The organism is Pseudoalteromonas sp. ABV4_021 (assembly GCF_056159365.1).
In genome coordinates this window covers 660,745-1,583,490 of the sequence record NZ_JBSWVB010000001.1, presented here as the reverse complement: position 1 = coordinate 1,583,490, position 922,746 = coordinate 660,745, and the positions used below count along the sequence as shown (strand labels likewise).

Here is a 922,746-nt window from a genome sequence, read left to right as displayed (position 1 = left end):
CGAGCGCAAATGAGCATGTTGCCGAGGCTAAAACCGGCAAGTTATTACGACTTAGTAATCCAAATTGCCATAGTGCGGCCTGGGCCTATTCAAGGTGATATGGTGCATCCGTTTTTAAAGCGACGTAATGGCATTGAGGCCATTTCATATCCCTCAAATGAGGTTAAAGAAGTATTGGCGCGTACGCTAGGCGTGCCTATTTTTCAAGAGCAAGTTATTAAAATAGCCATGGTCGCCGCGGGCTTTACTGGTGGTGAGGCCGATCAGTTAAGGCGTGCGATGGCAAGCTGGAAAAAGTCAGGAGAATTACAAAAGTTTAAGCAAAAACTGATAAATGGCATGTTGTCTCGAGGTTACCAAATTCAGTTTGCAGAACGCCTTTATCAACAAATCTGTGGCTTTGGCGAGTATGGTTTTCCTGAATCGCATTCGGCGTCGTTTGCTGTGCTCGCATATGTATCGGCTTGGCTTAAACACTATTATCCTGTCGAGTTTTATACGTCCTTACTAAATAGCATGCCTCTAGGTTTTTATAGTGTGTCGCAGTTACTGCAAGATGCAAAACGACACAATATTGAAATTGCCCCGGTATGTGTTAATCACTCATATTATCAACATACAATTACTAAAAAAGGTGTATTACAAATCGGTTTTTGTATTATTAAAGGTGTGATTGCATCTGATATTGAACAGCTTATCGACCAGCGACCTAAAACAGGCTATGAAAGTATTGAACAGCTTAAACAACAAGGCGTTAAAGCGCGATTATTAGCACAACTTGCCAGTGCCAACGCTTTATCTGTGCTTGCAGGCAACCGCTTTGCAACACGTTGGCAGATTATGAACAGTGAAAGTGATTTACCACTTTTTAACGGCTTTAACACTAATCAAGCAACAGAGCAAAGGCCAGCAGTGTCGTTTAACCAAGCACCCAGTGAATTAGATAATGTCGTTGAAGATTATCAATCAACCGGGTTTTCCCTTGGTTTACACCCAATTGACTTATTAGAAGCTGAGGGAGTGTTACCATCGTTTTGTAAGGCAAATGAATTAACAGGAAAAACACATAAATCATTAGTGACAGTGATAGGTGTTGTGACAGGAAAACAAGCGCCGGGCACTGCTGCTGGCGTGACGTTTATTACGCTTGAAGATGCGACAGGAAATATCAATGTGGTCGTGTGGCAGGGCACATCACACGAACAGAAAAAAGCATTTCTTGGCGCGAAAATTTTACAAGTTAAAGGAATATTAGAACGAGAAGGCGATGTTATTCATATTATTGCAGGCAAACTTATCGACCTAACTGATAAGTTAGATAAATTAGCCGCGAAATCTCGGGAGTTTCATTAGTACTTAAATGAGAATATGCAGTTAGTGCTTTTCTTATGCCAAGTTAAATGTCTTTAGCCTCTGTTTTTACGTGCTTTCCATTGTTTTAGTACTGAATAACGCCATAAATAATCAATACCAAAATAACCAATAGCAGAGGCTGCTGCTGCACACACTAAGCTGCCTACCATAAACGCAGGACCAATGCTTGATAAGCTGTCAACAAACCACTGCCAGCTTGCTTGGAAGGTAAAATCTTGCTTTTGTTGCCCTAACACCAAATAGCCAACAAGGTAGTTAAAATAAAAAATCGGTGCCATAGTTAAAGGGTTGGTGATCCAAACCAATGCTACAGATAACGGGAGATTTACGCGAAATGGAATCGCGATTGCTGCGCTTAGCAGCATTTGAAAAGGAACTGGAATAAATGCCCAAAATAACCCAACTGCAAATGCACCACGCGCTGAGCGTCGATTTAAATGCCATAAATTTGCATCGTGTAACATATCGCCAAAAATACTAAGCGTTTTGTTTTGCTTAATCTTATTATGATCAGGTAACAGCTTTTGGATCGTCTTTTTTGGCATGGTGGTTTACATCTTCCTTTTTGGCAAAGCATAGTGTGCTTTGTTGTTGGCTGCATATTGTCACTATTTTTCTTCAATACGCTAGTCTTTTTTTCGACAATTATACTGGTTGTACTAGTCATCGTCGTTATTACAGCAAAAAACACCGCCAAATTTTACGCGATAATTACGCTACTAGTCGGTGCTAGTTACCCCATTTTATATTATCACTGTGTTTATAGTAAAAACCTAAGCTACGACGAGTTGCAACAAAAACAAGTAATGCACGGCATTATAGAACAAATAGATAACTATCAATTTAATGACCGTCTAATTGTTAAAACAATAAAAATTGCCAATACGAATTTAAAGCCTTATGCGTTAATGCGAGCACAAGTTTATATATCTCGGGCAATCAATACTCAGTATAGCCCCAAAGTGGGCGACACCATATCAATACGCGCTAAGTTCAAGCCAATTAAACCAAGGTTAAATGAGGGTTTGTTTGATAGGCGCTTACATAATTTTTATGTGGGATTAAAGTACAAAGGCAGTGTTTCGAAAAGTGATGATTTTGCTGTGCTAACACGCGCTACGCCGTCGCACATCACAAACCTGGGAAGTTTATCTCACTATAGTTGGCTATATCGAGGAGTATTATTTGGTGATACAAGTGCAATGCCTGCAAATATTAAAAGCGCGGTTCGAAACTTAGGTATTGCACATTTATTTGCAGTTTCTGGCCTACATATGGCTATTGTATTTGGCTTTTCATTTTGGTTAGGGAAATTAGCGCTATTACTTGTGAATAAGTTTGCACCTCACAATACACTCAGAATTGCACCTTATTTTATTGCCATAGTGGCGTGCGCAACTTATCTTCACGCTGCTGATTATGCCACTTCAGCAATACGTGCATTTATTATGATTGTATTAGTGTGTTTATGCTTATTAGTAAATCGCAGTTATACCAGTAAGCGGGCATTATTGTGCGCGTTATTGCTGGTTATATTAGTTAACCCATTTGTGTTGTTAAGTGTGGGATTTTATTTTTCATTTATCGCGGTCGCCAGCATTCTGGTTGCCCTTGATTTGGCAAATAAGCGGCGCATCACCCATCCTCTGTATCAACTCGCATTTATTCAATTGGTAATTAGCATTACGTTAGCGCCGTTAACTGTGTTGTTTTTTAATGGCACCAGTGTATTTAGTGTTTTTGTAAATCTTATAGCGATTCCGCTGTTTTCGTTCTTTGTAATGCCATTAATGCTTTGTGTGGTGTTAGTTGATTATGCGTTTTCTTTCTCAACTCCGTATCGTTGGCTTGATGCGCTATTGAAATTACTTATCAATTATATCGAGCGCATTGGTGAACATATAACATGGCATTATGTGCCTCCAATTAGTTGGCAGTTAATCATGCTAACAATCGCCTCTCTTTTATTGTTGCTTTATTATTATCGAAGCGCGTTGCTAACATTACCTATTCTAGTATTTTATTATGCCCAGGCTCTTAATAAAGAGCCGAACCTGACAATACGTATATTGGATGTGGGTCATGGCTTATCGGTGATCATAAGTAAACAAGGTGAAGCGGTGCTCTATGATTTAGGCGCGCGATATCAAGAATTCAGTTATTTTAATCATCTGGTGTTACCCACCTTAGCGATTAACCGTTTGAACTTAATCAAAACAGTGATAAGTCATGATGATAATGATCACAGTGGTGGGTTAACCGATTTACGACATGCTGGTTATTTTTCGACGATAAGTGGGTTTGAAAAAGCCTGTAATATAAATGCAAATTGGTTAGAAAATGTAAGGTTTAAGTCATTTTCAGCACCTCATACAGTACACAGTGATAATAACAGTTCCTGTGTTCTGCTTATCACAAGTGGCAAATTTAAACTGTTATTAACAGGCGATATTGAAGCTGAGCGGGAAAACACGTTGTTAGCGGAGCCGCGCATTCAGAATATCGATGTGCTTGTTTCGCCTCACCATGGCAGTAATAGTTCATCAACCGAAGGCTTTATTAATAAAACGCAACCACGTTGGGTAGTTCATTCGGTGAATGCATATAATCGTTGGCGATTACCAAGTTTAGCGGTTGTTACACGTTATGCCGATTATGGCACCAAGCAGCTAGCAACCTCACGCGGCGCAGTCAAAATAGTCGTTACATCAAGCGGATATACTCTCAGTTATGCAAAACAGCAAAATTACTGGTTTCTCGTTGATTAACACTGCGAAATTCTTGGGTTTTGCATCATAGCGCTATACAATAGGCGCAAATAAATTCAAGTTAGCACCATGACAACCTCATCTGATTACTACAAGCGTTTATTAACCTACGTCAAACCGCATAAACTCGCAGCCACATTCGCCATTATTGGAATGTTAGGCTATGCCGCAATGGACGGATTATTCGTTTATTTAATGGACCCGTTTATTGAGCAAGGTTTGACGGCGAAAAATCAAGAGGTTATGAAGTGGGCACCGGTTGTGGTGATTTTATTGGTGCTATTTCGCGGTGTGTTTAACTTCGTTTCAAGTTACTGTTTAGCCAATGTGGGCTCACACGTGGTGATGGCAATTCGCAAAGAATTGTTTGCTAAATTACTTCATTTACCGGTGTCATTTCACGATCAGCATTCAACAGGTGAGTTAATTTCAAAAATTACTTTTGATGCAGAGCAAGTACAAACAGCGATAACAAAAGCTTTGATCACCATAGTGCGAGAAGGCGCGTTTGTTGTTTTCTTAGTGATCAATATGTTGATTGCAAGTTGGCAATTATCATTGTTATTTATTTTAGTCGTGCCCATTGTTGCAGGCATTGTCTCAATCGTGTCTAAACGCTTTCGTGTTATTGCAAAACGTATTCAAGATGCCATGGGGGGCGTAACACGCGCGTCTGAACAAATGGTAAAAGGGCATAAAGTCATTCATTCATTTGGTGGTCAAAAAATTGAACAGCAGCGTTTTGCCGATGTGAATAACCGTAATCGCCAACAACGAGTAAAAATGGATGCGACAAAAGCGCTGAGCGTTGCCAGTATTCAAATTATTGCTGCATCTGCCATCGCTATGGTGTTGGCCGCAATAGGCTTTAACCTTGTTGAGCCAATTTCTACAGGCGCGTTCGTGAGTTTATTAACCGCAATGATGATGATGCTACGCCCGTTAAAACAGTTATCAAATGTGAATGTAGAATTGCAGCGTGGTATTGCCGCGGCAAAAAGTATTTTTGATATCTTAGATTTGGAAAATGAAAAAGACACCGGCTCAAAAACGCTGGAAAAATGTCACGGCCATATCACAATCGAGAGCTTGTCGTTCGCCTACCCAAATACCGAGCGCAATATTTTAAACGAACTAACCATGGATATTAAACCTGGGCAATCCGTCGCCTTAGTTGGCCGTTCAGGCTCAGGCAAATCAACACTCTCTAACTTGTTGCCACGTTTTTACGATACCTATACCAATGGCGATATCAAACTCGACGGGCTATCGGTTAATACCTTTGATTTAACTTGGTTGCGCGAACAATTTGCCATTGTGTCGCAACAAGTTGTGTTATTCAACGATACTATCGAGAACAATATCACTTACGGCTTTAAAGGTGATATCACCCCTGAAAAACTGCAAAAAATTGTTGAGCAATCGCACGTTTGGGAATTTGTAAAAGATTTACCAGAAGGTTTACAAACCATTGTTGGTGAAGATGGTGTAATGCTTTCTGGTGGACAGCGCCAGCGCATTGCTATCGCGCGAGCGCTGCTTAAAAACGCGCCAATTTTGATTTTAGATGAAGCCACATCCGCACTCGATACTGAGTCAGAAAAATTAATTCAACATGCGTTAAACGATTTAATGAAAGGGCGCACGTCTATTGTTATTGCGCACCGTTTATCAACGATTGAAAACTCTGATGTCATTTATGTATTGGATAAAGGGCAAATAATCGAGTCGGGTTCGCATGCTGAGCTAATCGAAAAGCAAGGTGCCTATTTAGCACTGCAAAAAATGCAGGCTAACGACTAATGAATGTGATTGAAAAAAGCTGGTATCAAAAATTTGGTATTACTTGGCTTTTATTACCACTAAGTGCGCTGTTTTACCTAATTACGCTATATCGCTTCTATCGCAAGCGAAGATTACAATTGGCGACTGATAAACCAAAAGTCATTGTTGTTGGTAATATTGCGGTAGGTGGCACAGGCAAAACACCATTTACCTTGTTTCTTGTTGATTATTTGCAGCAAAAAGGTTTATCGGTTGCGGTTATTTCACGTGGCTATGGTGGTCAAACTCAAAGCCAACCTTTATTAGTAACAGATGGCATATCGCCCGAAATATGTGGCGATGAACCTAAGTTGATAGCCGTTCGCACAAGTGCACCTGTTGTAGTGTGCCCAAATCGAAATTTAAGTATCGATTATTTAAAGAAGCACATTAACCCTGATGTGATTATTGCGGATGATGGATTGCAACATTACCAAATGGCGCGTGCTATGGAGCTTTGCATTGTTGATGGGAAACGGCAATTTGGCAATGGCTTTGTAATGCCGGCAGGTCCGCTTCGCGAAGCGAAAAGCAGACTAAAACATGTTGATTTAACCATTACTAATGGCACAGCGGAGAATAACGGTTACCAGCTAGCGGTAGATGGTGTATATGGCATAATTGATGGGCAAAAAGTTGCCAATTTAGACAGCCCAGTTCACTTAGTGAGTGCAATAGGCAATCCCAGCCGCTTTGAACAAAGTGTAAACGAGCAGAATATTCTGGTGCACGGGCATACTATTTTTAAAGATCATCACACATACAGTGAAAGTGACTTTGCCGCACTAGACGGTGCAATCTTAATGACTGAAAAAGATGCCGTAAAATGCCAGTCATTTGCGAAAGCAAATTGGTATTATTTAAAAGTTACCGCTAAACCGACTAAACAACTGGTCGACAAACTCGACCAGTTATTAATTGAAAAAGGGATCCATAATCATGGCGTTTGACACAAAACTACTCGAAATCATTGCTTGCCCTGTAACAAAAGGTCATCTTAAATTTGACCGCGAGAATTTAGAGCTTATTAGCACCCAAGCTAAACTGGCTTACCCTGTAAGAGATGATATCCCGGTATTGCTTGAAGAAGAGGCACGCGAATTATCACTTGAAGAGGTTGAAAAGTGGAATTCGTAGTCATTATTCCAGCGCGCTATGCGTCGAGCCGTTTACCGGCTAAACCACTGGCTGATATACAAGGCAAGCCAATGGTGCAGCACGTATATGAAAAAGCGCTGGCATCAGGTGCGAAACGGGTAATTGTCGCAACGGATCATATAGAGATAGAAGTAGCTGTTAAACGCTTTAATGGTGAAGTTTTAATGACTCGTGAAGATCATGAATCGGGCACAGAACGTCTTGCTGAAGTGGTGACAAAACTTAACTTACCAGATGACACAATCGTGGTAAATGTACAAGGCGATGAACCGTTAATCCCACCGCAAAATATCGCGCAAGTAGCAAGTTTATTAGCATCCGATTCGGCGCCAATGGCAACGCTAAGCGTGGCAATCGATGATATTGAAGAAGCGCTTAATCCAAATGCGGTAAAAGTTGTCGCTGATAATCATAATAATGCGTTGTATTTTTCACGTGCAACGATTCCTTATGACCGAAATCGCTTTTTAGGCAAAGATGAAATTTCTGAAATTGGCGATTTCTATCAACGCCATATTGGTATTTATGCGTATCGTGCGGGTTTTATTAAAGAATATATTACTCTAGACGTATCACCGCTTGAGCAAATCGAATCGTTAGAGCAGCTACGTGTTTTATATCATGGTAAAAAGATAAAAGTACAAACCGCAATCGAAGCGCCGCAGCCAGGTGTTGATACGCCTGAAGATCTCGCTAAAGTGAATGCTTTTTTAAGCAAGTAAGTTGATGAGTTATCCAATAGTATTCGCATGCGATGAGTTTTATGTGGTGAATAAACCCCATGATGTAAGCTTCCATAGCGAAGGCGGCGAGGGTTTTTTTGTACTGTTTGAAAAGCAGGTGAATGAAAAGCTTTATCCAGTACATCGCTTAGATAAAATGACATCGGGCTTAGTTATTGTTGCGAGAACCAAACAAGCTGCTGCGGAATTTGGTGACTTGTTTAGTCAAAAGCACAAAAATGCACTTGAAAAATACTATTTAGCAGTTGCTCAAGGTAAACCAACAAAAAAGCAGGGTTGGGTAAAAGGCGACTTGGTTAAGGCGCGTCGTGGGTGCTATAAACTACAAAAGACAATGGAAAACCCCTCTGTAACGCGGTTCCAATCCCAGTTAATTGAACCCAGTTTACGTCTTTATTTGCTGCAACCAATTACAGGTAAAACGCATCAACTGCGTGTTGTGCTTAAGAGTCTATCGGTGCCTATTTTAGGTGATGAACGCTATGGCGGTGAGCACAGCGAACGTGGTCATTTGCATGCATATGCGATTAAATTCACGTTTGGTGATAGACCATATCAATTTAGTGTTAAGCCATGCGATGGTTTATTTGAGCACGGTGAAACAAAAAAGCTTATCGAACAATGGCACACGCCTTGGCACGAGTTTAATTAAGGTTAAAAATTACATGACAGAGTCTTATCAAAATCGTTTTGGTGGCATTGCACGCCTTTACGGAATTGAACAGCAAAAACTGCTCAATAATGCCCATTTCTGTGTTGTTGGCATTGGCGGTGTGGGTAGTTGGGTCGCTGAAAGTTTAGCGCGTACCGGCCTTGGTAACATTACTTTAATAGATTTAGATGATATTTGCGTTACTAACGTTAACCGTCAAATCCACGCGTTGACATCGACCATTGGCGAGGCGAAAGTTGATGCCATGGCAAGTCGAATTAACGAGATAAATCCTGATTGCAATGTGTCAGTTATCGATGACTTTTTAACACTTGAGAATATCAGAGAACATATTCAACAATTCGACTATGTTATTGATTGCATAGATCAAGTAAAAGTTAAAGCGGCACTTATTGCTCATTGTAAGCGCAACAAATTACCGATTATCACAATAGGCGGCGCAGGCGGACAAATCGATCCAAGCCAAATCAGAATCGGGGATGTGGCTAAAACCAAGCAAGACCCGTTGCTTGCGAAAGTACGCTATTTATTGCGTAAGCAGTACAACTTTTCAAGCAATCCAAAACGTAAATTTGGCGTGGATTGTATTTATTCAGAAGAGCAATTGGTTTACCCATCAAGTGACGGCGGTGTATGTCATGCGAAAGCCGGTGCTGATGGCAATATGAATATGGACTGTCAAACAGGCTTCGGCTCGTTAACCATGGTGACAGGCAGTTTTGCGTTTTTTGCAGCGGCAAAAAGTGTGAAAAAATACTTAGAAAAATGTGAGCGTAATACCAATCCGCATAAATAATTGGTCATTCAGCGAGAATTAAAAGCGTTTCAGGCAAGGCATTGACTGCAGAGAATGGTGTTTCCCTTGTTAAAGTCAATAACGCAGTATGAAACGCTTTTAAACTCGCCTGTTAGGAGCGCTCCAAAGGCGCGATGATTGCGCCAAATTTTCTCGATTTAGCCCAACTAGACCTTCACAAATTTTGCTTACCCTCCCACCTTTGGATAGCTCTGAATTGGCTAATTACTTATGCGGATTGGTATAACAATCAAAGTTAGTTGCTTTGATTCTTACCTATAAAACTTCGTTATAAAAAATGTATACAATATAATCTTGCAAAGTGGTTTTAATCATCACTTTGTATTGCAAACTGTGTAATTGCATCTGCAATCGCTAAAATCCCGTTACCGCGACTTGGGCTTAAGTGCTGTAAAAGCCCCAATTCATTGAACTCATGTTGAATATTTATGCGCTTAATTTCATCCACAGTTAAGCCGTTAACCAGTGTAGAAATAATATAAATGAGTCCTTTCACGATGCGTGTATCTGAGTCTGCTGTCACGACGATATGCTTTTCGCTTTCGTCAAAATCCACATAAAGCCAAACATTACTTTCACAGCCATTCACTTTTGCATGGTCAACTTTGAGTTCAGCTGGTAATTTTGGTAACTGTTTACCAAGCAGCATAATTTCACGGTACTTATTTTGCCATGCTTTTTTGGTGATAAAGTGCTGTTTTAATCTTTGATATTGTTCTGTCATAGTTAATCTAGTAATTCGATAGCTTGTTTTAATGCAACAATAAAGCGGTCTATATCATCAATGTTGTTATAGCAACTTAAACTGACACGAATGGTACCCGCAACACCGAGTAAATTTATCAATGGCTGAGTGCAGTGGTTACCTGAACGTACAATAATGCCGGCTTGGTCGAGTAGGGTTGCAACGTCAAGGTTATGCTCATCTTTGTAGTTAAAACTAATTGTGCCGATATTATTGATTAAATCGCCGTAAATTTTTATGCCATCAATCTGTTTAAGTGCGTTTAGCGTGTAATGATAGAGCGCCTTTTCAACAGCTAGTTGCATTGCCATCTCGCTTGAGTCCATAAAATCAAGTGCAGCAGAAAAACCAATCACACCGGCTATATTGGGCGTGCCAGCTTCAAAACGAGCGTTACCGTGGCGAAAGCTTGTTTCATTAAAACTAACGCGTTCTATCATTTCGCCGCCTGTTTGGTAAGTTGACAGTAAAGATAGGCTGTGTGGTTTAGCGATTAATGCGCCAACGCCAGTCGGCCCAAACATTTTGTGTGCAGAAAGCACATAAAAATCACAGTTTAGCGAACCAATATTTGGCCTTAAATGTTGCATCGCTTGTGCACCATCAACCAAAGTAATAGCATTGATAGCGTGAGCGGCATTAAGCAAGTCTTGTATTGGTAAAATATTACCTAAAGTATTTGATGCGTGACTAATCGCCATCAGTTTTGGTTTTAGCGTATTAATCATGGTTAAACTAACATCTAAATTTAGCACACCATTTGCGTCGACTGGCAGAATGTGAAGCGTTGCGCCTGTGCGTTTACACAGCATTTGCCAAGGCACAATATTGGCGTGGTGCTCAAGCGCTGAAATAATAATAACATCACCTTGCTCGATATGCGCATCAATCGAGCTGGCAACCAAGTTTATCGCTTCAGTAGCGCCTTTTGTCCAAACAATTTGTTCCGCTGTTACCTGGCAATAGTGTGCTAATTTTGTGCGTGTTTGTTCGTATAAGGCGGTGCTGTTTGATGCAAATTCACTGACACCTCGATGCACATTGGCATTGTGGCACGTATAAAACTCGGTAATTGCATCAATCACGTTCTGAGGTTTTTGCGTGGTTGCACCATTATCTAAATAAACAGACTCTGTGTGTTTAAAAAATGGAAAATGAGAACGAATTTTTTGATTATCTAACATAGTGCCACCTGAGAATGCGAGCGGCGATTTTAATGAAATACACTAATTTTCGCAATTATTGACGGGATTTAGACATTAAAAAAGCCGCAAGTTGCGGCTTTTTTAAACTCAAAGAGGATTAACGAGACGTTACGTCTTTATAATCACGCTTTGTTTCACCAGTGTATAACTGACGAGGACGACCGATCTTCTGACCAGGTTGAGATAGCATCTCATCCCAGTGTGAGATCCAACCAACGGTACGTGACATTGCAAAGATTACAGTGAACATGCTTGTTGGAATACCAATCGCTTTAAGAATGATACCTGAGTAGAAATCTACGTTAGGGTAAAGTTTCTTCTCGATGAAGTATGGGTCTTCTAGTGCGATTTGCTCTAAACGCATTGCTACGTCAAGTAGTGGGTCTTCAATGTTTAATTCTTTAAGTACTTCGTGGCACGTTTCACGCATTACTGTTGCACGTGGGTCGAAGTTCTTGTAAACACGGTGACCGAAGCCCATTAGACGGAACGGGTCGTTCTTATCTTTCGCTTTTGCAACGTACTCATCGATACGGTCTACTGAACCGATTTCTTCTAACATTGTTAGACATGCTTCGTTAGCACCACCGTGCGCAGGGCCCCAAAGTGATGCAATACCAGCTGAGATACATGCATACGGGTTAGCGCCTGATGAACCTGCTAAACGTACAGTCGATGTTGACGCGTTTTGTTCGTGATCTGCGTGAAGCATGAAGATGCGGTCCATTGCTTTTGCAAGAACTGGGCTTACTTCGAATTTTTCCGCAGGTACAGAGAACATCATGTGTAAGAAGTTTTCTGCATAGCTTAAATCGTTGCGTGGGTATACGAACGGTTGACCGATGTTGTACTTGTAACACATCGCCGCAATTGTTGGTAACTTTGCAATTAGACGAACAGCGCTACGGTGACGTTGTGCTGGATCAGTGATGTCTAAATCTTTGTGGTAGAAAGAAGAAAGTGCACCAACAACACCACATAGCATTGCCATTGGGTGTGAATCTACACGGAAACCTTGGAAGAAAGCACCAATTTTTTCGTGAAGCATAGTGTTAGTTGTGATTTCGTTTTCAAAACCAGCTAACTGCTCGGCATTTGGTAACTCACCATTTAATAGTAAGTAACATAGTTCGATATAGTTTGATTGTTCAGCTAAATCGTCGATTGCGTAGCCGCGGTGTAGTAAAACACCTTTAGCACCATCAATGTACGTGATAGCTGATTCACATGAACCAGTAGACATGAAACCCGGGTCGAACGTGAAGTAACCATGGCTGCCTAGGGTGCGAACGTCGATAACGTCCTGACCAGCTGTGCCAGAGTAAATAGGAAGTTCGATAGGATCTAGCCCATCAATATGGACCGTGGCTTTTTTGTCTGCCATCTAATTATCTCCTTTAAATATAACAAACCAGTTTGTTATTTTTGATACGGATGTTAAGCAAATTCTATCTATTCTAACTTATAAATAGGGAAGAAAGTCAATTTAAATGCATCAATTGATGATAACTATTCTTCAAACGGATAAATATTATACCAATGGCTACTTCGCAAGCACCTCTTATTAAACAAGAATTGTAATAGGCCATATGGTCTTATATACTGTGGTAGGCATTCTAAAAGGTGAATGCCTTTCGTCTGGAGCGAATGCTGTTTTTTCATACCGCGACTCGTCATCGCAGTGTGGCAAATTTCGCTTTGATGGTTCCATCAATATTTTGGTGGGTTATAACAACAATAGTTGGACTCCTTAGAGTCAATGGGCAAGTAACAGTGAAAAAGCAAAGACCTGTAAATCTAGATTTATCTACTATCTCGATGCCAGCAACTGCTAAAGCTTCAATTCTGCACCGTATCTCAGGTGTGGCGTTGTTCTTCGCTTTATCTTTTGTAATTTGGGCATGGTCTGAATCACTTTCTTCTCCTCAAGGTTTTGAATTCGTCAAGAGCCTGTTTACCGGGTTCATTGCCAAATTCATTGCATGGGGTGCGGTTATCGCGCTTCTGTATCACTTAATTGCAGGTGTACGTCACCTTCTAATGGATACAGGTCGTTTCGAAGAATTAGGTTCAGGTAACGCAAGTGCTAAGTTTGTAATGGCACTATGGGTTGTATTAGCCGTGTTAGCAGGAGTATGGATATGGTAGTTAATCAAGCATCTCTAAAACGCGACGGTGTACAAGATTTTGTATCATTACGTGCAACAGCACTTGTATTAGCGTCATATGCTCTGTTTATCTTAGGGTATTTTCTTACTACTCCAACTGTAACGTTTGAAGCGTGGCAGGGATTATTTTCTAACTTAGCAGTAAAAGTGTATACCTTAGCTGCGCTAGTTTGCATGATGGTTCATACCCGTATTGGTTTGTGGCAAGTTCTAACTGACTATGTTAAGAACGCTAAATTGCGTGCAATCCTAGGCTTTTTCCTAAACCTAATGGCTTTTGCATATGTAGCTGTTGGTTTCTTTGTTCTTTGGAGTGTGTAAGTGGCTATTTCAACAAGAGAATTTGACGCTGTAGTAATTGGTGCCGGTGGTGCGGGTATGCGTGCTGCATTGGCTATCAGTGAATCAGGTAAAACTTGTGCACTTATTTCTAAAGTATTCCCAACCCGTTCTCATACGGTGTCTGCACAAGGTGGTATCACAGTTGCTTTAGGTAATTCCCACGAAGATAACTGGGAATGGCACATGTACGATACGGTAAAAGGTTCTGATTACATCGGTGACCAAGACGCGATTGAATACATGACCAAAACAGGTCCTGAAGCAATTACAGAATTAGAAAACATGGGTCTACCATTTTCACGTTTTGAAAATGGCCGTGTTTACCAACGTCCTTTCGGTGGTCAATCGAAAAACTTTGGTGGTGAACAAGCTGCACGTACTGCAGCAGCAGCTGACCGTACTGGTCACGCGCTTCTTCACTGTCTATACCAACAAAACGTTAAAAATAAAACAAATGTGTTTTCTGAATGGTACGCATTAGACCTTGTTAAAAACGACAAGGGTGACGTAGTTGGTTGTACTGCTATCGATATCGAAAGCGGCGAAGTAGTTTACTTCAAATCTAAAGCGGTTGTTTTAGCAACTGGTGGTGCAGGTCGTATCTTCGCATCAACAACAAACGCGCACATTAACACAGGTGACGGTGTTGGTATGGCAACACGTGCTGGCATTTCAATGCAAGACATGGAAATGTGGCAGTTCCACCCAACGGGTATTGCAGGTGCAGGTACACTTGTAACTGAAGGTTGTCGTGGTGAAGGTGGTTACCTTCTAAATAAAGACGGTGAACGTTTCATGGAACGTTACGCACCAAACGCTAAAGACTTAGCGGGTCGTGACGTTGTTGCTCGTGCAATGATGACAGAAATCCGTGAAGGCCGTGGTTGTGAAGGCCCATGGGGTACGCACATCAAACTTAAGTTAGACCACTTAGGTGCTGAAATGCTAAACCTACGTCTTCCAGGTGTTTGTGATCTTTCTAAGACATTCGCACACGTTGACCCTGCAAAAGAGCCAATTCCAGTAATCCCAACATGTCACTACATGATGGGTGGTGTACCAACTAACGTTAATGGTCAAGTTATTAACGTTGATGGTGCAGGTAATGAGAAATTAGTTGAAGGTTTATTCGCAGTTGGTGAAATTGCATGTGTATCTGTACACGGTGCAAACCGCTTAGGTGGTAACTCACTACTTGACCTTGTTGTATTTGGTCGTGCAGCGGGTAACTTCCTTGGTCAATACCTGAAAGATGCTGAAATTTCAAAAGACGCCTCAGAATCTGATCTAGAAGCAGCGATGGCTCGTTTCAATCGTTGGGAAACTTCTAAACCAGGCCAAGGTGAAGATCCAGTACAGATCAAGAAAGACCTACAAAAATGTATGCAGCTTAACTTCTCGGTATTCCGTGAAGGTGATGCAATGGCAACAGGTCTTACAGAGCTTAAAGAAATTCGTGAACGCTTACAGCACGCACGTCTTGACGACAAATCATCTGAGTTCAACACGCAACGTATTGAGTGTTTAGAGCTAGATAACTTAATGGAAACTGCGTACTCAACAGCTGTTGCTGCGAATTTCCGTACAGAAAGCCGTGGTGCACATTCGCGCTTCGATTTCCCTGAGCGTGACGATGAAAACTGGTTATGTCACTCAGTTTATAGCCCAGTGACGGAAGAAATGTCTAAGCGTGAGGTGAACTTCTCACCTAAAACACGTGAAGCCTTCCCACCTAAAGCACGTACTTACTAGGAGCGAAGTCAATGGCACAATTACAATTTTCTGTCTATCGTTATAATCCAGATGTAGACAACGCACCGCGTATGCAAGACTATACCCTTGAGGTAGAAGAAGGTCGCGATATGATGGTATTGGATGCACTTTTACAATTGAAAGAGCAAGATCCAACACTTTCTTTCCGTCGTTCATGCCGTGAAGGTGTATGTGGTTCTGACGGTGTAAACATGAATGGTAAAAACGGTTTAGCGTGTATTACTCCATTATCTGCACTAGGTAAGGGTAAAATCGTTATTCGTCCATTACCAGGCTTACCAGTTGTTCGTGATTTAGTAATTGATATGTCTCAATTCTATTCACAATACGAGAAAGTTAAGCCATTCTTAATCAACGATAAGCCAACAGGCGGTGAAGAGCGTCTTCAATCAATTGAAGAACGTGACAAGCTTGATGGTTTATATGAGTGTATCTTATGTGCATGTTGTTCAACTTCATGCCCATCATTCTGGTGGAACCCTGACAAGTTCATTGGTCCTGCTGGTTTGCTACACGCTTACCGTTTCTTAGCTGATAGCCGCGATACGGCGACAGAAGAACGTTTAGCAGATTTAGATGATGCATTCAGCGTATTCCGTTGTCACGGTATTATGAACTGTGTCAACGTGTGTCCTAAGGGCCTTAATCCAACTAAGGCAATTGGTCACATTAAGTCTATGTTACTAAACCGTTCGGTATAAAACGGCAGTAACACAAAACACCGCGGCGATAACTTTGTTATCGCCGTTTAACTAAAACTTAGTATTCTGCGCTAGTAAAAAGGGCTTATAAATGCACGAAGGTGTAATGAAGGCATGGCTAGAGTCTTCTCACTTTAACGGTGGTAATGTCGCATACGTAGAAGAACTGTATGAAGCGTACTTAGATGACGCGAGTTCAGTTTCTGACGAATGGCGTGAAGTGTTTGATGCACTACCGAAAGTAGAAGGTGTAGATGTCGATGTAAAACATTCCGACATAAGAGCACAATTTGCCGAGCTTGCGAAAAACAAGCATAAAGAAGTAGTCGTTGCAGCAGGTGGCGCATCTGATGCAAAACAGGTTAGGGTTCTGCAATTAATTAATGCATATCGTTTCCGTGGTCACCAAAATGCAAACCTTGACCCATTAGGTTTGTGGCAGCGTGAAAAAGTACGTGATTTAACACTTGAACACCACGATTTAACGGATTCTGACCTAGATAAAGAATTCAACGTAGGGTCATTTGCTTCAGGCAGTGACACTATGAAACTAAAAGACTTATATACAGCACTTAAGAAAACCTACTGTGGTTCGATTGGCGCTGAATATATGCATATCACGTCTACAGAAGAAAAGCGTTGGTTACAGCAGCGTTTAGAATCTAACTTTGCCCAGCCTCAATTTAGCAACGAAACTAAGTTACGCATCTTAAAAGGCCTTACGGCTGCTGATGGTCTTGAAAAATACCTTGGCGCTAAATTCCCAGGTGCAAAACGTTTCTCACTAGAAGGTGGTGATGCGCTAGTACCTATGCTTAAAGAACTTATTCACAGAGCAGGGGAAAGTGGTCAGGAAGAAGCCGTTATTGGTATGGCACACCGTGGTCGTTTAAACGTTTTAGTTAACGTACTTGGTAAAAACCCACAGGTTCTGTTCGATGAATTCGCTGGTAAATATGGCGAATTAGCAGGGTCTGGTGACGTTAAATACCACATGGGTTACTCATCTGATTTCGCAACTACGGGCGGCAACGTGCACATGGCACTTGCGTTTAACCCGTCGCATTTAGAAATCGTTAATCCAGTGGTAATGGGTTCAGTACGTGCACGTTTAGACCGTTTAGGCTGCACGAATGGCTCAAAAGCACTACCTATCACTATTCACGGTGACTCGGCAATTGCTGGCCAAGGTGTGGTTCAAGAAACATTCAACCTATCACAAACACGTGCATTCAGTGTTGGCGGTTCGATTCGTATCGTTGTAAACAACCAAGTTGGTTTCACAACGTCTAAGCAAGAAGACGTTCGCTCGACTGAATACTGTACAGATATTGCGAAAATGGTGCAGGCACCAATTTTCCACGTAAATTCAGACGACCCAGAAGCAGTTGCATTTGTAACGCAACTTGCGCTTGATTTCCGAAACAAGTTTAAGCGTGACGTAGTAATTGACTTAGTATGTTACCGTCGTCATGGTCACAACGAAGCGGATGAGCCAAATGCGACTCAGCCGTTAATGTATCAGAAAATCAAAAAGCACCCAGTGCCTCGTCAGATTTACGCTGATACACTGGTATCTCAAGGCGTATTAAGTGCTGATGAAGCAAAAGCACTTGCTGATAACTATCGTAACGGTTTAGACAACGGTGTGTGTGTAGTTGATGAAATTCAACCAGATACAAAACACTCATCAGATTGGTCTAAGTTTGTGGGTCACGATTGGGATGTGGCATACGACCCAGCGCTGCCGCTTGATAAGCTGAAAGCATTGGGTGAATCAGTTGCTAATTACCCTGAAAACCACAAAGCACAGTCTCGTGTTAAGAAAATTTACGATGATCGTAAAGCGATGGCAGCCGGCGAAAAACCTCTTGATTGGGGTATGGCTGAGACACTCGCTTACGCATCATTAGTCGACGAAGGTACTGATATTCGTATTACCGGTCAGGATTCTGGTCGTGGTACGTTCTTCCACCGTCATGCAGTGGTGCACAACCAAGCAGATGCATCTACCTACTTGCCGCTTCAAAATATTCGCCCGGAACAAGGTGCGTTTGAAGTGTACGATTCAGTATTATCTGAAGAAGCGGTACTTGCGTTTGAATACGGTTATGCAACAGCAGAACCAACATCGCTTGTATGTTGGGAAGCGCAGTTTGGTGACTTTGCCAACGGCGCGCAGGTTGTTTTTGACCAATTCTTAAGTTCTGGTGAGCAAAAATGGGGCCGTTTATGTGGCTTAACTATATTGCTACCGCATGGTTATGAAGGCCAAGGTCCAGAGCATAGTTCTGCACGTTTAGAGCGCTTTTTACAGCTTTGTGCTGACCATAATATGCAAGTATGTGTGCCGTCAACGCCAGCTCAAGTTTACGCAATGATCCGTCGTCAATCAGTTCGTCCTCTGCGTCGTCCATTGATTGTTATGACACCTAAATCATTACTGCGTCATCCTCTTGCAGTTTCAAGCTTGGAAGAGCTTTCAACAGGTATTTTCCACAATATGATTGATGAAATCGATGATATTGATGCTAGCAAAGTTGAGCGCGTTGTGTTCTGTAGCGGTAAAGTTTATTACGAGCTACTGCAACAGCGTCGTGAGCAAGAACTTAACAATGTTGCTATCGTACGTGTTGAACAATTGTACCCATTCCCTCATGCGGAAATGGAAACAATTATGCAACGTTACCAACATGTTAAAGATTTCGTATGGTGTCAAGAAGAGCCGCAAAACCAAGGTGCTTGGTACTGCTCGCAACACCACTTCTGGGAAGCAATTCCACAAGGTGCTAACTTAAGCTATGCAGGTCGTAAGGCATCAGCTTCGCCAGCATGTGGTTATATGTCAACCCATACTAAAGAACAAACTGCGTTGATCGCCGACGCTCTAACAATTAAAAAATAAGGAATAAGAGATGACAACCGAAATTAAGGTTCCTGTTCTTCCTGAATCTGTTGCAGATGCAACAGTTGCAACTTGGCACGTGAACGTTGGTGATACAGTTAGCCGCGATCAAAACCTTGTTGATATTGAAACAGATAAAGTAGTGTTAGAAGTAGTTGCACCTGAAGATGGTGTGATTACAGAAATTTCTCAAACGGAAGGTGCAACGGTACTTGGTGAACAAGTGATTGCACTATTAGGTGCGGCAGATGCAGCAGCTGCGCCAGCAGAAACAACAGCAGCGCCAGCAGCGGCGCCAGCAGCAGAAGGTAAAGAAGTGGATATTAAAGTTCCTGTACTTCCAGAATCAGTAGCAGACGCTACGATTGCAACATGGCATGTTCAACCAGGTGAAGCGGTAAGCCGTGACCAAAACCTAGTAGACATCGAAACTGACAAAGTTGTTCTTGAAGTTGTAGCGCCAGAAGATGGTGTAATGGGTGATCACATTCACGCAGAAGGCGACACAGTACTTGGCGAACAAGTAATTGGTAAACTAGTTGCTGGTGCAGCACCTGCGGCGGCAGCGCCAGCAGCAACAGCTGAAGCGCCAGCAGCATCTGACGAAAACTCAGACGTGTTAACGCCTTCTGTTCGTCGTCTAATTGCAGAAAAAGGCCTTGATGCTTCACAAATCAAAGGTTCTGGTAAAGGCGGTCGTATCACTAAAGAAGACGTAGACGCGTTCTTAAAAGCACCAGCAGCTAAATCAGCAGCACCTGCGGCGGCACCAGCTGTTGCACTTGGTGAGCGTACGCAAAAGCGTGTTCCTATGACACGTCTTCGTAAGACAATTGCAAACCGTCTTCTAGAAGCTAAGAATTCAACAGCAATGCTTACAACGTTTAACGAAGTAAACATGAAGCCAATCATGGATCTTCGTAAGCAATACAAAGATGTATTTGAAGAGCGTCACGGCATCCGTTTAGGTTTCATGTCTTTCTACGTGAAAGCAGTTACCGAAGCGCTGAAGCGTTTCCCTGAAGTAAACGCGTCTATCGACGGTGATGACATTGTTTATCACAACTACTTCGATATCAGCATTGCAGTTTCTACGCCTCGCGGTCTAGTAACTCCTGTACTTCGTGACTGTGACAAGCTATCAGTTGCTGAGATTGAAAAAGGTATTCGTGAACTAGCACTTAAAGGTCGTGACGGAAAACTTACTGTTGATGACATGACAGGTGGTAACTTCACTATTACTAACGGCGGTGTGTTTGGTTCACTACTTTCTACGCCAATCATCAACTTACCGCAATCATCTATTCTTGGTATGCACAAAATCCAAGATCGTCCAATGGCGGTAAATGGTAAAGTTGAAATTTTACCTATGATGTACCTAGCACTATCGTATGACCACCGTCAAATCGATGGTAAAGAATCAGTTGGTTTCTTGGTTACAATTAAGGAACTACTAGAAGATCCAACGCGTTTATTATTAGACGTATAATTGATTTGGATTAAAAAATAAGCTGTGGAGTGATTCGCAGCTTTTTTTTTGCGCCTTTGGTCGTACTGGGGTTTTCATACCTGATTGGTGCGACTATACTAGGTGCGCAATTTGGGATGGTTGAACAACGGTTCAACCCTTTACGTAATACAATTGGAAAAGCATCATGAATTTGCATGAGTATCAGGCAAAGAAATTATTTGCCGACTATGGTTTACCAGTTTCTGAGGGTTATGCATGTGACACTCCTCAGGAAGCTGCAGAAGCTGCTGATAAAATTGGCGGTGACAAGTGGGTTGTTAAATGTCAGGTTCACGCAGGTGGACGTGGTAAAGCGGGCGGTGTAAAGCTTGCTGACAGCAAAGAAGAAATCAAAGAATTTGCACAAAACTGGTTAGGTAAAAACTTAGTTACTTACCAAACTGACGAAAATGGTCAGCCAGTAGCTAAAATCCTTGTTGAAAGCTGCACAGATATCGCTAACGAATTATACCTTGGCGCTGTAGTAGACCGTGCTTCTCGTAAAGTTGTTTTCATGGCATCTACTGAAGGTGGCGTTGAAATCGAACAAGTTGCTGAAGAAACACCAGAACTAATTCACAAAGCTGAGATCGATCCACTAGTAGGTCCTCAAGCTTACCAGGCACGTGAACTAGGCTTCAAACTAGGTTTAAACCCTACGCAAATGAAGCAGTTTGTTAAGATCTTCATGGGTCTTGCTAACATGTTCAACGACCACGATTTCGCACTATTAGAAATCAACCCATTAGTAATCACTGACGAAGGTAACCTTCACTGTCTAGACGGTAAAATCGGTGTAGATGGTAACGCGTTATACCGTCAGCCTAAAATCCGTGAAATGCACGATCCGTCACAAGAAGACGAGCGTGAAGCGCACGCAGCTCAGTGGGAACTGAACTACGTAGCACTAGACGGTAACGTTGGTTGTATGGTTAACGGTGCAGGCCTTGCAATGGGTACGATGGACATCGTAAACCTACACGGCGGCAAGCCAGCTAACTTCCTAGACGTAGGTGGCGGCGCGACTAAAGAGCGTGTAGCTGAAGCATTCAAGATCATCTTATCTGATGACAATGTTAAAGCAGTACTAGTTAACATCTTCGGTGGTATCGTACGCTGTGACATGATCGCAGAAGGGATCATTGGTGCAGTTAAAGAAGTTGGTGTAAATGTACCTGTAGTTGTACGTTTAGAAGGTACTAACGCTGATCTTGGTCGTGACGTTCTTGCTAACTCTGGCCTAGACATCATCGCAGCTGAGTCACTAACTGACGCTGCTGAGAAAGTTGTTGCTGCTGCGGAGGGCAAATAATGTCTGTATTAATTAACAAAGATACTAAAGTAATCTGTCAGGGTTTCACTGGCGGCCAAGGTACTTTCCACTCAGAGCAAGCGCTTGAGTACGGTACACAAATGGTTGGTGGTGTTTCTCCAGGTAAAGGTGGTCAAACTCACCTAGGTCTTCCTGTATTTAACACAGTACGTGAAGCAGTAGAATCTACTGGTGCAACTGCATCTGTAATCTACGTTCCAGCTCCTTTCTGTAAGGATGCAATCCTTGAAGCTATCGATGCTGGTATCGAGCTAATCGTTTGTATCACTGAAGGTATTCCAACGCTAGACATGGTTGACGTTAAGGTTAAGCTTGACGAAACTGGCGTTCGCATGATTGGTCCAAACTGCCCAGGTGTTATCACTCCGGGTGAAACTAAAATTGGTATCATGCCTGGTCATATCCACAAGCCAGGTAAAGTAGGTATCGTATCACGTTCTGGTACACTTACTTACGAAGCTGTTAAGCAAACAACTGATGCTGGTTTCGGTCAATCAACATGTGTTGGTATCGGTGGTGACCCAATCCCAGGTACTAACTTCATCGACGTTCTTGAAATGTTCGAAAAAGACCCACAAACTGAAGCGATCGTAATGATCGGTGAGATCGGTGGTACAGCTGAAGAAGAAGCTGCTGAGTACATTAAAGCTAATGTAACTAAGCCTGTAGTTTCTTACATCGCTGGTGTTACTGCTCCTCCAGGTAAGCGTATGGGTCACGCTGGTGCGATTATCGCTGGCGGTAAAGGTACAGCTGACGAGAAATTCGCAGCGCTAGAAGCAGCAGGCGTTAAGACTGTTCGTTCACTAGCTGATATCGGTAAAGCACTAGCTGAAAAAACTGGCTGGTAATTTTCCTATCGTTTAAAAAAGGCTGCATCTGCAGCCTTTTTTATTGGATAATGTTCTTAGTTCTTTTAGAAAGGCACTAATTGATACTCTTCGACACTATGTTTTTGCATTATTTTTTTATAAGAGCCTGACTTAAAAGCATTTCCAATAGCTTTATTCACAATGGAAAGGATTACATCTCTTCTTGGGTTTGTTTCACCTACTGCAATATGTGCGGTATAAGTTTCAATCTTCTCTTCATTAAACACTATTCGTTTATTTAAAGTGTGTAATTCATTATGTAATAAGTAGTCGCCGTAACTACGTGACATGACAAATCCTTGTAATTTTTGATTACTCAATAACAGCAAGCCTTTTTGTGCTGTAGTAACTTTAATTTGTTTATTTTGGTCGAGAAAAGTTAATTGACTATAATTACTTAGTAGTCGCACTGAGCCAAAGGGGGCAAGTGGATCAGAGCGATGATTTTGAAATATGCCAAACTGATCTTGGCCAATAGCAGTGCTTAATGAAGCCCAACTTTCTCTACCTTTGAAATTTGCTGCCAAAAATAATCCGTCACTTTTCCCTTTTTTTACTGATTCTTTGGCTCTTGCCCAAGGGGAAACATTGGTTTTAACTTCATAACCTATATTATTAAGTTCAACATTTAGTATTTCCCAAGACGCTGCATAAAAAGGGTAATCTTTTATCATTTTTAGATGGTCATGACCAACCGCAAAGGTAATCGAATTTGAAGCTGTGACTGAATAGCTCACAATAAATAGCAATGCAAATAATATTTTCACAAATTAAACAACTTTTATGATATCTAATTCTTAATGTAGCGTTATTTTTTTAACCTTGCAAAGTGATTGGAGCTAGTCGCTGAGCCTTTTATTTGTAATAATTAGGCCGTTAATTTATTTAATGAATATAGGAAAATTTCGCAATGGCGGAAGCAGAAAATCGAGCAACAAACTTTATCACTAATTTAATTGATAAAGATTTAGCATCAGGAAAACATGCAGCAACACATACACGTTTTCCACCAGAGCCGAATGGTTTTTTACATATTGGTCACGCAAAGTCTATCTGCCTAAACTTTGGTATTGCACAAGACTATAAAGGCCTATGTAACTTACGTTTTGATGATACAAACCCAGAAAAAGAAGACATCGATTACGTAAACTCAATTCAACAAGATGTTAAATGGCTTGGTTTTAACTGGGATGGCGATATTTGTTATTCGTCAAACTACTTTGACGAGTTATACGGCTACGCGGTAGAGCTAATTGAAAAAGGCTTAGCGTACGTATGTTTCTTATCACCAGATGAAGCGCGCGAATACCGTGGTACTTTAACAGAAGCAGGTAAAAACAGCCCTTACCGTGATACCAGTGTGGAAGAAAACTTAGCGCTTTTCGAAAAAATGAAAAATGGTGAGTTTAAGGAAGGCGAATGTGTTCTACGTGCAAAAATTGATATGGCGAGCTCATTTATGGTGCTACGCGATCCAATTATTTATCGTATTCGTTTTGCACATCACCACCAAACAGGTGACAAGTGGTGCATCTACCCAATGTACGATTTCACACACTGTATTTCAGATGCGCTAGAAGGTATTACGCACTCGCTTTGTACGCTTGAGTTCCAAGATAACCGTCGTCTATACGATTGGGTATTAGATAACATTTCACTTGAATGTCATCCACAACAAATTGAGTTTTCTCGTTTAAATCTTGAATACACACTAATGAGTAAGCGTAAGTTAAATGCATTAGTTGAAGAAAAGCATGTTGAAGGTTGGGATGACCCGCGTATGCCAACAATAGCGGGTTTAAAACGCCGTGGTTATACACCAGCTTCTGTACGCGAATTCTGTAAGCGTATTGGCGTTACAAAACAAGATAATATGGTAGAAATGGGCATGTTAGAAGCATGTATCCGTGATGACCTAAACGAAAATGCACCGCGTGCAATGGCAGTACTTGATCCGATTAAAGTAGTAATCGAAAATTTCCCAGAAGATAAAGTGGAAGAACTAAACGTTCAAAATCACCCAAATATCGAGGACATGGGTACGCGTATTGTTCCTTTCACTCGCGAAGTATTTATTGAGCGTGAAGATTTCCGCCTTGAAGCGAACAAAAAATATAAGCGCCTAGTACTTGGTAAAGAAGTACGTCTACGTGGTGCGTATGTTATTAAAGCAGAACGTGTGGACCAAGACGATGCAGGCAACATTACTACTATTTACTGTACATACGACGATGAAACACTGGGTAAAAACCCAAGTGATGGTCGTAAAGTAAAAGGGGTTATTCACTGGGTAAGTGCAAGCCAAGGTGTTGCAGCAGAAGTACGTTTATACGACCGTTTATTTACTGTGCCTAACCCGGCTGCAGAAGAAGATTTTGCAACAGTATTAAATCCAGAGTCTTTAGTACGTTTAACCTCTGCGGTTGTTGAGCCAGCACTTGCTAATGCTGAGGTTGAAGTAGGTTACCAGTTTGAGCGTACAGGCTATTTCTGTCGAGATAGTAAAGCTGAAGGGTTAGTATTTAACCGTACGGTTGGCTTACGTGATTCTTGGGCGAAAGAAGAAAGCAAAGGCTAAGTTCAAAAAAGGATAGGGGTTATGCCTATCCTTTTTAAAAGACACAAAAAAAGCGCTGTGATAACACAGCGCTTTTTTATTATCTTACAATTATGATTTAACTAGGTTAATAATTGCTTCAATCGCGTTATCTAGGTCAATAAGTTCTTTTTCACCTGTAATACGATTTTTATATTCGATTTGATTGTTGTCTAGATTACGCTCACCGATCACTAACGTATGCGGTACGCCAACTAGTTCCATATCGTTAAACATTACGCCTGGGCGCTCTTTACGATCATCAAATAATACATCAATACCAGCAGCTTGCAGATCTGCGTATAACTTGTCAGCAATTTCTGGAATACGATGCGACTTGTGCATATTCATTGGAACGATTGCCAGCTCAAATGGCGCAAGGGCAGTTGGCCATTTAATACCGTATTGGTCGTGGTTTTGTTCAATTGCCGCTGCAACGATGCGCGAAACACCAATACCATAACAACCCATAGTCATAATTTGGTTTTTACCGCTTTCAGCAAGTACGCCTGCTTTCATTGCCTCTGAGTACTTTGTGCCAAGTTGGAAAATATGACCAACTTCAATACCACGTTTGATGTTTAATACGCCTTTACCACATGGGCTAGGATCGCCTTCTACGACATTACGAATGTCTTCAACAGTGTAGTCTGTAACGTCACGGTCAAAGTTAATACCACTGTAGTGAACGCCATCTTCGTTCGCACCAGCGACAAAGTCTGCCATTACAGCCGCTGAACGGTCTACAATAATTGGCATGTCTAAACCAACTGGGCCTAGTGAACCTGGTTTTGCACCCGTTGCCTTAACAATGTCTTCTTCCGTTGCAAATTCAAGTGGAGAATCAACTAAAGTTAGCTTTTCAGCTTTAAGCTCATTAAGTTCATGATCGCCACGTACAACGAGTGCAACTAAACCGCGCTCTTCGTTTTCATTTGGCGCGCCGTAAGCAATTAATGTCTTAACGCCGCGGTGTGGTTTAACACCGTGTTGTTGTTTTAGATCTTCGATTGTTTTTGCATTAGGCGTGTCGAAACAGTTTAACTCTTTTGATGGCGCAGGACGTTCAATATTTGGTGCTACCGCTTCTGCTTTTTCAATATTCGCTGCGTAGTCTGACTCTGAGCTAAATGCGATGGCATCTTCACCAGATTCTGCAAGTACGTGGAATTCATGAGAGACTGAGCCACCGATTGAACCAGTATCTGCAATAACAGGACGGTAATCTAACCCTAGACGCTCAAAAACATTACAGTATGCTTGGTGCATTCTCTTATACGTTTCATTTAAGCACTCTTCACTTAAATGGAAAGAATAAGCATCTTTCATGGTGAATTCGCGCGCACGCATCACACCAAAACGTGGGCGAACTTCGTCACGTACTTTAGTCTGGATTTGATAAAGATTTACTGGCAGTTGTTTGTAACTGCTAATTTCTTTACGAACAAATTCAGTAATCACTTCTTCGTGCGTAGGACCTAATGCAAAAGGACGGTTGTGACGGTCATTAATACGCAGTAATTCTGGGCCAAATTGCTCCCAACGACCAGACTCTTGCCAAAGGTCGGCTGGCTGGATAATGGGCATTAACATTTCAATCGCACCGGCTTTGTTCATTTCTTCACGAACAGTGTTTTCTACTTTACGTAGCACTTTTAAACCACTTGGTAACCAAGTGTATAAACCCGATGCTAGTTTGCGGATCATTCCCGCGCGTAACATAAGCTGATGGCTGATAATTTCTGCATCAGATGGCGTTTCTTTTAACGTCGCTAAAATATATTGACTAGTACGCATTTGCTTTCCGAAATGTTAAATCTATTTTTATAAGGTAAGGCGCTAAGTTTATCAGTGTATGTAAAAATTCAAAAGCCTTACTATGCTGGCTTTTCGCTATTTTTACTAATTTCTAATACGGTAACGTCGCTTTCAATCACTTGCCATTTAATATTTAAATCAAACAAGCTCATGCCGTATTCTTGTAGCCCGACTTTCGTTTTTTTATAGGCCGGTCGCGGGTCTTGTTTTAATACTTTTTCAATAAAGCTTTGTAGCTCCGGGTAAAGGGTCTGGTTTTGCTCGCAAAACGCAATGGCTTTATCTGCAAACTCAACCAATAATGGCGTTTCTGGGCGTGTATCTGCAAATCCTGCGGTCGCATTTGGAAGGCTATCGGAATAGGGTAAATAGGGCTTAATATCAAGAATAGGAGTACCATCCAGTAAATCTATGCCTGACAGCTCAAGCCAAAGTTGACCGTTTTCATAGTGCACACCTTCGAGTTTTACCGCGCTCATACCAATGCCATTTGGCCTAAAGGTGGCGCGGGTTGCAAACACTCCTTTTTTATCGTTGCCGCCTAGGCGTGGAGGGCGGACTAATGGAGACCAGCCTTTATCGGCCGTTTCATGAAAACGGAAAATAAGCCAAACATGGCTAAAGTCTTCAATACCACGAACAAACTCTTCACGGTTAAACTCGCCAACAAATTTACATTTGGCTTTTGCTTCTGGAATAAGGCGAGGCTGGCGAGGTATCGCAAATTTTTGTTTATAGGGAGATTCGATAAAGGCAATTGGAGTTAATTGGTAGTCATTCATAACACTAATAAACTTAATTAGGCACTGTAAAAGTGCCTATTTTGCCACAAAACGTGTTGAATAAAATTATTCTTCTTTCATTTCTTGTTCGAACACTTTTTCCGCTTGCAGTGACATGTCTTTCATTTTTTGCGCGTATTTTTGAATACGCTTTTCATTTGCGGTTTTTGCTTCAAAGGCAGGAACCGGTACAGGGTAACCAGCTTGATCCGTAGCGACAAAATTGATGATGCAATTATTCGATTCTACCATCTGCCCAGATTTCGGATCGCCACAGCGTACCGCAATAAATATTTGCATACTGGTTTTACCGGTATTAGCTATTTTGGCTTCAACTTCAACAAGTTGCCCAACGAGAATAGGGCGATGGAATTTTATTGCCGCAACTGATACGGTAACACAGTAATGACCACTCCACAGCGCTGCACAAGCATAACCCGCTTGGTCAATCCATTTCATAACAATGCCACCGTGTACTTTACCGCCAAAGTTAACGTCGGTAGGTTCTGCCAAAAATCTAAATGTAACGCTGTCTTTATCCATAATTACTTGATAATCAGTGTGTTGTTTATTGAGTATTAGCGATAACTAAGGTTTTAACAAGTAATAAAAAAGGCATGCTCACGTGGGAGAGCATGCCTTTGACAAATACAATTGAAAATTACATATTCGGGTAGTTTGGCCCGCCAGCACCTTCAGGGGTGACCCAAGTAATGTTTTGGCTCGGATCTTTTATATCGCAGGTTTTACAGTGGATGCAGTTTTGCGAATTAATAACGAAGGTTTGTTGACCTTCAACTTCGTTGATTTCGTACACACCTGCAGGGCAATAGCGCTGTGCAGGCTCGTTGTACTCAGATAAGTTTTTACCAAGCGGTATTGTGTTATCCGCCAGTTTTAAGTGACATGGCTGATCTTCTTCATGGTTAGTACTTGATAAAAACACCGAACTTAGTTTATCAAAACTTAGCGTGCCATCAGGTTTTGCATAGTTAATTTCTGAATGACGACTAGCTGGCTCAAGGCAAGCATGATCAGGTGTGTCATCTTTAAAGTTAAACGGTAAACCGCCATTAAATAAGTTTTGATCAATGGTGTTATACATGCCGCCAAAAAACTTACCTAGTTTATGCATTGCTGGGCCGAAGTTTTTACTGCTGTTTAATTCTTGATAAAGCCACGAGTTCTCAAAACGTGATGTAAAGTCATCAAGCTCTGTATTCGCTTTATTATCCTGTATCGCACAAAAGATACTTTCAGCGGCCAGCATGCCTGACTTCATTGCTGTGTGATTACCTTTAATCTTGGCAAAATTAAGCGTACCGGCGTTACAGCCAACTAACACACCACCTGGAAACGTCATTTTAGGTAATGAGTTCAAACCACCTTTTGCGATGGCGCGTGCACCATAGGCAATGCGTTTGCCGTGTTTCAATGTATCTGCAAACACAGGGTGGTGTTTCATGCGCTGAAATTCATCAAATGGCGAAAGGTGTGGATTGCTGTAGTTTAAATCAATGATTAAACCAACGACCACTTGATTGTCATCGCCATGATACATGTAAGAGCCGCCACCGGTATCTTTATCAAGTGGCCAGCCTGCACCATGTACAACAAGCCCAGGCTTATGATGTTCGCTCGGGATTTCCCAGATTTCTTTAAACCCTAAACCATAATGTTGTGGTGACTTACCTTCCTCTAGTTTAAATGTACTGATGAGTTCTTTGCCTAAATGACCACGGCAACCCTCTGCAAAAATAGTGTATTTAGCGCGAAGTTCCATACCAGGCATAAAGCCATCTTTTTCTTCGCCAGATTCACTGACCCCCATATCACCTGTGATTATGCCTTTTACCGCATCATCTTCAATTATCAGTGAATGCGCACTGAAACCTGGAAAGATTTCTACACCTAAGTTTTCTGCTTGCTGTGCTAAAAAACGACATACATTGCCCATAGAAACGATGTAGTTGTCGTCATTATGGAAGGTTTTTGGCGTTGCGAAAGCAGGTAGCTTTTTCGAACTGCGTTCGTCATTAAACCAATAAATGTCGTCTTGGCTCACTTTAGTATTAAGTGGGGCGCCAAGTTCTTGCCAATTTGGTAGTAATTCATTAAGTGCACGTGGTTCAAGTACAGCGCCTGATAAAATATGAGCTCCGACCTCTGAACCTTTTTCAACGACACAAATCATTAATTCTTGTTCATTTTCTTGTGCTAGTTGTGCCAGTTTTATAGCGCTTGATAAGCCTGCAGGCCCAGCGCCTACAATAACTACATCAAACTCCATGGTTTCACGTTGTACCATGATATTGCCCCTGTTGAATTAAGCTGGTCTTTGTTAACCAAATAACCTGTTATTGGCTTTAGCATATTTTAGGTTGACGTTTACGTCAACAGGAAGTAGCCTTAAAACCAAATAACGGTTAAATAAGTTTACCTAGGTTTACGTACGCGTAAACATTGAAGGAGAGGTTATGAAAATCCTAGTTCCGGTCAAACGAGTGATCGACTATAACGTAAAAGCGCGCGTAAAAGCCGATAATAGTGATGTTGACCTAAATAATGTAAAAATGGCACTTAACCCATTTTGTGAAATCGCGGTTGAAGAAGCTATCCGCATTAAAGAAGCAGGCAAAGCAACTGAAGTCGTCGTTGTATCAATAGGCGATACGGCTTGCCAAGAACAGCTTCGTACGGCACTTGCACTTGGTGCAGATAAAGCAATCCAAATTGACACAAACGAACGTTTAGAGTCGCTGCATGTTTCTAAGCTCCTTGCCAAAGTTGTAGAGCAAGAAAATCCAGAGTTAGTGATTTTAGGTAAGCAGGCGATTGACTCTGATAACAACCAAACAGGTCAAATGCTTGCTGCACTTACTGGGCGCGCTCAAGCTACCTTTGCCTCAGAAGTAGTGGTTGATGGCGATAAGCTTAATGTAACGCGCGAAGTCGATGGTGGTTTACAAACAATTGCTGTTAACTTACCAGCGGTTGTGACGACGGATCTTCGCTTGAATGAACCTCGTTATGCAACGCTTCCTAATATTATGAAGGCTAAGCGCAAGCCGCTTGATGTATTAACCGCAGCGGATCTTGGTGTTGATCTTACGCCGCGTATTACAACCTTAAAAGTAGAAGAGCCAAGCAAGCGTGAAGCAGGCGAAATTGTCGCAGACGTAGCAACGCTAGTTGAAAAACTAAAAAATGAAGCGAAGGTGATCTAATGTCAGTACTTATTATTGCAGAGCACGAACATGGCGTGCTTAAAAACGACACAGCTAAAGTAGTTTCAGCCACGCAAAAACTCGGTAAGTCAGTCACTGTTTTAGTTGCAGGCTTTAACGTAGCCGCAGTAGCAGAGGCTGCAAGCAAAATTGACGGTGTTTCAAATGTGATTGTCGCTGATAATGCAGCATTAGAGCATCAACTTGCAGAAAATATGGCTGATCTTGTTGTCGATTTAGCAGGTGATTATTCACATATTTTCGCAGCTGCAACCACGACAGGCAAAAACTTTATGCCGCGAGTGGCTGCACTGTTAGACAAAGTGCAAATTTCTGACATTATCGAAGTGATTGACGAAAATACATTTAAGCGCCCAATTTATGCTGGTAATGCAATAGCTACGGTACAAAGTAGTGAAGATAAACACATTGTTACGGTACGTTCGAGTGCGTTTGATGTAGCTGGTGAGCAAGCGCCAGTAGCTGTTTCATCATTTGATGCAGTTAAAGAGAACGCACTAAGCAGTTTTGTTTCACAACAAGAAACAGAAAGTGAACGCCCAGAACTTACTGCGGCAGATGTCATCATCTCAGGTGGTCGTGGTATGCAAAATGGCGAAAACTTTGCATTGTTAAATGGTATCGCAGACAAACTAGGTGCAGCGATTGGTGCATCGCGCGCTGCTGTTGATGCGGGATTTGTACCAAATGACATGCAAGTAGGGCAAACAGGTAAAATTGTTGCGCCGCAACTCTATATCGCAGTAGGTATTAGCGGTGCAATTCAGCATCTTGCTGGTATGAAAGACTCTAAAGTGATTGTTGCAATCAACAAAGATCCCGATGCGCCAATTTTCCAAGTTGCCGATTACGGTCTAGTTGCTGATTTATTTGATGTACTTCCAGAATTAGAAGCATCACTGTAACAACATAAACTTATTCCAATTGTAAAAGCCTTGCTTCTTTAGCAAGGCTTTTTTTGTAGCGCTTCTTAGTGTAACTCTCTAAATCGAGGCTGGTTCGCCACAAAACAATATACGTGTAAAAAGTTGTGTGAGCAGATTATTAATTAACCTGAGCTGCACATAAGAAGTGGAACTAAATGCCCTTGCGGTGATCAGATCTTTCGACCAAGAAACATAAGATTACCGAGGCAAGGGCATGAATAACTTAGATGCAATTTACGTAGATGTCGATGATTTTTGTTTATTGTTTGAACCTCAATGGCTTAAACACCTAATAGAATCAGGTGAAAAGCAACGCATTAAGCCGTCTCGACTATCCTCTAGCGAAGTGATGACTATATTAATTGCCTTTCATCAATCAGGTTATCGCGACTTTAAAACTTACTACACCAAATTTGTTTGTCAGTATTGGCGACATTATTTTCCTGATTTAGTCAGCTATACACGTATGTTGAAGTTACTTCAGGCCACGTTACCTGCTCTGTGTAGCTATCTGAAGCAGCGCTTTGATAAACCAACAGGCATTGCATTTATCGATTCTACTTCTCTCAAGGTGTGTCACAACATGCGTATTCCTCGCCACCAAGTTTTCGCGGGAGAAGCCAAACGAGGCAAAGGAACAATGGGCTGGTTTTATGGCTTTAAACTTCACCTCATCATGAATGATGAAGGTGGTTTATTAGCTGTAAAAGTGACCGCTGGTAATGTTGATGATAGGAAACCTGTACCAGATATGGTCGATAATGTTACAGGTAGTTTATACGCTGATAAAGGTTATGTATCGGCAAACTTAAAAGCGGAACTTGCTGAGCAAGGCGTTGATTTTATTACAGGTCAACGAAGTAATATGAAACGTCAGCCAATATCATCTTGGGATAGAGCGATGTTATCAAAGCGTTTCATCATTGAAACGGTTTTCGACCAGCTGAAAAATATGGCTCAAATAGACCATACAAGGCACCGCAGCTGCATCTCATTTATGGTTAATTTAATGGCTGGATTAATTGCCTATACCTTTCAGACTAAAAAGCCGAGTATAAAAGTGACTCGGCTTTAATACTTATGCAGATCTCAGGTTAATTATCATGAGCTTTATAAGCCTGTTGATGTAGTAGATTACTAGGGTCTGTTGACCTTTCAAGTTCGTTTTTGCAGCAGTTTGATTGGGTTTTATACTAGGCGGAGGCTGCGTGGCATAGTTATTCTATGTGAGCCAGCCGATAACACAGTAGAAAAGCCAATCAAGCGCTGCCGAACGGTTCTTTTGAGCGCACTTTTCTCATTGTTGCTCGATATTCGCTTAGATTACTAGGCCACACATCGAGCGCCGCGATAAAAGCACGCTCAAACAGAACAAAAATAGAACAGCAAAGATCAACAGACCCTAGGCTAAAATGACAAAAACAAAAAAACCGGCATAAGCCGGTTTTTCATTAAGTGTACTTAATTAAACGGAAAGCGTTTAGTAAGTAGCTGAACCTTTTGTTCGCGGGAAGGCGATAACGTCACGTACGTTACCCATACCTGTTACGTAAGCTACAAGGCGTTCAAAACCTAGGCCGAAACCTGAGTGCGGAACAGTACCATACTTACGTAAATCGCGATACCAAGAGTAATCCTCTTTGTCTAAGCCCATTTCTTCTAAACGTGCATCAAGTACGTCTAAACGTTCTTCACGTTGTGAGCCGCCAATGATTTCACCGATACCAGGTGCAACAACGTCCATTGCTGCAACTGTTTTGCCGTCTTCGTTTTGACGCATGTAGAAGGCTTTAATGTCTTTCGGGTAGTTTTTAATAACTACTGGTGCATTAAAGTGCTCTTCTGCAAGATAGCGCTCATGCTCTGATTGTAAATCCACACCCCATTCAACTGGGAATTCGAATTTCTTGCCACAGCCTTTAAGAATTTCAACAGCGTCTGTGTAGTCAACTTGTGCGAAATCTTTTTCAACGAAGTTTTCTAAACGTGAAATAGCGGTTTTCTCAACTCGTTGTGCAAAGAATTCCATATCATCACGACGCTCTTCAAGTACTGCTTTAAATACGTATTTCAGCATATCTTCTGCAAGTGCAGCAATATCGTTAAGATCTGCAAATGCAACTTCAGGCTCAACCATCCAGAATTCAGCTAAGTGACGAGATGTATTTGAGTTTTCAGCACGGAATGTTGGGCCAAAAGTGTAGATTTTTGACATTGCTGAACAGTAAGTTTCGCCGTTTAGCTGGCCAGATACTGTTAAGAATGCTTCTTTACCGAAGAAGTCTTCGCTGTAATCTACATCGCCTTTATCAGTGCGTGGTAAGTTTTGCATATCGAGTGTTGATACACGGAACATTTCACCCGCACCTTCACAGTCACTAGCTGTGATAATAGGTGTAGAAATCCAAACGTAACCACGCTCGTGGTAAAAACGGTGAATTGCTTGTGATAAGCAGTTACGAACACGCGTTACTGCACCAATAATATTAGTGCGAGGACGTAAATGTGCGTGTTCACGTAAATATTCAATACTGTGACGCTTTGCAGCCATAGGGTACGTATCAGGGTTTTCTACCCAACCTACTACTTCTACCGATTCAGCTTGAATCTCAAATGATTGGCCTTGGCCTTGTGATTCTACGATTGTACCAACAACGGTTACTGAACAGCCCGCGGTAAGCTTGGTCACTTCTTCATAATTATTGAGTGAGTTCGGTACCACAGCTTGAATAGGATCGAAACAACTACCGTCATGAACGGCTAAAAAAGAGATTCCTGCTTTTGAATCGCGACGTGTACGGATCCAACCTTTAATAGTAACGGTTGCACCTACTTCTACACGGCCTTTCAAAAGGTCTGTGATAGCTATATGGCTCATTTTCACTCCAATGATTAAAATGCCTAAATAAATTCTTGTTGTTCTTACTTAGCATGCGCTAAGAAAGTTTGTTATCTTACCTGTGAAAGAAAAATAAAAAAACAGCAAATTTCCCGATAATGTGTAATATGCTTAAAAATAGTGAAATTTCATTGAATAACTGACGCGTATGATAAAAGAAAGGCGCAGCAAATCACCTATGAGGCAAAACGTATTACATGCGTTATCAATTATCGCGTGGTTTTTCTTTTTGCTTGCGCTGATTATGTTTCACTACGCAAGGCCTGAGCTTGAATATGGCATTATCCGTTATTTTGGTTTATCGCATCGTGATCATTGGTTGATGACGCCACGTAACTTGCTGATTCTTTTTTTAATCTTAACTGGTATTATATCGAGTATTTCAATCATCATGCGTCAGAGTTATAACCGCCGCCGTGGTGATAGTATCGCGGTTAATCAAATCAGTTTGTTAGTTATTTGTATTATTTGTTTATTGGTAATTTTGTTTAGATGAAACAAGTGTTTATTTTAAGGGGTCTGCCGGGCTCAGGGAAAAGTCATTACGCTCAGAGTTTGTGTGATGAAATGGTAAATGGCGATGAAGGCCAATTTGTAATTTGTTCAACCGACGATTTTTTTATCAGCGATGGTCAATATCGTTTTGATAAAGCCAAGCTAAGTGAATACCACAACCTTAATTTAGCGCGTTTTATTCGTGCGTTGAACCAGCAAATTCCATTGGTGATTTTGGATAACACCAACATTAAAAAATGGGAATTTATTGCGTATGCTGAAGCAGCGCACGCGCTTGGTTATCAAGTAAAAGAAGTGGTGGTAGGTGAAATTAAAGATAAGGCGATGCAGCACCTTTATTATCAGCGCAACATTCATAAAGTACCGCTAAAAACCATCAACAAAATGGCTTACCTATTTGAATGGTAAGCCATTAGGCCCTAAATCCTACAAAATCGATTTAATCGCATTACACATTTTGATGATTGACGCATCTTGCATTATATAAGGCGGCATCATATAAATCAGTTTGCCAAACGGCCTTAACCACACGCCATGTTCAATGAGCTGTTTTTGCACTTTGGCAACATCAACCGCTTGCGTCATTTCAACAACACCAATTGCCCCGAGAATACGAACATTTGCCACAGAATCTATATTTTCAAACTTTTGTAAGTGCGTTTTAAAACAATGTTCAATGCGTGCAATATTACTTTGCCAGTCAGTTTTAAGCAGTAATTCAATGCTTTTATTGGCAACGGCACAGGCAAGGGGATTTGCCATAAACGTTGGGCCATGCATCATTACACCTGCATCGCCTTCACTAATGCCAATTGCAACTTTATCCGTTGTTAAGGTTGCCGATAGCGTCATATAACCACCGGTCATTGCTTTACCAATACACATAATATCAGGCTCAACATTGGCATGTTCAACGGCAAACATTTTTCCTGTACGACCAAAGCCCGTAGCGATTTCATCACATATTAGCAGTATGTCGTACTCATCACATAATTCACGAACCGCTTTTAAGTAGTCGCCGTGATAAAAATTCATTCCGCCAGCATTTTGAACAATCGGCTCTAAAATAAAGGCGGCGATATCCATGTGATGCTTGTCAAAGTATTGCGCTAATACATCGCGCTCTGAACGGTCGAATGCGTCACCAAATTTACTTTTTGGTGCGGGAACAAAATAGTGCTCTGGTAAAAAACCTTTGTATAACGAATGCATGCTATTAACCGGATCGCATACACTCATCGCCGCAAATGTATCGCCGTGATAACCTTTACTTAGCGCCATAAGTTTGTTTTTACGCGTATTACCTTTACTGCGCCAATATTGCATTGCCATTTTAATGGCAACTTCTACGGCAACAGAGCCTGAATCGGCTAAAAAGATACGCGTAAGCGAGTGTGGCGTAATGTCGAGTAGTTTCTTGCCAAGGTCAACGGCAGGTTGGTGGGTTAAACCGCCAAACATCACATGACTCATTTTATCAACTTGTTGCTTTATTGCGTTGTTAAGTTCAAGGTTATTGTAGCCATGCAAAACGCTCCACCAAGAGGCCATTCCATCAATTAATTTTTCACCCGTTTCCAAATGAATATGCACGCCATCAGCATGTGTAACTGGGTACACCGGCAGGGGATTTATCATAGACGTGTAGGGATGCCATAAATGATTTTTATCAAAATCCAAATCAATTGTTTTTTTAGTGTTCAAATGTAAACCTTTAAAGCTTGTGTTTGGTTGACAATGGGGTGTTGCTGCGTAGACTAGCGAAATTAAGTTCGAGAAACAAATAAAAACGAGAATTCCATGGAACAAGCTCAGGTGCGTAATAACTGGACACTTAATGAAGTAAAGGCATTATTTAATATGCCGTTTAACGATTTACTGTTTCAAGCTGCCAGTGTTCATCGTCAACACTTTAATCCAAACAAAGTACAAATTTCTACGCTGTTATCTATTAAAACGGGCGCATGTCCTGAAGATTGTAAGTACTGCCCTCAATCAGGCCACTATAAAACGGATCTAGAACGTGAGCGTTTGATGGAAGTTGAGAAAGTCGTCGAACAAGCGCGTATTGCTAAAAATAAGGGTGCTACACGTTTTTGTATGGGGGCTGCTTGGTCTGATCCGAAAGATCGCGATATGCCGTACATTGCGAAAATGGTAAAAGAGGTTAAAGAACTGGGCCTTGAAACCTGTATGACGCTGGGCATGCTTGATAACGATAAAGCACATGTACTGCGTGATGCGGGACTTGATTATTACAACCATAACTTAGATACCTCACCTGAATATTACCAACAAATCATCACAACACGAACCTACCAAGATAGACTTGATACCCTTGACCACGTGCGTGACGCAGGTATGAAAGTATGCTCGGGTGGTATTGTTGGTATGGGCGAACAAGCGAAAGACCGTTACGGTTTATTAATGCAGCTGGCAAATTTACCAAAGCAGCCAGAAAGTGTGCCAATTAACATGCTAGTAAAAGTAAAAGGCACGCCACTTGAAGATGTGGACGATTTAGATCATTTTGAGTTTATTCGTACGATTGCGGTTGCGCGCATTATGATGCCAAAAAGTTACGTTCGCTTAAGTGCAGGACGCACAGCGATGAATGAGCAGATGCAATCAATGTGTTTCTTCGCTGGTGCTAACTCAATTTTTTATGGTGATAAATTACTAACTACGGATAATCCAGAAGCAGACAGCGATATGATGCTAATTAAAAAGCTGGGTATGTCGCCTGAAAGTGCTGAAGATTATTCCGATGAGGCATATCAAGCGTCGTTAGAATCAGCAATCGCTGATAAAGAAACATCAGAACTATTTTATCCTGCATAAATGGCGTTCGAATATATAAACAAGACGCTTGCTGAGCGACAACAAGCGTCTTTATACCGCCAGCGCATTGCCTTTGAGCGTGTTGGTCCTCGTTTTTTGCTTAGAAATAATACACAGTATTTAAATTTCGCATCAAACGACTACCTTGGTTTGGGTGAAGAGCCAATTACGGGTTTAGAAAATACATTAGGTGCGAGTAGTTCATCGTTAGTCACAGGCTATCAAAATGCGCATACTGCACTTGAGAATTACCTCAAATCTAAGCTCAACTATAAAGCGTGTTTATTGTTTAATTCAGGCTTTAGCGCTAACGCAAGTGTGCTTAAAAGTTTAATGAATGAAGCCAATAGTGAAATATTTCAAGATAAACTAAATCATGCCAGCTTAATTGACGGCGGACTCGCAGCAAACGCAACGAATACTCGCTTTAATCATAACGATCTAAAACATTTAACACGTCGTTTAGAAAAATCTAAAGCGCAGCACAAGCTGATTGTAAGTGAAGGGGTATTTTCAATGGATGGTGATAGCGCACCAGTTGCTGAACTTGTGCACATCGCTAAACAACACAATGCCTGGTTAATGATTGATGATGCTCATGGTTTTGGTGTAATGGGTCATCATGGTTTAGGCAGCTGCGACGAGGTTAAACCAGAAATACTGATTATCACTTTTGGCAAAGCCTGCGCAAGCAGCGGGGCAGCGGTGTTATGTAGCCAAAATGTGGCCGATTATTTATTGCAATTTAATCGCGATTATACCTATTCAACTGCAATGTCGCCTTGGCTTGCATCGGCAACGCTTTCGCGATTAGAACGGCTTTACAGTGCCGATGAAAAACGCGCACGCCTTAAAGACAATATTGCGTATTTTAAAACCCTTGCAAGTAATCATAACCTTGCACTCATGCCGTCAAATAGCGCCATTCAACCGCTGGTGCTTGGCGATAGCGAAAGCTGTTTAGCGCTGAGTGAGCATTTAAAATCAAATGGTATTTGGCTTACGGCAATTAGACCACCAACAGTCCCTCATAATACAGCACGGCTAAGAATAACGATTACCGCTGCACATCAAGCAGCAGATATAGAACAGTTGATAAATCATCTTGTTGATGGGTTAAAATTGTTATGATGTTGTCTGCGTTAACCAAAAAGCAAGCCACTGCGTCTCATTTTTCTAAAGCAGCAAAGCGCTATCAAAGTCATGCCCATGTGCAAAAGCAAGCAGCCGACATACTGTTAAAATCATTGGGTGCGAGGTATAAGGTCGCGCTAGATTTAGGCTGTGGCCCTTTTGTAAATTCGTTTGAACTGAAAAAACGCTGCGATTATCTAGTAAGCATGGATTTAAGTGAAAGCATGTTACAACAAGGTGTTACACCGAGTATCTGTGCTGATATGGATACCTTACCGTTTCTGGGCGACTGTTTTGACCTGATCTTTAGTAATTTTGCAATGCAATGGAGTAGTGATTTAGCGGCACTTTTAACCCATTTTTACCGTGTTTTAAAACCAGGTGGTCGCGCACACTTCAGTATTGTGGCCGATGGCACGTTGCAAGAAATTAAACATGCTTTCTCAGTGCTCGACAATGAACCTCACATAAATCGCTTTGTAACACAAAACGATATCGCCAATGCAGTAGCACATACGCCGTTTAAATTAATCAGTAGTAGCTTTTGTCATCATAAAATATTTTACGATAGCCCTAAGCTTGCCTTAAACTCTATTAAAGAAATTGGTGCAAATCATAAAGTTAATAGTAGCGAACAACCCAGTGGACTGATGGGTAAACGTAAATACCGTGCATTGTTAGCTAATTATCCAAAAGAGCAGGGGCAATTTCCGGTAAGTTACCAAGTTGCTTATATAGTGATAGAGAAATGAATCAAGTTTTTATAACTGGCACAGATACAGAAGTAGGTAAAACCCATGTATCGAGCCTTTTAATTAAATATATTAAACAACATAAACGAGCCGTTACTGGTTTCAAGCCGATTGCCGCAGGGGCTGAGCAGGCATTTGGTGAGCTTGTCAATGAAGACGCATTAACATTGTTGGAGTCTGGCAATGTAGCACTGCCGTACAAATTGATAAACCCGTTTTGCTTCGAGCCACCCATTGCGCCACATATTGCAGCAAAAAAAGCCGGAGTAGAGATAAGTAAAACCGCACTATCAAACCATTTAGGTGTGTTAAAGCACCAAGAGCTTGATCATTTGATAATAGAAGGTGCTGGCGGTTGGGCATTGCCAATTAATGATAATGACTTATTGTCAGATTGGGTTAGCGAACAAAATTTACCGGTGATTTTAGTTGTTGGTCTAAAATTAGGCTGTTTAAATCATGCATTATTGACTTTAAGTCATATAAAACAAAGCGGCGTCAAATGCGTTGGTTGGATTGCCAATTATGTTGACGATGGCATGTTAGAACAAGACGAAAATCTGCAAACCCTAAAAGCACGTTTAGATTGCCCATTATTGGCCATTGCACCTAACTGTAAAAACGGCAAACCTAAGCTTCAAGTGTATCAAGCTCTTAACACTGCGCTAAATTTAGCTAATTGAAACGAGAGCGTGTTGTTGCTTTTTGATTTAGCCCACTAGATTTACAAAGTGACGTCGCGACCAAAGCGGTTTGGATTTGCACAAAATTTAGACCAAAAAGATCAACGCGCGCTAAATAACTTTATGTAAATTTCATGGTGTGTTTAGTTTTAAATAATATGTGTGTCATTTTGTAAATTTATCTTGAAACGTAATCAAAAGACACTATATAAAGCGGTAGAAAACACATTTTGAGGTAACAATGAAAAGAGTTGTATTGTTTTTAATTACTAACCTAGCGGTGATGCTGGTGTTAGGTATTGTGCTGTCGGTTATTATGTCAGTACTAGGCATAGAACACCGAAGCTTAGGTGGCATTTTATTAATTGCCACGTTGTTTGGTTTTGGTGGCTCGTTTATTTCGCTGTTTATGTCGAAATGGATGGCGAAAAAATCAACCGGTGCCCATGTTATCGAGCAACCGCGTTCTGACGTAGAAAAGTGGTTGGTTGAGCGTGTTGCAGAGCAAGCTAAAAAAGCCAATATTGCAATGCCAGAGGTAGCTATTTACGACAGTCCTGAAATGAACGCGTTCGCAACAGGCCCAAGTAAAAATAATTCACTGGTTGCAGTTAGTACTGGTTTATTACACAACATGAGTCAAGACGAAGCAGAAGCCGTTCTCGCCCATGAAGTGTCACATATTGCCAATGGGGACATGGTTACACTTACGCTTATTCAAGGCGTTGTAAACACGTTTGTAATTGCGATCTCGAAGGTACTTGCAGGTATTGTCGATAACTTCTTAAATAGCGATGAAGAAGAGTCGGGTGGTTCTTGGACATACTTTATCTTTGATATGATATTCCAAGTATTATTCGGTATTTTAGCAAGCTTTGTAGTGGCGTATTTTAGCCGTCAACGTGAGTTTGCTGCTGACAAAGGCGCTGCAGAACTTGTTGGTGCACACAAAATGCGTTCAGCACTTGAGCGCCTTAAAGTTAATCACCCATCACAACTAGAAGGGTCGATGATGGCATTTGGTATTGCATCTGGTAAAGGTTTAATGGACTTAATGAGTTCACACCCTCCACTTGATGCGCGTATTAATGCATTAAAATAAGTACTGATTTAATACATACGGAAAAGGCGCCATTAGGCGCCTTTTTGTTGTTCTCGTTTTAGTTGATTAGGTAATAAGGTTTCAACGATTTCTTTTGCTGGAATGGTATATCGCGTACCGTCAAACATTACCGAAGCATTTTCGTCAATGCCAGTAATGCCTGTGAGCGTCCAGCCTTCACCACGCTTTTCACAATACACAGTTGTCGTTGGTGGTATCACTTTAAATTCAGGCATTGGTTTTTCTAACTAGTGAAACAATTGACTTAATTTACCTTACAGATTCGAGAATTCACAGTTTTTAATTGAGAAAACGAAGGGATTATTGGATAATTCGCAACTCGCAATCCCACATCGCGAAAACAATTTTTAACATTCACAATGCGCTTGTTAATAATCTAAAAGTGCAATTAATGTGAATTGAGTGCCTAACTATGAGGAGTGACTATGACTGTTGGCATTATTATGGGTTCAAAATCAGATTGGCCTACCATGCAACACGCTGCAGATATGCTTGATAAATTCGGTGTTGAATATGAAACAAAGGTTGTTTCTGCGCACCGTACGCCACAGTTATTAGCCGATTATGCCAGCACAGCAGCTGAGCGCGGTATTAAAGTAATTATTGCAGGTGCAGGCGGTGCAGCGCACTTACCGGGTATGGCAGCTGCATTTACCAGCTTACCGGTACTGGGCGTTCCGGTTAAATCTAAAGCACTTAATGGTGTTGATTCACTTCTATCAATTTGCCAAATGCCAAAAGGTGTTGCGGTAGGTACGCTTGCGATTGGTGATCCGGGCGCTGCAAACGCTGGATTATTAGCGGCGCAAATTCTGGGTTGTCAGCAGCCTGAATTGCTAGCGAAAATCGACGAATTTAGAAAAAACCAAACTGATACTGTTTTAGCACATCCAAACCCAGCAGAATAATATGAATATTTTAGTTCTCGGCGCAGGCCAACTTGCCCGTATGATGAGTTTGGCAGGTGCGCCTCTTGATATAAATATCAAAGCCTATGATGTTGGTTCTAAGCACGTTGTTCACCCGCTAACACTTGCCGTGTATGAGCAAGACTTAGTTGCTGCAATCGCAGAATGTGATGCGATCACCGCAGAGTTTGAACATATTCCTGATGATGTATTAGCGTTATGTTGTCAAAGTGGCAAATTTTACCCAGGTAAAGATGCCATTAAGGCTGGCGGTGACCGTAGCATCGAAAAAGCACTATTAGATCAAGCGAATGTACCTTGTGCACCGTATTTACTTATTACCGAGCGTGAACACTTAGACCGTGCCGTTATCGATTTGGGACTGCCACTTGTGATCAAAACCTGTCAAGCAGGTTACGATGGTAAAGGGCAGTGGCGTATTAAAGCGGATTCTAATGTAGATCAAATTTGGTCAGAAATGGCTGAATTTATTGCAGCAGGTAGTGAAGATTTCCCGCACACCATTATTGCTGAAAAAATGATCCCGTTTAAGCGTGAAGTATCAGTGATTGGTGCACGCGATAAGCAGGGTAATACGGCGGTGTATCCTGTGACTGAAAACGAACATACCAACGGTGTACTTACGTTATCAGTTGCCACTGATATTGATGAGCAAATTCAAAGCCAGGCGTTAGCGGCATTTAATAAACTATCAGCAGCGATGGATTATGTTGGTGTATTGGCAATTGAGTTCTTCGATGTTGATGGCCAACTAATGGTGAATGAAATTGCACCTCGCGTTCATAACTCAGGTCATTGGACACAGCAAGGTACGCTGTGTAGTCAGTTTGAAAACCACTTACGCGCTGTAGCTGGGTTGCCATTAGGTGATACCGCAATGATTGGGCCAAGTGCGATGATCAATGTGCTTGGTGAGCCGAGCATTCCTGCTGATGTGTTATCCGTTGCTGGAGTAACCAGTCATTGGTACGGTAAAGCAGTTCGCGCAGGTCGTAAAATGGGCCACATTAATGTCGTAGGGAGCAGCAATGTTGAGCTAGGTAAAAAACTTGCAGTGCTTGCAAACTATTTACCAGAAGATGCTTATCCAGGCGTTGCAGCACGTGGAGCTGAACTGTCTAAATAAGCTATTTAGTTAACTATACAGAATGTGTATTATAAAAAACGGTTATACGCGTTAATGTGTATAACCGTTTTTTGTGCGTTTAATTATGCGTAAAGATAAAACCATTTAATTTAATTCTGATTGAATATCGATTTCAACATAAAATGGTACTGCGTTGTTGGTAATGTATTTACCTTGCAATAACCGTTCGTGTCCTTCTAAGTATTGCTCATGGTGACTTTGTTTATTGTTTATCATGGTTTGCCAAAAACTTCCGATATCAAGCGAAATAATTGACTCGTTTCCATCACAATAAAAGTGTTGATAGCGTGACCAGTTTTCAAGTTCATCTTGTTTAAGCCATTTAGCTAAACTTGTTTTATCAGGTCCGCGATAAATACGTAATCTAAACTTGCTCATAACAGGCTATTCAAATTGGATATAGTTAAAGGGTAGTCAATGACTATCGGATTTGAGAAATTAAAATAAATTTTTTGAATAAATTTTGAACTAAATGATGAGTCGCACGGTCTATTACTTTGAAACGAGAAATTACTTTTTCGTTTCGACCTAAATTGCTAGCGCAGAGTATTCGGCCAACACCTTGTTGGCCTTTTTTTGTTACAAATGTAATCGCTAAAATCACATAATAAAACGATAAGCGCAGTTTTATTATTGCCAATTGTTTGGTTAAATTAGTGTAATTTTAATTACAAAAAAACACACAATGTATAATAAATCTATTATTGCTCTTGCTGTAACTGCGTGTATTAGTTTGGCTGGTTGTAAAACGACTGAACAATCTACCATCGCAGCTGCTAACGAATTTTCACCAGTAGTTGAAACAACGGCTCACCAAGGCCCAGAAACCATTACGTTAAAACAAGCAATGGCGCACCCAGATTGGTTAGGTCGTCAGCCTGAGCGTGCATTTTGGTCGTTTGATTCTAAGTCGGTAAATTATGCGCGTAAACAAGCGGGTAACGAATTACGCGATACCTACACTCGTATGTTGGACAAGCAAGGCAATGGTGATTTAGTTTCGCTTGATAAATTGCACACACTCGGTGCGAAACAATTAACCTTTAGTCAAGATAACAAGTGGGTAGCATATACGTTTAAAGGCAATATCTTTGCTGTTGAGCAAGCAACAGGTAAATTAAAGCAGCTGACCTTGAGCGATGATAATGCATCACAGCTGTTGTTTTTAACTAGCGGTGAACTTGCATATCGAGTTAACAATAATTTTTACAAAATTAATGTAGAAACGGGCCTACGCTCACAAATAGCAGCACTTAAAGTTGCTGATAAGCCAGAAGGCGTAAAAGAGCCAACAAGTTATATTGCTAAAGAGCAACATAAACTCATTGACTACGTAGCACTAACCCACAAGAACAAACAAGATAAACACGCTTACAACGAGTCATTAAAAACGCAAAACGAAAGCGTTATGAACGATACATATTACCTTGGTAAAGGTAATCGTATTGTCAGTGCAGTAGTGTCACCAGCAGGCGACAAAATCATTACGGTTGTTACTAAAAGTTCACCGTGGCGTGATGATGGCGATATTATGCCAAACTACATTGGTCAAAATGGTGAAATTGTAGCTGAAAAAGTAAGGCGTCGTGTTGCTGACACCAAGCCATCTGGCTCTGAGTTGGTAATGATTGACCTCACTGAAAATACCCAAACAAGCCTACCATTCGACACATTGCCTGGGTTTGATGAAGACGTATTAGCTAGTGTAAAAGCCGAAAACGCAAAAGCACAAGGTAAAACATACAAATCAGAAAACACACCTCGTCATATCAATTTAATGATGGACTGGGGTTGGTCACAAAATGCAATTCAGTGGAATAGCGATGGTTCACAAGTGGCTGTGATGCTTGAAGCGTTTGATAATAAAGACCGTTGGATTGCAACTGTAGACTTTGCAAGTAATAAACTGGTTTCGCAACATCGCTTACACGATAAAGCCTGGGTTAACTATACGTACAATAATTTTGGTTGGTTAAATCAACAACCAGATACGCTGTATTATTTATCTGAGGAATCTGGTTATAGCCATATTTATACAAAAGCGCTTGCGGGGAAAGCAAAGCAGCTAACAAGTGGTCAGTTTGTGGTATCAGAATTAACACAAGCTCGTAATAGCCAGTCAATTTTTTATAAAGCAAACAAAAAACACCCTGGCATTTACGAAATCTACAAGTTAGATCTGACAACGGGTGAAAGCGTTGCTCAAACCGATTTAAACGGCATGACGGATTACCAGCTTAGCCCGGATGAATCTAAACTATTGTTAACGCACTCTAAATTGGCATTACCACCAGAGTTATACGTAACTAATGTTGATGGTGATACAGTAACGCGCTTAACCAATACCGTATCGGATAAGTTCCTAAATACACAGCTTGTTGCGCCAAAAATTGTAGCCGTTCCGTCAAGCCATACTGAGCAGCCTATTTATGCAAAAGTGTATTACCCACGTGATTACAAAGAAGGTGAAACAGGTAAAGCACGCAAAGCTGTTATCTTTAACCACGGTGCAGGTTATCTACAAAATTCACATCTAGGTTGGTCAGGCTATTTCCGTGAATTTATGTTCCACTCATTCCTTGCAGAGCAAGGTTATGTGGTAATGGACATGGATTACCGTGCATCTAAAGGCTATGGACGCGATTGGCGTACCGCGATTTACCGCCATATGGGTAAGCCTGAAATTGAAGATTTAGCCGATGGTGTAAAATGGATGACTGAAAATGCGAATGTTAATGATCAGCGCGTTGGTACATATGGTGGCTCATATGGCGGCTTTATGACCTTTATGGCATTGTTAACCCGTCCAGAATTGTTCCAAGCGGGTGCCGCACTTCGCCCTGTATCTGACTGGGCATATTACAATAATCCGTATACATCGAACATTTTGAACCATCCAGATGTAGATCCAATTGCCTATAAGCGCAGCTCGCCGATTTATTTTGCTGAAGGGTTAGAAAAACCATTGTTAATTAATGCGCCAATGATTGATGACAATGTATTCTTCCAAGACGTAGTGCGCTTAGTGCAGCGTTTTATTGAACTTGAAAAAGAAAACTACGAAACAGCAATTTATCCGGTTGAGCCACATGGCTTTAAACAACCTTCTTCGTGGTTAGATGAGTACCGTCGTATTTATAAATTATTTGAACAAAACTTATAATTGAAAAAGGCCGCACAGCGGCCTTTTTTATTGGATGATATTTTCGCGAAGTGCGTGACGGTTTAATTTCGCATAAACAAATATGCCGGATATTGCGCCAATCAAGTGTGCTTCAGTTGCTACCCGTGCGTTAATTAGTTGTCCTAATTCAGCACTTGGGCCAGCATATTGCTCCCAAGCGATTTTTAACCAAACACCAACAAACAAAAGATAACCCGTTTTCAGACCTTTTTGGCAGTCAATTAACGCACCAACAATGATTAAACCATGTAAAACACCACTTAACCCATTATAAAGTGTATTTTCAGGATAAAAAATATAAAGCCCACCGCCAGTGTAGAGCGCAAGTAACAGAAGTGCCAATGAGTATTTCCTCACATCATAATATTCTCCGTGTAACGCCCAGATGAGCGCAACGCCTGCTAGGTTTAACATTAAATGGTAGCTATTTGAGTGACTAAAATGAGCAGTAATAAGTCGCCAGTATTCACCATGTGAAAATAAGCTTCGGTTATATTCAAATAATTCACTGAGCGGCGTTGCAAAAATAATTATCGCGGCAAAAATCAGAACAAGCGGGGCAGTGATATAACGTTTATCGGTTGGAAGATTTAACATTCGCTATCTGTGTTAATCAATATCAAATGTCTGTAAGATTATCACAAATAATAGATTTGCTTAATTATGAAAACATTAAAACAGACTCTCTCACAAATACTTATCGCATCGAGCTTATTATCATTCAATGTTGGCGCCACAATTGTTGGTGAACCAGAAGCAAATACCGGCTTTACTAAAAAACAACAAGTTGTTGCTGATAAGTTTATGGTTGCGGCTGCTAACCCCTATGCGGTAAAAGCAGGTCACGCAATTTTGGCTAATGGTGGCAGCGCCGTTGATGCCGCAATTGCAGTGCAATTAGTACTCACATTAGTAGAACCTCAATCGTCTGGTATTGGCGGTGGGTTGTTTATGATGCATTACGATAAAGCCAATAGTCATTTAACCAGCTTTGATGGACGTGAAACTGCGCCAGCGAATGCGAGTGAATCTTTGTTTTTAGATGAAAATGGCAAACCAATTCGCTGGATTAATGCGGTAGTAGGTGGACGTTCAGTGGGAGTGCCAGGGGCGTTAGCTGCGCTAAAAAATGCGCACAGTCGTTATGGTAAATTGCCATGGCATACATTATTTACTGATGCTATAAAATTGGCGCAAGATGGCTTTGTGGTATCACCGCGACTTGAAAAATTGGTGAGTCTGCAAATAAACCCTGGAGTTGCTTTAATTGACGACACTAAAGATTATTTTATGCCAAATGGCGAGGCACTCAAAGCAGGCACAGTTAAAACGAATGTAAAGCTAGCGAACTTATATAAAGCGATTGCTAAAAACGGCATCGACGCGTTTTATCAAGGTGAAAATGCAAAGCAACTTGTTGAAACTGTAACAAATTCATCCATTGCGCCAGGCAAAATCAGCCTTCAAGACTTAGCCAATTATAAAAGTGTTGAGCGAAATCCAGTATGTGCACCGTATAGAACATATAAAGTGTGCTCTATGGCGCCGCCGAGTTCCGGTGGCATTACGGTACTGCAAATTATGGCATTACTTGAAAACACTAAAGCACCACTTAATACATCGTGGGAACTTGAATCAATTCATGCATTTACTCAGGCATCACGCTTAGCGTTTGCGGATCGTGACCACTATATTGCTGATCCAGACTTTATCGACGTACCTGTTGCGCAAATGTTGGATAAAAACTATCTACAAGAGCGTAGTAAACTAATTAATGACAAAGACATGGGCATGGCGTTACCTGGCGAATTTGCACAAGATTGGTCTGTCGCGCAGGTTAATTACGAGCAACCATCAACGTCACATGTGTCAATTGTTGATAGCTCGGGTAATGCGGTTTCAATGACAACATCAATTGAAATGGGTTTTGGCTCCGCGTTAATGGTGAATGGTTACCTGCTTAATAACCAACTTACTGATTTTACGTTTAATCCTAAGATTGACGGTAAACCTGTGGCTAATCGTGTTGAGCCAAATAAGCGTCCGCGTTCTTCAATGTCGCCGGTTATGGTGTTTAATCATGACGGTAGTTTAAAAATGGTTATTGGGTCGCCGGGTGGTTCACGCATTATCAACTATGTAGCCAAAGCAATTGTTGGTGTGCTTGATTTTGGTTTAACGCCACAACAGGCGATTGCGCTTGCCAATATTACTAACCGTAACCGTGTGACGACACTTGAAAAAGGAAGTGATGTAACACGTTATAAAGCAGCGCTTGAAGCACGCGGTCACAAAGTCGTTATTCGCGATTTAAATTCGGGTATTCACGCGGTAATGATTGAGGGTAATAAACTTATCGGTGCTGCGGATCCGCGCCGTGAAGGCATTGCACTCGGACAATAACCTGAGGCAAAGTAAATAGATTGATAGCAATACGTTAAACTTGGTTAATTTAAGGCAAGAATCATTGCTTTAATGTATTGCTACTTAGATAATGTTTTCAATTATTCGTTATTTATCTTATAGTTTTGCATTTTTAAACTTTAGTCTAATAATTAAAGCTATTACAACACACCACCAAGAATACAATGACAGAACACACACATAAAAATTACTTGTACATCCCTTATGCTGGGCCGACGCTAATTGAAACACCGCTATTAAATAAAGGCAGTGCTTTTAGCCAGCGCGAACGCGAACAGTTTAACTTAGCGGGTTTATTGCCGCCAATTTTTGAATCAATCGAAGAACAAGTTGAGCGTTGTTATCAGCAGTACAAAAGCTTCACCAACAACTTAAATAAGCACATTTATTTACGTGCCATTCACGACACTAACGAGACCTTGTTCTTCCGCTTGGTACGTGATCACTTAGAAGAAATGATGCCAATTATTTATACCCCAACGGTAGGTGAAGCGTGTGAGCGTTTTTCTGATATTTATCGTAAACACCGCGGTTTATTTATTTCGTATGAAGACCGCCACAGTATCGACGATATTTTACGTAACGCCACCAAAGGTAAAGTAAAAGTAATCGTAGTTACTGACGGTGAGCGTATTCTTGGTTTAGGTGACCAAGGTATTGGCGGTATGGGTATTCCTATTGGTAAATTATCACTTTATACCGCAGTGGGCGGCATTAGCCCAGCGTATACATTACCGGTAATGCTTGATGTGGGTACCAATAACCAAGCGCTACTGGATGATCCTATGTATATGGGTCGTCGTCATAAGCGTATTTCGCAAGAACAATACGACGAGTTTTTAGAGCTATTTATTAATGCAGTTAAACGTCGTTGGCCAAATGTTATGTTGCAGTTTGAAGACTTTGCACAGCCAAACGCAATGCCGTTATTACAACGTTACCGCGACCGCATTTGTAGCTTTAACGATGATATTCAAGGCACGGCTTCGGTTACCGTAGGTTCATTATTAGCGGCGTGTCGTGTTAAAGGTGAAGCGCTATCTTCACAAAAAGTGGTATTTGTTGGCGCTGGTTCTGCAGGCTGCGGTATAGCTGAGCAAATTATTGCGCAAATGGTAAGTGAAGGTATTAGTGAAGCGCAGGCACGTTCGCAAATCTTCATGGTTGATCGTTTTGGTTTATTAACTGAAGGTATGGGCGATTTACGTGACTTCCAACAAGTATTAACTCAGAAAAAAGACGCCATTAGCGATTGGAATTACAGCGGCGATTATGCATCCTTGCTTGATGTAATGAACTGCGCAAAACCAAATATTTTAATTGGTGTATCGGGTCAACCAGGGCTATTTACTGAGCAGGTAATTAAGGCAATGCACCAAGGTAGTCAGCAGCCAATTATTTTCCCTTTAAGTAACCCAATCAAACAAGTTGAAGCAATGCCTGAAGACGTGATTGCGTGGACCAACGGTGAGGCAATTGTGGCAACGGGTAGCCCATTTGAACCGGTTACCTTTAATGGCAAAGAGCACATTATTCCACAATGTAACAATAGCTATATTTTCCCAGGCATTGGCCTAGGTGTAGTTGCAGTGGGTGCCAAGCGTATTACTGACGAAATGCTGATGATAGCGAGTGAAACCCTTGCCGCAGAATCGCCAAGAGCAAATACAGGTGAAGGTAGCTTGTTACCGCCGCTAACCAAAGTTGAATCGCTTTCTAAAAAGATTGCGTTTAACGTTGCGAAAAAAGCCATAGAACAAGGCGTGGCGCTTGAGATTTCAGACGAAAAATTAGCGAGTCTAATTGAAAAGAACTATTGGTTACCTGAATATCGTGATTATAAGCGCGTAAGCATTTAAGTTTATCGTGTGATAATAAAAAGCCCTGCATATTGAAGTTACCCCATTAAGTTGGACTCATTTCTAAGCGGCTACCAAGGCCTGATTTCGATACTCTATCGGACTCAGGCCTTTTAGTTTCAGCTTAATTCGTTTGTGATTGTAATATTCTATATATTCTTTAATGGCATTTTCCAGCTCGGTTGCGCTTTTGTACTCATAACCGTGATACATTTCCGTTTTCAATATACCGAAGAAGTTTTCTGCAACGGCATTGTCTAAGCAGTTTCCTTTACGGGACATACTTTGTGTTAAGCTGTTATCTGCAATGATTTTTCTGGTCAACTGATGTTGATATTGCCAACCTTGATCAGAATGAATGAGCGGTCGCTCATGCCATGCTAACAACTTAATAGCCTTATTTAATGTATCAGTAACTAGACTTAACCTCGGTGAGGTTCCAACCTCATAACTAACAACTTCTTGATTAAACAGGTCAATGATTGGTGACAGATAGACACGCTGGTTAGCTACCTTAAATTCTGTAATATCGGTTACCCATTTTTGATTTGGTTTCACCGCATTAAAATCTCTGTTAAGCGTATTGTCGATATGCTTACCTAGTGCGCCCCTATAAGACTTATAACGCTTCGGCCTCACAGTCGATTGCAGTGACAATTGCTGCATCAAGCGTTGAACGGTTTTATGGTTAATGAGCGTACCCGAGTTGCGTAATGTTGACGTTATTCGCCTGTAACCATACCGTCCTTTGTGAGCATGGAATATAGACTTTATTTGCTGCTTTATCGCATCATATTTGTCGTGACTATCGCCTTTGTTACGATGGTAATAGTAAACGCTTTTCGGTAGCTCACTGGCCTTGAGTAAATGCGATAGTTTAAATTTAGCCTTTAGCTCACTCACTACTTTTGCTTTTTCGTTGTTGGTTTTTCCTGAGCCAAGGCATTCCACTTTTTTAAGACAGCATTCTCCGCTCTGAGGTACTCAAGCTCTTCTCTTAGTTCTTTTTCAGTCATTTCTTTCGAGTTTTTAGCTTTGGCAGGCTTGCGCATGTTTGCTCTGAGTGGTTTCAAGTGAGTTAATTTTCCCGAATTATAAGCGCAAAACCATTCGGATAACATGCCGGGAGAAGACAAGTCAAAAAAGGCACTAGTGTAAGTTAAAGACCATCCTTCCCGTTTCATTCGTTGAATCATCGCTAGGCGAGCTTCTTTTATGTAAGGTTTTTGCTTATGCAAAAAAGCATCTTTGCCATGAAGACGAAACACTAAACACCAATACCGAATTTGCCGTGAACTAACATTGAATTGTTTTGAAAGCAGACGTGAACCTTTGGTATTGGCTTGAGCTGCTACTTCTAGTTTGAACTCTCTACTGTATGTAGACATAAAAAGACCCCCAGTAATTGGAATGTCCAACTATTGGGGGTCACTTCAAGTTGCGGGCTTTTTAGTTTAAAAATGATATTTAACTAGCAAATTGACATTGTTTTCGTCAACACCACGTATACCAAATTTATCAAGCCAATAAACGTATTCGATACCTAGGTATAATTTTGAATCGATATTTAAATGTGGGGCAACATCATATTTTAACTGCGACGTGAAATTCATCTGTGCGTCACTGTTGTCTCTGCTTGTTGCATAATCAATAAAACCATCATAATAAAGCGGACCAATTGGTAAACCCCATGTAACGGTTGTTTGGTAATTATTATCACCATGTTCATTGTTGCGGTAGTAGAGGTTTACATTGAAGAAATCAAAGTAGGGCACATCAAACCCAGCACCTACGCCGTATAAGTAGTTTGTTAAGCTTGAACCAAAACCATCATGGGATGAAAATGTGCCATACTCAATTGTAGTGGCAACGTAAAGCGTTTTAACGGGATTGTTTTCAAACTCGGTGACTTTAAAGCGTGGCGAAAATTCGCCATAGGTTTCTTTATCACCATTATCAGATTCCAAACGGTCAACAAAAGTAAAGTTGTCTCCCCAGCTTGTAACCGCAAAGTGCTCTAGTGTTACGATTTGTTTTTTGTTGTCGCCCACATCGTAGTTATTACCGTTTAAGTAACTCACACTAAAGTCAGAGAAATGTGTTTTTGCAGAAACCGTTGTTGTAAGACAAAGTGCTGCAAGTGATACAAGGTGTGTTGTTTTTTTCACAAAAGCCTCGGGTAGGGTTTTATTATAAATTTATTAGAATTTTAGCAGATTGTAGGAATGTTTCAGATAACTATCATTGATTTAGCGGCTAACAGGTTAAACAATAACCCTTTGTGATATGGCAACATGCCGTTTGATGACGTTTATATTGATGATTTCTCGGTATGTTAATATAGGTAGATGACCCATCCTAGCATGGGTTGACACTTTTAATATTTAAACGCTCGATGCACTTCATCGGGCGTTTTGTATTTTAAAGCCGTGTGTGGCCTTCTTTGATTATAGATATCAATGGATTGTTTCACCATTTTCGCAGCTTCTTCCAAGTTATTAGGCTTTGTCAGTAAATACTCGTTTTTCAGTATACCGTTTACGCGTTCCGCCAAGGCATTTTGGTAGCAGTCATATCCATCTGTCATTGAGCACGTTATGCCATATTCTTCGTGTATGCGTTGGTATTCATGTGAGCAATATTGAATACCTCTATCTGAATGATGGATAAGAGGTGAAGTGACTTTTCTATTTTTTAACGCTTGTTTAAACGCCTGTTTTACTGAACTCGTTTTTAAATTATCACTTAGGCTATAACCCACTATTTTTCTAGAGTAAGCATCTGTTACTAGACTTAGATAGGACTCGCATTCTTTCGTTGGCAGGTAAGTGATATCCGCCACCCATAATTGCTCTGGACGAGTTAATTCAATCCCATCTTTTATGATGTTTGGGTGTTTATAAAATCGATGCAGACTCTGTGTTGTTCGGTGATAGGCGCGCTTAGTTAGCACTAATAAGCGGTTTACTCTCAGTAAGGCAAACAAGTGGTCTCGGCCAATGTGTAGCTCTGACTGTTGCATTATGTACTGTAACTTTCTGGTACCAATGCGAGGATGAGTCATCCGCTGTGCCTTTACGAACGATAATACTCGTTGCTCAAACTGCTCTTTTATTACCGCCACTTTACAGCGTTTATAATAAGCTTGTCGTGTTATACCCAAGTACTTACACGCCTTGGTCACTGACAGTTTGGCTATGACTTTTGATTCAACAACCTGTCGCGTTGCTTTTTTGTGATACGTACCCCAAAGTCTTTATCAAGCACATCGACAATTTTCTCGAAGAACTCGGCTTTTAACTTGGTATCTTCTAACTCTTTCTCAAGGGCTTTAATCTTTTGCTCTGGTGTTAAATCTTTAGGCTCTGACATACCGGTAGCCTCACTCATGTGATTAGGTGTTCCCTTACTCCAATCTAGTCGACCATGCTTACGAAGCCAAACTAAAACTGTTGAAGCACCTTGGATACCATAGTGGTCTTGCGCTTGTTTGTATGTACACTCGCCTTTTTCTACTTTTTCCACAATTGATAATTTAAAGGCAAGTGAATAATCTTTTTGAGTTCTCTTAGATATAGGTTTCATAACATTCTCCAAATTTAAGCTGGAAAAGTGTCAACCGTATTTAGGACAGGTCAAGACAATAAAAAAGGGCGTGTTAATACGCCCTTTTTGTTGGTATTTTCTCGGGTATTAGAAATAAACGCGTAGGCCTAACTGTACGTTACGACCTGGTAATGGTGCGATATCTTTAATAAACGATGTATGGCTGAAAGCAAGCTCGTCTGTAATATTTTGTACTTTCGCAAATACAAACGAATCTGTGTTTAACACATCAAGATTATACTTTGCAGATACATCAAATAATGTGTAGCTGTCGGTGTGAGTTTCGTGTGCGCCTAACTTGTCTTGCTCAAAGTAATGCGTAGCAGCAAAGTTTACTTGCAATGCATGCCAGTCATACTCAGCCTCAAAACCTAATTTATTTTGTGGGAAACGCGGTAAATATTCCGATGAGTCTTTAACATCGTTGCGAATATGATCACCAATTAATTTTACTAGCAGTTGATCATTTACTTGGTAGTGAACATCAAACTCAATACCGTATAAATCAACATCTGCATATTGATATTGGAAAACACGTGTCGCTTCATCTTCGTCGTGACCATGCGATAAATACTCATCCATAGAAAGCATTTCGTCATGGTGCGCATCAATAACTAAGCCTGTATCTTGCTGGAAATAGAAGCTATCAATCTGATTGTAAAAAGCGTTTATGGTATAGCCAAAATCGCCATTGAATTTACGTAGTGTTAAGTCGATATTATTCGATGTTTCGCTTTCAACATTTTCTGGCTCAAAGTGAATTTCACCGTCTTCAATTTCATAGCCTAATCCAAGGTCATAGGTGCTGGTCGCAATATGTAGACCATTTGATAGTAGCTCAGCCGCACTTGGCGCTCGCTCTGAATGACCAAGAGAAAGTGCTACTGAATGACCTTCTTGGAAATTCCAGAGAGTACCTGCAGATAAGCTTACGCTATCGAATTCACCAACATATGCGTATTCTTCACCGTGATGGTCTTCATCACCATGCGCATCATGCTCGTGTTCGTCATGACCCAGGTGAATTTCTGGTGCATCGATTTCTGTGTTTTCAAAACGACCACCCAATTCAATGCGAAAATCACCGAACGTTTTTTCTTCTAAAACGAAAAGTGCATGTTGTGTTGTATCGCTGTGTGGTGTAAATGCTTCTGCACCATCAGCGCCGTAATCCGAATCATAATAGTGGTAACCTACAACACCGTGCCAACCTAATAGGTTATGTTCAGCTGTTGCACGCAACTCTTTCGATTCATTGGTAAATACTGTGCCTTCCATGCCTTCTTCAATTTCTGCGTGGCGGTAATCAGTATAACCAAGTTTTACATCAAAACGCTCAATCATAGAATCATGTAGACTATAAGTGAAACTCGCTTGATAACGGTCTTGAGCTAATCGTGCGAACACATCGCCATGTTCTTCGTGTTCATCTTCATGCCCATGGTCTTCATCTTCGTGTTCATGTCCATGATCATGGTCGTGGTGTGCATGAGAATGACCTGGAATACCGTAGTCTGATTCAATCTTGCCATAAGATACACCAACGACTAGGTGTTCGTTCACATAGCTTGTGCCTAAATTGAATGTAGTTGTGTCAATAAAACTGTTTTCAATTGAGTCTAATACTTCTTCGTCATGCTCATCTGCGTGGTCTTCGCCTTCATGTTCTTCTTCGTGCTCTTCATGATGCGCTTCAAACTTTGGTACTTCAGTGTCTTCAGTTTTACGTTTTAAACCATCTAGATGGAAATTAAAGCCATTATCACCACCATTTAGTACAAATGCTGCTGTATTGCCTTCGTTAACGGTATCGTGTTTATATTCAACAGCACCTTCTAACGACTCGTAGTTAGTTGTCGGAATGCGGCCATCAACCACATTAACAACACCACCAATTGCGCCTGAACCATACAGCAATGTTGCAGGGCCTCGCAGTACTTCAATTTGTTCTGCGCTTAATGTTTCGTTGGTGTTTGCGTGGTCAGGGCCTACGCGCGATGCGTCACTACTTTCTAAACCATTTTGCATAACGCGTACACGTGGGCCATCTAAACCTCGAATAACAGGTGAAGACGCGACAGAACTAAAGTAGGTTTGGCTAACACCCGGTAGTCTATTAAGGGTTTCACCGAGTGTATTAGATGATTTATCTTTGAGTTCGTCTCCCGCAAGCACTGTTACCGGAGAAGCCATCTCAAGGTTACTTTTGTGAAGTGCCGAAGCATATACAGTGATCGCTTCAATTGATGATTTTTCTAGTACAAAACTGATTGTTTGTGCTTCGTTTTTAACGCTAATGCGTTTGTCTAGAAAACCATCTTTACTGAAATGTAGCTGGCTATCAGCATCCAGTTCAATTTGATATTGACCTGCATTATTGGTTGTAACGGTTTTCTCTTTACCATGAACATGCACTGCGACACCAGCAATTGGCTTGCCTGAATTATCAGTTAATTGTCCTGAAATCTGTGCTGCGTGTGAGCTAAGAGGGAATACTACGCTTAGCACTGCCAAGCTAATGAGAGATTTTTTCATAACGAATACTTCAGTAAGATTAAAAAATTACGTGTTATGTGATACTGTAACATCATCGCACGTACAAATAAATAAATTGTTATATCATTACATATATTAATTGTTTCTAATTACGAAATTATTACGGTGAAATACAGAAAGGGGAGTAGGCAGATTTAAAACTTTGGAATGTCTATTTCAATATCTTCAAGTGGCGTGGCGCAACACAATAAAATCTCACCTTTACGAACAAATGCCAACGGTTCCTGTTGGTAGGTCACTTTGCCACTGACTAGTTTACAGCGGCAGGCACCGCAAAACCCTTCACGGCAGTGAAATTGTGTTTGAATTTTATTTTTTTCTAAGAAGGTAAGTAGATTTGGCTGATCAGAGTCGAACTCAAGACTCTGATCAGTATTTACAACAGTAACTTTGCTCATTAAAGATCAAAGTCACCAAAGTCAGAAGCATTTACTTCTGAATCAATTTGACCAACAAGGTAAGAACTAATTTCAGCTTCTTGTGGCGCTACCTGTACGTTATCTGAAACTAACCACGCGTTGATCCAAGGAATTGGGTTTGAGCTGGTTTCAAATACAGTTGGTAAGCCAACGGCTGCCATACGTACGTTTGTAATGTATTCAACATATTGGCAAAGAATGTCTTTGTTTAAACCAATCATTGAGCCGTCTTTGAATAAGTATTCTGCCCATTCTTTTTCTTGCTCTGCTGCCTTGGTGAACATTGCAATCGATTCTTCGCGGCATTGCGCTGCAACAATCGCCATTTCAGGATCGTCATCACCTTCTTGCATAATGTTTAGAATATGCTGTGTACCTGATAAGTGAAGGGCTTCATCACGTGCGATAAGCTTGATGATTTTTGCATTACCTTCCATCAATTCACGTTCTGCAAACGCAAAGGAGCAAGCAAAACTAACATAGAAGCGAATAGCTTCTAAAATGTTTACTGACATGATGCAAAGGTACAGTTTCTTTTTAAGATCGAATAAGTTTATCTTTACTTCTTCACCGTTTATTTGGTGTTTGCCTTCACCGTATTGATTGTAAATCGTCGTTAAGCTGATTAGTTCATCGTAGTAACGCGTTACTTCTTCTGCGCGCTCTGCAATTTTTTCATTCGTTACAATGTCGTCAAAAATCAGTTCTGGCTGTTTTGTTACATTGCGAATAATGTGGGTGTACGAACGGCTGTGAATAGTTTCACTGAATGCCCACGTTTCAATCCAAGTTTCTAGTTCTGGCAGCGATACGATAGGGAGTAACGCAACATTTGGCGAACGACCTTGTACACTATCAAGTAGTGTTTGGTATTTTAAGTTGCTCAAGAAAATGTGCTTTTCGTGCTCTGGTAACCCTTCGAAGTCGATGCGATCTTTGCTCACATCAACTTCTTCTGGACGCCAGAAGAACGAAAGTTGCTTTTCAATTAGCTTTTCAAAAATAGGGTGCTTTTGTTGATCATAGCGCGAAACATTAACAGTTTGTCCAAAGAACATTGGTTCTTTTAGTTGGTCATTATGCTCGCGACTAAATGTTGAATACGACATATTATTATTAACTCTAGAGAAAACAAACTAGCGGGCAAAGAGTGTACTTTGCCCGCTGGGATTTAGATTTTACACGCGCCGCCTGCACAGCCATCATCTTCAGGCTCTGGCTTAAGCTCGTCCTGTGAATCCGATGCACCATCACGGGTGTTGTGGTAGTAAAGTGTTTTAACACCAAGTTTGTATGCAGTCAGTAAATCCTTAAGCAATAGCTTCATTGGAACTTTACCGCCTTCAAACTTATTTGGATCATAATTAGTGTTAGCAGAAATAGTTTGGTCGATAAACTTCTGCATAATACCGACTAATTGCAAGTAACCATCGTTGCTTGGAATATCCCAAAGTAGCTCGTACGCATCTTGTAAACGTTCGTACTCTGGAACAACTTGCTTTAAGATACCGTCTTTACTCGCTTTAACACTGATGTGTCCACGCGGTGGCTCAATACCATTGGTTGCGTTAGAAATTTGTGATGACGTTTCTGACGGCATTAACGCAGATAACGTTGAGTTACGCATACCGTGTTTAACAATGCTTTCGCGTAGGCCATCCCAATCAAGGTGCAATTGCTCACTACATATCGTATCAAGATCTTTCTTGTAGGTATCAATTGGCATAATGCCTTTTGCGTACGTTGTTTCGTTAAACTTAGGACACGCGCCTTTTTCTTTAGCAAGTTCATTTGATGCTTTCATTAAGTAATATTGAATTGCTTCAAATGTACGGTGAGTTAACGCGTTTGCTGAACCGTCTGAATACTTAACACCGTTTTTCGCAAGGTAATAAGCGTAGTTAATTACACCAATACCTAACGTACGACGACCCATAGTTGCGTTATATGCAGCCGGTACAGGGTAATCTTGATAATCGAGTAAGTTATCTAGTGCACGCACAGCAAGTTCTGCTAACTCGTCTAATTCATCAAGTGATTTAATCGCACCTAGGTTAAACGCAGAAAGCGTACACAGTGCAATTTCACCTTCTTCGTCCATTACGTGTTTTAATGGCTTAGTAGGAAGTGCAATTTCTAAACACAAGTTAGACTGACGAATTGGTGCAACTTTTGAATCAAACGGGCTATGTGTATTTGTGTGGTCTACGTTTTGTAGGTAAATACGACCTGTGCTCGCACGCTCTTGAGCAAACATTGAGAATAATTCAATCGCTTTAATGCGTTTTTTACGAATTGATTCATCTTGTTCGTATTGTACGTATAAGCGCTCGAACTCATCTTGATCTTCAAAGAATGCATCGTAAAGACCAGGCACATCTGACGGGCTAAACAGCGTGATGTAATCATCTTTAATTAAGCGCGAATACATTACTTTGTTAAATTGAACGCCATAATCTAAGTGACGAACACGGTTATCATCAACACCACGGTTGTTTTTAAGCACCAGTAGATTTTCAACTTCTAAGTGCCATAACGGATAAAATAGTGTTGCAGCGCCACCACGCACACCACCTTGTGAACAGCTTTTAACTGCCGTTTGGAAGTGCTTGTAGAAAGGAATACAGCCAGTGTGGAATGCTTCACCGCTGCGAATAGGGCTACCTAGTGCGCGAATTCGGCCCGCATTGATACCAATACCAGCACGTTGGCTTACGTATTTTACAATCGACGATGACGTTGCATTAATTGAATCTAGGCTATCGTCACATTCAATCAGTACGCATGAACTGAATTGACGCGTAGGAGTACGCACACCCGCCATAATTGGCGTTGGCAATGAAATCTTAAACGTCGACGTTGCGTCGTAAAAACGTTTTACATAGTGTAAACGCGTGTCTTTCGGATATTTTGAGAATAGACATGCTGCCACTAAAATATATAGGAACTGCGCGCTTTCATAAATCTCACCGGTAACACGGTTTTGCACAAGGTATTTACCTTCTAACTGCTTAACCGCAGCATAACTAAAGGTAAGATCACGAGAATGATCAATATACGCGTCAAGCTCTTCAATTTCCTGCAGGCTATAGTCAGCAAGTAGATGTGGATCATACTTGTTCATTTCAACCATCTTAACCATATGATCGTACAGTTTAGGTGGCTCAAATTTACCATAGGCTTTCTTACGCAAATGGAAAATTGCCAAACGCGCAGCAAGATACTGATAATCTGGTGTTTCTTTCGAAATTAGATCAGCAGCAGCTTTGATAATGGTTTCGTGAATATCTTCTGTACGGATACCGTCGTAAAACTGAATGTGTGATTTTAGTTCTACTTGCGATACAGATACGTTATTTAGGCCTTCTGCTGCCCATGCAATAACGCGGTGAATTTTGTCTAGGTCAAGCGGTTCCTTGCGACCGTCACGTTTACTGACTGAAAGCTCTTGGTTCATAGTTATGCCTGCAATTTCCTTCAAACGAGCAAAAAATTTTTATTATGTCGAAATATTAAACTGGACTTTTGTCCTATTATTTAAGCGCACGGCTCAGGCGAAATTACCACTAGTGCTCGTTTTTCGCTTAGCTACTAGATATGGTGTCGCCATCACAGATGATCACAAGATAGAGGGGTATGCGTCTTTTTTCAAGGCCTAGAAAAGCGAGATAATTTGTGATCAATTTTTTACTAACTAGTCTGTTAGCATCCACTAACTTGTTAAGTAAAGTGTGTTTAGTCTATGTGAAAAAACAACGAAAAAAATACGATAAAAAAAAATATTTAAAATTTATTTGTTGCAAATTCACAAGGTATTGTTTTTGGGTCCGAGATTAAAATAACCACTATATCTAGTGGTTATTTTTTATCATAGCAACTAGATATATGGTTAAGCAGTGAGCAGGCGTTGGTAAAGCTTAAGTCAGATTGCCAGGTTGAAACAGGGTTGCCATTTAAATATCCCCAAAGCGCCGAAGCTGTTTTCATCCCCGCAGATTTGCCAGCAATGATATCGCGCTCATCGTCACCGATATAAATACAACACATAGGATCAACCTTCATTAATTCACAGCTGTAAAGCAAAGGATCAGGGTAGGGCTTGGCGCGTTCAAGTGTGTCACCCGATACAATATTTTTGCAGTTTGCAAATTGTGTTATTTGCGCAACAAGGGGGTTAGTTAGGTGCTTTGGTTTATTTGTCACAATCGACCAAGGAACTGCGTGCTCATCTAAAAACGCAATTAGTGGCACAATACCTTGGTAAAAACTGCTTTTACACCATAAATTGTTTGCGTAAAAAGTAAGAAACGCTTCTTTTAAATGTGTTTGTTCGTCGTTTGAGAAATGTTGCCATTCATCACCAAAACCAAGTTTGAGTAATGCAAGCGTACCGTTAGAGGCCTGCGTACGATATGTTTCTGCACTTACCGTCGGTTTATTATGTTTGGCCAACACAAAGTTAAGCGCAGCACCTAAATCATCCGCACTGTCGATTAAGGTGCCATCTAAATCAAACAATACTGCTTGATACATTTTATGCTAACTTTTCGAAATGGATCATATAGTTAACTGATACATCATTAGTTAGACTATAAGTTTGACCAAGCGGATTGTAACTTAACCCCTTCATAATGCGCGCTTTAAGGCCGTATTTTTCAGCCCAATTAATCAAAGTCGCAGGCTTGATGAATTTGTCGTGGTCGTGCGTGCCTTTTGGCACAATCTTAAGTAAGTGCTCGGCACCGACAATGGCAAATAAATACCCTTTAAGTGTTTTATTAAGCGTTGACATAAATACATGACCACCAGGCTTCACCAATGTTGCCAATGATGCGATTACCGATTCAGGATCCGGTACATGCTCAAGCATTTCCATACACGTAACAACATCAAATTGCTGAGGGTTTTGCTCGGCAAACGCTTCAGCGGTCACTTTTTCATAGTTAAGGGAAACACCGACTTCTAATGCATGTAATTTAGCAACATTTAAGGGCTCTTCACCCATATCAATCCCCGTCACTTGCGCGCCTAGCTTAGCCATACTTTCAGCTAAAATACCGCCACCGCAGCCAACATCTAATACATTTTTTGAGAAAATGCCTTGGCTATATAAGTTAATAAAGTCTAAACGAAGCGGGTTTATTTCGTGTAGCGGTTTAAATTCGCCATTAAGATCCCACCAACGGTCGGCCATGGCTTCAAATTTTGCAATTTCACTTGCATCTACATTTTGTTGAACGGTCATAAAAAGCATCCAGAGTGATTTGAGGGCATTATAAAGGGATTTTTTATAAAAAGACTACCGCTTACAACCTGTAAATAATGATTTTTTGTGTTAGCATGCTTTGGTTATAAAAATAATAACTGAATTAATACACGATTGAAGGAAGAGAAATCGGATGACAGATCTCGCCAATGAAATCCTTCCAATCAATATTGAAGATGAATTAAAAAATTCATACCTCGATTATGCCATGAGCGTAATTGTAGGACGTGCGCTTCCTGATGTACGAGATGGTTTAAAACCAGTTCATCGCCGCGTACTTTTCGCAATGAATGAACTCAATAATGATTGGAACAAACCTTATAAAAAGTCTGCACGTGTTGTAGGTGACGTAATCGGTAAATATCACCCACACGGTGATAGCGCAGTTTACGATACGATTGTACGTATGGCTCAGCCGTTCTCACTTCGTTATTTATTAGTTGATGGTCAAGGTAACTTCGGTTCGGTAGACGGCGACAGTGCTGCTGCGATGCGTTATACCGAAGTACGTATGGCTAAAATGGCCCATCAATTATTAGCGGATCTTGAAAAAGAAACGGTTGATTACGTTGATAACTATGATGGTACGGAAAAAATTCCAGCGGTACTACCAACACGAGTTCCTAACTTATTAGTGAACGGTGCATCGGGTATCGCGGTAGGTATGGCGACCAACATTCCGCCACACAATTTATCTGAGGTAATTAACGGCTGTTTAGCGGTTATTGAAAACCCTGAAATACAAATTGAAGAGTTGATCGATTATATCCCAGGTCCTGATTTCCCAACAGCGGGTATTATTAGCGGCAAAAAAGGTATCGAGCAAGCGTATAAAACAGGCCGTGGTAAAGTTTACATCCGCGCCAAAGCAGAAGTTCAAGTTAACGAAAAAACGGGTAAAGAAACAATCATTGTTCACGAAATCCCATACCAAGTTAACAAAGCACGTTTAATTGAAAAGATTGCTGAGCTTGTTAAAGACAAGAAAATTGAAGGCATTAGTGCACTGCGCGATGAGTCTGATAAAGACGGTATGCGCATTGTTATCGAAATTAAACGTGGTGAAGTAGGCGAAGTTGTTCTAAACAACCTGTATGCACAAACACAAATGCAAACAGTGTTTGGTATGAACATGGTTGCGCTAGATAATGGGCAACCAAAACTACTTAACCTAAAAGAAATGCTTGAAGCGTTCGTTACGCACCGTCGCGAAGTAGTTACGCGTCGTACGGTATTTGATTTACGTAAAGCACGTGACAGAGCACATACTCTTGAAGGTTTAGCAATCGCACTTGCGAATATCGATCCTATTATCGAGGTTATTCGTCGTTCGCAAACTCGTGAAGAAGCAAAAGTAGCCTTACTTTCTCGTAGCTGGGAACTGGGTAACGTTAAAGGCATGCTTGAAAAAGCAGGTGAAGATGACGTTGCTCGCCCTGAATGGCTTGCGCCAGATCTAGGTATTCGCGATGGCCAATACTATCTGTCAGAAGCACAAGCGAATGCAATTCTAGACCTACGTTTACATAAGCTAACAGGTTTAGAACACGAGAAAATCTTAAATGAATATAAAGAGCTATTAGATCTAATCGCTGAGCTACTTTATATTCTTTCTAGCCCTGAGCGTTTAATGGAAGTTATTCGTGAAGAGCTCGTTGAAATTAAAGAAAACTTTGGCGATGAGCGTCGCACTGAAATTACAGCAGCTGCGCACGATATCAGCCTTGAAGACCTAATCAATGAAGAAGACGTTGTAGTAACGCTGTCACACGAAGGTTACGTTAAATATCAACCGCTTTCTGATTACGAAGCGCAGCGTCGTGGCGGTAAAGGTAAATCTGCAACTAAGATGAAAGATGAAGACTTCATTGAACGCTTATTAGTTGCAAACACCCACGACACGATTTTATGTTTCTCTACGTCAGGTCGTTTATATTGGCTTAAAGTGTACCAGTTACCGCTTGCAAGTCGCGCTGCGCGTGGTAAGCCAATTGTTAACTTACTACCACTTGAAGCAGATGAGCGTATTACCACTATCTTACCAGTACGCGAGTATGAAGAAGATAAGTATGTATTAATGGCGACAGCGAACGGTACAGTTAAGAAAACACCACTTACGGCATACAGTCGTCAGCGTGCTTCGGGCATTATCGCAATCAATCTAAACGAAGGCGATAGCTTGATTGGTGCAGATATCACCGACGGCACAAACGACATCATGCTGTTCACTGATCACGGTAAAGTAGTACGCTTTAACGAAAAACAACGTGATTCGGAAACAGGTGAAGTGAAACTTGATGCGGAAACTGGCGAAGAATTACTAGCGTTACGCCCGATGGGTCGTACAGCGACAGGTGTACGCGGTATTAAGATGCCAGATGACGTGAAAGTTGTGTCACTTATCGTACCTAAGAACGATGGTCCGGTATTAACGATCACTGAAAATGGTTATGGTAAACGTACACTGCTTGAAGATTACCCAGCGAAGAGCCGTGCAACACAAGGTGTTGTGTCGATTAAAGTATCTGAGCGAAATGGTAAAGTAGTTGGCGCGGTGCAAGTTGAAGATAATGATGAAATCATGATTATCTCTAACAAAGGTACATTAGTGCGCACCCGTGTTCATGAAGTATCTACCGTTGGTCGTAATACACAAGGTGTTATTTTAATTCGTACAGCTGATGACGAACAAGTTGTTGGTTTACAGCGTATCGATGAAATTGAAGAGTCTCAATTCCTTTCTGAAGAAGGTGAAGATGAAGCAGTTTCAAGCGAAAGTAATGAAACACCAAATACAGATGAAAATAATTCAGAGCAACCAGCTGAATAGAAAAAATATTCATCTTTATCATGCGGTAATTTGATATTTAATCAGTTACAGTATGAACAATGTTAAAAGCGGCTAACAGCCGCTTTTTTGTTTTCTAATTATGTACAAATGAGGTTTTGGGAATGAGTGTATATAATTTTTGTGCAGGGCCAGCAAGTTTGCCCCGAGCAGTATTAGAAAAAGCGCAAAAAGAGTTTTTAGATTGGCAAGGGCTTGGCGTTAATGTGATGGAAATAAGTCATCGCAGTAGCGAATTTATAGCGCTTGCTGAGCAAAGCGAACGTGATTTACGTGAGTTAATGAACATATCTGACGACTATGCCGTGTTATTTATGCACGGTGGTGGTCGCGGTCAGTTCGCTGCAGTACCGCAGAATCTTCATGTTGCAAACAAACAGGCTGTCTACATCAATAGTGGCATTTGGTCTGATGGCGCATTTAGCGAAGCACAAAAGTTTACTGATGCTATTGAAATTAATGTACGCGATGATAAAAACGGCGAGTTTAATTGTTTAACGCCTGAACTTTGGCCATTACCGAGCGATGCGTCATACATTCACTATTGCCCGAATGAAACAATCGACGGCATTGAAATTTTTGATACGGTAAAACACAGTGCACCAATCGTTGCAGATATGTCTTCAAACATTCTTTCGCGTGAAATTGACGTTAATCAGTTTGATTTGATCTATGCAGGCGCACAGAAAAATATCGGCCCATCAGGCCTTGCGATTGTTATTGTGAAAAAATCACTGCTTTCACGTGAAGGTACACAGAAGCCGAGCATTTTTGATTATGCCTTAGAAGCTAAAAAAGAAAGCATGTATAACACGCCGCCTACGTATTCTTGGTATTTAGCTGCGGAAGTTTTTAAATGGTTAAAAGCACAAGGTGGCGTTGCAGCAATAGAACAACAAAATATCGAAAAAGCGTCATTACTTTATGATTTTATTGATAATAGCCAGTTTTATAAAAATACCGTTGCGCGTGACTTCCGTTCACGCATGAATGTGCCATTTTGGCTTAACGACGAATCACTGAACAAAGCCTTTTTAGCAGAGTCGAAACAAGCTGGTTTACTCGCGCTTGAAGGCCATCGCATGGTAGGTGGTATGCGTGCCAGTATTTATAATGCAATGCCAATTGATGGCATAAAAGCACTAGTAGACTTCATGCATAAGTTCGAACAGGAGCATAAGTAATGGATCAGTTACACTTAAAAGCGATTCAGCGTGTAAATGGTGAAGTCACGTTACCGGGCTCTAAGAGTTTATCTAACCGCATTCTATTACTGGCAGCGCTATGCGAAGGCACAACACAAGTAGAGAATCTTCTCGATAGCGATGATATTCGTCATATGCTTAAAGCCCTCAACGCTATGGGCGTTGAGGTATCGCTAAATGAAGATAAAACAGTTGCCCAAGTTCATGGTAAAGGCGGCAATTTCGAAACGCCCTCTGAGCCACTCTTTTTAGGTAATGCAGGTACAGCATTTCGTCCACTTACCGCAGTCTTAGCGACTTCCAATGGTGAATATGAGCTAATCGGCGAACCGCGAATGGAAGAAAGGCCAATTGGTCACCTTGTTGATGCACTACACGCATTAGACGCAGATATCAGTTATTTAAAAAATAAAGATTATCCGCCACTTAAAATCGTGGGTAATCAACTAGCCGGTGGTAAAGTAGAAATTGACGGCAGTATTTCGAGCCAATTTTTAACAGCACTGTTAATGGCGGCGCCGCTTTTTAAAAACAACACAGAAATCACTATAAAAGGCGAGCTTGTTTCTAAACCCTATATTGATATTACCTTAGGCGTAATGGCAAAATTTGGCGTTAGTGTTGAAAATAATGATTATCAATCATTTGTAGTGACAGGTAATCAGCAGTATCAATCGCCTGGTCGAATTATGGTTGAAGGTGACGCATCAAGTGCGTCTTACTTTGTTGCGGCCGCAGCAATTAACGGCGGCACAATTCGTATTAATGGTGTTGGCGCCGCAAGTGTGCAAGGCGATATTGGTTTTGCAAAAGTGATGGAGCAGGTGGGTGCAAAAATCGAATGGCATGACGATTATCTTGTTGTGTCTAAAGGTGAGCTTAAGGGCGTAGATATCGATGCCAATGCAATCCCAGATGCTGCCATGACACTTGCAACCGTTGCACTTTTTGCAAAAGGTAAAACAGCGATACGCAACATTTATAACTGGCGAGTAAAAGAGACGGATCGACTTTATGCGATGGCAACGGAGCTTAGAAAGCTCGGTGCAGAGGTTGTAGAAGGGCATGACTTTATTGAAGTAACCCCTACCGATAACATTCAGCTTGCCGAAATAGATACCTATGATGATCACCGAATTGCCATGTGCTTTTCAATGGTGGCGGTAGGTGGTCATGATGTAATTATCAATGATCCTAAATGTACCTATAAGACATTTCCTACCTATTTTGAAACACTTGCAAGTGTGTCGGAATAATCGTCTAAAATAGAAATCACAGATTTTTCACCGTAAAGTAGCGATAATTTTTTAATTATCGCGTATACTGCGCGGCGATTTTAGTTTTGTACATTTTGGGAGGTTGTAATGTTGGGTAGTCAACCAGTAATTACAGTCGATGGACCAAGTGGTTCAGGTAAAGGAACCGTTTGCCGTTTATTAGCAAATAAGCTTGGATGGGACGTATTAGATAGTGGCGCGATTTATCGTGTTTTAGCGCTAGCAGCGAGCCACCATATGATAACACCAACAGACGAAGAAGCTTTATTGCCGTTAGCGGCTAATTTAGATGTGCAATTTGTGATAGATAATGAAACCGGCAATGGTAAAATTATTTTAGAAGGTGAAGATGTTACCAAATCAATTCGTACTGAAGAGGTTGGTGGCATGGCATCTAAAATTGCCGCATTGCCGAGTGTTCGCGAAGCGTTATTACGTCGACAACGTGCATTTAGAAGCGAATCAGGCTTAATTGCTGATGGTCGCGATATGGGCACTGTAGTGTTCCCTGATGCAGTGCTAAAAGTATATTTAACAGCGTCAGCAGAAGAGCGTGCAAATCGACGTTTTCTTGAGTTGAAGCAACGTGGTGTTGATGTTAAAATAGACAGCCTTGTTGCAGATATCAAAGCACGTGACGACCGCGATATGAATCGCCCAGTCGCTCCGCTTGTACCTGCTGAAGATGCAATTGTTATAGACACTACCGAACTCGATGCAAATCAAGCATTTGAGCAAGTAGTGTCTTTGTGTATCGAAAAGAATTTAATTGGTTAACTCATAGGAAGAGTTGATTTTTATAACAACCCCATGCGGCAGGATAGCCAAATGGATATTTTATTTAGAGACTTATAATGTCAGAAAATTTTGCACAGTTATTTGAAGAAAGCCTAAAGGGTTTTGAAGCAGAACAAGGTTCAATCGTTAAAGGTACTGTTATTTCAATCGAAAACAACATCGTACTAGTAGACGCGGGTCTTAAGTCTGAAAGCGCAATCCCTGCTGAGCAATTCAAAAACACTGCTGGTGAATTAGAAGTAGCAGTTGGTGATGAAGTAGATGTTGCACTAGATGCAATTGAAGATGGTTTCGGTGAAACTATCCTTTCTCGTGAGAAAGCTAAGCGTCACGAAGCTTGGATCCGTCTTGAAAAAGCATGTGAAGAGCAAGAAACTGTTACTGGTATCATCAATGGTAAGGTTAAAGGTGGTTTCACTGTTGAAGTTGACACTATCCGTGCATTCTTACCAGGTTCACTAGTTGACGTGCGCCCAGTACGTGACACAGCTCACCTTGAAGGTAAAGAGTTAGAATTCAAAGTAATCAAGCTTGACCAGAAGCGTAACAACGTTGTTGTTTCTCGTCGTGCTGTTATCGAGTCAGAAAACTCACAAGAGCGTGAAGAACTTCTACAGAACCTTGTTGAAGGTCAAGAAGTTAAAGGTATCATCAAGAACCTTACTGACTACGGTGCATTCGTTGATTTAGGTGGTGTTGACGGTCTTCTACACATCACAGATATGGCTTGGAAACGTGTTAAACACCCAAGCGAAATCGTTAACGTTGGTGACGAAATCTTAGTTAAAGTACTTAAGTTCGACAAAGAGAAAACACGTGTTTCTCTAGGTCTTAAGCAGCTTGGCGAAGATCCATGGGCAGCTATCGCTGGTCGTTACCCAGAAGGTTCTAAGCTTTCTGGTCGTGTAACTAACCTTACTGATTACGGTTGTTTCGTTGAAATCGAAGAAGGCGTAGAAGGTCTAGTACACGTTTCTGAAATGGATTGGACTAACAAGAACATCCACCCTTCAAAAGTTGTTAACTTAGGTGACACTGTTGAAGTTATGGTTCTTGAAATCGACGAAGAACGTCGTCGTATTTCTCTAGGTCTTAAGCAATGTAAAGCTAACCCATGGCAAGAATTTGCTCGTCTACAAAACAAAGGCGACCAAGTTACTGGTAAGATCAAGTCAATCACTGACTTCGGTATCTTCATCGGCCTAGAAGGCGGCATTGACGGTCTAGTTCACCTTTCAGACATTTCTTGGAACACGCCTGGCGAAGAAGCTGTACGTGAGTTCAAGAAAGGCGACGAAATCACGGCTATTGTTTTACAAGTTGACCCAGAGCGTGAGCGTATCTCTCTAGGCGTTAAGCAAATCGAAGCTGATCCTTTCAATAACTACCTGGACGCAAACAAAAAAGGTGCTATTGTTAAGGGTAAAGTAACTGAAGTTGACGCTAAAGGCGCTACAGTTGAACTTATCGAAGGTGTTGAAGGTTACATCCGTGTAGCTGACGTAGCAGTTGAGCGTACTGAAGACGCATCAGCAGTTCTTTCTGTAGGTGACGAAGTAGAAGCTAAGTTTGTAGGTGTTGATCGCAAGAACCGCGCTATCAGCCTTTCAATCAAAGCAATTTCAGAAGCTGAAGAGAAAGAAGCGCTAGATAAGCTTAAGAAAGAAGAGCCAGCGTTTGAAAACGCAATGGCAGCAGCTTTCAAAAATGCTCAAAAAGACTAATTAGTCGACTTGGAAGAGCGGCTTAATAGCTGCTCTTCCTATTACAACTATAAAGGGTACTTACATGACAAAATCAGAACTGATTGAAAAACTTGCTGAACAGCACGCAAATATTCCAGCGAAAGATGTAGAAAATGCAGTAAAAGAAGTGTTAGAACTTATGGCTGATTCTTTATCAAGTTCAGATAGAATTGAAATCCGTGGTTTTGGCAGTTTCTCTCTACATTATCGTGCACCACGTGTTGGTCGTAACCCAAAAACGGGTGATAAAGTAGAATTGCAGGGCAAATACGTACCTCACTTTAAGCCAGGAAAAGAACTGCGCGACCGCGTGAATGCAAGTATTGCATAATTTGAGGCTGTTTTGACCAAAATTCTCAAAGTAACTTTTCTCCTGTGCTTGCTATTCGTTTTATTTGTGTTGGGGTCGCAAAACCCTCATCTAGTAAAAATTAACTTTATAATAGCAAGTGCAGAAATTCCTCTCGCTTTCATAATAAGTATTTGTTGTGCCTTAGGCCTATTTTTAGGTGTTGCACTCAGTACAATTCTATTGTCAAAAGCTAAACTGCAAAACCGTCGTTTAAGAAGACAAAATCAGAAGCTTACTTCTCAAAGTCATGGATAGTTAATGATCGAATTGCTGTTTTTGTTGTTACCAGTAGCGGCAGCTTACGGTTATATAATGGGTAAAAACAATGCTAATAATGAAGCCCAACAACAGAACCAAGAAATTATTAATGAGTATAGTAAAGGTTTAAAATTCTTACTTGACCGTGAAGAAGACCAGGGGTTAGAGCACCTAATTGGTTTACTAGAAATATCAGCGAATTCTGTAGAACATTATTTAACTCTGGCAACCTTATTCCGTCGACGTGGTGAGTTAGACCGCGCAATTAAAGTACACGAATTACTGTTAAAACATGACGGACTTTCGTTAGAGCAAAAAAAACATGTTCTTTATGAACTAGCGCAAGATTATATGATGGCTGGTTTGCTTGACCGTGCAGAAGAGAACCTTGTTTATCTGCACTCATTAAAAGATAGCAACGCGCTTTGTCAGCTGATGCTATTGTATTTGCAAAGTCATGATTGGGATAAAGGCATTGCTCTATTTCAATCTCATGAACCCGACTTTAACACCAGCCAATTAAAGAAAACAATCGCTAATTTTTATTGCGAAAAGGCGATTCAAGACAAAGACTTAAAACCTCTTGATGTTGTAACAGAACTGACACAAGATCTCGTTAGACCAAAGTACATGCTTGGCGAAAAAGCATTTGATGATGGTGATTTTCTTCAAGCGATTAAATACTGGGGCAGTTTACTCGATAAAAATGTCGCATTCGCGCCAATTTTTTTAGATAGATTAGAAGTAAGCTACGAAAAGCTTAACTTACAAGATAATTATTTCTCTCATCTTTCTAAGCATTTGAAAAGCGATAGTGTGCTTATAAAAATACATTATTGTAAAAGCCTTATGGCCCAAGGTAAGGTTAATGAAGCGAGAAACTATATTACACAAGTTTTGCGTAAGCAGCCCAATATTAGGGGCTTTAGTTACTTATTAATGTTGATGTCTGAACAAAGCCAAGACATTAAAACAGTATTAACGGAAATAAATAATTTAGTCCAAGACTACATCGCCACAAAATCATTGTATCAATGTAACCACTGTGGCTTTACAAGTAAAAAAATGTATTGGTTTTGTCCTTCTTGTAAACATGTTGAGTCATTGGTGCCATTGAGTGGCGTAGACGGGTTTTAAACAAAACACATAATATGTTATTCCTTTTTTTGAGTTAGGATTTATTAATGAACCACGATGCCAAAGTATTAATTGCATTAGATTACGCAGATGAAAGCGCCGCGTTAGATTTTGTAAAACGCGTTTCACCACAGGATTGCCGCTTAAAAGTAGGCAAAGAAATGTTTACGTATTTTGGCCCTCAATTTGTGAAGAAGTTAATTGATTTAGGCTTTGATGTATTTCTAGATTTAAAATTTCACGATATTCCGAATACAGTAGCAAAAGCAGTTTCTGCAGCGGCGGAACTAGGCGTTTGGATGGTAAATGTGCATGCCAGTGGCGGCCCAGAAATGATGCGCAAAGCCAAACAAGCACTTGAAAAGTATGGTGATGACGCACCATTACTGATTGCAGTAACAATACTAACGTCAATGGACGAAGCAGAATTAAAGCGTTTAGGCGTTGATAAAACACCAAACGAACAAGTTCAGTTTTTAGCGAAATTGGCAAAAGATGCAGGCCTTGATGGGGTAGTGTGTTCTGCTCAAGAAGCGTCGGTATTAAAGTCGACTTTGGGTAGCGAATTCAAATTAGTCACCCCTGGTATTCGACCGGCAGGTTCTGATAAAGGCGATCAAAAACGCGTTATGACACCACGTGAAGCGATTGATGCCGGCAGTGATTACCTTGTTATTGGTCGCCCAATTACGCAATCACCTGACCCCCAAGCTACTTTAATTGAAATAAATAACACTTTAAGTTAATCTAATTAAAGTAGTTGCACTAATGTAAATTAAGGCATTAGTGCATTCCCGTCTGAAGCTAAAAAGAATAAGAAGAGTAGTACTTCATGCGTTTTATTTTTGCAATTGCTGCGATCGTTGCAGCCTACCTAGGTTATCAACATTACGATAACGAAACACGCCAAAATGCGTTTATAGATATACTAGATACTATTAATAGCCAGCCCATTAATCAATTTGAATTAAAGCTTTCATTAAATACGCAAGTTGAGGCTCGTTGCCAAGCGATTGGTAAAAACGAAACTGATTTAGCAAAAATGGAAGAGTGCTTGAATTTAGTTGAAACATATAAAGACGAATGCGAGCTTCAAATTTTCCGTTTAGCACCTATCGAGTTCGAAGACGGGAATGAGGCATTAGATTACGGTAAACGTTATCAGAAATGTGTATACAGTAATCAATTTGCTGAACTCGTAGATTCAACAAATCATTTATAGAAAAAGGCACGCTATGTGCCTTTTTTTATTTAATTAGCGTAATCTTAGTCGCGGCAAGGTCAATCTTACCTTCCTTAAACAAATGCCCAATGGCACGCTTAAAGTTAGCTTTACTGCAACCAAATGCTTTTTTGATGGCGATTGGATCTGATTTATCACCTAAATGAATAACACCGTTTTCCTGTGTCAGCTTATCGTAAATTACATCTGATAATTCGTTCGACCCTGCAACGCCAGGCTTACTTAAACGAATATCTAATTTGCCATCTTCACGTAACTTAGCAACATAGGCCTTTAGCTTTTGACCGATAAACAGAGGTTTAAAAACTTGGTCGGTAAACACCATACCCCAGTATTCATTATTAACAATCACTTTAAAACCGAGGTCTGTGCGACCAGCTACAATAATTGATACTTCTTGAGACTTTTTAAAGCCTGTCGCCTCTTGTTTAACAAACTTATTTAGGTTTGACGAACCACATAAGCGCTGAGATGCCTTGTCTAAATAAAGGTGTACTAAGTATGAACGTGATAATTCAAATTTTGGACGCTGCTCGTTGTAAGGTACCAGTAACTCTTTGCCAATGCCCATATCAACGAACGCACCAATGGCATTAATTGATGTCACTTGGAGTAGGGCAAAATCACCTAACTGTGCTATTGGGGTTTTGGTTGTTGCAGTTAAGTTTCCTTGCTCCTCAAATACAAATACCTCAATTACTTGTTTCACTGCTAAGTCATTGGGCATCTCTTCTTTTTTAAGAAAAACTTCACCATTGCCGCTGTCGTCTGTTAAATACGCACCTTCATACGCAATTTCATTTACAACCAAACTATTCATTTTACCAAGTTGAATTGTCATTATTCTTCATCCTTCTTTGGGCGACGCTTTAATGGTGCAACACCATCAACATCAAATGGTGCCGGAATAGCCTTTGCAGTTTTGGCTTTATTTGGCTTTTTGAATGGCTTTTTGTGTTTGCTTGTTTTTTGACTGACAGATTTTGCTTTCACATTCTGTTTTGGTTGATGTGTTTTTTCTTTAAACCCTTTAAATTTACCTACTAAGCCATCAATTTCTGAAAAACCAATACGCTTAGATAAGTAACTTTCAATTGCTTTAAAACTCTGCCAATCTTTTGCACTTACTAAAGACAATGCGTTACCTTTAAATCCAGCGCGTCCGGTTCGACCGATACGGTGCACATATTCTTCGGCTTGCTTAGGTAAGTCGAAATTAATAACTTGCGATACATTGAGTAAATCAAGACCTCGAGATGCCACGTCTGTCGTCACTAAGATTTGTGCTTGGCCACGTGAAAACGCATCCATAATAGAATTACGTTTGCTTTGATTCATATCACCCGATAACGCAAGCGTTTTATAACCTTTTTGCTCTAAGATTTCGGATAACTTTACTGTGTCATCACGGGTTGCGGTGAACACAATTTGTTGACCGGATTCAGCGCTTTTTGTTGCGGCAATTAATAGCGCAATCTTATGGTCTAAGTGATCCGCTAAGAAAAACTTTTGCGTAATGTCGTTGTGTTCCTGTGCACTGGCATCAATGGTTACGCGTTTTGGATTCTTAAGTAGATTACGTGAAAGGGCATCTACTTCGGCATGCTCTAATGTTGCCGAAAAAAACAAAGTTTGACGTAAACGGTGATTTGCCGCAGTGTTTATTTTTTCGATTTGTTCTTTAAAACCGAGCTCTAATACACGGTCGGCTTCATCAAGAATCAATAATTCAAGACCTTCTAAATAGAAATTACGGTCGTCAAGATGGTCAACTAGTCTACCTGGTGTTGCAACAACAAATTGTGGGTCTTTAGACAGCGCTTTAACTTGGTCATTATAATTATCGCCGCCTACAATTTTTGTCGCTTTTAATCCTGTGCCTGCAATAATCAAGGTTAACTGTTTATACACTTGATTCGCCAATTCACGTGTCGGCGTAATAATCAACGCACGCGGATCGCGTTTACTTAACGCTTTTTGCTTACTTAAGCGTGTAATTGCGGGCAATAGAAATGCAAATGTTTTACCGGAACCTGTTTTTGATTGGGCAAGTAAATCGTGTCCAGCAATGGCAACAGGAACTGCTTGTTGCTGGATATCCGTCGGCGTAGTAATACCAATGTGTGAAAGTTGACTTGCAATTCGCTTATCAACGCCTAAATCTTCAAAGGACAAATGTGTCTCTCCACTCAATGTGTTTGTGGCATAAAATAAAGCGTGCATTTTACATGAAAGACAAAAACATAGCTAATTAGCGATGGTTTTGTGTGCAAAATATAGACAATAGAATTGAACAGCACAAAGTTTCTGATACAATAGCGGCCCATTTTGGCGCCGGAATTACGCTCCGGTTAGTATTTAAAGCTAAACATTAGGAAAATTATGTCTCAACAATACGTCGTGTGTGCCCTTTATAAATTTGTTTCTTTCCCTAACTATAAAGAAATTCGTCAACCTTTACTTAATACTATGGAACAACATAATGTGCGCGGTACATTATTGTTAGCTGAAGAGGGTATTAACGGAACGGTTGCCGCAAAGCGCGAGGGTATCGATGCATTATTAGCGTGGTTAGATAAGCAACCAGGACTTGATAATATTGTATCGAAAGAATCGTTTGACGACGAATGTCCGTTTTACCGCACCAAGGTAAAACTTAAGAAAGAAATCGTTACCATGGGTGTGCAAGGCATTGACCCTAAAGAAGCTGTTGGTACTTACGTAAAACCAAAAGACTGGAATGCACTTATTTCAGACCCTGATGTTGTGCTAGTTGATACACGTAATGATTACGAAATCGAAATTGGTACTTTTGAAAATGCCGTTGATCCAAAAACCAAAACATTCCGCGAGTTTCCCCAATGGGCAGAGAAAAACTTAGACCCAAACAAAAATAAAAAAGTAGCGATGTTCTGTACAGGTGGTATTCGCTGCGAAAAATCAACAGCTTATATGAAAGAGCAGGGCTTTGAAGAAGTTTATCACCTTGAAGGCGGTATTCTTAAGTACTTAGAAGAAGTGCCAAAAGATGACACCATGTGGAAAGGCGAGTGTTTTGTATTTGATAATCGCGTTGCGGTAGACCACGACTTAAACAAAGGCTCATACGATCAGTGTCATGCGTGTCGTATGCCAATTACCGAAGAAGAAAAGCAACTTGAAGCTTATCAAGAAGGCTTATCATGTCATCATTGTATTGATACAGTAAGTGACGAACAACGTGAGCGTTTTGCAGAGCGTCAAAAACAAATTGAGCTAGCAAAAGCACGTGGCGAAGGCCACATTGGTAACGAAGCACAAGAAGCTATCATCAAACGTAAAGCTGAAAAAGCTGCACGTAAAAAAGCACAATCTGAAAAAGCTTCATAACAACACAAAACGTTGTTTTACATTAAAATCCGATGGCGTATCGTCATCGGATTTTGTATTCTTTCAACAAACGTTACTCAATAATTAACGTAAAAAAGCACATTTGACAAAAAGTCAGAAAATAGGGTGTTTTTTAATAAAATTTATTTTCTTTTCTTCCTTTCCTTAGAATAGCTTCCTGTATAAAAGTAGGCACCGATAATAGATTGCGTGTTTATAAAATAAATAGCATTTTAATTAAACATGGTCTGATATTTGTAAATAAATATAGGTATTTATTTAACTGTTCGCACAGAAAACAAAATAAAGGATCATTATGTTGTTATTTAGCACATCATCAACCAACGCAGATCACCAAATTAAGCAACCAAGTCACAACAACAACGTTAATGAAAATAAAAATGGCAAGGAAATGCCGTTAGCTGATGAAAATTCGGCAACATTTAGCCAAGTGTTGACAAAAGAAATGCCCGGTCAGACTGTATCTGAAACATCACAAAAGTATCAAAATAAAAGTATGTTTGAATCAGAGCGCAACGCGAGTTTATTAGAAAAAATTCAAGAAGCGATTTTAATGCAACGACTCGGCGTCGATCTTGAAAAAGTGAAACAGTTGAAAGAAAAAATCGCAGAACTTGAAAGCATGCTCGAAACGGGTGACATTAGCCAAGAAGATTTTCAAAAACAAGTTTTAGCATTAGAAGAAATGATTGCTAATGAGTACCAAAAAGGACAAGAGCGATGTCAAGAAAAGGAATTAAAACAAGCCAATGATACTCAAAATACCAACGACGAATCGTTAAATTCTTAGTTTAGCTGGTGACCTTTCCCCCGAAATTAACACCATGACTTTGATGAGATTCCTAATAAACTGGAGACAGTGGAGATCTCAAAATGAAGAAACGTTACACAGAAGAACAAATCATCCGAGCGATCAAACAGCACGAGGCTGGAGCTAAAGTCGATGATATTTGCAGAGAAATGGGCATATCCTCAGGCACTTTCTACAATTGGCGTAGCAAATACGCGGGGCTGGAAGTCAATGAAGCTAAGCGGCTAAAAGAGCTTGAAGCTGAAAACAATAAACTCAAGAAATTGCTCGCTGAGAAAATGCTTGAAGTCGAAGGCATGAAGGATGTGCTCTCAAAAAAGTGGTAAAGCCTTCGGATAGAAAACGAATAGCCAGTCACCTAATAGAGCTGTTTAGTATCAGTGAACGAGCCGCTTGCAGGCTATCTGATATAAGTCGAACTGCGTTTCGGTACATTCCTAAAAAGAAGGCTGATAAGATTCTTAGAGAACGGTTGAGAGCCTTAGCGACTGAGTATCCTCGCTATGGCTATTTAATGCTGCACGGGCTTCTTAGAGCTGAAGGCTTGGTTAAAAATAAGAAGCAAACGTATCGGATTTATACCGAAGAAGGGCTGCAAGTTCGCACGAAGAAACGAAAGAAAATACAACGCCCTAGACTTCCTATGGAAGTACCATTAAGACCAAATCAGCGTTGGTCAATGGACTTTGTATCAGACCAATTAGCCAACGGTAGACGCTTTAGAACATTGAATGTTGTTGATGATTATTCAAGGGAAATAGTCGGCCAGCTCGTATCGGTATCTATCAGTGGGCGACAAGTCGATCGTTTCCTCTCTCAGCTCATTGAAGTAAGAGGCAAACCAAACTCAATCGTTTGTGATAACGGCACTGAATTTACGAGTAAAGCCATGTTCTTTTGGTCGAAAGAAACGGCAATAAAACTTGCTTTTATTCAGCCCGGAAAGCCAACTCAAAATGCGTTTGTAGAAAGCTTAAACGGTAAGTTTAGAAATGAGTGTTTAAACCAACACTGGTTTAGAACTATGGAAGAAGCTAGATATGAAATCGACTTATGGCGAGAGCATTACAATCATATTAGACCGCATAGCTCACTGAATTATTTATCACCTGTTGAGTTTGCTAAACGGGTTGCCTAATATGAATTATCTCATTGAAGAAGTGGTACTAATTCAGGGAAAGGTCAGAGGCAAACCGCCGTTGGCTGTAGCTTAACTCTCTATTTTTGATGGCTATTAAAAATGGGAGGATTACCTCACTATGTATAAAAAACATATTTAAGTAGATGTTTTTAAAAAGTACGGCACTAACAAACAACGTGCATATCCTTGATAACGAGTTATTTAAACGCAAATTGTTACATCATGTTAAAATAAGAAACTAACGCATTCACAGCCCACATAAATAAAGCACGTCCAATTATTAGACACATGTATTTAAGTAAATTTTATGTTTTTGCAGATAGATCTGGTTGATTTCTTCCATATCATTCAAGTTTTATGTTTAAAATCTAATTAATTAAAAATTTAAAATCTAGCAAAGATGAATTTATTAAGATGTGAGGATTGATATGAATTATGAAGTCAAATCATGGATTGAAAGTAATAAATGCAACTTAACTAGGAAAAGTAATTAAATAACAATGCACTTATAATGTATATTATGTTAAATGTGGTTATTTGATACTGTTTTCTTATTTGTTGGTACTACTTCTTTGTTATATGCTGTTATGAATTATTAGTTTATTTAAAACATTAGCATAATGAACAAAACATTCGACCAGATAATACAACAACTAAATTCGGTCATCTTAGGTAAACAACATCAAATTAAACTCTCAATATGTTGTCTGCTCGCTAAGGGTCACTTATTAATTGAAGACTTACCAGGTATGGGTAAAACCTCTTTGGCGCATGCGTTATCCAATGTTCTTGGTCTCAATTATCAACGCGTGCAATTTACTAGCGATCTGTTACCGTCGGATATTACCGGCAGCACCATCTTTGATCCAAACAAGCAAACTTTTCATTTTCATGCGGGCCCATTATTTAATCAAGTTGTGTTAGCAGATGAAATAAACCGCGCAGGACCAAAAACACAAAGTGCCTTGCTTGAAGCAATGGAAGAACAACAAGTGAGTATCGATGGTAAAAGTCACACACTTCCTTCTCCTTTTTTTGTGATAGCAACACAAAACCCAATGCATCAAGCTGGTACCTTTCCATTGCCAGAGTCTCAGTTAGACCGATTTTTAATGCGTATCGGTTTAGGTTATCCAGATAAAGCTTCCGAAAGATCAATTCTTCTTGGTGAAATAAATAATGCGGCAAAGAAGATTAATGCATTACTTTCACCAGAGTTGTTAGTTGAGATGCAGCAAATCGTTAGCGAGGTTGTACTTTCTTCAGTTGTCGCTGATTATATTCTAGATTTAGTAAATGAAACGCGAGACAGCCCTGATTACCCTATGGCATTATCGCCACGAGCATCCATCGCGATAGCAAACGCAGCTAAGGCGTGGGCATTTATACACCAACGTGATTATGTCACCCCAGACGATGTACAAGCTATATTTCCATCTGTTGCAGAACATCGTCTTGGATTAAGCAGTAATACATCAAATAGTTTGTCATACGACTTATTAAATAAAGTTAAAATCAACCCTTAAGTTATGTCCGATACTAAAACAAGTCTTATGCAGTCGATAAAATCGCATGTAAATGTTTGGTTTAACAATCAATTAAAAAAACGTAAGCACAGTGAAACGTCCATTACCCTTACTCATAAGAATATTTATATTTTACCGAGTAAGTTTGGCATGGCGTATTTGATTTCGAATATATTGGTCTATGTGTTAGGTATTAATTACCAAAACAATTTAGTAATTATGTTTAGTTACTTAATGTTTTCGTTTCTTTTAGTGAATTTTATCGTTGCTTTTATCAATCTGTATAATCTTAAAGTATCACTTTCTCATACAGTCGCGGGTTATCAGCACACCGGGTACTTTGCCAACTTTCAATTGGTCAATAAAGATGGCACCACGAGTTTAGAAGTTAGTGGTGATCATATTCGTACCCAGTTTATAGATAGTATTGAAGAGACTACGCAAAAATTAGAATTACAAGTTAATATCGCTAATCGCGGCCTACATAGTTTGCCACGGTTAAAGTTGTTTTCTCGCTATCCTTTTGGTCTTGTAACTACTTGGAGTTACTTTGTTCCCGAGAAAAAAACGTATGTATACCCCACTCCACTGTCGTTTTCATTTCACCAAGTAAGCCAAGCTGAAATTGAATCAGACAGTCAATCTCAATCTAACCAAGCAACGGTTAGTGAGAACTATCAAGGTGTTAGGCCTTATATTGATGGTGACAAAGTGAATCGTATATCGTGGAAGCATTATGCTAAACATCAAGTACTGGCAACCAAAGACTTTTCTTCAGGCAGTACCAGTGAATACGAATTCAGCTTGCAAACAGTACCCGGCAACCTAGAGCAAAAACTGCAACATCTAAGCTATTTAGTAACCCATGCGGAAAATGAAAATTTACGATATAGCCTAGTGTTACCACACGCTAAAGTAGATTTAGGTTCGGGTAAACCGCATATGACCAAATGTTTGGAAGAATTAAGTAATGTTTAATCATCAAAGCGTTAAAAGCTTATCTGCGCTGATCATCGCTATTGTTAGCGCCTTATTATTTGATGAACTAGCGGTACTATTTGTTGCTACCGTTGCACTTTTAATTATTTGGGTATTTGCAATTGCTTACACAAAGGCCAGTGCACCAACTGTTATCGTTGGTAATGTACTCGCTTTGGTATGTACGCTGACTTTATTCTTAACAATCGGCATCAGTGAGCTTGTAAATTTATTTATCGCCATGTTATTGCAGGCCAATTGTTTGAAACTATTGATTGCTGAAAAGCCACGTCAAATCAAATCAATTGTGTTAGTTAACTTTTTCATTTCAAGCTGTGTGTTTTTGTTTTATCACTCGCTGCCGGTTACGCTTTTGGTTTTGTTTTTATTTTTGCTCAACATCACCGCGCTGTATTTACTTACCAACCGAAAAATCATAAAACAAAGCGGCGCACGTGCTTTTAAACTATTACTGCTAAGTTTGCCAATAACCTGTGTACTTTTCCTGTTTTTACCAAAACTGCCAGCCTTTTGGCGAATGCCGAGTTTATCTACTGCGCAAGTTGGATTATCTGAATCAGTAAACCCTTTTAATATCTCTGATCTCACTAAGTCAGATAAACTCGCATTTCGCGCTGTTGTGCCAGACAATATTACAGCTCCTTACTATTGGCGTACTATGATACATGAAGAGTTTGATGGTCGTTCATGGAATATCGTTGATTCAGCGGATTTAAAATTACGCGATAGTGCGCTCAAAAAAGGCGGTCGCGAGATTAAAATCTACCATGAACAAACATCATTAAATTGGCTACCCACTTTATATGCTGGTTCGTCAAGCACAGGTAATATCTTCACTACAGTTGACGGTGGTTTATACCGAATTAACCCTAACAACCAAAAATTTACGTATGACATAACCGAAATAAACTTTGCTGATGATTTAACGTCTAGTAAACGTCGGTTAAACCTCACATTACCACAAGATATCAATACACAAGCCGTTGCGTTAGCTGCTCAATTAAAAGCGCAATCAACATCACCTGAGCAATTTATTCAATTGCTGTCACGCTATTACACTCAACAACAATTTAGCTATACGTTAAAGCCACCTATTTATACTGGTAGCAATTCAATTGATGAGTTTATGTTTGAGGCAAAACAAGGCTTTTGCGGCCATTATGCAAGCAGCAGTGCCTTTATATTTCGAGCAGCGGGTATTCCTGCTCGTGTCGTATCAGGATACTTAGGGGGGGAAACCTCAAGTAGCGCTGAATATTTATCAGTTTATCAATACGATGCACACGCGTGGACAGAAGTTTGGGTACCTTCAAAAGGCTGGGTTAAATTTGATGCGACCGCATTTGTCGAACCTGATCGCCTATACGGTTCTCTCTCTCAACTTGATAATACACGCGATGACTTCGAAGAGAATATTGGCGTGGGCCTAACCGCGTTAAGTGATATTGCTGTTTTCAATGAACTTAGGCTTTATCTCGAACAATTGGATTATCAATGGACGGCATGGGTGCTGAGTTTTGATAACGAAGCGCAAAATAAGTTATTAAAAGAGCTTATAAAGGAAACCAGTGCGCTCAAAATAGCAGTGATTGTGATGTCGTTAATTGGATTATTTTTGGTAAGCTTTTTAGTGATAAAACTGTGGCAACGACGTACGCAAATTGACGACCCAGTTGCTGCTTACTTAATTGCATTAGAGCATTTTGCGAAAGGCAAAAATCTCGCCCGTGAAAATGGCGAAACTGTAGCACATTTTTTAACACGATTATGCGAACATTTCCCTAATAATAAAACCGATTTAATGAGCTTCTTAAGCCTTTATAGTCGCCACCGTTATGGTGAAAAAACGCTTACAAAGGCACAAACTAAGATGCTTAAACGTAATGTCAATAACATAAAATATAAGAGACAATTATGAACTCAGTCGTACTCGGCGTTAGTGTGATGCTGATTTTAAGTTTACTGCGTATTAATGTGATCGTAGCGATGACAATCGCCGCAATTACCACAGGATTAACCGCAGGTCTTGGCCTTGAACAAACACTGCAAGCATTTAATGATGGTTTGCAAGGCGGTGCAAAAACCGCACTAAGTTATGCAATGCTTGGCGGATTCGCAGTTGCTATTGCCAAATCAGGCTTAACCGATATCGTGGCAGACAAATTAATTAACCAGATAAAAGGTGAACAAACTCAATACTCACAACTCGTTATTAAAGCGAGCGTATTGAGCTTAATCTTACTTGTATCAATCAGTTCACAAAACTTAATTCCAGTGCATATTGCATTTATTCCAATTTTGATCCCGCCTCTGCTTATTATTTTTGATCATTTAAAACTCGATCGCCGCGCAATAGCATGCGTGTTGACCTTTGGTTTGGCAACCGCCTACATGGTGCTGCCTTATGGCTTTGGTGGAATATTCTTATATGACATTGTGCACACCAATCTTGAAAAAAATGCGCTAGAAATTGACGCTACCAGTGTACCGTTTGCGATGATTATTCCAGCTATTGGTATGTTAATTGGTTTGATAATCGCGGTGTTTTTTACTTATCGCAACGAGCGAACTTATCAAGCGTTAAACCAAACTTCCGTAATTAAACTGCCTAAAAACAATAACAAAGTGATTGCTGTTGGCTTTATTGCAATTGTGACTTCTCTTTACGCGCAAACCATTACTAACTCAATGATTCTAGGTGGCTTAATCGGCGTACTTATTTTTACTATTTTTGGTGTTGTAAAATGGCAAGAGTCGTCTGATATTTTCAGTAAAGGCGCAGCCATGATGGCGATGATCGGGTTTATTATGATCTCAGCCCAAGGCTTTGCCTCTGTTATTCAGCAAACCAATGAAGTATCAACGCTTGTGCAAAGTATTTCGAGTTCAATTGGTGATAGTAAAGCATTCGCTGCTGCACTTATTTTAATAATTGGCCTGTTGATCACTATGGGCATCGGTAGTTCGTTTTCCACTGTGCCAATCGTGGCGACGATTATTGTGCCACTTGCCATAACACTTGGCTTTTCGCCAATGGCCACCGCTGCGTTAGTGGGTACAGCGGGTGCATTAGGTGATGCTGGCTCCCCTGCTTCAGATTCAACCCTAGGTCCGACATCTGGTCTTAATGCCGATAATCAACACGACCATATAAGAGATACAGTTATACCAACCTTTATTCACTTTAACATTCCGTTATTGATATTCGGCTGGATTGCTGCAATGGTATTATAAAAAAGGCCTTATTTGGCCTTTTACTTTTTATCAAAACTAAAAATCGGATTAAATACCCAAGCAGGCCCTATGAATAAAAAGCTCAAGTCATCAAAAAATGAAGGCTTTTTACCTTCAATTTTATGCCCCACAAATTGAAATATCCAAGCGACAAAAAATATAGCTATGGCAATTTCAATCACATAAATTGAAATACTGCTCGCAACGTAAATACAAAGCCCAGTAAAAATCGCCATTACAAAACCAAGTTTAATGCTCAGTATAAAATAAAAGAGTAATGCGGCCAGCGTGATAGCACCAAGAATAACGTGCCCAGTTAGCCCAGGTATTGCACTAATTAGCGCTACAACAGAGAAGTAAATAAGCGGCACTGCGACTTTGTGAATTTTAATGTTGGTGGGGTTTTGATGGCTTTCGCCATACAAAGAAAACCATTGTTCAATCGTTTTCATAATTACCTCAGTGTTATTAGGGTCTGTTGACCTTTCAAGTTCGTTTTTGCAGCAGTTTGATTGGGTTTTATACAAGGCAGAGGCTGCGTGGCATAGTCATTCAATGTGAGTCAGCCGATAACACAGTAGAAAAGCCAATCAAGCGCTGCCGAATGGTTCTTTTGAGCGCACTTTTCTCATTGTTGCTCGATATTCGCTTAGATTGCTAGGCCACACATCGAGCGCCGCGATAAAAGCACGCTCAAACAGAACAAAAATAGAACAGCAAAGATCAACAGACCCTAGCGTTATTAGAATAATTACACTAACAACAATAATACACTGAGGTATAAAAAGCTAATTTGCTCGATGCTATCCGAAACCATTGATCATTTTGTCACATACAACCGGTGTTGGCTTATGCTCGGCATCGACAGCAACAAACGTAAAGCTACCTGAAATAGCCTGATGCTTGTCATCTTTATGCATAGTTTCAAGGTAAATAACTACCTCTACTTTCAAACTGGTATTACCTACGTGTACCACTTTAGCTACAAGCTCGGCAAAACTGCCTGCAGGAATCGCCTCTTTAAAGTCAACGCGATCAGAAGAAATGGTTACTAAAGGCTTACGACAAAAACGTGTTGCAGCAATAAATGCCACTTCGTCCATCCACGCTAGTGCGTCACCACCAAATAAGGTGTTGTGATGATTTGTACGACCTGGAAATACCGTTTTAGTTACAGAGGTAATTGAGTCTTTAATACGTTGTTCAATAATATCTTGTTTTGTCATGATTACTTTTGTTTACTCGCAAGCTGAACTTGCATTAATAGTGCGGGATCTAGGCGAACTTGACCCCAGTTTAAGCGCCAATCTAAATGCGGGCCAGTTACTCGCCCCGTTGCGCCTATTTCAGCGATTTTATCGCCTAATTTTACTTCCTGACCTTCTTTAACGTGCAGTTTATGAAGGTGAATATAGGTTGTGGTTACGCCATAACCATGGTCAAGAATAAGCGTACCACCTGAGTAGTATAAGTCATTATTGGCAAATACAACTTTACCTGAAACGGGTGCATAAACAGGTGTACCGGTTTTGTTGGCAATATCTAACCCAAAGTGTGGACGTTTAGGGGTACCATTGAAATAACGCTGACTACCATACACGCCAGAAATACGTCCTGTCGCAGGGCGATAAAGCGGTGATAAAAAGTCTTCTCGATGAGAGAAGGTGCTGCGTGCCTCTTTAACCGCCTTTGCTTCTTTTTTAGTGCGAGTCAGCACCGATTTTGGCGGAGAAACATATTTCTTTTCTACACCAGTAATTTTATCAATGTCGTAATCACGCTTGGTTATTACGAGCGGTTGCGTATGCCAGCCGCCATCAGCAGTTTGCCAGGAAAGTGTGTGTGTTAACGTTTCATCGCGGCCAAAACCAAAAACAAAGTGGCCACCTGGGGTAATCGCAAGCGGCTTATCGTTTAGCTTAACCTGCTTAACGTTTTCTATATGACCTGTTACTAAGCCACCTTGGGTTAAATGCCCTTTTAGCTCTAATGCTTGTGCTGAACTTATAATAGACAGACTTAATGCAAACAGTTTTTTAAGCATATGCAATAGCTCCTTTGCCAACACCTTCATATGCGGCAACGCGATAAGAATTCTCGGGGTTATCATTTTTTAATGTTTGTACAACATGTTGTGCAATGCACTCAACGGTTGAATCAACCGGTAAAATATCGGTAACCGCTTCACTAATGCTTAGCTCAAAATACCCTTGCGATGCGTTGTAGGCAGAGTGAACACCATTTTCAATTGGTGCTACAAACTTAAGTTCGTCTGCGTTGATACGGTCTTCTGCACTGACAAGGTAAATATCTTGCCACTTTTGACACCAAAGCTTGTTAAGCCTTGGGCTGCGCATACCATTTTCTTCAATTTCAATGGTGCTACGATGACCGTGAATAATACGCTGACAATTACCATCGTGTTTTTTTAAGCCGTGACTATAGTGATAGTAAAACCCATTGGTGTGTTCTGGTCTTAAATTCAGCACGATTTTACTCACGTTATTAGGCAATTGCGGCAATATCGTTTGTTCTAAAAAGCCTTTAACACTGGTTTCATTAATTTTATCTGTATCAATCAAACAAAACGCTTGGTGAGGCGAACTGACCGCAAGCTGATGTTCGCCAAAGCTAAAACTAACATTGGTTTGTTCACCGGCTTTCGCAATAACTGCATCGCCTTGTGTTGCAATCGCTAATTTATGATCAATAACATCATCTATAATGCGCTTTACTTGTTTTTTAACCAGCGAAAAATCAAGCACCATTGACTCGTCGTTTAAATCGCCATGCATTTCAAGGTCGACAATCCAACTTTCACCCAACGGGCCGCGGTCTTTACAAAGGTAAGAAAAATCAATAACGGTTAGGTCTTTTACAAATAAAATCATAGATAAGCTGCGCTTTTTAACAATGCTGTAATTATAAAGGGATAACGTGGCTATTAGTAGCAAATTGTTGTAATTCAACTGTTCGGAGTTGTTTGGCGTACAAGTGTAAGCTAAAGTAGCCGGAAAAATTTAAGAAGAAAGAAGTTATGGAACAGAAAAACAGTTATAGCAAAGCCGAATTAGAAGCATGTGGTCGCGGTGAAATGTTTGGTGAAGGCAATTGCCGCCTTCCTTCAGATAATATGCTAATGATGGACCGCATCATTAAAATCGCCGATGAAGGCGGTGAGTACGGTAAAGGCGAAATCATTGCTGAGCTTGATATCGACCCTAGCCTGTGGTTTTTCGACTGTCACTTTAAAGGTGACCCAGTAATGCCAGGTTGTTTAGGTCTAGACGCTATGTGGCAGCTAGTGGGCTTTTTCTTAGGTTGGTCTGGTGGTCCAGGTCTTGGCCGTGCATTAGGTGTTGGCGAAGTTAAATTTACAGGCCAAATATTACCAACAGCAAAAAAAGTGACGTATCGTTTAAATATGAAACGTGTAATCAAGCGTAAATTATTTATGGGTCTTGCAGATGGTACGGTAGAAGTTGATGGCCGTGTAATTTATGAAGCAAAAGATTTAAAAGTAGGCCTTTTCCAAGATACTAGCGCGTTCTAATTTAAAACGAGCTGATACAAAAACGCCCACTTTATGTGGGCGTCGTCTCCTAAAACTATGATTTAAACATTGTGCGATCTTCCATCGCTTCTCGCCATCCACCGAGCCATTGAGATCTTGGGTCAATATTGTCATACGGACACATTTCTTTGGAACGACCTGCTAGGCCTGCTTTGTAACCTTGAGAATGTGCTCTTTCTAAACGATCTCTTTTTTGTCTCTTCATAGGTAATGTCCTCACCTTCTTATTAAACTAATTGGATGTTGAAGTTGGGCAAAGGCCCTTAACCAATAACTTAAAAAAATTCGTAACGATTCCACGTTACGGTTATGGTGTTTAACATTTCCTTGTTAGCAATTTTTAGCTAACAAATGGAAGTGCTCTACATAGATTTAAGTTGCTCCTTTTTACATTATGAGTAAGTGAACTGGCTCAAAGGCCACATGTCTAGAAGACCATATTTATAAGGTTAGATCAAACACAGAAAACATGTTAGATAGAATAAACATGACAAATGTATGAAGATTTAATTGCATATTTGGGAAATCAATGCAGTTTTGTGTAAATAGGAAAATTATTTTTTAATGAAGTGACAATAAGCGAATAAATATTTTTATTTTTGTTTTTTTCAAAACAATTTTGGAACTTTACGATTGACTCTTATCCATTTGATTTTCAACGAATTGTTTTGGGTTCTTCGGGTAGTAAAAGCTAGGATGTTGATCGCAAAGAGAAAACTCACGAGTGTTTTTATAAGGCAATTTCATAAAGCCCGCAACACCATGATCTTTGATCCGTACGATGTTTGCCATAATGCGGTTTAACAGATTTTCAAACAGGCCTTTTTTGCTAGGTTCTAACAAGCGATAGTAATAATGCACTTTGATACGTTCAGGCAGCGACTCAATAATAATACAACCTGTATGGTGAATTTGGTTTAAGCCAAATACCGCTTTTAAAATTTCATTGGGTAAGCTCAGTTGTTCGTCTGGGTCTTTACCATCTTCAAAATAACTGTGTGGCCTTACTATTTCGCTATCAGGCATTTCAGAGACAGAATAATGCAAGGTTGGCATCTCATCGAAAATAAGTGCCCCTTCTTGATCACGCTCAAGCTGAATAGTTTGCCTTGCATCGAATAAACAACACTTAAATAAGCCTTTTTGCTTAATGCCTTGAGCAATAAGAATGGTATTGTTTACCGCTTGAGTAAAGGCCGTGCGATATGATTCATCGTGCAGCACCAAATTAGATTCAACATACAAATTATCTTCACGCCATTGATAACTTAAGCCGCCTACGACTGGATATTTAGCTAAACGTGAAATAGACGCTAAAAACGCTTTTTCCGTATCACCCATATCGACCAAAAATTCTTTGTAGTAACGATCAAGCTGGGCATCTTCAACCTTAGCAAGTTGCTTTTCACTGTCGGCTTGGCGTAGAAATTGTTTTCGCGAGCTATACACTACGGTATCAGGCTTATCGTCAAAGGGATGGTGCCAAAAAGGAATAAGCGCTTTGTCTTTATGAAGTGGTAAGTCAGGCAGATAGCTTTTGGCAATTTTCGGCATATTTTTAATAAAATAATCGCCAGATAAATCGCGGGTGGTTTTATCTTTACTGAGCATGCCATCAATAATGCTGGCAAATTCAATTGGCAAGCCTAAACTTTTCGCCGGTAAAACAAGATTACCAAATCGACATGATTGCGCAGACGCTAGTGCATAAAGCGTGGATGCAACGCCCTGCTCGTCAAAGCGTGGTGAGGATTTAGCGCCCGACATCTGCTCGTCACCAATAAAATATACATCGCCCATACGTGCATTTGAATAATTGGCATCATGGCTCATTAAATCCATCATGTTAGCGGCAACAGGGTTGCCAAAGCCGTCTTCTTGCGCAAACACACTAGAGCCCCAATCAACTAACGAAAACTGGTTTGTGTTTTCATCCCATACGATATTAGAGGGTTTAATATCACCATGCACTATAGGTTGTTCAGTAAAGCCTGTTTTATGATTACGAAGGGCCAACAATATATTGCGAAGCTCAAGACCAAGATTCACCAAAAAAGGCACTGACACGCGGCCATGTTGTAAGCTAACTTGTTCTAGGTTATCGCCTTTAGCATAGGCCATCATTAAAATGCCCTGCTTTTTTATGCGCTCAAAAGCATAAAATTCAGGCACCATTGGGTTTTTCACTTGAGAAAGCATATAGCCTTCATCTTCTAGGCGATCACGTACACTTTGTGCAAGGGTAATACGTGAAAACTTAAATACGCATTCTTTACCTTGAGTATTGGTGCCAACAAAAACAAAACCAAATGCGCCTGAACCAATCACTTTAACGTCATGGTAGCCAAGTTTCTCGAGCTGCTTTTCGCAAATTTTCAGCCATTGCTTATGTTTTTTAGCATCAATGTGCGAAAGCAAATAAATAGATTGCTCTTCATTGATATAAAAATTACGAATGGCTTTAGACATGAAAGGAAATAAACTGATTTTTTATTGATTATAAAGAAAAAAACGAGTGAAAGACCACTCGTTTTTAGATTTAAACGCGCTTTAATGGTTAGAAAGTGATACCACCATCAATTTCCATTACGCGGCCAGTAACAAAGTCATTTTCAAAAATAAAGTGTGCTGTATGCGCGATTTCATCTGCTTCACCTAAACGACCAACAGGTTTCATTTTAAGTAAACGCTCTTTCGCTTCAGGTTTCATTGCATCTGTCATGGCAGTGCGAATAACTCCTGGTGCAATAGCAGCTACACGAATACCATAACGACCTAATTCGCGTGCCCAAGTAGTAGTCATTGCTACAACGCCCGCTTTTGATGCTGCGTAATTAGTTTGTCCCATATTGCCTGCGCGCGCTACACTCGACATATTAATAATAACGCCTTTATTCCCGTTATTAACCATATGGTTTGCTGCTTCACGGCCACACAGAAATACACCTGTTAGATTAACGTCAATGACCGATTGGAACTGCTCTAGTGACATTTTTTTGGCCACTTTGCCTTCTTTAACTTTTAAAAATAAACCGTCACGTAAAATGCCTGCGTTATTTACTAAGCCATCAATCTGACCAAAATCGCTATTAATTTGGTTAAAGGTGTCTTCAACTTCTTGCTCTTGCGTTACATTACATACGTAAGTGCGAATAACGCCCGTTGTGGTGCCTAATTCAGATTTCGCATTTGCAAGCATCTCTTCTTGCATATCAATAAGGGCAATACTCGCGCCTTTATTTGCAAAATGTTTTGCCATCGCAAGCCCTAAACCTTGCGCACCTCCGGTAATAACAATGTTTTTACCATTTACTTGCATATTATGAATCCTTATTAAACAACTTAAAGATTGAAGAGAAATCGAGATTACCCATCTCTTGATTTTGCATTAACTGATATAAGCTTTGCGATAAACGGCCAAGTGGTACATTTGATTGACTGCTGTTTGCAGTATCCATCGCAAGGCCAAGATCTTTTGCCATTAAATCAACCATAAAGCCACCTTTATAGTCATTTGAGCTTGGCACATTTTCAAGCACATTCGGGCAAGGGTTATATAATTCTAACGTCCAGTTACGGCCAGAACTTTGCAGCATAATGTCTGACAAAACTTTAGGATCTAGACCATTATCGATACCCATTTGAAGTGCTTCGCTGGTTCCGGCCATTAAAATAGCAAGTAGCATGTTATTACAGATTTTAGCCACCTGCCCTGCACCATGATCCCCTGCATGAAAAATGTTTTTACCCATATCGGCTAATACGGTTTTAGCATTTTCAAATTCAGTAACACTGCCGCCAACAATAAAGGTTAATGTGCCATTCGTAGCACCCGCTACGCCACCAGAAACAGGTGCATCTACAAAACTAACGCCGCGTTTAGCAAGCTCGCTTGCAACAAATTTAGCCGTGTCTGCATCAATGGTGCTGCAATCAATCACTTGCGTATTATTTGTAAGCGCAACGCCAACACCCTTTTCATCTAAATAAATAGACTTAACGTGCTTGCCAGCAGGTAGCATGGTGATGACAAAGTCTTTCTCTTCCGCGCATGCTAAGGCTGTTGTAGCGCTATTAGCACCTTTTTCAACAAGTTCAGACACAGCTGAATCATTTAAGTCAAATACCGTAACTGCATGACCTGCTTTAACAAGGTTTGCAGCCATTGGGCCGCCCATATTACCTAAACCAATAAATCCAATATTTGCCATGATTATTCCTATAAATCCGTTAATGGATGCCCGTTTGACCATTCAACATTAAAGAATGATTCAATTACATCGCTATCGACATTGCTGATGGCGTCAAATTGCCATTGAGGCGCGTTGTCTTTATCAATCAGTAATGCGCGCACACCTTCTCTGAATTCACCAAGTTGACCACAACGTACGCTCATACCTAGCTCCATTTGAAAGCAGTCTTTGAGTGATAAGCCATTTGAACGCTTGAGCTGTTGATATACTAGATGTGCACTCAGCGGGCTACCATGTGAAAGGCCTTTTTGCGCACGTGTTAACCATTTATCGTCTGTTTCAAACGATAAAATGGCATCTACCTTATCGGTAAGTGCGTCTACTTCTGCCATTGCAGTAAATACTGCGTTGTGCGATTCAATATTAGCTGGCAGGTCAATATCACTTTTTGCATTAAACGTTGTTAATAAATGACTCAAGGCTTGATGGTTTTCATCAGCGTTGATTGACCACTTTGTACTTATAAGTGAATCTATTAGCTCACTTTTAAATTGGTGCTCAATTACCGTATCGCCTAAACCAATATAAAGCGCATCATGGGCATTCACCGACGCGCCCGTTAATCCTAAAAATAAGCCTACTTGCGTTGGCATTTTATTTAGAAAATAACTGCCACCGACGTCTGGGTATAAACCAATGGTAATTTCAGGCATAGCGATACGCGATGATTCGGTTAAAACACGGTGAGATGCACCTGCCATTAACCCAAGACCGCCACCCATAATAATGCCGTTACCCCACACACATAGTGGTTTTGCATAATTATGAATAAGGTAATCTAAACGATACTCTTTAGTGAAAAACGTCTCGATGTAATCGCTTGGCTCGCCGGTATGCATTGCATTGAACAAGCTAACTACATCACCACCGGCGCAAAACGCTTTATCGCCCGCACCTTGTAATAACACCATGCTAACGTGTTCATCACTTTGCCAATCAAGCAGCTGGTTATAAAGCAGCTCAATCATTTCAAGATTAAGCGCATTAAGTGCCTTTTCAACGTTTAAGGTTGCGATACCGATAACAAACCCGTTATCGGTATTTTGTGTTTCAAACGTCACAACAGCCATTAGCCGTTCACCCAGTTTGCTTTGCGCTTTTCTAAAAAGGCGTTCACGCCTTCTTTTTGATCTTGCGTATCAAATAAATTTATAAAAAATTCGCGCTCAAGTGGTAGTGCTGAATTCATAGTGCCTGAGCGGCTATGTTGGATCAGCGATTTACACGCAGCAACCGAAGTTGGGCTTTGTTCTTCAACTTGTTTTGCAAGCGCCATTGCTTTATCAAACGCTTCACCTTTGCCAACCACTTCTTCAACAAGGCCTATATTATGGGCTTTTTCTGCAGTTAAGCGCTCGCCACATAAAATCATGCGCTTCGCCCAGCCTTCTCCAACAAGCCATGCAAGGTTTTGCGTACCGCCAGCACAAGGCAACAAGCCTACCTTTGCCTCGGGTAATGCCATTTGTGCTTGCTCTTCAGCAATACGTAAATCACATGCAAGTGCTACTTCAAGGCCACCACCCATGGCGTAACCGTTAATTGCCGCTATAGAGACACCACGGAAGTTACTTAACGCTTCAAACGCCTGGCCAAAAATAATCGACATTTCAGCGGCAACGCCTTTGTCGCCACTTGCAAATAGGTTTAGGTCAGCGCCAGCTGAGAAGAATTTCTCACCTTCGCCAGTGATCACAAGCGAATACACATCTTTATTGTTATTAAGGTCTTCAACCATATCTCGCAGTTGTGTAAGCGTTTCTTTGGTCCACGTATTTGCCGGTGGATTAGACATAGTAACAACTGCGATATGCCCTTCTATCGATAATTTGATTTGTGCGCTCATTATGCTCTCCTTACAGAATCTCTTGTGAACCTTCAGCTAAAATTCGACGACCAATAATAAGGCGCATAATTTCATTTGTGCCTTCTAAAATTTGGTGTACACGCACATCTCTGAAATGGCGCTCTAACGGGTATTCTTTGATATAACCGTAGCCACCGTGAAGTTGCAGTGCATCGTCACATACTTTAAAGCCAACATCGGTTGCATAACGTTTTGCCATGGCACAATACGTAGTGCGCTCAGGATCTTTTTCATCCAATTTAAATGCAGCAAGGCGTACCATTTGACGAGCAGCGACAAGCTCTGTGTTCATATCAGCTAGTTTAAATTGCAATGCTTGGAACGCTGCTAATGGTTTACCAAATTGCTTACGCTCAAGCATATATTCTTTTGCAGTGTTAAGTGCTTGCTGAGCAGTGCCAATTGAACAGGTCGCAATATTAATACGGCCACCATCTAAACCCATCATGGCAAATTTAAACCCTTCGCCTTCTTGGCCTAACAGGTTTTGTTTTGGAATACGCACACCATCAAACGAAATAAGACGTGTAGGTTGCGCGTTCCAACCCATTTTTTCTTCTGCTTTACCGTATTCAATACCTGCAGCATTTGCATCGACAACAAACGCCGAAATACCTTTTGGACCGTCTTCACCAGTGCGCGCCATTACCACTAATAAATCGGTTTCGCCAGCGCCTGAGATAAACATTTTCGAGCCAGAAATCACATACTCATCCCCTTCTAAAGCCGCTTTGGTTTTAAGAGATGCTGCATCAGAACCAGAACCTGGCTCAGTTAAACAATACGATGCTAATAATTGTCCCATCACAAGTTCATCACAATACTGCGCTTTAACATCATCAGTACCAAAACTTGCAATCATCCAGGTAGCCATATTGTGAATGGTTAACATAGCAGTTGTTGCAGTACAGCCCATTGCCAACTGCTCGAAGATAATACTCGAATCAAGACGCGATAAACCTAAACCACCTGCTTCTTCTGGCGTATATAAACCACAGAAACCGAGTTCACCCGCTTTTTGGATTACGTCTTTTGGAAAAATATGTTCTTGATCCCACTTGCCCGCATTTGGCAATAATTCACTCATAGCAAACTGTTTAGCGGTTTCTGCAAACGCTTGTTGATCTTCAGTTAGATTAAAATTCATAGTCACCCCTTTGAACGGCAGATAAGGCAAATGCCTTATCGTAGGTTGATACTCATATTAGGACCGGTTGCGATATCATCTTCAAACCAGCGTGCAGTAATTGTTTTAGTCTCAGTGTAAAAACGAACACCTTGTTTACCATAGGTGTGTTGGTCACCGTAAAATGAGCCTTTCCATCCTGTAAATGAGAAGAAAGGGAGTGGTACCGGAATTGGCACATTAATACCAACTTGCCCTACTTCAATTTCATGCTGGAATTTACGCGCTGCTGCACCGCAAGCAGTAAATAAAGACGTACCATTACCGTATGGGCTTTCGTTGATGATTTGGATTGCTTCATCTAACGTATCAACGCAAATACACGCAAGCACAGGGCCGAAAATTTCTTCTTTGTATAAGTCCATTTCACGCGTTACATCAGTAAATAACGTTGGGCCTACCCAGTTACCTTTGTCATAACCTTCAACAACAAATTCAGAGCCATCAATTAAACAGGTTGCACCTTGCGCTTTACCACTTTCAATAATTGATAAAATACGTGCTTTTGCTTGTGGCGACGTTTGAGGACCATAGGCTGCTTCTGGGTCGTTCCAAACGCCTGGACGTACTTTAGTAAATTCTTCTTTTAATTCGTTAATCCATTCTTTTGATTGACCAACAAATACAGCAACTGAAATACCCATACAGCGCTGACCAGCGGCACCAACGGATGCACCAACAAGGTTTGAAATAGCACGCTCTTTTTTCGCATCAGGCATAATTACCATGTGGTTTTTAGCGCCAACACAGGCTTGAACACGCTTAAGATTCGCTGTACCACGTGAATAGATGTATTCACCAACACCACATGAACCAACAAATGAAATTGCACGCACACTTGGCTCGTCTAAAATACGGTCAACTTGGTGTTTTGTGCCGTGAATTACTTGAAGAACACCTTTAGGTGCGCCAGCTTCTTCAAACAGTTCAACTAAACGCATTGGCGTAAGTGGATCTTGCTCAGACGGTTTTAAAATAAAGGTGTTACCGCAAACAATCGCCATTGGGAACATCCAAAGTGGGATCATTGCAGGAAAGTTAAACGGAGTAATCCCTGCACACACACCAAGTGGCTGCATATACGAATAGGTATCGATGTTACGCGCTACGTTTTCAACGGTTTCACCCATCATTAATGCAGGCGCGTTAGCTGCTTGTTCAACAACTTCAATACCGCGCCACACATCACCTTTTGCATCTTCAAAGGTTTTGCCTAACTCGTGGCAAATAATGGTTGCTAGCTCGTCGTGGTGTTCTTTTAAAAGTGCTGCGTAACGCATCATAATGCGTGCACGTTCTGTTACTGGTACGTCTTTCCACGTTTTAAACGTTTCTTTAGCAGACGCAATTGCTTCATCAATCTCACTGTCTGTTGCGAGTGGCACTTGTGCCAGCACTTCTTGGTTAGCCGGATTAACAACATCTAACCATTCATTTGATTCCGATTGGCGCATTTCGCCGTTAATATATACAGGAACCTTTACCATTATTCTTCTCCCCAATAAAAAAAGGCGCATAAACGCGCCTTTAATTTTTAATTATTTTACTTCGATTGCCATTGCGACCGCTTCACCACCACCAATACACAGTGATGCCACGCCTTTATTTAGGCCACGGTTTTTAAGTGCATGAATAAGCGTTACTAAAATACGCGCGCCACTTGCGCCAATTGGGTGACCAAGTGCACATGCACCGCCATTCACATTTACTTTATTGTTATCAAGTTGCATTTCGTTAATAGCAAGCATCGTCACCATGGCAAATGCTTCGTTAATTTCCCAAAGATCAACGTCTTCTTTCGACCAGCCCGCTTTGTCCAGCACTTTTTCCATCGCACCAATTGGCGCTGTCGTAAATTCGGCTGGAATATGTGAATTGGTTGCATGTGCTTTAATTTCACACAGTGGTGTTAAACCAAGCTCTGTTGCTTTAGATGCTTTCATTAATACAAGTGACGCTGCACCGTCAGAAATAGACGATGAGTTTGCTGCTGTGATGGTGCCATCTTTTGCAAATGCAGCGCGTAGACTTGGAATTTTCTCAGGACGCGCATTACCTGGCTGCTCATCAATTGCTACTGTCACATCACCTTTACGACTCGCATAGGTATGCGGCGCAATTTCAGCTTCAAAAGCACCACTTTCAATTGCAGCGTTGGCTTTTGATAGAGACGAAATAGCAAATGCATCCATATCATCACGGGTTAAGCCGAACTTATCAGCCGTTTCTTGTGCAAAGCAGCCCATTGCTTTGTTGTCGTATGCATCTTCTAAACCATCGGCCATCATATGATCTTTAATTTCACCATGGCCCATGCGGAAACCGCCACGCGCTTTTGGTAAGAAGTAAGGCGCATTACTCATGCTTTCCATACCGCCTGCAACAGCAACGTTTATGCTGTCTGCTTTAATTAAATCATGGGCTAACATCGCTGCTTTTAAGCCTGAACCGCATACTTTATTAATCGTTGTTGCGCCTGTTGCTAAATTAAGGCCTGCTTTTATCATTGCTTGACGTGCTGGTGCTTGGCCAAGACCTGCAGGTAATACGCAGCCCATAATGACTTCATCAATCTTATCAAGGTCCAAACCACAGTCTTCAATACTACTCTTAATAGCTGTAGCACCTAAATCAGTTGCATTTACCGATGATAATGCACCCATAAAGCCGCCCATTGCAGTGCGTTTTGCACTCACAATTACAACCGGATCGATTTGAGAATTTTCAACAGACATTTGTTATCTCCAAAATTTATATGTTTTCAGCATACATAAAAATTACGTTTACGCAAACGTAAATCTAGATGTCATACCTTTTATAGTGTTAAGAAATAATGACAATGAAGAGTAATTATGTAATGAAATTAGTCCGGTAAGGCTGGTGTGCTTTGAAAGTAGTGAAGTGTTTACCCCGCTAATCTAAGACTAATTAGCTAACATAAACACCTTAAGCTAGCCCGCAGCTTTACCTTTACGTAAACTTCACTTATAGTTAATTACCAAATTAATGAGGTGTAGTTTAGATGAGTACAGAAAATACAGAACAGACCTTTAGTATTAGCGAACTTGCAAAAGAATTTGACATAACAACTAGAAGCATTCGTTTTTATGAAGACCAAGGTTTGGTTACGCCCCGCCGTCAAGGGCAAACACGTATCTATAGCAAACGCGATAAAGTGCGCTTAAAACTGATCTTACGCGGTAAACGCCTTGGATTTACGCTAGCTGAAACAGGTCGTTTGTTTGAGCTATATGATGCCGACAAATCAAGTGCAACTCAACTTAAAATTATGCTTGAGTTAATCTCTGATAAAAAAGCACATTTAGAACAGCAAATGGATGACATTAAAGTTGTTTTAATGGAACTCGTTACCGCTGAACGACGCTGTCGAGACACGCTCAAAAACTTAGACGACGCTTAAAATAATAATCACACCTTATGACAACAACACATCAATAGGATACACACAATGAGCACCGTTTCTCTTTATAAAGAATTAAATTTTGGTCTTGGTGAAACAGCCGATATGATCCGTGACCACGTAAATAGTTTTGCAACCAACGAAATTGCCCCACTCGCAGAAAAAACTGATATCGACAATATGTTCCCAAATGAGCTTTGGCCAAAGTTTGGTGAAATGGGTTTATTGGGCTTAACCGTTGATGAAGAGTTTGGCGGTTCAAACCTCGGTTACCTTGAACATGTAATTGCAATGGAAGAAATCAGCCGTGCCAGTGCATCTATTGGTTTAAGCTACGGTGCACATTCAAATTTATGTGTAAACCAAATTGCTCGTAACGGTAACCAAGCGCAAAAAGAAAAATATTTACCAAAACTTATTTCTGGTGAGCATATTGGTGCACTTGCGATGAGTGAACCAAATTCTGGTTCAGACGTTGTTTCAATGCGATTAAAAGCCGAAAAGCGTGGCGATAAATACATTCTTAACGGTAATAAAATGTGGATCACCAATGGTCCAGATGCAGATACCTTTGTTATTTACGCAAAAACAGATTTAGAAGCGGGCCCGAAAGGCATTACAGCCTTCATCGTTGAAAAATCATACCCTGGTTTTAGCCAAGCACAAAAACTCGATAAGCTAGGCATGCGCGGTTCAAACACGTGTGAGCTTGTGTTTGAAGATTGTGAAGTACCAGAAGAAAACATTCTTGGCGAATTAAACCAAGGTGTAAAAGTACTGATGAGTGGTCTTGACTATGAGCGTGTTGTGCTTGCAGGTGGTCCACTTGGCATTATGCAAGCATGTATGGACATTGTTGTACCTTACATTCATGAGCGTAAGCAATTTAACACTGAAATTGGTAATTTCCAGTTGATTCAAGGAAAAATTGCCGACATGTACACGCAAATGAATGCCGCGCGTTCATACGTTTATACCGTTGCAAAAGCGTGCGATCGTGGTGAAACAACCCGTAAAGATGCTGCTGGTGCAATTTTATATGCCGCAGAGCTTGCTACCAAAATGGCACTTGATGCAATTCAAATTCTAGGTGGAAATGGCTACATCAATGAATATGCCACAGGCCGATTACTGCGTGACGCAAAACTTTATGAAATTGGTGCGGGTACATCTGAAATTCGCCGTATGTTGATTGGTCGTGAACTATTTAACGAAAGTAAATAGGAAGTGCCATGACCATTTTAACTTCAAATATTAACCCGCTTGATTCAGACTTTTTAGCAAAAGCTGAATCAATGCAGGCACTTGTTGATGACTTAAAAGCTAAAACGAAAGAAATAACCCAAGGTGGCGGCGAACGCTTAGTTGAACGTCATCGCAGTCGTGGTAAGTTATTTGTGCGTGACCGCATTAATTGTTTATTAGACGAAGGTTCACCGTTTTTAGAAGTATCGCAATTTGCAGCATTTGGTGTGTATCCAGAACAAATCCCATGTGCAGGTGTGGTAGCAGGCATTGGACGCGTTAAAGGCGTTGAATGTATGATCATCGCCAACGACGCAACGGTTAAAGGCGGTACTTACTTCCCTATTACCGTTAAAAAACATCTGCGTGCGCAAGAAATTGCAGAACGTTGTCATCTTCCATGTATTTATCTTGTTGATTCAGGTGGTGCTAACTTGCCTGAGCAAGACGAGGTGTTCCCAGATAAACTGCACTTTGGCCGTATTTTCTATAACCAAAGCCGTATGTCAGCAAAAGGTATTCCGCAAATTGCTGTGGTAATGGGCTTATGTACCGCAGGTGGCGCTTATGTGCCAGCAATGGCTGATGAAAGTATTATCGTAAAAGAGCAAGGTACCATATTTTTAGCAGGTCCACCGCTTGTAAAAGCAGCTACAGGTGAAGAAGTATCAGCCGAAGAACTTGGCGGCGCTGATGTACACTGTAAAACATCCGGTGTTGCCGATCACTACGCTGAAAATGATGAGCATGCCCTTTCAATTGCACGCCAATGTGTGTCGCGTTTAAACCATACACGCCCTACCACACCAATTTTAACAAATTTCAAAGCACCTCGTTATGATGCGAAAGAAATTTACGGCATTGTGGGTACCGATCTTAAAAAACCATTTGATGTTCGTGAAGTGATTGCCCGTGTTGTCGATGATTCTTCGTTTGATGAATTTAAACAATACTTTGGCGAAACATTAGTTACTGGCTTTGCTGAGATTTTTGGTATGCCTGTGGGTATTGTTGCCAACAACGGTATTCTTTTCTCAGAATCTGCACAAAAAGGCGCGCATTTTATTCAACTTTGTGCCCAGCGCAATATTCCATTGGTGTTCTTACAAAATATAACCGGCTTTATGGTGGGTAAAAAATACGAAGCAGAAGGTATTGCAAAACACGGCGCTAAAATGGTGACAGCTGTGAGCTGCGCCGATGTGCCAAAATTCACCATTTTAATTGGTGGCTCGTACGGCGCAGGAAACTACGGTATGTGTGGTCGCGCATTTGAGCCAACCATGATGTGGATGTGGCCAAATGCCCGTATTTCAGTAATGGGTGGCGAGCAAGCCGCTGGCGTATTAACCCAAGTAAAACAAGATGGTTTAAAACGTAAAGGGCTTGAAATGAGCGACGATGAAGTTACCGCATTTAAAAAGCCAATTATTGCGCAGTATGAAGAACAAGGTCATCCGTATTATGCCAGTGCACGATTATGGGATGATGGCATCATCGACCCTGCTGAAACACGAAACGTACTCGGTCTTGCTTTAAGTGCAGCGAAAAATGCACCAGAGCAAGAATCGAAGTTCGGCGTATTTAGAATGTAGGAGTAAGAGATGTCTGTAACCTTAACAATAACAAAACAAAAAGTTGCGACCCTTACAATTGAACGCAGCGAAGTACATAACGCATTTGACGCACACACCATTGCACAACTAATTCAACAAATTGAATATGCCAACACATTGGATATTCGCGCGTTAGTTTTAAAAGGCGAAGGTAAGCATTTTAGTGCAGGTGCTGATTTGAACTGGATGAAATCCATGGTCTCGAATACGCTTGAAGATAACGTCGCGGATTCAATGGAACTTGCGCGTTTAATGCAGGTACTGTTTGAAACCAAAGTGCCTACCCTGTGTTTAGTGCAAGGCGCGGCTTTCGGTGGTGCACTTGGTTTAATTGCCTGTTGTGATATTGCTGTGGCCGATGAAAAAGCGAAATTTTGCCTAAGTGAAGTAAAACTAGGCCTGATCCCAGCCGTGATAAGCCCGTATGTGATTAATGCAATTGGTGAGCGTCAAGCGCGCCGTTATTTCCAAACGGCTGAAGTATTCTTTTCCGATAAAGCACTTGCCCTTGGTTTAGTTCATGAAGTATCAGATTCACCTGAAGATACACTCGACACCCTACTTCATGCAATTTTACAAAACGGACCTGAGGCTACAAAGCAAGCAAAACAGTTGATTTGTGATGTAGCAAACAAACCGATAGATGACGATTTACGACAACTAACAGCAGAACGTATTGCCCAAATTCGTGTATCGGATGAAGGACAAGAAGGTCTGCAAGCCTTTTTTGATAAACGCAAACCAAGCTGGCAATAGAGAGCATCACCATGATTAATAAACTTTTAATAGCAAACCGCGGTGAAATTGCGTGTCGCATTATCAAAACAGCACGTCGTTTAGGCATTAAAACTGTTGCGGTTTATTCTGACGCTGATATTCATGCAGAGCATGTAAAAGCAGCGGATGAGGCCTACCATATTGGCGCTGCACCAAGTCGTGAATCGTATTTAGATGGCGATAAAATTATTAATGTTGCGCTTAAAGCTGGCGTAAATGCTATTCACCCAGGCTATGGCTTTTTATCAGAAAATACGCACTTTGCTGATAAGTGCGAGCAAAATAATATTATTTTTATCGGCCCAAGCAGTGAAGCAATTAACGCAATGGGGTCAAAATCACGCTCAAAAGAGCTGATGTTTGAAGCTAATGTGCCGCTTGTACCAGGTTACTATGGTGAAAACCAAGACCCAGCATTTTTACTTACAGAAGCGGAAAAAGTAGGTTTTCCCGTTTTAATTAAAGCGACCTATGGCGGTGGCGGTAAAGGCATGCGTGTGGTGCGCGATAGCGCATCATTTAACAAAGAGTTAGAAGGTGCAAAGCGTGAAGCACTTGCAGGTTTTGGCAACGATAAAGTGCTGATTGAACGCTATGTTGAGGCGCCGCGTCACGTAGAAGTACAAGTGTTTGCAGATAACTTCGGTAACTGTATTTATTTAGGCGATCGCGACTGTACACTGCAGCGTCGTCACCAAAAAGTGATTGAAGAAGCCCCAGCGCCTGGTTTAAGCGCTGAGCTTCGAAAAGAAATGGGAGAAGCGGCGGTACGCTGCGCTAAAAAAATTAACTATAAAGGCGCAGGTACCGTTGAATTCTTATTGTGTGGCGATGAATTCTTCTTTATGGAGATGAATACACGCTTGCAAGTAGAACACCCTGTTACAGAGTGTGTGGTGGGTCAAGATTTAGTTGAATGGCAATTAGCCGTTGCTAGTAACGAGCCGCTACCGCTAGAGCAAGACCAAGTGGTGATTTCTGGCCATGCCTTTGAAGCACGTATTTACGCAGAAGAGCCAAGTGATGACTTTATGCCATCTTCGGGTGTGTTAACTCTATTTGATATGCCAAATGAGCATGCAAGTGATCTTTCAGCGGTAAGAATCGATACCGGTGTGATTGAAGGCTCTGAGATCTCTGCATTTTACGATCCTATGATTGCAAAACTGATAGTGCATGGTGCAAACCGCAACGTTGCGCTGCGTCAGCTTTCACTTGCCCTTGAGAAAACAGCTATTTCAGGTGTTGCGACTAATGTGAGCTTTTTGCATACCTTAGCAAATCACCCTAGTTTTATTGAAAGCCCAACTAGCACCCATTTTATTGATGATCACATTAATGAACTGACGCAAAAAGATGAACATGAACAGACTCTGCAATTAATAATGGCAGCGCTTGTTTATATTAATGCAAATACGTGTAAAACAAGTACATCACCTTGGAATACGCTCACCGCATTTAGCTTAAATGCCAGTAACCATTACACCTTGCCATTTGTTGATTTTAATCTTGAATGTCGACGCAATAACGATGCTATGACCTTGGTTTACGGTAATGAGAGTTTTGCTGTAAATGCCGATTTTAACGGTAATAACCTCACCGCATTTATCAACGGTGAAAAACACACGGCAAAGTTTGTATTAGATGAGCAATCTATTGCGATTATGCACAGTGGTAACACCCACCAATTTACATTAAAAAGTAAGCACTATGTTGCTGAAAAGCAAAACGATGGTAATAGTTTACAAGCCCCCCTTAATGGCACAGTAGTCAAGCAAGTGGCAAGCGTTGGCGATAACCTTAAACAAGGTGATGCCGTTATCATTATCGAAGCGATGAAAATGGAATACACCTTAACAGCACCATTTGATGGCCAGTTAAGTCAATTTTATTTTGCTGAGGGCGATCTTGTGTCGCACGGTGACCTACTTGCTAAAGTTGAGGAAGCGTAATGCAACCAAAGTTTGTAAAAGTAGTTGAAGTAGGCGCACGTGATGGCTTGCAAAATGAAAGCGCGGTATCAACACAAGATAAAGTATTGCTGATTAACGCGCTTGCAAAAGCTGGCGTTAAGCATCTTGAAGCCGGCGCATTTGTGTCACCCAAATGGGTGCCACAAATGGCAGATTCAGACGAGGTTTTAGCGCAAATTGATAAAAGTGCACTCTCTACATTCAGCGCACTTACACCTAATTTAAAAGGCGCTGAGCTTGCATTTAGCGCAGGCGCAAATGAGTTTGCAATTTTTACCGCAGCAAGCGAAGCCTTTACTCAAAAAAACATTAATTGTTCGATTGATGAATCTATAACACGTTTTCAACCTGTGATGGATTTTGCTAAGCAACATAATATTCCAGTACGTGGTTATGTGTCGTGTGTTATGGGTTGCCCATATGATGGTGATGTTAGCCTTGACAATGTTGTAAAAGTAACCAAAAAGCTGTTATCTATGGGTTGTTACGAAGTATCACTTGGCGACACTATAGGTGTAGGCACACCGCATTCTACCGAACAATTATTAAACGCTCTGCTTGAGCAAGTTTCAGCTGACAAGTTAGCTGTACACTTCCATGACACTTACGGACAAGCGCTTGCTAACGTATATACCGCGCTTAATATGGGCATTAAAACAGTGGACAGCGCAGTTGCTGGCCTTGGTGGCTGCCCTTATGCCGCTGGTGCGTCAGGAAATCTTGCCACTGAGGATTTAATTTATATGCTTAATGGACTTGGCATTGAGCATGGAATTGATTTAGAAATGCTAGCCCAAGCAGGTTGGCAAATTAGTGAAGCATTAAATAAACAACCAACAAGTAAAGTTTCACTGGCATTAAAAGCCAAACTAACTTAACCGATTTCTCGCCCTACTCGTTCAGGAGAATTTTATGGCAGGTTTTAATAAGGTCGTCGACAATTATCAAGACGCACTTGAAGGCATTAAAGACGGCGATACTGTTATCGCAGGCGGATTTGGCTTATGTGGTATTCCAGAGGGCTTAATCGCAGAAATTAAACGTAGAAAAACCACTGATCTTACCGTGGTTTCAAATAACTGTGGTGTAGATGATTTTGGCTTAGGTATTTTATTACACGATAAGCAAATAAAAAAAATCATCGCATCATACGTTGGTGAAAATGCTATTTTTGAACAGCAATTGCTAAATGGTGAAATTGAAGTTGAGCTCACGCCACAAGGCACACTCGCTGAAAAAATGCGTGCTGGCGGTGCGGGTATCCCTGCGTTTTATACCGCAACGGGTTACGGTACACCGGTAGCTGAAGGCAAAGAAGTTAAAGAATTTGATGGGCGCCCGTATATTCTTGAAGAGTCAATTACCGGTGAATTTGCCATTGTAAAAGCGTGGAAAGCAGATCGTTACGGTAATTTAGTGTTTCGACACACAGCAATGAACTTTAACCCTATGGCCGCAACGGCGGGTAAAATCACAGTAGCTGAAGTGGAAGAGATTGTTGAGCCAGGTGAACTATCACCAAGCGAAATCCATACCCCAGGCATTTATGTTAACCGCGTGATTAAAGGTAACTTTGAAAAACGCATCGAACGTGTAACTACAAAAGACTAGGAGGCAACATGGCGTTATCAAGAGAACAAGTTGCAATGCGTGTTGCACAAGAACTACAAGACGGTTATTACGTTAATTTAGGCATTGGTATTCCTACCTTGGTTGCTAACTATGTACCCGATGGTATCGAAGTCATGCTGCAGTCTGAAAATGGCTTATTAGGTATGGGGCCATACCCTACTCGTGACCAAGTTGATGCGGATATGATCAACGCGGGTAAAGAAACCGTTACAGCAGCCACAGGTGCGGCAATATTTAATAGTGCCGAAAGCTTTGCAATGATCCGTGGTGGTCATGTAGATTTAACAGTACTTGGTGCCTTTGAGGTTGATCAACAAGGAAATATTGCTTCTTGGATGATCCCCAAAAAGCTTGTTAAAGGTATGGGTGGCGCAATGGATTTAGTTGCAGGTGCAAAAAATATTGTCGTTACCATGACCCACGCCAATAAACACGGTGAATCAAAGTTACTTGAATCATGTACGTTACCACTGACAGGTGTTAACTGCGTTAAGAAAATCGTTACTGATTTAGCTGTGTTAGAAGTTAAAGACGGTGCTTTTTATTTATTAGAGCGCGCACCAGGTGTAAGCGTTGATGAAATTATCAGTAAAACGGCTGGCAAATTAATCGTTGAAGGTGACATACCTGAGATGACAGTGTAAACCGCTTAACACAGAAACAGTTCCTCATTCCCGGTGTAATGAACACTGAGAAACCCAACAAAAACCCCTCAATTGAGGGGTTTTTTCTTTTAACCCTATCGACAAAACGACTTCATAAATTATACCAATTCTGTTAAGTATGTGATCAGAGGTAGCGCTGGATAAATGAAATGATAACAAGGCTGAATTTTTCTTATGTAGTTGCTCTACATTGATAAATTCAAACGCAGTTAGCATGATATTTAACCCGCTAGAATGATCAGCTATTTAAGTGAATTGGTATTAATCACGTCGCATTACAAGGCTAATGAAAGTCTTTGTTAAAGCCAAAATCTAGTTTTTTGATTAACTGCATAAACTTGCTCAAAAACACTTTTTTGTGCGAAAAACACACCAAATTATCGATTTAACAATATTTATTGCAATTTATCGTTAATCATTAACAATACAGCCAGTGATAGCTTTAATTTTTAACGAATTCACAATCAATTCGCTTAATCGTTGTTTTTTGTTCATTTTGATGTGACATTTGTTTTTTGGTTTGGTACAAATTAATTAACAAACTTATCCAAGATAAGAAAAATTGACAGGAATGAGGAAAGAAGTATGTGTTCAATTTTTGGCGTACTAGACATTAAATCAGATGCAGCAAAGCTGCGCTCACAAGCAATCGAAATGTCGAAGTTACTTCGTCACCGTGGCCCAGATTGGTCGGGCGTATATTCATCAGAAAAAGCAATCTTGGTGCACGAGCGTTTAGCCATTGTTGGTGTTTCAAGTGGCGCGCAACCACTTTATAACCCAGAGCAAACACATGTACTGGCAGTAAACGGTGAAATTTATAACCACAAGCAATTAAAACAAGATTTAGCCGTAGACTTTGAATTTCAAACTGAATCAGATTGTGAAGTTTTACTAGCACTTTATAAACAAAAAGGGCCTGAATTCTTAGATGACTTAAACGGTATTTTTGCATTTTGTTTATACGATGAAGAAAAAGACGCTTATTTAATTGGCCGTGACCACATTGGTATTATTCCACTTTATACCGGTCATGATGAGCATGGTAACTTTTATGTTGCATCTGAAATGAAGGCACTTGCACCTATTTGTAAAACTATTGAGGAGTTTCCTCCGGGTCATTACTTATGGAGTCAAGACGGTGAAATTCGCCCTTATTACGCACGTGACTGGCAAAGTTATGATGCGGTAAAAGATAACGAAGCAAAAGTAAGCGATGTAAAAGAAGGCTTAGAAGCGGCAGTTAAACGTCAATTGATGTGTGATGTGCCTTACGGCGTACTATTATCGGGCGGTTTAGATTCATCGGTAATCTCAGCAATCACGCAAATGTTTGCTGCTAAGCGTGTTGAGGATAACGATGAATCAAGTGCTTGGTGGCCTCAGTTACACTCTTTTTCTATTGGCTTAGAAGGCTCGCCTGATCTAGCCGCTGCGCAAAAAGTTGCAGATAGTATTGGCACAGTACACCACCCTATTACCTTTACAATTCAGCAAGGTATCGATGCGCTTAAAGAAGTCATCTACCACATAGAAACATACGATGTGACTACTATTCGTGCGTCTACACCGATGTATTTAATGGCACGTTATATTAAAGCCATGGGCATTAAAATGGTGTTGTCGGGCGAAGGTGCAGATGAGTTATTTGGCGGATATTTATATTTCCACAAAGCGCCCAATGCGAAAGAGTTCCATGATGAACTAAACCGTAAAGTAAGTAAGTTACACCAATTCGATTGTTTACGTGCAAACAAATCGATGGCAGCTTGGGGTGTTGAAGCGCGTGTACCATTTTTAGATAAAGAATTTGTTGATACCGCAATGCGTATCAACCCTGAAGGTAAAATGTGTAAAGACGGTAAAATCGAGAAACACATTATTCGTGAAGCATTCGATGGCTATTTACCAGATGAAGTATTATGGCGTCAAAAAGAGCAGTTTTCAGATGGCGTTGGTTACAGCTGGATTGACACATTAAAAGAGCATGTTGAATCAATCGTAAGTGACCAAATGATGGAAGCTGCTGCGTTTAAGTACCCGATTAACACGCCACAAACAAAAGAAGCCTATTACTACCGCTCAATTTTTGAAGAGCACTTTCCAGGTGATGCTGCAGCGAAAACTGTCCCACATGGTAAGTCTGTTGCTTGTTCTACCGAAGCGGCTCTTGAGTGGGATGAAAGCTTTAAGAACAACGCCGATCCATCAGGTCGTGCAGCGGGCGTTCATAACGAAGCGTATTAATAATTCACTTTATAAAACATGAAAAAGCCCGAATTGTCGGGCTTTTTTATTTAAAACGGTCTTAGGTTTTTAGTGAAAAACGCGTCTAAGCCTTTATTTGAATTAAATTTTATAACCGCTATGTAACTTATATCACTATCAATAGGAACGGGTTTAATAAATACAACCTCATTGGTTACTGCGTTATTTCCCGAAACTTGCCAGCTAAGAGAGAGCTTCGCATTTTTATAATATGTTTGCGGAAAACCCGTCGCACAATAACGCTTTGGCTCTACAAGCGTGCAACTCACCATTTTTCCAGTCTCTGTTACTTTGAGCGTTATATTTTCAATGGTTTCGTTGCTGTCGTTGTAAAAAGCCAAACCCGAAACCGTTAGTTGATTTTCAACATGTGAACTGCAACCAATTAACGCGCTAAATAGAGTCATAAAGGCTAAGTTACGCATATTGTTTTGCATTGTGTAATACCCCTTTACATAAAAAGAGCGCCTTTAATATCAAGCGCTCTAGCAATAAAACCATAAATAAAACACACAAACGATTATTGATTTACAGCCATTTGTGCACTTGACACTTTTCGTGCAGCCATTAAATCAAGGTTAAGTTGTTTTGATATAGAGGTTAATAATTCAAGCTCTTGCTCAATCAGTGGTAACGCATCAATATCGTATGCTGACTGACTTATCCAAGCAGGTTCAATCAGGTTAGCTTTATAACTAATTAAAAATATCGCTGTGTTATCAATAAATTCACACTCAAAGCTTTGTGCATCGGCTTTTTTCATAAACATGGTGTAAAGCGCGAGGATCTGTTCCATCATCACTGGCGTAAGTATGTAGCGAGCAAGCACTTGATCAGTTGAAAATACGTCGAACGCTTGTTCAAAGTAGTTGTTTTCTAATTCTACCTTTTGTGTTGCTTTGGGGTCTTTTGTTAGCCAATTTGCAACTTTGCCTCGGTCTTGCTGAACGATAGTATGTGAATTAAAATTAAATGGCATGGTTAACTTAACCATACAGCCTTTAAACATTGTGTGTCGGCCATTATTACCACTGCGCTCGAGCTTTAGTTCACAAAATTGAAAGCCTATATTATCAAGCTCGCCAACAATGCTATCTTCTGTTTCAATGTGGTCAAAACTAGGTGAGATTGCGAGCTTTTTAATCTCGTCTTTTTTGATTTCTGAGGTCAGTGAATAACTAAATTCACCATACATTTTAACTAATATCGGCATCACGTTTCGTTTGTAAAAGTGGATATAATCAAGCGCTGGTTTATACGCCCAACTGGTGCCAATACAAAACGCAAATATAAGTGTAGAAAAGAAACTACCATCGCCCCCTAGCGCAACAACTAACAAAACAAAAATTACCACTGCAGGAAACACTTTAAAATTAAGCAGGCGCTTTCGCTTTTCAAACTCGCTGTTAAACGAATCTCGTTGCTGTTCAATGAGATCTAACTTAGGTTTGATCTCATGTTCAAACGTGTTTTTTAAAGTGTCTGATGCTGGTACATCGGTAGCATTTTTTTTATGACGTCTGAAACGTAATGACAATGCGTCAATATACCCTTTTATTTCTTTCGACAAAAAATCTGCAAACTCATGTTTATCCGATGACATAAACTCTCCTTGTTGCTATAAAGCCCGTAACTAGTTTAAAAGTTCTGCGGCGTTAACCGGCTGTCGTTCAGATTCAGAAATTTCAAAAAATGCCATCGCTTTCACACCAACCATGGCGGCAATGATGTTGCCTGGAAACACTTGAATTGCGTTACGTAATACACGATTAGCGCTATTAAAATTACGTCTTGCTGCGGATATATGCGCTTCTACATCGGCATAGGTACGCTGCGCATCAAGCATGGTGGCATCAGATTTTAGCTCTGGGTAATTTTCTACCGCAATCATCAAACCAGATAGTGAGTTTTCTAACTGACCTTCAAGTTTAAAACGTTGTTCGTTGTTATTGCTGCTGGCCGCATTTAATACATCAGTTCGCAAACGGGTAACTTCTTCAAGTAGCTCCTTTTCGTGCTTCATAAATTTTTTAGCGATTGCTAATACATTTGGAATTAAGTCGGTACGTTTTTTAAGTTGCACATCAATGCCAGAGAACGCTTCTTCCATCGCGTTGCGTTTGGTTATTATTGAGACATACCACGCATAAAAAATAACAATAAATACGACTAAAATTGAAATGAGCAACCAGTTTGCTGTGAGAAATTCAGACATAATTCTTTCCTTTTAACGTTATCAATCCTTTTAATAAACGGGCTTGTGTATGACTTAGCAAAGCCCGTCTAGATTTCAACCAATACCTTAACATTTAGGTACATCATTTTAAATTACCTATATCTCAGGTATGTTGATTTTTGCTGCTCTATTTTAGCTCTTATTAATCGTATTATCCCGCTACGTTCGAAATTACGCCAAATCCGATACGCTATTCAAACTGCGATAAGCAATCATAAAAAAAAATCAACAGTTTTTAATAACTAACAATTCGCACAATGTTACTTTTTGAGGATGCATTTTCGACGTATAACTGCAGACCTGCAGCGTTATTGGGAACATCAAATTGTATTTGTGTACTGGTGACGTTTGACGGGGTTACTTTTAATGCGCCAATGACAATTTTGCTGTCTTTAGTAAAACCAACGCCGTTTAAGGTAAACGGCTTGCCTTTACTAAGCGATATTTCACTGTGACCAAAAATAAGCGGAGACGCGTTATTAAACGCATCGACTTTCATTTCATTTGTTTTGCTATCAGCGTCGTAAATGAACAAGGCATACTTGCCTTTTGGCACATCAAAATTAAAGGTTAATTGATTAGCGCTTACGGAACTAGGTTTAAAGTTAAATACATTATTGTGTTGATACACAACTACAACTGGGTCGTTTAACGCACTGAAATTATCACCTATTATCGTAATTGCATCACCAAAACGATAGCGCCCTTTTTCAATCACATTGTTAAAATTACCACCCAATTCATTTATTTGAATAAAACCTTTAGCAAACGGCTTTACTTTAGAAGATGGGTTTAAATCAAAGGTATCAAGTACTTTATCGTTATCACTGTCTGATGCAAATGCATGTGCACAAAACAAACAACCCGTAATAATAGCGATAACATAACTTCTCATAATTAACTCAAATTGTGACTACTTTATTAAGTTAGTCATATACCATTTATTAATAAAGATGTTTATAAAAATATTACACAAAAGTGTGTTTTTCTCGACTATTAACACACAGCGTTGATAATGACGGTGCTTTGTTTTTTCAAGTACATAATTAACGATCTCAAAACTAATTTTATACCAGCCACGAAAGCGCAAAAAACAATGGAAACAACAAAATATAAATAACAGGCCAACGTGCGATACGATATTTGACCTTTACCCCGCGCGCCTTTAAAAACGCAATGAACAATTCTGAATTTTTGGTGTTAAATGTATGCACCCCGTGAGATACGTTTAATATATCCGTTAGGGAAAAGTGCGTTGTAATGTATGGACCAAATTTGAATAATGGGGTTAGCGGTAGATAATACACGTTAATACTTACGATATTGGCATATTTTATAAAGTAGTCTTGCTGCCCTTTTAAATCAGGAATACTCACGCCTTTACGGGTAATAAACACATCTGAGTTATAACAGTTACTACGCTGAAAAAAAGCCTGTAACCACACTAACAATATAAAAATAAACGGTGTTGCCGCTAATAAAACGCTTGTTTGTGATTCCCGTGTATTATATCGCGGACCAGCATCGATAAAAAATGCAATAACCACTGATGCAATCAACATGATTAAAAATGAGGTAAAACGTGTATAAGGTATTCGCCGAGTATGCGCTAAACATACTTGGTGTTGGTTTTTAAGTAACTCTTCGATATTCATTTGGAAATATCTTACGTGTGTTAGGAATAATTAGATGCCATATAAGCTTGGTATAATACAAACGATGCAAATTAGATAGTTCAAACTTACCACATATTGTTCAAAATTTACTCTTGTTATAAAAAGCTATCACTGAATAATGCTCCGTTTATCGCAATTACACAAAGTACTGGGATGATTAACATAAACATACGTGCCATTTTTAATATACCAAAATGTGTTCTTTCGAAACTAAGCGGGTAAGAAAAATAAGTTAGTAAATAAACCATAGGTTGAAGTGGAAAGTAATCTACTTTTAAAACGATTGATTGACCTGAATTTGTATCAATGCACAACTGTAAAGCTCTACATGAAAGGCTTTTACTTTTAGTGTTTTGCATATAATGCACATGAATATTTTCGATATCGTTTTTGCACAACGTCAATTGCCCTTTTTTATGACCAATTAAGCGATTTGCAGGCAGCACTAACGCGCTGTTACTGACTGACACAAACAGTTTGCTACCAGTTTGATAGTACACATTCACCAGTATCATTCGTAAAACTAAATAACATGGCACAATGGGCAGATAGACTAAGGTTAAGTCTCTAAAAGCAATATTAACTATTGCAACGTGATGATTAACTAGTGGAAACAGCGAAACTGCTAACAGTAGTACAAAGAAAATAAGTTCAAGCCAAAAAGGTAATGGATAAAATATCTTTGTTACTCTTAATTGGATAATACTGTTTTCACACAGCTCATTTTTACCGTTAAAGTCGGTGTATTTAAACCAATGTGTATTGTCGGTTGTTATCGTTTCTTCCATGGGGTGTTTACCACAATCCTTTTTATTTTAATAAGTTGATCATGTACCACTTGTTATCTAAGAGCGCGAATTTACAGTGACCTCCCCTAGTCGCTTCAGCATTTGTAGTGCGATCGATAGTTTCGAATGAATACCTTACCCATACCTCAACATCATGGCCTCGTCGCTGAGCGGAACTTTTAACTACATAGTTGTCCGATTGCTTTGCGTTTTCAAAAACTCTAACATCGTGAACAATAAAATTATTTACTCCTGAATAGCTTTTAAGATAAGCCCAGTCATGAACCTTGTTAATAGCCTTTTTCAAATCCGAATCAGGTACGTCAAGCGGAATATAGATACTTTTCATTAATTCAACGTCTTTGTTTTTTACTATCTCAACGGCCTTTAAACAGTTTTCTTTGGGTATAGCGACATCAATTGCTGCATGGGCATAGGATGATAGCGTAATCGCTGTTATTGTTATAAATGGCTTTAACATATTAACGTCCTTATTATTTTAGTGAACTAACTTTCAGGCAAGCTGCGTACTTTTGTCAGATATTTAGCTTTTCTTAGCAAGTGCTTGCGATAACGCTTTTCGAACATTACTTCATATTTAGCGATAAAATCTTCGGTTTGTTGGGTTCTATTTTTATAACTAAAAAACGAACTATCCTGCTTTATATGCTCTGTTGCCTCGTCTATATAACGCTCATATATATTAGACGCTTGGATTATTGTTATAAATTCTTTTGTACTTAACCCTTTGGATTGGTAAACGTGTGTCATCGGCAACACAATACAGGCAATTGCTGTGGATTCAACGCTAAAGTCTACGCGCGTTTGACCATTAAAATGAACTGCGCTTAAGTATGCCTGTAACTCACCAAGGTTGTTTTTGGTGTAAGTAAAAACAACTTGTGACTGTTCATCGGTTTTGGTTAAGAGGAATGTATCACTCTTAATAGGCTTTGCCATTGTGGAGTAAATACCACCAATTGCATCAATTGGTTTTGCGTATTTTTCACTTACGTTAAACGCAATAGATTGCTGAACACTATAATTAACGTAATTACTTCGGCCATGTCGATTTGTAACTGAGTAACTACTACCCGCTACATTATGTGGTACGCGTACCGTGATTTCGTTAGGTGAAATCATAGCTGCTTTAACTGGCATGCTTTCAAACAGTACACTAGTATCATTATCAAAATTGTCGCCGTTTAACACGATCACTTCACCAGGAATTAGTACTTTAGGGTTTAGCGCTGATAATAATGGTAACTGCCCACTTTTAATTTCAACTGGGTAAGGCTCTGACTTAAATCTGTCCGCAACGATAGATACGTTTGCATCACCACTTGCATTTGGCATAACAAATCTCATGATGGTTTTATCGTTTATTTTATTTACTTTGCTGGCAATTACGTTGTAGTGCTGCCCTTTCTTAGTTTTTATTATAACGACTGGGTTTTCAATGGATTCCAGATAGTCTTCAACTATTAGCTCAATCTCATCATTAGCCCGTGTAAAATAATTTACTTTACTGTTATCAAACAGTGTATCAAGTGAGGTAATTGATAAACCGCCTGTTCGTTGCCACGGCTTAACTTTTAGTTTTTCAAGCCTATATTTATCGTACATATCAAATACACCGTCATTATCATCATCTAAATCTAGGTGATCAATAAAACGATCATTATCAAAATTGTTTGGTTTATTGCTAAGGCCGCTTTCTAATTTATCTTCTAGATCATTACCATCAGCATCCTTATCGAGATAATTAGGCATGCCATCATTGTCGAGGTCGTTTGAACCTTCGATGCGGTCGCTAAATGTATCGTTATCAGAGTCGGTATCTAACCAATTTGGAATGCCATCGCCGTCGAGATCTCTATTAAATTGATTAAACTCCATTCCATCGAGGATCTTATCTTTATCCTGATCATTTGATTGTGTGTCAGCGCCAAATGCAATTTCTTTGAGATCGTCTAGCCCATCGACGTCACGATCAGAAAAAAATACAATTTCGTACGTAAAATTAGCTGTACCTGCGTAGTTTTCATCAATAACACTTAACTGATACTTACCCGCAGTAAAAATTGGAAAGTTAACAACGTAAATATTAGGTTTTTGGTATTTGTACAAAAAGATTTCATCGATTACGCGACCGCTTTCATTTGAAACATATACTTGCGGTTTAAAATCTTTTGAATTGGTGTAAAAAACGGCAGTTAACGATTTACGCTCTGCTACTTCAAATTGATATAAATCTCCCTTATCTAGATTTGAAGATATTGCCCCTTTTACACGCACTCCTTGAACGAGTTTAATCGGCGTTGCTATGCTGGGATTATCGTTTGGCTCCTGCTCAAGGTAAACAGGGTATTGCGATTGACGAGGATCGAATGGGTAATCATCGTTTTCATCTAAAACCCCATCGCCATCTTCGTCTTTGTTCTCCCAAGTCCCCTTAGGCGTTTCGATTTGAGCAATTGGCGCAGCAGATGCGCCTGCGTTATATAATATGAGCGCTATTAACGCTAATTGATAAATCATAACAATCCTTGTTACATTATTTATGTTCTCAGTTAAACCGTCATTATGGAGCAACCTTCGTAAATAAAAACGCTATAAGTGAATTCTCCATAAATTGCTATCTTTTATTTTTTCAAAAACACAACCGTCGTTTGATGAAAATTTGTCCCCATTTGTCCAGTTTATGAGTACTTGTGCGATGTTATCTTGCGTTTTGTCTGAAAGACGCTTTTCTTTAACGATATAGTTACCGGCTTTTGACACTCTTTGTTCAAAGCGGGCTGCTTTCTTTAACAGAGCTTGCTCGGCTCTTTTGGCTTTATCACCTTCAAACCACACTTTATCTACAAATGACTTTAGAGTTTCTAAGTCTGCCTCTTTTTGCGCTTGTTGATAAACATCGCATTTTTCTATAAAAATTGGATCTTGATTATTTTTGGCAGCGATACCGTAGTTTGGTGATGCAATTAAAGGTGCGCTAGACAATGCTAGCGCTAAAATAGTCCATCTAAATGTCATCACAGTCCTTGTTTAGCTTGGTATGTAAATCGTTAATTATACTTGAATACGCGAATACTATTACTTTGTGCAAATTTGTTGCGTACTTGAAAATCACGAACATTCGTTGACTTTGGAACTTTAAATGACAATGAATCGTTTGATACTCGCGTAGGTTTAATACTTATATCACCAAATTCAACCTTTGTATCTGTATCAAATCCAGTACCCGTTATGGTAAATTCTTTACTTTTGTTTAAGATAACAGAGGTACCTCCAAAAATGAGTGGCGTATTTGCGCTAAAAGGTTCTAAATCAATTTCATTAGTTCTTTGATTGTCACTATAAACAAATACTTTATAAGTTGATTTAGGTATCTTTAATTTGAATGAGATGCCCTTTTGAACTAACTCTACTTGCTTTATGTTATAAGTCACTTGATTATTGTAAATTACCACAACGGGTTCTTTTAATTGGTTTAAACCCATACCGGAAATCATAACTGTATCATTTATGCGATAACGTCCTTTTTCAAGTTTGTTATTAAAGTTACCTGATACTCGTGACAATTGAATTATTGGTAAGTCCTCAATCGACATTGTTTTAGCTTTTTGCTCTGGCGAACTGTCATAGATATCAAACACTTTATCATGATCTGTGTCTTTTTCAGTTTGACTACTTAATACTGACCCAGACGCCATTACATTGGTTGTAAACAGCGTAAGAAATAACAAATTTGCTATCTTACTCATCTTTATCCTTTACTAAGTAATTAAATACACTGTTTTACCAGTTAAGGTCATGTATTGTTAGAATCAAACTTGAGCGCGAGTTGACCTTTATACAAGCTTTAAATACTTCTCTAACAAATGACTTTTGCGCTCTATTTAAGTAAGTTCAGCATATACCAGTTATCATCTATATAGCCAAACTCACAATATCCACCAACTGATTGTTCTTTTTGAGTTCTTACTATCGTTGTATCAAATGTATACCTGATTCGTAACAGCTTAGTGGCCCCCCATTTTTCATGACTCCTTCGAACTGAAGAAACCTTATGACTTTGAGGTTGCTTTATGAGCTCATAATCAGTTGTTTTAAAGTTAGCTATGCCGTTATATCGAGAGCCAAAGTACTTGTTATGTTGTTTTGTAACCAAACGTTCAAGCGCACCGGTATTATTCGACAGTACCTCCGGTAAAAATGATTTAAACGTATCATAGTCTTGGTTCGTTACAATGTCTGACGCTGTTGCACATTGGTTTTCTTGCTCACTATATTCCGAAGCATATACGTGACCTAGTGAAAACAAGAATACAACACAGAATAATTTTTTCATTTCAACTCCTATAAAAGCCCTTAAAAAAGGGCTTTATTTAGATTAACTATTTCGCTGCACATTCGTCATCTGTTGAGCGTGCAAATTCAGATTGTTTTACCATTACTTGTTGTGTAACTGCTTGATAATGAGTGCCTGATTGACCTACTTCTACTTGATAGCGCTTAACAACATCTGGACATAAATCTCTGCCTGACTGCGCATCGCCGGAAACACTTATAACATCACCGCCGAACTGTATGTAGTATGTACCAATTCCATCATCAGCTCGGATACCTGTAAGTTCAACTGAGTGTGTTCCCTCATCTAGAGATACATAGACAGGTCCTACTTTTCGTTTTGGAGAACTATTGTCATATTTAACCGCACCATTAACAGATAGTTTGTAAACGTCATCATTAAAGTTACCGTTGTCGCCAAATATAATTTCTAGCTGACTTGGACCGAAGAAAGGATATTCGTTACTTAAATCGCCATTTACTTCTACAGTAATAAAGCCAGTTTGAACCTGATTCGGTACTTTAACTACGAGCACTTCGGTAGTGGCTGAAACAATCGTGGCACTAATCCGCGAGTCATTCGGGCCTGTGAAAGTGACTTTATTATCTGATATTTTCGTACTGAACCCGACGCCTTCAATTGTTACCTCAGTTCCGGGGGGCGCTTTGTTAGGTGTTACATTTGTGATTGAAAGACTAGAATCAATCAGTATTTCATAACCTAACTTTGCTTCGTCACCTCGATGTCTAACATAAACTGTGAGAGGACCAACCGCCTCTTCAATCTGTTGGATATTATCGAGTGTAAATGTTAGTTTTGTACCCTCTTTGTTTACATATTGAACATCTGTATCGAGCTCTTTACCCGTGACGCTATCAATAACAATTACCTCTGGTTCGTCGTCCCAAATCCCTTTTACAACAGCCATACCACTGCCGACAATCTCAAATGATTTTTGGGTATTATCTTTGAAAATTGTTCGCGGTGTAATGTCTGAAAGCGTTAGCCCCCACGAAACAACATAATCAATTTTTGTCGGAACCGCCGCCATATCTTTTAGTGTTTTAGCCATATCTATCATTGCGGACGCAACCATCGACGCATCGTATGCCGTGTCTATGGCCCCCCAACCAGGGAATAATTTCTTAGCAAGCTTTTCAGCAAGTGCCTTCCTAAAATCAGGCATTTGAATTTCATAGGCAGAAAGTATCGCTTGAGTAGCTGGGCCTACCGGTATGTTTGGCAATTTACTCATATCCATCGTTAGAATTGGTTGAATTTCTTTCTTATAAAGTTCTTGACCAATATTATATGCAAGATCCTTCCAATCCTGCTCGGTCACAGTGTCCTTAGCGGCTAGAGCTTCAACCTGATCTGTGATTGCAGGCATATGCTGATATACTGCCATAATAACATCGCGTACCATTTTAGCTTTTGTGGCGTTGTCAGCTGGTATACCAATTCCAACTGCATCAATTAGCGTATTGTAAAAGCGAATTACAATGTTATCGATGATCGTTCTAATCGCTAACATTTTCTTAGCTTTTTGGCCCGATAAATTATAACTTTCGGTACCTTTTAAACTAAAAGGACTGATGCCATAGATGCCATCTACACCAGGCGTGATTATTTGATACAAGCAGTCTTTATAAACGCATTTATCAATTAATGAATCAGCTGACCAAAATTCTAATCCAAGGAAAGTGCCGCTCGTAGGTCCCATCATATCTTTGTGATAAGGCGTATCGACATGCTCTTGAAGTGGGTTATTTAAAGCACCGTCTTTTAAGTTACCGGTCATGGGGTTTACCTCATATACACGGTAACTTAAGTACAATTGGCTTCGGTTTTGTAACTCGACACAGCCATCATAATGAAGCACTTCGTGCCATTTAGGGTCTACGCCTTCACCACACTTATGTCCGGCAACAAACTTATTCTCAAGAAAGGTAGTTGCCTCCATAGACATATCAAAAAGCGCCCAAGTTCCGTTGGTTTCAGGGTAAGAAACAATACTTGGTTCAATTGACGTATCTGTGTTGGTAGAAATAAATTTATTTGTCGCGCCAGTTTCACCATTGGCTTTAGCAACTCGATGCTTTTCGGTACTGTTAGGCCTAGTTACTTTATCTAAAATTTTACGTCCATATTGGTTCAATAGCGCAATACGTTCCTGACGAGGCTCAGTAAACGAGAAAAACGCCGAGTCTTGTTTTAAATAAACCACAGACTGTTCGATATAGTCTTTATACTCCTCAAATTCAGCTACTTTTTCTAAAAATTCCTGTGGTCCAATACCCGAACCTAATAACATTAAATCAAGATAAGCAACCAGTGCTGCACTCGCTGTAGATTCGTCACTAAATTCAATTTTACGCTGTCCAGGAACCAACAATGCACTCAAATAAGTTTCACGATCACCTTGTTGATTTACTGTATAGCTATAAATCACTTCAGGTTGGGTACCGAGTACTTGGTGATCAAATGTATTTCCCGTTATAGCGGAACCATGGCTGGGTAAGATTCCACCGATATGGGTAATTTCCTTTACATTGTTTGACGTTACATTAAATTCAACATTTGTGTTCAATATGTAACTAACAGCGTTACTTGCGCCATGTGTGTTAGTTACCCAGTATGAACCACCAGTGATGCCCTCTGGCACTTGTACCGTGATTGTGTTTTCGTCAATCAAGTTTGCTTTAGCCGCTTTACTACCAAAAAACACACTTGTGTCGTTATCAAAATTATCACCTGATAACGTTAGCAAATCTTTTTCTCCTATCGTTCTAATCTCATTAGACAACAGCGGTAAACTTGATTCGTGTACAGTGAAAGGCATTTCCTCAGAAATGTAATCTCCTTCATAGGCTACTTTTAGGTAACCATTACCAACAGTATTTGGTACCTCTAACGTCAATCTATAATTATTATCTTGATCTTGCGTGATTTGAGGCTTTGAATTTGTTACGACGCCGTTTATTTTGTATGACACCACAACATTCTGAGTTTGTTCTGTTAAACCACTTACGATTAACTCAGCCTTGTCTCCAGCTCTAACAAAATCCCTTACCGTATAAGCTGTTGACGTTACATTATTCGTCCAGCGCAGCATGATGCCGTTTTCTTCGATAGCGGTAATACGCGACGCGCGTTCTAAACGCTTTTGGTCATATATATCAAGAATATCATCATTGTCATCATCTAAATCTAAGTGGTCGATAAACGAGTCATTGTCAAAATTATTCGGATTTTTTGGGTCGCCACTTTCCAACTGATCGTCAATATTGTTTCCGTCCGAATCCCTATCAATGTAATTTGGGAAAAAATCGTTATTTAGATCGTTGATACCTTCAATTTCATCACCAAATCCGTCTCCATCCGCATCTTCATCGAACCAGTTTGGAATACCATCCTCGTCGAAATCAATATGACTTGGTGCAGCCATAAGCGCGTACTCAAAGCCGTCCTTAATCCCATCTTTATCGTTATCTTGAGATACTAGACTAGATCCAAATGCATATTCCTTCATGTCATCAAAAGCGTCTACATCTTCATCGGTAAAAACACTTACGTTGTATATTAGGTCGCTACCACCGGCGTAATTGTTATCCATTACACTTAGGTTATATGTGCCGGCATTTTGAATTTGAAAGTTAACAATCACAACGTTTGGACTTACTGAACGATACATTTCATAAGATTCAAGCACTTCACCGTCTGCATTTGACAAATAAACTTGTGGTGAAAACCTTTGTGCATTTGTTCTAAAAATCGCGGTAATAAATTTTGTGTCTTGTACTTCAAACGCGAATAGATCACCTTTATCAAGGTTTGAAGAAATCACACCATTAACAATAAACCCATGTTCTAAGCTTACTGGATTAGCAATTGATGGATTGTCATTGGGTTCCTGTTCAAAGAACTCTGGATAACTGTTTTCGTTAGGGTCGAAAGGTAAGTCATCTTCTAAATCAGGTGTACCATCCCCATCTTCGTCATTGTTTTCCCATGTACCTGTCGAAGGATCGATTACATCTCCACCGTCATTACCATCAGTGCCATCATTTCCGTTTCCATCATCAGTCCCCCCATTTCCATCATCTGGTTGCACCGTGTCAGGTTCTGTTTCTATTGGGTCGTTACATCCAGCTAATCCGAGTGAAATTACACCACTCAAAAACATCGCTATAAGCGTTTTAGTCTTCATTAGTTGTCCTTTTTCTAATCTTTTATATCCGGTATAGATGAATCTTGTTGTCTATATGGGGTTTGCATTCGTGCAATCGCATATGACTTAAGTGAAATGTAATACTCGTTAATATTGAATGTACCGTCGGCGCCCGATACTAAGCCGAGCGCATTACAACCAAGTTGATGAGTACTCGGTACATAATTTACATATTTTGCGTCAAATGGATTAATAGAAACGTCGGTGAACGTTAAGATTTTACCGATTACCCAATTGGCAATTGGCACTTCAAGTTTTTTACACCAATTTACTTCTATCTTGAGTAAATTGGCATCTTGTACATTGAGAAACACATCACCTTTAATATGCTTTTGTACTGGATTTCGATACATTAAATTATCGTTTGGGATTTCATACCAGACATTGCCGCTTCCATCTTTTCTTAAAACCTTATGTTTCTCGTAGACTTCGTTGGTAGGGTGTAATTGTTTAATTTGCGCGCCTACGCCAAGCATATTGCTCCCTTCAACATAAGCTCTTGCAAGCAAATAAGCCCTACCGACCTCAACACCAGAGGACTCATCACGCATAAATAATGGCGTCATACCTTGTGCGAGCGCTTCTCGCATTTTAGCCATACTACCGTGATTTAATGTTCCCGATCTCACAGCATCAAACGTTGCTGCGTTTAAAGTCATTTTGTCTCGGTAAATCGTCGCCCATTGAATTAAAAGCATAATTAATACAAGTACGATCGGAGCTAAAAATGGCAGACTGATTGAAAACTCAGCCATCGATTGTCCCAATTGCCCCCTTTTAACGTTATAAGTTTTCATAACTCGCTACTTTCGGTCCCTGATTTTTAGACGATTGGATCCGCATTAGCTCAAGAAATAGTTGGTCCATTCTATCTTTCGCTGCGGTGTCTACCACCAAATGATTCTGCGCTTCAATTAAAACATCAGTTGCTTGTCTAACACGTGCAATCGCAAGGTTATGCCAAGCTTTTGCGTGCTCGTTGTCACTTGATATACTGTTTTGATACGCATTAACTGCCGCGTCAAGACGGTTAGTGCGGGTGTAAATATTTCCCAACCGAAACCATGCCGGTGCATAATCTTTTTTATACGAAAGCAATTGACGATAAAGCCCTTCAGCTAGTTCTAAATGACCAGATTTGTACGCTGTATCTGCATTACCTTCTAACACTAATAAATCAATATTGTTCTCTTGTGCAGCACTTTTCGGTGCATTAGCAGTTGAACATCCATGAGTGAGTATTATTGCAAGCACGAATGCGATGCATCGAATAGATTTTAACCCCATGTAATTACACTCCCTTCTTTTAACTTTAGCTTTTCTGCGTTACCAGACTTTAGCTCCAATACATTTTTTGCGTTTTTGCATCGCGCGAATTTCCAAGGTGCTAAATGTTGATGTATTGACGTTATACATCCTTTGGAATCCAAAAATACCGCATCGATATCGTAGGCCATCCACATTGTGTGAATGCTATTACAAGGCATAATAATTAGACCAAAATTATTTGATATTTTGCGTCCAAGCAATCCACGAAGGCGTAACCAAATTGAATCTGCAATACCCAAATCAAAACCTGATATGTACTCACCATCGAGGATCAGTCTACTAACTCTCATCATTTACACTTCGTATATAAATTTCATAACTATTGGGAAAAATAAGATTGCAAATGTCACAGGAAATATGAATGCAACAAGCGGAAACACAAGTTTAACTGGCGCTTCTAGAGCCTTTTTCTCAGCACGCTGAAATCGTTCTACTCGTCTTTGGTCAGCTTGTATACGTAACGTAGAACCTAAACTCGCACCGGTACGTTCAGCTTGTGCTAAAGCACTTACTAAGTTATTGATCTCACTTATATGGACACGCTCAGCCATCGATCTAAATGCGTCGATTTTGCCAACACCAGAACGTAAGTCTCGCATTACTTTTTCAAACTCCACCTTTAATGGTCCATCAGGGCCTTTATCTACGGATTGCGCTATCGCGCCTGTTAAATTCAGGCCTGCTTCCACCGCCATAGTAATAAAGTCCAGATAAACAGGAAGCGCTTTAACTATTTTTAATTGACGTTTCTTTTTCAAATCACTTAACGTGACTAACGGTAAAAAGTAACCAGCAATCAACGCGAAAACAATATAGTCTAACGACATAGAGTCCAAAGCAGATAAACAAAACCATGTCATTAAACCGCATATCATTGACACAACAAGACGAATGCCAAAGTAGTCTTCTGCTGAAATAATGTAAGAAAGACCTGAAATTTGCAGTTTTTTATTGGTTTTAACCAAGTAATCAATTGGTAAACGTTCACCGATATAATAGGAAGCAATTTTAACCAAAGGCCATATAATCTTTAACGATGGTGGCAATGGGTCCATAAAATCACGCGTATCTTCAGGCACTTCCTGTTTTATTTTAGTAACGCTATATATACCTAGGCATATTGATGCGCCAAAGAAAAAAAGTATCCAATAAACCATTTTTACCTTCTAAACATCTATGTTAACTATTTTCTGAATAAAGAAATATCCGATGTACAACATGACTGATGACCCCGCAATGACAATCCATCCCATCGGTTCTGTAAATAAGCGTGACATATGAACTGGCTCCATGTGATACAGCACATATCCCAGAAAAATAGGTAAACACGTCATCACAATTCCTTGAATTCGACCTTGCGCAGTTAAACTATCAATTTTACCTTCCATCTCAATTTTCTTTCTAAGAGTCTCGCCTAGACGTTCGAGCGTTTCAGCCAAATTGCCACCGATTTCTTTCGAAATTTGCATACCTGAAACTACCAGTTTAAAGTCTTGTTCAGGCATTCGTTCGACCATGTTGTCTAGGGCTTCCATAAAATCGACCCCCAACCGCTGCTCTCTTAAAAAGAGCGAAAACTCTTGAGAAATTGGCGCTTCAGCTTCTTGCACCATAGCCTCTATGGCGTTAATTAAACTTGAACCTGAGCGCATTGATGCGCAGATCATATTCAATCCATCAGGCAATTGTTGAATAAACTTTTTACGACGTCGTTTTTGTAAATACTTGTACAAATAAGGCGGTAATATTGCCATGCCAATAACTGCAATTAACGCCACAAACCATGCGCCTGTATAAGCCCATACGACAATAAAAGTAACAACCATTAAGACAATGTTTCCAACAAAAAGCTTTCCTGGCTCTATAAATAAAAACATGTCAGAAAGGTTCCGCTTCGCATTGTATTTGAAGGTTTCATGGTATTTTTGCGCTAACTCTTGTGAAATAAAAGAGCCGCCGAACACCAAAATAGCGACGGATATACCGACTATTGCCATCAATAAGACACTAGACATTTGGCACCTCAGGTTTGAAGATACTAAGATCTACATCGATACCACGATCGCGAAGGTTTTCATAAAACTCTGGCACCATACCTGTAGCCATATAGTGCCCAACGACCTTCCCGTTCTGGTCATACCCTGTTTGCTTAAATTTGAAGATTTCAGACAATTGCAAGGTGTTGCCTTCTACGCCTGTAACTTCTGTAATCGACGTAACACGCCTTGAGCCATCACTAAAACGTGATTGTTGAACAATCATATTAACCGCTGAGCCGATTTGTTCGCGTATCGCCATTATTGGTAAGTCCATTCCCGCCATCATAACCATGACTTCAAGACGGGAAATACAGTCTCGGGGAGTGTTTGCGTGAGCGGTAGTTAAAGAGCCATCGTGACCCGTATTCATTGCTTGCAGCATGTCCAACGCTTCACCGCCTCGACACTCACCTACTACAATTCTGTCCGGGCGCATACGTAGACAGTTTTTGACTAAATCTCGGATTTCAACAGCACCTTTGCCTTCTTGATTGGGTGGGCGCGCTTCAAGTGATACTAAATTTGGCTGGTAGAGTTTTAATTCAGCTGCATCTTCAACTGTAATAATGCGTTCATCATCTGGAATAAAATTAGATAATACATTAAGTAATGTTGTTTTACCCGAACCTGTACCACCAGAAATAACGACATTTCGCTTATTTAAAACAGTTGTTTTTAAAAAGTTAGCCATATCTTCATTCATTGAACCAAAGTTAATGAGGTCTTCTATCTCTAACTTCTTTTCCATGAACTTACGAATTGTGATGCAAGGTCCCTTTAATGCTAATGGCGGAATTATTGCATTGACTCGAGAACCATCTTTTAAGCGCGCATCAACCATTGGCTGCCCTTCATCGATGCGGCGCCCAATTGGAGTCACTATTCGCTCAATTGCACTAAGCACTGCTTGTTGGTCGGTAAAGCTAATATCTGAAAGAAAAAGCTTTCCGGAACGTTCATAAAAGATCTCATCATAAGCGTTTACCATAATTTCAGACACATGTTCGTCGTTGACCAGTGCTTCCAAAGGGCCTAAACCAACAGATTCATCCAAAACCTCTTTAGCGAGCTCTTGTCCATCAATATGCGGAGGTACATTTAATCCTTTAATTATGTTTGAAATTAAATTTCCACTTTGAGAGCGCAATTCCTCATCAGACATTTCAGATACATTGACTCGTCGTAAATCAATCTGATTAATAAGCTCCTTGTGAACACGTTTACGCCATTCGTTACGCTCTCTAATTTTTTGTCGTGTCTCGTCGTTGTCACCTTGAGCCAAATCATGACCTTCGATTTTAGTTTCAGGCATTGGCTTGCTCGGAACTGAAATGTCAGTTTCGAGGTCTGCGCCTAAAGGTCTATTTGTTAACGCGCTTGTATTAAACGATTGGTTAGAATTTGAAGAATGTTTGTTTTCAGCTTTTACGTAAATATGATAACCACCAATTTCTATTCTATCAGACTCCGATAAAGGTCCTGCAGACTCAATTTTTTGGCTATTAACAAATGTACCTGTACGACTCGCTCTGTCTTCTAAAAAAATACCTTCGGGACGGTAATATAATTTAGCGTGTTCTTTTGACACTTTAAAACCGTGTAGTTTAATGTGATGATGCTTGTCTTTACCGATCAAACAAGATGGTTCACTACAACGAACTGTGCCTACATCTGTACCCTTAGCTGTTTTTATACTTATCTCAAACATAATAATTAATCCAAGATATTAAACATTTCGAGCTTTTCAGCGTCACCGATCAACTCTTTAGCACGTTTTAAACGATTTTGATGAGATTCGTCTTCAATTGGCACTATTTTTGGCGTAACTAGTATCACAAGCTCACTTTTCTTGTCGATAAAGTCGCGAGATTTAAAGAGCTCTCCTAAAATTGGAATGTCGCCTAACAATGGTACTTTATTAACAGATTTCGACATGTCACTATTCACAAGCCCAGAAATTACGAGCGTTTCACCATTTCTTACATTCACAACTGATTCGGTTTCACGGGTTTGAAAACCTGGATAACCGGCAACCGTAACCGATGGGTCGATAGCACTAACTTCCGCTTTTACATAAGACACGATGTTGCCACTTTCATCTGATGTCGGCTCAATTTCTAATTTAACACCATACTCTTTATATTCGACATTAAGCCCACCATTAGAATCAGTAATTGGGATAGGAACTTCACCACCCGCTAAAAACTTAGCCTTTTCGCCGCTTCGAGTGCTTAACGTCGGTCTTGCCAACGTACGAGAGTCGCCCTGCTCGTCTAACAATTGAATTTGCGATGCAAGTCCAGTCACAATTCCAAATGACGCATAACCGTTGCCTCCGATTGCAACATCACCGATAGATTCAACAATTTTGTCGCCAATGTCACTTTGTGTATATGTTGCAAATAAATCATTATGCACAAAGTTCTTTACGCCACCATAAGCAGGGCCTGCCATAGAATTGTCCCACTTTACACCTACATTTTTTAATGTGTTGTTACGCATTTCAACAATTTGTACATCCATGCGGATCATGTGTTTAAGATCAACTGATTGAGGAGATAAACTCAGCATTGAAGTTAAGTTTGGAATAACCTGAGATAATTTAAGCGCTTGTTTCATTGTTTCGCTACTCACCTCACCCTCTAAAACGACTAGTGAGCCAACTTGTTTGGCGCTTACACCTGGTAATCCTGCAACTAGTACACGTACTTGCTCGACAAGTTGCTCCATATTGACCGAATCTACGTTGACATAAATCTTTTTAGTATTGTTTGCCTCATCCCAAATTTGAATTTCAGTCTGTCCAAACTCTTCTGCAATAAGCAGTAAGCGGTTGTCATCTAATACTTTTGCACTAACGATGCCACCTTTACCAACCACTACTCGCGTAACTTTAGAAACCGGCAAAACTTCTATGGCACCCACATGCATATCAAGTTTAATACTTGCCAGCAAATAACTAGGAAAAAGCGCTACGACACACATCGCTAAATAAAATAAACTTCTCATTTTTATCCCTAAAACTTGTTATTCACATTATTTGCGAATGATTTCAATGTACTTAAATTTTCTTTAATTTTATTTTGGCTATTTACGCCTTCAGCGATACCACCGCTGCCACCAATAATGTATTCAACGTGATGCTCTCTTTCATTATGTAAAAAAACATCCGCCTCTTTTACAAGGCGATTTGTAACTTTAAGTTCATCAGTACGATTTCTAAGTAATGCCACAAAGTTTCCATATTCTTGTGCCAAAGATACTCGGCCTGCATCTTTAACTGACAGATCCAACGTCACTGTAGAATAATCTTCGCTCTCGCCAAAAATGCTTTGCTTGATCTTGTCTTTCTCGGAAATGCTCTGACGCCCTGTCGCTAACACAGTCACACGCTCTAATATTAAATGAAGGCTTTTTTCGTCTTGGCTTTGAGATAAATACAAATCAATGAAATCGCCAGGTTTTAACATGTTTGCATTAGAGTTATTTTCATTAATATTTATCGTTACTGCGCGACGCCCGTCTTGAAGGATGTCAGAGAATTGCTGCTGGCCCGTTTTTGGTACGTAAGAACGTAAAATAGGCTTTCCTGGTTGTACGTCATTCAGCATGATTTTGTTCGCAATTTGACCGAAGTCATTTGGGTGCACTGCGTCATCTGGCACATAGTCACTTGGGATTTCACGTACAACAACTGACTCAGGGGTTATTACATCACCACGTGACAAAGGTGAAACCGCCACTACTACAGGTACCTTTACAATGTCGGTACGTGCATACTGTTGTTTGATCTCCCCCTCTTTTACTTTTAGATAGTTTCCCACTGCCCAAGCGGCAATGCCACCTAACAACAGTGAAACGAATAACAGTATCCAGTTTCTATCCAAAAACTTTATAGACTTCATGTAACTAAAACCTCTTCCTTAGTTGTTTGTTATGTTTGTAGGGATTGGTGTTATGCTTTTTGCATAACTATACGCAGCGTAACTTTCTTTAATTTTTATAGTTAAGATTTCAATTGCATTTTTACCTTGATGCTCTTGTAAAAAACCGCCCAACTCATTACTTGGTATTGGCGTGAGTAACGCAGCAACGAGCGCCCCCGTCACGACGAAAAACTCAACTGCTGATTGTCCTTTTTGTGTCTTTTTCATCTATATGTCCGTGTCAACTTTAATTGCAGTAACAAAGGTTTGGTTATTTTTTCTTTCAAAGGTTACATTAAATTCGTTAGGCCCTTTACGAGCAAGCAAAACGCCCATTGTACGCTTTGGATGCACTTGTGCTTTCTCGACCGAAAACCCTTTCTTTTGAATAAACGTTTGATAAAAATTCATATTTTTAGAAATCGTACGACTATTCTTTAATACCAAGGTGTTTGAATATTTTGCGCCGTCTTTTGCTTTAATATTATTTAAAATTTCGCTTCCGCTTGGGCTCGGGATGTCTTCAATTTTTCTAACTATTCGCCTTAATGAGTTTGACGGCTCTTTTGATACTGAAACTACAGCAATAGAGTGAGGAAAATGTTGAATAACTTGTGCAGTATACAGGGCGTTGTCGTAGAGTTTACTTACCACAGTTTCGGTTTTTAGTGCTGTAACGCCAAAGTTGTTACCGTTTCGCTTCCATTGCTCAGCATAAAACTGAGCATGCTCTTCACGGCTCATTTTACTCTCTACTTGCCAAATAGAGACTTGTTTACTATCGATAAAAAGGTCGTGACCAACTACTTTTACTGACGCATCGTTCGGAAAATCAAGCGTAAAAGCATAAATTTGATTACAAAAAACAAGAGTGAATAGAACAAAAAAAACGTTGTACTTATTCATTTCGATACCTTTCCTTAGGAAGCTCTTCAATGGCTATATGGCCAAATTTCAAGTCACTGGGACCTAGCTTTTTAACAATTGGAATACCTGATTTTGACAATAAATTACGGGCCTTGTTTAAGATGTCACCATCTAAGAATGACGACGGCACAAGACCACGTACTTGGTTATAATTGTGTTTTGGTCCGCCAACATTCCAACCATCGGCTAAAAGTGACAGTGAGCTATTCATTACAAACTCAAATTCGCTACGCCGCTTGGTTTCACGACCACTAATATTCGACGGCTGATCCCGAAAACGCTCATCCTCTAGTAATAAATGACTCGCAATTTGTATTGAAGAGCTACCCGTAAAAAAGCTTTTATCATTGAAGTCTGTGCCACCCAATTCAAGCAGGTTTAACGAACCATTTGTGATACTCGAAATTTTACCCGGCGCTTTTCCGTTTCCAGACTCAACCTTGAAAAATTGTTGTTTACTTTGTTCCGCATTAGGATTAAAAGCTGCGAATAAACTCTGAGCATCATTTCGTTTCGATTGATTAAATTGGAATGTTGCATAACCATGTTCTTTTGCATTCCAAACCAATGATGACGGCAAGCTCGAGTTAATGGCTTTTTCTATCTTACCAAAAACTCTATCAGGCACCTCTTTTGATATATCCGTGGTTTGCTTTACTGCCAGTCGACCGTAACCGCTATTTGCGTAGTTTTCTGGTCCTTTTTCTAACCATACGGTTTTTTCAAATGCAACATAACGTGCGGCCATATCGTTGTAATGTCTCGCTTCAATGAGCTTTGAAAAATAGGGTAAAATTAGCATTAACGGAGCAATAACAAATGCCAACAATACAGATAGCTCGACAAGCGACTGTCCTTTATTACGTGAAATAAACATTTAGGCACCTGCTAAATTAAAGGAAGCTAACAAGAGAAGAAGATCTCTACGTTGATTATTATCGATGTCGGATAAGGTGTTTTGCCAGTAAGGGTTATATAGATTACCGTATTCAAATTTATTGTTTTTCCACAGGTCGTTCGCTCGATAATAATAAATCCGAGCTTTTGACGCTGATGATTGTTGATTTCTCGGCACTTGTAAGTGTTCTTCAATATTGATGTCTACTTCTTTAGTCGTCGCCTCGTTAATAGTGCCTATATTTAGCGATTTTGAAGATTGAATATCATTGATTGATTTCGACACAACAATTGTTACTGGTGGCGCATCATTTGATTTGTTAATTTTTTTTATCGAATAGAAATCATAAATGCCACCGTATGCATTATTGAACTCCGATTCGTTGTACCTTGCTCGATTTGATGCATCGCGATTTATCATACGCGAACGCCCATAATATTGGCGGCTTCTAAACTGACCTGTATCTTTATCCTCGCCAGCATGTGCTGCCCCCCAGCCGATTTCTAATTCGCTGCGACGACAACCTGAGCTGAATAAACTTTTTTTAAACCATTCTTTATGCCAACTTAATGTGTCCATTGATGTCCACGTTTCTGGGTCATATCTACCATTGTTAACAAGATCTGTACCGCCTGCCTGTTTGGTCCAGTAATTCATACTCATACCCAAAAAGCAGAAACTAATAATGTCGATCGTAAAAGGGAATGGCCACTCATGTGAGCGGTTTTTCATAAATGGGTCTCGAGAATTTAATATAACTTTATAGAAATCATTGTACCTGCCGGAATTATCTTGTCGGTTAAAGTCTCCTTGAAACCCACGCCAATCATTAAAAAGTGTATTGGCTAAGGTAGGAGCGGCAATCGCATCAAGAGATGCTTGGTTGTCATTGACTTTAATTACGTCATTAAGCGACTCAATCATGGTCGCTGATGAGGCGTAAGCCATAATATCTTGCGACATAGAAAGGGCGTTATTCACCAAATCAGTCGCTCTAACCGCAATTTCCATTCCTGGCTGAACAGCCACTTCATTAATATTATCTACCCACGCTTCAGCCTGAGAAAAAACAGGCCCAACGTAGGGAATATATCTAGCTACATTCTCAATGTTATCAATTGTTTCGACAAGAAAGTTGAACCATGACGCTACACCGACATATTGTCCCACTGCAACATGGTTGGCGATCATTGCGCGATTGGTGTACGCCTTAAAATTTAATTCTCTTACTAAATATTGTGAGCTACTCAATACGGCTGCATCGGCTGTATTCTGTAATCTCGTTTTATGAAGGTTTTGCTGAGAAACGTTATACAAATATAGTATGAATAGAACGATAATTGGCAGAAACATGAGTCCTACAACCAACGATTGACCACGCTGCTTTTTCATTTTCATCTCCATATGTAGTTCTAGGAAGCGAAACTTCCTAGAACTAATTAACTAACAATCCCTAATCGACACCACCAGAACCACTACCGCTACCACCTGAAGATTTATTTGCACCTTCGTTGTAGTTTCCAAGGTTGTAGTTCTTATCAGCCGTATTGCTCGCGTCATCAGCGGCGTCTTTCGCTGCTTGGATTTGACTGCTTGAATCGACACCCGATATTTCAGTTGAAATCGCAGCAGCTTGGTTACGGACCGTTTTCCCGAAAAAACTGTAAACACCAATTGCCGCTACTGCTATTAAAGCAACAATAATGATGTATTCAGTCATTCCTTGGCCATATTGGTACCGTTTCATAACCCACCTCAACTAAATAATGTTTAGCTTAGTTTGATGACTTATTAGCAGCTTCGTTATAGTTACCAAGGTTATAATTCTTATCCGCTACCTTAGAACCATCTTCTGCAGCCGTTTTAGCAGCTTGAATTTGTGTTGACGAATCAGTACCACCAACTTCTGTCGCTAGCGCTGAAACCTGGTTACGTACCGTTTTACCAAAAAAGCTATACACACCAATCGCTGCAACAGCAATTAAAGCAACAATAATAATGTATTCGGTCATACCTTGACCAAGTTGACGTTTTTTCACAATTTTCTCCTTAAATAGAATAAACGCAATAAAATGATACGTGCTTTAGATTGAATGCTCTATTCACCAAATGGAGGATTAGATTTTGTTACAAAATTAAACAAGTGTAAAAAAATACTCCGTTTGGCGTACTTAAAAAACTGCGGTTTTACTTATGATTTGCGTTCTGTTTTTTGCGCCTGTTTTCTTTAAAATACGTTGCACATGTGTTTTTACGGTTGCAGGAGAAATAGCTAACTCTTTTGCTATTTCTTTATTCTGAAGGCCACTTTGAATATATGTGACTATTTGATTTTCTTTGCGAGTGAGTGCACTAATAGGTTTGAATTCAAGCACACGATTTTGCAAATATTCCAACGCAATCGTAGACAGTGCTGCCCTACTATAAATCAGCTCCACATTGCTTAACAAAAGTTGTAATAAATCGATAATTTGCTGTGGCGGTAGTGTGGTATCTATAATTCCGCGATATCCTTCTCGCATATACACACATTCCTGCTCTAAGCTAATCTGTTTTGATAGTACCACAATCGAAGTTTTATCAAATTGACGAGTTAATTCGTCTGATAGACAATCAGACTCGACGAAGCAAACAGCATTGAGTGTATTATAAATTTTTATAATACTGTCGCCTGGCATTACAAAGCGCACTTTAACGTCAATTAAGCAAGCACATTTAAAGACCTTGCTCGCAAGATCATGCTCTTTACCAACAATGTAAAAGTCCATTTTAATCTCTGATATTAACGTTTAGTCATTTGATAGTTTTTTGGTAGGTTCTCTAAAAAAAGCGCGTTATTAAGGCGCTCAATAGATTTTAGTTTAAATGTTAACGCATACATTTTGTTTGTATATTTTGAAAACATCATTTGAGGCTTTTCACTCAACATATACAAAATATCGAGTGGTAAAAAATCAATTAAGCCCATTTTTGCGAGCGCCATTTTTTTACGTTCTACAACTGCGTGTTTTATTAGTTTTAACTCATCAGTTGTTAATGAATACTGGTTATCTAAAACTGGCGTTACGATGTAAAGTTGCTCACCCTCATTTTCGGCTACAAAGACGTTGCCTTGTTTTTCAAAATCTAAAAAACGTGGGTACCCAGATTGTTTTTCCATTTGTAAAAGTAATTGGTAAAATTCGTCATCTGACTTTTTCCAATTCATTTGTTTTTTAACGCGATCTTTATAACTTTTATCGTCCAAAACATAATGCTGTTTAGAATCGTGTTTATATAGCGATGATGTTCTTTCGTTAAACAATACGACTTCTGTCATATCGTGTTGTGCTTCAATATTAAGGTCAAATCGTGTGGCTTCGGCACTAATCCATAACTCGCTGTTACCATAGGGGGAATCATCATGAAGTACTTGATAAGTTAACTTAAGTGTTTTTGCATGTAAGGAGTTACACAAAGAGAATAATACGAATAAAATGATCGTAAATAAGTTACGCAGCATAGTTTCAATCCTTGAAGCATTTTTCAGTAATTAGAGGTTTTACTTAAATCAGTTTTATGGGAACATATTATTTTACATTTTGCAACGCTTTGTAATTTAGTAACTTTATAAATTCAGAACAACATAGGACGTGTTATGAAAATCAGCCCCCTTGCTATGTGTGCCACAATAGCAATTTCTGCATCATTCCCTTTAAATGCAAAAACCAATCAACTAGCGCAATTTATGTCGAATATTGAAGGGTCTTCAATAACCCATCAAGATTACAAAAAGTACGTTAAAAAAACCGTATTGGTTGGGTTTGAGCAAACTGGCTATCAAGGTAAAGATGTCAAAGGTTCACTTAGCTCAACTAGCTATAGTATTCCGCTTGCGTTAAGTGAAGTAGATGTTGTTGAACAATATCAAGCTGCGCTTGAAAAAAGTGGTTTTACACTTATAAGTCAATGCTCTGCATCGGCGTGTGGCAGTATCGCGAGTATGGCTAACGCCTTAGGTATTTCCGCACCATTTGGGTTTGATGAGACACAAGAATTTCGCTCTTTTGCCATTAAAGACGACCTTTATGTCACCATTTATGCAACGGGTTACGATAAAGCGCGCAATCTGAATGTGCAGGTTGTCGAAAAACGCAATAATGATTCAACAGTATCTGTCGACAAAGCGTATATTGATTCGCTTATCGATAAGCAAGGAAAGTATCAAATTCCCAATATTCAATTTAAATTTGATAGTGATGAGTTAATCGAATCTTCGGGGAAAAGCATCGAAAAGCTAGCAACTTACCTAAAGTCTGTGCCTAATCAAAATTTCTATTTAGTCGGTCATACGGATGACAGTGGTAATGCTCAGTACAATCAAACATTATCAAAAAAGCGCGCGTTGGCTATTCAAACTAAGTTAAGTGATTTAGGTATTGAGAAATCGCGTTTAGTTGCAATTGGTGTCGGTGAGTTTTCACCTAAAGAAAGCAATGCATCAGAAAACGGGCGTTTATCTAACCGCCGTGTTGAATTAGTTAAGCGCACAGACTTACTGTAAACAAAAACGCCCAACAGACGTTGGGCGTTTTACAATTGTTCTTTATAAGTTGTTATCTAAATAACACTTCTTCTTTTTTAAACCAATGTACACATGCTGCCATCAACACACCAGCTAACACAGCGGTAGCGATAAAAATCATACCAACATAGCTGTAATCTACTGTGCCTTTAATTATTTCTTTAATTGCTAATGCCACATTGGTAATTGGCACCATAGCTGTACTCATGCTGAGTTCCATATTTGGCATCATGGCAACAATCAGCGGTAAAAACGCCAGCATTGACAATGGTCCCATATAGTTTTGCGCTTCTTTAAACGAACGTGCGTAGATTGAAATCGCGAGCACAAGTGATGAAAATACACACGCAAGTGGAATTAGCAGTAATAAGATTAATGCAAAGTCCATAAAGCCAAGCATTGAAAATGCATCAGTTATTTTTTCAACATCAAAGAAGCTACTTGCCAACTTCATCCAAACTCCCATACTGGCGACGGTTATTAATGCCGTGGCAAGCGAGGTAAAAAGTACGGTAAAGAACTTACCCAATACCAGTTCGGTGCGTGGAATTGGTGTAAGCAGTAAAGTTTCTAATGTACCGCGTTCCTTTTCACCCGCGCCTAAGTCAATGGCCGGATAACTTGCACCGGCAAGCACTAATGGGATCAATAAATATGGAATTAACGCGCCGAGCTTTTCACCTAAGTTTTCACGTAAATCGGCGGTATCTACTTTTTCTAGTACAACAGGGTTTAACAGAGATTCTTGATGCTCTTTCGCAATACCGAGCTTGTTAAAATGCTCACTTTGTAATGTTTGCGAAAACTCTTCAGCCATTTCTTTAATGCGGGTAAAAATAAAACTGAGTGAAGATGCATCGTTAAATACAATTTGCCATTCATTACTGCTACCACTTTCCAACGCGTCTCGCGCATCTGAAGGAATAACAATACCAACATCAATTACTTCGTCTTTCACTGCTTGTTTTAATTCTTCAACGGTTTTGAAGTCACCTTCTACCAGCTTAAAGTTTTTATGAAAAAACAATTTGTCTTTAAATTCTGGTGCGTACTCAGCGTTGATAATTGCATAGTTATGAACCTTTTGCTCAGCTTCTAACGCTGCTTTACTCATTAAAAAGCCCATCAGCGCAAAAATCACCGGAAAGATTGCAACCGGTAAGGCAACGACAAAAATAAGGGTTTTTCTATCGCGCAGCAGTTCTTTTAACTCTTTTAAAAATACCTCAAACACCTTGTTGCTCCTTCAAAATCGTTAAAAACGCATTGTTTAATACATCACTTTGACCACGTGCTTTAAATTCATCAATCGTACCATCAAAACAGGTAATGCCTTTATCAATCACACTTACGCGTTCACATAAAAGCTCAACTTCATCTAAATGGTGAGTTGAGAAGATTACCGGTGTGCCCTTAGCTTTAATACTTTGAATAAAGCTGATCACAGTTTGCGTTGTCATAATATCAAGGCCCGTTGTTGGCTCATCAAGCACAATTACTTCGGGGTTATGCACTACTGCACGGGCAATATTGGTTTTTTGCTTCATGCCGGTTGATAAATGCTCCGCTCGCTTATCTAAAAAGCTATGCATATCAAGCATCTCAAACAACTCTTCACAACGCGTTTTTACCGCTTGCTTATTCATGCCATGAAGCCGTGCAAAATACTCAATATTCTCCTTCGCGGTTAATCGCCCGTAAAGCCCGGTAGAGCCAGATAAAAAGCCAATCTTTTTACGTGCTTCAAGTGGCTTTTTAACAACGTCTATGCCGTTAATTTCAATTTTTCCGGCATCAGGTCCCAATGCAGTTGAAAGCATGCGTAATGTCGTGGTTTTACCGGCTCCATTTGGTCCCAATAAACCCAGTACTTCACCCTTATCACAGGTAAACGACACATCACGAACTGAGTGAAAGTAATCTTTGTCTTCTCTAGGATCCTTTTTTTCTTGGTTTTTTACTTTGTGATCTTTAGTAAGCTTAAAACGCTTTTTCAGCGCCGACACTTCTATCATTTCAACTTCCTTCGTTTAGGACGAAAATAATCGGTATTTTCGTAAAATGCTTTTTCTTTGTTTTGCTCGTACCAATTTGGTACGCCAAGTAACGGTAATGGAAACAAACTGCTGTTATCGCAAAGAATGTCTTCGTTTTCAATAAGATTTTCAAGATAACTGTCTAGCCAAGCATACCTATCTTTCAGGCATTTTGGCATTAATTGATGTTGAGCGGTGATATACAGCGCTTTTCCGGTTAATCCAAGGTAAGGGCGTGTTGCCATTTCGTAGTTTGCATGGCCAAACATAAACGGATAAATCGTACTGTGCCACTGTTCACGCTGGTTAAAAAAACCTTCAACCCATAAATGATTTTTCAATAAATCTGCCTGCGCTTGATCACATACGACTAGCACGCCGCATTCATCCAATAATGTAATGGCATTGCGCTTTTTTGAACGCTCGGTTTTACCATGTTTATTTATTTGCTCAATATGCAATTGATTAAGCAATGCCTTTGTTTTTGGAAAGAGTAACCAAATAAAGGCACCAAACAAATCGTGCCAGTTCTCCAAACGCGTTGGGATCTCTCCCTTATCAAAAATGATTTCTTCGTAATAACCGTGTTGCCAGTCAACATCGTCATTGGCAACAAATGAAATTTGCTGGTTATTTCGGTTTGTTATGTTTATAGCTAAGGAGTTTAGCCAATCAAGTGTTGGCCAGTTGGAAAATTGCGTTAAATTAAATAAGGCGTTTAAATCGTCAAAGATCCCATGATGTAAAAAATCAGTCGTCCAATGTGCTGGGGCTTCAAATTTCATTCTGGTGATTTAAAAAGTAAAAACTAAAACGCGTACTTTAACGCATTTACTAGCACAACACTAAACTAGTTTTTATAATCGCCTAAATTTGTGACACAGGTTGAATTATGAAAAAACTAACGCCAATCGGTATTGCCGTCTCTTTATTGTTAAGTGGCTGTGCAACAACCAATGATCAACACGCGCTAGATGCTGCTTATGACAGCATTAATGCCGAACAACTCGGACAACATATAAAAACAATTGCATCAGATGAGTTTGAAGGTCGCGCGCCATCTACTAAAGGTGAAGAGCTCACCCTTGCCTATTTAGAAAAACATTTTAAAGCATTAGGCTTTGTAGGTGGCAACAAGGGTAGCTTTTATCAAGAAGTACCACTTGTATCAATCGAAGCATCACCAAATATGTCTCTAACGATTGATGGCAAAGCATATCAATACAAAAAAGATATGGTAATGGGTACGAGTCGCATGAGCGAGCTTGAAGCCATTGAAAATTCAGAGCTGGTATTTGTCGGTTATGGTATTAACGCGCCTGAGTATAACTGGAACGATTACGAAGGATTAGACGTTAAAGGAAAAACCGTCGTAATGCTGGTTAACGATCCTGGTTTTGCTACGCAAGACGAGTCACTCTTTACCGGTAACGCAATGACCTATTACGGCCGTTGGACGTATAAATACGAAGAAGCATCACGCCAAGGTGCAGCTGGCGCAATTATTGTGCATGAAACTGCCCCTGCATCTTATCCATGGTCGGTGGTTGAAAACTCGTGGTCAGGCCCGCAATTTGGTTTTCAAAAAGAAAACAAGAATATGGATCGCGTAGCAGTTGAAGGTTGGATCACGCTTGATGTTGCCAATGAGCTGTTTACTAAAGCCGGTCTTGATTTTGCAAAAGAGAAAGCAAAAGCCGCGAAAGGTGGATACTCAGTTGATATGGGTGATTTAACTGCTTCTGTAACGGTTAAAAGCGAAATTAAAAAATCAGTTTCACGTAATTTTATTGCGACATTGCCGGGTGCTGAAACACCCGACGAACATATTATCTATTCAGCGCATTGGGACCACCTCGGCAAAGATCCAAATAAAAAAGGCGATAACATTTATAACGGTGCGCATGATAACGCAACAGGTACTGCGGGTATGATTGAAATCGCTGAAGCGTTCGCAATGCTGCCGAACAAACCTGCCCGTTCAGTGACCTTCTTAGCAGTAACAGCAGAAGAGCAAGGCTTATTAGGGGCCAAGTATTACGCGGCAAACCCAGTTATCGATGCAAATAAGTCTGTTGCCAATATTAATATGGATAGTTTGAACCTGCTAGGTCGTGTAAAAGACATGAGCGTGGTTGGCGCTGGTAAATCAGAAATGGATGAATACTTAGCGCGTGCTGCGGCAAAGCAAAGTCGTACTTTATCTGGCGATCCGCGCCCTGCTGCTGGTGGCTACTATCGTTCTGATCACTTTGCATTTGCACAAATGGGCATTCCAGCGATGTACTCAGGCGGTGGCACCAAAGCAATTGACGAGGAAACAGCCCGTTACCGCAAACGTATGGGACTCATTTTACGTGGATGCTATCACCAACCATGCGATCAATACCGTAAAGGCTGGGATCTTTCAGGTGCAGTTGAGGACTTACAACTGTTTTATCAAGTTGGTTTAGATATCGCTGACAGTACGGCTTGGCCTAAGTGGTACAGTCAATCAGAGTTCCAACGAAAAAAATAATCACCGCGATTGATTAAATTAAACGGTAATGTGATTGATTCGCATTACTGTTAGTACTATAGTGAAGCTAATATTCGATTAGGTACACTGTATGTTGTTTTCCCTCTCACAATTCGCGCTACCAAAACACGCAATTAAAAGCACTCTCGCTTATAAACGCTTGTTTTTACCAATAGCATTGCTCTGTCTTATTTTTAATGAGTCTACCCGCGCTGTAGTGCTTGGCGCCCTCGCCGATGCATTTTTACAAGTAACTATGTTTGTTGCTGCAACGCTTTATGGCTATTACTTATTGGTAAATCGATTTCCTAAACTTGAGTTAAGTTATATAGCACAGGTTGCACCTAAGCTTGAAATTCCGTTTGCCGCTTTGCTCGGTGCACTACCAGGCTGTGGCGGCGCAATAATAGTGGTAACACAATACACTAAAAAACAAGCCAGTTTTGGCTCCTTGGTGGCGGTACTCATTGCCACTATGGGCGATGCGGCATTCTTACTTATCGCAGCAGAGCCAAAAACAGCACTGTTGGTATTAACCATTAGTTTTACAGTTGCAACACTGTTTGGTTGGATCGTAAATTTAGTACATCCCGCTGATTTCCTTGCGCCAAATACACCATCACATCAACAATTACAGTGTCAAAAGTTACCTAAGCCTGTTGGTTTTATCAGCCTTCAATTTTGGCGTATTGTCTCATTCCCAATGACAATTGCCGCACTGCTTGTCGCATTTCAATATGACTTTGGTGAAAATATTAACCAAGGCTTAGGTTATATCGCTGCGGCCTGTTGTTTTATTGTGGCGCTATTATGGGCGTGCTCATCTCCTGGTAAGAGCTATCAAGATGTCACCGCTGAAGACGACTGTAGTAAAGAAAGTTTAACGACAAAGGTACTGCAAGATACACACTTTATCACCAGTTGGGTGGTAGCTGCGTTTATTGGCTATGAGCTATTTGTACTGTGGTCAGATGTGAATATAGCGGCTCTTTTTCAAAACTACGCCGTGTTACTGCCGCTTATTGCCTGCTTAATTGGTTTATTGCCAGGGTGCGGGCCACAAATTCTTGTCACCTCACTTTATATGCAAGGATTAGCGCCCTTTTCCGCACTTATGGCAAATGCCATTTCAAATGATGGTGATGCCCTTTTCCCTGCTATTGCACTTGCACCAAAAGCAGCGCTCATTGCTACCTTGTATACCTCCATACCTAGTTTAGCTATTGGCTACTTAATCTTCTTTTTTTAGTAAATTAAAAAGGGGTCATTTGACCCCTTTTTTCTAATTAGCTCATTGCCATTAACATGGCACTTGGCGTTTCCAAATAGTGTTTCCACAAGTTATTGAATCGTGCCATCGTTGCACCATCAATAATTCGGTGATCGCCTGACCAAGATATTTGCATAATTGCACGTGATTCAACCTCACCGTTAGCATTAAAGCGCGGTAAATGTTGCAGTTTACCGAGCGCAACAATCGCAACCTCAGGCTTGTTGATAATTGGTGTTGCTGTTGTGCCACCAATTGCACCAATATTTGAAATTGAAATTGTGCCGCCTTTTAAATCGGCAGGCGTGACACGGCCTTCGCGCGCTTGCTCTGTTAAGCGTGATACTTCATTGGCAATATCAACCATGTTTTTGGCTTGGCATGATTTGATATTGGGTACTAATAGACCAAGTTTTGAGTCAACCGCCATACCAATGTTGTGATCGTTAAAGTATGTTAGCTCTGTGCAGTCCGCATTAACTTGCGAATTGATCACAGGGAACTCTTTCAACGCTAAAGACAATGCCTTAATAAAGAACGGCATCATGGTGAGCTTAACGCCCTGCTTTGCATACTGCTCTTTAAGGCTTTTGCGCAAACTGATAAGTTCTGTTAAATCAATCTCATCGCTCAATGTGAAATGTGGAATAGTCGATACCGACTCCATCATTTGTTTCGCCATCGCGGCTTGCATACCACGAATTGGCTCAACGCGCGTTGCTTGCGTTTGTGTTGCTACTACTGACGCTGATGTGTCGTCTGTACGCTTAGACGCTGTACTGCCGTCATTTAAGAAACGTTTAATATCTTCTTTATAAACACGGCCATTTTTACCAGAGCCATCCACTTTCGCAATATCAATGTTATGCTCTCGCGCTAAACGGCGTACTGCTGGGCTTGCAACGGCTTTGCCGCTGGCAACAACTTGTGAAGGTGCTGCTTCAACCTGCTTAGCTGAGGCATTTTGTTGGGCGTTAACCACTTTTTCTTGGATATTGATAACTTGTGCACTGGCAACTTGCATTTGGAAAAGCGGAGCGTGTACTTTGGCAATCTCACCTTTTTGATGGTAAAGCTTGGTTACTCGGCCCGTGTGTTTAGCAGGAATTTGTACCAGCGCTTTATCTGTCATTACATCACAAACCGCTTGGTCTTCTTTGATTTCATCGCCTTCAGCAACTAGCCAATCAACAATTTCACACTCAACAATACCTTCGCCGATATCCGGTAAAATAAAATCTTCAAGTGCGGTGCCTGATGGCGCTTCGCTTGCCACTGGCTGCTCAGTGCTCGTTTCTGGCGCTGCTTCTTGAGGCGCGCTCGAAGCCGCTGCACCATCAACATCCATTGCAAAAAGCGGCTCATGCACTTTCGCAATTTCACCTTTTTGATAATACAACTTAGTGATAACCCCATTATGCACTGCAGGTATTTGTACCAATGCTTTATCGGTCATTACATCACAAATAGGCTGATCTTCAGCTACTGTATCGCCTTCGCTAATAAGCCATTCGACTACTTCGCATTCAACAATGCCTTCACCAATGTCTGGTAAAATAAAATCTTGACTCATAACCACTCCTTAAAACTGCACTGACTGCTTAATTGCTGATAACACTTTTAATGCATCAGGAATGTATTCTTTTTCCAGTGCAAGCGGATACGGTGTATCTAAACCACATACGCGACTAATTGGCGACTCTAAATGTAAGAAACACTCTTGCTGGATTGTTGCAGCAATTTCGGCACCAAAACCGCACGTAACAGGTGCTTCATGGCTGATAAGTAAGCGCCCTGTTTTAGTTATTGACTTTGCAACCGTTTCAACATCCCAAGGTTGAATACTGCGTAAATCAATCACTTCACAGTTAATGCCATCTTGCTTCGCCATTTCAGCTGCTTTTTCAACGATTTCCATTTGTGCACCCCACGCAAGCAGCGTGATGTCAGAGCCTTCAGAGACTACTTCTGCTTTACCAATTGGGATAATAAAGTCATCTTCAGGCACATCTCCAATAGATGCGCGATATAAACGCTTAGGCTCAAAGAAAATAACTGGGTTATCGTCTTTAATACATGCGCGTAACAAACCTTTTGCTTGGTATGCGTTGCGTGGCACAACCAATTTTAAGCCTGGTGTATGAGCAAAATATGCTTCTGGCGATTGAGAGTGGTATAAACCGCCAGCGATACCGCCACCGTATGGCGTACGAATGGTTAGCTTACCTACGTTAAATTCATTACCACTGCGGTAACGGAACTTTGCAGACTCGTTTACGATTTGGTCAAACGCTGGGAAAATATAATCAGCAAATTGGATTTCTGCGATGGCAGGTGCACCTGCTGCCGCTAAACCGTTAGCAAAACCTAAAATACCTTGCTCTGTAAGCGGCGTATTAAACACACGGTGCTTACCGTATTTTTCTTGCAAGCCACTGGTAGCCCGAAAAACACCGCCAAAGTAACCAACATCTTCACCAAAAATACAGGCCAGTGGATGTTCCGACATTGAGATATCAAGCGCAGAATTGATCGCTTGTAACATATTCATTTGTGCCATTATTTGATTCTCCCTGCGGTTGTCGGGTAAGCGTCTGGATGCGCTTTTACATGCTCTTTTAATGCTTCGAGTTGTTTTTCAAGTAATGGAATTGGTGTGTCGTACACATCAGTAACTAAATCTTCAATCGGTGGCTTAGCCACTTTTTCAGCTACTTTTACAGCGTCTAAAATTGCTTCTCGCAAGCTTTCATCTTCTGCGTTATCTTGCGCTTCGTCTAACCAACCTTTGCTCAATAAATAGCCTTTAAAGCGTTGAATTGGGCATTTAGTATTGGTGCTTTCTTCTTCTTTTGAACGATAGCCCGTTGGGTCATCCGACGTCGAGTGCGCACCTAAGCGATATGCAATCGATTCAATTAATACTGGCTCACCCGTTTCAACACTGTATTGACGTGCTTTTTGCGTCGCAGCATAAACTGCAAGTGCATCTGCGCCATCAACACGAATCGTTTTTATGCCATAACCTACACCGCGGCTGGCAATACCGTCACCAGCAAATTGCTCGTCTGCCGGTGTTGAAATCGCATAACCATTGTTTCGCGCAAAAAAGATAACCGGTGCTTTTAACACTGCAGCCATATTCAGGCCCGCGTGAAAGTCACCTTCAGATGCAGCACCTTCACCAAAATAACATAAGGTGATGTTATCAATTTCAGAATCAAGCTCACCCGATTGCGCGTTAATGTGTGGAATTTTTTGTGAATATGCATAGCCTGTTGCTTGTGGAATTTGCGTTCCAAGCGGCGATGAAATCGTCATATAGTGCAATTCTTTTGAACCATAGTGAATTGGCATTTGACGACCTTTACCCAAATCTTTCTCATTGGAGAACATTTGGTTCATAAACTGCTCTAGGCTAAAACCGCGATAACGCAATGCGGCTTGTTCGCGATACTGCGCCATAATCATATCACTGTCTTTTAGCGCTGCGGCACTGGCCGTAACTGCGCCTTCTTCACCTAAACATTGCATATAGAACGAAACGCGACCTTGGCGTTGGGCTGCTTGCATACGTTCATCTAACGCACGGATGAATCGCATGGTTTTGTAAATTTTTAGTGCAGTGTCTTTATCAATGTTTGGATCTACCGCGCCTTTTACTAAATGACCGTTTTCATCTAATAAACTAACGGTAGGTATGTCTAATGCGGATGGATCGATAAACTCGAGTTCCTTTGACGCATTTAACGACACATTTTGCGGGTTCGTCATAGCTTACCTCTAATGATGTAGCGCTTTAAAAATGAGTAAATATCCAATTTAGCAACATAATTAGCAATACGTTGAGATACGCATAACAGCTAGGTTATTTGAAATAAATGCATCAATTCAACTAACATTAACCATTAAATAACTAATTTATGCAAATGACTGGTATGATTAGTACATATCACCCATAAATTGGACTGATATTAAATTAAAGTTAGCTCGACTTTACGTTAACGTAAACGGATATTCAACTAATTTTAGCTGAATATCCGAAAAGGTGTGGCAAGATATTTATACAAAATCTGTTTTATTTTGTAGCGGGATAACAGTTAATAATGCGCGTTGACCAATTGCCACGTTTGCATTAGGGAAAATAATGGCTTCGCCATCAACATCGGCAAAATATTCAGTGTTGCCATCACTCGCCAACAGTTCACCTTTTGCAAAGCCGGTAAAGTTTGCAGCGCTGTCGCTAAATGGAAAACTAAAGTTTTGCTCTGTGCGATTAATGGTACGGTAGACATCGAACAACTCAAAGTCATCAAAGTTAAACTCTGGATACTGCATTTCGTGTTGAGAGATCAGCTGAGTCAAGCTCTGTTTAGCTTTTTCAAAGCGTGACATATCGTTTTCGCCAAACGGCCTTACTTTACCTAGTTCGATTGTGAACGCATCGGCACCAAAGGTACTGCTAGAAAAATAGCTGAATGTGGTTGCAGCAGATTTCATCATCATTACAGTATTTACACCGCAGCTTAATAAAAAGCTCAATTCTTCTTTTTTCCAGGGTTTACCGTGTAAAAATGGGTATACCGCGAATTTTTCATTCTTAGAATCACGAATGGCTGTGTGTAAGTCGTAATGGATACGTTTTCTGTCTTCAGCGGCTTCTTTATTAAAGAAATCACTTACGTAGTTTTCGAGTTTTGCCGCACGTATTTTTTCATTATTCTGCTCACCTGCTTTGTGTGCGCCACAAAACAAACGATTGAGGTTTTCTTCAACAAAACGCTTCGCAATATTAATAGATGCAGGGTTACCAAAAATAAACAGCACACGATGCGCTAGGGTTAATTTACCCTTAATAATGTTTTGGATAAGCTCATCGCAAATTTCAATAGGCGCTGTTTCATTGCCATGTACAGCTGACGATAACACAATGTCTTTTTTGCCATAGCTAGTTGGAGTAAATTCAATTACGCCTGTATCTTTAACGCTGACATGCGTGCCGTTCTCTAAAGTGAACTCAAAAGGGTCTAAATGCCATTCATGATTACGGGTAATTGATAAAAAATCGCCTGAAGTTGCTAGATTTGTTGTTGTCATAGTACTCATCTTTGTTCTTTACATAATAAAAAAGGCGGTAAACCGCCTTTTAAAATTTCTAATAATGTTATGAAATAACTGAATTAACTAAAGCGATGGCTTCAGTTTCAAGCTCGTTTAAATGTGCCTCAGAGACAAACGATTCAAGATAAATTTTATAGATATCTTCGGTACCTGAAGGACGGGCAGCAAACCAGCCATTAGCCGTTGTTACCTTTAAGCCACCAATTGCCGCGCCGTTGCCCGGTGCGTGAGTTAGCTTTGCAGTAATTTCATCACCCGCTAAGGTATTTGCACTTACATCTTCCGCCGATAGTTTTGACAGCTTGGCTTTTTGCGCCGTATTTGCAGGGGCATCTAAGCGCTTATATAGTGGTGCGCCGAATTCATCAGTGAGTGCTTTATAATGCTGGCTTGGTGTTTTACCAGTAACCGCTAAAATTTCAGCGGCTAGTAACGCTAAAATAAACCCGTCTTTATCGGTTTCCCACACACTACCGTCGCGTCGTAAAAATGCGGCTCCTGCACTTTCTTCACCGCCAAACAGTAAACTTGATTCTAGTAGACCATCTACGAACCATTTAAAACCAACAGGCACTTCAAATACTTCACGACCATGCTTGGCGACGACTTTATCAATCATGCCACTCGATACCAAAGTTTTACCTACTTTAGCGTTGCTAGGCCAATCTGGGCGATGGCTAATTAGGTAATCAATCGCAACAGCTAAATAATGGTTCGGGTTCATTAAACCATCGGGCGTGACAATGCCGTGGCGGTCATAATCAGGGTCGTTACCGACCGCAATATCAAACTTATCTTTCATGGCAATTAAGCTTGCCATTGCGTGTGGTGATGAACAATCCATCCGAATTTTGCCGTCTTTATCTAACGACATAAACGAAAATTGTGGGTCGATTTGCTCGTTAACCACAGTAATATCAAGATTGTATTTTTCTGCAATCAGTGGCCAGAAATTAATACCAGAACCACCGAGTGGATCAACGCCAATTTTTATGCCTGCTTTGCTGATTGCTTGCATATCAATAATATTAGCCAAATCGTCAATATACGGTGTCATTAAGTCTTGGTACTGAATAAAGCCCGAACGCTTTGCTTTTACAAATGGAAATAGCTCTACTTCAACCAAGTCTTCAATTAACAATTGGTTTGCTCTATTTTCAATCCACTTTGTAATGTCGTTATCAGCAGGGCCACCATTTGGTGGGTTGTACTTAAAACCACCATCCTGTGGCGGGTTGTGTGAAGGTGTAATCACGATACCATCCGCAAGTTCGGCACTGTGCGTTTTGTTGTGCGTTACAATCGCATGACTAATGACAGGGGTCGGCGTGAAATCATCATTCTCTTGTGTTACGACTTGTACTTCGTTCGCAACTAATACTTCAATAGCAGAGTTAAACGCGGCTTCTGATAACGCATGCGTATCTTTGCCTAAAAACAGTGGGCCAAAGATATTGTTTTGTTTGCGGTAGTCACAAATCGCTTGGGTGATCGCCAATATATGAGACTCGTTGAATTTTGTGTCTAACGAACACCCGCGGTGCCCTGATGTGCCAAACGCAACGGCTTGCTCTGGGTTTTGCTCAATATCTGGTTCATACAAATAATAAGCTGACATCAGTTTAGGAATGTTGACCAAGTCAGATTGTACGGCGCGCTGTCCTGCTCTTTCATGGTTTGCCATGATTCACCTTCAATATATTTATAAGTAATCGCGTAGCTTTTCGGCTTCTTCTTCACTATAGCCTAATGATATGGCAACTTCGTGAACCATCATTTTTTTACGTGTCGTGTTTGAGTTAGTCATAACCCAATAGCCACTATCCATAATATTTTTTGGGTTAGTACTGCTACCTGATGCAATCAAATCTTCTTTATTGGTTGCAAAATAAATACGGTCGCGCCCTTTAATATCAAGTACACGATTAAAAATACCTTTATGTGTACGGTGCAGCGCGGAAAGAATAAACAAAAAGCGGCCAACTACGCCTTTTTGCATTGCCAACTCTTCTTTATTAAGAATATTAAATACGTTGTCGCATTTATGTTCTTTTTGTTCTGGTTTGGTGGCTTCTGGCGCCTCTTCTTGTGTTTCTGTTACTGCCTTTTCTGGGAGTTCCGTATCCAGCTGTAACAAACGGCGCAATATTTGCGATGCACTTTCACCAATACTCTGCGTATTACTTGCTATATACTGATATAACTCGTCGTCGATTTCGATTTTTTTCATGGTTATCCTAATTGTTAGACGAATTTAGCAAAAATCCCGCATAGTATACCCAGTTTAAATTCATTTCTCTATGTTTGCTTTTTCAAGTTTCACTCGGCACAATGCAGCTTTTACATTAGCTTAGCGACTCCTATGCAATTAAATTACACTCAGCTAGGTGAGAAAACCGACGCACTGCCAATTGTCATTATTCATGGATTATTTGGTTCAAAAGAAAACTTAAATGTAATCGCAAAACCCCTAAGCGAACAAAATTGTGTAATCAACATTGATTTACGTAATCACGGACAGTCATTTCACCATAGCGAAATGACATACACTGCGATGGCAGATGATGTTTTTAAACTGTTAGATGAGTTAACTATTTCCCGTGCAATTGTGATTGGTCACTCTATGGGGGGCAAAGTCGCAATGCAAATGGCGTTAACTAATAATAACCGTGTCGAAAAACTAGTTGTACTCGATATCGCGCCAACTAAATATTCACCGCGTCATCAACAAGTATTTAATGGATTAAATAATGTTGATTTAAAGGCAATCACAAACCGCAGCGACGCCGATAAACAATTGGCAGAGTACATTCAAGAGGCTGGTGTTAGGCAATTTTTATTAAAGAGCCTCGCAAAAACAGATAGCGGGTTTGCATGGCGCTTTAATTTGTCTCAATTAATTGCATCGTACGATAATATATTAGATAAGCCGCAAGGTGATGCGTTTAAAAAGCCAACTTTATTTATAAAAGGCGCTAACTCAGACTATATTTTAGAAGCACATCGCGGTGAAATTGCAGCGCTTTTCCCAAATGCGAAAGCCAAGATCATCGCAGGTGCAGGTCACTGGTTACACGCTGAAAAACCAAGCCAAGTGAATTTGGCAATAACGCAGTTTTTAAGTGCGGATTAATTAGTTTTGTTTTTATAAAAGAGCCTAGCTGTTTTTAACATCCAAACGATTCGTTAGGTTCTTTTCCCCTCCATGTCTTATAAATTTAGTAAATTGCTATTCATTACATTCACTAAATTCACGCTTTTATACGTGATGTTATTAGCGCACGCGAAATTTACAAAACACACTAAAATGCTTTAAATACAAAACAAAAACACACCAAGTGGATTTACTTATTTGTGATTTTGTTAGCCTTAGAAACCACACTTTTTAAAGTGGTACTATTTTTGATCTTTGATAATGTATTTAACGGCTTACTATGCTATAGTTGCGGCCGTTTTCGCGCAGATACAGAATAATAATGTTAGATAAATTATTAGATGGTATTGATATACTTGGACTCTATTTCGGCTTAGCCGGAATATTCTTTTTAATCGGTATGGCAATCCAAGACGTTTTAAAAAAAGGTGACGTTCCTAAATTTGGGCGTTACGTCGTTTGGTTAGTGCTGTTTTTAGGCTGTTCTGGGTTTATTGCGAAAGGGCTTATTCAGGTATTTTGGCAAGGTGCTGGAGTTGGATAATGGCCAAAGCTGAATCTGACAGAACGACCCGAGACTTATTTGAACATGATAAGCGACCGGGACGTCCTAAAACCAACCCCTTACCACGAGAATTACAGCTTAAAATCAATAAGCGTAATCAGCTTAAACGTGATAAAGCACGTGGTTTAAAACGCGTCGAATTCAAGGTGTCTTCAGAGCTATATCAAGCATTAAATGATATGGCTGAAGAGCAGAACGTGAGTCGAAGCGCATTAATAGAAATTATATTACAAGAGAAATTAGCGACAAAAAGGTAATAAACTATGGCAAGCGTAGGCATTTTTTTTGGTAGTGATACAGGTAATACAGAGCACGTCGCCAAGCTAATTCAAAAAGAGCTAGGTAAGAAAATGGTGGATGTTCATGACATCGCTAAAAGCTCAAAAGAAGACATTGCTGAATTTGATTTAATTTTATTTGGTATCCCAACTTGGTATTACGGTGAAGCGCAATGCGATTGGGATGATTTCTTCCCTGAACTGGAAGAAATTAGCTTCGACGGTAAGCTAGTTGCTATTTTTGGCTGCGGTGACCAAGAAGATTACGCCGAGTACTTCCTTGACGCTATGGGCATGATTAACGATATCGTTACTGAACGTGGCGCAATTGTTGTTGGTCATTGGTCAACTGAAGGTTATGAATTTGAAGCGTCAAAAGCATTAGTTGATGACAACCACTTTGTTGGTTTAGGTATTGATGAAGACCGTCAGCCTGAACTAACAGAAAAGCGCATTAAGGATTGGTGTGCTCAAGTGTATGATGAAATGTGCTTGGCAGAATTAGAAGATTAAAGTTAAACCTGCGTTTACATTAGGCTATATCTAGTATAGCCTTACTAAAACGTCGTGCAAATATAGACAAAACAATAGAAAAACGAGACCAAGTTGATGACTGATCACAATTTAGAGCTAAAAAAAGCAGGTTTAAAAGTAACACTGCCGCGAATCAAAATCTTAGAGATTTTACAGTCGCCAGATAATCAACATATCAGCGCTGAAGATGTTTATAAAATCTTATTAGATAAAGGCGAAGAAATTGGTCTTGCCACTGTTTACCGTGTTCTTAACCAATTTGATGATGCAGGTATTGTTACCCGTCACCACTTTGAAGGCGGCAAATCAGTGTTTGAACTAGCTGGCAGCACGCACCATGATCACTTGGTATGCTTAAAGTGCGGTAAAGTAGTTGAATTCGAAGACGACGTGATTGAAACGCGTCAAGAAGAGATTGCAAAAGACAACGGCATCACGCTTACAAACCACTCGCTTTATCTTTACGGTGAGTGTGAAGATAAAGACGCATGTAAAAAGTATGCGGACGATAACAGCTAATTGTTAAGTCGATAATTTAAAAGCGCCAATTGGCGCTTTTTTTGTTTGTATCATGTTGTCTTTATTTATGTAGTTGCTGTACATTTTAAATGCTAAGGCAGTTAGCACTATATTTAGTCCGCTAGTATGATCAGCTACTTAAGTGAATTGGTATTATTAATAACCCGTTCTAATGCAAATTGCACCCACGCCCCACCCTCCGTATGGTTTTTAAGTTTAAGTGCCGCACCATGATTTTCAATAATTACGCGTGACAACATTAAGCCAATACCGTTACCGCCACTTTTTGTTGTATAAAACGCTGTGCCGGCGTCTTCCAAATTTGAAAAACCAGGACCAGTATCAGTGACGTCAATTATAATGTCAGTTTGGTTAGCACTAAGTTTTAATGAAACATCTGGTGATGGGCTAGATGCTTCACGTGCATTATTAATCAAATGGCAGAGCACTTGTTTTATCTGACTAATATCGAAAAAGCCAAACAAATTTTGCTCATATTGAATTTTAATGTCTGGATAAATTGCCGTTAACTGTTCGCATAACGCGTCACAGCTTTCAATATTTTTGTTAGCCGCTGGTAATTTTGCCAATGATACATAGTTATCCATAAACGACTTTAAGTAATTCGCACGTTCATTAATTAATGTTAAACCCGTTGCAAAACTGTCCTTGTCAATGTCATTTGCGAGCCGTTTATTTAGGCTGCGCGCTACTGTGCCTATTGGCGCCAGTGTATTATTAATCTCGTGGCTTAGGATACGAACAAACTTTTTAAGCGCGTCTTTTTCTTGTTGATATAAAATGGAATCCAATTGCTTTAATACTAACAAAACGTAATTTTGATCACCGATACGACAGTGCGACTGCTCAATTAAAAATGCATGCTGTTTGCCATCAATTGTTAAGGCCACTTTTCCTTGTTGTTGATTGGCTAGTAATGCCTTGTACCAAGCCCAAATATTACTTTGATTACTTGCATCGAATGTCTGCGCCGCGTATTGATTTCTAAATATGCAGCTACGTTCATTAAACACCAAGAGTGCAAAATCAACCTTCTCAATAATCTGCGCTAACAAATCTTGTTGCTCTGCAACTAACCGCTGGTCTCGTTGCATTTTAGTTGCAAGGGCATTTAAGTGCTCAACGGTAGAACTTAGCGCGCTATCTTGTGCCTCATTTGCTCTAATCGCATACTCACCTTGGCGTAACGAAATCAATAATGTGTCGATTAAATTAATGGTATTGCGTTTAGCTATCGCATCGCGATAGGTCTCGATTAAAAACCATAATGCTGAGGTTAGATTTACCAATAAAATAAGCGCTAACGGGTAACTATGAGTGATCAATAAGCCATTAATGAGTATCAATAACAGCAAGCTTGTCAGCCAGCGACCTGAAAACGCGTTAAACCGCATCATACCTAGACATTTTGCGATACCAAGCACTGCGCGACATACCTAAACTTTTGGCCGCTTTTGATGCATTGCCATTAAAGTGTTCGAGTCGCGACAATAATGCTTGTTCTATGACTTCATCGATACTGAGCGTCATATCAATGGTGTGTTGTACATTAGCTTTATTATTACTTGTTGTAGCACTTAACATTAAATCTTGAGCAGTTATTTGCTGTCCATTCGCCATAAATATAACGCGCTCAATAATATGTTTCAGCTCCCTAACATTACCCGGAAAACCATAGTTAAGCAGTGCCTGTTTGGCGCACTGTGTTAGTGACAGAGCAGGCTTATCGTATTGCTTACAGAATGACGTTAAAAATTGGTTTGCTAGCGGTAAAATATCGTCTTTACAAGATCTTAACGGTGGGATTTCAATTTCAACTGTGTTTAAACGGTAATATAAATCTTGGCGAAATAGTTCGTTTGCAATTGCCTCAGATAGATCCGCATTGGTTGCAGAAATAATACGCGCTTTATTTTCTAACACCTTGCTGCTACCAAGGGCCGTGTACTTTCGCTCTTCAAGCACATGCAATAACTTAGCTTGTGATTGCGCAGACAAATTAGCGATTTCATCTAAAAACAAGGTGCCATTTTCAGCTAAAGTAAACGCTCCTAAACGGTCTTGGTTTGCTCCAGTAAACGCCCCTTTTTTATGACCAAACACTTCGGAGTTAAACAATTCATCGCTAAGCGCCCCCATATTTAGTGCGATAAAACTTGCCCTTGAGCGTGTCGAATTCTGATGAATAAACTGCGCGTAATAGCTTTTCCCCGTGCCATTTTCACCCGTTAGCAGTATATTCATATCGCTTTTTGCTAAGTTTTCGAGTTGACTCAAAACTTGCTGCTTTTGTTTGCTATATGCGTGTAGTGCGGATTGGTGTGCAATAGAACGTTGCTTTTCTTGGGTTAAACGCGCTAAATCTTGTTTGTCACTTCGCGTGTTTAGCTGAAGTTTAATTGCATGGGCTAAGCGTTCGTCTTGCCAAGGTTTCTCGATGAAATCGGCAGCCCCTGTGGTTAACGCTTTAACGGCTAAGTCAAGCGTTGCCCAGCCCGTCATTACAACCACGGGCAAAAGTGGGTCTAATTCTTTCAGCGCTTCAATTGCACTTAAGCCTTCAGCGCCACTTGTTGTATTTTGGCTAAAATTCATATCGAGTAGCACTAAATCGACACTGTTTTTTGCAACATAATCAAGTGCTGTATCAGGTGAAAGTACACCGTGACAAAGATACCCTTCGTCTTCTAAAAAGAACTTAAGACTCGCTTGAATATCAAGCGAGTCGTCGACAACTAAAATTGTTTTCAAGAAACCTTAATCCATTCTTAAACTTGTTGCAGGCTGCTGTTTAATAACGTGCCTTACTGGTACATATAATGCGAGACAAACCGCTGCAAGTACCACAACTACAGTCAATGCACCTGCCTCTAACATAATGTTAATTGGCACATTTCCTCTTAAAAAGCTTTCTGCAAGATAACATAGAATGCCAAACACTAACAACGACGTCCCAATACCGTACAATATATGCGTAATATTCTTTTTAATAAATAACCGCATGATTTGACTATCTTTAGCACCAATCGCGCGGCGAATGCCTATCTCATAACGGGATTTATTAATATTACTAATACCCATTGCATAAATACCTATCAGTGATAGCGTTAGAGCGAAACCACCTACAATTAAAAATACATAAATAATCGCTGCAAATGAATTGATCATGGATCTGTGGTTATCGTAATGGTCAAACATATAATACATCGTTAAATCATGAGATAACTGCACCTTAACGCGATAGAAGTCCTCTAACGCCTCATTTGCCGTGTTATCGATTATTAATCGAATATTTACACTGTCATCCATAAAATGGGTTTGGCGTAAACTAAAGTAGAGCTCATGGCGTGAGTCACCTGATACACCACTGATTTCATCTTTTGCAACGCCGATAATCTCAACACTTGGCCACATTGCGTCTTGCAACATAAGTTGCGAACCGAGCACATTTTTATTACCAAACAAAGCGTTAGCAAGTGACTCACTAATGATTGCAACAGGTTTTGATTCATTGTTGTCATTGCTATTGAAATTTCGCCCAGTTAACAACTCACGCTCAAACAAATGTGACTCAGCACTGATACTAATAAATTGATCATTATAAATATCACCATTTTGGTACAGTACGTCAGCGTGTATATGTGAATCAAACAAAACCGCATCAATAATATTGTCTTGTTTTGAAAGCCCCGCGGCTAAGCTATTTATTAGCGTTAATTGCTCGTCGTTGGTTAGCTCATCATTATTATCAAAGTCTAGATAAACTGAGTAAACGCCTTTTTCTCGCTCGCCATCGATATTCGTTGCAATTGAATACATCACATAGCCAACAGTACTTGCAATCATTAGCAAAAAGCTCACCAATGATACTTGCACGCATAATAAACGTCGCGACATCAATGTGGTTTCTTTTCCTGTCGCGCCTCGGGTGCCATCGCGAAGTACATTACTAATATTAAACTTTGCCGATTTGTATGCCGGTAATAGCACGGCAAATGTAAAAATAATGGCTAATAGTAAAAGCGAGACTAAAACTGTTTGCATATTTAAATGCCAATACCACCAATACGGCATTTTTCCGCCAAACATCACATTCATGTAAAAATTCAGTATTTCTAACCCTAACGATGTAAAGATCAGGGTAAATATCCAGCTAATAATGCAATATATTAAACCTTCGGTGACATGCTGCTGGATCACACGCTTTTGTGTTGCGCCTATTGCAGCGCGAATAGCTGACTCCTTTTGCTTTTCCATAATTTTCGCAAACAGTAAGTTGCCAATATTAATCCCTGAAATAAACAGCACAATCACAATACCAAACACAAACAAACCAAATACGAATACGGCTTCGCCATCGGTATTGAGTTCTACTAATGTGAGTGACTCAATACGCACACCCTGCCCGGTTTGTTTATCACTGTCACTAACTTGATCTTTGATTGCATTGTAAAAATAATGAGCTATTTGCGTTTCGAAGGTGCGTTCAAATTCAGCATTTGGTAACTTATAAAGAATATCGATACCATCATCAGGCTTCATGTTCGCTTGCTTTAATGGCAGCCAAACCTTTGAAAAAATGGGAAAATGATTACGCTTTTCCATTACGCCAACAATAGTATGCGGCTTGCCCGCCACGTTTAACTGTTTACCAAGAATAGCGCTATCGCCCTGAAATAGTTGCTGCCACACGATATGTGAAATCACTACCACATCAGGCGCATTATTATTGTAATCGACGTTTGTAAAGCCTCGCCCAAGCACCGGCTCTTGTCCCAAAAACGTAAAAAATGAAGGAGCAACATATGACGCTCGAAAATGCTTACCATATTGTTGCGTGCTTAACCATAAACTGCTGCGCTTGATGGTGATCCAGCTATCAAGGGATTCGACCTCATCCAGTTGTTTAAATCCATCTAACATCGAATATGTAAATTCTCGTTGCGATGATAACGAGTTCCATACCTTTAAGATGCGAATATCTTCTTTGTTATGATTAAAACTCGAGTGTGAAAACGCGATGGTATGAATAAAGTTAAAGCCAATTAGTGAAATGGTTAAACTGCCTACCATAATAAATATCATTAAGAGTGAAAAACGCAGTGATTTAACAATATTGCGTAGCGCATAGCGAAAGTCTAATAACAGCCCCATAATTTACACCTCTAGTGCCACAGAAGGATTAGTGTTAGAGGTTTGCTGCTTATCACGTACAATTGCACCGTCTAACATGTTCAATGTACGACTGGCATAATGCGTTGACTCTACATCATGGGTTACCATGCAGATTGTTTTACCTGACAGGTGTAAATCTTTTAATAATTGCAGCACTTGCTGTGCGTTTTTCGAATCTAAGTTACCGGTTGGTTCATCCGCTAAAATTAGATCAGGCTCGTTAATTAGCGCACGAGCAACGGCAACACGCTGCTGTTGACCACCTGATAATTGAGAAGGAAAGTGATTAATGCGGTTTTCAAGGTCAACTAACATCAACGCCTTACGCGCTTTTTCAATCATTTCTTGTTCAGAGTAGCCACCGATATAGGTCAGTGGCAGCATCACATTTTCAAGTACATTTAAGTCACTTATAAGGTTAAATGCCTGAAAAATAAAACCAATATGATTTGCCCGAACGTGTGCTCGCTGATCAGAGCTTAAGTTAACTGCTTGTTTGCCGCTAATGGTATAATCCCCAGCTGTTGGCTCATCAATCAGCCCTAACACTGAGAGTAAAGTCGACTTACCGCAACCAGAAGGCCCAGTGATGGCGACAAACTCCCCTTGATTGACTATGAGATTGATACCGTTAAGTGCCTGAGTTGCGATTTCATCGGTTTTAAATAACTTTTCGATGTTTTTTAACGTGATAACTGGGTTCATTGTAATTTCCTTCTAACGTACAAGCACTTGCGTGTCATTGGTGTATTTTTCCATATCGGAAATAATAATTTCTTGGTCGATTGTTAGCCCTGCCACAACCTCTATATAATTCACTGAGCGTTTGCCAAATTTAACCGGTTGTTTGGTTGCAAGATGCTTTTCCAACACAAATACATTGTTTGTACTTTCGGCAATAGCGTTACGCGGTAGCGCTACATACAAGGTGTGTGATTTGAAGCTGGTATTAATAATGCCTTCGATATTGAGTTTATCGCGAGCCTCGGACGGAATTGCATCAGTTATTGCAAGCTCAACCTCCACATGGCCGTTGTTCACCTTTGGCGATACACGAGTAACTTGTGCACCTAAGCGAGACGTATAGGTATCGATTGTAGCCTGTTGACCAACTTTTACGTTAGGCGCATCTAACTCAGCTACGTTTATTTTGGCAATCAATTTAGTTTGATCAGCAACTTCGGCAACCGAGCCAGTACTCGCCAGCTGTGTACCCAGTTCTACAAACACATCTTGGATTTGCCCAGTGATTGGCGACATCACATCTAACTGTGAAATATGTTGGCTAAGCAAACTAATTTCAGACTTTAAGCTTTGCTGCTCTGCATGTTGCGCATTTTGTTTTGCGGCGAGTATTTCTTTTTGTGTCGCTACTTTAGCTTTTTGTAACGCAAGTTGTTTTAAACTGCGCTTAACGTTGAACTCGCTACGCTGATGCTCTAGTTTAGAAATAGTACTATTGCCTTGAGCTATTAAGGTTGCCTGTGCTTGCCACTCCATCGTATTAGCTTTGTGCGCAAGGTCAGCATCATGGTAGGCGGTTTCAGCTTCTTGAAGGTAAGCTTTTTGCTGCGCCAGCTCTGCTTTATGTTGAGCAGTCATTTTAAGTAAAAGGCTTTGTTTTTGAATGAGAGTTTCATTGATTTGTGGGTTATCTAAACGCGCAATAATGTCGCCTCGCTCTACATATTCACCCGGCTTAACCAACACCTCAACAACCTTGCCACCTGCATTTGTCGTTATCAAATGGCGTTTTTCAAGTGCTAAACTTCCCAGCCCTTTTACGTCTATCGCAAAATCACCCTGTTTAACTTTTGCGACCAAGATTTCGTCTCGTTCAACTAAATTTGAGGCGCCTTGCGTATAGTGGCGAATAAACATAACAGCACTTAGTAGCAAACTCGCCACGATTACGTATATAAGTGTTTTTTTAAGCTTATGTGGGTTGTTCTCAATTTTTATGTCCATACAGCATAATCCGATAATTGCATTACATGGTTAATTACAATTATCAGGCCAAGTTTATTTTATATATTTTTCAAATACTTATGGTTTTTTCATTACAATAAACCCAAAGGACTGTGCCACTTTCGAAACAGTTTTCATTTTAATAGTGTGCCGATAACGAAACACTATTATTCGCCGTATTAGTGGGACTAATCAACAGGCATAAAAAAACCGGCATATCGCCGGTTTTTAATATTATTAACTGTTACGCAGTAATAACTTCTATGCCGCCCATGTATGGACGAAGTACTTCTGGTACAACTACCGAGCCGTCTGCTTGCTGGTAGTTCTCTAAAATCGCTACGAGTGTACGACCAACCGCTAAACCAGAACCATTTAGTGTGTGCAATAACTCTGGCTTTTTCTCACCTTGACGACGGAAACGTGCTTGCATACGACGTGCTTGGAAATCTTGCATATTTGAGCAGCTTGAAATTTCACGGTACGTATCTTGCGCCGGAAGCCATACTTCTAAGTCGTATGTTTTGCTTGCGCCAAAGCCCATATCACCAGTACATAAAATTACTTTACGGTACGGTAGTTCAAGTGCTTGTAAAATACCTTCGGCGTGGTTAGTCAGATCTTCTAACGCTTGCATTGAGTCTTCAGGTTTCACTAGCTGTACTAATTCAACTTTGTCGAACTGGTGCTGACGAATAAGACCACGTGTGTCACGGCCATAGCTACCTGCTTCACTGCGGAAACACGGTGTATGTGCAGTCATTTTTAATGGTAATTCAGCTTCATCAAAAATAACATCACGACCAAGGTTAGTTAATGGTACTTCTGCCGTTGGAATTAGGCTAAACCCTTCATTGTGCTCGCTAATTGCTTCTGTGTGGAATAAATCTTCTGCGAACTTAGGTAACTGACCTGTGCCGTATAAGCTGTCTTTGTTAACTAAATACGGTACATACATTTCGGTGTAACCGTTTATGTCTGTGTGCGTATCAAGCATAAATTGCACGAGGGCACGGTGCATACGTGCTACTTTACCGCGCATTACAGTAAAGCGTGCGCCTGAAAGTTTAACACCCGCTTCAAAGTCTAAGCCTTTTGCTAAACCTTCACCTAAATCTACGTGATCTTTTACTTCGAAGTCATATTGTTTTGGTTCGCCCCATTTAACAACTTCAACGTTATCGTCTTCGTCATTACCAAATGGCACTTCGCTATCAGGTAAGTTAGGGATCGTTGCAGCAATGGCATTTAATTCAGCAAGGATTTCGTCTTGTTCTTTTTTAGCCGCATCAAGCTCATCACCTAATGAACCCACAGCAGCTAATAGTGGTGCAATGTCTTCGCCTTTTGCTTTTGCTTGACCAATTGCTTTGGAGCGTGTGTTACGCTCATTTTGTAATTCTTGTGTTTTAACTTGTAGCGCTTTACGCTTTTCTTCAAGCGCTTGAATTTCTGCTACGTTTAATTCAAAACCTCGGCCTTTTAGGCGCTCTGCGGCTTCTTCGATATCCTGACGTAAAAATCGTGGGTCTAACATTCTTTTTTAACCTTTTTGCATTGCTAGCTGCATACCTAAATAGGCAACAAAAACACAACCAATTACATTTAAAAATACATTGAGTGTTGCTTTCAACCAGTGCCCTTGCTGTAACAGCAATAGCGTATCTATCGAGAAGGTTGAAAACGTTGTTAACGCCCCTAAAAAGCCAATTCCGATAAGTGATTTGGTGGGGTTAACAACAATTAATTCTTTTTCTAGTAGGCCGTATAAAACGCCTAACATTAATGAACCGAGAATATTAACTGTCAGGGTAGCAAAAGGGAATCCCTTTCCCAAAAGTTTTATCATTGATTCACTAATAAAATAACGAAGACACGCACCTGTTGCGCCACCAAGTGCAACGTAAAAATAGAGTTTAATCCCTGTCATAACGTTTCCTAGTGGCTAAATTGTCTTGCTCGGTTAAATAATCGAGCTTTGATTTTATTTTTTTCTCAAGACCACGCTCTGTTGGTTGATAGTATTTTCTATTTGCGATTTCTTCCGGCAGATATTTCTCGCCGGCAGCATAAGCACCTGGCTCGTCATGGGCATAGCGATACTCTGCACCATAGCCTAGATCTTTCATTAAATTGGTTGGCGCATTACGAAGATGATGCGGCACTTCAAAACTTGGCTCATTGGCAATATCGTGTTTTGCTTGCTTAAACGCTGTGTAAACCGCATTACTCTTTGGTGCGCTGGCTAAATAAATGGTGGCTTGGGCAAGCGCCCTTTCACCTTCTGCAGGCCCTACACGATGGTAAATATCCCAAGCATTAAGCGCTACTTGCATCGCACGAGGATCGGCGTTGCCGATATCTTCTGTAGCAATCGCTAATAATCGTCTACCAACGTAAAGCGGGTCACCGCCACCTGCTAAAATACGGCAAAGCCAATAAAGCGCGCCATCAGGACTAGAGCCGCGAACTGACTTATGAAACGCTGATATAAGATCGTAAAATAAATCGCCGCCTTTATCGTATTTTGCAATATGTGCAGGCAGAACATTCGCCAATACATTTTCGCTAACAATCAGTTTATCATTTTGTTGATCGGCCATATCAAGGGCTTGCTCAAGTAAATTAAGCGTGCGTCTGGCGTCGCCATCTCCCGCGAGTGCCAGTTTTTCAATCGCAGCATTATCAATTTCGATATGTTTTTGCTGTAGCTGCTCATCGCTATTAAGCGCGCTGTGTATGGCTTGTATTAAGTCTTGCTGTTCGAGCGCTTTTAATTGATAAACGCGTGCACGCGATAAAATTGCATTATTAAGTGAAAACGAAGGATTCTCCGTTGTGGCACCAATAAAGATAAAAGTACCATCTTCAATGTGCGGTAAAAACGCATCTTGCTGCGATTTATTAAAGCGGTGCACTTCGTCAATAAATAACAGTGTGCGCTGCCCTTGCATTGCTAAATGATCTTTTGCCGATGCAACGCTTTCTCGTATTTCTTTCACGCCTGAAGTAACCGCTGATAAGCGGATCACGTTTGCATCTGCATGATGGGCGATGACTTCAGCTAACGTTGTTTTACCAACGCCAGGAGGCCCCCACAAAATAAGGCTGTGGCAGCGACCGGCTAAAATAGCGTTGTACAGTGGTGAACCTTCGCTAAGCAGATGTTTTTGCCCTATGTATTGGCTTAAATTAGTTGGCCGCATGCGTGCTGCAAGTGGCCTAATTTCTGGGGCAAATGAAAAGCTTAAATTACTCACCTTGACTTTGATCGTCCACTAATACGTCAGCTGGAATGGTGAATTGAAAATACGCATCATCAATGGTTTGATTAACTTGCTGCTTTGAGAACACATAAACGGATGTTTGACCTGTGTTATCGAACACTGTCATTGAACGCAATGCATCTGCATCAAATTTAAGCTCTAAACGCTCTACTTGGCTTTGACCTTTATTGGTCGGAGTAATCACAAACGCATTATCTGTGTGCGTTACTGCGTAGTTTTGCCATAAGCTTTCATCCGCAGATGTTAACAACGCAAACGGCGTATTATCGATTAGTTTTTTGCTGTCTAAAATAGTCACTTGCTCAGCAAACTCATCGTAATAAAAGGTTTTAGTGCCATCAGAAACCAGCACCGTTTCATCCGGTGATGTTTGCTTCCAATAAAGCTTTTCTGGGCGCTTAATTTTTAATAACCCCGTACCTTGCATAATTTCGCTACCGGTATTGTCGATTACGGTTTGAGAAAAATCTGCCTGCAAATTGTTTAGCTGCGTTAAACGCGTTTTTAATTCACTTTGCGCTTTGCTGTCTACGACGTGTGGCGCTGTTTCTGTTTGCGCATGCACTGCTGTTACACTTGCCGTGCTCATCGCTAATACGCTCGCAACAATTAATGTGATTTTTTTTGTCATGTTATCCTGCATTATTCGGAACAATTACTTCACGAGTGCCATTATGCCCCGGCGCTGATACGATACCGGACATTTCCATCTGCTCGACTAAGCGTGCCGCACGGTTGTAACCAACACGCAATTTACGCTGAACACTCGATACAGACGCGCGACGACTTTCAATTACAAATGCAACCGCTTCATCATAAAGCGGGTCGCTTTCTTCGTCGCTTTCGGAAGTCTCACCTGGTAGTAAGACATCTTCAACGGCTTCTCCGTTCAATATCTCGTCGACATAATTTGGTTTACCGCGTGCTTTCCAGTCATTTACCACCGCGTGAACTTCATGGTCATCAACAAATGCACCATGCACACGAATTGGCACGCTAGTACCTGGCGGTAAGTAAAGCATGTCACCCATGCCTAATAAATGCTCAGCGCCTTGCTGATCTAAAATCGTACGCGAATCAATTTTGCTTGATACTTGGAAAGCCATACGCGTTGGAATATTCGCTTTTATTAGACCGGTGATCACGTCAACCGATGGGCGCTGTGTTGCAAGTACTAAATGAATACCCGCGGCACGTGCTTTTTGAGCAATACGTGCAATTAGCTCTTCAACTTTTTTACCGACAATCATCATCATGTCGGCAAATTCATCAATAACCACAACGATGGCTGGTAACTTGCCTAAATCAGGCGCTTCCGTTTCCATACCATCTGTATCTTTCCAAAGCGGGTCTTTAATTGGGTCGCCTGCTTCAATGGCATCTAACACTTTTTGGTTGTAGCCCTTTAAGTTACGTACACCCAGTGCTGACATCAGCTTATATCGGCGTTCCATTTCACCAACACACCAACGCAGTGCGTTAGCCGCTTCTTTCATATCTGTTACAACTTCACACAGCAGGTGTGGAATGCCTTCGTAAACCGATAATTCAAGCATTTTCGGGTCAATCATGATCATGCGAACATCATCAGGAGTCGATTTAAACAGTAACGATAAAATCATTACGTTTACACCAACTGATTTACCCGAGCCTGTGGTACCAGCAACTAGAAGGTGTGGCATTTTTGCAAGGTCAGCAACTACAGGTACACCTGCAATATCTTTACCTAACACCATTGCTAAGTCAGACGGGTTATTAGCAAATTTTTTCGCACCAATGACTTCAGAGAGGCGTACAATTTCACGGTGCTGATTAGGCAGCTCTAAACCAACATAGGTTTTACCAGGGATCACTTCCACAACGCGCACGCTTACTGCTGAAAGTGAACGCGCTAAATCTTTCGCGAGGCCGCTAATTTTCGCGACCTTAATACCCGGTGCTAAATCCAGCTCAAAACGTGTAACGACAGGGCCAGGATAAACTCCTACGACCTGCGCTTGCACTCCAAAGTCTAATAACTTGGTTTCAACTAAGCGAGAAACCGCATCCAGTTCTTCTTGTGTAATTGGGTTTTCTTTTTTATCTGGTCTATCGAGCAAATCTAACGTCGGCATTGGTGTTGCTGGCGGTGTCGCTTCAAGTAAGTCTTCAAAGTGCTCTTTGGCTGTTTTTGGTTTAACATAAGTCGATTTGCGTGCTGGCTCTGTTGGGGTTTCATTTTCGCTTGGCTGCGCAACAACAGCCAACGTAGGCTCTGCATCTGATTGTGGTTCTAGCGTGCTTAAAAAGTCTTCCGATACTGGCTTTGGCGCATTCCTTTGTTTATCGTCATCAAACGGAATATCGTCAAGCGCTGAGAAACTCAAGTCATCACTAATGATCTCATCGAACTCTTGTAATGCCGGGTGCATTTCGCCTTTACTGTTTGACTCAGGCTGTTTTGGTGTTTCAATGTCAGTATTTGCAATATCATCGCCAAAAGTTGGTTCGATTGTGGTTTCAGGCTGAACATCGATTGTCGGTTCCTGTGGCTCAGCGCTTAATTCTTGCTCTGGAAGTTCATCAACATGATAGGTTACTTGTTTTGGAGTTTGAGTAACAGATTCATTAGTTACGGTTTTAATCGGTGCGTTATTCGCTTCTTTTCGTTCAGCTAATCGTTCTGGTAATGCTTTTAGCCAAAGAAAGGCATGCATTGCAAAACGGCCTATTTGGTCGACAAACTGTACCCAAGAAACCCCTGTTAGCAGGGTTAAGCTTGAAAAGAAAAAACACAGTAAAATGATACTTGTACCAGTAAAGTTAAAGGTAGGTAACATGGCGTTTGCAAACACATCGCCAATCACACCACCGGAAGAAAACTCATAGAAGTCATCGAAATTAATGCTGCTAATTGCCGTTGATGACACCACAAACAGTACCAAACCAACAACGCGTAATGACAAGGTGAGATAATCTAACTTAAACACTTGGTGTGTTTTTTTGAACAGTAAATAACCGATAACTTGAATAATAACAGGAACAAGTAACGCCAACCAACCAAAACTAAAGTACAGTAGATCGGCAGTCCACGCCCCTGCTGTACCTGTCATGTTTTTTACTTTGATATAGTCACCCGTTTGAGACCAAGACGGATCGATTGGGTCAAATGTTAATAAAGCAACTAACACAAACGCTGCGAATGCAGTCGTTAAAATAAGGCCTGCTTCTAATAATCTTTGAACACCATTAAGGCGCATTACAACTCCCCTTTTTATTATTCTTTACTTCCGACTACATCAGCGCAAATAACACTTTATAAAATACAAATAGTATGTAGTGTGCTTATTCTATTACTATGGTGCTACTTTTAGAAGCGAAACATCATCACTTTTCACTTCTTCCATGACAACATAAGTACGACTTTCTGAAACTGCCGGTAAACGCAGCAATATATCACCTAATAAGTCACGATATGCAGACATATCTGCTACGCGGGTTTTTAATAGAAAGTCAAAATTACCAGAAACAAGATGACATTCTAAAATCTCATCATGGTTTTTTACTGCGCTACTGAATTCTTCAAATACATCGGGTGAGGTTTTTGTCAGAGTAATTTCAACGTAAACTAATAACGCAGCACCTACTTTTTTTGGGTCGACAATGGCTTTATAACCTTTTATGTACCCTTCCCTCTCGAGTTTTTTTACTCGCTCCAAACAAGGCGTTGCGCTTAAGCCTATGCGGCGTGCAAGTTCCACATTCGAAATTCTGCCATCTTTTTGTAATTCGACTATTATCTTTTTATCAATGCGATCTAACACTAGCTAACCAAATTAGAATATTACTCTATGTTTTTTGATTATATGGTTTTATTAACCAACATTTCAATCAAATAAAGTTACATCGACTAATTAAAGCTAGATAAAATAGTATTATCTATTACCACAGTTCAAAGTAAGGTGAAGTTATGATTATCGGTGTACCTAAAGAGATTAAAAACCACGAATATCGTGTAGGTATGGTTCCGGCTAGTGTTCGTGAGTTAATCAACCACGGTCACAGTGTGTTTGTAGAAACGAATGCAGGTATTGGCATTGGTTTTACAAATGAAGATTATGAAGCCGCAGGTGCTGAAATTCTAAATACTGCTGAAGAAGTTTTCGCTAAAGCAGACATGATTGTTAAAGTGAAAGAGCCTCAAGCAGTTGAGCGTGCAATGCTACGCGAAGACCAAATTCTATTCACTTACTTACACTTAGCACCAGATCTTCCACAAACTGAAGACCTAGTTAAGTCAAAGTCTATCTGTATCGCTTACGAAACAGTAACAGACGCACGCGGTGGTTTACCACTTCTTGCGCCTATGTCTGAAGTAGCGGGCCGCATGTCAATTCAAGCAGGCGCACAAGCACTTGAGAAATCAAATGCAGGTCGCGGTATGCTACTTGGTGGTGTACCAGGTGTTGAGCCAGCAAAAGTTGTTGTTATTGGTGCGGGTATGGTTGGTAACAACGCAGCACAAATGGCGGTTGGCATGGGCGCTGATGTTGTTGTTCTTGACCGTAACGTTGATGTTTTACGTCGTATCGATGCACAGTTCGGTAACCGTGTTAAAGCAGTTTATTCAACTGCTGATGCATTAGAAAAGCACGTACTAGAAGCTGATCTTGTAATTGGTGGTGTACTTATTCCAGGTGCTGCAGCGCCTAAACTAGTAACAGCAGACCACATCAAACGTATGAAGCCTGGTGCTGCTATTGTTGACGTTGCAATCGACCAAGGTGGTTGTATTGAAACTTCTAAAGCAACAACGCACGCAGATCCAACTTATATTGTTGATGACGTTGTTCACTACTGTGTTGCAAACATGCCAGGTGCCGTTCCTCGTACGTCAACGTTTGCACTTAACAATGCAACATTACCTTACATTATCAAGCTAGCTAACAAAGGCTACAAAGCTGCATTGCTTGAAGACTCACACTTCATGAATGGCTTAAATGTGTTCAAAGGCAAAGTAACATGTAAAGAAGTAGCTGAAGGCTTCAACATGGAATACGTAGCGCCAGCAGATGCTTTAAATAGCTAATCAATCTGCAAAGCATAAAAAAAGCAGCGAAAGCTGCTTTTTTTATGTGTTTTTTATATTAAGCATTACTTAAATAAAGCGCTTAATAATAAAATCCACTTTAACACGCTTTGCTTGCCCTAAAAGTTTAGCAACCGGTTCTGGGTAATCATGCATTGTTTGCAGCTCTTTGTAGCCGTTTAACTTAGTACAATGCGTTAATATTTGTTGCTTTTCTTGTTCAAGTACATCAGTTAGTAAACCTTGGCTGTCATCAAATAAAATACCGTTTTCGATATCTAAACCCCACGCTCGAGGGTTTAAGTTGTGCCCTGTCATCATTTGATAACGGTTATCGACACTAATGCCCTTTAAGTGAAACGAGTTGCTGTCGTGGCGCCAAAGATGCACATTCAAAAGGCCATCTTGCACAAATTTATCATTAAGTTTTAAAAACTTAGCCAATATGGTTTCGTACAAATAAGGCAACGCACCAATTTTACTAAACGGCTTATCGGGCGAAATATAAAAGTCGTTCGCAGTTTTATCACCGACAACAATAGTCACTTTAAGGCCTTGTTTTAATTTCTTTCTAAGTACACGTAAGAGTGGCGCCGGAAAGTTAAAGTAAGGGGTATAAAGAACCAGCTCTTTTTCACCGAGTTCAAACAGATTTTTAATCGCTCGGTTAAGCATATTGCCGCGACGACCAAAACCTAAGAATAAAAAGCTATCAATTGAACCTTCGTCTGACGATGTCACATATGGATACTTCGCACGTTTTAGCGACTTCATCAGAGCTTTATGATCAGATTTGCACTCTGCTAACTTTTTAATCGGACGTACATCAAGACGAATTACCGCACTTGACGCAATCAGGTAATCATCAACAAACTGTGTGAATGAATCTGCCAGTGCTTGATTCGAAATAGTGAAATAACGATCAAGGCGATAGCGCTCTTCATATTGTAAATAAACATTATTTAAGCTCGCGCCGCTGTAAAGCACGGTATCGTCAATCACCATGCCCTTTAGGTGCAATACACCAAATACTTCTTTGCCTTTTACCGGAACACCAAAAACACGCACACGATTTTGATAGGCTTGTTGTAGTTTTAAGTAAAGTGCGGCATTACCTTCACTTTGAGCTTCACCAATTAAGCCACGCTGGGCACGGTGATAATCAACCAAAATGTCGACGCGTAGCTCAGGGTTCGCATTTGACGCTTGATGAAGTGCCTCTAAAATTTCACGGCCTGCTTCATCATCCTGCAAATAGAGCGCGGTAATAACAATGCGCTGTTTAGCATTTTTAATTAACGATAATAATTTTGCTCGATAAGACGACGCATCAAGCAATATTGATATTTGCTCGCTATCAAGTTTAAAGCTTGGCTCTTTTTGCCAAAAATCCAAACGCACGCTGTTATCCTATAGCATCAGTTTTGTATAAAAGCGTCAACATAACAAATTATTAGATTAAACGCACAATTTTTGAGAGAAAGATTTGCTAAGTGGCTAAATTTACGACGGGTGTTACGTTAAATTGACGCTTACGCTAAGTTGGTAATATCAAATTCCGTAAAATAATTTACATCTGCCTTGTTTTTAATAGAATCAACCGCATTAATTAGCAAAAGCAGTATTAATTAGGAAATGCGATGAGCGCAAGCAAACACAGTAAATTACTTATTTTAGGCTCAGGCCCTGCAGGTTATACAGCTGCAGTATACGCCGCACGAGCAAACTTAAACCCTGTATTAATCACAGGTATGCAACAAGGTGGTCAGCTAACGACCACAACTGAAGTTGAAAACTGGCCTGGTGACGCGCACGGTTTAACCGGTCCTGCTCTAATGGAGCGTATGAAAGAGCACGCTGAACGTTTTGAGACTGAGATCATTTTTGATCATATTCACACTGTTGACGTAAATAACCGTCCATTCACCCTAACGGGCGATTCAGGCACGTATACATGCGATGCACTTATTATTGCAACAGGTGCGTCTGCTCGTTACTTAGGCTTAGATTCAGAAGAAGCATTCAAAGGCCGTGGCGTTTCAGCGTGTGCAACCTGTGACGGTTTCTTCTACCGCAATCAGAAAGTAGCGGTTGTAGGTGGTGGTAACACAGCTGTTGAAGAAGCACTTTACCTATCTAACATCGCGTCAGAAGTACATTTAGTGCACCGTCGTGATACTTTCCGTAGTGAAAAAATCTTAACTGACCGTTTAATGGATAAAGTTGAGAACGGTAACATTACCCTGCACCTTAACCAAACGCTTGATGAAGTACTTGGTGACGATATGGGTGTAACAGGTCTTCGTACTAAATCAACCACAGACGAAAGCACTAATGAGCTTGACGTTGCAGGCGTATTTATTGCTATCGGTCACTCACCTAATACGGGTATGTTTGAAGGCCAGCTTGAAATGAAAGACGGCTACCTAGTTGTTGAATCGGGCTTAAACGGCAATGCAACTCAAACCAGTGTTAAAGGTGTATTTGCAGCAGGTGACGTAAGCGACCACATTTATCGCCAAGCAATTACCTCAGCGGGTACTGGTTGTATGGCTGCACTTGATGCTGAGCGCTACCTAGACAATCTCAAGTAAAATTCGCTAAACTGAAGGCTGCCACTAACGCAGCCTTTTTTATGACAGCACAACTTACACTACTCGATTCATTATCAACTCAATTTCCTCCCGCAGATCTTGCTTTATCCGAGCCTGATGGTTTGCTTGCAATTGGTGGCGACTTATCAACGCCACGATTAATAACCGCCTATCAAAATGGTATTTTCCCTTGGTTTAATCAAGGTGAACCAATTATGTGGTGGTGTCCAAGCAGCAGAGCGGTACTAAATATCGGTGACATCAACATCAGCCGCAGTTTGCGTAAACTAGCTCGCCAAGCTAAATACACCATTACCGTTAATAATGATTTTTGCGGTGTAATAAATAATTGTGTTAAGCAACGAGAACAATTTGAAGGTACGTGGATAACCGATGATATGAAGGCAGCCTATATCGCACTTCACAATCAGGGGTATGCGCATAGTATCGAAGTATATAATCAAGACAACATGTTAGTTGGCGGGCTGTATGGCATTATGGTTAACCACGTGTTTTGTGGTGAATCAATGTTTCATTTTGAAAGTAACTGTTCAAAACTCGCATTTTGGGCGCTACATAATCACTTGCGAAATCATAATATTACCTTGATTGATTGCCAAATTGAGAACCCACATTTATCGTCATTAGGTGCTACTTGCATTACACGTGAAGAATTTTTGGCTAAACTTACTGTAAAAGATGATCAACCAATTCACCCCACTGTGTGGAATAAGGCACAATTGACGGATATTTATGACTGAGCATATGCCGGTAAAATTGGGGATAAGCCAACAATTCCCATGCAGTTATATCGATAAAGAGCAAGAGCGCTTACTGGTGGTGCTAGACCACGATTTTTATACCCAGCAGCGTTTTGAACACCTTCTTGCGCTTGGCTTTCGTCGTTCTAGCGACCAAATTTATCGTCCACATTGTGCTAATTGTACCGCCTGTGAAGCTATCCGTCTTGATGTGTCACAGTTTTCACCAAGTAAATCACAAAAGCGCATCATTAATAAAAGTAAGCAGTTCGAACTTAAAGTAAGTAGTGTCAGCAAAGATATTTATTACACACTGTACGAAAAATACATCACGCTAAGACACCAAGACGGTGCTATGTTTCCACCATCTGTTGAACAATACGAAAGCTTTTTGACCTGTAGTTGGTTACCAATTAACTACCTTGAACTTTGGCACAACAACACCTTGATTGCAGTAGCGGTCACAGACACATTAAGTAATGCGCTTTCTGCTATTTACACTTTCTTCGACCCTGATTTTGAAGATTACAGTCTTGGCACCATGATGATTTTGAAACAAATCGAATTTGCTAATAGCATCAACAAGCAATATTTGTATTTGGGTTACCAAATCGATGAATGTCGCAAAATGAACTACAAAACTAAATTTAAACCTTACCAAAAGCTCAATAATAATGTTTGGCATCTGGAATTATAAAAAGATGACTGTAAATGCCAATCATAGCTTTACATATGCATGGGTTTTCGGCAAAATCTGCAGCTTTAAAGAATACAACTGAGGTTATACGCTCAATATGGCGAAAGAAGACGTAATTGAAATGCAAGGCACTGTCCTTGACACACTCCCTAACACTATGTTCCGCGTTGAATTAGAAAACGGTCACGTGGTTGTTGCACACATTTCTGGTAAAATGCGCAAAAACTATATTCGTATTTTAACAGGCGACAAGGTTACGGTTGAGTTAACGCCATATGACCTTTCGAAAGGTCGCATTGTATTCCGTGCTCGCTAATTTTTAAGTAGTATCGATGACCCATCCTAGCATGGGTTGACACTTTTAATATTAAAACGCTCGATGCACTTCATCGGGCGTTTTGTATTTTAAAGCCGTGTGTGGCCTTCTTTGATTATAGATATCAATGGATTGTTTCACCATTTTCGCAGCTTCTTCCAAGTTATTAGGCTTTGTCAGTAAATACTCGTTTTTCAGTATACCGTTTACGCGTTCCGCCAAGGCATTTTGGTAGCAGTCATATCCATCTGTCATTGAGCACGTTATGCCATATTCTTCGTGTATGCGTTGGTATTCATGTGAGCAATATTGAATACCTCTATCTGAATGATGGATAAGAGGTGAAGTGACTTTTCTATTTTTTAACGCTTGTTTAAACGCCTGTTTTACTGAACTCGTTTTTAAATTATCACTTAGGCTATAACCCACTATTTTTCTAGAGTAACCTGAGATCTGCATAAGTATTAAAGCCGAGTCACTTTTATACTCGGCTTTTTAGTCTGAAAGGTATAGGCAATTAATCCAGCCATTAAATTAACCATAAATGAGATGCAGCTGCGGTGCCTTGTATGGTCTATTTGAGCCATATTTTTCAGCTGGTCGAAAACCGTTTCAATGATGAAACGCTTTGATAACATCGCTCTATCCCAAGATGATATTGGCTGACGTTTCATATTACTTCGTTGACCTGTAATAAAATCAACGCCTTGCTCAGCAAGTTCCGCTTTTAAGTTTGCCGATACATAACCTTTATCAGCGTATAAACTACCTGTAACATTATCGACCATATCTGGTACAGGTTTCCTATCATCAACATTACCAGCGGTCACTTTTACAGCTAATAAACCACCTTCATCATTCATGATGAGGTGAAGTTTAAAGCCATAAAACCAGCCCATTGTTCCTTTGCCTCGTTTGGCTTCTCCCGCGAAAACTTGGTGGCGAGGAATACGCATGTTGTGACACACCTTGAGAGAAGTAGAATCGATAAATGCAATGCCTGTTGGTTTATCAAAGCGCTGCTTCAGATAGCTACACAGAGCAGGTAACGTGGCCTGAAGTAACTTCAACATACGTGTATAGCTGACTAAATCAGGAAAATAATGTCGCCAATACTGACAAACAAATTTGGTGTAGTAAGTTTTAAAGTCGCGATAACCTGATTGATGAAAGGCAATTAATATAGTCATCACTTCGCTAGAGGATAGTCGAGACGGCTTAATGCGTTGCTTTTCACCTGATTCTATTAGGTGTTTAAGCCATTGAGGTTCAAACAATAAACAAAAATCATCGACATCTACGTAAATTGCATCTAAGTTATTCATGCCCTTGCCTCGGTAATCTTATGTTTCTTGGTCGAAAGATCTGATCACCGCAAGGGCATTTAGTTCCACTTCTTATGTGCAGCTCAGGTTAGAGTAAGCATCTGTTACTAGACTTAGATAGGACTCGCATTCTTTCGTTGGCAGGTAAGTGATATCCGCCACCCATAATTGCTCTGGACGAGTTAATTCAATCCCATCTTTTATGATGTTTGGGTGTTTATAAAATCGATGCAGACTCTGTGTTGTTCGGTGATAGGCGCGCTTAGTTAGCACTAATAAGCGGTTTACTCTCAGTAAGGCAAACAAGTGGTCTCGGCCAATGTGTAGCTCTGACTGTTGCATTATGTACTGTAACTTTCTGGTACCAATGCGAGGATGAGTCATCCGCTGTGCCTTTACGAACGATAATACTCGTTGCTCAAACTGCTCTTTTATTACCGCCACTTTACAGCGTTTATAATAAGCTTGTCGTGTTATACCCAAGTACTTACACGCCTTGGTCACTGACAGTTTGGCTATGACTTTTGATTCAACAACCTGTCGCGTTGCTTTTTTGTGATACGTACCCCAAAGTCTTTATCAAGCACATCGACAATTTTCTCGAAGAACTCGGCTTTTAACTTGGTATCTTCTAACTCTTTCTCAAGGGCTTTAATCTTTTGCTCTGGTGTTAAATCTTTAGGCTCTGACATACCGGTAGCCTCACTCATGTGATTAGGTGTTCCCTTACTCCAATCTAGTCGACCATGCTTACGAAGCCAAACTAAAACTGTTGAAGCACCTTGGATACCATAGTGGTCTTGCGCTTGTTTGTATGTACACTCGCCTTTTTCTACTTTTTCCACAATTGATAATTTAAAGGCAAGTGAATAATCTTTTTGAGTTCTCTTAGATATAGGGTTCATAACATTCTCCAAATTTAAGTTGGAAAAGTGTCAACCGTATTTAGGACTGGTCACGAATATAAAAAAAGCCCGCTAAATGCGGGCTTTTTTATTGATGTTGTTTATGCTTCAACGCTTTCGTTTTCATAACTAAATGTAAGCTGCTTATCTTTAATGCTTACTTTTACGTTACCACCATCGCTGAGTTCACCAAATAGAATTTCATTGGCTAATGGCTTTTTCAACTTTTCTTGAATTAAGCGAGCCATTGGACGAGCGCCCATCGCTTTATCGTAGCCTTCTTTTGCAAGCCATTTACGTGCAGGCTCGGTTACTTCCAGTGACACTGATTTAGCATCCAGTTGCGATTCCAGCTCAACAATGAACTTATCAACCACTTGCAAGATCACTTTTTCATCTAAGTGATTAAACCAGATCGTGTTATCTAAGCGGTTTCTAAATTCAGGCGTAAACGTTTTATTAATCTCACTCATCGCATCGTGGCTATGATCTTGTTGCTTAAAGCCAATTGATTTACGAATTGTTTCTTGCACACCCGCATTGGTCGTCATCACTAGTACAACGTTTCTGAAATCTGCCTTGCGGCCGTTGTTATCCGTAAGCGTACCGTGATCCATTACTTGCAATAATACATTGTAAATATCTGGGTGCGCTTTTTCGATTTCATCGAGCAATACCACGCAATGAGGCTGTTTAATCACTGCATCGGTTAGCAAGCCACCTTGTTCATAACCCACATAACCAGGAGGCGCACCAATTAAGCGACTTACCGCATGTTTTTCCATATATTCAGACATATCGAAACGCACAAGTTCAACGCCTAAACATTTTGCAAGTTGCTTGGTGATCTCGGTTTTACCGACACCCGTTGGGCCTGCAAATAAGAACGAACCAATTGGTTTATCTTCGCTAGACAGACCTGAACGCGATAATCGTATTGCTGCGCTTAATGCATCAATGGCATCATCTTGACCGAATACCACCATTTTAAGATTGCGATCAAGTAATTGCAGAACTTGTTTATCTGAATTTGATACATTTTGCTCGGGAATACGCGCGATTTTGGCAATAATGTGCTCAATATCCGATACTGTTACCGTTTTCTTACGACGCGATGCTGGCAGCAAACGCTGACTTGCGCCTGCTTCATCAATCACATCTATCGCTTTGTCCGGTAAGTGGCGCTCATTGATATACTTAGCCGATAGCTCAGCAGCAGCTTTTAGTGCTGTTTGCGTATAGCGAATGCCATGGTGCTCTTCATAACGTTCTTTCAAGCCCATTAAAATCTTAGTAGTGTCGGCAACTGACGGCTCAACAATGTCAATTTTTTGGAAACGACGTACTAAAGCGCGGTCTTTTTCAAAAATATTTTTAAATTCGTTATAAGTGGTCGACCCCATACAACGAAGCTTACCGCTTGATAGCAATGGTTTGATTAGGTTTGATGCATCCATCACCCCACCAGACGCTGCGCCCGCGCCAATAATTGTGTGGATTTCATCGATAAACAAAATTGCGTTTTTGTGTTGCTGAAGTTGTTTTAGCAACGCCTTAAAACGTTTTTCAAAATCGCCGCGGTATTTTGTACCAGCAAGCAACGCGCCCATATCGAGTGAAAATACTGTCGCATCTGAAATAACTTCCGGCACTTGCTCGTTAACAATACGATAAGCAAGACCTTCTGCGATAGCGGTTTTACCAACGCCCGCTTCACCCACAAGCAATGGATTGTTCTTTTTACGACGGCATAACACCTGAATAGTGCGCTCAATTTCACTGTCGCGCCCGATCAGAGGATCGATTAAGCCAAGCTCTGCTTGCGTATTAAGGTTTGTGGTAAAGTTTTCTAGCTTAGATTTCTCATCTGCGCCCTGCTCGGCACTGTTTTCAATCTCTTGCTCTTCTTCACTTGGATGATGACTTTCTTCCTCGTCTAAACGCGAAATACCGTGTGAAATGTAATTAACGATATCGAGGCGAGTAATGTCGCATTTTTTAAGTAAGTAAACTGCTTGGCTTTCTTGTTCGCTAAAAATTGCAACAAGTACATTAGCACCGTTTACTTCACTTTTACCCGACGACTGCACATGGAATACAGCGCGTTGCAATACGCGTTGAAAACCAAGCGTTGGCTGTGTTTCGCGCTCTTCTTCTAAGTCGGGGATTAATGGTGTGGTTTCATCGATAAAATCTGACAACGCGATTTTAAGTGATTGTAAATCGGTGCCACAGCTCGACAACGCATCAATTGCAGATGGGTTGTCTAATAGCGCTAACAGTAAGTGCTCCACAGTCATAAATTCATGCCTGCGACTACGCGCTTCTCTGAATGCGGAGTTTAAGGTAATTTCTAAGTCTTTATTAAGCATAATAAACTCCTCTAAATACTTCTTTATTCGGGCTCAAAACTACATAACAGTGGATGTTCATTATCACGCGCGTATTGATTCACTTGCGCTACCTTGGTTTCAGCGACTTCCGCACTGTAAACGCCACAGACAGCTTTGCCGTCATAATGGACCTTTAACATAATTTCAGTCGCCCTGTCTGAATCCATATTAAAAAATCGTGCTAAAACCTCAACAACAAAGTCCATTGGCGTGTAATCGTCATTATTTAAAATGACTTTATACTTGCGCGGCGGCTTAATACTTTGTCGCTGTTTTTCCTTTTGGCTATCTACTAAATCTGAAAATTGTGTCCCACTCATAATTTAATATAGTCATCTCTTGTAAACTCAAGCAACTTTGAGTCTTAAAAATTAAAAAATTATTTAAATTGTTAAAAACAATTAAAAAAAACTTGACTGTTTGGTCAATTAAACTACAGTCAATATGTGATTATTTACTAAGCAATTTACGAACAAAAGCTTGTGTAATCCGCAGCACTGGTTCGTTTTAAGCTTGTTAAGTAATTTACCATGTAGAATAACATGATTTTAGTCAACTTATAGAAGGATGTTGAGGTATGGCTTGCGGAAAAGTCAAATGGTTCAATAACGCAAAAGGGTTTGGGTTTATCGTAGAAGAAGGCAGCACGGAGGATATCTTTGCGCATTTTTCAACCATTCAAATGGATGGATACAAAACACTTAAAGCCGGCCAAGATGTAACATTTGAGTTGCAACAAGGTCCGAAAGGCCTACACGCGACCAATATTGCGCCAACTGAAGGCGAAGTCTAAGTAGTACTGCTTACGACACATTATAATAATAAAGAAGCGGATCGCCCGCTTTTTTTATGCCTAAAATTTACCCTCCCATGTCAATTGAACATTTTGTGATTGCTAATTCTTTTTATTTAAACTAGCCCTGCTATACTATCGGCCAATTGTCAGCACTATAAATAACGCTAGACTAAGTCAATTACATTCAGTTTTTGTGATTTTGCAAAATCACGCCCCTTTCAATGTAAGTATTGAACGCCATAGTAATGGCATTTAAAAGTTAGGAATAATAATGACTAGTAAATCTAAGATAATTTATACAAAAACGGATGAAGCACCGGCACTTGCCACGTACTCGTTTTTACCAATCGTTAAAGCCTTCAGCGCTGTATCTGACGTAAACGTTGAAACACGTGACATCTCTCTTGCAGGTCGCGTAATCGCAAACTTCCCAGAGTACTTAACCGAAGAGCAACGTATCGGTGATGCACTAGCTGAATTAGGTGAACTAGCAAAAACACCTGACGCAAACATCATTAAACTACCAAACATCAGTGCATCTATTCCTCAGTTACAAGCAGTAATCAAAGAATTGCAAGCTCAAGGTTACGCACTTCCTGAATACCCAGAAGAACCTAAAAACGAAGAAGAAGCGAAAGTTAAAGCAACTTACGACAAAATTAAAGGCAGTGCTGTAAACCCAGTACTACGTGAAGGTAACTCTGACCGTCGCGCACCTGGTTCTGTTAAAAACTATGCGAAAAATAACCCGCATTCAATGGGCGCATGGGCAAGCGATTCTAAATCACACGTTGCATCAATGAAAGAAGGCGACTTCTTTGCATCTGAGCAATCAGTAACGGTTGATTCAGCTGATGATGTGCGTATTGAATTCGTAAGCGAAAATGGCGATGTTGAAGTATTAAAAGCATCAGTTCCATTACTTGCAGGCGAAATCATCGACAGCTCTGTAATGAATGTTGCAGCATTAAATACGTATTTAGAGCGTGAAATCAACGCAGCAAAAGACGAAGACGTATTACTTTCATTACATATGAAAGCAACGATGATGAAAGTATCTGATCCAATCATCTTCGGTCACGCGGTAAAAGTATTCTATAAAGACGTATTTGCAAAACACGCTGCAACGTTTGAAAAACTAGGTGTAGATGCTAACAACGGTATTGGTGATGTTTACGCTAAAATCGCACAGTTAGATGACGCAACACGCGCTGAAATTGAAGCTGATTTACAAGCTGTTTATGCAAACCGCCCTGCGCTTGCGATGGTGGATTCTGACCGTGGTATCACTAACTTACATGTGCCAAGCGACATCATCATCGATGCTTCAATGCCAGCATGTATTCGTTCATCAGGCCAAATGTGGGGCCCGGATGGCAAATTAAAAGACACCAAAGCACTTATTCCAGACCGTTGTTATGCAAGTGTTTACCAAGCAACGATTGACTTTTGTAAAGAAAACGGTGCATTTGATCCAACAACTATGGGTAGCGTACCAAACGTTGGCCTTATGGCGCAAAAAGCAGAAGAATACGGTTCACACGACAAGACATTTGAAATTAAAGCAAAAGGTCAGGTACGCGTAGTTAACCAAGCAGGTGTTGCTGTAATGTCTCACGACGTTGACGCAGGCGATATCTTCCGCATGTGTCAAGTTAAAGACTTACCAATTCAAGATTGGGTTAAGCTTGCAGTGAATCGTGCACGTGCAACTGGCACGCCAGCGGTATTCTGGTTAAACGAGAACCGTGCTCACGATGCGCAGTTAATTAAGAAAGTTAACCAATACCTACAAGACCACGATACTAACGGCCTTGATATTCGCATTCTTGCACCATTTGAAGCAACGCAATTCTCATTAGCACGCATCAAAGAAGGTCAAGATACTATTTCAGTAACCGGTAACGTACTACGTGACTACCTAACTGACTTATTCCCAATTCTTGAGCTTGGTACAAGTGCTAAAATGCTATCAATCGTTCCATTAATGAACGGTGGTGGTTTATTTGAAACAGGCGCAGGTGGTTCAGCACCTAAGCACGTTCAGCAGTTCGAAAAAGAAAACCACTTACGTTGGGATTCACTTGGTGAATTCTTAGCGCTAGCGGCTTCTTACGAGCACCTAGCAGTAAACGCAGGTAACACTAAAGCACAAGTATTAGCAGATACGCTAGACGCGGCAACAGCTAAATTCTTACTTGAGAACAAATCACCGTCTCGTAAGGTAAACGAATTAGATAACCGTGGTAGCCACTTCTATCTAACGATGTTCTGGGCACAAGAACTTGCTGCACAAGACAAAGACGCTGAACTTAAAGCGAAGTTTGCACCAATTGCAGAGCAATTAACGGCAAATGAAGCAGTTATCGTTAAAGAACTTAACGATGCGCAAGGCGTTGCAGTTGATATTAAAGGCTACTTCCAGCCTAGCGAAGAGCTTGCATACAAAGCAATGCGTCCAAGCGAAACATTCAATAACATTATTGCGCAAATCGCATAATCGTACTTTTTGAATGAGAAAAAGGGCAACATGTTGTTGCCCTTTTTTATTTGCTACAATACTTACCTTGCTTGTAATTAATCAAAGTCATGACCCGATTATCTAAACCTAAATCTGCACACATTACTAAAAAGCCGACACGACCAAATAAAGAGCGTGTCAGCACAACTAAAAAACACATCAGAACTCGCGATGTAAAGCCTCACCAAGGACCAACTCACATTGTGCTATTTAACAAGCCATTTGATGTACTGAGCCAATTTACCGATGAAGGTAATCGCAAAACACTGGCTGATTTTATCGACATTAAAGATGTGTATGCAGCAGGTCGTCTCGATAGAGACAGTGAGGGGCTATTGCTGCTTACCAACAACGGTAAACTGCAACATAAAATCGCGTCACCTAAACATAAATCACCTAAAACCTACTGGGTGCAAGTAGAGGGTGATGTAACACAAGATGCGATAAACGCCCTATCGCAAGGCGTTGTGCTGAAAGATGGTAAAACCCTCCCGGCAAACGTTAAGCGCATAAATGAGCCCAACGTTTGGCCACGTAACCCACCTATTCGTGAACGCAAAGCAATTCCTACTACCTGGCTATCAATCACTATCACCGAAGGTAAAAATCGCCAAGTGAGACGCATGACAGCACATGTTGGTTTTCCTACGTTACGCTTAATTCGTTACGCCATTGGTAAATACACGTTAGACGGTATTGAAAATGGCGAATATAGACTTATAACAGAGAATAAATAACCAGCTTACTCGCGCATTTTAGAACATGTTTTATTAAAACAGCTATGATATAATTCGCGCCTCAAATTTTCGGAGTAATTCAATACCATGAGTGATAACAGTAACATCAAAGTCATCGTTGGCATGTCTGGCGGTGTAGACTCTTCCGTTTCAGCTTATTTACTTAAGCAACAAGGCTATCAGGTAGAAGGCTTGTTTATGAAAAACTGGGAAGAAGATGATACTGATGAATACTGTGCAGCTGCAGAAGATTTAAAAGATGCACAAGCTGTATGCGAAAAACTGGGTATTGAGTTACACACGGTAAACTTTGCCGCAGAATATTGGGATAACGTGTTTGAGTATTTTCTTGCTGAATACAAAGCAGGCCGCACGCCTAACCCCGATATTATGTGTAACAAAGAAATTAAATTTAAAGCGTTTCTTGAATTTGCTGCTGAAGCGCTCGGTGCAGACTATATTGCTACCGGTCACTATGTTCGCCGCGCTGAAAAAGACGGTAAAGCGACCCTAGTACGTGGCCTTGATGACAATAAAGATCAAAGCTATTTCCTATACACGCTAGGTCACGAGCATGTTGCGCAAACCTTATTCCCAGTTGGCGAAATTGAAAAGCCTGAAGTTCGCCGTATCGCGGAAGAGCAAGGCTTAATTACTCACGACAAAAAAGACAGTACAGGCATTTGCTTTATTGGTGAGCGCAAATTTAAAGACTTTTTACAAAAATTCTTACCAGCTCAACCTGGCAAAATTGAAGATTGTGAAGGCAACGATGTTGGCGAGCATGAAGGCTTAATGTACCATACCTTAGGTCAACGCAAAGGTCTACTCATTGGTGGTATGAAGGAAGGTTCGGGTGAGCCTTGGTATGTTGTAGATAAAGATATTGCGCGTAACGTACTTGTTGTTGGTCAAGGTAAAGATCACCCTCGCCTATACTCAAATGGCCTAATGGCAGATCAGCTGCACTGGGTTGACCGTGTAGGTCCACAATCAACGCTACGTTGTACAGTAAAAACCCGTTATCGCCAAACCGATATTCCATGCACATTACTGGTTGGTGAAGACGGCGTTGCACGCGTATTATTTGATGAGCCGCAAAAAGCCGTTACCCCTGGTCAGTCTGCGGTATTTTACCTAAATGAAACATGTTTAGGTGGCGGTATTATTGACTCGGTGATCCGCTAATGGATAAAAATCAGGTTATGGCGCTTGCCGCCATGTGCCAAATTACCAAAGCGGTACAAAAAGTTGCGCAAACCGGTTCAATTACCGATTATGAAATGCAGCAACTACTTTCGGGTATTTTAGTCACTAATCCAGATGCGCCGTCAGATGTATTTCGTGATATGGATTTACGCCAAGGTTATCAATTAGTTGTTGAACAACTCGAATCGGGTCAAAATAAAAGCATCGAGCTTGTAAAGTACGTTGGCGGTTTAATTCAGTTAGAACGTGCTTTAAATGCAAACCCCAAAGCATTAAACGAGCTTGGCTCGCGCATTAATTCAATCGACGCACGATTGGCACATTTATCCATTTCAGATGACGCCATTATTGCAAGCCTTGCGGATATTTATGCCGACGTAATTAGTCCGCTTGGACAACGTATTCAAGTATTTGGTAAACCAGCATTGTTACAACAAAAATCGGTGCAGCATCGTATTCGCGCCCTGTTGTTAGCTGGTATACGCGCCGCAGTATTATGGCGCCAAGTTGGTGGTAAACGCCGCCACTTTTTCTTTGGCAAAGGTAAAATTGTCAAAATTGCAAAACAGTATTGTTAATCTCTAGTACAAATATTTAGGAGTGATTATGGAGCTTTCAGCGTTAACTGCTATTTCACCTGTTGATGGTCGTTACGGCAGCAAAACAACTGAGCTTAGAGAAATCTTTAGTGAGTATGGCCTAATTAAATACCGCGTTACTGTAGAAGTTCGCTGGTTACAAGCAATTGCTGCTGCCGAGGGTATCGATGAGGTACCATCACTAAGCGCTGAAGCAAATCAAATCTTAGATAACATCGTTGCAAACTTTAATGAAGAAGATGCAATGCGTGTTAAAGACATTGAGCGCACCACAAACCACGACGTGAAAGCGGTTGAATACCTACTAAAAGAAAAAGTAGCTGACAACGCTGAGCTTAATGCAATCAACGAATTTATTCACTTTGCATGTACCTCAGAAGACATCAATAACCTATCACACGGTTTAATGTTAAAAGAAGCACGTGAAAACGTTCTTTTACCTTACTGCGATAAGCTACTTGACGCTGTTCACGCACTTGCAAAAGAATACCAAACAATTCCGATGATGTGTCGCACACACGGTCAGCCAGCTTCACCTTCAACTATGGGTAAAGAAATGGCAAACGTGTACATGCGCTTAAAGCGTCAACGCGACCAAATCGCTAATGTAGAATTACTTGGTAAAATCAACGGTGCAGTTGGTAACTACAACGCACACATTAGCGCTTACCCTAACTACGACTGGCATGCACACGCTGAAAAGTTTGTAACTAGTCTTGGTCTTGAGTGGAATGCGTTTACCACACAAATCGAGCCACACGATTACATCGCAGAACTTTACGATGCGATTGCACGTTTCAATACGATCTTAATTGATTTTGACCGTGACGTTTGGGGCTACATTGCGCTTAATCACTTCAAGCAAAAAACAATTGCCGGTGAAATTGGTTCATCAACCATGCCACACAAAGTTAACCCAATTGATTTTGAAAACTCTGAAGGTAACTTAGGCATTGCGAACGCAATTTTTGCACACCTAGCGCAAAAATTACCAGTATCTCGCTGGCAGCGTGACCTTACGGATTCAACCGTATTACGTAACTTAGGTGTAGGCATGGGTTATGCGTTAATCGCTTACCAAGCAACACTTAAAGGTATTAGCAAATTAGAAGTTAACCAAGAGAAGCTACTTGCTGAACTTGACCAGAACTGGGAACTACTTGCTGAGCCAATCCAAACTGTAATGCGTAAATATGGCATTGAAAAGCCATATGAAAAACTTAAAGAGTTAACACGTGGTAAGCGCGTTAACAAAGAGATCATGGCTGATTTCATCGATAATCTTGATTTACCAGAAGCGGTAAAAGAAGAATTAAAACAACTTACACCTGCTAATTATATTGGCCGTGCAGTTGAATTTATCGACGACATCAAATAACCAGCAGTTTTAGCTTGAATAAAAAGCGAAAGGTATTTCTAATATCTTTCGCTTTTTTATTATAAATTTTTAGAGACGTCTATGTATCAACTCAGTTTCAATATCAAAACACCAGACGGTGTTAAAACCCTCTCTCAGCAAGAATTTATTAATGAGTATTGGCAAAAAAAACCGGCATTGATTAAGTCAGGGTTTGCTGACTTTGTTGATCCAATTAGTCCAGATGAACTTGCAGGCCTTGCGATGGAGGAATGCATTGAGTCGCGTCTTATTTCAAACCACAACAATGAATGGCAAGCACACCACGGCCCGTTTGAAGATTTCGAATTATTAACACCAAAAAACAGCACACTTCTTGTGCAAGCCGTTGACCACTGGCATCCTGAGGCTGCCGAGTTAATCGAACCGTTTCGCTTTATCCCAAACTGGCGAATCGATGATTTGATGATCAGCTTCTCAACGCCTGATGGTGGCGTTGGTCCTCACTTAGATCAATACGATGTATTTATTATTCAAGGCCAAGGTAAACGACATTGGCGCGTTGGCGAATCTAAGCAAACCTTCAATGAAGTGATTCCGTGTAAAGATCTGCTACAAATTGACGGTTTTGATGCCTGCATTGATGAAGTACTTGAACCAGGCGATATTTTATATATTCCACCTGGCTGCCCTCACGAAGGTTACGCTGTCGAAAATGCAATGAACTATTCGGTTGGCTTTAGAGCGCCAAATCAGCGCGAATTATTGTCGTCATTTTCAGATTACCTCATTGATAACGATTCGGGGAATACACGTTACAGCGACCCAAAGCTTCAATTACGTAATAACACCGGCGAGTTTTTAGCAAATGAAGTCGCAGATGTTAAACAACAAATGCTAGATGCACTTAATAACAATCAAGATTTTAATTTATGGTTGTTACAAAGTCTGAGCGAAGCTAAACACGATCTCGATTTAGCGCCGCTTGAAGATGAATACGAGCCAAGTTATGTACTTGAATTACTAAACCAAGACATTGAAATTCATCGTCTAGGTGGTCTTCGCTGTTTTTATTTATCAACAGAAAGCAATGTGTTATTTGCAGTAAACGGTGATGTACTTACCCTACCACTTTCGTGCCTTTCATGGGTGGAAACACTTTGCCAAAACGTAACTGTGACATCCGATCAGATTAAAAGTTCCACAACTTGTTCACACTTTATGCAAAACTTTACTAATCTTTTAAATGAGGGCTATTGGTATTTCGATTAGTAGAGGAAATGATGAGCTTCACATTTAAACAGGTCACATGGCGAGAAAAGCGTAACGAACTCAAACAAGTGAGGGAAAAAGTATTTGTTTATGAATACCATATCCCAAAAAACGTTGAATTTGATAAGTGCGATTTAAGTTGTCAGCATCTGCTTGGGTTTGATAATCACGGTAACAGCATAGCAACCGCAAGAATAACGCAACAAGGTGAAATTGGCCGCGTTGCTGTGCTGCAAGCTTACCGAACGCATGAGTTTTATAATCTAATGTTTGAGCAAATTGCGTTGTGTGCAAAAGAATTAGGTGCCGAAGAACTAAGTTTCAATTGTAATATTGTTGAGAAAGAAAAATTTAAGCGCTGCGGTTATGCCGAACAAGGCAATGTGTTTATGGAGGCTGGAATAGCGCGACAACGATTATCGTGTCCGTTATCGCGTTTTGATCCTAAACCCTTTACTTTGGTTCATTAGTCCAAAGTTTTTCATTGCTGTATAAGTCATACAGACCTTCAGCACGGTTCACAAGCAAGTTAGCAAAGTCGATTTGCGCTTTGTCACCTGCACTATTTTTTGCAAGCTGGTCTGCTTTTAATTGCCATTGAAACGAAAAATGGCGAAGTGCGTCACGGGCATTGGTTGCCGCAGTCACTTCTACGTGATCGGTCGGTAAATTGCCAGACACAACCCAGTACGTTTTGCCTTGCTGGCTTTTGATTTTCCAAATCGCACACATCGGCGCAATATAACGGCTTTCTTTATCTAGAATCGTCTTTGGAATAACGCCTTTTTCTGCTAAATGTTTATTAGCGCGATCAAGTGTAGAGCGGATCCATTGATTTTGAGCAGCTTGAATTTCTGCTTGAGTTGGTTGTGGTTTTTGTTCTTGGTTTTCCATAATACATCTTTAGAAAATTTCAATTTCATCACTGTACTGTGTCACCCTTTGCAAAGCAAGATGTAACGTTAAAAAGATGAATTTGGTTGTGTCAAAAATGTTAACTCTTGCTCACTCGATTTGCGGCCTAATATGGCGTTACGGTGTGGATAACGCCCAAACTGGTCGATTATTGCCTTATGTGCCACTTCAAACTCATAACTAGGGTGATCTTTATACAGCGTCATCGCCAATTCATGAATTGTCGCGCTTTCACTGTGCATAAATGGTAAGTACATAAACCCAACTTCAGTTTCATTAAGTTGCTTATCAAAGCCCTTATCAATTGCTGTTTGCGCCAAAGCTAACGCCAGCGGATCTTGGCGAAACGCCTGAGCTTGGCCTCTAAAAATATTCCTTGAAAACTGATCGAGCACTATTATCTCACACAGCGCACCAATCGCAGTGTGTCGCCAATGGTACAACTCACCTGCAATCGCTGCATCAAGAATAACCTTAAATTTTTTGTTGATTGTTTTATCTAGCTCGTCATTGACAGAAAACCAATCATTCGGTGTTAATTCCGTAAACCAAAAGTCATATATAGTTTGATAATTCATATCATCCCAGCCAACTAATAAATTGATTAATCACCAACGCATTTACAATATCAATAAAGAATGCGCCAACCAAAGGTATAACAATAAATGCTTTAGCTGAAGGCGAATAATGTTGCGTTACCGCCGTCATATTAGCAATTGCTGTTGGTGTTGCGCCTAAGGTCAACCCTGCATAACCAGAAGCCATTACTGCTGCATCGTAGTTCTTGCCTAAACTCGGAAATACCACATAGGTGCTATAGAGTATTGTCGCCAACACTTGAAAAACAAGTAATACAACAAATGGCATTGCTAAACTCGTCAACGTCCAAATCTTGATACTCATTAACGACATCGCTAAAAATAGCCCTAAGCAGACATCGGAAATAAATGACAACGATGCACTATTAGTGGGCCAAAGTTTAACTGACATTAAACGTGGTACCGTGTTACTAATAATAATGCCAGCAAACAGGCAGCAAACAAAAAATGGTAATTCAAAATCAAAATAAACTAATGCAGCTTCAATACGATTACCTAATCCAATTGCCAGTAGAATAACAAAGATACTGTTCAGAAACTGGTCTATGTTAACACTTGCAAATTTAGCATTGTCATGGGAAACCCCTACTTTCAGTGGCTTAGCAGAATAGACCGTTTGTTTTAATTGGTGTTTTTCTATTATGAACTTCGCGATAGGACCACCAAGCACGCCACCAAAAATTAAGCCAAATGTCGCGCACGCCAAAGCGAGTTCCAACGCCCCTTCAATCTGATACTGCTCACTAAAAAATGGCGACCAGGCGATTGCCGTACCATGCCCACCACTTAGTGAAATCGAGCCACCTAGCAATCCGGTCACTGGTGGCATGCCAAACGAGGTAAATACACCAATCCCAACAAGGTTTTGTAAAATTAAAAAGCCAACTGCCAGTAGTAATAGCATCATTAAGCTTTTACCGCCTTTTATTAGGCTATCTAACTGTGCATTTAAGCCAATCGTGGTAAAGAAAATAATGAGTAGCACATCGCGCTGTTGAAGTGAGAAAGTAATTTCAGTATTGAAAACATAAAACGAAAAAGCCGCTAAACTTGAGGCAACAATGCCGCCGGTAACGGCTTCTGGAATATTAAAGCTTTGTAACGGCTTATAACGACGGTTTAACCATTTACCTAAAAAGTAAACCAGTATTGCCGCCATTAAAGTAAGCCGTTCGTCTATCAGCATCTAATGTCCTAGTATTTTTGCAGGGTCCGTTTTGCTGGCTTTAACTGCTGGATAAATGCATGCAAGTATCGCCATTGTAAAAGTAATCACCGTAGTGATCAGTAAATCGTTTACGTTAAGCTGACTTGGTAGATAGTCTATAAAGTAAACACCAGACAATACATTTTTGCCGAGCAATTCACTTATTAATAAATATATATCGCTTACTGTCAGCGATAAAATAATGCCTAGAATCAGGCCAATACCTAAGCCGATTGCTGCTTGATGAATACCTTGCAGTAAAAAGCAGCGTACAATTGTACCATCGGTTGCACCCATGGTTTTTAAAATCGCAATACTCGCGCTCTTTTCTTTCACTTCCATAATTAAGGTAGAAACAATATTAAAGCTAGCAACAGCGACAATTAAAAACACCGTGATGTAAACAATTAAGCGCACCATTTGTATATCTTGATACAAATTTCCCTGACTACGGTACCAGGTTTCGATATACACCAATTCATCTAATTTTTGACCTATCGCAAGGGCACTGTTTCGCACATTAAATACATCACGTATCTTAACTTGCAGCCCATCAAACTGGGTATTACTCACGTTTTTTAGCTGTTGCGCTTGGCTTAATGCAATTTGGCCAAAATTCATATCAAGTTGACCACCTAAATTAATGGTGCCAACTAAGCTTAAATTAATTCGCTTAATACTCGCGAGCGATTGAGTTCCGGGCTCTGGCAGTAACACAGATACCGTATCGCCAATTTCCAGCTGTAACTTATTTGCCAGCGCCTTACCGAGAATAACCTCACCTTTTGCAAGATTAACGCTGCTCTTAGGTGAAATATACTTAGCGCTGTCTGACACGGCCGCGTCTAACTCTGGTTCAACGCCTTTTAATAGCACGCCATGCATTTTACCTTTGTGCGACACCATCGCATTTAGCTTAATATAAGGGGCAACTGCAACTGCTTCTGGGTGACTGAGTAATTTTTCTTGGTGAGAGGCAAAGTTATCCAGCGGTTTTGCTGGCGCATAATACTCAATATGTGGAATCACGCTTAATAAACGCTCTTTTAGTGCAACTTCAAAGCCGTTAATCACCGATAGCGCCAAAATAAGCACCGCCACACCAAGTGAAATACCAATTGTTGATGACCTACTAAAAAAGCCACTCACCGAGGTATCGCCTTTGCCGCGTCGAAAACCTTTAACTAAATAAACACTTAAACTCATTGGCTAACCAATTTTCCCTGTTTAATAAACATGGTTTTATCAAGCTTTGCCGCTAACTCTAAATCATGGGTCACCACAATAAACGCAGTATTGTGGGTGGTTTTTAACTGGTTAATCAGTTCGTATATGTTCTCGCCATTGTCTTTATCAAGGTTACCTGTCGGTTCATCAGCAAGCACTAATGCAGGTTTCGTGATAAGCGCACGGGCGATGGCAACACGCTGACGTTCACCACCCGAAAGTTGGTCCGGCTTATGAGTAATTCGATGGCTTAAACCCACGTTTTCGAGCATTTCACTTGCTTGAATTTTGGCGTCTTGTTTTGCCATTCCCCCAATCAATAGCGGCAGCATCACATTTTCAAGCGCGCTAAACTCCATCAGTAAATGGTGAAATTGATATATAAAGCCAATGTGCTTATTACGAAAATCGGCTTGCTGCTTGCGATTAAGCGTCGTTGTATCGACACCTTTTATTTCGATTTTACCAGTATTAGGCTTATCTAATGTGCCAAGCAAATGTAATAGTGTACTTTTACCTGAACCTGAGCTGCCAACAATGGCAAGTGTTGTACCCGCTTCTAGGGTTAAATTTAAATCATCTAAAATATCAACTTTAACATCGCCATCTTGGTAAGACTTAGCGAGGTGTTCACATTTTACTACAAGGTGATTATTCATATCGTAAAACCTGTGCTGGTGCTAATTTCGCAGCGCGTCGTGCGGGATAAAAGGTAGCTAAATAGCTCATCGCAATACTTAACGTAAAGATCACACCTACTTGTAACCAAGATACATCCACCGGTAACTGCATACCCGCAATAATTTGAATGCCAATCAGTGCTAATATTTCATTAATGTTTAGCGCAACAGCCAAACCAAGTAATACCCCAAGTACACTGCCAACTAAGCCATTGTATAAACCTTGTACCATAAATACCTGTAACACACCGTTGGGTGTTAAACCTAAGGTTTGTAAAATCGCAATTTCAGACTGTTTTTCAGATACCATCATGGTCAGTGCTGAGAGAATATTAAATACCGCAACTAAAATAATCAGGCCAAGCAAGAGGCTCATTATGCGCTTTTCCATTGCCACTGCTGAAAAGAGCGAGCCTTGTGTATCTTTCCAATCTGCTACTTTTAGCGTTTTAAGCTCTGGCATGTCATTGATTAGGTCATCTAATTTAAATGGATCGGTTAAATACAGTGCAAATTCATTAAAACTCGATGGTTTTATACGATTAAGCCTTAGTAGGTTTGGTGTACTCGTTAAAATTACCTGACTATGAAATGCGCTGTTATCAATCATTACAGCAACGGTAAATAAACGTTGCGATGGCATACGTCCAACTGGAGTGAACGTTGTAACACTCGGCAGCATTAAGCGAATTTTATCGCCGACAGAAACATTGAGCTCTGTTGCTAAGCGCCGCGTAATCGCCACTGAATACTTAGTGTTTGCTAATTGTTTTACGGTTTCACTATTAAGCATGGCGGTCAAAGGCGTGTCTTGGCTGTCATCTATACCGTATATTTTTGCCGCTAATAATTTGGTATTCGACACAACTAACCCTTCACTGGTTTTAAAACGAGATATTGAAGTGACATCTGGATGTGTTGCCAAGGTTTGATACAACGCATGGTTTTGCTTATCGGGTAAGGCAACAGATAAATGCGGCGTAATTTGCAGCATAGATTGCTTAAGCCGGTTCTCAAACCCGTTCATTACGCTGGTCACACAAATTAGCGCAATAATACCGAGCGTTATACCCGCGATAGAGAAAAATGAAATAAAGGAGATAAAGCCGTTGCCCTTGGCTAATTTCGCATAGCGCATGCCAATAAACAAACTAACTGGCTGAAACATAGATTACTGATTGTTTAATAAGTGTAGTTTTTTGGAAGTTTAACACTTATTAATAAGAAGTGTATTATTTTCTAGGCAATCTCAGAATAACAGATCTGATCAGTGAAATTTTTGCCATAATTCCAGCTAAGCTACTGTAACTATTTAAACAGTCTAGGTAGAATACCGCGTCTGCAATATAGGGGTATGCCTTTTGTTCGAGCGATTTAAGCACTTTCAACTCCGTGGTGACTTATTTGGTGGTGTCACTACTGCAATTATCTCACTACCACTTGCCCTAGCCTTCGGTGTGGCGTCAGGCGCAGGTGCCGAAGCTGGTATCTGGGGCGCTATTTTAGTGGGTTTATTCGCTGCACTGTTTGGTGGTTCTAACTCGCTCATTTCTGAGCCGACCGGTCCGATGACCGTTATTATGACAGCAGTGCTTACCGCGATGATGGCCAAACACCCAGAGCAAGGCATGGCAATGGCCTTTACCGTGGTGATGATGGCCGGTGCATTCCAATTTTTACTCGGTTCATTAAAACTGGGTAAATACGTTACCTTAATGCCATACAGTGTTATCTCCGGTTTTATGTCAGGCATTGGTGTTATTCTAATTATCTTACAATTAGCACCGCTTTTAGGGCATCAAACACCATCAGGCGGCGTCGTCGGCACGCTAACGGAGCTCCCCAGTTTAATTTTCAACCTTCACTTTTCAGAATTATTTTTAGGCCTCGCAACACTGGGCATCTTGTTTTACTTCCCAAAAAAATACCGTAAATATATTCCCGCTCAACTCGTTGCACTTATCGCAATCACGCTTGTATCCGTTATTTTATTTAGCGATGAATCGATTCGCCGTATCGGTGAAATTCCGACTGGGTTACCTAATTTAGTATTTCCGACATTTACCGCCGACCAATTCGTTACCATGATCATTGAAGCCATGGTACTTGGCACACTTGGTTGTATTGATACCCTTTTAACTGCAGTAATCTCAGATTCATTAACGCGTCAAGAGCACGATTCAAATAAAGAACTGAAAGGTCAAGGTATTGCTAACATGATCTCAGGTTTGTTTGGCGCACTGCCGGGTGCAGGTGCAACCATGGGCACAGTTGTGAGTATTCAAGTGGGTTCTCGCTCTCCTGCCGCGGCAATTATCCGCGCCGTTATTTTGATGCTTGTAGTATTAGTTGCGGGCAGTTTAATTGAGCCAATTCCAATGGCGGTGCTTGCAGGTATCGCGCTGTATGTTGGTATCTCGATTCTCGATTGGAGTTTTTTACAGCGCGCACACAAAGCCAGCATGCAGCAAACCGCGATTATGTATGCGGTAATGCTACTAACTGTTTTTGTTGACTTACTTATTGCGGTTGGCTTGGGTGTATTTATCTCAAATATTATTGTGATAGAACGATTAAGCCGTGAACAGGCAAAACAAGTCAAAGCAATTAGCGATGCAGATGACGATGATGTACCGTTAAATAAACAAGAGCGCGCAATTTTAGACAAAGCAAAAGGCAATATTCTGTTCTTTTACTTGTCGGGTCCAATGATTTTCAGTGTATCTAAAGCCATTTCTCGTCAGCATTCTTCTGTACATAAGTACAAAGCGATGATCCTAGATTTAAGTGATGTACCAATGATCGATATGACCGTTGGCCTCGCCTTAGAAAATGCCATTAAAGACGCCATAGAAGCAGACTGTGAAGTCTTTTTATATTGCCCAAATAACGATGCTAAACATCAACTCGAAAGGCTTGGCATTGATGAATTAATCGGTAAAGAGCGTTTTGTAAATACACGACTTGAGGCACTTAATCAGTCGTTAGAAGTTATCGAGAACGTGCCGTTCACCGGCAGCTAACTGAAAGTTAAATAAATTCTTTGCCTGAACTCCCCTGTTCGGGCTAAGATTATTTATTATTTAATGATTTACAATGCATATGTCCGACCTCATCGAACAATTTAATCAATACTTTCAAATCGAACACGCAATTAGCGTTAACTTAGAACAGGTTAACGAAGATAAATTGCCTAGCGATGACAGTGACATAGACAAAATAATCCCACCGCTATTTAAACTAGCCAATGAAGTAAACGTGCTAGAGCAAACCGCCCTTCGCCCACTCAGACAGTTAGGTGATGTAGCCGATGATTTAGCGCAGTACCTTAAATTACAGTCACGTAAAATTGACCTTATTTTGTCGCATATATTAGCAACGGAAAATGAAGACGAAGCTCAGCTAGAAACGGTAAGTTTTGGTGGCAGCGGCTTTGTACTGCAAACAAACACTCGCTATACCCCAAACAGTTTTTTTCGGAGCAAACTGTTTTTAGCGGATGAAGCGGCAGCAGTGTTTTGCTTTACCCAAGTTGTGGATAGTGAACCGCACCAAGATGGATATAAGACACGATTTATATTCAGCCACATTCGAGAACAAGATCAAGAACTTATGGTTAGAGCAAGCCTGCATACACAAGCCAAAGTGTTAAAAAAGAAGCAATCAAAGAAAAACATCAATTAAACACTAATAAATAGTGTCGCCATTTGCTAATATTGGCCAAAATTACCCTTGTTAACTACTATGAACACTGTTTTTCCAGCTGAATGGGCATTGCAAGATGCCGTGCTTTTAACTTGGCCGCATAAAGATACTGATTGGGCCGATATTTTGCCTCAAGTTGAGCTCTCCTACCTTGCTATCGCAAAAGAAATTCTGTCGCAGCAAGCACTTGTGATTGTTGCGCATAATGATGCGTTAAAACAACATATTAGTACGCTTTTTCATAGCAACGATCTACCACTAGACAAGGTCCATTTTGTTGTATGCCCAACTAATGATACGTGGGCACGCGACCATGGCCCAATTAGCACATATCGTGGTGACACTCTTCATGCCCTTGATTTTACCTTTAATGGCTGGGGTAATAAGTTTCAATCAGAACTTGATAATGCGATTAATCAGCAGCTATTTAACACAGTATTAGCCAATAACGCTTCATCACAAAAAGTGCCGCTGGCACTCGAAGGTGGTGGTATTGAAAGCGATGGTAACGGCACACTGTTAACAACCAGCGAATGCTTATTAAACGACAATCGTGAAAACAATTTAAATAAAGCAGAGCTAGAAGCAAAGCTAACGGAATTATTAGGTGTTAATCACTTTCTTTGGCTTGATCACGGTTACCTTGCAGGAGACGATACCGACAGCCATATCGACACGTTAGTGCGTTTTGCGCCAAATGATGCCTTAGTTTACGTTTCATGCCCTGATCAAAACGATGAGCACTTCCAAGCGTTAGACGCAATGGCTAAGCAGTTACAGACATTCACTACAAAAAGTGGCGAGCCTTATACTTTGCACGCCTTACCTTGGCCACACGCGAAATACGATAACGATGGCGAGCGCCTTCCAGCAACCTATGCCAATTATTTAATTATCAATAACAAGGTATTGGTACCTACTTACCAAGATGCTAATGATCAAGCTGCACTTGATGTAATCGCAGCAGCCTACCCTCAACATCAAGTTGTTGGTATTGACTGTCTGCCATTAATTCACCAATTTGGCAGCTTACACTGTATTACCATGCAATTACCTAAGGGTTTTTTACGGAGCTAATTATGTCTCAAACGATTAAAGTTGCGGCAATTCAACATTCAAATAGCGGTGATTTACAGCATAACCAAGACAAAACCGTACTTGGCATAAAAGAGGCCGCAAAAAATGGTGCCAAGTTAATTGTATTGCAAGAACTGCATCGCAGCCTGTATTTTTGCCAAGTAGAAAGTACCGATAACTTTGACTTAGCAGAACCAATTCCAGGCCCAAGTACCGCGCTTTACGGTGCGCTTGCCAAAGAGCTAAATGTCGTTATTGTTACCTCATTATTTGAAAAACGTGCAACGGGCTTGTATCACAATACCGCCGTTGTACTTGATACTAACGGTGAAATTGCGGGCACTTACCGCAAAATGCATATTCCTGATGACCCTGGCTTTTATGAAAAGTTTTACTTCACCCCGGGCGATTTAGGTTTTCAACCAATCGAGACCTCAATTGGTAAACTTGGCGTGTTAGTATGCTGGGATCAATGGTTCCCAGAAGCTGCGCGTTTAATGGCGATGGCAGGTGCAGAGTTTTTAATTTACCCAACCGCAATTGGTTGGGATTTAGACGACGACAGCGCTGAACAACAACGTCAACTCGACGCTTGGGTTATTGCCCAGCGTGCTCACGCAGTATCAAATGGACTGCCTGTAATTGCCTGTAACCGCCAAGGCCATGAAGCCGATCCAAGCGAGCAGAGTAAAGGCATTCAGTTCTGGGGCAATAGTTTTATTACGGGTCCACAGGGCGAAATTTTGGCGCACGCGTCAAATAATGACGATGAAATCCTCTATGCCGATATCGATCGTGCACGCAGTGAATCCGTACGTCGTATTTGGCCGTATTTACGTGACCGTCGTATCGACCATTACCAAGATCTAACCAAATTATACCGAGATTAGTAAGGAGTGACATTAATGCAAAGTCAGTGGCTTAACTTACCCTGGATCAAAACCCAAAACGACAAAATTGCGTGGGGCAATTTAGCAGGTTCAGCCTTAAGTTTAGCAATTTCAGATGCGGTAAAAAGCCACGCTGGATTTAAATTAATTGTCACGCAAAACACGCAACAGGCACTTAAGCTTGAAGCTGAGCTAAATTACCTGTTGCCTAATATCCCAGTTAACTTATTTCCAGACTGGGAAACCTTGCCTTACGATCATTTTTCGCCACACCAAGATATAATTTCGCAGCGTTTAAGCCTATTAAGTCAACTTAGAAATCAGCATGACGGAGTGTTGATTGTGCCTATTGCAGGGCTTATGTTGCGCACCGCCCCGTGTGAATTTATTTACGGTAAGGCAATCAAATACAAAGTTGGTGACACGCTCGATAGCATGACCTTGCGCACCGCACTCGAGTCGGTTGGCTATATCAACGTACAACAAGTAATGGCCCATGGTGAATTTGCGATTCGTGGTTCCATCATCGATTTATTCCCGATGGGCAGTAATACACCACTGCGTATTGATTTATTTGATGATGAAATTGACTCGATTCGCCAATTTGATCCGGAAACCCAGCGCTCTCGCGAGAACATTCAAGAAATTGACTTATTGCCAGCGCACGAATTTGGTACCGACGAAGACGACATAGAACGTTTTCGTATTAACTATCGTGAAACCTTTGGCATGGCACATGAAAAAGGCTCTGTCTATTCACAAGTCAGCCAAGGTAGTTTGCCCGCAGGTATTGAATATTATTTACCATTGTTTTTTGATAACACCGCAACCCTGTTTGATTATTTACCAAGTGACAACGTTATTTTTACCTTGGGCGATATTGAACACAGCTGCCGTGAAACTTGGCAAGATATTGAAAAACGCTTCGAAAATCGTAAAGTTGATCCATTACGCCCACTACTCGAACCGTCAAAGCTTTATCTTAATGTAGAAAACTTATTTTCTGCGCTAAATGGTTCCCCTCGCGTTGCGCTCTCTCAAGCAATGCTTGGCACGAAAGCAGGCAATAGCAATATCGCTCTTGATGCTGTGCCTGATATCCGTGTAAACCATCAACTTAAGCAGCCGTTTGAACACGTCTTAAACTACATTAGCGCGTTAAAAAGTAATAACACGCGTATTTTATTTTCGGTAGAAAGTGACGGCCGCCGTGAATCATTATTAACTTTGCTGAAACCAACTGGGTTAAAGCTTTCAGAGTTCGAGTCTATTGATCAATTTAGTGCAGCAAACAGTGATGTTGGCTTAATTGTTTCACCGCTCGAGCAAAGTATTCACCTTACTACGCAAAACTTATGCATTATCACTGAGCAAGAGCTGCTTGGTGTAAAAATATCTCAAAGACGCCGTCGCAAACATAAATACGAAGTCAGTCAAGATTCAATTATTCGTAACCTTGCTGAACTGCAAATTGGTCAACCCATAGTACATTTAGATCACGGTGTCGGCCGTTACCAAGGGCTAGAAACCATTGACGCCGGAGGTGTCAGTACCGAGTTTGTTACCATTCATTATTTAAACGACGCGAAGCTTTATGTGCCTGTGGCATCACTGCATTTATTATCGCGTTATTCAGGTGGTGACTTAGAAACTGCTCCACTCAATAAACTGGGCTCCGAAGCGTGGGAAAAAGCCAAACGTCGTGCCGCCGAAAAAGTCCGCGATGTTGCCGCTGAATTACTTGATATTTATGCCCAGCGCGAAGTTAAGCCAGGTTACGCATTTAATCACGACAGCAGCGCTTATCGCCAATTTGCGGATAGCTTTCCGTTTGAAGAAACCGATGACCAACAAAATGCCATTGGTGCCGTACTGAATGATATGCAAAAAGCGCAAGCAATGGATCGTTTGGTGTGCGGTGATGTTGGCTTTGGTAAAACTGAAGTTGCGATGCGCGCCGCGTTTGTCGCAGTAAACGACTCTAAGCAAGTCGCGGTTTTAGTGCCAACTACCCTGCTCGCTCAACAGCATTTTGAAAACTTTAAAGACCGTTTCGCCAACTCTGCCGTTGAAGTCGCCTTATTGTCGCGATTTAAAACTGCAAAAGAGCAAAAACAAACGCTTGAAGGCTTAGCTGAAGGTAAAATTGATATTGTTGTTGGAACACATAAGTTACTGCAGCAAGACATTAAGTTTGATGATCTTGGCTTACTGATTGTGGATGAAGAGCACCGTTTTGGCGTACGCCAAAAAGAAAAAATTAAGTCGCTACGTGCTGATGTTGATATTTTAACGCTCACCGCAACGCCAATTCCGCGTACGCTGAATATGGCAATGAGTGGCATGCGCGATTTATCAATTATTGCCACCCCACCGGCTAAACGGTTAGCAGTAAAAACCTTCGTTCGTCAAAGCGACGATGAACTTATTAAAGAAGCAATCATTCGTGAAATTAAACGCGGAGGCCAGGTTTACTTCTTACATAACAATGTTGAAACCATCGACAGCTTTGCAAGCGACATTGCTGCATTAGTACCTGAAGCTAATGTTCAGTACGCCCACGGGCAAATGCGCGAGAAAGAACTCGAATCATTAATGTCGGATTTTTACCACCAAAAGTTTAACGTGTTGGTGTGTACCACGATAATTGAAACTGGTATTGATATTCCAACCGCAAATACCATTTTGATTGATAGAGCCGACCGTTTTGGCCTTGCACAATTACACCAATTACGTGGCCGCGTTGGTCGAAGTCATCACCAAGCCTACGCTTATTTACTGACACCAAATGAAAAACTGATCAGTAAAGATGCGAAGAAACGTTTAGAAGCGATTTCATCACTTGAAGATCTTGGTGCTGGTTTTACTTTAGCGACGCACGATTTAGAAATTCGTGGTGCGGGTGAGCTATTAGGTGATGAGCAAAGCGGTCAAATTGAGAGCATAGGCTTTAGCTTGTATATGGAAATGCTCGACCAAGCTGTTGAAGCGTTAAAACAAGGCAAAGAGCCAAGCCTTGAAAACTTGCTACGCAAACAAAGCGACGTTGATTTAAAAATTCCTGCGCTTATTCCAAACGACTATATTCATGATGTAAATACACGCTTAAGCATGTACAAACGTATTGCCAGTTGCACCGATAAAGATGCAATGGATGAATTGTCAGTTGAATTAATTGACCGATTTGGTTTACTACCTGAAGCGTTGCAAAACCTATTTGCAATTCAACAACTCAAAATTACAGCCTCAAGCCTTGGTATAACTAAGATTGATGCCAATATCAAAGGCGGTTATTTTGAATTTGGCCAAGATACTAAAGTCGATCCAAGCTTTATTATTGGATTACTGCAATCCAATCCGCAATTTTATAAGATGGAAGGCGCCAGTAAATTGCGTTTTATGATTGAAGAAAAGAATAACCAAGAGCGCTTAAAGCTCGTTACTGCAATGCTAAGAGACTTTGCCCAAAAGGTTGTAAAATAATGATAATAAAATATGTTTTGCCGTTAAGCCTGCTTAGCGCAAGTTTTATGGCCAGCGCCAATTTGCGTTGGTTTGATATTGAACTGATCTTTTTTGAAAGACCTACCGACAGCGAACTAAAAGAAGACCTTTCAGCCGAAGACTTCCCAGCGATTAACTACGCTAACAGTAAAGACATTATCGCTGAAGCCTATCAAGAACTGCAAAATGTGAAATATAAAGAATGCATGGGCATCGAAGTCGATAACGAAAATGGCGAACAGATTGACGGCCTTGACCAGCCTGCCATTAGTAACGATGACGTTATTGAAGCGTTTGAGACATCATCGCAAATTAATAACGACGATGAACTTGATAACTTTGCGCAGCTTGAGTGCCAACGTTATAGCAATGTAGCCGAATTAGACGCGTTACCGCTTACACCTGACGCACTGACGTTCGAACACACCGATTACATTTATTTGTTATCAAAAGAGCAGCTCGAGCTTAACGAAACCGTAAGCCGCTTAAAACGACGTGGCTTAACACCGTTATTGCACACCGGTTGGCGCCAACCTGAAAGTAATATTCGTAACGCAACACCTATGTACTTGTATGGTGGAAAGAATTTATCGGCAGTTATTAATAAATCAGAAAATGAGCAATCACTTGAACGAATGCTTAATGAATATATGCAATTTGAACAAAGCGAGGCAATTGATTTAAATGGCGTGCCGCAAAGTTCAGACATAAATGCATTTTCAAATGATATTGTTAACGACTTTGAAACGTTTGAAGACACTCCTAGTCCGCTTTTAACTGAACAAACATGGCAGCTACAAGGCAAATTTAAAGTATTTATTCGTCGCAATTATCTCAATATTGAAGCCGATTTTGATCTTAACGAGTTAGTGGAAGAGACCGTTGACAACATCAACTTTACAGATGGTGACAATGGCTTAGCTTTGCAACAACTCTCTGAAACTGTATTAAAAACCGAACGATTTTCACAATTCCGTCGTGTGATAAGCTCCGAAATACATTATTTCGACCATCCAAAGCTCGGCATTATTATGCAAATTCGTCGTTATAACCATTAAGGACTTTGTCTTATGAAAAAATTATTTATTACTGCTGCAGCACTACTTACGTTAACTGCATGTTCAAAAGTGACCTTAGAAAACTACGAAAAAATTAAAGTAGGTCAAGACAAGCAAGAAGTTGAAGCGATCCTTAGCAGCGCATCACAATGTGAAGAAAAAACCATGCACACAGACTGTACTTGGGGCAATGACAGCACAAACATTAAAGTAACCTTTGTAGGCGGTAAGGTAACCCTTTACTCAGAGAAAGGCCTTTAATCGCTTATTGCCGATACCGTAAAAAAGCCGTGCTATCTCGGCTTTTTTTATTTTTAAATAACGCTAAATTTAGCTAATACTAAACCCTTATTACCGCGCAAACAGATTTATTATTAAGCTAAGTGCATTCACATCTAACTGTTCTAAATACATATTTTAATGTGCGAGAAGCATCGCATAAATATTCAAATTGGTATAAGTTGTACTCTCATTTAACGCAAAGCTTGTACAGAAACTTATGAATATTCGCAATATTGACCTAAATCTGCTGGTATATCTAAACGTCTTATTAGAAGAACGAAGTGTTTCACGCGCTGCAAACAAGCTTGCTTTAACACAGCCAACGGTCAGCGCTGCATTAAAACGACTACGTGAATATTTTTCTGATCCTTTATTGGTTCGCACCGCAGGTGGCATGCAACCGACTGAAAAAGCACTAGCACTTAAACCGCAGATCAACGAATTTATTCGCCTCAGTGAATCGATCACCCAATCCGACAGCCAGTTTGACCCGATTACTGCGCAACACACCTTTAAAATTTTAACTAACGATTATATTGAAAGCTGTTTACTGTTTCCGTTTATAGCCAAAACCGCTGAGTGTTATCCGAATATTAGCTACAACATTACGTCCCCTGGCGACAGTTCACTTGGTGAATTGCAAGAAGGTAGTGTAGATATCGCAATTAACCGCTTTAAACAAGCGCCGACGTCATTTCACCAAAAACGATTATGGCGCGATAATTTTAGGGTGATCTGTCATCAGGATAATCCGTTTGCAGAAACGCAAGACCTTTATAGCTATTTAACACAGCCTCATATTTGGGTGAGTCGCAGTGGTATTATCAGTGAAAATCGCATTTCAAAAGATAGCCATCCTAGTAAGCTTGGCGAACTTGACGAAGCCCTTTGGCAAATGGAAAAAAAGCGAAATATTCAAGTCTTTACCCGCCATTTTCAAGCACAAGCGTTAATCACCGGAAGTAAAAATTTGCTGCTTACTATTCCTAACCGCTTGGCATTGTCGAGTTTTCAAAACGACCCCTTAGTTACCCTGCCATTGCCATTTCAAATGGTGCCGCAAGAGATCAGTATGGTTTGGAGCCCCATTAAGCACTACGACCCAGCGCACACTTGGCTGCGCCAGCAACTGACAGAGTTTGCATTGAGTTTACCGAGTTAAACTTAGGTTTAGCACAGCAGTATAGACAATATCTATATCAACAATTGAATTATTCAATTTTTAAATTTTATTTAGGTTAGTTACTCTTTTTGTTAAGGCAAATGCCAATTTATCAACAAAAACGAGGAACATTACAATGAGCTCAGGTCAATTTCATAAACATCAATTCTTATACATTGAAGAAAACTTATTTAACCAGTTAACAGCAACTTACCATTTAGATAACGCAGAATGTCAGGCGCAGTTTATTGAGAATTACATCAAACTATTGAAAGAGTTTGGTGGCAAAATCAGAAAAGCGATTAATAAACCGTGCGAACACACGATTAGTAATGAATCACTGTGTGAACTTGCTAGTGTTACAACACCAAGCATTACGGCTCGCCTGTTGGCTGGTGAAACGTTAGAAATCAAAGATAAATATAGCTGCCCAACACCAACGTTAGTATTTGCAGCTTTTATTGCTGCCGCTGGTAATGCGCAAGTTGTTGATGTTAAAAACATTGATGCCGAGCTGCTGTCGGTATATCAACAATGCGTTGATTACTTGCGACCGCTTTATCAATCACAACTAAAACTATCAGCCTAATGTTGAGGCTAATGTTTCTTGAAATTGCTTAAAGGATATCGTGTTATCCTTTAAGCTTTTTTCCGCCTCAAATAAACCCTTTGTTAGATAGTTAGCCGCTTCTAAACAACCCAAATGATAAAACAGCGAAACAACTGCATTTATCAGTGCTACTGGGGTTATCTCATCACTACCTACTAAACTGTGCAACGGTCCGTGTTTTGGCTCAAAAATACAAATGTCATTGCCAAAATTAGTTTGGCTTACCTTGTTTATTTGCCCTAAGCTACCGGTAAAATATTCATTTAAAATAGTCGCTAAATAGTTAGCTGAAATATAAATGGTATCGCCCTGCTCCGTGTGGTTTTGAGTGAAAAACTGCAGCAAAGAGCACACATCAATTGCAATATCATCAACATATTTTGGCAATGAATTTTCGTCTGAATTTTGACTGTAACGCTTGATTGAACTGAGCGCCCAACGCACGACACTGCCCTCAGAAATCGGTAAACTATTGGCATGGTGCACTATGGTGATGCGTTTAATATTACGCAATTTTGCGAGCTCAATTGCAGAAGATAGCAACATATCTACGCCATTTTCTGAAACATACTTAAGTGCCATCACACTTTTTTCTGCCAGTGGCACCTTATTGACACCGAGCTCTTCTTTTAAAAATGTCGCAAGTAAATTGCCATCAAATGAATCCGTTTGCCACTCAAGCTTTATCGGCAAATCTTCACTGTTATCGCGCAGTACATAAAAGGAGTTACCATTATGTGATACATATCGTGTATACGACGTGCGCAATCCAAGTTCGTGGCGTAGCGCGACATTAAGTGATTTAAAACCATAACCTATCGGTGCGGTAATAGGCCCTATTAATGCGCATTTGTATTGTTCGATTACATTCAGTGTTTCTTCAGGAAACCAATCGCCTTGATACTGTGCTGCGGCTTTCTCACCACAAAGTACAGCTTTCCAAATAATTCTACGCTGCTCGCCATAGCACTTTTTAAGCACCTGGTCAGCGACGGTACGGGCGTAGCTCATTAACTCAGGGCCTACACCGTCACCTTCAACGTAAGGTACACAAAATTCTTGATTGGGTTGGATTGTCATAGTGCGGTTGATAAGTTTATTTTCCTACACTATGACAAATATATAAGCTTAGGTTCAAGCTTTATAACTAAAGTGTTGATAAAACCTTAGTAACATGGCTTTGTCGTGTTCAGCTAGGTGCAACTTTTGGCCAAGTTTATCAATCAATTTAATCACCTTGTTAATGTAGGCAGCATACCCTGCTTTCACTACACAGTTTTCAGGCATGTAAAATACTAAATAGGCGTTACTATTGATGTAATCGTCGTCAATTAGTTGGATCACTTCATGTTCTGTGTTGCCAAAATTTAAACTCACTAGCTCACCGTTTTGATTAGCACTGCCTGAGACTAAGTTTGACTTAACAACCGGATAGCGATTCGATGCAACATAAGCTAAGTGACTGACACCAGCTTCTTGTGCAAGTTGAATAAGCAAGTGTGATACTTCACCATGCATCTGACTGACATCGTATTCATGATTCAGCACTTTTTCACTCAGTAGCTCACTAAAATTGGCTTTTACTACGATAAAGGCCTTACTGTTGCGCTCTTGTGGTAAGGTTAAACCAGAGCTTTCATAACGTTTTTCAATAACACGAAAACCATGAGCTTTAGATTGGGTAGCCGATGAGTGCTTTTCAAGTCCGAAACTAATGTGTTGGTGGTCTTGCAGTTTAATTGCATCAACAAAGCTAAACGCCGCTTTTATTTCATTTACCAACATCACAACTTTTTGATGAAATAACGCTGCATTTTCTCTTAAATTTTCACCGGTAGCGAAACACACAAGGCGAAAAGAGTGGATTGCATTTGCATCGTCTGCACTTACACCCACCACGCCTTTACTTTTTTCTGGGTTGTAGTAAACGATGTGCTGCTCATTAGTGGTGTTAATTTCATTATCAACACCATAACGTACGCGAATAAATTTGTTTGACGCAATCAAGGCAACAAAGTCTATCTCGTGATTTGCGACAATACGTCTTACCTTGTTAAGCAACAACGAAAGTAATTCTTTTGGCGATGGGTTAAGTGTTTTGTCAGATAATTGTGCAACAAGCGCGTCATTTACCGCGAGCTCCGCGATCACATACTGATTGTCCCTTGAATCAGCCGGTACATAAACGCGATTATCTTGCTGCTTATTACGACTAATTAAACTTCTATTCCTGATGATTCCCATGTGCTTTCAACTCAATTGTGGATTTGCCGAGAGCTTAGGCGGGTTTAATGACAATTAGTTTGCAGTTTAGTGACAGGTAAATTAAATAGGCAAGCAATGCATTCTAGAACTAGCTTACAACGCGTTTTATTCGATAATTGATACTTAATATTACAATTGAATGACATAGCGATGATCGTTTTGAGAATAAAAAAGCCGCAGGTTATTAACCTGCGGCTTTATCGCTAATTATTCTTAAATTAGAACTTAACGTTTACACCAGCGAAGAAACGACGACCAAGTACATCGTACGTGTACGGGTCAGTGTTTGAATCGTTGTTACCTGTGTAGTAAGGCGCTTGCTTATCAAATAAGTTGTTTACGCCAGCTTGTAATGACACAGTGTCATTAAGCATGTAAGAGCCGCTGATGTCATGGTAAACCACAGTACCAACACTTGGTACTAAACATTTTGCGTCTGCTTTTTGGCATGAGTAGTCATCAACACCATCGATCATACGCGCTTCGTACTGTGCATCCCAGTTGTCGCCAGACACTTTAAGGTTTAAGTTAGTTTTTAGCTCTGCGTAGCTACCTAAACCTGAAGTGATTAGGCCTGCGTAATCTACGCTACCTGCACCTGCCGATTCAACTGTGTATTCGTCTAGAATGGTTACATCTAGACCTGTACGCCAAGCTAAACCAAGTGCGTCGAATGTATACTTGAAGTTTACATCGTAACCTTTAGTGTGCTCAGTACCAATGTTTTTAAGTTGGTTGTTAAACGTTACACGACGTGTTTTGTCGTTATATTTAACAGATGCGAACTGACATAGTGCTAAATCGTTATTAACGTTTTGACCTGTCGCATCAAGACATGTTTCAACAATGTATTGCTCGTTTTCACGTGCGATTGCGTTTTCAATTTCGATATCGAAGTAATCAACCGTCATTGAGAAACCGTCTAACCAAGATGGCGCATATACAAAACCAGCTGTTAGTGTGTCAGCTTGTTCTGGTGTTAGGTTTTCGTTACCGCCAACCGTTACTTCAGCTTGCTTTTGAGCATATGGCAAATCGATTTGCTCAAATGACGGACCTTGACCTGCATATAGTTCGTTAACTGTTGGTGCACGGAAAGCGGTTGAGCGTACTGCACGAGCCATAAACTCATCATTTACACGCCATGTTAAACCTAGCTTCCATGTTTCGTCAGAACCGAATGTGCTGTAATCGAATGCACGTACTGCTGCACTTAAATCAACCATTTCAGCAAACGGTGCGTCAGCTAGAAGTGGTACTGCTAATTCAACGTAAGCTTCATTTACGTCAAAACGGCCGCCTGTAGGATCAACACGAGGGTCGTTAGCTAAACCTTGTGATGTAAGTGAATCTGGCACGTACCATGCTTTTTCTTCACGGTGCTCGATACCTGCAGCAAAACCTACGTAACCTGCTGGTAATTCCATTACTTCGCCGTTTAAACCAGCTGAAAGAACTAATAACTGGCTACCACCTGAGTTGTTTTCAGTGTAGTTGTAAGGCTTTAAGTTCTCTTTTGACCAATCGCCTTGATCTAATGGGTTGAATTCTTGCTTGCTGATAGCGTCTTGAATTGAGCCCATGTTTAGTAAGTTTGTAGCGCGGTCAACTGAGTCGTTACGACCGAATACAACTGATGTATCCCAGCCCCAACCGTTATCGAACTCACCATTTAAGCCAATTACTGCGCGAACTGTATCAACAACTTGCTCGTAACCACGAGGACCAACGTCAGTCATACGACGACCGTAAGAGATCTCCTCACCATCAACTACACCGTGAGATAACAGTGAATCACCCATTGCGTCAGCATCGTATTTAAAATCAAACCATACTGGCTGTGGTGCCATTTGCTGATCTGACCAACGCTTTGAGTAAGTGAATTCAGTTACTAAACGTGTATCGTCAGTTAGGTCAAAGTTACCAACACCCGTTAGGTTTAAACGACGCATTGGCGTATATAAATAGCTCGCCTGTGAGAAGTTATATGCATCGTTTTCGGTTACATAGTCATGCCAGCTGCCGTCTGCGTTACCTTGAAGGTCAGCAGTATCACCCCATACGCGACCGAACGGTGAGTAAGGAGAACCACCACAGTAGAAGCTACCATTTTCGAAATCTTCTTCGATTGGACAATCAGAGAAATCACGGTCTGCTTGAGACGCATCGCCACGGTCTGTGTATTGTAAGCCAATTACCACGTTACCGCGGTCAAAGCTTGAACCCATTGTGATATCAAATGATGTTTCGTCTGCATCGCCCTCGCCGCTAATCGCGCCGTTAAGGTTCATATCAAGACCTTCGAAATCATCTTTTAAGATAATGTTTACAACACCCGCTACTGCGTCAGTACCGTATACTGCTGAAGCACCATCTTTTAGCACTTCAACCTGTTTGATCATTGACACTGGGATTGTGTTTAAATCAACGGTTGATGCAGCACCAGTACCTGAGTTGATCATTCGACGACCATTAACAAGTACCAATGTACGCTGTGCACCTAAACCACGTAAATCAACACGCGCATTACCACCAGAACCATTGTTTACTGCTGGGTTAGTCATTGCACCGCTTGCAGCAGTCATTTTTTGTAAAACGGCATCAATTGACGCTGCGCCAGAGGCACGAATTTCATCAGCACCAATCACTGTTACCGGGCTTGCTGTTTCCATATCAGTACGTTTGATGCGTGAACCTGTTACTTCGATACGTTCTACAGCACTTGCTGACGTTTCTTCAGCTGCTACAGCATTATGAGCAGAGAATAGTGGAACTGCTGCGGCAATCGCTAAGCCCAATTTAGTTTTATTCATAATAAACCTTTATTAGTTGTCTAACCCTTTAGTTGAAAGCACTTCAACTAAGTGAATAACTTGTTGCATTACCCACTTTCAGATACAGATTGTTGTTCCTAAATTGACGCTAGAAACATGGCTTCGGATATAAAACCAGGGAGAAATCTGAAAACGGATGCAGCAAACTAGGCTTGTGAAAATGAATGAAAACTGAATGCGAGTTCAGCTTTTGTTCAGGAATAAAAAACGGCGCTTAGGATGCGCCGCTTGTTACTATTAGATTAACAGAAATAACATCTGTACCGCTTATTTATCAGTATGTTACACACTAATAACGTGCTTTTATTGATACTCGTTTTCGTGCGTTACCAGATGTAATCAATTGTAACCAAGCTACATCTGTAGACGCTCAGTTAAGCATTTGTTACGACAAAGTTGAGAGTTGCTGTTTTTTCAAGCTGGCTTGAAACATCACGGTAACGTAGCTGAATTTGCCACACCATTTCACGCTTACTACATACCCCAACCATGCCCATGGCGTGATAAGTTGAGTCATCTTTTTGCGAAAAAAATAATGGGATTTTTCCCATATACATATTTACCCCTTCAATATGCGCGTCGATGATTTCAATTTTATTACTCGGGGTAAAAACAATCTCAAACTCGGTTTCTGGTTTGACGGTTTGTTCATTAATTTTGAGCTCAGAAGAATTTATGTGTTGCTCTTTGCTCGATGCTTTTTGTGAACGACTAAACTCACCACAGCTTGTTAAAATGAGTGCTGTAAAAATGATGGTTAAAATGCGCATTAATTTCTCTTCAATAACGGGCGTTTGTAAGATGGCCGCGAATTTAGACTAAATTTGCACAAAAATAAATCACCCTCACCGAGAATATTTGATTGAGGTCATAATTTTGGGCAAATGCGCTATCTTTTTAAAAGCAAAAATTTTATTATTTCTCATGCAAAAAAAGAGTTTTACTGGGTTTGTTTTCTTGCCAGCTTAATCTTTGACTTTAGTCGTACAAAAAAGTTCGAGTTAGTAAGGTAACGAATTTGGTAAATATTTTAGAGGCCCCATTTCTTTAATTAGAACTGGGAAATTCATTTCTTATTGCAATTTATTGCAGCGGAAACCGGAAAATGAGCCAAACAACAGTAGCATCACAAACAGAATACAACTATAAAGTTGTACGCCAATTCGCCATTATGACGGTGATTTGGGGCATTGTTGGCATGGGTGCCGGGGTTTTCATCGCAGCTCAGCTAGTATGGCCTGCGTTAAACTTTGACATTCCATGGTTAACTTACTCTCGACTTCGTCCGTTACATACGAACGCAGTTATTTTCGCATTTGGTACAAGTGCACTATTTGCAACGTCTTACTACGTTGTACAACGTACCTGTCAAACGCGTTTATTCTCAGACAAGCTTGCATCATTTACCTTTTGGGGTTGGCAACTTGTTATTGTATTAGCAGCAATTACACTGCCTCTTGGTTTCACAAGTGGTAAAGAGTACGCTGAGCTAGAGTGGCCAATCGACATCCTAATTACGGTTGTTTGGGTTGCTTATGCGGTTGTATTCTTTGGTACCTTAATCAAGCGTAAAGTGTCGCATATTTATGTTGCTAACTGGTTCTATGGTGGTTTTATTATCACTGTTGCTGTTTTACACATTGTAAACAGCATGGCAATTCCAGTTTCCCTGACTAAGTCGTACTCAATCTACGCGGGCGCAGTAGATGCCATGGTGCAATGGTGGTACGGTCACAACGCAGTAGGTTTCCTACTGACAGCTGGTTTCCTAGGTATGATGTACTACTTCGTTCCTAAGCAAGCTGGTCGTCCAGTTTACTCTTACCGTTTATCGGTAGTTCACTTCTGGGCACTAATTTCTCTTTATATTTGGGCGGGTCCTCACCACCTACACTACACTGCTCTACCTGACTGGACTCAGTCTTTAGGTATGGTAATGTCAGTAATCCTATTTGTACCATCATGGGGTGGTATGATTAACGGTATCATGACGCTATCTGGCGCATGGCATAAACTTCGCCACGATCCAATTCTTCGTTTCTTAGTTGTTTCACTATCGTTCTACGGTATGTCAACGTTCGAAGGCCCAATGATGGCAATCAAATCTGTAAATGCACTATCTCACTACACTGACTGGACTGTTGGTCACGTACACTCAGGTGCATTAGGTTGGGTTGCAATGGTATCAATCGGTGCGGTTTATCACTTAATCCCTAACCTATTTGGTCAAGCTCGCATGTACAGCACTAAGCTTATCAACACACACTTCTGGTTACACACAGTAGGTGTTGTTCTGTACATCGTTGCAATGTGGATTTCAGGTGTAATGCAAGGTCTAATGTGGCGTGCGGTTAACTCTGACGGTACATTAATGTATAGCTTTGTTCAGTCACTTGAAGCATCGTATCCATTCTACTTCATGCGCTTTGTAGGCGGTGTATTCATCGTTGTTGGTATGCTAATCATGTTATACAACGTTGTTAAAACTGTTGCAGCTGAAAAAGGTGCATTGCAAGCTGAAGCTCAGCCTGCTTAAGGAGTAATGTATGAGCCAGAATAATTCACAAAACAAACACGAGATTGTTGAAAAGAACGTTGGCCTAATGGCTATCCTAACGGTTTTCGCAATCAGCTTTGGTGCACTTGTGGAAATTACACCACTAATGTTCCAAGAAGATACGACAAAACCTGTAGATGGCTTACGTCCGCTAACAGCGTTAGAAATGGAAGGTCGTGATATCTACGTGCGTGAAGGTTGTTACAACTGTCACTCACAAATGATTCGCCCATTCCGTGACGAAGTTGAGCGTTACGGCCACTACTCGGTAGCGGGTGAAAGCGTTTGGGATCACCCATTCCAGTGGGGTTCTAAGCGTACTGGTCCAGATCTAGCTCGCGTAGGTGGTCGTTACTCAGACGATTGGCACTATGCTCACTTGGTAAACCCACGTGATGTAGTTCCAGAGTCAAACATGCCAGGTTACCCTTGGTTAGCGACAAACAAAGTTGACACAACGCATACACTTAAGAAATTACAAGTGTTCCGTGACAACTTTGGTATTAACCAAGAAGCGTATCCAGGTCGTGGTTACGGCAGTGATGAAGAATTACAAGCTGATGTTAAATCTATTGAAGGTAAAACTGAAATGGAAGCGCTTATTGCGTATCTACAGCAGCTTGGTACTCACTTAAAGTAAACCACTATGGATTACGGCACATTCAGAGGCATATTTACTCTGGTATTATTAGTACTTTTTATTGCCATTGTATGGTGGGCTTACAGCAAACGTTCTAAAAAGAACTTTGATGAAGCAGCAAACGCGATTTTCGAAGACGAAAACGTACATAACAATACAGTTGGCGAAAAGGAAAAAAAGGAGTCTGAGAAATGACTACGTTTTGGAGCATTTGGGTTATTGTATTAACCATAGCATGCTTAGCAATCTGCTTCGGACTACTAGTTTGGAACTTAAAGAACTACGTAGGCGTTGAAGAAAATGAAACATGTGGCCACGAATTCGATGGTATCGAAGAGATAAACAACCCACTACCTAAGTGGTGGACAATTATGTTCTTCGCAACCTTCGTATGGGGCGTTGTATACCTTATCCTTTATCCGGGTATGGGTAACTTTAAAGGTGTTTTAGACTGGACGAGTTCAAACCAAGGTGTTTTGAACATCCAAGAGTCGAAAGACGCTGTAATAGCTAACGCAGACAAACGCGTACAGCTAGATAAAGAAATGGAAGCTGCAGAAGAACGTTTTGGTCCGGTATTCCAGCAATTCGCAAAACAAGATATTAAAGATCTTGCGACTAACGAAGAAGCACTCGAAATCGGTCAACGTTTATTCTCGCAAAACTGTGCACAGTGTCACGGCTCTGATGCACGCGGCGGCCAAGGCTTCCCTAACCTAACGGATAACGATTGGTTATACGGTGGTTCACCTGAAGCTATCAAACAAACACTTCTTCACGGTCGTGTTGCTGCAATGCCAGCGTGGATTGATGCACTTGGTGAAGATGGCGTTAAAGAAGTTACAGCCTATGTACTAAGCCTTTCTGGTCGTACTGTTAACCAAAAAGATGCAGCTGCAGGTCAAGCTAAATTTGCAATGTGTGCTGCGTGTCACGGTATGGACGGTAAAGGTAACTACGCGTTTGGTGCACCTAACCTAACGGATAACATTTGGTTATACGGTGGTTCACAACGTGCAGTTGAAGAAACGCTTCGCAATGGCCGTGCCGGTGTAATGCCAGCGTGGAAAGATATCCTAGGCGAAGATAAAGTACATATCTTAACAGCGTACGTATACAGCTTATCTCAAGATAAGTAATTGATTAGTTAAACTTAACGCGTTATTTAAACTAATTTTAAAATTGCGTTAAGAGTACGAATCTAGATCAAAAAAGCTCCCAATTGGGAGCTTTTTTTTACCCTTTTCACACCACATCAAGTAGAATAACGCAACATTTGATTTAACGATTATTCACTATGTCTACAACCCCTTGGTATAAACAATTTTGGCCTTGGTTTATCATCTTTGTACCAGCGAGTGCCGTTATCGCATGTATCACCCTGCTTTTTTATATGTCTGACAAAGGGCCTTCAATGGTTGTTGACGACTACTACAAAAAAGGCAAAGCAATTAACTTAGAACTCTCTAAGTTTGACCGTGCTAAAGCACTTTACTTGCACGCAGACCTAACCGTTAGTAACGGTGTTGTTACCGTTAATTTCACAAAGGGCGACTCACTTAAGCCGGCAGCACTAAAAGTATCGTTTTATCACACCACATTAAAAGATAAAGACGTTGACTTAATGCTAGCACCTAACGCCAACGGTGCGTATTCAGGCGTTAGCGAAAAATTGCTTGATGCACGCTACACGGTATTTATTGAACCGATTGGCGGCGAATGGAAATTAAAAGAAAACATTAAACTACCTTACGACAGCGCATTTAAGATTAAGCCAGAATATAAGTAACTTATGTCTAAAAACTGTTTTCATTGCTTAGAGCCTATTCCAGCAGGTATTTCATTAAGCATTACCTTTGAAAATGACGAAAAGCCGATGTGTTGTTTGGGCTGCCAAGCAGTTGCCGAGGCGATTATCGACCAAGGTATGTCGGATTATTACAAATACCGCACCGACAGCGCAGGTAAAGTTCAAGAGCTAGTGCCGGAACAGATAAAAATGTTCCAAAGCTACGATGATGAAGATATTCAGTCAGAATTTCTCACCAAGCAAGGTGATATTGCAGAGATATTGTTGAGTGTCGAAGGTATTAGTTGCGCCGCATGTGCTTGGCTTATTGAAAAACAGTTACTTAATCTAGGTCACGTGGTGCGTGTTGATGTTAATACGTCAACCTATCGCGCCATGGTTAAATGGGATCAGTCAAAACTAAAACTCAGTACCATTATTGAGTCATTGGCACGCATTGGTTACCGTGCCTACCCCTTTCAACAAGATCATGAAGAGCAACAAAAGCGACAAACAGCCCAATCCTATGTGCGCAGGTTAGGTGTCGCTGGCCTGATGACGATGCAAGTCATGATGTTCGCTTTTGCCATGTACTTTGGTATGTTCTCAGGCATGGATGAAGGCTTTGAGCAATACTTCCGTTGGATCAGCTTAGTGCTCGCCACACCGGTTATTCTCTACTCTGCCCTACCATTTCTTACGTCTGCGATTCGCGGTTTAAAAGCCAAGCAACTGAATATGGACTTACCGGTATCACTTGCTATTTTTGGCGCGTATGGTGCAAGCTGCTGGGCAACCGTGTTTCAAACCGGCGAAGTGTATTTTGAATCTATCTGTATGTTTACCTTCTTATTATTGTTAGGTAAATATCTAGAATTCCGCGCCCGATTAAAAGCCTCTGAATTTACTGCCAACTTGCAAAAACTGTTACCGCTTACCGCCCGTTTAGTAAATGATGATGAAGAGATCATTGCGGCAAAGCGTCTTAAATTAAACGACAAAGTGATGATCAAAGCAGGTGAAACAATCCCTGCGGATGGTATTTTAATTGACGGTAAAACGTCTGTTGACGAAGCAATGATGACAGGCGAACACGCCGCCGTTGCTAAAACGGTTGGCGACCAAGTTTATGCCGGTACGGTCAATCACGATGGCGTTATTAGCATTGAAGTTAACCAAATTGGTCAAGACACACTTATTAATCAGATAGTCCGCCTGCAACATCAAGCGCTCACTTCGCGCCCTAAAATCGCAGAAATTACCGATAAAGTAGCGCAATGGTTTGTGGCATGTTTACTTGTATTTGCATCGATTACCGCTTTTTCGTGGTACCACATCGAACCAGAACATGCGTTTTGGGTGACCATCGCAGTACTTGTAGCTACCTGTCCATGTGCTCTGAGTTTAGCTATCCCCACGGCGCTGACTTGTGCTGTTGCCAAACTCACCCAGCAAGGGGTACTAATTAAACGCTCCCACGTGCTCGAAACCTTAACTAAGGTTACTGATATTGCGTTTGATAAAACGGGTACGTTAACCGAAGGTAAATTCACCTTACTTGATACCAAATTGTTTGATGACAGCGTGTCATTAGAACAGGTTTACGCGCTAGCAAAAACCTTGGAAACCTATTCAGAGCACCCTATTAGTAAAGCTTTTACTGAATTAGATGTTTCACCTGTCGCAATTAGTGATGTTGAAATTGAAACAGGAAAAGGTATCTCTGCAGTATTCCAACAGCAAACTGTTGCTATCGGTAAAGCAAACTGGCATTGCCAAGTAGCAGATACAACGCACGACGTGTTTTTATACCTAAACGAGCGCGTGATAGCGGGCTTTAAATTGCAGGATAAAATTCGCGACCATGCGGCAGATACCTTAAGTGCACTTAAAGCTAATAATTTGCAGCTGCAAGTTTTAACAGGCGACCCTTCGCTTGCAGGTAAACAACTAGTATCAAGCTTAGGTATTGATCATGTAAAAACAGGTTGTAGCCCAAGCGATAAACAAAAAGAGGTTGAGCAACTTTCGCATCAAGGCAAAATTGTTGCGATGGTCGGTGATGGCGTGAATGACAGCCCGGTATTTAATAGCGCGCATTTATCAATTGCGATGGCATCGGGTGCAGATATATCGAAAAACACCGCCGATGTTGTTTTGCTAAACAGCGAACTTAATGGCATCAGTCGATTATTTAATACCGCTAAATTAACTCGCCGAGTGATAAAGCAAAACCTTGCTATTTCGCTATGTTACAATGGTTCTATATTGCCACTTGCAGCAATGGGCATGGTTCCTCCATGGGTTGCTGTTATCGGTATGTCGGCAAGTTCACTAATTGTAATCGGTAATTCATTACGTTTACTTAAATAAAGGGGCACGTAACTGTGAGCATTATTTATGTATTAATTCCCATCGCTATTTTGCTGGTAATTGTTGCAATAGGCGTGTTCTTTTGGGCTGTTCGCAGTGAGCAGTTTAATAACCTTGATAAACAAGCACACAGCATATTATTCGAAGACGATAAAGAGCAGCACAACAAAAGTAATGACAACTAGTCACTTAATATCAGCGCTTGTTATGGGGTTGTTAGGCAGCGGACACTGCTTAGCAATGTGTGGCGGTGTTGCGTCATCATTAACGCTTGCCGTTAAAGACAAAGCACAAATAAAACGCTATACCCTACTCTATAATTCAGGCCGCGTACTAAGCTATTGCATCGCCGGCGCACTTGCCGCTGGTATCAGTCAGCAGTTTGCTTCGCAATCAACCTCATTTTCACATGCTTTATCAATATTAAGCGGTGTGTTTATGATTTTGGTTGGGCTTTATATTATGCGCCTTACGTTTTCGCTTAATTGGATTGAAAGTTTTGGTAAAGTTGCTATCTGGCAACATTTAGTAAAACTAAACAAACGTTTATTACCGATTAACACAAAAACAAAAGCACTTGCGTATGGCATGTTGTGGGGCTGGTTGCCTTGTGGCTTAGTCTATTCTGCCCTGCTTTTTGCGGTATCAACCCAATCAGCAGTGCAAGGCGCAACCTTTATGTTGTTGTTTGCCATTGGCACGTTACCAGCCATGGTGGGACTGGCATTTGCGGCAGAAAAATTTAAGCAAATACTTAATCATACGATGATGCGTATGGTGTTTGGTAACATCTTCATTTTCTACGGTTTATACCTTTTGATAATTGCGTTACTATAAGGTTTTAGTATAAATTATTCTGGTATTTCCTTTTCTCTAGGTGTGTCATGGAATTGAACAAAAAATCAGTATCGAAAAACTGCGCAATTAAGTGTCAGGATTGTAGTATCAGCCAGCTGTGTATTCCGGTTTCTCTTAACGCGGAAGAAATGGGCAAGTTAGATGACATCATCGAGCGAAAGAAACCACTTCATAAAGGTGATTACTTATTTGAAGCCGGACAACCACTTCGTTCTATTTACGCTGTGCGTTCAGGCTCGTTTAAATCATATACCTTAACTGAAAGTGGCGAAGAGCAAATCACTGGCTTTCATTTAGCGGGCGACATTGTAGGCTTTGATGGCATTAGTACGATGAGCCATAAAAGCTACGCACAAGCGATGGAAACAGCAATGGTATGTGAAATTCCATTCACCACATTAGATGACCTTTCAGGTAAATTGCCTAAATTACGTCACCAAGTGATGCGTATGATGAGCAATGAGATCAATTACGACCAAGAAATGTTACTGATGCTGAACAAAAAGACTGCTGAAGAGCGCCTAGCTGCGTTTTTAGCGAATCTTTCTACCCGTTTTGGCGAGCGTGGTTTTAGTAAAAAAGAATTCCGTTTAACCATGACCCGTGGTGAAATTGGTAATTACCTTGGCCTAACCGTTGAAACTATCAGCCGTTTATTGAGCCGCTTCCAAAAAGCCGAGATCATCAAAGTTGAAGGTAAGTTCATTACCATTTTAGATGCTGACGAATTATTCAAAGTAGCTTCTATTAAGTCTTGATCTAAAACAAAATAATCTATTAGAAACCTTTCAAATTAGTATAGATCCAGTACACTGAATTTATAATTTGGGAGGTTTTTATGAATACCATCAAAAAAATTCTTGCGGTTATCGACCCAAGTAAAGATAAGCAAATCGCGCTAAACCGCTCATTCGAGTTGGCAAGGAAGTCCGGCGCTCAAATTACTGCCTTTTTGTCTATTTACGACTTTTCATATGAAATGACAACTATGCTCAGTCGTGAAGAGCGCGATGCGATGCGCGACGCGGTTATCAACGACAGAAAAGAATGGATTACATCTTTAATTAACCAGCATGGCGGTGACATAAAAGTGGATTGCCAAGTGGTTTGGCATAACCGCCCTTTCGAATCCATTATTGAAGCGGTGCTTGAGCAAAACTACGACATGGTCGTAAAAGGCACGCATCAGCATGATACGCTTAAATCGGTTATTTTCACGCCTACCGACTGGCACCTAATTCGAAAATGCCCAGTGCCTTTGTTACTTGTAAAAGAGCATGATTGGCCAGCAGGCGGACAAATTTTAGCTGCAGTTAATGCATCAAGCGAGGAAGAAACCCATCAAGCGCTTAACCATACAATTATGAAAGAAGCCGCTTATCTGGCTGATTTAATTGATGGTAATCTTAACTTAGTCAATGCTTACCCAGGCACGCCAGTTAATATTGCAATTGAAATTCCAGAATTCGACGCGGGTCAATACGCAGAGTCGGTAAAAGCACATCATGTTGCAACCACCCATAAACTCGCAGAGCAATATCAAGTCGAGCCAAGTCATTGCTATATTAACGAAGGCTTACCTGAAGACGTACTGCCACAAGTAGCAAACCAATTAGATGCAGAACTGGTTGTAATGGGCACCGTTGGGCGCACTGGCATTAGCGCAGCACTTATTGGTAACACCGCTGAACATGTAATTGATAGTTTAAATTGCGATGTATTAGCCTTAAAACCACAAGGTTATAAAAGCCCTTTAGATAAGTCTTAACCTCGCTAATATTTTCACCTATAATACGTCCCTTTATTTGTTCTAGGGGCGTATTTGTATGTCGCATTCAGCAGAAGCTAAAGCGAAATATAACCTTAATAAGTTACAGAAACGACTGCGTCGTTTTACTGGTCAAGCAATTGCAGACTTCAATATGATTGAAGAAGGCGACCGCATAATGGTGTGCTTATCAGGCGGTAAAGACAGCTATACGCTGCTTGATATTTTGCAAAACTTGCAACGCTCTGCGCCGGTTAACTTTGAGCTGTTTGCAATCAACCTAGATCAAAAGCAACCTGGTTTTCCAGAGCATATTTTACCTGAATACCTGGAGTCTCTGGGCATTGAGTATAAAATCGTCGAAGAAGATACCTACAGCATCGTAAAAGATAAAATTCCTGAAGGTAAAACCACCTGCTCACTGTGCTCACGCTTACGTCGCGGTATTTTGTACCGTACAGCAAAAGAAATGGGCGCAACTAAAATCGCGCTTGGCCACCACCGTGATGACATGATTGAAACCATGTTCTTAAATATGTTTTATGGTGGCAAATTGAAAGGCATGCCAGCAAAGCTATTAAGCGATGATGGTCAGCACATGGTTATTCGCCCACTTGCCTACTGTAAAGAAAAAGACATTGTAAAATACGCTGAAGCAAAAGAATTTCCAATTATTCCGTGTAACTTATGTGGTTCGCAAGAGAACTTGCAACGTAAGCACATAAAAGCAATGCTCAATGAGTGGGATAAAACCCATCCAGGCCGTGTAGAAACTATTTTTACATCAATGCAAAACGTGGTGCCATCGCATTTAGCAGATCCATCAATCTTTAATTTTGCTGAGTTAAATAAAGATTCACAGATTGATGAAGGTGATATCGCCCTTGATAAACCTGATGTACCTGCGGTACCTGTTGGGTTAGAAATTGACGAACAAGACGTTAACGTTATACAACTCTAATCAATTTGCTACTTATCTCTTTATAAAAGGAAGCGTCGGCTTCCTTTTTTCTTTTTCATATCAAACAACTGTTTAATTTAATACTGTTTTTTACTAGTATTGGCTTATCAGCCCTCAATATGGCTCGTACTAATATGTCTAAAAAAATTGCGTTAATTACTTCTGGCGGCGATGCGCCCGGCATGAATGCCGCAATCCGCGCCGTAACACTGCAAGCTGAGAAATATCAGTATCAGGTACTCGGTTTTATCGGCGGTTATAACGGGTTAATTGACAATCATTTTATTACCCTTGACTGCCATAAAGTCGACGATATTATTCGTAAAGGCGGTACCATTTTAAAGTCAGCACGCTGCCCTGAAATGCTTGACAGTAGTGGTCCAAAACGCGTGGTTGAGACATTAGACAGCAATAACATCGACTCATTAATTGTGATTGGTGGTGATGGCAGTTTTAAAGGCTGTTTAGCCATTAGCGAACTGTGGCAAGGTAATATCATCGGTATTCCAGGCACCATAGATAACGATATTAACGGCACAGATCAAACAATCGGGTTTTGGACCGCGGTAGAAACCGCGCTCGACAGCATAGATAAAATTCGCGATACCGCTAACGCGTTTGAGCGTATTTTTATTGTTGAGGTAATGGGCCGAAACTGTGGCTTTTTAGCGGTTGAGTCCGCCATAGGTTCTGGTGCCGAACATATTGTTTGCAAAGAAATTATTGAAGACGAAGTTCAGTTTATTGATAACCTACTCGTCAACATCAATAAAGCCATTCGCAATCATCGAACCGACAGCTACATTATTGTTATGGCGGAAAATTCACTTAGCTTTAGTGCGCATGACTTGAGTAAGAAAATCGAACGCTATACCGGTGTAGACAGCAAGGCAGCAATTTTAGGATATATTCAACGTGGTGGCAGCCCAGTTGCGCCTGACAGAGTACTCGCGACGCAATTAGGCGTCGCTGCGGTTGAAGCGATAAAAGAAAATAAAAGCAACATTATGGTTGGCATGCTAAATAACACTGCCACCGAAACTGCCTTTAGTGCAACCAGTTATAGCAATACGTATAATCAGAAAATTATCAGACGTCTTAACCAGTTGAACTTTAATTTAGAGTAAAGTGATTAGCTTTGCCCTACCAAGCCATTCACTTCGCCCAGCAAACACTTTAATTGTTGGGCGACACGCCTTATTACTTAGTTAAACTGCCACGTACAGCCTCTAGTAAGGTACTTGCGATACGCTCACTCTCAACAGGCATAAACTTACCTGTTACTGAGTAACCTTCAACAAAAGACACAAGCAGTGCTGCTGATGTTTTAAGCGTGCAATCATCACTGCTTAGCGGCCTTAACACATTGCATATAACCGTAAACACGGTTTCATAGTAGCGGCGTAAATATTCATTTATACCGTCATTTCGTGTTGAAATCGCCCAATACTCTCTGAATATTCGACACATATCCGATACTTCTCGAGCATAATGAAGCTGAGATGTAATTAACAAATGTAACTGCTCAAAGCTCTCAAGCGGAGTTTGTTGCTTTAACTGTGTTACGCAATCATCAAAATATTGATCTGCTATCGCCTGAAGCAAGACATTTTTGTTGGTGTAATAATATTGTACGTTACTAAGCGACATACCTGCTGAGGTTGCCACTTTACGCATCGTCAAGCCCATATCACCTTCACTTTTTAATAACTGAGTTGCCACCTGCAATATCTTTTTATTCTTATCGTTTTGTTTAGTCATTACGGGATATCTACCAATGTTAAAATTTTAATTACACCAACTATTGACATTTTAGGTCGACTGACCAAATATAACAATAGGTCGAGTGACCTAATAATTATATAAGGTGAAATATGAAAGGACTTGTCGCTGAAAATAGGCAATTAGTAATTAAACACGATTTGAACATGCCACTGGTTGGTGAAGGAGAAGTACTCGTTCAAGTTAAAAGCACAACGATTAATTTAATCGATTTAGAGTTTGCGAAAGGTAAGTATGATTTGTTTCTTAAATTGGCAAAAAATAACTACACAGTTAAGACAGGAATCGAGTTTTCAGGCCTAGTGGCAACGGATGGTCAAACATTTAAAAAAGGCGACAGGGTTTTTGGTTACGTCAATCTGCTAAAAAGCGATAAAACCCACCAAGAATTTGTTAGCGTAAACGAGCAATACATTGCAAAAATACCCTCGAACTTGTCGTTTTCACACGCAGCGGCCCTACCGCTTGGTGCACTAACAAGTTATGTTGCGCTTAACGAGTTAGTTAATCTCTCGAGTAACAGCAAAGTGCTTATAATCGGCGCATCAGGCGGACTTGGTGTATATGCAATTCAAATTGCTAAGCGCGCTGGCGCACACGTCACTGCGCTTACAGGTGATGAACATCTGCAATTTTTAAAATCACTTGGCGCCGATGATGTAATCGACTATCACGCTCGCCCTTTAGAATCTTTAAAAGAAAAGTACGACGTTGTTTTAGACTTATCCAATACAAAATTATATAAACAAGTAAAACACCTGCTAGTGAGTGACGGGGTCTTTATACCTGCTGAGCCTAACAAACACTTCTTAAGTTTTGTTATGAATGCATTTAGAAAGCGAAAAACCAAATACTTGTACGTGGATAAAGGTGATAGCGCAAAATTAACACAGATCGCAAATTGGGTTGCGCAAGGAGAAATCCAAACCTGTCTTGATAGTGAGTTTCTATTCGAAGACTACCAAAATGCTATTTCACGATTTTTACAAAAAGGGCGACGTGGTCGTGTTGTGCTCAATTTCGAATAATTTGGCTATTGGTTATTAGCAGTTGAGAAGTGAAATATAAGACGCGCGGTTAAATTGCCACAGTGAAAATGTGGCAACACGCCGTGAATAAAGTATCTGTTGCTCGATATGCGCAACAGATACTGCATGCTAGCGATTTATCAACTTAGCTCGCTAAGGCGGCTTTTACTTTATCGCGGTAGCTGCGGCTTACTTTTAATTCTTGACCGTTTTCTAGTACCAATAAGTATTCGCCACTTACCTGCGTGACTAGCTTGTTGATTTGCTTGCTATTTACAATAGCGCTACGGTGTACCCGCACAAACTCTTTTGGATCAAGTTCGGCTTCCAGCTCTTTCATGGTTTTGCGTAAAATATGTGTTTTACCATCAGCACAGTGTAAACACATGTAGTCGCCTGCGGCATCAACCCATTGGATACTGCTCACCTGCACACGAACAATTTCACCTTGCTCTTTTACCGCTATGGACTCTGGGAAACGGGTTTCTTCTAGTTTATCGCCAGCAGCAAGCTTTTTAAGAATTTCTTCACAGTTGTTACCCGTAATACCCGCAACGAAGCTAGCAAGTTTACGTTTATGGCTTGTATCTTCTTGTGATTTTAAATATGTTTGCACTTTTTCTACCGCCTTCTTCAATCTGTTGTCGTCTACTGGTTTAAGAAGGTAGTCTAATGCGTGAATTTCAAATGCTTTCACTGCGTATTGGTCAAATGCAGTAACAAATACAATTGCTGGGATCCCTAACGCCGATTCAGACAGTTGTTTTACAACTTCTAACCCCGACAACCCAGGCATTTGTATATCTAAAAACATTAGATCTACTTGCTGACGTTTACATTCCGCCAACGCTTCTTCACCGTTTTTACAAAGGCCCACTACTTCAATTTGTGGGAAATCTCTTAACCTTATTGATAACCCCTTTCGTGCGAGAGGTTCGTCATCAACAATAAGTGTTTTTATTGTGTTCATGGTTATCCTTTTTCAAACGGTATACGTATATTTACAACAAGACCTTGCGGCTGATTGTTAGATAATACAAATGAATAGTTATGTTCGTAAAGCGTCTTTAAGCGATCTTGCGTATTTGCAAGCCCGACGCCTGAACTTTTCACTAATTCACCCTCACTGATATCCGTACCAGGACCGTTATCGGATACTTCTAATAATAATTCGTTAGCAAACACCTGTGCCTTGATAGCTATCGCACCGCCACTTTCTAAATTGGCAATGGCGTACTTAATTGAGTTTTCAATCAAGGGCTGCAAAATCATACTGGGTACCAGCGCATGTTTTGCTTCCTCGCTTACATCAATTTCTATGCTTAAGCGGTCGTCAAAGCGTACTTTTTCAATATCAAGGTATAGCCCCAAAACATGTAGCTCTTGTTCAAAAGGCACGCGTTTGATGGGGTCGGTGTTTAAGGTATAACGTAAAAACTCGCTTAACTTAGAGACCATCTGGTTAGCGTTTTTGTTCTCTTCTACCAAAATCAACGTCGAAATTGCGTTAAGCGTATTAAATAAGAAATGTGGATTAAGTTGATAACGCAACATTTTTAATTGCGCTTCATGTGCCATGGTATTCGCTTTTAGAGCCTTTTGCTTTTCGCCTTGTAGTAGTTGATAGTATTTAATACCAAAATACAAACCACTCCAACACAGCACAATATAAACTGAATCTAGGCCTTGTTTGAAATAGTAAAACCATTCATCGGGGCGATAACCGTGACGATAAATTTCCCATAAGTTAAATTTTTGAATAACTGACCAAGATGTACCGACAATATACGAAGCAACAAATACCACAAAAATTAAAAATAGCGGCTTGGCATTCCAAATCTTACGATATAAATAACGCAGAGGGATCGTTAGCAAACACCCTGCGTAGGCATTTAGCACGATAACAAATACGTAGATGTCGCGCATTTCGAAAACGCGTGAGCCAATATAGTTTACTAGGGCATAACCAACCCAGCCGGCTATTTGTAATACCCAAAAAAACTTTTGTCTGTCTTCTACTAGTCTTTGCCAGTTCAAAATTCTTAAATTCATGTATCCTTAATATCTCTTATTATAAGAATGTGAGCCAGAAAGGCACTGACAGCTACCTTGCTTTCCATGCAACTCATCGCAAGGCAGTTGCAATTTGCCATAAAAAAAGCTGGCAGAAGCCAGCTTTCAATTGTTAAGTGGTTATAAATTAACCTAATTTATCAGACGCAACTTTATAGGTTGGATCTTCAATTACGTTAACTTCGACTAAGTCTTTTGCACGAGACAATAACTTCTGACAGTCTTTAGAAACATGACGTAAATGTAACTTTTTACCTTGCTTTGTGTAACGCTCAGCAAGACTATCAATTGCTTCAATGGCGCTGTGGTCCGCAACACGGCTATGCTTAAACTCTACAATCACATCCGCTGGGTCATTTTTAACATCAAATAACTCTAAGAAGTTTTTAACTGAGCCAAAGAATACCGGGCCGTGCAACTCATATACTTTAGAGCCGTTTTCATCAATGTAAGACGTCGTGTAAATATGTTTTGCGTGTTCCCAAGCAAACACTAATGCAGACACAATGACACCTACACATACCGCTACAGCAAGATCGGTTACTACTGTAACACCCGATACTAACACAATCACAAACGCGTCTGTTTTAGGTACTTTTTTCATAATACGGAAGCTTGACCACTCAAATGTGCCAAGTACTACCATAAACATTACGCCTACAAGCGCTGCAAGCGGGATCATTTCAATTAGGCTGGCTGCAAACAAAATAAACATCAGTAGCATAACTGCTGCTGTAATACCTGAAAGACGTGAGCGACCGCCTGAGTTAATGTTGATCATTGACTGACCAATCATCGCACAGCCCCCCATCGCACCAAAGAAACCACATGTTACGTTTGCAGCACCTTGGCCAATACATTCTTGGTTACCGTTACCACGTGTTTCAGTAATTTCGTCAATTAAGGTAAGCGTTAATAACGACTCAATTAGACCAATTGCCGCAAGTACTAAGGCATACGGTAAAATAATCCACAGAGTTTCAAGTGTCATAGGTACATTTGGAATATGGAATTCAGGTAAGCCGCCTGCCATCGTAGCGTTTACGTCACCTGTCATATCTTTTAAGAAATCAACAACTGTACGTGCTTCTAAATCTAAACCAATCACCAAACCAGTTACTACAACAATTGCCGCAAGTGATGAAGGAATTGCAGATGTGAGTTTTGGTAAGAAATGAATAATCGCCATGGTTAATGCAACAAGGCCTGCCATGATAAACATTGGCTCACCTGTCATCCATTGCATTTCACCATTTGCATCAGGCGCTTTAAATTGCCCTAACTGCGCTAAGAAAATAACAATAGCCAAACCATTAACAAACCCGAGCATTACTGGGTGCGGTACCATACGGATAAATTTACCAAGCTTTAGCACACCCGCTAAGATCTGCAAAACACCCATCAAGAGTACGGTTGCAAATAAATACTCTACACCGTGGGTGACAACTAGGCTCACCATAACAACTGCAAGTGCACCCGTTGCACCTGAAATCATACCTGGGCGACCACCAAATACAGCAGTAATTAGACCAACAATAAATGCTGCATACAAGCCAACCAAAGGTTCTACGTGCGCAACAAATGCGAAAGCCACCGCTTCTGGCACAAGGGCTAGTGCGACGGTTAAACCAGACAGAATATCGTTCTTTGCCGATTTAGGGGCTCTAGATAATAAGTTAAACATGGATCTCCCATTGAGTAGCACAACATTGAGCAAAACTTGCTGTAATGCGTTTATTTTAGTCTATTTTGAGGGCGCGAAGTTTAGCAGAATCGACGATTTATAACAATTTATTAAATTTCACAAAAAAACCGCCTAAAGACGGTTTGAATAAAAATTTTGTTAACTGTGAGCTCCGTAGTAGAGCTCAATAATTCGCAATTATAACGGCAATGAAGTTGAGCGTTTTACACAGGTCATGGTTACATTCGAGTGTACTTCTTGAACGTAATCTAAACTGAGTAATTTATCACGCACAAACTGCTCATAGCCTTCAATGCCTTTTGAAATAATACGGAGCATAAAGTCCATGGTGCCAGCCATGGTGTAACACTCTGTTACTTCATCATAGCTTTGAATAAGTTCTTCAAATTCTGCTAACTGCGTGCGGCCATGGCTAGACAGGCGCACATGCGCATAAACCAACATATCAAAACCGAGTTTCTTCGGCTCTAAAATCGCTACCTTGCCTTTAATGTACCCTTCTTGCTCTAAACGAGAAATACGACGCCAACAAGGAGACTGTGATAGCCCTACTTTGTCGGCAATCTCTGCCGTTGATAAGCTCGCGTCTTTTTGAATCAATGCGAGTATTTGACGATCTACTTGGTTTAATGACATAGCTTATTCTTAAATTTACTCATTAATGGTTAAATAATACTATACAATAGTCTTTGCGTCTGCTGATTTATTAATAATTTAGCCAAAGCGACCACTGGTAAATGGGTTGGTGCGTTTTTCATGGCCTACAGTTGTGGTTGGCCCATGACCTGGGTAAACCGTATAATCCTCTGGCAGCGAATAAATCTGTGATTCAATCGACTGCTTTAGCTGCTGTGCATTGCCACCTGGAAAATCAGTGCGCCCTACCGAACCGTTAAACAAAACGTCACCAACGAATATCCGTTTAGAGTCATGTTCAATAAAAATAACGTGACCTGGCGTATGCCCCGGGGTAAAACGCACTTCTAGGGTGATTTCACCAAATGAAAAGGTATCACCGTCGGCTAACCATGTATTAGGGGTAAACACCTCAGCAAGCGGGAAGTTAAACATTTCACTTTGTCGTGGCAGCGCATCTAGCCAAAACTTATCGCCTAAATGAGGACCAACAATGTCAACATCATAGGTTTCGGCCAATTGATTCGCAGCACCAACATGATCTAAATGACCATGTGTTAATAAAATCGCTTTTAGTGAGGCATTTGCACTATTAATTGCCGCGATTAACTTTTCAATATCTCCACCGGGATCAATAATCACAGCGTGTTTAGTTGTTTTACACACTAATAAATTAGCATTTTGTGCAAACGGCGTAACAGGATTTGTAAAAACGTCTAACATAATCACTCATACTCAATTAAAACGGGATAATTTAAGTAGCCACCATCGTAAAACGGGGTTTTACTGTACAGCCAGGCTAAACGTTTTTGCGCACTGTTTTTAAACTCACTATCGCTGTCTAGCTTTTCGTCAAACGCGCGCTTTAATTCAGGGTCATTTGCCAGCATTTTTTCTGCAAACGGCAATAAGGCATAGTTTTCTGAATATTCAGTGCGTTGAAAGATACTATTAAAAAAGCCCCACTTAAAGAACGAGTCTTCCGCTTCCGGTTGCAGTAAATGTACCGCCAATTTACCATTTGGTTGCGCAGTGCTTATTTTGTAATAGCTACTTAAATCAACTTTAGCGGCATTTGAATACTCAAATTGGCCAGATACCTGCAATCGGCTTTCAAATGGTGTTGATGCAAAAGCGTGATCGGTAACCGTAATTGCTTTTAAGTTATTTACAACTCCATAGGCACGCTCAAGCTTAATACCATGTTGCTGTAATTTAGCAGCGATATTACTCCACGCTTTTGGTAAATAATATGCGGCAGGCACTTTCACTTTTTCAACCACCTCTTTGCGCCAAAAAACCGGTAACCCTTTGTACGTTTTTGCCTTACCGGTGTAACGCACTTCTTGTTGAGCACTTAATTCGCTGAAGTACTTTTCATATTCAATACCCAAAAAGTCAATATTTACCGGTACCTTGCTATAACTACGGGCAACGACTAATTCACGCGGCATAAAGTCTTTTTCAATTTTCACGGTGCGGCGTAACTTGCTCAAATTATTTGAAACGGCATCAATAACACCATCTAAAAATACGTAAGTGCCAAGTACACGTTGTTTGTATGGTTTTAATGAGTGATTTTCTAATAAAATGGTTGGCAAATTAGTAATATCACCCCAGCCATTAGAATAGCGCGGCGTGGCAACCCAACCTGCTAGACCTTCGCTCATTTCACGCTTATTCATAACAAACACCAGTGGACCAGGGATATGGCCAAAACGTGATAGCTTAGCGTCAATTACCGGATTGATTTTTTCTGCAATAAACTGCGCAATTTTTGGTGAGTCTGAAGCAAAACTAGGCGTTGATCCATAGGTAATATCATACTGATAATCCGCGCCATCAGTTACATGCATATCGACATACATATCCGGTTGATATTGATTAATCACTCGCATCACCGCCTGAACGCCAGGGGTTTCAAGCTTAGTATAATCTCGGTTTAGATTTAAATTGCGACCATTAGTACGAAACCCCATGACCTCAGGACCACGCTGATTAATACGGTTAAAACGGCTCGCATTTTCATGTCCATCAACATTTAAAATAGGAATAAACAGTAAATTTACGCGTTTTAAAATATCATTTCGTTGCCCTTGAGCAATATCGCGAAGCAACATAAAGGTGGCATCTTTGCCATCTATTTCACCAGAGTGAATACCCGCTTGTAGCAAAATAGTCGCTTTATTCTTATCGATTTGACCAGTTTCACTGGCGATAAGCATTTTTATTGCGCGACCAGCGTCACTGGTACCAATAGATTCGATTTTAAACTGCTTACTATTTGCCTCAACCAGTTTATCGAGATACACCATGGTATCGTGATAGTTTGGGGATTCCATACCACCTGAACGTTCAAATTGTGTTGCCAGTGGATTGGTTGGTTGTAATAGGCGTTCACTTTGCCCTTGCCACGCTGTAAGTGGCGGTAAGTGGTCAACTGCAGAAAGGCTCGCAGTCAGTAATAAAGCGTTTAAAAACATGCGTGTTATTTCTTTATAATAATTTGGCTTTACGGTAATCAAATTAACTTGAATTTGCAATTGAACGCGTTAAGGTAGGGCCAATTATTCTTTAAAATCAGAACATATGACTAAAACAGTACTAATAACAGGTAGTTCAAGTGGCATTGGCTATTACTGTGCAAAAGCGCTCGTTGAACGTGGCTATAAGGTCGTCGCAAGTTGCCGTAAATTAGAAGACGTTGCGCGCCTACAACAAGATGGTATTCACAGTGTCCAACTTGACCTCGCAAATGAAGCCAGTATTGAAAATGGGTATCGCCAAGCGCTCGATATTCTTGGTCATATTGATGTGCTATTTAATAACGGTGCATATGGCCAACCGGGCGCAGTTGAAGACTTACCAACACATGCACTGAGAACCCAATTTGAAACAAACGTTTTTGGCTGGCATCATTTAACCTGTCTTGCCATAAAACATATGCGTGAGCGTGGCCAAGGCCGTGTTATTCAAAACTCGTCTGTGTTAGGTTTGGTGACTTTGCCGTATCGCGGCGCCTATAACGCCAGTAAATTTGCACTAGAAGGCTTAACCGACACACTGCGCCAAGAACTATCAGATACCAATATTCAGGTTAGTTTAATTGAACCAGGGCCAATTGAATCGAAATTTAGGGACAACGCATTAGCCGCATTTTTTAGTGCTAATATTGATGCTGAAAATAGCCCACACCATGAAAACTATTTAAAACAACAGGCACGTCTTGAAGTAAAAGGTAAAGCACAACCATTTACACTTGGCCCAGAAGCTGTTTATAAAAAGTTACTGCATGCCATTGAAGCAAAACGTGCAAAACCACGCTACTACGTGACCTTCCCTACCCATTTATTTGGCTATTTAAAGCGCATCTTATCGACCCGCTTAATGGACAGCATTTTAACCAAGTCGAGATAGGTGTCAGGGTTCAGGGTTCAGGGTTCAGGGTTCAGGGTTCAGGGTTCAGACAAATTGTAACCACAGTAATATCGGGAATATTATTGAACAGTAATACTGGCCCAGAGGGTGTAAGGCAGGATGCCTGAAGTAACCGAAATCTTGCAGTGCAATGAGGTGAAGTCAAGGATGACCGATGTAACCCAACTTCTAGGACGAATTGCTAAAAACAATTCCTAATCAAGTACTAAGTATTAAAAAAGGGAGCAAAAGCTCCCTTTAAATCTGTAAAGCGTTTTAATCAAAGATTAAGCAGCTAGACCTTCTTTTGCTTTAGCAACTAGTGCTGCGAAAGCTACTTGGTCGTATACAGCGATATCTGCAAGGATCTTACGATCGATTTCTACAGATGACTTCTTAAGACCGTTAATGAAACGGCTGTAAGATAGACCGTTCTGACGTGCTGCCGCGTTGATACGTGCAATCCATAATTGACGGAAAGTACGTTTCTTAGCGCGACGGTCGCGGTAAGCGTATTGACCTGCTTTAGTTACTGCTTGGAACGCTACGCGATAAACACGTGAACGTGCTCCGTAGTAACCTTTAGCTTGCTTTAAAACTTTCTTGTGACGTGCACGTGCGATAACACCGCGTTTAACTCTTGCCATGACTAAAAACCCCTATTAAGCGAATGGTAACATACGGTTGATAAGGCCGATATCGTTCTTATGAACCATAGCCTTAGGACGTAAGTGAAGCTTACGCTTAGAAGATTTCTTAGTCAGAATGTGACGTAAGTGCGCTTGTTTACGCTTGAAACCGCCTGAAGCAGTCTTTTTGAAGCGCTTTGCAGCACCTCTGTGGCTTTTTAATTTATAGCCCATTGCAATAACTCCAATTGATATTGCTTTAATATTCAGCAAGTAGGCGGAATTTACATTCACTTTGCAGGCCTAACTTACTACCAATTACCGGTGGAAATAAATTTCACTTTAACCGGCTAAACAAGGTGGAGGCTAAAAGCCTCTCTTTATACCTAGTTTATCTGTTCACCATTACTTTTTAGCAATTGGTGATAACATCATAATCATTTGACGGCCTTCCACTTTTCTAGGGAAAGACTCAACTTGAGCGATGTCTTGTAAATCGTCTTTAATGCGGTTTAATAAATCAATACCGATTTCTTGGTGCGCCATTTCACGACCGCGGAAACGAATAGTAACTTTTGCTTTATCGCCCGCTTCTAAGAACTTAGTTAAATTGCGTAATTTAACTTGATAATCACCGATGTCAGTACCTGGACGGAATTTGATTTCCTTAATCTGGATCTGCTTCTGCTTTTTCTTTTGTTCTTTTTGTGCCTTGCTTTTCTCAAAGATGAACTTACCGAAATCCATCACTTTACAAACAGGTGGCTCTGCATTTGGGCTAATTTCAACTAAATCAACACCAGCTGCATCGGCTTTGTCAAATGCTTCTTGCAAGCTAACTACACCTAATGGCTCACCATCAAAGCCAACTAAACGGACTTCTTTTGCTGTAATTTCTTCGTTGATACGATTTTTTTGAGCCGCTGGGCCCTTTTTTCCGCCTCTAATGGTTCATTCCTCCACGAAATACCAAGTTTAAAAACAAGGTGCGTAATGTACATTATTTATACACACCTTGCACTATTTTATTTTCTATTTTTAACTTCTTCAGCAAGCTTAGCAATAAAGTCATCAACTGATAACTTGCCAAGGTCTTCACCAGTACGTGTTCTAACTGCTAGTTCTTGTTGTTCTACTTCTTTATCACCAACAACTAGTAAATACGGAATACGCTTTAAAGTATGCTCACGAATTTTAAAGCCTATCTTCTCATTTCTCAAGTCAGCACAGGCTCTAAATCCAAGATTATTCAATTTTTCTACAACTTCTGTCACATATTCAGACTGTTTATCGGTAATATTCATTACCACAACCTGTTTTGGTGCCAACCACGTTGGGAATAATCCCGCATATTCTTCAGTTAAAATACCGATGAAACGTTCAATTGAACCTAAAATCGCACGGTGGATCATCACTGGCGTTTTACGTTCATTATTTTCTGCAACATAAGTTGCACCTAAACGACCTGGTAATGCAAAGTCTAACTGAACCGTACCACATTGCCACGCACGCTCTAAACAGTCGTATAATGTGAATTCAATTTTTGGACCGTAGAATGCACCTTCACCTGGTAGGTATTCAAACGCAATACCATTTGCATTAAGTGCATCTGCCAGCGCTTTTTCCGACTTGTCCCACATTTCGTCTTCACCAATGCGTTTTTCCGGACGCGTTGAAAGTTTTACCACGATTTTTTCAAAGCCGAATGTTTCGTATGTGTCGTATACCATCTTGATACACGATGATACTTCTTCCATTACCTGCTCTTCTGTACAGAATACGTGCGCATCATCTTGTGTAAAGCCACGTACACGCATTAAGCCGTGCAGTGCACCCGATGGTTCGTTACGGTGACAACAACCAAATTCAGCCATACGAAGAGGTAAATCACGGTATGATTTTAACCCTTGGTTAAAGATCTGAACATGGCCTGGGCAGTTCATTGGCTTAATTGCATATTCGCGCTTTTCAGATTCAGTGGTAAACATCGCATCGCCATATTTATCCCAGTGACCTGATTTTTCCCAAAGTACACGGTCCATCATTAATGGGCCTTTTACTTCTTCGTACTTATATTCGCGCAGTTTCTCACGCACAAAGTCTTCTAGTTCGCGGTAAATGCTCCAGCCGTCATTGTGCCAAAACACCATGCCAGGCGCTTCTTCTTGCCAGTGCCATAAATCAAGTGCTTTACCAATTTTACGGTGATCACGCTTTTCAGCTTCTTCAAGACGCTTTAAATACGCTTTTAATTGCTTTTTATCTGCCCACGCTGTGCCGTAAACACGCTGTAGCATTTTGTTGTCTGAATCACCACGCCAGTAAGCACCTGCCACTTTCATAATTTTAAAGTGCTGACAGAACTTCATGTTAGGCACGTGTGGGCCACGACACATATCAATGTATTCTTCGTGGTGGTATAGACCCGGCGTGTCATCACGGCTGATGTTTTCGTCTAAGATTTCCATCTTGTACGTTTCGCCACGCGCTTCAAATGCATCGCGTGCTTCTTGCCAAGTAACAACTTTTTTAACAACGTCGTAATTTGTTTTCGCAAGTTCTAACATGCGCTTTTCTAGTTTTTCTAGATCTTCCGCTGTTAATGAGTGCTCCATATCGATGTCGTAGTAGAAACCGTTGTCGATTGTTGGACCAATCGCCATTTTAACATCAGGGTAAAGCTGCTTAATTGCATGACCTAACAGGTGAGCACATGAGTGACGGATAATTTCTAAACCATCGTCATCTTTTGCGGTAATGATTTCCAGCTGGCTATCTTCGGTGATTAGCTGACATGCGTCTACGCGCTCGCCATTAATGCGACCAGCAATGGTTGCTTTGGCTAAACCAGGGCCGATATCTAGTGCAACGTCTAATACAGAAACAGGATTATCAAATGCTCGTTGTGAGCCATCTGGAAGAGTAATAATTGGCATGTTTTGTCCTTGCTACAGTGGTGATGCCTACAATGCATCACATGCAGTTAATAAAGTGAGTCCAGCATTCAAAACACTTTTACAATAAGTGTGGTTACTTAAATACTCGGCTCATGAAAGTAAAACCGTTATTTTAACTAGCAAATTATGAATTACAAGGAGAAACCGAGCCGATTGACTAATTTTCCAAATCACACATACTTAGGGGTAATCAGCAAGCGAAGTAAAGACAATGTCACTGACCATAGCCTCTCTAAATTTATGCAATTACTGCAAGCCACCTTACAGCTTTTATGACTTCGAATCGACCTACACTAAAGCGCAATGGCAACAAAAAGAAGCATGGCTGAGTCAGTTGTTATTAAACACCCGCCCTGATGTCATTTGTTTTCAAGAAGTGTTCTCAGTGTGCGCATTAACTGAACTCAGCGCCCAATGCGGGCTTCCCCACTTTGCGATTTGCGATGAACCTGCGCTCGATGAACACAATCCATATTTATACAAGCGTCCAATTGTTTTGATTGCATCGCGGTTTCCAATTACCAATGTCAGGCGCATTGATGTGCCGCCATTTTTAAAAATGTCGACGCTGTCGCGTGAAATTATTAATTGTGAAATTACTCACCCTGAATATGGCCATATTCGGTTGTACGGCACACATTTAAAATCAAAGCGCGCTACCGATATCGCCGACGAACTGCCTAACGCAGGCGAAATATCACCTGTCGCAATTGCCCATATTGGCCGAATACTATCTGATAAACAGCGTGCCGATGAAGCCATGGCACTGTATTTTGATTTTATTAGTCAACAACTTAAACACCCACTTCCTAGTTTTATTATGGGGGATTTTAATCAACAAGCGGTGCAATCGAACTTAGCATTTTTTACCGAAGAAACTGAATTTAAACAAGACTTAGATGGCGATTTGAAACTACTCGACAGCTTTTATTTGAGCCAATTACAAACCCGTAAACCGACTCACTATTATTATGGCAAAGGCAGTGTGCTCGACTACATCGTTTGCCCAGAATCGATTTTAAGTGAACTTAATTTGAATACACTCGATTTCAAGGTGCAAGACGAGCATATCAGCCAAGACGAAATCAACGTAACAACCGATCATGCATTGGTCTGTATTGCCCTTTCCTAACAACGCCATTTATCATGGTAATTTATCTGAACACACTAATGTTATTTATAAGGCCTGTGGTAAACTAACGAAAATTTTTAGTTAGGAATGCCCCAATGAGAACATGTGGTGTTGAAATTAAAGGCTCTGAAGCCTTAATTTGTGTATTAGCAAAAGACAACGACGTATTTGATATTCGTGATGTGCGCCAAACCCGTTTTGTATTACCAAAAGGCGATGATGCAGAAGATATCCGTAAATTTCAGTTTGACTTTGCAAAACTAATGCAAGATTACCAAGTTGATAGCATTGCTATCAAAGAGCGCCAACAAAAAGGTAAATTTGCAGGTAGCCCACAAGGCTTTAAAATTGAAGCAGCACTGCAACTAATTGACGGTATGCGTGTAGTATTACTTAACCCAACTGCAATGAAAGAGCAGTTGAAGAAAAACCCGCTGCCAATTGACTTTGAAGCTACCGGCCTTAAAAAGTTTCAAGAAACGGCATTTGTTACAGCCTACATAGACCTAACGCACCGCACTTATAATAAAGCTTAAGTAAATTATAAAGCTTGAGTAAAAAAGGCGCCAATTGGCGCCTTTTTTAATGTGCTTGAGTTTACTTAGTGTAAGCTCGTGGCATATTGGTTTCAGCCATATAACGGTCACGTAATTTATCGTGACGCGACTCAGTCGATACTTCAACACCATTAATCATCACTTTTTCAAGTGTAGTGCTGAATTCAAATGGGTCTGCCGACCATACAGCTAAATCTGCAGCCTTGCCAACTTCAATGCTACCTGCATCTTCAATATTAAAGATTTCAGCAACATTACTTGTAATCGCTTTTAAAGCGCCTTCTCGGCTCATGCCATTGGCAATTGCATTACCTGCGTCATAACGCAGTTGATACACATTGTGGCTGCTATCACCTGCAATGGTAAGGGCCACCAGCACGCCGGCTTTTTCTAACTCGCCTGCTGTTTCAAGTGACGCATTTAACGAATCAAAATCACCCGGTAAATTTGCCATCGCACTTAAAATAACCGGTACCTTAGCTGCCGCCAGTTCTGCTTTGATTGGCAATGCATCTTCCGCGCCTGAAATCACTAAATCGATACCAAAACGCGCTTTTACTTTAATTAGCTCAAGCATGTCTTGTGCACGTGATACACGCACCACAACAGGTTTTTCACCGTTTAATGCCGCTGTTAATAGCTGTTCTTTTTTAGAAGGCTCTGCTTTGTCGTCTTTTTTGTCAGATTTTTTTGCTTTCGCAATTTTCTTTTGCTGCTCTTCTAGCGTATCGATAAATTCGCTTAAAGACGCTGCACGTGAACCATCTTTAGTGCCGCCTAAATTAACAATAATGGCATTTTGGCTATCAACCACACTCGTGCCAAACTCGCCGCTTAAATTAACCGTTGAGCTTAAACCAACAAATGGACTTTCACCCCAACTTGGTGCAATAACATCACGTGTGATGCCGCCTTTACGTGCATACGCAATGAGTGTTGATTTTGGGTTAAACGCAAGTGATGGGTCAAAGGTAATACCGCCTTTTTTCTCATTGCCGTCACGTGATGACGCCACGGCACCCACTTCCACTAAACCAAGCTGGTTCATGCTACCAATAAAGCCAGGCGTTACAATTTTACCTTGCCCATCAATAATCACATCAGCAGTTGCTGCGTCAGTCGTAATGGCTTTAATTTTGCCGTCTTCAATGATCACACTACCGTTTTTAATAACACCTTGCTCAGATGCAGTATGGATTTGTGCGTTAATAATTGCAGTTGTTTGCGCCATTGCGCCTGCTGAACTTAACACCGCTGCAGCAAGTAAGGTCTGTTTAAATAATTTCATCACTGTATTCCTTATTGCTGGCCTAACATAAAGTCGCTTTTCGCTTGGTATTTATCATCGTTGCGGTCATATACTTTTGCGCCGTCGATAAATACTTGCTCTGCCTGTGCGTAAACACTAAATGGACTTTGATTCCAAATAACAACATCAGCTTGCTTGCCCGCTTCTAGGCTACCCACTTTATCTTCAACACCCAGCGATTTCGCAGCGTTTTGCGTAATCCAGCGAATTGCATGCTCTTCTTTAATATCAAAACCATTTTCATTAGCGCGATACATTACTTTTGCCGCTTCTTGGTTCAGACGCTGAATCGTTGTGTCTGAATCGGAGTGAACGATGGCACATGAATTTTTAACCGCATCAACAATGGCAATGTTTTCTTGCACCATGTCGTAAGCTTCCATCTTAAAGCCCCACCAATCAGGCCAAAGTGCAGCACAGCTGCCGTTATCTGCTAGCAAGTCTGCAATCTTGTATGCTTCAATACCGTGGTGGAAAGTACCTGCGTGGTAACCAAACTCTTCCGATAGATCAATCATCATCGCCATTTCTTCTGCTTTGTAGCAGTGGTTATGGATCATGATCTCGCCATCTAAAACGCCACGTAGTGTATCTAGTTTAATATCACGCTCTGGTGCATCAACGGTTAAACCTAACTTATGCTCGCGATCGTATTTTTCCCAAGCAAGTTTGTATTCTGTCGCTTCAGCCCATGCGCTGCGATAGCCAGCCATGTTACCCATACGTGTTGCTGGTGACTCTTTGCGGCTACCATATACGCGTTTCGGGTTCTCACCACATGCCATTTTTAAACCATAAGGTGCTTCTGGGAATTTCATTGCTTGCATGGTGTGCGCTGGAACGTTTTTAAGCGTTACGCCGCGGCCGCCAAATAAATTAGCTGAGCCTGGTAAAATTTGCAGTGATGTAATACCACCAGCACGGGCAGTATTAAAACCAGGATCTTGTGGCCAGATTGAGTGTTCAACCCATACGTAAGCGGTATTCGGGCTAGTCATTTCATTGCCGTCTTGGTGCGATTCAACCGACGGGCTTGGGTATGCACCTAAATGCGAGTGCACATCAATAATACCCGGAGTAACCCACTTACCATTAGCGTCAATTACGCGTGCACTTGCATGACTTAAATTTTCGCCTACTTTTGAAATTTGGCCATTTAAAATCAATACATCTGCATTATCAAGACGTTCGCCAGTACCTGTTAATACGGTAGCATTCTTAATCAGTAATTCTGTACTTTCATAAGGTTGATAAGTACTCGGGTATGGATTTTTGTTAATTGAAACGTGCTCACCTTGTGGTGCTTGTTTATTACAAGCTGCCAGCCCCAGTGACATAGCAACAACTAACGCAGAAGGGATAAATCTTTGCATTATTGTTATTCTCCGAAAAAATACTGCTCAAATGTAGCGAATAAAAGCCGCAATTGCACATTTTTACGGTAAACACCCGCTTATTTGCTATAAACAAATGTAAACGCTACAAATGTAATCGGTAAAAATAGTCATCCTTGTCATTTATCACGCTAATCTTTAACAAACTAGCGTAGGCTAAATCAATGGATTGCTGAAACTGCCCATCGGATTGTTGTACGCCGAGTACTAACTGAAGAATTTCGCGCATCACGCCAGCGTGACTCACCAGTAATAGATTCTTTCCTTGATACTGCTGGCATATATGTTTAAACGCTGTGGTTACACGTTGATTAAACGCCACCATAGTCTCACCATTAGGCGGTGATACCGAATACGGCGATTTAAAAAATGCCATAATTTGGCTGTTATGGTGCTCAAATAATTCGCTAAATGGTTTGCCATCCCAATCGCCAAAGTTCATTTCAGCAAAACCACTTGTCGTTTCAAACCTGAGGTTTTTGTCATCGGCGTAGGTTTTTGCAAAGTGGCAACAACGATTAAGTGGCGAGCTTATAACGGCATCGATAGTTAGCCCATCGCTTGCCTGCTGCATTTGTGAAAATCCTTGTTCGGTGATAGCAAAATCCGTCAAACCACGTAAACATTTATCACCCTCAGGTAATCCATGACGTAGTAAGTAGATGTTAGTCGTGTTTGAGCTCATGAGGGATCCCTGCAATGGTAAACGTAACCGTGCTTGCAATACGCGCAACATCTTGGTTTAACCAACCTTGCTCATCAGCAAATTGGCGCGCTAATGCATTATCGGGGGTTATAGAAAACCCCACTTCATTACTTACCATAATCACAGCATGCTTAGTTCGCGCTAACCAATCAAGAAAGCGCTGCTTTTCTTCTTGCCAATCAATTTGTTGATAATACAAACAATTATTTAGCCAAACCGTTAAGCAATCGATAAGTATAATGCAGGGTTCTTCAATTGCATTCAATGAATCAACTAGTTTTGGCCCGCTTTCAATGGTTTGCCACTGTTGAGGGCGCGTGTGTTTGTGGCGCTCAATACGGCTTTTCATTTCATCATCAAATGCTTCAGCGGTTGCAATATAAATGACCGGAAGCCCGAGCTTAGTTGCGTATTCTTGCGCCGTCTGTTCTGCATAACGGGATTTACCCGAACGCACACCACCAATTACTAAATTTTTCTTCATTAAAAGCAAAAGCCCTTGTTCCTGTTGGGTTTGTCACGCACAATAACTAAAAAAGATTTGGAAATCCAGATGTCTACCAGCAACAATATTGCCGACACAATTCAAAATACCATTAACGGTAAGATTAAACCGCTAGGCTCGCTTGGTAAAATAGAACAACTTGCAGCGCAAATTGCTACGCTACAACTTACCCCAAGCAGTGCAAATTCATTATCTATTTTAAATCCTACGTTACTTGTGTTTGCTGGCGACCATGGTATTGCTAAACACAATATCAGTATTGCTCCAAGTGACGTTACCACGTTGATGGTGAGTTGCTTTTTAAATGGGCAAGCAGCAGTCAATAGCTTTATAAAGTCAACAAATTGGCAATTAAAGGTGGTGGATTGCGGTATTCAGACCCAATTACCAACGCATAATAATTTAATAAACGCGCGCTTAGGTAATGTTTGTGGTGATATTAGCGTAGAGCCCGCTTTAACTGAAACACAGTTAAATGAAGCACGCTTGCATAGTGAAACGCTGCTACAACAGCTAGACACTAACCTTATAGGCTTTGGCGAAATGGGGATCGGTAATACCAGCCCAGCAAGTGCTATATTTGCAAAACTATTTAAGCTACCAGTAGAAAATGTGGTTGGGCATGGCACTGGCATTGACCAGCAACAACTTAACAACAAACGTTCACTTATAAGTAAGGCGGTTAACCGTGTAGACAGCGACCAACCGCTCGAAATTTTGCGCCAGCTAGGTAGTTTTGAAATTGCTACCATGGCCTTTACTATGCTGGAAGCCTCTAAACACAACAAATTGATATTGGTTGACGGATTTATTGTAACGAGCGCAGCGGCCGTTGCCCTGGCAATCAAACCAAGCATTAAGGCTAATTTAGTATTTGCCCATAAATCCAACGAGTCCGCTCATGGCCTAGTTTTAGAAATATTAGCGGTAGAGCCATTGCTTGATCTTTCTTTAAGACTGGGTGAAGGCACTGGCGCTGCACTTTGCCTAGGGTTAATTGAAGCCGCAGTTAACTTTTATAATGAGATGGCCAGTTTTGAAGATTTGGGAATTTCCTTGTAATGAAGTTACAGCATGAAATCGCGTTATTTAAATTAGCGCTCAGCTTTTTAACGCGTATTCCCATTCATATAGAAGACTACAGTGATGACAAACTCAACAAGGCGTCTGGTTATTTTCCGCTAGTTGGCGTATTTATTGGGTGTTTACTCGGGCTATGTGTTTACCTTTTGCAATTAGTGTTGCCAATTAGCGTATCAGTTGTACTGGTAATAATAATTGGTTTATTACTTACGGGCAGTTTTCATGAAGATGGCCTAGCAGATGTTGCCGATGGCTTTGGCGGTGCATTCGATGTCCATAGAAAACTGGAAATAATGAAAGACTCACGCCTTGGTACCTATGGTACACTAGCACTGATTTCACTGTTTGCAATCAAGTATCAAACCCTCGTTGCAACAAGTCATATTGTCATGGCATTAATCGCGGCACATGGTATAAGCCGTACATTTGCCACCAGTATTATAGGCACATGCCCCTATGTCACAGAAGACACCACAAGCAAAGTAAAACCAATTGCCAAACACTTGCCAAGCAGCGCTCGGAACCGTTTATGGCTTACCTTTTGTGTACTATGTGCTGTGTTATTTTTGTATGGCATGAATTTACTACAGCTTATAGCACTCATTGTGACCTGTTTCGCGGTTCGCAGCGTACTTATCGCTTGGTTTAAAAAACACATTAATGGTTATACCGGAGATTGCTTGGGCGCGGCTCAGCAAATTTTCGAAGTGTTGATATATTGCCTAGTATTATTATTTTTGGAATAACAATGTCAGATAAATTTGAACAACATCAAAAGCGTCAAGAAAAAATCAAAAAAGCGGTCGATGAGAAAGTTGCCAAAGCAACCATAGAAAAAGGACTATTTCTCGTTATCACTGGTAATGGCAAAGGAAAGTCGACCAGTGCATTTGGCACGGTTGCACGAGCAGTAGGTCATGGACAAAAGGCCGCCGTAGCACAATTTGTTAAAGGTGGTTGGGAATGCGGTGAGCGCAATTTACTTGAAAATGCCGGCGCCACCTTTTTTGTTATGTCGACAGGGTTCACTTGGGAAACGCAAAACCGAGAATCAGACACGCAAGCGGCGCAAGCTGTGTGGCAAGAGATTAAACAGTGTTTATCAGATGACACCATAGATTTGGTCGTACTTGATGAAATCACCTACATGATTAATTACGACTATATTGACCTTGATGATGTATTAATGGCGATTGCTAACCGGCCAAAAGAACAATCCGTTATTGTGACCGGTCGCGCTGCACACCGCAAACTAGAAGAACTCGCTGATACTGTCTCTGAAGTTCGTAATGTCAAACATGCCTTTGACAACGGCGTTAAAGCGCGTAAAGGCATCGATTGGTAAATTCACGCTAAGCGAGGTGTAATTGCTTCAGCAATGAAAAAATTGAAAAATAATTTCATCTATTTGTTGCAAATGTCACATATTAACGCCATGAAAAGTGGCGTTTTTTATGCGCTATTGACACATTTGAAATACTCTTTTACACCCTGTCACGTTAGGTTAACAGCATTTTTTCGAGTTTCAGCGACTATATAAGTACGTTCAATTAAAAACGTGAACATTTACTTTATTTAATGTTGGAATGAGGAATTTAACATGAAAATTTTAGCAGCAGCACTTATTAGCACCACACTTTTCGCTTCAGCAAACGCATCTGCAGGTACACAATTTGTAGCAGCAGATAATTCACCAGGTACTGAGCTTTGTATTGCTTTTGCATCAAACAAACCATTAGAAATGAAAAAAGCGATTAATGAAAATCGTGTAAGAAAATTTCAGATTGATGACAAACTAACCTGTAATGATATGTCGTTAACAAAATTCGCCAGCGTGTATGGGCTAAATCGCACTGGAAACTATATGAATTTAGATGTTAAAACATCAACCAGTATTCAAGACTTAGCGATGGCGAAAAAACAAATCATCTATGTTTCAGGCAGTAAGTAACCTTAACATGGTGTTTGGATAATGACGGGAATAAGACAAAAAAACGGAGGCTCAGCCTCCGTTTTTACGTAATTCTTTTAAATTGATAATAGGCTTTAAATAAAATAAGCAAGTAAGCCAAATAAACCACCAAATACCCCACCCCAAACAACCAACCAGCCTAGGTGTTCTTTAATAAGGTTTTGAATAAGCTCTTTAACAAGTTCAGGCGTTAACTCGGTTAAACGCGCCTCAATAATCGCTTCAATTTTCGACTGGAGCTTTTCTGCACTGGTGTTAGAGGTTAGCTGTGCTTGCACAGTTTTATGGAATACTTCAGAGCTACTGATCTCAATAAGCGATGACTGCATTTTTTCAATAAATGGCTGTTTCATTGGTTCAAGTACTGCTGTACCACCAAACATGCCAAGCATCGCGCCAAATTGCGAGTTTTCAACCACATCTACCAACGAGTCAAACGCAGGGTTTAAATCGGTATTTTCAATGATCGGCGTGAAATCAATGCCATTCTCGCTATTATCCAGCTCTGCTGACATTAGCTTATTAATATTTTCTTGAGTAAAGAACTGCGACATAAATAAGCGCTTAATGGCTAATTTAATCTGTTCAAACTGATTTGGAATAACACCCGAACCGTAAAGACCGGGTACTTTTTCAAATAACATGTGCACAGCAAGCCAGTTTGTTAGCGCACCTGATAACGCAAATAAACCAATGCTAAGTAACCACGGTAAAGACAATACAAAACCCGCCACTGTTAACACCACAGCGACAAGATTGGTGATAGCGTGCTTGTTCAACTAACCCTCCAAATTCCAGCTAAACCCAAATCGCCGCTATTTTAAAGTTTGGGTTTGGCTAGAAGCAAGGGCAAAAAGCCGAATTTCTTCTTATTTTATGTGCTTTTTTGTAAACGGTGCTCAAAAATAACGAGCCTTGACTATAGTTAGTTTGTTGCTCAACTGTGTACTTGCGCCACTAGCAAACTAAATCGCTGCGAAGGACTTAATTATGTGGAATGCCCTAATCACCGAACTGTCAAAAACTCTACATTGTAACCTCGCTATATCGAACAAAATTCAACTGTCGAACTCGGGAGATGATTTGCTTTATAAACTTTCAGATGATAAGCAGAACTTTTTTGTTAAAGTCGCAAGTAAAGACAAACTCGATAACTTTGAACAAGAACGCATTGGTTTAAACACCCTAACCAAAGAAAGCACTTTTTACGTTGCCGATTCGCTGCTTGTCGGTCAAAGTAATGAGTTTGCCTACCATGTAATTGAATGGCTTGATTTAGATGACGGCAGCGAAACTGATTGGTATCACTTTGGTGTGACATTAGCTGAACTTCATAAAAAACATCAACAACAAATGTTTGGCTTTGATTTAGATAACTACATTGGTTTAACAGCGCAGCCCAATGAGTGGCATAAAAAATGGGATACCTTTTTTGCCGAACAGCGAATTGGTTTTCAACTGCAACTGCTGGCGGAAAAACACATTCATTTGGTAGATATTGACCGCTTTGTCGATTTAATAAAGCAAATACTGCATACCCATCATTGTCAGCCATCTTTACTGCATGGTGATTTATGGCGAGGCAATGTGGGCTTTTGCCAACGCAAACCGTGCGTGTTCGATCCAGCATGCTATTATGGCGACCGCGAAGCCGATATTGCCATGACCGAGCTGTTTGGCAAGTTTCATCATGATTTTTATGTCGGCTATCAAGATACCTATCCTCTGCCAGAAACTTACCAAGAGCGAAAGCATATTTATAATTTGTACCATGTGCTTAATCATGGAAATATTTTTGGTAATCAATATATTGAAGATGCACACCTACAAATCGTTAAAATCCAGCAACGATATGGTCTAGACTAGCGGGTAAAATTAAGGTTTTCGACTACACTTTAACAAGTGTCTTTATTGTTGGAAACTGCTATGAGAGACCATAAATTTCAACGGATCACTTGCCCGCATTGTGGCAATCATGTCGATGTACAACTTGATACAACACTCGGCGACCAAGAATACTACGAAGACTGTGCAGCCTGTTGCAATCCTATCCATTTAAATATGCACATAGATAGGATTTACAACAAAGTAGAGCTCAGTGTCGACAGTGATGACGAACAGGTTTTTTAAACCTTTCGGCAGCAATCAGAGACCTTTTGCTTTCATATAACGTTCGATGGTTTCAACAATAGTATAGGTTTGTTGATCAACTTCTATATTAAATTCGCTACCAATGTGTGCAAGGCCCAAATTAGTTACTTCTAGCGTTTCTGGAATTAGGTGCAAGTAAAATCCGTTGTGAGTAACTTCGCCAACCGTTAAGCTGCAGCCGTTTACGCTAATAAAACCTTTGTAGTTAATGTATTTGAGCCATTTTTCCGGTAACGACAGAAACATTGTACAGTTATCTTGCTCACGTTCAATACGCGTAAGCTTTGCAACGGTGTGGATATGTCCAGAGACGATATGTCCGCCCAACTCAGTACCAAAGGTAACCGAGCGTTCAAAGTTTACTTTTTCGCCTTGTTTTAATTTACCTAAGTTGGTGAGCTTCAATGTTTCGTCGATCACATCAAAGTGCACTTGGCCAACTACGTCTTTATGACCGAGCTCGTATTCCACCACAGTAAGGCAACAACCATTGATTGAAATACTCGCGCCAATATCCAAGTGATTTAAATATGCGTTGGGAGTAGACAAAACTAGGCGCATAACTTCACCACTTTTGGAAACAGATACCACCGACGCCTTTGTTTGTACAATACCAGTAAACATTTAATTCCTATCTATCTCTACATTCAGTAAACTACGATTTTCCTTATTTTGCTAGAATGCGCAAGTATGACCTTTAATGTTTTTGAAGCGAGATTTATTCTTCGCTTGGCTATCCCTGTTTTTATTGCCCAAGTTACCATGATTTTAATGGGCGTTGTGGATACCGTAATGGCGGGCCAAGTAAGTGCCTATGATTTAGCTGCGCTTGCCATTGCGTTAGGTATTTGGAACCCAGTTTTACTGACACTACTGGGTGTATTATTGGCTTTAACGGGTATGGTGGCGCAAAACTTTGGGGCTAAGAAGCTATTTGCGATTCGCCATGATATGTATCAAGGATTCTACTTAGCTTTGGTGCTTGCTGCACTTGGTTTAGCACTCATATTCTTTGTTGATGTTCCGCTTTCTTATATCAAAATGGAACCTGAAGTGGCAGGTCTTGCCCTTGGTTATATTAGCTTTGTGAAATGGGGCTTGCTGGGCTTTTTAATTTACAATGTACTTCGCTGTGTATGTGAAGGTATGGCATACACCAAACCTGCGGTTTACATTGCCGCAATTGGCTTAGCAATTAATATTCCCGCCAACTATATTTTCATTCACGGTAAGTTCGGTATCGACGCCTACGGCAGTGCAGGCTGCGGAATCGCGACGGCTATTGTGTATTGGTCAATGGCGTTCAGTTTGTTTATTTATATGCTGTACTCAAAACGCCTAAAAGGTCGTTTTTTATTTTCTCGCGCAATTAAACCACACTTTGCCACGCAACTTACGATTACCAAGCTTGGCATACCCATTGCGCTTGCACACTTTTTTGAAGTAACGTTATTTGCCTGTATTCCACTTTTTATTGCACCGCTTGGGGCAATTGCAGTATCAGGTCACCAAGTGGCAGCAAGTGTATCAACGGTATTATTTATGATTCCACTAAGCCTAGCGCTCGCCATTTGCATTCGTGTTGGCAATCTTACCGGACAAAAAAACTATACCGCAGTAAAAAGTACAGTATCAACTAGTTTGTTATTAGCACTGATGGTTTCAACGCTAGTGGCGCTCATTACGTTCTTATCTCGTAGCGTGATTGGTAGTGTTTATAGTGATAATAGCGAAGTTATCGCCCTCGCCAGCGCGATTTTAATTTTGGCGTGTTTTTATCAATTACCCGATGCGCTGCAAGTCGCTGCAACGGGTATTTTACGTGGCTTAAAGTACACCGCGCCTATTTCGTATATTACGTTTATATCGTATTGGTTAATCGGTTTTAGTTTAGGTTACGTATTAGCATTAACTGATTTAATTGTTGAGCCTATGGGACCAGAGGGCTTTTGGCTTGGCATTATTGTTGGATTATCAACCGCAGCCGTTTTACTAATTTATACCGTGAGGAAACGCCTTGCTAACGAGCCATTTAATAACGCTTAGTACAACAACCTTAATTATTTTAATACTTGCTGGGTGCTCAAAGGCACCTAGCGAGATTAATTTAGAGTACCATGCACGCTTAAATACACAGCTCACGTTACCCGAGCTTACCCCCTATCAAGACAATAAAAAGTTGGTTGTACCCACCTTTTCCAAAATCGATGCCAGCACTATTGGCATTCTACAACTTAATAAGTTACAGCACTGCCAATTAGGTCAATTAATTGCTGAGCGCAATTCTCAGCTGGGGAAAGTCAGCGGTCCAAGCAGCGAGTTTATATATAACGTGCGTTTTATCCAGATGGTGCCTAAGTGTGTTGCGACACTTAACGACGCTGAGCTTACAAAGCAGCTCAACGAAGTAAAACAACAAAAAGCCGACTTGCTGTTTACCTATTGGGAAAAAATGCTGTTTTTAGACAAGCAACTTGCCGCGCTTTATTTACCTGTATCTTATTCACTGCTCGATGTTCACCAAACGCAAAAGCAACACACGCTTAATACCTTAAATTATTTAGCGAGCGTTAAAAGCGCGTTGGTAAATCAAGAATTTAACCAAATAAACACCGCTGAATTAGAAGCACATTTAGCAACACTATTTAAAAACAACTATTTACCAAGTTTATTACGTGCGTTGTACGAGCAGATTTTTATACTACAGCAGCAAAATAAAGCGCTCGAATCTGTATCATTTAGCGACATTTGTAAAACCGGACATAACAATCAAAGCGCCACCGTACTCACAAATATTTTTAGCAAATTCTATGGCAGCAAAATTCAAGGCTATCACAACAATCTTTTGCAGGAATATATGCAAATAAAGCCAGCATTACTTGGCCTTTGGCAAAACCAGTACCAACAGCCTTACGAGAGTGATTTAAAAATTCACCCACTTTCACTCGATAACAGGCTCAAACACTATTCAGTAGCGCATGTTACTTGGTGGCAACAACTGTATAAACGCTGCAATATTCAACCAGGCTAAGCCCGATGTTCTTTTGTGGTTGAGTTGGCGTCGTCTTAGACTTACGCCCAATACCTAGCTCCATCTAACATGAATATAAAAGAACATAGCAAACTGCATATAAATCCATCAGTTAAACGCCTTTGGTGAAAATTCTGCTTGTGCAACAAAAAATTCTATGTAGAATGCGAACCATAAATAGAGGGTCTGTAGCTCAGTTGGTTAGAGCGCCACGTTGACATCGTGGAGGTCGGTGATTCGAATTCACTCAGACCCACCATTTACTTCCAAAATATCTTCTCGTGTAATAATCCTTTATATCTAATTTACTCTACATTATTAAATTTCTTCTATTAGCTTCAGCATCTATCCGTTTTTCTAGCTTCTAACTTTTGAAATCAGTAAACTGGCATCTATCACTTAGCTTACTTATTGATGTTTAAATGAAGTTTAATGTTCTACTTTCTTTTCTAGTGTGCGCTATTTGCTCACCTTATCTAAGCGCAAATTCTTTTTCAATTAGCAAACAAACGCCGCCAACAAGCCTCAAAATTAATACTGATAGCGATAAGCTTTGTCAGGTTGCAAATAATACCCTTGCCTATCGAGCACTGGGTAACAAATATGACCCTGCTGTGAACCATGCAAATAAACTTGCGCAATTTGGTATTACAGAGAAAGACATCGAACGAACGCTTAAATCACTGTGTAAATTTGCCACACACGATGATATGAATAAGACTCATCAGCTTACAAGTTTTGATTTTCTAACAAAGCATTATGATTTCTATCGTATTAGTTCAGACACAAAACATGCAAAAAAACTAAGTAACAAAAAACCATTACTTAAAAATCTCACCGCCGATAAAGTGTTAATGACAAAATACTATGTGCATTTAGCGAGCGGCAGTGACAGCAAAACAACCGCAACACCGTTTCCACTTTATGCGCTACCGTTTGATGAACAACATCTATCGCTAGAAGACGCAAATACACAAAAACACCTAACGCGATTCAAATACGGTAAACAAGCTATTTTAGATGGTGTGATTGACGCCAATAAACTTGCAAAACCGCTTGTTTATCTGTCACGAGAAGATTTAGAGTCAGCGCTTTTACAAGGCACTATCGTCGTTGAGGTTAGCGGGCAGCAGCGTGTTTACAATGTGCATCGCAATAACGGCATTGCCTACGACCGTGCAATTAAGCCATATTTGCAAAATCGTTACTGGTACTTTAAACAAGTGGATGGCATTTTAGGGTATGGCAAAGACGCAGACCATAAAATTGAAGTATTACCTGAAGTAACGTTTGCAGGAGATATTTACCAACTCGGGCTGGGCGCATTAGTTTTTGCACAGTTTGATTTTAAAAGTCATAGCGAATACCGCATGGCAGTGATGGCCGATACCGGTGGCGCGTTTGAAAATAACTTGTATCAGCTAGACTATTTAGCCGGAAGTTACCCCGGCATTAACGCCTATTACGATGCAAACCGACATATGCCGGATTATATTGACGCATGGTTTATGGTGTTAAAAGGAGATGCACAATGATCGATGATTTAAAGGGAGACGAATCATGGCGTATGTTTCGTATTATCAGTGAGTTTGCCGATGGATTTGATAAATTATCAGATACGGGTCCTGCCGTCTCAATTTTTGGCTCAGCACGCTTAAAGCAAAGCGATGCGTACTATCAAGCAACCGTCGATATTGCCAAGCGTTTTGTCGAAGAAGGATTTGCAGTAATTTCTGGCGGTGGCCCTGGCATCATGGAAGCTGCCAATCGCGGAGCAACAAACGGCAAAAGCATTGGCCTCAACATTGAACTGCCACACGAACAAGTGCCTAACTCATACCAAAATCAACCTCTTGATTTTCGCTATTTTTTTACCCGTAAAGTGATGTTTTTAAAATACTCTATGGGCTATATTTGTATGCCTGGTGGCTTTGGTACACTCGATGAAACATTTGAATCACTTACTTTACTGCAAACTGGCCGCATTTCAAAAATGCCTATCGTGCTATTTGGCTCAGAGTTTTGGCAAGGGCTGGTTGATTGGATGCAAGCACAGTTAGTTAAAAAAGGATTGATTGACCAAAGTGACTTTTCGTTGTTCACTGTAACCGATGATATCGAAGAAGCGGTGGGGATTATTGTTAAACACGCTCGAGGTCGTCAACAACCACAATAACAATAAAGGATATAAAAATGCAGTTGAGCCAGGTTATTGCTAACTTAATTTTAAAAGGGTTTAGCCATCACTATTCGTTGTTCCAAGGATTAACCTCGCAAGCTCAAGTGCATTTTGCCAATGCCGATTGGCAATCAATGCAACGCATTAGCGCTGAACGTATCAGTTACTACGACAAGCGCGTAAATGAATGTATTGAAAAGTTAAAACGCCGCATTGATGCCTCACATATTGATACCGAATTATGGCTTGCCACGAAAGCCGAGTACACCGATTTACTGAGTTTTCACCCACAAGCCGAGCTGGCCGAAACCTTTTTTAACTCGGTATTTTGCCGCTTATACCACCGCAAATATTTTAATAACGATTTTATTTTTGTTGAAAGTACTTTAACCGCGCCACTGGTTCCGGTTGAAGAAGAATACAAAAGCTTTTTCCCTGTCGTCGATGGTCTATTGCCCACCATTAAACAAATATTCGCCCAATTCGACTTAAAAGCACCGTTTATCGACCTTGAATCAGATATTAAAAATATTGTTAAGGCCTTTGTTAAGCAAGCACCTAATGTAAACTCGCGCAACCACCAAATGCGCTTTGATATATTGAAAGCCCCATTTTATCGCAACAAAGCAGCTTACATTGTCGGCCGTATTGTTAGCAAAAACGGCGTACAGCCGTTTATTATTCCGATTTTGCACAAAAAAAATAAAGGGCTGTATATTGATGCTGTGCTAACAAACTCAATCCAAATGCGTGTGGTGTTTGGCTTTGCTCGGGCGTACTTTATGGTTAATACTCGCTCGCCATCTGGCGTTGTAAGCTTTTTAAATCAGCTAATGCCGAACCGCACACCGGCTGAACTTTACAACGCTATTGGTTTTCATAAACAAGGTAAAAGTGAGTTTTATCGTGAATTTTTAAACCATTTAGCTTCGTGTAAGGAAGATTTCGAAGTAGCCGCAGGTACGCCGGGTATGGTTATGGAAGTATTTACCCACCCTACTTTCCCGTACGTATTTAAAGTTATTCGCGATAAATTTGGTGATGGTAAACCCTTTGGCAGGCGCACCGTACTTGAGCGATATCAACTAGTAAAACAACACGATAAAGTCGGACGCATGGCCGATACCATTGAATTTTCAGATGTTGCCTTCCCAATTTCGCGCTTTCCAGAGCCTTTGTTAAATCGGCTTAAGAAATCAATTGCTGGTTCACTCGAATTTGACGGTGACTTATTAATTATTAAGCATCTTTACATTGAAAGGCGTATGACACCGCTTAATTTGTTTTTACAAGATGCCAACGAGCAAGATAAACGCCATGTGATGGGGGAATATGGCCAAGCACTTAAAGAGATGATGTCGGCCAACATTTTCCCAGGCGATATGCTGTTAAAGAACTTTGGTGTAACAAAGCATAAACGCGTTATTTTCTATGATTATGATGAAGTGCAGTATTTAACTGATATGAATTTTCGCGATTTACCTAAATCTGACGGTTATTTTGATTACCCCGATGCCTACTCAGTTGCACCTCAAGATGTTTTTATTGAGCAACTCACTACGTTTGTTACCACAGATCCACATATTAAAGCCTTGCTGCTCGACCAGCATCCTGAGCTCAGTACTGCAAGTTTTTGGCGCGATGAACAACAGAAAATAAAACAAGGCATAAGTACCGATATTTACCCTTACCCCGAAAGTCTAAGATTTAAATTACGATAACATCTTGTTATTTATTCATTCGTTTATTAAAGTCTTTTATAAAATACTTTAGCCACATAAATAAAATGAATATTAGTAAAGTCGATTTAAATCTGTTGGTGTATTTAGATACCCTGCTAAGAGAATGTAATGTGACGCGTGCCGCGAATCAGTTAAACATTACACAACCAGCTATGAGTAACGGTTTAAAACGCCTGCGAGCACTGTTGAACGACCCGATATTAGTAAGAACCAGTGACGGCATGGTACCGACTGAACGCGCTAAAGAGCTACAGCCTGTGATCCGCGGTGTATTATTAACGCTTGAAGAAACACTGCAACCTAACCGCGATTTCGAGCCAGCAAGCAGCAATCGCGTGTTTCGTATCATGGCCAGCGACTACGCTGCAAGCACCCTAGCACCTATGTTGTTAAGCCGCTTACAATCCTTAGCCCCTGATACAACGCTCGATATTGTTACGCCAAGTGATGTTACCTTTCACGATGTAGAGAATGGCAAAGTGGATATGGCGATTAACCGGTTTGATAATTTACCGCAATCGTTTCACCAAAAGCGTATATGGAAAGACAGTTTTTCGTGCGTGGTGAACGCCAATAATCCGGTGTTAGAAAACTACAGCTTAGATGCATACTTAAAAGCCCGTCATATTTGGGTAAGTAAAACAGGTTTTGGTGTAGGTGTAGGTATGGATCCTGCCGATGTGCAAAAACTTGGCTGGGTTGACGAAGCACTTGCTCATTTTGGTAAACACCGCAATATAGCCTCATTCACTCGTAATTACCATGTGGCTATCCACCTTGCCAAAGCACAAAATCTAATAGCCACGCTACCAACCAAAGTAGCTAAAATTTATGAAAGTGATAATGCGCTAAAAATAGTCGAACCGCCATTCCCTATTCCACCGTTCGAACTCGATATGATTTGGAGTCCATTGTTGCACCGTGATGCGAGCCATATTTGGCTGCGCCAACAAATTGCCGATGTAGCCGAAACGCTTTCAAGCTAACTGAAGCCGTTTATAACGTATAAAAAAGCCGACAAACAGTGTCGGCTTTTTTTTAAATGGTAGATTATTCCTCGCGTTTGGTGAGCTTAACACCATCGACTGTCATGACCCACTCATCGTTTTCAATCGAAGGTGGTTTTGTTACATCAAAGGTGGTCGTTAAAAATCCTATACCCACAATGAAATCATCCCCTTGAAACTCTTTAAGTGGCCCATTAACCTCGGTGCTACCGCCGCCCTTTAGGCGCTTATAAGATACTGTGCCGTCAGGTAAGATTAGCAAATACATTTCTTTACTCGACCACTCCCCAGCATACGATAACCTATCATCCGGTAACGGTTCGCTACATGCACTTAAAAACAATAAAGCAAAAATAACCAACAATAATTTTTTCATATTCCCTCACAAAAACTAAAATAAAAAATAAAAACAAAATAAACGTAAATAACATTGAGTGATAATTCCCATTTTATAACACGCCTACAGTGACCATAAAACTTTTATAACTTAGAGTCTGACGCATTTGTTTCAAGTAAACGATAAATGGCATACAGATAAAAACACGGATAAAACCCACCAATAAATAACACTAAGCTGCTCGAACTAAGTAAATCAGTAAACGTAAGTGCCTTAATATCCTGCTTAAGTGACATTTGGTCAAACATCAGCCAAAGGGCAAAAAACAGTAAAGCGAAATGAAGAAGTGAAAATGCGATAACGCGCAATTTAGACTTGGCAATTGAGTGCGACCATGTCGCAGGCTGTGATGCTAAACTCATAAACAATCCTTTGTTTTTTAGCATTGTAAAACAAAAACGGCTGCAGATGCAGCCGTTTTTACTTAGTCGGTAGAGTAAATTATAAAAACTTACCTAATGCTGTTACTTGGTCGAGCATGCGGTTTGAGAAACCCCACTCGTTATCGTACCAAGCCATTACTTTGACTAATTTACCATCAACCTTAGTTTGCGTTGCATCGAATACCGATGATGCTGGGTTGTGGTTAAAATCAATTGATACAAGTGGTGCTTCGTTGTACTCAAGTACTTCTGCCATTGCACCTTCAGCTGCTGCTTTAACCGCTGCGTTTACTTCTTCAGCTGTCGTGTCACGCTTAGCAACAAAGGTTAAATCCACAAGTGATACATTGATAGTTGGTACACGTACCGCCATGCCGTCTAGCTTACCAGCAAGCTCAGGTAATACTAAGCCTACTGCTTTTGCTGCGCCCGTTTTAGTTGGGATCATGCTTTGTGTTGCACTACGTGCACGGTATAGATCGCTGTGGTACACGTCCGATAGGTTTTGGTCGTTAGTGTAAGCATGAATTGTTGTCATGCTGCCTTGCTCAATACCAATAGTATCGTTAAGCGCTTTAGCAACAGGCGCTAAACAGTTAGTTGTACACGACGCATTTGAAATAATAATGCTATCAGCGTTTAATACATCTGAGTTAACACCGTGCACAACCGTTGCGTCCATATCTGTGCCTGGCGCTGATACGATTACACGTTTTGCACCCGCTTCAATGTGCTTTGCTGCTGCGTCACGTGATGTGAAAAGGCCAGTACATTCAAGTACAATGTCCACTGCTAAATCAGCCCAAGGCAAGTTCGCAGGATCGCGCTCTTGCACTAATGCAATTTCGTCGTTATCGATAACCAGTGTGTTTTCAGCAAGCGTTACTTTTTTACCAAACGTACCATGTACTGAATCATACTGTGTAAGGTGTGCATTTACGTTCGCTGGTGCTAAGTCGTTAATTGCAACAATTTTAATTTCTTGTTCGCGATTTGACTCATAAAGCGCGCGTAATACGTTGCGTCCAATACGGCCATAACCGTTAATAGCTACTCTGATCATCTTATTCACCCTCATTCACTCTACTTGCTTGGCGCGCTAACTCTTCGATTGCTTGCCAGTCTTTATTTGCGATTAATTCTTTATCTAACATCCAAGTACCACCTACACACACTACATTTGGTAGTGCTAAATAGTTAGGCGCACTGGCAAGGCTTACACCGCCAGTTGGGCAAAACTTAACATGTGGTAGTGGACCAAAAATTGACTTCAACATTGGCACACCACCGGCGGCTTCTGCTGGGAAAAACTTTAAAAAGCCAAAGCCTTTTGCTGCCAGCTGCATCACTTCACTTGGTGTTGCGGCACCTGGTAAAAATGGCACATCAGTTTCACTGGCAAGCGCTAACAACTCATCGTTAACACCAGGGCTCACCATAAAATCAGCGCCCGCTTCAATTGATGCGTTAAAAGTTGCTTTATCTATTACAGTGCCTGTACCAACGTACGCTTCTGGCAATGCGTGTTTAATTTGTTTAATTGCTTCTACCGCTACAGGTGTACGCAGGGTAATCTCTAATGCGCGCAAACCACCGTTGTATAATGCCTTTGCAAGTGGCACTGCATCTTCAAGGTTATTAATAACAACAACAGGGACTACCGGTGCTGCTTGAAGAATTTTTTCAATACTCATTTTTACTTCCTGTTATTGGTTTGTATTTGGGTAGATAAGACCAAATGCACTGGCACCTAAATCTGCGCTAGATACTGTTTGACGAATGCCTTCAAACAACTCACGGCCTGTACCAAATGTCTGAACTTGTTCGCTGATTTCTATTTCACGCTGTGCAAATTCATCATCAGCAACATGCACTTTTAATACGCCATTTGGTGCATCAAGTGTTACCACATCACCTTCACGGATTTTTGCGATAAAACCACCCTCTACTGCTTCTGGCGCAAGGTGAATAGCCGCTGGCACTTTACCTGATGCGCCCGACATGCGGCCGTCAGTAACAATCGCTACTTTAAAGCCTTTGTCTTGCAGCGTTGCCATAATTGGCGTTAGCTTGTGAAGCTCCGGCATACCTTTCGCTTTAGGGCCTTGCTCTTTAATTACCGCGATAAAATCAGTTTCAAGTTCGCCGCGAGCAAAGGCATCTTGTAATCCTGCTTGCGAATTAAATACTTTTGCAGGCGCTGTCACTGTTTGATGCTGCTCTTGTACCGCAGAAACTTTAATCACTGCGTGACCCAAGTTACCCGTTAATAGCTGCAAGCCGCCTTGCGGGTTAAATGGATTTGTAACTGGGCGAAGTACTTCTTCATCGTGTGAATTTTCTGGGCAATCTTGCCATTTCACTTTCGCTGCAATTTGGTTGTCGGTAGCAATTACCGAAGTATCAATTACTGGCTCTTTGGTGTAATCGTTTAGGCTATTACCAACAATGGTCTTCACATCTTCGTGTAAGAAGCCGCCTTTTAATAACTCTTTCACTAAGAACGGTAAACCACCTGCTGCATGGAAATGGTTAACATCTGCCGAACCATTTGGGTAAACACGTGCAAGCAGTGGTACAACTTCAGAAATATCTGACATGTCTTTCCACGTAATTTCTACGCCTGCTGCTTTTGCCATTGCAACTAAGTGAATTGCGTGGTTAGTTGAACCACCCGTCGCAAGTAAGCCGACTAAACCATTCACAATAGTTTTTTCACTGACAATTTCACCAATTGGATTAGCATCTTGGCTGGTGATCAGCTGGTTAAGCATCATTTCTACCGCGTTAACCGTTAAACCATCACGTAATTCTGTATATGGATTTACAAACGAGCTGCCCGGCAGGTGCAGACCCATAATTTCCATTAACATTTGGTTAGAGTTAGCGGTACCGTAGAAAGTACACGTACCTGCACTGTGATATGACGCACTTTCTGCTGCTAATAATTCATCGCGACCGATTAAACCTTGAGCAAATTTTTGACGTACACGCGCTTTTTCTTTATTTGGTATACCTGAAGGCATTGGGCCTGCTGGTAAAAAGTAAATTGGCAAGTGACCAAAAGACAGCGAGCCAATAACAAGGCCCGGCACAATTTTGTCACACAGACCTAAACAAAACACGCCATCAAAAACGTCGTGCGACAGTGAAACAGCCGTAGACATTGCAATCACATCACGGGAAAAAAGTGAAAGCTCCATGCCATCACGGCCTTGCGTTACACCATCACACATAGCAGGTACACCACCAGCAACTTGTGCAGTGGCATTAAATTTGGTTGCAACCTTTTTAATTAAATCTGGGTATTCTTTGTAAGGCACATGCGCTGAAAGCATGTCGTTGTATGAATTGATAATACCAAGATTCGGTTGTTCGTCTTTGGTTAATAATGCTTTGTCTGAGCTTGAACAGGCTGCCATTACGTGTGCAAGGTTACCGCAACCTAAGCCAGCACGTACGCGTTTTTTAGATTTAGCTGCTGTCATACGCGCTAAATACGCTTGACGCGTTGCTTTACTGCGTTCAATGATTCGTTCGGTTACTTCTTGGATTCTTGGGTGTAGCATTTTCGCACTCATTCATAAAGATTTGGGAAAAAGGCTCAGTACTTAAATTAGAGACTCCTGCTAGTCTAAGTACCGAGCGACTTTGTCTACCCGTTCAAAGGTCCGATATCGAGCGTCTCTCACAACCACTCTATGACACCGGTGTCACATTATTAAAACCGATCCATGACACCGGTGTCAACCCTAATTTTAGTGCTTTTCTTGAGAACTGCCCAATTTATCTACAATAAAAAGCATGAATTGAGTTCAACAAGTGACAATGACATTAAAATGACAGAAAGAATAATTTACGAGGAACGCTTAGACATAAGGCAATAAAGAGAAAACGCGGCAAAGGTACCGCGTATTGCTGCTAAGGTATTAGTGAAATGCTTAGCACCTCTTAAATAAAAGAAACGCTTTGTTTTAACTGGGAATTATCGACCGTTATTTTCGTAAGGCGTGAAGCCTTACGTGAAGAATTATTTTTGCACAGGCGCTGTAGATTCACGCTCAATCAATTTGCCAGCGAACACTTCTTCGATGTCTTCGCTTTCAGGCGCATTGATCTTATCGATTAATAAGTTTACCGCACGAAATGTCATATCTTCTACCGGTTGTGCAATCGTTGTTAGACCCGGCCAAATATGGCGTGCAATCGGGGCATTATCAAAGCCTGCAATTGACAGCTCATCAGGCACTTTAAGTGACATTTGCGAGGCGACTTTTAATACCGCTGCCGCCATGTAATCATTCGACGCAAATACCGCACTTGGTCGAGCTGCTGATTCAAGGATTTGTCGCGCACTGTCTTCACCTGAATGATAACTAAAGTTACCCTCGGCAACTAACTCACTTTTAAGGGTTATGCCCTCTTCGTTCAAGGCATCAACATAGCCGGCGAAACGCGCTTCGGTAGCACTGTGATCTGGGTGACCTTTAATAAACGCAATATCTTTGTGGCCAAGTTTTAGCAATAACTTGGTAATATCGTAAGCCGCTTGCGTATCGTTACTTTTAATCGAAATTGATTGGTCTTCTAAGGTCACTGGTGCAACGCGCGCATACGGAATATTGCGTAGCTTTAAATGGCCTACTAACTCTCGGTTATCTGAAAATGGTGGCGTTAATACAATCCCATCTAAGCGAGATGTGCTAATAAGTGTTTCAATATTATCAATAAGTGGTTCGCCGCGCAGTTCACATGGGTGAATTAGCAAGTTGTAGTTGCGCTCTTGGCAGGCTTCTAACGCGCCTGACTGTACACGGGTGATATAACTTTTTGACGGGTTATCGTACAAACAACCAATGATAAAACTGCGGTTATGTGCAAGGCCTCTTGCAATCGGATTAGGACGATAATTTAGCTCTTTAAACGCTTGTTGAACCTTCTCTCGGGTCGCATCAGACACGTTTGGCTCGTTATTAAGCACGCGAGATACCGTCTTTTTTGATACCCCAGCGTGTTTGGCCACACTATTTATCGTCACTTTTTCCATATAAATCTCTAATTATTACTTCGTATCTAAACTGGCAGCCGCACCCAACAACGGAATATTGTCTTGAGTGATTAAAATTACCGGAATATCGTTAACAATGTGCTGCATTTTTCCTTTTGCAACAAAACGTTTTACAAACTCACTCGCCAGTAGCTTATCTTGAAAACGGGGCAAAATACCGCCGCCAATATACACACCACCGGTAGCGTTAAAGGTTAGGCTCAAATCACCTGCCACAGCGCCAATCCAATCGCAGAATTGGTTGAGTGTTTTTACACAAATGTCGTCATCATTTGCGAGCGCCAATTGTGTAATTGTTGGCGCGTCAAAGTTCTTTGCTGTTTGCCCATGGACTTTTGCCATCGCACGGTACAAGTTTTCAATGCCCTGACCGGAAAATACATGTTCAACCGAAACATGTTCAAATTCTTCGCTTAATGCAGTAATTAAGTTGCGTTCAAGTTCATTACATGCCGCTAGGCTAATGTGACCAGCTTCACAGCTCAATACCACATTCTGCTCTTCGCCTTTCACAAGTGCGGCAGCGCCAAACCCAGTACCTGGACCAATCACTGCAATATTACCATCGCTGTGACTATGCCCTTCTTTAATAACTAAGTTTGCAGTGTTATCAATGTAAGGAGATGCGTGTGCAAATGCAGCAAAGTCATTGATCACTTTAAAATTAGCAAAGCCGAATTGCTGTTTAATATCGCTTACATTAAATTGCCAACCTAAGTTAGTTAAAAAGACCGTGTCTTTTTTACGTGGACCCGCAACGGCAAAACAGGCATTGTTGGGCACGCTTTCTAGCGTATCAATGTAGGCTGCAACAACATCAGCAAAGCTATCGAAGTCTAAACTTGAAAATTTTTGAATGTTGTTGAATACAATTTCTTTTGTCGTTTTATCAAACGCTGTAACGAGTGCAAAGCGTGCATTTGTACCGCCAACATCCGCAACTAATATAGGCTCAAACATATTAATTCTCTCAATTGAATTAGCTAATTTTTAAGTGCAGCAATTGCAACTCGTACGTAGTTATATCTTGCCCTGCTACAGACAATCAACTGAATGGCAACAAACCCAATTGACTTCGGTTAAGTTGACTAATTATGACACCGGTGTCAGATTAAATTCAATATCTCATCACATAAAGTTAGTTTTTTTATTAAGTTTATGGCTAAAATACCGTCTAAATTAGCGTGTTTATCATAAAAAGGTGCACAGTTGAGTAAATCCAAAGCCACATCGTTCGATATTGCCCACTATGCTGGCGTATCACAATCTACGGTTTCGCGCGCATTGCGCAACAGCCCGTTAGTGAACGAAGAAACCAAAAAGAAAGTCTTTGAGATTGCCAAAAAACTTAATTACAAAGTCGATAAAAACGCCAGTAACCTGCGTACGCAGCAAAGCAATACTATTGCACTGTTACTATTTGAAGATCCCACCAGCGATGAATCGATGATCAATCCGTTTTTTCTATCAATGTTGGGCTCAATCACCCGTGCCTGTGCTAATCAAGGTTATGATTTGCTCGTGTCATTTCAGCAAATGGATCAAGACTGGCAAGCGCAATACGAAGACAGTCACCGCGCTGATGGCTTAATTTTGCTAGGCTACGGCGATTACATAGATTACCAAGCGCGACTTGCCACACTATTACAAAACAACACTAAGTTTGTATGTTGGGGCGCACGTGTTGATTCGCGCCCAGAGCTTTCCATTTCCTGTGATAACTATTTTGGCGGTGAGCAAGTTGCAGAGTTTTTAGTTGCGAAAAAACGCACTCAATGTGCATTTATAGGTGATGCATCAGAACACAGCCCTGAATTTTTCGCCCGTTTTAATGGCTTTAAAGATACGCTTAATAAGCATGGCTTAGATGTTGATGCGCGCCAGATTATTAATGCCATTTCAACCGATGAGTCAGGCTATAACGCCACCAAGACTTTGCTTAGCTTAAAACGCCCTATTAATGCTATTTTTGCTGCCAGTGACTTAATTGCAATTGGCGCTATTCGCGCAATCAAAGAAGCGGGATTAAATGTACCTGAAGATATTAGCGTGATTGGTTTTGATGATATTCCTGTTGCGAGCTTTACTGAGCCCGCACTCACCACAGTTAATCAAAGTACGTCTGTTGCGGGAGAAATGCTTGTGGCGAATTTATTGGCACAATTAAAAGACGAGCCACCAGCACAAACCCAACTAAAGCCCACCTTGGTTGTGAGGCATTCGGCATAAAAAAGGCGCTTAACGCGCCTTTCAAAATGCTACTTCTTTACTTATTAAAGTGCCAACAGATGCCACAACATCATTGCCAGGACATTGACTCCTTGCAATTAATTTATTTATTGCACAATTTCCTTTTCCATCTTCTAAGCAATACTCAAACCGAGTTCGGAGCTTTATAGGTATATCTACTCCTGCTCCACTTAACGATTGCCAGTTCCATTTAGGAATAACGTTTTTTGCCTCTCTCGCAAAGCTTTTATGCGTAGAGTTTATTAACGTTATATCTTCAATTTTATATTCCGCTGTTACTACATATTCAATTGTTGCACACCCTTGCTTGCGCGAAACCACTTGATCTTCAGGATAACGTGGTGCAAATCTCTTTACTGAATTAAACTGCAATAATTCCGAGAAATCGTTTGATACGCTTAAATCAGCGTATTTATGACTTTCTTTATCAGCAGTTGAGTTACACCCGAATAAAACAATTGCTGTCGCAATGTAAATCAATCTTTTTGCCATATACACTCCTTGTAAATTAATAATCACAAATAGGAACGTTATCACTTAAAAACATGTTTTTCAAATAACTGACTGCAGCGCTTTCAGAAGTGTTAGTCTTTGAAACTGAATTAAAAAAGGCGCTTAACGCGCCTTTTTTTAATTCAGTTTTTCTTTGACTACTGGGTAGTAATCCCAAACTTGTTTGTCTGACATTGAACGCAATAACTTAATGTATTCGGCGTGTGTCCATGCAAGTGGTGTCGCTGAATTTGTGCCTTCGCCAAATGTGTAATTATGCGGGTTAACACCAACACCATCCCACACTTGCTCTGGCAACATTAAGCCTTCGTTGGCAAATTGTTCCATGCCTTTTACATAGGTTTGCGTCAACACGGCTTGCTGTTTTGCATCGAACGCATCAGATTGCACGAGTTTTGCAATTTCATAATGGCCTCGTTCACCGGTAAAGAATGGCCAAACACGTCCACGCTGCCCTGGAGTGTTATTGCCGCCTTCGGCGTAATTGGTGCCAGTAAATTCGTCTTCACCATAACCGTCATTACCATAACGGCGCCAGCCTGGGAATTGCCCCTCTACTCCCTCAAAAGTAAAGTTATATTTTACTTTGAGGTTTTCAGGTAAATTTTGTGCATCATATTCATCAAGCGTATCAATAATATGCCTATCCTCAGCGCTTCTTACCCCATAACGCACAAGTTCCAAAAAGCCGCCATCCAAAATGCTTTGTTTGACTAACCCTTTGCGGCCATTGTTATCGCCTAGCACAGTCGCAGAGTTTGCATCGTCATCTTGGCTAATGCGTACATAATGCTGGCCGTTTGATGCATCACTCGGTAACGTACTTTTAGTGGTATACATGCGCGATTCAACTTTGGCGTTGTAATCTTTTGCTACATTTAAGTACTTAGCAGCCAAGGCGTCATCGCCTGCCAGATTTGCAATTTCACTTGCAGTAATAAGGCCAGCAATTACAGCAGCTGTGGTTGATGGCGAATGCCCCGCTTGCTCTTCCCAACGTTCTTGCTGAGTAAATGGCGGTTTTATTTCAGTGTCATTCCATAAAATTTTAGCAAGACCACCTTCAACTAAAAAATCTGCTGCAGGTTTGAGCATTTTGTTAAACCAAAGGATCAACTCTTCTTTGCTAAGCACATCGGCAAGATAAAGCTTCCAACCAAGCATAATTGGCATCGCAGTTTGGTCCAGCTGAACACCCACCCACTCCAGCTCACCGTCAACATGAGTCTTTTGTAAGAACCAGCCCGTATCACCTTGGTTACCCGGTGTTTTATCAGTCACTTGTACTTTTTCTAAATATTCAAACGCCGTTTTCGCGGTGGCTTTATCACCCATAGCTAAAAACGCCATTGCTACTTGGTAGAAATCACGTACCCAAACCGCTTTGTATCCGGTATGCCCTTTAATTGCTGGTACGGTATCGCCCCATGGGTTTGACAGTGATGCAATCAATGCGCCCGCATGTGTTTTATCTTCCTGCGCTTTTAACACTAAGGCACTGGCATACGCTAAACGGCCATTATCGGCTGATTGTGAGCTTAGCGCTTCGAGATCAAGCGACGCTAAATAGCCTTGCCAATCAGCACCAAATTCAGTTAATAGTGCTTGGTAACCTTTTTGTTGGCTTGCGTTTGCTGAGGCAATACTGTCATCTAAGGTGTTACCAAATGAAAGTGTTAAATCAAATTCTGCTTTGCTTGATGTGCTACCAAGTAAGGCGTCAAGCGACACGTTGCCAGTTTTATCACCGGTTGTTGCATAGCTTGTGAACGTTTCGCCCGATTTCATTTGTGATATCAGATCAGATGTACCAACAAAACCCACACTTGCTTGTTCAAATGCTGTGTTACTTGAAAGTGTAAGGTAATTGTCGCCATCAACTGCTACTAATTTACCCCCTTTTACCATGGCTTTATCGCCAACACCGTTGTTATTCACATACGGGTTAGCATGAACATAAAGTGATAATGGCTCGCCTTTAAGTGATTCTAATGCCACTTTTACAAACAATGTTTGGTTGTTGCTATCAGTAAAAATGTGTTTTTCAATTTTAAAGCGGCCTTGTTTGTCAGTGTTTGTTAGCTTGTAAGCAAGTGACAATGGTCTGCCTAATTCGTCTTTTTGTAGGTAGTCAATTTGCCATTGGGTATCATCAAGTTCTGTCGCAATGAAGTTGTCACCTTTAACAACAAATTGCATTTCTTTTAACTGTGCTTGATGAATTAAACCAAACATGGTTTCGGTAATAATCCCCTGCGCTAATGAGAACCACACTTTTGAAACGGGACCTGTTGACGCTTTATCGCTGTAACTGCCATCTAAATATGCTTCGTAGCTGGTACCAATGCCGGTTTTGCCTGAATAAGCCCAGAACGGTTTGCTACCCGGCGCGCCTGGTGCAGTTAAATTGTTTTGCGCTGTACTTGCTGAGTTAGTTTTTGCCACTTCAGCACCACAGCCTGAAATTGCAAGTGCTACAGCACTTGCAAGCAATGATTGTTTAACAAATTTAGTTTTAAACATGGTTAATTTTTCACTTGTTGTCATTTACTTGTTATAGGTCACACGGGTTACCGCAATGGCAGCAATCAAGTATGAAACGCCACCGAGAGAAAGTGCATAAATTGCTTCGCCATCGAATACAAAGCGCACTAATGCGCCTAAAATAGTTGCTGCTAACATTTGCGGAATAACGATAAAGAAGTTGAAAATGCCCATATACACACCCATTTTATTGCTCGGCAAGGCGTTACTGAGCATGGCATATGGTAGAGATAAAACAGACGCCCAAACAAAGCCGATGGCTATCATGGCATAAATAAGATGATCGCTATTCGAAATAAAGGCAAAGCTCAACATGCCGCCAGCGCCAAGCAATAAATTGATCATATGACTCACTTTTAAGCCAAGCTTTTTCACCATTAACGGAATAACAATTGCGGCAATTACTGAAAAGCCGTTGTAGGCTGCAAATAAAACTCCTACCCAGTCAGCGCCGTCGTTATACGCTTTTGATGCAACATCGCTACTGCCAAAGTGAAAACTGGTTACTGCAGGTGTAGTGTAAATCCACATAGCAAAAAGGGCAAACCAACTAAAAAACTGTACAACGGCCAATTGTTTCATGGTGCTTGGCATGCTCATCATGTCAGACATCACCGTATAAAAACCGTTTTGCGTTTTACCACGAGTTTGCATGCTGTTTGAAAGTAAAAAGAGCCCACCAAATACACTCAGCGCGCCGCCTAAGAATACGATGTCTTTGCCAAGCGATAGCACATACACTGCCGCCAAAACTAACAAGCCTAAGCCAAGTAATGCCACACCAATGCGAGCAAACGGTAAGAGCCCTTGGTTTGAATATGCAAGTGTTACTTGTGGATCTTCATACTTCGCCAGCTCTTCAGGGCTATATTCTTTGGTGGTGACAATGGTCCAAAGTACCGCAACCAGTAATACCACAGCACCAAAATAGAATGAAAAGGTTACTGATTCGGGAATAACACCAGCTTCTGCTGTATTGCTAATACCAAACCAATTAGTCATCATCCAAGGCAGTGCCGATGCAACAACGGCGCCAACACCAATGAAAAAGCTCTGCATGGCATAACCCATACCGCGTTGTTTTTTCGGCAGGTTGTCACCTACAAGTGCACGGAACGGTTCCATCGTCACGTTGATAGCGGCATCCATAATCCACAACATACCCGCCGCAATCCATAAACTTGGGGAATTGGGCATAATACACAGCGCTAATGTCGTTGCTAGTGCACCGTATAAAAAGAAAGGTCTGCGACGACCTAATTTACCCCAAGTGCGGTCACTAAAATAACCAACAATCGGCTGCACAATTAAACCTGTAAGCGGCGCCGCAATCCATAAAATAGGGATCTCATCGATATTTGCACCTAAAGTTTGGAAAATACGGCTCACATTGCCATTTTGCAGAGCAAAACCAAATTGAATGCCCATAAAACCAAAACACATATTCCATATTTGCCAAAACGACAGGGTTGGTTTGTCTTGCACGGGTGTTGTCATAAATTACTCCACTACCACAACTACTGCGCCCTCGGGCACTAGTGTGAAGTTAGTTGTTTTATTATTAGTTTGAATTTTGTTATTGCCAGCAAAGCGCAACAGGTTTGCTGGCGTCACATAATATGGCAATGTAACTGACTGCGCTTTATCGCCAAAATTAGCAAGTATCAGCAAGGTGTTATGCTCACTTTTACGTATAAAGCCAATCACCTTATCTTTAGCCTCACCTAGCTCACTGGTTATATCAATCAGCGAACCTTGTTTAATGGCATCGCGCTTGGCCAAATTTAATAATGTTTTATAGAATTCGCGTAGCGCTTTTTGTTGGTCTGATAACAAGCCACCATCAAATTTGCCATTATTCACCCATTTTTGATGTTGAGGCACGCCAACATAATCAAAAATGCTGGTACGTGTTGGGCTACCAAACCCGGCGTTTTCTGCGCCTGGTTCCCCTACTTCTTGACCAAAGTAAATTAAGCTAGGTGATTGGCTGATAAGGTGCGAAACCACCATCGCGGGTTTGCCTTTATCCATATCGCCAACAAAATCAGGGCTCGCAATGCGCTGCTCATCATGGTTTTCTAAAAAGTTGAGCATATGTGGCGCAATGTCATTTACTTCGTGGTGAACGGGCATTAAAGTCGTTGCCGATTGCTTACCTTGCATGATCCACTTTAACGTATCGTAAAAACCGACTTTGTCGTAGAGATAATCCATTTTACCTAAGTGGATATAATCACGATAAAGTGTTGGATTGTATACTTCAGCAATTAATGTTGCCTCTGGGTTTTTAGTTTTAATATGCGCATTTAAGTAGCTCCAAAATTCTACGGGTACCATTTCAGCCATATCATAGCGAAAACCATCAACCCCTTTGTCTAACCAATAAAACGCAATATCACGCATTTTGTGCCAGCTGCTTGGTAGCTCTTTATCTTGCCAAAACGCGACGACATCGCGATAGCTTTTAGTTGCGTATTCGCTTGGTAATATCGCAAAGTCATAACTGCCATCAGGTTTAACACCGTAGTTTACTTTTACTGTTTCATACCAGTCATTAAAATCTGGCTGCGCCTCGCGAGAGCCATTACCTGTCCATTTCGCTGGGTTTTCATCAAACTTTCCATCAACTAATGGGTGCGCATCACCGCCTAAAGGTAAATAATCTTCAGGGAATTTAGGCAGTGAAAACGCTGCTCCAGGAATATAGTAAAAATCATTAAACTTGGAATAAGTAACGCTGGTATCGTCCTTTTCACCTAAGCCAATCACACCTTTAGGTTTCGCAATAGACTCATAGCGGCGCGCAACATGATTTGGCACGATATCAATAACTACTTTTAAACCCGCAGCATGACTTCGTTTAATCAGTGCTTCAAACTCTTCAATACGCTTGGCTGGATTATTTGCAAGGTCTGGATTAACTGAATAGTAATCTTTAATGGCATAAGGAGAGCCTGCACGTCCTTTTATCACATCGGGATCATCTAAACTAATACCAAACTGTGTGTAATCTTCGGCCATTGCATGATGAAGTACACCGGTATACCAAATATGGCTCACACCCAGATCTTTTATTTCATTAAGCGCTTTCGGGGTAAAATCAGCAAATTTTCCAACACCATTTTCGGCCTTGCTACCCCAGGGTTTATTGGTTGTATTTGTGTTGCCAAACAAACGAGTAAACACCTGATAAACAACCGGCTTTTGCACTTTGTTTTGTTCTGTTACAAGTTTAGATTGGGCACTGACACTATTTGACGCCAACATAAGCGCAAATAAGGCATACATCTTTTTTTTCATTTAATTACCAAATCGTTTTAAAAATTCATTATGGGTTGGTAGTTTGTCACTGGTGTGGGCAACCAAGGTTTTTAAGCTTTCAAGTAAGTCTTTAATTTGTGCATCATTTAAGTTATGCGCGAGTGGATGATATTGCGCTGGCGTAATGCCTTGCCCTAGCATCACTTGCTGCCACGCCACTTCACTAAACAACTCGTCATCTAGTCTAAAAAACAGGGCATTTTCAGAAAAAAGCTGCATTTTGTGGCGTAAACTGTTTGGCACGTCCATATCTTTACACTGGCGCCAAAAAGCACTGTCGGTGCGCTCGGTTAATTTGTAATGCAAAATAATAAAGTCGCGAATGCGTTCAAATTCAACCTGACTTTGACGATTAAACTCTGCTACAACTCCATCATTAATACCCAATAACGGAAAATGCTTTACGAGGCGAGTTGCCGCAGTTTGAATTAGGTGAATACTGGTTGATTCAAGTGGCTCTAAAAAGCCACTTGAAAGGCCTATCGCCACAACATTCTTATGCCATTGTTTTAAGCGACGGCCAGTGCGAAAGCGAATAAGCTTTGGCTCTGCAAGCGCCCTACCCGGCAAGTTACTTAGCAGTAATTGTTTTGCTTCATCATCTGAGAGATGATTGCTGGCGTAAACCAAACCATTACCAATGCGATTGGTTAGCGGAATTTGCCATTGCCAACCGGCATCATGTGCAATGGAACGTGTGTAGGGTTTAATTTCATTCTCACCATGGTCACACGGAACAGCCAAAGCGCTATCGCAGGGTAACCAATGGCGCCAATCTTCAAAGCCAACATTCAGGGTTTTATCAAGTAATAAGCCATGCAAACCAGAACAATCGACAAACAATTCACCCGTTACAACCTCTTGGTTTTCGAGGGTAAGTGATTTAATAAAGCCGTTATTATGGTGAGTTTCGACATGGGTTACTTTGCCTTCAATGCGCTTTACCCCAAGCTGCTCTGCGTGATTTCGCAAAAACTGTGCGTATAAACTCGCGTCAAAATGGTAAGCGTAGCTAGTCCCCGCTAATTTGGTATTTGGCAAATGTTGGAGCTTATCAAAGCGGTTGCGCTTTGCTGCTTGATAATTAATCGAGTAATCCCAAAAGCTACTAGTATCGCCCTGCTCTTTGGCTTTAAGCCAATAATTCAAAAAATTGCAAAATGGAAAGTCCTTACCAAAACTGCCAAACGCATGCATATAATGCTCGCCTTGTTGACCCCAGTTTTCAAACTGAATGCCAAGCTTAATAGTCGCGTTGGTTGCTTTGATAAAGGCTTTTTCATCAATGCCAATGGCGGCATTAAAAGGAATGATAGGAGGAATGGTTGCTTCGCCAACGCCAATTGTAGCGATGTCTTTTGACTCAACTAGCGTAATAGAAATCTGCTTGCCAAGTACTTTTGCAAGTAAGCTTGCAGTAAGCCAGCCAGCAGTACCACCGCCGACAATGACAACATTGTTGATTTGATTTGTCATGGTAACCTCAGATAAAAACAAAGCCCTTTTCAGGGCTTTGTTGCAACATTCAGATTAGAACTGGTAGTTCACACCTAGCAAGAAAGTGCGACCATAGTCTTGGTAATCACGTACTTGCAATGCGTTATCACCTGATAACGAGATAAACGGTTCTTCAGTAATGTTTTGTACTTGGAAAGTCACCGTCATGCCCTCTAGGCTCTTTAAGCCACTTTCAGAAAAGTCATAACCAATTTGTGCATCCCAAATCGTCTCGCCTTGAATATCAACTTGCTGAGAGTCAAAACCGCGGCCATAAACGTCACCTTTAAAGTCATCACGTTTACGCATGCTAGCACGCGCTTGGAAACCGTAGTTTTCATAATAGAAAGTTAGGTTTTGAATGCTCTTAGATAAACCTGGAATTTCATAATCATTGCCATCTTGGTCAACCATGTCTGAGCTATTAACAGTATGACTTGCAATTAAACCAAAACCATCCAGTGCATCAGCAAAATAGTTAAATGGTAATGTTACTGAGAACTCAGCACCTTTAACCGTGCCGTCGCCACCGTTTACTTTACCATTACCTGTACCATCTGGGTTAGCAGGTACTAGACCTGTTGATGGATCTGCAACACCTGTCATATCGATTGAATAGCTACCATCAAAGATCCAGTCTTTTAAATCTTTATGATAAAGCGCGATAGCAAAATAACCTTCTGGGCTAAAGTAGTTTTCATAGCTTAGGTCAAAGTTAATTGCTTGGTATGGTTCAAGTGACGGGTTACCGCCATTCACTACCCAGTTGCTACCATTTTCGTCTGGCTGCTGATTGTAAGTAGCATTAACCGACGCATTCATTTCATCCATACGTGCACGTGAAATCGTCTTAGCAGCGCCAAAACGTACCGACTGTTCATCATCAATCGACAATGACAGGTTTAAGCTTGGTAATAGATGTGCGTAATCGTGTTCAATATGCGTTGGCGATGTAATAACTTTGCCGTCTTGTGTATTGAAAGCGTTACCTTGCGATTCTTGCTCAGTTTTAACATAGCGAAGACCTGCATTACCAGTTAACGGCATACCAGCAACTTCAGTATCAATATTTGCTTTAACAAAGGCACTGGTTAATTGCTCTTTAACCGTCCACGATTTAGTCGCGTGGCTTGGGTCGGTTAGGCTTTCTGCCAGTAAATCGTAGTAACCATCTTCAACCATTGCGCGTGAGTTAAACGCAATCATGTCGCCCATACCAATGAAATCTAGGTTAGCCGTACCTAAACGGTACTCTTCTGGCACCATCATCATACCTGGGTTATCTAACGAGAAGCTTGATACTGTTAAGAAGTAACCTTCAGAACGCTTGGTTTTTTCACGTTCACTATAAGACAAACCAAATTCAACAGACGTTACATAATCATTTTCAAGTACTTTGGTAGCAGCTAGGCGAAGTGCATTGAGTTCATCGTCGACTTCTGGTGTATTTAAAAAGCCGTCTTGCAATTGGTTTTCATATTCAGTACCAACAACGCCGTATTTTTCATTAAGTGCAGAGCTCCAACCCCAAGAAAGTGGGCCGCCAAGTTGAATTAAATTATAATCACTATAATCCAGCTCATGGCTAAAGGTTGCGCCTGTATTTCCAGAGTTGAATGCGTAACCTAGATTATCTGCAATACCACGAGCATCGCCACGCCCTGTGCCTGCATAACTTTCCATACTCCAGATTTCACGCTCAACACTTGAGTGACTTGCATCGAACTCAAGTGACCAAGAATCATTTAAATCGTACTCTAGATTAAAACCAAATGATGTGAGTTCAGCGCTGCGATCTTCGTAGTCATTACGTACTACAACGCGCTGCCCTTCAGTAATTGCTGATGTAACAAAGCCTGTTGCTGGGTCTACAACTGCGTTATCAGCACTGATTGAACCTTGACCCCAAGCAAATGGCACTTCGATACCACGGAGAATTTTTTCATCTACAAAATCTACATATAAGCTATCAAATACCATACGTAGGTTTTCACTTGGCGCATATTCAATAACCGCCATAACAGAATCACGTTCTAAAGTAGATGAGCGTACAAACGGTTTTGCTCCACCTAAAATTGAATAGGTATTGCCATCATCACCCGTGAATTCAGGGTAGCCCCAAGAATTCCAACGCTTTTCTTGGTTTGGTGATGACATTGTATTAAATGCAACAGCCACACCTAGGGTGTTATCGGCAAATTGGTCGATGTAAGACAGTGTACCGCGAAAGCCATTATCGTCAGCATCTGGATTTAATTTTTCAAAGCCTGTTTGCTCATACATGGCGTTAACTTTGATAACGCGCTCATCCATTGATAGCGGCTTAATTGTTTGTAAATCAATAACGCCAGCAAGGCCCGATGCTTCTAAATCGGCACTCGGCGTTTTATAAACCGTTACCGCGCTCATGATTTCTGATGGGTATAAATCTAATTCTGCACCGCGGTTATCGGTAATCGATACTTGTTCACGACCATTAAATGTTGTACCAACATGGTCTTCGCCAAAGCCACGAATAGTAACGCGACTGGCGCGACCGTCTAAGCGCTGAGCGGCTAGACCCGGTAAGCGTGCAATTGATTCTGCGATTGAAGAATCAGGTAATTTACCGATGTCTTCTGCTGATACTGATTCAACCACTTCTGGTGAAAAGCGCTTGGTGTTAATGGCTTTAACTAAACTTGCGCGAAAGCCTGTAACCTCAATAACCTCAACTTCTTTTTCTTGTTCTTTATCGTTGTTTTGGTTCTCTGCAGCATATAAATTTGCAGAGCCTACACCTGCTGCGACCATTGCCAGCGTCAGCATACTTGGTTTGAAAATAGACATAAATTTTGTTCCCGATTGACTATTGCTAGTGCAAATCATGGTGCGAAATAACATCACTAAACGAATATAGCTTACTGACAGTATTTGTAGCAGTTGCACCAAATGAGTTCGCGTTTGTTGCCGACAGTGATAGTAACGCTATAAATTTAGCAACCACAACAAACTGCATACGTATTCAAATTTATGCAATGGCGCTTTTAGTTACAAATATTTTACATTTATTATTTGTTATACATTGATTAATAAGTGTTTTTTAAAAGTAGCATCAAACAAAACGTTAACTTAAAGAAAATGACATAAAATCATCATAAATACGGGCCAATTCAGTGCAAATTCAGCACAAAGTGATTATAACCTGCACTTGAAAGGTGCAATACAAAACCAATGATAAATTGGTATTACCAATTTAAAGCTTTATTTTAGTGTATCTTAACAATAAATACTAAAATTGGTTATTTAGTGTGACCAATAAGCGCCTATCGAAAAGCTTCTCTTCTTACAACTATTTTCACTGCATACGTATGTAGGCTTTTTACTCACAGCCGTTATATGACGTAAGCTGACCGTTATTCGCAGTAAACAGATACTGTGAAATGGCAACGAGAACGTAAAAAAGCATTTAGCATCAAATAGTAATGAGAAAACGATGTCGAAACTAACAGCGCAACTAAATTGGTGGAAAGGCGCGGTAATTTACCAAATCTACCCACGCAGCTTTCAAGACACTACAAATAATGGTGTTGGCGATTTACAGGGAATAATTAAGCGACTTGATTATATTAAAGCGCTTGGTGTTGACGCTGTATGGATTTCGCCGTTTTTTAAGTCGCCAATGAAAGATTTTGGTTACGACATAAGCGACTATCGCGATATCGACCCATTATTTGGCTCACTTGCTGATTTTGACGAACTAATCGCGCAGGCTCATCAGCGCGATATTAAAATTGTGATTGACCAAGTATTAAGTCATACCTCAGATCAACACCCTTGGTTTTTAGAGAGTCGTGAAAACAAAACTAACGATAAAGCCGATTGGTATGTGTGGGCAGACGCTAATGAAGATGGTTCACCGCCAAATAACTGGTTATCAATTTTCGGCGGTTGTGCTTGGCAATGGGAACCGCGTCGCTGCCAATACTATTTGCATAACTTTTTAACCCAACAGCCCGATTTAAACTTCCACAATGAAGATGTGCGCAATGCCGTATTAGATAACGTTGAGTTTTGGTTAGCTCGCGGTGTAGATGGCTTCCGTTTAGATGCCATTAACTTTTGCTATCACGACGCGCAACTGCGCGATAATCCTGCAAAGCCAAAGCATTTAAGGCAAGGCCGTGGGTTTAGTGAAGATAATCCATACGCATTTCAATATCACTATTACAACAACACCCAGCCTGAAAATCTCGCGTTTATGCAAGCTATTCGTACGCTAATGAACAAATACCCGGGCGCTGTGACCCTGGGTGAAATTTCATCTGAAGATTCACTTGCCACCATGAATGAGTACACAGCAGGTGGCGACAAACTGCACATGGGTTACAGTTTTGAGCTATTAACAAAAGACTACAGCCCAAGTTACATTCGAAACACAGTTGAAACCCTTGAGTCGCAAATGACTGAAGGTTGGCCATGTTGGGCATTTAGCAATCACGATGTAGAACGCGTTGCGTCGCGTTGGAGTAAGAACGGTATTGTTAATCATGAGCAAGTGAAAATGCTACATGCGTTACTTGCAAGTTTGCGTGGCAGTGTGTGTTTGTACCAAGGTGAAGAATTAGGCTTAGGTGAAGCTGAAATCACCTTTGAGCAATTACAAGATCCTTATGGCATTACCTTCTGGCCAAACTTTAAAGGCCGCGATGGCTGTCGTACGCCATTACCTTGGCAGCGCGAAAATGAATTCGGGGGTTTCTCAACTGTTGAACCTTGGTTACCGGTGGTTGACGCGCATAAAGATGTCGCGATTGACGCTCAACAAGCTGACGAAACGTCTGCGCTAGTGCATTGCCAACAATTTTTAGCTTGGCGCAAGCAACATGGTGCACTGCTTTTTGGTGACATTAAATTCACCCAAAGCGACGAACATATCTTAGGCTTTGAGCGCAGCTATAACGGCAAAACATTAGTCTGTTATTTCAACCTAGGCGAGCAAAACCAAACGGTTGAAGTACAAGGTAAAGAAATTAAATCACACCACTATGAGAGCGAGACATTAAGTAGCTTTGGCTATGTGATATTTGCAAAAGAGGACGAGTAAAAGTTACTAATGCAGGGTAAATGGAATTACCATTTTAACTAATTGAAAGAATTACGTATTGTTCTTCCCATGTGAACGTAAGGCTAACCCATCTGGGTTAGCCTTTTTTTTGAATTATGGATTAAGTACAAACTCGTTTTTACGAATAAACAGTACATCACCACTTTGGTATTGCCCGTTCAGAACATCAACGACATGTTTGCTAAACTCGCTACACGTCATGATATTGTTGTTAGGAATATTAAACTTATCCCTAAACTTAGTTTCAATTGCACCGGGTGCCATGCAGATCACGTCGAAGCCATCATTTGCCATACTTTTACTTAACGTAATTACACCTGCTTTTGAGCTGCAATACGATGACCAATCTTTATAAGCGTTAAAGCCAGCAGTCGATGAAATATTAATGATCAGTGTATTTTGATTATTTTTCAGCGCGTATTTACTTACCAAATAGGTGCCAATTAAATTCACTGAAATATCTTGGATCCACTCAGCTGAATCAGATTCAAGTAATCGATTTGGGTGAATGCAGCCCGCATTATTAATGACAACGTCGAACGCCTTACCTTCAAAATAAGACTCTACTTCGCTATCTTGCGTTACATCTAATTGTTGGCGTGACACTAAGGTAATATCAAAAGCATCGCTAAATTCGTTGGCAAAACTTTGAGCCCAATCACCGCCACCACCAGTAATTAAAATTGATTTTTTAGACGATATCTGGGTTTTCATGTTTATCCGATTTATCAATTAAGTTTCTGTATTGATCGTAAATACGCTCTTTTAGGTTAGAGCTACTCACACCAGCACCATACGGGAAATAAAATACTTTTACACCAAGATCGCGGAGGTAATCATATTTACCACGCCAATCATCGCCTACCACAAAAATATCGATATTCAGATCTTTTATGCGTTGTGTATGCTCTAACGAGCGCTGTGGAATAACCACATCAGGGTGTTTTAATGCTTCAACAATCGCAATACGCTCTTCAAAAGGTACGGCAGGTGGGTTTTTATAGCTACACACAAGCTCGTCGGTGCTTACCCCAACAATTAAGGTTTCGCCAAGTCCTCTGCCATATTCAATCATTTTCAAATGATTGCGGTGAAACAGGTCAAAAGTGCCTGATACGTAAACAATTTTACTCATAATATATTCTTTTAACTCGTGTTAATGTGAGATTAAATAATCACAAATACGCACTGCCGATTTACCATCTAGCTTGCCCACGTACTCATCACATATTTGCTTTCTTATTGACTGTTTGATTTGCGGGTTTTTAACCGCATTTGCAACTACTTCACTAAGTGCCTGATAACTCGCTGCCCTATCACAAAGTTCGTGAAACACTTTAATACTTTCATCTATGCGCTTTTTAAAACGGAACGATAATATACCGCGATAGCCCCAACGTAATTTATAGAAATCACACCAGATAACGGGTTTATCCAAGGCTGCAAATTCAAAAATAGCAGACGATGCATCGGACAGCATGACATCTGAAATAGCCATAAATTCCAGCAGGTTATACTCATCAACTCCTGCTAAATAGACATTATTACTGGCCGCCCACGATTCTAATATGGCTTTTTGTTTAGTGTAACGCGGTTTAGTTAGCGAGAAAAAGTGCGGCTTTAAAATAATGTTGTAGTCTGCAAAATCATTGGCAAAGTTCGCAGAAAATAGCTCTATTGAACTTGGATAAAATGTTGGCGCGTAGAGAATTGTCGGCTTGTTTTCATCTAAACCAAGCGCGCTTAATGAGAGCTTAAGTGATGTGCGATTAATCGCAGGATCGAGCTTGGCATAACCGCTATCTACAAAATTGCCGTTTGGAAACATGGCTTGAAGATTAGCTCGGCGCTTTTCACCTTCAACAAAGCGAACCGTAGTTGGGTTTTTCGATACATCGTAGTAACAGCTTTTAGGGCCTACGCCATGTTGCATCAATACCGTTTTGCTTGCACTATGGAGTTGCTCTAAATCAGATACTGCGTTACCAAATACAATCCAATCGGCTTTTTGTGCGAGATAATGTGCTAACGCATCTTGCCAATTGCCTACAATTTTGTAAGTTAACTGGGTGTCGTTTAAAGCGTTTTCAACAATGCGGTTTAAGTCATTGTCATCTGTTTTGTAAGCGACTAACTCAATATCTGTTTTATGCTGCTTTAATGCATCAATTACCGGTAAATACTGCGGTAAATAATACAGATGTTGAATATCAAAAATAACCTTCATTGAACTGCCTAAACGATTTATGTGACATTTTTATGATCTCACAAAAACTTAACATCAGGCAAAGCTTTTTAATTGAATTTCCAGTATTTGAGCTTTTTTCTTAGCTTAAAATTGCGAATAAAGTTAAGTGGCTTAGTTTTTTCGACATTAAGTTCACCAAGTAATACTTTCTCAACCGCATCCAGTACTCGCCCGCTCGATTGCCCATCACGATACGGATGCAATTGCTTTATATACTCGGCAATCTGATGAGTAAGGTCGTGTGGAGATTGCAATGCGTATGACAGCTTTTCTTCAAGTAAATCAGGCTTAGTGAAATTAACCATATACGGTTTAGGATCAATATTATTAAACGTTACGACCGGTTTATTTTGCACTAAAAACATTTGAATCACTGACGATGTATCACACAACATCACATCTGCCTGTTTAAGCAGCGGTAATACGTTATCGGTTTCAACAAACTGTAAATGTTCACTTTCAAGGGATTTATATTGCTCAACAATATGTCTTGGCATTTTAGGATGAAATTGCACGAGCCATTGCCAATTTCCCGTTGTGCTTAGTTTTTTAACTTGCTCGAACAAATGCGGTGCACACGTTAAATTACGAGAAAACGTCGAGCACATTAACACCGTTTTCTTACTCTTATTGGCTGTCGGCTCGGTTAGTGTGTCAGTAAATAATGGATCAAGCGTCGGCCAGCCTGTTTCGACCACATTAAAATAGCCATGTTGCTTGGCTAGCTGCTTGAACGGTTCGGTTGTATCTGGTCCTTGGGTGCAATATAAATCAAAGCATTGACGAATATTGAAATGATCATTATTACCGCGTCGATTTAACTTACCCGCGTTAAAACCATGGAACACCGCCACTTTAACACCTGGGAAAAAGCGCGGTACCGTATTACCAGGCACAAATACCGCATCGGGGTTAAATGCTTTTACCGCATCAACAGATTTAAGTACCAGCTCATCTTCTTTTAAATAGTTCGCATTAACTTCATTACCCCACAAGAACCAAGCAACCTCGCCACCACGGCGCCAAATTTCTTGTTGTAACGGGCGTAAAATCGCATAACTGTAATTTTGAGAGATAAAGAAAAGGTACTTACGCATAAATAATCCGTTGTGTTAAAAGGGCGAACAGCGCCCCGTTTATTTTTATAGTAGAGCAAACTTAACTACAAATAATATTGATAGTATCCAAACACTAATACTCACTTCTTCTGCGCGATTGCACATTACTTTTACTGCTGTGTAAGCAATAAAACCTAAAGCAATACCGTGCGCTATCGAAAACGTAAGCGGTGTCATTAATAATACAACGGCCACAGGCACGGCTTCTGTCATATCATCCCAATCAACCAGTTTTAAGTTTTGTAACATTAATACCGCTACATATAAAATTGCGCCAGCTGTGGCGTAAGCCGGTACCATGGCCGCAAGCGGTGCAAAGAACAGCATTAATAAAAAGCAGATACCAACAACAACAGCTGTTAAACCTGTTTTGCCGCCAACCGATACCCCAGCAACAGATTCAATATAAGAAGTCGTTGTTGATGTACCTAACGTTGCACCCGCGATCGTTGCGCAGCTATCTGCACTAAGAGCACGCCCCATACGTGGAATATTGCCTTTTTCATCAGCAATACCCGCTTTTTGTGACACCGCAACAAGTGTGCCTGATGTATCAAATAAATCGACAAAAAGGAAAGCAAAAATCACACTAAGCATTGATAGCTCTAGTGCGCTGGCAAAGTCTAGCTCCATCCAGGTCGGTGTAAGTGATGGTGGCATTGAAACAATGCCGTTGTATTCAACTAAACCAAGTGCTAACGCGATAGCGGTCACACCTAAAATACTAAACAGCACACCACTTTTAATATCTCGGTATAGAAGCGCAGCGATAAAAAAGAAACTAATAATAGCAAGTAACGGGCCCGCTTGGGTTATATCACCAAGTTGCACCAGGGTTGCAGGGCTTGCCACAATAATACCGGAGTTTTTAAGGGCGATTAACGCTAAGAATGCACCAATACCGGTGGCAATTGCGCGCTTTAAAACAAGAGGAATGGCATTAATAATCCACTCACGCACTTTAAATAAACTTAACAGTAAAAAGATAATGCCAGAGAAAAACACCGCGGCAAGTGCACTTTGCCAGCTGTAGCCCATACCTAGTACTACGCCATATGTGAAAAATGCGTTAAGCCCCATTCCCGGAGCCAGTGCGATTGGGTAATTGGCCCAAAATCCCATAATAAAACAACCAATTGCTGCGGCTAAACAGGTGGCTACAAATGCTGCGCCTTGGTCTATGCCTGCTTCGGTTAACATTGCAGGGTTTACAAATACGATGTACACCATAGTGACAAATGTGGTGATGCCAGCGATCACTTCACGTTTAACCGAACTGCCCTGTTGGTTAATTTTAAAAAGTTGCTCAAACATGATTTCGTTACTGTGTCTTAAGGGGGCGATGATCATACCAGTGACACAGCAAAAATTAAATTTTTAAGTCATTTCGAAATGAAATTAAGTGAAAAAAACAAAAGCTTCTAAACTTAGGGTAATTCATCACGCTTAGATTAAGATAAACGTTCACCACGCATGCTTTTTTAAAACACATTTTAATCGGAACGTTTCTAACAGTCACCGTAAAAAAGTTATTAACCTTGTCTTAGGTTAATTAGCAATAAGGAAGCATATGCCCGACGAAAATAAATCCGTTGATGTAGATTCGTTAACTATAGAGGAAGTAGAACATCTTATTCTCTCTACATTACTTGCAATCAAAAAAGAGCTGACACAAAAAGCACACACTATTGTAGAGCAAGATCCCGAGCGTTTGTTTGCAACTTCAGTCACTATGTCAAAAGCCAAAAATGATGTTGGAGCTGCCAAATATATGCGTTTCGCAGCCCTACAAGGTCATGTAAAAGCGCAGTTTTATTTAGGCATGATGTTTGCAAAAGGCGCCGGACTACCACAAAGCGTGTATCACGCATATACCTGGTTATACCTAGCTGAAAGCCAAGGCTCGATAGAAGCCGTAGAAGCAATTGGTAAGCTGCAGCCGCTACTCCAAGCAAAACAAATCACCGATGCAAAAAAGCAAGCCGCTGATTTATATGAGAATATTAATGACGCAATAATCCAATCTGAAAAAATTGTGTAAAAAATAACAAAAAGTGCTTGAAACAAAATACTGTATAAACTACTGTATAGATAATCCCACTGTATATTTAAACAGGTATCGTTATGTTACAAGCTCAACACCTTTCATCACAGCACGCTGTACAGGTTTCAACACAAGATACAGACAAGCTGAAAGTTATTAATGTGCAAGATGACATTCAAGAAACATTGGCACTTATTGAAATACTGCAAAAGCATACCTGCGAAAATAAATGGACACTGCTGCTAGCACCCGATGCAGTACCCAGTAAAACCCTGTTAGAAAGTTTATCTATCGACCACAGCAAACTGCTTATTATTCGCCAACGCCATCTTATTAATATTGAATACGTGGTTAATTCGGCGTTAAAAAATGGCAATTTTGGCGCAGTGGTATCGTGGACAAATATGCTTGATGAAGTAACGCTTAGTTCACTCTATGCAAACCAAACAGAGTTTAATGGATATTTCTACCACTTTGCAGCTAGCAAAGGTGTGACGGCAAACCCTACTCTCTGTTAAAATACTGGTTTTGAAAAACGAAATCTATTTATGTGTTACTGTGGAACAGCACAAGCATTTGAGCAATGTTGTGCACCCATCATCAATGGTGAAAAAAAAGCAGATAATGCAGAGCAGCTAATGCGCTCTCGCTATTCTGCATACTGTGTAAATAACAGTGAATATATTCATAACACCTATGCACTTGCTAAACGTGCCGAAAACAGTGTTAGAGAAATAAAGTTATTTGCCGAACTTGCTGATTTTATAAAGCTTACGGTGAATAGTTTTAATGAGCAAGGCGATTCAGCCAAAGTGCATTTTAAAGCAGAGTATATTTGCGACGGCTACTACTGCCAGCTTGAAGAAGTATCAAACTTTATTATTGAAGAAGATCAGTGGCGCTATTTAGACGGCACCCTTACTCCTCATAACGAAACTAAGCTAGGCAGAAACGATACCTGTCCGTGTGGTAGTGGTAAAAAGTTTAAAAAGTGTCATGGTAGCTAAGTAGGTCGTAATCATTTTTTAATGTACATAGTCTCAGTCTAAGCAACATTGTCGTAGCCTATCACCAAAATTAAGACGTTGACTGAAAGTTTTAATAGGGTAGCCCAATTAGATAGCGTCCCCTATTTCTCAACCCCCATCCACCAATACCAAAATACCCATTCTTTTAGATACATTCAGATAATGCACATGGATGATAATAATTGAGTTTCGCGATAAGTTTTTATGCAGTTTTTTCCGCTTAACTTTTCCTCTTGGCTTTTCTTCAAAGTTAAACTACGAACAAAAACCAAAGTATTTAGCGCACAAGCTAAGCCACTACCTGACCAACGACCACTCGCGCAACGCATTTTGAAAAAAGGCATAAACCCGTCAAATATATATTTAATAGCAAGGCAGCTATTAACTAGCACTATTTGAACAAAGATTAAAATTACAAAATACTGATTCAGTTAGTGTTTAATAAAACAGCCCTATGAGCCGTTACGGCAAGCTTTACTAAGCGACAGAAGCAAAGCTGTACTCTTGGCTCTTTTCAATACTTTGATAAAAATTGTCGACATCCATTTCGTTATTCCTAAGTCCAATTTGCTTAGCGCTGTGTAACTTCTTTTGTACCGCAGGCGGGCAATTATCAACAACTAAGGGCGGAATGTAGTTTTTATCATTCTTACAAGTGAAAGGTTCAGGCTTTAAACATTCATTAAATTGAATCGCGATTAACCCTTGGTTTTCTAACAATGTACGATTGTATTCACCAAGCAAGCCGTTAAACGGTTCACTTGCTAATGGCTTTTTCGGGCCTGCTGCGACCTTTGCGTATGAAAGAAGCGGATCAGCACTCGGTGACTTTTCGCTTTTTATTAGCTGAAATTGTGAAAACTCCGTCGCGTCATTACTTAATAAAGAAAGTAAAAGTGCAAAATCAGAATGGCGCTGCTCTTTAACACTGTGAGAAAGTTGCTCTCCAAGTTGCGCTTCATGTGTGATGATTTGTTCGATTTGCATCTTTAATAGTCAATCTGATTAATAACAAAGCTGTTATCGACAAAATTCAAAAAAACTTTAGCTTTAACCTTTACTTAATTTTTTAGTTTGTTAATATTCGCCTCGTTCTCGTGGAGGGGTTCCCGAGCGGCCAAAGGGATCAGACTGTAAATCTGACGGCATTGCCTTCGATGGTTCGAATCCGTCCCCCTCCACCACTTATCTTTTATTCCAAATTCCAAATTCCAAATTCCAAATTCCAAATTCCAAATTCCAAATTCCAAATTCCAAATTCCAAATTCCAAATTCCAAATTCCAAATTCCAAAAAGCGAAATGTTATCTGGTGCTAAGTCAACTTATTTAACTTATTGATATTCACATTAAGCGATTAATTGCATATGCATAATTTGAATTTAAACACCCAAAATTCTCTATTCTAACCCTTATCGAAAATGCGTATATTCACAGCGCGTAAATTAGCGCTAGGTTGCGTTAAGAAATAATCGAACGCCCCAACCAGACACTTATTACTCTTCTTTATTTAAGCAAGTTAGCTCGTACACGAGCGCCAAGGATGAATAACGAATTTGATTCTAGCCGTTATTCTGAACAGTTTTGTATGAAATTTAGCTGTTGTGATTGCATTTTGAGCGGTTGGCCACTTTTTTATAAAAAGTGCTTTACAGTAAGATAAAGCTTCACTAATATTGCGCCTACTTCAGTGGAGGGGTTCCCGAGCGGCCAAAGGGATCAGACTGTAAATCTGACGGCATTGCCTTCGATGGTTCGAATCCGTCCCCCTCCACCACTTTCTTTCTGAAGTTCATCTAACTCTACTCAAGTTTAAAAATATCCAATTTATATCCGTTTTCTTTAAGCCAGTTTTCAGCTTTTCGATAATCTGGATAGATGCTCTCAACCGCTTGCCAAAACCTACGGCTATGATCCATTACTTTTAAATGCGCTACCTCATGTGCAACAACATATTCAATTACCCATAATGGTGCACATACTAGCTGTAAATTAAATTGTAATCGGCGTTTCGAATCACATGCGCCCCAACGACTGCGCACATGTTTAACACTTACACTGTGAAATGACTCGTTGATTTGTTTAGCCAATCGCTGCGCCTTGGCGCTGCAATAATTAGTAAGTTTATTTTTTGCAAAATCAGCGATTAATGCCAGCTGCTTATCACTTACATTTTTTACACGTCGCGATGTATTAATAGACAGTACCCCGTCAACTAATTCAACGTTACTTTTTACCTGCCCTTCTACAAATATTAAATTGATCTCTTCACCTAAAATAGAAAGTGTTTTTTGCGTTAATACCGACGCTGCATCAACACGTTTAATCTGCTTTTCTAAGTGCTTATTAATCCAACCTTGTTTTTGCATTAACCATTGTTCAATAAAGTCTTGTTTTAAATGCATAGGAGCATAAACAAATACTTCTTTTGCTTTAATTTTTATAGCGAGTGTTTTACGATTTTTACTACGTTTTAACTGATATTTGATCGACATTATTTTCTATTGTGGTTAACTTGCTATAGTTATAAGAATCTAGCGCTAATCTGTATATAAATGAGTCAAAACAGCGAAAATCCACTCAAAGATAAGTCCATTTTAATTATTGATGACCAGAAATCGTTCCAACAACTGCTTAAAGGTATGTTGATACAACTGGGTGCCAATAATGTCTCATTTTACGATTCCGGCGAAGCCGCGCTTAATAAAATTGACAAAGATTCTGTTGATATTGTGTTTATCGATTATAACCTTGGACAAGGCCGAAATGGTAAACAGTTTTTAGAAGAGCTTAAGTATTTAAACAAATTATCTCGCCACAGTATTTCCATTTTAGTTACAGGGGAAAGTACTCGCTCAGTTGTTTTGTCGGTACTTGAAATTGAGCCTGACGATTATTTAATTAAGCCGTTTTCAAGTGGCATGTTAAAAACACGCTTAAGTAAGCTCTCTAATAAAAAGAAGCTCTTTTTTGGCGCGAATCAGGCAATCGAAGACGGCCAACTAGAAGCCGCAGTACAAATTTACTTAAAGATCGCCAAAGAGAGACCGCGTAATGCTCAATTTTGTTATAAACGTGCCTGTCAGATCTACTTTGATTTAGGACAATACCAAAATGCCTTTGAATTACTTGGTAATATTTTAGCCACTGCACGGCCCACTTGGGCATTAACTTATATGGCACAAACTTGCATGTTTTTGGCACAATACGACAAAGCAATCCGTATTTGTGACGAGCTACTCGGTCAAAACCGCTTTAATATCGATGCATTAGATATTAAAGCTTTGTGTTTAAATCATATTGACCAAGGTAAAGAGTCGATTTTTCTTATCGAGCAAAGTTGTAATATTTCGCCTCATTCATTTGCAAGGCAAAAAAACTTCGCAGAAATTGCACAAGCAAACAACGATCTTGAGGCGCTTATTAAAGCACACGGCACCTTACTTGCTATGTCTAAAGGCACTGCTTTTGCGCATATTGATTATCAGTTTAACTACATCCGTGCCATGTTCAGCCAACTCCATTTGGCTAACTCAAAAGAGGAAAAAGCCGACCTAAGTACCCAAATTAAAAGTAGTTTACGTCAAGCACAAAACGACCCTACCGTTACCGAGCAACATACGTTGTTTAAAGAGTTTAATACGTTTTGCGAAGCGCGATTAAGTGTCAGTGAAGGCGATTTTTTAGATGCAAAGAAAATGATAGCGCCTTATATTGCTGAACAATCATTAAGTAGTTCGGTATTGCCTGATTCTGTTATGGCGCTGTTTGATTTAGGTGAATTTGACGATGCCAACGCGCAGCTTGAAAAATACAAAGAGCTGAATGAGTGCGATGGGCAAACCCTTAAACAACTACAAGAACGTAACGAGTCACTTGCAAATCATCAGACCGAGTTTGAACAGCATAATGTACGTGGCATCGAGTTGTATAAAAAAGGCGATTTTCAAAACGCTATTGAGCAATTTGAAATGGCACTTAAATACGCACCAATGAATACCGGTAGCGCACTTAACTTGCTGCAAGCCCTATTACAGCTTTTGCCTCGAGCAAATCAAGCAGCCGATGTTATTTTGGAAAAATGTCGCAGTAATTTTCGCTTGGTTGAAGGTATGGCACTGCCTCGTCAACATGCAAAACGACTTGAAGATCTTAAGTTTGAATACAATAAGTTAGCTAAACTTTATTCACAATCAAATTAGCAAAACCTTCGCTAAGTGCTAGGCTTAAAGAATTCAATATCTGATATTTTTGATCTATGAGCAATGCACCAAAATGTAAATATGTATCGCCTGAAAACGAGCAATGTCGTGAGCTTGATATGGGTGGCGGCTATTGTTTTTGGCACGATCAAAAATACGATAAAAGTGGCTTAGCATTAACTGAAAAATTAGAGCGCTATGCCAAGCGCGGCGGTTTATTAAAAGGCTTACAGCTAAAACGAGCCGACCTTACCGGACTTAACCTAGTCAATCACCACGATGAAAATTTCGACCTATCGTACAGCAACTTTTATCGCGCAAATATGCAAAACGCGCATCTTTACAACACCTGTATTCGAGATGCCTCACTGATGAAAGCCGATTTACGTGATGCTAATTTGCATTGCGCCAAATTAGAGGGAACAAACCTGCTTGGCATTAAACTAGTCGGTGCACGTATCGATAATATGAAATTAGGCCACACCTTATTACAAGAAAATCTCGCGCGAAAAGCTGAAAAAGAAAACGATAGTGACAAAGCACTGGATTATTTTGAACAATCTGAAGAAATCTATCGCGATCTTCGAAATGCCGCAGAGAATCAAGGACTGTTAGAGCTATCAGGCAAGTTTAATCATAAAGTACTGATAATGCGCAGGCATCAATACCCGAAATTTTCAAAGCATCGCATTGCGTCTAAGTTTTTCGATATACTTTGCGGCTATGGCGAACGCCCTGTGAACGTTATTTTCTTTTCGATGATGCTGATTCTGCTGTGTGCACTAGGTTACTTCACATTTGGCGTAAACTTTAACGGCGACACAATTCAGTTCAGTTCAACGCAAAACACGCAAGAAAATTTAATGGCGCTGGTAAACAGCCTTTACTTTAGCGTAGTAACTTTCACAACTTTGGGATATGGCGACATAACGCCCCTAGGCTATTCCCGATTCATTGCCGCTGTTGAAGCTTTTTGCGGCAGCTTTTCGTTAGCCCTATTTGTGGTAGTTTTCGTTAAGAAAATGACGCGTTAGCGTGAACACCATTAACGAAAACTCAAACCATTAACTCGAGTATTAACGTCATATTCGTCTTGCTAATTGATGTTGCCAATAATAAACAACATCATGAATACCATTGAAAGTAATCGAAAAAAGAACAACTGCCCTTTTAAGCTGCGTACCTGTTTAGACGTTTTAAAAACTTTTAACTCTAATGCTTTACAATATTCACGACTAATCATAATAGAACCCTCATAGTAGTATCGGTGTTATACCAACATACCTGTTTGGCATACTTAGTTAGATTATGCATAATCGTTACCAAGTTTTAATATGCCTTCGTGTTCCTTTTTACCCTCGCTCCTAACTTGCTATCGACCTATCAGATAAAACTTTAAACGATATTTACCGTTAACTTTGCTGTTAGCGACTTACTTTCAAAAAAAAGTAGGTCATAAGTCGCCAGTTCGAGTCAAAGCCTGCGCTTTTTCTATCTAGAATTCACTACGTTGAAAACGCGCATACAGACCAGAGTATCTCGATACCGTGCGTGCCATAGCGCGCTCTAAGCCGCCCGCTAACGACACCAATTCAAACGATTCTTTCGCACGCGTAATACCCGTGTATACCAATTGTCGATTAAGTACCGGTGAATTAACCGGTAGTAGCATAGCAACATGTTTGAACTCAGAGCCTTGCGATTTATGAATTGTCATTGCATAAACAGTATCAAATTGCGGTAAACGGGTTGTTGAAATCACGCGTTCAGCACCTTGGTCGTCAATAAAGCTCGCCATCAATCGACCGTTTTCGTCTTCGATGATAATGCCAATATCACCGTTAAATAAATTAAGCTGGTAATTGTTTTCGCTGATCATAATTGGCATACCAATATAAAAATTACCGGTACGTTTAATTAACTGCTGCTGGCCAAGCTGTTTTTCGATTTTCATATTAAGCTCGTTGGTACCATACGGCCCAACACGCGTTGCACACAGGACTTGGTAGTTTGCGAACGCTAAATGAATGTCGCAAATGCTGTCGCCATTGCGTATTGCTTTTAGGTAAACACTGTAGTGCTCGGCTGCGCGGTCAATAAATCCCTTAAAATCAGTTTCAAGCGAGCTAAACATCAAATCTGCGCTGTTTGAGCGATATACCTCATTCAGAGCATTCAAATCATTGCTATTAACCGCTTTTGCCAATCGCCCTATGCCGCTGTCGGTTTTAAAACGATGGCTAACTTGCAAATAAGCAAGGTTGTCATTGAGCTCATAAGAGGTTGGTTTTGCCGCATTCATTGGCATATTAAGTAGCCGCGCAAGGGCTTTTGCCATCTCTGGTGTGTAATTATGATCGACACCTAACGTTAATGGGCGACATAAATCTGACAGTACATTACCCGTATCAACCGACGATAATTGGTCTTTATCACCTAATAAAATAACCCGCGCATGACTTGGTAATGCATTAAATAGTTTAGCTAACATGGCTAAATCAACCATCGAGGCTTCATCTAAAATCACTAAGTCCACGTCGAGCGGGTTTTGTCGATTGTGGCGAAACTTGTTAGATAAATGGATCACCCCCAACAAACGGTGCAAGGTTTGTGCTGTGTCTGGAATATGCTTTGCAATTTGCGAATCAATATTCAAGTGTTGCTTTGCACCGGCAATCGATTCACTCAGCCTCGCCGCTGCTTTGCCCGTTGGCGCAACAAGTTGCACTTTTAGTGGTACCTTGCTGTAGAGCGATTGTAAAATTGCCAACAATTTAGTTACTGTGGTGGTTTTACCTGTACCCGGTCCACCAGAAATAATACAAAAACGTTTTAAACAGGCTACGGCGCAGGCCACTTTTTGCCAATCAAGGGCCCCTGAGTTTTTAAAATAATGCGACAGCAAATTACCCAACTCAGTTAAATCGAGGGTAGTACCAAGTGTATTTCTCGCCTTTACCGCCTCTACAAATTCACGCTCATAATCATCATAGCGAGCAAAATACAGGTGTTTTGCAAACAAACGAAGTGGCTGTTGCTCCCCTACGCTTTGGTGTGCCTGCAAAAGTTCACAAAAGTCATCATCACTTGTAAATGGCGACTGCTTTTTACCATATTCAGTGAGAGCAAGATTAAACGGGTCGTCTTTATCAATGCTTTCAAGCGGTAAACATGAGTGCTGAGAGCGCACCGCACGGCTTAATAACAGTACTAGGTAAAATATTTTAGAATCGCTATCTGGTACTAATATGCTCGCCAGATTAAGGTCAAACTGATCGATTTTGTCATATTCAATAAGTAGTTCACGCATTGAATGTCCCCTTATCAAATAAGCTATCTAATGCAAGCACTTGCTCAATATCGGGTGCTTTGTAATACACGCCATTACCAGTTGGCATACCGCGCATAAATAAGTAAAGGCTGCCCCCTAAATGGGTGTGAATGTCGTAATTAGCAATGCGTTGTTTTAACAAACGGTGCAACGCTACCGTGTAGAGTAAATATTGCAAATGGTAGTGATGTGAACTCATCACCGTTTCCATATTGTCTTGATTGTAGTCCTCACCGCTATCACCTAAATAATTCGACTTATAATCAAGCACAAAGTAACGGCCATCAAAACAAAAGATTAAATCGATAAAACCTTTCAGCATGCCGCTTATGGTAGCGCTTGTAAGCGGTGTAAAATGGTCGCGACTCTGTGTTAACAAAATATCGTTAAGTTTGCGGGTCACTAATTCGTTTACTGGCAGCATAAACTCCATTTCGATTAGGCACTGCGTCATATCTAACTGTTCCATTGATATGGCAAGTGGCGCTAATGGCTTAGCTAATAACTGTTTAATCCAGTTTTCAACAACCTCCTGCCAACCATCATCTATTTGATATGCGAGTAACTGCTTTTCCACTACATCTGCAAGTGGCTCTTTTTGCTCGAAAACTGGCTGTTCAGCAGCGTTAAAATCAATTTCTTCCATAATCGCGTGTAAGCAACTACCAGCATTGGCGCCTTTTGGAAAGCTAAACTCATTTTGTACGATTGCAGTAGTGCTCTCCTGCCAATCGAGTAAATGCATTTCATCGTTGGCACCTTGTTTGTAATCAAACGAGCTACTATCGCCATGAGAAGACTTAGTTAATGATGAAAAACTCGAAAGTCGCCATTTGTTTGGTACGCTTTGTGTTTTTTGCTTAACCATTAACTGATCAAACGTGGTTTCTGCCTGAGGCAACACTACGGGCGATTTGGGCGCACTATAAAGTGACGCGCTTAAACCAGTATGGCTATCGCAAAATCCACGCAGTTGGTTATACCAGTCATGTCCGGTATCAATATCGTCTTTATCAAGTAGCAGATGTCCTAAAGGCGTTTTTGCAATACCTGGGGTTTTACTGCGGCCATCTTTACAGTTGTATAAACCCACCACTAAATAATGTACTGCACGCGTTAGCGCAACATATAAAAGGCGCAAGTCCTCAGCAAGGTTTTCTTTACTTGCCAGCACTTTCGCGTCATCGTCGGGCGCTAAGTCATAAATAAGTGTGCCATCGTCTTTATGATAAACCGCATCGTTATTTTCTCTAAAGCTTGCAACAAACGGCATATACACAACAGGATATTCCAGCCCTTTTGAGCCGTGCATGGTTACAATGTTCACCAGTTGTTGATCGGTTTCTAGGCGCAGTTGCGAACCTTCCGCCGCGAACTTAGTAATTTGGTCATAGAGCCAATGCAGCAAACGATGATAACTGTTCAGCGCCAGCTGTTTTTGTTGTAGTAATTCACCTAAATGACGAATATCTGTTAGCAAGCGTGGTACGTCCCAGCCTTTTTGCTGCCAACGACTCGGAAGTGCATTTAACTCGACCAGCGATTCAATCACCGCCATTACACCTTTTTGTTGTAATAACAATTTTAGCTCGGCAAAGTGTTCTAAGGTTTCTTCCCATGCATTGGTATTTTGTGTTAAAGCATGCACTTGTGAATAATTTAGCGCAAACAACGGAGCCACTAAAACGCCACGGAAAATCGCTTCATTGTAGGGGGTAATAAGCGCTGAAAGAAAGGTCAATAAATGACTGGCTAGTGGCGTTTCAAACACACTATCACGTGATAAAAATACACTGGCAACACCACATTTATAAAGAGCGCTTTTAATTGAATTTGCTTGGTTGCGATCCCTTACGAGTACCGCGATATCGTTTGCCTTTAACGCTTCACCTTCCAATTTGGCACGCCCCGCTGCCGCATCAATTAATAGTTCGGCAATTTGCGAGGCGCAAATATTGGCAAGGTGATTATCCCCTTGCCCTTTTGCTACGGTGTCATCAAGTTCATCTAAGACACAAAAATGGATACCCGACTTACTTTCTTCGTTAACAAATAATCCCGACTCGCTGCTTTTACCAAACGCGTTTACTTTGCTAAATGGAATGTCTTTATTAAAAATAAAACTATCGTCTTTGTTAGCGAAAATACTGTTTACACCATCGACAATTTGTTGCGATGAACGATAGTTAGTATCCAGTGTGTAATGGCTTTCTAGCGGTACTTGGCGCTTGGCGTCAATGTAGGTAAAAATATCAGCGCCACGAAATCCATAAATAGCCTGCTTAGGATCGCCAATCATAATCAATGCGTTGTCGTTATTCGATACGCTGTTATTGGTTAAATAAATATTGGCAAATATACCGTATTGAATAGGATCGGTATCTTGGAATTCATCAATTAGTGCCACTGGGTACTGGCTTAAAATTGCATTCGCCAGCTCACCACTTGTGTTAGTTTCAAGCGCTAAACTTAAATTTTGTAATAAGTCATCCGGATTAATCAGCTGATGCTTTTGTTTTTCACTGAGTAACCAATCAACAAGGTAGTGATACGCACTAATTAAAATCGACACTGGCAATGCTGCTTCGGCCTGCGCTTTTAGCGTTGCCGCTTCATCAAATAAGGTTGCTAGTTGATGGCTAACCGGAGGTTTATCTTTTAAATAATTGCCTTTATCTGCAAATGCTTGCTCACCCCATATCTCAAACGAACGTTTTGATGCGCCTTCAAAAATGACCTCATCACTTTGGCAATAGGCATTTAATAATGCTAAGTTTTTGCTGCTCGCGATGGGCTTTGATTTTTTAAACGGCGTGTTTTCAATAAAGCCGATAAACTCTTGCGCTAAGATCTGCTGTTTAAGCGTACTTGTAGTCTCATAAAGCGCCGCCTGTAACGAAAGCGCTTGCTCAAAGGTATAATGCGGCGTAATTTCAACGCCTGTGCGGCTCAATAATCCAAATAAATTTTTAAGCAATACATCCGGTGATGAAAAACAGCTGGTTACGGCCGCGTAGCTTTGCTTTTCAAGTGGAAAAACAAACTGACGCCAAAAATCTTTAATCGCGGTCTCAAGCAATTCACTCTGATCCATAATAAATTGCAAATTAAACGCCATTCCAGATTCAAACGCATGTTGTTTCAGCATACGTTGACAAAAACCATGAATCGTAAAAATGGCGGCATCATCGAGCGATTTAACTGCACTGTCGATTTGATAAAACGCACTGTGGCTATCATCTATTTGGCTTACTAACTCGTTAACTACCTGATCATTGGTTTCTTTACCTAGCAGTGTGTCACGCAAGGTAATTAAACGCTGCCTTACCCTGTCTTTAATTTCCGCGGTGGCCGCTTCGGTAAACGTTACAACTAAAATCTGTTCAATACTGAGCGGCGTTGTACGTTTGCCCTGTTGGGTAAAGCCAAGTAGTAACCGTAAATATAGTGCTGTGATGGTATACGTTTTACCGGTACCCGCGCTTGCCTCAATTAAGTTTGCGCCGCACAGCGGCATCGCCATAGGTTTAAGATTTTGCATATTTATGCTCCGTAATAATGGCGTCTATCGGTGCAAGATAGGTTTCGGTTAATTCAATAAACTCGTCAGCGACACTTTCTAGGGAGGTAAAATCAAGTGCAATATACGGGTCGCTTAATTCGTTTTGACCAACAAACGAAGCACCTGAGAATGTGTTTTCTGCCGCGGCAAATTCGCGTTTTTGTAAATAGCTAAATCCAGTCGTCGCAAACAGTGGCAACGGCCGAGTAAACATACTGAGGTAAAGCTCGCCCCATTTTTCAAGCTGAGTTAATGCCTCGTCTTGGTTCAGTTGCTGGTATTCAATATAGCCATCAAGAGATAAAAACACGGTGCTGTTTACATCGCCACTGGCTGAGCCCGCTAGGTGATATAAATACCCAGCAATTTTATCTTTTGCTTTTAATTTAGCTGTAGGACGATACAAATATTGCGTCGCCAAAGATACAGGTTTTAATGCACCACTTATTTTCAGCATTGATAGGGACAAATCTACACGTTTTGGCTCAATTGGTGTTTCATCACCCGTAATAATCTGATTGCGTTTTAACTCCATCAACAAAGGCTCTGCAGTATTCACCATGTTATCAAACGCCAACTCGGCACCCGCTCCTTGCGGTAAATCGCCCCTTGCAATAATTGCCGCTAAATTAGGGGCATTACTGAGATAATCGCGCTCGATAATTTCTTGCAAATAGCGGTAACGCGTTAAACCGTCTAAGGCAAAAGTTTCGTCATCTTGATTATTAAATTGATAGTCGCCTAATCGCGCACCAATGGTGGAGCGATAAAACGATTGCTGTGGTGCAAGTAATTGCTGAATAAACAGCGCTAAATCAACCTGTGTGTCGATATCTGCAACTAACGGTTCGTTTTGACCCGTTGCTAGCGTTGGTTTTGGTAACCAAATCGGGTTATAGCTTTGCAGGTGCGATTGTTGATAATACGCAGGGTTAAACGGCTGCAAGTAGTGGCTAACCGTTAATGATTCAATAAGTTTACCCTTATCGTGCTCAAACACACGGGATAAATAGTCTGTTAGTTCACTGACTAACACACTAGGTAAACGCTCAGAATTATCCACACACGAATTACCGATATAGCTTAAATACACATGTTCACGGGCACTTAAAATTGCTTCTAAAAACAAGTAACGGTCGTCCATTTTACGTGAACGGTCACCTTTTTGTGGTTTGCTGTGCTGAAGTAAATCAAAACCCAGTGGCTGCACACTGCGCGGATAATCGCCATCATTTAAGCCTAAAATACACACCACTTTAAAGGGGACTGCACGCATGGGCATTAAAGTACAAAAGTTTACCTGGCCCATAAAGAAGCGCTGGCCAACCCCTTTTTGCATCAGCTGCTGCTTGAGAATATGCACCATGAGCACTTGCGATACCGCGCCAGTATGATCATTGTTTTCAAAGTGCTGTAAAACGTGTTCGAGCGCTTTTTGCACATAGCCTAAGTCGTTATTTTGGCTTACATCACTTGCGTAAAAGCGCATTGTAAGTTGTTGCAACTGCTTTACTTTATCAGCTAAGTTGCCACTGGTTTTTAACTCTTTTTGTGTTTGTTCAAGTGCATCAAAAAAGCGAATTAATTTAGCCAGCGTTTCAACCGCCATGCCTTCAACCTGATCGGCGGCAAATAACTGGTTAAATTCGGTGTTTTCGTCTTTGCTGGCAAACCCCAGTATTAAGCGCGATAACCCTTGTCGCCAACTGTTAATGGCAATTTTTGGTTGGTTAAATTCCCCCTTATGTTCGCCATCAATGCCCCAGCGAATATTAACCTGCTCTAACCAATAACCAATTTGATTAAGTTCTTCGCTCGAAATTTCAAACTTTGCTGAGATTTCGTCCACTTGTAATAAGTCCAGAATATCAGATACGTAAAAACGGCAAGCGCCTAAATCGGCGAGTTTGATAAAGCTGTTCACGATTGGTTTTTCTTGCTCAACACCTAAGTCAGAAATCGCAAATGGAATATAACGGTTGTCTTTTGCACTGCCGAATACCGCTTCAATATATGGGCTATACTGGCCCGAATCCGGCATCATCACAATAATATCGCGCGGCGATAAGCTTTCGTCAGCACTAAATAAGTTCAACAAATGGTCGTGCAGCGCTTCTACTTCTCTAAGTGCATTATGACAGCGCGCAAACTGAAATGACGAATAGCCTTTGTTTTCACTATAAGTTAACTTGCCTTCATCTGATACAAACCAAGTTGGGTCACTAGCAAGCGGCACGCCTTTAAACGCTAATTCAAAAATTTCCTGTTGTAATTGACCCAGTAAATTCTCATCAAACGCTTCAATAAATATGTCCGTCCACTGTGCATCTAATTCCACCAGCTGCTCTAAATATTCACGCCCTAGTTTACCCCATGATGCCAAAAGTGGATTACCTACAATGTAATAATCCTCGCCTTCGGCATCAATATTTGGTTTAACGTCATAATTGGCAATAATTTTCGCTTTGGTTTTTTCATCAACCACGTCACCCCAGTAGTGTTTACTTGGGTTACACAAATAAATGTACACATCAATATGCTCGGCTAATGCCTGAAACACTTCAAGTTGCTGACTGGGAATGGCAGACAAGCCAAATATGTATAAATTTTGATGAGATAAGTTAATTGCATTTTGGCTTAGGCATGCAATTAAATCTTGATGCAGATTCGCACGGTGATATGGGTTTTGCCCAAGTGTTTTCGTATGCTCAACAAGTTTTCGCCATAATATGGGCTGCCACGGTGCAATTGATATATCGACATCGGCAAGTTCGTCGTCGCCCTGCTGCCAACTCTCTAGCCAGGCTGGTCGATACATTAAATATTGGTCAAAGGCATCGGCAATTTTTTCGCACAAACTAAATAATCGCGTATCGTTATCAAGCGCAGTTTGCGTATCTACCAAGTACTGTTTTAGTAGTGCAAATTCCGTTTGTTCTAAACAACTCGGTAAAATATTAAATAGCTTCCACGCCATATTATTTTTGTTGAATGATGATTCTTGTGGCACATCTGACAATAAGTTTTGGTATAAACGCCAAATATAACTTGAAGGCAACACATAATCGATTTGCCCTGTGACACCATGCTGCTCGGCAATCAACACCTTTAGCCACTGCGCCATACCGGGTGATTGCACCAATACTTGTTCTTTATCAAAAATGCTCGGGGTGGGGCTGTGCATCAGCGACTGAGATAAGTGAAGCTGAAGCGCTTCCATACGGTTTGATTGAATAATATGCAGCATTTTAAGAACAAACTAACTAATTGGTTTACCTTATATTAATTTAAATAAAAGCGGCTGACTATGAAAGAGTAAAAAGCTAACGTGATACGCTTGTTTTTTGTTAGACTAGTGCGCACTAATCTCAGATGTGGATAACAAGGTGAACAATGAAAGTTATCAGTTTTAATATAAACGGCTTACGTGCTCGTTTGCATCAACTACAAGCGGTTATCGACAAGCATCAGCCTGACGTAATTGGTCTGCAAGAAATTAAAGTACATGATGAAGCTTTCCCTATCGAAGATGTTGAAGCGATGGGATATCACGTTGCATTTCATGGTCAAAAAGCCCATTACGGCGTGGCGGTTCTTACTAAACAAGCGCCAATCGCAATTGAAAAAGGCTTTCCGACCGATACTGAAGAATCGCAAAAACGCATGATTATTGCGACAGTAGCAGATAAAAACGGTAATCCGGTTAAAATTTTAAACGGCTACTTCCCGCAGGGTGACAACATTGCCCACGAAACTAAATTCCCATACAAACGTCAGTTCTATCTCGATTTAATGACTTATTTAGCAAGTCATGATCCTGAAGAGCAAATTATCGTAATGGGTGATATTAATATTTCACCTCTCGATTTAGATATCGGTATTGGTGAGCATAATCGTAAACGCTGGCTAAAAACCGGTAAATGTTCATTCCAACCAGAAGAACGCGAATGGCTTGCTCGCCTGCTCGATTGGGGATTTGTTGATACCTTCAGAGCATTAACGCCAGACGCCACAGAAAAGTACTCGTGGTTTGACTACCGTTCTAAAGGCTTTGATGATAACCGCGGTCTGCGTATTGATGTTGTGCTAGCAACCAAAGCACTTGCAGCAAAATGCATCGAATCAGATATTGATTACGAGCTGCGCGGCATTGAAAAGCCTTCAGATCACGCGCCAATTTGGGCAACATTCGATATTTAACCGAGTCAATTGGTAGGTAACCCTGTGCAATTTGATTTAGCTGAATTAACCTGTTTGTTGTTATTTGCAATTGCAGTGATTAAATCACTGAATGCGTCCACGCGTCAGATTCTTTTATCAAATCAAGTTGTGCAGCGAAGCGTGCTCGCCATCAGTCTAATGTTAGTTGGCTTTTGGTCACTCAAGGCTGGGCTTTATCCCGGTCTTGATATTCACGTTTTAGCACTGACCGGTGTAACGTTAACGCTTGGTCCTCGCCTTGCAATTCTCACTGCAGCGCTTAGCCATAGTTTACAGTTAGGCCTTGGTTTAGTACCGTTTGAGCAAATTGGCAGCTATGCCCTATTTACCTCGCTTTTGCCTATTTTGTTTAGCTACGCACTGTTTTTATTGTGCTACCAATACATTACCCGCCATTTATTTGTTTATATCTTTGTTAATAGCTTTTTAGGCGCTGGCCTTACCGCCGTGTTTCATATTGGCTTAATGACAGGCTATCATTATTTTTCTGGCCACTATGATTGGCAAACATTACTTGATAATTACACTTTTTTAGCAAGCCTTATCTGGTTTCCAGAAGCCACCATCAACGGCATGGCAATGACGGTGTTAATTATTTATCGCCCTCATTGGGTAAGAACCTTTTACGACAACGAGTATTTAGCGCGCTAAACCACATATTTTGAAAGAGCCGAGTTTATGGTGCACTAATCTCGTATCTGCTGGTGGTTTAAGGTTATAATCATGCGATTATTTATCGTGTAACCAGATTTAAATGTCTCAACTTTATTTTTGCCCTATGTGCCAGACGCCACTTGCCGATGACACACATCGTTTAATTTGCGCCAATAACCACAGTTTTGATAAAGCCAAAGAAGGTTATATCAACCTGCTGCCCGTGCAAAACAAAAAAAGTAAAGATCCGGGCGATAACAAAGAAATGGTTATGGCACGACGCGCGTTTTTAGCCCGAGGTCACTATAATTTTTTACGCGATGCGATTTGCCAACAGATTGAAACTCTGGCGAGTAACAGCAAATTACTCGATGTTGGTTGTGGCGAAGGTTTTTATACCCACAAATTTGATGAATGTGAGAACGTAGCAACGACTTACGGGCTCGACATTTCAAAACCTGCGGTTAAATATGCCGCTAAGCGCTTTAAAAACTGCCATTTTAGTGTTGCTTCATCGTCGAATGCACCATTTAACGATGCAGCATTTGATATTGTAACCAGTGTATTTTCACCGCTGTTTAGCGATGAATTAAATCGTCTTGTAAACGACAACGGCACACTAATTGTTGCAAGCCCAGGCGATAACCACTTAACTGAGTTAAAATCGATTATTTATAACGAAGTAAGACCACATCAAGCAGTTGAAGCGCCAACAGGATTTAGCCTGCAAAGCCATACGTTACATACCCAAGTAGTTAGTTTAGAACTCGATGCGTTAACTGAATTAATTAATATGACACCATTTGCGTGGAAGTTTCGCCCAGAGCATTGGCAATCGCTCAGTGAGAAAACACCTTTTACAGTAACACTTTCGTTTTATGTAAGTGTGTTTAACAAAGGCAATGCTTAATCTTGCAAAGCATGACGTGAAAACCAAAAGTGTCAGCTAAAGCTCTGACACTTTTTGTTATCTCAGCGTATTTAAAAAAGATCACGCTTAAACGCATTATCCATTTTGTCGTACACCTCTTTAAGCAGATATGCCAAATCGCCGTAACGCGGTTTGGTAATTGATACTGGCGGCTCGACCCCGTGCTCAGTCATTTTGCCGTAAACCTCGCGAAACCACACCGCTTCTTGGGGCGGTAGCAAGGTATTGGCACGCTTGCCTAACCAGTACAAACCTTGCACTGGCATTGACAACAAAAATATAGAAAAGGTTAAGGCTTGCGGTAAATATTCAAGACTTAAAAAGTTTACCTGCACAAATACACTTAACACCGCAAGCAAAGGCACAACTTTAATGGCAAGCTTAGTTGCCTTTATGACACGAAACTCCAAAAATACAGCGCCTAATTTAGGCTCCAACGGCCATGTTTTGCTGTAGTGATGCCCATCAGAAATTTGCGCTAACATCGATTTTTGCATTACCACCTCGAAATTGCATTGAGTTTCTAGAATTACCTAACGAAAAAGTAAATTTTAGGGTAAAATTGCAACTAATAAAGTCAAGTATACCATAGTCTGAAATGACTGCCGAAAAATCTATTTAAGGAAACCATTAACTATGTCGCACAATGTGCTCGTATTAAATTGTGGAAGTTCAAGTTTAAAATTTGCCATTATCGATGCCACAACTGGCGCAGCAAGCCTAACGGGTTTAGCCGAGTGTTTATCACTTGATAATGCATCGCTAAGTTACAAACTTAACGGTGAAAAGCATAAAATCGAATTACCAAAAGGGGCACAGCACGACACTGCCATTGCAGAAATCGTTAATCTAATTAAACAGCAAAACTTAAGTAGTAGCTTAATTGCGGTAGGCCATCGTGTCGTTCATGGCGGTGAAGCATTTACCGGCTCAGTAATCATTGATAGCGCTGTATTAAATAGCATCGAAAGCAATGTTGCCCTCGCACCACTTCACAACCCAGCGAATTTAATGGGTATTCGCGCAGCACAAGCGGCATTTGCAAACTTACCGCAAGTTGCAGTATTTGATACGGCATTCCACCAAACAATGGAAAAGCAAGCTTACTTATATGCGCTGCCGCTTTCGCTATACAAAGAGCACGGTGTGCGCCGTTACGGTTTCCATGGCACGAGTCACTTCTTTGTTGCAAATGAAGCCGCTAAGTTAATTAACAAGCCAATTGAACAAAGCGCGATTATTACTGCACACTTAGGCAATGGCTGCTCTGTTACAGCAGTTAAAAATGGTAAAAGTGTTGATACCAGTATGGGCTTAACACCGCTTGAAGGCCTTGTAATGGGCACGCGTTCAGGCGATTTAGACGCAGGCTTATACAACTATTTATCAACAACACTTGACTACTCAAACAGCCAAATCGACGCATTACTTAATAAACAAAGTGGCTTACTTGGCTTAAGCGAACTTTCAAGCGATTGCCGAGAAATTGAAGAAGCGGCCGAGCAAAATCATGTACAAGCTAAGCTTGCTCTCGATGTGTTTTGTTACCGCCTTGCTAAATATATCGCGTCATACGTTGTACCATTAGGCCAGCTTGATGCCATTGTTTTTACTGGTGGTATTGGCGAAAACTCATCGCTTATACGTGAAAAAGTCATTCAATTACTGGCTTATTTTGCCTTTGAACTTGATAACGATGCCAACCTTGCGGCACGCTTTGGCAATAGTGGCGTAATCGCGTCAAACCCATTAGGTGCAAAAGTGCTTGTTGTGCCAACCAATGAAGAATGGGTTATCGCGATGGATGCACATAAGCTTGTGGAGGCACGCTAATGTCACATCGTATTATGCTTATTCCCGTATCAACGGGCGTTGGCCTTACCTCGGTTTCTGTGGGCTTAGTACGTGCCCTTGAAAAAAAATCGGTAAAAGTTAACTTTTTTAAACCTATTTCTCAGCCTCGCGGTAAAAAAACAGGGCCAGAGTTATCTACCGAAATCGTTAAAATTGGCTCAACCATTAACCCTGCGAAATCAATCGATTTACATACCGCAGAGCAAATGATTGGCGACGGTAAAACTGAAGTTTTACTTGAAGAAATTGTCGGACGTTTTGAAAAACACGTTGGCAAAGATGATGTTGCAATTATTGAAGGTATGGTACCGACACGTAAGCAACCTTATGTTGGCCGAGTAAACCGTGAAATTGCGCAAACCCTTGGTGCGCACATCGTATTTGTTTTAACGCCAAGTAACGATGACGTAGACGAAATTGAAGACCGTATTGAGCTAGCAGCGAGTTTATACGGTGGCGTTGAACACCCTCGCGTACTTGGTTGTATTTTCAATAAAGTAAATGCACCTCTCGATGAAGAAGGTAATATTCGCACTGACTTTATCGAGCCAAGTAATGATGAAAGCTTGCAAATTGAGCTTAATCGCATTGCATCACTGCCACTATTTCGTAAAAAGCCGTTTAAGCTATTGGGCTCGGTACCTTGGTACCAAGATTTAGTTGCACCGCGTGTAATGGACTTAGCCAAGCACCTCAACGCCGAAATTTTAAATTACGGTGATATCGAGCACCGCCGCTTAAGAAGCGTTACATTCTGTGCACGTACCGTATCAAATATTCTTAATCACTTTTCACCGGGTGCATTATTAGTAACCCCAGGCGATCGCTCTGATGTATTAGTTGCAGCCTGTTTATCAGCAATGAATGGTACAAAAATTGGGGCGGTCCTGTTAACAGGTGGTTTTAAGCCTGAAGAACGCATTTTAAAATTGTGCGAACAAGCATTTGATACTGGTCTGCCAATTATTTGTACAGAAAACGACACCTGGCGCACCTCGATTCTACTGCAAAGCTTTAACCTTGAAGTACCGGTAGACGATGAACAACGTATCGAAAAAGTAAAAGACCACAATGCCCGTCATATCGATAAAGATTGGTTAGAATCACTGACGCAAGGCGTTGCGCTTAATCGTAAAATGTCTCCGCCAGCATTTCGTCATTTACTGTCATCTACTGCACGTTCAGCGCAAAAAACCATTGTCTTACCTGAAGGTAACGAACCGCGCACAATTAAAGCTGCGGCAATTTGCGGCGAGCGTAACATTGCCCGTACTGTTTTACTTGGTGACCGTGAAGAAATTGAACGTATTGCTGAGCAACAAGGTGTACAGCTAAACGATAACGTTGAAATTCAAGATCCGAGCATTGTACGACAAAACTACATTGCGCCTATGGTTGAGCTACGTAAACACAAAGGCTTAACTGAAGTGATTGCCGAAGAACAACTGCAAGATAACGTAGTGTTAGGCACCATGATGCTTGCAGAGAATAAAGTTGATGGTCTTGTTTCGGGCGCGGTGCACACCACAGCCAATACAATTCGTCCGCCGCTACAACTGATTAAAACAGCGCCGAATAGCTCACTGGTATCATCCGTGTTCTTCATGCTTTTACCAGATCAAGTATTGGTTTACGGTGACTGTGCAATTAACCCTGATCCTACTGCAGAGCAACTAGCCGATATCGCTATTCAATCGGCTGACAGCGCAGCCGCATTTGGAATTGAACCACGCGTTGCGATGATCAGCTACAGTACAGGTACATCAGGTACCGGTGATGACGTTGAAAAAGTACGTTTAGCAACCGAACTTGCTCAGGCAAAGCGCCCTGACCTATTAATTGATGGTCCACTGCAATACGACGCTGCAATTATGGAAAGCGTAGCGAAGAAAAAAGCACCAGACAGTAAAGTTGCCGGTAAAGCAACCGTGTTTGTATTCCCAGACCTCAACACAGGTAATACAACATACAAAGCAGTACAACGAAGCGCTGATCTGATTTCTATCGGTCCAATGCTGCAAGGTATGCGCAAGCCGGTAAACGATTTATCGCGTGGTGCCTTGGTAGACGACATTGTTTACACCATTGCATTAACTGCGATACAGGCAACGCAAGAAAGCCGCTGATCAGGTTGAAAATAGCCTTACAGATGATATTTTTTTTGATATTGTAAGGCTATAAACCACAAGGATTTTTGGGAGTAATATGTCTCAACAAACGTTAGCCGTAATGCAAGAAACCTTTACGATTCACAGTTTTGACGTAGACACACCTATTCCACCAGCCGTTTATCAAAGCAAGGTGTTTTTTATTGCGCGCACCTATGATGAGCTCTCGGTTGTATGCCCATCCCATGTAAAACTTGATTCAAACGAGCAAGAAGAGGATTGGGCAGCGCTCGAGGTTTTAGGCCCTCTTGGGTTTTCTATGACCGGTATTCTTTCTAATATTTCGGGCGTACTGGCAAGTGCAAAGATCTCCATTTTCGCAATCTCAACATTTGATACCGATTATATCTTGGTGAAGAAATCATTAATTAATGACGCCGCAACTCACTTATCAAAAGCAGGCTATAAAGTGGTTGATAGATAATGCGCGTGTTAAAACAAGATTTTTACAGCGTTAAACATGCAGCCCTTGCTATTCACGCGCCATTTTCCGGTCGGGTGATAAGCCAAAGTGACGCCGCAAATCCATTAGTACGCAATCAATTGTTGGGATTAGGGATTGAATTAGAAATCAGCAATTATCAGCTTTTTGCCCCTTTCTCAGGCACTCTGCTCTCAGTCAACCAAGGTGGTTTAGAGTTTGTCTTTAAATCAAAGCAAGGCCTTAAATTGCTGGTTCTCGTCAATCTAGATGAACAATCTCTACCAATGACAGGCTTCAAACAACACCTAAAAGCTGGCGATTTGGTTTCCGCTGGGCAACTTGTCGCGAGCTTTGATTTTCGTAAACAACACCACAGTGTTTTCGCGAGCATTTTACTGCTTGAGCCTGAGCGCTTAAACAAAGTGCTTGATAAATGTTACTATCAAGCGAGCCGCGTAACCGCTGCAAACGATATTTTATTTAAATTAACAAAACGAATTAATCATGATTAAACTTTTTGGCATTCCAAACTGCGACACAATTAAAAAAGCAAAAAAGTGGCTTGAAAAAAACAACATCGAATACACTTTTCACGACTACCGCAAAGACGGTGTAGACTCAGAGATGATAAATACCTTTTGCCAACAGCTAGATTGGCAACAAGTATTGAATAAGCGCGGCACGACCTATCGCCAACTCGATGATGCTACTAAAGAGAGCCTAAACGCCGAATCTGCTGTGGCACTATTAGTAGAGCAACCAGCCATGATTAAGCGCCCTATTTTAGAAAAAGATGGCGAATTACATTTAGGCTTTAAAGCAGACCAATACCAAAGTATTTTTTCATGAGTGATTACAATGTAGTAAGCCTTACGCAAGCGCTTATTCAAAAGCCTTCAGTGACACCCGATGATGCTGGCTGCCAAGATTTAATGGCCGAGCTGCTAACGCCGCTCGGGTTTAATATTGAGTCTTTATTTTTTACCGACACATTAAACATGTGGGCGCGCAAAGGCACTGAAGCGCCATTATTCTGTTTTGCAGGTCACACCGACGTGGTACCAACTGGACCAACAGATGCATGGCATCAACCACCGTTTTCGGGTAATTTACTCGACGGTTATATTCACGGTCGCGGCGCCGCTGATATGAAAGGCTCGCTTGCGGCTATGCTGATTGCCACAAAGCGTTTTGTTGAAAAACACCCAAATCATAAAGGAAGTATCGCCTTTTTAATCACCTCAGACGAAGAAGGCCCGTTTATTAACGGCACAACTAAGGTGATTGATGTATTAGAAGCGCGTAATGAAAAAATTGATATGTGCTTAGTGGGCGAACCTTCATCTAGCCATACCTTAGGGGATGTAGTTAAAAATGGTCGCCGTGGTTCATTAACCGGGTTTGTTACTGTGAAAGGTGTGCAAGGCCATGTCGCCTACCCGCATCTTGCAAAAAACCCAATTCATTTAGCTGCCCCCGCATTGGATGAACTGGCAAATACGCAATGGGATACCGGCAACGAATACTTCCCAGCCACTAGTTTCCAAATCTCAAATATCAATGGTGGTACTGGTGCTGGTAATGTGATCCCTGGCAGCGTTGAAGTGCAGTTTAACTTTCGCTATAGCACTGAAGTAACCGCAGATGAGCTCACTGCGCGTACTGTTGCTATTTTAGACCATCACGGACTTGAATATGATATTCGCTGGGTTTACAACGGATTACCTTTTTTAACCGATGAAGGCCCGCTACTTGAAGCCACCGTAGCGGCCATTAAAGATGTACAGCATATTGATACATCGGTTGAAACCACAGGTGGTACATCTGACGGGCGTTTTATTGCACAAACAGGCGCACAAGTAGTCGAACTGGGCCCTATCAATGCAACCATTCATAAAGTTAATGAGTGTGTAAACGCTCGCGATCTTGAGATCCTTGCTGATATTTATGAGGCCATTTTAGTTAAATGTTTAACCTAGATGAGCAGGCTGCGCTTGGTCTTACGCAGGCGCATTTATGCGATTATCACGGTCGCCTAGTTGAGCAATCTATTACACGCGACCTTAAGCAAATGCAAGTTGCAGCAAGCAAATGCAATATTATTCTCTCTCTTGCCTCTAGCTTTCGCGATTTTGAAAGGCAAAGCCTTATTTGGAACAATAAGTTTAATCAAATCAGACCTGTGTTCGATATCAACGACCAGCCAGTCGATTTAACTCACTTAAATGAACAAGACAAATGCCAAGCAATCATGTTGTTTAGCGCGATTCCTGGGGCGAGCCGACACCACTTTGGCACCGATCTGGACGTATTTGACGCAAATAAGGTCAATGATGATTATCAATTGGCGCTTAGCCAACAAGAGTATGCATCGGGTGGACCGTTTTTTGAACTTGCAAAGTGGCTAGAACAACACGCTGAAACGTATGGATTTTTCTTGCCCTATAAGCAGTTTAATGGGGGCGTTGCGAAGGAGCCTTGGCATATTAGTCATATCAGCCGTGCGCAATATTACAGCAATATCCACTCTAAAGAATTGCTTGAAAAACTACTGATAAACTCAAATGTGGCAGGTTGGCCAAGTTTAGTTGACCAACTCGATACAATTTATCCTCAGTACGTCAGCAATATTAGCGCTGCTGGTAATTAGCAAAGAAGCGCTGTATTCCCTCTATCGCCGGGGTTAATTGGTCTGGATGTGGTAAAAATACAAGTCGGAAGTGATCTGGATCCGGCCAATTAAACGCACGCCCATGCACTAATAAAGTACGCTCTTGCTTAAGTAAATCTAAAATCAGCTTTTCGTCATCATCGACATTAAAGCGCTTACGTTCAAACTTAGCAAACGCATAAAGTGCGCCCTTTGGTTTTACACACGAAACACCATCAATGGCGTTTAAACCCTCATATGTCATATTGCGCTGCTGATACAATCTGCCGCCTGGCAATATCAGTTCGTCTATTGATTGCACACCACCCAATGCTTGTTGAATAGCATACTGTGCTGGTACGTTTGCGCACAAACGCATTGATGCAAGCATTTCTAACCCTTGCATATACTCATCTAATAAAGACACTTTGCCACTCAGTACCATCCAACCCATGCGAAGGCCTGCTGCGCGATAAGTTTTTGCTAAGCCATTAAAGGTAATAATCGGCACGTCATCACATAAGCTTGCGATCGAGGTGTATGGCGTATTGTCGTAGATAATTTTTTCGTAAATCTCGTCACTAAATACCAGTAAATTGTGCTCTCTTGCTAAACCTAACAGGTCATTAAGCAATGCTTTGTCGTAAACGGCGCCCGTTGGGTTATTTGGGTTAATCAGCACAATTGCTTTGGTATTCGACGTAATTTTACTTTTAATATCATTGATATCTGGAAACCAATCTTGCTCTTCATCACACAAATAATGCACTGGGTTACCACCAGCCAGCTTAACCGATGCCGTCCAAAGTGGATAATCAGGCGCTGGGATCAGTACTTCATCTTGGCTATTAAGCAAAGCTTGAGTCGCCATTTGAATAAGCTCACTAACGCCATTACCAATGAAAATATTGTCGATTGATAAATTTGAAAACTGTTTATTTTGGTAGTATTGATAAATAGAAACGCGGGCCGAATATAAGCCTTTTGAGTCACAGTAACCCTGTGCAGCACTCATATTTCGAATAATGTCTTTTAACATATCTTCTGGCATGTCAAAGCCAAAGGCGGCAGGGTTACCAATATTTAACTTTAATACCTGGTCCCCTTGATCTTCCATTTCGCGTGCCATTTTTAAAACTGGCCCACGAATGTCGTAACAAACCCCTTGTAACTTATCGCTTTTTTTAAACACTGCCAAACGTCCCCAAATACAATTTTTTGCGTTTACCTTAAACGCTCTATTTTTATAACAACCAAACGCGCAACGGACTTATGTCGCTACATAAGTCCGATAAAAGCATATATCAATTGAAAGCTAACGCGTGCTCAAGCCACAGGCTATCGCATTTGCATTAAAAGCGAAAGGATAAACACACTAATGGAATAAAATAATTAAACCAGTCTATTTATTGCGTCTTTAGTAGCAGAAATATGCGCGGGCAAAGCCGTTTTTAATTCGCTGGCTAGCGCCATATTTGACTCGTTAAGCGCGTGTTCGAGTTGTCTCGCGATTTGCGCAAGGGAGTCTGCACCAAATTGCGCCGCATTTGATTTTAAACTATGGGCATGTCGCGTTGCCTCAGTTAAATTACTGTCAAAATCGTTTTCAAGATCTTGATAAAGGCGGTCAAATTCTGTCAGACAGAATTCTAATGTAGGTAAAAATTGATCTTGCAACAGATCTTGCATAGCAAACAGTGCATCTGAATTAATGTTTACGTCTATTTCACTCATAGTAAGCTGTTAAAATATTTAACTTCCTTTAACATTAAACCAAGTTGTGCCTCTTTTCTATTCCGATTTAAAAATTAACTGTTAGTTCCTATATTTAGCACAATATTTAGTTTTTATTTAACCCATCAATCGGCGTGCTTGAATGAAGTAACACGGACTATTAAACTATTCATTTTAGCGACGATACTACACATCTATGGCCCGCCCCACTTGTAATACATGCCACTTTGTTAAAACTGATTGCATATGTGCACACGTTAAAACCCTTTCTAATCGCATTAACATCATTGTGTTGCAACACAAAGGCGAAGAAAAAAACGCAAAGAATACTGTGCGATTGGCCGAATTAATTTATTCAAATATTACGGTTCTAGTAGGTGAAACACCCAAAGATTTTGACGCACTTAAAAAACTGCCACAAAACTCCAGCGCACTCTTGTACCCAACAGAAGATGCTATGCCACTAGAAGATAACACTACCGCGTCACACCTTACCCATTTAATCGTGCTTGATGGTACCTGGAAAAAAGCGAATAAGCTGTTTTTTAGTCTGGATATTTTGAGTCAGTTAAAACAGGTGAGTTTTAGCCAGCTACCGGAAAACCGGTATCATATTCGTAAAGCCAACCGTATGGATAGTTTATCGAGTTTAGAGGCAATTGCTTACGCGCTTAACTTAACGGAAAAACTACCGATGGAACCCGCTTACACAGCTTTAGAGGCAATGATGGAGAATCAATTTAAGCACATGCCCGCAGAAGTGCGGGCACGCTATAAACAAAACGATTAAGACTGGCTATCGTCACTAATACGGCTAGCCACAGCGCCTGATTGGCCTTTGTATTTTGCGTCTTTACGGCGGTTATAAGGGTTCTCTGCCGGTCCAGACATGGTTTCAAAGCTCAGCGCCCCAATTTTCATATACGGGCGAAGGGCTAATGGCAATTTGCCAGAATTGTAAAATTCCAACACAATATTGCCCGACCAACCTGGATCAATTCGGTGAGCGGTTACGTGAACCATTAAGCCTAAACGCGCAAGCGACGAACGGCCATCTAACCAACCTACGATATCGTCAGGCAAAGTGACACTTTCATACGTGATAGCAAGGGCAAGTTCACCTGGGTGTAGGAAGAATGCTTCTCCCTCTTCTAGCACAATTTCATCGCTCATAATCGATTCCATTGCCGCAGACACCAACTCTTTTGGACCACTTAAATCAACATAGGGTGCTTTATGATCCTGAAATACACGAAATTTGTTGCCTAATCGTAAATCGACCGTCACACCGGAAATCATGTCATCTTTTGGTGCAGGATCAATGCTAATTTTACCCGCGTTTAGATACTCTTTTATATGGGTATCGCATAATCGCATAGTTAATCGTCCGTTATAATAATTTCGACGGGATTGCTGCCACTTCCTTGATAAAACAAATGACTAGCAATAAGTTTTGCCGCTCGATTATAAATGGCAACGAGCGCCTTGTCAGCATTATGTGAAATAAACTCACCTGCTTCGCCACTTTCGCGAATGGCATGGGCCAGCGGCACTTGGCCAAGTAATGGTACATCAATACGCTGAGCAAGTGCTTTACCACCGTCTTCACCAAATACATGGTTGATACCATTACAATGTTGACAGTGAAAGTAGCTCATATTTTCAAGTAAACCTAAAATTGGCACTTTAACTTTATTAAACATGTCGATGCCTTTATTGGCATCGGCAAGCGCTAAATCTTGCGGTGTCGTAACAATCACAGCGCCACTTGCTGGAATTTTTTGTGACATGGTGAGCTGAATATCCCCCGTACCCGGAGGCATGTCCACAATTAAATAATCAAGTTCAGGCCACGCGGTTTCGTTTAGTAACTGCATCAGCGCGGTCGATGCCATAGGACCCCGCCACACCGTGGCATCCTCTTTGCCTAGCAAAAAGCCAATAGACTGAGCCGCCAGTCCATCTTTCATTATCGGCAACAGGGTATTGTCATCTTTTGCTTCAGGTTTAGCATCTTCGAGCCCCAGTAATAACGGAATAGATGGGCCATAAATATCGGCATCTAGCACCCCGACGGCTGCACCATTTTGCTTTAACGCATGGGCCAAATTAACGGCACTGGTTGATTTACCGACACCACCTTTGCCACTGGCAACTAAGATAATATGTTTAATCATGCTATGGCGAAAAGGCTCGAGCAATTGCACCTGCACACGCACGTGCAACGGTTTTTGCAGTTGTTCTGAAAGAAACGCGGCGATTGCAGGCTGCTCTGTCGTGGCAGCAAAATGAAGCGTTAGTGCAACTTTAACACCGTCAACATCATCCACCGAGACTAAACTACACGCTTGTTTTAACCCCACTGGAAAGACGTCCGAGCGATAATCGCCGAGCAAACGGCTTATTTGCTCAAATAAGTCGGAATTGTGTGGTTTTTTCAGCGCTTTTTCGGCTGCTTTGGACCCTCGGAAAAGATTTTTAATATTAAACATGTAAATCTTCATTTGGCTAATGAAATACGCGCTGGAATTATGTAATATTCCTGACCTTAACTCCAGTTTTAAACTTAGCTTGTTGTACTGTTTAATATTCGCTTTCACAAGTTAGGTGTTACCCGTTGGGTATTTTAATGGTGTTGTCACCACACTAGTTTACGGTAAACGATATGTCGCAAAGAAAAATCTTAATTACAAGTGCATTGCCTTATGCAAATGGCCCGACTCACCTAGGCCATTTACTTGAATATATTCAAACGGATATCTGGTCGCGCTTCCAGAAATTACGTGGTCACGAAACGTATTATGTATGTGCCGATGACGCGCACGGTACGCCGATCATGCTAAACGCGCAAAAACAAGGTATTACACCAGAAGAAATGGTGGCGAATGTAAGTGTTGAGCGCCAGCGAGACTTTGCTGACTTTCATATTAAATTTGATAATTACCACAGCACTCACTCAGAGGAAAACAAACAGTTTTCTGAATTAATTTATAACCGTCTAAATGATGGCGGCTATATTAAAAAACGTACTATTTCTCAGCTATTTGACCAAGAGAAAGGTATTTTCTTACCAGATCGTTTCGTAACAGGCACGTGCCCTCGCTGTAAAGCAGAAGACCAAAATGGCGACAGCTGTGACGCATGTGGCGCAACTTACAGCCCCACTGAGCTGGAAGCACCAAAGTCTGTGATGTCTGGCTCAACGCCAGTATTAAAGGATTCTGAGCATTACTTCTTCGATTTACCAGCATTTGAAGGCATGTTGAAATCGTGGTTAACCTCAGGCGCAATTCAAGGCGAAATGGCAAACAAACTAAATGAGTGGTTTGAAGATGGCCTACAACAGTGGGATATCAGCCGTGATGCACCGTATTTTGGTTTCGAAATTCCTGGTGCACCCGGTAAATACTTCTACGTATGGTTAGATGCGCCTATTGGTTACATGGCAAGCTTTAAAAACTTGTGTGATAAATCTGGCCTAGATTTCGACGCATTTTGGTCAACCGATTCGGATGCCGAGCTATATCACTTTATTGGTAAAGACATTGTCTATTTCCACAGCCTGTTTTGGCCAGCAATGCTAGAAGGTGCTGGTTTTAGAAAGCCAAATAATGTATTTGCTCACGGTTTTGTGACGGTAAATGGCGCTAAAATGTCTAAATCAAAAGGCACCTTTATTAAAGCGCGCACATACCTAGATCACATTAACAACCCTGAGTACTTACGTTACTACTTCGCTGCGAAGCTAAACTCGGGTATTACTGATTTAGACTTAAACCTAGAAGATTTTGCTCAGCGCGTTAACTCTGACTTAGTCGGTAAAGTAGTTAATATTGCGAGCCGTTGCGCTGGCTTTATCAGCAAGAAATTTGATGGCAAATTAAGCACTGATATTGCAGAGCCTGAATTACTTGCTGAGTTTGTAAACGCACAAGAAAGTATTGCAGCTTCGTTTGAAAACCGTGAGTACAGCCGTGCCATTCGTGAAATTATGGCGTTAGCGGATAAAGCAAACCAATATATTGATGCTAAAGCACCGTGGGTGTTAATTAAGAACGAAGAGACCCAAAATGAAGCGCACCTTGTGTGTTCAATGGGTATTAACTTATTCAAGTTATTAATGACTTACTTAAAGCCTGTGCTTCCATCAATGGCCGAGCAAGTAGAGAGATTCTTAAATACTGAACTGACATGGCAAAGCATTAATACAGCACTAACTGGTCACGAAATTAGTAAGTTTAAAGCGCTTATGCAGCGTGTAGAAATGGATAAAGTTAACGCTATGCTTGAAGAATCAAAAGAAAGCCTTGCACCAGCAAAACCGGCAATTGACCCAAATAGCCCACTGGCGAAAGAGCCAATTGCTGACGAAATTGAGTTTAACGACTTTGCAAAGGTTGACCTACGCGTTGCTAAAATTGCAAAAGCAGAGCACGTCGAAGGCGCTGATAAGTTATTAAAGCTTACACTTGATTTAGGTGGTGAAACACGCCAAGTATTTGCAGGCATTAAGTCAGCTTATCAACCAGAAGATATTGAGGGTAAACTTACAGTTATGGTTGCAAACCTTAAACCACGTAAGATGCGCTTTGGTATGTCTGAAGGTATGGTGCTTGCTGCAGGTCCTGGCGGTAAAGAGATTTACATCTTAAACCCAGATGAAGGTTCAGAGCCGGGTATGCGTGTAATGTAACACCAGTTCTGTTGAGTATGTGTTCAGAAATTGCGCTGGGTAAATTCAAACGCTGTTAGCAAAATATTTACCCGCTAGCATGAACAGCTATTCAAGTAAATTGGTATAAAATACACATTAAAAAAACCGCCAACTGGCGGTTTTTTTGTATCTCAACAATTTAATAGGCAAAACACCTAAAACGGTAATTACATACCTAGAATAAAGTTAAACTGGTTAAACATAAATCGGTAAAATTTAACTGACCTGTTTAATCGAACGCATAAATGATTGATAAGACGAGCTAATATCTTTTTGTGATTGTGATTTCAAGGCACCTTCTAAACCTTTCGCCATTTGACCCAACTCATCAAAGCCAAACATACCTGCCGCGCCATAAATTGCATGGCACAGTTTAGCCAGTTCTTTATTATCACCCAAACAAAATAGGTGCTCAGCAAGGGCTTTTTGTTCCATTAAGTTATTAATAAATTGCAAACGCATAATTTTTAAGTCTTGCTCTGGAATGGCTGCTACTTCTATTGGAATACCGGTATACTTGCTCAATTTTTCATAAAACTCGGTTTGGTCAATGGGTTTGGCGATATGATCATCAAAACCTACTGATAAATAGTGTTTAATTTCATCTGTCATAGCATTAGCAGTAAGTGCCAAAATCGGGCACGATACACCGGTAGAGCGCATTAATTCATGGGCTTCAATTCCATCCATCACTGGCATTTGAATATCTAACAAAATAATATCAAACTCATCGGTAAAGGTGGCATCAACTGCCAGTGCACCATTTTCAACACACGTAACCTGAAATCCTAAATTCTCAAGCATTCGAGATATAAACAAACGATTATCAGGATGATCTTCTGCCAGCAAAATACTGCCTTCGAGTTTTTTAACCTCGCCAGTTTGTTTTTTCTTGGTATTCGCTTCTTGCGTGACTTGGTATGAATCAAGCCATTTGGTTTCTGTGGTTGTATAACATGGCAGAGTAAAACTGAATTTAGATCCTTTACCTGGTTTGCTCGAGACGTTAATTAAGCCACCCAAGCGCTCAATTAAGTTTTTGGAAATATGTAAACCTAAACCAGTGCCACCATATTGTCGTGTGGTCGATATATCGCCCTGATGAAATGGCGTAAATAACTTTTTAACGGCCTGTTCATCCATGCCAATACCCGTATCAACAATGGTAATTTTCAGGTCGTCCTCTTCCATTTCAACCTTAATACTGACACTGCCTTTTTTGGTAAATTTAACTGAGTTACTGGCTAGGTTAAGCAAAACTTGGCGCAACCTAACCGGATCTGACATGATGGTGTTAGGCAGCGGAAAATGATAGTCGATGTTAAATTCCAGACCTTTATCACGCACTTGGCGCCCCAAAATTGAACCCACCTCGGAAAGTAACTGGAAGATATTCGTTGGCACTTGCTCAATGGTAAGTTTGTTTGCTTCAATCTTAGAGACATCAAGAATGTCATTAATTAGGCTTAGTAAGTGTCGGCTGTTCTTTTGGATGACTTTAAGCGCATGACGCTGCTCGTTTGGCGTTAACGTGTTATCACTGTTTAAGGTATCCACATAGCCTAAAATAGAAGTCATTGGCGTACGAATTTCATGACTCATATTGGCTAAGAAGCGTGATTTTGCCTGATTTGCGTCTTTAAGCTCATCGGTCAATACTTCCAGAGCGATGGTACGTTCACGTACTTTTAGTTCTAGGTTTTGACTTAAATCGATATTTTGCTGATTTATTAAACGCAATTTATCAGCCACCGCAAACGCCAATAACAAGGCATCTAACGTGGTGCCAATTAAGCCGTACAAGTAAAAGTTTGCGTTAACATCGCCTAATAACCCCAAGTTATTTAAATTGCCCACCATATTCGGCAGAAGCATTGCAATGTAAGCCAAAATAAAATAACGGGCTGGTTTAAAACCATGTTGCCAACTAAGTAACCCAGACGCCATGCCAATCACCATCATTGTTCCGGTAACGAGCGTGGCCCAAATAAAACCAAACCCTGGCATAAACAAACTTATGGGAATGCCGGCGAGTGCGCCATAACCAATCCATAAAGCGACTTTCGCCAATTGGGGAAAGCGTTCATCCAGTCGTAAAAACGGAATAAAAAACAGTGCATTGGTAAGCGGTAGTAAAATAAAGCCCAACCAATGAACAGACGCAGTATTAACATTAAATAGCTGCTGTGGAATTAAAAAGAAATGACTCCACGCGAATACCCACGACGCGGTAAATAATGCATAGTACAAGTGCATTTTTTCTCGCGACACAAAGTAAATCAGTAAGTTATATAACCCAAGCGCTAAACCAATGCCAAAACAAAGCAGCATTATGGTTGAATTTACAGTTGCTCGCTGTTCAAACTTGGAGGCGTGACTAACCGTTACTTTTGGCGCAGTGTAAAAGTAGTTACTGGTGATGCGCATAATCACCATATATTGCTCATCTTGTTTTAAGTGAACACGATTGGCAAAATGAAATGGCACATTTAATGGATAATTAGCGCCCGAATACGTCGTTTGTACGCCATCTTTGGCAAAAACCCGCACCTCAATGTCATCTGCCATAAAGTTTGACGGCGCAAATACATAATCGCCAGTAGCGAGTTGATTATCAATTGAAAGCGCATACCACACTTCATCGCCAAATATATTAGGTCGTTTTACGGCTTGTGCTTTGTGTTGCCAAGTGAGGGATTCTTGAAAGCTCAGCGGAAAGCTTAGAGGTTGCGAGTTATCAATTTGCACCGCGTGGGTTAATACATTAGCGCCGAGTTGTTCTTCAGACAGAACCGTTGCTGAGGCCAAAATTGGACTCAGCAAGCACCAACAAATCAGTAAAAAGTATATCCCACGTGTTCTGATCATCTACTGCTTTCCGAACATGAATTAAAATTGATAACGCAGATTTACGCCATATTGACGGCCTTCGGCTTTAAAATCTTCGAGCATGCCTAAAAATGAGCTCAGGTCGAACTTTAAGTGACTGTACTCTTCACCTGTTAGGTTTTTGCCCCACAGATTAACATGCCAATTTGCGATGCGATACGATACGTTTGCATGCCACAACAATACATCATCCTGCATCGCAAACGCATTCATGTTCTGGTCAAAGTAATATTCCGACTGGTAATCGTTGCCGATGCCAAACGTAAGTTCGCTTTTATCAAAGTTAATACGGTAATTTACGTTGCTTGAAATATTCCATTCTGATGTAAATGGTAAACGGTTATCGGTAAGCTGGTTACCAAGTGGGTCGGTATATTCGTCAAATTCTGCATGAGGCAAGTAACCAATATTAAGCACGATATCTAAATCGCTGCCGACAAACCACGTATTTTCAACTTCCACACCATAGATTGTTGATGAAGCGACATTTTCTAATAGCTGTAACGGCGGCGCATTAGGAGTAGCACTTGCCTGATTCATAAACACTTGCTGATCTTGATAATCATAATGGAACGCTGCTGCTGAAATTTTCCACGCATTATCAAATAACTCTGTACGCAGGCCCAATTCATTCGCAATCAAATATTCAGGACCATATGCAGCTAGCTTTGCCTGCTCTTCGGTGGCAATAAAGCCGCCATAGTATCCGCCGCTTTTATAACCATTAGAAAGTGAATAATAAAATTGTGTGCCGTTTAATGTTTGATAATTAAGCGCTAACTTTCCTGATAACTGCTCATCGCTTTCATCACCAGACACGCTATAGTAATCAATTGTTTGGCCAAGTAAATCACTTGGGTCGAGCACAAGGTTTAAATCGCTATCGGATTCATATTTAACCGTTTCATCGGTATACCGCGTGCCAAGCACCACGGTAAATTGCGAATTGACTTGCCAATCAAACTGGGCAAACAAGGCTGCAGATTCAACGTTAATGGTATTATCATAAAAGAAGGTCGTCGTTAAACTAGGATCAAGCACGCCACGTAGGTCACGCAGAATGTCATTGAAGTTATTTTGTTTAATATCTTCATGTAAGTAAAATAAGCCCGCCATTAGATGCCCAACATCGAACTTTGACGATACACGAATTTCCTGACTAAACGCATCATCTTTGGTACCCAAATGGCCTTCACATAGCTGGGCTGGACTTCCGTCACAATTAAAACCATGATCGCGGTTGAGGGAGTTATATGCTGTAATGCTAGTGAGTTGAGTTACATCGTTAAATTGGTAATTAAGTTTTAGCGACGCACCTATATTTTCAGTATCGTGTTCTTGCTCATTATTCACCATAACATCGAAAAAATTTTCACTGCCATCGTTAAAACCAAACGCATCAAAGCAGCTATTTGAGCCAAGTTCGTCTTTACTACACAAAGAACCATCGGCAGGATTTTTAAATATGCCAATAGAACCAACTGGATTTACTCGGCCATCCCAGTCATTGCCATTGATTTTGAACAGCATATCGAAGTTATCCCATTGCCCATAAACAGCAATACGATAATCGGTTTGCACCATATTCGCTTGTTCTGATTCAGGAAGTAAGTTATTGGTAGAATAATCATATTCTTTTGAGCTCACCGCTACTCGCGCCGCGATTGAATCGCTTAACGGAAGATTCGCCACACCTTCAAGCAAACCAAAGTTTAGATTACCTCGCCCTACTTTTATGTAGCCATCTAAATCATTTAGCTCGGGCAACTTGTTACGCACTAATATAGCCCCACCGGTACTATTGCGGCCAAATAAGGTACCTTGCGGTCCGCGCAGCACTTCTACGCTTTCGATATCAAATAAGTTAACCAATTGATTATTGGCAGCACCCACTGATACGTCATCTTGATAAATCGCAATAGGCGATGTATTTGATGTGTTGTAATCAATTAAGCCAACGCCACGGATATTCACCGCGGGCGTTGTACCCTCTGCCGCATTTTGGGAAATTTTAACGTTTGGGATTAAATGACCGATGGCGGTGATATCTTTTAACTGTTCCGCATTAATCTGCTCACCATCTATTCTCGATAAGGTTACACTTACTTGTTTAATCGGTTGTGCACGTTTTGTGGCATAGACCTCAATCACCTCCATATCACTTTTAGTTGATTGAGCAACCGAAGGGGCGCAGGCAAGCGCGCAGGCAACATAAAGTAGGCGTAGTTTCATACGTGAGAGCATTCTTTTGTTAGTTATAAATGTAAGTATAATCAGTGAATTGCAAAGGTACTAATTTTTTTCGCTACTGAACCTCAAAGCCATTAAACTGTTTTGTTTGAATATAATCCCACGACACCTTTTCCACTTCAGCTTTACTTGGCCCTTGCTCTAAAAACTCAGTGAACTTAATAAGTTTTAAGTCTTGGCCAGTCGCTTCAACTTCTACTTCACCATTAGCAAGGTTTTTTGCATAGCCACTAATACCTAATTGCTCTGCAACTTGCTTGACTGACGCGCGATAAAAAACCCCTTGTACGCGCCCTGCGACAATAGCTTTTAAGGTTCGCTCTGACATATTCACACCAATTTAATAGCAACTGTTTAAACAAACTTAGTCGGTCACTCTAGTATTGCCAAATTTTTCATAATAATTCGCAAAACTGTCACCTTCAACAGCGTCAACACTTTGTAAAAGACAGGCTATCGCCTGCTCTCTTGCCGAGTGATTAAACTGCAGCGAATCTGGATTTACAAAGCCATGGCGATATGGCGCGCGATAAAGAGAAAGCGCAGTTTTTGGCAACAAGGCATCAATTATTTGGTTTTGATCAAAATGCACTTCGTAATGTGCGAACACAATATGCCAAGGCACAACAGGCTGCACTTCAATATAGTGTCGGATCTGTCCGGGGTAAAAAGCAATTGCTTTTTTAAGCGATGGCAACACGTGTTGTCCCGCCCAAACTGCCGCGCCGCCAGCACTAAAACCAAGGGCGATGTCAATTTCATCCGCATTTTTCAAACTTTTTAAACGTGAAAGGTAGTTATCCATACCACCTGATTGTAAAAAATACAGATAGGCGTCTGATTCATTCGCAAATGCTGGGGGGTTATGCTCGTATGGGGAAAGAGACGTAACTGAATGATGTGACGCTAAGCGTTCACAAAGTGCCATATGTGATGGGGTTTCACCAAAAATATCTGTGGCAATAAGAATCTTCATAGCAATTGTCGATTAGCAAAAGCGTATTCTACTTGTAAGCACCTACGAGGTTAACTAAAATAACGACCTTTTTTACCTGCAACAACCGGAGCCATTATGTCTGGGGTTATTTATCTTCAACCAGGGCGTGAAAAGTCGTTAAAGCGCAAACACCCTTGGATTTTTTCTAAAGCCATTAAAAAAGTTAAGGGCAACCCGGGCTTAGGTGACACCGTTAGCGTTTACGATGCAGATGGTAAATTTTTAGCAATTGCTGCTTACAGTCCGCAATCACAAATTCGCGCACGTGTTTGGTCGTTTGATGAGAACACCATTGTCGATACAGACTTTTTCTATAACCGATTAAAGCAAGCCCTTAGTTTACGCGATTATGTTATTGAAGAAGGCGGGCTAACCGGTTTTAGATTGTGTGCCGCAGAATCAGACGGCCTACCAGGCATCACCATCGACAAGTTTGATAACTACTTAGTATGCCAGTTACTAAGTGCCGGTGCCGAACGCCACAAAGGCGAATTAGTACAAGCACTAATTAAATTATTCCCAGGTTGTAACGTATATGAACGTTCTGACGTTGATGTACGCAAAAAAGAAGGCTTGGAGCCAATTACTGGCGTATTACACGGTAATGCACCAACCGAGCCGGTTAAAATAATGGAAAATGGCTTGGCGTTGGAAGTGGATATTTTAGGCGGTCACAAAACTGGTTTTTACTTAGACCAACGCGATAGTCGTAATGCGCTGAGTCGTTTCTCTAAAGATAAAAACGTACTTAACTGCTTTAGCTATACAGGCACATTTAGTCTGTACGCATTAAAAGCAGGCTGCGAAAAAGTGACTAATGTCGATGTATCTGAAAGTGCACTTGCCATTGCCAAACGCAATGTCGAACATAACAACCTTGATTTATCTAAAGTAGATTTTATCAAACAAGATGTTTTCAAATTGCTGCGTGAATACCGTGAAAACGGAGTGAAATTCGACACGATTGTGATGGATCCACCTAAGTTTGCAGACAGCAAAGCACAATTGACCGGTGCATGCCGTGGTTATAAAGATATCAATATGATTGCCATGCAAATTTTAAAACCAGGTGGCACGTTATTAACCTTCTCATGCTCTGGTTTAATGGAACAGAATTTATTCCAAAAAGTGGTTGCCGATGCGGCATTAGATGCGGGCCGAGAGCTGCGTATCATGGAACGATTAAATCAAGCACCAGATCACCCAATTGCGGGGGAATACCCTGAAGGATTCTACCTTAAAGGCCTTATCTGTAAGGTATTATAAAGACTTAAACTGTCAGATTCAGGTTATTGCATCTGACAGTTCTTTTTAAGTTTCAAATTTAACAGTCGCCGCCACCGCCAGAACAATCACCGCCACTTGAACCACTGCCACTACCGAGAAATCCACCGCCACTAAAGCTAGTTCCATTGGTCCCACTTCTAGAGTTACTAAGACCAGATGAAAGAAGTGATGCTTTAATTAAAGTGGCAATAATCAAGATCACAAAAATAATCGGGCACACTATCGCTTGCAAGTTCGATTCAGAATACACGTCGGTAAAATACCCAGATGCGACTAGGCCTAGTACTATCATTATCCATGACCACATACACATATCCTTTTTGCTAAAATCAAAACTAGGTTGCCGCCCTTAGCGCGTTATGTCAACACTAAATTCTTTATATTCAATAAAGTAAAGCTTAGGTCTAGTATATAGCTAGTTTTATTTCAGGTAGATTTTGCCATTAAAAAAGGAGCATCATGCTCCTTTTTTAATTAATTTCCAGTACTTCTAAACCCAGCAAATATTCTTGATCTTCTATTTCGCTGCAGCGCACCACAGTTGCTAGTGCATCAAGTGCCGGTACACTGTTATTGGTGGCATCGATACGTACTTTTACTTGCGTACTTACCTCTAATGGCTCATCGATTTCAATTGCCATTCCCGTAGCACTTAAATCTCGGCATACACCATCAATTTTACGGCCAGCTTCTGAGTCTAAAATTACTAGCTGTGCTTCGGCATTTACTAACATGCGAAAAAAATTACGCTTGTCTTCATACAACATTAGATTTCCCCTAAACTTCCTGTCGCAGGTTTATTATTACCACAGCAAATGCCGATTTCCAATAACAAAAAATTTACATTTGCTTGTGATATTTATTCGCCACTACTCTCTTTGATTGCATTTTGTATGCGCTTCAACGAGATAGGATACGCCGTACCTAAATTCTGTGCAAACATTGAAATGCGCAGTTCTTCAATCATCCAGCGTACTTCCTCAAGTTTCTGTTTTTCACTGTTTGAACGCGCTTTACCAAGTGCATCGCTAAGTAGCTTTTGTGCTTTTTCCACATCCAACATTTTAAGTTTATCTTGATGCGGGTCAATCGGCAGTTTTTCTAATCGTCGCTCAATGCCTTTTAAGTAGCGGATCACATCTTTGATACGCTTGGCGCCGTGACGCGTGACAAAGCCTTTAAAAATAAGCAGTGATAACTGCTCCTTGATATCACCTTGCGCCAAGATCATAGTGAGATCGGTTTTACCTTTTAGCTTTTTATTTAAGCCACTAACAAGGCTAAGTGCCGCTTCAACATCAAGTGCAATCGCAACAACGGCATCCCCCAACTCACCACGAATGGTTTCTTTAATCTCGGCAAACGATTGCTCATCGCGTACAGCGCTGCTCGCAGCCAAAATGTCATCAACTGCAGCAGCAATACAATCGTCAATCAGCTCGTTAATTTTACCAAACGGATTAAAATAAAGGCCTAACTTAGCCTTGTTTGGCAGTTTTTGCTGTAAATATTTAATCGGCGATGGAATATTTAGTAACACTAAACGGCGTAAGCCTTTTAAGTGTGCATTATCTGCTTTGTCTTTAGCATCAAACAATTTAATGCTTGTGGACTTTCCTTCATCTACTAAAGCTGGGTATGCCTTAACCTCATACTGGCCTTGTTTTTGTACGTAAGATGCGGGTAATTCACCAAATGACCATTCAATTAAGTTACTTTGTTCTATGCCTTTTTCAGCTACTTTGGCAAGATTGTCACTGACTTTGCCTTTCAGTTTTTCTTTAAGCTCAGTTAAGTCGAAACCACTTGCAAGCAATTTATTTTTATCATCTCTAATGGCAAACTGAAGTTTCAAATGACTTGGCAACGCAGAATAATCCCACTCTTGCGCTTTAATCGTGATACCTGACATACGCAATAATTGCTTACTGATTGCTTCAATAAAACTGCCCTGCATAGGCTCAAGCGACGCCATTACGGCATCAGCGTAATTAGGTGCTGGCACAAAATTACGACGTGTTGTTTTCGGTAACGATTTAATTAAGGCGGTTATTAGCTCATGACGAAACGCCGGAATATGCCAATCAAAACCCGTATCTTCCACTTGGTTTAACAGCGCTAATGGCACTTGCACCACGACACCATCCAATGCTTGCCCCGGCTCAAAGTGATACTCTAACGGGAAGAACAAGTTGCCTTGCTGCCAAACATCAGGGTAATTGTCTTTGCTAATATGAGCCGCATCATGTTGCATTAACGCCGCTTTATCCATATGCAGGTATTTTGGCTCGGTTTTCTTTTTGCTCTTCCACCAAGTATTAAATTCAATGCGACTGGTGATGTTATCTGGCAATCGTTGATGGTAAAAGTCCATCAAGGTTTCTTCATCGACTAAAATATCGCGGCGGCGTGCTTTGTGCTCAAGATCTTGTACTTCATCAATTAGCTTTTGATTAAAGTTTAAAAAGCTTTCACTTTGACCAAGCTGTTGTTCAACCAACGCACTGCGAATAAAAATTTCTCGGCTTAACTTGGCGTCTACTTTATTAAATTGCACGCTTTTACGTGAAACAATGGTTAAGCCATAAAGAGTTTGCTGTTCAAACGCCATTACCGCGCCCGCTTTCTTTTGCCAGTGCGGTTCACTGTAACTGCGATTAACCAAATGCTGTGCAAGTGGTGCGACCCATGCAAGATCTATCTTGGCATTGATACGGGCAAAGAGTTTACTGGTTTCAACAAGCTCTGCAGCCACCAACCATTTCGGTGATTTTTTGAAAAGACCTGAGCCTGGGAATACAAAGAACTTACTTTGACGCGCACCTATGTATTGCTGATTTTCATCTTTCATACCAATATGGCTGAGCATACCTGCCAAAATTGATTTATGAATTGCTTCATAATCGCTTGGGTTTTGATTCATTTTAAAACCCATTTCTTCACATGTTGATACCAGTTGATAAACAATGTCTTGCCATTCACGCACACGCATATAAGCAAGGAATTCGTTTTGGCAAAGCTTTCTAAATTGGCTGCGCGACAACGCTTGTTGTTGCTCTTCTAAATAACGCCATAAGTTTAAAAAGCCAATAAAATCAGAATCTTTGTCCGCAAAGCGGCTATGGCTTTCTTGTGCTTTGGCTTTTTTATCTTGCGGAAATTCTCGTGGGTCTTGAATTGATAACGCCGCCACAATCACAATCGCTTCGAACATGGTGTCGAAATCTTTCGCTGCGTGCACAATTTTTGCTAACCGTGGGTCAACTGGTAAGCGGCTTAATTCGCGCCCTGCTTTAGTAAGCTTATAATCTTTCTTTCGTGTAACCGGTGTAATAGCCTGAATTTCTTCAAGTAAGCGAAGACCATCGGTAATATTACGGTTATCTGGTGCTTGCACAAATGGGAATTTCGCAATATCGCCTAAGCCAAGTGCTAACATTTGCAAAATAACCGACGCTAGATTTGTGCGCAGAATTTCAGGGTCCGTAAATTCAGGGCGGCCCAAAAAGTCTTCTTCTGAATAAAGGCGAATACAAATACCTTCCGCCACACGACCACATCGCCCTTTGCGCTGATTGGCACTGGCCTGCGAAATTGCTTCAATTGGTAAACGTTGTACCTTAGTACGATAGCTGTATCGGCTAATACGTGCCGTACCAGGATCGATAACATAACGAATGCCCGGAACCGTAAGTGACGTTTCAGCAACGTTAGTAGACAATACAATGCGACGGCCCGAATGCGAGGCAAAAATACGGTTTTGCTCAGCATTTGAAAGGCGCGCATAAAGTGGCAGCACTTCGGTATTTGCAAGGCCGCGTTTTGCGAGCGCATCGGCAGTATCGCGAATTTCACGCTCACCATTCATAAAAATAAGAATATCGCCTGGCCCAGCTTGCATTAGCTCATCAACCGCGTCAAAAATGCCTTGCAGTTGATCGCCCTCTGCTTCCATCTCTGTTTTGTCGATTTCCGTTAACGGACGATAACGCACTTCAACTGGGTAAGTGCGGCCCGATACTTCAATAATTGGCGCATTGTTAAAATGCTTTGAAAATCGCTCGGGATCGATGGTTGCCGAGGTGATAATCAGTTTTAAATCGGGGCGTTTAGGTAACAGGTTTTTCAAATAACCTAAAATAAAGTCGATATTTAAACTGCGTTCGTGCGCTTCATCGATAATGATGGTGTCGTACTGGTTTAAAAATCTATCTTGTTGAATTTCCGCGAGCAACACACCATCAGTCATCAGCTTCAAATAGCTTGAGTTAGAAACCTGATCACTAAAGCGAATTTTAAAACCCACTTTATCACCTATGGTAGTGCCAATTTCCTCAGCAACACGGGCGGCAACACTGCGCGCCGCTAATCGGCGTGGTTGGGTATGACCAATTAAACCTGCAACACCTCGGCCAAGCTCTAAACAAATTTTTGGTAACTGAGTGGTTTTACCTGAACCAGTTTCACCCGCGACAATCACCACCTGATTTTCGCTAATGGCTTTTTTAATATCGTCTTTTTTCTGACTAACTGGGAGGTTTTCTGGATAACTCACCTTTGGCAGTTGCTTTAAACGTAACTCCCTCAGCTCGATGCTTTTTTCAATGTCTTTTGTAATTGTGGTAAGCACCTTCACTTGTTTAGCTTCATCATTTATTTTTTTCACACCATCGAGGCGGCGTTTGAAGAAAAACTGATCTTTCTTAAGACAATTTTTTAAGAGTGAATAGAGCTGCTGTTGTGGATTAGCCATAGATAGAATAAAGCGGAATTTCAAAAGGCCAATAATAACAAATTGATTGTCATAAAATAAGGGAAGCATTGCGCTTCCCTTATTTTAATTTTATTCAACGAAAAAATCGCCGTTATTCGTCTTTAAAAATTGCCACATAGGTAGGCTGATTTGCCTGTTTTGACGCGCGATACATGCCTTTAGTATTAAATGGCAGACTAATATTACCTTTACTATCAACAATAATTACGCCACCTGTGTCCCCTATTGGTTTAAGTACATCATGAATTACTTCATCACCCGCTTGCTGAATGGTTTTGCCTTGATACTGCACACGAGCACAGATATCAGACGCGACACTGTAACGGATGAAATATTCTCCATGGCCAGTGGCAGACACCGCGCATGAACGGTTATCGGCAAAGGTGCCCGCACCTATAACAGGCGAATCACCAATACGACCAAAGCGTTTTGCCGTCATACCGCCGGTTGACGTACCAGCAGCCAAGTTTCCGTGTTTATCTAACGCCACAGCGCCGACTGTGCCCATTTTATATTGCTCAGGCAGTGCACGATGATTTGCTTGGTAGTTCTCTGTTTTATTGAGTTTCTTTTTAGCACGCTCTAATGCTTTATAACGGTGCTCGGTGTCGAACACACTGTTATTAACTAAGCTCATTCCATTTTTCTTCGCAAACTGTTCTGCGCCATTGCCGCTTAGCATCACGTGTACAGACTCTTCCATCACTAAACGTGCTAAATCAATTGGGTTTTTAATGTGCTTTACACCTGCTACGGCGCCCGCTTGACGGTCGCGTCCATCCATAATTGATGCATCAAGTTCATGGTGCCCATCATAAGTGTAAACAGCACCAACGCCGGCGTTAAAAAATGGCGAATTTTCTAAGATATTAATGGCTGTAGTGACCGCGGTTAAGCTCTCACCACCGTTTTCAAGCACTTTATAACCTGCTTCTACCGCTTCTTGCAGTTTAGCGCGATACGCTGCTTCCTTTTCAGGGGTAAATTTACTTTTGTCTATCGTGCCTGCTCCACCGTGAATGGCGATTGAGAAAGGCTGTTCACTTGATGCAAACACGCTAGTAGATAAAAACGCTGTTAAAAGCACAGTTGCGAGTCGTTTGTTCATTATCGTTTTCCTTTTGTTTTTAGAGCGTGTTGATCTTTGTGGTCTAAATTCTGTTCAAATCCAAAGCTTTTTGATCGCGACGATGCTTTGTAGTCCTAGTGGGCTAAGTCAAGAAGCAACAACAAAGAACAAAACGCTTTGGGTTAAACCTGTTAGGCAGCGCTTGTTTGGCGTTTATACTGTGTTATCGCTCATTTATGTAAATAACTACACTACAATCGCTCTGCCTCGTCTAAATGCCAAACAAACTGCTGCAGAAATAGACAGCAAAGGTCAACACGCTCTAGTCAATTTGCAAGGCAAACGCTTCGATTTCAAGCATTTTCGATGAACAGCACAAAGGCGTTATTTTTTTGCGCTAGATCAACGCAATCCCATCCGAGCAGCGTAGATTAATAATTAAAGAATAGGAGGCGTTATGAACAAAAACGCAATTTTAATCGAGCTTAAAGAAAAACAAATCGAACTCAATAAACGCATCAATGCGATTGGTTCAGATTTTAAAAAAGGTCGCTCGCAAGACTTTGCAGAGCAAGCGACAGAGAGTGAAAACGACCAAGTGCTCGATGGCATTCGCCATGAGGCAAAATTGGAATTACAACAAGTAAATGCCGCTATTTCGCGCTTAGAAAACAATAATTATGGCATTTGTAGACAATGTGAGAGCGAAATATCACGCGAGCGTTTACATGCATTACCCTATGTTCAAACTTGTATCAACTGTGCACAATAAGGAATAAAACCCATGTTTATTGAAAAACACGACATGCATCATGAGTTTCCAGAGTTTAATGAAGAAATTCGCGAATTAAAAATGACTAATGCGCACTTTTCTAAATTATTTAAGGAATACCACGATCTTGATCACGAAGTGATCCGCATTGAAGAAGGCGTTGAAAATACGTCTGACGCATACCTCGAAAAACAAAAAATACGTCGTTTACATCTAAAAGACGAGCTGTACGCGATGCTGAAAACACATAAAGAAAATTAACAAACAGCAAACACAAAAAAAGCGCCAATTGGCGCTTTTTTTACTTAACGTTTAGCCGTTAAATTAAGCATCTTGCTCTGCTTTAAGACGTGCAAGACGATTTACTTGAGGCATTGATGTTAAGAACGAGTAGATTGGTGGCAAATAACCACGCTTACGAAGCTCTAGGAACTCCTCATCAGCCATCTCGTTTAGCTTTTTCTCATCGATTAGGTAGATACCATTGATATCACGCTTCTCGCCTTTAATTTCAAGTGTTAGTGTTTGCGGGATAAGCAGCTCTTTATCAGCTAGGAACTTAGTGAACGCAGCAGTAACTTGTGAGAATTCAACAAACGCAATTAAACCTTCTTTACGACGCTTAAGGTAATCTGTTTCTTCACCTTTTTCATCGAAAAGTGCATTACCCTCTTCTTTGTTTACAAGGTCGCTAGATTCGTTGATACCAACAAATAATTGGTCTTCGTTTTCTGGGTTCTTGCTCAGTACTAACGGGTAACGCGTAAGTGCGTGTGGAAGGTAAGCACCCTGCCATTTGCCATCTTTAACAAATAGGTTCTCACCAGGCTCAAGACCTAACATTGCAACTGGCTGGAATTCTTCAGTTTCGTTGTTTTTTACAAATACAATTGGGTATTCGTTAGCTACACGTGCAAACTCGTGTGCCACAACTGGTACTAAATGTTGGTCTTTAACTAGGTCTGTGTTGAAACCGTTTTTAATTTTAACGTCTTTATGTTCAACATTATGAAGTGGCTTTACTACGTCCGTCATCTTACTGCTCCAGTGGAATTCTAATAATTATAAATAGTTTTGCTAACAATTAATCAGCGTTTATACCTTTATATGGGTTGCATTAGTAAAAAACAAGCCCAAAAAATATGAATGTTATGTTAATGGTGGAAATCCTACTTCAAAAATAATGCAAGATCTAGTTTGATCAAGCGCATGTTCTGTCGTGCCGTGCAAATACGTCGCATCATGGACCACTAATCTTGCTGCTTTACTAACAATTTTGGTGCACAGCTTCGCATCGTAGTGATTGATATGCTCTGCTCGCATTACATTTGAGTCATCGTCAACAAACACTAAATCGGCACTGCCAGGGGCGCATTCAACGTATAAGATTGCAACCACATGAGGGGCAGCCCAATCTTTTTGGGCATGTCGATGTGCGATGGTATTGCAACCTTGTTCTATTCTATTTGCCCAAGTGCGATGAAACTTAAACTGGCGAATGTTTCGCGTTTTCCCTAACCCAAATTGGGACGCAGCTTGGCTGATACTATAAAAAAGCCAATGTCCCATTGGCATTGTCTTTAATTGTAAAAAATTAACAAGATTTAAACGGTCACTTAAGTGCACCGTTGAAAGTGCTCTCGCACCTGATGCATCGGGCACATTTTCTACATTTTGAACTTCAGGCAAAGCAAATAAATGATCTAACCCTTGTGTTAAAAACGCGAGTTCTTCGGTGCGTGATAGCTCATCATAGTCGAAAACCGCTATTTTTTTATCTGGATTTATAATTTCCACAAAACCTCTAAAGTAAAATTAACGTGCCGCTTGCTTCAACTTAGTTAACCACTCATTCGTTAACAGTAGTTTTTCTTGTGCCATCGATAGCATTTCTTTATTACGTGCCAATAGTTCACGACTTAGCTTGACCTCTTGCTCAGAACATTGAGGTTTAGGCGTTGGGTAACGCATACCGTAAAGCACATAGAGATAATTTTTTTCATCAAAAAGATCAAAGCGACTGAAAAAGTCCTGACGGTGCGGTGGTCTAATCTTAAATTTGGCTAAGCGTGTTTTAAGTTCTTCAGAACTGTGCGTCAATGATTGATTGTTTAACCAAAAATCAGAATCTTGACGATCAGAAATACAATAATGTAGCTTGATAAAATCCGTCGTTCTTTCCCATGCATATGTCACAGCTTTATTGAAATCACCGCGCAGCACATCTGCATCAGATTGATTTTTTGGAAAGTTCTTAGCAAGCAGATCTGCTGTGAAATCGGTTAATAAAATTGAAGTCGCTTCAAGCGGCTCTAAAAACCCTTGTGCAAGGCCTAAACACACACAATTTTTATACCATGACACTTCTCTGTAGCCTACTTCCATGTCGATTTTTCTAACATCAAGTTTGTCTGCATCTAAATTCAAGTAGCGTGCGTATTTACGGTGTGCGTCATCTTCATTCATAAACTCACTTGCATAGACAAAACCAGTGCCACGTCGTGTGGTTAACGGAATATCCCATATCCAACCTGCCTGATGTGCCGTTGCTTTGGTATATGGAAAAATCTCTTGTTTTGGGTTAAGGGGGACTTGTTTAACAAGCGCCTTATCCGTTAGTAATTCATTCGCCTTACTAACAAAAGGTACGTTAAGTGCTTTATCAATCAGTAGTGACGCAAACCCCGTACAATCAACAAAAAAGTCGAAAGCAAGTGTATCACCATAGACACTCGTTACTGCTTTTACATTACCGGTATCATCAAGTTGTACGTTTTCAACCGTTGCTTTTAAATGTTTAACGTTAAATCTTTCTTTGGCATTACGTGCTAATAATAATGCAAGCTTCGCGGCATCAAAATGATATGCGTAGTTTAGAACGCCCTGGTAAGGTGCAGAAGAAACAAGCTTCGGCGCTAATCCTAACTCACAAACGGCTGACTGTATCGTTACATCATCAAAGCGTAATTCACTCCCCTCACCTAGCATATAATTAGTGACATCAAACTCATTTGGATACGGGGATTCGAACGGATGGTAATAATGATTATATTCACCGTGACGGTTCTTATCCATCCAGTTGGTGAATTTTATACCTTGCTTAAATGTTGCGTCACAATTGAGTAATAAATCAACTTCACAGATACCAAACTTTTGCAGTGTATCTTTAATAAATGGAACTGTGCCCTCGCCTACGCCTATTGACGGTACGTCTTCTGACTCGATAAGTGTAACTTCAATATCAGTTGCTGAAAGCGCATGCCCTAAATGATTTGCAGCTAACCAGCCGGCAGTGCCTCCACCTAGAATAGCGACCTTTTTTATCATTTTTGTGCTCCAAAACGAAAAAAACCCAGTAACAATACTGGGTTTTTATAAAAACATGAATTAGAACGTGAAGTTCACACCAAGTTTATAAGTCGTTTCACCTTCGAATGACCATACTGGGAAGCCATCTTTAAGTGAAGGTTTAACTTGTACATTAGAATCTGTACCTGATGCTGCACCGTATTGGATATCATCTTCAGCAGTTAAGTTTACAATCTCTAAACGTACTGCGATGTTATCCGTTGCATTCCAACCGAATGATAGGTCTAGCGAACCGTAATCATCGTGCATACGGTTACCATAATATGCACCGTATTCACGGATCATATATTCTGAACGGTAGTTGTATGCCGCACGCGCAGAGAACGTCTCATTTTCCCAGTAACCAACTAAGTTACCTGTGTGCTTAGACGACTCAGAGAAAACGCTTAGCTGATCTGTGTATACTTCTTTAGGCGCTTCAGCGTCTGAGTACGTGTAGTTAGCGTTCACACCAAAACCGTTGCCAAATGCATGGTTCAGTTGGAATTCGATACCGTCAATTGTACCGCCACCCGCGTTAACGAAGTTATTAACGATCCAGCTATCAGCTGGCGTTTCTAAATCGTTGTTAATTACACCGATAGCAACATTGTCTTCAGTTGTACCTACGATAAAGTTGCTGATATCTTTCATAAAGAAAGTCACTGCAAATAAGTTACTGTCGCCATAGTAGTATTCTAAGCTGATATCAGCTTGAGATGCTTTCATTGGCTCAAGTGCAGGGTTACCGTATGTGATGTTTTCGTTGCCGCGACGGTCATCTGGGTATCCATCAAGACTTGCTAAGAATAGCGCGTCATAGTTAGGACGTGTAATAGCTTGTGACGCAGCAAAACGTAAAATCATATCTTCTGATAGGTCATACGCAATATTGATGCTCGGTAAGAAGTCACTGTAATCACCTTCAGCTGAAGTAATACCTGTACTCCAACCTGCGTTAGTACCTAATTTGTCTGCCGGTGAGTTATCAATATAATGACCTTTAGACGTTACGTCTGTTGAAATATAACGTACACCAAAGTTACCGCGTAAACCGTCACTTTGGAACTCAAACATTGCGTATGCAGAAAGGTTATCTTCTTCAATTTTACCGTAACCTGGGCGTGAGTATACAAACTCATCAACTAGCGATACTGTTGAATTGATCATCGCGTCTAGGTTTGCTTTTGGAATAGTCCAACCTTCTGAACCTAATTCCATTGTGCCGCTGTATAAATCGCTTGTATTAAATACATTTTCACCGTCGCCATATACTGCACTGTATTGGAAGCGCTCGAATTCGTGCTGCGTGTAACGAATACCGGTTTTGAACTTGTTAATTGCACCTAGATCTACATCAAGGTCTAAATCAACTTGTGCATAAACTTCTTCATCTGAGTTAGGACCTTTAATACCAGTCCACGTAGATGTACCAACTGTAGTATCAAGTTGATCTACAGTGAAGCCCATGTCACGGCCATCAATATCAACTTTTTTACCTGTTGCGTCTACTACACCAGCCCATTTAACATCACCGAAACGATCGCCCCACCAACCGTAGCCAAAGTTTGCACTCATTTGAGTACCACCGTCAGCTTTCGTGCTACCAGCCACTGCTTTTACTGTGTAGTTATCGCCTTCGTACTTAGCATTTAGCTCAATTGTGTCAGATGTCATTTCACCTTGACGAGCCCAGTTTTGGAAGAATACGCGAGAAGCTGCATTTTCTGGAGTATCACTGTATGTACAAACGCCAGCTGAGTTTTTAGATTGACACACTGACTCACCGTCACCCCAATCTGTATCAGTTTCGATGTACATGTTTGCACCGATGCTGTCTGCACCTAGTTCTAACATCATAACTGACGCGCCGAACTCAAGATTATCAGTTGGACGATACTGCAGTGCTACGTTTAATGCCGTTCGCTCTTGCTCTTGTAGGAAACTTGAAGGCTGAATAGACGAACGTCCGCCCCAATCTAAATCTGCTTCTGTACCACGACGAAGATATTCACGGTCAACGTAAGCGCCTGATACTAAAACACCAAAAGTTTCAGCATCGTTTTTCCAGCTGTATAACGCTGATACATCAGGTGCTACATTTTCATTGATTGAACCATATTCGCCTTTAACTGAGCCGAAGATAGTGTTTGCATCTAGGTCAAGTGGTTTACGAGTTTTAACGATAACCGTACCACCAATACCGCCTTCAACAATATTCGCTTGAGAAGTTTTATAAACTTCCATGCCGCCGATAAGCTCAGGTGGAAGCATTGAATAGTTGAATGAACGGTCAATGTTCATTTGGTCATACCAACCAGTTGACGCAACGTTTTGGCCGTTAAGCGTTGTTAGTGTCATACGTGGGTCTGTACCACGGATAGAAACTGAACTACCTTGACCGAATGTTCTATTTACAGAAATACCCGGAATACGTGCTAAAGACTGACCTACGTCAGAATCTGGAAGTTTACCGATGTCTTCAGCTGTAAGCGCATCTACAACTGAGTTTTCGAAACGTTTAGTATTTACCGATGCTGCAAGAGAGCGACGAATACCACGTACCTCAATTACTTCCACATCTTCTTTTGCTTGTACTTCTGAATCAGCTGCAACAGCTACGCCTGAAAAACCAGCGCCCATTGCTAAACCGATGTTAACTGCTAATAAGCTTTTTTTGAAATTTTTAGCTAACACAGGATTCCCCTTGAATCATTTTGTTTTGGTTTAATTCACTTTCTGCCCAGTGAAGATGACAGCGTTGTCATCTGATAACAAACCTTACACGTAAAATTACAATATCGCTACAATTATTTTTGCATTTTTTAAACAATCACGTTCATTTATATATAACAAATAAGAACAATCTATTTACATTTGCAATAATAAATTTTCATAACCCCCTCTAAATACGGGGGCTAGCGACCTTTTTACTATAACACACGGCAAATATTATCTGTAAAGCTTAATCTGTAAGAAAAGTTTAATCAGGCGGAGGTCGGATCAGATGTTTGGAGCGATTTTAGAAAAATGTCAGGCAATTATTACATTGCCTGATAAAGCGCTTTTTAAACGTTACGTTGGTTAACTCTGTGTTAGCTAATTGAGGGCCCCTATCACTGGGCAGAATGATAGAAGTGGAGCCCTCAAATCTTAATTCACATTACTTACAAGGGGAACAAATGACAGCGCTGTCATTTGTTAATAAGGATAATAAAGACACCGGTGTCATTTGTCTAGTCTTATTTCGATCTTTCCGCAAAATTAGCCATGATTGAGCTTTTCAAAACACATCAGGTTACAAAGTAAGCGTTTGAGTCACAGTAAGCGAGCCTGTCGTATCGTCAAAAAATAACCACGCCATGCTTATCGAATTGTTGTTTACACAGATAAACATGAATTCTGCTCTATTATCGCGATAAGGCGGTGATTAGTATGTAAAGCAGCGATGTGGGCTAGCTGGTTTTACAGAAAAGTCTATTAATCTTTAATGCTTATTTTCACGATATTCAAACAATGCCAAGAACGCGGTCTGGCTGCTCACCATAAATAAGCGATAACACAGTAGAAAACCAAAAAAGCGCAGGCGAATAGTTATTGCACAAACTTTTATCTTGTTGTGATCAAAATCCAGATAAGGGATGTGAGCTGAGCGTGCAAGCTTTGCTCTATATTCACTTAGATTGCTAGACAACATATTAAGCGCAGCGATAAAAGGACGCTGCAAAAAGGCTTTAAAAAACAACAACCCTTGTTATTCATCGAGTTTATAAATCTTTTACATGAAGCAAGCAATGGCCACCCAGCTTACATAAGCGCAAGAAATGACTGGTAAAACGATAGTGATTAGAGCACTGTTAGTTAGCATGTTTACTGATATCAATCGACCAATCTGTTTCACAATAAACGGAATGTGCTTTAGGCAGAGTGTGTTCGAGCATGGTGCTGCCTGCCCTATTTTGTCTGCGATAAGCCTCAAGCAGGTCGTTATCTTGTATTGTGAAATACCCCGGCATTACTTCTTTTAATTCATTAAGCGTGTTGCCCGCCTTATTATATTGCGCTAATGCAGCATACGCTTTGGCGACATAAACCGCTTGTAATCTTGTACGCCAAGGGCGTTTCTCTATTTCCAGTACTTTTTGCGCTTGGTCTTGTAGCAGGTAAATATACATTAACGAATAACGCGCGTATTCATTTGTTAAGATTAACGCAGGATCGCTGGAGTGGGTTAACGCTAATTCAAGTGCGTGCTTAGCCTTATCAAACTGTTGTAAGTCGGTGTATGCCCATGCAAGAAATACAAAACTGCTTGCTTTTATCACATTCGATTGCGTCTTCGGTAATAGTGTCTGAAACGTATTAATCGCTCGTTTAAGCATTTCAGGGTTTTGCCCATGGCGGCCCTGTTCACTTTGATCTAGCCCTTGATCAAGATAGGAAAATGCTAAGTAAAAATCAGCCCACGGCAACGCCGATTTGGCACCTAGCTTTTCAAACCCATGCTTTGCTTGCTTAAAATACTGCTCAGCAAGTTGTCCTTGGTGCAATTGCATATGATAAAAGCCCGCATAAAGTTCTGCCATTGCTAACTCATACGGTAAGTTAAGCTCGGTAAAGCGCGCTAACGCATCTTGCAAAGCGATTTCACGTTTTTCTTGGTCAAAATAATAGTTTTGTGCAATCGCCAATTGTGTCGCCGCGACTTTTTCTAGATTGCCTAAAGTTTGGTAATAACTCAGCGCCTTGGTCAATCGCTCTTTATTTTTGGCTAAATCGTTATATGGGCTTTTTTCTAGCCCCACATTATTTGGCTGGCCTAAGTAAAATAGTGAATCTGCCGTCGCGGCTAACTCCGTATAATCATCAGTTAACTTCGCTGCTTTTTTTAGTAAGTCATCATGTTGCTGCCATTTCATTGTTTGCCAAGCCAATGACGCTTGCAAACGATAACTTTCAGCGATTAATTGTGGGTCTTGGCTGTTGATACTGGCGTGAATACTTTTCTCAATCAAAGCGTGTTGATTACTACTGCCTTGCCGTGTCGCAATAATTGCTTGCCAGTACGCGATAAAAGCATTGAGTAGTGGGTCTTCTTTTAAGTCGTTTTGCCCAATTTTACTAAATTCGGCGCGAGCCTGTGACCATTTTCCAACAGCAATATAACTTCTTGCCAAATAAGCGCTTGCCCAATTCGTTTGCGATATGGTGTTCGCAGCTTGAAAATACTTAATCGCATCAAAAGCACCCGTGGTTTGCAACGCTTGCATGCCTTGTGCAATCGCCATAGCTGAAATATCAGGACGCGCTTTTTTATTATTGTGTTTATGAGCGTTTATCATTGCTAGGATCTGCTGCGAGATAACTTCAATCTGAGACGCTAACTCGTCATAGCTCAAACTGCCCTGTTTAATACGTCCATCGGAATAAATTGCCTGAAAGTCGATAACTTGTTTTTGCTGATGCATGCGCACACTTGCAAAAATAGCGACATTTGCCTCAAGCTTATCGAGTAAGTTACGTATTTGTACTGGCATTGCGGGCCACGGTAACTCATTTTTTAACAACGATAAATGTGCCTCAGAGGGAGAAATCACATCAACCCGTTGAGAGCGCTTTAAATCAACCGCCAGCATATCTGACAGGCCATGTTCTAGCCATGCCATGCTAGGCTGTTGTGTATCGTTAATAAACGGCAGCACCATAACTCGTAAACGTGATGTCACTTGGTTTTGGTGTTCGCTATGGTTAGCTACACTAAAGCTGTTAGGTTGCCAAATTCCAACCGCTGCTATTAACCCGACTAACATTAAAGCGCCCACAACAAACCATACGCGTAAGGGTTTGTTTAACGTTTTTTCTGTCTGTGAATTTTTTGCTGCTGGCTGTTCAGAATGCTTCGATCCCGCCTGATTTACTTCATGTGTTATTGGGCAAATCCACTGATAACCACGTTGTGGAATTGTTTTAATGTAACGCGGCGATTTAGCATCATCGCTTAGGGCCAAACGCAGCTCACGAATACTTTGCGTTAATGCAGATTCGCGATAGTCACCATGTTGCCATAAATGTGTAAGTAGGGTTTCTTTAGCAATTAGTTCATTTGGGCGCTGCAAAAAATAAGTCAGTAAATTTGCAACCTTGTTTCGCAGTAACACCGGCTGCTGACTTTGGGCATCGCTCAGCCGCGTTAGGTAACCTGTTTCTGGTTCAAATTCATAATCACTAAAACGAAACAACAGCGCATCCATCCACAAATCAAAATAGGCCTAAATAATAAATCAAAGCACAGCAAAACAAAACCTTTAACAAACGCCTAGCCAAAACTTAATGCATTGAAAAATATATAAATATATTTATTTTAGATGGATTTTATATCGATTTAATAGGGTTTGGGGCAAATAACAGCAACACTGATGCAAGCAAAATTTTAAAGTGAGCTCAGTATGGAAATGTTTATTCAAGAAGCCCTCGTCAGTGATAAAGCATCGCTGTATGTGGTGCTAGTAATATTTGTGACAGGCGTACTAACTAGCCTAACACCCTGTGTTTACCCAATGCTGCCAATTACCGTTGCTGTGGTACGCCAGCACGCAAACAATGTTTACCAGTCAACAGCATACACTTGTTTATATGTGTTAGGCCTTGCACTTAGCTACAGTTTATTAGGTTATTTCGCCGCTAAGCTGGGGTATTTGTTTGGCAGTGTCGCCACCCACCCTGCAATGTTGTTTATTGCGGGTAGTTTTTGCTTAGTCATGGCTGTATGGATGCTTGGCTGGATAAACATGCCACAGCTTTCTTTCGCCAAAAATTCATTCAGTTCATACGCGCCACTCAATGTATTTGTTAGTGGTGGGTTATCCGGCTTGGTAATGGCGCCCTGCACTTCGCCGGTACTTGGTATGTTACTGATGTATGTTTCAACTGAGCAAGCACCACTCGTTGGCCCCATCTATTTGTTCGCATTTGCACTTGGATTAAGTGCCTTACTGTTCATTGCAGGCATTTCTTCCAATGTTTTGAACTCGCTGCCAAAAAGCGGCCCTTGGCTTAACGGCTTTAAATACATATTGGCGGCCTTGCTGGTTGGTGTGGCCCTTTACTTTTATTTTCAAATCACGTTTTAAGGATATTAATATGAAAAATATACTGGCTTTTGTGTTATTTACTCTTGCTATCCCTTTGTTTGCATCACCGCTTAAGGTTGGCGACAAAGCACCTTATTTAGTTAGCCATACCCTAAAAGGCGAGGCTATTAACTTAAACGAGTTACTAAAGGAAAAACCCGTTTACCTCAAGTTTTGGGCAACATGGTGCCAATATTGCCAAGCTGAAATGCCACATCTAGCAGAGTTAAATAAAAACCATAGTGACAAAATCGCCATCATTACGGTGAACGTTGGCATTAATGATTCAGTTGACAATATTTACGCCTACTTTGATCGCAATAATCTGTCGCTAGATACAGTGTTTGATACAAACGGCGCAATCACTCAAAACTTTGGCGTATTAGGTACGCCTTATCATATTTTAATCGAGCAAAGCGGCAAAGTTGCACTAACGAGCTTTCTACACTCAGACAAAATTGACGCTTATATCACTGCGTTACCAGAAAAGGAATAGTAACTATGTTTAATCAACTCAAAGCATTGCACATCCTAGTTGTAACTTTAGGCTTATTATTTTTTGCTAACCCTGCGTATACAAAAACACAAGAGCCAACTAAACATACGGTGTTTATGGATATTTGGGCACATTATGATGGCGCAAATTCAGTGTTTATTGAGTGGCTAAATCAACAAAGCTATAGCGTCAGCTATAAACAACAAGATCTCAATGTAACTCCTAATCAATTAGCTGAATTTAAAAGCTACTACGCGCAATTTGCATCCATTGAAATCGATAAAGGATTTAAGTTAATGCGGCAATATGGCGTTTGGCAAACTCCGTTTCATATTATTGAGCAGGATGACAAAGTTGTGTTTAAAGGTGATGATGCTGCGCTATTGGCATATCTAAAATTAAACCAACACATTTCCCAAGCTCAGTTTACACACTACAAAAGCAAGTTATTAAAAAAAGCGCCTTCACCACGCTTTAAAAAACAACCACCGGTAAATCATATTGCCGTTGGTGAACAATTTTCAGATTTTGTTCGTGAAAGTTTATCGGGGCAAACCGTAACGTTAGGCAATACCATAAAAATGCTCAAACCCCGTAATACGCTTGAGTTGGTATTTCTTGATAGTTTGTGCCCAATGCCACACTTTCCAGATTGTGAGGCAAGCCTAAAGCAATTAGCTGAAAATCAATTTAAACAAGGTAAATTGTATCTGGCTGTGATCAGTGGCTACTACGTTAACGAAGCCCATGTACGCAGTTTTATTGAAACCCATCAATTACAAATGCCGGTAATTTGGGATAGCGAAAATGCGATTTTTAAACGTTATGGTGTCTCTCAAACGCCTTATAAAATTGCCATAGATCATCGCGGAGCTATTTTGAAGCGTCACGCTTTCTAAACAAAAAAAGCCCAACTTGAGTTGGGCTTTTTAATCTATTTTAGGCGAACATTAAGCTGTCCAGTACACTTCTACCGGTACTTCTGTTTGCTGTAAAATAGCGCGAAGTGGCATGTCTGCAACCTCTCCGCCAGCTTTGGCTTCTTTATAAACTGCCAGTTTTTCTTCACCGCTTATCAAAAGCTTAATCACTTTCGATTGTAAAATAGCAGCACGCGTTAATGTCATGCGCTCAGTAATATCACCTGTTACATCACTTTTAATTGCATCTATTGCCGCGACTAAATCAGAAGTGGTTAACGCATTATCAAGACCTTGGGCATGTGGGAAAAGTGATGCGGTATGACCATCTGGTCCCATACCTAAAATCGTCACATCAAAATTTTGTTTAAGTGCCGCATATGCGTTTTGACACTCAGCTTGAGCAAGTTGCGCACTATCTGCTGGATTTTTCATGGTTACAAAGTTAGCAGCTGCAGCTTTGTCTTGTAATAGCGTTGATTTAATAAACGCTTCATTACTTTTCTCGTGACTTTGCTCAACCCAACGTTCATCAACCATAGCTACGTCAATTTTATCCCACGCTAACTCAAGACCACTTAAATAGCGATATGCCGGCGCTGGTGACGAACCGCCTGATACCATTAATACAGCACGGCCATCTTGTTCAATACCTTGTGTTAAACACTTAGCAAGATCTTCACCTAATTCAGTGTTATAGGCATCTTTTGAATCAAAAAACTTTTCAATAATATTGGCTGACATTATTTGTTATTCCCTGCGTTGTACCATGCGTGATTATTTTCAGCGAGTAGCTCGTCTGCATCTTCTGGGCCCCACGTACCTGCACGATAAAGTGCTGGCATACCCGCTGTTTGCCACTGTTCAATAATTGGATCAATCCACGCCCACGCTTGACGTACTTCATCACGGTGAATAAACAGTGATGCATTACCTGCTGCAGCATCAAGCATTAAGCGCTTGTATGCATCTGAATGGAAACCATTTTCATAGTTTTTAGACAAATCAAGATCGAGCGTTACTGGCTCAAGTTGCATTTCTAAATTATCTAAACGCTTAGACATTAGCGTTAGCTGAATGCTTTCTTCCGGCTGTAAGCGGATCACTAATCGGTTTGGCTCAATGCCGCCAACCGATTCGTCATACACGTTATGAGATACATTTTTATATTCTACGATAATCTCAGCACAACGCTGCTTCATGCGTTTACCAGTTCTTAGGTAAAACGGTACGCCAGCCCAACGCCAGTTTTCAATGTGCGCGCGGATCGCAACAAAGGTTTCGGTCTCGCTGTTTTCACCAAGCTCTTCTAAGTAACCTGGTACCAATTTGCCATCAAGTTGACCCGGTACGTATTGACCACGTACGGTGTTTGCTTCAACGTCATCCCCTACAAGTGGACGCAAAGCTTCAAGAACTTTTAATTTTTCCGTGCGAATGCTCTTAGCCGTTAGCTTGTTTGGTGATTCCATCGCTACAAGGCACAGTAGTTGTAACAAGTGGTTTTGTACCATATCGCGAAGCGCACCAGCTTTGTCGTAAAAACCCGCGCGGCTTTCTAGGCCAACTGTTTCAGAAATACTGATCTGAATATTATCAATCGACTTTGCATCCCACATATTTTCAAACATCACATTTGAAAAACGCAGTGCCATTAAGTTTTGAACTGTCTCTTTACCTAGGTAATGATCGATACGATAAATTTGGCTTTCTTTAAAATATTCAGCGATTTTCGCGTTAATCTCTTCTGCTGATGCGCCGCAGTAGCCAATTGGCTTTTCCACCACAACACGTGTTGATTTAGTAATCAGCTGATTATCAGATAAAAGCTCGCTACAACGGCCATATACCGCAGGCGGTAATGAGTAATAAAACACGCGCGCTTTGTCTTCAGCGTCTGACTCTAAAATTTCTTTTAAACGTAACCAGTTATCGTCTTGCTCAGTAACATTAACAACTATTGGTTTTAAAAACGCAGAAAACGCTTTCCAGTCTTTCGCGTTATATTCGCCTTTACCTAAAAACGACTTAAGGCTGCTTTGTACTTTATCAACAAATTCTTGTTCATTTGCTAATGCCCTAACGGTTGGCAGAATTCGCGTCCCTTCCGGCAGGTTTCCTTCTTGATAGGCACGGTACATTGCAGGCAGTAGTTTACGCAGTGATAAATCACCACCACCACCAAAAATTACGATATCGAATGGGTTTAGCATAATTGTTCTCTTCGTTTTAGTAACTTGTTGTTAAGTACAATATAGAATGTGTTTTTAGTTCGTTATGTTAGCACTAAATAGCGTTTGGGTAAGCTATTTATAATTGCTAATTTATATTGAATTCGTATGTAACTGCTCACGCAAATGGGGCTATGAAGAAAAGAGTTTTCAGGAGTAACAATGCTCTCACCCACTGTTACCCCTGAATACTCAGCGCTACTCAGTTCGCTTTATAAACGGATATGAGCTTTGGAGGCGTCAACTCTCTCACCAATTGACGCTCCAAATCACTCAGCGCTACCCGTTCAAAGGTATTTTTTACTATTTGATTTCGTTCAACTTGCATTTACCAAGTTGCTATTTGAACCGGTAAATAAGAGTGTTTGGAAGCGTCAACTCTCTCACCAATTGACGTTCCAAATAACTCAGTGCTACCCGTTCAAAGGTATTTGTTGCAGTTTAAAAGCAGCCTAAGGCATTTTGAAAACCGCGCAGTCTAAGCTAATGCCATTAACTTAACCCTGACATTTGACCGCTTTTTAATTTTTTCGCTTATTTTTATACAATGCAATTAAGCCAGCTGTTGAGCTATCGTGTGTGAGCTGCTCATCTGTCTCTAACTCTTTTTGAATAGCATTTGCTAAACCTTTGCCCAATTCCACGCCCCATTGGTCGAATGAACAAATTTCTAGAATAATGCCCTGACAGAAAATCTTATGTTCATAAAGTGCAATTAAACGGCCTAAATGCTTCGCATCAATGGTATCAAGTAAAATTGATGTGGTAGGACGATTGCCTTGATGTACTTTATGCTCAACCAGCTCAGCAATACGCGCTTCGCTTAAGCCTTTGCTTGCTAATTCTTTTTCAACTTGCGCTTTGCTAACGCCTGTCATCATGGCTTCGGTTTGGGCAAAAAAGTTTGCCATTAGAATTTCATGATGATTATTAACCTCACGCACAGGCCTTATTGAACCAATAAAATCGGCCGGCACAATCGTCGTACCTTGGTGCAAATATTGATAAAACGCGTGTTGACCATTGATACCTGTCATACCCCAAATAAGAGGTACGCTCGTATAATCAATCGTTTTGCCACCAAACGTAACTGACTTGCCGTTACTTTCCATCTCTGCCTGTTGCAGGTATGCCGGTAACATATGCATGCTTTGGTCGTAAGGTAAAATAGCCTGCGCTCGTGCATCCAAAAAGCTAGTATTCCACACGCTTAAAAGCGCCATCAGCACAGGAATATTATTTTCAAAGTGTGTTTCTACAAAGTGCTGATCAACTTCAAATGCACCTTCAAGTAATTCAATAAACGCATCAAAACCAAGATACAAAGCGATAGGTAAACCAATTGCTGACCACATTGAAAAACGTCCACCAACCCAGTCCCACATAGTAAATACGTTATCTGGATTAATACCGAATTCTGAGGTTTTTTCTAAATTGGTGCTCACTGCGGCAAAATGCTTTGCAACCGCATCGTCATTACCAGCAGCCTGTTTCAACCATGCAACAGCTGTTTTCGCATTCGCCATAGTTTCTGATGTGGTAAAGGTTTTACTTGAGATAATAAATAGCGTGGTTTCCGCATTCACTTTGCTCAGTACATTTGCGATCTGCATGCCGTCGGCATTAGAAGCATAATGCACTTTAAGCGTTTCATCCGCGTAGGCAGCAAGTGCCTCTGTCGCCATTTGCGGGCCAAGGTTTGAGCCGCCAACACCAATGCTCACAACATCTGTAATGCGTTTACCTGTGTAACCTAGCCAATCACCACTGCGCACTTTTTCGGTAAATGCACTGATTTTATTCAATTCTGCGTTAACGGCATCAACCACATTTTCGCCGTCAACATACACCGCTTGATTATTGCGTTTACGCAAAGCGGTATGCAGCACAGCGCGGTTTTCGGTTATATTAATTTTTTCGCCCGTGAACATTTTGTCGCGCCATGATGCCAAATCAACATCGTTGGCGAGGTCTAATAACGCATTTTTAACATCTTGTGTGATTAGGTTTTTTGAGTAATCGAAGAAAACGCCCTCAATTTGCGTGGAAAAACGCTCAAATCTTTGTGCATCATTAGCAAATAAATCAACTAAGTGCTGTTGCTTTATATCACTTGCAAGGCCTGCCAGTGTTTGCCAACTTGCTAAAGAAGAACGACTACTCATACTCTACCTAACTCTCTTTACCCTAAGCGTGTGTTTGCAACTTGAAACTCGCTAAACACTTGCTAAAGTTACTACTTATTAAAATGTCTAGGTTAACAATAAGTAAAAATGACAACGCTGTCAATTGACAATTTAAACTTTTTGACACCGGTATCACATCATATTAATTGTGTAAATTATGAAACATAGCTACAGACTTGAAAAAAAAACAGTTAGAATAATACGTTGTGTGTTATTAACCCCATGCTTTACGCAAAGCTCATCAGCAAAAGATATAATAACAATATGAAAGTCACCATAAATGATGTTGCACGCCTAGCCGGCGTATCAATGAAAACAGTATCTCGTGTTATGAACAACGAGCCTTCTGTTAGAAAAAAAACCTCCGATAAGGTTATGGCTGCTGTTAAAGAATTAAATTACAAACCTAATTTAGCGGCGCGTAGTTTAGCAGGCACCAAGTCATTTGCTATCGGCCTCGTGTATAGCAACCCAAATGCTTATTATGTCATTGATATGCAAAATGGTATTTTATCTCGCTGTAAAGAAGAAGGTTACGAACTACTTATTCACCCGTGCAGCAGTACCGACGAAAATGTACTAGAAGAAATTCAAACCATGATCGAGCGCTCGCGTTTATCGGGGTTAGTATTAACGCCACCTCTGTCTGAGCGTCAAGATGTTACAGATTTACTTGATTCTATCGGCATTAACTATGTGCGCATTTTATCGGGCCGCGAACCAAGCGAAAAAGAAAGTAAGTCTAACGCCATTTTCGTAAATGACCACGATGCTGCATATCAAATTACCGAGCATTTAATTTCGCTCGGCCACAAGCATATTGCATTTATTACCGGTGAAGAAGAACACAAATCAACACTTGAACGCTTAGCGGGCTACAAAGCCGCATTGTCTGCTCATAATATTACGCTAAACGATACGCTGATATTTCCTGGTAAGTACTCGTTTGAATCTGGTGTTGAAGGCGCTAAAGCACTGATGGCGAATAACGAAAAAGTCACCGCTATTTTTGCCTGTAACGATGAAATCGCGGCGGGTGCATTATTCGCGTCGCGTTTGATGGATATTAGAATTCCTGAGCAACTGTCTATTACAGGATTTGAGGATTCACCCTTCTCAAAACAAACATGGCCAAAATTAACAACGGCACATCAGTCTAACCAAGATATTGCTACGCAAGCAGCGAAACTGCTATTTGCAAACAGTCGTCCAACGAAAATCAAAGAAGAAAAAATGGCAATTTGTTTTACGCCTGAATTAGTTGTGAGGGATTCAACCGGTAATGCTCATTAACTTACCAATCCAGTCGATACCTACATAAAAAAAGCAGCCTAGAGCTGCTTTTTTTGTATTCCAATGCCCCACTGCTAAATAAAAGCAACACCACCAGAGAGATTATTTAGCTTAGTAAAGTTTAGGCTAGTCAGTAGCTCACAACAAGCTTTAGAACGACGACCACTGCGACAAACCAACACATAATGTTTATCTTTTACCAGCTGCCCTGAGGCAAATTCATTTAGCAAACGGTGACTTGGAATATTCGTCACCATATCACCTGGGATCTTTAGATAGTCACTTAGCTCACCTTCTTGATGTTCATAATGCTCACGAATATCAATGATGCCATCTAATTTATTAGCGGCTAATTGTGCTTTAAGCTCGGTACTGTTTATTTCGGTAACAACGTTAGGTGCGTTTAATGTTAATGCAAGCTTTAACTGATTACCTTGATGGGTAAATAACACTGCGCGATCGCTCAGTTCAACGTTAAACTCAGGCATTACTTTATTTGTTGCTAAATCAATATATTGACTGTCTGCAAATACCTCTGCGTAGTCTGCTTTATCGCTAATAATATGGCTGATCTTCAACCCTTGCTTAGTTGTTAAACGTTTAACCTTGTTGACCTCAGAAAAGATAGGGTTAACCAGCAAAGTATCAAGTGATTGATTGACAATCAGGTACATAATATCGCCATCGACTACATATTGGTTAATACCAACTGCACACGGTGTTTCTTTGGTATAACTCGTTAACATACATGCATTTGCGAGCTTATCTTTAAGCGCCATAATGCGCTCACACGCGCTGTTAATTTCATCTTCACTTGCCATTGGGCCAAACGATAGGCGAATTGCGTTCTCACTTTGCCACGGCGCTAGATTCATCGCATCGAGTACAAAGCTACTCGCAGCACCTGAACTACATGCAGAGCCTGCACTCACTCGAATGCCCGCAGCATCAAATAAATTCATTACTTCGCTGCCTGCAATATTCGCAACACTAAAGTTAATAGTAGTTGGGACCGATACTAAGAAGTCGTTATTAAACACGATTTCATCAAATGTATGCGACAATGCTTTTGCTAACTTATCACGGTAACTCGCCAACACATCTGCCGATTTAAACGGGCTTGCTTCGCCCTTTTGCATTAATTCAAATAACTTTTTTAAACCTGCTATGCCTGGCAAATTCTCGGTACCAGAACGCGCGCCACTTTCTTGCCCACCACCTGCAATAAAAGGTGTCAGTGGCGCATCTTCACTTAAATATAAAAAGCCAATACCTTTAGGTGCATACAGTTTGTGACCAGAAAACGGTGCATAATTGATGCTTGTTTGGTCAAGATTCAATTTTTGTTTACCTAAACCTTGTACACAATCCACCATCCAAAACACATTTGGATTGTTATCACGAATCACTTTATCTAATGCTGCAATGTCTTGTGTTGCACCTGTTTCATTGTTTACTATCATGGTACAAATTAGCAGAGCATTTTTGCTGTGCTCTGCGATAAACTGATGATCAAGCAAGCCTTTTTTATCAACTGGAATTGCTAATATTTCAGCGTTAATTTCAAGTAACTCATTCCAATGCTTTAGCGTATTTGGCACGGCTTTGTGCTCTGTTGCGCCATAAAGCAATACTGGCTTTTCGATAGTGTGATTTTTTGCAGCGACCAATGCAGATACAACCGACGTTTGGATCCCCTCTGTTGCACCCGAGGTAAATAGCAACCTTCCCTTTTCAGCGCCAATTAATTGTTTGCCTAATTGGCGTGTGTCTTCCATTAAACGCTTGGCTTTTAACCCGGTAATGTGTGATGACGACGGGTTACCAAACTCCACTTCCATACAGTGCATCACTTCCTGAGCGATTTCACTGTAAACTGGTGTTGTTGCATTGGCGTCTAAATAAATTAAAGATTGGCTCATGGTTACTGCTTTATTACTTTATGGAATATCTTATAACATTGTTTCAAATATCCATCAGAAAGGCTAATAACATTTCGTTTTGACCTAACGGCTTTTTATAAAGCTTTTACCACAAACAAAAAAAGGCCACTGTGTAAGTGGCCTTTTATAATTATTAGAAACAGCTTAGCTGAGCACAGTTGTTAAGATCACCAATAGCAGTAACAACGCTAATATGAGTGATATTGGCGACAATATGCGAATAAGCGTTAATGCAAACGGATGCTTAATATTTGGGTATAAGTTGCTGCGCTTTAGTGACAAGGCAAAAGCAAATGCACCGAGTGACACTAGCGTTGTCGCGATGCTGATTTCTGTTTTAATAGTAATTGAGTCTGAAAAAATCAGAAAAATCTGTAACGGCAAAATAAAACACACTAATGCATGTAACAAATGCACATGCTGGATCAGTTTTAATTGCCCTTCTTCACTCAATTCTTTAATACCAAACTTGTGTTCGAAGTGCTTTATCACTTCAGGCAGCTCTAATTCAACCGCTAAGCGATATGGCGTAAGGCCATCGCTGTCTTTTTGGTGATAATTTACGCCACCATTAAGCGCTTTACTGATAATATCCAAACTGCGCGCTCGCACCGCAAAATGCAGCAAGTTATTGCCTTTTAAATCGCATTCGCCTGCACGTTCCTTACTTAGCAATGCATCAAATACATTTGCAAAGCCTTGCTTAGCTGACCAAATTAACGCAGTTAAACCATCTTCATCGGTGATCTGCCCTTTTGCCCCCTGCTCGATAAAGCGCATACATAAGCTTTGTTTAGCATCAGGCTGTGAAATATGAGATAGCAGCGCGCGCTCTAACAAACGGTTATCAACTTCACCATCAGAGAGTGCAAGCAACAAATCAAAGAAGTCTTCGCCTTGGCGCAATCTATCGGCGATTTCTTCTGCCAAAAGGTTAGTATCACCAGTTACATTACTTTTAATAAAGGGTAAGGCAACTTCACGAAAATCATCATCGGCCCAAATCGCTAACACATCGTCGTGTGATAACGGCATGCCTAGGTTTAAAAACTGCTGAAACAGCTTAAAGAAACGCAAGTGCATACACAGTGAGGCAAGTGTTAGCTCACTTTGCATTGCCACCTGATTGCCAATCGCCGCGTATTGGTCAATTCGTGATAACAAGAGTTCGCTTATTGCTTCTTTGCTATTGAGTTGCTGATGTAAATGCGCAATAGCCGATTCAATATACTGCTGAGCATTATCATCGTATTCAAATATATGCTGATAGAAACATTGCTCAAATGGCTCTGCCGGCTTTAGCCACAATAAATAATACAGTGGCGGTAGCACGCTGGTGCTGATCCCTTGCGCGTCTTTGGTCTCTTCGCATTTCGGCCAAGCTTCTAGGGCATCCAAAATAAATGCGCCATTTTGCTCTAACAAACCTTTTAATAAAAGTGGATAAGCCTCAGGCCAAACTAATACTCGCTCAAGTGACAACGCAGTGCTCCAGAATAAAATGTAATTACGCGAAACGCGCTAATAGTAACAACTATTTAATTGATGAAAAAGAACTTATTAAGTTCCATTTACTGGGTTAAAATTAAAGAAATTCACAACTTTTATGCAAATCTATGAGCATCTGGGCCACAATTTTAATAATCGCAATTGTGCTGGGCGTGATTTGGAGCAATATCGCGTTACTAAAGCATTCCGCAAAAATGGATATGAAAAACTTTAATCAAGATCCGATAGAAAAAGCTCGCCGCTCATTAGAAGAAAAACAGCGAGCCGAAAAAGATCAAGAAAATTAGCCTACTAACCAATGTCCCATTAAGGCAATTACCGGTAGCGTTACTAACGTACGCAAAACAAAAATCATAAATAACTCAAAGATATTTACTGGAATTTTGCTACCCAGTAACAGTGCGCCCACTTCAGACATGTAAATCAACTGGGTAACACTCATTGCCGCCACCACAAAACGCGTGAGTTCACTGTTAATATTCTGCGCCGCTAAAATTGATGGAATAAACATATCGGCAAAACCAACAACCACAGTTTGCGCAGCCTTTTCGGCTTCTGGTATTTGCATCAGTTCAAACAGTGGAATAAACGGTGTTCCTAACCATTGAAATACTGGCGTATATTCAGCAATCACAAGTGCAATCGTACCGATTGCCATCACTACTGGCAGTACCGCAAACACCATATCAACGGCATTTTTTAAGCCATCGATCAGGGTTTCTTTAATTGTTTGCGCATGACGAGCTTTATCAAGTGCCACATCAAGTGAATGTTTAAACAAGGTTTTCCCTTCAGGTAATGCCTCTGGGTTACCTTTTACTTCTTCACCATCAATGTATATGTCTTTTTTGAATCTAAGTGGTGGCAAGCGCGGCACAATCAGTGCAGCGGAAATACCGGCCATACACACAGTTAAGTAAAACGGTGCAAACAAATGCGCCAATTTTACTTGACCAATAACCACTAAACAAAAGGTGATTGAAACCGCCGAAAATGTAGTGCCAATAATCGCCGCTTCACGTTGCGTATAGTGCTTTTCTTCATACTGCTTCGCAGTCATTAAAATACCCACACTGCCGTCACCTAACCAAGAGGCAACACAGTTAACGGCACTGCGACCCGGTACACCAAAAAGTGGACGCATTACTTTAGTAAGTAACGTACCGACTAATTCAAGCAAACCGAAATTAAGCAATAAAGGCAGTAATAAACCAGCTAAAATAAATACCGAAAATAAAATTGGCATCAACTCGTGCAGTACCAAGCCACCAACTGCATCTGAGTGAATTTCAATTTTGGTATCACCAATCGAAAACGTACCGACTTTTAAGTACGCCATTAGCACAAAAATAGCGCCTAACGTACGTGCCACGAGCCAAACAGGGCTAACAATCAGTAAGTGACGGATAAAGCTGCCCGCTTTTAAAAACTTTGGTTTAAATAGCGTAGCTAAGCCCGATATTACTGCCATTGACACAATCACCGATGTCACAATAAGCGTAATTGAGTGTGCTAACGCGCCTTTTAATTCCTTAGCCAATATCGCTATGGGGATAGTGAATTCGCCACCATAATTTATCGGTGTCATAAATAAAAACACACCTATTAGTGACGGAATAAGGAAAATCATTATGGTCGCAAAATTACTGCGTGGTGCAGTCGATTGATTAGCTTCCAAACTCATACTTGTTACCTTTAAAGTGATAGCGGTAAATTGATTTGCATATCTTTGCCAACAAAATGCATAACCATTTACTTAATTGCTATTTTAATCGCTACTTTTCTATCGTTTAAAAGCAAAAAAGAGCCGAGGGCTCTTTTTTACTAATCCAATTTTATAAATTATTGAACGGTTACACCGCGCTCTTTTAGCATGGCTAAAATAACTTGTAGTGTATCGCTTAACGTACCCGGCTCTAATGTTTCACCCTCAGCATCAAGCCAAGTAATTGATGTACCACCGGTGTTCGTTTCAGCAACTAATAATTGATACTGACCTGCTTCAAGTGGCAGTTTACGAACGTCATCACCCCAAATTGAATCCCAAACGCTTTCATCTGGTGTTTCGTACGTGGCGAAAATTAAGTTACGAGATTGCTCGATTTCATCAATATTGAAACCAACGCGCTCTAAGAAGCTTGGGAAGCGCTCAAAAATAGCACGTGCTTTTTGCTCAGTTACAAACGCCGCGTTGCCTTTATCATCAAAACCCATTTGCAGCGATACAATGCCGCGTGCTTTGTTTAATTCAACCATTAACTGGCGGTAGTTAAAGTCGAACTGACCAATAAACTCATTTAGCGCCGCTACTTCTAAACGCTGCTGTAGCACCGCCGTTAACTCGTCGTATTTTGATTCAAAATCAACTAGTTCAACCTTTACCGATGCAGTGCGTTTATGCTCTTCAGTTTCAACAATAAACTTAAATTTTTGACGGCTTAGTTCGCGCTCTTCTTCCCACCACCAAACATCAATTGGTTCTTCAATTGTATGCCAGTTAGTCACTACGAAATTGTCAGCTTTATTTTCTGTGGTTACTTGGCGCTCAACAAATAAATCGTCAATCGCTTGCCAAATAAAACTTTCTAAATCTTGAATACCTTCGTTTTTATCGAAGAAAATGCGCGATTCTTTATCGCCTTCGTTAATCCATGAACCTTGTGCAAAAGTAAGCACTTGAGCCGGTGCTTTTACCAAATATAACGCACTTTCTTCAGCTGATGTATATTGTGCCGAGTCAAGATCGTAGGCAGGATCTTTGTATGGTTTTGTCAGGTTACCTGGCACTTTAAGTTCATCATTAACACGGTAATTGCGTTTATGATGCGAATCATTGGTGAAAACAGAACAAGCAGTAATCGCCATTGAGATAGCGACAACCAATGAATTTCGGATCCAATACTGCACAAATTTCTCCTTGGTGTGCTCTTTATTATTTGCTTGATTTGACGCAGCACACACTGTTTGGTTCATAATATTATTCTCAAAATTGCCGCCTATGTTACTTTTACTAAGGGCCAAACACAAGAAACCACCACCCTATCTTTAATTTATTCTTAACAATTCGCTATAATTTTCACCACATCATATATTTACATGGTTGAACCCATTTAAATTTGCTAAAATTCGCGGCCACGTTATTAACCCATTGAGACTAAAAATGACGTTAAACACTGGAAATCAACTTGTTGTTACTGCCATCGGTGAAGATCGCCCCGGCATAGTGAGTGAGCTTACCAAGCTAGTAAGTGAAACCAATTGCAATATTATTGATAGCCGCATTGCCATTTTAGGTAATGAATTCACCTTTATAATGTTGCTTGAAGGCGATATTTCTGCCATTAGTCGTGTTGAATATAATATTCCGACAAGAAGCGTTGAGCTTGGTTTATTAACCATGATGAAACGCACCAGCCAACATCAAGAAAAACAGTATAAAGCAGGTTATAAACTAACCTACCACGGCCCTGATACACCGGGCACACTAAGCAAAGTGACGCAATTAATGGCTGACTACCAAGTTAATATTGCAGCACTTAAATCTGATAGTGTTGAACAAGATGGTGATGTGGTAATGCGCTCGGAAATTGACATTAATTTCTCGCGTGACGTGGATGAAGCTGAATTTAAACATCAACTTGAGATCATTTTTTCAAAGTCTAACGTAGAACACATTTTAAAACGGATTCGATAGGAAATTATAATATGAATACGCTTCAAGCTGGCGATAAAGCACCGCTATTCTCACTTGCAGATCAAAACGGTGACACTGTAGAACTTGCAGAATTATTAAAAGAAAACAAAGTACTTGTTTATTTTTACCCAAAAGCATCAACACCGGGCTGTACGGTGCAGGCTGAAAATCTGCGCGATCATAAAGCGGAACTTGCAGCGCTTAATACCGTTGCGGTTGGCATTAGCCCAGATCCGGTAAAACGCCTTAAGAACTTCGAAACGAAAAAAGAGCTTAACTTCCCGCTGTTATCAGATGAAGATCACGCCATTGCCGATGCATTTGGTGTGTGGGGTTTAAAAAAGTTTATGGGTAAAGAATATGACGGCATTCACCGTTTATCTTTCCTTATTGGTCAAGACGGTACAATTGAACATTTCTTTAATAAGTTTAAAACCAAAGATCACCACCAAGTGGTTATTGATTACTTAAAAGAAAATGCTTAATTAAGAAAAACATTCTTAATTAAAAAAAGCGCCAATTGGCGCTTTTTTTATATCTACAATTCAGTTACGCACCGAGTTACTTTTTTGGTGCACGGCGTTTATTGCCCGGCGTCACACGTTGATTATGCTTTTTAACCGCTTTACGGATTTTGTTAATCTTAGCGCGGCGATCTTTACGCTTCTCTGGCATTACCGATAGTTTTGTTTCGGTTTCACGGCGCATTCCAACCGTTTGACGTAAATAGTTTACGTCTTTTAGGTTTAGCTCTTCCCAACCACCTTGCGGTAAACGTTTATTTAGTAATAAGTCACCATAGCGCACACGAATGAGGCGTGATACTTCCACTTCCTGTGATTGCCATAAACGACGTACTTCTCGGTTACGGCCTTCGGTTAAGGTAACGTTAAACCAGTTGTTTAAACCGCTTCCGCCTTGCGGCACTACCGATAAGAACTTAGCAAAGCCATCGTCTAACTCAACGCCATTTGTCACATTTTTCAGCGTTTGATCCGTTACTTCACCGAATACACGTACTGCGTATTCACGTTCCACTTCATAACTTGGGTGCATTAAGCGGTTGGCAAGTTCACCATCGTTAGTAAACAGTAGTAAGCCTGATGTGTTGATATCTAAACGGCCAATGGCAATCCAGCGATCATTTTCAAGCGGTGGTAAACGGTCGAATACGGTGCGGCGACCTTCAGGATCTTTACGTGTACACAGCTCACCTTCAGGCTTGTGGTACATTAAAATACGACAAACACGTTCGTTTGACGCTTCAACTTTAACAACATGTCCGTCAAGACGGATACGCTGTGTTGGTTCGACACGGTCACCTAAACGGGCCACCTTACCATCAATACTAACACGACCCGATTCAATAAATTTTTCACATTCACGACGTGAACCTTTACCAGCACGTGCTAATACTTTTTGTAACTTTTCGCTCATTATTTTCTCATGTAACTTCGCAGCTAGGCATTGTTGGCTATTCTAGCACAGAGCTAATCAAGTTGCGCAGGCTCACTGAGGATTTGTGAGATTTTTTCGTCTTGTGCTACTGGTAATGGCGGTAATTCATTCAGTGAAGACAATGAGAAGTGATCTAAGAATTGTTTGGTAGTGCCATAAAGCGCCGGTTTGCCCGGAACTTCTTTATAGCCAACCACTTTTACCCAATTGTGCTCAAGCATGGTTTTAATAGTTTGACTGCTTACGGTAACGCCGCGCACTTGCTCTATTTCACCACGGGTAATGGGCTGACGATACGCAATTAAACTTAATGTTTCTAAAAACGCACGGGAATATTTAGGGGCTTTTTCTTGCCATAGTTTATTAAGCCATGGCGATAAACTACTGCATGCTTGAAACCGATAGCCAGAACCCACTTTGACTAAACGCACACCACGTGTCGCGTAGTGTGCCATAATGGCATCGATAGCGCTTTGAATACGCTTTAATGAAATAGAGAAGTCACTTAATACGGTGTCGCGTAATTTTTCTTTAGTTAATGGCGTATTCGCAACAAAAATTGCCGCTTCGATTAATTCAATTAACTGCTCGTCGGAAAGTCGCTTCGCCATAATACCTATTTCGTTGTTATTTTAGTTTAAGGTAGATGAGCGAGTTTATATCGCTTTGCTGAACCACAATCAAGCTTTCCTTCACCAGCTCTAAAATGGCGATAAAACTTACCACTACTGCCGCTTTACCTTCAACGTGTTCGAACGCCTGAGAGAAAGGCAAAAAACCATCATTTTCCGTTAAAAGCGATAAAATATGCGACATTCGCGCACGTGTTGAAAGCACTTCGGCACTGACTTGGTGATGTGTTAATGTTTGCGCTCGCGCCATTACATCACTGAGTGCCAGTAATAACTCTTTTACACAAAGGTCTGGCAGTTCAACATCTTGCGACTGCGTTTCATCCAACAGCGCGTTTGCAATGTAAATATCGCGTTCTACCCGTGGTAACGCATCGAGGTTTTCGGCCGCTTTTCTAAATTGTTCGTATTCTTGCAAACGCTTAATCAGCAGTGCCCGAGGGTCATCTTCCTCTTCTTCCAGCTCTTTATGTACCGGTAATAATAAGCGCGATTTAATTTGTGCCAGTAACGCTGCCATCACTAAGTATTCTGCGGCAAGCTCGAGCTTAAACTCTTTCATCATCTCAACATATTGCATGTACTGCCCAGTGATCTTGGCAATCGAGACATCAAGAATATCGAGTTTGTGCTTTTTAATCAGATACAGCAATAAATCAAGCGGACCTTCAAATGCTTCGAGTGCGACTTCAAGTGCATCGGGCGGAATATAAAGATCTTCAGGTTTATCGGTTACCGCTTTGCCATGTAAAAAACCAAGCGGTAACTTTTGCTGCTGCATTTCGCTCATGGGCGTTGTTTAAACTCTGTATACTTATTCAAATGGTGCTGGGTCACCTGCACCCACACGAATAATTTCTACTGAATCTTCCGAGAAATCAACAACGGTTGTTGGCTGCTCAGACAAATAGCCACCGTGAATAATTAAATCCACTTGTTTTTCTAATTGAAAACGAATTTCTTCAGGATCCGCCTCGGCAAATTGTTCACCCGGTAAAATTAACGAACATGACATTAATGGTTCGCCCAATTCCTCCAAAATCGCTTGAGTAATAATGTGATCAGGCACACGCATACCAATGGTTTTCTTTTTCTCATTAAGCAAGCGACGTGGCACTTCTTTGGTACCTTTAAAGATAAAAGTATATTGCCCTGGCGTATTATTTTTAATTAATCGAAACAAACCGTTATCGACCCGTGCATAAGTGGCAAGCTCAGATAAATCGCGGCAAACAAGGGTAAAATTATGGTGTTTTTCTAAACCGCGAATACGCGCAATACGCTCCATTGCATTTTTATTACCGATACTACAGCCAATTGCATAACCTGAATCGGTTGGAAACACAATTACCTTGCCTTGCTGAATCATATCAACCGCTTGACGCACTAAACGCGCCTGTGGGTTTTCTGGGTGAATATGAAAAAATTGACTCATTGGATATCCTTAATTTAACTCTTGTTCTTTGGCAATCGCCCAATCCTGCCAAATTGGCACGCTGGCTTTAGGTAAGTATAAGTTCTTTCCCAGTTCTAACCAGTTGGTAGCAAAATGAAAATCAGAACCTTGCGACGAAAGCAGCTGATATTCTTCAGCAAGCTGCGCTAAAAACTGACGATCACTCGGCGCTTGTTGTGGCAGCGCCACTTCAATGCCATCGCCACCAGCATGTTTAAATTCTTCAAGCAAACGTCGCAACCATTTATTAGAAAGCTTATAACGACTTGGATGTGCTAATACCGCTTGACCACCTGCGGCTTTAATAGCCTTCACGGCAGTTGCAATATCACACCATTCGCTGGTTACATAACCCGGTTTACCGCGTACAAGGAACTTTTTAAACACACCTTGTAAGGTGTTTGCAGCCCCTTGCTCTTGAATTACTTGTGCAAAATGGGCGCGGGTAAGCTGACCTTTGTTAGCTAACGCTTTTGCTTGTTCTAATACATTTTCAAACCCGCGTTTTTCAAGCTTTTCAGCCATTTTTTCAGCGCGTGTTGCGCGTTTTTCTGTTTGCTCAGCAATTAAACATGCCAAAGTGCTATTTTCAACATCAATGTTTAAACCAACAATATGAATTTCAAAGCTTTCCCATTTGGTTGAAAACTCGATGCCCTTAACAAGTGTTAGCGGTAACGCATTTTTGTCGATATGTTGCTGTGCAATTGGCAGCGCCTTAACGGTATCGTGATCGGTAATCGCTAATATATCAACGCCCTTTTCAACGGCACGTTCAACTAGGTCTTCTGGGGATAGCTTGCCATCGGAATAGTATGTATGGCTGTGTAGGTCAAATTTCATAAATATGGTTTTAGTTTGTACTGCGTGTAATCATACCAAATTCAGTAGATAATTACTCTTGCTGATTTGTTTGCTTTCATTTGGGACATTAATATTTGCTAACAAAGGTCTTTATCTGTTTAAACTCGACTAATAATAAACAGCGCAGCTTACTTTATGAAAATACTGCTAATTACCCTACTTTCACTTATCGCCTTTGCAGGGAACTCAATTCTTTGCCGAATTGCCCTTGGGCAAGGGCAAATTGATGCTGCCAGCTTCACCTCAATTCGTTTATTATCTGGGGCGATAACGCTTTTTATTCTTTACGCCCTATTTCATAAAAACAAACAAACAGCGGGCAAAGGTTCATGGCTTGGCGCCGTTTATTTGTTTATTTACGCCGTGACATTTTCCTATGCCTATATTTCACTTGAAACTGCTATTGGTGCACTTGTGCTATTTTCATCGGTGCAATTTAGCATGCTTGCTTATACCTTTTTTTCAGGTACCAAAATTTACCCTATCGAATGGTGCGGCGCGCTCATTGCGTTTATTGGTTTTAGCTATTTAGTGCTACCCGATACTTCATCACCCTCACTGATTAGCTTTGTGCTTATGGCGATCTCGGGTATGGCGTGGGCGGGCTATACCTTAGTTGGCAAAAAGTCATCTAATCCCCTTGCCGATACAGCCTTTAATTTTATTCGCACCTTACCCTTTATAACATTCCTCAGCATAAGGACACTTAACGCAACAAATACATCAACCACAGGGATTTTTCTCGCCGTGATAGCTGGCAGTGTGACGTCAGGCATTGGTTATGCCATTTGGTATATTGCACTAAAACACTTAACGTCAGTGCAAGCAGCTGTATCGCAGCTCTCGGTACCCATTATTGCCGGTATTGGTGGGTTTTTATTTTTATCTGAGCCTATCAGTGAGCGCCTCGCGATTTCTGGAGCTATTATTCTAATCGGAATTTTGCTGGTTGTGCTTGGTAAAAAACCGCTAAAACCCTGATTTTATAACTGTTTAAACACTGCTTATAACCAATAAACACTAACAAATCCGATTAGTTATAAAAAATGGCGGTTTTGTGTTGACTCATGTATACAATCTGGGGTTTACTATGGCTGAAACATTTTAGGAATCGTTTAAATGCAATTAGTAATTTCACAAATCAAAACAGTATGGTGGTGGCACTCGTAATCGCGGGTGGGAATAATTGTATCTAAACTATTCTTAAAACCCGCACAATGTGCGGGTTTTTTTATGTCTAATTTGAGGTGAATAATGAGTAATAACAAACAACTAATCCAATGGTGGTGGTTCCTGTAATTAACGCGGGAGGATTCTGTTTGTCTATTATTCAGCCCGCCTTCTAAGCGGGCTTTTTTGTATAAGGAATGAGGCGTGATATTTAGTCATATATCAACCGAGGTCGGTAAAGTTACCAGCATTTCGCTGGCGCGGGACTACATTGAAAGTCCACTCGCACTTTACAGCGCGGTATGTAACAACCCGACTAACTTTAATAGCTTATTGTTAGAATCAGCGGAAATTGATTCAAAAGATAATGTAAAAAGTTTAATTTTAGCCGATGCTGCTATTCGTATTGAATGTAATGGGGACACGGTAACGTTTGACGCAAAAAGCAATAACGGCAAACAGCTACTGCCCCATTTAGCTGGCTTTTTTAAAGATCATCAAGTTGAACTTGCAAATTCAACCCTAAGCATTGTGTTTGAACGCGATACCAGTTTAATGGATGAAGCCAGCCGCTTAGTTGCCGACAATGCATTTACTGCCCTAAGAGAGTGCGTGAATAATATTGAAAGCACCACAGAGTCTCACTTTGCAGTATTTTTAGGCGGCACTTTTGCCTATGACATGGTTGCGAACTTTGAGTCACTGCCAGACGTACCAAACGGTGATAACACAACCCCTGATTTTGTTTTTTATCTTGCCGAAACACTGATTGTTATCGACCATCAAGCAAATACCACAGAACTCATTGGCAATGTATTTAGCGGACCCGACGCACACGCCAACTGTTTTGAAGTAGGCCAAAAGCTTGAAGCACTTAATAAACTGTGTGACGATTTACCAACATACAATGCCCCCACTTTTCCGGGCGCTGTAAGCGAAAGTGTGGATATTGATGACGCAACCTTTTGTCAGCAAGTTGAAACCCTTAAAAAGCACATTGTTGATGGCGACATTTTCCAAGTCGTACCGTCTCGCTGTTTTTCATTACCATGCGCTGACTCGCTGGCAGCATATCATCAACTTAAAACACAAAACCCAAGCCCTTACATGTTTTACATGAAAGACGAGAACTTTGTGTTATTTGGTGCATCACCTGAATCCGCGCTTAAATATTGCCAAAGCACCAATCAAGTAGAGGTGTATCCAATTGCCGGTACCCGTGCCCGTGGCAAAAATGCCGATGGCAGCATTAACTTTGACCTTGATAGCAAGATTGAACTCGATTTGCGCGATGATAAAAAAGAGCGCGCCGAGCACATTATGCTGGTTGATTTGGCGCGTAACGACATTGCCCGCATTTCAACGCCGGGGTCACGCTATGTAAAAGAGTTATTAAAAGTTGACCGCTACTCACAGGTAATGCATTTAGTATCGCGCGTGGTGGGTCAATTAAAGCCTGAACTTGATGCACTTCATGCCTACCAAGCGTGTATGAATATGGGCACCTTGGTCGGGTCACCAAAAGTAAAAGCGGCAGAGCTGGTGCGTATTACCGAAGGTAAACGCCGTGGCAGCTACGGTGGTGCTGTGGGTTATTTAACCGGCGATGGTGCAATGGACAGCTGTATTGTTATTCGTAGTGCCTTTGTTAAAGATAATATGGCTTACGTACAAGCAGGCGCAGGCGTAGTATACGACTCAGTGCCACAACTAGAAGCAAACGAAACACGCCAAAAAGCACAAGCGGTTATTCGTGCAATTAAGTCTATCTACCAAGGAGAAGCCTAATGGCGCAGGCAAAAATCTATTTTATCGATAATTTTGATTCGTTTAGCTACAACTTGGTAGATGAATTTGAGCAATTAGGCTTCGAACTGATGGTTTACCGTAATCATGTGCCAGCCGACACCATTTTAAGCAAAATGGCAGAGGAAACTTGCCCAGTTACGTTAGTGCTTTCACCTGGCCCTGGCACCCCAAAACAAGCGGGAAATTTAATTGAGCTAATCAACAAAGCTAAAGGCCGCTACCCTATGCTGGGTATTTGTTTAGGTCACCAAGCAATTGTTGAGTGCTATGGTGGTATTGTTGGTCACGCAGGTGAAACCGTGCATGGCAAATCATCACTTATTGATCTTAAAGATCATGCAGTGTTTAGTGGCTTACATTCGCAAATTCCAGTGGCGCGTTACCATTCTTTGATGGCAACAGAAGTACCCGCAAGCCTTGATGTTATTGCCAGCTACGACACAATTCCTATGGCAATTATTCAAGAGCAAGATAAAGTAATTGGGTTTCAGTTTCACCCAGAATCAATTTTAACGCCAAATGGCTCACAGCTGTTAAAGCAAAGCCTAGCTTATTTAGCCAATGTGGAGGGCGCATAATGCAACCACTTATTAATCTCTTAATCGAACAACAGGATTTAACGTTTGAACAAAGCAGCGAGCTTTTTAATCTTGTAATGACAGGCCAAGTAAGCGAAATCGAGCTTGCCGCAGCGTTAACCGCACTTAAAATTAAAGGCGAAACCGACAACGAAATTGCAGGTGCTGCCAAAGCCATGCGCGATAATGCCGTAACATTCACTAACCCAAGTGCCGTTAGCTTTGACTCATGTGGTACAGGCGGTGATGGCGCGAATTCAATTAACGTATCAACTACTGCTGCGATCGTTGCCGCAAGCATGGGCGCTAATATGGTAAAACACGGCAACCGCAGTGTTTCGAGTAAATCAGGCTCGTCTGATTTACTCAATGCCCTTGGCATTAATATTAATATGAGGATAGCACAAGCTGAGAACTGCCTAGCAAAAACCCATTTTACCTTCTTATTTGCACCGCTTTACCATGCTGGTGTGAAATACGCGATGCCAGTGCGTACCGCACTTAAAACACGCACCTTATTTAATATTTTAGGACCACTGGCAAACCCTGCAAAGCCAAGCCATCAACTCCTTGGTGTTTATACTCCTGAACTACTTCGTCCAATGGCGCAAACGCTTAAACTGCTCGGCTGTGAGCGTGTTATGGTAGTACACGGAGCGGGTACCGATGAAATTGCCCTACACGGTGAAACACAGGTTGCCGAACTAAAAGACGGTGAAATCACCGAGTACACCTTACAGCCGCAAGATTTTGGCCTTGATAACTATGCCCTTTCAGAGATTGAAGGCGGCGAGCCAGAATATAATGCAGCAGCAAGCCTGGCGATTTTAAAAGGTGAAGGCAAACCTGCGCACAATGCAGCGATTGCCGCAAATGTTGCTGCGGTACTGGTAATGCAAGGCGACTACAGTAATTTTAAAGACGCAACACAGGCGGTACTAAACCACCTGGCAAGTGGCGCAGCGTTTTCACATTTATCACGCATTATCGAGGTGTCACATGGCTAATGTATTAGAAAAAATTGTTGCCGATAAACGCATTGAGCTTGAATCACGTAAAGCCAATAAACCACTTGAAAGCTTTATTCATGAGGTAGTACCAACCGAGCGTGATTTTTACGGCGAGCTGGCAAAACCCGGCACTAACTTCATTTTAGAGTGTAAAAAAGCCTCGCCATCAAAAGGGCTTATTCGTGATGATTTTAACCTTGACGAAATTACCGGTGCTTACAAGCATTACGCAGCATGTATTAGCGTACTGACTGACGAGAAATACTTTCAAGGCAGTTTTGATTACTTAACTAAAGTACGCTCATTGGTGAATCAACCGCTTATTTGTAAAGATTTTTTCATTGATGAATACCAAGTGTATTTAGCACGTCTTCATGGTGGTGATGCAATTTTATTAATGCTAAGTGTGCTAAATGATGACCAGTACACCGCGCTTGCTAAATTGGCAAAATCGCTCAATATGGCAATTTTGACCGAAGTGAGTAACGAAGAAGAAGTTCACCGCGCACTAGCACTCGACGCTGAGATTATTGGTATTAATAACCGTAACCTGCGTGATTTAAGTACCGATCTCGCCACTACAGAAACCCTTCGTACGTTAATCCCTGAAGGAAAAGTGGTTATTTCAGAGTCAGGCATTTACACCCACTCTGATGTAAAACGCTTAAAGTCTTTGTGTAACGGCTTTTTAGTTGGCAGTTCACTGATGGCAGAACAGAACCTCGATTTAGCGTGTCGTAAGCTGATTTTAGGTGAAAACAAAATTTGCGGCCTAACACGCTCACAAGATGCAATTGCCGCATATAATGCGGGTGCTGTATTTGGTGGTCTGATTTTTTATGCAAAATCGCCGCGTTACGTTGATATTGACTGCGCAAAACCAATTGCCGATAGCTGCGATTTAGGCTTTGTTGGCGTATTTGTAAACGAAACGATTGACACCATCGTACATATTGCCGTTGAGCTAAAACTGGTTGCAGTACAGTTGCATGGCAATGAAGACGAAACGTATATTGCTGCGCTTAAAAAGGCGCTACCAGCGAGCGTGCAAGTATGGAAAGCCGTTGCGGTAAGCGATGTGATTGAACATAAGAGCCAAGGGGCTGACCGCTATTTATTTGATACAAAGGTAGGCAATCAAAGCGGTGGTACAGGGCAAACCTTTAATTGGGATGTACTGATTAACGAGCGCAACTACATGCTCGCAGGCGGCTTAAATAACGACAATATTCAAGGCGCCCTTGCAACCCAGGCAATTGGTCTTGATTTAAACTCGGGCATAGAAACAAGCCCAGGTAAAAAGTGTCATCAACAAATTAATTCTGTGTTTTCTAAGATAAAGGAATCTTGAGGTGGAAAATAATAACCCAGCCTATTTCGGCGATTTTGGCGGCATGTACGTACCAGAACTTCTGGTACCCGCCTTAAAACAACTTGAAAGTGAATTTAATAAAGCAAAGAACGACCCAAGCTTTCATGCAGAGTTTGAAAAACTGCTTAATGAGTACGCCGGTCGCCCTACGCCACTTACGCTTACGCGCAACTTAGTGAAAAACCCTAAGATAAAACTTTACCTGAAGCGTGAAGATTTACTGCATGGTGGCGCACATAAAACCAACCAAGTGTTAGGTCAGGCATTACTCACAAAACGTATGGGCAAAAAAGAAGTCATTGCTGAAACCGGTGCTGGTCAGCACGGTGTAGCAACAGCCCTTGCCTGCGCACTCCTTGGCTTAAAATGCCGCGTTTATATGGGTGCAAAAGACGTAGAGCGTCAGCAGCCAAACGTATTTAGAATGAAACTAATGGGCGCAGAAGTTATTCCTGTTACTGCGGGTTCTGGCACATTAAAAGACGCGGTTAACGAAGCAATGCGCGACTGGTCAGCAAACTACGACACGGCACACTACTTACTTGGTACAGCAGCTGGCCCACACCCATTCCCGACACTTGTACGCGACTTCCAAAAAATGATTGGCGAAGAAGCGAAACAACAAGTACTTGATACGGAAGGCCGCCTACCAGATTACGTGATTGCGTGTGTTGGTGGTGGCTCTAATGCAATTGGTATGTTTAATGACTTTATTGGCGATGAAAGTGTAAAGCTTGTTGGTGTAGAGCCCGCAGGTAAAGGCCTTGATACTGAAGAGCATGGCGCAGCAATTTGTAAAGGCACAAAAGGCATTTTACACGGTGCATACACCTTTATTATGCAAGATAACAATGGCCAAATCGAAGAGTCTTACTCTGTATCTGCTGGCCTTGATTACCCTGCGGTTGGTCCTCAACACGCACACCTTGCGGAAACTGGCCGTGCCCAATATGTTGGCATCAGTGATGATGAAGCGCTTGAAGCGTTCCAGTTATTAGCGAAAAACGAAGGGATTATTCCAGCGCTTGAATCAAGCCATGCCCTTGCTTACGCATTAAAGCTGGCTGAAGAGCAAAGTGAAGAAACCATTATTGTAGTTAATTTAAGTGGCCGTGGTGACAAAGATTTAGCACACGTGCATACCGTGTTAAATGAAGGAGGTAAACTATGAGCCGCTATCAACAAGCATTTCACGCATTAAATGAAGTTAATCAAGGCGCATTTGTACCATTTGTTACCATTGGCGACCCAAACAAAGAGTTAAGCTTTGAGATTATTAAAAGCCTAATTGACGGCGGTGCTGATGCGCTAGAGCTAGGTATAGCATTCTCTGATCCAATCGCTGATGGCCCGGTTATTCAAGCGGCGAACATACGCGCGCTAGAAAATAAAATTACTACAGCTGAAAGCTTTGAAATTATTCGCAAAGTACGTGAGTACAACGCAGATATTCCAATTGGTTTACTGCTTTATTCAAACCTAGTGTTAGCACAAGGTATTGATAACTTTTATCGCACAGCCAAAGAAGTTGGGGTAGATTCAATTCTAGTCGCGGATGTACCGCTACATATGTCAAAAATGTTTAGACAAGCGGCTATTCAAGCAAAGATAGAGCCTATCTTTATTGCCACACCAAATGCCGATGACGATACACTTCGCCAATGCGCATCTTACGGCCGTGGCTATACTTATTTGCTGTCGCGCGCAGGTGTTACGGGTACCGAAACCAAAGCGCAAATGCCTGCAGATTCAATGATCAAAAAGTTATTAAACTTTAACGCAGCACCTGCGTTACTGGGTTTTGGTATTTCAACACCTGAAGATGTAAAAGCGGCAATTGCCTCCGGTGCCGCTGGTGCCATTTCAGGCTCTGCAGTAGTTAAGATCATCGAGAATAATCTTGAATCACCAGAAACTATGCTAAGCGAGCTTGAAAGCTTTGTACGCACTATGAAAGCAGCTACGCAAAAATAATTGTATATAAACAATACAAAGGGCGCCAGGCGCCCTTTTTTTAAACCCAAACTCTGGTGTTTCATATTAACTCTGGTGTAAGGTAAATATTCAGCATAATTTAAGAGGTAAACAATGCTCGCATTATTTGAATATGCTCCCCTGATCTTATTTTTCATTCTTTATAAAACCATGGATATTTTTTGGGCAACGTCAGTACTTATTGGTGCGTCAGTTCTGCAAATAGCCTACTACTTCTTTATCGAGAAAAAAGTCGCTACCAAACATTGGGTACTGTTTGGTTTAGCAGTTGGTCTTGGCTCACTGACTATTCTTTTCCAAGATGAGCAGTTTATAAAATGGAAAGCAACCGTGGTTTATGCGGGCTTTGCTACCATTTTATTAGCATCGCGTTATTTCTTTAACAAGAACCTAATGGCAAAAATGTTAGGTTCAATCTTGGCCTCAACTAATGATACAGACCAGAAAATTGAAGTGCCAAAGCCTCTTTGGGATAAAATAAATTTATTTTGGAGCGCGTTTTTATACCTAATCGCCGCTGTGAATATTTATGTTGCCTATGAGTTTTCACTGGATTTTTGGGTTAACTTCAAAGTGTTCGGCATTACCGCCGCCACCTTCGTTGCGCTAATTGTAACTATCGTGATGCTTTATCAATATTTGCCTGACGATGAAGAACAAAAAAGCGAATAACCTTAACAAACGTTAGTATGGTTTAAATATAAAAAGGAGCGATAACCGCTCCTTTTTAGTAAATCCGAGTTTTGACGTTCGAGATCTAATTCTCTCCGAACGCTACTCAGCCTTAAGCCCTAGTGCACAAATAACACTTCAATCCCTCACCATGTAATTATCAGCTAGCAAAATACCGGTTGTTTAACTTATTTATTGCTTAGAAACTTTCTACTTACACTTCATGTAAAGCGAACGTTACAAATATCACCCATTATGTTTTGATAATTAGGAAAATTTATTAAATCGATCTAGTATTAAGTTGAACATTTAATGACCTGTTGTGTTTTTCTCAAGGAGCTATAACGAGATAAACAGGCCCAAAGAAAACTAAAATCCAGCAACTTAAAGTGGTTACAACAATAATATTAGTCGAGGCTTAAATGGAAACAGATAACCAACAAGAACCTGAATACGAAATCAAAAACGAGAACCTATTTAAAACATTACTGTGTTTACCGATTGGTATTGGCTTTGCCGTATTTATGATGAGTGCATTTAATAATTCTGGCTTCAATGTAGGCACTTTTTTACTCTTTGTACTTACCATGTACTTTACCCTAAGCGGCATCGCCTACGCCGCGTTTTACACCAATGAAAAGTTTGATTGCACACCGCATTAGCTATCGTCATACTACAAAATAAATAGGAGGCCAAACGGGCCTCCTATTTATTGACAACTATCTAATTACCATTCTTCTTTAACAATAAAAATCCAACTATTTCAGGGTCCAAAGATTGTGCCTAACAGCACATAGTATTAAGAGGAAAGGCTATAATAATACTCACGTTTTAAATATATTAACCGATTGTTTAAGTTGTAGTGATAACTCTTTCATATCTGTCGAGTAGGCCTGTACTTCTTCAATTTTACACATACTATTTTGACCTGCTGTAACAACTTCATTTATATTTTTACTTAAATCTTCTGCGACTGTACTTTGTTCAGAAACTGCGCTTGAGATATGGCTCGACATATGGGTAATCGACTCTATCGCAGCCGCTATATTATTTATAGATTCACTTGCCATATTAGCTGACTTCATAGAGCTTTGGCTCATCTCTTTACTTAGCTTCATCACATTTACAGCCGAATTAGAGCCTTGTTGTAACTGTGTAATTGTCTGATGTATTTCAGCAGTACTCGCTTGAGTTCGACTAGCTAAAGACCTAACCTCATCAGCAACAACTGCAAAACCTCTTCCCTGTTCACCAGCACGAGCGGCCTCAATTGCAGCATTTAATGCTAATAAATTGGTTTGTTCTGCAATAGACTGTATTACATCTAAAACAGAAACGATTCCCTGTACACTTTCTTCTAGCGAACCTATCACAGAGGATGCTTCATCCAATTGCTCTACTAAGTTTTCGATCGATTGAATTGAGTTTTTAAATGCTGCATCAACTTTACTTGAATCCTCGTTGGCTATTTCAGCGGATTCTAGGGTTAACTTAGCGTTATTCTCAATTTCCACAGCGGACGAAGCCATTTCGGTGATCGCAGTCGCTATTTGGTCCGTCTCATTATGTTGATTGGTTAAATAATTTACGCTTTCAGCACTGGCCGTTGAAATTGATTCTGCTACGTTAAATGAGTCCTCAATAGAAAATTTCACATTGTTTATCAATTCAGCAATACGAGATTCAAACTGATTAAAGGATGCCGCTAACTGCCCTATTTCATCATCTCTCCTCACATAAATCTGCTGTGTAAGGTCACCTTCTCCACTTGCAATGGTTGCCATTTTTTCCGCAACTTCAGCCAAAGGTTTTGCAACTAAGCGTTTAAAGATAAATGCCAAAACAACACCGAGTAATATTGCCAATAATAAAACTTTAATAACTGATGACATCGCAAGATTGAATAATGTGTTGTCAATTTGCCTAGTGTCTATAAACACTTTGACCCTTCCCAAAGTGTTTGGTGTGCCACTATCATCAAAAATTAATTCACTTTCACGAAATAATTTGGCTTCTTGACCCTCTGTTTCAGCAAAAACTTGATTGTTTGTATCAAAGATAATTATTTTTGAAATATCATCAGATGCGACTTCTGCATCGATTAATGCTTGTGCAAGCTTCTCTTGAAAATTCCACATTGTGTTTGGGAGAGATAAAGCTAAACGTTTGTTAGCTAATTCGATTTGTGTATCAAGTTTTGCTCTTAATTGGTAACTTTGTGATGAGTAATCATATATACCAAAACAAAAAAGCAATAAGGTCATTGCAACAAGTGTCGCAACAACCAATCTGAATAATATTGTACGAGTCAAAGTTCCTCCTACTATTTCAGATAGTTTGACATAATACTATCGACATCTATCTTGCTTAATCCCTCGTTGTAAATCTGCTGCCATTTTTTGCCATCTGCATCATTGCGAAAAGCTATGTATAGCTTTTTGTTTTGTAAAAGCTTTGAATTCATTTCAACTTTACTTTGCAAACTTTTTAGCGATTTATCTGTGGCTAGTAAGTAATTTAGGACATTTGTGTCAATTACTGCTGCGTCGATCCTCCCCGCACCTACTTTTTTAACATTCAATACATCAGAGGGCACCGCGTCTGCCTTAATAGTACCTGCCGCAATCATATCATCGAGTTCTTTCGTGTTTACGTAGTCTTGTACCACTCCTATTCGCTTACCGGAGAGATCTGCCAGTGTAGAATAGTTGATTGGCTTAGATTTATTTTGAACTAGACCCAACGGGCCAACGCCCATTTCATCAGAGAATACAAACTCATTAGTTTCATATTGGTATTCGGGAAAATAGCCAACATGCTTAGCATTTGCTTGTGAAGCCATTTTAACCGCACGTGTCCAAGGGTAAAATTCCACAACCAATTCATGGCCTTGAGCTTTGAATGCAGCTTTAGCAACAGCAACAGAAGCCCCTTGCTGTTCAAGTGATTTGCCTGAATATGGAGGCCATGTTAGAGAAGTTAAATATACTGTTTCAGCATATAAAAAAGATGTAAATGTACACAAAAAAAGCATTATGAAATTTTTCATTCTCGCCTCCTAAAAACTAAACGTTCTAGATACAGTTACAAGGAATGTTGCATCGCCATATGTTTCGATATCGGTGTCTTCATAACCAGCACTAAAATCCCAACCACTCCATGAGTAGTTTGCTGTCGCACGCCAGTGTATGTAGTTGTCATCTCCCGGCTCCCACTCCCATTTGTCGTCATCCATACTCACTGAGTAGTCAACTCCGATATCTATTGAAAATGCATCATTTATAGGGAAATTATGCGTTAACATAACAATGCTATGGCCAGCACCGGTGCCAAAATAGTCCCATGCATACCAGAAGTTTAAGTTAGTATTACCATAATTGAACTTGGCATAGGCCTCTGCATAATTATAGTCAGAACTAGCATCGCCTCCATGATATGTATACTGTGCCACCCCAACATCAAGATTGACGGTGTCAGTAAGCGGTGTGTAATAGCCGATATAGCCATCCGCCTCAATATCTGTACCCTCACCAAAATCAACATTAGACCCCCAAACACCTGCGTACATGCCGCTATCACCAGCCCAGTCAAAACTAGCTTGCAGTGCGGGGTCTTCTTGTGTTTGGCTTACACCGTTAAATAAGTAATCAGAAACCAGCGAGACTGTGGCTGATGTACTTCCAAAAGATGATGTCGAAAATACTAGCAAAGAACAGTAAACAATTTTTCTCATTATTTTGACCTAAGTAAATTACCGATAGCTTTTTTAGTTTAGTCAAAAAATTTAAAAGTGCAGGGGTTAAACAACCTATTAATAAAAGGTTAATGAAGAATCAGCACTTTCCAAGTTAATTTAAAGTTGTGACTGAAAAGAAAAAAGTACAATAAAAATAAATAAAATCAGAAAAAAATTTACTTCCTTGATAACATTTAAAATTGTCAAGAATTAAGAGAGCGGTTATTAAGTTTTCTAGTTCACAACATCCTTACTTTCGGATCCCGCACATTTAATCGATAAGTACGCTTCACTTCCTGCATGTTTTCCACATAACTTATTGTTAAATAACAACGAGTACCTGAATGAAGCTTAATTTGTGTGGGTAGCGTAAAGCTAAAATCAAGCAAAGTGGTATCGCCGTCAAACTCAAATTTTAATGGTAAAGTATCAGACCAAATCTCATTTAATCCGCTTTCATAACCAGGCGCAAGTATTTGAAGTATCGCTTGATTAAACTTCTCAAAATGCGGCTGATTAATGACTATTTGCCCTTTTGTCTCGACGCCTAACATCACAATCTTACTATCGAGCATTAAAGGCGCTTTGCCCAACACCAAAAAGCGATTGCTTGCTGATTGTGAGGCTATTAAAAAGCCAACAATACATAGAGAAAAAATTACAATCAATGGCCAATTTAGCGCCACTTGCATGCTCGTTGCAATCAAGCATCCGGCAATCAAAATTACAGAAAGTGCGTATGCTACAAACTTAAACTGCGCACTGCGCTTACTTTGTTCACTGTTAATGTTAACCATTATAGATACCGCTTAACCAATTAATTCTATTAACTATTCTACATTTTTAGATTATTAAAATTCGGCCTTCCATCACCTTATTTTGCCATTAAACACAAAAAAGCGGAGCAATTGCTCCGCTTTTAACTTAAGTCTTTATTTAAATCGTATTAGAAGCCTAATAAATTGTAAGCAAAGAACTTATTAGCAACTGTATTAATAAAAATCAGCGCCAAAATAAATGGAATAAAGGTTGATAGAGAGAAGTTTACATACTTCTCGGTAAAGCTACCTGCGTACTCAGGCGCGCCTTGGCTAAGCTCTTCTGTTAGCTTCGCTTTTTTCCAGCGGTACATTACGAATAAACACACCATTAAGCCATTTAGCGGCAAGATGGTGTCGTAAAATACATCGTAAATGAAATCGAACAGACTCTTTTTGGTTGCCGGATCATGGTCGCCATAATTAAACATAGTGCTTAACCACTCACTCATACCAAACGACATGGTACATAAAATGGTTAAAATACCCATGCTACCTGCAAGTAAAAGCAATGCTTTAAAGCGCGAAACGCCCTTTTCTTCAATTAACGTCGCTGTTGGTACTTCAATAATTGAAACAAGTGATGTAATTGCTGCAAAAAATACCAATAAGAAAAAGATTACTGCAATCGCGCTTGCGCCTACGTAGCCGATATCTTGCTGCATCGCGAGGAAGATTTTTGGTAAATAAACAAAAATCATCGATACCGATGAGTCAGATAACTCCGCAGGATTGGTGTTTGGATTAAAGCTGAAAATAGCCGGTAAAACCATTAAACCCGCAATAAATGCGACCAATGAGTCAGTTACTGCAACCATTTTTGCACTGCCTACAATATTTTCTTTCTTCGAAATATATGAGGCGTAAGTCATTAAAATACCCATACCGAGCGACAGAGAGAAAAACGCTTGCGACAGTGCGCCGTTTAACACGCTAGCGTTCACTTTGCTAAAATCAGGTACTACGTAATAACGAAGGCCAGCAATCGCGTTATCTAATGTCAGTACGTAAGCAACAAGGCCAACTAGCAGCAGAAATAGCGCTGGCATAAGCAGTTTTGCTGCTTTTTCAATGCCCTGCTTTACACCACCAAGTAGAATTAGATTAACCAGCACACCTACACCCACCATGTAATAAAACACGCTGGTTTGGTTAATAAACTGGCCAAAGTTGCTAGGATCGGCAAGCGCATCTAAATTACCAATTGCTGCCTGAACAAGGTAACCAAAAATCCACACAGTGATCACCATGTAAAACACGCCAATCATAAATGGCGTAAGTACCGCTAAAAATCCCGGATATCGCCATTTACTGCTGTTACCCGATAATTTATTGTACGCGCCAAGCGGGTCTTTTTGCGCGCTGCGACCCATAGCCATTTCGGCCATCATTACTGGTAAACAAACAAAAATTACAAACAATGCATAAACAACTAAAAATGCACCACCGCCATTTTTGGTTGCCGATACAGGGAAACCAACGAGGTTTCCAATGCCTACTGCACTGCCTGCAGCGGCCAAAATAAATCCGAGTTTGGAGCTAAAATGCTCTCGTGATGCACTCATGCTGAACCTTAGTATTATTGTTTTCAACGTTGGATGCTATCAGTGTTAAACCTACTGTTTCAAGTTTTCGCGAAAAATGATTTTTAGTTTTATCCTTTCTGTTGATAGAATTATTTTTATATTCAATAAAATAACCAAACGGGTGCTGTATGTGGTACATGATTTATTCAATAGATGTTGAAAACAGCTTAACGATGCGAAAAGAAGCGCGTCCTGCTCACTTAGCACGCTTAGAAGCGTTAAAAGCAGAAGAACGTTTGTTATCTGCCGGGCCACTACCAGCAATCGACAGCGACGATCCGGGCGAAGCAGGTTTCACGGGGTCATTAGTGATTGCTAAATTCGATTCATTAGAAGATGCGCGCAGCTGGGCTGCAAACGATCCCTACATCGAAGCGGGTATTTACAAAGAATCAATTGTTAAACCGTTTAAACTAGTTTTACCGTAACTGATTCAGAGTAAGTTCAGTGAACTTTTTGTACATTTAACTTACTCCATAATGTGGCGAGCTAACGTATGAAATATTTGATTAGTCTGATCAGTTGCTTAGTGCTCTTTAATGCCAATGCAAGTAATGAAAATGGCTCAAAGGTCAAAACATCTTCACAAAATGCGGCAGCGAATAAAGCGCTTAAAAATGTTAACACACTGGGTTTAACCAAGCGCAGAGCGGCCAAAAAAGTGTCGCAATCCTACCCTGGTAAGATTTTAAGCGTGAAAGAGAACACCCATTACTACAAAGTAAGAATGTTACAACCAAAAGGTAAGGTTGTTGATTTTAAAGTAAATAAATCAAATGGCCAGGTTAAAAAAGGAAAACAATAACAATGCGCATTCTAATAATAGAAGATGATCTGCAACTGGCAGACAATCTAAAACATGCACTCGAAAAAGCCCGTTACAGCGTTGATATGTGTCACGATGGCGAAGCTGGTTTATTTCACCTTACTGAATACCCGCTAGATTTAGCTGTTGTTGATCTAGGCCTACCTAAAATGGATGGCATTGACGTAATCAGCAATGCACGAAAGCAAGGCATCGATATTCCAATTTTAATCTTAACAGCCCGCGATCGCTGGCAAGATAAAGTGGAAGGATTAGATGCCGGCGCTGATGACTACTTAACTAAACCATTTCATAACGAAGAATTAATTGCCCGTTGTAATGCCCTTATTAGACGCAGCGCCGGTAAAGCAGACCCAACTATTACTGCGGGTCCAATTCGCATTCATACCCGTTCGCAACAAGTATGGGTTAACGACAATGAATTAATGCTCACCGCATACGAGTACAAAGTACTTGAGTATTTAATGGTTAACCCAGAAAAAGTCGTATCTAAATCTGAGCTAACAGAGCACATTTACGACCAAGACTTCGATTTAGACTCAAACGTAATTGAAGTATTTGTATTACGCCTGCGTAAAAAGCTCGACCCAGACGGTTCAATCGCACCAATTGAAACACTGCGTGGCCGCGGCTACCGTTTAAGCGGCAAACTGTGATCCACCGTATATCGTTAAAAATTAGACAAGGATTTATCCTTGTCTTTTTGCTTTTAGTACTTATGCCTGCCATGTTCTTTTCAATTGGTAAAGCACTTTATGCAAGTTTAGTTGACAACACCGAGCGCACGCTCGAAGCGCATTTGTATTCACTAATGGCAAAAGTGGAAATTGAGCAAGGTGAACTGGCGCCGATTACCCTAATTGCCCCCGAACTCACTCGCCCCGTTTCCGATACCTTTGCCTATATTTATCTCAACAAAGAAATTGCTTGGCAATCAGAATCAACGCTCGGCTATCAATATATTCCGAAACACGCAGCAACCGCGCCCGGTATTATGGACTTTTCGAAAATTGAAGAGCTTGATAAGTACTTTCGACAGCTTAGCTTTGTTTTTTATATGGATGCCGATGGCATTGAATATCAAGTCACTGTATTGGTATTAAAAGACGAAGAAGCCATTTTATCGCAAATGCAAGACTTCCAAGAAACCTTGAGGCACTGGCTGATTATTATCGCCATAGTGATGGGTTTACTAATTATGCTGGGCTTTTTATGGAGTAGTCACCCACTTAAACGCCTTGATAAAGAAATTGTCGCAATCGAAAGTGGCAATGCCGACCAAATTACGGGTGAATACCCAGAAGAGCTAGAAAAAATTCAGCAAGATCTTAATTTATTATTGGCTACTCAACAAAGGCAAAAAGATAAATACCGTGCATCATTAAGCGACCTTGCACATGCTTTAAAAACCCCGTTGGCTGTTTTAAAATCAAGTGATCTGGCAAGTAATGGTGATAGCCAAGAGCAGCTCGATCGTATCAGCAATATGATTGAACATCAGCTTAAGAAAGCTGCTTCGGGCGGTACTGATACTTGGAAAAAGCAAACTAAAGTTAAGCCAATACTCGACTCAATTATCAATGCCATGGGTAAAGTGTATCGCGACAAAGGCATTCAATTTATTCAAGCAGTTGATGAAAAAAGTACCTTTTTAGGTGATAAAACTGATTTAATGGAATTGCTAGGCAATATACTCGATAATGCCTGCAAAGCATGTGACGCTTTAATTGAAATAAAAGTGAAGCAGTTAGGACAACAACTTATTATCGAAGTTGGTGATGATGGTCCGGGCGTACCCGAAGATAAAATAGAAGAACTTACAATTCGCGGAAAACGCTTAGATACCTACGAACACGGCCACGGTGTTGGCATGGCGATTGTAGGCGATCTAATGGATGCCTATAACGGCAAAATGACCATTGCCACAAGCCAGCTCGGTGGCGCCCTATTTACCTTGGTTTTTAATTATGAATAAATATACTCTTTTTTACACCGTGTTAATGCTGCTGAGCATTAATGCATTTGCTCAAAACGATGAGAAGCCCTGTAGCAAAGGCAAAGTAGTATTGCAGCTACAATGCTTAGATCAAGCCATTATTGACCACAAACGTACACGTCAAACTTGGCTCACTAAATTGGAAAAAGAAGTGGAAATAAAGCAAAATAACACGGGTAACACCCAATTATTTTTAAGTTTTCAACGCAGTAAAAACAGTTTTGATAGTTATATTTCCGATAACTGTCAATGGCGTTATCTCAATGAGTTACCTAATTCTCAGCAAGCAGCATTAAAATATAAGCGATGCGAACTCGCTGTGATTGACCAGCAAATTACCATTTTAAAAGGTGGTTACTAGCCCATAGACTGAATTCTCGGTGGTATATTGCTATGGAAGTCAGCAGATGAGACTCAATAAAAAAGCAGCGTAATCGCTGCTTTTTTATTTGTTGTTTATACAGGATTATCTATATCAATAAACTCAACGTCTAAATTAAACTGCTCAGCTAAATATTCACCCACGGCTTTTACACCATAGCGCTCGGTCGCATGATGCCCCGCGGCAAAAAAGTCGATATTTTGTTCGCGTGCACTGTGTATCGTTTGCTCTGACGCTTCACCTGTAAGGTAAGCATCAATGCCTTGGCTTGCGGCTAAATCAATATAGCCTTGCCCGCCACCGGTACACCAGGCAATGGTTTCTATGTTTTTGCCGCGCACACTTTCCACTAACGGTTTGCGGTTGAGCACACGCTCAATTTTATCGGCAAACTCTTCGGCGCTAAGTGGTGTTTTTAAACGCCCCTTCACAGCAATACTTGGCTCACTGTATGGATCAAGCCCCGCTTCATACTCAATATCAAGTAATTCTGCCAATTTGGCATTATTGCCAAGGGTTGGGTGCACATCAATTGGCAAATGATAGCCAATTAAACTGATATCATTTTTAATTAACGCGCCAATGCGGCGTTTTTTCATACCCGTAATTGGATACGCTTCGCCTTTCCAAAAATAGCCGTGGTGAACCAATATCGCATCTGCATTTTTTTCGATAGCGGCATCTATTAGCGCTTGGCTTGCCGTTACACCCGTTATAATTTTATTAACGGTGTCTTTTCCTTCAACCTGAAGGCCGTTTGGACTAAAGTCTTTTACCTTATGGGGGGCGAGTAAACTATCTAATTCTTGGAGCAATTTAGAAAGTTGCATTATGCTTACCTATAAGTTGTTTTTGATCATTGAATTGTCCTTAACCTACCGTCAAAAATAAAGAAAATTCTCAAAAAATTGAAAAATGACGTGAAACTAGGTATAAATGTATTTTTAACAGTAATCTTCGTATCAAATAAACGGGATATACGATGAGTAAACTCGATAAAACTGAAGTGCTAGCTGCGTTTGAAAAAGCGTATGAAGCAGCAAATGGTAAAAAACCTGAGATCACAGCTAAAAGTGGTTGGTACAGTGTAGATGGCGGTAAAAACGTTCGCCTTGCTGATTTAGTAACGCTTGCAGAGGAACTTTCATCTGGCTCTGCTCCTGCAGCAAAAGAAGAAGCACCAACTAAGCCTGCAGCTAAAAAAGCACCGGCTAAGAAAGCAGCGACTAAAAAAGCAGCGCCAGTAACTGCAACTAAAGAAAAAGAATACACAGTTACTAAGCCAAACCCAGAAGGCTTTACTGCTGAAGAATTCTGGATTAAAGAGCTTGCTGAGCGTGAGCACGACACACGTCTTCCACGCGGTGTTGTTTAATAGCTAATTAGCTATTTGACCCATCCTAGCATGAGTTGACACTTTTAATATTAAAACGCTCGATGAACTTCATCGGGCGTTTTGTATTTTAAAGCCGTGTGTGGCCTTCTTTGATTATAGATATCAATGGATTGTTTCACCATTTTCGCAGCTTCTTCCAAGTTATTAGGCTTTGTCAGTAAATACTCGTTTTTCAGTATACCGTTTACGCGTTCCGCCAAGGCATTTTGGTAGCAGTCATATCCATCTGTCATTGAGCACGTTATGCCATATTCTTCGTGTATGCGTTGGTATTCATGTGAGCAATATTGAATACCTCTATCTGAATGATGGATAAGAGGTGAAGTGACTTTTCTATTTTTTAACGCTTGTTTAAACGCCTGTTTTACTGAACTCGTTTTTAAATTATCACTTAGGCTATAACCCACTATTTTTCTAGAGTAAGCATCTGTTACTAGACTTAGATAGGACTCGCATTCTTTCGTTGGCAGGTAAGTGATATCCGCCACCCATAATTGCTCTGGACGAGTTAATTCAATCCCATCTTTTATGATGTTTGGGTGTTTATAAAATCGATGCAGACTCTGTGTTGTTCGGTGATAGGCGCGCTTAGTTAGCACTAATAAGCGGTTTACTCTCAGTAAGGCAAACAAGTGGTCTCGGCCAATGTGTAGCTCTGACTGTTGCATTATGTACTGTAACTTTCTGGTACCAATGCGAGGATGAGTCATCCGCTGTGCCTTTACGAACGATAATACTCGTTGCTCAAACTGCTCTTTTATTACCGCCACTTTACAGCGTTTATAATAAGCTTGTCGTGTTATACCCAAGTACTTACACGCCTTGGTCACTGACAGTTTGGCTATGACTTTTGATTCAACAACCTGTCGCGTTGCTTTTTTGTGATACGTACCCCAAAGTCTTTATCAAGCACATCGACAATTTTCTCGAAGAACTCGGCTTTTAACTTGGTATCTTCTAACTCTTTCTCAAGGGCTTTAATCTTTTGCTCTGGTGTTAAATCTTTAGGCTCTGACATACCGGTAGCCTCACTCATGTGATTAGGTGTTCCCTTACTCCAATCTAGTCGACCATGCTTACGAAGCCAAACTAAAACTGTTGAAGCACCTTGGATACCATAGTGGTCTTGCGCTTGTTTGTATGTACACTCGCCTTTTTCTACTTTTTCGACAATTGATAATTTAAAGGCAAGTGAATAATCTTTTTGAGTTCTCTTAGATATAGGGTTCATAACATTCTCCAAATTTAAGTTGGAAAAGTGTCAACCTTATTTAGGACTGGTCAATTAAAAGTAAAAAAGGCAGCTTTCGCTGCCTTTTTTATTGCCTATTACTTTTTAAAATGACGAACGATTATGTGCACTGCTGTAATCAACTTTTGGCCCAACGGGTACCACTTGCGTTGGGTTAATCATGGTATGGCTAAAGTAATAATGGCGTTTAATATGATAAAAATCGACCGTTTCAGCCACGCCCTTAACTTGATATAGCTCACGAATATAATTTGCAATATTCGGATACGACTCAAGCATACGTTGATTACATTTAAAATGTGAAAAATAAACCGCATCAAATCGTATTAAGGTAGTAAATAAACGCCAATCTGCCTCGGTAATTTGTGTACCTACCAAGAAGCGCTGTTTAGCTAAAATAGCTTCAACTTTATCAAGGGCATTAAAAAGCTCAATATACGCCCCTTCGTATGCGTCTTGTGTGGTCGCAAAACCCGCTTTGTATACCCCGTTATTAATATTGTGATAAACAAATTCGTTAATTTCATCAATTTCAGCACGTAAATGTTCAGGGTAATAGTCATACTCGAGGCTTGTTAAATGATTAAAGGCGGTATTAAACATGCGAATAATCTCTGATGACTCATTACTGACGATACAGTTTTGTTTTTTATCCCAAAGCACCGGCACAGTAACACGACCACTGTAGTTTGCGTTATTACGCGTATATATTTGATGCATATAATCAAAATCAAATAACGCATCGCCCGTACTGTGCTGTGTTTTATCAAATGTCCAACCATGTTCTAACATGTCTGGGCTTACTATTGATACAGAAATATGCTGCTCTAGCCCTTTTAAAGCGCGAAAAATAAGGGTACGGTGAGCCCATGGGCACGCCAGAGATACATATAAATGATATCGGCCAGATTCTGCAGCAAACCCACTTGTACCAGAAGGGCCTGCTTCACCGTCTTGTGTGACCCAATTACGTAACTGCGAAGCTTCACGTTCGAACTTACCTTTACTGTTTTTGGTGTCGTACCACTTATCGTGCCATTTACCTTCAACTAATAATCCCATGATCTGCTCCTTAAACCTTTGGTAATTCAAAAATAATTAATGTTGTTGGGGTGTTAGATACGTTTTCAAATACTAATTCAGTTTCATCTAACACTTTTGCACCATCACCACTTTCAATTTGAATAGCATTCACTAGACTGCGGCCTGAAACTTGATGTACATACACTGGTGCATTATTTGATTCAAATAGATACTGCTGTTTTGGTTCAAGGATCAGTTGATGTAGCTTTGCATCTTGTTTTATCGAAAGCGTGCCATTTTCGCCATTTGGCGTCACAATGGTCGTTAAACCAACCTCTTTACCAAAATCTTTTTGTTGATAACCCGGTTTGTCGCCAAAGCTATTCGGCTCAATCCAAATTTGTAAAAATCTAAGCCCCTCTTCATTTGACGCATTGTATTCACTGTGAAAAATCCCTTTGCCTGCCGACATTAACTGAAATTCCCCCGCAGGAAGCGTTTTGATATTGCCCGCACTGTCTTTATGTTCAATCGTGCCTGACAGCACATAGCTGATAATTTCCATATCGCGGTGGCCATGGGTATCAAACCCAGCGCCCGGTGCCACAACATCATCATTGATAACACGAAGGGCTGAAAAGCCCATGTGTTTTGGGTCGTAGTAATTTGCAAAAGAGAAAGTATGTCTGCTCTTAAGCCAGCCATAGTCAGCGCCGCCGCGCTCATGTGCTTTTCTAAGTGTGATCATCGTGCTTCCCTCTTAGTTAAACGTGTTGTGTCAATTTATTTGAAATAAGCGCATCCAGTGAAGCTTTACCCGCACCCGAGAACACTAAAGAAATACTTGCTGCCAATAATGCTAAGCCAAACTCATAGCCATTGTTAGACATAAACAGTCCATTTTCAAAATGCACAGTAAAGATTGCAACAATCATAGTGCCTGCAAGTGCCAATGCCGCTGGGCGAGTTAATAAGCCAAATAAAATAAATAAACCGCCAAAAAACTCTGCACTGCCTGCCATTAGTGCCATTAAATAGCCCGGCGCTAAGCCAATAGATTTCATCCATGCACCCGTGCCCTCAAGGCCATAACCACCAAACCAAGCAAATAACTTTTGCGCGCCATGTGCCATAAAAATAATGCCGATAGGTAATCTTAACGCCAGTGCTGCGTAACCCGCTTGGCTTGATGTAAGTGTTGTTAATAGTGTTTTCATAATTTATTCCTCAAAAATTTTAAACTTATCTAATTTGTTAAAGCATTTGCTTAACTGATGAAATTAAGTATAAGCATGCTAAACTCAATAAAAAATCGGAACATTTTGAACCATTAATTCAAATTTTTTGAACAAAAGAATTATGTATCAAGCTATCACCATTGACGCCCTAAAAGCACTCGATGCTATCGATAAAAAAGGCAGCTTTGCCGCCGCAGCCGAGTCACTATATAAAGTGCCTTCGGCGCTAAGCTACACTATCAAAAAACTTGAAGAAGACATTGGCACGCCACTTTTTGACCGTTCAAAACAGCGAGCAGTACTCACTCCTGCAGGTAAGTTGGTGCTAGAACATGGCAGGCAAATTTTGCATTCCACCAGCAAAATGCTCGATGCCGTAAGCCAATTAGAATCAGGCTGGGAAAAACGCCTGCGTATCGCCCGTGATACCGTGATACCAGAAGGTGTCATTTTTGAGTTATTAAAAGAGTTCACCAAACGGCCTGAACAAGTTGATATTCAACTTAGCGTTGAAGCCTTAGGTGGCGGCTGGGATGCCTTACATAGCAAGCGTGCCGATATTGTTATTGGTGCAACTGGCGAGCTGCCAAAAGGCGTGTATCGTACCCATAAAATCGCAGAGTTAAGCTTTATCTTTGCTGTGGCAGCATCGCACCCGCTAGCAAAGGTGAATACACCGCTTGACGACGATGATTTAAAATACTACCCCGCGATTGTGGTATCAGACACTTCTACTTTATTGCCAGAGCGTAGTACTGGGCTATTTAGCGCCAAGCAAGTAATCAATGTTAATTCTATGCAGGCAAAACTCGCAGCCCAACTTGCCGGCATTGGTGTGGGGTTTCTGCCAAGTCATATTGCGAAGCCATATCTTGCAACTGGTGAGCTAGTGCAAAAAGAGTGTACCATTCCAAGACCCAAACAAGATTTATACATTGCCTGGCAAAAAGATAATCAAGGCAAAGCCTTTCAATGGTTTATTGAAAGGCTTACCCAAGCTAACTGGCAGATCTAGTTCCAGCGCCTTGGGTCAAAGCCAAAGTAGTTGAGTAACAGATCAAAAATGACCGGATCATAGGCTTTTAATTCACTTGGTTTTTCAATAAACGTTTCGGTTAACACCGCGAAAAATTCAGCTTCATTGGTGGCACCGTAACTGTGAATCACATGGGGCATGCCATACGCCACATGCGCTTTTAACACATTGTAGGCACGAGAAAATTCTCGCCCCCAACTTTCATAGGTGGGTTTATCTTTTAATAGCGGCGTGCCTGTTGTCGCACCGGTTTCTTGGTCGAGTTGATGGGCAAACTCATGGAAGACCAAATTGTGGCCATCGTTTGGTAAACGGTTACCGTTAAGTACATCATGCCATGAAAGCACCAAAGTACCGCCTGGCCACGACTCCCCTTGCCTAACTGTTTGGTGAAAATTAACAAGCCCCGCGCCATCACGGCTTTCTGAATTTGCATAGTAGGCGCTTGGGTAAAGCAAAATTTGCTTTACATTTTTATATAGCGGCCACGGTTTATTAAGTACCAACACACAGGCATCTGCTGCCACTATCAATTTCATTGCGTGGTTTACCACTAGGCCATCACGCCCTAAAAAGTCTTTGGTCGCTAAAAACCAGATGATGTGTTTTTCTAATCGTGTGCGCTCGCTATCTGTCATTCTGCGATAAATCGGCATGTACTTGAGTAATACATTGCGATCGCTGTCGCTTAATGTGCGATCTTTTAGATTATGTTCCCAGTAAATAGTGCGTAGCGTATCGAAATGCCAATAAGCAGCGATAAATACCAAGGTTAATATTATTAGTATGAAGTCCATGCTCCCCCCCTTTTCTATTTAATTGGGTGAAGCATGGGATTGTTCAAGGTAGGGAATATATTATTTAGTTCTTTCTTAAAACAACCACGTCACGGAAGATTGATTCGCTCATACGATGTGGCGCTTCAAACTCAAGCGCGCTAAGGCCTGCCGCCTCAAAAACCGCAATCAGCTCTTTGCGCTTTGGAATGTACTTATTAAACGCAATCACGCAAATACCGTCTTTGTGCAGTAAATCGACCCATTGCGGCGCACATTCTTCTAACACAGCAATTGGGTTACGGGTTTTTTCAGTCGTAAAATGCTGCACACCATAGGGGATATCACTAATAATTAAATGCTGCTTTTCACGCTTTAATAAATCACACGCGGCCGTCGCATTGCCATTAATAATACGGGTATTAACGCCCTCGGCGGTAAAATCAATAAACTTACCCTTGTTTTGTTTATTGGCTTTACCAATAAAGCCCTCTTTTAGCTCATGCTTTTGGCGGTGAAGTTTCGTCCATTTTTTGGCAAAGGTTCTAAAGTCCAAAACTGCATTTGGGTCCTGCTCAATGCCTTTTGATTTAATGCCATAACGCATTGCCCACATTAAAGTGGTGCCGCGTCCGCACATTGGGTCGAGCAATTTAATCTTGCTGATGTCTTTTTCTTTACAAAAACTTAAACCCACATTGAGTAATAACTGCGTTAAAATTTCATTGGTCTTGCCTTTGTACTTGCTACCAAATACAAAATCACTGTGTAAGTGAAAATCAGTATTTAGCGATAGCGGCGTTAACGTGCCCGTATCATGACTAAAAATACCTTGTACAAACGATAAGCGTGCTAGCGCCTCAAGTTTTTGTTCTGGCAACTGGGTTTGCAAAAATTGCATGCCGCCAATCTCGTTTAGTGTAAGGTCATAATCGCCAATACACTGTTTAAACTCTTTTTGTGCAATATCGATGGTTTCGTTAAAATAAGCACCGTTTGCAACAGGTGATATCAAAATCGCAATGCCTTTCAAAACATTATCCTAATAGACAAATAATACCGTCAATTATATCGCGACTCGGACAAAGAAATAAACGCATGCTACCAATCAACCAGGTTAAAACCGATTTTTTAGCCCAGATAGGCAATAACGCTACATATCAACCAATTATTGTGAGCGCCAATACGGGTACGGGTAAATCAACCCAATTGCCGCAGTGGTGCACGCAAAACGGTAAAGTATTGGTTATTGAGCCAAGGCGTATTGCCTGTACTAGCCTTGCCGAGCGCGTCGCAAACGAAATGCAAACATCCCTTGGCGACAAAGTGGGTTATGCCATTCGTTTTGAAGTACATGCAAACGACAACACCGAGATTGTATTTGTAACCCCAGGTGTGGCACTGCGCTGGTTAAATGAAGGGTTATTACAGGATTTCAACACCATTATGCTCGATGAGTTTCATGAGCGCCGTTGGGATACCGATTTACTGCTGGCTTTACTGCTTGAGCACAATAAAACCAACAATCAACGCCATAAGCTTGTGATCACCTCCGCAACATTAAACGCTGAGCAACTTATTAACTATTGCGAAGGCATACATTTACACGCAGAAGGTAAAGTGTTCCCCGTCGAAGAGCATTACCTCGCCCCCGCTATGCGTGATATGCCGCACAAAGACAAGCTCACTGAGCGCATGGCATTTGCCGCTGAAAAAGCTTACCAACTTGGCAACCAAGATGTATTGGCATTTTTGCCCGGCAAAGGGGAGATTCAACTTTGCGCCAGCTATTTGCGCACGCGATTGAGCGACCAATTCGATATAATCACCTTACATGGTGCAAGCCCTATCAGCGAGCAAAAACGCGCACTACAACAAGGTGAAAAACGCCGCCTTATTTTAGCTACTAACGTGGCAGAAACCTCGTTAACCATTCCCGGTGTTGATGTGGTGATTGACTCGGGGCTTGAGCGCCGCACGCATATCCGAAACGGCCAAAGTGTGTTGGATTTAACTGCCATCGCCAATGACTCGAAACTACAACGCCGAGGCCGTGCGGGGCGAATTACTGAAGGTGTTTACTTAGCCTTGTTTGGTCAACATGCACCGCTTGAAGCCCATACCCCCCCTGAAATTCAACGGGAAAACTTAACAGATATGATGTTGGCAGCCGCGGCAAATAATAATGCCCTTGGCAATTTGCGTTTTATCAACCCCCTATCACAACAAGCCCATGATTTAGCGTTTTCAACGCTTAAAACCATTAATGCCATTAACGATGCGGGTATTGCAACTGACTATGGTAAAGCCCTTGCGCCATTACCCATTGACGTTTCGCTTTCCCATTTAGTGGCAAGTATGCCAAATAACCGCCTTAAACAGGCAATGGCCGACCTTGCAGGTGCCCTAAGCGTGCCAGCAAAACTGTACACTCGAGATAAAAATTCAGAAAAATTTATACAATTAGAAAATGACTTTCCCAACCTGTGTGACTTTAGCTTGCTCATTGGCTTAGTGCGCGGCCAGTTTTTAGAGTATATTAGCACCGAAGAAAACGCGCTTGTTGAGGCCCAACAGTTTGCCAGCCAGCTGCGCAGCCATTTTAACTTACCCGAACTCAGTAAATACGCCAGTTACAACATCACTGAATTGCAACACGCTATTGCCGCGTTACTGCCTAGCTGCGTGTACATTAAAAAGCAAAATCGCCGTGGCAGTTACAATAATGCTAAGCAAGAAGTGGTGATTGCCAAAGACAGCTACCTAAGTAACGAGCCCGACGCCCTATTGGTACTTAAAACCTACAGCCTCGCTGGGCGTGCAGTAAAAGACCGTAAAACACTGGCTACCAAAGTAAGCCCCATAACCACCAGCATTATTATTGATAATGACTTAGGTGAGGCAAAGCTCACTTCCTCTGAAATTACTGAGCAAAATGAATTAATAGGCAATTACCAATACCACTACGCAGGCACCACATTAAAATCATTTAGCGCCGCAGTTAAAAGCCATGAATTTACAGCCGCCACTGTTAACCTAATTGAAACTGGCACCCTTTGTGAGTCACTTTTTGATGAATTAACACAGGAATACCAGCAACTTTGCCTTTACCAAAATGTGCATAACACCGATTGGCAATTATTAGTGCCACAAGAACATATCACTTCGGTATTAAGTGATTTAGAAGTTAGCTCACTTGATGAGCTGGCACTTCTTGATAACAGTGATTTTGCCTATGGCTTAGTTGATGACTACACATGGCAACAGTTTTGTGAACTGTACCCGCTAACAGTGGTGTTGCCACAGCAACAACTTAGGGTGGAGTACTTTATTAGCGCAAAACGCGTGTTGCTTCATTACATGAGTGGTAAACGGGTTGAAGCACCTAAAAAGTGGGAGCTACCCAATTTTAATGGCGCAAAGATACAATATCGCCGCGCCAGTAAATTGGTGGATATTAAATAGGCTAAACTAGGCTCTTTGCAAGTGCTGCCATTTCTTGCTGTAGTACATTAACAAACTGCGCAACATGAAAGCCGTCCATTAAGCCGTGGTGTACATCAATATTGAGTGGCATGGTGCCAAGTTGTTTATCGAATTTACCAAACACATATTTGGGAATGCCATTTTGCTCACCAAACGGTGTCGCGTGAGAAAAGCCAGTAAAATCAAGCCAAGGTAACACCGACACATGAATACAGTTAAGGCGCCCTTCTATTGAGTTAAATTGCTCTGAGAAAAATGGCTGACTTATTGCTGTTTCAAATGCAATTTTGCCTTTTTCACTAAAGTCAGCAAAGTCCTCGGCATAAGGTAAGTATGAAATTTTAAAGAGGTTTTGCTCATCTAATTGCACCGCGTTGATTTCAATTTTATCGCACAACCATACTTGGTTGTTATCAATACGATGACAAACGGGTTGATAGCTATTATTTGCTCGCAGCAAGGCGTATAGGCAAGCTAAATAGAAAGACTGCCCGCTTTGCTTACATGTGTCGAACAATTCACCCGCGTCTATACGCACACAGACCGAAAAGTATGGGTTTGCTAAGTCTTTAAAAAATGAGAAGTGTTCGGCGCGTTGCCAGGTAGAGAGGTCGATTTGAGTTGCCATAATCTTAAAATAAAAATGCCCGCAATTGCGGGCACCTTACAGAGCATAGCATGAACTTTCAAGCTCATTCTGTTACTCGTGTTTTTACAAGCAAAAAACGGGTAAATTACAAACCGTTTTCGATGATTTCTTGTGCTAGTTCGTCTGCAATAATGTGCGTTGACTTTTGCTCGTCTTCAGAGCGCTTGAAGATTTCGCTTAGTGTATCGAAAATACCTTCAACGTGCTTAGTTGCCGCTTCTGCACTGTAACCCTCTGGCGCTGTTTCGTAGTAAACGTTAATGATACCACCTGCGTTAATCACGTAATCTGGCGCGTATAAAATGCCTTTTTCACGAATGATTTCACCGTGACGTGGCTCTGCTAGCTGGTTATTCGCACAACCTGCAATAATGCCCGCTTTAATACGCGGAATTGTATCATCATTGATTGTTGCACCTAGTGCACACGGCGCGTATACATCTACATCTAGGTCGTAAATTTCGTCAATGTTAACTGCTGTTGCGTTAAAGTCGTTTACTACACGGTTAACACGCTCTTCATTGATGTCTGTTACAAACAGCTCAGCACCTGCTTCGTGTAGGTATTTACATAGTGTGTAAGAAACCGCGCCAAGACCTTGTACAGACACTTTTACGCCTGCTAAGTCTTGATTACCGTGCTTATGCTGGTAAGCCGCTTTAATACCTAAAAACGTGCCTAGTGCTGTAAACGGTGATGGGTTACCGCTTTTACCTTCAAGGCCAAGCACATAATTTGTTTCAGTATTCATTACTGCAACGTCATCACAAGTGATGTTTACGTCTTCTGCTGAGTAGTAGCTACCACCTAAACGCTCTAAATGACGACCAAATGCTTTAAATAGTGCATCTGATTTGATTTCTTTTGCGTTACCGATAATTACCGATTTACCACCACCGAAAGGTAAGCGCGCAACTGCATTCTTATATGTCATGCCTTTTGATAAACGCAGTACATCGTATACTGCATCTTCGTCACTTGCGTAATCCCATAAACGACAACCACCCACTGCTGGGCCTAATTTAGTGCTGTGTACAGCAATAATTGCTTTTAAGCCAGTTTCTTTGTCTGCACAAAAAACAACGTTTTCGTGGTTATCAAATTCAGTACGATTAAAAACAGTCACACGACTCTCCAACTTGTAAATGTTTAACGCGCTTATATGAGTATGGCGTTAAATGAACGGGTTATTCTTGGTTTGCACCGACTCTAACATTATCCTTTCATCAAGACTACAATTTTAGATGAACAACCCAGTTAAACTTACAATTAAACATATTCAATTTCAATTAACACTTACATAACGATAAACAATGCAATTACAGTGCTATTCCAAGCAAAATATCGCAAAGATCCGCTAATAATTAAATTGTAGATTGACGTTTACGTAAGCGATAAGCTTGAAAGGTGAGAGAACGTAAAGAAGAAGTTACAGAGTTCAGAGCTTAATCAATGCGCGAATATAGCTCAAGCATAATTTCCAATCGTTTTTTGTCAGTTAAATTCTTGAATGCGGCAATAAAAAAGAGCGCATAAGCGCCCTTTTTACTTTGTTAAACTTGTCGCTCAACCAAAGATTACTTTAGTTTTGCGTCTAGCTCTTCAATTTTTGCTTTCCAGATTGCAGGGCCTGCGCTGTGCGCGTTGTTACCTTCGCTGTCTACCGCTACCGTTACTGGCATATCTTCTACTTCAAACTCGTAGATAGCTTCCATACCTAAGTCTTCAAACGCAACCACTTTTGCTTTCTTAATTGCTTTTGATACTAAGTACGCTGCACCGCCCACTGCCATTAGGTAAATTGACTTATTGTTTTTGATTGATTCAACTGTTGCAGGGCCGCGCTCTGCTTTACCAATCATACCTACAATGCCAGTGTTCTCTAGCATTAAGTCAGTAAATTTATCCATACGTGTTGCCGTTGTTGGACCTGCAGGACCTACCGCTTCATCGCCTACTGCATCTACAGGGCCTACGTAGTAGATAAATTTATTTGTGAAATCAACACCCTCAGGTAAGCCTTCGCCTGAATTAATCATGTCTTGCAAACGCTTATGCGCAGCATCACGACCCGTTAAGATTTTACCGCTTAGAAGTACTGTTTCGCCCATCTTCCAATCGGCTGTGTCTTCTTTTGTTAAGGTATCAAGGTTAACACGGCGTGTATCTTCACCTACTTCAAACGTTACTTCTGGCCAATCTTCTAGCTTAGGCGCTTTCAGATCTGCAGGGCCTGAACCGTTTAATGTGAAGTGAACGTGACGCGTTGCCGCACAGTTAGGGATCATCACTACTGGCTTAGATGCCGCGTGTGTTGGTGCTGTTTTGATTTTAATATCAACAACGGTAGTTAAACCGCCAAGGCCTTGTGCGCCAATACCGGTTTTATTTGCGCGCTCAAAAATCTCTAAACGTAGCTTTTCTTCCGCTGTTTCTGCACCGCGCTCCATTAACTCATGAATATCTACCGGATCCATCAGTGATTCTTTTGCAAGTACCGCTGCTTTTTCAGCTGTACCACCAATACCTATACCTAACATGCCAGGTGGACACCAGCCCGCACCCATTGTTGGTAGCGTCTTTTCAACCCAAGCTGCAACATCATCTGACGGGTTAAGCATAACCATTTTAGTTTTGTTTTCAGAGCCGCCGCCCTTCGCTGCAATCATTACTTCAACTTCAGCGCCAGGCACCATGTCGATGTGCACAACTGACGGCGTGTTATCTTTAGTGTTTTTGCGGCTGCCTGCTGGGTCTGCAACAATTGAAGCACGCAGAGGGTTATCTGGGTTAAGGTATGCGCGGCGTGTGCCTTCATCAACCATTTGCTGAACCGTCAAGTTGGTTTTATCCCATTTAACGTCCATACCCACTTTAACGAAACACGTCACAATACCCGTATCTTGACACAGTGGGCGCTTACCTTCTGCCGACATACGTGAGTTAATTAAGATTTGTGCAATCGCATCTTTAGCCGCTTTGCTTTCTTCTTTTTGGTACGCTTTATCAAGCGCTTGTACGAAATCTAGTGGGTGATAAAACGAAATGTATTGCAATGCATCTTCGATGCTGTCAATAAAGTCTTGCTGACGGATAGTGCTCATTATGTATCCTTATTATATGCCGTGACGGTGGCAAATGTTTACAGTGTGAATAGTGTCAAACACAGCTTACTCATGCAATCTGTGCAGTAATTCGTTAAACTATGCATGTATAATAACCTCCCAACTCGTTTGCGACCAGTCTGGTAGTTAAAGTTAATGATAAATGAACAATTAATATGCAAAAAATTAGACTTAGCGCTAACTAGCGAGCACGTTTTTAGTTTTTTTGCAGATTTGCAGTATGCCATTTTCTTAGATTCGGCAAACCCAGCACACCCTAATAACCGTTTCGACATTATTGTGATTAACCCTATTTCACTGATTGAAGTGAAAAACAATGTGACTTATGTTGATAATAACCAAGCGGTGTGTGATGGCTTTAGTGCAATACACCAAGCAATAAGCCCATTTGTAAAAGATAAAGCCCCATTTGATTTACCGTTTTCAGGCGGTGCTTTAGGTTTATTCAGTTACGATTTAGGCCGCTCAATTGAGGTGATGCCAGAAATCGCTAAAAATGATATCGATTTAGGCCAAATGGTAGTGGGTATTTATCCCGATGCCCTAATATTTGATCATCACAAAAAACAGTGGTTTTATATCGCACAGCCATGTTGTGATAGCGAAACACGCTTAAGTAATTACCTTGCGCCGCTTACAGGGGCTCAAAGCGAGCGTATGCCGTTTGCCTTAACAACTAAGTGGCAATCAAACCTCACAAAAGACGGTTATGGTGAGCGCTTTAATAAAGTGCAAGCATACTTAAAAAGTGGCGATTGCTACCAAATCAATCTGGCACAGCGCTTTGATGCAAGTTTTACTGGCAACCCTTGGCTTGCCTATTGTAAGTTGCGAAGCGCTAACCAAGCGCCATTTTCGGCATTTATCAATACCGGTGAGCAACAAATACTCTCTCTTTCACCTGAGCGTTTTATTCAGGTAAAAGAACGCCACGTTGAAACCAAGCCAATAAAAGGCACAGTGCCGCGCAGCCAAGATGCAAAAATTGATGACGCCAATAAAGCACGTCTTGCAAATTCAACGAAAGATCGCGCTGAAAACGTGATGATTGTTGATTTACTTAGAAACGATTTAGGTAAAGTAGCTAAACCGGGTACCGTTGAAGTACCTAAGCTCTTTGAGATTGAAAGCTTTAACGCAGTGCATCATTTAGTATCAACGGTTACATCTACCCTTGCCGATGGCTACAGTGCGATTGATCAATTAAAAGCGGCATTTCCCGGTGGCTCGATTACTGGTGCGCCAAAAATCCGTGCAATGGAAATTATTGAAGAGTTAGAACCTCATCGCCGCTCCATCTATTGTGGCTCAATTGGCTATATTTCGGCCTGTGGCACCATGGATACCAGCATTACTATTCGCACCCTCGTTTGTGAAAAAGGTAAAATTTATTGCTGGGCTGGCGGTGGCGTAGTTGCCGACTCAACTCTTGAGTCTGAGCTGCAAGAAACATACGATAAAGTAAATCGTATTTTACCTGTACTTGAATAGCTACCCGCTTTGTACGTGTTATGCAGTTAAGTGAATTTCTCGCCCGTTTTCATATTCAACAACCAAGCAATGACGTTGGCTTTCCAATACAAATGCGTAATATTGCTAAGCAAAGCGCCGTATTGGTGCCGCTGGTTAATGTAAGCGGTGAAATTCACCTGTTGCTGTGTAAACGCCCAAACTATTTAAAGCACCACCCCGGGCAAATTTGTTTTCCTGGCGGAAAGGTTGAGCATTCGGACGATAACCTACTTGCAACAGCCCTTCGTGAAACTCGTGAAGAAATCGGCATTATAGTGGATAATAATCATGTTATCGGTGATATGGACAGTTATTGGACGCTCACCGGATTTGAAATAAAACCTTATATTGCTCTACTTCCCGAAAAACCCAATTTGGTACTAGCAACCAATGAAGTCGCCAGTGCATTTTATTTACCGCTGTCACAGCTTATAAATCAAGAAAATTGGCAAGATATTCAATTCACACGTCAGTTTTCTGCCTATACTCTAACTGGGTTTCAAACTGAATACGGCTTGCTTTGGGGTGCCACTGCGCAAATCATTCGCAATTTGATTAAACATCTAAATTAAGCACATAAGCATTAATCATACTAATTAAAGTTAACATGATTATAAATTAGAGTTATGATATCCGGCCGTTCAAAGATTAAGTAAGAGATATTCGTATGATAAGTGCATTCGATATGTTTAGTATCGGCATTGGTCCTTCCTCATCACATACTGTGGGCCCGATGCGCGCTTCAAGACTGTTTGTAAAGTCATTACAAGAGCAAGCGCTATTAGAGCAAGTAACCAGTGTTCGCTGTGAATTGTTTGGCTCACTCGGACAAACGGGTATTGGTCATGGTTCGGGTAAAGCGGTTATTTTAGGCCTTGCAGGTCACGATCCAGAAACTATTGATGCCGATCTGGTGCCAAGCATTTTAGATAAAATCGAAAAAGAAGAAACTATCTATCTTGATCAAAGCCATGCTGCGGCATTTCCAAAAAAAGACGCCATTGTATTTCACCGTCGTAAAACCTTGCCAAAGCATTCAAATGCAATGGAACTACAAGCATTTAACGGCGAACAATGTGTCTTCCGTGAGGTTTTTTATTCTATTGGTGGCGGCTTTATTGTTCGCGACGCTGACTTTGAACAAGAAAAGCAAGCTGCACTAACGATACGCGAAGAAAACCCTGCACCATACCCATTTGATACGGGCGCAGAGTTAATGGCGCAGTGTAAAGAGCACGGTTTAAGTGTGCCAGCCCTAATGATGGCAAACGAAAAAACCCTTAAAACAGAAAGCGAAATCACTGACGAGCTATACAATATTTGGTTGGTGATGAAAGCGTGCGTTGAGCGCGGTATGCGCACTGAAGGTATTTTACCGGGCGGTTTAAAAGTAAAACGTCGTGCACCGAGCCTACACCGTCAACTGAACATTGAAACACATAACGATCCGCTACGTGCAATGGAATGGGTTGATTTATTTGCCCTTGCTGTAAATGAAGAAAATGCTGCTGGCGGTCGTGTTGTTACCGCACCGACAAACGGTGCCGCAGGCATACTTCCAGCGGTGCTAATGTACTACCACACATTCATTAAAGAAGTAGATAAAGACATTGCAACGCGTTACCTGCTAACCGCTGCTGCGATTGGTATTCTTTACAAAAAGAACGCATCAATTTCAGGTGCAGAAGTAGGCTGCCAAGGTGAAGTGGGCGTTGCTTGCTCAATGGCAGCGGGCGCACTCACTGAAATTTTAGGCGGCAATGTTGAGAAAGTTGAAAATGCCGCTGAAATTGGTATGGAACATAACTTAGGTTTAACTTGCGACCCTGTTGGTGGTCTTGTACAAGTACCGTGTATTGAACGAAATGCAATGGGTGCAGTAAAAGCAATTAACGCATCACGCCTTGCAATGCGTGGCTCAGGTGAGCAAAAAGTATCGCTTGATAAAGTAATCAAAACCATGTGGGACACAGGTAATGATATGAAAACCAAGTACAAAGAGACAGCTCGAGGCGGACTCGCTGTAAATATCATTGAGTGTTAATCACAGTTAACAGATACAAAAAACGCCACATAATGTGGCGTTTTTTTTGAGTCAAAATTGGTCTTAACGAACCGGTAACTCAATATCCTTAAATAGATGGTCGACATCATCTTGATTGCGTAACATGCACGCACGCTCAACAATGGTTTTATCCAGATGTGGCGCAAAGCGCTCAATGAAATCATACATGTAACTGCGTAGGAAAGTGCCTTTTCTGAAGCCAATTTTTGTGGTGCTTGCTTCAAATAAGTGGCTTGCATCAATTACCACGAGATCTTTGTCGTTCATTTCATCAATGGCCATTGATGCCACAACACCTACACCTAAGCCTAAGCGCACATAAGTTTTAATTACGTCAGCGTCGGTTGCGGTGAACACGATTTGCGGCTCTAAACCATGCTTAGTAAAGGCTTTATCTAGCTCTGAACGCCCAGTAAAACCAAACACATAAGTGATTAATGGGAACGCAGCAACATCTTGAATCGTGAGATTATTTGCTTTAGCAGCAAGTGGGTGATCTTTTGCCACCACAATACTGCGATTCCAGTGATAACACGGCAACATAATTAAATCGGTGTACAAATGCAACGCTTCTGTTGCGATGGCAAAATCTGCGTCTCCGCGCGCGGCAGCATCAGAGATTTGCTGCGGTGTACCTTGATGCATATGCAGGGATACTTTCGGGTATTTGTTCATAAACCCTTGGATCACGTTTGGCAAAGCGTAACGCGCTTGGGTATGCGTAGTTGCGATATTCAACTTACCTTGATCTGGTAAGGTATGCTCGTTGGCAACCGCTTTAATGCTTTCAACTTTCGCCAAAATCTCACGAGAGATATTGATAATGTCTTTGCCCGCCGGCGTAACATGCGTTAAATGTTTACCGCTACGACCGAAGATTTGCACACCTAGCTCATCTTCGAGCATACGCACTTGTTTAGAAATACCAGGTTGCGAGGTATATAAGTTTTCAGCGGTGGCTGAAACATTAAGATTGTGATTGAGTACTTCAACAATGTACTTTAGCTGCTGTAATTTCATAGCGAGTATTTTGTATTTATTATTACCTTTATTTATATACTTTTGTCTCTTTTATGCCAAGCATAAATTCAAAACTTACGTATTTATTCCATTTTTAACTACAAACTACCTTAGTATTTTGTAAAAGTCAGAAAAAAGCGTCTAAATTATTAGTATCAAAAATAATTTTCTGCTTTTATGGTTAATCCTCTGCAACGATACAAATCTATCTCGGTGCTTATTTTGGATGATTTTTCCGAATTCCGCCTATCACTAAAACAAATGGTAGAAAGTTTTGGTGTTCACCATGTGGATGTGTGTACCAATGCCGAAGATGCTCTTTCCTGCTACAGCGAACATCAACATGATATCTTGTTAGTCGATTACAACTTAGGTGATGGTTTAAATGGGCTGCAGCTGCTTGCTGAGCTCAATCATCGCAACTTACTAAAATACGGCACAAATTATGTACTGATCACCGGTGAAACTGCCTCAGATTTAGTGATGGGGGCACTTGAATACCGCCCCGACGATTACCTTGCAAAACCATTTACCAAAACAACCCTGAAATCTCGCTTAGATAAGCTTGTTGAAAAAAGCCTCGCGTTTAAGCCTATTTATACCGCGTTAAATCAAGATAAGCCAAAAACGGCCCTTGAGCTTTGCGACCAGCTAATGGCAAAAAACAAACGCGTTGGTATTGAATGTTTGCGCCTTAAGGCTGAAATTTATTTAAAACAACTTAAATATGCGCAAGCACTCAGCATTTATAATTCAATTTTGCATAAGCGAGAACTTAGTTGGGCACAAATGGGCGCAGCGATTTGCCATTTGGCGCTATCACAAAGCGATCAAGCATTAAGCCTTTGTAAACTGATTACCACTAAAAATCCACAAGCCGTTGAAGCATACGACCTTGCTTGTGAATGCTTTATTCAACAACACGACTTCGAAGCGGCATACGCAATTACACAAAAAGCCATTGCCGCATCGCCCAACTCAATTGTTAGGCAGCGCCAGTTAGCCTTATTAGCAACCCGCTACAATGAGCTGGAAAATGCCTTTAATGCTTACAAACGCGTTATGCAATTAGCCAAGTATTCATGCTTAGCGCAACTCGATGACTATATAAATCAGTTATGTGTTTGCACACAGATACAATTAACGGATCAAGCAAACTTTGTGCGACGCGCAAAAAAAGAGTACCCCGCAATTTATCGTACAATCACAAAACTCTACCCCGGTGTGCAAAGTCAATTAGCAATTGAAATACATCAAGTATTTGTTGAGTACTTAGTTAACAAAGACGGCGCAAAAGGTGAGAAGCTCATTTTAGTGGTAGATAAAATTGTTGATTACCCAGACGCACTCAATTCGGCATTTATTAACTTGCTCGAAATCATAATGAAGCACGCCGATATTGAAGTGGTTACCGCCAAGCTCGACCCAATTATTACGCGCGGTAAAGCGAAGATTATTTCACACGAAGACCACGAAAAATCAGAGAACTTCAATCAACAAGGCATGGTGAAATACAAAGAGAAAGCATTTGAAAGCGCTCAAGGGGCATTTGCAACTGCCCTAGCCAATGCCCCTAACAACCCAAATATTGCATTAAACCTGTTACAAGCGGCGTACCAATTGCATAAACAAAATCAAAAGTTCACATTAACAAAGCGTCAATTTGCGTTGTCATTTAATGCGTTAAAAACGTTAGCGCCTCACGACCATCGTCACAAGCAAAGTCAAAGTCTGTTAAACTTTGCTAAAGCTAAATTAACGGGATAATTATGGACCATAATAAGCTCGACTTTTCCGTTGTCCTTGGTGCAAGTATGCACGATATGAAAAACTCACTGTGTATGCTGCTTCAATCGATGGAAACAATTAGTCAAAGTATTGAGCAAACGCCACAAGCACAATCTGAATTCGCCAAGATTCATTACGAAGTTGCCCGCGTTAATTCCAACTTATTACAAGTACTAGCCCTTTATCGTGAACACAACGCACAACTGCCGCTCAATATTGAAGAGCATTTTTTAGATGACTTAGTCGACGAACTGCTTGCTAAAAATGAGCTTTATATCACCAACAAAAATATTGATGTCAGTTGTGATATTGAACAAGATCTGGCGTGGTTTTTTGACGCTGACCTAATTGCCAACTTACTTAATGACATTCTTATTAACGCACTAAAATACACAGCATCGAAAATTCTCATTAGCGCACATCAACAAAACGATAAGCTTGTTATTGAAATTCACGATAATGGCGAAGGCTACCCCGAAAGCATGCTAGAGAAAGCCAATAATGAAATGTCTGCCGCCCTTATCAGCCAAGGGCGTACTGGGCTGGGTATCTATTTCGCTAATTTAATTGCATCTGCACATGTAAATAAAGAAACCAAAGGACATATCGCGCTTGCCAATGACGGGCGATTAGGTGGCAGCAAATTTACCCTTGTTTTGCCGTAAAAAAAGCTGGTAATAAAGTGCTATTATTAGAACTTTCCTTTTAACAACACTACACTAAGTAATTAGAATTAGTTAAGATTAGGGCAATTATAAGAATGAGAAAAACTCCATGGTAGTTTATATTATCATCACGCTAATAGTGGCACTAATTGTTATTGGCGTTTGGGTCAACGCGGTACAGCAGCATAAAGAAAAACAAAATGCTGAGCGACGTCAGGAGCTTACAAAGCAGAAAAAGATCATTGAAGAGACTGAAGAAGTGTTGATGAATTCTGCTAATATTCCAATGTCAAAAGCCCTCTTTTCCGTACTATATCGACGCATTTATACTGCATTAGCGGTAATGGCTGAACTTTCTCCCAATTCTAAAGAAATCAAAAACCGATTAACGGAAGCTAAAGAGCGTATCGAAAATTCTTCAAGCCAAGATTCCTCTGCTGAACGCATTGCGCTACCTGACAATGAAAAACAAGTAATTGCGTTATTACAAGGTGTAAAAAAGCTACGCAGCATAGTTCGCTCTGAGCATTCAAAAGGCAAAATTGATACACAAGTGTTCTTAAACGAAGATAAACGTTTAGAAAAAATGCAATTACAAGTAAATATCGACAGCCAATTAAAACGCGGCAAAGCAGCGCGTAGTGCTAATATGCTCGGTTCTGCACGCCAGTATTTTGAAAAAGCGCTTGCGGTAATTAATTCGCTCAACTATACAGACGAGTATGTCGCGTCACGCAAACAAGAAATAGAAGATATGCTTGAAGAAATAATGACCGAGCTAAAAGCAACCAACGCGAGTGATGCAAAGAAAAAGCTTGATAACGAAAAAGATGACTTAGATGAACTCTTTGCACCAAAGAAAAAATGGTAAGTTAATTCAATTCATTTAAAAAGGGCGTACATTACGCCCTTTTTCATATTATGTGGTTTTGTTTTTTTCTAGTTGCGCAAACACCACATCGAAAATTTCTTTAAAGGTGTGTGCCTTCTCATTAATATTAATTGGGATATGTAATGCCCTTGCGATATCGCTCGCAGAAATAAGTCCGCGTAAAGTATGCTCTTTATCGATCAATAATACATGCTGCTGACCGAGATTTTTTAGCGTTGCCAATACATCACCTATGGTGTAATTGTTAATTTTTGCAAAATCAATAGCGCGCATTTCATCTTTCTTTAGCATTAAGTTCTCAACCGACAAATCACCTCGAGAGACATTTCTAAGCTGTGCGATATGCAGAACTTTGTACGATGATAAATCACTTGAACTTATCACCCCCATAAAGTTCTCGTCGTGATCGATTACGATTTTTGATCGCACATGGCCCATTTTCATCATATACAGCGCTTGGTCAACTAAAACGTCTTTTTCGATTAGCTGTGGCCGTTTTTGACTAAAGTCAGTGACAATGTGAGAGGCGTTACTTGAAATATCGAGAGCTTGATTACCACATATATTCGAAATCGACTGCACATTATTTAAAGGGATTGTTTCAATCACCCTAAAGTTTGCCATAAATCCTCCTCATAAATGAGAAAAAGAATGCTAAGTGTCACGCGACACTTCAATTGAAGCAGTTACTTTTAACTATGGCGAACAGTGGCTAATTTTTCAAACTATTGAACATTTTATGTTCTTCTATATGCAGTTTAAATTGCGACAATACATCCAACAGCTCAACCGGTAGAAACGGTTTAAATAATACCTCATCGATACCGAAAGACTTACAATAGCTATACTCATCTTCACGATCACTCGACGTAACCGCAATTATCGGTACGCCAATTTTATCGCCTGGCTCTTGCATACGTATTGTTTGAGCGGCTTCATATCCACTCATTTTAGGCATAGCACAGTCCATTAGAATAATATCTATTTCATGCTGATGCTGCTGCCACAGTGCCACTGCTTCTTCACCATCAGCGGCAACAATCACATTATCGCCACGGTTCATTAAAATCGCGCTAAGAACGCGTTGGCTAATCGGTGCGTCATCAGCTATTAATACGGTTAACGGCACGGTTTCTTGTGGCGTAACTACATCGTTGCTCTGCTTAATGTTATTGACCAAAGCCGATTTAATATCACTTGGGTGCTTTGGTAGTTGCCACACTTGGTTATAGCCAATGTTTGTCATTCTGCTAACATCTACATCCGCAATCTCATCACCAAATACAATTAAATTTGCTGGACGATTAAATCTGTGACGGTTAATTTTTTCATAAAAACTAATTAATTGATTTTCAAGCTCATTGTGTGACAACAATACAAAGTCGAATCCAGCAAACTGTAAATCATCCCCCAGCATATAATTAAGCGCAGCCTCAGCATCTTGTACATGGGTGACTTGCATTTGCCACTGTGCAAAAAGCTCACTTAGATAACGCGCTAAAAACAACTTACTATCTAAAATTAAGACACGTTTATTGGCAAGTACCCCCTCATCATCAAGGTGATTTTCAATTAATGTACTGGTTGGCAGCGCTAAGGTAAATCTAACATCGGTGCCAAGCCCTGCTTTTGAGTTAACCGTAAATGTGCCGCCCATTAAGGTCACCAGGTTTTGGGCGATTGTTAAGCCAAGCGCATTAGATGAGTTACCCTTTTTGGCTTTTGATTTCGGATTATTTAACTGCGCGAGTACAGTTTCATCAATGCCTTGACCGTTGTCACGTACGCTAATTGTCAGCTCTGACAAGCCCGTCGTTACTTCGGCGTCTACATTAATCGAAATATCGCCACGATCAGAATATTTAATTGCTTTGTTTACAAGGTTACAAATAACCTGCTTTAAACGCACCGAGTCACCGACTAAATAGCTATTTATAGCCGGGTCAACATAAGTGACTAAGCGTAGATTTTTCTCTTTCGCTCGCAACTCGCATTCTTGGAAAATCTCACGAATCAATGCATGAATATCGAAAATATGCTGGTCGAGTGCGAGTTGGCTGTGCTCAATTTTGGAGTAATCTAAAATACCATTTAGCAGCTCAAGCATATTAAACGCGCTTTTTTGAATAACACTAACGTAGCTGTGTTGGCGGTGATCAAGCTTGGTTTCTGATAACAAATGCGCCATACCCAAAAGCCCATTCATTGGCGTTTTTACTTCCATACTGATATTAGCGAGATATTCACCTTTTAGTTTATTGGCATTCTGCTCTGCTTGCTTTTGCTTTTTAAGATCGCCAAATGATTTAGACAAGGCTCCCATCATGGCGTTAAATTCTACAACAAGGCGATTAATTTCATCATCGCGCGCTTGTTTTCGATCGAGTTTGAATTCTTCCGGTGCCGACATATTCACGTGGCTCATTGAATAAGCCAAATGATTTAAATGACGGGTTACTAGTAAGTGCACTAAGGTGAAAATGATCATAGATACAATAAAGGTCTTTGCACCTTGAGTAAGCAAAGTTACCACGACTTTGTCTGCAAGGTAGCCATACACACCCGACATATCCATTACTACAATCAGTTCACCCAAATGGTATTTGGTCCGATTAAATCGGTAATCTATGGCCCAAGATTTACTTTTCGCGTATTTGGTTTGCGTTTTATTTACGGTAAGACGGTTGGCATTATCTTGCCAAATCGTTACTGACGATACGTTAGGAAGTTCGCTAATACCCTGTAGTAACAATTCAAGTTGCTTTTCATCTTCCGCCCAAAGTGCATTGGTAACCGAAGGTAAATGACTTTTTTCAATTTGCTGAAACCCTTGGTCGATCACGCTGAGATCGCGCTTATAGTCCATCCAAATAATGGTACTGGTTATCATCAGTGTAAGAATGGAGCTGGTCAGTAAAATACCAACAAGCAGTTGTTTTGCTAGGGGGTTTTTCAGTTTCAACGGACTACATTAAATTATAATTATTCTTATTTATAAATGTAGACCAAGCTGGCGTTTTTTTAAACTTTTAATTTGAATTTCTAATTGAGTAAAAATCAATTTACTCAATTAGAAAAAAGCGTCGTTATTCGCAGTGAGGACGTTTATTTTGTGCTTTTGCTTGATTGTGTAATGCCATCGCATCTGGCATCCAGCTACGCAAATCACTAATACGGGTATCTGATGATGGGTGCGTTGATAAAAATTCCGGTGGTGCACCGTTATTATTTGCTGCCATATTACGCCATAATTCAACTGACTGCTTTGGATTAAACCCTGCTTTTGCCATCAGATCTAAGCCTATTTTATCGGCTTCGCTTTCATGCATACGACTAAACGGCATCATGCCTAAATATTCAGCACCTACACCTAACGCCATCATAGTTTCATTGTGTAAACGGTTTCCTTGCGAACGACTATACGCGTCTGCAACTTGCAGAGTGGCCTGTTTAATACCGGCTGCAGTCATACGTTCATTTGAATGCTCGGCAATTACATGCCCAACTTCGTGGCCAAGTACTGTGGCTAATTGGTCTTGCCCTTGTGCTACTTTTAATAGCCCCGTATGTACGCCTATTTTACCACCAGGAAGCGCAAATGCATTTGCAGATGGTTCTTCAAACACTACAACTTCCCATTGTTGATTTGCGTATTTTGCAGGAAGCACTGAAATAACGTTATCAGCAACACATTGCACATAGCGATTGATTTTGACATCGGTGTTAATTGGTTGCTGCTTTTTCATTTGAACAAAGCTTTGTTTGCCAAGCTGGTTCATTTCCGCTTCAGAATACATGGCAATTTGTGTGCGCCCTGTTGGACTCGATTTACACCCAATCAGCGTGGCAGCCACTGAAAGTGAGAACAATACATGAGATAATTTCATTACGTTTTCCCTAATGTCGTTTAGCGCTGTTTAACAAATATTGATTTTGCAATATTTACCATCACAAAGCCCTGAATTGGTAAGGTAATTTATTTTTAACAATAAACCTACAATTTAGCAAAGCGCTTAATCGGATCTGTTGTATCAAATCAAGTATTTTACACGTAAAATAGGGTTCCCCGATACCCTGAATAAGTATTTCTGTGACTGAAAAAACGTTATCTAAATCCATCTTACCCCTACTATCGGCGCTCGTCGCAACAACGCCATTAGCAATTGACCTGTACTTACCTGCTTTTGTTGCAATATCAAGCTACTTCAACACCGATATGGCGCAAGTCCAACTCTCTTTAAGTAGTTATTTAGCCGGCTATGCGATAGGCATGATGTTATTTGGACCGCTAATTGATCAAAAAGGCAGGCGTTTGTTCGCACTCTTTGGCTTGCTGGGCTTTGGCTTATGTTCTTTTTTACTTACCGTTACACAATCTGTTGATGCCTTTATTGTTTTACGCTTTGCGCAAGCATTTTTTGGCTCTGCTGTCACCGTCGTCGTACCTGGCATTATTCGCTATATGTATCAAGAAAACACCGCTAAAGGCATGTCTTACGTGTCGATGATTATGATGTTAGCACCCCTGCTCGCACCAAGTATCGGCAGTGTGTTAATGATCACCTGGCATTGGCATGCTATTTTTTATGCACTGACGATTTATGCTGGTGTGCTGTTTGTATTAGCCTATTTTTATTTAAAAGAAGTACCTATTCACCCCAGCAAAATTAAAGGTTTGGCGCTGTTTTTTTCAAACTATCGCATTGTGCTCACAAACAAAAAAGCACGTTTTGATATTGTTATTTCCATGCTCGCCTCTTTCGCGTTCTTTTGCTTTTTAACCAAAGTATCAGCAATTTATATGGCACACTTTAAGGTGAGTGAAACCCTATTTGGGGTGTTATTTGCATTTAATGTATTGGCGTTAATGTTAGGTAACTTTATTAATACCCGGTTAGTGCCTAAATTTGGCTCGCGTAAAATGCTCAATATTGGCTTAGCCATTAGCTTTATTGCGGTAACTTGCCTTATTTTAGTCAGTGTATTTACGCACAATGTGTATTTGGTTGCAGCGTTTATCGCGCCACTGATGATGAGTTTAGGCATTATGGCAACCAACGCCGATGCGCTGATTTTAATAAATTTCAAGAAGAAATCTGGAACAGCTACCGCTGTGATAGGTACTCTACGCTTTGGTAGTGGCGCCTTTGCTGGCCCAATTTTAGCGTTTATCCCATTACCGCCAAGTATCGGGTTTGCGGTTGCTATGGCAATGGCAGTAAGCGGTATTTTAATCTGCCAATTAAAGCAGTTAAAGTTCGGCCATTAGTACATTTTAGTTGCCACAACAGGCACAAAAAAAGCTGTACCAGGGTTACAGCTTTTTTGCATTCTTAAGCACTATTATTCAGCAGCTTTAGACACCATTACCATTGCTGGACGAAGTAAACGACCATTTAATAGGTAACCTTTTTGCATTACGGCAATAACAGTGTTTGGTGCAACATCAGCAGATGGCTGAATTGACATTGCTTGGTGGAATTCAGGGTTAAACGTTTCGCCTTGTGGCGCAACCACTTCAACACCAAACTTTGCTACGGCATCAACAAAGCTTTTTGCCGTCATCTCAACACCTTCGATAACCGGCTTAATGTGTTCGTTTTCTTTGTCAGCAAACTCAATCGCGCGCTCTAAGTTATCAAGCACAGGTAGTAGTTCATTGGCGAATTTTTCAAGGGCAAACTTGTGCGCTTTTTCAACATCTTGCGCTGTACGACGACGCATGTTTTCAACTTCTGCGGCAGCGCGTACTACACTGTCTTTTTGCTCTTCAATTGCTTGCTTCGCTGCTTCAAGCTCTGCATTTAATACCGCAATTTCCGCTTCTGCGCTTAGCTCTTCACCACCTTGTTGTAGCTCTTCTGCTACTTGGTCAAGGGTTTCCTGTACTTCTGCTTCTTGCTCTGGCTGATTATTTTGCTCAGACATTGATACTCTCCGAAATCTTACAACTGATGCTAATTATGGGGATTGATAAACGCCTTTCAAGAGCTAATAGCGCAATTAATCGATATTTCGTTGATAATTGCTTCAATTTTCGCCGACTTTGGACAGAGCACACATAAACGGCCTTGGTATATCTCTTGTAAAAAGTAAGGCACGCTCAGTAATAAATAGTCTTCCAACGCACCAAACGGCAAGTTGTCGTGGTACATAACCGACATGCCCATTTTCATCGCTAACTTTTGTTCTACATAATCTAAAAATGGCGCGCCAATTTGATTTAACTGCTCGCTAGACAATGCACCAAATAAATAGTGACTGCCAATAACAATGCTACTATCTACATGCAGTTTTTCAGCGAGCGCTTTAATCCACATACCAAGCGAACCATGACAAAACATTGGTGCACTTTGGCGCATCGCCGCCATGCGGCGTAACCCTTCAGCCAAGTTATGCCCTGCAAAAACAGTATTTAGCCACGCATTAAACTGATTGCGTAATGCATCGTTTGCTTCGCGAGGCTTGGTAATTTGAATGTTTTGGCTATTACCGTCTCTATCGAACAATAAAATAAGCCAGTTTTCAAAGCTAAAATCGAGCACTTCTGCACGATAAATATGTTGCTGCATCGCCTCTGGCAAACTCACCAACACACACAGTTTATATTGTTGACTTAAGCGGTGTGAAAATTCGGTAAGGTTTTGCGCACTGGGTTCCCAATAGTCTGCAATATCCGAAAGTTGAAAAAATTCATCAAACCAATAGCTAAAACCTAGCTCTGTTGGTACACGTCCCGAAGAAGTGTGAGGCGCATACAATAGCCCCGACTTTTCCATACGCGCCATTGCATTGCGTACTGTCGCACTGCAAATATTAATTTGTTTCTGCTTTACCACATGGCTTGATGCAACTGGCGTACCTTCACCATTGCAATATAAGTCCATAACGGCAGAAAAAATGAGTTGATCACGGGCGCTTAATTTCATGATTATTATTTATGGCCTGATGATTAAAAATCAAGATATACTGTAGGCAAGACTTTATCAGTGACGATTTTATGGCACAAGTATTTAATAACATAGGATTGATTGGCAAACCGAACCATGAAGGCGCGGCTGTAACACTTGCCAAACTGCATACTTTTTTAACGGCACTCGGTTATCAAGTTTACGTTGAAAGCCGTGTCGCTGAACCCATTGTCGATGAAGAGCATTCAGCGTCGTTAGTTGAAATTGGCCGCAACTGTGATTTAGCGATTGTGGTTGGAGGTGACGGTAATATGCTAGGTGCAGCTCGTGTATTGGCCCGCTTTGATATTGCGGTTATCGGCGTGAATAGAGGTAATCTCGGTTTTCTGACCGATCTTGATCCCGATAATTTTGAGCGCGAGCTTGAACAAGTTTTGGCTGGTAAATTTAGTGAAGAAAAACGCTTCTTGCTGGAAGTGGAAATCTATCGCCATGAAGTACTAAAAAGCTCAAACACGGCGGTTAACGAAGCCGTACTGCATGCCAATAAAGTTGCACACATGATTGAGTTTGAAGCCTTTATTGATAGAGAGTTTGTATTCTCGCAAAAATCTGACGGCCTTATTGTGTCAACGCCAACAGGCTCTACAGCCTATAGTCTTTCTGGCGGCGGACCCATTTTAAACCCGAAGCTCAACGCCATTTCATTGGTGCCTATGTTTCCACACACACTAACCAGCCGTCCACTTGTGGTGGATGCAAACAGTGAAGTAAAACTGGCATTGAGCCCTGCTAATGATGTGGACTTACAAGTGAGTTGTGATAGTCATGTTGTGTTAGCGGTATTGCCAGGTGATGAAATTGTGATCAAACGAAGTGAGCAACAGTTGCGCATGGTACATCCAAGCAAATATTCGTATTACAATGTACTGCGCCAAAAGTTAAACTGGGGCAGTCGTTTATATTAATCAACCTGAAATCAAAATAACAAATTAAGTTCTAGTGGATACCAAGGCATTGCATCGTTAAATGTGCGTACACTCGCTTTATTTTATCGCACAAATTTGTCTTGTACTTGGAAAACCTATAAAACTAGAACGCACAAGAACATTATTGCTAAGTGTGTTACGCAATTTACTTAGTCAGATTCAGAGTAATCATTTGAAAGGAAAGAAAAAGTGGGGTTTGTAGTATTTTTAACCACCGTTTTATTAATTGTACTGTTAACGACATTTTTAGTCATAGATAACAATCGAAAAAAAGCATTAGCACTTGAAAAGCAACAACAAAGCGAACGTATCGAAGTTGTCAGCTCACGTTACAGCAAAATAGTGCAAAGCTATGGTAAATCACGCATTGTAAAACCAAAAGACATTAGTGGGTTATCGCAAATCAACAACAATTACTTTGTAATGCAACGTAAAAATGATGAAACCATTACACACTACGAACAAGTAATCGGTAACCTAACTGACTTACTCGAAAATGAGTTGCTAAAGTTTGAATCGGCAGACGATAAACTAACGTTAAGTAAACAAATCTATGCCTTTGTCGAACAATTACCGACATCTGGCCACCAATTCAACAGTGATTTTTATTTGCATCAATTGCCTTCATTAAGCCAACAGGTGATCACACCAACACTTGCATCTACTGGTGAAAACGTTGAGCCAGAACTTCACGAAGAAAACGTTTAATTTGATCTGCGCTAAAGGCTAAATACTGGCTATTGGCGCAATCCCTTTTCAATACTTCTGCTTACGTCTTTTTTCTTCCGCAGCAAAATATCTTCATTTTTAACTTGCCTATTTTTTATTTACTGTATAAATTACCAGTTAATGTACTGTATGGATAATCAGTTATGTTAGCATCATTACAAGTAACAAATTTTGCAATTGTTGAACACCTAGATATTGAATGGCATCAAGGTATGACAACTATCACAGGTGAAACTGGCGCAGGTAAATCAATCGCTATTGATGCCCTATCGCTATGTTTAGGCGAACGTGCCGAAGCCAGCATGGTGCGCGAAGGCGCCGATAAAGCCCAAGTTTCGGCGGTATTTGATATTCAGAACTTACCTGCTGCGCAACACTTTATTAGTGAGCATGAATTAGGTGATAGTAACGAATGCATTATCCGCCGCGTAGTATCAGCAAACGGCCGCAGTAAAGCCTATATAAACGGCGTAATGGTGCCAGCAGGCCAGTTAAAATCGCTCGGCAGCTTGCTTATTTCAATTCACGGCCAACACGCGCACCAACAACTCAATAAAGCCGGTTATCAGTTGTCGGTAGTTGATAGCTTTGCTGGACACATTGAGCTTGTGAACGATGTTAAAACGGCATACAACGCACTGCAATCACTTGAAAAAGAAAAGGCGACGCTAAGTCAGTCACTACAGCAAGCAGCCGCTGAAAAGCAATTGCTCGAGTATCAAGTGGCTGAGTTAGATGAGTTTTCTCTTGAGAGCGGTGAGTTTGAAGAAATTGAACAACAACATAAGCTGCTAAGTAACGCAAATTCGTTGCTTGAAGGCACACAAAAAGAGCTGCAAATTATTTATCAACAAGATAACTATAATGCGTACTCTATGGTGCAATCGAGTGCAAATCAAATAGCTGAGTTAGCAAGTTTAGATAAAAAGTTGGCACCAATCGCCGACTTGTTATTTGAAGCGGGCATCAGTTTAGAGGAAGCTGCACGTGAACTTAGCCATTATCAAGACAGCGTTGAGATGGACCCTGCGCAGTTATCAGAACTCGATGATCGAATCGCACGCGCACTTGATTTGGCGAGAAAACACGATATTTCACCTGAAGCAATCCCAGATTTACACGCTGAGCTAAAGCAAAGTCTTGCCAACATTGAGCAAAGTGACGAACGTCTCGCCGCACTAGAAAGCGAAATTGCCGAGGCTAAAGAACATTATGTGACTGTCGCAACGCGCCTTTCGCAAAGCCGAAAAACCGCTGCAGATGAACTATCAAAGCAAGTTACTGAGTCACTAGTGATGTTATCAATGGAAAACGCCAAGTTTGCCATTGTGGTTGAGCAACAAGAGATAACCAGTAGTAAAGGCCTAGACAGTATAGATTTTCAAGTTGCTGCCAACACAGGCCAACGTTTACAACCACTTGTGAAAGTAGCCTCGGGTGGTGAGCTATCACGTATTAGTCTTGCCATTGAAGTGATTATTGCAGATAAAATGACTACGCCAACCTTAATTTTCGATGAAGTTGATGTGGGCATTTCTGGCCCAACTGCATCGGCCGTTGGTAAGTTATTGCGCCAGTTAGGCAATAGTACACAGGTTATTTGTGTAACCCACTTACCGCAAGTTGCATCAAGTGGCCACAATCAGTTTTTTGTCAGTAAAAGCGATGATGGCACACACACGCATACACATATGTCGGTACTGGATAACTCGGGGCGAATTGATGAAATTGCACGCTTATTAGGCGGCACGAATATTAGTGAAATTACCCGCACTAATGCCTCAGAATTACTGTCGCAATACCATTAAGCACAAAAAACATAAACATTAAAAAGGTGGGCATTTGCCCACCTTTTTAATGTTATAAGCTACCCTAAATGTTTAACCACATTTAGGGCTATACAGTACTAAACTTCGAGATAGTCCATAATGCCTTCTGCTGCGTTGCGGCCCTCATAAATAGCGGTAACCACTAAATCAGAACCCCTTACGGCATCGCCACCAGCAAAGATTTTAGGATTAGATGTTTGGTGTGTATATGCGCCTTGCTCAGGTGCAACAATACGGCCCCATTTATCAAGTTCTACATCAAACTCACTTAACCACGGCATTGCATGAGGCTGAAAACCAAATGCCATGATCACCGCATCGGCTGGCACAACATGCTCAGAACCTGCTACTTCCTCTGCACGACGTCGGCCATTTTCATCGGCCTCGCCAAGCTGCGTTTTAACCATTTTTACGCCAGTTACTTTGCCACTGTCATTAAGTACAACCCCTTTTGGTTGTACATTAAACATAAACTCAACGCCCTCTTCTTTGGCATTTTTTACTTCACGTACTGAGCCTGGCATATTGGCTTCATCACGACGATAAGCACACACAACGCTACTGGCATTTTGACGAATTGAGGTACGCACACAGTCCATTGCCGTATCACCACCACCTAACACAACGACGCGTTTACCTTGCATATTGATGTAAGATTCTGGTGTTTCATCATAACCCATTTGAAAATTGGTATTGGCAATTAAAAATGGCAATGCATCAAACACACCATCAGCATCTTCGTTTTCAAGACCTGCACGCATATTTTGATAAGTGCCCACCGCTAAAAATACCGCGTCGTATTCATCAATAATGGTTTGTAGTGCAATGTCTTTACCGACCTCGGTATTTAACACAAATTCAACGCCCATCCCCGTGAAAATTTCACGGCGGTTTTCCATTACCGATTTTTCTAATTTAAACGATGGGATACCGAAGGTCAGTAAACCACCAATTTCAGGATGACGGTCAAACACCACAGGTTTTACACCATTACGCGCTAGAATATCAGCGCAACCTAAACCTGCAGGCCCCGCACCGATAATAGCCACTTTCTTATCACTCCAAACCACATGCGACATATCTGGCTTCCAGCCCATCGCAAAGGCAGTATCGGAAATATACTTTTCTATATTACCTATAGTTACCGCGCCAAACTCTTCGTTGAGTGTACACGCACCTTCACATAATCGGTCCTGCGGACATACGCGTCCACATACTTCGGGTAAACTATTAGTTCGATGCGACAATTCAGCCGCTTCGATAACTTTACCCGCTTTGATCAGTTTTAACCATTGGGGAATGTAGTTGTGCACTGGACACTTCCATTCACAATATGGATTACCACAGTCAAGGCAACGATCGGCTTGCGAGTCAACTTGTTTCGCAGAAAACGGTTCGTAGATTTCAACAAACTGTTTTTTACGTGACGAAATAGGCTTTTTGCGCGGGTCGACACGCTGCACATCGATAAATTGATATACGTTTTGTGACATGGTACTTCTCCTATTGCGCCTGTATTCTTAATTCAGCACTTGAACGTGCTCTATGACCAAGCAAACCTTTCACATCACTCGATTTAGGCTTAACCAATCTAAATTGCGCAATGTATGACTCAAAATCAGCTAAAATTTGCTCTGCGCGATTTGATTGTGTTGCTTCTAAATGCTCGCCAATTAAGCCACGTAAATGTTCGTGATGAATATTCAAATCTGCAAGCTCTACTAATTCGACCAACTCTGTATTGATGCGTTTATCAAAGTCGCCTTTTTCATCAAGTACGTAAGCAAAACCACCTGTCATACCCGCGCCAAAGTTAATACCGGTGTCGCCAAGCACACACACAATACCGCCCGTCATATATTCACAGCCGTTATCACCGAGTCCCTCGACTACCGCGATGGCACCCGAGTTACGTACAGCAAAGCGCTCACCCGCTCGACCAGCAGCAAATAATTTACCGCCAGTTGCACCATACAAACAGGTGTTACCTGCAATCGTTGCATGATGTGATTTAAACGATGAACCAAGCGGCGGACGTACGGTGATTTTACCGCCAGCCATGCCTTTACCAACATAATCGTTAGCATCACCAGTTACATGCAGTTCAAGACCGCCCGCATTCCAAACTCCCAGTGATTGGCCTGCAGTACCTTGCAATTCGATAATAATCGGGTCGGCCGCTAACCCCTGATTTCCGTGAAGATCAGCAATATAGCCAGATAACAACGCACCAACTGAACGATCGGTATTTTGAATAGGCGATCGCAATTTAATAGACGTTTTGCTCTCAATTGCCTCTTTTGCTTGAGCCAACAAACTTTCATTGAGTTTGCCTTCGTAGTGCGATGTATTTGGCGCACTGCAATATAAAGTTTCACCGCTCTTGTTATTTGGCTTTGCAATAACAGGCGATAAATCGAGCTTGCTTTGCTTTGCTGTTGTGCCTTCAAGCACTTCAAGTAGATCGGTTCGGCCAATTAAATCAACTAATTTAGTTACCCCTAAGCTCGCCATAATTTCGCGTGCTTCTTCTGCAATAAACTTAAAGTAGTTCATCGCCATTTCTGGTAAACCGTGATAATGCTTAGCACGCAGTGTTTCGTCTTGCGTTGCAACACCTGTTGCACAGTTATTTAAATGACAAATTCGCAGGTATTTACAGCCAAGTGCAACCATAGGACCAGTGCCAAAACCAAAGCTTTCTGCACCCAAAATAGCCGCTTTAATAATATCTAAACCTGTTTTTAAACCACCATCGGTTTGCAAGCGAATTCGATGACGTAAACCATTTTCAACCAGTGCCTGTTGCGTTTCTGCAAGGCCTAATTCCCAAGGACAACCTGCATATTTAACAGAGGTTAATGGTGAAGCACCCGTACCACCATCATAACCGGCAATGGTAATAAGGTCGGCATAAGCTTTAGCAACACCAGTAGCAATTGTGCCTACGCCCGGTTCGGATACCAACTTCACTGAAATCATGGCATCTGGGTTTACTTGCTTTAAGTCAAAAATAAGCTGAGCTAAATCTTCGATTGAATAAATATCGTGATGCGGTGGTGGCGAAATTAATGTTACGCCAGGTACTGAATAGCGTAGCTTAGCAATGTATGGTGTCACTTTTTCACCCGGCAATTGCCCGCCTTCACCTGGTTTTGCCCCCTGAGCCACTTTAATCTGAATGACATCTGCATTTTTGAGATAGTGCGGCGTCACGCCAAATCGACCCGATGCAACTTGTTTAATGCGCGAATTCTTTTCGGTTCCGTAGCGAGCGACATCTTCACCGCCTTCACCTGAATTTGAACAGCCACCTAAGCGGTTCATTGCAATCGCTAGCGCTTCATGTGCTTCAGGCGATAACGCGCCAATACTCATTGCCGCTGAGTCAAAGCGCTTATAGAGTTCAGTCGCATCTTCCACTTCACTCACATCAATAGCCGTTTGCCCTGTTTTCAGTTTTAACAGGTCACGAATATTAGTGACTGGACGAGTGTTTACTAAATCTGCATATTTTTGATAATCCTGATAATTACCTGAGCGCACGGCTACTTGCAATGTTTGGATCACATCAGGGTTGTACGCGTGATACTCGCCGTTATGCACATATTTTAATAAACCACCGTGGTCGAGCGGCTTGCGCTTAATCCATGCTTTACGCGATAAATTAATAAGATCTTGGTGGAAGTCGTTAAAGTCTGCACCTTGAATACGTGAAACAACACCTGAGAAACATAAGTCTACAACTTCATCGCTTAACCCTACTGCTTCGAAAAGCATTGAACAACGGTAGCTAGCAACGGTACTAATGCCCATTTTAGACATTATTTTGTAGAGACCTTTATTAATTGCATTCCGATACGCCAAGGTCACATCGCGATACGATTTTTCGATGATGCCGGTGTCTATCATTTGTGTAAGCGTTTCATATGCTAAATATGGGTAGATAGCGGTAGCGCCAAAGCCGAGCAATACTGCAAATTGATGTGGGTCACGACAGCTTGCTGTTTCAATAATAATGTTAGTATCACAGCGTAAGTTCTTACTCACTAAACGACGTTGCACCGCACCCACCGCCATCGCAGCAGGGATCGGTAAGGTGTCAGGTGTTAAACCCTTATCGCTTAATACAATCAATACCGTACCTTGACGCGCTAACTCTTCCGCTTGGTCACATACGTTTTCAATTGCCGATAACAATGAGTCATCTTTATCATAATTAATCGACAATGAGGCAAATGAATAATGCGCCTGATCTGCAGAGAGCAACTGGCTCATATCAGAGTAAGTCAATACTGGCGATGAAAACTGTAAGCGCTTTGCGTGCCCTGTCGTCTCGTTAAATACATTCTGTTCACGACCAATGCAGGTAGCCAGTGACATAACATGATTTTCACGTAATGGATCTATTGGCGGGTTAGTCACCTGGGCAAATTTTTGACGGAAATAGTCATAGACTAAACGTGATTGTGACGACAGCACAGCAAATGGCGTATCATCGCCCATTGAACCTGTTGCTTCTTGGCCTGAGTTACCCATTGGACGAATAACTTGGTCAAGCTCTTCATTACTGTAAGCAAATTGCTTATGGTAAATCGCCAGCATATCATCATCGTATTCACGTTGACCGATAAGGTCTTGCTCGTCAATTTCCTCTAATGGCACTAAACGTTTCACGTTGTCAGTTAACCACTGCTTGTAGGTATGACGCTTTTTCAAATCTTCGTCGATTTCGCACGATTGCCATACTTTGCCATGCAATGTATCAATAACCAGTAATTCACCCGGCCCAACACGGCCTTTTTCTTTAACCTCGTCAGCAGAGTAATCCCAAATACCCACTTCTGACGCTAAAGTAATATGATTATCTTTAGTAATTACATAACGAGCAGGACGTAATCCGTTTCGGTCTAAGTTACACGCGGCAAATCGGCCATCCGACATTACTAACCCTGCAGGACCATCCCAAGGCTCCATGTGCATTGAGTTAAAATCATAAAAGGCACGTAAGTCTTCATCCATTGCACGGTTTTTCTGCCATGCAGGTGGCACTAGCATGCGCATCGCTCGGAAAATATCCATACCACCCGCTAAGAATAGCTCTAGCATATTATCTAGGCTTGAGCTGTCTGAGCCCGATTCATTTACAAATGGTGCCGCGCTTTGTAAGTCAGGAAGTAATGGTGACGAAAACTTATATGCGCGCGCTCTCGCCCACTGGCGGTTACCTTCGATAGTGTTAATTTCACCGTTGTGTGCAAGGTATCTAAATGGTTGTGCCAACGGCCAGCGCGGTTGCGTATTGGTAGAAAAACGTTGGTGGAAAACGCAGATAGCAGATTCCATGCGCATATCGGCTAGATCAAGGTAGAAATTCGGCAAATCTGCCGGCATCATTAAGCCTTTATACACCGATACTAAGCCCGACAGGCTCGCAATATAAAAATGTTCATCATTAATTTGTTTTTCTATGCGACGTCGTGCGATGTACAAACGGCGCTCTAAATCTTTTGGACGCCAGCCTTCTGGCGCTGAAATAAAGACCTGTTGAAAATTAGGTAATTGTTCCAGCGCAATCGGTCCTAGACTTGCTGGATTAACGGGCACATCGCGCCAACCAACCAGTTTTAGCGTTTCTTTTTCTAGTTCTTCACTAATTACCTGTTTGTTGTGCTCTGCGATGACCGGATCAGGACTTAGGAATAACATACCAACAGCGTAGTTTTTACCTAAGTGCCAATCATTTTCTGCAGCAACAGCACGGAAGAAACCGTCTGGTTTTTGCAATAACAACCCACAACCATCGCCGGTTTTACCATCTGCTGCAATACCACCGCGGTGTTGCATTCGATCTAACCCAGTGATCGCTGTGCGAACTAATTTGTGACTCGGCTGGCCTTCAATGTGCGCGATAAGGCCAAAACCGCAATTATCTTTTTCTAATCTCGAGTCATATAACATGTTGGACTCCTCCCTTGCTACAGCTCAAGTGAACAAAACAGTTGTGATTGACGGAAGTATTGGCATGACCGTATCGAAGTTTTATGACAGTTCGATAAGTAATAGCGATTTTGTTAACGCGAAACAAAGGTTGCTAATGTTGGTACGTGCCGAGTGTTCACTTGCGCGATTCTCAAAATTAACCAAGATATTGCTTAGAGTCAACCAAATTGTGAATACATATTCAGGCTGTTGAATATTTTTCACTTATACATAAATTCAACAAATTTGCCGATAAAATCCTCTAAACTGCGGTTATCTTGGTTATAGGATCTTATTGACACCGGTATCATATTAACACCATGTAAATAAAAACAACTCTCAACTGTAGTTTACGTAAACGTAAACTATTCATGATTTTGAATATTTATTCATGGTAATACCAATTAACCGAAAACCCACTTTTTAAACTTGAATTATCTTGTACATCAGGCAGGACGCTAGTTTGCGGGCGAACACTTTCCAGCGTTTTGTTGAATGGTTTTAATCGTTCCGGCTTGCTCAAACTCTGATAGCTTGGCATTAATTTTAACTTGCAGCGATTGCCACATTGCGTTGCGTTTACTTATAGCATAGTAAAAATCATTATATTGAAAGGCGGGTTCAATGAATTTAATTTGATTTTTGTCACCTTGCTCGTCGTGACTTAACAGGTATTCGATCACATTGGGATCAGCAACTATGTAATCTACCCGACTTGCCAATAAGAGTTTTAGGTTTTGTTGATCATCGCGCGCTTGAATTGCATTAAAAAAGCCAAGATCAAGGTGCTTATCAAACTCAGGGGTATTTTGATACCCTCTTACAACACCAATTCGCGCCCCTTGAATTGACTGAAAAGTGCCATCGTACTGTGCTTTATAATTTTCACGGCTCATTAGTCCAATTAAGCCACCCGCGTACGGATTTGATAACGCTAAATTGTTGCGTCTGAAGCTATGTGCTATTACATCACTGGGGGCGGTTACTTCTATAAAGTATTCTGGGAACAAAATATCAGCCTGCCCTAATTCAGCCATGCGTACCGAACGAGCCCAAGGAAAAAACTCGACACTAATACCAAACCCAAGTTCATTAAATAATGCTGCGGTAAGTGTAAATACCCAACCTTTGTCACATAAATTACGATCAATGTATGGCGGCCAATCAAGCGTTACTAAGCTTAATTGCTGTGGTAATTCACGGGCTATTTCAAAACGGTTTGCAGAGGGCTGATTAACGGTGATCGTTTTAGTTTGTTGCTGATGTTGATATGAAAATTCGAATGATTTTGCAACGCTCTCTAAACTAAATAAAAACAGCGTAACAACGAGAGGAATAAAATAAGGTTGAAAAGTCATACTAAGCTTAAAACATCATACTAATGAATTAAGCTTAGCAAAAATACCACAAAATCAATTACTACTTAACGTAATATTATTCTGCTTCTTTATTTTTAGCGGCAACTTCGGTGATTAAAGGTTGTAGTTCACCGCGTTGGAACATTTCTACAATAATGTCACAACCACCAATTAACTCACCTTCAACCCATAATTGTGGGAACGTAGGCCAGTTTGCATAAGCTGGTAACTCTGCACGGATATCAGGGTTTTGAAGAATATCAACGTACGCAAATTGCTCACCACATGCCATTAAAGCTTGTGACGCTTGAGATGAAAAACCACAGCTCGGTAATTTTGGAGAGCCTTTCATATAAAGTAGAATTGAGTTTTCTGCGATCTGTTGCTTAATCTTGTCTAACGTTTCCATTTACTACCTCGACACCTTTTGGCGTAATTTATCTTTGTTTAGCAATTCAACCGAGTGATTTACTCGCCTTATTTGGCACACTAGCGCAGTTTCATTGTCGATTATTACTCTTTTTCAACATTCCAATAGACTTATTAGCATCTATTGGCACGCATTTGACCATGCACATCTCACACACTAAATTATCAATGACATCGGTTAAAACGAGACGATAATCGCGCGTTAGGCCTTAGCTCAAACACCTAGCTGAAAAAATATCAACAAAGTTAAATGCACCCTATCACAATAGGTGAATTTTCTTTAAGTTAATACTATGCTAGACGCGTTGAATAACAGTTAAAATGTAACTAACTGTTTATAATATAACCGCAAATTATTTCTAGCATTGCTGTTTATAAAAACTTGAGTAAAATACTCGGGTATAGTTTAACACTTATATCGGACATCTTCATATAAAATGTTGTCCGCTTTTTTAACGCCAACGGAGAAATAAAATGGCTTTTGAACTACCGTCACTACCATATGCAATCGATGCGCTTGAGCCGCATATCTCAAAAGAAACACTAGAGTTCCACCACGGTAAGCACCACAACACATACGTTGTAAAACTAAATGGTCTAGTAGAAGGCACTGACTTCGAAGGCAAAACTCTTGAAGAAGTAGTATGTAGCTCTGAAGGTGGTGTATTCAACAACGCAGCACAAATCTGGAACCACACATTCTACTGGAACAGCCTTTCACCAAACGGTGGTGGCGAGCCAACAGGTAAAGTTGCCGAGCTAATCAACGCAAAATGGGGTTCTTTCGCTGAATTCCAAGCTGCTTTCAACGATAAAGCTGTTAACAACTTTGGTTCAAGCTGGACATGGTTAGTACAACTAGCTGACGGCAGCCTAGACATCGTTAACACGTCAAATGCAGCTACACCACTAACTGAAGCGGGTGTTACACCAATCATCACTGTTGACCTTTGGGAACACGCTTACTACATCGATTACCGTAACGTGCGTCCTGAATACCTAAACGGTTTTTGGGCACTAGTTAACTGGGAATTTGCAAACGCAAACCTAGCTTAATACCTGTTTTTGTCAGTAAAACGCATGCGTTTTACTGACATTTCCCAGCACTTTTCATAATCCCTTAGTAACTATTGCATAATATTCAACGCTCTGAAATATAGTAAAGTTTTTTCTTTAAATATCTTTTATTTATCTCGCACAATCAAAAATCCCGTCTAACCTTATAAATAGTGGCTAGTTTTATTGCTGTTGCAAAATTTCCGGTATTTAGGAGGTCTATATGACAATTTTTGATCATTTCCAATCTCGTTACGAAGCCGCAAAAGAAGAAGAATTTACTATTGCTGAGTTTCTCGAGATCTGTAAAGAAGATAAATCCGCCTATGCCAGCTCAGCAGAGCGGTTATTAATGGCGATTGGTCAGCCTGAAATGGTGGATACATCACAAGATCCAACACTCAGTCGTATTTTTTCTAACCGTGTTATTCCGCGCTACCCTGCCTTTAAAGAATTTTATGGCATGGAAGATAGCATTGAACAAATCGTTGCCTATTTAAAGCACGCTGCTCAAGGGCTTGAAGAGTGCAAACAGGTACTTTATTTACTTGGTCCTGTGGGTGGCGGTAAGTCATCGCTTGCTGAAAAGCTAAAGTACCTAATGCAAAAAGTACCTATTTATTGCCTAAAAGATTCCCCTGTAAATGATCATCCCCTTTGCTTATTCGACCCAGTAGAAGACGGCAATATCCTCGAAAAAGAATATGGTATTAATAATCGATACATAAAAACAATTATGTCACCGTGGGCAACCAAGCGCCTGCACGAATTCAACGGCGATATTACGAAATTTAAAGTAGTAAAACGTTATCCATCTATTTTAGACCAAATCGCTATCGCGAAAACTGAGCCCGGCGATGAAAATAACCAAGACATCAGTGCGCTTGTAGGTAAAGTGGACATTCGTAAACTAGAACACTTTGCACAAAGCGATGCCGATGCATACGCCTATTCCGGTGCACTTTGTCACGCTAACCAAGGCTTAATGGAATTTGTCGAAATGTTTAAAGCACCGATCAAAGTGCTTCACCCATTATTGACCGCAACCCAAGAGGGTAACTACAACGGTACCGAAGGTCTTTCTGCCCTGCCCTTCAATGGTATGATTTTGGCTCACTCAAATGAATCAGAATGGCAAACGTTTAAAGGCAATAAAAACAACGAAGCGTTTTTAGACCGTGTTTACATTGTGAAAGTGCCTTATTGCCTGCGTGTTTCTGAAGAAATAAAAATTTACGAAAAACTACTACAACACTCAGAACTAAACGAAGCACCATGTGCCCCAGGTACACTAGAGACACTAGCGCAGTTTTCAGTGTTATCACGAATTAAAGAGCCTGAAAATTCAAGTCTTTATTCTAAAATGCGCGTGTACGATGGCGAGAGCTTAAAAGACACCGATCCGAAAGCTAAATCATTCCAAGAATACAAAGATTACGCCGGTGTTGACGAAGGCATGAACGGCCTATCAACGCGTTTTGCCTTTAAGATTTTATCGCGTGTTTTCAACTTTGATCACACTGAAGTGGCGGCCAACCCAGTTCATTTATTCTATGTGCTAGAGCAACAAATTGAGCGCGAGCAATTCCAACAAGAAACCCAAGAGCGCTACCTTGAGTTCTTAAAAGGTTTCTTAATTCCGAAGTATGTAGAGTTTATCGGTAAGGAAATTCAAACCGCTTATTTAGAATCCTATTCTGAATATGGCCAAAACATTTTCGACCGTTATGTAACCTATGCCGATTTCTGGATCCAAGATCAGGAGTTCCGCGACCCAGATACAGGCCAATTATTTGATAGAGCTGCACTCAATGCAGAACTAGAGAAAATTGAAAAGCCAGCGGGAATTTCTAATCCAAAAGATTTCCGTAACGAGATCGTAAACTTTGTTTTAAGAGCACGTGCTAACAACAACGGTAAAAACCCTGTTTGGACGAGCTATGAAAAATTAAGAACGGTCATCGAAAAGAAAATGTTCTCAAATACCGAAGATCTACTGCCTGTTATTTCATTCAATGCCAAAACCAGTGCCGAAGATCAACAAAAGCACGAGGACTTTGTTAACCGCATGGTTGAAAAAGGCTATACAGCTAAACAAGTTCGTTTGCTCAGTGAATGGTATTTACGAGTTCGTAAGTCACAGTAAGTTAGTAGTAATTGTAAAGAAGACCTACGGAGGCGTATATGGCACATTTTATTGACCGACGCTTAAACGGGAAAAACAAAAATACGGTTAACCGTCAACGCTTTATTAAGCGTTACAAACGCCAAATTAAAGAGGCGGTTTCCGATGCGATTGCCAAACGCAGCGTAACTGACGTTGAAACAGGCGAAAGCATTTCGATTCCAAGTCGTGATATGCAAGAGCCTATTTTCCATCAGGGTAAAGGTGGCAAACGCGATATGGTGCATCCAGGCAATGACCAATTTAGTCAAGGGGATAGAATAAAACGCCCCCTTGGCGGACAAGGTCAAGGTGCGGGCGAAGGTGATGCCAGTGACTCTGGAGAAGGCCAAGATGATTTTGTTTTTTCCATTTCAAAAGATGAATACTTAGATTTGCTGTTTGAAGATCTTGCACTGCCAAACTTGAAACAGAACCAACTCAATAAGTTAGTTCAAATGAAAACCCATCGTGCTGGTTACAGTAACGATGGAGTTCCTTCAAATATTGATATTGTTCGTTCATTGCAAGGCTCAGTCGCAAGGCGCATTGCCATGACAGCAGGCAAAAAACGTCAATTAGCTGAACTTGAGCAAAAACTTGCTGAACTTACAAAAAACAAAAAGGAAAACCAAAGCGAAATTGCCCTACTTGAAAAAGAAATAGAGCAACTTAAAAATAAAATTGCCACAGTACCGTTTATTGATACCTTTGATTTACGGTTTAGAAACTATGAGAAGCGCCCTGAGCCAAGTTCTAAAGCTGTAATGTTTTGCTTAATGGATGTGTCAGGTTCGATGGACCAAGCAACCAAAGAAACCGCAAAACGGTTTTATATTTTGCTTTATTTATTTTTAACGCGTACCTACAAAGACATCGAAGTTGTTTACATTCGTCACCATACCCAAGCAAAAGAAGTCGATGAACACGAGTTTTTCTATTCGCAAGAAACGGGTGGCACAATTGTATCAAGCGCATTAAAGCTGATGGACGAAATAATAAAAGAGCGTTATGACTCTGAACAGTGGAATATTTATGCTGCGCAAGCATCTGATGGTGATAACTGGGCTGATGATTCGCCACAATGCAGTGATTGGCTTACAAATAAAATTCTGCCTGTTACGCGCTATTACGCTTATATCGAAATCACCACACGAGCACATCAAAGCCTGTGGCGTGAATATCAAGTGCTCGCCGATACCCATGAAAACTTCGCCATTCAACACATTAAATCGGTGGAAGACATTTACCCTATTTTCAGGGAGCTATTTAAAAAAGATACCACCGCAGATGTAGCTTAATTTTCAAGGACTAGTTATGAGTAAAAAAGTACTAAGCGATGGTCCTGATTGGACATTCGATTTACTCGGAGAATACCAAACCGAGATTGCTAGGGTTGCTGAGTTTTATCGCCTCGATACTTACCCTAATCAGATTGAAGTAATAACTGCAGAACAAATGATGGATGCCTACTCCAGTGTTGGCATGCCAATTGGCTACAGCCACTGGTCTTTTGGTAAAAAATTCATTCAAACAGAGCAAAATTATAAACGTGGTGCAATGGGGCTTGCCTATGAAATTGTAATCAATTCAGATCCGTGCATTGCATACCTGATGGAAGAAAACACCATGCCAATGCAAGCACTTGTTATGGCACATGCCTGCTATGGGCATAACTCATTTTTTAAAGGTAATTACCTATTTAAAACTTGGACCGATGCAAGCTCTATAATTGATTATTTACTGTTTGCTAAAAATTACATCGCCGAATGTGAACAAAAGTACGGCGTTGAAGAAGTCGAAAAACTACTCGACTCGTGCCATGCATTAATGAATTATGGTGTAGACCGCTACAAACGACCTCAACAAATATCCCTTTTTGAAGAGCAAAAAAGGCAAAAAGAACGCGAGGATTACTTACAATCTCAAGTTAATGAATTGTGGAAAACCATTCCCTCACAACAAAACGAAGCTGAAACACAAGCCGCACGCTTTCCGAGTGAGCCACAAGAGAATATTCTTTATTTTATTGAAAAACGAGCACCATTACTCGAAATTTGGCAACGCGAAATAATCCGTATTGTGCGCAAAATTTCGCAATATTTTTACCCACAAAAGCAAACTCAAGTAATGAATGAAGGCTGGGCAACATTTTGGCACTATACCTTGCTTAATCACTTGTACGATGAAGGTAAGTTAAGTGACGCCTTTATGTTAGAAGTGCTGCAATCCCATACCAATGTTGTGTATCAGCCGCCTTATAACTCGCCCTACTATTCTGGCATTAACCCCTATGCGCTCGGTTTTAATATGATGGTGGATATTCGTCGTATATGTGAAAACCCAACAGATGAAGACAAACGTTGGTTTCCTGAAATCGCTGGCAGTAACTGGCTCGATACTCTGCATTTTGCGATGGAAAATTTCAAAGATGAAAGCTTTATCAGTCAGTTTTTATCGCCTAAGTTAATGCGCGACTTTAAGTTTTTCTCTATCTTAGATAACGAGAAAGAAAGCCACTTAGAAGTCAGTGCTATTCACAATGAATCCGGCTACCACGCCATTCGTCAGGCACTCTCTGAACAATATAACCTAAGTAATTTAGAACCCAACATTCAGGTGTTCAATGTTAATGTAAGAGGCGACCGTGCGCTTACACTGCGTTATACGCCACATAACGATATACCGCTTGCGAATACTAAAGACCAAGTGATTAAACACTTATATCGTTTATGGGGGTTTGACGTGATTTTAGAGCAAGAAGATGCAAACGGTGAAATAAAAGAAATAGCCCGTTGTCCGCTCTCGACTGCGGATAGTATGTAAAAAGCGACTGTGTGAACAAGTAACCCATTCTCACAATCTAAGTTAGCAAAATCAACCAAATTAGGTTACACCTCAAGAAATTAAAAAAGGCTTTTAACAAGCCTTTTTATTTGCTTATAACTATTCCATTTCAGTTATTGATATAGATAAACACACCTAAAGCCAAGCGAAAAATTAGATACTGAGCTATTTAATTTTCAACTCTCAACACACTTAATAATGCATTTGCTTCGTTAACATACTCACTCGTTTATAAAATCTATATCATAGGTTATAAGTATTTAGTTAAATCAATCTCATCAATTTGTTCTTTTGGCATGTACTTTTGTGCATATTGCTTATACACGCCAGAGCGTAAAAATAGCTTAAACACTTCAATATCAACATGCTGATCGAGTGACATTTTATGCAAAATATCAATCGCCACACTAAGGGGTTTTGCCTTTTTATACGGTCTATCTGATGCGGTAAGTGCTTCAAATATATCGGCAAGCACCAAAATACGCTCGGGAATTGATAAATCATCCCCTTTCAATTTTCTTGGATACCCCGTTCCTTTGAGTGTTTCATGGTGAGTTGAGGCATAACGTGGCACATTCGATAATTCACATGGGAAAGGCAACGAATCAAGCATTTTTATTGTGCCGATAATGTGCTCGTTAATAATAAAACGATCTTCCGCGGTCAGTGTGCCACGGCCAATTTTAAGGTTATACAACTCGCCTAAATTCGCTTTATACTCAGGCACTTCAATATTGATACCTAAATGAGGCGCATACTCAACCGCCTGCTCACGTTTGATAATGTGACTTTCTTTATCAGCTAATAACTGCTCGGTAATTGGCAATACGTCATCAGGTTGATCATTCTTTAACTCTTCAAGCGGTGATAATCCTTTTTTATCACTGAAATGGCGCAGCCATGTACGTTTTGCGATTTCTTCTAAGCGCGTTATTTTGTGTTCTTCCATAAATTCCCCACCTTGGTTAATTTTGGCAACAAATTCGTACTCTTCATAAAGCGCCTGCTGAGTAGCATTTAGCTCAAGTTGCAATTCGCTTTCGCGCTCTGGCTGTTGCTGCAACTGCTTATAAAAACTAATTTCTGCATCGCGTAATAAGACTTCAAAACGCATTCTTATCTCGTGAATACGGTTATAAATACACTCTAATTTAGTACCTTTATCAACAATGTGCTCTGGCGTAATTATTTTGCCGCAATCATGTAACCATGCCGCTAATTTGAACTCTCGTTTTTTATCATCGGTATCTAGTTTAAACGCTCTAAAATGAGGTTCGTCGCTATCACTCGCATGACCCACAAGCATAAGGCCCAGCTCTGGTACACGGTTGCAGTGACCGGCGGTGTAAGGTGATTTATCATCGATTGCTTGCGCAATTAACTTTACAAAGGAATCAAGCAATTCAGCTTGTTTTGCCTCGTGTTCTTGAATTGACTCGGCCATTTGATTGAGTGAATCAAACACATCATCAATTTCTTTAATAAAGCTATGTTCAACGTCAATTGCGTTATATTTTCGTTGTTTTATTTTTGTATTCTCAGCACTTAAGCGGCGCATTGCAGCAACAATTGGGCTCGCAACAAAATAGGTTAATGGCATTAACAAACACAAAATAATGGTTGTCACTATTATTGATTTAGTGACGTAGCTTAGCCCTTCTGAATACGCGAGCTTTGTTGGGATCAGTAAGGCTAAGTAATTTTGCTCTTCTGTACCAAGCGTTGTAGGTGCGATAAAGAGTAGATAATCGGTATTTTCAATTTCGATAACTTGTAAACGATTGTGGCTAGAATCGTCTTTAGACAAAGTAATTAATTGCTTATAAGGCACAACATTTGAGGCGTCTACGGCCTTAGCGCTTCGATCAAACGTTAGCCACTGCTCAGATAAATAAGCAAGTTCCTGTTGCGTTATATTTTCAAGTGCAAAGTTTAGCAGTTCAATAATTTTGTTGTCTTTTGCCACCATACGAAGGTGTGTATCAAAACTTAATAAGCTCGCATCAATATGTGTATGAAATTGCAGTCCGTCAATAAAAAACATCTTCGCCGTATAAGCTAATATCAACTGACTATCAATTGCAGCATCTACCGTGCCATTTTTAACTGCTAACAGTGCCGTTTGTAAGTCGGCTACTTCAACAATGGTTATCTCTGGGTAACTGTGCTTTATAGCTGCAATCAGCGACCAGCCTTCAGGAATGGCTAATCGTTTATTATTAAGATCAGAAAGAGATGAAATCGTATTGTGTTCAGGTAAGGTTGCGAGTGTCAGTGGCAAATCAAGCAAAGGTTTAGAGTATACGCCCCATTGTTTATTGCTTAATGTTTGATGTACTGGCTGCAACACATCTATTTTGCCGTTTTGATACAAAGAAACTAACTCAGACCATGTGTAACCATTGATAAAGTTAATCTCTAAGTTAAGTTTTTGCCCGAGTAAGGAGATTAATGTTGGCGTATACCCTTTTGGCATACCTGAAATGGAAAAGTCGACCGGCGCCCAATTTATTTCATTGCTAACACTAAGAGAGCCAATTTCTTCTACCAAAGCTTGCTGCTCGCTAGAAAGTGTTAGTGGTGCTACATCAAGCGTTTCGTTATCTTTTCCATTTAAATTACTGAGTAGTAACTCCCCTTGACTATCAAAAATATACGCTTCCATACCCTCTGAGTTGCGATTATGCTCAAAGCTGTCATTAAGCTGCTTCGCGATTGTTTGTAATGTTAAGTCAACGGCCACAACATGGTTGGTGCCTTGAACAATTTTCGAATAGGTTTGGCCTGAGGCCTGTAAATGATGAAATAAATAAGGCGGGGATTTTACAACGCGTTTAGTATTGGCATTAATAAACCAGTGCCTACTGCTCGCATCATAATCACTCTCTTCAACTTTACTGTGTCTTACCTGCAACTTATCGTTAAGGTACTCAGTTTTCCTAACTCTTTGCTCACCATCTGTATAAATATGTATTTTAACAAAACGGTCTTCCATTGCGGCATCGAGCTGTTTTCGGACTTTCTGGTTAGTCTCAAGATTAATCAGCTCATAAAAGTCGCCATTATCAAAACCGTAGTAAATGGCATAAAAATCATTATGATCAGTAAGTAGATCGGTGAGAATTTGGTCTGCTTTGCCAACAAGCGTATGACCTTCAATTAACGATGAATATTTAGCAAGTAATGATGCGGTATTTTTCGCCGTATCATCCATTTTTGATACTGATAACTCAACCTGCTTGGCGACTTGCTCAGCAAACTGCTGACTGGCGCTTACCGTAATTTGTTTAGAAAAGTAGTATTGTAAGCCAATAGCAACGCATGCAGTAATTACAGCGATTAACAAACAAATAAACGCGAGCGTTACGCGAAAGGTAATTCTAGTACTTGAAAACATCGTCCCTGCCTGTTTTTTTTTCTTAGAGTTTAGTTCTATTTTTGAACAGGCGCCAAATACTTATTGTTTGTTTTATATAAATTTTTTATCTTAACTCATGTGCTTTTCTATATTGCCCTTGGTAGTCAAAAATCCGCTCTACCACTTTATGTTTACCTTTGTCTCGTTTTGCAACCACAAAGTCCGGTACCTTAAGCAATGATTGATGCGTAACGACTGAGTCAGGGTTAGAAAAATCAATTTTACTGGTCACGCCCACGCGCAAAAACTGCCGTTTAAAATAAAATGACGCTTTGTCTGACGATAAGCTAAAGTATTCGCTCACGTCAGCACCATCTTCATCATGATAAATCACTTTCAGTCGCTGATTATGCGCTTCTAACTGCATGCCACTGACACGCAATACCAACGCATTTTTTAAGTTAAGCGCATCGCGTAACTTATCATCAGGATCAACAATAGGTTGATGGCACTGATGACACTGCCTCGCGGCAATATCATTTTGTGCGCCACACTGCTCACACTCTTTAAATCGAAAGCGAAAGTCACACTGCTCGCTATGCCCCTCGTCTTCTAAAACCCCCTGACAACGACGACCAAAATGCTCTATTACTTTGCCATCACTGTCAGTTTTACCCCAAAAGGTGTTCGCAAAACCACAACCGGGACACAGCACCTGCACGGGTTCACTATCGCTATTAGGCTTAACGCTGCCTACCTCGGGGTGAAATAAATCAAAGCCATTAGCGGCATAATCAATTACCAAGCATTCGGTTTTACCTTCAGCAAGTCGTAAACCCCGGCCAACGATTTGTTGATACAAACTAACCGACTCGGTTGGCCTTAAAATAGCGATAAAATCCACATGCGGTGCATCAAAGCCTGTTGTAAGCACTGATACATTCACCAAATATTTAATGTCTTTTGCTTTAAATCGACGAATAATTGCATCGCGTTCAGCGTTATGGGTATCACCAATCACCAGCGCACTTTGCGTTTTTGGTAAATATTCAATGATCTCTTGCGCGTGTTGAATGGTTGAAGCAAAAATCATCACACCCTGACACGAGTCAGATAGCTCAAGCACCTGATTAATAATCGCTTTAGTCGCGCGCTGATTTTCTTTAAGCAGTTGGTTGAGATCACGTTCGCTAAAACGACCAAACGCATCTTTACTGAGTGAATCAAAGTCATAGTGCGTAATTGCGGCGTTGATTAATTTTGGTGGCGTAAGGTATTGATGCTTAATCATATACCGTAAAGGCAGTTCATAAATGCAATGTTCAAACGGGGCATTTTCATCTCCCCTTACAAAGCCGTGGTAATGAAAACGATAAATGAAACCAAGTCCTAAACGATAAGGTGTGGCGGTTAGACCCAGCACTTTTAACTCAGAGTTCTTCCCTTTTATATGGCTAATCAACTTTTGATATTGTGAATTATCATCGCCAGAGACGCGATGGCATTCATCAATAATCACCAATGAATACTCGTCATTTAGTGCATCAAGGTTTTGCCCAAGTGACTGAACGCTGGCAAAGGTAACCTGATGGGCAAGCGACTTTTGTTTAAGCCCTGCAGAATAAATGCTCGCTTTTAAGCCAAAACTTTCATATTTTTCATGGTTTTGCTCCACAAGCTCTTTAACATGTGTCACCACCAGTATTTTTTTACGTGCAAGACGCGCGAGTTCAGCAATTACTAAACTTTTCCCAGACCCTGTGGGTAATACAATAACCGCTGAGCAATTGCTTTTGCGAAAATGAGCTAAGGTTTTTTCAACCGCTTCTTGCTGATAAGGTCTTAATTGATAGGCCACGTGATACTTGCTTTGATTATCGAGTTAATCTAATTATGCCATTAGGTTTTGCAATCATGAAACCAGCATTTCACCCTTCGCTTTTTAAAAGTACAATAATGGTTTCTTTTATTAGGTTGCAGTGTTACTATAGCGCGCCTTTTTTAGGTGAGAGCTTTGGTCGCGAAGCTTTCAACATACTTTAATTAAAATATTGGAGACATTCATGTCTAACGAATTATACACATTAGATGCAGAAGTACGTTCTGACTTAGGTACTGGTGCGAGCCGCCGCCTACGCCGTGCTGACAAAGTTCCTGCTGTTCTTTACGGTGCAGAAAAAGAAGCTGTATCTCTTACTCTTGCTCACAACAAAGTGATCAAAGCGCAAGAAGATGAAGGTTTCTACAGCCACATCCTTACTTTAAACATTGGCGGTGAAAAAGTTGAAGCTATCCTTAAAGATATCCAACGTCACCCGTTCAAGCCTAAAGTAATGCACTTAGATTTCCAACGCGTTGACGCTAACCACAAGATCCACACTAAGGTTCCTGTACACTTCCTTAACGAAGAAGCTGCAACTAAAGGCGGTAACACTATTGCTCACCTTGTAACTGAAATCGAAATCACATGTCTTCCAGCACAACTTCCTGAGTTCATCGAAGTTGACGTTGCTGCGTTAGAAGTTGGTGCAACTGTACACCTTTCTGATATCGCTCTTCCAGCTGGCGTTGTTTCAGTTGAGCTTGCTAAAGGTGCAGATCACGACCAAGCTGTTGTGACTTTAAACGCTCCTAAAGGCGCTGCTTCTGAAGAAGCTTCAGAAGACGCTGCAGAATAATTATTAAGGTGTTAGCACCTTGAATAATATTCAAATGCTTGTGGGCCTGGCTAATCCAGGCCCCGAATACGCAAAAACCCGTCATAATGCTGGTGCATGGTTCATCGAAGAACTTGCCAAACGTTACAACTGCATTCTCAAACACGATTCTAAACATCACGGCCTAGTTGGCAAAGTGATTATCCAAAATCAAGAATTCAAATTATTGATACCAACTACTTTTATGAACTTAAGTGGTAAAGCGGTCAGTAGTTTAGCCAATTTTTACAAAATTCCTGTTGAAAATATTTTAGTCGCACACGATGAAATGGACCTTGACCCTGGTATTGCCAAAATTAAAAAAGGCGGTGGACACGGCGGCCATAACGGACTAAAAGACATCATTAGTAAAATGGCAAACCAAAAAGAATTTATGCGTTTGCGAATTGGTATTGGTCACCCAGGTCATAAAGACAAAGTCACTGGCTGGGTACTAGGCAAAGCACCTGCCGCAGATCAAGCTTTAATTGATGATGTGGTGGATGAAGCTGTTCGCTGCATGGAAATACTAGCAAAAGACGGTGTGTTAAAAGCACAAAACAGATTACATACATTTAAACCAGTCGCTTAAGACTGGTTTAACTTAGTTTAAGGTTTATTATTATGGGTTTTAAATGTGGCATCGTTGGTCTACCAAATGTAGGTAAATCAACACTATTTAATGCACTTACGCAGGCTGGTATCGAAGCTGCAAACTTTCCATTTTGTACCATCGAACCAAATACAGGTGTGGTAGCGGTTCCAGATGCACGCCTAGATCAACTCGCTGCTATCGTAAATCCACAAAAAGTACTGGCAACAACAATGGAATTTGTTGATATTGCTGGTCTTGTAAAAGGTGCATCGAAAGGTGAAGGTTTAGGTAACCAATTCCTTGCAAATATTCGCGAGACGGACGCAATTGGTCACGTTGTACGTTGTTTTGAAAATGAAAACATTGTGCACGTTGCAGGTCAAATTGACCCTGCAGACGATATTGACGTTATCAACACTGAATTAGTACTTGCTGATATGGAAGCGGCTGATCGTGCAGTGCAACGTAACGCTAAAAAAGCAAAAGGCGGCGACAAAGACGCGAAATTCGAACTAGTTGTTCTTGAAAAAGTGAAAGCGCACTTAGATGAAGGCCTTACACTTCGTTCATTAGAGCTCGAAAAAGAAGAAAAAGCAGCAATCCAGTACATCAACTTCTTAACTATTAAGCCGACAATGTACATTGCCAACGTAAATGACGATGGTTTCGAAAATAACCCATTTTTAGATAAAGTGCGTGAGATTGCAGCACAAGAAAATGCGGTAGTTGTACCTGTATGTGCTGAAATCGAAGCTGAGCTTTCAGAATTAGACGACGAAGACAAAAAAGAGTTTATGGATGACTTAGGCTTAGAAGAGCCTGGTTTAAACCGTGTAATTCGCGCGGGCTATGAGTTGCTTAACTTACAAACCTACTTCACTGCCGGTGTTAAAGAAGTACGTGCATGGACTATTCCTGTCGGTGCAACTGCGCCGCAAGCAGCAGGTAAAATCCACACTGACTTTGAACGCGGCTTTATTCGTGCACAAACCATCGGCTTTGATGACTATGTTGAGTTCAAGGGCGAATCAGGCGCTAAAGAAGCAGGTAAAATGCGTCAAGAAGGTAAAGAATACATTGTTAAAGACGGCGATGTAATGAACTTCTTGTTTAACGTATAAGAAAATAGTGTTTGAAAAGGCTCGCATTTGCGGGCCTTTTTTCTTTCTACTGATCCATGCTAGAGCACGCAAGACAGTTTTAATACTAAATTCAAATATTCACTCATCAACTAAGCGTAAACTAAGCATGCTTATCTGAAACAAATCCTAATTTATCCATTTCACAAACCCAGATTAATTTGTTCAACTCAACTTCAGGTGTATATTCAAAATAGTAAAGCACCTAAACTTAGAAAACCGGTTTTTACTGCAATCAAAGGTTTTGCTTAATGTAAGGCTCATTTTCGTGAAACAAAAGTACGCGTCTATTACATGTAAATCTAAAGCGAAAATGTGCTACAACAATGCTAGAAATACATTCGTTATCCAGACTTGCATCACTGACAAACTTACGGTTGATGATAATGCCACTTTGATATTTAGATATGCTTAAAAGTTAATCTAGCAATATTTCTTAACGTTACTATTTTCACTACTTAACGCAATAAAATACACAGCATCCGCAAGTAAAAATGAACAAAGGCTTTTAAATATTTAAATTCCAGCAGTACCCTTTGTATAATATTTAACTTAAACAACCTTCTGTTTTGCGGTTTTTTGTTCAGTTCGAATAAAAAAAACGCAAACAACTCGGAATATTCATTTTTTTGAAAAAAAGGTGTTGACGGATTTGGGGGTAATCAGCATAATACGCCCCGCATCAGCGATGATGACAACGAACAAAACATGGCTACGTAGCTCAGCTGGTTAGAGCACATCACTCATAATGATGGGGTCCCCTGTTCAAATCAGGGCGTAGCCACCATGTTTTAAAACATGCTACCATAGTTTTGTTTAAGTATGCGAAAGTTGAGGAGTTGGCCAACGTTTTGAATTAGACGCTGGATTTAGGTTCCAAAATTACTTTAGCGATATGCGGGAGTGGCGGAATTGGTAGACGCGCTGGATTTAGGTTCCAGTATCTTCGGATGTGAGAGTTCAAGTCTCTCCTTCCGCACCATGTTCTGATAGGAACTAAAACTATCTACTACCATTGCTGGAGTATCGCCAAGCGGTAAGGCAGCGGGTTTTGATCCCGCCATTCCCAGGTTCAAATCCTGGTACTCCAGCCATCTCTTCTAGAGATACCCTGTGCGGGAGTGGCGGAATTGGTAGACGCGCTGGATTTAGGTTCCAGTATCTTCGGATGTGAGAGTTCAAGTCTCTCCTTCCGCACCATGTTCTCGATAAGAACTAAACTAATCACTTTCTCGAAAGAGTAATCGTTGGAGTATCGCCAAGCGGTAAGGCAGCGGGTTTTGATCCCGCCATTCCCAGGTTCAAATCCTGGTACTCCAGCCATCTTTCTTAGAGAAGCCCTATGCGAAAGTGATGGAATTGACAGATGTCTTGAAATAGACCCTGGATTTAGGTTCCAAATGTGCTTAAGCAATATGCGGGAGTGGCGGAATTGGTAGACGCGCTGGATTTAGGTTCCAGTATCTTCGGATGTGAGAGTTCAAGTCTCTCCTTCCGCACCATGTTCTCGATAAGAACTAAACTAATCACTTACTCGAAAGAGTATTCGTTGGAGTATCGCCAAGCGGTAAGGCAGCGGGTTTTGATCCCGCCATTCCCAGGTTCAAATCCTGGTACTCCAGCCATTGGCTACGTAGCTCAGCTGGTTAGAGCACATCACTCATAATGATGGGGTCCCCTGTTCAAATCAGGGCGTAGCCACCATGTTTTTTTAACATGACTACCAAAACAGTTTATCTGTTGAAAAATACCCATGTGCGGGAGTGGCGGAATTGGTAGACGCGCTGGATTTAGGTTCCAGTATCTTCGGATGTGAGAGTTCAAGTCTCTCCTTCCGCACCATTTTTCAATTATACTTCCTCTGCTATCTCTGTTATCTCTGTTATCTCTGTTATCTCTGTTATCTCTGTTATCTCTGTTATCTCTGTTATCTCTGTTATCTCTGTTATCTCTGTTATCTCTGTTATCAAAAGCTAACGCTATCCTGTTAACTGTCTAGTGTTGATAATCAACGTTTACTCCTGACCCAAACTATTCAGTTTTAATTAGATTAATAACGTTGTGCTAAATACCTATTTTTTGAGATTATGATCATACGCAACGTTAGATGAATGAGATTTGGGGGTAAGCGGACTTCTCTAAACAAGCTTTTATCGCAAGCTAGACTCTTACAATATTTAGTCCAATAGTTCTTTCAGCTAGGCTAAGGAAATACTCATAACCATAACGAATGTTACTTTCTAGGGTGTAAAAAGTAATACACCAAACTAAGTGTGACTAAAACGTTTAGTTAGATTTCGTCAAAAGAGAATTTACTTGCTAGTGCCTCTACATAACTCATCGAATCTAACAAACAAAAAGCATAAAAAAGGCCACTATAAATAATGGCCTACCGCGTATTTTAGCATCTGACTTTTTATCGGACTGACTTTATTGAGTCCGGCGATAGCAACCTGTCGCAATAGCTTTAACGGTGTTAATTCATTAGAAAATGCAAAATAACACGCATCCATCATGCTCATCATAGCAAGATTGGGCAAACGTCGTTTTTTCTCATAGTCTTTTAACGCACTCAATACATCAGCTTCTTTTGATAAACTGCTAGCTAATTGTGCCACATCTTTAAAACCTAGATTTACGCCCTGCCCTGCAAGCGGATTAATTGCATGTGCTGCATCGCCGACTAATACACATCGTCCTTTGCTGTAATTATTTGCATGTTGGCGTGTTAACGGGAATACCGCTGTGTTTAAAATCTCAAAATCCCCCGGTAACTCAGGGTAATGCGTCAAAATCGCGTTTTTAAGTGACTCTTTACTGCCAGTTGCTAGCTTATTCAGTGTATCTTCGTGGTTATACCAAATTAAATTCGCATAAGGTGCCTGCATCGGCAAAAATGCAACAGGACCCGTTGGTTGGAACTCTTGCCATGTAATGTCTTGCTCGTGTGCATCTAGCTTTATTAACACACCCATACAGGCTTGTTGATATTGCCAGCCGGTAGTGCCAATACCTAACAGCTCTCGTGTTTTAGAGCGTGCACCGTCAGCAACAATCACTAAATCAGCGTCTATCGTCTGTGATGAAAAACACACACTCACGGTGTTACTATGTTCAAGTATGCCCTCTAACGGGCCTAAATCACTTTTTACTGAAATCGCTAAATCAGTAAACGCACGCCAGATACTCGCCTGAATAATACTATTTTCAATAATGTGTCCAAGATGAGTCTCGCCAATTTCTTCATTGGAAAATACCAAGGGTGCTTGATGATGATCTTGTACACTCAAACGATTATATTGTACATTGCGCGCAGCCTTAACATATTGCCATGCGCCTAAGTCTTGCAACAGATTTTCAGAGAAAAGATTAAGTGCAGACACGCGAATATCAATTTGTTCATCTTCGAGTGTTTTTACGGCATCTATTGGTTTATTTTCCACTAACGTTATGGTGTGACCTTGTTTTGCAAGCGCCACAGCAGCCGCTGCGCCCACCATGCCGCCACCGACAATACAAATAGATAAACTCATAAGACATAATCCTTCAGATTGATATGCCACCTATTCTAACGTAAGCCCCTAACAAAAGTTTGATTTTGATTCATATTTTTTAAGAAAAATCGCGTTAAATTTAACTCATAAATTGTTTTTCCAAATAAGCACTGATGATTTTGCAAACATATTTGAATCCACCTACGCTTAAGGATAAAATACGCGTCCTTTAAGCTGTAAGTAATTTGTTGAGGCACGAAAACATGGGTAAAAAGCTGCATATCAAAACATGGGGCTGTCAAATGAACGAGTACGACTCGCAAAAAATGGCAGACCTATTAGATGCTAGCAATGGTTATGAATTAACTGAAGAAGCAGAAAATGCAGATGTTATTCTTCTAAATACGTGTTCGATTCGTGAAAAAGCACAAGAAAAAGTATTTCACCAGTTGGGCCGTTGGAAACTGTTAAAAGATGACAACCCTAAGCTTGTGATTGGTGTAGGTGGTTGCGTAGCATCACAAGAAGGCGACACAATTCGCCAACGTGCACCTTTCGTAGACATTGTTTTTGGTCCACAAACATTGCACCGTCTTCCTGAAATGATCAAACAAGTGCAAGAAGAAAGCGGCTCTGTAATTGATATCTCATTCCCTGAAATCGAAAAATTCGATCGTTTACCTGAGCCAAAAGCTGAAGGCCCAAGCGCGTTCGTATCGATTATGGAAGGTTGTTCTAAGTACTGTACGTTCTGCGTTGTACCATACACGCGAGGTGAAGAAGTAAGCCGTCCACTTGATGACGTATTACTTGAAGTTGCACAACTTGCCGAGCAAGGCGTACGTGAAGTAAACCTGCTAGGCCAAAACGTAAATGCATATCGTGGTGAAACGCACGATGGTGAAATTTGTTATTTCTCAGATTTACTGCGCTATGTAGCGGCAATTGATGGTATCGACCGTATTCGTTATACGACTTCTCACCCAGTAGAATTCACACCTGACATCATTGAAGCCTATGCTGATGTGCCTGAGCTTGTTGACCACTTACACTTACCTGTACAAAGTGGCTCTGACCGAGTTCTTGCGTTAATGAAGCGCGGTCATACGGCGCTTGAATACAAATCAACCATTCGTAAGTTACGTAAGATCCGCCCTAACCTAAGTATGAGCTCTGACTTTATTATTGGTTTCCCAGGCGAGTCGAAAGCAGATTTTGAAGCGACGATGAACCTTATCAATGATATTGGTTTTGATATGAGCTTTAGCTTTATCTACAGTGCACGCCCTGGTACGCCAGCCGCGGACTTACCTGATGATGTACCAGAGTCTGAAAAGAAAGGGCGTTTATACATTTTACAAAATCGTATTACGCAAATGGCGCAAGATATCAGCCGTAAAATGTTTGCTACTGAGCAACGTATTTTAGTTGAAGGTCCATCGAAAAAGAATCCAATGGAACTTCGTGGTCGTACTGAGAACAACCGCGTAGTTAACTTCGAAGGCCCACACTCTGTAATTGGTCAATTTGTTGATGTAAAAATTACCGAAGCCTTACCGAACTCACTGCGTGGTGAGTTAATTCGCACTGAAGCTGAAATGGATCTGCGTAAAGACGTAGCACCAAGCGATATTTTAGGTAAAGCACAAAGCCAAGAAGCGAATGAACTGGGTGTAGCAACATTTACACCCTAAATGTTAATTTGGTGTGGCGTATGCCACACCAATCAAGGAACCCATTTTGAGTAACCAGTTAAAAACGTTAGAAACTTACCTCGAACCCTCAGACAATAAACGTCTAGCATCACTTTGTGGCCCATTCGACGAAAATATAAAACAAATCGAACGTCGACTTGGAGTGGAAATAGCCCATCGTGAAAACCACTTTAAAATCACCGGCAGCGCACATAATGTGATTGCGGCAACTGAGATTATTAAAAATCTCTACATCGAAACGCAGCCAGTTAAAGGTATCAGCAAAGATATCGAACCTGATCTGGTGCATTTAACGATTCAAGAAACCACAGTACTCGAACAAGACGATGACTTATATCGTGACGAGCTTGTTATCAAAACCCGTCGCGGCGTTGTAAAGCCTCGTAACCCAAACCAAGCAACCTATATTAAAAACGTCCTGTTGCATGATATTGCTTTTGGTATTGGCCCAGCAGGAACAGGTAAAACCTATTTGGCAGTGGCTGCAGCAGTAGATGCACTTGAACGTCAAGAAATTCGCCGTATTTTGCTTACTCGTCCTGCGGTAGAAGCAGGTGAAAAACTGGGCTTTTTACCGGGTGATTTAAGCCAAAAAGTCGACCCGTACCTACGCCCACTTTATGATGCACTTTTTGAAATGTTAGGTTTCGAACGTGTTGAGCGTTTAATCGAGAAGAATGTGATTGAAGTTGCCCCGCTTGCCTACATGCGTGGTCGTACTTTAAACGATGCTTTTATCATTTTGGATGAAAGCCAAAACACCACCGTTGAACAAATGAAAATGTTCTTAACACGTATTGGTTTTAACTCAAAGGCGGTGATTACTGGCGACATTACGCAGGTCGATTTACCCCGTGGTGCGCGCTCAGGGCTGCGTCACGCCATTGAAGTATTAAACGATGTAGAAGCGATTAGCTTTAACTTCTTTAAGTCACACGATGTTGTTCGCCACCCTGTTGTTGCAGCGGTTGTAGAAGCGTACGAAAAACACGATGAAGTGGAACGCTTAAAGAAAATCGAAAAGAAAAAGCAGCAAGAGCTTGATAAAGCCAATGCGCAAAATGAGTCAGGCGCAACATGATAGAACTGGATTTACAAATCGCCCATGAATATGACAACTTGCCAACATTCGAGCAATTTGAACTTTGGGCAAATAAAGCGCTGGCAAATTTAAAGCCCGATGCCGAATTAACCATTCGCATTAGCGACGCAAACGAAAGCCAACAACTTAACCACGAATATCGCGGTAAAGATAAGCCAACAAACGTGCTGAGTTTTCCGTTTGAGGCACCACCAGGCATTGAGCTGCCATTAATTGGTGATTTAATTATTTGCCCTGAAGTGGTGTTACAAGAATCTATCGAGCAAGAAAAAGCATTTCATGATCATTTTGCGCATATGGTAGTGCATGGCTGCTTGCATTTGATGGGCTATGACCATATAGATAGTGAAGAAGCATTAGAGATGGAATCGTTAGAAAAACAGTTACTTGCTGATTTAAATATCGACGATCCTTATCGTGACTAATTTTGTTTTTGAAATTCAAACTAAATTTGGTATAACAGGCTTGGATTAGCCAATAATTAATCCTTAATTTTTATATAAATGGAGCTAATAAAGCGCTTATGAGCGACGAAAATTCGCAATCTAGTCAGGGTTCTTCTGGTAAAACTTGGTTAGACAAAATCTCCCAAATGTTACAAGGGGAACCCCAGAATAAAGAGCAGTTAGTCGAAGTTATTATCGACGCTGAAGAAAGAGATCTTATTGACCCAGAAACCAAAGACATGATGAAAGGTGTTTTGGGCGTATCTGAACTGAAAGTTCGCGATATTATGATCCCTCGCTCGCAAATGATTACACTGGATGTAGAACAAACAATTGCCGAATTGTTGCCAGTTATGGTTGAATCATCGCACTCACGTTTTCCAGTGGTGTGCGAAGATAAAGATCATGTAGAAGGCATCTTACTCGCTAAAGATTTATTACCGCTTATTTTAAAAAATCAAGAAGAGCACCCACCACTTCGCGATTATTTACGCCCAGCTGTGGTTGTGCCAGAAAGTAAACGTGTAGATACCCTGCTCAACGAGTTTCGTCAGCAACGCTATCATATGGCGATTGTAATTGATGAATACGGTGGTGTTTCTGGGCTTGTTACCATCGAAGATATTCTTGAAATCATCGTTGGTGAAATTGAAGATGAGCACGACGAAGAAGAAGAAACACAAGATATTCGTCAAGTTGCAAAGCATGTATATTTAGTACAAGCGCTTACGCCACTTGAAGATTTTAATCAGCACTTTTCGACTTACTTCGATACCGATGAAGCCGGCACCATAGGTGGTATTATTTTGCATGCCTTTGGCCATATGCCATCTCGCGGTGAAACCATTGAAATTGATGGAATTCAATTTAAAATCACCAACGCAGATAGTCGCCGAATTCTTCAAGTACAGGTTACATTACCAAAAAGTGATGATACCAACGAAGACGAATCAACAGATAATTAAACGTGATCCCATCATCAATGAAAAACAAAATGCTGGCGCTTATCGCCGGCATTTTAATGGTATTTAGTTACTCACCTTTTAATCTTTGGCCAATCGCGCCCTTTGCTATTGCCACCCTGTTTTACCTTAATCGAAATGTCAGCGCTAAAACGGCTGCTAGCCATGGTTTTATTTTTGGCCTAGGTTGGTTTGGTGCGGGCATAAGTTGGGTGCACGTATCCATTGCAGAGTTTGGTGGCTTACCGCTAATTGCATCACTGTTGTTGATGTTGACATTGGTTTCGTACCTTTCGCTATACCCAACCCTTACCTGCTGGCTTAGCCATAAATTCAGTAACAAAAACACCTTATCTATAACGTATTTGGCACTTTTTATTCCATTATTTATCTTGATGGAATACTTGCGCGGTACGTTGCTCACAGGCTTTCCATGGTTAAGTTTTGGCTATACGCTAACAGACAGTCCACTTAATAGCCTTGCCCCTTGGATAGGTGAAACAGGATTAACTGTTGTGAGTTTATTGCTGGGTTTTGCTATTTACGCACTGAGCCAACGCAGTTTTAAGCCAACAGTTGTGATTTCAGCTGTGCTTTTTTTAGCACTCGGTTTAGCGCATTTTTCACCTTCAGTAAGCTACCGAGACAAATCGATCGATGTTGTACTGGTGCAAGGCAATATCAAACAAGAGCTACGCTTCGCGCCTGAAAATTTCTGGCCAACCATGGCGAAATATCAAGATATGACTCGCCCAAATTGGCAGGCTGACCTAATCGTTTGGCCCGAAGCGGCTATTCCTGAAATTGAAGTATTAGTAGACGATTACCTTGCTAATCTTGATAAAGCTGCGGCATTTAATAACACTGCGCTTATTACCGGCATTATTGATTATCAACTCGGTACAAAAACGGTTTATAACAACTTAATTGTAGTAGGTAAAAAGCATGCTTATGATCAACAGGGCCATTACCGTTACTTGCATCACAATCGCTATAGCAAGCACCAATTACTACCCATTGGTGAGTTTGTACCGTTTGAAGAAATATTAAGACCGATTGCGCCGCTGTTTGACCTTGACCACTCTTCGTTCACTAGAGGCGAAGCGAAGCAAGCTAATTTAATCGCTAATGGTTATCATGTGTTACCTGCGATTTGTTATGAAATTGCATTTAGTAGCTTAGTGCGTGGTAACTATCAGCAAGATTCTGATATTTTATTTACGGTAAGTAATGATGCATGGTTTGGTAATTCTCACGGCCCCCACCAGCATATGCAAATCGCACGCATGCGTGCCCTTGAATTGGGTATGCCCTTGGTTCGTGTTACCAACAACGGCGTGAGCGGCGTGTACGACCCAATCGCCAAACACGGACAATATTTACCCCAATTTGAAGCGGCGTTAGAGCGTTTTACTCTGCCACTCACCACTGGTAAAACATTTTACAGCCAGTATGGCGACCGTGCGTTATACATCGCTCTACTGCTTTGTTTTATAGTAAGTTTAATTACCCAAAGGCAAAAACAAAAGAGCATGCCATAATCGGTGACGACGTTATTGTGTTATCACGCGATGACGTCTAAATTTAATGTGTTACCTTTTTTGTCAGATACTTAAGGCACACGTTTGCTTAAACCGCCCAATTCGCCATTGCGCTTTAGTAAAACCATCGTCATTACGATTTTGCTGAGCGCATTTATTCATCTATTAACCTTTGCCCTAGCAAAGACCACCTTGTCTCAATGGCGCTGGCAACATATTCCATTTCACAGTGCAGTGGAAGTAATCGGTGGCGTTATTGCGCTATTAGTGTGTTTTCTATTAATCAATTTGGAACAAAGTAAACGCGGTACTACCTTTAATTTAGTTATTGCTGCGGCAATTGGCGCAATGGGTATATTCGATATTGCCCATGCTTTAGTCAAACCGGGTAACTTATTTGTTTGGTTACATTCGTTAGCCACATTTTTTGGCGGGCTACTCTTTGCATTAGTATTGCTTAAGCCGAAATTTACAAAAGCCATCAGCACACGTTTTGTCTTTATGGTTTTGTTGTTAAGCCTCATTATTTCTGCAGTTTCGATCATCTTTGCGCAACAAGTACCGATTATGGTGCAGCAACAACGCTTTACCTCATTAGCCACCTTTATGAATATGTTTGGTGGCATTGCCTTGTTATTCGCCGCAATCAAGCTTTTCTTTGTTTATAAGCAATTTAAGAAAAGTGACGACTTACTGTTTATTTTGCACTGCTCAATGTTTGGCTTTGCCGCTATCATGTTTCAGCAATCGTTCTTATGGGATGTTTCATGGTGGGGATGGCACTTACTGAGGCTATTAGCGTATGGCGTGGCATTATGGTTTGCACTGCAAAATGAGCGATATTTATTTCGTCAATTACAAAGCTCTAATGAAACTTTATTGCAGCAAGAGAAAGCCACACAAGCCTCTCTCGATAGTGCAAATAAACGTATCGCAATCAGCGAACGACAGCAGGCTGCGGTACTTGCTAGCCTCTCTGATGCAATTATAGTGATTAACCAAAAAGGCCATATTAAACTCTTCTCCACAAGTGCCGAATCCATGTTTGGTTGGCAATCACGTGAGGTACTTGGCAAAAATGTTACCTTGCTAATGAATAGCGAGTTTGCAGAAACGCACGACGAGTTTGTTACCAACTATCGCGTAAAGCACTCCCCTTCAGCTATTGGTAAAAATCGTGATTTAATTGCAAAACGTAAAAATGGCGATGAGTTTCCTATTGAATTAACGATTAGCCACCTTTTACTCGACGAAGAACACCACTTTGTAGGCGTAATACGCGATATTACCGAGCGCAAAGAGCAAGAGCGTTTAATAAAGCACGCGAAAGAAGTCGCCGAAAGTGCCAACAATGCGAAAAGTGCCTTTTTGGCCAACACCAGCCATGAAATACGCACACCAATGAACGGTGTGTACGGTAATTTACAACTGTTACATGAATTGCGACTCAATAAAGTAGCAAACGGCTATGTCAAAGATGCGCTCGATTCAACAAAAGCATTAATGACGGTGGTAAACGATATTCTTGATTTTTCAAAAATTGAAGCCGGTAAATTATCGTTAGAGCGCACACCATTTAAACTTAGTGAACTACTCGCTAATTTACATGCAGATTTGGTCCAAACTGCGCTGGTAAAAAACATCGCGTTTAATATTTTAAATCAGGTAGAGCACGACCTATGGATTGGCGACCCAACACGTATTAAGCAAGTACTGCTGAATATCTGCTCTAATGCGATTAAATTTACCCAACAAGGCAGTGTTACTCTGTCTATTTTGCCAAATACCAATAAACCACTTATCACATTTTTAGTTAATGACACTGGCATTGGTATGAGTGAAAAAAGCATTGATAAACTGTACCTACGTTTTGAGCAAGCTGACGATTCCATTACCCGTAAGTACGGTGGCACAGGCCTTGGCATGCCAATCGCACAATCGTTAATAAAACTGATGAGTGGCTCCATTAATGTTACGAGTGAATTAAATAAAGGCACAAATTTTACCATCAGAATTCCACTAACAAGAGCCAAAGAGGATGAACAAAATCAAAACGCGCAAGCCGAAGAGATTATCAACCTCAGCGAAAAGCGCTTATTGCTAGTTGAGGACAACCCTATTAACCAAGTATTAGTTAAGGCAATGTTACAGCCAACCAAAGCGCAGCTAACAATAGTGAACAATGGTTTACAAGCATTAGAAGCTATAAGCGATTCATTTGATTTAATTTTAATGGATATGCAAATGCCGGTTATGGATGGCAAAACCGCAACCACCAAAATCAGAGAAAACGATACCAGCACGCCAATCATCGCGCTCACCGCGAATATTATGCAGTCGGATATTCAAAGCTATCACGAGATTGGATGTAATGACTGGATTGGAAAACCAATAGAAAAAACGTTGTTGTTAGACAAGCTTCAGCAGTACTTAAAATAAAAAAGCAGCGATTCCGCTGCTTTTATCGGTTTATTAGCTTACGTGTTTATTCTTCAACACCGCCATTAATCACTTCAGCAAAATGGCTTAAACGACGTAGCGCCAAGTCGTGAATTGTGTCCTTACCATAAGTGCCTTTGGCAGAGAGTTCGCCAGCTTGTTTACCCAGTAAAATTTCAAACGCCTGATCGACCGTACTTACCGCATAAATACTAAACAGCCCTTTTTCAACCGCTTCCAGCACTTGTGCATTAAGCACTAAATTATGCACATTAGATTGCGGCACAATCACGCCCTGTGCTCCATTTAAACCACGCATCTGGCAGAGTTTAAAGAAGCCTTCAATCTTTTCATTCACGCCGCCAATTGCCTGCACTTCACCGTGCTGGTTTATCGAGCCAGTAAGCGCAATACCTTGATTAATCGGTAAACGTGTGATGGCTGAAACCAATGCGCACAACTCAGCAAGTGATGCACTATCACCATCAATCGAACCATAACTTTGTTCTATGGCAATATTGGCGCTCAACGTAAGGGCAAAATCTTGCGCGTATTTATTACCTAAATACCCCGTAAGTAACATTACGCCTTTACTGTGAATTGATTTACCAAGATCAGCTTCACGTTCAATATCAACAATGCCATCACTACCAGCGTAGACAGTCGCGGTAATACGCGCAGGCGTACCAAAGCTGGTATCACCAATATGCAAAACAGTTAAGCCATTAACACAGCCCACTTGCGTACCTTCGGTCTGTATAAGCACGTGACCTTCTTTAATCTCAGTCATAAAGGATTCGCTTATTTGGCCTGTACGATATTGTTTACCAGCAACCGCTTCGTCTATATGCGCCGCTTCAATTGTGGTTTCACCATCTTGCCGTGCAAAAAACGCGGCTTCGTTGGTTAATTCAATTACATCGGCAAAGCGTGCTGAAAGCTTGCGTTGGTGTTCAGCTTGGCGGTGGCTAAAGCGCAAAAGCGCTGCAAACGCATGGGCAGAAAGTGACATTTTTAATGTTTCTGTCGCGTATTTTTGCACCCGACTGATCAGTTGGAACTGATATTTATCGGTTGCCGGAATATGGTAATCAAAATCGGCGAGCACACGAAAAAGTTCGTTAAACTCATCATCATACTCTTGCATTACGTAGTACAAATCACGTGAACCAAGTAAAATTATTTTTACATCTAGCGGAATAAGCTGTGGTTTTAACGTGAAGCTTGCACCGACACTTGAATCTTGTGCGGCAAGATCTGTTTTAATTTGTTTACTCTTTAAACTTAATTTTAGTGCGTCCCAAACTTGGCTATTAGCCATCAGTTTTTCCGCATCCATCACTAAGTAACCACCGTTAGCACGGTGCAGCGCGCCCGATTGAATCGAACGAAAACTGGTAACAATGGAACCTGATTGCGAGGTGTATTCTACCTTGCCAAAAATATTGCCAAACGTTGGATTTGGCTCATAGACAACAGGGGCACCCTCTTCTTTGTGGCTCACTAAAATGTTTGGCGCAATGTATTCGGTTAGCATTGCGCGCTTATCTAAGTCTTCTTTATTGTTTTCGTCGCTCTCTTCTGCTAGCCACTCTAATACTGCGTCTATAAGTTCAGCTTTAAGGTCTTTTAAATACTTCACAATGCCTAAATGGCTGGTGTATTTATGCTCTAAATCTTTTAGTAGTGGTTTTATTGCGGTTTCTACCGTTTTTTGCTTTAGTTCGCGTAGCTTTTCCGATGATTCACGTTTCCATCTTGGCAATTCAATTAGCGCTTCATTAAGTGCGTTCTCTAAGCGAGATATTACATCGTAAAAGTACTGCTTTTGCTCGTCATCAAGGCTTGAAAATTCAGCGTCATCTAACTGCTTACCATCAATTACCGGGGCAAAGCTGATCACGCCCGACTCTTCAAATAGCGCCACATTATGTTGGTTAGCTATTTTTTCTACGACCTCGAGCGCTTCATCGTATTTCTCGTTGAAACTACTATCAATTGCTTTCTTTTGACGTTGATAATTGGGGTTATCAAATGCGGCTGGAAAGGTATCTAAAATCTCGTCAATAAATGAATCAATATCATCACTAAATAGCTTACCTTCGCCTGCAGCCATAAAAATCGCACTTGGCTGACGGTGTTCGTCAAAGTTGTTTAAGTAAAGCCAATCTGGTGGGGTTTGTTTGGTGCGACTTTGCGCAGCTAGTTTTTCTTGCACCATGGTAAAACGGCCTAGTGCCGGTTCACCCATCACGTAAATATTGTAACCTGGCAGCTCCATTCCTAGCGCAAAATCAATGGCACTTTGTGCACGCTTTTGTCCAATAATTGTGTATTCATCAGGATATGCTTGCGCCATGCAAGTTTCTATTGCGTGCAATTCTATTTGCGGTGCAAGTACATCAACACCAAGTTTATTCTGTTCGCCAATTTTCATAATACTACCGTCCTTATTAGCGCTTGCTCGCTATAGCTTTTGTGTGAGTCTACTTAAGTCCTTAAAAAATAACATCAGAAAATTAAAATATTTATGGCGCGCTGGCGATACGATGAAACTCAATGGCATCACACTCAATACACGCGCTTAATTGGCTGGGATGCGTGATGTGTTTCACTTCGCCACAGGCTTTACATTGAAACTCGCCAAACGATACCCACTCGCCTTGTTTGTAAACACCATTGTGCTCAAAATCATCGAGTAATAATGACCATTCTAATTGGGTTTTATCAACTAAATGTGACAGCGCTAACCACCATTCTTCATTAAACTCTTCATTTGCGAAGTCGTTTTCTTTGTGTTCTTTTCTGAGCCGATTAAACTCCTCAATATCACGTTTTACGTAATAACTGTAATCTTCTATTTGCTCTTTTGAATATTTGCCAAGGGCTGCCAGCTCTTTTTGAAAGTCATAGAAGGCTTTTTGAAAGCTTTTAAGCTCGTGATCGTTTACATCCTGTAACCACTGTTGAAAGCGCTTTAAATAATTGTCGTAACTGTCTTTCATTCTATTCCTCCTTTTGCTGTTTCTATAAGTATAGTAGCGATATAAAAAATATCTTGTATCAAACAGTTAACTGCTTATTAAAACAACAACCAAGTAACAAAATCAAACGGCTTTTAAGGTGCGATTAAAGACACAAAAAACTTACTTTTAATGCACTGCTAAGGCTGTATTAGCGCCGCGATTTACGCTATGCTAAGCGCCAATTTTTATTTATTTTGCAAGTAGTTTGGAAATTAGAATGCAAGAGCAATACAGCCCGCAGGATATAGAACAGAAAGTTCAAAAATATTGGGATGAAAATCAAACATTTAAAGTAACTGAGCAAGAAGGTAAAGAAAAGTTTTACTGTCTCTCAATGTTCCCTTACCCAAGTGGTCGCCTGCACATGGGTCACGTACGTAACTACACCATTGGCGATGTAGTATCACGTTTCCAACGCTTGCAAGGTAAAAACGTAATGCAACCTATGGGTTGGGATGCATTTGGTCTACCTGCTGAAAACGCCGCAATTAAAAACAACACGGCACCTGCAAAATGGACTTACGAAAACATTGACTACATGCGCAACCAGTTAAAGCAACTTGGTTTTGGTTACGACTGGGATCGTGAAATCGCAACCTGTCACCCTGAGTACTACAAGTGGGAACAATGGTTCTTCACAAAACTGTACGAAAAAGGCCTTGTATACAAAAAAATGTCAACGGTTAACTGGGATCCAGTAGACCAAACCGTACTTGCTAATGAGCAAGTTATTGACGGTCGCGGTTGGCGTTCAGGTGCAGTTGTAGAGCAAAAAGAAATTCCACAGTGGTTTATTAAAATTACTGACTATGCGCAAGAGCTACTTGACGACTTAGACAAACTTGAGCACTGGCCTGAGCAAGTTAAAACCATGCAGCGCAACTGGATTGGTCGCTCTGAAGGGTTAGAAATCGACTTTAAACGCGCTGATAACGGTGAAACATTCACTGTTTACACAACGCGTCCAGATACCTTCATGGGCGTAACCTATGTGGGCGTTGCAGCTGGTCACCCAATTGCACAAGAAGCGGCTAAAAATAATCCAGCGGTTGCTGCATTCGTTGAAGAATGTAAAAACACCAAAGTTGCTGAAGCTGATATGGCAACAATGGAGAAAAAAGGCATCGACACTGGCTTTAAAGCAATTCACCCATTAACGGGCGAAGAAGTACCTGTATGGGCTGCTAACTTTGTACTAATGGACTACGGTTCGGGTGCAGTAATGGCAGTACCTGGTCACGACCAACGTGACTTTGAATTTGCTACTGCCTACGGCCTTGAAATCAAACAAGTTATTGCACCTGTTGAAGGTTCTGAACTAACAGCAGATATCGCCAATGAAGCATTCACTGAGAAAGGCGTGTTAATTAACTCTGGCGAATTTGATGGCCTTGAGTTTGACGCAGCATTTAATGCCATTGCCGATAAACTTGAAGGTATCAATGCAGGTAAGCGCAAAGTTAACTTCCGTCTACGTGACTGGGGTGTAAGCCGTCAGCGTTACTGGGGTTCACCAATCCCGATGTTAAATAAAGAAGATGGTTCTGAGCTTGCAGCAACAGAAGACATGTTACCAGTACGCCTACCTGAAGATGTTGTAATGAATGGTGTTACATCGCCAATCAAAGCTGATCCTGAATGGGCAAAAGCAACCGTTAATGGCGAGCAAGTTTTCCACGAAACTGATACCTTCGATACGTTTATGGAGTCATCTTGGTACTACGCACGCTACTGCAGCCCACGTTACGATGAAGGCATGTTAGAGCCAGGTGCAGCTAATTACTGGCTTCCTGTAAACCAATACATCGGTGGTATTGAGCACGCTATTTTGCATTTACTTTATGCGCGTTTCTTCCACAAACTATTGCGTGACTTTGGCCTAGTAAATTCAGACGAACCGTTTGAGCGTTTATTATGTCAGGGCATGGTATTAGCGGAAACCTTCTTCCGTAAAGACGAGAAAGGCGGCGACGTTTGGATTGCACCAAGCGACGTTGAAAGCGAAAAAGACGATAAAGGTCGCGTTGTAAAAGCGTGGCACAAAGACGACGGCCAACCAGTTGAATCAGCTGGTATGAGCAAAATGTCTAAGTCTAAAAATAACGGTATTGACCCGCAAACGGTTATCAACCAATACGGCGCCGATACAGTGCGTTTATTTATGATGTTTACCGCACCACCAGAGCAAACGTTAGAATGGTCTGATTCAGGTGTAGAAGGTGCGCATCGCTTTATTAAACGTGTTTGGAAATACGCCACTGAAGTAATGGCAAATGAGCGCACAACGCTTGATAGCGCTTCGCTTTCAAACGAGCAAAAAGTGATTCGTCGTGAATTACATAAAGCAATTGCAAAAGTGTCTGATGACTTAGATCGTCGTCAAACATTTAATACCGCTATTGCTGCGGTAATGGAATTACTTAACAAACTTGTTAAAGCACCATTAAACGATAGCAACGATATCGCGATTGGTTATGAAGCGCTTGAAGCATTAATCGTGATGCTTTCGCCAATCACGCCACACGTTTGTCATGAATTATGGCTAAACCTTGGCAAGCAAGGCGAAGTCGTTGATGCACCATGGCCTGTGGTTGACCAATCAGCGATGGTTGAAGACGAAAAACTGGTTGTTGTGCAGGTTAACGGTAAAGTACGCGGTAAAATTACCGTTGCCGCGGACGCAGACCAAGACGCTGTTGAAAAAGCAGCGTTTGCAGAACCTAATGTGACTAAATTCACAGACGGTTTAACTATTCGCAAGGTTATCTTTATTAAAGGTAAATTGCTAAACGTGGTTGCAAACTAATGTTTGCACCACGCTTTTTACAAAACACAGCATTATTGCTGTGTTTTGTGCTTTTAGTTGGCTGCGGTTTTAAATTGCGTACCGCATCCGTATTACCTGACGATCTGCAAAACTTAGTGGTCACGGCAACAAACCCTGACTCTCAGCTTTTTACCGAGCTACAAAACAGTTTAGCACTGAGCAATATTAATACTGATTCAAAGCACGCTACTGCTGAGCTAAGGTTACTAAAAGACTCGCTTAACCGTCGTACACTAAGTTTATTCCCAAACGGCCAAGTAGCCGAGCATGAACTTATTTACACTGTCAGTTACCAACTTATTCGTGATAAACAAAAGCCAATTACTAATAGCTTTGAGCTTACCCGTAATTATCAAGACGACCCTGATAACGCGCTAGCTAAATCGCGAGAAATGGAATTGATCCTGTCAGAATTGCGCCAACAAGCAAGTAACTTGATTATTCGTCAGTTAGGCCAATATTAATGCGTATTTATCCGAACCAATTAGTTGCTCAGTTAAAACAAGGCTTAACGCCTTTTTACTTACTTTTTGGTGAAGAAGCATATTTATTGAACCAAGCTGCGAGCCAAGTTAAATCAATTGCAAAAGCACAAGGATTTGATGAAATCATTCGCTTTGCCGCTTCTCCCCAGTTTGACTGGCAAGAAATTGTGCAAGAATATGCAAGCTTGTCTCTCTTTGCTAATCGAAAAATTATCGAATTAGAACTGGGTGACAGCAAGCCCAATGCTGCAGCCAGCAAGTTATTACAAACGCTTGCGCAAAACCCTAACCCCGATTGCATTCTCGTTATCAAAGGCGAAAAAGTGGGTAACGACATTCAACGTGGTGCATGGTTTAAAGCATTAGATAAACACGGATTATTTGTGCCGTGTTACCCGCTTCAAGGAAAGCAGCTGTTTGCGTGGCTTGAACAGCAGTGCCAAAGTTTGAATTTGCGATTATCTGCTGATGCTAAAACCTTATTGGTTGACTACAACCAAGATAATTTGTTCGCAATATCTCAAGAACTTGAAAAGCTCTCTTTACTCAATGTTTCTGGTGAAATTAACGCCCAAACATTAGCGCCAACGCTGGTCAATCAGTCGCGTTTAGACGTATTTGATTTAAGCGACGCCCTATTAACAGGTGACAGTGTTCAAATCAGCAAAGTAATGCTTAAGCTAAAACAAGAAAACGTCGAACCAACCATTATTTTATGGGCACTGGTACGCGAGTTTGAAAGCTTACAAGTAATGCAACAAGCAATAGCAAACGGCGAATCATTCAATGCAATTTTCAGCCAATTTAAGGTGTGGAAAAATAAGCAAGCCATTACAGAGCAAGCATTAAGGCGTTTAACACACGTTGAACTAAACGCGCTCGGTGATGTACTTGCCGAATTTGATTTAGCCTACAAACAACATCAACATATTGATGCCTACCAACACTTGCTGCATATTGCCCTAATGTTTGTTGGTCCTCTGCCCTTTTCTGTACCGTTTAACGCAAAAGTAGAACAATACGCCAACCTATGATTGTTATTTTAGGTGGCACATTTGACCCAATACACACCGGGCACCTTGCATTAGCGAAACAAGCGGATCAAATACTGACACCGAGTAAAGTGCTATTTATGCCCTGCAAGCAACCTGTACATAAAGCCACGTCGGGCATAACAAGCGCGCACCGCATTAATATGATTAAACTCGCAATTAAAGATGAGGCTAACTTTGCTATTGATTTGCGCGAAATAAACCGCGGAACACCAAGTTATGCGCTAGAAAGCCTGATTAGCTTCAGACATGAATTCCCAGAAGTGCCTTTATTTTTTATTATCGGAATGGATTCACTCAACACCTTACATAAATGGCATAAATGGCAAGACTGTATCAGCAATAGCAATTTTTTAGTCTTTCAACGACCGGGCGAAACATTTCAACCAAACCCTGAAGTTGCGCCGTTTATTAGTGGCAATATTAACGATGCGATAGAAGACTTACCGCTTGCCGGTCATATCTTTCTTGCACAGCACCAACAAGTCGCCATTTCATCCTCGGCACTGCGTATAAATCTTGCCCAATACAAAAATGAATTCCTGCCAGAAGCGGTTTCTGACTATATAAAACAGCATCGTCTCTACCAATAAACCCTCTGCACGTGTTAAAATTTAACAATTAAGCCAAATAAACCAATTACTAGGAAATACTTTTGGATCCTCGCGAGTTATTAGACTTTGTAATCGACAAAGCAGACGACATCAAAGCCGTTGATATCACCACGTTAGATATGACAGATAAATCATCAATTACCGACTATATGGTTGTGTGCTCAGGCACTTCAAAACGTCATGTACAGTCAATTGCCAACAACGTTGCACTTGAAGCAAAAGCACAAGGTATTGAAATCATCGGTACCGAAGGCCAACAAGAAGGCGAATGGGTATTACTTGATTTAGGTGATGTAGTACTTCATGTAATGCAAGAAAGTGCACGTGAATTCTACCAGTTAGAAAAACTTTGGAGCTAATTCTGTGCGTATTCAGCTAATTGCTGTTGGTACGAAAATGCCAGCGTGGGTAGAAACCGGCTTTCAAGAGTATCAGCGCCGCTTTCCGCGCGATATGAGCTTAGAGCTTATTGAAATTCCCGCTGGTAAACGCGGTAAAAATGCCGATATTAAACGTATTTTACAGCAAGAAGGTGAAAAAACCTTAGCCGCAATTCCTAAAGGGAACAAAATCGTTACTTTAGAGGTCACAGGTAAAGCACTCGATACCCATCAACTTGCCAAGGAAATGAGTAAATGGCAACTTGATGGACGCGATATCAGCTTACTAATTGGCGGTCCTGAAGGTTTAGCACCTGAATGTATTGCTGCATCTGAGCAAAAATGGTCTTTATCTAATTTGACCTTGCCTCATCCACTGGTAAGAATAATCGTCGCAGAAAGCTTGTATCGTGCATGGAGTTTGAATAACAATCACCCTTATCACCGAGAATAAGAACAAAAACAATTAGATGCTAAAACAACGCGCTACTATCAGGGATCACTCAGCGGAGGCTAATTTAGTCGCCCGCCGCGCGTTTGTGGCGTTTGTGTTTGTCATGATTGTTATTGGCATCTTGTTTGTTAACGTGTTTAATTTACAAGTTAATCAACACCAAAGTTACCAAACTCGCTCTAACGAAAATCGCATTAAAGTCATTCCAATTGCGCCAAACCGTGGCCTGATATACGACCGTAATGGCGTACTACTCGCGGAAAACCGCCCTGTTTATAATCTTGAAGTAATTCCAGAAGAATCAGACGACCTAGAAAAAAGTTTAAGTGAAGTCTCCGCTCTTTTTGATATTAGCCAAGAGCAGCAACAAGAATTTCTTAAAAACAGTAAACGCAAACGTCGTTTTAAAAGCCAAATTTTAAAGTCGCGCTTAACCCCAGAGCAAGTTGCATTATTTTCTGTAAACCAACACAAATACCCAGGTTTTAGCGTTGAAGCACGCTTAGCGCGTCATTACCCTTATGGCGATGCCCTAACCCACGCGATTGGCTATGTTGCCAAGATGAATAAAACCGAACACTTTGAACTCGAAATGGAAGGTCGCGACGTAAACTATCGGGCAACTCGTGATATTGGTAAATTAGGTATCGAAAAATACTACGAAGAAATATTACATGGCACCGTCGGCAGCGAAGAAGTTGAAATTAATAATCGCGGGCGAATTTTACGCACGCTAAAATCAACCGCTCCCGAACCTGGCAAAGATCTCATTCTTACTTTGGATATTGGTTTACAACAAATAGCACAAGCGGCGCTAGATGGTATGCGCGGTGCAATTGTGGTGATGGATGCTCGTGACGGTGGTATTTTAGCCTTTTATTCAAACCCAAGTTACGATCCTAATTTATTTGTTCACGGCATTAGTAGCAAAGATTACAAAGCACTGCTCAACCCAGATAGACCACTCGTTAACCGTGTTACTAAAGGGGTTTATCCACCTGCATCAACAATTAAACCGCACCTTGCAATGTTGGCCCTTGATGAAGACGTTGTTACTGAAACAACCGAAATACACGACCCTGGTTTTTTTAAATTACCTAAAGCGGATCACCGTTGGCGTGACTGGAAACCTTGGGGACACGGCAAAGTCGATGTATATAAAGCAATCGAAGAAAGTTGCGATACTTACTTTTATGAAGTGGGATACCGTTTAGGCATCGATAAAATTAGCGAGTTTATGTATCAATTTGGTTTTGGTCAGCGTACGGGTATTGATATTCACGAAGAAAAAACCGCAAACTTGCCGTCGCGTGAATGGAAAGAAGTCACATACAAGTTACCTTGGTACCCGGGTGACACACCCAATATTTCGATTGGTCAAGGCTACTGGACCGCAACCCCTATGCAAATAGCCAACTCCATGACCATTATGGTGAATAAGGGCTTACGTTATCAGCCGCATTTAGTGTCAGCAACTAAACTGAGCGACCAAGTACAAATTATTGCCCGTGATGAAAAGCCCCCCGTGCAACTTAAAAATGATGAAAATTGGGATATTGCACTACGTGCGATGTACAACACGGTACATAAAAAAACGGGCACGGCGCATAAAGCCTTTATTGGTGCACAATACACGGCAGGTGGAAAAACCGGTACTGCGCAGGTAAAAAGTATCGCCCAAGGTGAGCGTTACAACGCAGAAAAACTCGACGAGCGCCACCGTGATAACGCAATGTATATTGGTTTTGCCCCTTATGAAAAGCCTGAAATTGTCATAGCTGTTGCTGTTGAAAATACCGGTGGCGGTGCAACCGTTGGGGCACCTATCGCGCGTACATTAATGGACTATTACTTTTCGAATAAACCAGAATCTTTGGTAGGTAAACCGTGAAGGCGCTCAATCACAATAAAACGATTTGGGATAGATTACACCTAGACTGGCCATTACTTGCAGCAATTTTAGCGTTAATGAGCGGCAGTTTAGTGGTAGTTTACAGCGCTGGCGGTCAGAATATTGATTTAGTAATTCGTCAAGCAACCCGTATTGGGCTTGGCTTATTTGTTATGTTCGCCCTGGCCCAAGTATCACCCACAAATATGCGACGTTGGGCATTGCCCATCTACGTGGTTGGTGTTGCTCTGCTGGTTGCCGTCATGTTTTTTGGTGTATCAAGTAAAGGCGCACAGCGCTGGCTCAATGTGGGGATTCGCTTTCAACCCTCTGAGATTATGAAACTTGCTATGCCGATAATGGTTGCTTGGTATATTAGCCGTTATCATTTGCCACCGAAATATCGCCATTTAGCAATTGGCTTATTAATTGTTGCAATTCCAACACGTTTAATCATGAAGCAACCCGATTTAGGCACATCAATTCTGATTGCAAGTTCTGGCCTATTTGTGTTGTTTTTTGCAGGTCTTCATTGGCGCCTTATTCTAGGTGCTTTAGCCATCGCACCAGCCGCAATTTACGGTTTTTGGCATTATGGCATGCACGAATACCAAAAAACACGGGTGCTAACCATGCTTGATCCAGAGAGCGATCCACTTGGTGCGGGATATCATATTATTCAGTCTAAAATTGCGATTGGCTCTGGCGGTGTTGAAGGCAAAGGCTGGACGCATGGCACGCAGTCTCAGTTAGAGTTTTTGCCTGAGCGCCACACCGATTTTATTTTTTCCGTGCTGAGTGAAGAATTTGGCCTAATTGGTGTCACAATTTTACTGAGCTTGTACTTATTTATTATCGCTCGCGGCTTATTTATTGCTGTCAGTGCGCAAGATGCATTCGGCAAATTATTAGCAGCGAGTATTACCCTGACCTTCTTTGTTTATGTTTTTGTAAACATTGGTATGGTTTCAGGGTTATTACCTGTAGTAGGGGTTCCCCTTCCCCTTATCAGCTATGGCGGTACGTCCATGGTAACCCTGCTTGCGGGGTTCGGTATTATTATGTCTATTGCAACCCATAAGCGCATTTTGGTGAAATAACACAATGAAACACCTACTACTTTTAACAATACTAATTTCTATAACCGCATGTGCGCCGTCTGGTCGCTACAGTATGCGTCATGACGCAGCGCCACTGCGCGCGCCATTGCCAGAAGAAATGCAAGATGTTGCCGTAACATCTGAAAAAAAGAGCATTTCTGCAAGCAGACCTTATGAAGTGCACGGCAAGCGTTATCAGCCATTGCACAGTGAAGTAGGCTTCAGCCAAACGGGAGTAGCCTCTTGGTATGGGCGAAAATTCCATGGCTACGCCACATCTAATGGTGAGCCTTACGATATGTTTGCCATGACCGCAGCACATAAAACATTACCGTTACCCAGTTTCGTGCGTGTTACCAACTTAGAAAATGGTTATACTGCAGTGGTACGCGTTAACGACCGCGGGCCATTTCACGATGATCGTATTATCGATTTATCGTACGCCGCCGCATATAAACTAGGCTACCATCGCAAAGGTACCGCGAAAGTAAAAATAGAAGCCCTAGTTCCGGAAACTAATCATCACAAAGCCTATATTCAAATCGCCGCTGCGCAAAGTATCGAGCACTTAGGCGTGCTTGCTAAAACGTTAACGGCAGAACATCAGGTAGACAGTAAAATTGTGAAAAAAGATGGAATTTATCGCTTGCGCCTTGGTCCAATCGACAATGCGCAAGTTGCGAAAGAATTACTCGATAAAATTAAGGCAAACAGCCATGAAAACGCATTCATGCTTTACAGTGACTGATTGCTTTAGGATAATTAACGCAAAATACCCAAAACTAATACAATTGACCCAAAAAGCCAATGAATCGAATTAAAAAAACAGTTATTGCTGCTATTGCAGCAGCGTCGTGCTTTTCACTGCAAGCACAAATCATCCCCGCGCCTCCTCAAATCAATGCTAAGGGCTATTTTTTAGTTGACTTTACAACAGGTAAAGTAATTGCCGAAGGTGAAGCTGATACTAAGCTAGCACCAGCAAGTTTAACCAAAATGATGACCAGCTATGTAATTGGTCTTGAGGTAGAAAACGGTAATATTTCACTTGATGATCAAGTTACCATCAGTGAAAGAGCGTGGGCGAAAAACTTTCCAGACTCATCAAAAATGTTTATCGAAGTAGGTAAACAAGTATCGGTAGAAGACTTAAACCGCGGCATTATTGTTCAATCAGGTAATGATGCGTGTGTAGCAATGGCGGAGCACATTGCAGGTAGTGAACCCGCATTTGCTGATTTAATGAATGCTCATGCACAAAAGTTAGGTATGAGTAATACGCACTTTATCAACAGCCACGGTTTAGATACCACAGAGCACTATACTACACCACGTGATATGGCAACCTTAGGTGTTGCACTTATTCGTGACGTACCTGCTGAGTACTCGCTATACGCAGAGAAGTCGTTCACGTATAACGGCATAAAACAGTATAACCGTAACTCACTGTTATGGGATGAAAACCTCAATGTTGATGGTATTAAAACAGGCCACACCAGTGAAGCTGGCTACAGCCTTGTAACCTCAGCTAAAAAAGGCAATATGCGTCTAGTATCGGTTGTAATGGGTACTAAGAGCGAGCGTTCACGTGCAACAGAAAGCCGCAAATTACTTAACTACGGTTTCCGCTTCTTTGAAACAGTGACACCATATAAAGCCGGTGACAGCTTTGCCGAGCAGCGTATTTGGATGGGTCACAAAGAAACGGTATCGCTAGGTATTTTAGAAGATACACCGATCACTATTCCTCGTGGTCAAATGAAAAACCTAAAGGCGAATTTCGAGCTAGACCAAACACTTGAAGCACCAATTGAAAAAGGTGTAAAAGTGGGTACTTTGTTCTTACAACTAGACGGTGAAGATATTGCACAATATCCACTAGTAACGTTAGAAGAAATTAACGAAGGTAGCTTCTTTAGCAAAATCTACGATTATATTCGTCTACAAATTAACAAGTAATCTGTTAATTAATAAAAAAAGCGCCATTTGGCGCTTTTTTTATTTGTAAATTGCCAAAGACAGATAAACATTATTAATAAGCGTTTTTTTGAATTTATGATAGACTAGCGGGCATTTTCTTAGGGCCAGCTAAATGGTCGTAATAACCCTATAATTACTGAGGTGAAATGTGGTTAATCCGGTTAAAAATACTAAATTTGACGAGTTTTTAGAGTTCCCTTGTCCTTTTACTTTTAAAGTAATGGGCCTTGCAAATGTTGACTTAACCTCGCAAGTATTAACTGTGATGCAAAAGTTAGCGCCTGGCGACTACGCACCTAAAACCAAAGCAAGCAGCAAAGGTAATTATGAGTCTGTAAGTTTAGTTGCAACAGTCACCAGCAAAGAACATATCGAAACAATTTACACTGAGCTTGGCTCAATCGCAGACGTACGTTACGTACTGTAAGGCCTATTAATATGCCTCAATTGATCGTTCGACAGCTTAATCGCCAAGATTACGAGCCGGTATGGCAAGCAATGCAACATTATACCGATACGCGCGACGAAAATGCCGCTGATGAAATTTGGTTGGTAGAGCACAACCCTGTATTTACTCAAGGTCAAGCAGGCAAAGAAGAACACTTATTAATGACCGGTGATATTCCGGTAGTTAAAGTTGATCGTGGCGGCCAAGTAACTTATCACGGTCCAGGCCAACAAGTACTGTATGTACTGTTTAATTTACGTCGTCTCAAAATTGGCGTTCGCGAATTGGTTACGTGGCTTGAAGAAACGGTGATCGATACCCTAAATGATTTCGGTATCAAGGCGTACGCTAAAGCCGATGCACCGGGCGTATATGTCGACGAAAAAAAAATAGCCTCTTTGGGTCTTCGCGTTCGTCGTGGCTGTTCTTTTCACGGTCTTGCATTAAATATCGATATGGATATGGAACCGTTTTTACGCATTAACCCGTGTGGTTATGCCGGAATGGAAATGCTACAAACCAAACAAATTAATGGCCCACAAACGCTAGAAGAAGCGTCAAGCGGGCTGGTAAAGCACCTAGTTAAAAAATTAGGTACCACTGAATATGAGCAAGTAGTAGGTTTTTAATCAATGAGTAAACCTGTAAAAATGCAACCGGGCGTAAAGCTTCGTGATGCGGAAAAAATGGCACTAATCCCCGTCAAGGTTATGCCAACTGAAAAAGAAGAAATGCTGCGCAAGCCAGAATGGCTAAAAATCCGTTTACCTAAATCAAGTGAGCGTATTGACGGCATTAAAAGCGCAATGCGTAAGCATGGTTTGCACTCAGTGTGTGAAGAAGCATCTTGTCCAAACTTGTCTGAGTGTTTTAACCACGGCACAGCAACCTTTATGATTTTAGGTGCAATTTGTACCCGTCGTTGCCCGTTCTGTGATGTTGCCCACGGTCGACCGCTGAAGCCTGATGCACAAGAGCCAGAAAAGCTTGCCTTAACGATTAAAGATATGAAGCTAAGTTACGTTGTAATTACGTCTGTTGACCGTGATGACTTACGTGACGGTGGTGCACAGCACTTTGCCGACTGTATTCGCGAAATTCGCAAACACAATCCAGGGATTACGATTGAAATTTTAGTACCTGACTTCCGTGGTCGTATGGATAAAGCCCTTGAGATTTTAACCGAAACGCCACCTGATGTGTTTAACCACAACTTAGAAACAGCACCGCGCCTTTATAAGCTTGCGCGTCCAGGTGCTGACTACAAATGGTCACTTGAATTACTGCGTCGCTTTAAAGAAGCTCACCCGAACGTTAAAACAAAATCAGGTTTAATGGTTGGCCTAGGCGAAGAAATTAGCGAAATTGAAGAAGTGTTGCGCGATTTACGTGAACACAATGTAGATATGCTTACTGTGGGTCAGTATCTACAGCCTTCTAAGCACCATTTACCAGTTAAGCGCTACGTGCCGCCTGTCGAATTTGATGCATTAAAAGACTATGCTGATGAAATTGGCTTCAGTCATGCAGCTTGTGGTCCGTTTGTACGCTCTAGTTACCACGCTGATCTACAAGCAGCAGGTAAAGAGGTTAAGTAACAAAAGCGCACGCTAAATTACTTAAGTTCATTGCAAATAAAAGCCAGCACATGCTGGCTTTTATGTTTTATATTCGATTCATTTTTAATGCGTAACGAATGCAAAATCGGGCAATAAATCGATGAAATGGCTTAATGATTGCCATATACACTCGCCCTTTTAACGTTCTTAACTCCACCTCTGTCGCAACAATAAATTGACTTTGCGACACCCGTTTAACCGTTAGCCAAATTGCCATATTGGGCTCCTCACTGGTACTGACAACTTGCTCATCGCTTACCAATTGATAACGCAAAAACCCAGCACGCTCGCCTGTTTTCATCGAGGTAAAGCTACTACCCATATTATTATCTGTTGCCAAAAAGCCAAACAGTGCGACGACTTTATTACGCAGTGTCAAAAGGCCTTTTACCCACTGTGGCAACTCTGCGAAAATAGCAAAATAAACCTGCTGTGCAGTTAAGTCAGCCTTGTTTGCAGTAAACATAAATGCATCTTGATAACACACCCCGCAGCCTTTGCTAACAACACTTGGAAATGGGACTGCCGTAACTTTATTTTTTACCGGGCTGCTTTTGTAAAAACGCATCTTTAAACGCCTTTTTTCCATCTTTAAAGCCTAAAATAAGTAGCAACAGCACTACACCCCCAGGCACTAAAACAGCCATAAGCAGTGGGCCAACAACATAGCTATAACAAAAGATAAACGGCAGAAAAATAACCGAGCCAAGTAATCGTTTTAAATGTTCCATACTCACTCCTGAATAATAAATTGAGCGCGCTCATTTTATTATTGAGCACGCTCAAAAATCAACAATAATTTTTATTGCGTTAATTTATAAAGCTGGTGTAATAGCGCATGTACTGGAGGAAAACGTGTCAAAAAAAGAACAAACAAAACAACTTATTCTTACAACTGCATGGCAGCTTTTTAAAGAAAATGGATACCAAAATACCAGCACGCGTGATATTGCTATGGCATCTGGCGTTGCCAACGGCACAGTATTTAGTCATTTCAAAAGTAAAATAGACATATTAAAAGCGGGATTTTCAGACCAATTAGATGAAGTACTGTTAAACGCCAGCAAAAAAGATAAAAGCCATACTGCAATTGAACGCATGTCGCATTATGCTAAAGCACTCTACCCGTTTTACTTATCTCAGCGCGAATTTAGTCGAGAGTTACTTGGCACGATTATGTGGCAACACAGTGAACTTGCCCCTCAGTTAGCACGATTTAAACACCAACTAATACACGATAACAACGCAAATGCACATCATGCGGATGTGATCATTGATCTTTATTTTATGACCTTGCTATACGGGCTAAATCACCCTGAAATAAATGAAAATGAATTAGTTACACAACTTGAAAAAAAGCTGAGTTTGCTCAATGTACCGAACTAACATTCAGGTCAACTAAAATAAATTAAGCTATGTAGCATTAAGCATAAGTTAATAATAGCGCTTTAAAATACGCGGTGTTGAACTTGCAAAGAGCAAAGCTCAACACGCACTTGTGTAAGTCCACTTAATTTCGTTAAACAAGATAAAGGAACTACTATGAATCGCTTTGCTAAACCTTTGTTTTTATGTTCACTTATTGCCACCAGCACAATTACATTAACCGCGTGTCAATCTGCCCCTGAAGTACAGCAATCAACAATGCGCACCTTAAATACTGAAGTATTTTATTTAGACCGCAGCATGTTGCCGCCTAATGCCGAGTTAACAGTAACGCTTGAAGATGTATCAAAAATGGACGTTGCCGCAACCGTGATTAGTAGTAAATTAACCACGCTCGATACTGCGCCACCTTATCGCGTTGCACTAACTTATGATGAAGCACTCATTAAAGACAACATGCGCTACAACGTACGCGCACAGATCCGTAAAGACGGCAAGTTATTGTATACCACGACACAATCAAATAACCCGTTTGTAAATAACAGCGATCCGCTACGACTAAAACTGACTAAAATCGCCCCAACAATCAAACCAGATGTGCCGCTGACAAATACTTATTGGAAAGCCACCATGTTACAAGATGCTCAAGTGAATACACCTGAAGGTGCACGAGAAGTCTTTGTGCAGTTAAAAGCCGATGGTAACGCGCGTGGATTTGCTGGCTGCAATAACTTTATGGGTGGCTATTTAGCAAAAGAGTTTGGCCTGCGCTTTAAAGGCATGGCCAGTACCATGATGATGTGCCAAGGTACGGCGAACACCCTTGAAAGTGCAATGCATCAAGTATTGCAAGATACGTTTGAATACAAAATAAAGGGTGAGTCATTAACCTTATTTAACGAGAAAAAAGAAAAAATTGCTCAGTTTAGTGCCGTATATTTTAACTAACTAAAGCTTGCTTAGTGCATAAAAAAAGCCGCATTTTGCGGCTTTTTTTATTCTTCAACGAGTTGTTCGCTACGGTAAAAACCACTGTCATCCGACAACAAGGACACAAGTTCTGGTAAACATGCATCCATGGTTTTTTTCAATGTCCATGGCGGGTTTATCACAATCATGCCTGAGGCCGTCATACCTAACTCATCGCTATCTGCGCTCGTCGCAAGCTCAAACAACTGAATATTGCGAATACCCGATGCAATAAGCCCCTGCTCCATTTTTTCAATGCGCTCGCGTGTCACTACAGGATACCAAATCATAATCGTGCCACTGTTAAATCTCGCGTTGGCTTTTTTAACAGTTTTAACAACTTGCTCGTAATCCGACTTTATTTCGTAAGGAGGATCAATTAATACGCAACCACGTTTTGCTTGCGGTGGTAACAAGCCCAATAGTCCTGAAAATCCGTTTTCTTTACGCACATAGGTTTGCTTGCGACGCGTGCTAAGCTCAGCCATATTGTTTTTTAAGCTTTCGCTGTCTTGCGGATGCAATTCGAATAACCAGCGTTTGTCGGTATCACGTAATAAGCTGTCAGCAACAAGTGGCGAACCTGGGTAAAATTCAAGCTCCCCTTTATTAAACTGTTTTACACGCTCAACATAATTTGCAATTGCTTGGTTATCACCTGTGTATTGCCATAACTTAGCAATTCCATCTAAATACTCTTGCGTTTTTTGGGCGTCTGCATTGGCTAAACGATAAATGCCAACACCTGAGTGGGTATCAATATATTCAAGAGGCTTATCTTTTTGCGTAAGATAAGTAAGCGTTTCAATTAATACTAAATGTTTAATAACATCAGCAGGGTTACCTGCATGAAAAGAGTGACGATAGCTAAGCATATACAGCCCTAAACGTAAATTTGCTGCATTATAACTCTTTTATACATGTTTTACGGGTAGATTTTGCGCAGTTAAACGATTTTAGCTAAATTTCCTTGAACTTAGCCTTGCTATCGCCATCCAATACCCATATTTACATATTACTGTCACATTTATTCATTATTATTTAAGGCGTGCCATTATGAGCGACAATTTATACTCTACGCTACACTCGTTAGTTGACCAATTAATCTCCCAAAACCAAACCCTAAAAGAAGAAAAGCAAGCGCTTGAAACTGCGTTAGCCAAAGCAAAAGACGAGCTTGAAACATCGCAGCTTGAATTAATGGAGCTTGAAGAATCAAGCAGCTCACAAGCAGCGTCTTTAAACGAACTTGTTACTAAGCTTTCGCAAGCGGCAAGTTAATTTATGGCGCAAGGTGATAATCAGGGCCTCGCAATAACCTTACTTGGCAAGCAGCATATGATTGCTTGCCCAAAAGGCAAAGAAGATGAGCTGCTTGCTGCAGCCAACCGTTTAAACGATGAGTTAAACGAATTTAAACAGCGTGCACACACCAAAAGCGATGATAAAGTATTGCTGATGGTCGCTTTGAATCTTTGTCACCAATTACTCAGTGCTGACGCGCAACATACCAAGCAAATGAACCAACTGATTGTTAAGTTGTTGTCAGCAGTCGAATAATATATCTCAGATTGTTCTGGAAATTATTTTACTATTGCGATATTAATGTCACACCTTTAACCGCTAAAAACCGTTGGCCATGCAAAAATCTCAACTATTTGGCATCAAACTACTCGTTATTAGTTTAGTATTTTTTGTCATTTTAATTGTAGATGCAGTGGTTATTTGCCAGCTTTTAAATACGCAAAACTCAGTAACTGTGTTACAAGTTCAATTGTGGGGAAGCTGTTTGGTGGCAGGTGGTATTGTGAGTGGCATTTCGCTTTTACAGCTCAAAAAAATCAGCGCAATGCGTGCATCAAGCTATTTAATTATGGCCTTGATTTTTATAGCCTTACCCTTTGTTTTTGCGACAAGCCCTTATTCTGTAACAAGTTTTTTTAACTTCTTTTAAATCTTACAGTTATCAATTTTTTGCTTTTTTGTCATTTCTGATACTTTTTTCTTGTCTACACTTAAACCAAGTTTTCCTGAAAAGGCATGCTGGTTATGTATCGCTCACCCGAGTTAAAAGGTCTATTGCTATCGCTGCTACTTGCATTAGTAGCACCAACTGTATCTGCCGTGAGCGACAAATCGAATATTTGGCAACTTATTGCTGAAAATAGACAGCTAGCAAACCTATCACACCCGCGAATTGACGATAAATTACACTGGTATTCGCAACAATCGTTTTATGCCAGCAATGTTTCATTGCGCGCAAAGCCATACTTACCCTATATAGTTGCAGAGCTTAAAAAACGTAACATGCCGATAGAATTAGCCCTACTGCCCATTGTTGAAAGTGATTTTCGTATGACCAAATCGCAAAAAGGCGCGGCGGGAATTTGGCAGCTTATGCCACTGATTGCACAGCATTATAATGTGCCAATTAACGGATATTACGATGGCCGCTTTGACTTAGCGCTTTCAACCCATGCTGCACTGAGTTATTTAAACGAACTATATGTGACTTTTGACAATGACTGGTTGTTAGCGATCGCTGCCTATAACTGCGGTGAGGGTAAAGTAAAAGAGGCAATACGTATAAATAAACATAACGCTAAACCGGTAGATTTTTGGCATTTGTCATTACCGCAAGAAACAAAAGATTATGTACCTAAGCTATTAGCGGTTAATAAACTAATTGCAAACAATCCGTCGTTTTTTCCACCTGTGGAAAGCACTGCGTCTACTCGTATCATCGATGTAGAGCAGCCCTTTTCCATTATTGTAATTGCGGAGCTACTCCAAGTGCCTAGCGCAGAAATATTAAAACTAAATCGCGCCTATATCGCCGATAAAAGTGCACCTAATGGCCCGTTTCATTTGCTGCTACCAAAAAAGCTCGGCATCACACTAGAACAAGTATTGTTGTTTAGCCGCTATGGTAAAGATAAAGGATACACAGTTAAAAAAGGGGACTCTTTATACCGCCTAGCAAACCTCACGAACACGTCTATTTCAAAGTTAAAAGCGCTTAATCGTTTAACAACAGATGTATTGTATATTGGGCAGCTTTTAATCTTACCCGCCAGCAGTAAAAGCATGCCGAGTTTAGTGCGTGAATATGCCATTAGCCAGTACATCAAACGGGCAAAACCGGAAATCGAAACATTAGAAGTATCCTACCAGGTTAAACCGAGCGACTCCCTTTGGCACATTGCGACTTTATTTGATGTTACCATCAAGCAGCTGCGCGATTGGAATGCATTGCCGCGAAAAGGCATTATAAAACCGGGGCAAGAATTAAAAATTGTTATTACGCAAGCTAAAGCGGCGCCGCAAAACATCCTTACCTCTGGCGATATCACCGAGCAACTGCCCTACTTTTCAATTAGCCAAACAGCGACATTAAACAATTGATTTTCGCGTCTTAATCTGAATTCATATATACTGCGAAAAATTGTTAAATTTAGGATTATTATGCAAATCGCAAAAGACGCCGTTGTTGAATTTCATTACACCGTGTTTGAAGGTGACACTCAGTTAGAATCGAGCAAAGATGGCGCTCCGCTAGCTTACCTTCATGGTCATGAAGGCATGTTGCCAGGTTTAGAAAATGCGCTTGATGGAAAAGCAGCTGATGAGAAATTTAGCGTTGAGCTTGAAGCTAAAGACGCGTACGGCCCTCGCCACGATAACGCAGTTCAGCGCATTCCTTTAAAGCACTTACAAGGTGCTAAAGTATGGAAGCCAGGCATGACTGCCGTTGTGCATACCGATCAAGGTCAACGCCAAGTAACCATCATTAAAGTTGGTCGCTTTAACGCTGATTGTGATTTAAACCACCCATTTGCTGGTAAAGACTTAACCTTTAATATCGAAGTAGTATCAGTACGCGAAGCAACAAGCGAAGAGTTATCGCATGGTCATGTGCATGGCGCTGGCGGTTGCGGCCACTAAGTTATGAGCAAGGTAGCAATAGTTACTGGCGGTAGTAAAGGTATTGGCCTTGCTACCGTTTCGCGATTAATCGACGATGGTTATACCGTATATAACCTTGATATTAGCCCTTCAGAAATTGGGAATTTTATCGATTGCGATGTTAGCAATGTTGATGCGGTTGCCAAAGTGATTGCAAATATAGGGCAACAACATCAATCGATTGATGTAGTTGTATCTAATGCAGGTCGCCACCTTTCAGCTAACATCGAAAACACGTCTGAACAGATGCTAGATGAGCTATTTTCGTTGAATGTGAAAGGCGCGTTTAGTCTAATTAAGCATGCGCTACCTTTTATGAAACAAAACGGCGGCGCAATTGTGCTAGTAGCGTCTGATCAAGCGCTTATTGGTAAGCGAAACTCCTTCGCATATAACTTATCTAAAGCGGCACTTGCCTCAATGGCACGTACCACCGCGTTAGACTATGCCGAATATAACATTCGTGCCAACGCTGTTTGTCCAGGCACCATTGAAACACCGCTTTATCATGCGGCTATCGATAGTTACTGTGAAAAAAGCGGCGCTAACAAGGCCGAAGTACACGCTGAAGAAGAAGCATTGCAGCCGCTTAACCGTTTAGGTCAGGCAACTGAGGTAGCAGATTACATTGGCTTTTTGGTCAGTGATAAGGCGACATTTATCACCGGTAGCTTACAGGTTATTGACGGTGGATACACAGCGCAATAACGCCATATTCGACCCTCACCTTCATCTTTTTGATTTAGATGAAGGTGATTATTCTTGGCTCAAAAATGCACTGCCCCCTTGGCCAAAAATTAGTTTAATTCAACGCAATTTCACACCAGCCGATTTAAAACTACCGGCACATTTTCAACTTGACGGTTACGCGCATATTGAAGCGGGTTTTAATAATTCTCACCCCGCGGCCGAAATCGCCTTTTTAGAACAAAAATACAAACGCGCGCATTGTGCGATAAGTTATGCGCAAATTGACCAAGACCCGCATACTTTTAAAGAGCAAATTCAAGAATTTTCACGCTATGCTACGTTTGTTGGCATTCGTGATATTAGTGAAGGTGCGGATGCCAAGCGATTATTAAAGCCAGAAGTCGTAAGCAATTTTGCCTTGCTTGAAAGCCATCAGTTAATTTTTGAGGCGCAGTTTGAGCTTCACCAGCACCCTATCACAAAGCGCTTATGTGATTTAGCAAAAGCCTGCCCCACTTTAAATATTGTGTTAAATCACGCGGGTCTGGTTACAGCTGAATCGTTTGATGATTGGCACACAGCAATCAAAAAACTGGCACGCTTTGATAATATCGCGATAAAGTATTCTGGGTTTGAAATGATAGATTTGCCATTAAACGAACCATTCAGAAAAACGGTGTTGACCACACTAGTTACACATTTTGGCGAAAACCGCGTTATGTTTGCCAGTAACTTTCCAATTTGTTTAATGACATCAAGTTATGCCTCGCTTTGGCAACAATATTACGACCTGTGCCCTAATAAAGCACTGTGGCAAAAGCTTAGTTTTGCTAATGCGAAGCGAATTTATCAGATACAGAAATAGCGATAGCTAGCCAGCTCTCTGGTTAATTATTACGAGATACTTGCTAAAGCCTTATTAGCGTGATGCCACGCATAGTCATGTAATTTCCAATGATTCGGTGACCAGCCCTCTAAAAAGCGCACAAAGTCCGCCCACGCAACGCTATAAAGTGCTAACCAGCACGATAAGATTTCGATACCACCCGGCTTAGCAAACACATCACAATACTTTAAAAACGCCGTTTGATAATAACTCAGTAACTCATGCTCAACAGCATATAGTTGCTCACTGGTAAATGCACTACTGAGTAACAACATTACGTCTTGTATACCAATGCCTTTGCCAACATACTGAAAGTCATACCCTGCAACGGTATTTTGCGACATCATAAAGTTAGCAATTTTAGCATCGCCATGAATAAGTGTTTGATAGGGACAACTCCGCAATTGATTATCTAACTCTGGCGCTGCCGCTCTTAACGCTGTATGCGACATTGCATTTAACTCATCCGGGCGCGTCGCAAGATGCCAATAACCGCCTTGCTGCCATAGCTTATTGTCACTGACATTAAGATTTTGCGCATGAAAACACGCCAACCAATCAAGAATCCCTTTAACTGCTGAGATATCATCTTCGGCTATGGCTTCAAACCCCGCAGATGCTAAATCACTGAGTAGTAAATATTGCGTATTATCAGCTTCCAGTAACCTTAAAAATTGTGGCGTAACGACATTTAGTTTGTTGCTGTAGTGGCGATAAAAATATTGTTCATTGCGGTAAGAACTTAGCTTTCGAGCAGATGCAAAGTCACTATTCCAGCCCTTCGGGTGGTGTATTTCAGTTGGCTTGCAAATGGATTTTACTACTACCGATTCATCATTTTTAGCAAACGAAATACGATGCAGTGCACCAAAGCCACTCCAAACTGTTTTAAAGGTATCTACTTGGTGAATATTTGGCTTGCCAAGAGTTTGGCATATTTGCAGTTGAATGGTGTCATTTAGCATAGTGTAACCGATATTATCAAATCGCGTACACGCTAACATATTGCAAAAAAAAGAGCAGCAAATGCCGCTCTTTTGTTCAACGAGTAACAATTAGAAATTTTGCTTAGTTGCTTTGTAGCGCAGCGTCACATTTGCATACGGTAAAATACCACGCAGACGGAAATACCACTTACCCTCTTCAGGTTTGTCTAGCGTACATGTTTCGTTGCTGCCCCATAAATATGGACGACAATCATATTTAAAGAAGTTAGGCTGTTTACCGTGGCGCACATATAAATCTGCTTCACCATCGCCTTCAATTGACACTTCTAACGTATCAAAACCCGCTGGCAGTTCAATAGTACGGTGATCCCACCAGAACCAACCTGATAGGTTTTCAAATGTACCTTCAATAACTGTTGGCGCTGGGCGTGTATCAAAGTCAATTACGATTGGGTCGTGATCAGATGCACGATAAGCGTGGTCAGCATATAAACTTGCTAGGTGCTTATCTGATTTGTATTCCATGTTGTAGTCAAGTGAAACTGGCTCGTCAGCATTAATATGCCAATCTTGAATACCAACTACTTTGTCATACATGCTGCTTGATGCAAATGCGTGATCTAAACTACCAATGCGACCTTGATATACATAAGAGTAATCACGTGTATGACCAAAGCGTTGCTTTTTAATGTTTACAAAACCATTGTTAACAAATGCATAGATTGGGTCTTCTTCACCATACGCGTTCATATCGCCAAGAATTACCATATCTTCATCAGCTACAGTAGTTGGGTTAGTCGCTAACCACTCATTCAGTTTATTAACTGCGTTAACGCGAGTTTGGTTCCAACAACCTTGACCATCTTTTTGGTCTGCATCTAAACCTTCCGCTTTACTACAGCTACCCTTTGAACGTAAGTGAGTAACCACTACAGAAAAATTCTCTTTGGTTAGCTTATCAGTAAAGGTTTGCATTACTGGTGGACGGTTTCCGTAATCAAACGGAACTGCTTCAGTGAACGCAGCTGTGCCTATTTCTGCCACTTTGTTACTGCGATAAATAATCGCCGACATAATTGCGTCGCCACCGATCTGTTCCGTGTTTAAATTAACAAAGGCATAGCTATCGTTTGCTTGTGCGGCATTTAAAGACGCAACTAAATCAGCAATTGCACTTAAATCAGAAAAACCATCGTTTTCCATTTCAAGTAAACCAATCACATCTGCATCTAGCGCTAAAATTGCACTCACTGTTTTTGCTTTTTGACGTTCAAATTCTTCTGCAGTATCTGCACCACGAGGCGTTGGGAAACCACCGCCTTGACCGTCACCATTGAAGTAATTAAGTACGTTAAAGCTCGCAATACGTAAATTACTGTTTTCAACAACGTCTGGCGCCTCACTACGCTCATTTTCAGGAATAAAGTTTGGTGGTGTTGTTGGGTGAATACGGTACTGGCTATAGCCATAGCCAAGCACACCGGTAAGGCCATTTACTTTATCGCCTAGGCGCAATGTATTGTAAGCATCAAGTTCTGGCGTTGGGTATGGGATCACCTCAGGGTTTTGCGCGCTTGAACCATCATCTAATGTAATAGATTTAAGCTTGTTTTCAGCCTCTACTGCATTTGCAGCATCACCAGGCAGTGCAACTTGTGTGCTTTGGAATAAACGTTCTGTGCCAAGTCTTAGCTCACCGTAGCGTGAAAGACCATAAGTGTCATTGACAACTAGTTCATTAGATACACTTACAAGCATACCTTCATACGCTTCTAAGCCACCTTCAGCTGGTAGTGTTATTTCTGTGGCGCTGTAACTTTCTGTACCACACACTTTAAGATCACCAACATAAGCAAGTTGAGTTTGCCCATATTTTTCTTCTACTTTTGCACGTAGTTTTACAACATCACCTTGAGCTACTTCAGTTTTGTTGTAATAAACAAAAATACCTTCTGATGTGGTTAAGTCACTATCTTGGTCAAATGACTCTTCTTGTAAGAAAAAGCCTTTTAACTGATCGTCACCTTGCAGGCTTACAGTAACAACTGCTTGCACTTCAACTGTTTCGCCTACAAGCGAGCTCGCATCACCATTCCCTTGAATAGCACTAATAAGAGTTGCATCACCACCGCATTCAACTGGGTCCGGCTCTTCTGTTTGCTGGTTGTGGCTACCCACATTTGAAAAATCATCTTTTGGCAATGCCATCCATTCAAGTTCGCCGTCAAACGCCGCATACGCATCTGTACGGCCAGATTTTACAGATTCTAATCTAACTAACGAACGGTCTTGAGTGCGTACATCACCGCTTACCCAAGCAGAACCTGGATCGACACCAATTTGGCCTAAGCTATCAACCACAGTGTCGCTGTTAGTTAATGTAACCGCGTCATCACCGTTAAACCAACTGCCATCAGTATCAAGCTGCGCTTTTGCTTTTAACGCTTCCGCTGCACGTGAATGTGCAACAACATAAGTAGTGTTAGGTGCAAGCTCACCAGCAAGCGTAATCGTACGGCCAATTTCCGTCTTACCGTTAAAATAAAAGTTTAGTGCGTAAGTTGATAAATCAACTGCGGTATCGCCTGCATTATAAACTTCAACCGCTTTATTGTAGCTGCCGCCTTCAACGTATTCCGAAATGATCACATTCGCATTGGCACTGGCTGTTGCCAAGGCAATTGCGCTTGCCAAAAGTGTTTTCTTTAACATTAGTATTGTTCCCGATTTTGTTTTACCCGACTAAGGAACATCGTATGCTAGGCATATAAAGTGACAAATCAATTACAAAATAGTGTTTATTTACAGTGATTTACGATAAATTTAACATTTTTGAAACATTTGGAAATGAAAGGACGAATGTCCGGTGTTTTAGATGTTTTTAGGAATAAGAAAGGAATATCAATTCCCAAATGGAATTAGCGCTACTTGTTTTTAATTCCATTCGGACATATGACCTTGTTAGCTAAACAATTCGAAAAACACAAATCAATAACATATAGCCACATGCCGTCAATTAAGAGCAAGCATCAAATTACCCCGCTTTTATATCCGTATTTAACGTTGCCTTCTAATCAGTAATAAGTGAAGTAATGAAAAAAATTAAGTGCACAAACTTGCAAGTGTTTTAGCGGTGAGAATAATAACAAAGAGGGAGAGATAAACTTAATCGAGGGCCTCACCCTGCTGACATAATGCAGGCATAAAAAAACGCCTGAGCATAAACTCAAGCGTTTTCTTTAAATCTAGAATGGCGGAGAGGGAGGGATTCGAACCCTCGATAGGGGTTAACCTATACACGAGTTCCAGTCGTGCGCCTTCAGCCACTCAGCCACCTCTCCGCATTACACTGCTTTGCAATGTGTGGCGTATCTTATGCAAAGCCTTGATTGTAAGCAAGTACTTTTTAGAACACTGATTATGAGCGCCTAAAATTACAACACATCAAGTATTGTTTGTCGTTGCCAACCTTAACGATGCAGAAAAATCTAGCATGCGATTAAGCGAACGTAGCGCGCCTTCACGAAGCTCCATATCAACAAACACCTCTTTACCGCTTGCATCAAGTAATGCTTCTTCAATCGCTTTTAGGCCATTCATCGCCATCCAAGGACAGTGCGCACAGCTACGACATGTTGCACCTTCACCTTGAGTTGGAGCTTCAAAGAATTCTTTTTCAGGACACAACTGCTGCATTTTATAAAAAATACCGCGATCCGTTGCCACGATGAACTTTTGATTGTCCATCTCTTGCGCTGCTTTAATTAACTGGCTCGTTGACCCTACCGCATCAGCTAAATCAACAATTTCAGCAGGTGACTCTGGGTGCACTAATACCGCTGCATCAGGGTGCAGGGCTTTCATGTCTTTAAGCGCTTTAGTTTTGAATTCATCGTGAACGATACATGCGCCATTCCACATGATCATATCTGCGCCAGTTTGCTTTTGAATATACGAGCCTAAGTGTTTATCAGGGCCCCAAATAATCTTGTCGCCTTGCTCATCAAGGTGTTCAACAATTTCAAGTGCACAACTTGAGGTAACAATCCAATCTGCGCGAGCTTTAACTGCCGTTGAAGTATTTGCATACACCACCACTTTGCGATCTGGGTGCTGATCGCAAAACGCTGAGAACTCATCAATTGGACAACCAACATCCAGTGAACACGTTGCTTCTAGCGTTGGCATTACCACTGTTTTTTCTGGCGTTAAGATTTTGGCTGTTTCGCCCATAAAGCGCACACCTGCAACCACAATAGTTTTTGCTGGGTGTTTACTACCAAAACGCGCCATTTCTAACGAGTCTGCAACACAACCACCGGTTTCTTCAGCCAGGGCTTGAATTTCAGGATCGGTATAATAGTGTGCCACTAATACCGCATCTTTCTCTTTTAGAAGTGATTTAATACGTTCTTTATACGCCTGCTTTTCATCGTTTGATAAAGGGGCTGGCTTGGGAGGAAAAATATAATCCTCAGGCATAATTTGTTCAGCTAAGCTCATATTCTCGACCGTGAACTGCTACAGGAAATTGGCGCGCATTATACTGAAAATGGCAACTGAATGACAGTTTTGTGATTGATAAAATAGCGCGATGGATATAATTAAGAAATATAAATAAGATATGAATGGTGGGTCATGATGGACTCGAACCATCGACCAATGGATTAAAAGTCCACTGCTCTACCAACTGAGCTAATGACCCGCTCATAGAATGCGTATTGCATATAGAAAGGTCTTTGAATGGTGGGTCATGATGGACTTGAACCATCGACCAATGGATTAAAAGTCCACTGCTCTACCAACTGAGCTAATGACCCGCTCAAAGAGAAGGCTTAGAAAATGGTGGGTCATGATGGACTCGAACCATCGACCAATGGATTAAAAGTCCACTGCTCTACCAACTGAGCTAATGACCCGCTCTAAGCAAGTGCATTTCGAATGGTGGGTCATGATGGACTCGAACCATCGACCAATGGATTAAAAGTCCACTGCTCTACCAACTGAGCTAATGACCCGCTCAATTCCCATAAGGGAAGTACTCGAAGTGCAAAAATCTGAATGGTGGGTCATGATGGACTCGAACCATCGACCAATGGATTAAAAGTCCACTGCTCTACCAACTGAGCTAATGACCCAATCAGATTTTTTGCGCAGCGTTTTTGTCTTTCGTAACAAGCGGCTGCGGGCGCTTATAATACTTATTTAAAAAATGAGTGCAACCTAAAATTACGGTTTTTTTAAGTTTTATGACTCAGTTGGCTAATTTTATACCAACAAATTAAGATTAGCCTAAAAAGTGATAATGTTTTCACTTTCCGTTTACAAATAAGTGGTGTTGCGAGTCTTAATTAAGACTCGCTAATTTTTCAACAGCCAACTTCGCTGGGGTTGAATCAGGGTATTGTGCCACTAAATCATTTAAGATTTTTTTCGCACGTACCGTTTCACCTTCTTTTAAATAGGTGTTTGCAAGTTTAAGCATGGCATCTGAACGCTTATTTGAGTCAGGGAAACCATTCACTAAACTTTCAAAGTGCGTAAGTGCACCTTTGCTGTCATTTTTAATTGTCAGTAACTGACCTAACCAATAATGTGCATTAGGCACATAAACTGAATCAGGGTAGTTTGTTAAGAATGCTTTGAACTCAGGGATCGCATCATCATAGCGTTTGTCTTGCATAATGAGTTGTACAGCGCGATCGTAAGCATCATTCTCAGACAAGTTACTGCTCATTGTGCCAGAGCTAACATCTGAAGTTGTGTCTGCTACTTGGGTCGGTGCGCTATAACTCGATACGCGTGTTTCAATTTCTTGATACAGCTCTCGCTGGCGTTGCAGCACTTTTTCCAATTGGTAGCCTTGCTCTTCGGTCACACCGCGTAGCTGACTTACTTCATCTTGTAATGATTCCAATTGCTGCTGCAATTGAAGAAATTGTACATTTCGATTTGCAACCATGCGCTCTAAAGTTTGTAAACGCGTTTCAAGTGCTGTCGATGACATGCTTGAACTTGCGCCTACCTCAGAAACAGGAGCGGGAGCAGCCAGTAACTGACTGCTCCCGCTAAGAAACATGGTTGCCAAAATAACTTTCGGCTTAATCATATTATCTTCTATATTAGTATACTAAAACTGCGCGACGGTTTTTCGCGAAAGCATCTTCAGTACGTGTTTTAACCATTGGCTTTTCTTCACCGTAGCTAACTACTGAGATTTGGCTTTCCGCAACACCTAGGCTTTGTAGGTATTTAGATACAGCTTCACCACGACGCTCACCTAGTGCAATGTTGTACTCAGGAGTACCGCGCTCATCAGCGTGACCTTCAACAAGTACTTTAACACTTGGGTTCTTAACTAAGAAATCAGCGTGTGCTTGAAGTAACTCAACGTAATCACTGCGAACTGTTGATTTATCAAAACCAAAGTAGATGATTTGCTCTTGACGAAGCGCTTCATATTTTTCTGCAAGAATTTCTTCTGGCGTCTTTTCTTTAGCAACAGTTTCAACTTGTACTGTTTCTTCTTGATTTTGGTTGCTTTGATTCGCAGATGTATCTTCTTCAACAGTTGAAGATGAGCTACAAGCAGCTAACGTCATTACAGGCACTGCAATGAGTAGGCTTTTTAGTAGTTTGTTAAGTTGCATTGAGTTGATTCCTTTTTTAAAAGTCTAACCTGTAATCTTTACAAAAATGGCGACCACGCGGGTGCCTTAACTTCACCTTCCGCTACCGGTAGGCGAGCTTTAAACCGTCCATCCATTGATACCAATGCAAGGACCTGTTTATTATTATGTAACGTACTATAGATAATCATTGAGCCATTTGGCGCAATGCTTGGTGATTCATCTAAGCGGGTACGTGTTAACACACTGAAGTCACCTGATTTTAATTCTTTTTTAGCAATATGGTATCGACCTAAGGTACGATTTACCATCACCAAGCTATTACCATCAGGCGTGATTGAACCCGCTAAATTCATATCACCGTCAAAAGTAAGTCTTCTTTTCTTACCAGTTGCTAAATTTACGCTATAAATCTGAGCATTACCAGCCCTTTCCGACGTAAATATGATTTCTTTACCGTTTGGATGCCAGCTTGGCTCAGTGTCGATACTTCTGTGTCTTGTAATGCGGCGTGCTTTCTTACTTTTCAAGTCCATAACGTAGATTTCAGTGGCACCGTTTTTGTCTTTAGACAGTACCATTGCTAGCTTGTTACCGTCCGGCGAAAATCGTGGCGCACCATTGATACCTTTGAAGGTTGTTAAGCGCTCGCGTTTACCTGTGTAAATATCTTGAATATAAATCTGGCTCTGGCGGTTTTCGAATGTTACGTACGCCAGTTTTGTGCCATCTGGTGACCACGTTGGCGACATTAGCGGCTCTTTCGAACGCAATAGCGTTTGCTCGTTATAACCATCGTAATCTGCAATCACTAATTGATAGGGGCGATCTTCGTTTTCACGCACAATTACATACGCAATTTTAGTTAAAAACGCACCGCGCTCACCGGTAAGTGCTTCATATACCACATCGCTAATACGGTGACCGTAACGGCGAAAACTATCGCTGCCAATCACTGTTTGACGTGCATCTAAAATATGATCTTCCGAATTAACTAAACGGCCTTTACTTAAAATCTTTGTATCGCCACCTGTGATTTGGCCGCGGATCACATCAATTAGTTGATAGCTCACTAAATAACGGTCGCCCATTTGTTCGGTAATGCTACCAACTAAAATAGCTTCAACACCTTCAGAAACCCATGCACTGTAATCTACTTCTAAATCCGTTGTTGGCTGCTGCGGCATATTCGCCGGCGCCACTGGATTAAAACGACCACTGCGACGTAAGTCAGCAGCAATAACGTCTGTAATGTTGCTTGGCGCGATACCATTTCCGCTATATTTAAATGGCACGATACCAATCGGGCGTGCTGAATCGACACCTTCGGTAATTACAATTTCAAGAGCGGCGTTCGCTGCTGTACTCACTAATAGCACAACCAACAAAGCCCATTTTTGTAATGCGCTAATCATGTTATCCCTTAAATATCTGGTTTAATGGTTAAGTTAATGTTTTTAAGTTTTTCAAAAACCGCTTTGTCTTTAGACACTGGCAATGTATCGGCTCTGCGTACTGCGCGAATACTGGCTTCACAAACTTGTTTATCGCCACTTAGTGCTTCCACTTGTGTTACTAAACCGTTAAACGCAAGGCGCAAGTTAAGACGACATTGCTTGCCTTTCATGGTGTCTTCTAACAATAAGTTTTGCTGAATTTTAGCGATTATAAGCGCGGTGTACTTTTCTACTTCAGAAAGCACTTGTGCTTGCTTAGCGCGACTGCGTGCGGCAGCTTCCGCCGCAAGTTGCTCTTGCATCATTTTTTCAGCGAGTGCTTTTTGACGCGCAGCTTCGGCATCGGCCTTACGTTTGGCTTCCGCTTTCTTCAGCCTTTCTTCTTCAGCTTTGCGTTTTTTCGCAAGCGCTTCGGCTTTTTTCTTCGCTTCTGCCGCTTTTTTCTGCTCAGCTTTCTGCTTTTTCTTTGCTGCTCGCGCTGCGGCTTCCGCTTTTTTCTTTTCTCTTTCTTTACGCACGCGCTCTTTTTCAAGCTTTGCGATACGTCTTGCTTCTTCTTCACGCTTCTTTTTAGCGTTTGCAGCGCGACGTTCTAAGTCGCGAATGCGTTTTGCCTCAGCCGCTTTTTTGTCTGCTTCTTGCTTTTTTAGTTCGTTAATGCGCTTTTCTACGGCTTTATTATCAACCGACACGGCCTCAACGGCTTTTTGCTCTGGCTTAACGGGAGCGTTTAAAGTGACTTCCATTACTTGTGGCGTTGATGGCTTTAACCAGTTGCCAATAACAAGCGCGACAATAATGCCAATATGCAAAGCTGATGATTTTACCAGGGCAGATTTAAAGTCGTTTTTCATAATTACTGCTCAAAAGACTCCGTCATCAATCCCACTGACGGTACGCCCGCTTTTTTAAGAAAATCCATTAGCAGTAACACTTCTTGATAAGTTACCTTACCATCGCCTTTTAACATTACTGGAGTTTTTGGGTCTTTATCTAACGCCAATTTAACTTGGGCAGCAATATCAACCGCTTCCATTGGTGCTTCTGGGTCAATACCAATGCTGGCATAGTAATTACCATCAGCATCGATTGATACCACAATTGGCGGTGTTTCCGTGGCTTCAACAAGCTCCGAATGTTCCATCTGGGGTAAATCAACTTTAACACCGTGGGTGATCACAGCCGCTGTCGCCATAAAAATAATAAGCAAAACCAACATAACGTCTATATAAGGTACTACGTTGATTTCGGCGACCGGACGACGTTTTTTACGTTGGTACATTAGTTTGCTTCCACTTTTGCCACAGCTTGGCGGTGAAGAATATTAGAAAACTCTTCCATAAAGTTGCCGTAAGACGACTCTACTTTTTCTACTGTATGTGAAAAACGGTTAAACGCGATAACAGCAGGAATTGCAGCAAATAAACCCATTGCAGTTGCAATCAACGCTTCTGCGATACCAGGCGCTACCATTTGTAATGTTGCCTGTTTTACTGAGCCAAGTGCGATAAATGCGGTCATAATCCCCCAAACCGTGCCAAACAGACCAATGTATGGGCTGATTGAACCGACCGTTGCAAGGAATGATAGGCTTGATTCTAATTTTTCTACTTCACGAGACAGCGTTACGCGCATTGCACGGTGTGTGCCATCTAAAATAGAACCTGGTGATGCATGATTGTTTTTTGCAAGGCGTGCGTATTCTTTAAAACCAGCAGTGAACATTGCCTCTAGGCCATCAAGCTCATTACGGGCAGACAGTTCCGCATACAATTTACTTAAATCGACACCCGACCAAAATTTGTCTTCAAACTTTTTAGCATTCGTTTTTGCCGCTGTTAGCGCTTTTCGACGTTGAATGATCATAGCCCAAGAAAAAATAGACATTAATACCAAAGTCAACATCACAAGTTGCACCAAAAAGCTCGCTTTAAATATTAAGTCAATAATTGAAATTTCGGTGGCCACTGCTCACTCCTGAAATGATTGATAGTCAAGGGTTAGTTCGTTTAGTGCTTGGAAAGTTCCCTTGTTAGTATGAGATTTAGTTTAACCATACTAATACCTGCATACAATGGCTAGACAGTAAGAATCACGTCAACTGAACAAAAAAAACACACAAATTAACTTTATGGTACTAAATGATGATTTTATAACGCACTAAACATTCAAAAACATAACGTTTATTCACTAAACATGAATAAATACTCAAAACTTTAAATATAAAAATCACCAAAACAATAAAACTTATAGAACAAATTTTACGCTTTAATTATTTTCCCTTTAAATACAAGGGTATAATTATTAACATTTAATTAACTGATGGTTATATACACAACCAAAAATATCGTCGCATTAGTTTTTTTTATATCAAAAAATAATTTTTCTAGTTTGATGAAAAGCACACTAATCCGTAATATAGCACCTGTAAACACGAGGACATGCACACATACTGTGCTAACCCTAGTTTCATATACACAGTGATTACTGATTTGTCATTGTGTAGCATTTTTTTAAATGCGTTCCCTGGATTACTTCCTTCAACTTGTTGTTTGCCCGCTCCCTAGCGGGCTTTTTTTTGCCTAAAATTTAGAACAATCCTATAAACCCCTGCTGTAAATACGCTCAGATATAGATAACGAATCGACTTCTAACCCACATTTTTGCTAACTGCTATCGTTAATTGATTGGCAATAGACCGCCTTTACATGAAAGACTCTTTTACAAGTGTTACCTGTTGCAAAGCAAAAGTTACATAACAAAAAAGGCCGCTAAGCGACCTTTTTCAATAACTAATCCAAACTAACGTTACTTGTATTACGCGTCTTTTATTGGAAAGCCAAAATGTTTATAGGCAAACTCTTGGGCAATACGCCCTCTTGGCGTACGTTGAATAAACCCTTGCTGTATCAAATACGGCTCAATAACATCTTCGATTGTTTCGCGCTCTTCTCCTATTGCCGCAGCAATATTGTCAAGACCAACAGGACCGCCCATAAACTTCTCGATAAGGCAGAGTAAATATTTACGGTCCATATAATCAAAACCGCTTTTATCAACATCTACCATATCAAGTGCGCTGCCTGCGACTTCGGCTGTAACGACACCATCGGCTTTAACTTCAGCATAATCCCGCACGCGGCGTAATAATCGGTTGGCAATACGCGGGGTGCCACGGGCACGACGTGCCACTTCAACCGCCCCTTCGTCTTCCATTTCAAGGGATAAGAAATCCGCCGAGCGACTAACGATGTGTGATAAATCTTCAACTGAATAAAACTCTAAACGCTGAACAATACCAAAACGATCTCTAAGTGGCGAAGTAAGTGAACCTGCACGGGTTGTTGCACCCACTAATGTAAACGGTGGTAAATCTAATTTAATAGAGCGTGCAGCCGGCCCTTCACCTATCATAATATCAAGCTGGTAGTCTTCCATTGCCGGATAAAGAATTTCTTCAACATGTGGGCTTAAACGGTGTATTTCATCAATGAAAAGCACATCGTTTTCTTCTAAATTGGTTAGCATTGCCGCAAGATCGCCGGCTTTTTCAAGCACTGGGCCTGACGTTGTTTTAATATTCACGTTCAGCTCGTTAGCAACAATATTCGCTAGCGTGGTTTTACCTAATCCCGGTGGGCCAAAAATAAGCAAATGGTCAAGCGCTTCTTCACGAGAGCGCGCCGCTTCAATAAAGATTTCCATCTGCTCTTTTACATGGGGTTGACCACGGTAATCAGACAACAGCTTTGGACGTATCGCTCTATCGATAACATCCTCATTTCCTTTTTTCTCGGGCTCTATTAATCTATCTGCTTCAATCATCTTACATCATTGCCTTTAGCGCTTCTTTAATTAGCGCTTCGCTTGATAAGCCAGTGCCTTTAATTGCTTTAACGGCTTTTTCCGCTTGATTTGCTTTATAACCGAGTGCCATTAACGCTGCAATTGCATCATCTTGTGCACAGCCTTTAACGGTTGGATCTTCTTGCATTTCCAATATTGCACCATCGGTATAAGGAGTAAAGAGGTCCATACCCCAATCTTTCAGCCTGTCTTTCATTTCAAGCACTAAACGCTCAGCAGTCTTTTTACCAACACCAGGCAATTTAACCAAGCTTGTTGCATCTTCGTTATGTACACAGGCAACAAATTGTTCGGCAGACATACCCGATAAAATTGCCAAACCTAATTTAGGCCCTACACCGTTGGCTTTTAATAATTCACGAAATAACGCGCGTTCAGTTTTATTATTAAAACCAAACAATAACTGTGCATCTTCTCTTACCACAAAATGGGTATAAACAACCGCTTCGTCACCTTCTTTCGGCAAGTTGTAAAAGCAGGTCATTGGCATATTCACTTCATAGCCAACGCCACTCACTTCAATTAAGATCTCCGGTGGCTGTTTTTCTACTAATGTTCCGCGTAATCGCCCTATCATCGTCTTAATCGTCCTCTTACTGTTTTACTCGCTTGCCCTGAAAGCTTGATTAAATGTTGTTGTGAATGGCCATGGCAAATGGCGATTGCCAACGCATCGGCGGCATCTGCTTGTGGTGTACCAGGCAATTTTAAAAAACTCTTTACCATGTGTTGTACTTGCGATTTGTCAGCACCACCGGTGCCAACAACTGCCTGTTTAACTTGCCTTGCGGAATATTCAAACACCTCAAGTGACTGAAGCGAAGCCGCCACCATGGCAGCGCCACGGGCTTGGCCAAGTTTTAATGCAGAATCGGGATTTCGCGCCATAAATACTTGTTCTATCGCAAAGCTATCTGGCTGATATTGTTCAATTAGCTGAGTCACACCTTGAAAAATTATTTTAAGGCGCTCGGCCATCGGCTTTTCGCCCATTTTAATACAGCCGCTACCCAAGTACTCAAACTTCATACCTTGCTGTTTAATTAAACCATAGCCCGTAAAGCGAGAGCCAGGGTCGATGCCAAGTATTATTGCCAATGCACACCTTTTGCGATGTTTTCTTGTGATAACTAATAATGACTAATAACTGTATGGATTACCAGTAATAGTTTTTAAACTGCGCGCAGTTGCACAAAATTTAACTTATTTTGCGCTATATGCTTTGCGCCAAAGCCACTCTATTGGCCCTGACTTGAAAAGTTTTAAATAGAAAAACGCAAATACCAGCTGAAAAACTGAGAACATTAAACACAAGTAGATATAGTCTAAACGCGTTGCACTATGCACAAATTCAGGTGAAAAGTAGCGAAAGAAGAGCGCAAATACGATTGATTGCAAAATATAAAGCGTAAATGCCATACGCCCCGCAGGAGCAAGAATACTATTTAACACGGTAAGCTTGTCATTTAGCTTAATAAAAGCATGGCAATACATTAACGCGCATACTAGTCCTGAAAATGTGGCGATGGACATCGTGAGTTCAACCAAGTGAACGTAATTAACACGTAGCAGCGCGTCGATGCTCGATATGGTTATCACCACCAATAAAGATGCAAGCAGTTGCTTTGTTGATAAACCAGTATTGAAAAAATCGGCGCGATACAAATAAACACCAAACAGTACAATGCCCGCGGTAATCCAAATAAAACACACCCAGCTAAACACAAACATAATAATGGTAAACACAATTTGCTGAATTAATTGCTCGCCATAACCTGATTGCCAAGTATTGATAATTTCGAAGTATTCATCACTATCGCGGTAGATAGGTTCGTTTGGGATCAACGCAAACAGCAATATTAATGAAAAGCCGATAGCAAAATAAGTTTTTGCTTTTTTTAAGAGAACTTCTTGGCTACTGCCTATTTCGCGATAAACAATCAACCCTGCTAGTGCGTAGTTAACCAAAATATCGCCAGAAAAAATAAACACGCTATGGATAAAGCCAAATATAAGAAGCCAATTCAAACGCGACTTTAACAACGTAAAGGCATCTTCTTGGCCATACTTATCGTACAAAATAGCTAAGCCTACTCCGAACAGTAGACAAAATAAGGCTCTAAAACGACCATCAATAAAAAAGGCATTTATCACCTCAATCACATTATCGCTAAGCGGTGTAACTTGAAACGGCACGTAACCTAATTCAAAAACGCTATGATAGTAAATATTCATAAACAGAATACCTAACACAGCAAAACCTCTCAGTACATCTAGCGTTTTAATACGTGGCATACATACAACCTACATTCGAGAAAACTAAAAACGCAGCCATAGTGGGCCTCAAGTAACTGTTGGTAAAGTATTAAATGATAAACGGCGAGATTAAAGGATAACAATTGCCATGGGTAGCCGTATCAATGTGATAAAACGCTGTGATATGGCTATTTCCAGTGGAATAATGGAAATAACTTATTTAGCCAAAACTTAGATTTAAAAGTTAACTCGTCAGTTAAAGTATATGAGCTTTGGTATTTTATGCTTTCTAGTGTGTTCGTTTGTCTGAGTACTCGGTAAACGTGTGCATCAATCGCGCTTCGCATATCGCAAACAAATTTAACGCTTTAATGATTACAAATAGCTGCTAGAAAGTAGTTTGTAATCTCATTATCACAATACATAGACAACTCAACCTCATCGTTTTTACCATGATAAAGGTGATTTATTTGCTCAGTTCAATTATCAAAGCAAGATAAAAAGCCGCTAATATGACATTTTTGTGGCAAGAATTAAAAACTGATCCTAGCATTATTGATAGTTAAATATCGTACTAAATTACGAGCAATTCTACTGATGAATAAGGAGTGTTCATGTCTATCAAACGATCATTTTTGTCACTATCGGCGCTAATTATTTTAGCTATGGCAGTAATGGCGAGTCTAATTTGGTATTCAACAAATCAAATGGCAGAACTCGGAAGCGAACTAGCGCTAAGTAAAGAGTTGAGCAACAACATGCTGATGCTCAGACGTCATGAAAAAGACTTTTTACTACGTAAAAACGAAAAATATGTTGATAAGTTTAATCAGCGCATTGTTTTGATTAAGCAAAACATTCATGCATTACACAACGCGCTCGATACCATTCCATCGTTAAAGCTACAATTAAGCGATACTCTCGATTTAATCGAACAATACGAAACTCAGTTTCTTACCTTAGTGGCACTCGACAAGCGCATTGGCTTATCAAAAGAGCAAGGATTGCGACAGGCATTTAATTTAGCCGAAACCCAATTAAAAGAAGCGGTGCTAACAACGGGCGACACCAACGCAATAAGCTCTATGGTACGGCTTGTACTACTTGAAAACGACTTTCAATCATCACTGGATATTGCAGCCAAAAATCAAGCGCAAGAAAAACTAAGTACAGTAAGAACCTATCTCACTACTTATAACACCGCAAGCGCCACAGCCACCCTTGCTAACTTTGAAAATGCCGCGGCAAACCTTGCAGATGCATTAAAACAGCGAGGTTTATCAGAAGAAGAAGGATTACGCGGTGCATTACGAGGCAGCATTCACCAAGTAGAATCTACACTCAACCAATTAACAACGGGCATTAACGCTGAGATTTCCAACACACTGCAAGTCAGTAAAAAGCAAGGCGCAATGGTGTCTGGACTTATCACAGTGGTTATTTCAATTATTTTATTGTGGCAAACCTATCGTATTATTCATCGCCTACACAGTGCAAATGAAAAAATGGCAGATATCAGCCACGGCAATGGCGATTTAACCCAGCACATTGAACTAGACGGTGAAGATGAATTGTCAGAGTTTACCGATAGCATTAACGAATTTATTGATACCACAGCAGAAATAGTACGTGAAATTAAGCATAAAGGTGAAGCCGTTGAAAAAGGTGCACACCACTCTGCCGAGTTAAGTTTGCGTTCGCAAACCGCAATTGAAGATCAAAAAAACAATACACTCGCAGTCAAACAAGCGGTGTCAGAACTGGTTAAAGCCGTCGAACTCATTGCTCAAAGTAGTGTTGACGTAGAGGCAAGTGTCGAGCAAGCGGAACAAGATATGCGCGAAGGCACAGATGTAATGAGCCAAACACACACCAATATGGGATTATTAAAGTCACAAGTCGAATCCACCAGCGAGATTATGAGTGAATTAACCCTATCAAGTCGCGAAATTGAAGGGGTGACGAGCGTGATAAGTGATATCACTGAGCAAACCAACTTGCTTGCACTTAATGCCGCAATTGAAGCTGCACGAGCTGGTGAAACAGGCCGAGGATTTGCGGTTGTTGCCGATGAAGTGAGAACGCTTGCCAAACGCACACAGCAATCAACAGTAGAAATCGGAAAAATGATTAAAACATTGCAAGATTTAGTGGTTCGCTCTGAACAGGCAATGGACCAAAGTTTAAGTCTCACCAGTGAAATGAACGACTCTCTTGATACTGCTAGAGAAAGTATGGATCGCAATAAACAGTCGCTCGATGCCATTCGGGATCGCGTTATTCAAATTGCAGGTGCCACACAAGAACAAATGTACACAGTGAAGGAAGTAGAAAGTGCAACCGAAAATATCTCTGTTTCGGCTGAGCAATTGTTTATTGATTCATGCGAAAACAGTCAAAATTGTCATGCACTTGAAACCGATGCGCAAAATATGAAACACGATGTCGCGCGTTTTACCGTTTAGTTTCCCTTTGCAAGCAAACAAAAAAGGCGCACGTTAACGTGCGCCTTTTTTTAGATTTGGTAACGATTACTCGTCAGCAGCCTCAACCACAGATACACCTAGTTCAACAAGTGCATCTGGGTTTGCAACGCTTGGTGCATTTGTTAATAAACATGATGCTTGCGTTGTTTTCGGGAACGCAATTACGTCACGGATATTTTCAGTGCCACATAGCAACATGACTAAACGGTCTAAACCAAATGCTAAACCTGCATGTGGTGGTGTACCGTACTTAAGTGCATCAAGTAAGAAACCAAACTTGTCTTCTTGCTCTTGCGCTTCAATGCCTAAGATACGGAATGCCGCTTGTTGCATATCATTGTTATGAATACGAACAGAACCACCACCTACTTCGTAGCCATTAAGTACCATATCGTACGCGTCTGAAATCGCTGCTGCTGGGTTTGCTTCTAGTTCAGCCGCAGAAACGTCTTTTGGTGCAGTAAATGGGTGGTGAACCGCGTGCAATGTGCCTTCATCGTCTTCTTCAAACATTGGGAAATCAACAACCCAAAGTGGTGCCCACTTTGTTAGGTCAGTAATTTCAAGATCTAAACCAATTTTCAAACGAAGCGCGCCCATTGCTTCGTTAACAACATTGCGCTTGTCGGCACCAAATAAAATGATGTCGCCTGTTTGCGCATTAGTGCGCTCTAGTAATTGGCTGATCACCTCTTCATTTAAGAATTTAGCAATTGGTGATTGTACGCCTTCAACGCCAGCTGCAAGGTCGTTCACCTTCATCCATGCTAAACCTTTCGCGCCGTAAATGCCGATGAACTTAGTGTATTCATCAATTTGCTTACGTGAAAGTGATGCGCCACCTGGCACAGTAAGTACCGCTACGCGGCCTTTTTCATCGTTAGCAGGACCTGAGAAAACTTTAAACTCAACGTCTTTAACTAAATCCGCAACATCAACTAATTCCATTGGGTTACGTAGATCTGGCTTATCTGAACCAAAACGGCGCATTGCATCTGCGTACGACATAGTTGGGAATGTACCAAGATCAACGTTTAGTAGCTCCTGCCACATATCTTTGATCAGCTTTTCAGTCATTGCGCGCACTTCGTCAGAGCTCATAAATGACGTTTCTAAATCGATTTGAGTGAATTCAGGCTGACGGTCAGCACGTAAGTCTTCATCGCGGAAACACTTAACAATTTGATAGTAACGGTCAAAACCCGACATCATTAATAACTGTTTGAAAAGCTGTGGCGACTGAGGCAATGCGTAAAAACTACCATTGTGTACGCGGCTTGGAACTAAATAGTCACGTGCACCTTCAGGAGTCGCTTTAGTAAGCACGGGTGTTTCAATATCTAAGAAACCGTTATCGTCTAAGAAACGACGAACAAATGATGACGCTTTAGCACGTAACTTAATGCGCTCGCTCATTTCGATACGACGAAGATCTAGATAGCGATACTTCAAACGCATTTCTTCAGAGTTTTGCTGATTAAAATCAAGTGGTAGAGGTTCTGAACGGTTAATGATCTCTAACCCTTTACCTAAAATTTCTACTTCACCTGTCGCCATATCTTTGTTGATTTGGCTTTCTGGGCGAGCACGTACAATACCCGTTACTTTTACACAAAACTCGTTACGTAATTGGTTAGCGGTATCCATTAAGCCTTCAACGTCTGGATCAAATACCACTTGCACTAACCCTTCACGGTCGCGTAAGTCGATAAAGATTAAGCCACCTAGGTCACGGCGTTTATTGATCCAACCACACAGTTCGACCGTTTGTTCTACGTTTGATTTATTTACTTGTCCGCAATATATAGAGCGCATATCTATCCTGTCCGTAAAAGACTTATCAATTATTCGAGCACATAATCGGCTCGAAATTAGTCATCACTAAAAAATAAACGCCAATTATACTTAAGCGCTTTAAAATTGCGAGTGTAGAGAGTAAATTCCGTCTTTGATAAACTACAAAAATTGCTCATCAAATAATTTTCTAAATGCTGTATTTAGGTTGCCCACAGTGGTCCAGTAATCACTGGAAAGGTCGAGTGTTCACACGCCACTGTAAAAATAGTGAAATGCTTACGCAATATGCCCAAATTTTTAATACTGTTGAGGGCAATACCAGCTTTTACGCCGATCCTACGCCAACAGCAATTAATAACTGGTATCAAAGCACTGGTGATGAATTTCGCTTTACCTTTAAAATACCGAAGCGTATTTCACATCAAATGGCGCTAGAAGGCATAAATCAAGCGCTCAAAGATTGGCTCACCTTATTTGAACCCTTAAATCCAAAAATAGGTTCTGTAATGCTGCAGTTGCCCAAATCATGTTCGCCCGCTTATATGCCACGAATTGAGCAATTTATTCAAATTTGGCCAAAAGATATTCCATTATCCATTGAAGTAAGACACCTTGGCTTTTTCCAAAAAGACGATAATGAAAAGCGTTTTAATCAGCTGCTCATGCGTTACAATGTTGACCGCATTATAATGGATACCCGAGCACTCTTTTCTGAGCCTGCAAATACAGATGCGATTATTGATGCGCAAAATAGAAAACCACGCGTGCCTGTAAACGTTATCGCAACCGGAGAAAAGCCGATTATCCGTTTTGTTGGTTGTTCGACATTAAAAAATAATCACAGCTTTTATGCACCTTGGGTCAAAAAAATAAAACAATGGCAAAGTGAAGGTAAAACACCGTATGTATTTTTTCATACTGCCGACAACCACGACTCAGCCCAACTTGCCCGTCAATTTTGCCAAGATGGTGGCTTTAACCATACTGTGTTAGCGCCTTTTCCTGCGCAAACAGAAGCAAAACAAAACGACTTATTTTAGGTATTTATGTCAGCAATCGATAACACCTCACAGTACATGAATTACTTTAACGGTTACCCTGAGCCAATAAGAGCGCAGGTTAACACCCTGATAAGCTCAGGTAAGTTAATACAATACTTTAAGAAAAAATACCCAAGCGGCCATCAATATAATTCTGAAAAAGCGCTTTATGAATATACCAATACGTTAAAACAACAGTTTTTGAAAAATGCAGCAAAGTTGAACTCGGTAAAGTATGAAAAACGAAAAGACTTGGTGCTCAATGCACTTGGTACGCACACATTTAAACGACACGCACACGGTAAAAAGCTTAAAGCTCAGCACCATATCGCGGTGGCAAATCAATTAAAATATGCCCCTTTAGAGGTTTTAAAAGCGTTAGTCGTTCATGAACTCGCGCATTTTAAAGAAAAAGACCATAACAAGAGCTTTTACAACTTATGCTGTCACATGCAAGCAAACTATTTTGAATGTGAATTGGATCTACGCTTATTTATGGTGTTGTGTGATAAAGGAGAGAATTTTTACTCTCCTTAACAGGGATGCTTTAAAAATTATTTAAAGCTAGCGATTTGGTCGCGCACAGCATTTACGGTTTTGTGCGCGTAAGATTGGCCCGTCACGCCATACGGGTAACTACCAAGACTCCAATTTGGGTTAGAAAAATAGTCGTACTGTGTTGCACTACCAAACACATGTGGATACGCCATAATTGAAGCAAATACATTTTGTACGCCATGCCCCATACCATCAACATATACGCCACCACGCGTATCACCCTGCTTACGCGAGTGCGCTAATCCCATATTGTGGCCAAGTTCATGAACAAAGGTCGTAGCACCACAATCTACCGCTGTGATGCTATACATTAGATCACTTGACGAATTGTATAAGCGACCGTTGCTGCCTTGACCAACCCACGCAATACCGCATGAAATTAAACCCGAATTATCACCCACAGCTTGACTAGTACCCAGTAATGCAACCATATCTGCACGTGTTTGGTTACGGTAATTTTGAATGCTTGAACTGTTTGTTAATGAACGTAACATGCCTTCCGTTGGCTGTGCGCTTACATTACCAATACTTGAAGAGCCTACTAAGCGTAGCGTAATGTTATTGCCATTTTGGCTATACACCTGATTTGAAAACGAGATTAACTGGTTGATTTTAGTGTTAATGTTGCCCGTTTTACGCGCCGCTTCATCTGTGTATAACACTGCAATATCAATTGTTGCTGCATAAGCGTTAGACGCAAGTAAGGCTGCCGCTACTGCAGCCGATTTTACCATTTTCTTCATTTTGATTTCCCTTTTAGATTGGCTTATTTGCCATTATCGACCACCGAAATGGGGTCATGATTATGTGATGACGCGTGGTCATCGCTATCACCTTGGTTTGGCATATGCTCAACATGATTTTTATAAAGATCACGTTTAGCGGCTATCCAACCATGCTGATTTTTAGATTCAAATGCATAGTTACCTGACGGTACCGTAAATTGGCCGTATAGCGCGTCACTACCAACCGTCAGCACGGTATTATGAAAACGCCCATCGCCTCCCACCACTAAGGCATGAACACTTTTATCCCCATTGGGAAAGACCGTTACTTTAGTGACTTCCGCTGAAAATTCTTCAGCCGTTTGTGGTATTGCCATATCAAACGTATTGCCCTCTTCAAGCGCCCGTAACGCGTCAAGATCAAATTCAACATAATGCTCACCGCTTAAATCAGAAGGAATGAGCCCTGCATCGGCTAAATAGTGTTTTGCCTCTGGAGACGATTTGATGATATTGCTGTAATGACTTTTTGTTTGCTCAGGCATGTCGGCGTCTTGCGGCTTTGCTGGCTGAACTGTGAATTCTTTTTCATCCGTGGTAACGTCTTTTCCTGCCCCTAAAGTGCCAGCGGCGAGCACTAATTCGCTTGGCTGTTCTGTAGCAACAACCACAGACTCAACTTGCTGAGCAGGCTGCGTGTGCTCATCAGATATTCCGTATACATAGGCAGCCCCCACAACGAGAGACACAAGGATTAAAATCACTAATTTAATTTTCATAAGTCACTTTGCATTTATCTATTTTGGGTACAAAATATTAAAGAAATGACCAATAAACAACCATCTGTTAACAGTTGTTTACCAAGTTCATTATGAGGAACAATGATTTAGCTGCAGATACAAAAAAGGCCTCACGAATGAGGCCTTAATAAATTGGTAAAAGGCTTTACAAACCAAGGTCTGCCATAAAGTCGTCATCAATATCATCGTTTGCCGATGATTTTACTTCAGTCTTCTTTTTTGTTGGCTTTGCTTTTTCACTGGCAATAATATCGTCTGGATCAACGGCTTCCGCAATATCAAAATCATGCAGTTTAATAAACTCGGTTTTATCCATTGCGAGTTCTAGGTAAAAGATATTTTGATCTTCTGTAGTAAACGTGACACGGCGTGCTTGCGGTCTATCCATGGTGGTATCAACAGAGATTTGAACTTGCTTATTAATTGCCATCATTTTTGGCTGGTTCTGCGTAATGGATGTGTGTAATTGCTCACGTACCTTATTGGTAAAATCACCAACAACTTGGTTCATAAGCTCACCAAGCACATTTGATACGTCGTCTGATAAGTGGCTCTTAGCAATCTCACTCTCTGGCATGCCCATATTACGCATATAGTCGCCATAAATTTCCATCGCAGCTTGCGCGGTGAAGTTTTTCACCACAAGACCAGTAAAGCCACCGTCAAACAGCACAAAGCAGCCGATATCGGGGCGCATACAGGTGCGTGTTATTTTCTGCACCATGGCAGAATAGGCGATTTTATTGTTGGTCGCCGCCGACAGCACTTCGGTTACGGATTTACACAAGGTCGCTAAAATATCTTCGGTACTAATTGTATTATTTTTTCTCATTCTTACTCTACCTAGGGTCTGTTGATCTTTGCTGTTCTATTTTTGTTCTCTTTGAGCGTGCTTTATATCGTGGCGCTCGATGTGTGGCCTAGCAATCTAAGCGAATATCGAGCAAAGCTTCCGCGTCCTGCTCTCGCCCCTTACCTACATCCATGTAGGCAACAATGAGAAAAGTACGCTCAAAAGAACCGTTCGGCAGTGCTTGGTTGGGTTTTCTACTATGTTATCAGCTGACTCACATAGAATAACTATGCCACGCAGCCTCTGCCTTGTATAAAACCCAATCAAACTGCTGCAAAAACGAACTTAAAAGGTCAACAGACCCTAGAACTGCAACTATATTGAGTATAGACAGCAAACTACACCTAATTAACAAAAGAGAAAACTAAATTTTACTAAAAACATCAAAATTTTAATTAATGATTGTGTGAAGGCACTGACTAATGACAAGAAAAAACGTAAAATATGCCGATTAAAAGCTTGAGAGATCACGCAAGTGAGTAAAGACAATATTTACGCAAACCAACAAGCGGTTAAAGATTTTACCTTTGATGAACGCGTTGTTGAGGTATTTCCAGACATGATCCAGCGCTCCGTGCCTGGCTACGCAACTATTGTAAGCACAATGGGCAAACTTGCCGGGCAATATGCGCAAAACAATTCCAATTTATATGATTTAGGCAGTTCCCTTGGCGCGGTAACGTTGAGCATGCGCCGTAATATCGATAAGCAAAACTGCCAAATTATCGCGGTTGATAATTCTGCTGCCATGGTTGAACGCTGTAAACTTCACCTTGAGGGCTTCCGTTCAGATGTACCGGTCACTGTTGAATTAGCCGACATCAACGAAATTGAAATAAGCAATGCATCTGTAGTGGCGCTCAACTTTACGTTGCAGTTTATTCCACAGCCTCAGCGTTTTGCCTTGTTAGAAAAAATATACCAAGGCTTAAAACCAGGTGGTGTGTTATTACTGAGTGAAAAAGTAAAAGGTGGAAATACCTTAGTGGATGATTTGCTGATTGACCTTCACCACGATTTTAAACGTGCAAACGGTTACTCAGAGCTTGAAATAAGTCAAAAACGCAGCGCAATTGAAAATGTAATGCGCCCAGAAACACTCAATGCACATTTTGAGCGCCTATCAGAGATTGGCTTTCAACACACCCAAGTGTGGTATCAGTGTTTTAACTTTTGCTCAATGATTGCAATTAAATAATAGGTTTAAAAATGAATAACTGGTTTACTGATTTTTACGCAGCAATTGCAAAATCACCATTAAGTCATTGGTTAGAAACACTGCCAGCGCAGCTTAGCCACTGGCAACGCGAAGCGCAGCATGGCGACTGGCCAAAATGGGAAAAAGTACTTAAAAATCTACCTGAGTCAAATACCAAGCACATTAACATTCAAGATAAAGTTGAGTTTGGCGACGCATCAGAGCTAAGTGATGGGCATACTAAACAACTTGAGCATTTGCTAAAGCGTATGATGCCTTGGCGTAAAGGCCCATTCACCATTCATGGCTTGCATATTGATACTGAGTGGCGCAGCGATTGGAAGTGGGATCGTCTATTACCGCATATCTCAGATTTAACCAATCGCACTGTGCTCGATATTGGTTGTGGCTCTGGGTATCACTTATGGCGTATGCGCGGCGCTGGTGCTGAATTTGTTGTGGGTATTGACCCATCGGATCTGTTTTTAAGCCAATTCCAAGCGATTAAGCACTTTAATCCAGACCCAAATGTGCATCTTTTACCGTTGGGCGTAGAGCAATTACCAGGGTTAAAAGCGTTTGATACGGTATTTTCGATGGGGGTGTTATATCACCGTCGCTCACCAATTGATTTTCTGTCGCAATTAAAAGCACAATTGCGCCCTGGTGGTGAGTTAGTGCTTGAAACCTTAGTGGTTGAAGGCGATGTAAATACCGTACTAATGCCAACTGACCGCTACGCAAAAATGCGTAATGTTTGGTACATCCCTAGCACCGCAGCATTAACCTTGTGGTTAGAGCGCGTTGGTTTTAAAAATGTACGTGTGGTAGATAATGACCAAACCTCACTTGATGAACAACGTAAAACCGATTGGATGACCACAGAGTCACTCGCCGACTTCCTTGATCCAAACGATGTAAACAAAACCATCGAAGGCTACCCTGCTCCGCTTCGTGCCATCTTAATTGCCAAAGCCTAAGCGTGCTCACACTCTAAGTTACTCTCAAGCAAGCGATTATTTGTTTGCTTGAGAGCCGCCCCCTACACTTCTTTAAACTTCTTGGACAAATGTCCTCATCCAGTTGCAATAAATGTGGTAGCAACGCGTGAAATCAGGTAAAATGCGCGCAATTTTTTATGCAACCCACATGCAACCGTTAAGGAATTTCCGTGAGCGAACAGAAACAATCTTTAAGCTATAAAGATGCAGGCGTAGATATCGACGCTGGTAACGCATTAGTTGAACGTATCAAAGGCGTAGTTAAGAAAACTCGTCGTCCAGAAGTAATGGGCGGCATTGGTGGTTTTGGCGCACTTTGTGAACTACCAACTGGCTACAAAGAACCAGTACTTGTTGCAGGTACCGACGGTGTTGGTACTAAATTACGTTTAGCAATTGACCTTAAAAAGCACGATACCGTTGGTATCGACTTAGTTGCTATGTGTGTGAACGATTTAATCGTTCAAGGTGCTGAGCCACTATTTTTCTTAGATTACTACGCAACAGGTAAACTAGACGTTGATGTTGCTGCTGACGTAGTAACGGGCATTGGTAAAGGTTGTGAGCTTTCTGGCTGTGCTCTTATCGGTGGTGAAACTGCTGAAATGCCTGGCATGTACGAAGGTGACGACTACGATATGGCAGGTTTCTGCACAGGTGTTGTTGAGAAATCAAAAATTATCGACGGCACTAAAGTAGCCGCAGGCGACCAGCTAATTGCGCTTGCATCAAGCGGTCCACACTCAAACGGTTATTCATTAATCCGTAAAGTACTTGAAGTGTCTGGTGCTGATACAAATGCTGAGTTTGAAGGCAAAACATTAGGTGAGCACCTAATAGAACCTACACGCATTTACGTTAAATCAATTTTAGAACTACTAAAAGATGTTGACGTTCACGCGCTATCACACATCACAGGCGGTGGTTTCTGGGAAAACATTCCACGCGTATTACCTGAATCTGCAAAAGCAGTGGTTAAAGGTGATAGCTGGCAGTGGCCTGCAGTTTTCAACTGGTTACAAGAAAACGGTAACATTGAAACACACGAAATGTACCGTACATTTAACTGTGGTGTTGGTATGATTTTAGTTGTTCCGGCAGATAAGCTTGAGCAAAGCTTAGCAGTCTTAAAGGCACAAGGCGAAGATGCATGGCACATTGGTGAAATCCAAGCTGCTAGCCAAGGCGAAGAGCAAGTAGAAATTATCTAATGACTAGCAAAATCGTCGTTTTAATTTCTGGTAGCGGCTCGAATCTTCAAGCTATTATTGATGCGGTTAAAGCAGGTAAAATTAATGGTGAAATCTGTGCGGTTATTTCTAACCGTCCAGATGCTTATGGCCTTACCCGCGCTGAAAATGCCGGCATCGAAACGCTTGTGCTTGACCATAAAGCATTTGATAGCCGTGAAGACTATGATGCAGCGTTAATGAATAAAATTGACGCTTTTAGTCCAGATCTAGTTGTATTAGCTGGTTTTATGCGTATCCTAACTCCAAGCTTAGTGCAAAATTATTTAGGAAGAATGTTGAACATTCATCCATCTTTGTTGCCTAAGTACCAGGGTCTGAATACCCACCAAAGAGCATTGGACGCAAAAGACAAAGAGCATGGAGTTAGCGTACACTTCGTTACCGAAGAGTTAGACGGCGGTCCTGTTGTTTTGCAGGCCAAAGTTGCTATTGAGTCGGACGATACAGCGCAAACGTTAGCCCAACGTGTTCACCAACAAGAGCACATTATTTATCCTTTGGTGGTTCAGTGGTTCTGTGAAAAACGACTAACAATGGAAACAGATAATGCAGTTCTTGATGGCCAAGTTCTTCCAAAGCAAGGCGCTACAATCTAAATTTCTTATGGGTGCGGTACTTACCAGCGCCCTTTTCTCGCCATTTATTTCGGCAGCACCAACACAACTTCATTCATATCAAGCTGAATACGATATTCTACGCCAAGGTGAACGTCATGGCAGTGCATTTCGCCGCCTAAATGTGTCAGAGCAAGGCTGTGAGTTAAGTTATAAAAGCGATATCAAATGGATGATTTTCAATGATAAACGCTCAGAACACGCCGAGTTTTATTGTGCGAATGGTGATATAAAGCCATTAAGCTACGTGATGGAACGAACCGGAACGGGCCCTGATCGCAAGTACACATTAAATTTCAATCACGACAAAAAACAAGTGATGTCTAATCGCTCAAAGTACCCGCTTGAAATTAACTGGGAAACTGGCGTGCAAGATTTAATGACCTATCAAGCCAAAATGCGTTTGGATTTAATGGCAGGGAAAAAAGTATTTGATTACCCTATCGTCGACAAAAAAGGTAAAGCTCGCCACTATAAGTTTGAGATTTTAGGCACTGAAACCATTACACTGCCTTATGGTAATGTGGAAACAATTAAAGCCAAGCGCGTTTACAACAGCGATAAACGCCAAGCCTTAGCATGGTTTGCGCCAAGCATGGATTACCTGTTGGTACGTATGTGGAAAGGTGAAAAAGGCGTTGAGCAGTTTGATGTGCAACTAAAAAGTTACGAAGTAATAAAATAACTTAAATCAATTTAATACCGTAAAAAGCAGCGAACATTCGCTGCTTTTTTAATTCATTTATTTCGATAAAAAAACGACGCGGTGAATTACGTGTTTAACTCGACAAAATGAGAATCAATAGAGACTATACTGGCACGCCTAGCTTAAATAATACAAACTCACCACCGCTCATTTTATGCCACGATTCATTATTGGTAAGTGGCCTGGTTGCGATAACCGTCACGATGTCATTTGGTGTGGTTTCTGTTTTAAAATCAACAATCATATCTGCATCAATTAAACGCGCTTCGCCAAACGGTGCTTTACGGGTGATCCAATGTAAATTGTTTGAGCACACCGCTAATACGTATACACCATCGCTGAGTAGCATGTTAAACACGCCTTTTTCTTGCAGCTGAATTGCTAATTTTGCCGCATAACGAAAAACCGGTTTCATATCACTCGGCTTTTTCGGGTATTTTTTGCGAATTTCATCTAAAATCCAGCAAAACGCCAACTCACTGTCAGTATTGCCCACAGGTTTATAAAAATCAGGCTTTAAGTCTTGATAATTCGAAAGTTGTCCATTGTGCGCATAGGTGATCTCTCTGCCCCATAATTCACGTGTAAAGGGATGGGTATTTTCAAGGCACACACGGCCGCGATTGCCCTGACGAATATGACTTATTACCGAACAACTTTTTATTGGGTAAGCTTTTACTAATTTGGCAATCTCAGACGTGCAGCTAGGTTCAGAATCTTTAAAAGTACGGCATCCTTTACCTTCATAAAAAGTAATGCCCCAACCATCTTTATGCGGCCCTGTATTACCGCCACGCTCTAATAAACCTGAAAAGCTAAAACAAATATCCGTTGGCACATTCGCTGACATGCCGAGCAATTCACACATTGCACAACCCCATAATAAATTTAGTTAATTCTAACCATAATCTAAACTGAGTTAAAGTAATCTAAAGGCTATCTATTAGAGATTATCGAGTACTTTTTGTTGTTGTTTTGCGCGCATTTCAAGTTGCTTTTTAGCAAGTTCTGCATCTGTTTTAAGCGAATTAACGCGCTCGAGATAACTTTTATCGGTATCTTTGTGTTTGCGCGTTTTATCACCTGGCGACTGTGCCTCTTGCCATTCAACTTTTTCGGCAGGTAGCACCGTAAGCTCAGGTAATTCGGCTTGCTTAGCGCCTTCTATTGGTATATCTGAATAATGTGTAACGCCTTTTTCATCAACCCACATATACACATTCACCTGCTTTTCCTGCGTAGTGCTGATGTTTGGCAATTCAATATCATTAGGAATAATTGTTTTAACACGCTTTACTGAATGCAGTAGATCATTTACAGAAAATACAGTTTCGCCGTTTGGTAGTTTAATAACAAACAGTCCAATAATTGCTATTGCTAATAGCGTAAATACATAATAACTAAATCGTTTCATCTTCAAGCTCTCGGTATTCAAGCATTGCTTTATTATCAAGAAATAAAAAACCAGCCCAAGTAAACAAACTCGTGACCAAAGCAATTAACACTGTTGACGCTTCTCTTGGCAGTGAGAGTAAAACAAAGTATGCAGGTATAGATAACAAACAAAATACTGAAACTTCGCTAATTTTTAATATTTTTGAGAGAAACCAAATGGCAGCCGCTGAAATTACCGCGCCAAACAACATACCAAACGCATAAGAGATCAAACCATTTGCGTGCATATAATTTCCTAGTGGCAGATTAGTATAGCCAAGAACAAAAGCCACTATTAGCAAAATACTTGCTATACCAATAAATAAGCCAAGCGCATATTTAATTGAAATGAACGCTGATGAATTAATCTTGTCATGGATGACCGAAAGCATGTTAATTCCTTTTAAACACAAATAGATAAGTTTACAGACAAAATACTAACAATTATTTTATGAAAGCCATAGCTATTTCATGTGGTTAGCTATAATTAATATACTGCTTGAGTGCACATTTGTACGCTCAAAAAACCAATAATTTGTCTTGAATCTCTTGTACTGAAAAGCTAATCTTAAAGAGAATCTGGTCAGACCTCTTACAAGGATAATAACTATGACTGCTTTATTCGTACTCGGCTTGCTTGGTTGCTTAGCGATTGCTAGCTACCACAGAGCAAACTGGCATACCCATTTAACCGTTGCCGCTGCGGTATTGGTGATTGGCTCATTTATGGGCGCTTTCGCTATGATCAGCTGGCTAATTTTCTTAGCAATTGCAATTCCACTATCGGTGACAAGTATTCGTCGCCAATACATTGTTGAGCCTATTTTCAAAGCATTTAAAAAAGTGACGCCAAGTATGAGCGACACTGAAAAATCAGCGATTGATGCAGGTACAACTTGGTGGGAAGCAGATCTTTTCTGTGGTAACCCAAACTGGAAAAAAATGCACCAGTACCCAGTTCCACGTTTAACCGCCGAAGAACAGGCATTTATCGATGGCCCAGTAGAAGAAGTATGCGCCATGTTAGATGACTGGGAAGCAACCCATGAACTAACCGACTTACCGCAAGATGTTTGGCAATATCTAAAAGATAATAAATTCTTTGCCATGATCATCAAAAAGCAATATGGCGGTCTGGAATTCTCTGCATTTGCACAATCGTGTGTGCTGCAAAAACTAACTTCTAAATCAACGCTATTATCGTCTATCGTTGGTGTACCTAATTCATTAGGTCCAGGTGAGCTATTACAACACTATGGAACTAAAGAACAAAAAGACCACTACTTGCCGGGTCTTGCGAAAGGCGATGAAATTCCGTGTTTTGCGCTTACTTCACCGGAAGCAGGTTCTGATGCGAGCTCAATTCCTGATTTTGGTATTGTGTGCAAAGGTGAATGGAACGGTGAAGAAGTGTTAGGTATGCGCCTAACGTGGAACAAGCGTTATATTACGCTCGCGCCAGTTGCAACTGTGCTTGGTCTTGCATTTAAACTACGTGACCCTGATGGATTACTAGGTGATAAAGAAGATTTAGGCATTACTTGTGCCCTTATTCCAACAAATACACCTGGCGTTAAAATTGGTCGCCGTCACTTCCCGCTGAATGTACCGTTCCAAAATGGTCCGACACAAGGTGAAGAGGTATTTGTACCAATTGACTACATCATCGGTGGCGCAAAAATGGCTGGTCAAGGCTGGCGTATGCTGGTTGAGTGTTTATCAGTTGGTCGTGCAATTACACTGCCTTCAAACTCAGCAGGTGGTATTAAAGCGCTAGCAATCGCAAGTGGTGCTTACAGCCGTATTCGTCGTCAATTCCGTTTACCAATTGGTAAAATGGAAGGTATCGAAGAGCCATTAGCAAAACTTGGTGGTTATGCTTACAGCTCAGATGCTGCAGTTTCTATGTCGACAGGTGCGGTTGATTTAGGTGAAAAACCATCAGTAATCTCAGCTATTTTAAAATATCACTTAACAGAGCAAATGCGTGATTCAACCAAACACGCTATGGATATTCACGGCGGTAAAGGCATTTGTTTAGGTCCAAATAACTACCTAGGTCGAGGTTATCAAGGTGCACCAATTGCCATTACTGTAGAAGGTGCGAACATTCTAACGCGTAATATGATTATCTATGGTCAAGGCGCGATTCGTTGTCATCCGTTTGTGTTATCTGAGCTTGAAGCATGTAACATTGAAGACAAAGAAGCAGCACTTGCACAGTTTGATAAATCACTTATGGGCCACATTGGCTTTACCATTTCGAACTTTGCACGTACTGCATGGCTTGCCCTAACAGGCGCACGTTTTACTAAAACACCATACGATGATGAAACAGCATTATTTTACCGTACTGCAACACGTTACAGTGCATCGCTTGCGCTAATGTCTGATATTTGTATGGCGGTATTTGGTGGCTCATTGAAGCGTAAAGAGCGTATTTCAGCACGTTTAGGTGACTTACTAAGCTACCTATATCTAGTGTCAGCAACGCTTAAGCGTTACAACGATGAAGGTCGTCGTAAAGAAGACTTCGCACTTGTTCAGTGGAGCTGTCAAGACCACTTATACCTTTGCCAACGCGCACTTGCTGATCTTATCAACAACATGCCGTTTGCACCGCTTCGTGGTTTCTTAAAGCTAGTACTGTTCCCTTGGGGTCGTCCAATTCGTAAACCAACCGACGAATTAGAGCAAAAAGTAGCACGTTTACTGCAAACACCAAGCGAAACGCGCGGCCGTTTAGCACATAATATTTATGTTACTAACGAGCCATTAAACTTAATTGGTCGCCAAGAGCAAACGCTAAAAGACATTCTTGCTGTTGAACCTATCTTCGACAAAGTATGTCGTGCTAAAGGCGATAAGCTGCCATTCTTTGCCCTTGATAAAGTGGCAGAGATGGGACTTGAACTTGGTGCAATTACAAGTGATGAAGCTGAACAATTAAAAGCCGCTGAAGTTGGCCGTTTACAAGTTATCAATGTCGATGATTTTGACCCTGCTGACTTGCTAGCTGGTAAAGCTGCACATTCCGTAAAAAAAGTAGAAGCAGCTTAAGCAACCACTTGTTTAATAAAGCAACTTTGTAATAAACTAAGCCAGTGCCTATGCACTGGCTTTTTTATGTTTACGAATGGACTCAGAATGAACAAATCAACTAAATGGCTTTTTACATTGTTTTGTACACTAATCGCTATGTTGTTTATTTTCATAAATATTAAGTCTAAAAATGACACAGTTCATACTGATACAGCTGCTCAAACAGCACCGACTCCAAAAATACAACAGATCAGCCTGCCTCATGACACTTCCTCCTCCGTCGATAACTTTTTACCCCACCATAATAAAGAGAAAGCGCTAGCAATAAAAACCTGCGAGAAAGAACAAAACAACTTGATCCCCCGACAGATAATAGAAGATTATCCAGAAGCCAATTCGCTTTTTGACCGAAATAAATTACTACAATTACTATCAAGCTCTGATGTATTAATGGAAGCCGAAGTTGCTTACGCGTTAATGTCAGAGAATGATTTTTCAGCTAACTCACATCCAATATTAGACGCTTTTTTGAAATACCCAGACAGCAAATTACTTGCCTACTACACATTACTAGTATGCAATAGCATAGATTGTGAGCCTAAAACGATTGAACAAGCACTGCTTATGGATCACGATAATGGTGCAAGTTGGTTAGCCTATGCAAACCTCTTATCTAAACATAATAAATTTGAAGCTGTCACAACAGCCCTTAACAACGCCTCGAATGCAACCACTTACAACGAATATATTCTCGAGAAAATTGATATCTATGAACAAGCAATGCTGCAATTTGGCTTTGTCGACCATGAGCTCATTGCTCTGTCGTCAATCATAAATTTACAAGGGCATTCTTCGCCTGGGTTTGGTACCCTCGAATCGGTTTGTTCAAACGCCACACCCGATGATATTTCGTTAATAGACTCATGTCTCACTATTGGGCAAAGATTATCCCAATCGAAGAATACTTTAATCTCATCTGCGATTGGCACAGAACTGCAGAAAAACATGTATCAAAAACTTAATGATGAAACTGCTCTTGAATTTCTGAATGAGAACTCGTTAAACCACGGTCAGCTATTGCGACAATACATCAAAGCATCCAATGTTACCTGGAACAACAGGCTATTATTCAGAGAGTTTATTGAAGTACTTAAGAACAGCAATGAGGTAGACGCAACCAAGCACCTTATAAAAACGGCATTCGCAGTTAGTGCAGAGCCAAATTTTGACCCATGCCAAATCAACTGGTAAGACATCAAGGACGTATATAAAGCCAATAATTGACAGTCACTGCGACACTATTTACACCAAACCATGCGATAGCAAACAATTTAACATGCTTGTAAGCAGTATAAACACCCAGTAAAAGTGCAAAAAAGAATACCGTTAAGCTCATTAAATGCACCGTCATAAACTGCAAATAGACTAGGCCAACAATACCTAAAACTATCGGGGCAATAAACTGCGCTCGCAATAACGGCTTTGGGCTACCTAAACTATTTAGCCAAAGCTGATACTGTTTCACACACTCATTCTGATTTAATTGCTGACTTGAAGCAATGTAAACGATAAACGGCGAAATAAAACAATGAACAAAAAAACCTAAATCTGGCCGTTCTAAATTCAATACATTTGCACACACCCATAAGGCAACTAACATTAATACACGCCACCAAATTTCGGCAAAAGCATGCAAATGATAACTGCCCCAAAAACCGAGGTTAAACTTCGTCAGCCGTTTGAAAGCCAAGCTATTTGGCCAAAACGCAACGCCAACCAACAGTGCAATATAACTGGTTAACAACGAAAGTAAGCTTAAATCAAATAGCACTGGCAACAGAATGACCGCAATTACATGTAACTTTATTCGTGTAGGTTTGAGGGTGGCAACAAATCCACTGCCGAGCACACAAATGCAAAACAATACAAAATGAAGGCCTTGTTGCCATTTGCTCAAGTCTAACGATAACAACAAAGGCACACTCAGTAAGAATACCAAATTACCGGCTAAAGCTAACGTGTAATCACATAGCACACGCATTCCTTTGCTGGCAAATGAGCGTTGAAAAAGTCGGTGTTTTATATCAAGCGCACCTTTGCTCAATGCGACACTGAGCTCACTTTGCATAACGATTAATGCAACCGATAATAAAATACTTAACGAAGGGTCCTGCGTCATAACTTTGCCAAGCGCAAGGTAAATGAGCAGAATAAGTGCAGGAAAAGCGGTATACATAAACAGCGCTAAAATAACGCCTAATTGCTTTAATTGACCCAATTGTTCAGCAATGTAATGATGAAAAGCCGCAATGCGATATTCGAAAAATGAAAAATTACGCACTTATCAACGCCTGTACTTCAAATCCAGATTGTAAAAATGGCTCAGGCTCATGACTGGTTAAAATAACTTGGCCTTGAAACTCATCAATACACGCCAGCAGCACAGGCACACTTTTGTGCTCAAGTGCCGCAGTGGGCTCATCCAATAGCAACACTGAGGCTTTGCGCATAAACGCATTTATCAGTTGAAGCTTTTTAAGGTTACCACTTGAAAGGTTAATCACTTTAGTGTGTAAAAAGTCATTAAAGCCAAAGCGCTTAACCAAGCTTTCAAGATTGTCACACTCTTGATGCATAAGCGTTAAATCTAATACTTGTTTAGCTGTTAAAAACTCTGGAAAGATAATTTTATCACTCGCTAAAGCGACATTCGTTTGTAAAAACCGGGCATTGGCGCTTTGCTGTTGCAGTAAAATCTCGCCTTGTTGAAATGATTCCAACCCTGCAAGCATGGCTAATAGGGTTGATTTACCAAGGCCATTTGGTCCAGTAATTAAGACACGCTGAGAAGTAAATTGGCAGGTATAATCTGAAAACACAACTTTATCAAAATAAAGTTTAGTTAAACTGCGTATTTGAAACAAACGACCTTCCCTTTCATCTTGAATGCGTTTTGGTGTGCACATTTTGCTTATTTATGCACTTATAGTCAAAGACTTATGATTGGCTATACTATAAACTACCAGAAAATATCACAGTAATCAGAGGCAATACACCAATGAAAAAACATGGCTTTACACTTATTGAACTGATTATTGTGATTGTTATTTTAGGCCTACTTGCAGTCGTTGCAGCACCTAAATTCTTAAACTTGCAGCAAGCGTCACGCATTAGTGTGTTAGAAGCAACAGCCGCTTCAATGAAAGCCACCGCAGAACAAGTTCGCGCGAAAGCGTTAGTGCAAGATGTTAAAAATGGGAATGTTCAGCTCGATGAACTTGGCATTAGTGTACTGGTGTACAACGGCTATGTTGAAGGATACTGGAATGGCGCTTGGCGTTACATTTTAAACATTGGCAAAGAAATTCCATTTACATCAGCAAGCGCTGTATGCACGGCAAATAGTTTATGCGGCGTGGGTAGGCAACAAACTGCACCAGGCTTTCCTCTTGCGACAAACGGTGCACAAGGGCTTATTTTAATTTGGCCAGAAGGATTACGCCTTAGTGACGAATGCTATGCTTTTTATTACAACCAAGAAGATGGCACAACGCCAAACACAGGGGTTGTCACAACTGGGTGTTAGAAGCCAACAATTTGTTGGCTTACAGTAAGAAAGTTAGTTTTTTTCGTTGCCGAAGCACTGTTTTAAACTAAACAGCATACCTTTTTTCAAACCATCGACATACAAACTCGTGCGCAGCGTGCCCTCTGCATTTTCACCACGCATAATACCACCAGCGGTATACTTAAAAAGTGCATCATTGCCTTTTACCTTTTGGCATAGCTCACGTTCTTTCACTTGGTAGCCGACAGCAAATCCCCAAGGCCACATTGCTGCCATCAACCCGACAACAATTACCCCTGATATAACAACCTTTTTCATTACTTTCTTTCCAAAAAATTTTGCCATAGCGTAAAAGTAGAATGCTGAATATTGGATTAATTAATCACAAAGTATTGCGGTAAGTAGTTGTGAGATACTGAATTTATCTCAAAAATAAGTCAGAGATTTAAGCGCAATATAAAAAGCGTAGCGCTAAGCGAATGAAATTATGAAGAGCAGTTATGCTGAAATAAAGTAATAGATTACTGATTTAAAAAAGAAAAATTTAGAATGAAAGCGTAAAGCTTATCGTCATAAAAAAGGGGGATTATAAAATGGCGGAGTGGACGGGACTCGAACCCGCGACCCCCGGCGTGACAGGCCGGTATTCTAACCAACTGAACTACCACTCCGCATCGGGGAGAAATTTGCTAATGGCGGAGTGGACGGGACTCGAACCCGCGACCCCCGGCGTGACAGGCCGGTATTCTAACCAACTGAACTACCACTCCGCTGAGCAAATTTTTAAATGATATAAGATGGCGGAGTGGACGGGACTCGAACCCGCGACCCCCGGCGTGACAGGCCGGTATTCTAACCAACTGAACTACCACTCCGCAGCGTATATCATTTTAAATTGTTTTATTCCTAATGGCGGAGTGGACGGGACTCGAACCCGCGACCCCCGGCGTGACAGGCCGGTATTCTAACCAACTGAACTACCACTCCGCGAAGGAATAATGGCTACTCTTTAAATTAATGGCGGAGTGGACGGGACTCGAACCCGCGACCCCCGGCGTGACAGGCCGGTATTCTAACCAACTGAACTACCACTCCTAAAGAGTAACATTTGAAATAATTGGCGGAGTGGACGGGACTCGAACCCGCGACCCCCGGCGTGACAGGCCGGTATTCTAACCAACTGAACTACCACTCCGCATCATTTCAAACCTGTCATGACTCACTTTCGATTTGACTCTCAGTGCTCCTTGACAGCGGCGTGAATAATACGAATCACCCCTTTAAGAGTCAATAGTTTTTTTGCTTTTTTCTCGCTTTTTTACTCATCTGGCAACGAAAGGTTCAAAATTTCATCTGAACTGTCTGATTTCTGCTCAGAACCCGCTACTTTTTGTTCTTCTTGGCCTTTTTTGTTTTTCTTCAATTTGTTCATCAAGCCACCTAATAACGGTTTTTTCTGAATAAGTACACGGATCACAATAAAGCCAATTAAGATAATGAACACATTACCCACCACAGCCCAGATGATAATTTGCTCAACATCAAGTTCTGGCTCTGGTGGCAGTTCCGGCTCTTGGTTTATTTCAGGTAGAGTAGGTACTGGTTGTTCAGGTACAGCTTCAATCGGTTTATCAATTTCAAACTCTTGTTTATCGATTTTAGCGACAAATTCACGCCCATTTATATTGCTACCAAATAAGGTAAGTTCGACTTCATAAACACCCCAGTCATAATTAACGAGTTTTAATTCTCGTACACCTTTATCTTGGGCTTCAAGATTAAAAGCTTGCGTCTCGCCATTAGGGTAAAAAATTGTACCTTGATAAATCAGTGATTCGGGCTGTACTTTCTCGGTATTCACATTAAGCGTAAGCTGATGATGCTCTTCGCCCTCGCCCGCTTCGCTAAACTCAAAGGTAATAGGAGCGTTTTCGATAATAATGGAATCTTTTACCAAACTGCGTCTTAATATTGGCGTGCGTACTTCGTATTCAGGCTGCCATTCACCAGAGGCAAAATTAAGCGCAAACTCACCGGTAAATACACCATCGCCCGGTCTTTCATCATAGCCTTTACCATCATCTAATAGCTCTGCAATAGGTACCGGCTTTGCGCCAAAATTAAGGTAGTCCTTATTATTCGTGCTAACAAAATCGACATTTAACGTCACTAAATCACGAAACAACCCTTCTTCAATAGGTTTGCCGCCATTTGTTAAGCGACCCGTTACCTTAATCGTTTCACCTTTAAATAATAGTGGTGGCAGCGGATCTACATGTAATTCAATATCACTTAAAATCATTAATTTGCTGTCGGGTAGGATTTTTCCGATGGCTTGCCATGGACCTGGCATTGGCTTTTTAATTTTTATAATGTCGTAGGTTTCGTCATCAAACCATTCAATGTTCATATCACCCAGCGAGGTAGTCGCATAAATTTTACTACCGTCGGGTCTGACAAGAATGACTGCTGGTGTGCCTTTTTGTCGAAAGAAGAGTAACGTGATTTCATCAACCTGATAGTCAATACGAAAACGGTTGTCGAAAATCTTCAGTTCATTTTGTTCGCTATTGCGCTGAATTACGTCTAATTCAGTCTGCTGCGCAAAGCTATTCGAAATCAAAAATAAACTAAAAAACCCTAACAACCATTTTTTCATTATGCGTCCTCAGTAAGCCAAAGGCAGTGGCCACCTTTATCATTAACCAAATTTAAGCGCTCTAAATGTGCCGCTTGTTCTTCGTTATCGGCAAATACGACGTTTAGTCGAGGTCTATCTGGCGAAAGTCGGCGAATACCTTTGCTGTTATCACCACTTTGCCCTTCTTTATTAGCAAGGTTAAGGCTTACTTGACCACCTGTCATGCCTAAATACACATCAGCCAATATCTCGGAATCGAGTAATGCGCCGTGCAGTGTACGTTTTGAGTTATCTATATCGTAGCGGCGACATAAGGCATCGAGGTTGTTTTTTTGCCCCGGGTGTAAATCACGCGCCATCGCAAGGGTATCGAGTACTTGGCAAACGTCGTGGGTTTTGGGGTAGTTTTGTCTAAGTAGAGCAAACTCATGATCCATAAAGCCAACGTCGAACGCCGCATTATGAATGACCAGCTCACCGCCTTTGATGTAATCTAAAAACTCTGCCGCAACATCGCGAAACTTAGGTTTACCCGCAAGAAACTCACGTGTAATACCGTGTACAAAGATAGCCTCGTCTTCAATATCCCGCTCTGGATCAATATAAACGTGAAAGTTATTTCCGGTGAGCCTACGGTTTACTAATTCAACACAGCCGATTTCAATAATGCGGTGCCCTTGCTTAGGGTCGATACCCGTTGTTTCAGTATCCAGTACTATTTGCCTGTGAGCCATATCGCCAAATCACAAATTTTGTTATGTTAATAACTTCATTCTACATAATTTAAAGGCAAACTGTGCAAAAAAACGTAGAGATTTTTACTGATGGTTCATGTCTGGGCAACCCAGGTCCAGGTGGCTATGGCACCCTACTTCGCTACAAAGGTCATGAAAAAGAATTGAGTCAAGGTTATACCTTAACTACAAATAATCGCATGGAACTGCTCGCAGCGATTATTGGCTTGGAGTCATTAAAAGAGCCCTGTCAGGTTATTCTCACTACCGATAGTCAATATGTGAAACAAGGTATTGAATCTTGGCTTGCCAACTGGAAAAAGCGCGGCTGGAAAACCGCCAGCAAGCAAGATGTAAAAAATAAAGATTTATGGCAACGCCTTGATGCTGCCAATTCAAAGCACGAAGTTGAGTGGCGCTGGGTGAAAGGTCATGCCGGACATACAGAAAACGAACGAGTGGATGATTTAGCAAGAGAAGCAGCAGAAAGTAGCGATTTGCTCGAAGATACTGGATTCGTTGCGCAAAGCTAGATCTCTTTATTACTCTATGATATATCTTATTCCATATTTGATATATCCAGTTTTTGCTAGTATGAATGTAACCATTGAAAGTTTCTTTCACAAACAGTCTTCAACCATTAGTTATGTGGTATATGATAACCGTAGCTTAAAAGCCATGGTTATCGATGCCGCTGTTGATTTTGATATTGCGTCGGGCAACGTCAGGTACCAGTTTGCTGATTCGATTATTCATTATATTGATAGCCACCACTTAGATGTTGATTGGATTTTAGAAACACACGCCCATGCAGATCATTTATCTGCCGCGCAATACCTCAAGCAAAAACTCGGTGCAAAAGTGGCAACAGGCAAGCACATTACGCAGGTGCAACAACATTTTAATAAGGTATTTAACTTCGATATTCCAACCGATGGCAGCCAATTCTGCCATTTATTCGACGATGGCGAAGTGTTTTATTTAGGTGAAGAAGCAGTTACAGTGATGTTTACACCAGGACACACGCCTGACAGCGTTACCTATATTGTCGATGGCAGTGCATTTGTTGGTGATACGCTGTTTATGCCAGATAGCGGCACGGCGCGTTGTGATTTCCCAGGCGGTGATGCCAGCCAACTGTATCATTCAATTCAACGCATTTTTGAGCTTGGTAACGATACCCATTTATATATGTGCCACGATTATCAACCAAATGGTCGCGAAGTGAGTGTTGTTACCAGTGTTGAGGCGCAAAAACAGTATAATGTGCACTTAAAGCATGGCATTACCCAACACGATTATGTGAAAACCCGCGAATCGCGAGATGCCGATTTAGCGGTACCCAAATTGATTCACCCTTCAATTCAAGTAAATATCAATGCAGGGCATTTTCCCGAAGCCGAAGCCAATGGCACCACTTACTTAAAAATACCGCTTAGCTTTACTTAGATTCACGTTTTGAGCTAATAGAAGCATTTCGAGGAGTGCTTCTAAGCCCTACGCCTCTTACCGCAGGATTAAATTGCGGACGAGCATGCCATTTTGGTTTAATCGGCGTTAATGGCGCAACACGTTTTCTTGCCACAATCACGTATACACTGCCCGTCGGTTTCAAATAATGTTGGCAAAACGATTGCCACGCTGAAAAACGCGATAACCGCTTACCACGAGCAAGCGATGAGTAAATCGCTCGCTCTTCAAATACCACTTCGAACCCTAATAAATGTAACCAGTCTTTTACTCGTGCGGGGGTAAAAAAGCGCCCACTCCAAGGTAGTTTTTGCTTGGCAAAAGGCAGTATTCTCGCCAAACCACAAAAACTAAGCGGGTTGAATCCACTAAGCACTAGATAGCCGCCTGGCATTAATACTCGATGCACTTCTCGTAAGCAGTGGTGTGGGTCGGTTAAATACTCCAAGCCATGACTTAATATGCAGCCATCGACTGTTTGCTCCGAAAAAGGTAATTCATCAATGTGCGCTCTTACTCCGGCTTTACTCGAGTTTGCGACATTTACTTGGTGTTTAATAACACATGCAGAGGTATCTAACTCAGCGCTCAGCTCACCTATTTTGAGCAAGTGATAGCCAAAAATTCGGTTTAACCAAGGCGTGAAGATTTGCTCGATTTCTTGTTTTAAGTATTCGCCATGAGGAAAATCGTACCAAGAATGGGGTTGAATGGTATTTTGTAAACTTAGCGCTGGTTTCAAGTCTTTGCCTCGTTATAATGAGAGATAGCCTACAGAGTAAACATAACAGAGCAAGTGAATATGGTACAAGTAATTCCCATTCCCGCGTTTAACGACAATTACATTTGGGCATTGGTTAATCAAGACAATAAACAGCTTTATGTGGTTGACCCAGGTGACGCGGAACCCGTTTTAGCGTTTTGCCGCGAGCACACATTTTCGCTAACAGGTATCTTAATTACCCATCATCATTGGGACCACACTAACGGGGTTGAAAAGCTGGTTACGAAGTTTAGTGGTTTACCCGTTTACGGCCCGAGCAACAGCCCTTTTGACGGCATTACCCATAAACTTGAAGATGACGCAGTTATAACTCTGGATGAATTACAATTAACATTAGCAATTATGCATGTACCGGGACATACCCTTGATCATATTGCGTATTATAATGAAAACATGATTTTTTGTGGAGATACACTTTTTAATGGTGGATGTGGTCGATTATTTGAAGGCACGCCATCACAAATGCTCACATCGCTTTTACGTATCGCAGCCCTGCCCGATTCAACACAGGTTTATTGCACCCATGAATATACGCGTGCCAACCTAGATTTTGCTACATATATCGAGCCAGACAATCATTCGCTTGTTGCCTACCGCGATGAACTTGCCACCCATAGTGATATTTCGTTGCCTACCACAATAGAACAACAAAGGGCGATAAACCCATTTTTACGTACACATGAACATAATGTAAGAACCAGTGTGTTAGCTAAAAGTTCAGTTACCGAGATAAATGATGTCAGTGTTTTTGCCGCCTTAAGGGAACTAAAGGACAATTATTAAATCTATTTATCAATTAATGATAAAAATAAATGAAATTGGCAATTTTTAGCCAAGATCGGTATTATTCGGCGTTCCGTTTTAACTCGGTATTTTGTATTAATGACTTATAAGCAAATAATTGCCCTAAGCGCCAGTGTGTGGCTTGTGGGCTGTCAAACGACAAATCAATCTCAATCAGATACAGCTGAACCTAACTACAAAGTGGCCAGCTCACAAGACGTATATGATGCATTAACAGTGCTTGCACTTGCGGAAGAAGAGCAAGAAGTCATTGAACAAATCCCAGAATTTAATGATGTATGGGAACGCATTCGCTACCAGCTTTCGATTCCTGTGCCGCAAAACCGTGCCGTAGTTGCCGAGCGTAACTACTATGCAAAACACCAAAAATACTTAGATCGTATCGCCACACGAGGCACTCCCTACCTTCACTATATTGTGGAAGAAGTAGAAAAGCGTCAGATCCCTATTGAAATTGCGCTATTACCAATTGTTGAAAGCGCATTTGATCCATTTGGCTACTCGCATCGCAGTGCTTCTGGAATTTGGCAGTTTATGCCAGCCACAGGTGAACGCTTTGGCCTAAAGCAGAATTGGTGGTACGACGGTCGCCGAGACATTACCGAGTCTACTCGCGCTGCACTTGAATATTTAACGTATTTACACAAAACACTTGATGGTGATTGGCTAAATGCAATCGCTGCCTATAATTCAGGTGAAGGTCGAGTATTACGTGCGATTAAAAAGAACCGTAAAAAGCAGTTACCAACTGATTTTTGGTCGCTTGATTTACCGCGAGAAACAACCCAATATGTACCTAAACTGCTAGCGCTATCAGACTTACTTGCACGCTCAGACGAGTTTAAAGTAACGTGGAAAAAAATAGATAATAAGCCTGCGGTTGAATTGGTTAACACTGGCGGTCAAATTGACTTAGCAAAAGCCGCTGAAATGGCCGACATTCCAGTGACTGAAATGTATAAGTTAAACCCCGCATTTAACCGCTGGGCAACCGATCCAACCGGTCCGCATAAGCTACTTGTGCCTGCAGACAAAGCTTATGGCTTCAAAGCGCATCTTGCCAAAATGGATGCTAAAGATCGCATTCGTTGGCAGCAATACACAGTAAAATCAGGTGATAGCCTATCAAAGATCGCCAAGCAATTTGATACCAGCACGACTAGCATCAAAACGCTAAACAAGTTGAGCAACAACACTATTCGCGTTGGTCAACAGCTGTTTGTGCCATTAAGTAATGGCCAAATAGACAATAACTTATTAAGCGGCCCAATGCGTATTGCAGCTAACAACAAAGCAAACCGCAAAACGACACACACAGTCGTTAGTGGTGATAGCCTTTGGAAAATTGGTCGCAAATATAAAGTATCAACCAAAGACTTAATGAAGTGGAACAACTTACGCAAAAACGCGACCTTGCGTCTTGGCCAGCAGTTAACGGTTTATCAAAAAACCAGTTCAACCTTAGCGGGTAATGTGACCGAACGCACCATTACCTACAAAGTGCGCAAAGGTGATTCGTTAGCGCGCATTGCGGGTTTATATAAAGTGTCAGTATCGGACATTATGAAATGGAATGGCATTGCCAAGAATGAATACATTCAACCTGGACAAAAGCTAAAACTAAAAGTGGATGTAAAAACAGGTTAACACCAAGCAAGCATATTAAAAAAGGCGCTATTGAGCGCCTTTTTTGTGTCGTGCGTTAGCTAATTGAAGTTAAGCAATACCGATATATTTATGCACTTGTACCGATAAGCGCCAGTTTTTAGCCTTGCACACTTCAATCGCTAAGCGCGTTGCCTTTGCCTTTTGGCTAATAGGCTGTAAATAAACGAGTTCTGGCGTATGCCCTGCTTCAGCAAACAGCTCTTCTAACTCTTCAACATGGCGCATCATCGCAACTGGATGCTTAATCTCGTTAGCACGTTGCATGGCGCTTTTAAGTACCTTATATCCACCACGCATATTAATTTTTGGTGATACCGTTACCCACGTTGTTGCTGGCGCTAAAATCTCAAATGTACCGCTGGTTTCAATTTGCGTAGAAAACCCGTTTTCATGAAGTAATTCACAAAGTGGGTTTAAATCGTACATGCATGGCTCACCACCAGTGATCACAATATGCTTTGCTTGATATTGCTTGTCGCGAATTAGCGCAAGAATTTGTTCTGCGGTGCAATTAGCAAAATAATCCGAGTCAGCTTTCTTTTCAACTGTGTCAGAGAGATCAACTAAATAAGTATCGTCCGTATGCCATGTTTGCTTAGTGTCGCACCAAGCACATCCCACAGGACACCCTTGCAAGCGAATAAATATAGATGGGCAACCTGTGTAACTTGCCTCACCTTGAATGGTTTCGAATACTTCGTTAATTTTGTACAACGTACGCCTCTAATTACTGCTAGATTTGTCTTCAAGGTCACGAAGGTGTAGACTATCGCGCCCGCAAAAACCGCTATTATAGCTAAAGTGAGAGAAATATGTCGCAAAAAGTTGTTGTAATTTACTCTGGTGGAATGGATTCATATACCGTTTTAAATAAAGCCATTCGCCAAGGTTATGAAGTGTATGCACTTTCGTTTGATTACGGCCAGCGTCATGTTAAAGAATTAAAAGTCGCAGCAGACGTATGTGCGGAATTAAACATTTCTCATAAGGTTGTTGATATTTCGGCAATCAATCAGTTAATTGGTGGCTCATCGCTGACTGACGATATTGACGTACCGGAAGGTCACTACGAAGAAGAAAGCATGAAATCAACTGTGGTACCAAACCGCAATATGATTTTATTATCACTTGCTGTTGGCTATGCAGTTTCACTTAAAGCCAACAAGGTATTTTACGGCGCCCACTCAGGCGACCATGCAATTTATCCAGACTGCCGCCCTGAATTTGTACAAAAAATGGATGATGTGTGCCGCATCGCTAACTACGAAGAAATTGAAATAGTTAGCCCATACTTAAATAATACTAAAATTGAGATTTTAACCGACGGTTTAAATATGGGCCTCGATTACAGTAAGACATGGACTTGCTACAACGGTCGAGAAAAAGCCTGCGGTAAATGCGGCGCTTGCCAAGAGCGTTTAGAAGCGTTTGAGCTAAACCAAGCAAGCGATCCGCTACCATATGAAGCAAATTAACTAAAACCTGTTAGTTAACGTACATTAAAAGCACCAAATGGTGCTTTTTTGTTTTACCCTCTCCGTTCGCAAAACTCATTTTTATTGCTGTTATGCACCTTAAAAACTAAAGCCACATTTGTACTCCACGCATAAGTTACACTCTTTCGCGATAAGCCATTCTAATTTGTTTACAATCCCCTCTTTTTAAGCACCGAAATTACGAATAAACTATTGGCCTTTCCCACAACTGGATTTATTTATGCCTAAGACATTGAAAGTACCTCATACGCTGGTTTTGCTACTAGCGATGATGTTTGTCGCTTATCTTGCTACTTGGATTGTACCCCAAGGTTTTTTTGATACCGTAGAAACAGCAAATGGCCGCCAAGCCGTTGTGCCTGGCACTTATCAAGTTGCCACTGAAAGTCACTACCTTACGCCGTGGGACTTTCTAACGGCAATTCCACGTGCATTTGCCGCTGCACAGGATGTTATCTTTTTTGTATTAATTGTGGGCGGTGTGCTCGCAATCGCGCGTGCTACAGGCACAGTAGATGCGTTAATTGGCCGTTTATTAGAAAAACATGGCGATAAGCCGCAAAAACTTATTTTTGCCGTAGTCTTTTGTTTTGCCCTTGCTTCGAGTGCAATTGGTACCGCAGGTGAGTACATTCCATTTGTACTTATTTTAGTGGCATTATGTAAAGCCATGCGCCTTGATGCGATGACGGCTGTCGGTATGATTGTTGCCGGCTATGGCATCGGTTATGGCGTATCTGCATTTAATCCATTTACTGTATTAATCGCCCAACAAATTGCCGAAGTACCAGTGTATTCAGGTTTATGGTTACGTTTAGCGATTTTCGTGCCATTCGTATTAATTGGCTTTCATCATGTATGGTCATACACCAAACAAGTACAAGCAGATCCCTCTCGCTCGTTGATGGCAGGTATTCCTTGCCCATTAGAAGGCAAAGAAACCCATGACTATCCAAAACTTAATCGTCGCCACCAATTGGTACTACTTAGCTTTATCGCGACATTGGTAATTGCGGTTTGGGGTATTGCCACAAAAGGCTGGTACTTATATGAACTTGGCGGCTTATTTGTTGCTTGGGGCCTGGTTATTACTGTATTAGGTAAACTTGATGCAAATACCGCTGCTAACAAATTTATTGAGGGTACCTCTGATTTAGTAACTACTGCAATTTTGATTGGTGTTGCACGCGGTATCGCACTTATTTTAGACGACGGTAAAATTCTGCACAGCCTAGTGTACGGTATGAGTTTACCGCTTTCTTACGTGAGCGCAGAAATATCAGCAGTTGGTATGCTTGTTATTCAAACTCTGTTAAATACCTTTATTCCATCGGGTTCAGGTCAAGCGTACGTTACTATGCCGCTAATGGCGCCTCTTGGTGATTTAGTAGGTGTACCACGCCAAGTTGCGGTACTTGCGTATCAATTTGGCGACGGCTTCTCAAATATGATTATTCCAACCAATGCGGTATTAATGGGGATCATCGGTATGGCCGGTGTACCTTATGGTCAGTGGTTTAAGTTCTGCTTACCGTTATTGGTGAAACTAATGATTGCAGCCTCTGTAGTACTAATCGCTGCCACCTTCTTTGGCTATGGCTTAGATGTGCAACCGCAAATTGCTGGAATTGAAAGCCAAGTTACAACGAATAGCTGATTCTATTACAAGCACAAAAAAGCCACCGAAGACGGTGGCTTTTTTGTAACACATCTATTTACAGAGCTTAGCTAATAGCTGCTCTTTTACATTTGGCCATTCAGTATTAATAATAGAATACACCACGGTATCTCTAATACTGCCGTCTTTTAGAATTTGATGGTTACGTAAAATGCCATCTTGTTTTGCACCTAGACGCTCTATTGCGGCTCTGGAAGCATCATTTTTAACATGCGTGCGAAGTTCCACTGCTATTGCCTTACTTTGTTCAAACAGCTGTGTTAATAGCAAATATTTACATTCTGTATTGACTGCTGTTCGCCTCACAGAATTTGCATACCACGTGTAACCAATTAACGCGCGTTTATTTTTACTATCAACAGCATAGTAACGTGTCGTACCAACAATTTGATTGCTCTCTTTATGGCGCACAGCGTACGCAATATTGCCTTTTTCCATCTGACTAATCGCCGCAGCAACATATTGTTCCATGCTTTCTGGCGTTGGTACATTAGCAAACCATAACTTCCAGTACTCACCGTCGTTAACCGCTTCAATAAGCGCCTCAACATGGGTAAGGCATAGGGGCTCTAGAACCACGTGTTAACCTTCAATAACCTGTTTTTTAATCCACATCGTTTATCTTTCTTATTATTACTAATTTAATATTTTCCAAAAAGAACAGCATAAGCAACTGAAAACAGTTTATTTTTGCGAACAAGAATATCGTGCTCTTTCAAAAGCCATACAAAATTTTGGCATAAAAAAACCCAAGCGTTAGCTTGGGTTTTAAATCATGGTGCGGATGGAGGGACTTGAACCCTCACGTGATTGCTCACACAGCGACCTCAACGCTGCCTGTCTACCAATTCCAGCACATCCGCAAAGATGTTATTTATTAGTTTGGAACGTCGTTGCTTTTGTCTTGTGAAGCAGGAACGTCTTTATCTTTTGGTTCAGCAACTACAGTTGTTGCAGCAGAAGCATCTGATGATAAATCTGACCACTCGTCAGTTTGTTTAATTTGACCTGCTGTTAAGTTACCTAGCACGATGCTTAAAATAAAAAACACTGTTGCTAAAGTGGTTGTTGTTTTTGTCATAAAGTTACCAGCACCACTTGAACCAAAAACGGTTCCAGACGCACCAGCACCAAATGATGAACCCATATCAGCACCTTTACCTTGCTGGATTAATACAAACCCAATTAAAGCAAGTGCGACGATAAGATAAACTACTAATAAAATTTCGTACATTGTTAGCCATTTCCTTTTGCGCTATTACAGATGGTTGCAAAGCTATTAGCTTTAAGGCTTGCTCCGCCTATTAGCCCACCATCAATATCTGGTTGCGCAAATAATTGTTCGCTATTGTTCTCGTTAACACTACCGCCGTAAAGCAGTTGTATTTTTGCAGCTAACTCGCTGTTAAGTTCAGCCAGCTTGCTACGGATAAATTTGTGCACAGCTTGTGCTTGTTCAGGCGATGCAGTTTTACCTGTGCCTATTGCCCAAACGGGCTCGTATGCTATCACACTATTAGCAAGTGCATCTACACCTAATTTGCTAATAATCGCATCAATTTGCTGCCAAACAACTTGTTCGGTCAATTCTTGTTCACGTTCTTGTTCACTTTCACCAACACATAGGATTGGTGTTAACTTGTTTTCTTGCGCTTTTGCAAATTTTGCAGCAACTGTTTCGTTACTTTCACCGTAAATTGCTCGTCTTTCTGAGTGACCAACTAAGGTGTAATTTGCACCTAGAGCGTGAATCAATTGGGCGTCAACTTCGCCAGTAAATGCACCGGCATTATTTTCTGACACTGTTTGAGCGCCTGCTTTCAAACCTGCATCTAAAGCAGATTTAATTAAAGGGAATGGCGGGAAAACTAAAATATCAACATCAGAGGTATCAATTTTCGTGATTACTTCGGCAAGTTCAGATACAAGCTCAAGTGAGCCATTCATTTTCCAGTTGCCTGCAACCATAGGTTTGCGTTGTGCCATTGCTTACTCCAATTTAGAAAGCGAGCAGGATGTTATCCTGACTCGCTAAAAGTTACAAGAAGTTATTGTGCGTTTTCGAGTTGTTTGCTTATAGATTCAACAACATCAGCAATTTTCTTTGAGAAATCGAAGACTTGCTTCTCTTTTTCTGCTTCAACCATAACGCGGATCACAGGCTCTGTGCCTGATTTACGAATAAGTACACGGCCTTTGTCACCCAGTTGCTGTTCAACTTCAGTAATCACAGATTTAACATCGCTGCTTGCAAGCGGTTCAGTACCTTTTGCATAGCGCACATTAATCATATTCATTGGGTACTTTGTGAAGCCTTGCCCTAAATCTTCAAGTGTTTGATTACTCTCGACCATGGCTGCAAGCACTTGTAAGCTAGATATAATACCGTCACCCGTTGAGATGCGGTCAAGATTTAGAATGTGGCCCGAGCTTTCACCACCAATTTTCCAACCTTTTTGCTTTAATAGCTCTAGCACATAGCGGTCGCCCACTTTCGAGCGTTCGAATTCAACGCCGAGTGACTTAAGCGCATTTTCAAGACCCATGTTAGACATTACAGTACCAACAACACCGCCGCCAAGTTCACCTTTCTGGAACGCGTATTTCGCAATGATATAAACAATGTCATCACCGTCAAATACACGGCCTTTATGGTCAACCATCATTACACGATCACCATCACCATCGTAGGCAATACCTACGTCAGCTTTTACTTCAAGCACTTTTTGGATCATGGTATCAACATGGGTTGCACCGCATTTTGCGTTGATATTTAAACCATTTGGCTCACACGCCACTTTAATTACTTCAGCACCCAGCTCGCGCATAACATCGGGTGCAATGTGATACGTTGCACCATTGGCACAATCAACCACAATACGTAATCCTTCAAGAGATAAAGCACTTGGGAATTGGCTTTTACAGTATTCGATATAACGTCCAGCGGCAGTATCAAGACGCTTTGCTTTACCGAGCGATTCTGAAGAAACGCACGTCATTTCTTCATCCATCATGGCTTCGATTTCAAGCTCTAACGCATCATCTAACTTAGTGCCTTGCGATGAGAAAAATTTAATACCGTTATCTTGATAAGGGTTGTGAGAGGCACTAATAACGATACCCGCTTCACCGCGGAATGTTTGTGTTAAATACGCGATTGCAGGCGTTGGCATTGGCCCTAATAAAATAACATCAATGCCAGCTGCTACTAAACCCGCTTCCAGCGATGTTTCAAGAAGATAGCCCGAAATACGTGTATCTTTACCAATAATCACTTTTTTAGTGCCCGCTTTAGACAGCACTTTACCTGCTGCCCAACCTAGCTTTAATGCAAATTCTGGGGTGATTGGGAACTGCCCTACCTCACCACGTACACCATCGGTGCCGAAATATTTTCTATTGCTCATTTGTAATTCCTTGTTCACAGGCCTGCCATACATTAAGTGCATCGGCGGTTTCTGTAACATCGTGTACTCGAATAATCTTAGCGCCCTTTTGCGCGGCGATAAGCGCGCCCGCAACTGAGCCAGCTAAACGCTGATCTACATCGCGCCCTAATAAATTACCAATCATCGACTTGCGCGATAAGCCAGCAAGTACTTCACACCCCATCATTTTAAACTCGTCTATGTATTTTAAAATATGGTAGTTGTGTGCAAGGGTTTTACCAAAACCAAAGCCAGGATCAAGAATGATTTTATCGCGCGAAATACCTGCAGCTTCGCAAGCAGCTATACGCTCAACAAAGAACTGTTTAATATCAGTTATCACATCATCGTAATGAGGATTTGATTGCATGGTACGCGGTTGCCCTTGCATATGCATTAAGCACACCGGCACGCCCAACTCAGCAGTTGTCGCCAAGGCATTGGGTTCTTGCAGTGCACGAACATCGTTAATAATATCAGCGCCCGCGTTCACCGCCTGACGCATTACCTCTGCTTTGCTGGTATCGATGGAAATGAGACAATCTGACTTTTTGCGGATCGCCTCTATAACTGGAATAACGCGCGCAAGCTCTTCTTCTAATGCAACATCAGGTGCACCAGGACGTGTTGATTCGCCACCAATATCAATAATGGTCGCGCCATTTTCAAGCATCGCCAAAGCACAAATGACAGCGCTGTCGATTTGTTGATAACTGCCGCCATCAGAAAAAGAGTCTGGGGTAAGGTTAAGTATTCCCATTATATGGGTTTGGCTTAGGTCAAGTACCTTGCCGTTTGGTAAATTGATAGTAGACATAGAAATGTAGATTTAAAAAAACCCCGAATTGCTCGGGGTTTTTAGGGTTGTTAGTTTACCGATGGTTGGTCGGTGTCATCAAGTTTATTTTCAGGTTTTTTCTCTGTATCAACCTGTTTTTCTGCTTGAGGTTCTTTGTCGCCAGTGGCTGTTGCGCCAGCACTTGGCTTGTCATCGTCTTTACGATCATGTGCATCACGTGGTGGGCGCACTTCGCGACGTGCCATTAGGTCATCAATTTGCGCAGCATCAATCGTTTCATACTTCATTAGCGCGTCTTTCATTGCGTGAAGGATATCCATATTTTCTTTTAGAATATCCTCAGCGCGCTGATAGTTGCGGTCTGAGAAGTCACGTACTTCTGCATCAATCAGCTTAGCCGTTTCACCAGACATGCTCTTGTTCTGCGTTTGACTACGACCCATGAAAACTTCGCCTTGATCTTCTGAATAAAGAAGCGGACCTAGTTTTTCACTTAAACCCCATTGCGTAACCATTTTGTGTGCAATATCAGTCGCACGTTCAATATCGTTACTCGCACCTGTGGTCACTTTATCTGCGCCATAGATGAGTTCTTCAGCAATACGACCACCGTAAAGGCTTGAAATCATCGACTCTAAATGTTGCTTAGAATGACTTACACGGTCTTGCTCTGGTAAATACATAGTTACACCAAGTGCACGACCACGCGGGATAATTGATACCTTATAAACAGGGTCATGCTCAGGCACTAAACGCCCAACAATAGCGTGACCAGCTTCGTGGTATGCCGTCATTTCTTTTTCTTGCTCGCTCATAACCATTGATTTGCGCTCTGCGCCCATCATGATTTTATCTTTTGCAGCGTCAAACTCGGCCATGCTAACAACACGCTTATTACCACGCGCAGCAAAAAGAGCAGCTTCATTCACTAGGTTAGCAAGATCTGCACCTGAGAAGCCCGGTGTACCACGTGCTATTAGTGCTGGCTCTACATTGTCTGCCAGAGGCACTTTGCGCATGTGTACTTTAAGGATTTGTTCACGACCGCGGATATCAGGTAAACCTACAACTACTTGACGGTCAAAACGACCTGGACGAAGTAACGCTGGGTCTAATACATCTGGACGGTTAGTTGCAGCAATTACAATAATACCTTCGTTACCTTCAAAGCCATCCATTTCAACAAGCATTTGGTTAAGTGTTTGCTCACGCTCATCGTGACCACCACCAAGACCTGCACCACGCTGACGACCTACCGCATCGATTTCATCGATGAAGATGATACAAGGCGCAGCTTTTTTAGCTTGTTCAAACATGTCACGCACACGCGATGCACCAACACCAACGAACATTTCTACGAAGTCAGAACCTGAAATTGTAAAGAATGGTACTTTTGCTTCACCTGCAACCGCTTTTGCAAGTAACGTTTTACCTGTACCTGGAGGACCTACCATTAGTACGCCTTTCGGAATACTACCGCCCAACTTTTGGAATTTTGATGGGTCACGTAAGAAATCTACTAACTCAGTAACGTCTTCTTTTGCTTCATCACAACCAGCTACATCGGCAAATGTCGTTTTAACTTGATCTTCGCTCATCAAGCGCGCTTTGCTCTTACCGAATGACATGGCACCTTTGCCGCCACCGCCTTGCATTTGACGCATGAAGAATATCCAAACACCAATAAGCAGTAACATTGGGAACCATGAAATGAAGATAGTTGCCAATAATGACTGCTCTTCCGGTTCTACACCTTCAACAATTGCACCGCTTTTGATCAGCTCGTCAACAATGTACTGATCGTGCATTGGGATAACAGTTTTAAACTGTTCACCATTTAATTTTGTGCCATATACGATGCCAGCCGTGCGATCAAACTTCGCTTCGCGCACTTGCTGTGCACGGGCATCTTTTACAAACTGCGAATATGCGAGCTGGCGGTTAGCCCCTTCGCCTGGATTGAAACTCTGGAATACCGACATTAAAACTACGGCGATTACCAACCAGAGAATTAAATTTTTAGCCATATCACTCAAGGCATTAACCTCTTGTCTTATCTAACATTGAAAAAAATATTTATCTTTAAATACTGTACTACAGTTTGTAACCTGTCGCTACTATATAAACTTCGCGAGAGCGCGCACGCGACGAATCTGGTTTACGAATTTTAACGGTCTTAAAACTATTACGTAAGTCTTTAACAAATTGATCAAATCCCTCTCCTTGGAACACTTTGACAGCAAAATTGCCGTTTGGTTTAAGTACTTGATGGCACATATCAAATGCAAGTTCGACTAAGTACATGCTACCTGCCTGATCTGTCACGTTATTTCCGCTCATATTAGGCGCCATATCCGACATGACAAGATCAACGTTCTTACCATCAATTCGTGATAACAGTGCATCCAGTACCGCTTCTTCACGAAAGTCACCTTGTAGAAATTCAACGCCAGGCAGGGGATCCATTGGTAAAATGTCACAAGATATTACTGTGCCGTTATCGCCAACCTTATCAGCCGCATATTGCGACCAACCACCTGGTGCTGCACCTAAATCCACCACGGTAAGTCCTGGGCGAATTAATTTATCTTTTTTGTCGAGCTCTTCAATTTTGAAGTAAGCGCGCGAGCGATACCCGAGTTTACGGGCTTCATTGGCATATACATCATCAAAATGCTCCTTTAACCAGCGTTTTGAACTTGCCGAATGCTTTTTATTAGCCATTAAATTCTACTCTAGAATTAGTAATATTGGATATATGGCGGTAGAATACCCTTAATTCAAGATTATTTCTGCGAAATTTACTAAATATGAAGTTATCAAACAAACAAAAGCAGTTTTTAAAAGGCGAAGCACACGCGTTAAATCCTGTTGTTCTTTTAGGTGCAAATGGTTTAACTGAAGGTGTGTTACTCGAAATTGAAAACGCACTTGGCATTCACGAGCTGATTAAAGTGAAAGTACCAACTAGTGACCGTGAAACTAAAGCACTTATTTTTGAAGCCATTGTGCGCGAAACGGGTGCTATCAAGCTACAAACAATTGGTCATATTATTGTGCTTTATAAACAAAGCGAAGATAAGAAAATCCAACTGCCAAAAGGTTAATGTAAAACATATTTTAACCTGTAAAAAAACGCGCTTTAAGCGCGTTTTTTATTGTACTGCTTTAAGGTTAAATCAAGAAAATCCGTAGTCAGCTCGTTCAAAATACCGGCTTCGGCATTTATCATCAAACTAAAGCCTAACTCTAATCTTGGAATAACCAACACATCAGCACGGTACCCTTGCACCCAACCACTGTGATAATAAATTTTCTCGCCCTTGTAGTCGTAAATGCGCCAGCCCAGTCCGTAATGAGCTTGATTTAGGTTTTTACGCCAAACTCGACGCCTTAACTCTTTTTTGGTTTTTATTTGTGGAGTACTTTGCAGCGCTAGTGATTCTTTCGATAACACACTTGGGTATTGGCCAAGCTGCGCTTTGAGCCACTGCACCATATCATCTGCACTGGCATTCACGCCTGCTGCAGGACCAACCTTATAGTAATTTGGTTTAATTTTTGTGGTGTACCAACGCTTGCGTGCCCGCACGTGTGGATGAGCATAATTGTCATCTTGCATCATGGCTTGTATTCCAAGACTCGCGTTTTTCATGTTTAACGGTTTAAACAAAAATTCATTTACCCAAGTGCTGTAATCCATCTGCGTGGATTTTTCGATTACATCACCAATTAGGCTAAACATCACATTTTGATAACCATAACAACGCCCCGGAGAACAAATCGGTTCTACTTCTGCAAGCTTGTTTTTAATTTTGTCATAAGGCATGCGTGATTCTATAAGATTGTCATACGCATTGGGTACCAGGCCACTGCTATGACTTAATAAATGCGACACCCGCAGCTTTTTATCACGATTGTGGAAATGAAAATCCGGCAGATATTTCGTCACCGTATCGTCAAGCTTTAACTGCCCTTCACTAGCAAGCTTTGCAGCCAAAGATCCTGCAAATGTTTTTGATACCGACGCTAAACGAAAGCGTGTACTGGTGTTAATAGGTTTACCGCTAATGCGTTTGGTTTTGCCATAGCCATAGGCAAACTCCCCCGCATCTACTTTTACAACTGACAGTGCCGCACCTGGGATCCCTTTTTTTCTTAATTTAGATACCATGGTGTTCTTGTAACCTTTAACAAACCGGTCAAAATCAACCTGTTCGTTTGCGTTATCAAGACTATCCGCAACTGAAAAACAACTAAAACTCAAAAATGTTGAGAAAAACAAAAACCGCATATATATCGCTATTCTCGGAATAAATACGCACATAGTTTAACAAGCCAATAACAAGGATGCAGGCAAAACTTTTAAATATTTTGTTTGTCCAAGCTGAACAACTACATTTTTTTACATGTGAACTACACATTTATACATATAATACGTATTTTATTAAACAGCATTTAGCCACAGATCTGTACAACTATAATTATTACAATGAACAAAATTACAATTTCACTTCTTATTTTGAGCACCTTGCTTGCGACGCCCTGCCTTGCTAGTAATCGGCTTTATGCAGACAACACACTCGAGGCAAGTGATGGATTCACGTGGGATTGGAGTTTTGGTGCTGGCTACTATGTCGATAAACACTATTTACAAGGTGTGGACTATCAAGATGGTTTTGAATTAAACATCAATGTTGCCATCAACTACGACAAATTTTATTTTGATGTTGATAACTCACAGCTTTCAGGTGGCTTGACGATTGGTTACAACCTCGTTGATAAGTATGACTGGAGTCTCGATTTATTCGCGATTAATGCCCATGAAGGTTTTGATGAAACTGGCACTTTTTACGACGACGATTTAGTATCTGAACTACGCGGTGTGACAGAACGTGAAGATGATTTCAACGCAGGTCTTCGCCTTACCCGTAAAGAAAAAACCCACCAGTTATCGTTAGAAATTCTCCACGACATTTCAGGTGCACACAAAAGCCTTTGGGCAAGTGGTTTTATTAGTACGATTCAAGATTATCGCAATTGGGAATTTCGTGTTGGCTCGGGCCTAAATATTTATTCATCGGATTTCACCGGTTATTACTTTGGCGTAGATGCCAACGAAACAATCGCCGGATTTAGGCCACAGTACAACCCAAGTGCCGCTTACAGCCTAACCTTTGAAATTCACGCCGAATACCCAATTAACGAAGATTGGGTGTTTCTTGGTGGCTGGTTATCCTCTTGGTATTCCAAGGAAATTAGCAACAGCCCATTAATCTCTAACAGCTTGCGACACAAAGCTAAGGTTGGCATACGCTATGTATTTTAACCTTAAATTTGTCCTTATTAAGCTCAAGCTCATTGCGTTATTTTTCTTCGCGAGCATATGTTTTGCCGACGCCGAAAAGAACGTCAATTTGCCACTATCGAATCCTGAACTGGCCATTTTCCCAGAAAAATGTGTGGCATTGCGTCAAGGAAAGCACTGTTACACCAAATTAAAGTTCCAGTGGCATGCGCCGGTTAGAGGCGATTATTGTATTCGCACAGTAAACGATAAAAAACTGATTCGCTGCTGGTATAGCAGTACCTTTGGTGAATTAGACAGTGAGTTTAACTCGCCAGAAGCAGTGCAATACGAATTAGTTGAAATTAGCTCAGGGCAAATAAGCAAGCCCGTAGAAATGAAAGTAAATTGGGTATACACCAATAAGCGAAAAAAACGTCGGTGGAGACTGTTTTAATGGATATAGCAAAAAAAATACTATTAGTTGAAGATGACACATCGCTAGCACAATGGGTAAGTGAGTACCTAGTTGAGCAAGGCTTTGACGTTGTTTTGTGTCATCGTGGTGACGAGGCTGTGCAGGCAGTAAAAAAACATAACCCCGATTTAGTATTACTTGATTTAATGTTGCCAGGTAAGGATGGCATGAGTGTTTGTCGCGATTTACGTATTTTCTATCATCAGCCAATTATTATGATGACCGCTAAAGGTGATGAAATTGATGAAGTACTTGGCTTGGAAGTTGGCGCAAGTGATTATGTCATCAAACCTGTGCGCCCGCGTGTTTTACTTGCGCGTATTAATGCAGTAATGCGTGAAAAACAAGGGGGCTCGGACGCCAATTCTGATGAGATCAGCATTGGAAGTTTACAAATCGACACCTTGTCACGCGACGTATTTTTAGATGGTACTAAACTCGCCCTTTCAAATGCAGAATATTCCTTGTTGTTTTACTTGGCATCTAATGCGGATCAAATTCTCGACCGCGATAGCGTGTTTTTAGCGACCAAAGGTAGAGAATACGACGGCTTAGACCGCAGCGTTGATGTGCTTATTTCTGCACTTCGTAAAAAAATTGGCGACGACCCACAAAGCCCAAATAAAATAAAAACCATTTGGGGTAAAGGTTATTTGTTCGTAAGCCAAGCTTGGTAGTTAATGAAAAAGCTTTATATTAGCCTGATCACAGGCGCACTGATTTCATCATTTATTCTTGGTTGGTTGATTGATTCATTAAGTGCGCCTCCGAGTACTCACGATAATTTTAAAGTTGAAAAGCAAATACTTGCAGGCGTAGTTGCTGAAATAAGCCATCACCCTAAAAGCGAACACGAAGCCTTTTTAAAACGCTTCACCCAAGCGAGTCATTTTAGCTTGAGTTACCACAGCAATAGCGAGCTTGCGTTGCCCCGTGAACTGCACGGAGAATTACTGGTGCCCGGCGGTATTACCCTAGAAGACGAATTAGGTTTTTACTTGATTCAAACAAGTGCTGCATTAGCCGATAGCCATATTCAGTTGCGTGTTGAAAAGCCGCCAATGCCAACTAATCGTACCGATCTCTTTTTAACCGTTGGTTTTTATCTAGGCATTTGCATTTTTATGTGGTGGTGGCTCGCACCGCTCACCAAACGATTAAGTCTGCTAAATAAGGCCACCGCACAGTTTGCCAATGGCAACCTCGATGCGCGTATTAACTTAACCGGGCTAAGCTATATTCGTGAGCTAGAAACCAGCTACAACCGCATGGCCGACCAAATACAGCAGCTGATCGAAGAAAACCAACTACTCGCGTCCAGTATGTCGCACGATATCCGCACTCCCCTAGCGTGTTTACGGTTTGGCTTAGATGCCGCGATAGATACCAAAGATCCAACTAAAATTCAGCATTACCTTGAACGCATGGAAAACGACTTAGACCAAATGGAATCCATGCTCAACAGCTATTTAGAGTACGCGACCCTTGAGCAAAAATCGTATCAAATATCACCGACGGCCATCACCAGTACTGAGCTATTTGATAACTGTTTTTATCAAGTTGAACCTAAACTCAATGCGCAATCTATCAAACTGGAAATAAAATCAGATACCCAGCAGCTCTATGTGGATCCGCACTGGTTAGCCCGCGCCATTGTTAATTTGCTAAGTAACGCCGCTGATTTTGCAAAAACTACTATTACCATTAGCACTACACAAACCCACGCTGACACGTTTATTGAAATTGAAGACGATGGTCCAGGTATTGATGAAGCAAACCTAGATAACGTATTAAAGCCCTTCTTCCAGCAAGAAAGTCACCGTAACCGCGCGGCCAAAAACTATGGCCTTGGGCTTGCTATCGTAGCAAAAGTCATCGCATGGCATTTCGGCGATATTAAAGTATCCCGCTCAAAAGAACTCGGCGGTGCAAAATTTACTTTACGCTTGCCACATCGCTGCCATTTAAAGAACAAGACCAGCTCATGGTAGCCCGCTCGCCCTTTTACAAATTACGCAACTATTGCATTTAACAATTTAGCGAATTTCATTGTTTACATTTTTTTAATCTTATTGATCTAAATCAAGCGAACTCACTCTATTAATTTATTTCAATTTACAGTAGATTGGGCGGCAAACTAATAACGAGAAAAATATATGAGTGCTTCACGTGGAGAGTTTTCCTCTCGACTAGGATTTATCATGGCAGCAGCAGGCAGTGCTGTTGGTCTTGGCAATATTTGGGGCTTCCCAACACAAACGGCAACTAATGGTGGCGCAGCGTTCGTATTAATGTATTTAATATTAGCGTTTTGCCTAGCATATCCTGCATTTATGGCTGAAATTCTAATTGGGCGATACGGCCAAGCGAATGCTGTAACGTCTCTTGAAAAACTTTCTCGTACCCAAACACAAAAACGGTTTGCATTTATTGTCGGTTTTGGCGGCATTGTCTGTGCAGCGCTTATTTTAAGCTTTTACGGTATTTTAGCCGGTTGGATGACATCTTACGCCGTAGAGGCAGGTGCAACCATCGTTGGTGCTACCAGCGTCGCAGAGTGGGCTATTAGCGATAGCGTAGCACGCAATATTTTCTTCTGTGCAATTTTTATGTTTTTAACCGTGATTATTATTCGTAATGGTGTAGAAGATGGCATAGAGAAATGGTCTAAACGTTTAATGCCTGCAATGATTGCTCTACTTATTTTACTGATCATCTATGTATTAACCCTAGATGGCGCAGACAAAGGATTAGAAGCTTACCTTAACCCGGATATTTCGCGAGTGCTTGATCCTGACTTGCTAATTAGTGCACTTGGCCAAGCGTTCTTTTCACTGTCGTTGGGCACCAGCGTAATGGTGATCTATGGTTCATATATTTCGAAAAAAGAAAATATGGTTACCATCGGCGCACAAGTAACATTTATTGACGTATCGATTGCATTTTTAGCAGGTCTTTTAGTCATTCCAGCAATGTACGTTGCATTGGAACAAGGCGTACAAATTTTTGCTGAGGACGGTTCACTGCTAGCAGGCCCAACTCTGGTATTCCAAGTATTGCCAAGTTTATTTGACTCTATGGGTCAACTGGGTGTGTTTGTTGGTTTGGCATTCTTTATCCTGATGTCGATTGCTGCACTTACGTCGTCAATATCGATGTTAGAAGGCCCTGTATCTTATCTTGTTGAGCGCCATAATATTGAGCGTAAAACCGCGACTACGTGGACTGGTATTGGTATTTTAGCAATCAGCTTTGTGATTATTTTTAACATCGGTACGATGCTCGACTTTGTGGCAACATTGGCAACAGAATATGGTCAGCCAATTATCGCAATGTTCTGCTGTGTATTCGCAGGCTGGATTTGGCAACGAAACTCACTTGTTGAAGAAATTAAACAAGGTAATGAAGACGTTGAATCAGGCGTGTTCTGGAAAATCTGGCCATGGTACACAAAATTTGTGTGTCCGCTCGCTATTGCGGCGGTATTTATTCATTCATTTACCTAATCATCTAAAGGCATAAACAGATAAATAAAAAGCCGATGTGTATTCATCGGCTTTTTACTTTTAGGCTCTTAGCAAATTTTTTACAAAACCGCTTTCATATGAATGTGCGGAATACCATCTTCGAGGTATTCTTGCCCGTCTACTTGAAAGCCAAGTTCAGTGTAAAACTCGGTTAAATAACACTGCGCTGATAATTCAATGCCTTGCTCAGGCCAATGTGAAATGCATATATCTTTGGCAAGCGACACAATAGCGTGTGCAAGCCCTTTACCCCGCGCCTCTTTTTTAACGAGCACTCGACCAATCGCCGCGCTGTTCTCATAGTTAATTTTTGGCGCTAAACAACGCGCATAGGCAACAACGTCATTATCGTCATAACCAATAATATGCTGGGTTTGCGGCTCGCAATCTAACCCATCAAGCTCTTCATACGGGCAGTTTTGTTCAACTACAAAGACATCAACGCGCAACTTTAAAATGGCGTAGAGCTCTTTCGTTGTGAGTTCATTAAATGTTTTACTATAAAATTTTGTCATTATGCACCCAATAAAAAAGGGGCCTCAGCCCCTTAGATAATTATCTTCGCTTAGCTGAAAATATGTTCTAGCTGATCGCAGATTTGGCTCAGGTTGACCTCATCATGCTCAATGGTCAAATCAGCGTAACCATCTGAGCCAAACATTCGGTCTACTTCAATTAACACATGAGTTTTCAATGCCTCAGGCACAAATGACAACTCAACTTCCTTCGGACCAAATACTTTTAGGCCAGCAGGCTTATATTCAAGCTCTTGATAACACCCTGATGTGGAATTGAAATTAGACGTACGTAAATAGCCTTTTTCAACATCGCTTTTAACCAATTTATAGCCCAGCTTTTCCATTGCTAGCATAAAGGTTTTTACCGCTTCATTTGGGTATACATAAACTGGATCGCGGTCGGTTGCATCTAGCGCAAAATCAATATTTAAACCAGTCGCTATCCAAACTACGCTTTGATTAATGCCCTGTGATATTTCGGTAATTGGCGTTTCTGAGTGCAAACGCGCTTCAAATGGAATACGTAATTCTTCACCTGGCTGTAATGTTCTTTGATCGACAATCGACCATTTATCTAACACATGATCTGCAAAATACTCGCCTTCGTCTGACTCTACTTTAACCTTAGTCATTAAGGCTAACTCTAATCCTGAAATATCTTGCTCTACATCCCCTGCTGTTATGATAACTTCTGCTGAAAATTTTTGCCCTGGCAGTAAATGCTCAGTATGTAGCACGGTATCCACTTTTGCCGCACCAATACCGATAGATGCGAGAACTTTTTTGAACATATAACTCACCTTGTTCTTTATACTTATACTGCATATTAACCATAAAAATATTAATTTGTCAGTTAAAAGTTATACTTGTTAAAAGTTGATTACATTTTAGTTTAGATTGCACCTTTGATTGGCTTACGCCGAGCGTATTTCGTAGCACAGCACGGTGTTTTTAGATAGACTAAGAAAAGCCTTACTATTTAACTGAGAATTAGAAAAATACTCTATGGAATTATTGTTTTACGCAACAGCCTTTATTTGCGGCTTCATTATTTTACAGTTTAAATTACCACCGCTGATAGGCTTCTTATGTGCCGGTTTTGTGCTTAATCTTGCGGGGTATCAAAGTACCGAGTTGCTTGAAACAATGGCTAATCTAGGCGTGACCTTACTGCTATTTAGCATTGGCCTAAAATTAAAAATTGGCAATCTAATAAAAGCCCAAGTTTGGGGGCCTGCAACCTTACATATTGTAATGTGTAGCGTGTTGTTTTGGGCAGCTTTACTAGGCCTTAGCTGGTTAAAACTGCCTCTATTTTCTGAATTATCGAGTCAATCCGCGGCCATTTTGGCATTTGCCCTAAGCTTTTCATCTACCGTTTTCGCCGTAAAAGTACTTGAAGAACGCGGTGAAATGGCCAGCTTACACGGTAAAGTCGCCATCGGTATTTTGGTAATGCAAGATATCTTTGCTGTTGTTTTCTTAGCGATTAGCACAGGTAAGTTGCCAAACTATTGGGCGATAGCATTGGTACTCGCCTTACCACTTATCAGACCCGCATTTTACTGGATGCTTGCGCGTTCAAAGCACGGTGAAGTGCTCCCACTATTTGGTTTTTTCTTTGCGTTAGTGGTTGGCTATCACGCATTTGAATTTGCGGGCTTAAAAGGTGATTTAGGTGCACTGATTATCGGTATGATTTTAGCGCCACATAAAAAGGCAAGCGAACTCTCTAAGGCACTATTAAGCTTTAAAGATCTCTTCTTAGTAGGGTTCTTTTTAACGATTGGCCTCAATGCCGAGCTCACGCTAAATGCACTCTTAGTTGCCGCGGTTTTAATTATTGTGTTACCACTTAAAGTGTTACTTTATTACCTATTTACTAACGCTTTTCATTTGCGTGCGCGTACTTCTCTACTCGGCGCATTTTCGTTATCAAACTACAGTGAATTTGGCTTGATTGTCTGTGCGCTTGCTGTGTCGAGCGGCTGGTTAACGAGCGAATGGCTCGCAGTACTTGCAATTGCGGTATCCATAACCTTTATTATTGCGTCACCGCTTAATAACAAATCAAATGAGCTTTACGTAAAATATGAGAATTTCTTACTGCGCTTTGAATCGAGTAAACGCTTAGCCGAAGAAATGCCGGTTAACTTAAACAAAGCGAAAATCTTGATCTTTGGTATGGGTCGTGTTGGTACCGGTGCCTATGAAACAATTGCGCAAAGTTACCCTGAATCGGTCGCTGGTGTAGATATTAATCCTGACACAGTAGAAAAGCATATCAAGCGCGATCGGTTTGCCATTTTAGCCGATGCCACCGATCCCGATTTTTGGAACCGCATTAACCACTCAGACGTAGAAATGGTAATGTTAGCCATGCCAAAACACGCGCAAAACTTGTATGCCCTTGAGCAGCTAAAAGCGTCGGGCTTCTCTGGACAAGTAACTGCAATCGCCAATTACCGCGACCAGCAAAGGGAGCTCGAAGATATGGGCGTTCATTCTACCTTTAACTTCTACTTAGAAGCTGGTAGCGGTTTTGCTGAACACGTAAAAGAAAAGGTATTTTCTAAAGCGAGCTAGCATAAACCACTCAGTATGATTACGTTCATTTACATTTTTGTAACACTTTAATCGTTATTCAGAGTAATATTTACCTATCTATTACTCTGAATGACGTGACTATGCAGCAAGATCCTAAAAAAACCGCATTATCACCCGAAATGCGTGATTTTATCAGCAATGAACTTAAACACCTTGATTCAGACTTAGCCAAGCGCACATTTTACTTTTTACTGCTTGATAAATACGCGGTGCCAAAAACCCATGCTCTGCGTAATAACCCGCAACATCATTTACCTGTAAATCAACTCGATAATTTATTGCGAGAAAAAGGGTTCACGCCCTCAAAACCAGTCAAAATTAATTGCCATTAAGGTATACTAGCTGAGACTTTCACAACCTCACTTTATTTATGCTCGCAGATAAACACGCTTTATTGGAAGCAATCAATCAGCCTATGCCGTTTGGTAAATATGCTGGCTGTCCGCTCTTAAAATTACCAGAGCCCTACCTTGTTTGGTTTAAACAAAAAGGCTTCCCTGAGGGAAAACTTGGACAGCAACTTGCGTTAATTTATGAAGTGAAACGTAATGGCCTCGAAAAAGTGTTAATGCCATTACTTAATTAATATTCAAGGAACACCCTGTGACTCAACTTTCTCAATTATCGCCGCAACCATTATGGCAAATTTTCGAAAAAATCTGCAGCATTCCACACCCGAGTAAACACGAGCAGAAAATTTCTGCGTGGATCCAACAATTCGCTGCCGAGCTTGGTCTTGATGTTAAAGAAGACAAAGTAGGCAACTTAATTATTAAAAAACCTGCAACAATCGGTATGGAAAATCGCAAAGGTGTGATTTTACAAGCGCATATGGACATGGTGCCGCAAAAAAACAATGACAAAGAGCACGACTTTATCAACGATCCAATTGAAGCTTATGTAGATGGTGAATGGGTAACAGCAAATGGCACAACATTAGGTGCAGATAACGGCATTGGCCTTTCGGCAAGCCTTGCTGTTTTAGCCAGTAAAGATATTCAGCATGGTCCACTTGAAGTACTCGTTACCATAGACGAAGAAGCTGGCATGACAGGTGCTTTCGGCCTTGAAGCAGGTTGGTTAGAAGGCGATATTTTACTGAACACTGACTCAGAAGATGAAGGCGAGGTTTACATGGGCTGCGCAGGCGGTATTGATGTAAACATTGAGCTGCCAATCGAATGGGAAGCGACAGGTACAACTAAATCAGCTGTTAACGTATCGCTCAACGGTTTAAAAGGTGGCCATTCGGGTGTTGATATTCACTTAGGTCGCGCAAACGCAAATAAACTGTTGGTCCGTGCATTAAGTTTATTAGATATCGACTTTGCCATTGCCAACTTACAAGGCGGATCACTGAGAAACGCAATTCCACGTGAAGCAGAAGTAACGCTAGTAATTGATGGCCAAGATAAAGACACGCTAGTTAATGCCCTTAAAGATATCAATTCACTGTTTTTAGCGGAACTAAGTAAAGTTGAGCCAAATATTTTTCTATCGGTTGCTGATGCACCATTACCCGAAAAACAACTTGCTAACGTATCGCAGTCAGCGGTAATCAATAGCATAAATGGTTGTGTGAACGGCGTTATTCGCATGAGTGACACCATCGACGGCATCGTTGAAACATCGACCAATTTAGGTGTTGTTTTAACAAACGAAAACGCTGTTAGCGTAAAGTGTTTGGTTCGCTCATTAATCGATTCTGCCCGCACTAATACGCAAAATATGATTGCATCAACATTTGCCGTTGCAGGTGCGAGCGTTACTTTCACAGGTGCGTACCCTGGCTGGGAGCCAAAAGACGATTCTGAGATTAAAGATATTTTACGTGAAACCTATCAAGGTATGTTTGGCACATTACCTAAAATTATGGTGATCCATGCAGGGCTTGAATGTGGCTTGTTTAAGGATGCTTACCCACATTGGGATATGGTGTCGTTTGGACCGACGATTCGTTTTCCACATTCGCCAGATGAAAAAGTGAAAATCGATACCGTTGAGCCGTTTTTCAACTTACTTGTTGAAGTACTCGGTAATATTCCGAATAAAAACTAAATTTCGTCCACACGTTATAAAAAACCGAGCCTTAAATGCTCGGTTTTTTGTCATTGGTGACCTTGCTTTTATTCGGCGCTATTTTATTTATACCTTTTTTCGCGCTTATTTTTAGCGATTTTGCGGACTCCAAAAACGGTTTACTATAAATCGCAAATAACGAATCATGGCCGCAATCATACTGCCCTACACCAATGGAAATCTTGCCAACTTCTGATGCTTTAATTAAGGTACCTGTCATACGGTCCCAAATAGCCAGTGCCGACCCCAAATTAGTATCAAAGTGTTTGGGGTTATCACTGTGGTGGATTTGATGTTGTGCAGGGCTAATAAAAATCCCTTCCAGCTTATCGCCCCACGACAACCAAATATGTGAGTGGCGTAAATTTGCGCCAAAAACGTTAAACAAAAACACAAACACATTGGCACCTAACACATCAAACATACTAATTGCATCGGCAAATAAATAGTAGCCTATACCCACTGCGGTTCCTTGTACGATTGCCATACGGCAAGCGTATAAATAACTCTCCACAGGGTGAGAACGATAAATAGTAAATGGCGTAAGTACTTTTGCGCTGTGATGTACTTTATGAAATTCCCATAAAAACGGTATTTTATGCAGAGCGTAATGCAGTAAGAAACGCGTTAAGTCATCAATAATAAAGAGTAGAAAAGTGAAAATAGTGATTACTTGCCACTTGGCCAATGCCAACGGCTCTGTGCGACCGAACAGCCACTCTAAAGCGTCGCTTAGCGCAATTGCTATCGGCGCCATTGTTAATACAATAGGGCCAAACATTAAGGCTTTAATCAATTTATTAACTACCCACAAGGCATAATCTTGCTTGGCACTTTTTGCTAACCAAACTGATTTTGGGAATAAGAATTTAAAAAAGCCTAACGTTGTACGCTGTTTTGTTGCAGCAAAATACACCGGCAGCGCTAACGCCACCGCACTTAACAAATAAAGGTAAAAAATACGTTTATTCGCATCGCTAAAATAACGCGGTAGTTCGCTTAAACTTGTTGAAAATATCTCTAACACAGCAGTTCCTACAAAAAAGGGGCCGATAGCCCCTTATTCGCAATGCCAAAGCTTAAAACTGGTATTTGTAACCAATTACAAACTGTCTTGGCTTATTTGGTCTTGCACCATACGGGCGGCGACTAATAATGTACGCTTCATCAGTTAGGTTATCAACCTTACCGTAAATGCGGCCATATTGACCAAGATCATACGATGCGGATACATCTACGATAACGCTCGACTCGGTTTTAAAGCCCGATAACGTAACATTATCACCTGCGGCTTCATCCATTTCGCTTACGTATTTAACGATTAAATTGGTTTCCCAATTATTCGCCGCTAAACCGATTTCAAAGTTCAATTGATGTTCAGGTAAATACTGTACTGAGTCGCCATCCGAAATATCACCCCACTGTTCAAAATCTGATTCAAAGCTTTCTAAAAATTCAGATTTGGTATAGGTGTAAGTGAAGCTATATGGCATATCAAATTGTGTACTGATTGGATAGCTTTGGCGTAATTGCGCTTCCAAGCCATACACATTCACTTCGCCACCGTTAAACTCGCGGTCAAGGTCGCCTTGATTACCACAGCTTGATTGTGAGCAGCTTTCTTTTAAGTTGCTGTAATCATTAAAAAAGCTAACTAGTTCGATATTAGTTGCGCCATCGTTAAAACGGCCACCAAACTCATAGTTAATGCTTTTCTCAACTTTAACATCAAATGCCTGTTGCGGACTGCTTGGCACAAAACCTTGATGCACACCAAATAATACGCCTGCGTTTTCTGTCACTTGATAAAAACCGCTCGCGCCAGGTAGCCAAATTTGAGTCGATTTACGTTGCCAATCGTCTCTGTCTACAAGGTCGGTGTAGTACATATCCATATCTTCGCCACGTACACCTGCAGACACCGTTAAGTTGCCAAGTTTTACCGTGTCTTCAATATAAACTGAAAGCGCTTCAGTATTTTCGATATTGGTTGTGGTAAATACTTTATCAGCAGCTGTTTTTTCAGCGTAACCATCAAGCATCTGATAGTTTTCACTAAAGTGCTTACGTTCAATTTCATCTTCATGATAACGCACGCCGAATGCTAGCTTATGGTCTAAACCACCAAGTGAAAATTCGTAATCGGCATCAATTTGAATACCCTGTGAATAGTATTCGCGGTCATTGGTACCCATAACTAAGAACATTGATGTTTCACCATCTAGCACCGAGTTTTGCTCACCGGTTATAACGGCATATTCTCGTTCATGTAATTCTGGGTTTGTCATAATTGCCGACAAACTTGCATTTGAACTTGTTAAGCCGCCTAATTTTCGCCAAGCACGCTCGTAATCATTACGGTAAATACGCGTTGTGGCAGAGAACGCATCGTTAGATAGATTATGGGTAAACATAATTTGCGTATGCTCAGTGTCCATATTCGCAGGTTGGGAAGCCGCGTAGCGACGATACGGATTTGCATTAAAGTCCGCATCCGTTAACCCTAGGTAAGTTTCATCTGAGTTTTCATCTGCATAGGAAAGCTTAAGTTCAAAACTTTGGTCAAACGCCTGTCCGTCTAACAAATATTTGGTTTTAATGAGTAAATCATTCTTTTTAAAGCCTGAATCACCACCGTTATCGATTTCTTTAAAACCATCCGCTTGTAAACGAACACCTTCTACTAGCACTGCCAAATTTTTGGCTACTTCAGTACCAAAATATCCGTGAGCTTTTTGATAGCCATCAGTGCCCGTTGCTAAATCCAAACCACCGGTCATTTCAAATGGCACTTGGCGCGTTACCATATTAAGCGTACCTGCAACCGTTTGCGGGCCGTGCTTAATTGCCGCAGGGCCTTTAAACACTTCTACTGCGGTCATACGCGTAGTGACTGGAAAATAGTATGCCGCCGGCGCTGAGTATGGCGCCGGACCAATTAACACACCGTCTTCTAAAATAGTTACTTTTTTACTACGCTCGGGTGTAACACCACGGAAGCCAATGTTTGGACGCAAGCCATAACCGTCTTCTTCACGAATATTTACGCCCGGTACTTTGGCTAAAATACGGTGAATATCATCGTATTCATATTTTTCGAGTTCAACTTCTGAAACAAGGGTTGCTGAACCTGACTCTGTGCGCAGTTTGTCACCATGACTAATAATGGTGATGTGCTCGATATCGTTTGCTTTGTTATCTTTTGCAACAACTGACGTTGCACAGCTTGCAATTGCTAATGCTAAAAGTGTTTTTTTCATAATAAAGCTCTAATCATTATCGCCGGCTGAAGATTTAGGTAATTCAAGCGCAAGTTTGTTAATAAAGTCATGTTTTAACTGATCGGTCACATCTTTTACTTTTGCGTGTGACGTTTCTACTTTGTCTTTTTCGTCAATCAGTGCTTGTTGCAACGAACCATTAATCGCATCTAACGCGGCATTTGATTGCTCAAGGCCAGTTAACATTGCGTCTTTAACGTCTGTGCCCTCTTCTTCTACAAGAAAATCATCAAAACCCGTGGTGTTATCTTGCACTATACCATTGCCAGTAAAGAGCTGTTCAAACGCAGCAAGGTTTGCTTTGATATTAACAAGCGATTGCGCCGCTATCGGTGATTCAACATCTTGAGGACACGCTTCTAAACCACACGAGTTACTTTCGTAACCCAGCGGTAATGCTAATTTTTGATCTTTTAGTTCTTCAGTAAGATAGAAAAGTGCATCGGAAATTACATTAACCGCCGCATGCACGCTATCAAAACTACTGCCAACTTCACCGGCATTTTTTAACGTCATTGCATAACCATTGTCACCATTCCATTTATCAAGTAACACTTGGCTGTTATCAACTAAATCGCTGGCAACTTCAACAGCGAACTCACAGCGCGCGATACGACGTTCGCTATCACTGCGGTTATTCCAATCAGCAAGTGCATCATTCGCAATCGAACAGCTGTGATTTAGCTGTTCTGTGAATAGTAAATGTTCAAGGCTTACTAGACCACGACGCGTTGCGGTACGCTGTTTAATATCGTAAGGACGCGATGCATTTTTATTAATTACGCCGTCTTCAAAATACACGGTATCTTGGTCTACGCCACATAAGCTTTTAGCAGGCCAAGAGTAAATTAGGTTACGCAGTTCGCCTTCATTTTCTAATAGCGGCCCCATTTGCATCAGCTCTGCATGTTGCCAAAGTGCCGTTGTATCGCGCCAGCTAGTTTGCGCCGATGCTAATGCAGCTAAACGTTGCTGTTCAGTTGCATCGCCTGCCATGGCTGCTTTTTCAACTGCACAATAGCTTTCAATGTTTTGTTTGTTTGCATTCGCTTGTTGATTAAACGAGGTAAATGTTGGCGTGATCACATTATCGACTAAGTTTGCCACTAACGCTTTTTCATCAAACGTTGTGCCGCCACCATTCCCTGGCTCGCTTGTACCGCCACCAAAATTTGGTCCCTGTGTACTTGAGGTATCTTCCGAACACGCTGCCAACGTCAATACTAATGATGTTGCCAATGCTATCGGTTTAAGTTTTGCGGATATCAACATAAAATTATCCTAAAATCTCGAATTATAAATACAGCAAAAGGTTAGTAACCGAAATTACTAACCTTTTATATCAATTTAAAGCGTTTTTTAAATTACCAGTTTTCTGAGTTCGCGTCTTCAAAATCAAACGCATCATCTAAAATATCGCGCGCTGCAATTAATTGTGCTTTGTACTGTGCAAATGCATCTGCGTCAGCAAGTACTGGCATGTCGCCGAATAACTCATGCATTTCCACAAATTTTGCTTCACCTACCGTATCTTTTTTCGGGTTTAGTTCATGATTTGCAAACGGTGAATACGGGTTGAATTGGAAGTTCAGTGCGAAACCTTTCATTTCACCCCAATGCTTAGCGTAATCCGCGAATTCGGCTGATGTGTATTCGCCGTCTTCAATATTCTCAATATCAGCAATTACATCGTTAATGTAATGAACAACTGTCGCAGCAATTGCTTTTTCCCACGCATTTACGGCTTGGAAAACATGCTCGCGGAATTTTGCTTGATCGTCAGCTGAGAACTCGCTTAGGTCCGAACCATGGTTATCGGTAATCATTTTACGACCAGCAATAAAGTGAAGCATTGCCTGCGTTGTTAAGTCAGTTGTAACTGTTGCGCCAAGGTCACGTTTTGCTGCGTTTGAAGAGTTGCCCCACACAAACTCTGACGCTAGGTCGATTACACCATCACCATTAATATCATTTTTACCTTGGAAGTCTTCGCGACCGCCTTTTTTAGCAATTTCGCTGTCAGAGTATTCTAGATAGTTACGCGCCGCACCGAAGTAACCAAAGCCTTCATCAAATTGGTGCTCAAGAGCTGTGTATTTTGCTGACTCTTTCTGCGCTACTTTATTGTCTGTCTCAAGACCTTCACCAAGGTAGTCATCAGCGCCTTGTGAGAACATTAGCGCACCTAAGGTATGCTTTTGAACCAGTTGAACTAAATCCAAGCCTTCTGGTGTGATATATGCTTTTGAAATAGCAACACCGTTTGCATCTACTAGCGCTTCACCCGCGTTCACTTTTTCAATTTGAGCAATGAATAAGTCAAAATAGTGGAATACTAAGCCTTCAGGTGTGCTCGCTTGTTCGCCAAAGTTGTTCCAACCTTTAAAGTTGCCCGCAACATGCCAATCTTTATACATTTTTGATGTGTCACGACCTGCGATTTTACCGTTTTCACCACCTAGGTTTTTATCAGAAGATGAAATATCTGAGAAAAACTTTTGTTTATACGCAGACAGGTCATCGCCTAAGTGCGAAATCGGTGAATCTGCAATCGCCGCGTAGTCACTCCAAAGAGCGTTTAAGTTAGCGCGTACATCAGCAGCCATAATGTTATTAGTTTCAATGTATTCAACTGTCATTAAGCCCATGTAGTGCTTAATTTCTGCTGAAAGTGCGTGACGCGCTGTTTGACCTGTGTAAGAAACTGAAGAACCCTCACCTAGTTTTGAATTAAACTCATAGGTATTTACGCCGGCAACCGCATTAACATCAGCTACGTTAAGCGTTAAGTCTTTTGTAAAAGTTAAACCGCCTGCATCAGTTACAGTTACAGTTACAGTAATTTCTGTTTCTTGTTCAAAGTTAACCGCTAAATGATTTTTAACTTTAAGTTCGCCATCAATAATTTCAAAACGTTCGTCTGATACAGTGAAGGTTAGACCTGATGTTGCATCATCTGTTGCAGTTAGTGCACCAATAGCCGCGCCAAGTGTATCTTCAGCAATTGAAGATGCTGAGATTTGGATATCAGTTGGAGCTTGGTTTACAGGAGTTACAGTATCTTTTTTGCTATCGCTACCACCACAGCCAGTTAAGCCAAGAGACACAGCAAGCACAGCTGATGCTAACGCAGATTTACGAAAATTAATCATTATATGACCTATAGAGTAAAATTTTTATTAATGAAGATTTATAAACTAACGCTATTATAAACTTCAAAACCAATGAGAATCAATCTCATTTAGTTTATTTTAATGTTTTGTTTACAAAAATTCAGCATAGCAGGTTTATGCTGCATTAGTTTAGCTGAGATCAAATTAAGCTTTGTTTGGTAACGCAATTACAAAACATGCGCCTTTTAATGGGCCACTTTCAAGGTAACATTCACCTTCGTGCCAGTTTATGATTTTTTGCACGATTGCTAACCCTAAGCCAAACCCTTTGATTTTTTTATTTCGGCTTTTATCTAAACGGGTAAATGGTTTAAATACGTTTTCCCACTCGGATTGTTCAATGCCAGGACCATCATCAGCCACTTTAATAAAAATAGTATTTGAGGTTTGCGTCAACGTAACGATTACTTGCTGCTCTGCGTATTTCAGCGCATTACCAATAAAGTTCTGAATTGCGCGGCCAATGAAATGTGGGTCGGCGTTTAATTGAATAGCAGTATTTGCTTCAATTTTGATAGCAGTTGAGTGGTTAAAGCCAAGCTTTTGCACAAAGTGTTGTGTTTGCGCGACTACATCGTACAACTCAATATTAAGTTGTGGTTTTTCTCGTTCTAATTTTGCAAACTCCAGCATTTCACTCACTAGCGACTCTAGCTCTTGAATGTCGGACTGCATACCGTCAAAGTACGGCTTACTTTTATCGTCGCTTTGTGTTTGTTCCAACATCGCAATCGCAAATTTTAGCCGTGCTAATGGCGTTCTAAATTCGTGAGATACAGACGAGGTCAGTTCGCGCTGACTATCCAATAAGTGTTTTATACGCGCTTTCATCGCCATTAATGTTTGTTTTATTGGCAATAAGGCAGACTTGTCGTCACCGCTAATTTGTAAATCTTCTGGTGCGCTTATACTGTGACATGCTTTTTCTAACTGATTAAAATCACGCCATAGCCAATAACTCCAAGCCGCAACGGGTAAACCAATAACCAGCAACATAATAAAAAAAGGCCATACCGAATCGTAACTATTGGCATCAAAACGATACGGGCCAATTTTCAGTAATTCTTTATCATTTACCTGCAAGTACCAGATTACTTGCTGCGGGCCGTCAAATACTGGTACTGCTAATCCTTGCTCTAAATCAGCTGTTTGTTCTGGCAAAAATGCAACAAGATCAGACGAAATCACTTCGTTTTGATAAATGTCTTTGAGTTTAGTAATACCATTAGCTGTTTTTGCTAGTTGAGATATAGATTCAGTGACTTGCGGAGCAAGCGGTAGCGCATCTATGCCATTGGGTTCTGGCCATAGTTTCTCAAGCGCACCGCTAAGAACAAAAATAGAGATGATAATATAGGCGTATAAGCTAACAAATAACTTGCCCATTTAAATTCCTTGCAGCTTGAGGTTATCCCCAAGCATCTGATACGAACAAGTAGCCTTGTCCCCAAACGGTTTTAATGCGATAGGGTTTGTCACTATTATCGCCAAGTTTTTTACGTAGTCGAGACACACGTACATCTACGGTTCTGTCTAGACCATCGTATTCACGGCCGATCATTTTCTCGTGCACAAAGTCACGGCTAAGTACTTCGCCTGCGCTGTTTGACAGTAACCACAATAATTCAAATTCGTGCGAGGTTAAGCTCACTTCTTCACCAAGCAACTTAACAATACGGCTGTTTTTATCAATAGTAAGCGTACCAAAACGCAGTTCTTCACTGCTTTTTTCTACTGCTCCACGACGCAGAAGCGCAGAGATACGTGCTAATAAAACTCTTGGTTCAGCTGGTTTAATAACATAGTCGTCGGCGCCCAGCTCAAGACCAATCACCTGATCAAAATCTTCGCCTTTTGCGGTCAACATTAAAATGGGCAACTGGTAGCGATCGCGTACTTCACGACACACGCTAAAACCGTCTTTACCTGGCAGCATTACATCCAAAATCATTAAATCAGGCATATTAGCTTCAAGTGCCGCCATCACTTCAGAACCATCACTTAACACATCAACCGTCATACCGTTGTGTTCTAAATAATCTTTGGTCAGTTGTTGTAAGGCAAGATCGTCTTCCACTAATAAAATATGCGCCATCTTTATCTCCTAGAAAAAGCTCCAAGGGGTGCGTAATCGCCTACGCTGCGACTTGGTATTGCTGCTTTGCACTTTGATTTTCGCACTGGCAATTTGTTTGCCAGTTTTCCGATTGACCAAGGAGTATACTGTGCCAAACTGAACGTCAGCTTTATAACTAAAACGCCCTTCAGTGGCATTTTGCCAACATTTTAAGGGTGTTTGATCGCGTAAAATGCAAACATCCTCTGCCTTTGCAATTTGCCATTCAAAGTTAACATCAACCTGACACACATCATCACTGTTTTGCACCATACACACCGCTGGAGCTAACTGAAAATGCGCTTTTTGCTGTGCAGCAACGCCCGCACTGTAAAATGCGCACAATATTAAAAACAGACAGTATCTAAAAAACATGGGTCACCCCAGTAAATACCGTCACGCTTTGATTACTCGAAAATAAAGGACTATCACTAAGCGAACCATAATAGTGGTATTTTACTTTTGCTAACAAACCAAAATGTTGATTAATTTGCCTATGCCAACTTAGTTCTACGTGAGGCAACCAGGCAGCATTTTGCAAAAACGTAATGCCAACCTGATCGTCGGCTTGAATACCGTAATAATAATCTGCGAGTTTGTGAGATAAATAATCAAGCCCCAAACGCACACTCAATAATCCAGATTGTGTTTGCCAGCCTTTGCTTAAGCTTAATGCAACGCGCTGACCTTTGTGCACATTAGAAATATCGTTAAATGCACTGGCTGAAAAGCGCCAAGTATCGGCAATATACTGATAATTCACACCACCATCTAATGCCCACTTAGGGCTATTTATTTCTGAAATAGAGATCCGTTCAGAATTTGCAGGCTCCGTGAATGCGTTTCGAGCAATAAATACATTGGCAGGGTGCCATGTCACAAAAAAGCGATTTTCTGGATTGAACTCGGAGATAACATTAAATACATGTCGGTTGTGTTCAGATAAGGTAAAACCGAGTTGACCGTTATCAAAGTAAACACGTTCACCATAGTATGCAATATCGGGGATCACGATTAACGGAAAGTTATCACCGCCATTGAGTGGATTTGTAATTGTGCCAAAACCTAATGCCACGCCAAGTCGTAATTGACTTAGTTCAATTGCATTTTCGCTTTGCTGAGCACAACTTCCCCAACTAAAAAACAATATAATTATGCAAACTATATGCTTCAATATTTAAAATTCTCCGAGAAATTACGCGCACTTTACCAATCCGAACAAATCCTGCAACAAAAATTACAATTACTTACATGCTTCGGCTAAAAACACACAAATATTCACCCATTTTCATTAGAGATAAAAGCGTTTTGTTTAAAAATAAATCACTAGTCTTTATTTAGTGTTACTTAAGCAGCTGCCAAATTGCATTCATAATAGGTTGCTGCAAGTGCGCCTTTTTAGTCACCAAGCCAACATCAAATGCAGGTACCGGATCGGGCATCGACAAAATCTGAACTTTATCTTTTATTGGACTATTATCGACAACAACTTTCGGAATAAGTGCCACACCAAAACCTAAACTCACCATAGAAACGGCCGCTTCATTACCTGCTACTTTGGAGTAAATTAAGGGGTTAATGCCATTTTTCTGCCACCAATCAGCTAAACGCTTACGACTTAGCCCTTGGTCTGGCACGATAAACGGTAATTTTTGCCAAGGTATATCAACCCGGTCGCTTAGCGCATCATTGATTATGGTGCCTAAAGGTCCATCATCATTCGGTGCAATAAACACCAAGGGAGAGGAGCCGAGTGAGAAAAACGCAAGGCTATCGTGCAGCTTATCAGGTCTTGCCGCAATAGCCATATCCTCAAAGCCTTTCATGACTCGTTCAATTGCCAGTGCCGGATCACCGGTATTCAATTTTACTTCGATATGTGGATGCGCCAATCTCACTTTTTTAAGTAAATCATACAAAAAGCTATAGGTTGCGGTAACAGAGCTAAATAACTTCACTTCCCCCGATAGCGCCTCCCCTGCTTCATTGAGCGATGCGCGAAACATCTGCCATTCACCAATAGTGGCTCTGGCATAACGCACAAATGCTTCACCTTGCTTAGTTAACGACACACTGCGCTTATTGCGATTAAAAAGAATAGCCCCAACTTCGTCTTCTAGCTGCTTTATATTGCGGCTCAGCGTTGGCGCGCTCACATTCGCCAGTTCACTCGCTTTTGCAAAGTGCAATTGCTCTGCCAGCACCAAAAATAATTGCAGACGTTTGATATCCATTGCAAACCCAACATTTCACTTTTTGCAATACAATAATTCAAATATATCATTTTACGCAATTAAAAATTTCTTTTATGGTTAAATCAATGCTGCAAAAGGCAGCGATTTTTTTATTTAGGAATGAGACATGGCAACGAATTATTTTAACAGTTTACCGTTACGCGAGCAGCTTGCGCAGCTTGCTCAATGTGAGTTTATGAACCCATCTGAATTTGCCGATGGTGTAGATGCGTTAGTCGGTAAAAAATTAGTTGTAGTTGGCTGTGGCGCACAAGGACTTAACCAAGGCTTAAACTTACGTGACTCCGGTCTTGATGTATCTTACGCATTACGCGAATCAGCGATTGCTGAAAAACGCCAATCTTACCTTAACGCTACCGATAACGGTTTTGTGGTAGGCACATACGAAGAACTTATCCCAGATGCTGACTTAGTACTTAACTTAACGCCTGACAAACAACATACCAGCGTAGTAGAAACGGTAATGCCACTAATGAAGCATGGTGCAACACTTGCCTACTCTCATGGCTTTAATATTGTAGAAGAAGGCATGCAAGTACGTGATGACATTACCGTAATTATGGTTGCACCTAAGTGTCCAGGTACTGAAGTACGCGAAGAATATAAGCGTGGTTTTGGTGTACCAACGCTTATCGCAGTGCACCCTGAAAATGATCCAGAAGGTAAAGGTTTAGCACAAGCTAAAGCTTATGCTGCGGGTACCGGTGGTCATCGTGCAGGCGTATTACTTTCGTCATTTGTCGCAGAAGTAAAATCAGACCTTATGGGCGAGCAAACTATTTTATGTGGCATGCTGCAAACAGGTTCACTACTGTGTTTCGATAAAATGGTTGAGCAAGGTATTGATGCGGCATATGCTTCTAAGTTACTGCAATATGGCTGGGAAGTGATCACTGAAGCACTCAAGTACGGTGGTGTAACTAACATGTTAGATCGCCTATCAAACCCTGCAAAAATCAAAGCGTTTGACTTATCTGAAGAGCTAAAAGTAATTATGCGTCCGCTTTATAACAAGCATATGGACGACATTATGAGTGGTGAATTTTCATCAGGCATGATGGCTGACTGGGCTGAAGACGACGCTAAATTACTAGGCTGGCGCAAAGAAACTGGCGAAACAGCCTTTGAAAAGCAAGCAAATACCAGTGAAGAAATCACTGAGCAAGAGTTCTTTGATAAAGGCATTCTAATGGTTGCTATGGTGAAAGCAGGTGTTGAACTTGCATTTGAAACCATGACAGCTGCAGGCATTAAAGACGAATCAGCATACTATGAGTCACTGCATGAAACGCCGTTAATTGCCAATACAATTGCACGTAAGAAGCTCTATGAAATGAATGCAACCATTTCAGACACAGCAGAATACGGTTGTTACTTATATAACCATGCTTGCTTGCCGCTATTGAAAGACTTTATGACCACAGTTAACACAGACGTAATCGGTAAAGGGCTATCTCCAACCGATAACCGCGTAGAGAACGCACGTCTAATTGAAGTAAACAAAGCGCTTCGCACACACCCAGTAGAGGTGATTGGCGAAACACTGCGTGGTTATATGTCAGCAATGAAACCAATTATTTAAGGTAAACCCTGAGTAAACTGCCCGCTTAAGCGGGCTTTTTTTTGCCTTATTTCTGGGTTAATGTAGCGCAAACAAATAAAGGGGCCAATCAAATGGAACAGGCACAATCTGGTATCTTCGATGACAATAATAGGCATAGCTACTTTTTAGAATATGTCATTACCAACCGAGATGCAGACACCATTAACGCACTAAAAAATGCCTTAAAAAATATTAGCGACAACCTCAACTGTAGTTCAGTTATCGCTTTTGGCAGACGCCTTTGGCAACATTTAGACAACCAAGCTGAAACGCTTGACTTTACTGATTTTGCAACGCTTTCAGGGCCATTTGGTCACACTGCGCCCGCCACCCAACACGATTTATTAATTTGGTTGCACGGTGATGATTTAGATGGTGTGTTTGACGCGATGCAATTATGCCAATCACAGTTAAACGGCGTCGCTATCTTAGCGCTTGAGTGCCCAGGATTTCGATACAAAGATAATCGTGATCTCACCGGTTTTGTCGATGGCAGTGCAAACCCGAAAGATTTAGCAGCAAAAGCAGACGCAGCACTGCTGCCAGCGTCACATTCTCATCAGCAAGGCAGCTTTGTTTTAACGCAAAAATGGGTGCATGACCTGAGTGAATTTGAAAAACTGCCCGTTACCGTCCAAGAGAAAATAGTGGGTCGCACAAAACCAGATTCCATCGAACTTGAAGGCGATGATATGCCAAAGAATTCGCATGTATCGCGTACCGACGTGAAAGTAGATAATGTGGCCATGAAACTCTATCGTCGCAGTGTGCCATTTGGAAATGCACACGAAAAAGGCCTCTACTTTTTAGGCTTTGCCTGTGAACAACAACGCTTTCAAATTCAACTCGAACGCATGTTTGGCCTAACCCAAGATGGTATTTATGACAAACTGATCGATTACTCAAAAGCAGTTAACAGCGCATATTGGTTTGCCCCGTCACAAACACAATTAACACAGATTGTGACGACATAAGCTGTAACAATTTAAACAAGCAAATTGCGCATATTTTATCTATCTTTAACAGTAAGTATGGTGTTCAAAGAGGTTCAATATGCGCATCTTGATTTGCTTAATTTCAGTATTAGTTTTGGCGGCATGTAACAGCACACCAAAAGCCATTTCACCGCCAAATCAACTTATCAACGACACGCAATTTAAGCGTATTCCTGTTGAAACAAAAAAAGACGTCTTCAATTTATCTGACAATACCAAAGCCCTTATCGAACAAGCCGTGTCACGGGATATTGATAAACGTGTTGTGACCCGCTCACTGGTTGAATACATTTTCAGCCCACAAAACCAAAGCCTGGACTACCTATCAGGTGCAACCCTTAGCGCAGAAGATACATTCAACAACAATAATGCTAACTGCCTCTCGCTGTCGATTATGGCGTACAGCATGTCTAAACACCTTGGCTTAGCGTCGCGCTTTCAGCAAGTGTATATTCCTGAATACTGGGCGAGTGAAAATGGCTACAGCTTGCTCACTGGGCACGTTAATTTACGTGTTTTGCGTCCAAGTGCCAGTGATGTTGCGCTTACCTCAACCATTTACGATACCACAGGTGACCTCATCATTGATTTCAACCCGAGTAGTTTGCGTCACAAATTTCGTTCTAAAATTATTAGCGAAGACGTAATCTTAGCGATGTTTTACAACAATAAAGGGGCTGCCGCGATGATTAATGGCGAACACCACCTCGCCTATTCGTATTTTAGTGCAGCAATCGAAAGTGCTCCCAACTACGGCTCTACCTACGGCAATTTAGGCGTGCTTTATCGCATTAATAATCAATTTGATAAGGCAGAACTCGCCTACAACCACGCGCTTTCTCTCGATAATGATAACAATACTGCCAAGGGTAATTTAGCTCGCTTATATGAACTAACTGGACGTAGCCTTGAGGCGCAAAATATTCGGATTGCGCTTGAGCGAAAACGCAGTAAAAACCCCTATTATGCGATTGCTAAAGGTAACGAAGCGCTCTACCAAAATGACTACCGAACTGCCATCAGCTTTTTTAAAAGAGCAATTAAACTCGACCGCGAAATTCACGAAAGTCACTTTGGCTTAGCTAAGGCGTACTTTATGATTGGCGATATCGACAAAGCGCTCAGCGAGTTACAACAAGCCGAAAAACATGCTTATTTTGACAGCGAAAAACGCCGTTATCGAGGCAAAATAATGTCGTTAAGTGCGCAGCTATTGAGATGATACACGCACTTTTCTTCGCTTTATCACTGAGTGTAACAACGCAAGATACACTTAAGGCCCACAGTCATTTACAAATACTCAGCCATGACCAACTTGCTGGGCGAAAAACAGGCACACTGCACGCCAGCATTGCAGCCGACTATATTGCAAAACAATTTCAAAATGCGGGACTCTCCCCCGTATTTACCAATTACAAAGTGCCATTTCGCTACAGCAGTGGCTTTTTTGATGAAAAAGAAGCGCACAATGTGCTTGCAGCGAGCGAGCAAATTGCCAACAGACCAACAGTAGTAATCTCCGCGCACTTTGATCATTTAGGTACTAAAGGAAGGCACATTTATAATGGCGCCGATGACAATGCCAGTGGTGTTGCTGCATTAATTACCTTGGCGTCACTCATCGCCAAACAACCCAATCGGAAACTTAACTACCTTTTTCTCGCAACTGATGCAGAAGAGTCTGGCTTATTTGGCGCCCGAGAATTTATCAAGGCTTCACCTGTTCCGCTGTCAAATGTACTAATCAATATTAATTTAGATATGCTTGGAGTGAGCAAGCGTAACAAACTACTTGGCCTTTATAATGCGCCGTCTAAGGCATTTATTGAATCACTTCGCACAAACATTTGGCATAAAGACAGCGAGGTAAAATTCACAAGAGGTAATGGCTTTTATAATCGAACAATTAAAAATCAACGCAGGCGCATACTTGATGCGGGCGATCACCGCGAATTTCATCGCAAGCGCATCGCTATTTTGTATTTTGGCGTAGGCGAGCACAGCAATTATCATAGCCAACACGACACCTATGAAAATCTTGATCACGCTTTTTTTGATGGCAGCTTACACAATATTGCTAAGGTTATTTCTCAATTGGATGCAAACTATCAGTTGCTAAGCAGGCATTAACCCAGCTAATTTTTTGCTTTTTTGATAATTTTTTAACTTGATATTCTAACTTACTGGCCTCACTTTTGCTGCCCACTTGCCGCTCAAGCATTAATTTTAACGGCCCCTTACCAATTAACGCTTTCGCCCCTTTACCTGAACTATGCTGACAAAAACGTCGTGCAACATCCGTTGTAATACCGGTATACCAATGACCATAGCGCGTTTCAACGATGTAAATAAACCAAGTTGGCTGCAGATGACTTTGATTGGTGGGATTCTCTAACTGCGACATAAAACAAACACTTGGGAACTTCATTGTAAAATTTAGGTCAAATTTACACTTTTATAACCTGATAGCAAGAGGTATCATGGTGCGATTAGTAGTAAGGATTAAAGTATTCAATGAAATGGTTTAAGTATATTTCGCTGTGCGCAGTGATCGTTTTTACCTCAGGTTGCTCATCTTGGCTATATAGAATGCCAATTCCTCAAGGAAACTTTTTAGAGCAAAGCGATATTGATAAGCTACGTGTTGAAATGACACGTGAACAAGTACTCTACGTATTGGGTCAGCCAATCGCAAAAGATGCATTTGACGAGAGTAATTGGTATTACTTGTATCAATTTAACCCAGGCAGAGACAGCGAAGTGCGAAAAGAGCTTGTGGTTGAATTTGAAGGCGACAAACTAAAAGCGCTACGCGGTGATTATGAAACGCCAGAAACGTTCAATACACCGCTAGAACAATAAGTTAACACTTAATCTGAGTCCAGATTAACGTAAAAAAGTCATGCAACTGCATGACTTTTTTGTTTTTATGATTGGCGGCGACCTGAACGCCCGCCCGTAATCTTATTTGCCCTACCCTCATCTTTCGCTTTTTCTGCACGGCGTCTGCGCGCTTCTTTCGGATCGGCAATTAATGGGCGATAAATTTCGATTCGGTCACCGTCTTTTACGATTTGATGCAACTTACAGGTACGATTCCAAATACCAACCGCAAGCTTTGTTAAATCAATCTCAGGGCATTTCTCTAAAATACCGCATTGTACAATAACTTGTTCAACGCTTAAGTCGTCCTCAGTATTAAAGGTTACCGTTGTTGCACTGTCAGGCAATGCGTAAACTATTTCTATCGACTTCATTTATTTGTAAACCTGTTTCGCGCGCTGAGTAAAAGCCTTTACCATATTGTTTGCCACTTCATTAAATACTTTGCCAAATGCAAGTTCGACTAGCTTGTTGGTAAATTCGAAATTGAGTTCTAAGCTCACTTTACAAGCATGATCATCAAGTGCTGTGAACTTCCAACCACCCGCCAAGGTTTTAAACGGGCCATCAATCAGGCGCATATCAATCGCTTGGCCCGCTTTTAATGTATTTTCCGTTGAAAACCATTTACGCATGCCAGCTTTCGAGATTTCTACTGATGCAGACATACACAGCTCATTTTGGCTATGTACTTTTGCACCAGAGCAATTTGGCAAAAATTCAGGATATTTAGAAACATCATTAACTAAATCATACATTTGCTGCGCACTAAACATCACGAGCGCAGATCGACTAATTTGCGGCATATTCTCTCCAGATTTAACATGGCGAATTCTACCAAGGTTTGACGCAGAAACAAAAAATAACCCGTGTAATGGCAAAAAATAGTGTAAAACCATAGCGGATAAGTATAATGGCGGCATTATGGCAAAACACAAAAAACCAAAAGCACAAAGCAATACCATCGCGCTAAACAAAAAAGCGCGCCACGAGTATTTGCTGCAAGATAAATTTGAAGCTGGTATGGAATTACAAGGCTGGGAAGTGAAAAGTATTCGCGCCGGCAAAGTAAATATTACCGAAACCTTTATTCAAGTTAAAAACGGCGAAGCTTACTTACATGCAAGTCAAATTACGCCTTTAATTCAAGCGTCTACACACGTTGTGTGCGATCCAATGCGGCCGCGAAAACTGCTACTCAATAAACGTGAAATCGATCGTTTAGTAGGTGCAGTAGAACGCGACGGTTTTTCTTTAATCGCCACAGCAATGTATTGGAAAAAATGCTGGGTTAAACTTGAATTCTGCCTTGCTAAAGGTAAGAAGCTGCACGATAAACGTGCCGACAGTAAAGATAAAGACTGGGCTCGAGAAAAAGAACGTATGATGAAACATTCAGCACGTTAAACGCCCAGTAAATTATTAAAAACCACGCCTCTGCGTGGTTTTTTTATGCCAATCTAAACCAAAGTATAGTGCCTCACACCCTAAACACCTCTAGATAAAACCCCTCGTCGAACTAAATCTTTTTACAAACAAAGTTACACTTTAGTTTTAGGGACAAAGGTTACCTTGTTGTTAATTAATAATTAACATGTTATTAATTTAAAAGGTTAATTCACGCTATGGGTTAACCATTTAATTTATAATAATCTAACAAGGAATGGTCCATGAAAAGCGCTACAAAGTTTAAGCTTAACTCCTTAACCTCCGTTATTTCTGCATCACTACTGTTTTCAGCTTACACGGTTAACGCTGAACAAGAAAAGCAAGTTGAACGCATAGAGATCACCGGCTCTCATATTAAACGCACCGATCTAGAAGGCCCTTCACCTGTAACAAGTTTATCAGCTGATGATATTGCCAAAACAGGTGTTACCGACTTAATTGGTTTATTCGCAAAACTGCCAATTTCTGGACAAGGTACATTTTCAACGCAAGCCAACAGCAGTGACGATACCGCAAATGGCGGCTCGAGTGTGTCATTGCGGGGGTTAGGCGCAGACTCTACGTTAATTTTAGTGAATGGCCGCCGCGTGTCGGTAAGCCCGTTTGCAAAAGGTATTGATACCGCATTTGTTGATATTAACAATATTCCAATCGCCGCAATTAAACGTGTAGATATCCTAAAAGATGGTGCATCTGCTACTTATGGTTCTGATGCGATTGCTGGTGTAATTAACGTTATTTTACGTGATGACATCGACGGTGTAGAAATTAGCGCAAAATATGGCGATACCGCAGATGGCGGTGGTGAAGAAACAAACGTATCAGTGGTTTTTGGTAACACCACAGATAACAGCTCTCACACCTTTATTCTTGATTATTTTAACCGCGAAGAAGTACTTTACGCAGACCGTAATTATAGCGCAACAGCCAATCAACGAGCTCGTACAGGTGATGTTTACGCTACTGATTTTCGCTCTTCGTCAGGTATTCCTGGCACCATAGCGCTAAAGTCTGATCCTACTAATCGCATGCCAGACACCTTTGGCAATGATGTGTGTGCGCCTGAGGATATTATTGGTAATTTATGCGGCTATGACTATGCACCTTATATGACCATGTTCCCGCAAAATGAGCGCTTTAGCTTTAACTATTCAGGTCGTTACGATGTGAATGATACTTTCCGTGTATTCACAGAGCTTAACGGTCAAAACTCAAAAACCATGATCCGCGGTGCTGGTAGCCCGAGTTTTAATGAACTGTTTATGGATGGTGACAACATCAACCATCCATTTGCCAATATGCCTGATCATGAGTTCCATGGCCAAGATTTAACGATGCGTCGCCGCATGGTTGATATTGGCAACCGCGAAAAACGCGTTGATGCAGATTATTACCGTGCAATCTTAGGGTTTGAAGGTGAGTGGGGCGATTGGGGCTATGAAGTTGCCTATTCTTATATTAAAAGTCAATCGGTCGAACGCGGTGTAGACGGTTTCCCTAATAAAGTGCGCTTACAAGAAGCGATTGACTCTGGCGCATACGACCCATTTGAACCATCATCAAATGGCCAACAGGTGCTAGATTATATTGAAACCACTACCACACGCATCGGTAAATCAACCAATAAGACATTCGACTTCAAAGTAAATGGCCCATTAGCAGAATTACCTGCAGGTGAACTGATGTTGGCTGTGGGTGCTGAATATCGTGAAGAATCGATTAGCGATAACCCAGACGACCAATATTTACGTGGTCAAATTTTTGGTACTGAAGCGACACAAGCAAACGGCACGCGTGACAATAGCTCGTTGTTTGCAGAAGTTGCCGTGCCGGTTATTGATGACTTAGAGGTGCAACTGGCGGTCCGTTACGAAGACTACAGTGACTTTGGTGATACTACTAATCCAAAGTTGTCATTCTCTTGGCGCGCGATAGATAACCTACTTGTACGCGGGTCTTGGGGTACGGCATTTAGAGCACCATCACTACACCAACTTGGCCTTGGCCGCACTGATGAATCACCTACCTTGGTTGATAAATATCGCTGTGACTTAGTTGGTCTTGGCTGCGATCCATTCGAATATACCGCAGTTTTTGAAGGTAACCCTGATTTAGGCCCTGAAGAATCTGAAAGTTACAACCTTGGTGTTGTGTACAATATTACCGATGATTTAAGCGTATCAGTTGATTACTATAGCTATGATATTGAAGATATTATCGATTCTGATACTCAGTTCATATTTACTACACAAGGCGGAAACTCAGACATTGTTGAACGTATACCAACCGGCATTGCTAACGACCCAGGTGAAGTTGTTACGATTTACGATACTTTCCAAAATATTGGTGACTTAACCACGTCAGGCCTTGATGTAGATGTGAAATACAATTTACCGACAGAAATTGGCGACTTTAAGTTCTCTTACGTGATGAATTATATGTTGGAGTATGAAGATAAGCGCCCTGATGGAAATGGTGGTCAGCGTATCGATACGGAAGCCGGTGATTTTGAACAGCCTGAGCTACGCTTCACTTTGAGTGCTGATTATGCGATAAATGATTTTACAACATCACTTGCGCTTAACTTTGTTGATTCATTTAAGCAAGATGATTCAGTTCGCGTGCAAACAGCACGAGATGCGCAAGGTAACAAAATTGAAAATCAAACGGTTACGTTATCTGATGTCGATGAATTTATCACGGTTGATGCAACCTTTAACTACCATGGTATTGAAAATACAACGCTTACATTAGGTATTACTAACCTGTTTAATGAAGAGCCACCATTTACTTATGATGAGTTTATGGGTTTTGCGACCAATGTGCACAGTGGCCAAGGCCGCTTTATGTACTTACAAGCAAATTACAAGTTCTAAACGCTAAAGCAAAAAAGCCCCGCAAGGGGCTTTTTATTGTTTGGGTTAGTTAAATTTTACATTAAATTAGAATGCAATCATCATCAAACTTGTGTTTGATACTAAACATGGTCACGTTGTTTTTTACACTCAAGCATTTCTTTCCAGTGCACAATTTCTTCATGTAGCTTTGGCGCTTCGCCATCAAAACCTGCTGCATCAAGCATTTCTTCTACGCTTACAATACCACCTTTTTTCTTAAACACACCTCGGACATAAGCAACGGCATGTAAGCCACGCTCCGATTTAAACGTTTGCTTAATATAAAAATACTTATGATCCCAGCCAACTAATTGTGTTGCCACAGTGAAAGTTTGCAGAGGTTTAATATCTTTAATGTAGGTAATTGCTGTGGCATTAACAATTGGAAACCAACGGCGCTTCATTACCACTGAAAATAACCCCAAACGCTCAGTCATCCAAGTACGCGCCAAATCCATAAAGGCAAGATAACGCGAATTAGTGAGATGAAGGTTAATATCGCAGTCGCTTGGTAGTGCTCGAAAATCAATTTCAACTTCATCTAACAAAGGTTGATAAAGTTTATTACGCTTTATCCGATAAAAGAGTAACAGTAATCTAAAATATAAATTCATTTGTCTTGAGTGGTCTTACCAGAAAAGTTTATTTTCTCAGGTTTAATAATAAACTCAAGTACAAAAAACAATACTTTAAGGGTTTTATGAAGTCGTATATCTCACTTTTTATACTTATGTGCGTTAGCTTTCAGCTTAAGGCAAGTTTTGAGTTACCTGGTAGCGGCACAGTTATTTACCCATCTGGTTTAAAGCAAGAATTTAGTTTTGGCTTTAAATGGGACAAACAAAATAAATTATTTACCATAGGTAACCAAGAATACCCAATGGATCAAATGCCGGACTCTTATTCGATTGCACTTACGCTGGCAGGAGACGATCAGGCGGTTTTTGTGCAGGAGTTTGCCAATGGTTATATTTCAGAGTTTGAATGGCGATTAGGGCCGCATGTTATTAAGCTTGAAAAAAAGCGTTTAGAGTACCCTGTGCGTGGCGACTATATTCTGTGGATTGATCAATACAACTATTATCTAAAAAATGGCAATCCCAGCGTCAAAATCGTATTTAATAAAGACGGTATTAATTACATTATTCCAAGTGGTATTACCAAAGACAACGGAAGACGACGTTAGGGCTAGTCACTTAAAGTAAACTAGCCCACCTACTTTAAACCATTACACCTTAATGGTTTTACGATTAATGCCATACTCGCGTAGTTTGTTTGCAATTGCGGTGTGGCTTAAGCCTAAACGCTTCGCAAGTTGACGCGAGCTTGGGTAAGCTGGATACAACTTTCTTAACAGCGTCGATTCAAAGCGCTTCACCGCTTGGTCTAGCGTACCTTCAAAATCAGACTCAAGATAACCCAAGTCATTGGTAAAACTAGGTAGCTGTAAATGCTCGATACTTAAATTCTCATCATCAAGTAGTGAAATAGCTCGATACAGAGAGTTCTCTAATTGACGCACGTTACCCGGCCACGGATATTGCTGTAAAAACGCGGTAATGGTGTCATCTAATACCGGCGACTTGCGCCCTAATTGATGCGAATAACGGCTAATAAAGTGCTCGGTTAACGGAACAATGTCGGCTTTACGATCTCTTAATGGCGCAAGTTCTAGGCTAAGTACATTAATGCGATAATAAAGGTCTTCCCTAAAGCGCCCCTCTTGTACCATGCCTGGAATATCTTTTTGTGTTGCCGCTAAAATCCGTACATTAACTTTAACTTCATTTTCACTGCCAACACGTCTGAAAGTGCCGTCTTGTAAAAACCGCAGTAGTTTAGTTTGCAGTTGCGCCGACATTTCCCCTACTTCATCAAGAAATACAGTTCCGCCGTCGGCTTGTTCTAATACACCGCGGCTTTCAGCATTGGGTAGTGCACAACCAAACAATTCAGGTTCAGCCACATCATCAGGCAAGGATGCACACGATAACGTAACAAACGGCTTATTTGCGCGATTTGACGCATAGTGACACGCTTTCGCTAACAGCTCTTTGCCTGTGCCCGTTTCACCTGTAATTAAAATTGGTGCCTCTAACTGCGCCATTTTGCGCGCTTCACGCACTACTTTGCGCATGGCGCTACTATGGGTATGAATGGTTGCAAAACTCTCGTTGCCTTGTCGTCTAAAGGCACTCACCTGCTCACCTAAACGGCTTTGCGATTTAATATTAACTACCGCACCGACAAAAATCGTTTCATTTTCAGCGTCAGGCACTGAAATTGGTAAGATATCGGCAATAAAATCTTCACCGTTCACTTCAACACGCGTCGTTTGTGCAAGCACTTCGGCGCTTTCTAACCAACGTGTAAAGTTAAACCCTTTAAGTTGGGTATTAATATGCTGGCCAATTACTTCTGTACTTGATGTATTTAAATCGCGGCAAGCCGAATCGTTACATTGGCGCACAATACCTTTTACATCAATAGAAATAACCCCATCGGGTAGTGCGCTTAGTAAAGTGGTAAGTTCATTATGCTCTCGCTCAGAAGGCAAAAATGCGGTCGTTCTTACATCTTCTACACCTTGAATTAAACGAATTTCAGGCATAATTTTCTGAAACTGTTCAAACTCAATTGGCGGAAAAGAGACATACATCCGACAGTTAACTGAATCAACTTCAATACCTTTTAAGTCAACTTGGTAACTTACTAAAATATTGAGTATTTCCTGCGCGATACCAATTCGGTCCGCACAATGGATCTCTAAGCGCATAATTTCCCCATTACCAGCTTAAGCACAATATTTTGATAATACTGAAAAAACCAAAGATTGGAAGAAATTTTGTAAACATAAATGAACAAAAAAGCTATAACCCATAACTATTCATTCAAATTAAAAAAGGGAGCAAACGCTCCCTATTTTGATTAACCCGATTTCAGGTTATTTAGTATCCTGGGTAAACCATCCATTCACCATCATCGAGTTGAATATATGGCTTACCATTAAACATCTGCATTCGTGTACCTGAGTTCTCACCCACCATAGGTGTTTTCGGTAAATCAGCTGCTAATATGCCAAGATCTAAGGTGCCGCTAAAAATGTTTTGTCGTGTTGCGCGAGCGATTAGCTCTGAAATAGCGAGATAACTAGACGGCTCAGAAATCACTTTTTGTGCACTATTTGCTTTGGCATTTGGCCCAATAAACTTCACGCCCACCGGAATGTCTAGAATTGCTGGACTAGGAATATCACGCATACCTGCAATTTGCATTTTATCGCCCGCCAGTGATGCACCGTGCTCTGGCACCATAACCACCATATAGTTACGACCACTTTGCTCTAAACGCGTAAAGAACTGGTTAAATTGCTTAAATAATATTTCTGTACGCGTGCCGTAGCTTTTTAAACTGCTGCCAAACTTACTGCGTCCTTCAATCACATTACCATCGTGCAAACTAATGGTGTTGTAGTAAAGTGCCGCACGTGGCTTATTTGAGGTTAGTCTTGATTTAAGCCACTTATTTAATACCTGACCATCATCGAAAATAGGTGTGCCATCAAATGAGCGCTGTGCAATTTTAACACCTTGTAACGACTGTAGTTTTGCATCAACACGCCCTTGGCTTTCGACCATACCAAGGAAATTATCAAAATTACCATTGTGGTTCATCGCAAAGTCGTTATCAAAACCCAGCGACTTTAAATTCTCAAATAAGTAACACTGCTTATTCGCATCTGAATATAAACCTTGGTGAGATGTCTGCCCGCAGCTTGCTTTTAATAAACGAATACCGGCAGGTCCACTATACGAGGTGGCCGAGCTGAAATTATCAAACAGTAAATCAAACTGATTAAACAAAGGGTGCTTACTAAGATTCACTCGTTCTAAATCATCCCAGCCAAGTGAACACACATTGAGTAGCACAATATCAAAGTCACCACCTTGGTTAGATGCTGGAAATTCGGTTTTTAAGCGTGCTTGTTGTTGATAAAACGCCGACATTGCTTGCTCTGGGTTTAAGGAGGTATTTTGAACATTTTGTTGCGTTGCTTGAGCACTATTTTGTACATAAGTCGGCGCGGGTTGCATACTCTCTTGGCTGGCAAAAAATTGTAATGCGCCAATATACAAAATACCCACAATACTCACCGTGGTAAAACGAACCCAATTTACCAAATAAATATAAACAATGACCAAGACCAGCGCCATGGCGACAAACTGCCACGATAAAAAGCGCGACAACAACTCGATAAGGTACGGCAAACTAAAATCACTAAGCAGATCACCACTTTCAAGTAAGCGACTAAGCGGTGGCAAGTAAGAGTCATAATGCAATAAAAATAATGCGACAAATGCCCCGATAATATGTTTAACCTTAATCAACAAGGTATGCTTGAACGGCAGTAAAAGAAACGCAATAAACGCAATATTTTCCAGTACATGCAAATCGATAACATCTGAGAAAAATAAGCCTAGCTTGACTAAGAAATACAAATTCCAAAGCCCTAGTGCGTCATAACGCAACGGATCTTTATCTGGGTGTGCAATGCTCATTGATTATTCTTTTTCCTGCGGCTTATATGGATGAATCGCTTTATGTTTAAACGTCCACGCTTTGTAGAGCTTAGTAACAAAGTGCTTAAGCTCTTTTGAAAACTGCGCTATTGCAATACCTATCACAATGCCAAAAATAAACGCCAAAATAATATAAGTTAAGTACATTAATTATTTTCCAGAAACTTAAGAGGATGCGCTTTACAAGGCTGACGACTTGGAAAGCGGTTTATATCGTTTACAACAGCCGTACGCCCTGATGTACTCATTGCAAGTGGCACTTGCTCTACCGTAGATTCAAGTAACTGCACGGAGAAATCTTCCAATTCTTTGTTGTCGTCGGCGTGTTTAAGTTCTCGGCAAACTTGTTCTATGTATAAGTCTTGCGAATAAATGCTGTGAGCGGCAAAGAACTCACTGATTGCTAATCTAAACAATCGCTCAATGGCGTTATCCACATCATTCTCTCGGCAAGCATGCAAATAAAGCAAAACTTGCGACTGATTGGCGGTAAAAATATCACCGTTACGTTTTACAGAAAAAAGACGTAATGCATCAATTGGCTCAACACCTTTAATCAAATCCAAAATCACCAAAACGCCACTAATCCCTGTCGATAAACTGGCTTCACGTTGCAGTTTCACGGCATCAACAAAGCTGCTTGGGGTTAAATAACCTTTTGCTTCCACCCCTTTAGCATGAGCCAGTACTGCTTTGTAATCTTTTGGCAGCGTACGCACAAACTTAACGCCTTGCAAAGCTTGCACCTGCGACATCAAACGTGAAATATCTGTGGTTGTATGCAAAATTAAGTTAACGCCTAAGGTTAAAAATACACACTCATCGTGGTGACGTAACACGCCATCTTTGTTTTTAATTACAATTTTTAGCCAAGGCCCACAAACATCTCGCAATTCATAGCAAAGTGCAGCAAGTTCGGCCTTTTTAATATCATGCGACGCACATAAAACAACTGTTGCAGCTTTATTTTCGCGAGCATGTTCGGCTAAGCTTTGGTTATCGTCGCATATTAAATAATGTGGCGGTAATTTTGTCTCGCTAGGCAGCAACTCTTTGCTGATAAAAACCTGCTCTAAATTTTGATAAACAGGTTCAGCATTCGCTTCATTTTGAACGTTTAGTTCCGCCGATACCGGTTGTTCAAAAAACAACTGATAACTTACCTGGCTTACCAGCCCTCTTTCACTGCGCCAAAAATCAAAGTACAAGTTATGGTTCATTAAATGGCTGTTAAGATGGGCAACACCGTCAATTAATTTGCTGTGAGCTAAAAAAGTGGGCGCTTTTTGTTGTGCCGTTTTCCCCGTAAACAAAAAAATCAGGCTTATATTGTAGCGCTCAGTTATTAACTGCGTTTTATGCAATAATTTTTTAACTAGTTTAGGTTCAAAATGGTTAGCTAAACCTTCTGAAAAATGAATAATTAAATGCGCACCACGAAAGCCAGAATAATAACTTAGCTCTTCAATTGTTTGTGAAATAAACTGAGTGCTGTTTTCGATAAAAAAAGAGGTGTCTAAGGCAAAAAGTTGCGCTTTTTTAAGTTGCGGCCATTTATCCGATTTAACAGAAAATCGCTCCGGGTCTTGCGATATTACAAAGCTCTTACCTTGTTCGTTTATTGAGCTCAAGGCAAGCTCAATACCTGCTTCTTCGCTGTTGGCAAAAAGCGCATAAGTTGCAGCTTTAAAAATAAGCCCATGATCGCTCTCAATACCCAAAAAGTTCAATTTATGCACATTTAACCCACTTTTGCTCTATATGCGCATTATTAATACATAACGCGTCGCTCTAAAAAAGTAATACTTTCTATTTAGATGAAAATATGATTTTATATACAATCATTTAGCCAAGTCCAGCGCCATTGTTGAGAAAAGTGCTAAATTTTAGTTTGCTCAAGCCGATAACAATTAGACCAAATTGTATCAAGCTCGCAAAATTAAAGGCCTACAAGGAAAAAACACATTATTTTGTCTCAAATGCTACGTAATAGAGTGTAATAGTTTAGCCCAATCTAACCGACTAATAATATAGAAGCTTTAACTTAAGAGGTTAATATTGTGACTAATAATCAAAACGCTGAAACAATAGAAAATGCGTATCATGCGCACGATATTTCTAAATTGGAAACAAAAAGCAAAATTGCTGTCGCCGATTACGTTGAGATTACAGAAAAGCAAAAAGAAATGAAAATCATTGCTAAGTATGATCTGTTTAGCGAAATCGAAGAAATTTAATAATTATACGTTTTAACAAAGCCCATTTTGTATGAATCGAGTATTTTTTAAAGGCATGAAAGGTGGTACAGGAAGCACATCTATTATTGCCAATATAGCAACGCTGTTATCTCAAAGCCATCACGACGTGTTGTGTATTGACCTTGATTCAAAAAATGAACTGTGTCTGCACCTTGGTCATGAATGGCAAAACCAATCAGGTTGGACAAATAAAATAGCGGATGCCGAATCGAGTTGGGCTGATATTGCGTTTATCAATGAAGATAACGTTAAATATGTGCCTTATGGCTCTGAACTTGCTAACAGTTTTTCTTATAATACACTGTTAAATCAATCAAAACGTTTGGATATCGACCACAACAGTTGGCTGCTGTTTGACGTACCAAGCCATATGTCACTCGATGACTTAGCGCTTGATGACAGAGATATCGTTATCAATGTAGTGACCTGCGATCCTGCGTGTTATAGCCAAATTAAAAAAAGCAGCGCACATAACCAAGCGTATTACTTAATTAATCGCTTTAATGCCAGTAACCCACTTGAACTCGATGTATACCAAATTTGGCGAGCAAATTTAAAGCATTTAGCGCCTTTTTTTATTCATTTTGATAGCGCCGTACCTGAGGCACTTGCAGCTAAAAATGTGCTTATTAACACTTCACCGCTCAGTGTAGTAAAAGAAGATTTCCACGCACTCGCAAGTTGGTTAAATAACAAACGCAAGAGTCTGTCGTAACACATATGAATACGTCTAGCCTCGTTAGCCCAAAGCATAACATTAGTAGAGTAAAATCACGCTATCGCTTCTTTTTTGAAGAAAATAGTTACAGTGTATTTATGTCACTGCTACTTACTGTGACTCACTTTGTTTTGCATGCTTTTATTAAATTAGAACGTATAGATTTTGATAATGCTTTTTATCGTTACTTTCCACAGCTAAAACCAAATCGCTTTCGCCTTGGCGACCCAATTCGCTTTGTTATTCAATTAACCTTTCTAACACTAGTAAAATTTAAGCGTGGCGAAAAACAAACCGTTGAGAAAGAATCAAAATATTCCATTTTTAAAATTTTGCCGCTGTTTATCGACTGGGCAATGCGGTTCGATAAATGGTTTACCCTGCGCGTACGGCAATCACTTAACAAAGAAATTAATGAAAATACCCAAACCGGATTTCAAAAATTAACCTCCGCCGATTTTTGGGAAAAACCTCATATCACTAAGATACTGCTTGCCGCGGTACTTTTTTTATTGGCGATATTTATTACGGTTCCTTTTTCCCTTGAAGCACAAGCGATTTTTATGAGTTTGATCTTATTTATCGCCTACTCGTTGCGAGGCATAAAAGGACCATTACCGACAATTGTAATGATAACGTTGTCAATCACGACCTCTACCCGTTATATTTGGTGGCGCGTGAATGAAACACTTAATTGGGGTGATCCTATCGCCTTGTTTTTAGGCTTTGGCTTACTTGCCGCAGAAGCGTATGCCTGGTTTATTCTAATTCTGGGCTTTTTCCAAACCATGCGCCCATTAAAACGCAAACCGGTTAAGCTTCCTAAAGACACCAGTAGTTGGCCTACTGTTGACGTTTACATTCCAACCTATAACGAGCCTTTAAGTGTTGTAAAACCAACCACTATCGCAGCTCTGGCGCTAGATTGGCCAGAAGACAAGTTAAATGTGTATATTCTTGATGATGGCAAACGCGACGAGTTTAAGGAATTCGCTGCTGAGATTGGTGTGGGCTATATCGTTCGTCCAAACAACTTTCACGCTAAAGCAGGTAATCTAAACCATGCAATGCGTTACACTGATGGTGAGTTAATTGCCATTTTCGACTGTGACCACGTACCTGTACGTTCGTTCTTACAGATGACCATAGGTCAATTTGTTGAAGACCCTAAAATGTGTCTGGTGCAAACACCACACCATTTTTTCTCTGCTGACCCGTTTGAAAAGAACCTCGGTAATTTTGCCCAAACGCCTAACGAAAACATGCTGTTTTACGGTCTAATTCAAGACGGAAACGACTTATGGGATGCTACGTTTTTCTGTGGTTCTTGTGCCGTAATTCGTCGCAGTGCAATTGAAGAAATTGGCGGCTTCGCATTTGAAACAGTAACAGAAGATGCTCACACGGCACTTAAAATGCAACGTAAAGGCTATCGCACCGCTTACATTAATATTCCACAAGCTGCCGGGCTTGCTACTGACAGTTTGTCGACCCACGTGGGCCAGCGTATTCGTTGGGCGCGGGGTATGGCGCAAATATTTAGGGTGGATAATCCTTTGCTTGGGCGCGGGCTCTCGTTAAGCCAACGTTTTTGTTATTTGAACGCGGCAATGCACTTTTTCTCTGGTATTCCGCGCATCGTGTTTTTAACGGCTCCCTTGGCACTCATTTATTTTGACGCCTATATTATTTACGCACCGTTTTTAGCAATTTTACTATACGTGGTGCCAACCCTAATGCAGGTTAAAATTACCAACTCCCGAATCCAAGGTAAATGGCGTTATTCATTTTGGGGGGAAGTATATGAAGCAGTGCTTGCTTGGTATATTTTAAAGCCTACAACCGTGGCACTTTTTGCGCCTAACAAAGGTAAGTTTAACGTAACCGAAAAAGGTGGTTTAACCGATAAAGACTTCTATGATTGGGAAATCTCAAAACCATACCTTTTTCTCGCAACCATTAACCTAATTGGCTTAGTTGTTGGTGTTTTTCGTATATTTTTTGGCGACCCCGTTCAAATCGGCGTATTGTTAATCAGTATGGCATGGGCACTATATAACTTTATGATTTTAGGTGCGGCGATTGCAGTTGCGGCAGAAGCAAAACAAGTAAGACGCTCACACCGTATTACGGCGAACTTCCCTGCTGCGCTACGCGACGCCAATGGCAGAACATACAAAGTACGGGTAACTGATTTTAGTGATGTTGGTGTAGGCGTACAGTTACCAGCTGATGATTTAATTAATGTGGAAACTGATGTTGACCTGATTATGTCACGTGGACGCCGACAGTTTTCATTTCCGTGTAAAGTGATTAACGCACGTAAAAATCGAGTTGGATTGATTTTAAGTAATCTGACATTAGAACAAGAGAAAAACTATATTGAATCAACCTTTAGTCGCGCTGATGCGTGGCTCGGTTGGCAAGAGAATTTTACGCATGATCTTCCCTCTGAAAGTTTTAAGCATGTAAAACAAACCAGTATCCGTGGTTTTAAAAGCTTAATTCTTCATGCACCAGCGAAAGCAAAGAAATACATAACAAAGATTGGTAATATTTTAATTTTGGTTGGCTCATTTATGCCGCAAAAGCCAAAACTGGGAAATTTAAATTATGAAAGTGCTAACTAAAGTAGCAGGAAGCATATTGGCGCTCAGTTCGCTGTGTAGTATCAATGGCTACGCAACAACAAGCGGCAACAATGCAACAGGCAACTTTGCCCGCAACGCAATCAAAATTGCTGAAAATAAAGAAATATACAAACAAGGTTACCCTGAGGCAGGTCCTCAAAGTACCTTGTCTTATACATTTGAGCAATTGAACCGACCTGATATGCGTTTGCGCGGAGTGCAAGCAAGTCGTACGGTTGATTTTACTAACCGTGTTGATCACATTATTACCGATTTGAGTCTCGATTTTGCATTTACCAGCTCACCTGCATTGATCAAAGAACTTTCCCATTTAAAGGTGTATTTAAATGAAGAAGTTATGGCGACAATTCCGGTCACCGACGCGAGCCCAGATAAAGTTAACGAAGGCATGCAGCGCCATAGCATTAAGCTTGAGCCTAAATTCGTTGAAGACTTCAACACCCTCAGATTTGAGTTAATTGGTCACTATACCCGTGAATGTGAAGACCCATTTCATTCCAGTATTTGGGCTGATATTAGTCGTACCAGTCGCATTACCTATACCGAGCAGCAATTACCATTTGAGAGCTTACTCGCTCAGTTCCCAGAACCGTTTTTTGATGAACGTGATTATGCTCAGTTAACACTGCCGTTTGTATTTAACGAAACGCCTGATAACACAACCTTGCACGCTGCAAGTATTTTAAGCTCATGGTTTGGCGCAAAGGCAAACTGGCGTGGTGCAAAATTCCCAGTTAACTACAATGCACTACCAAGTTCACACAGTGTTGTTTTTGCAACCAATGATAATCGCCCTGATTTCTTAGCGGATTACCCAGGCGTTGATGGCCCAGTTGTTGAAGTAATTGCAAACCCAGAGCATCGTTACCAAAAACTCTTGTTAATCTTAGGCCGTAATAGTGATGACTTAAAAGTTGCAGCGGAAGGCTTAGCACTAGGCTTGCCAATGATGACTGGCCGCAGTGCAAAGATTAACAAAGTTGAATACATTGAGCCACGTAAAGCTTACGACGCGCCGCGTTGGATCCGCTCAGATCGCCCGGTTCGTTTTGGCGAATTGGTCGAGTATAAAAATCAACTTCAAGCTGTTGGCTACAGTGCACCACCAGTAAAACTAGATGTACGTGTCGCGCCCGATTTATTCACTTGGTACACCGACGGTTTACCAATCGAATTAAAATACCGCTATACACCACCAACAGATAAAGGTGTTTCACGCCTTAATATGTCGATTAACCAAGAGTATGTGCAAGGTTACAAACTCGACCCGAATGAGTACTCAACGTTAGTCGATGAAGATATTCGTATTCCACTGCTATCGACCGATGATACCGATAAAGAACGTTACTTTACCGTACCCGGTTTTAAAGTGGATATTAAAAATGACGTAGCCTTTGAGTTCTTATTCTCAACTGAAAAAGAAGGTTTTTGTCAAACTACCGCACCTGAGGGCACCATAGGCGCAATTGACGAGAACTCTACAATTGATGTCTCTGATTATCACCATTATATTGCGATGCCTAATTTGCATGCTTACGCACAAGGTGGTTTTCCATTTACTAAGTTTGCAGATTTAAGCGAAACCTTAATTGTTTTACCACAATCACCTAACCGTGATGAAGTCGAAACCTTGCTTACTGCAACAGGTCACTTAGGGCAAACAACGGGTTACCCATCACTAAAAGCAACGATCCTCACCGATAACGGCGCAGACATTGATTTTGACGATAAAGATATCTTGCTCATTGGCTCGCAAACAGGTGCAGATAGTTTTGCTCAAAACGAGCATATGTCGGTGCTGATTAATCACTCTCTACGTGAAATAAAGCAAGCAATTTATGAAACGCAACCGTACAAGTACGCTAAGAGCAATGAAGATGCCTCAACGCACGTATCACTCGAGAGTTATGGTTCACTTGCAGCGATTGCAGGGTTCCAATCGCCGTTTAACGACGAGCGCAGTGTCGTATCAATTATGGCCGCAACCAGCAATGATTTGGGGCTTATCAACAAAACCCTAATTGATGGCGCTAAATTAATTGAAGTGCAAGGCACTGCAACAATTATCAACCCATATAAAGTGCATCAATCGCATTTAGGTGAGCGCTACTATATTGGCTCGTTACCGCTGCACACACTTATTTGGTTCCACTTATCAGATCATCCGCTGTTATTAGCATTTATGACCATTCTTACATTACTTATTTTATCTGTTATCTTATGGCGTGTTCTTAATACGTTGGCGCGCAAACGTGTTGGTGAGAAGGAAGACTAAATATGAAAAAGTTACTCATTGTATTATTGCTTCTAATGCCGACATTGCTAAAAGCAGAAAGTTGTATGGTGTGGCCTGAGTGGCAAACGTTTAAAAGCAATTTCATCTCAAAAGATGGTCGCGTAATTGATCTTGGTTCTGAGAAAAACATTACCACCAGTGAAGGTCAATCTTACGGTTTATTCTTTGCGTTAGTAGCGAACGATAAAGAAACCTTTGATAAACTGCTTAATTGGACCGAGCGTCACCTTGCTGAAGGTGATTTAAGCGCACGTTTACCGGCATGGCTTTGGGGCCGAAAAACGCCAACTAGCTATGGGATTTTAGATTCTAACCCTGCGTCTGATTCTGATTTATGGATAGCCTACGCACTAGCAGAAGCAAGCCGTTTATGGAATGAACGTCGTTATGCGGTACTTGCTGCAGTAATGGCAAAGCGCATTTTAAAAGAAGAAACCGAGTTTTTACCAGGACTAGGATTAACCCTATTACCTGCCCCTTATGGCTTCGAAGTAGGCGAACAAACATGGCGTTTAAACCCAAGTTATTTGCCGCCGTTTATTTTCCAACGATTTGTTGAGCTCTATCCAAGCCAACCATGGCAAGAAGTACTCAATTCATCATTGGTTGTGCTTTCAGAAAGTGCGCCAAAAGGCTTTAGCCCTGACTGGGTGCTATACAATCCCAAAAAGGGCTTCCACTTCACTAAAAAGCATAACGATGAGGGTAACTTCAATGCTATTCGCAGTTATTTATGGGTAGGTTTGTTAGCTGACGATGTTAGTTACAAAGAGCAGCTGTTGTTCAAATTTGACCCAATGGCGCGAAAAGTAAGTAGCAGTCGCGCAGTACCACTCAACACCTATGCTAAATCAGGACGTACTGCAAAAACTGGCCCTCTTGGCTTTCAAGCAGCGATTCTACCTTTTATGAAATCATTTGGTGATCGCGTAACCGCAAGCATGATTAATCAAAAAATCAACGCCAACATAGACTATGAGCTGCGAAATAATTATTACAGCAGTGTACTCACATTGTTTGGCACTGCTGCGACCAATGCACGTTTTGAGTTACTAAATGACGGTTCGTTAGTGCCGGCATGGAGCACCGAATGCAACTAAAAGCGACAGCATTATTAGTAAGCTGTTTACTTGGCCAACAACTGCATGCCAGTGAAGGCCTTGATGCTCAGCCTATTAGTTGGCTTTTAGAGCAGGTTGAACTAGGCGAGGCACAACAAAAACCACAACTGGTGATTGATAGTCTCGCACGATTAGAGCAAGTTGAGCCTGGCAGCCTCGATATTCGCGCTGCCTGGATCCGCTACTACTTCGAGCAAGGTGAAACAGAAAAAGCCGTTGAAGAGCTCAAAGCATTTAAAAAAGATGAACCGTTTTATCCGTATATTCAACGCTTAGATAGCATTGCGTATATTCACTCACCTGAAGGTAAAGAAAAACTGCAAGCTGTGCGCTTATTGGCTCGCGCTGGTCAATCAAAAGAAGCCGCAAAGCAATTCAAAGCGTTATTTCGCGGCGAAATACCAACGGCGAGACTAAAGTTTGAATATGCCAACATACTTTCTGCTGATCCAGATAGTTGGCAACAAGCAAAAAAGTTATTTACTAAGCTGACGCAACGCTACCCTAATACGGCACAGTTTGAAGTAGCCTATGCGCGCCATATCTTAAAACGAAAACCCACTGACAAAAAATCGCTGGCAATATTGCGTAAATACGCAACCCATTCGCAAATGCGCATTGAAGTGGAGCGAGTATGGTTAAATGCGTTAGAAGATATGCCAATTAGCACCTTTACTCGCTCACAATACAGTTACTTTTTTAGCCTCTATCCACAAAGTGATTTAGGTAAATTGCAGTACGAAGTATTTAGTGAAAAATTAGTTGCACAACTAAAGCTAGAAGCCGACCCTAACTACCAAGCCTGGCAGCGCGCAAAACGCCATATGGCAAAAGAAAACTACGCACTTGCAGAAAAGCTGTTACGCAAAGCAGCCGCAGGCAGACCAAAAGACGCTGATATAGTGGGCGATCTTGGCCGTAGCTTAATGGCACAAGGCAAACATGCCGATGCCCAACAATATTTTAGCAAGGCCGCCAAACTCGCAGACAGCAGCGATAAATCAATTTGGTTAGGGCTATTAAATACTGCCAAGTTTTGGGGACTGATCAGCGAAGCAAGATCTGCAATTGATGCCTTAGAGCTGACAAAAGCCGAACAACTGCTAGCCAATGCGTTAAAACTCAAAGAAGACACTAATACCGTACTGATTTATTCATCACAGGTTGCACAGGCCAAAGGTGACACAGCGCAGGCGACAAAATACCTGCAAACCGTATTACGCAGTAACCCTAATAATGGCTATGCCCTGTCTTTATTGCTTAATATTGTAGAACAGCAACAAAGTATTAATGCACTAGAGCGATTTGAATCAAGTTTAACTAAAAAACAACGCGATACGGTCAGTGCGGAAATAAACGCTGCAAAAACGGCAATTTACCGTGAACAAGCGGAAGAACTGTCTGCGCGAGGCGAGCCGAAAGAAGCGATTGCACTGCTTGAAAAAGCAATTAAAACCTCACCTACTAATGGCTGGCTTTATTATGACTTGGCCTTTGAGTGGCGCAAGTTAGGTGATATCGACACCAGTAAGAAGGTCTACAACCAAGCGCTTTGGCGTTTTCCAATGAACCCAGAAATTCGCTATACCCACGCACTTTATATGCGTTCACTAGGCGATTTTCGCGCCGGATTGCAAAGCTTATCTTATGTTCGAGTGAAAGATTACACGCCGCAAATAAAAGAATTAAAAGAAACGTTAGCACTCGGTGAGCAATTTGAACAAGTCGATGTGTTAATTGAGACCGAACAAAAAGCCTCTGCTCTTGCCCTGTTGCAAGACATCGAAAATCAAAATGATTTAAGTAACCTGCAAACAGCACAAATTGCTGCGCAATGGTACAAGCTAGGCATGCATAACCGCGCCACCAGCCAGCTCAAAACAGCTTTGAATGGCTCACCTAAACTCGACTTCTACTGGTATCAGCTATACAGTGAATGGTTGCTTAGCGCAGACGACGCCGATGATCTCGATTCATGGTTTGCCAATTTGCATATGGCGCCGGCGCAAACCCAAAGTGAAAAGCGCGAAATTGAAAATTTAAAGGTGCGCTACCAAGTAAAAAAACAGCCTGATCGTGAAGAAATTATCTTAACATCATACCTTAGCAACAACCCATCGAGCATTCCGGCAAATGCACGCTTGCTTGAATTTGCGTTAAATAAAGGTGATTTTGAACAAGTTGATTTTTTATATGAAAATGCGCACAAATACGGCGAATTAGAGTTCGAAACTGAGTATCAAGTTGCCGAAAAAGCCTTGTTTAGTAATAAATATGCGCTGGGTGAAAAAGTAGTTAGACACTTAGTTTATCGCGTTCCAGCAGATGAAAACTATAATCAGCGCCGATTAATGGCCCTGTTACTCGATTTTAAAGATCAAGATAACGCGCTCAGATACCAAAAAGATCTACTCGCACTCTCACCAAGCGATGGCGAATTACTCAATCTTGCAGGCCAAGTAGCCGATAAATTTGGCCAAAGCGAACTTGCGATTGAATACTATCGTCAAGTACTTACAAAACAACGTGTTGATGTTGCCGACAAAAAAGTGCTGCATGACTTAGCACAAGACCAAGAAACCGATACTTGGTATATGCGCTCTGCTCGCTCGGGCATTGCAAAAATTAAAAACCGTACCGATGGGCATATTGCGCTTGCTGGCGACTTTAGCGGTCAAACCAGTACGCAAAACGATCATGAATTGGGCTTAGGTGCGGCGTTATTTGAAGGCTACTTCCCATTTTTAGAGGGTCAGTTATTTGTTAAAGCGGATGCCGTTAGTATATCTGCCCAACAAACTAACTTTTCAGAACGATTTGCCGCAAGCCGCTACGGTACTGGCGCACTTTGCTATGATACTTGCTCGTTATTTAGCATTACCCCTCGCGACCAAGGTATTGCCTTAGGTGTTGGCTGGCAAAACGAAAACTGGCGTGTGGATATTGGTACCACACCACAAGGCTTCTTACTTTCAAATATCGTAGGTGGCATGCTCTATCAAAATAGTCTGGGTGACTTCAGCTACGACATTGAAATTGAGCGTAGAGCACTCACTAACAGCGTATTGTCATATGCAGGTCTTGAAGACGTTAATCAAAATGAGATTTGGGGTGGCGTTACCAGCAATGGGATTACCCTTGGCTTGTATCACGATCTCGGCCTTGATTGGGGTTTTTGGGCTACGCTCGATTATCAGTATTATCAAGGCAAAAATGTACTTGATAACGACCGAAAACGTGCGATGACAGGTGCCTACTATCGCTTTATCCAGCAGCCAGACTTTGAACTGTCTGTCGGTACTAACTTGTTGTATTGGGGTTATAAGCATAACCTTTCAGAAGAAACGTATGGCCATGGCGGTTACTACAGCCCACAAAAATACCTTGGCCTGTCAGTGCCTGTTACAGTAGATGGTCGTTTTGAGCAGGACTTAGTTTATCGCCTCAAAGTGAACGGTGGCTATTCGCGCACAACCACAGATGCCATTGAGCTTTACCCAAATAACCCTGAACTACAAGCTGTTGCTGAGCTCAAAGCAGTTGAAACGGGCATTGACCCAATATTTGCTGCTGACAAAAGCAGTGGATTTTCATGGGGTATTGAGGGCTTAGTTGAATACCGCGTGCAACCTCAATGGTTAATTGGTGCGAGCTTTAATATCGACCGCGCTGATTTTTACGAACCAAATTATGGTCAAATTTACGTGAAGTATTTGTTTAACCCTGTTTACGGTGAGCTGCCATTAGTACCAAGGCTAATCGTGCCTTACGCTAACTATTAATCCACATAATTAAAAAGAAAGGGAGCTAAGCTCCCTTTTTTATTTGTTTATTACTGACTTTGACTGCGCCAAAGTGCGGCATAACGCCCTTCTTTTTCAAGTAGTTGTTGGTGTGTACCCTCTTCCACCAGCTGCCCTTGCTCTAAATAAAAAATATGATCTGCATCGGTAACGGTTGAGAGGCGGTGGGCAATCATAATCGCAGTATGATGGCGTGCCACTTTTTTGATGGTTCGCATTATGGCTTCTTCATTATGGCTATCAAGTGCAGAGGTTGCTTCATCGAATACCATAATAGGTGAATCTTTCAATAGTGCTCTTGCAATAGCAACACGCTGTTTTTCACCACCTGATAGCTTTAAGCCGCGCTCACCAACATGGGTTTCAAAACCATCGTTAAGCGATTCAACGAAGGTTTTCAGATTCGCGGCTTCACTTGCTGCGATCACTTGCTCTTTCGTTGCCGATAAGTTGCCATAATGAATATTGTCATAAATACTGGCGTTAAATAACACGGTATCTTGGGGTACTACGGCAATAACTTCGCGCAATGAATCTAATTTGACCTGAGCGATATTCTGCCCATCAATTTGAATGTTGCCATTGGTTACATCATAAAATCGGCAGAGCAACTTGGTTAAAGTACTTTTACCCGAGCCACTCGGGCCAACAATTGCAACCTTGCTACCCGCCTTAATATTAAGAGACAGATTATTTAAAATTGTACGCTCTTTTGCATAACCAAAGCTGACATTTTCAAACGTAATGGCCCCTTTGTTTACTGTAAGTGACTCACTTTTGCTATTGCGCGACACAGAGGAGTCAACCTTGAGTAAATCGAACATGTTCTCAATATTGGTGAGCGAGCCTTTAATTTCACGATAGACAAAACCCAAAAAGTTAAGCGGCATAAATATTTGCATCATAAAAGCATTCACTAACACAAAATCACCTAGGGTCATTGCCCCAGCTTCCACATCAAGCGCAGCAAATAACAGCATTGAGGTCATTGCTGTCGCAATAACCAATGCTTGGCCGCCATTTAAGGCAAACAGTGATAAACGGTTTTTACGGCGCGCTTTTTCCCAAGCCGCAAGTTCAATATCGTACTCTTTAATCTCATGCTCTTCGTTATTGAAGTATTTTACGGTTTCAAAATTTAACAGGCTATCAACGGCGCGGGTGTTTGAGCGGTTATCCGCCATATTGGCTTCGCGAATAAACTTTAATCGCCAATTAGTCACATACACAGTGAAAGTAATATAAACCACCACAGAGGCGGCGATCACTAGCCCGTATTTAGCGCCATATTTGGTAGTTAAAATACCAATTACCAACATCAGCTCGATTAACGTTGGGCCAATATTGAAAACAAAGAAGCGCATCACAAAACTAATGCCCGATACTCCGCGTTCAATATCACGGGCAAGGCCACCGGTTTTGCGATCTAAATGAAATTTAAGGTCGAGGTGTTGTAAATGGCTAAATACTTTCATACTAATACGACGCATGGCGCGCTCAGTAACACGGCCAAATAGCATGTCGCGTAATTCAGACAACACCACATTGGCAAGACGCAATACACCATAGGCGGCAATTAAACCAACTGTGCCTAGTAACACTATATTATTTTGTTGATCTAACGTGTCTACCGTGTATTTCAGTACAAAAGGTAAATAAACACTGGCAAGCTTAGCAAAGACTAGGCAGCAAAACGCAATAATAATGCGCGTGCGAAACTCTAATAAATAAGGTACAACTTGTTTAAAGACGCGTATATTAAAGCTGTCATTTTCGTTTGGCACAGAAAAACCGCGGCGCATAACTCACTCGTGCTCATTAAGATCAAATATAGGATGTATTATGTATTGGCAAGCAGTTGAACAGCAAATAGAAATCGCATTAAAAACAAAAACGCTCCAGCCACTCACAACACAAAGCCAATCCTTTATGGATAATAACATTCACTTCACGGTGCACTTGCGCGTCGCTAAAAAAATCGACAAACCCCATCAAAGCACGCAAAAGACTAACCCATTTTTACCTCATGAAGAGGCGATGTTTGTAAAAGACTGCCCACCGTCACACAAGCTACTGTTAAATAAGTTTCCGGTATTAAAACCCCATGCCCTGTTGTGCAGTAAAGAATTTGTATCGCAGCAAAGCCCTTTAACGGAGTCTGATTTTTCAGCTTGGCTTGAACATTTAAATTCGCCTTATGATGTTGGCTTTTATAATGCCGGTCCTATTGCTGGTGCTAGCCAAGGGCATCGCCATATGCAATTAATTCGCTTAGCACACAGTGACACCGTTACGGCTATTGCCAAACAGCTAGACGACATCAGTTTTGTGCGATTTGGCCCGTTAAATTTAGCAATGTGTACCCAGTATTATCAGCAAGCGCTTCAACAATTTGGTTTAAATAACAGTGATATTGAGACCGGTGCCTATAACCTAATTATAAATAAAGACTTATTCTGGCTAGTGCCACGAAAAACCGCGCATATCGAATCAATATTCGCTAACGGACTCAATTTTTGCGGCCATTTTCTAGTAAAAGATGAAGCGCACCTACACTGGTTAACGGAGCACGGTTTTATCGCGTTTCTAAGAGGCCTGTGCCAAGACCTGCATAAATAAACGGCAAAAGTGCATACAAACAGGTCAAATCTGTTAGATAAGGGCTTTTGTTTAAAAAACTCTCTAGGTATACTGGCCGGATGCAGTTTGTATTAATAACCTTATTTTACCCCTCGTTCAGTATGTTTATTAACACAAATCTGCTTTGTGGGTAACTGTTACCCAAACACAACAATTGGCCGCCCGTTCAAACCGAAAGGTAGTAACAACAATAATAATATTGGCCACAACAATAATTTGAATTAGGAAGCATACGATGAATTCAGTCCCTAAAGCAGGTGAAATGTTAGGCCACCCGAAAGGCCTATTCCTGCTATTCACTACAGAACTTTGGGAGCGCTTTAGCTACTACGCAATGCGCGCAATCTTAGTACTTTATTTAGTAGACCAAGTATATTCTGAAGGCGGTAACGGTATGGGTTGGACCCAAGCCGACGCACTTTCAATGTATGGTACATTTACCGGTCTTGTTTACCTTACGCCATTAATCGGTGGTTGGTTAGCGGATCAGTACTTAGGCCAACGTAAAGCAATTTATATCGGCGGCTTCTTAATGGCTGCGGGTCAATTTATCTTAGGTACGCCGCACGCATGGGTACCTGGCATGGAAACGGAAGCGTTCTATGTAGGTTTAGGTCTATTAATTGCTGGTAACGGTTTATTCAAGCCAAATATTTCAACCATGGTTGGTGATTTATATGAAGAAGGTGATAACCGTCGTGATGGCGCATTTACTATCTTCTATATGGGTATCAACGTAGGTGCTGCACTTTCTGGTATCGTAGTTGGTTCAGTTGTTGCACATTATGATGGTAACTACCAAGCGGGCTTCATTTGTGCCGGTATTGGTATGATTTTTTCATTGATTATTCAATTCTTATTTGCGCAAAAACTACTTGGTAACATAGGTACAATCCCTGCAGCTAAGTTAGAAAAGCAACAACAAACAGAAGTACGTAAAGAGCCATTAACTGCTGTTGAACGTGACCGCATTAAAGTAATCATGGTATTAGGCCTTTTCACTGTTGTTTTCTGGGCAGGCTTCGAGCAAGCTGGCGGCCTAATGAATATCTTCACTAACGAATACACAGACCGTAACATTGGTAGCTTCGAAGTACCGACTACGTGGTTCCAATCTTTAAATGCAATTTTCATCGTGGTATTTGCTCCGGTAATCGCGTCTATCTGGATCCGTCTTGGTAACAAAGAACCTAACTCACCAGTTAAATTTGCACTTGGCCTTATCTTATTAGGTATTGGTTTTGTATTTATGATGGGTGCGGTTATGGAAATGGACGGTGACCCAACAAATAAATCAAGCATGTGGTGGTTAGTAGGTGCATACTTCTTCCATACAATGGGTGAATTATGTTTATCACCAATTGGTTTATCAATGGTAACTAAACTAGCTCCGCTACGTATCGCATCATTAATGATGGGTGCTTGGTTCCTATTTATTGCAATTGCGAACAAAGTTGGTGGTATCGTTGGTTCATTTATTGGACACGGCGACACGACTAAAGAAGAGCAACTTGCAAATGCAATGTCTATCTTTGGCGGTATCTTTATTACTGCGATTGCTTCAGGTGTTTTACTGTACTGTATGGCAGATAAACTTGTTGATTGGATGCACGGTGCAGAAGATCATCACCACACTGAAGAAGAAGTGTTAGAAGAAGAGCTTGAAGTAACAGCGACTCGTTAATAACGCACTTACTGCAAAAAAAGGCCTATAGTTTCTATAGGCCTTTTTTTATGTCATTAAGTGTAATTGAAGCTTAGCTGCCAGATATGGTATTTTTCACCCTCAATTTAATTCTTTTGGGTGACATGTGAAAACTTACAAGCTTTTAAGTTCATTACTAATATGTTTAGCGCTAAGTGCATGTGGTGGTGGCGAAACTGAAAAAGTATATGTGCCAGATCTAGAACAAGGTGGCGTAATCACACCATCGATGAGTTTAAACGCCAGCTTTGATAATGGCCGAATGGCGCTGCGTATACCCGCAGGTATTTCAGACAGTGATTTCACCTTAAAAGTTACCACTTCACAAAGCGCGCCTTCAACGCAAACGCAACAGGTAATTTCAAACACCTATACGCTCTCTCCTGAAGACAAAACACTACTCAACCCAATTGAAATGGAAGTGTTTGTTGATTTAACTGAATATCAACAAGGAAAAGTGTATTTAGCCCGTTTAGAAAATACAACTTGGTATCCAATTACCAGTAGTGTCAGTGCTGCAAGCGTTAAAGCGAGCCTTAGTCAACTTGGTCAATATGCGGTGCTTTTTGAGCCAAAGCGCGAATTAGAAATTAGCAAAGTGATTGGCCCAGAGTGCGATACCAATGCCAATGAGCAAGCGCTGCGCTTTATTCATGTGGCCGATTTACACTCTCGTTTTGGCTATAAAGAACAACTCTTTAGTCGCATAAAAGGCCACTACCAAAATGCCAAATCAGCACAGCCGTATACCTTATTCACTAATGGTGGCGACGACTATGAAAAAGGCACAGTTGCAGAACAAATTTCACAAGGGCTTGCCACTGTCGATGCGATAAAAGCAATGGAGTTTGATGTGCGTGTTGTTGGTAACCACGATTATGCCTGGGGACCAGCACAACTGTTAGATTATGCCAATGACGATCATGCCATTGTGCTTGCCAGTAATACACGCTATATCGGCAATGACGAAAATGGCTTCGCCGCTGTTGATTTTGCCGCGGTGCAAGTCGGTTGTTTAAAAGTGGGCTTCTTTGGTATGACATCAGTACCATGGAACGAGCTCGATGAGCCCTTACAAACCGCCCCGATTCCAGATTTTATCCCCGACTTTAAAATGAACTGGGACTGGACATCTGTTGCACAAGGTATTGTTAATACGTATCGTGAAGATGTTGATTTTATGGTTATGCTTAGCCACATGGGCATAGGCGGCGACACCCGTATTGCCGAAAATATTTCTGGCGTTAATTTAGTATTAGGTGGTCATACCCATGGCGGCGAAAGTATTCAGGCACTCGATAACGGTGCACTGGTTATTCAGCCAAACTTTTTTGCACAAGGCCTAACGGATTTAACCCTGACGATAAATACCGATTCAAACACCATTACTAACTACGACTACAAAACTTATTTAACGAGTAATATCGATGTTGTTGACCAACAGATGGTCGGCACTATTGAGCAAATTATGGGGCGCTATGCGCCTGATGCCAATACCGCTATTGCCTTTTCTGAAAATTACCCAAACGAAGCGCAAACCGCCGAAATTTTAGCAAATGCGACATTCTTTACCCACAGTGTCGATGCCGCCTTGTTTGATCCAATTCAAGTACAAAACCGTTGGACTCCGGGTAAGCTAACCCAAGAGAAATTTCACGAGACCTACTATGTTGAAAGACAGCCATCTGATACGCCTGGGTTTAACGCGCTTTATGAAGTCTCTGTTTCTGGCAACGAGCTAAACCAAATGCGTTTAGCGCAGCCAGAATGGGTATTTAAATTGGCAAGCGATAAATCTATCAGCAATGACAAAACCTATCGCGTGGCGCTGCAAAAGGGCCCTGCTTATAACGGCAACCTGTTCTTCTCGGGGGTTACATTACCTGCTCCTACAGAATTATCAGAATCTTGGTGGGCGCTAGATCAATATGCCCGCCAGCGAACCAGCCAATGTGTGCATATTGATACCAACCAACCGTTAAATAGCTGCCTTGAAGATAACTATGTCACAATTTGGAATTTCAATGATTTAGATGCGCCATTTAAAGCCGACTTTGGCCCGAGTGAACTGAGCTACTTTGATCCACTCAATAAAGATTGGGGGCCGGAACGCAGTCCATTTGTAAGCACCAGCGATGCCAATATTGCAGATCTACCCGATGGCAGCTCTGGCGTACTGGCCTTTGGTCGTCATAGCCCATCGCAAGGCTTAGCATTAAAGCACAATGTGCCCGCTAACGGCGATTTTTACCAAAACAATAAAGTCGCCGATTACACCTTAGTAATGGATATTATGTGGCCGCAAAGCAGTAGCAATGAATTCCGTGGGCTACTGCAAACAGATCCGCTTAACAACGACGATGCGGATCTATTTGTTGACCGCGATACAAATGGCGTAGGTATCACAACCCGTGATAGTGGCTTTTTTGGTAACCTACAACCAAACATCTGGTATCGCGTTGCTATTGTGTTTTATAGCGCGCCTGAAAATGGGGTTTTAAAAGTATTTATTAACGGCGAGTTAGTCGGTGAAAAAGACGAAGGTGAAATTGGTGAACGCTGGGCGCTCAATAATACCTTGTTACTGCTGACAGACGATACTTATGAAACTGAACCGGGCTATTTAAACGCACTACTTTTTGCTGGGCGTAGCTTCGATGCAGATGAAATAGCCTACCTTGGCGGCCCAAGTAAAACGATGCGGTTTAATCAAAGTACTCGAGCACTCAATCAAAAAGTGGAACGTCACAGTGAAAGTGTTGCCACTATGGCGATTAATCCCTGGTTAAAACAACGTGAAAAGTTCTTTAAGGCAAAAAAGTAGGGATTTGATAAAAAGGGGCCATCGCCCCTTTTTTTGTGCGTACGCGTCGCTTTCTCAAAATTGTAAATAAAACTGCACAAAAATGAGTAAAAATCACACGCCATTAACAGTGCTACATTTTCGCCTGTTTTTATCTACTCACCATTCACACCGCAGAAATCAAAATTTTACTCGTGCAAAATAGGCTGTTTTTTATGCACTAATAAATCGCATTAAAAGAAACAGCTAAATATTGCCTTTTTTGTATTTAAAAGTTTACAAAAAGCCACCCCTAGCAAAATCACCTCAGCTCTTTTTCTTTTACAACTTTTGCATAATTATCTAGCCAATTCGTGTTTAAAGAGTTGGCCACTCGAAACGTAATAAGCCATCTCTCACTCTTTAGGGGACAAAAAATGACTCAAGTAAATAACCCACTCGGTTTATTAGGTATCGAATTTACTGAATATGCGACACCAGATGCTGATTATATGGACAAGATCTTTGCAGACTTTGGTTTTTCAAAACTGAAAAAGTTTAAAGGTAAAGACATCACCTACTACAACCAACATGATATTCATTTTTTACTAAACAATGAGCGTGATGGTTTTTCAGCTGAATTTGCTAAATCACACGGCCCTGCAATTTGTTCAATGGGCTGGCGTGTAGCTGATGCACAAAAAGCATTTGATGTTGCTGTTGAGCGCGGTGCAAAGCCTGCAACAGATGCGGCTAATAAAGATTTACCATACCCAGCAATTTACGGTATTGGTGACAGCCTAATTTACTTCATCGATGTATTTGGTGATAAAGGCTCTATCTATGCAAATGACTTTGAAGACTTAGCTGAGCAAAATATTGTTGAAGACAAAGGCTTCCTTCGCATCGACCACCTTACTAACAATGTTTACAAAGGCACTATGGAAACATGGGCGAACTTCTACAAAAACGTATTTGGTTTTGAAGAAGTACGTTACTTCGACATTAAAGGTCAGAAAACGGCACTACTGTCTTACGCACTTAAGTCACCATGTGGCACATTCTCGATTCCAATCAATGAAGGTAAAGATGATAACAACAACCAAATTGATGAATATCTAGATGAATACAATGGCCCAGGTGTTCAACACTTAGCGTTTTTAACTAACGACTTAGTGGGCTCACTAGATAAGCTAGACCAAACAAACATTGCAACTTTAGATATCGTAGATCATTACTACGACACTATTTTTGACCGTGTTCCTTGGGTTAAAGAAGACAAAGATAAAATCAGAGAGCACCAAATTCTGGTAGACAGCCAAAGCGAAGATTGTTACTTACTGCAAATCTTCACTAAAAACCTATTTGGCCCAATCTTTATCGAAATGATCCAACGTGTTGACGATGGTGGCTTCGGGGAAGGTAACTTCCAAGCATTGTTCGAATCAATCGAGCGTGACCAAGAGCGCCGTGGTGTTATCTAAGTTAAGATAAGCTAACAACATAAAAAGCAGCTTTCGTCTTTTTTGGCCAAGCTGCTTTTGCTATTTCAAGGCTAACATGTTTTCAAACTTGAATTTATTAATTCAATCGCCATATTTAGCCTAAGCCAATAAAAGCAAAAGGAAAGACCATGTCTTTTATCAATGAAACGCACGATATTAATTTAAAAAGCTGGGTAAACAGCGCAAACGTTGCTGGCAATGACTTCCCAATCCAAAACCTGCCATTTGCTTCTTTCCGTCGTAAAGGATCGTCAGAAGAATTTCGCGGTGGTGTCGCAATCGGTGACCAAGTATTAGATTTAGCCATAGTTTCAGATGCGGGCATTTTCTCAGGCATTGCTCAAGAAGCTGTAATTGCTGCCAACGCACCTGCACTCAACGAATTTATGGGCATGGGTAAGGCACATTGGTCTGCTCTACGTTTAGCGCTTTCAAAAGCACTCCGTGAAGGCTCAGAGCAGCAAAGTGCACTTGAATCTGCACTGGTAGCGCAAGATGACGTTGAATATGCACTTCCATGTCATATTGGCGACTACACCGATTTCTACACATCAATTTACCACGCAACAGCCGTAGGTAGCTTATTCCGCCCTGATAACCCGCTTTTACCTAACTACAAATGGGTGCCAATCGGCTATCACGGTCGCGCATCATCAATTGGCGTATCAGGTCAAAGCTTCCCTCGTCCAAAAGGCCAAACTAAAGCGCCTGATGCAGACGTACCGTCATTTGGTCCTGCAAAACGTATAGACTATGAGCTTGAGCTAGGTATCTACCTTGGTAAAGGCAACGAGTTAGGCGATGCAATTAGCATTCAAGATGCAGAAGATCATGTATTTGGTTTCTGTTTATTTAATGACTGGTCTGCACGTGATTTACAAGCGTGGGAATATCAACCGCTAGGACCATTCCTTGCGAAAAACTTCGCATCGACTGTATCGCCTTGGATTGTGACTACTGAAGCATTAGCGCCTTATCGTACACAGTGGCACCGTGATAAAAACGATCCACAGCCGCTTGACTACCTTGAGTCTTCACACAACCGTGAAGCTGGCGCATTCGATATTCAGATGGATGTGTTACTTGAATCTGAAAAAATGCGTGCTGACGGTGCTGCACCAAGCAAGCTTTCTGAGTCGAGCTTCAAACACAGTTACTGGACAGTAGCGCAAATGGTGACACACCACACAGTAAATGGCTGTAACTTTATTCCAGGCGACATGCTAGGTTCAGGTACTCAGTCAGGCCCTGAACATGAAGAAGCAGGTTCAATGCTTGAACTATCTCGTGGTGGTAAAGAAAGTATTAAACTGAACAATGGCGAAGAACGTAAGTTCTTGGAAGATGGCGATAAAGTGATTATGCGTGGTTGGTGTGAAGCCGACGGCTTTAATCGCATTGGCTTTGGTCGCGTTGAAGGCACAGTATTACCAGCCAAGTAACCTCCTGCCCTTTTTAGGTGGCAAGCAAATTGCCACCTAATACTCCCTCTTAAGTCGTATTTCAAAAATTTTTCTGGATTTTTTGCAGTATGTTGGTATCTTGTACCGGTTAACTTGCCTGCTAATTAATAATAATCAAAGGCAGTATATTTAACTACGTCGGTTTTCATAATGTTAAAAGCACTTTTTCCAGATAGACAGTTACTGATCCGCCAAAACGGTGACGTAAAATACCTTACTTTGCCAAGCTGGCTGCAAGTAACGCTATTTTTCGTAGGTCTTGCTGTGTGCGTTATTGCTGGTGCGGGTAGCTATCAATACGTTGAGCTAAATGGCGTGATCACCGAACAACAGCAAGTCATTGAGCAAAAACAATCTGAACTTGATGCGCTACACCTATCCTATCGTGAAAAACACAGCGAACTTTCAAGTCGCATTTCTCAAATTGATGAAAAATCGCAACTAATGACCAATATGCTTGAGTCATTACCTGAAGCGCAGCAAGAAGAATTTCAAGCGCAACAAGACGCCACACAAAAAGAAAGCCCAACAGCTCAGCCAGAGCAACAAGCGAAAACATCTGACACCGAAACAAAGCCAGAAGAAGCTGACGCAACAAAAAAAGCGCAAGATAAAAAACAAGATATCAAACCTGAGCCTAAGGCTGAAAGCGACAGTGAATCTGACACGCAAGATGACAGCACTAGCGAAGAAACCATTGAAAATGACATCGCGCGTGAAAACCAACTGCTTGATACTCAGTTTACTACCCTTGCTCAAGTTGTCGATGGCCGTACTGAAAGCCTATTAAAAGCGTTGGAAAAAGCTGGAGTTGACCACACAACCTTAATTAACAAAGAGTTAGATGAAACAGCTCAAGGTGGTCCATTTAATGCGGTTGATGCGTCTGTACTGAGTAAAGATCAGCAAGCGCTATTAGATAAAATTGTAGTACTTAATCAACTAAGCGGTAACCTTGAATTACTACCGACCAGTTTGCCGGCTAAAGCATTTTATGTTTCAAGTAGCTATGGCCTACGTACCGACCCTGTTACCAAGCGCAGAGCAATGCACCGCGGCGTTGATTTAGCTGGCTGGCACAAAACTGAAATTTTTGCCCCAGCACATGGCACAGTAAAACGTGCAGGTCGCAATGGCGGCTATGGTAAATTTATCGAAATTGAACATAAGAATGGATTCGTAACACGCTACGGGCATTTAGCTAAAATTAACGTAAAACGTGGACAAGAAGTACAAAAGGACCAAGTTATCGGGTTAATGGGTAACTCAGGACGCAGTACAGGCACCCATTTACATTATGAAATTTTACACAATGAAAAACATATTAACCCGTTAAAATTAACTAAGGCATTTGAGAATGTTCTCCAATAAGAAAAAAAATTCGTTTCCTTCTATTATCTCATCAGACGTTGAAATCTCCGGGACAATTAACAACTCAGGTACAATTCAGTTAGAAGGTTGCATCATTGGCGAAGTGAATGTACAAAGCCTAACTATCGGCAATGACGGCCGCGTAGAAGGCGATATAAACGCGCAAGAAGTAATTGTAAAAGGTACCGTTAAAGGCACGATTAAGGCTAAAAAAGTGGTACTAGAGCAGTCGGCAAATGTAGTTGGCGATATTTTTCACGACACTATTAGCATTCAAGAAGGTGCTTCAATTCAAGGCTCTATGACACAAGCAGCAAAGCCTGTTGTCACAAATACTGAAGAAAAAGCACCAAAAAATGAAAAGAAGACAGCCTAAATGACTTTATTACGTAATACCCTACTCGCGCTTACATCAGCCGCTATTTTATCTGCATGTTGGTTTCAAGATCCTGCTGTAAAGCAAGTTGAGCAATTTATTAGCGAACAAAAAGTCGACAAGCAAGACGAGAAATGGCGCACCAAATTAACGCTGCCGCCAAAACTTGAATTTGCACAAGACACAACCTATTACTGGGTACTTAAAACAAGCTTAGGCGAAATGAAGTTTGAACTGCTTCATAAAACAGCGCCTATGCATGCCTCAAGTACGATTTATTTAACCAAGCTTGGCTTTTACGATTCACTGACGTTTCATCGTGTTATTAGCGATTTTATGGCGCAAGGTGGTGATCCACTTGGCAATGGACAAGGTTTCCCAGGATATCGTTACGGCGGTGAATTTGAACCTTTAGTATCGCATGATCAAAAAGGCTTATTGAGCATGGCCAATGCCGGTCCAAATACCGACGGTAGCCAGTTTTTTATTACCTTTCGCGCAACTCCGCACCTAGATGGCAAACATACCGTGTTTGGTAAGCTAGTAAGCGATGAAGCAGTGTTAGATCTGTTTAACGAAAACGCGACACGCTTTGGTAAGCCAAAACAACAACTCATTATCCAATCAGCGCATATTATTACTGAATAACAAACCTGTTAGTAACCAAGCGCTAACCACAAGCCTTAAGCCAACGCTTAAGGCTTGGATCTTCTAAGCATAACGTATACAATTCACCGCCCCTGATAATTGTAGTGAGATTATGCTAAAACTCGCCCTCGTTCTGCTTGTCATCTTTTGCCCAATGGCAATCGACCTTTACCTACCAGCCATGCCTCAGATGGCTGACAAACTCGATACGTCAATTACCAATATTCAATCAAGCATTACCGTTTACATGTTATGTGTAGGCTTTGGACAGCTCTTACTTGGCCCATTAAGCGACCGTTTCGGCCGCCAGAAAGTGGCTATATTTGGCGTTTTTGCTTACTTTGTTGGCTCAGTACTTGCGGCGTTTTCCGATAGCGTCACCTTGCTAATTATCGCCCGTATCATTCAAGGTGTTGGAGCAGCGGCAACATTTGTTAGCACATTTGCGTTAGTGAGAGATAATTACAATGCCAACAAAAGTGCCCAAGTAATTTCATACTTAAATGGTATTGTCTGCTTTATTCCTGCATTAGCTCCTATTTTAGGCGCTTGGCTAACCTTGCAATTTGGCTGGCAGAGCAACTTTTACTTTTTAGCCGCATTTGCCGCAATCGGATTTATCGTGTTGTTGATTGCAATTCCTAAACGCCCTGCTATTACAACTCAGCAACAAACTGAAGAAAAACTGTCTTATTGGCAAATAATTTCACACCCAACGTTTTTGTTTAATGCCACAATTTGCATGCTGGCTATGGGCGCTATTTTGGCATTTGTTGCACAGGCGCCTAACTATTTAATTAATCAACAAGGACTAACCGAGCAAGAGTTCACGCTCTGGTTTAGCATTAATGCCACAGTGAGTATTATCGCCAGTTTCACGGCACCGCAATTGATCAAGCGCTCTACATCACTCGCCTTGTTATGTGGTTTGTTGCTGATGGTCAGCGCTGCATGTTTGGTTTTACTATTTCAATTTACGTTTACAAATGTTAGCAGCTTTATGTGTGCAATTTTTGTCGGCTCCATGGGCTATTCGTTCGCTATGGGCGCTGCTGCAGGTAACGCACTAGGGCCTTTTAAAAAGCAAGCAGGCAAAGCATCGGCTTTACTTGGCATGATGCAAATGAGTGGCTCGGGGTTAATCGTCAGCTTAACCCAATACCTACCGCTTGCGATTCCATTTATTATTGCGCTGCACTTACTCAGTGTGTTGCCTTTTTTATTAACGCTAAAACGCTATCAAAGCGCGGTAAAACCGTCTTACAACTAGAGACATCAATTAATGATTAACTTTGAATCGCTGCTGTCATTTATCACCTTAAGCTTTTTACTTGCGGTGTCACCGGGGCCATCAAACGCGTTTCTAATAGCGCAAACATTTGCTAAAGGCAAAGCTGCTGGCATGCAAACAGCATTTGGCTTTGCCACCGCGGGCGTAATACACACAATATTAGCGGTCGCTGGCCTCAGTGTTATATTAAAAACGTCTCAAGTGGCGTATCAAACCGTTCTGATAATAGGTGCGCTTTACCTTGTGTACTTAGGTGTCACCAGCATTATTGATAGCTTACGAAAACCAGAAATTATTCACTGCGAACTTACAAATAAAAAAGAAAAAAACATCTTTGTACAAGCCATGCTGACCGAGATTTTTAACCCCAAAGTCGCGCTCTTCTTTTTAGCCTTTATTCCGCAATTCGCCGACAGTTCGCTAAGCACACCAGTATGGTTACAGTTGCTAATTTTTGGCTTGCTTTACCCAATTTTGGCTTTCCCTATTGATGTATTGTACGTAAAAAGCGGGAACAAGATTGCAGGTTACTTTAAACATCACCCGAGTGCGCAGCAATGGATTGATCGCATTGCCGGTAGTATTTTTATCGTATTGGGGTTACGCTTGGTGTTCGAAGTATTTTAAAGTGTGAAAACATGGAACAAATTACCACTGCAATCCCCGCCAAAAAAAGCATTGCGCTTGTTGCCCACGATGGTAAGAAATCAGCGCTAACTCTGTGGTGTCAGAAACACCAAGATGTACTCAGCCAACACAATTTATACGGTACAGGTACTACCGGCCACTTAATAGAAAAAACCACTGGGTTGGCGGTTGAAAAGCTTTTAAGCGGCCCTATGGGCGGCGACCAACAACTTGGCGCTAAAATCGCCGAACATGAAGTGAACCTGCTTATCTTCTTTTGGGATCCCTTAGCTTCCCAGCCACACGACCCTGACGTAAAAGCACTTTTGAGATTGGCTGCCGTCTGGAATATCCCCGTTGCTTGTAACGAGGCAACAGCAGATATGTTGATAGCCAGTCAGATGATGTCGGAGCAAATCGACCGCACTATTCCTGATTATCATAATTATTTGGCCGATCGCCTCGATTAAATCACTCAGAGTGCCTAACACGTAGAAACCGTGCAAAACGAGGCTTGCCGTATTTCGTCAAGCCATTGTAACGATATGTCACTATTGTCCCTATCTCAGGTGGTGTGTTTCTCATAATATCTGACAAACCACTGCCTAGCTTGATTTGTTGACCGTTTGGAAGCTCAACAATCAAAGCACCAACTAACCCATGGTATTTTCCTTTACCCGGACTGTAACCAACCACCTTAGCCTCGGCATCTTGATACGGCTTAAGCTTGAGTAAATTATCACTACGGCCATCGCTGAACTGAGCGGCTTTTGCATGCAGCATAATGCCCTCGGCACCCTGTTTTATTCGAGCTTGGTAGTAGGCATCCAACTCCTGATGAGTAGTAAATTGACGCTGTTCAATTGCCGTCAAGTAGTCAGAAGGCGTTGCTTCTATCAATGTTTTGTAATTCAAGTAGCGCTGGTGAAATGCTTGGCTGTGATTCGGCATATCAAATACATAAAACCTTATTTTACGCCATGCTTGATGATTTGCCTTGGTATCCAGTACCGTGCTAGCAATAAACTCAAAATCACCATGGCGACTCCACAATTCACCATCAAGCCACTCACGCGGCCAATGTTCAGTAAACCAAGTTGGCGCATGAATAACGTTACCATTTCGGGTCACAAGCTGGTTGTTTTTCCATATTGCACGCACGCCATCAAGCTTCTCGCTCACTAGGTAATCATTAATGGGCTGTTGTTGATAGGATTTAGCAAGCTGCACTTCGACACAATCAGCAGCAGATGTAATAAGTGATAAGATTAAGAATAGAGAAATTTTAAGAGCCATTTTTTCCTCCTTGAAAATTCAACGGCTCTTTAAAGTGTACTTTAAATTTTAAAGTTTGCTGGCGATAAGTGCTTGAACATCAAAAAGCGATGAACAGCGACTATCAGCGTGTGAAAAATCAGCGCTTAGGCTGTATTTATTAGGCACCACAACAGTGTATAGTTCGGCTGATTTGGCACTGCTAGAGCCAGTCACAGTATCTTCAACCGCAAGTCCTGAACTTGCTGTTAATGAAAAATGTGCGATTGCCCTTAAATAAGGCTCTGGATGCGGTTTTGGCTGTTCAACATCATCACGTGTGAAAATCACATCAAAATACTTTGCAAGATCGTGTCCTGTCAAAATAGAATGCGCCTCTTCTTTCGCACTCCCGGTCACTAACGCAACCTTTAGTCCCTGCTCGCGACACCACGCTAGCAACGCTTTCGCACCCGGTAACAATGCGGGTAACTGCAATTTAGATATCTCAGCGAATACAGTGTGTTTCTTCTTTGCTAATGCCGATGCGGATAAACCCAGCTGATGCTCTTCAACCAACACTTTAGCGGCTTCTAGCGTTGGTTTACCAGCAAACTGCTGGCAAAACTCAGACTCACTAAAATGTAAATCAAACATCGCAAGTACTTTGTTCCAACTAACGGCATGCAAATGCTCGGAATCAACCAAGGTACCATCTAAGTCAAAATAAATTGCACTTAATGGCATTGCCTTAACCTTGCTCTTGTAGTGACTCTGGTACTGGCGAATTTGCTACGTCACCACTTTCCACTTCTACCAATTCATAACCACGCGCTAAGCGTTTTACCGTGAGCACTGGCTTTTCTAAAGCCTGCTTTTGACGCTCAATATCTTCTGCTAAGCCCGTTAAGCTCGTACCAAACGAACCTTCAGCCGTTTCAGACCAATTAACTGCTTTACCATTAATATTGTATTCAACAACATGTACTTGAAACAGTGTACCTTCATCACTTGGGCACTCAATAACACGATAATTCCAAAATGCAGACATAATATTTTCCTCTAGTTAACGCGCGCTGACTGTAGCATATTTCACCTCAGATATGGATAACTAATATGCTGCTAACGGTTATTTATACTGACTTCAATTTAACGTTATATGAAATAAATACCATCTTTCATTAGTAAAGCTAGATTAACCTAGTTTGGGTGTCCGAAATAAACATAAAGTATGTAAAATCCAACTGCATAAAGCTTGAATAAATATGCGTAAACTGTTTGTATATCAAATAAACAAGCAATTTAGTGTAGGAAGTATGTGGTTGCAAAAAGTAGTTTTATTGCTGATATTCGGGTTTAGCGTTCAATCTAATGCTGAATCTAAAGAACTTATTGATGTACCCGTTTTAATTGCTGAGGACGTCAAACTACACTTACAACGCTTAAGTAAACAGACCGATATTCTGGCTATCTCAGATTTTTCAAATTTACCTCAAGGGCGCGATTTAGTTGATGTGATTCTACTCAATCAAGCACTGCACTTAGGCAAATGCCAGTGTCGTTTAGTATATTTTGATAATTCAGTATATGGCCGAAATATCGAACTACTCAAAAGCGGAAAATACGCACTAAGTGCCGACACGCTATGGCTTTCTGATATTACAAGTCATCCCAATACATTACGCTCGAGCCAAGCGGTTATTCGCAATGGTGAATACGACGTTGGCTTATATACGTCAGTAAATAACGAGCGCGCATTAAAGGCGCAAAACAAAGACGATGTGTCGCGCTTAACCGCAATTTCAAATCGCTTTTGGAGTGCTGACTGGCAGGCAATTAATCAGTTAAACCCAATCAAGCTGGCACATATCGAATCATTTCCTAATATGAAGCGCCTTGTTAAAAGTGAAATTGCCGATTTTACCTTGCTGCATTTTCGCATAAATGACAATGATTTAAGCTTTGAACAGTTAACGCCTATTCCAAATGTAAAAGCAGTACTGTGGGATAGCCGTCATTTCGCAATATCAACTCAATTCCCTAATTATCAACATATTGCAGACGTATTAAATAAAGGGCTTAAGCAACTTCATAAGCAAAATAAAATCAGTAGCGCGTATTTGGCGGTGGGCATTAATCACCCTCTTACTTCAGATTGGAAAATACTAAATGCGCCCGATTTGTAAAGCATTAATTTTTAATGCAACTCTAATTACAACTTCGATTTATGCGAATGAATACAATACTCAATGCGCCAGCGATAAATACTCTCAGCACTTAGTCGATCTCATTATAAGTGACCACGAACAGCAACGTACCAAATTGAGATGTGACAAGAGACTAGTTACCGCAGCTATTGAGAAAGTAGCTGAAATGGCCGAAACCGAATTCGTTTTTCATGGGCGAGCTAATGGTAGGTTACGTGATCAAGGTGTTGAACTGCCCATTTATTATGGTATTGGTAATGCCAATCAAGTAGAAGCATTAGCAGGCGGACAAAAATCGCCTGAAGTAGTTTGGAAAAGTTTTAAAGAATCGACTTCTCATGCAGATCACCTTTTAGCACGCAATGCATTTTATCGAAAACAAACACTTATCGGAGCTGCACACATTTATTTACCAAGCACAAGTCATGGTCACTATTGGGTGGTGTACATAACCGAAGAGGATAATGCATCAGAAAAAAATATTTTCCACGGTCCAATACCTAACAAAACCTCTCATGGTGTTTTTTATCAATCTCAAAACGAAAAAAAGCCCATCAACTGATGGGCTTTCTGCTATGAAATCTAAATAAATAGGTGCTTAGAAAAATGACACCTTAAACTCAACACCCATAATACGAGGTTGGTTTACCATAGCGGCATTGTTTGAGAAATCTACACCACCAATGAATACTTGCTCATCAGTAATATTTCTAACAAATGCAGATACTTCGTATTCGTTGTCGCCAGCTTCCCATAGGTAACCTGAGCGAATACCGCCTTCTAGTAATGCTTCGCCTTCAAATTCAACTGACTCATATAAGAAGAAGTCAATTGCACTGCGGTAAGACCAATCAGTGTATGCGAAGAACTCACCGTCGCCAATTTCTTTGCTGTAGCGTAGTGTGAAGTTAGAAATCCACTCTGGTGAATGTGGTAAGCTGTTGCCGTCTAAGCTATAGCCTTTACCTTCAACAAATGGGTCTGTAATTGTACAGTTAAAACAGCCTTGCAAGAACAGTGAGTTGTCTTGTAATTCAGTTTTGTTGTAGCTGATGTTGAATGTAGCGAATAGCTCATCAGTTAAAATCCACTCTGAATCTAACTCTAGACCGTAACCAACTGTTTTATCAGCGTTAAGTAAACGGTTAAAGTTTGCAGAACCACCTACTGCAGTTACTTGCTGGTCATCCATTTGGAAGTAATATGTTGTCGCATTTACACGGCCACGGCCATCTAATACATCTGACTTAACACCAAACTCAATTGAGTTGATAGTTTCAGAGTCAGCTACAGTTACTTCGTCACCAAATAAGATACGACCTTGAACACTTGGTGCACGGAAGCTGTTTGCTGCACGTGCGAATAGGTTTACATCATCAGTAAGCTTATAAGCTGCACTTAAGTCCCATGACACGTGTGAATCTTCTGGGTTAGCAGATTTTTCTAGGTCGATATTGTTGAAATCACCCGGAGTTACCAGACGCACCGCTCTAAAATCACGCTTGTCATCTGAATAACGAAGACCACCGCTCACTTTTAACTTATCTGAAACGTGGTAATCTGCTGAAGCAAATACAGCCCAAGCTGTTGTATCTTGCTCTTGGAATACATAACCCCAGTTAAAGTCGCCACCTAAACCATCAAAACCAAAGGTTTCAATTGTTTGCTCTTCATTGTAGTAGTACGCACCCACTTGGTAATTAAAATCGCCAGCAAAGTTACTTGCTAAACGAATTTCTTGTGAGATTTGGTCGTGTGATGGGATTGCGTCAGCACTTTCTGAAGCAAGGAAAATGAAACCTGGGCCCATTTCAGGTGTTGGACAACCAAATACAAAGTCGTTACCACAACCATAACCACCATCAACGTCTGCACGTGAGTAAATCTCAGCGCTTTCCCAACCAGTGATTGACGTTAGCGTGTGGTCTTCAAAATCATACTCTAGCTTAAGGCTTGAACCTTGTGACTCAACTTGCTGTGTGGCAAATTGCACTGAATCTTGGTAAATCACTTCAGGATCAAAACCTGCAACTGGCTTATTTGTGCCTTTTTCAATTGCATTTGCATGGAAAACAATTGGCTTACCATCTAAATCACGCGTGTGGTAATTTAGTAACGCAGTAAAATCACCAGCTTCATATAAAAATTGAATACGTGCCGCTTGCTCATCGTAACCACCGGTTACATCATTGATGAAGTTATTTGGCGCACGGTTATCAATATAATCGTCGCGCGTTTGCTTAAGTACTGAAACACGTGCTGAAAGGTTATCGGTTAAACCACCGCCTACCGCACCTTCAAAATCGACTGAATTAAATGTGCTGTAAGATAATGCACCGTAACCTTCAAATTCTTGCGACGGCTTAACTGAGTCAAACTTTACAAGACCTGCAGGCGTGTTACGGCCGAACAATGTACCTTGAGGACCACGAAGTACTTCTACACGCTCAACATCAAATACCGGAAAACCTTTTAAAATTGGGCTTTCTTGTACAACGTCGTCTACCACTAACGATACTGGCTGTGATGCATTCAGATCGAAATCGGTGTTACCTAAACCGCGTACGTAAAAACGAGGGAAAGTACGACCAAAAGAAGATTCAACTGATAAGCTTGGGATTTTCGCGTTCATAAAGCGGATATCCATACCAGCAGAACTGTATGCGTCTAGGTTATCGCCTTGCAGTGCAGAAACCGCAACAGGCACTTCTTGCGCGTTCTCAACACGTTTACGAGCAGTTACTTGAATTACTTCTAATTGTGCAGATTCAGCTCCTGCTTCTTCACCCTGTGCAACCGCTGCACCTGATAAAACTAATGATGAGAATAACGAGCCTTGAATTAATTTAGCTAGCTTTGACTTTTGTAGATATTTCATGGTGGTTTAAAACCTTGTGCACTCAAAATAAAACGTTTGATTAGCTGAACTCAGTTGTCTTGAGACAGTCATAATCATGCTTGTATCCTTTTAAAGTGAATGGCGAAGTTCAACTTTACACGTGTTTAACGCGGACCCATCAATACGAGTACTTAATACTGCGGGTTGAACATCGCCGCAACAGCCAGCCTTTCGGTTAACATGTTGTTTACACCCGTATCCATTTGCGGCAAAAATAATACAAATTGCCACCGTTTAAAAAGGACATATATCCTTGAAAAGTTTCAACAGATCGAATATGAAATATAGTTTAAATGCACTTTTTTGCATCTTTTAGCAGCATTTTTTGCAAAATACTCTAAAAAAGTACATTTAAAGAAAGGACAAATGGCCGCACAGTAGTTACATGGAATTTACATTTCTATGCTGAGAGTAACTCCGGTGATGCCAAAGTAAGTTGGTGTTGATGCAACAATGCCATAATTTGAAAGTGAATTTCATCACTAACTTGCAAGTAAGTTTCGAAGTTTGTGGTAGCAATATACGACAGCACGTACAATTCAACGGCAAACGGGCTAAACCCTTTAAAATAAACACGACACGGATTTTCATCTATCAGCTCGTGATTATCTAACAAGGCCTTTAGCGCCACATTAAACTGCTCCAACTGGCTGTTTGACTCTGGCATCGCAAGCAATAACTTAGGGCGAAACGCCATTTTTTCACGTTCCGAAAAGTTTTCAATTTCCATATCAATAAACTTAGCGTTGGCAATGTACACCACTGTACGTTCAATAGTACGCACGCGAGTGGCGCGTAAGCCAATCTCTTCAACTGTGCCAATAAACTGGCCAATACGGCATAAGTTCCCCACTTTAACGGGCGTGGATGAATAGAGCGTGATAGCCCCAATCAAGTTCTCTACCGACTTTTGTGCCGCAAGTGCAACAGCCAAACCACCAATTCCTAAACCAGCCATAATGGTAGTAGCACTGAAGCCCAAATTCTCAAGCCAAATTAAAGCAGCTGCAATCACCAATAATGACTTAACGACATTTCCCGCAGGCCTTAGTAAGTAGGTTGCATGATCTTTTCCCTGCGCAATCAGTTTTTCTGAATATTTTTGTTTGAACAAATCGGCAATGCGCCATAAAAACCACAACCACGCCAAAATAGACAATGTCGAGGCTTCAGCAACGGCTTTTACCGCAAAAGTTACATTCGAGGTATCTGCGTAATTGCGCGCTAAAATCGTGGCAGTCAAAAAACTTAATGGGCCAAAGAGAAACTGTAAATAATGAGCGACTTTGAGATTGGCAAAACGGGTAATACGGATTAAAAGCCAAAAGCCCACTAAGGCAAGCACCACATAAAGCAGCAAGGTTACCGAAAAATAAAGCCATTGCCATAACATCACTCCCATAAAGCGATTACTTGGCAAATTCATCGATAGCCATTCACCTAACTCACTGTAGCCGTAGTACTTATCGAGTAACGGGGCTTTTGCCACCGTCGCATTAGAGATTTTCCAAATGCGATTATCGTTAAACGGGACTCGTTGTAGCAACACTGCAACTTTGCCTTCGGGCGTATCTATGGTGCCAACTAAGTCGCGGTAATCAGGTACATTTTCAGGCAAGGTGCCCAATGGATCGTTCGACAAGCCATCAATATCAACCCACAGCGCACGATCTAAACTGACATGTAATTGGCGAGCAATTTCAGCTTTATGTGTTTCTTCTACCTTAAATGGTAAATTGCGAAAGTCGAGGTAATTTGCAGCCTGTTCATAATCTGATTGACGTGCGGCACTTAAAAACCCTTGCATACTGCTGCGCGGTGTTTCGCGACTGAGCACATCCCAACCAATAAACGTTTTGAGTGGCTTGCTTTGTGAATGAGTTTGCTCAACCTCTTCTTGTTCAAGTAAATCTTTAACCGTTACTTCGTTTTTCGGCTGCGCTAACGCAACGCCGAAAAACAAGAATAAACTCAAAAGCAAACTGTGCCATATTGTGTGTTTCATTTGCTACTTTCCCTATTCACATTCGAGTTTATTTTACCGATTAACTGTGGCTTTTTGCCTTATTAAATAAAGCTACTTGCTCGTCACTTGGTTCGTCAGTAAGACGACTGACAGTCACAATCGCCACCGTTGCAATAATAAAGCCAGGTACGATTTCGTACATTAAGCTACTTAAGCTATCACCATTTACACTAATTGGTAAATAAATCCACAGTAATACTGTCACCGCACCCGAAATAATACCCGCAAGCGCACCCTGCTTAGTCATACGCGACCAATACAAGCTTAAGATAACAACCGGACCAAATGCCGCGCCGAAACCAGCCCATGCATTACTTACTAAACTTAAAATTGAACTATTACGATCGTAAGCAAGAAAGATCGCAAGCAGCGCTACAGCAAGCACTGAAATACGGCCAACCGTTACTAAGGTTTTTTGTGACGCTTGTTGATTAAAGAACGCTTTGTAAATGTCTTCTGTAAGCGAGCTAGACGTTACCAACAACTGTGATGAAATCGTACTCATAATCGCAGCTAGAATTGCCGCTAATAAAAAGCCTGCAATTAATGGGTGAAACAACACTTGCGATAATAAAATAAAGATGGTTTCAGCATCTTTTAATTCAGTACCCGTTTGGTTGACATACACAACTCCAACAAACCCTGTCGCTAATGCACCGATTAGCGACACAATCATCCAACTCATGCCAATACGACGTGCAGTCGGTAAATCTTTAACTGAGCGAATGGCCATAAAACGCACAATAATATGTGGCTGTCCAAAATAGCCTAAACCCCATGCCATCGCAGAAATAACACCCAGTACGGAAACACCTGACGCAAAACTGAGTAAATCTGGGTTAATTTGTTCTACCGTTGCTACCGCATTAGATAATCCGCCAACTTCACTTAGTACCACAAACGGCACTAACACTAAGGCTAAAAACATAATGCAACCTTGTACAAAGTCAGTCAGACTAACCGCCAAAAATCCACCAAATAAAGTGTACACAACAACGACACCAGCAGTGAGATACAAACCTAACTCGTAGCTTAAGCCAAAACTTGATTCAAACAGTTTGCCGCCTGCAACCACACCAGATGAGGTGTAAAGTGTAAAAAATACAATAATTACAATGGATGAGATAACGCGTAGCACGCGCTTATCATCGTTAAATCGGTTTTCGAAAAAGTCAGGAAGCGTAATTGAGTCATTTGCCAATTCGGTATAGCTACGCAAACGCGGTGCAACAATCAGATAGTTAAGATACGCACCAATAATCAAACCAATGCCGATCCATGCACTACTAAGTCCCGACAAGTACATTGCACCTGGCAGACCCATTAACATCCAGCCACTCATATCAGATGCGCCCGCCGATAATGCCGTTACACTTGGGCTTAAATTTCTACCACCTAGCATATAGCCTGATACGTCGCTCGTTGACTTTTTATAAGCATAAAAACCAATGCCTAACATCACGATAAAATATAAGGCTAACGAAAAAATTGTGCCAAATTCCAAGTTATCTCTCCTAGGTACTAAACTTAGTACTTTATTCGCATTTTCACATCAAATGCGAGCTGTCATAATATTTCACTATATCAAAACATTACTTTGATTTGTTTATTTCTTGCGATTAATGCAACTGATAGTGCGTCAAATTTGTTCACCTAGGAAAAAATAACCAAAAACAGGTGAAATGCACACTCAATTATCCTATATTCAAGTCATAAAAAATTCTAAAGACAACATACAGGACCTCTGCTTTTATGTATTTTTATGCAGCGAGACAGCCTATTCTAAACCGAGAAAAGAAGCTAATTGGCTACGAACTACTTTTCAGAGACAGTTTAGAAAATGTATTTCCTAATATAAACGAAGACGAAGCAACATCACGTTTAATTGAAGGTAGCCAATTAAGCCTTGGTTTAGAGGATATGACAGGCGATAAGCCTGCGTTTATCAATTTCACTCTTGAGACGCTACTTAAAGGGTATGCAAAAACCCTTGAGACAAAAGAAGTGGTTGTTGAAATACTTGAAACTGTACAACCGGGAAAACGCCTCTTAGCCGCCGTAAAAGAACTCAAAGAAATGGGCTATACGATTGCGTTAGACGACTACAAACATGCCCCCGTATGGCGTCACTTCTACCCCTTCGTCGATATTATCAAAATTGACTGGCTCGACACCTCGCTTGAGCAAATACAAGAAATCATTGATCAAACCAAAGACTTCCCAAGCATCAAATTCCTCGCAGAAAAAGTAGAAACACCTGAGCAATTTGAAAAAGCAATGGAACTTGGATTTGATTACTTCCAAGGATTCTTCTTTGCTAAACCTGAAGTGGTACAAAGCCGTGCGCTAGCGCCAAACGAAATGACATTAGCTGAATTACTTTACCAAACATCAAGCCCAGATATGGACTTAAAGAAAGTAACCGAAGTATTTGAGCGTGATGTAAACTTATCGTATAAGTTATTGCGTTATTCGAATTCTGCGGCATTTAAGCGCCGCGCAGAAATCAGCACAATTAAACAAGCGTTGGTTGTACTAGGTGTAGAAGAGTTAAAACGTTTCTTATCAGTACTATTTACCGCACAGGTTGCTTCAGACAAGCCACCAGAACTAATGCGCCTTTGCTTAACACGCGCTAAGTTTGCTGAGCAACTATCTGAACAATCCGGTCAGTTCCAAGAATCATCTAAAGCGTTTTTAACTGGCATGTTGTCGCTTATTGACGGTATTTTAGATCAGTCTATGGACGCCATTTTAGAGAAGTTACCGCTCTCTGAAGAAATTAAACTTGCGATTCTAAAGCGTGAAGGCCGTTTAGCAGACTACCTTGGCTTGGTTGAAGCATATGAACAAGCAAAATGGCAAGAAGCCAATGAAATTCATACCAAACTGAACTTAAATGCAGATGATATTCCAACTGCATACCACGATGCATTGCAATGGGCTAATTTACAAATGGAAGCAATGAGTAACTAAACTCAAAGACAATCTATTTCGCACATAAAAAACCGACAATTAAGTCGGTTTTTTATGTCTTAAGCGAAATACTTTAGCACTTTACAAATTCTCGAAGAAATCGTCATTCGCAGTTTGTTCTTCGGTCTTTTCGACTTTTGGTAACGGTGGATTACCATCATGCAGTTCGTAAAGCTGACGCTGAAGATAAATATCTTTCATAAACAAATATGGATCGAGTGATTCGTTCAGCAAAGCCTCCTGAGGAATAAGCGATGCACGCGCCTCTAACACTTTGATCACCCACTTACCAATTGTGGCTGGTGTACCAAGAGAGATACTTGGCAATACAAATGCGTCCATCACATCACCAGAGATATTTCTCGCCGTACTTGGTCCGTAAGCAGGAAACATTAAATAAGGCCCGTTATCGGCGCCCCATACTCCCAGTGTTTGACCAAAGTCTTCAGGCTCTTCAACCAAACCAATCTCTGAGGCAACATCAAAAATACCAAAAATACCGACAGTCGAGTTCACCAAAAAGCGTGCAACGCTAACGCCCGAATTTGAAACTTTGCCCTGCAACAACGAGTTTGTTGCATCAACCGGTGCATCGAGATTATTCGTTGCATTAACTAAACCATTACGCACAGGCTGAGGCGTTACCTTGCTGTAACCTACCGCAGCTGGGCGCAATACGTACGCATCCAATACATCCATATTAAAGTCATAAATCGGACGGTTCATTGATTGCAACGGATCGCGTGGATCGTCTTTTTCTGGTGGCACCTGTGCGCAACCCGCTAGCAGCAGTACAACAACTGCCGCAAACAGGCTAAACACAGACTGGATTTTTTGATTAAGCACTCAGTATCCCTATTAAAACTTAAAGTAATGTATCAATTGTTAATTCAACTTGATTGACTTGCTCGATATCAAAACCTTTGGTCTGTCCTTCAAGTTCGCCAGCTTGCGTATCAACTTTATCGTCATTACTCACACGCGCTACCACTTTAACGCGCTTAAACTCAGCAAAGCTCATGCCTGCAACCATCGCATCACTTTCTGATAACGTTACTTGCAGCGGTAATTGCCATTGTGATTTTTTCACCACAGCTAACGGCATCGGTGGACCGCTTTCGGCTTTTGCAAATACAAATAACACACCATTACGCGGTAATTTGTCTTTCAGTTCATCTGATAACGTAATATTTACCGCGACTGAACGCCCTTGTCCAAGTGAATTTTGTTTAGAAGTGTTAGATTGCTCAGCAACTTTTGCTTTTAACTCTTCAACGCGCGCTGACAACATTGCATAACTCGGGTTAGTTGTCGACATGCGTCCCAGAATAAGCTCAAATGCGGCCAGTGACTGTTGCCAATCACCACGCTCATAAGCAATTAATGCTAGCATTGAGAGTGCGTCAGTATTGCTTGGCTCTAACTTTAATACTTGAGACACCGCCTTCGCTGCTTGATTCATCGAACTTTCTGAACCTTCAAGCATCAGCACTTGTGCCTTACTAACCAACGCATTTACGCTTTTGGGGTTCATCGCAAGCGCTTTATCGAACGACATGTTTGCTGCTTCAAAATCATTTAGCATAAGCATAATACGGCCGAGTAACAACCAAGCCATCTCGTCGTCGCCTTGCTCGGCTAATTTAGTGCGAAGACCTAACGCCAGCTGCTGCATCTCATTATTAGACAATGGTTCGCCCTGCTGCAATACCGCGCGCTTACCTAACTCAGGCAAGTTATCTTTCGCTTGCTGCCACTGAGTAAGTAAGTTAAAGCTGCCTGTCATTAAATAAAACACCGCGCAGAATGTTAGCGTAAACATACTTGCCGTGAGCGCAATAACCGAGCGGTTACCACGCTGATTTAATTGTTGCTCAGGCGCAAGCTCTTGTAACAAAGCTTGCTTTTGCTCTATTACCGCAGTGTTATAGGCATCGTCACTCAGTTTACCGGTATCAACTTCTTGCTTTAGTTCATCAAGGCGCGACTCATAATCTGAAATACGAAGTGCGTTCGCATTAGGACTCGTTTTTACCGCTTTTTCTTTGCGGATAAATGGAAAAACAACAAACAATAAACCAAATACAATTAACGCCGCAGCATAGATATAAAATGAGGTGATCATGCTACTTCCTTATACTTGGCAATCAGTTTTGACAGTTTTTGTTCATCTGCATCTGTCCACGTTGAACGACTTTGCGCTTGTTTCTTTTGCTTAAGTAAAATAAGCACAAAACCAAGCAACACAAAGCCAAGTGGTAACACCCAAAGCAGCAGTGTTAACGGTGTCACTGGCGGCTTGTAGTGAACAAAATAACCGTAGCGATCGATCATATAGTCAACCACTTGATCTTTAGTATTACCCTCTTGTACTAGCTCAAGCACTTTATCACGTAAGTCTTTTGCAACCACTGCATCAGAGTCTGCAATATTTTGGTTTTGACATTTAGGACAACGTAATTCAGCCGTTAATTGGCGGAATAATTGCTCTTCTTCTGCGCTATTAAATTGATATTGGTTCTCGGCGGCAAATAGCTGCGCAGCAAATACCGTTAATAAAACCATTAAAAAATTCTTCATTACTGGAGCTCTAATAACTTAGGTGCAAACTTGGCACGCCATACTCGTTCATTAATATCACCGGTGTGATGTAAAATTATCTTACCGTTTTTATCTACTAGGAAGTGCTCTGGCGCACCCGAAACACCTAAATCTAACGCCAGTGTGCGATTAAGATCGAGAATGTTAAATTGATACGGGTCACCTGTGCGCGCCAACATACCCTTTACTTCACTTTGCAATGCAGGTAAATCAAACACATCACCGAAGTCTGGGTCATAGTTTTGCTCGTAATACAAACCGATAATTTTTATGCCTTGTCCGCGCAATTTAGTCAAATAAGGTAATTCAATTAAACACGTTGGGCACCAAGTACCCCACACATTTAATAAGTACACTTCGCCGAGTAAATCTTTATCGCTCCAGCGCTTATTCTCATCCATTAGATCTGGCAAACTGAACGTTGGCATAGTGTGCCCTATACGCCCAGTTTCAATTTCCTTTGGATTACCAAATAAACCTTTCAGTAAAAAAACACACAGCACAGCAAAAATAATAAACGGCACTAACATTAAAGTTTTGTTTTTCATGCAATCGCCCCTTTAATGGTTGCCTTAGATGCCGCCGTTTTACGACGATAGCGCTTATCAAGCATCATAAATACGCCAGCAAGCGACATTAAAATACCGCCAAGCCACATCCAGCGCACAAAGGGTTTTTCATAAATACGCAGTGCCCAAGCGCCGTTACTAAGCTGTTCACCCAACGCAAGGTATAAATCACGACTTAACTTGGCATCGATGGCGGCTTCAGTCATCACTTGCATGCCCACATCGTACTGACGTTTTTCGGCGTAAAGCTCGGTTACTTTTTGGTTATCTTTAAAGACAGTTACAACGCCAGCATGACCTTTATAATTAGGGCCAACAATGGCTTTTACACCGTCAAAGCGATAGCTGTAATCATTGAGTTGAACTTGTTCACCAGGGTTAACCTTTACTTGTTTCTCTACCGAGTAAGCAGACGTTAGCGTGACACCGAGTACTACAAAAGCAAAGCCTAAGTGGGCAATATGCATCGCCCAAAAACTGTTACCCAATTTTGTCAGTGACATGCCTTCTTTGCTTAACTTTTCAAACAAATCAATCGCCACGGTTAAACAAACCCAAAGGGCAAAGAAAACACCAACCAAGGTGGTAGTCGACACATTTTCATAACTTGAATAGAGCCATGCAAAAGTAACGACAGCTGTCACAACGAGTGCGCCAACCAGCTTTTTCATTACATGAGAAAACTTATTTTGTTTCCAGCGCAGCATAGGCCCTAAGCCTAATAGTAGTGAAAACGGCATTAACAAGTAGAAGAACATTTGATTAAAGAAAGGTACACCAATTGAAATTGTGCCCATTCCAAGTTCTTTGTGGACCATAGGCAATAAAGTACCAAGCAGTACAATTAACATTGAAACACACAATAATAAGTTGTTGAGCCAAAGCGCTACTTCACGAGAGAAAAACTTATAACGCGACGTAGATTCAACCGTACCTGCTCTTAATGCATAAAGTAGCAAACTACCGCCTACAACAATGGCAAGGAACGACAGAATAAACGAACCACGACCCGGATCAGTGGTAAAGGCGTGTACCGATACAATAATACCCGAGCGTACAATAAAGGTGCCAAGCAGCGTTAACGAGAATGCAGCAATCGCAAGTAATACCGTCCACGACTTAAACACACCGCGTTTTTCAGTTACCGCAAGTGAGTGGATAAGTGCAGTTGCTATAAGCCATGGCATTAGTGATGCATTTTCAACTGGATCCCAGAACCACCAGCCGCCCCAGCCAAGCTCGGCATAAGCCCACCAAGAACCAATTGTAATACCAAGTGTTAAGAACAACCACGCGGCCATAGTCCAAGGACGTGACCATTTTGCCCAGGTATTATCTAACTTACCCATTAAAAGCGCTGCAATAGCAAATGCAAACGACACCGATAAACCTACATACCCCATATACAGTAATGGCGGGTGAATAATCATGCCCGGATCTTGTAACAATGGATTTAAATCGTGCCCTTCAATTGGATAGTAAGGCAGTAAGCGCTCGAATGGGCTCGACATTAGTAGCGTATAAAGAATGAAACCAAGGCCTAAGAAGCCTAAAATCGACAGTACGCGCGCGCGCAATTGCCACGGCAATGATTTAGACGCAAATGCAACAATCGCCGTCCAACCAGTTTGCATTAATACCCAAAGTAATACGGCACCTTCGTGACCACCCCAAGTAGAGGTAACTTTGTAATACCAAGGCAACTTAGTACTGCTGTGGCTCGCCACATATGCCACAGTAAAATCATCAATTAAGGTAACGTAAATTAAAATAGCGAAGGAAATCGCAGTAAAAATAAACTGCGCCAAAGCAAACGATGGTGCGCTTTGCATTAGGCGTAAATTGCCTTTTACTGCACCATACATTGGATACACACTGAGTAATATCGAAAACGCTAACGCCAACGTTAACGATAAATAACCTAATTCAGCAATCATAATTAATAACCGCCGTTATTTAGGTTATATTTTGGTTTTTCATGTTTAATGCCCTTAACTGCTTCAGCAACATCAGCAGGCATGTATTCTTCATCGTGCTTAGCCAGTACTTCAAATGCTTCAATTACATTAGGCTCAATTAGCACGCCCTGTGCCACAATACCCTGACCCTCACGGAATAAATCCGGTAGAATACCGTGATAGCGAATTGTTACTAAAGGACCAGTATCAATCAGTTTAAATTCAACATCTAACGATTCTTCGTTACGTACTACTGAACCCGGTACAACCATACCGCCAATGCGTAGCTTTTGACCGATAAATGGCTTTTCTTTATTCGGCCCTTTACCCTCAATTAGCTCAGATGGGGTATAAAATAAATTGATGTTTTCTTGTAACGCGTAAAGCGTCAGGCCAATTGCCGAACCGATACCCAAAAGCACCGCAATAATGGTAAACATTCGTTTTTTACGTCTTGGATTCACAGCCCCTGCTCCTTCGCCTTTTTAATACGTGCTTCGCGCGCAATTTGCGATTTTACATCGTCTAAAATTTTGCCGTGAGTGCGTTTACTCGATATAAAAGTACCTAATAAAATCACTGCACATGCCCCATATGAGAGCCAGACATAAAAGCCATAGCCACCCATCGCGAAAAATTCTGAAAGCGAGTTAAACTGCATTTTTACCTCCACTCACTAAATTACGCACCCAGGGGCGGTGCTTTTCTCTTTCTAAAATTTCATTCTTTAAACGCATTAGCACGATAACAGCCATTAAACATGCAAATGCCAAAATATTAATAAGCAATGGATACAGCATGCTGCTATCAATTGCTGAACCATCAAACTTGGTAATGGTTGAACCTTGATGCAAGGTGTTCCACCACTCTACTGAGTAATGAATAATAGGCACATTAACTACACCCACCATGGCTAAGATACATGATGCACGACCTGCCGCACCTTTATCTTCAAACGCGTGATAAAGCGCAATCACACCAACATACAAAAACAATAAAATCAGCATAGTGGTCAAGCGAGCATCCCATACCCACCAAGTACCCCACATAGGTTTACCCCATGCAGCACCTGTGATTAATGCAATTGCTGCGACTGCTGCACCCACTGGTGCAATAGCAATTACGGCCAATTCAGCATTTCGGATCTGCCACACCATGGCAATAAATGCGGTAATTGCCATTGAGGTGTAAGCCCCCATTGACAATATGGCGGAAGGAACATGAATAAAGATAATTCGATAACTGTCTTTTTGTTGATAGTCAGCTGGCGCATACGCAAGACCCCAAGTCCAACCAACAATCAAACCAATCACGGCAACGACGGCAAAGTACGGCATCAAGGTATTGCATACTTGATACGCTTTTTCTGCTTTCGCATATGGATGTAACCACTTCCACATAACTAACTTACACTCACTTTTAAAGATGATGAAACGGCAAATGGCGCTAATACACTTGCACCGGCAAGCAGCGCCCCTAATATGGCTAGTTGACCCGAGTAGTCAAGCGACATAGAGCCTGCGTCGATTGCAGATGTCGCAAAAATTAGTACCGGAATATACAAAGGCAATACCAACAAGCTAAGCAGTACGCCGCCTTTTTGTAATCCCACAGTTAACGCCGCACCTATCGCCCCGATTAGGCTTAATAACGGCGTACCAATCAGTAGCGTTAACAAGGTCGCTGTTAACGCTTCGCTTTCTAAATTAAGTAATAAGGCGAACATGGGGGTCATTAGCACCAAAGGTAACCCAGTAACCGTCCAATGTGCAGTAACCTTAGCTAACACAGTCAATGATGTTGGAAAGGGACTCAACATCATTTGCTCTAACGTACCATCCACGTAATCATCGCGAAACATTTTATCTAAACCTAGCATGGTAGAGAGCAATGCAGCTACCCAAATGATTCCTGGTGCCATGCGCGCTAATAGATTAGGTTCAGGACCAACCCCTAACGGAAATAAGGTGATCACAATAATAAAAAATAAAACAGGATTGATAATTTCTGAGCGCTGACGAAATGCCAACGTCAGATCTTTTTTATAAATACTTGAAAATAAGCGCCAGTAAGAATCGTGAGTTTTCATTTAGAAACGGTACTCCAATACTAAGCGCGACAGTTCGGGGAAGTGCTCTGTTAGGTCTTGGTGGCTAGTTAAAATAATCGCACCACCTTGTGCTAAATGTTTTTTAAACTGCTGCTGTAACAGCACAACGCCTTTTTTATCAACTGCGGTAAACGGCTCGTCGAGCATCCAGAGCGTTGCTTTATTAAGCCAAAGGCGCGCAAGTGCAACACGACGTTGTTGCCCAGCCGAGAGTAAACGTACTGGCACATCTTCAAGGCCTACTAATCCAAGTTGCGCTAATACATCGTGCAAATCTTGCTGTGTTTCTAAACCGTGGGTTTCAAGCCAGAACGCAAGATTTTCAACTGCGGTTAATTGCCCATTTACCCCAGTTTTATGACCAATATAAAGTGTATCACTTGCAAATTGCAGATTATCTTTGGCAATGTCTTGACCTTGCCACAATACCTTGCCTGATTCAGCACGCACAAACCCCGCTAGAATACGTAGTAGCGAGGTTTTACCCGCGCCATTTTGCCCTTCTAACTGGACAATTTGCCCTTGATGTAATTCAAAAGAGAGATCTTCAAACAAACATCTATCTTGCCGAATGCAGCAAATTGAATCTACTTTTAACAAGTTTAATCATCTCTCGACCTAAAATTGGGCATTAGTCTAACATAATGGTATTGTAAAACGTAATCTCCTCGACAAGAGAAATTGGCAATAGCTTGATTTAAAACAGATGACCGATATTCAATCTTTGCTAAATGTTGTTAGTAGCGCCACTGTTGATACAGAGCAAAGTGCGTTATCGCAATTAAGCCCCACACAGCAAGACCAAGTAAAACAATTGCAACAGTTAATGCAGCAGTTGAATTTACCCACAAAAACAAGTCAAAAATTGCTCTCGGCACTGCTAAACGAAACGCTAAATGTCAGCAATGTTGATATTAGCCAAAATAAGCTGTCGTTTAATTTCCCCCAATTAACGCCAAAACTTATTGAACTGATTATTCCTAATCAAACAATACAGTTACAGTCAGATAAGGCACAAGTAACGTTAAGCACCTCGCTAACTGATTTGTTAGTCTCCCTGCCTAAGCATGAAATTAAGTTACCAAACAACGTGGTTTTTCAACTTCTTAAACTCGCCACAAACGATAGCAGCACGCAACCTACGCTCAAATTACCGGCACACATTGTCAATCAACCCAATCTGCTTGCGGTTGAATCGCAAAAGGCAGCAATCACCAGTGATTTACCAAAAAACTTAGTTAGCTTAGTGAAGCACAATCAACCCGCAATAATTGAAATAGCGACTAAACAAGACAAGTTTAGCTTTAGCGTAAAACTCGACAAACACAGCCAACCGGTGCTAACCCAGCCTTTGTCGATGAAAAAAGTAATTGATTTGATCAAACTGCAAAATGCACCACTACAACTTGATACCGCTAAAGTCCCGGCGATTAAAATTAACCAAAATACCGTTCAATTGCCGTTAGAGAATCACCTTGTGTCAAATCAAGTACTCAAGCCGAGTCTAAAAAATTTAGGTGATAAGGCGGTGCTCGCTGTGCCAAAGCTTGAAATGACGATTAAATTAGTTCAATCCGATACTCAACAGCTAAAGGCGCAAGACTTTATTGCGGCACCTAAGCCACATAGCCATCAGCTACCCGTTATTAATCAACTGACTTCGTTAAAAGCAAGTGTAGCTAAACCGCTACTTGAACCCATTATGGCAAGTATTCGTTCGCTATTATCAGGACAAGAAGTCACGATTAAACATGCCTCAAAAGGCAGTATCAACTTACAAGTGACTACACCAAGCTCCAGTACAAAAACAGATGTTACGTTACCTAAATTTGAGATAAAAAACGGTATTGAAAAGCTTCCTACATCGCCTAATCGAAGCGAAGCGCCAGTTCAAAAAGCACCGATTTACGCTCGCCCTCTTGTCACCACCCCTTCGCTTAAACCAAGCGCGAGTCTGCAAGCTCCGGTTGTTGCACCCAATCAAAATGCAACTAATATCAAATCGAACCATAGCGAGCTTACTGCCAAACTAGCGGCTACAGCAAAACAAAATCCACTCAGTATTTTGACCCAGCAAATTAGTAAACTTGCGTCAGAGCCAAAATTGCCTGAACCATTAGCCCGATTAGTAAATCAAGCGTTTACACGGATAATCAGCGAAGGCACAGCGACGCCACAAACTGTACTGCAATTGAAATCGGTAGTAGCACCACTGCAAAATACCCAAACTGATACATTGCAAACACCTTTTGGCGCGATGGAACACGCCAAAATTTTTCTCGCAAGCAACGGCGTTTTACAACAAGCAACGCTCAATCATGAGCTGCAAGGAAAACTTGAAAATTTACTGCCCATTTTACTTGGACTATCGAAAGGGCTAACAAATAAAAAAGACAGTAAATCCCTAAAAGGCCAGTTAGCGCTGCCAGCATTACTACAAAAAAATATGACAGACAGTCTTAGCGCGCTACAAAAAGGGTTGCAAGGAAATGCCAGCAGCGCATCACAACAAACGAGCAGTACCGAACAACCACAAGTTAATATGCAGTTTTCAATACCCATGCAACAAAACGAAAAACTGACCACAGCGCCTATTTCAATTGAAGAAGAAAAACGAAAAACAAAAAACGGCGAATTAATCTCTGTATGGCGTATTAATTTAGCGTTTGAAGTAGAAAATTCAATTTTAAATATTGGTGCAGAACTTATTAAAAAGCAGTTATCTCTCAGTTTTAACTCATCCCATACGCGATTGATTGAAAAAGCAAAAACCCAAGCGCCTTTATTACAACAAAAACTGACGCAACACGGTATTGAAGTAACACAAAGCGAATTTCACTTATCAGAACAACAATCACTGTCAACACGCTCCGGCATAGTTAACATTAAGGTGTGATATGACAACGCAAAAATCAGCAATCGGCTTAATATATGATGGCCAAGGCGCACCAGAAGTAAGTAGCAAAGGGTTTGGTGAATTAGCAGAACACATAATTCAGTATGCGAAAGACAATGATATTTTACTTCATCAAGACGAAGCGCTAGCAAACAGCTTAGCAAACCTCGAAGTGGGGCAAGAAATTCCAGAAGAGCTTTATTATGTTATTGCTGAACTCATCGCATTTTCATATGTGCTGCAAGGAAAGTTCCCACCGGGCTGGTTAGCGCTGCACAATAAATTAGATGTAAAAGTGTAAGCTTATAGCAATTTACTTATGTAGCTGATCATCCTAGCGGACTAAATATCATGCTAACTGTCTTAGGATTTATCAATGTAGAACAACTACATAGGAAAATTACGCCGTGTTATCATTTTATTTATACAGCACTAGCGCTGAGCTCATACTTACAGAATTGGTATTATTTGCGCTTTTGTATGCATAAGTACATCAATATAAAAGGTAAACGCTAAAGCTAATCGAACCGCTGTGGATTTAGCTCTATATCGAGGCTTTGCGTTAATCGACATTTAACACATTTTGAGGTGCAATGGAAAGGCAACCTAGAGCAGCGGCTCTAGGTTAGAGAATAGTAATTACTCACCTTCTTTTTGGTGAAGCGTAAATAACAACTCGGCTTCTGCGCGAGGCAATTCACACTCTCGCATCACTTCTTCAATATCAGCCCCAAGCTCAATCATTTTCACTGCGCGTGAGTAAATTTTAGATTCAGGATCAGCCAACTGAATATCTTGTTGCTTTTGTTTTAGCTCTTGCGTTTCAGATTGAAGTTCCATCACATGCTTACCAATTTTAAGTAGGCCCGAACGGATCTCTTCTATTTCGTTTTTATTAATTGTTTGCTGTTTGGTTAACTGCGATTCACTTTGTGAGTTAACAATTTGCACCTGTTTTAAACGCGAAAGCGCACGAAACGCAACAACACAGGCACAAACCGCAACACAAAGTGCAAGAATAGAGATAATTTGCCAAATCATTAGAAATTACTTAGCTCATCCCACTCTTCATCACTTAGAAGTTTATTTAGATCTACTAAAATAAGTAATTCGCCATCGCGATTAGAAACACCTTGGATAAACTTAGCACTTTCTTCAGTGCCGATATTTGGTGCGCTATCGATTTCAGATGTGCGTAAGTACACTACTTCTGCAACGCTATCTACCAAAATACCAATCACTTGCTTTTCAGCTTCAATAATCACAATACGCGAGTTATCGGTAACCTCTGCACTTTGTAAACCAAAGCGAGTACGAGTATCAATTACTGTAACCACGTTACCACGTAGGTTAATAATACCTAGCACATAACCCGGAGCGCCTGGTACAGGAGCAATTTCACTGTAACGCAACACTTCTTGCACTTGCATTACATTAATACCGTACGTTTCTTCACCTAAGTGAAACGTAACCCATTGCAATACTTCATCATTTACGTCGGTTGCATTTGACGAAAGAACTCTTTCTTCACTCATTTTTAAGCTCCTATCCAATGTGGATATGTATTAACTGCTACTAACTAAACGACTTAGCGCTATGCGTCATCGTCTTGGCTATCTAAACCTTGATCTAATAATTCAGTCATTGCTGATACATTAATTAAAGCACACATTTTCTCTTTAATTAATCCCGCAAGCCATGGTCTGCGACCACCTTTATCACGCCATTTAATATCTTGATGCGATAAACTGACATTATCAATTAAACGCTCAGCTAACAGTCCCCAGTTAGATTCACCTAACATTATAAGATACTGATAGTTTAGCGCTTCTTCTAACTTTTTGTTATATTTTTCTGGCATTACCCAACGCGCTGAATCAACTACGTTGAGCTTTTGTTCACGATGAAGCATCACTCCTTTAAACCAATCAGGTTTACCAAATATTTGATTTACTTCACCTAATTGGTAAATTCCACCTAATGCCTTAAGCGGCACAGCAAGCGTTAAGCCTGCTACTTCAAAGTAAAGCGCCTGGAATTCGTCTTCATCATATGAAGCATCTTGAGTGCGCGCTGGCGGTAAAGCAACTTCAACCGCTTCAACTACCTCTACCTTAACTTCCGGTACAATTACAGGCTCTTTTACAACAGGCTTTGTTATTACCTTTTCAGTTGTAGCCTGCTGATGCTCGGCAGCTTTAACTTCAACATCACTTAATAAATTTTCAACTGGGTTGGCGACTGAGTCTCTCGCAATATCTTCTTGCAATAAGGCATCTAGATACTGCTTCATTACCTTTTCATTTGCAAAAAGTTGCTTAGTCATTCACTGCCTCTTCAATGTGTTCTAGCAAAGAAGTATAAGCAAATACCCCGCGTGATTTGGGACAATATTTGTGTGGTGCCTGCATGGCTAAACTTGCATCTCGTAATTTAGTATCTACTGGAACAACGCCCGGCCATACTTTTTCGCCATAGGTAGCACGTAATTTTTTATATGCTTCGAGCGACGCTTTGGTGCGCTTATCGTACATAGTGGGCACGATAGTATAGTTATACGATTTATTTTGTGAACTTTGCATTAGTTCCATAGTACGCATCATCCGGTCTAGGCCCTTTAGTGCTAAAAACTCGGTTTGCACTGGAATTAGCACGCGGTTGCATGCTGCTAGCGCATTAACCATTAATACACCAAGTACTGGCGGGCAATCCAAAATCGCAACATCGTATTCGTCACTAATTTTATCGAGTGCATTGCGCAAAATTAGGCCCATACCACTTTTTTTACCGAGACTTCTATCTAGTGTGGCAATTGCCATAGTAGCTGGCAAGATATCTAAATTTTCTACCCCTGACGGGCAAAGAGATTGCAAAATTTCTTCACGTGCCATGGTTTTACCACGTGAGAAAATATCAAACACACTCACTTCTAGCTCTTCAGAGTCAATCCCAAAATAATAAGTTAATGACGCGTGTGGATCGGTATCAATCAGCAACACACGCTTACCACGAGACGCTAATAAGCCTCCCAAGGTGACTGTGGTTGTGGTTTTACCCACACCGCCTTTTTGATTTGCTACCGTCCAAATTTTCAAGCGAATACCTATTGTTCTTGTTCTCGGGTTGTTATGCGAATACCACCATTTGGTAATTCGATTACTTTAAGTGAATCGTCTTTTTCTGCATCCTGCTTTAACTTCTCCACCGCTTGCTCAGTGGTTTGTTTTACGTTAGCTGTTATCTCAGTTTCATCGGTTTCTGGCAATGCATATTTTGAAATTGCGATCACCACCTTGCGATTTTGCTGACGCCCTTGTTCATCATTATTATCGCTAAACGGTGAGTACTCACCATACCCTTCAATTGCCATTCTTGCAGGGACTATGCCGAGATACTCGAGCCATACTAGCACTTCGGTCGCGCGGGCTACCGATAAATGCCAATTAGAACGAAATACTTCATTATTTATCGGCTGATTATCAGTGTAACCACGCACTCTTAAGTAGTTTCGGTTAGCATTTAAAATTGGCAGCAATGAACGTAAAACAGTTCTTGCACGTTCAGTGGCAACCGCACTACCACTGGCAAACAACAAGCTTGAACTCAGCTCTATGGTAAGCCAATTCATGTCTTTTTCTAACTGCGCTTGCCCCGTTTCAATTTCATCAGATATTGCTTTTTTTAGCTCTTCTTCAAGCGCATTGAGCGGCTGGCCTAAATATTTTTGCTGTAAATTACTCAGCTCTCCTCGCCCATCGACAAGTTCTGGCCCTTTTTCTTCATTTACAATACTAATGCCGTGCAGTTGTGAATCAACTTCTGGTTCGTTGCTCGTAAGAATACCTTCACCAGATACGCCTTTTCCCGTACCTTTACTAAATTGGTCTGTTGTTTTAAACACATGAGAAATTGTGTCTGACAACACTGAAAATTTTTCTTCTTCGATAATAGCCATCGCGTACATCACAACAAATAACGCAAACATTAATGTCATGTAATCGGCATAAGAAACTAGCCAGCGATGTGTGTTATCGTTTTGTTCGGTTTGCTTAAAAGGCTTAAAGCGTGGCATACGCGACTACCTAAACAACGACTTATTATTTTTTTCGATTAAGTACGCCGAAAGCTTTTGTTCAATGGCATTAGGCGTATCACCTTGAAGAATGCAAAACATCCCCTCAGCTAACATTTGATGATAACGGCAATGTTCATCCACTAAATAAGCCAATTTATTGGCAATTGGAATATAAAGAAGATTGGCAAAGCCAACACCGTAAATAGTAGCAACAAACGCAGTGGCAATACCCGCACCTAACATATCGGGTTGTTGAATAAAGTTCATTGCTTGAATAAGACCGAGTACGGCACCCAAAATACCGAGAGTTGGACTGTAGCCCCCCATGGCATGATACACTTGGCTTGACTCGTTAAGTGCATTGCGACGTTGCAAAATTTCGTTTTCCATGGTGTCAAAGAACTGCTGTTCATCACTGCCGTCGACAAGCAAATTTAGGCCTTTTGATACAAAGTGATCTTTTTCATCAATAGCAAGGTTTTCTAACGATAAATAGCCGTCATGACGTACTTTTGCAGCCCAGCTTTTTACTTGCCCAATGCCTTTTGCAAAATCGTGCTTAGGTGGCGTTATCACCCAAGGCAGCATTTTAATGGCTGTGGTAAACTGATATTTAGTTGCTTGCAACATTACCGCGCCAAGCGTACCACCAAACACAATTATGAATGCTGACAAATCAAACAAATTCGCCAGCACACCACCTTCAATGGTATATCCTAAGCCAATTGCTACAAACGCTATAATCGCACCAAAAACGGCTAGTTTATCCACAACCTATTTCCGTGTTGATATGTTTAGCAACGTCATCAAGTGCGATGCTTTTCTCGCTTAAACCAGCACTTGCAACTGCTTGTGGCATACCGTATACAACGCAAGACGCCTCATCTTGCGCCCAAATTTTAGAGCCCGCCTGTTTTAGCATACGTGCACCATCTCGGCCGTCAGCTCCCATACCGGTAAGTACAATTGCCAACACAGAGTCACCGTAACTTTTTGCTGCACTAGCAAAAGTGATATCAACGCTTGGTTTGTAAGTGACACGAGCGCTATCATCTTCATAGATTTTTAGCTTTTGATTGCCGCTACGACCTTCAACTAGCATTTGCTTACCACCGGGTGCTAAATATGCAACGCCTGGTCTGAGCAAGTCGCCGTTTTCTGCTTCTTTAACTTTGATTCGACAAAGTGAATCCAATCGCTGTGCAAATGCCGGTGTAAATGCACCTGGCATATGTTGAATCAACAAAATTGGATGAGGAAAGTTAGCTGGTAACTGCGTAAGCACTTTTTGCAGCGCAACCGGACCACCTGTAGAAGTACCAATTGCCATTAATTTATATTGTTTACCAGATGCTTTTGGTCTTTCGCTTTTAGTTGCCGCACGCGAATCGGCCGGTGTGGAGCGAGCTGCAAAGGTTCTATCTGGCTGACGTAACGTTGAGCTAGTGCTGCGCTCAGGTGTTGATCTTGTCGTTGCCGCTTGATTTAATGTTGCACGCTGTGGTCTAAAACCACCTACTCGGCGACGGCCTATTTCTTTAACTTTTTGTTGAAGTACTTTCGTTGCTTCTTCTTTGTCGCGAGCAATATCTTCAAACTTTTTAGGTAAAAAGTCTAACGCGCCGGCATCAAGTGCATCAAGCGTTGCACTTGCTCCATCATGCGTTAACGAAGAGAACATTAATATTGGTGTCGGCGTTTGCTGCATTATTTGCTTTACAGCGCTAATACCGTCAAGCACCGGCATCTCAATATCCATTGTGATAACCGATGGCCGTAATTCGGCGGTTTTTTCGACCGCCTCTTTACCATTGTTAGCTGTGCCAATCACTTCAATATTGGGATCTTGACTCAAGATTTCACTCACACGACGGCGAAAAAAGCTTGAATCATCTACTACTAAAACCCTAATTGTCATTAAGTGCTCTCTTACTTTTTATTGCGACCTTGGCCTGCGTAGTGCTTTAACAAGCTTGGTACATCTAAAATTAGTGCAATGCCACCATCTGATGTAATTGTTGCGCCCGCCATACCCGGCGTACCTTGCAATAAAGCATCTAATGGCTTGATTACTACTTCTTCCTGACCAATTAAGGAATCAACCACAAAGCCCATTTGTTGCGTACCTAATTGCACAATAACAACATGCCCCTGCGAACGCTTTTGTTCGCTGCGAGGGTTTCGTAACAACCATTTTTCTAGATAGAACAACGGAATCGCTTTATCACGTACGATAATCGTTAGCTGCCCATCAACTAGATTTGTTTTAGTAAGATCTAAGTGGAATATCTCGCTTACACCTGCAAGTGGTAATGCAAACGTTTGCTGACCAACTACGACCATTAAAGTAGGTAGAATAGCGAGCGTCAGTGGCACTTTAATTTCAAGTACTGTGCCTTTACCTTTTTCTGATTCAATATTCACTGTACCGTTTAATTGGGTAATTTTGGTTTTAACCACGTCCATACCCACGCCACGACCAGAAATATCAGAAATCTCTTCTTTGGTAGAGAAACCTGGCGCAAAGATTAAGTTATACGCTTCGTTGTTTGACAGTCGCGCTGCCTGGTCGGCATCTATTACACCTTTACCAATCGCTATACTTTTCAGCTTTTCTGCGTCCATACCCGCACCATCATCTTCAATGGTAAGTAAGATGTGGTCACCTTCTTGTGATGCTGACAGCGTCACCGTACCGGTGCGTGGTTTGCCTGAAGCTTCACGATCATCTGGCATTTCAATACCGTGATCCACCGAGTTACGTACAAGGTGAACTAGCGGATCTGCAAGTGCCTCAACAAGGTTTTTATCTAAATCTGTTTCTTCACCAACTAACTGTAAATTAATTTCTTTTTTCAAGCTGCGAGCTAAGTCGCGTACAACGCGGGGGAAACGGCCAAATACCTTTTTGATTGGCTGCATCCGGGTTTTCATTACCGCGCCTTGTAAGTCTGCGGTCACCACATCTAAGTTAGAAATGGCTTTACCCATACTTTCATTGCTAACGTTAGCACCTAAGCTGACAAGTCGATTTCGAACCAATACCAGTTCACCGACCATGTTCATGATTTGGTCAAGGCGTTTGGTGTCAACACGCACTGTCGTTTCAGCCGGTGGGGCTGCCGGTTTAGCTGGGGCTTTACTTGGCGCTGCAGCTGGCTTGGCTGCACTTGGCGCAGCAGGCTTAGCAGCTGCTGGTTTTGGCTCTGGCGCTTTTGGTTTTGCCGGCGTTGGCTTAGCTGCAGGAGGTGGTGTTGGCGTTGCCGGTTTTGCCGCTGCCGCATCAGTATTAAATGATTTTTCAGCAGTGCTTGGCGCACTGCCCTTACCATGAAGCTCATCAAGTAGGGCTTCGAACTCATCTTCGGTAATGTCTTCATCGTCACCCGATGAAGCCGCAGGAGCTGCACTTTCTGGCGCACTCGTCTCAGACGCGCCACCAAATGAACCAGCCCCATGTAATTCGTCTAGTAAGTTTTCAAATTCATCATCAGTGATTTCATCAGAGTCGCTACTTTCACTCGCTTCTGGCGCTGCATTAGAGGCTGGGCCATTACCAGAGCCGTGTAACTCATCTAACAGGCTTTCAAATTCTTCTTCTGTGATATCGTCAACGCTATCGCCAGAAGATTGTACTTCATCACTTGGCGCATCAGCATCAAATAAAACATCACCGAACGGGTCTTCTTCGACTACTTCTGGTTCGACTATTTCTTCTGCTGGCGCTTCGGCTATAGGTGCTTCATCTGCACTTTCAGGCTGACTAAGTCTATGTAGTTCTGCCAATAGCTGCGGATCAGCAGGATCGGGCTGAGCGCGATTTTGAATGTGAGCAAACATTTCATTGATGGTATCAAGCGCCTGTAAAATCACATCCATTAATTCAGGAGTAACTCTGCGTTGGCCTTGTCGTAAAACATCGAAAATATTTTCTGCGCCGTGACATGCATCAACTAGCTCTGTCATAGACAAGAAGCCAGCGCCCCCTTTTACGGTATGAAACCCTCTAAATATCGCATTCAGTAAATCAGCATCTTCTGGATTATTTTCCAGTTCAACTAACTGTTCTGAGAGCAACTCTAAGATTTCACCGGCTTCGACTAAAAAGTCTTGTAAAATATCTTCATCGACATCAAAGCTCATGCATTTTTCTCCGATTAGAAGCCCAAACTAGACAGCAGATCGTCTACTTCATCTTGACCTGAAACCACATCTTCACGTGATTCAGCATTTATAATTGGACCTTCAGCTACTTGGTCTAATTCACCATCAGCAACCATTTGTTGTTCTTGTTGTATTGTCGTTTCAGGCGATTCATCATGTTCTACAGGTGTGCCAAACACGGTTAACATATGAATCAGGCTATCTTCGACTTCGCGGACAAGCTCGATTACACGTCTAATAACTTGACCTGTGAGGTCCTGATAACCCTGGGCCATGAGCACTTCTGTCATTAATGCATTTAATTTATCAGAATTTGTTTTTGCTTCATCCATAAAGCCGTTTAGCTCATGACATAACACTTTAAACTCACCAACTTTAAGATCTCGCGACATTAATTTGTCCCATTTGGGCTTAATATTGTTGAGACCTGTTTGCAAGTTATCGGCAATAGGCAGCGATGCTTCAACGGCGTCCATCGTTGTATTCGCAGCTTGCTCTGTCATTTCCATAACATAATTGAGACGTTCTTTTGCGTCAGGAATAGACTCAGTTGTTAACGCCGATAAAGTGGTATCAAGTTGAAAATTTTTCAATGAATCATGCAGTTGACGAGTTAGTTTGCCTACCTCACCAAATAATTCATCTTGCTCAATTGCCGTAACTTGCTTTAGCAGCTCTTGCGCTTGTTGTTGCTCATCGTTTTCAAGAAACGCAACTAGCTGCTTAGCTTGTTCTAAGGTAATTTGAGGCGCAGCACTTGCTGACATAAACCTCTCCTTCCCGTTAGCCTAAACGCTCAAAAACTTTATCAAGCTTTGTTTTAAGCGTTGCTGCTGTAAATGGTTTAACGATATAACCGTTTACACCTGCTTGCGCTGCAGCAATGATCTGCTCTTTTTTGGCTTCCGCAGTTACCATTAGTACCGGTATGTGTTTTAGACTGTCATCCGCGCGAATCGCGCGTAGCAAATCTATACCTTGCATACCTGGCATATTCCAATCCGTAACTACAAAGTCAAACTCTTGGTTTTGCAGCATTGGTAGCGCAGTGCTACCGTCGTCTGCTTCTTGCACGTTTGTGAAACCAAGATCTCTTAACAGGTTTTTAATGATTCTTCTCATCGTTGAAAAGTCGTCAACTACAAGAATTTTCATGTTTTTATCCAAAATATCCTCCAGTGAGGTATGCACCTAATTGTTTACTTACTACTTTTATTCTATATCCAGTCATGGACTTTTGCTTTAAGGCGCACCATGGCCTGACTATGTATTTGGCTCACTCTCGATTCACTCACTTCAAGAATCAGCCCAATTTCTTTTAAATTCATTTCATCATTGTAGTAAAGTGACAGCACTAACGCTTCTCTTTCTGGCAAAGTTTGTATTGCCTCTACTAACGCTTTATTAAATTTATCCTGTTGAATATCAACTAATGGATTTTGCTCTTTATTGCCGAGCCCTGCGTCGATGACATCTTCATCAACACCGAGATCTTCAATGCCGATAATTTTACCATTGCTTATATCCCTTAGAATATGATGGTACTCATCTAACGTAATATCAAGTTTTTCAGCTACTTCACTGTCTTTTGGTTCACGTCCGAGTGATGATTCTAACTGATTTATGACCGCGGCGACTTCACGGGCGTTTTTATGTACTGAGCGAGGTACCCAGTCTCCTTTACGCGTTTCATCGATTATTGCACCGCGAATACGAATACCCGCATAGGTTTCAAAGCTCGCACCTTTACTGCCATCAAAGTTCTTAGCAGCCTCAATTAGTCCTATCATGCCCGCCTGAATGAGGTCTTCGACGATAACGCTCGCCGGCAGACGCGCTAAAATATGGTAGGCAATGCGTTTAACCAACGGCGTATGCTGTTCGACAAGTTGCGATAATTGATTTTGATTAGCATAGGCAGCGGTTCTTTTCATAGGCGTTCCTAATTACTAACCAGTTTCTCAATGAAAAACTCTAGGTGTCCTGACGGCTGATTTGGAATTGGCCAGCTCGCCGCTTTAGTCGCAAGTGCTTTGAACGCAATTGCTGCAGGCGATTTTGGAAATACGTCGACAATGGTTTTTTGTTTACGAATCGCTTTTCGAATATTTTCATCAAATGGAACTGTTGCGACTAGCTCAAGCGATACATCTAAAAAGCGGTCAGTTACTTTTGATAACTTTGCGAAAAGCTCTTGGCCTTCTTTTAAGCTGCGTACCATGTTCGCAACTATTTTAAATTTATATACACCGTGCTCACGACTTAACACTTTAATCAGTGCATAAGCATCGGTTATTGACGTTGGTTCATCACACACAACAACAAGCACATCTTGTGAAGCGCGCGAAAAACTAAGCACCATATCTGAAATACCGGCCGCGGTGTCAACAACTAATACATCGTAGTGTGAGTCTAATTCGCCAAAAGCGCGAATAAGGCCAGCGTGTTCTGAAGGCGTTAATTCCACCATGTTTTGAGAGCCAGATGTCGCAGGTACGATTTTCATACCGTACGGCCCTTCAACTAAAATATCTTCAAGGTCACATTCACCTGAAAGCACGTGAGAAAGATTACGTTCTACGCGCAAACCCAGCATTACGTCACAGTTTGCTAAACCCAAATCGGCATCGAGGACCAGTACTTTTTGGCCTTGCTGGGCCATGGCGATTGCCATGTTTAGAGAGACATTAGTTTTACCAACTCCCCCTTTACCTCCAGTTACCGCAATTACTTTTACAGCCTTGTTATTGTTTGTCATTTTCCGCAGGCCACTAGCTTGATCTAATTCTGGGTTAATCATACATTCCTACTGCTTGATGCGCCATGCTTGATGCACGTCTTGCTTGCGCGTTTGTTCGTTTTGCATACAACTGCTGAGCTTTGCTGACCAATTTTTCCGCATTTGCCACACGAATGTCCTCTGGTACACGCTGCCCATTGGTAAGATAGCCTATTGGCAGACGATTTTGAATGGCTACACTGATAATTTCACCTAAACTTAGACATTCATCAAGTTTTGTGAAGATACAACCACTTAACTGTACCTGTTTGAACTGTTTTATCGCCTCTTGCTGTACTTCAAGCTGTGCTGTTGAACTTAACACAAGGTAACTGCGAATATCTACTCGGCTATTGCGCATTAAGGTGTTGAGTTGCTCAGTCAAACGTATATCTCGTTGGCTCATTCCCGCTGTATCAATTAATACTAGACGCTTATTTCTTAAATGATAAAGAATTTCAGTGAGTTCTTCTGCATTTTTAACTTGCTTTACCGGGCAGCCAATAATGCGACCATAAGTCGATAATTGCTCATATGCGCCAATACGATAGGTATCTGTTGTGATTAGCGCGATATTGTTGGCGCCAAATTTTTGTGCGCCAAGTGCAGCTAGCTTTGCAACTGTAGTGGTTTTACCTACACCAGTAGGACCAACTAGCGCATATACGCCACCACGACGCAAAATCTCATTATTTGCAGTGTATAGCTGTTTGCTCAGCATATTAAGCGTTTCTTGCCATGCTTGACGCGGTGCTACGTCATCTGGAATAAAACACGCAAGCTGGTCAGCTACTGCTTCACTGATGCCCATACCTTTCAAACGGTCGAGTAAAAGAGCACGAGTTGGGTCACGGCGTGCCATATCTTCATTCATTAAGCCTGATAGTTGGTGCTCAAGTAACTGTCTGATCGATGCCATTTCATCGCGCATGGCTTGCATTTCATCAAGCGACTGAGCTTGGTTGCCATAACTGCCTTGTTGCTTTGGCTTAGCAAAGCTATCTAGGGCATCTTGCTGTGTCGATGTGAGTGAATCATCGTCATCAAACCAATTACGAGGTTGCTTTGGCTCAGGTGCTTTATCAAATTGAGGTGATTTTTTCGCTTGACGCTCAAGTAATGCCGATAAACTGTCTGCTACCGCTGCTTGTTTTTCAGGGGTCGCCGTTTGTGGTTTTGGCTTAACAAAATTATTACTAAAACGAGGCTTTTCTTCGCTTAACTTAGGCGCTGCTGGTGCAGCTGGCACTGACTTTTCATAATCAACAGCTGCCACAATTTCAACACCATCAGCCATGCGCTTATTTGACATGATAACCGCATCAGGACCTAGCTCATGCTTTACTTCATTCAATGCACTGCGCATATCTTTTGCAAAAAAACGTTTAATTTTCATGTGACACCTCGTCTCTACTTATCACTGTTGACCGACTGAGCAAACAATTTTTATCTGTTTTTCTTCAGGTACTTCCTGATATGACATCACGCGCAAACCCGGTAGGCTGTGTTTCACAAATCGCGATAACACGCTGCGCAACATACCTGATGTCAACAGTATTGAAGGTTCACCTGCCATTTCCTGGTTTTGATGCGCATCGCCGAGAGAATTTTGTAGTCTTTCTGCGAGCCCTGGCTCAATGCCAGCACCTTCGTCACCTGCACTTTGAAGGGACTGATGCAACATCTGTTCCAACTCAGGTGCCAATGTTATGACAGGGATTTCTGGTGCATTGCCAGCAACGTCTTGAACGATTAACCGACGTAATGAAATTCTAACTGCAGCTGTTAGTACGTCTGGGTCTTGGCTACGAGGGCCATACTCAACGAGGGTTTGAACAATCGAACGCATATCACGAATTGGCACACCTTCATTAAGTAAGTTTTGCAGTACTTTTACAATTGTAGTGAGCGGTAAAATATCGGGTACTAAGCCTTCAATTAGACGCGGATGCGACTTGGCTAACATATCAAGTAGGTTTTGTACTTCTTCATGGCCCAATAACAAGGCGGCGTTATTGTGTAATAACTGAGAAATATGTGTTGCAACCACGGTTGCAGCATCAACCACGGTATAACCAAGTGATTGCGCCTCATCTTTTTGTTCTGGTGCGATCCAAACTGCATCTAAGCCAAATGCAGGGTCTTTAGTCGCAACCCCTTTTACTTCACCAAATACTTGGCCTGGGTTAATCGCCAATTCGTTATTGTGTTTTAATTCACCGTTACCACTTGAAACACCCATTAATGTGATACGGTATTCGTTCGGATCTAATTCTAAATTGTCTCGAATATGAACCGGCGGCACTAGGAAGCCAAGCTCTTGAGATAACTTTTTACGTACCCCTTTAATACGGCTCAGCAATTCACCACCTTGCGCTTGGTCAACAAGTGGAATTAAACGGTAACCAACTTCTAACCCTATTACATCTACTTGCTGTACATCATCCCAACCCAACTCTTTTTGCTCAATTTGCGCTTGCTCTTGGCCTGGTGAACCGCCTTTTGCAACCTGTTTGGACTCTTCTTCTGCTTTTTGCGTTTTAATGCGCTGATTCACATAAGCCACACCGCCAATTAAAAAGCCTAACCCCAAAAACGCAACTTTCGGCATGCCTGGCACTAACCCCATTACAATCAAAATACCTGCTGCGATATAAAGGGCTTTATCATTGCCTAATTGGGCATGAAATTGCTCGCCCATGTTTTGCGATTCATTTTGACGCGTTACCACAATCGCGGTACCAATTGATAGAAGTAACGATGGTAATTGAGCAACAAGGCCATCACCTATCGTAAGTAGCGTATATACTTCCATTGCACGACTAAACGGTAAATCGTGTTGGATCATGCCAATAAATAAACCACCAATAATATTGATAACAAGAATGATAATACCGGCAATCGCATCGCCTTTTACAAACTTACTGGCACCATCCATTGAACCGTAGAAGTCCGCTTCACGCGTTACTTCAGTACGACGCTCTCGCGCTTGTTCCGCGGTAATAAAGCCTGCATTTAAGTCTGCATCAATCGCCATTTGTTTACCTGGCATTGCATCTAACGTAAAACGTGCAGAAACTTCTGAAATACGGCCTGCACCTTTTGTAATTACCACAAAGTTAATAATAATTAGAATAAGGAAAACCACTAAACCAACGGCATAGTTACCGCCGATCACTACTGAGCCAAACGCTTCAATTACTTTACCTGCTGCATCGCCGCCCTCATGACCTTCAAGCAACACGACTCGGGTACTAGCTACATTAAGGGCAAGACGCAAAATAGTGGCTATTAGCAAAACCGTTGGGAAAATACCGAAATCAAGCGGCTTCAAGGTATACAGAGTAATAAGTAAAACAACCAGCGATAACGCTATGTTAAAAGAGAACAGTATATCGAGTAAAAACGCAGGCATTGGCAATACAACCATACCGAGCGCAGCAAGCACTAGAATAGGTGTACCTATGCCTTTTAGGTAATCCGATTTATTTGCGTTTAGTTGATTTAATGTGGCCTTGAAGTCCATACAGCAGCTATTCAATATATTGACACTGGTATAGCTAAAGCAAATACCGTTCCAACAAGAAAATTGGCGATAACTTACTGTTTAATATTTGAAATCTTCAGGAATTGGCAGCTCTTTGTCAAGCTTTTCAGGACGTTTGCCACGCCCTTTATTAAACTGTTTTAATTGAAAAACATACGCAAGTACTTGCGCCACCGCTACGAACAGCTGCTCGGGAATTTGTTGACCCACTTCACCGGTGTGAAACAATGAACGTGCCAATGCGGGCGACTCAACAATAGGTACTTCGTAGCGATCTGCTATTTTTCTAATTTGCAGCGCTATTTGGTCACCACCGATAGCAATAACCATAGGAGCGCCGGCTTTCGCTGTATCATATTTAAGCGCAACAGCGTAGTGAGTTGGGTTTGTAACAACCACATCGGCATCTGGCACGTCTTGCATCATTCTGCGCTGCGACATTTCTCGCTGAGTGCGACGAATACGCGCTTTAATTTGAGGGTCACCTTCGCTGTTTTTGTATTCATCTTTAACCTCTTGCAAGGTCATTTTTAGCTGTTCGTTATGATTCCACTTTTGAAATGGTGCATCAATTGATGCGATAACGATTAACGTCATCGCCAGCGCAAAAAACATCCACGCCAAGATCCACAATGCGTGTTCAATATTACCGGGCACCGCTTCTAAACTCAGGGTAAGAATTTCGGGGAAATAGCCTTTGATTAAGTAAACAGCAACCGTTGCAATCAGGCCAAACTTTAATAATGCTTTAACCAATTCTATGGCGGCTTGTTTACCGAACATACGGGCAAAGCCCTTGAGAGGTGACATTTTACTCGCTTTCGGTGCAGCAGCTTGCCAGCTAAAATTAAAACCACCTAAAAATGTATTACCAATTACACCTGCAACCAATAAGCACAGCACAAACATTGTCATGCCATACCAAAGCTCACTCGCAACTTCGCCCCACACCGAGAACATTTTAGTTGTGTCATAGACTTCATTACGGTTTAGCGAAAGCAAACGCCCCATCACATTATATAAGCCTACCGCGATGTCTTTACCAAACAGTAAAAAGCTCACTGCAGCAGCAATCAATACAAATGTGGTGCCCGTTTCTTTTGAGCGCGCTACCTGTCCTTTTTTCGCTGCGTCTTGCAGCTTTTTGGGGGTGGGTTCTTCGGTGCGTTCTTGATCTGAGCCTTCAGCCATACCTGCTCCTTACACCTGACAACCAACAAGATCGCACATTAGCTCAACCATTTTTAGCCATTGAAATTCAAACTGCGCAGTAAAGTTAGTCATTGTCGCCCAAATAATGACAAGGCCTGCAAGCAATGTAAACGGGAAACCTATAGTAAAAATATTAAGTTGCGGCGCGGCACGCGTCATCACACCAAATGAGAAGTTTATAACTAGCATAGCTGTTAACGGCGCTAGCGATAACACTAAGGCTGTCGCAAACATCCAACTGCCCCATAACGCCAGTTTTTGAAAGTTTGCAACAGGCCACCAGGTGCCATCAATAGGTAACGCAGTAAAGCTATGTATCAGCATTTGAATCATCATTAGATGACCGTCAAATACCCAAAACAGTAAGGTTGCAAGAATTAAATAAAACTGACCGACCGCGGGCACACTTTGCCCATTTGCAGGGTCAACAATTGAAGCAAAACCAAGGCCGGTTTGCATTGCTAGTATTTGACCCGCAAGAATAAAGGTATTAAGCATCATTACTGACGCAAACCCCATGGCAACACCAATCAAGATCTGCTGCAGCACCACAATGACCATTTGAAAGCTGAATAGCTCGTTAAATTGACTGGGTGGTAAAATCGGCATTACCAGCAAGGTCACCAGTACCGATAGCCCAACTTTTACGCGCGTCGGAACAGTTTTCACACCAATGCCTACCATCACCATAAACATTGCCGCAATGCGTGATAACGGTAACAAAAAATCCGAAAGGTATTGTACTAATTGCGAAAATAAAATTTCCATAAAGGCCTATTTTAACCAGCAATTTGCGGAATAATCTCCACCATCTGACGGAAGTAATCAGTCAATTCTTGGGTGATCCAGTGAGCACCAAAAATAAGCGCAAGTAAAGTTACAATAAGACGCGGTAAAAAGCTTAAGGTCTGCTCGTTAATTGAGGTTGCAGCTTGGAAGATTGCAACAATTAATCCCACAATTAAGCTTGGTACGATAATGGCTGCAACCAACTTAATAACCAGAAAAAGTGCATCGCTGAGTACTTCTACAAAAACTTCGGGTTGCATTTAGCCTCCTATTCGCGGGTATGTTATCGCCACAGTACTATGTACCTAACCCATAACTACGCGCGAGCGTGCCCATTACCAACGACCAGCCATCAACCAAAACAAACAGCATAATTTTAAATGGCAGTGACACAATCATTGGCGATAGCATCATCATACCCATAGCCATTAACACACTGGCAACCACCAAATCAACAATCAAAAACGGAATAAAGAACATAAAACCAATAATAAACGCGGTTTGTAATTCACTGGTGATAAATGCAGGAATAACTACAATAAATGGCGTGTCTTCTGGGGAGTCGAGTTGTTCGTAACCGGCTATTTTGGCGAAGGTTTCTAAATCTGAAATACGTGTTTGCGAAAGCATAAATGCTTTAAGAGGCTCTTTTGCTTGGTCAAGCGCCTGTACCGACGTAAGCTCTTCTTTTAGATATGGCTGAATTGCGCGGTCATCAATTTGCTTGTAAATGGGCGCCATAATAAAAATGCTCATAAACAACGCCATACCCACCAAAAGCTGACTCGACGGCGTTTGCTGTAAACCAATTGCTTGGCGCAAAATCGCCAACACCACAATAATGCGGGTGAAAGATGTCATCATAATCACGGCAGCTGGAATAAAACTCAGCGCCGTCATCATAATTAAAACTTGGAGCGTAACCGAGTATTCCTGCGCACCATCCGCATTAGTTTTAACCGTTAGCGCTTGCAAAGCATCATTCGCCCATGCCATCTCTGGCGATAACACTAACAACACAAATAGCACTACATTGAAACACGTCCGGTTCATATTTTATTTCTTATTTTTAGGATTCATAAAATGCGCCAATTGTTTGGCGAACTCAGGCATTTGCTGCTCAGCCAACGGCGTTTCTAATTGATATAAATAGTTTATAGAGCCTGAAGTTACACCGAGTACATGATGCTTGTTATCCATTTCCACCACCAGCAGACGTTCTTTACTGCCAATGTTGATGGAACGAATCACTTTAAACTCGTCACTGGGCGTCATTTGTGGGTTAAATCGCTTGATTAACACGGCAAGCAAAACAATGCAGCCAACCACAAGCAGCAGCGACATAATCATTGAAGCCAACTGTTGAAATCCAGCTGGCTCTGCCGCTAACAGATTAAACGGTACTATCAGTAACGTACTGAGTAAACCGATATTTTTTTTCATCGTAACTTTTTGATCCGCTCGATTTGACTGATCACATCTGTTAAGCGAATACCGAATTTATCGTTAACAACAACCACTTCACCGTGAGCAATTAAGGTACCATTTACGAGTACATCAAGTGGTTCACCCGCTACGCGGTCAAGTTCAACCACTGAGCCCTGGTTTAATTGCAGTAAGTTACGAATACTAATTTTAGAACGACCCACTTCCATCGAAATGGTAACTGGAATATCTAAAATGGTATCGAGCTTACGCTTTTCTTCAGTCGTTAAATCGGCTTTCGAATCTTCAGACAGCTCTTCGAGTTCAGCAACTTCGGCATCACCACCGTCTTCGCCTTCTGCTTCGGCTAGGGCTGCAGCCCATTCGTCCATAGTATCTTGATCATCGCTCATACTAAATTTCTCTCAGTTAATTACCAGTCGAGGTCTACACCATCTGATAAATGTAAATCTTCTTCCAATTGCTCCAACTCAGCATCTGAGTCGAGCTTTTTCCCGCCCTTTGTAAATACATGTAGCTCTGATTTAACAGATTCAGGGCGTTTAATCTTTTCACTAATTTGCAGCGCAACGTTATCGCGAGAACGACCCATTTTGGCGCGGTAAGTCGGCAAGTCTTCAATGAACACCGTAATATGTTCTGGCATTTCTACCGGAATAATATCACCTTCTTTTAAGTCCATAATTTGTTGCAGACTTAAATCCACTTCAAGCATACGCGTGCTCAAATCAACTTCTACATCCATAATTTCATCGCGCAGTGCTTTAGACCAACGTAAATCGGTGTCTTCTGTGTCTGACTGCACACCGGCATCAAGTAATTCACGAATTGGCTCAAGCATTGAATACGGCAGCGCAATATGGAAATCCCCGCCGCCGCCATCCAGTTCAATATGAAACGAACTGATTACCACAACTTCTGTCGGGCTTACAATGTTGGCCATTGCTGGGTTCACTTCTGAATCAAGGTATTCAAAAGACACATCCATCACCGGTGCCCACGCTTCTTTATAATCTTCAAAAATGATTTTAAGTAGCATTTGCACAATACGGCGTTCGGTTGGTGTAAATTCACGTCCTTCAATTTTGGCATGGTAACGTCCATCACCACCAAAAAAGTTATCCACCAAAATAAACACTAAACGCGCTTCCATGGTAATAAGACCGGTGCCTTTTAACGGTCTAAAGCGCACCATATTTAAACTGGTTGGAACAAATAAGGTGTGGATGTATTCGCCAAATTTGATCATCTGCACGCCGTTAATCGACACTTCTGCAGTGCGGCGCATCATATTAAATAGGGATATACGCATGTGGCGAGCGAATCGTTCGTTAACGATTTCCAGCGTCGGCATACGGCCACGAACAATACGATCTTGAGATGAGAAATCGTATTGCAGCGCGGACGAATCGCTATCACCGCCTTCGTCTATCTCTTCTTCATCAACATCATCGACGCCATGTAAGAGCGCATCGATTTCGTCTTGAGATAATAAATCGCTCACCTAAACTCCTAATTATTGCATTACAAAGCCAGTAAACAATACGCGTTCTACGACTTTACTGTCTTCAATTTCTACCAATGCATTTTGCACTTCGGTTAATGCGTTATAGCGCAGTGCTTCTTTTCCAGCTGTGGTGCTTAAATCATCTGCATTACTTGCTGAAAATACGCGTAATAAGGTATTTTCAATCAGCGGAATATGGCGTTTTGCGGTTTCTTCGTTAACATCGCCACGCACTAACAATTGCACTTTAATCTGTACCAAACGGTCTTTATTTGAACCCGGTACATTAAACACAAATGGTCTTGGCATACCGACATACAACGCGCTGCCAATTTCTGCACTATTACCACTTGGTTTACCTTCGCCACCTTCGGCAGATGTGGTTTCCTCAGCAAGCGTTTCTGCAGGGGCACTGTCATCGCCACCTAAAAAGAAAAATGCGGCGCCGCCACCAGCGAGCAATACCACAACAGCAATAATGATAATCATCATTTTGCCGCCTTTTTTCTCTCCACCTTCTTCAATTTCAAGATCTTTTTCTTCTGCCATTGTGATGTTTCCGTAGCTGCTATTTATTATTTTATATAATAGTGCGTTTATTTCCGTTTAATAGCAATTAGTGTTATGCGTAAAAATCGATTCCATCTTGCTGTTTGCTGACAATTTGTTCACTTACATTACTAACAGACTCGTGCTCACGCTCTGAGCTCGACGAATGACCCGACTGCTCCGCCATTTGCTGATCACCTTGCCCTTGTTCAGATACACTACTTTCACCTAAATTAATGCCCTGTTCGGCAAGCATTTCTTTTAGTCGCCCCATTGATTGTTCAAGTACATCTTTCGCTTGCTGACTTTGCACTACAAAGTTTATTTGTGCTTGTTCGGCATCAGAACGAATGCGAATTTGCATCGAACCTAATTCTGGCGGGTCCAATCTAATTTCGGCTTCTTTCAAGTTCAAGTTTAGTAGCATATTTGCTTTATTAAATAATGCTTTAGCTGCATCACTTTTGGCGATATTAACCGGTTGTTGCAATGCTTGCTCTGCACTAATTGTGGTTTTTTTGGTGTTTTGTATCACTTGTGCAGTTTGCATCGCTAAGTGCTGCTGGTTGATTTCGCTTACTTCAGCCCGCTGTAGTTGACTCGCTTGAAGTTGCGATACTAATTGCGATAGCACCGGTGTATTCGCATTTGTTTTTAAACTATTAAGCAATTTTGCAAAGCTTTGCGGTTGTTCTGTGCTTGCCTCTGTCTCAACATTTTGCTCATCCACCAACTGAGTTGTATCAACCTTAACATTACTTTGTTTAGCGTTGCTGGGTTGCTCATTGCTCGCCTGTAATTTTTCCGCAGCTTGGCTACTTAACGATACAACACTTGCAGGCGAGGGTTTTGTTGCCTGTTGATTAATTAGTTCTGCTGTTGTTTGCTGTACGTCGAGGTCAACGTTTTGCTCTTGTGCCACCGCTTTAGCAACCGCAGTCACATTATGTGGAACTTGTGCATCTGGACGTGTAATGGTTTGTTGTTTATTTGCCACAGCTACAGCCTCACCAAGAGGACGTGACGCTAACGTACTTTGCAATTTTGCTTGGTCATTATCACTTTCCGTTGCAAGGCCATCCAGTGTTGCATTTTGTTCAACCGTTTGTTGCTCAGTATTTGGCTTCGCTGATTGTGAAGCCAGCACTGATTGCAAGGTGACAGACTGCTCTTTTACTTTTGACTCAGCTTTTGCAATTGCCACGTTTAGCTTCTCCATAACTAAACGGAGATCGTGTTTAGAAAGCCCCTGGGGTAGCTCACTTTCGTTATCGAGCTGTGTAAAAAATTGCTTAAGTGTTTCAAGGCCTTCTTTGTCTAATTTGGCAAATTCATTATCAAGCGACACTAAGTTTTGAGTTAGATTGACCTTAGTTGCACCGTCTTTCACCGAAGTGCTTTCACCTGCACTGTCACTTTCGACTGGCGCTTTTACACTTTGTGCTTGCTCTGTACTTTCACTGCCTTTTGAAATACTCACATCAAAAGACTTACTTTTAGTTAGTTGCTCAAGCAATGAGGTAGCGGCATTACTATTGTTGCTCGTTGCTTTTTGTGTTTGTTCTGTTTGCGCTTGTTGAGTCTCTGGCTGTTTAGCAACAGGCTTTGTTTCATCAACTGGCATTGATTTTACCGGGGCCAATTCAGAATCACCCTTATTGGTGTTAGCACTGTCATCGAGCTGTTTAAATTCGGATGAGCGAGTCACTGGCATATCATCTTGCGTAGGTGACTTATCGATATTGGCAACGGCAGATTCAGCTTGTTCACCTTCATCAGTGGCACTTTCAAGTTCGCCTTGACGCGTTAGTGTATCTGATTGCTCTGCTTGTTCCACTTCAGATTCGGGTGCTGTTTCACTGCTCTCCTCTGAATGAACAGAACCTTGACTATCATCACGACTACTTTGCTCTTCATCGGCGGATGCATGTTTGCTCTGTACTTCATTTTGCACAGATTCAAAAACAGCTAAAAAACCGCTTTTATTTTCGCTTTCACTCGTTGTTGCTGAGGAGTCTAATCCCACATTTGTAATGCTTAACTGCGAATTTATCGTTGCCATAACACACTTCTTCTTTAACTAAAGATTGCCGCTTTTAATGCCTTGCTAAAAATTAAGCAAAAATTAAGCCAGTGTTTTTCGATTTCGTACAAATATATTGGTAGCAAACTCGTCAAGCTGCTTCTGCTCTGCCTTTGCCAACGCAGCTTGCTGTTTATCTAATTTACGCTGTTTGAGCTTTTCGATTGCTTCTAATTTTGCTTTTTGCCCTAACCACAGCGACTCACGCTGTTTCAACACCTTGTTTGCCGTATTAATCGCATTTAGTTGTTGCTTTAATGCATCATCTAACTTGCCGATAAATTGCTGAAACTGATTATAATAACTACCGCCAACCCCTTGCGCAGCACGACTTTGTAATTGAGCTAAATAGTCTGATCGAAACGACTCAATGCCCGTTAATTGACGCTGTAAATTAGCAAGGTGCTGCTGCGCACCAACAAAATCGAGACGCAGCTTTTCTTCTTTGTCAGATTCAAGCTTTATTAATAGTGCTAGTTGATCGCGCGCCATTAGCCTTGCCCTAGAATACGAGCCAAGCTAGTTAACCCTTCATCATAAGGAATAACATCTGTCATGCCTTGTTGTAAGAAGTGGTTTATTCCCGGCATCATTTCAATAGTTTTATCAAGCATAGGGTCACTGCCTTTTTGATAAGCACCCAGCGTAATAAGGTCTTTATTTTGTTGGTAAAGTGAGTAAATTTGTTTTAACACGCGCGCTTGCTGCAAATGTGCTTCGCTAATAACTTGCGGCATAACACGACTAATCGACTTTTCAATATCAATGGCGGGATAGTGCCCTGAATCGGCCAATTCTCGCGACAGTACAATATGCCCATCAAGAATCGCACGGGCTGCGTCGGCGATTGGGTCTTGCATATCATCACCTTCGGATAACACGGTAAAAAACGCCGTAATGCTGCCTTGCCCTTCACCACCATTACCAGCGCGCTCAACCAAGGCTGGAAGTTTGGCAAATACAGAAGGTGGATAACCTTTAGTTGCAGGAGGTTCACCTACCGCAAGCGCAATTTCACGTTGTGCCATGGCATAACGCGTTACTGAATCGAGCAGCAACAGTACGTTTAACCCCTGATCACGAAAATATTCAGCAATCGTTACGGCGGTTTCACAGCCTTTTAAACGCATCAGCGGTGATGCATCCGCAGGGGCCGCCACGACTACTGAACGTGCACGCCCTTCAGCGCCTAAGATTTCTTCAATAAATTCTTTAACTTCGCGACCACGCTCACCAACTAAACCAACCACAATCACATCGGCATTAGTACCTCGAGTCATCATGCCAAGTAATACTGATTTACCCACACCACTGCCTGCAAATAGGCCCATGCGCTGGCCTTGGCCTACGGTAAGTACGGAATTAATCGCTCGAACGCCAACGTCCATCGGTTGTTTAATCGGGCGTCTGGCTAATGGATTAATTGGTTTTGCTGCGAATTTTAATTTAGCTTCAGCTTTTACTGGGCCAAGTCCATCAAGCGGGCGCCCTAATCCATCAACAACGCGACCTAACAACCCCATACCCACAGGTAAACCCACATCTGATTGTTGAGGAATAACACGCGCCCCAGGTAATACACCCGAAATTGCATCGTTTGGCATCAAGTAGAGAATCTCACCGCTAAAGCCTACGACCTCAGCATCCACTAAGCCCTGTTGGGTTTCAATTTGGCAACTGCTGCCAACGGGTGCTTTTAGCCCCTCGGCTTCAAGCGTAAGCCCGACAACACGCTTTAAACTGCCGGCAACAGCTGGGCGGTGAGTTTTAATTTTTGATTGGTAACTAGCAAGACGCTGTGCAAGCCCTTGGCTCATAATTAACCGTCGTGTTTTTGACTATCGATACCTGCCTCTTGCAAAAAGCTTTCCAGTATTTCTTTAAGGCGCAATTCAACCGAGTAATCAATTGATGAATTGTCAGAATTGATATGAAGGCCACCTTTAGTGATACTCGGCTCAACAACTAGCTTCCAATTTCTATCGGCAAGTTGCTCGGCTGGTACGGCTTGTTGTACCAGTTCAAAATCTTCTGGATTCAATAACACTTCAAGGGCACGGTGTTGACCTTTTAATGCGTCAGTTGCCACTTTCATGGCGCTGAAAATAGCTTTTTCATTAATGCTAAGTTCGCCATGAACTACCGCTTTCGCCAGCTCAGATGCTAAAATCACGACTTGCTTTTCAACTTCGTCACTCACTTGCTCAAAGGGCGTGGCTATTTCATCTAACAGCTTGGTAAGTTGCGCGATTTTCGCTTCGACTTCAGGTTTTGCCAGCTCAAGTCCTTCTTCTTTACCTTGCTCTAAACCTTCTTCATAGCCTTTTTGCGCACCTTCTAACTTACCTTGTTCAAAACCTTCCTGATAGCCAGCTTCTTTGCCCTCAGCGTGTCCCTCTTGGTACGCCTCTTGTCGAATTTGTTCAATTTCTTGAATGCTTAATGGCGTAAACTCTTCTTCTTGCTCGGGTTCTTGCTCGGCTTGTTTTTTCTGATAGAGCTCTTCTAGCGACTTGCCCATTGCCGTTGAGCGGCCTCTTAGATTATGTCTTTCATCTTTAACGTCCGGGATCGGCCAATTCTCAAGCAGCGTTTCAATCGCCTCTGCATTTTCGATTTTATGCCCTGAGCGGTACTTGCCTAATTTCATAAATTAGAGGAACTCCTCACCACCGCCGCCACCAAGCATAATCTCGCCTGAATCAGCTAAGCGTCGTGCTATGCTCAGAATTTCTTTTTGTGCCGCTTCTACTTCACTAATGCGAACCGGACCCATTGCTTCAAGGTCATCAGCCATCATTTCAGCCGCACGTTTAGACATATTCTTAAGGATCTTGTCTTTAAGTCCTTCGTCTGTTCCCTTAATTGCTTTCATCAGTACATCTTGCTGTACTTCACGCAGAATTGCTTGAATACCGCGGTCATCGACGTCAATTAAATTATCAAATACAAACATCAAGTCTTGAATTTGCTGTGACATTTCTTCGTCATGTTCACGAATTGAATCCATCAACTGCCCTTCAACATTGGTATCTAGGTAGTTCATAATATCTGCCGCCGCTTTTAAGCCACCCATTTTAGCAGCTTGCGCACCAGCCTGACCTGCGAATTGTTTTTCCATAATTTCATTCAATTCTTGTAGTGCGGCAGGTTGCACTTCTTCAAGATTGGCAATACGCATGGTTAAATCGAGACGCACTTTCTCAGGAAATTGATTAATAATTTCAGCAGATTGTTCTGGTTCTAAATAGGCCAAAACAATGGTTTGGATCTGCGGGTGCTCATTACGAATAATATTCGCTACTTGTTTCGAGTCCATCCATTTCAGTGAATCAAGCCCTTTCGCACCTGAGCCCATGATAATTTGGTCAATTAGGTTCGCTGCTTTTTCTTCACCGAGCGCTGCGGTAAGCGCTTTCTTGATAAAGTCTTCAGATTGGAAACCAATAGTACTGAAGCTTTGAATTTGGTCGATAAACAGCTTGTGTACCGCGGCAATTTTGTCTTGGCTTAAATCATCTAAGCCCGCCATCGCCATACCTACTTTTTGTACTTGCTTTGGTTCTAAGTGCTTTAAAATCTGCGCGGCATCTTCTTCAGATAAACTCAGTAATAAAATCGATGCTTTTTCTACGCCATCAAGTTTATCTACGTCAAAGCCGCTACTTGTTGTTTGTTCTGCTACTTGCGTATCTTGATCAGTCATCTTCAGTTAACCACGCTTTAACTACTTGAGAAGAAAGTTCTGGCTCATTTGCCACTAATGCTCTTACTGCTTTCAATAAGTCTTCATCACCATGTAAGTCTGGTAATTGTAACGTACCATCTGGGCTAAAGCCGACTGCCGATTCGTCAAATTCTTGACTGAGCATATCAATGGTATCATCACCTAAGTCTACACCTGCTGATAGGCTTGCGTCATCATAATCCTCAGTCGTGTCTTCTGGATTAATCAACTTGCGTAACATTGGACGCACAACTGCAAGAATAAGCACGATAATAACCAAGGCACCTAATGCTAATCTGATTACTTTGAAGAACCATGGTTGCTCCCAAATTGGTAGCTCAATCGCTTCACTGAATTCTTCTTGTACAAACGGAATCGTCACGACTTCTAACGCATCGCCACGCTGCATATCAAAGCCGATGCCACCTTGCAGTAAACGGCGGATATTCGCTAATTCTTGCTGAGTACGCGGATCACGTGTCGCTTCGCCACCTTCAGCTACACCGTTTGTGTAGTTCACCGCAACCGATACGCTGATACGACGGATCACACCGGTTTGCTGACGCTTATGTGAAATGGTGGTATCAAGCTCATAATTACGGGTTGCTTCTTTACTGTTTCTACTTGGCAATGTGTTTTGTGCTGATTCATCGCCTGTTTGTTCTGGAATTTGCGAGTTAACAGGCGGTTGATTAGTTAACGCACCTGGAATGCCCACTGCAAGGCCGCCAATATTGGTGTCTTCACGTGTCATTTCACTGCGTACCGCAGGTAAGTCTGGGTTAAAACGCTTCTGCGTTTCTTCAATTGAACTGAAATCCATCACGAGATCGACCTGCGCAGTATAGTTACCTAAACCAACAACAGGGATCATAATTGAATCAATTTTTTCTAAGTATTCTTGTTCACGTTTACGTTCAATTTCATATTCTTTACGCGAACGCGCGGTAAGTGAGTTCTGCGAGCCCGAGTTAAGCAAGCGACCATTTTGGTCTGTTACCGTTACTCGGCTAGGCTCTAGCCCTTGTACCGCAGAGGCGACCATATCAACAACCGAGTCAACTTCTTCACCGTCAAGTGTGCGACCACGTCTTACCGTTAATACAACCGTTGCACTTGGCTTTTTCTCTCGGCGAGCAAAAACATTTTCTTTTGGAATCGCTAATAGAACTTTAGCGCGCGCTACTTTACTGAGTTCTTCAATAGTACGTGCAAGCTGCTGTTCACGTGAATGCTTTAAACGCTCTCGCTCTAGACGCTGGCTCACGCCAAAGCCCATATCTTGCATTAAAATTTCGGTGCCTGACGAAGGTACTTGCTCAAGGCCTTCTTTAGCCATCAATAGCTTGATATTTTGATACGCTTCAACTGGTACCGAAACAACATTACCATCGAGCTTATATTCAACTTTTTGTGCGTCTAAGAATTCAAGCGTTTGGATCAGTTCATCCATTGGCATTTTGCCAAGAGGGCGCATATCAGGCTCTTTCGCCCAAATCATGATAAATACGGCAATTGCGACACAAATTGTCAGTGCAATAATGAGCGTGACTTGGCGCATTACATCAACACCACTTAAGCTGCCAAGAAACCCTGATTTTTGTTCTTGATTACCACCATCTGCATCGCCGACACCTAAGTCGTTAGCGTCTAGTGTTGATAAATCTGTTGATGTATTAGCCACAACCCTACTCCACTATTTCTTATACAGGCATGTTCATAATGTCTTTATAAGCTTCAATAAGCTTATTACGCACTTGAACGGTTGCTTCAAACGCCACCGAAGATTTTTGCGATGCGATCATTACTTCAGCCAGTGACACATTGCGGTCACCCATTTCTAACGCCGTTGCTTTCGCTTTAGAGTCTTGCTGTAAACCGTTAACCGTATCGAGCGCATCTTTTAATAGATTATTAAATTCAACCTGTGAGCTACCTTGAATAGATTCAATAGGCTGTTTCGGTTTAGAAAAGTTACTTGCTTCAACTGCAAGTGACTGCATTTCTTGATAAAGATTGTTTGGTGAAATGTTCATACTAACAAACCGTAAAAATTGACTTAATAAGATTAATGCAAGCTTAATGCCAAAAATAAAATAAATTAAATCAAGATGTTACAGCGGCATTTTTTTGACTTTGATAAAATTTAGACATAAATCGAGCCTCTTACCAGAGGCTCGATTTAAAAAGTGGTCTATTTGTGGTGCTCAGTACAATGAGATTCTTATGTAATTACTTAGTTTTATGCGGGTAATTCAATTCCCATCTCACGCATTTTTGCTAATTTATAACGCAGTGTTCGTGGGCTCATACCAAGACGCTCAGCAACGTCTTTACGCTTGCCATCACACGCGCGAAGCATATCTAGGATAATTGAGTTTTCTTTATCTTTAAGCTCTTGTTTATAACCCTGAGCATCATCTACTTGGGTTGATTGCACTGTTGCGACGTCAGGTGCTACTTGCTCAAGTTGTTCAGAAACCTGCTGTATTTTTGGCGTCAAGCTTGTTGGTTGCATGCTTGCTACCGAGCCTAAGAAAATATCATCTGCGGTAATCATTTTATGGCTTTGCAAAATAAGTGCGCGCTGCACAACATTTTCAAGCTCGCGAACGTTACCTGGCCAGTTGTAACTAAGTAATTTTTGTTTAGCTTGTGCGTCAAACTGCACCGGCATGTCATTATTATGACGCTGAATTAGATGCTCTGCCAATGGCACAATATCCCCTGGACGCTCAGCAAGTGGCAACCACTCTAGCGGAAAAACATTAAGGCGATAATACAAATCTTCGCGAAAAACGCCTTGCGCCACCGCCTCTTTTAAGTCGCGGTTAGACGTTGCAAGCACGCGAACATCTAAATTAATGGTTTTGCGAGAGCCAAGACGCTCGACTTCACGCTCTTGCAGTACACGCAATAATTTAGCCTGTAGGCTCAAATCCATCTCAGTAATTTCATCGAGTAAAATGGTGCCGCCTTGCGCTTGTTCAAACTTACCGGGACATGCTTGAATAGCGCCGGTAAATGCGCCTTTCTCATAACCAAATAAAGTAGCTTCCAGCATATTTTCAGGAATGGCCGCGCAGTTAATCGCAACAAAGTTCTGCTCTGCACGCGGTGAACTATCATGAATATAACGTGCCATCACTTCTTTACCTGAGCCACTTGGCCCAAGCACCATAACAGATGCATCAGATTTCGCTACTTTCTCTGCAAGTTGCATAAGCGCTTTACTAGCTGGGTCTTCAACAATTGGCCCATCTTTAATGGCTTCTTTTTCAGGTAAATAACGACTTACCATGTTTAATAGCACTTCTGGTGCGAATGGTTTCGCCATGTAGTCGATGGCGCCTAAGCGCATCGCTTCAACCGCATCGTCAATGGTCGCGTAAGCTGTCATCATTAATACAGGTAAATCAGGGTAGTTAAGCTTAATACTTTTAAGTAAATCGATACCTGACATTGTGCCCATTTGCACGTCACTGACCACCATTGAAATACCGCCTTCTTTAAGCTTAATAATCGCTTGTTCGGCACTATCGGCTTCAACACAATTAATGTCAGCCAATGCTAGGGTGTCGACTAACGCTTCTCGTAAACCAGAATCATCTTCTACGACTAATACTTTTGCATCGTTCATAATTACTCCCAACACGCTGTTTTAGAGATAATCGGTAGGTACAAGTTAAACTCAGCCCCGCCAAGCTCACTATTGCCGGCTTTTACAAACCCTTGATGGCTGTTAGCAACCGATTGAACCACGGCAAGACCTAAGCCGGTACCGTGTGATTTAGTAGTGAAGAAGGGCTCAAAAATCTGTTGAATAGCCGTTTCACTTAGTCCTGTGCCGTTATCTTTCACCGAAATTTTGACGTGATCTGCGAATTTTTCAGACCGCGTTGCACTTAACTCAATTTTTCCACCTTGACCGCAAGCTTGCACCGCATTGTGCACTAAGTTGCTGATTGCACTGCTCAGTGCCACTTTATTAGCGATAATTTCAATATCAGGCTCAGGCAATTTAAGGTCAAGAACGCATTGCTGGCGCATAATCATTGCTTCTGAAGCGTGCCTTACATCCGTTAGCAAGGCTTGCATAGATACAGGTGCAAGTACCTGTTGCTCGCCACTTTTGGCAAATAACAGCATATCGTTTACTTGGCTTTCCAAATCTTGCAAACGCGACATTAACTTTTCATGAAAATTACTACGTGCTGTTGGGTTTAATTTTTCTGACGACAAATTAGCGGCGTACAACATCGCCGCTGATAATGGGGTTCTTACCTGGTGCGCTAATGATGCAACCATTTTACCAAGCGCACTCAAACGCTGCATATGTGCGATGCGTGATTGTAATTGACGTGTTTGCGTAAGATCGGTCATTAAAATCAACTGGCCTGGTTCAGGTGTAAGTGGCGAAATATCAAGTTTCACTAATCGACCGTCGCGAAGCGTTACTTCGTGACCATCACTACCATTAGGCGCAAAAGAACGCTGAATAATAGTAAACCAACGCTCGCCTTCTAACGGCTCTCCGAGTAAGTCAATCGCGATTTGATTGGCCTTTGCTACCATGCCGTTACCATCAAGCACAATGACACCCGCAGGCATAGTATCAACCAAATGGCTAAGCCAGCTTGCCTGTTTTCTTAATTCACTAAGTTCACCCACGTACTTTTCCTGCATCAAACACGGGTTGTATACCTCTTGAAATTGTTGGGGTATGATTTGAGCTAACGCCATAGTTACACCAAATAATTTACTCTAACTAATCGGTGTAGATACACAAAACGTGCCAATTTTTATTTTCAATAAATACAGTAAGTTAAGTGTAACAACAAGACGTCAATTATTTGTCTAAGGGATTTTATGTGTTTTAGATGCGAGTGGTTAGATACGACTAAAGCTGATTATGTAGCCTATCACGACACCCAATGGGGCGTGCCTTTGTTTGATGATAATGCACTGTTTGAATTCCTCACACTAGAATCAGCGCAAGCCGGACTGAGTTGGTACACAGTTTTAAAAAAACGCGAGAACTACCGCAACGCGTTCGCCAACTTTGACCCAACTGTGATAGCCCAATTTGATGAAGCAAAAGCGCTTGCCTTAATGGAAGATAAAGGCATTATTCGCAACCGCTTAAAAATTAATGCTGCAATTAACAATGCACAGTGCTTTTTAGCAATACAAAAAGAGTTTGGTAGCTTTGCTAACTATCAATGGCAATTTGTAAACAATAAACCTATTGTCAATAACATCAATAGTAAAGCTGACTACCAAGCCACCACCGCCGAGTCGCAAGCCTTCGCGAAAGATCTTAAAAAACGAGGCTTCAAGTTTTTAGGGCCTACTACTGTGTATGCTCATATGCAAGCATGTGGCATGGTTAATGACCATCACAACCAATGCTTTCGCAAAGACGAAGTAATTTCACTTTACTCATCGCTTTTTTAATACCCTTTCAGCTTAAACACCTCTATTAATAGTCAAAAGTGAATAATGAATTCACTTTTGAGCTATTCACATTCAAATGAAGCTCAATTAAAGTATTCCAATCTATTTAAGGAAATGATTATGCTTCTCGATTCCAACACTAAATTCGGTACTATTAGTAAGCTACTTCACTGGCTTAGTGCACTTGTTATTTTCGCATTATTTGGCGTTGGATTTTGGATGGTTGATTTGAATTATTACAGTGAGTGGTATCGCACAGCACCCCATTGGCACAAAAGTATTGGCATTTTATTACTGGCATTCACGCTAGTGCGCATTGCTTGGAAAGTGGTTACGGTATCACCTAAGCCGATTTCTACCCATTCACCTAGAACACGCACTGTAACAAAACTAGGCCATTTGGCGCTGTATGGGATTTTATTGATAATTTTGACCAGTGGTTATTTGATCTCAACCGCTGATGGTCGCGCAATTGCTGTTTTTGACTGGTTCGGAGTAGCAAGTTTAGGCGAATTAATTGCAAATCAAGAAGATATTGCGGGCAGTATTCATCAATATGCCGCTTATAGCTTAATGGCGATTGTTGGTATTCATATATTAGCGGCGTTAAAGCATCACTTTATTGATAAAGATGACACTTTACGCCGAATGGTTAAGTAACCTCAGATTTGGCTAGTCAAAGCTCAGGTTGTATAAATTTAAAGGAAACAATTATGAAAAAAACACTATTAGCAACAGCACTTACAATGGCAAGCTTAACAATGCCAGCAATGGCTGCAGATTATGTAATTGACACCAAAGGCGCTCACGCATCAATTAATTTTAAAGTAAAGCATTTAGGCTACAGCTGGTTAACAGGCCGTTTTAATACCTTCTCAGGTGAATTTAGCTACGACGAGAAACAACCTGAAGCAAGTAAAATTTCAGTTAATATTGATACCACCAGCGTTGACTCAAATCATGCAGAGCGCGACAAGCATTTACGCGACAGCGACTTTTTAGATGTCAAAAAGTTTTCTACAGCAACATTTAACAGCACAAAAGTGAAAGATTTAGGTGATGGTAAACTGGCTATTACCGGTCTTTTAACGCTACAAGGTATTGAGAAAGAAATTACTATCGATGTAGAGAAAATCGGTGAAGGTAAAGATCCTTGGGGCGGTTACCGCGCAGGTTTTGCAGGTACTACAGCGATTCAAATGAAAGACTTCGGTTATAAAATGGATTTTGGCCAAATCGATTTCGACCTTCACATTGAAGGCATCAAAAAGTAATACGCTGATCACAGCGCATTAAGGCAGCAATTAATGCTGCCTTTTTTGTAGTCCCTTATGCCCACAACGCTTGTTTAGCGCGTAATTCCGAGTACACTAAGACATAACTCCCAACTCGCTGATAAGGAATTTCAATGCCTGGTTTACCCGCTGCAAGAATTACTGATATGCATGTTTGCCCAATGGTAACAGGCGTAGTGCCCCATGTTGGCGGTCCAATATCAGGGCCTTCTGTACCAAACGTGCTTATCGGCGGTTTACCCGCAGCCGTAGTTGGCGATATGGCGGTATGCGTAGGCCCACCAGATGTGATTGTGAAAGGCAGCACATCAGTATTAATTAGCGGCCGCCCTGCGGCACGAATGGGTGATACAACAAGCCATGGCGGCAATATCGTATTAGGCATGCCAAACGTATTGATTGGTTAAAAGAAAACGCACTTTAAAGCGCATTTTCTTTTTAAAATCCTAAATCAATATTTTGATATTCTTTTAACGGGAAGCCTTTCATATTTCCGTGTTTTCCTAACCACTCAACAAGGATCTTCATCCACTGGAAGCCCAGTTTAAAATTCCAAATAGGGTTAAATAGCGGCACATAATCCATTTGCACTAGCTGCGCCCGTAAAGTACGCACATCTTGTTCGCTTTCCATTATCCAAATTCTGCCATCGGGAAAGTAAATAACCGCTTCGTAATCGACTTCGTCCACCATCGGTCTTCCTGCTTCATCACTATGGTGAATTACCCAACCACCACTGCCTAGCTTCATACAACCAGCATTTACGCGCACCGCGATTTCTTCAATCAACAGTGATAAGTTTCCGGTATGTGCGCCTTCTTGGCGTCCATATTCTTGATACGTGCGAATAAACGTGTCACTGCCATCAACATCGCGCTGCCAAAAGCCATCTTTTTTACCGTTGGTAGCTGCCTGCACTACTTTGCGCTCTTCCTCTGAGAAAAATCTATTTTTCGGAAACACGCCCCACAGATCGTAATCACCAGTTTGAACGCCCTTAAAATTAGAAGGCGCCTTGGCACCAAAGCCAAGCGGGTTAGTTAAACCACATACTTGAATATAGTTTTGATCTGTTGCGACGGTAACACTATGCTTTCGCGCCTCAGGACAATGTGCAACCAATTCGTTATCTTGCGCATAACACACCGCCCAATCACTATTAGTTGGACTATAAGCGCGCGACGTTTGTGCAATTTGGCTTACTTGAATAAGCACGAAGTTATGCTTTTTACCATCTTTTGATGCAGCAGTAATGGTGTACATATGATCATTAATACGCTGTTCTCGGTAAGCTTTACTCGCTCTTAACATCAGTGCCGGCAACGCTGCTTTGCGTTCAGAGCTAATGTAGAGTGGAATCGCCATTGCGCCATACTTGTTCATCGCTTCGGTTATTTTTCCGTCTTGCCAACTCCTTGCTGTGCTATCTGTGCCCTTTTTACCAAGAGACGGGTCGGCCAAAACGAAACCAGCCATAGGCCCCCAGTCAGACGATTTCGCTTTAACATGGTAACCTTTGGTGGCATAGCCTTCACGAATAAGCTGAGTTGCATAAATGCCAACCGCGCGTGATGCAACCACAGTGTCGGTCTCTTTCGCTACATTAGCAAAAACAGTTGAGTGCTCTTGCGGTATACCTGCGAGTTGTTCCGCATTTTCAATTCCATTTTTCATTTGGTTGCCTTAGTAGTAGGTCATTATTGTTGTTATAAATATCATCACTGTTAACAGTGGCCAGAACCAGATATTCGCGATACGTTTGTAAAATTTTGCATCACCTCGCGACGTTACCGCTTTGTAGTATTGATGCGCAATTAGCATAAATGCCGACGCGAGCAGGTAAAGTAAGAAATAGAATATCTCAAAATACACTACTTCATCTATTTGTAAGTGCTCACGAATACTATAGTGGGCAAGTAAAATAGTAAAAACTACCGCGGTTATATTGTTACGTAAGTCACCATATGGGGTGTAAGCCATACTAACAACACACGCGTAAAGTAAACACACCATGACCATTACCGGTAATAAGGTTGTTACAAACGGGCCTAAGAACTCACGTTCTAAATTAACACTGTAATTGAGCTCGGCGTTAACATCTTGGTTAGTAAATGTTTCAAGGCCAAAGTTAGTATTATAGTTTTGAAACGTGTACTTAAAGTAACTTTGCACTAATTTCCACTCTTCCATAACAATATCTGTTGCGACTGCAGGATTGTCCTTTTTACCAAGTTGCTCATATGACTCTAAATCTGGCACAAGCACCACATTACTGCCTAAGTCAGATGCATTTAAGCGCAACACGATATTTTTATGATCAAACGGGTATTTTGAGTAATCAAATTGCTGACGCGTAACAATTGAAAAGTGCCAACCAACCAGTAATGAACCATCACTCAGCTCTTTACGAAAATCTTCTTCAATTGATGATTCTATCGCTTCGTTAAAGCCAATTTTCGCGCTCAAAAACGCACGCTGCTTACTCGTCAGTTTCTGCCACACTTTACCCGTTAAATGAACATTGTTAGCATTAACGAATTCTATCGATTCGATGTAAACCCCTGTCGCAACATAATTAGGCTCATCAACGCGCATCTGTTGCATTCTGTTGCTATAACTAGTTTCGAATGCTTCTCGCTGTGCTGTAGAGGTGACAATAACCGTATCAGCCGCCTCAATTGCATTAAAACTGCGCGCAAAGTCTAACACCACAATACTGCTCAGCATTAATACAATCGAAATAGAAATATTATTTTGCGTCCAGTTGATTTTGCGTCTGCGCGTTAATAGCAGAATAATGAAAATCAAAGTAGCGGCGTAACAGCTAATCGCAATAATATTAGTTTGGCGTCGAAAGTCTTTGTCGATCTCAAACATGTCTGACGACATTCGCGTAATCAGCAACCAGTTTGTATGTGGGATTAACGTACACGCTGCATAGTGTTCGTCATTATCAAGGGTTTCGCCATTAAAGAACAAGTAGTCGAGGCTGGGGTTAAAGCACTGATTGATTTGCTTGAGGTATTTAAATTCTTCCGTACTTGCAAGCGATGCTTTATTTTCAGATTCGCGCACATGGGCATAAACCGGGTGAGAAATTAGGTTTTGTTCTGTTGAGAATATAACACCATAACCACCTAAGCCTAATTTCAGCTTTCTCAAAGACGCTGTCAGGTAATCTAATGACACATCAGATGGAATAACACCTAGCGGGTATTCGCCATTGGCTTTTGCCGATTCAGATGCATAAAACGGCACTGAGTAGGTCGTCATTAATACATTATTTTGCGGCTCATAATAGGGTTCTGTCCAAATCGGTCCTTCTTTTAATGGTCTGTGATACCAACTAAATTCAATGTCGGGTTTATCGTAATCCAGTAAATCAAACTTGCGCTCGACTCCGGTTAGGCGTTCATAATAAGGGCTGAAATATCGCGTATATTTATCATATTGATACGGATGAAAAGTCACATTAAGCGAAAAAATATCGGGATTATTTTTAAACTCATATTCAAGTAATTCAGGCGCATAGCGCTTATCGTCAAGCTTTGTAATTTGCTTTTCAAACTCATCAACATGAAACATTGTCTCTGCTAATTTTTCGCCGATTTGCTTTGCGGCATCGAGAGTTTGTTGTTTTACTTGCTGCCTCACATCGGATTTAAAGCGACTGTGTTTTTGATAAATCGCAAACGTTGCAAAAAGAGCACTAAGCAGACTAAATAATAAGCAAAATACTAAAAGAGGCGTAATAATTCGACTGCTAAAAAAACGCGCTTTTCGAATTCGATTAGATTGAGGTAGATCCATTTTTAAAGTTTCTTATTGTTATACTAATAACGAGAATAAACATCTCATTTAAGGTAGTCTGACTCTTATAAAAAAGCACTAAACGAGCATTACAATCAACGTCATTGATCCCTTGTTATCACTACACACTTTCCAAGGCACTTCGATTATGTTGGCATAAAGTAGTTATATTACCGAGCTAATCGGAAACGCCGCCAAATTACCTTTAACAACGAAAGAGTTACCCATTAACACGTCATAATGGTGACGGTTAACTATATCTTTTTCTTTGTACTGTCGCTGTAATGCCAGCCCCGTAAACACCGAAGTCAGCTGCTTAGGATTAGTCGATTTAATGCGCTGTACTGCATCAATTTTGCCAAACCACCCATTGGTAAATTTAGTATAAGACTTGCTTTGCATCTTGGCGTATTGTAGCTGTTTCGACAGTATAATCTTATAGCAGCCCAACAGCTGTTGCTGCGATAGCGGGTTAATGCTATTTGATTTAAACTTACATCCCCAACTGCACAGTACTTTAAATGCGAAATCACGTGTAACAAAACCGGGGTTATTAAGCATTGTTTCGGTTATTGCTTGTCCTTGGCCATCTTCTGCAGCATTACCCACTAGAGTGCCATGCCGTCCAGGCATAAAAGTGGTGTAAAACTTTGTTTTGGTGTGTAATTCAGGCATGCGAGCTTTAAAGCCACTTGAACGCTCATCCTCTGCGAAAACAGCTACGAAATGCGCAACATTAGCGCCTAATTTTTTGTAATCTTGAAACGGGTTAACACCACCTGGAACCGGATCTAACGCAAAAATATTAACTTTGATTGTGTTAGCTAATGGATGTTTATTAAGGATATTGGCAAATTCAAAACAACTCACGCCACCGCGGCTCCAACCAATTAGATTAAGCTGTGTAATCGGCGCTTTTGCTCGTGCTGTTTTTATACGCTTCACAAGCGAGCGCATATGAACTTGTAAATCCTGACTTAGCGCATTCACTTCTTGCTGCCATTTGTCATAAGCAGCCGTTGTACTGTGCGTAATAATGCCTAAACCACCGAGCGAGTACTTGTTTGGTTTGCTGTCTTTTAGCAAGCCTTCAGCACGTTTTTGAGTTTCAGCGAGATCTTGTTCAAATGGAAAACCAAGTACCACGCTTAATGCATGCTGCATATTACTCGCAATACCAGAGCCAAATAGCGGTGCAAGTGCGCCACCGTAGTAACTCTTGCTAAACTTAGTGAATTCTGTTTCATTACCACTGCCTACACCATCGACGATCATATAGTCTTGGTATTCAATGCCTTGTGCGTGTTTGGCCAAGCTGCTAACAAGTTCGCCTTGATGAAAAACATGCTTTTTATTGTAGTCTCTCGCGTTTGACGATGTGCCACAGAAAAATATGGTAAACGTGCTCACTTAGTTACTCCACTAACGTACTAAATTTTTAAATTGAGAGCCTAGTTATACCAATTCAATTAAATAGCTGGTCATTCTAGCGGGTTAAATATGATGCTAACTGCGTTTAAATTTATCTAATGTATAACAACTACATCAGAAAAATTCCGCCTTGTTATCATTTCATTTATCCGGCGCTACCTCTGATCACATACTTAACAGAATTGGTATTAACTTGGTGACTTTAATAATGATCGATCAAACGATTTTATCTCAGACATTAAACTTAAGTGGCGTTTTAGGGTCACTTTGCTCACGCCATCAATTGCATTCACTAAGCTTTGCGCTGTTTGTTGAATACTGACAAATTCTTCTTTCAGCTGAGTTGATATTTTGACTAACTTATCTCGTACTTTACTAATAAGCTGCGCTATTTTCTTAAACACCTCTTTAGCAAATTGCACCAGCTTATATAATCCGTCAATCAAAAGCCGTAATGTTGAAACCAGTATTGTGAATGCTTTGTCAGTGATCCGCTTACCCAAAGAGTCATCTAATTCAGTATCCGCACGGTTATTTAAAAGCGCACTTAAGTAGTTTCTTTTACGCACCAAAAACTGCTCGATGTTTTGCATTAATCCATCAAACTTCTCTTTTAGGCTACTGGCACCATGCTGCTCGAGTGTTGCGCTACTAGTAACAAAATCATCAAGCATTTTCTTGGTAGATTCTGCACGTTTTTTTGCAAACTTATCACCTTCACCTAAGTTGCTTACTGTAGACTTAAAACTACTCAGCTCACCAAAACCAACTTTGACTTTAATTTTATCCGAAACAAAGTCTTTTCCTTGGTTGAGCGTATTGCGGATCACATTGCCTTTTGACACATCAATGCTGTTGATATCACGCTGTCGCGCGTATGCAACTCCACTGTATGTTAAAACGCCTAATGAACAAATTACCTCAGTTCCTGATTTACACAGAACTTTAACGCGTGTCACAAGCTCTTTAGGGTTGAGGTTAAGTGGGTTTAACGGATGTGATTTCAGTAGCTCTTCTGTAATTTTTTTAGTATTCGATACTAAACTGACAAATTGACTAAATAACACCAGTTCATTGGCGCCATTTAATATACCGTGTTTAAGCTGAAACTTAACAACGGCGTCTGAAACATCTTTCATTGCTTTGGCTTGCATTGCATCGTCATAAAATGGTGCTTGCTCTACCTTACCTTTGAAATCATTGATTTTTTCTTGAGATACCTTAACTACTTTATCTTTCACATCGCTGCACGATTTAGCAATTGAATCATACCAATGACCTTCATTATCACCTGCCAAACTTTTGTACTCTTGCTTAAGCTTATCAAGTAGTTTCCACACGTCTTTTGTCACTTTGCCAGAGACAATTAGTTGGCTACCACGATCAAATGACATTAACGTCGCCAATCTTAAATCGCCAAAGCGGTTGTTACTCACATCTTCCCATTCGCCAGTCTGTTGGTTTTGCAACCACTTTGATTGCAACGGTTGTTGGCTTTGACCTAGTTGCTGTGAATCGAGCAACAGCGAGCTAATCCACTTAGACGCTAGCTGTTTAACTTGATCATCGGTTAAAAATACCATCCAACTAAAATCATATTTTCCGGTTTTAAATTTACGTGGATACAAGTTATATAATTGACCTGCTCGACTTTCATCGCTATCGCTATCCGGTTGGAAAACAAGCAAATCTTTTAAAAGCTGATGTAGGAAGCTTAGCTTGTCTGTTTCTGGCGACTTTAAAAAGCTCGGTAACATTCCACGCTTTACAAAGTTCAGCATTCGCATTGTAGTATCACTCATACTCTAAGTTCCTTTCTTAAATAATATCTATCAAGCTGGCTTAATTTGATTCAACCAAGGATAACAATATCGCTGCATTAATAGCGTGACCAACCATATTATCTGGTGGCATCACAACTGGTAGTTCAGGTGCGACAATCGAGCCGGTGCCTGACCAAAATACAGCATAGCCTAACCATCCTGCCGCGGTATCCAACCCTACTCGTTCAGCTAATTGCTGAGCTCGAATTCGCATGGTTTCATTAGGTGAACTCAACCAGCTTGCAACGCACTCTAAAATAGCGGCATTTTCAGCGGCGATCCGTTCATTGTTAGATAAAACACTTAATCCCCAGCGTATTGCTGTCATTACCGGTAAACCGTGCGCAATTAATTGAATTGCATCATGTGGTAAGTCATTCTCAACAAGCTGTGAGACTGCCATTTGAGGCTGCCAATCTGGATTGGATTGCAGTAGCGCTTTGGCATTATCTGACGCTTGGTATTTAGCCAATATCACACTGACTTTAGGCTGTTTTAGTTCACTAACAATAGCATCGGTAATTATATTCATTGTGATTATTTAATTTATTTTAACCAGTGCACCGGTGATTTCTGCCATCGCGGCACCACTGAGTTTTGCCATTGCTGTTGATGTTACTTGCGCCCCTGCGGTGCCCTCAAGTTTAGCAATTGCAGTCGATTTAACATTTGCGCCCGCAGTACCTTCAAGATTCGCTTGTGCCGTCGCTTTTATATCAACATTTGCATTAGCACTGATTTTAGTTGAAGCATTACTTGATGTAGTAAAATTCATTGCAGAAATTTTAGTATCTTGGCTCGATTTGAGCTCAATGCTCGACGCGTCTATTTTAACCCCTGAACTGCTAATCGTAATTTTATTACTACCCACTTTTAACTCAATTTGAGTATCGCCTTCCAAGGTGATTTTATCGGCTTTTAAAGTGTAGTTATTTTTTACCGTAACCGTTTGAGAATCTTCAATAGATGTGGTTTGCGTCTTCTTGATGGTAACTGAATCTTCAGCGTTTACTAAGGTTGTGGCGTTATTTGCCACTGTAATAGCGAAGTCTTTACCCGAAGTAAGTGATAACTTCTCTTCACCTTTTTTATCATCAAAACAAATTTCATGAGCAGTATCATCTGCCAGCCCTGTTTTGATGGTCGATTGCGTCGCATCTTTTTGAGCAAAAGGTGGCTGGGTGTTTCCGTTATAAACACTGCCAATCACAATCGGTTGGTCAATATCACCATTGATAAAGTCAACTAACACTTCATCACCAATGCGCGGAATAAACTGCATACCGGCATTTACGCCTGCCGTTTGCTGCATGACCCTTAGGTAACAACTGGTCGATTTTGAATCGCTCACGTCCCATAAAAAATGCACTTTGATGCGACCATCTTTGTCTTGATTAATTTCACCTTTGCTATCAAATGAGCCACTGTCAGCAACCACGATGGCATTTGTTATGCCGGTGTTTCTGGGTTTTGCAGGGTATTTCGGTGTAATAGGTAATTTGGGCGAGCGACATGTAACACGGCATTGGTAACTGGTACTGAGATTACTTTGTGATACTTCAATATCATGATGACATGCCAGCACATTGTAGTCGCCTTGCCATTGTGTATTGGGGTGATTTTTCACTGACAGGCTGGTACCTACAGTGACAATATTTGCATCCGTTAGCATCGCAATATTTTGCGATTCACTTTGCTGAGAGTCACTTAATTGCTTTACTAATGTAGTGCTGTCGCTGTAATCCCCTTTGTCAGACGATAATGAAAAGTGCTCTAACTTTTTATTGGTGAAGGTAGCAATAGATGTTGATGAAACCTGTGCAGAACCCGATTCGGTTTTTGCCTTATCGTAATTGTAACCCGATAAAGATATGCTTTTTGCGATAAGCTTTTGCTCGGGTTCAAACTTGCTCATGAGTAAGTTTGATGCAGACTTAGTTAAGGTATGGTCAAACTTCGCAAGGCTATTTGCAGAAAAAGGGGCGCTTGCGTTTTGTACCACTAACGTGTGCTTTCCCTCGTCTTGGGTAAAGTAAAATATAACGCCCGCTTCAGCCATAATGCGAGTAACAAACTGATAATCTGTTTCGTTAAACTGCGTACAGTACTCTTTTTTTGTTGATGGCATAGCGCCAAATTTATACGCACCTTTAAAACCCGCATTATCAAAAATGTCGGATAAAATGTCTTTTACGGTTTGCGCTTGATAAATGCGATAGGTACGACAAAATTGCAGCAGTGAAAGCCAGCTAGATAGACTAACTTCAAAGCTTCGTATAGATTCAGCGTTGGCTTCGAGCTCGCGAACCTCGGTAACATAGCCATTGTATTGCAACAGCGTATTTGGACGTCCCGCCACATCTTGATACCAAGTAATCGATAGCGACTTGCCAAGTTGCTCAAATACGTCTTCACCATCAGTGATAATATTCGTTGTGATGGAAAAACTGGTATTTAAAACATCATTAACCTTGCAGCTACTGAGTCTATACTCTTTTCCTTGCTCGGTTTTAGCAACAAGGTAACTGGTTTCGCCTGCAATATACGTATCCATAACTTTCTCTTATTTCACGCTATTTATTTTAATAACGTTGCGGGTATTGTGAGCTCTGCAAAAAACAGCGGATTTAAGATACTGCTATTATCATCAATACCTTTTATCGCTATCGCAACACCTTGTTTATTTTTAAAATTAATGCGTAGCAATTCACTGCTAGTGCTAGCTTGATGCTCACTGATAAAGCGATAAATGCCCCAGCTTCCCTGGTAATTTAGTTGCTGCTTTTGATTGTTTAAATCTGTCAATGTGATTATTAAATTTGACTCAGTAAACTCTTTAGGCCAGCTAAATGTTTTCGGGATTTCAGGGCCATGAGTATAGTGCAATGAGCGCTCACCCGTTTGTAGTGTAAATGCACTGAGCTCTGGCGACATATTTCTCGCCGACACGGTAACAGCTACTTGAAGTTCATTATTACGGCCGTACAAACGTTTTTGTAACGCAATATACTGACTCATAAACTGCTCTACTTCGCTATTAAGCGTTATTACAGTATCTTTATCAAAAATAGCGAGCTGTTTTTGATTACCAACGTTTAAGAAGTGACTCAATATGCTGTCGTTAAAATTATTTACCGAACTGCCTGGAGCGAAATAACTTCTCAGCGCTGTCAGCGATAAATCTGTGCCATCTTTATTGAACGGGTAAAACGGTGATATTGTACTGTTGTATGGCTGTATTACGCTATCTTGCCAAGCTTGTTGCAAATAAGCCGATACTTTTTCTTCAATATGATTTGCTGATTGCGCAAGTACGAGGGCGATTAAATCAGCGACTACAGGCTCTGAATACTTGCCAAGCCACAACCCTGAAAAAGCATCAAAACGGTTTTCACTTTGTAATTGTTTAAAGTAAGTTAAGCCTGGGATCACATCGTTGTCGGCTTTTGCTAACCACTTTTTCAACTCAGTAAGCTTTTTGACAAGCGACTGATATTCATTACTAATATCCTCACGCTTTGCGATGATCAGTGTATTTTGTGAAAACGCATGCGCCACCTTTTCGCTAACTTCGTTATGTTCCTCAGCCTTAGCAATTGCTAGTTGCTGCTCTTTATTCAATAAACGATTCGCCGAGCTCGCTAACTTGTCGAGTTTTTTCGCTTTTGCGGCTAACTTTTTCGGCGCTTTCGATGCGCTTTGCGGCTCTTCAAACGTCGGCACTTCGACCGGTGTAATATAGATATAACTGCGCAGCGTACTGTACAACTGCACTAATGGCGATGTTTTTTTTTCGGTTAACGCGTTTAACACAGGCTTTAATGTTAAACCATCAACCAGTGTGATTTGCTGATAGTACTGTCGCCAGAAACTAATGTAATCATTGATAAACTTGTACTTCAAATAATTACCAACACGGGTAAGTTCACGTTGTGATGGCGCTGATTTAAATAGACCGTGATTATCTTTTACCAGCTGTTGCATAAATTCCGACTCAGGAATAAACGACAACTGTTGCAACGCTGCTGGTGTAAACAATTGAGGTACTAAGAAATTCGCATCATCACCTTTTAATTTAAACAACTGTGTTTGCGTTGCCTCATCACCAAATAAAGAGCTTCGAATATCAATTAAACGAGAAAACTCTGGCAGTTGCTTAACGTATTCATACATCAATTGATTGGTGTCTTGCATTGCAAGCTGGCTATCAACAATGGCGAGTAACTCTTCATTGGTGTCTATTTTGCTGTAGCCAAGTTGATAATAATCTTCTAATAACGCTACAAAGTTTTGAGTTTGTACCTCATCCAAAATACCGCCTTGCTTTAAAGACTGCGCAACATAATTCATGACAACTTGTTTATTTGAACCACTAGCAAAAGACTCATAAACATCTTTAATATTAATGACCTTTAAATAGTCTTCGAGCTCTAGATAAACAAATAACTCTTCTTCAAGGTACTTTAATAAGGTCGGTTGCAGTGCCAAACTTAATTGTTTTTGATAAAGCTCTGTATAGTGACGCTCTCGTTCAATTGAAGCCAGCACTGGTAATGCAAACCACGGCTGATTATGTTGCTCGGTATCAAACTTAACGTAGGCAAGTCGTAACACCGTAAGTGGCTCGATAATAGATTCGGGATCGTTGATATCGAACTGGGTATTATCAAGCTCTGTACGATACTGCTGATGAACGTCACCAAATTCTTGGTGTAGTGTTTCGTTGTAAACATATGCTTGCCAACCTATCCAAGCTGCCGCAGAAAATATCGTTAAACCTACCGAAAACATGCCAACTTGCTTTACAAAGTGCTTAACAACCCGACGTTTATTTGTTGGCGCCGAATTAGACAGTGGTAATACTTGCGCCGCAAAGGTTTTAGTTAATTCTGCGCGCGGTTTTAAATTCGCATCTCGCACAACCGGTAGCATCGTTTGATTTACTTCAATCAAGGTGTGCGCTGTGGCTAAATTTACCCGATACTCACTTGATTCAGACTCAACCAAATGAAAGCTTGTTAACGTAAACGGCGATTCCAAGCCATTAAAGTCGAGCAAGTCTTCGATAAAACCTTCAACAGAAAGTTTTACATATTGGAGTTGCATTGAACCTAATAGCTGTTTGCGCTTGAATTCGTCATCCAATTGCAGTGAAACTTGATGAATATTGTTAATAAACAACTTTTTAAACAGCTCATCACAGGCATGCGATAATGTGTGTTGCACACCCGTTGTTTGATCGGCCAAATAGAAAGATAAGTCATCAATGTCAGTTTGCTGGTGCAGGCTTTCAGCTAAACCGTCAAGTTTGTTAACGCCACACAGAAACAAATGCAATGGCACTTGAATACCGTTACGAATATAAATTGATTCAAGCTGGGCTTTAACATCACTTAAAAAGTCTTGCTTGGTTTTCTGTGAGCGCTGAATCAGACTAAACGCATCGGTTAGCAATAACACGCCATTTAATGCTTGCTTAGGTCTAACAAAATTAAGCCATGCAAAAAAGTTTTCACGCGTCACGTTGTCTTTAGCAGTCACATGCCAAATTAGTGCCCCTTTAACATGATAAAGTGCAATATCAGGGGGCATATAAGACAATTTAACACGGTTAAACTGGGCAAAACTCTCACCCACACTTTCTTCAGATACTACTAAATACCAGGCTGTTTGATATAAATTGGCATTCAGTTTTAATTTTTTTTGTGCGCCGCGAATAAGACGCGAGTATTGCTTAAATTGATTACGTTTGTGTACACCGCGCAGTAATGCTTGGTTGATAGTGGGTAATGTAATGACCAAAACACCTACTAAGGCAATTGCAATACATACCCAGTACAAGGTGTTTGAGTAGTGAAAAATAGCATTAAGTATCGCCAGCACTATACCAATTATAATAAGTATTGCGCCGCTATATAGACGCACTAATGAACGGCTCACTGGTACTCCTTAATAAAAGGTGACACGCGACATAAACTCGAAAAATATGCGCTCACTTTTTTAGCCGTGGTGAAGCCGTCGGCAATAAAGCCAACTCGATGGCGCGCGTCGTCACCTTCAATCACCGTTTGATAGTCTTCATTGCCACATTTTTGTTGCAAAGCAAGTGCGCGTGAGCGCTCATAAAATGCACCAAGTTGCACAAAATATTGAGTTGTTGTATCAACTTGGGGTTCAGGCTGTGTTTCAGGTACGTGTGTAATTGGCGCGGCTGTCACGACTGGCTTTTGGTAATTTTCTTTAGAGGTAAATTGCGCATTTTCAATTGAAATTGGTTTATGTTTTAACTGTTGCAAATGAGCAAAGGTATTTTTGGCCATTTCATCATATTCATGATGTTGGCTTTGATATATTTTGCCGACATAAACATTGTAAGAGATCAATCCAGCGAGCATTAAGAACACAATAAAAACAACAAAAGACGTAGCAGAAACGCCTTTAAATAAGCCATAGCTAATATGAGATTTTCGCTTAATGTTTGCTAATGGGGAAACCGTGTTTTGTTCTTTAAATGCGCCTAGTTCAGTAATTGCAAAATTTACATCAGCAATAATTTTATTAAGCTCTGCTTGTTGCTGGTTATTAAACTTGCCCTTAAAGCCGAGCTGTAACAACAAATAGCAAATTTTAATAAGCTCAATATGCTTTTTTGGAAACTCCATTAGCTGCTTGAGTAAACTAAAAAAGGTTTCGCCGCTGTTACGAATACCAAACAATTGACTGACAAGCGTGTTATTTTGCCATTGAGTTGTATCTAATTTACATTCATAGCTGATGCGCTCATCAAAAAACGCAGCCCAAACAAAGCACAGTTTATCGAGTAGCGCTGGCGCTATATTTTCATCGCGGCCACGACGCTTAAGCGCTTTAAGTTCCGTTACCAACTTATCGCGCAAGTTATCAAGTGAATTTGCTTCATCGAGTGACGCAACTGCATCAATCATCGGCAAAAACGGTAAACTCAAACGCAATAACGCTTCACCTTGCCATTCAATTTCATTGAACAGATCTTTAAGTGCAGTGTTTTTTTCATCAACTAATGAAAACTGGTTAACGGTATAACTGGCTATTTGCATACTAGTTAATTAAAAATAATTTAACGTCTTCAACATAAATACGCGCATCAATATGTAATGCGAGCATCTCCTTGTTATCAAGCACTTTTTGCCAAAGCACATCATTTAAATCAATTTGGAAATAGCTGGTGTTGGCACGCTCTTTTAACTCTGGTGGCGGAAATGGCAATGCAGTAACATTTACTCCTTGCGTTGCATTTTTTATGCATTCGACAATGGATTTATTGCCCGCCAGTTTGAAACCAGTTTCAAATACTTCTTTGGCAATATTGGCCTCAGAAGATACCGCAATAATCACCCTTTGTGCTTGCCTCACTTCTACTTGCTTAATCTTTGCCAATAGCATGCGTCTGCTATCAAATAGCGATTTATCCCATAAATACTCAATCACATTTTGCTGTTGATTGATTGAAAGCTTGTCTTTTATTCGTGATATCACGCTATGAAATTGGTGATACAAGTTTTCAAATGTCAGCGGTGTCCACGATGTGCGCGGTTCAAAATCAGCGCTCAGTAATGCTGATTCAAACTGCTTTAATTCATAAAAAAAACGTCCCAGCTTGTAGTGCTGTGTACGCTGTGTCGCTTCAAGCCATGGCAACCAGTGATATATCAAAGAAAGAAGTTGCTGCTCTTTAAACAACACACTACCCGTTTGCGTTTCAATCGTTGCGTTTAAACGTGCCAGTAGCTGATTCGCTTTTGCATTCGCTAAGGTCTCAAGCTCTTTAATCCGTTCAAGCAAAATATCCGCAGCTCCTAAGCTAAGGCAGTCAGGAATAAACGCGCGGTCGATCACCACCTCACCGTTACCATTAACCTCTAACACTTTGCCAACGGCTAATTTAACGAAACCATCTAAGTTATCTTCTTCGAGTTGCAAGGTGACATTAAGTGACGCATGTTCAACTTCAAGCTCAGCTTGTTCGCTTGAAGTAAAATCGAACACTTTAGAGAAATGTGTTCGATAGCGGGATGTTGCAAGCTGATTGTTAAAGCTGTCATTGCCAACCAACATAATTGGTACGGTCAAATAAACCATTTGGTCAACCGTACCTTCAGGGATATGTAAAGCAATCTCGCTTTCTAAATTGAAGTATTGACCATCTGGTAAAATGCCTTCGCATGCTTGAATTGAAAACTGCCCAAGGTTAAGCAAACCTTCATTTATTTTTAAACGGGTTAAACCACAATGTGGCGTCAACTCTCCGGTTTTCAGCCTGCTATAATTCTGTATTACGCCTTCTAAATGCGCATCCATCTGTTGAAAGTGCTGAGGGTACAAAAAGGTGCCATCGCGCCAAACGATTTTATTATTCATTATGCTGCTCCCCAGCTAAATAGACTATCCCACCAACTTGGTTGAGGTACCACATTAAAGGTCACTGTACTGCCTTGAATTCCCAACCAAACAACCGTGTCTTTCGATAAATCCTCTGGCAATGTAATCAAGGCTTTTGCTGCACTTTTTTGATAGTCTGTAAATTCAACTAACACAGCTAAATGGCGCACACCTGGCAACAATTCAATGGTCTTAAACTCTGAGGTTTGCGGCATCACAGGATACCATCTCTGACGCTCTATCAGCTGCTCAGCCAACACTGATTTATCGTCATTAAATAGCGTAATAAAGTCGCTTTGCATAAAGCGATCTGACTTTTCAAGCTGATACAAGCGAACCGCCACTGGATTGGCGGTCTTATTTGACCAATTAAGTTTTTCATTGGTCTCCAGTTTTAGCTGAATAGGCAGAGAAAAACGCTTCAATAAATCGTTGCTCGAGCAACCAAATAAACTAGCGATTATTATTAATATAATTATTTTTGCATGCATTCTATTAATAGCGCTTTAAACTGACGTTTAAAATGCCCTTCATTTTGTTTTCGCTGATAATAATTCTTGTATGCGACCCACTGTTTGTTGTTCCAGCGTGATGGCGGTCCAACCATCTCTTCAATCATCTCAGGATCAAACTCTTTAATAAACTGCTCAACAACATCATCCAACATCATAAGCAATTGTTTTTGCTGAATCCATGGATTTTGCGACACTTCTAAAAGTTTATCTAACTTCTTTTCAACCGTATGAGAGTAAGCTCCCTGTTGGCTTGATACATCAACGTCCTGATAAGCATGATAATCAACAAACTCATCCTCTTGTGATTGATGCTCGGCCACTTGATCAAGTTCACTTTCAAGATCGGCAAAGATATTACTGGCATCAAATTCAACATTCGAAACCATGTCATAAAAATCACTCGAGGCATCATTTGCCTTATCTGAATCGTTGATTGATTCAGTTTGCATATCCGTGTCGGCCGAAAATAATAGGGTGTAACCATTAACCGCTATCACATCACCATCACTTAACGTAACGGACGAATTGGCAATTTGTGCTCGTTGGTTAACCGCAACCCCTTCAACTTTGGTCAGCAGTTTAAAACGACCAGTTGTCACATCAGGCGAAACACGAAAGTAAATAGCGCCCGCGTCTTGGTTCGCATCAACTGCAGGTAAAATTAAATCACACTCAATTGACCCACCTAACGCCACGCCAGCCTCGGTGACGGTTGCCATACGAGATAATAAGCGAACGTCTTCGGGGCACTCTGTCACTTGTAACATTGCCGAATTCATGAGTTAGTTCCCCGTATCCTGCACCAGGCAATTAGACGCAGCAGTATTAAATGATTGTAAAAACGTCGGATGCTCATTTAAAAAGGCCTTAGAAAACAGTACACCAAGCGCTATTTTCCCATAGTGCTGACGCGAAAAGCGAGTACTTTGCAAATTATGCTTTGATAATTCATAACTAAATTCTTGTTCATCTAGTAATATTGCGTCTACTTCATGGCTCACTAACAATTGCACCAACTCTTCGGCATCACGCGGCTTTTTCTGTACGTTATATGCTTGGCGTTTTAAGGTTAACCATTCGTCTGAACCAAAATCAGCAGCCACTTTGTATTTTTGATAAAGCGGGTTAGTTGTCGCTACATCAATTTTAGAGCCTGTGAAATACCAATAAAGGTACTTTTGTGCCAACGGGATAGAGAGCTCTCCAAATTTACTTCGTCTTTCGCTGTTAGCCACAGCAAAAATAGCATCAAGTTGGCCAGTACGCAGTCGTAACTCAACGTCAACCCAATCACTAAACTCCGCTTTAAACGGCGTTTCCATGCGATTAAAAGCACACTTTACCTGGCGAATTACATCACCGTACACTTTACCGTTCTCAACATAGTGATATGGGTAAACTTGGTGCGTCGCTAAACGCACCCGTTCAATCGCCAAACTGTTAGCTGTAACGAATAAGCTCGATACAAGCAGCACATATGAAAATGCTCGATACCACATTAAATGTTATTCAACCTTCAGTTCAAAATCGGTTGCATCGGCAACACCCGTAATAGTTACGCTGGTTACTGCATCTCCATTACTAATTCGTTCAATGCACTTTTCTGCTAATAGCGGCATTAAATTGCGGTTAACGATTTGCTCAATCGCGCGCCCACCGATAGTTGGTTCATTACCTTTAAGCACTACATAATCAATAAACGACTGATCATAATCCAATGTTGCACCATAGGTTTCTGACAGCTTTTGTGAAATTCGTTTTAACGCAATACCCGCTATTTGTGCTAATTCATCAGTATTGAGTGGGTAATATGGAATAATATTACAGCGACCAAGAAACGCTGGCTTAAAGTACTCTTGCAGCGCCGGACGCACGTTATCAACCAGTTCGATTAAATCAGGACGCGTGTCCTGTGCATCACAATAGTCAACTATCGCGCTATCAGCCGCATTCGATGTCATAATAATCAGTGTATTACGGAAGTCGATATTACGCCCTTCACTATCTTGGATGCAGCCCTTGTCAAAGATTTGGTAGAAAATATCATGCACACTCGGGTGGGCTTTTTCCATTTCATCAAGTAGCAGCACACAATATGGATTGCGACGAATTGCCTCTGTTAGCACCCCGCCTTTACCATAACCCACATAGCCAGCTGGAGAGCCGAGCAACATAGATACCTTGTGCGCTTCTTTAAATTCGGTCATGTTAATAACCGTCATATCTTGTTCGCCGCCAAATAGTTGATCGGCTAACGTAAGCGCGGTTTCAGACTTACCTACACCACTTGGTCCACACATTAAAAACACACCAACCGGTTTGCGTTTATCTGTTAAACCTGCGCGCGACACACGAATGCTTTTCGCCAACTCATGCATTGCATGTTTTTGACCAATAATTCGTTGATGCAACGACGCTTCAAGTGTCAGCAATTTCGCTACTTCATCTTTTAGTAAATTGCCAATAGGAATGCCTGTCCACGCACCAATTACCTCCGCAATGGTTTGTTCATCCACAATAGCATGAACCATTGGTGTTTCACCTTGCAGTGCTTTTAATTTGTCTAACGATGTTAAAAAGTCACCTTGCTGTTCACCGCTTTGAATCGCACTAAGTTGGTCGACTAGTTCTTTTTCTTGTTGCCACTGCTGGTTAATCGCTTCAAGTTCAGACTCAAGCTGTGCTTTTTTTGCCTGCTTTTCAGCAATACTGGCGGCTTGGTTGTCGAGCATCTCATCTTCTTTGCAAAGCGATATAAGCTCATTTTCAAGGTAGCGAATTGACTGCTCAACCTTTTCCAGTTTTGCTGGCTTGGCACTTTGCGTTAATGCGATACGCGCACATGACGTATCTAAAATACTAATCGCTTTATCAGGCAGCTTGCGACTTGGCAAATAACGTATTGATAAGTTAACCGCGGCTTCCAATGCCGCCTCGGTAATAAACACTTTATGATGCTTTTTAAGAGATTCAGCGACGCCTCGCAACATTTGTAATGCATCGTCTTCATTTGGCTCATCAACTTTTACAACTTGGAAACGACGTGTAAGCGCAGGGTCTTTTTCAAAGTACTTTTTATATTCTTCCCACGTGGTCGCTGCAAGCGTTCTAAACTCGCCTCGCGCAAGGGCTGGTTTTAGTAAGTTCGCTGCATCATTTTGCCCTTCTGCGCCACCAGCACCAATTAAAGTATGTGCTTCGTCAATAAATACCACAATCGGTACATCGGCGTTTTTAACTTCGTTAATGACATCTTTTAAACGATTTTCAAATTCGCCTTTAACGCTGGCACCCGCTTGTAATAAACCTAAATCTAATGAATGAATTTGTACGCCAGATAAAACGGGAGGAACTTCATCATTCGCAATTTTTTGCGCAAGCCCTTCTACAACAGCGGTTTTACCTACTCCAGGCTCACCGACAAAAATTGGGTTATTTTGGCGTTTTCGACACAGTATATCGATTGCTAATCGCACCTCGTCAGCACGCCCCGAAACCACATCTAATTCACCATTTTTAGCCGCTTGGGTTAGGTTTACCGTATATTTTTCAAGTGCTCCATTGGCAATTGATGCTGCAGGCGTCGCACCTTGGCTTGTTGCGCTTTTTGCTGAGCCACTTGCAAGCGACTTTATATATTCTTTTAAGCTTTCAATCGAAACATTATTAAGTGCCTCAAAGTGATGGCGATTCAATGAAAGCGGATCGGTTTGTAGCATTGCAAGTAACAGGTGCAATCCCACAACTGCATTATGCGAAAATTCAACCGAGGCAATTAACCACGCTGATTTAATTAGTTCGATAACATCAGGACTAATTGTAGGTTGCCCCGAATGTGTTTTATCTAAACGTGCTAGCGCCTTTTCTAGCTCAGCTTGAAAAGCAGGTAAATCAACTTTTTGAGATTCAAGGAATTGCTGTAACTTAGCGTCACGCCCTTGCAACAAAGAAACCAACCAATGCTCTACTTCAATTGCACCAACTTGCGACTTCATCGCATCTGCTGCTGCATATTCCAACGCATTTTTTAGGTTATTGTCCAAAAAGGAAATGAGCTTTGAAATTGATATTTGTGACATAAAAATCCTTTTAGCTCGACAGAGCCCTTACGGTTCGTTTATTTGTTCCATGCAGTGTGGCTAAGTTTGAGTTAATACCTAACACCAGCGCATGCTGTTTATTCTTGGTAAGTGCTAAACACGATTTATCTGAACCAGTATATTCAGCCTCAACATTAACTACAACTTCGTGATTAACATAATACTTACAAATTGATTTGATTGATTGTAAAACGTCCATTGCAGCGCTATTTTGCTGTTCAATTTGACTAAAAAATGCAGAGTCGTCTATTTTCACTACCACATTTAGCGTTCGACCCAATTGCACAAACGTTTCACCTACAATAGCGCCATGACCTAGCTGACACCCCCCTAAACGACTGCGCGCCGTTTGTGGAATAGGCTTATTTTCTAGCTGATTAAGCGCAATGGTAAATTGAAACGGAAAATAATAAGCCAAAAGCAACTTTAAATTGTTTAGTGAATGACTCTCACCACGTACAACCAAAGTTGCCGGCAACATATTTAATTCTTCGTAATGGGCGGTAAGTGCTTCAAAATAACTCTGTTTCAACGCATTTTGCTGTTGTTTATCTCCGCACTTTTCGGCGCGATAAACAATTGAGTTATATGAATCAAGCTTCACTGATTGACGCACCATTGCATCATCAAAAATAGCAATAAAGCGTAAATAGGCGCGATTAGATTTTAAATACGCTTCTTTTAACCAATCTAAAATAAAATGAGGTAAGCCGCCATTAATGCCAAACAAAGTTGCTTGATGCGAGCGCACAACCAGATGTTGGTCGGGTAATTGGGTAAATTTAATGTACTTATCGTGATATTGATTAGAAAACAAATCTTGTTTATAGCTAATCTTTTTAACACCTAGTACTCGCGCTAAGCGATTGAAATGAAGCGCCGACTTTACTTTATAAAGTGCCTTTTGCTTTAGCTGCATACGCGAACTCCTAGCTGCGCATCAAACGTTTTTACCGGCCAATTGAAGCTAGTGTACGATACCGATAACTGGCAACAACGGTCAAATGCAGTCTGTGCTAAGAAGAAGTCATTAAGTAATGCAATAAATAAGGAATAGTCTGCATTGAGCTCTGAGTTATCCAAAGTCAATTCAATTTTCATACCTGGTACAAACACCATTCGCCCTTCCAGTAAAAACGGGGCATTGATCTTTTTAGCGGCAACGTTATAGATGACGTTTAGTTCATGGTGCGTGGCATTTGAGTTAATGAATAAACGCAAAAACCCTTTTAGGCTTTCTTTGGCATTATCCGCCGTTAATAACTGCGACATATTAAACGACAATAACTTGAGCATATTCCAATAATTCTGTTCATCGGTAGTGGCTTGCGTTGGCTGAATTGCTACACCGCCAACGTCAAACTCACCTGCAAGCGCTTCTTCTGTATTGACAACGATTTGGTTACCAACATGCACCTTGTTTGCTAAATGCGCATCAAAACAGGTTACCTCTGCGTAGGCATTAAAGCCGTTAGGTAACTCGCTGCTAGAGTGATTAATTGGAAATATTAGATGCTGAACTTCCTGCCCAGATAAGGCTTTAATATTTCGACCGCGGCCAAGTTTTGTCGTTTGCGACCAATACAATTGCTGATTAAAATCGATAGCTTGTTTACCCAAAATCGGCGGAATTTCTACTGCACCTTCAGTATCAACGCGCAGCACCCGATCAATTGAGTAAACTTGAATGTTCGATTGACTTGCATCAGCAATAACAGGGTACGAAAGCTCTTGATAATTAACACGGATTGGCTCAGATGTTTGATGAAATAAGTTACTAAACAGGGTTTTGTTTATTTTTACTTCTAATTTTTTCTCATCTAATAATGCAGCGCCTAGCTCGTTTAAATAGAAATCGAGATACACGCGTTGACCTGCTTCAACCGCAATATGATGTGGGTTGCGCAAAATAAAAAAATGGCGCTTATCAGGAATAGAAAAATACTCTTTAAGCTTAAAGTAAACGGGCACTTCATTACTTGCAATTGGCGATACAATAAAATCATCATCAATCACTAGCGGCTTAAAGTTATCTCGGCCAAGCGATACCGACTGCGCTTGGTCATCAACTGTGATTGCAACGTCTATTAAAGCCTGGTTAATAACATCAGCAACATTACGACCTATCGACTCATTACTAAAATGAAGTTGTAATGGCTGCGCTAACACTTGGCGCATATCAACTTCAAGACTAATTGGATCGAGCGCTACACGAAGGCAAAAAAGCGCGTGCTTGGTGTCTAGGTTACTTGGAATCGCATGCTCAAAAGGCGTTTGCTCAAGTTTAAAGAAATCAATTTTAATTGGGCTAAAAGTGATGGGTAACGAATTACACAAAGTTACCTGAGTATTATCATCCCCTTTATTAATGACTTCTAACTCAACTTCAATCTTTTTATCAAGAAATACAGGCTTATTAAAATCATCTGGATTTGGATTAAAGTGCGCTTTTACTACTGTTGGCAAAGGTTGAAATAGATTAGGTGAAACAATTTGCGCGAATTCTTCAATATGGCGAGTGCGCAGCGAATCGATTTGAATTGCATTTTTTGCCGATACCCAGGCAAAGCTATCAACTAAACGTGTAACGTTCGGATCTTCTTGCCCTTTGTCGTTGAGGTTAATGTGTTCAGCTTCACGTCTAAAACGCTTACGGAACCCCTCCAAGCCACTTCTGATGCTCGCAAGTTCATCTTCAAAGTGTTTTAACATGCGATTAATCATAATTTGTGTCGTTCTCTATCATGACAGTCATTTTTGTCAGATTTATATCTGTATCAAACTGGAGCAACTCTTTTTTACCGTTTATTAGTAGCATTGCAGATACTTCAAATTTGAGCGTATTAGTTAACTGGGCTTTTTGTGAGTCATCAACATAGCTCACTTTTATATCTTGTAGGCGTGGTTCAAACTGCATAATTTTGTTTTTTATTCTTAATGCAATTTGCTCACCTGAATTTAGGCGACTAAACAATGCCATATCTTCTATACCGAAACACAAGTTTGAGTCATCGCTCAAACTACCATCGCCTTGGTGTAAACTCGCTGCTTCGGTTTTTAAAATCAAGCCAATGTTGTGGTGAATAGACAACACAATTTCATCCATTGAGTTAGTGCCGACTTCATCCTGTTCCAAATAAAATGCGCTAAAAAAAGACATTTATTCAACCGCCGTCGATAAACTAACTAAACTTGCAACGCGGTCGTATTGGTACTGTGGCATTAAATCAATTTGGCAACTGTAACGCTTCAGGCTGCCAGGTTCTTCATCCACCGTTACTTTCGCCGATCGTAACGGCATACCGGCTAAGGTCACCTCATCATTAACAATCGAGTTAGAGCAATACTGCTCTAACCAATGGCTGATGCGGTTCTCACAATCATGGGGTTCCATAGCTGCGCCAATCATTTGCCTTAATTGCAATTTAATATAATGGGCAATTCTGCTGATCATTAATGTTGTTTGAATCAAAAAGCGATTTTCACCGTCTTGCTCTAATTTAACCGAACTATTCGATTGGAAAAAATAGCGGTTATTTAGAGGGTTATAGAAAATCGGAATTAATCCTAATTGGGATAAAAACGCAGCACTAGACGCCGACAAATGGATTTTAAAGCATGGTTCTAAATTAGCTTTTAAACCATAGTTTTTAATTGCACTGCCACCTAGCGAGTCCAATTTGCGCGACTTTAAAAAACCAAACCAGCGCACACGATTAAATTCAATAATTACATTTTTTAAAAACGTGGTCGCAGCATTACCCCATTTAAACGCTTCGGTTTCGTCTTCATTAAAGACAAAACCAGCGGGGTAGTATTCGTAACTTTCCCGAATCGCGACTTTATTAAATACCAAGCCAAGAAAGTGGCTATTTGGGCTTTCTCTTAAACGATGCCACGTATCAAAGTCGTGATCCGTCAGTACACGTTTTACTTTTTCTACATCAGCCAAATACTGTTCACCTTGAGCGCCTAAAAAGCCATCGTCAGCATCGAGTAGAATTGGACATAAACTTTTTTCACCTAACGCAGCAAGCAACTCTAAAGTGTATAAATCATCAAATTCGTTATCGTAATCAAAGTCTAATGTTAAATTATGATCGATAACCACTAAGCCATAAGGCTCACCACCTAAAGTATTAAATTCTTTATTGGCGATTAAATTAAACAGGCGTGAGTGCGATACCGAAGTAGAAATATTTAAGTCTTGCGATATTTCTCGCCAAGAAATATTAAGAATGCGAACTTTTATCGCTTTGTAGTTAACAGGTAAACTGGTTAGTTCCTGTAAATTAAGCCATCGAGCCTCTAAAGCTTGGAACTTTTTGTCAGACATCACTTTAGATAATTGAGCACTGATAAGTCGGTCAATTTCAGCAATCAAATTGTACGCTAACGCTTTTGATTGTTCTGATGAAGCTGTCTGATCGCTCAGATTCACACAGTATTCCTTGTTTTTATTATTTTCAAATCAAAAGCGAGGTGCTAATACAGCACCTCGCATAGTGGCAACTCACCTTAATAAGTTGCCCTGATCTGGCATTAGCCCGGTAGGCTTGCAACCATACGTACAGACGTTGTTAACTCTTCCATCTGTAACCAAGGTCTTAAATGCGCTACCGCCGAGTATGAACCTGGACGACCCGGCTGTTCGATAACTGAGATTTGCGCTTCCGCTAGTGGCGTTTTCGCGCGTTCTTCGTTACCCATTGCTCCTGAGTTGGTATACATCGCGATCCATTCACTCATTTGCTTTTGAATGTCGCTTGCTTCCATATTTGAACCAATGTTGTCACGGCCCATTACTTTTAAATAATGTGCAATGCGACTACTTGCCATAATGTACGGTAAACGTGCTGAAATAGCTGCGTTTGCCGTTGCATCTGGGTCTGTGTATTCTTTTGGCTTCTGAGTCGTTTGACCGCCTAAGAACACGGCATAGTCAGAGTTTTTGTAATGAACAAGTGGTAAGAAGCCTAAATCACTTAGCTCTTTCTCGCGCTCATCCGTAAGATTTACTTCTGTTGGACATTGCTGCGTGATATCACCTGAGTCAGTCAAGTAAGTTAAGTTAGGTAACGCTTCTACTTTACCGCCGTTATCCATACCACGAATTGCAGTACACCAACCAAACGCTTCGAATGCGTTGTTCATGTTCAAGGCCATATCGTATGCAGCATTTGACCAAACAATTTCATCGTTGTTTGCTGGTTTTGGATTACCTGCGTTATCGTTTGCAAGCTCTTCAAAGTTAAATGACTTAATCTTTTTACCTTTAAAGCCGTACGGTAAACGAGCCATGGTACGAGGCAATGTTAATGCGACATAACGTGCATCATCACTTTCACGGAATGAATTCCATGACGCATAACTTGGCGAATCAAATGCAGGTGCAATTGGCTTGCCTTCGCTAAACGTTGAGAAGCTGCTTAGTTCGAACATTTCTGGCGATGCTGCAGCAATAAATGGCGCATGACTCGCAGCTGCCACTTCACCCATATAGCGCAGTAAAGCAACATCTTCATCCGATTGAGAAAACTCATAGTCACCTAATAGTAAACCATAAGGTTCACCACCCGCTGTACCATATTCGTGTTGGTAAAGTGAGTTAAATAGTGGGCTACGGTCAACTGCAGGTGCATCTTCAAACTGCTCTAATAACTCGTCTTTTGAGATGTTAAGTAGTTTTACTTTTTGTGATGTGCCTAATGCACTGTTGCGGATCAGTTTCTGTAAACCTAACCAAGAACCTTCTAACTGTTGAAAGTTATCTTTTTGCATAATCTGTGACAGTTGCTCTGACATTTTTTTGTCAATCGCCGCTACCGCATTTGCAATTGTATCGGTAAGGTTTTTATCCCATGTAACTGTGCCTGACATCGCTTCTTGCGTAAGCGACGTTAATAGCTCTTTAGTTCTGTCTGGTGCTGTTTGACTTGTTGCGCTAATTGCTCTGTCTAAAAATGACAGGCTTTCACCTTCGGCAGCTGATCCTTGTTGTAACTCTTCAGACATTATTCTTCTCCCTTCACGCCAAGTTCTTCTGATAATGAGCTAAGCGAATCTGCACTTTGCAGAATGTCTTTTAACAGCTTTTCAAAATCGCGCGAACGGTCTGCTTTACTCAATAATTCATTTAGCTGATTGCGTGTTTCAAGTAACTTCTTAAGCGGTTCGATGCGCTGAACTAACGCATCCGGCTCAAAGTCTTTCATTGATTCGAACTCAAGATTTACTTCAAACTGGCTATCATCATTTTCAATTACGTTATCAACTTTCAGTGATAACTCAGGCTTGATGCGGCCAAGAACTTCGTCAAAGTTATCTTGATCAACTTGGATAAATTCACGATCTTCTACTTCTTTCGGATCTTCTTTGTCACCTGAAAAGTTACCTAATACAGCTGAAACAAAAGGAAGTTCTTTCTTCTCTGTTGCGCCATTAGTTTCCACGTCGTAGGTGATACTTACACGATTTTTACTAACGCGCTTATGTTGCGAATTAAGTGCCATTTTTAATTACCTTATTTTAAGTCTGCCGCAGAAGTTAACTGGTTACCAGTCGCGTCGTACTTAACAGAAGCTGCTTTTTCTAACTTACCGCCTTCATCTTCTACGAAGAAGATTTGCTCAATTTTAGTATATGTTAGCGAGAATGATTCACTTGGCTGGCTGCCATCGCTACCTGAAATACTAAAGTTAGCCATACGTGCTTCTTCTAGTGAGATAACAAAGTAAGGAACAATGCCTTTACCGTCGCGAGATGGTTTTGTCATTACAAGCTCAACAGTTTTACCGTCTGCGCCTGGTTGGAATAAATACGTTAAAAGGTATGGTGTCGCACCATCGTATCCTTTAGAAATGCTAATTTCGCCTAGTGCTACCATGCCGTTATCTTGGTTGTTAGCATTGCCGATATCAACCGACACACCACGCATAGCACCCCAAGAAAGGCTATCTACTGCAAACCAACCTTTTTTGCTATTTAAATCAGCTACTGTTGCTGCGCCCTTGATGCTATCGTTACCATCGATTCTCATGAAGATTGATGCCATCTTACATTCTCCTTAAATATTTATTATTTTGCCCTACTAAATGTAGATGCAATCTTTACTAATTTTTACCATAAAGGGCCTGAACTCGACGTTGTGTCAGCCTCAGCTTCCTTTGTTTGATTTGGTTCAGCTTGAACAACTGGCTGACTTACTGCTACTTCAGATGCTTGCTCAACTTCTTCTACTTCAGCAATTGGTGCTGTAATAGCTATATCGTCATTGAGCAATTCGCCTAAATCGTTATCTACCCCTGTTAGCTTGCGGATTTCAGCAAGTTCTGGGGATTCTTTTTTGATCAACTCGCCAAGCAATTCTGAAAACGACATATTGCCCCAGCGAATCGCGCGGGCAATAAGGTACGGAATAGGACTATGGGGCTCTGTTTTTTTGAAAAAGACCGCAATGCGATTAAGATCTTCAAGTGCATTTTCGCGTGTATACGTTTGAGTAGCTGCAACAGGTGTACTTGCTACGCTTGGTGTTAGTGTAGTCTGTACTACTTGCGTTGCTGGTGTTGTTGACTCAACCGCACTATTTTCAGTATTCACCGTTTGAGGTTGAACCGCTTCACTTGGTTGTTCATCTTGTTTATCGACATCTGGGAAAAAGTACAGATACATTAGTTTTATCTGTTTTAAGTTGTCGCGAATAAAACGAAAACCCAACAGAGAATGCCCAAATTTATTGCGATAACCATTTATAAATAAGTCGATATCACCGATTTTCTTATCAAGCTCAATAATGCGGCTGAACTGTTCTGTTAACAGCTTTTTATTCGCCTGCAACTTAGTGATAAAGGTCCCTTTAACTTGTTCAAGTGAACCTGATTTTTGATCCGATAAGTAATCGCTGTAAGTATAATCATCGATTAACGGGAAACGCATAAGTGGAACATTAAGTAAGCCAGAGCTTGGGCTATCACCGGTTAATTGCTCAAGTGCACGCGTCTGATTCTCACAGTGTTTTGCTGCCACTTGATCTTCGCCAAGCTTGGCAACCTTCTTCTCTGGTAACTTAGGGTGAATAGACTCATTTAATGCATTTAATGCATATAAAAAATCGTCTAACCCTTCATTAAACGCCGAGAGGTTACTGTTATTAAAGGCTAACGCCGCTAACCACCACACAAACACTTCGATATCGCGTGACTCTTGTTTAAGTGTTTGGGCACATGCTTGTTGCAGGTTATTCCAATCCTCAAAATTTTCACGTTGTAAATCGAGATCCTGTGAAGACGAAGGCGTTTCTAATAGTTTACGTAAGCTTGATTGGGCTATATTTAGTAGATTTCGAAGTTCACGAAACTTAGTTCGCTCCTCTCGTAAATATATGCCAGCGTCTAACTCAGTGTCGTCAGTATAGAGCAACATAAAAGTTAAAGGCTCATCCCTTTGTCATTATTATATGTATAAAGATTATTTTGGAGCATTATGGGGTAAAGTCAAGGTAAGATTGGCCTAGCTATAACAGTTCAAACCACTAAAATTTACAATCTATTCAAACTCATTCAATTTTTGCAATAGGTGCAACAGTGGGTAGCTTAATATCAAACGATGCATTACGTTTTCACTATGCTAGCTACTATTTAAATCTATCAGTCACAAAGTTACTCACATATAAATGAATAAATCACATAATTAACTTAAGACTTAGGTAAGGAACGAGATTAAAGAAAACAATTAAGATCTTATAAAAAGCAAAATATTGAATATAAACTACATTCAATGCTTTATGCTCTACGTTAAATAGCTGGCTGTGAATACTGACAATAGTGCTGCGAAAGAGTAGAAAAATCACCATGCTAACACTAACAATTAAACAATTAGCGATGGTAGCCCAACCGAGAAACGTTATTATCTGATCAATTGACATTAGAACCCCTTAATCTTTTACATAATGTAAGATTAATGTACTTGCTGTAGCGGTGCAATGTTATCAAGCATTTAGTCTCTAAAATTGCTTACCACAGCGGGGTTCTGTAAGGTGTGATTATAATTAAACTTTATTTTTTTTTCGTTACTGCTATAGTACTGTATAAAACAACAGTTAAGAAGGTGCAATATGGCCGTTGAGGTATGTTACAAAGTAGTTAGAGATGGAGTCGAACGCATGACATTTACATCAAAAAAAGAGGCAGACGCATATGACAAAATGTTGGATATTGCGGAAGCACTTGAAACCATGCTTGGTGAAGTTGATGTGCCGTTAAGCGAGCAACAAAATGAAGCGCTGGCCCTTGAAATGGCAAAACGTAAAGACCAATTTATTGCAGCTTTAAAAGGGGGAAAACCAACCCCGCCTAACAATAAAGCAAAAGTAACTGATATTAAAAAAGTAAGTTAAATAAAAAAGCCACCGTGAAGGTGGCTTTTTTATTTATGCGTAAATTTACTTAATTACAGTTGCAACTGCATCGGCAAAGTAATCTAAGTTTGCTTGGCTAACGCCTGCTACATTTACACGGCTTGAGCCAACAATGTAAATTGAGTACTCTTTTTGTAAACGTTCAATTTGCTCTGGCGTGATACTTAAGAAAGAGAACATACCATGTTGTTTTTCAATAAATGAAAAGTCTTGTGCAACGCCACGGCTATGAAGCGCTTCTACAATCGTGCTACGTAAACCGTTAATACGATTACGCATTTCAGCAAGCTCTTGATGCCACTCGGCGGTTAGCTCTTCACTACCAAGAATAGTATCAACAATTGCAGCGCCGTGAGCTGGTGGCATTGAATAGATACTGCGTACAACACTTAATAGCACTGAGTTAGCAACGTCGGCAACTGCGCTCGATTCTGAAATAATTGAACACGCGCCGATACGCTCGCGATAAAGACCAAAGTTTTTAGAACACGAAGAACAAATGATCATTTCATCAACTGTTTCAGCTAATAAACGCAAGCCTGCCGCATCTTGTTCAAGGCTAGTACCAAAACCTTGATAAGCAATATCAATTAACGGCGTAAAACCAACTTCTTTTGCAAGATCTGCAACTTGTTGCCATTGCTCTGCGTTTAAATCCATACCGCTTGGGTTATGACAACATGCGTGTAATAACACGATATCGCCTTTAGGAACTGTCTTTAAGGTGGCCATCATTTCATCAAACAATAAGCCTTTATTCTCGTAATCGTAATACGGATATTCTTTAACTGTTAAACCAGCTGCTGAGAATAAACCAATATGGTTTGCCCATGTTGGCGTAGTTACCCATACGCTCGCATTTGGGTTTGCTTTTGCGATAAATTCAGCAGCAACACGTAGCGCACCGGTTCCACCTGGCGCTTGCGCTGTGCGAACACGGTTTTCTAAAAGCGCTTTATGCTCACCCAGTAATAGAGATTCCATTTTTGCACAAAAACCTAAATCACCAGCTAAGCCAATATATGATTTACTTGTTTCATTTTCTAAACGAAACGCTTCAGCTTTTTTTACACAGCTTAAAATTGGGGTATCACCCTGTTCTGTTTTATAAACACCAACGCCTAAGTCGATTTTATTTGGATTTGTATCTTGGCGATATTTGGCCATCAAACCTAAAATTGGATCCGTTGGTAATGGCTTTAAGTTTGCAAACATAGTTATCTCTTAAATTGAATTTTTGCTATGGGATGAAGCCCTAGCTTACCATACTCTCTGTTGTGGAGAAGTATCTAAAGAAAATTTCATGGCGATAATCAATAGAACTTTTTGCTTTAGATTATTCAGGTAAGTAATTGGGTACTATTTCACATACGGCCTGTAGTAAAGCAAGTGCATCACTCGTAAACACGTCATTATTAAACGCTTCGGCGTCAATAATGCCAAGTACTTCGCCAGATTGCGAAAAGTAAGGCAGACAAACTTCCGATTTAACTGCTGGGTCGCAAGTATAGTACTCGCCGCCATTAGCAACATAGTGTTCTACGTTGTTAATCACGCGTCCTTTGCCGTAAAGCGCAACAAAGGCATTGTTGCTAATACGCGCATAGGCTTCATCAACAGGAAAAAGTGGGCGGCTTGGTTTGCCAAAATAGCTTAATTTAAGTAGCTGCGTTTGATTATCAATCAGGCGTGATTGGTAAATACCAAACCAATCAATTAGGTTTTGTTGCTCAACAAATTTAACGACGCGAGCGAGTGCAGCCATTGCATCAACATTTTTTTGGCGCTTATCTACATGCTGCGTAAGATCAAACGGCGCTTCTTGTAACTGCCCGAATAAGCTACAGGTTCCGCCCTCGCCCAATTCAGGAATAAGGTACTGCCACGTAATATCCAAGTGATCTGTTTGCGTAATTTCATTTTCAATTAATTGACGGAAATCAGCCACTTTTTGCGTATCTAAAACATAATCTGAAAAATCTATCGAACTAGCCATATAGCCATCTAAACATCTTTTAAAAAATAAAGTGTACATGGCTTATATTGGTTTATGCAATACTATTCTTAACTTAAATTACAAATAAATTTAGATTACGTATTTAATAGCTTTTATGGGTCGTTACAAATAAAGGGAATAGAAAATGAAATGGACATTTAAATGTGCTAACTAATTGAGCGTAGTAGCTTGTACTACAAATTTGGCGCTTTTTATTGAGGTAATCTAATCTTTTGTATCTATAACAAATAAATATGGCAAAGTAACAAGTCAAAGCAGCTACTAACATGTCGTTTTTATAATGGGTTCAGTTTAATTATGTAATAGTGAGTACGTTACGGTGATGCTATTGCCGCTCTCATTTTGTGAAACTGATTCTGCAATCTCTTTAATTAAGCCCAAGCCACGGCCATGAAAATTATTGTCGTCATTAGCAATATTTTTTCCTATAAAACCATCACCTGAGTCCGTTATTGTAAAACTTATTTTCGGGTCTTCTGGTAAGTAGCTCACATCAATATTAATCGCCCCAGCCGAAAGTTCTGCTAATCGCTCAGCACGAAGTTCGTAATACTCACAAAACCCTTCATCACTATCTTTTAAACAGGACTCGAGCCCTAAAACACCGTGTTCTAGTGCATTGTTAAATGTTTCAGAGATCAGCAAAAACAAATTAGAGCGATGCTCAGAGCAGCCTTTCATCGCACAAATCATTTCAACAACATCAACAACTGGATCAGTTTGTTTTAAGCGTTCTGCATCCAATGTCATTGCCATGTTTAACGGCGTTGTCATGTATTCATCGCTCAATTGGGGCTCAATATTTGATGGTCTGCATTTTACCAACGCTAAACTTAAATCATCTTGCTGATCTTGTTTACCCGTAAAACGCTTAACCGAGTCAACAATGGAGCCTAACTCAGTAAACGATGAAGCAGTCACCTTACGCAGTAATCGTTCTTCACCAAAAAATTCGCCTTTGGTATTTTCTGCCTCGATGACGCCGTCGGTATACAAGATAATTTTGTCATCCAACTCCGTTTCTACATAAATGGTATCGCGTTCAAATTCGTAATCTTCGAGTATACCTAATGCCATATGGCGCGATGTTAGCTTCTGCTTAACCTTGCCTTCTTTACTCAACAGAAAACTATCAGGAAGTCCTCCCAACCAAGCTGAAAATGATCGACCCGAGCTATTTAGCTCAAGAATCGTTGCCGCGCAAAACATGTTGCCTGGTAATAATTCACTGAGAGTTGAATTTAATTCAGCGGCAATATCACCAACAGGTAAGCCTTTTTGCGTCATTGAGTAAAAGATTTTTGATGCTGGAAGCGCCCCCATCGCGGCTGCTAACCCATGGCCGGTAAAGTCCCCCATCAAGACATAAATGCCACCGGTACAACTCGGTGCCATTAAAAATAAGTCACCGTTAAACATGGATGCCGGTGATAAATTAAATTCAACAAGTTCAGGTAACAAAAAGCGCTTTTCCAGCGCATTTTCAAAAATATGTTCAACTAACTCGTGTTCGCGTTCAGTATGCAGCTGATAATAAGCAAGTTCTTGGTTTTGTTTGTAGGTTTTTATACTGAATTCGCGTGTCCGCGCATGTGCTTTAATTTTTGCCGACAGAATTACTTTATCGAAAGGCTTATTCAAAAAGTCATCACCGCCAACCTGCAAACATTTTTCTAGGCTGCTTTTGTCATCCAATGCGGTGATAAAAATGATGGGAAGATATACATCAGCAGATTTGGCTTTAAGCAACGGCGCTACTTCAAAGCCGTCCATTTTAGGCATTACAACATCAAGTAAAACCAAGTCGGGAGAAAACTCATCGAAAACCGTTAGTGCTTCTTCTCCGTCCGAAGCAAGGGCAACATGGTGCTGCTCTTGCTCTACCATAAAACGCAGTAAGTTACGATTTAGCTCCTGATCATCGACAACCAGAATCTTCATGCTTCAGTCGATGTCGAACTTTTTATCAAAACGAGAGATCTGTAAAATTTTCTTAATTTGAGGTCTGCAATTTGTAATATGAATACTGCTCACAGAGTCACCTAACGACTTTTTCATATTTAATAGCATTCCCAGTGCCGAACTATCCATGTAATCGGTTTCACGTAAGTCGATAATTACTTTTGGAGTACTTACGCCAACATCGGCATATGCGCTCCTAAATGATTGTACTAAATTAAAGTCAAACTTGCCTTTAATCTCAATCGTAAATAATTTGCCATCTGGCGATAGAGCCTTATTCAAACTCATTTAATTCTCCTTGGAATGTCCTAATGCCTGCTAAATTTACGCCATTCGCTTTATTTAAATTAAGTACTTAACCCGCTAATTTGCAAATATTATCTTAAAAAAACTAAAAATAAATTGAACGATAATATGGTTGCAAAATTATGATAAACTTGCGTCATGCGTATTTACTTGGATTTATTATGTCAGACTCAAATTTAGTCTATTCCACAGAAACCGGAAGAATAAAACAGCCAAAAGAAGCACCTGAGCTCGATGTAAAATTATTTAAAGACGGTGCGGTGCGTATTGAACGCCAAACAAAAGGACGAAAAGGCAAAGGCGTGATGCTCGTTGTGGGAATTGATCCAAGCGCCCATGACTTAAAGAAGCTAGCCAAAACATTAAAGTCTAAAATGGGTCAAGGTGGTGCAGTCAAAGACGGTATCATTGAAATTCAAGGCGATGACCGCGATAAGTTGAAGGGTTTGCTTGAGCAGCAAGGCTTCAAGGTGAAAATTGCAGGCGGATAATAGACATTGCTTGGTGATGGCAGCTAGCCATCACCAAATTAAACACTAAAAGTGTATACCTTTCGTTTTATCTATCATCAACGAAATCTCATGTTCTGGTACCGGCTTACTGTAATAATAACCTTGTACTACATCACACTTATTCAGCTTTAAAAACTCAATTTGTTCATCGCTTTCAACGCCTTCAGCAACCAGCTCTAAATTAAGCTTTTGCGCCATTGCGATAATTGCAGCGGTAATCTCCATATCATTGCTATCTTCTGGAATATCTTTAATAAATGAGCGGTCAATTTTTAAGATATCCAATGGGAAGCGTTTTAAATAACTGAGTGACGAGTATCCCGTACCAAAGTCATCTATCGACAGCGATAGCCCAAGCGATTTTAATTGATGCATTTGCTTAATAGAGCCTTCAACATCGCCCATTAGCATACTCTCAGTTAACTCTAGGTGCACGCGCTCAGGTACGATACCCGTTTTCTTAATCACCTTTTCTAGTAAAGGAATTAGACTCGTATCTTTAAATTGGCGTGCTGATAAATTAATAGAGATGCTGCTCTCATGATCTTTAAGCGCCATACGCTGAGCAAATGCACACGATTCCCACAATACCCACTCACCTAATTCAACAATTAACCCTGTTGTTTCAGCAATTGGAATAAACTTATCTGGCGCAATATGCCCAAGTGTAGGATGGTGCCAGCGGATCAGTGCTTCAAAACCGACTATCTTCTCGTTGGTAATATCAATTTGCGGCTGATAATAAAGCTCGAACTGCTGTTCTTTAATCGCAATGCGCAGTTCATTTTCAATAAACAACCGCTCTTTTGCCGCTGCATCAAGGGTGTCGTTATAGAAGTAATACGTGTTTTTACCTAACGCTTTTGCTTCATACATTGCAAGATCGGCGTGTTTCAGTAACACATCTTCTTCAGGGCTTTGATCCGATGCCATTGTAATACCGATACTGGCACTAACAATCACCTCGTTGCTGCCTAAGCGAATTGGCTGGCTTAAGGTATTTTGGATGGTGAGCGCCACATCTGTGGCTTTCTCGCGGTCATCAATACCACTGAGCAACACGGCAAACTCATCACCACCAAGACGGGCAATGGTATCTTCAGCTCGAAGACGCTTTTGTAGGCGTTGTGCTACTTCCAACAGCAGTTGGTCACCCGCATCATGACCTAATGTATCATTGATACGTTTAAATTCATCTAAATCAAAATAGAACAGAGCAAATGAGTAATGACCGCGCGATGCTAAGGCTAAAGACTTTTTAAGCTGCATTCTAAATAACGCACGGTTAGCAAGCCCTGTTAGTGTGTCGTAATAGGCCAATTGTTCCATTTTGCGCTGACTTTCTTTTACAAAGGAAATGTCTTGCGCAGAGGCAACATAGCTATACACTTTGTGGTTATCATCGCGAATTGGTGAAACAGATAACGACACCCAAAGTGCACGTTTGTCATTATTATGCAGTAACGTGTCGCCTTTCCAATGATGGCGCGAGAGTAAGTCCTGAACGATATCCTCAACCAAAATCATCATATCGGGTTCCATTAATACAAGTAATGGTTGTCCAATAAAATGACTTTTCTCAAACCCTGTCATTTCAAGCAATTTAGGGTTCACGTATTCAATATTGAGATTTTCATCGGTAATTACGATAGCTGAACCAGAGAATTCAACGGCTTTTGATAATCTTCTTGCGCGCTGCTCTGCTTGCTCTTTTTCATCTAGCTCTTGGCGTAAATCACGCATGGTCTTTTCGAGCTTGCCTGCCATTGCGCCAAACTCAAAATTGAGCAAGCCGATTTCATCTTTATTAACTATGAGGTTTTGCGCTGTAGTAAATTGCCCCCTTGCAACCTCTCGCGAGCTTGCAACCAGTGCTTTAATGCGTTTAATCACTAGATGAGAAAGTGTTTGGTGCAATAACAATACCACCAGCACGGCATATAAGATAAACAAGCCAAAAAACTTTACTTCTATTTCATCAATCGCCGAAAGTGCTTCAGAGTGGGTTTTATAAACACCAATATACCAATCAAAATCACTAAACTTTCTGATGCTAAAAATATGTTTGCTGTCGTCAATGGCAAATTCACCCTGCAATTCATGACGCTGACTTGTTAATAATTGCTCAACTTGATTGCGCAATTCGTTTGGTAACTGGTTTTTAGTATCCAACGAATCGTTCATGCTGCCGCTGATGCGATTGATAATATCTGTTTTACCTTCAAACTGAATAATTTGTCCTTTGCCGTTTAACACAAACAGCTTGGCATCACCCACTTTGTCAGGGAACATCGCCTGCAGCTTTGGCAGCTCAATATCACTGCCAGTAACGCCTTTAAATTCTCCGCCATAATGTAACGGTACAATAAGGCTAATAACCCAGCGCTCCCAAATATCATCATAATAAATAGGGGTCCAGGTTGCTTCTAAGTTAGGGTTAAATTCAGGAGTACCAATTTCGTAAAAGACATCCTGCCTAAAGTCATGACTTGCCGGCACATTTAACGCCCAGTTTGGTGGCGATATGCGAATAAAACGATCTTGGCTAATGAAGTAGAAATTAAAAAAGGTTTCGTCGGTTAAAATTGGCGCGATTTGCGACCATACTTTTTCTGTTTGCGAAAAAATACGTTTATATTCGTGACTATAACTTTGCTGAGGAAGGAAAGCCGCAGAACGTACACCCGCAACATTAGTACTTGAAGAGCTGCGAATACTGCCGTCTTTACCAAAAACCAACTTACTCGGCACGATTTTTTCAGCAAGCGCGGTTTCGGAATAAAGGGCTTCTGTAACTATGGTATTGGCATCAATTGCGATGCGCTTTTTCTCATTAAGTAGGTTTTCAAAACGGCTAACAAACGGCTTCGATAACTCTGTTAGCACACCAAACTCTTCAAAAAGCAGTTGTTTGCGCTCAGATTTAACCATCAAGTACGCAGCAGATAATCCAGCTATTAAACAAATGGCTGATATTAATATGGATAACTTGGTACTAAGTGCGTTAATGCCAAAACTCGCATCCAAATGTTTAGAGTTCACAATGTAACCTTACTTCTGCTGCAACTCGTTGATTGTGGTGCTTGGAACTATAAAAGAATCTCACTAATTTCTACACCTTTTTTTCGGTTTATTGCAAAAAAGCCATAATAAATAATGAAAAAATCTGTTTTGTCATAAGTTACTCTCAATTTACTGTTGACTTTAACAGCACTTATTTCTAAATTCGGGGTTATGAACAAATTAATCTTTAACTTTAGCTTCTTTTTTCACCATCCGTAACTCGGGAGGCGACTTTGTCACGAACAAGCTAAAGTCAAACTAAACCTCCCACTGGGAGGTTTTTTTTTGCAATTGGGAATGAGGAAAAGAAAATGTCCAATGCACTTGAGTCCCTACGTCGGGATATCAATGAGATAGACTCGGAGTTGCTAGTCTTACTCGCCAAAAGACGTCGCGTCAGCCACGGTGTTGTTGAGTATAAAATTGCCAACAACAAACCGATCCGTGATGAGCAACGTGAACAGGCGTTACTAGAAAAACTCATTAGTTATGGCAGTTCACTGGGGCTTGACGGTTATTACGTAAATCGCGTGTTTCAAACCATTATTGAAGATTCGGTACTGCATCAACAGGCAATGTTACAGCAGAACCTAAATCCAGACCTGCACACAGAAACGAATCGCGTTGCTTATTTGGGTGGTCAGGGCTCATACAGCCAACTTGCATGCCATAAGTACTTCAGCCGTCGCCCTGGCAAACTTGTTGAATTAGGGTGCAGTAGCTTTAATGAAATCACCAATAAAGTAGAAACTGGACAGGCCGATTTTGGTTTATTACCAATCGAAAATACCTGCTCTGGCAGTATCAACGAAGTATATGACCTATTGCAGCACACACAGGTGTCTATCGTTGGCGAACTAACACAAGCGGTAGAACATTGTTTGGTAGCAAGTCCAGGCGTTGCCATTGAAGATGTAACGAAAATATACGGTCACCCGCAGCCATTTGCTCAATGCAGCCAATTTATTAGTAATTTAAGCGGCGTACAACTTGCCTACAGCGACTCAACATCAAGCGCACTGAAAGAAGCGTTACAAGATGATGCAGGTGCCGCAATCGCATCTGAAGACGCAGCTCGCAAGGCTGGGTTAGTGGTACTTGAGCCTAACCTCGCCAATCAAAGCCACAACCACAGCCGCTTTATTGTTGTTGCGCGTAAAGCAGTTAAAGTATCTAAGCAGATCCCAACTAAAACGACATTAATTATGGCGACTAAACAGTCGGCCGGTGCGCTTGCTGATGCATTGATGATCTTCAAACAGCATAACATTAACCTAGTAAAACTAGAGTCTCGACCTGTACCGGGGAATCCTTGGGAAGAAGTATTCTATGTTGACCTAGAAGCGAACATTGATTTACCAGAAGTTAAAAAAGCGCTAGATGCGCTTAAAGAAGTGACTGCTTACATTCGTATTCTTGGTTGTTACCAAAGTGAAACGTTGAGCGCTGTAAGCGTTGCAACGGAATAAAAAAGGGGCGTTTCGCCCCTTTTTAATAATCTAACACTTTCGCGTCATTTGCCTTACTCAGTAACGCTTTGCTTTGACTTAAAAAGGTAATGGCAGAATCAGAAAAGAAGGTTTTTGCAGCGGCAAAGTCATCAATTAACCCCGCTTTATCATTCTCCTTCAATTTTTCAAAGGTTTTTTGGAAAACCTCACAGTACTCTTTCATCAAAGGTGCGACATCTTCAAATTGCGCCAACATAATATCGCTGTAAAGTTCTGGCGACTGTGCAAATAAGCGCCCTACCATCATTAATTCCAAGTGATAAATAGGCGAAGAGCAAGATTCTATTTCTTCAAGGCTGTGGCTTTGTTTCGCCAAAAATTGACCATAAACAAAGGTCGTTAAGTGGCGCATTACCTGCACAATTTGCATCGCTTCATCGTGCTTCTTCGCATCCATAGACACTAAATTACAGCCCCATACAGTAAGCTGTTCGAGTAAGGAACTCGCTACGTCACAGGGCTTATTTTGACAAACAACGACCGTTTGCTTCACCCAATGAGGAATATCGGGACCAAACATCGGGTGTAACGCTAATACCGGTCCTTGATGGTGAGTTTCCATTGCTTTAAGTGGTGATGATTTAACGCTGGTAATATCAACTAATAAACACTCAGGGTGTAGTTTTGGCATATCTGCAATAACTGATTCAACCGCATGAATTGGTACAGAAACAATCACACAACGTGCCTCAAGTAATATAGTCTCACGTTCACTTTGGTTATCTTTATCAAGCACCTTCACCTGATAACCCGAGCGCTCTAACTGGCGCTTGAACAATTGACCCATTGCACCTTTACCACCCACTATCACCATTGGCGATAATTGCGGCGCAACGCACGCTAAACCGAGTTGTTGATTTTGGTAAGACTCACGCATAAGTCGACGTAATACATCTTCGACTAATTCAGGACTGACCCCAGCTGCAATTGCTTGTGAACGCCGTGCATCAATTAATTCAGTTTCTCGCGATGGTACATAAACAGGTTGACCTTGTTGTTGCTTATAAGCGCCAACTTGAGCTGTGATATGATTTCGTTTAGCTAATAGTTCAACAAGTTGCCTATCGCATTCATCAATTTGATCTCTTAACGTATTCAGTGCGCCCATCACAAAGTAAACCTTTCTTTACAGCAAGTAAAATAATATATACAAAATCATATCAAGCTATCTCGCTAAGTAAAAGTGTTAAAATTAAATACTTTATACAAGTTAGCTATTTAGCCCCTATTTAAAAAGGCTTTCGATGGTGTTAGCTTTCTTGTTAGATACAGCGCTGGATTTTTAACAGACTTATGACATTAGCTTCTGAAATCGCTATTTTTAAGAGGTTATTCCACATCAATAAACCTGAATATCGCACGCAAATATTCAGCTTTCTAAAAATACGAGTTTAAGTTGGTTGGTATAAATATCATAATTTTAAGTTAGTGAATCAGTAAACCTCTCCATAATATAGCTAGTAGCGTGCGAAGAATTAGAGGCTTGTTAAGTATATTTGCGCCACTGCTACTATCAACGCTTGACGTGTAATTCATGAATGACCACGACACACGTAAAGCAAGAATTTATCGAAGTTAATAAGGAGTTGAGTCTAGTAGGTTTGTGTAGGTACGTTCTTTGTTTGCTAATTAAACTTTTGCTTTTATAAAACAAAACAGGCTGAGCAAAGCTCAGCCTGTTTAGATTCTGAAAGTTCAGACGTATTAGTTAAGTTTTTCTTTAATACGTGCAGACTTACCAGAACGCTCACGTAGATAGTAAAGCTTCGCACGACGAACTGCACCGCGACGCTTGCGCTCGATGCTGTCGATTAGTGGGCTGTGTGTTTGGAAAACACGCTCTACACCTTCGCCGCTTGAGATCTTACGTACAGTGAAAGAAGAATGAAGACCACGGTTACGCTTAGCGATTACCACACCTTCGAACGCCTGTAGACGCTCTTTGTTACCTTCTTTAACACGTACTTTAACAACTACTGTATCACCAGGGCCGAACTCTGGTACGTCAGATTTAAGTTGCTCATCTTCAAGCACTTTAATAATATTTTGGTTTACTTTTGCCATTATATTTCTCACATTTCCTAGGAGTAACTGTCTTCTAGCCACAAACATTATGTTCTTGCTGAAATTCAGCGAGTAACCTTGCTTGCTCCTCAGTCAGAGCTAGGTTTTGCAACAAGTCCGGACGTCTAAGCCAAGTTCTACCCAACTGTTGCTTTAAGCGCCAGCGAGCGATTTCTTTATGGTTTCCACTGAGCAATACAGCGGGCACCTGCTTACCATCCAATAATTCTGGCCGTGTATAGTGAGGGCAGTCTAGTAAGCCGTCAGAAAATGAATCCTGCTCGGCAGACTGATTGTGACCTAACACGCCTGGCACTAAACGAGATACTGAATCGATTAATGTCATTGCAGCGAGTTCGCCACCGGATAATATAAAGTCACCAATTGACCATTCTTCGTCAATGTGTGATTCAATTAACCGCTCATCTATACCTTCATAACGACCTGCCACTAAAATCAACTTTTTATGGTTTGCAAGTTCTTGCGCCCCTTGTTGATCTAGCTTTCTACCTTGTGGTGATAGATAGATTACCTTTGCCCCTTCACCCGCTGAAGCTTTCGCTGCATCGATGGCATCTCGCAATGGTTGCACCATCATTAGCATACCAGGGCCACCGCCGTATGGGCGGTCATCCACAGTTTTATGCTTATCAAAAGCATAGTCACGCGGACTCCAACAGTTAAAATCGATTAAACCGTTTTTAACTGCGCGACCAGTAACACCTTGCTTTGTTACCGCATCAAACATTTCAGGGAACAGTGAAATAACACCGAACCACATGTGTGCCTGTTGCGACATTTAAAAACTAGGATCCCAGTCTACGGTAACTTCTTTAGCATCTAAATCCACCTTTAACACTACGCTCTCGGTTAAATATGGAATTAAACGTTCACCTTTTCCAAATCCGTCATTAGGGTTAGCTTTAACCACTAAAACGTCATTAGAACCTGTTTCTAGCATGTCGTCGACCTTACCTAAGTCGTAACCTTTATCAGTTACCACAGTAAGACCGATGAGATCTCGCCAATAAAACTCACCATCAGGTAAGTCTGGCAATTGTTCTTCAAAAACAGCAATTTCAGCATTTGTTAACACATTTGCTTGGTCACGGTCTTCTACATTTGCCAACTTGGCGATAAAACCTTTGTTGTGACGACGCCAGTCGACCACTTCAACGGTTTGCCAGTTTCCTTGTTGCCCTATCAACCATGGGCTGAAATCAAAGATCCCTTCGGGATCATCAGTAAATGAATGCACCTTAAGCCAACCCTTAATGCCGTAAGGGGCGCCGAGTTTGCCGGCTATAAATTTGGCTTGCTCTTGACTCATGGTTACATTACGCCTATTAAGCCGCTTTACGAGCGTCTTTAACTAACTTAGCTACACGATCAGAAAGACCTGCACCTTGACCTACCCAGTGATCTACACGATCAAGGTCTAGGCGAAGTGATTCTTCTTGACCACGAGCTAGCGGGTTAAAGAAACCTACTTTCTCGATGAAACGACCATCACGCGAGAAACGGCTATCCGCAACCACGATTTGATAGAATGGACGCTTCTTAGCGCCGCCACGTTGCAAACGAATAGTTACCATACCGTCCTCTACATAGATTGATTGATTTCATTAACATAAAAACTAATTTTACTTCCCTAACGGGAAGCCCGAGAATTGTACGAATTTTTACTCTGATTGCAAGTTAAAATGCACTCTTTTGGCTACTTTGTGACAGTTATACCAACATCAATACAAAAAAAGCACCAAAACTGGTGCTTTTTTAACAACTTTGCAAAGTTTAGAATTTAGGGCCGCCGCCACCCATCATGCCAGGTGGCATCATGCCTTTCATATTGCGCATCATTTTCATCATGCCACCTTTGCCTTTCATCTTCTTCATCATTTTCTGCATTTGTGTAAATTGCTTTAATAGCTTATTTACGTCTTGTACTTGCGTACCAGAACCTGCAGCAATACGCTTTTTACGAGATCCTTTAATGATGTCTGGGCGCTCACGCTCTTTTGGCGTCATTGAGCTAATGATAGCTTCCATTTGATTAAAGGTTTTATCACCTACTTGATCTTTAACCGCATCAGGCAAGTTTGACATACCTGGTAGTTTATCAAGCATCCCCATCATGCCACCCATATTTTTCATTTGGCGTAATTGGTCAGCAAAGTCTTCTAATGTGAAGCCATCACCCTTCATTACCTTCTTAGCCATTTTTTCAGCTTTCTCTTTGTCGACTTTCATTTCGACTTCTTCAATTAGAGAAAGCACATCACCCATGCCTAAAATACGTGACGCAACACGATCTGGGTGGAATGGCTCTAACGCATCGGTTTTTTCACCGACACCAATAAACTTAATTGGTTTGCCTGTGATATGGCGAATAGATAGTGCTGCACCACCACGGGCATCACCGTCAGTTTTAGTCAGTACAACACCTGTTAGCGGCAGCGCTTCGTCAAATGCTTTTGCCGTATTCGCAGCATCTTGACCAGTCATTGAGTCAACAACAAAGAGTGTTTCTACCGGCTTAATCGCACCGTGTAACTCAATGATTTCTTCCATCATCTCGTTATCAACGTGCAAACGACCTGCGGTATCAACAATCACGACATCGATGAATTTCTTTTTAGCGTGGTCAATTGCGCCATTGGCAATATCGATTGGTTTCTGTGAAATATCACTTGGGAAGAATTCCACGTCCACTTCGTTAGCAAGTGTTTCTAGCTGTTTAATCGCGGCAGGACGGTACACGTCGGCACTCACTACTAACACCGATTTCTTTTTGCGCTCTTTTAAGAACTTAGAAAGCTTACCCACACTGGTAGTTTTACCTGCACCTTGCAGACCTGCCATCATAATAACCGCTGGCGGTTGTGCCGCTAGGTTAAGCTCTTCGTTTGCTTCACCCATGGCTTTTTCAAGTTCTTCACGAACGATTTTAATGAAAACCTGACCTGGGCTTAAACTTTTAGTGACTTCAACACCTACAGCACGTTCTTTAACTGTTTTTACAAATTCACGCACTACCGGTAAGGCTACATCTGCTTCGAGCAGTGCCATACGCACTTCGCGCAGCGTATCTTTTATATTGTCTTCAGTTAATCGGCCTCGACCACTGATATTTTTCAGGGTTTTACCAAGGCGTTCCTGTAAGTTCTGAAACATTCACGTTAATCCAAACTAATATTTTGCGAGAATTATACCTAAGAAACAGGAATAAAAAAGCTTTGCAACGGTAACTAGAGGTTATTTTCCTATTCTGGGCTAGGCTTTTAGCGATTGATAAAATACAATGAGGTAAAAATTTTAATCGAAACCGATTTTAAACAAAGTCATGAATTTAATTGTTTTAACTGTAATTGCGAGTCTGTTTTATAGCCTTTCCACTATGCATGTGGTGAGTAAGTTATTTGATAAGCAAGGCCCGAATCAAAAGAAGACTTTGTTGCTTAGCACTGTTGCTATTTTGTTGCACCTGGCTGTGATTGTTAATTCGATTTTCACTGAAAGCGGGCAAGACCTCAGCTTTGCCAACGTTGCACTATTAATATGTTGGCTAATTGTGGTGTCGGTAACAACTGTTTCCCTGCGCTTTCCTGCCACCTTATTACTGCCGGTTGTTTATGGCTTTGCTGCAATTTTATTAATCGCCAGTTTATTTATTCCACATCATGTTATTTTGCAATCGGTTAATTTTGAATTCGGATTGGTGTCGCATATTTCACTTGCCTTTATGGCCTACTGTGTGCTGATTATTGCGACTTTATACGCAATTCAATTTTACTTTATTAATCGCCGTTTAAAGCAAAAAGACATGTCGATAGTGACCAGTCACTTACCGCCTTTAATGCTGGTAGAAAGACAACTATTCCACCTGGTTTCAATGGGCTCGTTGCTACTTACATTTGCCCTCGCAACTGGGTTTTTATTTATCGATAATATGTTTGATAAAGGCTATATCCATAAAACAGTATTATCGTTACTTGCCTGGGTGTTATTTGTCACAGTTGCGTGGGGCCACAAGTACCGTGGCTGGCGCGGTAAAAGCAGCGTTATTACAACAATTTGTGCGGCGACATTACTTACGCTTGCGTATTTTGGTAGCCGCTTTGTTCAAGAAATTATTTTGGGTAAGTTTTAGTACCTTTGGTACGAATTAGCTTATACAAATAGAGCACTTGACTAATCATCTCAACTAAGAGTTAATACTCTTTCTACAGTTTTTAAAGGATCCCTCATTGGACGCCATATCGACGAGTACTTTATTCATCATTCTTGGTGTATTGATACTACTTTCAGCTTATTTCTCTAGCTCAGAAACGGGCATGATGTCGCTAAACAAATATCGTTTACGACACCTTGAAAAAGAACACCATAAAGGCGCCAAACGGGTTAGCAAGCTGTTACAACGTCCAGATAGACTGATAGGGTTAATCCTAATTGGCAATAACCTTGTTAATATTGCGGCTTCATCTGTTGCAACCATTATCGGTATTCGCTTATTTGGCGACGTAATCGGTATTGCCGTTGCAACCTTTGGTTTAACCTTTGTTATTTTAATTTTTGCTGAGGTAACACCAAAAACATTGGCGGCACTGTATCCAGAGAAAGTGGCCTTCCCAAGTTCATTTATTCTTAACTTTTTACTTAAGTTACTCTACCCACTGGTTGTTTTAGTAAACCTTATAACCAACGGTATTTTAAAACTGTTTGGCATTAGCCCAGAACAAATTGAAGAGCACAGTTTAAGTAAAGAAGAACTTAAGACAGTAGTGAACGAATCTGCTGCTTTATTACCTGAACGTCACCAAAATATGTTGGTATCGATTCTCGACCTTGAGCAGGTAAAAGTTGAAGATGTAATGGTTCCTCGCAACGAAATTGTGGCGATTGATGTAAACGACGATTGGAAGCTGATTATGCGTCAGCTTACCCATGCACAACATACCCGTGTTTTGCTATACCGTGAAAATATTGACGACACAGTTGGCTTTATTCACGCTCGCGACGCGTTACGTTTACTGACTAAAGAGCAGTTTACGAAAGCGACTTTGCTTCGCGCAGTACGTGAAATCTACTACATTCCAGAAGGTACGTCGTTAAACGTACAGCTACTTAAATTTCAACAAGCAAAAGAGCGCATTGGTATTGTGGTAGACGAATACGGAGATATTCAAGGCCTCGTAACCCTAGAAGACATTCTTGAAGAAGTAGTAGGTGATTTTACCACCAGCATGACACCAACACTGAGTGAAAACGTGCACCCGCAACAAGATGGTTCATTCTTAGTTGATGGCAGTGCCAACGTGCGCGACCTCAATAAAGAAATGGATTGGGACTTTCCTACTGATGGCCCAAAGACCTTAAGTGGTTTGATTATCGAGTTTTTAGAAGATATTCCAAGCGAAAAAGTCAGTATGCGTATTTCAGGCTACCCGATCGAAATTGTTGAGGTGAACGAAAACACGATTAAGCTGGCGCGTATTATGCCTGAGTATAAGCGATAGGTTTCAGGTTTCAGGTTTCAGGTTTCAGGTTTCAGGTTTCAGGTTTCAGGTTTCAGGTTTCAGCGAAAGTTTAAAGCGAGTTTGAGCAAAAGTGGGAAACAGGTTTTAGCAATCATCTAAAACCTCTTATTAACTAAACAAACGTTGTAGCCAATTTTTATTTAAATCGTCTTCACATTTTTTAAGCTGCACACCATAATTACCAGTACGCACTTTCACCTTTTGCGCCGTTTTCATTAACCATGCTTTTTTCTTGTAAGTACCACGGCGATAGCCGCCCCACCCTTCATGGTAATTTAAATATTGCCCGTATGCGTCCCACTTCGATACACCATTTATTTTATGCGTGTTGTAAACAAACCAACCCATAAAATCGATAGCGTCAGCAAAATCGTCTCTGTCAGCGCCGCTATTGCCACTTTTACTCACATAATCATTCCATGTTGGTGTTTTTGCCTGTGAGTATCCATAAGCAGAGCTCGCTCGACCCGTTGGAATAAAGCCAAGAAAGTATTCCATTGGAGGCGCTGCATTATGCTTAAACGAGCTTTCCTGAAACATCATACTCATCAGTAAGTGCTTTGGCGCTCCCCATTTTTCTTGTGCATCTTTGGCATCAAAATACCAATCTCGATGTTCAAAAAATATATCACATAGGTTATTCGGATTTTGCGGTGGTGGCGTGGCACAACCGGCTAGTGTGGCGGTAAGTACAAGTGGGATAATTTTTTTCATAATAATTTTGAACTTTTGCGTCAAAACCCTATCTCAATTATTAAGCAAAACACATTGTTTCATCCCTGAAAGTGAAACGCGGCCATTCAGCCGCGTTTTTTATTAGTTAAAATAATCATCTAAGAACTGAACAAAGCTTTGCGTATCGCTGGCCTCTATTTCTTTTTGCTTGCTGTGTGATGCCACTGCTTCACGTTCAAACAAGGCTTGATCAAATACTTGATAGCCTTTGCCAAGCGTATTCTGTTTATAATTACTTGCCAGTTTTAGCGCGTAATGACCATTATCTTCTTGCTGTTCCAACAAATGTGCTAAGAACTGCCCTGAATAAGTTAATTCAGGATTTGCAACTGACTTTTCGAGCTTACTAATAACCGCGCTATATTCATCGTTACCAAAAGCTTGGTCAAAGAGTTTCGCAATTTTCTTAAGCTCAGTGAAAATATCGCCAGCCCAATCACTTAATAAATGCGCTTTGCCCTTATTAGACAATGCTAATCCAGGCTCACGCCCTTGATTAACAACAAGGTCTAAGTTTGCTTGCGTTTCTACTTGTTCTTGCCACGCAAGATCGTGTGCTGGTTTGATTGCACAATAAAGTAAGAATACATCTAAAAACAGAATTTGTTCTTTGCTGATCCCAACTTCAGAAAACGGGTTAACATCCAGTGCTCGCACTTCAATGTACTCTACTCCACCTTCAGCGAGTGCTTCGCTTGGCGTTTGCCCCGATTGCGCATTTCGCTTTGGTCGGATCGGTGAGTAAAACTCATTTTCAATTTGCAAAATATTTTGATTAAGCTGCTTTGCCGGCTCGTCGCGGTAATCGCCAAACTGCTGATATAAATCAGAAGTCATTGAAATCGCCTGCTTAAAGCCCTCTAAATACTCTTCAAGACTGTTATAGGTAACGCGCAAGCTTGACTGCGCACTATTGGTGTAACCTAAATCACCTAATCGCAATGACGTGGCATAAGGTAAATATAAAGTGCCTTTACCTAATGACTCAAATGGCAAATTGGTTTTACGTCCACCTAAAAACGAGCTACACAGTGCTGGGGATGCGCCAAATAAATAGCTGATCAGCCACAACTCTCGTTTGAAATTTCTAATCAACGAAAAGTATTTATCTGAAATATAATCACTTAATTTATCGCTGTTGCCTTCAATTTGCTGCAACTGTGTCCAAAACGCTTCAGGAAACGATAAGTTAAAATGCACACCGGCAATTGCTTGCATCATACTGCCGTAACGATTTTTTAACCCTTGGCGATACAAAGTCTTCATTTTACCGACATTTGAACTGCCATAGTCCGCTAATCGAATTTCATCTTGATCTTCAATAAAGCAAGGCATGCTCAACGGCCACAACTCTTCGCCATCAATATTTGCTAGCGTAAATTTATGAATATCTTCAAGCTGCGCAAGTGTTTGCTCGATATCACTACAGGCAGGCGTAATAAATTCAAGTAAAGACTCGGAAAAATCGGTTGTGATATATGGGTGCGTTAGCGCGCTGCCAAGCGCATTATGATGTGACGTTTTTGCAAGACGGTGCTTATCTATACGTAAACACTCTCGCTCTACACCTCGTTTGATACCCTTTAATACGCTCGCTGAGCCTTGTTCAGATAAGGTACTTAGTATCGAATCTATTGACACTGTTTTCAAAAATTCAGTCCTCTCACCGCGAGTCCTAGTAAGGTGGTCGCTTTTTCAATATCTTAACAATGTATGGTCAACATTACGATACCTCAAGGTGCGATGGTAAAATTATTCGTAACTAGATTTTAATAGCATTAGTACAAGATTATTTACTCTACCTAAAAGAATAATAAGATTAGTAGCTTAGGTAGATAGCCAGCGCTTAAAAAGGCAGTAGCCTTAGCCAAAAGCTTGCGCTATAGTTACATTATATTTAGTCAAAGGAAAGTTAAACTATGTACAGGTTTACTGTCATAACCCTGCTACTAACAACCCTTAGCTGCTTCATCGCCAAGGCCGATGCGAAACAGTTAACCGTTTATAGTTGGGTTGATGAAAAAGGCATTGCCCATTTTTCATATGTAGAACCATCGCACAAAAGTGGTGTTCGCTCATTTGAGCTAAAAGATCATACGTCTTTTGGTGCCGAAAAACGAAAACTAGAACTCGGTAGCGACACAACTTCAGATAAAGCAGATCCACTGCTTTCACGTAAAAAAGAATACTGTGAAAATGCAAAACATAATTTAAGCGTATTAGAGAATTACGACCAAGTTAGTCAGGTTGATGAAAACGGCCAAGAAGTGACTATTTCAGGTAGTGCTAAAGATAAATACAAAAAACAAGCACAACAGCGTATAAAAGCATTTTGCGAATAAAAAAACCACCCAATTGGGTAGTTTTTTCTTTGTTATGTTTTACTCTGAAGCAATGGCTATTTCACCGTCATGACAATCGACAACAAAACAACTTCCCGCTTTAAACTCACCCGATAACAGCGTTTGTGCTAATGGGTTTTCGATGGTTTGCTGAATGGCACGTTTTAATGGACGTGCACCAAACACTGGATCAAAACCCGCTTCTGCGATTTTAGCCAGCGCCGCATCCGTAAGTTCAAGCTGATATCCATTATCTTGCAAACGTTGTTCGAGGCGTTGCAATTGGATCTTCGCAATATTTTCGATGTGCGCTTGTGCTAACGGGTGGAAAACCACTGTTTCATCAATACGATTAATAAATTCAGGCCTAAAGTGCTGACCAATCACCGACATCAAGGTGTTTTTAAGTCCTTGGTAGTCGTTATTACTTGCTTGCTCTTGGATCACATCTGAACCTAGGTTGGAGGTCATGATAATCACCGTATTCTTAAAGTCGATAGTGCGCCCTTGCCCGTCAGTTAAACGACCATCATCAAGCACTTGCAGCAAGATATTGAAAACATCTGGATGCGCCTTTTCAACTTCATCAAGCAATACAACTGAATACGGCTTACGACGAACCGCTTCTGTTAGATAGCCACCTTCTTCATAGCCCACATAACCTGGAGGTGCTCCTACCAAGCGCGCGACTGAGTGTTTTTCCATAAACTCAGACATATCAATGCGCACCATAGCTTCTTCTGTATCGAACATAAAGTTGGCAAGTGCTTTAGTCAGTTCGGTTTTACCAACCCCAGTTGGGCCTAAGAATAAAAACGAACCAATTGGACGATTTGGATCTGCCAAGCCTGCGCGCGAGCGACGTATCGCATTTGATACCGCCACCACAGCTTCATCTTGACCCACTACTTTCTCGTGCAGTTTTGCTTCCATTGAAAGTAGTTTATCGCGTTCACCTTGCAGCATTTTTGCCACCGGAATACCAGTCCAACGAGAGAGGATCTCGGCAATTTCGTTTTCACCAACTTTGTTAACGAGTAAGCTCATATCCTGCATTTCTGCCTGCGAGGCTAAATCAAGTTTGCGCTCTAACTCAGGAATACGACCATATTGCAATTCACTCATGCGCTGTAAATCGCCAGCACGTCGTGCCACTTCTAAATCTAATCGCGCTTGCTCTAACTCAGTTTTGATTACTTGCGTGCCTTGCAGCGATGCTTTTTCAGCATTCCACACTTCGTCTAATTCATTATACTGGCTATCTAGTTGTTTGATCTGTGCCTGAATATCTGCCTGACGTGACTTTGATGCGTCGTCAGTCTCTTTTGCCAGGGCATTATCTTCAAGCTTTAACTGAATAATTTTACGTTCTAAACGATCTAACTCTTCCGGCTTTGAATCAATTTGCATGCGAATATGTGAACCCGCTTCATCAATCAAATCTATCGCTTTATCTGGCAATTGACGGTCGCTGATATAACGATGAGAAAGTGTTGCCGCAGCAACAATCGCTGGATCGGTAATTTCTACCGTATGGTGAAGTTCATAGCGTTCTTTTAATCCACGTAAAATCGCTATGGTGTCTTCTACGCTTGGCTCTTCAACCAATACTTTTTGGAAGCGGCGCTCCAACGCAGCATCTTTTTCAATGTACTGACGATACTCATCAAGTGTTGTTGCACCGACACAATGAAGCTCACCACGAGCAAGTGCAGGTTTAAGCATATTACCTGCATCCATTGCTCCATCACTTTTGCCAGCTCCCACCATGGTGTGGATTTCATCAATAAATAGAATAACTTGCCCTTCTTCTTTGGCAAGCTCATTGAGAACAGACTTTAAGCGTTCTTCAAATTCACCTCGGTACTTTGCACCAGCTACAAGCGCGCCCATATCAAGTGATAGCACACGCTTATTTTTCAGTCCTTCAGGCACTTCACCATTAATAATACGTTGTGCTAAACCTTCCGCAATCGCCGTTTTACCCACCCCTGGTTCACCAATGAGTACGGGGTTATTTTTAGTACGGCGCTGTAATACTTGAATCGTGCGGCGAATTTCTTCATCACGACCTATCACAGGGTCGAGTTTACCTAACTCGGCGCGCTCAGTTAAATCTACCGTAAATTTCTCAAGCGCTTGGCGAGTGTCTTCGGCATTTGGACTATCAACTTTTTGGCCACCTCTAATCGCGCTTATTGCGGTTTCAATTTTGTTTTGCGTTAAACCAAATTGCTTAAATAAGCTGCCCAGCGGCCCTTTATCTTCACAGGCAACTAAAATGAAAATCTCGCTAGAGATGTACGAGTCTTTGCGTTTTTGCGCGTACTTATCACATAAGTTCAACAAGTTAGCCATATTATGTGATAACTGAACATCACCGCCCACACCGTCAACTTTAAATAACTTGTCGATTTCCGCAGACACTTTGGTCATCATTTCATCGGCATTAACACCCGCTTGTGCCAACAATGCTCGTACACTTGAACCGGTTTGCGTAAGCAAGCTATACATTAAATGAATTGGCTCAATAAACTGATGGTCGCGGCCTAGTGCCAATGATTGCGCATCAGCAAGTGCAGCTTGAAATTTGCTAGTAAAACGATCTAATCGCATGCTTGATACCCTTAAAAAACTTAACTGTAATTATAAATGGGTATAAATTTTTTTAAGATCAAGAGAAAGGTAAAAATAGGTTAAAAATAATTACACAAAAAGTAAGGTCAATCAGCAATATAAATTATGTGTGCATTACGACCAGTGACGCCATCGCGACGATAGGAAAAAAATAAATCATGTTGCGTTACAGTGCAGTATTCACCACCTGATATTGAGCTAACACCTTGCTTTTCAAGTACAATATGTGCCAACTGATAAATATTCGCAAGGTACTTATTAGGCTTGTCATCAATAGGCTGAAAACAACTAATAGCGTCTTCATGCTTGTTACAAAACGCACTCTTTACGTCATCACCTACTTCAAATTTTTGCGGTCCAATTGCTGCACCTAAATACGCAATTAATTTGCTCGATTTAAAACAAGTTAGTGTATTTTCAATCACGCCATTTAATAAGCCACGCCAACCGGCATGAATTACCGCCACTTCATCACCCTGTTTTGAGCATACAAATACAGGCAAGCAATCTGCCGTCATAATCGCTAAAGGTTGATTAACCTGTTGCGTGTAAAGTGCATCAGCGTCATACAATTGATTCGAATCAGTTTGCTCATCGACACACACCATGCGAGTACTGTGGGTTTGTGATAACCAAAAAGGGGCTTGTGGTAAAAGGGTTGTTAAACGCTTGCGGTTTTCTGCTACATCTAGCGGGTTATCATTTACGTGCTGCGCCAGATTTAACGATGCAAACGGCGCTTTAGAAACGCCGCCTTGTCGCGTTGTGGAAAAGGCAACTACCTTGTTTGGTACTTGCCATTTTGCTAAAAGCGTGTCCACTAGTACCCAATATTAGGATTAGCTTTGGTATCTTGACGAAGCGCTTCTGTTAATAACTTCATATCGTCAGGAATAGGCGCTTGCCAACTCATCATTTCACCGGTAATTGGATGTTCGAGTTCCAATTTTACCGCGTGCAGTGCTTGACGTTTAAAGTTGCGAAGCACTTCAATAAACTCTGGAGTCGCATTTTTAGGTGGACGCGGTCTGCCGTGATATAGCGGATCACCAATCAAGGCATGATTTAAGTGCGCCATATGCACACGGATTTGGTGCGTACGCCCGGTTTCAAGTCGCAAGCGTAATCGCGTGTGCGCTCTGAATTTTTCTGCCACACGGTAGTGCGTTACAGCAGGTTTGCCAAATTCAGTTACCGCCATATGCGTACGTTTTGTATGGTGACGACCAATTGGCGCATCTACCATGCCACCAGCTGTCATTGTGCCATTACAAATCGCCTCGTATTCACGCGTAAAGTTGCGTCTTGCTTGAAGATTAGCAACTAAATGAGTTTGTGCAGGAACTGTTTTGGCTATTACCATTAACCCCGTAGTGTCTTTATCAAGACGATGCACAATACCGGCACGCGGCACTGAGTCGATGTCAGGATAATCGTGCAGCAACGCGTTAAGCATAGTGCCATCAGGGTTGCCGGCACCTGGATGCACAACTAAGCCAGCAGGTTTATTAACAACTAAAATATGGTCGTCTTCATACACTTTATCGAGGTCGATTTGTTGTGCTTCAAACACCACTTCGGTTTCGAGTTCAGCATGGATTTCAATCTGCTCATATCCCATTAATTTTTCACGCGGCACGTTACGTACCTCACCATCGACCTTTACCATATTGTCGAGGATCCAGTTTTTAATTCGCGAACGCGAATAATCTGGGAACATTTTTGCTAAAACTTGGTCTAGACGTTTACCGCCTAGTTCAATTGGTACTTCAGCTGATAGTGTAATTTGCTCTGCCATTGTTCCGCTTAATTATGTAAAATCCAATGCAAGCTATTGCTTACTCGGTTAGAATCGCTAATATGCATAGTTTACTCGGTTTTGCTGACTGAGCCTAGGGTGGAATCCCAAACAAGATAATAAAAAGGTGTATTTTAATGACAAACGTAGTTGGGAAGCGTTCGCTTAGTAAACGTTCATTAGCGCTAGCGCTTGCAATCTCAGTGTTATCAGCATGTTCTTCAGCGCCGGACGAAGAAGACATTCAAAGAGTTCCGAATAAATCGCCACAGGCACTTTATCAAGATGCCAAAGAAACGCTTGATTCAGGTTTATATGTACGCGCAATCGAGTTACTAAGCGCAATTGACTCACGCTACCCATTTGGACCACTATCAAAACAAGTTCAGATGGACCTTATTTACGCCTATTATCAATCAAATAATACTGAACAGGCTACGGCAACCATTGACCGTTTTATTAAATTAAACCCAAATCACAAAGATTTAGATTACATGTATTACATGCGTGGTTTAGTAAATATTAAAGCCCATGAAAATGCATTCCAAGAGTATTTTGGTATTGATCGCGCTGATCGCGACACCAAGCGTACGCGAATCGCATACGAAGATTTTGCTACGCTTGTTAAAAATTACCCAGACAGTAAATACACCAACGAAGCCAAAAAACGCATGGCGTGGCTGCTTAATAAAATGGCACGTTACGAGCTAAAAGTGGCTAACTATTATTATGAACGCGAAGCCTACCTTGCTGCGGCAAACCGCTGTAAGTATGTGGTAGAGCACTTCTCAAAAAGCAGCTATACCAAACAAGCCCTTGAGCTAATGGTAAAAAGCTACGAAAAACTTGGGCTGAGTGAATTAAAAAATAATGCACAAGCTGTGCTAGATGCAAACAAATAAACGTGCACTTAGCATGCAAAAAGGGGCTAGTTTAGCCCCTTTTTTATGTTTGAAATCTTGAAAAATAAGTTTATATAGCAGCTTCGTCTTCTTCTTGTGTACGAATACGTACCACGCGCTCAATATCAGAAACGAATATCTTACCATCACCAATTTTGCCTGTTTGCGCCGTTTCTACAATAACATCAACAGCACGGTCTACATCTTCATCGGCAAGTACAATATCTAATTTGACTTTTGGTAAAAAGTCCACCATGTACTCGGCACCGCGATACAGTTCGGTATGCCCTTTTTGTCTACCAAAACCTTTCACTTCGCATACCGTCATACCTGTGATGCCGATTTCTGACAGCGCTTCACGGACGTCATCGAGTTTAAATGGTTTGATGATTGCTTCTATTTTTTTCATAGATATGTTTCCAATATGCTTAATGCCACCATTCTATCGCGTTAACTAATCAATTCAAGGTATTTACTTATAGACATATTGGTAATTATTTTCATCAATATAAATAACTGTTCTAAAAGAATTATACAATCTACTAGTCTGGATTTTTCAAAAGCGTATAATTACTAGAGGAGGTACAAAATATGAAATATGTACAACAAGGTGTCACGTTACTCGAAGTGTTAATAGCCTTAGCAATTATCGGTATTGTTTCAGCAGTGACAATACCAAATCTAGGTCCAATGCTTGAGGCAGATCGCGCTGAGGCCTTTATTAATGATTTCAATAGAACAATTAAGTTTGCTCGTGCAAAGGCGACAGCTACTGATGAAATCGTCATTGTATGCCCTGTTGGAGATCCTGACTTAGGAGGTGACTGCACATCAAATTGGCAAAGCCACCCTATCGTTGCTTTTGTGGATAAGAACCAAGACTCAAACTTGAGCTCAGCTAACGATCTTATTATAAGAGTTATGTCTGTACCGAACGAGAAAGACAAAGTCAAACAGGAACAAGGCACTACAGCAATTATGATTGATGGACAAGGTAGAGTTAATCAAGAGCATCAATTTGTCATTTGCCCCAATGGCAATAATCAAAACACTTCTGCATTACAAGTCAGTATATCAGGCAATACTTGGAAGTTAGGGCGTAACTTTTTAACTTGCGGTACGGTCTAAAGAGGCTAAGCTTAATACTACAATTTACAAATAAGAGGCTTCAAGGATGAAGCGTAATGGTTATAGCCTTATTGAATTGGTTGTCTGCGTCGTCTTAATCGGTGTAATCTCCAGTATTACTCTTCCTAATTTCAGCCGTTTTTTCGCGCAGCTGCGTCTAAATACATCAATTAGTGAAATTTTTAAGTCATTACACTTAGCTCGAGCTTATGCTGTGTCACATTCAGCTAACATTACCATTTGCCCTTTAGTATCAGGTAGTTGTAAAACAGACTGGAGTGGTAACATTTACGTATTTGAGGATAGTAACAGCAACCTCACGCTGGATTCTGGAGAGTACGTTGTGAGGTTCCATGATAAAATTAGCAGTCATGATGAGCTAACTTACCCCAGAAGAGCTATAACATATAGAGCTGATGTTTCAATCAATTTCATGCAGTCTGGTAGCTTTTTGTACTGCAATAAAGTATTCCCAAAGTTAAGTGGTAATAGAATAACAGTCAGTCAAGTTGGCAGGGTTCGGATCGTAGACTCCAATAAATGCGAAAAAGCTGACATGAACTAGATACTTAAAAACCTTTTTAAAAACAATATTTTGTGTTTTTAGTGTAAGATGCATACACTATTCCACTTTATAGGTTTACTCTCTATTGGTTTACCGTCACTTCATACAAAAACACTACTAGGGAAACTTATACAACAATGGAACCAACTGATACTGACTGATTGTTATAAGAGTATTGGCTTCATATTTATAGCCGCCACTAAGCGTGATTCTAATCAAACGACCTTATAGAAGCTTTGATAAAAAGTAAACAGCGTTTGCATGTATTTGGCTCTTAGTTTTCACAACACTCATTAACTTTGAGGTTTAAATTTTAATAAGTAACCTCAGATCTGCATAAGTATTAAAGCCGAGTCACTTTTATACTCGGCTTTTTAGTCTGAAAGGTATAGGCAATTAATCCAGCCATTAAATTAACCATAAATGAGATGCAGCTGCGGTGCCTTGTATGGTCTATTTGAGCCATATTTTTCAGCTGGTCGAAAACCGTTTCAATGATGAAACGCTTTGATAACATCGCTCTATCCCAAGATGATATTGGCTGACGTTTCATATTACTTCGTTGACCTGTAATAAAATCAACGCCTTGCTCAGCAAGTTCCGCTTTTAAGTTTGCCGATACATAACCTTTATCAGCGTATAAACTACCTGTAACATTATCGACCATATCTGGTACAGGTTTCCTATCATCAACATTCCCAGCTGTCACTTTTACAGCTAATAAACCACCTTCATCATTCATGATGAGGTGAAGTTTAAAGCCATAAAACCAGCCCATTGTTCCTTTGCCTCGTTTGGCTTCTCCCGCGAAAACTTGGTGGCGAGGAATGCGCATGTTGTGACACACCTTGAGAGAAGTGGAGTCGATAAATGCAATGCCTGTTGGTTTATCGAATCGCTGTTTCAGATAGCTACACAAAGCAGGTAACGTAGTCTGAAGTAGCTTCAACATGCGTGTATAACTAACTAAATCAGGAAAATAATGTCGCCAATACTGACAAACAAATTTGGTGTAGTAAGTTTTAAAGTCGCGATAACCTGATTGATGAAAGGCAATTAATATAGTCATCACTTCGCTGGAGGATAGTCGAGATGGCTTAATGCGTTGCTTTTCCCCTGATTCTATTAGGTGTTTAAGCCATTGAGGTTCAAACAATAAACAAAAATCATCGACATCTACGTAAATTGCATCTAAGTTATTCATGCCCTTGCCTCGGTAATCTTATGTTTCTTGGTCGAAAGATCTGATCACCGCAAGGGCATTTAGTTCCACTTCTTATGTGCAGCTCAGGTTAAGTAAGTTAACAGGTGCCATGATTATTCTGGCACCTTTTTACTTAAGCTATTTCCCCCAACACCTAGCCGCGCCAGCTTGGCCTGTAGCTGTTGTTTGACCAATATTATTAATTGAGAAACTCGTACAACCTTCATCTCCTGTTGCTGGATTTGTCGCAGGAGTCGCTTCAATAGAAAACGTATTGCCATCAGATATAAGGTTTAATGTATATAACCCAGTTCTTGTCGATATATCATAATTCAATTCTGCAAGAGTTAACGCGTAGCGATGATTATCAGCAAAGAACTGCTCTTGTTTGTTAGCGGCATCTAACAATGAAGTCGTAGCCTCCGTTCGAGATCCTTTATTTACATGCTCTACATAAGATGGGTAAGCTACCGCAGCAAGAATGCCTACAATAGCAACCACAATCATCATCTCTATTAAAGTAAATCCGTTTTTACTACTCATTTTTAGTTAACCTTATTCTTCGATTCTCTATACATATAGCTACGATGCGCCTTTAAACCACCGAATCCACCAACTAAATTGATTTTGCAGTTAGCTCCATTTTCGTCACACTCTTGCTTAGGAATAGCACTATCATTAATTGACTTAGCTTTAATAATTCCTGAGTTACCTTCTCCAGCTCCGATACCTATCAGTAAAAACTGAGAATTCTCATCACTATCCTCAGAGAAAACAAGCTCAGGAGTAGGTGGAATACTATCTCCTGTTGAGGAGAAGAGACTGTCATAAATGTTCACTGCATAGTGTAAATGGAAAGCATAAAGTCTTCCTTCCCCCCCTGTGAGTGAACAAGATACGGTTTGAGAGCCCGAAACAAATGTTGGAAAATATGCTACACCACCAATTATTGCTGGCTTGGCTAGAGCTTTTTCGCCGATAGCTGGTAGTTCATATTTCCAACCACGACTTTTATTATATTCAAACTCTTTTTCTACAAACCTTTTGTAATCAGACGTTAAAGAACCAAATGTGTCAGGTGTAATACTCATTAGATCTGTCACTTTAATAGAGCTTGGAATATCTGTTTTAAATGAACGCGTAATTACATTCAAATCTCTTAACATGAATAGGTTATCGTTTGACTCACCTAAAGGGTTAGTTCTGTCACCGCTACCAATAACAACAGCTTCAAAGGGAACAGTCATGCGAGAAACATTTAGCACATCACCATTTTCCTCATAGCTAGTTACTTTACTGTAGTAACTTCTAGCAACCTCTGGTTGATAGAAAAAAGGCCCAGGCAAGCTTGCAAACTCGAATGCACTCCAGTCAGAAAAATCACTACCTGCTAAATCGACCCGCCAAATTTTGCCACCAGTGTCTGCTGCATAGAGTCTATCGGTATAGCCATCATAATCAGTATCTAATGTTGCAATTCTACCAACAATACTGTCCGTCCCATCAAATGATATTTGATCAGTACTCCAAACAACATCTCCCGTTTTTGCATCAACAAGGTAAATACCTGCGCCGACTGTATTTGGTGCGCCATTCTCATATTGTTGTTTGTCGTACCCGGCGCCAAAAACAAGCATAGGTTGTTCTGAATATGTTGGGTGATTTATGTAAATTACCTTTGGTTGGGACCAAGTTTGCCCTAGATTTCCATAACCAGTAGAGCTTGATGATTTCTGCCAAAGCAATTTCGGATTGCTTCGATCTGAAATATTGAGTGCATAGTACGAGGCACCGCCACGACGCATTCCAAAGAATGCCCACACATCTTCGCCAGCATTAACTTTACCGTCACCATTTTTATCATCATGATAAATAGTTGGCGTAAGGTCCATTCCATAGACCTTGCCTGGGACATTATCTCTTAATGAAGGCTGGGTGTTAAACAATTCAGTAGGAATAAACGACCAAGCTTCTGTTGCTACAGTTTCACTAGTATCTTCAAAGAAATGAACGAAGCCTGCATTTGTCCCAAATATCAAATACGTTGAATCCTTAGTACTATTGCCTTCATCTCCATACGTAATTGCGGCCGGTTTAGAGTGAAGTGCGTCACCTAGAATATGATTGCGTAGTATTACATCATCACCGTTACGACTTTCGATACCACGCATCCAATCAATCATTTCTTTCGCGTCTTGTTCACTTGCATCAACGCCACTATAGTTTTTAAGCGCTTCTTTAATTTCAGCTACTACATTAGTGTTTGTGCTTACCAGTTCACCCTTATCCGTAAAAATTTTTCGGTTGTCAGGTGACGTAATTTGATCTTCGAGCCCTCCAAGCGCTACATTTCCACCATCTTCCGATGGCGTCTCACCTTGGGTTGGGTTAAAGTCACGCCAAAAGGTCTTAGCTTTTTTCTCAATTTCGCCTTTACTATTAATCGCTTTTACATTGTCTTGATCAACAATGTTATACCCGCTAATTTTTAATTTTTTAATATTACCGTTCCATCTGGCTGATCCCACAGGTGCAAACAATGAGTAATAGACAAACTCTTTAGTTCGTGTGCTGTCACTTTGGCTCGCCGCAACTGAAGGTGAGGTAAAGTTACCCGATAACTCAAGAATCTGATTTAAGGTAGATGTAAGATTTTTATTTAATTGTGTTGGGTCACTCGTATCATAATAATTGCCTTTACCTTTTTTAGCAGCGGCTTTGAGCATTCCTTCACCTTTATCACTCATACCATTACCAAAACCAATAGTATAAGTGAACACGTTATTAACTTTATTATCTTTATCATACACATCGTTGTTAGCCATATACTCAGCTAAACGCGGAAAATGCTGAGGCACTTCTGGAAGTGTTTTAGTGTTTCCGTAATCGTCTTCATAAGTTGCGCTTGTATAGCGCTCATCTGGTAATAATCCTTTTATTAACCCTGCCGCGTTGTTGTAACTTGTATTTGTGCTAGGGTCGCCATCAGTCATCATAATAAAATATGCGTTATTGTCACAACGCGGTTGATAACTGCCACCAGGACCCGTCAAGTTAGCGAAAGGAGAAGTATAGACCCCATTATTTTCAATCGAAGTATCACGGCCCTGGCTTAGATTCCACAACTCAAATACTGGACCCCCACTAAAATAACTGTAAACTTGATATGCCGAATCTGTAATAGGTGTACCGGAACCTGCGTCTAGGTTATTAATAATTGTTTGTAACTCAGTTGCAGAATTACGCCCTATGCCTGAGATAATATAACTTACGCCGCCATCAAAAACACCAATACCAAATTCAACATCATCAGCCTCACTTATTACACTTGTTACCGCTTCTTTTGCCACTTGTAAACGGCTTGCAGGGCATGTTTGCATATCTTGATATTCACCGCCAACCCGACATCGATACGCTTTACCTCTGACAGTTTTTGCGACACAGTTGATTGAGTTTCTGTTTTTGTTGTAACATGATTTTCCGTTCTGTGATGACCAATTCATACTGCCAGACGTATCAAACATTAGCATTACTCGCGGCTTTTCTTTTTCCTCTAAAAGTGCATTAAGATATAACTCTATGTCTTCCGCTAACACTTTGGTACTCAGTGTTAGCATCATAAATAACGCACCACAAAGTAACGTTAAATTTTTAAAAGATGCTAATCTCATTTTAAGACCCCTCTCCCATCATTTCCTGTGTAATACCTGTTTCTAGTGTTAGTGTGTGTTTATTAGCACGTCCATAATTTTGCGTTGTTGATAATTTTAAATAATTACATTTTATATTAGTGGTTGGTGCAAATGCAGGAGGACATGGTAGTAATGGTACCCTTTCATTTTTATTGGTATAAGTCATTACAACTCTACTACCATCAAGAGATAAAACTGTTTCTAAATCAGCTTCATTTTGGCCCATTTTGTTTAAAAAATTACTATCTCCGCCTTTGTCTATTTCTGCTTTGATTGTCCTTTCTGTCTGCCCACGAGCGATATTCTCCACTCTATATGATTCCTGACTAGCATTGACCATTTTATTGTCGAGTGCACTGCCACTCATCACTGATACAGCAATACCTGACACCATTAATATCATTAACATTGCAGCAACTAAGACAACACCCTGCTGTTTACTTAAATTACCCATTTGTCTGTTCCTACATTTACTAAGCGAATTGTTGATGTTAGTAGTTTACGTCTAAAACCGTCATTAAATGTGAGTACTTTTTCTTCAGAGCCCTGCCCTCCCATAACGAACCTTTGCTCTCTTGGTGGCCGACTCAAATCTTCTTCAAGAGCTCTTACAAGCAAGAATACCTGTACACTAGTTACAACTGCTGTCTCCTGTTCCCAGTCAGTCATAGCCATCTGTTTGGTCGTTTTGTATGAATCAACTCGAGAATCGCCATCGGTGTCCAAACCAAAAATAAAACGCATATTCTCTATACCTTCCATAACAGTTTCTGCGCGCATTTGCCCATTCATTAGTCGCATTCTTCTCAAGGTCGGAACATTGATAGCGTTACCATTGAGTGTGTAAGTTTGGTCTTGGATAAAATAAACGTTATGACTATATTCCCAGACTTTTTCATTAATATTTAATGGATCAATAACAGCTCCAGTACCTCGAATGAACCGACCATGTTGGGTACCAGCGATAAAATATGTATTTAATGCACTACTTGCTTGAGTAATTTCTTGGCCTAAAACACGCTTTACTTGTATTATGTCACTACCAGCTAATGGGTTATTGACACAATTTAGCTCTGTTCCTAGTTCAGCTTCTTTTGCATAGAGAACTTTAAACGCAGCATTTCCCCCATTTTCAGGAAAAGTTCGATTATTTTGGCCTTCAAAACAATCTGTAGGTGGGCTTGCAGGACTCGCTGCCGTTAAAATTGCTCCGGACGGAGTTAAAATGAAATTTCCCCAAAAACCAGCAAGCTCAATCTCTTGCTTCAATACATCCATGGCTAATCGACCTGCTTCTTGCAACTCTCCAATATCCATGGTGTCTGATGTTGTTACTTTCATGCCTACATATGTAAACATAACTCCAGCAAGTATAAAAGCTCCAACAAATAGAGATATCATGAGTTCTACAATAGTGAAACCGGCTTGTCTAAATAACTCGTTGCTTCTCATGTTACGCAGTCCTCATAAATACATAGCTTTCGAGTACAACAGCCCTACGGTTTGCTATGTCACCACATTGAATGTTTTGGTTAGTTACTTCATTTAACTCTTGACGCCCTTGCCACGCAACAACCACACGAATCGTAGCACCATTTCCGTCTGCGGTCGGAGTTGGTGAAATGCAGACAGTTCCATTTGCTAAAGAACCAGTGTTATCTGCAACTCTTAGAGCTTTTTGCCATTGGTACACGTCATACTCAGCTATACTGGACGAGCTACAACGAACATTTAAACAATTTCTCTCTACGAGTACATCTTGGTAACTGAAAGTTTTATTGTAGTTAGCTACAATATCTGTAGTGTCATTTGCACGAATGCGTTCAACAATATCATTCGCTAATGCTAAGGCTGCACTACGCTGATTAGCATCGTAACTAGCTTGTTTTGCGTTGGTTTGTAATGCTACAGTACCAAGTAAGCCGACTGTTATTACAATAAAAGCTACAAGCACTTCAATAAGTGTGAAGCCTTTATTTGCTTGTTGCCTTGGCAATGAGGAAAAAGGTGACGAGTTTGCTCTCATTTTTCATTCATCCTTTAAGCTGAAAATTTTCTAACTTAATAATCGCTGAACGAAAAATGAAACTCAATTAACAGGGTGTTAACGGTTAAGATTTCAGATAAACGGTCGTTATTGATGAATTAGCTGTTTAATATGCGGCCACTCGCGCCTGCTAACTTCTACTTTTTCATTAAAATCTAATAGTTTAAGCCAGTGCTTGTTGTGGTCTTGGCCAATTTCGGTCAGGTAGCTTTGATTAACAATTGTGTTGCGGTGCACTCTCACAAAGTAAGATTCAAATTCTGATAAGAGTTTTTTTAACGAGCCTTCAATTAACACACTTGCATTTGGCGTAATAACACGCAAATATTTGTCTTCTGAACGAACGAGTCGAACATCAGATACCAACACACTTTTATTTATTCCGCTTTCGATATACTCAATAGCGGCCTGCTGCTTTAAAGCAGTTTGCGCGCGATGGGAAATCTTCAGACCATCTATCGCTTTTGCAAGAGCAACTTCATCAATTGGTTTAACTAAATACCCTTGCGGTGCTACGGCAAACGCGGGAAGCGCTTTATCAGGGTAAGCAGTGATAAAAATAATCGCTGGCGGTGGGTTAAATTCTTTTAGTTTTTCAGCAAACTCTATTCCTGATAAACCGGGCATTTCAATATCAAGCAATGCTAAATCTGGTACTAAGTCGCTACACGCCTGTAACGCCTGCTCAGCGTTTTCTGAGAGCGACATTATATTAAAGTCTGGTCTTAATTTTTGCAGTAAACGTGCGATCCGCGCGCGCGCTAAAGGTTCGTCATCAACAATTAGTACATTCATTGCTATCTCGGGATCACCAACTTAGTGCGAAAACTATCGCCTTGAACAAAGTGAGTCAATTTTGCTCGTTTGCCAAAATACATTTGCAGCCGCTCTTTAATATTCTCTACCGCAATACCATTGCTAGGCCTTGATTTAGACGCTTCAGGCAAATACGGATTATCGACAATGAGCGACACCGAACTGTTACTTACCAATAATTGCACTGAAATATGCGATGAATTCACACTTGGCTCAACGCCATGGCAAATCGCATTTTCTAAAAGAGGCTGAATAGTTAACGCAGGTATTTTAAGTTCAGGTAATTGCTCTGGAATTTGCCAATCAACCGTTAACCTCTCACCAAAACGCCAAGACTCAACCAGCATATATTGTTGGGCTAATAATACGTCTTTTTCAAGTAAAATCGCTTCATCGCAATGCATTGCAGCACGGGATAAATCTGCCAGCGCTAAAATTGTTTTTTCAGCGTCTTGTGCATCGTGATACACCAGTTCGGCTGCCATATTAAGGCTGTTAAACAAAAAATGTGGTCTGATCCGCGCTTGTAACGAACTTAACTGTGCCTTGGTTGCGACTTGTTCTGAATGGCTGCGCTCCGCATGCATAATGCTAAATTGCGCATAAAGCATTGCGATTATAAAGGCGATAAGCAAATTTCGTGTTAAAAATTCGAGCAGCGAAATTTCATCTAAAATCTCAAACGTATAAACAAAGTAACTGGTTGCCAGTGTAAAACCGCATATTAGCAGCACTAGTACAACAAGTTGCTGCTGATAACTCGCTTTTTGCAACTGACTTTTAAGCAAATAAATTGACGTTAAACTGGTGAGTGAAACAAAATGAATAAACAGACTAACTGGTGCGAGGGCGAGCCAAGGGTCGCGGTGAATAAGAGGTGAAAACGTTAAAATAACGGCCAAGAGTTGGCCGACAATAATTACTGCTAACAGTGCGCGGTCATTAAGTAAGCTTGCTAATAAATCGCCTTTAATTTGATTCATCGAAATCATTAGCAAGCCTTGTCGTTATCTCAATTCAGCAGGTACCGCAAAGATGATATTTTCTTCTTCACCTGGGTTTTCAATTGCTTCCGTGCCACCCCATGCTTTGAGTTGGTCTACCACTTGTTGCACCAAGACTTCTGGTGCAGATGCTCCCGCGGTTACACCAACGCTCGTCACGTCTTCAAACCAAGCTTGCTCCATTACGCTTGCATCATCAATTAAGTGTGCTGGTGTTCCTACCTTTGCACTTAGCTCACGTAACCGATTTGAGTTAGAACTGTTTTTAGCGCCAACCACTAATACTAAATCACTCTTGTCAGCTAAATCACGCACAGCATCTTGGCGATTTTGTGTTGCATAGCAAATATCGTCTTTACGCGGGCCATGAATGTTTGGGAATTTTACTCGCAGCGCATCAATCACATCGGCAGTATCATCCACCGATAGTGTTGTTTGGCTGCAGTAGAACAGGTTATCCGCATCTTTTACTGAAAGTGTTGCTACATCTTCTGGTGTTTCCACCAAGTAAATGCCGCCGTCATCATTGTCATACTGCCCCATAGTACCTTCCACTTCTGGGTGACCATGGTGACCAATTAACACACATTCAGTGCCTTTACGGCTAGCGCGTGTTACTTCCATGTGCACTTTAGTGACAAGTGGACAGGTTGCATCAAACACTTTAAGCTCGCGGCGTTTAGCCTCTTTGCGTACGGCTTGCGATACACCGTGTGCGCTAAAAATAACAATGTTATCGTCTGGTACTTGGTGCAATTCTTCGACAAATATTGCACCGCGATCTTTGAGGCGATTAACCACATATTTGTTATGCACAACTTCGTGACGTACGTAAATAGGCGGCTTAAATAAGTCTAAAGCACGTTCAACAATGCTAATCGCTCTATCAACCCCTGCGCAAAAGCCACGAGGGTTTGCTAACAAAATTTTCATTAATTTCGCACTTCTAAAATTTCAACTTCAAACTCAACCTGTTGTCCCGCTAATGGATGATTAAAATCAACCGTTACAGAATCGCCTGCAACTTCGCGAATTAAACCAGGAAGGTCAGTGCCATCAGGTTGTGTAAACGCGATAATTGCGCCTACTTCAGCCGGTGTATCTGTACCAAATTTACTGCGGTCAACATAGTAAATATTATCTGGGTTAGGCATACCAAACGCATCTTCTGGCGCCAGCGTAAAGCTTTTTTCATCGCCTTGGCATAAGCCTAGCAAACACTTTTCAAAATTTGCAGTTAAGCTACCATCACCCATCACTAATTTAGCTGGTTTGTTATGAACTTTCGTAGAATCGGCAGCTGAGCCATCTTCTAATTTGATTGAAAAGTGAAAAATTACTTCTGAGTTTTCACCAATCTTTACATCTGTCATTTATCGCTCTCTTTTTGCTCAAAAAATGCATCAAGTAACAATAATCCTGCACCAATACTAATCGCCACGTCAGCAATATTAAATACTGGGAAGTCATACTGCTCATAGTACACATGCAGGAAGTCAATCACGTATCCATGTACTAAGCGATCAATCAAATTACCAATTGCGCCAGCTAACACTAAAGCATAAGCACTGCACAGCAACTTGTTAGTAGCAGGTAGTTTCTTTAACCAGTAAATTAACAGCACACTAATCGTTACTGCAATTGTGCTAAAGAAATAACTTTGCCATCCACCTGCTTCGCTTAAGAAGCTAAATGCAGCACCATAGTTGTGCACATAAGTGAAATTAAATACTGGCAGAATATCAATTGTTTGATAGAGAGACATTTCTGTGCTCACTACCCATTTAGTAATCTGGTCTAGTGCCAGCAAAATGATGCTGAGCACTAACCAAATTAGACCACTACGTCCTTTTAACACACAAATCCCCTATGCAAATTGACGAACTTCACCTTCGCCATCTACGTTGGTTACACAGCGGCCACAAATATCTTTGTGTTCTTCGTGAGTGCCTACATCATCACAGTAATGCCAACAACGCTCACACTTTTCTGCTGATGTTGCTGCGACCGAAATAAACAAACCGTCAATTTCGCTTGCAACCGCATCTGCTGGACGGTTTTCTTTATTTTCAACAACCGCTTTTGAGGTAAGCAATACGAAGCGTAACTCATCGCCAAGCGCATTCAGTTGCGCTTCAAGCTCTGAACCCACATACAAGGTTACTTCTGCTTGCAATGTTGCGCCGATTTTCTCTTCTTTACGTGCAGCTTCAAGTACTTTGTTTACCTCAGCGCGCACTTCTAAGAGTTGCTGCCAGAAAGCGTTATCTAGCTTAGCTGAATCTGCTTTTACCAGACCTTGGTACCATTCGCCTGTAAATACAAACTCATCACGCTTGCCTGGCAGTACTTGCCAAATTTCTTGTGCAGTGAAGCTCATAATTGGTGCCATCCAGCGTGTCATTGCTTCAGCAATATGGTAAAGCGCTGTTTGACATGAACGACGTGCAACACTGTCAGCCTTTGCTGTGTACTGACGGTCTTTAATGACATCTAAGTAGAATGAACCAAGTTCAACGGTACAGAAGTTCATTAGCTTTTGTGTTACTACCAGCATTTGATATTCATCGTATGCTGCAACTAGCTCGTCTTGCAATACAGCGGCACGGTCTAAGATCCAACGATCAAGGGCAACCATTTCATCTGCTGCAACCATATCTGTTTCTGGATTAAAACCATTTAGGTTCGCTAATAAGTAACGTGCAGTGTTACGAATACGGCGGTAACGGTCTGCTGAGCGTTTAAAGATTTCGTCCGAAACTGTCATCTCTGCTGTGTAATCAGTAGACGCAACCCATAAACGCAGGATATCTGCACCCATTTTGTTCATGATATCTTGCGGCGAAATTACGTTACCAAGTGACTTCGACATCTTGCGACCATTTTGGTCAACGGTAAAACCATGTGTAAGCACTTGCTTATATGGTGCATGACCATTAATCGCAACTGATGTCATCATTGAAGACATAAACCAACCACGGTGTTGGTCAGAACCTTCAAGATATAAATCAGCAGGGCCGGTTAGTTCTTCACGTGCATCAACAACACATGCGTGTGTTACACCTGAATCAAACCAAACATCTAACGTGTCTTGTACTTTTACGTATTGCGCTGCATCTTCAGCACTTAGTAGCTCAGTTATTTCTAAGTCATACCAAGCTTGAATACCCTTTTCTTCTACCTTTACAGCAACTTGCTCGATTAACTCGGCAGTATTTGGGTGTAGGCTACCAGTATCCTTATCAACAAATAGTGCAATTGGCACACCCCATGTACGCTGACGTGAAATACACCAATCTGGGCGGCCTTCAACCATGTTCGCAATGCGGCTTTCGCCCCACTCTGGTAGCCATTGAGTCTTTTTGATTTCGCTTAATGAATCTTGACGTAAGTTTGCCTGATCCATACTTACGAACCACTGCGGCGTTGCACGGAAAATAATTGGCGTTTTATGGCGCCAGCAATGCGGGTAACTGTGATTAAGCGCATGATGATGCATTAGTGCGCCTTTATCTGTTAGTACTTCAATTACGTTCGCGTTCGCTTTAAATACATGTTGGCCTGCAAATAATTCAGTATCAGGTAGATACACACCATTGGCACCCACAGGGTTAGCGACTTCTAAGTTATATTGCTGACCCACAACAAAGTCTTCTTGACCGTGACCCGGTGCAGTATGAACCGCGCCCGTACCAGAATCAGTCGTAACGTGCTCACCTAAAATCACAGGAACAGTGAAATCGTAGAATGGGTGGTTTGTTTGCAATAATTCAAGGTCTGAACCTTGGCAATAACCAAGTGCATGGAACTTATCCACGCCGTAACGATCCATTGCATCTTTTACTAAGTCAGATGCTAATACTAAACGCTGTTTACCTTGTTCAGTTTCAATTTGAACTAAGCTGTACTCAAGACCTTCATGCACTGCAACCGCACGGTTAGCAGGCAGTGTCCAAGGTGTTGTAGTCCATATAACAATGCTGATATCGCCTTCACCTTCATGACCATCCGCTAAGTTAAACTTAGAGATAAGAGCAGCTTGATCAGCAAAGGTGAACTTAACGTCAATTGCAGGCGATTGTTTGTCTTGGTACTCAACTTCCGCTTCAGCAAGTGCTGAACCACAATCTGTACACCAATGAACTGGCTTAGAACCTTTATGAAGGTGACCGTTTTTAATAATGCGGCCTAACACGCGAATCGCGTTTGCTTCAAAGTCGAAGTTCATTGTTAAATAAGGCTTGTCCCAATCACCAAATACACCAAGGCGTTTGAAATCTGCCTTTTGGCCTTCAACTTGCTTTTTAGCGTAGTCGCGGCACTTTTCGCGGAACTCGGCAACAGACACTTTTTTACCTGGCTTGCCTACTTTCTTTTCTACTTGTAGCTCAATTGGTAAACCGTGGCAGTCCCAACCTGGAACATACGGTGCATCAAAGCCTGAAAGCGTCTTAGACTTAATAATAATGTCTTTAAGAATTTTATTTACAGAGTGACCTAGGTGAATATTGCCATTCGCATACGGAGGGCCGTCGTGCAAAATGAAAGATTTCTTGCCTTTCTTAGCGGTGCGAATTTGACCATATAAGTCTTTTTCGTACCAAGATTTAAGCATTTGTGGTTCGCGTTGTGCTAAGTTACCACGCATTGGAAACTCAGTTTCCGGCAAATTTAAGGTATGTTTGTAGTCGCTCATTTAATTCTACTTTCCGTATCGGCTACTAAATTAAATCAAAATAGGCTTTTGCTTCGTCAACATCACGCGAAATTTGCGCTGTTAACTGGGCAAAGCTATCAAACTTTATTTCATCTCGAAGTTTATGCACAGGTGCAACTTCGATAATCTGACCATAAAGGTCACAATTAAAATCAAAAAGGTGCGCTTCTAAAAGGGTGCGCTTGCCATTAAATGTTGGCTTAGTGCCAATATTAGCAACCCCGTAATAAATCTTACTTGCTACTGTGACTTGTACACAGTACACACCACTTAACGGACTAACTTGTCGTTTAAGCGGAATATTTGCCGTCGGAAAGCCTAGTTCTCGCCCCTTCTTCCAGCCATGTACCACTTTACCAATAACACTGTAAGTTCGGCCTAACATTTCATTTGCCAGATGAATATCACCTTGGCTCAATGCTAAGCGAATTGCAGTGCTACTCACGCGACAATCTTTTTGTCGCAAGCTTGCGGTACTTTTTACATTAAAGCCATGCGTTGCACCGCTTATTTGTAACATTTGATAATTGCCACTGCGACCTTTACCAAATCGAAAATCATCGCCCACAGTTAACGCTGCTACGCCGAGTTTTTCAACCAGCACGTGTTCAACAAACTCGTCAGCAGATTGATTCGCAAATTTCTCGTTAAATTTTATGCAAATAACACGCTCCACCCCTAATTGAGACAATAACGCTAGCTTGTCTCGTAAACGTGTTAAACGTGCTGGTGCATCACTTTTTCTAAAATACTCTTGTGGCTGAGGTTCAAATATCATTACCGTACTGGGTAATTGATATTGTTTTGCATCTTGAATTAGCCCTTTGATAACCGCTTGGTGACCTAAATGCACACCATCGAAATTACCAATGGTTAATACACAGCCTTTATGCTTTGGCCTTATATTGTGTATACCGCGGATTAACTCCATTACGTACTAGCAAACCTCAAAAAAAGTGAATTAAAATTTAAGCGCCCGATTATAGACTTTTTTTACTCGATTATCAGTTAATATTTTTTATTTGTCTGAATCGCACACCCATGAGCACAAGCAATAAAAAATAAACAACTACTGCGACCACGATAAATCCACTTAACAAAGCCACTTGTTGCATAAAGCCTTGCTGCTGCCATGGCAAATAGTGCTGTAATTGATAAACAGCTAAAAACATTAAAATACTGGCTATTAAACACTTAACGAAGAACCATACAGTGGTTTTCGACACCCCATAAACGCCCTGCTTGTGCAAAAAGTAATAGAGTAAAACTGCGTTACAGGTAGCAGAAAGCGATGTTGCCAGCGCCAAACCTAAATAGCCAAACATTGGGGCTAGTATTAAATTAAACACCATATTTAATACCATTGCAGCTACGCCAATTTTGGCTGGTGTTTTGGTATTTTGTTTCGCGTAAAAAGCGGGTGCCAACACCTTAATCAACATAAAACTTAATAGGCCAAACGCATACGCAGTAACACCCATTGCCACCTTTTCAACATGATTGCCGCTAGCCATAAATTCCCCATGACCAAACAACACATTAATAATCAAAGGCGCTAACACAATTAAACCAAAACAGGCGGGAATACCAAGCCAAACAACAAAACGTACACCCCAATCGACCGTAGCTTGGAACTGTTTAGGATCATCATTGACATGTAGCTTAGACAAGGTAGGCAAAATAACTGTCGCAATACCAATACCAAATAAACCAAGTGGAAATTCAATTAAGCGGTCAGAATAGTAAAGCCAAGCAACTGATCCAGTAACTAAGAACGACGCAATCACTGTATCTAACAACAAGTTTATTTGGCTTACCGAGACACCAAACATTGCAGGTAACATTAACGTGCGCACTTTCTTTACGTTTTTATCGCGCCACGCAAATGTTGGTTTTACCAGCACATTATTTTTTCGTAAAAATGGCAGCTGAAACAAAAGCTGTACTAGGCCACCGATAAACACACCAAGTGCCATAGCAAATGCACCAAACTCAAATTTATCGTGAAAGTAATATGCGCAACCAATAATAGAGATATTTAATAAAACAGGCGTAAAAGCGGCAACCGAAAACTGATTGTAGACATTGAGTACTGCGCCAGATAACGCCACAAGGCTAACAAAAAACAAATAAGGAAAGGTTAATTTAAGCATTTGAGTGAATAGTTCGTACTTAAATCCTTCGGCACCGCCAGTAACATATTCATTGTACCAACCCGGTGCAAATATCGCGGCAACCACACCTGAACCTAACACCCCCAGAATTGTGACAATTAATAACACCGTGCCGAGTGTGCCTGCTGCTTGGGCTACAAATACGCGTACTCCGTTGTCGCCGTCTTTTTCTTTTACTTCAGTTAATACGGGTACAAACGCTTGTGCAAACGCCCCTTCGGCAAAGAGGCGACGTAAAAAATTGGGGATTTTATTAGCAAATAAAAAAATATCAGCAGCAGCACCTGCGCCGAGCAAATGAGCCGTAACCGCATCGCGCACCAATCCTAAAATACGAGAAATAAAGGTCATTAAACTCACAACCATTCCCGAACGAAATAGGCCTTTTGCCACTGCTCCCCCTACGCTTTAATAACCGACAATAAAATTAAGTTGCTCAGTATGCCACAAACTTCTTATGGGGTGACACACGCGTATGCAGTTTATAACGATAAATTATCGTGTGAAGTACTAGTATTGCTAAGTGCTTATTTGATATACTCCCGCCACTTGTTCGGTTGAGGCAAGCCAGTACAGCAATTAAGCTAAACTAAAGTACAAAAGTCATTGACTTTTGCTCTTAATGTTGGCATATTCCTCGGCCTTTAAATTAAGCTTATTTTAAGATTGTTAGGAGCAAACCTTGGCTAACATCAAGTCTGCAAAAAAACGTGCTATTACGAGCGAAAAGCGTCGTCAGCACAACGCAAGCCGTCGTTCAATGATGCGTACTTTCTTCAAGAAAGTAGTTGCTGAAATCGAAGCGGGTAACAAAGAAGGCGCACAAGCAGCTTTCGAAAAAGTAGTTCCAGTTTTAGACCGTTACGCAACTAAAGGTCTAATTCACAAGAACAAAGCAGCTCGTCACAAGAGCCGTCTTGCTGCAAAAATTAAAGCACTTTAATTAGTACTTTATTTTGCAAATAAAAAAACCGGTTAACACCGGTTTTTTTATGTCTAAAATTTGTATCGCAACTAAATTGCCAGCTCAGGCATTAGCTTCTTCAAAATACCTGCAATCTTTTTTGGTGAAAACGGCTTTACCACAAACCCTTTTGCACCGCGCTCAATCGCATCTTTAACGTTTTCAACCGTTGAGTGTGCCGAAACCATGACCACGTTTGCCTCGGGAGAAATCTCGTTAATTGATTTGATCAGTTCTTTACCGTCACCATCTGGTAATTCAATATCTAAAAAGATCACGTCGTATTGATGGTTTTTAATCTGTTCCAAACACGCTTGTGCAGTTGATGCTTCGTCTATGTTTGCTAAACCAAAGTGAATCAGTGTCTGGTGAAGAAAGTTTCTCACTGTCCCTACGTCATCAACTATTAAAATAGCGTGCTCACCACTCATAAATCGTCCCGTATTTATTAATGAATTATAATGTTAAACTTATATACTTATAATTCAGATCACAAATTAATGACACTATTGTCAAACGAAATTATACATATGTCTATTAAAATTAAGCGCCAGTCGCTGATGGGCGACTCGGCCAGCAAAAAAAAAGTTAAACAAAGAGCCACAAGAAAACAACCAGCTCAAAGCCCTTCGCAGGCTGAAATTCAAGCCGCTCAAAAACAAGTAGCAGCTAAGGTAGAAGCTAAGCCAAAAAAAGGCTTATGGTTAAGTTTAGCCTTTATTGCCCTCGCCGCTTTAATTATTCCCAAACCACAATTAATCTCATATCAAAAGCTTAATGTAGTGGGAACAAGTATCTATTGGCCTGGTTTTTTAGGTCTACCAGCAACCATTTTTGATTCCGACCTCACTCTTACAGGCGAAATAGACCAAGGAAAGATCTTTTTATGCGATAACATTAATCAAAATGTAGGTTGTCATAAATATCAAGTAGTTAAGCAGGAAGGTTTTATTTCTGTGATCTTGAGCTTTTTTTCGGATTAGTTTTTTTTATTCTAAAATGGTAGATTTTCTCGTTTGAAGAAAAGCCGGAATGCTCCGATAATTCGCGCCACTTAGTATTATCGGAGGCACCAAAGTGGAAAACTTAATTTTTTTATCAACAAACCTAACAATTGTCGCTTTATGTATTGGTGCATTTTTTATTAGTAATACTAAGGTTATCAAGCTATTTGCCGCAATTTCATTAGTTGCACTTTTTGTCATGCAAAGTATGAATACTGCGCCACAACAGCATTTATCAAATATCACGCTTATTCTGATTAATGCGTTTTATCTATTTAAAGTTTATACCCAGTATCAACTAGAACAGAATTAAGCATAACGATACAATAGTGACATGATTTCGTAACCATTTGGGGCCATATCATGTCACATTCCGATTCTGACCTTTTTTTACAGCAAATGGCTGATGTAACGCCACTCAAACAAGACGCTGTTTCAACCCCAACCTCTAACGCTAAGAACGCGCTAAGTAATTTCTACAAGCAACAAAGCTCAAAGCAAATAAGCTTGTTAAATGACGCATTGAGTAGCGCAACTATTGAATACGTTGAACCCGACGATTACATTAGCTACAAATCTTCAGGCCTTCAGGCTGGCGTATTTAAAAATTTGCGACTTGCCAAATATGATATCGATGGAAAAATTGAGCTTCAAGGCCACTCCATCAAAGAAGCACAGGATAAGTTAATACAGGAGTTGTCGGACTGTCATCGCCGTAACATACGTGTTGTGCTTATTAAACACGGTGTTGGCAAAGAAAATAGCGAACAACCAGCTAAATTAAAAAGCCATGTAAATGCGTGGCTTGTGCATTTCCCGTTTGTACTTGGTTTTCACACAGCACAAACTCACCACGGTGGCTATGGCGCAGTTTACGTACTGTTGAGTAAAAACGAACAAGCGAAGCTTGCAAACAAAGAAATTCACGCAAAAAAATAAGGCTCTGTTGAGCCTTATTCTGCATTTGTTACTACTGTATTTTGGTTTACGGCTTCATCAGCCTGAGTGAACCAAGCACTCACTCCTAAAAAAGCAACCAATAAAGCGACTGAGCTTAATTTGATCCCTTTTGCCATTGCGCGGTGCATAACTCCCCCAATAATTTTGTTTTTTATTATTGTTTTAGTACATAAACTGTACTGTAGAATCATTCTAAACAATTTACAAATTTTAACAACCCATTAAAACGCTGGTTTTACAACCAGTAGTTTAATAACCTAAGTCACAGTCTACGGTGTTCATAAGCGCTTGCCCCGCTTTTAATCTCGAATAGTTATCACACAACTGACGTGTCACGGTATCAACATTGCTAAGCGCCGAGCAATGAGGGGTAATAGTTATTGCGCTATGCTGCCAAAATGCATGCGTTTGCGGCAAAGGTTCAATACTAAACACATCCAAAATTGCATGCGCTACTTGACCTGAGTCGAGATTCGCTAAGAGGCTTTTCTCATCGATTATATCGCCTCGTGCAACATTAATAATCACAACGCCTTTTTTGGTTTTTGATAAAAATGCATGATCAATCATATTGTGGGTATGTTTAGTTGAGGGCAATAAACACACAATATAGTCGGCATCACTTACCGCTCGTGCTAAATCATCTTGCGCATAACTAGTAATGCCCTCTAGTGATTTAGCGGTGCGTGACCAAACACTGACATCAAAGCCATTTAGGTGCAGTAAATTTGCGCTGGCAGTACCTAGCTGCCCTGCGCCAAGAACTGTTACCTTATTGCCCATTCTTGCGCGTTTTGGCTTCCACAGTTTTTCTTGTTGCTGCTTAACGTATAATTCAACTCGATGTTGATACGCTAAAATATGCGTGAGTACATAACAGCTCATATCACTCGCTAAGTTATCATCAACAATACGGGTAATTGGCACATTGGGTAAACCATCGTACTGCAATAAACTGTCGACACCCGCACCAAACGACGCAATCGCCTTGCAATTAACAAACGGTGCTAACGATCCTTTCGGTGGTTGCCATGCAACAATGTATTCAACCGCGAGTGCATCATTCACTTCTGGCCACACCTGAATTTTAACGTCAGGCAATATACTGTGAAATTTTTCGATGAGTTTATCGAGTTTACGGTTGGGGATTACTAATAAAATACTCATAAACGAACTCTAGGCTGTCAAAAACTTAATCTAAATCAAATTCTAATGTGGATAGACCGTATTTGACTATCAAAACTTGATCTAGAACAGCTTTTAATTTTTCTAGCTACCGATAATAGCCACATCAAAACAAAAGATGATTCGGGAGATTATCGATGAAAAAATTACTAACTACAGCATTACTAACCTCAGGTTTAATCGCAGCACCAGCAATGGCAAAACTAAGCGTAAACGTAGGTGCAATCAACGTAAACCCTGACAGCGGTACAAGCTACTTAAATGAAATCCCAACTGCAGGCGTTTCAGTAGACAGCAACACCCAGCTAGGTATTACATTTGACTATGCAATTAATGATAACTGGGTAGTAGAGTTAGTAGCAGCAACACCATTTAGCCACGATATTTCTGGTGAAGGTAAAATTGGTGATTTAGCAATCGGCGGCGCAAGCATTGGCTCAACTAAACACTTACCACCATCACTGTTTGCACAATACCACTTCGGTAGCGCTGGTGACAAATTCCGCGCATTCGTAGGTGCTGGTGTTAACTACACTATCTTCTTTGACAGCGAAGCGGGTGCAGACCTAAAAGCAGTATTAGGCACTGATGATGTTAAACTTGAGCTATCAAACTCATTTGGCTTAGCAGGTCAAGTAGGTGCAAACTACATGATCAATGAAAAGTGGGGTATTCACGCAATGGCTTCTTACATCGACATCGATACAGATGCTGAAGTATTTGCAGGTGGCAACAAAGTATTAACGTCAGATGTTGCAATCGACCCATTTGTATTTATGTTAGGTGCTAAATACAAGTTCTAATTAGAATTTAAACCATAAAAAAATCCGGCAATTGCCGGATTTTTTATATCTTTTAAAAGCTGCTAAAAAACAGCTTTTAACGAAAAAGACTTATAGGTCGCCTTCGTTTTCAGAAAGGAATGCAGCAACGCCAGCTGGGCTTGCGTCCATACCTTTTTTACCTTCTTCCCAGCCAGCAGGACATACTTCACCGTGCTCTGAGTGGAATGCTAGTGCGTCAACCATGCGAAGCATTTCGTCGATGTTACGACCTAGTGGTAAGTCGTTAACTACTTGGTGACGTACGTTACCTTCTTCATCGATTAGGAAAGAACCACGGAAAGCAACGCCAGCTTCTGGGTGCTCAACGTCGTATGCTTGACAGATTTCGTGTTTAACGTCAGCAACTAGTGCGTATTTAACTGGACCAATACCGCCTTCGTTAACTGGCGTGTTACGCCATGCGTTGTGTGAGAATTGTGAATCGATAGAAACACCGATAACTTCTACGCCACGCTTTTGGAATTCTTCAAAACGCTTGTCGAAAGCGATTAGCTCTGAAGGACATACGAATGTAAAGTCTAATGGGTAAAAGAAAACAACTGCTTTTTTACCTTTGATTGCTTCGTGTAAGTTGTAGCTATCTACGATTTCGCCGTTACCTAGAACTGCTGCAGCTGTAAAGTCTGGTGCCTTGCGGCCTACTAATACGCCCATTATTTTCTCCAATTATTTATAATGAAATATCCAGTTTTGATGATTTATCATCACCTCTGGCAATAAATATAATGCCAAAATAAAAAAAACCAAGAGGGCTTGGCTTTTATTTTTATACTGCAGAAAGTGTAACGAATCGATGTATTTAAAGATAATCAATTAAAACGATAAGGCCGTTCGATAAAAACGATTATGATACAAATCACACAATTGTGCATTCTAGGTTATCAGTCATTGATGTTTTTGCACGACACTTTTCTTACGGCAGGTAAGAGGTGTCACCTACTTTGCTATTTCAGCAATAAAAACAAAAAAGCCAGCAAGTGTGCTGGCTTTCGTTGGGTAAGCGTGCAGTTAATTACGCATCTTGCTCCATAATATCTTCAGGCATAGTTTCTCTAATTTCTTGCCATAATGCGCCTGATTCTAGACCATATTTACGCACTAAGAAAATAGACTCATCAAACTTGTCTTGCTCTGCTAGCGCTTTTAATTCTGCAAAAAACTTAAGCGCTAACTTACGCGTACGCTCATCGGCAAAATAATGGCGCGCGATGCGTGCGTAAAAGCCTTTAAAACCATTTAACGTCAATACATAAATAGGATTACCACAAGCAAATGCAAGTTCGTGGTGCATGCGGTAGTCGTAATCTGCAAACGCTTCGGCAGTGTCGGCTAAATCATCAGCACGAGACAATGTTTCGATTACTTTATCTGGATTTGTTTTAATCGCTGAACGCGTGTAAATAGCACTGATATTGGTACGCGCTGAAAGCAACTGGTCAATTAGTTCGGGTACTTTAGTTGAGTCTAATTTAGCAAGCGTCTCTAGAATATTAAGACCCGACGTTTCCCAATAATTATTAACACGCGTTGGCTTACCGTGTTGAATGGTCAACCAGCCGTCGCGCGCCAAACGCTGTAGCACTTCACGTAGAGTTGTGCGTGTCACACCAATAAGCTCTGAAAGCTCTCGCTCTGCTGGTAAAATTGAACCTGGCGCAAATTCGCCGTTCCAAATCGATTCAACTATGTATTCCTCAGCAAATCCCGCAGGGCTTTTGGCTTTAAAAATTCTCATGAAGTGTCCAGTCGTTCTTGTAATGCTTTTTTAATCAAACTGATTGTACCAGATGCGATTGTTTGCACAAGCAAATAAATGCATAAGATAAAATAGTCTGTAAACTGTTTTTACCACAGCTCTGTTAATGTTTGTAACGCATTTCACAATATAAAAATCACGCAAACCTTGGTATTTACGCCGTTTTACAAAATTCCATCGAAAATTCGTGCGAAGCTGTGGCGTTTTTTTTATAGTGTGCCCCATTATTAACGAATTTTTAGTAAAGCCTATGTTTTCAAAACTTGCTCATTGGCCGGAACAACGCTTACCTTGGCTTCTATTAGCAGGCATCGCACTTGTCTTAGAAAGTGCTGCACTTTTCTTCCAATATGCAATGGATTTAGGGCCATGCGTAATGTGCATTTATCAACGCACCGCTATGCTGGGGCTATTGTTTGCAGGTATTACAGGTGCTATTAAACCGCAAAATGTCTTTGCTCGTGTTATCGGATTTACGCTTTGGGCTATTTCAGCAATTTGGGGTTACTTAATTGCAGCAGAACACATCGCTATGCAAAATAATACCGATCCATTTGCTTTTGCAGGTTGTGCGTTTGAGCCGAACTTCCCTGAGTTTTTGCCACTGCACCAGTGGATGCCATGGTTTTTTGAAGTCACCGGTGATTGCGGAAATATCAGCTGGCAATTTCTTGGCTTGAGTATGCCAGGTTGGATGCAAGTGATCTTTGCGATTGCGAGTGCGGTATTGTTTGTTGTGTTAATTACGCGTTTGGTTTTCGCTAAAAAGATTTGATATGTATTTCTCAACAAAAAACATTCCTGAATTAGATGGTTTATCAGTTCGACAACGACAAGAAGTTATTCACTTAGCCGTGGCGAACTTGCCGGCCAGCAAAAAAATTACACTCAATGTAGTAAAAATAGCGTGTTTAACACCGATATTTTTACTGTTAGCAAATATCGAATCTTGGTGGTTGCTTTTATACTTACTAATAGTGGGTTTGTGCTACCCACTAATTACTACACCACTTACACTAATGTTTATTAAGCCGCTGCTTAAAGAGGCGCGAGCTGAGTTCGAAAACAACAATAAATAAAGGGGCAAACGCCCCTTTTTAATTAAAACGTTACTCTACCTTTCAGTTTGGAGATTGACCTTTCACCAAACCCCTTAATGTCATTCAATTCTTCAAGGGATTTTATTTTTCCATTCTGCTCACGATAGTTGATAATTCTGAGTGCTCGTGATTCGCCAATGCCAGGCAAGGTTGCCAACTTTTCTGCATTCGCAGTGTTTACATTAACGAGCTCTACTTTAACCACTTCTTCAACGTTGCTCTTTGTCGGCTTTGTCACTTGTGACTCTGCACTCACAGAAAAGGTAATTGAAGTAATAACTAATAAGAATGCGCCAAGTACTGGCAGTGAAAGTAATTTCATAACGCGCTCCTTTGCGTTTAGGTTCAAACCATTTGAACGTTTGTGATAGTTATAAAGCAATTGCTTTACACTTTTAGGTATAGGTTAAAAATTCTTGTTGTCAAAACCCTTCCGCCTAAAGCGATGAGTGATATAATTTTGTAAGAATTAAGAAGGGTACAGTATGATCTCTAAAAACCAACTAAAACAATTACGTGCGTTATCTCAAAAAAAGCAGCGCAAGTTACAAAATTTATTTTTAGTGCAAGGTGAAAAAAACGTACTCGAATTACTCGACAGCAATTTAATCATTGAACAGCTTTTTGCTACCCAAATTTTTTGCGAAAAGCACGCTTCACAATTAAATGGCCTCAACATTATCACTTGTGAAGAAGAAGAGCTTGCAAAGGCAAGTACTCTAGTTAGTAATAATGCCGCCATTGCGATTGTTGAAACGCCAAAACAAAATGAGCCAAATAGCCGAGGTATTTCCATTGTACTTGATGGCGTTGCCGACCCAGGTAATTTAGGCACTATTATTCGCGTGGCCGACTGGTATGGCATTAATGAGCTGATTTTAAGCCCTGATTGTGCCGACCCGTATAATCCAAAAGTGATCAGCGCAACGATGGGAAGCTTTACCCGCGTCAACATTATTCAAACTGAATTAACTGATTATTTTAGTAAGCAAACTCGACCTGTTTATGGTGCCTACTTAGGCGGCGAAAACATTCACGCTACCCAGTTTGAAAGCGACTTAATTTTGGTGATGGGCAGCGAATCACACGGTATTCGCGAGCATATTGCCAGTTCAATTAGCAAAAAAATAACCATTCCGGCATTTGGTCAGGCTGAATCACTTAATGTTGCTATGGCAAGCGGCATTATTCTCGATAACATAAAACGCTGCCAAGGATAAACCATGAAACTCAATTGCGATCTAGGGGAAAGTTTTGGCCAATACTCACTAGGCTGTGATGAACAAGCCATGGCGGTTATTGATATGGCAAACATTGCTTGTGGCTTTCATGCCAGTGACCCAAATGTGATGGCACAGACCTTGAGCTTAGCCAAGCTCCATAGTGTAGAGATTGGTGCCCATCCAAGTTATCCCGACAGGCAAGGCTTTGGCAGGCGTAGCATGCAACTGTCAAATACTGAACTGACTAATTTATTGCATTATCAAATCGCAACGCTTGAAGGCATGGCAAAAGTACAAGGGCTAAGCCTTAGCTACGTAAAACCACACGGTGCCCTATATAACGATATGATGGCAAACACCGAGTTACTCACCATTATTGCACACGCAATCGCGAGCTACCCAACCAATTTAAAGTTAATGGTGCTAAGTAAAGTCGATAACACCAAAGCTATTCAAATCGCAAAAAAAGCCGGTATTGAATTACTCTTTGAAGTCTTCGCTGATAGACAATACACCCCTGATGGTTCGTTGGTATCACGTAATCTTGAAGGTGCTGTGCACAATGAAACCAAGTTACTTGAGCAAGTGAGTGAGTTAAAGCAGTTTGGTACGATTACCACCCGTGATGGCAGTAAGTTAACACTGCAATGCGACTCGTTATGTGTTCACGGTGATAACCCGAGTGCAGTCGCTCAAATAGCAAAAATCAAACAGATTATTGGTAACAATGAGTAACCCTAGCTATCGCATTTTTGATGCCAGCGAACATGCTGTTTTAATTTATTTTAGTGACACAATTTCAAGTGAGCAAACGCAAAAGCTCGCGGCTTTTTCACATGCTTTAAAGGCGTCACTGCGTGAATTGATTGTAGATGTGACCATTTCCTACACCAGTGCGTTAGTTACTTATCAAAGCCTTAGTATTGATCACTTCTCAATAAAGCAAAAAATTAAATGCATACTTACCCAGCTAAACGATATTGCATTTTCAGTAAACCAAATCGAGTTGCCTGCGTATTATCACCCGCAAGTTGGTGCTGATCTAAACACCATGGCAAAAGCAAAAAACCTGACTATAACTGATATTATCAAATTCCACAGCGAGCAAATTTACAGTGTATTTGCCATTGGTTTTGCTCCTGGTTTTGCTTTTTTAGGTGAAGTAAACCCAATACTTGCCACTCCACGCCTTGCGACTCCTCGTAAAAAAGTAGCCAAGGGTTCAATCGCCATCGCGGATAAGCAAACTGCGGTTTACCCAGCTGCTTCACCCGGTGGTTGGAATCTTATTGGTAACTGCCCTCTATCACTTTTTGATGTTGCGAATACTCCCCCTTTACCTTTTAAGATTGGCGATAGCGTGAAGTTTATACCTATTGAGCGTAATGAGTTCATCCGCTTGGGAGGTCACATTGACTAGCGTGCTCAAAGTGATACATCCAGGGCTCTATTGCTGCGTTCAAGATCTAGGGCGTTATGGGCAAAATCACCTTGGTCTTACCACAGGCGGATGCCACGACCCGTATGCATTTAAAGTTGCCAATGCCCTTGCCGGCAACCCAATTAATAGCCCAGCACTTGAGTTAACGCTGGGTGGCTTTCGCGCGGAAGTACTAGCGCCAATAACGATTGCACTCACAGGGCCAAATGTCGAGTTTACAATTAACAATAAAAGCCAAGCGCTTTGGCAAAGTATTCAGCTAACACGTGGCGATGTTATTGAAATTGCTACGCCCCATCTAGGATTGAGGCATACGCTTGCGATTTCAGGTTCTATCAAAGCGCTATCACATTTTACAAGTGTTAGTACTGTTTTACGTGAAGGACTTGGCTGTAAAATTGAAACAAACGCATTAATAAAACAACAAGTACCTCGTTTTACTAAGCAAAAGGTTTTGCCTGCTAACTTAATACCTAATTATTGCCAAAACACACCGCTTAATATGGTACTTGCGCTGCAACATCATGAATTTTCAGCGGCTGATTTGAACCGTTTTTTAAGTTCAAGTTATACCGTAACGGGGCAAAGCGACCGCATGGGTTATCGTTTACAAGGCGCTGCGTTAGAAAGCCCAGCTGGTGCGCGTTTTTCTGAGGGCATTAACCTAGGTGCCATACAAGTACCCGCCGATGGTCAACCAATAGTACTTTTAAATGATCGTCAAACCATTGGCGGTTATCCCAAACTAGGTTCAGTCACTGCATTAGATTGTGCAAACTTATTACAAAAGCGCGCGGGTGATGAAGTGGCGTTTAATGCGATTAGCATTGAAAAAGCGCAAAACCTTAATCACCTCGCCCAAGTCAAATTACAGCGCGCGATCGACACCTTAAACTAAAAAAGCGCCTTACGGCGCTTTTTGTGGTTGGGAAATCTGTTTTAAAGTTTATGCTTCTTCAAGTAACTCTTGCGGTGAGTTAATCGCAATTTTACGTGGTTTATGCGCTTCTGGAATTTCACGAAGCAACGTAATGTTCAATAAACCGTTTTCTAAATTTGCGCCTACAACTTTAACATGATCACCTAACTGGAATTTGTGCTCAAAGTTTCGCTCAGCAATGCCTTGGTGAATAAATTTACGCTCAGCTTGCGACTCTTTTTCAGCTTTCACGCCCGATACTTTTAGCGTGTTTTTCTCTGTTTCAATGGTTAACTCAGATTCTAAAAAACCTGCAACAGCCATGGTGATTTGATAGTCATTTTCACCTAAAAGCTCAATATTGTACGGCGGAAAGTTTGATTGTTTGGTATTGCGGCTCGCGTTATCCATCATTTGAGCTAAGTGATCAAAACCGATGAACGAACGATAAAGTGGAGATAGATCTAAATTACGCATAGTATATATCCTCATAAAGCGATAATTGTCTTAAAAACGACTCTCCTAAAGCGGACAAGTCTTAAATAAAGTCAGGCAATTCAAATTGTTACCTGAGTAGAAAACCCTTATGGCGTCTTCATAACTAGATATGTGGTGGCTAAATTCTTTTTCAAGGTATTAATTTAAATTTTTTTAATTAACTACTCAAATTTCACTTTTCGAGAACACTTCAACCCTATGAAATTAAAAATAAAAAGCATAATTTTAAATATTTTATTTTTTTCTGTGATTTTTTTTGTGATCACTACTTTTCAGCAGAGAAACTTACTGAGTAACGATGAACCTGCGCCTTATTTTAATTTAGATACACTAGAAACCGGCGAGCGAGTATCCATTAAATCGCTACAAAACCAACAAACAGTGGTTTATTTTTTTGCCCCTTGGTGCACCGTATGCAAACTCAGTATGCCGAACCTCGATAAACTGGCTAAAAACGGCAGTATCAATGCCATAGCAATTGCCGCTGACTATGAGAGCAAACAACAGGTTGAAGCATTTGTAGACAAATTATCACTTAGCATGCCGGTGTTATTAGCCGATAGCCACACCGCGAGTAATTATAAAATTTCTGCGTTTCCCACTTATTATGTGATTTCAGAAGATTTAAAAATTATTGCCAAATCGATGGGTTATTCCACAGAATTAGGCCTAAGAGCTCGCAGCTTTTAGACAAAATAGCAACTAGCCATTAAAATACGCGTATCTTAATTTGCATTCGAGAATCCAATGCCTAAAGCATGCGCGTATCACATCTTAGTTAATAATGAAAAACTCTGTTTAGAACTAAAAGAAAAGCTTAAAAAAGGAGCTGACTTTAACAAGCTTGCTAAACAACATTCAACGTGCCCGTCGCGCAAACGCGGTGGCGACTTGGGTGAGTTTAATAAAGGCGATATGGTAAAAGCATTTGATGATGTGGTTTTTAAAAAGCCACTATTTGAAGTGCACGGCCCTGTAAAAACCAAGTTCGGTTATCACTTAATTAAAACGGTTTACCGTACTTAATTCTCTAAAAAACCACCCATCGTTATTTGCGAATGATGCGATTGAGTTTATCAATTTCACAAACTCACCTTTCGCTGACACAATGGGCTCATTAAATTTAAAGAGGAAAGAATAATGTTTACAGTAATTTTTGGCCGTGATGGCTGCCCATTTTGTGTTCGTGCAAAAGAACTAGCAGAACGTTTAACTCAAGAACGTGATGATTTTAAATTCCGTTACGTAGATATTATTAAAGAAGGCGTATCGAAAGCAGACCTAGAAAAATCAGCTGGCAAGCCTTGTGAAACAGTGCCACAAATCTTTTTAGACCAAAAGCACATTGGTGGCTTCACTGACTTTGAAGCATACGCAAAAGAGCACTTAGGCTTATACGCTGAGTAATCATCAGTATTAATGTGTTTAGAAAGTAAAAAAGCAGCCAGAGGCTGCTTTTTTTGATTTTGAGAAAACACTAAATACTTAAACCAGCTCTTTTACTTTTTCCCAAATTGCAACTACATGATCGCGGTCTTCATCGGTTAGTTCGCCATTGCGATACGCTTTAACCAATGATTTTTCAATTTTTTCATTTAACTCTTCGCAGCTTAAATCATCACCTTCAACTTGCGCGTAACCTACTTGCAAATCAAAGTGCCCACGTAAGTAACCACTTGCAAACAGCTCATCATCAGTTGCGCTGTCAATTAGTTTGTCAAAGTACTCATTGGCCTTATCAACATATCCTAGAAATTGCATTTACTTTTCCTCTTCAAGGCCCACTGCATACATCACATGATCGTTGTATCCAGTTACCACTTTTATAAAACCTGATAGTTCGTCATCTAACACGCTGTCGCCTGTGTCACAAATAAGCGGACGGCCATTAAGCGCTTGCAGTTTGCGTTTAGTTGCAACCACAATAATATTTTCTTTGCCTACTTGGCGAATAAGTTCAGGGCTAAGCTGCTGATTACCACGGCCAAAGATATGACCTTGCCCACCAATTAAGGTGATCACAATTTTAGTCGGCTTGCCTTTGGTTAAATCAATTAATTGCTGTGCGGTACAATCTGCAGCAATAACGTCTTGATCAAGCACGACATCGACACCGAGTAAGGTGTTTTCAAGCCCCATTTCTTCCATTATTGCAGCAACGGTCGAGCCTGAACCCATTACATAATATTCGTCATCTTCCATTTCTGACACAACATAGGCCGATAAGTCAGCAAGTACTAACTCATCCGTTTCTTTGCCACCACTTTTAACTGCTTGCACATAGCGTAATTCGCTTGGCACCTGCATTTCACCATAGCGTTTGGCTTTAACAACCCCTTCACGAAATGCCGATTCATCAATATCCATTACATCCGCATCTGAAAGCGTAACTAGCTCGCCGTTTATCAGCATTTCAACAACACGCCCTGCTGCTTTTGGGGTAATCGCATAAACGCCAGAATGAATTTTACAACCAGCGGGGATACCGAGTACGGTTGTATTATCGCTAACCGAACTGCACACATTGCGCGCTGTACCATCACCACCAGCAAATAAAATTAAATCAACGCCTTGTTCAATTAAGGTTTTAACCGTTAATTCTGTATCAGTAGGTGATGTGTTCTCACCAACCGTCAACACAACCTGAGTAGCAAAACCCATTTCTTCAGCAAGGGTTTGCCCCATTTTGCCACTTGGGGTAAATATTTGAATGTGTTCTTTATACGGCAAAAGCACTTCAAGTGCCGCTTGGGTGCGTTTATGCGATTTTGGCTCTGCACCAAGGGCAAGCGCCTCTTCAGTGACATGATCACTGCCTTTTAGGCCAACACTGCCACCTAACCCAGCAACAGGGTTGATAATAAGGCCTAGTTTAAACTGCTTCATCATTAAGTAATTCATCCTGCCAAGTAAATTGTGCGCGTGTTAACGGGTATGGTGTGTGATAAAAATCGCATAAAGACTTAATTAAGGTTTCCGTGCGCTTATTAAACCCGCTCTCAAGTAATTCACATACCTTGTTGTAAACCTTACGCTGAAATGCAAAGCGACACGTTTGTGCGCCGTTTAAGTTATCTGCTGAGACATTAAAATTAAAGCCAGCTGCAGCACTGAGTGCCCATTCAATGGCTTGTGGATGGACTTCCACTTTTTCAAATTCAGCTTGCTGCGCTTCATCGCGCCCATCTGGGCAATACCAGTAACCGTAATCTTCTAATAAGCGTCTGGCCTCACCTGCCACTAACCAATGCGCCACTTCATGCAGCCCACTGGCATAATAGCCATGGGCAAATTCAATGCGATGGAATGGTGTATTGTCATCTGCAGGCAGATAAATCGGTTCGCCATCGCCTTTTACTAAACGTGTGTTTAGTGTGCGTTCAAAACAGCCATTAAAGATGGAAATTAAATCTTGATAACGATGCATAACGATAGGTACAGCAAAAAATTGCTGGCATTTTAGCAAAAATAAAAAGGGGCTGAAATAGCCCCTTTTTTAAATATGTCGGTAATTATCCAGCTTGCCCTGAGATTGGACCCGGCTGAACATTTACATGTTTGTTTTGCCCCTGATGACGTAGTAAATGGTCCATCAAGGTAATTGCCAACATGGCCTCTGCAATTGGAATTGCACGAATACCCACACACGGATCATGACGACCTTTGGTGATCATTTCAACCGCCTCGTTTTGCGTATTAATGCTTTTACCCGGCACTGTAATGCTCGAAGTTGGTTTAAGCGCAATAGATGCCACAATATCTTGCCCAGTTGAAATGCCCGCAAGTACACCGCCAGCATGGTTTGAGGTAAAACCTTCAGGAGTGATGGTGTCACGGTGCTCTGAGCCTTTTTGCTCAATCACTTCAAAACCGTCACCAATTTCAACACCTTTTACCGCGTTAATACTCATCAGTGAATGAGCAATTTCAGCATCTAAACGATCAAACACGGGCTCACCTAACCCCACAGGTACATTTTTCGCAACCACAGTGACTTTGGCACCAATTGAATCACCTTCTTTTTTCAGCGCGCGCATGTATTCATCAAGCGCTTCTAGCTTAGAACTATCTGGAAAAAAGAATGGGTTTTCTTCAACCACAGACCAATCAAATTGCTCTGCTTTAATTGGCCCAAGTTGCGATAAACACGCATTAATTTCAACACCATGAAATTGTTTTAAATACTTTTTAGCAATTGCGCCTGCGGCAACACGAATGGCTGTTTCGCGTGCTGACGAGCGACCGCCACCACGATAATCGCGAATGCCATATTTATGCCAGTAAGTATAATCACCGTGACCAGGGCGATATACATCGGCAATTTTTGAATAATCTTTTGAGCGCTGATCGCCATTTTCGATAAGCAAGCCAATGCTGGTGCCTGTCGTTTTACCTTCAAAAATACCCGATAAAATTTTAACGGCATCTTCTTCCCTGCGCTGCGTAGTGTAACGACTTTGTCCAGGCTTTCGTCTGTCTAAATCGATTTGCAAATCAGCTTCACAAATTTCTAACCCCGGCGGGCAGCCATCGACCACCCCACCCAGTGCAATACCATGGCTTTCGCCAAAGGTACTCACCTTAAATAATTGACCTATACTATTTCCGGCCATAATGTCTCATTTCCTCATTCCCAAATGGCAGCGTTGGTAGATACAGTGCCGCCAAACTGCGTTTTTGTACTTAGTAATTACCCTAAGTGTGCAATTAAGTCTTGTTTATTAATAGCAAACACGCCTAAGCCACCGTGTTTAAATTCAATCCACTCAAATGGCACGCCAGGATAAAGCGCTTCCATATGTACCATAGAATTACCTACTTCAACAAATAACCAACCGTTATCAGTTAGATGTTCTGCCGCTTCATTTAATAATGTGCGCGTAACATCAAGGCCGTCTTCACCTGAAGCAAGGCCAAGCTCTGGCTCGTGGTGAAATTCATCAGGCAAATCGCCCATGTCTTCAGCATCAACATACGGAGGGTTTGCCACAATTAAATCGTATTTTTGACCAGGTACACCCGAAAACACATCCGATTGAATTGGGAATACACGATGGTTTAACTGGTAATTTGAGATATTAACATCCGCTACTTCTAACGCATCAAACGAAATATCAACGGCATCTACTTCAGCATTTTCAAATGCTTGTGCTAGCGCGATAGCAATACATGCCGAGCCAGTACACATATCTAAAATTCGGGTAACTTCTTGCTCTGGATCGAGCCAAGTATCAAACTTTTTATTGATAAGCTCAGCAAACGGGGAACGCGGTACTAATACGCGCTCATCAACATAAAATGGTAGGCCTGCGAAATAAGCTTGATTTGTTAAGTAAGCAACGGGCACGCGTTCATTAATGCGCGCCGCAATTAACGCCACCAGCGTTTCTTTTTCAGATGTAGTTAATTTGCTGGTTGCGAGCTCTTTTGGCGCATCAATCGGCAAACTTAATGCGGGCATAATTAACTGTACTGCTTCATCCCACGGGTTATCAGAACCGTGACCAAAGAAAATACCTGACGCTGCAAACTGACTAGTCGTCCAACGTAACCAATCATTAATTGTATTTAGCTCTGTAACGGCTTCTGTTTGCATTGCCGAATCTAAAAATGCCTGTTCCATAATCAAGTTTCACTAGTGTTTAAAAGCACTATTGTAACGGTTTAAAGGCGCAATACTCTAGGTTTTTTACATCTTTTTGGATACAATCGCGCCATGAAAAAAGATCACTCACTTTCCGATGACGACATTGCCCTTTTTCGCAGTGAAATGTCTGGCTCAAAAAAAATAAGCCAAGACACAGTCCACTTTAAAAAAGCGCAAAAAGCACCAGAGCAAACTACCAACACTAAGGTAAAACAGCTCGATGCTGAGTTTTATTTCTCGGATGAATATATTCCAGATATCGATACATCAGGTACCGTTAACTTTGTTAAGCCCGGTGCAGATAGCTATTTAGCCAAACAACTACGCCGTGGTGACTTTGCTCCTGAGCTTATTTTAGATATGCATGGCATGAATAAAGAAACGGCAAAGCTGGAATTAGCAGGCCTTATCAGCGCCTGTAAAAAGCGTCATTTACGCTGTGCATGCATTGTGACTGGTGTGGGTGAGCGCGTATTAAAACACAAAGTGCCACATTATTTAGTACAACACCCTGATGTGCTGGCTATTCATCAAGCGCCGCTTGAATATGGTGGCCGTGGCGCGTTACTTATTTTAGTGGATATTCCGGAAGATCCGTTTTTCCGCTAATGTGTTTCACCTAATAAAAAATGACTCAACTGAGTCATTTTTTGTTTTAAGACGCTTTTACATCAACATCAGGTAAATGCATGGCTACTAACTCAGCTAAACCTGACTCTTCATTATAATGAATCTCAGCGACCGCTGCTGTTGCAAAAATTGGCATATTATCAGGACAAAATTGCTCAACGATATAACTGACAATTGGCATATGAGCGACCAAAATCCAGTTATTTAAGTTAGGTTTGTAACTGATCATTGCTTTAATCAGTTCCGCAGCGTTTTCAGCATCGCCACTTGGAATAAAGTCGTCAAAACTGTCTTGATAACGAATGCTTTCTTGTTTTGCCGTAACAATTTCGGCCGTTTGCAAAGCACGAAGGTAAGTACTTGTTAGTACAGCATCTATTTTACAGTCCTGCTGTAATTTACTCGCCATTGCGGCAACTTCAAGTCGACCTATATCCGTTAGCATTCTGTTTTGGTCATTTACCGTCAAAGACTGTGCTTGACCATGACGCATAATAAAAATTTTTTTCATAACAATGCTCAATAAGGCAAATCCGTAAAACTACAAAAAATAACGACTTTGCTATAGCCAAATCTATGATATGTCCGCTATATTAGCTTTAAAGCAATAAAAACTCAGGTAGTTTTTAGTTTAGCTGTGTTGCTTCCAGATCCACTTCAATCGTGTTGATAAGCGATTATTCTTTTCTTTATTAGATACGGAGCAAACCTTGATAACCAGCAGCAATGATAGCAGAATTTATCAGTCCCTAAAACTGGACAATGGTCTAAAAATCTTAGTGATTGAAGACGCTGCCAGCGATAAATCAGCGGCGTCACTTACCGTAAATTGCGGACACTTCGACGACCCTATCAGCCGTCAAGGTTTAGCACACTTCTTAGAACACATGCTATTTTTAGGTTCAGAAAAATACCCTGAGCCGGGTTCTTTTTCACAATTTTTATCGCATCATGGCGGTAATTGTAACGCGTGGACAGGCACAGAGCATTCGAGTTACTTCTTTGAAGTACTTAACGAACACTTTTTACAAGCACTCGGGCAATTCGCCGATATTTTTCATGCGCCGCTTATTTTACCGTCTGCTTGCGAGAAAGAGCGTAATGCCATTGATGCAGAATTTAAATTAAAGCTGAAAGACGATTCACGTCGCATTTACCAAGTACATAAAGAAACATGTAACAGTGCGCACCCATTTGCGAAATTTTCGGTCGGCAACCATCAAACCTTAGTTAATAAAAACGAATGTATAAGCGAAGAGATCCGCGCTTTCTTTTTAAAACACTACCAAGCACAAAACATGACCTTAGTGATTTCAAGCAATACGCCTTGCGAACTCATGAAGGTTAAAATAGCGCAACTATTTAATTGCCTTAGTGGCAACCCAGAGCGTAAAAAACCCGATATTGAAGCACCACTTTATCTGCCTGAAAACATGTGCCAATCGATTTATATTGAGCCACACAAACATATGCAAAAGCTCATTGTATCGTTTGCGCTGCCCAGTATTGATAATTTTTACCGTGAAAAAACAGTAAGCTTTATCGCTCACCTAATCGGCTACGAAGGCGTAGGCTCACTTTATTCGGTATTAAAAAAAGCGGGATGGATTAACGGGCTCAGTGCCGGTGGTGGTATTAATGGCAGTAACTTTAAAGATTTTAACATTAGTATTGCACTGACCGACGAAGGCGAAAAACATAAAACCGCCATTGTGGAATACCTGTTTTGTTACCTGCAGCTGATTGCCAAAGCCGAAACCCCGTTATTAGAGCGCCTTTACCAAGATAAAAAAGTGCTAATGGACATCGCCTTTAATAATCAAGAGAAATCCCGCGTACTAGATTGGGTTAATAGTTTAAGTGTGAATATGCATCACTATCCAGATGAACACTTAATTTATGGCGATTACATAATGACAGGCTTTAATCGCACGCAGTTTGACAATGTGTTCACGCTGCTAAATGCCAATAATATGCGCCTTATTCATATTCACCCAGGTGTGCCAACCGATGCCAACGCAAAGTGGTATGGTACGCCTTATAGCATCAACAAAATATCGCAACCTTGGCTAGACTCACTGGAAAAAGTAGATGCGAGCGCCGTTGAACTAACCCTGCCAACCAGCAACCCTTATTTAACAAAGCCGGTTGTGCTGCATCCGATAGAGCATAAACATAAAACACCGGAAAAACGCGTTTCAAGCGACACGTTCGAATTTTGGTATAAACAAGATTCCACCTTTAGAGTCGCTAAAGGTCACTTTTACTTGGCGCTAGACAGTGAAATTACGGTGCAAAACGTTAAAAACATGGCGATGACACGCCTGTTTGCTGACCTTTTTATGGATAAAGTCGCTGAGCAATTTTATCCGGCAGAATTAGCGGGTATCAATTATCAACTTTCAGCTCACCAAGGTGGATTAACGCTGCACACTTGGGGGTTAAGTGGTAATCAAATTGAATTAATCGGTGAAATTTTAAATGAATTATTGAGCTGTAAATTCGACTCAATTCGCTTTTATGAATACCAACGCCAGCTTGTTCGTCATTGGCAAAATGGCAACCAAAGTAAACCGGTTAGCCTTTTATTCTCTGAACTAAGCGCTACATTGCTACCGTGGAATCCAACGCCGTTAAAACTCGCCGAAGCGATTGAACAAATCAGTTTCTGTGAGTTTAACGCATTTTGTAGTCAGTTATTTGAAGCCCTGCACTGTCAAATTCTAATGCATGGCAACTGGACACCATTAGAAGCCGACGATTGTGTGGCACTAATCAGAGAAAAACTAAAAACGCGCACCACTATTGCTGATTTAAACCGCCCTATCGTAACGTTAGATAACCAACAAGAGCAAACCCACGATGTGCCTCACCCAGACAATGCCCTGGTAAGTTACTTTCAAGCAAGCTCTGATTCAATCAGCGAAAAAATCAGGTTAATGGCACTAAACCATTTAATCAGCCAAGACTACTTCCACGATATGCGTACCGAAAAACAGCTTGGCTATTTAGTTGGCTCAGGCTTTGCGCCTTTAAACAACCGCGCTGGTATCGCATTTTATATTCAGTCGCCAGAAATCGCGTCCGATATTTTAGCCCAGCACAGCAATCACTTTTTAGCCAATTACCATCTACAAATTAACGCCATGAGCGATGAAGATTGGCAACAAGCTAAACAAGCATTGATGATGCAAATTGTTGAAAAAGATAAAAACCTACGCCTTAAATCACAGCGATTTTGGCTGGCAATCGGCAATGGTGATAGCCAATTTAATATGCAATACCAGTTAAAAACTGCACTATTGCAATTAAGTAAGGCGCAATTAGTAAGTTATAGCAAACGTTTGTTTAGTGAAAACAGTACACGTCTTGAGCTAAAAACCAAAGAAAAGACGGTAAAACAAGCAACTAATTCCGAATCGGTTAAACAAGCTTTGACACCATAAAGACAATCCCTTAGTGTAAGGGGGTTAAATACAATGCGTTAAGCCAATGCCCAATAAAATAATAAAAATAATTGCTGGGTTTACTGGTTTGTTTACTGCTTTTTCAAGCGATGCACACCAACCCACGCTACTAGACTCCAAGCTGGTGATCCCACTTGCGCTCGCAACATTGAGTTTGCTGATAGCGCTAGTTGCTGTTTTGCGCCTGCGACGCTCACAACTTGCCTTAAAACGTTCAGAACATCGATTTAAAAACAGTATATTAGCAAGTGGCGACGCTGTTTGGGATTGGCACATTGGTGAGCATCGTTTAGAGCGCATTAATGACGGCTTATTTAATGCCATTGACCACACTCCCGATTTACCACCTAATAAATCAAATATCCATCCATCTGATTTACCCCACGTTGAACAAATCCTTAAAAAGCACCTGTCAGGAGAAGTTTCGCATTTCGAAGCGAGTTACCGAGCGAAAGATGCAAACGGCGATTGGCGTTGGGTACTCGATAAAGGCCGCGTAATTGAAACGGATGCGGACTTAAAACCACTTAGAATGATGGGCACGGTTAAAGACATTGGCTCGGTAAAACAAACCCAAGAACGTTTAAATTTGCTGGCAAACTGTATTGAAAACCTCTCTGATCCTATTGTTATTTTCGATGCGAATTTTAATATTGTCGAAGTAAATCAGGCCTACTTAAGCTATTTTGGTGGCACTACTGCAAATCACATTGGCACCCCTTACCGACTCCCGGGTTACGACAAAAGCAAAACAAGCCAGCTGTACAAAGCAATACAAAAAAAATCGCACTGGCATAAAGAACTAACATTTAGCAAAGACAGGCAAAGCACGTTCTTCTCACTTTCTATTGACCGCATTGATAACAAAAAGTGCAATCTGCGCCACTACATTGCGGTTTACAACGATGTAACCGACAACAAGCAAACTGAATTGGCACTGCAAAAACTGACCAATCGCGACCGCTTAACCGGCCTGCCAAACCGTAATCAGTTCTTTAGTAATATGAAATCCCTGGTCGGTAGCAAAAACCGCCATGCATTATTAGTATTTGATTTAGACAACTTTAAGAAAATTAACGATAGTTTAGGCCACCACGCAGGTGATATTTTATTGTGTCGTTTGGCATCGCGTCTATCCAAACGTACGCGTGAGAGCGACCAGTTCTATCGCCTAGGCGGTGATGAATTTGCGCTTGTAATGCAAAACACCAATGATATTCATACCATTACACAAGCTGCCAAAAGCTTTTTAGCGCTGATTGAAGCGCCATTTCATATGTCTGGACATGAACTTGTTATTACTTCAAGTGTCGGTATTGTTCTCTTCCCTGAAGATGGTAACACGCCAGAGTTACTGCTTAAAAATGCAGATACTGCCATGTATCATGCCAAACAGCACGGCAACCGATACCTTTTCTTCAACGATGCAATGAACCGCCAAGCTGTAAAACGTCTGCAAATCGAAAACTTAATTCGGTATGGATTAAAAGAAGATCATTTCAAGGTGTTTTATCAGCCCAAAATGGACATTAATAGTGGTGAACTGGTTGGCATGGAAGCGCTGGTGCGTTTTATTACACCAAATAAGGGACTGATCAGCCCTGCACAATTTATCCCAATTGCGGAAGAAACCGGTCAAATTGTAGAAGTCGGTGAAGTAGTACTTGAAAAAGCATGCCGAGACGTTAAAGACTGGATAAACCGTGGTTTATTCGATGGTCGTGTAGCAGTAAACCTTTCTGCAAAGCAATTTATGCAGCCCGACCTTATTGGCAGCATCGATAAAATACTGAAACGTGAAGGGCTTGCGTCATACTACTTAGAACTCGAAATCACCGAAGGCACTATCATGGAAGATCCAAAAGATGCTATTCGCATTATGAATACGCTAAGTGCTCGCGGTATTCATTTAGCAATCGACGATTTCGGCACGGGTTATTCATCACTCGCTTACCTTAAACAATTTCCGCTCAACACATTAAAAGTCGATAAAGCCTTTATTGACGACATGGGCAATGAAAAAGGTAAGAATATGGTTGATTCAATCGTGACTATCGCCCACAACCTTGGCTTATCTGTGGTAGCTGAAGGTGTTGAGTACGAAGATCAAGTGGAGCAATTAAAAGAACTAAATTGTGCGACAGTACAAGGCTATTTTTACTCGAAACCGCTTTCACATGAGCAGTTTGAACAGTTTCTATTAGCTCGCTGTAAAGAAGCTCACTTGCCACCAAGAGATTTGGAACAAGAAGTAAAGCTCAGCCTAGTGCAATAACGTACTAAGTGCTCTGACTTATGCGCTAATACGTGTAAAAACAAAGCCTAGTGACTTTCTTAGTAACATTCGTTGTTTAACATTAATTACACTATATACCGCAGGCCCAGTTAATAACCCCGCGATCGCCCAGCGCTTGCCAACTAATCCAAAACGGCCCGCCACAACAGCGCTCATATAACCATTAATAATTAATAACGCGAATAAATACCAAAGCATCGCTTCTCACCAAGCACAACATAAAATCGGGGCGCTATAGTACAAAAAAAAGCTCAAAAAATCGATGATTAATTGAGCTTACAGGATGAAATCTATACTAAACGTTTACTGAACAATAAACCTTAACTTGCGCTTGCCTGCTCTGTATAAAACGCTTGTTTAGCTTCTGCCATCGCGATTAATGGCTCGCACGGTGTAAAGTGTTTGTTGTACTCTGCAAATGTTGCCAAGCGCGATGCCAAATGCCCAGCGCCTAACGAATCCATGTAACTAAATGGACCGCCAAGGAATGGTGGGAATCCAATACCAAATATTGCACCGATGTCACCATCGCGTGCACTTGCAATAATGCCTTCATCTAAGCAGCGCGCCGCTTCGTTTAGCATTTGTGCAACACAGCGCTCTGCAATTTCTTCTTTATTCAAGCGTGGGTTTTTACTAACGCCAAGCAATTCATACACAGACTCATCGACTTTTTTATCTTTCTTATCGTAAACAAAAAAGCCTCGGCCACTTTTACGACCTAAGCGACCTGCATCAATTAAGCGTGAGAAAGCATCTGGCGCTTTAAAACGCTCACCCAGCTCTTTTTCAAGAATTGGGGCGATTTTAGAGCCAATATCAATGCCTACTTCATCAAGTAGTGTCATTGGGCCAACTGGGAAACCAAACTCTACTAAGGCTTCGTCAATCTTTTCAATTGGCTCACCAGCAAGTAATAAGTTTGCTGCTTCGTTAACGTAAGGCGCTAAAATACGGTTTACATAAAAACCCGCTTTGTCTTTAACAACAATCGGTGTTTTACCTTGCTTGCGAGCAAAGTTTACAACGCGCGCAATGGTCTCTTTCGCTGTTTTCTCATGAGGAATAATTTCCACTAGTGGCATTTTTTCAACCGGTGAGAAATAGTGAAGACCAATTACATTTTCAGGACGCGCAGCATTTTCAGCAATTTGACCTATTGGCAGCGAAGATGTGTTCGACGCAAAGATTGTATTTTCATTACAATTTTCTTCGATATCTGCAACCATGCTTTGCTTTAGTTTTAAATCTTCAAATACCGCTTCAATAGCGATATCGGTGTTTTCAAAGCCAGCGTAATCAGTGCCACCCGTAATGCGTGCCATTTGAAGCTGCAATTCAGCTTTAGATAAAATACGGCGTTTTTGCTTTTTGTTTAGAATTTTAAAGCTGTAGTTTAGTGCACCAGAAATGCCTTTTTGCGCAATATCTTTCACACGTACACGGGCACCGGCTTTACATGCGCTCACATGTGCAATGCCCGCGCCCATTAAACCACCGCCTAGCACGGCAACATTTTCTGTTGGCTGTGATTGCTCATTCCACTCTTTTTTCATTTCAGTGGTAGCGAAGAAAATACCGCGTAATGCTTTTGATTCTTTGCTCATTACCAAATCAGCAAAGCCTTGCGCTTCAATTTCATAGCCTTTAGCTGGAGCCATTTCAGCAGCAGCGCGAATTGCTTTAATTATGGCAAATGGCGCTGGATAGTGACCGCCTGTTTTCTTCTCAACATTTTCAGTTGCTTTTTTGAAGATAATATTGCGACCAAATGGGTTCGACTCGAGTAATTGAGACACTTTACCAAGCTTAGGCTTAATGCTCTTACGCTTGCCTTTAACAGCAAATTTAAGCGCCACATCAAGTAGCACACTATTAGGCACTACATCATCAACAAGGCCTGCTTTTTTAGCTTGTTTAGGACGCACTTGCTTACCTGTTAATGTCCATTCAAGCGCTTTTTGAATACCTACCAGTTTAGGTAAACGTTGTGTTCCACCGCCACCTGGTAATAAACCAAGTTGTACTTCAGGTAAACCTAACTTGGTATTGCTGGCATCACTCGCAACACGATAATCACACGCCAGTGCAAACTCTAAACCACCACCTAAGGTTGCACCATTCATTGCTGCAACGGTTGGGAAAGGTAGTTTTACTAAATCAGCAAATACACTGTGACACGTTTGTGATAAATACAGCGCGTCATCGCGGGTTTTCGCGTTATCCAACATTTTAATATCAGCGCCTGCGATAAAGTTATCCGGCTTGCCGCTGATGAATACCATGCCTTTAATATTTTGCTCAACACCTTGTTTAATAACCGCATTAAGGTCATCAACAAAGCTGTCGCGCAGGGTATTCATTTTTTCCCCTGCTACGTCAATGGTGACAATCGCAATGTTGTCATCATTAACCTTAAAATCAAATACTGAGTTCGCTTGTTCAGCTGTCATACTATGCTCCCTCTAAAACGAATGCCGCACCTAAACCACCTGCAGCACATGCTGTTGTTAATGCAAGGCCACCGCCACGACGATTTAATTCATTTAAGCTTTGTGTAATTAAACGTGCGCCCGTAGCTGCAAATGGGTGACCATAAGCGAGTGAACCGCCGTTTACATTAAACTTATCCATATCGATTTCGCCAATCGCCTTAGCACGGCCTAACTTCTCTTGGGCAAATTTATCACAGCCAAACATCTTCATGTTAGCAAGTGCTTGAGCTGCGAATGCTTCGTGCATTTCAATTAAATCAAGATCTTGTAACGTGATGCCCGCTCTATCAAGCGCCATTGGCGTTGAGTGTGCAGGACCCATTAACATATCTTCATGTACGTCAATCGCGCTAAACGCGAAGCTGCGAATATAACCTAAAATCGGGTAACCAAGTGCTTTTGCTTTTGATTCGCTCATCATTAACACAGCTGCTGCACCATCAGTAAGTGGCGTTGCATTTGCAGCCGTTACCGAACCATGTTGACGGTCAAATACCGGACGTAATTTTGCGTAGCCTTCAACTGTTGAGTTTTCACGAATGTTGTTATCGCGATCAAGGAAACCTTTGTAAGGCGGTACATGTGCAGTCATTACTTCGTTGCTTAGTAAACCGTCATTCCAGGCTTTTGCCGCAAGCGAGTGTGAACGATGCGCCATTGCATCTTGATCAGCACGGCTAATGTTATGAGTTTTTGCCATTTGCTCTGCGGTTTGGCCCATGGAAAGGCCCGTTGAGTATTCAGCTACCGCAGGTGGTACTGGCAGTAAATCTTTGAAGCGCAATTTCGAAAGAATTTTAAAGCGCTGACCAAAGGTGCGTGCTTTATTTAAATCAACAAGGCTACCCGCTAATTTTTTACTTACGCCAATTGGTAAAACAGATGATGAATCCGCGCCGCCAGCAATACCGACATTTACAGAACCGGCAATAATTGATTCGGCTACGTTGGCAACTGCTTGGAAACTAGTTGCACATGCACGTGACACAGAATACGCATCGACCGATACTGGCATGCCAGTGCCCAGTACGATTTCACGCGCAATATTTGGCGCTTCTGGCATTTGAACAACCTGTCCAAAAACCAGCTGATCGATTTCATTTTTATCAAGATTCATGCGTTCAAGCATTTCATTTACAACCATTTTACCCATATCTAATGCAGGTACGTGGTGGAAGTAAGTAGCTTGTTTTGCAAATGGAGTTCTCAATCCGCTGACAACGGCAATTCGGTCGCCTTTTGTTGTTTTTAGTATATTTTGTTCAGACATAGGTTGTTCCTCTGGTTACAGGTCTGACCTGTTATCAAGTTTATTGATTCTAAACAAGGTATCTTTGTTTGCCAATAGCAAAACGTAAGTTTTTGTCAACCACCCTTGCCAACTTCCCTTTGCTGTGATCGCGGGAAAAGTCTTCTGCCAACTATCGCTTTAATCCCAACATTCATTGAATAACATTTAATCACAAATTAAAACAAAGGATTACGGGGACTCTCTGTTTTTTCACCGAAATAAAAGTAACAATTTCCATATTGCAAACACGTTAGATGGAGAGCGCTATGAAGCTAACTCAATACATAAAACTGGAGCTAGGCACGCAATGGACCGCTAACACGATTTCAGAACAAACCCAAGGTGCACTTAGCAAGCGTACCGCTAATAATTGGTACAATGGTGAGAAACGTCCCATTCTGGAACTGGTTATCGACGGTTTAAAATACCGCAAAATGCAAAGTGAACAAAGCAGCAACGAAAGCGCCTAATGCGCATGTGTGTTGACACTATCACTACCAAGCTGCATTTCCCATGCAGCTTTTTTTGAACTTTTTATTACCGCCACCATCTTAGCCTCTGTTGTTCTTGCCTCATAAAACAAATGCGAAGACCAACACACCTAATTTTTCCCGATACATTTATTAACGTAAGCCCTTGGCTTAACTAACAGCTTAAGTATAATCTAGCGGTTAAGAACTATTTAAGCCAATTAAAACAATAAGGATAGCGACTAACATGGCGGTATCAGCGTTTGTTCAGCTACAAAATTATTTAGACAGCCAAATCATTGGCCAACCAGAACTTACTCAAGCACTTTTACTAGCATTACTTGCTGATGGGCACTTACTTGTTGAAGGCCCTCCAGGCCTTGCTAAAACCCGTGCAGTAAATGCGTTGGCAAAAGGTGTTGAAGGCAATTTCCAACGCGTACAATTTACCCCCGATTTATTGCCGGCAGATATCACAGGAACCGATATTTATCGCCAGCAAACCAGCGAATTTGTGTTTGAAGCAGGACCGTTGTTTCATAACCTTGTGCTCGCTGATGAAATTAACCGTGCGCCAGCAAAAGTTCAGTCAGCTCTATTAGAGGCCATGGCAGAAAGACAAATCACGGTAGGTAAAAAAACTTACCCACTGCCAGAATTATTTCTTGTTATGGCAACGCAAAACCCGCTAGAGCAAGAAGGGACCTACCCGCTTCCAGAGGCGCAGCTTGACCGTTTTTTATTGCACCTTAGTATTGATTATCCAGACGCACAAAACGAGCTCGATATATTACGCCTAACCCGCGGTGAAGCGCTGTCAGAAGAGCAAGTTAAAGCACCACAAATTTCGCAACAAACCTTGTTTGAATCGCGCAAGCAAGTGCTTTCACTGCATTTATCAGAACCACTTGAACGCTATCTTGTGCAGCTAATAATCGCAACACGCCAAGCTGAAAAGTTAAGCCCAGAGTTAGGCCGCTGGATAGAATACGGCGCAAGTCCGCGCGCTACAATTGCGCTTGATCGTTGTGCCCGAGCTCATGCATGGCTCGCCGGTCGTGATTTTGTAGCACCTGAAGATATTCAAAGTGTATTTGCTAATGTGCTACGTCACCGCATTATTTTATCTTACGAAGCGCAAGCTGATGGCGTAAGCAAAGATGATGTACTCGCCGAGATAATCGCGCGCGTGGTAGCACCTTAAACCCATTATGAATACACAAACTGCACAACTCGCCGAACTGCAAAGCAATGGTGTGGAGCTCTCGCTCAATGAGTTGATGGCGTATCACAACAAAACTACTTTGCTTGAACTAACGCCAAAACGCAAAGTGAAGCACCACAATGCCGGTCAATATCTTGCGCCACATAAAGGCCGAGGTATGGAATTTGCTGAAGTTCGGCATTATCAACCGGGTGATGATGTGCGTGCCATCGACTGGCGTGTTACCGCTCGCACCGGAATTGCACATACCAAGCTATTTCAGGAAGAAAAAGAACGCCCCGTTTTTATTTTGACCGACTTTAGCGACAGCATGATTTTTGGTTCACAGTTGCTGCTTAAGTCTGTACAAGCCGCTCATTTAAGTGCACTGATTGCATGGAGTGCCATTCAGCGCGGCGATCGCGTTGGCGGGTTAGTGTTTAATCATAATGCCCATTGGGAGCTAAAGCCCGCCTCACGCCAAAGCGCTGCATTAAAGCTGTTTCATAATTTACAGCTTGCCCACCAAGCGGCATTAAGCAGTAAACTCGACGGCGAATCGCAAACACTAAATGATCAATTAAATCGTTTAGTACACTTAGCAAAACCAGGCTCCTTGGTGTATCTCATTTCGGATTTTCATCATTTAAGTGAAGATATGGCAAAGCAATTACTGCTATTAACCCGTCACTGCGAGTTAATAGCCTGCCCTATTTTTGACCCTATGGAACGTGCGCTGCCGAATGTTGGCGAGCAACTTTCACTAAAATCAGGTAATCGGCAAGCAAGCTTACCTCTGGCTAACGCTAAATTTCGCGAAAGCTACGCGGCAAAAGCCAATGCTCAACAAAATGCGCTCTATCAGCTATTACATAAATCAGGGTTAGCGCTGATGCCTTTTAGTGCAGCGCAATCAATCACCGAACAATTAAAGGGATAATGATTTAATGGCGACACCAACATCTCCGTTAGATAATTTGCATGATGTTATCGCACCTGCGACAGTGCCTTGGTGGCCTCTTTCGCTGCCCGCTATAGCAATCATTGCAGTAGTCCTATTGCTACTCGTTATTGCCAGCTATGCAATTTACCAACGTCATCTACTCAATAAAGCTAAAAAACAAGCAATTAAAGAAAGCAAAGCATATCAGTCTTGCGATTTAGATAATGTACAAGCGTTGCATTTATTATTGAAACGTCTTGTAAAACACTACTATGGGGCAGAAGCTGCAAGTCAAAGTGGTGAAAAATGGCTTGAGCTTGTCGCCGCAACATCAAAAACAACGCTCAGCAATGAAGAGCTAATGCGCTTATATCAAGCCGAAAATAATGAACCACTTACCGATTTCCATAACAAGCTGACACAGGCAATTTATCGTTTTAAAGTAAAAGGAGCGATTAATGTTTGAGTTTGCTTGGCCATTTGCCTTTTTATTATTACCACTACCGCTTTTACTGCGTAAGTTACAAAAAAACAAACAAGTCGCAACAGTTAGAACAACGGCGCTTTACCATAATCCGGTAGTGCAAACCGGTAACATATCGCAACCGACACGTTTTTCACTTTGGCCTTGGCTGATTTGGGCATGTTTGTGCGTCGCCCTCGCCCACCCTAAGTACTATGGTGAACCGATTCAGTTACCCAACGAAGGGCGCGAAATTATGTTGGCTGTCGATTTATCTACCTCAATGCGTGAGCAAGATATGCAATATCAGGGGCAGTACATTGATAGATTATCTGTAGTTAAAGCAGTACTTAACGAGTTTATTACTGCCCGCACTGGCGATCGACTAGGCCTTATTTTATTTGCCGATACCGCTTTTTTACAAACGCCACTGACTCGCGACTTAACCACAGTAGCTAAAATGCTAGAAGAAGCGCAAATTGGCTTGGTGGGTCAAGCCACCGCAATCGGCGACGCGCTCGGTCTTGCTGTGAAACGTTTTGCTTTAAAAGAAGACAGTAACCGCATACTTATTTTGTTAACCGACGGACAAAATACCGCTGGTAATTTAAGCCCTGAAGAAGCGCTGATCCTTGCGAAGGATGCGGGAATCAAAGTATATACCGTTGGTGTAGGTGCCGACAGCCAATCAAACTTTTTTGGCTTTCAAATGCAGCGTGGCAGCGCATTAGATGAAGGCTTATTAACAGAAATTGCACGTGATACCGGTGGCCAATACTTTCGCGCAACCGACGTGGCGAGTTTACAACGCATTTATCAAATGCTTGATCAGTTAGAACCAATTAGCGATAACAGTGAAACCGTAAGACCGCAAAAAGCATTGTTTTATATTCCATTATTTATCGCAGTGCTACTGCTATTCACGCAAACATTAGTAAATAGTATTCGCAGCTTAACAACACGGAGTGGCGCATGACGTTAGAATTTATTCGCCCTGAAGCCTTTTACCTATTACCGTTAGTTGCCTTGGTAATGGCATTGCAGTTTATTAAAAAACGTAAACATATTAGCAATAGTCCCATCGCCCCACACCTTGCACAATTTCTGTTAGATGGTGAAACCAAACACAGCAAAACCAATTCTCTGTGGTTAAGCTTATTTTTACTTGTCAGCGTTGTCGCACTTGCAGGACCGAGCTGGCAATCACAACCGTTACCAGTTTATCAAAGCAAGCATGCGCGCGTGATAGTGATGGATATGTCTCGCTCAATGTACAGCCAAGACATAAAGCCAAACCGCTTAACACAAGCACGTTTTAAAGCACTTACTCTGACCGATATTTTAAAAGAAAGTGACTTAGCACTTGTGGCGTACAGTAACGATGCTTACACCATTTCACCACTCACGTCAGACCACCAAACGCTCGCCAACCTCATTCCGAGTTTAAGCCCAGAAATTATGCCTGTGCCGGGTAGCAACACCTTTGCTGGTATCAATTTAGCGGTCGAGTTACTGAACCAAGCAAGCGTGACCAATGGCGAGATTTATTGGATCACTGATGGTATTGATGATTTTGATGAAAGCCGTGACATTGAGAAACTATTAAATAAGCACAATATCAAACTCAATATCTATGCGGTAGCAACCGAACAAGGTGCGCCAATTCAATTGCCAAACGAAGGTTTTTTAAAAGATAACTACGGGCAGATTGTTATTCCAAAAGCCAACTTTAGCCTTTTACAACAACTTGCCTCAAATACGGGTGGTAAGTTTAATTACTATCAAGTAAGTGATGCCGATCTTGCGCTATTTAAGCCTACAAACACAAACCAAGAAGATGTGGTAAAGCGTGAGCAAACCAGCCAACAACCCATTGATGGCGGTATTTACTTAGTATTTTTACTTATACCACTCGGTTTTATGATGTTAAAACACCAACCTAAATTTTTATTAGGCCTTTGCTGCCTATTTGTATTTAAACCAAGTATCAGTTACGCATTGTCACTACCGAGTTGGTTATTAAATGACGAGCAAAAAGCGCATCAAGCGTATCAACAGCAAGATTATAAAGCCGCAAGTAACGCTAAGACTGCGAATTTATCAGGCTCTGCGCTATACCAACAAGGTGATTTCGAAAACGCGCTCAAAAAGTTTAAGCAAGATAGCAGCGCAGAGGGACTTTATAATCAAGGTAACGCGTTAGCAAAATTAAATCGTTTTGATGAAGCGATTGAGGCTTATGACAAAGCCTTGGCTCAACAACCTGAATTTAAGCAAGCGCAAGAAAATAAAGCCTTATTAGAAGATTTGAAGCAACAGCAGCAAAATCAACAATCTCAAGATGGTGAAAATCAAGAGCAAGATAAACAGGAACAAGGCGACAATCAGCAACAACAAGACCAACAATCTGGCCAACAAAACCAGCAATCAAATGAGCAAAACCAGCAAAATGGTGAGCAATCTGAGTCTCAAGACCAGCAAAATCAAAATGGCGAAAAGAGCGAAGGTGAAAAGCAAGAAAATAACAATCAGCCGGATATGAAAGCTGAGAGTTCGCCTGAGCAAAAAGAACAAAAAGAACAACACGCTAATCCTTCAGATAAAGAGTCTGAACAACAGCCAGAGGGTGAAGCACAGCAACAAGCTAAACAACAGCAACAAGCTGAGCAGCAAATGCCACAACAGCAGGCTACGCCAGCGCCCGAGCTAACCCCTGAAGAAAAAGAGCAAGTCCAGATTATTAATCAGCTACTACGCAAAGTACCGGATGATCCGGCTATTTTGTTACGCAATAAAATGAAATTAGAAAGTCAAAAAAGATATCGTCAGCGCATCCAGCAGCAAGGAGTTGAGAAGTCATGGTAAGTCGCTTAGTTGTTTTAATTAGCCTTGTATTACTGCCTTTGCAAGCGATAGCAGCACTCACTGCTAGTGTTGATCGCAACCCAGTATTAGCCGGTGAATTCTTTAATTTGACAATTCGTGCTGAACAAAATGTAAAAGGTGAACAGCCCGATACCACACCACTCTTAAAAAACTTTGTAGTGGGTCCTACATCAGTGCGCAGCAACACCAGCATAATTAACGGCCAAGTAAATCACACCACACAGTGGCAAGTGGAATTAATGGCACGTAACCCGGGCACGTATGAAATACCCAGCTTTTCTGTTGCCAACATGCAATCTAATCCGCTTAGCGTTAAAGTCGTGCCATCATCAACCGCTGATAACCAAAGTAAAGATGTGTACATTGAAACGAGTATGCAAAGCGATACGTTATACGTACAGCAAGCTGGCGTATATACCGTTAAATTATTCCTTGCCAACGACTTAACTGAGGGGCAATTAGGCTCTCCAGAGCTAGAAACCGCTAATGTATCCCAGCTTGGTAAACAAAAAGAGAGTTACGAAATTATTGATGGCATTCGCTATTTAATTATTGAGCGTAATTACCTTATTCAACCGCAAAAAAGTGGTCAATACACTATTAAGTCGCCTTACTTTAAAGGCCGAATTCGCGACAATTACCGCACTCGTGCGGCAAGTGCTGTGGGTAAAGATATTCAGTTAAACATTAAACCTATTCCACAAAGTAGTTCTGGCAACTGGTTACCAAGTGAGTTAGTCACCTTAAATGAAGAATGGCAACCAGAAAAGCAGAGCTATCAAATTGGTGAACCAATTACCCGTACCATTACTGTTACGGCGCTTGGTATTACTAAAGAACAATTGCCAGAAATCAATTTGCCTACAATTAATGGCGTGCGCAGCTATTCAGACCAAGCGGAAAGCAATAACCTAGTACGCAATGGTAAAGTTATTTCACAAAAAGTAGAGTCATTTGCGCTTATGCCTCAAGCACCGGGCAGCTATACTTTGCCTGAGGTACGCGTACCTTGGTTTAACATTATTACCAACCGCACAGAGTACGCTACACTTCCTGAGCGCAAGTTAACTGTGGTTGGTGACCCTAACTTTGTGCAACCAGCCATCTCTTCGCCAATTCAGAACAACGCGTTACCTGAAAGTACGCAAACAAACACTGCGAATCAAACCACGTTTGAAACCCCGTTTTACTACTGGCCACTAGTCATTCTTGGCTATGTATTGTGGTTAATTACCTTAGTTATTTGGTGGATAAAACGTAAACCAGCAACGCAAACAGGCAATAACGATGTAACGCCCAAGCAAAACATAAGCCCCTTGCCTGCACTTAAAGAAGCGTTAAAACAAAATAATCAACGCGCGTTTTATCATCAACTGGTAAAGCTGTGTAAGCTACATACAGGCAGCGCAGATTTAACTAAACTCAACAATATGGTGAACAACTCGCAACTTGCTGAGTCGGTAAATCACTTACAAGCAAATTTATATGCAGGTAAAAATCACGCGGTCGACCTAAAGTTTGTTTACCAGCAGATAAATAATTTAAATAAAAAAACCAAAAGCGAGAATGAGTTAACCCAACTCTATTAAAATAGTTTCAATGTTTGGAAAGAAAAAACAGCAACGTCAGGTCTTAATTGACATGGCTGATAAACAAAAACGATATGAAGCGTTAGTGAATGTGTATCACAAAGAGCTATATCGCTTCGCATACTGGTTAGCAGGTGACCCAACGGTTGCCGAAGACCTGGTGCAAGAAACTTTTTTGAGGGCTTGGCGCTCGCTTGATTCACTACTTGACCAGCAAGCAGCTAAAGCATGGTTGATTACTATTTTACGGCGTGAAAACGCACGCCGATTTGAACGTAAGCAGTTTGATTACAGTGATGTCGAGCAAGACACTCTGTGCGATACGCAAACCTTAGATATGGAACAAAACGCAGAGCGTTCACAGCTGCAAAAACGCATTATGCAGCTCGATGAAGAATACCGTGAACCGCTGCTTCTGCAAGTAGTATTGGGGTTTAGTGGTGATGAAATTGCATCCATTTTATCACTTAACAAAAACACCGTAATGACACGACTATTTCGTGCTCGCAACCAATTGAAAGACAATTTACAACCAAGTTTACAAAGGGGGATCAACAATGGATGAATTAGAATTACGACGTCGTTTATATGCTGATCCTAATACCAGCGACAAAGACGTGCTCGATGCACTGGAGTTAGACCCAGATGCACACGCATTTAGTAAAGAGTTAAAAGCACTCGATAACGACATTGAGCAAGCACTTAACATCCCTGTGCCAGAGAACCTTGCTGAGCGCTTAGTGTTAAATCAGTCATTGCATGCGTTTCAAACTCAGCGTAAAAAAACGCGTGTTCATTTAGCATTAGCAGCATCTGTGGCGTTTTTATTTGGCGTGTCGTTCACTTATTTGAATATGGGCGCACCACTTAATTTAGAGCAACACGCACTTGCTCATATTTATCATGAGCCAAGTTCACTCACCAATGTAAACCACAACTTTAGTTTACAAGAAGTAAATGCAAAGCTTGCCAGCTTTGGTGGGAACTTTAGCGAATTACCAAATCAAGTAAGCTACCTTACCTTTTGTGATTTTAAAGGGCAAAAAAGCCTGCATTTGGTGTTTCAAACAGAGCAAGGCCCGATGACACTGTTTATTGTACCAAGCGAGAATCAGTATCGTACCGAGTCTTACTTTTCGGACGAATCATTTGATGGTGCGACTTACCAAGGTCATAAAGCAAATCTCATTTTACTCGGTGAAAAAGGCCAAGCACTCTCACCTTATAATGACAAATTGCAAAATTCACTGCAATGGCGCATTTAATAAAAAATAGAGTGTAACTTAAGCAAAAAAACAGCAGGTATTAACCTGCTGTTTTTGTTTGGGCTGTAAGCTAAACGTTATGCCAACGCAGTTTGCAAAACGTTTAGCCCACTAGAATGATTAGCTATTTAAGTGAACCGCTATTAGCCATAGGTATAACTTGCTTGTAAACCTAATTGTAAACCTAGGCCCCAGTAAGCAAGCAAGAACAAGGTCCAGCCAATCATAAAGGCAATTGAATATGGGATCATTAACGCGATTAATGTACCAATACCGGTATTCTTAACATACTTTTGACAGTACACCACCACTAGCGGGAAATAAGGCATTAACGGCGTGATAATATTCGAGCTTGAATCACCAATACGGTAAGCCGCTTGTGTTAAGTCTGGCGAAATGCCCAACTGCATTAACATAGGTACAAAAATTGGTCCTAGCAGCGCCCATTTTGCACTACTGGAACCAACAAACAGGTTCACAAAACCGGTTAAGAAAATAATGCCCACCACAGTAACCGCACTTGGTAGCTGCATTGCTTTTAGTACTTCGGCACCTTCAATGGCGAGTAATGCACCAAGATTCGATTGCGAAAACGCAGCAATAAACAGCGCACAGAAAAATGCCATAACCACATAATACGCCATGCCATGCATTGCTTTGGTCATTGCATCTATCATGTCTTTACTTGATTTAAAGGTACCCACTACAAAACCGTAAACCGCCCCAGGGATCCAGAAAACCAAGAAAATAATCGGCACGATAGATTGCATTAATGGTGCTTTAAAATCAGTAAGCGAGCCCTCTTTACTGCGAAGTGGAGAACTTTCGCCCCACGCAGCATAAGCAAGCAGTGCAAGACCAGCAATCATAACAGCTGAGGCAATATAAAAGCCTTTGCGTTCGGTGTCATTAATTTGGTCAAAACTCGGTAAGTCATCAGTGTTGCCATCAAGCTCAACCTTGTTTAGGCGCGGCTCGATAATTTTATCCGTAATATACCAACCAAGTAGCACGATAAATAAACTCGACGCCGAAGTGAAATACCAGTTGTTGAGCGGATTCACTTCAATAGTAGGGTCAATAATTTGCGCTGCGCTTTGGGTAAAGCTTTGCAGTAATGGATCGATACCCGATGGAATAAAGTTAGCACTAAAGCCACCACTTACACCGGCAAACGCCGCTGCAATCCCCACTAATGGGTGACGCCCCATGGCATAAAAAATCACTCCTGCAAGCGGAATTACTAACACATAACCTGCATCAGTAGCCGTATGACTCACTATCGCAATTAAAATTACACAAGGTGTTAATAGCGCCTTCGGTGTGCGTTTTAACATTAACTTTAGGCCAGTGTTAATGTAGCCCGAATGCTCGGCTACACCTACACCTAGCATTGCAACAAGCACCACACCGAGCGGTGCAAAGCCGGTGAATGTTTTAACCATGTTCGCTAAAAAGGCGGCAAGGTTATCACCAGTAAGTAAGTTATTAACAACTATCGCTTCGCCAGTGCGTGGGTCGATTGCTGAAAACGTGTAATTTGAAAAAATTGCAGAAAGTACCCAAATCAATAACATTGAGAACAAAAATATCATTGCCGGATCTGGCAATTTATTTCCTACATACTCAATACCATTAAGAAATTTATCTATGGGTTTTACTTTTTGTGTCTGTGCATCAGTGTTACTCGATGACATGGTATTTCCCTAATAGTTATTATTCTTGCTAATTTATCATAAACGATGTGGCGATAAAGGAAACTTAATTTGTTTTAACGTGTCGTTTAATTTGCGTTTATATTCTGATTTCACGGTGCTACTATGCGTGCCTTTTAACGATTTGGTAATTTTTATGCAGGTAATAAAAGAGTTTAATTTTGTTGATGAACTCGCGCTCAATCAGCATCAACGCGTATTGCGTCCCGCTACACGTGCTATTGTAACCAAAGGCCAAAACATTTTATTACTACACACCGAACGTTATCGTGATTACTCTTTGCCCGGTGGCGGAGTTGATCATGGCGAGAGCTTGCAGCAAGCGTTAATTAGAGAATTAACCGAAGAAACTGGCGCACGCGAAATTGATAATATTACGCCATACGGCTTGATTCGTGAGTTTCGTGCTAATTACAAGCAAACAGATCAATTAATCGAAATGCTCTCTTATTGCTTCACCTGCACAATTGACGATGAATTTGACCAGCAAAATTTGGAAGATTATGAAATTGCCAATGGCATGACGGTACACTGGGTGGATATAAATAAAGCCATTGCATATAACAAGCAAACAATGGCTGAATCAGATAAAAAAGGCATCAGCATAGTGCGCGAAACCTTTTTACTTGAGCATATTGCAGCAAATTTGCTTAACCCTTCGTGCGGATAAGCAAGGCTTATTAGTGAAGCGCCGCTGTATGCGGCAGCTTTGCACAAATTTCCGCTTCAGCGTGCAAAATCTCTTCTAAACGCGCATCCACTTCGGCTTTATCAAAATATTCGTACGCCAGCTCAACAAACAAAAATGCGTGCTTTTCTTCTGATTTTGCGATGGTAACGTAAAAGTCTTTTTCTTTACCCTCTGCAAGTGCTTCAGCTACTAGTGAGAAACGCTCGTAACCACGGGCTTCAATTACCGCAGCAACCAGTAAGCGGTCTAGTAAAAATACATCTTTACCTTGGCGAAACAATGCACGTAAATCTTTTACATATGAATCTTTAGTGTCTTTACCTAACGTAATATCGCGCTCCAACAAAATTTTCACCACTTGCTTAAAGTGGATCATTTCTTCAAGTGCTAAGTCGGTCATTGCGCGCACTAATTTACGGCGATCTGGGTAATGCGACAGCATTGATAGTGCCATGCCCGACGCTTTTTTCTCAGCGGCTGCGTGGTCTTGTAGAAAGGTATCAAAATCGGCCATTACCGCTTCAGTCCAAGAAAATGGCGTTTTGTATTTCAGTTCAAACATACTTGGCTTAATGTTAGTAATTCAAATTAGCCGCAGTTTAATGGTCAGCATCAAAGATGTCTATTTTAAATCCGCTTTACCATTGCGTGTTGAGTCGAGTTTTAGCGGGCTTTTAATCTGTTTCCACGCCGTAACTTTACCGTTTACGTTGAGCTGTTCAAAACCGCCTTTCTCTTGCTTACCTAGAAACGAACAAAATTGCTGATAACTGTTATCATCAGACAAGTTAATCACTAAGTGCTGGTTATTGATGCGCTGCAAAAAGTCCATTACCTTGGCTTTATGTGATAAATAACACTGTGTTAAATGCGTATCATCTAACATGGTTTGCTTATTTAGCGGATTAAAAACCTCGCCATAACAGCGTTTTAAGCTTGGAAAAAAACCACCGTGTTCAGTTAGCAGCCTATCTGACATTCGCGTTAACAATACTTTGATTGATGGCAACCAGCTTGCTAAATCCCGCTCAAGGTAAATAAACTTTGCCGTAGGATATTGCTGTAGCAGCGCCTCATAGTCGTTAAAAACCGGTGTGTCTGCGACAAACTCAGCACTATCTAACGTTGATTGAATATACACTGTATGCGCCGTTTTAAAGCCTAATGCGAGCGCAGCGGCACACACACTCGTTGTGCCAGTGCGGGGTAAGCCTAAAACAAAGATTTTCTGACTGCTAATAAGACACCTCTTGAGTGGTCTGATGAGTTGCGATAAGCTGAATAATATCACGTTTAAACAATGCGCTTATTATGCAACTACATAACTTAAATGGACACATACAATCGATCTATTTAGTAGAATATCCAGATAAATTAATGCTGTTGGACGGCTGCTGCCGCGCGGATTGTGAACTCGTTGCACGCTTTATTACACAAGAGCTAAAGCGTCCATTATCGGATCTAAAATTGATTATGGTTACACATATGCATCCTGATCATGCCGGTGGTGCACACAAACTGCGCCGTATGACAGGTGCAAAAATCGCAACATCAAACGCACCTGGTCATTGGTATCAAGGCTTTGATGGCATTATGATGCACATTACCGATATTTTATTAGCGCGTTGGGTTGCCAGCCGTAAAGGTAAAAAACAAGCCTTTATGTGGTACCCACGTAAGCTTAAGGCCGATATTTATTTGCCTGATGGTGTGAGCATTCCTGATTTCGATGAGTGGCAAGTACATCATAGCCCAGGCCATACTGACAGAGATATTTGCTTACATCACATTCCCAGCAATATGATTTACGTCGCCGACCTTATGGTGAACGTAAAAGGAAAACTGATCCCGCCTTTTCCAGTTTTTTACCCCAAGCGCTATCTTAATTCATTATTGATGCTCAAAACATTAAAACCAACCTCAGTACTACTTGCCCATGATGGCAAAATAAATTTCGCTGACATCGATTTTAATTACTTACTAAAAAAAGCGCCAAGTATCCCGATGACACATTGGCGCTCTGTAAAAAGTAAGTTAAAACAAATTACTAAAAGTTAAAGCCTAAGGCTTGTTAACCGCACAGCTGTTATACAATGTCATCCATTGCTCATAGCTGAGAGATGACGCTGTCTGACAAGTTTGCGCTTTAATTTCTTTTAGCTTGCCCGATACACAACCGGGTCTGAAATCGTGACGCATTGCAAAACGCTCTACCTCATATTGCTGCATTTCGCTCATGTAGGTCACAGGATAACGCTCACCATTACATTCGATTTGATTACTATTTCTTGGCGCAGTACTACACGCACTTAACGCGACAATCGCGCTTACCAAAGCCAATAATTTATATAATTTCATGCTAACTTCCTTGCAGTTTTTCAATCACTACGCCAAGTTTTTCAATGCGTTGGCTCATGCCTAAAATAATGCGATCTTTTATCTTATCGCGAATTGCGTAAGGCAATTTTTGCATTGCAGTATGTGAAATAGCCAACACGATAGTTTCAGTGTTCGCTTTGGCATTAATACTGCGACTATGTGTTTCGACAAATGATCCTTCGCCAACAAAATCGCCTGGCTGAATAGAAACAAGCGACGGTTTATGCTGCTGTTTAAACAACACTAGCTCACCAGACAACACAATATAAAGGTGGTTATCGTGTTCATTTTGCCTAAATACCATTTTGTCTTTTTTGAACAAATGCAATTCAGAAAATGACTCAACCACCATTTGCCTTTCTGCTAATGTAAGCGTTTTAAAAAATGGCAGGCGGTTAACTAACTCCATTTTTTTGATTAGGGGAATTTGTGTGATCAGTGCCACTAATTCTCTCCGTTACAATGCGTTCAAGTAGTTTAACCCGCCACGAATTGCGGCAACTTGTGCATCAATGCAATTTTGCTCATCCGCTTTAGGGCTATCCGGATACACTTCTGTGGTAGTGACATATGTTGCATCAGTAATACCAGCGCACAGAGATAAACCTTTACAGTCATAGTTGCATACGCCAAATTGTGAAATCGCTACGCCGATTAATTCACCATTTTCATCCGCCGGCGCAATATGGGTGACTTGTTCAACTGACTCAATAATGGCTTTTTGAAACGCCGCTTGAGGACGTTTTGAATCACCTACCAGATAAAACCCATCAGGAATATTCCAATTGGTATGCTGAACGCCATCACGTGCTGCTAATGCTGGGCGAAATTCAGAATTATCCGTATCTGTGGTTTCATGCAAATCAATATGCATTAAAAAGTCACTGTTAAGTTTGCTTAAGTAATTTAATACCGCCTGAGATTCAGGAGCTGGGGAATCATTAAAGAAAGATCGATTTGGATCGACGGCATAGGAATTCCAGCGATTAATGGTTTCAAATCCCCACGGGCTAATACAAGGTAGAATCACAAAATTAAACGTATCTGCAAAGTCTTTGACATCGTTTTTAGCAAATGCCAGAGCACCCATTACGCCGCTAGTTTCGTAACCATGTACCCCACCTGTAATTAAAATACATGGCTTATCTTGTTGCCAAGATTTAGAGCGCAGAGCAAAAAGAGTAAGATCATCACCGTAAGGCAGCTGCCCATAGCTTTCAATATCAAATACATCGGTTAGTTGGTTTATTTGTGAAATCACCAGCTGATTGTAATCACGCTTTTTTTGTTGCTGATTTAACCATTGTGACTTTTCTGCGTCATTCCACTTTTGACCAGGAATACCTATTGGATAATGTGAACTCAAACTACACCTTCTATTCAAAAATACAGAGTTGCTATCATATCAACTGGCTGAATAAATGACATAAAAAAAGCGGCTATTGCCGCTTGTATTAATCTCTATCACTCTGTGCAGCACTACTTTTACTCTCATAAGTGCGTTTGTGTTACAACGCTCGATGTGTCGCCTCGTAATCTAAACAAACATCGAGCAACGGTTTACGCTTCCCTATATGCGGGCAACAAGAAGAAAAGTTAGCTCAATGTTGCCAACTATATGATGCCAATATTTGGCGTTGCACGATACATATCTTTTTTCAACGACATCATCAGTGAGTTAAGTTGGTCATTCGGTTTTAAATCAGACTTCTGCACTTTTTCGCTGTAGTTGTAGCGTTCTTTTAATTCTTCGGTCACGGCTGCTAACTTGTTACGTGCCATACGAGATTTAGCTGCGAAGTTTGAAAATTCATCAGGCTCGATTGTGTAACCTTCGTATGCCTTTAATAAACGATGACAATCTTTTGCGATGGCGTAATCTCTAATTTTTTCATCCAGTACCATGCACGTATTATTAACTAGCTCGTAGCGCCATAAGTTCTTTTGCTGCCATGCGTACATATCAGGTTTTAACATTTGTCTGGCTTTTTCTGCACGAACACCCGCTAGAATTCGGTCGGCGTCTTGTTCAATTTGTTTTTTATCCGCGTAAAAATCTTCCTTATTGGTTTCACTAGCCTGAACCAATATAAAAACGATTTCTTGCAGTTCTTGATACTCACGTGCGATGGCTTTATCTAACCACTTTCTTAACTCTGGGTTATTATTTTTCTTCTTAACATTTTTACCTTCGTCAACAGCATGTAAAACCTGCGCGTTGTATTTTACTTGCTGTATTACCGAGTAAATATCCCATGTATCTGCGGTAGTGGTATATATAAAGTCCGCAGCTTGCTCATTTTTAAAATAAGGCTCAATACGACGATATAGCCCAGTGACATCCTCTAGTTTTTTGGCACTCACTACTGCTTGATAGTCAGATTCATCGGTATAGTATGCATCACGGGCAAGGAAGCTATGGTGGTACGAGGAAAAGCGGTCTTTCTCAGTTTTACTTTGCTCAAGTAATTTATAGCTTGTACTAATTTTTTGATACAGCTCTTGGTGCTGCTTTGAGCGATCTTTCGTAAGCTCAATTGTCAGTAGCTTTTCGTGTAGGTTTTTATTTTCTAAATTACGTTTAACAAATTCAATGTTATCCAAGCTATCGGGATCGCCACATCCAAGTAAAGACAAGGCTAAACATGCCGTAATTGTTAATTGTTTCATACTACCAACCTTATAATTATTATTTTCCTCAACCTCGATACAAAAAATTAACAATTATTACAGTTGAATTCAATATAATTTATCTTAGGTACAAGAAATATAGAGTCGAGACTCTAATTATCGTTTAGATTAATATAGGGGAAATGCCGACTGAATGGCCTACTGTTAACGCCAAAATGAATTAACAAGCAAGCCATTACTGTGAACTTATTTAGTTGTTTAGATTATACTTTTTCATCTTTTCAACTAACGTTGTGCGCCTTACACCAAGCACTTCAGCAGCGCGCGCTACCACGTTTTCATTGCGCTCAAGTGCTTGTTCAATTAAACACACTTCTAACTCTGCTAAATAGCTTTTTAATTCGATACCTTCTACAGGCAGTACTGCGGGTTGACTTGTATCAAGTGGAACATCAAAAGTATCGGTGTCGTTTTCTTCAAATTCACCAAAGCCTTCACTAAAAATATCGTTGAGGGCCTGACGCTCTAAAATCTCTTCTGGATACTCAGGGATATACTCTTCCACATCAATATGCTGATATTTTTTAGGCAGATCAGACACATCAACCACTTTTTCCGGAAACATAATTTGCATACGTTCAACTAAGTTAGAGAGCTCCCTAACGTTACCTGGCCAACCATGTTCTTTTAAACTATCAAGCGCTCGCTCGGTAAACTTTACATTTGCACCACCAACTGCAACGTTGCGCTTAATCAACTCTTGCAATAATAAAGGAACATCGTTTTTACGCTCACGCAGCGATGGATTTTCAATAGGAAATACATTTAAGCGATAATATAAATCTTCACGAAACGCGTCTTCTTCAATCATGGTTTCTAGATTGCGGTGCGTGGCTGCGATGATACGAACATCTGCTTTTATTGGTTTGCCGCCACCAACACGTTCGTATACACGCTCTTGCAAAACTCGTAGCAGCTTAACCTGCATTTGACTTGGCATATCACCGATTTCATCAAGGAATAAAGTTCCCCCTTGTGCCATTTCAAATCGCCCTTTACGCGTAGAAATAGCTCCAGTAAAAGCCCCTTTTTCATGACCAAATAACTCACTTTCCAGTAAATCGCCTGGAATTGCACCACAGTTAACCGGAATAAATGGCCCGCTGTTGCGATTAGACAATAAATGGATATTGCGTGCGACAACTTCTTTACCTGTGCCCGACTCACCTAAAATAAGTACATTCGCGTTTGTTTTTGCAACTTGTTGGATTAAAAAACGAATATGCTCAATTTCAGACGTCGCACCAATTAAACCGTCAAAGCGTTTTTCATTCTGCGAACTAGTTAAATTAGGTAAATGACGTTTGTATTCTTGACAATCGCGTAGCAATTCAGTGGTTGGCGCATAAGCGAAAGGCTCAGCTAAAATGCCAATAACGTTAGCCAACGATAATAGCGGTCGTAGCGTTTCACCAATTAGAATAAAAGGAGTCTCTGGCTGGCTTTTTATCAGCGTTTCATGATCATGACCGGTTAACGCACCTAAAAATACCGTTTCCACATGATGCAATGCTGATTCTTGCACATCTGTTGCTGTTGCCACTTTCGCGTGTTCCCCAATAAAACACAGTGATGCAACTAACTTATTTGCTCGATTCTCGTTTTCGTCAATAACCCAAGTGGAATTGGTAAGGCTCATATACGGGCACAATTATAATGTTATTCTAATTATTGTTTTATTGTAACGGCTTAGACCGATGTTGCAAGGTACAAGTGGCGGGATTTTGGCGTCAATTCAAAAAATTGACACCAAAGTTTGATTTATCACAAGCAAATTAAAGCAAGCCAAGTACTTGGCTGGCATTTTGATTTGCCTGCCCAGCAAGCGCTACCGATGCCTGTGAGAGAATATCACTAGCAGTGCGTTGAGAAATTGCTTGTGCGTAATCCGTATCTTGAATACGGCTTTGTGACGCAGCAACGTTAATTACACTGTTTGTATTGCTGCGTATTGACTGTTCAAATAGATTTTGACTAGCACCTAAACTTGCACGCGTATCATTGATGTCATCTCTGGCTTGAGCGGTCACCCCCAGTGCGGCTTGTGCTCCTGACTGTGTTGAGACATCAATACTGAGCACATTAGTGACCAAGTTACTATCACCTGCGTTTATCGACTGCACTTGATTAGCATTATCGCCAACTTGAAACTCAACATCGTTACCCGAAAATACCGCCTGACCGCCAAAAGTCGTATCACTAAAGGTATCGCTAATCGAATCTTGAAGTTGCGTAATTTCTTGTTGAATTGCACTGCGATCTGAATCTGTAAGCGCGCCATTTGACGCTTGCAGTGATAATTCTTCAATACGAAGTACTGATTCATTGACTCCTGACAACGCACTTTCAGCCACTTGCGAATATGATACCCCGTCATTGGCATTACGAATTGCCTGACTTAGTCCAGATTGCTGCGCTTGCAAGCGTTCAATAATATTTAATGCGGCAGCGTCATCTGACGCACTATTAACACGCTTACCACTGGCTAACTGTTCAGTTAACGTTTTTTTTGACTCTTCGGCTTTATTCAAGAAATTAAAACTTTGATTCTGCACTTTCATGTTTAAGTACCTTCAAATTGGATTGAGAGCAAAACACCTCGTTTAATTATAGTACAGCACGATGTTTTTTTAACCACCAATCAAGGAATTATTGACAAACCATTGGCATAAATACTGCTTAGTAAGCTAAAGTAATGAAAGTACTCTTTTATTTAAAAACTCTTGGATGCATGGGACACACTATGTTTAATAACAAAACAATTTTAATAACTGGTGGTACGGGGTCGTTTGGCAAAAAGTACGTTAATACGTTGCTCAAACATTTCCAACCCAAGAAAATCATCGTTTTTTCGCGCGACGAACTCAAGCAGTTCGAAATGCAACAAGAGTTTAATCAAGATTGTATGCGTTACTTTATTGGTGATGTAAGGGATAAAGAGCGCTTAAATAGGGCAATGAGAGGCGTAGATTACGTAATCCACGCAGCGGCACTAAAACAAGTTCCTGCAGCCGAATACAATCCAATGGAATGCATTAAAACCAACATCAATGGTGCTGAGAATGTTATTGATGCAGCACTTAATAATGATGTTGAAAAAGTCATTGCACTTTCAACCGACAAAGCTGCGAACCCAATAAACCTATATGGCGCAACAAAGCTTGCTTCAGACAAATTATTTGTAGCCGCCAATAACATTGCAGGTGGTCATAGAACTACATTTTCAGTCGTGCGTTACGGCAATGTTGTTTGTTCACGAGGATCAGTGGTACCAGTTTTCGAAAAATTCATTAACGAAGGCAAAGACCACATTCCAATTACCCACGAAGATATGACACGCTTTTGGATCAGCTTGCAAGAAGGAGTTGATTTCGTTCTTAAAAACTTTGAGCGTATGTTAGGTGGTGAGATTTTCGTGCCTAAAATTCCATCGATCAAAATCACCGATTTAGCATCTGCAATGGCCCCGAATTTGCCACAAAAAGTCATTGGCATTCGCCCAGGCGAAAAATTACACGAAGTAATGTGCCCTGCCGATCTATGCTATGACACATTTGAGTACGACGATCACTTCGTGATTGCTCCCGGCATAAAATTTAGTAGCCGAAGCAACGATTTCACAATTAATGCAATTGGTGAAAAAGGACGACCAGTAAAACCTGGTTATGAATATAATTCAAAAGATAATCCACACTTTTTAAGTGTCGATGAAATAGCCGAATTCAATGCACAGGCTGTAAAATGATCCCATACGGCAAGCAGCACATTAATCAGCAAGATATAAATGCTGTTGTTGATGTTTTAAAGTCTGACTTTATTACACAAGGTCCTGCTGTTTCATTATTCGAAAAAGCTATTGCAGAATATGTCGGTGCGAAACATGCGATTTCTGCTAGTAATGCAACAGCTTGTTTGCACCTTGCGTGTCTAGCGTTAGGTATCGGTAACAACGACATCGTTTGGACATCACCTATTTCGTTCGTAGCATCAGCAAACTGTGCATTATATTGTGGTGCGCAAATTGACTTTGTAGACGTAGACCCGCAAACGGGCCTTATGAGTGTTGAATCACTCACAAAAAAGCTCGCCGACGCCAAGCAACAAAATAAATTACCAAAAGCGATTATTCCCGTACACTTAGCGGGTCAATCGTGCGATATGCAAGCGATTTATAATGCTGTAGCGCCATATGACATTCATATTATTGAAGACGCTTCTCATGCCATTGGTGCAAATTATCAAGATAGCAAAGTCGGCAATTGTAAGTTTTCTGACATATGTGTATTTAGCTTTCATCCAGTCAAGATAATTACAACTGGCGAAGGCGGTATCGCAACAACTAATAGTGATGTGTTAGCGAAAACGCTAAAACATTTATCAAGTCATGGGGTTACACGGAACCCAGCTGAACTCACCGAGGATCACGGCCCTTGGTATTATGAGCAGCACATGCTTGGTTTTAATTACCGCCTAACCGATATTCAAGCGGCTTTAGGACTTAGCCAATTAAACAAACTCGATGAATTTGTTGCTAAGCGCAATAAACTCGCTTCATTGTATGATTCGCGTTTAAAGCACGTCGACGTAACTCAATTACAGCGTGATAAACAATGTTATAGCAGTTTCCATCTCTATATCATCAATTTAAATAATCCAGCTAAACACAAGCACTGCTTTGAGCAATTACGTCACAATAAAATTGGCGTAAACCTACATTACATTCCGATACATATACAGCCCTATTACAAAAAATTAGGCTTTAAATTAGGTGATTTCCCCCATGCTGAGCGTTACTACCAAAGCGCGATAAGTTTGCCGCTCTACCCTGATTTAACGGAGCAAGAAATCACTTATATTTGTAACACCCTTGATAAAATACTAAATACCCGCGATGCCTAAGTTAGCACTTGGAACAGTACAGTTAGGACTTGATTACGGGATCAGTAATAATCAAGGCAAAGTCTCAATTGAAAACGCTCAGCAATTACTTATGCAAGCTGAAAGTTTATCTATTGATATGCTTGATACTGCAGCAATGTATGGCAGCAGTGAACGTGTTTTAGGCCAAATTGCTAATGATAGTTTTAAGCTTGTTACAAAACTTGCTATTGATACCGATGCAACGATCAACGTGAGCCAATTGCTTCAGGAATCTCTTATTAAACTAAGTAAACAAACAATTTACGGTGTAATGTTGCACGATGCAAACGTGTTAAACAGCTCACAGTCCATTGAAATCGCTTTGCAACTCGCTGAATTAAAGGCAAAAGGATTAGTACATAAAACTGGAATGTCACTTTACTTTCCAGAACAAATAAAGCTATTTGAAATACTTAAACCGGATATAATTCAAATACCTTTAAATGTATTAGACCAGCGTTTTTTACAAGATGGTTTATTAACCAAAATGAAAGAGCAAGGTATTGAAATTCACGTACGTTCTGCATTTTTGCAAGGATTGCTACTAATGTCGCCAAAGTCACGCACTCATTTCTTTTCGCAATTCAGCGAATTAAATGCCTTCGACAGCTTTGTTGATTCAGTATCTCACTCTAGGCTCGAAATTTGCTTAAGTTTTCTAAAATCAATTGATGAAATTGATCGAGTTGTTGTTGGCTGTTGTTCGGCATCAGAGTTAGCACAAATTCACACCGCCTGGCACACCAAAGTTAATGTCAGTTACCACCAATTAGCTTGCACCAATAACTCGCTCATTATACCAAGTAACTGGCCACACCTTTAAAATAGAGGAAGTATGATAGGTATTATTGTTCAAGCTCGAATGAGTTCAACACGATTACCAGGAAAAGTATTACTGCCTATTAATGGCGTACCCATGCTAGAGATTCAACTTAAGCGTCTTACACAGACAAAAGTTGTGGACAAAGTTGTTGTTGCGACATCAAATGAAGCGCTAGATAGCCCTATCGAAACACTATGCCAAAAACTTAATATAGAATGCTACCGTGGTGATTTAAATGATGTACTAGCACGATTTTATCATTGCGCTAAAGCGTTTAATTTTTCTCATATTGTACGCATATGTGGGGATTGCCCACTGATTGACCCCGTGTTAATTGACCAAATAGTTAGCACACATATTACAAACAACGCAGACTATACTAGCAACTGTGTCACAAGGTACTTTCCCGATGGGCAAGATGTCGAAGTGTTTAGCTTTAATGCGTTAGAAACCGCTTATAAGAAAGCAAAAAAGCCTTCAGAGCGAGAGCACGTAACACCTTTTATTCGCGACTCTAACTTGTTTTCATTGAAAGATTTCACCATAGATCAAGATTATTCTGAATTTCGAATTAGCGTCGACTATCCCCAAGACTTTGAGGTAATTTCAGCAATCTATCGTCACTTCGATGGGCAACAATTTGGTTATCAACAAATCGTTGAGTATTTACAATCACACCCGCAAGTTAATGCGCTCAATGCCGATATAGAGCTAAATGAAGGCTACAAATTGTCGCTGCTACAAGACAAAGAACAAGGTTTCTAATTAATGACTATCAGCTTTTCTGAATCACTAAATTGGTATGAAAAGACGCAAAACATCATACCACTAGCAAGCCAAACCTTTAGTAAAAGTAAAATGGCTTTGCCTTTTAAAGCTGCACCACTTTTTATTAAGTATGGTAAAGGCGCTCAGGTTACCGACCTCGATAATAATATTTATACCGACTATATTAATGGCTTGCTCTGCGTTAGCTTGGGCTACCAAGACCAAGAAGTTGATGATGCAATCAAAGCACAACTTTTATCAGGCATAAGTTTTTCACTTCCCCATACTTTAGAAGCTGAAGTGGCAGAGCTCTTAGTTGACCTTATTCCCTGTGCTGAAATGGTTCGCTTCGCTAAAAATGGCAGTGATGTTACCAGTGCTGCCGTGCGTCTAGCACGAGCTTATACAGGACGAGAACACATTGCTGTGTGTGGTTACCATGGTTGGCAAGACTGGTATATAGGTTCGACCACACGTGATATGGGTGTGCCTGAAGCCACTAAAAAGCTAACTCATGGCTTCACTTACAACGATATCTCTTCACTAGAAGCGCTCATTGAAAATCACCCAGACGAACTTGCAGCAGTCATTATGGAGCCACTTAATATTGCCCCTCCTGAAGACGGCTTTTTAGAGAAAGTACGAGAACTATGCTCTCGTAATGGCATCGTGCTTGTTTTTGATGAAATCATCACAGGGTTTAGATATCACTTAGGTGGCGCTCAAAGCTACTTTGGTGTAACACCCGATTTAGCAACCTTTGGTAAGGGGATGGCTAACGGTATGCCGCTATCTGCAATCGTTGGTAAACGTGAAGTTATGATGTTAATGAATGATATCTTTTTTTCAGGAACTTTTGGGGGCGAAACTTTATCTCTTGCAGCAGCTAAAGCAACTATCGAAAAGATGAAGAAAATTGAATTCAGTCAATATATTTGGACGTTAGGTAATTACTTAGTAGAGCAATATCAAAAATATTGCTCAGAGTTTACAATGTTTGAATTAAAAGGACTCGCCCCTTGGACATTTTTAAACATTACCAACGACAGAGTTAACTCTGCAGACACAATTAAATCTTGGTTGATTCAAGAGCTCTGCAAACGCGGTGTTTTATTTATAGGAACACACAACCTTTCCTACGCGCATAATTTTGAAAACATAGATCAACTTATAATGCATTATCAGGAATTATTTACTCAATTAAATGATTTGGATAAACAAGGTAATTTAGCTGCGCATCTTGATGGTAAACAAATAGAGAATGTCTTTAAGGTCAGATAACACTATGAAAATTGGTGAAAGAGAAATATCAAACAACACGCCTCCTTACATCATAGCGGAAATGTCAGGGAATCATAATGGCGACATAAATAGGGCATTAAAGTTAATCGATGCAGCAGCTGAAGCAGGTGCAGATGCAGTTAAATTACAAACATATACCGCGGATACACTAACGTTAAACTCTAATAAAAAAGATTTTTGTATATCTGAAGGGTTATGGCAAGGTAAGAGCCTCTATCAATTATACGATTGGGCACATACTCCTTGGCAGTGGCACCAAGCACTATTTGAGCGAGCAAATAAGCTAGGAATTGATATTTTTAGTTCACCATTCGATGAAACTGCTGTTGATTTTTTAACTCAATTTGACCCACCTGCATACAAAATTGCTTCATTTGAGTTAATTGATCATGAGCTAGTTAAAAAAGTTGCTGAAACAAAAAAGCCAATGATTATGTCTACCGGTATGGCAAATATTCAAGAAATTGAAGAGGCGCTTGCTGTTGCCTTAAATTATGGTAACGGTCAAGTAACACTACTTCATTGCGTGAGTGGCTACCCTACCCCAATTGAGCAAACTAATTTAGCAACAATAAAAGCGCTTGCAGAAAAATTTGATCTCCCAATTGGCTTATCAGACCACACTTTAGGTAATACAACCGCTATTGCATCTGTAGCCTTGGGCGCAACAGTAATCGAAAAGCACTTTACGTTGGCACGAGCCGACGGAGGGCCTGACGCGGCATTTTCTCTAGAGCCCGAAGAACTAAAAGCTTTATGTAAGGATGTTCGTGACGCTTGGCACGCGATTGGTAAACCAAATTTCACCCTAGCGAAATCAGAACAGCCTAACCTTATATTTCGACGCTCTCTATACATCTGCAAAGATATAAAGAAAGGAGAAGTGTTCTCCAAAGATAATGTTCGCTGCATTCGACCGGGCTATGGACTTGCTCCAAAACACCTAGGTGTTGTCCTAGGTTTGGAAGCTACAATGGATATAGAAGCGGCTACAGCATTGACGTGGGATATGGTCAATAGACAGACGACAAATATATAAGTTGTTATATCATGGTTTAAGTTTGTCTTAGGCTCATTCAACCTGTACTCCAGCAAACTGGCAAAAGTATTCAGTTTACTTTCAAGTTTTGTGGCTCTGTTGTTAGCAAAGCTTATTCATATTGAATTAAGCCTTGATACCATAGACCTATTTAATGCACTTTATAAAAAAGACTGACTGTTCTCTATATTAAGATACAACCGTAATATAATTAAGCTCAGTCTAATTTCATTTAATGGCGATATAAAATTAAAATTCAATTATTGTTCTAAAACAGGATCAAATTATGAAACCAGATAGCTTTATAGCTAATAGAACCCGCTTCGCAGAAGAAATTGGCCAACCCAACCTTTACGATATGATCGATCACTATGCCTTGTATGCTGGGGTACATACAATAGCAAATAAACTTTGGACTTTTGAATTACTGAAAAGTACTCAAGGAGTTCCTGGAGACATAATAGAGTTTGGTTGTTGGAAAGGTGCAAATTTAATGTTTTTAGCAAAAATGAGCTCTCTGTTAGAACCATATGCGCCAAAAACAATAATTGGGTTCGACAATTTTTCAGGCTTACCTACTGGTGTAAAAGAAGACGGAGAGTTCGCTAACACGCAAACAGGCAAGTACTGTGGTGATGAGCAGACACTAAAAAAAGCGATTTCATTATTCGAACTGGAAAACAAGGTAAAACTCATCCCAGGTGATGCGCTAGTCACTATTCCCGAATACGAAAAAGAAAATCCACACTCTTTAATTTCTTTCGCTTACTTAGATTTTGATTTATACGAGCCAACTCGTGCTGCATTAAAGTTACTTTCGGATTCAATTAGTGTTGGTGGTGTAATTGTTTTTGATGAAGCATGCACTACAGAGTGGCCTGGAGAAACGTTAGCAATGAAAGAGTTTTTAAAAGAAACAAACAAAAAGTTTGAAATGCTTAGTAACCCCTTAAGCAAACAACCTACCGTTGCAATCAGACGAGTGGCTTAAAAGATGATCGTTACTCACCTGCAAAGCTCAACACAAATTGTTGAGATGGGAGAAATCCGAGTTTTAACAGATCCATGGCTAACGGAAGGTGAATATTATGGCAGTTGGTATCATTACCCACCATTTGCTGAATCTGAGCTAAGCTTACTTCAATACGATTATATCTATGTATCTCATATCCATCCGGATCATTTAAGTGAAGCGACATTAAACAAATTACCTTATAAAAAACCTATACTTATTCACAAATACAGTTCCCCATTCTTAAAACGTAAATTGGAATTATTGGGTTTTGAGGTCATTGAGTTGAACAACACTACACCCTATAAATTTAAGAATGGTAGTCAATTAACTATTTATGCCGCTGATAATTGTAATCCAGAGCTCTGCTCAAAATTTTTGGGGTGTGGACATATTGAAACTAAATTTGGCAGCACTCAAATTGATTCCCTAGCACTGTTTTCACATGGAGGTAAACATTTACTTAATTTAAATGATTGTCCTTATGAATTAGCTAGCCATACAATTCTAAAGAATCGTCTTGATCAAATGGATATTGATCTTTTAATGGTCGGCTATGCTGGTGCAGGCCCTTATCCACAATGTTTTCAGTTTGACTCAATCGAGCTAAAAAACAATGCTGCAAAGGCTAAACAAATACAATTTTTGCAACAAGCGCTAAACTTCATTGAACTTGTTAAACCTAAAGCCTTTGCACCATTTGCCGGTACTTATGTATTAGGCTCTCGTTATGCCCATATGAATGAGTATCGTGGCGTGCCAAGCCTAGAAGATGCCACCTGCTATTTAGAAGCCAACACCCCTAGCAACTCTAAGGGTCTACTTTTAAATCAGCATGATAAATACGATTTAACTATTCAGCAGTTAATAAAAAGCACCAAGGCAGTACCAACATTAAAGCAGTATATGAACCACATTACCAAACAGCCTCTCGCCTATGATAATGATGTCTGGGATGATAACGAGCTTGAGGACTTAATGTTAAACTCCTATTTGCGCTTTAAATCCAAAGCTGATGAAATTAACTACTCATCACCCACTTATTTAGTGATCGAAAGTGAGAAAGTATGCTTTACTATGTCTCTTGATAAAAAGCCCACCCAAACATTCAAAGACTCTCAAGTGCCGCAGCCATATGTTCGATTAACGGTAGAGCATAACTTGCTTCACCGTCTACTTCGCGGTCCAAAATATGCGCATTGGAACAATGCTGAAATCGGTTCACACATTCAATATGAGCGAAAGCCCAATACGTTTGAGCGTGCTCTCTACCATTGCCTTTGTTTCTTCCACCAATAAATAGAAGTCATTCAATTAATCTCTCTTGGCTTTGTCATAGGTTAATAAGTGTTGTGGTCAATTAATCTTGGCCACAATCTAATTTTTTACCTACCCGTTTCTATTTGGGGGAGTTCACAATAGACATAAAGCTAAGAATGGACGTATTAAAGTGTCTACAGATTTGCAACTAAGGAAGGTAAGATTATAGTTTATATGAATATCACATGAAATGAACTAGTTTGTCCCTACTTCTGTTCTAACTGCTTTTTCAAAAGTACGATGTCGCATAATCGTGTATCCCAACTAATATTATGCTTTTCAAAAATCTCATTTTTGTCAGAGGTGTTATGATAAGTACCTGCACCCATTTGCGGTTTAGCTATAAGTTTACCAGTGACAATATCTTGCCACGATTGAATAAACAAATTTAAAATCGACTTCTGCAGTATCGCGTATGATGATGCTAGTGTCTCTTTTTGTAAATTAAAGTCAAGTTCACATTGTACCAAAATATCACCAGTATCCAGCTTATCATCAACTAGATGAATAGTTACGCCCTTTGGCGTATTATCGTAAAAGCTCCAAAAATTTGGATCTGCACCTTTGTTCCAAGGTAAATAACTAATGTGTAAGTTAATTATTTTACCAAAATACTCAGCAACAATATCTGGTCCAATAATGTGGCGATAACCATGACTAACGATAAAATCAGGCTCGATTTGCCTTACTTTTTCCAAACTTACGGAAGAGGATGTAAAAAACAACGCGTAATCTGAACGTTTTAACCATTGATACACCGCTGTTTTCTCTGCGCCTAAAAAGAGTACTTTCAACCTATCGCTTCCATTACTTTGTTATATATCCGTTCAACCCCTTTAGCGTCACAAATTCTTAGACCATTAAATTTCAAATCATCATATTTTTCGATCAGCTCAGATACCGCTAACTGAAGTTTATCTTCTATTTGTTCAAGTTTAGTTTGAATCGCAATGTTCTCTATAACTAAGGCATCACAAATATCGCGCTGGTTATCAGCAATGGGTACTATTATGCTTGGTAACCCGATGCAAGCACGCTCCCAACATGACGATCCTGCAGCTCCTATTGCAACATCATGTTCCATCATAATTTCTGCCATATTATCAATATGGTCAAAATGTTTAATAAAATTAGAGTATCTGTTTGCGAACTCTTTAACCGACTTATAGTTTATTGCACTAGGTCTTAATAAGACTGTTGCGCGAAAATTAATGCGAGATTTAACGAGGGTTTGTAATACACGCAATGTCGCGTTAGGTTCATCACTTGCGCCAAAACTAATTAGTACTCTAAGAAAGCCATCAAGTGAAGGTTTAGTGACAGTATTGCGGTAATTTTGAAGCGTTGGATTTAACATTGCGTATCTTGTGCCCGTTAAGATACATCTACTATTTGAGTCGGAATAAGCGGCAGGTGCGCAATTAAGAGTTTGGTCAATTACCACATCGGCAACATGTCGTCTTTTTAAATCATCGATTGCAACCATTTTACAATTAAAATGCTGCTGCACTTGTGATTGCCATTTATAATCAAGGGCATAATTATCAACAATTACTATATCAACCTGCAAATTATATGAACAAAACTGTTTAGCATCTTGTTGCCAACTTACCCCTATCCAGCTTTCGTATGAAGAAAGTAACTTAGAAGATGATGGCTCTTGATTGTGCAGTGTAACCACCTCAAAATCAAGACTCTTCAAAAAGGGGGTTAAATTGCCGGGCAAATCTCTGCATACAAATGCGATTGTGTGACCATGCTCACGAAAGCAACGTGCTAAGTTAAGACAGCGCATAACATGCCCCGCACCAATTTGACTTGATGAGTCAACTCTAATCGCTATGTGCATCTATTTTTGCTTATTTGGATATGCATCGTCGATTTGTTTATATAGTAAGCTGATACCTACACGCTCATCTACATCTGTTCTCAATTCACGCGCAGAGTGAGTAGAAATATCTGTTGCTAGCGTCGAATAAAGCGGATTCCATGTAAACATTCTACTATGATCAAATTTGTAACTATACAGCCCTTCACAGTGGCTATATTTATTCTTGTAAGGATATGGAGGTAAAAAGTCCTGAATAATAATATACCCACCATTTTCCAACACCTTATCAACCCTTGCTGCGATGGTAAATAAATCTTCCCTATCACATAAGTAAAGGCAAAAACCAAGAATCACTAAGTCAAAACTATCTTTTTCGAAATCAATTGAATCCGCTGTTGCTACAGACAAATGTAAATGTGGGTAATTTATTTTACCAGCTTCAATTGCGGAAGATGACGGATCTACGCCGTACCCGTCCGAACCGAACTCCTTGTACAAAGAATGAAGCCTTAGACCACTTGCACAACCAATCTCAAGTACACGCTTAGGGGTCAACTCCTGCGCTTTAATAAAATCGATTACCTTGTCTTCATTATTTTCACAATAAACTTGCTTGTTCCGTTCAAACCAATTATCTCCTTCTGATGAGAGAAAAATATCACGCTGATCTATTTTCATAATATTTACTCTATCCAAATGTGAGAATCATCGACAAGATCAATTTTAAATGGACTTTCTAAATATTCTTTCTTCATTTCAAGTACATATTCTTGAACAATTTTTCCAGCCTCGGAAAAACGCTGTAAACTTTCTTGCTCACTGTTGTATGAATTTAAAATGTTCAAAAGCACAGAGTGCGTATGTAATAAACTGCCACGGAGTAAATCGTTAAAATGAGATACATTACTAGCGTTAAAACCTTCTAGGCGTTGTAATTGCTCTTCTAAAACAGCAATTGCAGCATCTTTTGAATCTGGTATTTCATCAAACTTTTCAACAATGAGATCACATAAATCTGCAAACATCTCTTGTTGTAAATTATTCTCAAATGTTTTCAGATCTGTATCTGAAATTGGCTTTGTGAGCTTAGAGAATATACTCTCAACAATTGTGTTTTTATCAAGTTCTTTTAATTCAGGTAGGTCTTGCGAATGTATTCCTTGAGTGCCTTTAATGTTCGCACCGTTGCTGCAGTTAACCACATTTAAATGCGGTTGCAATCTAAGAAACTCCTCTATAACCATTCTTGAATAGTTATAAATTAAATCGGTATTTACCGTCTCAACAAAATTCCCTTCAACTTGCAATTCAGAACCAGATGCATCGTACAGTTTACGATCACTGCCTGAGTCAGTACTATAATAGATACTCTTTTTTGAGTGATGTTGTGAACCTACATAGCCCATATCAACACCAAACAAATAAACATTTTCAAACCCCATTTTTTCAACAAATGCTAATGCACAATTTGACACTGTAGGGTTACAATAATTTAAGTACGCTAAACTGCTCGGGTTTGATTCTTTATTTTGTATATATAAAGCAGTTCCCGCCTCACCCGTCTTCATTGCTTGAATTGAGCGTTTAAATAACGGAAAAACTTCGGGCTGTACTGTATTTAGCGCTAGCAGATTAATTGATTTAACGTATTCGGGATCATCAACTGCATCAATAACCGTTTTCGTAATTAAACAGCGTTCCATTTCACAGTGAAAGTCTGGTGTAACTTGATATTTATGCAATGCACCGATTGCAGAACCACAGCTAATAATGATTGCGCGATTTTGCACAGCTCGCACAAACTCTATGTCATTATCTAGTGATGGGCCATTAGCAACTAAGAAAACAGGGACTTGTTTTAAGCTTTCAAGCGGACCACTTTTTAACAAAGGCACCAAATTTTTCATATTGTAGTAAAAATGCCCAACACTCATTAAGGCGTCATCATAAAAGCCAAAGCCAAGCATATTTTCATGAAAGCGCTTTGTTACCTCGGCAACGGCCTCGGTTAATATTTTATCGGTATAATGAACATAAATATAAGAGTGGGCCGCATGAAATCGCCCTATTTTAATAAACACATCTGCAATTTCTTTAACTAACTCTTTATCACTTTCAGCCTCGCCCAAGCTCAAGTGTAATTGAGCTTCATCGGCATTTAATTGTTCTAAAATTTTTGTCCAGTCAGTTAAAAATAAGCTTAAATAAAATAAATCCAAATGTGGTTCGTAAAGGTACAAGTTTTTAACGCGATGCTCTTCAAGCATTGCCTCGATATGGCTACCAGCACCAATACCAAATATCAGCATTGACGAAATAGTATTTGGCAGCTTATCCAACTCTTCTTCTTCCAGCCCTTCTAGATAAAACTTAGTAAGTTTTTTTAAATACCTAGTATGTAAAAAGCGATCAATTTTTTCTTCTCGTTCTGCGAAGTTATTCTTAATATATTGCGGTTCACTTTTAAATCGCTTGTATTGTAAATAAGAGCTTTTAAACACGTTTTCGGCATACATGTACTTATTTGTTTGTGTATCAAATATATTGACACCGAACTCTTCATCAAAGCGTAATTCATATCGTTCAAGCTTATAATTTAAAAAGCTATGGTAAATATCTGGGTAAAAACTCAAAAAGGAGTTCATATTGCTTTGAAAACGCGCCTCGAGATCGAAATCTGGAGACATAAAATTATCGGAGAGTGATTGTAGCTCGCGCTCGAGCTTTACCCTCTTTTGCAATACTTTTTGAACACCTTCTAATCGCTCAATTTGCGCTTGGATATTTTTATCTAAACTATCTTTCATTTATAAAAGCCCTTTACACCTTGTGGTCTAGGTACGTTAAGATTGCTTTTTGCGCTTTCACGCCAGCACTTAACTTAGTTTGAATCTCTTTTTGCTGATTAGTAGCATTTTTCAAGCCAACACTATCAATATGTTCAACTTCATTCAGCATTTCAACTGCTTGTTCAAGTACATCATTTGATATTGTGAGTGATTCTAAAGGGGGGATAGTCTTTAGCAGAACTGAACGCTCTGCCAAAACAGATTCAGCATGAGTTATATTTCTATCGTAAAGGGCTGTTTTTATATCGAGAGATAAAGTGTTTACTTTTGTCAAAGCGTCAATTAATTGTCGTTCATCCATAGCTTAGATTACTGCTTATGTTCTGCAATTAATTGGAATCCTTTTTGTTTATCCTCTTCGCTTATCCCATCCCACGCTTGCTTGATCGGTAAAAATAGGTTTTTCACTTCTTCCACCATATCCGCAGAGCTATTCAAGTTTGCCTCACTTAAACGAATAACCATATAGTCATATAAATTGTTAAGATTATCAGCAATCTCTCCTCCAGCTTCCATATTTAACCCGCCTTTGAGGCCACCAATCAAATCAATTGATTTATTAATGGCCTGCGAGCGCGTTTCGATATCTGAACGGTCAATGCTTGCTTTAGCAATGTACAACTGTGTCATCAGTTCTTTCATTAAAACTTGAATAATTTCATACGGATTAGCTGCAAGCAATGACAGCTCATTTTGCGCTTTCTTGTATTTATTGACCTGATGATTAACCATACTTTCCTCTTAATCTTTACTGCTTTTCGTAACAGGTAATATATTTGCTATATACGAACCCGCCACTTGATACTGAGCCATAACGCGATCTAGGGCTGCATATTGGCTTCGCAACGACGCTTCTAACTCATCGAGCCTGACTTCCAGTTTTTCCCGCTCTATCGTAATGTCTTCCATTGATTCGTTTAATGTGGTCTCACGTTCAACTAGCGAGCCCTTTTTACCAGTAAACAATTCAACATAATCGTTAACCTGCTTACCAAGAGCTGTATCACCAACAAATAAACTTTGAACTTCTGAAAAATTATCAGATAAGGCTGACTCAAAACGTTCTGTGCCACTTGGATTAGTTCCCAGTGCAATACTCGAAATTTCCATTTTACCTTCACGGTCAAAGGTAATACCTAAATCATAAAGTGATTTAACATTAGTATTTGTACCAGATATTTCACCTGTAAACATTCTCTGCAATTGCTGTTCCACAATTCGAATACTGCCATCAGCTGCAAGTAATCCATTTTCAGGATCAGATAATCCGTCTAACTGTGATTTAAGCTCGTTATATGCATCAACAAACCCTTTCAGTTTTTCTTTTGCTTCAGATTGGTCAACACCAATAGTAACCGTTTCTGCGCCTGTTGTTGTTTCTTTAAGGGTAATGACCGTGCCCTGAATTTTATCTGATAACTTATTATCACTATCAGTGACAAGTTGGCCATTTATCAACGCTCGTGCGTTTCCCGCTGCTTGTGTCTCGGTAAGACCCGCAGCGGCTGTAGGTGCAGATGTTGCAATAGAAGCAAGCGAATCATCATCCGCAGTTACTGTAAGTGAATTACCGTCACCGGTCACATCTGAGTTAAATGTAAGAACAGCACCGGCATCTGAGTTAATAATGTTAGCACTGACACCAAAATTATCGCCTGCAGCATTAATTTTCTCACGAATATCTTCTAAAGTATCAGCTGCATCAACTGCAATCGAAAAACTATTTCCGCCTGCTGCAAATGTTAAGTTGCCGCTTCCTACCGGATCTGTCGCACTACCTAGCGCAGCTGATTTAAGTTTTGAGCCTTGAGCAAGGGCTTGCACCTCAATAGCAAACTCACCCGATTGAACAGTCGAACTAGCAAAAATCTCAAACGCCTGCTTATCTTCTTCAAGGCCGTTTTTAAAACTCACCGTGCGTGCAGTAAAAGTTTCTTCTTTAGCTAGTTCAGCCAAAGCAGAATTAAAGTTGTCTAACGCCGATTTAAACGTACCAACACCAGATAGCTCAGTTGCATATTGAATTTCACGTTTATTTAATTGTTGCTCTTTAGGCTCTTTCTCAGCAAGAAGCGTTGTTTTTATTATCGTTTCGAGATCAAGACCTGAGCCAACACCTGCCGCTGTAATACCAGCCATAAATCACCTCAATTACACTTTTTTATCAAATAACATACCTGAGCTCGCGCCTAGGATTTCTGTTTGCAACTGTTCAATCTTTTTCGATACTTCAATCATTTCTTCTGATGGGATCTGCCTTAACACTTCCTGTGTTTGTGAATCAGAGACCACAACCACTGATAGTCCATCAAAACGTTCGATTGAAAAATCGACATTTTTTGATTGCAATTGAGCAAATTGCCTTACTTTATCAATAGTTTCAAGCAAGGTTTGCGCCAATTCGTCATCAGATAGAGGTGTAGGTACCTCTTCGATAACACTTTTATCCTTAGCCTCAACATCATTCTTAGGCTTGACCATTGTATCTTGGTTAACGGCATCTACAGGGTCACGGATTGGATTGGCCGTCATTGAAATATCACTTAAATTCATAGCAACTCCAAAGTTTGGAATGAGCAGCTTTAAACACAATTATAGCCCTATAACGTGCTTAAAGCTTACTTACATTTCTGTAAAGTGAGGGCAACCTCACCTTACCTGAGTTACAGCAGTGACAACGCTATTTGCGGCTGCTGATTAGCCTGCGCTAGCATTGAGCTTGAAGCCTGTTGTAATACTTGGTTACGCGCCAATGCCGCACTTTCTGCTGCAAAGTCTGTATCCATAATACGTGACTTAGACGCTGCTACATTTTCTGCTACGTTGTTTAAATTACGAATAGTCGAACTAAAACGGTTTTGTTTCGCACCAAGATCAGCACGTACACCGTTCACTGTTGACAACGCATCATCAAGAGCGGTAATTGCTGTTTGTGCTTGTGAAGCTGTTGCAATAGTATCATCATTTAATGCAAGACCTGTTGCGCCCATACTAGTACCAATACTTACTGTAATCGTTTGACTTGCGTCTGCACCCACTTGGAACGCTGCGGTAAATGAACCATCTAAGATATTCACACCACCAAAGCTCGTATCTGTAGCTACGCGGTCAATCTCGCTCGACAGTTCAGAAAATTCTTTTTGCAGCGCTGCGCGGTCAGATGCTGTATTTGAACCATTCGCTGATTGAATTGCCAATACACGCATACGTTGCAACATATTTGAGGTTTCTTCTAACGCACCTTCTGCTGTTTGCGATAGTGAAATACCATCGTTTGCGTTACGTGCACCTTGGTTTAAACCTTGTACCTGCGCGTTTAAACGAGTACCAATTTGTAAACCTGCCGCATCATCTGCCGCACTGTTTACACGTAAACCAGACGATAAACGCTGGAATGATGTTGATAATGCCTCACTCGAACGAGAGAGTTGTCTTTGAGAATTCAAAGACATTATATTTGAGTTAACACTTAAAGCCATGAGAGCCTCCAATAATAATTAACATAGGAACTATCAGTAGCAAGAGAGAGAGTAAGCTACAGATAGTTTTCTGTCCCATCTTAGTTATCGGCGGCCACCTAAAACCCTTTAGCTTTTTTTTAAACTTTTTAACAAAAAATAAAAAACGGCCATTTGACCGTTTTTGTATGAGAGGGAGTACTAACTTAGTTAATTAGGAGAGAATATTAACCAAGTAGGGATAATGCGATTTGTGGCTGTTGATTTGCCTGCGCTAACATTGAGCTTGATGCTTGTTGTAACACCTGATTACGCGCAAGACTTGCACTTTCAGCCGCAAAATCCGTATCCATAATACGTGACTTAGATGCTGACACATTTTCAGAAATATTGTTCAAGTTACGAATCGTCGAACTAAAACGGTTTTGCTTCGCACCGAGATCTGCACGTATTCCGTTTACTGTAGACAATGCGTCATCAATTGCTGTAATCGCTGTCTGAGCCTGGGATGCAGTCGCAATTGTGTCATCATTAACAGCTAAACCTGTAGCCCCCATGCTTGTTGCGATAGCAACATTGATCACTTGGTTCGCATCTGGACCAACTTGGAAATCAGCTGTAAATGTTCCATCTAAAATATTTACACCACCAAACGTTGTATCTGTAGCAACACGGTCGATTTCACTCGACAGTTCAGAAAATTCTTTTTGTAGTGCTGCGCGATCTGATGCTGTATTTGAACCATTCGCTGATTGAATTGCCAGAACACGCATACGCTGCAGCATGTTTGATGTTTCTTCTAGTGCACCTTCTGCTGTTTGCGATAGTGAAATACCATCATTCGCGTTACGTGCGCCTTGATTTGCACCATTTACTTGCGATTGTAAACGTGTACCAATTTGTAAGCCCGCCGCATCATCTGCCGCACTGTTAATACGTAAACCTGATGATAAACGCTGAAAAGACGTGCTTAACGCATTTGTTGAATTTGATAATTGACGCTGTGCGTTCAATGATGTGACGTTTGAATTTACATATAGTGCCATAATATTCACCCTCTAGTTCTGAGCAATTGTGCTCAAAAAGAACTGTTATCTAATTAATTTCTTTAACTAAATACTATATCGACAGTGGGAATAAACTCTTTAGCAAAAACACGTGATTTTTTTGTACTTTTTTAAATCACACAAAAAAAAGAGCAGCAATATTGCTACTCTTATGAGAGAGGGAGTACTAACTTAGTTAATTAGGAGAGAGTATTAACCAAGTAGGGATAATGCGATTTGTGGCTGTTGATTTGCCTGAGCTAACATTGAGCTTGATGCCTGTTGTAGCACCTGATTACGTGCAAGGCCTGCACTCTCCGCCGCAAAGTCCGTATCCATGATACGTGATTTTGACGCCGATACGTTTTCTGAAACATTGTTTAAGTTACGAATAGTCGAACTAAAACGGTTTTGCTTCGCACCTAAGTCAGCTCGTACACCATTTACGATTGATAAAGCATCATCTAGTGCTGTAATCGCTGTTTGCGCACCTGCTGCTGTACTAATTGAATCATCTGAAAGTGCAAGACCCGTTGAGTTCATGTTGGTGGTAATTTTCACCTGAATCGTTTGGTTAGCATCTGGTCCTACTTGATAGTCTGTATCGTAAGTACCATTTAAGATGTTTACACCACCAAACGTTGTATCACTTGCTACACGGTCTATCTCTGCCGATAATTCAGCAAACTCTTTTTGTAGTGCATCTCGGTCTGAGTCTGTGTTTGAACCATTCGCCGATTGAATCGATAAAACACGCATACGTTGCAACATGTTTGACGTTTCTTCTAGTGCACCTTCTGCTGTTTGCGCTAGTGAAATACCATCATTCGCGTTACGTGCGCCTTGATTTGCACCATTTACTTGCGATTGTAAACGTGTGCCAATTTGAAGACCTGCTGCATCGTCCGCTGCACTGTTAACACGTAAACCTGATGATAAACGCTGAAAAGACGTGCTTAACGCATTTGTCGAATTTGATAATTGACGCTGTGCGTTCAATGATGTGATGTTTGAATTTACATATAAAGCCATGATTCTCGCCCTCTTCTATCTGCGGTATTTACCGCCAAACAACTCGTTTGATTAAGATATCGACACGTCAAAAAGATTCTTTAATCAATTTTTACAAGTAAGCCACTAGAAGAAAAATAACCAACAAATAAACAAAGAGTTACTTTAATAAATTAATCACAAAATGCTTTTAATTTTGAAGCATGATTCGTTCTGATTATTCTAGTTTAGAGGTGTAATTGTTTAGTTTGGGCTCTATGAATACGGTATATGGGAGGGATATTATTCAGTCAAATATTTATAGATCACACCACTCAGTGTGATCTATAAAAAGCATTACGATTACTATTTATTACAGCAATGACAACGCAATTTGCGGCTGCTGGTTAGCCTGCGCTAACATTGAGCTTGAAGCCTGTTGTAATACTTGGTTACGCGCCAATGCCGCACTTTCTGCTGCAAAGTCTGTATCCATGATACGTGACTTAGATGCTGCTACATTTTCTGCTACGTTGTTTAAGTTACGAATAGTCGAACTAAAACGGTTTTGCTTCGCACCAAGATCAGCACGTACACCGTTCACTGTTGACAACGCATCATCTAGTGCACCTATAGCTGTTTGTGCGCCTGCAGCAGTACTGATAGAGTCATCAGAAAGCGCAAGTCCTGTTGAGTTCATATTTGTCGTTACTTTTAACGTAATAGTCTGGTTTGCATCCGCACCAACTTGGAAGTCTGTGTCGTACGTACCATCTAAAATATTTACACCACCAAAGCTCGTATCACTTGCAACACGATCAATCTCAGCAGATAGCTCTGTGAATTCTTTTTGCAGTGCATCACGATCCGAATCAGTATTTGAACCATTCGCTGATTGAATTGCCAATACACGCATACGTTGCAACATATTTGAGGTTTCTTCTAACGCACCTTCTGCTGTTTGCGATAGTGAAATACCATCGTTCGCATTACGTGCACCTTGGTTCAAACCCTGTACTTGCGAGTTTAAACGTGTACCAATTTGTAAACCTGCCGCATCATCTGCTGCACTGTTTACACGTAAACCAGACGATAAACGCTGGAATGATGTTGATAATGCCTCACTCGAACGAGAGAGTTGTCTTTGAGAATTCAAAGACATTATATTTGAGTTAACACTTAAAGCCATGAGAGCCTCCAATAATAATTAACATAGGAACTATCAGTAGCAAGAGAGAGAGTAAGCTACAGATAGTTTTCTGTCCCATCTTCGTTATCGGCGCCCGTCTAAAACCCTTGAGCTTTTTTTTAAACTTTTTAACAAAAAGTAAAAAGCGGCCATTAGGCCGCTTTTTTATGAGAGAGGGAGTACTAACTTGATTAACTAGGAAAGAGTGTTAACCAATTAGCGACAATGCGATTTGTGGTTGTTGATTTGCCTGAGCTAACATTGAGCTTGATGCCTGTTGTAGCACCTGATTACGTGCAAGGCCTGCACTCTCCGCCGCAAAGTCTGTATCCATTATGCGTGATTTCGACGCCGATACGTTTTCTGAAACATTGTTTAAGTTACGAATAGTCGAACTAAAACGGTTTTGCTTCGCACCTAAGTCAGCTCGTACACCATTTACGATTGATAAAGCATCATCTAGTGCTGTAATCGCTGTTTGCGCACCTGCTGCTGTACTAATTGAGTCATCTGAAAGTGCAAGACCCGTTGAGTTCATATTAGTCGTGATTTTAACCTGAATTGTTTGGTTCGCATCTGGTCCTACTTGATAGTCTGTATCATATGTACCATCTAAGATATTTACACCACCAAACGTTGTATCACTTGCTACACGGTCTATCTCTGCCGATAATTCAGCAAACTCTTTTTGTAGTGCATCACGGTCTGAATCTGTGTTTGAACCATTCGCCGATTGAATCGATAAAACACGCATACGTTGCAACATGTTTGACGTTTCTTCTAGTGCGCCTTCTGCTGTTTGCGCAAGTGAAATACCATCATTCGCGTTACGTGCGCCTTGGTTTGCACCATTTACTTGCGATTGTAAACGTGTGCCAATTTGTAAACCGGCCGCATCGTCTGCTGCACTGTTAACACGTAAACCTGATGATAAACGCTGAAAAGACGTGCTTAACGCATTTGTTGAATTCGATAATTGACGCTGTGCGTTCAATGATGTGATGTTTGAATTTACATATAAAGCCATGATTCTCGCCCTCTTCTATCTGCGGTATTGACCGCCAAACAACTCGTTTGATTAAGATATCGACAATAAGGGGGATGACTTTAGAAAAAATTTAATAAAATTTATAGCCCCTGATAAATCAAGGGCTTTAGAACGGTTATCCCTGAAGTAGTGACAACGCGATTTGAGGTTGTTGGTTAGCTTGCGCTAACATTGAGCTTGATGCTTGTTGTAGAACCTGATTACGCGCCAATGCTGCACTTTCTGCTGCAAAGTCCGTATCCATAATACGAGATTTTGACGCTGAAACGTTTTCAGCAACACTTTTTAAGTTACGAATAGTTGAACTAAAGCGGTTTTGTTTAGCACCCAGATCTGCACGCACTGCATTAACTGTCGATAGCGCATCATCAAGCGCTGCGATTGCAGTTTGAGCTCCAGCTGCAGTACTGATTGAATCATCAGAAAGTGCAAGCCCTGTTGTATTCATATTAGTGGTAATTTTCACTTGAATCGTTTGATTGGCATCTGGACCGACTTGATAGTCTGTGTCATAAGTACCATTTAAGATATTTACACCACCAAATGTTGTATCAGTTGCAACGCGATCAATCTCAGATTGTAATTCAGAAAACTCTTTTTGCAGTGCCTCACGATCAGAATCTGTATTTGAACCATTTGCCGATTGAATTGATAAAACACGCATACGCTGTAGCATGTTTGTTGTTTCTTCTAATGCACCTTCTGCAGTCTGCGACAGTGAAATACCATCATTTGCGTTACGTGCACCTTGGTTTGCACCATTTACTTGCGATTGTAAACGAGTACCTATTTGCAAACCTGCCGCATCGTCTGCTGCACTATTAACACGAAGACCTGATGATAAACGTTGGAACGATGTACTTAATGCATTGGTTGAGTTCGCTAACTGCCTTTGAGCATTAAGTGACGTTATATTGGAATTTACATATAAAGCCATTTTTTTCTCCTAAGTTAGAATACAGTGGCGCAAAGCTCTCTCCTTCTTTGCGCTACTGTTAGTACTCCCGGCTCTCATGACGGGAAGTGCTTTGTTAAAGCGAACTTTAACGTTTGCACTAAGTTGCGTCTTTGACGCACTAACTTAAAAGCATTAAACGTGCCAACTTATATGTAATCAAACAAAGTTAATCCTGAAACTCGGCCAAATGTCGCTTGAGCGGCCTGTAGCGCGGTTTCATTTTTCTTTAATTCGCTGATTGCTTCAGCCATATCGGCCTCTAACAAACTTGCCTTAGTGGCAACGTTTACGATTTCCTCTCCAGAATTGGCATTTTCATTCCTTGTAACGGCATTTAATCTCCCCCCAATACTTGCCCGGGTGAAAGTAATTGCCTCTTGCGCATTATCTAATTCAACAACTGAATCTGCAAGCGTCTCTTGTAACTGAACCTGCGTACTTGCAGGATTTTCAAGTACCGAAATAAGCTCTTCTAATGTGTTTAGAATGTTCTTGTTAGTTGGAGGTTCTAATGTAAAATCAGCTTGCCCTGGCGCAGCACCTTGCAGCGATATCTCCATGCCAGCAAATTCTATTGACTCACCGGTAAAGTCTCCTGTGACAGCAGGTACTAGTGGCGAGCCATTTTGTCTGATCTCGTACTGATCTGGTGCGCCAGCCGTAACGACTACATTGAAAGTATTATTTGCGGGTGTAAGCGGGTCATAATAGTTAGCGTGAAATTGGTCAAATTCAGCTTGTTGCTTAACATACACACTGCCCGCGGTAATTGCCCCCGGCAATATCGTCATCGCATTACTGGCAACATTTAGCCGCGCTTTGGTTTTTTCAAACAAATCTGCGCCATTGTCAGTAGCTTGAATATAAGTTGAAGTAGCAACTTGAATCGAGTGGTTACCCTGATCGCCGTTGTATGTATAGGTTTGACTAGCACTATCGTAAGAATAAGTCGCTTTACTATCTTGAAAACCTGAGAAAATAAAACGCCCATCTTCAGAGCGCGTATTCATTAAATCAAGTAAACTTTTTTGAATTTCAGCTAATTCTTTACTAATACCCTCACGATCGGTGTGAGTATATGCACCATTACCAGCTTGAATAGACAGTTCGCGTGCTCGCTCTATTTGCGTATTCATACTTTTAAGCGCATTTTCTTCTACTTCTAAGCGCCCGCGCAAGAAACTCATATTCTTGTCAAACTGGCCATTCAATTCTAATTTTTTCGTAATCAAGTTAGCTTGTGCCATAGCTGCGGGATCATCCGCTGCTGTTAGTATTTTTTTCTGCGTATTCACTCTCAGTTGAGAATCTACAAGTTTCTCTTGGCCACTTAAAATACTATCGAGGCTATTTTGATACATAATATTATTCGATAAACGCATCTCGACTACCTCGCTGCATTAAGAATTGTGTCAAATACTGTGCTTGCGGTACTTAAGATTTTTGCCGCTGCTGCATAAGATTGTTGATAACGTAATAAATTAGCCGCTTCTTCGTCTAAATTGACACCTGAAATCGACTCATACCACGCATTAGATTGATTAGCTAACGCATCAAATGCCACTTGATTGGTTTTAGCTTGCGCAGTTTTCATACCAACATCAGTCACTATATTACCGTATGCTTCATTAATCTTAGTGAGGTTATCACCATTGGTTACGATAGCACTTGACCTAACTAACTCTCGATTTTGAATATCTGCCAGTAAAAGACCGTTTCGGCTATCGTCAAAGCCATCAGTATTAAACTCAATAGTAAATGAGTCACCCGTTTCTGCTATACCTTCAAGGTTAAAATCAAAACCATAGGTATTGTATGGTGCACCTGCTTGTGCCAAAACATTGTCATAAGGCGGTGTTAAAACAACCGTATTCGTTACGGGTGGTGCACCATCTGTAATTGTAAACTCATTAGGGTTTGCCGTTTTAGTTAGTGTAATGGTACCGTTGGCTAAAGCTGGCGGTGGACCTGGATTAAATCCTGGTGCAGTGGTGTCAGAAACAGTGCTTGACGCTATATTACCTGACCCTCTGTTGGCTAAGTCGCTGTTAGTGCGTATCGGTGAAGCTAACGCTAAATCTTCCGGTCGCATGGTTGCAAGCTCGAAGCTCGTCGATGCCTCTGAGTTAAGTTTAAGTTCAAATTTATCACCAAGTGCAGCGCCAGCTCCTACATTAATTTGCAAACCAAAAAGCTCTCCGCCTACCGCTGTGCCCGAATTAGCCTGCCCAGCAGCAACAGCTGCAACAATAGGTGTACCAATTGGATCGCCATATGAATCAAGCGCAGTAACTGTAATTTGGTTCACTGCTGTATATTCAATTAAAAAATCATTTGGCGGTAATTCACTGCCTTTACCCGGTTCAATGGTTCCACTTACTTGAGCCGTACCCGTGTTTGCTGCATAGGAATAAGCACCAGCGGTTGGAATGGTAAATAAATCGCCACCAAGTTCGCCATCGCCGTCTAATCCAAGCCTATTTTGCTGATTGAATGCATCCGCCATTGCTAGGCTCAATTGGCCTAACTTGTTTTGTGACGAAATCAGTATTTCCTCACGGTAAGCTAGTAGCCCACCAATTTTTCCTTTTAGTACACTGGTATTGACTTCAAGCGGAATGGCTTTGCCTGAATCCACATCTAATTTTAAATCTTTAAAATTGGGATCAGGATCGCCAGAAAGTGAAAATAAGTTAAACGCGCCATCTTCCATTACAACAGCTTCACCCGTGCCCATAAACACCAGTTTTTCACCATTTGGACCATCAAGTGTTTCAATGTCTATATATTCAGATAGCTCTTTAATTGCCAAATCACGCTGATTGATAGTGCTATTTAGAGCACTGCCATCAGGCCCCGATGTTCCCGAAGCAATTGATAAGTTTAGCTCGCTAATCTTAGTGATAAGTGAATTAGCTTCATTCGCATAGATTTCGAGCTGATCGTTAACGATGGTTTTTTGATCAAAAACGATACCCGATAATCGGTTAAGCTGATCGATGTAACCTTGAGCATTACTAAAAAACAGGGAACGGCTAACATTAGACGATGGTTGGTTTAAACTATCTTGTAACGAGCCAAACAACGAGTTGATGCTCGTTCCGAGACTATTAGACTCTTCAGCAAATAGACTATCTACTCGCGCGGACTCGCTAACAATTTGGTTGTAAAAAGCCGCATTGGAAATATCGCGATTAAGCTGCTCTTGTGCAAAACTATTCACTAAGCGGAAAGTTTGCCCAAGTCCAACTTGATTATCGAACAATGTTCTATGTTCTGTGCGCTCTCGAACATAACCTTCGGTATTGACGTTGGTAATGTTTTTACTGGTAGTTTGCAGTAACTCTGAACTTGCACGTACACCTGAGTTTGCAATATTAAGTAGATTAAAAGACATTAGTTAGTGCCTCCTAAACTTGTTATCGAACTTTTCATCATATCGTTTACATTTATTCCTGAAGCGACAGCGTTAAGTGCTTGCGTAAATTCACTGCGCTTTAGCACATCTTTAATTTTATCTGCATAATTAGGGTCAGTTGCATACCCTGCTTTTTGTAATTCATCGAGATACTGAGATGGGTCTGATGTTGTTTTCAGTGCTGATTGATAGCGTGGGTTTTGCTGTAAAAAGTTAACAAAATCATCAAAACTTTCAGCAATGCTGTTATACGCTCTAAAGTTAGATTGTTTTTTAACAGCAACGCCTTGTTCAAATTCAAGCGACGCTTTAGCAGCTTTATCACCTTGCCATGCGCGGTCAGCTTTAATATTGAAAAAATTATTTGAGCTTTGCCCATCACTTTTAGTAATCACATGTTTTCCCCAGCCTGTTTCAAGCGCAGATTGCGCCAACATAACAGCAGGACTTAACCCTATTTTTTCAGCTGCGCTTTTAGCGTGCTGCCAAAGTTCAGAAACAAACGACTGCTCATTTTCAAAGGCGGTGTCTTCATCTGTTGTATTTATCTGTTCTGGTGAATCTGTATTTGCGGTATTCAATGAAGGCTTTTGCATTGGCGCAATTTGGCTTGATGAAAACAAACTTGCAGGGGTGTATTTTCCTGGCGTGGGTGAAAGTTGCTGAACAATAATATCGGCAAGCCCTAATGCACCACTTTGTGAAAGCTCCATAGAAAGCTGCTGATCGTGCATATCACGATAAAATTTAACGCTGCTTTCATTAAACGGGCTATCTTCGTCTTCAAATGCTTCGTTGGCTTTTCGCATACTTTTAAATAGCATTTGGGTAAAAATAGATTCAAACTGAGCTGCAACTTGCTTAAGCGCCTTTTTATCAGGATCGCCCTGCAGCGCTTCTTGACGTAAAGAATCTAAGTTACTCAAGTCAAAGAAACTTTGTTGATGATTTATGTTGTTACCATCCATAAGTCAGCTCTCATTCAATAAATTGGCTACGAAACACACTGATAAACCATTGCAAAAATCAAGCCAAAGAAATCAAATTAAAGCACTAAACAAAAAAGCCCTGCAATGCAGGGCTCAAGTAACAATCTGTAAACTTAAATCACGATTAGTTGGCCACTTATTGCGCCCGCCTCTTTCAACGCTTCAAGTATTGCCATTAAATCACCTGGCGCCGCGCCGACTTCGTTAATCGCTCGCACGAGATCATCTAAACTCGCACCTGGGTCAAACACAAAGGCGCGGGTATCATCGCGTGCTACATCTATAATGCTTTGCTCGGTAACAACCGTTTGTCCACCAGCAAGCGCGTTGGGTTGATTAACGTTTTGCTGCTCTGCAATCGTGACAGTCAATCCACCATGGGTGATTGCAGCGGGTTCTAAAGTAACATTTTTACCAATCACGATAGTGCCTGTACGCGAATTAACGATAATTTTTGCGCTGTTATCAGCTGGTTCGAATTCAAGATTTTCTAAAGTAGCGAGGTAAGCTACGCGTTGCGCTGGGTCGCGTGGTGCTAACACTTTAACCGACGCTGCATCCATTGCTGTGGCAGTATTTGGGCCTACTAAATCATTAATCGTATCAGATAAGGCTTTTGCGGTAGAAAAATCAGGACGGTGCAGATTAAATGTAATGTGATCACCTTGGTTGAACGGCGATGCGACCGCACGTTCGACAATCGCGCCATTTGGAACGCGCCCTACAGTTGGTGTATTTACTAATACCTTGCTGCCATCAGCACCCTCGGCGCCTAGTCCGCTAACCACCATGCTGCCTTGTGCAATTGCATACACATTGCCATCAACGCCCTTTAGAAAGGTTTGAATTAATGTACCACCGCGCAAGCTTAATGCGCTACCAATTGACGATACGGTAACATCGATTGTTTGACCCGGTTTCACAAACGGCGGTAAATCTGCATGTACAGCTACTGCTGCGACATTCTTAATCTTAGGCTTTAAGTTTGCTGGTAACGTGATACCAAAACTGCTGAGCATGGCTTTAAAACTTTGCTCGGTAAAGCTACTTTTTTCACCTGTGCCAGGCAAACCAACAACTAAACCATAACCAACAAGCTGGTTACTACGTACCCCTTCAACAACAGTCACATCTTTAATGCGTTCTGCTGTTGTTGGGAAACTAAAAAGGCTAAGAAGCGCGATAAAACCAATAGCAAAATTACGCATGCGACCTCCTAAAAAGGGTTTAATGGGCTTAAGAAGAACTGAGCTAACCAGCCTGCTTCTTGTGCATCTGCCAGTGCCCCTTTACCAGAGTACTGAATACGTGCGTTTGCAATACGGGTAGACATCACCATATTGTCAGCACTAACATCCTTCGGACGAACGATGCCTTCTAAACGAATAAATTCTTCACCGGTATTAAGCGTAAGCCACTTTTCACCGCGAATAACTAAATTACCGTTTGGTAATACACGCATCACATTAACTGAAATATTACCGTTTAGACTGTTTGACTGATCTGACTTCGCATCGCCTTTATATGAGCCCTCTGAACCAACACCGTATTGCAACGCATCACCATTGATCGTAACTGCGTTGCCGCCAAATCCTGTAACCGGTGATAGTGCAAAGTCCGTTTCTCGGTCAGTTTCCGTTTTTGCAGTTTTTGACGCTTGAGTTGATTCACTCAGCACAACGGTAATAATGTCACCTTGGCGCAGCGCTTTTTGGTCTGAATAAAGGTCATTTGAGTAATGTATATTATAAAGCGACCCCGTGTTGACCTGCGACACATCGGTATCTTCAGGATACAGCGGCGCATAATACGGATCATCACGTTCGACGAAGCGGTTTGCTGTTGTCACACAACCGCTTAAAAGTGCGCTGCCGATCAATGTTAATAGTAACTTACTCATGCTAACCACCTATTAAAGCTGCTGATTAATGTAACTCAGCATTTCATCAACCGAAGAAATCACTTTTGAATTCATCTCATAAACGCGCTGCGTCTCAATAAGATTTACCAACTCTTCGGTTACATTCACGTTTGATGTTTCAAGAGAGCCCTGCACAATCACACCTAGTCCATCTACACTCGGGTTACCTTGCACTGGTGCACCACTTACAGCGGTTTCTGTGTAGAGGTTTTGACCCATAGGCTCAAGACCTGACGGATTAATAAAATCAGAAATGGTGAGCTGACCAATTACTGCATTGTCTGCTTGTCCTGCGATACGTACTGACACTTCGCCATCTTGCGATACAATAATCTGCTGTGCATCGTCAGGGACGTTCATTTCTGGTTGTAACGGATAACCTGCACCCGATGTTACGATGCGACCTTCTTCATCCGTAGTAAATTGGCCGTTTCGAGTATAGGCAAGACTACCGTCTGGCATCGCAACTTCAAAAAAGCCCTGACCTTGAATCATCCAATCCATCGAGTTATCAGTTGTTAGCATATTTCCTTGTGAGAAATTCTTTTGCGTGGCAACTACTTTAGAACCCGCACCTAACATTAAACCCGATGGCAGTTGCGTATCTTGCGATGAGCGCCCGCCCGGCTGATTAATATTTTGATAAAGCAAATCTTCGAAAATCGCACGGCTTTTTTTGTACCCTACGGTGCTCGCGTTTGCTAAGTTATTTGATATTACAGACGTATCGGTTTGCTGCGCATCGATACCTGTTTTACTGATCCACAATGCAGGATGCATACTAACCTCCAAAAACCATTAATAAATTCGCATAAGAGAACTTTGGCTTTCGTCAATTTTCTCTGCGGTTTTCATCATTTTGACTTGCAACTCAAACTGACGTTGGTGTGAAATCATTCCCACCATCTCATCAACTGGGTTCACATTAGACATTTCTAATGCACCGCTGGTTACTGTCATATTTGGGTCGGTATCCAGTTCCGTCCCATCTTTATTTCTAAACAAGCCATCCAACCCTTTTTCTAAAGGTTGAACACCATACGCACTGACCAACTTTAAACGGTCGATATCTTCAATAAAATTTGCAGGTGCACCTTGCGGCCTAACTTGGATCATGCCGTCTTTGGCGATTTGTACTTTTTCAATCGGCACTGGCAAAATAACAGGACCCGCTTCACCGATTACAGGTAAGCCATTAGCTGTAAATAGCTGCCCTGTTTCACTCATGCGTAAATTGCCTGAACGTGTGTAGGCCTCGTCACCATTTGCATCTTGCACAGCGAGCCAACCGTTTTCACCGACTGCAATATCAAGTTCACGTCCGGTCATAGATAAAGCGCCCGCACTCAAACGTGAACCCGGTCTTTCTTCCATCGCAAACACGCGTGTTGGCAAGCCTTCACCAAAAGCCTGCATAGAACGCGCTTGCTCTAAATCAGCTTTAAACGCAGTGGTTTTTGCATTAGCTAAATTATTAGCTTTGACTGCAATGCCCAGCATATTTTGTTTAGCGCCCGATGCAGCGACATAAAGTAATTTATCCATCGACTCGACCTAAAAATGATCACTAATAGTTAGGTAGAGCAAAAATGATGCCAATCGCAATGATTGAAAATTGACGCGATTAAGAAATAACAAATAGAATAAAAAAGGGCTGAAAAATCAGCCCTATAAAGAAGTGAATTACGCTAACTAAATTAGCGGATCTGTAAGATATTTTGTTGCAGTGTTGAATTAACTTCTAAAGCTCGTGAGTTCGCTTGGAAGTTTCGCTGCGCGGAAATTAAATCAACAAGTTCGTTGGTTAAGTTTACGTTAGATTGCTCAAGCGCACTTGAATTAATCGTACCTAATGTACCCGAACCCGGTTCACCTGCTATTGGCTCGCCTGATGTTAAACTTTCTTTCCACGCTGTATTACCTACCTGAGATAAACCTTGTGAATTAGCAAATCGTACCATAGACACTTGGCTAATATAGGTTGAATCACCGTTACTGTATGACGCAACGATCTTACCATCGGTACCAATATCAATACCTGTTAAACGCCCTACGGTCGCACCATCTTGTTCAAGTGCTTTCACCTCAAAACGACTCGCATACTGAGTAGGTTGTTTATTTGCAGTACCAGCTTCATCACGCCAATTGATATTCACGTCATTCGGGAAAGTTGCACCGTTTGATAAAATGCCAGAGAGGTTACTCGCAGTTAATGAAACTGGGTCAAATGTAGTATTTGGCGCCGTAACTGGTGCTGATGGCAAACCACTTGAATCAAACGTAAATGTTGCGAGCGGACCAGCTGGCGGGTTAGTGCCTGTGCTATCAAATTCCTGACCAGCAAGTGTCGCATGCACATTCCACTCGTTATTCGTACCCGTTTTCACAAAGTAGAACTGCATAATATGCGGCTCACCAAGTGAATCGTATACGGTTGTAGACGTAGATGCGTTAAACGTAGCAGAATCTGTTGGATTAAATGGCGCTACTGTAGGCTGTGTTGCACCTGCATCTAAGTTAAATGAGGTATACACATTATTGGTTGCGCGTGGTGCACCTGATGCATCCGGAATTTGAATCGGCGTTGCCGTACTCAAACTCACCGAAGTTGTATCACCGTTTGCAGGGTCTACGGGGAAACCACGTAAAAAATTACCTTGTGCATCTACAACGAAATTATCTTTGTTCAATTTAAATGCACCAGCACGTGTATAAGTATAGTCTTGCGATGATAATGAATCAGTCATCGCAAAATAGCCTTCGCCGGTAATCGCTAAATCAAGCGCGTTCTGAGTAAACTGTAATGAACCTTGGTTAAACTGTTGTGCAACAACCGTTGTTTGAACACCATCACCATTTTTTGTTTTACCCGAACTAAATACCGACGCAGCATATACATCTGCGAATTCAGCCCGTGACTCTTTAAAACCTGTTGTGTTTACGTTCGCAATATTGTTTGCGGTTACATCGAGATCTTTTTGTGCCGCAGCCAATCCCGTCAATGCAATATTAAAACTCATAATTCACCTCTTAAACTCGCAGCCCTGATTGTTAGGAAACTGCTTACTCGGAGTTATTTATTCAACTTTAATGCCAAGATTAACCTTGAGCGATTTCGACAACATCACTTAAATTAATCGAACCAGCGCCCGTGTTAAGTACTAAGCCATGTGTGCCTTTTAAACTAACACTTGAAATGTTCAAAAACGCACCCGTGGGAAAGCTCATATACTCACCATCTGCGACTCGCCCTTCCGCTGTCATCGCGTAATTGCCAGGTGGCAACGGATTACCGCTTTCATCTTTGCCATCCCATTCAAACTTTGCAGCGCCCGCCGTCTTCGAGCCAATATCTAGCGTGCGAACAACCTCACCCGCTGCATTTTTGATTTTTACGGTAACATCATGAGCGGAGGTATCTAGCGCCACACTACCGGTAGATGTTTTACCATCCCTCAGTTCAAGTACCGTTGATGGCACCAGTGCATCTTTACCAACCAATGTTGATGCTTGTAGTGCAGAATTCGAAGTCATGGTTGAAGCAAAGCTTTCAAAGTTTGCATTCAATTGGCTAATACCATCAGCCATCGAAAAGCTTGTCATTTGCGCAATCATCTGATCGTTATCCGCAGGTTTTGTCGGATCTTGATACGATAACTGTTGCGTTAACAATGCAAAGAAATCTTCTTGTTTTAGCTGATCGTTATCATTTTGTTCAGGAACACCTGTAGGTGTTTTCCATTTAACTGAATCAATAAAACTGTCGTTACTCACGTTTGTTGTCATGATCAGCTCCTATTAGTTTTGACCCATGCGCAGAGTACGAGACAGCATTTGCTTCGCTGCATCAGCTACTTGAACATTGGTTTGGTAATTACGTGATGCCGAAATCATATTCGCCATTTCTTCCACAACATTGACATTCGGCTTATAGATAAAGCCATCTTTATCAGCCAGCGGATGCTCTGGATTGAATTCACGCTTAAGCGGTTTGTCACTTTCAACAATACCAAGTACTTTTACACCAACCGCTTCGCCTTGTTGCGCGTTAACCGCTTTGCTCAATTCTGCAGAAAAAACAGGGTGACGCGCACGGTAAGTTTCATCAGCACTTGAACTCACTGAGTTAGCATTAGACAAATTACTCGCAGTCGTATTTAAACGCACAGATTGTGCACTCATGCCAGTACCAGAAATGTTAAATACATTATATAGACTCATAATTATGCCCCTTGCCCACCTAGTGCTTTTTTCAAGCCTTTAAACTTACCGCCTAAAAAGTTAATGCTTGCTTGGTACTCCATTGCGTTTTGAACATACTTACTACGTTCTTCCTGCATATCCACAGTATTACCGTCGCCGGTATCAGGCTGAGTGGGTACTCGATACAAGGTGTTACTTTCTAAACTATTAATAGATAGATCGAAGTGTTTTTCGTGAGTGGTCGACAAGCGCTTAGATTGGCTCGATTTAGCCTGCTCAAGGGCTTTTGAAAAGTCGATGTCTCGCGCTTTGTAGTTTGGCGTATCTGCGTTAGCAATATTGGTTGCTAGCACTTCTGCTCTTTGCGAACGAGCAAGAGTAGCTTGCGGATGAATGCCGAGTGCTCTGTCAAAACTGATAGCCATAACTTCTCCAAAAAAGTGACTTTGAAGAAGTTATGCAAATAGTAAGCCAGAGCTACTGACTAATTATTTTTTTTGATAAATGATACCGGGATTACAGCGGATCATTTCAAAATCCTCGCTTAATCCGGTCATAGATTCTGACGCGCCTAGAAATAAATATCCTTTAGGACTAAGGGCTTGGTGAAATTGTTTAATAATTTTTGCTTTAACTTCCGGTGAGAAATAAATCAGCACATTACGACAAAAAATGATTTCAAATTTCCCCATAAGGGCATACGAATCTAACAAGTTTAGGTGGCGAAAGCTCACCATCCGCTTTATATCATCGTTCACTTTTGCCATACCGTGATCTGAATCATTAAAAAACTTGCGACGTCTTTCAGGTGATAGGCCACGAGCCAGCGCTAGCGAGTCGTATTCAGCATTTTTACAGATATCTAACATGGTGTTAGATATATCTGTACCAACAATATTAACGCCCGCTAGTGCTCCTGGCTTTGACTGCTTAAATTCGGCGGCACTCATTGCAATCGAATACGGCTCTTGCCCTGACGAGCTTGCTGCTGACCAAATTTTAATAGGTCTACGCAGCTCCGAAAGCTCAGGGAAAAGTTTATTTTTGAGTAATTCGAATGGGTATGTATCACGAAACCACAAGGTTTCATTAGTTGTCATTGCATCAACAACCGCAGCTCTTAACTGACGTTCACGCGGGCTAAGCGTTTTAGTCACTAATTCAGATAAAGAGTCGACATCAAATCTTGCCATTAAAGGTGCAAGGCGACTCTTTACTAGATACTGTTTATTGTCACCTAGCACAATGCCACATTGCTGCTCTAAAAAGCTTTTAAATTGCTGATATTCTTTATCATCTAAGTTTTTGTTCAAGTTTATTACTCGCTGGTCTAATCTTCATGAACCCACTTTTTAACCGCAGTAGCTAACTCGTCTGGGTTAAACTTCGCAATAAAATCATCAGCTCCGACTTTTTCAACCATCGCCTGATTAAATACACCACTGAGTGATGTATGTAATATAACATGAAGCGGTGCTGTTCTGGGATCAGCCTTTAGTTCGGCTGTTAACGTGTATCCATCCATTTCAGGCATTTCTACGTCTGAAATAAGTAGGGCCACGCGTTCAGTAACCACACTTTGGCAATCTTTCTCGGCAATTTCTTTCAGGCGAACGAGCGCCTCGCGTCCATTTTTTGCCACCTCAGTTTGCACGCCTAAAGGCTCAAGCGCACGTTTCACTTGGTTTCTCGCAACTGTCGAATCATCGGCAATAAATACAATACGTTCACCAAGGTCTTTTTGCATTTCACCATCTGAAACCAAATCAGCGCTCACTTCGGTGTTCACTGGACAAATTTCATTCAGTATCTTTTCTACATCCAGTATTTCAACGAGTTCCTTTTCGATTTCAGTTACTGCAGTTAAATACGAATAACGCCCCGAACCTGACGGGGGTGGCATAATTGATTCCCAGTTGATATTAACGATACGCTCAACCGAGTCGACTAAAAAGCCCTGCACTGAACGGTTATATTCAGTAATGATAATAAAACAATCTTTTGTATCTTGGATCCCTGGACCACCAATAGCTAACGAAAGATCGATAACCGAAATTGTTTGCCCACGTATATGCGCCACACCTTTAACATAATGATTAGATTTTGGCATTGCCGTTAAGTTAGGACACTGTAAAACCTCACGTACTTTGAACACGTTAATTCCGAACCGCTGCCTGCCTTTTAACTTAAACAGCAACAACTCTAGCCTATTTTGACCTACGAGTTGCGTTCGCTGATTAACCGAATCTAAAATGCCTGCCATTTCAATCTCCTAACTTGAAGCAATGAAAAGGAATACTTCTTGCTTCTTTGTTATTGTACTACCGTATAACTTTGATGTGCCATAATTTTGACACTCGCTAGTTATACCTTGTTTTACCCATAAAGCATAGTCGAAACATTATGAGTTTGTTTAAAAAAAATCTTTATTTCTTTATTTTAATACAAATTGCTGCGCTTGCTATGACTTCACTCAAAGCAAAGGTTTACAGTAAGTTAGAATTGCAGCAAATCGCAATAGATTATGTTGCCGATAACAAACAGCCCAACCCTAATCGACACCCGAATTCGCAGTTGTCGATTACGGCATTACCGCTCGATACTCGTATCAAAACACGAACATGTCAGCGCGAGTTGCAAGTAAGTGCCGCAAACCCTATCAATACTAATCGGCAATCTACTATAAAAATTAAGTGTTTAGATCAAAATAATTGGCAAGTTTTTGTGCATGTGAAGCAATTGGAACTCGTTGAAGTGATTACGGCAGCAAAAGGGATCAGTAAAGGGCAACGAATTACCGCACAACATTTAACCAGCAAGCAAGTTGCAAAACACTTAACGCGTTCGAATCAATTTAAATCGAGTACTAACTTAATAGGTAGCCGCAGTAAACGAAATGTTCGTGCGGGACAAACTATCAACTACAATTATATTTGTACTATTTGTAAAGGCGATAAAATTACTATTTTGGCAAGCTTTAAAGGCATGACAATTAAAACGCAAGGTGAAGCGCTTGAAGATGGCCGCATAGGCGACAACATTAGTATTCGCAATGTAAAATCTAAAAAGAAAATTCAGGCAAGAGTTTTAAACACTGAGCTGGTAAAAGTCACAATTTAGCGCTGTACTCTAGTAGAAATTTCAGGTTAAATAAGAGGTTACAAATTTAATAAAAATAGTGCATTTTTTATTAAAGGTTGTACCCGAGATGCCGATACATAAGATGTGAAATCTTAGTAGAGAGAACTGTCATGGTTAATCAAATAAATCAAGGCTCAAACAGCCAAGCAAACGTCAGGCTTGAAAGCTCTAAGCAGCAAGCGTCTGAAACTGCTAATAAACAAGTGCAAGTGAATACTGCTACGGCAAAAGCAACTAGCGACTCAGTGAGCATTACACCGCAAGCTCAACAGCTTAAAAAGCTAAATGAAAAAGCGGAGCAATCATCAGGTATTGATGAGAAAAAAGTAAACGAGCTGAAAAAAGCGATCGCTAACGGCGAATACAAAATTGATGCAGAGAAGCTTGCTGAAAATATCAATAAGCTTGAATTTAAACTTTTCGGTCGATAGTTTATGAATCTAGAACAGATATTAGCGCAACAACTTGATGAGTTGAACACTATGGCTGACATCCTAAAGCAGGAATTAGAAGCTATAGTTGCGCGTGATCATGAATCTTTGATATCTGTTGTTGAAAGCAAAGTTGCATCGTTGCAGTCAATTCAGCAACGTGACCAACACATTGCCAAATTAATCGACCAAAACGGTATTGATAAAGCTGAATATCAGCCGACAATCAGCCAAATTAATCAGGTATTAGCTGACTGCAAAAAGCAGAATGACGTGAATCAAGTAGCAGCAAATCAAAGCCAGATTGCTTCACAAAAGTTGAAGAATATCTTATTTGGTAAAAGTCATACCGGATACGACAAAACGGGCAAATCTTTCTCTCTACCTAACCCGATTGCTCGCGGGCTAAAAGCGTAATCTGAATTTACTAATAAAAAGTAACCTGCTAGTAGTAGGTTACTTTTTTTACATTTCTTGGTTTTGTTTGACCAATATATAAGTCATGTACCAATTTCATATCTAGCTCAACTTCTGTCGCATACGTATCACCCACAGCGTAGCTTTTGGTCACTTTCGCACCACGTACAACACCTTGCACACGTACTTTCAAAGTATCATTACTGGCGATCAGACCTTTAACGCTCGTTTGCGCGTCAACTTTTTGTCCGTAGACTTGTTCCGCGAGCTCACGATAAGCCTCAAGCTTTGATGCCTTCATTGCCATAATCGATTTTTGCTCGGTTGTTGTACCGGGTTGCAAACTGATCGGTGCATACCCTACCGCATACAACACGGGGTAGTTATCTGGTGTTTGGTATTCATATTCAATATGTTTATCAAACAGTTGGCTACAGCCACCTAATAAATACAAGCTCGTTACCAGAGTTGATGTTTTGAAAATTGATTTCAACATGTTGCCACCATACAAATGCATATTACATTTGATTTAGCAATTTTCGCGCCACTGTATAGTTTGGTACAGAAATTGAATATACAGAGTAAGGTTTAAATTGAGAGCTGCGCTATGCGACACCTAGTATTACTTCTTTTTATTGTGAGCTTTTCGTCTCATGCAATTTGGTATGAATCAACCGGCCAAGCCAAAATACGCAATGGTAATGTTGAGCAAGCTCGAATGATGGCAACCGAAAACGCTATTCAGCAAGCTCTACTTTTTTCAGGTGCGCAAGTGACTAGTCTGCAGCAAGTGGTTAATGGCATCTGGCAAACACCAAGTACCCAAGTTTACTCCCATGGTGCAATCGATCAGATTGAAGTAATTGATGAAATTCAATCAGACAACACGCTCTCAATTACACTTAGGCTTGATATTTTAGATAACAGTGAAACTTGCCAAAATTCATCGATTAAAAAGAATGTGGCTCTAACAAGAACCGGTTTTAAAACCCCGAGCCATGCAACTTATGGTCAAATTTTTGAATTACCAAAAGCATACAGCGAAAAGCTCGCAAAGCACTTGTATCAATTTGCCCATTTATTCAACACAAAAACCGATATCAACCGTAAGCTTAATACCAAAAACCTGTTTACCGCGCATTTTGATGCCAACTCAAGTGCCCTTATTCAACAAATTGCCGACCAAAATAACAGTCAGTTTGTCTGGATATCGCAAATAGAAGACCTATCGCTTGGTGAGCAACAGAGTTCATCGTTAGCATTTTGGCAAAATAAAGCTTATGAACGTTTTTTCTCGATTAATACGGCGCTATACAATGGCTTAACCGGCGAACTGTTAAAACAAACACACTACGATACATTTGCCACCTGGCAAACCAAAAAAACAGCACGTATCGATGTGAACAGTGAAAAGTTTTGGACCATGCCTTATGGACAAGCAATATCAGATATCAACTTAAAGCTTGGCCAAGATTTAGCAAGCTATCTCGCTTGTATTCCAGCGCAAGCACGTATTTTAAGCGTCGATCACGATACCGTGATCATTAGCCTTGGCGCTGAGAATAACCTAGTGAAAGGACAAAAGTTGCAAGTAGCACTGCGCAAAGGATTTAATCAAAAGCAGCTTATTATTAATACTGATTACCAGTTGAGAGTGACTCAGGTAAATCAAAACACCGCTATTGCTCAAGTGATAGGCGACAAACTACTCGCAAACGTACAAATTGGTGATTTGGTTACTTTGGCAAGCTTCTAAGGGGCTAGAACCAAGAGAAGCTTAGCATTTAGTTTTAATAACCTGTTCTATTGTAAAATAACTCGGAGTAAACACGTAACCTTCAAGAAATACGTTAATCACGCTGCTACATAACAATAAAAGATAGCTCGATTTAAACAACCGCTTGATGCCGTTCAAATAACAATTAAAAAGGACGGGTTAAAACTTAATAAGCGTTTATGGCGTTCCCGGCAGGAGTCGAACCTGCGACCCTTCACTTAGGAGGCGAATGCTCTATCCAACTGAGCTACGAGAACGTTTTTTGATAGTATCAAAAACGACCACAGATTAAAATATCACTATAATCAAACAATTAATGAAAGTGTTACGATAAAAACTTACGTTCGTGCTTTACAAAATAAACGCCTAAGTATCGAACCAGTTTAGCGATATAAAAAACCTAAACGTAGCCACAATTAAATTGGATTAGTGGCGCAAATATTGCTTAATTACTAATAAACGTTACCATAGCGCTTTATTCATAATGCGGTGCATTGTTAATTAGGCCTGGCGTCCGTTTTACCTAAGTTTATTATCACAAACAGAACGAATAAGTCTATTAATTCAAACTCTGTTTGGTAAAGGGTTTATTATGAGTTTAAAAGCAAAGTTACCACTAATTTCTGCATTGTGTGCTCTTGCAAGTTGCCAATCAGTTTATACTGATAATGCTGTTCGACTGTGTTTAGATGACGTTGGTATTTATCACAGATGTGGCTCATTACCACAAAAACAAGCTGCTCCCATTAAAACCTCAAAACAGCAACAAGAGTTAAGAATAGATAAGCAAGAAACACCCTATTCAGCGCCGCCAACAAGTTACGTGAATTTTAAATTGCTAAGTGAATATGTCGAACAGATGGTTATTTCGATGCAACTTAATTTAAAACAAGAAGAGTTACTATCGCCGATAGCAGCCGCTTCATTTGTACAATTAGATTCAACCCTTAATAAAACTAACCCTCTTGGCAATCAATTAGCCGAAGCATTTATATCTGAATTACAAAAAGTCGGCTACCCAATGATTGACCACAAGATCACCGGCGAAATTAGCATGACTTCAAATGGGGACTTTGTGTTTTCACGTAATGGGAGCGATATCAAAAAGCAGCAAAAAATAGGGTATGTACTATCTGGTACGATGATAGCTCATCCTCATGGTACAATCATCAATGCAAGAATTGTTGGCCTTAAAACAAATGTAATTGTTGCTTCAGCACAACAACTAATTCCAGATAGAGTATTGAATAGTATCCTTTAATAAAAGAGTTGCTACGGCAACTCTTTTACGTTTCAAAATCAATATCAAATTCCACATTGTATTTGGTTGCACCAGACAAACGGCTTTGCGCTACCACTTCGCCACCAACATAAATATGAATATCCCCTGAGTTACCACTATTAATAATGGTAACCGTGCCATGGGAAAATACGACCTCCTCATTGAGGTCATTTTTAATAATCCCTTTTGGTGAATAATCAAAACCGCTATGGGGCGATTCTTTTTTATTAATCGTTATTCTTACAAGGGTGTTTTTCTCAGCAACTAGAATGTAATAGCCTGGTTGTCCAAGAGCAGCTGTACATAATTTGCCTGTATGATTTGTTAATTGTTTTGTGACTACATCTAACTCACATGTACCATAAACGGGCATTAATTTATTAAAGCGCGGAGGATTCATCTCTAGTACTTTCATGCTGGCATGAAGTTTCGTACTAAATAGTAAAACGCAAATAATGAATAAATTTAACTTTCTCATTCTAATCTCGTACATCTATATCAAAACTTAAATACGTGAGTTAATAGCAAGCTCACTACTTTGTTTTAATTAGTTTAAAGTAAGCCCTTCTCTAAAGACTTTATTTCAGTCGCTTCAAAACGCTTTATCAATCCCTTTTTATCAGTGACTTCATAAAGCTTTTTGGCTAAACGGTCTGCATCTGAACGATTGTAAAATTTACCTATCACGAGTCGATTTAATTTGCTCTGAGCATGATATACAACGTCCGCTTGCTGTTCTAACTCACGTGGTAAAGATAAGCTTTTCAAATAAATAAACGCAGAACTCTGTTGGCTAAATGCACCATACTGAACTGTATATACAGTAACTTTCTCGCTTGCCAAATGAATAGGTGCCGCGATTTTCTCAAGTAATACAGGCTCTTTTATAATCGAAGCAACCTCGACAATATTCTCACTTTTGCTAGGGTTAGGCTGGTCTTTATGAGCTTCAGATAGCAAAGTGTGCTCTATTCCTGAGTTAACAACACTTGCCTGCTTTACAATAATTAACGGCCTATTATCGACTGGCTCAATATTATTATTCACTTGTCTCTTTGCAGGAGGGTGAACAAAAATCTGCCCATTATATTCATCTGAGCTAACTGCCGGATCATGATTTTCAGTCGTAATTACTACTTGTTCTGACTTTTTAATTTTTTGAGTGTCAGACGGCAAATGCAAATAAAATGGCGCCATTTCAACATACCCACCTTGAGTTGGTGTAGTAAACTCATATTGATTTGGTGAACTTATTAAACCTCTTTTATCTAAATCATCTCTTTTAAGCCTAACGAGATAGTGCCCAGGATTGAGTTGAGGAAACTCAAAGTAACCATCCTTATCAGTCTTAGTTAAACCGATAAATTTATTTAGCTCATCAAAAAGTTCAACGGTAACTTTATCAATACCACTGTCAACTTCAGATAAGAATACAAACCCCGATAAATCCGTTTTAATGGTAAATGGAATATCCCCAACAAGATATGAGCCAGGATGAGTATATACTTGGTAACGTGACGCAGGACTGACACTATCGACCCAGCGAGGTGTAAATGTCACCACGCTATTTGTCGGTACATCATTTAATAAAATGCGACCATTAGCTGCAGTCTGCTTTTCTAACCAATTTTTAAATGGGCCTACTTTGGCACCTTTAATTGCATAATCATTTTCATCTAGTATGCCATTTGAGTTTCTATCTAAATATGCATTTAAGTCTAAGTTTGCAGCCCCTAACTTACCTAAACGAGATACGTCAAATCCGCGATTATAGGGGTCATAACTAAATGAGAATCGTACACCAACCGATAAATTCCAATACTGATTACTATCATAACTAGCCGTGGTAGTTAGCATTGCATAGCGCATTGGCCATGCTAAACTGCCATCAAATTGCCATTCACTATCAGCATCTGGTCTATACGTTATCTGGCCTTTTGTATTTAAATTATTACTGAAACGCTTGTTAATACTTGTAGTTATTGCGTTTATTTTTGAACCGTCATCTATTGTGTATGTAATGCCATTCACGACTCGGTACGAACCTATAGATAATGCCGCACGGAAATTACCAGAAAGCTGAGGGTTCAATTGTTCATCTGCAAACCACGAATAATCAAGGCTATTAGATAGATTTAGTGAGCCAATATTCTTATGCAAAATCAGGCCTGCGTACGAATCACTACTCTGCCCTTTGCGATCATTCGAGTAATATAAATCATATGAAAATAAACCAGTTGAATCACTGAATGAAATATCGAGTTCTTGCTCAACGGGTTGTTTCACACCTTCCACATGGTGTTCAGTGACCTGATAATTAACCTGATAACGCTGTGTATGACTCAACATACCATTTAACTGTACTTTAGCGCCTACTCCACCCGAAAGTTCATGATATACCTCAGTGTTTAACAACGCATTTTTCAAACTTCCAGCTAATTTAAAACCAATAAAATCTCTATTAGATTTACGCGTAAATTCTCCGCCTAACTGCCAAAAATCACTTATCCCGTAGTCAGCCGAGAAACGAAAACTATCAGGCTTAAACCTATCTTCAAACACTGAGTTTCGACCAAATACTTCACTCCCATCATCTAAAATAAAGCCATCAAACCCAACTTCACCTGCGGATAGCCAGTTACTTCTTAATTCGATCGATTCGTATCTAATTTCTTCTTCACCAAATGGACCAAACAGCTTAATTTCAAATAGGTTTAAACCATAACGTGTATCTACATTTTCAAAACTATAACGACCATTTTCTGGTACGGTTTGCTCCGCAACAAAGAAGCCGTCTCGATAAAGCTCCACACTCCAACCGGGTGTCGCAAACCCTTGCACATTAGTCGTACCAAATTTACTACTATAGTTACGTGGTCGTTTATTAAAACTAGCCCCCACACCGGATACATTGTTATCAATTAAGCCGCCTGCTGGGGTTGAAATGTCACCTAAACTATAGGAGTTTATTCCACCAAACAAAGGTTCTTTAGGAGAAAGTGGAAAGCGTGTTAAAACGAGACTACCAATCACATCCTGTTGATTAGATTTACTTAATGACAAAAAAGCGGAGTGATAAAGAAAATCGGAGTTTGTTTGTATTACCGCATTATACGTAGACTCTTCATCACTTCTGCCGCCATAATTTAGGCCAACTGTTCCCGTTGGTGGGCTGTACAAATGATACTGGTCACGAAATATCTCTGTGGCTGTAAAAAAAGGTGCTTCATTATCATTAGGTTTATTTCGCAGCACTTTGCGTTCTAGATCTGCTCGAAGTATTCGCTTTTGCAATGGGAACAAATAGTCTTGTGCCGGTTCAACTAATAGCTCCAAATTCGAAAAGTTTAATACCAACTGACCTTCTACCATTTGAGATAATAAAGCCATGCTAATATATAACCCAAATTCGTCTTCACTCCAGAAATAAAGCCCTTGCTCTAAATCAAAAGACGCTTTTGAATTGCCAAGCTCGAGTAAGTATTGTGCTTCTTCGTAAGTCACACTAAATGAGCGTTGCTCACGACTAACCGCGACATTGAGTTCTAGAGCTTGAAATATGTCATATGCAGGCAGTAATAGTTGATTATCAACTTGGTATGCTTCAATTCCCTCTAACAATAATTGATTATCGAGTTTTACGTTCAGCAATACATAATTTTCGTCATTAAAATCAACTTGTTGAATTTGCCCAAATACCGGAAACGCAAAGAGACTTCCCAATAAAATTAGGAAGCGCACTACTAATTTAACCATATTTTTTCCGCTACAATTTTACATTATAATTTATAGCGGTTTTGCCGAACTCTTTATCTTCCTCATAAGTAACAATAAACTGATTACTTGAAATGTCTTTGAGAGGCAGTTTAAAATCTCTAAATGTCACAGCTTGCGATAAAGTAACATTTTTTAAACGCGCAACCTCTTCACCACTTGAATCAGTTACGGTTAAACTACCAACCCAAGCACGCGATCCCTCGCGCGATACCCGAATTGATGCAACTTTGCTTTGTTTATCAATATGAGCCGACTCTATTTTAACGCTACCTTTTGGATCTCCAATGCGCACATACACTGGAATATTAAAGTTAACCGTTGCAGCCAATGCATTCTGCTGACCTAAAATAGCTTCTTGAACACATTGCATTCGGATATAACTAAGGTAATCACCTTCTTGAAGATTAGGTCTACGACGAAAAACTAAACGCGCTGTTTGGCTTCTGTCTTTTGGAATTGACACGCTGCGCGGCGAAAAACGCAGTAAATGAGATGCTGGAGCAATCGCTTGTTGCTTTTCAACCTCAATTACCCCTTTTCCATTTTGTTGATTGTAATGTACAAAACCCAACTTACAATCAGCTTTAGCATTACCCATATTAGTCATTTCTAGCGATTGAGTTCGCTGTTTTTCGGTGAATAGAAAGCGCGTTTGGTTAAACTGAACTTGAGCAGCTCCCATGTTCGCGTTGACCTGCATAGATAATACGCATAGTAATATACTGGAAATTGAAGTTAATTTTTTCATACTGCTTCCTAATAAATAACATCAATAATAAATGTAGAAATAAGTGGTGCGGATGTATTAAGGGTCGATAAATCATTAATGGTTAAAACACCACCAACATAAAGTGTCGCTTGACCATTGGCTGAAAGACTAACCTGCGTTCCGGCTCCACCATTTGGAATAACCGTTGCGCTAACAGAGCCAGAAGCTGACTCAGATAACCCTAATGGATAAAAGATACCTTTAGGTTCAAAACCCCAGGCGCTACCTAAACGATCATTGCTACCGATTAAAGACACCGTAATGGCTTCACCTTTCACACCACTCAATTCATATTGACCAGGTGTTAGATCGTTAGATATTGGGCAAATTGTATTATTTGAACTTGCTGTTCCAATAACATTAGAAGGTGTTGTATCTGTAATGCTTGTAGGAGAAAGTAACATCTCACAGTCGCCTCGCTTTTTCATGATTGAGCGACCAAAATCTACCACCTGATTTTCGAAGACTAATACCGGAGAGATTGTTTCAAATTGCACTGATGCGGTGTACGTTTCTGCATTTGAGTTATACGCAGTTAAAAACATAGTGCAAATCATATAACTTTTTAATATGAATAGACTAACTCTACTTTTTTTCATTACTACTTCAAAACGACATGAAAAATTTTCTACCTATAAAGCAAAAACTGAGCCACTATTTGTTATTTATATTTCACACATAAAAAAACCCGCTATGCGGGCTTTATAATTCACATTTGTATTGTTTTTTAGTAAACAACATCAATTGTAAAAGTGCTCGTCAACGGAGCTGAAGTATCAAGTGCGTCGTTATTAATTGTTAATGTTCCCGCAACTACTAAATAACCATTACCAGCAGCAGAAAGTGCATTAGTTACGCCTGCAGCTGAATTGTCTACAGGTACAGCGGCTACCGCACCAGAGGCTGTTTCTGTAACACCTAGTGGAATGTATTTACCTTTAGGAGTAAAACCCCAATCACTGCCTAGACGGTCATTTTCACCGATTAGCTTAACAGTAACGGCAGCACCGCCTACACCACTTAATTCATAAGTACCTTGTAAAATATCATCGGCACCGTCACATATACCAGCAGAAGGCGCAGCCAATGCACCAGATACAACAATCTTTGCAGTATCTGCAACATCATCTAGGATAGGCTCAGCAACACAGTCACCACGCTTTTTCATTATTTTCTTACCAAAATCAACAACTTGAGTTTCATAAACTTGAACTGGAGCTACTGTTTGGAATTGTACTGTTGCAGTGGTAGGTTCAGCGTTTACTGCCGCAGAGAAAGAGGCTGCAATAGCGAGTGGAAGTACTACTTTCATCATAGTATTCATGATTTACTTTCCTTTTACATTATAATCATTTGAAGCAATGAGAGGTATAAACCACACAAGTTCCTATGTAGTAACCTCTAATCACGTTTTGTATCGGCAACTATTGCTGCTTCTTTAGCAAAAAATTATAAAAATGATAAATTTAGGCTTTTTTTAGATTGCGCTCGCTTATCTCACTACCAACATTTACAATGCAAGCGTAAAACAAACTAGATGCCAAACCACTAACCTTCATTTCGTATGCGCCGTATTTCAAAAAAAAGCTCAATAATCCAAATCAGCAGTCTTTTGCTATCGATTAACTTAACGGGATGTCAAATTATTGGCGACGTAAATCAGTCACATATGGATACGTTGCTTCAATGGAACAAAGCCGCTACGCAAACGAACAGCATTTTACAGCGAGCAAAACTACAACTAACTACTCAATTACGCTTTAAAGATACAGAATATGGAACAGAATATTGGTTTGATAAATTTACTGTTGGTGGCACTGACAACAAATACACTATCAACTTAATCAACCCATCATTTAGTGAAAAAGTAATTTGCAGCTGGTATTGCGAACTGCTTAGCGAAGTTCAAATAAACGACTATGACAAAAATACCTATCTCTACCAATTTAGCAAAGCTCAGCAAACCAATATCGCAGATATGTACGCCAAGCTTTCGACGCTAAGCCTTGATTTAGAAAAGAGCGAAATACCGGCTGATATTATTAACGCGAGAATAACGTTAATAAACGACAGTGAAATAAAATTTGATGACTTTGATTCTGCCTACGCATTTTTAACCGCAGCCTTAATAGAAGGGAGCTTTACGCCTAACATCACAACTTCTCTCGTCCTTGAAGAGCAACAAAAGATTACATCGGCAGTGTCGTTAAATCAGCAAGTGTGTACATTAAAAGATAACTTTTTTGGGCATGTCATCGCAAAGAATCAGCAAGGTATTGCTGTTAAATTGATAGGCCAAGCAACGGGTAAAACTGGTTTAGGATTAAAGACATTACCTTCTGGGTATTTGAAACATCACCAAGAAGGATTTTCGTACATTGCATTAAACAAAGTGCAAGTATTTAAACACAGCGATGTTTATACCTGCACTATCAAATATTAACGTTTAATATCGCCTTTATTGTATTGATACACCATCGCGCTGACCATGCGGCCTTAAATCTTCGGTAATATAGTCTGGAATAAAGCCCTGCGCTGTCGCAACAACAGCTTTCGACTCTAACCCCACAATTCTCGCGTTTACTAAATGGCCAGCACCATGTTTTACAAGTGTCCCCGTTAGCACATACTTAATTGGTAAACTCGGCGCTAACTCCATATAGTCACGGCTTAAGATAAAGTCACCTTTTTCGGTCACTCGGAAGAAATCAGTTAGTTTAAAGTCAATTACTGGAATACCAAATTTATGCATTTCATGGATAAAGCTCTCGGCAATCTGATTACCTAAAAGACTAGCGTCTGTATAGTTACCATCCAAAAATACGAAGCTAGAGACGCCAATCGCTGTGTCTGCGTTTACATATTTAAGGTTTTCCATCAATTGGTGGCTCACACCACGAACATAATGATTTATATTGCGATTGCTCGCCTGATCGTAAACATAGTTGCTTTTACTACTATCAAGTAAACGTGCACTTTGAAAGCTACCATCTGCGTTGAACATTTTGTCATTTTCTTCCGACGCAACTTGAGCAGATACTCGCGTTGAGCCCGCTTCAGAATCATAGTCACTGGTATCTATTGAAGATGACTGACAAGCTGATAAACACAGCGCTAATAACGATAAACTGAAAGCTCTCATTTTAAACCTCTCATTTAATATTCACTGCGGTAAAGCAAGCCATCTCGTTGCATTACTTTTTCATGATTCCACGCAACTTGCTTTGGCATGTATCGCGTAGCGGCGGCCAGAACATTTTTGGTGCGAGTGTCAATAATTTTAACATTAACAACATAATTTTCTTGCTGTGTAGCAATAGTGCCAGAAACAAAGTAATCAATTACGTGCTGTGTTTGTAACTGTGATTTATCGCGACTTAAAAAGCGCTCTTCACTACTGTTTAAGGCAATTTCTTGAACGGTTTTAACTTCAACTAGCGTGAAGCCGGCTTGTGTTAGCAAGGTCGCGACGCTTTCTTGCATTTGCAATGCGATTTCAGGCACGCCTTGCGTCTCGTTTTCCAAAGAGAGCGATTTGACTGGCAAAAATGTGCCTACGGCAAAGACTGCGTCTTGCTCTACCTTCATCGGTTTACTAATAAGCTGCCTAACAAGAGCGGCGGCATAATAGTGCAGCCTACTATTATTATAGCTTGGCTGCTGATTAGCTTGCTCATCAACTTGTTCAACCGATGACGAGCAACCTACAAGCAACACCATAATTAAAACTGTAAATACACGCATTTCACAATCGCTTCATATTGAGTCTATTATGTTTCAGTAAATTTAAAGCAAAAAAAATGCCACTTTGAAGTGGCATTCTCAAAAAGTATTTAAAAACTATAGTAATGATTGAATATGGGCCTTTAACTCATCTTTAAGGTCATCACGACGCAGTGCATATTCAATATTGGCTTTCATATAGCCAATCTTTGAGCCGCAGTCGTGGCTTTTGCCTTTCATGTAGTAGGCATCGACTTGCTGCTCTTTCATTTGCATTGCAATGGCATCGGTAAGTTGAATCTCATTTCCCGCGCCTAACGGTGTTTTCTTAAGTAGCGGCCAAATGGATTTATCTAAAACGTAACGCCCTACCACTGCAAGATTAGAAGGTGCTTCATCGCGTTTTGGTTTTTCAACAATATTTTTGATTGCGGTGCTGCCACCAGGTAACAGCTCATTGCCGTTAATATTCACAATACCAAACTTATCCACGTCTTCATCAGCAACCTTTTCAACCATAATTTGGCTGTGGCCAGTTTCATTAAAACGCGTAATCATGTCGGCAAGGTTATCTTTATTTAAATCGCAACTCGCGTTATCTAAAATTACATCAGGTAACACCACGGCAAAGGGCGCATCGCCAACGATTGGTCTGGCACACTCAACAGCGTGCCCTAACCCTTTTGCTTCACCTTGACGTACGTGAATGATCGTCACGTCTTTTGGGCAAATCGCCTGAACTTCTTCAAGTAATTGACGTTTTACGCGGCGCTCTAGCGTCGCTTCTAGCTCAAAACTCGTATCAAAGTGGTTTTCAATCGAGTTTTTACTCGAATGCGTTACCAATACAATTTCTTTAATGCCAGCTGCGGCAACTTCTTCAACAATGTATTGAATTAACGGTCTGTCGACGATTGGAAGCATTTCTTTTGGAATAGCTTTGGTTGCTGGCAACATGCGTGTGCCTAAGCCTGCTACAGGAATGACTGCTTTCATTATTATTCTCTTCCTTAATTGTAGTTATACGGCAAATGGGTATTTAATCGCCTCGTGATATTGATAGCCTTCCACCGTAAAATCATCGGTAGTCACCCAGGTTTCAATATCTTCTAGCGTTTTAATATTTGGGTTAATGCTTAAGCGTGGTGACTCGAACGGCTCGCGCTTTAGCTGCACATCACGCATTAACTCAAGTTGGTTTTCATAAATATGGGCATTTACGATTTTATGGTAGGCCTTACCCGCTTTTAATCCGCAGATTTGTGCCATTAATGCTAATAGTACAAAACATTGAATTTGATTAAAGTTAAGACCAAGCGGCACATCACAGCTGCGCTGATAAGATGTTAGATAAAGCGTATCACCTAACAACGAAAAGGTATGAGTATGCATACATGGGCGTAAACAGCCCATATCAAACTCACCTGGATTGTAAAAAGTTAAGATTTCGGCGCGATCATCAACGCCATTTTTAAGGTTATCAACAATTTTTTTTAGCTGATCAAGCGTTGTACCATCGGGCTTTTGCCAAGCACGCCCTTGCACACCATAAACACGGCCCATATCATCTTCACCTTTACGGTGCGGGTTGTTAAGCCAGGCGCTATTTTCATTCGCATTGGCGTTCCAGGTATTACAACCAATCGCTCTAAATTGTGCGGCGTTATCGTAGCCACGTAAATAACCCAATAACTCAGCAATCGCCGCTTTATAAAAACTTTTACGTGTGGTGATTAACGGGAACTTATTGTTCGCTACATCGTATTCTAGATCAGCGTTTACAACCGTTAGGCAGCGAATACCGGTGCGTTTATTTTCTACCCAATGGCCTTCATCAACAATACGCTGACATAACTCTAAATATTGTTTCATGCATTACACTCTTTTTGTTGGCGTTTTGCAGCCCAGAACATTAAACCAAGTCCAGCTAAAATCATTGGAAGCGACAAGATTTGCCCCTGCGAAATAATACCGCCATAAAGGCCTATATGTGCATCTGGTTCACGGAAGTATTCAACAATAAACCTAAAGAAGCCGTAACCAAATAAGAATAAGCCACCAATAACACCTTCAGGGCGCGGCTTTCTATTTACAAACTGAATGAGCGCAAAAAGCACTAAACCTTCTAAAATAGCTTCGTAAAGTTGCGACGGGTGGCGCGCCACAGGGCCACCTGTTGGAAATACCATCGCCCAAGGCACATCAGAGGCACGGCCCCATAATTCACCGTTAATAAAGTTACCGATGCGGCCAAAGAACAAACCTAAAGGCACTAACGGTGCAACAAAGTCACCAACTCCCAACAAGGTTTTATTTTGTTTTTTAGCAAACCAGGCAATCGCCGTTACTACACCAATTACACCACCATGGAACGACATACCGCCTTCCCAAATTTTAAATAAATACAGTGGGTTTTCTAAGAAGTAGCTAAATTGATAGAAGAATACATATCCAAAACGGCCGCCTAAAATAACGCCAAGCATACCGTAAAATAATAAGTCACTCGTTTGCTCTTTAGTCCAACCACTATTTGGTTTACTTGCCGCGCGCGATGCTAAAAATGAAGCCGTTACAAACGCAATCAAATACATCATGCCGTACCAGTGCACTTTTATTGGACCTATCTCAATAAACACTGGATCAATATTTGGAAAATCCACTTCTTTCCACCTTTCCTTTTTAACTACTTAACATTCTAATTGCGACAATCACTAACAGCGCCGCAAAAATACGTTTTATTATTTTTACTGGTAAATACTGCGCCGCTTTTGCGCCAAACTGTGCAAAAAACGCAGACGTTAATACAATTCCGATTAATGCTGGTAAATAAACGAAACCAATAAAGCCCTCGCTTACATCATGATATTGCAAACCTAAGCTAATATAACCGACTACGCCAAAAGTAGCGATTAAAATGCCACTCAATGCCGCACAACCGATGGCTTTTCGCATATCGAGTTTAAAATGCGTTAAAAATGGCACTAATAACGCACCGCCACCAATACCCACCATGCCAGACACCGCACCAATAACACTGGTTCCTAGGGTTAAAATACTGCCGTGAGGCAATGCTGATTGTGCTTTTGGTTGCTGCGGTAAAATCATTCGTAGCGCGATAAAAATAACGCAGCTGGCAAAAATCAACTGTAGCGTATCGTTACTGATACCTGTGGCAATCACGCCACTTAATAATGCACCAACTGATACACCAACTAATACCCAAGGGGCTATTTTCCATGGAATATTTTGATTTTTATGATGTGCGTAAGCGGAGCTTGATGAGGTAAATATAATCGATGCCAGCGATGTAGCGATAGCAACCACCATGGCTTGATCGGCTGGTACTAAATTTAGCGCGAGTAGCAGGTAGCTCAACACCGGTACAATAATTAATCCACCACCAATACCAAGCAGTCCAGCCAAAAATCCAACCAAGCAGCCAAGCGCCATACAACTAAAAAAAACTATCGAAATATCAGACATGAACAACCTAAGTTTTAGTGGACCGCGCTAGTATACAGAATTTGGCTTAATTTGTGATGAATTATAAATTCCCTTAATAACCGATGCACTTGTTTTGCGTTTTTTGCCGCCAAACAGGTCACTAACAGTTGTTCCATATCGCTGGCGTTTAAGCGTCGTAATACGTACTTCACTTTATTAATTGCGCTTGGACTCATACTTAAATCACGATAACCCATAGCCACTAACAACAACGCGCCTTCAGGGTCAGCAGCCAGCTCTCCACACAAACTAAACGGTAGCTGATAATCGATACATTGAATCGCAATGTCGTTAAGTACGCGCAATATTGCGGGGTGATAACTATCAAATAAATTCGCAACTCGCGCGTTAGTTCTATCTACCGCCAGCATATATTGCGTTAAGTCATTACTTCCCACCGAGCAAAAATCAACGCACTTAGCCCACTCAGGTAATAAATAAACGCTCGACGGTACCTCAAGCATAATACCTACTTGCGGCATTTCTAACTTTCCTTGCTCAGGAAGCCACTCATCTTGCAACTCAAAAAAGGCTTGTTGAATAAGGCGCTTTGATGACTCCACCTCGTTTACGTCAGCCACCATAGGCAGCATAATTTTTAAATTACCGAGCCCCATATTGGCTTTCAGCATAGCTTTTACTTGCTCTAAGAAAAGCTCAGGGTGATCTAAGCTAATACGAATACCACGCCATCCTAAAAATGGATTTTCTTCTGAGAAATTAAAATAACTTAAGCATTTATCACCACCAATATCCAATGTACGCATGGTCACAGGCGATGGGTGATAAGTAGCTAGTATCTCACGATACCAGGCTTCTTGCTCTGCCAAACTTGGAAATGCATTTTGTTGCATAAACCAAGCTTCGGTACGATATAAACCTATGCCATCTAAATATTTGGCATTTATCAAATCATTTGAAACTTCAAGCCCGGTATTGGCATACAAGCTTATTTCTTCTCCATCAAGCGTTACCGCCTCAAGCTGATACTCAGCATCAAATGCATCGTGCAAACGTGCATCTTCTCGCTTTAACTTGGCATATTCGTTAATAAGCGCTTTGGTAGGCGAAATATAAACACGGCCTGCATACGCATCTAAAATTAAAAATTTATCTGCCACATGGGAAATCGGTAAGCCAGATAACCCCCAAATTGCGGGAATACCCATTGCACGCGTCAAAATAGACGCATGTGAGTTCGCCGCACCACTAATGCTCACTACTCCTGCTAGCATCTCCCTTGGAATTTCCGCAAGCATGGTCGGCGTTATGGTATCGGCGACCAAAATAATTGGCGCATCGAAATGATGCTTTTTATATTCACTGTTGAGCAAATGATGTAATACACGAATACCAATATCTTGAATATCAATGGCGCGCTCACGAATGTAGGTATCTTGCATTGCCATAAATTGAGCAACCAAGCCTTCAATCACTAGTTTTAATGCACTTTTAGCACACCAGCCTTCATAAATTTTAGCTTCAACTTGATCGCCTAAACTCTTTGCTTCAAGCAGTTGTTCATAAACGGTAAACACCGCCAACGTTTCTTGACCAAGATCGCTATCAAGTTGTGCGGCCATGCGGCGGAACTCTTTACGCGTGGTTATAACCGCGTGATGGAAAAGTCGAATTTGTTCACTATGAGCGTCGCATTTCATCAATTCTAATTGACTAAAATCGATACTTGGCGCCATCACATAGGCTTTACCAAGTGCGATGCCTGGGGCTGAGCTTAATCCTTTTAAACAGGTAGTCTTTTGCTCAGATTCACTAAATTCGAGTAAATGCTGAATTTCCGCATTCGCTAACTGAGCAGCAAGTTGCGCCGAAAGCGTCACTAAAAAAGACTCTTCATCTTGACTAAATACTCTAGCGAGCTGTTGCTGCACAACTATTACGCCAAGGATCTTACCTTGGTGCACAATCGGTACTGCTAAAAACGCGTTATAGTCTTCTTCGTCAACTTCAGGTGCAAGTTTGAATCTTGGGTGGGATTTTGCGAAAGCAAGGTTGATGGCTTCTTCGCGCTGGGCAACTAATCCAACTAAACCTTCGGTGAAACCAATTCTGAATTCACCAACCGCTTTAGGGTTAAGACCATCTGTTGCCATCAAAACAAATGCGTCTTGTGCATAATCAGCAAAATAGACCGAGCAGCACTGTGTTTTCATAGTGCTTTTAACACTTGAAACAAAACACTCAAGCGCCGCTTTCAAATTACTTTGCTGCGACACTTTTTGCGCGATTTCTCGTAATGCTGTTAGCACAGTTACCTCATTAATTAGCGCCTATTCCGCCAGCCTTGGTCTTTTTTATGAAATGGCATTGCATGAGGTGCAAACTCTTTCATAACGCGGCGGTAAACGTCTCGTTTAAAGGAAACGACTTGGCGTACAGGATACCAGTAACTGACCCAGCGCCAATCATCAAATTCAGGATGATTAGTTTTAGACAAATCAACGTCTTCATCGGGACAGCGTAATTTAAGTAAAAACCATTTTTGCTTTTGACCTATACACACTGGACTTGAATCTCGGCGAATTAAACGCTTTGGTAACTTATAACGTAACCAGTGTTTAGAGCTTGCAATGATTTCAACGTCTTCGGGTTTTAATCCAACTTCCTCATTCAGTTCTCGGTACATGGTTTGCTCGGCAGTTTCACCTTGGTCAACGCCACCTTGTGGAAATTGCCACGAGTGCTGACCATAACGTCTAGCCCAAAATACCTGTCCCTGATTATTACAAATAACTATTCCAACGTTGGCACGGAACCCTTCGGCATCTATCACCCGCATGTGCCTCTTTTAATTCTTAATATAGCTCGATTGTTCCATAATCCGTATCTAACAGCAAATGAAAAACCAGCATATACTCAGGTTACCCACAAGTTGTGAATAAAACTAAAAATAAACGCACATTTCTCAAACAAATCCACAATCACCTATTCAAAAAGCACACTTCTCCACAGATTCTGTGGATAACATTGTTTATATTTGTGTATTTAGTGCATAAATACAGCAGGGCAATTGGTAAAACCACAACACCACAAAAAATATTTTCATATATATCAGCTAGTTAAGCAAGTTAAACACAACAAAATAGGCACACTCAAAAAGCAGTGCATTTTATAACCAAATAAAACAATCCTTTAAGGTTATCCGTAATCGGTAAATTTGCTAAACTGCGATTTTAATTTATAGCGCTTACTGTATGACTAAACCCCTACCACCTGCTAGTACCTCTGAACTTATGGCGCGCGTTAACGATATCGCTGGTTTAACGTTAGGAGAAGTAGCAGCAAGCTATGCATTCAACACACCGGAAAACTTATTAAGAGAAAAAGGCTGGATAGGCCAACTTATTGAGTATGTGTTGGGAGCTACCGCAGCTTCAAAGCCTGAACCCGACTTTGAACATTTAGGTATAGAACTTAAAACATTACCCATTTCATACAGTGGCAAACCATTAGAAACAACTTATGTGTCAATTACACCACTTACCAATTTACACGGTGTAACTTGGCAAAACTCAGTAGTGAAGAAAAAGCTGTCGCATGTTTTGTGGTTACCGATTTTATCAGAGCGCGAACTTGCACCAACAGACCGCATTATTGGCAATGGTTTTTTATGGCAACCAAGTGCGTTGCAAGAGGCACAGCTAAAAAAAGACTGGGAAGAGCTTACCGAGATGATTGCGCTTGGCAACATTGAACAGATTAACGGTCATTTTGGTCAAGTACTGCAACTGCGCCCAAAAGCAGCCAATAGCAAAGCCCTTACCCAAGCTATTGGACCTAACGGCAAAGAAATTTTGACCTTGCCACGGGGGTATTATTTAAAAACAGAATTTACCCGGCAAATATTAGCCGAACAGTTTGGCGTTGGGTAAAAGAAAGCCTTTAGAGTTCAGGATTAAGAGAAAAATCTGAAATCTGAAATCTACAAAATAAAAAACCGCTGCAAAACAGCGGTTTTTTTCAGCTAAAAATTAAGTGTCAATTACTGACCTTTAATTTCGCTACGACCATTGTAAATCGCTTTTTCAGCTAGCTTTTCTTCGATACGAAGAAGTTGGTTATACTTAGCAACACGGTCAGAACGACATAGTGAACCAGTCTTAATTTGACCTGCCGCAGTACCTACCGCTAAATCAGCAATTGTTGCGTCTTCAGTTTCACCCGAGCGGTGCGAGATAACCGCTGTAAAGCCAGCTTCATGCGCCATTTGAATTGCTTCAAGTGTTTCTGTAAGTGAACCAATTTGGTTGAACTTGATTAAGATTGAGTTACCGATCTTTTCATCAATACCACGCTTTAAGATCTTAGTATTGGTTACGAATAAATCGTCACCAACTAGCTGTACTTTGTCGCCGATTTTATCTGTTAGTACTTTCCAACCTGCCCAATCGCTTTCATCTAAGCCGTCTTCAATTGACACAATTGGGTAACGTGCAGAAAGATCCGCTAGGAAGTCCGCAAAACCTTCTGAATCGAATACTTTGCCCTCACCTTTCAGGTCGTATTTACCATCTGTGTAGAATTCAGATGAAGCACAGTCTAGCGCAAGCGTTACATCTTCATTCATTTTGTAGCCAGCAGCTTCAACCGCTTCAACGATTACAGCAAGCGCTTCTTCGTTAGATGATAAGTTAGGTGCAAAACCACCTTCATCACCAACAGCTGTGTTTAGGCCACGTGCACTAAGTACTTTCTTCAGGCTGTGGAAGATTTCTGCACCCATGCGAAGTGCTTCTTTAAAGTTAGGTGCGCCTACTGGCTGAACCATGAACTCTTGAATGTCTACGTTGTTATCCGCGTGCTCACCACCGTTGATGATGTTCATCATAGGTACTGGCATTGAGAACTTACCCGGCGTACCGTTTAGTTCAGCAATGTGTTCGAATAACTCTTGACCTTTGTCTTGTGCTGCTGCTTTAGCGTTCGCTAGAGAAACAGCTAGAATCGCGTTCGCGCCCAGTTTTTCTTTGTTTTCTGTGCCATCAAGATCAATCATGATGCCATCAATGTCTTTTTGCTGGTGAGAGTTTTTGCCGATTAAAGCGTCAGCGATTGGACCATTGATGAAATTCACCGCATTTAAAACACCTTTACCTAAGTAACGGCTCTTGTCACCATCACGAAGTTCTAGTGCTTCGCGGGTACCCGTTGATGCGCCCGATGGTGCACATGCACGACCCCAAATGCCATTTGCTAAATGTACTTCAGCTTCAACAGTTGGGTTACCACGTGAATCCATTACTTCACGACCAATGACTTTTACGATTTCAGACATCTTATATCCTCTTTCCCATAAAGGTTGTTGTGCTAAGCCTGCGAAGGGTTCAAAATCACAGGCAGTTAAAATAAAAAAGCCGCGACACAGGTCACGGCTTAGTAATTAATTTTCGTCTTTTTGTTGCGCGTATGCTGCACCCACGAAGCCTTCAAATAAGCGGTGGCCATCGCGAGGTCCTGAGGTAAACTCAGGGTGGAACTGAGCCGCTACAAACCACGGGTGGTTAGGATGCTCAATCATTTCAACTAGCTTCTTATCTTCTGATAAGCCAGAGAAAACCAAGCCTGCTTTCTCAAGTTGCTCTACGTAGTGGTTATTCACTTCGTATCTGTGACGGTGACGTTCGAAGATTTCTGCTGCGCCGTATACTTCACGTGCTTTAGTGCCTTCAACTAAGTGACACTTTTGCGAACCTAAACGCATTGTACCGCCAAGATCAGACTGTTCAGAGCGTTGTTCAACGTTGCCTTCTTTGTCTAACCACTCGGTAATTAAGCCAATAACTTTGTGCTCAGCGTCTGCATCGAATTCTGATGAATTTGCGCCTTCAAGGCCTGCCACATTTCGAGCAAACTCAATAAGCGCAACCTGCATACCTAAACAGATACCTAGGTAAGGTACTTTGTTTTCACGTGCGTATTGTGCAGTTAAAATTTTACCTTCAACGCCACGACCGCCAAAACCACCTGGTACTAGAATACCATCAAGGTCCGCTAAAATTTCAACGCCTTTTGTTTCAACGTCTTGTGAGTCTACATACTTAATATTAACCGTTACACGGTTTTTAAGGCCTGCATGCTTAAGTGCTTCGTTAACTGATTTGTAGGCATCTGGTAATTCAATGTATTTACCAACCATACCAATCGTAACTTCACCGTTTGGATTTGACTCTTGATATAAAACTTGTTCCCATTCAGCAAGATCTGCTTCAGGTCTTTCAATATGGAAGCGACGACATACTAACTCATCAAGACCTTGCGACTTAAGCAGCGCAGGGATTTTATAAATACTGTCAACGTCTTTTAATGAGATAACGGCTTTTTCTTCTACGTTAGTGAATAACGCAATCTTTGCACGCTCATTTGGTGGAATAGCGCGATCTGAACGACAAATAAGAATGTCAGGCTGAATACCAATCGAACGTAACTCTTTTACTGAGTGTTGTGTTGGTTTCGTTTTCACTTCGCCCGCAGCACCAAGGAAAGGCACTAGTGTTAAGTGCATATATAGTGCAGCTTCACGGCCAAGCTCAGTACCTAGTTGACGTAATGCTTCAAGGAAAGGTTGTGATTCAATATCACCTACCGTGCCGCCAACTTCAACAATAGCAACATCATAGCCTTCTGCACCATCCAGTACACGGCGTTTGATATCGTTAGTAATATGTGGAATAACTTGAATAGTTGCGCCAAGGAATTCACCACGACGCTCACGACGTAATACGTCTTCAAATACACGACCCTGCGTAAAGTTGTTACGCTTAGTCATTTTGGTGCGAATAAAACGCTCATAGTGACCTAAGTCTAGGTCAGTTTCAGCACCGTCTTCAGTAACAAATACTTCACCGTGCTGAATAGGGCTCATAGTGCCAGGATCAACATTAATGTAAGGATCAAGCTTTAGAATCGTTACGTTAAGACCGCGCGCTTCTAAAATTGCAGCCAATGATGCTGCAGCAATACCTTTACCCAAGGAGGAAACAACCCCGCCTGTAACGAAGATAAATTTTGTATTCATGTGAACCCTAAGATGTCAGGAATTAATAGACAATATTGCCGTTAAAGGCAATCAACAAGACGGGAAAACATTATACTAAAAGTTGCCATTTTGCTCAAATGAAATTTACGCTTTCTCAAGCTTTTTAACACGCTGCCAAACCGCTTCCATTTCTTCAAGGCTTGCTTCTTTCATTGGTTTTGACTTGGTAATGGTTAATTCAACCGAATTAAAACGCCTTACAAACTTATTATTAGCGTTACGCAGTACCTGCTCAGCGTTAAACCCTGAATGGCGAATTACATTTACTAACGCAAACAGTAAATCCCCCAACTCTTCAGCTAACTTTTCATCTGGTCCGTGAGACTCTAGCTCATCGCGTACTTCTTGAAACTCTTCTTCTACTTTATCAAGCGCGCCTTTTACTGATGGCCAGTCAAAGCCAACACTGGCAACACGTTTTTGAATTTTTTGCGCGCGTGTCAGCGCTGGTAATCCATGTGGGATATCATCGAGGGTGTTCGATTTTGATTTTTGTTTACGTTCAGCCGCTTTTTGCTCTTCCCAATTTGCTTTTAACTGCGCTTCAGAAAACACCTCTTCATTGGCAAATACATGAGGGTGACGGCGCACTAATTTATCGCAAATGGCCGCAACAATATCGTCAAAGTTAAATAACTGCTGCTCTTTGCCAAGTTGGGCATAAAAGATAATTTGAAACAATAAATCACCCAACTCATCTTTAAGTTCAAGTAAATCCTCTCGCTCAATGCAATCGGCTACTTCATAGGCTTCTTCTAGGGTGTGCGGCACAATTGAGGCGAAATTTTGCTGCAAGTCCCAAGGGCAACCACCGTCAGGGTCGCGCAGTTTACTCATTATATTAAGCAGAATTTCTATATTATGACTTTGACTCATTAGGTTCTTACCGCCGAAAAAACGCCATCAACTTGTGATAGCTTAACTAACAGTTTATTCATCTGCTCAACATTGTTGATTTCAATTTTCATTTCAAAAATCGCGGTTTGACGCGCATTATTGGTTTGCAAATTCATATTAAGCACATTGGTTTTCTCATTAGCAAGCACTGATGAGATATCACGCATTAATCCTTGGCGATCATTTGCTTCAATGCGAATCGTTACCGCATAGTGTTCACACACTTCATCGGCCCAGCTCACATCAATAAAACGCTCAGGAAATTGGCTTCGTAAATGGTCTAACTGCTCACAGTCACTCCGATGCACTGCAATGCCTCGCCCTTGAGTTATAAATCCTTGTACGCTATCGCCCGGCACTGGTTCACAACACTTAGCCACATGGCTTAATAAACTGCCTACACCATCAACAACAATACCGTTTTTATCGCCTTTGCGCGGTTTTGTTGATTTACGGAACTTGGGTAGCTCATCATCTTGTGGCAGATGTTTATTTTGTAAAAAGTTGATCAGCTGGTTTATGCGTACATCCGCTGCACCAACCGCAACTTGTAAGTCTTCTATCGAATTCAAGTTAAAACGCGTCAATGCAGGTTTTAAGTCTTTGGTTTGCAAACTTAGTTTAGCAAGTTCCGCGTCCAGAATTTCTTTACCTGCGGCAAGATTTTTATCGCGGTCTTGTTGCTTAAACCAGTGATGAATTTTAGAACGTGCACGTGACGATTTGACGTAACCTAATGACGGGTTTAGCCAGTCGCGACTTGGATTAGGCTCTTTCTGCGTCAGAATTTCAACCTGGTCGCCAGTGTGAAGCTCATGGGTAAACGGCACAATTTTTCCGAACACTTTTGCACCGATACAGCGGTGTCCAACATTCGAGTGAATGTAATAAGCAAAATCAAGTGGTGTCGCGCCCTTTGGTAAGTCAAGAATATCGCCGCGCGGTGTAAACACGTATACACGATCTTCAACTACTTGGTTTTTAAGCTCTTCTGCAAACTCTTCATCGTCAACAACTTCTTCTTGCCACTGTAGTAACTTTCTTAGCCAACTGATTTTTTGTTCGTAACCTGAGTTTTTACCCGGCAATGACCCTTCTTTATAAAGCCAGTGCGCGGCAACCCCAAGCTCTGCATCTTGGTGCATAGCTTGGGTGCGAATTTGAATCTCAACAGTTTTGCCTTCGGGTCCAAATACCACAGTGTGAATAGATTGGTAACCATTAGCTTTTGGCGTCGCAATATAATCATCAAACTCTTTGTTGAGATGACGCCAGTTAGTATGCACAATACCAAGCGCCCCATAGCAATCTTGTAATTCGTTAACTACGACGCGCATGGCGCGAATATCAAAGAGCTGGTCAAATTCGTAATTTTTGTTTTGCATCTTTTTATAGATGCTGTAAATGTGTTTTGGTCGACCGTAAACTTCGGCTTCAATGCCCGACTCGGCAAGCTTTGCTTTTACTAATGCCACCATGTTGCTCATGTAACTCTCACGAGCGATGCGTTTATCATCGAGTAATTTAGCGATTTCTTTGTATTTTTCTGGATGAAGGTAACGCAGTGAAAGATCTTCAAGCTCCCACTTTAATTGACCAATACCCAAACGGTTCGCCAGTGGTGCAAAAATGTTGTCTGTTTCTTTAGCGGCAATTACTCGCTCTTCTTCAGAGGCATTTTTTAGCTCGCGTAGTAAACACACTTGCTGAGCTAGTTTAATAACAACCGCGCGTACGTCTTCAACCATAGCCAATAACATACGGCGAATATTATCAATTTGCGTACTGCCTTTGCCCTGGAAACTCAGCGCACCGAGCGCCGCCATTTGTTCAACACCTTTTAACAGCTCAACAACCGATCTTGAAAAGTGTTTGCTTAAATGCTCTTTATCGAGCTTGCCGTTTAAATAAAGCGGCGTAAGAAATGCGGTTAACAGGGTTTCGGCATCCATATTAAGCTCTGCGAGAATTTCGACAATTTCCTTACTGGCAGGCAAACTGGTTTCAAATTCATCGTCTAATTTTTTTTGCTCGCAATATGCTAGGCAATAATCATAAGCACGCTCAAGCTGCTGTTGCTTATCGTCGCTTAAGGCCAGCATCTCTAGCCACGCTTGAAAGCCTTCTAGATTAGCAAGTAAGTGCGATTGCCTAATGGATACCATGTTTATTAATTCTCCTTTTCAAACAACGCCATCGTTTCAATATGGGACGTATTAGGAAACATATTCATCAATGAAATTTTACTCACCTTAAAGCCTGCGTTAATTAAAAGCTTGCTGTCACGTGCCATAGTTACTGGGTCACATGCAACGTAAAGTATACGAGAAAAACGCTTTAATTTAAGTTGAGTTAGAATATCAAACGCCCCCATACGCGATGGGTCTAGCAATAGTACCGAATACTCACGATTAAACCAGTCTTGCGACTTAATATTTTCAGTTAAATCTTGGCAATAGAAATCGATATTGTTTAGTTGGTTATGTGCTGCATTGCGTTTGGCAAGCTCAATTGCCGAAGCGACACCTTCCACCCCAACAACGGTATTCGATTGTGTTGCAAGTGGTAAGGTAAAATTACCCACACCGCAGAATAAGTCGAGTATATTGTCTTGTTTAGTTAGGTTCAGCCACGTAAGTGCCTGTTTAATCATGGCTTGATTAACCTTGGCATTGACTTGAATAAAGTTATCAAAACCAAAAAACAAGGTTAATTGGTAATCATCCAATTGGTAGTAAGGTAATTCATCGCCTGTAAAAGTACCTTTTTCGCTATTTAGCACCAACTGCCAATCATTTTCATGGCAAATACGTTGGAGCTTTGCAGTATCGTTATCTTTAAGTGGCTTAGTATGGCGCACAATTAAATAGTTACCGCTTTGCACCGAACACAATTGCAAATGTGAAATCGAATCACCCGCTTTCAACTCTGGAAGCAAGTTACGTATTTCGGTAAAAACAACTTGCCAAGGTTTAACCAGCACGTCGCAGCTTTCGATATTAATGATTTTCTTTGATTGCTTTTGTCTGTAGCCAACCAAAAAGTTATCTTTTTGCTTATCGTAAATTACCGCAATACGGCCACTACGACGATAATGAGTCGGGTCACTTGCTAACGCATCACACCAAGGTAAATTATTTACCTCGGCGAATTTTTCAAACAATTTAGTTACTGCTGCCTGCTTTTCAATAACTTGCTGAGCAACCTCTAAATGCTGTAATTGGCAACCGCCACATTGGCCGTAATGTTGGCAAAATGGCACAACGCGATGCTCACTTGGCGTAATCACCTTAACGGTTTGGTATTTTTCGAACTTACTTTTATTCGCCAATTGTTTAGCTAAAACGGTTTCGCCTGTTATTGCCCCTTCAACAAATGCGACTTTTTTATTGCTGCGCGTTACACCTAGCCCTTCATGGTTCATGGAGTCGATGCTTAATGTTTGTTTCTCTGCTGAAAGTTGCTTTTTTTGCGGTTTAAAAAACCTTGCCACTGTGATTACCCTATAAATTGTTTGCCTAATATCGCTTTAGTCTTTAACCTTAACTCAGTGTCATAATAATTTATTATAACAATCGCACCCGATGAGTAGATTTGGCTTAAGAGACTGGATAATACTATTAACTTTAGTACCCACCTTAACGGTAGGTATTATCCTAGGCAGTTATTTTACCTTAACTCGCTATCAAGAACTTAACGATTTTCTCACCGAGCAGGGTCAAACTATTTCTACGCCGCTGGCAAAAGCTATAGAGCATGCGCTAAACAGCAACAATATTGCTGAATTAAAGTCGGTTATTAGCGATACACACAATCAACACGCTCCATTAATTAAATCAATTGTTTTATTCAACGCCGACCATGAACTTATCCTCACCAGTAACTATTACCCAGAGATAGAAGAGTTTAAATTTGAGAACGGCAATGCATTGCCAAAACAGCTTTACATTAAACAATTTGAAACAAGCATTCTTTTTTCACTGCCAATTTTCGATAAAAACGCGCTTTCACAAGACAGCCTATTAATTTCCCAGCATTTACCAGTAAAAGCCTATGTAAACGTAGAAATTAGTAACGATCGCGCAGTGATTGCGCGACAAAGTGCTTTGCTGTTTAGTATTGTGATTATTGGTTTAGCCGTAGCCATCGCGTTAGTAATTGCGTTTCGTTTTTCTAATCGCTTAAGTGACCCAATCAAAAAGCTGGTGTTTGCGGTTGACCAGCTAAAAAGCGATGAATTAGAAACCGGACTCGATGAGCGTATGGCAGGCGAGTTTGAAATTTTAAGACGCGGACTTAATGATATTTCGGCCAATATGGTTACGCAAAAAGATGAAATGCAGCGCCATATCGATCAAGCCATTAGCGATTACCGCGAAACGCTTGAACAATACGAAACACAAAACATAAAGCTAAATTTTGCCAAACGCGAGGCGCAAAGAGCAAACCGAGTTAAATCCGATTTCTTAGCAAAAATGAGTCATGAGCTTAGAACGCCGCTTAACGGTGTTATTGGCTTTACCCGCCAATTATCTAAAACCCCACTCAATAAACACCAAAAAGATTACCTCGATACCATTGAATTTTCGGCTAAAAGTCTGCTCACAATTATTAGTGATATTCTAGATTTCTCAAAGCTTGAAGCGGGTGCAATGGAACTTGAGCATATCCATTTTCAATTGCGCGACACCATTAACGAGGCACTCACCTTATTAGCACCGAACGCCCACGAAAAGCACATTGAATTATCGCTATATGTTGCTGATGGAATTTCCGATCATGTGATTGGCGATCCTACTCGCTTTAAACAAATTTTAATCAACCTTATTAGTAACGCGATTAAATTTACAGACAACGGTAGCGTTACTATAGATGTAACCGGCCGTATGCTAAGCGACCATAAACAAGCATTGCTTATTTCTGTCAAAGACACCGGCATTGGCATCGATAGCAATAAACAAGATTCGCTGTTTTTGGCGTTTGGTCAGGCCGATTCCAGCATTACCCGTAAATTTGGTGGTACCGGTCTAGGTTTGATTATTACCAAACACTTAGTTGAAGCAATGGGCGGTAAAATTTCCTTAAATTCAGCACTAGGCAAAGGCAGTTGCTTTACCTTTAATGCTGAACTTGAAATTCCAAAGCATCAATATGCGATAGATTTACCACTTGGTCCTCTAGAGCAAAAACGTGTGTTATTCTTTGAACCGTTTGAACACAGCTTTGAAGCAGGCAAAGAATTATTAGAAAGCTGGCAGTTAAATGTAACTGCATGTGCAACATTTGGCGAATTGGAAGAAGCGCAAAATCAGGCGTTTAATTTTGATATTGGGCTGCTTGCTGTGAACATTGATCCCAACGACCTACACGCATGCCGTGAACAAATTAAGCGTGCACGGGAAAAGTGCGATTACCTATACGTGTTAGTTAATACCATATCGCATAGCTATCGTGAGGTGGTGATTAATGCCGGCGCCGATGCGTGCTTGTCAAAGCCTATGAACCATCGCAAACTGTGTCATACACTTGCCGCCCCATACAGACTTGATCACCCGACCATTAGTACTCCAGCAACAGACAAAGAAACCCTGCCATTAAAAGCGCTTGTGGTGGATGATAACGACGCTAACTTGCGCTTAATGTGTGCACTACTTCGCGACAAAATTGAAAGTTTTGATACCGCACACAATGGCGCGCAAGCGGTTAGCCTTGCAAAAAGCCGCAAGTACGATGTAATACTGCTTGATATTCAAATGCCGATTATGGACGGTGTAACCGCGTGTAAATTGATTTTGGAATCATCACTTAATGAACAAACACCGATTATTGCCGTGACCGCACACGCTCTTACCAGTGAAAAAGAATCGCTACTTAGTAATGGCTTTACCAGTTACTTAACCAAACCGATCGATGAAGAAATTTTAATGAAAACCATCGCTGAGTTTGGTTCAAAAGATTATCAACCGAAAGTACAACCTGCCAAATTAATTAGCAGTGAACCACCGTTTTCGAGCAATATGATTGATTGGCAGTTAGCATTACAACGCGCTGGCGGAAAAGAAGATCTCGCAAATGAAATGCTGAGCATGTTGTTGCTAAGTATTCCCGAAACACAAAAGTTAATTAGCGAAGCCTTTGGCGATAGCGATAGTAAAGAGCTATTAAGTATTATCCATAAATTTCATGGCGCCTGCTGTTACACTGGCGTGCCCAAAATAAAAAATCTCGCAGAAACCATCGAAACCGCGTTAAAACAAGAGCAAGCGCTTAAAGACATCGAACCAGAAATATTTGAGCTGCAAGATTGTTTATCGAGTTTAATGCAAGATGCCGGGGCAATTCAGAGTGTGGAGTAGAGTTTACCATTAAAGTAGACTGAAGATTTTGATGGTGACTTTTAAGTTTAATCTCTTCTAAATCATGGAATAAGTACTTGTTTGTCGCTGCTTCAAAGAGCAGCGACAAAAAAAATTACATTCTTGCTTCTAGCATTAAGCGCTTCATATCTGAAACGGCTTTTGCTAAGCCATCAATCGCTGCACGTGCAATAATTGCATGGCCGATATTAAGCTCGTAAATTTCTGGAATGGCAGCGATTGGTTTTACATTATGATAATGCAAACCGTGACCTGCGTTTACTGTTAAACCTAAACCTGCTGCGTATTTGCAACCAGCGGCGATACGCGCAAGTTCTTCATCACGGTCTTTATCGTTTTCAGCGTCCGCATACGCGCCTGTATGAATTTCAACGAATGGCGCTTTTACTCGGGCACAGGCATCAAGTTGCGCTTCAATTGCATCAACAAATAGCGATACTTTAATACCCGCTGCACTGAGTTTTGCTACTGCATCGGCAATTTTTGCTTCATTACCAACTACATCTAGGCCGCCTTCGGTGGTAAGTTCTTCGCGTTTTTCTGGCACTAAACATACGTATTCTGGATTTACTTCAAGCGCTATACCAATCATTTCATCGGTAACGGCCATTTCTAAATTCATACGTGTTTGAATGGTTTTTGCCATTACATATACATCACGGTCTTGAATATGGCGACGGTCTTCACGTAAGTGAATTGTAATACCATCGGCACCAGCGTGTTCTGCAACGGTTGCTGCGTGTGCTGGGTCTGGAAATTGCGTGCCACGGGCTTGTCTTAACGTTGCGATATGGTCAACATTGACCCCTAATAAAATATCTTTCATAAATTAAGATCCAAATAATTCTCGGCTTTTCAGTTTTTTATACCCTAAAAGCGGATTAAGTAAATAGCGTGCCAGTTGTTTTGCTAATGTGCGCGTTAGCTTATCAGAAAAGTCTAAGCATGCAATTTGTTGTATTTGCTTTCCACTTAAACCTCGGCGACTACCTTTTAACGACAACCAACCCAGTTCATTTTGATACTGGTAATACGTATCATCTTTCAATTCAGAGCCGTGAGCGTCAAAAGAAAAATCTAACCCTACGCCTAACGCTTCTAATAATTGAAATTCAAACGAGCGTAAAATGGGTTCGTAGTCCTCATCATTCGCTAACTGTGTTAGATGCTGATGATACAGCTCATATATTTCATCAAGTGGTTCATTGATAGGTGTTAAGCGAGCGGTCAATTCGTTGAGGTAAAAGCCACAGTACAAGGCTTTATTTTTGAGTGCGACAAGGCTCTCGAGCTCGTATTGGTTTAAGTATTTGATATCGCCTTTGCCAGCATATTGTACGCTGAGGCGACTAAATGGTTGTAGATTAGCTTTTTGTTTGATGCTATTGCGGCCCTTCACACGAGCCAACAAGCGGATATGACCAACACCTTGTACCAACAGGTCCAACATTAACTGCGAGTCGCTAAATGGACGTGAATGCAGTAAATAAGCTGGTACAAAGTGTTGCATTTATTAGACCTTAGTCTTCACCATAGCCTAGACTGCGAAGTGCGCGTTCATCATCAGCCCAACCTGATTTCACTTTTACCCAAAGTTCTAAGAACACTTTATTATCAAGCATGTCTTCAAGATCTTTACGTGCTTCGCGGCCGATTACTTTAAGCTTTTCGCCTTTATTACCAATCACCATGCGTTTTTGTGTTTGGCGCTCAACCAAAATTAAGCCGTTAATTTGCCAAACGCCGTTATCCATCCATTTAAACTGCTCAATTTCAACAGTCACAGAATACGGTAGTTCATCACCCATAAAGCGCATTAGCTTTTCGCGGATCACTTCGGCTGCTAAAAAGCGCATTGAGCGATCGGTTACGTAATCTTCAGGGAAGTAAAATTCACATTGAGGCAAAGTGTTATGAACGTGCTGTTTAATTTGCTCAACGCGCTTGCCGTGCTTGGCTGAGATTGGGATCATATCAAGGAAGTTACCCTTAGTTGCTAACCACTGCAAATGTGGCAGTAACTCTTCTTTTTCCTTAACGTTATCTTCTTTGTTAATTGCAAGAATCACCGGCACGCCACTGCCCATGACCTTAGTAAGTACCATCTCGTCGTCGTCTGTCCAACGGGTACCTTCAACCACAAAGATAATCAGTTCCACGTCGCCAATTGAGCTTGATGCAGCGCGGTTCATTAAACGGTTAATTGCGCGTTTTTCTTCGCTGTGAAGACCTGGAGTATCAACATACACGGCTTGGTATTTGCCTTCAGTGTGAATACCCATAATACGGTGACGCGTAGTTTGCGGCTTACGTGAGGTAATACTCACTTTTTGCTCAACCAAGCGGTTTAACAGCGTTGATTTACCCACATTTGGGCGGCCCACAATGGCAATCATGCCACAGTGAGTATCAATTGGCGCATCTAACAGGTCTTTATCAAGCGTCATCTTTAATCATCTTCAATGCAAGCTCAGCTGCTTTTTGTTCTGCTTTACGACGCGAACTTCCTTTAGCTACTACTTGAGGTTTATTCTCAATTGAGCACTCAACCGTAAATACTTGGTTGTGCGCTTGGCCTTTAGTATCAATTACATTATAGCTAGGCAGAGGGATCTTGCGGGCTTGCAGATACTCTTGTAGCAAGGTTTTTGGGTCTTTTTGATTATGCCCAGGGGTAATTGCTTGTAAACGCGTTTGATACCAGTTGAGTACTAATTCGCGACATGTTTCTATGTCTGAATCTAAAAATACAGCACCTATAATTGCTTCAACGGCATCAGCAAGCGTTGATTCACGGCGATAACCACCGCTTTTCAGCTCACCCGGACCAAGGCGAAGAAAGTCACCCAGTTCAAACTCCACACCAAATTCAGCCAATGTTTGACCGCGTACTAGCGTTGAGCGCATACGACTTAAATCGCCTTCACGGGCTTTTGGAAATTGATGATACAAAGCATCAGCTATAACGAAGCTCAAAATCGAGTCACCTAAAAACTCAAGGCGCTCATTGTGAGCACCTCGGTAACTTCTATGGGTCATTGCTTGCTCTAGCAAGCGAACGTCGTTAAAGCTGTAACCTATCTTCTTAAATAATAAGTTTACGTCTTTAGTCATTATTAACTTGTTAAAATATTATTGAATTTTGCCAAGGCGTTCAAAGCGCACACCAGTTGGCACCCAAGACGGTAATAAACTGTCTTCGTCTTCTGAAAAAGTAAAGCTCATCCAAATAAATACTGCTTTACCTACTAAATTTTCTTTTGGTACAAAACCCCAAACACGGCTATCTTGGCTGTTATCGCGGTTATCACCCATTGCAAAATAATGGCCTTCTGGTACACGCCATTCGTCTTGTGCCGTACCCGCTTGCTGATAATAGCGACCTGATAATTCAGGCATTGCTGGGTTAATTAAAATATCGTGTGTTAAACCTGAAAGCTGTTCTGTTGCGCGAATTTGTGGCACACCAGCGAGCATAAACTCACCTTGATTGACAAGTTCACGTTCCATTTTATTAAACTGACCACAAGTTAAGCCTTGGCTATCACTTTGCCCTGCATCACATTTAGGTTTAATGTATATTTCTTTATTGCGATAAATAATAGTATCGCCCGGTAAACCCACTACACGTTTAATAAAATCAATTTTATCGTCTTCTGGATATTTGAATACAAACGGGTCACCACGCTCTGGCGTGCCAACATCCATCAGTTGCGAGCGCCAAACTGGATCTTTTACACCATAAGAGTATTTTTCCACCAGAATGAAATCACCTTTTAATAAGGTTGGCATCATTGAGCCCGATGGAATTTGAAACGGTTCATACAAAAACGAACGGAAAATAGTAATGGCGGCAACCATAGGAAAAATCGACTGCGCTGTTTCAGCAATTGAGTGCTGCGGTGCAATCTGCTCGATCACTTCTTCGGTTAACGGCATACCACTTGCGCCTTGCGCCACGGCGATACGCTCTTTACGCTTAGGTGCGTAAACTAAGTGATCGATTAACCAAATTAGGCCCGAACCTAAGGTTAACAATACTAAAAATATTGAAAAATAACCCGCCATGTCATTAACTCCTTACTTGCCCACTTTCAAAATGGCTAGGAAGGCGTCTTGAGGTACTTCAACATTACCGAGTTGTTTCATACGCTTTTTACCTTCTTTTTGTTTTTGTAATAGCTTTTTCTTACGTGATACGTCACCACCGTAACACTTCGCGATTACGTTTTTACGAAGTTGTTTTACAGTAGTACGTGCAATTACATGACCACCAATGGTTGCTTGAATTGCAATATCGAACATCTGACGCGGAATAAGCTCTTTCAGCGCTTCAGCTAACTGACGACCACGTGATTGAGATGCATCACGGTGACAAATGATTGCCAGTGCATCAACACGGTCACCATTGATAAGAATATCTACACGTACCATGTCTGCTGGTTGGAAATGCTTAAAGTTATAATCAAGAGACGCAAAACCACGGCTGGTCGACTTCAATTTATCAAAGAAGTCCATTACTACTTCACCCATCGGCATTTCGTAGGTAATCGCTACTTGGTTGCCGTGATAAGCCATTTTTGTTTGCATACCACGTTTTTCAACACACAGGGTAATTACGTTACCAAGGTACTCTTGTGGCACAAGAATATTTGCTTCAACGATTGGTTCGCGAATTTCTTCGATATTGCCAACTGGCGGTAAATCAGACGGGTTATCGATGTGAATAACGTTGCCGCCTTTTTCAACAATCTCATACACTACTGTTGGTGCAGTAGTAATAAGGTCCATGTCGTATTCGCGCTCTAAACGCTCTTGGATAATTTCCATGTGTAGCATACCCAAGAAACCACAACGGAAACCAAAACCTAGCGCAGTTGAGTTTTCTGGCTCATAGAATAACGACGCATCGTTTAAGCTTAGTTTTGATAGCGCATCACGGAAGCTTTCATATTCGTCTGATGAAATTGGGTACATACCCGCATATACTTGCGGTTTTACCTTTTGGAAACCCGGTAACGGAGCATCAGCAGGCTGACGTTGCAAGGTAATGGTATCACCTACAGGTGCACCGTGAATATCTTTAATACCCGCAATAACAAACCCTACTTCGCCCGTTTTTAACGTGCCCGTTTCAGTTTGTTTTGGTGTGAAGATACCTACTTTGTCGGCGATGTGAACTTGACCATTTGACATGATCTGGATTTTATCGCCTTTTTTAAGCTCGCCGTGTTTAATACGCACAAGTGATACAACGCCTTGGTATGGGTCAAACCATGAATCGATAATAAGCGCTTGTAATGGCTTTTCTGAATCACCTTCTGGTGGTGGAATATTTTTAACAATGTCTTCAAGTACCGCGTCGATACCTAGACCTGTTTTCGCACTACACTGAGTTGCGCCCGTTGCATCGATACCTACGATATCTTCAATTTCTTCTGACACGCGATCAGGATCAGCTTGCGGTAGGTCGATTTTATTTAGAATTGCGAGGACTTCTAAATCCATTTCAATCGCAGTGTAACAGTTAGCAACTGTTTGTGCTTCCACACCTTGACCAGCATCAACTACTAATAATGCACCTTCACACGCTGCTAATGAACGCGAAACTTCATAGGTAAAGTCAACGTGCCCAGGTGTGTCGATAAAGTTTAATTGGTATGTTTCACCGTCGTTTGCAGTGTAGTTTAGCGTAACACTTTGCGCTTTAATGGTAATACCACGCTCGCGCTCAAGGTCCATTGAATCCAATACCTGCTGTTGCATTTCGCGATCAGATAAACCACCACAGACTTGGATTAAACGATCCGATAAAGTCGATTTACCGTGATCAATGTGGGCAATAATAGAAAAGTTACGAATGTGCTTCATATGTTGGATTCAATACTTCTAAATAAATAGGGTTCAAAATCAAAACGCCGATTTTACCCTTAATTTGGGCTAATCACCATTAATTTGCGTGATTGGTAAGCTGATTGGGTGAATTTTTTTTATTTTAATGCGATTTCTAAGACCTGTTTGCTTCGCTTTTGCTAGTAAAAACCCGGTATAACCACCTAGCATTGCAGATAAAATTTGCCATCCTTCACTAACAACAAAGACCTTCGCCGCAACTATGGAAAAAACAAAAGCAAGCAGCAAAGGCACCATGTACGTCCACAACGACATTTTAATGACATGAGAGTCATCTAAGGTTAAATCGACTTTTTGCCCGACTTCAAGCGCAGCATCACTTACAATCGTAAGTTCTGAACGTTTATTGGCAAATAGTTTAGCAAAGGTAAGTGAGCCGCATTTACCATCACAACCACTGCATGCTTGAGGTTTAGGTAATGCAAAAGTGACCAAAGTATTCTCTACTTTGGCCACCGTAAACGTTTTTTCAATCATTAGTTAGCGCGTTGAACTGATTCTGCCACTAGTTTAGCAGTCATTGGCGGCAATTGGCCAATCACAGAGACTTCATAGCCTGGCGCTTGATGAATAAACACTGTTGTAGCACCTGCCGAAAGCGCTTTGCTACGACTATTACTGGCAAGCGGTCGTTGAATAAAGACCGACACTTCAATTAACCCATCACTGTAAAGATAGTAATCGGCAAGCTCACCGTTTAAGTTTAAAGTTTGACGCTCTGATTTAATCAATGAAAAACCTGTTGGCATCGCATCAACTTGCCATGTTTCAATACTTTGCTCTTCTTTTACAGCGGTTACTGGCGAAGGCAGATTTTGCTGACTCATTTCAATCAGTTCAACACTCGGTTGTTCACTGAAACTAACGTTAGTCATTTGCAGCTGCTCAACAATTTCGCCGGCTGCCGATACATAGGCAGTTTTTAGTGGTAGCTTTGAGTGCTCATCAAGCCACAACCAGTAGTTAAATTTTGCTTGGTCTTTTGACTCGATACGTACCAATTGCGCTACACGACCTGATATCCGTGACTTACCACCAATTGCAAAGTGATAATTTGGTTCCAGCTCAGTGATATCGTTAAAAATAATACTTGGAATTGGGCCCGCTAAAGACGAGCTGTTTAAAGAGTAAGGTGGGTTTTGTGGCTCAAAGTAGGTAACTACATTGCCAACACGCAACATTTCAACACCCGCTCCGTCGAGCAGACTTAAGTGCTCGAGTTCAGTGCCATTGTGATTTGCATGTCGCCACGCGTAAGGTTCTATATTATTTCGCCCTTTTACAACAACAAACGAGGCGGTAAAGTTACTGTTTTTGACCGTATTGGCCATTTCTAATAAAAGCTGTTTCGCTTCATTAGGTTCAGAAGCAAAGCTTGGCAACGCAACTACAAGCCAAGCTAAGACAACGAATATTCGCATCTACTGATTGTTCTCCAACTCGTCTTCTTTCGCTTTTTCAGCTTGAGCAATACGCGATTGTCTTTGATGCTCTAATAACAGCGCACCTAGACGTTTTTCTTCAAGCTCGCGCAGTCCTTTTTGAGCGGTTTCAAGCGCAGGTTCAGTTGAGTAACTTACTGGCGTTGCAGTACCACCAAAAGGCATGGTTTCTAAATTTTGCAGTTGTGGCTCAGGGCTGATGATATCTGCATCCTTGGGAACAGATTGCACGCCAATTACCGCAACAGCAGCAACACTTGCTGCAATTGCCATTTGGGCAAACGGTTTTTTCCAATTTGAGATTGCGACTGTGCTTTGTTGATTTACCGCAGCAACTTGCTCAGAAACGCTTGGCGCTTCTGGCACTTGGCTGTAGCTTTCTTCTTGTTCTAATGCCAGTGCAACTTGATCTGCGATATCGATTTGAATAAGTTCTTTGCCTTCGCCACGCATTACATCACCAATCAGTGAATAACGCGATGCAGCGTGCTCTAACTCATCCCCCAAATGTCGGCTCTCTAGGCTGTGTTCATCATCAAACAGTGCCGATATTTGTTCTTTTCGTTTCTCATTCAAATTAGTCATAAAGTGACCTATGCATTATTTAAAATTGGATTAAGTCGATTATCGATTGCCTCGCGAGCACGGAATATCCGTGATCTCACTGTCCCGACAGGACAGTCCATTATCATGGCAATGTCTTCGTAACTTAACCCCTCTAATTCGCGTAATGTAATTGCCGTTTTAAGATCATCCGGTAAGCCGTCAATGGTCCTAAAAATTACCTGCTTTATTTCATCGCTTAGCAACAAGTTTTCTGGTGTCGAATTACTTCTCAGTGCATCAGCGCCATCATAAAATTCAGCATCATCCGCATCAACATCGTTGGCTGGCGGACGGCGCCCTTGTGAAACTAAATGATTCTTAGCACAGTTAACAGCTATACGATAAAGCCAAGTGTAAAAAGCACTGTCACCGCGAAAACCCGGTAACGCTCTATATGCTTTAATAAACGCTTCTTGTGCAATATCAGCAACATCTCCATGGTTAGAGACGTAACGTCCAATTAAGTTCGCAACTTTGTTCTGATATTTTTTAACTAACACATTGAATGCGTTTTTATCACCCTGCTGAACTTTTCTTACTAGCGCTAAATCCAAATCCTGCTCGCTCATTCGAGCCGGTACTCCTCTTATTTTATAATCTTTCTCTAGTTCCCAAGAGTAATGTCACAATATAGGACCCAAGGAGTTTGAAAAAGTTCGAAACATTTTATAAAAACTTTAAATCAATTTACCTTTGTTAATCTTAAACATAGATAAATAGACTGTCACAGGGTCACTTTAACACTTTTCCTTAAGCAAAATTAGCATAAAATCACGTTATCGCTATTTCTTCGCTGTTTTTCACCTGCTTATACTGCCTGGTAAAAATGGCTGTGCGACTTTTGTCTTTTTATCATTGTCATAATTGATGTTATTATATGCCAAATAAATTACCTGCATTGTAAAGTGATACCTGTATGACAAATACACCACAGTTAACAACCGATGTTGTCATCGTAGGAAGTGGTGCTGCTGGACTAACCTTAGCGCTTACCTTAGCAAATCACTGTCACGTCACCGTATTAAGTAAAGGGCCATTAACTGAAGGCTCAACCATGTATGCCCAAGGTGGCATCGCCGCAGTATTTGATAAAGAAGACAGTGTTGAATCGCACGTTGAAGACACCCTCGCAGCGGGCGGTGGACTATGTGATCGCGACGCCGTTCATTACACCGCAAGCAACGCAAAAACCTGTATGAAGTGGCTAATAGAACAAGGCGTACCATTTGATATGGATAAAAACGCCCTTGGCAAAGAACGCTACCATTTAACCCGTGAAGGCGGTCACAGCCACCGTCGTATTTTGCACGCAGCTGATGCCACAGGTAAAGCAGTACAAACAACGCTGATCGACCGCGTAAAAGAACATGAAAATATTTTATTGCTTGAGCGCTATAATGCAATTGATCTAATCACCGATGAAAAACTGAATAACGCAGGCAAACGCTGCCACGGTTTATATGTTTGGAATCGCATCACCGAACAAGTTGAAATTATTAGTGCTCGCTTTGTCGCACTTGCCACAGGCGGCGCCAGTAAAGTCTATCTATATACATCAAACCCTGATGTTTCGAGCGGCGACGGCATTGCAATGGCGTGGCGTGCGGGCTGCCGTGTCGCCAATATGGAATTTAACCAATTTCACCCGACTAGTTTGTATCACCCTGAATTACAAAATTTTCTAATTACCGAAGCTATGCGCGGAGAAGGGGCATATTTAAAACGCCCTGATGGTACACGCTTTATGCCTGATTTTGATGAGCGCGCCGAACTGGCGCCTCGCGATGTAGTTGCGCGCGCCATCGATTATGAAATGAAGCGTCTTGGCGCTAACTGCGTATATCTCGATATCAGCCATAAAGATAAAAACTTTATTATCGACCACTTCCCCACTATTTACGCAAAATGCTTAAGTGTTGGCCTCGATATTACCAAAGAAGCAATTCCTGTGGTTCCAGCGGCGCACTACACTTGTGGCGGCGTAATGACCGATTTTAATGGCAAAACTGATTTAGATAATCTATATGCCATTGGCGAAGTCGCTTATACCGGTCTGCACGGTGCTAACCGTATGGCAAGTAATTCACTGCTTGAGTGCATTGTATTTGCACAAGCTGCCGCTAAAGACATTATGGCAAAGCTTAATTCGGAACATAACGCGCCAAACATTCCAAACTGGGATGAAAGTCGTGTGACAAATTCTGATGAAGAAATTGTTATTACTCACAACTGGCACGAACTGCGTTTATTTATGTGGGACTACGTTGGTATTGTTCGCACCACCAAGCGCCTAGAGCGAGCGCTTCGTCGCATTGAGTTACTGCAACAAGAAATTGATGAGTACTACACTAATTTTAGAGTGAGTAATAATTTATTGGAGCTGCGTAACCTAGTTCAAGTGTCTGAGCTAATTATTCGCAGTGCGCTTGAACGAAAAGAAAGCCGCGGTCTGCACTATACCCTTGATTACCCAAATCAAACTGAAAACCCAACACCTACCGTGCTGCACAAAAACGCATCAGCTTAAACATCTCGATAAACGGCTCTCAGTAGCCGTTTTTTATCTTTTGTAGATAACTTATTAAGCAAAATCAGTTTATTAAACTTACTTTTTTGCCGTTTAAAGCGAATTAATACAAACCATGCAGTTACGATACTAAACGGACTTATTTCACCGATTTTATTGCCGTCGTGCTGACACAATACACGTTCATCTTCGAGTAACAAATAACTGTCACTTACTAACGCTCTTTTTAGCTTAAAGAAACAGATAATACTAACCAGTACGAGAAACACTAAAACAAGTAGAGCACAGAGAATAGTTTCAGCGGGGAGTAAAGCAAAGAAAAATATAGGCAGGTTAATGCCGAGATAAACACTCGGCACAATGTTCGATTTTGCGACGTACAACCTATACGCGGACACGATTTAAAATCGTTTTAACCATGTAATCTAGCTCAGCGTCTTCACATTTTTCATGCCCCATAAACCAAGCAAATAAATCAGGATCATCGGCCGTAAGTAAGCGTTGAAAAATTGCTTTGTCATTATCTGTTAATGCGTCGTAAGCTTCATCAACAAATGGTCTTAGCAACACATCAAGTTCCAACATACCGCGTCGACACGCCCAACGTAATTTAGCCTTGCTATCTAAATTGCTCATTTTATACCTCGTTAATTCACGCACCTTAATAGTAGCAAAAGCTAAGCATGCAATCATCAGGAATCTAAGTTAAAATCAAGGCATTAATTTTCAGTGGTAGGGTATTATGATAGTCGCTTCTCGCATTTCAGAAAAAATCATTCAAATTAGCGGACAAGACCGCAAGTCTTACCTGCACGGACAAGTTACACAAGATCTTAATTTATTAAACGACACGACCTTTTTATGGTCAGGGCATTGCAATGCAAAAGGTAAACTTTGGTCAGTACATAAGCTAATTGCGGCAAACGACGCTTACTTGATGTTAGCAAGTGACACTGAAGCCGAGCAAAGCTTTAGTGAACTTAAAAAATACGGTGTTTTTTCAAAAGTAGAATTTGCCCTAAGCGAGCAGCTTATTAGCTTTGGTGTAACAGCGCAAACCACCAGTGAAATTGAGTCTGCATTGGCGATTTCATTTACCAGCCACAATTTAGTGCAATTTGAATTAGGTTATGCGCTAAAACTAGCCGAAGGCTTAGTGCAACTTGTTATTGAAAAAGAAAAGCTGGCTGAACTTGAAGGCAAAATTACACTTACAAATAATGAAAATGCATGGTTTGCAGCTAATATTAAAGCCGGATTGCCGCGCCTAAATGCCCAAACACTCGATGAGTTTGTTCCGCAGATGGTCAATCTACAAGCGATTGGTGGAATTAGTTTTAATAAAGGCTGTTACACAGGCCAAGAAACTGTCGCGCGCATGAAATATCTAGGCAAAAATAAGCGTGCAATGTACAGCTTATTTGCCGCCGAACAACACATTGAAACAGCAAGCGACGTTGAAGTTCAGCTTGGTGAAAACTGGCGTAGAGCCGGTAAAGTAATTAACACTGCAGTTACCGATGAAGGCACATATATTCAAGCGGTACTGCCAAACGACACATCTGAGCAAGCTCAGTTGCGCGTTAAAGATCTTGAAGAGTCACGTCTTAGCGTGAGTGCTCTTCCTTACACACTTGAAGATTAGGTTTAATATGAAAATTGCACAGCAAAAAGTAGTAAAGCTTCATTACTCAGTAATGGACAAAGACAACAATGCCATCGACAGCTCATTTGATAACGAGCCGCTAGAGTTCATCATTGGTTCGGGTTTTTTAATTCCAGGTCTTGAAAATGCGCTTATTGATAAACAAGCTGGCGATACCTTTACCGTAGAAGTTGAAGCAAAAGATGGCTATGGCGAGCGTCACGACGGTTTGATGCAAGCAGTACCTAAGTCAATGTTTGACGGTATGGATATTGAAGTAGGCATGCAATTTCGCGCAACGACCGATGACGGTGAGCAGACTGTTGTAATTATCGATATTCAAGAAGACGATGTGATTGTTGATGGCAACCACCCGCTTTCTGGTATTGATTTAACATTTGATGTTGAAGTACTTGAAGTACGTGACGCGACAGAAGAAGAATTGGCACATGGCCATGTTCATGGTGAAGGTGGCTGTGGTTCACACCACGATCACAAACATGATGAAAATGGCGGCTGTTGTTAATTTACAGCACTAACAATAAAAAATAGCGCTTTAGGGCGCTATTTTTTTTGCCTTTCTAATGCGGCGATTAAGCCAGCTTGATCATTTGTACCAAGCCTAATTTTTGTTTCATCTTGCAGCACTAATTCAACTGCCTTAAAACCGTGGGCTGAATACACAAACCCATCATGGCTAATACGTAAACCAATGCCATGTCGCCATGAATTCTCCACAGCCTGATACGAAACAACCTCTGACAAGGGTAAGGTTTGACCAAACCAGCCAAAAGCAAACCCCCATTTTATAGTGTTATCTTTTACAGTGACTGTCATGCCATGAAATAAAAATGCCACTAGCACCACAAAACCTGAAAAAATCAACAGACCTGTAATCGGGCCGATTAAATAAACCGCCAATAAGGTAAATGAAAAAATCCACGAAAGCAGCAGTAAAATAGCCCAAGCGATTTGTTTATGAGAATAGGTCATTAATATTCCAAGTTAGTTGAAGCTAAAAACAAAGGTAGCACTGGTTTCAGCGTCATAATTGCGTTTGCCTTCTTCAGGCATGGTGTTGTAACGATATAAATATGAAAACTTAAGACTAAGTGCACCGCTAATTTGGCTCACCAATGACGTCTCTGATTTGATGCGGGAGTTTAACCCACTTAACGAATGCTCCGCACTAATATCCTGATTAAAGCGCGTGCGTTTACTTACAATTCGCTCCCACTGCAGAGCTAATCGTAGCAAGTAACCTAAATCCGATTCGTCGGTTTCACTGACCTGATAATTAACCCCAGGACCGACATCTAAATCAATGCTGTCTTTACGATTTTCTAAAAAGCGCCAACCGTAACCAGCAACAAAGCTCGCTTGCTTTTCGATACCACTAAATCTATCAAATTCATAATCACCGTATAAAAACAGTGAGTTATTTTTATCTTCAAGTAAGTAGTTACTTTGTAATGAAGTGAAATAACGCGTGGCAGACAGCTCATCGCCTTCGTCATTATCGTTATCTTTTTTTACCAAAGAATCAAACTTCAGTTGATTGCGCCAATTATTGAGGTCTTGCATGATGTTCGTTTTGAGTTTTGCACTAGCAGTATTAGTGTTACCAGTCGTTACAATAAAGCCAAGTTCTAAATCACCAAACAAAAGTCGCCCTTTATTTTGCTCATACCTTTCGTCACTTGGGGTTTCGCCATAAACGGCAAAGTCTTCAAACGGATCCGGATCCGCAGCGAGTAATTTAGAACAAAAAAGAACACAATAAAAAAACACAATCCAACGCATTTAATACTACTCTAACTCTCAATCCACCTAAGCTAAAAAACCAGTTTTATAAAAAGAACTACTTCCACAATACGTGAACAAAGGGCGCTGCTTTATCACGACTAATTAAAATGCGCGCAAATAACACGTCTTGGTTTTCAAACTCTAATCCCACCAGCACTTGAATATACAGCTCTGGTTCAATTTCGAATTCGGTAAATTCTTGCCAAGACTCATCCGGCTCACTTTCTTCAATAAAGCCTAAATCTTCACGATATTGATTAAACTCAACAATATCTTGTTCAGACAAATTGTCTGGCGCCAATTCAAGAAACACTTCATACGCATGATTAGTCGCTTCTTCAATTGTCCATAGGTGATTTTGGTTGCTCATAACTCGACTCTTCGCATTTTTTGATAATTATATCAAAACAAAAAAGGCAAAGAAGTGCTTCTTTGCCTTATATTTTGTGATTTTAACGCAGGCTACCAACTGTTAGCCAAAAATTCAGCTAATAGCAGGCCTTGCTGCGAAACAGTTACTCATGTGCCAGCTTTGCTTTCACCTTTTCACGCATACTTTGAATCAACGCATAGAATATTGGAATTAACAAAGTACCAAAAATAGTCGCAGCCAACATACCAGCCAGTACGGTTAAACCTAAACTAACACGGCTACCCGCACCTGCACCCGTTGCAAATACTAATGGTAACACCCCTAGTACAAACGACAGTGCCGTCATCAATACTGCTCTAAAACGCAAACTTGCAGCATTCAATGCCGATTCAAAAATACTGTGGCCCGCTGCACGTTGTTCCATCGCAAATTCAACAATTAGAATAGCGGTCTTAGTGGATAAACCAATCAAGAGTATCAAGCCCACCTGCGCATAAATATTGTTTGCCATACCAACCGTATAAAGCGCACTCATCGCACCAAATATCGCTAACGGTACGGCTGCAATTACCGCAAATGGAATCGTCCAGCTTTCGTACTGGGCGACCAAGAACAAGTACACAAAGATAATCGCTAAACCAAATAGCAATGGCGCTAAGTTACCAGCTTGAATTTCTTGCTTGGTTTGCCCTGCCCAATCATAAATGTAGCCTGTTGGTAATTGCGCAGATAACTCTTGCATCACCTTAATTGCTTCACCACTTGAGTAACCTGGCGCAGGCTGACCTGTGATGCTTGCACTGCGATATAAGTTGAAGTGATTTACGCTAGTCGGGCCCAGTATTGGTTCAAGACTCGCAAGTGTCGTTAACGGCACCATTTCACCGCTGCTAGCACGCACATAGTAGTTATTTAAGTCCGACGGTTCTTTACGGAACTCAGTCTCAGCCTGAATCACAACCTGATAGGTACGACCAAATTGGTTAAAATCATTAATGTACAACGAACCGAGTTGCGCTTGTAATGTCACAAACACATCGCTTAACGCAACGCCTTGCGCTTTGGCTTTATCTCGGTCAATTTCTAAGAAATACTGCGGCACATTAGCGCGGAAAGTACTAAATACGCTAGTTAATTCAGGACGCTGGTTAGCCTCGTAAATTAAGCCGTTCATCACCTGAGCCAAATCCGCAGGCTCACGCCCTTCACTATCTAGCAATCTAAATTCAAAACCTGAACTCGTACCTAAACCTGGAATTGGCGGTGGATTAAAGACAAAGATTTGCGCATCAGGCATAGCAAACATCTGCCCCATTAAACGTGGGATCACTTGCTTCAAGCCAAGCTCTGGCGCAGTTCGATCTTCCCAATCTTTTAGCACAATAACGCCAAGGCCATTATTTGAACCAGGGCCACCAAGCAGTGAAATACCCGATACGGTAATAATATCGGTTACCGCAGGGTCGGCTAAGATGGTTTCGCTTACTTTCGCCATTACCTCAGCAGTACGGCCGCTGGCTGCTGCATCTGGTAATTGCACATCAACAAACAAAAAACCTTGATCTTCAGCTGGTACAAACGCGGTAGGAACTGCTTTGGTTAACCAACCTGTTGCTGCGAATAACAACACTGTTACTAAACCTACACGCGCTGAACGCTTTAACAACCAACCAACCGTAGATGAGTACTTTGACGTAGAGGAAATAATTCCTTTTTCTACGGGTGCTAGCCATTTAATTGGCTTCATTGCTTTTTCACTGAGTAACAAAGTACACAGCGCAGGGCTTAACGTTAACGCGTTAATCGATGAAATAAGTACAGCAAATGAAATCGTTACTGAGAACTGCTTATAAAGCTCACCGGTAATGCCCGGCATAAATCCAACTGGCACAAACACCGCAAGCAGTACCAGAGTTGTCGCGATAATTGGCCCTGAAACCTGCTCCATCGCTTTGCTCACCGCTTCTTTAATTGGCAGCTTTTCTTCTTTTAAAATACGTTCAACGTTTTCAATAACAACAATGGCATCATCTACCACAATACCGATAGCCAGTACCAAGCCAAACAAGGTAATGGTGTTGATTGAATAACCCATCAACATCATAAAGGCGAACGTACCAACCAACGACACAGGAATTGCCACTGACGGAATTAACGTTGCACGCCAATTTTGTAGGAATAAAAATACCACGAGAATTACCAGCGCAACTGCTTGATAAAGCGTTACGACTACTTCTTCTATCGAGCGGTTAATAAATTCAGTTGTATCGTATGGCATGCTGTAGTGAAGGCCATCAGGAAAACGCTCAGAGAGAATTTCCATTTGTTTTTTCACATTCGCAGCCACTTCAGTCGCGTTAGCATCTGGCAGCTGATAAATAACTAAAAACGCAGTATCTTCACCATTTAATTTGGCAGTAAACGCGTAATCTTTAGAACCCAATTCAATACGACCAATATCCGACAAGCGAATAAAATCACCATCGTTTGTAGCTCTAATAATGGTATCGCCAAATTCATCTGGGGTTTTTAGGCGACCGCGTGCCTGAATGGAATATTCAAACTGCTGATTTTTCGGTGCTGGACTGGCGCCTAGCTTACCCGCAGCAACGATTAAGTTTTGCTCTCGCAGCGCATTTTGCACATCCGCCACAGTGACACCAAGCGACGACATTTTGTTTGGATTTAACCAAATACGCATTGAATAGGTTTTTTCACCCATTACTTCAGCGTTTGCAACACCCGGAATACGTCCAAGAGGTTCTGTTAAATAGTTTGTGGCGTAGTTACTTAGGAAGATTTCATCAAGATTTTCTTGCGTGCTGTAAAGCGTCACACCCAATAACATATTACTGGATTGTTTGCGCACAACAACGCCTTGACGTTTTACTTCTTCAGGTAAGCCAGCTTCGGCAAGTGCAACGCGGTTTTGCACATTCACTTGCGCCATATCATCGTCAGTACCAACTTTAAAGTACACGGTAATGCTAGCAGTACCGTTATTTGCGGCCGTGGATTCAATATACAGCATATCTTCCACCCCATTGATTTGCTCTTCAATGGGCCGGATCACCGACTCCTCAACAACCTGAGCACTCGCTCCTGGGTATACCGCAGTCACCTGAATTTGTGGTGGCGTAATTTGAGGGTACATATTCACTGGCAACAAATACAACGAAATTAAGCCAGCTAAGGTAATTACAATTGAAATAACCAGCGCAAATTTGGGCCGATTAATAAACGTTTTACTAATCATTTACGCCCCCTATTCTGCGCTGTTTGTGATAACACCGGTTACCGTATCAACATTCTTATCAACTGGGTTTACTTCAACACCTGGGCGCACTTTTTGTAGTCCTTCAATAATAATGCGCTCACCAGCTTCAATGCCCGAGTTAACGACCCACATAGCATTAATGCGACGACCTAAATCTACATGTCGCGTGCTCACTTTGTTGTTGTCATCAACCACTAATAAGAACTTACCTTGCTGATTTTCTTGTACCGCAGCTTGTGGCACTAACGCCATTGACGATTTATTTTTGCTCTCAGCAATCAGCTTTACAAATAACCCAGGTAGCACAATACCATCTGGATTTGGGAAAGATGCCCTTAGCTCAACCGTGCCGGTGTTGCGGTCTATTTTTGTATCGGCAAAATCTAGCACACCAGCCTCGGTATATTCGCTGTTGTTCGGTAAACGAATTTTTAAATCGAGAGGTACTTGATCAGGACTTTCGATATTTCGGTGTTCTTGTAAGTAGGTAGTATAAAGTGCCTCTTCAACCGAAAAATTAACGTAGATGGGGTCAGTTGAGGTGATGTTTGCTAGCACGCCACTTTGCGGGCTTACAATATTACCTACATCAATATTTACGCGACCAATTTTCCCATCAAACGGCGCTAATATTTCAGTGTAACTTAAATCCAACTTAGCTTTTTTAAGTGCCGCTTCGCCCGCTTTTACCGCCGCTTGCGTTTGCGCTGCATTGGTAATCAACTTGTCTAAATCAGATTGTGAAATAAAGCCTTTTTCAGCGACTTCTCTACCACGTTTTAAATCGCGTGCAGCACCTGCTGCTCCAGCGATTTTTGATTTTAGGTCCGCATCAGATTGCGCTAAAAAGGCCTCGTATTCACTCGGATCAATTTTTAGCAGTAGATCGCCTTTTTTAACTTCCGAGCCTTCAACAAATTTTCGCTCTATTAACTCACCCTGCACGCGGGTTGTAATATCCGCTTCTTTCGACGCTTCGGTGCGCGCAGTAAACTCCCGATAAGTACCAACTTGATCATTATTAACGGTATAAACCGAGACCGCTGGTGCAGGCGCTTGTTGCACAACTTCTTCCTTTCCACAACCTGTCAAGGCCAGTGGCCCTAACAACACACAGCTGACAAAAAACGCAGCTTTGGTTGGGGAACTAATATTTTTATACTTGGACGTAAACATGCAACTCTCCCTTATCACAAATAGAGCAAATTTTTATTCTCGATGAAAAATCCGAAATTTCTAATAATATCTTCTGGTTATCAATCATAATACGACTGCACATTAATTGTAATTTAATATTTAACAAAATCTAATCAAATCAGTAAGTGGTGTTTTTAGCCATTTGTCAGAGCGGCTATTTTGCTGGAAAAATATGAACCTAGGGTGAAGTTACGCGCTTTACAGACATAGTAAGACACGTTAATCTCGAACAACACAACAGGTCGGATGAGAATAATAATGAGCCACCTTGTCACCTTAAATATTGAAGCTGGCGTTGCCACCGTCACATTTAATCGCCCCGATAAACTCAACGCACTGAGCTATGAAAGTTTTGTACAGCTAGCACGCATTATTAAACAATTGAAAAAAGAAAAATCTCTAAGATTAGTGATTATTGATGCCAACGGCAGTGATTTCTGTACCGGCCTTGATGTAAAAAACATCAGCCGCTCTCCTACTAAAATGTTAAAACTGCTATTCAAATGGCTTCCCGGTAATGCAAATCTAGCCCAGCGAGTCACCATAGGGTGGCAAGAAATTAAAGCGCCGGTGATTTGTAAAATTCATGGCCGCTGTTTTGGTGGCGGCATGCAAATCGCGCTTGGCGCAGACTTTCGTTTAGCGAGCCGCGATGCCCAATTTGCCATTATGGAATCTCGTTGGGGATTAACACCAGATATGGCAGGCAGTGTCATGTTACAAGGCCTAATGCCTTACGACCAAGCCTTAAAGCTCACTCATGTGGCCGAGCCAATTAGTGCTGACACTGCTCAAGCAGTCAATTTAGTTACACAAGTATGCGACGATTTAGATCACGAATGCGAGCAATTAAAAGCGGCATTATTAGCACAATCGCCCGATGCGTTAGCTGCAAACAAACGTACTTATCAAAAGCGTATGCTCGCAAACCGCCGCCAATTGTTAGCAGCTGAAACATTTAATCAAATACGTATTCTACGCGGCAAAAATGTAAAACGTGCCATTAGCAATCGCTTAAAAGGAGAAACTAAGCCTTTCGACAATTCGGCTAATTGGTAGCGACTAAAGAACAGTATACTGACCTGCAAGCTGTGATAGGCTATTGCTATGAAATACATTGTTAGTTTAACGATTCTAGTAACATCATTAGCCCTTGGTCATGGCCTGCTGTATATACTGAATTTTAGTTTTCCCCCAGCAGTGCTCGGTATGGGCATTTTGTTGCTTGTGCTCAAATTAAATATTGTGTCACTAAAGCAATGTGAGGCGGTTGGCGCATTACTGCTGAAATACTTCCCACTTTTTTTCATTCCCGCTGGTGTTGGCATCATTCAGCATTTGGACCTTATTAAAGACAACCTGCTTTTAATTGTAATCTCAATACTTACCGCTACGGTAGGCACCTTATTTATTATAGGAAAAGTCGCAAGTCTGCTTTTTGCATCTAGCGATAAGGAACAGTCATGAGCCTGCTTTTGATTGTTTTGTCTCCGCTTTGTTTTTTTACCTTTAAATGGTTGCAGACCCATTACTTAAAACACAGCCTTTGTAACCCTATTTTATTAAGCATTGCGTTTATTAGCGTGATTTTAGTGTGGAGTGAAATTCCCTACACTGAGTTTGCCACAATTAACACAGCGTATTTTTGGTTACTTGATTTAGCAATTGTTGCGCTAGCGATCCCACTGTACAAAGAATCGCGCACCATAAAACAACATACCTGGCGCTACATTTTATGCAGCGCCACCGGCGTTTTGGTTTCATCGATCATTGCCATGCTTGTCGCCTATTTGCTTGGCGCCAATGAACAACTTATCGCAAGCCTTGCACCCAACGCAGTAACAACCCCCATTGCCATTGAGGTTAGCAATCAACTTAACGGAATAAGTGCTCTTTCGGCAGTGATTGTTATTTGTGTCGGTATTTTTGGCGCTGTTTTTGGCTTACCGCTACTCAGACTATTTGGCGTAACACATATACCCAGTCAAGGCTTAGCGCTTGGAGCCGCTTGTCACGCAGTGGGTACAGCACGTGCCATTGAAGTTGATGAACGTATGGGCGCATTTGCATCCGTTAGTTTAGTATTAAGCGCCATATTGACCCCACTTATTATCCCTGTAATCTATACCTTAATAGAACTGGTACTATTAAACTAACTAGTCGGTAATCACATGTTACTAATACGCTTTTTTATTATAGGAGTTGTACTTGCCATGGCTGGATGCGCAACAAAAATAACGCCAAACACAAGTACACCTAGCTATGCTAAAGAGCCAGCGAAAACAGGTCGATTAGCTGAGTTTATTAACGATTTAACACATGATAAGCAAGGACAAACCGGCGTTTATACGCTTGGGCAAGGAGTCGATGCCTTTGTATCACGCGTGAGTTTAATCAATGCGGCAACCAGCAGCATTGACCTACAGTATTACATCTGCAATAACGACATTACCGGCAACCAAATCAACTATTCGCTATACAACGCCGCGGAGCGTGGCGTGCGAGTAAGGCTATTACTTGATGACTTAAAAGCCTCAGATCACAATCCTCAGCTACATATTTTAAACCAACATAAGAATGTTGAAATTCGCCTGTTTAACCCCTCGCCAAATCGTCGCAATAAAGCGCTTGGCATTCTGACCGATTTTGCAAGGCTCAATAGTCGCATGCACAATAAATCGCTCACCGTAGATAGCTTGGCATCGGTGATCGGCGGACGAAATATTGGTGACGAATATTTTAGTGCCAGTCATGAAGTAGAATTTGGCGACTTTGATCTATTGCTCATTGGTGAAGCTACACACGATGTAAATACGCAATTTGACGTTTACTGGAACAGTGAACACAGTTACCCATTGTCTGTGTTTCATCCTAGGCGTTATTCTAATGAAGAAACGATTGCTATTTTATCTGAATGGGAAGAACAAATAACCGATACGGAACAATCGCAAACCGAGTATATTCAGGCGTTAACTCAATCACAATTTTTAGAGTACTTATCTGAAGGTGCCTTGCCATGGTCTTGGGGTAAAGCCGATGTACTTTACGACCCGCCAAGCAAAATCAACGAAAAAGGTCTAACAAGTCCACTTCTTGACGAGCTAGAAAGCGCCTTTGCCAATACCCAAAAAGACCTATTTATTATCTCTCCCTATTTTGTACCTGGCGAAAGCGGCACAAAATACTTAATCGATATGGTTAAGCGTGGCGTAAATGTAACGATTCTTACGAACTCATTGGCCGCCACCGACGTTGTTGCAGTACATTCAGGTTACGCTCCTTATCGCGCAGCGCTGTTAAAAGCGGGCGTTACGCTTTATGAAACAAAAGTAAAACCGAATTTTAAACCGTCAGCATGGCGCGGCTCTACTCAGGCGAGTTTACACGCTAAATCAATTATATTTGATAAACAGCAAACCTTTGTTGGCTCATTAAACCTCGACCCTCGCTCAATGTTTATCAACACTGAAATTGGCGTGCTGTTTGAAAATGAGGCACTTAGCAGCAAAATTGTTAGCGCATTAAATGATGCCGTGGCCAATTCAGCTTACCGTGTACAGCTCGCTGACGACAAGCTAATTTGGCTTGATATGGATACGCAAAAAACCTTTAAAAGTGAACCAGATGCCAGCATTTGGCGTAAGATAGGCGCATGTTTTTTCCGCTTATTGCCTATTGAAGATCAACTCTAACCGTCGACTAAAGTTGACTTTAGAGACGACTGGTCTAATAATACCCACAAAGTGTGTACGTAAATATTAACCCGAATTATGAATAAGCCCGATACCAAAGAAGCGATATTGGCGGCAGGTCATGCGCTGATCATCGAAAAAAGTTACAACGGATGTGGCTTAAAAGAAATACTTGATAAAGCCGGAGTGCCAAAAGGTTCATTTTATCATTACTTTAAGTCAAAAGAAGATTTTGGCCTTGCCCTCATTGAGCGTGCCCAAGACCAAAGCCATGACTTTATGCGTGAATACTTGCGTGATCGAAAATTCTCACCACTGCAGCGCATTCATAACTGGTTTAAACGCATTCAGCAATTTCATGAAGAAGATGGTATTGACTGTGAGTGTTTAGTACCCAAGTTGATTTTGGAACAATCTCAACTCAGTGAAAATATGCGCGGTGGCATAAAATGCGCGCAAGACTTAGTGCACAGCATGATGGCGCAAACCATTCGCGAAGCGCAACAAGAAGGCGAAGTAAACAAAAACCTCGACCCACATAAAATCGCTGCATTTCTGTTTAATGCCAGCCATGGCGCAGCAATACAAATGCAAGTAGAGCGTTCAACTGAGCCATACGACAACTTTGTTGAAATTATTTTCGAATCGATTTTAGTGCCTTAATTGGCACTTTTTGTTTGTCTGTCAAAACTCCACTAGACCACTTGGTCTAAAAATAATTTTTAAATATAAATAACAATTTCATAAGCTTACCCAAATAACCCAATCTAAAATTACTATTCAGCCTAAATTCATCTTGCAACAACTGCCAAATTGAATGACAATTCACTAGACGACTGGTCTACTCAATTGGAAATTACTATGACATCTCCACTTTCTTTTAAATATATTGCAGCAACATTGAGCTTGTTGTTGCTGGTTTTCAACGCAAATGCGCAAGTCGTTCGCTTTAGTGAAGCAAGCGAAGCGCAATTGCAACCACGTAAACGTGTTGTCGGCACGTTAAAAGCATTCAATCAAGCTAATGTCGCTTCAGTAGAATCAGGTAAAGTAGTTAAAGTACTGGTTAATGAAGGTGATGTTGTTGTAGCAGGTGATGTGCTGGCAATACTCGACACACGCCGTTTAGACGCTGAAAAGCAGCGTTTACAGGCGGAAAAAATGCTAGCAGATGCTAACCTTGCATTAGCAAAAGCAGAATTTACGCAAGCAGAAGAAGACTACCTTGCTTATAAGCAGTCTGCGCAAAAAAGCGCCGTATCTAAGCAGCGTCTAAATCAAAGTAAAACCCTCACTATTGCAAATCAAGCACGTGTTATCGCTGCAACACAAGCGATAAAGGCACTGTCTGCACAGTTAAACGCATTGCAGGTGCGTATTGATGATATGTCAATTCGCGCACCATTTGATGGCCAAGTAACTAATCGTCTAGCTGAACTAGGTCAATGGTTAGGCAGTGGCGATCATGCATTTACTTTAACCTCTCTCAATAAATTAGAAGCCTGGTTAGATGTGCCAGAACGTTTTGCCTTTTTAGCAGGTCAAGCACCACGCGAAATTGCCTTGCAGATTGGCGATGAGCTAGTTCAAGCGGGCAATATTAAAGTACTTAATAGTGTTGATGAACGCGCTCGTACTTTTCGCGTGATTGGTCAAGTAAATGGCAACGGTTTAATGCCAGGCATGTCGGTAAGCGCTTGGTTACCAGAAGGTAAACCTCGCACCACACTTATTGTGCCAAAAGATGCATTGGTGAATCGTGGCGGTAATTACTTAGTTTATAAAGTAGTACTGCAAGGCGACAAGCAAATTGCACAACCAATTTCAGTTAACGTGCAGTTTCATCAAGGCGATAAGGTGGCAGTTTATGCACCACAACTTGCACCAACCGACAAAGTTATCACTGAAGGCAACGAGCGTCTAATGCCAGGCCCTGTTGTTGCGGTAGCAGATACCTCTAACGGCAATCAACAACATTTAAAGTAGGCACGTTATGAAGATTGTAGAAAGCGCGGTTAAACAACCTATTAGTGTAATCGTTGCTGTAATTTTATCGGTACTGGCAGGCATACTCGCCTTTACCCAAGTACCCGTCCAAATGACCCCGTCAGTTGATTCAGTAGTCGTCAGCGTGCGTACCTTTTGGGAAAACGCAAGCCCTGAAGAAATTGAATCGGACGTGGTGATTGAGCAAGAAAAAGTATTATCCGATGTAAACGGACTAATTTCTTTAACCAGTATCAGCCAAACCTCTGCCGCTCAATTGCGTTTAGAGTTCGAAACTGGCACCGATATTAAACAAGCACAAGCAGAAGTAGTACAAAAGCTTAACGAAGTACCCGCCTACCCTATGGGTGTATCGGAACCGACCGTTGAAGGCGTTGATCCTATGTCGGTGGATTACATCGCATGGGTGGGCCTTGCGGCAACTGATCCGAGTTTCGATAACACGACTTTGTATGATTTTATGGAGCGCCGATTACGTCCGCGCCTTGAGAACATTAAAGGTATTTCCAAGGTAGGAATTTTAGGTGCTCGTGAGCAAGAGCTGCAAATTCAAATTGACCCCGTCAAACTGGCCAATTTTGGTATTACCTACAGCCAACTAGTAGACGCGATTCAAATTACCAACACCAATTACTCAGGTGGTCGTTTGCCCGATGGTAAAAATGATATTCGCGTGCGCGCAATGGGCCGCTTTACCGATGCGGCAACCATTGAAAATATCGTTATTCGCAAAGACAACCGTGGCCCGGTTTATGTTAAAGACATTGCGACAGTAAAACTCGATTACAAAGATATGCGTGATTGGGTACGTGCCCGTGGCGTTAAAATGCCATTTTTCAACTTTCAGCTGGCGCATGGTGCTAACTTACTTGAAACCATGAACTCGCTAAAAGCGGAAATTGCTGAACTTAATAAACCTGACGGTATGCTTGAGCAACACGCTAAGAAGTTAGGCGTAAAGGGTACTTTTGAGCTTGTTACTACGTGGGATTCATCAAGCTATGTTGAAAACGCCATTGATTTAGTACAAAGCAATATTATGGTCGGTGGCTTACTTGCCGTAATTACGCTACTGCTATTTTTACGCTCGCTACGCACCATTGGCGTTATTGCAATCGCAATTCCAATTTCAGTGATTGCATCTGTGGTAATTTTGGTTGCCCTTGGCCGTTCAATTAACATTGTATCGCTTGCGGGCATGGCATTCGCAGTTGGTATGGTGGTTGATAATGCCATTGTGGTAATCGAGAATATTTTCCGCCATTTAGAAATGGGTAAAAAGCCGCTTAAGGCCAGTGTTGAAGGCACGCAAGAAGTTGCGGGAGCAGTATTTGCGTCAACCATGACAACGCTCGTAGTATTTGTGCCAATTTTAACTATTGCCGATAGCGCGGGGCAGCTGTTTCGCGATATATCACTTGCCATCATGGCAGCAGTCTTTATTAGTTTTGTCGTATCTGTCTTAGTTATTCCGGTAGCGGGCGCTTACTTTTTACGTGCGCGCAGCGAATCAAAACAAGTAAAATTAAGAACGGGTAAACTGGCTGAGCTTGAGAAAAAAGCAGCGAAGTTACCAAACAAAATTGGCGCACTGTTTATTACAATTTCGAGCACGACAAAACGCAAAGTTACCGTTGTAACTAGCTTTGCAGTCGTAACACTCGTTGGTATTGCACTACTTATTCCACCACTTGATTACTTACCAAAAGGTAACCGTAATTTTGCTTTCGGTTTTATGGTACCGCCGCCGGGTTATAACCTTGATCAGGTATCAGAAATCGGTAATCGCATTGAAAAAGTGATACGCCCAGCTTGGGAAGTCACCGGTGATAAATTCCATGCAGAAACCGTTATTCGTGGTGGTGAGCCAGATTTAACGCAAAGTACACCTGATATTCAATTAATGGATGGCAGTACCATTAAAGCGCCTGAAATTGACCATTACTTTTTGGTTGCGATGGACGGTCAAATTCTTCATGGCATGATCCCAAAAGAAGCAGATAAAACCATTGATGCGGTCGACTTTCTAAACCAAACATTAATGGGCGTAAACGCACCCGATGTGATTGGTTTTGCTTTCCAGTTCCCACTCTTTAACACGGGTGGTACAACAGGTAGCGCAATTCAAATCGACTTAGTGGGTGATGATTTGCAGCAAATTACAAATGGCGCAACGGCGTTACTATTTAAGTTAATTGGTAATTATGGTCCTTATGCAACCATTCCAGAACCTGCTAACTTTTTATTACCAACACCAGAGCTGTCAATTAAACCGCTAGATGAGCGCTTAGCAGAACTTAATATGACGCGTCGTGATTTAGGTCTTGCGGTACAAGCAAACGGTGATGGCATAATTATGATGAACAGTTTCGCGGTTGGCGGTGAGTTAAAAGATCTTAAGATTGTAACCAACGCGCAGCAAGGTGATTTCCCAATCGATGCACTGATGCAAGCGCCATTGGCTACACCGCAAAGTCAGGTAGTTGATTTACAGTCACTTGCACTTGTTGAGCGCACGCAAACCGTTGACCAAATTAAGCACGTTTCACGTCAGCGCGCGGTAACCTTGCAGTTTACACCGCCTGCTGGCATGCCGCTTGAGCAAGCTATCGCCTCTGTTAACAGTATGGTTGAAGAGTTACGCGGTGCGGGTGCAATTTCACCGGCCGTTGAAGTTAACTTAGCCGGTAGTGCCGGTAAACTAGCTGACCTTAAAAAGTCGCTGTTAGGTGATGGCAGTTTATTTGGCACCTTGAGCTCAAGCCTATTTTTGGCAATGTTTGTAGTGTATCTGGTAATGGTTATTTTATTCCAAAACTGGAAATACCCATTAGTAATTATGGTAAGTGTGCCACTTGCAACATTAGGTGGCTTTATGGGCCTTGCTGCTGTGCACTGGGCAAGTGTGTTTGACCGCTATACGCCAATTCAAAACCTTGATGTGTTGACCTTATTGGGCTTTGTAATTTTGGCGGGTGTGGTTGTAAACAACGCTATTTTGATTGTGCATCAAGCGCTTAACAACCTGAAGTACAAAGGGTTAAGTGCACAACTGGCAATTAAAGAGTCGGTTGAAAGCCGTGTTCGTCCTATTATGATGTCAACACTTACCTCGGTTGGCGGCATGCTACCACTGGTGTTAATGCCAGGTGCGGGTAGTGAGCTATACCGTGGTTTAGGTGGTGTTGTGGTTGGTGGCTTAGTGGTTTCAACAATATTCACTTTGATTTTAGTGCCAGTCATATTAAGCTTCTTACTTAAGGATTCTGATATTAAACAAAATTCAGAAGACACCGATTTACGGACAGCCGCTTAGATATGGAAATCTAAATTGATGACTGACCAAAAATCCCAGCGCTTGCTGGGATTTTTTATGCCTAAATAACATACTCTATTGCAACAGCTCCATATTCTTTGTCTATAGTAATTAAGTGGCTTGTAAAAAATAAGCGAACTAATGATTGAAATAGATAACAAAATACTGAGCGATGTTGCAGCTGGTTTCACCATTCCAGCTAAGCCTGATATTTTGCAAGCACTGCAAGATGAGCTAAACCACGAACCTGAACTTTATCGCGTTGCAGACATTATTGCCGCTGACGTGGCAACATCAGCTGCCGTACTCAAAATAATAAACAGTCCCTACTACGGCCTTGCCAGAACAATAAGTGATATCCGCCAAGCCGTAATGTTTTTAGGGCTTGAGAATATTACCAGCTTAGTGACCGGCTATTTGCTTAAACAAGCCTATGATCAAAGTAAATGTTCGTTACCGCTTAATCGTTTTTGGGATAACGCCAACGACATCGCTAATGTGTCGTGTATTATTGCGCAGCATTTAAAGTCGCCCCTACCACCCGAAAATTTACATTTAATCGGTTTATTTCACGATGCGGGAACACCCGCAATGGCAATTCGCTTTGATGGTTACACCCATTTACTGCAAGAGCACCGTGAGAACGACAGCACCCCATTAATACATAAAGAAGAAAAGAAATACAAAACCAACCACGCAGTTGTTGGCTACTACTTAGCCACCAGCTGGAACTTACCAAAGCAAATTTGCCAAATAATACTGCAACATCACAGTAATGATTTTTTTAATGCGTCAAACGATAAATTTGAGCGCAGTTGCTTTGCCTGTTTACGCTTGGCTGAAAACCTAGTGCATGTCGCTAGGCATTTTCGCCCCGAGCCTCAATGGCACGCAATAGAACAACAAGCCCTTGATATATTGCAGCTCGACGAAGATGACTTTCAAGATCTGAAAGAAGATGTAGAAGAGTATTTAATTTCATCGCATTAATAATAACTAACAAATTCAACAGGATTTACACCCCCTTGAAAACAAAAACCCAGCACGCGTGGCTGGGTTTTTTTATAAGACGTTACTTAGTCCGCTTGCGGACGCATATGCGGGAATAAGATTACATCTTTAATGGTTGGTGAGTCAGTAAATAGCATTACTAGACGGTCGATACCAATACCCTCACCTGCTGTTGGCGGTAAGCCATATTCAAGTGCTTGGATATAGTCGTCGTCAAAGTGCATTGCTTCATCATCACCTGCATCTTTTTCTTCAACCTGACGTGCAAAACGCGCTGCTTGATCTTCTGCATCATTCAGCTCAGAGAAACCATTTGCTAATTCACGACCACCTACGAAGAACTCGAAACGGTCAGTGATAAATGGGTTTTCATCGTTACGACGCGCAAGTGGCGACACTTCCCACGGATACTCTGTGATGAAAGTTGGCTGAATTAGTTTGTGTTCAGCTGTTTCTTCGAAGATCTCACATAAGAACTTACCTGCACCCCATACGCACTTTTCAGGTACTTTAACGTGCACTTTCTTCGCGTAAGCAACTAACTCATCAAAGTGGTTTTCTGGGTCTTTGAAGATATGCGCGATTTCTGCTGCATCTGGACCAAACTTGATGATGGCATCAGCCATTGATAAACGTTCGAACTTGCTACCGAAGTCATATTCGATTGTTTCAACAACTTCACCTTCAGCGTTTTTAACTGTGTTGATAACCGTTGTTGTACCAAGTACATCTTGTGCAACGGTACGTAACATGTCTTCAGTTAAGTTCATTAGGTCGTTGTAGTCAGCGTACGCTTGGTAGAATTCGATCATCGTGAATTCTGGATTATGACGCGTTGAAAGACCTTCGTTACGGAAGTTACGGTTAATTTCAAATACGCGGTCAAAACCACCTACAACTAAACGCTTAAGGTAAAGCTCTGGTGCGATACGTAAGTACATGTCGATGTCTAACGCATTATGGTGAGTTACGAATGGACGCGCCGTTGCACCACCAGGAATAACCTGAAGCATTGGCGTTTCAACTTCCATAAAGTCACGTTCAGCTAAGAAACGACGAATACCTTCAATCACTTTTGAACGAATGCGGAAAGTCTCACGAGTATCCATGTTAGTAATCAGGTCAACATAACGCTGACGATACTTCGCTTCTTGGTCTGTTAAACCGTGGAACTTCTCTGGTAATGGGCGCAGTGACTTAGTTAGTAGCTCGTACTGAACCATATCTACGTAAAGGTCGCCTTTACCTGATTTATGAAGCGGACCTGATACACCGATGATGTCGCCGATATCAAGCTGACCATACTTCTCTTTTAAATCTTTTTGTACGTCTTTAGACGCATACGCCTGAATACGACCTTTCATATCTTGTAATACAAGGAAAGGACCACGTTTTGCTAAAATACGGCCTGCTACTGAAACTTGGTGGTCTAACTCGACTAACTCTTCCTTCGATTTATCACCAAACTTAGCTTGTAGATCTGCTGTGTAATTTTCACGGCGGAAAGTATTCGGGTGACCATTAGCTGAGCAATTCTCGCGAATCGCATCTAGCTTGGCACGACGCTCTGCAATCAATTTATTTTCGTCTTGAATTTGATCTGTCATGTTATAGCTCTAAGTTGCTTGGTTTAAATTAAAGGCCAGATTTCAGGCTGGCTTCGATAAACTTATCTAAATCGCCATCTAATACGGCTTGAGTATTGCGGTTTTCAACCCCGGTACGTAAGTCTTTGATACGAGAATCATCGAGTACGTACGAACGAATTTGGCTACCCCAGCCAATATCCGATTTTGCATCTTCTTGCGACTGCTTTTCAGCATTCTGTTTATGCATTTCAAGCTCAAACAATTTTGCTTTTAATTGCTTCATCGCCTGCGCTTTGTTTTTGTGTTGCGAACGGTCATTCTGACATTGTACTACCGTGTTGGTTGGTAAGTGAGTAATACGTACCGCAGATTCTGTACGGTTAACGTGCTGACCACCCGCACCCGATGCACGATACACGTCAATACGTAAATCGGCTGGGTTAATATCAATTTCAATATTGTCATCCACTTCTGGATAAACAAACGCCGAAGCAAATGAGGTATGACGACGGCCTGTTGAATCAAATGGGCTTTTACGTACTAAACGGTGAACACCTGTTTCAGTGCGTAGCCAACCATAAGCGTACTCACCTGATACACGTACCGTAGCACCTTTAATACCGGCAACATCACCATCGGTCGCTTCAACGATTTCCGCTTTAAAGCCTTTTGCTTCAGCCCAACGTAAATACATACGCAGCAGCATGTTACACCAGTCTTGTGCTTCAGTACCGCCCGAGCCTGACTGTAAGTCGATATAGGCATCGTTACCATCTTGCTCACCAGAGAACATTCGACGGAACTCTAGCTTATCAAGTTGTGTCATTAAGTCTTCAAGCTCTGACTCTGCTTCTGCAAAGGTGTCTTCGTCTTCGGCTTCAACAGCCAGTTCAACTAAACCTTCAACGTCTTCAGCGCCTTGCTCAAGATTTTCAATAGTTTCAACAATTGCTTCTAGGCTTGATTTTTCACGGCCTAATGCCTGTGCTTTTTCAGGCTCATTCCATACTGCTGAATCTTCTAATTCGGCATTAACTTCTTCTAACCGCTCTTTCTTAAGAGGGTAGTCAAAGATACCCCCTAAGTTGGTCGGTACGTTCGCGAATTTCCTTGATTTGGTTAATCACAGGATTCACTTCAAACATTACATCACTCCAACAGGTGTTTTGCCCGAATTCTTGGCAATAATCAAAGGCGGGAATTTTAGCAAAAAAAAATGGTTTTGATTAGATTCAAAACCATTTTTTCGCATAAATATTTCTTATCTATGCCAATTGTATTTCGCTAACTAGTAATTGTAGCGAAAACTTACCTCTAAACTCATTAATATCAAGCTGATAGGCTAAACGTACTTTTTCAGCAGCGGTATTTGGCCACGCTCTTAAATCAACATTAAAGGCTATCGCGTCAACATCTAAACCCGACGCATGTCGTAATACTAATTTTAAATGTTTTTCGCCTACCATACGCTGTTGAATAACATAAAAAACATCGTCAAATAGCGGCTCAGGAAAGCTCTGACCGAATGGCCCTGCTTGCTTAAGTTGGTTGGCGAAATTCAAGTTAAAACAATCAGCTGGCAAATTACCATCAGTTAATAGCACCGCGTGTTTATCTTCTTCGGCGAGCGTATTTGCCACCGCATCTGTGTAAACCTGTTTAAAGCGGGTAAAGTCGCTTTCTAAAATTGATAAACCCGCCGCCATCGCGTGACCACCAAATTTTAAAATTAAATCTGGGTATTTAGTTGAAATCGACTCCAACAAATCACGCATATGCAGTCCTGGAATAGAGCGACAACTACCTTTAATCTCGCCATTTTCACCCTGTGCAAAAATCACCGTCGGGCGGTGATATTGCTCTTTTAAACGCCCCGCCAGAATACCAATAACACCTTGATGCCAATCATCTTGATATAAACACACCGCATCTGGAATTTCTTGAGATTGCGATACCAAGCGTTCTAGCACTGCGCTTGCCTCAACTTGCATACCTTGTTCGATTTCACGGCGTTCTTGGTTTAACCCGTCAAGCTCTGCGGCAATGCGTCTTGCCTGATTGCCATCCTGACTCAGTAAACAAGCGATACCTAGACTCATGTCATCTAAGCGCCCTGCTGCATTAAGCCTTGGCGCAATAGCAAAGGCAAAGTCACTGGCTTGCAGGCGATAACTATTACGGTTGGCAACCTCAATCAAAGCCAGAATACCAGGGCGGGTGCGCCCTGCGCGAATACGTGCCAAACCTTGATAAACCAAGGTACGGTTATTAGCATCGAGCGGCACCACATCGGCCACTGTACCCAGTGCGACAATATCTAATAAACTCGCTAAATTAGGTTGTGCTAAGCCGGAGTTTTCAAAATAATTTTGCTCTCGCAACGTGTGACGAAGTGCCACCAGCAAATAAAACGCAACACCACATCCAGCCAAAGCTTTAGATGGAAACTGACAATCAAAGCGGTTTGGATTAACAATCGCATCGGCATTCGGTAGCTGTTCACCTTGCAAGTGATGATCGGTAACAATCACTTGAATGCCAGCTTGCTTACAAATTTCAACACCCTGCAAGCACGAAATGCCGTTATCAACTGTGATGAGAATATCCGGTTTAATTTGCACTACTTGTTCTGCAAGTTGCGGGCTTAAGCCATAGCCTAAGTTAAAACGGTTTGGCACTAAGTAATCAACATTTTGAAAGCCAAACATTGGCAGGCCTTCCATTAACACCGCGGTACTGGTTGCACCATCAGCATCAAAGTCACCGACAATTAAAATTTTGGCGTGGTTTTGCAGCCCATTAATTAAGATATTTGCTGCAACATCAATGTCTTTCAACAAGCGAAAATCAAGTAGCGATGCCGCGCCATTATCAAGTTCAGTATTGGCTTTGATGCCACGAGAAGCATAAATTTGTTTAATTACAGGATGAAGAGAGGCGCCTAAATGACTGTCGTCAACGCGTGCACGTGTTTGAATAGTTTTTTGCATGAACCGTTTTTTAATAATCTCAGACTAAAAAGGGCCTTAACGGCCCTAATTCGCTAAAAAAGTTATCTTAACCTTTTTTGCTATCAAGAATTTGCTTTAACTGCGCCGCTGGCTGGTAACCAGGAATAAGCGTACCATCTTCTAAAATGATTGCTGGCGTACCCGTAATACCAAAGCTTTGACCCATTTCAAACTGTTCTTTTACCGGTGCATCACAAGCTGCTACGTCTACTACGTCATCACCCGCTTTTGCATCAGTAAGTGCTTTAGCGGCATCTTTTGAGCACCAAATATCTTGTAAGTCGTCATAACCTTTACTTGGAATACCTGCACGCGGATACGCTAGGTATTGCACCGTAATGCCTGCATCTAGGTAATCATCAAGCTCGCGGTGTAATTTACGACAGTAACCACAAGTGATATCGGTGAAAATCGTGACCTTATATTTTTCATCTTTTGCTGGGTAAACAATCATTGAATCAGCAAACTGCTTAACGCCTTCAACACGCAAATTACCTAGTGCAACTTCCGTTAAATTTTCTTTGTTTTCTAAATCAAGTAACGTACCTTGCAGTAAGTATTTACCGTCTGCCGTGCTGTATAACACGCCGCGATTGGTTAATACTTCATACAAACCTTTTACAGGAGTTTCTGCTACACCACTTGCTTGTAGACCAATTTTTTCAAATTCCGCAATGATTTTCGCTTCGATTGGATCAACACTCGCTGCTGCGACACCATTTGCTGAAATATTAAATGCCGCACTCAACAAAGCAGCTGCGATTGCTAGTTTTTTCATTTGCTATCTCTTTTTTAAATACTGGGGCTTATAAATATTTAGACCGTACTAAGCCACATAAAATTCCGTATTTTGTCATCAAGCTCTTGGATGATGCGTCTGATGAATGGATTTTAACCTTTCTTTTGCTACATGAGTATAAATCTGTGTGGTCGATAAGTCACTATGACCTAACATCATTTGTACAACACGTAAGTCAGCACCATGATTGATCAAATGTGTGGCAAACGCATGACGCAAGGTATGTGGCGATAATTCCGTTTGAATATTCGCAACGATAGCATAGTGTTTTATGCGATGCCAAAAGGTCTGCCGTGTCATGCCAATGCCGCGTTTTGACGGAAAAACAAAATCAGTCGCGTGTTTGATTAATTGCGGACGTGCTAACTTAATAAACGCTTCAATATACTCAAGCGCCACTTCCCCCATTGGAACTAAACGCTCTTTGTTACCTTTACCTTTTACAAATACCACAGCTTGGCGCAGATTAATTTGCTCCATGCGCAGGCCAACTAATTCACTTACGCGAAGCCCTGTTGCATACAACAGTTCAAGCATGGCTTTATCTCTTAGCTCAATGGGTTCTTCGAGATTAGGTGCATCAAGTAAGGCTTCAACTTCTTCTTCAGTTAAGGTTTTAGGTAATGACTGACCGAGCTTTGGCTGCTCAATATGGGCAAGCGGTGAGCTGGAGAGTTTCTTTAAACCAATAAAATACAAATAAAAGCGTTTTAACGCACTTTGCGCCCGAGCCGTACTTCGTGCTGTAAAACCATTTTCTCGGCGATATGCTAAATACTCCAGAATAATGCCTTCATCAACATCAAACAGCGGTGTTTTCGCAATAAAAATCGCAAATTTATTTAAGTCACTACGATAAGCCGCCAAGGTATTTTCACTTAAACCTTGCTCAAGCCAAAGGGCATCTAAAAACTGCTCTATCTGTTGGCTATTTTCAACACTTGGGGTTTGTTTTTCTGTCAATGTATTAATAACACATAGGTTAAGGTAAACTAGCGCCTATCATATCAAGCTCACGGCAACGCACAAATTTAATATGAAAATTGGTTTATTTTTTGGCTCTACAACCTGTTACACCGAAATGGCTGCAGAAAAAATTCAGCAAATTATTGGTGAAGACATCATTTCACTTCACAACATTAAAGATGAGCCATTGAAAAACGCTGAAGAATTCGATTTCTTAATATTTGGTATTTCGACTTGGGACTTTGGCGAGTTACAAGAAGATTGGGAATCAATTTGGGACGATATTGAGTCGGTTAACTTAAGCGGTAAAACCATTGCCTTGTTTGGCATGGGCGATCAGCAAGGATATGGCCAATGGTTTCAAGATGCATTAGGCATGCTGCACGACAAAATTAAACCACAAGGCGTTACCTTTTTAGGCTACTGGCCTAATTCAGATGATTACGAATTTGAAGCATCAAAAGCATTAACCGAAGATGGCACACAGTTTGTTGGCTTGGCGCTAGATGAAGACAGCCAGTACGAGAAAAGTGATGAGCGCATTGCTACTTGGGTTGAACAAGTAATGACAGAATACGCTGAAACGCTTTAACTTCTTGCTTCAAAAGTTCAAATAGAAATCACGGCACAGTTGTTTATACGCTGTGCTGTATTCCCCACTCTCAGCATGAATAACTAATTCTTCTTCAACTAGCGTTTGCAACTCATCATCATTATGCGCTAAACACAATAACACGCGTTTTGCTGCTTTCTTTTGAGTGGTGAATACCCACAGCTTTTTTGTAATTTTCAATTTAGCGTTATTTGCAGCACTTTCAAACTGGCTTAACTCGGTTGTTGGTAATACCACACAAAACCGCCCCTTTTCGCTTAATAAACTCGCAGCTTTAGCACATAAACTATCAAACGATAAGCAATCCGTATGGCGAGCTGTCATGCGCTGTGCATTGTCGCTTTTAAGTGAATCATTAAAAAATGGCGGATTTGAAACTATGAGATCAAATGCTGTATTTGCTTGAAATTCTTTGATATCGCCTTGCCACACGTTTAAATCCGTCCAAGGCGACGCTGAAATATTTTCTTTGGCTTGATTGTACGCTGCCAAATCAATTTCAACGGCTGCGATCGCTAAACTGGGCGCACGCTGCTTAAGCATCAAAGCAATTAGCCCCGTACCTGTGCCAATATCTAATGCTGTTTTTGCACCTTCAAGGGGTGCCCAAGCGCCCAACAAAATACCGTCTGTACCCACTTTCATCGCACATTTATCGTGGTTAATATGAAACTGCTTAAACGTAAAACCCGACATTGCGGTAAAATGCCCTCTGCTTGAGGGTCTTTTTGTCTTTATTGATATTTTCAGCAATAGGTTATTTATTTCGTTAGCAAATTGGCATGAATATGATTTAGATTTTCTAAATAAAATGTCAATGCAGGTAACGGAATAAATAGCCATTGCCCTTCGGGCTGAGGCCTAAAATCACCTTACTCTGCTTTGAAAATAAGTTATTTAGATGGCTAAACTTCCTTATTTTCGCATTGATTACGGCGATTTTATCTCTCAGCTGAATAATTAAATAAAGAATAAAAGACCCTATTATTGATTCGGTGTATAATACAGCTAATTTTCCTTTATGTTTATTTCCTTATGCACTTTGCTGACCTAGATCTTGATCCCAAATTATTAAACGCCATTGAAAAAATGGGTTTTGATAAACCGACTAGCATTCAATCGCTCGCAATTCCTGCAGCGATGAAAGGTCGCGATATTTTAGCAAGTTCACCAACCGGTACAGGTAAAACCGCTGCGTTTTTACTTGGTTCAATGCAATACCTGATTGATTTCCCAAGACGTAATCCAGGTTTTGCGCGCGTACTTATTATGACACCAACACGTGAACTCGCTTATCAAGTGTATGAACAAGCAAATGCCCTTGCAGCGCAAACTCACCTTAAAATTGGTGTAGTAACCGGTGGTATTAACTACGGTAGCCATAAAGAAATTTTTGAAAAAAATAACGACATTCTGATTGCTACGCCTGGTCGTTTAATGGATTACTTAAATTCAGAAAACTTCCACGCAGAAGATGTTGAAGTACTTATTCTTGATGAAGCCGACCGCATGTTAGACATGGGCTTTCGTAAAGAAATGCTACGTATTTGCGACGAAGCAAAAAACCGTAAACAGTGCTTTTTATTCTCAGCCACACTAGAGGGTGACAGCGTTGAGCTATTTGCAGAGCGCATTCTAAATGATCCAGCACTTTTAGAAGCAACGCCATCACGCCGCGAAAAAGGCAAAATCCATCAGTGGGTGCATTTATCAGATAACCGCGAACATAAAGTGGAACAACTTGAAGCGATTTTAAAATCGGAAGAAGTTGAAAAGGCCATTGTGTTCGTTAAAACACGTGAACGTTTAGAGCAGCTAGTTGGCGAGTTATTCGCGAAAGATATTAAAACTACGTGGCTGCGTGGTGAAATGCCTCAGGATAAACGTTTAGCCGCACTTAAAAGCTTTGATACCGGCCGTACAAACGTATTAATTGCAACCGACGTTGCCGCGCGTGGTATCGATGTAGCTGACATTAGCCACGTAATTAACTTTGATATGCCGCGCACCGCCGATATTTACGTTCACCGCATTGGCCGTACAGGCCGCGCTGGTAAAAAAGGCACGGCGATTTCATTTATCGAAGCACATGATGTAGAAATTTTGGCGAAAGTTGAGCGCTATACCGAGCAAAAACTTAAGCGCCGCACAATCAAAGGTTTAGAGCCAAAACACAAAGAAGCAAAATTACCGGCGAAAAAGAAAAAAGACCCGGAAAAAATGAAGGCGAAAAAGAAAGCCAAGAAAAAAGCGAAAAAGAAGTAGCTTTATAAGAGCGGTGTTATCACCGCTTTTATTATTCTTTAAAGTCAGCACCTTCGTGACGCAATAGCCACGCCTTTCGCTCTAAGCCACCGCCGTAACCTGTAAGTGACCCATCCTTACCAATCACCCGATGACACGGCACAATAATAGCAACCCGATTCATACCATTTGCAGTTGCGACAGCGCGCACCGCTTTCGCGTTATTAAGTGCAGTTGCTTGCTCTGAATAACTGCGTGTTTCGCCAAATGGAATAGTTTGTAACCCTTGCCATACGCCTTGCTGAAATTCAGTACCTGGTAAATCTAGGAGAATGCTAAACTCTTTGCGCTTGCCCGAAAAATATTCATTGAGCTCTAACTTACACTGTTTAATGTAATCATTCTCGCCTTGTAAAATCACCGCATTTAAGCGTTTTTGTAAATCGTTAAATTCCGTTTCTAACATGCGTCTGTCAACAAACTCAACAAGACATACACCGTTATTGGTTGCGCAAATAAACATTGGGCCAATGGGTGTGGTGTGGCGCGCAATTAAGATAACTTGCTTATCTTTACTTTTACTTGGGTTAAGGCCTGTGGCTTTTTTAAAGGTGTAGGCAAATCCGCTTAGTGAGTTAAAACCCGAATCAAGCGCCGAATCAATCAGTTGCTTGCCATTTTGAATTTCTTGATAAGCCGTATTTATACGCACCATGCGCTGATAAGCTTGAAACGTCATGCCATAGTGTTTTTTAAACCAACGCCTTACCAGTTCGGGCTGAATTCCAGCCTCTTTTAAATGGTAGTCTGAAAGTTTTTCTTGGCCTTTTTGCGATAGTAATTTTAATGCTGTAGCAACTGGCTCTGGCATTGAATGGGCATTTTGTGTTGGCTTACACACTTTGCACGGGCGAAAGCCCGCATCAAGGGCATCTTTTACCTCTGAGCAAAACTCGACATTTTCTTTTTTTGGTTTGCGTGCTGTGCAAGTCGCGATACAAAAAATCTGCGTGCTGGTAACACAGGCATAAAAACAGCCAAGATATTGACTGTTTTTATCTACCAATGCTTGGTAATACTCGTTAATTTTTTCAGGTTGGGTGATTTTCATAAAGCCAATCATTTGGTGATTTTAGCCAAGCGTAACCAAGGCTAACATTTCACTCAACCGAAAACTGAACAAGTATATTTTTAGTGTTGTCCTAACGTACTTTCAGGCAAACCAACTTCATCCAACATCATCATTAAATGAGCAGCGCTCCAACTAAAGTTAGTTGCGCCTTGCTGCTCACCAGTAAAAGAATGATAGTTTTCACGAATACTGTCATTTTGGCTAAGACCTTTACTATTACTAATCAGCTTTTGTAAAAGCTGCTGCGCGTCACTGTTATAGCCATAATGACTTAGTGCACTTAGTGCGAAATACACTTGATCAAGCCACACTCTGCCGCGCCAATAAACATCTGCACCAAATGCTGGGTTTGTGATGGCTGCGGTAGGAAATGGCACATAGGTATTAAACTCGTGCTCACTCAGCATGGTATTGATAACCTTTTTCGCATTCTCTGTACTTGCCACTTGGCTAAATAACGGCGCCCAACCTTCAGGGCCTTTGCCGCGATGCACCAGCAACTTGCCTTTGCATTCACTCGTTGATTGCGGGGTATTATAAATGGCTAAATCATAATAAAAGCCAGTTTTTCTATCGTAAAAACACGCATCAATGCGTGCTTTTAAGGTTTGATATTCTGTTTGGTATTTTTGTGCATCTTGGTTGTTACCTAATCGTTTTGCCATTTGCGCAAGTTGGCGTTTTTCCATTGCTAGGTAGCTATTAAGCTCCACAGATTCTTGGTTAATTGAGTAGCCAACCAATTGACCATCACGTACGTTTTCAAAAATCTTAACCTGCCAATCAGCCTTGGCTTTTGCCATATTCCCTTGATAAGTTTGATTGGCATATTCTTTATACTGCTCATTTGAAATAAAACCAAAACGTGCTGCATTATCCATACCTGATTCCCAACCAGCAGCATGTTGCACAGGGATATCAAACGCACGAATTTGAGGGTTATCAAGTAAACTTAAATACAACTGATTACCGCTGCATAAATACCAATCATCTTTCCCTTTTTTGCACGATGCCAAAACAGCCAGTTGCGTGTTTGCTTGCACTGAGAAACGCATATCCCCTTCTTTTGTGGTATGCGTATCATCAACCGTGCCACCATATTCAATTAAACCATTTCCATTATGATCGCGGTTTAAATACCACCACTCATGATACGCTTTTAATTTTGGATACATTTCAGCCAAAAATGCATCATCATTACTTTTTGACACAATTTGCCAAACTACCCAAGATGCCAGTGGCGGCTTAGTATTTCGCTCATTCCAATTACCGCCATCGCCACCGCGCGCTTTTGAGTAGTTGTAAAACACCGCATCAATCACCATACCCGCATCTTGCGGTCGAAGTGTATCTTTTTGCGTTATTTGATAGTCAAACATGGCGCGTACATTATCTTTAGCAAGTTTCGGCATCACCTCTGCAAGTGCATAAGCATGCTTCCAACTGTCCCACGCCCATACACCATTAAACCAACGGGCAGTCACCGATGGGGTTACACCATTATGTTTAATTGCCCCTGCAGGACTACGCCAGTTGCCAACTAAAGTTTCTAGCGACTTTATTGCTAACCTATTTGCTTGTGCGCTGTGCTGATTTGATAGTTTATTTGCCAGTGACTGCCATCTGGTTTTCGCCTTCAAATAGGCGGGCTTTTTACTGTTTAACCAAGCGCTTATATTTACATCTTCGCTATCGCTCTCGTGCTGATTGTGAGTATAACTAAGTACTGTTGTCAATAATGTTGAGTTTGCAGGTAAAACCGTTAAACCACTTGTACTTCTGTAGCTTTGTTCAACAGGATCAAAAGCTGATTTAGAAGCAATAGACCGGGCTATTTTAAATCGCGCGGTGCTGTCATTAAGTTTGTGCCACGTATCACGAGTTTGGTCAAATTGCCATGCAATTGCTTGGCTAGAAACTTGCGGTGTTACTTGCCAAGTGTAATCGTCATCGTCGCTTTTCCAATGCTTTGTAAGTTGCCCTTGCCACTTTAGTGAGAGATTAAGCGGCTTTTCGGTTAAATTAGAAATGCGTGTATCAATCACACTGCTACGCGTTGATACAAAACTTAAGTAAACATCGATGCTAAATGAGTTTGTGGTGAAGGTTTGTTTGTAATATCCAAGCCGACTTGAAATGGTACTTGGTAATGTCGAGAGACGTTGATATTCACCACCATCAACAGCAATCGATAGCATCTCAATATATTCAGCAAAATAAAGGGTGTATTCTTCAAATACAATGGCAGGCCCCGCAAAGCTGCCTGCATTTTCATGTTTTGGTTGTAAAAACCCATGCCAGCTACCAAGGTCAAATAATGGGTTTGCTTGTTGATTACCATAGCTATCGTAATATTTGGCGCTTTGTGGTGCGCCTTCACGATTTAATTGTGAAAGTGGTGATGCTTGTAAACTACAACAAACAACAATAAAAGCAGCGAGTAAAGTTTTCATTCTAAACAGCATTTTATTTTTGTATACATTATCCATAAAGTAATGCAAAAAACAATCTGATTGCGATAGCACTAAGCACATCACAAATATTTGAATTGAATTAAACTAGTTTCTAAAATAACGGCTACAGCCAAGTTTTATTGGCACAAAATGACTAAATTATAATAATAATGAAAATTCGATATTTTACTGTAATAGGTTTATGGCTACTTTGTACAAGTACAAAGGCTGCTGATAACCTACATAACTTTGAAGATGTGTGCCCCAACTTATCAGCACCCGATTGCAGCGCAAAGTTGCTCAAGCAACAAAGTGAATACGCGCCCTACAGTACCGATTGGTATTTTATTACGGCCCATTACTTAGATTTGCTGTATGAAACTACCAATCTAAAACCGTTGAAAAATCTTACAGAGCAATATTTAAATTCAGGCCAAACGCATCCTGTTACATTTCAAACTCAGCTCTATTTTTACGCCGCTAAAGCGTTTGATATTTATAATGAAAAAGTAAAAGCCAAAGAATATGCACAGCAAGCGCTTAAATTAGTTAGTGCCACGTCTGAGAGCTTTCCAAACCCATTGCGTATGGTTGAAATTGCCAATTTGGAGATGGTATTTGGCGATAAAGATACAGCAACACAAATGCTCAACCGCTTAGCTCAGCAATACCGAAAAAGTAAAGATGCTAAGCTTCAACACGAAATTTACGGCAACTTAGCAAATGCTATGTACTCGCAAGGTCAACTACTCGAATCAATCCCGCACAGAAAAAGTGCGCTATTTTGGGCACGTAAACTCGGGTTTAACGATAACCTTACCATGGCAAGCGGCAACTTAGCGCGCACCTATCAATTGGTTGGCCAATTGCAGCTTGCAAACGAAACATATCGCGATGCGATAAGCAATTTTAACAATGAAGAAAGCCCCAACTATTCGATTTTCCAACTGCGTTTAGCCGAAATAAACACAGCACTTGGCGACATACAGACTGCTAAACAGCACATAACTGAAGTTAGATTTACTAAATTATTGCCAAGCCACCTTACACTTTATCACCAACTGGCAAATAAGCTTGAACTAAACCTAACCGCACTATAACGCGTAACTTGTGAATACGACTTGAACGGTCAATACTTGTGGTACTAACAAAATACTGTAGTTCTAAGATGTCGGTTTATATACTAGCACTGTTTATTTTACTGCCCTTTGTCTCATATTGGTTGTTTCCAGCTGTCGCTAACGTAGATGTAATTAGTTTTGCATCTGAATTTATTATGGCGATTGCGGTGCTTGTTTGTATTTTCAATTTGAAAAACTTTCGACAAAGCGAACGTTCAAACAACATGCTTTTTACAGGTTTTTCAATTTTATTAGTTGCGCTTTGTGTTGATGCACTAGATGAATTAGTGATCTTTCCAAAAGTCATCACTATCGTTATTGAAGATCTCTTTCAAATTATAGGTTTGTTGCTGATTGTGTTTGGCATCAAACTATGGCTTGAAAAACAAGAGGCACAAAATAATACGCTATTAAAACTTGCCACCACCGACCCACTAACAGGCGCTTATACACGCCGCTATTTTATTGATAAGGCAAATGAAATAATACAAAGCGATAACCCACGGTTTTGCATTTTAATATTAGATATTGATCATTTTAAAAAGATTAACGACCAATATGGTCACAATATAGGTGACTTAGCACTCGTTGAATTTTGTAATCTAATACAAAGTAACTGTCGCGAATCCGATTTATTCGCACGCTGGGGCGGTGAAGAATTTATTATATTGATGCCACATATTGCAACGTCTTCAGCACACAGCAAAGCCGAATCACTGCGTACGCAATTAGAAAAAACCGAACTGCATTTATCAAACGCAGTATTTAATATGACTGTTTCGATTGGTATAGCTGAATATTCAGCAAACGTGAAAAAGCTAGAGACGTTAATCGATATCGCTGATAAACGTCTCTATCAAGCCAAGCAACAAGGCCGCAACCAAGTTGTATCAAGTACAAATTAAACTTGCTCCGCGCGCAAAAAAACCGGTTCATTGGCTTTTTTCGTGTGCTCTTCACTGTAATAGTAACCTGTACAGTCAAACGCTAATAACTGCTCCATATCCGTTACTTGCTGTTCCATAATGTAACGCGCCATTAAGCCACGCGCTTTTTTCGCATAGAAGCTAATCACTTTATATTGACCATTTTTACAATCTTTAAATACAGGTGTAATAATTTCACCGTTAAGTGCTTTTTTATCCACTGCTTTAAAGTATTCGTTTGACGCTAAATTAACGAGGGTATTAGTATTTTGTTCAGCAAATACTTCGTTTAGCTTTTCAGCAATGATACTGCCCCAAAATTGATATAAATTAGCTCCGCGTGGATTTGCCAATTTTGTGCCCATTTCAAGGCGATACGCCATCATTAAATCGAGCGGTTTTAGAATACCGTATAGTCCCGACAAAATGCGCAAATGACCTTGTGCGTAATCCAGTGCTTTTTCGCTTAGCGTCGCGGCATCTAAACCGGCATAAACATCACCATTAAACGCATAAATAGCTTGTTTGGCGTTACTTTCAGTAAATGGTGTTTGCCATTCGGTAAAACGCGCCACGTTTAAACCCGCAAGCTTATCGCTAATTTTCATTAAGCTTGAGAGATCTTGTGCTGATAGTTCGCGACATACCTCAATAAGCTCTTTGCTGTGCGCTAATAGATCAGGTTGTGTATGGTTTTTACTCGGTGCAGGTGTTTCGTAGTCTAAATTTTTAGCAGGTGATATTACTGTGATCATAATTACTATTGACTTGTCGTTGTATTAAGGTAATTTCAACACTTCTTGTAATAAAAATCACCTGTTAGTTAGCATTCGATGGATTTTTCTTCGCTAGGAGTAGCGTAAACCCTGTGTTACGGACATTTGACCTTTCCCAAATACTTGTCATCTAGCTTTAATGATTCATCTTTAAGCTAAACTTAGCTAACACGCTATTTTTATTACCTTGATATTAGGAATGAGGTAAACCATGACACAAATTTTAGCGGCTTTAAAAGCCCAATCAACGATTGTTGCCGATACCGGTGATATTGCAGCTATTAAAGCACACCAACCGCAAGACGCGACAACCAACCCATCACTACTTCTAAAAGCCAGTGAAATCGAGGCATACCAGCCGTTACTAGCAGAAGCTCTTGCATATGCAAAAGCAAACGAAGCCGACTCTGCAAAGCAAGTCGCACTTGCATGTGATTATTTTTCAGTATTGCTTGGTAAAGAAATAAGCGAAGTAGTACCGGGTTACATTTCAACAGAAGTAGACGCGCGCTTATCATTTAATACTGAAGCAACCATCGCTAAAGCTAAATCGTTACTTGCGCTTTACCGCGAAGCCGGTGTTGATACAGACAAAATTTTAATCAAAATTGCGTCAACTTGGGAAGGTATCAAAGCGGCTGAACAGCTAGAAAAAGAAGGTATTAAGTGTAACTTAACGCTACTTTTCTCTGAAGCGCAAGCCAAAGCCTGTGCCGATGCCAATGTATTTTTAATTTCACCATTTGTTGGCCGAATTTTAGATTGGCACGTAAAAAATGGCATGCCTAAGCCAGAATCTGCACTTGATGATCCAGGTGTTCAATCAGTGCGTAGCATTTACAACTTTTATAAAACACACGGCTACGAAACCGTTGTTATGGGCGCAAGCTTCCGTAATACCGGCGAAATTTTAGCGTTAACAGGTTGTGACCGTTTGACCATTAGCCCTCAGCTATTAACTGAACTTGCTGAGCTAACCGACGCTGAAGTTTACCCACTAGAAAAACCGACTGAAGTATTGCCAAAACCGGCACCACTTAGCGAAAACGAGTTCCGTTGGCAGCATAACCAAGATGCAATGGCGACAGAAAAACTAGCGGAAGGTATTCGCTCATTTGCCGATGCACAAGTTGAACTTGAAACTCGTTTTGCAAACCTATAAGGAATAAACGGTTTATGACCACCTTAGCGCAGTTGCACACGCAACTAACACATGCTGCTGAGAATATTAAAAAGAGCCAAATTTTGGCTCTTTTTGATGCGCAGCCTAACCGTGCAAGTGAATTTACACTGAGCGCGGCAGGTTTAACCTTCGACTTTGCTAAGCAAGCAATCGATAAATCCACTCTTAACGATTTAATTGACGTTTCTAAGTTAAAGCAGTTAGCGCAAAAACGTGAAGCGCAATTTACAGGGCAGTTGATCAACAGCACAGAAAAACGCGCTGTACTTCATACTGCATTGCGCAATACACAAACCTTAGCAACGCATTTGCCAGAGGTGGCAGAGGAAATAAACTCAACAAAAGCGAGATTACTCGATTTTGTTTCTCGCTTTGAACAAAATGCTATTGTTGGCAATACGGGCAAAGCGATAACAGATGTTATAAGCATTGGTATTGGCGGCTCATTTTTTGGCCCTAAAATGTTGGAAGCTGCATTAGTAGATAGCCATATCAATGACATCAATGTGCACTATCTTGCCAATATCGATGGTCAGCAAATTAAGCATACATTGGCAAAACTGAATGCCGAAACAACCCTAATTGTGGTGGCATCAAAATCGTGGACCACAGCTGAAACTCAGCTTAATATGCATGCAGTAATGGATTGGTTTAAGCAAACCATGCCAACTACAGCAATCGCTGAGCACTGGGTGGCATTAACGGCAAAACCAGAACTTGCAAAGCAAGCTGGCTTTAGTGAAGAAATGATTTTCCCATTGTGGGATTTTATTGGCGGTCGCTATTCGGTTTGGTCGACCATTGCTCTTCCGCTTGCATTAAAAATCGGTAAAACTAATTTTGACGCCTTACTTGCAGGCGCTGCAAACCTTGATAATCATTTTTTAACAGCGCCAGAAGAGCAAAACTTACCTATTATTGCGGCGTTAATTGGCTATTGGCAGCAAAAGTACTTAGGTGAAAATAACTTATTGGTACTACCGTATGGTCACGCCTTAAAAACCTTACCTGCTTATTTGCAGCAACTTGATATGGAAAGTAACGGTAAAAGTGTCGATCTTAGCGGTCAGCACATTGAATTATCAGGTCCGATTTTATGGGGAGCTGAAGGCACTAATTGCCAGCACTCTTTTATGCAGTTACTGCACCAAGGTAAGCAAAGTGCCATGATTGACTTTATTTTGCCACGCGTTGGTGAAGCCAATTACCAGCAACACCACAAAGCAATGATTGCCAATTGCCTAGGGCAAAGCCAAGCGCTATTGCAAGGTAAAAGCTTGGCACAAGCAAAAGCGGAGCTAGCAGCACAAGGCTTGACTCAAGAGCAAATAAACGAACTTGCGCCACATAAAGTAATGCCGGGCAATAAAGGTTCAAATACGTTATTAATTGACGATTTATCGCCTCGTTCACTTGGTGCGTTGCTGGCGTTTTATGAGCATAAAGTGTTTGTGCAAGGTGTACTCTTTGGCATTAACAGTTATGACCAGTGGGGCGTTGAACTTGGTAAACAACTTGGCAACCAAGTGCTTGATGCGATGGCGTCCCAAAATTACCAACAGCTTGATCCATCTACAGCGAATTTGCTAAAAACACTTACAAATTAAGACCCTAACAGCTACCCCTTGGGTAGCTGTTTTACCCATCTTTGATCTAGTCGAAAAACCTTCATTATTTTTTAACAAAAGCTAAACATATTAGTTTTATTTTTAGACGAGTTATGATATTTCTTATGCCGAGGTTAAAAAATCCACAGGAGGATACCATGGATAGCATCGAAGATATTTTTGCAATATTAGAACGTCCTGAACCAACAACAAAAACCTCTTCAAAAGGGAAAAAGCGCAAATGGCGCGAAATAGAAGCGTTAAAGGAAAGACATAGACTGAAAAAAGAACTCGAAGAATACGGTTCTTTAGAAGACATTGACCTAGATGATTTAGTCATCTAAACAATATAAAGGTCAAATCAAAAAAGGCTCTTACGAGCCTTTTTTATTGCTTGCTAAACCGCTTCTGGTAACAGCCAATTAATTGGGGTTTTTCCCATCGCAATTAAGGCATCGTTTGCTTTAGAAAAGTGCTTACAACCAAAAAAACCACGATAGGCAGAAAGCGGTGACGGATGCGGCCCATTAAGTACAACGTGCTTAGTTGTATTGATATGGCGTCCTTTTTTTTGCGCATGTGAACCCCAAAGTAAAAACACTATACCATCACCATGTTCATTCAATGCTGCAATAACACGGTCGGTGAACGTTTCCCAACCGAGCTTTTTATGCGAATGGGCTTGGCCTTGTTCAACCGTTAATACCGTATTGAGTAATAGCACTCCCTGCTCTGCCCAAGTTTGCAAATAACCATGATTGGGTATAGCAAAACCATCGATATCGGTTGCTAATTCTTTATACATATTGGCAAGCGATGGTGGCGCTTTAACGCCTGGTTTTACTGAAAATGCCAAGCCATGTGCTTGGTTTGGGCCATGATAAGGATCCTGCCCGAGGATCACCACTTTCACATCTTCAAACGCAGTGCTTGAAAACGCACTAAACACTTCATCCGCAGGCGGAAATACATTAACCCCCTCTGCGCGCCTTTTGGCAACATAGTCGAGAGTGTCTTTAAAGTAGTCTTGTTGCTTTTCAACTGCGAGTACATCTGTCCAAGTAGTCATAAAATTCTTTGTTGGTTATTTTTGCTATCAGTATGCCATAAAAAAGCCGCTAACTTGTAGCGGCTGGGTATTTCAATCAACAGATTTAAAAGGATTAAGCTAGTTTTGCCAAAATGTTTTCACGAAGCACTTGATAGTCATTAACTAGGTCTTCTGCTAAACACTGTTTTGCTAATGCATCAGCAAGTGGTTTTGGCATTTCTAATTCAATCGAAAGAATGTCTTCAACTGACTCTTTAAATTTAGCTGGGTGAGCCGTTGATAAAAAGATGCCAACACCATCGGCAGCTAAATCTTGTTTTAAGCCTTGGTAAGCAATTGCCGTATGCGGCTCAGCTAAGTAACCTTTAGCATAAACATCATGCATTACCGCTTTCGTTTCTGCTTCATCAACACTGTGCGAATAAAAGTTATCGTAACTAAACCAGTTGTTATCTAGCATAAACTGCACGCGCGGCCAGTTGTTTGGCTTACTTACGTCCATCGCATTTGATAACGATTCTAGTGTTGCATTTGGCGTCCATTCTTTTGATGCCAAATAGCGCGGCACAGTATCATTTTGGTTTGTCGTTGCTGAAAGCTTAGCCACTGGTAAACCTAAACTTGCAGCAATCATCGCGGCACACACATTACCAAAGTTACCACTTGGCACCGAAATATGCGCTTTTGCGCGCTCTGCTTTAGGTAATTTCGCCACCGCTTCAAAGTAGTAACATACCTGTGCAAGTAAACGGCTAATATTGATTGAGTTTGCTGAGTTTAAGCCTAAGCGCTGTTTTACTTCATCATCTAAAAACGCTTGTTTAACCATCGCTTGGCAATCATCAAAGCTGCCATCTACTGCGTAGCAATGAATATTATTGCCCAGCGTTGTGAACAGTTTTTGCTGCGCTAGTGAGATTTTACCTTTCGGGTATAAAATCACCACATCAATGTCTTTTTTACCGTAAAACGCATGTGCCACAGCAGCACCTGTGTCACCACTTGTTGCCGTTAAAATAGTAGTTTTATTACCTTCATTAAATACCGACAAACACTCTGCCATAAAGCGGCCGCCAAAGTCTTTAAACGCAAGCGTTGGACCATGAAACAGCTCAAGGCAGTAAACATTATCTTCAACTTTTACTAGTTCAGCTGGAAAGTTAAAGGCATTTTGTACCATTTGCTGTACGGTACTTTCTGGCAACTCATCACCTATTAAATGCGATAAAATTTTGCTGCTACGCGCGACAAAATCAAGCCCAAGTAATTCATCAACATTGCTTAGCGGCACAAGGCTATTTGGGAAAAAGACACCTTGATTGTTGCCTAATCCTACTTTTACCGCCTCTACAAACGATACCTTCTGCTCGGCGTCTTTTAGATTATGCAATAACATCACTTTCTCCTTTTTCTAGTACACGTGTGCCACGGTTATCTATTTTACAAATGTGGCTAAAACCGTTTTCATTCAAATAATTTTCTTTTAACCAAGCGTCTATTGCTTGTGCTTGCGCTTCACTTTTTGTTAAAGCCAAAAGCGTTGGACCTGCGCCAGAAATGGCAACCACTTCGGCACCTAATGCTGGTAATGCCGCTTTGGCTTCGCTAAAGCCTGCGATTAATGATTGGCGATATGGCTCTGCAAGTTCGTCTTTCATCAGGGCTATTGCGCTATCAAATTGCCCGCTAAAACATAACGCAGTAAACGCGCTTAAACGCTGGCCATAATTAATGCTAGTGTGCATGCTGACTTCTTTTGGCAGCACAGCGCGTGCTTTTGCGGTATTCAGAGCAAAGCCTGGGTAGGCAACGACTAATTGCCAATTTTCATCTGTTGGTAACGCCAATGAATTATTTGGTACTAAATCACCGCACAATTGCAAACCACCTAAATAACAAGGTGCAATGTTATCGTAGTGGCGACCACCACTGACTTTTTCTTCAAAATCAGCCATTAATGCCAATAACTGTTTTTGAGAAAGGTTAGTGTTAGCAAACTTATCAAGTGCCGCAAATGCAGCAACCACAGAGCACGCACTTGAACCTAAGCCCGAACCAACCGGCAAGTTTTTCTTTAATTCCAGTTTACATGCTGGCATATCGCTTGAAACATGCTCACGGAAATGCACTAAACACTGATAAGCAAGGTTATCCTCTTTAGGACCAGCCAGTTTTTCAGCATATTTTCCACTACATACAAATTCGTCTTGGCCTGAATCGCTTGCGCCAATTGCAACAATATCACCAAGTAGCGCGCCACTTACTGGCGCAAGTGCTGCGCCAAGTAAGTCAAAACCAACGGCAAAGTTGCCACTGGATGCGGGTGCATAAACTTCAATCATCACCCTCTCCTACGGCAGTGTTTTTAAAATGTCAGCAAATACGCCTGCCGCAGTTACTTCTGCACCAGCGCCATAACCACGAATGACAAATGGTTTTGGCTGATAGTATTGGCTTAAGATTGCCAGTGCATTTTCACCATCACGAACACTGTTAAGCGCATCTTCTTTGCTTACTGCTTGAATACCTACTTTACATTTGCCATCTTCGATTGAACCAACATAACGCAGTACTTTGCCATCCGCTTTTGCTGATTCAACACGCGCTGTAAACTCAGCATCAAGTTCTGGTAGTCGTGCAATAAACTCATCAACACTTGACCCTTCAGCAAATTTTGGTGATACCACAGGTTCAACGTCTATATCATCAAGCTCAAGCTGTAATCCAGATTCACGGGCAATAATAAGTAACTTACGTGCTACATCCATACCGGATAAATCATCTCGCGGATCAGGCTCTGTAAAACCATTCTCTTTTGCTTGTTTAGTTGCTGCGCTTAAGCTTAAGCCATCTTCAACTACACCAAACATATACGACAGTGAACCACTTAAAATACCGTTAAAGCTAAGTAATTTATCACCTGCACCAAACAGCAGCTGCAAGTTATCAAGCACAGGTAAGCCAGCACCTACGTTTGTTTCGTATAAGAATTTACGACCTGTTTTTTGTGTGGCAGAAACCAGCGATTGGTAATATGCCTGCGAGCTGGTATTGGCTTTTTTGTTTGCAGCTACCACGTGGAAGCCAGCATTAATAAAATCTAAGTACTGCTCTGCTAAGAACTGTGATGATGAACAATCAACCAACACAGGGTTAATTAAATGGTTTTCTTTGACAAATTGCTCAACCGCTTTTAAATCAAAGCTCTGCTGTGAATCGGCAAGTTGCATTTGCCAGTTATCAAAATCTACACCGTCACTATCAAGTAGCATTTGACGCGAGTTTGCAACGCCATACAAATTTAGTTTGATATTACGTTTTTGCAGCCATTCTTGCTGGCGCTGTAGCTGGCTAACCAGCTCTTTACCAACCAAACCACAGCCGAGTAAAAATACATCGATAGAAGGCACATGAGTAAAGAAGTTTTCATGACATACTTTCACTGCATCATTACATGACTGGCCATCAATTACCGCTGAAATCGCGCTTTCTGTCGAGTCTTGCGCAATCGCAACAATGTTAACTTGTGCTTGCGCAAGTGATGCAAAGAACTTGGCAGCAAGGCCTTTATGGGCTTTCATGTTGTCGCCAACTAAAGTCACAATTGCTAAATTTTGTTCGATTTGGAATGGTTCTATCAGGCCTGCTTGCGCTTCTAACGCGAATGCTTGCTCAAGTGCGTTTGTGGCTTTAGCTAAATCAGCTTGATATACACAAAAACTAATGCTGAATTCGCACGATGACTGCGTAATTAACACAATTGAGATTTCATCTTGCGCTAATGCGCTAAATACGCGCGATGCCATGCCCACTTTACCTTTCATACCAGGGCCAGACACGGTGATCATTGCAAGATCTTGTAAACTCGAAAGCGCTTTTACTGGTTCGCCATTTGAGCTTGACTGCGCACTGATAAGCGAGCCAGGTACATCAGGATCATGAGTATTTTTAATCTCACACGGCACGCCATATTTAGCACAAGGAAGAATTGTTTTAGGGTGAAGTACTTTAGCGCCAAAATAAGAAAGCTCCATGGCTTCTTTGTAGCTTAAGCTATCAATTTTCATTGCCGATTTGATATAACGCGGGTCGGCGCTGTAAACACCGTCTACATCTGTCCAAATTTGGCAAATTTTAGCATCAACACAGGCTGCAGCGATCGCTGCTGAGTAATCAGAACCATTACGACCAAGGGTTGTTAACTCACCTTGCTCGCTTGCGGCAGTAAAGCCCGGCATAATATAAACTTTGCTTGGCTGCTCTGCTAATTGCTTAGCAAACTGCTGCTTTGATTGTGTTAAATCAACTTCTGCATCTAAATAGTTGTTGTTTGACGCAATGCACTTAGAGGCTTCTAGGTAAACAGGTGATAATTCATTTAACAGCGCCTGCATCAGCGATACACTAACGCGCTCACCGAAGCTTATAACGTAGGCTTTTACTTGTGCTGGGCAATGCCCTATTAACGCAACCCCATCGAGTTTTTGTTTTAGCTCGTCAAAATTAGGCCAATTAGTTACAACTGCAACGTCTGACACCTGCGCTTTAAGGCCTTCACTACGCGTAACGAGTGCTTGCCATGCTGCTGAATAATCTTGCCCTTTTTCAGCTAGTTCAGATAGCTCAACAAGACTGTCAGTCATACCGCCAGGTGCAGATAACACTAACAACATCTGATCTTCAAGTTGACCTTTGGCAAGTTCAGCTACCTGCTTTAAACAGGCAAAGTCAGCAAGAGACGAGCCTCCAAATTTTAATACCTTCATTCTTTTTCCCCATTCCAAAAACGAAAAAGGCCTGTGCTCGTAGTGAGCACAGGCCTTTAAATTTTGCGTACAGACCTATGCCACTATCCAGTTAGGATAATGGTTGTAATAATGGTGGTGTGTACTAAATTAATTTGTTTCATGGCCTTTAGACTGCCGAATCGTCAAAGATATGTCAACTATAAAAAAAGATAATTTATTCCATTTAGCACTATAATAAATCAACGAATGCCAAATTTATGCAAAAGTGACGAAAACGCTTCATCTTTAAATGGTTTTTCAATAAATCCTAGTACGCCAAACTCAGCCACTCGCTGTTTCATTTCAGGTTGAATATCGGCAGAAATAATAATGGTATGTAAGTGAATTTTTTCGGCTTTTAAATTAGCTAACACGCCAAGACCGTCCATAACTGGCATAGTCAAATCTAGGCACAACAAACCGAACTCTTGCTGGCGCAATAAGTCGAGTGCCTCTTGCCCGTTCTGGGCTTGGCTAACAACAAAGTCATTGTGATTTTTGAAATAACGCGCTACTTGCTTTCGCGCAATTAACGAGTCATCACACACAAGTACGGGAAATGTACTAGACAAAACAAAACCAATAAAAACCGTAATAATATAGCCATAATATGAGTAAACGCGGTAATTGCAAGATTTATGCGTGCTAGTTACGTTATGCCATGATTAGATCAAATTATTTAACAAAAATGTCAGTAGAGCTGGTTAAAATGAACTAAGCTTTTATTTATTCGATTTATTTAACCACTTTCGTATTTATTTTTAGGTCAAAATTAGCTAACTTTAATGGCGAACATGATAAAATTACAATAATGAGGTTCTGGTTAATTCAATGTTAAGCAAAAGTCTTTCTAAACGCTTGTTAACCAGCGTACTCTCAGTATATTTTGTACTTACGTTTATCGTAACTTGCGGTCAAGTAATCGCTGAATACCATAATTCAAAAGATCACATTCAAAACGAACTTTCCACCTTACAAAAAACCTTTTCCGGCAGCTTAACGCGCGCCATTTGGGAGCTAAATACGCAGCAAACCCGCACTATTGCCGAGGGTTTACTTGCAATCCCCTCTATCGAAGGGGTAATTGTTCGCGATGATAACGGTGAAATTATTTCACAAATAGGTCAATCGATTGATATTGTTGAACGCTACGAGTCGCAACTTGTACAAGAAGCAGTGCTTGTTCAACATACCAGTTCAGGCCTATTTGGTTACACCTTTCCGCTAGTATTTGAATTTTCAGGTCGTGCGACACAAGTAGGTGACGTAACACTATTTTCAAGCCGCGAAGTGGTGTTTAGCCGCATAATGGTATCACTGTACTTTTTAGTAGGTAATGCCTTAATCAAAACTACTTTCCTAATTATTTTATTCTTAATGGCATTCAGACGCCTGCTAACCGAGCCATTAACAGATTTAACACAACAAATTGAAGAATTAGAGCTCGATAACCTTGAAGGTGCGCGCGTTAGCATAGAAACCACTGAACACAACGAACTAAAAATCATGGAGCATTCGTTCAATAAGCTGATTGATAAAGTGGTAAGTTATAAAGACCAACTCGAATCAACACAACGACAGCTTGTAAAAACAAACGAAAAGCTCGACCAACAGAACTTACTTTTAGAACAAGAAGTTGCACGAAAAACATCGAATTTAAGCCAGGCAATGATGGATTTACAGCAACAGAAATACGAACTTGAAAAACAAAAGTTAGTACTTACAGAAGAAGTCGATCGCCGCAAAACCACGGAAGGCGAATTACTCGTTAAGCAGGACGAACTTACTAAATATGTAGATGAATTAAATATGGCCCAGGAGCGCTTAGTTGGCTCTGAAAAAATGGCGGCATTGGGTGGTTTAGTTGCAGGTATTACCCACGACATTAATACGCCCGTTGGTATTGGCGTAACCGCCACATCGTTTTTACAAGAGCGCTTGGCACAAGTAGAAGCGGCATACGCAGAGAAAACCCTCTCACCAAAAGCGCTTGAAGAATTTATTGCCGACGCAAAACAAAGTACCGCCCTATTAACAACTAACTTAGAGCGCGCATCTGAGCTTGTTGCTAGCTTTAAGCAAATTGCGGTAGACCAAGCCAGTGAAGCGGTGCGTCAAATTAACTTAAAAGAATACCTTAACGAGATTATTCGCTCGCTTCACCCGAAACTTAAAAAGACAATGCATAAAATTAATATTCATTGTCCGGAAGATTTATTACTCAATTTGCCTGCTGGCGCAATTAGCCAAATTTTTACCAACCTGATTATGAATTCACTAATTCATGGTTTTGAAGGCATCAATGCAGGTACCATTGATATTAATATTCAAGAGCAAGATGGCGAAGTTGCCATTACCTTTAAAGATAACGGCCGTGGTGTTGAAGCTGAGCAGCTAGAAAATTTATTTGACCCATTCTACACAACACGTCGCGAGCAAGGCGGCAGCGGCCTTGGCACGCACATTACTTTTAACTTAGTTAAACAAACCCTGGCTGGCGATATCACAGCAACCAGCGAACCAGGCAAAGGCTTATGCTACAAAATCACCTTCCCTAAGGATATGCCAAGTCCAGACTCTTACCCATTGGTGGATTAATTGCTCAATTGATAAAGAAGCGCTGAAAGGCGCTTTTTTATTGTTTGTAACCCTGATACGCTTAGCAAAATTTATAACGAAATTGGTTTTGCCAATACAATTTCAAGGATCCTTTCATGTGGTTTAGTAACCTAATTTGCTATCGCTTCAAACAAGAAGTTGATTACAACCAAGACGAATTTGAAAAAGCACTCGAGCAAGATAAATTTCGCCCATGTGGCAGCCAAGATTTAAGCACCTTTGGCTGGACCAAAGCACTTGGTAAACATGGCCAAATGCTGTCGCACTTTAGTAAAAAAAGCATTCTGCTTTGCGCTAAACGCGAAGAAAAAGTACTACCGCCAGCAGTGATCAATGACCTTCTGGCTGAGAAAGTAGAACAAATCGAAAACAGCGAAAACCGCCCTGTTAAGAAAAAAGAGAAAGACGAGTTAAAAGAAAACTTAGTGCATTCTTTACTGCCTCAGGCGTTTAAAAAATCAAGCTTACAGTTTGCCTTTATCGACTTAGAAAAAGGCTGGATGGTGGTTAACAGTGCAAGTTTCAATAAAGCAGAAGAGTTACTTGCACTACTTCGTAAATCACTTGGTTCACTGCCTGTAGTACCTGCTTTCGTAAACTATGATTTAGGTTTATTTTTAACAAATTGGTTAGCGAAAGACGAAGCTCCAGAGCAATTTACCATTGGTCTTGATGCAGAGCTTGTTGAACCAGAAGAAAATGGCGCTAAGGTAGTACTTAAACAGCATGATCTTGCCTCTGACGAAGTAAAGAATCACTTAGATAACGGTAAAGTGGTTACAAAGCTAGCGCTAGATTGGATGGAGCGTATTCGCTTTGTACTGCAAGAAGATGGCTCAATTAAACGTGTAAACTACGCAGAGCTGTTAAAAGAAGAAAACGCTGATATTCCAAAAGAAGATATGGCAGTAAAGCTAGATGCTGACTTTATGCTTTCTAGCGATGAAATTAAGCAAATGTTAGAAGCCCTGATTACTGCACTAGGCGAACCGGAAGATACAATTTAAGGGTATCGTTTTGTCGCGCTGGCGACGACAGCCAAAGGGCGGCATGCGCCGGCCTCCCTTTGGAATCCCTCGGCGCCCCAAAAATCAAACTGATTCCTCAAATACAATTTAAATATGAACATAAACGCCATGAATCAACGCGCTAAATATCCCTATACGCTTTCCAGCTCGAAGTCCTTTTCTCGCGCTCATAGCTAGCCGAACTTCGTTCGTCTCAAGACGCTATTCACCCATCCCTACATGGCTTGCTCGACCGCTTCGCTCCCTGTCTCGCATTATTCATTTAAATTGTATTTTCAGGTTTGATTAATGGGTAAGGGAGTAAACCTTAACATCTTCTTTTATAGGCTGCTATGTGCCAACACCTATCATTGGTAACGCCACAAATAAACGGCTAAAAAGTGAGCTATAATTTGTGAGGTACGAACAAAGCCAACTATTTTTAGTCCACGTTGATTTGTTTGTTAGCTCTCTAGTCTTCAGATATTATTTTATTTAAATATTCTGCACCATGCTTTTTACACCACGCACTTTTTAAAACATGAGCGAACTGAAACGAAAATCTAGAATCACCTGAAAGATTAACCTTTTCCCACAATAAAACAGGGTCACTACAAGAACAAGAGTATTTAGCTTCATAAGCTTTTAGATTCTTATAAAATCTATCCGACACATGAATTTCATCACTTTTAGACAAGCTAGCTAACTTGGCAGCCATATTAACGGCTTTTCCAGCCCATACCTCATTATGCAAATCACCACGAGATGCACTTTTTCTTAACCCTATTTTACTTACTAAAAGTGTAGCTTGATCAATACCAATATGAACACCTGTATCCACATCTGTCTTATTAGTTACTTTTTGGGTAAACACATCATTAATAAAAGTTTTAAATGTAACAGCTGAAGCAAATGCATGATGGGCTTTGTCATAGTCAAATAACGCAAATACCCCATCACCTTTAATATCTATATATGAAGCACCTAGCTCTTTAAATATACGAACAGCGGTTCCTGTAAAAAGAGTATAAACTCGACCTGTAGAGCTGGCGTGATGACTTGCGCTTAGTTGGGTTGAGTTTTTCATATCAACGAAAACACATATAACATCTTTTATTTTTAACCATTTATCCGATTGCTCGGTTGGTATCGCATCCACATTTGGTATGCGATCTTTCGAAATACTCTTAACTGATTTACCAAATTTCTTAATTTGATTGCCAATAATATCTCTTAAATTTTCTGGTAACTGCTTCTGCGTAATCATTTACTAATACCTTAAAAAAAGTAACAACCTATAGCGATTGAGAATAAAATAACTGAGAAAATAGTTATTTTTGACGCTAATTTAAACTTCTGATATTTATCTACCGCGATTTCAGCATTTGTAACAATTTGAGAGCTCAAATCTAATTCATACATGTTGGGTGAATAGTCCTCATAATCAGATTTATTTGCGAGTAGTTCTATATATTCGCTTTTGTTATATTTAGCGATATCAGAAAAATACAAACAATTATCAATTGAACTTTTATCTTTAGGTTTAAACCATTTCTCATCCAATACAGGTAAAAATGATATTAAATTTATCAATAGAGAACTAACTATTAACACATAACCTACAAGTGACAACCAATAAGATACGTCACCTAATCCTGTTGTTTTGGCTAAAATTCTAGTAACTCCCCAAGTGATACCACCATTTAAGACCAATAATGCAGCATTTTTTTGCTCGGCAAACTTCAACCAATCATTAACATTGGAAAATACCGAGTTTAATTGTTCTTCTAATGTTTGTTTATCCATACTGAACTCCAAAGAGAGCTAACAATTTAATATCGACCTATTGGGACATTTTTCTGCCGATCTACGGGTCATTTTTACCATTGTACTAGTTCTATCACACTAACTAACTTGTTGCTACAGGTAAACTTTTGATCATTATAGAAATTATGAAAAGGGGAAAACACATAGCAACTGGAGATAAAATCAGTATTGAAAAATAATTTTCTAATGACAGCAATTCGCTCTGAGCTGCCTTAGAGCCACTAAGCATGTTATGGTCCTAAATTAATAATTCATCCATGAAGCTTGGTTCCATCGGTCATCCATGACCTCACTTCCTCAAGCCGCGAGGCGTTGCTTCGGTCTTTCGTCACCCCTTTAATCAAACCTGAAACTATCGCTTAAATGAGTAATACGAGACAGGGAGCGCAGCGGTCGAGTAAGCCATGCTAAGGCATGGATGCCGATTCATGGCGTTTATGTTCACATTTAAGTGATAGATGAAGAATTGTTTGATTTTGGGGCACGTTTTTTGGTTCGTTTTTGTCGTGTAACAAAAATGAACAAGAGCGCATCATGGATGATGCGAGATAAAAATCAGGGATGAGTGCTGCTTTACATAAGACGACTAAGCTCCTAAAGCCCATTACCAGCTGAAACCCACTCACAAAAAAAGCCGCTGATGCGGCTTTTCTCTCTTTGGCTGTAATTAGTAATTACGCCATTAGGTTTTGTAGCTTTTTCATAGCTGATTTTTCTAACTGGCGAACACGCTCTGCTGATACTTGGTATTTAGCAGCTAGGTCTTGCAGCGTTTCTTTCTCTTCTGCTAACCAACGTGCGCGGATAATATCTTGTGAGCGGTCATCTAACGTATTTAACGCTGAGAATAAACGTTGGTTAGAGTTATCTTGCCACTGCTCTTCTTCAACTGTTTCAGCTAAGTCTGACGATTGATCCGTTAAGTACTGAACAGGTGAAAACTGTGACTGTGTTGCGCCGTCGTCTTCGTCAGCGTTTAGGTCAAAGCCCATATCTTGGCTGCTCATACGTGATTCCATTTCACGTACGTCTTTTTCAGATACACCTAATTCGTTAGCAACTGTTTGCACTTCTTCGTGATTAAACCAACCTAAACGCTTTTTGTTTTTACGCAGGTTGAAGAATAATTTACGTTGCGCTTTGGTTGTTGCAACTTTAACGATGCGCCAATTTTTCAGCACATACTCATGAATTTCTGCTTTAATCCAGTGAACAGCAAATGATACTAAGCGTACACCTACAGTTGGGTCGAAACGTTTTACTGCCTTCATTAGGCCAACGTTACCTTCTTGGATAAGATCTGCCTGCGGTAAACCATAACCCGAGTAACTTTTCGCGATATGCGCTACAAATCTAAGGTGTGACATGATTAACGCACGTGCTGCATTAAGGTCGCCACTGTCCTGTAGCTTCTCTGCTAATGCCTTTTCCTCATCCGCACTTAGCATAGGAATAGTGCTTACAGCTTGAAGATAGCTTTCAATGCTACCTGCGTTTTGCGGCATACTAAGTGTTAGGGCATTCATCTCTTTTGTCATATTTCACCTCAGGTGGAGTAACAAACTTTCTCAATTTTAGCACTCTCTTAACTAGAGTGCTAATCTGAATTTACAGGTTTTGAGCAGGAATTCAAGTTAAAGTTCCGTGAAACTTGTAAGAAAAAACTAATGACCTGAAATATCGACAATTTTAAATGTAGTTTTATTGTAAAACGTAATACTGGCATTACACTTCGTTTGGTTCAATGGCGTCGATATAGCGCTTAACAGATAAAAACGAACCAAATAAACCTAAACAAACAGCAAGCCCTAGCAGTACAAGAAATTCACTAAAATTGAGTCCCTGTAAGTTGAAGTTAGCGTTATAAACGCCCACAACTTGCGTAACGGCATTATCAAGCCAAAGCAACATCATCAATACCGCTAGAAAAGCAATAAAACCACCTACAATGCCATACCAAATGCCGGTCCACAAAAACGGCGCTTGAATAAAATGATTGGTTGCGCCAACGAGCTTCATTAGCTGTATTTCTTGTTTCTTATCCATAATAGACAAGCGAATAGTATTACCTACAATCAACACCACTGAGGTTAACAGTAAAAATGCAATTGTAAGCACGCTTTCACGCAATAAACTAAGTAGTGCATTAAGTCTTTCTAACCACTCAATATCGAGTTTACCAAAATCTACATCTCGCTCTCGCTCGAGTTTATCGAGCAATTCGCGTGCCGCTTCTGGTTTGGTAAATTGGCTATTCGGTGTGACTAAAACAACACTGGGTAGTGGATTTTCGTCGAGGTAATTAAGCGCTTCACCAAAACCCGACGCCACTTTAAATTCTTCTAATGCATCTTGCTTTGAAATAAAACGCACATCTTTTACTTCGTTATAAAGAGACAGGCGCTTAATCAGTGCACTTGATTCTTTGTCTGAAGTATCTTGTTTTAAAAACAGTGAAATTTCAGCTGCATTATCAAAACCGCTACTTACCTTTTGCACATTCTTAACTACCACATACAAGGTGGTAGGCAAGGTTAAACTAAGCCCGAGTACTGCAATAGTCATCAGTGATGCAACTGGCGTTCGCCACAATTCACCTAGGCTGTGTACACCTTGGCGAATGGTATTCATAAAGGCAAAGTACAGCCCCATAAAATAAGAGTGCTGAACCTGTTCACCCTGACTTTTACGGCCTTTAAACAATAAACTCATTATGCACCTCCCATAAGTGGATCGGTGACTAAATTGCCTGCCTTCAAGGTTAAGCTGCGGTACTTCATACGCGCTATTAAGCCTAAATCGTGGGTAGCAATAAGCACAGTCGTGCCGTGTTGATTGAATTCTTCAAACAGTTTTAAAATTTCAACTGACAACTCAGGATCTAAGTTACCGGTAGGTTCGTCTGCTAGTAAAATAGGCGGTGAATTAACAATTGCCCGCGCAATACCAACGCGTTGTTGTTCACCACCCGATAGGGTTTCTGGTGCACAGCGTGCTTTATTTAACAGCCCTACTTTATCGAGGGCTGCATGCACTCGTTTTTCGATATCACGGCGATGACTGCCAGCAATAACCAGTGGCAACGCCACATTATCGAATACCGAGTAACGGTCGAGCAATCGGTGGTTTTGAAAAATAACGCCAATATCGCGCCTAACATAAGGCACTTGCTTTGCCGTTACTTTATTTAGTAGCACACCATTTATATATACCTCACCAGCAGACGGACGCTCCATCAAGCTGATCAGTTTAAGCAAGGTGCTTTTCCCTGCCCCACTGTGGCCAGTCAAGAAAGCGAGTTCACCGGGTTGTAAGTGAAAACTTACTTTCTCAATTGCTTTATGGCCACCTGGGTATGTTTTACTTACCTGTTGAAATTTTATCATTATTATAATTATGTCGTTGAATTACTCTTCGCTAAACAGAGCCTCAATAAAGTCTGTGCTACTAAAGGTACGTAAATCATCAATACCTTCACCCACACCTATGTAGCGAATTGGAATGTTAAATTGGTCAGCCACCGCAAAAATAACACCACCTTTGGCTGTACCGTCTAATTTCGTTAAGCTGATCCCTGTCAGGCCTACAGCTTGATCAAATAGTTTTACTTGGCTAATTGCGTTTTGACCTGTACCTGCATCGATAGTTAGCATCACTTCATGTGGCGCATTCACATCAAGCTTTTTCATCACACGTGCAATTTTTTCTAGCTCTTGCATTAAGTGATCTTTGTTTTGTAAACGACCCGCAGTATCGGCAATTAATACATCCACGTTACGAGCCTTCGCTGCTTGCAATGCATCAAACACAACAGATGCACTATCAGCGCCGGTGTGCTGTGCAATAACAGGAATATCGTTACGTTCGCCCCACACTTGTAACTGCTCTACCGCAGCTGCACGGAATGTGTCGCCCGCAGCTAACATAACCGACTTACCTTCAGCTTGGAATTGCTTAGCTAGCTTACCAATGGTTGTTGTTTTACCTACGCCGTTTACACCCACCATTAAGATAACAAATGGACCATCGCTGTTTTCAATCACAAGCGGTTTGTCTGCACTTGCTAACATTGACGACATTTCTTCTTTTAGTAAGCCGTATAGTGCATCACCATCTTTTAGCTGTTTACGATCGGCTGCGTCCGTTAAACTATCAATTAGTTTGAGCGTTGTATCAACACCTACGTCAGCTGTAAGCAGTTGTGTCTCGAGCTCTTCAAATAACTCATCATCGATTTTTTTACCGCTAAAAATATTGGCAAAACCTGCACCGATGTTTTGCTTTGTTTTAAGTAAGCCTTTTTTCAAGCGACCAAAGAAGCCAAGTTTAGGTTCTTTACTTTTTTCAGCTTGCTGTTTAGCTTGTTCTTCAGCTTCTAAACGAGCTGCTTCTTCTGCTTTGCGTTTTTCTTCCGCTTCAGCAGCTATTCGTGCTGCTTCTTCCGCTTGACGTTTTGCTTCAGCCTCAGCCTCTAAACGTGCGGCCTCTTCTGCTTGACGTTTTTCTTCCGCTTCAGCTGCTAAACGTGCCTCTTCAGCTTGGCGCTTTTCTTCCGCCTCGGCTTCTAAACGAGCCGCCTGTTCTGCTTGGCGCTTTTCTTCTGCTTCTGCTTCAGCTTCTATACGTGCCGCTTGCTCTGCTTGGCGTTTTTCTTCCGCTTCAGCAGCTAAACGTGCCGCTTCTTCGGCTTGGCGTTTTTCTTCCGCCTCAGCAGCTAAACGTGCTGCTTGCTCGGCTTGGCGTTTTTCTTCCGCCTCAGCTGCTATTCGTGCCGCTAGCTCGGCTTGGCGCTTTTCTTCCGCTTCTGCAGCTAAACGTGCCGCTTGCTCGGCTTGGCGTTTTTCTTCCGCTTCAGCAGCTAAACGTGCCGCTTCTTCGGCTTGGCGTTTTTCTTCCGCCTCAGCAGCTAAACGCGCGGCTTCTTCGGCTTGGCGTTTTTCTTCCGCCTCAGCTGCTATTCGTGCAGCTTCTTCTGCTTGGCGCTTTTCTTCTGCCTCAGCTGCTAAACGTGCTTCTTCAGCTTGGCGTTTTTCTTCAGCCTCAGCTGCTAAACGTGCTTCTTCGGCTTGACGTTTTGCTTCTGCTTCAGCAGCTAAACGTGCCGCTTGCTCGGCTTGGCGTTTTTCTTCCGCCTCAGCCTCTAAACGTGCTGCTTCTTCGGCTTGACGTTTTTCTTCCGCCTCAGCTGCTAAACGCACCGCTTGCTCAGCCTGGCGTTTTTCTTCTGCCTCAGCTTCTAAACGTGCCGCTTGCTCAGCCTGACGTTTTTCTTCTGCCTCAGCAGCTAAACGTGCCGCTTGCTCAGCCTGACGTTTTTCTTCAGCCTCAGCTTCTAAACGTGCCTTTTCTTCCGCTTCTAATCGCGCTTGTTCTTCTGCCGCTAGGCGTGCTTCTTCTTGCTGCTGTTGCTCGTCTTTTTTGCCGAAACCAAGCCAAGATAAAAATTTATTTTTTGCCATTTAAGTTAAATACCAATCACAAAATTCTGATAAACTACAATTCCCAATATGGTATCACTTTCACCGGTGAATGAAAAAAATCATATTGGTTTTTTAGTCTAATTCTGTAAGTAAATTTGTAATGCGATCACACAAGCAAAAAAACAAGCCAACAAACAATTCTGGTCAAATTAGAATTATTGGCGGCAAGTTCCGTTCGAGAAAGTTAAAAGTGCATGATGTTGAAGGCTTGAGACCTACAACAGATAGAGTGAAGGAAACCGTATTTAACTGGTTGATGCCATACACCAGCAATGCCAATGTGTTAGATTGTTTTGCAGGTTCAGGTGGTTTAGGGTTCGAAGCTCTGTCTCGCTACGCCGACAAAGTAACGTTTATTGAACTGGATGCAACAGCACATCGACAGATCGCTGAAAACATCAATGTACTTAAAGCAGAAAATACCACATTAAAACATGGGAACAGTTTAGAGGTTCTGCCCAAACTAGCTGATAAATTCGACTTAGTATTTATTGATCCCCCCTTTCGCAAAAATTTAGCAGAAAAAACCTGTCACTTATTAGCTGACAATAATTTGCTAAATAACGATGCGGTTGTGTATTTGGAAGTCGAAAAAGAATTAGTAAACTTGAATTTCCCAGACGGCTGGCAAATTTTAAAGGAAAAGAATTTTGGTCAGGTTACGAGCTACTTGTTAGCGACCAAGTAGCCCATAAAAGCGTTAAATTTCAATACCGATATTGCTTTGACCATCAGCAATTGCTAATTGCTTTAACGCTTTCACTGCAACTTTGTCGATACGTTCAAACGATTCAACTTTATCAATCAACTCTGCCAACACTTCCATTTCATAGGTCATTAGGGGATGAGCACGAAGCGCTGCGTTATCGGCTAATTCACCTTCAGATGTTAATTGGTATTCAATAAACTTCGCCACACTTGCTTGCGATATTTTGCACACATCGACAAAGTTAGCTTCTTCTTTTTGCTGCATACCATTAATTAAGGTAATTAACGCAGTACACGTATCAATTGCAGGGTATACGCCAAACATATCAAAGTCGTTTAGATCAGGCGTATTTTGTTCAACCTTTTCGTTTAATTTTTCTAAGCTAATTTTAGCTTTTGGCAATAATAGTTTTTCCCATAATGAGTTAAGAGCATTACGCAACTCTGTACCATTACCAAACTCTAACGCTTCACTAAATAACAAATAATTAGGCAGCATTCGCTCGATCATTGCCGCTGCTAATGATGCCTGCTGTACATAGTTAAGTTCGCGAATGCGCTGAAAGTTATTAGGTTTTTTCATTATTGTTCAGTCTAAAATTTAATTAGGCGAATTGTAGCAAGATTCGACTTAAAACACATAAAAAAGGCGTGCTAATTAGCACGCCTTTTTTCTATTCTAACTGTTATTCTTGGTTAAGCTGCTTCTGTGCGTATTCAAACTTAAGCTTAAATTCGGTTACTTTTGCTTCAAGCTCTTCTACGCGGTCCGTTAAACCAATGTTTTCGCTACGTATTGACTCATAAGCACCACGTGCTTGTTGAGTATCTTTTTCAATACGACTTAGCAAGCTTGAGTTACGACCTTGTTCACGGTTAAGCGCAGTGTCTTGCGCTTCTAACTGACGGCGTAACTGCGAAATTAAATCTTGATCATCTTGCTTCGCGTTTTCAAGCAGTGTGAGCTTTTCCATTAACTCTTGGTTTTTAGATGTTTCTTCTGAAAGAGCATCTGCTTGCGCTTTCACTTTTTCTTTAAGCGCGCTTGCTTCTTGGCTCAAGTCTTTCTTCAAATCGTTGAAGCGACCTTCACTTTCTTGACTGATTTGCGTTAACTTCTCAGACAGTTCGCTAACTTGCTCTTTGTGCTGTTCAATATCAGATGAAAGCAGTTTGTTTTGCTCTTCAAGTTTACCAACAACCTCTGATTGCTCTTTCACTTGGCTTTCAAGTTCTGCTTTATCTTTCTCGTATTGTTGCAGTGATTTTTCTTTGTCTTCTAACATCGAGCGCAATGTTTCACTGTCTTTATTCGCTTCTTGCGACAGTGATTGGTGCTTCTCATGTACTGAGTCTAGCTCGCCGCTTACGTCATCAAGCTGTTGCTTTAATTTCTCGATAACTTCGTCTTTACTGGTTGATTCTTGCTTTAACAGCTCAATTTCATCAGTAAATACTTTTTTCACTTCAACCAGCTTTTGATCTTGGCTTTGATGCTCTGTTCTGCGCTCTTCAATCAACTGTTTAAGCTTGTTCGACTGCGCTTCGTTTTGTTCTTTTTGTTTGTGAAGCTGCGACTCTGCAAGTTCAAGACTTTCTGTAAGCTCGGCAATTTTGCCACTTAGTTCGCCTTGTTGCTGCTCTGATTGAGAGCTTAATTCGTCACTTACTTTTCCAAGCTCGGCTTCTTTCGCTGCAATCGCCTCTTCTAGCGATTCGTTATCCAGCTCTAATTGATTTGCTTTCTTTTTAAATTCGGCAAGTTGCGCTTCAAGCTGCTGAATGTGCTCATCTTCATCATTTTGATGTTGAACCATTGCCGCTTGATGACCTTTTTCTAGCGCCTGTTGACTCGCGCTCAGTAAAAGAGTTTGCAATATCGGCGCGATATTCGTCGTAAAGGTTTGACTTAATTCAGAAATATACGGATGTTCGAACTCAATTGCGTCAGCAACCTGTTGCTCAATACTTTCTTGACTTGCATTCACTTTTTCTGCTGCAAGATTAAACACATCACTAGGCGATAAACTGTTTAAAGCACTCAGCACTTCATTTAACTGCTTGCTCTTATTTTCACCCATGTATCCCCCTCTGAGCTTTTTATTATTATTGCTCTAATGTAATCCAATTTACGTATAAAGTTTCTTTGTTATCATTCGTTGTTATGAATAATAAAAATCAAAGATAAGTGTAGACAATAAAATCTGGCACTGCTTACTATAGCGATGAGATTTAATCGTGTTATTTTTGCGCTTTAGTCTAGCCTACAATATAGTCGGATGGAATAACCTAGTTGTAAAATAAAGAAAATAAGTATTTATTACTAAAAAAGAAATTATTAAAACGGTATGACAATTGAACTAAACTTAACCACCCCAGCGCTGCTTTTTCCAGCAATATCATTGCTTTTACTAGCATATACCAACCGTTTTTTGGTACTTGCACAGCTAATTAGGCAACTAAATTCTCGTGAAAATGGCAATGAAATTCGCGCTATGGTGAAGGCGCAAATTTCCAACCTTCGCGACCGCCTAAATTTGATTCGCCGCATGCAGTTTTTTGGTGTGCTTTCCTTTTTGCTTTGCACCGCAGCCATGTTCGCAGTATTTATCACACAAAACTTGCTGGGTACAAGCTTATTTGGTTTAAGTTTAGCGTGTTTGCTGTACTCTTTGGTGTTGTCACTTTACGAAATACATATCTCTTGTCAGGCTATCGAAATCGAACTCAATAATATAGAAAGTAAACCTGTTATTGATAATGAGGACAATGCCATATAACAGCCCTAGCCTCACAACGCGACGTAATATTTGTGACATTTAATATTTCACTACTCTAGTTTTTTGCTTCTATACTTTTAAACAAGGTTCATAAATTAGAGCAGCGACTGTGACGGACTTTCTATTTGCCGAAGAGCAAATTGATGACATTGCAAAAGCGTCAAACGACGAGAGTTGGAATATTTTGGTAGTTGATGATGAAGAAGATATTCATCAGGTCACCAAGCTGGTTCTAAACGGCTTTACGTTTGAAGATAAGCGGCTGATCTTTCACCACGCATACACTGCCGCTGAGGCAATGCAAATGCTTAAAGGGTTGCCCGAGGTTGCCGTAGCGTTAGTGGATGTAGTGATGGAAACTAGCCACGCTGGTTTGGATCTCATTCGTTATATTCGCGAAGACGCCGATAATCACGATATTCGCCTGATTTTACGTACCGGACAACCAGGTGAAGCCCCTGAAGAGTCAGTGATTCGTGATTACGATATTAACGATTACAAAAATAAAACTGAACTCACTGCAATAAAACTCAAAACATTGTTGTACTCTGCCCTTCGCTCTTATCGCGATATTTGCATTATTGAGCAACATAAATTGGGACTTGAAAACATCATTAATGCTTCTGCTAAATTCTTAGAGTGTGAAACGGTTAACGAATTTGCATCCTCAATTCTTGAGCATGTTTCAGGTGTAATTGGTCACAGCAATAAAGAGATTTACTGTGCCGCAGCAATCAACTCGCAGACCGATAATGCAACAGATTTTAAACTACTAGCTTGCTCGGGTGCTGATAACACAAAGCAAGACGTACCAAGCGAAATTGGCAATTTATTCGAGCAAGCACACAATACAAAATCATCGTTTAAAACACCGCAGGAATATGTTGGCTATTTCCCAACAAAAGGCGGCTTAGAGACTATGCTGTATGTCAGTAAGTCATCAGATTTAAACGCTTCAGACCATCAACTGCTAGAGTTTTTTGCCCATAACATTGCCCTTGCATACGACAACTTACGGCTTCGTGAACTCATTAGAGAGTCACAAAAAGAGCTCTCTTATATTCTTGGGGAAGCCGTTGAAAAACGCAGTAAAGAAACAGGCAGCCACGTAAAACGTGTCGCCCATTATAGTTATTTGCTTGCAATTAAGTATGGGTTAACCCCGTATCAGGCGGAAATTATCAAGCTTGCTTCACCGCTACACGATATTGGTAAAATCTCCATCCCTGATCATATTCTCAATAAACCCGGAAAGCATGACGCGCAAGAGTGGGAAATCATGCAATCACACGCTGAGATTGGCTATGACATACTTAAAAACTCAACTAATGAAATTTTAAAACAAGGCGCGACGATTGCGTACGAACATCATGAACGCTGGGACGGCAAGGGTTATCCGCAGCAACTTGCTGGTGAAGATATTGATATATCAGGGCGTATTACCGCACTTGCAGATGTGTTTGATGCACTTGGCAGCGAACGCTGCTACAAACCCGCTTGGCCGCTCGATAAAATACTTACACTGTTAAAAGATGAAAAAGGTAAGCAGTTTGATCCCAAACTAATTGAGATTTTTATTGATAACCTCGATGAATTTTTAGCAATAAGAGATCAATTTCCCGATTGAGAAAAACAATTAGCCGTTTTATTTACTTTTTCGTTCTAACTTTACGGTTGCGACTATTCCTAATGACGCATTAACCAATATTAAAAATACGTCGGTAAACTGAATAAAAAACACAACAAACTAAAGTAGTGTTTTACTAAGTCCAAAGTCTTGCTCTAATGTGTAACTTTTAACTTCGTTATCATTCATTTACGTAGAATGATAACTCTAATAATTAATTACACTTTAGCAATGGTATTTGTACCCTAATTATGTTCTCATTAGCAACAATCACGGATTTTAGTTTACAGGAGTAATCATGCGTATAGAGCAATTTGAACAATTTATTGCACTTGCCCATCATCAACATTTTCGCAAAGCTGCAGAGGTGTGTAACTTAAGCACATCAGCCCTTACCCGCAGCATTCAAACGCTTGAATTAGATCTCGCTTGCAATTTATTAACACGTTCGACGCGCTCGGTTAAGCTAACCGCCGCGGGCGAAGTATTTTTACAGTACTGCCAACAAGCGCTCGATAATCATGCATTACTTAAACAAAAATTAAGTAAATTTACCGAAGCCAAAAACGAAAAAATAGTGATTGGGTATAGCCCAGAAGCCATTGGTTTAGTACCACAAGCGTGTGGCAAATTTATGCAACAATTCCCGAATATTTCAATTGAAATGCAACTACAAGATACCGATACGTTATTGCAGAATATTCGAAATGGTCAACTTGATTTAGCAATTAATGCGCCTATCGCAACAAGCTCAGGTGAAATGTTTAGCCTGCCAGAACAAGTGGTGATGTTCTGCCATAAAGACCACCCTATTTTACAAAGTTCCCCGGTACAGTTATCACAAATAACCAAACTACCTATGTTAGCAACAGTAAGTACTAATCAAGCACTTGGTAAGTTAATTAATCAGGCAGCAACTAATCTTAACAAACAAGATTCATTACGATTAGGTACGTTTGAGCAAGTGGTTAATAAATTAAGCGACCGTAATCACATAGCACTCACTACGCTCGATTTAATGCAGCAAGTGACGAACAATGAAGAACTTGTAAATTTAAGCGAAATGATTGAGCAATCTGAAAAACTCAACTTAGAGCTACAAATTGCAAAAGCGAATCTAACGGCACCTAATATTTCTGAGCTTTTAAACTTTATTACGTTAGAAGCTGGTGCTCGCCCAGAAATTGAACTTGCAAAAGCAACTTTCTAACTGACTAAATGTTCTTTAAAATGACGCCAATTTTTATATTTGGCGTTATTTATGAACTGCTCACCCGAGACCTTTTTATACCTCGACAATCTGCTCGATAACATAGCAGAAAACGGCTATTGCATTATCGAAAATGCGATTTCTGCAGAGTTAATAACTCAATTACAACAGCAATGTGAAGCGCAAGAAACACAATTTCAACACGCTAAAATCGGACGCCATCAGGATTTACAGCAAGCAAGCTCAATTCGTAGCGATAAAACAAAATGGTTTAATGGTGAAACAGCTGCCGAAACAAGTTACCTAGCCCTTATGGAGCAAATTAGAGTAGCAATCAACCAAAGCTTTTACCTTGGCCTATTTGATTACGAATGCCATTTTGCGATTTATCAGCAAGGTGATTTTTATAAGAAGCATTTAGATGCGTTTAAAGGTAAATCAAACCGTGTATTTACCACAGTTTGCTATTTAAATACCCCAAGCCAAGGCGGCGAGTTATTAATTTACCCTGAAAAAGGCAAAGAACCACTCACTAAAGTAGCACCTAAGGCTGGTACGTTAATTTGTTTTGAGAGTGAACGCTTTCCGCACGAAGTATTAGCAGCTGGTAACACTCGCTACTCTATTGCTGGTTGGTTTAGAAAGAATAATTCAAGCACAAACTTTGTTGACCCTAACCAATAAAGCTTGCAGCTATGCCCATAAATATAAATAACCCAACGTAATTATTGTTTAAGAACGCCCAAAAACAGGCATCGCGGTCGCGGTGCTTAATTTTTGCTTGCTGATGCGCCAACAAAAATGCTGATAGCAACACGCCAACGTCAAATGGCCATGGCAAATTGCGGTTGAAACCAATAAATACTAAAGTCAGTAAAAAAGCGATTTGCAGTATAAATACCGCGGCTTTATCGAAACGGCCAAACAAAATAGCGGTAGATTTAACCCCAATTTTCACATCATCGTCCCTGTCCACCATGCCATACATGGTATCGTATGCCACAGTCCAAACGAGGTTAGCAAAATACAGCCACCACGCTTCCTCTGGTACTTCACCAAGCACAGCCATATACGCCATTGGAATCGACCAACTAAATGCGGCGCCGAGTACGACTTGAGGCAAATGGGTATAGCGCTTCATGAAGGGATAACAAAATGCTAATGCTAACGCCCCAAACGACAGTAACACGGTTTGCCAATTTAAAAATAGCACCAAGATAAATGCTATTAAAATCAGAAGAGTAAAAAGTTGTATCGCCTCTAGGGGTGTTGCTTTACCGGATGCTAATGGGCGCATATGAGTGCGTTTAACTAAACCGTCCACTTTACGATCAGCAAAGTCATTAATTACACAGCCAGCGCTGCGCATAACAAATACACCAGCGCTAAAAATAAGCAAAATCGTTAAATCTGGCACACCAGAACTCGCTAGCCATAGTGCCCAGTATGTTGGCCATAACAAAAGCAAGGTACCGATTGGTTTATCAGTGCGCATTAAGGCTTTATAAGCATCACGATTTTGCCATGTTAGCTGGATCATAGTTATTCAAATGCTCCTGGTAAAAAGGCTTCACACACCATTAGTTTTAGGTCTGCTAAATGAAATACACTGCGACGAGCTGAAACATCAGCGATTTCAAGCGACAAGTCTTGTAGTAACGAGTGAAGTTGTGCACTGCCCGAAAACTGGGTGATCATTAAATCTTCCCGCACTAAATTAGGGTGCTGAAAAATAAACTCACCGAGCGGACGCTCTCCCAAATTTAAAAACAGACTATTGTCAGTTAATTGCTCAAGTGGGATCCAGCTTTGCGCATACACCCGTGGTTTTTCATCGCCATATAAAATAACTTCGCGGCATAACGCAGCTTGCTGCTCAGCACCTAATACATTGGCTTGCTGTGCGCTGAGCGTAATGTGCTTTTCACTTAGCACGCGCACACTAAATTGCGAAAACGTTTGCTTCAACTTAGCAGTAAGCGAACCGGTTTCTAACAACCACTCACTCTGCACACTATTTAGCTGGGTAAAATTTTGATGCCACTGAGCCGAAATATCTAAAGGGAAAGTTACCACAATAACCTGCTGCGAAAAAAAATCGCACCATTTTAGCACTGGATAACAGTGAGCTAAATGGTAAATTAAATTTTCAATTAAATTACGTTTAAGTGACTAGTAAAAAGCCCATAATCAAGTATTATTATTGTTAAGTTACTATGGGAAAAACAAGGTGTTAGTCACGCAATGCGTAGCCTATCGATATTTCTAATTACACTTTTTTTATCACTATCAACGCCTAAGGCCGAGGCTGCGTCTAATTTTGGTTATTTTGGCTTTGAGCCAGATATCATTACTAACTACATTGCGACGTCAAATAAAAAATTAGGTTACGTTAGAGTAACAGTTGAACTAATGATTAAAGATATGGGTAATTTAGAAGTGGTTGAACACCACTCACCTTTATTACGTGATGCGATTGTAGAAATCATTAGCAAAGAGCAAGAAGAACACGTTAAATCATTAACTGGCCGTGAGGAAATTCGCAAACGTTGCAGCGAGCGAATAAAAGAGTTACTAAAAGAAGAGACAGGGCAAGAAGTTGTGCACGATGTGCTATTTACTAAGTACCTGTATTACTAAATAAAAAGAAAAGCAAAGTTAATTAACCTTGCTTTTTTTATGACTACTTGCAGCTAATACGCCAAGTACAGCACCGGCAATCAATCCACCTAAATGTGCCCAATTCGCCATATTGATAAACAACACGTCAGCAAAACCTAGTACCAGCCACACCAACATAAAGCCAACAATGGATGGGTTAACGGCTAATTTGCTATTGCCAGTAATATGACCATACAACCAACAAAAACCCAATAAACCATAAACCACACCTGATAGGCCGCCAAAGTTAGCATTCACCAACACGAACTGAAGCCAGTTACTGGCAAGAGCAGTAACAATAAATACCAACACTAAAAAGCGTTTACCTAATCGCTCTGCTATTTTATCGCCAAGGTACATCCACCACATCAAATTAAAAATTAAATGCATTGCTGAAAAATGCATAATAGTGGGCGCAAGCCAAGTATGTGGTGCATTAGGGGCAAACTGAAGGTATGGAAACAACCACTCAAAACCGCCTAAAACAAACGCCCCATATACCAAAATTGATAACAATGACACGCTCTGGATAAGTAGTGATAGCTTTAAAAATCGCGGTACCAAGTTAAGTGAGCTGCCGCCATAACTTAGCCCACTATTGGTTGAACCAACCTGCCAAGATGCCTCAAGATACTTTGCTTGGTTAGGGTTGGCTTGAAATTGCGCTAACTCTTTTTCAGCGGCTTCAAACTGACTCTCTGACACCAGCAATACAACGGTTTCTCTGTTAATTGGCTTTGATTCACAGTGAATATTAATGCTATTGAGGTAATCACAAAAACCTTGTGCAGCCCTTACATTACTTAGCGTAGTAAGTTGCTTCACAATGATTACGCACCTGACTCAACATTATCAGCTTGCTCAGTACCCCACGCGGCAAAGCCACCGTCCATGCTGTAAACATCTTCAAAACCCTGCTCAACCAGATAGTTCGCAGCACTTTGTGAACTAATACCGTGGTAACACACAACAACTATCGGTTGCTCATAATCTTTTTCATTTAAAAATTGTGCCAAATTCTCATTCGACAAGCGCTCAGATCCAGGAATACGTGCTGAGCTGAAACTATTTGGATCACGAATATCGGCAATAACAACATTGTCATTTGTAAGAAGTGTTGCTGTTTGCGACACTGAAATATGTTTGTATGACATATATACCTCAATAAAAAAGGGAGCAAATGCTCCCTTTATAATATCATCAAGCGATAGCTTAATCCCAATTTAAAATAACTTTGCCTGACTGACCTGAAATCATCGTATCAAAGCCTTGTTGGAAGTCATCAATGTGGAATTCGTGAGTAATAATTGGTGATAAATCTAAGCCAGATTGAATCAAACTTGCCATTTTGTACCAAGTTTCAAACATTTCGCGGCCATAAATACCTTTAATAATTAACCCTTTAAAAATAACCTGATTCCAGTCAACCGCCATATCTGATGGTGGAATACCTAGCATGGCAATTTTACCGCCATGGTTCATGTTATTTAGCATGCTATTAAACGCGCTCGGTACACCTGACATTTCAAGGCCAATATCAAAGCCTTCTGTCATACCAAGCTCATTCATCACATCTTCTAATTTCTCGTTCGCCACGTTTACCGCGCGTGTTGCACCCATTTTACGTGCAAGGTCTAAACGGTATTCGTTTACATCCGTAATCACCACATGGCGAGCACCCACATGTTTAGCAACAGCAGCCGCCATAATGCCAATAGGGCCAGCACCTGTGATCAGTACATCTTCACCGACTAAATCAAACGATAGTGCTGTGTGAACAGCATTGCCAAATGGGTCAAAAATTGATGCTAATTCATCAGGGATGTTGTCAGGAATTTTAAACGCATTGTATGCAGGAATAACTAGGTATTCGGCAAATGCACCTTCGCGGTTTACACCTACACCTGTAGTGTTTCGACATAAGTGAACACGACCGGCACGACAGTTACGACAGTGACCACAAGTAATATGGCCTTCACCTGATACGCGATCACCCACTTTAAAACCACGAACTTCTTGGCCCATATCCACTACTTCGCCAACGTATTCGTGACCCACAACCATAGGTACAGGAATGGTATTTTGTGACCATTCGTCCCACTTGTAGATATGTACATCCGTACCACAAATCGCTGTTTTGCGGATTTTAATTAATAAGTCATTGTGGCCAACTTCCGGTTTAGCCGTTTCTGTCATCCAGATCCCTGGTTCAGCTTTAAGTTTTGATAATGCTTTCATCTTTTTACTCACAAAAAAGGCCTGTTATCTAACAGGCCAATATCAAATTAAATGATACCTAATTCTTTACCAATACGGGTAAATGCAGCAATTGCTTTATCTAGTTGCTCACGGGTATGCGCAGCGGAAATCTGTGTACGAATACGCGCTTGCCCTTTTGGTACAACAGGGAATGAGAAACCTGTTACGTAAATGCCTTCAGCCAGTAACTTATCAGCCATTTCAGCTGCTAATTTAGCATCGCCTAACATTACAGGAATAATTGCGTGATCTTTACCTGCACAAGTAAAGCCAACCGCTTCCATTTGCTCTCGGAAATACGCCGCATTTTGCCAAAGTGTATCGCGCAACTCTTTACCATCTGCAAGCATATCAAGTACTTTGATTGATGCTGTAACGATTGAAGGCGCAAGAGAGTTTGAGAATAAGTAAGGACGAGAACGCTGACGTAGCCATTCTACAATTTCAGCTTTACCTGACGTATAACCGCCCGATGCACCACCTAGCGCTTTACCTAATGTACCCGTGATAATATCTACGCGGTCCATTACATTACAATACTCAGGTGTACCGCGACCGTTTTCGCCAACAAAACCCACCGCGTGCGAATCATCAACCATTACCAGTGCATCGTATTTGTCAGCCAAATCACATAACGCTTCTAAGTTACAAATAACGCCGTCCATTGAGAACACACCATCTGTAGCAATTAGTTTGGTTTTAACACCCGCTTCATCAGCAGCAATTAATTGCTGCTCTAAATCAGCCATGTCGTTATTGGCATAACGGAAACGTTTTGCTTTACATAAGCGAACACCATCAATAATTGATGCATGGTTTAACGAGTCAGAAATAATCGCATCTTCTGGGCCTAAAATTGTTTCAAAAAGGCCTGCATTAGCATCGAAGCAAGATGAATAAAGAATGGTATCTTCAGTTTGTAAGAAATTACTGATTTTTGCTTCTAACGTTTTATGAATGTCTTGTGTACCACAAATAAAGCGTACTGATGCCACACCAAAACCGTGGTCATCTAATCCAGCTTTTGCCGCATTAATTAACTCTGGGTGATTTGCTAAACCTAAGTAGTTATTTGCACAAAAGTTGATTACTGAGTCGCCAGATGCAACTTCAATTTCAGCTTGTTGTTGTGACGTGATTACACGTTCACTTTTGTATAATCCATCTTCTTTTACTTGTTCAATCTGTTGTTTAAGCTGATCAAAAAATGCAGATGCTCTCATCCAAAGTCTCCAATGCCTAATAGAACGGGTTGCTCGCACGTTTTCCACACATACGTTAAAAACGGCGAATGCTAAGCCTTAAAATTGTAGCTTATATTTAAAGGGGTAATTGTAAAAGGTTAGGTTGATAAATGCACTTAATACTAGTAAATGCGATTAGAAAAGTAGATAAAACTAAAACCAAATAAAAATGCAGTTTAATAAACTGCATTTTAAATAGTTCACTAATTAATCCTAGGTGTTTTCACTAAACTTTTCACTGGCACAATTCAGCGATTGCCACACGTCATCAGCTAACGCCATAGTTTGCGCGTCAAACGATTGCCCGGACTGAACAAGAATCTTCTTACTAAACCCTGCCGCCTTTGCAGCTAACATATCTGAGCCTTTATCGCCAAACATAATGCATTTTGATGGGTCCAGCTCGAGTTCTTTCACACCTTGTAAGAGCATGCCTGGCTTTGGTTTTCTGCAATCACATTGCTGTTTATAGTGTGCAACACCTTTCGTTGGGTGATGCGGGCAAAAGTAGACTTTGCTAATTTCCACATTACGTTGTTTAAACTGCGCCACCATCCAATCGGTAAGTGTATGAAAATCTTGTTCAGTATAGTAACCGCGCCCAATACCTGACTGATTCGTTACGATTACAATTTTGTAACCCGCGGCCTGAAATAACTGACACGCTTCAAATACACCTACAATAAATTCAAAATCATCAATTTTATAAACATAGGCGTGGTCAACGTTAACAACACCATCTCTATCGAGAAAAACAGCCTTGTCACTCATTACAATGCCTTTTCATTTACAACACGGTCAAACATCTCTTTAACGCTGTCTACGCTAATTTGTTGCATTAGATCTTTACCTTTTACACGTGTACCCCATGGCAATTGGGTTGCTGTTTTGCCCGTTTGCTTTTTTAGGTTTTGATGATAAACCTCAACCACATAATCTTGGTATAAATAAGGTCCAGTACGTGCCGGATTCGAATGTGCATATAGCCCAATTACCGGTGTACCCATAGTCACTGCCATATGTGCAGGACCGGTATCTGGCGCAATGACAAGGGAAGCACTTTCTAACACGCATAACAATTGTTTTAAGTTTGTTTTGCCAACAAGGTTAAGTGCTGTTGATTTCATCGCACTTTCAATTTGCTTTGCTAGTGTGACTTCGAGCTCTGTAGGGCCGCCCGTTATAACCACACTAAATCCTTGCTGCACCGCATAATCCGCTATTTCGGCATAGCGCTCTGGTAACCAATTGCGCTCAGCTTTACTTGCAGCAGGCGAAAGCACCAATACATTATCGCCAAGTGGCGATAATGTTTCTTCAGCAAAGTCTCTGTCATCTTGGGTTACTGGCATCTGCCACGATGGCTCATAATGCGGCACACCTATGGCTTTTGCGAAACCACGAAAACCCTCGAGAACATGCGCTTCTTTCTCAGCCGCAATACGGTGGTTAGTAAATAAAAAGTGGCCTTCTTTAGCGCGCTGCCAATCAAATCCAACTTTTACTTTTGCAGGAATAACACGCGCCGCTAAATTTGCACGCAGCGCAACTTGCATGTGCAATAGCACATCAAACTTACGTCCTTTAAAATGTTCTTTAAGTGAGTGATAAGCCGCTTTGCCTTGTTTTTTATCAAAAACAACCAGCTCAACTCCCGGTAAATCAGCTAATAACATCGCCTCTATTTTTCCAACAACCCATGTAATTTTAGCGTTTGGGTAATGACGCTGAATTGCCTGCACCGCGGAAACGGCATGACATACATCACCGATTGCTGAAAGACGTAAAATACAAATATCGTTGAACGGCCCTTGTAAGCTCACAATTTACCTAAAAACATATAAATAGATGCGTGCAGTTTAACGTAAATTAAAACTTGGTATAATCCCTTTTTGCACGCAATTACTATTTAGTTTAAATCGCCATGCTGTCATTTCAAAAACACGGTTCAGCCACCATCATTACCCCAAGGAACTTGGACGGTACGTTCGATCCCAATTTATTTGATGTTGAATATTTAAGCCGTAATGATTTGATTAGCGCCAAAAAACGTGGCCGTGCAACAACTTACTTTTTTAATTGTGGTAACACAACGGGTGTACTTCGCCATTACTGGCGTGGTGGCTTAATTGGTAAACTATTGTCCGATCAATACCTGTATTTGGGCTTTGAAAAAACAAGAACATACCAAGAATTCAAGTTATTAGTAGAGCTTGAGAATATTGGCCTGTCCGTACCTAAACCAATTGCAGCTAAGGTAGTAAAATCGGGATTAATCTATCGTGGAGATATTATTACCGAGGCAATACCACACTCGCAAAGTCTGCTCGATGTGCTAAAAATCCGAGCACTAAGTGAAAAAGAGCTTACTGATTGCGCCAAAACGATTGCCGATTTTCATAATCACGGCGTTAATCATGCCGACCTTAATATCAATAATATTTTAATTAGTGATGGACGCATTTTTTTAATCGATTTTGACCGTGGCACTCGTGCTGCATTCAACCCACAAGAAGCACAAAGTAATATTACACGCCTAAATCGCTCATTCGATAAAGAAGCTAATCGCAATACACAATTTTATTGGCAAGAAAAAGATTGGCAGGTGTTTTTTGAGGTGTATAACAGCGCACTAAAAACTGCTTAGTGCGCCAATAAAGAGGTGGTTACTCGCTATCGCTTTGAATTTTATGAATAACGTTCGATGTTGAGCAGCCATTTACAAATTCCAGCACCTCAACTTGACCACCGTTTGCAAGTACAAAATCAGCGCCTGCAATTTCCGACACTTTATAATCGCCGCCTTTCACCAGAACATCTGGCTTTACAAGTTCAATCAGCTTAGCCGGGGTGTCATTTTCGGCTTCAGAACCAAACGGGATCACCCAATCTACCGATGCTAACGCGCTGATCACGGTGGCACGCTCATCTAGTGGATTAATAGGTCGCGTTGGCCCTTTCAAACGGCTAATCGACTCGTCATTGTTCAAACCCACAACTAACTTATCACCACGCGCTTTAGCTTGCGCCAAATAGCGCACATGCCCTGCGTGTAAAATATCAAAGCAACCATTGGTAAAGACAATTTTTTCACCGCGCAGACGAGCTAGCTCAATATGATGCAGTACTTCTTGTGCTGGCGCTTGGTACTGCTCACCAGTTTCACGTAAATATTGCGTTAGTTTAGCACTTAGCTCTTCTGGTGATACTGTGGCAGCTCCCAGTTTTGCAACTACTAAGCCTGCTGCAATGTTTGCAATTTCAACGGCTTGCGCTGCTGGCATGCCTGTACTTAACATTACCGCCAATGTTGCGATTACCGTATCACCGGCACCCGTAACATCTGACACTTCTAATACTTGCGCTGCAAAATCGTGTTTTTCACTCGGCGTAATTAGCGACATACCTTGCTCTGAACGCGTTAGCAGCATGCTACCTAAACCACACTCAGCAATAATATCGCGCGCACTTTGCGTGATTGTTGCTTCATCACCTACAACACCACCAGCCGCTTTAAACTCAGTAAGATTTGGCGTAATAAAATCGGCTCCGCGGTAATCCGCCAGCTGTTTTGACTTCGGGTCAACTAAAACCGTTTTGTCTGCACCTTTTGCAACGGCAATCATATCCGCAATTAAATGCAGTGAGCCTTTGTTGTAATCAGAAAATACCACCAGATCAAAATCGTGAATCAGGGTTTTAAGCTGCTCAAGCAAGAGCTGTGAATGGGTTTCGCTAAAACGCTCTTCAAGATCTAGACGCACGACTTGTTGGTGACGGCTAATAACGCGCATTTTTGCGATTGTTGGCGCCTCTGACTGACGAATAAGCTGAGAATCAATATTCTCTGACTTTAGTAATGCCTCAAGACTGTGTCCGTTATCGTCATCGCCGATAATGCCAAGCAAACTTACCTTACCATCAAGGTGTGCGATATTTTTTGCAACGTTTGCCGCACCACCAGCTTTATCTTCAAGTCCACTGACTTTTACCACTGGCACCGGCGCTTCAGGTGAAATACGCCCAGTATCACCATGCCAGTAACGATCTAGCATAACGTCGCCAACAACTAAAATTTTGCTGTTTGATAACTGATTAAAATACGATAAATCCATAATCAACACTTAGCTCTTTTGGGCAACTAGCATATCAATTGCTTCACATAACCAATGGCCAATAAACATATGCGCTTCTTGAATACGGGCAGTTTCATCGTTTGCAATAATAATGGGTAAACGTGCGATGTCTTTTACCTTGCCGCCATCACGACCGGTTAATGCCACCGTGTAGGCACCAATTTTGTTTGCCGCTTCTAGTGCGAGATTAATATTGGCACTGGTGCCTGAAGTCGTTAAACCAATCACTAAATCTTCTGCTTTGCAAAGTGCCTGAACTTGGCGTTCAAATACCGTATCAAAGTGATAGTCATTAGCATGCGCGGTTAAAATTGACGTATCCGTTGTAAGTGCAATGGATGCTAAAGGACCACGTTCATTCTTATAACGCACTACAAACTCAGCGGCTAAATGTTGCGAGTCAGCTGCACTGCCGCCATTACCAAACCAAATTACTTTGCCGCCTTTATCTAAGGTTTCTTGGCAAGCTTGTAACAGTAATAGTGATTGTTGTTGGTATTGCTCCATAATAGCAAACACTTTGCGGTGACGTTCTAAGCTTGCTAAGTATGAGTTTGTAATCGCTTCCATAGGTCTATGTTTATTGCATCTATAAATAGTTAACTTCATTTTATAACGAATCGTCTTAAAATGGCGAGGCTTGTTAACCAATCTTAACAAATGGCTTTGTTAAACTTTTAAGAATCTTTAAATTTACTACCCTTGCAGCAGGGTTGTTTGTTACAATTCCCGTTCATGCGCAGGGAGATTTAAGTGCATCAAAGCAAGCATTCAACCACAACTCAAATACAAGTTCCTGAACTGACTCTCAAAAAAGGCAGTAAAGTACTCTACATGACTCACCTTGCATTAGGTGATTATGTCTATCAGGGCGCATTTCTAAAAGCCCTATCAAAGCAGTACCCTGATGTGCAAATTGACGTGTGGATTGACGATTGTCGCAACAAGAAAAAATCTTGGCATTCAGGCAGGAACTCTACTTTGCAGCAGTGGCTAGCAAAAGAGAACCACCTAAATACCATATACCCCATTGCCAGTAGTAACGAGCACAGAGAGCAATTAATCGCTGATGCAAAAAATCAGCAGTATGATTTTATTGTCTTTGTTGCCACTACACGCGCACCAGCCTATTTAAAAGTAGCACAAGCAATCAACGCAAACGCCACCATAGTTGGCACCGAGCCTAAAAATATTTTGTCGCGTTTGTTTTATCGCAACCAGTACAAATCATTAAGTACTACAATTGCACTGTCTGAATTAGCTACCAGCCAGCATATTAGTGATTTTTATAACCATATTTTTTCTCGCCTGTTTGCTGTTTCGCTTGATGAACAACAGCGCTCTCGCGAAATTTTGGTCACAAACTCACTGGGTGAACAAGGCAAACAACAAATTAACGCATGGCGTAACGCTAAGAACTTAAGTAATGGGCCGACTATTTTCATTAATCATATTTCGACTAATGAAAAACGTGACTGGCAACTATCACAATTAGCTGAATTAACAGCAAAACTAACTGAAAAGTCACCTAATACACTGTTTGTGTTAAACGCGCCGCCGCATAAATTTGGTGAAGTTTCTAACTGGTGTGCACAGCAAACAAACATTGCTGTAGAAGCATTTTCAGCAACTAAGGATTTCTTTGAGCTACCGAGTGTTATGCAAGCCTGCGACTTAGTCATTTCTGTTGAAACTGCGATTATGCATATCGCAAGCAGCTTATCACTGCCACAGATCGCATTGATTAGAGAGTCGGCATCTAGCTGGCGCCCGCTTAAAGCAAACTCAGTTCTTGAGGGTAAAAAGCGAGTTGATAATATTGCCGCTTCGGAAGTCGTCGTTGCTGCTGAGAATATTCTGAAGTTAGCCTAAGGTCTGCCCACCTTTACTGTTCTATTTTTGTTCTCTTTGAGCGTGCTTTTATCGCGACGCTCGATGTGTGGCCTAGCAATCTAAGCGAATATCGAGCAAAGCTTCCGCGTCCTGCTCACGCCCCTTACCTGCATCCATATAAGCAACAATGAAAAAAGTACGCTCAAAAGAACCGTCCGGCAGCGCTTGATTGGGTTTTCTACTGTGTTATCGGCTGACTCACATAGAATAACTATGCCACGCAGCCTCTGCCTTGTATAAAACCCAATCAAACTACTGCAAAAACGAACTTGAAAGGTCAACAGACCCTAGATCGAACTCTAGGCCATACTCAATGGTTACCAAAACATGGTTACAGATAAATAACCATAACTTTCATCGTAAACGTTTTTTCCACCCATTAAACTGGTTTCAACACGGTATTCACCGACTTTACGACTGTTAAGCACAGATAACGAATAAGCGCGCTGGTAATCGTCGCTGTCATTATTTTGCGTGCTTAGCTTAAACTGCCAAGAGCTCAATACCGATTCAAAATAATCATAATTAATGGTGTGTACATCAGCCGGTACACCATCGCCGAAATTACGATTGTCAGCTGCAAAATGACCAAATTTGAAGCCTTCATTAGTGTTCCCATTTTTATATAAGTGGTGAACGTACCATGCAGTATTCCACTTGTTATATTCATATCTTAATGAAGAGTTATAATTAAATTTTGGTAAGAACATACCAAATGAAATGGTTTGATTGCCAAATTTAAAATTGCTGCCATGCAAGGTATCTTCAGCACCATATTCTGCATAAATCTCAATTGGTGTTACCCAATCAAAATAAACACTAGAGGTAAACGAGATCATTTGGTCACCAAATTCATCGTCTGTGCTCAAGTCATTATCAGCATTGTCGTTACCTGATGGGTCAAAAAATGCTTTAAAGATATCACTGATATCCGTCTCACGCGGGCCACCACCAAACTGCATCACACGGTTAAAGCCTATTTTCCAGCCGTGTAGCGGTTCAATTGAACCATGCATTCCAACAAGTTCAGGGCTGCCGTCGTGCCATTCACCTTGATACTGAATACCCTCTTTTACTTCATCGAGTTCGGTATAAAACAATTCAAAATCGAGGTTCCACCAGTTATTAAGCGGCTCAACCGTGCCTAGTGAAATACTCATTGGCATTTGTGCGTTATTCGACATAATTTGCGCCGAATTTTTAAATGGTGAATACCAGTGATCTCTGTAACCAATATCTAGTTGCAGGTTTGCTGCAGCCATGCTCAGTGTCGAATTATAAGCGACTAAGTCTTGACCTTTAACGCGGTAATCTACGCCTATTTGTGCCAACATAAAGTCATTAGGGCGCCAAATACCTTCGAAAAAACCTTGCGCATATTCATCGGTTGTTAAACCGCGCTGGTTAGCAATCGGCATCGTATCACCGCTACTTGCTGTAGTTCGTAAACCATAACGGCTGATTTTGTCTTCACCACGATAACGTTTCAACTCGCCCACTAAGTAACGATACAATCTACTGTCTTTTTGTTTTAGTTGCCTAAGTGCAAGGTCGACTTCACTTAACGCATACGGCTTATGCATAGGCGTACCACGGGTAAGTACAAACATGCGATCAAGTTGGCTTTCTAAGTGGGCGTCTATGCCCAAAGGCAAATATACAGTGGGTTTTGCAGCACTTTCTGTTGCAACAAATGCCCCTGCAATAATAAGTAAATTACTGAGTTTCATAGGCGAAGTCGTTATAAAATTATCCATTCATGATAACAAAACGCCATCACATAGCGCAGCAAAAATTGTATAAATATGTTATAACTCGCCGCTCTATCTCGTGAGGTCGATATGGCACGCATAATTTACAGTTTTGTTTTATATCTTTTATCGCCGCTGATATTTTTGCACTTATGGCTACGCGGAAAAAAAGCGCCTGAATATCGTAAACGTTGGGCTGAACGCCTTGGTTTTTATGATGATAATTTAAAACCAAACAGCCTGGTGATTCACTGCGCGTCAGTCGGTGAATTAATGGCCGCAAGTAAATTAATTAACACATTAAAACAAACTCACCTTGTCACTATAACCTGCAATACACCTACGGGCTCTGCGGAAATAAAAAAGCAATTTAAAGACAGCGTGCAACATGTGTATTTGCCACTTGATTTTCCTGGCGCTGTTTCACGTTTTATAAAACAATTAAAACCAAAAGCCGTTGTTATTTTAGAAACTGAGCTTTGGCCAAATTTGATTATTAAAGCAAGTACACATGGCATACCTGTGTGTGTTATTAATGCGCGTTTATCGGAAAAATCGCAAAAAGGCTATCAGCGCATAGGACCTTTAAGCAAACAAATTATGCATAACATTCGCTTGCTAGCAGCGCATAATAAAGACGATGCGGCACGTTTTTTAGCACTCGGTTTAAACCTCAAACATGCGCATGTAACTGGCTCAATTAAGTTTGATATTACGCTAAATAATGAAATAACAAACAACGTAGCGAAGTTTCAATCTGAGCTTACAACACATGATTTTATTTGGGTTGCCGGTTCAACTCACCCTAACGAACATGAACAGGTTATTGCTGCACATTTATCACTGTTAGGAAAACAGCCAAACGCCCTACTGATTATTGCCCCGCGCCACCCTGAACAATTTGCCAAAGTAGCAGCCTATTTAACGCAACAAAATATTAGTTTTAGCCAACGCAGCAAAGCACCACATAACGGGCAAGCAGTACTACTCGCAGATACCATGGGGGAAATGCTTACACTGTTTGGGGCTGCAAACAGTGCTTTTATTGGCGGTAGTTTAATTGAGCGCGGCGGTCATAACCCGCTTGAGGCAGCGGCATTTGGTATTCCAATTATTACCGGGCCAAGCTACACCAACTTTTTACATGTCTACCCACAATTACTAGACAGTAATGCCTGTTTGTGTGTTGATGGTGCCGATGCGCTTTGTAAAAGCCTGCTTTCAATTGCAAACGACCCTAATAAACAAAAAGAGCTGGGGGACAATGCGTTGGCTATATTAAATGCTAACAGTGGCGCGGTTAAACGCACAATAACGCTTATTGAAAACGAGATTTCTCATGACATTATCACCGATTGAACAAACTAAAAACTGGGTTAGCCGCGTTATTGTTGGGTATAACTTTTGCCCTTTTGCCAAAAAGGAAGTGGTAAACAATACAATTAACTATGTAGATAGCAAAACAAAGTCGCATGAAGATGCGGTAATTGAAATGCTCTCATTAATACAAGAAATGCGTGAAAACGACGAAATTGAAACCTGCTTGCATATTTTTAGCGAAGGCTTTAAAAATTTTGACGATTTTTTAGATTTGGTTGATTTAGCCAATGCGATGTTGGTATCAAGTGGTTATGAAGGCTTTATTCAAATCGCCAATTTCCACCCAGACTATGTATTTGCCGATAGTGATGAGCACGATGCAGCTAACTACACCAACAGGGCACCTTATCCAACATTACATTTAATAAGAGAAGCTTCAATGGCAAGGGTACTTGAGATTCACCCTGATCCGGAAGGTATTCCAGAGACAAACATTAATCTTGCGCGAGAAAAAGGTATCGCGTTTTGGCAGCAACTGTTAACGCACTGCCAAAAAGACCGTTAAGCAACCGCCTGTTCAACGTCAAGTTGCTTATTAATGTATTCTTGTTGTAGTTCTTTTAGCTGATCTAAGCCTGCGCCTTTGGCGTAAGGCTTAAACAGTAATATCACTTTAACAATACCACCAAAAATATCCTGTTTTGACAAGCGACCATCTTCGCTATGCGCTTTTACATATGGCGTCCAAAAACTCACGGTTAGTTTCACCATATGTGCAAGTTCAACGATATCGCTGTCATCAATCTCAATAACTTCGGCGTACTTGAGCCCTGCAATAACCGCTGCTACTTGTTCTAACAGTTGTGCTTGCTGCTCTAAATATTGCGCTTTAAGCTCATTATCGCGGCTTAAAATATCGGTTAAGTTGTTATAAAAGAAGTTAAAACGCCACATTAATTCAACCAGTGAATCAAGATAGCCGGCGAGCTGCGCCATCACATCTTGGTTTTTATCCATTGGGATAAAATTATCTTTAAGGTGATTTTTATAAAGGCTAAAGATATTGCGTAGAATATCTTCTTTATTCTTGAAGTGATAATACAAGTTACCTGGGCTAATGCCCATTTCTGATGCGATATGGTTGGTTGTAATCGCGCGCTCTCCATGCTGGTTAAACAAAGCAATGCTTGTTTGAATTATCTTATCCTTGGTACTCATAATTATCCTATTATGCCTAACGTTAATACCGCGCAGTATAAACAATCTAGTGTTGAATACCAATTGGCAAAATGTCTCGTTTGGCGATTGGTATTCCAATTAAAGCTTGATAAAATGCCAGCATCATCACTAAGTTACCAATACCATGAAAGTAAAAGCGATTTATCCAGGAACGTTTGATCCAATCACTAATGGCCATACAGATTTAGTTGCGCGCGCCGCTAAAATGTTCGACGAAGTAATTTTAGCCGTTGCACATAATCCAAATAAAAAGCCGTTTTTTGAATTAGAACAACGTGTTGAAATCGCTAAGTCTATTTTGTCACACCTTGATAACGTGACAGTAATTGGTTTTTCTGGCCTGCTTGCTGATTTAGCGAGAGAGCAAAATTCACACGTATTAGTACGTGGCTTACGTGCAGTATCGGATTTTGAATTTGAATTTCAATTAGCCAATATGAACCGCCGACTCAATAAAGAGCTTGAAACAGTGTTTTTAACACCGGCTGAGAAAAATTCATTTATTTCATCAAGCCTAGTAAAAGAAGTGGCAATTCATGGTGGTGATGTTCATGAATTTGTAGACCCAATTGTCGTAAACGCCCTTAAGGAAAAGTTGGCAAAATGAAGTTGAGCCATATTGCTGCATCATGTAGTTTAGTTTTTGCAGCAAACGTTTTTGCTGAGCCTTGGATTGGCACCGATGACCCGTTTTTACGCGCCGCGATTGAGCAATTAGTAAGTGAAGGCGCAATTAAGCGCCCAGTTAATAGCTATCCGCTTATGTGGCAAGGTATTGCGCAAGATTTATCAATGATCAATCGCAATAAGCTATCTGATGATGGTATTTTCGCATTGCGTAAAGTTCAACATGCGCTCAAAGCTGCTAAGTCAGGCTCTTATTCATCAGTTAAACTAAGTGGTAACAGTGAGCCAAGCAACTTACAAAGTTTTGGCGAACGCAATAAGCATAAAGGCAACATTCAAGGCACCTCTGTACTAATGGGTGACAGAGTGACTGCAAAAGTATCTATTGGCTATAGCAAAGATGCCACCAGCCAAAAGGAACTCAACTATGACGGTTCTTATTTGGCGGTGTTATACGGCAATTGGAGCGTTAGTGTTGAGCAAATTAATAAATGGTTTGGCCCAAGTAACGATAACGCGTTGTTACTCTCAAACAACGCCGCCCCAATGCCGGGGTTGCGCCTTAGCCGTTTAAATACCGATTACTATGGACCGAATTTTCTCTCATTTATTGGTCCGTGGAATTTTTCAGCCTTTATTGGTCAAGACAAATACCTCAAAAACGATGACAAAGACAGCCTATTCTGGGCTATGCGCTTTTCATCAACCCCAATTACGGGTTTAGAGGTAGGCGTAAACCAAACTGCGCAATTTGATAGTCCAGATACAGATCATGGTTTTGGTGCGTTATCAGATGTCATACTGACCAAAAATAAGCTCGATACCAACGGGGTTAATGAATACAACCAATTAACCAGCATTGATGTTAAATACAGTACACGCCTGTTTAATCAATCTATTGCTCTTTACGGTGAATATGCTGGTACCAACGAGCTAAGCTTTTTACCTGAAGATACAATGTACACATTAGGCGCTGAACACTTTTTTGGTGACCAAGATTTCTTAGTTAAAAGCTATATTGAATACTCAGATACGATTTCAAACTGTCGTTATATTGCGACCTTGAGTCATTGCCAATATCAGCACCCGTATTATGAGCAAGGGTACGCGCACTTAGGTGAAAATATCGCGGCAAGTATCGGTCAGAATGTTAAAGGCGTGAGTTTATCAAGCAGCTATCAAACAACAAATGGTTATGCTGGGTTTGTAAAACTGCGCCATATGGATTTTGAAAAACTTGATACAAAGCGCTTGCAACTAGAGGTGAGTTATCAGCAAGGGTTATTTGACGGTTTATTGAAACTGAAAGCAACAACTTGGCGCGATAAGTTGGCTAATGATTCGGATACAGAATTCGCACTAAGTGGCAGTTGGGAATATCGTTTTTAAGTCGCTAGAGCACATAGTATCTAAGAAGCGTTTAAGCTTGTAGCAAAGCCTGCGGAAGACGCTTTGCTTTTCGCTTATCAATAAAACTTTCCTTTTTGGCGACTATTTTATTACGCATAAATCGTCCAAATCGCACTAAACCAAGCCAATCTCGACCCACAATTAAAGTAATAACCATCACATAATCAACAATATTGACGCCAAATGAGTATAAGGTCCAAAACCACCAAGGCTCTTGATTAGCCAAGACTTGAATATCAACCCACATTAAATAGAACATTAAACCATTTAAGGAAAGGCCAAGATAAACGTAATATGACGCACGATGGTGCTTTATTTTAAAAAGTTTATGTGCAAAAAAAATGGTTGCAATAGTGAGGATATCTTGAGCCATCCATTGTAAATAAACACGTGTAGTAGTATCAAATTCAAAGATATGATCACTAATAAAATAGGACATGAACACAACTAAAGCTGAAATAATTATTGAGTAACTATCTTTAAAGCCGACAACCTTGCCAAATACATTAAACAAAAAGCCAATCAAAAAGCCCCATGTCATAAATGCGCCAAAAAAAGGGGCAAGGTTCATATCAAAAAACATTCATGTCCTTTAACGGATTAGTCTTCCTCGCGTTTGGTTATTACATTACCACCACCGCGATGTAATTCAGGAGTCATACCAAGTGCCTCCGCCGAGAAAGTTACCTTATCATTTTGCAGGGTGTTTTGTGAAGACTCTGATTTAACAGTATTTGTTTGAGTGTTTTGCATTTGTGCATATTGCATAGCATTTAAGCTGTTTGTACCGTTAATTTGCATTTTTCTATTCCTTATAAAACTAATTTTCAAAGATGACCTAAGCGTCCTTTTTGTTCTTTTTGTAGTCCTAACATGCTTAGGGACCTTTAGCTGTCATTTTTCTGACAACTAAACATCAGGTGCTCAAATTTAGCAATTAGCGATCCAGAAATACGAATTACTCGCAATATACGAACAAAGGGTTAATTTTAATTTACTGTTTTATATAACAATAAAATCAAATTGAATAACAACTGTAATTTACAAAGCACCATCTCTATTGAGTAAAGTACAAAAAGTGTAAAACGTAAAAAAGCACAACAGCATAGCTGTTGTGCTTTTAATGGCGATTAAATTTAGAATGAATTTAGGCTACATTGCGACAATCGATGCGCAAAGAATTTGGCCGTGCAATTAAATAGTCCATCGCTACTTCATCGCAATTGTCTTTTCTGAGGCACAACTCACAATCTTTCATCACCTTTTCAGGTAGTTGAGATTTATGGCTATCGGCAAAACCTAACTTGCTAAAGAAACCAGGCACTCGAGTCAATACGATAATACGCCCTAGCGCCAACTTACGACCTTTTTCAATTAGGTGATTTACCAGCGCTCGCCCCTGCCCTTTCACATTTGATTCGGGATTAACACCTAACGAACGAATTTCAGCAAGGCCTGTATCGTAAATATATAACGATGCGCAGCCTGTCACTTTGCCATTCACTTCTATAACAGCAAATTCATTGATGCTGTGGATCATATCGCTTTTTGCACGCGGTAAGTTTTCGCCTTCTCGCGCCCAATACTGAATAAGTTCAGCAATTGCTTCCACATCGTTTAGCGTGGCATCTCTTACCGTAAATTCAGCGTTTTTTTTTGCGTTGCTGATGGCAAATTGAACTTGCGTCGGTGATGTACCTCCAAGCGCTAAACGCGCATCTAAACATGCTTGTAGTTCAAGCACTGGGTACACATCATCTGCGATTACATCGCAAACGGCTTTAAACTGCGAAAGCGATAATTCTTCCAAATTTTTACCTTCGGAAATTGCAACTTGTACCAGTTCACCAACAATGTGATGACCTTCACGGAATGGAATACCTTTGGCAACTAAATAATCAGCAAGCTCTGTAGCATTAGCATGACCGCCTTGTGCTGCCGCTTTGGTTTTCTCTGCGTTAACTTTCACACCTTTAATGCAGGCTTCAGCCATGTGAATACAAGCAAGCCAAGTTGGCATTGCGTCAAAAAGCCCTTCTTTGTCTTCTTGCATATCTTTATTATATGCAAGCGGCAGTGCTTTTAAGGTCATCATCATGGCACTAAAGGCGCCAAATACACGGCCTGTTTTACCACGAATAAGTTCTAGTGCATCTGGGTTTTTCTTTTGCGGCATAAGACTTGAGCCAGACGTCACACTGTCTGCCAGTTCAATAAAGCCTGCTTCACCCGAATTGTAGAAGATCATATCTTCTGCAAGGCGTGATAAGTGCATCATTGAAATTGACGCACAGCTTAAAAGCTCTACCACAAAATCACGGTCAGACACGGCATCAAGGCTATTACGGCTTGCTCTATCAAACCCTAAATTAGCAGCCAGTTGTTCGCGGTCGATGGCATAGGCGGTACCTGCTAGTGCGCCTGAACCTAGCGGACAGACATTAATGCGGCTAAGCGCACTTTCTAAACGCGCTTCATCGCGCTCCAGCATTTCAAAATATGCCATACACCAATGACTAAACAACACAGGTTGCGCACGTTGTAGATGAGTATAACCCGGTAGCACGGTACCAAGCTCTTTTTCAGCTAGTGTTACAAGCGCCTGTTTTAGTGACGCTATGGCGGCAAGCAGTTGCTTCGCTGTTTTTCGGCTCCACAAGCGAAAATCGGTAGCTACTTGGTCGTTTCGGCTACGACCTGTGTGCAGCTTTTTACCAAGATCGCCCACTTTTTCAATTAGCTTTGCTTCTACATACGAGTGAATATCCTCATCCCCAGCCGTTGCAATTGCATTTGGGTCTTGCTGAACTTCATTTAAAAGTTCGTTTAAACCTGCTACTAATTTTTGATGTTCGTCCGCTGTTAACACATCAACTTGTTGTAACGCACCAGCCCAAGCCACAGAACCAATAATGTCTTCTTCTGCCATTTGATAATCAAATGGCAGTGAGTCATTAAATTGCTTAAATGCGTGATCTGGTCCCGAAGAAAAACGTCCGCCCCACAGTGCCATAACTCTATCCTCTCACTAATTCTCGGCAAGATTACTTGTTATTCATTGCAGAAATTCTACTGCTTAATGAAAATAGACGAATAAAGCCTTCTGCATGTGATTGGTCATACACATCATCTTCACCAAACGTTGCAAAGTCTTCACTATATAATGAGTTTTCAGATTGCTTTTGCACCGCAGTAACTTGACCTTTATAAAGCTTTAATACCACTTCGCCGGTTGCAAGAGTCGAAAACGCTTCTGCTGCAGCTAAAATTGAATCTTTTAGTGGCGTAAACCAACGACCGTCATAAACAAGGTGTGAGAACTCATTCGCTAAAGTGTCTTTCCATTTGCGACTGGTTTTATCAAGCACTAACTCATCAATCGCTTGAAGTGCCGCCATAATTACTGTGCCACCTGGAGTTTCATAACAACCACGCGACTTCATACCCACTAAACGGTTTTCAACGATATCAACACGACCAATACCATGGGGCGCTGCAACTTCGTTTAGCGTAGTGAGTACTTGCAGCGGTGACATTTGCTCACCATTTACCGCAACTACTTCACCATTTTTGACACTAAGCTGAACAAGTTGTGACTCATTTGGCGCTTGCTCTGGCGAATTTGTCCATGTCCATACTTGATCGCTAGGTTGGCACCACGGATCTTCAAGCTCACCACCTTCGTGTGAGATGTGCCACGCGTTTGCATCACGACTGTAAATTTTAGTCGCCGACGCAGAACATGGAATATTACGCTCAGCAAGGTAATCAAGTAATGATTCACGGCTTGATAAATCCCATTCACGCCAAGGCGCAATCACTTTCAAATCAGGTGCAAGGGCTGCAAAACAGCTTTCAAAACGAACTTGGTCATTACCTTTACCGGTACAGCCGTGAGAAAGTGCATCAGCACCTACTTTACGCGCAACTTCAACTTGTGCTTTAGCAATGATAGGACGCGCCATTGACGTACCTAGTAAGTAAGTACCTTCGTAAATTGCGCCAGTTTTAAGCGTTGGATAAATATAATCGGCAACTAACTCATCTTTTAAATCAACGATATGACACTCAGATGCGCCCGATGCAATCGCTTTTGCTTCTACGCCTTCTAACTCTTCTGCACCTTGGCCTACATCGGCAACAAATGCCACTACTTCACAGTTATAGTTTTCTTTTAACCATGGCACGATAGCCGATGTATCAAGACCACCTGAGTATGCTAGTACAACTTTTTTAATAGAACTCATGTTACCGATTCCTTACACAAAATTTGGGTTTAATAAACTTACAAGCAGAGCATTTTGCGCATGCATACGATTTTCAGCTTGTTGTATTATGAATGATTTGTCACCGTCCATTACCTCAGAGGTAATTTCAAATTCACGGTGTGCAGGCTGACAATGCAGTACGCTGGACGCGCCTGTCATATCAACAAGCTTTTGATTAATTTGGTACGGCATGTACTTTTCTTTTACTTGTTCAAGTGGAGTGTTATCGCCCATTGATACCCAAGTATCGGCATAGAGTGCATTCGAACCAACTGCGGCTTCTAAACGGTCACTTACCAATACCGATGCGCCATTTTGTGCTGCTATCGCTTCAGCTTGTTTTACAATTTGTGCATCAGGTGATGCGCCTTTAGGGCATACTGCGACAAAGTCAGTACCTAAGGTTGCCGCTAATAGCATCAGTGAGTGCGTAACATTGTTACCTTCACCTAAATAAGCCAATTTTAGTTGGCTTACGTCGCCGTAAATTTCAGTCAATGTCAATAAGTCAGCGAGTGCTTGGCATGGGTGATATAAATCACACAAACTATTTACAACCGGTACAGACGAAAATTCACTAAGCGTAGTTAATGTACTATGCGCCATTACACGCGCTACGATGCCATCAGCCCACGTGGAAATATTTAGGGCAAAATCTTTTACTGATTCACGTTGCCCCATTGCACCGTTTTGCTGATCTAAATAAACTGCATGTCCGCCGAGTTTGTTAATGCCGATGTCAAACGACAGACGAGTACGTAAACTTGGTTTTTCAAATAACGTAACAACCGATTTTCCTTTCAGCGCATCGGCAAAATCCATTGGGTTATTTTTAATTTGTAATGCTAAATTAAGTAATTCTAAGTTGGCTTCTTTGTTGAGTTCTAAGCCCGTAATAAATTGTTGAGTCATTGTTTTTCCTATGGCGTAATCTTGGTTCCCACATGCTCACCATTGAGCAATGCGATTAAGTTTTCTGGCTTTTGCCAGCTCGAGATATACACGCCACGTCGTAAATGTTGAGCAGCTTGCAAGCTGGTATTTACTTTTACCTGCATGCCGCCTTTAATGACTCCCTCTTCGATTAATGTACTGATATCAGTACTTGATAACTGATGTAATGGATTAAGCTTGTGATCTAATACTGCTTCTACATCTGTCATAAAAACCAGTTCCGCATCAAGCAATTGAGCGATACTAGCTGCTGCTTCATCGGCGTTTACGTTGTACCAGTTGCCTTCTAAGTCAAAACCAATTGAGCTCACAATCGGAAAACATCCCGCATTGAGTAGCGATTTAAGAATACTGGCATCGTTTTCAATGCAGGTACCGACTTGGCCAAGCGCTTTTAGCTTTTGCTCACTAACGAGCCCCGCTTCATAAAGACTTAAACCAACAGGCTTAAAACCATTACTAATTGCCGCGCCCATGAGTTGTTTATTTGCACAACCCGCAAGCGCACCAACAATGTAAGGCATTTGTTCACGCGGACTAATACGCAGGCCAAGATGTTTTGACGTAACAAAGCCCGCATCGCTTAACCAGCTATCAACAAGCGAGCCACCGCCGTGCACTAGAATAAATTTGTCTTCAGGCTTTTGATGTAACACATCAATTAACGCTTTTGCAGCGTCAATATTATTTAATACCGCGCCACCTAGCTTAATTACCCAATTAGCCATGATTTACTCCTTGAAAGCCCGTATGTGCTGCCAGTCCTAAGGTTAAGTTTATACATTGAAGTGCTTGGCCAGACGCGCCTTTAAGTAAATTATCAATCGCAGAGATCACAATGAGTTGATCACCCTGTAACTGCCAACCAATATCAACAAACGGCGTGTTCTCAACACCTTTAATTGATGGAATTGCATCGCCAAGTAAGCGAATTAAAGGCTCATCAGCAAGCACCTGATATGACTCAGCTATTTGCTTTAGAGAAGTGCCTGGTTTTACTTTGACATAGATAGTTTCAAGAATACCGCGCTTAAAATTGCCCAAATGCGGTGTAAACAACACCCTGTGGTCAAGGTATTTTTCAATTTCAGGGCCGTGTCTATGATTAAATAAACCGTAAGGTTTAAGGCTCACTTCGCAAAAATGCGTTGCCACATTGGCTTTACGCCCAGCGCCAGTAACACCAGAAACCGCATTGATAATCACAGTTTCATCAGTAAGTAAGCCAGCTTGTTTTAATGGTTTAAGCGCATTTAGCGCAGCGGTTGGGTAACAACCAGGTACTGCTACTAACTGTGCATTTTTGATTTGGTCTTTTTGCCATTCAACAAGACCATAAACAGCTTGTTCTAATAGCTCAGGGCTAGCGTGTTTAAAGCCATAATAGGTTTCATAGTCATCATTTGATGACAGACGAAAGCCTCCAGATAAATCAAATACTTTTTTGCCCATTGCTAAAAACTGAGGTGCAAGTTCGACACTGACTGAATGTTCAGTGCATAGGCAAATGGCATCGGCATTTTGTTCGATTACTGAAAATGCCTCACTATTTAACGGCGCTAGTTCACCTGCAACAATGCCATTTAGTTCAGGGTAAAGACTGGCAAGCGATTTACCTTTATCTAGGCTATTTTCAGACACATACATACCCACTAACTTTAGCGAGTTATGTAGAGAGATTAATTTGGCAAGCTCAGCACCTGAGTAACCGCTTGCACCAACGATAACGATATTCATATTTTTTCCAAAAAACTATTAAGGGTATAAAGACAAGTTTTCAAAAAGTGTTATCGTCGTAAAATTGAGTTCTGCATGCTGTTAGTCTCGGTACTAATTATTTCAAAATAATGAATTGAAATGCAGAATAAACCAATGTAAATTTATATTCAACTTTTTTGCATAATTATTTATTAAGTATTTTGAGGGAATCATGTCGCAATTACACTTTCTTGATATGTACGGTGCACTTATTGCCGCACCGTCGATTAGCGCAACGGTGCCATCACTCGACATGAGTAACCGCGAAGTCATCAATTTATTGGCAAGTTGGTGTGAATCTCTAGGCTTTGCAGTCGAAATTACGGAACTTGATAATAATCCCGGAAAATACAATCTAGCGGCAAAGCTAGGTACGGGTGAAGGCGGTTTAATGCTGGCAGGACATACAGACACAGTGCCATTTGACGATAGTCGTTGGCAGTTCGACCCGTTCAAATTAAGCGAACAAGACAACAAGTTTTATGGCTTAGGCAGTATCGATATGAAAGGCTTTTTTGCTTTTGTTTTAAATGCATTACAAGAAATAGATAACGATACTGGACTCGCTAATCTAAAACAGCCTATTACAATTTTAGCGACCGCAGATGAAGAAACCACAATGGCTGGCGCAATTGAAATCGCCAAACAGAATAAGCTAAAGCCGGCTCGTTGTATTATTGGTGAACCTACCGACATGGTGCCTGTGTATACTCATAAAGGACATATGTCGACAGCAATTCGTGTAACAGGTAAAGCAGGTCATAGCTCTGATCCTGATGCGGGTTTAAACGCGATAGAAGTCATGCAGCTTGTAATTAGCCAGCTATTAAAACTAAAAGAAGACATAAAGAATAAATATTCATTATCAGATTTTAAAATACCCTACCCGACTTTAAACCTTGGGCACATCCATGGTGGTGACAATGCCAACCGCATTTGTGGTTGTTGCGAGTTACATATTGATATGCGCCCAATTCCCGGCATTAGTATTCCAGAACTTCAAGCAATGCTGTTGCAGGCAGTAGCACCGATAAATAACCAATATCCAAACGCGGTAGCGGTACATGATTTACACGAACCTATTCCCGCGTTTTCAGGCAGCACAGACAGCAGTTTAGTAAAGCTTGCTGAAAAGCTGTCTGGTGAACAAGCACAAGCGGTAAACTATTGCACCGAAGCGCCTTTTTTACAGCAGCTTGGTTGTGAAACAATCGTAATGGGTCCAGGCTCAATACAACAAGCCCATCAGCCCGATGAATTTTTAGCGATGGAAAAAATAAAACCAAGCCAAGAGCTGATTAAACAACTTATTGTCGCATCTTGTTTCTAAAGCCCCTCGCCTTTTTCATGCAGCTTAATAAAGGCGTTAAAGATCAGCTCATCAATATCACAAAATGGTGAGCTGTCGATGACACCCGTTATTAACTCAATAGGGCTATCATGCTGCACGTCAAAATCAATGTCATTCATTTGCGAAATCAAACAGTCAAGTAGCTCTTGCGTATTGTGTTTGTCCGCATTACTTACTAGCGCAACAAATCCATTTTCATCATAACGGGCGATTAAATCAGTCGCTCTAAATGTAGTTTTATAAAGTTCAGCTGTTGTCTTTAAAATAGTCGTATACTTCTGGCGATCATGACGATAACTAAGCAGCCCTTTCATAAACAAATACACTACCGAAACTTTAAGATTTAACTTTTGACACACCTTTAAACTAATCGGCGCTAATAACTTAAAACCAGCTTTGTTTGATAACCCTGTTACAGGGTCAGTGGTATTTGGTAATTTATTTACTAACTCAAGTTCCACAAGCACCGCAAGCTCTTTCAACAAGGTAATATCGTCGGTATTAAAATTACGAGGTTTGCTATCAATAATGCACAAGGTACCCAGACGGCATCCATTTTCATGCTCAAGAGGGATCCCCGCATAAAACCGAATATTTGGCTCGCCCTGTACCAACGGGTTATCTGCAAAACGCTCATCCGCTAAAGTATCTGTTACAACCAATGCTTGCTCACTCAAAATTGCATGGCCGCAAAAGGAAATATCACGCGGTGTTTCACTTGCTGTTAAACCGACACAAGACTTAAACCATTGTCGCTCTTTATCAACTAACGATACCAATGCGATAGGCACGTTAAACATTTTAGCGGCAATTTGCGTAACTCTATCAAGCCTTTGCTCAGGCGGTGTATCTAGCACATTTAAGTTTTGCAGGGTTTTAATTCTTGTATTTTCATTGGCTGGTAAATCGGGGGTTAGCATAGTGAACTCTCACATTACATTACACACAGTATAGGCAACATTGAGTTAAATACAGTGTTCGCAAACAGCTAATTGAAACATTTACTTTTAGCACGCTCGTGCTATTATGAGTAAAGGTCAAGAAACAAAACAGCAGATCCTCGCAACAGCGTTAAAAATTGCTACACAGTCAAGCTTAGACAACCTCACTATTGGCGGCCTTGCAGTTGCCACAGGCATGTCCAAATCGGGCTTGTTTTCGCATTTTAAATCAAAAGAAACGCTACAATTGAATGTACTAACATTCGCCAATGAACTTTTTCAAAGCACGGTTATTCAGCCAATCAACCGCGAGCTTGATCCTCTTGCTCAATTACTTAGCTTGTGTGAGAACTGGCTAGATTGGTATGAAAACCAAGCAAAGACCTGCATTTTTATCTCCGCGGCAGTGGAATTTGATGACCAACCAGGCGCTATACACGATCAAGTTAAGCAAGATCTTGCAAATTGGCTTGGCTATTTAACGCACAAAGTTAAGCAAGTAATAAGTGCTGGGCAATTCAAACAAGACGTAAGCGCAGAGCAATTTGTGTTTGAACTCTACGCACTTTATTTAGGCAGCCAAAGCATGTCATGGCTAGGTGTTGAAGACGCTGAACATAGCCGTTTTAAAACTGCCCTAAACCAATTAATTGAGCGCCACCGCGCAGAGGAATCTGTATGAGCAGTAAAATCTATTTTTCATCATCGGCAAAAAGAAAGCCGCTAGCCTACTATTTGATTAAAGCGGCATCTACTACCGCACTTAAAATTGCACCAAAATTTGCCTTTAATCAAACGAGAAAATTACTGTTAACACCAATAAAAAACCGCAAAAGAACAACATTGTCAGCCCAGTTTACGCAACAAAAACTATCAACCGAACACGGTGCCTTACACCTTACTTCAATTGGTGAAGGTCCTGCAGTTGTTTTTACCCATGGCTGGTCTGGCAGTAGCCGTCAATTTTTACCACTTATGGAGAAAGTAGCGGCAAGTGGTTTTAAAGCGATGGCATTTGACCATTACGGTCATGGTGAAAGCGATGGCAAGTTTGCCAATTTACCGCTTTTTATCAAAGGGTTAAAATCTGTAATGGCAAGCATTGAAAAGCCTAAAGCAATTGTCAGCCATTCTATGGGAACCATTGCAGCGCTTAATGTGAGTAAAGATGTACCCCATTTTTTAATTGCGCCTACCTTTGGCTTTTACGACTCTTTTGAACAACGTATTTTGAATACAGGCATTCATCAACACTTATTTAGTGGCGTGCTAAAAAGTGTTGAAGATGAACACGATATGCGTTTTGGTGAGATTTTGCCTGAATTACACATTGCAGGTCACGCCCATCCTATTCATATTATTCACGACCAAAAAGACCGATTTGCTAAGTTTGAACTAACCAATCAACAAGCGAGTCAACACAGCCATATCAATTTAAAAGCGGTTAATAAACTTGGTCACGGTCGTATTATAAATTCTGAAGAAACTTGGCAGTTTATGAAGCAAAGTTTATTCGCTTAGCGCAATGAGCGTACCTTCAATAGAACGTACATAGGCCAAGTTTTTACCTTCCATTTCATGCGGTGCAGAAAGTGGTTCTGCGCCTGCATCTACCGCTTTTGCAAACGCTAAATTAATGTTATCAACCTTTAAGACTAATTCAAAACCAAGTGCCGGTTGTTTTGGCTGCGCGCGAATATAACTCTGCTTAAAGTGAGATTGCGCTAAGGGATGCGCCGCGAAGGCAATACACGCACCTTGGAAGTCCAGCTCGCCGTATTGCCCGTCTTCATCGAGCTGAGCCGTGCTGACGGTAAATGCTTGGAAGTAGAAATCTAACGTTTCTTCAACATTATCAACGTAGATAACTGTTTTTAAGTAATCCATTTGTGACATGATGGTTAATTATTCTTATTGTCTAATTATTAGCACATAACTGCTGGTAATTGCAGCTATTTCCATCATCACATACGAAAAAAGCACCTGTTCGGTGCTTTTTTCAACAAATCTAAAATTAAGGCTTTTTGCTATACATTTTAGAAATACGTTTGCGCTGTCGCTGTTGCGACAAGGTCATCTTATTAGTGCGACCTGCATACGGGTTATCGCCTTCTCTAAATTCAATCTTGATTGGCGTACCCATAACCTTAAGCGCTTTACGATAATAGTTCATCATATAACGCTTGTACGAATCAGGTAAATCTTTAACTTGGTTACCGTGAATAACGATAATTGGCGGGTTATATCCCCCTGCGTGCGCGTATTTTAACTTAACACGACGGCCACGTACTAACGGCGGCTGGTGATCAGCTTGTGCCATATCCATAATACGGCGTAACATCGCAGTACTGATACGTTTTGTTGCCGATTCATAGGCTTCATCTACTGATTCAAACAGATGACCAACACCAGTACCGTGCAGCGCCGAGATAAAGTGAATACGCGCAAAATCAATAAAACCTAAACGACGATCGAGCTCTGATTTAATGCGATCTTTTACTTCGGTATCCAAGCCATCCCACTTGTTTACCGCAATCACTAATGAACGACCCGCGTTAAGCGTATAGCCTAATAAGCTTAGGTCTTGATCACTAATACCTTCACGTGCATCGATCACCAGTAACACAACGTTTGCATCTTCAATCGCTTTCAGTGTTTTAATTACTGAGAACTTTTCAACAACGTCAGATACCTTTTTACGTTTACGCACACCTGCGGTGTCAATCAGTACGTACTCTTTCTCATTGCGTGTCATTGGAATATACACAGAGTCACGAGTGGTGCCTGGCATATCGTAAACAATAACGCGCTCTTCACCTAAAATACGGTTTGTAAGAGTTGATTTACCTACATTTGGGCGACCAATGATCGCAAGCTTAACCGGTTTGTCTGGGCGCTCACCATCAACGTCTTCACCTTCGTTTTCATCATCGTAAAGTGAATCAACTAGGTCATCTTCAAACTCTTCTGGATTTGCTTCACGATACGCCTCAGCATATTCAGCAATAACTGGCTGTAATGCCGTATCAAGTAACGATGTAATACCGCGACCATGAGCTGCAGCGATTTGATATACTTCGCCAAGTGCTAATTGATAAAACTCAGCACAGTTTGAATCCGCATCAATACCATCAATCTTGTTGGCAACAACAAATACTTTCTTTTGCTGTTTACGTAAGTGATCTGCAATGCCAATATCAGATGCGGTTAAGCCCGCTCTGGCATCAACTAAGAACATTACAATATCGGCCTCTTCAATCGCTAACAGCGATTGCTCAGCCATTTCAGATTCAATGCCCTGCTCAGACCCGTCGATACCGCCGGTATCCACTAAAATGAACTCGTAATCTTCATAACTCGCCTGACCATATTTACGATCGCGTGTCAGACCAGGAAAGTCTGCCACAAGTGCATCACGCGTTCGCGTCAAGCGATTAAACAATGTTGATTTCCCAACATTAGGACGGCCCACAAGGGCAATCACAGGAAGCATATTCAACCTCTTAAATAAACAACAAAAGGCTTCGTCCAGAGCAAGCCGTAACGAAGCCTTTAATTTACCAAGTCACACTTGGCAATAAATATTAATTCGCTAGTGGTAAGTTAACTAAACTCACTTCACCATCACGTGTTATAACAATTAGTTTATCACCCGCTGTAATTGGCTCGACGTAGAAACCTGAACTATCGAATTCACTGCGCGATACAAGATCGCCGGTTTCTTTATCTAACCAGTGTAGGTTACCTTCTTGGTCACCCGTTACTAGATAGTTGCCAAATACTGTTGGCCCCGTCAAAAACCAACCATTTAAAGCTGGTTGACTCCAACGTTCAATACCTGAGCTTGCATCTAAAGCATAGATAGAACCTTGGCTATCTACCAAATAGATATTGCGACCATCAACGGTAAAATCGCGGTAGCCACTGTATTCACGCTTCCAAAGTACATTACCTGAACGAATATCAACAGCCACTAAGTTGCCGTTATACGCCAGTGAATAAACAGTTGAGCCCTGTACAACTGGCTGCGTATCTACATCCGCTAAACGTTCAAACTCTGATGCACCTTGTGGAATTGCAACATCAGCTTGCCACGCTAAAAAGCCGTTTTCTGCAATAACCACTGACAGCTTACCGTTCTCTTCACCAAAGATAACACCGCCATTTGCTGATTGCGGAGAGCTAATACCGCGTAACGTAAGTGCTGGCACTTCATGCTCATACACCCAACGCTGTTCACCTTCATCTGGATGTAATGCGACTAACTTACCTGAACCTAAATTCACATAAATTAGGCCATCGCCTGCAGCAGGTGCTGAAAGTGCTTCGCCTGGCACTTGTTTGCGCCAAGCAAGTTCACCTGTTTCACGATCAAGTGCAATCACTTCACCGCGTTCTGTGCCTACAAAGATTTTACCGTACGCTTCGCTTAAGCCACCCGATAGCTTAGCGCTATCGTCATCTTCCCATGGCCAAAACGCTGGGTTTTTACGTACATCGCTGCGCCAAAGTTCTTTGCCGCTGTTAATATCAATTGCTTTGATTTCACCACGACGTGACGCTACAAATACTGTGTCTTTATAAACCACTGGCGAAAGACGCGAAAAGTAATGTTCAACACCAGAACCGACACTAGTTTGCCATACGCTATCAGCTTCAAACTGATTAACGATTTCAGGCAGTGTTAACTCGTCTTCTTCATCATCACTTGATGAACAGCCAGTTAAGCCAAGTGTTAACAGCAACAAGGTTGCTAAGGTAATTTTTTTCATAAATCACCTACAGCGTCTGAGCAACAGCTAGATTATCCAATTTAACTTGAAGAAGCTGATTTTGCGTTTCACCTGCCGCATCAAGTGCTGCTTGGTATGCTAAACGTGCATTGTCTTTATCGTCTTTAGCAAGGTAGATGTCGCCTTTAAGCTCTTCTACTTGTGCTTTGAACGCTTCTGGCAACGTTGTGTTTAGTTTTGCAAGTGCCGCGTCAAAGTTTCCTTCAGCAAGTTCAATACGTGCAATACGTGTTGTAGCAATAGCTTTCAACTCAGCTTTTGGTGCATTTGTTACAATCCACTCTAGCTTTTCTTTTGCTGCACTGTAGTCTTTTGCATCAACTGCTTCACGTGCGCTTACAAACGCTGCTAATACAGAATAGCTAGAATCTTTATACTCAGTTAAAAATGCGTCTGACTTTGCAAGTACGTCAGAGTTCTCTTGACCTGCCGTCGAGATTAACTGCGTGTAGGCATCCGACGCGGCTTCAGCGCTATCAATTTGCGATTGGTTATATGCTTTCCAGCCATATAAACCACCTAAACCTAGTACTACACCGGCAATCAGAGATGTGCCATTTTCACGGAAAAATCGTTTTATTGCTTCTGCTTGTTGTTCTTCTGTTGAATAAACTTCCATTCTAACCTCTTATACCAAGCCTGTTAGCAACTCGGCTGCTTGATCTAAATTTAGTGTTTGTTGTTCTTGATGCTCGCGTAAGTGTTTTACAGTCACTTGGTTATTTTCAAGTTCACTGTCACCGATAATCAGTGCGTATACAGCATCGCTTTTATCTGCGCGTTTCAATTGTTTCTTAAAGTTACCGCCACCGGCATGCACTGTAATGCGTATTCCTGGTACTTTTTCACGTAACTTCTCGGCAATAACAGGTGCTTGAATGCTTGCTGCATCACCCATCGCCGCAATGTAAACATCACTGGTGCGACGAATTTCGCCAACACGGTCAAGCTCTTGCAACATCAGCACTAAACGCTCCATGCCCATTGCAAAACCCACTGCTGGTGTCGCTTTACCGCCTAGTTGTTCAACTAAGCCATCGTAACGACCGCCAGCACACACTGTGCCTTGTGCACCTAAACTTTCAGTAACCCATTCAAATACAGTGCGGTTGTAGTAATCTAAACCGCGTACCAGTTTTTCATTAACCTGATATTCGATGCCTGCAGCATCTAAACGTTCACATAAATTTGCAAAATGCTGTTGTGACTCTTGGTCTAAGTGTTCAGATAGCTTTGGTGCATCAACTAAAACTGCTTGCACGTCAGGGTTTTTACTGTCGAGTACACGTAATGGATTTGAGTGCATACGACGTTTTGAGTCTTCGTCTAATGCATCGATATTTTGCTCAAGGTAAGCAACAAGTGCATCACGATATTGCGCGCGCGCTTCATTTGAGCCAAGTGAGTTAAGCTCTAATCTAACGTGGTCACTAATACCAAATGCTTTCCATAAACGTGCAGTCAAAATAATTACTTCTGCATCAATGTCCGCAGTTTCAAAGCCAAAAACTTCTAAGCCAAACTGGTGAAACTGACGGTAGCGACCTTTTTGAGGTCTTTCGTGGCGGAACATTGGGCCCATATACCAAAGACGCTGTTCTTGATTATACAGCAAACCATTTTGGTTACCTGCACGCACACATATCGCTGTACCTTCAGGACGTAATGTTAGGCTGTCACCATTGCGATCTTCAAAGGTGTACATTTCCTTTTCAACGATATCGGTAACTTCACCAATTGAGCGTTTAAACAAATCAGTTGATTCAACAATTGGAAAACGAATTTCCTGATAACCATACGATGCAACTGTTTCGCGTAAAATGCTTTCAACTTTTTGCCATACCTGAGTATCACCCGGTACACAATCATTCATGCCGCGAACTGCTTGGATTTGTTTT

Annotated in this window: 852 protein-coding genes, 26 tRNA genes, 2 pseudogenes and 1 other annotated feature (2 of these 881 cut by a window edge); of the genes and pseudogenes, 369 read left to right on the top strand and 511 right to left on the bottom strand. The window is 41.1% G+C overall.

The window, feature by feature from the left end; all coding sequences use genetic code 11:
- On the top strand, window positions 1-1,353 hold the 3' portion of the coding sequence (locus ACXAFE_RS07485; RefSeq protein ID WP_475150789.1) for an error-prone DNA polymerase. The gene continues 1,731 nt to the left of window position 1, outside the view; 1,353 of the gene's 3,084 nt are visible here — the last part of the coding sequence; its start codon lies off the left edge, out of view; it ends in the stop codon at window positions 1,351-1,353.
- Between the two features lie 53 nt (window positions 1,354-1,406).
- Here ACXAFE_RS07485 and ACXAFE_RS07480 read toward each other — a convergent pair whose 3' ends face one another.
- A complete protein-coding gene (locus ACXAFE_RS07480; RefSeq protein ID WP_054980807.1) occupies window positions 1,407-1,919 on the bottom strand; it encodes a DUF2062 domain-containing protein in 513 nt (170 codons plus the stop codon).
- Between ACXAFE_RS07480 and ACXAFE_RS07475 the strand changes: the two genes are divergently transcribed.
- From ACXAFE_RS07475 to tcdA, 7 genes are all read left to right on the top strand, one after another.
- The gene (locus tag ACXAFE_RS07475) at window positions 1,899-4,142 is read left to right on the top strand and encodes a DNA internalization-related competence protein ComEC/Rec2 (protein WP_475150783.1); all 2,244 of its coding nucleotides are present in this window, start codon (window positions 1,899-1,901) and stop codon (window positions 4,140-4,142) included. The genes ACXAFE_RS07480 and ACXAFE_RS07475 overlap by 21 nt on opposite strands.
- Before the next feature lie 69 nt (window positions 4,143-4,211).
- The gene (msbA, locus tag ACXAFE_RS07470) at window positions 4,212-5,945 is read left to right on the top strand and encodes a lipid A export permease/ATP-binding protein MsbA (protein ID WP_475150781.1); all 1,734 of its coding nucleotides are present in this window, start codon (window positions 4,212-4,214) and stop codon (window positions 5,943-5,945) included.
- Window positions 5,945-6,916 (top strand): tetraacyldisaccharide 4'-kinase, encoded by a 972-nt coding sequence (lpxK, locus tag ACXAFE_RS07465; protein WP_475150780.1) that lies wholly within the window; start codon window positions 5,945-5,947, stop codon window positions 6,914-6,916. Before msbA ends, lpxK begins: the two co-directional genes overlap by 1 nt.
- Window positions 6,906-7,103 (top strand): Trm112 family protein, encoded by a 198-nt coding sequence (locus tag ACXAFE_RS07460; protein WP_010560034.1) that lies wholly within the window; start codon window positions 6,906-6,908, stop codon window positions 7,101-7,103. The genes lpxK and ACXAFE_RS07460 overlap by 11 nt, the downstream gene beginning before the upstream one ends.
- Complete coding sequence (gene kdsB, locus ACXAFE_RS07455; RefSeq protein WP_475150776.1) at window positions 7,091-7,846, top strand: 3-deoxy-manno-octulosonate cytidylyltransferase; 756 nt, start codon at window positions 7,091-7,093, stop codon at window positions 7,844-7,846. The genes ACXAFE_RS07460 and kdsB overlap by 13 nt, the downstream gene beginning before the upstream one ends.
- Before the next feature lie 4 nt (window positions 7,847-7,850).
- A complete protein-coding gene (locus tag ACXAFE_RS07450; protein WP_475150770.1) occupies window positions 7,851-8,519 on the top strand; it encodes a pseudouridine synthase in 669 nt (222 codons plus the stop codon).
- A 13-nt stretch (window positions 8,520-8,532) separates the two neighbouring features.
- Window positions 8,533-9,336, top strand: a complete 804-nt coding sequence (gene tcdA, locus ACXAFE_RS07445; RefSeq protein WP_475150762.1) for a tRNA cyclic N6-threonylcarbamoyladenosine(37) synthase TcdA — start codon at window positions 8,533-8,535, stop codon at window positions 9,334-9,336.
- Between the two features lie 328 nt (window positions 9,337-9,664).
- Here tcdA and ACXAFE_RS07440 read toward each other — a convergent pair whose 3' ends face one another.
- From ACXAFE_RS07440 to ACXAFE_RS07430, 3 genes are all read right to left on the bottom strand, one after another.
- A complete protein-coding gene (locus ACXAFE_RS07440) occupies window positions 9,665-10,081 on the bottom strand; it encodes a SufE family protein (protein ID WP_475150755.1) in 417 nt (138 codons plus the stop codon).
- A gap of 2 nt (window positions 10,082-10,083) precedes the next feature.
- On the bottom strand, window positions 10,084-11,286 hold the full coding sequence (locus ACXAFE_RS07435) for an aminotransferase class V-fold PLP-dependent enzyme (RefSeq protein WP_475150753.1): 1,203 nt from the start codon (window positions 11,284-11,286) through the stop codon (window positions 10,084-10,086).
- Window positions 11,287-11,404: 118 nt separating this feature from the next.
- Window positions 11,405-12,691 carry a citrate synthase gene (locus ACXAFE_RS07430; protein WP_475150750.1) on the bottom strand — a complete coding sequence of 429 codons (1,287 nt, stop codon included), beginning with the start codon at window positions 12,689-12,691 and terminating at the stop codon, window positions 11,405-11,407.
- A gap of 389 nt (window positions 12,692-13,080) precedes the next feature.
- Here ACXAFE_RS07430 and sdhC point away from each other — a divergent pair, with 389 nt between their 5' ends.
- From sdhC to sucD, 8 genes are all read left to right on the top strand, one after another.
- On the top strand, window positions 13,081-13,455 hold the full coding sequence (gene sdhC, locus ACXAFE_RS07425; protein WP_152960794.1) for a succinate dehydrogenase, cytochrome b556 subunit: 375 nt from the start codon (window positions 13,081-13,083) through the stop codon (window positions 13,453-13,455).
- On the top strand, window positions 13,449-13,796 hold the full coding sequence (gene sdhD, locus ACXAFE_RS07420; protein WP_010560042.1) for a succinate dehydrogenase, hydrophobic membrane anchor protein: 348 nt from the start codon (window positions 13,449-13,451) through the stop codon (window positions 13,794-13,796). The genes sdhC and sdhD overlap by 7 nt, the downstream gene beginning before the upstream one ends.
- Window positions 13,797-15,569 carry a succinate dehydrogenase flavoprotein subunit gene (gene sdhA / locus ACXAFE_RS07415; protein WP_010560043.1) on the top strand — a complete coding sequence of 591 codons (1,773 nt, stop codon included), beginning with the start codon at window positions 13,797-13,799 and terminating at the stop codon, window positions 15,567-15,569.
- An 11-nt stretch (window positions 15,570-15,580) separates the two neighbouring features.
- Window positions 15,581-16,291 carry a succinate dehydrogenase iron-sulfur subunit gene (locus tag ACXAFE_RS07410; RefSeq protein WP_010560044.1) on the top strand — a complete coding sequence of 237 codons (711 nt, stop codon included), beginning with the start codon at window positions 15,581-15,583 and terminating at the stop codon, window positions 16,289-16,291.
- 91 nt (window positions 16,292-16,382) lie between these two features.
- Window positions 16,383-19,196: a 2-oxoglutarate dehydrogenase E1 component gene (locus ACXAFE_RS07405; protein ID WP_475150734.1), complete on the top strand. Its 2,814-nt coding sequence runs from the start codon at window positions 16,383-16,385 to the stop codon at window positions 19,194-19,196.
- 10 nt (window positions 19,197-19,206) lie between these two features.
- Window positions 19,207-20,685: a 2-oxoglutarate dehydrogenase complex dihydrolipoyllysine-residue succinyltransferase gene (odhB, locus tag ACXAFE_RS07400; RefSeq protein WP_475150729.1), complete on the top strand. Its 1,479-nt coding sequence runs from the start codon at window positions 19,207-19,209 to the stop codon at window positions 20,683-20,685.
- Window positions 20,686-20,851: 166 nt separating this feature from the next.
- Entirely contained in the window at window positions 20,852-22,018 is a 1,167-nt protein-coding gene (sucC, locus tag ACXAFE_RS07395) for an ADP-forming succinate--CoA ligase subunit beta (RefSeq protein ID WP_010560047.1), read from the top strand.
- Window positions 22,018-22,890: a succinate--CoA ligase subunit alpha gene (sucD, locus tag ACXAFE_RS07390; RefSeq protein WP_010560048.1), complete on the top strand. Its 873-nt coding sequence runs from the start codon at window positions 22,018-22,020 to the stop codon at window positions 22,888-22,890. The genes sucC and sucD overlap by 1 nt, the downstream gene beginning before the upstream one ends.
- A gap of 65 nt (window positions 22,891-22,955) precedes the next feature.
- Here the strand turns inward: sucD and ACXAFE_RS07385 are convergent, their stop codons facing one another.
- Window positions 22,956-23,678: a substrate-binding periplasmic protein gene (locus tag ACXAFE_RS07385; protein ID WP_475150716.1), complete on the bottom strand. Its 723-nt coding sequence runs from the start codon at window positions 23,676-23,678 to the stop codon at window positions 22,956-22,958.
- Between the two features lie 143 nt (window positions 23,679-23,821).
- On the opposite strand from ACXAFE_RS07385, the gene glnS reads away from it, so the two are divergent.
- Window positions 23,822-25,489, top strand: coding sequence for a glutamine--tRNA ligase (glnS, locus tag ACXAFE_RS07380; RefSeq protein ID WP_475150712.1), 1,668 nt, complete (start codon window positions 23,822-23,824; stop codon window positions 25,487-25,489).
- A 90-nt stretch (window positions 25,490-25,579) separates the two neighbouring features.
- Here the strand turns inward: glnS and ACXAFE_RS07375 are convergent, their stop codons facing one another.
- The 4 genes from ACXAFE_RS07375 to ACXAFE_RS07360 all read right to left on the bottom strand — a co-directional run bounded on the left by ACXAFE_RS07375 (window position 25,580) and on the right by ACXAFE_RS07360 (window position 30,415).
- On the bottom strand, window positions 25,580-27,304 hold the full coding sequence (locus ACXAFE_RS07375) for a proline--tRNA ligase (RefSeq protein ID WP_475150707.1): 1,725 nt from the start codon (window positions 27,302-27,304) through the stop codon (window positions 25,580-25,582).
- Window positions 27,305-27,384: 80 nt separating this feature from the next.
- Complete coding sequence (gene tsaA, locus ACXAFE_RS07370; protein ID WP_475150702.1) at window positions 27,385-28,107, bottom strand: tRNA (N6-threonylcarbamoyladenosine(37)-N6)-methyltransferase TrmO; 723 nt, start codon at window positions 28,105-28,107, stop codon at window positions 27,385-27,387.
- A 66-nt stretch (window positions 28,108-28,173) separates the two neighbouring features.
- Window positions 28,174-28,650: an acyl-CoA thioesterase gene (locus tag ACXAFE_RS07365; RefSeq protein WP_010560053.1), complete on the bottom strand. Its 477-nt coding sequence runs from the start codon at window positions 28,648-28,650 to the stop codon at window positions 28,174-28,176.
- A gap of 118 nt (window positions 28,651-28,768) precedes the next feature.
- Window positions 28,769-30,415, bottom strand: coding sequence for an electron transfer flavoprotein-ubiquinone oxidoreductase (locus ACXAFE_RS07360; protein ID WP_475150693.1), 1,647 nt, complete (start codon window positions 30,413-30,415; stop codon window positions 28,769-28,771).
- A gap of 169 nt (window positions 30,416-30,584) precedes the next feature.
- Here ACXAFE_RS07360 and ACXAFE_RS07355 point away from each other — a divergent pair, with 169 nt between their 5' ends.
- The 3 genes from ACXAFE_RS07355 (at window position 30,585) to ACXAFE_RS07345 (ending at window position 33,356) form a co-directional block, all read left to right on the top strand.
- Entirely contained in the window at window positions 30,585-31,334 is a 750-nt protein-coding gene (locus tag ACXAFE_RS07355) for an electron transfer flavoprotein subunit beta/FixA family protein (RefSeq protein WP_475150687.1), read from the top strand.
- Entirely contained in the window at window positions 31,334-32,260 is a 927-nt protein-coding gene (locus ACXAFE_RS07350; RefSeq protein ID WP_475150682.1) for an electron transfer flavoprotein subunit alpha/FixB family protein, read from the top strand. Before ACXAFE_RS07355 ends, ACXAFE_RS07350 begins: the two co-directional genes overlap by 1 nt.
- Before the next feature lie 235 nt (window positions 32,261-32,495).
- Window positions 32,496-33,356, top strand: a complete 861-nt coding sequence (locus tag ACXAFE_RS07345; RefSeq protein ID WP_475150357.1) for an IS982 family transposase — start codon at window positions 32,496-32,498, stop codon at window positions 33,354-33,356.
- Between the two features lie 405 nt (window positions 33,357-33,761).
- Here the strand turns inward: ACXAFE_RS07345 and asnS are convergent, their stop codons facing one another.
- Window positions 33,762-35,159, bottom strand: coding sequence for an asparagine--tRNA ligase (asnS, locus tag ACXAFE_RS07340; protein ID WP_475150680.1), 1,398 nt, complete (start codon window positions 35,157-35,159; stop codon window positions 33,762-33,764).
- Between the two features lie 199 nt (window positions 35,160-35,358).
- On the opposite strand from asnS, the gene ACXAFE_RS07335 reads away from it, so the two are divergent.
- Entirely contained in the window at window positions 35,359-35,676 is a 318-nt protein-coding gene (locus tag ACXAFE_RS07335) for a hypothetical protein (RefSeq protein ID WP_475150675.1), read from the top strand.
- Window positions 35,673-36,104 (top strand): AAA family ATPase, encoded by a 432-nt coding sequence (locus ACXAFE_RS07330; RefSeq protein WP_475150673.1) that lies wholly within the window; start codon window positions 35,673-35,675, stop codon window positions 36,102-36,104. The genes ACXAFE_RS07335 and ACXAFE_RS07330 overlap by 4 nt, the downstream gene beginning before the upstream one ends.
- Window positions 36,105-36,122: 18 nt before the next feature.
- Here ACXAFE_RS07330 and bioA read toward each other — a convergent pair whose 3' ends face one another.
- Window positions 36,123-37,400, bottom strand: coding sequence for an adenosylmethionine--8-amino-7-oxononanoate transaminase (gene bioA, locus ACXAFE_RS07325; protein WP_475150671.1), 1,278 nt, complete (start codon window positions 37,398-37,400; stop codon window positions 36,123-36,125).
- Between the two features lie 96 nt (window positions 37,401-37,496).
- Here bioA and bioB point away from each other — a divergent pair, with 96 nt between their 5' ends.
- From bioB to htpX, 5 genes are all read left to right on the top strand, one after another.
- Window positions 37,497-38,537 carry a biotin synthase BioB gene (gene bioB / locus ACXAFE_RS07320; protein ID WP_475150669.1) on the top strand — a complete coding sequence of 347 codons (1,041 nt, stop codon included), beginning with the start codon at window positions 37,497-37,499 and terminating at the stop codon, window positions 38,535-38,537.
- Window positions 38,538-39,668: an 8-amino-7-oxononanoate synthase gene (locus tag ACXAFE_RS07315; protein ID WP_475150667.1), complete on the top strand. Its 1,131-nt coding sequence runs from the start codon at window positions 38,538-38,540 to the stop codon at window positions 39,666-39,668.
- On the top strand, window positions 39,665-40,423 hold the full coding sequence (bioC, locus tag ACXAFE_RS07310) for a malonyl-ACP O-methyltransferase BioC (protein WP_475150665.1): 759 nt from the start codon (window positions 39,665-39,667) through the stop codon (window positions 40,421-40,423). Before ACXAFE_RS07315 ends, bioC begins: the two co-directional genes overlap by 4 nt.
- Window positions 40,420-41,106: a dethiobiotin synthase gene (bioD, locus tag ACXAFE_RS07305; RefSeq protein ID WP_475150663.1), complete on the top strand. Its 687-nt coding sequence runs from the start codon at window positions 40,420-40,422 to the stop codon at window positions 41,104-41,106. Before bioC ends, bioD begins: the two co-directional genes overlap by 4 nt.
- Before the next feature lie 241 nt (window positions 41,107-41,347).
- Window positions 41,348-42,208 (top strand): protease HtpX, encoded by an 861-nt coding sequence (gene htpX, locus ACXAFE_RS07300; protein ID WP_475150660.1) that lies wholly within the window; start codon window positions 41,348-41,350, stop codon window positions 42,206-42,208.
- A 32-nt stretch (window positions 42,209-42,240) separates the two neighbouring features.
- On the opposite strand, the gene ACXAFE_RS07295 is transcribed toward htpX, so the two are convergent.
- On the bottom strand, window positions 42,241-42,444 hold the full coding sequence (locus ACXAFE_RS07295) for a hypothetical protein (RefSeq protein ID WP_010560066.1): 204 nt from the start codon (window positions 42,442-42,444) through the stop codon (window positions 42,241-42,243).
- A gap of 210 nt (window positions 42,445-42,654) precedes the next feature.
- Here ACXAFE_RS07295 and purE point away from each other — a divergent pair, with 210 nt between their 5' ends.
- Together purE and ACXAFE_RS07285 are read left to right on the top strand one after the other, a co-directional pair.
- Window positions 42,655-43,137: a 5-(carboxyamino)imidazole ribonucleotide mutase gene (gene purE / locus ACXAFE_RS07290; protein WP_010560067.1), complete on the top strand. Its 483-nt coding sequence runs from the start codon at window positions 42,655-42,657 to the stop codon at window positions 43,135-43,137.
- 1 nt (window position 43,138) lies between these two features.
- A complete protein-coding gene (locus tag ACXAFE_RS07285) occupies window positions 43,139-44,284 on the top strand; it encodes a 5-(carboxyamino)imidazole ribonucleotide synthase (protein WP_475150657.1) in 1,146 nt (381 codons plus the stop codon).
- 105 nt (window positions 44,285-44,389) lie between these two features.
- On the opposite strand, the gene ACXAFE_RS07280 is transcribed toward ACXAFE_RS07285, so the two are convergent.
- Window positions 44,390-44,683 (bottom strand): hypothetical protein, encoded by a 294-nt coding sequence (locus ACXAFE_RS07280; RefSeq protein WP_475150653.1) that lies wholly within the window; start codon window positions 44,681-44,683, stop codon window positions 44,390-44,392.
- Window positions 44,684-44,990: 307 nt separating this feature from the next.
- Here ACXAFE_RS07280 and ACXAFE_RS07275 point away from each other — a divergent pair, with 307 nt between their 5' ends.
- Window positions 44,991-47,468, top strand: coding sequence for a S9 family peptidase (locus ACXAFE_RS07275; RefSeq protein WP_475150651.1), 2,478 nt, complete (start codon window positions 44,991-44,993; stop codon window positions 47,466-47,468).
- Window positions 47,469-47,495: 27 nt separating this feature from the next.
- On the opposite strand, the gene rrtA is transcribed toward ACXAFE_RS07275, so the two are convergent.
- On the bottom strand, window positions 47,496-48,086 hold the full coding sequence (rrtA, locus tag ACXAFE_RS07270; RefSeq protein ID WP_475150647.1) for a rhombosortase: 591 nt from the start codon (window positions 48,084-48,086) through the stop codon (window positions 47,496-47,498).
- A 66-nt stretch (window positions 48,087-48,152) separates the two neighbouring features.
- Between rrtA and ggt the strand changes: the two genes are divergently transcribed.
- Both ggt and ACXAFE_RS07260 read left to right on the top strand, forming a co-directional pair.
- Window positions 48,153-49,892 (top strand): gamma-glutamyltransferase, encoded by a 1,740-nt coding sequence (gene ggt / locus ACXAFE_RS07265; protein ID WP_475150645.1) that lies wholly within the window; start codon window positions 48,153-48,155, stop codon window positions 49,890-49,892.
- Between the two features lie 185 nt (window positions 49,893-50,077).
- Window positions 50,078-51,772, top strand: a complete 1,695-nt coding sequence (locus ACXAFE_RS07260; RefSeq protein ID WP_475150644.1) for an NAD-dependent malic enzyme — start codon at window positions 50,078-50,080, stop codon at window positions 51,770-51,772.
- 63 nt (window positions 51,773-51,835) lie between these two features.
- Here ACXAFE_RS07260 and ACXAFE_RS07255 read toward each other — a convergent pair whose 3' ends face one another.
- The 10 genes from ACXAFE_RS07255 to ubiG form a co-directional block, all read right to left on the bottom strand.
- Window positions 51,836-52,675: an IS3 family transposase gene (locus ACXAFE_RS07255; protein ID WP_475150642.1), complete on the bottom strand. Its 840-nt coding sequence runs from the start codon at window positions 52,673-52,675 to the stop codon at window positions 51,836-51,838.
- Window positions 52,675-53,160, bottom strand: coding sequence for a transposase (locus ACXAFE_RS07250; RefSeq protein WP_475150640.1), 486 nt, complete (start codon window positions 53,158-53,160; stop codon window positions 52,675-52,677). The genes ACXAFE_RS07255 and ACXAFE_RS07250 overlap by 1 nt, the downstream gene beginning before the upstream one ends.
- A gap of 66 nt (window positions 53,161-53,226) precedes the next feature.
- Window positions 53,227-53,940, bottom strand: coding sequence for a nucleoside-binding protein (locus tag ACXAFE_RS07245; RefSeq protein ID WP_475150637.1), 714 nt, complete (start codon window positions 53,938-53,940; stop codon window positions 53,227-53,229).
- 209 nt (window positions 53,941-54,149) lie between these two features.
- Window positions 54,150-55,357, bottom strand: a protein-coding gene (locus tag ACXAFE_RS07240; RefSeq protein ID WP_475150635.1) for an IS3 family transposase whose coding sequence is annotated in 2 segments (ribosomal slippage) — window positions 54,150-55,009 and window positions 55,009-55,357 — 1,209 coding nt in all. Because the reading frame shifts where the segments join, the coding sequence is not laid out codon by codon here.
- Window positions 55,358-55,465: 108 nt separating this feature from the next.
- On the bottom strand, window positions 55,466-57,913 hold the full coding sequence (locus ACXAFE_RS07235; RefSeq protein ID WP_475150632.1) for a TonB-dependent receptor: 2,448 nt from the start codon (window positions 57,911-57,913) through the stop codon (window positions 55,466-55,468).
- Window positions 57,914-58,068: 155 nt separating this feature from the next.
- Entirely contained in the window at window positions 58,069-58,332 is a 264-nt protein-coding gene (gene yfaE / locus ACXAFE_RS07230) for a class I ribonucleotide reductase maintenance protein YfaE (protein WP_475150630.1), read from the bottom strand.
- Window positions 58,332-59,462, bottom strand: coding sequence for a class Ia ribonucleoside-diphosphate reductase subunit beta (gene nrdB, locus ACXAFE_RS07225; protein WP_475150628.1), 1,131 nt, complete (start codon window positions 59,460-59,462; stop codon window positions 58,332-58,334). Before nrdB ends, yfaE begins: the two co-directional genes overlap by 1 nt.
- 62 nt (window positions 59,463-59,524) lie before the next feature.
- Window positions 59,525-61,810 (bottom strand): class 1a ribonucleoside-diphosphate reductase subunit alpha, encoded by a 2,286-nt coding sequence (nrdA, locus tag ACXAFE_RS07220; protein ID WP_475150622.1) that lies wholly within the window; start codon window positions 61,808-61,810, stop codon window positions 59,525-59,527.
- A 401-nt stretch (window positions 61,811-62,211) separates the two neighbouring features.
- Window positions 62,212-62,886 (bottom strand): HAD family hydrolase, encoded by a 675-nt coding sequence (locus tag ACXAFE_RS07215; RefSeq protein WP_475150621.1) that lies wholly within the window; start codon window positions 62,884-62,886, stop codon window positions 62,212-62,214.
- A 1-nt stretch (window position 62,887) separates the two neighbouring features.
- Entirely contained in the window at window positions 62,888-63,598 is a 711-nt protein-coding gene (gene ubiG / locus ACXAFE_RS07210) for a bifunctional 2-polyprenyl-6-hydroxyphenol methylase/3-demethylubiquinol 3-O-methyltransferase UbiG (protein ID WP_237128789.1), read from the bottom strand.
- A 154-nt stretch (window positions 63,599-63,752) separates the two neighbouring features.
- On the opposite strand from ubiG, the gene gyrA reads away from it, so the two are divergent.
- The 10 genes from gyrA to ACXAFE_RS07160 all read left to right on the top strand — a co-directional run bounded on the left by gyrA (window position 63,753) and on the right by ACXAFE_RS07160 (window position 74,461).
- Complete coding sequence (gene gyrA / locus ACXAFE_RS07205) at window positions 63,753-66,449, top strand: DNA gyrase subunit A (RefSeq protein WP_475150618.1); 2,697 nt, start codon at window positions 63,753-63,755, stop codon at window positions 66,447-66,449.
- Window positions 66,450-66,571: 122 nt separating this feature from the next.
- Window positions 66,572-67,651: a 3-phosphoserine/phosphohydroxythreonine transaminase gene (gene serC / locus ACXAFE_RS07200; protein ID WP_475150612.1), complete on the top strand. Its 1,080-nt coding sequence runs from the start codon at window positions 66,572-66,574 to the stop codon at window positions 67,649-67,651.
- Complete coding sequence (gene aroA, locus ACXAFE_RS07195; RefSeq protein WP_475150609.1) at window positions 67,651-68,928, top strand: 3-phosphoshikimate 1-carboxyvinyltransferase; 1,278 nt, start codon at window positions 67,651-67,653, stop codon at window positions 68,926-68,928. Before serC ends, aroA begins: the two co-directional genes overlap by 1 nt.
- Before the next feature lie 108 nt (window positions 68,929-69,036).
- Window positions 69,037-69,726, top strand: coding sequence for a (d)CMP kinase (gene cmk / locus ACXAFE_RS07190; RefSeq protein ID WP_237128785.1), 690 nt, complete (start codon window positions 69,037-69,039; stop codon window positions 69,724-69,726).
- 77 nt (window positions 69,727-69,803) lie between these two features.
- The gene (gene rpsA / locus ACXAFE_RS07185) at window positions 69,804-71,471 is read left to right on the top strand and encodes a 30S ribosomal protein S1 (protein ID WP_054980726.1); all 1,668 of its coding nucleotides are present in this window, start codon (window positions 69,804-69,806) and stop codon (window positions 71,469-71,471) included.
- A 64-nt stretch (window positions 71,472-71,535) separates the two neighbouring features.
- Window positions 71,536-71,823 carry an integration host factor subunit beta gene (gene ihfB / locus ACXAFE_RS07180; protein WP_010560088.1) on the top strand — a complete coding sequence of 96 codons (288 nt, stop codon included), beginning with the start codon at window positions 71,536-71,538 and terminating at the stop codon, window positions 71,821-71,823.
- Between the two features lie 66 nt (window positions 71,824-71,889).
- The gene (locus ACXAFE_RS07175; RefSeq protein ID WP_475153594.1) at window positions 71,890-72,099 is read left to right on the top strand and encodes a LapA family protein; all 210 of its coding nucleotides are present in this window, start codon (window positions 71,890-71,892) and stop codon (window positions 72,097-72,099) included.
- 3 nt (window positions 72,100-72,102) lie between these two features.
- Window positions 72,103-73,239, top strand: coding sequence for a lipopolysaccharide assembly protein LapB (locus tag ACXAFE_RS07170; RefSeq protein WP_475150603.1), 1,137 nt, complete (start codon window positions 72,103-72,105; stop codon window positions 73,237-73,239).
- A gap of 47 nt (window positions 73,240-73,286) precedes the next feature.
- Complete coding sequence (gene pyrF / locus ACXAFE_RS07165) at window positions 73,287-73,985, top strand: orotidine-5'-phosphate decarboxylase (RefSeq protein WP_475150601.1); 699 nt, start codon at window positions 73,287-73,289, stop codon at window positions 73,983-73,985.
- Window positions 73,986-74,071: 86 nt separating this feature from the next.
- Window positions 74,072-74,461, top strand: coding sequence for a hypothetical protein (locus ACXAFE_RS07160; RefSeq protein WP_475150598.1), 390 nt, complete (start codon window positions 74,072-74,074; stop codon window positions 74,459-74,461).
- 25 nt (window positions 74,462-74,486) lie between these two features.
- Here the strand turns inward: ACXAFE_RS07160 and ACXAFE_RS07155 are convergent, their stop codons facing one another.
- Together ACXAFE_RS07155 and ACXAFE_RS07150 are read right to left on the bottom strand one after the other, a co-directional pair.
- Window positions 74,487-75,323 carry a CvfB family protein gene (locus tag ACXAFE_RS07155; RefSeq protein ID WP_475150596.1) on the bottom strand — a complete coding sequence of 279 codons (837 nt, stop codon included), beginning with the start codon at window positions 75,321-75,323 and terminating at the stop codon, window positions 74,487-74,489.
- Window positions 75,323-76,657, bottom strand: a complete 1,335-nt coding sequence (locus ACXAFE_RS07150) for a DEAD/DEAH box helicase (RefSeq protein ID WP_475150594.1) — start codon at window positions 76,655-76,657, stop codon at window positions 75,323-75,325. The genes ACXAFE_RS07155 and ACXAFE_RS07150 overlap by 1 nt, the downstream gene beginning before the upstream one ends.
- A 207-nt stretch (window positions 76,658-76,864) precedes the next feature.
- Here ACXAFE_RS07150 and trhO point away from each other — a divergent pair, with 207 nt between their 5' ends.
- From trhO to ACXAFE_RS07115, 7 genes are all read left to right on the top strand, one after another.
- Entirely contained in the window at window positions 76,865-77,851 is a 987-nt protein-coding gene (gene trhO, locus ACXAFE_RS07145; RefSeq protein WP_475150589.1) for an oxygen-dependent tRNA uridine(34) hydroxylase TrhO, read from the top strand.
- Window positions 77,852-78,167: 316 nt separating this feature from the next.
- Complete coding sequence (locus ACXAFE_RS07140) at window positions 78,168-78,662, top strand: hypothetical protein (RefSeq protein WP_475150586.1); 495 nt, start codon at window positions 78,168-78,170, stop codon at window positions 78,660-78,662.
- Window positions 78,663-78,745: 83 nt separating this feature from the next.
- Window positions 78,746-79,821, top strand: a protein-coding gene (locus ACXAFE_RS07135; RefSeq protein WP_475150580.1) for an IS3 family transposase whose coding sequence is annotated in 2 segments (ribosomal slippage) — window positions 78,746-78,995 and window positions 78,995-79,821 — 1,077 coding nt in all. Because the reading frame shifts where the segments join, the coding sequence is not laid out codon by codon here.
- A gap of 623 nt (window positions 79,822-80,444) precedes the next feature.
- The gene (locus tag ACXAFE_RS07130) at window positions 80,445-81,350 is read left to right on the top strand and encodes an AAA family ATPase (protein ID WP_475150575.1); all 906 of its coding nucleotides are present in this window, start codon (window positions 80,445-80,447) and stop codon (window positions 81,348-81,350) included.
- A 27-nt stretch (window positions 81,351-81,377) separates the two neighbouring features.
- Window positions 81,378-82,328: a DUF58 domain-containing protein gene (locus ACXAFE_RS07125; protein WP_475150570.1), complete on the top strand. Its 951-nt coding sequence runs from the start codon at window positions 81,378-81,380 to the stop codon at window positions 82,326-82,328.
- Window positions 82,321-84,267, top strand: coding sequence for a transglutaminase TgpA family protein (locus ACXAFE_RS07120; RefSeq protein ID WP_475150566.1), 1,947 nt, complete (start codon window positions 82,321-82,323; stop codon window positions 84,265-84,267). Before ACXAFE_RS07125 ends, ACXAFE_RS07120 begins: the two co-directional genes overlap by 8 nt.
- Window positions 84,264-85,583 carry a Na+/H+ antiporter family protein gene (locus ACXAFE_RS07115; RefSeq protein WP_475150564.1) on the top strand — a complete coding sequence of 440 codons (1,320 nt, stop codon included), beginning with the start codon at window positions 84,264-84,266 and terminating at the stop codon, window positions 85,581-85,583. The genes ACXAFE_RS07120 and ACXAFE_RS07115 overlap by 4 nt, the downstream gene beginning before the upstream one ends.
- A 20-nt stretch (window positions 85,584-85,603) precedes the next feature.
- Here the strand turns inward: ACXAFE_RS07115 and ACXAFE_RS07110 are convergent, their stop codons facing one another.
- The 4 genes from ACXAFE_RS07110 to ACXAFE_RS07095 all read right to left on the bottom strand — a co-directional run bounded on the left by ACXAFE_RS07110 (window position 85,604) and on the right by ACXAFE_RS07095 (window position 88,474).
- Complete coding sequence (locus tag ACXAFE_RS07110; RefSeq protein WP_475150561.1) at window positions 85,604-86,035, bottom strand: Mpo1 family 2-hydroxy fatty acid dioxygenase; 432 nt, start codon at window positions 86,033-86,035, stop codon at window positions 85,604-85,606.
- 351 nt (window positions 86,036-86,386) lie between these two features.
- Window positions 86,387-86,809, bottom strand: a complete 423-nt coding sequence (locus ACXAFE_RS07105) for an acyl-CoA thioesterase (RefSeq protein ID WP_475150560.1) — start codon at window positions 86,807-86,809, stop codon at window positions 86,387-86,389.
- Window positions 86,810-86,811: 2 nt separating this feature from the next.
- The gene (locus ACXAFE_RS07100) at window positions 86,812-87,627 is read right to left on the bottom strand and encodes a M23 family metallopeptidase (RefSeq protein WP_475150558.1); all 816 of its coding nucleotides are present in this window, start codon (window positions 87,625-87,627) and stop codon (window positions 86,812-86,814) included.
- The gene (locus ACXAFE_RS07095) at window positions 87,620-88,474 is read right to left on the bottom strand and encodes a 6-carboxytetrahydropterin synthase (protein WP_475150556.1); all 855 of its coding nucleotides are present in this window, start codon (window positions 88,472-88,474) and stop codon (window positions 87,620-87,622) included. The genes ACXAFE_RS07100 and ACXAFE_RS07095 overlap by 8 nt, the downstream gene beginning before the upstream one ends.
- A 146-nt stretch (window positions 88,475-88,620) precedes the next feature.
- Between ACXAFE_RS07095 and fabA the strand changes: the two genes are divergently transcribed.
- Complete coding sequence (gene fabA / locus ACXAFE_RS07090) at window positions 88,621-89,136, top strand: 3-hydroxyacyl-[acyl-carrier-protein] dehydratase FabA (RefSeq protein ID WP_010560104.1); 516 nt, start codon at window positions 88,621-88,623, stop codon at window positions 89,134-89,136.
- Between the two features lie 55 nt (window positions 89,137-89,191).
- On the opposite strand, the gene rmf is transcribed toward fabA, so the two are convergent.
- From rmf to ACXAFE_RS07045, 9 genes are all read right to left on the bottom strand, one after another.
- Entirely contained in the window at window positions 89,192-89,362 is a 171-nt protein-coding gene (gene rmf / locus ACXAFE_RS07085; protein ID WP_010560105.1) for a ribosome modulation factor, read from the bottom strand.
- Between the two features lie 422 nt (window positions 89,363-89,784).
- Window positions 89,785-91,626 carry a protein kinase domain-containing protein gene (locus tag ACXAFE_RS07080; protein WP_475150553.1) on the bottom strand — a complete coding sequence of 614 codons (1,842 nt, stop codon included), beginning with the start codon at window positions 91,624-91,626 and terminating at the stop codon, window positions 89,785-89,787.
- An 88-nt stretch (window positions 91,627-91,714) separates the two neighbouring features.
- Window positions 91,715-92,476 (bottom strand): SDR family oxidoreductase, encoded by a 762-nt coding sequence (locus ACXAFE_RS07075; RefSeq protein WP_475150550.1) that lies wholly within the window; start codon window positions 92,474-92,476, stop codon window positions 91,715-91,717.
- 1 nt (window position 92,477) lies between these two features.
- Complete coding sequence (gene mmsB, locus ACXAFE_RS07070) at window positions 92,478-93,374, bottom strand: 3-hydroxyisobutyrate dehydrogenase (protein WP_475153593.1); 897 nt, start codon at window positions 93,372-93,374, stop codon at window positions 92,478-92,480.
- 2 nt (window positions 93,375-93,376) lie between these two features.
- Window positions 93,377-94,480 carry an enoyl-CoA hydratase/isomerase family protein gene (locus tag ACXAFE_RS07065; protein WP_475150548.1) on the bottom strand — a complete coding sequence of 368 codons (1,104 nt, stop codon included), beginning with the start codon at window positions 94,478-94,480 and terminating at the stop codon, window positions 93,377-93,379.
- Window positions 94,480-95,256, bottom strand: coding sequence for an enoyl-CoA hydratase (locus ACXAFE_RS07060; RefSeq protein WP_475150545.1), 777 nt, complete (start codon window positions 95,254-95,256; stop codon window positions 94,480-94,482). Before ACXAFE_RS07060 ends, ACXAFE_RS07065 begins: the two co-directional genes overlap by 1 nt.
- 10 nt (window positions 95,257-95,266) lie before the next feature.
- Entirely contained in the window at window positions 95,267-96,424 is a 1,158-nt protein-coding gene (locus ACXAFE_RS07055) for an acyl-CoA dehydrogenase family protein (protein WP_475150542.1), read from the bottom strand.
- A 35-nt stretch (window positions 96,425-96,459) separates the two neighbouring features.
- Window positions 96,460-97,950: a CoA-acylating methylmalonate-semialdehyde dehydrogenase gene (locus ACXAFE_RS07050; protein ID WP_475150538.1), complete on the bottom strand. Its 1,491-nt coding sequence runs from the start codon at window positions 97,948-97,950 to the stop codon at window positions 96,460-96,462.
- A 51-nt stretch (window positions 97,951-98,001) separates the two neighbouring features.
- Complete coding sequence (locus tag ACXAFE_RS07045; RefSeq protein WP_475150536.1) at window positions 98,002-99,198, bottom strand: acetyl-CoA C-acyltransferase; 1,197 nt, start codon at window positions 99,196-99,198, stop codon at window positions 98,002-98,004.
- Window positions 99,199-99,485: 287 nt separating this feature from the next.
- Between ACXAFE_RS07045 and ACXAFE_RS07040 the strand changes: the two genes are divergently transcribed.
- The 9 genes from ACXAFE_RS07040 to asnB all read left to right on the top strand — a co-directional run bounded on the left by ACXAFE_RS07040 (window position 99,486) and on the right by asnB (window position 110,039).
- Window positions 99,486-99,884 (top strand): MerR family transcriptional regulator, encoded by a 399-nt coding sequence (locus tag ACXAFE_RS07040; protein ID WP_010560114.1) that lies wholly within the window; start codon window positions 99,486-99,488, stop codon window positions 99,882-99,884.
- Window positions 99,885-99,932: 48 nt separating this feature from the next.
- On the top strand, window positions 99,933-101,108 hold the full coding sequence (locus ACXAFE_RS07035) for an isovaleryl-CoA dehydrogenase (protein WP_100913354.1): 1,176 nt from the start codon (window positions 99,933-99,935) through the stop codon (window positions 101,106-101,108).
- 8 nt (window positions 101,109-101,116) lie between these two features.
- A complete protein-coding gene (locus ACXAFE_RS07030) occupies window positions 101,117-102,724 on the top strand; it encodes a carboxyl transferase domain-containing protein (RefSeq protein WP_475150531.1) in 1,608 nt (535 codons plus the stop codon).
- 9 nt (window positions 102,725-102,733) lie between these two features.
- Window positions 102,734-103,501, top strand: a complete 768-nt coding sequence (locus ACXAFE_RS07025) for an enoyl-CoA hydratase/isomerase family protein (RefSeq protein WP_475150528.1) — start codon at window positions 102,734-102,736, stop codon at window positions 103,499-103,501.
- Between the two features lie 11 nt (window positions 103,502-103,512).
- Window positions 103,513-105,474 carry an acetyl/propionyl/methylcrotonyl-CoA carboxylase subunit alpha gene (locus ACXAFE_RS07020; protein ID WP_475150525.1) on the top strand — a complete coding sequence of 654 codons (1,962 nt, stop codon included), beginning with the start codon at window positions 103,513-103,515 and terminating at the stop codon, window positions 105,472-105,474.
- Window positions 105,474-106,373: a hydroxymethylglutaryl-CoA lyase gene (locus ACXAFE_RS07015; protein WP_475150523.1), complete on the top strand. Its 900-nt coding sequence runs from the start codon at window positions 105,474-105,476 to the stop codon at window positions 106,371-106,373. The genes ACXAFE_RS07020 and ACXAFE_RS07015 overlap by 1 nt, the downstream gene beginning before the upstream one ends.
- 34 nt (window positions 106,374-106,407) lie before the next feature.
- Window positions 106,408-107,106 carry a CoA transferase subunit A gene (locus tag ACXAFE_RS07010; protein ID WP_010560120.1) on the top strand — a complete coding sequence of 233 codons (699 nt, stop codon included), beginning with the start codon at window positions 106,408-106,410 and terminating at the stop codon, window positions 107,104-107,106.
- 8 nt (window positions 107,107-107,114) lie between these two features.
- Window positions 107,115-107,771 (top strand): CoA transferase subunit B, encoded by a 657-nt coding sequence (locus tag ACXAFE_RS07005; protein WP_475150519.1) that lies wholly within the window; start codon window positions 107,115-107,117, stop codon window positions 107,769-107,771.
- Window positions 107,772-108,377: 606 nt separating this feature from the next.
- Window positions 108,378-110,039, top strand: a complete 1,662-nt coding sequence (gene asnB, locus ACXAFE_RS07000; RefSeq protein ID WP_475150516.1) for an asparagine synthase B — start codon at window positions 108,378-108,380, stop codon at window positions 110,037-110,039.
- A gap of 50 nt (window positions 110,040-110,089) precedes the next feature.
- Here asnB and ACXAFE_RS06995 read toward each other — a convergent pair whose 3' ends face one another.
- From ACXAFE_RS06995 to ACXAFE_RS06860, 28 genes are all read right to left on the bottom strand, one after another.
- Complete coding sequence (locus ACXAFE_RS06995) at window positions 110,090-110,497, bottom strand: hypothetical protein (RefSeq protein WP_475150513.1); 408 nt, start codon at window positions 110,495-110,497, stop codon at window positions 110,090-110,092.
- 83 nt (window positions 110,498-110,580) lie between these two features.
- Window positions 110,581-111,663: a DUF3137 domain-containing protein gene (locus ACXAFE_RS06990; RefSeq protein ID WP_475150510.1), complete on the bottom strand. Its 1,083-nt coding sequence runs from the start codon at window positions 111,661-111,663 to the stop codon at window positions 110,581-110,583.
- Window positions 111,664-111,693: 30 nt separating this feature from the next.
- Complete coding sequence (locus ACXAFE_RS06985) at window positions 111,694-112,275, bottom strand: LemA family protein (protein ID WP_475150506.1); 582 nt, start codon at window positions 112,273-112,275, stop codon at window positions 111,694-111,696.
- Between the two features lie 256 nt (window positions 112,276-112,531).
- The gene (locus tag ACXAFE_RS06980) at window positions 112,532-113,191 is read right to left on the bottom strand and encodes an IPT/TIG domain-containing protein (RefSeq protein ID WP_475150503.1); all 660 of its coding nucleotides are present in this window, start codon (window positions 113,189-113,191) and stop codon (window positions 112,532-112,534) included.
- Between the two features lie 172 nt (window positions 113,192-113,363).
- Window positions 113,364-113,951 (bottom strand): hypothetical protein, encoded by a 588-nt coding sequence (locus ACXAFE_RS06975; RefSeq protein ID WP_475150501.1) that lies wholly within the window; start codon window positions 113,949-113,951, stop codon window positions 113,364-113,366.
- Between the two features lie 116 nt (window positions 113,952-114,067).
- Window positions 114,068-114,760, bottom strand: a complete 693-nt coding sequence (locus ACXAFE_RS06970) for a hypothetical protein (protein ID WP_475150499.1) — start codon at window positions 114,758-114,760, stop codon at window positions 114,068-114,070.
- A 22-nt stretch (window positions 114,761-114,782) separates the two neighbouring features.
- The gene (locus tag ACXAFE_RS06965) at window positions 114,783-115,241 is read right to left on the bottom strand and encodes a hypothetical protein (protein ID WP_475150497.1); all 459 of its coding nucleotides are present in this window, start codon (window positions 115,239-115,241) and stop codon (window positions 114,783-114,785) included.
- A gap of 26 nt (window positions 115,242-115,267) precedes the next feature.
- The gene (locus tag ACXAFE_RS06960) at window positions 115,268-117,301 is read right to left on the bottom strand and encodes an IPT/TIG domain-containing protein (RefSeq protein WP_475150495.1); all 2,034 of its coding nucleotides are present in this window, start codon (window positions 117,299-117,301) and stop codon (window positions 115,268-115,270) included.
- 72 nt (window positions 117,302-117,373) lie between these two features.
- A complete protein-coding gene (locus tag ACXAFE_RS06955) occupies window positions 117,374-117,799 on the bottom strand; it encodes a hypothetical protein (RefSeq protein WP_475150491.1) in 426 nt (141 codons plus the stop codon).
- 32 nt (window positions 117,800-117,831) lie between these two features.
- On the bottom strand, window positions 117,832-118,530 hold the full coding sequence (locus tag ACXAFE_RS06950; protein WP_475150488.1) for an IPT/TIG domain-containing protein: 699 nt from the start codon (window positions 118,528-118,530) through the stop codon (window positions 117,832-117,834).
- Between the two features lie 131 nt (window positions 118,531-118,661).
- On the bottom strand, window positions 118,662-119,117 hold the full coding sequence (locus ACXAFE_RS06945; RefSeq protein ID WP_475150485.1) for a hypothetical protein: 456 nt from the start codon (window positions 119,115-119,117) through the stop codon (window positions 118,662-118,664).
- A gap of 46 nt (window positions 119,118-119,163) precedes the next feature.
- On the bottom strand, window positions 119,164-123,327 hold the full coding sequence (locus ACXAFE_RS06940; RefSeq protein ID WP_475150483.1) for an IPT/TIG domain-containing protein: 4,164 nt from the start codon (window positions 123,325-123,327) through the stop codon (window positions 119,164-119,166).
- A gap of 14 nt (window positions 123,328-123,341) precedes the next feature.
- Window positions 123,342-124,145, bottom strand: coding sequence for a TadE family protein (locus ACXAFE_RS06935; protein WP_475150481.1), 804 nt, complete (start codon window positions 124,143-124,145; stop codon window positions 123,342-123,344).
- Window positions 124,132-124,635, bottom strand: coding sequence for a tetratricopeptide repeat protein (locus ACXAFE_RS06930; RefSeq protein WP_475150478.1), 504 nt, complete (start codon window positions 124,633-124,635; stop codon window positions 124,132-124,134). Before ACXAFE_RS06930 ends, ACXAFE_RS06935 begins: the two co-directional genes overlap by 14 nt.
- The gene (locus tag ACXAFE_RS06925; RefSeq protein ID WP_475150476.1) at window positions 124,626-124,970 is read right to left on the bottom strand and encodes a DUF192 domain-containing protein; all 345 of its coding nucleotides are present in this window, start codon (window positions 124,968-124,970) and stop codon (window positions 124,626-124,628) included. Before ACXAFE_RS06925 ends, ACXAFE_RS06930 begins: the two co-directional genes overlap by 10 nt.
- A complete protein-coding gene (locus ACXAFE_RS06920; RefSeq protein ID WP_138629743.1) occupies window positions 124,971-125,834 on the bottom strand; it encodes a type II secretion system F family protein in 864 nt (287 codons plus the stop codon).
- 9 nt (window positions 125,835-125,843) lie between these two features.
- Window positions 125,844-126,692 carry a type II secretion system F family protein gene (locus ACXAFE_RS06915; protein WP_475150473.1) on the bottom strand — a complete coding sequence of 283 codons (849 nt, stop codon included), beginning with the start codon at window positions 126,690-126,692 and terminating at the stop codon, window positions 125,844-125,846.
- Window positions 126,685-128,424: an ATPase, T2SS/T4P/T4SS family gene (locus tag ACXAFE_RS06910; protein ID WP_475150471.1), complete on the bottom strand. Its 1,740-nt coding sequence runs from the start codon at window positions 128,422-128,424 to the stop codon at window positions 126,685-126,687. Before ACXAFE_RS06910 ends, ACXAFE_RS06915 begins: the two co-directional genes overlap by 8 nt.
- 5 nt (window positions 128,425-128,429) lie before the next feature.
- Complete coding sequence (locus tag ACXAFE_RS06905) at window positions 128,430-129,725, bottom strand: type II and III secretion system protein family protein (protein WP_475150468.1); 1,296 nt, start codon at window positions 129,723-129,725, stop codon at window positions 128,430-128,432.
- Between the two features lie 8 nt (window positions 129,726-129,733).
- On the bottom strand, window positions 129,734-130,621 hold the full coding sequence (gene cpaB, locus ACXAFE_RS06900) for a Flp pilus assembly protein CpaB (RefSeq protein WP_010560141.1): 888 nt from the start codon (window positions 130,619-130,621) through the stop codon (window positions 129,734-129,736).
- Between the two features lie 18 nt (window positions 130,622-130,639).
- Window positions 130,640-130,870, bottom strand: coding sequence for a hypothetical protein (locus ACXAFE_RS06895; RefSeq protein ID WP_054979956.1), 231 nt, complete (start codon window positions 130,868-130,870; stop codon window positions 130,640-130,642).
- Window positions 130,871-131,548, bottom strand: coding sequence for a hypothetical protein (locus tag ACXAFE_RS06890; RefSeq protein ID WP_475150461.1), 678 nt, complete (start codon window positions 131,546-131,548; stop codon window positions 130,871-130,873). It abuts the gene before it with no gap.
- Window positions 131,541-132,446: a hypothetical protein gene (locus tag ACXAFE_RS06885; protein WP_475150458.1), complete on the bottom strand. Its 906-nt coding sequence runs from the start codon at window positions 132,444-132,446 to the stop codon at window positions 131,541-131,543. The genes ACXAFE_RS06890 and ACXAFE_RS06885 overlap by 8 nt, the downstream gene beginning before the upstream one ends.
- A complete protein-coding gene (locus ACXAFE_RS06880; protein WP_475150453.1) occupies window positions 132,447-133,859 on the bottom strand; it encodes a pilus assembly protein TadG-related protein in 1,413 nt (470 codons plus the stop codon).
- A 61-nt stretch (window positions 133,860-133,920) separates the two neighbouring features.
- Window positions 133,921-134,214, bottom strand: coding sequence for a Flp family type IVb pilin (locus ACXAFE_RS06875; protein WP_475150449.1), 294 nt, complete (start codon window positions 134,212-134,214; stop codon window positions 133,921-133,923).
- A gap of 28 nt (window positions 134,215-134,242) precedes the next feature.
- Window positions 134,243-134,506: a Flp family type IVb pilin gene (locus ACXAFE_RS06870; RefSeq protein WP_082428564.1), complete on the bottom strand. Its 264-nt coding sequence runs from the start codon at window positions 134,504-134,506 to the stop codon at window positions 134,243-134,245.
- A 132-nt stretch (window positions 134,507-134,638) separates the two neighbouring features.
- Window positions 134,639-135,235: a response regulator transcription factor gene (locus tag ACXAFE_RS06865; protein WP_475150442.1), complete on the bottom strand. Its 597-nt coding sequence runs from the start codon at window positions 135,233-135,235 to the stop codon at window positions 134,639-134,641.
- Between the two features lie 14 nt (window positions 135,236-135,249).
- Complete coding sequence (locus ACXAFE_RS06860) at window positions 135,250-135,969, bottom strand: hypothetical protein (protein WP_475150438.1); 720 nt, start codon at window positions 135,967-135,969, stop codon at window positions 135,250-135,252.
- Window positions 135,970-136,104: 135 nt separating this feature from the next.
- On the opposite strand from ACXAFE_RS06860, the gene ACXAFE_RS06855 reads away from it, so the two are divergent.
- Entirely contained in the window at window positions 136,105-137,010 is a 906-nt protein-coding gene (locus ACXAFE_RS06855) for an OmpA family protein (RefSeq protein ID WP_475150435.1), read from the top strand.
- 52 nt (window positions 137,011-137,062) lie between these two features.
- On the opposite strand, the gene ACXAFE_RS06850 is transcribed toward ACXAFE_RS06855, so the two are convergent.
- From ACXAFE_RS06850 to ACXAFE_RS06840, 3 genes are read right to left on the bottom strand one after another with little or no spacing between them, the layout of a single operon-like run.
- Window positions 137,063-138,265, bottom strand: coding sequence for an ABC transporter permease (locus tag ACXAFE_RS06850; RefSeq protein ID WP_475150432.1), 1,203 nt, complete (start codon window positions 138,263-138,265; stop codon window positions 137,063-137,065).
- Window positions 138,258-139,046, bottom strand: coding sequence for an ABC transporter ATP-binding protein (locus tag ACXAFE_RS06845; protein ID WP_475150429.1), 789 nt, complete (start codon window positions 139,044-139,046; stop codon window positions 138,258-138,260). The genes ACXAFE_RS06850 and ACXAFE_RS06845 overlap by 8 nt, the downstream gene beginning before the upstream one ends.
- Window positions 139,043-139,852 (bottom strand): DUF3025 domain-containing protein, encoded by an 810-nt coding sequence (locus tag ACXAFE_RS06840; RefSeq protein WP_475150426.1) that lies wholly within the window; start codon window positions 139,850-139,852, stop codon window positions 139,043-139,045. Before ACXAFE_RS06840 ends, ACXAFE_RS06845 begins: the two co-directional genes overlap by 4 nt.
- A gap of 107 nt (window positions 139,853-139,959) precedes the next feature.
- Here ACXAFE_RS06840 and ACXAFE_RS06835 point away from each other — a divergent pair, with 107 nt between their 5' ends.
- Both ACXAFE_RS06835 and ACXAFE_RS06830 read left to right on the top strand, forming a co-directional pair.
- Complete coding sequence (locus ACXAFE_RS06835) at window positions 139,960-141,585, top strand: M28 family metallopeptidase (RefSeq protein ID WP_475150422.1); 1,626 nt, start codon at window positions 139,960-139,962, stop codon at window positions 141,583-141,585.
- Between the two features lie 91 nt (window positions 141,586-141,676).
- Window positions 141,677-142,834, top strand: coding sequence for a putative manganese transporter (locus ACXAFE_RS06830; protein ID WP_475150418.1), 1,158 nt, complete (start codon window positions 141,677-141,679; stop codon window positions 142,832-142,834).
- A 37-nt stretch (window positions 142,835-142,871) separates the two neighbouring features.
- Here ACXAFE_RS06830 and ACXAFE_RS06825 read toward each other — a convergent pair whose 3' ends face one another.
- From ACXAFE_RS06825 to seqA, 6 genes are all read right to left on the bottom strand, one after another.
- Complete coding sequence (locus ACXAFE_RS06825; RefSeq protein WP_475150416.1) at window positions 142,872-144,428, bottom strand: dihydrolipoyllysine-residue acetyltransferase; 1,557 nt, start codon at window positions 144,426-144,428, stop codon at window positions 142,872-142,874.
- 9 nt (window positions 144,429-144,437) lie between these two features.
- A complete protein-coding gene (locus tag ACXAFE_RS06820; protein WP_475150413.1) occupies window positions 144,438-145,415 on the bottom strand; it encodes an alpha-ketoacid dehydrogenase subunit beta in 978 nt (325 codons plus the stop codon).
- The gene (locus tag ACXAFE_RS06815) at window positions 145,415-146,629 is read right to left on the bottom strand and encodes a thiamine pyrophosphate-dependent dehydrogenase E1 component subunit alpha (protein ID WP_475150411.1); all 1,215 of its coding nucleotides are present in this window, start codon (window positions 146,627-146,629) and stop codon (window positions 145,415-145,417) included. The genes ACXAFE_RS06820 and ACXAFE_RS06815 overlap by 1 nt, the downstream gene beginning before the upstream one ends.
- A gap of 288 nt (window positions 146,630-146,917) precedes the next feature.
- Window positions 146,918-147,961: a succinylglutamate desuccinylase gene (astE, locus tag ACXAFE_RS06810; protein ID WP_475150408.1), complete on the bottom strand. Its 1,044-nt coding sequence runs from the start codon at window positions 147,959-147,961 to the stop codon at window positions 146,918-146,920.
- Window positions 147,962-148,019: 58 nt separating this feature from the next.
- Window positions 148,020-149,660: a phosphoglucomutase (alpha-D-glucose-1,6-bisphosphate-dependent) gene (gene pgm / locus ACXAFE_RS06805; protein ID WP_475150406.1), complete on the bottom strand. Its 1,641-nt coding sequence runs from the start codon at window positions 149,658-149,660 to the stop codon at window positions 148,020-148,022.
- Window positions 149,661-149,678: 18 nt separating this feature from the next.
- Window positions 149,679-150,206, bottom strand: a complete 528-nt coding sequence (seqA, locus tag ACXAFE_RS06800; protein WP_054979938.1) for a replication initiation negative regulator SeqA — start codon at window positions 150,204-150,206, stop codon at window positions 149,679-149,681.
- A gap of 132 nt (window positions 150,207-150,338) precedes the next feature.
- Between seqA and ACXAFE_RS06795 the strand changes: the two genes are divergently transcribed.
- From ACXAFE_RS06795 to fur, 5 genes are all read left to right on the top strand, one after another.
- Window positions 150,339-151,109: an alpha/beta fold hydrolase gene (locus tag ACXAFE_RS06795; protein WP_475150401.1), complete on the top strand. Its 771-nt coding sequence runs from the start codon at window positions 150,339-150,341 to the stop codon at window positions 151,107-151,109.
- Window positions 151,110-151,452: 343 nt separating this feature from the next.
- Window positions 151,453-151,674 (top strand): DUF2788 domain-containing protein, encoded by a 222-nt coding sequence (locus ACXAFE_RS06790; RefSeq protein ID WP_010560163.1) that lies wholly within the window; start codon window positions 151,453-151,455, stop codon window positions 151,672-151,674.
- A complete protein-coding gene (gene ybfE / locus ACXAFE_RS06785; protein ID WP_010560164.1) occupies window positions 151,674-151,952 on the top strand; it encodes a LexA regulated protein in 279 nt (92 codons plus the stop codon). The genes ACXAFE_RS06790 and ybfE overlap by 1 nt, the downstream gene beginning before the upstream one ends.
- A 6-nt stretch (window positions 151,953-151,958) precedes the next feature.
- Entirely contained in the window at window positions 151,959-152,486 is a 528-nt protein-coding gene (fldA, locus tag ACXAFE_RS06780; protein ID WP_010560165.1) for a flavodoxin FldA, read from the top strand.
- A 96-nt stretch (window positions 152,487-152,582) separates the two neighbouring features.
- Window positions 152,583-153,026 carry a ferric iron uptake transcriptional regulator gene (gene fur / locus ACXAFE_RS06775; RefSeq protein ID WP_237128710.1) on the top strand — a complete coding sequence of 148 codons (444 nt, stop codon included), beginning with the start codon at window positions 152,583-152,585 and terminating at the stop codon, window positions 153,024-153,026.
- A gap of 134 nt (window positions 153,027-153,160) precedes the next feature.
- Here fur and ACXAFE_RS06770 read toward each other — a convergent pair whose 3' ends face one another.
- From ACXAFE_RS06770 to lrp, 11 genes are all read right to left on the bottom strand, one after another.
- Window positions 153,161-154,444, bottom strand: a complete 1,284-nt coding sequence (locus tag ACXAFE_RS06770) for a sensor histidine kinase (RefSeq protein ID WP_475150397.1) — start codon at window positions 154,442-154,444, stop codon at window positions 153,161-153,163.
- A complete protein-coding gene (locus ACXAFE_RS06765) occupies window positions 154,431-155,798 on the bottom strand; it encodes a sigma-54-dependent transcriptional regulator (RefSeq protein ID WP_475150394.1) in 1,368 nt (455 codons plus the stop codon). The genes ACXAFE_RS06770 and ACXAFE_RS06765 overlap by 14 nt, the downstream gene beginning before the upstream one ends.
- 6 nt (window positions 155,799-155,804) lie before the next feature.
- On the bottom strand, window positions 155,805-158,201 hold the full coding sequence (locus tag ACXAFE_RS06760; protein ID WP_475150390.1) for an ABC transporter permease: 2,397 nt from the start codon (window positions 158,199-158,201) through the stop codon (window positions 155,805-155,807).
- Between the two features lie 3 nt (window positions 158,202-158,204).
- A complete protein-coding gene (locus ACXAFE_RS06755; protein WP_475150386.1) occupies window positions 158,205-158,927 on the bottom strand; it encodes an ABC transporter ATP-binding protein in 723 nt (240 codons plus the stop codon).
- A 12-nt stretch (window positions 158,928-158,939) separates the two neighbouring features.
- Window positions 158,940-160,190: an efflux RND transporter periplasmic adaptor subunit gene (locus ACXAFE_RS06750; protein ID WP_475150384.1), complete on the bottom strand. Its 1,251-nt coding sequence runs from the start codon at window positions 160,188-160,190 to the stop codon at window positions 158,940-158,942.
- Window positions 160,191-160,434: 244 nt separating this feature from the next.
- Window positions 160,435-161,727, bottom strand: a complete 1,293-nt coding sequence (gene serS, locus ACXAFE_RS06745; RefSeq protein WP_475150381.1) for a serine--tRNA ligase — start codon at window positions 161,725-161,727, stop codon at window positions 160,435-160,437.
- 6 nt (window positions 161,728-161,733) lie between these two features.
- A complete protein-coding gene (crcB, locus tag ACXAFE_RS06740; protein ID WP_010560173.1) occupies window positions 161,734-162,120 on the bottom strand; it encodes a fluoride efflux transporter CrcB in 387 nt (128 codons plus the stop codon).
- The gene (locus tag ACXAFE_RS06735) at window positions 162,107-163,450 is read right to left on the bottom strand and encodes a replication-associated recombination protein A (RefSeq protein WP_475150375.1); all 1,344 of its coding nucleotides are present in this window, start codon (window positions 163,448-163,450) and stop codon (window positions 162,107-162,109) included. Before ACXAFE_RS06735 ends, crcB begins: the two co-directional genes overlap by 14 nt.
- Window positions 163,443-164,108 carry an outer membrane lipoprotein periplasmic chaperone LolA gene (lolA, locus tag ACXAFE_RS06730; protein ID WP_475150373.1) on the bottom strand — a complete coding sequence of 222 codons (666 nt, stop codon included), beginning with the start codon at window positions 164,106-164,108 and terminating at the stop codon, window positions 163,443-163,445. Before lolA ends, ACXAFE_RS06735 begins: the two co-directional genes overlap by 8 nt.
- 1 nt (window position 164,109) lies before the next feature.
- Window positions 164,110-166,716: a DNA translocase FtsK gene (locus tag ACXAFE_RS06725; protein WP_475150369.1), complete on the bottom strand. Its 2,607-nt coding sequence runs from the start codon at window positions 166,714-166,716 to the stop codon at window positions 164,110-164,112.
- Window positions 166,717-166,812: 96 nt separating this feature from the next.
- Window positions 166,813-167,280, bottom strand: a complete 468-nt coding sequence (gene lrp, locus ACXAFE_RS06720; protein WP_054979927.1) for a leucine-responsive transcriptional regulator Lrp — start codon at window positions 167,278-167,280, stop codon at window positions 166,813-166,815.
- Window positions 167,281-167,426: 146 nt separating this feature from the next.
- On the opposite strand from lrp, the gene ald reads away from it, so the two are divergent.
- Window positions 167,427-168,545, top strand: a complete 1,119-nt coding sequence (gene ald, locus ACXAFE_RS06715) for an alanine dehydrogenase (protein ID WP_475150366.1) — start codon at window positions 167,427-167,429, stop codon at window positions 168,543-168,545.
- 69 nt (window positions 168,546-168,614) lie between these two features.
- Here ald and pssA read toward each other — a convergent pair whose 3' ends face one another.
- The gene (gene pssA, locus ACXAFE_RS06710) at window positions 168,615-169,940 is read right to left on the bottom strand and encodes a CDP-diacylglycerol--serine O-phosphatidyltransferase (RefSeq protein WP_475153592.1); all 1,326 of its coding nucleotides are present in this window, start codon (window positions 169,938-169,940) and stop codon (window positions 168,615-168,617) included.
- A gap of 245 nt (window positions 169,941-170,185) precedes the next feature.
- Between pssA and trxB the strand changes: the two genes are divergently transcribed.
- From trxB to infA, 4 genes are all read left to right on the top strand, one after another.
- A complete protein-coding gene (gene trxB, locus ACXAFE_RS06705) occupies window positions 170,186-171,139 on the top strand; it encodes a thioredoxin-disulfide reductase (protein ID WP_010560180.1) in 954 nt (317 codons plus the stop codon).
- A 41-nt stretch (window positions 171,140-171,180) separates the two neighbouring features.
- Window positions 171,181-171,900, top strand: a complete 720-nt coding sequence (aat, locus tag ACXAFE_RS06700; protein WP_475150359.1) for a leucyl/phenylalanyl-tRNA--protein transferase — start codon at window positions 171,181-171,183, stop codon at window positions 171,898-171,900.
- Window positions 171,893-172,597, top strand: coding sequence for an arginyltransferase (locus tag ACXAFE_RS06695; protein WP_010560182.1), 705 nt, complete (start codon window positions 171,893-171,895; stop codon window positions 172,595-172,597). The genes aat and ACXAFE_RS06695 overlap by 8 nt, the downstream gene beginning before the upstream one ends.
- Before the next feature lie 97 nt (window positions 172,598-172,694).
- On the top strand, window positions 172,695-172,913 hold the full coding sequence (infA, locus tag ACXAFE_RS06690) for a translation initiation factor IF-1 (RefSeq protein ID WP_010560183.1): 219 nt from the start codon (window positions 172,695-172,697) through the stop codon (window positions 172,911-172,913).
- A gap of 51 nt (window positions 172,914-172,964) precedes the next feature.
- On the opposite strand, the pseudogene ACXAFE_RS06685 reads toward infA, so the two are convergent.
- The 6 genes and pseudogenes from ACXAFE_RS06685 to clpS form a co-directional block, all read right to left on the bottom strand.
- Window positions 172,965-173,357: pseudogene (locus ACXAFE_RS06685) on the bottom strand (transposase); the annotation flags it as partial.
- Window positions 173,358-173,377: 20 nt separating this feature from the next.
- A complete protein-coding gene (locus ACXAFE_RS06680; RefSeq protein WP_475150357.1) occupies window positions 173,378-174,238 on the bottom strand; it encodes an IS982 family transposase in 861 nt (286 codons plus the stop codon).
- A 72-nt stretch (window positions 174,239-174,310) separates the two neighbouring features.
- Complete coding sequence (locus ACXAFE_RS06675) at window positions 174,311-174,622, bottom strand: hypothetical protein (RefSeq protein ID WP_475150354.1); 312 nt, start codon at window positions 174,620-174,622, stop codon at window positions 174,311-174,313.
- A 242-nt stretch (window positions 174,623-174,864) separates the two neighbouring features.
- Window positions 174,865-175,143: pseudogene (locus ACXAFE_RS06670) on the bottom strand (IS3 family transposase); the annotation flags it as partial.
- A gap of 101 nt (window positions 175,144-175,244) precedes the next feature.
- On the bottom strand, window positions 175,245-177,515 hold the full coding sequence (clpA, locus tag ACXAFE_RS06665) for an ATP-dependent Clp protease ATP-binding subunit ClpA (RefSeq protein ID WP_054979922.1): 2,271 nt from the start codon (window positions 177,513-177,515) through the stop codon (window positions 175,245-175,247).
- Window positions 177,516-177,538: 23 nt separating this feature from the next.
- The gene (gene clpS / locus ACXAFE_RS06660; protein WP_010560185.1) at window positions 177,539-177,856 is read right to left on the bottom strand and encodes an ATP-dependent Clp protease adapter ClpS; all 318 of its coding nucleotides are present in this window, start codon (window positions 177,854-177,856) and stop codon (window positions 177,539-177,541) included.
- A 257-nt stretch (window positions 177,857-178,113) separates the two neighbouring features.
- Here clpS and cspD point away from each other — a divergent pair, with 257 nt between their 5' ends.
- The 8 genes from cspD (at window position 178,114) to ACXAFE_RS06620 (ending at window position 186,497) form a co-directional block, all read left to right on the top strand.
- Window positions 178,114-178,329 carry a cold shock domain-containing protein CspD gene (cspD, locus tag ACXAFE_RS06655; RefSeq protein WP_010560186.1) on the top strand — a complete coding sequence of 72 codons (216 nt, stop codon included), beginning with the start codon at window positions 178,114-178,116 and terminating at the stop codon, window positions 178,327-178,329.
- A 274-nt stretch (window positions 178,330-178,603) separates the two neighbouring features.
- On the top strand, window positions 178,604-180,832 hold the full coding sequence (locus ACXAFE_RS06650; RefSeq protein WP_475150350.1) for an NADP-dependent isocitrate dehydrogenase: 2,229 nt from the start codon (window positions 178,604-178,606) through the stop codon (window positions 180,830-180,832).
- A gap of 89 nt (window positions 180,833-180,921) precedes the next feature.
- The gene (locus ACXAFE_RS06645) at window positions 180,922-181,590 is read left to right on the top strand and encodes an rRNA large subunit pseudouridine synthase E (protein ID WP_475150348.1); all 669 of its coding nucleotides are present in this window, start codon (window positions 180,922-180,924) and stop codon (window positions 181,588-181,590) included.
- A gap of 87 nt (window positions 181,591-181,677) precedes the next feature.
- A complete protein-coding gene (gene mnmA / locus ACXAFE_RS06640; protein ID WP_475150343.1) occupies window positions 181,678-182,778 on the top strand; it encodes a tRNA 2-thiouridine(34) synthase MnmA in 1,101 nt (366 codons plus the stop codon).
- Window positions 182,778-183,377, top strand: a complete 600-nt coding sequence (hflD, locus tag ACXAFE_RS06635) for a high frequency lysogenization protein HflD (protein WP_100913301.1) — start codon at window positions 182,778-182,780, stop codon at window positions 183,375-183,377. Before mnmA ends, hflD begins: the two co-directional genes overlap by 1 nt.
- A gap of 28 nt (window positions 183,378-183,405) precedes the next feature.
- A complete protein-coding gene (gene purB, locus ACXAFE_RS06630) occupies window positions 183,406-184,776 on the top strand; it encodes an adenylosuccinate lyase (RefSeq protein ID WP_475150341.1) in 1,371 nt (456 codons plus the stop codon).
- An 81-nt stretch (window positions 184,777-184,857) separates the two neighbouring features.
- On the top strand, window positions 184,858-186,027 hold the full coding sequence (locus ACXAFE_RS06625) for a JmjC domain-containing protein (RefSeq protein WP_475150337.1): 1,170 nt from the start codon (window positions 184,858-184,860) through the stop codon (window positions 186,025-186,027).
- An 8-nt stretch (window positions 186,028-186,035) separates the two neighbouring features.
- Complete coding sequence (locus ACXAFE_RS06620) at window positions 186,036-186,497, top strand: GNAT family N-acetyltransferase (RefSeq protein WP_475150334.1); 462 nt, start codon at window positions 186,036-186,038, stop codon at window positions 186,495-186,497.
- On the opposite strand, the gene ACXAFE_RS06615 is transcribed toward ACXAFE_RS06620, so the two are convergent.
- The 6 genes from ACXAFE_RS06615 to ACXAFE_RS06590 form a co-directional block, all read right to left on the bottom strand.
- Window positions 186,481-186,921: a DUF4826 family protein gene (locus ACXAFE_RS06615; RefSeq protein ID WP_010560194.1), complete on the bottom strand. Its 441-nt coding sequence runs from the start codon at window positions 186,919-186,921 to the stop codon at window positions 186,481-186,483. The two genes, ACXAFE_RS06620 and ACXAFE_RS06615, sit on opposite strands and share 17 nt — an antisense overlap.
- A gap of 68 nt (window positions 186,922-186,989) precedes the next feature.
- On the bottom strand, window positions 186,990-187,520 hold the full coding sequence (locus ACXAFE_RS06610; protein WP_475150332.1) for a DUF924 family protein: 531 nt from the start codon (window positions 187,518-187,520) through the stop codon (window positions 186,990-186,992).
- Between the two features lies 1 nt (window position 187,521).
- Window positions 187,522-188,727, bottom strand: coding sequence for a sodium/glutamate symporter (gltS, locus tag ACXAFE_RS06605; protein ID WP_475150329.1), 1,206 nt, complete (start codon window positions 188,725-188,727; stop codon window positions 187,522-187,524).
- Window positions 188,728-189,954, bottom strand: coding sequence for an FtsX-like permease family protein (locus tag ACXAFE_RS06600; RefSeq protein ID WP_475150326.1), 1,227 nt, complete (start codon window positions 189,952-189,954; stop codon window positions 188,728-188,730).
- Window positions 189,951-190,634, bottom strand: a complete 684-nt coding sequence (lolD, locus tag ACXAFE_RS06595) for a lipoprotein-releasing ABC transporter ATP-binding protein LolD (protein ID WP_475150324.1) — start codon at window positions 190,632-190,634, stop codon at window positions 189,951-189,953. The genes ACXAFE_RS06600 and lolD overlap by 4 nt, the downstream gene beginning before the upstream one ends.
- Window positions 190,627-191,823: a lipoprotein-releasing ABC transporter permease subunit gene (locus ACXAFE_RS06590; RefSeq protein ID WP_475150321.1), complete on the bottom strand. Its 1,197-nt coding sequence runs from the start codon at window positions 191,821-191,823 to the stop codon at window positions 190,627-190,629. The genes lolD and ACXAFE_RS06590 overlap by 8 nt, the downstream gene beginning before the upstream one ends.
- A 193-nt stretch (window positions 191,824-192,016) precedes the next feature.
- On the opposite strand from ACXAFE_RS06590, the gene ACXAFE_RS06585 reads away from it, so the two are divergent.
- From ACXAFE_RS06585 to ACXAFE_RS06545, 9 genes are all read left to right on the top strand, one after another.
- Complete coding sequence (locus ACXAFE_RS06585; RefSeq protein ID WP_475150316.1) at window positions 192,017-193,678, top strand: SulP family inorganic anion transporter; 1,662 nt, start codon at window positions 192,017-192,019, stop codon at window positions 193,676-193,678.
- 73 nt (window positions 193,679-193,751) lie between these two features.
- A complete protein-coding gene (locus ACXAFE_RS06580; protein ID WP_394226323.1) occupies window positions 193,752-194,339 on the top strand; it encodes a PilZ domain-containing protein in 588 nt (195 codons plus the stop codon).
- Window positions 194,340-194,399: 60 nt separating this feature from the next.
- Entirely contained in the window at window positions 194,400-195,437 is a 1,038-nt protein-coding gene (locus tag ACXAFE_RS06575; protein ID WP_475150311.1) for an agmatine deiminase family protein, read from the top strand.
- Window positions 195,438-195,439: 2 nt separating this feature from the next.
- The gene (locus ACXAFE_RS06570; protein ID WP_475150307.1) at window positions 195,440-196,327 is read left to right on the top strand and encodes a carbon-nitrogen hydrolase; all 888 of its coding nucleotides are present in this window, start codon (window positions 195,440-195,442) and stop codon (window positions 196,325-196,327) included.
- 15 nt (window positions 196,328-196,342) lie between these two features.
- Entirely contained in the window at window positions 196,343-199,810 is a 3,468-nt protein-coding gene (gene mfd / locus ACXAFE_RS06565; RefSeq protein ID WP_475150303.1) for a transcription-repair coupling factor, read from the top strand.
- Window positions 199,810-200,889: a CsiV family protein gene (locus tag ACXAFE_RS06560; protein ID WP_475150301.1), complete on the top strand. Its 1,080-nt coding sequence runs from the start codon at window positions 199,810-199,812 to the stop codon at window positions 200,887-200,889. Before mfd ends, ACXAFE_RS06560 begins: the two co-directional genes overlap by 1 nt.
- A 12-nt stretch (window positions 200,890-200,901) precedes the next feature.
- The gene (locus ACXAFE_RS06555; protein ID WP_475150298.1) at window positions 200,902-201,150 is read left to right on the top strand and encodes a DUF3862 domain-containing protein; all 249 of its coding nucleotides are present in this window, start codon (window positions 200,902-200,904) and stop codon (window positions 201,148-201,150) included.
- A gap of 238 nt (window positions 201,151-201,388) precedes the next feature.
- Window positions 201,389-202,333, top strand: a complete 945-nt coding sequence (locus ACXAFE_RS06550) for a LysR family transcriptional regulator (protein ID WP_475150295.1) — start codon at window positions 201,389-201,391, stop codon at window positions 202,331-202,333.
- A 136-nt stretch (window positions 202,334-202,469) separates the two neighbouring features.
- On the top strand, window positions 202,470-202,922 hold the full coding sequence (locus ACXAFE_RS06545) for a hypothetical protein (protein ID WP_475150292.1): 453 nt from the start codon (window positions 202,470-202,472) through the stop codon (window positions 202,920-202,922).
- On the opposite strand, the gene ACXAFE_RS06540 is transcribed toward ACXAFE_RS06545, so the two are convergent.
- The 4 genes from ACXAFE_RS06540 to ACXAFE_RS06525 all read right to left on the bottom strand — a co-directional run bounded on the left by ACXAFE_RS06540 (window position 202,914) and on the right by ACXAFE_RS06525 (window position 208,812).
- Window positions 202,914-204,023, bottom strand: coding sequence for an isocitrate/isopropylmalate family dehydrogenase (locus ACXAFE_RS06540; RefSeq protein ID WP_475150290.1), 1,110 nt, complete (start codon window positions 204,021-204,023; stop codon window positions 202,914-202,916). The genes ACXAFE_RS06545 and ACXAFE_RS06540 overlap by 9 nt on opposite strands.
- A 54-nt stretch (window positions 204,024-204,077) precedes the next feature.
- Window positions 204,078-205,187 (bottom strand): DUF3083 family protein, encoded by a 1,110-nt coding sequence (locus ACXAFE_RS06535; protein ID WP_475150287.1) that lies wholly within the window; start codon window positions 205,185-205,187, stop codon window positions 204,078-204,080.
- A gap of 239 nt (window positions 205,188-205,426) precedes the next feature.
- Window positions 205,427-208,021 (bottom strand): TonB-dependent receptor, encoded by a 2,595-nt coding sequence (locus ACXAFE_RS06530; protein ID WP_100913283.1) that lies wholly within the window; start codon window positions 208,019-208,021, stop codon window positions 205,427-205,429.
- Window positions 208,022-208,416: 395 nt separating this feature from the next.
- Window positions 208,417-208,812, bottom strand: a complete 396-nt coding sequence (locus tag ACXAFE_RS06525; RefSeq protein WP_475150285.1) for a hypothetical protein — start codon at window positions 208,810-208,812, stop codon at window positions 208,417-208,419.
- A 335-nt stretch (window positions 208,813-209,147) separates the two neighbouring features.
- On the opposite strand from ACXAFE_RS06525, the gene ccoN reads away from it, so the two are divergent.
- The 12 genes from ccoN to ACXAFE_RS06465 all read left to right on the top strand — a co-directional run bounded on the left by ccoN (window position 209,148) and on the right by ACXAFE_RS06465 (window position 220,115).
- Complete coding sequence (ccoN, locus tag ACXAFE_RS06520) at window positions 209,148-210,578, top strand: cytochrome-c oxidase, cbb3-type subunit I (RefSeq protein WP_054980100.1); 1,431 nt, start codon at window positions 209,148-209,150, stop codon at window positions 210,576-210,578.
- Between the two features lie 10 nt (window positions 210,579-210,588).
- Window positions 210,589-211,239 (top strand): cytochrome-c oxidase, cbb3-type subunit II, encoded by a 651-nt coding sequence (gene ccoO, locus ACXAFE_RS06515; protein ID WP_100913281.1) that lies wholly within the window; start codon window positions 210,589-210,591, stop codon window positions 211,237-211,239.
- A gap of 6 nt (window positions 211,240-211,245) precedes the next feature.
- Window positions 211,246-211,434 carry a cbb3-type cytochrome oxidase subunit 3 gene (locus ACXAFE_RS06510; protein WP_010560215.1) on the top strand — a complete coding sequence of 63 codons (189 nt, stop codon included), beginning with the start codon at window positions 211,246-211,248 and terminating at the stop codon, window positions 211,432-211,434.
- Window positions 211,431-212,378: a cytochrome-c oxidase, cbb3-type subunit III gene (ccoP, locus tag ACXAFE_RS06505; protein ID WP_237128672.1), complete on the top strand. Its 948-nt coding sequence runs from the start codon at window positions 211,431-211,433 to the stop codon at window positions 212,376-212,378. The genes ACXAFE_RS06510 and ccoP overlap by 4 nt, the downstream gene beginning before the upstream one ends.
- 158 nt (window positions 212,379-212,536) lie before the next feature.
- Window positions 212,537-213,028, top strand: coding sequence for a FixH family protein (locus ACXAFE_RS06500; protein ID WP_100913279.1), 492 nt, complete (start codon window positions 212,537-212,539; stop codon window positions 213,026-213,028).
- A gap of 3 nt (window positions 213,029-213,031) precedes the next feature.
- Window positions 213,032-215,401 carry a heavy metal translocating P-type ATPase gene (locus ACXAFE_RS06495; RefSeq protein WP_475150274.1) on the top strand — a complete coding sequence of 790 codons (2,370 nt, stop codon included), beginning with the start codon at window positions 213,032-213,034 and terminating at the stop codon, window positions 215,399-215,401.
- Between the two features lie 14 nt (window positions 215,402-215,415).
- Entirely contained in the window at window positions 215,416-215,586 is a 171-nt protein-coding gene (gene ccoS, locus ACXAFE_RS06490; protein ID WP_010560219.1) for a cbb3-type cytochrome oxidase assembly protein CcoS, read from the top strand.
- Window positions 215,576-216,238 (top strand): sulfite exporter TauE/SafE family protein, encoded by a 663-nt coding sequence (locus ACXAFE_RS06485; RefSeq protein WP_475150268.1) that lies wholly within the window; start codon window positions 215,576-215,578, stop codon window positions 216,236-216,238. The genes ccoS and ACXAFE_RS06485 overlap by 11 nt, the downstream gene beginning before the upstream one ends.
- A 47-nt stretch (window positions 216,239-216,285) precedes the next feature.
- Complete coding sequence (locus ACXAFE_RS06480) at window positions 216,286-217,017, top strand: FNR family transcription factor (RefSeq protein WP_010560221.1); 732 nt, start codon at window positions 216,286-216,288, stop codon at window positions 217,015-217,017.
- A gap of 80 nt (window positions 217,018-217,097) precedes the next feature.
- A complete protein-coding gene (uspE, locus tag ACXAFE_RS06475) occupies window positions 217,098-218,027 on the top strand; it encodes a universal stress protein UspE (protein ID WP_054980106.1) in 930 nt (309 codons plus the stop codon).
- 58 nt (window positions 218,028-218,085) lie between these two features.
- Entirely contained in the window at window positions 218,086-218,988 is a 903-nt protein-coding gene (gene ttcA / locus ACXAFE_RS06470) for a tRNA 2-thiocytidine(32) synthetase TtcA (RefSeq protein WP_138629642.1), read from the top strand.
- A gap of 134 nt (window positions 218,989-219,122) precedes the next feature.
- A complete protein-coding gene (locus tag ACXAFE_RS06465; protein WP_475150261.1) occupies window positions 219,123-220,115 on the top strand; it encodes an ATP-dependent 6-phosphofructokinase in 993 nt (330 codons plus the stop codon).
- Between the two features lie 73 nt (window positions 220,116-220,188).
- Here the strand turns inward: ACXAFE_RS06465 and ACXAFE_RS06460 are convergent, their stop codons facing one another.
- The gene (locus ACXAFE_RS06460) at window positions 220,189-220,749 is read right to left on the bottom strand and encodes a TetR/AcrR family transcriptional regulator (RefSeq protein WP_475150259.1); all 561 of its coding nucleotides are present in this window, start codon (window positions 220,747-220,749) and stop codon (window positions 220,189-220,191) included.
- 113 nt (window positions 220,750-220,862) lie between these two features.
- Between ACXAFE_RS06460 and ACXAFE_RS06455 the strand changes: the two genes are divergently transcribed.
- Window positions 220,863-221,798 (top strand): NAD(P)-dependent alcohol dehydrogenase, encoded by a 936-nt coding sequence (locus tag ACXAFE_RS06455; RefSeq protein ID WP_475150256.1) that lies wholly within the window; start codon window positions 220,863-220,865, stop codon window positions 221,796-221,798.
- A 145-nt stretch (window positions 221,799-221,943) separates the two neighbouring features.
- On the opposite strand, the gene ACXAFE_RS06450 is transcribed toward ACXAFE_RS06455, so the two are convergent.
- The 6 genes from ACXAFE_RS06450 to ACXAFE_RS06425 form a co-directional block, all read right to left on the bottom strand.
- Window positions 221,944-222,768, bottom strand: a complete 825-nt coding sequence (locus ACXAFE_RS06450; RefSeq protein WP_010560227.1) for a LytR/AlgR family response regulator transcription factor — start codon at window positions 222,766-222,768, stop codon at window positions 221,944-221,946.
- 2 nt (window positions 222,769-222,770) lie between these two features.
- Window positions 222,771-223,835, bottom strand: coding sequence for a sensor histidine kinase (locus ACXAFE_RS06445; RefSeq protein WP_040641592.1), 1,065 nt, complete (start codon window positions 223,833-223,835; stop codon window positions 222,771-222,773).
- A gap of 163 nt (window positions 223,836-223,998) precedes the next feature.
- Window positions 223,999-225,555, bottom strand: coding sequence for a SulP family inorganic anion transporter (locus tag ACXAFE_RS06440; RefSeq protein WP_475150250.1), 1,557 nt, complete (start codon window positions 225,553-225,555; stop codon window positions 223,999-224,001).
- 198 nt (window positions 225,556-225,753) lie between these two features.
- Window positions 225,754-226,212 (bottom strand): Lrp/AsnC family transcriptional regulator, encoded by a 459-nt coding sequence (locus ACXAFE_RS06435; RefSeq protein WP_054980111.1) that lies wholly within the window; start codon window positions 226,210-226,212, stop codon window positions 225,754-225,756.
- A 78-nt stretch (window positions 226,213-226,290) separates the two neighbouring features.
- Window positions 226,291-226,935, bottom strand: coding sequence for an MBL fold metallo-hydrolase (locus ACXAFE_RS06430; protein WP_475150248.1), 645 nt, complete (start codon window positions 226,933-226,935; stop codon window positions 226,291-226,293).
- A 2-nt stretch (window positions 226,936-226,937) separates the two neighbouring features.
- Complete coding sequence (locus tag ACXAFE_RS06425; RefSeq protein WP_475150246.1) at window positions 226,938-228,695, bottom strand: M14 family metallopeptidase; 1,758 nt, start codon at window positions 228,693-228,695, stop codon at window positions 226,938-226,940.
- 106 nt (window positions 228,696-228,801) lie between these two features.
- On the opposite strand from ACXAFE_RS06425, the gene ACXAFE_RS06420 reads away from it, so the two are divergent.
- Window positions 228,802-229,629, top strand: a complete 828-nt coding sequence (locus tag ACXAFE_RS06420; RefSeq protein ID WP_475150245.1) for an SDR family oxidoreductase — start codon at window positions 228,802-228,804, stop codon at window positions 229,627-229,629.
- Window positions 229,630-229,916: 287 nt separating this feature from the next.
- Here the strand turns inward: ACXAFE_RS06420 and rplT are convergent, their stop codons facing one another.
- The 4 genes from rplT to thrS form a co-directional block, all read right to left on the bottom strand.
- Window positions 229,917-230,276: a 50S ribosomal protein L20 gene (gene rplT / locus ACXAFE_RS06415; protein WP_010387194.1), complete on the bottom strand. Its 360-nt coding sequence runs from the start codon at window positions 230,274-230,276 to the stop codon at window positions 229,917-229,919.
- A 15-nt stretch (window positions 230,277-230,291) separates the two neighbouring features.
- The gene (rpmI, locus tag ACXAFE_RS06410; RefSeq protein ID WP_010560234.1) at window positions 230,292-230,492 is read right to left on the bottom strand and encodes a 50S ribosomal protein L35; all 201 of its coding nucleotides are present in this window, start codon (window positions 230,490-230,492) and stop codon (window positions 230,292-230,294) included.
- Between the two features lie 171 nt (window positions 230,493-230,663).
- Window positions 230,664-231,206 (bottom strand): translation initiation factor IF-3, encoded by a 543-nt coding sequence (infC, locus tag ACXAFE_RS06405; RefSeq protein WP_082428570.1) that lies wholly within the window; start codon window positions 231,204-231,206, stop codon window positions 230,664-230,666.
- A 77-nt stretch (window positions 231,207-231,283) separates the two neighbouring features.
- Complete coding sequence (gene thrS, locus ACXAFE_RS06400) at window positions 231,284-233,194, bottom strand: threonine--tRNA ligase (protein WP_475150241.1); 1,911 nt, start codon at window positions 233,192-233,194, stop codon at window positions 231,284-231,286.
- Between the two features lie 232 nt (window positions 233,195-233,426).
- On the opposite strand from thrS, the gene ACXAFE_RS06395 reads away from it, so the two are divergent.
- Both ACXAFE_RS06395 and ACXAFE_RS06390 read left to right on the top strand, forming a co-directional pair.
- Window positions 233,427-234,347 (top strand): endonuclease/exonuclease/phosphatase family protein, encoded by a 921-nt coding sequence (locus ACXAFE_RS06395; RefSeq protein ID WP_475150239.1) that lies wholly within the window; start codon window positions 233,427-233,429, stop codon window positions 234,345-234,347.
- A gap of 95 nt (window positions 234,348-234,442) precedes the next feature.
- Window positions 234,443-234,883, top strand: a complete 441-nt coding sequence (locus tag ACXAFE_RS06390; RefSeq protein WP_475150236.1) for a DUF3010 family protein — start codon at window positions 234,443-234,445, stop codon at window positions 234,881-234,883.
- Between the two features lie 61 nt (window positions 234,884-234,944).
- On the opposite strand, the gene ACXAFE_RS06385 is transcribed toward ACXAFE_RS06390, so the two are convergent.
- The 4 genes from ACXAFE_RS06385 to cobU form a co-directional block, all read right to left on the bottom strand.
- Entirely contained in the window at window positions 234,945-236,192 is a 1,248-nt protein-coding gene (locus ACXAFE_RS06385) for an amidohydrolase family protein (RefSeq protein ID WP_475150230.1), read from the bottom strand.
- 11 nt (window positions 236,193-236,203) lie between these two features.
- A complete protein-coding gene (locus tag ACXAFE_RS06380; protein ID WP_475150228.1) occupies window positions 236,204-237,586 on the bottom strand; it encodes an amidohydrolase in 1,383 nt (460 codons plus the stop codon).
- A 106-nt stretch (window positions 237,587-237,692) separates the two neighbouring features.
- Complete coding sequence (locus tag ACXAFE_RS06375) at window positions 237,693-238,292, bottom strand: histidine phosphatase family protein (RefSeq protein WP_475150225.1); 600 nt, start codon at window positions 238,290-238,292, stop codon at window positions 237,693-237,695.
- Window positions 238,273-238,797 (bottom strand): bifunctional adenosylcobinamide kinase/adenosylcobinamide-phosphate guanylyltransferase, encoded by a 525-nt coding sequence (gene cobU / locus ACXAFE_RS06370; RefSeq protein WP_475150223.1) that lies wholly within the window; start codon window positions 238,795-238,797, stop codon window positions 238,273-238,275. Before cobU ends, ACXAFE_RS06375 begins: the two co-directional genes overlap by 20 nt.
- A gap of 69 nt (window positions 238,798-238,866) precedes the next feature.
- On the opposite strand from cobU, the gene cobT reads away from it, so the two are divergent.
- The 4 genes from cobT to ACXAFE_RS06350 all read left to right on the top strand — a co-directional run bounded on the left by cobT (window position 238,867) and on the right by ACXAFE_RS06350 (window position 241,852).
- Window positions 238,867-239,880 carry a nicotinate-nucleotide--dimethylbenzimidazole phosphoribosyltransferase gene (gene cobT, locus ACXAFE_RS06365; protein ID WP_475150220.1) on the top strand — a complete coding sequence of 338 codons (1,014 nt, stop codon included), beginning with the start codon at window positions 238,867-238,869 and terminating at the stop codon, window positions 239,878-239,880.
- A complete protein-coding gene (cobS, locus tag ACXAFE_RS06360; RefSeq protein WP_475150218.1) occupies window positions 239,880-240,647 on the top strand; it encodes an adenosylcobinamide-GDP ribazoletransferase in 768 nt (255 codons plus the stop codon). Before cobT ends, cobS begins: the two co-directional genes overlap by 1 nt.
- A 2-nt stretch (window positions 240,648-240,649) precedes the next feature.
- Entirely contained in the window at window positions 240,650-241,246 is a 597-nt protein-coding gene (cobO, locus tag ACXAFE_RS06355) for a cob(I)yrinic acid a,c-diamide adenosyltransferase (RefSeq protein ID WP_475150215.1), read from the top strand.
- A gap of 255 nt (window positions 241,247-241,501) precedes the next feature.
- On the top strand, window positions 241,502-241,852 hold the full coding sequence (locus ACXAFE_RS06350) for a DUF3718 domain-containing protein (RefSeq protein WP_475150212.1): 351 nt from the start codon (window positions 241,502-241,504) through the stop codon (window positions 241,850-241,852).
- Window positions 241,853-241,947: 95 nt separating this feature from the next.
- Here ACXAFE_RS06350 and ACXAFE_RS06345 read toward each other — a convergent pair whose 3' ends face one another.
- Window positions 241,948-242,652 (bottom strand): DUF445 domain-containing protein, encoded by a 705-nt coding sequence (locus ACXAFE_RS06345; RefSeq protein WP_475150209.1) that lies wholly within the window; start codon window positions 242,650-242,652, stop codon window positions 241,948-241,950.
- A gap of 211 nt (window positions 242,653-242,863) precedes the next feature.
- Here ACXAFE_RS06345 and ACXAFE_RS06340 point away from each other — a divergent pair, with 211 nt between their 5' ends.
- Both ACXAFE_RS06340 and ACXAFE_RS06335 read left to right on the top strand, forming a co-directional pair.
- Window positions 242,864-243,739, top strand: a complete 876-nt coding sequence (locus tag ACXAFE_RS06340) for a fructosamine kinase family protein (protein ID WP_475150207.1) — start codon at window positions 242,864-242,866, stop codon at window positions 243,737-243,739.
- Between the two features lie 60 nt (window positions 243,740-243,799).
- Complete coding sequence (locus ACXAFE_RS06335) at window positions 243,800-244,003, top strand: CPXCG motif-containing cysteine-rich protein (protein WP_475150204.1); 204 nt, start codon at window positions 243,800-243,802, stop codon at window positions 244,001-244,003.
- Between the two features lie 15 nt (window positions 244,004-244,018).
- Here the strand turns inward: ACXAFE_RS06335 and ACXAFE_RS06330 are convergent, their stop codons facing one another.
- On the bottom strand, window positions 244,019-244,648 hold the full coding sequence (locus tag ACXAFE_RS06330; RefSeq protein ID WP_475150201.1) for a riboflavin synthase subunit alpha: 630 nt from the start codon (window positions 244,646-244,648) through the stop codon (window positions 244,019-244,021).
- A 66-nt stretch (window positions 244,649-244,714) separates the two neighbouring features.
- On the opposite strand from ACXAFE_RS06330, the gene ACXAFE_RS06325 reads away from it, so the two are divergent.
- The 7 genes from ACXAFE_RS06325 (at window position 244,715) to ACXAFE_RS06295 (ending at window position 251,962) form a co-directional block, all read left to right on the top strand.
- Window positions 244,715-246,070 carry an MATE family efflux transporter gene (locus ACXAFE_RS06325; protein WP_475150199.1) on the top strand — a complete coding sequence of 452 codons (1,356 nt, stop codon included), beginning with the start codon at window positions 244,715-244,717 and terminating at the stop codon, window positions 246,068-246,070.
- Window positions 246,042-247,055 carry a DUF3080 family protein gene (locus ACXAFE_RS06320; protein ID WP_475150196.1) on the top strand — a complete coding sequence of 338 codons (1,014 nt, stop codon included), beginning with the start codon at window positions 246,042-246,044 and terminating at the stop codon, window positions 247,053-247,055. Before ACXAFE_RS06325 ends, ACXAFE_RS06320 begins: the two co-directional genes overlap by 29 nt.
- A gap of 182 nt (window positions 247,056-247,237) precedes the next feature.
- Window positions 247,238-247,314 (top strand) — tRNA-Val (locus ACXAFE_RS06315).
- A gap of 163 nt (window positions 247,315-247,477) precedes the next feature.
- A complete protein-coding gene (locus tag ACXAFE_RS06310; RefSeq protein ID WP_475150194.1) occupies window positions 247,478-248,590 on the top strand; it encodes a hypothetical protein in 1,113 nt (370 codons plus the stop codon).
- The gene (locus ACXAFE_RS06305) at window positions 248,587-249,231 is read left to right on the top strand and encodes an LOG family protein (RefSeq protein WP_475150191.1); all 645 of its coding nucleotides are present in this window, start codon (window positions 248,587-248,589) and stop codon (window positions 249,229-249,231) included. Before ACXAFE_RS06310 ends, ACXAFE_RS06305 begins: the two co-directional genes overlap by 4 nt.
- A gap of 17 nt (window positions 249,232-249,248) precedes the next feature.
- Window positions 249,249-250,955 (top strand): bifunctional isocitrate dehydrogenase kinase/phosphatase, encoded by a 1,707-nt coding sequence (gene aceK, locus ACXAFE_RS06300; protein WP_010560255.1) that lies wholly within the window; start codon window positions 249,249-249,251, stop codon window positions 250,953-250,955.
- Window positions 250,956-251,020: 65 nt separating this feature from the next.
- Window positions 251,021-251,962, top strand: a complete 942-nt coding sequence (locus ACXAFE_RS06295; protein WP_475150184.1) for a LysR family transcriptional regulator — start codon at window positions 251,021-251,023, stop codon at window positions 251,960-251,962.
- Between the two features lie 64 nt (window positions 251,963-252,026).
- Here the strand turns inward: ACXAFE_RS06295 and ACXAFE_RS06290 are convergent, their stop codons facing one another.
- The 7 genes from ACXAFE_RS06290 to glk form a co-directional block, all read right to left on the bottom strand.
- Complete coding sequence (locus ACXAFE_RS06290; RefSeq protein ID WP_475150181.1) at window positions 252,027-252,359, bottom strand: membrane lipoprotein lipid attachment site-containing protein; 333 nt, start codon at window positions 252,357-252,359, stop codon at window positions 252,027-252,029.
- A 104-nt stretch (window positions 252,360-252,463) separates the two neighbouring features.
- Entirely contained in the window at window positions 252,464-252,742 is a 279-nt protein-coding gene (locus ACXAFE_RS06285) for a hypothetical protein (protein WP_475150178.1), read from the bottom strand.
- Window positions 252,743-252,821: 79 nt separating this feature from the next.
- The gene (gene gap / locus ACXAFE_RS06280; protein ID WP_010560259.1) at window positions 252,822-253,826 is read right to left on the bottom strand and encodes a type I glyceraldehyde-3-phosphate dehydrogenase; all 1,005 of its coding nucleotides are present in this window, start codon (window positions 253,824-253,826) and stop codon (window positions 252,822-252,824) included.
- 1 nt (window position 253,827) lies between these two features.
- Complete coding sequence (locus tag ACXAFE_RS06275) at window positions 253,828-254,457, bottom strand: bifunctional 4-hydroxy-2-oxoglutarate aldolase/2-dehydro-3-deoxy-phosphogluconate aldolase (RefSeq protein WP_475150174.1); 630 nt, start codon at window positions 254,455-254,457, stop codon at window positions 253,828-253,830.
- A gap of 12 nt (window positions 254,458-254,469) precedes the next feature.
- Window positions 254,470-256,332, bottom strand: a complete 1,863-nt coding sequence (edd, locus tag ACXAFE_RS06270) for a phosphogluconate dehydratase (protein WP_010560261.1) — start codon at window positions 256,330-256,332, stop codon at window positions 254,470-254,472.
- Between the two features lie 461 nt (window positions 256,333-256,793).
- Window positions 256,794-257,810, bottom strand: a complete 1,017-nt coding sequence (locus tag ACXAFE_RS06265; protein WP_475150166.1) for a LacI family DNA-binding transcriptional regulator — start codon at window positions 257,808-257,810, stop codon at window positions 256,794-256,796.
- Between the two features lie 15 nt (window positions 257,811-257,825).
- Window positions 257,826-258,791 carry a glucokinase gene (glk, locus tag ACXAFE_RS06260; RefSeq protein WP_475150163.1) on the bottom strand — a complete coding sequence of 322 codons (966 nt, stop codon included), beginning with the start codon at window positions 258,789-258,791 and terminating at the stop codon, window positions 257,826-257,828.
- Window positions 258,792-259,040: 249 nt separating this feature from the next.
- On the opposite strand from glk, the gene ACXAFE_RS06255 reads away from it, so the two are divergent.
- A complete protein-coding gene (locus ACXAFE_RS06255; protein WP_105171502.1) occupies window positions 259,041-260,060 on the top strand; it encodes a LacI family DNA-binding transcriptional regulator in 1,020 nt (339 codons plus the stop codon).
- 21 nt (window positions 260,061-260,081) lie between these two features.
- Here ACXAFE_RS06255 and ACXAFE_RS06250 read toward each other — a convergent pair whose 3' ends face one another.
- From ACXAFE_RS06250 to ACXAFE_RS06225, 6 genes are all read right to left on the bottom strand, one after another.
- Window positions 260,082-260,573, bottom strand: coding sequence for an energy transducer TonB (locus tag ACXAFE_RS06250; protein ID WP_475150158.1), 492 nt, complete (start codon window positions 260,571-260,573; stop codon window positions 260,082-260,084).
- Between the two features lie 138 nt (window positions 260,574-260,711).
- Window positions 260,712-263,117, bottom strand: a complete 2,406-nt coding sequence (locus tag ACXAFE_RS06245) for a glycoside hydrolase family 15 protein (RefSeq protein ID WP_475150153.1) — start codon at window positions 263,115-263,117, stop codon at window positions 260,712-260,714.
- A gap of 24 nt (window positions 263,118-263,141) precedes the next feature.
- On the bottom strand, window positions 263,142-264,635 hold the full coding sequence (locus tag ACXAFE_RS06240; protein WP_475150148.1) for an MFS transporter: 1,494 nt from the start codon (window positions 264,633-264,635) through the stop codon (window positions 263,142-263,144).
- A gap of 3 nt (window positions 264,636-264,638) precedes the next feature.
- A complete protein-coding gene (locus ACXAFE_RS06235) occupies window positions 264,639-266,441 on the bottom strand; it encodes an alpha-amylase family glycosyl hydrolase (RefSeq protein WP_475150144.1) in 1,803 nt (600 codons plus the stop codon).
- The gene (locus ACXAFE_RS06230) at window positions 266,442-267,938 is read right to left on the bottom strand and encodes a tryptophan halogenase family protein (RefSeq protein ID WP_475150141.1); all 1,497 of its coding nucleotides are present in this window, start codon (window positions 267,936-267,938) and stop codon (window positions 266,442-266,444) included.
- 54 nt (window positions 267,939-267,992) lie between these two features.
- Window positions 267,993-270,788: a TonB-dependent receptor gene (locus ACXAFE_RS06225; RefSeq protein ID WP_475150136.1), complete on the bottom strand. Its 2,796-nt coding sequence runs from the start codon at window positions 270,786-270,788 to the stop codon at window positions 267,993-267,995.
- Between the two features lie 646 nt (window positions 270,789-271,434).
- Here ACXAFE_RS06225 and ACXAFE_RS06220 point away from each other — a divergent pair.
- A complete protein-coding gene (locus tag ACXAFE_RS06220; RefSeq protein ID WP_475150133.1) occupies window positions 271,435-273,045 on the top strand; it encodes an alpha-glucosidase in 1,611 nt (536 codons plus the stop codon).
- 114 nt (window positions 273,046-273,159) lie between these two features.
- On the opposite strand, the gene ACXAFE_RS06215 is transcribed toward ACXAFE_RS06220, so the two are convergent.
- The 5 genes from ACXAFE_RS06215 to ACXAFE_RS06195 form a co-directional block, all read right to left on the bottom strand.
- Entirely contained in the window at window positions 273,160-273,780 is a 621-nt protein-coding gene (locus tag ACXAFE_RS06215) for an SDR family oxidoreductase (RefSeq protein ID WP_475150128.1), read from the bottom strand.
- Complete coding sequence (locus tag ACXAFE_RS06210) at window positions 273,758-274,201, bottom strand: FAD synthase family protein (protein ID WP_054980145.1); 444 nt, start codon at window positions 274,199-274,201, stop codon at window positions 273,758-273,760. Before ACXAFE_RS06210 ends, ACXAFE_RS06215 begins: the two co-directional genes overlap by 23 nt.
- Before the next feature lie 21 nt (window positions 274,202-274,222).
- Complete coding sequence (locus ACXAFE_RS06205; protein ID WP_475150126.1) at window positions 274,223-275,293, bottom strand: CDP-glycerol glycerophosphotransferase family protein; 1,071 nt, start codon at window positions 275,291-275,293, stop codon at window positions 274,223-274,225.
- A 68-nt stretch (window positions 275,294-275,361) separates the two neighbouring features.
- A complete protein-coding gene (locus ACXAFE_RS06200; protein WP_475150120.1) occupies window positions 275,362-276,411 on the bottom strand; it encodes a CDP-glycerol glycerophosphotransferase family protein in 1,050 nt (349 codons plus the stop codon).
- Between the two features lie 45 nt (window positions 276,412-276,456).
- Window positions 276,457-277,746: an NCS2 family permease gene (locus tag ACXAFE_RS06195; RefSeq protein WP_475150118.1), complete on the bottom strand. Its 1,290-nt coding sequence runs from the start codon at window positions 277,744-277,746 to the stop codon at window positions 276,457-276,459.
- Between the two features lie 256 nt (window positions 277,747-278,002).
- Between ACXAFE_RS06195 and ACXAFE_RS06190 the strand changes: the two genes are divergently transcribed.
- The 3 genes from ACXAFE_RS06190 (at window position 278,003) to ACXAFE_RS06180 (ending at window position 279,483) form a co-directional block, all read left to right on the top strand.
- Entirely contained in the window at window positions 278,003-278,473 is a 471-nt protein-coding gene (locus ACXAFE_RS06190; RefSeq protein WP_475150117.1) for a tetratricopeptide repeat protein, read from the top strand.
- Window positions 278,474-278,556: 83 nt separating this feature from the next.
- Window positions 278,557-278,994: a SulA-like leucine-rich domain-containing protein gene (locus ACXAFE_RS06185; RefSeq protein ID WP_010560277.1), complete on the top strand. Its 438-nt coding sequence runs from the start codon at window positions 278,557-278,559 to the stop codon at window positions 278,992-278,994.
- A gap of 30 nt (window positions 278,995-279,024) precedes the next feature.
- A complete protein-coding gene (locus tag ACXAFE_RS06180; RefSeq protein ID WP_475150114.1) occupies window positions 279,025-279,483 on the top strand; it encodes a YchJ family protein in 459 nt (152 codons plus the stop codon).
- A gap of 498 nt (window positions 279,484-279,981) precedes the next feature.
- Here ACXAFE_RS06180 and ACXAFE_RS06175 read toward each other — a convergent pair whose 3' ends face one another.
- Window positions 279,982-280,491 (bottom strand): VC2046/SO_2500 family protein, encoded by a 510-nt coding sequence (locus ACXAFE_RS06175; RefSeq protein WP_475150112.1) that lies wholly within the window; start codon window positions 280,489-280,491, stop codon window positions 279,982-279,984.
- Between the two features lie 112 nt (window positions 280,492-280,603).
- On the opposite strand from ACXAFE_RS06175, the gene ACXAFE_RS06170 reads away from it, so the two are divergent.
- Both ACXAFE_RS06170 and ACXAFE_RS06165 read left to right on the top strand, forming a co-directional pair.
- Window positions 280,604-280,688: transfer RNA gene (locus ACXAFE_RS06170), tRNA-Tyr, on the top strand.
- Window positions 280,689-281,194: 506 nt separating this feature from the next.
- Window positions 281,195-281,279, top strand: a tRNA-Tyr gene (locus ACXAFE_RS06165).
- 25 nt (window positions 281,280-281,304) lie between these two features.
- On the opposite strand, the gene ACXAFE_RS06160 is transcribed toward ACXAFE_RS06165, so the two are convergent.
- Window positions 281,305-281,997 (bottom strand): M48 family metallopeptidase, encoded by a 693-nt coding sequence (locus ACXAFE_RS06160; RefSeq protein ID WP_475150109.1) that lies wholly within the window; start codon window positions 281,995-281,997, stop codon window positions 281,305-281,307.
- 60 nt (window positions 281,998-282,057) lie between these two features.
- On the opposite strand from ACXAFE_RS06160, the gene ACXAFE_RS06155 reads away from it, so the two are divergent.
- The gene (locus ACXAFE_RS06155; RefSeq protein WP_475150107.1) at window positions 282,058-283,704 is read left to right on the top strand and encodes a response regulator; all 1,647 of its coding nucleotides are present in this window, start codon (window positions 282,058-282,060) and stop codon (window positions 283,702-283,704) included.
- Window positions 283,705-283,760: 56 nt separating this feature from the next.
- Window positions 283,761-284,738, top strand: a complete 978-nt coding sequence (locus tag ACXAFE_RS06150; protein WP_475150104.1) for a pentapeptide repeat-containing protein — start codon at window positions 283,761-283,763, stop codon at window positions 284,736-284,738.
- A 461-nt stretch (window positions 284,739-285,199) separates the two neighbouring features.
- Here the strand turns inward: ACXAFE_RS06150 and recD are convergent, their stop codons facing one another.
- The 3 genes from recD to recC are packed head-to-tail and all read right to left on the bottom strand — an operon-like array spanning window position 285,200 to window position 293,844.
- Window positions 285,200-287,014 (bottom strand): exodeoxyribonuclease V subunit alpha, encoded by a 1,815-nt coding sequence (gene recD / locus ACXAFE_RS06145; protein WP_475150102.1) that lies wholly within the window; start codon window positions 287,012-287,014, stop codon window positions 285,200-285,202.
- On the bottom strand, window positions 287,007-290,576 hold the full coding sequence (gene recB, locus ACXAFE_RS06140) for an exodeoxyribonuclease V subunit beta (protein ID WP_475150099.1): 3,570 nt from the start codon (window positions 290,574-290,576) through the stop codon (window positions 287,007-287,009). The genes recD and recB overlap by 8 nt, the downstream gene beginning before the upstream one ends.
- Window positions 290,563-293,844, bottom strand: a complete 3,282-nt coding sequence (gene recC, locus ACXAFE_RS06135) for an exodeoxyribonuclease V subunit gamma (RefSeq protein ID WP_475150097.1) — start codon at window positions 293,842-293,844, stop codon at window positions 290,563-290,565. Before recC ends, recB begins: the two co-directional genes overlap by 14 nt.
- A 146-nt stretch (window positions 293,845-293,990) precedes the next feature.
- Between recC and xthA the strand changes: the two genes are divergently transcribed.
- The 3 genes from xthA to rlmA all read left to right on the top strand — a co-directional run bounded on the left by xthA (window position 293,991) and on the right by rlmA (window position 296,382).
- The gene (gene xthA, locus ACXAFE_RS06130; RefSeq protein ID WP_475150091.1) at window positions 293,991-294,797 is read left to right on the top strand and encodes an exodeoxyribonuclease III; all 807 of its coding nucleotides are present in this window, start codon (window positions 293,991-293,993) and stop codon (window positions 294,795-294,797) included.
- A 24-nt stretch (window positions 294,798-294,821) separates the two neighbouring features.
- Window positions 294,822-295,469 carry a hypothetical protein gene (locus ACXAFE_RS06125; RefSeq protein WP_475150089.1) on the top strand — a complete coding sequence of 216 codons (648 nt, stop codon included), beginning with the start codon at window positions 294,822-294,824 and terminating at the stop codon, window positions 295,467-295,469.
- Window positions 295,470-295,572: 103 nt separating this feature from the next.
- Window positions 295,573-296,382 (top strand): 23S rRNA (guanine(745)-N(1))-methyltransferase, encoded by an 810-nt coding sequence (gene rlmA, locus ACXAFE_RS06120; RefSeq protein ID WP_475150084.1) that lies wholly within the window; start codon window positions 295,573-295,575, stop codon window positions 296,380-296,382.
- A 71-nt stretch (window positions 296,383-296,453) separates the two neighbouring features.
- On the opposite strand, the gene yfbV is transcribed toward rlmA, so the two are convergent.
- Window positions 296,454-296,900 (bottom strand): terminus macrodomain insulation protein YfbV, encoded by a 447-nt coding sequence (gene yfbV / locus ACXAFE_RS06115; RefSeq protein ID WP_475150081.1) that lies wholly within the window; start codon window positions 296,898-296,900, stop codon window positions 296,454-296,456.
- Window positions 296,901-297,039: 139 nt separating this feature from the next.
- Here yfbV and ACXAFE_RS06110 point away from each other — a divergent pair, with 139 nt between their 5' ends.
- From ACXAFE_RS06110 to ACXAFE_RS06080, 7 genes are all read left to right on the top strand, one after another.
- Entirely contained in the window at window positions 297,040-298,236 is a 1,197-nt protein-coding gene (locus ACXAFE_RS06110) for an acetate kinase (protein WP_475150079.1), read from the top strand.
- Window positions 298,236-300,383, top strand: coding sequence for a phosphate acetyltransferase (gene pta, locus ACXAFE_RS06105; protein ID WP_010560291.1), 2,148 nt, complete (start codon window positions 298,236-298,238; stop codon window positions 300,381-300,383). The genes ACXAFE_RS06110 and pta overlap by 1 nt, the downstream gene beginning before the upstream one ends.
- A 79-nt stretch (window positions 300,384-300,462) precedes the next feature.
- Complete coding sequence (locus tag ACXAFE_RS06100; RefSeq protein ID WP_475150075.1) at window positions 300,463-300,849, top strand: ACT domain-containing protein; 387 nt, start codon at window positions 300,463-300,465, stop codon at window positions 300,847-300,849.
- A complete protein-coding gene (locus ACXAFE_RS06095; RefSeq protein ID WP_475150073.1) occupies window positions 300,849-301,361 on the top strand; it encodes a PTS glucose transporter subunit IIA in 513 nt (170 codons plus the stop codon). Before ACXAFE_RS06100 ends, ACXAFE_RS06095 begins: the two co-directional genes overlap by 1 nt.
- Window positions 301,354-301,698 (top strand): ArsC family reductase, encoded by a 345-nt coding sequence (locus tag ACXAFE_RS06090; protein WP_475150071.1) that lies wholly within the window; start codon window positions 301,354-301,356, stop codon window positions 301,696-301,698. The genes ACXAFE_RS06095 and ACXAFE_RS06090 overlap by 8 nt, the downstream gene beginning before the upstream one ends.
- On the top strand, window positions 301,695-302,828 hold the full coding sequence (gene dapE / locus ACXAFE_RS06085; RefSeq protein WP_475150067.1) for a succinyl-diaminopimelate desuccinylase: 1,134 nt from the start codon (window positions 301,695-301,697) through the stop codon (window positions 302,826-302,828). The genes ACXAFE_RS06090 and dapE overlap by 4 nt, the downstream gene beginning before the upstream one ends.
- On the top strand, window positions 302,816-303,499 hold the full coding sequence (locus ACXAFE_RS06080) for a M15 family metallopeptidase (RefSeq protein WP_475150066.1): 684 nt from the start codon (window positions 302,816-302,818) through the stop codon (window positions 303,497-303,499). Before dapE ends, ACXAFE_RS06080 begins: the two co-directional genes overlap by 13 nt.
- Here ACXAFE_RS06080 and ACXAFE_RS06075 read toward each other — a convergent pair.
- Together ACXAFE_RS06075 and ACXAFE_RS06070 are read right to left on the bottom strand one after the other, a co-directional pair.
- A complete protein-coding gene (locus ACXAFE_RS06075; protein ID WP_475150060.1) occupies window positions 303,480-304,697 on the bottom strand; it encodes a pyridoxal phosphate-dependent aminotransferase in 1,218 nt (405 codons plus the stop codon). The genes ACXAFE_RS06080 and ACXAFE_RS06075 overlap by 20 nt on opposite strands.
- 194 nt (window positions 304,698-304,891) lie before the next feature.
- Complete coding sequence (locus tag ACXAFE_RS06070; RefSeq protein ID WP_237128603.1) at window positions 304,892-305,233, bottom strand: Hpt domain-containing protein; 342 nt, start codon at window positions 305,231-305,233, stop codon at window positions 304,892-304,894.
- Between the two features lie 196 nt (window positions 305,234-305,429).
- On the opposite strand from ACXAFE_RS06070, the gene ACXAFE_RS06065 reads away from it, so the two are divergent.
- Window positions 305,430-306,023, top strand: a complete 594-nt coding sequence (locus ACXAFE_RS06065; protein ID WP_475150057.1) for a tRNA-uridine aminocarboxypropyltransferase — start codon at window positions 305,430-305,432, stop codon at window positions 306,021-306,023.
- Here ACXAFE_RS06065 and dcd read toward each other — a convergent pair.
- Both dcd and apbC read right to left on the bottom strand, forming a co-directional pair.
- Entirely contained in the window at window positions 306,020-306,610 is a 591-nt protein-coding gene (dcd, locus tag ACXAFE_RS06060) for a dCTP deaminase (RefSeq protein WP_010560300.1), read from the bottom strand. The genes ACXAFE_RS06065 and dcd overlap by 4 nt on opposite strands.
- Before the next feature lie 2 nt (window positions 306,611-306,612).
- The gene (gene apbC, locus ACXAFE_RS06055; RefSeq protein WP_475150050.1) at window positions 306,613-307,725 is read right to left on the bottom strand and encodes an iron-sulfur cluster carrier protein ApbC; all 1,113 of its coding nucleotides are present in this window, start codon (window positions 307,723-307,725) and stop codon (window positions 306,613-306,615) included.
- A gap of 173 nt (window positions 307,726-307,898) precedes the next feature.
- On the opposite strand from apbC, the gene metG reads away from it, so the two are divergent.
- On the top strand, window positions 307,899-309,926 hold the full coding sequence (metG, locus tag ACXAFE_RS06050; protein WP_475150046.1) for a methionine--tRNA ligase: 2,028 nt from the start codon (window positions 307,899-307,901) through the stop codon (window positions 309,924-309,926).
- A 237-nt stretch (window positions 309,927-310,163) separates the two neighbouring features.
- Here the strand turns inward: metG and ACXAFE_RS06045 are convergent, their stop codons facing one another.
- The 4 genes from ACXAFE_RS06045 to ACXAFE_RS06030 all read right to left on the bottom strand — a co-directional run bounded on the left by ACXAFE_RS06045 (window position 310,164) and on the right by ACXAFE_RS06030 (window position 316,062).
- The gene (locus tag ACXAFE_RS06045; RefSeq protein WP_475150043.1) at window positions 310,164-312,815 is read right to left on the bottom strand and encodes an ATP-binding protein; all 2,652 of its coding nucleotides are present in this window, start codon (window positions 312,813-312,815) and stop codon (window positions 310,164-310,166) included.
- A 21-nt stretch (window positions 312,816-312,836) separates the two neighbouring features.
- Entirely contained in the window at window positions 312,837-315,068 is a 2,232-nt protein-coding gene (locus ACXAFE_RS06040; protein ID WP_475150040.1) for a TonB-dependent receptor, read from the bottom strand.
- Window positions 315,069-315,141: 73 nt separating this feature from the next.
- Entirely contained in the window at window positions 315,142-315,414 is a 273-nt protein-coding gene (locus ACXAFE_RS06035; RefSeq protein WP_010560305.1) for an acylphosphatase, read from the bottom strand.
- A 36-nt stretch (window positions 315,415-315,450) separates the two neighbouring features.
- A complete protein-coding gene (locus ACXAFE_RS06030) occupies window positions 315,451-316,062 on the bottom strand; it encodes a dienelactone hydrolase family protein (protein WP_475150035.1) in 612 nt (203 codons plus the stop codon).
- A 96-nt stretch (window positions 316,063-316,158) separates the two neighbouring features.
- Between ACXAFE_RS06030 and ACXAFE_RS06025 the strand changes: the two genes are divergently transcribed.
- The gene (locus ACXAFE_RS06025) at window positions 316,159-317,349 is read left to right on the top strand and encodes a class I SAM-dependent methyltransferase (RefSeq protein ID WP_475150032.1); all 1,191 of its coding nucleotides are present in this window, start codon (window positions 316,159-316,161) and stop codon (window positions 317,347-317,349) included.
- A gap of 58 nt (window positions 317,350-317,407) precedes the next feature.
- Here the strand turns inward: ACXAFE_RS06025 and ACXAFE_RS06020 are convergent, their stop codons facing one another.
- The 4 genes from ACXAFE_RS06020 to ACXAFE_RS06005 form a co-directional block, all read right to left on the bottom strand.
- Window positions 317,408-317,677 (bottom strand): hypothetical protein, encoded by a 270-nt coding sequence (locus tag ACXAFE_RS06020; protein ID WP_475150030.1) that lies wholly within the window; start codon window positions 317,675-317,677, stop codon window positions 317,408-317,410.
- A gap of 163 nt (window positions 317,678-317,840) precedes the next feature.
- Window positions 317,841-318,137: a PilZ domain-containing protein gene (locus ACXAFE_RS06015; protein WP_010560309.1), complete on the bottom strand. Its 297-nt coding sequence runs from the start codon at window positions 318,135-318,137 to the stop codon at window positions 317,841-317,843.
- Window positions 318,138-318,229: 92 nt separating this feature from the next.
- Complete coding sequence (gene hrpA, locus ACXAFE_RS06010; RefSeq protein ID WP_475153591.1) at window positions 318,230-322,123, bottom strand: ATP-dependent RNA helicase HrpA; 3,894 nt, start codon at window positions 322,121-322,123, stop codon at window positions 318,230-318,232.
- A 112-nt stretch (window positions 322,124-322,235) separates the two neighbouring features.
- The gene (locus tag ACXAFE_RS06005; RefSeq protein WP_475150022.1) at window positions 322,236-323,252 is read right to left on the bottom strand and encodes an isoaspartyl peptidase/L-asparaginase family protein; all 1,017 of its coding nucleotides are present in this window, start codon (window positions 323,250-323,252) and stop codon (window positions 322,236-322,238) included.
- A 418-nt stretch (window positions 323,253-323,670) separates the two neighbouring features.
- Between ACXAFE_RS06005 and ACXAFE_RS06000 the strand changes: the two genes are divergently transcribed.
- Both ACXAFE_RS06000 and ACXAFE_RS05995 read left to right on the top strand, forming a co-directional pair.
- Window positions 323,671-323,985 carry a TraR/DksA family transcriptional regulator gene (locus ACXAFE_RS06000; protein ID WP_054979455.1) on the top strand — a complete coding sequence of 105 codons (315 nt, stop codon included), beginning with the start codon at window positions 323,671-323,673 and terminating at the stop codon, window positions 323,983-323,985.
- Window positions 323,986-323,997: 12 nt separating this feature from the next.
- Entirely contained in the window at window positions 323,998-324,246 is a 249-nt protein-coding gene (locus tag ACXAFE_RS05995; protein WP_475150013.1) for an HP1242/YdcH family protein, read from the top strand.
- 63 nt (window positions 324,247-324,309) lie between these two features.
- Here the strand turns inward: ACXAFE_RS05995 and ACXAFE_RS05990 are convergent, their stop codons facing one another.
- The 5 genes from ACXAFE_RS05990 to ACXAFE_RS05970 all read right to left on the bottom strand — a co-directional run bounded on the left by ACXAFE_RS05990 (window position 324,310) and on the right by ACXAFE_RS05970 (window position 333,572).
- A complete protein-coding gene (locus tag ACXAFE_RS05990; protein ID WP_475150011.1) occupies window positions 324,310-325,020 on the bottom strand; it encodes a SapC family protein in 711 nt (236 codons plus the stop codon).
- Between the two features lie 114 nt (window positions 325,021-325,134).
- Window positions 325,135-325,782, bottom strand: coding sequence for a putative 2OG-Fe(II) oxygenase (locus tag ACXAFE_RS05985; RefSeq protein ID WP_475150007.1), 648 nt, complete (start codon window positions 325,780-325,782; stop codon window positions 325,135-325,137).
- 18 nt (window positions 325,783-325,800) lie between these two features.
- Window positions 325,801-327,312, bottom strand: coding sequence for a tryptophan halogenase family protein (locus ACXAFE_RS05980; protein WP_475150001.1), 1,512 nt, complete (start codon window positions 327,310-327,312; stop codon window positions 325,801-325,803).
- Window positions 327,313-327,372: 60 nt separating this feature from the next.
- The gene (locus ACXAFE_RS05975; RefSeq protein WP_475149996.1) at window positions 327,373-330,030 is read right to left on the bottom strand and encodes a TonB-dependent receptor; all 2,658 of its coding nucleotides are present in this window, start codon (window positions 330,028-330,030) and stop codon (window positions 327,373-327,375) included.
- Window positions 330,031-331,190: 1,160 nt separating this feature from the next.
- Window positions 331,191-333,572 carry a winged helix-turn-helix domain-containing protein gene (locus ACXAFE_RS05970; RefSeq protein ID WP_475149991.1) on the bottom strand — a complete coding sequence of 794 codons (2,382 nt, stop codon included), beginning with the start codon at window positions 333,570-333,572 and terminating at the stop codon, window positions 331,191-331,193.
- Window positions 333,573-333,779: 207 nt separating this feature from the next.
- On the opposite strand from ACXAFE_RS05970, the gene ACXAFE_RS05965 reads away from it, so the two are divergent.
- The 3 genes from ACXAFE_RS05965 to ACXAFE_RS05955 are packed head-to-tail and all read left to right on the top strand — an operon-like array spanning window position 333,780 to window position 335,858.
- Window positions 333,780-334,463 (top strand): cytochrome c biogenesis protein CcdA, encoded by a 684-nt coding sequence (locus ACXAFE_RS05965; protein ID WP_475149987.1) that lies wholly within the window; start codon window positions 333,780-333,782, stop codon window positions 334,461-334,463.
- Between the two features lie 10 nt (window positions 334,464-334,473).
- Entirely contained in the window at window positions 334,474-334,959 is a 486-nt protein-coding gene (locus ACXAFE_RS05960; RefSeq protein WP_475149981.1) for a TlpA family protein disulfide reductase, read from the top strand.
- 5 nt (window positions 334,960-334,964) lie between these two features.
- Complete coding sequence (locus ACXAFE_RS05955; protein WP_475149975.1) at window positions 334,965-335,858, top strand: peroxiredoxin family protein; 894 nt, start codon at window positions 334,965-334,967, stop codon at window positions 335,856-335,858.
- 51 nt (window positions 335,859-335,909) lie between these two features.
- Here ACXAFE_RS05955 and pgl read toward each other — a convergent pair whose 3' ends face one another.
- From pgl to pgi (ACXAFE_RS05940), 3 genes are all read right to left on the bottom strand, one after another.
- Window positions 335,910-336,623 carry a 6-phosphogluconolactonase gene (gene pgl, locus ACXAFE_RS05950; protein ID WP_475149971.1) on the bottom strand — a complete coding sequence of 238 codons (714 nt, stop codon included), beginning with the start codon at window positions 336,621-336,623 and terminating at the stop codon, window positions 335,910-335,912.
- Window positions 336,623-338,092: a glucose-6-phosphate dehydrogenase gene (gene zwf / locus ACXAFE_RS05945; protein ID WP_475149966.1), complete on the bottom strand. Its 1,470-nt coding sequence runs from the start codon at window positions 338,090-338,092 to the stop codon at window positions 336,623-336,625. Before zwf ends, pgl begins: the two co-directional genes overlap by 1 nt.
- 539 nt (window positions 338,093-338,631) lie before the next feature.
- Window positions 338,632-340,275, bottom strand: a complete 1,644-nt coding sequence (gene pgi, locus ACXAFE_RS05940) for a glucose-6-phosphate isomerase (protein ID WP_475149964.1) — start codon at window positions 340,273-340,275, stop codon at window positions 338,632-338,634.
- 285 nt (window positions 340,276-340,560) lie between these two features.
- Between pgi (ACXAFE_RS05940) and ACXAFE_RS05935 the strand changes: the two genes are divergently transcribed.
- On the top strand, window positions 340,561-341,589 hold the full coding sequence (locus ACXAFE_RS05935) for a LacI family DNA-binding transcriptional regulator (protein WP_475149961.1): 1,029 nt from the start codon (window positions 340,561-340,563) through the stop codon (window positions 341,587-341,589).
- A gap of 74 nt (window positions 341,590-341,663) precedes the next feature.
- Here the strand turns inward: ACXAFE_RS05935 and ACXAFE_RS05930 are convergent, their stop codons facing one another.
- On the bottom strand, window positions 341,664-343,511 hold the full coding sequence (locus ACXAFE_RS05930) for an aminotransferase class V-fold PLP-dependent enzyme (RefSeq protein ID WP_475149959.1): 1,848 nt from the start codon (window positions 343,509-343,511) through the stop codon (window positions 341,664-341,666).
- A gap of 165 nt (window positions 343,512-343,676) precedes the next feature.
- A complete protein-coding gene (locus ACXAFE_RS05925; protein ID WP_475149957.1) occupies window positions 343,677-345,014 on the bottom strand; it encodes an ankyrin repeat domain-containing protein in 1,338 nt (445 codons plus the stop codon).
- Window positions 345,015-345,148: 134 nt separating this feature from the next.
- Between ACXAFE_RS05925 and ACXAFE_RS05920 the strand changes: the two genes are divergently transcribed.
- Window positions 345,149-345,328: a DUF2897 family protein gene (locus ACXAFE_RS05920; RefSeq protein ID WP_010560328.1), complete on the top strand. Its 180-nt coding sequence runs from the start codon at window positions 345,149-345,151 to the stop codon at window positions 345,326-345,328.
- Here ACXAFE_RS05920 and ACXAFE_RS05915 read toward each other — a convergent pair.
- Entirely contained in the window at window positions 345,325-346,725 is a 1,401-nt protein-coding gene (locus tag ACXAFE_RS05915; protein WP_475149954.1) for a YjiH family protein, read from the bottom strand. The two genes, ACXAFE_RS05920 and ACXAFE_RS05915, sit on opposite strands and share 4 nt — an antisense overlap.
- A gap of 158 nt (window positions 346,726-346,883) precedes the next feature.
- The gene (gene bamC, locus ACXAFE_RS05910) at window positions 346,884-348,014 is read right to left on the bottom strand and encodes an outer membrane protein assembly factor BamC (protein WP_475149952.1); all 1,131 of its coding nucleotides are present in this window, start codon (window positions 348,012-348,014) and stop codon (window positions 346,884-346,886) included.
- Between the two features lie 187 nt (window positions 348,015-348,201).
- On the opposite strand from bamC, the gene ACXAFE_RS05905 reads away from it, so the two are divergent.
- Both ACXAFE_RS05905 and bcp read left to right on the top strand, forming a co-directional pair.
- Window positions 348,202-348,735: a glycine cleavage system transcriptional repressor gene (locus ACXAFE_RS05905; RefSeq protein ID WP_475149950.1), complete on the top strand. Its 534-nt coding sequence runs from the start codon at window positions 348,202-348,204 to the stop codon at window positions 348,733-348,735.
- A gap of 11 nt (window positions 348,736-348,746) precedes the next feature.
- Window positions 348,747-349,220: a thioredoxin-dependent thiol peroxidase gene (gene bcp, locus ACXAFE_RS05900; protein ID WP_010560332.1), complete on the top strand. Its 474-nt coding sequence runs from the start codon at window positions 348,747-348,749 to the stop codon at window positions 349,218-349,220.
- 76 nt (window positions 349,221-349,296) lie between these two features.
- On the opposite strand, the gene rluB is transcribed toward bcp, so the two are convergent.
- From rluB to rnm, 5 genes are read right to left on the bottom strand one after another with little or no spacing between them, the layout of a single operon-like run.
- Window positions 349,297-350,172 carry a 23S rRNA pseudouridine(2605) synthase RluB gene (rluB, locus tag ACXAFE_RS05895; protein WP_010560333.1) on the bottom strand — a complete coding sequence of 292 codons (876 nt, stop codon included), beginning with the start codon at window positions 350,170-350,172 and terminating at the stop codon, window positions 349,297-349,299.
- A 53-nt stretch (window positions 350,173-350,225) separates the two neighbouring features.
- Window positions 350,226-350,804, bottom strand: a complete 579-nt coding sequence (gene scpB / locus ACXAFE_RS05890) for an SMC-Scp complex subunit ScpB (protein WP_475149941.1) — start codon at window positions 350,802-350,804, stop codon at window positions 350,226-350,228.
- A gap of 16 nt (window positions 350,805-350,820) precedes the next feature.
- Window positions 350,821-351,615 (bottom strand): segregation and condensation protein A, encoded by a 795-nt coding sequence (locus ACXAFE_RS05885; RefSeq protein WP_475149937.1) that lies wholly within the window; start codon window positions 351,613-351,615, stop codon window positions 350,821-350,823.
- A 24-nt stretch (window positions 351,616-351,639) separates the two neighbouring features.
- A complete protein-coding gene (locus ACXAFE_RS05880; RefSeq protein WP_475149934.1) occupies window positions 351,640-352,260 on the bottom strand; it encodes an L-threonylcarbamoyladenylate synthase in 621 nt (206 codons plus the stop codon).
- 9 nt (window positions 352,261-352,269) lie between these two features.
- A complete protein-coding gene (gene rnm / locus ACXAFE_RS05875) occupies window positions 352,270-353,124 on the bottom strand; it encodes an RNase RNM (RefSeq protein ID WP_475149929.1) in 855 nt (284 codons plus the stop codon).
- A gap of 156 nt (window positions 353,125-353,280) precedes the next feature.
- Between rnm and ACXAFE_RS05870 the strand changes: the two genes are divergently transcribed.
- The 9 genes from ACXAFE_RS05870 (at window position 353,281) to ACXAFE_RS05830 (ending at window position 362,413) form a co-directional block, all read left to right on the top strand.
- Entirely contained in the window at window positions 353,281-354,126 is an 846-nt protein-coding gene (locus ACXAFE_RS05870) for a DMT family transporter (protein ID WP_475149926.1), read from the top strand.
- 393 nt (window positions 354,127-354,519) lie between these two features.
- The gene (locus tag ACXAFE_RS05865) at window positions 354,520-356,103 is read left to right on the top strand and encodes an anthranilate synthase component 1 (RefSeq protein WP_475149922.1); all 1,584 of its coding nucleotides are present in this window, start codon (window positions 354,520-354,522) and stop codon (window positions 356,101-356,103) included.
- Entirely contained in the window at window positions 356,103-356,702 is a 600-nt protein-coding gene (locus tag ACXAFE_RS05860) for an aminodeoxychorismate/anthranilate synthase component II (protein WP_475149918.1), read from the top strand. Before ACXAFE_RS05865 ends, ACXAFE_RS05860 begins: the two co-directional genes overlap by 1 nt.
- On the top strand, window positions 356,702-357,709 hold the full coding sequence (trpD, locus tag ACXAFE_RS05855) for an anthranilate phosphoribosyltransferase (RefSeq protein WP_475149914.1): 1,008 nt from the start codon (window positions 356,702-356,704) through the stop codon (window positions 357,707-357,709). The genes ACXAFE_RS05860 and trpD overlap by 1 nt, the downstream gene beginning before the upstream one ends.
- Window positions 357,702-359,063, top strand: coding sequence for a bifunctional indole-3-glycerol-phosphate synthase TrpC/phosphoribosylanthranilate isomerase TrpF (trpCF, locus tag ACXAFE_RS05850; RefSeq protein WP_475149912.1), 1,362 nt, complete (start codon window positions 357,702-357,704; stop codon window positions 359,061-359,063). The genes trpD and trpCF overlap by 8 nt, the downstream gene beginning before the upstream one ends.
- Before the next feature lies 1 nt (window position 359,064).
- Complete coding sequence (trpB, locus tag ACXAFE_RS05845; RefSeq protein ID WP_475149909.1) at window positions 359,065-360,255, top strand: tryptophan synthase subunit beta; 1,191 nt, start codon at window positions 359,065-359,067, stop codon at window positions 360,253-360,255.
- Window positions 360,252-361,058 carry a tryptophan synthase subunit alpha gene (gene trpA / locus ACXAFE_RS05840; protein ID WP_475149906.1) on the top strand — a complete coding sequence of 269 codons (807 nt, stop codon included), beginning with the start codon at window positions 360,252-360,254 and terminating at the stop codon, window positions 361,056-361,058. Before trpB ends, trpA begins: the two co-directional genes overlap by 4 nt.
- Before the next feature lie 114 nt (window positions 361,059-361,172).
- Window positions 361,173-361,751 (top strand): inner membrane-spanning protein YciB, encoded by a 579-nt coding sequence (locus ACXAFE_RS05835; protein ID WP_475149904.1) that lies wholly within the window; start codon window positions 361,173-361,175, stop codon window positions 361,749-361,751.
- A gap of 422 nt (window positions 361,752-362,173) precedes the next feature.
- A complete protein-coding gene (locus tag ACXAFE_RS05830) occupies window positions 362,174-362,413 on the top strand; it encodes a hypothetical protein (RefSeq protein WP_100913188.1) in 240 nt (79 codons plus the stop codon).
- Window positions 362,414-362,575: 162 nt separating this feature from the next.
- Here ACXAFE_RS05830 and ACXAFE_RS05825 read toward each other — a convergent pair whose 3' ends face one another.
- The 5 genes from ACXAFE_RS05825 to ACXAFE_RS05805 form a co-directional block, all read right to left on the bottom strand.
- A complete protein-coding gene (locus ACXAFE_RS05825) occupies window positions 362,576-364,015 on the bottom strand; it encodes a methyl-accepting chemotaxis protein (RefSeq protein WP_475149899.1) in 1,440 nt (479 codons plus the stop codon).
- A 59-nt stretch (window positions 364,016-364,074) separates the two neighbouring features.
- On the bottom strand, window positions 364,075-364,800 hold the full coding sequence (locus ACXAFE_RS05820) for a substrate-binding periplasmic protein (RefSeq protein WP_475149894.1): 726 nt from the start codon (window positions 364,798-364,800) through the stop codon (window positions 364,075-364,077).
- A gap of 9 nt (window positions 364,801-364,809) precedes the next feature.
- Window positions 364,810-365,484, bottom strand: a complete 675-nt coding sequence (locus ACXAFE_RS05815; RefSeq protein WP_475149891.1) for a TorF family putative porin — start codon at window positions 365,482-365,484, stop codon at window positions 364,810-364,812.
- A 242-nt stretch (window positions 365,485-365,726) separates the two neighbouring features.
- On the bottom strand, window positions 365,727-366,284 hold the full coding sequence (locus ACXAFE_RS05810; protein ID WP_475149888.1) for a hypothetical protein: 558 nt from the start codon (window positions 366,282-366,284) through the stop codon (window positions 365,727-365,729).
- 149 nt (window positions 366,285-366,433) lie between these two features.
- Window positions 366,434-367,870, bottom strand: coding sequence for a sodium-dependent transporter (locus ACXAFE_RS05805; protein ID WP_475149883.1), 1,437 nt, complete (start codon window positions 367,868-367,870; stop codon window positions 366,434-366,436).
- A 149-nt stretch (window positions 367,871-368,019) separates the two neighbouring features.
- Between ACXAFE_RS05805 and ACXAFE_RS05800 the strand changes: the two genes are divergently transcribed.
- The 5 genes from ACXAFE_RS05800 (at window position 368,020) to ACXAFE_RS05780 (ending at window position 371,074) form a co-directional block, all read left to right on the top strand.
- Entirely contained in the window at window positions 368,020-368,319 is a 300-nt protein-coding gene (locus tag ACXAFE_RS05800; RefSeq protein ID WP_475149881.1) for a YciI family protein, read from the top strand.
- A 68-nt stretch (window positions 368,320-368,387) separates the two neighbouring features.
- The gene (locus tag ACXAFE_RS05795; protein WP_475149877.1) at window positions 368,388-368,696 is read left to right on the top strand and encodes a PepSY domain-containing protein; all 309 of its coding nucleotides are present in this window, start codon (window positions 368,388-368,390) and stop codon (window positions 368,694-368,696) included.
- Between the two features lie 2 nt (window positions 368,697-368,698).
- Window positions 368,699-369,373, top strand: a complete 675-nt coding sequence (locus tag ACXAFE_RS05790; RefSeq protein ID WP_010560353.1) for a response regulator transcription factor — start codon at window positions 368,699-368,701, stop codon at window positions 369,371-369,373.
- A 47-nt stretch (window positions 369,374-369,420) separates the two neighbouring features.
- Entirely contained in the window at window positions 369,421-370,692 is a 1,272-nt protein-coding gene (locus ACXAFE_RS05785) for an ATP-binding protein (protein ID WP_475149873.1), read from the top strand.
- Entirely contained in the window at window positions 370,685-371,074 is a 390-nt protein-coding gene (locus ACXAFE_RS05780; RefSeq protein ID WP_138628589.1) for a hypothetical protein, read from the top strand. Before ACXAFE_RS05785 ends, ACXAFE_RS05780 begins: the two co-directional genes overlap by 8 nt.
- Window positions 371,075-371,169: 95 nt before the next feature.
- Here ACXAFE_RS05780 and ACXAFE_RS05775 read toward each other — a convergent pair whose 3' ends face one another.
- Window positions 371,170-371,925 carry a Nif3-like dinuclear metal center hexameric protein gene (locus ACXAFE_RS05775; protein WP_475149868.1) on the bottom strand — a complete coding sequence of 252 codons (756 nt, stop codon included), beginning with the start codon at window positions 371,923-371,925 and terminating at the stop codon, window positions 371,170-371,172.
- A gap of 152 nt (window positions 371,926-372,077) precedes the next feature.
- Here ACXAFE_RS05775 and ACXAFE_RS05770 point away from each other — a divergent pair, with 152 nt between their 5' ends.
- Complete coding sequence (locus tag ACXAFE_RS05770; protein WP_475149865.1) at window positions 372,078-372,470, top strand: hypothetical protein; 393 nt, start codon at window positions 372,078-372,080, stop codon at window positions 372,468-372,470.
- Window positions 372,471-372,520: 50 nt separating this feature from the next.
- On the opposite strand, the gene ACXAFE_RS05765 is transcribed toward ACXAFE_RS05770, so the two are convergent.
- The 4 genes from ACXAFE_RS05765 to ACXAFE_RS05750 all read right to left on the bottom strand — a co-directional run bounded on the left by ACXAFE_RS05765 (window position 372,521) and on the right by ACXAFE_RS05750 (window position 375,983).
- Window positions 372,521-373,722 (bottom strand): IS3 family transposase gene (locus tag ACXAFE_RS05765; RefSeq protein WP_475149860.1). Its coding sequence is split into 2 segments (ribosomal slippage): window positions 372,521-373,374 and window positions 373,374-373,722, totalling 1,203 coding nucleotides; the frame shifts between segments, so codons are not numbered across the junction.
- 105 nt (window positions 373,723-373,827) lie between these two features.
- Complete coding sequence (locus ACXAFE_RS05760; RefSeq protein WP_475149858.1) at window positions 373,828-374,805, bottom strand: glutathione S-transferase family protein; 978 nt, start codon at window positions 374,803-374,805, stop codon at window positions 373,828-373,830.
- Between the two features lie 10 nt (window positions 374,806-374,815).
- Window positions 374,816-375,514: a pirin family protein gene (locus ACXAFE_RS05755; RefSeq protein WP_475149856.1), complete on the bottom strand. Its 699-nt coding sequence runs from the start codon at window positions 375,512-375,514 to the stop codon at window positions 374,816-374,818.
- A 16-nt stretch (window positions 375,515-375,530) separates the two neighbouring features.
- Complete coding sequence (locus ACXAFE_RS05750) at window positions 375,531-375,983, bottom strand: DoxX family protein (protein WP_475149854.1); 453 nt, start codon at window positions 375,981-375,983, stop codon at window positions 375,531-375,533.
- 142 nt (window positions 375,984-376,125) lie between these two features.
- Here ACXAFE_RS05750 and ACXAFE_RS05745 point away from each other — a divergent pair, with 142 nt between their 5' ends.
- Complete coding sequence (locus ACXAFE_RS05745; protein ID WP_475149851.1) at window positions 376,126-377,019, top strand: LysR family transcriptional regulator; 894 nt, start codon at window positions 376,126-376,128, stop codon at window positions 377,017-377,019.
- On the opposite strand, the gene ACXAFE_RS05740 is transcribed toward ACXAFE_RS05745, so the two are convergent.
- Together ACXAFE_RS05740 and ACXAFE_RS05735 are read right to left on the bottom strand one after the other, a co-directional pair.
- Window positions 377,016-377,837, bottom strand: a complete 822-nt coding sequence (locus ACXAFE_RS05740; protein WP_475149849.1) for a M90 family metallopeptidase — start codon at window positions 377,835-377,837, stop codon at window positions 377,016-377,018. The two genes, ACXAFE_RS05745 and ACXAFE_RS05740, sit on opposite strands and share 4 nt — an antisense overlap.
- 64 nt (window positions 377,838-377,901) lie before the next feature.
- Window positions 377,902-378,849 (bottom strand): TRM11 family methyltransferase, encoded by a 948-nt coding sequence (locus ACXAFE_RS05735; RefSeq protein ID WP_475149845.1) that lies wholly within the window; start codon window positions 378,847-378,849, stop codon window positions 377,902-377,904.
- Window positions 378,850-378,914: 65 nt separating this feature from the next.
- Between ACXAFE_RS05735 and ACXAFE_RS05730 the strand changes: the two genes are divergently transcribed.
- Window positions 378,915-381,281, top strand: a complete 2,367-nt coding sequence (locus ACXAFE_RS05730) for a helicase-related protein (protein WP_475149839.1) — start codon at window positions 378,915-378,917, stop codon at window positions 381,279-381,281.
- A gap of 1 nt (window position 381,282) precedes the next feature.
- Here the strand turns inward: ACXAFE_RS05730 and ACXAFE_RS05725 are convergent, their stop codons facing one another.
- The 3 genes from ACXAFE_RS05725 to ACXAFE_RS05715 form a co-directional block, all read right to left on the bottom strand.
- Window positions 381,283-381,930, bottom strand: a complete 648-nt coding sequence (locus ACXAFE_RS05725; protein ID WP_475149835.1) for a CatA-like O-acetyltransferase — start codon at window positions 381,928-381,930, stop codon at window positions 381,283-381,285.
- 106 nt (window positions 381,931-382,036) lie between these two features.
- Window positions 382,037-383,077 (bottom strand): Leu/Phe/Val dehydrogenase, encoded by a 1,041-nt coding sequence (locus ACXAFE_RS05720; RefSeq protein ID WP_475149829.1) that lies wholly within the window; start codon window positions 383,075-383,077, stop codon window positions 382,037-382,039.
- Window positions 383,078-383,528: 451 nt separating this feature from the next.
- Window positions 383,529-385,055: a fumarate hydratase gene (locus tag ACXAFE_RS05715; RefSeq protein ID WP_475149826.1), complete on the bottom strand. Its 1,527-nt coding sequence runs from the start codon at window positions 385,053-385,055 to the stop codon at window positions 383,529-383,531.
- A 156-nt stretch (window positions 385,056-385,211) separates the two neighbouring features.
- Between ACXAFE_RS05715 and pabB the strand changes: the two genes are divergently transcribed.
- The 3 genes from pabB (at window position 385,212) to ACXAFE_RS05700 (ending at window position 388,632) form a co-directional block, all read left to right on the top strand.
- Window positions 385,212-386,567 carry an aminodeoxychorismate synthase component I gene (gene pabB / locus ACXAFE_RS05710; RefSeq protein WP_475149823.1) on the top strand — a complete coding sequence of 452 codons (1,356 nt, stop codon included), beginning with the start codon at window positions 385,212-385,214 and terminating at the stop codon, window positions 386,565-386,567.
- Window positions 386,568-386,587: 20 nt separating this feature from the next.
- Window positions 386,588-387,160, top strand: coding sequence for an NUDIX hydrolase (locus ACXAFE_RS05705; RefSeq protein WP_475149817.1), 573 nt, complete (start codon window positions 386,588-386,590; stop codon window positions 387,158-387,160).
- Between the two features lie 95 nt (window positions 387,161-387,255).
- The gene (locus tag ACXAFE_RS05700) at window positions 387,256-388,632 is read left to right on the top strand and encodes an L-serine ammonia-lyase (protein ID WP_475149812.1); all 1,377 of its coding nucleotides are present in this window, start codon (window positions 387,256-387,258) and stop codon (window positions 388,630-388,632) included.
- Window positions 388,633-388,695: 63 nt separating this feature from the next.
- Here ACXAFE_RS05700 and cysB read toward each other — a convergent pair whose 3' ends face one another.
- Window positions 388,696-389,673, bottom strand: coding sequence for an HTH-type transcriptional regulator CysB (cysB, locus tag ACXAFE_RS05695; protein WP_100913165.1), 978 nt, complete (start codon window positions 389,671-389,673; stop codon window positions 388,696-388,698).
- Between the two features lie 222 nt (window positions 389,674-389,895).
- Here cysB and ACXAFE_RS05690 point away from each other — a divergent pair, with 222 nt between their 5' ends.
- From ACXAFE_RS05690 to ACXAFE_RS05680, 3 genes are all read left to right on the top strand, one after another.
- Complete coding sequence (locus tag ACXAFE_RS05690; RefSeq protein ID WP_475149807.1) at window positions 389,896-391,440, top strand: response regulator; 1,545 nt, start codon at window positions 389,896-389,898, stop codon at window positions 391,438-391,440.
- 2 nt (window positions 391,441-391,442) lie between these two features.
- Window positions 391,443-392,126 carry a sensor histidine kinase gene (locus ACXAFE_RS05685; RefSeq protein ID WP_105171583.1) on the top strand — a complete coding sequence of 228 codons (684 nt, stop codon included), beginning with the start codon at window positions 391,443-391,445 and terminating at the stop codon, window positions 392,124-392,126.
- Window positions 392,127-392,235: 109 nt separating this feature from the next.
- Window positions 392,236-392,997: a hypothetical protein gene (locus tag ACXAFE_RS05680; protein ID WP_475149804.1), complete on the top strand. Its 762-nt coding sequence runs from the start codon at window positions 392,236-392,238 to the stop codon at window positions 392,995-392,997.
- A 48-nt stretch (window positions 392,998-393,045) separates the two neighbouring features.
- Here the strand turns inward: ACXAFE_RS05680 and ACXAFE_RS05675 are convergent, their stop codons facing one another.
- The 3 genes from ACXAFE_RS05675 to ACXAFE_RS05665 form a co-directional block, all read right to left on the bottom strand.
- Window positions 393,046-393,642, bottom strand: a complete 597-nt coding sequence (locus ACXAFE_RS05675) for a CBS domain-containing protein (protein ID WP_475149800.1) — start codon at window positions 393,640-393,642, stop codon at window positions 393,046-393,048.
- An 88-nt stretch (window positions 393,643-393,730) separates the two neighbouring features.
- Entirely contained in the window at window positions 393,731-395,980 is a 2,250-nt protein-coding gene (locus ACXAFE_RS05670) for a response regulator (protein ID WP_475149794.1), read from the bottom strand.
- Between the two features lie 124 nt (window positions 395,981-396,104).
- Window positions 396,105-396,905, bottom strand: coding sequence for a M48 family metallopeptidase (locus tag ACXAFE_RS05665; RefSeq protein ID WP_475149790.1), 801 nt, complete (start codon window positions 396,903-396,905; stop codon window positions 396,105-396,107).
- Between the two features lie 203 nt (window positions 396,906-397,108).
- Between ACXAFE_RS05665 and ACXAFE_RS05660 the strand changes: the two genes are divergently transcribed.
- Window positions 397,109-398,287, top strand: coding sequence for a multidrug effflux MFS transporter (locus ACXAFE_RS05660; RefSeq protein ID WP_475149785.1), 1,179 nt, complete (start codon window positions 397,109-397,111; stop codon window positions 398,285-398,287).
- 74 nt (window positions 398,288-398,361) lie between these two features.
- Here ACXAFE_RS05660 and grpE read toward each other — a convergent pair whose 3' ends face one another.
- The gene (gene grpE, locus ACXAFE_RS05655) at window positions 398,362-398,946 is read right to left on the bottom strand and encodes a nucleotide exchange factor GrpE (RefSeq protein ID WP_475149781.1); all 585 of its coding nucleotides are present in this window, start codon (window positions 398,944-398,946) and stop codon (window positions 398,362-398,364) included.
- Between the two features lie 56 nt (window positions 398,947-399,002).
- Complete coding sequence (locus ACXAFE_RS05650; RefSeq protein ID WP_475149778.1) at window positions 399,003-399,947, bottom strand: HrcA family transcriptional regulator; 945 nt, start codon at window positions 399,945-399,947, stop codon at window positions 399,003-399,005.
- A gap of 71 nt (window positions 399,948-400,018) precedes the next feature.
- On the opposite strand from ACXAFE_RS05650, the gene nadK reads away from it, so the two are divergent.
- The 3 genes from nadK to recN all read left to right on the top strand — a co-directional run bounded on the left by nadK (window position 400,019) and on the right by recN (window position 403,455).
- Complete coding sequence (gene nadK, locus ACXAFE_RS05645) at window positions 400,019-400,897, top strand: NAD(+) kinase (RefSeq protein WP_054980962.1); 879 nt, start codon at window positions 400,019-400,021, stop codon at window positions 400,895-400,897.
- A 210-nt stretch (window positions 400,898-401,107) separates the two neighbouring features.
- Window positions 401,108-401,626, top strand: coding sequence for a hypothetical protein (locus tag ACXAFE_RS05640; RefSeq protein WP_475149773.1), 519 nt, complete (start codon window positions 401,108-401,110; stop codon window positions 401,624-401,626).
- A gap of 164 nt (window positions 401,627-401,790) precedes the next feature.
- A complete protein-coding gene (gene recN, locus ACXAFE_RS05635; RefSeq protein ID WP_475149768.1) occupies window positions 401,791-403,455 on the top strand; it encodes a DNA repair protein RecN in 1,665 nt (554 codons plus the stop codon).
- A 98-nt stretch (window positions 403,456-403,553) separates the two neighbouring features.
- Here recN and ACXAFE_RS05630 read toward each other — a convergent pair whose 3' ends face one another.
- From ACXAFE_RS05630 to ACXAFE_RS05615, 4 genes are all read right to left on the bottom strand, one after another.
- Window positions 403,554-404,969, bottom strand: a complete 1,416-nt coding sequence (locus tag ACXAFE_RS05630; protein WP_054980965.1) for an FAD-dependent oxidoreductase — start codon at window positions 404,967-404,969, stop codon at window positions 403,554-403,556.
- Window positions 404,970-404,979: 10 nt separating this feature from the next.
- Window positions 404,980-409,437, bottom strand: a complete 4,458-nt coding sequence (gene gltB / locus ACXAFE_RS05625) for a glutamate synthase large subunit (protein ID WP_475149763.1) — start codon at window positions 409,435-409,437, stop codon at window positions 404,980-404,982.
- Between the two features lie 479 nt (window positions 409,438-409,916).
- Window positions 409,917-410,816: a substrate-binding periplasmic protein gene (locus ACXAFE_RS05620; RefSeq protein ID WP_475149758.1), complete on the bottom strand. Its 900-nt coding sequence runs from the start codon at window positions 410,814-410,816 to the stop codon at window positions 409,917-409,919.
- A gap of 76 nt (window positions 410,817-410,892) precedes the next feature.
- Window positions 410,893-411,225: a Grx4 family monothiol glutaredoxin gene (locus ACXAFE_RS05615; RefSeq protein WP_010560386.1), complete on the bottom strand. Its 333-nt coding sequence runs from the start codon at window positions 411,223-411,225 to the stop codon at window positions 410,893-410,895.
- A gap of 494 nt (window positions 411,226-411,719) precedes the next feature.
- On the opposite strand from ACXAFE_RS05615, the gene ACXAFE_RS05610 reads away from it, so the two are divergent.
- The 4 genes from ACXAFE_RS05610 to ACXAFE_RS05595 all read left to right on the top strand — a co-directional run bounded on the left by ACXAFE_RS05610 (window position 411,720) and on the right by ACXAFE_RS05595 (window position 417,291).
- Window positions 411,720-412,301 carry a Fe-Mn family superoxide dismutase gene (locus ACXAFE_RS05610; RefSeq protein ID WP_010560387.1) on the top strand — a complete coding sequence of 194 codons (582 nt, stop codon included), beginning with the start codon at window positions 411,720-411,722 and terminating at the stop codon, window positions 412,299-412,301.
- A 223-nt stretch (window positions 412,302-412,524) separates the two neighbouring features.
- Entirely contained in the window at window positions 412,525-414,447 is a 1,923-nt protein-coding gene (locus ACXAFE_RS05605) for a PrkA family serine protein kinase (protein ID WP_475149750.1), read from the top strand.
- Between the two features lie 38 nt (window positions 414,448-414,485).
- Window positions 414,486-415,766 carry a YeaH/YhbH family protein gene (locus ACXAFE_RS05600; protein WP_475149747.1) on the top strand — a complete coding sequence of 427 codons (1,281 nt, stop codon included), beginning with the start codon at window positions 414,486-414,488 and terminating at the stop codon, window positions 415,764-415,766.
- A gap of 16 nt (window positions 415,767-415,782) precedes the next feature.
- Complete coding sequence (locus tag ACXAFE_RS05595) at window positions 415,783-417,291, top strand: SpoVR family protein (protein ID WP_475149744.1); 1,509 nt, start codon at window positions 415,783-415,785, stop codon at window positions 417,289-417,291.
- Window positions 417,292-417,562: 271 nt separating this feature from the next.
- Here ACXAFE_RS05595 and ACXAFE_RS05590 read toward each other — a convergent pair whose 3' ends face one another.
- Together ACXAFE_RS05590 and radD are read right to left on the bottom strand one after the other, a co-directional pair.
- Window positions 417,563-420,709, bottom strand: coding sequence for an HD domain-containing phosphohydrolase (locus ACXAFE_RS05590; RefSeq protein WP_475149741.1), 3,147 nt, complete (start codon window positions 420,707-420,709; stop codon window positions 417,563-417,565).
- 85 nt (window positions 420,710-420,794) lie between these two features.
- Entirely contained in the window at window positions 420,795-422,528 is a 1,734-nt protein-coding gene (gene radD, locus ACXAFE_RS05585) for a DNA repair helicase RadD (protein ID WP_475149739.1), read from the bottom strand.
- A 205-nt stretch (window positions 422,529-422,733) separates the two neighbouring features.
- Between radD and ACXAFE_RS05580 the strand changes: the two genes are divergently transcribed.
- From ACXAFE_RS05580 to ACXAFE_RS05525, 12 genes are all read left to right on the top strand, one after another.
- Window positions 422,734-423,348, top strand: a complete 615-nt coding sequence (locus ACXAFE_RS05580) for a 50S ribosomal protein L25/general stress protein Ctc (protein ID WP_475149736.1) — start codon at window positions 422,734-422,736, stop codon at window positions 423,346-423,348.
- A 19-nt stretch (window positions 423,349-423,367) separates the two neighbouring features.
- The gene (pth, locus tag ACXAFE_RS05575; protein ID WP_475149733.1) at window positions 423,368-423,958 is read left to right on the top strand and encodes an aminoacyl-tRNA hydrolase; all 591 of its coding nucleotides are present in this window, start codon (window positions 423,368-423,370) and stop codon (window positions 423,956-423,958) included.
- 32 nt (window positions 423,959-423,990) lie between these two features.
- Window positions 423,991-425,082, top strand: a complete 1,092-nt coding sequence (ychF, locus tag ACXAFE_RS05570; RefSeq protein ID WP_475149731.1) for a redox-regulated ATPase YchF — start codon at window positions 423,991-423,993, stop codon at window positions 425,080-425,082.
- Window positions 425,083-425,810: 728 nt separating this feature from the next.
- Window positions 425,811-425,887: transfer RNA gene (locus tag ACXAFE_RS05565), tRNA-Met, on the top strand.
- 110 nt (window positions 425,888-425,997) lie between these two features.
- Window positions 425,998-426,082 (top strand) — tRNA-Leu (locus ACXAFE_RS05560).
- Window positions 426,083-426,119: 37 nt separating this feature from the next.
- Window positions 426,120-426,194 (top strand) — tRNA-Gln (locus tag ACXAFE_RS05555).
- 21 nt (window positions 426,195-426,215) lie between these two features.
- Window positions 426,216-426,300, top strand: a tRNA-Leu gene (locus ACXAFE_RS05550).
- 48 nt (window positions 426,301-426,348) lie between these two features.
- Window positions 426,349-426,423: transfer RNA gene (locus tag ACXAFE_RS05545), tRNA-Gln, on the top strand.
- 94 nt (window positions 426,424-426,517) lie between these two features.
- Window positions 426,518-426,602: transfer RNA gene (locus ACXAFE_RS05540), tRNA-Leu, on the top strand.
- 48 nt (window positions 426,603-426,650) lie between these two features.
- A tRNA-Gln gene (locus tag ACXAFE_RS05535) sits at window positions 426,651-426,725 on the top strand.
- Window positions 426,726-426,727: 2 nt separating this feature from the next.
- A tRNA-Met gene (locus tag ACXAFE_RS05530) sits at window positions 426,728-426,804 on the top strand.
- Between the two features lie 53 nt (window positions 426,805-426,857).
- Window positions 426,858-426,942, top strand: a tRNA-Leu gene (locus tag ACXAFE_RS05525).
- Between the two features lie 533 nt (window positions 426,943-427,475).
- Here the strand turns inward: ACXAFE_RS05525 and ACXAFE_RS05520 are convergent.
- Window positions 427,476-428,633: an FAD-dependent oxidoreductase gene (locus ACXAFE_RS05520; RefSeq protein ID WP_475149728.1), complete on the bottom strand. Its 1,158-nt coding sequence runs from the start codon at window positions 428,631-428,633 to the stop codon at window positions 427,476-427,478.
- Between the two features lie 224 nt (window positions 428,634-428,857).
- Between ACXAFE_RS05520 and miaB the strand changes: the two genes are divergently transcribed.
- The 6 genes from miaB (at window position 428,858) to ACXAFE_RS05490 (ending at window position 436,799) form a co-directional block, all read left to right on the top strand.
- Window positions 428,858-430,288, top strand: a complete 1,431-nt coding sequence (miaB, locus tag ACXAFE_RS05515; protein ID WP_475149723.1) for a tRNA (N6-isopentenyl adenosine(37)-C2)-methylthiotransferase MiaB — start codon at window positions 428,858-428,860, stop codon at window positions 430,286-430,288.
- Window positions 430,289-430,334: 46 nt separating this feature from the next.
- Entirely contained in the window at window positions 430,335-431,390 is a 1,056-nt protein-coding gene (locus tag ACXAFE_RS05510; protein ID WP_475149718.1) for a PhoH family protein, read from the top strand.
- The gene (gene ybeY, locus ACXAFE_RS05505) at window positions 431,387-431,836 is read left to right on the top strand and encodes an rRNA maturation RNase YbeY (RefSeq protein WP_475149713.1); all 450 of its coding nucleotides are present in this window, start codon (window positions 431,387-431,389) and stop codon (window positions 431,834-431,836) included. Before ACXAFE_RS05510 ends, ybeY begins: the two co-directional genes overlap by 4 nt.
- A gap of 98 nt (window positions 431,837-431,934) precedes the next feature.
- Entirely contained in the window at window positions 431,935-432,822 is an 888-nt protein-coding gene (gene corC, locus ACXAFE_RS05500) for a CNNM family magnesium/cobalt transport protein CorC (protein ID WP_010560400.1), read from the top strand.
- A gap of 29 nt (window positions 432,823-432,851) precedes the next feature.
- Window positions 432,852-434,360 (top strand): apolipoprotein N-acyltransferase, encoded by a 1,509-nt coding sequence (lnt, locus tag ACXAFE_RS05495; RefSeq protein ID WP_475153590.1) that lies wholly within the window; start codon window positions 432,852-432,854, stop codon window positions 434,358-434,360.
- 84 nt (window positions 434,361-434,444) lie between these two features.
- Window positions 434,445-436,799, top strand: coding sequence for an ATP-binding protein (locus tag ACXAFE_RS05490; RefSeq protein WP_475149705.1), 2,355 nt, complete (start codon window positions 434,445-434,447; stop codon window positions 436,797-436,799).
- A 46-nt stretch (window positions 436,800-436,845) separates the two neighbouring features.
- Here ACXAFE_RS05490 and ACXAFE_RS05485 read toward each other — a convergent pair whose 3' ends face one another.
- Entirely contained in the window at window positions 436,846-439,236 is a 2,391-nt protein-coding gene (locus tag ACXAFE_RS05485; protein ID WP_475149701.1) for a Lon protease family protein, read from the bottom strand.
- A 91-nt stretch (window positions 439,237-439,327) separates the two neighbouring features.
- A complete protein-coding gene (locus ACXAFE_RS05480; protein WP_475149695.1) occupies window positions 439,328-439,804 on the bottom strand; it encodes a zinc ribbon-containing protein in 477 nt (158 codons plus the stop codon).
- Between the two features lie 238 nt (window positions 439,805-440,042).
- On the opposite strand from ACXAFE_RS05480, the gene leuS reads away from it, so the two are divergent.
- From leuS to lipA, 13 genes are all read left to right on the top strand, one after another.
- Window positions 440,043-442,631 carry a leucine--tRNA ligase gene (gene leuS, locus ACXAFE_RS05475; protein WP_475149689.1) on the top strand — a complete coding sequence of 863 codons (2,589 nt, stop codon included), beginning with the start codon at window positions 440,043-440,045 and terminating at the stop codon, window positions 442,629-442,631.
- Window positions 442,631-443,116, top strand: a complete 486-nt coding sequence (locus ACXAFE_RS05470; RefSeq protein WP_475149686.1) for an LPS-assembly lipoprotein LptE — start codon at window positions 442,631-442,633, stop codon at window positions 443,114-443,116. Before leuS ends, ACXAFE_RS05470 begins: the two co-directional genes overlap by 1 nt.
- Window positions 443,116-444,171 carry a DNA polymerase III subunit delta gene (holA, locus tag ACXAFE_RS05465; RefSeq protein WP_475149682.1) on the top strand — a complete coding sequence of 352 codons (1,056 nt, stop codon included), beginning with the start codon at window positions 443,116-443,118 and terminating at the stop codon, window positions 444,169-444,171. Before ACXAFE_RS05470 ends, holA begins: the two co-directional genes overlap by 1 nt.
- Window positions 444,168-444,782: a nicotinate-nucleotide adenylyltransferase gene (nadD, locus tag ACXAFE_RS05460; protein ID WP_475149678.1), complete on the top strand. Its 615-nt coding sequence runs from the start codon at window positions 444,168-444,170 to the stop codon at window positions 444,780-444,782. The genes holA and nadD overlap by 4 nt, the downstream gene beginning before the upstream one ends.
- A 62-nt stretch (window positions 444,783-444,844) precedes the next feature.
- Window positions 444,845-445,162, top strand: coding sequence for a ribosome silencing factor (gene rsfS, locus ACXAFE_RS05455; protein WP_010560409.1), 318 nt, complete (start codon window positions 444,845-444,847; stop codon window positions 445,160-445,162).
- 4 nt (window positions 445,163-445,166) lie between these two features.
- Entirely contained in the window at window positions 445,167-445,637 is a 471-nt protein-coding gene (gene rlmH / locus ACXAFE_RS05450) for a 23S rRNA (pseudouridine(1915)-N(3))-methyltransferase RlmH (RefSeq protein ID WP_010560410.1), read from the top strand.
- Window positions 445,638-445,653: 16 nt separating this feature from the next.
- The gene (gene mrdA / locus ACXAFE_RS05445; RefSeq protein ID WP_475149669.1) at window positions 445,654-447,528 is read left to right on the top strand and encodes a penicillin-binding protein 2; all 1,875 of its coding nucleotides are present in this window, start codon (window positions 445,654-445,656) and stop codon (window positions 447,526-447,528) included.
- Entirely contained in the window at window positions 447,525-448,628 is a 1,104-nt protein-coding gene (gene rodA / locus ACXAFE_RS05440; RefSeq protein WP_475149665.1) for a rod shape-determining protein RodA, read from the top strand. The genes mrdA and rodA overlap by 4 nt, the downstream gene beginning before the upstream one ends.
- 4 nt (window positions 448,629-448,632) lie before the next feature.
- Window positions 448,633-449,376, top strand: coding sequence for a septal ring lytic transglycosylase RlpA family protein (locus ACXAFE_RS05435; protein ID WP_475149663.1), 744 nt, complete (start codon window positions 448,633-448,635; stop codon window positions 449,374-449,376).
- 59 nt (window positions 449,377-449,435) lie between these two features.
- Entirely contained in the window at window positions 449,436-450,587 is a 1,152-nt protein-coding gene (locus tag ACXAFE_RS05430; protein WP_475149659.1) for a serine hydrolase, read from the top strand.
- A gap of 169 nt (window positions 450,588-450,756) precedes the next feature.
- Complete coding sequence (ybeD, locus tag ACXAFE_RS05425) at window positions 450,757-451,035, top strand: DUF493 family protein YbeD (RefSeq protein WP_010560415.1); 279 nt, start codon at window positions 450,757-450,759, stop codon at window positions 451,033-451,035.
- 11 nt (window positions 451,036-451,046) lie between these two features.
- Window positions 451,047-451,685: a lipoyl(octanoyl) transferase LipB gene (lipB, locus tag ACXAFE_RS05420; RefSeq protein WP_475149650.1), complete on the top strand. Its 639-nt coding sequence runs from the start codon at window positions 451,047-451,049 to the stop codon at window positions 451,683-451,685.
- A gap of 3 nt (window positions 451,686-451,688) precedes the next feature.
- Entirely contained in the window at window positions 451,689-452,654 is a 966-nt protein-coding gene (gene lipA, locus ACXAFE_RS05415) for a lipoyl synthase (RefSeq protein ID WP_054978448.1), read from the top strand.
- Between the two features lie 67 nt (window positions 452,655-452,721).
- On the opposite strand, the gene ACXAFE_RS05410 is transcribed toward lipA, so the two are convergent.
- Together ACXAFE_RS05410 and ACXAFE_RS05405 are read right to left on the bottom strand one after the other, a co-directional pair.
- A complete protein-coding gene (locus ACXAFE_RS05410; RefSeq protein ID WP_475149642.1) occupies window positions 452,722-453,243 on the bottom strand; it encodes a DUF2867 domain-containing protein in 522 nt (173 codons plus the stop codon).
- Window positions 453,209-453,406: a hypothetical protein gene (locus ACXAFE_RS05405; protein WP_010560419.1), complete on the bottom strand. Its 198-nt coding sequence runs from the start codon at window positions 453,404-453,406 to the stop codon at window positions 453,209-453,211. Before ACXAFE_RS05405 ends, ACXAFE_RS05410 begins: the two co-directional genes overlap by 35 nt.
- A 124-nt stretch (window positions 453,407-453,530) precedes the next feature.
- Here ACXAFE_RS05405 and ACXAFE_RS05400 point away from each other — a divergent pair, with 124 nt between their 5' ends.
- A complete protein-coding gene (locus ACXAFE_RS05400; RefSeq protein ID WP_010560420.1) occupies window positions 453,531-454,061 on the top strand; it encodes a TetR/AcrR family transcriptional regulator in 531 nt (176 codons plus the stop codon).
- 156 nt (window positions 454,062-454,217) lie between these two features.
- Window positions 454,218-455,009, top strand: coding sequence for an META domain-containing protein (locus ACXAFE_RS05395; protein ID WP_475149638.1), 792 nt, complete (start codon window positions 454,218-454,220; stop codon window positions 455,007-455,009).
- A 47-nt stretch (window positions 455,010-455,056) separates the two neighbouring features.
- Here ACXAFE_RS05395 and ACXAFE_RS05390 read toward each other — a convergent pair whose 3' ends face one another.
- Window positions 455,057-455,905, bottom strand: a complete 849-nt coding sequence (locus ACXAFE_RS05390) for a 23S rRNA (adenine(2030)-N(6))-methyltransferase RlmJ (RefSeq protein ID WP_475149633.1) — start codon at window positions 455,903-455,905, stop codon at window positions 455,057-455,059.
- Between the two features lie 181 nt (window positions 455,906-456,086).
- On the opposite strand from ACXAFE_RS05390, the gene ACXAFE_RS05385 reads away from it, so the two are divergent.
- From ACXAFE_RS05385 to ACXAFE_RS05355, 7 genes are all read left to right on the top strand, one after another.
- Window positions 456,087-456,311, top strand: a complete 225-nt coding sequence (locus tag ACXAFE_RS05385; RefSeq protein ID WP_010560423.1) for a hypothetical protein — start codon at window positions 456,087-456,089, stop codon at window positions 456,309-456,311.
- 3 nt (window positions 456,312-456,314) lie between these two features.
- A complete protein-coding gene (locus tag ACXAFE_RS05380) occupies window positions 456,315-456,590 on the top strand; it encodes a cell division protein ZapA (protein WP_010560424.1) in 276 nt (91 codons plus the stop codon).
- 79 nt (window positions 456,591-456,669) lie between these two features.
- Window positions 456,670-456,984 (top strand): hypothetical protein, encoded by a 315-nt coding sequence (locus ACXAFE_RS05375; protein ID WP_010560425.1) that lies wholly within the window; start codon window positions 456,670-456,672, stop codon window positions 456,982-456,984.
- A 95-nt stretch (window positions 456,985-457,079) separates the two neighbouring features.
- Window positions 457,080-458,435, top strand: a complete 1,356-nt coding sequence (locus ACXAFE_RS05370) for a LysM peptidoglycan-binding domain-containing protein (RefSeq protein WP_475149628.1) — start codon at window positions 457,080-457,082, stop codon at window positions 458,433-458,435.
- Between the two features lie 60 nt (window positions 458,436-458,495).
- The gene (locus ACXAFE_RS05365; RefSeq protein WP_475149625.1) at window positions 458,496-458,975 is read left to right on the top strand and encodes an FKBP-type peptidyl-prolyl cis-trans isomerase; all 480 of its coding nucleotides are present in this window, start codon (window positions 458,496-458,498) and stop codon (window positions 458,973-458,975) included.
- 3 nt (window positions 458,976-458,978) lie between these two features.
- Complete coding sequence (locus ACXAFE_RS05360) at window positions 458,979-459,704, top strand: SDR family NAD(P)-dependent oxidoreductase (RefSeq protein WP_475149622.1); 726 nt, start codon at window positions 458,979-458,981, stop codon at window positions 459,702-459,704.
- The gene (locus ACXAFE_RS05355; RefSeq protein WP_475149619.1) at window positions 459,685-460,551 is read left to right on the top strand and encodes an amidohydrolase family protein; all 867 of its coding nucleotides are present in this window, start codon (window positions 459,685-459,687) and stop codon (window positions 460,549-460,551) included. Before ACXAFE_RS05360 ends, ACXAFE_RS05355 begins: the two co-directional genes overlap by 20 nt.
- A 29-nt stretch (window positions 460,552-460,580) precedes the next feature.
- Here the strand turns inward: ACXAFE_RS05355 and ACXAFE_RS05350 are convergent, their stop codons facing one another.
- The 19 genes from ACXAFE_RS05350 to ACXAFE_RS05260 all read right to left on the bottom strand — a co-directional run bounded on the left by ACXAFE_RS05350 (window position 460,581) and on the right by ACXAFE_RS05260 (window position 475,767).
- Window positions 460,581-461,537, bottom strand: a complete 957-nt coding sequence (locus ACXAFE_RS05350) for a phosphotransferase (protein WP_475149616.1) — start codon at window positions 461,535-461,537, stop codon at window positions 460,581-460,583.
- Window positions 461,538-461,627: 90 nt separating this feature from the next.
- The gene (locus tag ACXAFE_RS05345) at window positions 461,628-464,231 is read right to left on the bottom strand and encodes an ExeM/NucH family extracellular endonuclease (RefSeq protein ID WP_475149613.1); all 2,604 of its coding nucleotides are present in this window, start codon (window positions 464,229-464,231) and stop codon (window positions 461,628-461,630) included.
- Between the two features lie 539 nt (window positions 464,232-464,770).
- Window positions 464,771-464,860 (bottom strand) — tRNA-Ser (locus ACXAFE_RS05340).
- A gap of 103 nt (window positions 464,861-464,963) precedes the next feature.
- Window positions 464,964-466,022, bottom strand: coding sequence for a quinolinate synthase NadA (gene nadA / locus ACXAFE_RS05335; RefSeq protein WP_475149611.1), 1,059 nt, complete (start codon window positions 466,020-466,022; stop codon window positions 464,964-464,966).
- Between the two features lie 126 nt (window positions 466,023-466,148).
- Window positions 466,149-466,224, bottom strand: a tRNA-Lys gene (locus ACXAFE_RS05330).
- A gap of 39 nt (window positions 466,225-466,263) precedes the next feature.
- Window positions 466,264-466,339, bottom strand: a tRNA-Lys gene (locus tag ACXAFE_RS05325).
- Window positions 466,340-466,362: 23 nt separating this feature from the next.
- Window positions 466,363-466,438 (bottom strand) — tRNA-Lys (locus tag ACXAFE_RS05320).
- Between the two features lie 23 nt (window positions 466,439-466,461).
- Window positions 466,462-466,537 (bottom strand) — tRNA-Lys (locus ACXAFE_RS05315).
- 44 nt (window positions 466,538-466,581) lie between these two features.
- Window positions 466,582-466,657, bottom strand: a tRNA-Lys gene (locus tag ACXAFE_RS05310).
- A 209-nt stretch (window positions 466,658-466,866) separates the two neighbouring features.
- Window positions 466,867-467,625, bottom strand: a complete 759-nt coding sequence (gene ybgF, locus ACXAFE_RS05305) for a tol-pal system protein YbgF (protein ID WP_100914506.1) — start codon at window positions 467,623-467,625, stop codon at window positions 466,867-466,869.
- Between the two features lie 16 nt (window positions 467,626-467,641).
- The gene (gene pal, locus ACXAFE_RS05300) at window positions 467,642-468,169 is read right to left on the bottom strand and encodes a peptidoglycan-associated lipoprotein Pal (protein ID WP_475149607.1); all 528 of its coding nucleotides are present in this window, start codon (window positions 468,167-468,169) and stop codon (window positions 467,642-467,644) included.
- 38 nt (window positions 468,170-468,207) lie between these two features.
- Window positions 468,208-469,563 (bottom strand): Tol-Pal system beta propeller repeat protein TolB, encoded by a 1,356-nt coding sequence (tolB, locus tag ACXAFE_RS05295; RefSeq protein WP_010560437.1) that lies wholly within the window; start codon window positions 469,561-469,563, stop codon window positions 468,208-468,210.
- A gap of 8 nt (window positions 469,564-469,571) precedes the next feature.
- Window positions 469,572-470,459 (bottom strand): cell envelope integrity protein TolA, encoded by an 888-nt coding sequence (gene tolA / locus ACXAFE_RS05290; RefSeq protein ID WP_475149603.1) that lies wholly within the window; start codon window positions 470,457-470,459, stop codon window positions 469,572-469,574.
- A gap of 2 nt (window positions 470,460-470,461) precedes the next feature.
- Entirely contained in the window at window positions 470,462-470,887 is a 426-nt protein-coding gene (gene tolR / locus ACXAFE_RS05285) for a protein TolR (RefSeq protein ID WP_475149600.1), read from the bottom strand.
- Window positions 470,887-471,573 carry a protein TolQ gene (tolQ, locus tag ACXAFE_RS05280; protein WP_054978430.1) on the bottom strand — a complete coding sequence of 229 codons (687 nt, stop codon included), beginning with the start codon at window positions 471,571-471,573 and terminating at the stop codon, window positions 470,887-470,889. Before tolQ ends, tolR begins: the two co-directional genes overlap by 1 nt.
- An 849-nt stretch (window positions 471,574-472,422) precedes the next feature.
- Complete coding sequence (gene ruvB, locus ACXAFE_RS05275; protein ID WP_010560441.1) at window positions 472,423-473,430, bottom strand: Holliday junction branch migration DNA helicase RuvB; 1,008 nt, start codon at window positions 473,428-473,430, stop codon at window positions 472,423-472,425.
- A 1-nt stretch (window position 473,431) separates the two neighbouring features.
- Window positions 473,432-474,049 carry a Holliday junction branch migration protein RuvA gene (gene ruvA, locus ACXAFE_RS05270; protein ID WP_475149596.1) on the bottom strand — a complete coding sequence of 206 codons (618 nt, stop codon included), beginning with the start codon at window positions 474,047-474,049 and terminating at the stop codon, window positions 473,432-473,434.
- Window positions 474,046-474,570 carry a crossover junction endodeoxyribonuclease RuvC gene (ruvC, locus tag ACXAFE_RS05265; protein WP_010560443.1) on the bottom strand — a complete coding sequence of 175 codons (525 nt, stop codon included), beginning with the start codon at window positions 474,568-474,570 and terminating at the stop codon, window positions 474,046-474,048. Before ruvC ends, ruvA begins: the two co-directional genes overlap by 4 nt.
- Before the next feature lie 105 nt (window positions 474,571-474,675).
- Complete coding sequence (locus ACXAFE_RS05260) at window positions 474,676-475,767, bottom strand: DUF418 domain-containing protein (RefSeq protein WP_475149590.1); 1,092 nt, start codon at window positions 475,765-475,767, stop codon at window positions 474,676-474,678.
- Window positions 475,768-476,342: 575 nt separating this feature from the next.
- On the opposite strand from ACXAFE_RS05260, the gene ACXAFE_RS05255 reads away from it, so the two are divergent.
- Entirely contained in the window at window positions 476,343-478,193 is a 1,851-nt protein-coding gene (locus ACXAFE_RS05255; RefSeq protein ID WP_475149588.1) for a methyl-accepting chemotaxis protein, read from the top strand.
- A gap of 66 nt (window positions 478,194-478,259) precedes the next feature.
- Here ACXAFE_RS05255 and aspS read toward each other — a convergent pair whose 3' ends face one another.
- Window positions 478,260-480,029 (bottom strand): aspartate--tRNA ligase, encoded by a 1,770-nt coding sequence (gene aspS / locus ACXAFE_RS05250; RefSeq protein WP_010560446.1) that lies wholly within the window; start codon window positions 480,027-480,029, stop codon window positions 478,260-478,262.
- A 173-nt stretch (window positions 480,030-480,202) separates the two neighbouring features.
- Between aspS and ACXAFE_RS05245 the strand changes: the two genes are divergently transcribed.
- Window positions 480,203-481,051 carry a DUF72 domain-containing protein gene (locus tag ACXAFE_RS05245; protein WP_475149584.1) on the top strand — a complete coding sequence of 283 codons (849 nt, stop codon included), beginning with the start codon at window positions 480,203-480,205 and terminating at the stop codon, window positions 481,049-481,051.
- 6 nt (window positions 481,052-481,057) lie between these two features.
- A complete protein-coding gene (locus tag ACXAFE_RS05240) occupies window positions 481,058-481,588 on the top strand; it encodes a M48 metallopeptidase family protein (RefSeq protein ID WP_475149582.1) in 531 nt (176 codons plus the stop codon).
- A 17-nt stretch (window positions 481,589-481,605) separates the two neighbouring features.
- Here the strand turns inward: ACXAFE_RS05240 and ACXAFE_RS05235 are convergent, their stop codons facing one another.
- The 3 genes from ACXAFE_RS05235 to ACXAFE_RS05225 form a co-directional block, all read right to left on the bottom strand.
- Complete coding sequence (locus ACXAFE_RS05235) at window positions 481,606-482,352, bottom strand: zinc-dependent metalloprotease family protein (protein ID WP_054978426.1); 747 nt, start codon at window positions 482,350-482,352, stop codon at window positions 481,606-481,608.
- Window positions 482,353-482,375: 23 nt separating this feature from the next.
- The gene (locus tag ACXAFE_RS05230) at window positions 482,376-483,113 is read right to left on the bottom strand and encodes a hypothetical protein (RefSeq protein WP_475149579.1); all 738 of its coding nucleotides are present in this window, start codon (window positions 483,111-483,113) and stop codon (window positions 482,376-482,378) included.
- Between the two features lie 166 nt (window positions 483,114-483,279).
- Window positions 483,280-483,966 (bottom strand): DUF3334 family protein, encoded by a 687-nt coding sequence (locus tag ACXAFE_RS05225; protein WP_394226617.1) that lies wholly within the window; start codon window positions 483,964-483,966, stop codon window positions 483,280-483,282.
- Between the two features lie 496 nt (window positions 483,967-484,462).
- On the opposite strand from ACXAFE_RS05225, the gene cmoA reads away from it, so the two are divergent.
- The 5 genes from cmoA to ACXAFE_RS05200 all read left to right on the top strand — a co-directional run bounded on the left by cmoA (window position 484,463) and on the right by ACXAFE_RS05200 (window position 488,738).
- Window positions 484,463-485,185: a carboxy-S-adenosyl-L-methionine synthase CmoA gene (gene cmoA, locus ACXAFE_RS05220; RefSeq protein ID WP_475149575.1), complete on the top strand. Its 723-nt coding sequence runs from the start codon at window positions 484,463-484,465 to the stop codon at window positions 485,183-485,185.
- Window positions 485,186-485,196: 11 nt separating this feature from the next.
- Entirely contained in the window at window positions 485,197-486,165 is a 969-nt protein-coding gene (cmoB, locus tag ACXAFE_RS05215) for a tRNA 5-methoxyuridine(34)/uridine 5-oxyacetic acid(34) synthase CmoB (RefSeq protein WP_475149570.1), read from the top strand.
- A gap of 191 nt (window positions 486,166-486,356) precedes the next feature.
- Window positions 486,357-487,397: a phosphoribosylformylglycinamidine cyclo-ligase gene (gene purM, locus ACXAFE_RS05210; protein WP_475149566.1), complete on the top strand. Its 1,041-nt coding sequence runs from the start codon at window positions 486,357-486,359 to the stop codon at window positions 487,395-487,397.
- Window positions 487,397-488,035, top strand: coding sequence for a phosphoribosylglycinamide formyltransferase (gene purN, locus ACXAFE_RS05205; RefSeq protein ID WP_475149563.1), 639 nt, complete (start codon window positions 487,397-487,399; stop codon window positions 488,033-488,035). Before purM ends, purN begins: the two co-directional genes overlap by 1 nt.
- Window positions 487,986-488,738 carry a DUF3108 domain-containing protein gene (locus ACXAFE_RS05200; RefSeq protein ID WP_475149560.1) on the top strand — a complete coding sequence of 251 codons (753 nt, stop codon included), beginning with the start codon at window positions 487,986-487,988 and terminating at the stop codon, window positions 488,736-488,738. Before purN ends, ACXAFE_RS05200 begins: the two co-directional genes overlap by 50 nt.
- Window positions 488,739-488,862: 124 nt before the next feature.
- On the opposite strand, the gene ACXAFE_RS05195 is transcribed toward ACXAFE_RS05200, so the two are convergent.
- The 3 genes from ACXAFE_RS05195 to ACXAFE_RS05185 form a co-directional block, all read right to left on the bottom strand.
- Entirely contained in the window at window positions 488,863-489,627 is a 765-nt protein-coding gene (locus tag ACXAFE_RS05195; protein WP_054978418.1) for a class II glutamine amidotransferase, read from the bottom strand.
- 75 nt (window positions 489,628-489,702) lie between these two features.
- On the bottom strand, window positions 489,703-490,173 hold the full coding sequence (locus tag ACXAFE_RS05190) for a DUF4124 domain-containing protein (RefSeq protein WP_475149557.1): 471 nt from the start codon (window positions 490,171-490,173) through the stop codon (window positions 489,703-489,705).
- Entirely contained in the window at window positions 490,160-490,585 is a 426-nt protein-coding gene (locus ACXAFE_RS05185) for a hypothetical protein (RefSeq protein WP_475149555.1), read from the bottom strand. The genes ACXAFE_RS05190 and ACXAFE_RS05185 overlap by 14 nt, the downstream gene beginning before the upstream one ends.
- 217 nt (window positions 490,586-490,802) lie before the next feature.
- On the opposite strand from ACXAFE_RS05185, the gene fadE reads away from it, so the two are divergent.
- Together fadE and ACXAFE_RS05175 are read left to right on the top strand one after the other, a co-directional pair.
- Window positions 490,803-493,253 carry an acyl-CoA dehydrogenase FadE gene (fadE, locus tag ACXAFE_RS05180; RefSeq protein WP_475149550.1) on the top strand — a complete coding sequence of 817 codons (2,451 nt, stop codon included), beginning with the start codon at window positions 490,803-490,805 and terminating at the stop codon, window positions 493,251-493,253.
- Window positions 493,254-493,340: 87 nt separating this feature from the next.
- Window positions 493,341-494,486 carry a hypothetical protein gene (locus tag ACXAFE_RS05175; protein ID WP_475149544.1) on the top strand — a complete coding sequence of 382 codons (1,146 nt, stop codon included), beginning with the start codon at window positions 493,341-493,343 and terminating at the stop codon, window positions 494,484-494,486.
- A 4-nt stretch (window positions 494,487-494,490) separates the two neighbouring features.
- Here ACXAFE_RS05175 and ACXAFE_RS05170 read toward each other — a convergent pair whose 3' ends face one another.
- Window positions 494,491-495,576 (bottom strand): DUF6136 family protein, encoded by a 1,086-nt coding sequence (locus ACXAFE_RS05170; protein ID WP_475149538.1) that lies wholly within the window; start codon window positions 495,574-495,576, stop codon window positions 494,491-494,493.
- The gene (locus tag ACXAFE_RS05165) at window positions 495,569-496,201 is read right to left on the bottom strand and encodes an ABC transporter ATP-binding protein (protein WP_475149533.1); all 633 of its coding nucleotides are present in this window, start codon (window positions 496,199-496,201) and stop codon (window positions 495,569-495,571) included. Before ACXAFE_RS05165 ends, ACXAFE_RS05170 begins: the two co-directional genes overlap by 8 nt.
- 92 nt (window positions 496,202-496,293) lie before the next feature.
- On the opposite strand from ACXAFE_RS05165, the gene ACXAFE_RS05160 reads away from it, so the two are divergent.
- Window positions 496,294-496,821, top strand: a complete 528-nt coding sequence (locus tag ACXAFE_RS05160; RefSeq protein WP_475149531.1) for a prepilin-type N-terminal cleavage/methylation domain-containing protein — start codon at window positions 496,294-496,296, stop codon at window positions 496,819-496,821.
- Between the two features lie 33 nt (window positions 496,822-496,854).
- On the opposite strand, the gene ACXAFE_RS05155 is transcribed toward ACXAFE_RS05160, so the two are convergent.
- From ACXAFE_RS05155 to dnaQ, 9 genes are all read right to left on the bottom strand, one after another.
- Window positions 496,855-497,121, bottom strand: a complete 267-nt coding sequence (locus ACXAFE_RS05155; protein WP_475149528.1) for a hypothetical protein — start codon at window positions 497,119-497,121, stop codon at window positions 496,855-496,857.
- A 276-nt stretch (window positions 497,122-497,397) separates the two neighbouring features.
- Window positions 497,398-497,474, bottom strand: a tRNA-Asp gene (locus ACXAFE_RS05150).
- Between the two features lie 22 nt (window positions 497,475-497,496).
- A tRNA-Asp gene (locus ACXAFE_RS05145) sits at window positions 497,497-497,573 on the bottom strand.
- Window positions 497,574-497,601: 28 nt separating this feature from the next.
- Window positions 497,602-497,678 (bottom strand) — tRNA-Asp (locus ACXAFE_RS05140).
- A 35-nt stretch (window positions 497,679-497,713) separates the two neighbouring features.
- Window positions 497,714-497,790: transfer RNA gene (locus ACXAFE_RS05135), tRNA-Asp, on the bottom strand.
- Window positions 497,791-497,821: 31 nt separating this feature from the next.
- Window positions 497,822-497,898, bottom strand: a tRNA-Asp gene (locus ACXAFE_RS05130).
- 23 nt (window positions 497,899-497,921) lie between these two features.
- Window positions 497,922-497,998: transfer RNA gene (locus ACXAFE_RS05125), tRNA-Asp, on the bottom strand.
- 123 nt (window positions 497,999-498,121) lie between these two features.
- Window positions 498,122-499,462 carry a TIGR03503 family protein gene (locus tag ACXAFE_RS05120; protein WP_475149526.1) on the bottom strand — a complete coding sequence of 447 codons (1,341 nt, stop codon included), beginning with the start codon at window positions 499,460-499,462 and terminating at the stop codon, window positions 498,122-498,124.
- On the bottom strand, window positions 499,462-500,178 hold the full coding sequence (gene dnaQ, locus ACXAFE_RS05115; protein WP_475149524.1) for a DNA polymerase III subunit epsilon: 717 nt from the start codon (window positions 500,176-500,178) through the stop codon (window positions 499,462-499,464). The genes ACXAFE_RS05120 and dnaQ overlap by 1 nt, the downstream gene beginning before the upstream one ends.
- Before the next feature lie 62 nt (window positions 500,179-500,240).
- Between dnaQ and rnhA the strand changes: the two genes are divergently transcribed.
- Together rnhA and ACXAFE_RS05105 are read left to right on the top strand one after the other, a co-directional pair.
- Window positions 500,241-500,711 (top strand): ribonuclease HI, encoded by a 471-nt coding sequence (gene rnhA, locus ACXAFE_RS05110; RefSeq protein WP_475149518.1) that lies wholly within the window; start codon window positions 500,241-500,243, stop codon window positions 500,709-500,711.
- Between the two features lie 61 nt (window positions 500,712-500,772).
- On the top strand, window positions 500,773-501,627 hold the full coding sequence (locus ACXAFE_RS05105) for an MBL fold metallo-hydrolase (RefSeq protein WP_475149516.1): 855 nt from the start codon (window positions 500,773-500,775) through the stop codon (window positions 501,625-501,627).
- On the opposite strand, the gene ACXAFE_RS05100 is transcribed toward ACXAFE_RS05105, so the two are convergent.
- Window positions 501,620-502,390, bottom strand: coding sequence for a class I SAM-dependent methyltransferase (locus ACXAFE_RS05100; RefSeq protein ID WP_475149514.1), 771 nt, complete (start codon window positions 502,388-502,390; stop codon window positions 501,620-501,622). The genes ACXAFE_RS05105 and ACXAFE_RS05100 overlap by 8 nt on opposite strands.
- A gap of 60 nt (window positions 502,391-502,450) precedes the next feature.
- Here ACXAFE_RS05100 and gloB point away from each other — a divergent pair, with 60 nt between their 5' ends.
- Window positions 502,451-503,215: a hydroxyacylglutathione hydrolase gene (gloB, locus tag ACXAFE_RS05095; protein WP_475149510.1), complete on the top strand. Its 765-nt coding sequence runs from the start codon at window positions 502,451-502,453 to the stop codon at window positions 503,213-503,215.
- 99 nt (window positions 503,216-503,314) lie between these two features.
- Window positions 503,315-504,883, top strand: coding sequence for a LysM peptidoglycan-binding domain-containing protein (locus ACXAFE_RS05090; RefSeq protein WP_475149507.1), 1,569 nt, complete (start codon window positions 503,315-503,317; stop codon window positions 504,881-504,883).
- Window positions 504,884-504,952: 69 nt separating this feature from the next.
- Here ACXAFE_RS05090 and queE read toward each other — a convergent pair whose 3' ends face one another.
- Entirely contained in the window at window positions 504,953-505,618 is a 666-nt protein-coding gene (queE, locus tag ACXAFE_RS05085; protein WP_105170624.1) for a 7-carboxy-7-deazaguanine synthase QueE, read from the bottom strand.
- Window positions 505,619-505,716: 98 nt separating this feature from the next.
- Between queE and queC the strand changes: the two genes are divergently transcribed.
- Both queC and ACXAFE_RS05075 read left to right on the top strand, forming a co-directional pair.
- Entirely contained in the window at window positions 505,717-506,379 is a 663-nt protein-coding gene (gene queC / locus ACXAFE_RS05080; RefSeq protein ID WP_010560474.1) for a 7-cyano-7-deazaguanine synthase QueC, read from the top strand.
- A 241-nt stretch (window positions 506,380-506,620) separates the two neighbouring features.
- Window positions 506,621-508,057: a YfcC family protein gene (locus ACXAFE_RS05075; RefSeq protein ID WP_054978403.1), complete on the top strand. Its 1,437-nt coding sequence runs from the start codon at window positions 506,621-506,623 to the stop codon at window positions 508,055-508,057.
- Window positions 508,058-508,111: 54 nt separating this feature from the next.
- On the opposite strand, the gene ACXAFE_RS05070 is transcribed toward ACXAFE_RS05075, so the two are convergent.
- The 8 genes from ACXAFE_RS05070 to rlmE form a co-directional block, all read right to left on the bottom strand.
- Window positions 508,112-508,657, bottom strand: coding sequence for a GNAT family N-acetyltransferase (locus ACXAFE_RS05070; RefSeq protein ID WP_475149497.1), 546 nt, complete (start codon window positions 508,655-508,657; stop codon window positions 508,112-508,114).
- A gap of 197 nt (window positions 508,658-508,854) precedes the next feature.
- Window positions 508,855-508,941 (bottom strand) — tRNA-Leu (locus ACXAFE_RS05065).
- 14 nt (window positions 508,942-508,955) lie between these two features.
- Entirely contained in the window at window positions 508,956-509,312 is a 357-nt protein-coding gene (secG, locus tag ACXAFE_RS05060) for a preprotein translocase subunit SecG (RefSeq protein WP_475149493.1), read from the bottom strand.
- Between the two features lie 2 nt (window positions 509,313-509,314).
- Window positions 509,315-510,064 carry a triose-phosphate isomerase gene (gene tpiA, locus ACXAFE_RS05055; protein WP_475149491.1) on the bottom strand — a complete coding sequence of 250 codons (750 nt, stop codon included), beginning with the start codon at window positions 510,062-510,064 and terminating at the stop codon, window positions 509,315-509,317.
- A gap of 62 nt (window positions 510,065-510,126) precedes the next feature.
- Window positions 510,127-511,485, bottom strand: coding sequence for a phosphoglucosamine mutase (gene glmM / locus ACXAFE_RS05050; RefSeq protein ID WP_475149488.1), 1,359 nt, complete (start codon window positions 511,483-511,485; stop codon window positions 510,127-510,129).
- Window positions 511,475-512,323 carry a dihydropteroate synthase gene (folP, locus tag ACXAFE_RS05045; RefSeq protein ID WP_475149481.1) on the bottom strand — a complete coding sequence of 283 codons (849 nt, stop codon included), beginning with the start codon at window positions 512,321-512,323 and terminating at the stop codon, window positions 511,475-511,477. The genes glmM and folP overlap by 11 nt, the downstream gene beginning before the upstream one ends.
- A gap of 50 nt (window positions 512,324-512,373) precedes the next feature.
- Window positions 512,374-514,332 (bottom strand): ATP-dependent zinc metalloprotease FtsH, encoded by a 1,959-nt coding sequence (gene ftsH / locus ACXAFE_RS05040; RefSeq protein ID WP_010560483.1) that lies wholly within the window; start codon window positions 514,330-514,332, stop codon window positions 512,374-512,376.
- Between the two features lie 67 nt (window positions 514,333-514,399).
- The gene (gene rlmE / locus ACXAFE_RS05035) at window positions 514,400-515,029 is read right to left on the bottom strand and encodes a 23S rRNA (uridine(2552)-2'-O)-methyltransferase RlmE (RefSeq protein ID WP_010560484.1); all 630 of its coding nucleotides are present in this window, start codon (window positions 515,027-515,029) and stop codon (window positions 514,400-514,402) included.
- Between the two features lie 86 nt (window positions 515,030-515,115).
- On the opposite strand from rlmE, the gene yhbY reads away from it, so the two are divergent.
- Window positions 515,116-515,412, top strand: a complete 297-nt coding sequence (gene yhbY / locus ACXAFE_RS05030; protein ID WP_010560485.1) for a ribosome assembly RNA-binding protein YhbY — start codon at window positions 515,116-515,118, stop codon at window positions 515,410-515,412.
- 35 nt (window positions 515,413-515,447) lie between these two features.
- On the opposite strand, the gene ACXAFE_RS05025 is transcribed toward yhbY, so the two are convergent.
- A complete protein-coding gene (locus ACXAFE_RS05025) occupies window positions 515,448-516,599 on the bottom strand; it encodes a serine hydrolase domain-containing protein (protein ID WP_475149477.1) in 1,152 nt (383 codons plus the stop codon).
- Between the two features lie 198 nt (window positions 516,600-516,797).
- On the opposite strand from ACXAFE_RS05025, the gene ACXAFE_RS05020 reads away from it, so the two are divergent.
- From ACXAFE_RS05020 to ACXAFE_RS05000, 5 genes are all read left to right on the top strand, one after another.
- A complete protein-coding gene (locus ACXAFE_RS05020; protein WP_475149474.1) occupies window positions 516,798-517,634 on the top strand; it encodes a MipA/OmpV family protein in 837 nt (278 codons plus the stop codon).
- Complete coding sequence (locus tag ACXAFE_RS05015) at window positions 517,624-518,049, top strand: DUF3019 domain-containing protein (protein ID WP_475149471.1); 426 nt, start codon at window positions 517,624-517,626, stop codon at window positions 518,047-518,049. The genes ACXAFE_RS05020 and ACXAFE_RS05015 overlap by 11 nt, the downstream gene beginning before the upstream one ends.
- A complete protein-coding gene (locus ACXAFE_RS05010) occupies window positions 518,049-518,747 on the top strand; it encodes a response regulator (protein WP_054978388.1) in 699 nt (232 codons plus the stop codon). Before ACXAFE_RS05015 ends, ACXAFE_RS05010 begins: the two co-directional genes overlap by 1 nt.
- Window positions 518,748-518,750: 3 nt before the next feature.
- Complete coding sequence (locus ACXAFE_RS05005; protein ID WP_475149470.1) at window positions 518,751-520,061, top strand: ATP-binding protein; 1,311 nt, start codon at window positions 518,751-518,753, stop codon at window positions 520,059-520,061.
- A 165-nt stretch (window positions 520,062-520,226) separates the two neighbouring features.
- Entirely contained in the window at window positions 520,227-521,576 is a 1,350-nt protein-coding gene (locus ACXAFE_RS05000; RefSeq protein ID WP_475149468.1) for a sodium-dependent transporter, read from the top strand.
- A gap of 80 nt (window positions 521,577-521,656) precedes the next feature.
- On the opposite strand, the gene ACXAFE_RS04995 is transcribed toward ACXAFE_RS05000, so the two are convergent.
- Both ACXAFE_RS04995 and ACXAFE_RS04990 read right to left on the bottom strand, forming a co-directional pair.
- Complete coding sequence (locus tag ACXAFE_RS04995; protein WP_475149465.1) at window positions 521,657-522,112, bottom strand: GNAT family N-acetyltransferase; 456 nt, start codon at window positions 522,110-522,112, stop codon at window positions 521,657-521,659.
- Between the two features lie 50 nt (window positions 522,113-522,162).
- Window positions 522,163-522,906, bottom strand: a complete 744-nt coding sequence (locus tag ACXAFE_RS04990) for a sporulation protein (RefSeq protein WP_475149462.1) — start codon at window positions 522,904-522,906, stop codon at window positions 522,163-522,165.
- 214 nt (window positions 522,907-523,120) lie between these two features.
- On the opposite strand from ACXAFE_RS04990, the gene ACXAFE_RS04985 reads away from it, so the two are divergent.
- The 4 genes from ACXAFE_RS04985 (at window position 523,121) to ACXAFE_RS04970 (ending at window position 526,780) form a co-directional block, all read left to right on the top strand.
- The gene (locus tag ACXAFE_RS04985) at window positions 523,121-524,701 is read left to right on the top strand and encodes a cation:proton antiporter domain-containing protein (RefSeq protein ID WP_475149458.1); all 1,581 of its coding nucleotides are present in this window, start codon (window positions 523,121-523,123) and stop codon (window positions 524,699-524,701) included.
- Window positions 524,702-524,802: 101 nt separating this feature from the next.
- Window positions 524,803-525,054 (top strand): hypothetical protein, encoded by a 252-nt coding sequence (locus tag ACXAFE_RS04980; protein ID WP_475149455.1) that lies wholly within the window; start codon window positions 524,803-524,805, stop codon window positions 525,052-525,054.
- Window positions 525,055-525,092: 38 nt separating this feature from the next.
- Window positions 525,093-525,308, top strand: coding sequence for a DUF3820 family protein (locus tag ACXAFE_RS04975; protein ID WP_010560496.1), 216 nt, complete (start codon window positions 525,093-525,095; stop codon window positions 525,306-525,308).
- Between the two features lie 17 nt (window positions 525,309-525,325).
- Window positions 525,326-526,780: an aminoacyl-histidine dipeptidase gene (locus ACXAFE_RS04970; protein WP_475149452.1), complete on the top strand. Its 1,455-nt coding sequence runs from the start codon at window positions 525,326-525,328 to the stop codon at window positions 526,778-526,780.
- A 31-nt stretch (window positions 526,781-526,811) separates the two neighbouring features.
- Here ACXAFE_RS04970 and ACXAFE_RS04965 read toward each other — a convergent pair whose 3' ends face one another.
- From ACXAFE_RS04965 to ilvY, 9 genes are all read right to left on the bottom strand, one after another.
- Window positions 526,812-527,828: a sterol desaturase family protein gene (locus ACXAFE_RS04965; RefSeq protein WP_475149450.1), complete on the bottom strand. Its 1,017-nt coding sequence runs from the start codon at window positions 527,826-527,828 to the stop codon at window positions 526,812-526,814.
- A gap of 52 nt (window positions 527,829-527,880) precedes the next feature.
- Window positions 527,881-530,061, bottom strand: coding sequence for a TonB-dependent receptor family protein (locus ACXAFE_RS04960; RefSeq protein ID WP_475149447.1), 2,181 nt, complete (start codon window positions 530,059-530,061; stop codon window positions 527,881-527,883).
- A gap of 9 nt (window positions 530,062-530,070) precedes the next feature.
- On the bottom strand, window positions 530,071-531,354 hold the full coding sequence (locus ACXAFE_RS04955; RefSeq protein WP_475149444.1) for an imelysin family protein: 1,284 nt from the start codon (window positions 531,352-531,354) through the stop codon (window positions 530,071-530,073).
- Window positions 531,355-531,446: 92 nt separating this feature from the next.
- On the bottom strand, window positions 531,447-533,234 hold the full coding sequence (locus ACXAFE_RS04950) for a DUF4856 domain-containing protein (protein ID WP_475149441.1): 1,788 nt from the start codon (window positions 533,232-533,234) through the stop codon (window positions 531,447-531,449).
- Between the two features lie 165 nt (window positions 533,235-533,399).
- Window positions 533,400-534,641: an ATP-binding protein gene (locus ACXAFE_RS04945; RefSeq protein WP_475149437.1), complete on the bottom strand. Its 1,242-nt coding sequence runs from the start codon at window positions 534,639-534,641 to the stop codon at window positions 533,400-533,402.
- Window positions 534,642-534,663: 22 nt separating this feature from the next.
- Entirely contained in the window at window positions 534,664-535,350 is a 687-nt protein-coding gene (locus ACXAFE_RS04940; protein ID WP_054978376.1) for a response regulator, read from the bottom strand.
- Between the two features lie 9 nt (window positions 535,351-535,359).
- Window positions 535,360-535,746, bottom strand: coding sequence for a DUF3019 domain-containing protein (locus tag ACXAFE_RS04935; protein WP_475149433.1), 387 nt, complete (start codon window positions 535,744-535,746; stop codon window positions 535,360-535,362).
- Entirely contained in the window at window positions 535,736-536,518 is a 783-nt protein-coding gene (locus ACXAFE_RS04930) for a MipA/OmpV family protein (protein ID WP_475149431.1), read from the bottom strand. The genes ACXAFE_RS04935 and ACXAFE_RS04930 overlap by 11 nt, the downstream gene beginning before the upstream one ends.
- Window positions 536,519-536,714: 196 nt before the next feature.
- A complete protein-coding gene (gene ilvY / locus ACXAFE_RS04925) occupies window positions 536,715-537,605 on the bottom strand; it encodes an HTH-type transcriptional activator IlvY (RefSeq protein ID WP_054978373.1) in 891 nt (296 codons plus the stop codon).
- 127 nt (window positions 537,606-537,732) lie between these two features.
- On the opposite strand from ilvY, the gene ilvC reads away from it, so the two are divergent.
- The 4 genes from ilvC to ACXAFE_RS04905 all read left to right on the top strand — a co-directional run bounded on the left by ilvC (window position 537,733) and on the right by ACXAFE_RS04905 (window position 542,354).
- The gene (gene ilvC, locus ACXAFE_RS04920; RefSeq protein ID WP_475149427.1) at window positions 537,733-539,208 is read left to right on the top strand and encodes a ketol-acid reductoisomerase; all 1,476 of its coding nucleotides are present in this window, start codon (window positions 537,733-537,735) and stop codon (window positions 539,206-539,208) included.
- Window positions 539,209-539,300: 92 nt separating this feature from the next.
- Window positions 539,301-540,203: a Dyp-type peroxidase gene (locus tag ACXAFE_RS04915; protein WP_475149424.1), complete on the top strand. Its 903-nt coding sequence runs from the start codon at window positions 539,301-539,303 to the stop codon at window positions 540,201-540,203.
- 79 nt (window positions 540,204-540,282) lie between these two features.
- A complete protein-coding gene (locus ACXAFE_RS04910) occupies window positions 540,283-541,446 on the top strand; it encodes a tetratricopeptide repeat protein (protein ID WP_475149422.1) in 1,164 nt (387 codons plus the stop codon).
- Window positions 541,443-542,354 carry a M28 family peptidase gene (locus ACXAFE_RS04905; RefSeq protein ID WP_475149419.1) on the top strand — a complete coding sequence of 304 codons (912 nt, stop codon included), beginning with the start codon at window positions 541,443-541,445 and terminating at the stop codon, window positions 542,352-542,354. The genes ACXAFE_RS04910 and ACXAFE_RS04905 overlap by 4 nt, the downstream gene beginning before the upstream one ends.
- Here ACXAFE_RS04905 and ACXAFE_RS04900 read toward each other — a convergent pair.
- Entirely contained in the window at window positions 542,308-542,628 is a 321-nt protein-coding gene (locus tag ACXAFE_RS04900) for a GIY-YIG nuclease family protein (protein WP_475149415.1), read from the bottom strand. The two genes, ACXAFE_RS04905 and ACXAFE_RS04900, sit on opposite strands and share 47 nt — an antisense overlap.
- A 110-nt stretch (window positions 542,629-542,738) precedes the next feature.
- Between ACXAFE_RS04900 and ACXAFE_RS04895 the strand changes: the two genes are divergently transcribed.
- Window positions 542,739-543,086: an outer membrane protein assembly factor BamE gene (locus ACXAFE_RS04895; protein ID WP_010560512.1), complete on the top strand. Its 348-nt coding sequence runs from the start codon at window positions 542,739-542,741 to the stop codon at window positions 543,084-543,086.
- 65 nt (window positions 543,087-543,151) lie between these two features.
- Here ACXAFE_RS04895 and ACXAFE_RS04890 read toward each other — a convergent pair whose 3' ends face one another.
- Window positions 543,152-543,481, bottom strand: a complete 330-nt coding sequence (locus ACXAFE_RS04890; protein ID WP_475149409.1) for an RnfH family protein — start codon at window positions 543,479-543,481, stop codon at window positions 543,152-543,154.
- Window positions 543,482-543,913, bottom strand: a complete 432-nt coding sequence (locus ACXAFE_RS04885) for an SRPBCC family protein (protein WP_395388415.1) — start codon at window positions 543,911-543,913, stop codon at window positions 543,482-543,484. It abuts the gene before it with no gap.
- A gap of 118 nt (window positions 543,914-544,031) precedes the next feature.
- On the opposite strand from ACXAFE_RS04885, the gene smpB reads away from it, so the two are divergent.
- Both smpB and ACXAFE_RS04875 read left to right on the top strand, forming a co-directional pair.
- Window positions 544,032-544,514 carry an SsrA-binding protein SmpB gene (gene smpB / locus ACXAFE_RS04880; protein ID WP_010560515.1) on the top strand — a complete coding sequence of 161 codons (483 nt, stop codon included), beginning with the start codon at window positions 544,032-544,034 and terminating at the stop codon, window positions 544,512-544,514.
- A 263-nt stretch (window positions 544,515-544,777) separates the two neighbouring features.
- Window positions 544,778-547,432, top strand: a complete 2,655-nt coding sequence (locus tag ACXAFE_RS04875; protein ID WP_475149402.1) for a TonB-dependent receptor — start codon at window positions 544,778-544,780, stop codon at window positions 547,430-547,432.
- 101 nt (window positions 547,433-547,533) lie between these two features.
- Here the strand turns inward: ACXAFE_RS04875 and ACXAFE_RS04870 are convergent, their stop codons facing one another.
- A complete protein-coding gene (locus ACXAFE_RS04870; RefSeq protein ID WP_054978365.1) occupies window positions 547,534-548,067 on the bottom strand; it encodes a thioesterase family protein in 534 nt (177 codons plus the stop codon).
- An 86-nt stretch (window positions 548,068-548,153) separates the two neighbouring features.
- On the opposite strand from ACXAFE_RS04870, the gene ACXAFE_RS04865 reads away from it, so the two are divergent.
- On the top strand, window positions 548,154-548,639 hold the full coding sequence (locus ACXAFE_RS04865; RefSeq protein ID WP_475149397.1) for a hypothetical protein: 486 nt from the start codon (window positions 548,154-548,156) through the stop codon (window positions 548,637-548,639).
- 42 nt (window positions 548,640-548,681) lie between these two features.
- Here ACXAFE_RS04865 and tyrR read toward each other — a convergent pair whose 3' ends face one another.
- The 4 genes from tyrR to bcsE form a co-directional block, all read right to left on the bottom strand.
- On the bottom strand, window positions 548,682-550,229 hold the full coding sequence (gene tyrR / locus ACXAFE_RS04860; RefSeq protein ID WP_054978363.1) for a transcriptional regulator TyrR: 1,548 nt from the start codon (window positions 550,227-550,229) through the stop codon (window positions 548,682-548,684).
- A 172-nt stretch (window positions 550,230-550,401) separates the two neighbouring features.
- Window positions 550,402-552,012: a cellulose biosynthesis protein BcsG gene (gene bcsG, locus ACXAFE_RS04855; RefSeq protein ID WP_475149395.1), complete on the bottom strand. Its 1,611-nt coding sequence runs from the start codon at window positions 552,010-552,012 to the stop codon at window positions 550,402-550,404.
- Window positions 552,013-552,015: 3 nt separating this feature from the next.
- Window positions 552,016-552,180, bottom strand: coding sequence for a hypothetical protein (locus ACXAFE_RS04850; protein ID WP_158523435.1), 165 nt, complete (start codon window positions 552,178-552,180; stop codon window positions 552,016-552,018).
- The gene (gene bcsE / locus ACXAFE_RS04845) at window positions 552,180-553,772 is read right to left on the bottom strand and encodes a cellulose biosynthesis protein BcsE (RefSeq protein ID WP_475149392.1); all 1,593 of its coding nucleotides are present in this window, start codon (window positions 553,770-553,772) and stop codon (window positions 552,180-552,182) included. The genes ACXAFE_RS04850 and bcsE overlap by 1 nt, the downstream gene beginning before the upstream one ends.
- 321 nt (window positions 553,773-554,093) lie before the next feature.
- Here bcsE and ACXAFE_RS04840 point away from each other — a divergent pair, with 321 nt between their 5' ends.
- Genes ACXAFE_RS04840 through ACXAFE_RS04815 form a run of 6 tightly spaced genes read left to right on the top strand, consistent with a single transcriptional unit; the run spans window position 554,094 to window position 564,859 of the window.
- Window positions 554,094-554,270, top strand: coding sequence for a hypothetical protein (locus ACXAFE_RS04840; protein ID WP_158683308.1), 177 nt, complete (start codon window positions 554,094-554,096; stop codon window positions 554,268-554,270).
- A 31-nt stretch (window positions 554,271-554,301) separates the two neighbouring features.
- Entirely contained in the window at window positions 554,302-555,006 is a 705-nt protein-coding gene (gene bcsQ / locus ACXAFE_RS04835; RefSeq protein WP_475149388.1) for a cellulose biosynthesis protein BcsQ, read from the top strand.
- Window positions 555,007-555,011: 5 nt separating this feature from the next.
- Window positions 555,012-557,639 carry a UDP-forming cellulose synthase catalytic subunit gene (bcsA, locus tag ACXAFE_RS04830; protein ID WP_475149384.1) on the top strand — a complete coding sequence of 876 codons (2,628 nt, stop codon included), beginning with the start codon at window positions 555,012-555,014 and terminating at the stop codon, window positions 557,637-557,639.
- Window positions 557,623-559,935 (top strand): cellulose biosynthesis cyclic di-GMP-binding regulatory protein BcsB, encoded by a 2,313-nt coding sequence (bcsB, locus tag ACXAFE_RS04825; protein WP_475149380.1) that lies wholly within the window; start codon window positions 557,623-557,625, stop codon window positions 559,933-559,935. The genes bcsA and bcsB overlap by 17 nt, the downstream gene beginning before the upstream one ends.
- A gap of 2 nt (window positions 559,936-559,937) precedes the next feature.
- Window positions 559,938-561,056, top strand: coding sequence for a cellulose synthase complex periplasmic endoglucanase BcsZ (gene bcsZ / locus ACXAFE_RS04820; RefSeq protein ID WP_475149377.1), 1,119 nt, complete (start codon window positions 559,938-559,940; stop codon window positions 561,054-561,056).
- On the top strand, window positions 561,047-564,859 hold the full coding sequence (locus ACXAFE_RS04815) for a cellulose synthase subunit BcsC-related outer membrane protein (protein ID WP_475149374.1): 3,813 nt from the start codon (window positions 561,047-561,049) through the stop codon (window positions 564,857-564,859). Before bcsZ ends, ACXAFE_RS04815 begins: the two co-directional genes overlap by 10 nt.
- 50 nt (window positions 564,860-564,909) lie before the next feature.
- Here the strand turns inward: ACXAFE_RS04815 and ACXAFE_RS04810 are convergent, their stop codons facing one another.
- The gene (locus tag ACXAFE_RS04810) at window positions 564,910-566,682 is read right to left on the bottom strand and encodes an ABCB family ABC transporter ATP-binding protein/permease (RefSeq protein WP_475149371.1); all 1,773 of its coding nucleotides are present in this window, start codon (window positions 566,680-566,682) and stop codon (window positions 564,910-564,912) included.
- A gap of 40 nt (window positions 566,683-566,722) precedes the next feature.
- On the opposite strand from ACXAFE_RS04810, the gene ACXAFE_RS04805 reads away from it, so the two are divergent.
- The 11 genes from ACXAFE_RS04805 (at window position 566,723) to ACXAFE_RS04755 (ending at window position 579,758) form a co-directional block, all read left to right on the top strand.
- Entirely contained in the window at window positions 566,723-567,499 is a 777-nt protein-coding gene (locus ACXAFE_RS04805; RefSeq protein WP_475149366.1) for an ATP adenylyltransferase family protein, read from the top strand.
- 256 nt (window positions 567,500-567,755) lie between these two features.
- Window positions 567,756-569,204, top strand: a complete 1,449-nt coding sequence (locus ACXAFE_RS04800) for a peptide MFS transporter (RefSeq protein ID WP_475149361.1) — start codon at window positions 567,756-567,758, stop codon at window positions 569,202-569,204.
- Window positions 569,205-569,331: 127 nt separating this feature from the next.
- Window positions 569,332-572,049, top strand: coding sequence for a metallophosphoesterase (locus ACXAFE_RS04795; RefSeq protein ID WP_475149357.1), 2,718 nt, complete (start codon window positions 569,332-569,334; stop codon window positions 572,047-572,049).
- Between the two features lie 395 nt (window positions 572,050-572,444).
- On the top strand, window positions 572,445-573,491 hold the full coding sequence (hppD, locus tag ACXAFE_RS04790; RefSeq protein WP_475149353.1) for a 4-hydroxyphenylpyruvate dioxygenase: 1,047 nt from the start codon (window positions 572,445-572,447) through the stop codon (window positions 573,489-573,491).
- 149 nt (window positions 573,492-573,640) lie between these two features.
- A complete protein-coding gene (gene fahA, locus ACXAFE_RS04785; RefSeq protein WP_475149350.1) occupies window positions 573,641-574,954 on the top strand; it encodes a fumarylacetoacetase in 1,314 nt (437 codons plus the stop codon).
- Window positions 574,955-575,125: 171 nt separating this feature from the next.
- On the top strand, window positions 575,126-576,346 hold the full coding sequence (locus tag ACXAFE_RS04780; RefSeq protein WP_475149347.1) for a peptidoglycan DD-metalloendopeptidase family protein: 1,221 nt from the start codon (window positions 575,126-575,128) through the stop codon (window positions 576,344-576,346).
- Window positions 576,333-576,722: a bactofilin family protein gene (locus ACXAFE_RS04775; protein WP_475149343.1), complete on the top strand. Its 390-nt coding sequence runs from the start codon at window positions 576,333-576,335 to the stop codon at window positions 576,720-576,722. The genes ACXAFE_RS04780 and ACXAFE_RS04775 overlap by 14 nt, the downstream gene beginning before the upstream one ends.
- Window positions 576,723-577,370, top strand: a complete 648-nt coding sequence (locus ACXAFE_RS04770; protein WP_475149339.1) for a peptidylprolyl isomerase — start codon at window positions 576,723-576,725, stop codon at window positions 577,368-577,370.
- A gap of 112 nt (window positions 577,371-577,482) precedes the next feature.
- Entirely contained in the window at window positions 577,483-578,640 is a 1,158-nt protein-coding gene (locus tag ACXAFE_RS04765; RefSeq protein ID WP_475149336.1) for a multidrug effflux MFS transporter, read from the top strand.
- A 12-nt stretch (window positions 578,641-578,652) separates the two neighbouring features.
- Complete coding sequence (locus ACXAFE_RS04760) at window positions 578,653-579,288, top strand: LysE family translocator (RefSeq protein WP_475149332.1); 636 nt, start codon at window positions 578,653-578,655, stop codon at window positions 579,286-579,288.
- Between the two features lie 11 nt (window positions 579,289-579,299).
- On the top strand, window positions 579,300-579,758 hold the full coding sequence (locus ACXAFE_RS04755; protein ID WP_475149329.1) for a methylglyoxal synthase: 459 nt from the start codon (window positions 579,300-579,302) through the stop codon (window positions 579,756-579,758).
- A gap of 1 nt (window position 579,759) precedes the next feature.
- On the opposite strand, the gene ACXAFE_RS04750 is transcribed toward ACXAFE_RS04755, so the two are convergent.
- From ACXAFE_RS04750 to ACXAFE_RS04740, 3 genes are read right to left on the bottom strand one after another with little or no spacing between them, the layout of a single operon-like run.
- Complete coding sequence (locus tag ACXAFE_RS04750; protein ID WP_475149325.1) at window positions 579,760-580,584, bottom strand: DNA ligase; 825 nt, start codon at window positions 580,582-580,584, stop codon at window positions 579,760-579,762.
- A 48-nt stretch (window positions 580,585-580,632) separates the two neighbouring features.
- A complete protein-coding gene (locus ACXAFE_RS04745) occupies window positions 580,633-581,289 on the bottom strand; it encodes an HAD family hydrolase (protein ID WP_475149322.1) in 657 nt (218 codons plus the stop codon).
- A gap of 4 nt (window positions 581,290-581,293) precedes the next feature.
- The gene (locus ACXAFE_RS04740) at window positions 581,294-581,593 is read right to left on the bottom strand and encodes a hypothetical protein (RefSeq protein WP_054978341.1); all 300 of its coding nucleotides are present in this window, start codon (window positions 581,591-581,593) and stop codon (window positions 581,294-581,296) included.
- A 271-nt stretch (window positions 581,594-581,864) separates the two neighbouring features.
- Between ACXAFE_RS04740 and ACXAFE_RS04735 the strand changes: the two genes are divergently transcribed.
- Both ACXAFE_RS04735 and ACXAFE_RS04730 read left to right on the top strand, forming a co-directional pair.
- Window positions 581,865-582,728, top strand: a complete 864-nt coding sequence (locus tag ACXAFE_RS04735; RefSeq protein ID WP_475149319.1) for a hypothetical protein — start codon at window positions 581,865-581,867, stop codon at window positions 582,726-582,728.
- Window positions 582,712-583,311 carry a CAP domain-containing protein gene (locus tag ACXAFE_RS04730; RefSeq protein WP_475149315.1) on the top strand — a complete coding sequence of 200 codons (600 nt, stop codon included), beginning with the start codon at window positions 582,712-582,714 and terminating at the stop codon, window positions 583,309-583,311. Before ACXAFE_RS04735 ends, ACXAFE_RS04730 begins: the two co-directional genes overlap by 17 nt.
- 36 nt (window positions 583,312-583,347) lie before the next feature.
- On the opposite strand, the gene ACXAFE_RS04725 is transcribed toward ACXAFE_RS04730, so the two are convergent.
- The 3 genes from ACXAFE_RS04725 to putP form a co-directional block, all read right to left on the bottom strand.
- Entirely contained in the window at window positions 583,348-585,627 is a 2,280-nt protein-coding gene (locus ACXAFE_RS04725; RefSeq protein ID WP_010560543.1) for a TonB-dependent receptor, read from the bottom strand.
- Window positions 585,628-586,048: 421 nt separating this feature from the next.
- On the bottom strand, window positions 586,049-587,653 hold the full coding sequence (locus ACXAFE_RS04720) for a mechanosensitive ion channel family protein (RefSeq protein ID WP_475149312.1): 1,605 nt from the start codon (window positions 587,651-587,653) through the stop codon (window positions 586,049-586,051).
- Between the two features lie 40 nt (window positions 587,654-587,693).
- Window positions 587,694-589,178, bottom strand: a complete 1,485-nt coding sequence (gene putP, locus ACXAFE_RS04715; RefSeq protein WP_475149309.1) for a sodium/proline symporter PutP — start codon at window positions 589,176-589,178, stop codon at window positions 587,694-587,696.
- A gap of 248 nt (window positions 589,179-589,426) precedes the next feature.
- On the opposite strand from putP, the gene ACXAFE_RS04710 reads away from it, so the two are divergent.
- On the top strand, window positions 589,427-590,650 hold the full coding sequence (locus ACXAFE_RS04710) for an EAL and HDOD domain-containing protein (protein WP_475149305.1): 1,224 nt from the start codon (window positions 589,427-589,429) through the stop codon (window positions 590,648-590,650).
- Window positions 590,651-590,731: 81 nt separating this feature from the next.
- Here ACXAFE_RS04710 and ACXAFE_RS04705 read toward each other — a convergent pair whose 3' ends face one another.
- From ACXAFE_RS04705 to ccmA, 10 genes are read right to left on the bottom strand one after another with little or no spacing between them, the layout of a single operon-like run.
- Window positions 590,732-591,496: an MlaA family lipoprotein gene (locus tag ACXAFE_RS04705; protein WP_475149302.1), complete on the bottom strand. Its 765-nt coding sequence runs from the start codon at window positions 591,494-591,496 to the stop codon at window positions 590,732-590,734.
- 19 nt (window positions 591,497-591,515) lie between these two features.
- Window positions 591,516-592,775, bottom strand: a complete 1,260-nt coding sequence (gene ccmI, locus ACXAFE_RS04700) for a c-type cytochrome biogenesis protein CcmI (RefSeq protein ID WP_475149297.1) — start codon at window positions 592,773-592,775, stop codon at window positions 591,516-591,518.
- Window positions 592,772-593,230, bottom strand: a complete 459-nt coding sequence (locus ACXAFE_RS04695; RefSeq protein ID WP_475149292.1) for a cytochrome c-type biogenesis protein — start codon at window positions 593,228-593,230, stop codon at window positions 592,772-592,774. The genes ccmI and ACXAFE_RS04695 overlap by 4 nt, the downstream gene beginning before the upstream one ends.
- The gene (locus tag ACXAFE_RS04690; protein WP_105170679.1) at window positions 593,230-593,799 is read right to left on the bottom strand and encodes a redoxin family protein; all 570 of its coding nucleotides are present in this window, start codon (window positions 593,797-593,799) and stop codon (window positions 593,230-593,232) included. The genes ACXAFE_RS04695 and ACXAFE_RS04690 overlap by 1 nt, the downstream gene beginning before the upstream one ends.
- Window positions 593,796-595,757, bottom strand: a complete 1,962-nt coding sequence (locus ACXAFE_RS04685; protein WP_475149288.1) for a heme lyase CcmF/NrfE family subunit — start codon at window positions 595,755-595,757, stop codon at window positions 593,796-593,798. The genes ACXAFE_RS04690 and ACXAFE_RS04685 overlap by 4 nt, the downstream gene beginning before the upstream one ends.
- A gap of 2 nt (window positions 595,758-595,759) precedes the next feature.
- On the bottom strand, window positions 595,760-596,242 hold the full coding sequence (gene ccmE, locus ACXAFE_RS04680) for a cytochrome c maturation protein CcmE (RefSeq protein ID WP_100913031.1): 483 nt from the start codon (window positions 596,240-596,242) through the stop codon (window positions 595,760-595,762).
- Complete coding sequence (gene ccmD, locus ACXAFE_RS04675; RefSeq protein WP_475149285.1) at window positions 596,239-596,439, bottom strand: heme exporter protein CcmD; 201 nt, start codon at window positions 596,437-596,439, stop codon at window positions 596,239-596,241. Before ccmD ends, ccmE begins: the two co-directional genes overlap by 4 nt.
- Window positions 596,429-597,178 (bottom strand): heme ABC transporter permease, encoded by a 750-nt coding sequence (locus ACXAFE_RS04670; RefSeq protein ID WP_010560554.1) that lies wholly within the window; start codon window positions 597,176-597,178, stop codon window positions 596,429-596,431. The genes ccmD and ACXAFE_RS04670 overlap by 11 nt, the downstream gene beginning before the upstream one ends.
- A 2-nt stretch (window positions 597,179-597,180) precedes the next feature.
- Complete coding sequence (gene ccmB, locus ACXAFE_RS04665) at window positions 597,181-597,867, bottom strand: heme exporter protein CcmB (RefSeq protein ID WP_010560555.1); 687 nt, start codon at window positions 597,865-597,867, stop codon at window positions 597,181-597,183.
- A complete protein-coding gene (gene ccmA / locus ACXAFE_RS04660; protein ID WP_010560556.1) occupies window positions 597,868-598,488 on the bottom strand; it encodes a cytochrome c biogenesis heme-transporting ATPase CcmA in 621 nt (206 codons plus the stop codon). It lies immediately after the preceding gene.
- Window positions 598,489-598,594: 106 nt separating this feature from the next.
- Here ccmA and ACXAFE_RS04655 point away from each other — a divergent pair, with 106 nt between their 5' ends.
- Both ACXAFE_RS04655 and ACXAFE_RS04650 read left to right on the top strand, forming a co-directional pair.
- The gene (locus tag ACXAFE_RS04655) at window positions 598,595-600,784 is read left to right on the top strand and encodes a hypothetical protein (protein WP_475149282.1); all 2,190 of its coding nucleotides are present in this window, start codon (window positions 598,595-598,597) and stop codon (window positions 600,782-600,784) included.
- Window position 600,785: 1 nt separating this feature from the next.
- Window positions 600,786-601,085, top strand: coding sequence for an EscU/YscU/HrcU family type III secretion system export apparatus switch protein (locus ACXAFE_RS04650; RefSeq protein ID WP_100913029.1), 300 nt, complete (start codon window positions 600,786-600,788; stop codon window positions 601,083-601,085).
- Between the two features lie 338 nt (window positions 601,086-601,423).
- Here ACXAFE_RS04650 and ACXAFE_RS04645 read toward each other — a convergent pair whose 3' ends face one another.
- From ACXAFE_RS04645 to ACXAFE_RS04495, 31 genes are all read right to left on the bottom strand, one after another.
- The gene (locus ACXAFE_RS04645; RefSeq protein WP_010560559.1) at window positions 601,424-601,825 is read right to left on the bottom strand and encodes a DUF2802 domain-containing protein; all 402 of its coding nucleotides are present in this window, start codon (window positions 601,823-601,825) and stop codon (window positions 601,424-601,426) included.
- The gene (locus ACXAFE_RS04640) at window positions 601,825-602,319 is read right to left on the bottom strand and encodes a chemotaxis protein CheW (RefSeq protein WP_010560560.1); all 495 of its coding nucleotides are present in this window, start codon (window positions 602,317-602,319) and stop codon (window positions 601,825-601,827) included. Before ACXAFE_RS04640 ends, ACXAFE_RS04645 begins: the two co-directional genes overlap by 1 nt.
- Before the next feature lie 59 nt (window positions 602,320-602,378).
- Entirely contained in the window at window positions 602,379-603,110 is a 732-nt protein-coding gene (locus tag ACXAFE_RS04635; protein ID WP_475149277.1) for a chemotaxis protein CheW, read from the bottom strand.
- On the bottom strand, window positions 603,103-603,879 hold the full coding sequence (locus tag ACXAFE_RS04630) for a ParA family protein (protein ID WP_010560562.1): 777 nt from the start codon (window positions 603,877-603,879) through the stop codon (window positions 603,103-603,105). The genes ACXAFE_RS04635 and ACXAFE_RS04630 overlap by 8 nt, the downstream gene beginning before the upstream one ends.
- Before the next feature lie 8 nt (window positions 603,880-603,887).
- Entirely contained in the window at window positions 603,888-604,856 is a 969-nt protein-coding gene (locus ACXAFE_RS04625; RefSeq protein ID WP_475149269.1) for a flagellar motor protein MotB, read from the bottom strand.
- 6 nt (window positions 604,857-604,862) lie between these two features.
- Complete coding sequence (locus tag ACXAFE_RS04620) at window positions 604,863-605,630, bottom strand: flagellar motor protein (RefSeq protein WP_475149266.1); 768 nt, start codon at window positions 605,628-605,630, stop codon at window positions 604,863-604,865.
- A complete protein-coding gene (locus ACXAFE_RS04615) occupies window positions 605,623-606,777 on the bottom strand; it encodes a protein-glutamate methylesterase/protein-glutamine glutaminase (RefSeq protein WP_475149261.1) in 1,155 nt (384 codons plus the stop codon). Before ACXAFE_RS04615 ends, ACXAFE_RS04620 begins: the two co-directional genes overlap by 8 nt.
- Before the next feature lie 11 nt (window positions 606,778-606,788).
- Window positions 606,789-609,002, bottom strand: a complete 2,214-nt coding sequence (locus tag ACXAFE_RS04610; protein WP_475149256.1) for a chemotaxis protein CheA — start codon at window positions 609,000-609,002, stop codon at window positions 606,789-606,791.
- Window positions 609,003-609,016: 14 nt separating this feature from the next.
- Window positions 609,017-609,790 (bottom strand): protein phosphatase CheZ, encoded by a 774-nt coding sequence (locus ACXAFE_RS04605; protein WP_010560567.1) that lies wholly within the window; start codon window positions 609,788-609,790, stop codon window positions 609,017-609,019.
- A 16-nt stretch (window positions 609,791-609,806) separates the two neighbouring features.
- Window positions 609,807-610,190: a chemotaxis response regulator CheY gene (gene cheY / locus ACXAFE_RS04600; protein WP_010560568.1), complete on the bottom strand. Its 384-nt coding sequence runs from the start codon at window positions 610,188-610,190 to the stop codon at window positions 609,807-609,809.
- 50 nt (window positions 610,191-610,240) lie between these two features.
- The gene (locus ACXAFE_RS04595; RefSeq protein WP_010560569.1) at window positions 610,241-610,957 is read right to left on the bottom strand and encodes an RNA polymerase sigma factor FliA; all 717 of its coding nucleotides are present in this window, start codon (window positions 610,955-610,957) and stop codon (window positions 610,241-610,243) included.
- Between the two features lie 8 nt (window positions 610,958-610,965).
- Window positions 610,966-611,823 carry a MinD/ParA family ATP-binding protein gene (locus ACXAFE_RS04590; protein ID WP_054978317.1) on the bottom strand — a complete coding sequence of 286 codons (858 nt, stop codon included), beginning with the start codon at window positions 611,821-611,823 and terminating at the stop codon, window positions 610,966-610,968.
- Window positions 611,816-613,198 carry a flagellar biosynthesis protein FlhF gene (gene flhF, locus ACXAFE_RS04585; protein ID WP_054978316.1) on the bottom strand — a complete coding sequence of 461 codons (1,383 nt, stop codon included), beginning with the start codon at window positions 613,196-613,198 and terminating at the stop codon, window positions 611,816-611,818. The genes ACXAFE_RS04590 and flhF overlap by 8 nt, the downstream gene beginning before the upstream one ends.
- 21 nt (window positions 613,199-613,219) lie before the next feature.
- Window positions 613,220-615,328 (bottom strand): flagellar biosynthesis protein FlhA, encoded by a 2,109-nt coding sequence (gene flhA / locus ACXAFE_RS04580; protein ID WP_105170688.1) that lies wholly within the window; start codon window positions 615,326-615,328, stop codon window positions 613,220-613,222.
- Window positions 615,329-615,409: 81 nt separating this feature from the next.
- Window positions 615,410-616,540 (bottom strand): flagellar biosynthesis protein FlhB, encoded by a 1,131-nt coding sequence (flhB, locus tag ACXAFE_RS04575; protein WP_475149242.1) that lies wholly within the window; start codon window positions 616,538-616,540, stop codon window positions 615,410-615,412.
- Between the two features lie 9 nt (window positions 616,541-616,549).
- Entirely contained in the window at window positions 616,550-617,329 is a 780-nt protein-coding gene (gene fliR, locus ACXAFE_RS04570; RefSeq protein WP_054978313.1) for a flagellar biosynthetic protein FliR, read from the bottom strand.
- An 11-nt stretch (window positions 617,330-617,340) separates the two neighbouring features.
- Window positions 617,341-617,610 (bottom strand): flagellar biosynthesis protein FliQ, encoded by a 270-nt coding sequence (fliQ, locus tag ACXAFE_RS04565; RefSeq protein ID WP_010560575.1) that lies wholly within the window; start codon window positions 617,608-617,610, stop codon window positions 617,341-617,343.
- A gap of 37 nt (window positions 617,611-617,647) precedes the next feature.
- A complete protein-coding gene (gene fliP / locus ACXAFE_RS04560; protein ID WP_100914502.1) occupies window positions 617,648-618,346 on the bottom strand; it encodes a flagellar type III secretion system pore protein FliP in 699 nt (232 codons plus the stop codon).
- Window positions 618,347-618,406: 60 nt separating this feature from the next.
- Window positions 618,407-618,793 carry a flagellar biosynthetic protein FliO gene (fliO, locus tag ACXAFE_RS04555; RefSeq protein WP_010560577.1) on the bottom strand — a complete coding sequence of 129 codons (387 nt, stop codon included), beginning with the start codon at window positions 618,791-618,793 and terminating at the stop codon, window positions 618,407-618,409.
- Window positions 618,790-619,188 carry a flagellar motor switch protein FliN gene (fliN, locus tag ACXAFE_RS04550; RefSeq protein ID WP_010560578.1) on the bottom strand — a complete coding sequence of 133 codons (399 nt, stop codon included), beginning with the start codon at window positions 619,186-619,188 and terminating at the stop codon, window positions 618,790-618,792. Before fliN ends, fliO begins: the two co-directional genes overlap by 4 nt.
- Before the next feature lie 20 nt (window positions 619,189-619,208).
- On the bottom strand, window positions 619,209-620,300 hold the full coding sequence (gene fliM, locus ACXAFE_RS04545) for a flagellar motor switch protein FliM (RefSeq protein ID WP_010560579.1): 1,092 nt from the start codon (window positions 620,298-620,300) through the stop codon (window positions 619,209-619,211).
- A 12-nt stretch (window positions 620,301-620,312) separates the two neighbouring features.
- On the bottom strand, window positions 620,313-620,852 hold the full coding sequence (gene fliL / locus ACXAFE_RS04540) for a flagellar basal body-associated protein FliL (protein WP_100913019.1): 540 nt from the start codon (window positions 620,850-620,852) through the stop codon (window positions 620,313-620,315).
- A 73-nt stretch (window positions 620,853-620,925) separates the two neighbouring features.
- The gene (locus ACXAFE_RS04535; RefSeq protein ID WP_475149234.1) at window positions 620,926-622,914 is read right to left on the bottom strand and encodes a flagellar hook-length control protein FliK; all 1,989 of its coding nucleotides are present in this window, start codon (window positions 622,912-622,914) and stop codon (window positions 620,926-620,928) included.
- A 63-nt stretch (window positions 622,915-622,977) separates the two neighbouring features.
- Window positions 622,978-623,427 carry a flagellar export protein FliJ gene (gene fliJ / locus ACXAFE_RS04530; RefSeq protein WP_475149231.1) on the bottom strand — a complete coding sequence of 150 codons (450 nt, stop codon included), beginning with the start codon at window positions 623,425-623,427 and terminating at the stop codon, window positions 622,978-622,980.
- Window positions 623,427-624,752 carry a flagellar protein export ATPase FliI gene (gene fliI, locus ACXAFE_RS04525; RefSeq protein WP_475149229.1) on the bottom strand — a complete coding sequence of 442 codons (1,326 nt, stop codon included), beginning with the start codon at window positions 624,750-624,752 and terminating at the stop codon, window positions 623,427-623,429. The genes fliJ and fliI overlap by 1 nt, the downstream gene beginning before the upstream one ends.
- Window positions 624,753-624,754: 2 nt before the next feature.
- Window positions 624,755-625,585: a flagellar assembly protein FliH gene (fliH, locus tag ACXAFE_RS04520; protein ID WP_475149226.1), complete on the bottom strand. Its 831-nt coding sequence runs from the start codon at window positions 625,583-625,585 to the stop codon at window positions 624,755-624,757.
- Window positions 625,586-625,588: 3 nt separating this feature from the next.
- The gene (fliG, locus tag ACXAFE_RS04515) at window positions 625,589-626,641 is read right to left on the bottom strand and encodes a flagellar motor switch protein FliG (protein ID WP_010560585.1); all 1,053 of its coding nucleotides are present in this window, start codon (window positions 626,639-626,641) and stop codon (window positions 625,589-625,591) included.
- Entirely contained in the window at window positions 626,634-628,346 is a 1,713-nt protein-coding gene (gene fliF / locus ACXAFE_RS04510) for a flagellar basal-body MS-ring/collar protein FliF (protein ID WP_475149223.1), read from the bottom strand. Before fliF ends, fliG begins: the two co-directional genes overlap by 8 nt.
- A gap of 19 nt (window positions 628,347-628,365) precedes the next feature.
- On the bottom strand, window positions 628,366-628,698 hold the full coding sequence (fliE, locus tag ACXAFE_RS04505; protein ID WP_010560587.1) for a flagellar hook-basal body complex protein FliE: 333 nt from the start codon (window positions 628,696-628,698) through the stop codon (window positions 628,366-628,368).
- A 206-nt stretch (window positions 628,699-628,904) separates the two neighbouring features.
- Complete coding sequence (locus ACXAFE_RS04500; protein ID WP_475149221.1) at window positions 628,905-630,302, bottom strand: sigma-54-dependent transcriptional regulator; 1,398 nt, start codon at window positions 630,300-630,302, stop codon at window positions 628,905-628,907.
- Between the two features lie 2 nt (window positions 630,303-630,304).
- Window positions 630,305-631,405: a sensor histidine kinase gene (locus tag ACXAFE_RS04495; protein ID WP_475149219.1), complete on the bottom strand. Its 1,101-nt coding sequence runs from the start codon at window positions 631,403-631,405 to the stop codon at window positions 630,305-630,307.
- Window positions 631,406-631,531: 126 nt separating this feature from the next.
- Here ACXAFE_RS04495 and ACXAFE_RS04490 point away from each other — a divergent pair, with 126 nt between their 5' ends.
- The 4 genes from ACXAFE_RS04490 (at window position 631,532) to ACXAFE_RS04475 (ending at window position 633,821) form a co-directional block, all read left to right on the top strand.
- Window positions 631,532-632,119: a DNA-3-methyladenine glycosylase I gene (locus ACXAFE_RS04490; RefSeq protein ID WP_475149216.1), complete on the top strand. Its 588-nt coding sequence runs from the start codon at window positions 631,532-631,534 to the stop codon at window positions 632,117-632,119.
- A gap of 120 nt (window positions 632,120-632,239) precedes the next feature.
- Window positions 632,240-632,779, top strand: a complete 540-nt coding sequence (locus tag ACXAFE_RS04485; RefSeq protein ID WP_475149214.1) for a cytochrome b — start codon at window positions 632,240-632,242, stop codon at window positions 632,777-632,779.
- A gap of 53 nt (window positions 632,780-632,832) precedes the next feature.
- A complete protein-coding gene (locus ACXAFE_RS04480) occupies window positions 632,833-633,393 on the top strand; it encodes a YceI family protein (RefSeq protein ID WP_010560592.1) in 561 nt (186 codons plus the stop codon).
- A 134-nt stretch (window positions 633,394-633,527) separates the two neighbouring features.
- Entirely contained in the window at window positions 633,528-633,821 is a 294-nt protein-coding gene (locus ACXAFE_RS04475) for a PAAR domain-containing protein (RefSeq protein ID WP_010560593.1), read from the top strand.
- A gap of 31 nt (window positions 633,822-633,852) precedes the next feature.
- Here ACXAFE_RS04475 and ACXAFE_RS04470 read toward each other — a convergent pair whose 3' ends face one another.
- The 22 genes from ACXAFE_RS04470 to ACXAFE_RS04365 all read right to left on the bottom strand — a co-directional run bounded on the left by ACXAFE_RS04470 (window position 633,853) and on the right by ACXAFE_RS04365 (window position 662,437).
- The gene (locus tag ACXAFE_RS04470) at window positions 633,853-635,088 is read right to left on the bottom strand and encodes an anthrax toxin-like adenylyl cyclase domain-containing protein (protein WP_475149203.1); all 1,236 of its coding nucleotides are present in this window, start codon (window positions 635,086-635,088) and stop codon (window positions 633,853-633,855) included.
- Window positions 635,089-635,097: 9 nt separating this feature from the next.
- A complete protein-coding gene (locus ACXAFE_RS04465) occupies window positions 635,098-637,224 on the bottom strand; it encodes a PDC sensor domain-containing protein (protein WP_475149198.1) in 2,127 nt (708 codons plus the stop codon).
- Between the two features lie 165 nt (window positions 637,225-637,389).
- A complete protein-coding gene (locus ACXAFE_RS04460; protein WP_475149195.1) occupies window positions 637,390-638,634 on the bottom strand; it encodes a hypothetical protein in 1,245 nt (414 codons plus the stop codon).
- A gap of 209 nt (window positions 638,635-638,843) precedes the next feature.
- Window positions 638,844-640,457 carry a hypothetical protein gene (locus ACXAFE_RS04455; protein ID WP_475149191.1) on the bottom strand — a complete coding sequence of 538 codons (1,614 nt, stop codon included), beginning with the start codon at window positions 640,455-640,457 and terminating at the stop codon, window positions 638,844-638,846.
- A gap of 40 nt (window positions 640,458-640,497) precedes the next feature.
- Window positions 640,498-641,010 carry a DUF6931 family protein gene (locus ACXAFE_RS04450; protein ID WP_475149189.1) on the bottom strand — a complete coding sequence of 171 codons (513 nt, stop codon included), beginning with the start codon at window positions 641,008-641,010 and terminating at the stop codon, window positions 640,498-640,500.
- Window positions 641,011-641,019: 9 nt separating this feature from the next.
- Window positions 641,020-643,032 carry a type VI secretion system Vgr family protein gene (locus ACXAFE_RS04445; protein ID WP_475149186.1) on the bottom strand — a complete coding sequence of 671 codons (2,013 nt, stop codon included), beginning with the start codon at window positions 643,030-643,032 and terminating at the stop codon, window positions 641,020-641,022.
- Window positions 643,033-643,055: 23 nt separating this feature from the next.
- Window positions 643,056-646,418, bottom strand: a complete 3,363-nt coding sequence (locus ACXAFE_RS04440; protein WP_475149184.1) for a type VI secretion IcmF C-terminal domain-containing protein — start codon at window positions 646,416-646,418, stop codon at window positions 643,056-643,058.
- Window positions 646,415-647,554: a DotU/TssL family secretion system protein gene (locus ACXAFE_RS04435; RefSeq protein ID WP_475149181.1), complete on the bottom strand. Its 1,140-nt coding sequence runs from the start codon at window positions 647,552-647,554 to the stop codon at window positions 646,415-646,417. The genes ACXAFE_RS04440 and ACXAFE_RS04435 overlap by 4 nt, the downstream gene beginning before the upstream one ends.
- A gap of 1 nt (window position 647,555) precedes the next feature.
- Window positions 647,556-648,875 carry a type VI secretion system baseplate subunit TssK gene (gene tssK, locus ACXAFE_RS04430; RefSeq protein ID WP_475149179.1) on the bottom strand — a complete coding sequence of 440 codons (1,320 nt, stop codon included), beginning with the start codon at window positions 648,873-648,875 and terminating at the stop codon, window positions 647,556-647,558.
- Window positions 648,875-649,387, bottom strand: coding sequence for a type VI secretion system lipoprotein TssJ (tssJ, locus tag ACXAFE_RS04425; protein WP_475149177.1), 513 nt, complete (start codon window positions 649,385-649,387; stop codon window positions 648,875-648,877). Before tssJ ends, tssK begins: the two co-directional genes overlap by 1 nt.
- Window positions 649,372-650,190: a hypothetical protein gene (locus ACXAFE_RS04420; RefSeq protein WP_475149174.1), complete on the bottom strand. Its 819-nt coding sequence runs from the start codon at window positions 650,188-650,190 to the stop codon at window positions 649,372-649,374. The genes tssJ and ACXAFE_RS04420 overlap by 16 nt, the downstream gene beginning before the upstream one ends.
- A gap of 3 nt (window positions 650,191-650,193) precedes the next feature.
- A complete protein-coding gene (locus ACXAFE_RS04415; RefSeq protein WP_475149170.1) occupies window positions 650,194-650,910 on the bottom strand; it encodes a substrate-binding periplasmic protein in 717 nt (238 codons plus the stop codon).
- A gap of 6 nt (window positions 650,911-650,916) precedes the next feature.
- Window positions 650,917-653,490: a type VI secretion system ATPase TssH gene (gene tssH, locus ACXAFE_RS04410; protein ID WP_475149166.1), complete on the bottom strand. Its 2,574-nt coding sequence runs from the start codon at window positions 653,488-653,490 to the stop codon at window positions 650,917-650,919.
- 10 nt (window positions 653,491-653,500) lie between these two features.
- Window positions 653,501-654,430 (bottom strand): type VI secretion system baseplate subunit TssG, encoded by a 930-nt coding sequence (locus ACXAFE_RS04405; protein WP_475149164.1) that lies wholly within the window; start codon window positions 654,428-654,430, stop codon window positions 653,501-653,503.
- The gene (locus ACXAFE_RS04400) at window positions 654,421-656,235 is read right to left on the bottom strand and encodes a type VI secretion system baseplate subunit TssF (protein ID WP_475149161.1); all 1,815 of its coding nucleotides are present in this window, start codon (window positions 656,233-656,235) and stop codon (window positions 654,421-654,423) included. Before ACXAFE_RS04400 ends, ACXAFE_RS04405 begins: the two co-directional genes overlap by 10 nt.
- Window positions 656,228-656,671, bottom strand: coding sequence for a type VI secretion system baseplate subunit TssE (tssE, locus tag ACXAFE_RS04395; RefSeq protein WP_475149159.1), 444 nt, complete (start codon window positions 656,669-656,671; stop codon window positions 656,228-656,230). The genes ACXAFE_RS04400 and tssE overlap by 8 nt, the downstream gene beginning before the upstream one ends.
- Entirely contained in the window at window positions 656,672-657,952 is a 1,281-nt protein-coding gene (locus tag ACXAFE_RS04390) for a type VI secretion system contractile sheath domain-containing protein (protein WP_475149156.1), read from the bottom strand.
- 101 nt (window positions 657,953-658,053) lie between these two features.
- A complete protein-coding gene (gene tssC / locus ACXAFE_RS04385) occupies window positions 658,054-659,526 on the bottom strand; it encodes a type VI secretion system contractile sheath large subunit (RefSeq protein WP_475149152.1) in 1,473 nt (490 codons plus the stop codon).
- Window positions 659,526-660,023, bottom strand: coding sequence for a type VI secretion system contractile sheath small subunit (tssB, locus tag ACXAFE_RS04380; protein ID WP_010560612.1), 498 nt, complete (start codon window positions 660,021-660,023; stop codon window positions 659,526-659,528). The genes tssC and tssB overlap by 1 nt, the downstream gene beginning before the upstream one ends.
- An 11-nt stretch (window positions 660,024-660,034) precedes the next feature.
- On the bottom strand, window positions 660,035-660,565 hold the full coding sequence (locus tag ACXAFE_RS04375) for an Hcp family type VI secretion system effector (protein ID WP_010560613.1): 531 nt from the start codon (window positions 660,563-660,565) through the stop codon (window positions 660,035-660,037).
- Between the two features lie 65 nt (window positions 660,566-660,630).
- Entirely contained in the window at window positions 660,631-661,935 is a 1,305-nt protein-coding gene (locus ACXAFE_RS04370) for a type VI secretion system protein TssA (RefSeq protein WP_475149149.1), read from the bottom strand.
- Between the two features lie 259 nt (window positions 661,936-662,194).
- On the bottom strand, window positions 662,195-662,437 hold the full coding sequence (locus ACXAFE_RS04365) for a DUF6868 family protein (RefSeq protein WP_475149147.1): 243 nt from the start codon (window positions 662,435-662,437) through the stop codon (window positions 662,195-662,197).
- 189 nt (window positions 662,438-662,626) lie between these two features.
- Here ACXAFE_RS04365 and ACXAFE_RS04360 point away from each other — a divergent pair, with 189 nt between their 5' ends.
- Window positions 662,627-662,908 carry a YebG family protein gene (locus ACXAFE_RS04360; RefSeq protein ID WP_054978299.1) on the top strand — a complete coding sequence of 94 codons (282 nt, stop codon included), beginning with the start codon at window positions 662,627-662,629 and terminating at the stop codon, window positions 662,906-662,908.
- Window positions 662,909-662,953: 45 nt separating this feature from the next.
- Here ACXAFE_RS04360 and ACXAFE_RS04355 read toward each other — a convergent pair whose 3' ends face one another.
- The 4 genes from ACXAFE_RS04355 to ACXAFE_RS04340 all read right to left on the bottom strand — a co-directional run bounded on the left by ACXAFE_RS04355 (window position 662,954) and on the right by ACXAFE_RS04340 (window position 667,196).
- Window positions 662,954-664,144 carry an amino acid aminotransferase gene (locus ACXAFE_RS04355; protein WP_100912994.1) on the bottom strand — a complete coding sequence of 397 codons (1,191 nt, stop codon included), beginning with the start codon at window positions 664,142-664,144 and terminating at the stop codon, window positions 662,954-662,956.
- 121 nt (window positions 664,145-664,265) lie between these two features.
- Complete coding sequence (locus ACXAFE_RS04350; protein ID WP_475149143.1) at window positions 664,266-664,925, bottom strand: GAF domain-containing protein; 660 nt, start codon at window positions 664,923-664,925, stop codon at window positions 664,266-664,268.
- 312 nt (window positions 664,926-665,237) lie between these two features.
- Entirely contained in the window at window positions 665,238-666,887 is a 1,650-nt protein-coding gene (locus ACXAFE_RS04345; protein WP_475149137.1) for an ATP-binding SpoIIE family protein phosphatase, read from the bottom strand.
- A 3-nt stretch (window positions 666,888-666,890) separates the two neighbouring features.
- Window positions 666,891-667,196 (bottom strand): STAS domain-containing protein, encoded by a 306-nt coding sequence (locus ACXAFE_RS04340; RefSeq protein ID WP_010560622.1) that lies wholly within the window; start codon window positions 667,194-667,196, stop codon window positions 666,891-666,893.
- Window positions 667,197-667,375: 179 nt separating this feature from the next.
- Here ACXAFE_RS04340 and yciH point away from each other — a divergent pair, with 179 nt between their 5' ends.
- The gene (yciH, locus tag ACXAFE_RS04335; RefSeq protein ID WP_010560623.1) at window positions 667,376-667,705 is read left to right on the top strand and encodes a stress response translation initiation inhibitor YciH; all 330 of its coding nucleotides are present in this window, start codon (window positions 667,376-667,378) and stop codon (window positions 667,703-667,705) included.
- Window positions 667,706-667,750: 45 nt separating this feature from the next.
- On the opposite strand, the gene ACXAFE_RS04330 is transcribed toward yciH, so the two are convergent.
- On the bottom strand, window positions 667,751-670,768 hold the full coding sequence (locus ACXAFE_RS04330; protein ID WP_475149134.1) for an EAL domain-containing protein: 3,018 nt from the start codon (window positions 670,766-670,768) through the stop codon (window positions 667,751-667,753).
- 191 nt (window positions 670,769-670,959) lie between these two features.
- Window positions 670,960-671,076: a sequence feature (Phe leader region), on the top strand.
- A gap of 24 nt (window positions 671,077-671,100) precedes the next feature.
- Here ACXAFE_RS04330 and ACXAFE_RS04325 point away from each other — a divergent pair.
- Window positions 671,101-672,258: a chorismate mutase gene (locus ACXAFE_RS04325; protein WP_475149132.1), complete on the top strand. Its 1,158-nt coding sequence runs from the start codon at window positions 671,101-671,103 to the stop codon at window positions 672,256-672,258.
- A gap of 22 nt (window positions 672,259-672,280) precedes the next feature.
- Here ACXAFE_RS04325 and tyrA read toward each other — a convergent pair whose 3' ends face one another.
- The 6 genes from tyrA to ffh form a co-directional block, all read right to left on the bottom strand.
- On the bottom strand, window positions 672,281-673,408 hold the full coding sequence (gene tyrA / locus ACXAFE_RS04320; RefSeq protein WP_475153589.1) for a bifunctional chorismate mutase/prephenate dehydrogenase: 1,128 nt from the start codon (window positions 673,406-673,408) through the stop codon (window positions 672,281-672,283).
- Window positions 673,409-674,004: 596 nt separating this feature from the next.
- On the bottom strand, window positions 674,005-674,364 hold the full coding sequence (rplS, locus tag ACXAFE_RS04315; protein WP_010560627.1) for a 50S ribosomal protein L19: 360 nt from the start codon (window positions 674,362-674,364) through the stop codon (window positions 674,005-674,007).
- Between the two features lie 34 nt (window positions 674,365-674,398).
- Entirely contained in the window at window positions 674,399-675,145 is a 747-nt protein-coding gene (trmD, locus tag ACXAFE_RS04310; RefSeq protein ID WP_010560628.1) for a tRNA (guanosine(37)-N1)-methyltransferase TrmD, read from the bottom strand.
- Between the two features lie 18 nt (window positions 675,146-675,163).
- Window positions 675,164-675,694, bottom strand: coding sequence for a ribosome maturation factor RimM (gene rimM / locus ACXAFE_RS04305; protein WP_010560629.1), 531 nt, complete (start codon window positions 675,692-675,694; stop codon window positions 675,164-675,166).
- Window positions 675,695-675,710: 16 nt separating this feature from the next.
- Window positions 675,711-675,959 (bottom strand): 30S ribosomal protein S16, encoded by a 249-nt coding sequence (gene rpsP, locus ACXAFE_RS04300; RefSeq protein WP_010560630.1) that lies wholly within the window; start codon window positions 675,957-675,959, stop codon window positions 675,711-675,713.
- A 199-nt stretch (window positions 675,960-676,158) separates the two neighbouring features.
- On the bottom strand, window positions 676,159-677,538 hold the full coding sequence (gene ffh, locus ACXAFE_RS04295) for a signal recognition particle protein (protein WP_100912988.1): 1,380 nt from the start codon (window positions 677,536-677,538) through the stop codon (window positions 676,159-676,161).
- Window positions 677,539-677,707: 169 nt separating this feature from the next.
- Here ffh and ACXAFE_RS04290 point away from each other — a divergent pair, with 169 nt between their 5' ends.
- Both ACXAFE_RS04290 and ACXAFE_RS04285 read left to right on the top strand, forming a co-directional pair.
- The gene (locus ACXAFE_RS04290) at window positions 677,708-678,514 is read left to right on the top strand and encodes a cytochrome C assembly family protein (RefSeq protein ID WP_475149128.1); all 807 of its coding nucleotides are present in this window, start codon (window positions 677,708-677,710) and stop codon (window positions 678,512-678,514) included.
- 97 nt (window positions 678,515-678,611) lie between these two features.
- Entirely contained in the window at window positions 678,612-679,880 is a 1,269-nt protein-coding gene (locus ACXAFE_RS04285) for an HlyC/CorC family transporter (protein ID WP_475149124.1), read from the top strand.
- 129 nt (window positions 679,881-680,009) lie between these two features.
- Here the strand turns inward: ACXAFE_RS04285 and ACXAFE_RS04280 are convergent, their stop codons facing one another.
- Window positions 680,010-680,615 (bottom strand): transglycosylase SLT domain-containing protein, encoded by a 606-nt coding sequence (locus tag ACXAFE_RS04280; protein WP_010560634.1) that lies wholly within the window; start codon window positions 680,613-680,615, stop codon window positions 680,010-680,012.
- A 102-nt stretch (window positions 680,616-680,717) separates the two neighbouring features.
- Entirely contained in the window at window positions 680,718-682,286 is a 1,569-nt protein-coding gene (gshA, locus tag ACXAFE_RS04275) for a glutamate--cysteine ligase (protein WP_475149120.1), read from the bottom strand.
- A gap of 269 nt (window positions 682,287-682,555) precedes the next feature.
- Here gshA and ACXAFE_RS04270 point away from each other — a divergent pair, with 269 nt between their 5' ends.
- Entirely contained in the window at window positions 682,556-682,978 is a 423-nt protein-coding gene (locus ACXAFE_RS04270; protein ID WP_475149117.1) for a hypothetical protein, read from the top strand.
- 39 nt (window positions 682,979-683,017) lie between these two features.
- On the opposite strand, the gene clpB is transcribed toward ACXAFE_RS04270, so the two are convergent.
- From clpB to rluD, 3 genes are all read right to left on the bottom strand, one after another.
- Window positions 683,018-685,594, bottom strand: a complete 2,577-nt coding sequence (gene clpB / locus ACXAFE_RS04265; RefSeq protein WP_475149114.1) for an ATP-dependent chaperone ClpB — start codon at window positions 685,592-685,594, stop codon at window positions 683,018-683,020.
- 107 nt (window positions 685,595-685,701) lie between these two features.
- Window positions 685,702-686,436 carry a peptidoglycan editing factor PgeF gene (gene pgeF, locus ACXAFE_RS04260; protein WP_475149111.1) on the bottom strand — a complete coding sequence of 245 codons (735 nt, stop codon included), beginning with the start codon at window positions 686,434-686,436 and terminating at the stop codon, window positions 685,702-685,704.
- The gene (gene rluD, locus ACXAFE_RS04255) at window positions 686,436-687,413 is read right to left on the bottom strand and encodes a 23S rRNA pseudouridine(1911/1915/1917) synthase RluD (protein WP_054978285.1); all 978 of its coding nucleotides are present in this window, start codon (window positions 687,411-687,413) and stop codon (window positions 686,436-686,438) included. Before rluD ends, pgeF begins: the two co-directional genes overlap by 1 nt.
- Window positions 687,414-687,550: 137 nt before the next feature.
- Here rluD and ACXAFE_RS04250 point away from each other — a divergent pair, with 137 nt between their 5' ends.
- Window positions 687,551-688,315: an outer membrane protein assembly factor BamD gene (locus tag ACXAFE_RS04250; protein WP_475149108.1), complete on the top strand. Its 765-nt coding sequence runs from the start codon at window positions 687,551-687,553 to the stop codon at window positions 688,313-688,315.
- 70 nt (window positions 688,316-688,385) lie between these two features.
- On the opposite strand, the gene glnB is transcribed toward ACXAFE_RS04250, so the two are convergent.
- A complete protein-coding gene (gene glnB / locus ACXAFE_RS04245) occupies window positions 688,386-688,724 on the bottom strand; it encodes a nitrogen regulatory protein P-II (protein WP_100912980.1) in 339 nt (112 codons plus the stop codon).
- Window positions 688,725-688,906: 182 nt separating this feature from the next.
- On the opposite strand from glnB, the gene ACXAFE_RS04240 reads away from it, so the two are divergent.
- Entirely contained in the window at window positions 688,907-689,443 is a 537-nt protein-coding gene (locus ACXAFE_RS04240) for a GspH/FimT family pseudopilin (protein WP_475149104.1), read from the top strand.
- A 46-nt stretch (window positions 689,444-689,489) separates the two neighbouring features.
- Window positions 689,490-690,008: a GspH/FimT family pseudopilin gene (locus ACXAFE_RS04235; protein WP_475149102.1), complete on the top strand. Its 519-nt coding sequence runs from the start codon at window positions 689,490-689,492 to the stop codon at window positions 690,006-690,008.
- Window positions 690,009-690,351: 343 nt separating this feature from the next.
- Here the strand turns inward: ACXAFE_RS04235 and ACXAFE_RS04230 are convergent, their stop codons facing one another.
- The 14 genes from ACXAFE_RS04230 to murJ all read right to left on the bottom strand — a co-directional run bounded on the left by ACXAFE_RS04230 (window position 690,352) and on the right by murJ (window position 706,055).
- Window positions 690,352-691,212, bottom strand: a complete 861-nt coding sequence (locus tag ACXAFE_RS04230; protein ID WP_336436498.1) for an IS982 family transposase — start codon at window positions 691,210-691,212, stop codon at window positions 690,352-690,354.
- Between the two features lie 138 nt (window positions 691,213-691,350).
- Window positions 691,351-691,755 (bottom strand): type IV pilin protein, encoded by a 405-nt coding sequence (locus tag ACXAFE_RS04225; protein WP_475149100.1) that lies wholly within the window; start codon window positions 691,753-691,755, stop codon window positions 691,351-691,353.
- A gap of 2 nt (window positions 691,756-691,757) precedes the next feature.
- On the bottom strand, window positions 691,758-694,883 hold the full coding sequence (locus tag ACXAFE_RS04220) for a pilus assembly protein (RefSeq protein ID WP_475149098.1): 3,126 nt from the start codon (window positions 694,881-694,883) through the stop codon (window positions 691,758-691,760).
- A gap of 1 nt (window position 694,884) precedes the next feature.
- A complete protein-coding gene (locus ACXAFE_RS04215; RefSeq protein ID WP_475149095.1) occupies window positions 694,885-695,358 on the bottom strand; it encodes a pilus assembly protein PilX in 474 nt (157 codons plus the stop codon).
- Window positions 695,346-696,356, bottom strand: coding sequence for a PilW family protein (locus tag ACXAFE_RS04210; RefSeq protein WP_475149092.1), 1,011 nt, complete (start codon window positions 696,354-696,356; stop codon window positions 695,346-695,348). The genes ACXAFE_RS04215 and ACXAFE_RS04210 overlap by 13 nt, the downstream gene beginning before the upstream one ends.
- Before the next feature lies 1 nt (window position 696,357).
- Window positions 696,358-696,930 (bottom strand): type IV pilus modification protein PilV, encoded by a 573-nt coding sequence (gene pilV / locus ACXAFE_RS04205; protein ID WP_475149088.1) that lies wholly within the window; start codon window positions 696,928-696,930, stop codon window positions 696,358-696,360.
- A gap of 108 nt (window positions 696,931-697,038) precedes the next feature.
- A complete protein-coding gene (locus ACXAFE_RS04200; protein ID WP_475149085.1) occupies window positions 697,039-697,746 on the bottom strand; it encodes a LytR/AlgR family response regulator transcription factor in 708 nt (235 codons plus the stop codon).
- A gap of 2 nt (window positions 697,747-697,748) precedes the next feature.
- Window positions 697,749-698,759, bottom strand: a complete 1,011-nt coding sequence (locus tag ACXAFE_RS04195; protein WP_475149080.1) for a sensor histidine kinase — start codon at window positions 698,757-698,759, stop codon at window positions 697,749-697,751.
- A gap of 15 nt (window positions 698,760-698,774) precedes the next feature.
- Window positions 698,775-699,704: a 4-hydroxy-3-methylbut-2-enyl diphosphate reductase gene (gene ispH, locus ACXAFE_RS04190; protein ID WP_475149078.1), complete on the bottom strand. Its 930-nt coding sequence runs from the start codon at window positions 699,702-699,704 to the stop codon at window positions 698,775-698,777.
- Complete coding sequence (gene fkpB, locus ACXAFE_RS04185) at window positions 699,704-700,144, bottom strand: FKBP-type peptidyl-prolyl cis-trans isomerase (RefSeq protein ID WP_475149075.1); 441 nt, start codon at window positions 700,142-700,144, stop codon at window positions 699,704-699,706. The genes ispH and fkpB overlap by 1 nt, the downstream gene beginning before the upstream one ends.
- The gene (gene lspA / locus ACXAFE_RS04180) at window positions 700,141-700,629 is read right to left on the bottom strand and encodes a signal peptidase II (protein WP_100912969.1); all 489 of its coding nucleotides are present in this window, start codon (window positions 700,627-700,629) and stop codon (window positions 700,141-700,143) included. Before lspA ends, fkpB begins: the two co-directional genes overlap by 4 nt.
- Before the next feature lie 9 nt (window positions 700,630-700,638).
- Window positions 700,639-703,467 (bottom strand): isoleucine--tRNA ligase, encoded by a 2,829-nt coding sequence (gene ileS / locus ACXAFE_RS04175; protein ID WP_475149069.1) that lies wholly within the window; start codon window positions 703,465-703,467, stop codon window positions 700,639-700,641.
- A gap of 25 nt (window positions 703,468-703,492) precedes the next feature.
- Window positions 703,493-704,419, bottom strand: a complete 927-nt coding sequence (ribF, locus tag ACXAFE_RS04170) for a bifunctional riboflavin kinase/FAD synthetase (protein WP_475149067.1) — start codon at window positions 704,417-704,419, stop codon at window positions 703,493-703,495.
- Between the two features lie 73 nt (window positions 704,420-704,492).
- On the bottom strand, window positions 704,493-706,055 hold the full coding sequence (gene murJ, locus ACXAFE_RS04165) for a murein biosynthesis integral membrane protein MurJ (protein ID WP_475149064.1): 1,563 nt from the start codon (window positions 706,053-706,055) through the stop codon (window positions 704,493-704,495).
- Window positions 706,056-706,344: 289 nt separating this feature from the next.
- Here murJ and rpsT point away from each other — a divergent pair, with 289 nt between their 5' ends.
- Window positions 706,345-706,605, top strand: coding sequence for a 30S ribosomal protein S20 (rpsT, locus tag ACXAFE_RS04160; RefSeq protein ID WP_010560657.1), 261 nt, complete (start codon window positions 706,345-706,347; stop codon window positions 706,603-706,605).
- 71 nt (window positions 706,606-706,676) lie between these two features.
- On the opposite strand, the gene ACXAFE_RS04155 is transcribed toward rpsT, so the two are convergent.
- Window positions 706,677-707,057, bottom strand: coding sequence for a response regulator (locus ACXAFE_RS04155; protein WP_475149060.1), 381 nt, complete (start codon window positions 707,055-707,057; stop codon window positions 706,677-706,679).
- 99 nt (window positions 707,058-707,156) lie between these two features.
- Between ACXAFE_RS04155 and ACXAFE_RS04150 the strand changes: the two genes are divergently transcribed.
- The 3 genes from ACXAFE_RS04150 to smrA all read left to right on the top strand — a co-directional run bounded on the left by ACXAFE_RS04150 (window position 707,157) and on the right by smrA (window position 708,569).
- Window positions 707,157-707,609: a hypothetical protein gene (locus ACXAFE_RS04150; protein ID WP_475149057.1), complete on the top strand. Its 453-nt coding sequence runs from the start codon at window positions 707,157-707,159 to the stop codon at window positions 707,607-707,609.
- A gap of 94 nt (window positions 707,610-707,703) precedes the next feature.
- Window positions 707,704-707,943: a hypothetical protein gene (locus tag ACXAFE_RS04145; RefSeq protein ID WP_054978487.1), complete on the top strand. Its 240-nt coding sequence runs from the start codon at window positions 707,704-707,706 to the stop codon at window positions 707,941-707,943.
- 50 nt (window positions 707,944-707,993) lie between these two features.
- The gene (smrA, locus tag ACXAFE_RS04140; RefSeq protein ID WP_475149053.1) at window positions 707,994-708,569 is read left to right on the top strand and encodes a DNA endonuclease SmrA; all 576 of its coding nucleotides are present in this window, start codon (window positions 707,994-707,996) and stop codon (window positions 708,567-708,569) included.
- Window positions 708,570-708,583: 14 nt separating this feature from the next.
- Here smrA and ACXAFE_RS04135 read toward each other — a convergent pair whose 3' ends face one another.
- Both ACXAFE_RS04135 and ACXAFE_RS04130 read right to left on the bottom strand, forming a co-directional pair.
- Window positions 708,584-708,718: a hypothetical protein gene (locus tag ACXAFE_RS04135; protein WP_267890920.1), complete on the bottom strand. Its 135-nt coding sequence runs from the start codon at window positions 708,716-708,718 to the stop codon at window positions 708,584-708,586.
- Window positions 708,719-708,839: 121 nt separating this feature from the next.
- Window positions 708,840-709,757: a 2-hydroxyacid dehydrogenase gene (locus tag ACXAFE_RS04130; RefSeq protein WP_475149050.1), complete on the bottom strand. Its 918-nt coding sequence runs from the start codon at window positions 709,755-709,757 to the stop codon at window positions 708,840-708,842.
- A 155-nt stretch (window positions 709,758-709,912) separates the two neighbouring features.
- Here ACXAFE_RS04130 and ACXAFE_RS04125 point away from each other — a divergent pair, with 155 nt between their 5' ends.
- The gene (locus ACXAFE_RS04125) at window positions 709,913-710,578 is read left to right on the top strand and encodes an OmpW/AlkL family protein (RefSeq protein ID WP_010560663.1); all 666 of its coding nucleotides are present in this window, start codon (window positions 709,913-709,915) and stop codon (window positions 710,576-710,578) included.
- Between the two features lie 90 nt (window positions 710,579-710,668).
- Here the strand turns inward: ACXAFE_RS04125 and ACXAFE_RS04120 are convergent, their stop codons facing one another.
- Complete coding sequence (locus ACXAFE_RS04120; protein ID WP_010560664.1) at window positions 710,669-711,274, bottom strand: peroxiredoxin C; 606 nt, start codon at window positions 711,272-711,274, stop codon at window positions 710,669-710,671.
- Between the two features lie 358 nt (window positions 711,275-711,632).
- Window positions 711,633-712,355, bottom strand: coding sequence for a fatty acid metabolism transcriptional regulator FadR (gene fadR, locus ACXAFE_RS04115; protein WP_010560665.1), 723 nt, complete (start codon window positions 712,353-712,355; stop codon window positions 711,633-711,635).
- Between the two features lie 271 nt (window positions 712,356-712,626).
- Here fadR and dsbB point away from each other — a divergent pair, with 271 nt between their 5' ends.
- Window positions 712,627-713,151, top strand: coding sequence for a disulfide bond formation protein DsbB (gene dsbB, locus ACXAFE_RS04110; RefSeq protein WP_475149043.1), 525 nt, complete (start codon window positions 712,627-712,629; stop codon window positions 713,149-713,151).
- Window position 713,152: 1 nt separating this feature from the next.
- Window positions 713,153-713,455, top strand: coding sequence for a DUF6170 family protein (locus ACXAFE_RS04105; protein WP_010560667.1), 303 nt, complete (start codon window positions 713,153-713,155; stop codon window positions 713,453-713,455).
- A 22-nt stretch (window positions 713,456-713,477) separates the two neighbouring features.
- On the opposite strand, the gene ACXAFE_RS04100 is transcribed toward ACXAFE_RS04105, so the two are convergent.
- Window positions 713,478-713,798 carry a ComEA family DNA-binding protein gene (locus tag ACXAFE_RS04100; RefSeq protein ID WP_475149041.1) on the bottom strand — a complete coding sequence of 107 codons (321 nt, stop codon included), beginning with the start codon at window positions 713,796-713,798 and terminating at the stop codon, window positions 713,478-713,480.
- Window positions 713,799-713,961: 163 nt separating this feature from the next.
- On the opposite strand from ACXAFE_RS04100, the gene ACXAFE_RS04095 reads away from it, so the two are divergent.
- The 4 genes from ACXAFE_RS04095 to ACXAFE_RS04080 are packed head-to-tail and all read left to right on the top strand — an operon-like array spanning window position 713,962 to window position 717,038.
- Entirely contained in the window at window positions 713,962-714,696 is a 735-nt protein-coding gene (locus ACXAFE_RS04095; protein WP_475149039.1) for a TrmH family RNA methyltransferase, read from the top strand.
- A 3-nt stretch (window positions 714,697-714,699) separates the two neighbouring features.
- Window positions 714,700-715,434: a 5-oxoprolinase subunit PxpA gene (locus tag ACXAFE_RS04090; RefSeq protein ID WP_475149035.1), complete on the top strand. Its 735-nt coding sequence runs from the start codon at window positions 714,700-714,702 to the stop codon at window positions 715,432-715,434.
- Window positions 715,427-716,119, top strand: a complete 693-nt coding sequence (gene pxpB / locus ACXAFE_RS04085) for a 5-oxoprolinase subunit PxpB (protein ID WP_475149032.1) — start codon at window positions 715,427-715,429, stop codon at window positions 716,117-716,119. The genes ACXAFE_RS04090 and pxpB overlap by 8 nt, the downstream gene beginning before the upstream one ends.
- A gap of 1 nt (window position 716,120) precedes the next feature.
- Window positions 716,121-717,038, top strand: a complete 918-nt coding sequence (locus tag ACXAFE_RS04080) for a 5-oxoprolinase subunit C family protein (RefSeq protein WP_475153588.1) — start codon at window positions 716,121-716,123, stop codon at window positions 717,036-717,038.
- 48 nt (window positions 717,039-717,086) lie between these two features.
- Here the strand turns inward: ACXAFE_RS04080 and ACXAFE_RS04075 are convergent, their stop codons facing one another.
- The gene (locus ACXAFE_RS04075; protein WP_237130085.1) at window positions 717,087-717,536 is read right to left on the bottom strand and encodes an Hsp20 family protein; all 450 of its coding nucleotides are present in this window, start codon (window positions 717,534-717,536) and stop codon (window positions 717,087-717,089) included.
- A 279-nt stretch (window positions 717,537-717,815) separates the two neighbouring features.
- Here ACXAFE_RS04075 and ACXAFE_RS04070 point away from each other — a divergent pair, with 279 nt between their 5' ends.
- The 3 genes from ACXAFE_RS04070 (at window position 717,816) to ACXAFE_RS04060 (ending at window position 718,964) form a co-directional block, all read left to right on the top strand.
- A complete protein-coding gene (locus ACXAFE_RS04070) occupies window positions 717,816-718,247 on the top strand; it encodes a TlpA family protein disulfide reductase (RefSeq protein WP_475149028.1) in 432 nt (143 codons plus the stop codon).
- 57 nt (window positions 718,248-718,304) lie between these two features.
- Complete coding sequence (gene ppiC / locus ACXAFE_RS04065; RefSeq protein WP_237130083.1) at window positions 718,305-718,583, top strand: peptidylprolyl isomerase PpiC; 279 nt, start codon at window positions 718,305-718,307, stop codon at window positions 718,581-718,583.
- A gap of 114 nt (window positions 718,584-718,697) precedes the next feature.
- Complete coding sequence (locus ACXAFE_RS04060) at window positions 718,698-718,964, top strand: GrxA family glutaredoxin (protein WP_010560676.1); 267 nt, start codon at window positions 718,698-718,700, stop codon at window positions 718,962-718,964.
- 78 nt (window positions 718,965-719,042) lie between these two features.
- Here ACXAFE_RS04060 and ACXAFE_RS04055 read toward each other — a convergent pair whose 3' ends face one another.
- The 5 genes from ACXAFE_RS04055 to prmB all read right to left on the bottom strand — a co-directional run bounded on the left by ACXAFE_RS04055 (window position 719,043) and on the right by prmB (window position 723,180).
- A complete protein-coding gene (locus ACXAFE_RS04055; protein WP_475149024.1) occupies window positions 719,043-719,318 on the bottom strand; it encodes a YfcL family protein in 276 nt (91 codons plus the stop codon).
- Entirely contained in the window at window positions 719,319-720,446 is a 1,128-nt protein-coding gene (locus tag ACXAFE_RS04050; protein WP_475149022.1) for an ATP-NAD kinase family protein, read from the bottom strand.
- Window positions 720,430-720,984, bottom strand: coding sequence for an elongation factor P hydroxylase (locus tag ACXAFE_RS04045; RefSeq protein WP_475149018.1), 555 nt, complete (start codon window positions 720,982-720,984; stop codon window positions 720,430-720,432). The genes ACXAFE_RS04050 and ACXAFE_RS04045 overlap by 17 nt, the downstream gene beginning before the upstream one ends.
- 85 nt (window positions 720,985-721,069) lie before the next feature.
- Window positions 721,070-722,170, bottom strand: a complete 1,101-nt coding sequence (gene aroC, locus ACXAFE_RS04040; RefSeq protein ID WP_475149014.1) for a chorismate synthase — start codon at window positions 722,168-722,170, stop codon at window positions 721,070-721,072.
- A gap of 77 nt (window positions 722,171-722,247) precedes the next feature.
- Window positions 722,248-723,180: a 50S ribosomal protein L3 N(5)-glutamine methyltransferase gene (gene prmB / locus ACXAFE_RS04035; protein WP_475149013.1), complete on the bottom strand. Its 933-nt coding sequence runs from the start codon at window positions 723,178-723,180 to the stop codon at window positions 722,248-722,250.
- A gap of 93 nt (window positions 723,181-723,273) precedes the next feature.
- Between prmB and smrB the strand changes: the two genes are divergently transcribed.
- Window positions 723,274-723,813 carry an endonuclease SmrB gene (smrB, locus tag ACXAFE_RS04030; RefSeq protein WP_010560682.1) on the top strand — a complete coding sequence of 180 codons (540 nt, stop codon included), beginning with the start codon at window positions 723,274-723,276 and terminating at the stop codon, window positions 723,811-723,813.
- A gap of 46 nt (window positions 723,814-723,859) precedes the next feature.
- On the opposite strand, the gene sixA is transcribed toward smrB, so the two are convergent.
- The gene (sixA, locus tag ACXAFE_RS04025; RefSeq protein WP_475149010.1) at window positions 723,860-724,345 is read right to left on the bottom strand and encodes a phosphohistidine phosphatase SixA; all 486 of its coding nucleotides are present in this window, start codon (window positions 724,343-724,345) and stop codon (window positions 723,860-723,862) included.
- 199 nt (window positions 724,346-724,544) lie between these two features.
- On the opposite strand from sixA, the gene ACXAFE_RS04020 reads away from it, so the two are divergent.
- Both ACXAFE_RS04020 and ACXAFE_RS04015 read left to right on the top strand, forming a co-directional pair.
- A complete protein-coding gene (locus ACXAFE_RS04020; RefSeq protein WP_475149008.1) occupies window positions 724,545-727,280 on the top strand; it encodes an insulinase family protein in 2,736 nt (911 codons plus the stop codon).
- Between the two features lie 46 nt (window positions 727,281-727,326).
- Window positions 727,327-729,576, top strand: coding sequence for a sensor domain-containing protein (locus ACXAFE_RS04015; RefSeq protein ID WP_475149005.1), 2,250 nt, complete (start codon window positions 727,327-727,329; stop codon window positions 729,574-729,576).
- A gap of 18 nt (window positions 729,577-729,594) precedes the next feature.
- Here ACXAFE_RS04015 and ACXAFE_RS04010 read toward each other — a convergent pair whose 3' ends face one another.
- From ACXAFE_RS04010 to fadI, 3 genes are all read right to left on the bottom strand, one after another.
- Complete coding sequence (locus tag ACXAFE_RS04010) at window positions 729,595-729,795, bottom strand: hypothetical protein (protein ID WP_010560686.1); 201 nt, start codon at window positions 729,793-729,795, stop codon at window positions 729,595-729,597.
- A 122-nt stretch (window positions 729,796-729,917) separates the two neighbouring features.
- On the bottom strand, window positions 729,918-732,050 hold the full coding sequence (gene fadJ, locus ACXAFE_RS04005) for a fatty acid oxidation complex subunit alpha FadJ (RefSeq protein WP_475149002.1): 2,133 nt from the start codon (window positions 732,048-732,050) through the stop codon (window positions 729,918-729,920).
- Between the two features lies 1 nt (window position 732,051).
- Window positions 732,052-733,362 (bottom strand): acetyl-CoA C-acyltransferase FadI, encoded by a 1,311-nt coding sequence (gene fadI / locus ACXAFE_RS04000; protein WP_475149000.1) that lies wholly within the window; start codon window positions 733,360-733,362, stop codon window positions 732,052-732,054.
- A gap of 287 nt (window positions 733,363-733,649) precedes the next feature.
- On the opposite strand from fadI, the gene ACXAFE_RS03995 reads away from it, so the two are divergent.
- From ACXAFE_RS03995 to ACXAFE_RS03955, 9 genes are all read left to right on the top strand, one after another.
- Window positions 733,650-733,853, top strand: coding sequence for a hypothetical protein (locus tag ACXAFE_RS03995; protein ID WP_475148996.1), 204 nt, complete (start codon window positions 733,650-733,652; stop codon window positions 733,851-733,853).
- Window positions 733,854-734,100: 247 nt separating this feature from the next.
- Entirely contained in the window at window positions 734,101-735,057 is a 957-nt protein-coding gene (locus ACXAFE_RS03990; RefSeq protein WP_100912943.1) for an AAA family ATPase, read from the top strand.
- Between the two features lie 7 nt (window positions 735,058-735,064).
- Window positions 735,065-735,997: a DUF58 domain-containing protein gene (locus tag ACXAFE_RS03985; RefSeq protein ID WP_475148990.1), complete on the top strand. Its 933-nt coding sequence runs from the start codon at window positions 735,065-735,067 to the stop codon at window positions 735,995-735,997.
- Between the two features lie 7 nt (window positions 735,998-736,004).
- Window positions 736,005-736,466, top strand: a complete 462-nt coding sequence (locus ACXAFE_RS03980; protein ID WP_475148986.1) for a DUF4381 domain-containing protein — start codon at window positions 736,005-736,007, stop codon at window positions 736,464-736,466.
- On the top strand, window positions 736,459-737,439 hold the full coding sequence (locus ACXAFE_RS03975; protein ID WP_475148985.1) for a vWA domain-containing protein: 981 nt from the start codon (window positions 736,459-736,461) through the stop codon (window positions 737,437-737,439). Before ACXAFE_RS03980 ends, ACXAFE_RS03975 begins: the two co-directional genes overlap by 8 nt.
- A complete protein-coding gene (locus ACXAFE_RS03970; RefSeq protein WP_475148983.1) occupies window positions 737,436-739,328 on the top strand; it encodes a vWA domain-containing protein in 1,893 nt (630 codons plus the stop codon). Before ACXAFE_RS03975 ends, ACXAFE_RS03970 begins: the two co-directional genes overlap by 4 nt.
- The gene (locus tag ACXAFE_RS03965) at window positions 739,322-740,938 is read left to right on the top strand and encodes a BatD family protein (protein WP_475148980.1); all 1,617 of its coding nucleotides are present in this window, start codon (window positions 739,322-739,324) and stop codon (window positions 740,936-740,938) included. Before ACXAFE_RS03970 ends, ACXAFE_RS03965 begins: the two co-directional genes overlap by 7 nt.
- A 10-nt stretch (window positions 740,939-740,948) precedes the next feature.
- Complete coding sequence (locus ACXAFE_RS03960; RefSeq protein ID WP_475148977.1) at window positions 740,949-741,503, top strand: sigma-70 family RNA polymerase sigma factor; 555 nt, start codon at window positions 740,949-740,951, stop codon at window positions 741,501-741,503.
- Complete coding sequence (locus tag ACXAFE_RS03955) at window positions 741,496-742,203, top strand: DUF3379 domain-containing protein (RefSeq protein ID WP_475148974.1); 708 nt, start codon at window positions 741,496-741,498, stop codon at window positions 742,201-742,203. The genes ACXAFE_RS03960 and ACXAFE_RS03955 overlap by 8 nt, the downstream gene beginning before the upstream one ends.
- Before the next feature lie 143 nt (window positions 742,204-742,346).
- Here ACXAFE_RS03955 and ACXAFE_RS03950 read toward each other — a convergent pair whose 3' ends face one another.
- On the bottom strand, window positions 742,347-743,900 hold the full coding sequence (locus ACXAFE_RS03950) for an AbgT family transporter (RefSeq protein ID WP_395389635.1): 1,554 nt from the start codon (window positions 743,898-743,900) through the stop codon (window positions 742,347-742,349).
- Window positions 743,901-744,054: 154 nt separating this feature from the next.
- Between ACXAFE_RS03950 and ACXAFE_RS03945 the strand changes: the two genes are divergently transcribed.
- Window positions 744,055-744,588: an NUDIX hydrolase gene (locus ACXAFE_RS03945; protein ID WP_475148970.1), complete on the top strand. Its 534-nt coding sequence runs from the start codon at window positions 744,055-744,057 to the stop codon at window positions 744,586-744,588.
- Between the two features lie 10 nt (window positions 744,589-744,598).
- Here ACXAFE_RS03945 and ACXAFE_RS03940 read toward each other — a convergent pair whose 3' ends face one another.
- A complete protein-coding gene (locus tag ACXAFE_RS03940) occupies window positions 744,599-745,171 on the bottom strand; it encodes a MiaE family protein (protein WP_054978515.1) in 573 nt (190 codons plus the stop codon).
- A gap of 60 nt (window positions 745,172-745,231) precedes the next feature.
- Window positions 745,232-745,900, bottom strand: coding sequence for a sulfotransferase family protein (locus tag ACXAFE_RS03935; RefSeq protein WP_475148966.1), 669 nt, complete (start codon window positions 745,898-745,900; stop codon window positions 745,232-745,234).
- Window positions 745,901-745,920: 20 nt separating this feature from the next.
- Between ACXAFE_RS03935 and ACXAFE_RS03930 the strand changes: the two genes are divergently transcribed.
- Window positions 745,921-746,667, top strand: a complete 747-nt coding sequence (locus tag ACXAFE_RS03930; RefSeq protein ID WP_010560702.1) for an MBL fold metallo-hydrolase — start codon at window positions 745,921-745,923, stop codon at window positions 746,665-746,667.
- Between the two features lie 3 nt (window positions 746,668-746,670).
- Here ACXAFE_RS03930 and ACXAFE_RS03925 read toward each other — a convergent pair whose 3' ends face one another.
- The 6 genes from ACXAFE_RS03925 to ACXAFE_RS03900 form a co-directional block, all read right to left on the bottom strand.
- Window positions 746,671-746,967, bottom strand: coding sequence for a hypothetical protein (locus tag ACXAFE_RS03925; RefSeq protein WP_010560703.1), 297 nt, complete (start codon window positions 746,965-746,967; stop codon window positions 746,671-746,673).
- A gap of 1 nt (window position 746,968) precedes the next feature.
- Window positions 746,969-747,433 (bottom strand): cyclic nucleotide-binding domain-containing protein, encoded by a 465-nt coding sequence (locus tag ACXAFE_RS03920; RefSeq protein ID WP_054978518.1) that lies wholly within the window; start codon window positions 747,431-747,433, stop codon window positions 746,969-746,971.
- A gap of 12 nt (window positions 747,434-747,445) precedes the next feature.
- Window positions 747,446-748,354 (bottom strand): M14 family metallopeptidase, encoded by a 909-nt coding sequence (locus ACXAFE_RS03915; protein WP_475148956.1) that lies wholly within the window; start codon window positions 748,352-748,354, stop codon window positions 747,446-747,448.
- A 248-nt stretch (window positions 748,355-748,602) separates the two neighbouring features.
- On the bottom strand, window positions 748,603-749,658 hold the full coding sequence (locus ACXAFE_RS03910; RefSeq protein ID WP_475148953.1) for a hypothetical protein: 1,056 nt from the start codon (window positions 749,656-749,658) through the stop codon (window positions 748,603-748,605).
- 211 nt (window positions 749,659-749,869) lie between these two features.
- Complete coding sequence (locus tag ACXAFE_RS03905; protein WP_475148950.1) at window positions 749,870-751,318, bottom strand: sigma-54 dependent transcriptional regulator; 1,449 nt, start codon at window positions 751,316-751,318, stop codon at window positions 749,870-749,872.
- Window positions 751,319-751,454: 136 nt separating this feature from the next.
- Window positions 751,455-752,240, bottom strand: coding sequence for a flagellin N-terminal helical domain-containing protein (locus ACXAFE_RS03900; RefSeq protein WP_475148944.1), 786 nt, complete (start codon window positions 752,238-752,240; stop codon window positions 751,455-751,457).
- Between the two features lie 182 nt (window positions 752,241-752,422).
- Here ACXAFE_RS03900 and pseB point away from each other — a divergent pair, with 182 nt between their 5' ends.
- From pseB to ACXAFE_RS03860, 8 genes are all read left to right on the top strand, one after another.
- Window positions 752,423-753,424, top strand: a complete 1,002-nt coding sequence (pseB, locus tag ACXAFE_RS03895) for a UDP-N-acetylglucosamine 4,6-dehydratase (inverting) (protein WP_010560709.1) — start codon at window positions 752,423-752,425, stop codon at window positions 753,422-753,424.
- The gene (gene pseC, locus ACXAFE_RS03890) at window positions 753,421-754,578 is read left to right on the top strand and encodes a UDP-4-amino-4,6-dideoxy-N-acetyl-beta-L-altrosamine transaminase (protein ID WP_475148935.1); all 1,158 of its coding nucleotides are present in this window, start codon (window positions 753,421-753,423) and stop codon (window positions 754,576-754,578) included. Before pseB ends, pseC begins: the two co-directional genes overlap by 4 nt.
- Entirely contained in the window at window positions 754,571-755,422 is an 852-nt protein-coding gene (locus ACXAFE_RS03885; protein WP_475148932.1) for an aldo/keto reductase, read from the top strand. Before pseC ends, ACXAFE_RS03885 begins: the two co-directional genes overlap by 8 nt.
- Window positions 755,423-755,434: 12 nt before the next feature.
- The gene (locus ACXAFE_RS03880; protein WP_475148929.1) at window positions 755,435-756,187 is read left to right on the top strand and encodes a cytidylyltransferase domain-containing protein; all 753 of its coding nucleotides are present in this window, start codon (window positions 755,435-755,437) and stop codon (window positions 756,185-756,187) included.
- Between the two features lie 3 nt (window positions 756,188-756,190).
- Window positions 756,191-757,471, top strand: a complete 1,281-nt coding sequence (locus ACXAFE_RS03875; RefSeq protein WP_475148925.1) for an aminotransferase class III-fold pyridoxal phosphate-dependent enzyme — start codon at window positions 756,191-756,193, stop codon at window positions 757,469-757,471.
- A 4-nt stretch (window positions 757,472-757,475) separates the two neighbouring features.
- On the top strand, window positions 757,476-758,531 hold the full coding sequence (pseI, locus tag ACXAFE_RS03870) for a pseudaminic acid synthase (protein ID WP_475148921.1): 1,056 nt from the start codon (window positions 757,476-757,478) through the stop codon (window positions 758,529-758,531).
- Window positions 758,532-758,817: 286 nt separating this feature from the next.
- Complete coding sequence (locus tag ACXAFE_RS03865; protein ID WP_475148918.1) at window positions 758,818-759,522, top strand: TylF/MycF/NovP-related O-methyltransferase; 705 nt, start codon at window positions 758,818-758,820, stop codon at window positions 759,520-759,522.
- Between the two features lie 3 nt (window positions 759,523-759,525).
- Window positions 759,526-760,842 (top strand): MBL fold metallo-hydrolase, encoded by a 1,317-nt coding sequence (locus ACXAFE_RS03860; protein ID WP_475148915.1) that lies wholly within the window; start codon window positions 759,526-759,528, stop codon window positions 760,840-760,842.
- A gap of 227 nt (window positions 760,843-761,069) precedes the next feature.
- On the opposite strand, the gene ACXAFE_RS03855 is transcribed toward ACXAFE_RS03860, so the two are convergent.
- From ACXAFE_RS03855 to ACXAFE_RS03725, 27 genes are all read right to left on the bottom strand, one after another.
- Complete coding sequence (locus ACXAFE_RS03855; RefSeq protein ID WP_475148911.1) at window positions 761,070-761,657, bottom strand: formyltransferase family protein; 588 nt, start codon at window positions 761,655-761,657, stop codon at window positions 761,070-761,072.
- Window positions 761,654-762,712 carry a UDP-2,4-diacetamido-2,4,6-trideoxy-beta-L-altropyranose hydrolase gene (pseG, locus tag ACXAFE_RS03850; protein ID WP_475148908.1) on the bottom strand — a complete coding sequence of 353 codons (1,059 nt, stop codon included), beginning with the start codon at window positions 762,710-762,712 and terminating at the stop codon, window positions 761,654-761,656. The genes ACXAFE_RS03855 and pseG overlap by 4 nt, the downstream gene beginning before the upstream one ends.
- The gene (locus ACXAFE_RS03845; RefSeq protein WP_475148904.1) at window positions 762,713-763,372 is read right to left on the bottom strand and encodes a class I SAM-dependent methyltransferase; all 660 of its coding nucleotides are present in this window, start codon (window positions 763,370-763,372) and stop codon (window positions 762,713-762,715) included.
- A 5-nt stretch (window positions 763,373-763,377) separates the two neighbouring features.
- Window positions 763,378-765,501: a motility associated factor glycosyltransferase family protein gene (locus tag ACXAFE_RS03840; RefSeq protein ID WP_475148901.1), complete on the bottom strand. Its 2,124-nt coding sequence runs from the start codon at window positions 765,499-765,501 to the stop codon at window positions 763,378-763,380.
- A 13-nt stretch (window positions 765,502-765,514) separates the two neighbouring features.
- Window positions 765,515-765,844 carry a hypothetical protein gene (locus ACXAFE_RS03835; protein WP_475148897.1) on the bottom strand — a complete coding sequence of 110 codons (330 nt, stop codon included), beginning with the start codon at window positions 765,842-765,844 and terminating at the stop codon, window positions 765,515-765,517.
- A gap of 8 nt (window positions 765,845-765,852) precedes the next feature.
- Complete coding sequence (gene fliS, locus ACXAFE_RS03830) at window positions 765,853-766,275, bottom strand: flagellar export chaperone FliS (protein ID WP_475148894.1); 423 nt, start codon at window positions 766,273-766,275, stop codon at window positions 765,853-765,855.
- A 9-nt stretch (window positions 766,276-766,284) separates the two neighbouring features.
- Entirely contained in the window at window positions 766,285-767,682 is a 1,398-nt protein-coding gene (fliD, locus tag ACXAFE_RS03825) for a flagellar filament capping protein FliD (RefSeq protein ID WP_475148891.1), read from the bottom strand.
- Between the two features lie 12 nt (window positions 767,683-767,694).
- Window positions 767,695-768,096 carry a flagellar protein FlaG gene (locus ACXAFE_RS03820; RefSeq protein ID WP_010560724.1) on the bottom strand — a complete coding sequence of 134 codons (402 nt, stop codon included), beginning with the start codon at window positions 768,094-768,096 and terminating at the stop codon, window positions 767,695-767,697.
- 110 nt (window positions 768,097-768,206) lie between these two features.
- Window positions 768,207-769,022, bottom strand: coding sequence for a flagellin N-terminal helical domain-containing protein (locus ACXAFE_RS03815; protein ID WP_010560725.1), 816 nt, complete (start codon window positions 769,020-769,022; stop codon window positions 768,207-768,209).
- A 206-nt stretch (window positions 769,023-769,228) separates the two neighbouring features.
- Window positions 769,229-770,047, bottom strand: a complete 819-nt coding sequence (locus ACXAFE_RS03810; protein ID WP_475148883.1) for a flagellin domain-containing protein — start codon at window positions 770,045-770,047, stop codon at window positions 769,229-769,231.
- Window positions 770,048-770,260: 213 nt separating this feature from the next.
- Window positions 770,261-771,079, bottom strand: a complete 819-nt coding sequence (locus tag ACXAFE_RS03805) for a flagellin N-terminal helical domain-containing protein (protein WP_475148880.1) — start codon at window positions 771,077-771,079, stop codon at window positions 770,261-770,263.
- 331 nt (window positions 771,080-771,410) lie between these two features.
- On the bottom strand, window positions 771,411-772,226 hold the full coding sequence (locus ACXAFE_RS03800) for a flagellin N-terminal helical domain-containing protein (RefSeq protein ID WP_010560728.1): 816 nt from the start codon (window positions 772,224-772,226) through the stop codon (window positions 771,411-771,413).
- A 208-nt stretch (window positions 772,227-772,434) separates the two neighbouring features.
- A complete protein-coding gene (locus ACXAFE_RS03795) occupies window positions 772,435-773,253 on the bottom strand; it encodes a flagellin N-terminal helical domain-containing protein (RefSeq protein WP_237130046.1) in 819 nt (272 codons plus the stop codon).
- 136 nt (window positions 773,254-773,389) lie between these two features.
- Window positions 773,390-774,211, bottom strand: coding sequence for a flagellin N-terminal helical domain-containing protein (locus ACXAFE_RS03790; RefSeq protein ID WP_010560729.1), 822 nt, complete (start codon window positions 774,209-774,211; stop codon window positions 773,390-773,392).
- A 167-nt stretch (window positions 774,212-774,378) separates the two neighbouring features.
- Window positions 774,379-775,614, bottom strand: a complete 1,236-nt coding sequence (gene flgL, locus ACXAFE_RS03785; protein ID WP_475148872.1) for a flagellar hook-associated protein FlgL — start codon at window positions 775,612-775,614, stop codon at window positions 774,379-774,381.
- Between the two features lie 5 nt (window positions 775,615-775,619).
- The gene (locus ACXAFE_RS03780) at window positions 775,620-777,629 is read right to left on the bottom strand and encodes a FlgK family flagellar hook-associated protein (RefSeq protein WP_475148870.1); all 2,010 of its coding nucleotides are present in this window, start codon (window positions 777,627-777,629) and stop codon (window positions 775,620-775,622) included.
- Window positions 777,629-778,618, bottom strand: a complete 990-nt coding sequence (gene flgJ, locus ACXAFE_RS03775) for a flagellar assembly peptidoglycan hydrolase FlgJ (protein WP_475148865.1) — start codon at window positions 778,616-778,618, stop codon at window positions 777,629-777,631. Before flgJ ends, ACXAFE_RS03780 begins: the two co-directional genes overlap by 1 nt.
- 134 nt (window positions 778,619-778,752) lie before the next feature.
- Window positions 778,753-779,847 (bottom strand): flagellar basal body P-ring protein FlgI, encoded by a 1,095-nt coding sequence (locus ACXAFE_RS03770; protein WP_010560733.1) that lies wholly within the window; start codon window positions 779,845-779,847, stop codon window positions 778,753-778,755.
- Between the two features lie 8 nt (window positions 779,848-779,855).
- Window positions 779,856-780,539 carry a flagellar basal body L-ring protein FlgH gene (flgH, locus tag ACXAFE_RS03765; protein ID WP_100912908.1) on the bottom strand — a complete coding sequence of 228 codons (684 nt, stop codon included), beginning with the start codon at window positions 780,537-780,539 and terminating at the stop codon, window positions 779,856-779,858.
- A 12-nt stretch (window positions 780,540-780,551) separates the two neighbouring features.
- Window positions 780,552-781,340, bottom strand: coding sequence for a flagellar basal-body rod protein FlgG (gene flgG / locus ACXAFE_RS03760; protein ID WP_010560735.1), 789 nt, complete (start codon window positions 781,338-781,340; stop codon window positions 780,552-780,554).
- Window positions 781,341-781,358: 18 nt separating this feature from the next.
- Complete coding sequence (locus ACXAFE_RS03755; protein WP_100912907.1) at window positions 781,359-782,105, bottom strand: flagellar basal body rod protein FlgF; 747 nt, start codon at window positions 782,103-782,105, stop codon at window positions 781,359-781,361.
- A 152-nt stretch (window positions 782,106-782,257) separates the two neighbouring features.
- Window positions 782,258-783,580, bottom strand: a complete 1,323-nt coding sequence (flgE, locus tag ACXAFE_RS03750) for a flagellar hook protein FlgE (protein WP_475148857.1) — start codon at window positions 783,578-783,580, stop codon at window positions 782,258-782,260.
- Window positions 783,581-783,659: 79 nt separating this feature from the next.
- On the bottom strand, window positions 783,660-784,346 hold the full coding sequence (locus ACXAFE_RS03745; RefSeq protein WP_010560738.1) for a flagellar hook assembly protein FlgD: 687 nt from the start codon (window positions 784,344-784,346) through the stop codon (window positions 783,660-783,662).
- 12 nt (window positions 784,347-784,358) lie between these two features.
- Entirely contained in the window at window positions 784,359-784,781 is a 423-nt protein-coding gene (flgC, locus tag ACXAFE_RS03740; RefSeq protein WP_010560739.1) for a flagellar basal body rod protein FlgC, read from the bottom strand.
- Between the two features lie 2 nt (window positions 784,782-784,783).
- Window positions 784,784-785,188 carry a flagellar basal body rod protein FlgB gene (gene flgB / locus ACXAFE_RS03735; RefSeq protein ID WP_010560740.1) on the bottom strand — a complete coding sequence of 135 codons (405 nt, stop codon included), beginning with the start codon at window positions 785,186-785,188 and terminating at the stop codon, window positions 784,784-784,786.
- Between the two features lie 63 nt (window positions 785,189-785,251).
- Window positions 785,252-786,076, bottom strand: a complete 825-nt coding sequence (locus ACXAFE_RS03730) for a CheR family methyltransferase (RefSeq protein ID WP_475148849.1) — start codon at window positions 786,074-786,076, stop codon at window positions 785,252-785,254.
- 17 nt (window positions 786,077-786,093) lie between these two features.
- Window positions 786,094-787,026, bottom strand: coding sequence for a chemotaxis protein CheV (locus ACXAFE_RS03725; protein WP_010560742.1), 933 nt, complete (start codon window positions 787,024-787,026; stop codon window positions 786,094-786,096).
- A 140-nt stretch (window positions 787,027-787,166) separates the two neighbouring features.
- On the opposite strand from ACXAFE_RS03725, the gene flgA reads away from it, so the two are divergent.
- The 3 genes from flgA to flgN all read left to right on the top strand — a co-directional run bounded on the left by flgA (window position 787,167) and on the right by flgN (window position 788,752).
- On the top strand, window positions 787,167-787,883 hold the full coding sequence (gene flgA / locus ACXAFE_RS03720; protein WP_475148844.1) for a flagellar basal body P-ring formation chaperone FlgA: 717 nt from the start codon (window positions 787,167-787,169) through the stop codon (window positions 787,881-787,883).
- A 131-nt stretch (window positions 787,884-788,014) separates the two neighbouring features.
- Window positions 788,015-788,335 carry a flagellar biosynthesis anti-sigma factor FlgM gene (gene flgM, locus ACXAFE_RS03715; protein WP_010560744.1) on the top strand — a complete coding sequence of 107 codons (321 nt, stop codon included), beginning with the start codon at window positions 788,015-788,017 and terminating at the stop codon, window positions 788,333-788,335.
- A 3-nt stretch (window positions 788,336-788,338) separates the two neighbouring features.
- Window positions 788,339-788,752, top strand: coding sequence for a flagellar export chaperone FlgN (gene flgN / locus ACXAFE_RS03710; protein WP_475148838.1), 414 nt, complete (start codon window positions 788,339-788,341; stop codon window positions 788,750-788,752).
- Window positions 788,753-788,780: 28 nt separating this feature from the next.
- Here the strand turns inward: flgN and ACXAFE_RS03705 are convergent, their stop codons facing one another.
- Window positions 788,781-789,248: an LPP20 family lipoprotein gene (locus ACXAFE_RS03705; protein ID WP_100914496.1), complete on the bottom strand. Its 468-nt coding sequence runs from the start codon at window positions 789,246-789,248 to the stop codon at window positions 788,781-788,783.
- A gap of 111 nt (window positions 789,249-789,359) precedes the next feature.
- Between ACXAFE_RS03705 and ACXAFE_RS03700 the strand changes: the two genes are divergently transcribed.
- Window positions 789,360-790,508, top strand: a complete 1,149-nt coding sequence (locus ACXAFE_RS03700; RefSeq protein ID WP_475148834.1) for a flagellar assembly protein T N-terminal domain-containing protein — start codon at window positions 789,360-789,362, stop codon at window positions 790,506-790,508.
- A 201-nt stretch (window positions 790,509-790,709) separates the two neighbouring features.
- On the opposite strand, the gene ACXAFE_RS03695 is transcribed toward ACXAFE_RS03700, so the two are convergent.
- Window positions 790,710-790,786, bottom strand: a tRNA-Arg gene (locus ACXAFE_RS03695).
- 335 nt (window positions 790,787-791,121) lie between these two features.
- Between ACXAFE_RS03695 and ACXAFE_RS03690 the strand changes: the two genes are divergently transcribed.
- A complete protein-coding gene (locus tag ACXAFE_RS03690) occupies window positions 791,122-791,790 on the top strand; it encodes a FlgO family outer membrane protein (protein ID WP_475148832.1) in 669 nt (222 codons plus the stop codon).
- Window positions 791,791-791,815: 25 nt separating this feature from the next.
- Here the strand turns inward: ACXAFE_RS03690 and ACXAFE_RS03685 are convergent, their stop codons facing one another.
- From ACXAFE_RS03685 to ACXAFE_RS03665, 5 genes are all read right to left on the bottom strand, one after another.
- Entirely contained in the window at window positions 791,816-792,289 is a 474-nt protein-coding gene (locus ACXAFE_RS03685; protein WP_475148830.1) for a hypothetical protein, read from the bottom strand.
- A gap of 74 nt (window positions 792,290-792,363) precedes the next feature.
- Window positions 792,364-795,567 (bottom strand): SdrD B-like domain-containing protein, encoded by a 3,204-nt coding sequence (locus tag ACXAFE_RS03680; protein ID WP_475148827.1) that lies wholly within the window; start codon window positions 795,565-795,567, stop codon window positions 792,364-792,366.
- A gap of 10 nt (window positions 795,568-795,577) precedes the next feature.
- Window positions 795,578-796,336: a fimbrial biogenesis chaperone gene (locus ACXAFE_RS03675; RefSeq protein ID WP_475148824.1), complete on the bottom strand. Its 759-nt coding sequence runs from the start codon at window positions 796,334-796,336 to the stop codon at window positions 795,578-795,580.
- 8 nt (window positions 796,337-796,344) lie between these two features.
- The gene (locus tag ACXAFE_RS03670) at window positions 796,345-796,956 is read right to left on the bottom strand and encodes a hypothetical protein (protein WP_475148821.1); all 612 of its coding nucleotides are present in this window, start codon (window positions 796,954-796,956) and stop codon (window positions 796,345-796,347) included.
- Window positions 796,957-797,084: 128 nt separating this feature from the next.
- Window positions 797,085-797,681, bottom strand: coding sequence for a hypothetical protein (locus tag ACXAFE_RS03665; protein WP_475148818.1), 597 nt, complete (start codon window positions 797,679-797,681; stop codon window positions 797,085-797,087).
- A 345-nt stretch (window positions 797,682-798,026) separates the two neighbouring features.
- Between ACXAFE_RS03665 and ACXAFE_RS03660 the strand changes: the two genes are divergently transcribed.
- Entirely contained in the window at window positions 798,027-798,800 is a 774-nt protein-coding gene (locus tag ACXAFE_RS03660; RefSeq protein WP_475148816.1) for a hypothetical protein, read from the top strand.
- Between the two features lie 15 nt (window positions 798,801-798,815).
- Here ACXAFE_RS03660 and ACXAFE_RS03655 read toward each other — a convergent pair whose 3' ends face one another.
- The 8 genes from ACXAFE_RS03655 to rppH all read right to left on the bottom strand — a co-directional run bounded on the left by ACXAFE_RS03655 (window position 798,816) and on the right by rppH (window position 806,378).
- On the bottom strand, window positions 798,816-799,499 hold the full coding sequence (locus ACXAFE_RS03655; RefSeq protein WP_105170781.1) for a FlgO family outer membrane protein: 684 nt from the start codon (window positions 799,497-799,499) through the stop codon (window positions 798,816-798,818).
- Window positions 799,500-799,513: 14 nt separating this feature from the next.
- Window positions 799,514-800,101, bottom strand: coding sequence for a FlgO family outer membrane protein (locus ACXAFE_RS03650; RefSeq protein WP_475148814.1), 588 nt, complete (start codon window positions 800,099-800,101; stop codon window positions 799,514-799,516).
- 96 nt (window positions 800,102-800,197) lie between these two features.
- Complete coding sequence (gene galU, locus ACXAFE_RS03645) at window positions 800,198-801,076, bottom strand: UTP--glucose-1-phosphate uridylyltransferase GalU (RefSeq protein WP_475148813.1); 879 nt, start codon at window positions 801,074-801,076, stop codon at window positions 800,198-800,200.
- A 24-nt stretch (window positions 801,077-801,100) separates the two neighbouring features.
- Window positions 801,101-801,952: a thymidylate synthase gene (locus tag ACXAFE_RS03640; RefSeq protein ID WP_475148810.1), complete on the bottom strand. Its 852-nt coding sequence runs from the start codon at window positions 801,950-801,952 to the stop codon at window positions 801,101-801,103.
- Complete coding sequence (lgt, locus tag ACXAFE_RS03635; protein WP_475148808.1) at window positions 801,949-802,740, bottom strand: prolipoprotein diacylglyceryl transferase; 792 nt, start codon at window positions 802,738-802,740, stop codon at window positions 801,949-801,951. The genes ACXAFE_RS03640 and lgt overlap by 4 nt, the downstream gene beginning before the upstream one ends.
- Before the next feature lie 19 nt (window positions 802,741-802,759).
- Complete coding sequence (locus ACXAFE_RS03630; RefSeq protein WP_475148806.1) at window positions 802,760-803,563, bottom strand: sulfite exporter TauE/SafE family protein; 804 nt, start codon at window positions 803,561-803,563, stop codon at window positions 802,760-802,762.
- A gap of 14 nt (window positions 803,564-803,577) precedes the next feature.
- Complete coding sequence (ptsP, locus tag ACXAFE_RS03625) at window positions 803,578-805,854, bottom strand: phosphoenolpyruvate--protein phosphotransferase (protein WP_475148803.1); 2,277 nt, start codon at window positions 805,852-805,854, stop codon at window positions 803,578-803,580.
- A gap of 14 nt (window positions 805,855-805,868) precedes the next feature.
- Complete coding sequence (gene rppH, locus ACXAFE_RS03620; RefSeq protein WP_010560756.1) at window positions 805,869-806,378, bottom strand: RNA pyrophosphohydrolase; 510 nt, start codon at window positions 806,376-806,378, stop codon at window positions 805,869-805,871.
- Between the two features lie 421 nt (window positions 806,379-806,799).
- On the opposite strand from rppH, the gene mutH reads away from it, so the two are divergent.
- Window positions 806,800-807,477, top strand: a complete 678-nt coding sequence (gene mutH / locus ACXAFE_RS03615; protein WP_054978560.1) for a DNA mismatch repair endonuclease MutH — start codon at window positions 806,800-806,802, stop codon at window positions 807,475-807,477.
- Window positions 807,478-807,587: 110 nt separating this feature from the next.
- Here the strand turns inward: mutH and eno are convergent, their stop codons facing one another.
- The 5 genes from eno to rlmD form a co-directional block, all read right to left on the bottom strand.
- Complete coding sequence (gene eno / locus ACXAFE_RS03610) at window positions 807,588-808,880, bottom strand: phosphopyruvate hydratase (RefSeq protein WP_010560758.1); 1,293 nt, start codon at window positions 808,878-808,880, stop codon at window positions 807,588-807,590.
- 105 nt (window positions 808,881-808,985) lie between these two features.
- Window positions 808,986-810,620 carry a CTP synthase gene (locus tag ACXAFE_RS03605; protein ID WP_475148798.1) on the bottom strand — a complete coding sequence of 545 codons (1,635 nt, stop codon included), beginning with the start codon at window positions 810,618-810,620 and terminating at the stop codon, window positions 808,986-808,988.
- Between the two features lie 105 nt (window positions 810,621-810,725).
- On the bottom strand, window positions 810,726-811,517 hold the full coding sequence (gene mazG, locus ACXAFE_RS03600; protein WP_475148794.1) for a nucleoside triphosphate pyrophosphohydrolase: 792 nt from the start codon (window positions 811,515-811,517) through the stop codon (window positions 810,726-810,728).
- Complete coding sequence (gene relA / locus ACXAFE_RS03595) at window positions 811,517-813,703, bottom strand: GTP diphosphokinase (protein ID WP_475148792.1); 2,187 nt, start codon at window positions 813,701-813,703, stop codon at window positions 811,517-811,519. Before relA ends, mazG begins: the two co-directional genes overlap by 1 nt.
- A gap of 5 nt (window positions 813,704-813,708) precedes the next feature.
- Entirely contained in the window at window positions 813,709-815,031 is a 1,323-nt protein-coding gene (gene rlmD / locus ACXAFE_RS03590) for a 23S rRNA (uracil(1939)-C(5))-methyltransferase RlmD (protein WP_475148789.1), read from the bottom strand.
- A 91-nt stretch (window positions 815,032-815,122) separates the two neighbouring features.
- On the opposite strand from rlmD, the gene barA reads away from it, so the two are divergent.
- A complete protein-coding gene (gene barA / locus ACXAFE_RS03585; RefSeq protein WP_475148786.1) occupies window positions 815,123-817,894 on the top strand; it encodes a two-component sensor histidine kinase BarA in 2,772 nt (923 codons plus the stop codon).
- A 115-nt stretch (window positions 817,895-818,009) separates the two neighbouring features.
- On the opposite strand, the gene pdxJ is transcribed toward barA, so the two are convergent.
- From pdxJ to rpoE, 10 genes are all read right to left on the bottom strand, one after another.
- On the bottom strand, window positions 818,010-818,741 hold the full coding sequence (gene pdxJ / locus ACXAFE_RS03580) for a pyridoxine 5'-phosphate synthase (RefSeq protein ID WP_475148782.1): 732 nt from the start codon (window positions 818,739-818,741) through the stop codon (window positions 818,010-818,012).
- Window positions 818,742-818,744: 3 nt separating this feature from the next.
- On the bottom strand, window positions 818,745-819,425 hold the full coding sequence (recO, locus tag ACXAFE_RS03575) for a DNA repair protein RecO (protein WP_237130024.1): 681 nt from the start codon (window positions 819,423-819,425) through the stop codon (window positions 818,745-818,747).
- Window positions 819,426-819,435: 10 nt separating this feature from the next.
- Window positions 819,436-820,362 carry a GTPase Era gene (era, locus tag ACXAFE_RS03570; protein ID WP_010560766.1) on the bottom strand — a complete coding sequence of 309 codons (927 nt, stop codon included), beginning with the start codon at window positions 820,360-820,362 and terminating at the stop codon, window positions 819,436-819,438.
- On the bottom strand, window positions 820,352-821,029 hold the full coding sequence (gene rnc / locus ACXAFE_RS03565) for a ribonuclease III (protein ID WP_475148777.1): 678 nt from the start codon (window positions 821,027-821,029) through the stop codon (window positions 820,352-820,354). Before rnc ends, era begins: the two co-directional genes overlap by 11 nt.
- 18 nt (window positions 821,030-821,047) lie before the next feature.
- The gene (lepB, locus tag ACXAFE_RS03560) at window positions 821,048-821,983 is read right to left on the bottom strand and encodes a signal peptidase I (protein ID WP_475148773.1); all 936 of its coding nucleotides are present in this window, start codon (window positions 821,981-821,983) and stop codon (window positions 821,048-821,050) included.
- Between the two features lie 12 nt (window positions 821,984-821,995).
- Window positions 821,996-823,786 carry a translation elongation factor 4 gene (lepA, locus tag ACXAFE_RS03555; RefSeq protein WP_475148770.1) on the bottom strand — a complete coding sequence of 597 codons (1,791 nt, stop codon included), beginning with the start codon at window positions 823,784-823,786 and terminating at the stop codon, window positions 821,996-821,998.
- Window positions 823,787-823,855: 69 nt separating this feature from the next.
- Complete coding sequence (locus tag ACXAFE_RS03550; RefSeq protein ID WP_475148768.1) at window positions 823,856-824,305, bottom strand: SoxR reducing system RseC family protein; 450 nt, start codon at window positions 824,303-824,305, stop codon at window positions 823,856-823,858.
- The gene (locus tag ACXAFE_RS03545) at window positions 824,305-825,249 is read right to left on the bottom strand and encodes a MucB/RseB C-terminal domain-containing protein (protein ID WP_475148766.1); all 945 of its coding nucleotides are present in this window, start codon (window positions 825,247-825,249) and stop codon (window positions 824,305-824,307) included. Before ACXAFE_RS03545 ends, ACXAFE_RS03550 begins: the two co-directional genes overlap by 1 nt.
- Window positions 825,250-825,855 carry a sigma-E factor negative regulatory protein gene (locus tag ACXAFE_RS03540; RefSeq protein ID WP_475148765.1) on the bottom strand — a complete coding sequence of 202 codons (606 nt, stop codon included), beginning with the start codon at window positions 825,853-825,855 and terminating at the stop codon, window positions 825,250-825,252.
- Between the two features lie 8 nt (window positions 825,856-825,863).
- Complete coding sequence (gene rpoE, locus ACXAFE_RS03535; RefSeq protein WP_010560773.1) at window positions 825,864-826,445, bottom strand: RNA polymerase sigma factor RpoE; 582 nt, start codon at window positions 826,443-826,445, stop codon at window positions 825,864-825,866.
- Window positions 826,446-826,792: 347 nt separating this feature from the next.
- On the opposite strand from rpoE, the gene nadB reads away from it, so the two are divergent.
- Complete coding sequence (gene nadB / locus ACXAFE_RS03530) at window positions 826,793-828,403, top strand: L-aspartate oxidase (protein ID WP_475148761.1); 1,611 nt, start codon at window positions 826,793-826,795, stop codon at window positions 828,401-828,403.
- On the opposite strand, the gene ACXAFE_RS03525 is transcribed toward nadB, so the two are convergent.
- On the bottom strand, window positions 828,400-828,603 hold the full coding sequence (locus ACXAFE_RS03525) for a hypothetical protein (RefSeq protein ID WP_158683317.1): 204 nt from the start codon (window positions 828,601-828,603) through the stop codon (window positions 828,400-828,402). The two genes, nadB and ACXAFE_RS03525, sit on opposite strands and share 4 nt — an antisense overlap.
- Window positions 828,604-828,787: 184 nt before the next feature.
- Window positions 828,788-829,039, bottom strand: coding sequence for an FAD assembly factor SdhE (locus ACXAFE_RS03520; protein WP_054978661.1), 252 nt, complete (start codon window positions 829,037-829,039; stop codon window positions 828,788-828,790).
- Window positions 829,040-829,145: 106 nt separating this feature from the next.
- Here ACXAFE_RS03520 and ygfZ point away from each other — a divergent pair, with 106 nt between their 5' ends.
- Together ygfZ and ACXAFE_RS03510 are read left to right on the top strand one after the other, a co-directional pair.
- Window positions 829,146-830,048, top strand: coding sequence for a tRNA-modifying protein YgfZ (gene ygfZ, locus ACXAFE_RS03515; RefSeq protein WP_475148757.1), 903 nt, complete (start codon window positions 829,146-829,148; stop codon window positions 830,046-830,048).
- Window positions 830,049-830,055: 7 nt separating this feature from the next.
- Entirely contained in the window at window positions 830,056-830,574 is a 519-nt protein-coding gene (locus tag ACXAFE_RS03510; protein WP_054978579.1) for an FKBP-type peptidyl-prolyl cis-trans isomerase, read from the top strand.
- A gap of 38 nt (window positions 830,575-830,612) precedes the next feature.
- Here ACXAFE_RS03510 and ACXAFE_RS03505 read toward each other — a convergent pair whose 3' ends face one another.
- The 5 genes from ACXAFE_RS03505 to ACXAFE_RS03485 all read right to left on the bottom strand — a co-directional run bounded on the left by ACXAFE_RS03505 (window position 830,613) and on the right by ACXAFE_RS03485 (window position 836,680).
- Complete coding sequence (locus tag ACXAFE_RS03505) at window positions 830,613-831,041, bottom strand: hypothetical protein (RefSeq protein WP_475148753.1); 429 nt, start codon at window positions 831,039-831,041, stop codon at window positions 830,613-830,615.
- A gap of 12 nt (window positions 831,042-831,053) precedes the next feature.
- Window positions 831,054-831,851: a DUF481 domain-containing protein gene (locus ACXAFE_RS03500; protein WP_234004681.1), complete on the bottom strand. Its 798-nt coding sequence runs from the start codon at window positions 831,849-831,851 to the stop codon at window positions 831,054-831,056.
- Between the two features lie 58 nt (window positions 831,852-831,909).
- Window positions 831,910-832,224, bottom strand: a complete 315-nt coding sequence (locus tag ACXAFE_RS03495) for an HI1450 family dsDNA-mimic protein (protein ID WP_475148744.1) — start codon at window positions 832,222-832,224, stop codon at window positions 831,910-831,912.
- 145 nt (window positions 832,225-832,369) lie between these two features.
- The gene (locus ACXAFE_RS03490) at window positions 832,370-835,483 is read right to left on the bottom strand and encodes an efflux RND transporter permease subunit (protein ID WP_475148739.1); all 3,114 of its coding nucleotides are present in this window, start codon (window positions 835,481-835,483) and stop codon (window positions 832,370-832,372) included.
- Window positions 835,484-835,492: 9 nt separating this feature from the next.
- Window positions 835,493-836,680, bottom strand: coding sequence for an efflux RND transporter periplasmic adaptor subunit (locus tag ACXAFE_RS03485; RefSeq protein WP_475148734.1), 1,188 nt, complete (start codon window positions 836,678-836,680; stop codon window positions 835,493-835,495).
- Window positions 836,681-836,959: 279 nt separating this feature from the next.
- Here ACXAFE_RS03485 and ACXAFE_RS03480 point away from each other — a divergent pair, with 279 nt between their 5' ends.
- The 8 genes from ACXAFE_RS03480 (at window position 836,960) to ACXAFE_RS03445 (ending at window position 846,706) form a co-directional block, all read left to right on the top strand.
- Window positions 836,960-837,760 carry a crotonase/enoyl-CoA hydratase family protein gene (locus tag ACXAFE_RS03480; protein WP_475148730.1) on the top strand — a complete coding sequence of 267 codons (801 nt, stop codon included), beginning with the start codon at window positions 836,960-836,962 and terminating at the stop codon, window positions 837,758-837,760.
- A gap of 48 nt (window positions 837,761-837,808) precedes the next feature.
- Window positions 837,809-838,168: a CidA/LrgA family protein gene (locus ACXAFE_RS03475; protein WP_475148728.1), complete on the top strand. Its 360-nt coding sequence runs from the start codon at window positions 837,809-837,811 to the stop codon at window positions 838,166-838,168.
- Entirely contained in the window at window positions 838,165-838,857 is a 693-nt protein-coding gene (locus tag ACXAFE_RS03470; RefSeq protein ID WP_475148726.1) for an LrgB family protein, read from the top strand. Before ACXAFE_RS03475 ends, ACXAFE_RS03470 begins: the two co-directional genes overlap by 4 nt.
- A gap of 15 nt (window positions 838,858-838,872) precedes the next feature.
- A complete protein-coding gene (locus tag ACXAFE_RS03465; protein ID WP_475148722.1) occupies window positions 838,873-840,393 on the top strand; it encodes a phospholipase D-like domain-containing protein in 1,521 nt (506 codons plus the stop codon).
- A gap of 78 nt (window positions 840,394-840,471) precedes the next feature.
- Window positions 840,472-841,056: a TetR/AcrR family transcriptional regulator gene (locus tag ACXAFE_RS03460; protein WP_054978589.1), complete on the top strand. Its 585-nt coding sequence runs from the start codon at window positions 840,472-840,474 to the stop codon at window positions 841,054-841,056.
- Between the two features lie 198 nt (window positions 841,057-841,254).
- On the top strand, window positions 841,255-842,379 hold the full coding sequence (locus ACXAFE_RS03455) for an efflux RND transporter periplasmic adaptor subunit (protein ID WP_475148720.1): 1,125 nt from the start codon (window positions 841,255-841,257) through the stop codon (window positions 842,377-842,379).
- Between the two features lie 7 nt (window positions 842,380-842,386).
- Window positions 842,387-845,716, top strand: coding sequence for an efflux RND transporter permease subunit (locus tag ACXAFE_RS03450; protein WP_475148718.1), 3,330 nt, complete (start codon window positions 842,387-842,389; stop codon window positions 845,714-845,716).
- 141 nt (window positions 845,717-845,857) lie between these two features.
- A complete protein-coding gene (locus ACXAFE_RS03445; protein WP_475148714.1) occupies window positions 845,858-846,706 on the top strand; it encodes an HDOD domain-containing protein in 849 nt (282 codons plus the stop codon).
- A gap of 86 nt (window positions 846,707-846,792) precedes the next feature.
- Here ACXAFE_RS03445 and lysS read toward each other — a convergent pair whose 3' ends face one another.
- From lysS to xerD, 5 genes are all read right to left on the bottom strand, one after another.
- Entirely contained in the window at window positions 846,793-848,334 is a 1,542-nt protein-coding gene (gene lysS / locus ACXAFE_RS03440) for a lysine--tRNA ligase (RefSeq protein ID WP_010560792.1), read from the bottom strand.
- Between the two features lie 28 nt (window positions 848,335-848,362).
- A protein-coding gene (gene prfB / locus ACXAFE_RS03435) for a peptide chain release factor 2 (protein ID WP_152960705.1) occupies window positions 848,363-849,461 on the bottom strand; the annotation gives its coding sequence in 2 pieces (ribosomal slippage) (window positions 848,363-849,385 and window positions 849,387-849,461; 1,098 coding nt in all).
- Window positions 849,462-849,581: 120 nt separating this feature from the next.
- On the bottom strand, window positions 849,582-851,306 hold the full coding sequence (gene recJ / locus ACXAFE_RS03430; RefSeq protein ID WP_475148710.1) for a single-stranded-DNA-specific exonuclease RecJ: 1,725 nt from the start codon (window positions 851,304-851,306) through the stop codon (window positions 849,582-849,584).
- 67 nt (window positions 851,307-851,373) lie between these two features.
- The gene (dsbC, locus tag ACXAFE_RS03425) at window positions 851,374-852,105 is read right to left on the bottom strand and encodes a bifunctional protein-disulfide isomerase/oxidoreductase DsbC (RefSeq protein ID WP_475148705.1); all 732 of its coding nucleotides are present in this window, start codon (window positions 852,103-852,105) and stop codon (window positions 851,374-851,376) included.
- Between the two features lie 78 nt (window positions 852,106-852,183).
- Window positions 852,184-853,089: a site-specific tyrosine recombinase XerD gene (gene xerD / locus ACXAFE_RS03420; RefSeq protein ID WP_475148700.1), complete on the bottom strand. Its 906-nt coding sequence runs from the start codon at window positions 853,087-853,089 to the stop codon at window positions 852,184-852,186.
- A gap of 73 nt (window positions 853,090-853,162) precedes the next feature.
- On the opposite strand from xerD, the gene fldB reads away from it, so the two are divergent.
- Window positions 853,163-853,684 carry a flavodoxin FldB gene (gene fldB / locus ACXAFE_RS03415; protein ID WP_054978598.1) on the top strand — a complete coding sequence of 174 codons (522 nt, stop codon included), beginning with the start codon at window positions 853,163-853,165 and terminating at the stop codon, window positions 853,682-853,684.
- Between the two features lie 9 nt (window positions 853,685-853,693).
- Here fldB and ACXAFE_RS03410 read toward each other — a convergent pair whose 3' ends face one another.
- Window positions 853,694-854,401, bottom strand: a complete 708-nt coding sequence (locus ACXAFE_RS03410; RefSeq protein WP_475148692.1) for a tRNA1(Val) (adenine(37)-N6)-methyltransferase — start codon at window positions 854,399-854,401, stop codon at window positions 853,694-853,696.
- Between the two features lie 339 nt (window positions 854,402-854,740).
- Between ACXAFE_RS03410 and srmB the strand changes: the two genes are divergently transcribed.
- Window positions 854,741-855,970 carry an ATP-dependent RNA helicase SrmB gene (gene srmB, locus ACXAFE_RS03405; protein WP_138633952.1) on the top strand — a complete coding sequence of 410 codons (1,230 nt, stop codon included), beginning with the start codon at window positions 854,741-854,743 and terminating at the stop codon, window positions 855,968-855,970.
- A gap of 31 nt (window positions 855,971-856,001) precedes the next feature.
- Here the strand turns inward: srmB and ACXAFE_RS03400 are convergent, their stop codons facing one another.
- Window positions 856,002-857,060, bottom strand: a complete 1,059-nt coding sequence (locus tag ACXAFE_RS03400) for a bifunctional transcriptional activator/DNA repair enzyme AdaA (protein WP_475148688.1) — start codon at window positions 857,058-857,060, stop codon at window positions 856,002-856,004.
- Between the two features lie 80 nt (window positions 857,061-857,140).
- Window positions 857,141-859,534, bottom strand: coding sequence for an alpha-glucosidase (gene ygjK / locus ACXAFE_RS03395; RefSeq protein WP_475148685.1), 2,394 nt, complete (start codon window positions 859,532-859,534; stop codon window positions 857,141-857,143).
- Window positions 859,535-859,704: 170 nt separating this feature from the next.
- Between ygjK and ACXAFE_RS03390 the strand changes: the two genes are divergently transcribed.
- Entirely contained in the window at window positions 859,705-860,634 is a 930-nt protein-coding gene (locus ACXAFE_RS03390) for a tetratricopeptide repeat protein (protein ID WP_475148682.1), read from the top strand.
- Window positions 860,635-860,702: 68 nt separating this feature from the next.
- Complete coding sequence (locus tag ACXAFE_RS03385; protein ID WP_475148675.1) at window positions 860,703-861,560, top strand: GGDEF domain-containing protein; 858 nt, start codon at window positions 860,703-860,705, stop codon at window positions 861,558-861,560.
- Here ACXAFE_RS03385 and yaaA read toward each other — a convergent pair.
- A complete protein-coding gene (gene yaaA, locus ACXAFE_RS03380; protein WP_475148673.1) occupies window positions 861,557-862,336 on the bottom strand; it encodes a peroxide stress protein YaaA in 780 nt (259 codons plus the stop codon). The two genes, ACXAFE_RS03385 and yaaA, sit on opposite strands and share 4 nt — an antisense overlap.
- 232 nt (window positions 862,337-862,568) lie before the next feature.
- Here yaaA and tal point away from each other — a divergent pair, with 232 nt between their 5' ends.
- From tal to ACXAFE_RS03365, 3 genes are all read left to right on the top strand, one after another.
- Window positions 862,569-863,519: a transaldolase gene (gene tal, locus ACXAFE_RS03375; RefSeq protein ID WP_475148667.1), complete on the top strand. Its 951-nt coding sequence runs from the start codon at window positions 862,569-862,571 to the stop codon at window positions 863,517-863,519.
- A 14-nt stretch (window positions 863,520-863,533) separates the two neighbouring features.
- Window positions 863,534-865,147, top strand: a complete 1,614-nt coding sequence (gene pgi, locus ACXAFE_RS03370) for a glucose-6-phosphate isomerase (protein WP_475148661.1) — start codon at window positions 863,534-863,536, stop codon at window positions 865,145-865,147.
- Window positions 865,148-865,305: 158 nt separating this feature from the next.
- Window positions 865,306-865,491 carry a DUF3545 family protein gene (locus tag ACXAFE_RS03365; RefSeq protein ID WP_105170819.1) on the top strand — a complete coding sequence of 62 codons (186 nt, stop codon included), beginning with the start codon at window positions 865,306-865,308 and terminating at the stop codon, window positions 865,489-865,491.
- A 53-nt stretch (window positions 865,492-865,544) separates the two neighbouring features.
- Here the strand turns inward: ACXAFE_RS03365 and ung are convergent, their stop codons facing one another.
- From ung to ACXAFE_RS03340, 5 genes are all read right to left on the bottom strand, one after another.
- On the bottom strand, window positions 865,545-866,216 hold the full coding sequence (ung, locus tag ACXAFE_RS03360; RefSeq protein ID WP_475148656.1) for a uracil-DNA glycosylase: 672 nt from the start codon (window positions 866,214-866,216) through the stop codon (window positions 865,545-865,547).
- A gap of 94 nt (window positions 866,217-866,310) precedes the next feature.
- Complete coding sequence (gene thrC / locus ACXAFE_RS03355; RefSeq protein ID WP_475148650.1) at window positions 866,311-867,594, bottom strand: threonine synthase; 1,284 nt, start codon at window positions 867,592-867,594, stop codon at window positions 866,311-866,313.
- Window positions 867,581-868,540 carry a homoserine kinase gene (gene thrB / locus ACXAFE_RS03350; protein WP_475148647.1) on the bottom strand — a complete coding sequence of 320 codons (960 nt, stop codon included), beginning with the start codon at window positions 868,538-868,540 and terminating at the stop codon, window positions 867,581-867,583. The genes thrC and thrB overlap by 14 nt, the downstream gene beginning before the upstream one ends.
- A 9-nt stretch (window positions 868,541-868,549) precedes the next feature.
- A complete protein-coding gene (gene thrA, locus ACXAFE_RS03345; RefSeq protein ID WP_475148644.1) occupies window positions 868,550-870,964 on the bottom strand; it encodes a bifunctional aspartate kinase/homoserine dehydrogenase I in 2,415 nt (804 codons plus the stop codon).
- Window positions 870,965-871,185: 221 nt separating this feature from the next.
- The gene (locus ACXAFE_RS03340) at window positions 871,186-871,557 is read right to left on the bottom strand and encodes a response regulator (RefSeq protein WP_040641222.1); all 372 of its coding nucleotides are present in this window, start codon (window positions 871,555-871,557) and stop codon (window positions 871,186-871,188) included.
- A gap of 259 nt (window positions 871,558-871,816) precedes the next feature.
- On the opposite strand from ACXAFE_RS03340, the gene ACXAFE_RS03335 reads away from it, so the two are divergent.
- Entirely contained in the window at window positions 871,817-873,583 is a 1,767-nt protein-coding gene (locus tag ACXAFE_RS03335) for an ATP-binding protein (protein WP_054978612.1), read from the top strand.
- Window positions 873,584-873,699: 116 nt separating this feature from the next.
- On the top strand, window positions 873,700-874,611 hold the full coding sequence (gene rdgC / locus ACXAFE_RS03330; RefSeq protein WP_010560814.1) for a recombination-associated protein RdgC: 912 nt from the start codon (window positions 873,700-873,702) through the stop codon (window positions 874,609-874,611).
- A gap of 472 nt (window positions 874,612-875,083) precedes the next feature.
- On the opposite strand, the gene ACXAFE_RS03325 is transcribed toward rdgC, so the two are convergent.
- From ACXAFE_RS03325 to ftsY, 6 genes are all read right to left on the bottom strand, one after another.
- The gene (locus ACXAFE_RS03325) at window positions 875,084-875,878 is read right to left on the bottom strand and encodes an adenylate/guanylate cyclase domain-containing protein (protein WP_475148627.1); all 795 of its coding nucleotides are present in this window, start codon (window positions 875,876-875,878) and stop codon (window positions 875,084-875,086) included.
- Between the two features lie 11 nt (window positions 875,879-875,889).
- Complete coding sequence (locus tag ACXAFE_RS03320) at window positions 875,890-876,417, bottom strand: Pycsar system effector family protein (protein WP_475148623.1); 528 nt, start codon at window positions 876,415-876,417, stop codon at window positions 875,890-875,892.
- A 695-nt stretch (window positions 876,418-877,112) separates the two neighbouring features.
- Complete coding sequence (gene rpoH / locus ACXAFE_RS03315; RefSeq protein ID WP_010560833.1) at window positions 877,113-877,976, bottom strand: RNA polymerase sigma factor RpoH; 864 nt, start codon at window positions 877,974-877,976, stop codon at window positions 877,113-877,115.
- A gap of 187 nt (window positions 877,977-878,163) precedes the next feature.
- A complete protein-coding gene (ftsX, locus tag ACXAFE_RS03310; RefSeq protein ID WP_475148615.1) occupies window positions 878,164-879,150 on the bottom strand; it encodes a permease-like cell division protein FtsX in 987 nt (328 codons plus the stop codon).
- Window positions 879,150-879,824, bottom strand: coding sequence for a cell division ATP-binding protein FtsE (gene ftsE, locus ACXAFE_RS03305; protein ID WP_010560835.1), 675 nt, complete (start codon window positions 879,822-879,824; stop codon window positions 879,150-879,152). The genes ftsX and ftsE overlap by 1 nt, the downstream gene beginning before the upstream one ends.
- 21 nt (window positions 879,825-879,845) lie before the next feature.
- Complete coding sequence (gene ftsY / locus ACXAFE_RS03300) at window positions 879,846-881,897, bottom strand: signal recognition particle-docking protein FtsY (protein ID WP_475148612.1); 2,052 nt, start codon at window positions 881,895-881,897, stop codon at window positions 879,846-879,848.
- A 121-nt stretch (window positions 881,898-882,018) separates the two neighbouring features.
- On the opposite strand from ftsY, the gene rsmD reads away from it, so the two are divergent.
- A complete protein-coding gene (rsmD, locus tag ACXAFE_RS03295) occupies window positions 882,019-882,606 on the top strand; it encodes a 16S rRNA (guanine(966)-N(2))-methyltransferase RsmD (RefSeq protein ID WP_105170831.1) in 588 nt (195 codons plus the stop codon).
- 12 nt (window positions 882,607-882,618) lie between these two features.
- On the opposite strand, the gene ACXAFE_RS03290 is transcribed toward rsmD, so the two are convergent.
- Both ACXAFE_RS03290 and ACXAFE_RS03285 read right to left on the bottom strand, forming a co-directional pair.
- Window positions 882,619-883,209 (bottom strand): YjaG family protein, encoded by a 591-nt coding sequence (locus tag ACXAFE_RS03290; protein WP_475148607.1) that lies wholly within the window; start codon window positions 883,207-883,209, stop codon window positions 882,619-882,621.
- 103 nt (window positions 883,210-883,312) lie between these two features.
- Window positions 883,313-884,707, bottom strand: coding sequence for a hypothetical protein (locus tag ACXAFE_RS03285; protein ID WP_475148600.1), 1,395 nt, complete (start codon window positions 884,705-884,707; stop codon window positions 883,313-883,315).
- Between the two features lie 267 nt (window positions 884,708-884,974).
- Here ACXAFE_RS03285 and ACXAFE_RS03280 point away from each other — a divergent pair, with 267 nt between their 5' ends.
- The 4 genes from ACXAFE_RS03280 to ACXAFE_RS03265 all read left to right on the top strand — a co-directional run bounded on the left by ACXAFE_RS03280 (window position 884,975) and on the right by ACXAFE_RS03265 (window position 888,927).
- Window positions 884,975-885,406, top strand: coding sequence for a DUF2721 domain-containing protein (locus tag ACXAFE_RS03280; protein WP_475148597.1), 432 nt, complete (start codon window positions 884,975-884,977; stop codon window positions 885,404-885,406).
- A 109-nt stretch (window positions 885,407-885,515) separates the two neighbouring features.
- A complete protein-coding gene (locus tag ACXAFE_RS03275; protein ID WP_475148593.1) occupies window positions 885,516-887,033 on the top strand; it encodes a DUF3369 domain-containing protein in 1,518 nt (505 codons plus the stop codon).
- A gap of 298 nt (window positions 887,034-887,331) precedes the next feature.
- Window positions 887,332-888,243, top strand: a complete 912-nt coding sequence (locus ACXAFE_RS03270) for a LysR family transcriptional regulator (RefSeq protein ID WP_475148587.1) — start codon at window positions 887,332-887,334, stop codon at window positions 888,241-888,243.
- Between the two features lie 51 nt (window positions 888,244-888,294).
- On the top strand, window positions 888,295-888,927 hold the full coding sequence (locus ACXAFE_RS03265; protein WP_475148585.1) for a 2OG-Fe(II) oxygenase: 633 nt from the start codon (window positions 888,295-888,297) through the stop codon (window positions 888,925-888,927).
- On the opposite strand, the gene ubiA is transcribed toward ACXAFE_RS03265, so the two are convergent.
- On the bottom strand, window positions 888,917-889,783 hold the full coding sequence (gene ubiA, locus ACXAFE_RS03260) for a 4-hydroxybenzoate octaprenyltransferase (protein ID WP_475148582.1): 867 nt from the start codon (window positions 889,781-889,783) through the stop codon (window positions 888,917-888,919). The two genes, ACXAFE_RS03265 and ubiA, sit on opposite strands and share 11 nt — an antisense overlap.
- 2 nt (window positions 889,784-889,785) lie before the next feature.
- Window positions 889,786-890,319 (bottom strand): chorismate--pyruvate lyase family protein, encoded by a 534-nt coding sequence (locus tag ACXAFE_RS03255; protein ID WP_475148579.1) that lies wholly within the window; start codon window positions 890,317-890,319, stop codon window positions 889,786-889,788.
- Window positions 890,320-890,487: 168 nt separating this feature from the next.
- Between ACXAFE_RS03255 and ACXAFE_RS03250 the strand changes: the two genes are divergently transcribed.
- On the top strand, window positions 890,488-890,883 hold the full coding sequence (locus ACXAFE_RS03250) for a flagellar basal body-associated protein FliL (protein WP_395390259.1): 396 nt from the start codon (window positions 890,488-890,490) through the stop codon (window positions 890,881-890,883).
- Window positions 890,884-890,901: 18 nt separating this feature from the next.
- On the opposite strand, the gene glpG is transcribed toward ACXAFE_RS03250, so the two are convergent.
- The 6 genes from glpG to ACXAFE_RS03220 form a co-directional block, all read right to left on the bottom strand.
- Complete coding sequence (gene glpG / locus ACXAFE_RS03245) at window positions 890,902-891,729, bottom strand: rhomboid family intramembrane serine protease GlpG (RefSeq protein ID WP_475148573.1); 828 nt, start codon at window positions 891,727-891,729, stop codon at window positions 890,902-890,904.
- 5 nt (window positions 891,730-891,734) lie between these two features.
- Window positions 891,735-892,058 carry a thiosulfate sulfurtransferase GlpE gene (gene glpE / locus ACXAFE_RS03240; RefSeq protein WP_475148570.1) on the bottom strand — a complete coding sequence of 108 codons (324 nt, stop codon included), beginning with the start codon at window positions 892,056-892,058 and terminating at the stop codon, window positions 891,735-891,737.
- 58 nt (window positions 892,059-892,116) lie between these two features.
- On the bottom strand, window positions 892,117-893,142 hold the full coding sequence (gene tdh / locus ACXAFE_RS03235; protein ID WP_054978625.1) for an L-threonine 3-dehydrogenase: 1,026 nt from the start codon (window positions 893,140-893,142) through the stop codon (window positions 892,117-892,119).
- 47 nt (window positions 893,143-893,189) lie between these two features.
- The gene (locus ACXAFE_RS03230) at window positions 893,190-894,386 is read right to left on the bottom strand and encodes a glycine C-acetyltransferase (RefSeq protein ID WP_010560850.1); all 1,197 of its coding nucleotides are present in this window, start codon (window positions 894,384-894,386) and stop codon (window positions 893,190-893,192) included.
- A 234-nt stretch (window positions 894,387-894,620) separates the two neighbouring features.
- Window positions 894,621-895,178 (bottom strand): D-glycero-beta-D-manno-heptose 1,7-bisphosphate 7-phosphatase, encoded by a 558-nt coding sequence (gene gmhB / locus ACXAFE_RS03225; protein WP_475148566.1) that lies wholly within the window; start codon window positions 895,176-895,178, stop codon window positions 894,621-894,623.
- Entirely contained in the window at window positions 895,178-896,230 is a 1,053-nt protein-coding gene (locus tag ACXAFE_RS03220; RefSeq protein ID WP_475148561.1) for a glycosyltransferase family 9 protein, read from the bottom strand. The genes gmhB and ACXAFE_RS03220 overlap by 1 nt, the downstream gene beginning before the upstream one ends.
- Before the next feature lie 101 nt (window positions 896,231-896,331).
- Here ACXAFE_RS03220 and ACXAFE_RS03215 point away from each other — a divergent pair, with 101 nt between their 5' ends.
- On the top strand, window positions 896,332-897,054 hold the full coding sequence (locus ACXAFE_RS03215; protein WP_475148558.1) for a 3-deoxy-D-manno-octulosonic acid kinase: 723 nt from the start codon (window positions 896,332-896,334) through the stop codon (window positions 897,052-897,054).
- Between the two features lie 19 nt (window positions 897,055-897,073).
- On the opposite strand, the gene hldE is transcribed toward ACXAFE_RS03215, so the two are convergent.
- Together hldE and ACXAFE_RS03205 are read right to left on the bottom strand one after the other, a co-directional pair.
- The gene (hldE, locus tag ACXAFE_RS03210; RefSeq protein WP_475148555.1) at window positions 897,074-898,522 is read right to left on the bottom strand and encodes a bifunctional D-glycero-beta-D-manno-heptose-7-phosphate kinase/D-glycero-beta-D-manno-heptose 1-phosphate adenylyltransferase HldE; all 1,449 of its coding nucleotides are present in this window, start codon (window positions 898,520-898,522) and stop codon (window positions 897,074-897,076) included.
- Window positions 898,523-898,531: 9 nt separating this feature from the next.
- On the bottom strand, window positions 898,532-899,113 hold the full coding sequence (locus tag ACXAFE_RS03205) for a D-sedoheptulose-7-phosphate isomerase (protein WP_475148553.1): 582 nt from the start codon (window positions 899,111-899,113) through the stop codon (window positions 898,532-898,534).
- A gap of 183 nt (window positions 899,114-899,296) precedes the next feature.
- Here ACXAFE_RS03205 and ACXAFE_RS03200 point away from each other — a divergent pair, with 183 nt between their 5' ends.
- A complete protein-coding gene (locus ACXAFE_RS03200; protein ID WP_475148550.1) occupies window positions 899,297-900,415 on the top strand; it encodes a glycosyltransferase family 9 protein in 1,119 nt (372 codons plus the stop codon).
- Window positions 900,416-900,753: 338 nt separating this feature from the next.
- Here the strand turns inward: ACXAFE_RS03200 and ACXAFE_RS03195 are convergent, their stop codons facing one another.
- The gene (locus tag ACXAFE_RS03195; protein WP_475148546.1) at window positions 900,754-902,166 is read right to left on the bottom strand and encodes a capsule assembly Wzi family protein; all 1,413 of its coding nucleotides are present in this window, start codon (window positions 902,164-902,166) and stop codon (window positions 900,754-900,756) included.
- 111 nt (window positions 902,167-902,277) lie between these two features.
- Here ACXAFE_RS03195 and waaA point away from each other — a divergent pair, with 111 nt between their 5' ends.
- A complete protein-coding gene (gene waaA, locus ACXAFE_RS03190; protein WP_475148542.1) occupies window positions 902,278-903,546 on the top strand; it encodes a lipid IV(A) 3-deoxy-D-manno-octulosonic acid transferase in 1,269 nt (422 codons plus the stop codon).
- Window positions 903,527-904,072, top strand: a complete 546-nt coding sequence (locus tag ACXAFE_RS03185) for a DUF1415 domain-containing protein (RefSeq protein WP_475148540.1) — start codon at window positions 903,527-903,529, stop codon at window positions 904,070-904,072. Before waaA ends, ACXAFE_RS03185 begins: the two co-directional genes overlap by 20 nt.
- Here ACXAFE_RS03185 and ACXAFE_RS03180 read toward each other — a convergent pair.
- Entirely contained in the window at window positions 904,069-904,725 is a 657-nt protein-coding gene (locus ACXAFE_RS03180) for a TetR/AcrR family transcriptional regulator (protein ID WP_394226984.1), read from the bottom strand. The two genes, ACXAFE_RS03185 and ACXAFE_RS03180, sit on opposite strands and share 4 nt — an antisense overlap.
- Window positions 904,726-904,870: 145 nt before the next feature.
- On the opposite strand from ACXAFE_RS03180, the gene coaD reads away from it, so the two are divergent.
- Both coaD and ACXAFE_RS03170 read left to right on the top strand, forming a co-directional pair.
- Window positions 904,871-905,353 carry a pantetheine-phosphate adenylyltransferase gene (gene coaD / locus ACXAFE_RS03175; RefSeq protein WP_054978636.1) on the top strand — a complete coding sequence of 161 codons (483 nt, stop codon included), beginning with the start codon at window positions 904,871-904,873 and terminating at the stop codon, window positions 905,351-905,353.
- Complete coding sequence (locus ACXAFE_RS03170) at window positions 905,350-906,762, top strand: capsule assembly Wzi family protein (protein ID WP_475148536.1); 1,413 nt, start codon at window positions 905,350-905,352, stop codon at window positions 906,760-906,762. The genes coaD and ACXAFE_RS03170 overlap by 4 nt, the downstream gene beginning before the upstream one ends.
- 31 nt (window positions 906,763-906,793) lie before the next feature.
- Here ACXAFE_RS03170 and ACXAFE_RS03165 read toward each other — a convergent pair whose 3' ends face one another.
- The 7 genes from ACXAFE_RS03165 to argC all read right to left on the bottom strand — a co-directional run bounded on the left by ACXAFE_RS03165 (window position 906,794) and on the right by argC (window position 913,742).
- Complete coding sequence (locus tag ACXAFE_RS03165; protein WP_475148532.1) at window positions 906,794-907,366, bottom strand: hypothetical protein; 573 nt, start codon at window positions 907,364-907,366, stop codon at window positions 906,794-906,796.
- Between the two features lie 17 nt (window positions 907,367-907,383).
- Window positions 907,384-907,584, bottom strand: a complete 201-nt coding sequence (locus ACXAFE_RS03160; protein WP_475148526.1) for a hypothetical protein — start codon at window positions 907,582-907,584, stop codon at window positions 907,384-907,386.
- 346 nt (window positions 907,585-907,930) lie between these two features.
- Window positions 907,931-909,796: an argininosuccinate lyase gene (gene argH, locus ACXAFE_RS03155; RefSeq protein ID WP_475148523.1), complete on the bottom strand. Its 1,866-nt coding sequence runs from the start codon at window positions 909,794-909,796 to the stop codon at window positions 907,931-907,933.
- A gap of 31 nt (window positions 909,797-909,827) precedes the next feature.
- Window positions 909,828-911,030: an argininosuccinate synthase gene (locus ACXAFE_RS03150; protein WP_105170849.1), complete on the bottom strand. Its 1,203-nt coding sequence runs from the start codon at window positions 911,028-911,030 to the stop codon at window positions 909,828-909,830.
- A 12-nt stretch (window positions 911,031-911,042) separates the two neighbouring features.
- Window positions 911,043-911,963 (bottom strand): ornithine carbamoyltransferase, encoded by a 921-nt coding sequence (locus tag ACXAFE_RS03145; protein ID WP_475148518.1) that lies wholly within the window; start codon window positions 911,961-911,963, stop codon window positions 911,043-911,045.
- A gap of 8 nt (window positions 911,964-911,971) precedes the next feature.
- Window positions 911,972-912,733, bottom strand: a complete 762-nt coding sequence (gene argB, locus ACXAFE_RS03140; RefSeq protein ID WP_054978643.1) for an acetylglutamate kinase — start codon at window positions 912,731-912,733, stop codon at window positions 911,972-911,974.
- The gene (argC, locus tag ACXAFE_RS03135) at window positions 912,726-913,742 is read right to left on the bottom strand and encodes an N-acetyl-gamma-glutamyl-phosphate reductase (protein ID WP_475148513.1); all 1,017 of its coding nucleotides are present in this window, start codon (window positions 913,740-913,742) and stop codon (window positions 912,726-912,728) included. The genes argB and argC overlap by 8 nt, the downstream gene beginning before the upstream one ends.
- Before the next feature lie 193 nt (window positions 913,743-913,935).
- Here argC and argE point away from each other — a divergent pair, with 193 nt between their 5' ends.
- A complete protein-coding gene (gene argE, locus ACXAFE_RS03130) occupies window positions 913,936-915,093 on the top strand; it encodes an acetylornithine deacetylase (RefSeq protein ID WP_475148508.1) in 1,158 nt (385 codons plus the stop codon).
- Here argE and ACXAFE_RS03125 read toward each other — a convergent pair.
- On the bottom strand, window positions 915,090-916,034 hold the full coding sequence (locus ACXAFE_RS03125) for a GAF domain-containing protein (protein ID WP_475148506.1): 945 nt from the start codon (window positions 916,032-916,034) through the stop codon (window positions 915,090-915,092). The two genes, argE and ACXAFE_RS03125, sit on opposite strands and share 4 nt — an antisense overlap.
- A 106-nt stretch (window positions 916,035-916,140) precedes the next feature.
- On the opposite strand from ACXAFE_RS03125, the gene ACXAFE_RS03120 reads away from it, so the two are divergent.
- Window positions 916,141-916,737 (top strand): TetR/AcrR family transcriptional regulator, encoded by a 597-nt coding sequence (locus tag ACXAFE_RS03120; protein WP_054978647.1) that lies wholly within the window; start codon window positions 916,141-916,143, stop codon window positions 916,735-916,737.
- Window positions 916,734-917,576, top strand: coding sequence for an alpha/beta fold hydrolase (locus tag ACXAFE_RS03115; RefSeq protein WP_475148499.1), 843 nt, complete (start codon window positions 916,734-916,736; stop codon window positions 917,574-917,576). Before ACXAFE_RS03120 ends, ACXAFE_RS03115 begins: the two co-directional genes overlap by 4 nt.
- On the opposite strand, the gene ACXAFE_RS03110 is transcribed toward ACXAFE_RS03115, so the two are convergent.
- The 5 genes from ACXAFE_RS03110 to hisS all read right to left on the bottom strand — a co-directional run.
- Window positions 917,565-917,942 carry a VOC family protein gene (locus ACXAFE_RS03110; RefSeq protein ID WP_475153587.1) on the bottom strand — a complete coding sequence of 126 codons (378 nt, stop codon included), beginning with the start codon at window positions 917,940-917,942 and terminating at the stop codon, window positions 917,565-917,567. The two genes, ACXAFE_RS03115 and ACXAFE_RS03110, sit on opposite strands and share 12 nt — an antisense overlap.
- A 127-nt stretch (window positions 917,943-918,069) precedes the next feature.
- Window positions 918,070-919,548 (bottom strand): ribosome biogenesis GTPase Der, encoded by a 1,479-nt coding sequence (gene der, locus ACXAFE_RS03105; protein ID WP_475148495.1) that lies wholly within the window; start codon window positions 919,546-919,548, stop codon window positions 918,070-918,072.
- A gap of 91 nt (window positions 919,549-919,639) precedes the next feature.
- Complete coding sequence (bamB, locus tag ACXAFE_RS03100; RefSeq protein ID WP_100912818.1) at window positions 919,640-920,827, bottom strand: outer membrane protein assembly factor BamB; 1,188 nt, start codon at window positions 920,825-920,827, stop codon at window positions 919,640-919,642.
- 7 nt (window positions 920,828-920,834) lie between these two features.
- Window positions 920,835-921,467 (bottom strand): YfgM family protein, encoded by a 633-nt coding sequence (locus ACXAFE_RS03095; RefSeq protein WP_100912817.1) that lies wholly within the window; start codon window positions 921,465-921,467, stop codon window positions 920,835-920,837.
- A 9-nt stretch (window positions 921,468-921,476) separates the two neighbouring features.
- Window positions 921,477-922,746, bottom strand: the 3' portion of a protein-coding gene (gene hisS, locus ACXAFE_RS03090) for a histidine--tRNA ligase (protein ID WP_475148488.1). It continues 5 nt past the right edge of the window; 1,270 of the gene's 1,275 nt are visible here — the last part of the coding sequence; the start codon falls outside the window, past its right edge; it ends in the stop codon at window positions 921,477-921,479.

Coding starts and splice junctions, on each gene's coding strand:
- ACXAFE_RS07480 (WP_054980807.1), bottom strand. CDS start 1,919: ATGCCAAAAAAGACGATCCAAAAGCTGTTACCTGATCATAATAAGATT.
- msbA (WP_475150781.1), top strand. CDS start 4,212: ATGACAACCTCATCTGATTACTACAAGCGTTTATTAACCTACGTCAAA.
- lpxK (WP_475150780.1), top strand. CDS start 5,945: ATGAATGTGATTGAAAAAAGCTGGTATCAAAAATTTGGTATTACTTGG.
- ACXAFE_RS07460 (WP_010560034.1), top strand. CDS start 6,906: ATGGCGTTTGACACAAAACTACTCGAAATCATTGCTTGCCCTGTAACA.
- ACXAFE_RS07450 (WP_475150770.1), top strand. CDS start 7,851: ATGAGTTATCCAATAGTATTCGCATGCGATGAGTTTTATGTGGTGAAT.
- tcdA (WP_475150762.1), top strand. CDS start 8,533: ATGACAGAGTCTTATCAAAATCGTTTTGGTGGCATTGCACGCCTTTAC.
- ACXAFE_RS07440 (WP_475150755.1), bottom strand. CDS start 10,081: ATGACAGAACAATATCAAAGATTAAAACAGCACTTTATCACCAAAAAA.
- ACXAFE_RS07435 (WP_475150753.1), bottom strand. CDS start 11,286: ATGTTAGATAATCAAAAAATTCGTTCTCATTTTCCATTTTTTAAACAC.
- ACXAFE_RS07430 (WP_475150750.1), bottom strand. CDS start 12,691: ATGGCAGACAAAAAAGCCACGGTCCATATTGATGGGCTAGATCCTATC.
- sdhD (WP_010560042.1), top strand. CDS start 13,449: ATGGTAGTTAATCAAGCATCTCTAAAACGCGACGGTGTACAAGATTTT.
- ACXAFE_RS07410 (WP_010560044.1), top strand. CDS start 15,581: ATGGCACAATTACAATTTTCTGTCTATCGTTATAATCCAGATGTAGAC.
- ACXAFE_RS07405 (WP_475150734.1), top strand. CDS start 16,383: ATGCACGAAGGTGTAATGAAGGCATGGCTAGAGTCTTCTCACTTTAAC.
- odhB (WP_475150729.1), top strand. CDS start 19,207: ATGACAACCGAAATTAAGGTTCCTGTTCTTCCTGAATCTGTTGCAGAT.
- sucC (WP_010560047.1), top strand. CDS start 20,852: ATGAATTTGCATGAGTATCAGGCAAAGAAATTATTTGCCGACTATGGT.
- sucD (WP_010560048.1), top strand. CDS start 22,018: ATGTCTGTATTAATTAACAAAGATACTAAAGTAATCTGTCAGGGTTTC.
- glnS (WP_475150712.1), top strand. CDS start 23,822: ATGGCGGAAGCAGAAAATCGAGCAACAAACTTTATCACTAATTTAATT.
- ACXAFE_RS07375 (WP_475150707.1), bottom strand. CDS start 27,304: ATGCGTACTAGTCAATATATTTTAGCGACGTTAAAAGAAACGCCATCT.
- tsaA (WP_475150702.1), bottom strand. CDS start 28,107: ATGAATGACTACCAATTAACTCCAATTGCCTTTATCGAATCTCCCTAT.
- ACXAFE_RS07365 (WP_010560053.1), bottom strand. CDS start 28,650: ATGGATAAAGACAGCGTTACATTTAGATTTTTGGCAGAACCTACCGAC.
- ACXAFE_RS07360 (WP_475150693.1), bottom strand. CDS start 30,415: ATGGTACAACGTGAAACCATGGAGTTTGATGTAGTTATTGTAGGCGCT.
- ACXAFE_RS07355 (WP_475150687.1), top strand. CDS start 30,585: ATGAAAATCCTAGTTCCGGTCAAACGAGTGATCGACTATAACGTAAAA.
- ACXAFE_RS07350 (WP_475150682.1), top strand. CDS start 31,334: ATGTCAGTACTTATTATTGCAGAGCACGAACATGGCGTGCTTAAAAAC.
- ACXAFE_RS07345 (WP_475150357.1), top strand. CDS start 32,496: ATGAATAACTTAGATGCAATTTACGTAGATGTCGATGATTTTTGTTTA.
- asnS (WP_475150680.1), bottom strand. CDS start 35,159: ATGAGCCATATAGCTATCACAGACCTTTTGAAAGGCCGTGTAGAAGTA.
- ACXAFE_RS07335 (WP_475150675.1), top strand. CDS start 35,359: ATGAGGCAAAACGTATTACATGCGTTATCAATTATCGCGTGGTTTTTC.
- ACXAFE_RS07330 (WP_475150673.1), top strand. CDS start 35,673: ATGAAACAAGTGTTTATTTTAAGGGGTCTGCCGGGCTCAGGGAAAAGT.
- bioB (WP_475150669.1), top strand. CDS start 37,497: ATGGAACAAGCTCAGGTGCGTAATAACTGGACACTTAATGAAGTAAAG.
- ACXAFE_RS07315 (WP_475150667.1), top strand. CDS start 38,538: ATGGCGTTCGAATATATAAACAAGACGCTTGCTGAGCGACAACAAGCG.
- bioC (WP_475150665.1), top strand. CDS start 39,665: ATGATGTTGTCTGCGTTAACCAAAAAGCAAGCCACTGCGTCTCATTTT.
- bioD (WP_475150663.1), top strand. CDS start 40,420: ATGAATCAAGTTTTTATAACTGGCACAGATACAGAAGTAGGTAAAACC.
- htpX (WP_475150660.1), top strand. CDS start 41,348: ATGAAAAGAGTTGTATTGTTTTTAATTACTAACCTAGCGGTGATGCTG.
- ACXAFE_RS07295 (WP_010560066.1), bottom strand. CDS start 42,444: ATGCCTGAATTTAAAGTGATACCACCAACGACAACTGTGTATTGTGAA.
- purE (WP_010560067.1), top strand. CDS start 42,655: ATGACTGTTGGCATTATTATGGGTTCAAAATCAGATTGGCCTACCATG.
- ACXAFE_RS07285 (WP_475150657.1), top strand. CDS start 43,139: ATGAATATTTTAGTTCTCGGCGCAGGCCAACTTGCCCGTATGATGAGT.
- ACXAFE_RS07280 (WP_475150653.1), bottom strand. CDS start 44,683: ATGAGCAAGTTTAGATTACGTATTTATCGCGGACCTGATAAAACAAGT.
- ACXAFE_RS07275 (WP_475150651.1), top strand. CDS start 44,991: ATGTATAATAAATCTATTATTGCTCTTGCTGTAACTGCGTGTATTAGT.
- rrtA (WP_475150647.1), bottom strand. CDS start 48,086: ATGTTAAATCTTCCAACCGATAAACGTTATATCACTGCCCCGCTTGTT.
- ggt (WP_475150645.1), top strand. CDS start 48,153: ATGAAAACATTAAAACAGACTCTCTCACAAATACTTATCGCATCGAGC.
- ACXAFE_RS07260 (WP_475150644.1), top strand. CDS start 50,078: ATGACAGAACACACACATAAAAATTACTTGTACATCCCTTATGCTGGG.
- ACXAFE_RS07250 (WP_475150640.1), bottom strand. CDS start 53,160: ATGTCTACATACAGTAGAGAGTTCAAACTAGAAGTAGCAGCTCAAGCC.
- ACXAFE_RS07235 (WP_475150632.1), bottom strand. CDS start 57,913: ATGAAAAAATCTCTCATTAGCTTGGCAGTGCTAAGCGTAGTATTCCCT.
- yfaE (WP_475150630.1), bottom strand. CDS start 58,332: ATGAGCAAAGTTACTGTTGTAAATACTGATCAGAGTCTTGAGTTCGAC.
- nrdB (WP_475150628.1), bottom strand. CDS start 59,462: ATGTCGTATTCAACATTTAGTCGCGAGCATAATGACCAACTAAAAGAA.
- nrdA (WP_475150622.1), bottom strand. CDS start 61,810: ATGAACCAAGAGCTTTCAGTCAGTAAACGTGACGGTCGCAAGGAACCG.
- ACXAFE_RS07215 (WP_475150621.1), bottom strand. CDS start 62,886: ATGTATCAAGCAGTATTGTTTGATTTAGATGGCACCTTAATCGACAGT.
- ubiG (WP_237128789.1), bottom strand. CDS start 63,598: ATGACCGTTCAACAAAATGTAGATGCAAGTGAAATTGCAAAATTTGAA.
- gyrA (WP_475150618.1), top strand. CDS start 63,753: ATGACAGATCTCGCCAATGAAATCCTTCCAATCAATATTGAAGATGAA.
- serC (WP_475150612.1), top strand. CDS start 66,572: ATGAGTGTATATAATTTTTGTGCAGGGCCAGCAAGTTTGCCCCGAGCA.
- aroA (WP_475150609.1), top strand. CDS start 67,651: ATGGATCAGTTACACTTAAAAGCGATTCAGCGTGTAAATGGTGAAGTC.
- cmk (WP_237128785.1), top strand. CDS start 69,037: ATGTTGGGTAGTCAACCAGTAATTACAGTCGATGGACCAAGTGGTTCA.
- rpsA (WP_054980726.1), top strand. CDS start 69,804: ATGTCAGAAAATTTTGCACAGTTATTTGAAGAAAGCCTAAAGGGTTTT.
- ihfB (WP_010560088.1), top strand. CDS start 71,536: ATGACAAAATCAGAACTGATTGAAAAACTTGCTGAACAGCACGCAAAT.
- ACXAFE_RS07170 (WP_475150603.1), top strand. CDS start 72,103: ATGATCGAATTGCTGTTTTTGTTGTTACCAGTAGCGGCAGCTTACGGT.
- pyrF (WP_475150601.1), top strand. CDS start 73,287: ATGAACCACGATGCCAAAGTATTAATTGCATTAGATTACGCAGATGAA.
- ACXAFE_RS07160 (WP_475150598.1), top strand. CDS start 74,072: ATGCGTTTTATTTTTGCAATTGCTGCGATCGTTGCAGCCTACCTAGGT.
- ACXAFE_RS07155 (WP_475150596.1), bottom strand. CDS start 75,323: ATGACAATTCAACTTGGTAAAATGAATAGTTTGGTTGTAAATGAAATT.
- trhO (WP_475150589.1), top strand. CDS start 76,865: ATGTCTCAACAATACGTCGTGTGTGCCCTTTATAAATTTGTTTCTTTC.
- ACXAFE_RS07140 (WP_475150586.1), top strand. CDS start 78,168: ATGTTGTTATTTAGCACATCATCAACCAACGCAGATCACCAAATTAAG.
- ACXAFE_RS07130 (WP_475150575.1), top strand. CDS start 80,445: ATGAACAAAACATTCGACCAGATAATACAACAACTAAATTCGGTCATC.
- ACXAFE_RS07125 (WP_475150570.1), top strand. CDS start 81,378: ATGCAGTCGATAAAATCGCATGTAAATGTTTGGTTTAACAATCAATTA.
- ACXAFE_RS07120 (WP_475150566.1), top strand. CDS start 82,321: ATGTTTAATCATCAAAGCGTTAAAAGCTTATCTGCGCTGATCATCGCT.
- ACXAFE_RS07115 (WP_475150564.1), top strand. CDS start 84,264: ATGAACTCAGTCGTACTCGGCGTTAGTGTGATGCTGATTTTAAGTTTA.
- ACXAFE_RS07110 (WP_475150561.1), bottom strand. CDS start 86,035: ATGAAAACGATTGAACAATGGTTTTCTTTGTATGGCGAAAGCCATCAA.
- ACXAFE_RS07105 (WP_475150560.1), bottom strand. CDS start 86,809: ATGACAAAACAAGATATTATTGAACAACGTATTAAAGACTCAATTACC.
- ACXAFE_RS07100 (WP_475150558.1), bottom strand. CDS start 87,627: ATGCTTAAAAAACTGTTTGCATTAAGTCTGTCTATTATAAGTTCAGCA.
- ACXAFE_RS07095 (WP_475150556.1), bottom strand. CDS start 88,474: ATGATTTTATTTGTAAAAGACCTAACCGTTATTGATTTTTCTTACCTT.
- fabA (WP_010560104.1), top strand. CDS start 88,621: ATGGAACAGAAAAACAGTTATAGCAAAGCCGAATTAGAAGCATGTGGT.
- rmf (WP_010560105.1), bottom strand. CDS start 89,362: ATGAAGAGACAAAAAAGAGATCGTTTAGAAAGAGCACATTCTCAAGGT.
- ACXAFE_RS07080 (WP_475150553.1), bottom strand. CDS start 91,626: ATGTCTAAAGCCATTCGTAATTTTTATATCAATGAAGAGCAATCTATT.
- ACXAFE_RS07075 (WP_475150550.1), bottom strand. CDS start 92,476: ATGCAAGTAAATGGTAAAAACATTGTTATTACCGGAGGTGCGCAAGGT.
- ACXAFE_RS07065 (WP_475150548.1), bottom strand. CDS start 94,480: ATGGCTGTTGTGACGTTTGAAACACAAAATACCGATAACGGGTTTGTT.
- ACXAFE_RS07060 (WP_475150545.1), bottom strand. CDS start 95,256: ATGAGCGCACAAATCAAATTATCGATAGAAGGGCATATCGCAGTTGTT.
- ACXAFE_RS07055 (WP_475150542.1), bottom strand. CDS start 96,424: ATGAATTTTAATCTAACTGAAGATCAACAAGCGTTTGCAGAAACCGCT.
- ACXAFE_RS07050 (WP_475150538.1), bottom strand. CDS start 97,950: ATGGTAAAGGTTCCTGTATATATTAACGGCGAAATGCGCCAATCGGAA.
- ACXAFE_RS07045 (WP_475150536.1), bottom strand. CDS start 99,198: ATGTCTGTTGAAAATTCTCAAATCGATCCGGTTGTAATTGTGAGTGCA.
- ACXAFE_RS07040 (WP_010560114.1), top strand. CDS start 99,486: ATGAGTACAGAAAATACAGAACAGACCTTTAGTATTAGCGAACTTGCA.
- ACXAFE_RS07035 (WP_100913354.1), top strand. CDS start 99,933: ATGAGCACCGTTTCTCTTTATAAAGAATTAAATTTTGGTCTTGGTGAA.
- ACXAFE_RS07030 (WP_475150531.1), top strand. CDS start 101,117: ATGACCATTTTAACTTCAAATATTAACCCGCTTGATTCAGACTTTTTA.
- ACXAFE_RS07025 (WP_475150528.1), top strand. CDS start 102,734: ATGTCTGTAACCTTAACAATAACAAAACAAAAAGTTGCGACCCTTACA.
- ACXAFE_RS07020 (WP_475150525.1), top strand. CDS start 103,513: ATGATTAATAAACTTTTAATAGCAAACCGCGGTGAAATTGCGTGTCGC.
- ACXAFE_RS07015 (WP_475150523.1), top strand. CDS start 105,474: ATGCAACCAAAGTTTGTAAAAGTAGTTGAAGTAGGCGCACGTGATGGC.
- ACXAFE_RS07010 (WP_010560120.1), top strand. CDS start 106,408: ATGGCAGGTTTTAATAAGGTCGTCGACAATTATCAAGACGCACTTGAA.
- ACXAFE_RS07005 (WP_475150519.1), top strand. CDS start 107,115: ATGGCGTTATCAAGAGAACAAGTTGCAATGCGTGTTGCACAAGAACTA.
- asnB (WP_475150516.1), top strand. CDS start 108,378: ATGTGTTCAATTTTTGGCGTACTAGACATTAAATCAGATGCAGCAAAG.
- ACXAFE_RS06995 (WP_475150513.1), bottom strand. CDS start 110,497: ATGCAAAACAATATGCGTAACTTAGCCTTTATGACTCTATTTAGCGCG.
- ACXAFE_RS06990 (WP_475150510.1), bottom strand. CDS start 111,663: ATGTCATCGGATAAACATGAGTTTGCAGATTTTTTGTCGAAAGAAATA.
- ACXAFE_RS06985 (WP_475150506.1), bottom strand. CDS start 112,275: ATGTCTGAATTTCTCACAGCAAACTGGTTGCTCATTTCAATTTTAGTC.
- ACXAFE_RS06980 (WP_475150503.1), bottom strand. CDS start 113,191: ATGAGAAGTTATGTTATCGCTATTATTACGGGTTGTTTGTTTTGTGCA.
- ACXAFE_RS06975 (WP_475150501.1), bottom strand. CDS start 113,951: ATGAATATCGAAGAGTTACTTAAAAACCAACACCAAGTATGTTTAGCG.
- ACXAFE_RS06970 (WP_475150499.1), bottom strand. CDS start 114,760: ATGGAAGAAACGATAACAACCGACAATACACATTGGTTTAAATACACC.
- ACXAFE_RS06965 (WP_475150497.1), bottom strand. CDS start 115,241: ATGTTAAAGCCATTTATAACAATAACAGCGATTACGCTATCATCCTAT.
- ACXAFE_RS06960 (WP_475150495.1), bottom strand. CDS start 117,301: ATGATTTATCAATTAGCGTTAATAGCGCTCATATTATATAACGCAGGC.
- ACXAFE_RS06955 (WP_475150491.1), bottom strand. CDS start 117,799: ATGACATTTAGATGGACTATTTTAGCGCTAGCATTGTCTAGCGCACCT.
- ACXAFE_RS06950 (WP_475150488.1), bottom strand. CDS start 118,530: ATGAGTAAGATAGCAAATTTGTTATTTCTTACGCTGTTTACAACCAAT.
- ACXAFE_RS06945 (WP_475150485.1), bottom strand. CDS start 119,117: ATGAAAAAATTATTCTGTGTTGTATTCTTGTTTTCACTAGGTCACGTA.
- ACXAFE_RS06940 (WP_475150483.1), bottom strand. CDS start 123,327: ATGAAGACTAAAACGCTTATAGCGATGTTTTTGAGTGGTGTAATTTCA.
- ACXAFE_RS06935 (WP_475150481.1), bottom strand. CDS start 124,145: ATGAAAACTTATAACGTTAAAAGGGGGCAATTGGGACAATCGATGGCT.
- ACXAFE_RS06930 (WP_475150478.1), bottom strand. CDS start 124,635: ATGGGGTTAAAATCTATTCGATGCATCGCATTCGTGCTTGCAATAATA.
- ACXAFE_RS06925 (WP_475150476.1), bottom strand. CDS start 124,970: ATGATGAGAGTTAGTAGACTGATCCTCGATGGTGAGTACATATCAGGT.
- ACXAFE_RS06920 (WP_138629743.1), bottom strand. CDS start 125,834: ATGGTTTATTGGATACTTTTTTTCTTTGGCGCATCAATATGCCTAGGT.
- ACXAFE_RS06915 (WP_475150473.1), bottom strand. CDS start 126,692: ATGTCTAGTGTCTTATTGATGGCAATAGTCGGTATATCCGTCGCTATT.
- ACXAFE_RS06910 (WP_475150471.1), bottom strand. CDS start 128,424: ATGTTTGAGATAAGTATAAAAACAGCTAAGGGTACAGATGTAGGCACA.
- ACXAFE_RS06905 (WP_475150468.1), bottom strand. CDS start 129,725: ATGAGAAGTTTATTTTATTTAGCGATGTGTGTCGTAGCGCTTTTTCCT.
- cpaB (WP_010560141.1), bottom strand. CDS start 130,621: ATGAAGTCTATAAAGTTTTTGGATAGAAACTGGATACTGTTATTCGTT.
- ACXAFE_RS06895 (WP_054979956.1), bottom strand. CDS start 130,870: ATGAAAAAGACACAAAAAGGACAATCAGCAGTTGAGTTTTTCGTCGTG.
- ACXAFE_RS06890 (WP_475150461.1), bottom strand. CDS start 131,548: ATGAATAAGTACAACGTTTTTTTTGTTCTATTCACTCTTGTTTTTTGT.
- ACXAFE_RS06885 (WP_475150458.1), bottom strand. CDS start 132,446: ATGTTTATTTCACGTAATAAAGGACAGTCGCTTGTCGAGCTATCTGTA.
- ACXAFE_RS06880 (WP_475150453.1), bottom strand. CDS start 133,859: ATGAAAAAGCAGCGTGGTCAATCGTTGGTTGTAGGACTCATGTTTCTG.
- ACXAFE_RS06875 (WP_475150449.1), bottom strand. CDS start 134,214: ATGAAACGGTACCAATATGGCCAAGGAATGACTGAATACATCATTATT.
- ACXAFE_RS06865 (WP_475150442.1), bottom strand. CDS start 135,235: ATGGACTTTTACATTGTTGGTAAAGAGCATGATCTTGCGAGCAAGGTC.
- ACXAFE_RS06860 (WP_475150438.1), bottom strand. CDS start 135,969: ATGCTGCGTAACTTATTTACGATCATTTTATTCGTATTATTCTCTTTG.
- ACXAFE_RS06855 (WP_475150435.1), top strand. CDS start 136,105: ATGAAAATCAGCCCCCTTGCTATGTGTGCCACAATAGCAATTTCTGCA.
- ACXAFE_RS06845 (WP_475150429.1), bottom strand. CDS start 139,046: ATGATAGAAGTGTCGGCGCTGAAAAAGCGTTTTAAGCTTACTAAAGAT.
- ACXAFE_RS06840 (WP_475150426.1), bottom strand. CDS start 139,852: ATGAAATTTGAAGCCCCAGCACATTGGACGACTGATTTTTTACATCAT.
- ACXAFE_RS06835 (WP_475150422.1), top strand. CDS start 139,960: ATGAAAAAACTAACGCCAATCGGTATTGCCGTCTCTTTATTGTTAAGT.
- ACXAFE_RS06830 (WP_475150418.1), top strand. CDS start 141,677: ATGTTGTTTTCCCTCTCACAATTCGCGCTACCAAAACACGCAATTAAA.
- ACXAFE_RS06825 (WP_475150416.1), bottom strand. CDS start 144,428: ATGAGTCAAGATTTTATTTTACCAGACATTGGTGAAGGCATTGTTGAA.
- ACXAFE_RS06820 (WP_475150413.1), bottom strand. CDS start 145,415: ATGGCACAAATGAATATGTTACAAGCGATCAATTCTGCGCTTGATATC.
- ACXAFE_RS06815 (WP_475150411.1), bottom strand. CDS start 146,629: ATGACGAACCCGCAAAATGTGTCGTTAAATGCGTCAAAGGAACTCGAG.
- astE (WP_475150408.1), bottom strand. CDS start 147,961: ATGAGTACTATGACAACAACAAATCTAGCAACTTCAGGCGATTTTTTA.
- pgm (WP_475150406.1), bottom strand. CDS start 149,660: ATGGCAAACCATGAAAGAGCAGGACAGCGCGCCGTACAATCTGACTTG.
- seqA (WP_054979938.1), bottom strand. CDS start 150,206: ATGAAAAAAATCGAAATCGACGACGAGTTATATCAGTATATAGCAAGT.
- ACXAFE_RS06795 (WP_475150401.1), top strand. CDS start 150,339: ATGCAATTAAATTACACTCAGCTAGGTGAGAAAACCGACGCACTGCCA.
- ACXAFE_RS06790 (WP_010560163.1), top strand. CDS start 151,453: ATGTTAGATAAATTATTAGATGGTATTGATATACTTGGACTCTATTTC.
- ybfE (WP_010560164.1), top strand. CDS start 151,674: ATGGCCAAAGCTGAATCTGACAGAACGACCCGAGACTTATTTGAACAT.
- fldA (WP_010560165.1), top strand. CDS start 151,959: ATGGCAAGCGTAGGCATTTTTTTTGGTAGTGATACAGGTAATACAGAG.
- fur (WP_237128710.1), top strand. CDS start 152,583: ATGACTGATCACAATTTAGAGCTAAAAAAAGCAGGTTTAAAAGTAACA.
- ACXAFE_RS06770 (WP_475150397.1), bottom strand. CDS start 154,444: ATGATGCGGTTTAACGCGTTTTCAGGTCGCTGGCTGACAAGCTTGCTG.
- ACXAFE_RS06760 (WP_475150390.1), bottom strand. CDS start 158,201: ATGGGGCTGTTATTAGACTTTCGCTATGCGCTACGCAATATTGTTAAA.
- ACXAFE_RS06755 (WP_475150386.1), bottom strand. CDS start 158,927: ATGAACCCAGTTATCACGTTAAAAAACATCGAAAAGTTATTTAAAACC.
- ACXAFE_RS06750 (WP_475150384.1), bottom strand. CDS start 160,190: ATGGACATAAAAATTGAGAACAACCCACATAAGCTTAAAAAAACACTT.
- serS (WP_475150381.1), bottom strand. CDS start 161,727: ATGTTAGACCCACGATTTTTACGTCAGGATATCGAAGAAGCCGCAGAG.
- crcB (WP_010560173.1), bottom strand. CDS start 162,120: ATGACAGGGATTAAACTCTATTTTTACGTTGCACTTGGTGGCGCAACA.
- lolA (WP_475150373.1), bottom strand. CDS start 164,108: ATGACAAAAAAAATCACATTAATTGTTGCGAGCGTATTAGCGATGAGC.
- ACXAFE_RS06725 (WP_475150369.1), bottom strand. CDS start 166,716: ATGCGCCTTAATGGTGTTCAAAGATTATTAGAAGCAGGCCTTATTTTA.
- ald (WP_475150366.1), top strand. CDS start 167,427: ATGATTATCGGTGTACCTAAAGAGATTAAAAACCACGAATATCGTGTA.
- trxB (WP_010560180.1), top strand. CDS start 170,186: ATGAGCGCAAGCAAACACAGTAAATTACTTATTTTAGGCTCAGGCCCT.
- aat (WP_475150359.1), top strand. CDS start 171,181: ATGACAGCACAACTTACACTACTCGATTCATTATCAACTCAATTTCCT.
- ACXAFE_RS06695 (WP_010560182.1), top strand. CDS start 171,893: ATGACTGAGCATATGCCGGTAAAATTGGGGATAAGCCAACAATTCCCA.
- infA (WP_010560183.1), top strand. CDS start 172,695: ATGGCGAAAGAAGACGTAATTGAAATGCAAGGCACTGTCCTTGACACA.
- ACXAFE_RS06680 (WP_475150357.1), bottom strand. CDS start 174,238: ATGAATAACTTAGATGCAATTTACGTAGATGTCGATGATTTTTGTTTA.
- ACXAFE_RS06675 (WP_475150354.1), bottom strand. CDS start 174,622: ATGACTCATCCTCGCATTGGTACCAGAAAGTTACAGTACATAATGCAA.
- clpA (WP_054979922.1), bottom strand. CDS start 177,515: ATGCTTAATAAAGACTTAGAAATTACCTTAAACTCCGCATTCAGAGAA.
- clpS (WP_010560185.1), bottom strand. CDS start 177,856: ATGAGTGGGACACAATTTTCAGATTTAGTAGATAGCCAAAAGGAAAAA.
- cspD (WP_010560186.1), top strand. CDS start 178,114: ATGGCTTGCGGAAAAGTCAAATGGTTCAATAACGCAAAAGGGTTTGGG.
- ACXAFE_RS06650 (WP_475150350.1), top strand. CDS start 178,604: ATGACTAGTAAATCTAAGATAATTTATACAAAAACGGATGAAGCACCG.
- ACXAFE_RS06645 (WP_475150348.1), top strand. CDS start 180,922: ATGACCCGATTATCTAAACCTAAATCTGCACACATTACTAAAAAGCCG.
- mnmA (WP_475150343.1), top strand. CDS start 181,678: ATGAGTGATAACAGTAACATCAAAGTCATCGTTGGCATGTCTGGCGGT.
- hflD (WP_100913301.1), top strand. CDS start 182,778: ATGGATAAAAATCAGGTTATGGCGCTTGCCGCCATGTGCCAAATTACC.
- purB (WP_475150341.1), top strand. CDS start 183,406: ATGGAGCTTTCAGCGTTAACTGCTATTTCACCTGTTGATGGTCGTTAC.
- ACXAFE_RS06625 (WP_475150337.1), top strand. CDS start 184,858: ATGTATCAACTCAGTTTCAATATCAAAACACCAGACGGTGTTAAAACC.
- ACXAFE_RS06620 (WP_475150334.1), top strand. CDS start 186,036: ATGATGAGCTTCACATTTAAACAGGTCACATGGCGAGAAAAGCGTAAC.
- ACXAFE_RS06615 (WP_010560194.1), bottom strand. CDS start 186,921: ATGGAAAACCAAGAACAAAAACCACAACCAACTCAAGCAGAAATTCAA.
- ACXAFE_RS06610 (WP_475150332.1), bottom strand. CDS start 187,520: ATGAATTATCAAACTATATATGACTTTTGGTTTACGGAATTAACACCG.
- gltS (WP_475150329.1), bottom strand. CDS start 188,727: ATGCTGATAGACGAACGGCTTACTTTAATGGCGGCAATACTGGTTTAC.
- ACXAFE_RS06600 (WP_475150326.1), bottom strand. CDS start 189,954: ATGAGTTTAAGTGTTTATTTAGTTAAAGGTTTTCGACGCGGCAAAGGC.
- lolD (WP_475150324.1), bottom strand. CDS start 190,634: ATGAATAATCACCTTGTAGTAAAATGTGAACACCTCGCTAAGTCTTAC.
- ACXAFE_RS06590 (WP_475150321.1), bottom strand. CDS start 191,823: ATGTTTCAGCCAGTTAGTTTGTTTATTGGCATGCGCTATGCGAAATTA.
- ACXAFE_RS06580 (WP_394226323.1), top strand. CDS start 193,752: ATGCATATGTCCGACCTCATCGAACAATTTAATCAATACTTTCAAATC.
- ACXAFE_RS06575 (WP_475150311.1), top strand. CDS start 194,400: ATGAACACTGTTTTTCCAGCTGAATGGGCATTGCAAGATGCCGTGCTT.
- ACXAFE_RS06570 (WP_475150307.1), top strand. CDS start 195,440: ATGTCTCAAACGATTAAAGTTGCGGCAATTCAACATTCAAATAGCGGT.
- mfd (WP_475150303.1), top strand. CDS start 196,343: ATGCAAAGTCAGTGGCTTAACTTACCCTGGATCAAAACCCAAAACGAC.
- ACXAFE_RS06560 (WP_475150301.1), top strand. CDS start 199,810: ATGATAATAAAATATGTTTTGCCGTTAAGCCTGCTTAGCGCAAGTTTT.
- ACXAFE_RS06555 (WP_475150298.1), top strand. CDS start 200,902: ATGAAAAAATTATTTATTACTGCTGCAGCACTACTTACGTTAACTGCA.
- ACXAFE_RS06550 (WP_475150295.1), top strand. CDS start 201,389: ATGAATATTCGCAATATTGACCTAAATCTGCTGGTATATCTAAACGTC.
- ACXAFE_RS06545 (WP_475150292.1), top strand. CDS start 202,470: ATGAGCTCAGGTCAATTTCATAAACATCAATTCTTATACATTGAAGAA.
- ACXAFE_RS06540 (WP_475150290.1), bottom strand. CDS start 204,023: ATGACAATCCAACCCAATCAAGAATTTTGTGTACCTTACGTTGAAGGT.
- ACXAFE_RS06535 (WP_475150287.1), bottom strand. CDS start 205,187: ATGGGAATCATCAGGAATAGAAGTTTAATTAGTCGTAATAAGCAGCAA.
- ACXAFE_RS06530 (WP_100913283.1), bottom strand. CDS start 208,021: ATGAATAAAACTAAATTGGGCTTAGCGATTGCCGCAGCAGTTCCACTA.
- ACXAFE_RS06525 (WP_475150285.1), bottom strand. CDS start 208,812: ATGCGCATTTTAACCATCATTTTTACAGCACTCATTTTAACAAGCTGT.
- ccoN (WP_054980100.1), top strand. CDS start 209,148: ATGAGCCAAACAACAGTAGCATCACAAACAGAATACAACTATAAAGTT.
- ccoO (WP_100913281.1), top strand. CDS start 210,589: ATGAGCCAGAATAATTCACAAAACAAACACGAGATTGTTGAAAAGAAC.
- ACXAFE_RS06510 (WP_010560215.1), top strand. CDS start 211,246: ATGGATTACGGCACATTCAGAGGCATATTTACTCTGGTATTATTAGTA.
- ccoP (WP_237128672.1), top strand. CDS start 211,431: ATGACTACGTTTTGGAGCATTTGGGTTATTGTATTAACCATAGCATGC.
- ACXAFE_RS06500 (WP_100913279.1), top strand. CDS start 212,537: ATGTCTACAACCCCTTGGTATAAACAATTTTGGCCTTGGTTTATCATC.
- ACXAFE_RS06495 (WP_475150274.1), top strand. CDS start 213,032: ATGTCTAAAAACTGTTTTCATTGCTTAGAGCCTATTCCAGCAGGTATT.
- ACXAFE_RS06485 (WP_475150268.1), top strand. CDS start 215,576: ATGACAACTAGTCACTTAATATCAGCGCTTGTTATGGGGTTGTTAGGC.
- ACXAFE_RS06480 (WP_010560221.1), top strand. CDS start 216,286: ATGGAATTGAACAAAAAATCAGTATCGAAAAACTGCGCAATTAAGTGT.
- uspE (WP_054980106.1), top strand. CDS start 217,098: ATGAATACCATCAAAAAAATTCTTGCGGTTATCGACCCAAGTAAAGAT.
- ttcA (WP_138629642.1), top strand. CDS start 218,086: ATGTCGCATTCAGCAGAAGCTAAAGCGAAATATAACCTTAATAAGTTA.
- ACXAFE_RS06465 (WP_475150261.1), top strand. CDS start 219,123: ATGTCTAAAAAAATTGCGTTAATTACTTCTGGCGGCGATGCGCCCGGC.
- ACXAFE_RS06460 (WP_475150259.1), bottom strand. CDS start 220,749: ATGACTAAACAAAACGATAAGAATAAAAAGATATTGCAGGTGGCAACT.
- ACXAFE_RS06455 (WP_475150256.1), top strand. CDS start 220,863: ATGAAAGGACTTGTCGCTGAAAATAGGCAATTAGTAATTAAACACGAT.
- ACXAFE_RS06450 (WP_010560227.1), bottom strand. CDS start 222,768: ATGAACACAATAAAAACACTTATTGTTGATGACGAACCTCTCGCACGA.
- ACXAFE_RS06440 (WP_475150250.1), bottom strand. CDS start 225,555: ATGTTTAACTTATTATCTAGAGCCCCTAAATCGGCAAAGAACGATATT.
- ACXAFE_RS06435 (WP_054980111.1), bottom strand. CDS start 226,212: ATGTCATTAAACCAAGTAGATCGTCAAATACTCGCATTGATTCAAAAA.
- ACXAFE_RS06430 (WP_475150248.1), bottom strand. CDS start 226,935: ATGTTAGACGTTTTTACAAATCCTGTTACGCCGTTTGCACAAAATGCT.
- ACXAFE_RS06425 (WP_475150246.1), bottom strand. CDS start 228,695: ATGTTTTTAAACGCTTTATTACTGACTGCGAGCCTTTCTGCAGTTGAC.
- ACXAFE_RS06420 (WP_475150245.1), top strand. CDS start 228,802: ATGACTAAAACAGTACTAATAACAGGTAGTTCAAGTGGCATTGGCTAT.
- rplT (WP_010387194.1), bottom strand. CDS start 230,276: ATGGCAAGAGTTAAACGCGGTGTTATCGCACGTGCACGTCACAAGAAA.
- rpmI (WP_010560234.1), bottom strand. CDS start 230,492: ATGGGCTATAAATTAAAAAGCCACAGAGGTGCTGCAAAGCGCTTCAAA.
- thrS (WP_475150241.1), bottom strand. CDS start 233,194: ATGCCAATTATTACTCTTCCAGATGGCTCACAACGAGCATTTGATAAT.
- ACXAFE_RS06395 (WP_475150239.1), top strand. CDS start 233,427: ATGTCACTGACCATAGCCTCTCTAAATTTATGCAATTACTGCAAGCCA.
- ACXAFE_RS06390 (WP_475150236.1), top strand. CDS start 234,443: ATGAGAACATGTGGTGTTGAAATTAAAGGCTCTGAAGCCTTAATTTGT.
- ACXAFE_RS06385 (WP_475150230.1), bottom strand. CDS start 236,192: ATGAAATTATTTAAACAGACCTTACTTGCTGCAGCGGTGTTAAGTTCA.
- ACXAFE_RS06380 (WP_475150228.1), bottom strand. CDS start 237,586: ATGCAAAGATTTATCCCTTCTGCGTTAGTTGTTGCTATGTCACTGGGG.
- ACXAFE_RS06375 (WP_475150225.1), bottom strand. CDS start 238,292: ATGAGCTCAAACACGACTAACATCTACTTACTACGTCATGGATTACCT.
- cobU (WP_475150223.1), bottom strand. CDS start 238,797: ATGAAGAAAAATTTAGTAATTGGTGGTGTGCGTTCGGGTAAATCCCGT.
- cobT (WP_475150220.1), top strand. CDS start 238,867: ATGTCTACCAGCAACAATATTGCCGACACAATTCAAAATACCATTAAC.
- cobS (WP_475150218.1), top strand. CDS start 239,880: ATGAAGTTACAGCATGAAATCGCGTTATTTAAATTAGCGCTCAGCTTT.
- cobO (WP_475150215.1), top strand. CDS start 240,650: ATGTCAGATAAATTTGAACAACATCAAAAGCGTCAAGAAAAAATCAAA.
- ACXAFE_RS06350 (WP_475150212.1), top strand. CDS start 241,502: ATGAAAATTTTAGCAGCAGCACTTATTAGCACCACACTTTTCGCTTCA.
- ACXAFE_RS06340 (WP_475150207.1), top strand. CDS start 242,864: ATGTGGAATGCCCTAATCACCGAACTGTCAAAAACTCTACATTGTAAC.
- ACXAFE_RS06335 (WP_475150204.1), top strand. CDS start 243,800: ATGAGAGACCATAAATTTCAACGGATCACTTGCCCGCATTGTGGCAAT.
- ACXAFE_RS06330 (WP_475150201.1), bottom strand. CDS start 244,648: ATGTTTACTGGTATTGTACAAACAAAGGCGTCGGTGGTATCTGTTTCC.
- ACXAFE_RS06325 (WP_475150199.1), top strand. CDS start 244,715: ATGACCTTTAATGTTTTTGAAGCGAGATTTATTCTTCGCTTGGCTATC.
- ACXAFE_RS06310 (WP_475150194.1), top strand. CDS start 247,478: ATGAAGTTTAATGTTCTACTTTCTTTTCTAGTGTGCGCTATTTGCTCA.
- ACXAFE_RS06305 (WP_475150191.1), top strand. CDS start 248,587: ATGATCGATGATTTAAAGGGAGACGAATCATGGCGTATGTTTCGTATT.
- aceK (WP_010560255.1), top strand. CDS start 249,249: ATGCAGTTGAGCCAGGTTATTGCTAACTTAATTTTAAAAGGGTTTAGC.
- ACXAFE_RS06295 (WP_475150184.1), top strand. CDS start 251,021: ATGAATATTAGTAAAGTCGATTTAAATCTGTTGGTGTATTTAGATACC.
- ACXAFE_RS06290 (WP_475150181.1), bottom strand. CDS start 252,359: ATGAAAAAATTATTGTTGGTTATTTTTGCTTTATTGTTTTTAAGTGCA.
- ACXAFE_RS06285 (WP_475150178.1), bottom strand. CDS start 252,742: ATGAGTTTAGCATCACAGCCTGCGACATGGTCGCACTCAATTGCCAAG.
- gap (WP_010560259.1), bottom strand. CDS start 253,826: ATGATCAGAGTAGCTATTAACGGTTATGGCCGTATTGGACGCAACGTA.
- ACXAFE_RS06275 (WP_475150174.1), bottom strand. CDS start 254,457: ATGAGTATTGAAAAAATTCTTCAAGCAGCACCGGTAGTCCCTGTTGTT.
- edd (WP_010560261.1), bottom strand. CDS start 256,332: ATGCTACACCCAAGAATCCAAGAAGTAACCGAACGAATCATTGAACGC.
- ACXAFE_RS06265 (WP_475150166.1), bottom strand. CDS start 257,810: ATGGAAAAAGTGACGATAAATAGTGTGGCCAAACACGCTGGGGTATCA.
- glk (WP_475150163.1), bottom strand. CDS start 258,791: ATGTTTGAGCCTATATTAGTTGCGGATGTTGGCGGTACAAATGCACGC.
- ACXAFE_RS06250 (WP_475150158.1), bottom strand. CDS start 260,573: ATGGCAAAAAGATTGATTTACATTGCGACAGCAATTGTTTTATTCGGG.
- ACXAFE_RS06245 (WP_475150153.1), bottom strand. CDS start 263,117: ATGTTTAAAACTAAATTTGTTAAACAATCATTGCTTGCAAGTGCTGTA.
- ACXAFE_RS06240 (WP_475150148.1), bottom strand. CDS start 264,635: ATGACAACACCCGTGCAAGACAAACCAACCCTGTCGTTTTGGCAAATA.
- ACXAFE_RS06235 (WP_475150144.1), bottom strand. CDS start 266,441: ATGAAAAAAAAGATGTATGCCTTATTTGCGCTTATGTTGGCGTCAAAT.
- ACXAFE_RS06230 (WP_475150141.1), bottom strand. CDS start 267,938: ATGACAAATCAAATCAACAATGTTGTCATTGTCGGCGGTGGTACTGCT.
- ACXAFE_RS06225 (WP_475150136.1), bottom strand. CDS start 270,788: ATGTCTATTTTCAAACCAAGTATGCTGACGCTGGCAATGGTCGCAGCA.
- ACXAFE_RS06220 (WP_475150133.1), top strand. CDS start 271,435: ATGTCGAAACTAACAGCGCAACTAAATTGGTGGAAAGGCGCGGTAATT.
- ACXAFE_RS06215 (WP_475150128.1), bottom strand. CDS start 273,780: ATGAAAACCCAGATATCGTCTAAAAAATCAATTTTAATTACTGGTGGT.
- ACXAFE_RS06210 (WP_054980145.1), bottom strand. CDS start 274,201: ATGAGTAAAATTGTTTACGTATCAGGCACTTTTGACCTGTTTCACCGC.
- ACXAFE_RS06205 (WP_475150126.1), bottom strand. CDS start 275,293: ATGAAGGTTATTTTTGATATTCAACATCTGTATTATTTACCGCAGTAT.
- ACXAFE_RS06200 (WP_475150120.1), bottom strand. CDS start 276,411: ATGCGTAAGTACCTTTTCTTTATCTCTCAAAATTACAGTTATGCGATT.
- ACXAFE_RS06195 (WP_475150118.1), bottom strand. CDS start 277,746: ATGTTTGAGCAACTTTTTAAAATTAACCAACAGGGCAGTTCGGTTAAA.
- ACXAFE_RS06190 (WP_475150117.1), top strand. CDS start 278,003: ATGCCCGACGAAAATAAATCCGTTGATGTAGATTCGTTAACTATAGAG.
- ACXAFE_RS06185 (WP_010560277.1), top strand. CDS start 278,557: ATGTTACAAGCTCAACACCTTTCATCACAGCACGCTGTACAGGTTTCA.
- ACXAFE_RS06180 (WP_475150114.1), top strand. CDS start 279,025: ATGTGTTACTGTGGAACAGCACAAGCATTTGAGCAATGTTGTGCACCC.
- ACXAFE_RS06175 (WP_475150112.1), bottom strand. CDS start 280,491: ATGCAAATCGAACAAATCATCACACATGAAGCGCAACTTGGAGAGCAA.
- ACXAFE_RS06160 (WP_475150109.1), bottom strand. CDS start 281,997: ATGTCGATCAAATATCAGTTAAAACGTAGTAAAAATCGTAAAACACTC.
- ACXAFE_RS06155 (WP_475150107.1), top strand. CDS start 282,058: ATGAGTCAAAACAGCGAAAATCCACTCAAAGATAAGTCCATTTTAATT.
- ACXAFE_RS06150 (WP_475150104.1), top strand. CDS start 283,761: ATGAGCAATGCACCAAAATGTAAATATGTATCGCCTGAAAACGAGCAA.
- recD (WP_475150102.1), bottom strand. CDS start 287,014: ATGCGTGAACTACTTATTGAATATGACAAAATCGATCAGTTTGACCTT.
- recB (WP_475150099.1), bottom strand. CDS start 290,576: ATGCAAAATCTTAAACCTATGGCGATGCCGCTGTGCGGCGCAAACTTA.
- recC (WP_475150097.1), bottom strand. CDS start 293,844: ATGCTGCATATTATTCAATCAAACCGTATGGAAGCGCTTCAGCTTCAC.
- xthA (WP_475150091.1), top strand. CDS start 293,991: ATGAAAGTTATCAGTTTTAATATAAACGGCTTACGTGCTCGTTTGCAT.
- rlmA (WP_475150084.1), top strand. CDS start 295,573: ATGTCTCAACTTTATTTTTGCCCTATGTGCCAGACGCCACTTGCCGAT.
- yfbV (WP_475150081.1), bottom strand. CDS start 296,900: ATGCAAAAATCGATGTTAGCGCAAATTTCTGATGGGCATCACTACAGC.
- ACXAFE_RS06110 (WP_475150079.1), top strand. CDS start 297,040: ATGTCGCACAATGTGCTCGTATTAAATTGTGGAAGTTCAAGTTTAAAA.
- pta (WP_010560291.1), top strand. CDS start 298,236: ATGTCACATCGTATTATGCTTATTCCCGTATCAACGGGCGTTGGCCTT.
- ACXAFE_RS06100 (WP_475150075.1), top strand. CDS start 300,463: ATGTCTCAACAAACGTTAGCCGTAATGCAAGAAACCTTTACGATTCAC.
- ACXAFE_RS06095 (WP_475150073.1), top strand. CDS start 300,849: ATGCGCGTGTTAAAACAAGATTTTTACAGCGTTAAACATGCAGCCCTT.
- ACXAFE_RS06090 (WP_475150071.1), top strand. CDS start 301,354: ATGATTAAACTTTTTGGCATTCCAAACTGCGACACAATTAAAAAAGCA.
- dapE (WP_475150067.1), top strand. CDS start 301,695: ATGAGTGATTACAATGTAGTAAGCCTTACGCAAGCGCTTATTCAAAAG.
- ACXAFE_RS06080 (WP_475150066.1), top strand. CDS start 302,816: ATGTTTAACCTAGATGAGCAGGCTGCGCTTGGTCTTACGCAGGCGCAT.
- ACXAFE_RS06070 (WP_237128603.1), bottom strand. CDS start 305,233: ATGAGTGAAATAGACGTAAACATTAATTCAGATGCACTGTTTGCTATG.
- ACXAFE_RS06065 (WP_475150057.1), top strand. CDS start 305,430: ATGGCCCGCCCCACTTGTAATACATGCCACTTTGTTAAAACTGATTGC.
- dcd (WP_010560300.1), bottom strand. CDS start 306,610: ATGCGATTATGCGATACCCATATAAAAGAGTATCTAAACGCGGGTAAA.
- apbC (WP_475150050.1), bottom strand. CDS start 307,725: ATGTTTAATATTAAAAATCTTTTCCGAGGGTCCAAAGCAGCCGAAAAA.
- metG (WP_475150046.1), top strand. CDS start 307,899: ATGTCGCAAAGAAAAATCTTAATTACAAGTGCATTGCCTTATGCAAAT.
- ACXAFE_RS06045 (WP_475150043.1), bottom strand. CDS start 312,815: ATGATCAGAACACGTGGGATATACTTTTTACTGATTTGTTGGTGCTTG.
- ACXAFE_RS06040 (WP_475150040.1), bottom strand. CDS start 315,068: ATGAAACTACGCCTACTTTATGTTGCCTGCGCGCTTGCCTGCGCCCCT.
- ACXAFE_RS06035 (WP_010560305.1), bottom strand. CDS start 315,414: ATGTCAGAGCGAACCTTAAAAGCTATTGTCGCAGGGCGCGTACAAGGG.
- ACXAFE_RS06030 (WP_475150035.1), bottom strand. CDS start 316,062: ATGAAGATTCTTATTGCCACAGATATTTTTGGTGAAACCCCATCACAT.
- ACXAFE_RS06025 (WP_475150032.1), top strand. CDS start 316,159: ATGTCTGGGGTTATTTATCTTCAACCAGGGCGTGAAAAGTCGTTAAAG.
- ACXAFE_RS06020 (WP_475150030.1), bottom strand. CDS start 317,677: ATGTGGTCATGGATAATGATAGTACTAGGCCTAGTCGCATCTGGGTAT.
- ACXAFE_RS06015 (WP_010560309.1), bottom strand. CDS start 318,137: ATGTTGTATGAAGACAAGCGTAATTTTTTTCGCATGTTAGTAAATGCC.
- hrpA (WP_475153591.1), bottom strand. CDS start 322,123: ATGGCTAATCCACAACAGCAGCTCTATTCACTCTTAAAAAATTGTCTT.
- ACXAFE_RS06005 (WP_475150022.1), bottom strand. CDS start 323,252: ATGAACAAACGACTCGCAACTGTGCTTTTAACAGCGTTTTTATCTACT.
- ACXAFE_RS06000 (WP_054979455.1), top strand. CDS start 323,671: ATGAACAAAAACGCAATTTTAATCGAGCTTAAAGAAAAACAAATCGAA.
- ACXAFE_RS05995 (WP_475150013.1), top strand. CDS start 323,998: ATGTTTATTGAAAAACACGACATGCATCATGAGTTTCCAGAGTTTAAT.
- ACXAFE_RS05990 (WP_475150011.1), bottom strand. CDS start 325,020: ATGACGGACGTAGTAAAGCCACTTCATAATGTTGAACATAAAGACGTT.
- ACXAFE_RS05980 (WP_475150001.1), bottom strand. CDS start 327,312: ATGATAAAAAAGGTCGCTATTCTAGGTGGAGGCACTGCCGGCTGGTTA.
- ACXAFE_RS05965 (WP_475149987.1), top strand. CDS start 333,780: ATGGAAATGTTTATTCAAGAAGCCCTCGTCAGTGATAAAGCATCGCTG.
- ACXAFE_RS05960 (WP_475149981.1), top strand. CDS start 334,474: ATGAAAAATATACTGGCTTTTGTGTTATTTACTCTTGCTATCCCTTTG.
- ACXAFE_RS05955 (WP_475149975.1), top strand. CDS start 334,965: ATGTTTAATCAACTCAAAGCATTGCACATCCTAGTTGTAACTTTAGGC.
- pgl (WP_475149971.1), bottom strand. CDS start 336,623: ATGTCAGCCAATATTATTGAAAAGTTTTTTGATTCAAAAGATGCCTAT.
- zwf (WP_475149966.1), bottom strand. CDS start 338,092: ATGCTAAACCCATTCGATATCGTAATTTTTGGTGGTGGTGGTGATTTA.
- pgi (WP_475149964.1), bottom strand. CDS start 340,275: ATGAGTAGTCGTTCTTCTTTAGCAAGTTGGCAAACACTGGCAGGCCTT.
- ACXAFE_RS05935 (WP_475149961.1), top strand. CDS start 340,561: ATGAAAGTCACCATAAATGATGTTGCACGCCTAGCCGGCGTATCAATG.
- ACXAFE_RS05930 (WP_475149959.1), bottom strand. CDS start 343,511: ATGAGCCAATCTTTAATTTATTTAGACGCCAATGCAACAACACCAGTT.
- ACXAFE_RS05920 (WP_010560328.1), top strand. CDS start 345,149: ATGAGCATCTGGGCCACAATTTTAATAATCGCAATTGTGCTGGGCGTG.
- ACXAFE_RS05915 (WP_475149954.1), bottom strand. CDS start 346,725: ATGAGTTTGGAAGCTAATCAATCGACTGCACCACGCAGTAATTTTGCG.
- bamC (WP_475149952.1), bottom strand. CDS start 348,014: ATGAACCAAACAGTGTGTGCTGCGTCAAATCAAGCAAATAATAAAGAG.
- ACXAFE_RS05905 (WP_475149950.1), top strand. CDS start 348,202: ATGACGTTAAACACTGGAAATCAACTTGTTGTTACTGCCATCGGTGAA.
- bcp (WP_010560332.1), top strand. CDS start 348,747: ATGAATACGCTTCAAGCTGGCGATAAAGCACCGCTATTCTCACTTGCA.
- rluB (WP_010560333.1), bottom strand. CDS start 350,172: ATGAGCGAAAAGTTACAAAAAGTATTAGCACGTGCTGGTAAAGGTTCA.
- scpB (WP_475149941.1), bottom strand. CDS start 350,804: ATGGCGAAGCGACTTTCCGACGAGCAGTTAATTGAATTAATCGAAGCG.
- ACXAFE_RS05885 (WP_475149937.1), bottom strand. CDS start 351,615: ATGAGCGAAATGCAGCAGCAAAAGTTACCGCTTGGTTTTTTACATGGC.
- ACXAFE_RS05880 (WP_475149934.1), bottom strand. CDS start 352,260: ATGAGTCAATTTTTTCATATTCACCCAGAAAACCCACAGGCGCGTTTA.
- rnm (WP_475149929.1), bottom strand. CDS start 353,124: ATGAAATTTGACCTACACAGCCATACATACTATTCCGATGGCAAGCTA.
- ACXAFE_RS05870 (WP_475149926.1), top strand. CDS start 353,281: ATGAAAATACTGCTAATTACCCTACTTTCACTTATCGCCTTTGCAGGG.
- ACXAFE_RS05860 (WP_475149918.1), top strand. CDS start 356,103: ATGGCGCAGGCAAAAATCTATTTTATCGATAATTTTGATTCGTTTAGC.
- trpD (WP_475149914.1), top strand. CDS start 356,702: ATGCAACCACTTATTAATCTCTTAATCGAACAACAGGATTTAACGTTT.
- trpCF (WP_475149912.1), top strand. CDS start 357,702: ATGGCTAATGTATTAGAAAAAATTGTTGCCGATAAACGCATTGAGCTT.
- trpA (WP_475149906.1), top strand. CDS start 360,252: ATGAGCCGCTATCAACAAGCATTTCACGCATTAAATGAAGTTAATCAA.
- ACXAFE_RS05835 (WP_475149904.1), top strand. CDS start 361,173: ATGCTCGCATTATTTGAATATGCTCCCCTGATCTTATTTTTCATTCTT.
- ACXAFE_RS05830 (WP_100913188.1), top strand. CDS start 362,174: ATGGAAACAGATAACCAACAAGAACCTGAATACGAAATCAAAAACGAG.
- ACXAFE_RS05825 (WP_475149899.1), bottom strand. CDS start 364,015: ATGACCTTATTGCTTTTTTGTTTTGGTATATATGATTACTCATCACAA.
- ACXAFE_RS05820 (WP_475149894.1), bottom strand. CDS start 364,800: ATGAAAAATTTCATAATGCTTTTTTTGTGTACATTTACATCTTTTTTA.
- ACXAFE_RS05815 (WP_475149891.1), bottom strand. CDS start 365,484: ATGAGAAAAATTGTTTACTGTTCTTTGCTAGTATTTTCGACATCATCT.
- ACXAFE_RS05810 (WP_475149888.1), bottom strand. CDS start 366,284: ATGGTTAACATTAACAGTGAACAAAGTAAGCGCAGTGCGCAGTTTAAG.
- ACXAFE_RS05805 (WP_475149883.1), bottom strand. CDS start 367,870: ATGAGTGCATCACGAGAGCATTTTAGCTCCAAACTCGGATTTATTTTG.
- ACXAFE_RS05800 (WP_475149881.1), top strand. CDS start 368,020: ATGTGGTACATGATTTATTCAATAGATGTTGAAAACAGCTTAACGATG.
- ACXAFE_RS05795 (WP_475149877.1), top strand. CDS start 368,388: ATGAAATATTTGATTAGTCTGATCAGTTGCTTAGTGCTCTTTAATGCC.
- ACXAFE_RS05790 (WP_010560353.1), top strand. CDS start 368,699: ATGCGCATTCTAATAATAGAAGATGATCTGCAACTGGCAGACAATCTA.
- ACXAFE_RS05780 (WP_138628589.1), top strand. CDS start 370,685: ATGAATAAATATACTCTTTTTTACACCGTGTTAATGCTGCTGAGCATT.
- ACXAFE_RS05775 (WP_475149868.1), bottom strand. CDS start 371,925: ATGCAACTTTCTAAATTGCTCCAAGAATTAGATAGTTTACTCGCCCCC.
- ACXAFE_RS05770 (WP_475149865.1), top strand. CDS start 372,078: ATGAGTAAACTCGATAAAACTGAAGTGCTAGCTGCGTTTGAAAAAGCG.
- ACXAFE_RS05760 (WP_475149858.1), bottom strand. CDS start 374,805: ATGGGATTATTAGTTGAAGGTAAATGGCACGATAAGTGGTACGACACC.
- ACXAFE_RS05755 (WP_475149856.1), bottom strand. CDS start 375,514: ATGATCACACTTAGAAAAGCACATGAGCGCGGCGGCGCTGACTATGGC.
- ACXAFE_RS05750 (WP_475149854.1), bottom strand. CDS start 375,983: ATGAAAACACTATTAACAACACTTACATCAAGCCAAGCGGGTTACGCA.
- ACXAFE_RS05745 (WP_475149851.1), top strand. CDS start 376,126: ATGTATCAAGCTATCACCATTGACGCCCTAAAAGCACTCGATGCTATC.
- ACXAFE_RS05740 (WP_475149849.1), bottom strand. CDS start 377,837: ATGGACTTCATACTAATAATATTAACCTTGGTATTTATCGCTGCTTAT.
- ACXAFE_RS05730 (WP_475149839.1), top strand. CDS start 378,915: ATGCTACCAATCAACCAGGTTAAAACCGATTTTTTAGCCCAGATAGGC.
- ACXAFE_RS05725 (WP_475149835.1), bottom strand. CDS start 381,930: ATGGCAACTCAAATCGACCTCTCTACCTGGCAACGCGCCGAACACTTC.
- ACXAFE_RS05715 (WP_475149826.1), bottom strand. CDS start 385,055: ATGAGCACTATCCGTCAGCAAGACTTTATTGACAGCATCGAAGATGCA.
- pabB (WP_475149823.1), top strand. CDS start 385,212: ATGATAAATGAACAATTAATATGCAAAAAATTAGACTTAGCGCTAACT.
- ACXAFE_RS05705 (WP_475149817.1), top strand. CDS start 386,588: ATGCAGTTAAGTGAATTTCTCGCCCGTTTTCATATTCAACAACCAAGC.
- ACXAFE_RS05700 (WP_475149812.1), top strand. CDS start 387,256: ATGATAAGTGCATTCGATATGTTTAGTATCGGCATTGGTCCTTCCTCA.
- cysB (WP_100913165.1), bottom strand. CDS start 389,673: ATGAAATTACAGCAGCTAAAGTACATTGTTGAAGTACTCAATCACAAT.
- ACXAFE_RS05685 (WP_105171583.1), top strand. CDS start 391,443: ATGGACCATAATAAGCTCGACTTTTCCGTTGTCCTTGGTGCAAGTATG.
- ACXAFE_RS05680 (WP_475149804.1), top strand. CDS start 392,236: ATGGTAGTTTATATTATCATCACGCTAATAGTGGCACTAATTGTTATT.
- ACXAFE_RS05675 (WP_475149800.1), bottom strand. CDS start 393,642: ATGGCAAACTTTAGGGTGATTGAAACAATCCCTTTAAATAATGTGCAG.
- ACXAFE_RS05665 (WP_475149790.1), bottom strand. CDS start 396,905: ATGAAATTATCTCATGTATTGTTCTCACTTTCAGTGGCTGCCACGCTG.
- grpE (WP_475149781.1), bottom strand. CDS start 398,946: ATGTCTGAGCAAAATAATCAGCCAGAGCAAGAAGCAGAAGTACAGGAA.
- ACXAFE_RS05650 (WP_475149778.1), bottom strand. CDS start 399,947: ATGAAATTAAGCGCCCGTGATCAACTCATTTTTTCTGCCGTTATGGAC.
- nadK (WP_054980962.1), top strand. CDS start 400,019: ATGGCACAAGTATTTAATAACATAGGATTGATTGGCAAACCGAACCAT.
- recN (WP_475149768.1), top strand. CDS start 401,791: ATGTTAGCATCATTACAAGTAACAAATTTTGCAATTGTTGAACACCTA.
- ACXAFE_RS05630 (WP_054980965.1), bottom strand. CDS start 404,969: ATGTCACAAAACGTATATCAATTTATCGATGTGCAGCGTGTCGACCCG.
- gltB (WP_475149763.1), bottom strand. CDS start 409,437: ATGTTATATGACTCGAGATTAGAAAAAGATAATTGCGGTTTTGGCCTT.
- ACXAFE_RS05620 (WP_475149758.1), bottom strand. CDS start 410,816: ATGACTTTTCAACCTTATTTTATTCCTCTCGTTGTTACGCTGTTTTTA.
- ACXAFE_RS05615 (WP_010560386.1), bottom strand. CDS start 411,225: ATGGAAACGTTAGACAAGATTAAGCAACAGATCGCAGAAAACTCAATT.
- ACXAFE_RS05610 (WP_010560387.1), top strand. CDS start 411,720: ATGGCTTTTGAACTACCGTCACTACCATATGCAATCGATGCGCTTGAG.
- ACXAFE_RS05605 (WP_475149750.1), top strand. CDS start 412,525: ATGACAATTTTTGATCATTTCCAATCTCGTTACGAAGCCGCAAAAGAA.
- ACXAFE_RS05600 (WP_475149747.1), top strand. CDS start 414,486: ATGGCACATTTTATTGACCGACGCTTAAACGGGAAAAACAAAAATACG.
- ACXAFE_RS05595 (WP_475149744.1), top strand. CDS start 415,783: ATGAGTAAAAAAGTACTAAGCGATGGTCCTGATTGGACATTCGATTTA.
- ACXAFE_RS05590 (WP_475149741.1), bottom strand. CDS start 420,709: ATGTTTTCAAGTACTAGAATTACCTTTCGCGTAACGCTCGCGTTTATT.
- ACXAFE_RS05580 (WP_475149736.1), top strand. CDS start 422,734: ATGTCTAACGAATTATACACATTAGATGCAGAAGTACGTTCTGACTTA.
- ychF (WP_475149731.1), top strand. CDS start 423,991: ATGGGTTTTAAATGTGGCATCGTTGGTCTACCAAATGTAGGTAAATCA.
- ACXAFE_RS05520 (WP_475149728.1), bottom strand. CDS start 428,633: ATGAGTTTATCTATTTGTATTGTCGGTGGCGGCATGGTGGGCGCAGCG.
- miaB (WP_475149723.1), top strand. CDS start 428,858: ATGGGTAAAAAGCTGCATATCAAAACATGGGGCTGTCAAATGAACGAG.
- ybeY (WP_475149713.1), top strand. CDS start 431,387: ATGATAGAACTGGATTTACAAATCGCCCATGAATATGACAACTTGCCA.
- corC (WP_010560400.1), top strand. CDS start 431,935: ATGAGCGACGAAAATTCGCAATCTAGTCAGGGTTCTTCTGGTAAAACT.
- lnt (WP_475153590.1), top strand. CDS start 432,852: ATGCTGGCGCTTATCGCCGGCATTTTAATGGTATTTAGTTACTCACCT.
- ACXAFE_RS05485 (WP_475149701.1), bottom strand. CDS start 439,236: ATGAAAATTGGCGAACAGAATAAACTTGGTGTTGATGTACTTGCACCG.
- ACXAFE_RS05480 (WP_475149695.1), bottom strand. CDS start 439,804: ATGAAAGACAGTTACGACAATTATTTAAAGCGCTTTCAACAGTGGTTA.
- leuS (WP_475149689.1), top strand. CDS start 440,043: ATGCAAGAGCAATACAGCCCGCAGGATATAGAACAGAAAGTTCAAAAA.
- ACXAFE_RS05470 (WP_475149686.1), top strand. CDS start 442,631: ATGTTTGCACCACGCTTTTTACAAAACACAGCATTATTGCTGTGTTTT.
- holA (WP_475149682.1), top strand. CDS start 443,116: ATGCGTATTTATCCGAACCAATTAGTTGCTCAGTTAAAACAAGGCTTA.
- nadD (WP_475149678.1), top strand. CDS start 444,168: ATGATTGTTATTTTAGGTGGCACATTTGACCCAATACACACCGGGCAC.
- mrdA (WP_475149669.1), top strand. CDS start 445,654: ATGCTAAAACAACGCGCTACTATCAGGGATCACTCAGCGGAGGCTAAT.
- ACXAFE_RS05435 (WP_475149663.1), top strand. CDS start 448,633: ATGAAACACCTACTACTTTTAACAATACTAATTTCTATAACCGCATGT.
- ACXAFE_RS05430 (WP_475149659.1), top strand. CDS start 449,436: ATGAATCGAATTAAAAAAACAGTTATTGCTGCTATTGCAGCAGCGTCG.
- lipB (WP_475149650.1), top strand. CDS start 451,047: ATGCCTCAATTGATCGTTCGACAGCTTAATCGCCAAGATTACGAGCCG.
- lipA (WP_054978448.1), top strand. CDS start 451,689: ATGAGTAAACCTGTAAAAATGCAACCGGGCGTAAAGCTTCGTGATGCG.
- ACXAFE_RS05410 (WP_475149642.1), bottom strand. CDS start 453,243: ATGCGTTTTTACAAAAGCAGCCCGGTAAAAAATAAAGTTACGGCAGTC.
- ACXAFE_RS05405 (WP_010560419.1), bottom strand. CDS start 453,406: ATGGAACATTTAAAACGATTACTTGGCTCGGTTATTTTTCTGCCGTTT.
- ACXAFE_RS05395 (WP_475149638.1), top strand. CDS start 454,218: ATGAATCGCTTTGCTAAACCTTTGTTTTTATGTTCACTTATTGCCACC.
- ACXAFE_RS05390 (WP_475149633.1), bottom strand. CDS start 455,905: ATGCTTAGCTATCGTCACTCTTTTCATGCAGGTAACCCTGCTGATGTT.
- ACXAFE_RS05385 (WP_010560423.1), top strand. CDS start 456,087: ATGAGCGACAATTTATACTCTACGCTACACTCGTTAGTTGACCAATTA.
- ACXAFE_RS05380 (WP_010560424.1), top strand. CDS start 456,315: ATGGCGCAAGGTGATAATCAGGGCCTCGCAATAACCTTACTTGGCAAG.
- ACXAFE_RS05375 (WP_010560425.1), top strand. CDS start 456,670: ATGCAAAAATCTCAACTATTTGGCATCAAACTACTCGTTATTAGTTTA.
- ACXAFE_RS05370 (WP_475149628.1), top strand. CDS start 457,080: ATGTATCGCTCACCCGAGTTAAAAGGTCTATTGCTATCGCTGCTACTT.
- ACXAFE_RS05365 (WP_475149625.1), top strand. CDS start 458,496: ATGCAAATCGCAAAAGACGCCGTTGTTGAATTTCATTACACCGTGTTT.
- ACXAFE_RS05360 (WP_475149622.1), top strand. CDS start 458,979: ATGAGCAAGGTAGCAATAGTTACTGGCGGTAGTAAAGGTATTGGCCTT.
- ACXAFE_RS05350 (WP_475149616.1), bottom strand. CDS start 461,537: ATGCTAAATGACACCATTCAACTGCAAATATGCCAAACTCTTGGCAAG.
- ACXAFE_RS05345 (WP_475149613.1), bottom strand. CDS start 464,231: ATGTTAAAGAAAACACTTTTGGCAAGCGCAATTGCCTTGGCAACAGCC.
- nadA (WP_475149611.1), bottom strand. CDS start 466,022: ATGAGCTTAGCTGAACAAATTATGCCTGAGGATTATATTTTTCCTCCC.
- pal (WP_475149607.1), bottom strand. CDS start 468,169: ATGCAACTTAACAAACTACTAAAAAGCCTACTCATTGCAGTGCCTGTA.
- tolB (WP_010560437.1), bottom strand. CDS start 469,563: ATGATTAGCGCATTACAAAAATGGGCTTTGTTGGTTGTGCTATTAGTG.
- tolA (WP_475149603.1), bottom strand. CDS start 470,459: ATGAAAAACGACTTTAAATCTGCCCTGGTAAAATCATCAGCTTTGCAT.
- tolR (WP_475149600.1), bottom strand. CDS start 470,887: ATGTACCAACGTAAAAAACGTCGTCCGGTCGCCGAAATCAACGTAGTA.
- ruvB (WP_010560441.1), bottom strand. CDS start 473,430: ATGATTGAAGCAGATAGATTAATAGAGCCCGAGAAAAAAGGAAATGAG.
- ruvA (WP_475149596.1), bottom strand. CDS start 474,049: ATGATAGGGCGATTACGCGGAACATTAGTAGAAAAACAGCCACCGGAG.
- ACXAFE_RS05260 (WP_475149590.1), bottom strand. CDS start 475,767: ATGCCACGTATTAAAACGCTAGATGTACTGAGAGGTTTTGCTGTGTTA.
- ACXAFE_RS05255 (WP_475149588.1), top strand. CDS start 476,343: ATGTCTATCAAACGATCATTTTTGTCACTATCGGCGCTAATTATTTTA.
- aspS (WP_010560446.1), bottom strand. CDS start 480,029: ATGCGCTCTATATATTGCGGACAAGTAAATAAATCAAACGTAGAACAA.
- ACXAFE_RS05245 (WP_475149584.1), top strand. CDS start 480,203: ATGCTGTATTTAGGTTGCCCACAGTGGTCCAGTAATCACTGGAAAGGT.
- ACXAFE_RS05240 (WP_475149582.1), top strand. CDS start 481,058: ATGTCAGCAATCGATAACACCTCACAGTACATGAATTACTTTAACGGT.
- ACXAFE_RS05235 (WP_054978426.1), bottom strand. CDS start 482,352: ATGAAGAAAATGGTAAAATCGGCTGCAGTAGCGGCAGCCTTACTTGCG.
- ACXAFE_RS05230 (WP_475149579.1), bottom strand. CDS start 483,113: ATGAAAATTAAATTAGTGATTTTAATCCTTGTGTCTCTCGTTGTGGGG.
- ACXAFE_RS05225 (WP_394226617.1), bottom strand. CDS start 483,966: ATGAGAAAAAATAATACAATTAGTACCGAAGATATTTTAGCGACCTTG.
- cmoB (WP_475149570.1), top strand. CDS start 485,197: ATGAATAACTGGTTTACTGATTTTTACGCAGCAATTGCAAAATCACCA.
- purN (WP_475149563.1), top strand. CDS start 487,397: ATGACTAGCAAAATCGTCGTTTTAATTTCTGGTAGCGGCTCGAATCTT.
- ACXAFE_RS05200 (WP_475149560.1), top strand. CDS start 487,986: ATGCAGTTCTTGATGGCCAAGTTCTTCCAAAGCAAGGCGCTACAATCT.
- ACXAFE_RS05195 (WP_054978418.1), bottom strand. CDS start 489,627: ATGTGTGAATTGCTCGGCATGTCAGCGAATGTGCCAACGGATATTTGT.
- ACXAFE_RS05190 (WP_475149557.1), bottom strand. CDS start 490,173: ATGAAACGATTTAGTTATTATGTATTTACGCTATTAGCAATAGCAATT.
- ACXAFE_RS05185 (WP_475149555.1), bottom strand. CDS start 490,585: ATGCTTTCGGTCATCCATGACAAGATTAATTCATCAGCGTTCATTTCA.
- fadE (WP_475149550.1), top strand. CDS start 490,803: ATGACTGCTTTATTCGTACTCGGCTTGCTTGGTTGCTTAGCGATTGCT.
- ACXAFE_RS05175 (WP_475149544.1), top strand. CDS start 493,341: ATGAACAAATCAACTAAATGGCTTTTTACATTGTTTTGTACACTAATC.
- ACXAFE_RS05165 (WP_475149533.1), bottom strand. CDS start 496,201: ATGTGCACACCAAAACGCATTCAAGATGAAAGGGAAGGTCGTTTGTTT.
- ACXAFE_RS05160 (WP_475149531.1), top strand. CDS start 496,294: ATGAAAAAACATGGCTTTACACTTATTGAACTGATTATTGTGATTGTT.
- ACXAFE_RS05155 (WP_475149528.1), bottom strand. CDS start 497,121: ATGAAAAAGGTTGTTATATCAGGGGTAATTGTTGTCGGGTTGATGGCA.
- ACXAFE_RS05120 (WP_475149526.1), bottom strand. CDS start 499,462: ATGAAAAAATGGTTGTTAGGGTTTTTTAGTTTATTTTTGATTTCGAAT.
- dnaQ (WP_475149524.1), bottom strand. CDS start 500,178: ATGGCTCACAGGCAAATAGTACTGGATACTGAAACAACGGGTATCGAC.
- ACXAFE_RS05105 (WP_475149516.1), top strand. CDS start 500,773: ATGAATGTAACCATTGAAAGTTTCTTTCACAAACAGTCTTCAACCATT.
- gloB (WP_475149510.1), top strand. CDS start 502,451: ATGGTACAAGTAATTCCCATTCCCGCGTTTAACGACAATTACATTTGG.
- ACXAFE_RS05090 (WP_475149507.1), top strand. CDS start 503,315: ATGACTTATAAGCAAATAATTGCCCTAAGCGCCAGTGTGTGGCTTGTG.
- queC (WP_010560474.1), top strand. CDS start 505,717: ATGTCGCAAAAAGTTGTTGTAATTTACTCTGGTGGAATGGATTCATAT.
- ACXAFE_RS05075 (WP_054978403.1), top strand. CDS start 506,621: ATGCCTAAGACATTGAAAGTACCTCATACGCTGGTTTTGCTACTAGCG.
- secG (WP_475149493.1), bottom strand. CDS start 509,312: ATGTACGAAATTTTATTAGTAGTTTATCTTATCGTCGCACTTGCTTTA.
- tpiA (WP_475149491.1), bottom strand. CDS start 510,064: ATGGCACAACGCAAACCTATGGTTGCAGGCAACTGGAAAATGAATGGC.
- glmM (WP_475149488.1), bottom strand. CDS start 511,485: ATGAGCAATAGAAAATATTTCGGCACCGATGGTGTACGTGGTGAGGTA.
- folP (WP_475149481.1), bottom strand. CDS start 512,323: ATGTCTACTATCAATTTACCAAACGGCAAGGTACTTGACCTAAGCCAA.
- ftsH (WP_010560483.1), bottom strand. CDS start 514,332: ATGGCTAAAAATTTAATTCTCTGGTTGGTAATCGCCGTAGTTTTAATG.
- rlmE (WP_010560484.1), bottom strand. CDS start 515,029: ATGGCTAATAAAAAGCATTCGGCAAGTTCAAAACGCTGGTTAAAGGAG.
- yhbY (WP_010560485.1), top strand. CDS start 515,116: ATGAAGTTATCAAACAAACAAAAGCAGTTTTTAAAAGGCGAAGCACAC.
- ACXAFE_RS05025 (WP_475149477.1), bottom strand. CDS start 516,599: ATGCGGTTTTTGTTTTTCTCAACATTTTTGAGTTTTAGTTGTTTTTCA.
- ACXAFE_RS05020 (WP_475149474.1), top strand. CDS start 516,798: ATGAACAAAATTACAATTTCACTTCTTATTTTGAGCACCTTGCTTGCG.
- ACXAFE_RS05015 (WP_475149471.1), top strand. CDS start 517,624: ATGTATTTTAACCTTAAATTTGTCCTTATTAAGCTCAAGCTCATTGCG.
- ACXAFE_RS05010 (WP_054978388.1), top strand. CDS start 518,049: ATGGATATAGCAAAAAAAATACTATTAGTTGAAGATGACACATCGCTA.
- ACXAFE_RS05005 (WP_475149470.1), top strand. CDS start 518,751: ATGAAAAAGCTTTATATTAGCCTGATCACAGGCGCACTGATTTCATCA.
- ACXAFE_RS05000 (WP_475149468.1), top strand. CDS start 520,227: ATGAGTGCTTCACGTGGAGAGTTTTCCTCTCGACTAGGATTTATCATG.
- ACXAFE_RS04995 (WP_475149465.1), bottom strand. CDS start 522,112: ATGACAAAATTTTATAGTAAAACATTTAATGAACTCACAACGAAAGAG.
- ACXAFE_RS04990 (WP_475149462.1), bottom strand. CDS start 522,906: ATGTTCAAAAAAGTTCTCGCATCTATCGGTATTGGTGCGGCAAAAGTG.
- ACXAFE_RS04985 (WP_475149458.1), top strand. CDS start 523,121: ATGGAATTATTGTTTTACGCAACAGCCTTTATTTGCGGCTTCATTATT.
- ACXAFE_RS04980 (WP_475149455.1), top strand. CDS start 524,803: ATGCAGCAAGATCCTAAAAAAACCGCATTATCACCCGAAATGCGTGAT.
- ACXAFE_RS04975 (WP_010560496.1), top strand. CDS start 525,093: ATGCTCGCAGATAAACACGCTTTATTGGAAGCAATCAATCAGCCTATG.
- ACXAFE_RS04960 (WP_475149447.1), bottom strand. CDS start 530,061: ATGAAAAAAACACTTTTAGCATTAGCAATTGCAAGCTGTGCAACGTCA.
- ACXAFE_RS04955 (WP_475149444.1), bottom strand. CDS start 531,354: ATGTTGATATCCGCAAAACTTAAACCGATAGCATTGGCAACATCATTA.
- ACXAFE_RS04950 (WP_475149441.1), bottom strand. CDS start 533,234: ATGATTAATTTTCGTAAATCTGCGTTAGCATCAGCTGTGCTTGCTGTG.
- ACXAFE_RS04945 (WP_475149437.1), bottom strand. CDS start 534,641: ATGGGCAAGTTATTTGTTAGCTTATACGCCTATATTATCATCTCTATT.
- ACXAFE_RS04940 (WP_054978376.1), bottom strand. CDS start 535,350: ATGGCGCATATTTTATTAGTGGAAGACGATCTTGCCTTACAACAACTG.
- ACXAFE_RS04935 (WP_475149433.1), bottom strand. CDS start 535,746: ATGTTTTTTAGATACTGTCTGTTTTTAATATTGTGCGCATTTTACAGT.
- ilvY (WP_054978373.1), bottom strand. CDS start 537,605: ATGGATATCAAACGTCTGCAATTATTTTTGGTGCTGGCAGAGCAATTG.
- ilvC (WP_475149427.1), top strand. CDS start 537,733: ATGGCAACGAATTATTTTAACAGTTTACCGTTACGCGAGCAGCTTGCG.
- ACXAFE_RS04915 (WP_475149424.1), top strand. CDS start 539,301: ATGGAACAGGCACAATCTGGTATCTTCGATGACAATAATAGGCATAGC.
- ACXAFE_RS04910 (WP_475149422.1), top strand. CDS start 540,283: ATGCGCATCTTGATTTGCTTAATTTCAGTATTAGTTTTGGCGGCATGT.
- ACXAFE_RS04905 (WP_475149419.1), top strand. CDS start 541,443: ATGATACACGCACTTTTCTTCGCTTTATCACTGAGTGTAACAACGCAA.
- ACXAFE_RS04900 (WP_475149415.1), bottom strand. CDS start 542,628: ATGTCGCAGTTAGAGAATCCCACCAATCAAAGTCATCTGCAGCCAACT.
- ACXAFE_RS04895 (WP_010560512.1), top strand. CDS start 542,739: ATGAAATGGTTTAAGTATATTTCGCTGTGCGCAGTGATCGTTTTTACC.
- ACXAFE_RS04890 (WP_475149409.1), bottom strand. CDS start 543,481: ATGAAGTCGATAGAAATAGTTTACGCATTGCCTGACAGTGCAACAACG.
- ACXAFE_RS04885 (WP_395388415.1), bottom strand. CDS start 543,913: ATGCCGCAAATTAGTCGATCTGCGCTCGTGATGTTTAGTGCGCAGCAA.
- smpB (WP_010560515.1), top strand. CDS start 544,032: ATGGCAAAACACAAAAAACCAAAAGCACAAAGCAATACCATCGCGCTA.
- ACXAFE_RS04875 (WP_475149402.1), top strand. CDS start 544,778: ATGAAAAGCGCTACAAAGTTTAAGCTTAACTCCTTAACCTCCGTTATT.
- ACXAFE_RS04870 (WP_054978365.1), bottom strand. CDS start 548,067: ATGAATTTATATTTTAGATTACTGTTACTCTTTTATCGGATAAAGCGT.
- ACXAFE_RS04865 (WP_475149397.1), top strand. CDS start 548,154: ATGAAGTCGTATATCTCACTTTTTATACTTATGTGCGTTAGCTTTCAG.
- tyrR (WP_054978363.1), bottom strand. CDS start 550,229: ATGCGCTTAGAGATCCATTGTGCGGACCGAATTGGTATCGCGCAGGAA.
- bcsG (WP_475149395.1), bottom strand. CDS start 552,012: ATGAGCATTGCACACCCAGATAAAGATCCGTTGCGTTATGACGCACTA.
- ACXAFE_RS04850 (WP_158523435.1), bottom strand. CDS start 552,180: ATGTACTTAACTTATATTATTTTGGCGTTTATTTTTGGCATTGTGATA.
- bcsQ (WP_475149388.1), top strand. CDS start 554,302: ATGAATCGAGTATTTTTTAAAGGCATGAAAGGTGGTACAGGAAGCACA.
- bcsA (WP_475149384.1), top strand. CDS start 555,012: ATGAATACGTCTAGCCTCGTTAGCCCAAAGCATAACATTAGTAGAGTA.
- bcsB (WP_475149380.1), top strand. CDS start 557,623: ATGAAAGTGCTAACTAAAGTAGCAGGAAGCATATTGGCGCTCAGTTCG.
- bcsZ (WP_475149377.1), top strand. CDS start 559,938: ATGAAAAAGTTACTCATTGTATTATTGCTTCTAATGCCGACATTGCTA.
- ACXAFE_RS04815 (WP_475149374.1), top strand. CDS start 561,047: ATGCAACTAAAAGCGACAGCATTATTAGTAAGCTGTTTACTTGGCCAA.
- ACXAFE_RS04810 (WP_475149371.1), bottom strand. CDS start 566,682: ATGCGCCGCGGTTTTTCTGTGCCAAACGAAAATGACAGCTTTAATATA.
- ACXAFE_RS04805 (WP_475149366.1), top strand. CDS start 566,723: ATGTATTGGCAAGCAGTTGAACAGCAAATAGAAATCGCATTAAAAACA.
- ACXAFE_RS04800 (WP_475149361.1), top strand. CDS start 567,756: ATGAATTCAGTCCCTAAAGCAGGTGAAATGTTAGGCCACCCGAAAGGC.
- hppD (WP_475149353.1), top strand. CDS start 572,445: ATGACTCAAGTAAATAACCCACTCGGTTTATTAGGTATCGAATTTACT.
- fahA (WP_475149350.1), top strand. CDS start 573,641: ATGTCTTTTATCAATGAAACGCACGATATTAATTTAAAAAGCTGGGTA.
- ACXAFE_RS04780 (WP_475149347.1), top strand. CDS start 575,126: ATGTTAAAAGCACTTTTTCCAGATAGACAGTTACTGATCCGCCAAAAC.
- ACXAFE_RS04775 (WP_475149343.1), top strand. CDS start 576,333: ATGTTCTCCAATAAGAAAAAAAATTCGTTTCCTTCTATTATCTCATCA.
- ACXAFE_RS04770 (WP_475149339.1), top strand. CDS start 576,723: ATGACTTTATTACGTAATACCCTACTCGCGCTTACATCAGCCGCTATT.
- ACXAFE_RS04765 (WP_475149336.1), top strand. CDS start 577,483: ATGCTAAAACTCGCCCTCGTTCTGCTTGTCATCTTTTGCCCAATGGCA.
- ACXAFE_RS04760 (WP_475149332.1), top strand. CDS start 578,653: ATGATTAACTTTGAATCGCTGCTGTCATTTATCACCTTAAGCTTTTTA.
- ACXAFE_RS04755 (WP_475149329.1), top strand. CDS start 579,300: ATGGAACAAATTACCACTGCAATCCCCGCCAAAAAAAGCATTGCGCTT.
- ACXAFE_RS04750 (WP_475149325.1), bottom strand. CDS start 580,584: ATGGCTCTTAAAATTTCTCTATTCTTAATCTTATCACTTATTACATCT.
- ACXAFE_RS04745 (WP_475149322.1), bottom strand. CDS start 581,289: ATGCCATTAAGTGCAATTTATTTTGACTTAGATGGTACCTTGGTTGAT.
- ACXAFE_RS04740 (WP_054978341.1), bottom strand. CDS start 581,593: ATGTCTGCATTTTGGAATTATCGTGTTATTGAGTGCCCAAGTGATGAA.
- ACXAFE_RS04730 (WP_475149315.1), top strand. CDS start 582,712: ATGCGCCCGATTTGTAAAGCATTAATTTTTAATGCAACTCTAATTACA.
- ACXAFE_RS04725 (WP_010560543.1), bottom strand. CDS start 585,627: ATGAAATATCTACAAAAGTCAAAGCTAGCTAAATTAATTCAAGGCTCG.
- ACXAFE_RS04720 (WP_475149312.1), bottom strand. CDS start 587,653: ATGAAACACACAATATGGCACAGTTTGCTTTTGAGTTTATTCTTGTTT.
- ACXAFE_RS04710 (WP_475149305.1), top strand. CDS start 589,427: ATGTATTTTTATGCAGCGAGACAGCCTATTCTAAACCGAGAAAAGAAG.
- ccmI (WP_475149297.1), bottom strand. CDS start 592,775: ATGATCACCTCATTTTATATCTATGCTGCGGCGTTAATTGTATTTGGT.
- ACXAFE_RS04695 (WP_475149292.1), bottom strand. CDS start 593,230: ATGAAGAATTTTTTAATGGTTTTATTAACGGTATTTGCTGCGCAGCTA.
- ACXAFE_RS04690 (WP_105170679.1), bottom strand. CDS start 593,799: ATGAAAAACAAAACTTTAATGTTAGTGCCGTTTATTATTTTTGCTGTG.
- ACXAFE_RS04685 (WP_475149288.1), bottom strand. CDS start 595,757: ATGATTGCTGAATTAGGTTATTTATCGTTAACGTTGGCGTTAGCGTTT.
- ccmD (WP_475149285.1), bottom strand. CDS start 596,439: ATGCAGTTTAACTCGCTTTCAGAATTTTTCGCGATGGGTGGCTATGGC.
- ACXAFE_RS04670 (WP_010560554.1), bottom strand. CDS start 597,178: ATGTGGAAGTGGTTACATCCATATGCGAAAGCAGAAAAAGCGTATCAA.
- ccmB (WP_010560555.1), bottom strand. CDS start 597,867: ATGAAAACTCACGATTCTTACTGGCGCTTATTTTCAAGTATTTATAAA.
- ACXAFE_RS04655 (WP_475149282.1), top strand. CDS start 598,595: ATGACCGATATTCAATCTTTGCTAAATGTTGTTAGTAGCGCCACTGTT.
- ACXAFE_RS04650 (WP_100913029.1), top strand. CDS start 600,786: ATGACAACGCAAAAATCAGCAATCGGCTTAATATATGATGGCCAAGGC.
- ACXAFE_RS04645 (WP_010560559.1), bottom strand. CDS start 601,825: ATGATTTGGCAAATTATCTCTATTCTTGCACTTTGTGTTGCGGTTTGT.
- ACXAFE_RS04640 (WP_010560560.1), bottom strand. CDS start 602,319: ATGAGTGAAGAAAGAGTTCTTTCGTCAAATGCAACCGACGTAAATGAT.
- ACXAFE_RS04635 (WP_475149277.1), bottom strand. CDS start 603,110: ATGACTAAGCAACTTTTTGCAAATGAAAAGGTAATGAAGCAGTATCTA.
- ACXAFE_RS04625 (WP_475149269.1), bottom strand. CDS start 604,856: ATGCCACGCTTTAAGCCTTTTAAGCAAACCGAACAAAACGATAACACA.
- ACXAFE_RS04615 (WP_475149261.1), bottom strand. CDS start 606,777: ATGACAATTAGGGTTTTAGTAGTAGATGATTCAAGCTTTTTTCGCCGT.
- ACXAFE_RS04610 (WP_475149256.1), bottom strand. CDS start 609,002: ATGAGCTTTGATGTCGATGAAGATATTTTACAAGACTTTTTAGTCGAA.
- ACXAFE_RS04605 (WP_010560567.1), bottom strand. CDS start 609,790: ATGTCAGCAAGTGCTGCGCCTCAAATTACCTTAGAACAAGCTAAGCAG.
- ACXAFE_RS04595 (WP_010560569.1), bottom strand. CDS start 610,957: ATGAAAAGAACCGCTGCCTATGCTAATCAAAATCAATTATCGCAACTT.
- ACXAFE_RS04590 (WP_054978317.1), bottom strand. CDS start 611,823: ATGATTAACCCAGAATTAGATCAAGCTAGTGGCCTGCGGAAAATGACA.
- flhF (WP_054978316.1), bottom strand. CDS start 613,198: ATGAAAATTAAACGTTTTTTTGCAAAAGATATGCGCAGTGCATTGAAT.
- flhA (WP_105170688.1), bottom strand. CDS start 615,328: ATGGACTTCAAGGCCACATTAAATCAACTAAACGCAAATAAATCGGAT.
- flhB (WP_475149242.1), bottom strand. CDS start 616,540: ATGGCTGAAGGCTCAGATCAAGAACGCACCGAAGAACCCACCCCCAAA.
- fliR (WP_054978313.1), bottom strand. CDS start 617,329: ATGGAAATTTTATTTTCGCAATTAGTACAATACCTTTCGGATTTTTTG.
- fliQ (WP_010560575.1), bottom strand. CDS start 617,610: ATGCAACCCGAAGTTTTTGTAGAAGTACTCAGCGATGCACTTTTTCTG.
- fliP (WP_100914502.1), bottom strand. CDS start 618,346: ATGGCATGGGCGAATGATGCTTTGCAAGCGCTAACGGTTAAAACTAAT.
- fliO (WP_010560577.1), bottom strand. CDS start 618,793: ATGAAAAAAAATATCGGTTTACTCAGTACGTTACTGATAGTACCGTTT.
- fliN (WP_010560578.1), bottom strand. CDS start 619,188: ATGAGCGATGATCAAGATACTATGGACGAATGGGCTGCAGCCCTAGCC.
- fliL (WP_100913019.1), bottom strand. CDS start 620,852: ATGGCAGAAGAAAAAGATCTTGAAATTGAAGAAGGTGGAGAGAAAAAA.
- ACXAFE_RS04535 (WP_475149234.1), bottom strand. CDS start 622,914: ATGGCAACGATAAATTCGCAGTTAAGCATTACAAATGTGGGATTAGAC.
- fliJ (WP_475149231.1), bottom strand. CDS start 623,427: ATGGCGCGCGATCAACTAGCACTATTAATAAAGCTTGAATCTGACAAA.
- fliI (WP_475149229.1), bottom strand. CDS start 624,752: ATGAGCCAAGGGCTTGCACAGCGTCTTGCTAGTTACCAATCAAAAATT.
- fliH (WP_475149226.1), bottom strand. CDS start 625,585: ATGAAATTAGGCAAGTACCGCTCAGGGCATAAAATCGAAAATGCAGAG.
- fliG (WP_010560585.1), bottom strand. CDS start 626,641: ATGACTGATCAAGATACGCAAGTAGCAGAACAAACAACAAGTAGCGGC.
- fliE (WP_010560587.1), bottom strand. CDS start 628,698: ATGAACATTTCACCAAACAATCTTTATCAAGAAATGCAGTCACTTGCA.
- ACXAFE_RS04500 (WP_475149221.1), bottom strand. CDS start 630,302: ATGAACGATGCAAAAGTATTAGTCGTAGAAGATGATTCTGGTTTACGA.
- ACXAFE_RS04495 (WP_475149219.1), bottom strand. CDS start 631,405: ATGGCGTTAGCTCAAATCATACCCCAACAATTTCAAGAGGTATACAAC.
- ACXAFE_RS04490 (WP_475149216.1), top strand. CDS start 631,532: ATGTGTTTTAGATGCGAGTGGTTAGATACGACTAAAGCTGATTATGTA.
- ACXAFE_RS04485 (WP_475149214.1), top strand. CDS start 632,240: ATGCTTCTCGATTCCAACACTAAATTCGGTACTATTAGTAAGCTACTT.
- ACXAFE_RS04480 (WP_010560592.1), top strand. CDS start 632,833: ATGAAAAAAACACTATTAGCAACAGCACTTACAATGGCAAGCTTAACA.
- ACXAFE_RS04475 (WP_010560593.1), top strand. CDS start 633,528: ATGCCTGGTTTACCCGCTGCAAGAATTACTGATATGCATGTTTGCCCA.
- ACXAFE_RS04470 (WP_475149203.1), bottom strand. CDS start 635,088: ATGAAAAATGGAATTGAAAATGCGGAACAACTCGCAGGTATACCGCAA.
- ACXAFE_RS04465 (WP_475149198.1), bottom strand. CDS start 637,224: ATGGATCTACCTCAATCTAATCGAATTCGAAAAGCGCGTTTTTTTAGC.
- ACXAFE_RS04455 (WP_475149191.1), bottom strand. CDS start 640,457: ATGAGTGATACTACAATGCGAATGCTGAACTTTGTAAAGCGTGGAATG.
- ACXAFE_RS04450 (WP_475149189.1), bottom strand. CDS start 641,010: ATGAATATAATTACCGATGCTATTGTTAGTGAACTAAAACAGCCTAAA.
- ACXAFE_RS04445 (WP_475149186.1), bottom strand. CDS start 643,032: ATGGATACGTATATTGCAGGCGAAACCAGTTACCTTGTTGCTAAAACC.
- ACXAFE_RS04435 (WP_475149181.1), bottom strand. CDS start 647,554: ATGCAAATAGCCAGTTATACCGTTAACCAGTTTTCATTAGTTGATGAA.
- tssK (WP_475149179.1), bottom strand. CDS start 648,875: ATGAATAATAAAATCGTTTGGCGCGATGGCACCTTTTTGTACCCTCAG.
- tssJ (WP_475149177.1), bottom strand. CDS start 649,387: ATGCATGCAAAAATAATTATATTAATAATAATCGCTAGTTTATTTGGT.
- ACXAFE_RS04420 (WP_475149174.1), bottom strand. CDS start 650,190: ATGAATTCGGCAATGTTACAAGTGACAGAGTGCCCCGAAGACGTTCGC.
- ACXAFE_RS04415 (WP_475149170.1), bottom strand. CDS start 650,910: ATGTGGTATCGAGCATTTTCATATGTGCTGCTTGTATCGAGCTTATTC.
- tssH (WP_475149166.1), bottom strand. CDS start 653,490: ATGTCACAAATATCAATTTCAAAGCTCATTTCCTTTTTGGACAATAAC.
- ACXAFE_RS04405 (WP_475149164.1), bottom strand. CDS start 654,430: ATGCAGCTAAAGCAAAAGGCACTTTATAAAGTAAAGTCGGCGCTTCAT.
- ACXAFE_RS04400 (WP_475149161.1), bottom strand. CDS start 656,235: ATGATTAATCGCATGTTAAAACACTTTGAAGATGAACTTGCGAGCATC.
- tssE (WP_475149159.1), bottom strand. CDS start 656,671: ATGTCTTTTTTTAGCGCATTTTATTTGGAACAGGATGAAGTCGGCACT.
- tssC (WP_475149152.1), bottom strand. CDS start 659,526: ATGTCTGAAGAGTTACAACAAGGATCAGCTGCCGAAGGTGAAAGCCTG.
- tssB (WP_010560612.1), bottom strand. CDS start 660,023: ATGGCACTTAATTCGCAACATAAGCGCGTTAGTAAAAATCGTGTAAGT.
- ACXAFE_RS04375 (WP_010560613.1), bottom strand. CDS start 660,565: ATGGCATCAATCTTCATGAGAATCGATGGTAACGATAGCATCAAGGGC.
- ACXAFE_RS04370 (WP_475149149.1), bottom strand. CDS start 661,935: ATGTTGCTCTATACTGACGACACTGAGTTAGACGCTGGCATATATTTA.
- ACXAFE_RS04365 (WP_475149147.1), bottom strand. CDS start 662,437: ATGTCAATTGATCAGATAATAACGTTTCTCGGTTGGGCTACCATCGCT.
- ACXAFE_RS04360 (WP_054978299.1), top strand. CDS start 662,627: ATGGCCGTTGAGGTATGTTACAAAGTAGTTAGAGATGGAGTCGAACGC.
- ACXAFE_RS04355 (WP_100912994.1), bottom strand. CDS start 664,144: ATGTTTGCAAACTTAAAGCCATTACCAACGGATCCAATTTTAGGTTTG.
- ACXAFE_RS04350 (WP_475149143.1), bottom strand. CDS start 664,925: ATGGCTAGTTCGATAGATTTTTCAGATTATGTTTTAGATACGCAAAAA.
- ACXAFE_RS04345 (WP_475149137.1), bottom strand. CDS start 666,887: ATGAAGATTCTGGTTGTCGATGATCAGGAGCTAAATCGTAACTTACTG.
- ACXAFE_RS04340 (WP_010560622.1), bottom strand. CDS start 667,196: ATGAGTTTGAATAAGGCTCTATCGCCAGATGGCAAATTATTTACGATT.
- yciH (WP_010560623.1), top strand. CDS start 667,376: ATGTCAGACTCAAATTTAGTCTATTCCACAGAAACCGGAAGAATAAAA.
- ACXAFE_RS04325 (WP_475149132.1), top strand. CDS start 671,101: ATGTCCAATGCACTTGAGTCCCTACGTCGGGATATCAATGAGATAGAC.
- tyrA (WP_475153589.1), bottom strand. CDS start 673,408: ATGGGCGCACTGAATACGTTAAGAGATCAAATTGATGAATGCGATAGG.
- rplS (WP_010560627.1), bottom strand. CDS start 674,364: ATGGCAAAAGTAAACCAAAATATTATTAAAGTGCTTGAAGATGAGCAA.
- trmD (WP_010560628.1), bottom strand. CDS start 675,145: ATGTGGTTCGGTGTTATTTCACTGTTCCCTGAAATGTTTGATGCGGTA.
- rimM (WP_010560629.1), bottom strand. CDS start 675,694: ATGAGTCAAGAGCAAGCCAAATTTATAGCCGGCAAACTCGGCGCCCCT.
- rpsP (WP_010560630.1), bottom strand. CDS start 675,959: ATGGTAACTATTCGTTTGCAACGTGGCGGCGCTAAGAAGCGTCCATTC.
- ffh (WP_100912988.1), bottom strand. CDS start 677,538: ATGTTTCAGAACTTACAGGAACGCCTTGGTAAAACCCTGAAAAATATC.
- ACXAFE_RS04290 (WP_475149128.1), top strand. CDS start 677,708: ATGAATTTAATTGTTTTAACTGTAATTGCGAGTCTGTTTTATAGCCTT.
- ACXAFE_RS04280 (WP_010560634.1), bottom strand. CDS start 680,615: ATGAAAAAAATTATCCCACTTGTACTTACCGCCACACTAGCCGGTTGT.
- ACXAFE_RS04270 (WP_475149117.1), top strand. CDS start 682,556: ATGTACAGGTTTACTGTCATAACCCTGCTACTAACAACCCTTAGCTGC.
- clpB (WP_475149114.1), bottom strand. CDS start 685,594: ATGCGATTAGATCGTTTTACTAGCAAATTTCAAGCTGCACTTGCTGAT.
- rluD (WP_054978285.1), bottom strand. CDS start 687,413: ATGGCAGAGCAAATTACACTATCAGCTGAAGTACCAATTGAACTAGGC.
- ACXAFE_RS04250 (WP_475149108.1), top strand. CDS start 687,551: ATGACAAACGTAGTTGGGAAGCGTTCGCTTAGTAAACGTTCATTAGCG.
- glnB (WP_100912980.1), bottom strand. CDS start 688,724: ATGAAAAAAATAGAAGCAATCATCAAACCATTTAAACTCGATGACGTC.
- ACXAFE_RS04240 (WP_475149104.1), top strand. CDS start 688,907: ATGAAATATGTACAACAAGGTGTCACGTTACTCGAAGTGTTAATAGCC.
- ACXAFE_RS04235 (WP_475149102.1), top strand. CDS start 689,490: ATGAAGCGTAATGGTTATAGCCTTATTGAATTGGTTGTCTGCGTCGTC.
- ACXAFE_RS04230 (WP_336436498.1), bottom strand. CDS start 691,212: ATGAATAACTTAGATGCAATTTACGTAGATGTCGATGATTTTTGTTTA.
- ACXAFE_RS04225 (WP_475149100.1), bottom strand. CDS start 691,755: ATGAGTAGTAAAAACGGATTTACTTTAATAGAGATGATGATTGTGGTT.
- ACXAFE_RS04220 (WP_475149098.1), bottom strand. CDS start 694,883: ATGAGATTAGCATCTTTTAAAAATTTAACGTTACTTTGTGGTGCGTTA.
- ACXAFE_RS04215 (WP_475149095.1), bottom strand. CDS start 695,358: ATGGGTAATTTAAGTAAACAGCAGGGTGTTGTCTTAGTTGCTGCAATG.
- ACXAFE_RS04210 (WP_475149092.1), bottom strand. CDS start 696,356: ATGAGAAGCAACGAGTTATTTAGACAAGCCGGTTTCACTATTGTAGAA.
- pilV (WP_475149088.1), bottom strand. CDS start 696,930: ATGAGAGCAAACTCGTCACCTTTTTCCTCATTGCCAAGGCAACAAGCA.
- ACXAFE_RS04200 (WP_475149085.1), bottom strand. CDS start 697,746: ATGAATGTACTAATTGTTGATGACGAACCTTTAGCGCGCGCGCGGATC.
- ACXAFE_RS04195 (WP_475149080.1), bottom strand. CDS start 698,759: ATGATTTCGATGAATCAAATTAAAGGCGATTTATTAGCAAGCTTACTT.
- ispH (WP_475149078.1), bottom strand. CDS start 699,704: ATGAAAATTTTGTTAGCAAACCCTCGTGGCTTTTGCGCAGGGGTTGAT.
- fkpB (WP_475149075.1), bottom strand. CDS start 700,144: ATGACAGATGTAAAGATTGGTGAAAACTCAGAAGTAATTTTTCACTTT.
- ileS (WP_475149069.1), bottom strand. CDS start 703,467: ATGAGCGACTACAAACATACCTTAAATTTGCCGGAAACTGAGTTTCCA.
- ribF (WP_475149067.1), bottom strand. CDS start 704,419: ATGGAGTTAATCCGCGGTATACACAATATAAGGCCAAAGCATAAAGGC.
- ACXAFE_RS04155 (WP_475149060.1), bottom strand. CDS start 707,057: ATGAGTGGTGAGCACGCTATTTTAATAGTTGATGACGTAGGGACAGTG.
- ACXAFE_RS04150 (WP_475149057.1), top strand. CDS start 707,157: ATGTCTATTAAAATTAAGCGCCAGTCGCTGATGGGCGACTCGGCCAGC.
- smrA (WP_475149053.1), top strand. CDS start 707,994: ATGTCACATTCCGATTCTGACCTTTTTTTACAGCAAATGGCTGATGTA.
- ACXAFE_RS04135 (WP_267890920.1), bottom strand. CDS start 708,718: ATGCACCGCGCAATGGCAAAAGGGATCAAATTAAGCTCAGTCGCTTTA.
- ACXAFE_RS04130 (WP_475149050.1), bottom strand. CDS start 709,757: ATGAGTATTTTATTAGTAATCCCCAACCGTAAACTCGATAAACTCATC.
- ACXAFE_RS04125 (WP_010560663.1), top strand. CDS start 709,913: ATGAAAAAATTACTAACTACAGCATTACTAACCTCAGGTTTAATCGCA.
- ACXAFE_RS04120 (WP_010560664.1), bottom strand. CDS start 711,274: ATGGGCGTATTAGTAGGCCGCAAGGCACCAGACTTTACAGCTGCAGCA.
- fadR (WP_010560665.1), bottom strand. CDS start 712,355: ATGAGAATTTTTAAAGCCAAAAGCCCTGCGGGATTTGCTGAGGAATAC.
- dsbB (WP_475149043.1), top strand. CDS start 712,627: ATGTTTTCAAAACTTGCTCATTGGCCGGAACAACGCTTACCTTGGCTT.
- ACXAFE_RS04105 (WP_010560667.1), top strand. CDS start 713,153: ATGTATTTCTCAACAAAAAACATTCCTGAATTAGATGGTTTATCAGTT.
- ACXAFE_RS04100 (WP_475149041.1), bottom strand. CDS start 713,798: ATGAAATTACTTTCACTGCCAGTACTTGGCGCATTCTTATTAGTTATT.
- ACXAFE_RS04095 (WP_475149039.1), top strand. CDS start 713,962: ATGATCTCTAAAAACCAACTAAAACAATTACGTGCGTTATCTCAAAAA.
- ACXAFE_RS04090 (WP_475149035.1), top strand. CDS start 714,700: ATGAAACTCAATTGCGATCTAGGGGAAAGTTTTGGCCAATACTCACTA.
- pxpB (WP_475149032.1), top strand. CDS start 715,427: ATGAGTAACCCTAGCTATCGCATTTTTGATGCCAGCGAACATGCTGTT.
- ACXAFE_RS04075 (WP_237130085.1), bottom strand. CDS start 717,536: ATGCGTAATTTAGATCTATCTCCACTTTATCGTTCGTTCATCGGTTTT.
- ppiC (WP_237130083.1), top strand. CDS start 718,305: ATGCCTAAAGCATGCGCGTATCACATCTTAGTTAATAATGAAAAACTC.
- ACXAFE_RS04060 (WP_010560676.1), top strand. CDS start 718,698: ATGTTTACAGTAATTTTTGGCCGTGATGGCTGCCCATTTTGTGTTCGT.
- ACXAFE_RS04055 (WP_475149024.1), bottom strand. CDS start 719,318: ATGCAATTTCTAGGATATGTTGATAAGGCCAATGAGTACTTTGACAAA.
- ACXAFE_RS04050 (WP_475149022.1), bottom strand. CDS start 720,446: ATGATGAAGCAGTTTAAACTAGGCCTTATTATCAACCCTGTTGCTGGG.
- ACXAFE_RS04045 (WP_475149018.1), bottom strand. CDS start 720,984: ATGCATCGTTATCAAGATTTAATTTCCATCTTTAATGGCTGTTTTGAA.
- aroC (WP_475149014.1), bottom strand. CDS start 722,170: ATGGCCGGAAATAGTATAGGTCAATTATTTAAGGTGAGTACCTTTGGC.
- prmB (WP_475149013.1), bottom strand. CDS start 723,180: ATGGAACAGGCATTTTTAGATTCGGCAATGCAAACAGAAGCCGTTACA.
- smrB (WP_010560682.1), top strand. CDS start 723,274: ATGAAAAAAGATCACTCACTTTCCGATGACGACATTGCCCTTTTTCGC.
- sixA (WP_475149010.1), bottom strand. CDS start 724,345: ATGAAAAAAATTTTTATTATGCGTCATGGTCAAGCACAGTCTTTGACG.
- ACXAFE_RS04015 (WP_475149005.1), top strand. CDS start 727,327: ATGCCCAATAAAATAATAAAAATAATTGCTGGGTTTACTGGTTTGTTT.
- ACXAFE_RS04010 (WP_010560686.1), bottom strand. CDS start 729,795: ATGCTTTGGTATTTATTCGCGTTATTAATTATTAATGGTTATATGAGC.
- fadJ (WP_475149002.1), bottom strand. CDS start 732,050: ATGACAGCTGAACAAGCGAACTCAGTATTTGATTTTAAGGTTAATGAT.
- fadI (WP_475149000.1), bottom strand. CDS start 733,362: ATGTCTGAACAAAATATACTAAAAACAACAAAAGGCGACCGAATTGCC.
- ACXAFE_RS03995 (WP_475148996.1), top strand. CDS start 733,650: ATGAAGCTAACTCAATACATAAAACTGGAGCTAGGCACGCAATGGACC.
- ACXAFE_RS03990 (WP_100912943.1), top strand. CDS start 734,101: ATGGCGGTATCAGCGTTTGTTCAGCTACAAAATTATTTAGACAGCCAA.
- ACXAFE_RS03985 (WP_475148990.1), top strand. CDS start 735,065: ATGAATACACAAACTGCACAACTCGCCGAACTGCAAAGCAATGGTGTG.
- ACXAFE_RS03980 (WP_475148986.1), top strand. CDS start 736,005: ATGGCGACACCAACATCTCCGTTAGATAATTTGCATGATGTTATCGCA.
- ACXAFE_RS03975 (WP_475148985.1), top strand. CDS start 736,459: ATGTTTGAGTTTGCTTGGCCATTTGCCTTTTTATTATTACCACTACCG.
- ACXAFE_RS03970 (WP_475148983.1), top strand. CDS start 737,436: ATGACGTTAGAATTTATTCGCCCTGAAGCCTTTTACCTATTACCGTTA.
- ACXAFE_RS03965 (WP_475148980.1), top strand. CDS start 739,322: ATGGTAAGTCGCTTAGTTGTTTTAATTAGCCTTGTATTACTGCCTTTG.
- ACXAFE_RS03960 (WP_475148977.1), top strand. CDS start 740,949: ATGTTTGGAAAGAAAAAACAGCAACGTCAGGTCTTAATTGACATGGCT.
- ACXAFE_RS03955 (WP_475148974.1), top strand. CDS start 741,496: ATGGATGAATTAGAATTACGACGTCGTTTATATGCTGATCCTAATACC.
- ACXAFE_RS03950 (WP_395389635.1), bottom strand. CDS start 743,900: ATGTCATCGAGTAACACTGATGCACAGACACAAAAAGTAAAACCCATA.
- ACXAFE_RS03945 (WP_475148970.1), top strand. CDS start 744,055: ATGCAGGTAATAAAAGAGTTTAATTTTGTTGATGAACTCGCGCTCAAT.
- ACXAFE_RS03940 (WP_054978515.1), bottom strand. CDS start 745,171: ATGTTTGAACTGAAATACAAAACGCCATTTTCTTGGACTGAAGCGGTA.
- ACXAFE_RS03930 (WP_010560702.1), top strand. CDS start 745,921: ATGCAACTACATAACTTAAATGGACACATACAATCGATCTATTTAGTA.
- ACXAFE_RS03925 (WP_010560703.1), bottom strand. CDS start 746,967: ATGAAATTATATAAATTATTGGCTTTGGTAAGCGCGATTGTCGCGTTA.
- ACXAFE_RS03910 (WP_475148953.1), bottom strand. CDS start 749,658: ATGAAACAATTAACAATTACGGCATGTTTAGCCTTGTCTTTACTTGGA.
- ACXAFE_RS03905 (WP_475148950.1), bottom strand. CDS start 751,318: ATGAGCCTTACCAATTCCACTTGGGTTATTGACGAAAACGAGAATCGA.
- ACXAFE_RS03900 (WP_475148944.1), bottom strand. CDS start 752,240: ATGAAAGTGCAGAATCAAAGTTTTAATTTCTTGAATAAAGCCGAAGAG.
- pseB (WP_010560709.1), top strand. CDS start 752,423: ATGTTTAATAACAAAACAATTTTAATAACTGGTGGTACGGGGTCGTTT.
- pseC (WP_475148935.1), top strand. CDS start 753,421: ATGATCCCATACGGCAAGCAGCACATTAATCAGCAAGATATAAATGCT.
- ACXAFE_RS03885 (WP_475148932.1), top strand. CDS start 754,571: ATGCCTAAGTTAGCACTTGGAACAGTACAGTTAGGACTTGATTACGGG.
- ACXAFE_RS03880 (WP_475148929.1), top strand. CDS start 755,435: ATGATAGGTATTATTGTTCAAGCTCGAATGAGTTCAACACGATTACCA.
- ACXAFE_RS03875 (WP_475148925.1), top strand. CDS start 756,191: ATGACTATCAGCTTTTCTGAATCACTAAATTGGTATGAAAAGACGCAA.
- pseI (WP_475148921.1), top strand. CDS start 757,476: ATGAAAATTGGTGAAAGAGAAATATCAAACAACACGCCTCCTTACATC.
- ACXAFE_RS03865 (WP_475148918.1), top strand. CDS start 758,818: ATGAAACCAGATAGCTTTATAGCTAATAGAACCCGCTTCGCAGAAGAA.
- ACXAFE_RS03860 (WP_475148915.1), top strand. CDS start 759,526: ATGATCGTTACTCACCTGCAAAGCTCAACACAAATTGTTGAGATGGGA.
- pseG (WP_475148908.1), bottom strand. CDS start 762,712: ATGCACATAGCGATTAGAGTTGACTCATCAAGTCAAATTGGTGCGGGG.
- ACXAFE_RS03845 (WP_475148904.1), bottom strand. CDS start 763,372: ATGAAAATAGATCAGCGTGATATTTTTCTCTCATCAGAAGGAGATAAT.
- ACXAFE_RS03840 (WP_475148901.1), bottom strand. CDS start 765,501: ATGAAAGATAGTTTAGATAAAAATATCCAAGCGCAAATTGAGCGATTA.
- ACXAFE_RS03835 (WP_475148897.1), bottom strand. CDS start 765,844: ATGGATGAACGACAATTAATTGACGCTTTGACAAAAGTAAACACTTTA.
- fliS (WP_475148894.1), bottom strand. CDS start 766,275: ATGGTTAATCATCAGGTCAATAAATACAAGAAAGCGCAAAATGAGCTG.
- fliD (WP_475148891.1), bottom strand. CDS start 767,682: ATGGCTGGTATTACAGCGGCAGGTGTTGGCTCAGGTCTTGATCTCGAA.
- ACXAFE_RS03820 (WP_010560724.1), bottom strand. CDS start 768,096: ATGAATTTAAGTGATATTTCAATGACGGCCAATCCAATCCGTGACCCT.
- ACXAFE_RS03815 (WP_010560725.1), bottom strand. CDS start 769,022: ATGGCTTTAAGTGTTAACTCAAATATAATGTCTTTGAATTCTCAAAGA.
- ACXAFE_RS03810 (WP_475148883.1), bottom strand. CDS start 770,047: ATGGCACTATATGTAAATTCAAACGTCACATCATTGAACGCACAGCGT.
- ACXAFE_RS03805 (WP_475148880.1), bottom strand. CDS start 771,079: ATGGCTTTATATGTAAATTCAAACATCACATCATTGAACGCACAGCGT.
- ACXAFE_RS03800 (WP_010560728.1), bottom strand. CDS start 772,226: ATGGCTTTAAGTGTTAACTCAAATATAATGTCTTTGAATTCTCAAAGA.
- ACXAFE_RS03795 (WP_237130046.1), bottom strand. CDS start 773,253: ATGGCTTTATATGTAAATTCAAACATCACATCATTGAACGCACAGCGT.
- ACXAFE_RS03790 (WP_010560729.1), bottom strand. CDS start 774,211: ATGGCTTTATATGTAAATTCCAATATAACGTCACTTAATGCTCAAAGG.
- flgL (WP_475148872.1), bottom strand. CDS start 775,614: ATGCGTTTATCGAATAATATTATGTATCAAAATAGCCTCGATAGTATT.
- ACXAFE_RS03780 (WP_475148870.1), bottom strand. CDS start 777,629: ATGTCTTTTAATCTACTTAATATTGCAAACTCAGGTGTACGTGCAAGT.
- flgJ (WP_475148865.1), bottom strand. CDS start 778,618: ATGGATGGTAACAACATAAATCATCAACAAAGTTTCTTTGACTTGAGT.
- ACXAFE_RS03770 (WP_010560733.1), bottom strand. CDS start 779,847: ATGCGTAATTTTGCTATTGGTTTTATCGCGCTTCTTAGCCTTTTTAGT.
- flgH (WP_100912908.1), bottom strand. CDS start 780,539: ATGAGTAAGTTACTATTAACATTGATCGGCAGCGCACTTTTAAGCGGT.
- flgG (WP_010560735.1), bottom strand. CDS start 781,340: ATGCATCCTGCATTGTGGATCAGTAAAACAGGTATCGATGCGCAGCAA.
- ACXAFE_RS03755 (WP_100912907.1), bottom strand. CDS start 782,105: ATGGATAAATTACTTTATGTCGCTGCATCGGGCGCTAAACAAAATATG.
- flgE (WP_475148857.1), bottom strand. CDS start 783,580: ATGAGTTTTAATATTGCATTGACGGGATTGGCTGCGGCACAAAAAGAT.
- ACXAFE_RS03745 (WP_010560738.1), bottom strand. CDS start 784,346: ATGACAACAAACGTGAGTAACGACAGTTTTATTGATTCAGTTAAATGG.
- flgC (WP_010560739.1), bottom strand. CDS start 784,781: ATGAGTCTATATAATGTATTTAACATTTCTGGTACTGGCATGAGTGCA.
- flgB (WP_010560740.1), bottom strand. CDS start 785,188: ATGGCTATCAGTTTTGACAGAGCACTCGGCATTCATCCGCAAGCTACT.
- ACXAFE_RS03725 (WP_010560742.1), bottom strand. CDS start 787,026: ATGGCAGGCATTTTAGATTCGGTTAATCAGCGAACGCAACTCGTAGGT.
- flgA (WP_475148844.1), top strand. CDS start 787,167: ATGAGTTTGTTTAAAAAAAATCTTTATTTCTTTATTTTAATACAAATT.
- flgM (WP_010560744.1), top strand. CDS start 788,015: ATGGTTAATCAAATAAATCAAGGCTCAAACAGCCAAGCAAACGTCAGG.
- flgN (WP_475148838.1), top strand. CDS start 788,339: ATGAATCTAGAACAGATATTAGCGCAACAACTTGATGAGTTGAACACT.
- ACXAFE_RS03705 (WP_100914496.1), bottom strand. CDS start 789,248: ATGTTGAAATCAATTTTCAAAACATCAACTCTGGTAACGAGCTTGTAT.
- ACXAFE_RS03700 (WP_475148834.1), top strand. CDS start 789,360: ATGCGACACCTAGTATTACTTCTTTTTATTGTGAGCTTTTCGTCTCAT.
- ACXAFE_RS03690 (WP_475148832.1), top strand. CDS start 791,122: ATGAGTTTAAAAGCAAAGTTACCACTAATTTCTGCATTGTGTGCTCTT.
- ACXAFE_RS03685 (WP_475148830.1), bottom strand. CDS start 792,289: ATGAGAAAGTTAAATTTATTCATTATTTGCGTTTTACTATTTAGTACG.
- ACXAFE_RS03680 (WP_475148827.1), bottom strand. CDS start 795,567: ATGGTTAAATTAGTAGTGCGCTTCCTAATTTTATTGGGAAGTCTCTTT.
- ACXAFE_RS03675 (WP_475148824.1), bottom strand. CDS start 796,336: ATGAAAAAATTAACTTCAATTTCCAGTATATTACTATGCGTATTATCT.
- ACXAFE_RS03670 (WP_475148821.1), bottom strand. CDS start 796,956: ATGAAAAAAAGTAGAGTTAGTCTATTCATATTAAAAAGTTATATGATT.
- ACXAFE_RS03665 (WP_475148818.1), bottom strand. CDS start 797,681: ATGAATACTATGATGAAAGTAGTACTTCCACTCGCTATTGCAGCCTCT.
- ACXAFE_RS03660 (WP_475148816.1), top strand. CDS start 798,027: ATGGATACGTTGCTTCAATGGAACAAAGCCGCTACGCAAACGAACAGC.
- ACXAFE_RS03655 (WP_105170781.1), bottom strand. CDS start 799,499: ATGAGAGCTTTCAGTTTATCGTTATTAGCGCTGTGTTTATCAGCTTGT.
- ACXAFE_RS03650 (WP_475148814.1), bottom strand. CDS start 800,101: ATGCGTGTATTTACAGTTTTAATTATGGTGTTGCTTGTAGGTTGCTCG.
- galU (WP_475148813.1), bottom strand. CDS start 801,076: ATGAAAGCAGTCATTCCTGTAGCAGGCTTAGGCACACGCATGTTGCCA.
- ACXAFE_RS03640 (WP_475148810.1), bottom strand. CDS start 801,952: ATGAAACAATATTTAGAGTTATGTCAGCGTATTGTTGATGAAGGCCAT.
- ACXAFE_RS03630 (WP_475148806.1), bottom strand. CDS start 803,563: ATGTCTGATATTTCGATAGTTTTTTTTAGTTGTATGGCGCTTGGCTGC.
- mutH (WP_054978560.1), top strand. CDS start 806,800: ATGACTAAACCCCTACCACCTGCTAGTACCTCTGAACTTATGGCGCGC.
- eno (WP_010560758.1), bottom strand. CDS start 808,880: ATGTCTGAAATCGTAAAAGTCATTGGTCGTGAAGTAATGGATTCACGT.
- ACXAFE_RS03605 (WP_475148798.1), bottom strand. CDS start 810,620: ATGAATACAAAATTTATCTTCGTTACAGGCGGGGTTGTTTCCTCCTTG.
- mazG (WP_475148794.1), bottom strand. CDS start 811,517: ATGAGTCAAAGTCATAATATAGAAATTCTGCTTAATATAATGAGTAAA.
- relA (WP_475148792.1), bottom strand. CDS start 813,703: ATGGTATCCATTAGGCAATCGCACTTACTTGCTAATCTAGAAGGCTTT.
- barA (WP_475148786.1), top strand. CDS start 815,123: ATGAGTAGATTTGGCTTAAGAGACTGGATAATACTATTAACTTTAGTA.
- pdxJ (WP_475148782.1), bottom strand. CDS start 818,741: ATGAAAGATATTTTATTAGGGGTCAATGTTGACCATATCGCAACGTTA.
- recO (WP_237130024.1), bottom strand. CDS start 819,425: ATGCAACACTTTGTACCAGCTTATTTACTGCATTCACGTCCATTTAGC.
- era (WP_010560766.1), bottom strand. CDS start 820,362: ATGACGCTTGATAAAGACCTGTTAGATGCGCCAATTGATACTCACTGT.
- rnc (WP_475148777.1), bottom strand. CDS start 821,029: ATGACTAAAGACGTAAACTTATTATTTAAGAAGATAGGTTACAGCTTT.
- lepB (WP_475148773.1), bottom strand. CDS start 821,983: ATGGCGGGTTATTTTTCAATATTTTTAGTATTGTTAACCTTAGGTTCG.
- lepA (WP_475148770.1), bottom strand. CDS start 823,786: ATGAAGCACATTCGTAACTTTTCTATTATTGCCCACATTGATCACGGT.
- ACXAFE_RS03550 (WP_475148768.1), bottom strand. CDS start 824,305: ATGATTGAAAAAACGTTTACGGTGGCCAAAGTAGAGAATACTTTGGTC.
- ACXAFE_RS03545 (WP_475148766.1), bottom strand. CDS start 825,249: ATGCGAATATTCGTTGTCTTAGCTTGGCTTGTAGTTGCGTTGCCAAGC.
- ACXAFE_RS03540 (WP_475148765.1), bottom strand. CDS start 825,855: ATGACTAATTTGAATGAGAAACGAAAAGAACAAATATCGGCACTGTTT.
- rpoE (WP_010560773.1), bottom strand. CDS start 826,445: ATGAGCGAGCAGGATTTGGATTTAGCGCTAGTAAGAAAAGTTCAGCAG.
- nadB (WP_475148761.1), top strand. CDS start 826,793: ATGACAAATACACCACAGTTAACAACCGATGTTGTCATCGTAGGAAGT.
- ACXAFE_RS03520 (WP_054978661.1), bottom strand. CDS start 829,039: ATGAGCAATTTAGATAGCAAGGCTAAATTACGTTGGGCGTGTCGACGC.
- ygfZ (WP_475148757.1), top strand. CDS start 829,146: ATGATAGTCGCTTCTCGCATTTCAGAAAAAATCATTCAAATTAGCGGA.
- ACXAFE_RS03510 (WP_054978579.1), top strand. CDS start 830,056: ATGAAAATTGCACAGCAAAAAGTAGTAAAGCTTCATTACTCAGTAATG.
- ACXAFE_RS03505 (WP_475148753.1), bottom strand. CDS start 831,041: ATGACCTATTCTCATAAACAAATCGCTTGGGCTATTTTACTGCTGCTT.
- ACXAFE_RS03500 (WP_234004681.1), bottom strand. CDS start 831,851: ATGCGTTGGATTGTGTTTTTTTATTGTGTTCTTTTTTGTTCTAAATTA.
- ACXAFE_RS03495 (WP_475148744.1), bottom strand. CDS start 832,224: ATGAGCAACCAAAATCACCTATGGACAATTGAAGAAGCGACTAATCAT.
- ACXAFE_RS03490 (WP_475148739.1), bottom strand. CDS start 835,483: ATGATTAGTAAAACGTTTATTAATCGGCCCAAATTTGCGCTGGTTATT.
- ACXAFE_RS03485 (WP_475148734.1), bottom strand. CDS start 836,680: ATGTTTACGTCCAAGTATAAAAATATTAGTTCCCCAACCAAAGCTGCG.
- ACXAFE_RS03480 (WP_475148730.1), top strand. CDS start 836,960: ATGAGCCACCTTGTCACCTTAAATATTGAAGCTGGCGTTGCCACCGTC.
- ACXAFE_RS03475 (WP_475148728.1), top strand. CDS start 837,809: ATGAAATACATTGTTAGTTTAACGATTCTAGTAACATCATTAGCCCTT.
- ACXAFE_RS03470 (WP_475148726.1), top strand. CDS start 838,165: ATGAGCCTGCTTTTGATTGTTTTGTCTCCGCTTTGTTTTTTTACCTTT.
- ACXAFE_RS03465 (WP_475148722.1), top strand. CDS start 838,873: ATGTTACTAATACGCTTTTTTATTATAGGAGTTGTACTTGCCATGGCT.
- ACXAFE_RS03460 (WP_054978589.1), top strand. CDS start 840,472: ATGAATAAGCCCGATACCAAAGAAGCGATATTGGCGGCAGGTCATGCG.
- ACXAFE_RS03455 (WP_475148720.1), top strand. CDS start 841,255: ATGACATCTCCACTTTCTTTTAAATATATTGCAGCAACATTGAGCTTG.
- ACXAFE_RS03450 (WP_475148718.1), top strand. CDS start 842,387: ATGAAGATTGTAGAAAGCGCGGTTAAACAACCTATTAGTGTAATCGTT.
- ACXAFE_RS03445 (WP_475148714.1), top strand. CDS start 845,858: ATGATTGAAATAGATAACAAAATACTGAGCGATGTTGCAGCTGGTTTC.
- lysS (WP_010560792.1), bottom strand. CDS start 848,334: ATGACAGATCAAATTCAAGACGAAAATAAATTGATTGCAGAGCGTCGT.
- recJ (WP_475148710.1), bottom strand. CDS start 851,306: ATGCAAAAAACTATTCAAACACGTGCACGCGTTGACGACAGTCATTTA.
- dsbC (WP_475148705.1), bottom strand. CDS start 852,105: ATGAAAAAACTAGCAATCGCAGCTGCTTTGTTGAGTGCGGCATTTAAT.
- fldB (WP_054978598.1), top strand. CDS start 853,163: ATGAAAATTGGTTTATTTTTTGGCTCTACAACCTGTTACACCGAAATG.
- ACXAFE_RS03410 (WP_475148692.1), bottom strand. CDS start 854,401: ATGTCGGGTTTTACGTTTAAGCAGTTTCATATTAACCACGATAAATGT.
- srmB (WP_138633952.1), top strand. CDS start 854,741: ATGCACTTTGCTGACCTAGATCTTGATCCCAAATTATTAAACGCCATT.
- ACXAFE_RS03400 (WP_475148688.1), bottom strand. CDS start 857,060: ATGAAAATCACCCAACCTGAAAAAATTAACGAGTATTACCAAGCATTG.
- ygjK (WP_475148685.1), bottom strand. CDS start 859,534: ATGAAAACTTTACTCGCTGCTTTTATTGTTGTTTGTTGTAGTTTACAA.
- ACXAFE_RS03390 (WP_475148682.1), top strand. CDS start 859,705: ATGAAAATTCGATATTTTACTGTAATAGGTTTATGGCTACTTTGTACA.
- ACXAFE_RS03385 (WP_475148675.1), top strand. CDS start 860,703: ATGTCGGTTTATATACTAGCACTGTTTATTTTACTGCCCTTTGTCTCA.
- yaaA (WP_475148673.1), bottom strand. CDS start 862,336: ATGATCACAGTAATATCACCTGCTAAAAATTTAGACTACGAAACACCT.
- tal (WP_475148667.1), top strand. CDS start 862,569: ATGACACAAATTTTAGCGGCTTTAAAAGCCCAATCAACGATTGTTGCC.
- pgi (WP_475148661.1), top strand. CDS start 863,534: ATGACCACCTTAGCGCAGTTGCACACGCAACTAACACATGCTGCTGAG.
- ACXAFE_RS03365 (WP_105170819.1), top strand. CDS start 865,306: ATGGATAGCATCGAAGATATTTTTGCAATATTAGAACGTCCTGAACCA.
- ung (WP_475148656.1), bottom strand. CDS start 866,216: ATGACTACTTGGACAGATGTACTCGCAGTTGAAAAGCAACAAGACTAC.
- thrC (WP_475148650.1), bottom strand. CDS start 867,594: ATGTTATTGCATAATCTAAAAGACGCCGAGCAGAAGGTATCGTTTGTA.
- thrB (WP_475148647.1), bottom strand. CDS start 868,540: ATGATTGAAGTTTATGCACCCGCATCCAGTGGCAACTTTGCCGTTGGT.
- thrA (WP_475148644.1), bottom strand. CDS start 870,964: ATGAAGGTATTAAAATTTGGAGGCTCGTCTCTTGCTGACTTTGCCTGT.
- ACXAFE_RS03335 (WP_054978612.1), top strand. CDS start 871,817: ATGTTAAGCAAAAGTCTTTCTAAACGCTTGTTAACCAGCGTACTCTCA.
- rdgC (WP_010560814.1), top strand. CDS start 873,700: ATGTGGTTTAGTAACCTAATTTGCTATCGCTTCAAACAAGAAGTTGAT.
- ACXAFE_RS03325 (WP_475148627.1), bottom strand. CDS start 875,878: ATGATTACGCAGAAGCAGTTACCAGAAAATTTAAGAGATATTATTGGC.
- ACXAFE_RS03320 (WP_475148623.1), bottom strand. CDS start 876,417: ATGGATAAACAAACATTAGAAGAACAATTAAACTCGGTATTTTCCAAT.
- rpoH (WP_010560833.1), bottom strand. CDS start 877,976: ATGACAAAAGAGATGAATGCCCTAACACTTAGTATGCCGCAAAACGCA.
- ftsX (WP_475148615.1), bottom strand. CDS start 879,150: ATGAGTTTATTGTTTAAAGGCCGTAAAAGTCAGGGTGAACAGGTTCAG.
- ftsE (WP_010560835.1), bottom strand. CDS start 879,824: ATGATAAAATTTCAACAGGTAAGTAAAACATACCCAGGTGGCCATAAA.
- ftsY (WP_475148612.1), bottom strand. CDS start 881,897: ATGGCAAAAAATAAATTTTTATCTTGGCTTGGTTTCGGCAAAAAAGAC.
- rsmD (WP_105170831.1), top strand. CDS start 882,019: ATGCGATCACACAAGCAAAAAAACAAGCCAACAAACAATTCTGGTCAA.
- ACXAFE_RS03290 (WP_475148607.1), bottom strand. CDS start 883,209: ATGAAAAAACCTAATAACTTTCAGCGCATTCGCGAACTTAACTATGTA.
- ACXAFE_RS03285 (WP_475148600.1), bottom strand. CDS start 884,707: ATGGGTGAAAATAAGAGCAAGCAGTTAAATGAAGTGCTGAGTGCTTTA.
- ACXAFE_RS03280 (WP_475148597.1), top strand. CDS start 884,975: ATGACAATTGAACTAAACTTAACCACCCCAGCGCTGCTTTTTCCAGCA.
- ACXAFE_RS03270 (WP_475148587.1), top strand. CDS start 887,332: ATGCGTATAGAGCAATTTGAACAATTTATTGCACTTGCCCATCATCAA.
- ACXAFE_RS03265 (WP_475148585.1), top strand. CDS start 888,295: ATGAACTGCTCACCCGAGACCTTTTTATACCTCGACAATCTGCTCGAT.
- ubiA (WP_475148582.1), bottom strand. CDS start 889,783: ATGATCCAGCTAACATGGCAAAATCGTGATGCTTATAAAGCCTTAATG.
- ACXAFE_RS03250 (WP_395390259.1), top strand. CDS start 890,488: ATGCGTAGCCTATCGATATTTCTAATTACACTTTTTTTATCACTATCA.
- glpE (WP_475148570.1), bottom strand. CDS start 892,058: ATGTCATACAAACATATTTCAGTGTCGCAAACAGCAACACTTCTTACA.
- tdh (WP_054978625.1), bottom strand. CDS start 893,142: ATGAAAGCATTATCAAAACTTAAAGCTGAACCAGGGATCTGGATGACA.
- ACXAFE_RS03230 (WP_010560850.1), bottom strand. CDS start 894,386: ATGAGAGCATCTGCATTTTTTGATCAGCTTAAACAACAGATTGAACAA.
- gmhB (WP_475148566.1), bottom strand. CDS start 895,178: ATGAGTGACAAGGCTGTTTTTCTCGATAGAGATGGTGTTGTTAACGTT.
- ACXAFE_RS03215 (WP_475148558.1), top strand. CDS start 896,332: ATGCTGTCATTTCAAAAACACGGTTCAGCCACCATCATTACCCCAAGG.
- hldE (WP_475148555.1), bottom strand. CDS start 898,522: ATGGATTTATCGTATTTTAATCAGTTATCAAACAGCAAAATTTTAGTT.
- ACXAFE_RS03205 (WP_475148553.1), bottom strand. CDS start 899,113: ATGGAAGCGATTACAAACTCATACTTAGCAAGCTTAGAACGTCACCGC.
- ACXAFE_RS03195 (WP_475148546.1), bottom strand. CDS start 902,166: ATGAAACTCAGTAATTTACTTATTATTGCAGGGGCATTTGTTGCAACA.
- waaA (WP_475148542.1), top strand. CDS start 902,278: ATGGCACGCATAATTTACAGTTTTGTTTTATATCTTTTATCGCCGCTG.
- ACXAFE_RS03185 (WP_475148540.1), top strand. CDS start 903,527: ATGACATTATCACCGATTGAACAAACTAAAAACTGGGTTAGCCGCGTT.
- ACXAFE_RS03180 (WP_394226984.1), bottom strand. CDS start 904,725: ATGAGTACCAAGGATAAGATAATTCAAACAAGCATTGCTTTGTTTAAC.
- coaD (WP_054978636.1), top strand. CDS start 904,871: ATGAAAGTAAAAGCGATTTATCCAGGAACGTTTGATCCAATCACTAAT.
- ACXAFE_RS03170 (WP_475148536.1), top strand. CDS start 905,350: ATGAAGTTGAGCCATATTGCTGCATCATGTAGTTTAGTTTTTGCAGCA.
- ACXAFE_RS03165 (WP_475148532.1), bottom strand. CDS start 907,366: ATGTTTTTTGATATGAACCTTGCCCCTTTTTTTGGCGCATTTATGACA.
- ACXAFE_RS03160 (WP_475148526.1), bottom strand. CDS start 907,584: ATGCAAATTAACGGTACAAACAGCTTAAATGCTATGCAATATGCACAA.
- argH (WP_475148523.1), bottom strand. CDS start 909,796: ATGGCACTGTGGGGCGGACGTTTTTCTTCGGGACCAGATCACGCATTT.
- ACXAFE_RS03150 (WP_105170849.1), bottom strand. CDS start 911,030: ATGAGTTCTATTAAAAAAGTTGTACTAGCATACTCAGGTGGTCTTGAT.
- ACXAFE_RS03145 (WP_475148518.1), bottom strand. CDS start 911,963: ATGACTCAACAATTTATTACGGGCTTAGAACTCAACAAAGAAGCCAAC.
- argB (WP_054978643.1), bottom strand. CDS start 912,733: ATGGCTAATTGGGTAATTAAGCTAGGTGGCGCGGTATTAAATAATATT.
- argC (WP_475148513.1), bottom strand. CDS start 913,742: ATGAATATCGTTATCGTTGGTGCAAGCGGTTACTCAGGTGCTGAGCTT.
- argE (WP_475148508.1), top strand. CDS start 913,936: ATGTCGCAATTACACTTTCTTGATATGTACGGTGCACTTATTGCCGCA.
- ACXAFE_RS03125 (WP_475148506.1), bottom strand. CDS start 916,034: ATGCTAACCCCCGATTTACCAGCCAATGAAAATACAAGAATTAAAACC.
- ACXAFE_RS03120 (WP_054978647.1), top strand. CDS start 916,141: ATGAGTAAAGGTCAAGAAACAAAACAGCAGATCCTCGCAACAGCGTTA.
- ACXAFE_RS03115 (WP_475148499.1), top strand. CDS start 916,734: ATGAGCAGTAAAATCTATTTTTCATCATCGGCAAAAAGAAAGCCGCTA.
- ACXAFE_RS03110 (WP_475153587.1), bottom strand. CDS start 917,942: ATGGATTACTTAAAAACAGTTATCTACGTTGATAATGTTGAAGAAACG.
- der (WP_475148495.1), bottom strand. CDS start 919,548: ATGCTTCCTGTGATTGCCCTTGTGGGCCGTCCTAATGTTGGGAAATCA.
- bamB (WP_100912818.1), bottom strand. CDS start 920,827: ATGAAAAAAATTACCTTAGCAACCTTGTTGCTGTTAACACTTGGCTTA.
- ACXAFE_RS03095 (WP_100912817.1), bottom strand. CDS start 921,467: ATGGAAGTTTATTCAACAGAAGAACAACAAGCAGAAGCAATAAAACGA.